The organism is Sphingomonas pokkalii (assembly GCF_003096275.1).
In the GTDB taxonomy this organism is placed as follows: Bacteria; Pseudomonadota; Alphaproteobacteria; order Sphingomonadales; family Sphingomonadaceae; genus Sphingomonas; species Sphingomonas pokkalii.
This window is the reverse complement of sequence record NZ_QENQ01000001.1, coordinates 1,856,731-2,578,839: the sequence shown is the minus strand read 5'-3', so window position 1 is coordinate 2,578,839 and position 722,109 is coordinate 1,856,731. Positions and strand designations below refer to the sequence as shown.

Annotated in this window: 703 protein-coding genes, 6 tRNA genes, 7 pseudogenes and 2 riboswitches; of the genes and pseudogenes, 392 read left to right on the top strand and 324 right to left on the bottom strand. The window is 66.4% G+C overall.

The features are described from left to right. Window positions 1-65: 65 nt before the first annotated feature. Both DD559_RS11905 and DD559_RS11900 read right to left on the bottom strand, forming a co-directional pair. Entirely contained in the window at window positions 66-497 is a 432-nt protein-coding gene (locus DD559_RS11905) for an endonuclease domain-containing protein (RefSeq protein WP_116469368.1), read from the bottom strand. 71 nt (window positions 498-568) lie between these two features. Beyond that, the gene (locus DD559_RS11900; RefSeq protein ID WP_116469367.1) at window positions 569-2,263 is read right to left on the bottom strand and encodes an acyl-CoA dehydrogenase family protein; all 1,695 of its coding nucleotides are present in this window, start codon (window positions 2,261-2,263) and stop codon (window positions 569-571) included. A gap of 48 nt (window positions 2,264-2,311) precedes the next feature. Here DD559_RS11900 and DD559_RS11895 point away from each other — a divergent pair, with 48 nt between their 5' ends. Beyond that, the gene (locus DD559_RS11895) at window positions 2,312-3,241 is read left to right on the top strand and encodes an L-threonylcarbamoyladenylate synthase (RefSeq protein WP_116469366.1); all 930 of its coding nucleotides are present in this window, start codon (window positions 2,312-2,314) and stop codon (window positions 3,239-3,241) included. Between the two features lie 460 nt (window positions 3,242-3,701). Here the strand turns inward: DD559_RS11895 and msrA are convergent, their stop codons facing one another. Then, a complete protein-coding gene (gene msrA / locus DD559_RS11890; protein ID WP_116469365.1) occupies window positions 3,702-4,247 on the bottom strand; it encodes a peptide-methionine (S)-S-oxide reductase MsrA in 546 nt (181 codons plus the stop codon). Window positions 4,248-4,315: 68 nt separating this feature from the next. Here msrA and galE point away from each other — a divergent pair, with 68 nt between their 5' ends. Next, window positions 4,316-5,314 carry a UDP-glucose 4-epimerase GalE gene (gene galE, locus DD559_RS11885; RefSeq protein WP_116469364.1) on the top strand — a complete coding sequence of 333 codons (999 nt, stop codon included), beginning with the start codon at window positions 4,316-4,318 and terminating at the stop codon, window positions 5,312-5,314. A gap of 42 nt (window positions 5,315-5,356) precedes the next feature. On the opposite strand, the gene aguB is transcribed toward galE, so the two are convergent. From aguB to rpiB, 9 genes are all read right to left on the bottom strand, one after another. Next, window positions 5,357-6,205: an N-carbamoylputrescine amidase gene (gene aguB, locus DD559_RS11880; RefSeq protein WP_116469363.1), complete on the bottom strand. Its 849-nt coding sequence runs from the start codon at window positions 6,203-6,205 to the stop codon at window positions 5,357-5,359. Between the two features lie 8 nt (window positions 6,206-6,213). Then, window positions 6,214-6,564 (bottom strand): DUF3147 family protein, encoded by a 351-nt coding sequence (locus DD559_RS11875; protein ID WP_116469362.1) that lies wholly within the window; start codon window positions 6,562-6,564, stop codon window positions 6,214-6,216. Then, the gene (locus tag DD559_RS11870) at window positions 6,561-7,538 is read right to left on the bottom strand and encodes an agmatine deiminase family protein (RefSeq protein WP_116469361.1); all 978 of its coding nucleotides are present in this window, start codon (window positions 7,536-7,538) and stop codon (window positions 6,561-6,563) included. The genes DD559_RS11875 and DD559_RS11870 overlap by 4 nt, the downstream gene beginning before the upstream one ends. Before the next feature lie 170 nt (window positions 7,539-7,708). Then, window positions 7,709-7,882 (bottom strand): hypothetical protein, encoded by a 174-nt coding sequence (locus DD559_RS19835; RefSeq protein ID WP_165830935.1) that lies wholly within the window; start codon window positions 7,880-7,882, stop codon window positions 7,709-7,711. Between the two features lie 82 nt (window positions 7,883-7,964). Beyond that, window positions 7,965-8,579: a 30S ribosomal protein S4 gene (rpsD, locus tag DD559_RS11865; RefSeq protein ID WP_116469360.1), complete on the bottom strand. Its 615-nt coding sequence runs from the start codon at window positions 8,577-8,579 to the stop codon at window positions 7,965-7,967. A 177-nt stretch (window positions 8,580-8,756) separates the two neighbouring features. Then, entirely contained in the window at window positions 8,757-9,479 is a 723-nt protein-coding gene (locus DD559_RS11860) for an RNA methyltransferase (RefSeq protein ID WP_116469359.1), read from the bottom strand. Further along, window positions 9,476-9,937: a transcriptional regulator NrdR gene (gene nrdR / locus DD559_RS11855; RefSeq protein WP_064311935.1), complete on the bottom strand. Its 462-nt coding sequence runs from the start codon at window positions 9,935-9,937 to the stop codon at window positions 9,476-9,478. Before nrdR ends, DD559_RS11860 begins: the two co-directional genes overlap by 4 nt. Further along, on the bottom strand, window positions 9,938-11,245 hold the full coding sequence (gene glyA / locus DD559_RS11850) for a serine hydroxymethyltransferase (RefSeq protein WP_116469358.1): 1,308 nt from the start codon (window positions 11,243-11,245) through the stop codon (window positions 9,938-9,940). Continuing rightward, window positions 11,242-11,694, bottom strand: a complete 453-nt coding sequence (gene rpiB, locus DD559_RS11845) for a ribose 5-phosphate isomerase B (protein WP_116469357.1) — start codon at window positions 11,692-11,694, stop codon at window positions 11,242-11,244. The genes glyA and rpiB overlap by 4 nt, the downstream gene beginning before the upstream one ends. Window positions 11,695-11,746: 52 nt before the next feature. Between rpiB and DD559_RS11840 the strand changes: the two genes are divergently transcribed. The 4 genes from DD559_RS11840 to DD559_RS11825 all read left to right on the top strand — a co-directional run bounded on the left by DD559_RS11840 (window position 11,747) and on the right by DD559_RS11825 (window position 14,654). Continuing rightward, window positions 11,747-12,010, top strand: coding sequence for a hypothetical protein (locus tag DD559_RS11840; RefSeq protein ID WP_116469356.1), 264 nt, complete (start codon window positions 11,747-11,749; stop codon window positions 12,008-12,010). Between the two features lie 134 nt (window positions 12,011-12,144). After that, window positions 12,145-13,389 (top strand): BtaA family protein, encoded by a 1,245-nt coding sequence (locus tag DD559_RS11835; RefSeq protein ID WP_116469355.1) that lies wholly within the window; start codon window positions 12,145-12,147, stop codon window positions 13,387-13,389. Continuing rightward, window positions 13,386-14,051 carry a class I SAM-dependent methyltransferase gene (locus tag DD559_RS11830; protein ID WP_116469354.1) on the top strand — a complete coding sequence of 222 codons (666 nt, stop codon included), beginning with the start codon at window positions 13,386-13,388 and terminating at the stop codon, window positions 14,049-14,051. The genes DD559_RS11835 and DD559_RS11830 overlap by 4 nt, the downstream gene beginning before the upstream one ends. Window positions 14,052-14,090: 39 nt before the next feature. After that, window positions 14,091-14,654, top strand: a complete 564-nt coding sequence (locus DD559_RS11825; protein ID WP_116469353.1) for a Uma2 family endonuclease — start codon at window positions 14,091-14,093, stop codon at window positions 14,652-14,654. Between the two features lie 6 nt (window positions 14,655-14,660). Here DD559_RS11825 and hemA read toward each other — a convergent pair whose 3' ends face one another. After that, a complete protein-coding gene (gene hemA, locus DD559_RS11820) occupies window positions 14,661-15,905 on the bottom strand; it encodes a 5-aminolevulinate synthase (RefSeq protein ID WP_116469352.1) in 1,245 nt (414 codons plus the stop codon). A 308-nt stretch (window positions 15,906-16,213) separates the two neighbouring features. On the opposite strand from hemA, the gene DD559_RS19830 reads away from it, so the two are divergent. After that, window positions 16,214-16,381, top strand: coding sequence for a hypothetical protein (locus DD559_RS19830; RefSeq protein WP_165831080.1), 168 nt, complete (start codon window positions 16,214-16,216; stop codon window positions 16,379-16,381). Between the two features lie 241 nt (window positions 16,382-16,622). On the opposite strand, the gene murI is transcribed toward DD559_RS19830, so the two are convergent. Next, window positions 16,623-17,420: a glutamate racemase gene (gene murI, locus DD559_RS11815; RefSeq protein WP_116469351.1), complete on the bottom strand. Its 798-nt coding sequence runs from the start codon at window positions 17,418-17,420 to the stop codon at window positions 16,623-16,625. A gap of 166 nt (window positions 17,421-17,586) precedes the next feature. Here murI and plsY point away from each other — a divergent pair, with 166 nt between their 5' ends. From plsY to topA, 6 genes are all read left to right on the top strand, one after another. Beyond that, complete coding sequence (gene plsY / locus DD559_RS11810) at window positions 17,587-18,192, top strand: glycerol-3-phosphate 1-O-acyltransferase PlsY (RefSeq protein ID WP_165831079.1); 606 nt, start codon at window positions 17,587-17,589, stop codon at window positions 18,190-18,192. Then, the gene (gene dprA, locus DD559_RS11805; protein ID WP_116469350.1) at window positions 18,185-19,264 is read left to right on the top strand and encodes a DNA-processing protein DprA; all 1,080 of its coding nucleotides are present in this window, start codon (window positions 18,185-18,187) and stop codon (window positions 19,262-19,264) included. The genes plsY and dprA overlap by 8 nt, the downstream gene beginning before the upstream one ends. Before the next feature lie 147 nt (window positions 19,265-19,411). Continuing rightward, window positions 19,412-20,017: an outer membrane protein gene (locus tag DD559_RS11800; RefSeq protein WP_116469349.1), complete on the top strand. Its 606-nt coding sequence runs from the start codon at window positions 19,412-19,414 to the stop codon at window positions 20,015-20,017. A 173-nt stretch (window positions 20,018-20,190) separates the two neighbouring features. Continuing rightward, on the top strand, window positions 20,191-20,829 hold the full coding sequence (locus DD559_RS11795) for a hypothetical protein (RefSeq protein ID WP_133243818.1): 639 nt from the start codon (window positions 20,191-20,193) through the stop codon (window positions 20,827-20,829). Window positions 20,830-20,841: 12 nt separating this feature from the next. Beyond that, window positions 20,842-21,741, top strand: coding sequence for a glutathione-dependent disulfide-bond oxidoreductase (gene yghU, locus DD559_RS11790; RefSeq protein WP_116469347.1), 900 nt, complete (start codon window positions 20,842-20,844; stop codon window positions 21,739-21,741). 93 nt (window positions 21,742-21,834) lie between these two features. Then, on the top strand, window positions 21,835-24,393 hold the full coding sequence (gene topA, locus DD559_RS11785) for a type I DNA topoisomerase (protein WP_116469346.1): 2,559 nt from the start codon (window positions 21,835-21,837) through the stop codon (window positions 24,391-24,393). A 9-nt stretch (window positions 24,394-24,402) separates the two neighbouring features. Here topA and DD559_RS11780 read toward each other — a convergent pair whose 3' ends face one another. Together DD559_RS11780 and panC are read right to left on the bottom strand one after the other, a co-directional pair. Further along, window positions 24,403-24,699: an SEL1-like repeat protein gene (locus DD559_RS11780; RefSeq protein WP_116469345.1), complete on the bottom strand. Its 297-nt coding sequence runs from the start codon at window positions 24,697-24,699 to the stop codon at window positions 24,403-24,405. Between the two features lie 85 nt (window positions 24,700-24,784). Then, the gene (gene panC / locus DD559_RS11775; protein ID WP_116469344.1) at window positions 24,785-25,618 is read right to left on the bottom strand and encodes a pantoate--beta-alanine ligase; all 834 of its coding nucleotides are present in this window, start codon (window positions 25,616-25,618) and stop codon (window positions 24,785-24,787) included. A gap of 71 nt (window positions 25,619-25,689) precedes the next feature. Between panC and DD559_RS11770 the strand changes: the two genes are divergently transcribed. From DD559_RS11770 to DD559_RS11710, 13 genes are all read left to right on the top strand, one after another. Next, window positions 25,690-26,493 (top strand): division plane positioning ATPase MipZ, encoded by an 804-nt coding sequence (locus tag DD559_RS11770; protein ID WP_116469343.1) that lies wholly within the window; start codon window positions 25,690-25,692, stop codon window positions 26,491-26,493. Continuing rightward, the gene (locus DD559_RS11765; RefSeq protein WP_116469342.1) at window positions 26,493-26,756 is read left to right on the top strand and encodes a J domain-containing protein; all 264 of its coding nucleotides are present in this window, start codon (window positions 26,493-26,495) and stop codon (window positions 26,754-26,756) included. Before DD559_RS11770 ends, DD559_RS11765 begins: the two co-directional genes overlap by 1 nt. Window positions 26,757-26,893: 137 nt before the next feature. Beyond that, window positions 26,894-28,282, top strand: coding sequence for a phosphoglucomutase/phosphomannomutase PgmG (pgmG, locus tag DD559_RS11760; RefSeq protein ID WP_116469341.1), 1,389 nt, complete (start codon window positions 26,894-26,896; stop codon window positions 28,280-28,282). A gap of 88 nt (window positions 28,283-28,370) precedes the next feature. After that, entirely contained in the window at window positions 28,371-29,135 is a 765-nt protein-coding gene (locus DD559_RS11755; RefSeq protein ID WP_116469340.1) for a 3'-5' exonuclease, read from the top strand. 141 nt (window positions 29,136-29,276) lie between these two features. Continuing rightward, a complete protein-coding gene (locus DD559_RS11750; protein ID WP_116469339.1) occupies window positions 29,277-29,729 on the top strand; it encodes a YbgC/FadM family acyl-CoA thioesterase in 453 nt (150 codons plus the stop codon). 6 nt (window positions 29,730-29,735) lie between these two features. Beyond that, a complete protein-coding gene (gene tolQ, locus DD559_RS11745; RefSeq protein WP_116469338.1) occupies window positions 29,736-30,422 on the top strand; it encodes a protein TolQ in 687 nt (228 codons plus the stop codon). Between the two features lie 4 nt (window positions 30,423-30,426). After that, on the top strand, window positions 30,427-30,867 hold the full coding sequence (tolR, locus tag DD559_RS11740; protein WP_116469337.1) for a protein TolR: 441 nt from the start codon (window positions 30,427-30,429) through the stop codon (window positions 30,865-30,867). A gap of 1 nt (window position 30,868) precedes the next feature. Further along, window positions 30,869-31,774, top strand: a complete 906-nt coding sequence (gene tolA, locus DD559_RS11735; RefSeq protein ID WP_240610223.1) for a cell envelope integrity protein TolA — start codon at window positions 30,869-30,871, stop codon at window positions 31,772-31,774. A 10-nt stretch (window positions 31,775-31,784) separates the two neighbouring features. Continuing rightward, a complete protein-coding gene (tolB, locus tag DD559_RS11730; RefSeq protein WP_116469336.1) occupies window positions 31,785-33,173 on the top strand; it encodes a Tol-Pal system beta propeller repeat protein TolB in 1,389 nt (462 codons plus the stop codon). A gap of 67 nt (window positions 33,174-33,240) precedes the next feature. Then, entirely contained in the window at window positions 33,241-33,753 is a 513-nt protein-coding gene (pal, locus tag DD559_RS11725; RefSeq protein ID WP_116469335.1) for a peptidoglycan-associated lipoprotein Pal, read from the top strand. A gap of 187 nt (window positions 33,754-33,940) precedes the next feature. Then, on the top strand, window positions 33,941-34,846 hold the full coding sequence (locus DD559_RS11720) for an SPFH domain-containing protein (protein WP_116469334.1): 906 nt from the start codon (window positions 33,941-33,943) through the stop codon (window positions 34,844-34,846). 9 nt (window positions 34,847-34,855) lie between these two features. Further along, window positions 34,856-35,074, top strand: a complete 219-nt coding sequence (locus DD559_RS11715; RefSeq protein ID WP_116470872.1) for a type II toxin-antitoxin system antitoxin — start codon at window positions 34,856-34,858, stop codon at window positions 35,072-35,074. Further along, the gene (locus DD559_RS11710; protein ID WP_133243817.1) at window positions 35,071-35,313 is read left to right on the top strand and encodes a hypothetical protein; all 243 of its coding nucleotides are present in this window, start codon (window positions 35,071-35,073) and stop codon (window positions 35,311-35,313) included. Before DD559_RS11715 ends, DD559_RS11710 begins: the two co-directional genes overlap by 4 nt. A gap of 7 nt (window positions 35,314-35,320) precedes the next feature. On the opposite strand, the gene DD559_RS11705 is transcribed toward DD559_RS11710, so the two are convergent. From DD559_RS11705 to DD559_RS11695, 3 genes are read right to left on the bottom strand one after another with little or no spacing between them, the layout of a single operon-like run. Continuing rightward, window positions 35,321-36,166, bottom strand: a complete 846-nt coding sequence (locus DD559_RS11705; RefSeq protein WP_116469332.1) for a S1/P1 nuclease — start codon at window positions 36,164-36,166, stop codon at window positions 35,321-35,323. A 39-nt stretch (window positions 36,167-36,205) separates the two neighbouring features. Beyond that, window positions 36,206-37,150 carry an isoaspartyl peptidase/L-asparaginase family protein gene (locus tag DD559_RS11700; RefSeq protein WP_116469331.1) on the bottom strand — a complete coding sequence of 315 codons (945 nt, stop codon included), beginning with the start codon at window positions 37,148-37,150 and terminating at the stop codon, window positions 36,206-36,208. 34 nt (window positions 37,151-37,184) lie between these two features. Then, window positions 37,185-37,532: a hypothetical protein gene (locus DD559_RS11695; RefSeq protein ID WP_116469330.1), complete on the bottom strand. Its 348-nt coding sequence runs from the start codon at window positions 37,530-37,532 to the stop codon at window positions 37,185-37,187. Between the two features lie 55 nt (window positions 37,533-37,587). Between DD559_RS11695 and ispG the strand changes: the two genes are divergently transcribed. The 7 genes from ispG to DD559_RS11660 all read left to right on the top strand — a co-directional run bounded on the left by ispG (window position 37,588) and on the right by DD559_RS11660 (window position 43,573). Continuing rightward, window positions 37,588-38,712 carry a flavodoxin-dependent (E)-4-hydroxy-3-methylbut-2-enyl-diphosphate synthase gene (gene ispG, locus DD559_RS11690; RefSeq protein WP_116469329.1) on the top strand — a complete coding sequence of 375 codons (1,125 nt, stop codon included), beginning with the start codon at window positions 37,588-37,590 and terminating at the stop codon, window positions 38,710-38,712. Beyond that, window positions 38,709-39,020, top strand: a complete 312-nt coding sequence (locus DD559_RS11685) for a hypothetical protein (RefSeq protein WP_116469328.1) — start codon at window positions 38,709-38,711, stop codon at window positions 39,018-39,020. Before ispG ends, DD559_RS11685 begins: the two co-directional genes overlap by 4 nt. A 96-nt stretch (window positions 39,021-39,116) precedes the next feature. Continuing rightward, on the top strand, window positions 39,117-40,007 hold the full coding sequence (locus tag DD559_RS11680) for a DMT family transporter (protein WP_116469327.1): 891 nt from the start codon (window positions 39,117-39,119) through the stop codon (window positions 40,005-40,007). Then, a complete protein-coding gene (locus DD559_RS11675) occupies window positions 40,004-40,483 on the top strand; it encodes a GNAT family N-acetyltransferase (RefSeq protein ID WP_116469326.1) in 480 nt (159 codons plus the stop codon). Before DD559_RS11680 ends, DD559_RS11675 begins: the two co-directional genes overlap by 4 nt. Beyond that, window positions 40,483-40,806, top strand: a complete 324-nt coding sequence (locus DD559_RS11670; protein WP_116469325.1) for a DMT family transporter — start codon at window positions 40,483-40,485, stop codon at window positions 40,804-40,806. Before DD559_RS11675 ends, DD559_RS11670 begins: the two co-directional genes overlap by 1 nt. Then, the gene (locus DD559_RS11665; protein WP_116469324.1) at window positions 40,806-41,159 is read left to right on the top strand and encodes a TfoX/Sxy family protein; all 354 of its coding nucleotides are present in this window, start codon (window positions 40,806-40,808) and stop codon (window positions 41,157-41,159) included. Before DD559_RS11670 ends, DD559_RS11665 begins: the two co-directional genes overlap by 1 nt. A 56-nt stretch (window positions 41,160-41,215) precedes the next feature. Further along, window positions 41,216-43,573 (top strand): glycoside hydrolase family 31 protein, encoded by a 2,358-nt coding sequence (locus DD559_RS11660; protein ID WP_116469323.1) that lies wholly within the window; start codon window positions 41,216-41,218, stop codon window positions 43,571-43,573. An 18-nt stretch (window positions 43,574-43,591) separates the two neighbouring features. Here DD559_RS11660 and DD559_RS11655 read toward each other — a convergent pair whose 3' ends face one another. The 6 genes from DD559_RS11655 to DD559_RS11630 form a co-directional block, all read right to left on the bottom strand. Next, complete coding sequence (locus DD559_RS11655) at window positions 43,592-44,734, bottom strand: CehA/McbA family metallohydrolase (RefSeq protein ID WP_116469322.1); 1,143 nt, start codon at window positions 44,732-44,734, stop codon at window positions 43,592-43,594. A 41-nt stretch (window positions 44,735-44,775) separates the two neighbouring features. Further along, on the bottom strand, window positions 44,776-45,300 hold the full coding sequence (locus DD559_RS11650) for a DUF1345 domain-containing protein (protein ID WP_116470871.1): 525 nt from the start codon (window positions 45,298-45,300) through the stop codon (window positions 44,776-44,778). A gap of 140 nt (window positions 45,301-45,440) precedes the next feature. Next, entirely contained in the window at window positions 45,441-45,980 is a 540-nt protein-coding gene (ppa, locus tag DD559_RS11645; protein ID WP_116469321.1) for an inorganic diphosphatase, read from the bottom strand. A gap of 37 nt (window positions 45,981-46,017) precedes the next feature. After that, window positions 46,018-47,907 carry a M61 family metallopeptidase gene (locus tag DD559_RS11640; RefSeq protein ID WP_116470870.1) on the bottom strand — a complete coding sequence of 630 codons (1,890 nt, stop codon included), beginning with the start codon at window positions 47,905-47,907 and terminating at the stop codon, window positions 46,018-46,020. A 100-nt stretch (window positions 47,908-48,007) separates the two neighbouring features. Next, on the bottom strand, window positions 48,008-48,718 hold the full coding sequence (locus tag DD559_RS11635) for a hypothetical protein (protein ID WP_116469320.1): 711 nt from the start codon (window positions 48,716-48,718) through the stop codon (window positions 48,008-48,010). Window positions 48,719-48,724: 6 nt separating this feature from the next. Beyond that, window positions 48,725-49,933 carry a toxic anion resistance protein gene (locus DD559_RS11630; protein ID WP_116469319.1) on the bottom strand — a complete coding sequence of 403 codons (1,209 nt, stop codon included), beginning with the start codon at window positions 49,931-49,933 and terminating at the stop codon, window positions 48,725-48,727. Between the two features lie 120 nt (window positions 49,934-50,053). Here DD559_RS11630 and DD559_RS11625 point away from each other — a divergent pair, with 120 nt between their 5' ends. Together DD559_RS11625 and typA are read left to right on the top strand one after the other, a co-directional pair. After that, window positions 50,054-50,617 carry a DUF3237 domain-containing protein gene (locus DD559_RS11625; RefSeq protein ID WP_116469318.1) on the top strand — a complete coding sequence of 188 codons (564 nt, stop codon included), beginning with the start codon at window positions 50,054-50,056 and terminating at the stop codon, window positions 50,615-50,617. Window positions 50,618-50,719: 102 nt separating this feature from the next. Further along, on the top strand, window positions 50,720-52,561 hold the full coding sequence (typA, locus tag DD559_RS11620; protein ID WP_116469317.1) for a translational GTPase TypA: 1,842 nt from the start codon (window positions 50,720-50,722) through the stop codon (window positions 52,559-52,561). A gap of 66 nt (window positions 52,562-52,627) precedes the next feature. Here typA and DD559_RS11615 read toward each other — a convergent pair whose 3' ends face one another. Both DD559_RS11615 and DD559_RS11610 read right to left on the bottom strand, forming a co-directional pair. Continuing rightward, window positions 52,628-53,155 carry a rhodanese-like domain-containing protein gene (locus DD559_RS11615; protein ID WP_116469316.1) on the bottom strand — a complete coding sequence of 176 codons (528 nt, stop codon included), beginning with the start codon at window positions 53,153-53,155 and terminating at the stop codon, window positions 52,628-52,630. Continuing rightward, entirely contained in the window at window positions 53,152-53,481 is a 330-nt protein-coding gene (locus DD559_RS11610) for an ArsR/SmtB family transcription factor (protein WP_240610221.1), read from the bottom strand. Before DD559_RS11610 ends, DD559_RS11615 begins: the two co-directional genes overlap by 4 nt. A 50-nt stretch (window positions 53,482-53,531) precedes the next feature. Between DD559_RS11610 and DD559_RS11605 the strand changes: the two genes are divergently transcribed. Together DD559_RS11605 and DD559_RS11600 are read left to right on the top strand one after the other, a co-directional pair. Further along, window positions 53,532-53,888, top strand: coding sequence for a carboxymuconolactone decarboxylase family protein (locus tag DD559_RS11605; protein WP_116469314.1), 357 nt, complete (start codon window positions 53,532-53,534; stop codon window positions 53,886-53,888). A 281-nt stretch (window positions 53,889-54,169) separates the two neighbouring features. Further along, entirely contained in the window at window positions 54,170-54,967 is a 798-nt protein-coding gene (locus DD559_RS11600) for a hypothetical protein (RefSeq protein ID WP_206364496.1), read from the top strand. 46 nt (window positions 54,968-55,013) lie between these two features. Here the strand turns inward: DD559_RS11600 and DD559_RS11595 are convergent, their stop codons facing one another. The 5 genes from DD559_RS11595 to DD559_RS11575 all read right to left on the bottom strand — a co-directional run bounded on the left by DD559_RS11595 (window position 55,014) and on the right by DD559_RS11575 (window position 58,861). Next, on the bottom strand, window positions 55,014-55,661 hold the full coding sequence (locus DD559_RS11595; protein WP_116469313.1) for an RES family NAD+ phosphorylase: 648 nt from the start codon (window positions 55,659-55,661) through the stop codon (window positions 55,014-55,016). Beyond that, window positions 55,658-56,551 (bottom strand): hypothetical protein, encoded by an 894-nt coding sequence (locus DD559_RS11590; protein ID WP_116469312.1) that lies wholly within the window; start codon window positions 56,549-56,551, stop codon window positions 55,658-55,660. Before DD559_RS11590 ends, DD559_RS11595 begins: the two co-directional genes overlap by 4 nt. A gap of 126 nt (window positions 56,552-56,677) precedes the next feature. Beyond that, entirely contained in the window at window positions 56,678-57,067 is a 390-nt protein-coding gene (locus DD559_RS11585) for a GNAT family N-acetyltransferase (protein WP_240610220.1), read from the bottom strand. Between the two features lie 67 nt (window positions 57,068-57,134). Further along, on the bottom strand, window positions 57,135-58,253 hold the full coding sequence (locus DD559_RS11580; RefSeq protein ID WP_116469311.1) for a M14 family metallopeptidase: 1,119 nt from the start codon (window positions 58,251-58,253) through the stop codon (window positions 57,135-57,137). Further along, window positions 58,250-58,861 carry a DUF4136 domain-containing protein gene (locus DD559_RS11575; RefSeq protein ID WP_240610219.1) on the bottom strand — a complete coding sequence of 204 codons (612 nt, stop codon included), beginning with the start codon at window positions 58,859-58,861 and terminating at the stop codon, window positions 58,250-58,252. The genes DD559_RS11580 and DD559_RS11575 overlap by 4 nt, the downstream gene beginning before the upstream one ends. 207 nt (window positions 58,862-59,068) lie before the next feature. On the opposite strand from DD559_RS11575, the gene ykgO reads away from it, so the two are divergent. From ykgO to DD559_RS11545, 6 genes are all read left to right on the top strand, one after another. Further along, complete coding sequence (ykgO, locus tag DD559_RS11570) at window positions 59,069-59,194, top strand: type B 50S ribosomal protein L36 (protein ID WP_010543750.1); 126 nt, start codon at window positions 59,069-59,071, stop codon at window positions 59,192-59,194. Window positions 59,195-59,205: 11 nt separating this feature from the next. Continuing rightward, window positions 59,206-59,826: an HAD family hydrolase gene (locus DD559_RS11565; RefSeq protein ID WP_116470868.1), complete on the top strand. Its 621-nt coding sequence runs from the start codon at window positions 59,206-59,208 to the stop codon at window positions 59,824-59,826. A 401-nt stretch (window positions 59,827-60,227) separates the two neighbouring features. Next, a complete protein-coding gene (locus DD559_RS11560; RefSeq protein ID WP_116469310.1) occupies window positions 60,228-60,500 on the top strand; it encodes a PadR family transcriptional regulator in 273 nt (90 codons plus the stop codon). After that, entirely contained in the window at window positions 60,497-61,135 is a 639-nt protein-coding gene (locus tag DD559_RS11555; protein ID WP_116469309.1) for a hypothetical protein, read from the top strand. The genes DD559_RS11560 and DD559_RS11555 overlap by 4 nt, the downstream gene beginning before the upstream one ends. Before the next feature lie 153 nt (window positions 61,136-61,288). After that, window positions 61,289-61,819 carry a hypothetical protein gene (locus DD559_RS11550; protein ID WP_240610218.1) on the top strand — a complete coding sequence of 177 codons (531 nt, stop codon included), beginning with the start codon at window positions 61,289-61,291 and terminating at the stop codon, window positions 61,817-61,819. Between the two features lie 106 nt (window positions 61,820-61,925). Then, window positions 61,926-62,270 (top strand): UrcA family protein, encoded by a 345-nt coding sequence (locus DD559_RS11545; protein ID WP_116469307.1) that lies wholly within the window; start codon window positions 61,926-61,928, stop codon window positions 62,268-62,270. Between the two features lie 34 nt (window positions 62,271-62,304). Here the strand turns inward: DD559_RS11545 and DD559_RS11540 are convergent, their stop codons facing one another. Further along, a complete protein-coding gene (locus tag DD559_RS11540) occupies window positions 62,305-63,174 on the bottom strand; it encodes a class I SAM-dependent methyltransferase (RefSeq protein ID WP_116469306.1) in 870 nt (289 codons plus the stop codon). Next, window positions 63,171-64,562: a threonine synthase gene (gene thrC, locus DD559_RS11535; protein WP_116469305.1), complete on the bottom strand. Its 1,392-nt coding sequence runs from the start codon at window positions 64,560-64,562 to the stop codon at window positions 63,171-63,173. The genes DD559_RS11540 and thrC overlap by 4 nt, the downstream gene beginning before the upstream one ends. Before the next feature lie 79 nt (window positions 64,563-64,641). Here thrC and trhO point away from each other — a divergent pair, with 79 nt between their 5' ends. After that, the gene (gene trhO / locus DD559_RS11530) at window positions 64,642-65,619 is read left to right on the top strand and encodes an oxygen-dependent tRNA uridine(34) hydroxylase TrhO (protein ID WP_116469304.1); all 978 of its coding nucleotides are present in this window, start codon (window positions 64,642-64,644) and stop codon (window positions 65,617-65,619) included. Here the strand turns inward: trhO and DD559_RS11525 are convergent. From DD559_RS11525 to DD559_RS11500, 7 genes are read right to left on the bottom strand one after another with little or no spacing between them, the layout of a single operon-like run. Beyond that, entirely contained in the window at window positions 65,592-66,233 is a 642-nt protein-coding gene (locus tag DD559_RS11525) for an SURF1 family cytochrome oxidase biogenesis protein (protein ID WP_116469303.1), read from the bottom strand. The genes trhO and DD559_RS11525 overlap by 28 nt on opposite strands. A 1-nt stretch (window position 66,234) precedes the next feature. Further along, complete coding sequence (locus DD559_RS11520) at window positions 66,235-66,633, bottom strand: DUF983 domain-containing protein (RefSeq protein WP_240610217.1); 399 nt, start codon at window positions 66,631-66,633, stop codon at window positions 66,235-66,237. A gap of 1 nt (window position 66,634) precedes the next feature. Then, window positions 66,635-67,519, bottom strand: coding sequence for a cytochrome c oxidase subunit 3 (locus DD559_RS11515; protein WP_116469301.1), 885 nt, complete (start codon window positions 67,517-67,519; stop codon window positions 66,635-66,637). 36 nt (window positions 67,520-67,555) lie between these two features. After that, a complete protein-coding gene (locus DD559_RS11510; RefSeq protein ID WP_116469300.1) occupies window positions 67,556-68,095 on the bottom strand; it encodes a cytochrome c oxidase assembly protein in 540 nt (179 codons plus the stop codon). After that, a complete protein-coding gene (locus DD559_RS19825) occupies window positions 68,092-68,262 on the bottom strand; it encodes a cytochrome c oxidase system small membrane protein (protein WP_165830934.1) in 171 nt (56 codons plus the stop codon). Before DD559_RS19825 ends, DD559_RS11510 begins: the two co-directional genes overlap by 4 nt. Beyond that, window positions 68,259-69,164: a heme o synthase gene (locus DD559_RS11505; RefSeq protein ID WP_116469299.1), complete on the bottom strand. Its 906-nt coding sequence runs from the start codon at window positions 69,162-69,164 to the stop codon at window positions 68,259-68,261. The genes DD559_RS19825 and DD559_RS11505 overlap by 4 nt, the downstream gene beginning before the upstream one ends. A gap of 42 nt (window positions 69,165-69,206) precedes the next feature. Then, a complete protein-coding gene (locus tag DD559_RS11500) occupies window positions 69,207-69,494 on the bottom strand; it encodes a hypothetical protein (protein ID WP_116469298.1) in 288 nt (95 codons plus the stop codon). A gap of 273 nt (window positions 69,495-69,767) precedes the next feature. On the opposite strand from DD559_RS11500, the gene DD559_RS11495 reads away from it, so the two are divergent. Next, on the top strand, window positions 69,768-71,864 hold the full coding sequence (locus DD559_RS11495) for a TonB-dependent siderophore receptor (RefSeq protein WP_116469297.1): 2,097 nt from the start codon (window positions 69,768-69,770) through the stop codon (window positions 71,862-71,864). 232 nt (window positions 71,865-72,096) lie between these two features. On the opposite strand, the gene ctaD is transcribed toward DD559_RS11495, so the two are convergent. Both ctaD and coxB read right to left on the bottom strand, forming a co-directional pair. After that, window positions 72,097-73,749, bottom strand: a complete 1,653-nt coding sequence (gene ctaD / locus DD559_RS11490) for a cytochrome c oxidase subunit I (protein WP_116469296.1) — start codon at window positions 73,747-73,749, stop codon at window positions 72,097-72,099. A gap of 3 nt (window positions 73,750-73,752) precedes the next feature. Continuing rightward, window positions 73,753-74,874 carry a cytochrome c oxidase subunit II gene (gene coxB / locus DD559_RS11485; protein ID WP_116469295.1) on the bottom strand — a complete coding sequence of 374 codons (1,122 nt, stop codon included), beginning with the start codon at window positions 74,872-74,874 and terminating at the stop codon, window positions 73,753-73,755. A gap of 170 nt (window positions 74,875-75,044) precedes the next feature. Between coxB and pyrE the strand changes: the two genes are divergently transcribed. From pyrE to DD559_RS11450, 7 genes are all read left to right on the top strand, one after another. Further along, complete coding sequence (gene pyrE, locus DD559_RS11480) at window positions 75,045-75,629, top strand: orotate phosphoribosyltransferase (RefSeq protein WP_116469294.1); 585 nt, start codon at window positions 75,045-75,047, stop codon at window positions 75,627-75,629. Beyond that, on the top strand, window positions 75,626-76,354 hold the full coding sequence (locus tag DD559_RS11475) for a pyridoxine 5'-phosphate synthase (RefSeq protein ID WP_116469293.1): 729 nt from the start codon (window positions 75,626-75,628) through the stop codon (window positions 76,352-76,354). Before pyrE ends, DD559_RS11475 begins: the two co-directional genes overlap by 4 nt. Window positions 76,355-76,511: 157 nt before the next feature. Then, window positions 76,512-76,925 carry a holo-ACP synthase gene (acpS, locus tag DD559_RS11470; RefSeq protein WP_116469292.1) on the top strand — a complete coding sequence of 138 codons (414 nt, stop codon included), beginning with the start codon at window positions 76,512-76,514 and terminating at the stop codon, window positions 76,923-76,925. Beyond that, complete coding sequence (gene lepB / locus DD559_RS11465; protein WP_438270405.1) at window positions 76,925-77,815, top strand: signal peptidase I; 891 nt, start codon at window positions 76,925-76,927, stop codon at window positions 77,813-77,815. Before acpS ends, lepB begins: the two co-directional genes overlap by 1 nt. Further along, the gene (locus DD559_RS11460) at window positions 77,812-78,915 is read left to right on the top strand and encodes an AI-2E family transporter (protein ID WP_116469290.1); all 1,104 of its coding nucleotides are present in this window, start codon (window positions 77,812-77,814) and stop codon (window positions 78,913-78,915) included. Before lepB ends, DD559_RS11460 begins: the two co-directional genes overlap by 4 nt. 14 nt (window positions 78,916-78,929) lie before the next feature. Next, the gene (maiA, locus tag DD559_RS11455; RefSeq protein ID WP_116469289.1) at window positions 78,930-79,571 is read left to right on the top strand and encodes a maleylacetoacetate isomerase; all 642 of its coding nucleotides are present in this window, start codon (window positions 78,930-78,932) and stop codon (window positions 79,569-79,571) included. Then, entirely contained in the window at window positions 79,564-81,621 is a 2,058-nt protein-coding gene (locus DD559_RS11450) for a TonB-dependent receptor (RefSeq protein WP_116469288.1), read from the top strand. Before maiA ends, DD559_RS11450 begins: the two co-directional genes overlap by 8 nt. Here DD559_RS11450 and DD559_RS11445 read toward each other — a convergent pair. Beyond that, window positions 81,606-82,676 carry a glycosyltransferase gene (locus DD559_RS11445; RefSeq protein WP_116469287.1) on the bottom strand — a complete coding sequence of 357 codons (1,071 nt, stop codon included), beginning with the start codon at window positions 82,674-82,676 and terminating at the stop codon, window positions 81,606-81,608. The two genes, DD559_RS11450 and DD559_RS11445, sit on opposite strands and share 16 nt — an antisense overlap. Window positions 82,677-82,889: 213 nt before the next feature. On the opposite strand from DD559_RS11445, the gene DD559_RS11440 reads away from it, so the two are divergent. From DD559_RS11440 to DD559_RS11430, 3 genes are read left to right on the top strand one after another with little or no spacing between them, the layout of a single operon-like run. Beyond that, the gene (locus tag DD559_RS11440) at window positions 82,890-83,816 is read left to right on the top strand and encodes a hypothetical protein (protein WP_116469286.1); all 927 of its coding nucleotides are present in this window, start codon (window positions 82,890-82,892) and stop codon (window positions 83,814-83,816) included. Beyond that, complete coding sequence (locus tag DD559_RS11435; RefSeq protein ID WP_116469285.1) at window positions 83,813-84,337, top strand: DUF2141 domain-containing protein; 525 nt, start codon at window positions 83,813-83,815, stop codon at window positions 84,335-84,337. Before DD559_RS11440 ends, DD559_RS11435 begins: the two co-directional genes overlap by 4 nt. A gap of 9 nt (window positions 84,338-84,346) precedes the next feature. Further along, the gene (locus DD559_RS11430) at window positions 84,347-85,546 is read left to right on the top strand and encodes a glycosyltransferase (protein WP_116469284.1); all 1,200 of its coding nucleotides are present in this window, start codon (window positions 84,347-84,349) and stop codon (window positions 85,544-85,546) included. Here the strand turns inward: DD559_RS11430 and DD559_RS11425 are convergent. After that, the gene (locus DD559_RS11425) at window positions 85,483-87,030 is read right to left on the bottom strand and encodes a glycosyltransferase family protein (RefSeq protein ID WP_116470867.1); all 1,548 of its coding nucleotides are present in this window, start codon (window positions 87,028-87,030) and stop codon (window positions 85,483-85,485) included. The two genes, DD559_RS11430 and DD559_RS11425, sit on opposite strands and share 64 nt — an antisense overlap. A gap of 269 nt (window positions 87,031-87,299) precedes the next feature. On the opposite strand from DD559_RS11425, the gene DD559_RS11420 reads away from it, so the two are divergent. Continuing rightward, entirely contained in the window at window positions 87,300-88,922 is a 1,623-nt protein-coding gene (locus DD559_RS11420) for an alkaline phosphatase D family protein (RefSeq protein ID WP_116469283.1), read from the top strand. Window positions 88,923-88,965: 43 nt separating this feature from the next. On the opposite strand, the gene pepN is transcribed toward DD559_RS11420, so the two are convergent. After that, entirely contained in the window at window positions 88,966-91,554 is a 2,589-nt protein-coding gene (gene pepN / locus DD559_RS11415) for an aminopeptidase N (RefSeq protein WP_116469282.1), read from the bottom strand. A 193-nt stretch (window positions 91,555-91,747) separates the two neighbouring features. On the opposite strand from pepN, the gene DD559_RS11410 reads away from it, so the two are divergent. The 3 genes from DD559_RS11410 to DD559_RS11400 are packed head-to-tail and all read left to right on the top strand — an operon-like array spanning window position 91,748 to window position 95,870. Then, window positions 91,748-93,397 (top strand): M28 family metallopeptidase, encoded by a 1,650-nt coding sequence (locus tag DD559_RS11410; RefSeq protein ID WP_116470866.1) that lies wholly within the window; start codon window positions 91,748-91,750, stop codon window positions 93,395-93,397. Between the two features lie 26 nt (window positions 93,398-93,423). Then, the gene (locus DD559_RS11405; protein WP_116469281.1) at window positions 93,424-95,043 is read left to right on the top strand and encodes a M28 family peptidase; all 1,620 of its coding nucleotides are present in this window, start codon (window positions 93,424-93,426) and stop codon (window positions 95,041-95,043) included. After that, window positions 95,040-95,870, top strand: a complete 831-nt coding sequence (locus DD559_RS11400; protein WP_116469280.1) for a Rossmann-fold NAD(P)-binding domain-containing protein — start codon at window positions 95,040-95,042, stop codon at window positions 95,868-95,870. Before DD559_RS11405 ends, DD559_RS11400 begins: the two co-directional genes overlap by 4 nt. Here DD559_RS11400 and DD559_RS11395 read toward each other — a convergent pair. From DD559_RS11395 to DD559_RS11370, 6 genes are all read right to left on the bottom strand, one after another. Further along, window positions 95,780-96,706, bottom strand: coding sequence for a DMT family transporter (locus DD559_RS11395; protein ID WP_116469279.1), 927 nt, complete (start codon window positions 96,704-96,706; stop codon window positions 95,780-95,782). The two genes, DD559_RS11400 and DD559_RS11395, sit on opposite strands and share 91 nt — an antisense overlap. Before the next feature lie 139 nt (window positions 96,707-96,845). Continuing rightward, the gene (locus tag DD559_RS11390; protein ID WP_116469278.1) at window positions 96,846-97,847 is read right to left on the bottom strand and encodes a threonine aldolase family protein; all 1,002 of its coding nucleotides are present in this window, start codon (window positions 97,845-97,847) and stop codon (window positions 96,846-96,848) included. 266 nt (window positions 97,848-98,113) lie between these two features. Then, entirely contained in the window at window positions 98,114-99,106 is a 993-nt protein-coding gene (egtD, locus tag DD559_RS11385; RefSeq protein ID WP_116469277.1) for an L-histidine N(alpha)-methyltransferase, read from the bottom strand. After that, window positions 99,106-100,383 carry an ergothioneine biosynthesis protein EgtB gene (egtB, locus tag DD559_RS11380; protein ID WP_276308182.1) on the bottom strand — a complete coding sequence of 426 codons (1,278 nt, stop codon included), beginning with the start codon at window positions 100,381-100,383 and terminating at the stop codon, window positions 99,106-99,108. The genes egtD and egtB overlap by 1 nt, the downstream gene beginning before the upstream one ends. A 66-nt stretch (window positions 100,384-100,449) precedes the next feature. Further along, a complete protein-coding gene (locus DD559_RS11375) occupies window positions 100,450-101,013 on the bottom strand; it encodes a cob(I)yrinic acid a,c-diamide adenosyltransferase (protein WP_116469276.1) in 564 nt (187 codons plus the stop codon). A 10-nt stretch (window positions 101,014-101,023) separates the two neighbouring features. Beyond that, window positions 101,024-101,488, bottom strand: coding sequence for a hypothetical protein (locus tag DD559_RS11370; RefSeq protein WP_133243816.1), 465 nt, complete (start codon window positions 101,486-101,488; stop codon window positions 101,024-101,026). Window positions 101,489-101,644: 156 nt separating this feature from the next. On the opposite strand from DD559_RS11370, the gene ruvA reads away from it, so the two are divergent. After that, window positions 101,645-102,241, top strand: coding sequence for a Holliday junction branch migration protein RuvA (ruvA, locus tag DD559_RS11365; RefSeq protein ID WP_116469274.1), 597 nt, complete (start codon window positions 101,645-101,647; stop codon window positions 102,239-102,241). A 43-nt stretch (window positions 102,242-102,284) separates the two neighbouring features. Here the strand turns inward: ruvA and DD559_RS11360 are convergent, their stop codons facing one another. Continuing rightward, window positions 102,285-103,175, bottom strand: coding sequence for a 2-hydroxyacid dehydrogenase (locus DD559_RS11360; RefSeq protein ID WP_116469273.1), 891 nt, complete (start codon window positions 103,173-103,175; stop codon window positions 102,285-102,287). A 74-nt stretch (window positions 103,176-103,249) separates the two neighbouring features. Here DD559_RS11360 and DD559_RS11355 point away from each other — a divergent pair, with 74 nt between their 5' ends. From DD559_RS11355 to ruvB, 3 genes are read left to right on the top strand one after another with little or no spacing between them, the layout of a single operon-like run. Continuing rightward, on the top strand, window positions 103,250-103,906 hold the full coding sequence (locus DD559_RS11355) for a hypothetical protein (protein ID WP_116469272.1): 657 nt from the start codon (window positions 103,250-103,252) through the stop codon (window positions 103,904-103,906). After that, window positions 103,903-104,157 carry a hypothetical protein gene (locus tag DD559_RS11350; protein WP_116469271.1) on the top strand — a complete coding sequence of 85 codons (255 nt, stop codon included), beginning with the start codon at window positions 103,903-103,905 and terminating at the stop codon, window positions 104,155-104,157. Before DD559_RS11355 ends, DD559_RS11350 begins: the two co-directional genes overlap by 4 nt. After that, on the top strand, window positions 104,154-105,176 hold the full coding sequence (gene ruvB, locus DD559_RS11345; RefSeq protein ID WP_116469270.1) for a Holliday junction branch migration DNA helicase RuvB: 1,023 nt from the start codon (window positions 104,154-104,156) through the stop codon (window positions 105,174-105,176). Before DD559_RS11350 ends, ruvB begins: the two co-directional genes overlap by 4 nt. A gap of 140 nt (window positions 105,177-105,316) precedes the next feature. Here ruvB and thiL read toward each other — a convergent pair whose 3' ends face one another. Genes thiL through hisG form a run of 4 tightly spaced genes read right to left on the bottom strand, consistent with a single transcriptional unit; the run spans window position 105,317 to window position 108,658 of the window. Next, a complete protein-coding gene (gene thiL / locus DD559_RS11340) occupies window positions 105,317-106,222 on the bottom strand; it encodes a thiamine-phosphate kinase (RefSeq protein ID WP_116469269.1) in 906 nt (301 codons plus the stop codon). A gap of 28 nt (window positions 106,223-106,250) precedes the next feature. Then, complete coding sequence (gene nusB / locus DD559_RS11335) at window positions 106,251-106,712, bottom strand: transcription antitermination factor NusB (RefSeq protein ID WP_116469268.1); 462 nt, start codon at window positions 106,710-106,712, stop codon at window positions 106,251-106,253. Window positions 106,713-106,724: 12 nt separating this feature from the next. After that, complete coding sequence (gene hisD, locus DD559_RS11330) at window positions 106,725-108,011, bottom strand: histidinol dehydrogenase (RefSeq protein ID WP_116469267.1); 1,287 nt, start codon at window positions 108,009-108,011, stop codon at window positions 106,725-106,727. Next, on the bottom strand, window positions 108,008-108,658 hold the full coding sequence (gene hisG, locus DD559_RS11325; protein WP_116469266.1) for an ATP phosphoribosyltransferase: 651 nt from the start codon (window positions 108,656-108,658) through the stop codon (window positions 108,008-108,010). Before hisG ends, hisD begins: the two co-directional genes overlap by 4 nt. Before the next feature lie 60 nt (window positions 108,659-108,718). Here hisG and DD559_RS11320 point away from each other — a divergent pair, with 60 nt between their 5' ends. Then, window positions 108,719-109,816: a DUF2332 domain-containing protein gene (locus DD559_RS11320; protein WP_116469265.1), complete on the top strand. Its 1,098-nt coding sequence runs from the start codon at window positions 108,719-108,721 to the stop codon at window positions 109,814-109,816. 170 nt (window positions 109,817-109,986) lie between these two features. Further along, window positions 109,987-112,803: a TonB-dependent receptor gene (locus DD559_RS11315; RefSeq protein WP_165831078.1), complete on the top strand. Its 2,817-nt coding sequence runs from the start codon at window positions 109,987-109,989 to the stop codon at window positions 112,801-112,803. 56 nt (window positions 112,804-112,859) lie between these two features. Here DD559_RS11315 and DD559_RS11310 read toward each other — a convergent pair whose 3' ends face one another. The 3 genes from DD559_RS11310 to DD559_RS11300 all read right to left on the bottom strand — a co-directional run bounded on the left by DD559_RS11310 (window position 112,860) and on the right by DD559_RS11300 (window position 115,123). After that, window positions 112,860-113,759, bottom strand: a complete 900-nt coding sequence (locus tag DD559_RS11310) for an alpha/beta fold hydrolase (RefSeq protein WP_116469263.1) — start codon at window positions 113,757-113,759, stop codon at window positions 112,860-112,862. Between the two features lie 66 nt (window positions 113,760-113,825). Then, a complete protein-coding gene (locus tag DD559_RS11305) occupies window positions 113,826-114,725 on the bottom strand; it encodes a pirin family protein (RefSeq protein WP_116469262.1) in 900 nt (299 codons plus the stop codon). A 113-nt stretch (window positions 114,726-114,838) separates the two neighbouring features. Next, window positions 114,839-115,123, bottom strand: a complete 285-nt coding sequence (locus tag DD559_RS11300) for a BolA family protein (protein ID WP_116469261.1) — start codon at window positions 115,121-115,123, stop codon at window positions 114,839-114,841. A gap of 35 nt (window positions 115,124-115,158) precedes the next feature. Here DD559_RS11300 and DD559_RS11295 point away from each other — a divergent pair, with 35 nt between their 5' ends. The 5 genes from DD559_RS11295 to DD559_RS11275 all read left to right on the top strand — a co-directional run bounded on the left by DD559_RS11295 (window position 115,159) and on the right by DD559_RS11275 (window position 119,134). Continuing rightward, window positions 115,159-115,770 (top strand): J domain-containing protein, encoded by a 612-nt coding sequence (locus DD559_RS11295; RefSeq protein WP_116469260.1) that lies wholly within the window; start codon window positions 115,159-115,161, stop codon window positions 115,768-115,770. A gap of 87 nt (window positions 115,771-115,857) precedes the next feature. Then, window positions 115,858-116,187, top strand: coding sequence for a preprotein translocase subunit YajC (gene yajC, locus DD559_RS11290; RefSeq protein WP_116469259.1), 330 nt, complete (start codon window positions 115,858-115,860; stop codon window positions 116,185-116,187). After that, a complete protein-coding gene (gene secD, locus DD559_RS11285) occupies window positions 116,187-117,773 on the top strand; it encodes a protein translocase subunit SecD (protein WP_116469258.1) in 1,587 nt (528 codons plus the stop codon). Before yajC ends, secD begins: the two co-directional genes overlap by 1 nt. A gap of 12 nt (window positions 117,774-117,785) precedes the next feature. Next, window positions 117,786-118,757, top strand: coding sequence for a protein translocase subunit SecF (gene secF / locus DD559_RS11280; protein ID WP_116469257.1), 972 nt, complete (start codon window positions 117,786-117,788; stop codon window positions 118,755-118,757). A 5-nt stretch (window positions 118,758-118,762) separates the two neighbouring features. Then, window positions 118,763-119,134, top strand: a complete 372-nt coding sequence (locus DD559_RS11275; protein WP_116469256.1) for an Mth938-like domain-containing protein — start codon at window positions 118,763-118,765, stop codon at window positions 119,132-119,134. Here the strand turns inward: DD559_RS11275 and DD559_RS11270 are convergent. The 3 genes from DD559_RS11270 to tgt form a co-directional block, all read right to left on the bottom strand. After that, window positions 119,119-120,333: a hypothetical protein gene (locus tag DD559_RS11270; protein ID WP_116469255.1), complete on the bottom strand. Its 1,215-nt coding sequence runs from the start codon at window positions 120,331-120,333 to the stop codon at window positions 119,119-119,121. The two genes, DD559_RS11275 and DD559_RS11270, sit on opposite strands and share 16 nt — an antisense overlap. Before the next feature lie 142 nt (window positions 120,334-120,475). Further along, the gene (locus DD559_RS19820; protein WP_165831077.1) at window positions 120,476-120,643 is read right to left on the bottom strand and encodes a hypothetical protein; all 168 of its coding nucleotides are present in this window, start codon (window positions 120,641-120,643) and stop codon (window positions 120,476-120,478) included. 105 nt (window positions 120,644-120,748) lie between these two features. Continuing rightward, entirely contained in the window at window positions 120,749-121,879 is a 1,131-nt protein-coding gene (gene tgt, locus DD559_RS11265; protein ID WP_116469254.1) for a tRNA guanosine(34) transglycosylase Tgt, read from the bottom strand. 50 nt (window positions 121,880-121,929) lie between these two features. Here tgt and DD559_RS11260 point away from each other — a divergent pair, with 50 nt between their 5' ends. After that, a complete protein-coding gene (locus DD559_RS11260; protein ID WP_116469253.1) occupies window positions 121,930-122,268 on the top strand; it encodes a cupin domain-containing protein in 339 nt (112 codons plus the stop codon). A gap of 37 nt (window positions 122,269-122,305) precedes the next feature. Here DD559_RS11260 and DD559_RS11255 read toward each other — a convergent pair whose 3' ends face one another. Then, window positions 122,306-123,559 (bottom strand): NupC/NupG family nucleoside CNT transporter, encoded by a 1,254-nt coding sequence (locus DD559_RS11255; RefSeq protein ID WP_116469252.1) that lies wholly within the window; start codon window positions 123,557-123,559, stop codon window positions 122,306-122,308. Between the two features lie 162 nt (window positions 123,560-123,721). Between DD559_RS11255 and DD559_RS11250 the strand changes: the two genes are divergently transcribed. From DD559_RS11250 to DD559_RS11225, 6 genes are all read left to right on the top strand, one after another. Continuing rightward, the gene (locus DD559_RS11250) at window positions 123,722-124,369 is read left to right on the top strand and encodes a queuosine precursor transporter (RefSeq protein ID WP_116469251.1); all 648 of its coding nucleotides are present in this window, start codon (window positions 123,722-123,724) and stop codon (window positions 124,367-124,369) included. A 20-nt stretch (window positions 124,370-124,389) separates the two neighbouring features. Beyond that, on the top strand, window positions 124,390-125,289 hold the full coding sequence (argB, locus tag DD559_RS11245) for an acetylglutamate kinase (RefSeq protein ID WP_116469250.1): 900 nt from the start codon (window positions 124,390-124,392) through the stop codon (window positions 125,287-125,289). Between the two features lie 75 nt (window positions 125,290-125,364). Next, window positions 125,365-125,661 carry a YggT family protein gene (locus DD559_RS11240; RefSeq protein ID WP_206364568.1) on the top strand — a complete coding sequence of 99 codons (297 nt, stop codon included), beginning with the start codon at window positions 125,365-125,367 and terminating at the stop codon, window positions 125,659-125,661. A 9-nt stretch (window positions 125,662-125,670) separates the two neighbouring features. Then, window positions 125,671-125,979, top strand: coding sequence for a DUF167 domain-containing protein (locus tag DD559_RS11235; RefSeq protein ID WP_116469249.1), 309 nt, complete (start codon window positions 125,671-125,673; stop codon window positions 125,977-125,979). Then, complete coding sequence (gene folD, locus DD559_RS11230) at window positions 125,969-126,844, top strand: bifunctional methylenetetrahydrofolate dehydrogenase/methenyltetrahydrofolate cyclohydrolase FolD (RefSeq protein WP_116469248.1); 876 nt, start codon at window positions 125,969-125,971, stop codon at window positions 126,842-126,844. The genes DD559_RS11235 and folD overlap by 11 nt, the downstream gene beginning before the upstream one ends. Continuing rightward, on the top strand, window positions 126,841-127,464 hold the full coding sequence (locus DD559_RS11225; RefSeq protein ID WP_116469247.1) for a MarC family protein: 624 nt from the start codon (window positions 126,841-126,843) through the stop codon (window positions 127,462-127,464). Before folD ends, DD559_RS11225 begins: the two co-directional genes overlap by 4 nt. A gap of 50 nt (window positions 127,465-127,514) precedes the next feature. On the opposite strand, the gene DD559_RS11220 is transcribed toward DD559_RS11225, so the two are convergent. After that, window positions 127,515-129,302 (bottom strand): AcrB/AcrD/AcrF family protein, encoded by a 1,788-nt coding sequence (locus DD559_RS11220; protein WP_116469246.1) that lies wholly within the window; start codon window positions 129,300-129,302, stop codon window positions 127,515-127,517. Between the two features lie 106 nt (window positions 129,303-129,408). On the opposite strand from DD559_RS11220, the gene DD559_RS11215 reads away from it, so the two are divergent. Both DD559_RS11215 and DD559_RS11210 read left to right on the top strand, forming a co-directional pair. Beyond that, a complete protein-coding gene (locus DD559_RS11215) occupies window positions 129,409-129,798 on the top strand; it encodes a GtrA family protein (protein WP_206364493.1) in 390 nt (129 codons plus the stop codon). A 1-nt stretch (window position 129,799) separates the two neighbouring features. Continuing rightward, on the top strand, window positions 129,800-130,531 hold the full coding sequence (locus DD559_RS11210; RefSeq protein WP_116469245.1) for a class I SAM-dependent methyltransferase: 732 nt from the start codon (window positions 129,800-129,802) through the stop codon (window positions 130,529-130,531). A 39-nt stretch (window positions 130,532-130,570) separates the two neighbouring features. Here the strand turns inward: DD559_RS11210 and DD559_RS11205 are convergent, their stop codons facing one another. Next, window positions 130,571-131,596 (bottom strand): glycosyltransferase family 2 protein, encoded by a 1,026-nt coding sequence (locus DD559_RS11205; RefSeq protein ID WP_116469244.1) that lies wholly within the window; start codon window positions 131,594-131,596, stop codon window positions 130,571-130,573. 49 nt (window positions 131,597-131,645) lie between these two features. Next, window positions 131,646-132,962, bottom strand: coding sequence for an Nramp family divalent metal transporter (locus DD559_RS11200; RefSeq protein WP_116469243.1), 1,317 nt, complete (start codon window positions 132,960-132,962; stop codon window positions 131,646-131,648). Between the two features lie 164 nt (window positions 132,963-133,126). Between DD559_RS11200 and DD559_RS11195 the strand changes: the two genes are divergently transcribed. Next, window positions 133,127-135,328, top strand: coding sequence for a TonB-dependent hemoglobin/transferrin/lactoferrin family receptor (locus DD559_RS11195; protein WP_116469242.1), 2,202 nt, complete (start codon window positions 133,127-133,129; stop codon window positions 135,326-135,328). Between the two features lie 17 nt (window positions 135,329-135,345). Further along, window positions 135,346-136,329 carry a DUF6607 family protein gene (locus DD559_RS11190; protein ID WP_116469241.1) on the top strand — a complete coding sequence of 328 codons (984 nt, stop codon included), beginning with the start codon at window positions 135,346-135,348 and terminating at the stop codon, window positions 136,327-136,329. A 256-nt stretch (window positions 136,330-136,585) separates the two neighbouring features. On the opposite strand, the gene DD559_RS11185 is transcribed toward DD559_RS11190, so the two are convergent. Together DD559_RS11185 and DD559_RS11180 are read right to left on the bottom strand one after the other, a co-directional pair. Continuing rightward, window positions 136,586-138,391 carry a DUF885 domain-containing protein gene (locus tag DD559_RS11185; RefSeq protein ID WP_116469240.1) on the bottom strand — a complete coding sequence of 602 codons (1,806 nt, stop codon included), beginning with the start codon at window positions 138,389-138,391 and terminating at the stop codon, window positions 136,586-136,588. Between the two features lie 77 nt (window positions 138,392-138,468). Beyond that, the gene (locus tag DD559_RS11180; RefSeq protein WP_116469239.1) at window positions 138,469-140,556 is read right to left on the bottom strand and encodes a RelA/SpoT family protein; all 2,088 of its coding nucleotides are present in this window, start codon (window positions 140,554-140,556) and stop codon (window positions 138,469-138,471) included. 192 nt (window positions 140,557-140,748) lie between these two features. Here DD559_RS11180 and DD559_RS11175 point away from each other — a divergent pair, with 192 nt between their 5' ends. Next, window positions 140,749-141,210, top strand: coding sequence for a winged helix-turn-helix transcriptional regulator (locus DD559_RS11175; protein WP_206364492.1), 462 nt, complete (start codon window positions 140,749-140,751; stop codon window positions 141,208-141,210). Window positions 141,211-141,228: 18 nt separating this feature from the next. Here the strand turns inward: DD559_RS11175 and DD559_RS11170 are convergent, their stop codons facing one another. Next, window positions 141,229-142,125 carry an iron-containing redox enzyme family protein gene (locus DD559_RS11170; RefSeq protein WP_116469237.1) on the bottom strand — a complete coding sequence of 299 codons (897 nt, stop codon included), beginning with the start codon at window positions 142,123-142,125 and terminating at the stop codon, window positions 141,229-141,231. Between the two features lie 214 nt (window positions 142,126-142,339). On the opposite strand from DD559_RS11170, the gene scpC reads away from it, so the two are divergent. After that, entirely contained in the window at window positions 142,340-143,848 is a 1,509-nt protein-coding gene (gene scpC / locus DD559_RS11165; protein WP_116469236.1) for a succinyl-CoA:acetate CoA-transferase ScpC, read from the top strand. A gap of 95 nt (window positions 143,849-143,943) precedes the next feature. Here the strand turns inward: scpC and DD559_RS11160 are convergent, their stop codons facing one another. The 9 genes from DD559_RS11160 to DD559_RS11120 form a co-directional block, all read right to left on the bottom strand. After that, window positions 143,944-144,609 (bottom strand): HAD hydrolase-like protein, encoded by a 666-nt coding sequence (locus DD559_RS11160; protein ID WP_240610216.1) that lies wholly within the window; start codon window positions 144,607-144,609, stop codon window positions 143,944-143,946. Then, on the bottom strand, window positions 144,602-145,579 hold the full coding sequence (locus tag DD559_RS11155; protein ID WP_116469234.1) for a cation diffusion facilitator family transporter: 978 nt from the start codon (window positions 145,577-145,579) through the stop codon (window positions 144,602-144,604). The genes DD559_RS11160 and DD559_RS11155 overlap by 8 nt, the downstream gene beginning before the upstream one ends. A gap of 64 nt (window positions 145,580-145,643) precedes the next feature. Further along, complete coding sequence (locus tag DD559_RS11150; RefSeq protein ID WP_116469233.1) at window positions 145,644-146,132, bottom strand: EF-hand domain-containing protein; 489 nt, start codon at window positions 146,130-146,132, stop codon at window positions 145,644-145,646. A 10-nt stretch (window positions 146,133-146,142) separates the two neighbouring features. Then, a complete protein-coding gene (gene queA, locus DD559_RS11145) occupies window positions 146,143-147,174 on the bottom strand; it encodes a tRNA preQ1(34) S-adenosylmethionine ribosyltransferase-isomerase QueA (RefSeq protein WP_116469232.1) in 1,032 nt (343 codons plus the stop codon). Between the two features lie 14 nt (window positions 147,175-147,188). Next, the gene (locus tag DD559_RS11140) at window positions 147,189-147,980 is read right to left on the bottom strand and encodes a peptidylprolyl isomerase (protein ID WP_240610215.1); all 792 of its coding nucleotides are present in this window, start codon (window positions 147,978-147,980) and stop codon (window positions 147,189-147,191) included. Between the two features lie 82 nt (window positions 147,981-148,062). Continuing rightward, on the bottom strand, window positions 148,063-148,572 hold the full coding sequence (gene coaD / locus DD559_RS11135) for a pantetheine-phosphate adenylyltransferase (protein WP_116469230.1): 510 nt from the start codon (window positions 148,570-148,572) through the stop codon (window positions 148,063-148,065). Window positions 148,573-148,591: 19 nt separating this feature from the next. Continuing rightward, window positions 148,592-149,500: a polyprenyl synthetase family protein gene (locus DD559_RS11130; protein ID WP_116469229.1), complete on the bottom strand. Its 909-nt coding sequence runs from the start codon at window positions 149,498-149,500 to the stop codon at window positions 148,592-148,594. 3 nt (window positions 149,501-149,503) lie between these two features. Beyond that, window positions 149,504-149,749, bottom strand: a complete 246-nt coding sequence (locus DD559_RS11125) for an exodeoxyribonuclease VII small subunit (protein WP_116469228.1) — start codon at window positions 149,747-149,749, stop codon at window positions 149,504-149,506. A gap of 205 nt (window positions 149,750-149,954) precedes the next feature. Continuing rightward, window positions 149,955-151,997 carry a S9 family peptidase gene (locus DD559_RS11120; RefSeq protein WP_116470862.1) on the bottom strand — a complete coding sequence of 681 codons (2,043 nt, stop codon included), beginning with the start codon at window positions 151,995-151,997 and terminating at the stop codon, window positions 149,955-149,957. A 147-nt stretch (window positions 151,998-152,144) separates the two neighbouring features. Here DD559_RS11120 and DD559_RS11115 point away from each other — a divergent pair, with 147 nt between their 5' ends. Then, window positions 152,145-153,509 (top strand): NAD-dependent succinate-semialdehyde dehydrogenase, encoded by a 1,365-nt coding sequence (locus DD559_RS11115; protein WP_116469227.1) that lies wholly within the window; start codon window positions 152,145-152,147, stop codon window positions 153,507-153,509. Window positions 153,510-153,558: 49 nt separating this feature from the next. On the opposite strand, the gene DD559_RS11110 is transcribed toward DD559_RS11115, so the two are convergent. Both DD559_RS11110 and DD559_RS11105 read right to left on the bottom strand, forming a co-directional pair. Further along, complete coding sequence (locus DD559_RS11110) at window positions 153,559-155,280, bottom strand: DEAD/DEAH box helicase (RefSeq protein WP_116469226.1); 1,722 nt, start codon at window positions 155,278-155,280, stop codon at window positions 153,559-153,561. A 66-nt stretch (window positions 155,281-155,346) separates the two neighbouring features. Next, window positions 155,347-155,595, bottom strand: a complete 249-nt coding sequence (locus DD559_RS11105; RefSeq protein ID WP_116469225.1) for a hypothetical protein — start codon at window positions 155,593-155,595, stop codon at window positions 155,347-155,349. A 76-nt stretch (window positions 155,596-155,671) separates the two neighbouring features. Here DD559_RS11105 and DD559_RS11100 point away from each other — a divergent pair, with 76 nt between their 5' ends. The 3 genes and pseudogenes from DD559_RS11100 to DD559_RS11090 all read left to right on the top strand — a co-directional run bounded on the left by DD559_RS11100 (window position 155,672) and on the right by DD559_RS11090 (window position 158,353). Then, complete coding sequence (locus tag DD559_RS11100) at window positions 155,672-155,884, top strand: hypothetical protein (RefSeq protein WP_116469224.1); 213 nt, start codon at window positions 155,672-155,674, stop codon at window positions 155,882-155,884. 87 nt (window positions 155,885-155,971) lie between these two features. Further along, window positions 155,972-157,240: a calcium-binding protein gene (locus DD559_RS11095; RefSeq protein ID WP_133243814.1), complete on the top strand. Its 1,269-nt coding sequence runs from the start codon at window positions 155,972-155,974 to the stop codon at window positions 157,238-157,240. Window positions 157,241-157,378: 138 nt separating this feature from the next. Continuing rightward, window positions 157,379-158,353, top strand: a pseudogene (locus DD559_RS11090) (quinone oxidoreductase family protein). 51 nt (window positions 158,354-158,404) lie between these two features. Here the strand turns inward: DD559_RS11090 and DD559_RS11085 are convergent. Further along, window positions 158,405-158,788 (bottom strand): hypothetical protein, encoded by a 384-nt coding sequence (locus tag DD559_RS11085; protein ID WP_240610389.1) that lies wholly within the window; start codon window positions 158,786-158,788, stop codon window positions 158,405-158,407. Between the two features lie 82 nt (window positions 158,789-158,870). On the opposite strand from DD559_RS11085, the gene DD559_RS11080 reads away from it, so the two are divergent. Continuing rightward, on the top strand, window positions 158,871-159,869 hold the full coding sequence (locus DD559_RS11080) for an adenosine kinase (RefSeq protein WP_116469221.1): 999 nt from the start codon (window positions 158,871-158,873) through the stop codon (window positions 159,867-159,869). 79 nt (window positions 159,870-159,948) lie between these two features. Here the strand turns inward: DD559_RS11080 and DD559_RS11075 are convergent, their stop codons facing one another. From DD559_RS11075 to DD559_RS11065, 3 genes are all read right to left on the bottom strand, one after another. Next, the gene (locus DD559_RS11075; RefSeq protein WP_116469220.1) at window positions 159,949-161,517 is read right to left on the bottom strand and encodes an amino acid permease; all 1,569 of its coding nucleotides are present in this window, start codon (window positions 161,515-161,517) and stop codon (window positions 159,949-159,951) included. A gap of 129 nt (window positions 161,518-161,646) precedes the next feature. Continuing rightward, a complete protein-coding gene (locus tag DD559_RS11070; RefSeq protein WP_116470861.1) occupies window positions 161,647-162,024 on the bottom strand; it encodes a histidine triad nucleotide-binding protein in 378 nt (125 codons plus the stop codon). 184 nt (window positions 162,025-162,208) lie between these two features. Beyond that, on the bottom strand, window positions 162,209-162,526 hold the full coding sequence (locus DD559_RS11065) for a phosphoribosyl-ATP diphosphatase (protein ID WP_116469219.1): 318 nt from the start codon (window positions 162,524-162,526) through the stop codon (window positions 162,209-162,211). Between the two features lie 108 nt (window positions 162,527-162,634). On the opposite strand from DD559_RS11065, the gene DD559_RS11060 reads away from it, so the two are divergent. Continuing rightward, window positions 162,635-163,036, top strand: coding sequence for a YbaN family protein (locus DD559_RS11060; protein WP_116470860.1), 402 nt, complete (start codon window positions 162,635-162,637; stop codon window positions 163,034-163,036). A 403-nt stretch (window positions 163,037-163,439) separates the two neighbouring features. Here the strand turns inward: DD559_RS11060 and hisF are convergent, their stop codons facing one another. From hisF to hisB, 5 genes are all read right to left on the bottom strand, one after another. Continuing rightward, the gene (gene hisF / locus DD559_RS11055; RefSeq protein ID WP_116469218.1) at window positions 163,440-164,201 is read right to left on the bottom strand and encodes an imidazole glycerol phosphate synthase subunit HisF; all 762 of its coding nucleotides are present in this window, start codon (window positions 164,199-164,201) and stop codon (window positions 163,440-163,442) included. Between the two features lie 259 nt (window positions 164,202-164,460). After that, the gene (gene hisA, locus DD559_RS11050; RefSeq protein WP_116469217.1) at window positions 164,461-165,198 is read right to left on the bottom strand and encodes a 1-(5-phosphoribosyl)-5-[(5-phosphoribosylamino)methylideneamino]imidazole-4-carboxamide isomerase; all 738 of its coding nucleotides are present in this window, start codon (window positions 165,196-165,198) and stop codon (window positions 164,461-164,463) included. 205 nt (window positions 165,199-165,403) lie between these two features. Further along, window positions 165,404-166,006: an imidazole glycerol phosphate synthase subunit HisH gene (hisH, locus tag DD559_RS11045; RefSeq protein WP_116469216.1), complete on the bottom strand. Its 603-nt coding sequence runs from the start codon at window positions 166,004-166,006 to the stop codon at window positions 165,404-165,406. Continuing rightward, the gene (locus tag DD559_RS11040) at window positions 166,003-166,287 is read right to left on the bottom strand and encodes a YciI family protein (RefSeq protein ID WP_116469215.1); all 285 of its coding nucleotides are present in this window, start codon (window positions 166,285-166,287) and stop codon (window positions 166,003-166,005) included. Before DD559_RS11040 ends, hisH begins: the two co-directional genes overlap by 4 nt. Then, window positions 166,287-166,874, bottom strand: a complete 588-nt coding sequence (hisB, locus tag DD559_RS11035; RefSeq protein ID WP_116470859.1) for an imidazoleglycerol-phosphate dehydratase HisB — start codon at window positions 166,872-166,874, stop codon at window positions 166,287-166,289. The genes DD559_RS11040 and hisB overlap by 1 nt, the downstream gene beginning before the upstream one ends. Before the next feature lie 72 nt (window positions 166,875-166,946). Between hisB and DD559_RS11030 the strand changes: the two genes are divergently transcribed. Beyond that, entirely contained in the window at window positions 166,947-167,438 is a 492-nt protein-coding gene (locus tag DD559_RS11030; RefSeq protein WP_116469214.1) for an SspB family protein, read from the top strand. A gap of 47 nt (window positions 167,439-167,485) precedes the next feature. On the opposite strand, the gene DD559_RS11025 is transcribed toward DD559_RS11030, so the two are convergent. After that, on the bottom strand, window positions 167,486-168,241 hold the full coding sequence (locus DD559_RS11025; RefSeq protein ID WP_116469213.1) for a TorF family putative porin: 756 nt from the start codon (window positions 168,239-168,241) through the stop codon (window positions 167,486-167,488). Next, entirely contained in the window at window positions 168,238-168,687 is a 450-nt protein-coding gene (locus DD559_RS11020) for a hypothetical protein (RefSeq protein WP_165831076.1), read from the bottom strand. Before DD559_RS11020 ends, DD559_RS11025 begins: the two co-directional genes overlap by 4 nt. Before the next feature lie 164 nt (window positions 168,688-168,851). Between DD559_RS11020 and fumC the strand changes: the two genes are divergently transcribed. Genes fumC through gmk form a run of 3 tightly spaced genes read left to right on the top strand, consistent with a single transcriptional unit; the run spans window position 168,852 to window position 171,259 of the window. Continuing rightward, complete coding sequence (fumC, locus tag DD559_RS11015) at window positions 168,852-170,243, top strand: class II fumarate hydratase (RefSeq protein ID WP_116469211.1); 1,392 nt, start codon at window positions 168,852-168,854, stop codon at window positions 170,241-170,243. Window positions 170,244-170,297: 54 nt separating this feature from the next. Next, window positions 170,298-170,516, top strand: a complete 219-nt coding sequence (locus DD559_RS11010; RefSeq protein ID WP_116469210.1) for a hypothetical protein — start codon at window positions 170,298-170,300, stop codon at window positions 170,514-170,516. Between the two features lie 56 nt (window positions 170,517-170,572). Continuing rightward, window positions 170,573-171,259: a guanylate kinase gene (gene gmk, locus DD559_RS11005; protein WP_116469209.1), complete on the top strand. Its 687-nt coding sequence runs from the start codon at window positions 170,573-170,575 to the stop codon at window positions 171,257-171,259. A gap of 6 nt (window positions 171,260-171,265) precedes the next feature. Here the strand turns inward: gmk and DD559_RS11000 are convergent, their stop codons facing one another. The 6 genes from DD559_RS11000 to DD559_RS10975 form a co-directional block, all read right to left on the bottom strand. Then, a complete protein-coding gene (locus DD559_RS11000) occupies window positions 171,266-171,943 on the bottom strand; it encodes an ATP12 family chaperone protein (protein ID WP_116469208.1) in 678 nt (225 codons plus the stop codon). Beyond that, a complete protein-coding gene (locus DD559_RS10995; protein ID WP_116469207.1) occupies window positions 171,940-172,161 on the bottom strand; it encodes a hypothetical protein in 222 nt (73 codons plus the stop codon). The genes DD559_RS11000 and DD559_RS10995 overlap by 4 nt, the downstream gene beginning before the upstream one ends. Then, window positions 172,158-172,817 (bottom strand): HAD-IA family hydrolase, encoded by a 660-nt coding sequence (locus DD559_RS10990; protein WP_116469206.1) that lies wholly within the window; start codon window positions 172,815-172,817, stop codon window positions 172,158-172,160. Before DD559_RS10990 ends, DD559_RS10995 begins: the two co-directional genes overlap by 4 nt. A gap of 162 nt (window positions 172,818-172,979) precedes the next feature. Continuing rightward, window positions 172,980-174,086, bottom strand: a complete 1,107-nt coding sequence (locus DD559_RS10985; protein ID WP_116469205.1) for an RluA family pseudouridine synthase — start codon at window positions 174,084-174,086, stop codon at window positions 172,980-172,982. Continuing rightward, complete coding sequence (crcB, locus tag DD559_RS10980) at window positions 174,083-174,463, bottom strand: fluoride efflux transporter CrcB (RefSeq protein ID WP_116469204.1); 381 nt, start codon at window positions 174,461-174,463, stop codon at window positions 174,083-174,085. Before crcB ends, DD559_RS10985 begins: the two co-directional genes overlap by 4 nt. Before the next feature lie 51 nt (window positions 174,464-174,514). Beyond that, window positions 174,515-175,090 carry a hypothetical protein gene (locus DD559_RS10975; protein WP_133243813.1) on the bottom strand — a complete coding sequence of 192 codons (576 nt, stop codon included), beginning with the start codon at window positions 175,088-175,090 and terminating at the stop codon, window positions 174,515-174,517. A 145-nt stretch (window positions 175,091-175,235) separates the two neighbouring features. On the opposite strand from DD559_RS10975, the gene DD559_RS10970 reads away from it, so the two are divergent. Next, window positions 175,236-175,463, top strand: a complete 228-nt coding sequence (locus DD559_RS10970) for a hypothetical protein (protein WP_116469202.1) — start codon at window positions 175,236-175,238, stop codon at window positions 175,461-175,463. Window positions 175,464-175,606: 143 nt separating this feature from the next. On the opposite strand, the gene DD559_RS10965 is transcribed toward DD559_RS10970, so the two are convergent. Both DD559_RS10965 and DD559_RS10960 read right to left on the bottom strand, forming a co-directional pair. Beyond that, the gene (locus DD559_RS10965; RefSeq protein ID WP_116469201.1) at window positions 175,607-176,143 is read right to left on the bottom strand and encodes a glycine zipper 2TM domain-containing protein; all 537 of its coding nucleotides are present in this window, start codon (window positions 176,141-176,143) and stop codon (window positions 175,607-175,609) included. A gap of 83 nt (window positions 176,144-176,226) precedes the next feature. Beyond that, the gene (locus DD559_RS10960; RefSeq protein WP_116469200.1) at window positions 176,227-177,069 is read right to left on the bottom strand and encodes a class I mannose-6-phosphate isomerase; all 843 of its coding nucleotides are present in this window, start codon (window positions 177,067-177,069) and stop codon (window positions 176,227-176,229) included. 125 nt (window positions 177,070-177,194) lie between these two features. Between DD559_RS10960 and DD559_RS10955 the strand changes: the two genes are divergently transcribed. The 3 genes from DD559_RS10955 to DD559_RS10945 all read left to right on the top strand — a co-directional run bounded on the left by DD559_RS10955 (window position 177,195) and on the right by DD559_RS10945 (window position 180,195). Further along, window positions 177,195-178,019 (top strand): outer membrane protein assembly factor BamD, encoded by an 825-nt coding sequence (locus DD559_RS10955; RefSeq protein ID WP_116469199.1) that lies wholly within the window; start codon window positions 177,195-177,197, stop codon window positions 178,017-178,019. Window positions 178,020-178,062: 43 nt separating this feature from the next. Further along, the gene (recN, locus tag DD559_RS10950; RefSeq protein WP_116469198.1) at window positions 178,063-179,724 is read left to right on the top strand and encodes a DNA repair protein RecN; all 1,662 of its coding nucleotides are present in this window, start codon (window positions 178,063-178,065) and stop codon (window positions 179,722-179,724) included. A gap of 129 nt (window positions 179,725-179,853) precedes the next feature. Then, window positions 179,854-180,195, top strand: a complete 342-nt coding sequence (locus tag DD559_RS10945) for a hypothetical protein (protein ID WP_116469197.1) — start codon at window positions 179,854-179,856, stop codon at window positions 180,193-180,195. 73 nt (window positions 180,196-180,268) lie between these two features. On the opposite strand, the gene DD559_RS10940 is transcribed toward DD559_RS10945, so the two are convergent. The 3 genes from DD559_RS10940 to DD559_RS10935 form a co-directional block, all read right to left on the bottom strand. Further along, window positions 180,269-180,766 carry a hypothetical protein gene (locus DD559_RS10940; protein WP_116469196.1) on the bottom strand — a complete coding sequence of 166 codons (498 nt, stop codon included), beginning with the start codon at window positions 180,764-180,766 and terminating at the stop codon, window positions 180,269-180,271. Between the two features lie 54 nt (window positions 180,767-180,820). Next, window positions 180,821-180,973, bottom strand: a complete 153-nt coding sequence (locus DD559_RS19815) for a hypothetical protein (protein WP_165831075.1) — start codon at window positions 180,971-180,973, stop codon at window positions 180,821-180,823. 127 nt (window positions 180,974-181,100) lie between these two features. Further along, window positions 181,101-181,463 (bottom strand): glycine zipper 2TM domain-containing protein, encoded by a 363-nt coding sequence (locus tag DD559_RS10935; protein ID WP_116469195.1) that lies wholly within the window; start codon window positions 181,461-181,463, stop codon window positions 181,101-181,103. A gap of 101 nt (window positions 181,464-181,564) precedes the next feature. On the opposite strand from DD559_RS10935, the gene DD559_RS10930 reads away from it, so the two are divergent. The 3 genes from DD559_RS10930 to DD559_RS10920 all read left to right on the top strand — a co-directional run bounded on the left by DD559_RS10930 (window position 181,565) and on the right by DD559_RS10920 (window position 183,358). After that, entirely contained in the window at window positions 181,565-181,996 is a 432-nt protein-coding gene (locus DD559_RS10930) for a cupin domain-containing protein (RefSeq protein WP_240610214.1), read from the top strand. 441 nt (window positions 181,997-182,437) lie between these two features. Further along, window positions 182,438-182,833 carry a low affinity iron permease family protein gene (locus DD559_RS10925; RefSeq protein ID WP_116469193.1) on the top strand — a complete coding sequence of 132 codons (396 nt, stop codon included), beginning with the start codon at window positions 182,438-182,440 and terminating at the stop codon, window positions 182,831-182,833. A gap of 39 nt (window positions 182,834-182,872) precedes the next feature. Then, a complete protein-coding gene (locus DD559_RS10920; protein ID WP_116469192.1) occupies window positions 182,873-183,358 on the top strand; it encodes a hypothetical protein in 486 nt (161 codons plus the stop codon). A 120-nt stretch (window positions 183,359-183,478) separates the two neighbouring features. Here DD559_RS10920 and DD559_RS10915 read toward each other — a convergent pair whose 3' ends face one another. The 3 genes from DD559_RS10915 to DD559_RS10905 form a co-directional block, all read right to left on the bottom strand. Then, window positions 183,479-183,904: an OsmC family protein gene (locus tag DD559_RS10915; protein ID WP_116469191.1), complete on the bottom strand. Its 426-nt coding sequence runs from the start codon at window positions 183,902-183,904 to the stop codon at window positions 183,479-183,481. 52 nt (window positions 183,905-183,956) lie between these two features. Beyond that, window positions 183,957-184,367 (bottom strand): glycine zipper 2TM domain-containing protein, encoded by a 411-nt coding sequence (locus DD559_RS10910; RefSeq protein ID WP_116469190.1) that lies wholly within the window; start codon window positions 184,365-184,367, stop codon window positions 183,957-183,959. An 85-nt stretch (window positions 184,368-184,452) separates the two neighbouring features. Next, window positions 184,453-184,953 (bottom strand): hypothetical protein, encoded by a 501-nt coding sequence (locus DD559_RS10905; RefSeq protein WP_116469189.1) that lies wholly within the window; start codon window positions 184,951-184,953, stop codon window positions 184,453-184,455. 255 nt (window positions 184,954-185,208) lie between these two features. Between DD559_RS10905 and DD559_RS10900 the strand changes: the two genes are divergently transcribed. Continuing rightward, window positions 185,209-187,956 carry a [protein-PII] uridylyltransferase gene (locus tag DD559_RS10900; RefSeq protein WP_116469188.1) on the top strand — a complete coding sequence of 916 codons (2,748 nt, stop codon included), beginning with the start codon at window positions 185,209-185,211 and terminating at the stop codon, window positions 187,954-187,956. Between the two features lie 15 nt (window positions 187,957-187,971). Continuing rightward, a complete protein-coding gene (locus DD559_RS10895; RefSeq protein ID WP_116469187.1) occupies window positions 187,972-188,355 on the top strand; it encodes a VOC family protein in 384 nt (127 codons plus the stop codon). A 6-nt stretch (window positions 188,356-188,361) separates the two neighbouring features. Here the strand turns inward: DD559_RS10895 and DD559_RS10890 are convergent, their stop codons facing one another. After that, a complete protein-coding gene (locus DD559_RS10890) occupies window positions 188,362-188,739 on the bottom strand; it encodes a PRC-barrel domain-containing protein (RefSeq protein WP_116469186.1) in 378 nt (125 codons plus the stop codon). Window positions 188,740-188,864: 125 nt separating this feature from the next. Here DD559_RS10890 and recO point away from each other — a divergent pair, with 125 nt between their 5' ends. From recO to DD559_RS10875, 3 genes are all read left to right on the top strand, one after another. After that, window positions 188,865-189,596 (top strand): DNA repair protein RecO, encoded by a 732-nt coding sequence (gene recO / locus DD559_RS10885; protein WP_116469185.1) that lies wholly within the window; start codon window positions 188,865-188,867, stop codon window positions 189,594-189,596. A gap of 75 nt (window positions 189,597-189,671) precedes the next feature. Beyond that, window positions 189,672-190,724: a 3-isopropylmalate dehydrogenase gene (gene leuB, locus DD559_RS10880; RefSeq protein WP_116469184.1), complete on the top strand. Its 1,053-nt coding sequence runs from the start codon at window positions 189,672-189,674 to the stop codon at window positions 190,722-190,724. After that, a complete protein-coding gene (locus tag DD559_RS10875; protein WP_116469183.1) occupies window positions 190,721-191,824 on the top strand; it encodes a glycosyltransferase in 1,104 nt (367 codons plus the stop codon). The genes leuB and DD559_RS10875 overlap by 4 nt, the downstream gene beginning before the upstream one ends. Before the next feature lie 128 nt (window positions 191,825-191,952). Here the strand turns inward: DD559_RS10875 and DD559_RS10870 are convergent, their stop codons facing one another. Together DD559_RS10870 and DD559_RS10865 are read right to left on the bottom strand one after the other, a co-directional pair. Next, window positions 191,953-193,071, bottom strand: coding sequence for an NADH:flavin oxidoreductase (locus DD559_RS10870; RefSeq protein WP_116469182.1), 1,119 nt, complete (start codon window positions 193,069-193,071; stop codon window positions 191,953-191,955). An 84-nt stretch (window positions 193,072-193,155) separates the two neighbouring features. Then, on the bottom strand, window positions 193,156-194,460 hold the full coding sequence (locus DD559_RS10865) for a phospholipid carrier-dependent glycosyltransferase (RefSeq protein WP_116469181.1): 1,305 nt from the start codon (window positions 194,458-194,460) through the stop codon (window positions 193,156-193,158). 100 nt (window positions 194,461-194,560) lie between these two features. Between DD559_RS10865 and DD559_RS10860 the strand changes: the two genes are divergently transcribed. Genes DD559_RS10860 through DD559_RS10850 form a run of 3 tightly spaced genes read left to right on the top strand, consistent with a single transcriptional unit; the run spans window position 194,561 to window position 197,008 of the window. After that, window positions 194,561-195,769, top strand: a complete 1,209-nt coding sequence (locus tag DD559_RS10860) for a trans-sulfuration enzyme family protein (protein WP_116469180.1) — start codon at window positions 194,561-194,563, stop codon at window positions 195,767-195,769. Continuing rightward, a complete protein-coding gene (gene apaG, locus DD559_RS10855) occupies window positions 195,766-196,170 on the top strand; it encodes a Co2+/Mg2+ efflux facilitator ApaG/CorD (RefSeq protein WP_116469179.1) in 405 nt (134 codons plus the stop codon). Before DD559_RS10860 ends, apaG begins: the two co-directional genes overlap by 4 nt. Window positions 196,171-196,213: 43 nt before the next feature. Further along, window positions 196,214-197,008 carry a LysR family transcriptional regulator gene (locus DD559_RS10850; RefSeq protein WP_116469178.1) on the top strand — a complete coding sequence of 265 codons (795 nt, stop codon included), beginning with the start codon at window positions 196,214-196,216 and terminating at the stop codon, window positions 197,006-197,008. A 12-nt stretch (window positions 197,009-197,020) separates the two neighbouring features. On the opposite strand, the gene DD559_RS10845 is transcribed toward DD559_RS10850, so the two are convergent. The 5 genes from DD559_RS10845 to DD559_RS10825 all read right to left on the bottom strand — a co-directional run bounded on the left by DD559_RS10845 (window position 197,021) and on the right by DD559_RS10825 (window position 202,552). Next, window positions 197,021-198,076: a hypothetical protein gene (locus DD559_RS10845; protein WP_116469177.1), complete on the bottom strand. Its 1,056-nt coding sequence runs from the start codon at window positions 198,074-198,076 to the stop codon at window positions 197,021-197,023. 63 nt (window positions 198,077-198,139) lie between these two features. After that, complete coding sequence (locus DD559_RS10840) at window positions 198,140-198,919, bottom strand: ABC transporter ATP-binding protein (protein WP_116469176.1); 780 nt, start codon at window positions 198,917-198,919, stop codon at window positions 198,140-198,142. Beyond that, window positions 198,910-199,881: a FecCD family ABC transporter permease gene (locus DD559_RS10835; RefSeq protein ID WP_116469175.1), complete on the bottom strand. Its 972-nt coding sequence runs from the start codon at window positions 199,879-199,881 to the stop codon at window positions 198,910-198,912. Before DD559_RS10835 ends, DD559_RS10840 begins: the two co-directional genes overlap by 10 nt. Next, complete coding sequence (locus tag DD559_RS10830) at window positions 199,878-200,705, bottom strand: ABC transporter substrate-binding protein (RefSeq protein WP_116469174.1); 828 nt, start codon at window positions 200,703-200,705, stop codon at window positions 199,878-199,880. Before DD559_RS10830 ends, DD559_RS10835 begins: the two co-directional genes overlap by 4 nt. Then, window positions 200,702-202,552 carry a TonB-dependent receptor plug domain-containing protein gene (locus DD559_RS10825; RefSeq protein WP_116469173.1) on the bottom strand — a complete coding sequence of 617 codons (1,851 nt, stop codon included), beginning with the start codon at window positions 202,550-202,552 and terminating at the stop codon, window positions 200,702-200,704. The genes DD559_RS10830 and DD559_RS10825 overlap by 4 nt, the downstream gene beginning before the upstream one ends. 102 nt (window positions 202,553-202,654) lie before the next feature. Then, window positions 202,655-202,848, bottom strand: a riboswitch (cobalamin riboswitch). A 150-nt stretch (window positions 202,849-202,998) separates the two neighbouring features. On the opposite strand from DD559_RS10825, the gene DD559_RS10820 reads away from it, so the two are divergent. Beyond that, the gene (locus DD559_RS10820) at window positions 202,999-203,604 is read left to right on the top strand and encodes a DUF4142 domain-containing protein (protein WP_116469172.1); all 606 of its coding nucleotides are present in this window, start codon (window positions 202,999-203,001) and stop codon (window positions 203,602-203,604) included. Window positions 203,605-203,624: 20 nt separating this feature from the next. Here the strand turns inward: DD559_RS10820 and DD559_RS10815 are convergent, their stop codons facing one another. Beyond that, on the bottom strand, window positions 203,625-204,083 hold the full coding sequence (locus DD559_RS10815) for a bactofilin family protein (protein ID WP_368389685.1): 459 nt from the start codon (window positions 204,081-204,083) through the stop codon (window positions 203,625-203,627). Between the two features lie 267 nt (window positions 204,084-204,350). Here DD559_RS10815 and rpsL point away from each other — a divergent pair, with 267 nt between their 5' ends. The 26 genes from rpsL to DD559_RS10685 all read left to right on the top strand — a co-directional run bounded on the left by rpsL (window position 204,351) and on the right by DD559_RS10685 (window position 219,215). Beyond that, window positions 204,351-204,722: a 30S ribosomal protein S12 gene (rpsL, locus tag DD559_RS10810; protein ID WP_010545715.1), complete on the top strand. Its 372-nt coding sequence runs from the start codon at window positions 204,351-204,353 to the stop codon at window positions 204,720-204,722. Between the two features lie 62 nt (window positions 204,723-204,784). Continuing rightward, window positions 204,785-205,255 carry a 30S ribosomal protein S7 gene (gene rpsG, locus DD559_RS10805; RefSeq protein ID WP_019369670.1) on the top strand — a complete coding sequence of 157 codons (471 nt, stop codon included), beginning with the start codon at window positions 204,785-204,787 and terminating at the stop codon, window positions 205,253-205,255. Between the two features lie 66 nt (window positions 205,256-205,321). Continuing rightward, complete coding sequence (fusA, locus tag DD559_RS10800) at window positions 205,322-207,418, top strand: elongation factor G (RefSeq protein ID WP_116469171.1); 2,097 nt, start codon at window positions 205,322-205,324, stop codon at window positions 207,416-207,418. Between the two features lie 80 nt (window positions 207,419-207,498). Beyond that, complete coding sequence (gene tuf, locus DD559_RS10795) at window positions 207,499-208,692, top strand: elongation factor Tu (protein WP_116469170.1); 1,194 nt, start codon at window positions 207,499-207,501, stop codon at window positions 208,690-208,692. Between the two features lie 266 nt (window positions 208,693-208,958). After that, complete coding sequence (rpsJ, locus tag DD559_RS10790; RefSeq protein WP_010545719.1) at window positions 208,959-209,270, top strand: 30S ribosomal protein S10; 312 nt, start codon at window positions 208,959-208,961, stop codon at window positions 209,268-209,270. A gap of 365 nt (window positions 209,271-209,635) precedes the next feature. Further along, complete coding sequence (gene rplC / locus DD559_RS10785) at window positions 209,636-210,385, top strand: 50S ribosomal protein L3 (protein WP_116469169.1); 750 nt, start codon at window positions 209,636-209,638, stop codon at window positions 210,383-210,385. Then, window positions 210,386-211,012: a 50S ribosomal protein L4 gene (gene rplD, locus DD559_RS10780; RefSeq protein ID WP_116469168.1), complete on the top strand. Its 627-nt coding sequence runs from the start codon at window positions 210,386-210,388 to the stop codon at window positions 211,010-211,012. Further along, complete coding sequence (locus DD559_RS10775) at window positions 211,005-211,319, top strand: 50S ribosomal protein L23 (RefSeq protein ID WP_019369675.1); 315 nt, start codon at window positions 211,005-211,007, stop codon at window positions 211,317-211,319. Before rplD ends, DD559_RS10775 begins: the two co-directional genes overlap by 8 nt. Window positions 211,320-211,321: 2 nt before the next feature. Next, window positions 211,322-212,173: a 50S ribosomal protein L2 gene (gene rplB, locus DD559_RS10770; RefSeq protein WP_116469167.1), complete on the top strand. Its 852-nt coding sequence runs from the start codon at window positions 211,322-211,324 to the stop codon at window positions 212,171-212,173. Between the two features lie 3 nt (window positions 212,174-212,176). Next, complete coding sequence (gene rpsS, locus DD559_RS10765) at window positions 212,177-212,455, top strand: 30S ribosomal protein S19 (RefSeq protein ID WP_010545724.1); 279 nt, start codon at window positions 212,177-212,179, stop codon at window positions 212,453-212,455. After that, complete coding sequence (gene rplV, locus DD559_RS10760; protein ID WP_116469166.1) at window positions 212,455-212,832, top strand: 50S ribosomal protein L22; 378 nt, start codon at window positions 212,455-212,457, stop codon at window positions 212,830-212,832. Before rpsS ends, rplV begins: the two co-directional genes overlap by 1 nt. Beyond that, complete coding sequence (gene rpsC, locus DD559_RS10755; protein WP_116469165.1) at window positions 212,832-213,539, top strand: 30S ribosomal protein S3; 708 nt, start codon at window positions 212,832-212,834, stop codon at window positions 213,537-213,539. The genes rplV and rpsC overlap by 1 nt, the downstream gene beginning before the upstream one ends. Window positions 213,540-213,555: 16 nt before the next feature. Further along, entirely contained in the window at window positions 213,556-213,987 is a 432-nt protein-coding gene (rplP, locus tag DD559_RS10750; protein WP_064313338.1) for a 50S ribosomal protein L16, read from the top strand. 5 nt (window positions 213,988-213,992) lie between these two features. Continuing rightward, on the top strand, window positions 213,993-214,196 hold the full coding sequence (rpmC, locus tag DD559_RS10745; RefSeq protein WP_010545728.1) for a 50S ribosomal protein L29: 204 nt from the start codon (window positions 213,993-213,995) through the stop codon (window positions 214,194-214,196). 13 nt (window positions 214,197-214,209) lie between these two features. After that, a complete protein-coding gene (gene rpsQ / locus DD559_RS10740; RefSeq protein WP_010545729.1) occupies window positions 214,210-214,476 on the top strand; it encodes a 30S ribosomal protein S17 in 267 nt (88 codons plus the stop codon). Between the two features lie 143 nt (window positions 214,477-214,619). Beyond that, window positions 214,620-214,988 (top strand): 50S ribosomal protein L14, encoded by a 369-nt coding sequence (gene rplN / locus DD559_RS10735; RefSeq protein WP_019369682.1) that lies wholly within the window; start codon window positions 214,620-214,622, stop codon window positions 214,986-214,988. Beyond that, window positions 214,988-215,305 carry a 50S ribosomal protein L24 gene (gene rplX / locus DD559_RS10730; protein ID WP_116469164.1) on the top strand — a complete coding sequence of 106 codons (318 nt, stop codon included), beginning with the start codon at window positions 214,988-214,990 and terminating at the stop codon, window positions 215,303-215,305. The genes rplN and rplX overlap by 1 nt, the downstream gene beginning before the upstream one ends. Next, window positions 215,298-215,879 carry a 50S ribosomal protein L5 gene (rplE, locus tag DD559_RS10725; protein WP_116469163.1) on the top strand — a complete coding sequence of 194 codons (582 nt, stop codon included), beginning with the start codon at window positions 215,298-215,300 and terminating at the stop codon, window positions 215,877-215,879. The genes rplX and rplE overlap by 8 nt, the downstream gene beginning before the upstream one ends. Window positions 215,880-215,898: 19 nt before the next feature. Then, window positions 215,899-216,204, top strand: coding sequence for a 30S ribosomal protein S14 (gene rpsN, locus DD559_RS10720; RefSeq protein ID WP_116469162.1), 306 nt, complete (start codon window positions 215,899-215,901; stop codon window positions 216,202-216,204). Between the two features lie 12 nt (window positions 216,205-216,216). Further along, window positions 216,217-216,612, top strand: coding sequence for a 30S ribosomal protein S8 (rpsH, locus tag DD559_RS10715; RefSeq protein ID WP_019369685.1), 396 nt, complete (start codon window positions 216,217-216,219; stop codon window positions 216,610-216,612). Then, window positions 216,612-217,145 (top strand): 50S ribosomal protein L6, encoded by a 534-nt coding sequence (rplF, locus tag DD559_RS10710; protein ID WP_116469161.1) that lies wholly within the window; start codon window positions 216,612-216,614, stop codon window positions 217,143-217,145. The genes rpsH and rplF overlap by 1 nt, the downstream gene beginning before the upstream one ends. Next, window positions 217,145-217,504 carry a 50S ribosomal protein L18 gene (gene rplR, locus DD559_RS10705; protein ID WP_026009165.1) on the top strand — a complete coding sequence of 120 codons (360 nt, stop codon included), beginning with the start codon at window positions 217,145-217,147 and terminating at the stop codon, window positions 217,502-217,504. Before rplF ends, rplR begins: the two co-directional genes overlap by 1 nt. A gap of 1 nt (window position 217,505) precedes the next feature. After that, complete coding sequence (gene rpsE, locus DD559_RS10700; protein WP_116469160.1) at window positions 217,506-218,234, top strand: 30S ribosomal protein S5; 729 nt, start codon at window positions 217,506-217,508, stop codon at window positions 218,232-218,234. 6 nt (window positions 218,235-218,240) lie between these two features. Continuing rightward, window positions 218,241-218,420, top strand: a complete 180-nt coding sequence (gene rpmD / locus DD559_RS10695) for a 50S ribosomal protein L30 (RefSeq protein ID WP_010545738.1) — start codon at window positions 218,241-218,243, stop codon at window positions 218,418-218,420. Between the two features lie 205 nt (window positions 218,421-218,625). Further along, complete coding sequence (locus DD559_RS10690) at window positions 218,626-218,832, top strand: type II toxin-antitoxin system VapB family antitoxin (protein ID WP_240610213.1); 207 nt, start codon at window positions 218,626-218,628, stop codon at window positions 218,830-218,832. After that, entirely contained in the window at window positions 218,829-219,215 is a 387-nt protein-coding gene (locus DD559_RS10685) for a type II toxin-antitoxin system VapC family toxin (RefSeq protein WP_116469159.1), read from the top strand. The genes DD559_RS10690 and DD559_RS10685 overlap by 4 nt, the downstream gene beginning before the upstream one ends. Before the next feature lie 32 nt (window positions 219,216-219,247). On the opposite strand, the gene DD559_RS10680 is transcribed toward DD559_RS10685, so the two are convergent. After that, the gene (locus DD559_RS10680) at window positions 219,248-219,649 is read right to left on the bottom strand and encodes a hypothetical protein (RefSeq protein WP_116469158.1); all 402 of its coding nucleotides are present in this window, start codon (window positions 219,647-219,649) and stop codon (window positions 219,248-219,250) included. 278 nt (window positions 219,650-219,927) lie between these two features. Here DD559_RS10680 and rplO point away from each other — a divergent pair, with 278 nt between their 5' ends. The 20 genes from rplO (at window position 219,928) to der (ending at window position 238,567) form a co-directional block, all read left to right on the top strand. After that, on the top strand, window positions 219,928-220,458 hold the full coding sequence (gene rplO / locus DD559_RS10675) for a 50S ribosomal protein L15 (RefSeq protein ID WP_116469157.1): 531 nt from the start codon (window positions 219,928-219,930) through the stop codon (window positions 220,456-220,458). A 218-nt stretch (window positions 220,459-220,676) separates the two neighbouring features. Beyond that, window positions 220,677-222,041 carry a preprotein translocase subunit SecY gene (gene secY, locus DD559_RS10670; RefSeq protein WP_116469156.1) on the top strand — a complete coding sequence of 455 codons (1,365 nt, stop codon included), beginning with the start codon at window positions 220,677-220,679 and terminating at the stop codon, window positions 222,039-222,041. 122 nt (window positions 222,042-222,163) lie between these two features. Continuing rightward, window positions 222,164-222,817, top strand: a complete 654-nt coding sequence (locus tag DD559_RS10665) for an adenylate kinase (protein ID WP_116469155.1) — start codon at window positions 222,164-222,166, stop codon at window positions 222,815-222,817. Window positions 222,818-222,939: 122 nt separating this feature from the next. Further along, complete coding sequence (locus DD559_RS10660) at window positions 222,940-223,176, top strand: hypothetical protein (RefSeq protein WP_116469154.1); 237 nt, start codon at window positions 222,940-222,942, stop codon at window positions 223,174-223,176. A 529-nt stretch (window positions 223,177-223,705) separates the two neighbouring features. Next, window positions 223,706-224,074, top strand: coding sequence for a 30S ribosomal protein S13 (gene rpsM, locus DD559_RS10655; protein ID WP_116469153.1), 369 nt, complete (start codon window positions 223,706-223,708; stop codon window positions 224,072-224,074). A 76-nt stretch (window positions 224,075-224,150) separates the two neighbouring features. Continuing rightward, entirely contained in the window at window positions 224,151-224,540 is a 390-nt protein-coding gene (rpsK, locus tag DD559_RS10650) for a 30S ribosomal protein S11 (protein ID WP_019368402.1), read from the top strand. Window positions 224,541-224,640: 100 nt separating this feature from the next. Then, a complete protein-coding gene (locus tag DD559_RS10645; protein ID WP_116469152.1) occupies window positions 224,641-225,708 on the top strand; it encodes a DNA-directed RNA polymerase subunit alpha in 1,068 nt (355 codons plus the stop codon). 141 nt (window positions 225,709-225,849) lie between these two features. Continuing rightward, on the top strand, window positions 225,850-226,272 hold the full coding sequence (gene rplQ / locus DD559_RS10640; RefSeq protein WP_115377296.1) for a 50S ribosomal protein L17: 423 nt from the start codon (window positions 225,850-225,852) through the stop codon (window positions 226,270-226,272). Window positions 226,273-226,416: 144 nt separating this feature from the next. After that, window positions 226,417-227,868, top strand: coding sequence for an aldehyde dehydrogenase (locus DD559_RS10635; RefSeq protein ID WP_116469151.1), 1,452 nt, complete (start codon window positions 226,417-226,419; stop codon window positions 227,866-227,868). A gap of 10 nt (window positions 227,869-227,878) precedes the next feature. Next, the gene (locus tag DD559_RS10630; protein ID WP_116469150.1) at window positions 227,879-228,385 is read left to right on the top strand and encodes a DUF3237 domain-containing protein; all 507 of its coding nucleotides are present in this window, start codon (window positions 227,879-227,881) and stop codon (window positions 228,383-228,385) included. A gap of 29 nt (window positions 228,386-228,414) precedes the next feature. Then, window positions 228,415-229,251 (top strand): p-hydroxycinnamoyl CoA hydratase/lyase, encoded by an 837-nt coding sequence (locus DD559_RS10625; RefSeq protein ID WP_116469149.1) that lies wholly within the window; start codon window positions 228,415-228,417, stop codon window positions 229,249-229,251. 17 nt (window positions 229,252-229,268) lie between these two features. Then, complete coding sequence (locus tag DD559_RS10620; protein WP_116469148.1) at window positions 229,269-231,401, top strand: acetate--CoA ligase family protein; 2,133 nt, start codon at window positions 229,269-229,271, stop codon at window positions 231,399-231,401. A gap of 43 nt (window positions 231,402-231,444) precedes the next feature. Beyond that, a complete protein-coding gene (locus DD559_RS10615; protein ID WP_116469147.1) occupies window positions 231,445-232,743 on the top strand; it encodes an MFS transporter in 1,299 nt (432 codons plus the stop codon). 32 nt (window positions 232,744-232,775) lie between these two features. Beyond that, window positions 232,776-233,186, top strand: coding sequence for a GNAT family acetyltransferase (locus DD559_RS10610; protein WP_116469146.1), 411 nt, complete (start codon window positions 232,776-232,778; stop codon window positions 233,184-233,186). A 7-nt stretch (window positions 233,187-233,193) separates the two neighbouring features. Further along, window positions 233,194-233,541 (top strand): ArsC family reductase, encoded by a 348-nt coding sequence (locus DD559_RS10605; RefSeq protein WP_116469145.1) that lies wholly within the window; start codon window positions 233,194-233,196, stop codon window positions 233,539-233,541. A gap of 138 nt (window positions 233,542-233,679) precedes the next feature. Further along, window positions 233,680-234,063 carry a hypothetical protein gene (locus DD559_RS10600; protein ID WP_116469144.1) on the top strand — a complete coding sequence of 128 codons (384 nt, stop codon included), beginning with the start codon at window positions 233,680-233,682 and terminating at the stop codon, window positions 234,061-234,063. Between the two features lie 41 nt (window positions 234,064-234,104). Continuing rightward, the gene (gene panB / locus DD559_RS10595) at window positions 234,105-234,965 is read left to right on the top strand and encodes a 3-methyl-2-oxobutanoate hydroxymethyltransferase (protein ID WP_116469143.1); all 861 of its coding nucleotides are present in this window, start codon (window positions 234,105-234,107) and stop codon (window positions 234,963-234,965) included. A gap of 73 nt (window positions 234,966-235,038) precedes the next feature. Beyond that, window positions 235,039-235,749, top strand: coding sequence for a tetratricopeptide repeat protein (locus tag DD559_RS10590; protein WP_116469142.1), 711 nt, complete (start codon window positions 235,039-235,041; stop codon window positions 235,747-235,749). Continuing rightward, on the top strand, window positions 235,746-237,071 hold the full coding sequence (locus DD559_RS10585) for a PQQ-like beta-propeller repeat protein (protein WP_116469141.1): 1,326 nt from the start codon (window positions 235,746-235,748) through the stop codon (window positions 237,069-237,071). Before DD559_RS10590 ends, DD559_RS10585 begins: the two co-directional genes overlap by 4 nt. Before the next feature lie 125 nt (window positions 237,072-237,196). Next, entirely contained in the window at window positions 237,197-238,567 is a 1,371-nt protein-coding gene (der, locus tag DD559_RS10580) for a ribosome biogenesis GTPase Der (RefSeq protein ID WP_116469140.1), read from the top strand. A 52-nt stretch (window positions 238,568-238,619) separates the two neighbouring features. Here der and bfr read toward each other — a convergent pair whose 3' ends face one another. The 8 genes from bfr to DD559_RS10540 all read right to left on the bottom strand — a co-directional run bounded on the left by bfr (window position 238,620) and on the right by DD559_RS10540 (window position 245,797). Beyond that, window positions 238,620-239,102: a bacterioferritin gene (bfr, locus tag DD559_RS10575; protein ID WP_116469139.1), complete on the bottom strand. Its 483-nt coding sequence runs from the start codon at window positions 239,100-239,102 to the stop codon at window positions 238,620-238,622. Window positions 239,103-239,188: 86 nt separating this feature from the next. Next, on the bottom strand, window positions 239,189-239,359 hold the full coding sequence (locus DD559_RS10570) for a (2Fe-2S)-binding protein (protein WP_116469138.1): 171 nt from the start codon (window positions 239,357-239,359) through the stop codon (window positions 239,189-239,191). 37 nt (window positions 239,360-239,396) lie between these two features. Continuing rightward, complete coding sequence (locus DD559_RS10565) at window positions 239,397-240,638, bottom strand: DUF418 domain-containing protein (RefSeq protein WP_240610212.1); 1,242 nt, start codon at window positions 240,636-240,638, stop codon at window positions 239,397-239,399. Between the two features lie 9 nt (window positions 240,639-240,647). Then, a complete protein-coding gene (locus DD559_RS10560) occupies window positions 240,648-241,271 on the bottom strand; it encodes a nitroreductase family protein (protein WP_116469137.1) in 624 nt (207 codons plus the stop codon). Window positions 241,272-241,393: 122 nt separating this feature from the next. Continuing rightward, window positions 241,394-241,798 (bottom strand): DUF3052 family protein, encoded by a 405-nt coding sequence (locus DD559_RS10555; protein WP_240610211.1) that lies wholly within the window; start codon window positions 241,796-241,798, stop codon window positions 241,394-241,396. A 64-nt stretch (window positions 241,799-241,862) separates the two neighbouring features. Next, window positions 241,863-242,882 carry a sensor histidine kinase gene (locus DD559_RS10550; RefSeq protein ID WP_116469136.1) on the bottom strand — a complete coding sequence of 340 codons (1,020 nt, stop codon included), beginning with the start codon at window positions 242,880-242,882 and terminating at the stop codon, window positions 241,863-241,865. Between the two features lie 141 nt (window positions 242,883-243,023). After that, the gene (gene purL, locus DD559_RS10545; protein ID WP_116469135.1) at window positions 243,024-245,240 is read right to left on the bottom strand and encodes a phosphoribosylformylglycinamidine synthase subunit PurL; all 2,217 of its coding nucleotides are present in this window, start codon (window positions 245,238-245,240) and stop codon (window positions 243,024-243,026) included. A gap of 104 nt (window positions 245,241-245,344) precedes the next feature. Continuing rightward, window positions 245,345-245,797, bottom strand: a complete 453-nt coding sequence (locus DD559_RS10540; protein ID WP_116469134.1) for a PH domain-containing protein — start codon at window positions 245,795-245,797, stop codon at window positions 245,345-245,347. 140 nt (window positions 245,798-245,937) lie between these two features. Here DD559_RS10540 and purB point away from each other — a divergent pair, with 140 nt between their 5' ends. The 3 genes from purB (at window position 245,938) to DD559_RS10525 (ending at window position 250,471) form a co-directional block, all read left to right on the top strand. Then, a complete protein-coding gene (purB, locus tag DD559_RS10535; RefSeq protein ID WP_116469133.1) occupies window positions 245,938-247,254 on the top strand; it encodes an adenylosuccinate lyase in 1,317 nt (438 codons plus the stop codon). An 88-nt stretch (window positions 247,255-247,342) separates the two neighbouring features. Then, window positions 247,343-247,888 carry a biliverdin-producing heme oxygenase gene (locus DD559_RS10530; protein WP_240610210.1) on the top strand — a complete coding sequence of 182 codons (546 nt, stop codon included), beginning with the start codon at window positions 247,343-247,345 and terminating at the stop codon, window positions 247,886-247,888. A 6-nt stretch (window positions 247,889-247,894) separates the two neighbouring features. Next, complete coding sequence (locus tag DD559_RS10525) at window positions 247,895-250,471, top strand: HWE histidine kinase domain-containing protein (protein ID WP_116470853.1); 2,577 nt, start codon at window positions 247,895-247,897, stop codon at window positions 250,469-250,471. Window positions 250,472-250,494: 23 nt separating this feature from the next. Here DD559_RS10525 and DD559_RS10520 read toward each other — a convergent pair whose 3' ends face one another. The 4 genes from DD559_RS10520 to dnaK form a co-directional block, all read right to left on the bottom strand. Then, the gene (locus DD559_RS10520) at window positions 250,495-250,980 is read right to left on the bottom strand and encodes a cupin domain-containing protein (RefSeq protein ID WP_206364490.1); all 486 of its coding nucleotides are present in this window, start codon (window positions 250,978-250,980) and stop codon (window positions 250,495-250,497) included. 73 nt (window positions 250,981-251,053) lie between these two features. Continuing rightward, a complete protein-coding gene (locus DD559_RS10515) occupies window positions 251,054-251,722 on the bottom strand; it encodes a spermidine synthase (RefSeq protein WP_116469131.1) in 669 nt (222 codons plus the stop codon). 142 nt (window positions 251,723-251,864) lie between these two features. Then, window positions 251,865-252,983 (bottom strand): molecular chaperone DnaJ, encoded by a 1,119-nt coding sequence (dnaJ, locus tag DD559_RS10510; RefSeq protein WP_116469130.1) that lies wholly within the window; start codon window positions 252,981-252,983, stop codon window positions 251,865-251,867. 126 nt (window positions 252,984-253,109) lie between these two features. Then, window positions 253,110-255,020: a molecular chaperone DnaK gene (gene dnaK / locus DD559_RS10505; protein WP_116469129.1), complete on the bottom strand. Its 1,911-nt coding sequence runs from the start codon at window positions 255,018-255,020 to the stop codon at window positions 253,110-253,112. A gap of 178 nt (window positions 255,021-255,198) precedes the next feature. Between dnaK and DD559_RS10500 the strand changes: the two genes are divergently transcribed. Further along, complete coding sequence (locus DD559_RS10500) at window positions 255,199-255,633, top strand: copper chaperone PCu(A)C (protein WP_116469128.1); 435 nt, start codon at window positions 255,199-255,201, stop codon at window positions 255,631-255,633. A gap of 8 nt (window positions 255,634-255,641) precedes the next feature. On the opposite strand, the gene radC is transcribed toward DD559_RS10500, so the two are convergent. Continuing rightward, on the bottom strand, window positions 255,642-256,325 hold the full coding sequence (radC, locus tag DD559_RS10495) for a RadC family protein (protein WP_116469127.1): 684 nt from the start codon (window positions 256,323-256,325) through the stop codon (window positions 255,642-255,644). A 289-nt stretch (window positions 256,326-256,614) separates the two neighbouring features. On the opposite strand from radC, the gene DD559_RS10490 reads away from it, so the two are divergent. The 10 genes from DD559_RS10490 (at window position 256,615) to DD559_RS10445 (ending at window position 262,618) form a co-directional block, all read left to right on the top strand. Next, window positions 256,615-256,899 carry an AtpZ/AtpI family protein gene (locus tag DD559_RS10490; protein ID WP_116469126.1) on the top strand — a complete coding sequence of 95 codons (285 nt, stop codon included), beginning with the start codon at window positions 256,615-256,617 and terminating at the stop codon, window positions 256,897-256,899. Between the two features lie 20 nt (window positions 256,900-256,919). Continuing rightward, on the top strand, window positions 256,920-257,678 hold the full coding sequence (locus DD559_RS10485; protein ID WP_497006773.1) for a F0F1 ATP synthase subunit A: 759 nt from the start codon (window positions 256,920-256,922) through the stop codon (window positions 257,676-257,678). Between the two features lie 66 nt (window positions 257,679-257,744). After that, the gene (locus tag DD559_RS10480) at window positions 257,745-257,957 is read left to right on the top strand and encodes a F0F1 ATP synthase subunit C (RefSeq protein WP_116469124.1); all 213 of its coding nucleotides are present in this window, start codon (window positions 257,745-257,747) and stop codon (window positions 257,955-257,957) included. A gap of 22 nt (window positions 257,958-257,979) precedes the next feature. After that, a complete protein-coding gene (locus DD559_RS10475) occupies window positions 257,980-258,474 on the top strand; it encodes a F0F1 ATP synthase subunit B family protein (protein ID WP_116469123.1) in 495 nt (164 codons plus the stop codon). Continuing rightward, window positions 258,467-259,018 carry a F0F1 ATP synthase subunit B family protein gene (locus DD559_RS10470; protein ID WP_116469122.1) on the top strand — a complete coding sequence of 184 codons (552 nt, stop codon included), beginning with the start codon at window positions 258,467-258,469 and terminating at the stop codon, window positions 259,016-259,018. Before DD559_RS10475 ends, DD559_RS10470 begins: the two co-directional genes overlap by 8 nt. A gap of 41 nt (window positions 259,019-259,059) precedes the next feature. Then, window positions 259,060-259,269, top strand: a complete 210-nt coding sequence (locus tag DD559_RS10465; protein ID WP_116469121.1) for a hypothetical protein — start codon at window positions 259,060-259,062, stop codon at window positions 259,267-259,269. Window positions 259,270-259,373: 104 nt separating this feature from the next. Further along, a complete protein-coding gene (locus DD559_RS10460; protein WP_116469120.1) occupies window positions 259,374-260,015 on the top strand; it encodes a PepSY-associated TM helix domain-containing protein in 642 nt (213 codons plus the stop codon). 198 nt (window positions 260,016-260,213) lie between these two features. Continuing rightward, the gene (locus DD559_RS10455) at window positions 260,214-260,738 is read left to right on the top strand and encodes a DUF2271 domain-containing protein (RefSeq protein ID WP_116469119.1); all 525 of its coding nucleotides are present in this window, start codon (window positions 260,214-260,216) and stop codon (window positions 260,736-260,738) included. A gap of 12 nt (window positions 260,739-260,750) precedes the next feature. After that, window positions 260,751-261,620, top strand: a complete 870-nt coding sequence (locus DD559_RS10450) for a DUF4198 domain-containing protein (RefSeq protein WP_116469118.1) — start codon at window positions 260,751-260,753, stop codon at window positions 261,618-261,620. Between the two features lie 98 nt (window positions 261,621-261,718). Beyond that, window positions 261,719-262,618 (top strand): FAD:protein FMN transferase, encoded by a 900-nt coding sequence (locus DD559_RS10445; RefSeq protein ID WP_116469117.1) that lies wholly within the window; start codon window positions 261,719-261,721, stop codon window positions 262,616-262,618. A gap of 18 nt (window positions 262,619-262,636) precedes the next feature. Here DD559_RS10445 and DD559_RS10440 read toward each other — a convergent pair whose 3' ends face one another. Next, on the bottom strand, window positions 262,637-263,320 hold the full coding sequence (locus tag DD559_RS10440; protein WP_116469116.1) for a Fe2+-dependent dioxygenase: 684 nt from the start codon (window positions 263,318-263,320) through the stop codon (window positions 262,637-262,639). Window positions 263,321-263,473: 153 nt separating this feature from the next. Further along, window positions 263,474-265,882 (bottom strand): TonB-dependent receptor, encoded by a 2,409-nt coding sequence (locus DD559_RS10435; RefSeq protein WP_116469115.1) that lies wholly within the window; start codon window positions 265,880-265,882, stop codon window positions 263,474-263,476. 214 nt (window positions 265,883-266,096) lie between these two features. Between DD559_RS10435 and DD559_RS10430 the strand changes: the two genes are divergently transcribed. Continuing rightward, window positions 266,097-266,846: an SIMPL domain-containing protein gene (locus DD559_RS10430; protein ID WP_165831074.1), complete on the top strand. Its 750-nt coding sequence runs from the start codon at window positions 266,097-266,099 to the stop codon at window positions 266,844-266,846. 19 nt (window positions 266,847-266,865) lie between these two features. Here the strand turns inward: DD559_RS10430 and DD559_RS10425 are convergent, their stop codons facing one another. After that, window positions 266,866-267,117 (bottom strand): ribbon-helix-helix domain-containing protein, encoded by a 252-nt coding sequence (locus tag DD559_RS10425; protein ID WP_240610209.1) that lies wholly within the window; start codon window positions 267,115-267,117, stop codon window positions 266,866-266,868. 7 nt (window positions 267,118-267,124) lie between these two features. After that, window positions 267,125-268,954, bottom strand: a complete 1,830-nt coding sequence (cobT, locus tag DD559_RS10420) for a cobaltochelatase subunit CobT (protein ID WP_116470851.1) — start codon at window positions 268,952-268,954, stop codon at window positions 267,125-267,127. An 89-nt stretch (window positions 268,955-269,043) separates the two neighbouring features. Here cobT and DD559_RS10415 point away from each other — a divergent pair, with 89 nt between their 5' ends. The 19 genes from DD559_RS10415 (at window position 269,044) to DD559_RS10335 (ending at window position 288,271) form a co-directional block, all read left to right on the top strand. Beyond that, on the top strand, window positions 269,044-269,721 hold the full coding sequence (locus DD559_RS10415; protein WP_116469113.1) for a ferritin-like domain-containing protein: 678 nt from the start codon (window positions 269,044-269,046) through the stop codon (window positions 269,719-269,721). Between the two features lie 64 nt (window positions 269,722-269,785). Further along, window positions 269,786-270,748, top strand: a complete 963-nt coding sequence (locus DD559_RS10410; RefSeq protein ID WP_116469112.1) for a bile acid:sodium symporter family protein — start codon at window positions 269,786-269,788, stop codon at window positions 270,746-270,748. Next, window positions 270,748-271,722, top strand: a complete 975-nt coding sequence (locus DD559_RS10405) for an NAD-dependent epimerase/dehydratase family protein (protein ID WP_116469111.1) — start codon at window positions 270,748-270,750, stop codon at window positions 271,720-271,722. Before DD559_RS10410 ends, DD559_RS10405 begins: the two co-directional genes overlap by 1 nt. Window positions 271,723-271,751: 29 nt before the next feature. After that, window positions 271,752-272,576, top strand: a complete 825-nt coding sequence (locus DD559_RS10400) for a c-type cytochrome (RefSeq protein ID WP_116470850.1) — start codon at window positions 271,752-271,754, stop codon at window positions 272,574-272,576. A 48-nt stretch (window positions 272,577-272,624) separates the two neighbouring features. After that, on the top strand, window positions 272,625-273,041 hold the full coding sequence (locus tag DD559_RS10395) for a DUF4279 domain-containing protein (RefSeq protein ID WP_116469110.1): 417 nt from the start codon (window positions 272,625-272,627) through the stop codon (window positions 273,039-273,041). A 289-nt stretch (window positions 273,042-273,330) separates the two neighbouring features. Further along, entirely contained in the window at window positions 273,331-274,773 is a 1,443-nt protein-coding gene (gene leuC, locus DD559_RS10390) for a 3-isopropylmalate dehydratase large subunit (protein ID WP_116469109.1), read from the top strand. A gap of 20 nt (window positions 274,774-274,793) precedes the next feature. Further along, entirely contained in the window at window positions 274,794-274,934 is a 141-nt protein-coding gene (locus tag DD559_RS19810) for a hypothetical protein (RefSeq protein WP_165831073.1), read from the top strand. Window positions 274,935-275,032: 98 nt separating this feature from the next. After that, window positions 275,033-275,662 (top strand): 3-isopropylmalate dehydratase small subunit, encoded by a 630-nt coding sequence (gene leuD / locus DD559_RS10385; RefSeq protein ID WP_116469108.1) that lies wholly within the window; start codon window positions 275,033-275,035, stop codon window positions 275,660-275,662. Next, the gene (locus DD559_RS10380; RefSeq protein WP_206364489.1) at window positions 275,625-276,626 is read left to right on the top strand and encodes an NADPH:quinone oxidoreductase family protein; all 1,002 of its coding nucleotides are present in this window, start codon (window positions 275,625-275,627) and stop codon (window positions 276,624-276,626) included. Before leuD ends, DD559_RS10380 begins: the two co-directional genes overlap by 38 nt. Before the next feature lie 326 nt (window positions 276,627-276,952). Beyond that, entirely contained in the window at window positions 276,953-277,105 is a 153-nt protein-coding gene (locus DD559_RS19805; RefSeq protein ID WP_165831072.1) for a hypothetical protein, read from the top strand. A gap of 330 nt (window positions 277,106-277,435) precedes the next feature. Next, window positions 277,436-277,759 carry a DUF1476 domain-containing protein gene (locus DD559_RS10375; RefSeq protein ID WP_116470848.1) on the top strand — a complete coding sequence of 108 codons (324 nt, stop codon included), beginning with the start codon at window positions 277,436-277,438 and terminating at the stop codon, window positions 277,757-277,759. Between the two features lies 1 nt (window position 277,760). After that, window positions 277,761-278,000 carry a BolA family protein gene (locus DD559_RS10370; protein ID WP_084582176.1) on the top strand — a complete coding sequence of 80 codons (240 nt, stop codon included), beginning with the start codon at window positions 277,761-277,763 and terminating at the stop codon, window positions 277,998-278,000. A gap of 3 nt (window positions 278,001-278,003) precedes the next feature. Further along, window positions 278,004-278,336, top strand: a complete 333-nt coding sequence (grxD, locus tag DD559_RS10365; protein WP_116469107.1) for a Grx4 family monothiol glutaredoxin — start codon at window positions 278,004-278,006, stop codon at window positions 278,334-278,336. A gap of 343 nt (window positions 278,337-278,679) precedes the next feature. Beyond that, window positions 278,680-279,048 carry a BlaI/MecI/CopY family transcriptional regulator gene (locus DD559_RS10360; RefSeq protein ID WP_010542593.1) on the top strand — a complete coding sequence of 123 codons (369 nt, stop codon included), beginning with the start codon at window positions 278,680-278,682 and terminating at the stop codon, window positions 279,046-279,048. Further along, on the top strand, window positions 279,045-280,694 hold the full coding sequence (locus DD559_RS10355; protein ID WP_116469106.1) for a M56 family metallopeptidase: 1,650 nt from the start codon (window positions 279,045-279,047) through the stop codon (window positions 280,692-280,694). The genes DD559_RS10360 and DD559_RS10355 overlap by 4 nt, the downstream gene beginning before the upstream one ends. 123 nt (window positions 280,695-280,817) lie before the next feature. After that, window positions 280,818-281,690, top strand: a complete 873-nt coding sequence (locus DD559_RS10350) for an MBL fold metallo-hydrolase (protein WP_116469105.1) — start codon at window positions 280,818-280,820, stop codon at window positions 281,688-281,690. Between the two features lie 43 nt (window positions 281,691-281,733). Continuing rightward, window positions 281,734-283,656, top strand: coding sequence for an excinuclease ABC subunit UvrC (gene uvrC / locus DD559_RS10345; protein ID WP_116469104.1), 1,923 nt, complete (start codon window positions 281,734-281,736; stop codon window positions 283,654-283,656). A 78-nt stretch (window positions 283,657-283,734) separates the two neighbouring features. Then, a complete protein-coding gene (locus DD559_RS10340; RefSeq protein ID WP_116469103.1) occupies window positions 283,735-286,554 on the top strand; it encodes a DUF3857 domain-containing protein in 2,820 nt (939 codons plus the stop codon). A gap of 334 nt (window positions 286,555-286,888) precedes the next feature. Continuing rightward, window positions 286,889-288,271: a helix-turn-helix domain-containing protein gene (locus DD559_RS10335; protein ID WP_116469102.1), complete on the top strand. Its 1,383-nt coding sequence runs from the start codon at window positions 286,889-286,891 to the stop codon at window positions 288,269-288,271. Window positions 288,272-288,342: 71 nt separating this feature from the next. Here the strand turns inward: DD559_RS10335 and DD559_RS10330 are convergent, their stop codons facing one another. From DD559_RS10330 to DD559_RS10305, 6 genes are all read right to left on the bottom strand, one after another. Further along, on the bottom strand, window positions 288,343-289,401 hold the full coding sequence (locus DD559_RS10330) for a ParA family protein (protein WP_116469101.1): 1,059 nt from the start codon (window positions 289,399-289,401) through the stop codon (window positions 288,343-288,345). 143 nt (window positions 289,402-289,544) lie between these two features. Next, a complete protein-coding gene (locus DD559_RS10325; protein WP_116469100.1) occupies window positions 289,545-291,644 on the bottom strand; it encodes a S9 family peptidase in 2,100 nt (699 codons plus the stop codon). A gap of 31 nt (window positions 291,645-291,675) precedes the next feature. After that, window positions 291,676-291,945, bottom strand: a complete 270-nt coding sequence (locus DD559_RS10320) for a hypothetical protein (RefSeq protein WP_133243812.1) — start codon at window positions 291,943-291,945, stop codon at window positions 291,676-291,678. A gap of 61 nt (window positions 291,946-292,006) precedes the next feature. Further along, window positions 292,007-292,405: a globin domain-containing protein gene (locus tag DD559_RS10315; protein WP_116469098.1), complete on the bottom strand. Its 399-nt coding sequence runs from the start codon at window positions 292,403-292,405 to the stop codon at window positions 292,007-292,009. 89 nt (window positions 292,406-292,494) lie between these two features. After that, entirely contained in the window at window positions 292,495-293,121 is a 627-nt protein-coding gene (locus DD559_RS10310) for an opacity protein (protein WP_116469097.1), read from the bottom strand. A gap of 181 nt (window positions 293,122-293,302) precedes the next feature. Further along, entirely contained in the window at window positions 293,303-293,962 is a 660-nt protein-coding gene (locus DD559_RS10305; RefSeq protein WP_116469096.1) for a DUF4893 domain-containing protein, read from the bottom strand. A 193-nt stretch (window positions 293,963-294,155) separates the two neighbouring features. Between DD559_RS10305 and DD559_RS10300 the strand changes: the two genes are divergently transcribed. After that, window positions 294,156-294,689 (top strand): superoxide dismutase family protein, encoded by a 534-nt coding sequence (locus DD559_RS10300; protein WP_116469095.1) that lies wholly within the window; start codon window positions 294,156-294,158, stop codon window positions 294,687-294,689. 73 nt (window positions 294,690-294,762) lie between these two features. On the opposite strand, the gene DD559_RS10295 is transcribed toward DD559_RS10300, so the two are convergent. Continuing rightward, window positions 294,763-296,331, bottom strand: a complete 1,569-nt coding sequence (locus DD559_RS10295; RefSeq protein ID WP_116469094.1) for a spinster family MFS transporter — start codon at window positions 296,329-296,331, stop codon at window positions 294,763-294,765. 80 nt (window positions 296,332-296,411) lie between these two features. On the opposite strand from DD559_RS10295, the gene DD559_RS10290 reads away from it, so the two are divergent. The 3 genes from DD559_RS10290 (at window position 296,412) to DD559_RS10280 (ending at window position 299,607) form a co-directional block, all read left to right on the top strand. Then, window positions 296,412-296,885: a low molecular weight protein-tyrosine-phosphatase gene (locus tag DD559_RS10290; protein ID WP_116470847.1), complete on the top strand. Its 474-nt coding sequence runs from the start codon at window positions 296,412-296,414 to the stop codon at window positions 296,883-296,885. A 19-nt stretch (window positions 296,886-296,904) separates the two neighbouring features. Further along, window positions 296,905-298,032: a zinc-binding dehydrogenase gene (locus DD559_RS10285; protein ID WP_116469093.1), complete on the top strand. Its 1,128-nt coding sequence runs from the start codon at window positions 296,905-296,907 to the stop codon at window positions 298,030-298,032. A 177-nt stretch (window positions 298,033-298,209) separates the two neighbouring features. Next, the gene (locus DD559_RS10280) at window positions 298,210-299,607 is read left to right on the top strand and encodes a methyl-accepting chemotaxis protein (protein ID WP_116469092.1); all 1,398 of its coding nucleotides are present in this window, start codon (window positions 298,210-298,212) and stop codon (window positions 299,605-299,607) included. 14 nt (window positions 299,608-299,621) lie between these two features. Here the strand turns inward: DD559_RS10280 and DD559_RS10275 are convergent, their stop codons facing one another. Next, a complete protein-coding gene (locus tag DD559_RS10275; protein WP_116469091.1) occupies window positions 299,622-300,092 on the bottom strand; it encodes a monooxygenase family protein in 471 nt (156 codons plus the stop codon). 59 nt (window positions 300,093-300,151) lie between these two features. On the opposite strand from DD559_RS10275, the gene DD559_RS10270 reads away from it, so the two are divergent. Then, on the top strand, window positions 300,152-300,718 hold the full coding sequence (locus tag DD559_RS10270; RefSeq protein WP_116469090.1) for a TetR/AcrR family transcriptional regulator: 567 nt from the start codon (window positions 300,152-300,154) through the stop codon (window positions 300,716-300,718). Here the strand turns inward: DD559_RS10270 and thpR are convergent. After that, entirely contained in the window at window positions 300,700-301,239 is a 540-nt protein-coding gene (gene thpR / locus DD559_RS10265; RefSeq protein ID WP_438270404.1) for an RNA 2',3'-cyclic phosphodiesterase, read from the bottom strand. The two genes, DD559_RS10270 and thpR, sit on opposite strands and share 19 nt — an antisense overlap. A 159-nt stretch (window positions 301,240-301,398) precedes the next feature. Here thpR and DD559_RS10260 point away from each other — a divergent pair, with 159 nt between their 5' ends. The 3 genes from DD559_RS10260 to DD559_RS10250 all read left to right on the top strand — a co-directional run bounded on the left by DD559_RS10260 (window position 301,399) and on the right by DD559_RS10250 (window position 303,608). Beyond that, window positions 301,399-302,166, top strand: coding sequence for a Bax inhibitor-1/YccA family protein (locus DD559_RS10260; protein WP_116469089.1), 768 nt, complete (start codon window positions 301,399-301,401; stop codon window positions 302,164-302,166). Between the two features lie 134 nt (window positions 302,167-302,300). Continuing rightward, window positions 302,301-302,642 carry a hypothetical protein gene (locus tag DD559_RS10255; RefSeq protein ID WP_116469088.1) on the top strand — a complete coding sequence of 114 codons (342 nt, stop codon included), beginning with the start codon at window positions 302,301-302,303 and terminating at the stop codon, window positions 302,640-302,642. Between the two features lie 15 nt (window positions 302,643-302,657). Next, entirely contained in the window at window positions 302,658-303,608 is a 951-nt protein-coding gene (locus tag DD559_RS10250) for a cation diffusion facilitator family transporter (protein ID WP_116469087.1), read from the top strand. A gap of 6 nt (window positions 303,609-303,614) precedes the next feature. On the opposite strand, the gene DD559_RS10245 is transcribed toward DD559_RS10250, so the two are convergent. The 3 genes from DD559_RS10245 to DD559_RS10235 all read right to left on the bottom strand — a co-directional run bounded on the left by DD559_RS10245 (window position 303,615) and on the right by DD559_RS10235 (window position 306,203). Beyond that, a complete protein-coding gene (locus DD559_RS10245) occupies window positions 303,615-304,010 on the bottom strand; it encodes a response regulator (RefSeq protein ID WP_116469086.1) in 396 nt (131 codons plus the stop codon). A gap of 61 nt (window positions 304,011-304,071) precedes the next feature. After that, entirely contained in the window at window positions 304,072-304,692 is a 621-nt protein-coding gene (locus DD559_RS10240; protein WP_116469085.1) for a response regulator transcription factor, read from the bottom strand. Next, complete coding sequence (locus DD559_RS10235) at window positions 304,689-306,203, bottom strand: PAS domain-containing sensor histidine kinase (protein ID WP_116469084.1); 1,515 nt, start codon at window positions 306,201-306,203, stop codon at window positions 304,689-304,691. Before DD559_RS10235 ends, DD559_RS10240 begins: the two co-directional genes overlap by 4 nt. 336 nt (window positions 306,204-306,539) lie before the next feature. Between DD559_RS10235 and DD559_RS10230 the strand changes: the two genes are divergently transcribed. From DD559_RS10230 to DD559_RS10220, 3 genes are all read left to right on the top strand, one after another. Beyond that, the gene (locus DD559_RS10230; protein ID WP_116469083.1) at window positions 306,540-307,430 is read left to right on the top strand and encodes an ROK family protein; all 891 of its coding nucleotides are present in this window, start codon (window positions 306,540-306,542) and stop codon (window positions 307,428-307,430) included. 59 nt (window positions 307,431-307,489) lie between these two features. Beyond that, window positions 307,490-307,566, top strand: a tRNA-Pro gene (locus DD559_RS10225). Window positions 307,567-307,698: 132 nt separating this feature from the next. Beyond that, on the top strand, window positions 307,699-308,745 hold the full coding sequence (locus DD559_RS10220) for a M48 family metallopeptidase (RefSeq protein ID WP_116469082.1): 1,047 nt from the start codon (window positions 307,699-307,701) through the stop codon (window positions 308,743-308,745). A 7-nt stretch (window positions 308,746-308,752) separates the two neighbouring features. Here DD559_RS10220 and DD559_RS20290 read toward each other — a convergent pair whose 3' ends face one another. Continuing rightward, the gene (locus tag DD559_RS20290) at window positions 308,753-308,884 is read right to left on the bottom strand and encodes a hypothetical protein (protein ID WP_276308181.1); all 132 of its coding nucleotides are present in this window, start codon (window positions 308,882-308,884) and stop codon (window positions 308,753-308,755) included. A 108-nt stretch (window positions 308,885-308,992) separates the two neighbouring features. Between DD559_RS20290 and DD559_RS10210 the strand changes: the two genes are divergently transcribed. From DD559_RS10210 to DD559_RS10185, 5 genes are all read left to right on the top strand, one after another. Beyond that, window positions 308,993-309,724: an alpha/beta fold hydrolase gene (locus tag DD559_RS10210; RefSeq protein ID WP_116469080.1), complete on the top strand. Its 732-nt coding sequence runs from the start codon at window positions 308,993-308,995 to the stop codon at window positions 309,722-309,724. Beyond that, window positions 309,700-310,533 (top strand): tetratricopeptide repeat protein, encoded by an 834-nt coding sequence (locus DD559_RS10205; RefSeq protein ID WP_116469079.1) that lies wholly within the window; start codon window positions 309,700-309,702, stop codon window positions 310,531-310,533. Before DD559_RS10210 ends, DD559_RS10205 begins: the two co-directional genes overlap by 25 nt. Window positions 310,534-310,601: 68 nt before the next feature. After that, complete coding sequence (locus tag DD559_RS10200; protein WP_116469078.1) at window positions 310,602-311,036, top strand: VOC family protein; 435 nt, start codon at window positions 310,602-310,604, stop codon at window positions 311,034-311,036. 244 nt (window positions 311,037-311,280) lie between these two features. After that, window positions 311,281-312,015, top strand: coding sequence for a hydroxyacylglutathione hydrolase (gloB, locus tag DD559_RS10190; RefSeq protein WP_116469076.1), 735 nt, complete (start codon window positions 311,281-311,283; stop codon window positions 312,013-312,015). Window positions 312,016-312,075: 60 nt separating this feature from the next. Continuing rightward, on the top strand, window positions 312,076-312,480 hold the full coding sequence (locus DD559_RS10185) for a hypothetical protein (protein ID WP_206364488.1): 405 nt from the start codon (window positions 312,076-312,078) through the stop codon (window positions 312,478-312,480). A gap of 23 nt (window positions 312,481-312,503) precedes the next feature. On the opposite strand, the gene DD559_RS10180 is transcribed toward DD559_RS10185, so the two are convergent. Then, window positions 312,504-314,621 (bottom strand): S9 family peptidase, encoded by a 2,118-nt coding sequence (locus DD559_RS10180; RefSeq protein ID WP_116470844.1) that lies wholly within the window; start codon window positions 314,619-314,621, stop codon window positions 312,504-312,506. 430 nt (window positions 314,622-315,051) lie between these two features. Between DD559_RS10180 and DD559_RS10175 the strand changes: the two genes are divergently transcribed. Continuing rightward, a complete protein-coding gene (locus DD559_RS10175; RefSeq protein ID WP_240610208.1) occupies window positions 315,052-315,609 on the top strand; it encodes a class I SAM-dependent methyltransferase in 558 nt (185 codons plus the stop codon). Window positions 315,610-315,656: 47 nt separating this feature from the next. Here DD559_RS10175 and hslU read toward each other — a convergent pair whose 3' ends face one another. From hslU to ypfJ, 3 genes are all read right to left on the bottom strand, one after another. Continuing rightward, the gene (hslU, locus tag DD559_RS10170; protein WP_116469075.1) at window positions 315,657-316,949 is read right to left on the bottom strand and encodes an ATP-dependent protease ATPase subunit HslU; all 1,293 of its coding nucleotides are present in this window, start codon (window positions 316,947-316,949) and stop codon (window positions 315,657-315,659) included. A gap of 128 nt (window positions 316,950-317,077) precedes the next feature. Then, window positions 317,078-317,644 (bottom strand): ATP-dependent protease subunit HslV, encoded by a 567-nt coding sequence (gene hslV, locus DD559_RS10165; protein ID WP_116469074.1) that lies wholly within the window; start codon window positions 317,642-317,644, stop codon window positions 317,078-317,080. Window positions 317,645-317,733: 89 nt separating this feature from the next. Beyond that, the gene (gene ypfJ, locus DD559_RS10160) at window positions 317,734-318,630 is read right to left on the bottom strand and encodes a KPN_02809 family neutral zinc metallopeptidase (protein WP_116469073.1); all 897 of its coding nucleotides are present in this window, start codon (window positions 318,628-318,630) and stop codon (window positions 317,734-317,736) included. Between the two features lie 122 nt (window positions 318,631-318,752). On the opposite strand from ypfJ, the gene DD559_RS10155 reads away from it, so the two are divergent. Genes DD559_RS10155 through DD559_RS10135 form a run of 5 tightly spaced genes read left to right on the top strand, consistent with a single transcriptional unit; the run spans window position 318,753 to window position 323,899 of the window. After that, window positions 318,753-319,901: a patatin-like phospholipase family protein gene (locus tag DD559_RS10155; RefSeq protein WP_116470842.1), complete on the top strand. Its 1,149-nt coding sequence runs from the start codon at window positions 318,753-318,755 to the stop codon at window positions 319,899-319,901. 10 nt (window positions 319,902-319,911) lie between these two features. Continuing rightward, on the top strand, window positions 319,912-320,697 hold the full coding sequence (locus DD559_RS10150) for a 3-hydroxybutyrate dehydrogenase (RefSeq protein WP_116469072.1): 786 nt from the start codon (window positions 319,912-319,914) through the stop codon (window positions 320,695-320,697). After that, window positions 320,694-321,326: a DUF4893 domain-containing protein gene (locus DD559_RS10145; RefSeq protein WP_240610207.1), complete on the top strand. Its 633-nt coding sequence runs from the start codon at window positions 320,694-320,696 to the stop codon at window positions 321,324-321,326. Before DD559_RS10150 ends, DD559_RS10145 begins: the two co-directional genes overlap by 4 nt. 51 nt (window positions 321,327-321,377) lie before the next feature. Next, window positions 321,378-322,691, top strand: a complete 1,314-nt coding sequence (locus DD559_RS10140; protein WP_116469070.1) for an amidohydrolase — start codon at window positions 321,378-321,380, stop codon at window positions 322,689-322,691. 47 nt (window positions 322,692-322,738) lie between these two features. Beyond that, window positions 322,739-323,899: an acyltransferase family protein gene (locus DD559_RS10135; protein WP_116469069.1), complete on the top strand. Its 1,161-nt coding sequence runs from the start codon at window positions 322,739-322,741 to the stop codon at window positions 323,897-323,899. A 24-nt stretch (window positions 323,900-323,923) separates the two neighbouring features. On the opposite strand, the gene DD559_RS10130 is transcribed toward DD559_RS10135, so the two are convergent. The 4 genes from DD559_RS10130 to DD559_RS10115 are packed head-to-tail and all read right to left on the bottom strand — an operon-like array spanning window position 323,924 to window position 325,778. After that, window positions 323,924-324,706: a VOC family protein gene (locus tag DD559_RS10130; RefSeq protein ID WP_116469068.1), complete on the bottom strand. Its 783-nt coding sequence runs from the start codon at window positions 324,704-324,706 to the stop codon at window positions 323,924-323,926. Next, the gene (locus tag DD559_RS10125; protein WP_116469067.1) at window positions 324,703-325,080 is read right to left on the bottom strand and encodes a DUF1428 domain-containing protein; all 378 of its coding nucleotides are present in this window, start codon (window positions 325,078-325,080) and stop codon (window positions 324,703-324,705) included. The genes DD559_RS10130 and DD559_RS10125 overlap by 4 nt, the downstream gene beginning before the upstream one ends. Before the next feature lie 19 nt (window positions 325,081-325,099). Next, entirely contained in the window at window positions 325,100-325,330 is a 231-nt protein-coding gene (locus DD559_RS10120) for a DUF4287 domain-containing protein (protein ID WP_116469066.1), read from the bottom strand. A gap of 16 nt (window positions 325,331-325,346) precedes the next feature. Further along, window positions 325,347-325,778, bottom strand: coding sequence for a VOC family protein (locus DD559_RS10115; protein ID WP_116470841.1), 432 nt, complete (start codon window positions 325,776-325,778; stop codon window positions 325,347-325,349). 101 nt (window positions 325,779-325,879) lie between these two features. Between DD559_RS10115 and DD559_RS10110 the strand changes: the two genes are divergently transcribed. Next, window positions 325,880-326,542 carry a winged helix-turn-helix transcriptional regulator gene (locus DD559_RS10110; protein WP_240610206.1) on the top strand — a complete coding sequence of 221 codons (663 nt, stop codon included), beginning with the start codon at window positions 325,880-325,882 and terminating at the stop codon, window positions 326,540-326,542. An 80-nt stretch (window positions 326,543-326,622) separates the two neighbouring features. Further along, window positions 326,623-327,627 (top strand): cobaltochelatase subunit CobS, encoded by a 1,005-nt coding sequence (gene cobS / locus DD559_RS10105; protein ID WP_116469064.1) that lies wholly within the window; start codon window positions 326,623-326,625, stop codon window positions 327,625-327,627. Between the two features lie 43 nt (window positions 327,628-327,670). Here cobS and DD559_RS10100 read toward each other — a convergent pair whose 3' ends face one another. Then, on the bottom strand, window positions 327,671-328,663 hold the full coding sequence (locus tag DD559_RS10100; protein WP_133243811.1) for a hypothetical protein: 993 nt from the start codon (window positions 328,661-328,663) through the stop codon (window positions 327,671-327,673). Between the two features lie 339 nt (window positions 328,664-329,002). Here DD559_RS10100 and rpsA point away from each other — a divergent pair, with 339 nt between their 5' ends. From rpsA to DD559_RS10085, 3 genes are all read left to right on the top strand, one after another. Continuing rightward, window positions 329,003-330,715, top strand: a complete 1,713-nt coding sequence (gene rpsA / locus DD559_RS10095; RefSeq protein ID WP_116469062.1) for a 30S ribosomal protein S1 — start codon at window positions 329,003-329,005, stop codon at window positions 330,713-330,715. Window positions 330,716-330,887: 172 nt separating this feature from the next. After that, entirely contained in the window at window positions 330,888-331,166 is a 279-nt protein-coding gene (locus DD559_RS10090; RefSeq protein ID WP_116469061.1) for an integration host factor subunit beta, read from the top strand. Window positions 331,167-331,213: 47 nt separating this feature from the next. Beyond that, window positions 331,214-331,300: transfer RNA gene (locus tag DD559_RS10085), tRNA-Leu, on the top strand. Between the two features lie 14 nt (window positions 331,301-331,314). Here DD559_RS10085 and DD559_RS10080 read toward each other — a convergent pair. Next, on the bottom strand, window positions 331,315-331,818 hold the full coding sequence (locus DD559_RS10080) for an NUDIX domain-containing protein (protein ID WP_116469060.1): 504 nt from the start codon (window positions 331,816-331,818) through the stop codon (window positions 331,315-331,317). A gap of 106 nt (window positions 331,819-331,924) precedes the next feature. Here DD559_RS10080 and DD559_RS10075 point away from each other — a divergent pair, with 106 nt between their 5' ends. After that, a complete protein-coding gene (locus DD559_RS10075; RefSeq protein WP_116469059.1) occupies window positions 331,925-333,382 on the top strand; it encodes an ABC transporter substrate-binding protein in 1,458 nt (485 codons plus the stop codon). A gap of 11 nt (window positions 333,383-333,393) precedes the next feature. Beyond that, the gene (locus DD559_RS10070; RefSeq protein ID WP_116469058.1) at window positions 333,394-333,813 is read left to right on the top strand and encodes a DUF4112 domain-containing protein; all 420 of its coding nucleotides are present in this window, start codon (window positions 333,394-333,396) and stop codon (window positions 333,811-333,813) included. Between the two features lie 379 nt (window positions 333,814-334,192). Here DD559_RS10070 and DD559_RS10065 read toward each other — a convergent pair whose 3' ends face one another. The 4 genes from DD559_RS10065 to nadA form a co-directional block, all read right to left on the bottom strand. Continuing rightward, window positions 334,193-334,903: a ribonuclease T2 family protein gene (locus tag DD559_RS10065; RefSeq protein WP_116470840.1), complete on the bottom strand. Its 711-nt coding sequence runs from the start codon at window positions 334,901-334,903 to the stop codon at window positions 334,193-334,195. A gap of 14 nt (window positions 334,904-334,917) precedes the next feature. Then, entirely contained in the window at window positions 334,918-335,763 is an 846-nt protein-coding gene (gene nadC / locus DD559_RS10060; RefSeq protein ID WP_116469057.1) for a carboxylating nicotinate-nucleotide diphosphorylase, read from the bottom strand. Window positions 335,764-335,795: 32 nt separating this feature from the next. Then, window positions 335,796-336,689, bottom strand: a complete 894-nt coding sequence (locus tag DD559_RS10055; protein ID WP_116470839.1) for a winged helix-turn-helix domain-containing protein — start codon at window positions 336,687-336,689, stop codon at window positions 335,796-335,798. Window positions 336,690-336,913: 224 nt separating this feature from the next. After that, the gene (nadA, locus tag DD559_RS10050) at window positions 336,914-337,915 is read right to left on the bottom strand and encodes a quinolinate synthase NadA (RefSeq protein ID WP_116469056.1); all 1,002 of its coding nucleotides are present in this window, start codon (window positions 337,913-337,915) and stop codon (window positions 336,914-336,916) included. Between the two features lie 132 nt (window positions 337,916-338,047). On the opposite strand from nadA, the gene DD559_RS10045 reads away from it, so the two are divergent. From DD559_RS10045 to DD559_RS10035, 3 genes are read left to right on the top strand one after another with little or no spacing between them, the layout of a single operon-like run. After that, a complete protein-coding gene (locus tag DD559_RS10045; RefSeq protein ID WP_116469055.1) occupies window positions 338,048-338,881 on the top strand; it encodes a TIGR00266 family protein in 834 nt (277 codons plus the stop codon). Continuing rightward, on the top strand, window positions 338,868-339,437 hold the full coding sequence (locus tag DD559_RS10040) for a GNAT family N-acetyltransferase (protein WP_116469054.1): 570 nt from the start codon (window positions 338,868-338,870) through the stop codon (window positions 339,435-339,437). The genes DD559_RS10045 and DD559_RS10040 overlap by 14 nt, the downstream gene beginning before the upstream one ends. After that, window positions 339,416-339,676 carry a hypothetical protein gene (locus DD559_RS10035; RefSeq protein ID WP_116469053.1) on the top strand — a complete coding sequence of 87 codons (261 nt, stop codon included), beginning with the start codon at window positions 339,416-339,418 and terminating at the stop codon, window positions 339,674-339,676. Before DD559_RS10040 ends, DD559_RS10035 begins: the two co-directional genes overlap by 22 nt. On the opposite strand, the gene DD559_RS10030 is transcribed toward DD559_RS10035, so the two are convergent. From DD559_RS10030 to parE, 3 genes are all read right to left on the bottom strand, one after another. Continuing rightward, window positions 339,671-340,831, bottom strand: coding sequence for an acetyltransferase domain-containing protein (locus DD559_RS10030; protein ID WP_116469052.1), 1,161 nt, complete (start codon window positions 340,829-340,831; stop codon window positions 339,671-339,673). The genes DD559_RS10035 and DD559_RS10030 overlap by 6 nt on opposite strands. A 204-nt stretch (window positions 340,832-341,035) precedes the next feature. After that, complete coding sequence (locus DD559_RS10025) at window positions 341,036-341,917, bottom strand: class I SAM-dependent methyltransferase (RefSeq protein WP_116469051.1); 882 nt, start codon at window positions 341,915-341,917, stop codon at window positions 341,036-341,038. A 149-nt stretch (window positions 341,918-342,066) separates the two neighbouring features. Further along, window positions 342,067-344,043 (bottom strand): DNA topoisomerase IV subunit B, encoded by a 1,977-nt coding sequence (gene parE, locus DD559_RS10020; RefSeq protein ID WP_116469050.1) that lies wholly within the window; start codon window positions 344,041-344,043, stop codon window positions 342,067-342,069. 183 nt (window positions 344,044-344,226) lie between these two features. On the opposite strand from parE, the gene DD559_RS10015 reads away from it, so the two are divergent. Both DD559_RS10015 and DD559_RS10010 read left to right on the top strand, forming a co-directional pair. After that, the gene (locus DD559_RS10015) at window positions 344,227-345,870 is read left to right on the top strand and encodes a catalase (protein WP_438270403.1); all 1,644 of its coding nucleotides are present in this window, start codon (window positions 344,227-344,229) and stop codon (window positions 345,868-345,870) included. 63 nt (window positions 345,871-345,933) lie between these two features. Beyond that, a complete protein-coding gene (locus tag DD559_RS10010; protein ID WP_116469049.1) occupies window positions 345,934-346,503 on the top strand; it encodes an ankyrin repeat domain-containing protein in 570 nt (189 codons plus the stop codon). A gap of 78 nt (window positions 346,504-346,581) precedes the next feature. Here DD559_RS10010 and DD559_RS10005 read toward each other — a convergent pair whose 3' ends face one another. After that, window positions 346,582-347,298 carry a GcrA family cell cycle regulator gene (locus DD559_RS10005; protein WP_116469048.1) on the bottom strand — a complete coding sequence of 239 codons (717 nt, stop codon included), beginning with the start codon at window positions 347,296-347,298 and terminating at the stop codon, window positions 346,582-346,584. Window positions 347,299-347,350: 52 nt separating this feature from the next. On the opposite strand from DD559_RS10005, the gene DD559_RS10000 reads away from it, so the two are divergent. From DD559_RS10000 to argF, 4 genes are all read left to right on the top strand, one after another. Continuing rightward, the gene (locus DD559_RS10000; protein WP_116469047.1) at window positions 347,351-348,190 is read left to right on the top strand and encodes an ABC transporter permease; all 840 of its coding nucleotides are present in this window, start codon (window positions 347,351-347,353) and stop codon (window positions 348,188-348,190) included. Window positions 348,191-348,294: 104 nt separating this feature from the next. Then, window positions 348,295-349,698: a patatin-like phospholipase family protein gene (locus DD559_RS09995; RefSeq protein ID WP_240610205.1), complete on the top strand. Its 1,404-nt coding sequence runs from the start codon at window positions 348,295-348,297 to the stop codon at window positions 349,696-349,698. Between the two features lie 126 nt (window positions 349,699-349,824). Continuing rightward, window positions 349,825-351,015: an aspartate aminotransferase family protein gene (locus tag DD559_RS09990; RefSeq protein ID WP_116469045.1), complete on the top strand. Its 1,191-nt coding sequence runs from the start codon at window positions 349,825-349,827 to the stop codon at window positions 351,013-351,015. 160 nt (window positions 351,016-351,175) lie between these two features. Then, the gene (argF, locus tag DD559_RS09985; protein WP_116470837.1) at window positions 351,176-352,093 is read left to right on the top strand and encodes an ornithine carbamoyltransferase; all 918 of its coding nucleotides are present in this window, start codon (window positions 351,176-351,178) and stop codon (window positions 352,091-352,093) included. Between the two features lie 175 nt (window positions 352,094-352,268). Here argF and DD559_RS09980 read toward each other — a convergent pair whose 3' ends face one another. Beyond that, window positions 352,269-353,039, bottom strand: a complete 771-nt coding sequence (locus DD559_RS09980; protein WP_116469044.1) for a hypothetical protein — start codon at window positions 353,037-353,039, stop codon at window positions 352,269-352,271. Window positions 353,040-353,565: 526 nt separating this feature from the next. Here DD559_RS09980 and hslO point away from each other — a divergent pair. The 4 genes from hslO to queE all read left to right on the top strand — a co-directional run bounded on the left by hslO (window position 353,566) and on the right by queE (window position 356,465). Further along, window positions 353,566-354,489: an Hsp33 family molecular chaperone HslO gene (gene hslO, locus DD559_RS09975; protein WP_116469043.1), complete on the top strand. Its 924-nt coding sequence runs from the start codon at window positions 353,566-353,568 to the stop codon at window positions 354,487-354,489. Between the two features lie 79 nt (window positions 354,490-354,568). Beyond that, window positions 354,569-354,994 carry a hypothetical protein gene (locus tag DD559_RS09970; protein WP_240610204.1) on the top strand — a complete coding sequence of 142 codons (426 nt, stop codon included), beginning with the start codon at window positions 354,569-354,571 and terminating at the stop codon, window positions 354,992-354,994. A gap of 149 nt (window positions 354,995-355,143) precedes the next feature. Next, entirely contained in the window at window positions 355,144-355,836 is a 693-nt protein-coding gene (gene queC, locus DD559_RS09965) for a 7-cyano-7-deazaguanine synthase QueC (protein ID WP_116469041.1), read from the top strand. Beyond that, window positions 355,833-356,465, top strand: a complete 633-nt coding sequence (gene queE / locus DD559_RS09960; protein WP_116469040.1) for a 7-carboxy-7-deazaguanine synthase — start codon at window positions 355,833-355,835, stop codon at window positions 356,463-356,465. Before queC ends, queE begins: the two co-directional genes overlap by 4 nt. A 50-nt stretch (window positions 356,466-356,515) precedes the next feature. Here queE and DD559_RS09955 read toward each other — a convergent pair whose 3' ends face one another. The 3 genes from DD559_RS09955 to lipB form a co-directional block, all read right to left on the bottom strand. Beyond that, window positions 356,516-357,196: a hypothetical protein gene (locus tag DD559_RS09955; RefSeq protein WP_116469039.1), complete on the bottom strand. Its 681-nt coding sequence runs from the start codon at window positions 357,194-357,196 to the stop codon at window positions 356,516-356,518. Between the two features lie 178 nt (window positions 357,197-357,374). Continuing rightward, on the bottom strand, window positions 357,375-357,599 hold the full coding sequence (locus tag DD559_RS09950; protein ID WP_116469038.1) for a hypothetical protein: 225 nt from the start codon (window positions 357,597-357,599) through the stop codon (window positions 357,375-357,377). Window positions 357,600-357,703: 104 nt separating this feature from the next. Beyond that, complete coding sequence (lipB, locus tag DD559_RS09945; protein ID WP_116470836.1) at window positions 357,704-358,348, bottom strand: lipoyl(octanoyl) transferase LipB; 645 nt, start codon at window positions 358,346-358,348, stop codon at window positions 357,704-357,706. A gap of 87 nt (window positions 358,349-358,435) precedes the next feature. Between lipB and DD559_RS09940 the strand changes: the two genes are divergently transcribed. After that, complete coding sequence (locus tag DD559_RS09940; protein ID WP_116469037.1) at window positions 358,436-359,269, top strand: DUF7847 domain-containing protein; 834 nt, start codon at window positions 358,436-358,438, stop codon at window positions 359,267-359,269. After that, window positions 359,266-360,015: a hypothetical protein gene (locus DD559_RS09935; RefSeq protein WP_116469036.1), complete on the top strand. Its 750-nt coding sequence runs from the start codon at window positions 359,266-359,268 to the stop codon at window positions 360,013-360,015. Before DD559_RS09940 ends, DD559_RS09935 begins: the two co-directional genes overlap by 4 nt. Here the strand turns inward: DD559_RS09935 and DD559_RS09930 are convergent. From DD559_RS09930 to DD559_RS09920, 3 genes are read right to left on the bottom strand one after another with little or no spacing between them, the layout of a single operon-like run. Then, on the bottom strand, window positions 359,982-360,578 hold the full coding sequence (locus tag DD559_RS09930) for a GNAT family N-acetyltransferase (RefSeq protein ID WP_116469035.1): 597 nt from the start codon (window positions 360,576-360,578) through the stop codon (window positions 359,982-359,984). The two genes, DD559_RS09935 and DD559_RS09930, sit on opposite strands and share 34 nt — an antisense overlap. 1 nt (window position 360,579) lies before the next feature. Continuing rightward, a complete protein-coding gene (hemF, locus tag DD559_RS09925; protein ID WP_206364566.1) occupies window positions 360,580-361,413 on the bottom strand; it encodes an oxygen-dependent coproporphyrinogen oxidase in 834 nt (277 codons plus the stop codon). Between the two features lie 5 nt (window positions 361,414-361,418). Further along, window positions 361,419-361,868, bottom strand: coding sequence for a tRNA (cytidine(34)-2'-O)-methyltransferase (locus DD559_RS09920; RefSeq protein ID WP_116469033.1), 450 nt, complete (start codon window positions 361,866-361,868; stop codon window positions 361,419-361,421). 215 nt (window positions 361,869-362,083) lie between these two features. Here DD559_RS09920 and petA point away from each other — a divergent pair, with 215 nt between their 5' ends. The 4 genes from petA to DD559_RS09900 are packed head-to-tail and all read left to right on the top strand — an operon-like array spanning window position 362,084 to window position 365,363. Next, entirely contained in the window at window positions 362,084-362,668 is a 585-nt protein-coding gene (gene petA, locus DD559_RS09915) for a ubiquinol-cytochrome c reductase iron-sulfur subunit (RefSeq protein ID WP_116469032.1), read from the top strand. Between the two features lie 12 nt (window positions 362,669-362,680). Then, window positions 362,681-363,970: a cytochrome b gene (locus tag DD559_RS09910; RefSeq protein WP_116469031.1), complete on the top strand. Its 1,290-nt coding sequence runs from the start codon at window positions 362,681-362,683 to the stop codon at window positions 363,968-363,970. Between the two features lie 14 nt (window positions 363,971-363,984). Continuing rightward, on the top strand, window positions 363,985-364,821 hold the full coding sequence (locus tag DD559_RS09905) for a cytochrome c1 (RefSeq protein WP_116469030.1): 837 nt from the start codon (window positions 363,985-363,987) through the stop codon (window positions 364,819-364,821). Further along, window positions 364,821-365,363, top strand: a complete 543-nt coding sequence (locus tag DD559_RS09900) for an adenine phosphoribosyltransferase (protein WP_116470835.1) — start codon at window positions 364,821-364,823, stop codon at window positions 365,361-365,363. The genes DD559_RS09905 and DD559_RS09900 overlap by 1 nt, the downstream gene beginning before the upstream one ends. A gap of 76 nt (window positions 365,364-365,439) precedes the next feature. On the opposite strand, the gene DD559_RS09895 is transcribed toward DD559_RS09900, so the two are convergent. Beyond that, entirely contained in the window at window positions 365,440-365,961 is a 522-nt protein-coding gene (locus DD559_RS09895; RefSeq protein WP_116469029.1) for a GNAT family N-acetyltransferase, read from the bottom strand. 428 nt (window positions 365,962-366,389) lie between these two features. Between DD559_RS09895 and DD559_RS09890 the strand changes: the two genes are divergently transcribed. Beyond that, the gene (locus DD559_RS09890; protein ID WP_116469028.1) at window positions 366,390-367,709 is read left to right on the top strand and encodes a methyl-accepting chemotaxis protein; all 1,320 of its coding nucleotides are present in this window, start codon (window positions 366,390-366,392) and stop codon (window positions 367,707-367,709) included. A 12-nt stretch (window positions 367,710-367,721) separates the two neighbouring features. Here the strand turns inward: DD559_RS09890 and DD559_RS09885 are convergent, their stop codons facing one another. The 4 genes from DD559_RS09885 to ychF all read right to left on the bottom strand — a co-directional run bounded on the left by DD559_RS09885 (window position 367,722) and on the right by ychF (window position 372,580). Beyond that, the gene (locus tag DD559_RS09885) at window positions 367,722-368,174 is read right to left on the bottom strand and encodes a MaoC family dehydratase (protein ID WP_116469027.1); all 453 of its coding nucleotides are present in this window, start codon (window positions 368,172-368,174) and stop codon (window positions 367,722-367,724) included. A gap of 42 nt (window positions 368,175-368,216) precedes the next feature. Then, complete coding sequence (locus tag DD559_RS09880) at window positions 368,217-369,485, bottom strand: alkaline phosphatase family protein (RefSeq protein ID WP_116469026.1); 1,269 nt, start codon at window positions 369,483-369,485, stop codon at window positions 368,217-368,219. A 23-nt stretch (window positions 369,486-369,508) separates the two neighbouring features. Continuing rightward, on the bottom strand, window positions 369,509-371,293 hold the full coding sequence (locus DD559_RS09875; RefSeq protein ID WP_206364486.1) for a methyl-accepting chemotaxis protein: 1,785 nt from the start codon (window positions 371,291-371,293) through the stop codon (window positions 369,509-369,511). Window positions 371,294-371,482: 189 nt separating this feature from the next. Further along, window positions 371,483-372,580 (bottom strand): redox-regulated ATPase YchF, encoded by a 1,098-nt coding sequence (gene ychF, locus DD559_RS09870; protein WP_116469024.1) that lies wholly within the window; start codon window positions 372,578-372,580, stop codon window positions 371,483-371,485. Between the two features lie 190 nt (window positions 372,581-372,770). Here ychF and DD559_RS09865 point away from each other — a divergent pair, with 190 nt between their 5' ends. Continuing rightward, entirely contained in the window at window positions 372,771-373,784 is a 1,014-nt protein-coding gene (locus tag DD559_RS09865) for a transferrin-binding protein-like solute binding protein (RefSeq protein ID WP_116469023.1), read from the top strand. Between the two features lie 285 nt (window positions 373,785-374,069). Next, window positions 374,070-374,480 carry a hypothetical protein gene (locus tag DD559_RS19645; protein WP_133243810.1) on the top strand — a complete coding sequence of 137 codons (411 nt, stop codon included), beginning with the start codon at window positions 374,070-374,072 and terminating at the stop codon, window positions 374,478-374,480. A gap of 171 nt (window positions 374,481-374,651) precedes the next feature. On the opposite strand, the gene DD559_RS09860 is transcribed toward DD559_RS19645, so the two are convergent. From DD559_RS09860 to DD559_RS09845, 4 genes are all read right to left on the bottom strand, one after another. Then, window positions 374,652-375,083 carry an NIPSNAP family protein gene (locus tag DD559_RS09860; RefSeq protein ID WP_116470834.1) on the bottom strand — a complete coding sequence of 144 codons (432 nt, stop codon included), beginning with the start codon at window positions 375,081-375,083 and terminating at the stop codon, window positions 374,652-374,654. 102 nt (window positions 375,084-375,185) lie between these two features. Next, entirely contained in the window at window positions 375,186-375,755 is a 570-nt protein-coding gene (gene pth / locus DD559_RS09855) for an aminoacyl-tRNA hydrolase (RefSeq protein ID WP_116469022.1), read from the bottom strand. 82 nt (window positions 375,756-375,837) lie between these two features. After that, complete coding sequence (locus DD559_RS09850; protein ID WP_116469021.1) at window positions 375,838-376,440, bottom strand: 50S ribosomal protein L25/general stress protein Ctc; 603 nt, start codon at window positions 376,438-376,440, stop codon at window positions 375,838-375,840. 122 nt (window positions 376,441-376,562) lie between these two features. Continuing rightward, entirely contained in the window at window positions 376,563-377,426 is an 864-nt protein-coding gene (locus DD559_RS09845; RefSeq protein WP_116469020.1) for a TraB/GumN family protein, read from the bottom strand. Window positions 377,427-377,686: 260 nt separating this feature from the next. Here DD559_RS09845 and DD559_RS09840 point away from each other — a divergent pair, with 260 nt between their 5' ends. From DD559_RS09840 to DD559_RS09825, 4 genes are all read left to right on the top strand, one after another. After that, a complete protein-coding gene (locus DD559_RS09840; protein ID WP_116469019.1) occupies window positions 377,687-378,553 on the top strand; it encodes a glycine--tRNA ligase subunit alpha in 867 nt (288 codons plus the stop codon). Between the two features lie 247 nt (window positions 378,554-378,800). Then, window positions 378,801-381,236 (top strand): glycine--tRNA ligase subunit beta, encoded by a 2,436-nt coding sequence (gene glyS / locus DD559_RS09835; RefSeq protein WP_116469018.1) that lies wholly within the window; start codon window positions 378,801-378,803, stop codon window positions 381,234-381,236. 162 nt (window positions 381,237-381,398) lie between these two features. Next, entirely contained in the window at window positions 381,399-384,062 is a 2,664-nt protein-coding gene (gene ppdK, locus DD559_RS09830) for a pyruvate, phosphate dikinase (protein ID WP_116469017.1), read from the top strand. Then, window positions 384,062-384,544 (top strand): chorismate--pyruvate lyase family protein, encoded by a 483-nt coding sequence (locus tag DD559_RS09825; RefSeq protein WP_116469016.1) that lies wholly within the window; start codon window positions 384,062-384,064, stop codon window positions 384,542-384,544. Before ppdK ends, DD559_RS09825 begins: the two co-directional genes overlap by 1 nt. Before the next feature lie 119 nt (window positions 384,545-384,663). On the opposite strand, the gene DD559_RS09820 is transcribed toward DD559_RS09825, so the two are convergent. From DD559_RS09820 to DD559_RS09780, 9 genes are all read right to left on the bottom strand, one after another. Next, window positions 384,664-387,381, bottom strand: coding sequence for a TonB-dependent receptor (locus DD559_RS09820; RefSeq protein WP_116469015.1), 2,718 nt, complete (start codon window positions 387,379-387,381; stop codon window positions 384,664-384,666). 325 nt (window positions 387,382-387,706) lie between these two features. After that, window positions 387,707-388,258, bottom strand: coding sequence for a helix-hairpin-helix domain-containing protein (locus DD559_RS09815; RefSeq protein WP_116469014.1), 552 nt, complete (start codon window positions 388,256-388,258; stop codon window positions 387,707-387,709). 62 nt (window positions 388,259-388,320) lie between these two features. Further along, window positions 388,321-389,310, bottom strand: a complete 990-nt coding sequence (locus DD559_RS09810; RefSeq protein ID WP_116469013.1) for a type II secretion system F family protein — start codon at window positions 389,308-389,310, stop codon at window positions 388,321-388,323. 4 nt (window positions 389,311-389,314) lie between these two features. Beyond that, a complete protein-coding gene (locus DD559_RS09805; RefSeq protein WP_116469012.1) occupies window positions 389,315-390,295 on the bottom strand; it encodes a type II secretion system F family protein in 981 nt (326 codons plus the stop codon). A gap of 9 nt (window positions 390,296-390,304) precedes the next feature. After that, complete coding sequence (locus DD559_RS09800; protein ID WP_116469011.1) at window positions 390,305-391,582, bottom strand: CpaE/TadZ family protein; 1,278 nt, start codon at window positions 391,580-391,582, stop codon at window positions 390,305-390,307. Further along, complete coding sequence (locus tag DD559_RS09795; RefSeq protein ID WP_240610203.1) at window positions 391,579-392,217, bottom strand: CpaD family pilus assembly lipoprotein; 639 nt, start codon at window positions 392,215-392,217, stop codon at window positions 391,579-391,581. The genes DD559_RS09800 and DD559_RS09795 overlap by 4 nt, the downstream gene beginning before the upstream one ends. A gap of 24 nt (window positions 392,218-392,241) precedes the next feature. After that, a complete protein-coding gene (locus DD559_RS09790) occupies window positions 392,242-393,777 on the bottom strand; it encodes a type II and III secretion system protein family protein (RefSeq protein ID WP_116469009.1) in 1,536 nt (511 codons plus the stop codon). A 2-nt stretch (window positions 393,778-393,779) separates the two neighbouring features. Next, window positions 393,780-394,808: a Flp pilus assembly protein CpaB gene (cpaB, locus tag DD559_RS09785; RefSeq protein WP_116469008.1), complete on the bottom strand. Its 1,029-nt coding sequence runs from the start codon at window positions 394,806-394,808 to the stop codon at window positions 393,780-393,782. A 57-nt stretch (window positions 394,809-394,865) separates the two neighbouring features. Beyond that, the gene (locus tag DD559_RS09780; RefSeq protein WP_116469007.1) at window positions 394,866-395,339 is read right to left on the bottom strand and encodes an A24 family peptidase; all 474 of its coding nucleotides are present in this window, start codon (window positions 395,337-395,339) and stop codon (window positions 394,866-394,868) included. 50 nt (window positions 395,340-395,389) lie between these two features. On the opposite strand from DD559_RS09780, the gene DD559_RS09775 reads away from it, so the two are divergent. From DD559_RS09775 to DD559_RS09760, 4 genes are all read left to right on the top strand, one after another. Further along, on the top strand, window positions 395,390-396,331 hold the full coding sequence (locus DD559_RS09775) for an alpha/beta fold hydrolase (protein WP_116469006.1): 942 nt from the start codon (window positions 395,390-395,392) through the stop codon (window positions 396,329-396,331). Further along, complete coding sequence (locus DD559_RS09770) at window positions 396,328-397,419, top strand: NAD(P)/FAD-dependent oxidoreductase (RefSeq protein ID WP_116469005.1); 1,092 nt, start codon at window positions 396,328-396,330, stop codon at window positions 397,417-397,419. The genes DD559_RS09775 and DD559_RS09770 overlap by 4 nt, the downstream gene beginning before the upstream one ends. 26 nt (window positions 397,420-397,445) lie before the next feature. Continuing rightward, entirely contained in the window at window positions 397,446-398,246 is an 801-nt protein-coding gene (locus tag DD559_RS09765; RefSeq protein WP_116469004.1) for a FadR/GntR family transcriptional regulator, read from the top strand. A 105-nt stretch (window positions 398,247-398,351) separates the two neighbouring features. Beyond that, window positions 398,352-398,759 carry an acyl-CoA thioesterase gene (locus DD559_RS09760; protein WP_165831069.1) on the top strand — a complete coding sequence of 136 codons (408 nt, stop codon included), beginning with the start codon at window positions 398,352-398,354 and terminating at the stop codon, window positions 398,757-398,759. A gap of 46 nt (window positions 398,760-398,805) precedes the next feature. Here DD559_RS09760 and DD559_RS09755 read toward each other — a convergent pair whose 3' ends face one another. The 4 genes from DD559_RS09755 to ispH are packed head-to-tail and all read right to left on the bottom strand — an operon-like array spanning window position 398,806 to window position 401,524. Further along, window positions 398,806-399,165, bottom strand: coding sequence for a hypothetical protein (locus tag DD559_RS09755; protein WP_116469002.1), 360 nt, complete (start codon window positions 399,163-399,165; stop codon window positions 398,806-398,808). Between the two features lie 9 nt (window positions 399,166-399,174). Then, on the bottom strand, window positions 399,175-399,618 hold the full coding sequence (rnhA, locus tag DD559_RS09750; protein WP_116469001.1) for a ribonuclease HI: 444 nt from the start codon (window positions 399,616-399,618) through the stop codon (window positions 399,175-399,177). Next, complete coding sequence (thrB, locus tag DD559_RS09745; RefSeq protein WP_116469000.1) at window positions 399,615-400,571, bottom strand: homoserine kinase; 957 nt, start codon at window positions 400,569-400,571, stop codon at window positions 399,615-399,617. Before thrB ends, rnhA begins: the two co-directional genes overlap by 4 nt. Beyond that, window positions 400,571-401,524, bottom strand: coding sequence for a 4-hydroxy-3-methylbut-2-enyl diphosphate reductase (gene ispH, locus DD559_RS09740; protein ID WP_116468999.1), 954 nt, complete (start codon window positions 401,522-401,524; stop codon window positions 400,571-400,573). The genes thrB and ispH overlap by 1 nt, the downstream gene beginning before the upstream one ends. Window positions 401,525-401,646: 122 nt before the next feature. Between ispH and DD559_RS09735 the strand changes: the two genes are divergently transcribed. From DD559_RS09735 to DD559_RS09705, 7 genes are all read left to right on the top strand, one after another. Continuing rightward, complete coding sequence (locus tag DD559_RS09735; RefSeq protein ID WP_116468998.1) at window positions 401,647-402,285, top strand: hypothetical protein; 639 nt, start codon at window positions 401,647-401,649, stop codon at window positions 402,283-402,285. 210 nt (window positions 402,286-402,495) lie between these two features. Further along, a riboswitch (glycine riboswitch) is annotated at window positions 402,496-402,586 on the top strand. 167 nt (window positions 402,587-402,753) lie between these two features. Further along, window positions 402,754-403,917 (top strand): glycine cleavage system aminomethyltransferase GcvT, encoded by a 1,164-nt coding sequence (gene gcvT, locus DD559_RS09730; RefSeq protein ID WP_116468997.1) that lies wholly within the window; start codon window positions 402,754-402,756, stop codon window positions 403,915-403,917. Between the two features lies 1 nt (window position 403,918). Then, a complete protein-coding gene (gene gcvH / locus DD559_RS09725; RefSeq protein ID WP_116468996.1) occupies window positions 403,919-404,290 on the top strand; it encodes a glycine cleavage system protein GcvH in 372 nt (123 codons plus the stop codon). 261 nt (window positions 404,291-404,551) lie between these two features. Beyond that, the gene (gcvPA, locus tag DD559_RS09720; protein WP_116468995.1) at window positions 404,552-405,910 is read left to right on the top strand and encodes an aminomethyl-transferring glycine dehydrogenase subunit GcvPA; all 1,359 of its coding nucleotides are present in this window, start codon (window positions 404,552-404,554) and stop codon (window positions 405,908-405,910) included. Then, window positions 405,907-407,481 carry an aminomethyl-transferring glycine dehydrogenase subunit GcvPB gene (gene gcvPB, locus DD559_RS09715; RefSeq protein WP_116468994.1) on the top strand — a complete coding sequence of 525 codons (1,575 nt, stop codon included), beginning with the start codon at window positions 405,907-405,909 and terminating at the stop codon, window positions 407,479-407,481. Before gcvPA ends, gcvPB begins: the two co-directional genes overlap by 4 nt. A gap of 333 nt (window positions 407,482-407,814) precedes the next feature. After that, window positions 407,815-408,048 carry a type II toxin-antitoxin system Phd/YefM family antitoxin gene (locus DD559_RS09710; protein ID WP_116468993.1) on the top strand — a complete coding sequence of 78 codons (234 nt, stop codon included), beginning with the start codon at window positions 407,815-407,817 and terminating at the stop codon, window positions 408,046-408,048. Beyond that, window positions 408,045-408,431: a type II toxin-antitoxin system VapC family toxin gene (locus DD559_RS09705; protein ID WP_116470833.1), complete on the top strand. Its 387-nt coding sequence runs from the start codon at window positions 408,045-408,047 to the stop codon at window positions 408,429-408,431. The genes DD559_RS09710 and DD559_RS09705 overlap by 4 nt, the downstream gene beginning before the upstream one ends. Window positions 408,432-408,518: 87 nt before the next feature. Here the strand turns inward: DD559_RS09705 and DD559_RS09700 are convergent, their stop codons facing one another. After that, window positions 408,519-409,229: a toll/interleukin-1 receptor domain-containing protein gene (locus DD559_RS09700; protein ID WP_116468992.1), complete on the bottom strand. Its 711-nt coding sequence runs from the start codon at window positions 409,227-409,229 to the stop codon at window positions 408,519-408,521. Between the two features lie 204 nt (window positions 409,230-409,433). Here DD559_RS09700 and DD559_RS09695 point away from each other — a divergent pair, with 204 nt between their 5' ends. Next, window positions 409,434-409,937 carry a CcdC protein domain-containing protein gene (locus DD559_RS09695; protein ID WP_116468991.1) on the top strand — a complete coding sequence of 168 codons (504 nt, stop codon included), beginning with the start codon at window positions 409,434-409,436 and terminating at the stop codon, window positions 409,935-409,937. Next, complete coding sequence (locus DD559_RS09690; RefSeq protein WP_116468990.1) at window positions 409,934-410,563, top strand: DUF938 domain-containing protein; 630 nt, start codon at window positions 409,934-409,936, stop codon at window positions 410,561-410,563. Before DD559_RS09695 ends, DD559_RS09690 begins: the two co-directional genes overlap by 4 nt. Here DD559_RS09690 and DD559_RS09685 read toward each other — a convergent pair. After that, complete coding sequence (locus tag DD559_RS09685; RefSeq protein WP_116468989.1) at window positions 410,538-411,446, bottom strand: DMT family transporter; 909 nt, start codon at window positions 411,444-411,446, stop codon at window positions 410,538-410,540. The genes DD559_RS09690 and DD559_RS09685 overlap by 26 nt on opposite strands. Window positions 411,447-411,720: 274 nt before the next feature. On the opposite strand from DD559_RS09685, the gene DD559_RS09680 reads away from it, so the two are divergent. After that, on the top strand, window positions 411,721-412,536 hold the full coding sequence (locus DD559_RS09680; RefSeq protein ID WP_116468988.1) for a glycosyltransferase: 816 nt from the start codon (window positions 411,721-411,723) through the stop codon (window positions 412,534-412,536). Window positions 412,537-412,610: 74 nt separating this feature from the next. On the opposite strand, the gene DD559_RS09675 is transcribed toward DD559_RS09680, so the two are convergent. The 7 genes from DD559_RS09675 to DD559_RS09645 all read right to left on the bottom strand — a co-directional run bounded on the left by DD559_RS09675 (window position 412,611) and on the right by DD559_RS09645 (window position 419,709). Continuing rightward, entirely contained in the window at window positions 412,611-413,702 is a 1,092-nt protein-coding gene (locus DD559_RS09675; protein WP_116468987.1) for an acyltransferase family protein, read from the bottom strand. Between the two features lie 51 nt (window positions 413,703-413,753). Next, the gene (gene rfbD, locus DD559_RS09670) at window positions 413,754-414,620 is read right to left on the bottom strand and encodes a dTDP-4-dehydrorhamnose reductase (protein ID WP_116468986.1); all 867 of its coding nucleotides are present in this window, start codon (window positions 414,618-414,620) and stop codon (window positions 413,754-413,756) included. Then, window positions 414,620-415,681: a dTDP-glucose 4,6-dehydratase gene (gene rfbB, locus DD559_RS09665; protein ID WP_116468985.1), complete on the bottom strand. Its 1,062-nt coding sequence runs from the start codon at window positions 415,679-415,681 to the stop codon at window positions 414,620-414,622. The genes rfbD and rfbB overlap by 1 nt, the downstream gene beginning before the upstream one ends. 3 nt (window positions 415,682-415,684) lie before the next feature. Then, a complete protein-coding gene (rfbC, locus tag DD559_RS09660; RefSeq protein WP_116468984.1) occupies window positions 415,685-416,251 on the bottom strand; it encodes a dTDP-4-dehydrorhamnose 3,5-epimerase in 567 nt (188 codons plus the stop codon). Continuing rightward, complete coding sequence (gene rfbA / locus DD559_RS09655) at window positions 416,248-417,126, bottom strand: glucose-1-phosphate thymidylyltransferase RfbA (protein ID WP_116468983.1); 879 nt, start codon at window positions 417,124-417,126, stop codon at window positions 416,248-416,250. Before rfbA ends, rfbC begins: the two co-directional genes overlap by 4 nt. Window positions 417,127-417,239: 113 nt before the next feature. Beyond that, complete coding sequence (locus DD559_RS09650) at window positions 417,240-418,652, bottom strand: exopolysaccharide biosynthesis polyprenyl glycosylphosphotransferase (protein WP_240610202.1); 1,413 nt, start codon at window positions 418,650-418,652, stop codon at window positions 417,240-417,242. A 553-nt stretch (window positions 418,653-419,205) separates the two neighbouring features. After that, a complete protein-coding gene (locus DD559_RS09645) occupies window positions 419,206-419,709 on the bottom strand; it encodes an FxDxF family PEP-CTERM protein (RefSeq protein WP_116468982.1) in 504 nt (167 codons plus the stop codon). Between the two features lie 286 nt (window positions 419,710-419,995). Between DD559_RS09645 and DD559_RS09640 the strand changes: the two genes are divergently transcribed. After that, window positions 419,996-422,182 (top strand): type I secretion system permease/ATPase, encoded by a 2,187-nt coding sequence (locus DD559_RS09640; RefSeq protein ID WP_116468981.1) that lies wholly within the window; start codon window positions 419,996-419,998, stop codon window positions 422,180-422,182. Further along, complete coding sequence (locus DD559_RS09635; RefSeq protein WP_116468980.1) at window positions 422,179-423,573, top strand: HlyD family type I secretion periplasmic adaptor subunit; 1,395 nt, start codon at window positions 422,179-422,181, stop codon at window positions 423,571-423,573. Before DD559_RS09640 ends, DD559_RS09635 begins: the two co-directional genes overlap by 4 nt. A gap of 45 nt (window positions 423,574-423,618) precedes the next feature. Here the strand turns inward: DD559_RS09635 and epsI are convergent, their stop codons facing one another. From epsI to DD559_RS09605, 6 genes are read right to left on the bottom strand one after another with little or no spacing between them, the layout of a single operon-like run. Then, on the bottom strand, window positions 423,619-424,329 hold the full coding sequence (epsI, locus tag DD559_RS09630; protein WP_116468979.1) for an exosortase-associated protein EpsI, V-type: 711 nt from the start codon (window positions 424,327-424,329) through the stop codon (window positions 423,619-423,621). Then, a complete protein-coding gene (gene xrtV, locus DD559_RS09625) occupies window positions 424,313-425,194 on the bottom strand; it encodes an exosortase V (protein WP_116470831.1) in 882 nt (293 codons plus the stop codon). Before xrtV ends, epsI begins: the two co-directional genes overlap by 17 nt. Before the next feature lie 10 nt (window positions 425,195-425,204). Then, the gene (locus tag DD559_RS09620) at window positions 425,205-425,915 is read right to left on the bottom strand and encodes a CpsD/CapB family tyrosine-protein kinase (protein WP_116468978.1); all 711 of its coding nucleotides are present in this window, start codon (window positions 425,913-425,915) and stop codon (window positions 425,205-425,207) included. Further along, window positions 425,915-427,264 carry a Wzz/FepE/Etk N-terminal domain-containing protein gene (locus DD559_RS09615; protein WP_116468977.1) on the bottom strand — a complete coding sequence of 450 codons (1,350 nt, stop codon included), beginning with the start codon at window positions 427,262-427,264 and terminating at the stop codon, window positions 425,915-425,917. The genes DD559_RS09620 and DD559_RS09615 overlap by 1 nt, the downstream gene beginning before the upstream one ends. Window positions 427,265-427,298: 34 nt before the next feature. Beyond that, window positions 427,299-428,216, bottom strand: a complete 918-nt coding sequence (locus DD559_RS09610; RefSeq protein ID WP_240610201.1) for an SLBB domain-containing protein — start codon at window positions 428,214-428,216, stop codon at window positions 427,299-427,301. Beyond that, window positions 428,216-429,373 (bottom strand): porin family protein, encoded by a 1,158-nt coding sequence (locus DD559_RS09605; protein ID WP_116468975.1) that lies wholly within the window; start codon window positions 429,371-429,373, stop codon window positions 428,216-428,218. The genes DD559_RS09610 and DD559_RS09605 overlap by 1 nt, the downstream gene beginning before the upstream one ends. 394 nt (window positions 429,374-429,767) lie before the next feature. Here DD559_RS09605 and DD559_RS09600 point away from each other — a divergent pair, with 394 nt between their 5' ends. Together DD559_RS09600 and DD559_RS09595 are read left to right on the top strand one after the other, a co-directional pair. Beyond that, window positions 429,768-430,019, top strand: a complete 252-nt coding sequence (locus DD559_RS09600) for an XrtV sorting system accessory protein (protein ID WP_116468974.1) — start codon at window positions 429,768-429,770, stop codon at window positions 430,017-430,019. A gap of 262 nt (window positions 430,020-430,281) precedes the next feature. Continuing rightward, on the top strand, window positions 430,282-431,499 hold the full coding sequence (locus DD559_RS09595; RefSeq protein ID WP_240610200.1) for an ATP-binding protein: 1,218 nt from the start codon (window positions 430,282-430,284) through the stop codon (window positions 431,497-431,499). A gap of 81 nt (window positions 431,500-431,580) precedes the next feature. On the opposite strand, the gene DD559_RS09590 is transcribed toward DD559_RS09595, so the two are convergent. Together DD559_RS09590 and welK are read right to left on the bottom strand one after the other, a co-directional pair. Further along, window positions 431,581-432,447: a glycosyltransferase family 2 protein gene (locus tag DD559_RS09590; RefSeq protein ID WP_240610199.1), complete on the bottom strand. Its 867-nt coding sequence runs from the start codon at window positions 432,445-432,447 to the stop codon at window positions 431,581-431,583. After that, window positions 432,444-433,490, bottom strand: coding sequence for a beta-1,4-glucuronosyltransferase WelK (gene welK, locus DD559_RS09585; RefSeq protein WP_116468972.1), 1,047 nt, complete (start codon window positions 433,488-433,490; stop codon window positions 432,444-432,446). The genes DD559_RS09590 and welK overlap by 4 nt, the downstream gene beginning before the upstream one ends. A gap of 135 nt (window positions 433,491-433,625) precedes the next feature. On the opposite strand from welK, the gene DD559_RS09580 reads away from it, so the two are divergent. Beyond that, a complete protein-coding gene (locus DD559_RS09580; protein ID WP_116470829.1) occupies window positions 433,626-434,528 on the top strand; it encodes an EpsD family peptidyl-prolyl cis-trans isomerase in 903 nt (300 codons plus the stop codon). 39 nt (window positions 434,529-434,567) lie between these two features. On the opposite strand, the gene DD559_RS09575 is transcribed toward DD559_RS09580, so the two are convergent. Then, entirely contained in the window at window positions 434,568-435,515 is a 948-nt protein-coding gene (locus DD559_RS09575) for a glycosyltransferase family 2 protein (RefSeq protein ID WP_116470828.1), read from the bottom strand. A 245-nt stretch (window positions 435,516-435,760) separates the two neighbouring features. On the opposite strand from DD559_RS09575, the gene DD559_RS09570 reads away from it, so the two are divergent. The 11 genes from DD559_RS09570 (at window position 435,761) to DD559_RS19800 (ending at window position 451,226) form a co-directional block, all read left to right on the top strand. Next, window positions 435,761-437,746: a LamG-like jellyroll fold domain-containing protein gene (locus DD559_RS09570; RefSeq protein ID WP_240610198.1), complete on the top strand. Its 1,986-nt coding sequence runs from the start codon at window positions 435,761-435,763 to the stop codon at window positions 437,744-437,746. A gap of 86 nt (window positions 437,747-437,832) precedes the next feature. Further along, window positions 437,833-439,113, top strand: coding sequence for an oligosaccharide flippase family protein (locus DD559_RS09565; RefSeq protein WP_240610197.1), 1,281 nt, complete (start codon window positions 437,833-437,835; stop codon window positions 439,111-439,113). Window positions 439,114-439,123: 10 nt separating this feature from the next. After that, window positions 439,124-440,797, top strand: a complete 1,674-nt coding sequence (locus tag DD559_RS09560; RefSeq protein ID WP_165831067.1) for an O-antigen ligase family protein — start codon at window positions 439,124-439,126, stop codon at window positions 440,795-440,797. A gap of 96 nt (window positions 440,798-440,893) precedes the next feature. Continuing rightward, window positions 440,894-443,152 (top strand): hypothetical protein, encoded by a 2,259-nt coding sequence (locus tag DD559_RS09555; RefSeq protein WP_116468969.1) that lies wholly within the window; start codon window positions 440,894-440,896, stop codon window positions 443,150-443,152. A gap of 54 nt (window positions 443,153-443,206) precedes the next feature. After that, window positions 443,207-444,739, top strand: coding sequence for an aminoacyl--tRNA ligase-related protein (locus tag DD559_RS09550; RefSeq protein WP_116468968.1), 1,533 nt, complete (start codon window positions 443,207-443,209; stop codon window positions 444,737-444,739). A gap of 255 nt (window positions 444,740-444,994) precedes the next feature. Further along, complete coding sequence (locus DD559_RS09545; RefSeq protein WP_116468967.1) at window positions 444,995-446,269, top strand: glycosyltransferase; 1,275 nt, start codon at window positions 444,995-444,997, stop codon at window positions 446,267-446,269. A gap of 53 nt (window positions 446,270-446,322) precedes the next feature. Then, on the top strand, window positions 446,323-446,922 hold the full coding sequence (locus DD559_RS09540; RefSeq protein ID WP_116468966.1) for a TIGR02466 family protein: 600 nt from the start codon (window positions 446,323-446,325) through the stop codon (window positions 446,920-446,922). A gap of 42 nt (window positions 446,923-446,964) precedes the next feature. Continuing rightward, a complete protein-coding gene (locus DD559_RS20285) occupies window positions 446,965-447,585 on the top strand; it encodes a CatB-related O-acetyltransferase (protein WP_116468965.1) in 621 nt (206 codons plus the stop codon). 40 nt (window positions 447,586-447,625) lie between these two features. Continuing rightward, window positions 447,626-449,869: a ribonuclease R gene (gene rnr, locus DD559_RS09530; RefSeq protein WP_116468964.1), complete on the top strand. Its 2,244-nt coding sequence runs from the start codon at window positions 447,626-447,628 to the stop codon at window positions 449,867-449,869. A 105-nt stretch (window positions 449,870-449,974) separates the two neighbouring features. Then, window positions 449,975-450,985 (top strand): LacI family DNA-binding transcriptional regulator, encoded by a 1,011-nt coding sequence (locus DD559_RS09525; protein WP_116468963.1) that lies wholly within the window; start codon window positions 449,975-449,977, stop codon window positions 450,983-450,985. A gap of 76 nt (window positions 450,986-451,061) precedes the next feature. Continuing rightward, on the top strand, window positions 451,062-451,226 hold the full coding sequence (locus DD559_RS19800) for a hypothetical protein (RefSeq protein WP_165831066.1): 165 nt from the start codon (window positions 451,062-451,064) through the stop codon (window positions 451,224-451,226). Window positions 451,227-451,238: 12 nt separating this feature from the next. Here the strand turns inward: DD559_RS19800 and DD559_RS09520 are convergent, their stop codons facing one another. Next, window positions 451,239-452,534 (bottom strand): MFS transporter, encoded by a 1,296-nt coding sequence (locus DD559_RS09520; RefSeq protein ID WP_116468962.1) that lies wholly within the window; start codon window positions 452,532-452,534, stop codon window positions 451,239-451,241. 117 nt (window positions 452,535-452,651) lie between these two features. On the opposite strand from DD559_RS09520, the gene DD559_RS09515 reads away from it, so the two are divergent. From DD559_RS09515 to DD559_RS09500, 4 genes are read left to right on the top strand one after another with little or no spacing between them, the layout of a single operon-like run. Next, window positions 452,652-453,452 (top strand): APH(3') family aminoglycoside O-phosphotransferase, encoded by an 801-nt coding sequence (locus tag DD559_RS09515; RefSeq protein ID WP_116468961.1) that lies wholly within the window; start codon window positions 452,652-452,654, stop codon window positions 453,450-453,452. A gap of 55 nt (window positions 453,453-453,507) precedes the next feature. Further along, the gene (pgsA, locus tag DD559_RS09510; protein ID WP_116468960.1) at window positions 453,508-454,062 is read left to right on the top strand and encodes a CDP-diacylglycerol--glycerol-3-phosphate 3-phosphatidyltransferase; all 555 of its coding nucleotides are present in this window, start codon (window positions 453,508-453,510) and stop codon (window positions 454,060-454,062) included. After that, window positions 454,062-454,319 carry a MoaD/ThiS family protein gene (locus DD559_RS09505; RefSeq protein WP_116468959.1) on the top strand — a complete coding sequence of 86 codons (258 nt, stop codon included), beginning with the start codon at window positions 454,062-454,064 and terminating at the stop codon, window positions 454,317-454,319. The genes pgsA and DD559_RS09505 overlap by 1 nt, the downstream gene beginning before the upstream one ends. Then, the gene (locus DD559_RS09500) at window positions 454,316-454,753 is read left to right on the top strand and encodes a molybdenum cofactor biosynthesis protein MoaE (RefSeq protein WP_116468958.1); all 438 of its coding nucleotides are present in this window, start codon (window positions 454,316-454,318) and stop codon (window positions 454,751-454,753) included. The genes DD559_RS09505 and DD559_RS09500 overlap by 4 nt, the downstream gene beginning before the upstream one ends. 100 nt (window positions 454,754-454,853) lie before the next feature. Here the strand turns inward: DD559_RS09500 and DD559_RS09495 are convergent, their stop codons facing one another. The 3 genes from DD559_RS09495 to ahpC form a co-directional block, all read right to left on the bottom strand. After that, the gene (locus DD559_RS09495; protein WP_116468957.1) at window positions 454,854-455,807 is read right to left on the bottom strand and encodes a hydrogen peroxide-inducible genes activator; all 954 of its coding nucleotides are present in this window, start codon (window positions 455,805-455,807) and stop codon (window positions 454,854-454,856) included. Between the two features lie 55 nt (window positions 455,808-455,862). Beyond that, complete coding sequence (gene ahpF, locus DD559_RS09490) at window positions 455,863-457,443, bottom strand: alkyl hydroperoxide reductase subunit F (RefSeq protein WP_116468956.1); 1,581 nt, start codon at window positions 457,441-457,443, stop codon at window positions 455,863-455,865. Between the two features lie 136 nt (window positions 457,444-457,579). Further along, complete coding sequence (gene ahpC / locus DD559_RS09485) at window positions 457,580-458,143, bottom strand: alkyl hydroperoxide reductase subunit C (RefSeq protein ID WP_093298686.1); 564 nt, start codon at window positions 458,141-458,143, stop codon at window positions 457,580-457,582. Between the two features lie 153 nt (window positions 458,144-458,296). On the opposite strand from ahpC, the gene DD559_RS09480 reads away from it, so the two are divergent. Then, the gene (locus DD559_RS09480) at window positions 458,297-458,875 is read left to right on the top strand and encodes a hypothetical protein (protein WP_116468955.1); all 579 of its coding nucleotides are present in this window, start codon (window positions 458,297-458,299) and stop codon (window positions 458,873-458,875) included. 9 nt (window positions 458,876-458,884) lie between these two features. On the opposite strand, the gene DD559_RS09475 is transcribed toward DD559_RS09480, so the two are convergent. Next, window positions 458,885-459,658: a sulfite exporter TauE/SafE family protein gene (locus tag DD559_RS09475; RefSeq protein WP_116468954.1), complete on the bottom strand. Its 774-nt coding sequence runs from the start codon at window positions 459,656-459,658 to the stop codon at window positions 458,885-458,887. A 155-nt stretch (window positions 459,659-459,813) separates the two neighbouring features. On the opposite strand from DD559_RS09475, the gene epsC reads away from it, so the two are divergent. Continuing rightward, on the top strand, window positions 459,814-460,503 hold the full coding sequence (epsC, locus tag DD559_RS09470; protein ID WP_116468953.1) for a serine O-acetyltransferase EpsC: 690 nt from the start codon (window positions 459,814-459,816) through the stop codon (window positions 460,501-460,503). After that, the gene (locus DD559_RS09465; protein WP_116468952.1) at window positions 460,503-460,841 is read left to right on the top strand and encodes a DUF2794 domain-containing protein; all 339 of its coding nucleotides are present in this window, start codon (window positions 460,503-460,505) and stop codon (window positions 460,839-460,841) included. The genes epsC and DD559_RS09465 overlap by 1 nt, the downstream gene beginning before the upstream one ends. A 49-nt stretch (window positions 460,842-460,890) precedes the next feature. Here the strand turns inward: DD559_RS09465 and DD559_RS09460 are convergent, their stop codons facing one another. From DD559_RS09460 to DD559_RS09400, 13 genes are all read right to left on the bottom strand, one after another. Continuing rightward, window positions 460,891-462,003 carry a hypothetical protein gene (locus DD559_RS09460; protein ID WP_116468951.1) on the bottom strand — a complete coding sequence of 371 codons (1,113 nt, stop codon included), beginning with the start codon at window positions 462,001-462,003 and terminating at the stop codon, window positions 460,891-460,893. Window positions 462,004-462,116: 113 nt separating this feature from the next. Next, window positions 462,117-462,377 carry a hypothetical protein gene (locus DD559_RS09455; RefSeq protein ID WP_116468950.1) on the bottom strand — a complete coding sequence of 87 codons (261 nt, stop codon included), beginning with the start codon at window positions 462,375-462,377 and terminating at the stop codon, window positions 462,117-462,119. Between the two features lie 81 nt (window positions 462,378-462,458). After that, entirely contained in the window at window positions 462,459-463,151 is a 693-nt protein-coding gene (phoB, locus tag DD559_RS09450; protein WP_116468949.1) for a phosphate regulon transcriptional regulator PhoB, read from the bottom strand. Window positions 463,152-463,160: 9 nt separating this feature from the next. Then, a complete protein-coding gene (gene phoU / locus DD559_RS09445; protein WP_116468948.1) occupies window positions 463,161-463,862 on the bottom strand; it encodes a phosphate signaling complex protein PhoU in 702 nt (233 codons plus the stop codon). Further along, window positions 463,862-464,641 (bottom strand): phosphate ABC transporter ATP-binding protein PstB, encoded by a 780-nt coding sequence (pstB, locus tag DD559_RS09440; protein WP_116468947.1) that lies wholly within the window; start codon window positions 464,639-464,641, stop codon window positions 463,862-463,864. The genes phoU and pstB overlap by 1 nt, the downstream gene beginning before the upstream one ends. After that, window positions 464,641-465,945: a phosphate ABC transporter permease PstA gene (gene pstA / locus DD559_RS09435; RefSeq protein ID WP_116468946.1), complete on the bottom strand. Its 1,305-nt coding sequence runs from the start codon at window positions 465,943-465,945 to the stop codon at window positions 464,641-464,643. The genes pstB and pstA overlap by 1 nt, the downstream gene beginning before the upstream one ends. Then, complete coding sequence (pstC, locus tag DD559_RS09430) at window positions 465,938-467,314, bottom strand: phosphate ABC transporter permease subunit PstC (RefSeq protein ID WP_116468945.1); 1,377 nt, start codon at window positions 467,312-467,314, stop codon at window positions 465,938-465,940. The genes pstA and pstC overlap by 8 nt, the downstream gene beginning before the upstream one ends. A gap of 43 nt (window positions 467,315-467,357) precedes the next feature. Next, complete coding sequence (locus tag DD559_RS09425) at window positions 467,358-468,389, bottom strand: substrate-binding domain-containing protein (RefSeq protein WP_116470826.1); 1,032 nt, start codon at window positions 468,387-468,389, stop codon at window positions 467,358-467,360. An 80-nt stretch (window positions 468,390-468,469) separates the two neighbouring features. Beyond that, a complete protein-coding gene (locus DD559_RS09420; protein WP_116468944.1) occupies window positions 468,470-469,681 on the bottom strand; it encodes an ATP-binding protein in 1,212 nt (403 codons plus the stop codon). 80 nt (window positions 469,682-469,761) lie between these two features. Continuing rightward, window positions 469,762-471,765 (bottom strand): TonB-dependent receptor, encoded by a 2,004-nt coding sequence (locus DD559_RS09415; protein ID WP_116468943.1) that lies wholly within the window; start codon window positions 471,763-471,765, stop codon window positions 469,762-469,764. A 77-nt stretch (window positions 471,766-471,842) separates the two neighbouring features. After that, the gene (locus DD559_RS09410) at window positions 471,843-472,205 is read right to left on the bottom strand and encodes a hypothetical protein (protein WP_116468942.1); all 363 of its coding nucleotides are present in this window, start codon (window positions 472,203-472,205) and stop codon (window positions 471,843-471,845) included. Window positions 472,206-472,245: 40 nt separating this feature from the next. Next, the gene (locus DD559_RS09405) at window positions 472,246-473,826 is read right to left on the bottom strand and encodes an ATP-binding cassette domain-containing protein (RefSeq protein WP_116468941.1); all 1,581 of its coding nucleotides are present in this window, start codon (window positions 473,824-473,826) and stop codon (window positions 472,246-472,248) included. After that, window positions 473,823-475,538, bottom strand: coding sequence for an ABC transporter ATP-binding protein/permease (locus DD559_RS09400; RefSeq protein ID WP_116468940.1), 1,716 nt, complete (start codon window positions 475,536-475,538; stop codon window positions 473,823-473,825). Before DD559_RS09400 ends, DD559_RS09405 begins: the two co-directional genes overlap by 4 nt. A 118-nt stretch (window positions 475,539-475,656) precedes the next feature. On the opposite strand from DD559_RS09400, the gene DD559_RS09395 reads away from it, so the two are divergent. The 4 genes from DD559_RS09395 (at window position 475,657) to DD559_RS09380 (ending at window position 480,115) form a co-directional block, all read left to right on the top strand. Further along, window positions 475,657-477,246 (top strand): cytochrome ubiquinol oxidase subunit I, encoded by a 1,590-nt coding sequence (locus DD559_RS09395; RefSeq protein WP_116468939.1) that lies wholly within the window; start codon window positions 475,657-475,659, stop codon window positions 477,244-477,246. A 21-nt stretch (window positions 477,247-477,267) separates the two neighbouring features. Then, window positions 477,268-478,413, top strand: coding sequence for a cytochrome d ubiquinol oxidase subunit II (gene cydB, locus DD559_RS09390; protein ID WP_116468938.1), 1,146 nt, complete (start codon window positions 477,268-477,270; stop codon window positions 478,411-478,413). A 13-nt stretch (window positions 478,414-478,426) separates the two neighbouring features. After that, complete coding sequence (cydX, locus tag DD559_RS09385; protein ID WP_116468937.1) at window positions 478,427-478,543, top strand: cytochrome bd-I oxidase subunit CydX; 117 nt, start codon at window positions 478,427-478,429, stop codon at window positions 478,541-478,543. A 489-nt stretch (window positions 478,544-479,032) separates the two neighbouring features. Beyond that, window positions 479,033-480,115, top strand: coding sequence for a mechanosensitive ion channel family protein (locus DD559_RS09380; RefSeq protein ID WP_116468936.1), 1,083 nt, complete (start codon window positions 479,033-479,035; stop codon window positions 480,113-480,115). A gap of 114 nt (window positions 480,116-480,229) precedes the next feature. Here DD559_RS09380 and DD559_RS09375 read toward each other — a convergent pair whose 3' ends face one another. From DD559_RS09375 to DD559_RS09350, 6 genes are all read right to left on the bottom strand, one after another. Next, a complete protein-coding gene (locus DD559_RS09375; protein ID WP_116468935.1) occupies window positions 480,230-481,639 on the bottom strand; it encodes an alpha,alpha-trehalose-phosphate synthase (UDP-forming) in 1,410 nt (469 codons plus the stop codon). Beyond that, on the bottom strand, window positions 481,636-483,429 hold the full coding sequence (locus DD559_RS09370; RefSeq protein ID WP_116468934.1) for a glycoside hydrolase family 15 protein: 1,794 nt from the start codon (window positions 483,427-483,429) through the stop codon (window positions 481,636-481,638). Before DD559_RS09370 ends, DD559_RS09375 begins: the two co-directional genes overlap by 4 nt. Beyond that, complete coding sequence (gene otsB, locus DD559_RS09365; RefSeq protein ID WP_116468933.1) at window positions 483,426-484,169, bottom strand: trehalose-phosphatase; 744 nt, start codon at window positions 484,167-484,169, stop codon at window positions 483,426-483,428. The genes DD559_RS09370 and otsB overlap by 4 nt, the downstream gene beginning before the upstream one ends. A gap of 48 nt (window positions 484,170-484,217) precedes the next feature. Beyond that, on the bottom strand, window positions 484,218-485,558 hold the full coding sequence (locus tag DD559_RS09360; RefSeq protein WP_116468932.1) for a chloride channel protein: 1,341 nt from the start codon (window positions 485,556-485,558) through the stop codon (window positions 484,218-484,220). A gap of 72 nt (window positions 485,559-485,630) precedes the next feature. Continuing rightward, a complete protein-coding gene (locus DD559_RS09355; RefSeq protein ID WP_116468931.1) occupies window positions 485,631-487,427 on the bottom strand; it encodes a glycoside hydrolase family 9 protein in 1,797 nt (598 codons plus the stop codon). A 17-nt stretch (window positions 487,428-487,444) separates the two neighbouring features. Continuing rightward, entirely contained in the window at window positions 487,445-489,601 is a 2,157-nt protein-coding gene (locus tag DD559_RS09350; RefSeq protein ID WP_240610195.1) for an alpha-glucuronidase family glycosyl hydrolase, read from the bottom strand. A gap of 118 nt (window positions 489,602-489,719) precedes the next feature. Here DD559_RS09350 and DD559_RS09345 point away from each other — a divergent pair, with 118 nt between their 5' ends. Beyond that, window positions 489,720-490,874, top strand: coding sequence for an endo-1,4-beta-xylanase (locus DD559_RS09345; RefSeq protein WP_116468929.1), 1,155 nt, complete (start codon window positions 489,720-489,722; stop codon window positions 490,872-490,874). 84 nt (window positions 490,875-490,958) lie between these two features. Further along, complete coding sequence (locus tag DD559_RS09340) at window positions 490,959-491,966, top strand: P-loop nucleotide/nucleoside kinase family protein (RefSeq protein ID WP_116468928.1); 1,008 nt, start codon at window positions 490,959-490,961, stop codon at window positions 491,964-491,966. A gap of 38 nt (window positions 491,967-492,004) precedes the next feature. Here the strand turns inward: DD559_RS09340 and DD559_RS09335 are convergent, their stop codons facing one another. The 3 genes from DD559_RS09335 to hemN form a co-directional block, all read right to left on the bottom strand. Continuing rightward, entirely contained in the window at window positions 492,005-492,343 is a 339-nt protein-coding gene (locus DD559_RS09335) for a helix-turn-helix domain-containing protein (protein ID WP_240610194.1), read from the bottom strand. Window positions 492,344-492,521: 178 nt separating this feature from the next. Then, window positions 492,522-495,830 carry a trifunctional glycoside hydrolase family 18/polysaccharide deacetylase/glycosyltransferase family 2 protein gene (locus tag DD559_RS09330; protein ID WP_116468926.1) on the bottom strand — a complete coding sequence of 1,103 codons (3,309 nt, stop codon included), beginning with the start codon at window positions 495,828-495,830 and terminating at the stop codon, window positions 492,522-492,524. Between the two features lie 125 nt (window positions 495,831-495,955). Beyond that, complete coding sequence (hemN, locus tag DD559_RS09325) at window positions 495,956-497,278, bottom strand: oxygen-independent coproporphyrinogen III oxidase (RefSeq protein WP_116468925.1); 1,323 nt, start codon at window positions 497,276-497,278, stop codon at window positions 495,956-495,958. Window positions 497,279-497,370: 92 nt separating this feature from the next. Between hemN and DD559_RS09320 the strand changes: the two genes are divergently transcribed. The 5 genes from DD559_RS09320 to paoC all read left to right on the top strand — a co-directional run bounded on the left by DD559_RS09320 (window position 497,371) and on the right by paoC (window position 502,107). Beyond that, entirely contained in the window at window positions 497,371-497,625 is a 255-nt protein-coding gene (locus tag DD559_RS09320) for a hypothetical protein (RefSeq protein WP_116468924.1), read from the top strand. A gap of 129 nt (window positions 497,626-497,754) precedes the next feature. Next, window positions 497,755-498,054, top strand: coding sequence for a hypothetical protein (locus tag DD559_RS19640; protein WP_133243808.1), 300 nt, complete (start codon window positions 497,755-497,757; stop codon window positions 498,052-498,054). A 253-nt stretch (window positions 498,055-498,307) separates the two neighbouring features. Next, on the top strand, window positions 498,308-498,949 hold the full coding sequence (paoA, locus tag DD559_RS09315; protein ID WP_116468923.1) for an aldehyde dehydrogenase iron-sulfur subunit PaoA: 642 nt from the start codon (window positions 498,308-498,310) through the stop codon (window positions 498,947-498,949). Next, window positions 498,946-499,896, top strand: a complete 951-nt coding sequence (locus tag DD559_RS09310) for an FAD binding domain-containing protein (protein WP_116468922.1) — start codon at window positions 498,946-498,948, stop codon at window positions 499,894-499,896. The genes paoA and DD559_RS09310 overlap by 4 nt, the downstream gene beginning before the upstream one ends. A 3-nt stretch (window positions 499,897-499,899) precedes the next feature. After that, entirely contained in the window at window positions 499,900-502,107 is a 2,208-nt protein-coding gene (gene paoC / locus DD559_RS09305) for an aldehyde oxidoreductase molybdenum-binding subunit PaoC (protein ID WP_116468921.1), read from the top strand. 37 nt (window positions 502,108-502,144) lie between these two features. On the opposite strand, the gene DD559_RS09300 is transcribed toward paoC, so the two are convergent. Next, window positions 502,145-504,544, bottom strand: a complete 2,400-nt coding sequence (locus DD559_RS09300; protein ID WP_116468920.1) for a glycoside hydrolase family 3 N-terminal domain-containing protein — start codon at window positions 504,542-504,544, stop codon at window positions 502,145-502,147. Window positions 504,545-504,704: 160 nt separating this feature from the next. On the opposite strand from DD559_RS09300, the gene DD559_RS09295 reads away from it, so the two are divergent. From DD559_RS09295 to DD559_RS09285, 3 genes are all read left to right on the top strand, one after another. After that, on the top strand, window positions 504,705-505,751 hold the full coding sequence (locus DD559_RS09295; protein ID WP_116470825.1) for a LacI family DNA-binding transcriptional regulator: 1,047 nt from the start codon (window positions 504,705-504,707) through the stop codon (window positions 505,749-505,751). Window positions 505,752-505,866: 115 nt separating this feature from the next. Beyond that, window positions 505,867-507,276, top strand: a complete 1,410-nt coding sequence (locus tag DD559_RS09290) for a sugar porter family MFS transporter (RefSeq protein ID WP_276308194.1) — start codon at window positions 505,867-505,869, stop codon at window positions 507,274-507,276. Window positions 507,277-507,334: 58 nt separating this feature from the next. Further along, complete coding sequence (locus tag DD559_RS09285) at window positions 507,335-509,113, top strand: IlvD/Edd family dehydratase (RefSeq protein ID WP_240610386.1); 1,779 nt, start codon at window positions 507,335-507,337, stop codon at window positions 509,111-509,113. Window positions 509,114-509,168: 55 nt separating this feature from the next. On the opposite strand, the gene DD559_RS09280 is transcribed toward DD559_RS09285, so the two are convergent. The 3 genes from DD559_RS09280 to DD559_RS09275 form a co-directional block, all read right to left on the bottom strand. Further along, window positions 509,169-513,791 (bottom strand): NAD-glutamate dehydrogenase, encoded by a 4,623-nt coding sequence (locus tag DD559_RS09280; protein ID WP_116468917.1) that lies wholly within the window; start codon window positions 513,789-513,791, stop codon window positions 509,169-509,171. 90 nt (window positions 513,792-513,881) lie between these two features. Continuing rightward, a complete protein-coding gene (locus tag DD559_RS19795; protein WP_165831065.1) occupies window positions 513,882-514,040 on the bottom strand; it encodes a hypothetical protein in 159 nt (52 codons plus the stop codon). Continuing rightward, a complete protein-coding gene (locus tag DD559_RS09275; RefSeq protein WP_116468916.1) occupies window positions 514,034-514,660 on the bottom strand; it encodes a PAS domain-containing protein in 627 nt (208 codons plus the stop codon). The genes DD559_RS19795 and DD559_RS09275 overlap by 7 nt, the downstream gene beginning before the upstream one ends. 215 nt (window positions 514,661-514,875) lie before the next feature. Between DD559_RS09275 and DD559_RS09270 the strand changes: the two genes are divergently transcribed. Together DD559_RS09270 and DD559_RS09265 are read left to right on the top strand one after the other, a co-directional pair. Further along, window positions 514,876-514,951: transfer RNA gene (locus DD559_RS09270), tRNA-Thr, on the top strand. 152 nt (window positions 514,952-515,103) lie between these two features. Further along, entirely contained in the window at window positions 515,104-516,321 is a 1,218-nt protein-coding gene (locus DD559_RS09265) for a tyrosine-type recombinase/integrase (protein ID WP_116468915.1), read from the top strand. Window positions 516,322-516,653: 332 nt separating this feature from the next. Here DD559_RS09265 and DD559_RS09260 read toward each other — a convergent pair whose 3' ends face one another. The 4 genes from DD559_RS09260 to DD559_RS09245 form a co-directional block, all read right to left on the bottom strand. After that, window positions 516,654-517,460: a hypothetical protein gene (locus DD559_RS09260; protein WP_133243807.1), complete on the bottom strand. Its 807-nt coding sequence runs from the start codon at window positions 517,458-517,460 to the stop codon at window positions 516,654-516,656. Beyond that, window positions 517,457-518,782, bottom strand: a complete 1,326-nt coding sequence (locus DD559_RS09255; protein WP_116468913.1) for a hypothetical protein — start codon at window positions 518,780-518,782, stop codon at window positions 517,457-517,459. Before DD559_RS09255 ends, DD559_RS09260 begins: the two co-directional genes overlap by 4 nt. A 24-nt stretch (window positions 518,783-518,806) precedes the next feature. Beyond that, on the bottom strand, window positions 518,807-520,192 hold the full coding sequence (locus DD559_RS09250; RefSeq protein WP_116468912.1) for a type IV secretory system conjugative DNA transfer family protein: 1,386 nt from the start codon (window positions 520,190-520,192) through the stop codon (window positions 518,807-518,809). Between the two features lie 193 nt (window positions 520,193-520,385). Then, window positions 520,386-520,601 (bottom strand): helix-turn-helix transcriptional regulator, encoded by a 216-nt coding sequence (locus DD559_RS09245; RefSeq protein WP_116468752.1) that lies wholly within the window; start codon window positions 520,599-520,601, stop codon window positions 520,386-520,388. Window positions 520,602-520,912: 311 nt separating this feature from the next. Here DD559_RS09245 and DD559_RS09240 point away from each other — a divergent pair, with 311 nt between their 5' ends. Genes DD559_RS09240 through DD559_RS09230 form a run of 3 tightly spaced genes read left to right on the top strand, consistent with a single transcriptional unit; the run spans window position 520,913 to window position 521,910 of the window. Beyond that, window positions 520,913-521,125, top strand: coding sequence for a hypothetical protein (locus DD559_RS09240; protein WP_066725748.1), 213 nt, complete (start codon window positions 520,913-520,915; stop codon window positions 521,123-521,125). Window positions 521,126-521,135: 10 nt separating this feature from the next. Beyond that, window positions 521,136-521,594: a hypothetical protein gene (locus DD559_RS09235; RefSeq protein WP_116468911.1), complete on the top strand. Its 459-nt coding sequence runs from the start codon at window positions 521,136-521,138 to the stop codon at window positions 521,592-521,594. Window position 521,595: 1 nt separating this feature from the next. Continuing rightward, a complete protein-coding gene (locus tag DD559_RS09230) occupies window positions 521,596-521,910 on the top strand; it encodes a hypothetical protein (protein ID WP_116468910.1) in 315 nt (104 codons plus the stop codon). Here the strand turns inward: DD559_RS09230 and DD559_RS09225 are convergent. Further along, the gene (locus DD559_RS09225; RefSeq protein ID WP_116468909.1) at window positions 521,907-522,437 is read right to left on the bottom strand and encodes an SOS response-associated peptidase family protein; all 531 of its coding nucleotides are present in this window, start codon (window positions 522,435-522,437) and stop codon (window positions 521,907-521,909) included. The genes DD559_RS09230 and DD559_RS09225 overlap by 4 nt on opposite strands. On the opposite strand from DD559_RS09225, the gene DD559_RS20390 reads away from it, so the two are divergent. After that, the gene (locus DD559_RS20390; RefSeq protein ID WP_368389684.1) at window positions 522,325-522,690 is read left to right on the top strand and encodes a DUF3363 domain-containing protein; all 366 of its coding nucleotides are present in this window, start codon (window positions 522,325-522,327) and stop codon (window positions 522,688-522,690) included. The two genes, DD559_RS09225 and DD559_RS20390, sit on opposite strands and share 113 nt — an antisense overlap. Before the next feature lie 37 nt (window positions 522,691-522,727). Then, the gene (locus tag DD559_RS20475) at window positions 522,728-522,829 is read left to right on the top strand and encodes a hypothetical protein (protein ID WP_240610193.1); all 102 of its coding nucleotides are present in this window, start codon (window positions 522,728-522,730) and stop codon (window positions 522,827-522,829) included. Window positions 522,830-523,305: 476 nt separating this feature from the next. Here DD559_RS20475 and DD559_RS09215 read toward each other — a convergent pair whose 3' ends face one another. Continuing rightward, window positions 523,306-523,434: a hypothetical protein gene (locus DD559_RS09215; protein WP_240610384.1), complete on the bottom strand. Its 129-nt coding sequence runs from the start codon at window positions 523,432-523,434 to the stop codon at window positions 523,306-523,308. 56 nt (window positions 523,435-523,490) lie between these two features. Between DD559_RS09215 and DD559_RS09210 the strand changes: the two genes are divergently transcribed. The 5 genes from DD559_RS09210 to DD559_RS09190 all read left to right on the top strand — a co-directional run bounded on the left by DD559_RS09210 (window position 523,491) and on the right by DD559_RS09190 (window position 526,845). After that, window positions 523,491-523,664: a TrbG/VirB9 family P-type conjugative transfer protein gene (locus DD559_RS09210; protein ID WP_438270420.1), complete on the top strand. Its 174-nt coding sequence runs from the start codon at window positions 523,491-523,493 to the stop codon at window positions 523,662-523,664. Continuing rightward, window positions 523,661-524,866, top strand: coding sequence for a TraB/TrbI/VirB10 family type IV secretion system protein (locus tag DD559_RS09205; RefSeq protein WP_116468908.1), 1,206 nt, complete (start codon window positions 523,661-523,663; stop codon window positions 524,864-524,866). Before DD559_RS09210 ends, DD559_RS09205 begins: the two co-directional genes overlap by 4 nt. 9 nt (window positions 524,867-524,875) lie before the next feature. After that, window positions 524,876-525,094 carry a DUF2274 domain-containing protein gene (locus DD559_RS09200; RefSeq protein ID WP_116468907.1) on the top strand — a complete coding sequence of 73 codons (219 nt, stop codon included), beginning with the start codon at window positions 524,876-524,878 and terminating at the stop codon, window positions 525,092-525,094. 174 nt (window positions 525,095-525,268) lie between these two features. After that, the gene (locus DD559_RS09195) at window positions 525,269-525,595 is read left to right on the top strand and encodes a helix-turn-helix domain-containing protein (RefSeq protein ID WP_240610192.1); all 327 of its coding nucleotides are present in this window, start codon (window positions 525,269-525,271) and stop codon (window positions 525,593-525,595) included. A 2-nt stretch (window positions 525,596-525,597) separates the two neighbouring features. After that, window positions 525,598-526,845, top strand: coding sequence for a type II toxin-antitoxin system HipA family toxin (locus DD559_RS09190; RefSeq protein WP_240610191.1), 1,248 nt, complete (start codon window positions 525,598-525,600; stop codon window positions 526,843-526,845). Window positions 526,846-527,296: 451 nt separating this feature from the next. Here DD559_RS09190 and DD559_RS09185 read toward each other — a convergent pair whose 3' ends face one another. From DD559_RS09185 to DD559_RS09135, 11 genes are all read right to left on the bottom strand, one after another. Further along, the gene (locus DD559_RS09185) at window positions 527,297-528,529 is read right to left on the bottom strand and encodes a tyrosine-type recombinase/integrase (protein ID WP_165831064.1); all 1,233 of its coding nucleotides are present in this window, start codon (window positions 528,527-528,529) and stop codon (window positions 527,297-527,299) included. A 197-nt stretch (window positions 528,530-528,726) separates the two neighbouring features. After that, window positions 528,727-528,802, bottom strand: a tRNA-Thr gene (locus DD559_RS09180). 176 nt (window positions 528,803-528,978) lie between these two features. Further along, window positions 528,979-531,753, bottom strand: a complete 2,775-nt coding sequence (locus tag DD559_RS09175) for a TonB-dependent receptor (RefSeq protein ID WP_116468905.1) — start codon at window positions 531,751-531,753, stop codon at window positions 528,979-528,981. 27 nt (window positions 531,754-531,780) lie between these two features. After that, window positions 531,781-532,785, bottom strand: coding sequence for a glycosylasparaginase (locus DD559_RS09170; RefSeq protein ID WP_116468904.1), 1,005 nt, complete (start codon window positions 532,783-532,785; stop codon window positions 531,781-531,783). Window positions 532,786-533,036: 251 nt separating this feature from the next. Then, on the bottom strand, window positions 533,037-534,956 hold the full coding sequence (locus DD559_RS09165) for an alpha-L-fucosidase (RefSeq protein ID WP_116468903.1): 1,920 nt from the start codon (window positions 534,954-534,956) through the stop codon (window positions 533,037-533,039). Then, window positions 534,953-537,157, bottom strand: coding sequence for a beta-N-acetylhexosaminidase family protein (locus tag DD559_RS09160; protein ID WP_116468902.1), 2,205 nt, complete (start codon window positions 537,155-537,157; stop codon window positions 534,953-534,955). The genes DD559_RS09165 and DD559_RS09160 overlap by 4 nt, the downstream gene beginning before the upstream one ends. After that, complete coding sequence (locus DD559_RS09155; RefSeq protein WP_116468901.1) at window positions 537,157-539,481, bottom strand: GH92 family glycosyl hydrolase; 2,325 nt, start codon at window positions 539,479-539,481, stop codon at window positions 537,157-537,159. The genes DD559_RS09160 and DD559_RS09155 overlap by 1 nt, the downstream gene beginning before the upstream one ends. Continuing rightward, window positions 539,481-540,908 carry a glycoside hydrolase family 125 protein gene (locus DD559_RS09150; protein ID WP_116468900.1) on the bottom strand — a complete coding sequence of 476 codons (1,428 nt, stop codon included), beginning with the start codon at window positions 540,906-540,908 and terminating at the stop codon, window positions 539,481-539,483. Before DD559_RS09150 ends, DD559_RS09155 begins: the two co-directional genes overlap by 1 nt. Continuing rightward, window positions 540,905-543,466, bottom strand: coding sequence for a glycoside hydrolase family 3 C-terminal domain-containing protein (locus DD559_RS09145; RefSeq protein WP_116468899.1), 2,562 nt, complete (start codon window positions 543,464-543,466; stop codon window positions 540,905-540,907). The genes DD559_RS09150 and DD559_RS09145 overlap by 4 nt, the downstream gene beginning before the upstream one ends. After that, window positions 543,466-546,054, bottom strand: coding sequence for a beta-mannosidase (locus DD559_RS09140; protein WP_116468898.1), 2,589 nt, complete (start codon window positions 546,052-546,054; stop codon window positions 543,466-543,468). The genes DD559_RS09145 and DD559_RS09140 overlap by 1 nt, the downstream gene beginning before the upstream one ends. Continuing rightward, window positions 546,051-548,372 carry a beta-N-acetylhexosaminidase gene (locus tag DD559_RS09135; RefSeq protein WP_116468897.1) on the bottom strand — a complete coding sequence of 774 codons (2,322 nt, stop codon included), beginning with the start codon at window positions 548,370-548,372 and terminating at the stop codon, window positions 546,051-546,053. The genes DD559_RS09140 and DD559_RS09135 overlap by 4 nt, the downstream gene beginning before the upstream one ends. Before the next feature lie 253 nt (window positions 548,373-548,625). Between DD559_RS09135 and DD559_RS09130 the strand changes: the two genes are divergently transcribed. Both DD559_RS09130 and galA read left to right on the top strand, forming a co-directional pair. Continuing rightward, window positions 548,626-549,363, top strand: coding sequence for a GntR family transcriptional regulator (locus DD559_RS09130; protein WP_116468896.1), 738 nt, complete (start codon window positions 548,626-548,628; stop codon window positions 549,361-549,363). Between the two features lie 36 nt (window positions 549,364-549,399). Then, a complete protein-coding gene (gene galA / locus DD559_RS09125) occupies window positions 549,400-552,285 on the top strand; it encodes a beta-galactosidase GalA (protein ID WP_116468895.1) in 2,886 nt (961 codons plus the stop codon). Window positions 552,286-552,466: 181 nt separating this feature from the next. Here the strand turns inward: galA and DD559_RS09120 are convergent, their stop codons facing one another. The 9 genes from DD559_RS09120 to DD559_RS09080 form a co-directional block, all read right to left on the bottom strand. Next, window positions 552,467-552,832: a hypothetical protein gene (locus DD559_RS09120; RefSeq protein ID WP_116468894.1), complete on the bottom strand. Its 366-nt coding sequence runs from the start codon at window positions 552,830-552,832 to the stop codon at window positions 552,467-552,469. Between the two features lie 99 nt (window positions 552,833-552,931). Beyond that, complete coding sequence (gene nagE, locus DD559_RS09115) at window positions 552,932-554,650, bottom strand: N-acetylglucosamine-specific PTS transporter subunit IIBC (RefSeq protein ID WP_116468893.1); 1,719 nt, start codon at window positions 554,648-554,650, stop codon at window positions 552,932-552,934. Further along, on the bottom strand, window positions 554,647-557,133 hold the full coding sequence (gene ptsP / locus DD559_RS09110; RefSeq protein WP_116468892.1) for a phosphoenolpyruvate--protein phosphotransferase: 2,487 nt from the start codon (window positions 557,131-557,133) through the stop codon (window positions 554,647-554,649). The genes nagE and ptsP overlap by 4 nt, the downstream gene beginning before the upstream one ends. An 86-nt stretch (window positions 557,134-557,219) precedes the next feature. After that, a complete protein-coding gene (gene nagA / locus DD559_RS09105) occupies window positions 557,220-558,353 on the bottom strand; it encodes an N-acetylglucosamine-6-phosphate deacetylase (protein WP_116468891.1) in 1,134 nt (377 codons plus the stop codon). Beyond that, window positions 558,350-559,399 (bottom strand): SIS domain-containing protein, encoded by a 1,050-nt coding sequence (locus DD559_RS09100; protein WP_116468890.1) that lies wholly within the window; start codon window positions 559,397-559,399, stop codon window positions 558,350-558,352. The genes nagA and DD559_RS09100 overlap by 4 nt, the downstream gene beginning before the upstream one ends. A 58-nt stretch (window positions 559,400-559,457) precedes the next feature. After that, window positions 559,458-560,198: a copper homeostasis protein CutC gene (locus DD559_RS09095; RefSeq protein ID WP_116468889.1), complete on the bottom strand. Its 741-nt coding sequence runs from the start codon at window positions 560,196-560,198 to the stop codon at window positions 559,458-559,460. A 44-nt stretch (window positions 560,199-560,242) separates the two neighbouring features. Beyond that, window positions 560,243-561,157 (bottom strand): hypothetical protein, encoded by a 915-nt coding sequence (locus DD559_RS09090; protein WP_240610189.1) that lies wholly within the window; start codon window positions 561,155-561,157, stop codon window positions 560,243-560,245. Continuing rightward, complete coding sequence (locus DD559_RS09085; RefSeq protein ID WP_133243805.1) at window positions 561,100-561,447, bottom strand: hypothetical protein; 348 nt, start codon at window positions 561,445-561,447, stop codon at window positions 561,100-561,102. The genes DD559_RS09090 and DD559_RS09085 overlap by 58 nt, the downstream gene beginning before the upstream one ends. Next, on the bottom strand, window positions 561,440-562,759 hold the full coding sequence (locus DD559_RS09080; RefSeq protein ID WP_116468887.1) for a replication-associated recombination protein A: 1,320 nt from the start codon (window positions 562,757-562,759) through the stop codon (window positions 561,440-561,442). The genes DD559_RS09085 and DD559_RS09080 overlap by 8 nt, the downstream gene beginning before the upstream one ends. A 253-nt stretch (window positions 562,760-563,012) precedes the next feature. Here DD559_RS09080 and ubiM point away from each other — a divergent pair, with 253 nt between their 5' ends. The 3 genes from ubiM to DD559_RS09065 all read left to right on the top strand — a co-directional run bounded on the left by ubiM (window position 563,013) and on the right by DD559_RS09065 (window position 565,308). Continuing rightward, the gene (gene ubiM / locus DD559_RS09075; RefSeq protein ID WP_116468886.1) at window positions 563,013-564,185 is read left to right on the top strand and encodes a 5-demethoxyubiquinol-8 5-hydroxylase UbiM; all 1,173 of its coding nucleotides are present in this window, start codon (window positions 563,013-563,015) and stop codon (window positions 564,183-564,185) included. 115 nt (window positions 564,186-564,300) lie between these two features. Beyond that, a complete protein-coding gene (locus DD559_RS09070) occupies window positions 564,301-564,912 on the top strand; it encodes a PadR family transcriptional regulator (protein WP_438270402.1) in 612 nt (203 codons plus the stop codon). A 72-nt stretch (window positions 564,913-564,984) separates the two neighbouring features. Next, window positions 564,985-565,308, top strand: coding sequence for a DUF2218 domain-containing protein (locus DD559_RS09065; RefSeq protein ID WP_116468884.1), 324 nt, complete (start codon window positions 564,985-564,987; stop codon window positions 565,306-565,308). Between the two features lie 36 nt (window positions 565,309-565,344). Here the strand turns inward: DD559_RS09065 and DD559_RS09060 are convergent, their stop codons facing one another. Further along, on the bottom strand, window positions 565,345-566,505 hold the full coding sequence (locus DD559_RS09060; protein ID WP_116468883.1) for a collagen-binding domain-containing protein: 1,161 nt from the start codon (window positions 566,503-566,505) through the stop codon (window positions 565,345-565,347). A 197-nt stretch (window positions 566,506-566,702) separates the two neighbouring features. Next, window positions 566,703-567,854 (bottom strand): glycosyltransferase family 4 protein, encoded by a 1,152-nt coding sequence (locus DD559_RS09055; protein WP_116468882.1) that lies wholly within the window; start codon window positions 567,852-567,854, stop codon window positions 566,703-566,705. 178 nt (window positions 567,855-568,032) lie between these two features. On the opposite strand from DD559_RS09055, the gene radA reads away from it, so the two are divergent. From radA to DD559_RS09040, 3 genes are all read left to right on the top strand, one after another. Next, window positions 568,033-569,409: a DNA repair protein RadA gene (gene radA, locus DD559_RS09050; protein ID WP_116470821.1), complete on the top strand. Its 1,377-nt coding sequence runs from the start codon at window positions 568,033-568,035 to the stop codon at window positions 569,407-569,409. Window positions 569,410-569,649: 240 nt separating this feature from the next. Continuing rightward, on the top strand, window positions 569,650-570,297 hold the full coding sequence (locus DD559_RS09045) for a PEP-CTERM sorting domain-containing protein (RefSeq protein WP_116468881.1): 648 nt from the start codon (window positions 569,650-569,652) through the stop codon (window positions 570,295-570,297). Beyond that, entirely contained in the window at window positions 570,294-570,908 is a 615-nt protein-coding gene (locus DD559_RS09040) for a L,D-transpeptidase family protein (RefSeq protein WP_240610188.1), read from the top strand. Before DD559_RS09045 ends, DD559_RS09040 begins: the two co-directional genes overlap by 4 nt. 15 nt (window positions 570,909-570,923) lie before the next feature. Here DD559_RS09040 and DD559_RS09035 read toward each other — a convergent pair whose 3' ends face one another. Beyond that, window positions 570,924-571,604: a CAP domain-containing protein gene (locus DD559_RS09035; protein ID WP_240610187.1), complete on the bottom strand. Its 681-nt coding sequence runs from the start codon at window positions 571,602-571,604 to the stop codon at window positions 570,924-570,926. Window positions 571,605-571,799: 195 nt separating this feature from the next. On the opposite strand from DD559_RS09035, the gene DD559_RS09030 reads away from it, so the two are divergent. The 6 genes from DD559_RS09030 (at window position 571,800) to DD559_RS09005 (ending at window position 576,956) form a co-directional block, all read left to right on the top strand. Further along, window positions 571,800-573,308: a S10 family peptidase gene (locus DD559_RS09030; protein ID WP_116468879.1), complete on the top strand. Its 1,509-nt coding sequence runs from the start codon at window positions 571,800-571,802 to the stop codon at window positions 573,306-573,308. A gap of 49 nt (window positions 573,309-573,357) precedes the next feature. Next, window positions 573,358-573,933 carry a CvpA family protein gene (locus DD559_RS09025; protein WP_116468878.1) on the top strand — a complete coding sequence of 192 codons (576 nt, stop codon included), beginning with the start codon at window positions 573,358-573,360 and terminating at the stop codon, window positions 573,931-573,933. 94 nt (window positions 573,934-574,027) lie between these two features. Next, on the top strand, window positions 574,028-574,462 hold the full coding sequence (locus DD559_RS09020; RefSeq protein WP_116468877.1) for an iron-sulfur cluster assembly scaffold protein: 435 nt from the start codon (window positions 574,028-574,030) through the stop codon (window positions 574,460-574,462). Next, complete coding sequence (locus DD559_RS09015; RefSeq protein ID WP_116468876.1) at window positions 574,462-576,243, top strand: cation:proton antiporter domain-containing protein; 1,782 nt, start codon at window positions 574,462-574,464, stop codon at window positions 576,241-576,243. The genes DD559_RS09020 and DD559_RS09015 overlap by 1 nt, the downstream gene beginning before the upstream one ends. 15 nt (window positions 576,244-576,258) lie before the next feature. Further along, window positions 576,259-576,600, top strand: a complete 342-nt coding sequence (locus tag DD559_RS09010; protein ID WP_116468875.1) for a DUF423 domain-containing protein — start codon at window positions 576,259-576,261, stop codon at window positions 576,598-576,600. Continuing rightward, complete coding sequence (locus DD559_RS09005; RefSeq protein ID WP_116468874.1) at window positions 576,597-576,956, top strand: hypothetical protein; 360 nt, start codon at window positions 576,597-576,599, stop codon at window positions 576,954-576,956. The genes DD559_RS09010 and DD559_RS09005 overlap by 4 nt, the downstream gene beginning before the upstream one ends. A gap of 50 nt (window positions 576,957-577,006) precedes the next feature. Here DD559_RS09005 and DD559_RS09000 read toward each other — a convergent pair whose 3' ends face one another. Both DD559_RS09000 and DD559_RS08995 read right to left on the bottom strand, forming a co-directional pair. Continuing rightward, window positions 577,007-577,150, bottom strand: a complete 144-nt coding sequence (locus DD559_RS09000; protein WP_116468873.1) for a DUF2256 domain-containing protein — start codon at window positions 577,148-577,150, stop codon at window positions 577,007-577,009. Between the two features lie 4 nt (window positions 577,151-577,154). Continuing rightward, window positions 577,155-579,032: a M1 family metallopeptidase gene (locus tag DD559_RS08995; RefSeq protein ID WP_116468872.1), complete on the bottom strand. Its 1,878-nt coding sequence runs from the start codon at window positions 579,030-579,032 to the stop codon at window positions 577,155-577,157. 293 nt (window positions 579,033-579,325) lie between these two features. Here DD559_RS08995 and DD559_RS08990 point away from each other — a divergent pair, with 293 nt between their 5' ends. Continuing rightward, window positions 579,326-581,839: a hypothetical protein gene (locus DD559_RS08990; RefSeq protein WP_116468871.1), complete on the top strand. Its 2,514-nt coding sequence runs from the start codon at window positions 579,326-579,328 to the stop codon at window positions 581,837-581,839. Window positions 581,840-581,918: 79 nt separating this feature from the next. Here the strand turns inward: DD559_RS08990 and aroB are convergent, their stop codons facing one another. Both aroB and DD559_RS08980 read right to left on the bottom strand, forming a co-directional pair. Further along, window positions 581,919-583,016, bottom strand: coding sequence for a 3-dehydroquinate synthase (aroB, locus tag DD559_RS08985; RefSeq protein ID WP_116468870.1), 1,098 nt, complete (start codon window positions 583,014-583,016; stop codon window positions 581,919-581,921). Next, a complete protein-coding gene (locus tag DD559_RS08980) occupies window positions 583,013-583,552 on the bottom strand; it encodes a shikimate kinase (RefSeq protein ID WP_116468869.1) in 540 nt (179 codons plus the stop codon). The genes aroB and DD559_RS08980 overlap by 4 nt, the downstream gene beginning before the upstream one ends. Window positions 583,553-583,625: 73 nt before the next feature. Here DD559_RS08980 and DD559_RS19790 point away from each other — a divergent pair, with 73 nt between their 5' ends. The 4 genes from DD559_RS19790 to DD559_RS08965 are packed head-to-tail and all read left to right on the top strand — an operon-like array spanning window position 583,626 to window position 587,442. Continuing rightward, window positions 583,626-583,763, top strand: coding sequence for a hypothetical protein (locus DD559_RS19790; RefSeq protein WP_165831063.1), 138 nt, complete (start codon window positions 583,626-583,628; stop codon window positions 583,761-583,763). Then, window positions 583,744-585,567: a hypothetical protein gene (locus tag DD559_RS08975; RefSeq protein WP_240610186.1), complete on the top strand. Its 1,824-nt coding sequence runs from the start codon at window positions 583,744-583,746 to the stop codon at window positions 585,565-585,567. Before DD559_RS19790 ends, DD559_RS08975 begins: the two co-directional genes overlap by 20 nt. Then, a complete protein-coding gene (locus DD559_RS08970) occupies window positions 585,564-586,484 on the top strand; it encodes a tyrosine-type recombinase/integrase (RefSeq protein ID WP_116468868.1) in 921 nt (306 codons plus the stop codon). The genes DD559_RS08975 and DD559_RS08970 overlap by 4 nt, the downstream gene beginning before the upstream one ends. 10 nt (window positions 586,485-586,494) lie before the next feature. After that, on the top strand, window positions 586,495-587,442 hold the full coding sequence (locus DD559_RS08965) for an acetyl-CoA carboxylase carboxyltransferase subunit alpha (protein ID WP_116468867.1): 948 nt from the start codon (window positions 586,495-586,497) through the stop codon (window positions 587,440-587,442). A 71-nt stretch (window positions 587,443-587,513) separates the two neighbouring features. Here DD559_RS08965 and DD559_RS08960 read toward each other — a convergent pair whose 3' ends face one another. Together DD559_RS08960 and DD559_RS08955 are read right to left on the bottom strand one after the other, a co-directional pair. Continuing rightward, window positions 587,514-587,681 carry a Flp family type IVb pilin gene (locus tag DD559_RS08960; RefSeq protein WP_116470818.1) on the bottom strand — a complete coding sequence of 56 codons (168 nt, stop codon included), beginning with the start codon at window positions 587,679-587,681 and terminating at the stop codon, window positions 587,514-587,516. 90 nt (window positions 587,682-587,771) lie between these two features. After that, on the bottom strand, window positions 587,772-587,939 hold the full coding sequence (locus DD559_RS08955) for a Flp family type IVb pilin (protein WP_116470817.1): 168 nt from the start codon (window positions 587,937-587,939) through the stop codon (window positions 587,772-587,774). A 197-nt stretch (window positions 587,940-588,136) separates the two neighbouring features. On the opposite strand from DD559_RS08955, the gene DD559_RS08950 reads away from it, so the two are divergent. Next, a complete protein-coding gene (locus DD559_RS08950; RefSeq protein WP_276308179.1) occupies window positions 588,137-588,565 on the top strand; it encodes a (deoxy)nucleoside triphosphate pyrophosphohydrolase in 429 nt (142 codons plus the stop codon). Between the two features lie 81 nt (window positions 588,566-588,646). Here DD559_RS08950 and DD559_RS08945 read toward each other — a convergent pair whose 3' ends face one another. Further along, window positions 588,647-589,474 (bottom strand): methyltransferase domain-containing protein, encoded by an 828-nt coding sequence (locus tag DD559_RS08945; RefSeq protein WP_116468866.1) that lies wholly within the window; start codon window positions 589,472-589,474, stop codon window positions 588,647-588,649. 43 nt (window positions 589,475-589,517) lie between these two features. Here DD559_RS08945 and DD559_RS08940 point away from each other — a divergent pair, with 43 nt between their 5' ends. The 5 genes from DD559_RS08940 (at window position 589,518) to DD559_RS08920 (ending at window position 591,907) form a co-directional block, all read left to right on the top strand. After that, window positions 589,518-590,249 carry a ComF family protein gene (locus tag DD559_RS08940; RefSeq protein ID WP_206364485.1) on the top strand — a complete coding sequence of 244 codons (732 nt, stop codon included), beginning with the start codon at window positions 589,518-589,520 and terminating at the stop codon, window positions 590,247-590,249. Window positions 590,250-590,283: 34 nt separating this feature from the next. Next, complete coding sequence (grxC, locus tag DD559_RS08935) at window positions 590,284-590,541, top strand: glutaredoxin 3 (protein ID WP_116468864.1); 258 nt, start codon at window positions 590,284-590,286, stop codon at window positions 590,539-590,541. Then, window positions 590,538-591,362 (top strand): carbon-nitrogen hydrolase family protein, encoded by an 825-nt coding sequence (locus DD559_RS08930; protein ID WP_116468863.1) that lies wholly within the window; start codon window positions 590,538-590,540, stop codon window positions 591,360-591,362. The genes grxC and DD559_RS08930 overlap by 4 nt, the downstream gene beginning before the upstream one ends. Then, on the top strand, window positions 591,359-591,796 hold the full coding sequence (locus tag DD559_RS08925) for a DUF1178 family protein (RefSeq protein WP_116468862.1): 438 nt from the start codon (window positions 591,359-591,361) through the stop codon (window positions 591,794-591,796). The genes DD559_RS08930 and DD559_RS08925 overlap by 4 nt, the downstream gene beginning before the upstream one ends. Window positions 591,797-591,830: 34 nt before the next feature. Beyond that, window positions 591,831-591,907 (top strand) — tRNA-Arg (locus DD559_RS08920). A gap of 44 nt (window positions 591,908-591,951) precedes the next feature. Here the strand turns inward: DD559_RS08920 and DD559_RS08915 are convergent. Both DD559_RS08915 and DD559_RS08910 read right to left on the bottom strand, forming a co-directional pair. Continuing rightward, entirely contained in the window at window positions 591,952-593,274 is a 1,323-nt protein-coding gene (locus DD559_RS08915) for a hypothetical protein (protein ID WP_116468861.1), read from the bottom strand. A 239-nt stretch (window positions 593,275-593,513) separates the two neighbouring features. Continuing rightward, window positions 593,514-594,188, bottom strand: a complete 675-nt coding sequence (locus DD559_RS08910; protein ID WP_116468860.1) for an OmpW/AlkL family protein — start codon at window positions 594,186-594,188, stop codon at window positions 593,514-593,516. A 258-nt stretch (window positions 594,189-594,446) separates the two neighbouring features. Between DD559_RS08910 and DD559_RS08905 the strand changes: the two genes are divergently transcribed. Together DD559_RS08905 and DD559_RS08900 are read left to right on the top strand one after the other, a co-directional pair. Further along, on the top strand, window positions 594,447-595,100 hold the full coding sequence (locus DD559_RS08905; RefSeq protein WP_240610185.1) for a Crp/Fnr family transcriptional regulator: 654 nt from the start codon (window positions 594,447-594,449) through the stop codon (window positions 595,098-595,100). Between the two features lie 81 nt (window positions 595,101-595,181). Beyond that, window positions 595,182-595,982, top strand: coding sequence for a universal stress protein (locus DD559_RS08900; protein WP_165831061.1), 801 nt, complete (start codon window positions 595,182-595,184; stop codon window positions 595,980-595,982). A gap of 100 nt (window positions 595,983-596,082) precedes the next feature. Here the strand turns inward: DD559_RS08900 and DD559_RS08895 are convergent, their stop codons facing one another. After that, entirely contained in the window at window positions 596,083-596,340 is a 258-nt protein-coding gene (locus tag DD559_RS08895) for an SWIB/MDM2 domain-containing protein (protein WP_116468858.1), read from the bottom strand. Window positions 596,341-596,775: 435 nt separating this feature from the next. Here DD559_RS08895 and leuA point away from each other — a divergent pair, with 435 nt between their 5' ends. Next, window positions 596,776-598,434, top strand: a complete 1,659-nt coding sequence (gene leuA / locus DD559_RS08890) for a 2-isopropylmalate synthase (RefSeq protein ID WP_116468857.1) — start codon at window positions 596,776-596,778, stop codon at window positions 598,432-598,434. A gap of 46 nt (window positions 598,435-598,480) precedes the next feature. Here the strand turns inward: leuA and DD559_RS08885 are convergent, their stop codons facing one another. The 10 genes from DD559_RS08885 to miaA all read right to left on the bottom strand — a co-directional run bounded on the left by DD559_RS08885 (window position 598,481) and on the right by miaA (window position 608,083). Beyond that, window positions 598,481-600,211, bottom strand: coding sequence for a methyl-accepting chemotaxis protein (locus DD559_RS08885; protein ID WP_240610184.1), 1,731 nt, complete (start codon window positions 600,209-600,211; stop codon window positions 598,481-598,483). Window positions 600,212-600,359: 148 nt separating this feature from the next. Continuing rightward, on the bottom strand, window positions 600,360-600,725 hold the full coding sequence (locus DD559_RS08880) for a dihydroneopterin aldolase (protein ID WP_116468855.1): 366 nt from the start codon (window positions 600,723-600,725) through the stop codon (window positions 600,360-600,362). Continuing rightward, a complete protein-coding gene (locus tag DD559_RS08875) occupies window positions 600,718-601,491 on the bottom strand; it encodes an SDR family oxidoreductase (protein WP_116468854.1) in 774 nt (257 codons plus the stop codon). Before DD559_RS08875 ends, DD559_RS08880 begins: the two co-directional genes overlap by 8 nt. Beyond that, entirely contained in the window at window positions 601,491-602,111 is a 621-nt protein-coding gene (gene folE, locus DD559_RS08870) for a GTP cyclohydrolase I FolE (RefSeq protein WP_116468853.1), read from the bottom strand. The genes DD559_RS08875 and folE overlap by 1 nt, the downstream gene beginning before the upstream one ends. An 80-nt stretch (window positions 602,112-602,191) precedes the next feature. Beyond that, a complete protein-coding gene (locus DD559_RS08865; protein ID WP_240610183.1) occupies window positions 602,192-602,797 on the bottom strand; it encodes a TMEM175 family protein in 606 nt (201 codons plus the stop codon). 195 nt (window positions 602,798-602,992) lie between these two features. Then, entirely contained in the window at window positions 602,993-603,592 is a 600-nt protein-coding gene (locus DD559_RS08860; RefSeq protein WP_116468851.1) for a YceI family protein, read from the bottom strand. Between the two features lie 95 nt (window positions 603,593-603,687). Beyond that, window positions 603,688-604,707, bottom strand: coding sequence for a ketol-acid reductoisomerase (gene ilvC, locus DD559_RS08855; protein ID WP_116468850.1), 1,020 nt, complete (start codon window positions 604,705-604,707; stop codon window positions 603,688-603,690). A gap of 49 nt (window positions 604,708-604,756) precedes the next feature. Continuing rightward, entirely contained in the window at window positions 604,757-605,272 is a 516-nt protein-coding gene (gene ilvN, locus DD559_RS08850; RefSeq protein ID WP_116468849.1) for an acetolactate synthase small subunit, read from the bottom strand. Window positions 605,273-605,318: 46 nt separating this feature from the next. Continuing rightward, complete coding sequence (locus DD559_RS08845; RefSeq protein WP_116470814.1) at window positions 605,319-607,064, bottom strand: acetolactate synthase 3 large subunit; 1,746 nt, start codon at window positions 607,062-607,064, stop codon at window positions 605,319-605,321. Between the two features lie 92 nt (window positions 607,065-607,156). Further along, on the bottom strand, window positions 607,157-608,083 hold the full coding sequence (gene miaA / locus DD559_RS08840; RefSeq protein WP_438270419.1) for a tRNA (adenosine(37)-N6)-dimethylallyltransferase MiaA: 927 nt from the start codon (window positions 608,081-608,083) through the stop codon (window positions 607,157-607,159). On the opposite strand from miaA, the gene serB reads away from it, so the two are divergent. Both serB and DD559_RS08830 read left to right on the top strand, forming a co-directional pair. Further along, on the top strand, window positions 608,082-608,960 hold the full coding sequence (gene serB / locus DD559_RS08835; protein ID WP_116468847.1) for a phosphoserine phosphatase SerB: 879 nt from the start codon (window positions 608,082-608,084) through the stop codon (window positions 608,958-608,960). The two genes, miaA and serB, sit on opposite strands and share 2 nt — an antisense overlap. Before the next feature lie 93 nt (window positions 608,961-609,053). Beyond that, window positions 609,054-610,253 (top strand): SPOR domain-containing protein, encoded by a 1,200-nt coding sequence (locus DD559_RS08830; RefSeq protein WP_116468846.1) that lies wholly within the window; start codon window positions 609,054-609,056, stop codon window positions 610,251-610,253. A 4-nt stretch (window positions 610,254-610,257) separates the two neighbouring features. Here DD559_RS08830 and DD559_RS08825 read toward each other — a convergent pair whose 3' ends face one another. From DD559_RS08825 to DD559_RS08805, 5 genes are all read right to left on the bottom strand, one after another. Beyond that, window positions 610,258-611,478 (bottom strand): dihydroorotase, encoded by a 1,221-nt coding sequence (locus DD559_RS08825; protein ID WP_116468845.1) that lies wholly within the window; start codon window positions 611,476-611,478, stop codon window positions 610,258-610,260. After that, complete coding sequence (locus tag DD559_RS08820) at window positions 611,475-612,464, bottom strand: aspartate carbamoyltransferase catalytic subunit (RefSeq protein ID WP_116468844.1); 990 nt, start codon at window positions 612,462-612,464, stop codon at window positions 611,475-611,477. The genes DD559_RS08825 and DD559_RS08820 overlap by 4 nt, the downstream gene beginning before the upstream one ends. 62 nt (window positions 612,465-612,526) lie before the next feature. Next, on the bottom strand, window positions 612,527-613,915 hold the full coding sequence (locus DD559_RS20275; RefSeq protein WP_116468843.1) for a flagellin N-terminal helical domain-containing protein: 1,389 nt from the start codon (window positions 613,913-613,915) through the stop codon (window positions 612,527-612,529). Between the two features lie 87 nt (window positions 613,916-614,002). Beyond that, window positions 614,003-614,464, bottom strand: coding sequence for a Holliday junction resolvase RuvX (gene ruvX, locus DD559_RS08810; protein ID WP_116468842.1), 462 nt, complete (start codon window positions 614,462-614,464; stop codon window positions 614,003-614,005). A 39-nt stretch (window positions 614,465-614,503) separates the two neighbouring features. Next, complete coding sequence (locus DD559_RS08805) at window positions 614,504-614,965, bottom strand: Lrp/AsnC family transcriptional regulator (RefSeq protein ID WP_116468841.1); 462 nt, start codon at window positions 614,963-614,965, stop codon at window positions 614,504-614,506. Window positions 614,966-615,094: 129 nt separating this feature from the next. Here DD559_RS08805 and DD559_RS08800 point away from each other — a divergent pair, with 129 nt between their 5' ends. Beyond that, window positions 615,095-616,156 (top strand): Leu/Phe/Val dehydrogenase, encoded by a 1,062-nt coding sequence (locus DD559_RS08800; protein ID WP_116468840.1) that lies wholly within the window; start codon window positions 615,095-615,097, stop codon window positions 616,154-616,156. Window positions 616,157-616,162: 6 nt separating this feature from the next. On the opposite strand, the gene DD559_RS08795 is transcribed toward DD559_RS08800, so the two are convergent. Further along, the gene (locus tag DD559_RS08795; RefSeq protein ID WP_116468839.1) at window positions 616,163-617,275 is read right to left on the bottom strand and encodes a DUF3089 domain-containing protein; all 1,113 of its coding nucleotides are present in this window, start codon (window positions 617,273-617,275) and stop codon (window positions 616,163-616,165) included. Between the two features lie 146 nt (window positions 617,276-617,421). Here DD559_RS08795 and gatC point away from each other — a divergent pair, with 146 nt between their 5' ends. Next, window positions 617,422-617,709: an Asp-tRNA(Asn)/Glu-tRNA(Gln) amidotransferase subunit GatC gene (gatC, locus tag DD559_RS08790; RefSeq protein WP_116468838.1), complete on the top strand. Its 288-nt coding sequence runs from the start codon at window positions 617,422-617,424 to the stop codon at window positions 617,707-617,709. Beyond that, a complete protein-coding gene (gene gatA / locus DD559_RS08785; protein WP_116468837.1) occupies window positions 617,706-619,187 on the top strand; it encodes an Asp-tRNA(Asn)/Glu-tRNA(Gln) amidotransferase subunit GatA in 1,482 nt (493 codons plus the stop codon). The genes gatC and gatA overlap by 4 nt, the downstream gene beginning before the upstream one ends. A gap of 294 nt (window positions 619,188-619,481) precedes the next feature. Here gatA and DD559_RS08780 read toward each other — a convergent pair whose 3' ends face one another. Beyond that, complete coding sequence (locus tag DD559_RS08780) at window positions 619,482-620,441, bottom strand: glycosyltransferase family 2 protein (protein WP_116468836.1); 960 nt, start codon at window positions 620,439-620,441, stop codon at window positions 619,482-619,484. 130 nt (window positions 620,442-620,571) lie between these two features. On the opposite strand from DD559_RS08780, the gene gatB reads away from it, so the two are divergent. Then, on the top strand, window positions 620,572-622,083 hold the full coding sequence (gene gatB, locus DD559_RS08775) for an Asp-tRNA(Asn)/Glu-tRNA(Gln) amidotransferase subunit GatB (RefSeq protein ID WP_116468835.1): 1,512 nt from the start codon (window positions 620,572-620,574) through the stop codon (window positions 622,081-622,083). A 44-nt stretch (window positions 622,084-622,127) separates the two neighbouring features. On the opposite strand, the gene DD559_RS08770 is transcribed toward gatB, so the two are convergent. Both DD559_RS08770 and DD559_RS08765 read right to left on the bottom strand, forming a co-directional pair. Beyond that, window positions 622,128-622,784 (bottom strand): hypothetical protein, encoded by a 657-nt coding sequence (locus tag DD559_RS08770; RefSeq protein WP_116468834.1) that lies wholly within the window; start codon window positions 622,782-622,784, stop codon window positions 622,128-622,130. A 49-nt stretch (window positions 622,785-622,833) separates the two neighbouring features. Next, the gene (locus DD559_RS08765) at window positions 622,834-623,349 is read right to left on the bottom strand and encodes a hypothetical protein (protein WP_116468833.1); all 516 of its coding nucleotides are present in this window, start codon (window positions 623,347-623,349) and stop codon (window positions 622,834-622,836) included. Between the two features lie 289 nt (window positions 623,350-623,638). On the opposite strand from DD559_RS08765, the gene DD559_RS08760 reads away from it, so the two are divergent. Then, a complete protein-coding gene (locus DD559_RS08760; protein WP_116468832.1) occupies window positions 623,639-624,217 on the top strand; it encodes a peptidylprolyl isomerase in 579 nt (192 codons plus the stop codon). A gap of 6 nt (window positions 624,218-624,223) precedes the next feature. On the opposite strand, the gene DD559_RS08755 is transcribed toward DD559_RS08760, so the two are convergent. From DD559_RS08755 to DD559_RS08745, 3 genes are read right to left on the bottom strand one after another with little or no spacing between them, the layout of a single operon-like run. Continuing rightward, window positions 624,224-625,000, bottom strand: coding sequence for a Crp/Fnr family transcriptional regulator (locus DD559_RS08755; protein ID WP_368389683.1), 777 nt, complete (start codon window positions 624,998-625,000; stop codon window positions 624,224-624,226). 17 nt (window positions 625,001-625,017) lie between these two features. Next, entirely contained in the window at window positions 625,018-625,206 is a 189-nt protein-coding gene (locus tag DD559_RS08750) for a hypothetical protein (protein ID WP_116468831.1), read from the bottom strand. Window positions 625,207-625,222: 16 nt separating this feature from the next. Then, on the bottom strand, window positions 625,223-625,405 hold the full coding sequence (locus DD559_RS08745; protein WP_116468830.1) for a hypothetical protein: 183 nt from the start codon (window positions 625,403-625,405) through the stop codon (window positions 625,223-625,225). 111 nt (window positions 625,406-625,516) lie between these two features. Here DD559_RS08745 and DD559_RS08740 point away from each other — a divergent pair. Then, a tRNA-Leu gene (locus DD559_RS08740) sits at window positions 625,517-625,601 on the top strand. Between the two features lie 58 nt (window positions 625,602-625,659). Beyond that, window positions 625,660-627,279: a trigger factor gene (tig, locus tag DD559_RS08735; protein ID WP_116468829.1), complete on the top strand. Its 1,620-nt coding sequence runs from the start codon at window positions 625,660-625,662 to the stop codon at window positions 627,277-627,279. 87 nt (window positions 627,280-627,366) lie between these two features. Here tig and DD559_RS08730 read toward each other — a convergent pair whose 3' ends face one another. The 3 genes from DD559_RS08730 to DD559_RS08720 all read right to left on the bottom strand — a co-directional run bounded on the left by DD559_RS08730 (window position 627,367) and on the right by DD559_RS08720 (window position 630,995). Further along, window positions 627,367-628,854 (bottom strand): glycoside hydrolase, encoded by a 1,488-nt coding sequence (locus tag DD559_RS08730; RefSeq protein WP_116468828.1) that lies wholly within the window; start codon window positions 628,852-628,854, stop codon window positions 627,367-627,369. Then, window positions 628,851-630,224: a glycoside hydrolase family 27 protein gene (locus DD559_RS08725; protein ID WP_116468827.1), complete on the bottom strand. Its 1,374-nt coding sequence runs from the start codon at window positions 630,222-630,224 to the stop codon at window positions 628,851-628,853. Before DD559_RS08725 ends, DD559_RS08730 begins: the two co-directional genes overlap by 4 nt. Before the next feature lie 63 nt (window positions 630,225-630,287). Beyond that, window positions 630,288-630,995, bottom strand: coding sequence for a FadR/GntR family transcriptional regulator (locus DD559_RS08720; protein ID WP_116468826.1), 708 nt, complete (start codon window positions 630,993-630,995; stop codon window positions 630,288-630,290). A gap of 173 nt (window positions 630,996-631,168) precedes the next feature. Between DD559_RS08720 and DD559_RS08715 the strand changes: the two genes are divergently transcribed. From DD559_RS08715 to DD559_RS08640, 16 genes are all read left to right on the top strand, one after another. Further along, on the top strand, window positions 631,169-633,961 hold the full coding sequence (locus DD559_RS08715; protein ID WP_240610182.1) for a TonB-dependent receptor: 2,793 nt from the start codon (window positions 631,169-631,171) through the stop codon (window positions 633,959-633,961). A gap of 103 nt (window positions 633,962-634,064) precedes the next feature. Continuing rightward, on the top strand, window positions 634,065-635,570 hold the full coding sequence (locus DD559_RS08710) for a tryptophan halogenase family protein (protein ID WP_116468825.1): 1,506 nt from the start codon (window positions 634,065-634,067) through the stop codon (window positions 635,568-635,570). 82 nt (window positions 635,571-635,652) lie between these two features. After that, window positions 635,653-638,904 (top strand): glycoside hydrolase family 2 TIM barrel-domain containing protein, encoded by a 3,252-nt coding sequence (locus tag DD559_RS08705; RefSeq protein WP_116468824.1) that lies wholly within the window; start codon window positions 635,653-635,655, stop codon window positions 638,902-638,904. Then, on the top strand, window positions 638,904-640,442 hold the full coding sequence (locus tag DD559_RS08700) for an alpha-N-arabinofuranosidase (RefSeq protein ID WP_116468823.1): 1,539 nt from the start codon (window positions 638,904-638,906) through the stop codon (window positions 640,440-640,442). Before DD559_RS08705 ends, DD559_RS08700 begins: the two co-directional genes overlap by 1 nt. Next, entirely contained in the window at window positions 640,439-641,794 is a 1,356-nt protein-coding gene (locus DD559_RS08695; protein ID WP_240610181.1) for a family 43 glycosylhydrolase, read from the top strand. The genes DD559_RS08700 and DD559_RS08695 overlap by 4 nt, the downstream gene beginning before the upstream one ends. Window positions 641,795-641,903: 109 nt before the next feature. Continuing rightward, window positions 641,904-642,359 (top strand): response regulator, encoded by a 456-nt coding sequence (locus DD559_RS08690; protein ID WP_240610180.1) that lies wholly within the window; start codon window positions 641,904-641,906, stop codon window positions 642,357-642,359. A 94-nt stretch (window positions 642,360-642,453) separates the two neighbouring features. Then, window positions 642,454-643,323, top strand: a complete 870-nt coding sequence (locus DD559_RS08685) for an SPFH domain-containing protein (protein ID WP_116468822.1) — start codon at window positions 642,454-642,456, stop codon at window positions 643,321-643,323. A 7-nt stretch (window positions 643,324-643,330) separates the two neighbouring features. After that, complete coding sequence (locus tag DD559_RS08680; protein WP_116468821.1) at window positions 643,331-644,008, top strand: DUF4178 domain-containing protein; 678 nt, start codon at window positions 643,331-643,333, stop codon at window positions 644,006-644,008. After that, window positions 643,998-645,329 (top strand): DUF4178 domain-containing protein, encoded by a 1,332-nt coding sequence (locus DD559_RS08675; protein WP_116468820.1) that lies wholly within the window; start codon window positions 643,998-644,000, stop codon window positions 645,327-645,329. The genes DD559_RS08680 and DD559_RS08675 overlap by 11 nt, the downstream gene beginning before the upstream one ends. Further along, window positions 645,329-645,511: a hypothetical protein gene (locus tag DD559_RS08670; RefSeq protein ID WP_116468819.1), complete on the top strand. Its 183-nt coding sequence runs from the start codon at window positions 645,329-645,331 to the stop codon at window positions 645,509-645,511. Before DD559_RS08675 ends, DD559_RS08670 begins: the two co-directional genes overlap by 1 nt. Window positions 645,512-645,522: 11 nt before the next feature. After that, the gene (locus DD559_RS08665; RefSeq protein WP_010543246.1) at window positions 645,523-645,735 is read left to right on the top strand and encodes a DUF350 domain-containing protein; all 213 of its coding nucleotides are present in this window, start codon (window positions 645,523-645,525) and stop codon (window positions 645,733-645,735) included. Continuing rightward, window positions 645,728-647,275: a polyamine aminopropyltransferase gene (locus tag DD559_RS08660; RefSeq protein ID WP_116468818.1), complete on the top strand. Its 1,548-nt coding sequence runs from the start codon at window positions 645,728-645,730 to the stop codon at window positions 647,273-647,275. The genes DD559_RS08665 and DD559_RS08660 overlap by 8 nt, the downstream gene beginning before the upstream one ends. Next, window positions 647,265-648,878, top strand: coding sequence for an FAD-dependent oxidoreductase (locus DD559_RS08655; RefSeq protein ID WP_116468817.1), 1,614 nt, complete (start codon window positions 647,265-647,267; stop codon window positions 648,876-648,878). Before DD559_RS08660 ends, DD559_RS08655 begins: the two co-directional genes overlap by 11 nt. Further along, window positions 648,875-649,213 (top strand): adenosylmethionine decarboxylase, encoded by a 339-nt coding sequence (gene speD / locus DD559_RS08650; protein WP_116468816.1) that lies wholly within the window; start codon window positions 648,875-648,877, stop codon window positions 649,211-649,213. Before DD559_RS08655 ends, speD begins: the two co-directional genes overlap by 4 nt. Before the next feature lie 312 nt (window positions 649,214-649,525). Beyond that, complete coding sequence (locus tag DD559_RS08645) at window positions 649,526-653,542, top strand: Pls/PosA family non-ribosomal peptide synthetase (RefSeq protein WP_116468815.1); 4,017 nt, start codon at window positions 649,526-649,528, stop codon at window positions 653,540-653,542. Next, window positions 653,539-654,261: a 4'-phosphopantetheinyl transferase superfamily protein gene (locus DD559_RS08640; protein ID WP_116468814.1), complete on the top strand. Its 723-nt coding sequence runs from the start codon at window positions 653,539-653,541 to the stop codon at window positions 654,259-654,261. Before DD559_RS08645 ends, DD559_RS08640 begins: the two co-directional genes overlap by 4 nt. A gap of 160 nt (window positions 654,262-654,421) precedes the next feature. On the opposite strand, the gene DD559_RS08635 is transcribed toward DD559_RS08640, so the two are convergent. Continuing rightward, window positions 654,422-655,201, bottom strand: coding sequence for a class I SAM-dependent methyltransferase (locus DD559_RS08635; RefSeq protein WP_116468813.1), 780 nt, complete (start codon window positions 655,199-655,201; stop codon window positions 654,422-654,424). An 87-nt stretch (window positions 655,202-655,288) separates the two neighbouring features. Between DD559_RS08635 and DD559_RS08630 the strand changes: the two genes are divergently transcribed. Both DD559_RS08630 and DD559_RS08625 read left to right on the top strand, forming a co-directional pair. Further along, the gene (locus DD559_RS08630) at window positions 655,289-655,720 is read left to right on the top strand and encodes an Rrf2 family transcriptional regulator (protein WP_116470810.1); all 432 of its coding nucleotides are present in this window, start codon (window positions 655,289-655,291) and stop codon (window positions 655,718-655,720) included. A gap of 174 nt (window positions 655,721-655,894) precedes the next feature. Further along, window positions 655,895-657,370: an MFS transporter gene (locus tag DD559_RS08625; protein WP_240610179.1), complete on the top strand. Its 1,476-nt coding sequence runs from the start codon at window positions 655,895-655,897 to the stop codon at window positions 657,368-657,370. Window positions 657,371-658,206: 836 nt separating this feature from the next. Here DD559_RS08625 and DD559_RS08620 read toward each other — a convergent pair. Both DD559_RS08620 and DD559_RS08615 read right to left on the bottom strand, forming a co-directional pair. Then, window positions 658,207-659,364: a YdcF family protein gene (locus DD559_RS08620; RefSeq protein ID WP_116468811.1), complete on the bottom strand. Its 1,158-nt coding sequence runs from the start codon at window positions 659,362-659,364 to the stop codon at window positions 658,207-658,209. After that, the gene (locus DD559_RS08615; RefSeq protein WP_116468810.1) at window positions 659,364-661,865 is read right to left on the bottom strand and encodes a TonB-dependent receptor; all 2,502 of its coding nucleotides are present in this window, start codon (window positions 661,863-661,865) and stop codon (window positions 659,364-659,366) included. Before DD559_RS08615 ends, DD559_RS08620 begins: the two co-directional genes overlap by 1 nt. 121 nt (window positions 661,866-661,986) lie before the next feature. Between DD559_RS08615 and DD559_RS08610 the strand changes: the two genes are divergently transcribed. The 3 genes and pseudogenes from DD559_RS08610 to DD559_RS08605 all read left to right on the top strand — a co-directional run bounded on the left by DD559_RS08610 (window position 661,987) and on the right by DD559_RS08605 (window position 665,008). Then, the gene (locus DD559_RS08610) at window positions 661,987-663,120 is read left to right on the top strand and encodes an ROK family transcriptional regulator (protein WP_116468809.1); all 1,134 of its coding nucleotides are present in this window, start codon (window positions 661,987-661,989) and stop codon (window positions 663,118-663,120) included. Window positions 663,121-663,205: 85 nt separating this feature from the next. Further along, a pseudogene (locus tag DD559_RS20470) lies at window positions 663,206-663,316 on the top strand (IS5/IS1182 family transposase); the annotation flags it as partial. Window positions 663,317-663,436: 120 nt separating this feature from the next. Further along, window positions 663,437-665,008 carry a family 43 glycosylhydrolase gene (locus DD559_RS08605; RefSeq protein ID WP_116468808.1) on the top strand — a complete coding sequence of 524 codons (1,572 nt, stop codon included), beginning with the start codon at window positions 663,437-663,439 and terminating at the stop codon, window positions 665,006-665,008. 87 nt (window positions 665,009-665,095) lie between these two features. Here DD559_RS08605 and DD559_RS08600 read toward each other — a convergent pair whose 3' ends face one another. Further along, window positions 665,096-665,659: a beta-L-arabinofuranosidase domain-containing protein gene (locus tag DD559_RS08600; RefSeq protein ID WP_116468807.1), complete on the bottom strand. Its 564-nt coding sequence runs from the start codon at window positions 665,657-665,659 to the stop codon at window positions 665,096-665,098. 71 nt (window positions 665,660-665,730) lie between these two features. Between DD559_RS08600 and DD559_RS08595 the strand changes: the two genes are divergently transcribed. Both DD559_RS08595 and DD559_RS08590 read left to right on the top strand, forming a co-directional pair. After that, entirely contained in the window at window positions 665,731-668,658 is a 2,928-nt protein-coding gene (locus DD559_RS08595) for a TonB-dependent receptor domain-containing protein (protein ID WP_165831059.1), read from the top strand. Window positions 668,659-668,976: 318 nt separating this feature from the next. Beyond that, a complete protein-coding gene (locus DD559_RS08590; RefSeq protein WP_116468805.1) occupies window positions 668,977-670,704 on the top strand; it encodes a DUF6055 domain-containing protein in 1,728 nt (575 codons plus the stop codon). Here the strand turns inward: DD559_RS08590 and DD559_RS08585 are convergent. The 3 genes from DD559_RS08585 to DD559_RS08575 all read right to left on the bottom strand — a co-directional run bounded on the left by DD559_RS08585 (window position 670,619) and on the right by DD559_RS08575 (window position 678,703). Next, window positions 670,619-672,367 carry a peptide-N4-asparagine amidase gene (locus tag DD559_RS08585; RefSeq protein ID WP_240610178.1) on the bottom strand — a complete coding sequence of 583 codons (1,749 nt, stop codon included), beginning with the start codon at window positions 672,365-672,367 and terminating at the stop codon, window positions 670,619-670,621. The two genes, DD559_RS08590 and DD559_RS08585, sit on opposite strands and share 86 nt — an antisense overlap. A gap of 83 nt (window positions 672,368-672,450) precedes the next feature. Next, a complete protein-coding gene (locus tag DD559_RS08580) occupies window positions 672,451-675,312 on the bottom strand; it encodes a M16 family metallopeptidase (RefSeq protein WP_116468804.1) in 2,862 nt (953 codons plus the stop codon). Between the two features lie 208 nt (window positions 675,313-675,520). Then, window positions 675,521-678,703, bottom strand: a complete 3,183-nt coding sequence (locus DD559_RS08575; RefSeq protein WP_240610177.1) for a TonB-dependent receptor — start codon at window positions 678,701-678,703, stop codon at window positions 675,521-675,523. Between the two features lie 223 nt (window positions 678,704-678,926). Between DD559_RS08575 and DD559_RS08570 the strand changes: the two genes are divergently transcribed. From DD559_RS08570 to DD559_RS20465, 3 genes are all read left to right on the top strand, one after another. Further along, the gene (locus DD559_RS08570) at window positions 678,927-679,496 is read left to right on the top strand and encodes an RNA polymerase sigma factor (protein WP_240610176.1); all 570 of its coding nucleotides are present in this window, start codon (window positions 678,927-678,929) and stop codon (window positions 679,494-679,496) included. Continuing rightward, window positions 679,493-680,515: a FecR family protein gene (locus DD559_RS08565; protein WP_116468802.1), complete on the top strand. Its 1,023-nt coding sequence runs from the start codon at window positions 679,493-679,495 to the stop codon at window positions 680,513-680,515. The genes DD559_RS08570 and DD559_RS08565 overlap by 4 nt, the downstream gene beginning before the upstream one ends. A gap of 547 nt (window positions 680,516-681,062) precedes the next feature. Then, window positions 681,063-681,266, top strand: a complete 204-nt coding sequence (locus tag DD559_RS20465; protein WP_438270401.1) for a hypothetical protein — start codon at window positions 681,063-681,065, stop codon at window positions 681,264-681,266. Here DD559_RS20465 and DD559_RS20460 read toward each other — a convergent pair. After that, window positions 681,266-681,322: pseudogene (locus tag DD559_RS20460) on the bottom strand (hypothetical protein); the annotation flags it as partial. The gene DD559_RS20465 and the pseudogene DD559_RS20460 overlap by 1 nt on opposite strands. A gap of 506 nt (window positions 681,323-681,828) precedes the next feature. Here DD559_RS20460 and DD559_RS08555 point away from each other — a divergent pair. The 8 genes and pseudogenes from DD559_RS08555 to DD559_RS08520 all read left to right on the top strand — a co-directional run bounded on the left by DD559_RS08555 (window position 681,829) and on the right by DD559_RS08520 (window position 690,905). Next, window positions 681,829-682,047 carry a hypothetical protein gene (locus tag DD559_RS08555; RefSeq protein WP_133243804.1) on the top strand — a complete coding sequence of 73 codons (219 nt, stop codon included), beginning with the start codon at window positions 681,829-681,831 and terminating at the stop codon, window positions 682,045-682,047. A gap of 186 nt (window positions 682,048-682,233) precedes the next feature. Further along, a complete protein-coding gene (locus DD559_RS08550; protein WP_116468799.1) occupies window positions 682,234-683,262 on the top strand; it encodes a radical SAM protein in 1,029 nt (342 codons plus the stop codon). Then, on the top strand, window positions 683,252-685,150 hold the full coding sequence (locus tag DD559_RS08545; protein WP_116468798.1) for a RiPP maturation radical SAM C-methyltransferase: 1,899 nt from the start codon (window positions 683,252-683,254) through the stop codon (window positions 685,148-685,150). Before DD559_RS08550 ends, DD559_RS08545 begins: the two co-directional genes overlap by 11 nt. Beyond that, window positions 685,147-686,322 carry a radical SAM protein gene (locus tag DD559_RS08540; RefSeq protein WP_116468797.1) on the top strand — a complete coding sequence of 392 codons (1,176 nt, stop codon included), beginning with the start codon at window positions 685,147-685,149 and terminating at the stop codon, window positions 686,320-686,322. Before DD559_RS08545 ends, DD559_RS08540 begins: the two co-directional genes overlap by 4 nt. Window positions 686,323-686,471: 149 nt before the next feature. Next, a complete protein-coding gene (locus DD559_RS08535; protein WP_133243803.1) occupies window positions 686,472-687,689 on the top strand; it encodes a class I SAM-dependent methyltransferase in 1,218 nt (405 codons plus the stop codon). Continuing rightward, window positions 687,665-688,501, top strand: coding sequence for an aKG-HExxH-type peptide beta-hydroxylase (locus DD559_RS08530; protein WP_116468795.1), 837 nt, complete (start codon window positions 687,665-687,667; stop codon window positions 688,499-688,501). Before DD559_RS08535 ends, DD559_RS08530 begins: the two co-directional genes overlap by 25 nt. A 129-nt stretch (window positions 688,502-688,630) precedes the next feature. Beyond that, window positions 688,631-689,834 (top strand): annotated as a pseudogene (locus DD559_RS08525) (IS3 family transposase). Window positions 689,835-689,903: 69 nt separating this feature from the next. Then, window positions 689,904-690,905 carry a UDP-glucuronic acid decarboxylase family protein gene (locus DD559_RS08520; protein WP_116468794.1) on the top strand — a complete coding sequence of 334 codons (1,002 nt, stop codon included), beginning with the start codon at window positions 689,904-689,906 and terminating at the stop codon, window positions 690,903-690,905. 137 nt (window positions 690,906-691,042) lie between these two features. Here DD559_RS08520 and DD559_RS08515 read toward each other — a convergent pair whose 3' ends face one another. The 5 genes and pseudogenes from DD559_RS08515 to DD559_RS08495 form a co-directional block, all read right to left on the bottom strand. Further along, window positions 691,043-692,458 (bottom strand): glycosyltransferase family 2 protein, encoded by a 1,416-nt coding sequence (locus DD559_RS08515; protein WP_116468793.1) that lies wholly within the window; start codon window positions 692,456-692,458, stop codon window positions 691,043-691,045. Then, a complete protein-coding gene (locus DD559_RS08510; protein WP_116468792.1) occupies window positions 692,455-693,342 on the bottom strand; it encodes a CgeB family protein in 888 nt (295 codons plus the stop codon). The genes DD559_RS08515 and DD559_RS08510 overlap by 4 nt, the downstream gene beginning before the upstream one ends. Before the next feature lie 13 nt (window positions 693,343-693,355). Continuing rightward, window positions 693,356-694,123: a TylF/MycF/NovP-related O-methyltransferase gene (locus DD559_RS08505; RefSeq protein WP_116468791.1), complete on the bottom strand. Its 768-nt coding sequence runs from the start codon at window positions 694,121-694,123 to the stop codon at window positions 693,356-693,358. 180 nt (window positions 694,124-694,303) lie between these two features. Next, entirely contained in the window at window positions 694,304-695,449 is a 1,146-nt protein-coding gene (locus tag DD559_RS19635) for a hypothetical protein (RefSeq protein ID WP_206364482.1), read from the bottom strand. After that, window positions 695,446-695,721, bottom strand: a pseudogene (locus tag DD559_RS08495) (integrase core domain-containing protein); the annotation flags it as partial. The gene DD559_RS19635 and the pseudogene DD559_RS08495, both read right to left, overlap by 4 nt. Before the next feature lie 468 nt (window positions 695,722-696,189). On the opposite strand from DD559_RS08495, the gene DD559_RS08480 reads away from it, so the two are divergent. The 4 genes from DD559_RS08480 (at window position 696,190) to DD559_RS19630 (ending at window position 698,087) form a co-directional block, all read left to right on the top strand. Further along, a complete protein-coding gene (locus tag DD559_RS08480; RefSeq protein WP_116468788.1) occupies window positions 696,190-696,597 on the top strand; it encodes a MarR family winged helix-turn-helix transcriptional regulator in 408 nt (135 codons plus the stop codon). A 209-nt stretch (window positions 696,598-696,806) separates the two neighbouring features. Further along, window positions 696,807-697,181 carry a DUF6249 domain-containing protein gene (locus DD559_RS08475; RefSeq protein ID WP_206364481.1) on the top strand — a complete coding sequence of 125 codons (375 nt, stop codon included), beginning with the start codon at window positions 696,807-696,809 and terminating at the stop codon, window positions 697,179-697,181. Between the two features lie 38 nt (window positions 697,182-697,219). After that, on the top strand, window positions 697,220-697,756 hold the full coding sequence (locus tag DD559_RS08470) for an RNA polymerase sigma factor (RefSeq protein WP_133243801.1): 537 nt from the start codon (window positions 697,220-697,222) through the stop codon (window positions 697,754-697,756). Next, on the top strand, window positions 697,746-698,087 hold the full coding sequence (locus DD559_RS19630) for a hypothetical protein (protein ID WP_133243800.1): 342 nt from the start codon (window positions 697,746-697,748) through the stop codon (window positions 698,085-698,087). The genes DD559_RS08470 and DD559_RS19630 overlap by 11 nt, the downstream gene beginning before the upstream one ends. Window positions 698,088-698,136: 49 nt before the next feature. Here the strand turns inward: DD559_RS19630 and DD559_RS08465 are convergent. From DD559_RS08465 to DD559_RS08455, 3 genes and pseudogenes are all read right to left on the bottom strand, one after another. Beyond that, window positions 698,137-698,268: pseudogene (locus DD559_RS08465) on the bottom strand (transposase); the annotation flags it as partial. Window positions 698,269-698,510: 242 nt separating this feature from the next. Continuing rightward, a complete protein-coding gene (locus DD559_RS08460; protein WP_116468786.1) occupies window positions 698,511-699,419 on the bottom strand; it encodes an aspartyl protease family protein in 909 nt (302 codons plus the stop codon). Between the two features lie 34 nt (window positions 699,420-699,453). Beyond that, window positions 699,454-702,201, bottom strand: a complete 2,748-nt coding sequence (locus DD559_RS08455) for a M16 family metallopeptidase (protein ID WP_165831058.1) — start codon at window positions 702,199-702,201, stop codon at window positions 699,454-699,456. Window positions 702,202-702,370: 169 nt separating this feature from the next. Here DD559_RS08455 and DD559_RS08450 point away from each other — a divergent pair, with 169 nt between their 5' ends. The 9 genes from DD559_RS08450 to DD559_RS08410 all read left to right on the top strand — a co-directional run bounded on the left by DD559_RS08450 (window position 702,371) and on the right by DD559_RS08410 (window position 720,798). Next, window positions 702,371-703,810 (top strand): hypothetical protein, encoded by a 1,440-nt coding sequence (locus DD559_RS08450; RefSeq protein WP_133243799.1) that lies wholly within the window; start codon window positions 702,371-702,373, stop codon window positions 703,808-703,810. Continuing rightward, window positions 703,807-704,721 (top strand): DUF58 domain-containing protein, encoded by a 915-nt coding sequence (locus DD559_RS08445; protein WP_116468783.1) that lies wholly within the window; start codon window positions 703,807-703,809, stop codon window positions 704,719-704,721. Before DD559_RS08450 ends, DD559_RS08445 begins: the two co-directional genes overlap by 4 nt. Then, window positions 704,718-706,388 (top strand): hypothetical protein, encoded by a 1,671-nt coding sequence (locus DD559_RS08440; RefSeq protein ID WP_116468782.1) that lies wholly within the window; start codon window positions 704,718-704,720, stop codon window positions 706,386-706,388. The genes DD559_RS08445 and DD559_RS08440 overlap by 4 nt, the downstream gene beginning before the upstream one ends. After that, window positions 706,385-708,844 carry a VWA domain-containing protein gene (locus DD559_RS08435; protein ID WP_116468781.1) on the top strand — a complete coding sequence of 820 codons (2,460 nt, stop codon included), beginning with the start codon at window positions 706,385-706,387 and terminating at the stop codon, window positions 708,842-708,844. The genes DD559_RS08440 and DD559_RS08435 overlap by 4 nt, the downstream gene beginning before the upstream one ends. Beyond that, on the top strand, window positions 708,841-714,216 hold the full coding sequence (locus DD559_RS08430; RefSeq protein WP_133243798.1) for a tetratricopeptide repeat protein: 5,376 nt from the start codon (window positions 708,841-708,843) through the stop codon (window positions 714,214-714,216). The genes DD559_RS08435 and DD559_RS08430 overlap by 4 nt, the downstream gene beginning before the upstream one ends. 53 nt (window positions 714,217-714,269) lie before the next feature. After that, the gene (locus DD559_RS08425) at window positions 714,270-715,637 is read left to right on the top strand and encodes a sensor histidine kinase (RefSeq protein ID WP_165831057.1); all 1,368 of its coding nucleotides are present in this window, start codon (window positions 714,270-714,272) and stop codon (window positions 715,635-715,637) included. Between the two features lie 210 nt (window positions 715,638-715,847). Beyond that, window positions 715,848-718,952 carry a TonB-dependent receptor domain-containing protein gene (locus DD559_RS08420; protein ID WP_116468778.1) on the top strand — a complete coding sequence of 1,035 codons (3,105 nt, stop codon included), beginning with the start codon at window positions 715,848-715,850 and terminating at the stop codon, window positions 718,950-718,952. A 60-nt stretch (window positions 718,953-719,012) separates the two neighbouring features. Next, a complete protein-coding gene (locus DD559_RS08415) occupies window positions 719,013-719,687 on the top strand; it encodes a response regulator transcription factor (protein ID WP_116468777.1) in 675 nt (224 codons plus the stop codon). A gap of 94 nt (window positions 719,688-719,781) precedes the next feature. Beyond that, window positions 719,782-720,798: an AAA family ATPase gene (locus DD559_RS08410; RefSeq protein ID WP_116468776.1), complete on the top strand. Its 1,017-nt coding sequence runs from the start codon at window positions 719,782-719,784 to the stop codon at window positions 720,796-720,798. A gap of 108 nt (window positions 720,799-720,906) precedes the next feature. Here the strand turns inward: DD559_RS08410 and DD559_RS08405 are convergent. Then, a pseudogene (locus DD559_RS08405) lies at window positions 720,907-721,140 on the bottom strand (transposase); the annotation flags it as partial. Between the two features lie 26 nt (window positions 721,141-721,166). Here DD559_RS08405 and DD559_RS08400 point away from each other — a divergent pair. Beyond that, window positions 721,167-721,397, top strand: coding sequence for a hypothetical protein (locus tag DD559_RS08400; RefSeq protein WP_116468774.1), 231 nt, complete (start codon window positions 721,167-721,169; stop codon window positions 721,395-721,397). A 378-nt stretch (window positions 721,398-721,775) separates the two neighbouring features. Here the strand turns inward: DD559_RS08400 and DD559_RS20380 are convergent, their stop codons facing one another. Beyond that, a complete protein-coding gene (locus DD559_RS20380; protein ID WP_116468773.1) occupies window positions 721,776-722,021 on the bottom strand; it encodes a DUF3800 domain-containing protein in 246 nt (81 codons plus the stop codon). Window positions 722,022-722,109 lie beyond the last annotated feature (88 nt).

Genomic DNA, 722,109 nt, shown 5'->3' with positions numbered 1-722,109 from the left:
CCTCCCCCTCCGACCCGCTGCGCGGGCCACCTCCCCCTGGCGGGGGAGGATGGTTTCAGCCCCCTCTATCCTCCCCCGCCAGGGGGAGGTGGCGCCGGAGGCGACGGAGGGGGAGGTCGGCGAGCGGCCTGTAGTTTGGCCCTTCGGTCGATCGCGACCGCGAGAATCTGGCGGACGACGCCTTCGGTGTGGTTCCGTACGTCCATCGCCGTGTAGCGGAGAACGCGGACGCCTTGGGCTTTTAACCACGAATCGCGGGTGGCGTCTCGCTCCGGTCGGTCGCCACGGGCATGCGCTTCGCCATCGACTTCGATCGCGAGCGCGGCTGGGGCGCAATAAAAGTCGAGGATGTACGGGCCTGCCGGATGTTGCTTGCGGAAGCGCAGGCCGGCATCGTTCTTGCGGAGCGCCAGCCAGAGGGCGATTTCCGGCGGCGTCATTTCTTCGCGGAGGTGTTTGGCGTTCTGACGGCTGTTTTCGGAACCTTCCAGGCGCATCGTCTACCTCCCCCTCCGCCGCCTGCGGCGGCACCTCCCCCTGGCGGGGGAGGATTATTCGGCCGCCTCCCTTACGCCGCGAACGCCTCCGCCCCCACCGCATACAACGCCGCCGCCTTCGCCATCGCCGCCGCGCGCAGGCCTAGCGCTTCGGGGACGATCTGTTCGACATAGAAGCGCGCCGCGGCCTGCTTCATCTGGAGGAAGCCCGGTTCGCCGTCGCCCTGCGCCGCCAGCCGCCCGCTCTTCTCCATCAGCCAGCCGCACACCGCGACCGACAGCATCGTGAGGAACGGATAGCTCGCCGCCAGCCGATCGTCGGCGTCGGAGCCGAGCAAGTCGCGGCCGACGTCCTCACAGGCATCGATCAGCGCGCGCAGGCCCGCATCCTCGGCCTCGGCGCGCATGTCCGCCAGCAGGCCGAGCAGCGTCGCGCCATTGTCCATGCTCAGCTTGCGGCCGACCAGGTCGGCGGCCTGGATGCCGTTGGTGCCTTCGTAGATCGGGGTGATGCGCGCGTCGCGGAAATGCTGGGCGGCGCCGGTCTCCTCGATATAGCCCATGCCGCCATGGACCTGCAGGCCGAGGCTCGCGACTTCGTTGCCGAGATCGGTCGCATGCGCCTTGGCGAGCGGGGTCAGCAGTTCGACGCGCTTGTCCGCCTCCGCATCGCCGGCGCGGCCGCGATCGAGCTGGCCGAAGGCGTAATAGACCAGCGCGCGGGCCGCCTGGGTCTGCGCCTTCATCCGCAGCAGCATGCGGCGGACGTCCGGATGCTCGATGATCGCCGTCGGCGCGCCGCCGCGATAGCCCTGCACCCGCTCGCGGGCATAGGCGACCGCGCGTTGGGTGGCGCGTTCGGCGACCTGGACGCCCTGCAGGCCGACGTTCAGCCGGGCATTGTTCATCATCGTGAACATCGCGCGGATGCCGCCCAGCTCGGGGCCGATCAGCTCGCCGATGCAATCGTCGTTGTCGCCGAAGCTCAGCACGCAGGTGGGCGAGGCGTGGAGGCCCATCTTGTGCTCGATCGAGACGACCTTGATATCGTTGAAATCGCCCGGCGTACCATCCGCGTTCAGCCGATATTTCGGCACGAGGAACAGCGACAGGCCCTTGGTGCCGGCAGGAGCGCCCGGCGTGCGGGCGAGGACGAGGTGGACGATATTGTCGGCCATGTCATGGTCGCCGAACGAGATGTAGATCTTGGTGCCCTTGATCTTCCACTTGCCGTCGCCCGCCGGCTCGGCCTTGGTTTTCACTGCGCCAACATCGGATCCCGCCTGCGGCTCGGTAAGGTTCATCGTGCCGGTCCATTCGCCGGTGGCGAGCCTGGGCAGATACTGCGCCTGCTGTTCGGGCGAGCCGTGATGGTGCAGCGCTTCCACCGCGCCGACGGTCAGCACCGGGCACAGGCAGAAACCCATGTTCGCCGTGCCCAGCGTCTCGAGCACCGCCACCGACAGGCTGACCGGCAGGCCCTGGCCGCCATGCTCGGCGGGGGAGCCGATCGTGCCCCATCCGCCCTCGACATAGGCGCGGTAGGCTGCGGCGAAGCCCTCCGGCATCGTCACGCCCTGCTCGGTCCAGCGCGCGCCCTCGGTATCCCCCAATCGTTCGAGCGGCGCCCATTCGCCCGCGGCGAACTGGCCGGCGCCGTCCAGCACGGCATCGAGCAGGTCGGGCGTGGCCTCTGCGCTGATCTCGGACAGGCGGACAATATGGTCGAGCACGAAACGCTGCTCGGCGGTGGCGGGGGTGAACATCAGGCCTCTCTCTTGTGATCTTCTTTCCAGCACTATAGCGCCGTCGCCGTGACCCCAGCAAATCCGCGCATCTTACCCTACGGCGAGGCCGCCCTTGCGGAAGCGGCGGCGCTGATTCGGCGAGGCGAATGCGTCGCGGTGCCCACCGAAACCGTCTACGGCCTCGCCGCAGACGCCACCGATTCGGCCGCGGTGGCGGGGATCTATGCGGCCAAGGGGCGGCCCTCGTTCAACCCGCTGATCGTGCATGTCGCGGACATGGCAATGGCGGAGACGATCGCCCGGTTCGACGACGAGGCCCGGGCGCTGGCGGCGCGCTTCTGGCCGGGGCCGCTCACCATGGTGTTGCCGCTCGCGGAGGGTTCCCCGGTCGCCAGCCTGGTTACCGCCGGTTTGCCGACCGTGGCGCTGCGGATGCCCGATCACCGTGCGATGCAGGGGGTCATCCAGGCAAGCGGGCGGCCGCTCGCTGCGCCTTCCGCCAATGCAAGCGGCGGCATCAGCCCGACGCGGGCGGCGCACGTCGTATCCAGCCTGGGCGGGCGGGTGCCGCTGGTGATCGATGACGGCGCTACCGAAGCCGGCATCGAATCGACGATCGTCGATACGGTCCGTCGCGTGATCCTGCGGCCAGGCCCGATTCCGGCAGAAGCGCTGCCCGGCTATGGCACCGGGGCAACGCCCGGGGCAATCACGGCGCCCGGCCAGTTGGCGAGCCATTACGCGCCGTCGAAGCCGGTGCGGCTCGGTGCGACACGGCCTGTGCCAGGGGAGTGGCTGATCGGCTTTGGCGCGGTGGCGGGCGACGATACGCTTTCGGCGTCGGGCGATCTGGTCGAAGCGGCGTCCCGCCTGTTCGATGCGCTGCACCGGGCGGATGCCTCTGGCCGGACAGGCATTGCGGTGGCGCCGGTGCCGCACGTGGGACTCGGCGTGGCGATCAACGATCGCCTGGTCCGGGCCGCCCATCCGCGCTGACGATGCACTCGGCGATCGGTGCACGGCAATGGTTGACCGTCCTCGCCATCTATTGCTTCCGAGCCGGGCAATAATCGCGCGGCGCTGGAACCTAACGCGATCGCCGACCGATGCATCCGGCATATCGGGCGCTGATCCGGTGTCCGCTTTACCATAATGGGTACAAGAGAATATCTGCGCGCTTTACATGCAGGTCACGAACCATAAGGTAGCGCTCGTTCGGAAGTTCGCCAATAATAGGCGGCACGAAATCAAAGGTGGAGGAAGCGGATGGCGCTGAGCCTGAGCGCGGCGATGTAAACATCTGCCAGCGCCGGCGATTGCGATCGGAGGCTTCTTCTTCTTATGCGGAACCCGGATGTCCGCCGCTGCTGGCGCGAATGACCAGTGCGTCGGCTTCCTGCCGTGCGGCCGATTCTTTCGGCCGCACGGATGACGCCCCCCGTGGAGAGGGCGCGGCTTACGCGGCCGCGCCCTCTTTCACCTTCTCGGCGAAGCTTTTGCGCAGCTTGCGAAGCTTGGGCGGAATGACGGCGAGGCAATAGGGGTTCCGCTGGCCTTCGCCTTCCCAATATTCCTGGTGATAGTCTTCGGCGGGCCACCACGCGCCCAGCGGCTCGATCGACGTGACGATCGGCTGCGGCCAATCCGGGCGGGCGCGGTCAAGCGCCGCCAGCGCCTCGCGTTCCTGCTCCGCCGAGTGCGGAAAGATCGCAGAACGATATTGGGTGCCGATATCGTTTCCCTGGCGATTCAGCTGGGTCGGATCATGGGTAGCGAGAAAGATATCGAGGAGCTGGCCGTAGTTGATTACGTCGTTGTCGAAGCTCACGCGGATTGCCTCGGCATGGCCGGTAGTGCCGGTGCACACTTCCTTATATGTGGGATGTTCCTTGGTGCCGCCGATATAGCCGCTTTCGACTGCCTGCACACCGATCACGTCCTTGAACACTGCTTCGGTACACCAGAAACATCCCCCGGCGAGGGTGGCCGTCTCGATCGTCATTACGAGGAACTCCTTGCTTGTATCGCAAAGATAGGGTGGAGCGGAGTTGGAACAATGGGGGGTATCCGATGCGCAATGATACGGTGTTGGTGACGGGTGGTGCGGGGTATATCGGCAGCCATGCGGTGCTGGCGTTGCTCGACGCGGGATGGCGCGTGGTCGTCGTCGATAATCTCATTACCGGTTTCAATTGGGCTGTGGACTCGCGGGCGACGCTGGTGGTGGCGAATATCGACGATGCCGATGCCGTACGCGGCGCGATCCGCACGCACGGCGTAACCGCGGTGATGCATTTCGCCGGCTCCGTCGTGGTTCCGGAATCGGTGAGCGATCCGCTCAAATATTATCGCAACAATACGGCGGCCAGCCGCTCGCTGATCGAAAGCGTTGTCGCGGAAGGGGTGCGCCACTTCATCTTCTCGTCGACTGCGGCGACCTATGGCATCCCCGAGCAGGTTCCGATCCGTGAGGACAGCCCCAAGGCGCCGATCAATCCCTACGGCATGTCCAAGTTGATGACCGAGATCATGCTGAAGGACGTCGCTGCCGCGCACCCGCTGAACTATTGCGCGCTGCGCTATTTCAACGTGGCCGGTGCCGATCCGCAGGGGCGCAGCGGCCAGTCGACCGCAGGTGCCACGCATCTGATCAAGGTTGCTGTGGAAGCCGCCACCGGCAAGCGCAGCCATGTGTCGGTATTCGGCACCGATTTCGCGACGCCCGACGGCACCGGCGTGCGAGACTATATCCATGTCAGCGATCTCGCCGCAGCCCATGTCGATGCGCTCGACCTGCTGATCGCGCGGCCGGACGAGAGCCACACGTTGAACTGCGGCTATGGCCGTGGCTTCTCGGTGCTCGAAGTGCTCGATGCCGTCGACCGCGAGACCAACGTGACGATCGAGCGCAAGCTGGAAGGGCGTCGCGCCGGTGATCCCGATGCGCTGGTGGCGGACAACAGCGCAATCCTGGCGGCGCTGCCCTGGCGGCCGAAGCACGCCGATCTGAACGGCATCGTCCGCGATGCGCTCGCCTGGGAGCGCAAGCTCGCCGAAATGGGTCGATGATGCTTCGCTTCCTCCCCGGCAGCCGGGGAGGAAGCGATTGCTTCAGATATCCTGCACCAGCCGGCCATACAGTTCCGGCCGGCGATCGCGGAAGAAGCCGAAGGCGGCGCGGTGCCGCTTCACCCGCGCGATATCGAGCGTCGCGGTGATCACGCCTTCTTCCGTGCGGTCCAGTTCGGCGAGGATGTCGCCGCGCTCGTCGGTGATGAAGCTGGTGCCGTAGAAGGTCTGGCCATGCTCGGTGCCGACGCGGTTGGCGGCGATCACCGGCACGACGTTGGAGACCGCATGGCCCACCATCGCGCGGCGCCACAGCCGGGCGGTATCCAGGCTGTCGTCATGCGGCTCGCTGCCGATCGCGGTGGGGTAGAAGAGGAGTTCCGCACCCATCAGCATCATCGCGCGGGCGGTTTCCGGATACCATTGGTCCCAGCATATGCCGACACCGAGCTTGGCGCCGGGGCCGTCCCACACCTTGAAGCCGGTGTTGCCGGGGCGGAAGTAGAACTTCTCCTCATAGCCCGGGCCGTCGGGGATGTGGCTCTTGCGATAGACGCCGGAGACCTTGCCGTCGGGACCGATCATCGCGAGGCTGTTATAGTGGTGCGGCCCATCGGCTTCGAAGAAGCTGGTCGGGATGTGGATGCTCAGCTCGGCGGCGAGCGCCTGCATCGCCAGCACCGCCTTGTGCTCGGTCACCGGCTTGGCGTTGGCGAAAAGCCCCTCGTCCTCGACGCGGCAGAAATATTCGCCTTCGAACAGTTCGGGCGGCAGCACGACCTGCGCGCCGCGGCCGGCGGCCTCGCGGACCAGCTCGGTCACGCGGGCGATGTTCGCGTCGATATCGTTCGAGAAGGCGAGCTGCAGCGCGCCGACGGTGATTGCAGTCATGACGGTCCTCAGAGCGTGATGCCGAACCGGGCGAGCGCCGCGGCGGTCAGGAAATACAACAGGATCGTGAGCGCGATGCCGGCGAGCAGGGCGGGGGCGAAGCCCACCCCCGATCGCAGCAGCACGGGTACGAGCAGGAACATGGGGAGCGAGGGCAGCACATACCAGAAGGTCGCCTGGAGATGGTCCGCCACCCGCACCGGGTCCTGCGTGTCGCGCCACAGCCACAGGACCCCGAGCAGCGAGATCAGCGGCAGCGATGCGACCAGCGCGCCGAACGCGGGACTGCGCCGGGCGAGCATCGCCACGGCGGCGACGATCAGCCCGGATAGCAGCGCACGGACGGCGAAGGCAGTCACCCGATCGTCGGTATCTGCTGCGAGATGCAGTGGAAGCTGCCCCCGCCGGTGAGGATATGGTCCGCCCGCTGGCCGACGATGACGCGGCCGGGGAAGATCTCCTGCAACGTTTCGATCGCAGCCTGATCGTTCGGCTGGCCGTACAGTGGCACGACGACGGTGGCATTGCCGATGTAGAAGTTCATGTAGCTGGCCGGGATCACCTCGCCATCCTCATCCAGCACCGCGCCGGGGGAGGGCATCCGCACCAGCTCGACGCCGAATGCCTCGGCGCGGGCGACCGCATCGGCATATACGTCCGCGTTGGGATCGTCCTCGGCGGGCGTCGGGATCAGCAGCCGGTTGGGGCCGACGAAGCGGGCGAGATTGTCGACATGGCCGTCGGTATGGTCGTTGGCGAGGCCGTCGCCCAGCCACAGGACGCGGGTGTAGCCGAGGTCGCTGGCGAGCTTCGCCTCGATCGCGGCGCGGTCCAGGTCCGGGTTGCGGTTGGGGTTGAGCAGGCACTGTTCGGTGGTGACGCACAGCCCGGTGCCGTCGCCGTCGATCGCGCCACCTTCGAGCACCCAGCCATGCTTGACGGCGGCGAGACCGCGCCGCGCGGCGAGCCGGGCGCCGATGGTGTCGTCGCCTTCGAGGTCGTATTTGCCGCCCCAGCCGTTGAAGCCGAAGTCCTGCGCCACGCCGTCGCCGGTGACGATGCCGGCGGTGTCGCGCAGCCAGATGTCGCCGAACAGCTCGGTCACGACCTCGGCGGCGTCGCCCGCCATCGCCCTGGCGGCGTCGGCGGCGGCCTCATCGGCGGCGACGAGGATCACCCGCTCGCCGCGGCCTTCGGCATGGACGGCGCGGGCAAAGGCGATCACTTCCTCGCGCGCGGGCTCCAGATCTTCGAGCCAGAGATCGCCATGGCTGGGAAAGCCGATCCAGACCGCGTCGTGCGGTGCCCATTCGGGGGGAGGGGTACGAGTCATGGCGGGGGCTTTAGCCGCGTACGGTTACAGGGGAAAGGCCGGCCGTCCCCCCTAGCCGTCATCCAAGTGTAGGCGGGGATTCATTGGCCTGTGCGTTCGCAGCACGAGCCGCGCCGTCCTGGCAAATGGATTCCCGCCTTCGCGGGAATGACGGGGTAGAGAGGCGAGGGTTATTGCCCCGCCCGCGCCTTGTCGCGGACGCTGCGGAATTCGGCATTCTTGAACCAGTTGTGCCAGCTGCTGCCCTCGGCCAGTTCGCGGCCCGGGCCATCATAGATCCGCAGCAGGCAAGGGCAAGCAACGAAAAGCGCATGGCGTTCCTCCTGATGCGCCTGTTCTGGCAAGCCGGTCAGCCCTGGTTCAGCCCAATGAAAAAGGGCGGCCCCGAAGGACCGCCCCGTTTTCTCATTTCCCGAAGGAGCCGAATTAGCGCGAGTAGAACTCGACGACCAGGTTCGGTTCCATCTTCACCGGGTACGGCACTTCGTCGAGCGTCGGCACGCGGGTGAAGGTGACCTTCGACGCGCCTTCCGGCACGACGTAATCGGGGATGTCGCGCTCGGCCAGGCTCTGCGCTTCCATGACCAGCGCCATTTCCTGCGCCTTGCTGCTCAGGCTGATTTCCTGGCCCGGCTTGATGCGGCGCGAACCGATGTTGCACTTCTCGCCGTCGACGCGGACATGGCCGTGGTTGACCAGCTGGCGGGCCGCGAAGATCGTCGGCGCGAACTTGGCGCGGTAGACGATCATGTCGAGGCGCTGCTCGAGCAGGCCGATCAGGTTCTGACCGGTGTCGCCCTTCATGCGCGACGCGTCTTCGTACGAGCGCTTGAACTGCTTCTCGGTGATGTCGCCGTAATAGCCCTTGAGCTTCTGCTTGGCGCGCAGCTGGATGCCGAAGTCCGACATCTTGCCCTTGCGGCGCTGGCCGTGCTGGCCCGGGCCGTACTCACGCTTGTTCACCGGGGACTTCGGACGACCCCAGATGTTTTCGCCCATGCGGCGATCGAGCTTATGCTTGGCGCTGGAGCGCTTCGACATGTCAATTCCTTGATCAATTGCGTTGACGTTGACCCGGACGGCAAACCGCCCTGATCGCGATCCCGGTTTCGCCTGTGCTGCTCTTGTGGGAGAGCGCAGGGCCACCGCTTCACCGGGGGTGCGGGGCCAATTGCGAAGCGGCGCGCCTAGCGGGGCAGGGCGGGCGAGTCAAGCGCCTCACTCCACCCGGTGGCGCTTCCGGCCGTTGAGCGCGGACAGCACGCCGCGCAGCGTGCGCAACTCCTGACTCGACCAGCGCGGCTTGGTAAGCAGCGTCCGCAGCGTCCGCTTGGTCGAGGGCACCCGGTCCGGCGGGAAATAATAGCCGGAATCTTCCAGCATCGCATCGAGCTGGCCGATCATGCCGTCCAGCTCCTCCTGCGGGGCCGGGGGATCGAGATCAACCGCCGGTGGGCTCTCCAGTCCGACATGCTTCGACCATTCATAGGCGACCAGGATCACCGCCTGGGCGAGGTTCAGCGAGCCGAATTCCGGGTTGATCGGCACCGTGATGATCGTGCGGGCGAGCGCCACATCGTCGGTCTCCAGCCCCGAACGCTCCGGCCCGAACAGGATCGCGCTGCGGGTGGGCGCGCCGTGGATCTCGCGCGCGGCGACTTCGGGCGTCACCACCGGCTTGGTCACCCCGCGCTTGCGCACGGTGGTGGCATAGACATGGGTGCAGTCCGCCACCGCATCGGCGACGCTCTCGAATACCTGCGCCTTTTCGAGCACGATATCGGCACCACTCGCGGCGGGCCCTGCCGCGGGATTCGGCCAGCCGTCGCGGGGGCTCACCAGCCGCATCTCGGTCAGCCCGAAGTTGAGCATGGCGCGCGCGGCCTTGCCGATATTCTCGCCCAATTGCGGGCGAACGAGCACGATCACGGGGGGATTCAACTTTTGCCGACCTCGCTGACGTTACCGGCGAATTCCTCGAAATCCTTCGCCTCGCGGAAATCCTTATACACGCTGGCGAAGCGGATATAGGCCACCGAATCGAGCCCCTTGAGCGCCTCCATCACCAGCTCGCCGATGCGCTGGGAGGGGATTTCGCTCTCGCCCGTCGTTTCCAATTGCCGCTGGATGCCCGACACCAGCCGCTCGATCTGGGCGGGCTGGATCGGGCGCTTGCGGCAGGCGGTGGAGACCGAACGCATCAGCTTCTCGCGCTCGAACGGCTCGCGCCGGTCTCCGCTCTTCACGACGGTCAGGTCGCGCAGCTGGATGCGCTCGAAGGTGGTGAAGCGCGCACCGCACGCCTCGCATTGCCGGCGTCTGCGGATCGCCGCCCCGTCGTCGGTGGGGCGGCTATCCTTTACCTGGCTGGCTTCATTCGAACAGAAGGGGCAGCGCACTTAGCCGCCGTAGATCGGGAAGCGTTCGCACAGCGCGCGGACGCGGGCCTTCACATCGGCCTCGACCGCGGCGTCGCCCGCCTCGCCCTTGGTGCGCAGGCCGTCGAGCACGTCGGCGACCATGTTGCCGATCTCGCGGAACTCGGCCGGGCCGAAGCCGCGGGTGGTGCCCGCCGGCGAGCCGACGCGGATGCCGCTGGTCTTCATCGGCGGCAGCGGATCGTTGGGAATGCCGTTCTTGTTGCAGGTGATCGCCGCACGCTCCAGCGCCTCGTCGGCGTCCTTGCCGGTTACGCCCAGCGGGGTGAGGTCGACCAGCGCGAGGTGGGTGTCGGTGCCGCCCGAAACGAGGTTCGCGCCGCGCTCCTTCAGCGTCGCCGCCAGCACCTTGGCGTTCTCGACCACCGCCGCGGCATAGCTCTTGAACTCGGGACGCAGCGCCTCGCCGAACGCGACCGCCTTGGCGGCGATCACGTGCATCAGCGGGCCGCCCTGCAGACCCGGGAACACCGCCGAGTTGATCTTCTTGGCGATCGCCTCGTCATTGGTCAGGATCATGCCGCCGCGCGGACCGCGCAGCGTCTTGTGCGTGGTGGTGGTGACGACATGGGCGTGGCCGAACGGGGTCGGGTGGACGCCGCCGGCGACCAGGCCGGCGAAGTGCGCCATGTCGACCATGAACAGTGCGCCGACCTCGTCCGCGATCGCGCGGAAGCGGGCGAAATCGATGTGGCGCGGATAGGCTGAGCCGCCGGTGATGATCAGCTTGGGGCTATGTTCCTTGGCGAGGGCGAGCACCTGGTCATAGTCGATCAGGTGATCGTCGGGGCGCACGCCATACTGCACCGCGTTGAACCACTTGCCGCTCATCGCCGCGCGGGCGCCGTGAGTCAGATGACCGCCGGCATCGAGGCTGAGCCCGAGGATGGTGTCGCCCGGCTTGGTCAGGGCGAGCATCACCGCGCCGTTGGCCTGTGCGCCCGAGTGCGGCTGGACGTTGGCGAAGTCGCAGCCGAACAGCTGCTTGGCGCGATCGATCGCCAGCTGCTCCACCTCGTCGGACGGGTGGCAGCCCTGATAATAGCGCTTGCCGGGATAGCCCTCGGCGTACTTGTTGGTGAAGACCGAGCCCTGCGCCTCGAGCACCGCCTTGGAAACGATGTTCTCGGAGGCGATCAGTTCGATCTGATACTGCTCGCGGGCGAGCTCGTGCTCGACGCCGGCGAACACCGCGGGATCGACTTCGCTCAGGGTTTTGGTGAAGAAGCCATCCGGCTGAAGGCCTGCCGTAACGGGGTTGGTGCTCATGCGGGGCTCCTTTCGGGGTTGCTCAGCTTCTCCACGCGGCGAACGTGCCGATCGCCGAGGAAAGCCGTTTCGAGAAACTGGGTGATGCAGGCCTTGGCCATCTCGATGCCGACCAGTCGCGCGCCGAGCGCGATGACATTGGCGTCATTGTGCTGGCGCGCAAGGCCGGCGGAGAGCGGCTCGGAGACGAGCGCGCAGCGGGCGGCGGGGTTGCGGTTGACCGCGATCGAGATGCCGATGCCCGAGCCGCACAGCGCGACGCCGAAGGTCGCCTCGCCGGTCTCGATCGCCTTGCCCAGGCGATAGCCATAATCCGGATAATCGACGCTGTCCGGGCCGTTGGTCCCCAGATCGAGCACGTCGTGGCCGAGGCCACGCAACCAATCGGCGAGTTCTGCCTTCATGGCGAAGGCGGCGTGATCCGAGGCGAGGGCGATGCGGTGTTGCATGGCGGCCCTCTACGCGCGTGTGCGCCCGCTGGCTAGACACCCAGGAGACCATATGCCGAAGACTTTGTTCGTTCTGTTGCCTGCCCTTGCGCTCGGCCTTGCCGCCTGCTCGCCGAGCACCGAGGATCGCGTGGACAATTCGCTTGATCGCGCGGGCGATTCGCTCACCAACGCGGCAGACCGGCTGGGCGATCGGTTGGAGAACGGCATGGATCGGGCGCGCGACTCGCTCCGCCGCGATGCGGACAGAGCGGGCAACACCGTCGCCGAAGGGGCTGACGATGCCGGCCGCGCGATCGACAACACGGCGCGTTGACGCGGCGGCTTTTTGCCCGAGGATTGATTTCCTGGAGGTGCTGTCACAAGGCTGCAAAGCTTTTGTCACAGGGGAGTTTGGCCGGCGCGGCGATCCGTCCGTCGCTGGTGCTGGCCTCCGGGAGTCTTCTACGAATGTCATCAGTTGCCAAGGCGCCGAAGAACGGTGCGGTTCGGGGTGCGGTGCACCGCCACGAGCATCTTTCGAAGGAGGGCATTCTCGAACGCGCCTTCACCTTCGCGTTCCGCGGACTGGTCTATGCCCAGATCTGGGAAGACCCGGTGATCGACATGGAAGCGCTGCAGATCACGCCGGAATGCCACATCGTCACGATCGCTTCGGGCGGCTGCAACGTCTTTTCCTACCTGACGGCCAACCCCGCGAAAATCACTGCGGTGGACCTCAATCCGGCGCATATCGCGCTCAACAAGCTCAAGCAGCAGGCGGCGCTGCGGCTGCCGGACTATGAGTCCTTCCACCGCTTCTTCGGCCTGGCCAACCGGCCCGAGAATATCGATGCGTACAAGACCTGGCTGCGCCCGCATCTCGACGATAGCTCGCGCGCCTATTGGGAAGGCCGCGCGCCCAACGGCGTGCGCCGCATCAACGGCTTCAAGACCGGCTTCTACCGCCAGGGCCTGCTTGGCCGGTTGATCGGCTTCGTCCACTGGCTGGGGCATCGCTACGGCATCGATCCCAAGGAGATGCTCGCGGCGCAGTCGATCGAGGAGCAGCGCCACATCTTCGAGACGCGCTTCGCGCCGTTCTTCGACAAGAAGCTGCTGCGCTGGCTGGTCGACCAGCCCGCCGCGCTGTTCGGCTTCGGCATCCCGCCGGCGCAATATGACCTGCTCAAGGTGGACGATCAGGAAGGCATCACCGGCGCGCTGCGCAGCCGCCTGCGCAAGCTCGCCTGCGACTTCGACCTCAAGGACAATTTCTACGCCTGGCAGGCATTCGGCCGCGGCTATGGCGAGCATGAGGGCGCGCCGCTGCCGCCCTATCTCGAGCGCAAGAACTACGAGGTCGTGCGCGACCGCGCCGACCGCGTCGAGATTCGCCACACCAACTATGCCGATTATCTCGAGTCGATGCCGGCCCAGTCGCTCGATCGCTACATCCTGCTCGACGCGCAGGATTGGATGACCGACGAGCAGCTGACCCGCATCTGGACCGAGATCACCCGCACCGCCAAGCCGGGCGCGCGGGTGCTGTATCGCACCGCAGCCGTGCCGGACGTGGTGCGCGGCCACATCCCCGACGCGCTGCTGAACCAATGGCAATATGAGGATCAGGCCAAGCTCGACGACTGGACGCGGCGCGACCGGTCTTCGGTCTATGGCGCGACCCATGTCTGGACGCTGAAGCCGCACGCATGAGCGCCACGGCAGGGACAGGGGATCAGAAGGGGCTGATGGACGCGACCTACGCGCTCCATCGCCACTTCTACGATTTCACCCGCAAATTCTATCTGCTCGGCCGCGACCGGCTGATCCGCGAACTGGCGCCGCCGCCGGGCGGCACCGTGCTGGAAGTCGGCTGCGGCACCGCGCGCAACCTGATCGTTGCCGCCAAACGCTGGCCCGATGCGCGTTTCCACGGCTTCGACATCAGCGAGGCGATGCTCGACACCGCACGCAAGTCGGTGGCCAAGCACGGCCTTACCTCGAAGATAACGCTGGCGCAGGGCGATGCTGGAGCGTTCGACGTGAACGCGCTATTCGGCCTGGAACAGGTCGACCGCGTGTTCATGAGCTACACGCTGTCGATGATTCCGCCCTGGAAGGAAGCGATCGCGCTGGGTGCCAAGGCGCTGGCGCCGGGCGGCAGCCTGCACATCGTCGACTTCGGCCAGTATGAACGCCTGCCGGGCTTCGCCAAGCGCTTCCACTTCAAGTCGCTCAACGACTTCCACGTCTATCCGCGTGCCGATCTGCGTGACGTGGTGGAGCGCATTGCCGCCGAGCAGGGGCTGGCGGCATCGTTCCGCTCCTCGCTGCGCGGTTATAGCTGGAGCGCGGAGCTCAGGCGCCCGGCCTGATGCTGGTCTGCGGGGTGGTTAGATGATATCTCTTACATCATGAACCACCCCTTCCGACTGGCGGAGCTTCAGGAGCCGCGCGTTGCCTTCACGGCCGCCGATTTTGAGCGAATGCTGAAGCTGGGTGCGTTTGCGGACATGCGTGCCGAGCTGGTGGGGGGAGCGCTCGTAAAGATGATGCCGGCACTGCCAGGGCATGGCGAGCGGAACGCCACGCTTGTCTTGCGGTTGCACGCGACGATCAATGGGCAGCCGCTCGCGATCGCCACCGATCTTGCGATACGGATCGACGATCTCACGGTGCGGGCAGCCGACATTGCCATTTATCCGGACACATTGCCGCAAGACGAGGTGCCCGATGGTGCGGACATCCTGCTGGCGGTTGAGATCGCCGACACCACACTGGCCCGCGACCTGGGCGAAAAGTTCGCGGATTATGGCAGGGCCGCCGTCCCCAATTACTGGGTTGTCGACGCTGCGGCGCGGGTGGTGCATGTCATGACGTCGCCCAAGCCCGATGGCGGCTATGCTGACCGCCAGGTTGCGCGCTTTGGCGATCCCGTGCCGGTACCTTGGTCCGACGTCCCCGTTACCCTCGACTGACGGCGCTTACGCGGCCAGCCTGAGCTCCAGCCGGCCCCAGATCTCGACCAGCGCGTCCACCAGTTCGCGCATCATCGCTTCGTCATGCGCGGGGCCGGGAGTGAAGCGCAGCCGTTCGGTGCCGCGCGGCACGGTGGGGTAGTTGATCGGCTGCACGTACACGCCATATTCGGCGAGCAGCACGTCGCTGATCTTCTTGGCCTTGACCGGATCACCGACCATCAGCGGCACGATGTGCGTGGTGGAAGGGAGCACCGGCAGCCCGGCGTCGTTCATCAGCTGCTTGAGCGTCGCGGCGGCGGCCTGCTGGCCTTCGCGCTCGACGGACGAGCCCTTGAGATGCCGCACGCTCGCCAGCGCTCCGGCGACCAGCACCGGCGACAGCGAGGTGGTGAAGATGAAGCCCGGCGCATAGCTGCGGATCACGTCGATGATCACCTGGTCGGCGGCGATATAGCCGCCCATCACGCCGAACGCCTTGCCCAGCGTGCCCTCGATGATCGTCAGCCGGTGGGCCAGCCCCTCGCGGTCCGAGATGCCGCCGCCGCGCGGGCCGTACATGCCCACCGCATGGACCTCGTCGAGATAGGTCAGCGCGTTATACTTGTCGGCCAGGTCGCAGATTTCCGCGATCGGCGCGATATCGGCGTCCATCGAATAGACGCTCTCGAACGCGATCAGTTTCGGCACCGAGGGATCGTCGGCCGCCAGCAGTTCCTCGAGATGGGCGAGATCGTTATGGCGCCACACCCGCTTCTCGCAGCCCGAATTTCGGATGCCGGCGATCATCGAGGCGTGATTCAGTTCGTCCGAATAGATGATGCAGCCCGGCATCACCTTGGCGAGCGTCGACAACGTCGCTTCGTTCGAGACATAGCCCGAGGTGAAGAGCAGCGCATTTTCCTTGCCGTGGAGATCGGCCAGCTCGCGTTCGAGATCGATGTGGTAATGGGTGTTGCCGCCGATATTGCGGGTGCCGCCGGAGCCGGCGCCGACATCGTGCAGCGCCTCTTCCATCGCCGCGATCACCTTGGGGTGCTGCCCCATCGCCAGATAGTCGTTCGAGCACCACACCGTGATCGGCTTCGGCCCGTTATGCCCGGCGAAGCAGCGCGCATTGGGGAACATGCCCTTGTTGCGCAGGATGTCGATGAAGACCCGGTAGCGCCCCTCGGCATGGAGACGGTCGATGGCCTGGGTGAAGACTCGCGTATAGTCAATCGCGGGTGCGTGGGCGTCTTGGCGCTGCATGGTTCTTTCCTCTACGCCCTCTTTTCCGGCAATTCCAGCACGGGAAGCCCCGTATTGCCCGTCCTCTCCGGCAAGCGCTTGCTTGTCGCCGCGGAAGGAATGGCGCCCCTGGAATGTGCACAGGGCGCCGTGGATTTCCAGTTTTTCCGTCGACGAAAAGCTCGCTTACTCTAATCGAGTTTAAGTGCATTTGGGGCGATATGGGAAGTCAAACATGCTATGCTCCAACTTTCCCGTACTGCGGCTGGTGTGAATGGACGCCGCCGAACATTCTGCGCGGCTTGTAACCATGGACAGGGGCCCTGACGATGACGATCGACAGCGAGTATTTTTCGGCCCGCGCGCGAAAGGAACGCGAGCTTGCTGCGCGATGTGTGCAGGGACCGGCTCGTCGCGTGCATGAGGAATTGGCGGCGCGCTATACGGCGAAGGCCCGCACATCCGAACCCATGGCTGCGGGCGAACGCAGCGTCTGAGAGACCGTTTGGAAATTCGATCGGGTCGGCCTGGCGGGTCTTTTTCGCCGCCGCAGCGTCGCCAATCCTCGCCGATGCCTCCGGCATCGCCTGCGGTTGGCTTCTTGCGCGCGACAAAAAATCCCTCGCCAGCCCTCCGCCGCCGAATTCCCAAACGGTCTCTGAGCGCGCCGCGCCGGGGCATGGGATTGGATCGGCCCGCCCGCCTCTTCCTGTTCCCGTCGATTCCGCCAATCAACGCTTACAGCGTTTCGAGTCGACTCAACCCATAGGTGGCAAGCGTAGGGGCGAGCCGGCGATGCGCCGGGTCGTGGGATGTGAAGACGGCATGGCCGGGCGGGAGGTGTTCCGGCCAGGATTGGCCTTGTGTCAAATGCGCGACACGCCGGGCGATACCGGGACCGCCATCGACAAACGCAACCCCCGCGGGCGCCACGGCGCGCATCTCGGCTTCGAGCAGCGGGAAATGCGTGCAGGCGTTCACGATCACGTCGATCCGCTCGCCGCCGGGCTGATGGAACAGGCCGTCCAGTTCGTGCGAAACGGCATCCAGTGGCACGGTCTCGCCCGCAAGCTTGGCTTCGGCAAGCGCGACAAGGCGGCCCGATCCGTGCCGCAGCACCGTACAATCCTGCGCAAACCGGGCGGCGAGATCGTCGACATAGGGCTGGCGGACCGTTGCCGCCGTACCGAGTACGCCGATCGTGCGGGTGCGACTTGCCGCCGCCGCGGGTTTGATCGCGGGTACGGTGCCGACGATCGGCAGGTCCAGCGCCGCGCGCACGTGCTGGAGGGCGATGGTGGAGGCGGTGTTGCACGCGATCACGATCAGCCGGGGATCATAGCGTTCGGCCAGGCGACCGAGCAGCGCGGGCACCCGCGCTGCAATCTCGGTCTCGCTCTTGGTGCCATAGGGAAAGCCGCCCGAATCCGCGACATAGACAAGCGGCGCGCGGGGCAGCAGCGCGGTGGTGGGCGCAAGCACCGAAAGGCCGCCCACGCCGGAATCGAAAAACAGCAGGGGGCGACGATCGGACATCGCCTGCCGCCATGGCCGAGGGGCCGCCGGTCCGTCAACGGGGCTGGCGCCTTGGATCAGGCGACTCGGAGCGTGCGTTGGCGGGGGGCTTGGCTGCACGCTGATGCAGATCATTGCACCCTTGCCCCGGAAACGGCTACTCCGCCCTGGCTGAAGGGGGGAAGATTTGCCTACCGAAATTCCATGGCTGGCCCCGGTAGGGGCGCTGTTGCTGGGCTATCTGCTCGGATCGATCCCGTTCGGCGTGCTGCTGACGCGGGCGGCCGGCGCCGGCGATCTGCGTACCATCGGATCCGGCAATATCGGCGCTACCAACGTGCTGCGTACGGGCCGCAAGGGCCTGGCTGCGGCGACATTGCTGCTGGATCTGGGCAAGGGCGCGGCTGCCATATGGCTGGCAGATGCGTTGCTGCCCGGCATGACGGCGCTTGCCGCGGCTGCCGTCTTTCTCGGTCATTGTTACCCGGTGTGGTTGAAGTTCCGTGGCGGCAAGGGCGTGGCCACGCTGATGGGCGTCGTCCTGGCGCTCTATTGGCCATCCGGACTCGTTTACGCCGTGGTTTGGCTCGGGTTGCTGGCGGTGGTGCGAATCTCGTCGGTCGCGGGCATGTCCGCGGCGATTAGCGCGCCGGTAAGCGCGGCCTTTTTCGGGCGGATCGATCTGGTGCTCCTGCTCCTTGCATTGGCGCTGATCGTTCTTTGGAAGCATCGCGACAATATCGACAGGCTGCTCAGCGGAGCCGAGCCCAGGGTTGGCAGCAAGCGTGGCTGACCGGCGGGAGCCACGGCTGCGGCTGTTGCGCTCCGCCAATATCGGCCCCGTCACCTATGGGCAGCTGATCGCGCGTTTCGGAACTGCCGAAGCCGCACTGGAAGCATTGCCGATGCTGGCGGCGCGCGGTGGGGGCAGGGCGCCGGTGATCGCCGATCTCGCTGCCGTTGCGCGGGAAATCGCTGCCGTCGAGCGGCTTGGCGCCCGGTATCTGTTCCTCGATGATCCCGCCTATCCGTCGCTGCTGGCGGCGCTGGAGAGCGCGCCGCCGGCGTTGATCGTTCGCGGTGACGCCCGGTTGCTGGAACGCCCCTGCGTGGCGATGGTGGGCGCGCGCAATGCATCGGCTGCCGCCTGCCGTTTCGCCCGCCAGCTTGCGATCGGCCTTGTCGAGCGCGGTGCGACGATCGTGTCCGGGCTGGCACGCGGTATCGATACGGCGGCGCACCAGGGCGCGCTTTCGGGCGGGACGATCGGGGTGATCGCGAGCGGGATCGATATCGTCTTCCCGCCGGAGAATGCCGAGTTGCAGGCGCGCGTCGGCGAGCAGGGGTTCCTCGTGACCGAACAGCCGCCGGGCACCCAGCCGCTTGCGCGCTTCTTCCCTGCACGCAACCGCATCATCGCCGGACTGTCGCTGGGTACGGTCGTGGTCGAAGCGGCGCCGCGCTCGGGGAGCCTGATCACCGCCAGGATCGCTGCCGAGGCTGGCCGCGAGGTGATGGCGGTGCCCGGCTCACCGCTCGATCCGCGGGCGCAGGGTTGCAACCTCTTGATTCGCGAAGGCGCCACACTCGTCCAGTCGGTGGACGATATCTGGGAGGCGATCCGCCCGATCGATCCGCGTGCGGTGCGCGCGCCCGGCGCCCGCTTTGTCGGCGCTCCCCCGGAAGACGCAAGCGATGCCGATCGTGTCCGCGTGGTTGCGCTGCTGGGCCCTGTACCGGTCGCGGTCGATGAACTGATCCGTCAAGCCGGATCGTCCCCAGCGATCGTGCAGACCGTGCTGCTGGAACTGGAGCTTGCCGGGCGTCTCGATCGCCACGCGGGCGGCCGGGTTTCGCTTCGCTGACCCTTTCCCGGCGTTACGATCGGCGCAATCTGCAGGTTGTTGCAGAATTGCAACGCTGTCGGACGTTCTTTCGCAATGTGGAAACCTTTGCGGACTGGAGGGTTTGGGGGGTGACAAAGCCTTTCCAATCTCAAGGGATGTATCCGTATGCGTTCAATGTTTCTCGTCGCCGTCGCGGCAATCGGCCTTTCGGCAACCGCCGCGAATGCCCAGGACACCACCAGCAGCAACGGCACCAGCTTCCGCGGCATCCGCCTCGAAGCCAATGTCGGCGGCGACCGCTTCCAGTCGCAGGGCGTGCACAACGACAAGTTCGGCTATGGCGGCACCGTCGGCTTCGACGGCCAGATCGGCGAGCGGATCGTGATCGGTGCCGAGGGCAGCTACTGGCGCGCCAACGACTGGAACGAGAACTGCTCGGGCGTGAACGGCGGCACCGTGTGCCACAAGTCGTTCGAGGAATATGGCGCGGCGGTGCGCGCTGGCGTGCTCGCCACCCCGCAGCTGCTGATCTTCGCCAAGGGCGGCTATGTGAACAACGAGCAGCGCAAGCGGCTCGATACGCCGACCGGCGGCTATTACGACCACTTCAACACCAGCGGCTACCAGGTCGGCGGCGGCGTCGAATATTCGCTGACCGGCGAGCAGACCCGCATGCCGGTCTATGCCAATGTCCAGTATGTCTACTCGCAGTACAATGACAACACGTCGCGCCAGCGCGTGATGGCCGGCGTCGGCCTGCGCTTCAAGTAAGCGTAGCGCAGCCGATAGCAGGGCCGGGCGTGGCGAAGGCTACGCCCGGCCCTTGTCGTATCCGCGTGCTTTCCCGCGATCGGTCGTGACAGTGGCGGTTGCGATGCGTATCCCCTGGGCCGAGGGGGAGCGTGATGGACGGTGGGTATTTCTTGCGTCGAACTGCGAGGCTGGTGCGCGCATATCCATGGTCCTGCCTGGCTGCGTGGCTCACCATGGCGATTCCCTGGCTGACCATCGACGCGGGCGGCCTGGATCCGCGGCTGGATTCCGTTGCCTCGCTGGGTAGCGTTTTCGCCCAATTTCTCCTCACCAGCGCGCTGCTGCGCCGCGAAGGCATGCACCATGCCTGGGGCAAGCCCGGCCGAGTGGCGACCTATGTCGTGCAGGGAGTCGTGACAGTGCTGTGCCTGATGGCCGGTGCGCTGCTCTTGATCGTGCCGGCCATCTATCTCTACGCCCGCTGGCTGGTGGTCTTGCCGCTCGTCATCGGAGAAGGGCTGGGCGTGCGCGGCGCGCTCCGAACCAGTTGGCATCGCATGGGACCTTGGATCGGCCCCGCAATGGTTGCGGTAGCGGCAATCTTCGCGCCCGCCGCGCTGCTTTGCCTGGGCGTGCTTTCCTTTTTCGGGCTCGATGCGCCGCTCCCGCTGTGGCCGGTGCTGGCGTCCGACATCGTGATTCCGACCTGCATGGTCGGTTCCTGGGTGCTCGCCGTCGCGGCCCATCTGCTGCTCGCGCCACCGGACCCTGCGGCAGGGGCTGGCGCGGCGACGGATGCACCCTACATGCCGCCCGCAAGCCCCGCCTGAGGAGACACGAGCATGGCCGACGCCCCCGATCCCGCGAACAACCTTCCCGCCGGCTATGTGCCGCCCCAGGTGTGGGAATGGGCGCCGGGCAATGGCGGCCAGTTCGCCAACATCAACCGGCCGGTCTCGGGGGCCACGCACGAGAAGGAACTGCCGATCGGGAACCACCCGATCCAGCTCTATTCGCTCGGCACGCCCAACGGACAGAAGGTGACGATCCTGCTGGAGGAACTGCTCGCTGCCGGCCATGCGGGCGCCGAGTATGACGCCTGGCTGATCAACATCGGCCAGGGCGACCAGTTCGGTAGCGGCTTCGTCGCGATCAACCCGAATTCGAAGATTCCGGCGATGGTCGATCATTCGCTGAGCCCCGCGCTGCCGATCTTCGAAAGCGGCGCGATGATGATTCACCTTGCCGAGAAGTTCGGCACCTTTCTGCCGACCGACACTGTCAAGCGCGCGCAGACGCTCAGCTGGCTGATGTGGCAGATGGGATCGGCGCCGTTCCTGGGCGGCGGCTTCGGCCATTTCTTCACCTATGCCCCGATCAAGATCCAATATGCGATCGACCGCTATGCGATGGAGACCAAGCGCCAACTCCACGTGCTCGACACGCATCTGGAGAGCAACCGCTACCTGGTGGGCGACGACTACACCATCGCCGACATGGCGATCTTCCCCTGGTATGGCGCGGTCGCGCGCGGCGAGATCTATGCGGGGGCGGACGTGTTCCTGCGGACGGAAGAATATCCGAACCTGCTGCGCTGGGCCGCGGAGATCGCCGCGCGCGTGCCGGTACAGCGCGGCCGGCTGGTCAATCGCGGCACGGGCCCGGAGGACCAGCGGGTGCCCGAACGCCATGACGCGAAGGATATCGACATGGTGCTGGAACGGATCCGAGCTACGGCCTGACTCCGGAACGGGCGACCGCCGCATACGCTTGACGCGGTGCGGCGGGCTTCCCCATCCTCGCACGCGTACACGTAGGGATCGATCGAACACTTCATGCAGCTTGTCATCGTCGAGTCGCCGGCCAAGGCGAAAACCATCGAGAAGTATCTGGGCAAGGACTATCGGGTCCTCGCCAGCTACGGCCATGTCCGCGACCTGCCGGCGCGCGACGGGTCGGTGAACCCCGACGAATCGTTCGCGATGGAGTGGGAGACCTATGCCGACAAGTCGAAGCAGCTGAAGGCGATCGCCGACGAGGCGAAGAAGGCCGACCGACTGATCCTCGCAACCGACCCTGATCGCGAGGGCGAGGCGATCAGCTGGCACGTGCAGGAAGTGCTGCGGCTGAAGAAGGCGCTCCCCAAGGAGGTCGAGCGCGTCACCTTCAACGCGATCACCAAGCCCGCGATCCTCCACGCGATGCAGCATCCGCGCGAACTGGATACCGACCTGATCGACGCGTACCGCGCCCGCCGTGCGCTCGATTATCTCGTCGGCTTCACCCTCTCGCCGGTGCTGTGGCGCAAGCTGCCCGGCGCCAAGTCGGCGGGGCGCGTCCAGTCGGTGGCGCTGCGGCTGATCGTCGGGCGCGAGCGCGAGATCGAAAGCTTCGTCGCGCAGGAATATTGGTCGGTCATCGCCGAGATGGAATCGGACGGCACGCCGTTCCAGGCCCGCCTCGTCAAGTGGAAGGGCGAGAAGCTCGACCGCCTCTCGATCGGCGACCAGGGCAGCGCCGAGGCCGCCAAGAAGGCAGTCGAGGAAGGGCGCTTCACCGTCGTCGCGGTCGAGACCAAGCCCGCGCTGCGCAACCCGCCGCCGCCCTTCACCACCTCGACGCTGCAGCAGGAGGCGGCGCGCAAGCTCGGCTTCTCGGCCAGCCACACGATGCGGATCGCGCAGGCGCTCTACGAGGACGGCGCGATCACCTATATGCGTACCGACGGCGTCCAGATGGACCCCTCGGCGATCCAGGCGGCACGCAAGGCGGTCGCCGATCGCTATGACGGGTCGTACGTGCCGGACAAGCCGCGCCAGTACCAGACCAAGGCGAAGAACGCCCAGGAAGCGCACGAGGCGATCCGCCCGACCGATTTCAGCAAGGATCGCGCCGGATCGGGCGACCATGCCCGCCTCTACGACCTGATCTGGAAGCGCGCGCTCGCCAGCCAGATGGCCTCGGCGCGGATGGAGCGCACCACCGTCGACTTGGCGGACGGCACCGGCCAGCACGGCCTGCGCGCCACCGGCCAGGTGGTGCTGTTCCCCGGCTATCTCGCGCTCTACGAAGAGGGCAAGGACGACGAGGGGGATGAAGATTCCCGCCGCCTGCCGCGCATGTCCGAAGGTGCTTCGCCCGCCAAGAAGGCAGTCCACGCCGAGCAGCACTTCACCCAGCCGCCGCCGCGCTTCTCCGAAGCCTCGCTGGTCAAGCGGCTGGAAGAGCTGGGTATCGGCCGGCCTTCGACCTATGCCTCGATCATCCAGGTGCTCAAGGACCGCGCCTATGTGCGGGTGGAGAAGAACCGCTTCTTCGCCGAGGAAAGCGGCCGCCTGCTGACCGCGTTCCTCGAGCGCTTCTTCGAGAAGTACGTGTCGTTCGACTTCACTGCGGGCCTCGAGGAAGAGCTGGACGACGTCTCCGGCGGCCGTGCCGCGTGGCAGGCGGTGCTGGAAGCCTTTTGGCGCGACTTCAAGCCGCGCACCACCGAGGTGATGGAGCAGAAGCCCTCCGACATCACCGCGGCGCTCGACCAGTTCCTGGAGCCCTATCTGTTCCCCGCCAAGGCGGACGGCAGCGATCCGCGGCTTTGCCCGAATTGCGGGGTCGGCAAGCTGGCGCTGCGTGGCGGCCGGTTCGGCGCGTTCGTGGCCTGCTCCAACTATCCCGAGTGCAAATATACCCGTCGCTTCGGCCAGCCGGGCGGCGAGGGCGGTGAGGACACCGGCCCGGAGGTGCTGGGCCAGGACCCCGAGACGGGCCTCAATGTCGAGCGCAAGTCCGGCCGCTTCGGGCCGTACATCCAGCTGGGCGAAGGCAAGGATGCGGCGCGCGCCTCGATCCCGAAGGATATCGATCTCGATCTCGATTGGGCGCTGAAGCTGCTGAAGCTGCCGCGCACGATCGGCAACCACCCGGAGACGGGCAACCCGATCACCGCCTCGATCGGCCGCTATGGCCCCTATCTGGCGCATGACGGCAAATATGCGCGGCTCCAGTCGACCGCCGAGGTGTTCGAGACCGGCATGAACGCGGCGGTGGTCAAGCTGGCCGAAGCGGCGGCGGGCGGCGGGCGCCCGGCCCGCGGTGCGGCGCGCGAGCCGCTCAAGGTGTTCGGCAAGCATCCGCGTACCGATGCCGAGATCAAGCTGATGGAAGGCCGCTACGGCGCGTACCTCACCGACGGCGAGACCAACGCGACGCTGCCCAAGACGATCGACAAGGACGCGCTGACGCTGGAGGAAGCCGCCCAGTTGATCGACGCCAAGGCGGCGGCAGGCCCTGCCAAGGGCAAGAAGAAGGCCCCGGCGAAGAAGGCCCCGGCGAAGAAGGCAGCGGCAAAGAAACCTGCCGCCAAGAAAGCCCCGGCCAAGAAGAAGGCCGAAGGCTGACGGCGGTGATCAGGCTGCGCGGCGCTCGATGCCGCGCAGCCAGGCGCGTGCCGCCTTCTGCGCGGTGATGATCTCGCGGGCGGTCATGTCTTCCGCGATTTCGGCGCGACAGGCTTGCGCCGCCGCACTGCCGGTCATCGCCGCGATATTGAACCATTTATGCGCTTCGACCAGGTCGATGGCCACGCCCTCGGCACCGCTGGAATAGACGACCCCGAGGTCGAAACAGGCGTCCGCGCTGCCATAAGCGGCATCGCGCAATCGGCTTTCGATCAGAAAGCGTGCAGTCTTCTGGCTGTTGGCCATTTCGCTAATCCCTGTTCAACGCTTCGTTGCACAAGATTTGCGGCCGAACGGACAACAAAAGGTTAAGCGGCTTAACCGTATTAATTCATAGGACGGGGATATTATCGATCAGTCTGGTGCCGCCGATTCGGGCCGCAGCGAGCAGCCGCATCGGATTTCCTTCGATCGGCGCGCCCAGCGACTCTGCATCGGCCAGCGCGACATAGTCGAGTTCGAATCCTGCAGCGGTCAAGGTCTCCCGCGCCTGCGCCAAGGCCGACTCGCGGTCTCCCCCCTCGGTGATCACCTTGGCGGCTGCGCCGAGGGCGCGGGGCAGGGCGATGGCCCGGACGCGATCCTCCGGCATCAGATAGGCGTTGCGCGAGGAGAGGGCGAGGCCGTCATCCTCCCGCTGGGTGGGCACGCCGAGGATGTCGATGCCCATGTCCAGATCCGCCACCATCCGGCGAATCACCTGCAGTTGCTGCCAATCCTTCTCGCCGAACACCGCCACGTCCGGCCGGATCTGGTTGAACAGCTTGGACACCACGGTGGCGACGCCATCGAAATGGCCGGGCCGATGGGCCCCGTCGAGAAGTTCGCTCACACCCGACACGCGCACGCCGGTGGCAAAGCCTTCCGGGTACATTGTCTCGGCGCTGGGCATCCACAGCAGGTCGACGCCGGCATTGGCGAGCATCCGCGAATCGGCCTGCTCGCGGCGCGGATATTTGGCCAGATCCTCGTTCGGTCCGAACTGGATCGGATTGACGAAGATCGACACGATGACGCGGGTGCCCGCCCGCTTGGCAGTTTCCACCAGCGCCATGTGCCCGTCATGCAGCGCGCCCATGGTAGGCACGAAGGCCAGCCGGGCGCCTTCGCCGCGGAAGACGTCGAGCGTCTTGCGAAGATCGTCGATCTGGCGAACGGTTTGCACGCTTTGGCACTTTCGATATGGATGGGAGCGCGGCCTTCTATGGGGGGGAGGCAGTGCGATCAAGTGAAGGAATGCCTGCTTTGAATCAGCCAGCCAAACGCCTGCACGTGCTGGTATTTGCCAATGAGAAGGGCGGCACCGGCAAATCGACGACCGCCGTCCACGCGGCGATCGCCCTGGCGGCGAAGGGCGCGCGGGTGGCCTGTTTCGATCTCGATCACCGTCAGCGGACGATGGGGCGCTATCTCGACAATCGCCGCGCGACGATCCGTCGCACCGGACGCGAACTGCCCATGCCCCGTTATGAGACACATGACGGCGAGAGCATGGACTTCTTCACCGACACGCTCGACCGGCTGGGCGAGGGCGCGGATTTTCTGGTGATCGATACGCCCGGTCGTGACGACAAGTTCGCCCGCATCTCCGTCACCAACGCCGATACGCTGGTGACGCCGATGAACGACAGCTTCGTCGACTTCGATCTGATCGGCCAGGTCGATCCGGATACGTTTCGGGTCACTCGTCCCAGCTTCTATTCGGAAATGATCTGGGAATCGCGCAAGCGCCGCGCCAAGGCGGATGGCGAGACGATCGACTGGGTGGTGTTGCGCAACCGGATGCAGCATATCGAAGCGCGCAACATGCGTCGCGTGTCAGAGGCGATCGACCAGCTTTCGAAGCGGGTTGGCTTCCGGGTCATCTCCGGCCTGTCGGAGCGTGTGATCTATCGCGAGCTGTTTCCACAGGGGCTTACGATGCTCGATTCGCGCGAATTCGGCGAAATGGGGCTCAGCCATGTCGCCGCGCGGCAGGAACTGCGCGAGATGATGGCCGGGCTGGCCTTGCCCGACGTCACCGCGCCCTTGTTCGCCTGATGGCGAAGCTTCTCCTCGCGGCGCTGCTGCTCTACCTCGCGTGGCGCTGGTTGCAGCCGAAGAAGAAGGCGCCGCCGGTGCCGCCACTCCGCCTGGGGGAGGGAGAGGCACGGGCGATCCTGGGTGTCGATGCGAATGCCGGGCCGGACGAAATCCGCGCGGCCCATCGACGGCTCGTTTCGGCGGTGCATCCCGATCGTGGGGGTTCCGAGGAACTGACGCGGCGGATCAATATGGCACGCGATACGTTGCTGCACGGCTGAGGCTGGTCCTTGTACCGTAACAATTCGCCTGCAATTATGCTGCGGTGCAAAAATATTAACCTTTGGCGTTTCGGCCGGCTTGCAACTTCCTATCGAGTCGCGGATGAGACGCGCATCTTTTCTTCCCGGAGGCATGAATGACGCATCGTTTCGACCCCACGTCGCTGCGCGAATATGATATCCGCGGCATCGTCGGAAAGACGCTGGGTCCCGACGACGCCCGCGCGATCGGCCGTGGCTTCGCGACGCTGCTGCGCCGCGCCGGCGGCCGCCGGGTGGCGGTGGGCCGCGACGGCCGCATCTCCTCGCCGATGCTCGAGGAAGCGCTGATCGAGGGCCTGACCAAGTCCGGCTGCGACGTGGTGCGCACCGGCATGGGCCCCACCCCGATGCTATATTATGCCGAGGCTACGCTGGAGGTGGATGGCGGCATCCAGATTACCGGCAGCCATAATCCCGGCAACTACAATGGCTTCAAGATGGTGTTCCAGCACCGCTCGTTCTTCGGCCAGGACATCCAGACGCTGGGCAAGATGGCGGCGGAAGGCGATTGGGACGAAGGCGACGGCACCGAGACCGTCACCGACGCTGATATCGAGGACCTGTATGTCAGCCGCCTCATCGCCGGCTATGCGGGTGGTTCGTTCAAGATCGGCTGGGACGCGGGCAACGGCGCCGCCGGCCCGGTGATCGAGAAGCTCGTCAAGCTGCTGCCGGGTGAGCACCATACGCTGTTCACCGATGTGGACGGTAACTTCCCCAACCATCATCCTGATCCTACCGAGGAAAAGAACCTCGCCGATTTGAAGAAGCTCGTCGCGGAGAAGAATCTCGATTTCGGACTGGCTTTCGATGGCGACGGCGATCGCCTGGGCGCGATCGACGGCCAGGGCCGGGTGGTGTGGGGCGATCAGCTCCTTTCGATCCTCGCCGAGCCGGTGCTCCGCGTCGATCCGGGCGCCACGATCATCGCCGATGTGAAGGCCAGCCAGGCCCTGTATGACCGGATCGCGGAACTGGGCGGCAAGCCGGTGATGTGGAAGACCGGCCACAGTCTCATCAAGACCAAGATGAAGGAAACCGGTGCCCCGCTCGCAGGCGAAATGAGCGGCCATATCTTCTTCGCGCAGGATTATTACGGCTTCGACGACGCCCAGTACGCCGCGGTGCGGCTGATCCAGGCGGTGCACGTCATCGGCAAGTCGCTCACCCAGCTGAAGGATGAGATGCCGGCGATGGTCAATACGCCGGAAATGCGCTTCCAGGTGGACGAGAGCCGCAAGTTCCCGGCGGTGGAAGAGGTGCTGGCCCGGCTTGAAGCGGACGGCGCGGACGTGGATCGCACCGATGGCGCCCGCGTCAATACCGCCGACGGCTGGTGGCTGCTCCGTGCGTCCAACACGCAGGACGTGCTGGTCGCCCGCGCGGAAGCAAAGAGCCAGGAAGGGCTGGACCGGCTCGTCGCACAGATTGACGACCAGCTTGCCAAGAGCGGCATCGTCCGCGGCGAACAGGCAGCGCACTGATCGCCCGCCGGCTGCGCGCTTCTTTTCGGGAGCGGGCAGCCGGCGCTTTCGGCTGGCAATTCGTGCCGAAAGCCGCCACATCGCGGGCATGGCATCGCCACCCCCCTCGATCATTCGTGTCATTGATCTGGAAACGACCGGCGACAAGCCGCCTACCCATGCCGTGTGCGAGATCGGCTGGCAGGACGTGGCGCTTGGCCCTGATGGCCGCTGGGAATTGCAGGGCGAAGGCGGCAGCCGCCTGGTCAATCCCGGGCGCGGCATTCCGCCCCTCACGATGGCGATCCATCATATCCGCGACGAGGATGTGGCCGAAGCGCCCTATTGGCACGATGTCGCGCGCCCGATTCTCGATCCCTGGCCCCGGCGCGTGGCGCTGGCTGCGCATCGGGCGACCTTCGAGGCGCAGTTTTGCACGCCGGCGCTCACCCGCGGTGCCGACTGGATCTGCACCTATAAATGCGCGCTGCGGCTGTGGCCGGATACGCCGGGATTCTCGAACCAGTTCCTGCGCTACTGGCGCAATCCGGAGGGGCTGGAGCATGAACGGGGCCTGCCTGCGCACCGCGCCTTTCCCGACGCCTATGTAACGGCCTTCCACCTGCGCGACATGCTCAACGAAACCGCGGTCGAGCAGCTCATCGCCTGGTCGAAGGAGCCGGCGCTCGAGCCGCGGGTCCGCTACGGCCCCGATCGCGGCAAGGAGTGGAGCGAGATTTCGGAGGATTCGCTGGAAGGCTTCCTTACCGATCGCGACGAGGATGTGCGCTTTTCGGCGGAGACGGAATTTGCCCGTCGCCGTGGTGGCGCGCCGGTGGGGCGGGGGAGCTCGGCGCAAAGATCGCTGTTATGACCAGGCGCTACGCCCTCCGCTCGGCGGAGGCGGTGCCTGAGAGGAAGCGGCGCGCGACGGGGGGAGACCAACAACCCAGCTACCAAAGGTTAACCCCTTTGGGGTTCCGCTAGGGCAGCGCCTCCGCTAGGAGGCCAATCCATGACCAGCAGTGCCCAAGCCCCTGCCGGCCGCATCGACGGCCGCGAGCATCGCTTTGGGCTGCGCGTCTATTTCGAGGATACCGATCTTACCGGCGTGGTCTATCACGCCAACTATCTGCGCTTCATGGAGCGTGCCCGATCGGACATGCTGGAATGCGCAGGCATCGATCAGCGCGCGGTGTTCGAGGCAGGCGGGGGTGCCTATGCGGTTGCCGGGCTCGACATCCGCTACCACGCCCCGGCGAAACTCGGCGACGCGCTGGTGGTTATCAGCAGGCTCAAAAGATTGCGCGCCGCCGCCGTCGATATTCAGCAACGAGTCATGCGGGACGATCTTTTAGTCGCGGAAGCAACCGTGGCGGTGGCGTTCGTCGCCCCGAGCGGTCGTCCTCGGCGGCAGCCGGCCGAATGGTTGGCCGCGTTCGAACCGCTTGTGTGGAAGGAGAAGTAAGCGTCCATGCCGTCCGTCTCAACCGGTGCCGTCCTGTCGCCGATCCATCTGTTTCTCGAAGCCGACATCGTCGTGAAGCTGGTGATGGTCGGCCTGCTGCTCGCCAGCCTGTGGACCTGGGCGATCATCTTCGGCTTCGGCCTGAAGGTTGGTGGCCTGCGCAAGGAGATGCAGCGGTTCGAGACCGAGTATCGCGAGGCCGATGACTTCGATGAGTTCCACCGGCGGGCCGCCGGGCGCGACCAGCCGATCGCGCGCGTGTTCGCCGCAGGCGTCAGCGAATGGCGTCGTTCCACTGCGGGCAAGACGATCGATCGCGAAGGTACGCGCGAACGTCTCGCGACCGCGATGGGTGCGACGATCGCGACCGAGATCGACCGGCTTTCGGATCGGCTGAACTTCCTCGCCACGGTTGGTTCCGTCGCGCCGTTCGTCGGGCTGTTCGGTACCGTATGGGGCATCATGCGCGCTTTCACCGGGATCGCGGCCGCGCAGAGTTCGTCGCTCGCCGTCGTCGCCCCCGGCATCGCCGAAGCGCTGTTCGCGACGGCGATCGGCCTGTTCGCGGCGATCCCGGCGGTAATCGCGTACAATCGCTACAGCCATGTCGTGAACCGCGTCGAAGCACGGTTGAACCGGTTTGCCGACGGTTTCCACGCGACGCTCAGCCGTCGCCTGGAGATGGAGGGCTGAGCCCATGGGGATGCACCTTCCTTCCAACAAAGGCCGTGGCCGCCGAGCGCCGATGGCGGACATCAATGTGACGCCGCTGGTCGACGTGATGCTGGTGCTGCTGATCATCTTCATGGTCACCGCACCCTTGCTCACGGCCGGCGTGCAGGTGAACCTGCCCGAGAGTCGCGCCAAGGCGCTCGATCAGGAACAGAAGCCGGTCCAGATCTCGATCGACGACAAGGGCCAGGTATTCATCGACACCGATGCGGTGAGCGATGCTGAACTGCCCGCGAAGCTGGCAGCGATTGCCGCCAAGAAGGGCGCGGACGGCAAGCCGGCCGCCATCTATCTCCGCGGCGATACCGCGCTTGGCTATGGCAAGGTGATGCGGGTGATGGGCGAGCTGAACCAGGCCGGCCTCAATCGCGTGTCCTTGCTGACCGACCCGAGCGACCCGCGCTGACGTGAGCGACGCCATGGACCGTAGCGAGCGGACCGGGCTCGGCATTTCCATTGTGGCGCATGCCGCGGTGTTCGCGGCGCTGACGCTCAGCTTTCTGAAGCCGCCGCCGCAGGAACCGCCCAAGGCGATTCCGATCGAGATTTCGCTGGCCGACAAGGTCGGGCTGGAAAGCACCGCGCCGGTGGTGAGCCAGGAAGAACTGGCGGCGAAGAAGTCGCCGGTCGAAGCGCCGGTGGAGCCGGACAGCGCGCCTGCCCCGGCGCCGCAGCCGCAGCCGCTGCCCAAACCGCAGCCGGCGCCGCCCAAGCCTGCCCCGCAGCCACAGCCGCAACCGAAGCCAGCCCCGCCGCAGCCGCAGCCGAAGCCGGCGGAGAAGCCGCAGCCGCAAAAGCCGAGCAAGCCTTCCCCTGCCGCCAAGCCGCAGCCGCAAAAATCCAGCACCGCGCCCGCGCAAAGCGCGGCGACGGGCAATGCGCGCCGCCCGGTCAAGCCGACCGGCAATCTCGACGGGCTCGATTTCGGCCGGTCGAACAACAAGACCAAAAGTACCGCGACGAACAATCCTGCGAGCAAGGCTTCGGCCGAAGAGGTCGCGAGCTTTCGCGGGCTGATCGCACGACAGATCCAGCCTTGCGCAAACCGCCAGGTCACACCGGGGCCTGGCGCCGAGCGGATCCGCATCCTGGTGCGCCTGAATTTCAATCCCGATGGCTCGCTGGCGGGTAATCCGGACATTACCGGCGTGCAGGGGAACGATGCCGGCAATGGACGGTATGTGGACCGGGTGAAGGATCTTGCGGTCGCCACCTTCAAGGGCTGCACGCCGATTCGTGGGCTGCCCGCCAATCTCTATGCTGTGCCGGGTGGGTGGAAGAGCCTGGCCTTCAGCTACAAGCTGCCTGGATGAGGATGAAGCGATGAAATTCCGAACACTGGCCCTTGCGACACTGTGTCTGGCAGGCACCGCCCACGCGCAGATCACGCCGCCGCCGCCGCCGATCGCCAACAGCCCGCAGGCGGCCGCGCAGGCGCAGGCGCAGGATCAGCAGCCGGTAATCGATATCGTGGGCGGTATTTCCGCACCCATGCCGATCGCCATTCCTGCGATGCCCACCGCTGCCGTGGTCGATACCCCGGCCGGCTCGACCGACGTGTTGGGGCAGAAGCTTGCCGACGTGATCACCAACGATCTGCGCGGCTCGGGGCTGTTCACGCCGGTGCCCCCGGCGCAGCTGCGCACGGTCGCTTTCCCGGAAGTCACCGCCCCCGCCTATGATTATTGGGGCGGCACCGGCGCCCAGTCGCTGGTGCAGGGCTATGTCCGCGCCAATGCGGATGGCTCGCTCACCGTCGGCTGTTACCTCTACGACGTGCTCGCCAAGGTGGAGTTGATTCGCCAGGGCTTCGTGGTGTCGCCTGCCGATTGGCGCCGCGCCGGCCATAAATGCGCCGACGCGATCTATTCGCGCCTCACCGGCGAAGGCCCCTATTTCGATACCCAGGTCGTCTATATCGCCGAAAGCGGTCCGAAGAATCGCCGCCGCAAGCAGCTGGCGATCATGGACCAGGATGGCGCCAATCACCGCTTCCTCACCAACGGCCAGTCGATCACGCTGACGCCGCGCCTGTCGCCCAAGCTCAACGCGATCCTGTATATGAGCTTCGAGAAGGATCGGCCGTCGATCCACGTCTACGATCTCAATTCGCGTCAGGATCGTACGCTCGTCTCCAACGTCGCGCTCAATTTCGCGCCGCACTGGTCGCCCGATGCGCGCTGGGTGCTGTTCTCGATGGCGATCGGCGGCAATACCGATATCTACCGCGTACCCGCCAGCGGCGGCACGCCGGAGCGGCTGACCAATTCGCCGGGTATCGACACGGGTGGGTCCTATTCGCCCGATGGCTCGAAGATCGTGTTCGAAAGCGATCGCGGCGGCAGCCAGCAGCTCTATGTGATGAATGCGGATGGCTCCAACCAGCACCGCATCAGCTTCGGCGGCGGGCGCTATGCCGCGCCGGCCTGGAGCCCGCGCGGCGACCAGATCGCCTTCACCCGCATGGGCGGCGGCGCGTTCCGCATCGGCGTGATGAACCCCTCGGGCGGCGGCGAGCAACTGCTTACCAACAGCTGGGGCGACGAAGGGCCGAGCTGGGCGCCCAATGGCCGCGTGATTATCTTCTTCCGATCGGCCCAGGGATCGGGCCGTCCAGATCTGTGGACGGTCGATCTCACCGGCCGCGCGACACGAAAAGTGCCGACGCCGCTCGATGGTTCGGATCCAAATTGGGGCGCCGTGCGTCCCTGATACGAAGTAGAAACTTTAGCGTAACGAATGCGCTTCATGCGCGACCGCCAGTGACAAGGAGGATAACATGACCAAGCTCGTCCCCAGCCTGATGCTCGGCGTGGCGCTCGTCGCCACCGCAGCCTGCTCGAAGAAGCCGCCGAAGGAACTGCCGCCCGCGCCGACGGAAACCCCGGCGCCGGCCCAGCCCTATGGCAATGGCGAAACCACGCAGGCGACGCCGCTCTCCGAGCAGTTCCGTCGTGACGTGACCAGCGACACGATCCACTTTGCGCTGGACCAGTACGACGTTGATCAGGAATCGCGCGCGATCCTCGACAGCCAGGCGAAGTGGCTCGTGGCGCACCCGAACGTCCGCATCACCGTGGAAGGTCATTGCGACGAGCGCGGCACCCGTGAGTACAATCTGGCGCTTGGCGACCGCCGTGCCAATGCCGCGAAGAACTATCTCGCCGCGCAGGGGGTCTCCGCTGATCGCATCTCCACGATCAGCTATGGCAAGGAACGCCCGATCGCGATGGGTTCGGATGAGGCGGCTTGGGCGCAGAACCGCCGCGCGGTGACCATCGTTCTGAACTGACCGGCGGTCGTACCGACGGAATTTTGGCCGCCGGGACAATGCTCCGGCGGCCTTTTTCGTGCGCCATGATTTCGACGCGATGCGGCCGGGACACGAAAGCGCGCAGCCGCGCCTCGTATGAGTCCAGATCCGCTTGCACTCCGCCTCCGAGCGATATAAATGTGATATCACAATTCAGGAGGGAAAGATGACGGACCTACGGAGTGCGGCGCCTGCATTGCGGCACAGCAGTGAGTCCGCTGCGCAGACCGCCAGCGGCTATGGCATGTTGTTGGTCGCCGTGGCGGCGCTGGCCGCAGGCGGGCTCGCCTTTACCCAGGTCGATCGCGTGCCGGATTGGGTGTTCATTGGGTGGCTCGTGCTGGCCTCCGTCGCAATCGCGTTCGTGCTGTGCGGATTCTACCTGCTCCAGCCCAACCAGGCGGCAGCGATCCTTCTGTTCGGCGATTATCGCGGTACCGATCGTTCCTCTGGCCTGCGCTGGTCCTGGCCGTGGCTTATCAAGAAGACCATCTCCGTCCGGGCCAACAACATGATCTCGGACAAGATCAAGGTGAATGATCTGCGCGGCAACCCGATCGAGATGGCGGCGCAGGTGGTGTGGCGGGTGACCGATACGGCACAGGCGCTGTTCGATGTGGACGATTACAAGGCATTCGTGAATGTCCAGATCGAGGCGGCGGTGCGCACCATCGGCTCGCGCTATCCCTATGACGATTTCGAGCATCAGGAGATCACGCTACGTGGCAATCACGATCAGGTCGGCGGCGAACTGCGTACCGAACTGATCGCGCGGCTGGCGGTGGCGGGCATCACCGTCGACGAATGCGGCTTCACCCATCTCGCCTATGCCCAGGAAATCGCCGGTGCGATGCTGCGGCGGCAGCAGGCGCAGGCGGTGGTCGCCGCGCGCAAGGCGCTGGTCGAAGGTGCGGTGGGGATGGTTGAAATGGCGTTGGACCAGCTATCGGCCAAGAATGTCGTGGAACTGGATGACGAACGCCGCGCCGCCATGGTGTCGAACCTGATGGTCGTGTTGTGCGGCGAGCGGGATACCCAGCCGGTGGTGAATGCGGGCTCGCTCTATCAGTAAGGCAAGGTGGTGAGCGTTCCCCCCCAGAAAAAGGCGTTTCCTCTCCGCGTCGATCCCGCGTTATACGCGGCGATCGAGCGGAGTGCGGCGAGCGACCTGCGCAGCGTGAACGCGCAGGTGGAATGTCTGCTGCGCGAGGCGCTGGCCCGGCGGGGCGTGAAGCTGGCGGATCCGGTGCGGCCGAAGCGCGGGCGCCCGGCAAAGGCCGTGCAGGGAGACGAGGAATGACGCAGGATCCGCTGCGCACCCATTATTGGTTTCGGCCCAGAATGCTCGGGATCGTTTCCGCGCCGGTGACCTGGCAGGGGTGGGTGGTTGTGCTGGCCTATGGCCTGCTTGCCGGCTGGATGATCGATCGCGCCGTGCACGGCAGCGCGGCCCATGGCTGGCTGCTGCTGCCGGTCACGATTTTTGCCTGGCTGTTCTGTTTCTGGCACACCGATGGCGGGTGGCGCCGGGAGACGTGAATGCGGCTCAGCCCAGGGCTTCGTCGAGCAATCGTGCCAGGCGCAGTCCGCCGCGGACCACCTGTTGGCGCGCCACCGGCACCAGCGTTTCGATCGCCGCTTCGCTGAGCTTTCCGGGATGGGCCGGTGCGGTGCACATGGCGCTGCCAACGGCAGCCGGATAGGCGAAATCGCGCGCGACTTCCCAATTTTCCCGGCTCCATTCCTCGATGCTGCCGGCTGACAGCGATGCCCGGTCGGCGGCGCTGTATCGGCGCACCGGCGAGGGTGGGGTCGAGATCGCGCGTTCCGCCAGATAGCCGTCCCAGACCGAATGCAGGTTCAGCCTTTTGCTGGTGAAGATGCCATAGCTGGTCTTGACCTGGTTGCCGCCGAGATCGTTGTGATCGCCCGCGTGCAGCGGTTGGTGCAGATCCCCGACGAAGTGGATCAGAAAGGCCAGCGCCTGCACCCGCTCGCGCAACGGGAGCTTGCGGTCCTTCAGCAGTTTCATGTCGCGTTCGATCTGTGCGGAGACGCAGTTGCCATCGCGGCAGGGGGGATTCAGGTCGAATGGCTTGCAGATGTCGATATTCTGATAATGCCACGAATAGGCATAGCTGAATCGCGGCCCCAGCGTCTTGATGCAATCGGCCCAGACGCTCGCCTCCTCGATGGTGCGCGCCGGGCACGTTGGTGTGTCCAGGAGCGTAGCGCGTGCGAGCAGCGCGTCGATCCGGGCACGAACCTGTGGGGTCACGTTGCGATAGGCGATCGCGGCGACGGTCTGGTGGCCATATTCCCAATAGGCGGCAGCCGGGCTGGCGGTGCCGATGCCGATCAGCGCGGCGAGCAGAAGCAGAAAGCGACTCATGCGCCCGCCCTAGGCTTGCGCCACTTCCGCATCAATCGGTTAGCGATGCGCGTCCCCGAAGATGGCGACGACCCTCTCGCCGCCGGCCGAGGTCTTGCCGCGATACATGCCGGGGGTGGTGAAGTGCCAATCGAGCGCGCCATCGGGCGACGCCAGGATAACGCCACCAACGCCGCCCATCGCCTGCACATCGGCCATCACCACATCGGCGGCCTGCTTGGCGGTTTCGCCCTTGAACCGCATCCGCGCGCAGATCTCATGGGCGACCCCTTCGCGGATGAAGAACTCGCCCGATCCCGTCGCGGAAACCGCGCAGGCGCGATCATCGGCATAGGTGCCGGCACCGATCACCGGCGAATCGCCCACCCGCCCCCAGCGCTTGCCGGTGAGCCCTCCCGTCGAGGTCGCGGCGGCGACATGGCCATGGATATCCATCGCGACGGCGCCGACCGTGCCGTATTTCATGTCCACGTCAAAGCCGCCGCGTGCGGTATCGGCCTGCATCCACGCCAGCTGCTGGCGCCGCTCGGCGGTGCCGAACCAGCCATTGTCGACCTGCTCCAGCCCCTGTTCGCGTGCGAACTGATCGGCGCCCGCGCCGGCAAGGAGCACGTGCGGACTGGCCGCCAGTACCGATCGGGCAAGCGCCACCGGATGACGCGTGGTGGTGACGCCGGCGACCGCACCGGCCGCACGATCGCGGCCGTCCATGATCGCCGCATCGAGCGTGTGCGTGCCCTCCCAGGTGAACACCGATCCGCGGCCGGCATTGAAATGCGGATCATCCTCCAGCACCTGCACCGCCGCCTGCACCGCCTCGACGGCCGATCCGCCGGCGGCGAGAATGGCGGAACCCGCATCCAGGGCGGCGTGCAGACCGGCTTCGGCGCCGCTGACCTGCTCGGGGGCGAGCGTGTCGCGCACCATGCTGCCCGCGCCGCCGTGAATGGCGAGGGTCCATCGCGGCGTGGCGGCGGTCGACATGGATAGGGCTCCGGCTGGGGTTCGCGCCGCTCCCCTAGCAGATTGCCGCCGGTCTGCCAGGGGCGCGACGACCGCGCAGGCGCAGCGCAGCGCCGCCCAGGCCCATCCCCCCGATCAGCAGCAGCCACTGGCCCCGCTCCGCCGCCGAGAGCGTGGCGCTGTAACGGGCGTCGGTAAACCCGTTGCCCAGATCGATGCGGAACAAGCCCGACATTGCTTGTCCTTTGAAATCATGGACAATATCCGGATCGTTGATCGGGATGTCGAAGATTTCGGCGGTGGTTACCGTGCCACGGAACGATCGGGTATAGACCTGTGCTTGGGCAGCGGGCGTGCAGGTAAGGCACGCTGCCCGTGCGAAGCTGCGTATCCGGAACCGCATCGGCCTCGCGCGTCTGCCCTAGGCGGCGGGGGAGTCAGGGGCTATATGGCGGCCCATGTCCGTACGACCCTGGCGCGATATCGTCCGGCGGCAAAGCCGTCAGATCATGGTGGGCAACGTGCCCGTTGGCGGCGATGCGCCGGTGACGGTGCAGACCATGACCAACACCGCCACCTCCGACGTGAAGGCGACGATCGACCAGATCCGCCGCTGCGAGGAAGCCGGCGCGGACATCATCCGCGTCTCCTGCCCGGACGTGGAGAGCACTGCGGCCCTCAAGCAGATCGTCCGCGCCGCGCGCGTGCCGATCGTCGCCGACATCCATTTCCACTACAAGCGCGCGCTGGAAGCCGCCGACGCCGGCGCCGCCTGCCTGCGCATCAATCCCGGCAATATCGGCTCGGCCGATCGGGTGAACGAGGTGGTCAACGCCGCCAAGGCGAACGGCGCTGCGATCCGCATCGGCGTCAATGCCGGCAGCCTGGAGAAGGACCTGCTGGAAAAGTACGGCGAGCCCTGCCCGGAGGCGCTGGTCGAATCCGCGCTCGACCATATAAAGCTGCTGCAGGACCGCGACTTCCACGAATTCAAGGTGGCGGTGAAGGCGAGCGACGTGTTCCTCGCGGTCGCCGCCTATCAGCAGCTGGCCGACGCGGTCGATTGCCCGCTGCACCTGGGCATCACCGAAGCGGGCGGGTTCGTCGGCGGCACGGTCAAGTCGGCGATCGGCATCGGCTCGCTCTTGTGGTTCGGCATCGGCGATACGATCCGCGTCAGCCTCTCGGCCGAGCCCGAGGAGGAAGTGCGCGTCGGCTTCGAGATCCTCAAGGCGCTCGGCATCCGTAATCGCGGCGTGCGCGTCGTCTCCTGCCCCAGCTGCGCGCGGCAGGGCTTCGACGTGATCCGCACCGTGCAGGCGCTGGAAGAACGGCTCCAGCACATCCGCACGCCGCTGTCGCTCTCGGTGCTCGGCTGCGTCGTCAACGGCCCCGGCGAGGCGCGCGAGACCGATATCGGCCTCACCGGCGGCGGCAACGGCAAGCACATGGTCTATCTGTCGGGCCTGACCGACCATACGGTCGAGGATGCCGACATGCTCGATCACATCGTCAAGCTCGTCGAGGCCAAGGCCGCCGAGATCGAAGCCGCGAACGCCGCGACGCCCCAAGCGGCGGAGTGAACCCCGAACCCAATGCCGCGCTGATCGACGCGGGCGCGGTGGTGGCGGCATTGTTCCTCGCCCGTCTTGTCGCGCTTCGGCTGGGCGGCCGCCAGGGATGGACCGGGTGGATCGCGCGCTGGCTGCGGCGCGGGGTGGCGGCGGCATTGCTGGTACCGGCGTTGCGGCTTGTGGCGCTGGCGATGCAGGGGGGCGATCGCGCGCCGTTGCTCGTCGCTGCGGCCGTAGCGATTCTTGCCGCGGGCGCAATGCTGGCGCTGCTGGACGACCTGCTGGTCGGCGCGATTCGCGCCCGACATATCCGGTAAGCGCGCGGCCGGTTCTCGAGGGCGCGCGGCACGGTACCCGGCGCTAAACTTTGCGCGCCCCTCGCCAACGCTGGCCGATGCCGTTAACCGGCGGGTATGAAACGGTCGCCTGCTTTCGCCTTTGCCGTAGCCGCTATCGGCATTGCCAATTATTCGCTGATGGACGCGGTGATGAAGGGCATGTCGATCGCGCACGGCGCGTACAGCGCGGTGCTTTGGCGATCGGTTGGGGCGATCGTGCTGCTCGGCCCCATCTTTCTGATGCGGCGTACGCCATGGCCCAGCCGGCAGGCGTTGGGGCTGCATCTCGGGCGCGGCGTGCTTGCGGGCAGTTCGGTGGTGCTGTTTTTCTGGGGGTTGGTGCGGGTCACCATGGCGCAGGGCGTTGCGCTTACCTTCCTGGCCCCGCTGATCGCCCTGTTTCTGGCCGCCGCCTTTCTTGGCGAAACGATCCGCCGCGCCGCGATCGGGGGATCGATGGTCGCCAGCCTGGGGGTGCTCGCGATCGCGGCCGGACAGGCACAGGCCAACGCCTCGACCGATGTCGTGCTCGGCTCGGTCGCGGTCTTCGCCGCTTCGATCCTGTATGCCGGTAGCCTGATCATGTTGCGGCGCCAGGCCCAGATCGCCGATCCCATCGAAGTGGCGCTGTTCACCAGTATCGTGCTGACGCTGCTGCTGCTCCCGGGCGCGCCCTGGTTTTCCGCGATGCCGGACCTGGCGATCTGGCCGTGGATTCTCGGGGCGGCGCTGGTCGGATCGGTTTCTGCGGTGCTGCTCGCCTGGGCCTATGGCCTTGCCGAGGCGCAGGTGCTGGCTCCGGTGGAGTATACCGCTTTCGTTTGGGCAGCGCTGCTCGGCTATGTCGTGTTCGACGAACGGGTCTCGGCCTGGACGGTCGGCGGCGCGCTGCTCATCATCCTGGGCTGTCTGCTCGCGATCCGTGGCCGCGTGGCACCCGCTCCACAGACCGAGGCTGGAGCATGACACATATTCGTTTCGCAACGGCCGCCGATGTGCCGCAGATTATCGCCTTCGTTCGCGAACTCGCGGCCTTCGAACGGGAGCCTGACGCGGTGGTGGCGACCGAGGCAATGCTGGAAGCGGCGCTGTTCGGCCCCCGCCCCGCTGCCGAGGCGGTGATCGCCGAAGGCGCCGACGGCGCGCCGCTGGGCTTCGCGCTGTTCTTCCAGAACTTCTCCACCTGGACGGGGCTGCCGGGCATGTATCTGGAAGACCTGTACGTTACGCCGGCCGCGCGTGGGGCGGGGGTCGGCAAGGCGCTTCTGCGGCATTTGGCCGATATCGCGGTGGAACGCGGTTATGGCAGGTTCGAATGGTCGGTCCTCGATTGGAACCAGCCGGCGATCGATTTCTACCGCGCGATGGGGGCAGTCGGCATGGACGAATGGACGGTGCAGCGGGTGACCGGCGACGCACTTCGGGCGCTGGCCGGTCGCTGATGGGCTGGATCTATCTGCTGCTCGGCGGGCTGTGCGAAGTGGGCTTCACCACCTGCATGCGCTTCACCGAGGGGTTCCGCAACATTCCCTGGACGCTGGCTTTCCTCGCCTTCATCGCGGTTTCGATGGCGCTGCTCGAAATGGCCTCGCGCACGGTGCCGCTGGGGACGGCCTACGCCGTGTGGGGTGGGATCGGTGCGCTCGGCACGGTGATCGTCGGCATGCTCTGGTTCGGCGAGCCGGTGAGCGGGGTGCGTATCCTGCTGATCGTCGGCCTGGTCGGCTGCATCGCCGGGCTGCGGCTGGCAGGCGGCGGCCACTGATGGCGCTCGACACCGGGCTGGTCGAATGGGTGCGCGAGGCGCTGGCCCCGATCGGCACGGTGACGATGCGCAGGATGATGGGCGGGGCGACGCTCTATTGTGACGGCACGGTGTTCGCGATTCTCGCCTTCGACGAACTCTGGTTCAAGGCCGATGCGGAGAGCGATGCCGCCTGGGACGCCGCCGGCGCCGATCGCTTCACCTATGATGCCAAGGGCCGCACGATGGTGATGCACTATCGCCGCGCGCCCGCCGAGGCCTATGACGATGCCGATGCGCTACGTGAGTGGGCGCGGCTGGCGATAGCGGCCGGGTTGCGGGCGCCACCGCGCAAGGCGCGGAAAAAGGACTAGGCGCTCCCCATATTGTCTGACAAGAATGCAGCAAGACGGTAGCGTCAGGGGAGAGAATGTCCATGAAAGCCAAGTCGCTTCTGCTGTTTGGCGCAGCACTTACCGCGACCATTGCGCCGAGTTTTTTCGCGCAGGCCGTGCCGCTTCAGGCTGCCACCGCCGAGGGCGCGACGCTGCTCGCGCAGAACTCGACGGGGGCCACCTTCCGCACCGCGCAGGGCGTGCTGGCGCTCACCGTCTGGGGCGATCATATCCTTCGCGTCTCGATGCTGCGCGAAGGGGCAGAGCGGACGCCGGATCTCGCGCTGGTTGGCCAGCCGGCCAAGGTGGCATGGACGCTTGACCAGCAGCCGGAACGTTATCTGCTGGCCACTCCGGCGATGCGGATCAGCGTCGATCGCAAGACCGGCGCGGTGGCGCTGCTTGGCGCCGACGGGAAGCCGCTGGTCGCCGAGACCGATCTCTATCGACGGCGCCTCGGCGGTACGCCCGCCGCTGATGGTGCCGTCCAGCTCGTTTTCGCGGCTCCCGAAGGACGCGCCGTCTATGGCCTCGGCCAGCATCAGGCGGGCCTGCTCGATTATCGTGGTACGATCGTCCGGCTGCAGCAGGCGAACACCGATGTCGGCGTGCCGGTGCTGGTCTCGCCCGCCGGGTTCGGGCTGTTCTGGAACAATGCCGCGGTCACCGAGGTCGCGGTGGATACCCCGCAGGCGGGCAACCGCATCGTCTTCCGGTCGCAGGCGGGCGAGGGCGTCGACTATTTCCTGTTCGCGGGGCCGGACGTCGACCAGGTGATCGGCGCCTATCGCCAGCTCACCGGCGCTGCCTCGCTGCTGCCGCGCTGGGCCTGGGGGCTGTGGCAGTCGAAGGAACGCTATGGCTCGCAGGCCGAACTGCTCGGCGTGGCGGCCGAGTATCGCCGGCTGGGCATTCCCCTCGATGCGGTCGTGCAGGACTGGCAATATTGGCCGGCCGGCCGCTGGGGCAGCCACGAGATGGATGCAAGCCGCTTCCCGGATCCCAAGGCGATGCTCGATACGCTGCACCGGCAGAATCTGCACAGCATCGTATCGGTCTGGCCGCGATTCGATCTGGGGCTGGAGAATAGCAAGGCGCTCGATGCGATCGGCGGCCTGTACCCAAAGACCTACCCGAACGTGTACCCCGCCGGTGAAGGCCGCTGGTACGATGCCTTCTCGTCCAAGGCCCGCGCGCTGTACTGGCGGCAGATCTCCGATCGTCTGGGGAAGGCGGGATTCGACGGCTACTGGCTCGACGGAAGCGAGGCGGAACTTGGCGGCCATTGGGGCGAAATGGCCGAGGTGAATACGGCCGCGGGGCCGGGTGCGCAGCTCTTCAATGCCTATCCGCTGATGCATACCACCGCGGTGCATGACGGCATGGCAGCCGATTATGCTGGCAAGCGACCGCTGTTACTCACCCGTTCGGCCTGGGCAGGGCAGCAACGCAACGGCGCCTTCACTTGGTCGGGCGATGTGAGCGGGCGGTGGGACGTGTTCGCCAGGCAGATCCCGGCGGGCGTCAATTTCTCGATGACCGGCAATCCCTTCTGGTCGGCGGATATCGGCGGCTTCTTCGGCGGCAGCCCCAAGGATCCCGCCTATCAGGAGCTGTTCACCCGCTGGCTGCAGTTCGCCGTGTTCAACCCGATGTTCCGCATCCACGGCACCGGCGACGGCAAGGAGGTCTACAGCTTCCCCGAAAGCGTCCGCCAGCCGCTGCTCGACGCGGTGGCGCTGCGCTACCGGCTGCTACCTTTTATCTACGCGCAGAGCTGGCAAGTGGCGGCGCATGGCGCTTCGTTCCTCTATCCGGCGGGGATGGTGTTCCCGAACGACGCCAAGGCGCAGGACCTGCGCGACCAGTATCTGTTCGGCCGCAACCTGCTGGTGAGCCCGGTGATCGAGCAGGGCGCGACCGCGCGCGCGGTCTATTTGCCGGCGGGCACCGACTGGATCGATTTCTGGAGCGGTGCGCGCCATGCGGGCGGCGCGCGGATCCAGGTCGCCGCACCGATCGGGCAGATTCCGGTGCAGGTGGCGGCGGGGACGATCCTGCCGCTCGGATCGCCGGTGCACTATGCCGCCCAGTCCCCCGACCGTCCGATCGAGCTGCGCGTCTATCGCGGCGCCGATGGCCGCTTCACCCTGTATGACGATGCCGGGGATGGCCAGGGCTGGAAGCGCGGCGAGCGGGCCACGATCGACCTGGTGCTGAACGACAAGGCGGGCACGCTGACGATCGGCGCGCGCGAGGGCCGCTATCCCGGCATGGCGAAGACGCGGCGCTTCCGGGTGGTGACGGTCGCGCCGGGCGCGGGAACCGGCCTTGCCGAAGCGCCGGGCCGCGAGATCGTCTATGACGGCAGGCAGGTGGTGGTGGCGCTGTAACGGCGCCACCACGCCCCTTCAGAAATTCGGGTCGAAGTTGAAGAAGATCGGGTTGGAGATCGCGACCATCGGCCCGGCGACCTTCTGGAAATTGTCCACGCCCGGATAGGGCGTCTGCGGGCCTTCCACTTCGACCCGGTAATAGCTGCGGCCCTTGGCCTCGGGCGTGTCGGTAAAGCCCAGCGTGCCGTCCGCGCCGATGTCGAGGGTTGCGAGTTCGCCGGCGTTCTTGATGACGCGGACGCGATACGTCCCTGCCTCGCGCTTGCCCGAGAGGCGCACGGTAAAGCGCACGGGGCCGGCAGGCGCCTTGGCATTGTCACCCATCATCATGTCGGCCTTGCCGTCGCCGTTCACGTCCGCGGTCAGCTCGACGCGCGGGGCATAGGGGTTGGCGCTGATCGAGGCGCGGCCGCGGCCGATCGCGGCGATCACCGCCTCGCGGGTGCGGGCGGGCGCGAACACCCAGGTGGTCGGCGTGCCGATATTGTTGGCGGTCGCCTCCAGCGCCTGGGGCGCGGTGCTGCCCGGGACCGTGCCATGGTGCGAATCGCTGCCGCCCCGCGCGCCGATCTTTCGGCCCGAACTCAGCATGTCGTCCCACACCATCAGGTTGGTCTTGTTCGGTGCCCAGCGGACGGTGTTCCACACCTCCAGCGAATCGACCATGTCGTAGGAATAGCCGAAATGGTCCTTGTTGGTCGGGTGGTTGGCCGAAAGGTGCACGCCAAGGCCGTCCTTCACCTTCTGCACCGCCACATCGCGGGCATCGCGGATGTCGAACAGCTTCTGGTGGTCATAGGGCTTGGCCGAGAGGATCACGGCATGGCCGCGCACGGTCGTCCATTCCGCGCCGTAGAGCAGCAGCAGCTTGTCCGAATGGAATTCCGGGTCGCTCCAGGTGTGGTGCGCGGTGTCGCCGTTCACATGGTTGTCATGGTCGCTGATCAGCAGGAAGTCGAAGCCGGCACGTTCGGCATCGGCGATGATCCGCGCCTCGCTGTGGTTGGTCGAATCCTTGCTGTGCCGCGAGTGGACGTGCAGGTCGCCCTTCATCCACACGCCGTCGGTCAGGCTGGCGACGACGAACTTGTCATTGGTCTGGGCGGAGGCAGCAGGCGCAAGTAGCACGGCAAGCGCGAGGGCGGCGACACGGAACATGGATTCTCCGGCAGGCTGGGTTCGGGCGGATGCCCTGCCGCTCAACTACCGCCGAGAACGTTGATCGTGAAGGCCACCACGCCCAGGTTGAACACGAAAGCGGCCAGACAGTGCAGCGTCACCACCCGGCGCAGCTGCCGCGTCGTGATCGAGACGTCGCTGGTCTGGAAGGTCATGCCCAGGCAGAAGGCGAAATAGAGGAAGTCCCAGTAATTGGGCTCGGGCGTCTTGGGAAATTCCAGCCCGCCCTTGTCGCGGCCGCCCGGTGCTTCGCTGTAGAAGAGGTGCGCATAATGCAGCGCATAGACGGCGTTGCTGAACGTCCAGCTGAGCGCGAGCGTGCCGATGATCAGCGCGAGCTGCGCGGGCTGGGGCGCCTTGCGCGCCATCAGCTCGCTGGCGATCGCGATCAGGATGATGATGGTGACGGCGCCGGTGATGCCCAGCAGCACCAGCCGGTTCGCATCGTTGTTGCACGCCGAACGCCGCATCGCATCGGACTGGTGCTTCAGCATCGGCACGCAGAGTGCGAGGAACAGCGCTGCGCCGATATCGAAGGCGAGCATCGCGCCGGCGCGGATGCCGAGTTGCGGCACCAGGAACAGCCCTGCCGCGATCGTCGTCGCGGCGAAGGCGAGAAAGCGCGGCGGCGCGAGGACGTTGCCGACCCCTCGGGGTCGGGCCCCGCGCCGCCGCACGTTCTGGCTCAGGCGGCCTTGGCCTTCTTCGCGGCCTCGATCGCCTCGAGGACGATCTGGCGCGCTTCGGCGGCATCGCCCCAGTTGCCGATCCGCACCCACTTTTCGGACTCCAGGTCCTTATAGTGGGTGAAGAAATGCTCGATCTGCTGCAGCACGATCGAGGGAAGGTCAGAACGCTCGCCGACGTCCGAATAATAAGGGAAGGTGCTGTCGACCGGCACGCAGACCAGCTTCTCGTCGCCGCCGGCTTCGTCTTCCAGCTTCAGCACCGCGATCGGGCGCGCACGCACCACGCAGCCCGGCACGAAGGGCGAGCGGGCGATGACGAGCGCGTCGAGCGGGTCGCCGTCGGGCGACAGCGTGTGCGGTACGAAGCCATAGTTGGCCGGATAGCGCATCGGCGTGTGCAGGATGCGATCGACGAACAGCGCGCCGCTCGCCTTGTCGAACTCATACTTCACCGGCTCGCCGCCGACCGGCACTTCGATGACGACGTTCAGGTTGTTGGGGGGATCGTCCCCGACAGGAATCAGATCGATGCGCATGGTTTCCCTAGACCTATTGGTTGGCTTTCCCCCCGTCTCAGCGGGGTTGGAGCAGCTTGTCGAGGCCAGCCTCTCCTTCGACCGTCTTGACGAGGTGCGGATAGCGCAGCCCGTCATGATAGTCGATGCTAACCTCTCGGTAACGATCGTCCCGTTTCAGGGTTAACTGGACCGGTACCTTGGTGCCCTTCGCCGCCTTGATCGCCTCGACAAGCGACTCGCTCGAATAGGCGCGGCCGTTCACGGCAACGATTTCGTCGGCAATGGTGATGCCGGCCTTGAACGCCGGGCTGTCCCAGGCAACGCCCGTGATCCCGCTCTTGCCGAGCGCCAGGCCCAGGGAATAGCTGAGATCCGTGGTGCCGGATCGCGTCATCTTGTTCGGCACATCGGTGTAGACGAGCTTGTAGCCGTTCCGTTCGAAACCCTTCAGCGGCGCGCGGTCCGAAACCTCATGCAGGCGCGCGGTGAGCAGTTTGCGCCATTCATAGGGCTGGATTCCCTCCAGCGTCTTCACGACATCGTCGAACGTGAAGGTGACTTCACCGAAATCGCCGTCGCGGCCGCCGAAGAAGATGCGCGCGAAATCGTCGATCGATTTGGTGCCCTTGCTCTGTTCGCGCAGGATCGAATCGACTTCCATCCAGACCAGCAGGCCTTCGTTGTAATAATCTTCCGAACGCTGCCAGCTGGTCCATCCCTTCGGCGCCCGCGGGGTGATGATCGGATCGTTGGTCGTATCGATCAGCGGGCGCCATTGGCGACCGGCCCGGGTATCGAGCGCTGCCATGATGCCGGCATAGCCTTCCAGCGTCTCTTCCTTGGATACCAGACCCGACCGGGCCTGGAAGACATAGCCCCAGAACTGCGTCTGGCCTTCATACACCCACAACGACTGGTCGCGCATCGGCATCCGGAAATCCGGGGTCCAGAGTTCCGCGCCGCGGCGATATTTGCCGTCCCAGCTATGGGTGAATTCGTGTGGCAGCAGATTGCGTGCGCTCGCCTGCTCGGCCCATTTTGTGAAATAACCGGGCCGTACGCCGTTTTCCGAACTGCGGTGATGCTCCAGCCCGATGCCGCCCAGCTTGTCGCTGATCGACAGCAGGAAATGATAGTGATCATAATGCTGCGCGCCGAACGTCTTCACTGCCTGTTCGACCAGCCGCTTGTGCGCAGCGATCTGTTCCGGCTTGGCATCCAGTTCCTCGGCGCTGTCGGCGACGACATCCAGCGTCACCCGCTCGGTCAGCGGGAACTTGCGGTAATAGCGGCCGGCGATCACCGGCGAATCCATCAGGATCTCGTAGCTGGTTGCCGCATAGGCATAGGTGGAGCCGGTAGCCTTGGCCGGAACCGCCCCGGCGGCGCTCCATCCTTCGGGATATTTCACTGTCGCCTGGATCGGGATGCGTCGGGTGAAATACCCGGCCGGATAGAGGCTGAGCGAATTGAACTGCAGGCTCATCATCTCCGGCGTCATGACGATGCGGCCCTGGTCGCCCTCGGTCGCGGAGACGAACTGGAACTCCATGTCGATCTGCTTGGCGCCGTTCGGCACATCGATATGGAAGGCGAACATGTCCACCGCATCCCGCGTCCAGGGCAGGCGCTTGCCGCCGGCGCGGATCTGCAGTCCCGCCAGCTTCTCGATCTCGCCGCGCGGGCCGTGCTTGCCGGGCAGCCATTCGGGGAAGAGCAGGGTGACGCGACCGGACTTGGCGACCGGGATCGTCTCCCGCACCCGGAAGATGCCGCGCAGCGTGTCGGTCGCGTCGACATCGAGCTTGATCGTTCCGGGATAGGGAATGTCCCGCGCGGCTGGAATCGTTTCGACGATCGGTACCGGCTGGGGCGCCGAATTCTGCGCCAGCACAGGCGTGGTGGTGGCCAGCAAAAGGCTGGCGAACGATATGGCGCGAAACATCGGCAACGGCCCCTTTTATGTGCTTCTCACGAGCAAGAAAGCGCCCGGATCGCGTAACATTGTTGCTCGGGAATGTCCCAGGGGCAAGGGGTGAAAAGGCTCAGCCCAGTTCGTCGTCCTTGTACTTGATCTGGAGGAAATGGCCGCGCGTCGCCAGCGCATCGAGGTCGCCTTGCGCAAGCTGCGCCGTCATCTCGGCGATTTCCTCGTCGATCACCTGCAGGCCCTGCGCGAGCTGCTGATCCGGGGTAAGGCCGTTGCGGGGCACGGCACGCAGCGGCGCCGGCACGCGGCCATAGCCATTGACGAGTTCCGGCAGCTGTTCGCCGATCAGCTTGCGGACTTCGTTGGCAGCGGGCGAGCTTTCGTCCAGCCGCGCGAGTTGCGGCGCCAGCGTCTCCAGCTTCACCCCGATCGAATCGACCAGCGTGCGGGCGGGGGCGGGCAGGGCCAGCCGCTGCGTTTCCAGCCAGCGCTCGGTGGTGGCGGGCAGCGCCTTGAGCGGCACCTGCACCAACTGCTCGACGCGCGGCGCGCTGGTGACGGGCAGCGAGGCGAAGACGAACGTCGCCAGGATCAGCAGCGCCATCACCGCCAGCGCACCGAACATGCCAAGCGGCACGAACATGCCGATGACGATCGCGGCGAGGATGATCACTGCATCCGCCGCCGCGATCCGGCCGAGCCGGGCGAGGATCTCCGCCTCGCGCCGCTTGCGCGTGCGGGTGGCGAGCGCGCCTTCGGTGCGGGCGCGCGAACGCTCGATCAGTTCCTCGCCGCGGGCGAGCAGGCGGTCCACGTCACTCGGCATCGCGGCTTACATCGCCTCCAGCTTGAAGCCGTCGGCCGGGCCGCTCAGGCGGTTCTGCTCGGCGCCCTCGGCGCGGGCGATATAGCCCTTCGACTTCTCGACTTCGTTCGACAGCGTGTTGACGGTCACCTTCATGCTGTCGAGCGCCTTCAGCTTGAAGGTGTCGATCGCGTCCATCGTGTCATAGATGTTCTGGAAGGCGCGCTGCAGCGTCTCGACGGGAATCGTCGCGCTCGCCGCCTGTTCGTGGATCGCCGCGGTCTGGCTCTTGAGCAGCTGGCCGGTCGATTCGATCAGGTTGGCCGTCGTGGTGTTGAGCGCGGTGATCTGGTCGAGCACCAGCTTCTGGTTGTTGAGCGCCTGCGCGACGGTCACCGCGGTGCGCAGTGCCGAGACGGTGGTGGTCGAGGCGCGGTCGACGCCCTTGATCAGCTCGACATTGTTCTTCTTGACCAGATCGAGCGCGAGATAGCCCTGCACCGTCACCGCCATCTGGGTGAGCAGATCCTGGGTGCGCTGGCGGACATAGAAGAGCGCGGTCTCGCGGATCGCCTTGGCCTTGGCGGGATCGGTGTGATCCAGCTCGTTGGCCTTGTCCTCGAGCTTCGCGTCCATCGCCTTGGAGAGATAGATCATCTGCTCCAGGCGCCCCATCGCGTTCCACAGATTGGCGCGCTCGGTGGCGATCGCGGCATTGTCCTGCAGCAGCTCGTCCTTGCCGTTGGCCAGGCTCTTGAGCACCGCGTTGATGTGGCTCTGCGACGACTGGTACTTGCGGAAATACTGGGTGAGCCCGCCGCCGCCGCCGAAGAGCTTCGACAGGAAACCGTCCTTGCCGCCGATCAGCTTGCCGTTGCGCGAGGGATCGAGCTCCTCCACCGTCTTGCGCAGCGCCAGCAGGTCGGCGCCGACGCCGCCGTCGCTGCCCATCGCGCGGACCGGGCGATCGAGGAAGCGGTTCGACTGGCCAGCGGCGTCGCGGATTTCCTTCTGGCCCATCGCCGCGATCGCATCGACGCGCTTGCCGAACTCCGGCGAGTTCACGTCCTGCGCGATCAGATCGTCGATGAAGCCGTCGACGCGCTTGTCGAGTTCGGTCTTCTTGGTGTCTTCCACGGGCACGAGTCCGGCAGCCTTTTCCGGCGCCACAACCGGAACGGGATCGGGGGGCGTCAGCACCAGGTTCTGATCGGCCGTCGCAGTTTCCGTCGCCATCGTCACTCTCTCTCCAACTCCGTGCCGCAACCATGCAGGCGAAGCGGGCGTCCCGCAAGCGTGTCATGTAGATACCACACTGCGGGATTCAACTTGATTCCGGCGCGCTGCCTGGCGCTTATGACGGTACTTGTTATGCGGGAGAGCGATATGGGTGGGGTCGCGCGGCGCGAGCTTCTCGGCACATTGGGCGCGATCGGCCTTGCCGCCGGCGGTGCGGATCGCGCACTGGCGCAAGGCGCCGGACCCGAGCGGCTGCACAGCCTGCCGCTGGAATTCGCCTATGAAGCGATTGTAACGCTGGCGCCCGCCACTCCGGTGGGCAAGACCCCCTATGGCACGCGCAATCGCATTCCGATTACCGGTGGTACCTTCGAAGGGCCGCGGATCCGCGGTAAGGTGCTGCCCGGCGGCATGGACTGGCAACTGGAGCGGCCGGACGGCTGCCTCGACGTTTATGCCGATTATATGATGCAGGCGGAGGACGGCACGCTGATCCACGTCATCAACAAGGGGCTGATCAGTCGCGATCCGGCGCGGCCCTATCTGCGCACGATTCCCTGGTTCGAGGTGCCGGAAGGGCCGCATGGCTGGTTGAACCAATCGGTGTTCACGGGCACGATCGGCGCGCCGCCTCCCGGTTCCGGCCCGGCCGTGCGAATCACGGTCTATCGGATCGCCTAGACCGAACCGGGACATCGCTGTTGGCGGGGGGCCTTCCCGCGGCGCACAAATTCCGCTATGGGGCCGCCCGAACGCGCGCTTCCGCGCCAATCAGGAAATCGCATGAATCTCCGCAACGTCGCGATCATCGCGCACGTCGACCATGGCAAGACCACCCTCGTCGACCAGCTCTTCCGCCAGTCCGGCACCTTCCGTGACAACCAGCGCGTCGAAGAGCGTGCGATGGACTCGAACGACCTCGAAAAGGAGCGCGGGATCACGATTCTCGCCAAGCCGACCTCGGTCGACTGGTCGCCGGACGGCACGGAAGAGAACAGCATCCGCATCAACATCGTCGACACGCCCGGCCACGCCGACTTCGGCGGCGAGGTGGAGCGCATCCTGAGCATGGTCGACGGCGTGATCCTGCTGGTCGATTCGTCCGAAGGCGCGATGCCGCAGACCAAGTTCGTCACCGGCAAGGCGCTGAAGCTGGGCCTGCGTCCGATCGTGGTCGTCAACAAGATCGACCGTGCCGATTCGCGCGTGCAGGAAGTGCTCGACGAAGTGTTCGATCTCTTTGTCACGCTCGAAGCAACCGACGAACAACTCGACTTCCCGGTGCTATACGCCTCGGGCCGTAACGGCTATGCCTCGACCGATCCGGATGCGCGCGAGGGCACGCTGACCCCGCTATTCGAAAAGATCGTCGAACATGTCCCGCCGCCAAAGGTGGACCCGGACGCGGAGTTCAAGTTCCTCGTCACGCTGCTCGACCGCGACAACTTCCTCGGCCGTATCCTCACCGGCCGTGTCGAGAGCGGCACGGTGCGCCTGAACCAGCCGATCCACGCGCTCGACAATGACGGCAAGATCATCGAGACCGGTCGCGCTTCCAAGATCCTGTCGTTCCGTGGCCTGGACCGCGTGCCGGTCGACGAAGCCAAGGCGGGCGACATCATCAGCCTTGCCGGCCTCGCCGTCGCCACCGTGTCGAACACCATCGCGGATACCTCGGTCAGCGTGCCGCTGCAGGCGCAGCCGATCGATCCGCCGACGCTGTCGATGCGCTTCGCCGTCAACGACTCGCCGATGGCGGGCCGCGAAGGCACCAAGGTGACCAGCCGCATGATCCGCGACCGCCTGTTCCGCGAAGCGGAATCGAACGTCGCGATCAAGATCACCGAGAGCGAGGACAAGGACAGCTTCGAAGTCGCCGGCCGCGGCGAGCTTCAGCTTGGCGTGCTGATTGAGACGATGCGTCGCGAAGGCTTCGAGCTCGGCATCAGCCGTCCGCGCGTGCTGTTCCAGGAAGGCGAGAACGGCCGTGAAGAGCCGTACGAAACCGTCGTGATCGACGTGGACGAAGAATTCTCCGGCACGGTCGTCGACAAGATGAACCAGCGCAAGGCCGAGATGACCGACATGCGTCCGTCGGGTGGCGGCAAGACCCGCATCACCTTCTCGGCACCGTCGCGCGGCCTGATCGGCTATCACGGGGAGTTCCTGTCGGACACCCGCGGCACCGGCATCATGAACCGCCTGTTCGAGAAGTACGGGCCGTACAAGGGCAAGATCGAAGGCCGCAAGAACGGCGTGCTGATCTCCAACGGCGCCGGCGAAGCCCAAGGCTATGCGCTGGGTCCGCTCGAAGAGCGCGGCATCCTGTTCGTCGGCCATGGCGAAGCGCTGTATGAAGGCATGATCATCGGCGAGAACGCCAAGACGGAAGACCTCGAGGTCAATCCGATGAAGGCGAAGCAGTTGACCAACTTCCGCGCTTCGGGCGGCAAGGACGACGCGATCCGCCTGACTCCGCCGAAGAAGATGACGCTGGAACAGGCCATTGCGTACATCGACGACGACGAGATGGTGGAAGTGACGCCGAAGAACATCCGCCTGCGCAAGCGCTTCCTCGACCCGAACGAGCGCAAGCGCGCCAGCCGGGCGAAGTCGGCCGCCTGAGGCGCGCCGATGCGGTGCAGAAAGGCCCCCTGCCGGCAACGGCGGGGGCTTTTTCGTGGGGAGGGCTCAGGCCGCCCCCTGGTTCCAGGGCATCCGCTGCAGCAGCATCCCCAGTCCACACCAGCCGCTGAACCCGGCGAATGCGAGCATGAAACCGAAGAACCCGGCTGCGTAGAAGCCCGGCGCGAACCCCGCCAGCCCCAGCAGCGTGAAGCCCAGCACGAGCAGGCCGACGATCATCTGCACCTGGCGGAAGATCGAGACACGCGGTGCGCCCGCGCCCGCCAGCGGCAGCCCGGCTGCGGCCCAGGCCTCGATCCCGCCGGTGAGGTTGCGCACCCGATCGCCCAGCATCCCTTCTGCCAGCGCACAAGCCTGGCCGCCGCGCCCGCCCTTCTGGCATTGGAAGATCAGCAGGCGACCGGCCGGTAGAACGGCATCCGCGAGCAGCGACGGCAGCGCGCCGAGCGGCATCGATGCGGCATAGGGGATATGGCTCGCACGAAATTCGTCTGGTTCGCGCACATCGATCAGTAGTGCGTCGCCGCGGGCGAGCAGGCGGTGCGCCTCGCGGGCGTCGATGGTGGCAGTCATGCCTCTTCCTTTCCGCAGAAATGCGCGTGGAGCACCGCCATCAGGTCACGGGCGGCGGGGTGGGTGATCGAATAGAACAGCGTGCGATGCGCGCGCCGGGCGGTGACGATGCCCTCGTCTTTCAGCTTATTGAGGTGTTGCGACATCGAGGTCGGGGCGATGCCGGTTGCCGCGATCAACGCGCCGACGTTGCGTTCGCCTTCCACCAGCGCGCACAGGATCATCAGCCGGTGGGGGTTGGCCAGGCCGGAGAGCAAGGCGGCAGCGCCGGCCGCCTTGGGCGCCATCGCTTCCATCAGGGAATGCACGGGGGGACTTGCCTTCATTCCACATCTATATCAATTAATAGATATGTGAATCAATTGGGAGTTGCCCCATGGCCAAGGATTATCGCGCGCTCACCCAGGACATTTCGGCCTATTCGGCGCAGTTGCGGAAGCTGGCGCCCGAAACGATGGCGGGCTTCCACGCCATGGCGAAGGCGGCCGGTGCAGAAGGGGCCATCGACGCCAAGACCAAGGAGCTGATCGCGCTGGCGATCGGGGTCACCCAGCGCTGCGACGGTTGCATCGGCTTCCACGCCAAGGCGCTGGTGGGGATGGGCGCCAGCCGCGCGGAAGTGGCCGAGGTGATGGCGATGTGCGTCTATATGGGCGGCGGCCCGGCGCTGATGTACGCGGCCGATGCGCTGCGGGCCTATGATCAGTTCGCCGAGGGGGTGGCGGCCGCCTGATCCTCCTCTGCCGGGCAGGGCAATCGCCGTCGACAGTCGGAGGTTGTGCCCGCCCAATACTATCCCGGCCTTCCCGCGAAGGCAGGAATCCATTCGGCTTGCGTTCCGGGGAAAGAACCGCGGCATCGGCGCCAATGGATCCCCGCCTACGCGGAAGGACGGGGTTTGTGCGATCGCCCTGTTCCGCTGTCGTAGTGAACAAATAGAGAACAAAATCCTTTCCTACAGCCTCCAAAATCGGTACAGGCTTGCCGGTTGGCCAATTTGGGGGAGCAGGGGTGATGCAGAATCGGGTTCCCGTAGCGCGTGAGGCGCGCGATTTGCCGGCGTTCGAGCCGGTGCCGCGCAAGACGAACCGCCATGACGGCTGGACGCCCGAGCGGCAAAAGGCATTCATCGAAGCGCTGGCCGATACCGGATCGGTGCGGCGGGCCGCGAATATGGTGAACATGTCGCAGGCCAACGCCTATACGCTCCGCCGGGCGGACGGCGCCGAGGACTTTCGCCGCGCCTGGGATGCCGCGCTCGATTTCGGGCTGGCCCGATTGAAGGATGAAGCGTTTACCCGCGCGATCGAAGGCGAGCTGATCCCGGTGTTCGATCGCGGCAAGCTGATGGGCTTCCGCCGCAAGCGCAACGATGCGCTGCTGATGTTCTGCCTGCGCCATTATGGCCAGGACGCGAATGGCAAGCGCACCACGATCAACTATTTCTCCGCCCGCGCGGCGGCAGGCAATGGCGATGGCGAGGCGGCCGCGGCGGCGAGCACCACGACAGTGCGCACGGTGATCACCGGCGATGGCTCCGGCGGCAGCGCCGCCCTGCGCACCGACCGCGCATCGGCGGTGCTGGAGGATTTTGCCTGCGTGACGCTGGATGCCGAGGCGCAGGCGACGATCGCCACCGCACTGGAAGCCTGCGCCGCCCGGCGTGCGGCGGCGGACGCGCAGATCGATCTCGGCGGCGAAGATGCAGCCGACGCGCTGGAGGACGATCCCGAGGCGCATTTCATCCGGGTGGGGGAGAATGCGTCGCCCTATCGCGGGGTGATCGAGTGGCCGGGGGTGGAGGAGGAGTAGGAGGCAGGAGGGCTGTGGCTGGCACCATGGTGCCAGCGCGGCGTGGTCAGCGGGCGATCAATATGCCCGAGCGGTTTGCCAGCTCCTCGACCGTGCGTAACGTTTCGGGATCACGCGTGACCCAGGTCGATTCGACAACCTCCCAATCGGCGGCTTTGATCCTGTCACCGAAGAGCATCATTGCCTTCTCAAGATCGAATTTGCGGGAAACCCAGATCATCCCGTCATGCGCGCCCGGCGATCCGTGAATCGCCGGTGACCAGGCCTGGGTAGCCGGATAGGTCGATTTCGGCGTGTCGATCAGTTGTCCCCGCTCCAGGCCCAATTTGAGCAGGTCTGCCGAGAACAGGGCTGCGAGCGAAACTTCCCGCTTCAGTTCCACGATCGAGTAGCGCAACGGCTGCAGGGCAGACCAGCGGACCGATTTGATCGGCGCGGTCGCATCGATGTCATGGAAGATGGTTTCATAGACCGCGCATTCCAGGTTCGTTGCGGCATAGGCCGTGGGGATTTTGACGCCGCCCACCTCGAAAGGCGCAAAGCGAGAATGGCCATATCCCGGGTTGAACGCACAGGGCGCAAACTGGTCGTCATGAATGCGGTGCAGCCGTGTTCCCGCCGCAAGCAAGAAGCCGCTACATTCCAGATCGGCCGGCGGGGCGGGGACTGGCCCGGTGCTTGGCCCGCCCGTCATCCAATAACCGCCTCACCTTCAAGCCGTGCGGCATCGACAATCCTGGGGTCGGCGAGCTTGTCGCATGGTGCTGCGCCGTCGAGCCAGCCATTGGTGGATACGAACCAGAAGGCGGTCTCCCATGCGGACATGCTGTCGGGCAATGCGCGCAAGATATCCGCGATGACCGCGAGCGGCCGGCCGTCCTTGAACTGGAAGGCAGGGAATCGTTCCTGGCCCAGCCAGGGGATCGAAAAGATCTTCCCTTCCGACTTCCAACGGCTGGCGGTCTGGCTGCGGTTGCGCGCCTGGCTGCCGGACTCCGCGGTTACCTCTTCGGCCGAATAGGTCATGAACTTGCCCATGAAGGCGACGCGCGCTTTGGCGTTCCGCGTGTCGATCTGCGCGCGGATGGTTGCGACCGGATCCTGCGTCTCTACCAGCGCATCGACCAGCTTTTCGATCGTCGCTTCCGAATGATGGTCGCGCGCCGATGGCAGCGCACGGTCGACGACCTCCGCAATGCGCAGGACATTGGGATCGAGCAGAACCAGTTGCCCGCCGCTTTCCGCCACCGTGCCGCGAAGCGCCTTGCGCACGGCAAGCGCAAGATCCGATGCCGAAACGTCCGGCGCCTCGATCTGCTCGGGGCTTTCCAGACTTTCGGTTTCCCCCTTTCGGACGAAGCGAAATTTCCCGCTGCCAGCACGCCCGCGCACAGATCCCGAATACGGCCTGACGCGCTTGATCTTCGTTTTCGCCTTTACCTGTACCAGCACGTCTTTGCTGATCGCGTGCTGCGTCAAGGGCGTCGCGCTTTCGGCGATGGCTGCCACAAGGTGCGACACGAGATGTGTTTCGATCTCGCTCGCATCCGGCGCGAGCGCCCTGGTCTTGGTGTCTGGAGACATCCGATCTCGTTAGCACAGAGAGATTACAGCACCTATAACGTAATTCACGCAGCTCCGGTTGCAATAACCCGGATCGCCGAATCGCGCGCGCAGGCCATTGCTGCCGGCCCCCCGCGGCGGGGGCGACTATAGCCTTCGGGTGAGGAAACGGCTGTGGGGATCGTCGTCGCGATAGTCGGCAAAGGCTGCGCACGGCGCAAACCCGTACCGTGTATAGAGCCGCAGCGCCGGTTCGAACGCCGGGGCGGTGCCGGTTTCCAGGCTCAGGCGCCGGAGGCCGCGGGTGCGGGCGGTGGTCAGGATATGGTCCAAAATCGCGGCGCCGATGCCCTTGCCGAGATGGGCGGGGGCGGTGCGCATCGATTTGAGCTCGCCATGCGCGGCGTCCAGCTGTTTGAGCGCGCCGATGCCGAGCAACGCTTCCTGGTCCCACGCGCTCCAGAAGCTGATGTCCGGCGTCTGGAGGCCGGACAGGTCGAGGAAATGGCAGCTGTCGGGGGGCGAATTGGCGAGCATCCCGCGGCGTGGAGCCGGAGCAGCTCCTGCACCTGGGGCTCGTCCAGCCCGCCCTCCCGGATGGCGATCACAGATCGTCGATCATGCTTGCCAGCGTCTCCAGACAGGCATGGGCGAGCAGCTTGCTGCGGATCGGGGACCAGCCGAATTCGGAATCGGCATTGGCGTCATGATCCTTGAACGGCATTTCCAGCGTCATCGATACCGCGCCGAACCGCTCGGCCAGCTGGTTGGTCGACATGGCCAGGTTCGCTCTGCCCGGGGGCGACTTGTCATAGCCGAGCTCGGTCTGGAAATCGGGGGTGTGCGCGGCGAGCCGCCGGCCGAATTCGTAGAATTTCTCGCCGAGTGCGTCGGTCCAGCTCGGAATGCCTTCGAATCCGGCGAGGAAATTGGCCGGGATCGCCTCGTCGCCATGGACGTCCATGGCGAAGTGCACGCCGGTTTCATCCATCGCGTTGCGCACCGCCAGCACTTCCGGGCTGCGCTCCGGCGTAGGGGTGTGCCATTCGCGGTTGAGGTTCACTCCCGCCGCATTGGTGCGCAGATGGCCGCGCAGCGAACCATCGGGGTTCATGTTCGGGACGCAGTGGAAGGTCGCCCTGGCCCGCAGATCGCGGGCGACGGCATTGTCTTCGTCGGTCAGGAACTCCAGCGCGCCCTCCATCCACCATTCGGCCATGCTCTCGCCGGGATGCTGACGGGCATAGAGCCAGACCTGCTTCGGCCCCTCGCCCAGCGTGAGGCAGTCGATCGGCTGGCCGTCGAGCGTCGTGCCGAGCTGGCGGTGCGTCACACCTTCGGCCAGCGCGATGCGGCTGACCAGATCATGGTGGCGCTCCATCGAATAGGGCGCGAAATAGGCGAACCAGGTGATCGCCATCTGGCAGGTGTGGCGGATGGTGAGGACGCCGTCTGCATAGTCGGTATCGGTCATCCGCCACGATTCGCGATCCGCCGACCAGCGCGCCTTGTAGCCCGGCCAGCCGAACGGATAGGCCGAGCCGGCGGCGTTGAGAATCCGCAGCGTCAGCGCCCTTCCTTTCGCGCCGGTGACGCGGAAGTGGAACCACTGGTAGAAGTCGGACTCGTGATCCTTCACGATCTCGAGGTCGACGGTATCGCCATCGATGGCGACGACGCGGATATTGCCGCTATCGAAGGCGGCGCTGATCTGGATGCTCATTTCACCGTAATAGTGATGCCGGACTCGCCCGGAAAGTCCTTGAACAGCGCGGCGGCGAGGCGCTGGGCGGTGGCGGCGGGCTGATTGTCCTTCACCCCCACGCCGGTGGTTTCGGCGCGGCCTTCCCAGATCACGCTTTCGCCGGCGCGGCGGCGGAGCTGCACCCAGAGCTGCGAAACCAGGATCTCATGCTGCTTGCCCTTGCCGAGCCCGAAGGAGACGCCGCCGCCCAGGCCGACACCGCCGCCGCGACCGCCGCCGAAGCTGCCGCCGCCCAGCCCGACCGAAACCGGGGGGCGATCCTGGATCACCCCGCGGGTCGACCGGGTGAACGATACCGAGGCGATATAGCCTGCCGGGCGATCGCTGGTGGCGGGCACATAGCCCAGCCGGTTCAGCTCCGCCTGCACGGCATCGGCATAGACGCGATATTCGGCGCTGACGTCCATCGCCCCGCTCATCGGCATGATGGTGACGGTTGTCCGCTCCATCGCCTGGCCGAGGTGGTAGCGGGTGACGTCGATCGGCGTCCGCCCGGTGGTGGAGGTGCATCCCGCCGCCAGCACGGGCAGGGTGGCAAGCAAGGCAAAACGCAGATACTGATTCACGAACACGCACTCCTGTTTCGCGGCCGCAACGGCTGTATCCTGCCAACCGCCATGCGGTCGAGTCGGTTCCGCCGTCTTCCCGCCGTCGAAACGCCCGAACGGCGCGATCAGACGCATTTGCGCGGCTTTGCCTTGACTTCCTGCCCCCGCGCTTATAGGCGGGCGCCTCTTTCCGGCATTCCAGATAATTTGAGAAGCGAATCGGTCATGAAGATCGTGAATTCATTGAAGTCGCTCAAGGGGCGGCACCGCGACAACCGCGTTATCCGCCGCCGTGGCCGGATCTACGTGATCAACAAGACGCAGAAGCGTTTCAAGGCACGCCAGGGCTAAGCCCTTTGCGCGTGGGGACTGTGCCGCACGCCGTTATCTTCGACGTCGGCAACGTCCTGTTCCCCTGGGAACCGCGACGGCTGTACGAGCGCCTGTTCGACACCGAGCAGGCGCTCGACGCGTTTCTGTCGCAGGTCGTCACCAAGGAATGGCATTTCCAGCATGACGCTGGCCGCCCCTTCGCCGAGACCTCGGCGGAGCTGAGCGCGCTATACCCCGAACATGCCGACAAGATCGCGCTGTGGGGGCCGCGCTTTGGCGAGCAACTGGGGCCGCCGATCCCCGGCATGGCGGCGCTGGTCGAGGAACTCGATTCGGCGGGCGTGCCGCTATACGGCATCACCAACTTCTCCGGCGAATTCTGGCGGGCCTGGATGCCGCAGGTCGACTGGCTGTTCGGCCGCTTCCAGGACATCGTCGTCTCGGGCGACGAGAAGCTGACCAAGCCCGATCCCGCCATCTATACGCTCGCGCTGGAGCGATTCGGGCTGCAGGGCCCGGACGCGGTGTTCGTCGACGATCTGCCGGTGAATGTCGAAGCGGCGCGGGCGCAGGGCATCCACGGCGTGGTGTTCACCGGCGCCGAGGCGTTCCGCGCCGAGCTGGTGCGGCTGGGCGTGCTCGCCGGCTGAGGGCTGGCGTTTTCCCTTTCCAATCGTCGAAATTGTCATCCCGGGGGAAACGGGATCCGTCCGCCATGCCGGTTCGAGTTGCAACGGCGACCGCCGCTTTTGCCGGGGATGACGGCGGGCGTCGAGGCGCACGCGCCGCACGGTTTCGACCTCGCTAAGTTGCCAAAGTTCACACCCGTGCGCGATTCGCTAAGTTCACACGCGAATGCGCACGGTGCATTCTCGTGCGCATGTTTCCAGCACGTTCAAAGAGCGATGGGCAGGTCTCCTGCCGGTAAGAACATATGGGATACGAATTGAGCTCGTTCAAGGAATGCCGCCCAGCAGACCCTCCGCTTGACTCTTAAATCTACATATGTTGTATTAGGCTCATGGTTCGGAAGCGGCAACCCTCGAAGCAGATGCGCCTTCTCCTGCAGGTCCTTGCGGAGGAACGCGATGTCTGGCGGCATGGCTATGAGCTGATGAAGGCGACCGGACTGTTGTCCGGTACCCTTTATCCGCTGCTGATGCGGATGACCGAACAGGGGCTCGTAGAGGCCGAGTGGCGCGAGCCTGCGCAGCCGGGACGGCCCGCCCGCCATGCCTACCGATTGACGGCGGCCGGCTACGCGGTGGCGCGGGAGCTTGCCGACACCATCGCCGATCGGCCGTTCAAGGGAGCACTCGCATGACCCTCTTCGTTGCTCGGGCCCTGCTGCGGCTGGCGAGAGCCTGCCTCGGTGAACGTCATGCCGATTGGGCGTCGGCCATGGAGGCGGAACTCGAGGCCGCGGCGGCGGCCGGGGAGGCGCTGCCCTTCGCGTTCGGCTGCCTTACAGCGGCGTGGCGTGCGATGTTTACAAGCGAGCAGGGGCATTTCCTCCTCACCAGCTACGCACTGGTGCTCGGCATGGTGCTGCCGATGGCAGCGCTGCAGATCGGCTGTGCGCTGTTTGGCCTGCCCTATCTCTACCCGGACCAGCACGGGCTGGCCGGCGCGCTACTGGAACGCAGCCCCAGACAGGACCTGCTGCCGAGCGTCTACCAAGCCGCGATTCCGGCACTGGCCATGCTGCAGGTGATGATCGGGCTCGGTCATCTGCGCGTAGGCTGGCTTACGCTGGAGCGCGACTGGGCCGGTGCAACGCGCTGGGGCAGCATCTGCCTTGCCGCGACCGCCACCCTGATCCTGTTCATGGCGGCGCTGTTCCTCGATGGGCGGCAGGTGGTGCTGCAAGGCGCGGTACTCGCCATCGAACTAGCCACGATCGCGGTCGTCGCGCGGTGGCATAGCCAGCTGTCAAGCGGGCTAGCGCAGGCGCGGTAAGCGCCCACGACCGCACGCACGACTTCTGTCGCTGAGACCTTTCCGGGGCGCACCGTCCCGGAAACCCAGACCGTGCGCCCGCGCGGTGCCGTGACGCGACACGTGATCGCGACAAAAACCGGGGCTGATCCCGGTACTTGAGGAGAAGAAGCCATGCGACCGTCCTTTACGCATCCCATCCTTGCCGGTGCGGCAGTGACCGTCCTCCTCGCCATGACGGCAAGTGCAGTACCTCGTCCCGACGAGCCCGTGTTTGCAGGCGCGGCAGCGGCCTCGTCGCCGTTCGTCGGGGCATGGGAGCTCGACCTCACCCGCATGCCGGAGAAGTACGGTCCGCCGCCCAAGCGGGTTCGCTTCACATTCGAGCCGGTCGGCGCGGACCAATGGCGAACGACCGTCGACATCACCGCGCCCGACGGCAGTGTCCGCCACATGGCGGTGCGCTATCGCCGCGACGGCGCCGCCGCTCCCGGCGAGGGGGACCTGTCCGAGGCGGATAGCGCCGCCTTCCGCTCGCCGGCGCCGAACGTGCTGGTGATGGGGCTGGCCAAGAAGCAGATGCTGGGCTCGGTTCGGGTCTATGTCGTCTCCGCCGATGGATGCGAGATGACCGAGTCGGCCGCTGCGGTGGATGCTAGCGGCGCGCCTTTCGTCCGCGAGTTCCACTTCAAGCGCGTGCCCTGAAATCCTGCCGGGGGTGGCGACGTGCATCGGCCGCCGCCGCTCCGCCGAGGGAGGTCCGCGCGCGTCGCGACGGCGGTATCCCGCTCTTTAAATCTGGAGAGAAACGATGAAGTTGCTGGTGCTCCCCTGCGCCGCGCTCCTGTCGGCGTGCGCCACGCCGCACGCGCGGGAAGCTACGCCGCACGCGCGGGAAGCTACGCCGCTTCGCATGGCGGTCGGCTATGGCGATCTGGCGCTTGAAACGGAGGCCGGAAGGGCTGCGCTTGCTGCTCGAGTAGCGCAAGCTGCGAGCGTCTTTTGTCGAGCCTATGATCCACTGAACCCGCAGACCAGGTTCGACGCGCACCTGGCGAGCAAACGCCATTGCCCGGGCGCCGCCGCCATTCTGCTGGCACAGCGCATGCCTGCGTCGGTGCGAAGGGCCTATCAGGCGGGCAAGCGCGCGAAGTGAAAGGGTGTGCGCGGGCCCTTGCCGGCGTCCAAGGCTAGCGCGACCACCGCGCAAAAATCGCGGTCGGCAGTTCCAGCCCGCGCGCTTCCTCGCGCACCGTCAGCTCGCCGGCCTCGACCGTGCCGCCCTTGTCCGCCATCGCCTGGCGGACCAGTTCGCCGATCGCCAGCGCCGACATGCGCACCGCGTACACGGTGAGGAACAGAAAGCGCGAGTTCTCGTCGAGCAGCTTGGCCACGTCGTCGATCAGCGACGGCAGGCCTTCCTCCAGCTTCCACACCTCGCCATTGGGCCCGCGGCCCCATTTTGGGGGATCGAGGATGATGCCGTCATAGCGCCGCCCGCGGCGCACCTCGCGCGCGGTGAATTTCATCGCGTCGTCGATCATCCAGCGGATCGGCTTGTCGGCCATGCCGGAGAGCACGGCGTTGGCCTTGCCCTCCATCACCGATTTCTTCGAGGCGTCGACATGCGTCACCTTGGCGCCCGCCGCCGCCAGCGCCAGCGAGCCGACCCCGGTATAGCCGAACAGGTTCATGCACTCCGGCGCGTCCATGCCGTCGACGCGGCCGCGCATCCACTCCCAGACCGGCGCCATGTCCGGGAAGAAGCCGAGGTGGCGGAAGGGCGTGGTCTGGGCGGTGAAGCGCACCTCGCGCCACGCCAGCGGCCAGCCTTCGCGGGGCACCGGCTTCAGATATTCCCAGCGGCCGCCGCCATCCTCGTCGGAGCCGGGGACGAATTCGGCATGGGCGTCCCAGTCGGCCGAGGCGGGCGCCCACAAGGCCTGGGGCTCGGGGCGAATGAAGCGATAGGCGCCATAGCGTTCGAGCTTGCGGCCATGGCCCGAATCGATCAGCCCATAGTCCGCCCAGGGCGCGCCGGTGAGGGTGACGAGTTTCACGGCCGGGCGTGTGCGCGCTCGGCGATGTAGCCGGTGATCGCGTCGAAGGTGGCAGGCAGCGTGTCGTACCGCTCCTGGCGTTCGAACAGGTCGCCGATGCGGCCGGGCACCTGCGGACGGACGCCGGTGGCGCGTTCGACCGCGTCGCGGAACTTGGCGGGATGCGCGGTTGCGAGCGTGACGACCGGTACGTCTGCGGCCAAGCCGGCGCGCTGGGCGGCGGCGAGGCCGATCGCGGTGTGCGGATCGATCACCTGGCCCGCCTCTGCACAGGCCCAGCGCATCGCTTCGTTCATGCCGTCGGCATCGATCGCGTCGCTGGTGAACAGCTTGGCCGCGCCTTCGCGCTGCATGTTGGTGAGCTGCATCGCGCGGGTCGATTCGAAGCCGCGCATCTGATCGGCGACGGACCCGCCGGCGAGATCGAACAGCAGGCGTTCGAAGTTCGAGCTGACCTGGATGTCCATCGACGGTGCGGCGGTGGGCGTGACGGTGCCCGCCGAATAATCGCCGGCCGACAGCGCACGGTGGAGGATGTCGTTGACGTTGGTCGCGACGACCAGCTTGGCGATGGGCAGGCCCATGCGCGCCGCGACATAGCCGGCGAAGACGTCCCCGAAATTGCCGGTGGGGACGGAGAAGGCCACGGCCCGGTCCGGTGCGCCCAAGCGGACGGCGGCGTAGAAATAATAGACCACCTGCGCCATCAGCCGGGCCCAGTTGATCGAATTGACCGCGCTCAGCTGGAAGCGGCCGGAAAAGTCCGCATCGTTGAACATCGCCTTCACCAGCGCCTGGGCATCGTCGAAGCTGCCCTCGATCGCGATGTTGTGGACGTTGGGGGCGAGCACGGTGGTCATCTGGCGGCGCTGCACGTCGGACACGCGTCCGCGCGGGTGCAGCATGAAGATGTCGACGCCGATGCGGCCGGCGACGGCATCGATCGCGGCGCTGCCGGTATCGCCCGAGGTCGCGCCGACGATCGTCAGATGCTGGTTGGTGCCGGCCAGGAACTTTTCGAACAACAGGCCGAGCAGCTGGAGCGCCACATCCTTGAAGGCGAGGGTTGGGCCGTGGAACAGTTCGAGCAGCCAGTGCTGCTGGTCGATCTGGACGAGCGGGGTCACCGCGGCATGGGCGAAGCGGCCATAGGCCTGGGTGCAGAGCTGGCGCAGCTCGTCTTCGGAGAGGTCCGGGGTGACGAAGGGCAGCATGACCCGCACCGCCGTCTCGACATAGGAGAGGCCGCGCAGGCTTGCGATGTCCGCGGCCGAGAAGCTCGGCCAGGCGGTCGGAACATAGAGGCCGCCATCGCTGGCCAGACCGGTGAGGGTGACGTCCCGAAAGCCCAGCGAAGGGGCGGCGCCGCGCGTGCTGTGATACTGCATGGCCGATCGCGTTACCCGGCAGGCGCGGGCGGGACAAGATAGCTGTGCTTGGGCGGCGAATCCCGCTAGAGGCACGGCGATGGACGATCACGCGCAGGATAGTGCCGCGCTGCCGATCTGCGTGGCGGCGCTCTACCAGTTTACCCGGTTCGACGATCCGGCGGCGTTGCAGGGGCCGCTGGCCGCCTTGTGCTGCGGGCAGGCGGTGAAGGGCACGTTGCTGCTGGCGCGCGAAGGCGTGAACGGCACGATCGCGGGCAGCGACGATGCCATCGCGGCGGTGGTGGCGCATGTGCGCGGGCTGCCGGGCTGCGCCGGGCTGGACGTGAAATATTCGCGGGCGGCCGAGCAGCCTTTCTACCGGATGAAGGTGCGGCTGAAGCGCGAGATCGTGACGATGGGCCAGCCGGATATCGATCCGCTGGCGAGCGTGGGTACCTATGTCGCGCCGGAGGACTGGAACGCGCTGATCGCCGATCCGGGCACGATCGTGATCGATACGCGCAACGACTATGAAGTGGCGGCGGGCACGTTTCGCGGCGCGATCGATCCCAAGACCAAGAGCTTCCGCGACTTCCCCGACTGGTTTCGCGCGCATCGCGCGGAACTGCTGGAGCGCGGCGAGACCCCGCCCAAGGTGGCGATGTTCTGCACCGGCGGCATACGCTGCGAGAAATCGACGGCGTTCCTGAAGTCCGAGGGCATCGAGCAGGTATTCCACCTGAAGGGCGGTATCCTCAACTATCTGGAGAAGGTGCCCGCCGAGCAAAGCCTGTGGGAGGGCGAATGCTTCGTGTTCGACCAGCGGGTGACGGTGGCGCACGGGCTGGCGCCGGGCAGCTATGGGCTGTGCCATGCCTGCCGCCGGCCGGTCAGCGCCGAGGACCGGCGCTCGCCGCGGTTCGAGGAAGGGGTGAGCTGCGCGGCGTGCTATGACGAGCGGACCGAGGAAGACCGGGCACGCTATCGCGAGCGGCAGCGGCAGGAATGCTTCGCCGCCACGCGCGGCGAGCCGCATGTCGGGAAAGTCTATCCGCCGGCCGAGGGCGAAGGCTGAGTCGCGGCGCGGGCGCGCAGGCGCAGCGCGAGGACGTAGATGATGATGGCGACGCCCGCGAACAGGAACCATTGCACCGCATAAGCGAGGTGGTTGTTCGGCACGCTCGACAGGTCGGGCGGGGCGCTCGGCTCCAGCCCCGGCGCGGCGCGATCCGAGACGAGCATCAGCGCGCGGGGGGCGGGATCGAGCATCGCGGCGATCAGCGGGCGGTGGTCCGGCAACTGGGTGATGGTGCCGCTGACCATGCCCCCGGGCCAGTGGGGCTGGAAGCCGACATTGGTGGTGACGCCCATATCCACGGCAAGCTGCGCGCCGATATGGGTGCGGCAGGTGGCGATCTGGCGCCAGCCCTTGGTGCCGCGCGTGCCGCGTCCGCCTTGCCGCGCCCAGCCGGTGACCGAAAGACAGGCGGTGCGGGCATGGCGGAAGAGCAGCGCCGGATCGCGATCGCCGCCTTCCAGCGTGATCGTCGGCTGCATCCTGTTGGCGGCATAGAGCGCCAGTGCGGCGTTCTTCTCGTGGCGGCGCTGGAGCTGCCAGACCCCCAGCGCGAGCATCGCCGCGACGGCAAGGGCGACGAGCAGGGTGGGGATCGGCGGCAGGCGGCGCATCTCAATCCTTGCGCAGGCGCCCTTCCTGCGCCTTGTTGCGATACTCCAGCGCCAGCAGCAGCCCCTTCGACACGCGCAACGCCAGCACCGTCAGCACGAGGGTGATCGGTATCCACAGCAGAATATGGACGTAGAAGGGCGGCGAGAAGGTGAATTCCACCCATAGCGCCAGGATCGTGACGAAGGCGCCGATGCCGAGGGTGAGGAACACCACCGGCCCGTCGCCGACATTGAAGGCGGAGAAATCGAGCCCGCAGGCCGGGCAGTGATCGGCGAAGGTGGCGAAGCGGCGGAACAGCGTCTTGGCGCCGCAGCGCGGGCAGCAGCCATACAGGCCGGACGCGATCGGGGGCGGCAGCGGACTGCCGCCCCCGGCGGGATCAGGGAGGGGATCGGCCACCTCAGCCGGCGTGCACCGGCGCGCCCCAACCACCCCATACATAGATGGATGCGAACAGGAACAGCCACACCACGTCGACGAAGTGCCAGTACCAGGCCGCGGCTTCGAAACCGAAATGCTGGCGTGGCGTGAAATCGCCGCGATAGGCGCGCACCAGGTTCACGATGAGGAAGATGGTGCCGACAATGACATGGAAGCCGTGAAAGCCGGTCGCCATGAAGAAGGCGCCGCCATAGCTGGAGCCATGTTCCGACGCCGCCTTGAAGGGGAAGGGGGCTTCCATATACTCATAGGCCTGCAGGCAGCTGAACAGCAGGCCGAGCACGACGGTGAGCCAGAGGCCCTTCTTCACCGTATCGTTCTCACCGACACCGATCAGGCCCCAGGCGCCCTTCAGCGCGCCGCCGCGCTCATTGTGGATCAGGCCGTGATGCGCCCAGGTGACGGTGCAGCCCGAGCAGAGCAGGATCAGCGTGTTGAGCAGCGGGAACTGCCACGCATCGAGCACTTCCATGCCCTTGGGCGGCCAGGTGCCGCCGACCGCTTCGACGGTGGAGGGGAAGAGCGAGAAATCGAACCAGGCCCAGAACCAGCCGACGAAGAACATCACTTCGGAGGCGATGAACAGGATCATGCCGTAGCGCAGGTGGAGCTGCACGATCGGCGTGTGATCGCCGGCATGGGCTTCCTGGATCACCTTGCCCCACCAGCCGAACATGGTGAGCAGCACCAGCGCGAAGCCGGTGGTGAGCACCAGCGTGCCGTTCGCCATCTTGTGCATCCACAGGACCGCGCCCGAGGCGAGAATGAGCCCGCCCAGCGAGCCCAGCAGCGGCCAGATGCTCGGCGGCAGGATATGGTACTGGTGGTTCTTTGCTCCAGCCATGGGTGTCCCCAATCCTCTCTCTAATTTGGCGCGATGCTAGCTTGGTGTCTTCGCCGAATCCACTGGATAAAATGTGTAGGACAGCGTGATTTCCTGCACGTCGCGGGCATCCGGATCGTTGAGGATCTTGGGATCGACGAAGAAGATCACCGGCATCCGCACCGTTTCGCCGGGTTGCAGTGTCTGCTGGGTGAAGCAGAAGCACTGGATCTTGGTGAAATATTTACCGACCTGGGCGGGCGTGACGTTGAACGTCGCAGTGCCGGTGATCGGCCTGGACGACTGATTGGTCGCGGTGAAGAACGCCATGTCGCGGCCGCCGATATCGATCGTATCGGCGCGGCGCTCGGGGGCGAACTTCCACGGCAGTTTGGGGCTGACATTGCTGTCGAACGCGACGGTGATCTTCTGGCCGGTGGCACCCGGCGCGCGCAGCCCGCGCTGGGTGGTGCCGTTCAGCCCGGTCGCCTCGCAGAATATCCGGTAGAGCGGCACCGCGGCGAAGCCCAGCCCGGTCATGCCGCAGACCAGCACGGCACCCATCAGGCCAACGCGCAGGTTGCGGCTGATCCTCATCCGCTATGGCCCAGCTTCATCTTCACGATCGAAATGGCGAAGACCAGGACCACGAACGCGCCGAGCAGCAGCGCCATCACCCGCGCGCGGGCGCGCTGGCGGGCGCGGATCAACTCCAGCTCCGATGCCGGCATATGAATCACATCCTCTCCGCGTGGATCGTTCATCCCACCCACCTGTCGATCACCAGCGCGCCGAATAGCACGAACAGATAGAGTATCGAAAATTTGAACAGGCGCTTTTCCGGAATCATACCGTCTTCCGGCGCGGTGCGACGGGTGGCGACCTGCACCGCCATCGCCAGGAAGATGCCGGACATCAGCGCGGCGGTGAGGCCATAGACCATGCCGGTCAGCCCCAGCGGCCAGGGCGCGGCGGCGGCGGCGATCATCGGCAGGGTATAGAGGCCGATCTGGATGCGGGTGGTGCGCTCGCCGGCGACGACCGGCAGCATCGGCACGCCGGCATTGGCGTAATCGGTCTTCACGAACAGCGCGAGCGCCCAGAAATGCGGCGGCGTCCACAGAAAGATCAGCGCGAAGAGGAGCAGCGGCAGCGTCGCCACATCGCCCGTCGCCGCCGCCCAGCCGATCAACGGCGGAAAGGCACCCGCCGCGCCGCCGATGACGATGTTCTGCGGCGTGCGACGCTTGAGCCAGATCGTATAGACGAAGACGTAGAACAGGATCGAGACGGCGAGGATCAGCGTCGCCACCCAGTTGATCGCGACATACATCAGGAACAGGCTGAACGCCGCGAGCCAAACGCCGAAATGCAGCGCCGACTGGCGCTCCATGCGGCCCGCCGGCAGCGGCCGGCCCTGGGTGCGCTTCATCTTCGCATCCAGATCGGCTTCATACCATTGGTTGAGCGCGCCGGCCGCACCGGCCCCGAGCGCGATGCACAGGATCGCGGTGAAGCCCAGCACCGGATGGATCGGCACCGGCGCCGCGAGCATGCCGCACAGGCCGGTGAACACCACCAGCGTCATCACGCGCGGCTTGGTAAGGGCGAGGAAATCGCGCCAATCGGCGGGCAAGGCGGGATTGGCGTTGGCAGCGGACATCATCCGCCCCGATATACGGCGCTGTTCAGGCGCGGGGAAGTGCCCTCAGCCCAATCGCTTGGCATTGGCGCGCACCTTGCGGCGATAATGGCGCAGCGCCTTGCTCGCCTGGGCCTGGGGCGTGCTGCCGAGCCTGCCGGTCGCGGCGGCGACCTGGAGTTCCCAGGCGGCCTGCATCTTTTCCGCCACCATCCGCTGCGCTTCGGCGGATGCCCCCGGCCCGCCGGCCGCCAGCTTCGCCATCCGCAGCCCGATTACGGTGGAGGCTTCCCAACCGAGCATCCAGCTGTCGATGCCGATTTTCATCCAGTCCGCATAAGGGGCGTTGCGCATGAGAGTCTCCTGAGGGGATGGGCAGGGGCTGAACGCGCGGCATTGCCGTGCGGCACCGGGGAAATCCGGAATTTCCCGCCTGCCGATATTCGTTACGCTTGTATCCCGCCCCGTCGCCCAGTGGAAGCGTTTGCACAACGCAAGAGTGGCTCGCTGTTAAAGCGGATCATTAGCGTACCTATTGGGGATCATTATCAATACGAATAAGCGCCGATCACACGGCGGTACTGCCTGCCGTTTCAAACCACAGAAACGAATCCGGGGCCGCGCCGCATGTCTACCACGACCACCAACTCCAAGCGCCGGGCGCTGCTGCTTGCCGCATATGGCTGCTTGGCGCCGCTGCCTGCGATGGCGCAGGAGGCCCCGGCGGGCGCGCGCGACGACATCATCGTCACCGCACGCGCGGCGAGCGCCAGCATTCTCGGCAGTGACGTCTCTCCGATGGCCTATCCGCAATCGGTTCGGGTGCTTGATCGGGACCTGCTCGATGCGGTGAACGCGACGCGGCTGGGCGATGTGTTCGATCTGGCCGGCGGCGTTGCCCGGCAGAATGATTTCGGCGGGCTGTGGGACAAGGTTTCGATTCGCGGCTTTGCCGGCGACGAGAATGCCGGCCCCGATATCCGCATCAACCGATTCAGCAGCAATTTCGGCTTCAACGCACCGATCGATACCGCGACGATCCAGCAGGTCGAGGTCCTGAAGGGCGCGACGGCGGCGCTTTCCGGGCTGGGCGAGCCGGGCGGCGCGATCAACCTCGTCACCAAGGCGCCGCTCGATCGCTTCCAGGGTTCCGCCGATCTGAGCTATGGCAGCTGGAACAGCCTGCGGGCGACGGCGGATGTGACCGGGCCGCTGGCGCAAGGGCTTTCGGCGCGGCTGATCGGCGTGGCGGAGCAGCGGGACAGCTTCCGCGAACATGTCGACGGATCGCGGCGGCTGATCGCGCCGTCGATCGCCTGGCGGCCGCTGGACGGGCTGCGGCTGCTCTACCAGGCCGAATATATGCGCAATACCAGCGTGCTCGATCGCGGCATCGTGGCGGTTGGCGGCAATGCGCGGGCGATGGACCGGCGCACCTTTCTGGGCGAACCCGGCGATGGCCATATCGTGCAGAACAGCCTGTGGCAGCAGGCGAGCCTGTTCGCCGATCTGGGCAAGGACATGCGGCTGGAACTGGGCGCGAGCCAGCGTGACGGATCGCTGCGCGGCTATGGCACCATGGTCGATTTCGGGCCGCGCGGGTTGCAGGCCGATGGCCGAACCGCCGGGCGCGATCGGCGCTATCATGATTTCGACTGGAACGACCTGTCGCTGCGCGTCGAACTGACCGCCAAGGGAACGCTGTTCGGCATGACGCACGACCTGCGCATCGGTGCGGACCGCGTGCGCCACGCCATGGACTTCGTGCTGGATCGCGCGCGGGGAACCGCCACCCGGCCGCTGCTGCCGATCGACCTGTTCGATCCCGTCTATAGCCAGGCTGCCCTGCCGGTGCCGCCGGCCTTTGCCAGCCGCTACACCCGGTTCCGGAGCGAAAGCGTCTATGCGCAGGACCTGATCGGGGCGGGGCCGTTCACCCTGCTGCTCGGCGCGCGGTGGAACAGCTTCCGCGAGACGGTGATCAACCGGCTGGCGGCGAACCGGCGCCTGGAAACCCGGGACAGGGGCGTGACGCCGCGCGTGGCGCTGACCTGGCGGGCGAGCGCGGCGCTGGCCTTTTATGCCAGCTGGGGCGAATCGCTGCGGTTGAATCCCTCCGACGGCACGACGACGTTCAACGCCGAACGCAGCCATTCGACCGAGGCGGGTGTGAAGTTCGCGCTGTTCGGCGGGCGGTTGACCGGCCAGGCGGCGCTGTTCGACATGATCAAGCGCAACGTGCTGAATCCCAACGCGATCGATCCGTTCGTAAGGACGCAGATCGGGCGGCAGCGCTCGCGCGGCGGTGAGATCGAGCTGAACTGGAAGGCGGCGGACGGGCTGCTGGTGACGGGTACCTACACCCATCTCGACGCGACGGTGCGCAACGATGCCAATGCGGCGCTGATCGGCACGCCGCTGAGCAACGTGCCGGACGATATGGGCAGCCTGTTCGTGCAGCAGACCTTGGGGCGGTTCGCGCTGGGTGGTGGCGTCAGCCATGTCGGCAAGCGTGCCGGCGATCCGTTCGGTACCGCCTATCGCCTGCCGGCCTACACGATCGCACGGGCGAATCTGAGCGTCGCGCTGAACGATCGCCTGACGCTGCGGGCGGACATCGATAATATCTTCGACACCTATTACATCGCCAGCGCCTACGCCAATGTGTGGACGATGCCGGGCGCACCGCGCAATTTCCGGGTGACGGCGTCGACGCGCTTCTGAGGCATCTGCAAGGTAGCGTGGTCCCCCTCACCCTTCCGCCGCTTTGCGGCTCCCTCCCTCTCCCACAAGGGGAGAGGGAGAAGGGGCGTCCAACTCCCTCTCCCCTTGTGGGAGAGGGAAGGGGCCCGCCGCCAAAGGCGGTGGGAAGGGTGAGGGGGAAAGTTCAGTCGCCCACGAAAAAGCGCCCCGGAAGTTTCCTTCCGGGGCGCCATCCTCTCCAACCCGTATCGACTTAGTCGATCTTGGGCAGCGTCTCGAACTGGTGGAAGGGCGGGGGGCTCGACAGGGTCCATTCGAGCGTCGTCGCGCCTTCGCCCCAGGGATTGGCTTCGGCCTTCTTGCCGGCGAGCAGCGAGTAGATCAGGTTGACGAAGAACACCGCCATGCCCGCAGCCATCACCATATAGCCGACCGTCGCCATATGGTTCCAATAGGCATATTGGTCCGTATAGTCGGGGATGCGGCGCGGCATACCCTGGAGCCCCAGGAAGTGCATCGGGAAGAACAGCAGGTTCACGCCGGCGAAGAACACCCAGAAGTGCACCTGGCCGAGGAACTCGTTGTACATCTTGCCCGTCATCTTCGGGAACCAATAGTAGAAGCCGGCGAACAGGCTGAACACCGCGCCCAGCGACAGCACATAGTGGAAGTGCGCGACGACGTAATAGGTGTCCTGCATGTAATCGTCGACGCCGCCATTGGCGAGGACGACGCCGGTCACGCCGCCGACGGTGAACATGAAGATGAAGCCGATCGCCCAGACCATCGGCGTCTTGAAGCTGATCGAGCCGCCCCACATCGTCGCGATCCAGGAGAAGATCTTCACGCCCGTCGGCACCGCGATCACCATGGTCGCGGCGGTGAAGTACATCTTCACCGCGACCGGCAGGCCGGTGGTGAACATGTGGTGCGCCCAGACGACGAAGCCGACCAGCCCGATCGCCACCATCGCATAGGCCATGCCGAGATAGCCGAACACCGGCTTGCGGCTGAACGTCGCGACGATGTGGCTGATGATGCCGAAGCCCGGCAGGATCATGATGTAGACTTCGGGGTGGCCGAAGAACCAGAACAGATGCTGGTAGAGCACCGGATCGCCGCCGTACTGCGGATCGTAGAAGGCGGTGCCGAAGTTGCGATCGGTGATCAGCATAGTGATCGCCGCGGCGAGCACCGGCAGCGCCAGCAGAAGCAGGAAGGCGGTGACCAGCACCGACCAGGCGAACAGCGGCATCTTGTGCAGCGTCATGCCCGGTGCGCGCATGTTGAAGATCGTCGTGATGAAGTTGATCGCGCCGAGGATCGATGCGGCGCCCGCGAGGTGGAGCGAGAAGATCGCGAAATCGACCGACGGCCCTGGCTCGCCATAGGTGGATAGCGGCGCATAGACCGTCCAGCCCGTGCCGGCGCCCACCCCGACGAAGGGCGAAAGCATCAGCAGCACGAAGCCGGCCACGGTGAGCCAGAACGAGATGTTGTTCATCCGCGGGAAGGCCATGTCCGGCGCGCCGATCATGATCGGCACGAACCAGTTGCCGAAACCGCCGATCATCGCCGGCATCACCATGAAGAACACCATGATCAGGCCGTGCGCGGTGATCAGCACGTTCCAGAAGTGCATCGCTTCGTCGAACGTGCCTTCGCCGTGCAGCTTGGCCACCCACCAGGGCAGATACTGGATGCCCGGCTGCATCAGTTCGGCGCGCATGATGCCCGAGATCGCGCCGCCGATGATGCCGGCGAAGATCGCGAAGATCAGGTAGAGCGTGCCGATATCCTTGTGGTTGGTCGACATGAACCAGCGGGCGAAGAAGCCCGGCTTGTGATCGGCATCGTGGTGATGCGCGTCGTGCGCGGCGGCATAGGGGAGCGCGGTATCGGTCATGGCTCAGTTGCCCGTGTTGCCGGCGCCGGCGGGGTTCGCGGTCGCAGGCGTGTTGGACGGTGCCGGGGAGGCGGTGGCGGCGACGGTGGGTGCGGCTTCGGCGGTGCCGTTGGCAGTGGCGGCGTCGGTCGCGTCGTTGCCGATCGCCGTCGTGCTCGCCGGTTCGGCCTTGGCCCCCGGCATGGTGCCGCCCTTCGCGGCGACCCATTGCGCGAACTTGGCCGGGCTCACCGCCTCGACCGCGATCGGCATGAAGGCGTGGCGCGCGCCGCAGAGTTCGGAGCATTGGCCGAAATAGACGCCTTCCTTCGGGATGATGAAGCTCGTCTCGTTCAGCCGGCCCGGAATCGCATCGAGCTTGATCCAGAAGGCGGGCACGGCCCAGCTGTGGATCACGTCGGTGGCGGTCGTAACCAGACGAATCGGCACGCCGACCGGCAGCACCACGCGCTGGTCGGTGGCGAGCAGGCGGGGGCCATCGGCATCGGTGCGATAGCGCTGGCCCTTGCCGACCTGATCGCCTTCCTTGAGCATGTTGGCCGTCAGCTGGATGCCGCCATTGTCGGGATATTCGTACGACCAGAACCACTGGTTGCCGATCGCCTTCAGCGTCACCGCATTCTTCGGCGCAGGCTTGAACTGGGCGGCGAGCAGCTTGATCGAGGGAATGGCGATCGCCACCAGGATCAGCACCGGCGCCAGCGTCCACACGATTTCGATCGCGGTATTATGGCTGGTGCGCGAGGGCGTGGGGTTCGCGGCGCGGCGATAGCGGAGGATCACCCACACCAGCAGCAGCAGCACGAAGATCGAGATGATCGTGATCAGCGGCAGCAGGATGGTGTTGTGGAACCAGTGCGCTTCCTCGCCCGTGGGCGTTACCTGCGGCTGGAGCGAAATGGCCTTGTCGACCGGCTGGCCGACACCCGGTTCGGGCCGGGTGAGCGGCACGCCCTTGGCGTCGACGGTGGGATCCGCGACCTTGGCGGCGGGCGCGGCCGGGGAAGCCGCCGGCGCAGGGGCGGCGGTTGCAACGGGTTCCGTCGCGGCGGTCTGTGCCACCGTCGGCGAAGCAAAGGCCAGCCCAGCGGCCAGCAATATCGACGTAAACGAAAGATTGCGCATCGTGTGTGGCCACCCCTCTCCAGGTACGCACAACCAGGACCTCGCACCGGCCCATGTTACGGAAGGTATAGCCCGGAAAAGCCCATTCTCAACCTTTTTCGCGCGCGGTTGCGGACGCTGCTTCCGCCACTTAAAGGATCGCGGCCATCGATTGCTTTGGAGTGCAGACATTGACCGGAGATGCCATCCTCGACGAGTTTCGCGATGCCGGGGCATTGCTGGAGGGGCATTTTATCCTGTCTTCCGGTTTGCGCTCTCCCGTATTTCTCCAGAAGATGCGGATTTTCGAGGATCCGGTGCGCACCGAGCGGGTGTGCAGCGCGCTGGGCGCGCTGATTCGCGCGACCTTTGGCCAGATCGATATTGTCGTCTCCCCGGCGATCGGCGGGATCATCCCCGGCTATGAGACGGCGCGGGCGCTGGGCTGCAAGGCGGTGTTCGTCGAGCGCGAGGACGGCGAGTTCCAGCTGCGCCGCGGCTTCGAGATTCCCGAAGGTGCTCGCGTGGTGATGGTGGAGGACATCGTCACCACGGGGCTTTCCTCGCGCGAGTGCATCGCCGCGATCCAGAAGCATCCGGGTACGCTGGTCGGCGCGGCGTGCATCGTCGATCGTTCGAACGGCAAGGCCGATGTCGGCGTGCCGCTGATTTCGCTGACCAAGCTGGACGTGCCGGCCTATCCCGCCGATCAGCTGCCGCCCGAGCTGGCGGCGATCCCGGCGACCAAGCCAGGAAGCCGGGCGATCCCGGCATGACCGGCCGGCTGCGCCTCGGGGTCAATATCGACCATGTCGCGACGGTGCGGAACGCGCGGGGCAGCGGCTACCCCGATCCCGTGCGCGCGGCGCTGCTGGCGGCCGAGGCGGGGGCGGATGGCATCACCGCCCATCTGCGCGAGGACCGGCGCCACATCACCGATGCGGACATCGCGCGGCTGGCCACCGAACTGACCGTGCCGTTGAACCTCGAAATGGCCGCGACCGAAGAGATGCTGGCGATCGCGATTCGCCATCGCCCCCATGCCGTGTGCATCGTGCCCGAGAAGCGCGAGGAGCGGACCACCGAGGGCGGGCTGGATGCGGCCGGCCTGTTCGATCTGCTGGCGCCGATGGTGGCGAAGCTGCGCGACAATGGCAGCCGCGTCTCGCTGTTCATCGAGCCGGAGGCGCGGCAGATCGATGCGGCGATCCGGCTGGGCGCGCCGGTCGTTGAGCTGCACACCGGCCGCTATGCCGAGCTGGAGGGCGAGGATATCGCGGTGGAGCTGAAGCGTCTTGCCGACGCGGCGGCGCTGGCGGCGCGCAACGGCATCGAACCCCATGCCGGCCACGGCCTGACCTTCGAGAATGTGGTACCGATCGCGGCGATCCCGCAGGTGATGGAGCTGAACATCGGCCATTTCCTGATCGGCGAGGCGATCTTCGACGGCCTTGCCCCGGTGGTGCAGCGGATGCGCAGCCTGATGGATTCGGCCCGGTGAGCTTCCTTGCCCTTCCCCCTCTCCCGCAAGCGCGAGAGGGGCGGGGAGAGGGCGAGACGCGGGCGTTGCTGGCGATCCGCCCGGGAACCGCACCCCGCCTCACCCCTCCGCTGGCGTTGGCGGCGCCCTTCCTCTTTCGCTTTCGGGAGAAGGAAATATGATCCTCGGGCTGGGATCGGACCTGTGCAATATCGAGCGGATCCAGCATTCGCTCGATCGCTTCGGCAAGCGGTTCGAGGAGCGGGCCTTTACCGATCTGGAACTGGCCAAGGCGGCAAAACGGCCGCACAATTACGCCGCCACGCTTGCCAAGCGGTTTGCGGCGAAGGAAGCATTTTCCAAGGCGGTCGGAACCGGCTTCAAGCACGGCGTGTTCCTGAAGGACATCGGCGTGGTGAATGCCCCTTCCGGTGCGCCGATCCTGGCGCTGACGGGTGGGGCGAAGGCCCGGCTTGACGCCCTGACACCGCCGGGACACGTGGCGCGCGTGCACCTGACGCTGACGGACGATCATCCCTGGGCGTTCGCGATGGTGATGATCGAAGCCATACCGGCAGAAAAGGACGCATAGTGGGGGTGGACGAGCTGGCGCTGAACAGCAAACGGATCGAGCGGCGGCGACGCGCGACGAGCCAGGGCACCGACTGGTGGTCCGAGTTCGTGGGAATCCTGTGGCTGGTGCTGGGCGTGCTCGCCTTTCACAGCCTGATCGCCAAGCCCTTCTACATCCCGTCCGAATCGATGCTGCCGACGCTGCGGGTGGGCGATCAGCTGATCGTGACCAAATATCCCTATGGCTATTCGTTCGTCACGCCGACCTTCCATTTGCTGCCGCCGATTCCGGGCCGCCTGCTCGGCGCGTTGCCGGCCCGCGGCGATATCGTGATCGTCACGCCGCCCCAGCAAAGCACCGACTATATCAAGCGGGTGATCGGCCTGCCCGGCGACACGATCGCCGTTCGGGACGGTGTCGTCTGGATCAACGGCAAGCCGGTGCCGCGCGTGGCGCTGGGCGAACGGCTGATACCGATCGACGGCAATACCCGCTGCGATCCCGATCCGGAGCGCGGCGGATCGGTCTTCTACCAGGGACGGCGCGTCACCCATGGCGGCAAGGCGTATTGCAGCCTGACTCTGTTCCGCGAGACGCTGCCCGGCGGCGCCAGCTATGATGTGGCCGATCTGGGCGATTCGCCGGGCGATCATTATGGCCCGGTGACGGTGCCCAAGGATCATGTGTTCCTGATGGGCGACAATCGCGACAACAGCGCCGACAGCCGCTTCAGCCTGGAGCAGAACGGGCTGGGCGGTCCGGTGCCGTGGGAGAATATCGGCGGCCGGGCAGAGTTCATCACCTTCTCCCGCGACGGATCGTCGACCTGGAACCCGCTGACCTGGTTCAGCGGTTTTCGCGGCGATCGGACGGGCATTTCGCTTCACCCCAGCCGCGAGGGCAAATGAGCAACGATCCCCTGGAATCGGCGCGCGTCCGCGTGGTGCAGGCGCCCGGACCCAATGAGTTTCGCGATCCCGCCATCCGCGCCGAATTCAAGAAGGCGGCGGTGTGGCTGGGCATGGCGGTGGGCATCGCCCTGATCGTGCTGCTGATCCAGCCGCTGCTGATCATCTTTGCCGGCCTCGTCTTCGCCTCCATGCTCGATGGCGGCGCGCGGCTGCTGGGCAAGGTGCTGCCGATCCCGCGGGGGCTGCGCATCGCGCTGGTGCTGCTGCTGGTCTTCGCCTTTTTCGGCCTCGTCTTCTACCGCACCGGGATGCAGATCGCCGACCAGGCGGAGCAGTTGCGCACCACGCTGGAGGCGCAGGCCAACCGCGTCGGGCGCTGGGCCTCCGATATGGGGCTGATGCCCGGCCGATCGGACATCAACGGGATGCTGCGCGAGGCGCTCGGTTCGGTCGGCAAGCTCACCAGCGCTGTCGGCACCGCGATCGGCGCGGTGACCAGCATGGTGATGATTCTGATCCTTGGCCTGTTCGTGGCGCTGGAACCGCGCATCTACGAGCGCGGGCTGCAATGGATGGTCCCGCTCGACCAGCGCCACGCCTTTGCGCAGATGCTGGGTGGCATGGCGACGACGATGCGGCGCCTGCTCGCCGGGCGCCTGCTGGGCATGTTGTTCGAAGGCGTGCTGACCTGGATCTGCCTCAGCGTTGCGGGCGTGCCGATGGCGCTGCTGCTCGGCATCATCACCGGCGTGCTGGCGTTCATTCCCAATGTCGGGGCGATCATTTCCGGCGTGCTGATGGCGGCGGTGGGCTTCAGTGCAGGCCAGGAAACCGGCATCTGGGCGATCATCATCTATTTCGCCGTGCAGAATTTCGACGGCTATGTGGTGATCCCGATGGTCGCGAAGCGCACCGTCGATCTGCCGCCGGCGCTGACGCTGTCCTCGCAGATCCTCTCGGGCACGCTGTTCGGCGTGCTCGGGCTGGCGCTGGCCGATCCGATGGTGGCGATGATCAAGGTCGCGCTGGAGAGCAACGCCCGCCTCAACGGCAAGAAGCCGAAAAGCGACGACGATTCCGACGGCGAAACGTCGTAGGGGGATTGAAGCCGATGCTGGTGCTGTACGACTATTTCCGCTCCTCGGCGGGGTATCGGGTCCGGATCGCGCTCAACCTGAAGGGCGTGGACTATGTGCGCCACGAAATCCCGCTGCTGGAGAACGCCCAGCGCAGCCCCGCGCATCTCGCCCGCAACCCGCAGGGGCTGGTGCCGGCGCTGGAGGCGGACGGCATCGTCCTCACCCAGAGCTTCGCCATTCTCGACTGGCTCGACGCCCGCCATCCCGCGCCGCGACTGATTCCCGCCGCGCCCGAGGCGCGGGCCGCGGCGCTGGCGCGGGCGATGGTGATCGGCATGGACGTGCATCCGATCAACAACCTGCGGGTGATGCGCTATCTGGAGCAGACGCTCGGTGCCGATGCCGCGGCGCGTTCGGCCTGGACCGCGCATTGGATGACCGAAGGCTTCACGGCGCTGGAGGCGATGGCGGCGGCACTGCCGCAGGACGGGCCGTTTCTGGGCGGTGCCGCGCCCGACATTTCGGATTGCTTCCTGGTGCCGCAGCTGTTCAACGCGCGCCGCTTCTCGGTGCCGCTGGACGGCTATCCGCTGCTGTTGCGGGCGGAAGCGGCGGCGCTGGCGAATCCGGCCTTTGCGGCTGCGCATCCGGATCGGGTCTCGCCGGGTGCTTGATCGGATCGGCTGCGCGCTGATTGCCCTGTGTGTCGCGAGCCCGGCGCTGGCACAGGAGAGCGAAATCATCGTCACCGGGCGTGGCCTGGAGGCGCCGCCGGGCGATGCCGCCTATGCGGTGGCGACGATCGATCGGGCGCGACTGGCCGATACCGCCAGCAACCGAATCGAGGATGTGCTCGCCGATGTCGCCGGGCTGGTGCAGTTCCGGCGGTCGACCTCCAGCTCGGCCCATCCGACCAGCCAGGGGATCACGCTGCGGGGCCTGGGCGGCAACGCCTCCAGCCGTGCGCTGTTGCTGCTGGACGGGGTGCCCCAGGCCGATCCGTTCGGCGGCTGGGTGCCGTTTCCGGCGTACCTGCCCGGCCGCCTCGCCTCGGTGCGGGTCACGCGCGGCGGCGGCAGCGGCTTTGCCGGGCCGGGAGCGTTGGCGGGCACGGTGGAGCTGGAGAGCGGCAGCCCCGCCGAGTTGGGCACGCTGAACCTCAGCGCCTTCTATGGCAGCCGCGACAGCATCGATGCGAGCGGCGTGGCGGCGCTGCCGGTGCAGGGCGGCTTCCTGACCATCGCCGGACAATATGGCCGCAGCGACGGGTTCGTGCCAATCGTGCGGCCGGGGCCGGTGGACCGCGCCGCGCCCTACGACCAGGCGAGCCTGGCGGTGCGCGGCGTGGCCGACGTCGGCCACGGCACCGAGCTGCAGGCAAACGTGTCCGGCTTCAGCGACCGGCGCGATCGCGGCACCGCTTTTACCGATGTGCGGAGCAAGGGCGCCGATGCCAGCGTGCGGCTGGTGCGGCGCGGCGACGGGCAGCGGGGCGAATGGGGCTGGTCGGTGCTCGGCTATCTCCAGGTGCGCCAGTTCGACAGCGGCTTCGCCAGCATTTCCGGTGCGCGCGACTCGGTTCTCCCGGTGGTGCAGCAGGCAGTGCCGGCGACCGGCATCGGCGGCCGGATCGAGATCGCGCCGCCGGTGGGCGGCGGCATCACGTTGCGGCTGGGGGGCGATCTGCGCCGCGTTTCGGGCGAGACGCGCGAGCTGTACAGCTTCATCGGCACCAGCCCGACGCGGCGGCGCGTGGCGGGCGGCGCCAGCCTGACGGCCGGCGGCTTCGCAAATGCCAGCTATATCCATGGCGGCTGGACGCTCGATGCCGGCGGGCGGCTGGACCATTGGACGATCGCCGACGGCAGCCTGGCCGAGCGCCCGCTGGCGAGCGGCCCGGCGATCACCGATACCCGCTACCGCGATCGCCGCGGCTGGGAGCCGACCGGGCGGCTGGGCGTGGCCTATGCGGTCGGTGCGCTGCACCTGCGCGCGGCGGGGTATCGCGGCTGGCGGCTGCCGACCCTCAACGAGCTGTACCGGCCTTTCCGCGCCGGTGCCGATGCCACCGCGGCGAACGCGGCCCTGGCACCCGAGCGGCTATGGGGCGGGGAAGTGGGGTTGGACCTTTGTCCGGCCAGTGCGCTGGTGCTGCGTGCGACCGGCTATTGGAACCGGCTGGACGGCGCCATCGCCAATGTGACGCTGGCCCGCGGCCCGGGAAATTTCCCCGGCGTCGGCTTTGTCGGCGCAGCGGGCGCCTATCGGATGCGGCAGAATCTGGACGCGGTGGAAGCCAGGGGCGTCGAGCTCGACGCACGCTGGACGCAGGGGGCGTGGCGGCTTGCCGGTTCCTGGGCCTATGCCGACAGCCGCGTGCAGGCATCGGGCGCGGCGGCACCGCTGAACGGGTTGCGCCCGGCGCAGACGCCGCGCTTCCAGGGATCGGGCACGCTCGCCTGGGCGACGGCGGCGGCGAATGCCTTGGTCACGGCGCGCTATGCCGGCGCGCGGTTCGAGGACGACCTGAACAGCGCCCGGCTCGATCCGGCATGGACGGTGGATGCGACGCTGGGCGTGGCGGTCACCCGTGCGCTCCGAGCCGAGGCGCGCGCGGAGAATCTGTTCGATGCCGAGGTGCAGGCGGCGATCAGCGGCGGCGGCGTGATCGAACGCGCCACCCCGCGGACGCTGTGGATCGGCCTGCGCTATGCGATGCGCTGACCGGCGAGCCGGCTGAACAGCGCGAGATACTCGCCGACCGGATCGCCCGGATCGGTGCGCGGCTCGGGACGTTCGCGGCCGGGGATCAGCCAGTGATCGAGCGCGGTGACCAGCGCATCGCCGTCTTCGCGCGAGACGACGGTGCCGAGGCCGGGCGCATCGATGATCTCCCGCACCGCGACGCTGGCTTCGGTCGCGACCACCGGCGTCCCCTGCGACAGCGCCTCGCGAATCACCCCCGGCACCCCTTCATAATCGGAGGTGAGCGCCGCCACGGCCGCGCCCTTCAGCGCGGGCAGCGGATCGCTGACATGCCCCGGCATGAAGACGCGGGCGGCAAGGCCGAGCTGCGCCACCTGCGCCTCCAGCGCGGCGCGCGCGGTGCCTTCGCCGAGCAGCAGCAACTGGACCGAGCGATCGGCGAGTCGCGGCAGGGCGGCGATCAGCCGGTCCCAGCGCTTTTGCGGTTCGAGGCGCCCCACGCCGACGATGTAGCGGCCGTGCGGCAGCGGCAGCGGATCGGCATCGGGAATCGGTGCGGCCGGCGGATTGGCGATCACGCTCACCCGCCGGCGCGGCATCGCCATTTCGGCGATCGCCTCGTTCGCCATGGCCGGCGTCATGGCCACGAGATGGTCGAGGAACAGCGGGTGCATCTGCAGCCACTTGCGATAGCCCCAGGCGAAGATTCGCGCCATTTCGGGACGCACCAGCGCGTTCGAAACCTTGGCGACCACCGGCGGCATCCGGCTGCCGAGCCGCAACCGGGTGATCGCCGCGATCGCGGTATAGTAGTTGCCGGGGCAGAACAGGATATCGGGATCGGCGCGGCGAATCACCCCCGCCAGCCGGATAAGGATCGGATAATGCCGGCTGCCGAGCTCGACGATGGTTACGCCGGCGGGCACTTCCGATGCGAGCGGCCCCGCGCAGTCGCCGAGGACGAGGGTGACGCGGTGCCCCCGTTCGACCCAGCCCGCGGCCATGCGGAGCAGCGCACGTTCGACGCCGCCGCCCTGCAGCGTCTCTGCGAACGAGAGGATGTGCAGGGGCATATGGGGGGGCGAGCGGTACAGCATCTACTTGCAGATTGCCTTTCTAAAGCCCAAATCGCTGCCGGAATAAACCGCAATGTGGTGACATTCGCCTGATCCCGCGCCAAGCGCCGAACCTCCGGTGAACGCCGAAACGCGGAAAGCATAGAGATTGTTTCGGTCTTGTCGGTGGCACATTTGAACGGTTTGAACAGGCAGGCCCGGGAGGCTTCGTTGAACACAAGCGTAGTCGAGGCCGCAATCCCCGGCGCACCAGATCTCGCAGGCTTGGAGCCGGTGGAGAAGATCAAGCGTCGCTGGCCGATGTGGCTGGGCGGCGCGCTGACGCTGCTGATGGTGATCGGGCTGGGCCGCGAGCTCTTCTCCGGCGGGCTCGCCGGGCTGGCGCGCGCGTTGCCGACCAACCCGCTCTTCTACCTGGTGTTCCTGCTCTATTATCTGGGCTCGCCGACCTTCGATTACATCATCTTCCGCCGGCTGTGGCGGATCCCGATCGACGGGATGATCGCGCTGCACAAGAAGCGGATCGCGAACGAGGTGCTGCTCGGCTATTCGGGCGAGGCCTATTTCTACGCCTGGGCGCGGCAGCGCACCCAGATGGTTGCGGCGCCGTTCGGCGCCGTGAAGGACGTGACGATCCTTTCCGCCATCGCCGGCAACGCGATGACGCTGGCGGTGGTGGCGATGGCGCTGCCCTTCGGCATCGATCTGCTGAAGCCGGCCGAATTCAACACGCTGATGGGTTCGATCGCGGTGATCTTCGCGATGTCGCTGCCGTTCCTGATCTTTTCCAAGCGCGTCTTCTCGCTGCCGCGGGGCCAGCTGTGGTGGGTATTCGGCATCCATTGCCTGCGCATCGTGAGCAGTTCGGTGCTGATCGCCTTTGCCTGGCACTTCGCGATGCCCCAGGTTTCGGTCGGCATCTGGCTGCTGCTGTCGGCCGGGCGGCTGCTGGCCTGGCGCCTGCCGCTGGTGCCGAACAAGGAACTGCTGTTCGCCAGCTTCGCTATCATGATCATCGGTCAGGGCGAGGCGCTGTCGGAGCTGATGGCGCTGATCGCCGGCCTGTCGCTGGTGGCGCACATCATCCTGATCCTGGGATTCGGCGTGCACGCCGTGCTGAAGAGGAAAGAAGCATGAACCGCACCGCCCTGTTCGTCGCGGCGGCGATCACCGTATCGGGCCTTTCGAGCGTCGCCCGCGCCCAGGTTCTGGGCGAGGATGCGGCCGCCTGCGCCAGTGGCCATGGCCCGGCGATCGAAGTCAATGTGATCGGCCTGAAGGATCGCAGCGGCCGGCTGAAGCTGGAGCTTTATCCGGCGACCGAGGAAGACTTTCTGAAGGACGATCACGATCTCGTGCGCGAGGGCAAGACCTTCCGCCGGATCTGGGCCAACACGCCGCCCTCCGGCGCGGTGACGATGTGCATTCGCGTGCCCGCGCCGGGCACCTATGCGGTGCTGTTCACCCATGATCGCGACGGCAAGAACAAGTTCAACTTCTGGTCCGACGGCGCCGGCTTCGTATCGAACCAGCGGCTGGGGCGCAGCCGCCCCAAATTGCGCCAGGCGACGATCAATGTTTCCGGGAACGGGATTACCCGCGTGAACATTCGTGCACAATATCTCCGCGGGCTTGGAGGATTCGGTCCGCTCGACTGAAGGAGCGGCATGCGCATCGTCGACGTCAACGAATTCTATTCGCCGACCGGCGGCGGTGTCCGCACCTATCTGGATCGCAAGATGGGCATCCTGGCCGATCTGGGCCATGAACTGATCGTCGTCGCCCCCGGCGCCGGAGACGGCGTGGAGGAGCGTCCCGGCGGCGGCGCGATCCACTGGATCAAGGCCCCGCCGTTGCTGCTCGACCGCAACTATCGCATCTTCGTGAAGGACGAGCCGGTGTGGGCGGCGCTGGATCGCCTGGCGCCCGATATCGTCGAGAACAGTTCACCCTGGCTGCCGGCCTGGACGGTGGCCCATTGGAAGGGCGATGCGCTGAAGGTGTTCTTCGCGCATGGCGATCTGGTCGGCGCGTATCCGCAGCGCTGGCTGGACAGCGTCGCTACGCCGCATCAGGTGGAACAGGCCTTCGCCTGGTATACCCGTTACATGGGCCGCTTCCTCGAACACTATGATGCGTTCGTGACGAACGGGCCGGCGCTGGCCAAGCGCTTTCGCCGGCGCGGGCTGCGCGTCGACGCGTCGGTGCCGCTGGGGATCGAGCGCGACTGGTTCTCCCCCGATCTGCGCGATGAGAAGCTGCGCGCATCGATGCTGGCCCAATTGGGGTTGCCCCCAGAGGGGCATCTGTTGCTCGGGCTGGGGCGGCACCACAAGGAAAAGCGCTGGCCGCTGGTGATCGACGCGGTGGAAGCCGCTGCCAATGATCTGCCGGTGGGGTTGATGCTGCTGGGCGACGGCCCGCAGCGCAAGCAGCTGGAGGCGCTGATTGCCGGAAGTCCGCATATCCGGATTTTCCGCCCGGTCTATGATCGGTTGCGGCTGTCGCGGATCATGGCGAGCTGCGATGCGCTGATCCATGGATCGGATGCCGAACCGTTCGGGCTGGTCGCGTGGGAAGCGCTGGCGTCCGGCTTGCCGCTGATCGGGCCGGACGAGGGCGGCTTCGCCGAGATCGCCGATCCTCTGTTCGCCGAAACCTATGCCGCGCGCGATACGCTGTCGGCTGCGGACGCGATCCGCCGCCTGTTCGGGCGGGACCAGGGGATATTGCGCCAGGCGGCGCGGGTCGCGTCGGCGCGGGTGCGCAGCGACGAGGACCACGCCGCGATGCTGATGGACTATTATGCCCGGCTGTTCGCGACGCGACGCGGTGGATCGCCGATCGCCACGCCGGGCGCCGCATAAAGGGTGATCGGGGTCTGCCCAAGCAGGTAGTGGCCGCGCACCGCATAGCCGAGGCGCTGCAGGTGGCGCATCGTGCGTTCGCGGACGGCCAGGCGCTCGCCGCGGAAGGGGGAGCGCATCACGACGATCGCAGGGCGGCGGGCGAAGATGCGGTCGACCTCGGCGAACTGATCGACCCCGATCGCGCCGTTTTCGCGTTCGCGCGACAGGTGGCTGGGGAACAGCCACGGACTTAGCGCGCACCGCCCGGTATAGCCGTAGAGCATCGAATCGCCGGAATGAACGTACAGGCAGCCCGGGCCGCGGCCGATCGCATCGGTGATCGTTTCCAGCTGCTCCCGGTTCCCCCGCTTTGCCTGGGCGGCGAGGACGAGGCCAACGCCGGCGACGAGCATCACCGCCAGCAGCAGCGGCGCGGCGATTCGCGGCGCGCGGCGATCCTGGGAGAACCAGGCGGCGCAGCACAGGCAACCCGGCAGCATCACCGGCAGCGCATAATGCGGGAACCAGGAGCCGAAGACGATCAGCCCGACCATCGCGCTCACCAGCCAACCGAAGAGCAGCATCGCGGGCGCCGCGACGGCCCGTGCGCGGGCAAGATCGCGCCAGCCGAGCCAACTGATCGCCAACAACGGCGCGAGCGGCACCATCACTTCGAAAAAGGCGCCCACCAGATCGAGTAGCGGATCGCTACGGCGATCGAGGATCGAGCCGAAATTGGCGTAGAACCATTCGTTGAAATGGCCGAGCGACGCATAGAAGGCGGCGGCGGCGAGCGTCGGCAGCGCCGCCATGCCGGCATAGGCGACGCCGCGGCGCAGGACATGGATCGCGCCTGCCCCCAGCCGGACCTCGCGGAACAGCAGCCACAGGCCCAGGAACAGCCCTTCGAACAGCACCGAATATTTGATCTGCAGGGCAAGGCCGATCAGCAGCATCGCCGCGACCGCGCGGCCGATTCGGGCACGATCCTCGCTGCGATCGTCGGGGCGGGGTAGGACCAGGGTTAGTGCAGAGGCGGTAAGAAGATTGTAAAACACCGGCGCCTGGCCGCCCTGGCCGTCGGCGACGTTGAGCATGAAGACATAGAGCAGCGCCGCCGGCAGCGCGCCGGCCCGCCAGCCCACCCGATCGGCGATCCGCCCGATCATCATCGCCGTCGCGACCACCGCCGCCAGCGCCATGACCTGATAGGCGAGGATGCCCCAGGGCGCGCCGAGGGCCGCGGCCGGGGCATAGAGCAGGAACAGGCCGATCGGCTTGCGATCCCAGATGTCGACAAAGGGCAGCGCGCCGTGCAGCATCCGCTCGGCCGTGACCCAGTAGAACTGCTCGTCGACATGCACCACGGGGTTGCCGAAGGTGACGGCGCGCACCGCGACGGCGGCAACGAGCAGGACCAGCCAGCGCGGCAACGCCGCGATCGCCGCGCCGAGACCCGAGCGCGAATCGATCAGCCCCACAGACGCGATTCGCGTGGCCATCAGCGGCCCCGCCGGGACGAAGGGCATGGTTCGGCGGCGCAGCGGCGGGTCTGCGGGCCCGGCATGTCGGGCTCGAGCATGGAAAAGGTCACGCGCGTCATCGTCTCCGTACTGTCGGCGGTGCTCCGGCCGGCAGGTTGCGTTCCCCTGTTGATACGCCCCGAATTCCGATTCGCCGGCTGGCGTAGCCCAGCTTTCGCCGCCTGTCACGAACACGAAACCAATGGGCTGCAAGCGCCATCGTACCAAAACCACGGGACGCCTGAATCATGACCCTTCGTATCGACCGTCGATCGCTGCTGCTTGCCGGAACCCTGGGGATCGGCGCGCTGGCGCTTCCGGGCGTGGCGCTGGCCCAGCTGGCCGCGCGCGGCTTCACCCATTCGGTGGCGAGCGGCGAGCCGGGGCCGGACACGATGCTGCTCTGGACGCGCTACGTTCCGGCCGATGGCGGCGCGGTGAAGCTGCGCGCCCAGATCGCCACCAGCGCCGACTTCACCCAGATCGTCGCGGAAGGCGCGCAGATCACCGGCCCGTGGCGCGACCATACCGCCAAGGTGACGGTGGCGGGCCTTTTGCCGGACACGCGCTATTTCTACCGCTTCGTAGCGCCGGACGGCAGCTTCTCGCCGGTGGGGCGCACCAAGACGCTGCCGCTGGGCGACGCCAGCCGCTTCGGCATCGCCATCTTCTCCTGCTCGAACCTGCCGTTCGGCTATTTCAACGCCTATGGCCATGCCGCGACGCGCGACGACATCGATCTGTGGATCCATCTCGGCGACTATCTCTACGAATATAAGCAGGGCGGCTATGCGCCGGCCGGCGGCGCCATCGGCGGACGACTGCCCGAGCCGGTGGGCGAGATGGTGCATCTTGCCGATTACCGGTTGCGCTATGCCAGCTACCGCGCCGACCCGGACCTGCAGGCGCTGCACGCGGCCAAGCCCATGCTGATCCAGTGGGACGACCACGAAAGCGCGAACGACAGCTGGGAAGGCGGGGCGGAGAATCACCAGCCGGACAGCGAGGGCGATTGGAGCACGCGCAAGGCCGCGGCGATGCAGGTGTTCCGCGAGTGGATGCCGGTCTCCGAAACGCCGTGGGGCAGCTATGACATCGGCACGCTGGCGACCTTCTTCCGCACCGAGAGCCGCCTGCTCGCCCGCACCCAGCAGCCGGACCTCGCGCCGCTGTTCAAGGAGGCCGATCCGGTGAAGGCGCTCACCGCTTTCCGCGACGGCGCATGGCACGACCCCGCGGCGACGATGCTCGGCAGCGAGCAGGAGGTGTGGCTGGACCATGCGATGCGCCGATCGGTGAAGGCGGGGCAGCGCTGGCAGGTGGTCGGCTTCGGCACGATCATGGGGAACACCGTGACCCCGGCCGAGGCGCTGGGCTGGCTGGCGCCCGACGCGAACCCGCGCGCCAAGGCCTATGTGCAGGCGGGCGTCACGGCGGCGAAGCTCGGCTTGCCGATGAACTTCGACAACTGGGGCGGCTATCCGGCGGCGCGGGCGCGGTTCCTGGCTTCGTCGCAGGCGATGGGCGCGAACCTGCTGGTGGTGTGCGGCGACAGCCATAACGCCTGGGCCTATGATCTGGGCCAGGACGGCAAGCCCGCCGGCGTCGAATTCGCCGGCCAGGCGGTGACCTCACCCGGCTTCGAAAGCGCGATCAAGACCGATCCGAAGATCGTCGCGGCGGCGCTGGTGAAGGCGAACCCTGAGCTGAAATGGTGCGACACCAGCCGCCGCGGCTATATGGCGCTCACCCTCACGCCCGAACAGGCGCGCAACGACTGGGTGTTCGTCGACACGGTGAAGGAGCGCAGCCTGAAGGCGAGCATCGGGCACAGCGCGACGGTGACGCGGGGAAGGAACGTGATGGCGTGAGGCAGGATCCCTCCTCCCCGGCGGGGGAGGAGGGATTGTCGGATCAGTCGAGCGACTTGGTGGCCTGCTCGAACATGTCCTTGCTCAGGCCGGGGCTGGCGACGATCCGCTCCAGCTCGCCCCGCATCAGCGCGGCGCGATCCGCATCGAAGCGCTTCCAGCGGCCTAGCGGCGGCACCAGCTTGGCGGCGGTCTGCGGATTGAGCCTGTCGAGCGCGATCAGCTGGTCCGCGACGAAGCGATAGCCGCGGCCCGAACGATCGTGGAACGCGCGCTGGTTCATGCTGAATGCGCCGATCAGCGCGCGGGCGCGGTTGGGATTGGCAAGCGTGAAGTCCGGATGCTTCGCCAGCGTCTCGACGGCGGCAAGCGTGTCGTCGCGTGAGGAGAACGCCTGGGTCTGGAACCACTTGTCCAGCACCAGCGCGTTGCCGGCATAGCGCTGGTAGAAGGCTTGAATCGCCTTTTCGCGGAGCGCGGACGTGCCGTTGACCAGCGTGGCGAGACCGCCCTGGCGATCGGTCATGTTGTCGGCCGCGTCGAACTGCGCATAGGCCAGCGCCGCCGCATCGCCCGCGCCGCTCGCCGCGATATAGCCGAGCGCCACGTTCTTCAGGCGGCGCGCGCCGTTGGCGGCCGGCGAATATTCGAAGCGATTGGCCCGTGCGCCTTCATAGGCCGCCCGCCATTCGCCCTCGAGCGCCTTGCCGAGATCAGCGCGCAGCGCTTCGCGGGCACGGTAGATCGCCTCCGGATCGACCACTGCCATCTGGTCGCCGATGAAGCTGTCCGACGGGAGCAGCACCGCCTCGGCGATGAAGGCGCGATCAAGCGACGGATCGGTCAGCGTATTGCGGACGGCATCGATCAGCGCCGCATGGTCGCCCTTGCCGCTGGTCACCGCCGCAACGAGCGTATCGAGCATCAGCTGCTGCATCGCCTCATAGCGCGCAAAGGGATCGTCATCGTGCGCCGAGAGGAAGGCGAGATCGGCGGCGCTGCGATTGGCATCGACGATCACCGGGGCGGAGAAGCCGCGGTTGATCGAGAGGACCGCGCGTTCGGGCAGGGCCTCGAAGCGCAGCTCCTGCTCGGGCTTGTCGAACAGCAGCAGCTGTTCGTCGGTCAGCGGCGTGCCGCTCTTCTCGCCGAACAGGCGGATCTTGAGCGGCAGGACCATTGGTTCCTTGACCGGCTGGCCGGGCGTGGGCGGCACGGTCTGGGCGAGCGCGAGCCGGGCGGTGGCGCCGTCCTGGACAAGGTTGGCGGAGACGCGCGGCGTGCCCGCCTGGCTGTACCAGCGGCGGAACTGGCCGAGATCGACCCCGCCGGCCTCCTCCATGCACGCCACGAAATCCTCGCAGGTGGCAGCGGTACCGTCGAACCGATCGAAATAGAGGTCGGTCGCGGCGCGGAACTTGCTCGGGCCGAGGATGGTGGCCATCATCCGGATCAGCTCGGCGCCCTTGTTGTAGATGGTCGCCGTGTAGAAGTTCGAGATCTCGATATATTCGTCCGGGCGGACCGGGTGGGCGAGCGGGCCCGCATCCTCCGGGAACTGGCTGGCGCGCAAGTTGCGCACGTCCTCGATCCGCTTGACCGCGGCGGAGCCCTGATCGGCCGAGAAGCTCTGGTCGCGGAAGACGGTGAAGCCTTCCTTCAGGCTCAGCTGGAACCAGTCGCGGCAGGTGACGCGGTTGCCCGACCAGTTGTGGAAATATTCGTGGGCGACGACGGCGGCGATCGCGTCATAGTCCCAGTCGGTGGCAGTGTCGGGATCGGCGAGGATGTAGCGGCTGTTGAAGACGTTCAGCCCCTTGTTCTCCATCGCGCCGAAGTTGAAATCGTCGACCGCGACGATGTTGAACACGTCGAGGTCGTACTCGCGGCCATAGACCTCCTCGTCCCACTTCATGCTGAGCTTCAGCGCGTGGAGGGCATGGTCGGTCTTGGGCAGATCGGGCGCGCGGACATAGATGCCCAGCTGCACCTCGCGGCCCGACATGGTCGTGAAGCTGCCGGTATTGGCGACGAGATCGCCCGCGACGAGCGCGAACAGATAGCTCGGCTTGGGGAAGGGATCGTGCCACTCCGCCCAGTGGCGGCCGCCTTCGGCATCGCCTTGCGCGATCGGATCGCCATTGGCGAGCAGCACCGGGAAGCGCGCCTTATCCGCCGTCATGCGCACCTTGTACTTCGAGAGCACGTCCGGGCGATCGGGGAAGAAGGTGATGCGGCGGAAGCCCTCGGCCTCGCACTGGGTGCAGAGCATCCCCGACGAGGCATAGAGGCCCTGGAGCTGGGTGTTGCGCTCGGGCGCGATCACCACTTCGGTTTCGATGACATGGGCATCGCCGGGGAGCGGGATCACCAGATCCTGCCCCTCGATGCGCCACCCCTGCGCATCGCCGCCGTCGGTTTTCACCGACACCGCGACCAGCCCGTCTCCGTTCAGCACCAGCGGGCGATCGTGCGTGCCGTTGCGAGTGACCTGGAGCGTGGCGCGCACCCGCGTCGCGGCAGGATCGAGATCGAAATCGAGCGCGATGTCCGGCACCAGCCAGTCGGGTTGGCGATAGTCCTCGCGGCGAATGGCCTGGGGAGCTGCGGCGGCGATACGGGCGTCACTCATACCCGCTCGATATAGGAGAAGCCGGCGCTCCCGCTACTCAAATTCTGTCGTGCTGCGCTCTCGCGCAAAAGCGGTTGCGGTGCAGCACCATGCCGCCTTCCTGCTGCTGCACCCCGCCGGGCGCGCGGGGCGATTGACGGACATCGCCGCGCTGCTAGGCTTGAAATATTGTTACGACCTTCAGGGAATTCCGATGCTTCGATCGACTGCGCCGCTTGTTCTTTTCCTGCTCGCGGCATCGCCCGCCCTCGCGCAGACCGCGGCGGAACGAAATGCGGTCATCAACGCGCCGCTGCCGCCTGAGGAAGCTGCGTTGAAGAGCCATGTGATGTTCCTTGCATCCGATGTGCTGAAGGGGCGCGATGCGGGTAGCCCGGAATTCGATATCGCCGCGCAATATGTCGCCGCCCAATTCTATGCCGCCGGGCTGAAGCCGGCGGGCGACGATGGCGGCTATCTGCAGAAGGTGCCGCTGCTCAGCTACAAGCTGGACGGCATCGGCGCGATGGCGATCCAGCGGGCCAAGGGGGCGCCGGTCGCGCTTGTCGCGGGCAAGGACTTCATCGCCTCCGCCAATCCGTCGCAGCCGGAATATAGCCTGACGGCGCCGGTGGTATTCGTCGGTTATGGCATCGTCGGGCTGGGGCGCGACGACTATAAGGGCGTCGACGTGAAGGGGAAGATCGTTGCCTATTTCGGCGGCGCCCCGTCCAACCTGCCGGGCGAGGAAGGCGCGCATTTCCAGAATCCCGCCGCCAAGGCGGAGATTGCCAGGAAGCGCGGCGCGATCGGCACGATCACGATCGAATCGCCGCTGACGGCGAAGACCCGGCCGTTTTCGACGTACGTCGCTTATTCCGGGCGCGCGCGCATCACCTGGGGCAATGCCGATGGCACCGGCCATATTCCTGCACCGGGGACGCCCAGTCTGGGGATGGTGAGCCTTGCCGGTGCGGAGAAGCTGTTCGCCGGCGCCAAGACCCCCTGGGCGACGATCGCCAAGGCCGCCGCGGTGGATGGCGCGACGTTCAAGGCGTTCCAGCTGCCGGGCACGATCACGGTTGCGGCCAAGACGGCGCTTACCAAGCTGCCGAGCTTCAACGTCGCCGGCATGATCGAGGGCAGCGATCCCAAGCTGGCCGGTGAAGTGGTGGTGCTTTCGGCGCATCTCGATCATATCGGCGTCGGATCGCCCGATGCGAAGGGCGATACCATCAACAATGGGGCACTGGACGATGCGATCGGCATCGCCTCGCTGATCGAAGAGGCCAAGCGCTTCAAGGCCGCGGCCAAGCCGCGCCGTTCGATCCTTTTCCTGGCGGTGACGGCAGAGGAGAAGGGGCTGGTCGGCTCCGACTATTTCGCCAACAATCCTACGACCAGGGGCACGATCGTTGCCGATGTGAACCTGGACATGCCGATCATCACCTATCCGTTCGAGGATATCGTGGTGTACGGTGCCAACCACTCCACGCTCGGCCCGATCGTCGAAAAGGCGGCGGCGGAGATCGGCGTGAAGATGTCTGACGATCCGCTGCCGGGCGAGAACATCTTCGTGCGCAGCGATCACTATAACTTCGTGCGCAAGGGCGTGCCTTCGGTGTTCCTGTGGCCGGGTGCCGGCGGACCGGGCCGGGCCGCGATCGATCATTTCATGAAGAACCACTATCACCAGCCTTCCGACCAGATCGACCAGCAGCCGGCGATCAACTGGCAGTCGGGCGTGCGCTTCGTCGATGTGAACTACCGCATCGCCCGGGCCATCGCCGACGGCGATCAGCGGCCGCTGTGGAACAAGGGCGACTTTTTCGGCCTTGCCTATGAGGGGCCGGGCGCGAAGTAACCGGTCGGGGAGCGACAAGGATGGGCATGTTCCGGCCGTTGGTCGCGCTGCTGCTGTTCGCTGCCGCCCCGGTGGCGACGGTGGCGCAGCCGGCGGCGCTGACGCCGGAACAGGCGGCGCTGAAGGCGCATATCCAGTTCCTCGCTGCCGATTCCCTGCGCGGGCGCGAGGCCGGCACGCGCGATTTCGACGTGGCGGCCGACTATGTCGCCGCGCGGATGCTGGCGGCGGGGCTGAAGCCCGGCGGTACCGATGGCAGCTGGTTCCAGCCGGTGACGCTTACCACCTATCGCCCGGCAGAACGCGCAACCTGGACCCTGCGCCGGCGCGGACGCGACGTGCCCTTCCTCTTCGGCAAGGATTTCGTGAACGAACCGGTGCCGTCGGCGCCCGATTTCAAGGCCGAGGGCGAGATCGTCTTCGCCGGCTATGGCATCGTCTATGCGGCCGCGGGCCGCGACGATTATGCGGGCCTGGACGTACGGGGCAAGATCGTGGCGATCCTGGCCGGCGCGCCCGCCGCCCTGCCGGCCGATGTGCGCGCGCATTTTGACGACGACGCGCAGAAGGCGCGGCTGGCCGGCGCGCGCGGCGCCAAGGCGGTGCTGGTGCTGGAGACCGCGGCGCGGCGGCGGGACTTCAGCGTCGAAAGCATCGCGCCTTATTATGCCTATCCGCGCACCGGATGGGTGGGGCCGGACGGGGCAACCGACGACCCGTCGCCCCGCGCGCCGGTGGTGGGGCAGGTGAGCCAGGCCGGCGCCGCCAAGCTGTTCGACGGCGCCGCGATGCGCTGGGCGGAGGTGCAGGCGGCCGATATGCGCGGCGACCGGATGCCGACCGGGCGGCTCGTGGGCCATCTGTCGGTTGCGAACAAGACCCGGATCGCGACGCGGGACAGCCGCAATGTGGTGGGCCTGATCGAAGGCCGCGATCCGACGCTACGCGGCCAATATGTCGCGCTGACCGCCCATCTCGACCATATCGGCATCGGCAGGGAGGTTCGGGGCGATTCGATCTACAACGGCGCGATGGACAATGCCGCGGGCGTATCGATGATCCTCGAGATCGCGCGGGCGATCCAGGAAAGCGGCAGGCGTCCCCGCCGATCGATTCTGTTCCTGGCGCTGACGGCCGAGGAAAAGGGGTTGCTCGGCTCTGCATATTTCACGCGCTATCCCACCGTGCCGAAGGGATCGATCGTCGCCGATGTGAACCTCGACATGCCGATCCTCACCTATCCGCTGGTCGACCTGGTAGTGCTCGGCGGCGAGCGTTCGAGCCTGGGCCCGGCAGTGGCGGCGGCGGCGCGTGCCGAAGGGCTGGGGGTGGTTCCCGACCCCGAGCCGGAGGAGATGTTCTTCGTGCGATCGGATCACTACAGCTTCGTCCGGGCCGGCATTCCGGCAGTTTCGATCGATACCGGGCCGGGCGGAACCGGCGCCGCCGCCGGCCGCACATTCCTCAATCGCCACTATCACCAGCCGTCCGACCAGATCGATCTGCCGTTCGACTGGAAATCGGCGGTGCGGTTCAAGCGGGTCGCGCAGGCGACGGTGCTGGCGCTGGCCGATGCGGAGGCGCGGCCGACATGGAACCGGGGCGATTTCTTCGGAACGATGTTCGGCGGGGAGGGCGGGCAATGAGCGGCGCCGTGCGCCTGCTGGTCTTCGGCCCCGGCTACAGCGCCTCGCGCCTGATGGCGGCGGTGGCCGCGCGCGGCGGCGACGTCGCGGCGGTGACGCGCGCGACCTTCGGCGATGTCGAGGGCACGCGGGCCCGGATTGCGGCGGCGACGCACATCCTGTCGAGCATCCCGCCGGGCGAGGGCGATCCGGTGCTGGCGACCTATGGCGGCGATCTGGCGAGGAGCGGGGCGTGGCTGGGCTATCTCTCCTCCACGGGCGTCTATGGCGATACCGGCGGCGGCTGGGTGGACGAAAGCGCCCCCTTGCGCGGGCGGCGGGGGCCGCGGATGGCGGCGGACCAGGACTGGGCGGCGCTGCCGCGCGCCTGTGTGATCCGGCTGCCCGGAATCTACGGGCCGGAGCGATCGGCGCTGGAGCGGATGGCGGCGGGCGCGGTGCGGGTGAAGTTTCCGGGCCAGGTGTTCAGCCGGGTGCATGTCGACGACCTGGTCGCCGGCGTGATCGCGGCGTTCGACGGCCCGACGGGCATCTACAATCTGGCCGACGATCATCCGGCGCCCCAGGCCGATGTGCTGGCCTATGCCGCCATGCTGCTGGGGACCGATCCGGGGCCGGAGCTGGCGCCCGATGCGGTGGAACTGAGTGCCGCCTCGCGCGCCTTCTATGCCGAGAACCGACGGGTGGCGAACGGCAAGGCGAAGCGGCTGCTCGGCTGGCGGCCGCAATATTCGGATTATCGGTTGGGCCTGCGTGCCCTGAGGGCCAGCACCAGCCCGGCGAGCACCAGCACGCCGCCGCCGACCGCGAGCAGCGACCAGCGATAGCCTTCGAACAGAGTCGACAGCAGCATCGCGATCACCGGGATCAGCACGCTGGTATAGGCGGCCTTGGCCGGGCCGATGGTGCGAATCAGCTGGAAATAGAGGGTGAAGGTGATCGAGGAGCCGATCACGCCCAGATAGAGGATGCCGAGCAGATAGGCGGGCCGCGCCTCGATCATCGGCGGCCCTACCGTCGCCAGCGCGAACACGGCATCGAGCCCGGCGCCGATCAGCATCGCCCAGCCGAGCGTGGTCGCCATCGGATAGGCCTTGGCGGTGCGGGTCGCCTGCATCACGTTGGCGACCGAGGCAGAGAGCACGCCTGCCAGCGCGATGCCGATGCCGAGCAGCGCCTCGTGCGGCCCGACCGGGTTGAGGCGCGCTTCATGGACGAACAGCAGCGCTACCCCGGCCATCGCCACAACCGAGCCGATCAGCAGTTGCCGGCCCATGCGCTGGCCGAGGAAGATCCGGGCGAGGAGCGCGTTCGGCACCAGCAGCAGCGCATAGACCACGGCGACGACACCCGAGGTGACGTGCGCTTCCGCGCGATAGACGAAGTTGAAGTTGAGCACGAACTGGGCGAGGCCGAGGCTTGTGGCGAAGGCGAGCCCGCGCGCATCGAGCCACAGCCGATCCTTGCGCAGGGCCGCCCAGATCAGCGTGGTCACGCCCGCCACCAGGAAGCGATAACTGACCGACCAGCTTGGCGGCACCACCGCGAGCTGATCCTTGATGACGAGCCAGGTCGAGCCCCAGATCAGCGTCACCAGCAGGAACGGGATGAGGACCGTCACCCGGGCGGAGCGGGGGGGCTGGGTGAGGCCGCTCACCACCATCCTCCCCCGCCAGGGGGAGGTGGCGCCGAAGGCGACGGAGGGGGAGGAAGCCCCACCGCCGTCGTTCTGGCATCCGCCCCCTCCGTCGCGCTGGCGCGCGACACCTGCCCCTGGCGGGGGAGGATGAAGAGGCTACCCCTCACAGCGCCGCGATCGCTTGCGCCAGCGGCCGGATCGCTTCCTCCGCCTGGTCCCAGCTGGTGACGAGGCGGATTTCGCCCTCGGCCCAGTCGTAGAAGTCGAAGCCGAGCGCGCGCAAGGCTTCGGCTTCCTGCGGGTTCGCCTTCAGGAACACTTCGTTCGCCTGCGCCGGATGTACCAACCGGTCGCCCGCCGCCTCGGCGAGCAGCCGCGCGCCGGCATTGGCGGCGCGGGCATTGGCCAGCCACACGTCGTTCTCCACCATCGCCAGCAGCTGCGCGGCGAGATAGCGCCCCTTGGAGAAGAGCAGCCCGGCGCGCTTGCGGCGGTACAGCGTCACATCGGCGAGGTCGGGCCGGAAGAAGACCAGCGCCTCGGCGCTCATGCCGCCATTCTTGACGAAGCCGAAGCTCAGCGCATCGACCCCGGCGCGCCAGGTGACGTCGCCGGGATGGCAGCCGCAATGCGCCATGGCATTGGCGAAGCGGGCGCCGTCCATGTGCAGGCCGAGCTTCCGCGCCTTTGCCAGATCGCCGATCGCCGCCACCTCGTCCGGCGTATAGGCCAGGCCATATTCGGTGGCGTTGGTGATCGAGATGGCGTGCGGCTGCACCTGATGCACATCATGGCGGATCGGATCGATCACCGCGCGGATGGCGTCGGGCGTCAGCTTGGCGCCGGGCCCGGTGGCGGCGAGCAGCTTGGCGCCATGGGTATAGAACTCCGGCGCGCCGCCTTCGTCGCAGTTGATGTGCGCGTCGCGGTGGCAGACGATGCCGCCATGCGGCGGGCAGAGCGCGGTGAGCGCGAGGCAGTTCGCGGCCGTCCCGGTGGGCACCCAGAGGGCGCGGACCTGCGTGCCGAACAGATCGGAAAAGGCGCCGTCGAGCCGCTGCGACCAGGCATCGCCGTCATAGGCGGTATCGAGCGTGTTGGCGTCGACCAGCGCCTGGAGCACGGGCGGGCAGACGGCGGCGGCATTGTCCGAAAAGAAGCGCATGGACGGGAGCCTTGCGGGTTCCTTCGGCGAGGGTCAACCGGTTGGTTCGGGGATCGTCATTTCGCGCGAAGGCGCGAAGTCGCGAAGAGAAGAAGGTTTTTTGCGCGCAGAGGCGCGGAGGACGCAGAGGGGGAATTTGTGTGGGGTGACGCCCAGCTGGCGCCAGACAATCATCCCTTGGCGCGAAGCGCCCCTCCTTTTTCTCTGCGTCCTCTGCGCCTCTGCGCGAACCAGAGCGCTTCGCGCCTTTGTGTGAAACCAGGAAACTAGGGCGCCCGGCGAAGCGGCTGGGCCTCGCAGAGGATCAGCGCGAACCAGTCCTTCTCGTCGGTCCATTGTTCGATCGGCGTCCAGCCGCCGGCGCGGAGCAGCTGGCGCGCGCCGTTGGGGCCGTATTTGTGGCTGTTCTCGGTGTGGATCGTCTCGCCCGCCCGCAGATGGAAGGGGCGGCCGGCCACGGAGAAGTCGACGTCGCGCTGGGCTTCGAGATGCATCTCGATCCGGGCATAGTCGGCGTTCCAGATCGCGCGGTGACGGAAGGCGTCCATGGGAATCGTGCCATCCAGCTCGCGGTTGATCCGTTCCAGCAGGTTGAGGTTGAACGCCGCCGTCACGCCCGACGCATCGTCATAGGCGGGGACCAGGATCTCGGGCGACTTGACCCGGTCCATCCCGATCAGCAGCCGGGCGCCTTCGCCGAGCCATTCGCGCATCGCCCGCAACAGGTCTATCGCGTGCCAGGCGTTCATGTTGCCGATCGTCGAGCCGGGAAAGAAGCCGAGCTTGGGCATCTTCGCCACCTGCTCCGGCAGCGGCACCGGGCGGAGGAAATCGGCTTCCACCGGATAGACCGGCAGGCCGGGAAAGGCCTGGGAAAGTTGGGCGGCGGAGTGGCGCAGGAATTCGCCCGAAATGTCGATCGGCACATAGGCGGCCGGCTCGATCGCGCGGAGCAGCCGCGGCGTCTTCACCGACGAGCCCGAGCCGAATTCGACGACCGCCGCATCGGGCGCGGCCAGCGCGGCGAGATCGCCGGCGATCGATTCGAGCAGCGCCGTTTCGGTGCGCGTCGGATAATATTCGGGGAGCTCGGTGATCGCCTCGAACAGTTCCGAGCCGCGGCGGTCGTAGAACCAGCGCGCGGGGATCGCGCGCGGGCTGGCGGCGAGGCCGGCCAGCACGTCGGCGCGGAAATGGGGATCGGCAAGGCTTGCCCTGTGGAAGGAGAATGGGCCGTCTTCGAGTTCCTGCTTGAGCATCAGAGGTCCTTCGCCAGACGTACGCCGGTGAACTGCCAGCGCTGGTGGGGATAGAAGAAATTGCGGTAGCTCGCCCGGACATGGCCGCGCGGGGTGGCGCAGCTGCCGCCGCGCAGCACGCACTGCCCGCTCATGAACTTGCCGTTATATTCGCCGACCGCACCCTCGACGGCACGGAAGCCGGGATAGGGGCGATAGGCGCTGCCGGTCCATTCCCAGACATCGCCGAACCAGGCCGGGCCACTTGTCGACGGGCGCGGCTCGACCGGGCCTGCGGCGTCGAGCTGGTTGCCGGAGCGTGGATCGGCGCCCGCGGCGGCGGCTTCCCATTCGAACTCGGTCGGCAATCGCGCCCCGGCCCAGCCGGCATAGGCATCGGCCTCGAAGAAGCTGACATGCGTCACCGGCGCGGCCGGATCGATCGGGCGGCGGCCGTCGAGGCCGAAGCGTGTCCAGACGCCGTCGATCTGCTGCCAGTAGAGCGGGGCGCCGATGCGGTTCGCCTGCACCCAGGCCCAGCCGTCCGATAGCCAGTGGCGCGGATCGGCATAGCCGCCATCGGCGATGAACGCCGCCCATTCGCCGTTGGTAACGGTGCGATCGGCCAGCGCGTGGGGCGTGAGCAGCGCCTGGTGGCGCGGGCCTTCGCAATCGAAGGCGAAATCCGCCGGATGTGGCGAAGGTTGCCCGGCGCTGCCGATCGTCACCATGCCGTCCGCACCCTGTATCCAGCCGATCGGGCCGGGCACCGCCACCGGCACCTTGGCAGCGGCCGGCCAGACGGCCGGCGCCAGCGGATTGACCGAGAAATGGTGGAGCATGTCGGTGAGCAGCAATTCCTGGTGCTGCTGCTCATGCTGGCAGCCGAGCGCGATCAGTGCCTGAGCTTCGGGGGAAAGGATTGGAATCGCTTCAAAAATGGCGTGGTCCACCGCCGCGCGATAGGCGTGCACCTCGTCCAGCGTCGGGCGGGAGAGCATCCCGCGGCGCGGACGGGCATGGCGCTGCCCTTCCGCTTCGTAATAGCTGTTGAACAGGAACGGCCAGCGTTCGTCGAACAGGCGATACCCGGCCACATGATCGCGCAGCACGAAGGTTTCGAAGAACCAGGTCGTATGCGCGAGATGCCATTTGGCCGGCGAGGCATCGTCCATCGACTGGATCGTCGCATCGGCATCCGAAAGCGGCGCGACCAGCGCGCTGCTGAGCGCCCGCACTGCCGCATAGCGATCGGCAAGCGCCGCGGGAGCAGCGGAGATGGCAGATTCCGTTCTCACTCTGTTCTCCTACCGCAAGCCTGCCCGCGAGGCAACCCATACGGAGGGATGAGCGTGCCCGGACGGCTATTGGTCGCGTGGCCCCCCAGGCACCCAGAGAACGTCGTCACGTCCGTTTTGGTTCATCACGCGGGCTGCGACGAACAAAAAATCCGAAAGTCTATTGAGATAGATAAGCGCGTTGGCGCTGAGCGTGCCCTGATCGTTGGCGGCGACGGCGGCGCGTTCGGCGCGGCGGGTGATCGCGCGGGCGAGGTGGATCGCGGCGGCGGCGGGGCTGCCGCCCGGCAGGACGAAGCTGTTGAGCGGCGCCAGCGATTCGTTGGCGCTATCGATCGCCGATTCGAGCCATTCGACCTGATCGGGCGTGATCCGCAGCGCGCCTTCACGGTCGCCCGGCGTGGCGAGATCGGCGCCGAGATCGAACAGATCGTTCTGGATGCGCGCCAGCACGGCATCGAGCGGATCGCCGGCGAGGTGGGTGCGCGCCACGCCGATCGCGCTGTTCGCTTCGTCGACGTCGCCGATCGCCTCCAGCCGAGCCGATGCCTTGGAGACGCGCGAGCCGTCCGCCAGGCCGGTGGTGCCGGCATCGCCGGTGCGGGTATAGATCTTGTTGAGCTTGACCATGGCCGTGTCGTTAGCCCGCGAGCGCCGGTTGTGGCCAATGGATTTTGGGGAAGGTCCATCGCCCGTCTTCCGGATCGGGCGCCCGCGGACGGGCGGGGCGGCGCATCCGGCGGGCGCGGGGGCGCGGCATCCGGGCGGCGACCCACTGGCGGAACCCGCGCAGCCGCATTGCCGATGCCAGCGTGACGGTGGCGAGTGCGGCATCGACCAGCACGCCGATGTCGAACATCGTCACCCAGCCGATCAGTTCCGGCGCCATCATCCCGACGAGAATGCCGCCTTCCTCTTCCATCAGCCAGAGGACGAAGGTTGCGAACAGCAGGAAGGAGACGATCAGAATCACATTGCCGCGCGACCAGCGCAGCCCCCAACGCGCCGGTGCCACGACCAGCACGCGGTGGAGCAGACGGCCGGTCGGCGTGTCGCCCGCGGCCAGCAGCGCGAGCCAGAGCAGCAACAACGTCGTAGCGATCATCGGGTGCCCCCTTTGTTTCGCGGCCGAATTGGGGAGCATTGCGGCGAATTGCCAGAGGGCGCGGCGATTCCCACTTTTCCGGCGGGCGTCGTTCTGCTTATGTACCGACGTGACCCAGCAGACCTCGCTTCCGATCGCCACGCCGAGGCCCCTCCGATGATCGCCCATCTGCGCGGTGCGCTGGCGGCGAGCGGCGCCGATCATGCGGTGATCGACGTGAACGGCGTCGGCTATCTGGTCGGCGCCTCGGCCAAGACGCTCGACAAACTGGGCGCGGTGGGCGAGCAGGTGACCATCCATACCGAGATGCTGGTCAGCGAGGATTCGATCCGGCTGATGGGCTTCGCCACCGCGGACGAGCGCGACTGGTTCAAGCTGCTGACCAGCGTGCAGGGCGTGGGGGCGAAGGTGGCGCTGGCGATCCTTTCGATCCTTGCCCCCGAGGAACTGCGCACCGCCGTGGCGCGCGCCGATGCGGCGACGATCGCGCGGGCGAACGGGGTGGGCCCGAAGCTCGCCCAGCGCATCGTCAACGAATTGAAGGACAAGGCCGGCGGGCTGGCGCTCGGCGGCACCGGCGCGACCGCGGCGCCCGGCGGCGGGGCCGCCGCAGATGCGGTGTCGGCGATGCTGAACCTTGGCTTCAAGCCCGCGGAAGCCAGCGCAGCGGTGCGCGTCGCGCAGGACGAGCTGGGGCCGGCGGCGACGCTGGACGCGCTGGTCCGGCTCGCGCTGCGCAAGGCCGCCAAGTGACCGGCGCGGCACGATCCTTCGCCTGGCGGGCAGCAGCCCGTCGTCAGAGCAGGGGCGTCGGCAGGGGCGCGCCGGCGAAATGGGCGTCGAGATTGGCCAGCACCAGCGCGGCCATCGCGGCGCGGGCTTCCTGGGTGGCGCTGCCCTGATGCGGGGCGAGCACCACCTGCTCCATCGCGCGCAGGGCCTGCGGCACATGGGGTTCGTCCGCGAACACATCGAGCCCGGCGCCGGCGATCGTTCCGCCGTGCAGCGCCGCGATCAGTGCCGGCTCGTCGACCAGGCTGCCCCGCGCGACATTGACCAGCACGCCTTGCGTACCCAGGCTTGCGAGCACCCGCGCATCGACGATCCCGTCGGTCGCGGCGCCGCCGGGAGCGGCGAGGATCAACACATCGCTTTCCGCAGCGAGCGCGGCGATGCCGGGCAGGTACCGCCACGGCACCGGCTTCGCGCTGCGGGCGGTGTAGAGCACTTCCCCGGCGAAGGGCGCGGCGCGCGCGGCGATGGCAGTGCCGATCCGGCCCAGCCCGAAAATGCCGATGCGACGCCCGCTGGCGCGCCGGCCGAGCGGCGCTTTCCAGCCGCCGTTGCGGGCGAGCGCATCGTTGGCGGCGATGCGGCGCTGCACCGCGAGCATCAGGCCGATGGCGAGATCTGCGACATCCTCAGTCAGCACGTCGGGCGTGGTGGTGACGCGAACGCCCCGCGCCCGCAGCGCATCGAGGTCCAGCCCGTCATAGCCAACGCCGTGGATCGCGACGATTTCCAGCGCCGGCAGCCGTTCGAGCATCGCGGCATCCAGCCGCATCTGGCCGCCGCCGACGATCGCGCGGGTGGTGGGCGGGGGATTGCCGTCATGCACGGCGAAGCGTTCGGCGAGCGCGGCGTGCAGCGTGGGCGAGACGGTGGTGGCAAGGTACAGGTCGGCCATGGCGCGATGATGCGCCGCTTGCCGCTGCTTGGCCAGTCCGCCGCGGTCAGGCGCAACCGACGAAAGGCAATGCGATGACCGCAGGCACGATCGAATTCGTTCGCCGGATGATCGAATCGATGCCGCCGGGCATGGCGGTGCCGGACCCGTTGCTTCGCTTCTTCGCCTGGCAGGAGGCGCAGGGGCTGGTGCGCGCCTTTCGATCGGGAGGCTGCTATGCCCAGATCGATACCGCCAGCGAGGCGGGGTGCATGTATGCCGCCCCGGTCGAGCCCGATTATGCGGAGGGCTGGCTGCCGACGGCGCCGCAGGCCGAGCGCGACCGGCTGGCCGCATTCTTCCGGACCGGCGGCGACGGATCCTATGCGGCATTGTGGCGCGACGATGCGGGCGCGGTGCGGATCGTGCATCTCGGTTCGGGTTCGGGATCGACGATGCTGGGCGTGCTGGTTTCCGATCCGGTCGATTTCCTGCGCCTGCTCGCGATCGGCTATGAGGAACTGTGCTGGCCGGACCAGTTCGACCGGACACCGGCGGAGATCGACGAAGAGAACGAGTATCTGGAGCGCGATCCCTGGGACCGCGCCGCCGCGATGCGCGCCTGGGTGGAGGCCGAGTTCGGCGTCGCCGTGCCGGCGCGTGCCGCCGACATGCTGGGCCGCATCGCCGATATGGGCGACCGGGACAGCGCCGATCCGTTCCTGCGCTGGGTGCGGAGCTGGGACGCGTGACGACGCCCGCGATCACCCATTTGCGCGACCTCGTCATCGACGATGCGGGGCAGGTGGAACAGGAGTACAACTATCTCGTCTATGATTTTGGCGGCGACATGATCGCCCGCGCCTATCTCGATACCTCCCACCGCGTCGCCGTGATGCGGGCCGGGCCGGTGCCGGAGGCGGTGCTTGCCTATCTCCGCGCGCGGTTCGACGTGATCGACCAACTCGGCCCCACGGGCTATCAGAGCATCTGGACCGCATGACCGAACCCGATCGCCTCCTCACCGCCGGCCGACGCACCGAAGACGTCGACGCCGCGCTGCGCCCGAAATCACTCGACGAGTTCGTCGGGCAGAAGGCGGCGCGCGAGAATCTGCGCGTGTTCATCGATGCCGCCAGGGCGCGCGGCGATGCGCTGGACCATGTGCTGTTCTTCGGGCCGCCGGGGCTTGGCAAGACCACGCTCGCCCAGATCATCGCGCGCGAGATGGGGGTGGGGTTCCGCTCCACCTCGGGCCCGGTGATCGTTAAGTCGGGCGATCTCGCTGCGTTGCTCACCAATCTCGAGGATGGCGACGTGCTGTTCATCGACGAGATCCACCGCCTCAATCCGGCGGTGGAAGAGGTGCTGTACCCGGCGATGGAAGACCGCGCGCTGGACCTGATGATCGGCGAGGGGCCGTCGGCGCGCAGCGTGCGGATCGAGCTGCCGCGCTTCACGCTGGTCGGGGCGACGACGCGGCAGGGGCTGCTGACCACGCCGCTGCGCGATCGGTTCGGCATTCCGGTGCGGCTGCAATTCTACACGGTGGACGAGCTGGAGCGGGTGGTGACCCGCGCCGCCGGGCTGCTCGGCCTCGCCATTTCCGCCGACGGTGCGCGCGAAGTGGCGCGCCGCTCGCGCGGCACCCCGCGCATTGCCGGGCGGCTGCTGCGCCGGGTGCGCGACTTCGCCAATGTGTTCGGCGAGGCGGTGGTGCACGCCAAGGTCGCCGATGCCGCGCTCAACCGGCTGGAGGTCGACGGGCTCGGGCTCGATGCGATGGACCGGCGCTATCTGATGATGATCGCCGACGTCTATCGCGGCGGTCCGGTGGGGGTGGAGACGCTCGCCGCCGGCCTCAGCGAGCCGCGCGACACGGTGGAAGAAGTGATCGAGCCCTATCTGATCCAGCTCGGCCTGATCGCGCGGACGGCGCGCGGGCGCTGTCTCAACGGGCCGGGCTGGAAGCATCTCGGCCTCAACCCGCCGGCGGGATCGCAGGAGGGGCTGTTCGATTGAGGGCGTAGCCTATCCTCCCCCGCCAGGGGGAGGTGGGCCGCGCAGCGGCTCGGAGGGGGAGGAAGCACGACGGTTCGGGAGGTTCTGGAATCCTCCCCCTCCGTCGCCTTCGGCGCCACCTCCCCCTGGCGGGGGAGGATTCAGACGGCGCCGTGCTCGAAGCCGAGGCGGCGGGGCAGGGGGAGCGGCTCGCCTGCATCGTGCAGCGTCAGGCCTTCGCCGTCGCTAAACGCGCCGACGCAGCTGGCCGCAACCGGCAGTGGCAGCCCGGCAGGTGCGGCGAAGAGCAGTTCGTAATCGTCCCCCGCGGTCGCAGCCGCGAGGCGCGCGGCGCGATCCGTGCCGCGCACCGCGTGATAGTCCGCCGACAGCGGCACGGCGGCGAGGTCGATCGTGACGGCAAGCCCGCTCGCCGCGGCCATGCGGGCGGCATCGATCAGCAGACCGTCGGACACGTCCATCATCGCATGAACGCCGGGGGCGAGCGCCTGCCCTTCGGCGAGGCGCGGCGTCGGCCGCCGGTAGCGGGCGAGCAGCGTCGCCGGTCCTTCGCCCGATTGGGCGACCGCGAGGCCGGCACCACCGTCGCCGATGGTGCCGGTAACGTAGAGCAGGTCGCCCGCCTGCGCGCCGTTACGGGCGGGCGCATGGGCGGAACGCCCGATTGCCGTCAGCGACAGCGTGCGCGGGGTGCCCGCCGGCGCCTTCACCGTATCGCCGCCGATCAGCGCGCAGGCGAACGCCCCCAGCGCTTCCTCCAGCCCCGCGAGAAACGCACCGTCCCACGCGTCGTCCCCGGCAAGCGGATAGCCGAGCAGCACCCCTTCCGGCACCGCGCCCTTGGCGGCGAGGTCGGAGAGGTTCACCGCGAGCAGCTTCCAGGCGACATCCTCCGCCGGATCGTCCGGCAGATAATGCACGCCTTCCACCAGCACGTCATGGGTGACGACGAGGTCGCCGAGCACGGCGGTATCGTCGCGCAAGTCCCGCGCGCCGGGATGGAGCGGGAGGTGGCGCAGATAGGCGAGGAACGCCGCTTCGTTCATCCCGCCCGGCACGGGGCAGGGGCGGCCATCAACCGCGCGCTTCCTTGGCGATCGCGTCGAGGATGCCGTTGACGAAGCCCTTTTCGCGGCGATCGTAGAAGGCGTCCGTCACGTCGAGATATTCGCTGATCACCGCCGCGGTCGGCACGTCCTTGCGGGCGAGCAGCTCATAGGTGCCGGCGCGCAGGATCTGGCGCATCGGCTTGTCGAGCCGTTCCAGCGTCCAGCCGGTGCTGAGCTTGCCCGAGATGATGCCATCAATCTCGTCGCGGCGCGCGTCGGTGCCGCTGACGATATCGTCAAAAAAGGCGATGTCGGCATCGGCATATTCGACGTCTTCGATGATCGCGCCGAGCCGGTGCTGGTGGAATTCATGCAGCAGCGCGGGGATCGAGGTGCCCTCCATCTCGCGCTGGTAGAGCGCCTGGACGGCGCCAAGGCGCGCGGCGGCGCGGGCCTTGGAACGGGACTTTGCTTGCGGACTGGCCATAATCTACTTCTATCACTTTAAACGGATCGCCACCGACTTTGCGTGCGCGGGCAGGCCTTCGGCTTCTGCCAGCGCCACGGCAGCGGGGCCGATCGCGGCGAGCCCGGACGGATCCAGGCTCAGGAACGAGGTGCGCTTCATGAAATCGAGCACGGAGAGGCCCGATGCGAAGCGCGCGCGCCGCCCGGTGGGCAGCACATGGTTGGGGCCGGCGACATAATCGCCAACGGCTTCCGGCGTATAGCGGCCGAGGAACACCGAACCCGCATGGCGGACCATGTCGAACAGCGGCTCGGCATCGTCGCAGGCGAGTTCGAGATGCTCGGGGGCGAGGCGATCGACCAGCGGCATCGCCGTCGGCAGGTCCGGCACGAGGATGATCGCACCATTCGCGTCCCAACTGGTGCGCGCGGTGGCACCCGTCGACAGCGTCGCGATCTGCGCATCGACTGCCGCCGCGACCTTGTCGGCGAAGGCGGCGTCGTCAGTGAACAGGATCGACTGGCTGGTGGGATCATGCTCGGCCTGGCTGAGCAGGTCGGCGGCGATCCATTCGGGATCGTTCTTGCCGTCCGCCACCACGACGATCTCGGAGGGCCCTGCCACCATGTCGATGCCGACCACGCCGTAAAGCTGGCGCTTGGCCTCTGCCACCCAGGCATTGCCGGGACCGGTGACGACGTCGACCGGGGCGATCGTGTCGGTGCCATAGGCGAGTGCTGCCACCGCCTGCGCGCCGCCGACGCGGTAGAGTTCGTCCACCCCGGCGACATGCGCGGCGGCGAGGACCAGCGGGTTCACTTCGCCATTGGGCGTCGGGGTCACCATCACCAGCCGTCGCACGCCCGCCGCCTTGGCGGGGATGGCGTTCATCAGCACCGAACTGGGATAGGCCGCGCGCCCACCGGGGACATAGACGCCCGCCGCATCGACCGGCGTCCAGCGCGCGCCGAGGCGGATGCCCTGCGCGTCGGTGTCGTCGCGATCTTCGGGGCGCTGCTTGGCATGGTAGACCGCGATCCGCTCGGCGGCGAGTTCCAGCGCGGCCCGCAGCTCGGGGGTGAGCCCCTCGTAAGCGGCGAGGCAGTCGGCGCGGTCGATCGTCCAGCCCGAGCGGTCGAGATCGTGCTTGTCGAACAGCCGGGTCAGGTCGCGCAGCGCGACATCGCCTTCGTCGCGGACGCGCTTGATGATGTGGGTGACGTTGCGCGCGACATCGTCGTCCGCTTCCCGGCGGGCGTTGACCAGCGCGGTGAAGGCTTGCGTGAAACCGGCGTCGGTGGAGTCGAGGCGGATCATGCCGCGGCCTTTCGGAAGCCATCCACCAGCGGCACGACTTCGCTGGCGCGCGTCTTGAACGCGGCGCGGTTGACGATCAGGCGGCTGGTCACCTGGGCGATGACTTCCACCTCGACAAGGCCGTTTTCCTGCAGCGTGCGGCCCGAGGAGACGAGGTCGACGATGCGCGGGGCGAGGCCCAGCACCGGCGCCAGCTCCATCGCGCCGTTGAGCTTGACGCACTCGGCCTGCACGCCGCGCGCCTCGAAATGGGCGCGGGTGATGTGCGGATATTTCGTCGCGACGCGGACATGGCTCCAGCCGCGCGGATCGTCCTGCTCGGCAAGCGCCACGGGTTCGGCGACCGAGATGCGGCAATGGCCGATGCCCAGGTCTACGGGCGCGTACAGCTCCGAATAGTCGAACTCGGCGAGCACGTCGGACCCCACGATGCCGAGATGCGCGGCGCCATGCGCGACGAAGGTCGCCACGTCGAAGGCGCGCACCCGGATCAGGTCGATCGCGGGATTGTTGGTCGCGAAACGCAGCGCGCGCGAGTTCTTATCGGAAAAGGCCGCTTCGGGCACGATGCCGACCGCCGCCAGCAAGGGCAGCGCCTCTTCGAGAATCCGGCCTTTCGGCACGGCAAGGATCAACGGCTCGGTCATGGGTGCGGGGGCTTTACTTGGGGGCGGCCATGGGCGCAACACGCGCCAAAGGGGAAGCGCATGGCGTCCGAAGCCGAGAACCGCAAGAGTTTTGCCATCCAGGCCGGCTATTGTGCCGCGATGGACGCGCCGATCACCGCGCGCATCTGTACCGCGCTGGGGCAGGGGATCACGCGGAACAGCGAGACCGGGCGACGCGTGCTCGACTGGCCGGGCGAGCCGGTGGCCGACGCGCTGGTGCTGCGGCTGGTCGGCGGCCTGCACGCGCTGCACCGGCGCGGGGTGCCCGAGCTGCGCCGCATCTTCACCGGCGAGGAGACCGATATCGGCCGGATCGGCGCGGCGCTGGACGCGGTGCTGTGCGCCTACGACCTGCCGCTGATGCCCTGGCTCTATGGCCCGCCGCAGACCAACGAGGCGGGGCGATCGGCGGGGTTGATGACCGGCCTGCTCCACCTCGCCCGACGGTTCGGGCCGCGTTTCGATCTGCTGGAGATCGGATCGAGCGGCGGGCTGAACCTCATGATCGGCCGCTATCGCTTCGATCTGGGCGGGGTGGCGCCGGGCCCGGTGGAGTCGCCGGTGACGATCCGGCCCGAATGGCGCGGACCGCCGCCGCCCGATGCCGCCGTGGAGATCGTTTCCGCCCGCGGGGTGGATATCGCGCCGCTCGACCTGACCGACCCGCGCGATGCCGCCCGTCTGGAAGCCTATTGCTGGGTGGATGCGGTGGAACGGCAGGCACGGCTGGCCGCCACGATCGCCATGCTGCAGGCCGAGCCGGTGGCACTGGAACGGGGCGACGCCGCGCACTGGCTTGAAGCGCGGCTGGCGGAGCCGCAGCCGGACGGCGTGACGCGCGTGCTGATGCATTCGGTGGTGTGGCAATATCTGCCCGAGGCGGCGCAGCGGCGCATCACGGCCGCAATGGATGCGGCGGGGGAGGCTGCAACACCGGCGCGGCCGCTCGGCTGGGTAATGATGGAGCCGAACCGCGATCTGAATCGCCACGAGGTGCGCGTGCGCGGCTGGCCGGGCGAGACTCCGATGGAGCTGGTCGCGCTGACCCATGCCCATGGCGCGTGGGTGGAGGGGCTGGCGCCGCCCTTCGCGGTGCACCCTTATGGGATGCGGCCGCATCCGACGCGTTCGGACTAGCACGCAAACGCCTTTCCCAGGTGGCTCGCGATTTTCATCTGGGCATCATTGACACGGATTTCTTTTTGTCAGACTTAACGCGACGCAGCCTGCGCATTCCGGGCTGCGTGGTGCTGCCGTGTAGATCGAGAAAGCTCGAACCCGGCAGGGGGCAAAAAGGGGAGGACAACGTGTCTCACAAACAGATTCTGTTGTTGGGCGTGGCGATGGCGACGCTGGCGAACGCATCGTCGGCATGGGCGCAATCCGCGGCAAACAGCCGCGATACCGTGCAAAATGCTGCTTCTGCGTCCGCGCAATCCGCAGCGGAGGAGGAGGAGATCCTCGTAACCGGCATCCGCGCGAGCCTTGCTTCCGCCCGTGATTTCAAGCGCAATTCGGATTCCATCCTCGATGCGATCGTCGCCGAGGATATCGGAAAGTTGCCTGACAATAATGCTTCGGAGAGCCTAGCGCGCCTGCCGGGCGTGCAGGTCGACCGCTATGCCGACGAAGCGTCGGGCATCCGCATTCGTGGCCTGCCGGACGTGGGTACCTCGTTCAACGGGCGCGAAATCTTCACCGCCGAGAACCGCACCGTGCAGGTGCATGATTTCCCCGCCGGCGCGCTGGCGGCGCTGGAAGTCTATAAGTCGGCGACTGCCGAGCTGATCGAGCCGGGCCTGGCGGGCCTGGTCAACGTTCGTTCGCGCCGCCCCTTCGATTTCAAGGGGCTGGAGATCGCGGGTACGATCCGGGCATCGTACAACGACCAGTCGAAGAAGACGAACCCCAACGGCAACCTGCTGATCAGCGATCGCTGGAACACGCCGATCGGCGAGATGGGCGCCCTTATCAACGTCGCCTATAACCGTTTCTACTACAACAATTCGATCCGCTACACGAACGGCGGCGTCGATCCCGTTGCGAACAGCAAGGCCGCGCTGCCGGCGGGCGAAGCGGCCGACTTCCGGCTGCCCTACAGCGTCGGCCTCTATTATCCGCGCGGCCTGCGCGAGCGTCCGTCGGTGAACGGCGCGTTCCAGTGGAAGCCGGCGGACAATCTGGAAATCTATGCCGACGGCCTGTGGCAGGCCTTCCGCAACCAGGGTTCGACCGAGAGCTTCGACGTCTCGTTGCTGCGCGCGGCACCCAAGAACGCCGCCGGCGTGGAGGTGCCCCCGACGCTGTCGAACATCGTCCGCGTACCGGGCCAGAACAACAAGCTGGTGAGCGTGAGCAAGACCGGTGGCTATCCGGCAGAAATGTTCCGTTCGACCAGCCGCGATTTCACCAACACCTATCAGGCAGCGGCCGGCTTCATCTGGACCACCGGCCGCGCGGTGATCTCCAGCGACTTCGCCTACACCTTCTCGGAATATGGCGCGAACGAGCGGAGCCTCGATTCGCAAACCGCTGCTGCGCCACCGGTCAATGTAATTTTCGAGAAGGACAAGTCGTCCTGGTTCGATCTCGGCAATTACGACATGACGAATCCCGCCAACTATGTTTGGCGCGGCTATTACGAGCGTGAATATTATGTGAGCGGCGCGGGCATCCAGTGGCGCGGCGACGTGGCGTTGGATACCGACATCGAATGGCTGCCGAAGATCAAGGTGGGCCTGCGCGCCACCGATCGCGATGCGAAGCGGCGCCAGGGCAGCCGCTATGCCTATACGCCCACGCTCAACATCCCGATGGGCAGCCTGCCGACCGGCAGCCTGCAGCAAGTGCAGGACGGCTTCCGCGGCGATGGCCCGCCGTTCCGCAACTGGCTGATGCCGTCCTACGACGCGATCCAGGGCAATGCCGAGGCGCTCCGCCAGCTCTCCTACGAGTCGCTGCAGAAGATCGTCGCGGCCAATCCCAACGATCAGGGCTATAAGGATGCGCTGGCGCAATATGCGACCAAGGCGATCCCGATGGACCCCTATGGCGGCTTCTATGCCAAGGAAGCGAGCTACGCCGCCTATGCGCAGGCCAAATACGCGTTCGATGTGGGTATTCCCATCGACGGCACGTTCGGCGTGCGGATCGTCAACACCGATGGCCGCTACACCGGGACGTCGCGCGTGGTGGCCACCGATGGCAAGGTTTCGGCGGTAACCGACACCAATCGCCAGAACTATGTCGACGTGTTGCCGAGCTTCGGCCTGCGGGCCAAGCTGATGCAGGGGCTGCAGGCGCGCCTGGGCTTCACCATGACGCGTACCCGGCCGAGCTATGGCCAGCTAAATCCGGCGTTCAGCATCAATCGCAACGCCGATTTCGGTTCGGGCAGCGGCAATGGTTCGCGCTATGCCTTCTTCGGTTCGGGCGGCAACCCGGACCTGAAGCCGCTGACGTCGAAGAACTACGATGCGACGATCGAATATTATTTCGGCAAGAACGGCGCCGTCAGCGGTGCGGTGTTCTATCGCGATCTGTTCGGCTTCATCAGCGACTATACGCGGGACGTGAACGACCCGACCTATGGCCTGATCCAGATCAGCCGCCCGGAGAATGCCGGTAGCGGCAAGATCAAGGGCTTCGAGGTTTCTGGCCAGACCTTCTTCGACTTCCTGCCCGGCTGGCTGAGCGGGTTCGGCGTGCAGGCGAACCTCACCTATATCGACGCCAAGAACCAGCTGCCCCGCGCGCTCGGCACGTCCCAGCCGATGGTCACACTGACCGGCCTGTCGAAATGGTCGTACAATCTCAGCGGCTTCTATGAGCGTGAGAAGGTTTCGCTGCGTCTTTCGTATAATTATCGCAGCTCTTACATCGATTTCTACAGCCGGAATTCCAGCGATGTGCAGTATACCGGCCAGACGTCGCGCCCAATATCGCGTCTCGATTTCTCCGGATCGTATACGCCGATCGAGAATATCACGCTGACGGCAGAGGTGAACAACATCCTCGCGCAGCCGTACAGCAACTACCGGTACTTCAGCGAGACCCAGTATTATCCCATCGATGTGCGGTACGAGGGCCGCTACTTCAGCGCCGGCGTGCGCTTCCGCTTCTGAACCAATCCAATCGGTTCCTTCCCCGCCTTCGCGCCCGGCTTCGGCCGGGCGTTTTTTTATGCGGGGCGGGCGGCGAGCCAGTCGAGCAGCGCTTCGGTAACGGCGTGCGGCCGTTCCCACGGCGCGAAATGGCCGGCATCGCGAATGGCGACGAAGCTGTAATCAGGGATCAGCGTTTCCAGCCCGTCGACCAGGCAGGGCAGCAGCCCGCGATCCTTCATCCCCCATATCACCAGGGTCGGCTGGGGCTGGAGCGGGAAGGGGCCGTCGATCCAGGCAGGGCGGGGCAGATCCTCGCCGATCGCGGGCACGACCATCGGCGTCGCGCGATACCAGTTGAGCATCGCGGTGAGCGCGCCCGGCTGGCTCCATTGCTCGAGATAGATCGCCTTCTCCTCCGGCGGCACGCGCACCTGGAGGTGCTCGCCGAACAGCGAGAACAGGAATTGCTCGAGCGCCGACTTGTCCGGCACGCGATCCAGATCGGTTTCGCGGAAGAAGCGGATATACTGGCTGGCCCGGCGCTGGCCGGGATCGTCGAACAGCTTGCGCTGAAACACCTGCGGATGCGGCGCGTTGATGATGACGAGCCGGGCAACCCGCTTCGGTTCCCGCAGGGCAGCCATCCAGGCGATCGCGCCGCCCCAATCATGCCCCGCCAGCGTGAAGCGATCGATCGCCAGGGCATCGGCAAGCGCGAACAGATCGGCGGCGATCTTGTCGGCCGCGTAATTCTCCACACCTTCCGGCTTGGAGGAACAGGCATAGCCGCGCTGATCCGGCGCGATGACGAAATGCTCCCGCGCGAGCGCCGGAATCTGGTGCCGCCAGGTGCGGTGCGATTCCGGGAAACCGTGCAGCAGGATGATCGGCGGATGGGCGGGATTGCCTGCAAGGGCGACGTTCAGCGTGACCCCGGTAGCCAGAGATACCATCGTCGTTCGCAGATCCGTCACGCGGCCCTCCCCTGTCCTCGGCGCCAAGGATGCGCCGGTTGCAGGCGCCGCGCAAGCTACGCAATTTCAGGGATAACTGACGGTTTTGGGCACTTCCGGAATGGGGATGAATTCCTTGTCGTCATTGGGCACTTTGGGGAAGGCCCCGGCTTTCCAGTCTTCCTTGGCCTGGTTGATGCGATCGCGGCTGGACGAGACGAAGTTCCACCACACGTGACGGGGGGTGGCGAACGCTTCCCCGCCGCAGAACATCACCCGCCCGCCGCGTTCCGAACGCAGCGTGGCGCGCACGCCGGGGCGAAGGATGTAGAGCGTCATCGGGACCAGCGGCATCCCGTCCAGGCTGGCATCCCCGGTGGCGACGTAGAGCGCGCGTTCGTCTGCCGCGGCGTCGATCGGGATGCTGGCGCCGCCCTCCAGCGCGATATCGGCATAGATGGTCTGGGCATAGGTGGTGGTCGGCGCGGCGGCGCCCCATAGCTCGCCCATGATGATGCGGGCGCGGGCGCCATGGGCTTCCACGATCGGCAGGTCGGCGGCGGCGACATGTTCGAACGCCGGGTCGCGCTCCTCATCGGCTTCAGGCAGCGCGAGCCAGGTCTGGATACCGGACAGTTCCGGCCCCTTCTCGCGTTCGGCCGAGGGCGAGCGCTCCGAATGGACGATGCCGCGGCCGGCGGTCATCAGGTTCACCGCGCCGGGTTCGATCGTCGCGAAGGTGCCGAGCGAATCGCGATGGTCGATCGCGCCGGCGAACAGATAGGTGACGGTGGCGAGGTTGATGTGCGGATGCGGGCGGACATCGATGCCGGTGCCGACATCTAGAATCGCCGGCCCCATCTGATCGAAGAAGATGAACGGCCCCACCATGGTACGCGGGCGCGAGGGCAGGGTGCGATGCACCTTGAAGCCGCCGAGATCGTGCGTGCTGGGCTCGATCGTCTGGGTTACGAGGTCGTCACGCATCGTCGCTCTCCTGTTCGGAACAGAGCGATAGCGGCTCGCGACCCGATCGCCCAGCCAAACCAGGGGATAGGATCGCGAACACAGGGTTTCCCGAACCGCGCCGTGCCGGGCGGTTACTCGCCGGGCGCGGTTGCCTTGATGGCCAACGCGTGGATGCGGGTGGCAAGCAGATCGGCCAGCGCGCGATTGACCAGGCGTTGCCGCGCGACGCGGTTGAGGCCTGCGAATTCCGGGCTTTCGATCGTTACCGTGAAGTGCGATTCCCCGGTGCCGTCATCGCCCAGATGCCCGCGATGCTGGGCGCTGTCGTTGCTGACATGCAGGTGCGACGGGGTGAGCGCGTGGCGCAGGCGATCGGCGATCAGATCGGCCAACGGGCCGGTGGCGAGGTCGGTCATCGGGCCTATATAGGCCGTTTGTTCGAGGGAGTCGCGTGGCTAGTCGTCAGCCGAAGAAGGATCGTCCGCATACCCGTTTCCATGGGCGCGTGGAGGCGGAAGGAAGATTGTGCGCAGAGCCGGGCTGCACCGCCGCCGGCGAATTCCGGGCGCCCGCGCGCGAAGGCGCAAGCAGCGGCTTCGACGGGCCGCCGCCGTTCCGCTGGCTGTGCCTGGACCATGTCCGCGCGTTCAATGCCGGCTATAATTTCTTCGCGGGGATGACGCCCGAGGAGATTCAGGAAGCCCAGCGGCCGACCGCCGGCTGGGAGCGGGCGGCGCGCCCCTTCACCGCCAATCCGGACGTGCCGCCGCGCTGGGCCGATTTCGCCGATCCGCTCGACGCCATCGGCGCGCGTTTCCGCGATCGGATGAAGGACCGGGCCGAGCGCCAGGACGGGCGACCGCTTTCGGGCAAGGATCGCGAGGCGCTGAAGGTGCTGGACCTGACGATCGACTCGGACCGGACGGCGCTGCGCAAGCGCTATTCGGAGCTGGTGCGCAAATATCACCCCGATCGCAACGGCGGCGATCGCAGCCACGAAGCGCGGTTGCGCAGCGTGATCGAGGCCTATCAGCAGCTCAAGGGGGCGCCCGCCTTCGCGTGAATAGTTGCGCCGTCCCAGCGTGCATGATAGCGCCCCCCGCTTGAATGGGGCCAATCCGCGCCCCTCCATCAGGCATTTCGGAAACCCATGTTCTCCTCTCCAGCATATGCACAGGCTACGGGCGCAGGCAGCACGGCCGCCGGGATCGTTTCGATTCTTCCGCTCGTCCTGATCTTCGTCGTCTTCTACTTCCTGATGATCCGTCCGCAGCAGAAGCGGATGAAGTCGCTGCAGGACGCGGTGAAGGCGGTGAAGAAGAATGACACGGTCATCACCGCCGGCGGCCTGATCGGCAAGGTGACCAAGGTGGACGAGACCGAAGTCGAAATCGAACTCGGCCCGAACGTGAAGGTGCGCGCGGTCAAATCCACGCTCGCCGAAGTGCGCCCGCTGGGCGCCAAGCCTGCGAACGACTGATGCTCGATTTCCCGCGCTGGAAGGTCTGGACGATCCTGATCGGGATCGCCGCCATGGTGCTGCTCGCGGTGCCGAGCCTGGTGCCGGAGAATATCCGCAACACCTGGCCGAGCTGGGTGCCCAAGCCTGCCGTCAATCTCGGCCTCGATCTGGCGGGCGGTTCGTATCTGCTGCTCGAAGCCGATACGAGCGACGTGCAGCAGACCAAGCTGGAGCAGATGCGCGAGCAGGTGCGCCTGGCGATGCGCCGCGATCCGCGCGTGGATGTGGGCGACATCTCGATCCAGGGCGGCAAGCTGAGCTTCATGGTGCGCGATCCGAGCAAGGTGGATGCCGCGCGCGAGAAGCTGCTGCCGATGACCAACGGCGTCGGCACCACCGGCCAGCGCGACTGGGACATCACCGTTCGCGACTCCAGCGTTTTCGTGCTGACGCCGACCAAGGCCGGGCTGGAGCAGCAGATCGATACCGCGATGAGCGACGCCCGCGAAGTGGTCGACAAGCGCATCAACGCGCTCGGCACCCGCGAGCCGACCGTGGTGCGCGAAGGCTCCAACCGGATCGTCGTGCAGGTGCCGGGCCTCAAGGATCCCAGCCAGCTCAAGGAACTGCTCGGCAAGACGGCCAAGCTGGAATTCAAGCTGGTCGATACCAGCGTGACGCCGCAGCAGATCGCCAGCGGCGACATCCCCGTCACCTCGCAGCTGCTGCAATATGAAAATGGCGCGCCGATCGTGGTCAATCGCACCGCGATGATCACCGGCGACATGCTGGTCGATGCCAAGCAGAGCTATGACCAGCAGGGCCGGCCCGACGTGACGTTGCAGCTCAACGGCGCCGGCGCCAAGCGCTTCGCGCGGGTGACGCAGGAAAATACCGGCAAGCCCTTCGCGATCATCGTCGACAACAAGGTGATCTCGGCACCGAACATCAACGAGCCGATCCTGGGCGGCAGCGCCTCGATCTCGGGTGGCTTCACCGTGGACAGCGCCAACCAGCTCGCCATCGCGCTGCGTTCGGGCAAGCTGCCGATCGCGCTGAAGGTGGCACAGGAATCGACGGTCAGCCCCGAGCTCGGCAACGATTCGATCCGCGCCGGCGTCACCGCCTCGATCATCGCCATCGTCGCGGTCGTGGTGTTCATGGTTCTCACCTATGGCCGCTTCGGCGTCTATGCGAACATCGCCGTCACCATCAACGTGCTGGTGATCCTGGCAGTGATGGGGCTGCTCCACGCGACGCTGACGCTGCCGGGCATCGCCGGCTTCGTCCTCACCATCGGCACCGCGGTCGACGCCAATGTGCTGATCAACGAGCGTATCCGCGAGGAGCGCCGGCGCGGCCGCAGCGTGATGCAGGCGGTGGAGCTGGGCTATAAGGAAGCCAGCCGCACCATCTTCGAAGCCAATGTCACCCATGCGATCGCCGGTCTGATCATGCTGGTGCTCGGCTCCGGCCCGATCCGCGGCTTCGCGGTGGTGCTGTTGATCGGTATCGCCAGCTCCGTCTTCACCGCCGTGGTGTTCACGCGCATGCTCGTCACGCTCTGGCTGCGCAAGAACCGCCCGAGCGAGATCCATATTTAAGGAAGCGCCGACATGCGGCTCCTCAAGATCGTTCCCGACAACACCAATATCGGCTTCGTCCGCGTCCGTGCCATCGCGTTCGCGATCACCGCGCTGCTGACGATCGCCGCGATCGGATTGGTCGCGGTACGCGGCCTGAATCTGGGCGTCGACTTTGTCGGCGGCGTCTCGATCGAGGAACAGTTCAAGACCGTCCCGCCGCTCGACGAACTGCGCGAGACGGTGAACGGGCTCGGCTATGGCGAGACGACGCTGCAGCAGATGGGCGGCAAGAACCTGGTCACCATCCGCCTGCCACCGGCACGGTCGAGCGATCCTGCCGCGACCGATGCGATGGTGGAGCGGGTGAAGAGCGCGGTCGCGGCCAAGTTCCCGGGTGCGACCTTCTCCACCTATTCCACTGTTTCCGGCAAGGTTTCGAACGAGCTGATCCGCAACGGCGTGCTCGCGGTGCTGCTGGCGATCATCGGCATCGCGATCTTCTCCTGGCTGCGCTACGAATGGCAGTTCGGCGTTTCCACCGCGGTCGCGATCATCCACGACGTGCTGATGACGCTGGGCTTCTTCGCGCTGACCCGGCTGGTGTTCGACCTGAACATCGTCGCGGCGGTGCTGACGATCATCGGCTATTCGATCAACGACAAGATGGTGATCGACGATCGCATCCGCGAGAACATGCGCAAATATCGCAAGATGGGTATGAGCGAGCTGATCGACCTGTCGGTCAACGAAACGCTGCCGCGTACCGTGATGACCTCGGTCACCATCCTGCTGGCGCTGGGCGCATTGCTGATCTGGGGTGGCCATGTGCTGCGCGGCTTCACCGCTGCGATGATGCTGGGCATCATCGTCGGCACCTACTCCTCGGTCTATGTGTCGTCGTCGTTGCTGATCACGCTGGGGCTGAAGCCGGGCGCGAAGCCTGAAAAGGCGGATTCGATCGCCAGCAACGCCGAGCGCGTAGGCCCGCGCGAAAAGCCGTGAGCGGGATGAAGATCGAGCGCCGCAGCGCCGAAGGGCCGTTGATCTCCGGCTTTTCGGGCGGCGGCTTTCGCGTCGACGAGAATGTCTATCACGGGTTGATCATCACGCCCCAGCGTGCCGATGGCTGGGCGCCGCCGCCGGTTGCCGAACTGAGCGAGGCGGACCTGGCGCCGGCCTTCGCGCTGGACCTGCAGCCCGAATTCCTGTTGCTGGGCACCGGCGCGACGCTGGTTCGGCCGCCGCTTGCCCTTGTGAAGGCGCTGGAGAAGCGCGGCATCGGCATCGAGGCGATGGACAGCCGGGCCGCGGCGCGCGCCTGGGGGGTGTTGCGGGCCGAACTGCGCTGGGTGGCGGGCGCGCTCTACCCGCTGGCCTGAGCCTCGTCGGCGAACAGCGCCGGCAGGGTTTGCGCCAGCCGCGCCAGCGCCGCATCCCAGCGATCCGGATCGAACGGCCGCGCGACATGCGCCAGCACGTCGTCGTCCCGCGCAAGCGGGTCGATGGCGTCGTTCAGCAGATACTGCGCGAACCATAGCCGGGCCTGCTCGGGATCAGGACGACGGGCGGTGCCGGCGGCGATGTCTTCAAGGAACGGCGCCATCGCCCGATAGGGCTGCAGCCAGTCGCCGGTGGCGAAGCGGGTCTCGCGCTGCATCGGGACCCCGAAAAAGGCGGCCAGGGCAAAGGTCTTCGAATCGCCGACCATCATCCCGTCGGCATGGCGCGCCATCGCGAGCGTCGCCGGCAGCATGCCGATCCGCGGCGGCAGCAGCACGACATTGTCGCACGCGCCCACCGTTTCGATCAGCGAGGCGGCATCGACATGGGCATCGTTGAGCGGGTGGTTCGACGCGACCAGCGTGAACCGGTCGCCGAGCTGCGCGGAGAGTGCGCTAACCAGCGACGAATTGGGCCGCGTGACCAGCCGGTGCATGGCGAAGAAATTGTCGTCGGTCTCGCATTCGAGCGGCAGCAGCAGCACGGGGCGATCCGCCGCAATGCCGAAGCGCGCAAACAGCGCCTCGCGCTCGCCGGGCGCAGGGGCGAGGCGCCGCTGGAGCCGTTCCCATGCCGGCGCGATCATCGCCTTGAGCCGTGCGGCCTCTGCCGCAGCCATCGGCGCGAGCAGCCCATGATCGTGCGGGCGCCCGGCGAGCTGCAGCCAGCGCGGCGGCGGCGCGAAGGGCTCGTACCGCCCCTCCATCAGCAGCCGGACGCTGCCGGGGAAGTGCTGCACCGTCGCGTGATCTGCGGTGCGGCACAGCACCACGTCCGGCGCCAAGCCGCGTACGAAGGCGATCAGGCCCTCGGCGTCCTCGGGGACGGTGCGGGTGCTGGGATGATCGGCACCGTCCATCATGTACCAGTGGACGTCCGACAGGTCCGTGCAACGGCCCAGTTCCTCTGGCCCCAGGCCGGTGCCCCGCCAGGGGACGGGGGCCAGCACGTGCACCTCATGCTGTTCGGCGACGCGGCGGATCAGCGGTTCGACGATGTGGACGAACCACCAGTTGGTGATCATCGGCAGGTAAAAGAGGACCCGCTGGCGCTGCTCGGCGTGGGGAAGGGGCGACACGGGAACTCCGTCGGCGAGAGAAGCTGTTTAGCTTATAGGCGCGGCCGGGCATTGCCGACACCCGCCCGGCAGATTCCGCCTATACGCGCACGGGGCCGGAGTTCCGCAGCTCGCAACCCGTTCGGGTAACGGGGCGATGCGGCTATTGTTTCGACGCGGCGTCTGGGGCCTGGTCGGCGGCGGCCTGCCGCCGGGCGGCCTCGGCTTTCTTCTTCTTGCCCTGATCGTAATGCCATTTGATGGCGAAGAACATGCCGGTGCCGAACACCGCTATCTTGAATGTACCCAGCAGGATCGGGACCCAGATCATCGCTATCACCTAACAGTATCGATGGGGCGTCGCCCCCCTTCCCGAGCCTGGATTGGGCGCCGGCGGGGAGGGGGGCAGCGCGTGGAACGGTGAAGTTTCGGCGCTTCAGCCCTGCTTTACCTGGTACTTCGCCCGGAAGTCATTCGCGAACGCGGTCAGCCGCTGTTCCTCGATCGCCGCGCGCAGGTCGGCCATCAGATTCTGGTAGAACCAGAGATTGTGCTCGGTCATCAGCATCGCGCCGAGGATCTCGCCGGCGCGGACGAGGTGGTGGAGATAGGCGCGGCTCCAGGTGCTGCACACCGGGCAGGAGCAGGCGGGGTCGAGCGGGCCCTGGTCCTCGGCGAACTTCGCGTTGCGGATGTTGATCGGGCCGCCGCGCGTAAACGCCTGGCCGGTGCGGCCCGAGCGGGTGGGCAGCACGCAATCGAACATGTCGATGCCGCGCTCGACCGCGCCGACAATGTCGTCCGGCTTGCCCACACCCATCAGGTAGCGCGGCTTGGTTTCGTCGAGCTGGCCGGGGGCATAGTCGAGCACGCCGAACATCGCCTCCTGGCCCTCGCCGACCGCCAGGCCGCCGACCGCATAGCCATCGAAGCCGATATCCTTCAGCGCGTCGGCGCTGGCCTTGCGCAACCCCTCGTCGAGTGCGCCCTGCTGGATGCCGAACAGTGCGGCGCGGGCGGCATGTTCCTCGCCCGAATCGAAGCCGGCGCGGCTGCGCTTCGCCCAGCGCATCGAGCGTTCCATCGCCTTGGCCTGCACCTCGCGGGTTGAGGTGGTCGGCACCAGCTCGTCGAACGCCATGACGATGTCGGACCCCAGCAGCCGCTGGATCTCCATCGAGCGTTCGGGGCTCATCATGTGGCGCGAGCCGTCGAGGTGCGAGGCGAAGGCGACGCCTTCCTCGCTGCGCTTGGTGAGTTCCGAGAGGCTCATCACCTGATAGCCGCCGGAATCGGTGAGGATCGGGCGATCCCAGCCCATGAACTTGTGCAGGCCGCCCAGCCGCGCGACCCGCTCGGCGGTGGGGCGCAGCATCAGGTGATAGGTGTTGCCGAGCAGGATGTCGGCGCCCGAGGCGCGCACGTCCTGCGGCTTCACCGCTTTCACGGTGGCGGCGGTGCCGACCGGCATGAAGGCAGGGGTGCGGATCTCGCCGCGCTGCATGGCGATGGTGCCGCGGCGCGCCTTGCCGTCGGTTGCGTGGATGGTGAACTGGAAACGGGGCATGGTGCGCTATTGGCGCGTTCCGGCGGGGAAGGAAAGGGAGAGGACCGAGGATGGCGAGCGACAGGATCGAGCCGGCCAATCTGCTGGCGGCATTGCCCGATGCGCGCAGCGGTGAAGTTTTCACCGAACTGCTGACGCGGCCCGGAGTCCGCATCGAACGCATCGTCTCGCGCGGGCAGGCGACGCCGGCGGAGAAGCCGATGGTGCAGGACTGGGCGGAATGGGTGGTGCTGCTCGAAGGCGCGGCCGGTATCCGCATCGAGGGTTCGGCGGAGATGCGGCTCGGGCCCGGCGACCATCTGCTGATCGCTGCCGGGCAGCGGCATTGGGTCACCTGGACCGCGCCCGACCGGCCGAGCGTTTGGCTGGCCGTGCATTTCGAAGGATAGGGGCGCCGCGATCGCGGCGCCGCCCAACCGGCGCGCTCTAGGGAAGCAGCAGCCCCGCCAGCGCCGCCGACATCAGGTTGGCGAGGCTGCCGGCCACCAGCGCCTTGAGGCCCAGCCGCGCGATCACCGGCCGCTGGTTCGGCGCCAGGCTGCCGGTTGCCGCCATCTGGATGGCGATCGAGCTGAAATTGGCGAAGCCGCACAGCGCGAAGGTGATGATCGCCTTGCTGCGCGGGGCCAGGTCTGCCGCCTTGCCGAGATCGATGAAGGCGACGAATTCGTTGAGCACGACCTTCGTGCCGAACAGGCCGCCCGCGGTCATCGCTTCGTGCCAGGGGATGCCGAGAAGTGCCATCACGGGGGCGAAGATCGTGCCGATGATCGACTGGAAGCTCAGCGCCGGATAGCCGAACCAGCCGCCCACCGCCGCCAGCAGGCCGTTGGCAAGCGCGACGAGCGCGACGAAGGCAAGCACCATCGCGCCGACCGCCACCGCGATCTTCACGCCGGTGGATGCCCCGGTCGCCGCCGCCATGATGATATTGGCGGCGCGTTCTTCCTGGAAATCCTCCTCGGCGACTCGGATCACCTCGTCTTCGCCGGTCAGCGGTGCATCGTCGACGACGGGTTCGTCCGGCATGATGATCTTGGCCATCATCAAGCCGCCCGGCGCCGCCATGAACGATGCGGCGAGCAGATAGGGCAGCGATGCCGGGCCGAGCAGGCTAGCATAGGCGGCGAGGATCGTGCCGGCGATGCCCGCCATGCCGACGCTCATCACCGCAAAGACCTGCGAGGGGGCAAGCCGGGCGAGATAGGGGCGGATCACCAGCGGTGCCTCGCTCTGGCCGACGAAGATGTTCGCCGCCGCGCACAGCGATTCGACCTTGCTGACGCCGGTCACCTTTTCGATCGCGCCGCCGATCCAGCGGACCACGAACTGCATGATGCCGAGATGGTAGAGGATCGATACGAGCGCCGCGAAGAACACGATGACCGGCAGCGCGGCGATCGCGAAGCTCTGGCCGCCCAGCTCGGGCCTGGCGAGATTGCCGAACAGGAAGCTGGTGCCGGCGCTGGCATATGCCAGCAGCGCGGAGACCCCGCTGGCCATCGCGTGCAGCCCGGCCTGGCCCCAGCTGGTGCGCAGGACGAGGATGGCGGTGCCGGCCTGGAGCGCAAAGGCGGCGCCCACCACGCGCAGGCGAATCGCGCGGCGGTTGCTGGAAAGCAGGAAGGCGATGCCCAAGATCGCCAGCACCCCGAAAATGCCGCTCGGGAAATGAGTCATTCTGAAGTCGTATGTCCCCACGCCAGCGGAATCCCTGCCAGCAAACCTGCCGACCATACACGCGGCGGCGCATCTTGCCAGAGGCTTGCGAATGTGGGGCGGGGGACCGCACAGGATGTGCGCCATCTTCCACCGCGCCCGCTTTGGCGCTAGCACCCGGCGATGGATACCCCCAAGCTCGCCATCCCGCGTTCGCTCTTCGTGTTCTCGATCCTGTATGGCGGCATGGTCTGCATGGCGGGCGTGCTGGGGGTGAAGCAGGTCGCGCTGGGGCCGCTGGCGGTGGAGGCGGGGATCTTCGCCTTCCTGCTGCTCGTGGTGCTGTCGAGCGCGGTCGCCGAGCTGCACGGCCAGGCGATCGCCACCGGGCTGGTGCGGCTGGGCTTCGTGCCGCTGCTGATGTCCGCCGCGCTGATCCAGCTGGTGCTGATCCTGCCGACCGATCCCGGCATGTACCCGCCCGCGATCGCCGCCTTCCCGATCGTGGTCGGGCAGGGGATGCGGATGATGCTCGCCGGCTTCATCTCCTACGGCACGTCGCAGACGCTCAACGTGTTCATCTTCAACAAGCTGCGTGGGCAGGAGGGGCCGAGCGGCCTCGTATGGTTCCGCGGCATGGTGGCCAGCGTCGTCTCGCAGATCGTCGATACCGTGCTGTTCATCAGCATCTCCTTCCTCGGCGAGCGGCCGATCCTGGAACTGATGGCCGGCCAGATGCTCACCAAGGTGGTGTTGTCGATCGTGCTCGTGCCGTTCCTGATCACCGGCGCGGTGGCACTGGGACGCGCACTCGATGGACGTAGGCGCTAACCGGCACTAAAGGGCCGCGCATGACCGACCACGCACCCCATCCGGCGCTGCTCGCCAAGGCCGAGACCCTCACCGAAGCGCTGCCCTATCTGCAGCGCTATGCCGGCGCCACCTTCGTCGTGAAATATGGCGGCCACGCCATGGGCGACCCCGAGCTGGCGCGCGACTTCGCCGAAGACGTGGTGTTACTCAAGGCGGTGGGGATCAACCCGATCGTCGTCCATGGCGGCGGCCCGCAGATCGGGCGGATGCTCAAGCGGCTGGGGGTCGAATCGACCTTCGTGGGCGGCCTGCGCGTCACCGACAAGGCGACCGCCGAGATCGCCGAAATGGTCCTGGCGGGATCGATCAACAAGGAAATCGTCGCCTGGATCACTGCGGCCGGCGGCAAGGCGGTGGGCATTTCGGGCAAGGATGCCGGGCTGGTCCGCGCCGAGAAGGTGCAGCGCACCGAGGCCGATCCCCTTCAGGGTATCGAGCGCCATGTCGATCTTGGTTTCGTCGGCGAGCCGGTGGCCGTGGACATTTCGATCCTGAAGTCGCTGGCGGCATCGGGCTTCATCCCCGTGGTCGCGCCGATCGCGCTGGGGGCGGATGGCCATACCTACAACATCAATGCCGATACCATGGCGGGCGCGATCGCCGGTGCGTGCGGCGCCAAGCGCTTCTTCCTGCTCACCGACGTGCCGGGCGTGCTGAGCAAGACCGGTGACCTGCTGACCGATCTGGACGCCGCGCGGGTCCAGGCGCTGAAGGATGACGGGACGATCTCCGGCGGGATGATCCCCAAGGTGGAAACGTGCGTGAACGCGGTCGCGGCCGGGGTCGACGCGGCGGTGATCCTCGATGGGCGCATCCCGCACGGCATGCTGCTCGAAATCTTTACCCGCCAGGGCGTAGGCACGCTCGTCCATAGCTGATTGTCCGGCGGACGATTGATCCTATATCGGTCCTGAAACGGTGCCTCGGAGAGAGAATTGACCCAGATTGGCCTGATGCTGCTGCAGATCGTGCAGGTGGTGCTGAATATCGTCTGGTGGATTATCGTGATCCAGGCGATCCTGTCGTGGCTGATCGCGTTCAACGTCATCAACACGCACAGCGATTTCGTGCGCACGGTGTGGTACGCCCTCCAGCGGATGACCGAGCCGCTCTATCGCCCGATCCGGCGCATCCTGCCCGATTTCGGCGCGCTCGATCTTTCGCCCCTGGTGGTGCTGCTGATCCTCTACATTCTCCAGACGATCGTGGTCCCGCGGATCGCGTTCATGATCGCGGGCGCCGCGCTCTGAGCCGGTACGGTGCCTGCCTGGCGGCCTAGCGCCACCGGAATCGAAATCGCCGTGCGCGTGACGCCCCGGTCGTCGCGCGACATGCTGGCGGCGGGGACGGAAGAGCATTTTGCTGCCCGTCTCGCCGCCCCGCCGGTGGAGGGCGCCGCCAATGCCGCGCTGGTGCCGCTGGTCGCCAAGACCTTCGGGGTGCCCAAGCGCGACGTGACCCTGGTCGCGGGGGAAACCTCGCGGCTCAAGCGACTTTCGATCGCCGGAGACGGTGCGGCGCTGGAACAAATCGCCCGCAGCCTCTATGGCGAGGGGCATGACGGCTGAGATCATCGACGGCAAGGCATTTGCCGCGGGCCTGCGCGCCCGCATCGCGACCCTGGTTCCTGCATTCGAAGCGGCGGCGGGGCGCGTGCCCGGCCTTGCCGTGGTGCTGGTCGGCGAAGACCCCGCCTCCGCCGTCTATGTCCGATCCAAGGGCAAGCAGACGCGCGAGGCCGGCATGGCGAGCTTCGAGCACCGCCTGCCCGCCGATACCACCCAGGCCGAGCTGCTGGCACTGGTCGATCAGCTGAATGCCGATGCGAGCGTGGACGGCATCCTAGTCCAGCTGCCGCTCCCGAAGCATATCGACGAGCAGGCGGTGCTGCTGCGCATCTCGCCGGAGAAGGACGTCGACGGCTTCCACCCGGTCAATGCCGGCCGCCTTGCCACCGGGCTGGAGGGCTTCGTGCCCTGCACCCCGCTCGGCTGCCTGATGCTGCTCCAGGACAAGCTGGGCAGCCTGTCCGGCCTCGACGCGGTGGTGATCGGGCGTTCGAACATCGTCGGCAAGCCGATGGCGGCGCTGCTCACCAAGGCGAGCGCGACGGTGACGGTGGCGCACTCGCGCACCCGCAACCTGCCGCATTATCTGAAACATGCCGATATCGTCGTCGCTGCGGTGGGCATCCCGCACTTCGTCAAGGGCGAATGGCTGAAGCCCGGCGCGACCGTGATCGACGTGGGCATCAACCGCACCGAGAACGGGCTGGTCGGCGACGTCGATTTCGAAAGCGCAGCGAGCGTGGTCGGCGCGATCACCCCGGTGCCGGGCGGTGTCGGCCCGATGACGATCGCCTGCCTGTTGCGGAACACTTTGGTCGCCGCGCACCGCAACGCCGGGGTTGCGCTCGAGGCAGACGCGATTTGATCGAGCTGTTCGTCTCGTCGCTGGTCACGTTCTTCGTCATCATCGACCCGCCTGGTTGTGCGCCGATCTTCGCGGGGCTGACGGCGGGGACCAACGCCGTGCATCGCCGCGCGATGGCAGTGCGCGCGGTGACGGTCGCCTCGATCATCCTGCTCGGCTTCGCGCTGTTCGGCGAGGCGCTGCTCCATGCACTGGGGATCAGCCTCAACGCCTTCCGCATCGCGGGCGGCATCATGCTGTTCCTGATCGCGCTGGAGATGGTGTTCGAGAAGCGCACCGAGCGCCGCGAGGACCGCGCCGAGAAGGTGAAGGCCGAGGATCCGGTCGATATCTCGATCTTCCCGATGGCGATGCCGATGATCGCCGGGCCGGGATCGATCGCCTCGGTGATGCTGCTGATGTCGCAGAGCCAGGGGATCGAGCAATCCGCGACGGTGCTGGCGGCGATGCTTGCGATCCTGCTGCTGACGCTGGTCGCGCTGCTGGCGGCCGGGCCGATCATGCGCATCGTCGGTGCCAAGATCGAAGCGGTGGTGTCGCGGCTGCTGGGCGTGCTGCTGGCGGCGCTGGCGGTGCAGTTCGTGATCGATGGTATCCGGGCCGCGTTGGCGGCCGGGTAAACCTCTATTCCCCTCCCGCAAGCGGGAGGGGGAGCGAAAGCGCGGCGCCGTTACCGGTCGTACCGGATCTTCCACAGGCGGTACGGCGATCCGTCGGCCAGCGGCACGGTCTCCAGCCAATCGGGCACCTGGCCCTTGGCGAGCTGGGCATAGAAGCCCTGGGGATTGCGTGCGCGATACACGGTCGTTTCCGACATGTTGGGGCAGATCAGCAGATAGCCGGCCCGATGCCGGGCGGCGATGGCGCGGAAGGCGGCGGCCGGGCCGGTAAAGGCGTGGTGCACGTCCAGAATCGCGGTGCCGTTGCGGTGATAGGGGCCGGCGACGGCATTGTGATGCGTAACGACGATCAGGCGCGGCCCAAGATCGACATGGGTGAAGATCGTCGCGGCAGGAATCGCGTCCAATGTCCGCAACTGCGAGGTGCGGGTGCAGGCGATATTCGCCTGGCGCACCCGGTCACTGCCCGGCCGGGCCGTGCTCTTGGCGGCCCAGGGCATCTTCGCGCCGCTGGCCCAGATGCCGACGCCGGCAAAGACGAGCAGCGCGATGCCGATGCGCAGCCAGAGCGGACCACGGCGGAGCAGCCAAGGCACCGCCAGCCAGATCATCGCGGTGATGCCCGGCAGGGCGAGCAGCTGCGCCCCCGGCGCGGCGCGCAACTGCCATAGCAGCATCGCGGCGGCGAAGGTGGTGAACAATGCGACGGCGGCCCAGCCGATCCGTCGGGGCGTGCGGCGCGCGTGCCACACCGCCAGCAGCGCGCCGATCAGCCCCAGGCTGGCGACGATGGCGATCGGGATCGCGGTTTCGCGCGGGTGGCGGTAGATCGGGCGCGCTTCGCGGACGTTCGACAGCCAGGTGGTGTACAGCTCGTCGGATACCTGTTCGGGCCGGCCGAGGCATTGCGGAAAGAAGTGGACGAATCCGGCGACGATCAGGCCGCCGGCGAGGGCGGCGAGCGCCAGCCGCAGCCAGCGCGAACCCGGATTGGCCAGGGCGAGCGCGACCAGCAGCGCGCCCGCGGCAACCAGCACGCTCAGCCATACCGGGGTTAGCGCGTCGCACCGCATCGCCTGGTTGGCATTCGATGCGAACAGCGCGAACCCGATGGCCGATCCGCCGCCCAGCGTGAGGCCATAGACTATCAGTCGGCGTCGCTCGCCCGCGTCCCATACCCAGCGCAAGCCCAGTATCGCCCCCGCCATGGCACAGAAGGGCAGCAGTTCGAGGCCGATCGACAGCGAGAAGGCGCTCGCCAGGCCGACCACGGCGCCGCCGCGCGCGCCCTTTGGATCGCACAGGCCGGCGACCGTCATCGCCAGGGCGGCGAGCTGCCAGCCATGGTGATCGATCCGCATCGGCGCGTACATCGGCAGCGTTGCGGTGCAGGTGAACAGCAGCAGCGCCAGCGCGATCGGCCAGGCGAGCGGCGAAACGAGGCGGCGCACGGTGAGCGACAGGCCCGCCATGGTAATCGACAGCGGCAGCAGCGGCGCGATGCCGCACGCCCATTTCTCCGCCGTCGCGGCGCCGAGGAACGGTTTGAGCAGGAGGATCAGCCCGGCGATCGGCAGGTCGACGATGCGGGACCAGTGGATGTCGAATCCGCCCAGCGCCGGGTCCATCCGGTACTGGCGCAGATCGTACCAGCCCTGGCCTGCGAGCAGCGCGCGTACCTGCATGAGGCGCATATTGTCGTCGGTGTCGCCCAGGGTGAGCCAATAGATGTTGCCCTGGCGCTGGACGAGAAACCAGGCGACCGTGCAGGCCCAGACCAGCAGCGTCCAGCCGAGCCAGTGGCGATCGAATTCGTCTCGAACGCGGAAACCGCGCATGGGGTGGGGCGTCAAAATCGCTTTCCTCGAATGCTGGCGCGCATTAGGGCGGGGCAGGGTCCAAGGGCAAGCGAGTGTGACGGCGGTACTTCAAAGAGTTGAGGCGTTGCGCGCCAGCGGGGTGCTGGGGCAGCTGATCCGCTTCGTGATCGTTGGCGGGCTTTCCACCGTGGTATACGCCGCCGTGTATTGGCCGCTCGCCACCTATGTTATCTGGCCGGTGCTCGCATCGGTTGCGGGTTTTCTGGTGGCCGTGGTTTTCGGCTATGTCTTTCACAGCCGCTGGAGCTTCCAGGGGCACGGCGCCGAGCAGAATGCGGCGTTGAAGTTCAAGTTTTTCGTCGTGCAGTCGGCGGGCATGGTGATGAACGCCGCTTTCACCTGGTGGCTTACCGGCCCGTTCGTGCATGGGCCGACCTGGTGGCCGCTGGTGCCGGCGGTACTGGTGACGCCCTTCGCAACTTTCGCACTCAATCGCTGGTGGGTTTTCGGCTGACATGGACCGTATCGTTTACGACCGCATGGCGGCGCATGATTCCACCCATTGGTGGTACCGCGCCCGCCGCGACATCCTGGCGGACTATCTCGCCCGCTACGGCGCGGTGCCGAAGGATGCGAAGATCCTCGAAATCGGCTGCGGCACCGGCCACAATTTGCCGATGCTCGGCGCGTTCGGCGACGTCGACGCGATCGAAATCGATCCCGCCGCACGGGAAATCGCCAGCACGCGGCTGGGCAAGCCGGTGGGTTCGTCGCCGTTGCCGGACCTGACCGGGGTGGAACCCGGCAGCTACGATCTGGTCGCGGTGCTCGACGTGGTTGAGCATATCGACGACGATGTGGCGGCGCTGCAGGCGATGGCGCGGGTGCTCAAGCCCGGCGGCAAGATCCTGATCACGGTCCCTGCGCACCAGTGGATGTGGAGCGCACACGACGTGGTGAACCACCACAAGCGCCGCTATTCGAAGCGCACGCTGCTCGCAGCGCTGGAGAAGGCGGGGCTCCGGTGGAACAAGCTGCGCTGGTTCAACTCGCTCCTGTTCCCGGTAGCGGTGGCGGCGCGCTTTGCCGGCAAGCTGATGGGCAAGGACGACAGCGACGATTCGCCGCCGCCGGCCGCACTCAACAAGGCGTTCGAGACGATCTTCGGGCTGGAGCGCCACCTGCTCGGCCGCCTGCCGATGCCGCCGGGCCTCTCGATCATCGTGCTGGCCGAGCCGAAGGGGTGAGCCTGCTTCCCCCTCCCGCAGGCGGGAGGGGAGCGCCGCTTACTCTGCCGCGTCGTTGTGGCGGGCCTGGGGCGAGACGCTGATCGCGCCCGAATCCTGGTGGCGATAGCCGAGCGAGGCATGGCCCTGCACCGGCCCGGCGACATCGGCGATCAGATACAGCGGCCGCCGTTTCGATTCGACGTAGAGCCGCCCCAGATATTCGCCGATCATCCCCAGCACGAACATCTGCACCGCGCCCAGCACCACCACGACCAGCATCGTCGAGGTCCAGCCCTGCACCGCGCGGCCGAGCAGCCAGGCGACCAGGATGTAGAGCACCAGCAGCGCCGACGCCGCCGTCAGCAGCAGGCCGACATGGCTGGCGAAGCGCAAGGGGGCGGTGGAGAAGCCGGTGATCGCGTCGAGCGCGAAGCGGATCATCTTGCCGAGCGGGTATTTGGTCTCGCCCGCATGTCGCTCGTGCCGATCGTAGACGAAGGGCACCTGGCGGAAGCCGATCCAGGCGACCATGCCGCGGATGAAGCGCGCCTGTTCGGGCAGCGACAAGAGCGCATCGAGCGCACGCCGGCTCATCAGGCGGAAATCGCCGGTGTCGAGCGGGATCGGCGTGTCGGTGATGCGATCGAGCATGCGGTAGAAGATCGCCGCGGTCGCCTTCTTGAACAGGCTCTCCCCCTCGCGCTTGCGGCGGACGGCATAGACCACGTCGGCGCCCTGCGCGGCCATCGTGGCGCGCATCTCGGTCAGCAACTCGGGTGGATCCTGCAGATCGGCGTCGATGATCAGGATCTGGTCGCCGGCACACAGGTCGAGCCCGGCGGTGAGCGCGAGCTGGTGGCCGTGGTTGCGCGACAGGTTGATCGCGACGAGATGCGGATCGGCGGCGGACAGGCGCTGCATCACCTGCCAGCTGCGGTCGCGCGAGCCATCGTTGACGAAGAGGATCTCGTACGAGTCGCCCACCGCATCGCGCGCGGCGGCGCTGACGCGGGCGTGGAGCATGTCGAGGCATGCTTCTTCGTTGTAGCAGGGGACGACGACGGAAAGCTGGGGACGTTTCATGATCGCCGGTCTGTAGCGCTGCCGGAACGGCGCGTCGAGCGGGCGCGCATCAGGCGAACAGGCTCGAAACGAGCCACAGATTGGCGCCGGTGATCGCGGCGAACAGCAGCCAGCCGATCGCTTGCAGCCATACCGGGCTGGCGAAGCGACCCATCAGCGTGCGATCGGCGGTGAGCAGCAGCAGCGGCGCCATCGCGAAGGGCAGCCCGGCGGAGAGCACCACCTGGGTCAGCACCAGCAGCTTGCCCACCGCATGGTCACCGAGCAGCAGCACGCCGGCAAGCGCGGGCACCAGCGCCAGCCCGCGGGTGATCAGTCGTCGGACCCAGCAGGGGATCTTGAGGTCCAGGAAGCCCTCCAGAATCACCTGGCCGGCGATGGTGCCGGTGAAGGTTGCGCTCTGGCCGGAGGCGAGCAGGGCGATGCCGAACACCGGCGCTGCGATCGCGGCGCCGGTGGCGGGGGTGAGCAGGCGATAGGCGTCCTCGATCTCGCGCACGCCGGTATGGCCGTTGGCGTTGAACGCGGAGGCCGCGACGATCAGGATCGCGGCGTTGACGAAGGTGGCGGCGAGCAGGGCGGCGATGATGTCGATCTGGGCATAGCGCACCGCCTCGCGCTTGGCGGGCTCGTCGGGGCCCGAGACGCGGGTCTGCACCACCGAGCTGTGCAGGTAGAGATTGTGCGGCATCACCGTCGCGCCGAGAATGCCGATCGCGAGGTAGAGCGCATGGGGGTCGGCGAGGCGGCTGGCATCCGGCACCATGCCCGCCAGCACCGCGGCCCCGTCCGGCGGCGACAGGAACAGCTGCACCACGAAACAGGCCGCCACCGTGCCGATCAGCCCGAGCATGATCGCCTCCATCTGGCGGAAGCCCTGGCCCTTGAGGCTGAGCACGATCACCACGTCGAGCGCCGTGATCAGCACGCCGATCCACAAGGGAATGCCGAGCAGCAGCTGGAAGGCGAGCGCGCTGCCCAGCACCTCGGCCACGTCGGTCGCGATGATCGCGAGTTCGGCGAACAGCCAGAGGAACTTGGCGATCCCCGGCGAATAACGGTCGCGCACCAGCCGTGCGAGGTCGCGCCCCGTCGCGATGCCCAGCCGTGCGCACAGCGATTGAAGCAGCATCGCCGCCGCGCTGGAGGCGAGGATGACGAACAACAGGCCATAGCCGTAGCGCGAGCCTGCCTCGATGTCCGTCGCCCAATTGCCCGGATCGATATAGCCGACCGACACCAGCAGGCCAGGGCCCATATAGCGTAGCAGCTTGGCGATCGGGGGCAGGTTGGCCGGCACGCTCACGGTGCCGCGCACCTCCGAGGGGCAGAACGGCGCAGTGGCGGTGCGGGGCAATCGGAACATGGGCGGCTCACGGACACGGAAGGGCAACCGCCCTTGTGGCGGCCGGTTCCGCCCGCGACAACCTATCCCTCGGCACTGGATCGTTACGGCCAGGGTTTGACAGCATCTCCTTTGCGGCTATAGCAACTGCGACTCAGTCGCAGTATCAAATAAGGGGAGATTTTGTGATCCATTCCATCGCCCGCCTTGCCCGGGCGGCGAGCCTGTTCGCGTACCTGTCTGCTGCGCCCGTCTTTGCCCAGGCGCAGCAGGACCGCGTCGCGACCGATGCCGCGGTCGTTCCCGATCCCGCCACCATCACCGTCTCGGCGACCCGCCTTGCGACCGACACGCAGAAGGTGCCTGCGACCGTCACCGTCGTCACCGACGAGAAGATGGCCGACCAGTTGGTGAACGACGTTAAGGACCTGGTGCGCTTCGAGCCGGGCGTGAGCGTGCCGCGCCAGCCCGCCCGCTTCGGTGCGGCATCGGGCACCACCGGCCGCGCGGGGAACGAAGGGTTCATCGTCCGCGGCATCGGCGGCAACCGCGTGCTGATCCAGGTGGACGGCGTGCGCGTGCCCGATGGCTTCACCTTCGGCGCGCAGAGCGTGGGGCGCGGCGACTATGTCGATCTCGGCCTGGTCAAGTCGGTCGAGATCCTGCGCGGACCCGCCTCGGCGCTGTACGGCAGCGACGGCCTGGCGGGCGCGATCAGCTTCACCACCGCCGATCCGGGCGATTTCCTGACCGGCGGCAAGGCGGTGGGCGGGCTGGTGCGCGCGGGCTACCAGTCGTCCGACCAGGAATGGAGCGAGACCGGCATCCTTGCCGGGCGCAGCGGCGATTGGTCGGCGATGGTCGCCTATACCCGCCGCGACTTCTCCGAACTGGAGAACCAGGGCAGCGTCGGCGGCAGCGGGGCGGCACGCACCAAGGCCAATCCGCAGGACGGCGATTCGAACGCGGTGCTCGGCCGGATCGTTTACGAACCCGGCACCGGCCACAAGCTGCGGCTGACCGGCGAATATCTGGACAATCATCTCGACAGCAACGTGCTGACCAGCGTCAGCGCCAGCGTCGCCGGTACGACCGCTAACGACGCGACGAAGCGCAAGCGCGCGGCGTTCGACTGGACCTGGGATGGGCAGGGCGCGATCCAGCGCACCCGGCTGAGCCTTTACTGGCAGCAGGCAAAGGACCGCCAGTTCTCCGCCGAGGACCGCGTTGTGCTTGCCGACCGCACCCGCCTGAATACCTTCGACAATCGCGTGTTCGGCGGATCGGGCGAGATCGTGTTCGGCTATCAAACCGGCGCGCTGCGCCACCGGCTGATCGTCGGCGCTGACGCCAGCCGTACCCGGCAGGAAGGTATCCGCGACGGCACCGTGCCGCCGGTGGGCGAGACCTATCCCACCCGCGCCTTCCCGATCACCGATTTCACGCTGGCCGGCCTGTTCGTCTCGGACGAGATCAGCCTCGGCCCGGTGACGCTGTTCCCGGCGCTGCGCTTCGACCATTATGCGCTCGATCCCAAGAAGGATGCGGCGCTGCCGGCGTTCAACTCGGTGAGCCAGAGCGGCTCGCGCGTCTCGCCCAAGATCGGGGCGACGGTGGCGTTGGGGAGCGGGTTGAGCCTGTTCGCCAATTATGCCCAGGGATTCAAGGCGCCCGAACCCAGCCAGGTGAACCAGTTCTTCCAGAACCTCGCCTTCGGCTACCGCTCCGAACCCAACCCCAAGCTGAAGCCCGAGACCAGCCGCAGCGTGGAAGGCGGCATCCGCTTCGGCGGCGGCGGCGTGCGCGTGCAGCTGACCGGCTTCCATGCCGATTACGACAACTTCATCTCGCAGGAAGTGGTAGGCGGCGCATTCACGCCTGCGAACCCAGCGGTCTACCAGTTCATCAATCTCGACGAGGCGCGGGTGAACGGCATCGAAGGCCGGGTGGATGCCCAGCTCGGCCGCGGCTTCAGCGCCAACCTCGCCTTCGCCTATGCCGATGGTGACGTGATCCGCAACGGCAAGAAGGCGTCGCTCTCGACGGTCGATCCGGCGAAGATCGTCGGCGGGCTCGGCTACCGCGCGCCCGACGGGGCGTTCGGGGGCCAGCTGATCGTGACGCACAGCACCCGCAAGGAAGCGAGCGCCACCACCGGCGTATGCACCGCCGCCTGCTTCCGCCCGGATGCCTTCACCATCGTCGATGCCACCGCCTTCGTGCGAGTGACGAACGGCCTCACGCTGCGCGCGGGCATCTTCAACCTGCTCGACAAGAAATATGCCTGGTGGAACGACGTGCGCGGCCTCGCCGCCAGCTCGACGATCACCGACGCCTACACTCAGCCGGGGCGAAACGGCAGCGTCTCGCTCAGCTACCGCTTCTGACCATCGGAGGGCACATCATGAAGTTTCGACACATCGGCCTGCTGGTCCTGAGCCTTGCCGCCATGGTGCCGGCGCTGCCTGCCCAGGCGGACGGCCCGGTCAAACCGCGTAGCGCCGCCGAGGAACAAGCCGCGTTCGCGGCCGACCGGCGCGACATCCTCGCCATGGCGGGCACCTTCAAGGTCCGCTTCGACATGCAGGAATCGACCGCCTGGCGCGCCGACTATACGCCGATCGACCGGTCGATCTCCGGCGGCAACGAAGTGGTGCGGGTGATCGAGGACACCGGCCGCCACATCGTCCTCCAGCATCTGCTGGTGGTGGAGCAGGGCGGCAAGACCATGGTGATCAAGCACTGGCGCCAGGACTGGGACTATGCGCCCGCCCGCGTGCTCGTCTATGCTGGCCCGAACACATGGAAATGGGAAGCGGTGCCCGAGGCGATGCGCCGGGGCCGCTGGTCGCAGACCGTGTACCAGGTCGATGACAGCCCGCGCTATGGCGGCTGGGGGCAGTGGACCACCGAGGGCGGCGTGCGGCGCTGGCGTTCCGGCTGGACCTGGCGCCCGCTCGCCCGGCGCGATGCGGTGCGCGGGCCCGTCTATGACCGCTATCTCGGCATCAATCGCCACCAGCCGACCCCGAACGGCTGGATCCACTGGCAGGACAATACCAAGATGGGCGTGATCGACGGCAGGCTGCAGCCGGTCGTCCAGGAATATGTGCTCAACAGCTATACCCGCTTCGACGGCTATGACGTGAAGGCGGCCGATGCCTATTGGGCGGCGACCAAGGGCTATTGGGCCGCGATCCGCGCGGAATGGGACCGCATCGCGCAGGCCAAGAACGGCATCCGCATCACCGAGGCGGCGCAGGCCGGCACGGTGATCGCCAGCCGGCTGCTCGAAATCGCCGACGAGGTGCAGGCTGGCAAGAGGAAGGAAGCCGACGCGATCGCGCTGGCCAAGACGCTTATGGATCAGGCGACCAGGGCCGCCTGATCCTGCGCGCGGGCCGGGGAGTTCGAAGGCCACCGGCCCGCGCGCGAACCTTGTTCCTGCGGCCCTGCAAGGGGAGGGCTATCGCGGTTGCTGCAAGGGGCCGGCGGCACCTCATTCCCGCGAAGGCGGGAATCCATTGCCCTCGGCGCTGGGGAAAGAGGCGCCAATTCAGCGCCAATGGATCCCCGCCTTCGCGGGGATGACGTGGTATTTTGTTCGATGCGATTGCCCTGCCTAACCGGGAAAAGCTCCAGCCTCACGCCATCGCCCTGGCGCGCTCCTCCACCAGCCGTTCGAACATGGTGAGCGGCATCGCGCCGAGGCGGATCACCTCGTGGAACTGCTTGAGGTCGAACTTCGGCCCCGCGATCTTCTGTGCGTTGGCGCGCGCGCGGGTCCAGGCGATGTGGCCCAGCTTGTAGCTGCACGCCTGGCCCGGCTGGGTGCAATAGCGCTCCACCTCGCGCTGCGAGCGCGCGCGCGGGAAGCCGGTGGTGGCGACCAGATAGTCGGTTGCCTTTTCGCGGCTCCATTTCTGCGTGTGGATGCCGGTATCGACGACGAGCCGGGCCGCACGGAACAGGAAGGACTGGAGATAGCCAGCGCGTTCAAGTGGCCCGTGATAGGCGCCAAGCTCATCCGCCAGCTGCTCGGCGTAGAGTGCCCAGCCCTCGGTATAGGCGCCGAAAAAGCCCATCTTTCGGATCAAGGGGCCTTCGGCTGCCTGCGCGGTGCTGATCTGCAGATGATGCCCCGGCAGCCCTTCGTGGAAGGTGAGCGCTGGCAGCGAATATTTCGGCCAGTCGGCAACGCTCTTCAGGTTGATCCAGTAGATTGCCGGGCGCGAACCATCGAGCGCCGCGCGGCTGTAATAGCCGTTCGACGCACCGTCCTGGATTTCGACGGGCACGGCGCGGATTTCGAGCGGCGCCTTGTTGGGGTTGAGGAAGGCCTTGGGCAGCAGCGCCGCGACCTCGTTCACGCCCTGATTGAGGCTGGCGAGCAGCGCTGCGCGGCCGGCCGGGGTGTCCGCATAGAGCTGATCGGGCCGGGCGTTGAGCGCTGTCAGCCGCTCGCCGACGCTGCCGCTGCCCATTCCCTGCTGGTTCAGGAGCGTATCGAGCGACGCGCTGATCTCCGCGACCTGTGCAAGGCCCATCCTGTGGACCTGATCGGGCGTGAAATCGGTGGTCGTCGCCTGGGCGAGCGCGGCGGCATAGATCTCCTGGCCGCGCGGCACGTCCCACAGGCCCGCCGATGTGCGGCCCTTGGCGTGGAGATCCCGGATCAGCGCGATCTGCCGGTCGAGCGCAGGATAGACCTTCTGCGCAACGATCGTCGCCGCGCGGCCTTCCCAGTCGCCGGGGATGCCCTTGTCGCGGGTGCGCCGAACGATCGATTCGGTGAGCGTGTTCGCGGCTGGTGCCGGCGCGCGCAGCTTGGCCATCTGCGCCAAAGTGAGTTCCAGGCAGAAGCCGGGTGCGACCAAACCGCGGCCTGCAGCTTCCTTCTGGTCGGCCGTATCCTGGTCCAGCGTGCCGGCAAAGGCATCCAGCCGATCGAGATAGGCCTCGGCATCGTCCTGGGTGACGATGGTGTGGCTGGTGTTGAGGAAATCCGGCGTCGAGAAATAGGCGCCGCCCTGTTGGAAGATCGGGAACGGCCGCCCGACCGAATCGATCTGGAAGCGATCCTGCGGCACCGTCGCGCCGCGCAGCGAATAGAGCACGACCTCGCGGTCAAGCCGAGCGCCTTCCGAAAGGCTGTCGGGCGCAAAGGCTTCGATCTTGGCGATCGCCGCCTTGGTATCGGCGAGGTTGCGGGCCTTGGCCGCGGGGCTGGTGTCGCTCAGCTTGTGTTTCAGCGCGGCGTTGGGTCCCTTGTCGAACCCGAGCGAGGTGGCGAATTCGGGGGAGCGCTGGATTCGGGCGGCGACGATCTGGTTATAGACGGCGTTGATTTCGGCATCGCGGGTGCCGGCCACCGCCGCGCGGGCGGCCGCGGGGAGCAGCGCTGCCAGGGTGGCGGCACTAGACGATCCGAGAAACTGGCGACGATCCATTTGGTGCTTCCCCCTTGTAGAATGGGGGAGCGTAAGCAGCTCTAATTGCTGGTACAAGCGGAGATGGCCGATTCGGGTCAGACCCGTTCGGCCCCGCTGACCGCATCCGCTGCCCGAAGCGCGGCCAGCAGCTTCATCAGATGGGCGGCGTTGCGCACCTCCAGATCGATCGTGTTGGTGTGGAAGGTGGTGTCGCGATTATCCAGGCGCAGGCCCAGGATGTTCGCCTTGTGCTGGCCGATCAGCGTTGCGACCGTACCCAGCGCGCCGGGTTCGTTCTTCAGCGTCACCGCGATTTCCGCCACGCCGCCATCGGCTTTGTCGCCCCAGGTGAGGTCGACCCAATCGGCCTCTTCCACATCGGCCAGGCTGGGGCAGTCGATGCGATGCACCACGATCGGCTGGTCGGGCTGCCGGACGCCGACGATGCGATCGCCCGGCACCGGCCGGCAATCCTCGGCAAAGGTGAAGGCGACGCCGGGGGTGAGACCCTTGATATCGATGGCGTGATGCTGGGGCGGCAATTCCTGGTCGTCGCCGCTGGAGGAACCGGGCATCAGCGCTTCCATCACCTGCCCATCGGTGAAGTTGCGGCGGGCGATCGCTTCCATCAGCGCGGCCTCGTCGGGCAGCTTGAGCCGTTTCAGCGCATCCCCCAGCGCGGAATCGCCGGGAGCGACCGGCAGGCGGGCAATGATATCCTCGTACAGCTTGCGGCCAAGGCGGATGGTTTCGTCGCGCTCCTTGATCCGCAGGTGGCGGCGTATCGCGGCGCGCGCCTTGCCGGTGATGGCGAAGTTCAGCCAGTTGGGCTGGGGTTCCTGCGCCTTGGAACGCAGGATCTGTACCTGATCGCCCTGCTCGATCTCCGTGCGCAGCGGCACGACCCGGCCGTTGATCTTCGCGCCTACGGACTGATCGCCGAGATCGGTGTGCACGGCATAGGCGAAATCCACCGGCGTCGCCCCCTTGGGAAGCTGGATCAGCTCGCCCTTGGGCGTGAAGGCGAAGATGCGATCCTGATACATCGCCATCCGGGTATGCTCGAGCAGCTCTTCCGGGCTTTCGGCGTGTTCCAGGATCTCGATCAGGTCGCGGATCCAGCTGACCTGGGTATCGGGCCGGACCGAGCTCTGCTTGTAGGCCCAGTGCGCCGCCAGGCCGAATTCGGCCTGGGCATGCATGTCGCGGGTGCGGATCTGGATTTCCACGCGCGTATCGGCGGCGTGGATGATGGTCGTGTGCAGCGAGCGATAGCCGTTGCGCTTCGGCGTGGAGATATAGTCCTTGAACCGGCCGGGAACCATCGGCCATCGCCGGTGGATCACGCCCAGCGCACGATAGCATTCCTCCTCGGTATCCACGATCGCGCGGAAGGCCATGATGTCGGACAGCTGCTCCAGGCTGACATGCCGTTCCGACATCTTCTTCCAGATCGAGAAGGGGTGCTTCTCGCGCCCCGAGACCTCCGCCTCGATGCCGCCGCGGGCGAGCAGCTGCCGCAGCCCGCCGGAAATGCTCTCAATGCGGTCTACGCCCTCGACGCGGAAGCTTTCCAGCCGCCTTGTGATCGATTCGAACGCCTCCGGCTCCAGTTCGCGGAAGGCGAGCGTCTGCATCTCCTTCATGAACTCGTACATGCCGATCCGCTCGGCGAGCGGGGCATAGATATCCATGGTCTCGCGGGCGATGCGGCGGCGCTTCTCCTCCTTCTTGATGAAGTGGAGCGTGCGCATGTTGTGCAGACGATCGGCCAGCTTCACCAGCAGCACGCGGATATCGTCGGACATCGCCAGCAGGAACTTGCGCAGATTCTCGGCCGCGCGTTCGCTCTCGGTCTGCGCCTCGATCTTCGAAAGCTTGGTCACGCCATCGACCATGCGGGCGACATTGGGGCCGAACAGCCGCCGGATCTCCTCCGGCGTCGCCACCGTATCCTCGATCGTATCGTGCAGGATCGCGGTGGCGATCGTTTCCGCATCGAGATGCAGGTCGGTCAGGATGCCGGCCACTTCGATCGGATGGCTGAAATAGGGGTCGCCCGAAGCCCGTTTCTGCGAGCCATGGGCGTTCACCGAGAAGACATAGGCGCGGTTGAGCAAAGCCTCATCGGCCTGAGGGTCGTAGGAGAGGACCCGATCTACAAGTTCATACTGACGCAGCACATCCCTAGATGAAGCCGGGCGTGGCCAATTTGCAACCCCGTCGCCGCGCCAAATTCAGAGCGGTGCACCAGAGTGTTGCACTTTGCCATCATCCTTGGCCCGAAAGTCACAGCAACGGGGCGTTGCCCGGTGCCGGTTTCGTTCGCGCGGATTATGCGGTAGCATGGTGCCATGGAGGATCGTGCTCATCCGATGCCCTGCAGGCCCCGGCCGACGTGCAGCCTGCCGGCAGCGTTGGAAGCGGTGGGCGAGCGGTGGTCGTTCCTGATTCTTCGCGGCGCCTTCAACGGGATCCGCCATTTCGAGGAATTCCATTCGGAGCTGGGTATCGCCCGCAATATCCTGGCCAACCGGCTGGCGCGTCTGGTCGAACACGGCATCCTGGTGCGCGAACCGTGCGACGACGATCGGCGGAAAGTGGAATATCGCCTTACCGAGAAGGGGCACGCCCTGCTGCCGACCATGGTGGCGCTGCGCCAATGGGGCGAACGCTGGGAAACCGGTGTTCCGGCGACGCCGATTCTGGTCGATGCACGCGATCGCCAGCCGATTGCGCCCGTGACGGTGCAGGCGCGGGATGGGCGGGTGCTGGGCCGCGGCGATCTGCTCTGGGCGCTGCCGGAAGATATTTCCCCAGCGCTCGCCGCCGAATAGGTTGCGGCCCGCGCTACATCAGTTCCAGAGCCGCGCCCGATACGCATCGAAACAACGCGCGCCGCAACGCAGCCGGATCAGCGCGCCTTCGGCCATGGCCGTCGCGCGGCGGGGATCTTCCGCCACCGCGGGGCGGATCGCCTCGCGGTTCCAATCCTCGCTATGCTTGATGTCCAGCACGGCATGAAGCGTGAAATAGCGCGCTTCCTTCGGGCTCAGCCCCACGCGCTTCAATCCTTCCGCCACCAGCGCCGATCGGCCGGGTGCGGTAAGCTCAATCACACCGAGCGCGCCGACCGAGTGCCAGGCGTAGCGGCGGTTGGTGGCCATCGCCGTCATCGCATTGGCCAGCGCCAGGCTTTCCCAGACGGTGTTCTCGATCACCGGCTGCACCGCCAGTGTATCCACCAGCGCATCGAGCATCGGGCCATGCATGCCCTTTTCGGTGCCATGGCCCATTTCGTCCCAGTAATTGCGCGCCAGTTCCAGCTTGGGGCGGGTCGGCAGCTTGACCTGCGTCATCGCGACCAGATCGTCGAACCCGGCCTCGCCGGCAGCTTCCTGCTCGAAAAACCATCGAAGCTGGTCCCGTTCCGCCGATTGCGCCAGCCATGGGAACAGCGGATCGCCCTGGCCCGGTCCTGTCGCCTGCAGCGCTTCGAACCATGCGATGAAGCCGTCGACATCGGTAGGGGCCGCGGCAGCTTCGGTGGCCACATCGGCGCGCAGTTCTTCGAGGAAGGCGCCTTCCAGACGGTGCATCCGCACATCGCGCTCCAGCCGCCGCTGCCAGTCGGCGGAAGGAAAGCCGGGTTCGAGCCGTTCGCGGTTCCAGTGCGCGAGGCCGCGCTGAAAGCTGTCGGTATGAAATTGCGAGCGCATAGTTGGCGCGAAATCGCGCACGACGGTTGCCATGGGGAAATTCTCCTGCCTGGCGGGCTCAACCGTTGGCGGTACGGCAGGGTTCCAATCCAACATCGTTATACATCAAAGACTTGGTGGATTTCGTCGGCCCTGGAAGTGTCGCGTGCGCAGGGTGCACCCAGGGAACCCAAGTAGGTAATTGCAACAATTGCATCCCGGTCGATAGGGCTGCATCGCCGCCTGCGTCGCACCCATAAGAGGTTCCATGTCCCGTATCGCGCACCCCGGACTTGCCGCCAATATCACCACGGCGGAGCACGCCGCTTCATTCATCGCCGATGGCATGGCGGTGGGGATGAGCGGCTTCACCGGTTCCGGCTATCCCAAGGCGGTGCCGATCGCGCTCGCCGCGCAGATCGAGGCGGAGCATGCCGCCGGCAAGCCGATGCGACTGAAGGTCTGGACCGGCGCCTCCACCGGCCCGGAACTGGATGGGGCACTCGCCCGTGTCGACGGCATCTCGGCGCGGCTGCCCTATAATTCCGATCCGATCGCCCGCGAGAAGATCAACGCCGGCGAGATGGATTATGTCGATCTCCATCTCAGCCAGGTCGCGCCGCTTGCCTGGGAAGGCTTTCTCGGCCAGCTCGACGTGGCGGTGATCGAGGTTGCCGGCGTCCGCGAGGACGGATCGCTGATCCCGTCGACCTCGGTCGGCAACAACAAGACCTGGCTCGATTGCGCCAAGCGGGTGATCCTGGAGGTCAATTCCTGGCAGAATCCGGCGCTGGAGGGGATGCACGACATCTATTACGGCACCGCGCTGCCGCCCAACCGCGTGCCGATTCCGCTCACCGCACCCGACCAGCGCATCGGACAGCCGACGCTGCGCTGCGATCCGCACAAGGTGATCGCCGTCGTCGAGACCAATGCGCCCGATCGCAACCTCCCCTTCGCGGCCCCCGATGCGAGCGCCCGCGCCATTGCCGGCCATCTGATCGAGTTTTTCCGCCACGAAGTCGGCAAGGGCCGGCTGCCACCGTCGCTGTTGCCGTTGCAATCGGGGGTAGGCAACATCGCCAATGCGGTGCTCGCCGGGCTGATGACCGCGCCGTTCGAGAACCTGACCGCCTATACCGAAGTGCTGCAGGATGGGATGCTGGACCTGCTCGCCAACGGGAAGCTGCGGATGGCAAGCTGCACCGCCTTCTCGTTGAGCCCCGTCGCTGCCGAGCGGCTGAACGCCGATCTCGATCGGTTCCGTGATCGCATCCTGTTGCGCTCGCAGGAAATCAGCAACCACCCAGAAGTGGTGCGCCGGCTCGGCTGCCTGGCAATGAACGGGATGATCGAGGCGGATATCTACGGCAACGTCAATTCCACCCACGTCATGGGTTCGCGCATCCAGAACGGGATCGGCGGATCGGGTGATTTCGCGCGTAACGCCTATATCTCGATCTTCATGTCGCCCTCGACGGCGAAGGGCGGGGCGATCTCCGCGATCGTGCCCCATGTCTCCCATGTCGATCACATCGCGCAGGACGTGCAGGTAGTGGTGACCGAGCAGGGATTGGCCGATCTGCGTGGCCTGGCACCGCGCAAGCGCGCGGAACTTGTGATCGAAAATTGCGCCCACCCCGATTTCCGCCCGATGCTGCGCGCGTATTTCGAACGGGCGCTGGCGGGCAGCTACGGCAAGCAGACGCCGATGCTGCCCGGGGAGGCCCTTGCCTGGCATCAGCGGTTCATCGAGACCGGGACAATGCGCGGCTAGTCCGGCCTCGTTCCGCGCCGGCAGTTTGCGCCAGACGGCGGTTTTACTGTGCGGGCGCGCTTTCGCCTTTTGGGGGAAGGCGAGAAGCCTGTGCTTCAGTCGCGGTGGTGGCGGACATAGGACAGAATGTCCTCCGGCGTACGGAACAGCGCATCGGGGGTCATGCCCTTCAGCAGATCCTCCGCGGCATAGCCCCACAGCACGGAGCCGGCGCGCATCCCCACTTCGCGCGCGGCATCGACATCGCGGGTCTCGTCGCCGATCGCCAGCGCGGCGTGCGGTTCGACGCCCATCTTGCGCAGCACCCGGCGGAATTTCGGCGCCTTGCCGAACAGCGAGGAGCCGCATGCATAGCAATGTATCTGCGCGGCATGGCGCGGCCCCAGAATCTTGCGGGCATTGGCTTCCGAATTGGAGGTGACCAGTGCCAGCTTCACCCCGGTTTCCGCCAGCCGTTCGAGCAGGTTCGGCGTGCCGGGGAACAGTTCGATCCGGTGGGCCTCGCGGCTCACCAGCTTGCGGACATAGCGGGCGATCCACGGCATCTTCCAGCGGGCGATGCCAAGGAACTCGATCACCTCGCGCGAGCTCTTGCGGCGGAGCAGTTCGACTTCGTGGGGGGCGATCTTGCGGAAGCGAAAGCGTTCGGCAAGATCGTTGGCAATCGAGACGAACCAGTCGCCACTATCGGAGAGGGTGCCGTCGAAATCGAAGACGACGAGGTCCAGGGGTCGGGTCGCGATGGCGCCCGTCTTAGCCATGTCCGCTACCAGTTCCATGCATCCGGCACTCCGCCCCGTTGCCTAACTCAATCTGTACTGTGCTGTGTTCGATCTGGAAATCGTGCGCGAGTACCTGTTGAAGATGAATCAGGAATGCGTCACCTGGATGACCGTCCGGCATTACCAGATGGGCGGTAAGCGCCGCCTCGGTCGTGCTCATCGGCCAGACATGGAGATCGTGGACGCGGTCGACACCGGGCTGGGCGAGCAGCGTCTGCTCCACGGCGGCCAGGTCGATGCGGTCAGGCACCGCCTGCAGCGCCATCGTCAGGGACTCGCGCAACAGGCTCCAGGTCCCGAGCAGAATGACGGCGACCACCACCAGGCTCATGACCGGATCAATCCATCCCGCCCCGGTCCACCAGATCAGCGCGCCGGCGATCACGACCGCTGCCGACACGGCGGCATCGGCGGCCATGTGCAGATAGGCGCCGCGAATGTTGATATCTTGGTCGCGCCCGCGGGCGAAGAGCAGCGCGGTGCCGAGATTGACAACGATGCCGGCGCCGGCCACCAGCATCACCGGGATCGGCGCGACGACGGGCGGATCGGTAAGGCGCTGGATCGCTTCCAGCAGGATCGCGCCGACCGCGACCAGCAGCAGCAGCGCATTGGCAAGCGCCGCCAGGATCGACGAGGCGCCCAGGCCATAGGTGAAGCGCGGGGTGGCGGGACGCTTGCCCAATTCGGCGCCGACCCATGCGATCAGCAGGCCGAGCACGTCGGAAAGATTGTGCCCGGCATCCGCCAGCAGGGCCATCGATCCGGTCCAGATGCCGGCGCCGCCTTCGATCAGCACGAAGCCGATGTTGAGCGCCATGCCGATCGCGAAGGCGCGACCGAAATCGGCCGGTGCATGGCTGTGGCCGTGATGATGGCCATGGCTGTGCCCATGCCCATGCCCGTGATCGTGGCCATGGTGGTGCGCGTGTGAGTGATTCCCGGACATGCCCGGCAATCCTAGCGGGCCTGCGGGATGTGATGCTAGCCCATTGCGCCAAATGCCCTGGCGTTCAGCGGCGGCCGCGTTTGCCCATCGGATTGAAGGCGGGCGGCCGGATCGTCACCAGTTCGCTGCGTTCGATCACGCCATCCCTGTTCTTGTCGAACCGGGCGAAGATATCGGCGAAACGATCCTGGAACTCCGCCCAACTCACCTTGTTGTCGCCGTCGCGATCGAGTTCGAACGGGCTGGGAAGCGTGTTGCGATCGCCCATCCAGCGCAGCGACCAATCCGAATAGGCGATATAGCCCAGGCTGCCGATGTGCCCGGTATCGGCGCTGTCGAAGCTGCGCTTGAGCCCTGCATCGAATTCGGCGCGGGTGACCCGCGCATCGCCATCGGCATCGAAACCGGCGATCAGCAGCGCCACCGGTTCGGCGATCACCGTCGCCTGGGGCTGCGGGGCGGGCGTGCCGGGCGCTATCTGGGGTGCCGGTGCCTGCTGCGCTGCAGCGGGGAGAGCGGCGGTGCAGGCGGCGATCAGCAGGAACAGGCGCATCGAATCCCCTTTAGCGGGCAGGCAATAACAGGCTGGAATCACCATAGCTGTAGAAGCGATAGCCGGTTTCGATGGCATGGGCATAGGCTGCCTGCATCCGATCGAGTCCCATCAACGCGGAGACCAGCATGAACAACGTCGAGCGCGGTAGATGGAAGTTGGTGACCAGCCCGTCCACGCCCTTGAAGCGATAGCCCGGCGTGATGAAGATCGCGGTGTCGCCCTCGAAGGGCTCAATCACGCGGTCCGCATTGGCCGCGCTTTCGAGCAGGCGCAGGCTGGTGGTGCCCACCGCGACGATGCGGTTGCCCGCCGCACGCACGGCGTTGAGGCGATCGGCGACCTCGGGGGTGATGCGGCCCCATTCGGCGTGCATCTTATGGTCTTCGGTGTCCTCGGCCTTGACCGGCAGAAAGGTGCCGGCGCCGACATGCAGGGTCAGCGTGGTGTGGCCGATGCCTGCAGCTTCCAGCGACGCCATCAATTCCGGCGTGAAGTGCAGCGCGGCGGTGGGTGCGGCGACGGCACCCGGCTCGGCCGCGAACATCGTCTGGTAATCCTCGGCATCGCGTTCGTCGGTCGGGCGCTTCGAGGCGATATAGGGCGGCAGCGGCATCCGGCCGCAACGCTCGAGCAGCAGTTCGACCGGCTCGTCGCCCTGGAAATCGAGCGCGAAGCTGCCATCGTCGGCGCGGTCGGAGGCGATGGCGACCGCGTTCGGACCGAAGTCGATCGCGTCACCGTCGCGCAGCCGCTTGGCGTTGCGGATGAACGCGCGCCAGCGGCGGGGGCCCTCGCGCTTGTGCAGCGTGGCGCCGATCCGTGCCTCGCCGCGCGTGCCTTCCAGCTGGGCGGGTATCACGCGGGTGTCGTTGAACACCAGGCAGTCGCCGGGGCGGAGCTGCTGTGCCAGATCGCGGATGATCGCGTCGCGCGTCTCCGCCCCGTCCAGCACCAGCAAGCGGGCGGAGTCGCGCGGCGATGCAGGGCGCAGCGCGATCCGGTCTGTCGGCAGTTCGAAATCGAAAAGGTCGACGTTCACTGGAACCTACGCGATCACTTCTTCTTCGGCGCCGGCTTCTTGGCTGCTGCCGGGGCCGGCTTTTTGACGGGCGGCTTTGCCGGGGCCTCCGGCAGCAGCATCGGCGCGGCGGTGGCAGGCACGGCCGGTGCCAGGGGCTGATAGGCGGGCGGATTGTCTGATTCGATATAGGCGTGGATGATCACGGTCGGGTTCTGCGGCGGCTCGCCGCGCTGGATCTTGTCGACCCATTCCATGCCCGAGATGACGCGCCCGAACACCGTGTAATCGTGATCGAAGGCCAGCTTCGGCTGCATCATGATGAAGAACTGGCTGTTCGCGCTGTTCTGCGCTTCGGCCTTCTGTTCGGCGGTGGCATTGTCCGGTGCGCCGCGACGGGCGGCCGAAACGGTGCCGCGCACGTGCGGCAGCGAGCTGAACTCCGCCGGCACGTTCGGCAGATCCGAATCACCGGTGCCGTCGCCCTTGGGATCGCCGCCCTGGGCGATGTTGTAGGGATCGTCGACCACGCGGTGGAAGGTAAGGCCGTCATAGAAATGACGACGCGTGAGCGTCTTGATCCGCTCGACCATCTTGGGCGCTACGTCCGGACGCAGGCGGATCAGCACGCGGCCGCCGGTCGACAGATCGAGCACCCAGGTGTTTTCGGGATCGGCCGGCACCACCACGGACGGGCGGGTGGCGGAGTCCGCATTCACGCCGCGAAACGGCTCGATCACGGGTTTCGGCTTCCCGCCACCCTGGGCCAGCGCCGGAACGGCAAACAGCGTGGCAGCCATGGCGGCCAATGTGGCTAGGAAACGCATCGAACTTCCCACTCGTTTTCTGGTGAAGGCGCGGCTCTACCCCAATCCCCGGATGCCGCAAAGCCCGGCGGGTGCAACGTCTTCAGCGGCTGCCCTTGCGCCCGATCATGTCGATCCGCGCAACGACATCCGCTTGCACCGACGGTGTGACGAAGCGATGGATCGGCCCGCCATACATCGCGATTTCCTTGACCAGCCGGCTGGCGATCGGCTGGAGCGAAACGTCCGCCATCAGGAAAACCGTTTCGATCCGGTCGTTGATCTGCTGGTTCATGCCGGCCATCTGATATTCATACTCGAAATCGGCGACGGCCCGCAGACCACGAATGATCACGCTGGCCCGTTCGCGCTCGGCAAAGTCCATCAACAGCGAATCGAAGCTGACGACGGTGATGTCGCCATCGATCTCTTCGACCTCGCGGCGCACCATCGCCATCCGTTCCTCTACCGTAAACAGCGGCGACTTGGAGAGATTGGTCGTCACTCCGATGACCAGCCGGTCGACGAGCTTCGCGCCGCGACGGATGATGTCCATATGGCCGCGCGTGATCGGATCGAACGTGCCGGGATAGACACCGATACGGGTATGCATAGAGGGGCCCTCCCCGGGCTTAACGATCGCGTTCCAACGTGAAGCGGGCAATGTCGCGCAGCAGATCCGCCTCCGCGCCGAAGGCATGGAGGTGCGCAATGGCCTGATCGACCAGCATCCGGGCCTGTTCGCGCGCGCGATCGATACCGAGCAGCGACAGGAAGGTTTCCTTGCCCGCTGCGCCGTCCTTGCCGAGCTTCTTGCCGACTACCGCCTCGTCGCCTTCGGCATCGAGAATGTCGTCGACGATCTGGAAGGCGAGACCGATGTCGCGGGCATAGCCGCGCAGGCCGGTGCGGCCTTCATGGGGCACGCGGCCGAGGATCGCGCCGCACTCCACCGCGCAACTGATCAGCGCGCCGGTCTTCAGCGCCTGGAGCCGGGTGACGGTGGCGAGATCGAAGCTGGCCTTCTCCGCTTCCAGATCCATCATCTGGCCGCCGGCCATGCCGGCAGGACCCGAGGAACGGGCGAGTTCGGAAATCAGTTCGACGCGGACGAACGGGTCCGCATGGGTCGCTTCGTGCGCGAGCAGTTCGAAGGCGAGGTCGTGCAGGCAATCCCCCGCCAGGATGGCGGTGGCCTCATCGAACGCCTTGTGCACCGTCGGCTTGCCGCGGCGCATGTCGTCATCGTCCATCGCCGGCAGATCGTCATGGATCAGCGAATAGACATGGATGCATTCGAGCGCGGTGGCGACGCGCGCAGCGCAGCTCTTGTCGACCGCGAACAGCTGGGCGGTGGCGAACACCAGCAGCGGGCGCAGCCGCTTGCCGCCGCCGATCGCGGCGTGGCGCATCGCGCGGTAGAGGTCGGCGCGGGGATCGTCCGGCACGTCGAGCAGCCGGTCGAACTGGGCGTCGATCTCGGCCGCGACCTGGCGCAGCGCCGATTCGAGCGCGAGCGAAGCATGCGTCACGCTCGCCACGCCTCAGCCGGCCGCGAAGGGGGTGGTGCCGCCGGCGCGTCCGTCGGCATCGGTGCGGATCGCCTCGATCCGGGCCTGCGCCGCGTCGAGACGGGCGGCACATTGCCGGCGCAGCTGATCGCCACGCTCGTAGAGGTCGATCGCCTCCTGCAAGGCCGCTTCCCCGCTCTCGAGCCGGCTCACGATCTTCTCCAGTTCCTTCAGCGCCTCTTCGAAGGACAGCGCCGTGATGTCTGCTTGGGTAGCCATGCGCTCGCTATGCGGCACGGCGGGGCCCGATGGCAACCGGGGCCCGTCGGGTATTTGTGCGAAGTCGAAAGGAACAGCGTGCTACTCGGTTGTCATCCCGGCGGAAGCCGGGATCCATTGGGGTCTCCGTCGCCGCTTTTGCTGCCACCGAGAGGCGTCTGGATCCCGGCTTTCGACGGGATGACGGCACGGGTAGAGCGCCGGGTCATTTATCGGCAGGCTTGGCGCCCGTGCGGTAGCGATCGAACCAGGCGAGGATCGCCGCCGCCTTCGCGGCGGACTGGCTGGGCCGGGCGGTGAAGCCGCCATGGCTGGCGCCGGGCACCTTCACCAGCGCGGTCGGCACGCCGCGAATCTGGAGGGCCGCATAATATTGCTCCGATTCGCTCACCGGCGTGCGATAGTCCTCGCTGCCCACGACGACGAGCGTCGGCGTCTTGACATTGCCGACCAGGCTCAACGGCGAGCGGCTCCAGTAGCTCATCGGATCTTCCCAGGGCTGCTTGGCGAACCAGTAGCGCGAGGTGAAGCCGGTTGCGTCCATGGTCAGCGCCTCGCTGATCCAGTTGATCACCGGCTTTTGCGTCGCCGCGCCCTTGAAGCGATCATTCTTGCCGACGATCCAGGCGGTGAGCACGCCGCCGCCCGATCCGCCGGTGACGAACAGATTGTCCGGATCGGCAACCCCCGCCGCGATCGCGGCATCCACCGCGGACATCAGGTCCCCGTAATCGTCGCCGGGATATTTCTTGTCGATCAGATCGGCGAATTCCTCGCCATAGGACGTGCTGCCGCGCGGGTTGGCGTAGAGCACCGCATAGCCGTGCGCGGCGTAGAGCTGATAGTCGGTGGAGAAGCTTGGGCCATAGGCGGTGTGCGGGCCGCCATGGATCTCCAGGATCGTCGGTACGCGGGTTCCGGGCTTCACGCCGGGCGGGGTGACCAGCCAGGCGTCGATCTTGCGGCCGTCGGGCGCGGTGACGGCGAGCGGCGTCACCGGCGCCAGTGTCTTCGCCGCCAGCAGATTGTCGTTGAGGCGAGTCAGGCGCTGGCCGTTCACATAGATGTCGGCCGGATGCAGTGCGTCGCCGCCGGTATAGGCGATGGTGCCGCTTGCGGAGACGCTGAAGTCGCCGCCGGTATAGGGCCGGTCGAGCCCGCCGCCGGTAAGGCCGGTAGCCACGGTGCTCACCTTGCCGTCGAGGCCGAGGCGGGCGACCTGCTTGCGGCCGTGATCGTCGTACGAGACGAACAGGCTGCGGCCGTCCTTGGCCCAGACGGCGCTTTCGATGCTCTTGTCCAGCGCGGCGGTGAGCGATCGGCTGCCGGTCCCGTCGCGGTTCATCACATAGAGCTGGGTGTTCTGGAAGCTGCGATGGGTGTCGTCGAAGCCGAGATAGGCGATGCGGGTTCCGTCGGGGGAGAGCACCGGCGCGGCATCGGGGCCGTAGCGCCTGGTCAGCGGGGTGAGCGTGCCGGAGGTGACGTCGACGGCGTAGATCTCGCTATCGTTGGGCTCGCGCTCCCAGTCCTTGCGGCGATTGCTGCCGAAGAAGAGCGTGCGCCCGTCGTTGGACCAGGCGAGCGGGCCGGCATCGTCGAACTTGCCGAAGGTGACCTGGCGCGGCGCGCCGCCGTCTGCGGAGACGATGAAGATATGGTCCGACCCCGGCTTCAGATAGCCGCCGCCATCGGCGCGGTAGGTGACGCGGTCGATCACCTCCAGCGGCTCGGCCCATTTGGCGCCTTCGGGCTTGGGCGGCTGGCTGCCGAGCGACATGCCCTCGCCAGGCACGGTCATCGTATAGGCGATCTGCGTGCCGTCTGGCGACCAGGTGATGCCCTGCGGGCTGTCCGGCAGACCGGTGACGCGCGCGGTGGCGCCGGTGGCGATCCAGCGGACGAACAGTTGCGGCGCGCCGCCCTCACCCGAGGAGACATAGGCAAGGCGGGTGCCGTCGGGCGACCAGCGCGGCTGGCGGTGCGAACCGGTACCGGCGACCAGTGGGGTCTGCTTGCCGGTCTTCACGTCGACCAGCCAGATCGTCGCGCGCCCGCGATCGGTCATGATGTCGGCCGACTGGCGGACATAGGCGACCTTGCTGCCGTCCGGGCTGATCTGCGGATCGCTGGCCTGCTCGAGCGAAAACAGGTCGCTGCCGGTGAACAGGCGGCTGGGCCCGTCCTGCGCAAGCGCGGCCGCGGGGATCGCGGTGCTGAGGAGGAGGGCAAGGGGGACGAGGCGCATGAAGGTCTCCGGCAGGACAGATGCGACATCGTGTTCGGGTGCCACGCGCTTGGCAAGCCGTTCCGCGCGCAATGGACGGCAGTATGATTGCCGCCCTTGGCACCCTGCGCCTAGGTCCGCGTTGGGAAGCGCGAAGGAGACTTGCGGATGTTCGAACTCATCAACCCGGCGACCGGCGAAACCGTGGATCGCATCGCGGAACTCGACGATGCCGGGATCGAGGCGGCGCTGGCGCGCGCGGCGGCCGGGTACAAGGCCTGGCGCGAAACTTCGATCGAGACCCGAACCGCGCTGTTGACCAAGATCGCCGATGCCTGGGAAGCCAACAAGCAGCACCTCGCGGAACGGGCGGTGCGCGAGATGGGCAAGACGATCACGTCGGCGATCGCGGAAGTGGAAAAGTGCATTTCCGGCTTCCGCCATTATGCCGAGCACGGCCCCGCCTATCTGGCGCCGACCATGGTGCAGACCCCGACCGGCCATGCCGTTGCGCGCTGGCTGCCGCTGGGGCCGGTGTTGGCGGTGATGCCGTGGAACTTCCCCTATTGGCAGGCGGTACGCTTCCTCGCGCCGACGATCCTCGCGGGTAATGTCGCGCTGCTCAAACATGCTTCGTCCGTGCAGGGCTGCGCGGCGGCGATGGAGGAGATGGCACGCGCGGCAGGCGCTCCCGAGGGGCTTTTCCAGAACCTCGCGATCAAATCGGACAAGGTCGACGCGATCATTGCCGACAAGCGGGTGGTGGCGGTAACGCTCACCGGCTCCGAGGGGGCGGGGGCGAAGGTCGCCGAGGCTGCCGGCCGGGCGCTGAAGAAAGTGGTGCTGGAACTGGGGGGCTCCGATCCCTTCATCGTCATGCCTTCGGCCGATCTCGACGCGGCGGTGAAGACGGCAGTTACCGCTCGCGTGCAGAATGCCGGGCAGAGCTGCATCTGTTCGAAGCGGATGATCGTCCATGCCGACGTCTACGACGCGTTCCTGGAGAAGTTCGTGGCCGGCATGGAGGCGGTGGCGATCGGCGATCCGATGGAGGAGGCGACCGTGATGGGGCCGCTTTCCAGCATGCAGCAGCGCGATACCGTGCTGGCACAGGTTGCCAAGGCACAGGCGGCGGGGGCGAAGCTGCTGACCGGCGGTACGAAGATCGAGCGAGAGGGCGCCTGGATGACGCCGGGCGTGCTGGCGGACCTCGACCCGGAGAGCGATGTCGCCAAGGAGGAGATATTCGGTCCCGTCGCGGCGGTCTACAAGGTGGCCGATATCGACGCAGCGATCGCGCTGGCCAACGACGTGCCCTACGGCCTCGGCTCGTCGGTGTGGACGCAGGACGAAGCGGAGATCGAGCGCTTCGCCCGCGACATCGAAGCCGGGATGACGGCGGTGAACACGCTGCTCGCCTCGGTACCGGCGGCACCGTTCGGCGGGATCAAGCTTTCCGGCCATGGCCGCGAACTCGGGCCCTGGGGCCTGCACGAGTTCATGAATTTGAAGGCGGTGATGTTCGCGAACTGATCGCTCGGCGAGGTGCGGGGAAGGCGCCCAGGCCTTCCCCGGCCGATCCTCAGCGGCCGCGCGGCGGGCCCTTGCGCATCGGCGGACGGCCGCTGTTGGGGCCGCCCCGCTGGGGCGGACCGCGCCGCGCCGGGCCATCGGCACGGGCCGAAGGCTGCGGCGCGTCGGTGGCGCGCTCGATGCGGATGCCGTCGTCGTCATCGCCCGCCGTGCGCGCGAACTTGTCGACGGCGGCGGCGAACTTGCCCGCCAGCTGGTTCGGAATCTGGAAGTGGGTTTCGTTCGCCGAGATCCGGATCGCACCGACTTCGTTGCGGGTGATGTGCCCGCGGCGGCAGATCAGTGGCAGCAGCCAGCGCGGATCGGCATTCTGGCGCCGGCCGATATCCATGCGGAACCACACCGTTTCGTCGAAACCGGGCCGGTGCCGCTCCTGCTGCGCGGCGCGGCGCGCCTCCGGTGTCGCTTCGATCAGTTCCTCCGGTGCAGGCAGCGCGGCGCGGTGCGCGCGGACCAGCGCGGCGGCGATTTCCGCCGGTGTCTTCACGGCGAGCAGGCGCTCGGCCAGTGCCTGGTCTTCCTCGTCGGTTTCGATCGGCTGCAGCAGCGTTTCGATCAGCCGGGCGCGATCGGCTGCGCGCACGTCGTCGGCAGTCGGGGCCTCGATCCACTCGGCGGGGATGCGCGCGCCGCGCAGCATCTGCTCCACCCGGCGGCGGCGAGGATAGGGAACGATCAGCACGGCCGTGCCCTTCTTGCCGGCGCGGCCGGTGCGGCCGGAACGGTGCTGGAGCGTTTCGGCATCGCGGGGCAGTTCGACATGGACGACGAGCGTGAGCGTCGGCAGATCGATACCGCGCGCCGCCACGTCGGTCGCCACGCACACCCGCGCGCGCTGATCGCGCAGCGCCTGGAGGGCATGGTTGCGTTCCGACTGCGAATGTTCGCCAGAGAGGGCCACGGCCGCGAAACCGCGTTCGATCAGGCTGGCGTGGAGATGGCGGACATTGTCCCGCGTCGCGCAGAACAGGATCGCGGTTTCGGCATCATGCAGGCGCAGCAGGTTGATGACGACGTGCTCGATATCGGCGGGCGCGACGGTGACGGCCTGATAGGTGATGTCGCCATGGCCGCGATCGTCGCTCTTGGTCGTGATCTGGAATGCATCGCGCTGGTAACGCTTGGCCAGCGCTACGATCGGGCGGGGCATGGTTGCCGAGAAGAGGAGGGTGCGGCGGCCTTCCGGCGTCGCATCGAGAATCGCTTCCAGTTCCTCGCGGAAGCCCATGTCCAGCATCTCGTCGGCTTCGTCGAGCACTGCGACGCGCAGCGCGGACAGGTCCAGCGCGCCGCGTTCGAGGTGATCGCGCAGGCGCCCGGGCGTGCCGACGACGATATGCGCGCCGTGATTGAGCGTGCGGCGTTCCTTCGATGCATCCATGCCGCCGACGCAGGTCGCGATGCGGGCGCCGGCGGGGGAATAGAGCCAGATCAACTCGCGGCTCACCTGCAGTGCCAGTTCCCGCGTCGGCGCGATGATCAGTGCCAGCGGGGTTGCCGGCGGCGGCAACATGTCTTCGCCGGCAAGCAGTTCCGGTGCCATGGCAAGGCCGAAGGCCACCGTCTTGCCGGAGCCCGTCTGCGCAGAGACGATCAGGTCACGACCAGCCGCCTCGTCTTCGAGGACGGCGGACTGAACGGGAGTCAGCGCGGAATAGCCACGCTGTTCGAGCGCCTCGGCAAGGCGCTGCGGAATATTGGAAATCGACATGAAAACCCTAAAAATGGGGCTGCGCGCGGCGTACCGCTAGCCCGAACAACAAGCAGGCGCGCCCCTCTATCCTCGCGCGCGATCGATCAGCCAGATGGCAATCGCGAGCGTGAGCCCGACCGCCAAACCGACCAGCAATCCCGCCGTCGCCTGACCCCGCACCGCGCCGGCGACCGCGCCGACGAGAATGCTCGTCGTCAGCAGGAAGCCGCCGGCTACCGGCGAACGCGATGGCGTTGATTGCATAGCCCCCTTTGCCACGCATTGCGCCGCGACGCCAGCCCGACGCATGGTTTCGCACGCGTTCACCAGCATCGTCCACCGAAGCGGAGGAAAATCGGCGTAGGGAACGCCAAGAGCGGGCCCGGCGGTCGTCGTGTACGGAGTTGGAATGGACGTCTATCCTTATCTCGTTCACCGCGACGAAGTGACGGATGCGGCAGACCTGATGCGGCGGTTCGGCGAAGCCGCCGGTTGCGAGGCCGCAGCCCGCGCCGAGGCGAGTCGCGACCTTGGCAATTACGTCCATTTCTGCCGCTGGCGCCAGATCGAGCGGCTGGTGATGCTGCTTTCCGTTCCCCGCGCGCTCGGCACGATTCACTGACAGGCCCAAGGCGCGCTTCTGCTGCGCTGCGTCGCGTTTCGTGCTATACGCGACCAACCGTGCTTTCGGTTGCAGGAGGGCGTGAGCTTGTTCCGTGCGCTTATGATGATCGCCGTGCTGGCCGCCTGCGGTATCGAAACAGCCCGCGCGCAGACGGTGCGGACCATTCCTTTGACCGCGTTTGTCGATTCGCTGGGGATCAACGTCCATATCAACTACAAGGACGGCGCCTATGCCGATGCCGCGCAGGTCGCCGCCGACTTGCGCTATCTGGGGCTCGTTCAGGTGCGCCAGGGGATGCCTGTAAGCTGGGGCACGGTGCGGCTAGACGATTTCGCGGTGCTGGCGCGACAGGGCACTCGCTTTGATATGATCCTGCGCTGGCAGGACATAGAAAACGGCTTCTATCGGACGTTTCTGCATGATCTGGTCAGGACCAGTCCGGGATCGCTGGAAGCAGTCGAAGGATTCAACGAGATCCAGAACTGGCCGGTTACCTATGGTGGCCAGACAGGCCCGGCGGCCGCGCACACGGCGATGCAGGCGGTCTATGCCGCGCTGCGCGCCGATCCTGTGCTGAAGAGCATTCCCGTTTACGACATGACCGGTGCACCACCCGTCGCCAGAATCGCCAGGCGTGCGGATTTCGCCAATGCGCATCCCTATCCGCATAATGGCCGCCAGCCGTGCGGCGCCATCGATCATGGATTCGAAGAGAACTATGTGCAGCCTGCGCCGGTGCCGCGCGTGATTACCGAGATCGGCAATTTCACGCTGCCGGCGGGCTGGCCCTCGAACAAGTCCTGGTGGCACGGCTACACCATGCTCGGTATCGACGAGGCGACGCAGGCAAAGAGCGTGATCGCCGCCTATTTCTGCGGCGCACGGGCCGGCGTCGCACGCACCTATGTGTATGAACTGCTCGACGAGAAGCCGGACCCCAACAATAGCAAGCCGGAGATGCGCTTCGGCGTGTTCCGCTTCGACCACAGCCCCAAACCCGCCGCCACCGCGATCCGGAACCTCGTCTTCCTCCTGAACCAGGCTAGGAACCGGGCGGGATCCGCCGCGATCTCCCGCGACCTGATCAGCGGGGCGCCAACGGTGCGCAGCCTGTTGTTGCGCAAGGCAAGCGGTGGTCTGATCCTCGCCCTTTGGAACGACGTCGATTTCTGGTCCTATGGCGGGGCGCTGAACGCAGCGCCGGTTTCGGTCACGGTGCGCTTCTCGCGGCCGCTTGCCGTCGACATTTTCGATCCGCTGGCCGGGACGGCCGCGATCGGGCACCGCAATGCTGCGCTGGCGGTGGATGTTCCGGTGCCCGATCACCCGATATTGATCGAACTCCTGCCCTGATCGGGCCCGATCGCGGGTCTGTCGATCAGTCGTCGCACCCTGATCCGAGATGCGCTTGACCAGTCGCTGCCGGTGCTGCTGGAGGGATGCGCTGATCCTGACCATTGGGCTGGTGCATTGAAGGATTCGAAAATGGCGATGGAACGGATGACCCGGTTCGAGCAGATCGGCGGACCGGAAGTGCTGCAATGGGTCGAGGTCGATCTGCCTGCGCCCGGCCCTGGCGAGGTCCGACTACGGACCGAGGCGGTGGGGCTCAACTTCATCGACGTATATCACCGCACCGGCGTCTATCCCGTGCCGTTGCCTTCGGGCATCGGCGGCGAGAGCGCCGGGTTGATCGAGGCGGTGGGCGAGGGCGTAGTCGGCTTTTCGGTCGGGGACCGAGTCGCAACCTTTGGCCCGGCGCTTGGAGCCTATGCCACCGCGCGCAACCTGAAGGCGGAGAGTCTGTTCAAACTGCCCGACGAGATCAGCAGCGAGACCGCGGCGGCGGTGCTGCTCAAGGGCTGAACGGTCGAGTTCATGGTCGAGCGCGCGGCCAAGGTGCAACCGGGGATGACCGTGCTGGTCCACAGCGCCGCCGGCGGCGTCGGGCAGATCGCGGTGGCGTGGCTCAAGGCGATCGGCGCGACGGTGATCGGTACGGTCGGCCACGCGGACAAGGTGGAGAAGGCGCGCGCGGTCGGCTGCGACCATGTGCTGCGCTCGCGCGAGGAGGATGTCGCGGCGCGGGTGAAGGAGATCACCGGCGGCGCGGGCGTGCCGGTGGTGCTCGACGGGATCGGCAGGGCGACCTGGGAGGCATCGCTGGGCGCGGCGGCGCGGCGCGGGCTGATCGTCAGCTATGGCAATGCCAGCGGATCGGTGGAGGGGGTGAAGCTCGCCGCGCTCAACCAGCATGGCTCGCTGTTCGTCACCCGGCCGAAGCTGTTCGATTATTATGCGACACCCGAGGAACGCGCGGCGGGCGCCGCGCGGCTGTTCGCGATGCTGGAAAGCGGTGCGATCCAGCCGGAGATCGGCCAGCGGTTTGCGCTGCAGGACGCGGCCGAGGCGCACCGTGCGATCGAAGGCGGGCAGACGACCGGGTCGACGATTCTGCTGCCGTAAAGAAACCGAGCCGCCGCAGCGTGCGCTCCCCTTCCGCTTGCGGGAGGGGCGTTATTTCCGCTTCCCCAGCGCCGCGACGCAGCTCGCCTGATCGAGCGGGCTGCCGTCGCGCTGCCGTGCGTCTACCCAGGTCACCGTCGCCGCACCGCTGCCGCGCTCGGGCGGATAGAGATAGGCGTCGAGCACGCAGATCGGTCCTACGAACTGCAGCTTGCGGCCCTTGCCTTCGGTCACGTCCAGCCGGGGCTGGCCGAAGCGGGCGAGCAGCTGGGTCGCGTTCAACCCGCGGATCGGCGCGAGGTTTGCCGGCTGTTCCGGCACCGGCACGCGGCCCGGCGCTGGCAGCGGAGCGGCCGGCCGCGCTGTCGGCACCGTGCCCGAGCAGGCGGCGAGCAGCAGGGCCACGAGCGGTGCGGACGGCTTGGCGATGCGCATGGCGTTCAAACGGATTTCCCTTGGTTGCACTTGTATCTGCCTCTCTCTACGGCGGCGCGCAGTATCATTGGAGCCCTGAACCTTGACCAACCCCAGCTTTGACGTGGTCGCGATCGGCAATGCCATCGTCGACATCCTCGCCCAGGCCGACGACGCCTTCATCGAATCGATCGGTGTGCCCAAGGGTTCGATGCAGCTGATGTTCTCGCCCGAAGAGGCCGATGCGCTCTACGCCAAGATGGGCCCGGGTCGCGAGATTTCGGGCGGCTCGGCGGCGAACACCGTGGCGGGCATCGCCGCACTCGGCGGCAAGGCGGCGTTCATCGGCCAGGTGGCGGACGACCAGCTCGGCACCGTGTTCGCGCACGACATCCGCGCAGCGGGCGTGCATTTCGACACCGCCGTGCGCCCCGGCCAGCCGACCACCGCGCGCTGCCTGATCTTCGTGACGCCGGACGGCCAGCGGACGATGAACACTTTCCTCGGCGCCTCGCAGTTCCTGCCGGCCGCCGCGCTCGACGAGGCGATGATCGCCAACGGCGCGATCCTCTATCTCGAGGGCTATCTGTGGGATCCGGAAGAGCCGCGCGCGGCGATGCGCAAGGCGATCGACATCGCCCGTGCCGCCGGCCGCAAGGTCGCTTTCACTTTGTCCGACGTGTTCTGCATCTCGCGCCACGGCGACGATTTCCGCAAGCTGATCGAGGACGGGCTGATCGACATCCTGTTCGCCAACGAGGCCGAGCTGCTCGCCTTGTGCGCGCATGAGGATTTCGAAGCGGCGGTGCAGCACATCCATGGCAAGGTGCCGCTACTCGTCGTCACCCGCAGCGAGAAGGGGGCGATGGCGCTCCAGGGCGACGAGCGGATCGAAGTTCCCGCCGAACCGATCAGCGCGCTGGTCGACACCACCGGCGCGGGCGACATGTTCGCCGCCGGCTTCCTGCACGGCCAGGCGCAGGGCAAGGGGCTGAAGGAATCGCTCCAGCTCGGCGCGATCTGCGCGGCGGAGATCATCCAGCATTACGGCGCGCGCGCCGAGAAGGACCTGAAGGCGCTCGCTGCCGCCAAGATCGGCTGATCAGCCAAAGCGACCCAAAGAAGAAGGGCCGGAGGATCGCTCCTCCGGCCCTTTCTTTTTGTGGACTGCGATCCGCGGATCAGGCGTCCTTGTAGCCCGGCGTATGCGCGCTGCCGATCGGCGGCACCGGCTGGGGCGGGGCGTCCGGGTCGGCTTCCGAGACATCGATGATGCCGCGGCCGACATGGCTGCGCGAGCGGCTGTAGCCGAAATAGACCAGCAGGCCGATCGCGGCCCAGATCAGAAAGAGGATGATGCTCTTATGGTCGAGGCTGATGAACAGGTAGAGGCAGCCCAGGATCGACAGCGGCGCCATCACCCACACCGCGGGGGTGCGGAAGGGCCGGTGGCGGCCCGGATCGGTGCGGCGGATCACCAGCACCGCGATCGATACCGCGGCGAAGGCGAACAGCGTGCCCGAGTTGGAGATGTTGGCCAGCTGCCCCACCGGGAAGAATGCCGCGAACAGCGCCACCGCGATGCCCGTCAGGATGGTGATGACGTGCGGCGTGTTGAACTTGGGATGGATCTTCGAGAAGGCGGCGGGGAGCAGGCCGTCGCGGCTCATCACGAAGAAGATGCGGGTCTGACCGAACATCATCATCAGGATGACCGAGGGCAATGCGAGGCCGGCGGCGAGGCCGATCAGGTTGCCGATCTGCGGCCAGCCGATTTCGCGCAGCGTGAAGGCCAGCGCTTCCTTCGAGCAGACCACGTCCTTGAAGCCCTGCGCGGCGCGCGCGGCGCATTGCGCGGTCAGCTCGGCGCTGCCCGGGTCGAGCGTCGCGCCGGTCGGGCCGACGACCGGCTGGGTGCTGAGGCCCGGCGCGCCGATCACGCCCGCAGCGACGAGGATATAGAAGATGGTGCACAGGCCGAGCGAGCCGATCAGGCCGATCGGCATGTTGCGCTGCGGGTTCTTGGTTTCCTCGGCAGCAGTCGAGACCGCGTCGAAGCCGACATAGGCGAAGAAGATCGACGCCGCCGCCATCGAGATGCCGACGAAGCCGGTGGGCGCAAAGGGCGAGAATTGCTCGCTGTTCATCACCGGGATCGCCAGGACGATGAACAGGGTGAGTGCCGCGACTTTGATCGTCACCAGGATCGCGTTGATCGTGGCGCTTTCCTTGGTGCCGATCACCAGCAGCCAGGTCACCAGGCCGGCGATCGCCATCGCCGGCAGGTTGATCAGGCCGCCGTCGAACGGCCCGAGCACCAGGCTGTTCGGTATGTCGATATGGAAGGTGTGCTCGATCAGGCCGATCACATAGCCGGACCAGCCGACGGAGACGGCCCCTGCCGCCACGGCATATTCGAGGATCAGCGCCCAGCCGACCATCCAGGCGACCAGCTCGCCCATCACGGCGTAGCTATAGGTGTACGCCGAACCCGAGACCGGCACCATCGCCGCCATCTCGGCATAGCAGAGCGCCGCGAAGGCGCAGACCAGACCGGCGATGACGAACGAGATCATCATGCCCGGCCCGGCCTTCTGCGCGGCTTCGGCGGTGAGCACGAAGATGCCGGTGCCGATCACGGCGCCGACGCCGAGCATGGTCAGCTGGAAGGCGCCCAGCGAGCGGTGGAGCGATTTCTTTTCGGCTGTGGCTAGAATGGCATCGAGAGGCTTTACGCGCCCGAATATCATTGGTTGATCCCCATATGCGGCGAGCGTAGCGCCGCCCCCAATTGGTAAAGGCGCGAGCCTAGCCCCAAACGCGGCTCGCGCAATCCCTTACCGCGTACGGATGTGAAACAATGTTGCGTGCGCACGCAATTACCGCGCGAGCATCGGCCCGAGCGGCTGCCCTGCGAAGATATGGACGTGCAGGTGCGGCACTTCCTGGCCGGCATGGACGCCGGTGTTGGCGAGCAGGCGGTAGCCGGGCTCGACGAATCTCGCCTCGCGCGCGACCTTGCCCACGGCGCGGATGAACCCGGCGATCTCGGCGTCGGACGCGCGGGCCGAGAAATCGTCCCAGCTGACATAGGCGCCCTTGGGGATCACCAGGATATGGTGCGGCGCTTGCGGCGCGATATCGTGGAAGGCGAGGGCGTGGTCGTCCTCATAGACCGTCTTCGCCGGGATCTCGCCGCGCAGGATCTTCGCGAAGATGTTCTGGTCGTCATAGGGCTTGGTCGGGTCGATCGGCATTGGTGGCTCCTTCAGCACCATCCCTTATCGCAGGGTTAGGCAGCCACCAATCCTCCCCCGTCAGGGGGAGGTGGCGCGCGACGCGCGACGGAGGGGGAGGGCAGCGATCAACTGGCGGCAGGGCGTCCTCCCCCTTCGTCAGGCTGCGCCTGCCACCTCCCCCTGACGGGGGAGGATTACGATTTCACGCCCCGCGCGCCGCTTTTTCGGCGATCCCGGACACGCCCTCGCGGCGCGCCAGCTCGGCGCGGACGTCGTCGAGGCCGAGCCCCATATCGGCGAGCAGCACGAGCAGGTGGAACAGCAGGTCCGCCGATTCCTTCACCAGCTCGTCGCGATCGTCCTGGATCGCGGCGATCACCGCTTCGGTGGCTTCCTCGCCCAGCTTCTGCGCGATCTTGGCGCGGCCGCGGGCGGTGAGCTTGGCGACATAGCTGGCGGCGGGATCGCCCGAGCGGCGGTCGCGGATCGTCTGTTCGAGCGTGTCGAGAAGGTCGGCCATGGTCTCCGGCTGCGGGAGGCGTGCGGCGCTGTCAATCCTGGGGCGCGGGATTGCGGGGCTTCCCCTATGGTGATTGCGAGCGATTCGCGGCAGCAGGGCAGGATGATGATGGTGCAGGAACGCGAATCGGGGGCAGGGCAGGGGCGGCTGTCGCGACCCTTGTGGCTGGCGCTGGGCTTCGTGTTCGTCGGCCTCGGCTTCATCGGCGCGCTGCTGCCGCTGATGCCGACGACGATCTTCCTGATCCTCGCCGCCGGCTGCTTCGCCCGCTCCTCGCCGCGGCTGGAGGCATGGCTGCTCGACCATCCGCGATTCGGGCCGACGCTGGTCGCCTGGCGCGAACAGGGCGCGATCCCGCGCAAGGGCAAGGCGATGGCCTGTGCGGGCATGGCGCTCGGCTACGGCCTTTTCGCCTGGGGCGCGCGGCCGGGGCCCTGGCTGGCGGTCGGGGTGGCGGCGGCGATGCTGGGGTGCGCGTGGTATGTGCTGAGCCGGCCGACGGCGGTGTAGAAGGAAGCATCTGTCGGCCAGACAAACGCATCCATTTCCGCACTCTCAATCTGAGGTACGATCTCGTATTCTGCTACCGGCCATGAGTGCGACACCTGAAGCACCGGTCGAGAGAAGGATGGGAATTCCGAGCATTACCAGCCCAGCAAGCCACCACTCCCAGAAACCTGGAATCGATGGCGGGTAGCTGGCGAGTTCAGCGGTGTAGATTGTTAGCGGCGCTGCGATGGCTAAGGGCCAGATTATCCACCTCAAAGGTCTGCGGCATAGCATTCCTGCCCAGAACGCTAGTACCGGCAGTAGCACGAGGCTCACTAACGTAATCATTGCCTTAGCCTAGATCTCCTGCAGCCATAGGCAATTGCCTGTCGCCCAAAACTCTAAGCGGCATAGCGGCGACTGCCTACCCCCGAACCGGTATCCCCGCCGCTGCCAGCGCGGCATGCGCCTCGGCGATGGTCGCGTGGCCGAAGTGGAAGATCGACGCCGCCAGCACCGCCGAGGCATGGCCGTCGCGGATCCCCGCCACCAGATCGTCCAGCCCGCCGACGCCGCCCGAGGCGACCACCGGCACCGTCACCTGATCGGCGATCGTGCGGATCAGGTCGAGGTCATAGCCGTCGCGGGTGCCGTCGCGGTCCATCGAGGTGACGAGCAGCTCGCCCGCGCCCAGTTCGGCGAGGCGCAGCGCGTGTTCGACCGCGTCGATGCCGGTTTCGCGGCGCCCGCCATGGGTGAACACCTCCCAGCGCCCGTCGCCGGTTCGCCGCGCGTCGACCGAGGCAACGACGCACTGGCTGCCCATGCGGTCGGCGATCTCGGCGACCACTTCCGGCCGCGACACCGCCGCGCTGTTGACCGCGACCTTGTCCGCGCCCGCCAGCAGCAGCGCGCGGGCATCCTCGACGCTGCGCACCCCGCCGCCGACGGTGAGCGGCATGAAGCACACCTCGGCGGTGCGGCGCACCACGTCGAGGATCGTGCCGCGCGCCTCGTGGCTGGCGGTGATGTCGAGGAAGCAGAGCTCGTCGGCGCCCGCCGCGTCATAGGCGCGGGCCTGTTCGACCGGATCGCCGGCGTCGCGCAGCTCGACGAAGTTGACGCCCTTGACCACGCGGCCGTTCGCCACGTCGAGGCAGGGGATGACGCGGGCGCGGACGGTCATGCGCGGGTCTCCGGGACGGGGGTCTTTTGGGTGTCACGCGAAGGCGCGAAGGCACGAAGAAGATTTGGTTCACGCGGAGGCGCGGAGACGCGGAGAGAGAAATTTGCCGCGGCAGCGGCGCTGTTCTCCAGCATCTTCAGCGCGCGGAACGGAGGCGTTTGGCGGCTGTCGCCGCTGCGGGCCGCCAACCCTCCGCGTCTCCGCGCCTCCGCGTGAACCGAGTCTCTCTTCTTCGCGCCTTCGCGCCTTCGCGTGAACCTCATGCGTCCACCCGGCCCGCTGCGATCGCCTCGGCGAGGTCGAGCCGGCCATCATAGAGCGCGCGGCCCGAGATCACGCCCTCGATGCCGTCGCTCACGTGCTGGCGCAGCGCATGGATGTCGTGGATATCGGTGACGCCGCCGCTGGCGATCACCGGGATCGACACGGCGCGGGCGAGCGCCACCGTCGCCTCGACATTGCACCCCTTGAGCAGCCCGTCGCGGCCGACATCGGTGAAGAGGAGTGCGGCGACGCCGGCATCCTCGAAGCGGCGGGCGAGATCGACCACGCTCACGTCCGACACATCGGCCCAGCCATGCGTCGCGACCATGCCGTCGCGGGCGTCCACCGCGACCACGATCTGGCCGGGATGCGCGCGGGCGGCTTCGCGGACCAGCTCGGGGTTTTCCAGTGCAGCGGTGCCGATCACGACGCGGGTCACGCCCATGTCGAGCCAGCGGCGGATCGATTCGTGGTTCCGGATGCCGCCGCCGAGCTGCACCTTGGCAGGCGTCTTCGCCAGGATGTTGGCGACCGCGAGGCCGTTGACCGATTCGCCCGCGAACGCGCCGTCGAGGTCGACGACGTGCAGCCACTCGGCGCCCGCCTCCGCAAACAGCGCGGCCTGGGCGGCGGGGTCGTCGCCGTACACGGTGGCGCGCGCCATGTCGCCTTCGGCGAGGCGAACGACCTGGCCGGCCTTGAGATCGATGGCGGGGAAGATGTGCAGGGTCATTGCTTTTTCCAAACTGCCTCCCCCCTTGCGGGGGAGGCCGCGAGACTTGGGGAGCGAAGCGAGCCTAGTCGCAGCGGGAGAGGGGGAGCGCTTGCAGGGCAAGCGCGCGCGGCTACGCCGCGCTCACCCTCTCCAACCTTCGCTAGGCGCTGACGCGCCAAGCTACGGTATCCTCCCCCGTCAAGGGGGAGGAGGGGAATGGTTCTCACGGCCTCCACGCCAGGAACCGCTCCAGCAGCGCGATGCCGTAGCGCTGGCTCTTTTCCGGGTGGAATTGCAGGCCGACGATATTGTCGCGGCCGATCGCGGCAGTCACCGGGCCGCCATGTTCGGTGGTGGCGAGCACCGCCTCGCCGTCGAAGGCGAAGCTGTGGAGGAAATAGGCCTCGCCGCGCTCGATCAGCGGGTGGTCGACGGTGGGGACCACGTCGTTCCAGCCCATGTGCGGGACGCGCACATCGGGGCCGGTGGGCAGCTGGCGGACGGTGCCGGGGATCCAGCCGAGCCCGGCATGGCTACCCAGTTCTTCCCCGGTGGTCGCGAGCAGCTGCATGCCGACGCACACGCCGAGGAACGGCACCGCGTCGCGCAGTACGCGCGTCTCCAGCGCCTCGATCATGCCGGGCAGCGCGCGCAGGCCCGAGGCACAGGCACCGAACGCACCGACGCCGGGCAGCACCACCCGGTCGGCACTGCGCACCACCGCCGGGTCCGCCGTTACCGCGATGTCGGCAGCACCCGCCGCCTTCAGCGCATTGTGCACCGAGTGGAGGTTGCCCGCGCCGTAATCGATCAGCGCGACACTCACTGGCCAAGCGCCTCCAGCCCTGGCGCGAGGATGCTCGGGGCGACTTCGACAAAGTCGTATTCGGCGGCGCCGGCGGTGGCGAACGGATCGCCCGCGGCCCAGGTCTGCACCTCTTCGAGCGTGCCGCGCGCCATGAAGAAGCCGCCGGTCACCGGCAACTTGCGGCCGGCGACCAGAAGGCGGCCATCCGCCACGCCCTGCTTGAGCCAGTCGACATGCGCGGGGCGCAGTGCGTCGATCTGGGCGATGTCCACCTTGTAGGTCAGCAGCACGAGGATCATCACAGCACTCCCTTGGTCGACGGGATGGCATCTGCTTTGCGCGGGTCGATCTCCACCGCCTCGCGCAGCGCACGGGCCAGGCCCTTGAACGCGGCTTCGGCGATATGGTGGTTGTTGCTGCCGTACAGCGTCTCGACGTGCAGCGTCAGTCCCGCGGTCTGTGCGAAGCTGTGGAACCAATGCTCGAACATCTCGGTATCCATCTCGCCGAGCTTCTTCTGCGAGAATTCGGTTTTCCACACGAGATAGGGGCGGCCGGAAATGTCGATCGCGACGCGGGTCAGCGTCTCGTCCATCGGCGAGAGCGCGTCGGCATAGCGGCGGATGCCCTTCTTGTCGCCGAGCGCCTTGGCAATGGCTTCGCCGATCGCGAGGCCGGTATCCTCCACCGTGTGGTGCTGATCGATATGCAGGTCGCCCACCGTTTTCACGTCCATGTCGATCAGCGAGTGGCGGCTGAGCTGTTCGAGCATGTGATCGAAGAATCCGATGCCCGTATGGATGGTGTAGACGCCGGTGCCGTCGAGGTTGACGGTGACGTCGATCGAGGTTTCGCTGGTCTTCCGGCGGATCGTCGCGGTGCGCATGTCGCTGCACATAACGCGGCTAGCGGTGCATGCAATCTTGACCCCATTTTTTCAGCCGCTACCCAGAGGGGCATGACAGGGAATGTACCCGATAGTTTGATTCCGTACGACGAGATCGTGCAGGAAGCCCTGCGCGCCGTTGTCGGTCGCGTGCTTGGATCGGTAGCCGAATCCGGCGGGTTGCCCGGCGCGCACCATTTCTACATCACGTTCAAGACGCAGGCGCCGGGGGTGGACATCCCCCAGCGGCTGATGGAGCGCTTTCCCGACGAGATGACGATCGTCCTGCAGCATCGCTATTGGGACCTGACCGTCGATGCGAACAAGTTCTCGGTCGGCCTCAGCTTCAATCAGGTGCCGTCGATCCTGACGATTCCGTTTTCGGCGATCACCGGGTTCCACGATCCGGCGGTCAATTTCGAACTGCGCTTCCAGGCGCAGGAAGGCCCCGAGGGCCCCGAGCCCCACGAGCATGACGATGCCGAAAATGACGGCGGGCCGATCGCCAAGCCGGCGGACGACGGGTCGAACGTCGTGTCGGTGGATTTCAAGCGAAAGAAGTAAAGCCCGGCAGGCAGACCGGCGGCGGGGCCGCCAGCCTGTTTCGGGTATCAGAACGACAGGCGGGCGCGGCCCAGCACACGATTGCCCGAATGGCGGAGATCCGCATAGGGCGAGGCAGCCGCGCGATTGGTGTCGATATCGGTGCCGATATAATCGACGCCGAGCGTGAGTGCGCCGGTGGAATGCTCCACCCCGATCCGCCAATCGGTATAGTCCCCGGCCGGTCGCAGCCGCGCCGACCGCGCATCATCGTTGCTGCCGGTAGTGCGACCGACCGAGCCGAGGACGGTGAAGGGGGTGCTGGGAATACCAACCCGGGCGCCGGCATGGAGATAGAGGTTGTCGCCGCCGATCGGCCCCTGATCGGGGGCATAGGCCGCGCCGGCGTTGAGCTGCAGCGGCCCGAACGAGAAATTCCCGTCAGCACCCAGTTCGACATAGTCCATGTTCCGCGCCGCGCCGGTGAACACATGGCCCGTGACGAAGCCGCGCAGATTGAGCGCGCCGATGCCGAAGCGACGGCCCGCCTCCAGATCGAACACGGTGTCGGCGCCGGCGTGGCGGGCCGATTCCCGCGTCATCGCCACGCGGACGGACGCATCGAAACCGAGAATGCCGACCGACGCATCCCCGGAGGCGCTGAGCTGGTTTTCGCTCCAGCTCAGGCCCCGGCGGCTTTCATCCGTGGCAAGTTCGACACCGCCCGAGACATCGGGGACCAACTGGGCATGGGCCGCGGCCGGCGCGGTGAGCAGAAAGAGCGCCGCCGTCCAACGACGGCGCGAGTGCAAAGCAAAGATCATCCGTTCCTATCGTTTCCTAATCGGTCCAGTTCCGCGCGGAGGCCATCGGCATCCTGTTGCGCGAGGGCACGGATCTCGCCCTGCACGTCCGTCGTCGCGCGCGCAACGTCGCGGGCAATGGTATCGCGATTGGCGGTGCACCAGCCGGGACGGCTGCCCGAGGCTACCGCGTCGCGGCGCAGGCTGCGCTGAAGTACGGTGCCGGCGCTGTGCCGGGCACTGCGATCCAGCAGCAGATCCGCCTGCCATCGGCAGCGAAGGGTGGAGGGGCGGCCGCCTGGACCGGCGGTGCCGACTTGATCGTGACGGACGTCGATGCGCATCCGATAATCGGCGTGCACCGGTCCGGCATCGTGATCGATACGGATGCTGTGGGCGATCTCCGACACGGTCGGGGTCGCGGTGGTGGGGGTGCCGAGCAGCATCCCCAAAATCAATGGGATCATGGCTCTTCTCCTGCGGTTGTCCCGGCTGTTTCGCCGGTGACCCGATTTCTTTGCGCGTTGGGTTGCGGGAAACGCAAGTTACCAAGTGTTTCTGGCCGGTGAGTCGGTGCTTGGGTTTGCGGCAGCGGCTGCCTACATCGCGCGCAAACAAGCGGAGAAATGCAGTGACGGCCACGCGCACCGAAACCGACTCGATTGGCGCGATCGAGGTTCCAGCCGATGCCTATTGGGGCGCGCAGACCCAGCGATCGATCCAGAACTTTCCGTTCGGGCCCGAGGAGCGGATGCCGATCGGCATCGTCCATGCCCAGGCGATCGTGAAGCAGGCGGCGGCGCGGGTGAACGTCAAGCACGGGCTCGACCCCAAGATCGCCGAGGTGATCGACCAGGTCGCGCAGGAAGTGATCGACGGCAAGCTCGACGATCAGTTCCCGCTGGTGATCTGGCAGACCGGCAGCGGCACCCAGACCAACATGAACGTCAACGAGGTGATCGCCGGCCGCGCCAACGAGATCCTCACGGGAAATCGCGGCGGCAAGAGCCCGATCCACCCCAACGACCATGTCAACATGGCGCAGTCGTCGAACGACAGCTTCCCGACCGCGCTGCACATCGCCGCGGCGCGCGCCGTGACGCTCGACCTGTTCCCGGCGCTGGAGCGGCTGCACGCGTCGCTCGATCGCAAGGCGCGCGACTGGGACCACATCGTCAAGATCGGCCGCACCCATCTGCAGGACGCGACGCCGCTGACGCTGGGCCAGGAATTCTCGGGCTATGCGGCGATGCTCGAATCGGCGCGGGCGCGGTTTCACAGTGTGCTCGAACTCGACATCTTCAAGCTGGCGCTGGGCGGGACGGCGGTGGGCACCGGGCTCAATTCACCGCCGGGCTATGCGGACGACGTGGCGGCTGAGATCGCCAGGATCACCGGCCTGCCGTTCGTCTCGGCGCCCAACAAGTTCGAGATGCTGGCGACCAAGGACCAACTGGTGAACCTCTCCGGCGCCTGCAACACGCTGGCCGTCTCGCTCACCAAAATCGCCAACGACATCCGCTTGCTCGGCTCGGGTCCGCGATCGGGGCTGGGCGAGCTGGAGCTGCCCGCGAACGAGCCGGGCAGTTCGATCATGCCGGGCAAGGTCAATCCCACGCAGAGCGAGTCGCTGACGATGGTCGCGGCGCAGGTGATCGGCAACCACACCGCCGTCACCGTGGGCGGCATGCAGGGCCATTTCGAGCTCAACGTGTTCAAGCCGCTAATCGGCGCCAACGTCCTGCGCTCGGTCACGCTGATGGCGATCGGCATGACCAACTTCGCCGAGCGCGCGGTGGACGGCGCGGTGGCGAACGAGGCGCGGATCAAGGAACTGGTCGATCGCTCGTTGATGCTGGTCACCGCGCTGGCCCCGGCGATCGGCTACGACAATGCCGCAAAAATCGCCAAGAACGCGCATGAGAAGGGACTTACGCTAAAAGAATCGGGGCTGGCACTCGGGCTGGTCGACGCGGAGACCTTCGACGCGTTCGTCCGCCCCGAGACGATGATCGGCCGTTGAAGGACTGCGGAACGGCGGGACCGAAACGCCGTTGTTGCGGCGAAGGAGAAGACGATGATCGGCAAGTTGATTGCAGGCTGGATCGGCAGCAAGATCGACCGACGCGACGGCGAAGGCGGCGCCATGGGTGCCGCGGTCGGTGTCGCGACCTGGGAAGTCGCCAAGCGCGTGGTGCCGGCGGCATTCGTGCTGGGTGCGGGCGCGGTGGGCGCCGCCTATCTCAAGCGCAAGCTGACCACCGAGCACGGTCCCGATACGGGCCTCGGCGCGTAGGGCGGCGAACGGCACTCGGGCTTGACGGCCCGGGTGCCGCTACGCCAAAGGCCCGCATGGCCCATTCGCACCAGAACGACCCGCATGGATTCCATCGCCGCGGGGTTTTGTTTGTCCTTTCCTCGCCCTCGGGCGCGGGCAAGTCGACCATCGCCCGCAAGCTGCTCGCGGCCGAACCCGATCTCGCCGTCTCCGTCTCGGTAACGACGCGGGAGCCGCGCCCCGGCGAAGTGAACGGGGTCGACTATACGTTCGTCGATGTCGAGCGGTTCCGCGAGATGGTCTCGCAGCACCATTTCATCGAATGGGCGCACGTCTTCAAGCATCGCTACGGCACCCCCAAGGGGCCGGTGGATGCGGTGCTCGCCACCGGCCGCGACATGCTGTTCGACATCGACTGGCAGGGCGCGCAGCAGCTCCACCAGACGATGGGCGGCGACGTGGTCCGCGTGTTCATCCTGCCGCCGTCGATGGCGGAGCTGCATCGCCGCCTCGAAGGCCGCCAGACCGACACGCCCGAAGTGATCGCCCACCGCATGGCCCGCGCCTCCAACGAGGTGAGCCACTGGGACGGCTATGACTATGTCCTGGTCAACGACGATGCGGACAAGTGCTTCGAGGCGGTTCACACCATCCTCAAGGCCGAGCGGCTCAAGCGCTCGCGCCAGACCGGCCTGATCGGATTCATCCGCGGCCTGATGAAGCGCGGCGATCCGACCGGGGAATCCTCGGACGTCCTTTGAGGCGCTTCAGAGCAGGCTGAGGAACCGCGCCCCCGCGTCGAAATCGGCGCGGCGGACGTCGCGGGCACGGGTGGCGAGGTCATCCTCGCCCCATTGCTCGGCCTGCCAGTCCTCGTCGAGCTGGGCGGCGCGCCACACCGTCTCGCGGTCGGCGGCGCCTTCGAGCAGCGCCAGCGCGGCAACCAGCGAGCCGCTGATCGTCACCAGCGGGCTCAGTGCCGCCAGCCGGAACGGATCGAGCGCCGCCACCACCTCCTGCAGGCGCGCGATCGTCGCGGGCGGCTGGGGGCGGTGCATGATCCCGGCGGTAGTTTCGAAATGCACGTCGTAGCGGGTACGCGCCCAGTCGAGCAGCGGGTCCCATTGCGCGGCCTGGCGCTCGACCAGCGGCTCGGGCAGCTCGGCGCGGTAGCAGAGCAGGTCGCTCTCGCCATAGCGGGCGAGGTCCGCCGCGAAGGGGGCGGGGTTCGGCGCGACCTGATCGATCACGGCGTTGGCGAGACCGGTCAGCGGCATGGCGCGCGGATCGAGTTCCTCGCCGACGCTGCGCCATTCCTCCGCTACCGCCTCGGCCAGCTGCGGCGTCGGCAGCGTCAGCGCGGCGCGGGCAGGGGTGCGGACGGCGCGGCCATCGAGTTCGATCGCGCCGTCGGCGATCGATACGGTCTTCCAGAAACGTTTCATGCTTCGGGGGGTGTCCTCCAGCGGCGGGCGAGCATCCTGGGGATTGCCGCCATGACCCAGAACGAGGCGAGCATCAGCGCGATGCCGAGCATGGTCAGCTCGGTGGTCTTGGCGCGGCCCAAGATGAGCAGCGCCAGCACGGCGCCGGCCACGCCGGCGCAGTTGGCGCCCATCATCAGGAAATAGCGGTTGCGCGCTACGCGGTCTGCCTCGTTCACAGGGCCTCCAGATGCGCCGGAATCGCCGACGCATGCTCCACGACCCGCACCGCGCCGGCCGCGTGCAGATCATGGGGGGTGTGGTAGCCCCATGCAACACCCAAGGGGTGCGCGCGGGCGGCGACGGCCATCGCCATGTCGAAGCTGGTGTCGCCGATCATCACGGTGGTCTCCGGGCTCGCGCCTGCCTCGGCGATCGCGGTTTCGATCATGGACGGGTGCGGCTTGGAGGGGTGGCGGTCGGCGGTCTGCAGCGTGACGAAGCGGTGGCGGAGCCCATGCGCCTCCAGCACGCGGATCAGGCCGCGATCGGACTTGCCGGTGGCGACGCCGAGCAGCCAGCCATTCGCGTCGAGCGTCTCGACCGCCTCGAGGATGCCGTCGTAGAGCGGCTCGTCCTCGATATGGCCGGAGGTCCGCAGCGCGAAGTAGGCGCGCTTATATTCCTCGGCGAGGTGGCGGTGGAGATCGTCCTCCGCCTCCGGCAGCAGTTGGGCGATTGCCTCGATCAGGCTCAGGCCGACGATGCGGCGGATCGCATCGCGGGCCGGGGGCTCGAGCTTCTGGCCGGCGAAGCAATGCTCCATGGCGAGGCAGATGCTCGCCTGGCTGTCGACCAGGGTACCGTCGCAATCGAACAAGGCGAGGCGGTTCATGCGACCCCGATCCTCCCCCGGAGGGGGAGGGGGACCGCCGCCGCAGGCGGTGGTGGAGGGGTGTCCCCGGTGGTGACGGAGGCGCGCGCCATCAGCGTCGACACCCCTCCGTCAGCCCTGCGGGCTGCCACCTCCCCTTGCAGGGGAGGATCTTGGGCAGCATCACTTCTTCGCCCCACGACCCCGCCGTTCGCCGCGGCGTTCCTTGCGGTAGGTCTTGGCGTGCGCCTTGGCCTTTTGCTTGAGCAGCTCCTTGCTCATCGGCGGGGGACCGTCGTCGATCTCCAGTGCATTGCCCACCGCCAGGTCGAAGCCGAGCGTGTGCATCGATTCGGCGAAGTGGTGCGGCAGCTCGGCGCGGACGTCGATCCGGCCGCCATCGGGATGGTCGATGCGGATGCGGCGGGCATGGAGGTGCATCTTGCGGCTGATGCCACCGGTGAGGAACGCCTCCTGCAGCCCGTACTTGCCGTCACCGACGATCGGGTGGCCGATTGCCGCCATGTGGACGCGCAGCTGGTGGGTGCGGCCGGTGAAGGGCTGGAGCTCCACCCAGGCGCAGCGATTGCCGGCCTGCTCGATCACCCGGTAGCGGGTGCGGGCGGGCTGGCCCTCTTCGGTGTCGACCTGCATCTTCTCGCCGCCGGTGCCCGGCTGCTTGCCGATCGGCAGCTCGATGAAGCCGTCCTCGATCTCCGGCACGCCCATCACCAGCGCCCAGTAGATCTTCCGCGCCGTGCGGCTGGAAAAGCTCTTCGAGAAGAACGCCGCCGCCCGCGCCGAACGGGCAATCAGCAGCGCGCCCGAAGTATCCTTGTCCAGTCGGTGAACCAGCTTGGGCCGGCCTTCCGCCTCGAACTGCAGCGCGTCGAGCAGGCCGTCGACATGCTCGAACGTCTTGGTGCCGCCCTGGGTCGCGAGGCCCGGCGGCTTGTTGAGCACGATCGCCGAGGCGTCGCGATGGATCACCATGGACTGCGCCAGCTCGACCTGCTCGTCGCTGAGCGGCGGACGGTTCGACTTGGGCCGCGCCGCGGCGGCGGGCTTGGCCGGCTCGGCCGGGGGGACGCGGATCGTCTGGCCCTCGGCGATGCGGTCGCCCGGCTGGGCCCGTGCACCGTCGACGCGGAGCTGGCCGGTTCGCGCCCAGCGCGAGACGAGGTTGAAGCTCACGTCGGGCAGATGCCGCTTGAACCAGCGGTCGAGCCGGATGCCGTCATCGTCCAGGCCGACGACGAACTGGCGGACGTCGTTCTCGCCGCCGCTCATGCCGTCACCGCCCGCGCAAGGATCATGCCGATGGCGACCGCGCCGATCGCGCCGACCACCGAGGCGAGGACATAGCCGAGCGCCACGCCCAGATCGCCGCGCTGGATCATCGCGAAAGTCTCCAGCGAGAAGGAGGAGAAGGTGGTGAAGCCGCCGAGCACGCCGACGCCGAGCAGCAGCCGGGCTTGTTCAGCCTGCTGGCCGAAGCGCAGGAGGCCGGCAGCCAGCGCGCCCATCAGGAAGCCGCCGATAATGTTCGCCGCCAATGTGCCCCAGGGGAAGGCAGGGCCGAGCAAGGCAACGCCTAAGCGGCCAACGCCGTAGCGGGCCGCGGAGCCGATGGCCCCGCCGAGCATCACGAGAAAAAGATTGGGCATGCTGCGCCCCTAGCGCGAATCGGGGCAAAGGGGAACCTCGGGAAGGCAGCGCTATTGCGGGGCGGATGTGGGGCTGGAAAGGCGGGCGGCAAGCGGCTGGCCCTCCACCAGTGGGGGGGATGCCTGCCAGCACGGTTTCAGGCTGTTGCTGGCAGCATGCCACCAGCGCGCATAGTCGCCCTCTTCCTGGCTTATGCTGAGCGGCGTACCGTAACCAGCTTGCCTGGTGTTGCTTCGCACCGTGACTGTGGCGGAATCGGAGACGAACATCGTTTCACCCGGCGGGAGGAAGCGCACCGGGGGCAGGTCCCATAGGGTGGTCATCGCCGTCGTCAGCGCCTTGCACCGCGCACTGTCGATCCAGTCATGCACTTGGGTGTCGGCTGCGGCGCACTTGCCGCTCGCATCCTTGGCGCCGCACCAGTTGCGATCACGCCGGATCCGCTCGGCGAGCCAGCGGGCGCTGCCCGCGCCCTGCGGCACACGCCCGATAATCACCTTCTCGTCGACGAAAACGCCGAGACCGCCGCCGACATTCGTGACCGTATATTCGGGGTTGAGCATGCGCGCGTCCTGACCGGCAGCTCCGAGCATCAGCAGCAATAGCGGACTGGACAACGGCACCATGTAAGACCTCGGCATGCAAGACCTCCGCCGCCGATAGGGCTGACCGGCGCGGACCCTATCATTCCCGATCGCAAACAGCGAGCGTGCATGTCGATTCCTAGTGTACTGCCTTGATAATACAGTTTTGCCGCCCCAAATCCCGTCCATGTTCAACGCACTCTCGCTGCTGATCGGGCTGGTGGCGCTGCCCTTTGCGCTGGTGGGGATCATCCCGTTCCCCTTCGTGCCGCTGGTCAACTGGATCGCGTTCCCGATCGCGCTTACCGGCACGGTGGTGGGAATGCTGTCGCGCGGGGCGGCGGGGCGGAACCTCAACCTGCTGATCCTGATCATCAGCGGCGCGCGGCTGATGCTGACCGGCGGGTTCATCTAATCGCTGCCCGCGTTGGGTCGATCTGCTGACCCACACACCGTCATCCCGGCGGAGGCCGGGATCCATTATCCACCCGCTCTTGCCGAGTTGGAGCGCCAAGGGGCCCGGCGAACCGGACCCCTTTTCGTGCTTGCCGTCAGGCCTCAGCGGCAGCGGACGTTGCCGCGATCGACCGAGTGACCGAGCGCGCCGCCAGCCGCTGCACCGAGGAGCGTGCCGAGCGTCGCATTCCCGCCCGAGGACAGCGCGTTGCCCAACAGGCCGCCGGCGACGCCGCCGACGATCAGGCCCGTCGTGCCGTCGTTGCGGCGGCAATAATAGCGGCCGTCATTGCCGCGATAGATGCGGTCGTTCCGGCCCAGGCGGCGCTCCTGATAATAACGGCCGTCGCGATAATAGCGGTCGGCATAATAGCGGCGCTCGCCGGCGGGCAGGCGGTTATAGTCGTAATTGCGATAGCGGCGCCAATCGCGCTGCCACTGGCGGTTATCCGCCCGCGACGCCTGACGAATGTCCTGGCGGCAATCGCGAAGCTCGCGCCGATATTCGCCGCGGCTATCCGCGTGCCGCAGATCGCGGCGGCAATCCTGGCGGGCATCGCGTTCGCGCGGGCCCTGCGCCATGGCGGGCACCGCAGTCACCGTCAGCGCCGCCGCAGCGGCAACGAACAACATGCGCATCGGAACATTTCCTTTTCGTTATCGATGCGTGTCGAACGTGCCGGAGCGGCGGCAAGTTGCGTGAACAGGAAACTACTTGCGGTTCACTGTGCGTCCATCGCCGCGACGCGGGTGTCGCCCGGGTATGCGAACAGCAGATCGCTGCCCATTTCGGCGTGCAGCTCGACATGGCCTTCGAGCGTCAGACACTCGCCCGCCTTGAAGGCCACGCCGTCGACCACGCCCTCGCCCTTGACCGGAATCAACCAGCCGGTGTTGCCTTCCGGCAGATCGAAGCGGCGGTGCCCGCCTTCCCAGCGCTCAAGCACGAATTTCGGCCCTTCAACCAGGATCGTACGGTTCGGTGCCACCGCGCCCGGCATCGGATGCGGCACGAACGGCACGGGATCGGAAACCGCGATGCCCGCATCGAGATGTAATTCGCGCGGGCGGCCGTAATCATAGAGGCGGTAGGTGGTCTCGCTATTCTGCTGCACTTCGATCAGCGTGATGCCCGCGCCGATCGCGTGGACGGTGCCCGAGGCGGAGTAGAAGAAATCGCCGGCCTTCACCGGCTTCCAGTCGAGCATGTCCTCGATCGAGCCGTCGAGCGCCCCGGCGCGCAGTTCCTCGCGGCTATAGGGCTGCTTGGTGCCGAGCGCGATCGTCGAATCGGGTTCGGCGTCGAGGATGATCCAGCATTCGTCCTTGCCGCGCGGCAGGCCGACGGCCTGGGCCTGCTCGTCGTTCGGGTGCACCTGGACCGACAGTTTCTCGCTGGTGAACAGATATTTGATGAGCAGATCCGGCGTCGAATTGCCCGGCGTCTGGAACCACACCTCGCCGACCGGTTCGCCATCGGCGGCAGGATCGGCAAAGCCCGGATAGAGGGTATGGCGGCCCCAGGGTTTTTCGACGCGGTGGGTGGCGAGAAGCGTGGCGGGCACGAGAAGATTCCCTTCGGTGAACGGTACGGAAGCGCGAGCGCATGTGGCGCGAAGCGGGTTCCGCCGCAATCCCGCCCCGAAAAGGATTGTTTGCAGCCATGGCCCCGGTCTAAGAACCCCGCCATATGCGTAGTCCTCTGCCTCGCGCGCTTGCGTTCGCGCTTCTCCCGGTGTTCGCCCTCTCCGCCGCCGGCTGTGCCAAGCGCAGCGGGGTGAAGGACCTCCCCTATGTCGCCCGCGACGTCGGCACGCTGTACAGCACCGCCAAGCAGAAGCTGGATCAGCACCAGTACAAGCTTGCCGCCGCGCTGTTCGACGAAGTCGAGCGCCAGCACCCCTATTCGGTGTGGGCGCGGCGCGCGCAGCTGATGGGCGCGTTCAGCTATTACCTGAACCGCGACTATCCCGAGGCGATCGCGTCGGCGCAGCGCTTCCTGGCGGTACACCCCGGCAACCGCGACGCGCCCTATGCCTATTACCTTGTCGGCATTTCCTATTACGAGCAGATCAGCGACGTCACCCGCGATCAGAAGATCACCCAGCAGGCGCTCGATTCGCTGGGCGAACTGATTCGCCGGTACCCCAACTCCAAATACGCGGCCGACGCCCGCCTGAAGCTGGACCTGGTGCGCGATCACCTGGCCGGCAAGGAAATGGAAGTCGGCCGTTTCTACGAAGTGCGCGGCCAATGGCTGGCGGCAGTGCTGCGCTTCCGCGCGGTGGTGGACAATTACCAGATGACCACCCATGTGCCCGAGGCGCTGATGCGCTTGACCGAGGCCTATCTGGCGCTGGGTGTGCCGGAGGAAGCCAAGAAGGCGGCAGCGGTGCTCGGTGCCAATTATCCCGGCACTGACTGGTACAAGCACGCCTATGAGTTGATGCAGGACAATCAGGACAAGGTGGCGGCGGCGGCCAAGCCGAGCCCGCCGGCGAAGCCGAAGAGCTAAAACCACTTCCGTTCTACTCCTGTTCCTGCGATAGGGGGCCCCGATGCTGACCGCGCTATCCATTCGCGACGTGGTGTTGATCGAGGCGTTGGACCTGGAGTTCGGCGAAGGGCTTGGCGTGCTGACCGGGGAAACCGGCGCGGGCAAGTCTATCCTGCTCGACGCATTGGGGCTGGCGCTGGGCGCGCGCGCCGATAGCGGGCTGGTCCGCAGCGGTGCGGGGCAGGCGGTGGTGGGGGCGAGCTTCGTGCCCCCCGCTGCCGATGGCGCGATCGCCAATCTTTTCGCGCAGAACGGCATGGAGCTGGAACCTGGCGAGCCGCTGCTGATTCGGCGGCTAGTGAAGGCCGATGGCGGCAGCCGCGCCTTCGTCAACGACCAGCCCGCTTCGGCGGGCTTCCTCCGTGAGCTGGCGCCCCACCTCGTCGAAATCCATGGCCAGCACGACGATCGCGGCCTGCTCAACCCGCGGGGGCACCGGTTGCTGCTCGACGCCTTCGGGCGCTGCGATGTGGGGCCGGTTGCGATCGCCCACCGCGCCTGGCGTGCAGCCGAGGATGCGCTGGCGGTGGCGCGCGCCGAGCAGGACAGTGCAGAGCGCGACCGTGAATGGCTGGAACATGCCGTTACCGAGCTTTCGGCGCTTGCCCCCGAGGAGGGCGAGGAGGAGCGACTCGCCGAGCGGCGCGCGACGATGCAGCGCGGCGAGAAGATCGCGACCGACCTGCAGGGCATCGCCGAGCTGCTGGAAGGATCGGATGGCGGGCTTGCCCGGCTGCGGCAGGCGGCGCGCATTCTGGAACGGGTGTCCGACGATCACGCGGCGCTGGGCGAGGCGCTGGCGGCGATCGACCGTGCGATCACCGAAGGCAGCGAGGCGCAGGCGCAGGTGGACGCCGCCGCCGAGGCGCTCGCCTTCGATCCCGCCGCGCTGGAGGCGGACGAGGCGCGACTGTTCGAATTGCGCGCCGTCGCGCGCAAGCACCGCGTGCAGCCGGACGACCTGCCGGCGCTGCTGGCGGAGCTTTCCGGTCGCCTCGATCGGGTGACCAGCGGCGGTGCGGGCATCGCCCGGCTGGAAAAGGCCGCGGCCGAAGCGCACGCGAGCTATCGCGAGGCGGCACGGACCCTTTCCGCCATGCGCACGCTGGCGGCGGCGCGGCTCGATGCGGCGGTGGCGGCGGAACTCAAGCCGCTCAAGCTGGATGCCGCCCGTTTCCGCACGGTGGTGGAGCCGCTCGACGAGAACCAGTGGAGCGCAGCCGGCATGGACCGGGTGGAGTTCGAGGTCTCGACCAATCCCGGTGCGCCGTTCGCTCCCTTGATGAAGATCGCCAGCGGCGGCGAATTGTCGCGCTTCATCCTGGCGATGAAGGTAGCGCTGGCCGAGGAAGGCGGCGCGCGCACGCTGATCTTCGACGAGATCGATCGCGGCGTCGGCGGTGCCGTGGCCGATGCGATCGGCGAGCGGCTGGCGCGACTGGCCCAGGGCTCGCAGTTGCTGGTGGTGACGCACAGCCCGCAGGTGGCGGCGCGCGGGGCGCGGCATCTGCTGATCGCCAAGCGCCATGACGGCATCGTCACCCGCACCGGCGTGACCCCGCTCACCCCCGAGCAACGCCGCGAGGAAATCGCGCGGATGCTGTCGGGGGCGGAGATAACCCCCGAAGCGCGGGCCCAGGCAGAGCGGCTGCTGGCGGCCTGAAGCTGAACAAACCTATCCGACTTGCGACAAATCGTGACGGAAAAGGCCGAGGTGCGGGACAAGCGCGCGACACTGCCGTTCCACAACGGCGCTAGACCGCAGGGGCGGTCCAGTAGAGGAGTTGTCACGATGAAGAAGTTCATGCTGCTGATCGCAGGTATTGGCGTTGCCGCTGCCGCCGTTCCCGCGTCTGCCGCGCCGACGTTCCAGGGGGGCTGGCAGAACATCAATGCCCGCCAGGACCGCATCGAACGGCGGATCAATCAGGGCATCCGCTCGGGTGCGCTCAGCCGCCGCGAGGCGACGCAGATCCGCAACGAATATCGTGGCCTGGTGCGGCTGGAGGCGCGCTATCGGGCCTCGCGTCCCGGCCTGACCCAGGGGGAGCGCCGGGACCTCGACCGCCGCTACGACATGCTGTCGGCCAAGATCCGCTTCGAGAAGCATGACGGCAATCGCCACCGCCGCTGATCGATCCGACGATGCGTAGATCCGGGCCTCGCCAGCATCTGGCGGGGCCCGTTTTCATTTGGGCAATATCGCCTCAGGCGTCAGCCTTGGGCGGTGACCGGCGCGTGCGGGGCTTGGCGGCGGCGTCGCTGGGCTTGCGGACCCGGCGCGGCGGCGCCTTTGCGGCGGCGGTGGTGGTGGAAGGGGGGGCGGGTGTCGCGACCTGCGGGCTAGCGGCTGTCACCTTGGGCTTGCGGACACGCTTGACCACGGGTTTGGCGGTTGCGGCCGGCTTGCGGACGCGCTTCACGGCGGGCCTGGCGGTTTCTACCGCTGCCGGTGCCGCTGCCACGGGTTCGGGCGTGGCGGGTGGGGGCGCCGCGGCGGGTTCGGCCTTGGCGGGTTCACCCTTGATCCGGTTGGCCAGCGCGACCAGCCCAGCGGCGATCAGATCGGCGATCACCGGGTGCTTGGCCAGCGCCGTCAACTGGCGGCGCGCTTCCTTGGGAAGCTTGATCCCATCGACGACCTTCGGAAGGATCGAGGGGCTCTTGCCGTTCTTCTCGGTCTTCTTTTCTTTCTTGCCAGCCATGGCGCGCCTCCGCTTCGGATCAAGGTGCAAGCCTCTGCCAAGCGAATCGCGCTGTCAATGCTGGGTCAACGAGGGTTCTTCCCAGTCGAAGATGATTTCCAGATCGTGATCCTCGACGCTGCCGACGCCGCGGCGGAGCCGTCGCGGCGGCAGGGCGGTCGCGCTGCGGCGACGGATCGGTGCACGATAGGGCTTGGGCTTCTGCACGGCAGGCACTCCTAATGGTCCCCACGCGATACCGAATAATGGTCCCCACGCGATACCGAACCCTGCACGTTCCTTCAGGTTCCCCCGTCGGCCCGGCAGCGGGCCGACGGAGGCATTTCGGGCCGGATCAGCGGCAGCGGCGATCGCCGTCACGTTCGATGGCGCGCCCGGCAAGCGCACCCGCCACGCCGCCGAGCACGGTGCCCATGGTGCGATCGCCATCGGTATCGATGGTGCGACCGAGCAGCGCGCCGCCGACTGCACCGACGACCAGACCGGTGGTGCCATCCGGCTTGCGGCAATAGCGCCGGCCATCGCGGCCGCGCCATTCGCGATATTCGTAGCGGCGGTGATCGTCGCGGTAGCGCTCACGATCCCGGTAATAGCGATCCTGGGCGACGGGCTTGGCTTCGGCCTGGGTGGACGGAAGCACCGTCGCGGCGGGAATGGCCAGCGCCGCAGCGCTGAGCGAAAGAAGCAGAGTACGCATATCAAACTCCCCGATGTGCGGTAGATGAAATCAACGTTTCGGGTTTACGACATGTTGCATGAACCTGAGACGACATGGTGTTCAGGCAGGAGGCAGAGACAGTGACCGAAGCGCGCGCCCTGATCGACCGGCTGGGCCTGGCGCCGCACCCCGAAGGCGGCTGGTTTCGCGAGACGTGGCGGGCAGTTGGCAAGGATGGCGGGCGATCGGCCGGGACCGCCATCTGGTTCCTGCTGGAGGCCGGCCAGCGATCGCACTGGCATCGGGTGGATGCCGACGAACTGTGGCTGTGGCACGCCGGATCGCCGCTGGAGGTGCGGATCGGTGATGCCGCCGACCGGGACGTTACCGCCCACCTGCTGGGCGGCGACGTGCTGGCGGGGCAGACTCCGCAGATCCGCGTGCCGGCGGGGCGGTGGCAGGCGACCGAGGCGCGGCAGGGCTGGGGGCTGGTGAGCTGCGTGGTGGTGCCGGGGTTCGACTTTGCCGGGTTCGAGCTGGCGCCGCCGGGCTGGTCGCCGCCGGGCGGATGAAGCGGGGTTATCCCCGTTATCCACAGTTCTAACAGCCTGGTGCGGTGGGTTTCCGCTTGGTGCGACTCGGCTTCGGTGCGACCCTTCAAGGCACAGGGAGATTGCATCGAGTGGCGGGAAACCGGCATGAAATCAATCCCTTGTTCGCCTCGGCGGCGCTGGTGCCATTCGGAAACCGCGACGTTCGAGCGAAGGAGCAGGCCAGCCTTCCCCAAGAGGTGGTGCCTGCATCCGCAGCGGTGCCACGATCCTTGCCGATCGGGGCAGCGCCTGCCGCCGGACTGAAGCGAGGCGATCTGGGGATCGCCGCTGCCGCGGGCTGGCGACACGGGGGCTGGCGGCGACGCCGGCCCCCTTTTGGTGCGGGCCGCATCCCCGCGCGGTTGGCAACCCCTATATCGCCGCGCATAGCGAATGGCAGGCAGGATCGGGAGCGCGGCAATGGGCAGGATTTTCGAACGATTCGCACAGGCGGTGGCCGGCTGGGCCGGGCGTCCGCCGGCCTTTGCCTTCGCCTTCCTGATCATCGTCGGCTGGGGCATCAGCGGGCCCTTGTTCCACTGGTCCGACACCTGGCAGTTGGTCATCAACACCGGCACGACGATCGTCACCTTCCTGATGGTGTTCCTGATCCAGAACGCGCAGAACCGGGACGCGGCGGCGCTTCAGGCCAAGCTGGACGAAGTGATCCGGGCCATCGACAACGCCCGCAACGAGTTCATCGGCATCGAGCATCTCGGCGAACGGGAATTGCTCGCCATACGGGACCGGCTGGAACACGAGTGCGCGGATACCGCGCGGCATGAAGGCATCGAAGTGCTGCTGGGGCGGCGTTGAGCCAGGCTGGCCCGACCAAAGTTCACGAAGTTCACCGTCGTGACGAGTTTCGCGGGTGCTGCCGGGCAGGCAAAGTTCACGAAGTTCACCGTCGTGACGGGTTTCGCGGGTGCTGCCGGGCAGGCAAAGTTCACAAAGTTCACCGTCGTGACGGGTTTCGCGGGTGCTGCCGGTCGGGCAAAGTTCACAAAGTTCACCGTCGTGACGGGTTTCGCGGGTGCTGCCGGGCGGGCAAAGTTCACGAAGTTCACCGTCGTGACGGATTTCGCGGGTGCTGCCGGGCGGGCAAAGTTCACGAAGTTCACAGCTGTGAAAGGTTTCGCGGTGCTGCCGGACGGCCAAAGTTCACAAAGTTCACACGATGACGCAATCGCGCGAGGTTGCGGCGCGGGCGGGGCGGGGCTGTTGCGAACGGCCGTCGTCGGGGCAGGCAAAGCGTGCGGCAGGTGCGCGACGCCGGCACCGCGGCAGACATGGAAGATCGACGCGATCAAAGAGCAGGCCCCTCATCCGGGAAGCGTATGAACATATAGGGAACAATGGGTGCCGGTTGCAAGGCTGGGCCGTCGGCCGCACCGAGGCGGCGGCGAGGTTGCCCCGGCACGCCATCGCCCCTAGGGGCGGCCGGCGAGCCGGGGTGGTGCTTCAGGCAAGCGTCCATTCCAGGCCGATCTGGGCCTTGAGCAGCTTGGAAACCGGGCAATTGGCCTCCGCGCCCTTGGCCAGCGCCTCGAACTGCTCCTCGCTGATGCCGGGGACGTCCGCGTGCAGCTTCAGGTCCGACCGGGTGATGGCGAAGCCGTCGCCATCCTGTTCGAGCTTCACCGCGGCGGTGGTTTCCAGCGTGCCTTCGCTGAACCCGGCCTGGGCCAGCGCGAAGCTGAGCGCCATGGTGAAGCAGCCGGCATGGGCGGCGGCGATCAGCTCTTCGGGATTGGTGCCCTTTTCGTCGCCGAAGCGGGTGTTGAAGCTATAGGGCGTCGCTTCCAACACACCGGAAGGGCTGCTGAGCTGGCCCTTCCCGGTCTTGCCGAAGCCGGTGTAGCGCGCGGTAGCGGTGCGGGTCGTCATGGCAGGCTCCTCGAAACGGTGGGGCCGGGGACTCGACCCCGGCCCGATCCTATCAGCGGCAGGTGACGTTATCGCGATCGATCGAACGGCCGGCCGCCGCGCCCGCCGCTGCGCCGAGCAGCGTTCCGAGCGTGCCCGATCCACCGGGTGCGATCAGGTTGCCGAGCAGGCCGCCCGCGACGCCGCCGACGATCAGGCCGGTCGTGCCGTCGTTCCGGCGGCAATAATAGCGGCCATCCTGACCGCGATAGACGCGATCGTTCCGCGACAGGCGGCGTTCGCGATAGTTGCGGCCCTCGCGATAATAGCGATCGGCGTAATAGCCGTTATAGGCGGGATCGGGCCGATCATAGTCATAGGACCGGTAGCCGCCATAGCTGGACGAACCGGGGCCGTAATTGTCGCCGACGCAGCCGGAAACCAGCGTGGCCGCAGCGACCATGCCTAAAGCGAAGATGCGCATGGGTCTCTCTCCTGTTGTATCTCGGACGTGCTGGAGCAATGCACGGCCGCCGCGATGGTTGCGCATGGGTGCGGATCCGGGTGGCTCAGGAGGGGGCCGCGTCGGCGCGGCGAAGCTCGTCGTCCTGGCCGGCGACGAGCGTCGGCGCGGAACCGCCTGCCAGCGCGGGCCGAAACGCATCGCGCTCGTTCGGCGGAACCGGGGCGGTCGGATCGGGGCGGAACGCTTCGATGGCGCGGGCGGTGCCATCGGGATGGCCGTCCCCCATCAGGTCGGTCGGAACGGTACCCGGCGTCGTCGCGGTGGCCCGACGGCTGCGCAGTATGCCGAACGCGATCGCGCCGATCGCGCCCAGACCCGTCGCTACGATCGCGGCGAGGCCGCTCTTGCCGAGCCGCGGCCGCTTCTCCACCGTGGGTGCGGGGATCGGTGCCTTGGGCGTGCGCTTTGCCCGACTTTTCGGGGCGGGCTTGGCTGCGGCGGCATCGACCTTGGCCTCCGGCGATGCAGCCTCGGCTGCCGAGGCAGCCTTTGGCGCGCGCTTGCGCGGGTTCCTGGGCTTGGACGTCTTGCTTTCGATGGCCATGACAATCTCCTGTTCGTTCGGGCCGCTCAACGGGCCGGGAGCGAAGGGTGTTCCGAACGCCGTCAAGAACCCGATGTCCGAAGGGCCGCATGATCGGGATCGCGGATATCGGCTGCCGCCCTGCCATCCGATGGCGGGGGCTGTGGCAGCCTGGCAGGCAGTCGCTGCAATAATCCGGGTTGTCCGGGCGGCAAAATCGCACGCATGCGGCCGGAATGGGTGAACTTGCCCGGAAATCCTACTATCTGACTTGCCATGCCTACCCGTTTCGCGTCCGTCCCCCATCGGCGAGCCCTGATCGACCGCCGTGCCGTTGCCGAGCAGCTTGGTGCGCTCGACGCGCGCGATCCCGCCGCGCTGCGCCAATCGGCGACGGTGGTGCTGAAGGCGGCGCTGGAGGCGGGCCGGGCGGAGATTGCGCGGCGGCTGGCCGACCATCCTTCGCGCGGGCTGGAGGCGGCGGCGGCGGGCGCGTTCCTGACCGACCAGATCCTGCGGCTGTTGTGGGACTTCACGGTGGAGCGGCTGCACCCCAACGCCAACCCCACCGCCGTCGAGCGGATGACGCTGATCGCGGTGGGCGGCTATGGCCGGGGCGAGATGGCGCCGCATTCGGATATCGACATCGGCTTCCTTACCCCCTGGAAGGTCACCGGCTGGAGCGAGCAGGTGATCGAATCGATGCTCTATTCGCTGTGGGACATGCGGCTGAAGGTGGGGCATTCCTCCCGCTCGCTCGACGAGATGGTGCGCGAGGCCAAGGCCGACGTGACGGTGTGCACCGCGCTGCTGGAGGCGCGCTATGTGTGGGGCGATACCGACCTGTATGACGAGGCCGGGCGGCGCTTCAAGGCGGAGGTGCAGGCAGACAGCGCGCGCGGCTTCATCACCGCCAAGCTGGACGAGCGCAACGCCCGGCACAAGAAGATGGGCGACAGCCGCTATGTCGTCGAGCCCAATGTGAAGGAAGGCAAGGGCGGCCTGCGCGACCTCCACACGCTGTTCTGGATCGGCAAGTTCGCCTATAACGTCCGCGAGCCGGCCGAGCTGGTGGAGGCGGGCCTGCTGACGCCGACCGAATATCGCCAGTTCCGCCGGGCCGAGAATTTCCTGTGGGCGGTGCGCTGCCAGCTGCACCTGATCACCAACCGCCCCGAGGACCGCCTTACCTTCGACGTGCAGCGCGAGATCGCCGAGCGGATGCGCTTCGCCGACCGGCCGGGCATGTCCAAGGTCGAGCGATTCATGCGCTATTACTTCCTCCAGGCGAAAGTGGTCGGCGACCTCACCGGCGTGTTCCTGGCGCATCTGGACGAAAAGTTCGCCAGCCGCGGGCGGCGCTTCGGTTTCCCGGCGCTGTGGCGCGGACGGCGCAAGCTGAAGGGGTTCGTGCTGGAGCGCGGGCGGCTGGCATTGCCCCGCGACGATTTCTTCCGCGAGGACCCGGTGCGCCTGATCGAGCTGTTCGCGCTGGCCGACCAGCATGAGCTGGAGATCCATCCGCTGGCGATGCGGGCGGCGGCGCGCGACGCCAAGCTGGTCGACGACGTCCGCACCGATCCGCGCGCCAACGCGCTGTTCCTCGATGTGCTGACCTCGCCGCGCGACCCGGAGACGGTGCTGCGCTGGATGAACGAGGCGGGGGTGTTCGGCAGGTTCGTGCCCGATTTCGGCCGCGTCGTCGCGCAGATGCAGTTCGACATGTACCACCATTACACGGTGGACGAACATTCGATCCGCGCGATCGGGCTGCTCAGCCGGATCGAGAAGGGGCAGCTGAAGGAAGACCATCCGCTGGCCACCATCCTGCTGCACCAGCTCGCCTCCCGCCGCGCGCTGTATGTCGCGGTGCTGCTGCACGATATCGCCAAGGGCCGCAGCGGCGACCATTCGATCCTGGGAGCGGAGGTTGCCGAGCGGCTGTGCCCGCGGCTGGGGCTGACGCCGGGCGAGACCGAGATGGTGGCGTGGCTGGTGCGCTGGCACCTGCTGATGTCCGCCACCGCGTTCAAGCGCGACCTGGCGGACTTCAAGACGATCCTCGACTTCACCGCGCAGGTGCAGAGCGCGGAGCGGCTGCGGATGCTGCTGGCGCTGACCGTGGTGGATATCCGCGCGGTGGGGCCGGGGGTGTGGAACGGCTGGAAGCGGCAGCTGCTCGGCAACCTCTACGAAGCGGCGGAGGAAGTGCTGCGGCTGGGCCACAAGCAGCGCGGGCGCGGCGAGCGGATCGCCGCGAAGCAGGACGATCTGGCCGCCGCGCTCGGCTGGGCGCCGGCGCGGTTCGAGGCGTTCCGGAAGCGCTTCACCGAAAGCTACTGGATCGCCGAACCGGTGGACGTGCTGGAACGCAATGCGGTGATGGTCGCCGAAGCGGGCAACGCCACGCTGCATGTCGAGGCGCAGGTCTATCCCGATCGCGGCGCCACGCTGGTGACGGTCTATGCCGCCGACCATCCGGGCCTGTTCTATCGCATCGCCGGCGCGATCCATGTCGCCGGCGGCAACATCATCGACGCGCGCATCCACACCACGCGCGACGGCATGGCGCTCGACAATTTCCTGGTGCAGGATCCGTTCGGCCAGCCCTTCGACGAAGAGGCGCGGCTCACCCGGCTGAAGACCGGCATCGCCGACGCGCTGGCGAACCGTGCGCGGCTATCCGAGCGGCTGAAGACCAAGGCGCCGGTACGGCTGCGCGCCGATGCGTTTTCGATCGAGCCCAATGTGTTCATCGACAACAAGGCGTCGAACCGCTTCACCGTCATCGAGATCAACGCGCGCGACCGGCCGGCGCTGCTCTACAGCCTGGCGCATGCGCTGTTCCAGTCGAAGGTGACGATCCATTCGGCACATGTCGCCACCTATGGCGAGCGCGCCGTCGATACCTTCTATCTTACCGACCTGATCGGGGATAAGATCGTTTCGACGTCGCGGCTCAAGACGATCGAGCGGCGGTTGCTGGAGGCCGCGGCCGGCGAGGAGATCGCGCAGGCCGCCTGATCGGGGGGACGATCGATGCCGGTGGTGGGACTGGGCGGCTATTTCTTCCGTGCGCAGGATCCGGAGGCGCTGGCGAGCTGGTATCGCGAGATGCTGGGCGTCGGCGACGGATGCGGCACCGACCCGCAGGGGCAGGCGAGCCCGTGGTTCTGGTATCCCGAGGCCGGGCCGGTGGTGTTCCAGCCCTTCGCCGCGACCACCGATTATTTCGCTGCCGACAAGCAGGCGATGCTGAACCTGCGGGTGATCGATCTCGACGGGCTGCTGGAGCAGCTGCACGCCGCCGGCGTGGCGATCGAGACGCGCGCCGAATGGGATACGCCGGAAACCGGCCGGTTCGCGCGCATCCACGATCCCGAAGGCAATCCGATCGAACTGTGGGAAGCGCCGGCCGACTGACGCCGATCAGGCTTCGGGGAAGCGATCGACCCGCGCCGCCGACAGGCCGTAATAGCCGGACAGGCGATCGGCATAGGCCTGGGTGAAGTCGGGGGGATTGCTCGCCCAGCTCGGCCCGCCTTCGAGCACCCGGCGATCGATGGTGACGATGTAGTCGTCACCGCCGGCATCATAGGCGATCAGTTCGAACGGCAGCGGGTAATAGCTTTTGCCCATGCCGAGAAAGCCGCCGAGGCTGAGCACGGCATAGAGCGTGCGGCCGCTTTCCTTCTCGACCATGAATGCCTGGACCTGGCCCAGCGAATCGCCATCGCGGCTGCGCACCTTGAGCCCTTCGACGCGGGCGGTGACGAGCAGGCTGGTGGTTTCGGTCGAGTCGGACATGGCGGACATTCCTCTGCTTGCGTGCCGCATGGAATGCGCGACGGCGCCCCTTCGTTCCGGGCGCGCGACGAACGAAAGGGCCGGCGGCATTCCCTCCCGCACCGCCAGCGCCTAGAGCAGGGGCGATGCACCTTCGCGCCGAAGCCCTGATCCTGAGCGTGCGCCCGCATGGCGAGCATGGCGCGGTGGTGCGTGCGTTCACTGCCGCGCACGGGATGCAGCCGGGCTATGTCCGCGGCGGCCGGTCGCGCGCGTTGCGGCCGGTGCTGCAACCTTCGAACCAGGTACTGGGCACGTGGCGCGCGCGCACCGAGGAGCAGCTTGCGGCGCTGACCGTCGAACTGCTCCACAGCTGCGCGCCGCTGTTCGGCGAGCCATTGCCGGCGGCGGCGCTCGCCTGGGTGACGGCGCTGACCGCGACGACCCTGCCCGAAGCATTGCCCTTTCCGCGCCTGCATGCCGCGCTGGAGGGGGTGCTGGCCGCGATCGAGGCGGCGCCGGCCGCACGCGGCTGGGCCGTCGCGCTGGTGCGGTATGAGTTGTTGCTGCTGGCGGAGCTCGGCTTCGGACTGGACCTGACGCGGTGCGCGGTGACGGACGCGACCGACGACCTGGCCTTTGTCAGCCCGAAAAGCGGAATCGCGGTGAGCCGTGCGGGCGCGGCCGGCTATGAAGCGCGGTTGCTGGCGCTGCCGCCGTTCCTGCAGACCGGCGGCGAGGCGGGCTGGGACGATATCCTGGCCGGGCTGCGGCTGACCGGCCACTTCCTTGCCCGCGATCTGCTGACCGGCAAGGGCGCGGAACCGATCGCAGCGCGGGAACGGCTGGTGGATCGATTGTTGCGGGCAGTTGCCTAAACCGCCCCGGGGCGGCTAAGCGGCGTCCCCAGTCTTTCGCCCGTCGATCCCGATGGGCGTCGTCAGGAAAATGCGATGCCGTTGATTGCTGTTCTGCCCGGTGACGGGATCGGCCCCGAAGTGACGCGCGAGGCGCGCCGGGTTCTGGAAGCGCTGGATCTGGGCCTGTCCTTCGAGGAAGCGCCGGTCGGCGGCGCAGGCTATCTCGCCTCCGGCCATCCGCTGCCCGATGCGACGCTGGCGCTGGCCAAGCGCGCCGATGCCGTGCTGTTCGGCGCGATCGGCGACCCCCGCTTCGAGAAGCTGGAGCGCCACCTGCGCCCCGAAGCCGCGCTGCTCGGCATCCGCAAGGCGCTGGGCCTGTTCGCCAATCTGCGCCCGGCGACGCTGTTCCCCGGCCTCGAAGACGCCTCGCCGCTCAAGCCCGAGGTGGTGAACGGCCTCGACATCGTCATCGTCCGCGAGCTGATCGGCGACATCTATTTCGGCGAGAAGGGCCATCGCACCACGCCCGACGGCCTGCGCCAGGGCTATGACGTGATGAGCTATGACGAGCAGGAAGTGACGCGCATCGCCCGCGTCGGCTTCGAAATGGCCAAGCGCCGCCGCAAGAAGCTGTGCTCGGTCGACAAGGCCAATGTGCTCGAGACCTCGCAGCTGTGGCGCGACGTCGTCACCGCGATGGGCGCGGAATATCCCGAGGTCGAGCTGACCCATATGTATGTCGACAATGCCGCGATGCAGCTGGTGCGCGCGCCGGCCGCGTTCGACGTGATCGTGACGGGCAACCTGTTCGGCGACATTCTCAGCGATCAGGCCAGCATGTGCGCCGGTTCGATCGGGATGCTGCCCTCCGCGTCGCTGGCCGCCTGGTCGGGCGCGAACGGCATGTACGAGCCGATCCATGGCAGCGCGCCGGACATCGCCGGGCAGGGCAAGGCCAATCCGTGCGCCGCGATCCTGTCCGCCGCGATGTTGTTGCGCCATTCGCTGGAGGACGAGGCATCGGCCCAGCGCATCGAAAAGGCGGTTGCCGCGGCGCTTGCCAAGGGCGCGCGGACGGCCGATCTCGGGGGAACCCTCTCTACTGCCGCGATGGGGGATGCGGTACTGTCGGAGCTTCAGTGAGCGAAACCCTGCTCGAACTCGCGATCGTCATCCCTACGTTCAACGAGCGCGCCAATGTTCCCCTGCTGATCGCCAAGCTGGACGCGGCCCTTGCCGGCCGCGCCTGGGAGGCGATCTTCGTCGATGACGACAGCCCCGACGGGACCGCCGATGCCGCGCGGGCGATCGCGCGCGCCGACCCGCGCGTACGCGTGATTCAGCGGATCGGGCGGCGTGGCCTGTCGTCGGCGTGCATCGAGGGGATGTGCGCCACCGCCGCGCCGTGCGTCGCGGTGATCGACGGCGATCTGCAGCATGACGAGACGCTGCTGCCGAAGATGCTCGATGCGCTGCAGGCGGATGCCGGCCTGGACGTGGTGATCGGATCGCGCTTCTGCGAAGGCGGCTGCACCGGCGAATGGGACCGCGAGCGCGTCGCCAAATCCGCCTTCGCGACCAAGCTGTCGCGCCAGGTGCTGAAGGCCGACCTGACCGACCCGATGAGCGGCTTCTTCATGATCCGCAGCGAGATCGTGCGCGGGCTGGTGCCGGTGCTTTCCGGCATCGGCTTCAAGATCCTGCTCGACATCATGACCGCCAGCCCGAAACCGCTGCGCTTCCGCGAACTGCCCTACACCTTCCGTGTTCGCATCGAAGGCGAGAGCAAGCTCGATTACGTCGTGGCGATGGAATATCTGATCGCCTTGTACGACCGGATGTTCGGCAAGGTCGTGCCGGTGCGGTTCGCGATGTTCTCGGCGATCGGCGCGGCCGGCGCGGCGGTGCATCTGGGCGTGTTGTTCGTGCTGTTCCGGCTGGTCGGGCTGCCCTTCGTGACCGGCACCATCGCCGCGACGATCGTGGCGATGACGTTCAACTTCCTGCTCAACAACGCCCTGACCTATCGCGAGCGGCGGCTGCAGGGGGCGGGGCCGATCCTGGCGGGATGGTTCAGCTTCTGCCTGGTGTGCGGCGTGGGCGCGGCGGCGAATGTCGGCCTCGCGGCGTTCCTGCACAATGTGCAGCATGGTGACTGGCGGCTTTCCGCACTGGCCGGGATCGCGGTGGCGGCGGTGTGGAATTTCGCGCTGTCGTCGCGGTTCGTGTGGGGGCGGTACTAGCCAAAACTTAGCCCCTCCCCTTCAGGGGAGGGGTTGGGGTGGGGCGGGGTCTCAGCGAGACCAACGTCTGGTCTGGAATCCCTCCACCCCAACCCCTCCTCCGAGGAGGAGGGGTTTGTTCCTAGTCGTTACACCAACTCCGCCAGCGCCGCCGGGCTGAACCCCTTCAGCGCTTCGCCTGCACCGGCCTGGACCTTGTGCACCCAGTCCGGGTTGCTGATCAGCGCGCGCCCGACCGCAATCAGGTCGAACTCGTCGCGCTCCATCCGCTCGACCAGCTTGTCGAGGTCGCTATGCTCGGACGTCTCGCCGCCGAACGCGGCGATGAACTCGCCCGACAGGCCGACCGAGCCGACGCTGATCGTCGCCGCGCCGGTGAGCTTCTTTGCCCAGCCCGCGAAGTTGAGGCCGTTCTCGCCGTCGATCTCCGGGAATTCGGGCTCCCAGAAGCGGCGCTGCGAGCAGTGCAGCACGTCCGCGCCGGCATCGACCAGCGGTTGGAGCCAGGCTGCCATCTCGTCCGGCGTGGTGGCGAGACGGGCGGTATAATCCTGCTGCTTCCACTGGCTGAGACGCAGGATGACCGGGAAATCCGGGCCGACCGCTGCGCGCACCGCCTTCACCACCTCGACAGCGAAGCGCGAGCGATCGGCGATGGTGGCGCCGCCATAGCCATCCGTGCGGGTATTGGTGCCCGCCCAGAAGAACTGGTCGATCAGATAGCCGTGCGCGCCGTGGAGCTCGACCGTGTCGAAGCCGAGGCGCTTGGAATCGGCCGCCGCCTTGGCGAAGGCGGCGATCGTCGCCTCGATGTCCTGCTCGGTCATCGCGACGCCGCGCGGCTTATCCGGCGCGAGCAGGCCCGAGGGGCTTTCCACCGGCGCATCGGGCTTCCATTCGCGGTCCGGACCGACGGTGGAGCCGGTGTGCCAGATCTGCGGCGCCATCTTGCCACCGGCGGCGTGGACCTCGTCGATCACCTGCTGCCAGCCGGCGAGCGCGGCCTCGCCGTGGAAGAACGGGATATTGGGGTGGTTGCGCGAGGCCGGACGGTCGATCACCGTGCCTTCCGACAGGATCAGGCCGACGCCGCCTTCGGCGCGGCGGCGATAATAGGCGGCGTTGGCCGCGCCGGGGATGCCGGCCGGCGCGAAGGTGCGGGTCATCGGGGCCATCACGATCCGATTGGGCAGATCGAGCGACTTGATGCGGAACGGACGGAAAAGGACGTCGGTCGACGCGGTCATGGGAGCTCCGTTGCAGTTTGAAACTGATGTCAAGCTAGGGCTTCCCGTACACCCTTCAAGATGGCTGCGCGGGCGGAACGAAATTTACCGCCAGCCGGGGAACCAGGTCCAATGCGCAAAGGCCATCGGGCCATCGAGCGGGGCGGCGGACAGGATCGGGTAGAAATAGCCGAAGCAGACCAGTGCCAGCGCGACATACCATTCTTCCCAGCCGCGGTCCCGGGTGCGATCGAAATGATCGAACGTCACCGGCAGCACCAGGCAGAGGAAGATCGCCGAGAGGTGGTAGTAATAATAGAAGCCCAGCGATTTCGGGATGATGGCATAGATGGCGACCGAAAAGGTCCAGAGCAGTGCGAGGGCGAGCGGGCGCAGCGCCCGGCCGCGGAACGACACGGCATAGGCGACGAGCACGGCGACCAGCCCGCCCCACATGATCACGGGGTTGCCGATCAGCAGCACGCCGCGCTGGGCGCCATGATCCCAGGCGTAGAAGAACCAGATCGGCCGGAGGATCAGCGGCCAGCTCCACCAGTCCGACTGGTAGTTATGATGCGGCAGCACCTGCACCTGCGCGGCGTACATCTCGCGCTGGAGGTGGAGCAGGCCGGACAGTCCGTCGGTCGCGCCGGTGAGATAGAAGAAGGTGGGGGTGAAGGTGGCGAAATAGACCGAAATGCTGATCGCACCGAGCAGCGCCAGGCCGGCGAGGCTCGGCAGGCCCGGCCAGTGCGGCTGATCGCCCGAGAGCAGGGCGGCGGCGAGCGGGCGGTGCGCCCGGCGGGCATCGCGCAGCCGGATCGCGACAAAGGCGAGGGCGACGAGCGCGATATAGGGCGCGGCGGCCCATTTCACTGCGGTCGCGAGCCCCAGCAGCGCGGCGCCGACGCACCAGCGCCAAAGCACCTGCCCGCGCGTGCCGCGCATCGCCCAGAGCAGGAACACCAGGCCCCAGAGCAGAAAGGCGCCGAGAAAGATGTCGAGCATCGCGGTGCGGGCCTGGACGAACAGGCTTTGGTTCAGCATCGCCAGTGCGGCGCCGGTGACCGCAACCCGCATCCGCCCGCGCATCAGGACCATCAGAAAGGTGAAGACGCCGAGCACCGTCGCCGTGCCGGCAAGGCTGGGCACCAGCCGCCAGCCGAACGGATTGTCGCCGAGCAGATCCATGCCCAGCGCGATCAGTTCCTTGCCGAGCAGCGGATGTTCGATGTTGCGGGGGCCGGACAGTTCGATCAGCGCCTTGGCGGCAGGCACATAATGCACCTCGTCGAACATGATCCCGCCGGGGCGATCGAGATGGAAGGCGAACAGCGCTTGCGCGGCGAGGCCGATCAGCAGGGCGACGAGCCAGGGGCGGGTGGCGAGAGCCGAAAGGCGGAGACGCATCGGGAGGGCGTAGCGGAGGTCAGGGCGGATCGGAATAGGGTGCAGGTCCGCACAAGCCAAAGGTTGACGCCGCGCCCCCAAGCGCCGCAAAGCAGCGCGCATGAAGCGTCGTACCGGACAAGACCCGAGCATCACCCGAACCTGGAAGCCCGCGACTCAGGCCGTGCGCGGCGGCACCGCGCGCTCCGAGTTCGGGGAAACCAGCGAGGCGCTGTTCCTCACCTCGGGCTATGCCTATGACTGCGCGGGCGATGCTGCCGCGCGTTTTGCCGGCGACCAGGTCGGCATGACCTATTCGCGGCTGCAGAACCCGACCGTCGAGATGCTGGAGCAGCGCATCGCCCTGCTGGAAGGCGCCGAGGCCTGCCGCACCATGGCCACCGGCATGGCGGCGATGACCGCGGCGCTGCTCTGCCAGGTGAGCCAGGGCGACCATATCGTCCAGGGCCGCGCTGCCTTCGGCTCGTGCCGCTGGCTGACCGATACGCTGCTGCCGCGCTTCGGCGTCACCACCACGACGATCGACGCGCGCGATCCGCAGCAGTTCGAGGACGCGATCCGGCCGAACACCAAGATCTTCTTCTTCGAGACCCCCGCCAACCCGACGATGGATGTGGTGGACCTGGAAGCGGTGTGCGCGATCGCCCGGAAGCATGGCATCGTGACGGTGGTCGACAATGCCTTCGCTACCCCCGCGCTGCAGCGACCGATGGAATTCGGCGCGGACGTGGTCGCCTATTCCGCCACCAAGATGATGGACGGGCAGGGCCGCGTGCTCGCCGGCGCCGTGTGCGGCAGCGAGGATTTCATCACCAACACGCTGCTGCCCTTCACCCGCAACACCGGGCCGACGCTGAGCGCGTTCAACGCCTGGGTGGTGCTGAAGGGGCTGGAGACGCTGGACCTGCGCATCCGTCGCCAGAGCGAGAATGCGCTGAAGGTCGGCAGCTTCCTCGAGAAGCGCGTGCCGCGGGTGAACTTCCCGGCGCTGCCCAGCCACCCGCAGCACAATCTGTTCATGCGCCAGATGGACGCGGCCGGGCCGATCTTCAGCTTCGAGCTGGAGGGCGGGCGCAAGCAGGCGCATGCGCTGCTCGACGGGCTGCAACTGATCGACATTTCGAACAATATCGGCGATTCGCGCTCGCTGATGACGCATCCTTCCTCCACCACCCATTCGGGCCTCGCCGAGGAAAAGCGGCTGGAGATGGGCGTGGGCGAAGGCATGATCCGCATCAATGTCGGCCTGGAAGACGCGGACGACCTGATCGCCGATCTCGACCAGGCGCTGCGGGGCGCCGGCTTGTGAAGGCGCTGTTCACCGACGAGGCGACGACGCGCGGCGTGGTCGTCCGTGTGTCGGTGACGTACCTGCCCGAACAGTCCGAGCCGCAGCGCGGGCGCTGGTTCTGGGCCTATCATATCCGGATCGAGAACGAAGGGCCGGTGGCGGTGCAACTGCTCACCCGCCACTGGATCATCACGGACGGGCGCGGCCTGCGCCACACGGTGGAGGGCGAGGGCGTGGTCGGCGAACAGCCGATGATCGTGCCGGGGGCGAGCTTCGACTATGTCTCAGGCTGCCCGCTGTCGACGCCGAACGGATCGATGCAGGGCAGCTATCACATGATTGCCGAGGACGGTTCGTCGTTCGACGTGGCGATCCCGCGATTCGCGCTGATCGCGCCGACCGTGTCGGGGGAACAGTGAGAGGCCGGGGTCTGCGCCGGGGACAGGCCGGAGAAGGATCGAGATGAAGCGGACCCATCTGCCGTTGAACGGAATGCGCGTGCTCGATGCCGCCGCCCGCCACCTCTCCTTCACCCGCGCGGCGGACGAGCTGGCGGTGACCCCGGCTGCCGTCGGCCAGCAGATCCGGGCGCTGGAGGATACGCTGGGCGTGGTGTTGTTCCGGCGCACCACCAAGGGGCTGGAGTTGACCCCCGAGGCGGAAAGCGGCCTCACCGCGCTGCGCAACGGCTTCCTCCAGTTCGAGGAAGCGGTGCGGGCGATGCAGGCGGGGCAATCCTCCAAGTCGCTGACCATCGCCGCGCCGCGCGACCTGACCGCCAAATGGCTGATGCCGCGGCTTTCCGACATCGCGCGAATCGATCCCGATCTGCGCTTCGTCCTGGTTCCCGCCGACGATGCGCTCGACTTCACCGAAGCCAATCTCGACCTGGCGATCCGCTGGGGCGAAGGGCCGGGCGAGCATGAGGGCGAGGCGCTGGAAAGCGACGGCATGATCACGATCGAGCGCCCCGGCGGCGGCACGATCGACGTGCGGATTTCCTGGCCCGGCTGCATGGCGGAGGATGCCGGATCGCTGGTGCGCGTCGCCGATGCCGGTCTTGCCATAGACGCGGCGGCGCAGGGGCTGGGCCGTGCGACCGTGCCCGAGTTGCTCGCCCGCGCCGATATCGAGGCGGGCCGGGTGGCCATGGTCGGCGAGCCCAAGGCCTCGCGACTCGGCTATTGGCTGGTCGCGCCGCTGCCGCAGTGGCGGCAGAAGAAGGTGCAGACGCTGGTCGAGGTGCTGGGCGGCTAGTTGCTGCCCCGGTTATTGCGCCTGGATGGAGATTTCGTTGCCGTCGCGCCCGGTGGAGGAAATCGGCCTGGTCTTCGTCAGCGCGTCCATCACCTTGACCGGCTCGGGAAGCCGATCGAATGCCGGAAAGACATAGGCGCGCTCGAGCGTGTTGAGCGTCACCGCATAGCCGGGCTTTTTCGCGTCGGAGAGCAGATCGGGATAGACCGAGATCGTATTACCCGCATCGGCGATGGCGATGGTGTAGGCAAAGCTGTCCGCCGGCAGCGCGCGGTACACGCCCAGTTCCGTGCTGCCTTCGCCGTCGCGGCAGAATGTGGCAGGCGCCGATTCTTCTTCCTTCTTGCCGTCTTCCGGTGGCTTGGACGCCATCATCGCCAGCGTTGCGCCGAGCAGGCCCGCTGCCATGTCCGGCTTCTTCATCTTCGCTTTCGGGTCGTAGCGTAGCGGCGTCGCGCAAGGCTGGACCGGGGCGGCTGCCGGCGCTTCCGGCACATTCGGCTTGCGGGCCGGCCAGCCCAGTTCGGCGACCACGGTCGAGAGCTTGGTGTCCAGTTCCGCAGGGGAAAGCACCGCGGAGCTGAGCCGCACCACCACCAGCCATTGCCCGAGCGGCAGCACCGCGACGCCGGTGGCGCGGAACGGCGGATGTGCCGGTTGATACACGCGGCGCAGCGCGCTGGTTGCGGTGCCGCCCGGCAGCGCGAAGCCCGATGGCGTGCCGATCGGTTCCGCGGCACCGAATGTGTCGCCCTTGAGCACCTGGGTCTCCACCCGATCGAACCAGACCGGCACGTCCATCAGCGCCGGGCGGAAGAGGAAGATGGTGGCGTGGGTGGTATTGCTGTCGCCGAACTGGAGCGAGACGTCGATTTCGCGGTCGCTGGCATCGGTGATCTCGTTGCGGGGCAAACCGGCAAGAGCCGTCGGCACGATCAGGCCGGTGGCGGCGTGCTGCCACTTCTTGTCGGCCGGAACCTCGATCTTGCGGCTTTGCTGCTGGGCCGCCGCCGGTACGCCGGTCGCCAGCAACAGGCCGATCGCAACCGCCATCGATCGAACGATCATGTGCATCCTCCCCCGTGTTGGGGCAGGATGCTAGGCGCAGCGCCGGGCGCTGGCAATTGGGCGCTATTCCTTTACCCGACCGATCGGCACCGGCAGCAACCGGCCCTGATCGTCGCCGATCACCATCACTTCCACGCCGAACGCATCGCGCAGCGGCTGGTGGGCGAGGGCGGTGGCGGCCGGACCGAAGGTGACCGTACGCCCGTCGCGGAGCAGCAGCACGTCGTCGGCCGCGCGCGCGGCCTGGACGAGATCGTGCAGCACGATCACCACGCCCATGCCGCCGGCCGCCAGCGCACGCAGGCGATCGAGCAGATCGAGCTGGTGGACCGGATCGAGGCTGGCCAGCGGCTCATCCGCCAGCAGCCATTGCGGCTGCCCGGCCAGCACCCGCGCGAGCAGCACCCGGGCGCGCTCGCCGCCGGAAAGCTGGGTAACGAGCCGATCGGCGAGAGGCCCGATCGCGGTGGCATCGATCGCGGCATCGATCGCGGCGCGATCCTCGGCCGAAAGACCGGCAAAGGGCGCGCGGTGCGGCAGCCGGCCGAGCGCGACCAGATCGGCGACGCGCAGATCCCAGTGCACCGTCGCGTCCTGCGGCAGATAGCCGATGCGGCGGGCGCGCTCGCGCGGCTCCAGCCGCGCAAGCAGCCTGCCGCCCAGCTTCACCTGGCCGGCATCGGGATCGAGCAGCCCGGCCAGTGTGCGGACCAGGGTGGACTTGCCCGAGCCGTTGGGGCCGAGGATCGCCGTGACCTTGCCGGGCCGCAGCGCCGCATCCAGCCCGTGCAGCACCCGGCGCTTGCCGAGGCTGACGGCGAGATCGGTGACGCTCAGTTCCATGTCGACCGCCGGAGTTTGAGGAGCAGCGCGAAGAAGAAGGGCGTGCCGAGCAGCGCCATCGCGATGCCGAGGCGGATCTCGCCCGCGCCGGGGGAAAGGCGCACGAGGCTGTCCGCCGCCAGTACCAGCGCCGCGCCGCCCAAGGCGCTGGGCAGCAGCAGCGCAGATGGGCGTGCGCCGGTCAGCGGGCGCAGCAGATGCGGCACGATCAGGCCGACAAAGCCGACCACCCCGCTTACCGCCACGCTGGCGCCGACCGCGAGGCCGGTGCCGAGCACGACGAGCAATTGGGTGCGCTCCAGCCGTACTCCCATCGATCGCGCGGCGGCTTCGCCCAGGGTCAGCGCATCGAGCGCACGGCCGGTGAGCAGCAGCAGCGCGCAGCCTGCCACGATGAACGGCAGCGCGAGCTGGACTTCGGCATAGCTGCGATCGGTGAGCGCGCCCATGATCCAGTCGAGAATCTCGGCGGTGGCATAGGGGTTGGGGGCGATCGAGATGAGGAAGCTGGTGAGCGCCGCGCCCAGGCTGGCGAGTACGGTGCCGGCCAGGATGAAGGCGACGGCGCTTTCCGCCCGCCAGGCGAGCCCGGCGAGCAGCAGCATCGATCCGCACGCCGCCGCCATGGCGCAGCCGAACAGCACGAGCGGCGCGGTGCTGCCGAGCAGCACGATGCTGGCAACCGCCCCCAGTGCGGCGCTGGACGAGACGCCGACCACCGCCGGATCGGCGAGCGGATTGCGCAGGAACCCCTGCAGCACGGCGCCCGAAAGCCCCAGGGCGGCGCCGATGGCGAGGCCCAGCAGTGCGCGGGGCAGGCGCAACTCGGCGATGATCCACCAGCGCGGATCCTGGCTGAACCAGGCGGCGGGGGGCACCCAGAACTTGCCGGCCATCAGCGATCCGGCGAACAGCAGGGCGACGAGCAGCGCCAGGCCGAGATTGAGGGCGAGGCGGTTCATCGAACGCTCCGGCGGAGGGCGGCGAGGCGAGTCATCGCCGCGGGAATAACCGGACCACCGCAATTGACCAGATGGCGTGGGAATTGGGCCTGCAGCACCGGCAGGCCGGTTTCGGCGATGGCGCGTTGGCGCAGGGCGGCGGCGCGCGAATCGCTGTCATGGCCGGCGCCTTCGGGCACGAGCATCACCCGCGGCGGATCGGCGATCACCTGCTCCATCGGCAGCTGGCCGGTATGGGCGAGGCCGTAATGCGCCGCCTGGTTGGCGAAGCCGGTGCGGACCATCATGTCGTCGAGCAGCGTCTGGCTGCCGTTGACGAGGTTGCCGCCGATCCAGAGCAGGGCGGAAGCCTTCGGGCCGCGCCAGCCGGTAGCGGCGATGGCGGCGTCGATCCGGGCGTTGAGGGCGGCGCCCCTGGCCGGGGCGCCGACCGCGGCGGCGAGCGCGGTCACCTGCGCCTTGCTGGCATCGATCGAGGCGGGAATGTCGAGGTAGAGCGCGTTCAGCCGGGCCCGGGCAAAGGCTTCGCGGGTGGAGGGCGGCGTGAAGCTGCTGGCGATCACCAGATCGGGCTTCATCCCGATCACTTCCTCCGCCGTGCCGCTGGTGCCGCGGAAGCGCCGGGCGACATCGAGCGGGATCGAGGTGGAATCAGGCCTTTGCGAATAATGGCTGATCGCGGCGATGCGTGCCGGCGGCACCAGCGCCAGCAGCATGGCATCGGCGCAGGGGTTCATCGACACGATACCCCCGCCGGCAGGGGGCGGCGGCGCCGCGCAGCTGGCCAGCCACAGACAGGCGAGCAGCGCGGCGCCGGCTCTCACTGGAAGCGCACCCGCACGCCGCCATAGGCAGCGCGGCCATAGGTGCCGTAGCCGGTGATCTGCTGATAGCGCACGTCGCCGATATTATCGACGCGGCCATAGACGGACAGCATTTTCGTGACCGGCATTTCCGCCCGCACGCCGGCAAGGGCATAGCCATCGATGCGGGTGGCGTTGCCGGCATCGTTGAAGCTGTCGCCCACCATCGTCACCGTGCCGCCGAGCGACAGGCCGAAGGGGAAGCGATAGTCGGCCGAGACGCTGGCGGTATCGCGCGGGCGGCGGGGCAGATCCTTGCCGATGCTGCCGGCGGTGCGGTTCTCGGCGGTGACATGGGTGACGTTGCCCCGCACCGTGAATGCCGCGACCGGCCGGAGCACGGCTTCGAGCTCGATGCCTTCCGCGCGCGTCTTGTTGAGGTTGAAATAGCTCGACGTGGCGAAGTTGAAATCGATCTGGTTGTCGGCATCGCGGTGGAACCAGGTGGCGCCCAGCGCGACCTTGCCGCCCGCCAGCGACTGGCGCACGCCGGCTTCGTAGCTCCTGGCGGTTTCCGGCTGGAGGTCCTGGAACCCATAGGCGCTGTAGAGCTGGTAGAGCGTCGGCGCCTTGAAGCCTTCGCCATAGCTGGCGTGAAGCAGCGTATCGGCGGTGGCGCGCACCGCGAGATCGGCGTTCCAGGTCCAGTGATTGCCGAAGCGGCTGTGATCGTCGTTGCGGACGCCGGCCGTTACCGTCACCGGCGCGATCGGCGTGACGATCGCCTGGCCATAGACGCTGGTGATCCCAGCCGAATAGCGGCCGGTGCTGCCAAAGCCTTCGTCATAGCGGATGCGGCTTTGCTCATGCTCCGCGCCGAACACGATGCGGAGCGGATCGGCCAGCATGGCATCGCCCTGATAGAGGTAGCGCTCGGCGCGGCCGCGATAGCGATAGGCGATACTGTCGTCGCCAGTATAGCCGTCGCGATCGATGTCGGAGAGGGTGAAGCCGATCCGGTTGCGCAGCCGGCCGCCGAACGCTTCGTGGCGCAGGCCGGCATAGCCATATAGTTCCTGCGTCTTGGCATATTCGCGGGTATCGCCGAAGGTGAAGGCGGGCGGGGCATAGCCGTCCAGATCGACCTTGCCGTCGGCATAATAGCCGCGCAGATCGAGCGCGAGGCCTTCGGCCAGCGTCACCTGGACATTGCCGGTGGCGCCGAACTGGCGATAGCCGTCCGCTTCGGTGCCGTCGGCGGCGGCGGAGATGCCGTCCGTGGTGAGGTAGCCCGCGGTGAGCCCGGCGGTGATCCGGTCATTGCCGCCGGCGATCGCCGCATTGCCGTTGAAGGTGCCGAACGAGCCGCCCTCCGCATTGGCGCGGAGGTAGAGGCCCTGCGCCCCTTGCAGGGTGGTGACGTTGACGACGCCGCCGATCGCCTGGCTGCCCCAGATCACCGAATTGGGGCCGCGCAGCACTTCGACGCGCTCGATCGATCCCGCGAGCAGGCTGGCGAAGTTGAAGGCGCCGCCGGTGGAGGAGGGGTCGCTCACGCGGATGCCGTCGATCAGCACCAGCGTCTGATCGCTCTGCGCGCCGCGGATGCTGAGCGCGGTGGCGGTGCCGAGCCCGCCGTTGCGGGCGACGGTGACGCCCGGCGTGGTCGCCAGCAGATCGGAGAGCGCGACCGTTTGGCGCTGCTCGATCTCGGCGCGGTCGATCACCGTCACCGAGCGGCCGACTTCGTCCGCCGGCTGGGCGACGCCGCTGGCGACGACGATGATCTTCGCGTCATCGGGCTCGGCATGGGCGGCGATCGGTGCGAACGCCGTGGCGGCGGCAAGGGAAAATGGCAAGAAACGCATCTGGTATAGACACCCGAGGATGGGGACCGGCGGCCCCGCATGGTTTGGTGTCGCTCGCACGGGGGTTTCAGCCCCGATCACCCGGTGCACCCCGCCCGCGTGAAGGAATCGACGGTACCGGGCAGGTCTCCTGGCTTCCGGGTCCATGCTGGCGCGCCGCCTTCCCGAAGCTGGAAGCCCCAGTGGCAGAAAGGCGCGCCGACTCGCCGGTTACAGTTGCGGGGGCAGCCTCGGACTTGGCACCGAGTTCCCTTTTCATCCTCCGTCGGGAGGACACCCGTTACGCCGGCCGCCTTAGCGGCAAGCCGGCCCCATCGACAAGCCCCGGCGCGGCACTGCCCCTAACCTTTGATAGTTTGTTATTTAAAATCAATTAGATAATCGCGTTCTTCCGGAACGTGCCCGAGCAAGGTGCGTTGCTTCGTGCCAGGAATGAGGAGGTTTCGATGACGAACAAGCAACTGCTGATCCTGGGGATTGCACCGCTACTGGCGCTGGGCGCCTGTGGTGGCAACACCGACAGCCCCGGCGTGGACAACGGCATGGAGACGTCCATGTCCACCGGCAACGCCATGGCGGACGATAGGGCGATGATGAACGATGGCGCGGGCAACGCGATGGCCGCTGCGGCGATGACGGGCCAGGACTTCGCCGACACCGTCGCCGCCAGCGATGCCTATGAGATCGCCGCGGGCAAGCTGGCGCAAGCCAAGGCGACCAGCGCAGGGCTGAAGGCGTTCGGCGCGGAAATGGTGGCGGCGCACACCCAATCCACCGACAAGCTGAAGGCTGCCGCCGGCAAGGCAAGCCCGGCGATCACGCCGGCGCCGGCGCTGACGGCGGAGCAACAGGCCCATCTACAGGCGTTGCAGGCCGCGACCGGCACCGCGTTCGACACCGAATACAAGGCGCAGCAGGTGGCCGCACATGCCCAGGCGCTTGCCGCCGTGCGAGGCTATGCCGCGCGGGGCGACGTGGAGTCGCTTCGTGCTTTCGCCCGCGAGGCCGAGGGCATGATCGCCAAACATGATGACGCGATCCGCGGCATGTAGATCGCGCCCGGGTGCGGCCGTCAGGCTGTCTCCCCGCCGACCGCCTGGAGCAGCGGGGGCGGGGCGGCGGCGGCCGCCGCGGCGATCGTGTCTTCCCGGTGCTTGAGGCGTCCGTCGATATGACCGCCCTGTTCGACGGTGAGCGTTTCATATTCGACGTCGCCGGTGATCCGGGCGGTGCGCTCGATGATCAGCCGGCGGACATGGACGGCACCTTCGACCAACCCCGCCAGCCGTGCATCCTCGGCTTCGACTCGCCCGAAAATCTGGCTTTCCGCGCCCTGCACCAGGCTGCCGCAGCGTACATCGCCTTCCACCCGCCCATCGATGTGCAGATCGGCGGTGGCGGTGATGTCACCGGTGACGACGATATCCGCGCCCAGCACCGAGAATTGACCACGCCGGGCATTGGTCTGCGCCGTGCCCGGTGCCGTACGTTCTTCGCGATTGCGGTTGCCGTTGAACATGATGGTCCCCATTTCGGTGATTGCCGAATCCCACTGCCGGTGGCTAGCACAGCCGGGCGGCGCGGTGCCACCGCGCGCGCCGCCCGGCTGTGCGGTTGACCGCGAGGGCGCGCATCGATATAGGCCGCCCGGTTCCGCGTGGGGCGATTCCCCTTGCGGCGCAAAGAGCTGAACGTTGCTGGAGACGCAATCGCCCGGGGGGCTGAGGCCGCCGGGGCCTTTTCGTATTCTGTCCAACAGGGCTCCAGCAAAGTAACCATCTGAAAGGTGAAGGGCTTCATGCCGACGATTAACCAGCTGGTCCGCAAGGGCCGCGAACCGCAGAAGGCCAAGAGCAAGGTCCCTGCGATGGAACAGAACCCGCAGAAGCGCGGCGTTTGCACCCGCGTGTACACGACGACCCCGAAGAAGCCGAACTCGGCGCTTCGCAAGGTGGCCAAGGTCCGTCTGACCAACAGCCGCGAAGTCATCAGCTACATCCCGGGCGAAGGCCACAACCTGCAGGAGCACTCGGTGGTGCTCATCCGCGGCGGCCGTGTGCGCGATCTTCCCGGCGTCCGCTACCACGTCCTTCGCGGCGTGCTGGATACGCAGGGCGTCAAGGATCGTAAGCAGAGCCGTTCGAAGTACGGCGCGAAGCGTCCGAAGTAATCAGGCCATAGTAAGCCCCGAACAGGTTTCGGATCGGCTGAAGATCATAAGGAAAAGTTGAGATGGCACGTCGTCGTCGTCCCGAGAAGCGGGAAATCCTGCCCGACCCGAAGTTCGGGGATGTGGTTCTTTCGAAGTTCATGAATTCGGTGATGCTGGACGGCAAGAAGTCCGTCGCCGAAGCGATCGTGTACGGTGCGCTTGAAACCGTTGAGACCCGCGCCAAGCGCGAGCCGCTCGGCGTGTTCCATGACGCGCTGAACAACATCAAGCCCGGCATCGAGGTCCGCAGCCGCCGCGTCGGCGGTGCGACCTACCAGGTCCCCGTCGAAGTGCGCCCGGAGCGCGCCCAGGCGCTGGCGATCCGCTGGCTGATCGCCTCGGCCCGCAACCGCAGCGAGCACACCATGGCCGCCCGTCTTTCGGGTGAGCTGATGGATGCGGCGAACAACCGCGGCAACGCGGTGAAGAAGCGCGAAGACACGCACCGCATGGCGGAAGCGAACCGCGCCTTCAGCCACTACCGCTGGTAACTTTCTTACCTACATATTGGGGAGCCGGACGGTCCGGCTCCCCAAATTTTCAAGGAAACCACGATCATGGCCCGCAGCCATCCGCTCGAGCGTTACCGCAACATCGGCATCATGGCCCATATCGACGCCGGTAAGACGACCACGACCGAGCGCATCCTTTATTACACCGGCAAGTCCTACAAGATCGGCGAAGTGCACGAAGGCACCGCGACGATGGACTGGATGGAACAGGAGCAGGAGCGCGGGATCACGATCACGTCTGCTGCTACCACGTGCTTCTGGCGCGCTGCCGACGGCAAGGGCGAAGAGCACCGCATCAACATCATCGACACCCCCGGCCACGTCGACTTCACCATCGAAGTCGAGCGTTCGCTGCGCGTGCTCGACGGTGCGGTTGCGTGCTTCGACGGCGTTGCCGGCGTTGAGCCGCAGTCGGAAACCGTGTGGCGCCAGGCCGACAAGTACGGCGTGCCGCGGATGTGCTTCATCAACAAGCTCGACCGCACCGGCGCCGATTTCTATTTCTGCGTGAACTCGATCATCGACCGCCTCGGCGCGCGTCCGGCGGTGCTGTATCTCCCGATCGGCATCGAGGGCGGCTTCAAGGGCCTCGTCGACCTGGTCGAGAACCGCGCGATCATCTGGCTCGAAGAGAGCCTGGGCGCGAAGTTCGAATATCAGGAAATCCCGGCCGATCTGGCCGAGAAGGCCGCGAAGTATCGCAGCGACCTGATCGAGATGGCGGTCGAGCTCGACGACACGCTGATGGAAGCCTATCTCGAAGGCAACGAGCCGAGCGTCGCCGACCTCAAGCGTCTGATCCGCAAGGGCACGCTCGAGATGGCGTTCGTGCCGGTGATCTGCGGCTCGGCGTTCAAGAACAAGGGCGTGCAGCCCCTGCTCGACGCCGTGATCGACTATCTGCCGAGCCCGCTCGACGTTCCGGCGATCAAGGGCGTGAAGCTCGACGGCGAGACGCCGGACGAGCGTCCGTCCTCGGACACCGAGCCGTTCGCGGCGCTGGCGTTCAAGATCATGAACGACCCGTTCGTCGGCACCCTGACCTTCGCGCGCATCTATTCGGGCAAGCTCGAAGCGGCCACCACCGTGATGAACTCGGTGAAGGACAAGAAGGAAAAGGTCGGCCGCATGCTGCTGATGCATGCGAACAGCCGTGAGGACATCCAGGAAGCCTATGCGGGCGACATCGTCGCGCTCGCCGGCCTCAAGGATACCACCACCGGTGACACGCTCTGCGCGCAGAACGCTCCGATCATCCTCGAGCGGATGGAATTCCCCGAGCCCGTGATCGAGCTGTCGGTGGAGCCGAAGACCAAGGCGGACCAGGAAAAGATGGGCGTCGCGCTCAATCGTCTTGCCCGCGAGGACCCCTCGTTCCGCGTCTCGTCCGACTCGGAGAGCGGCCAGACCATCATCAAGGGCATGGGCGAGCTCCATCTCGAGATCCTGGTCGACCGCATGAAGCGCGAGTTCAAGGTCGAGGCGAATGTCGGCGCGCCGCAGGTGGCGTATCGCGAATATCTCGCGAAGCCGGTCGACATCGACTACACGCACAAGAAGCAGTCGGGCGGCACCGGCCAGTTCGGTCGCGTCAAGGTCAAGCTGACGCCGGGCGAGCGTGGTTCGGGCATCGTCTTCAAGGACGAGATCAAGGGCGGTAACATTCCGAAGGAATATATCCCCGCGATCGAAAAGGGCTTCCGCGAGACGGCCGCTACGGGCTCGCTGGTCGGCTTCCCGATCATCGACTTCGAAGTGCTGCTGTATGACGGTGCGTACCACGACGTCGACTCGTCGGCGCTGGCCTTCGAAATCACCGCCCGTGCAGCGATGCGCGAAGCGGCCCAGAAGTCCGGCATCAAGCTGCTCGAGCCGATCATGAAGGTCGAAGTCGTCACCCCGGAAGACTATCTGGGCGACGTCATCGGCGACATGAACAGCCGTCGTGGCCAGATCCAGGGCACGGACACCCGCGGTAACGCGCAGGCCGTCACTGCCATGGTGCCGCTGGCGAACATGTTCGGCTATGTGAACGCGCTCCGCTCGTTCACCCAGGGCCGTGCGCAGTACACGATGCAGTTCTCGCACTACGATGAAGTGCCCGCCAACGTCGCCGACGAAGTGAAGGCAAAGCTGGCGTAATCGGAAAACAGCCGCTATGGGGCCGCGTTCTCGCGAGTCCCCTGGCGGCACGGGAAATTGAATCAGAAGGTAGGAAGACAATGGCGAAGGCAAAGTTCGATCGGAGCAAACCGCACCTCAACATCGGCACCATCGGTCACGTCGACCATGGCAAGACGTCGCTGACGGCTGCGATCACGAAGATCCTCGCGGAGAACGTTGCGGGCAACGCTGCGGTCGATTTCGCGAACATCGACAAGGCGCCGGAAGAGCGCGAGCGCGGCATCACCATCTCGACCGCGCACGTCGAGTATGAGACCAACACCCGTCACTATGCGCACGTCGACTGCCCGGGTCACGCCGACTATGTGAAGAACATGATCACCGGCGCGGCGCAGATGGACGGCGCGATCCTGGTGGTGGCAGCGACCGACGGTCCGATGCCGCAGACCAAGGAGCACATCCTGCTCGCCCGTCAGGTCGGCGTGCCGACCATGGTGGTGTTCCTCAACAAGTGCGACCTGGTCGACGACGAGGAAATCCTCGAGTTGGTCGAAATGGAAATCCGCGAAGAGCTCTCCAAGCGTGAGTTCGACGGCGACAACATTCCGATCATCCGTGGTTCGGCGACCGCCGCTCTGAACGGTACCGACGACAAGCTCGGCAAGGACGCCATCCTGGCGCTCATGGCCGCTTGCGACGAGTCGATCCCCGAGCCGGATCGTCCCCTCGACAAGCCGTTCATGATGCCGATCGAAGACGTGTTCTCGATCTCGGGCCGCGGCACCGTGGTGACCGGCCGTGTCGAAACCGGCATCATCAAGGTTGGTGAAGAAGTCGAGATCGTCGGCATCCACGACACCCGCAAGACCGTCGTGACCGGCGTCGAAATGTTCCGCAAGCTGCTCGACCAGGGCCAGGCCGGTGACAACGTCGGTGCGCTGCTGCGCGGCGTCGCGCGTGACGAGGTGGAGCGTGGTCAGGTTCTGGCGAAGCCGGGCACGATCAAGCCGCACACCGAGTTCAAGTCGGAAGTGTACGTCCTGTCGAAGGACGAGGGTGGCCGTCACACGCCGTTCTTCGCGAACTATCGTCCGCAGTTCTACTTCCGTACCACGGACGTGACCGGCACCGTCGAGCTGCCCGAGGGCACCGAAATGGTGATGCCGGGCGACAACATCTCACTGGGCGTCAAGCTCATCGCGCCGATCGCCATGGACGTCGGCCAGCGCTTCACGATCCGCGAAGGCGGTCGTACCGTCGGCGCCGGCGTGGTCGCGTCGATCGACAAGTAAGCATCGCGCCGGCCTCGGCCGGCAGGTGATGAAAAAAGGTTCCGCCCGGCACTCGAAAAGAGTGTCGGGCGGTTGCCTTTTTATGGAAGGGCCGTTAAAGGCGCGCCCTTCGGTTTTAGAGTTCAACAGCAAGAGGCGGCCATCCAGCCGCCGTTCCGGACCAACCGGCGCCTCCCGAATCGCTGATCCAGCGGCAGGGCAGGAGGCCGGGGCTTCGCCGGAGTGGCATTGGGTGCGTTGCCCCGCTCTTTCGCATCGGTAGGACCATGGAAACGCAGAATATCCGCATTCGCCTCAAGGCGTTCGATCACCGCGTGCTCGATCAGGCTGCCGGCGACATTGCCGACACGGCCCGCCGCACCGGCGCCCTTATCCGTGGCCCCATCCCGCTCCCGACTCATATCGACAAGTTCACGGTCAACCGTGGCCCGCACATCGATAAGAAGTCGCGCGAGCAGTTCGAGACCCGCACCTACAAGCGCATGCTCGACATCGTTCAGCCGACCCCGCAGACCGTGGACGCGCTGATGAAGCTCGACCTGGCCGCCGGCGTCGACGTCGAGATCAAGCTGGCCTGAGCCGGCTTTCAGCCCCCGCGCTTCGCGGGGGCTTTTGGCGTTCACCCTTTATACGGTGGACAGGGAAGCGAAGCTGACGTAAAGGCCGCGCTTCCACGAGATTCGCGACTCCCTGCATGGAGTCGCCATCCTCCTCGACCGGATCGTTCCCCGATCCAACGCAAGGAGTGGTGAGCCGGAACCGGCTCGCAGCGACAAGGGATACCGCCGGCGGCTTTCGAGTGGCCGGGCCTGCGTCCCCCGTCTCTTCCACCGCGAGGTGGAGGTTCAGCCCGGACGGGGGCTTCGCAGTAAAACATTCAGGGTTGAACACGCACCCGCGGGAATGGTCCCGGGGGTGCCTCTGTAATAGGAGCAACAGGCCGATGCGCACTGGCGTTATCGCGAAGAAGATGGGGATGACCCGCCTGTTCCAGGACGACGGCCGGCACGTGCCGGTGACCGTTCTGGCACTGGAAGGCGTCCAGGTGGTGGCACAGCGCACCACCGAAAAGGATGGCTATGTCGCCGTTCAGGTCGGCGCCGGCACGGCGAAGGCCAAGAACGTCGCCAAGCCGCAGCGCGGCCACTTCGGCAAGGCCGAAGTCGAGCCGAAGGCGATCCTCTGCGAATTCCGCGTCGAGGAAGATGGTCTGCTGGACGTGGGCGCCGAGATTTCGGCCGACCATTTCGTCGCAGGCCAGCTGGTCGACGTGTCGGGCCGTACCCAGGGTAAGGGTTTCGCCGGCGCCATGAAGCGTTGGGGCTTCGGCGGTCTGCGCGCCACCCACGGCGTTTCCGTCTCGCACCGTTCGCACGGTTCGACCGGTAACCGCCAGGATCCGGGTCGCGTCTTCAAGAACAAGAAGATGGCCGGCCACATGGGCGACCGCAATCGCACCCAGCAGAATCTGGAAGTGGTCGGCACCGACGCCGAGCGCGGCCTGATCTTCGTCAAGGGTTCGGTTCCGGGCTCGAAGGGTGGCTGGCTGATCGTGAAGGACGCCGTCAAGGTCGCCCGTCACGCCGAAGCGCCGTACCCCGCCGGTCTGAAGGCCGTCGCGAACAGCAACGAGGCTCCCGCCGCAGCGCCCGAAGCGGCCGCTCCGGAAGCCACCGAAGGCCAGGAGGGCTAAGTGAAGGTCAAGGTTCAAACCCTCGACGCCGCCGAGAAGGGCGATATCGAGCTCAACGACGAGATCTTCGGTCTCGATCCGCGCGCCGACATCCTGCACCGCGTCGTCACCTGGCAGCTCGAGAAGCGCCGCGGCACTGCCCGCGGCACCCGTGAGCGTGCGGACGTTGCGCGTTCGGGCAAGAAGTGGGGTCGCCAGAAGGGCGGCGGCACGGCGCGTCACGGCGATCGCCGCGCCCCGGTGTTCATCGGCGGTGGTAAGGCGCACGGCGCTCGTGTTCGCGACTTCAATCCGTCGCTGAACAAGAAGATCCGCGCGCTGGGCCTGAAGATGGCGCTGTCGAGCCACGCCAAGGCGGGTTCGCTGATCGTCATGGACAGCCTCGTCGTCGAGAACGGCAAGACCAAGGTGCTCGCGGGCAACCTGGAAAAGCTGGGCTTCGGCAAGAAGGCGCTGGTGATCGACGGTGACACCGTCGAGACGACGTTCGCGCTGGCCGCAGGCAACCTGCACCAGGTGGACGTGCTGCCGGCGATCGGTGCCAACGTCTATGACATCCTGAAGAGCGACACGCTGGTCCTGACCCGCGCTGCCGTCGAGAAGCTGGAGGCGCGCTTCAATGGCTAAGCAGTCCAAGCCGGTCGACAACCGTCACTATGACGTGATCGTCGCACCGCACATCACCGAGAAGTCGACGCTCGTCTCCGAGGCGAACGCCGTGGTCTTCAAGGTCGCCAGCGACGCGACCAAGCCGGAGATCAAGGCCGCTGTCGAGGCAATCTGGAACGTGAAGGTCACGGGCGTGAACACGCTGGTCCAGAAGGGCAAGACGAAGAAGTGGAAGGGTGCGCCCTACCGCCGCTCCGACATGAAGAAGGCGATCGTCACCCTCGCTGAAGGTGAGCAGATCGACGTGACGCAGGGGGTCAACTGACCATGGCGCTCAAGAATTACAATCCGACGTCGCCTGGCGTCCGCGGCCTGATCCTGATCGACCGCTCGCAGCTGTTCAAGGGACGCCCCGTCAAGGCGCTGACCGAGGGCAAGACCAAGACCGGCGGCCGTAACAACAAGGGCCATGTCACCTCGCGTGGCATCGGCGGTGGTCACAAGCAGCGCTATCGCATCGTCGATTTCAAGCGTCGCCTGTGGGACGTCGAAGGCACTGTCGAGCGGATCGAGTATGACCCGAACCGCACCGCCTTCATCGCGCTGATCAACTATGGCGCCGGCGAAGACGGCAAGGATCGTCTGGCCTACATCATCGCCCCGCAGCGTCTCGCTGTCGGCGACAAGGTGATCGCGGGCAAGAAGACCGACGTGAAGCCGGGCAACGCCATGGAGCTGGGCCAGATGCCGGTCGGCACCATCGTCCACAATGTGGAGATGAAGCCGGGCAAGGGCGGTCAGATCGCCCGATCGGCCGGTGCGTACGTCCAGGTCGTCGGTCGTGACCGCGGCATGGTGATCGTGCGTCTGGGCTCGGGTGAGCAGCGCTACATCCACGCCGCCTGCATGGCGACGGTGGGCGCGGTGTCGAACCCCGACAACCAGAACCAGAACTTCGGCAAGGCCGGTCGTAGCCGCTGGCAGGGTGCGCGTCCGCTCACCCGCGGTGTCGCGAAGAACCCGGTCGACCACCCGCACGGCGGTGGTGAAGGCCGTACCTCGGGCGGCCGTCACCCGGTTACCCCGTGGGGCAAGCCGACCAAGGGTGCGCGCACCCGCCACAACAAGGCGACGGACAAGATGATCATCCGTTCGCGTCACGCGAAGAAGAAGGGCTGATAGATGGCTCGCTCCGTATGGAAGGGTCCGTTCGTGGACCTGCACCTTCTCAAGAAGGCAGAAGCCGCCCAGGATCAGGGCACGCGCGCTGGTCCGATCAAGACCTGGTCGCGTCGCTCGACGATCCTCCCGCAGTTCGTTGGTCTGACGTTCAACGTCTACAACGGCCGCAAGTTCGTCCCCGTCTCGGTCAACGAGGAAATGGTCGGCATGAAGCTCGGCGAGTTCGCGCCGACCCGCTTCTTCCCCGGCCACGCCGCCGACAAGAAGGGTAAGCGCTAATGAGCAAGCAGGCAGCCCCCCGTAAGGTCGGCGAGAAGGAAGCTCTCGCCGTCGCCACGCAGATCCGTGGTTCGGCGCAGAAGCTGAACCTGGTTGCCGGTCTGATCCGCGGTCGTTCGGCGGCCGAGGCGATGAACATCCTCGCTTTCTCGAAGAAGGCGATGGCGGTCGACGCCCGCAAGGTGCTGGCTTCGGCCATCGCCAATGCCGAGAACAACCATAACCTCGACGTCGACGCGCTCGTCGTCGCCGAGGCCTCGGTCGGCAAGTCGATCACGATGAAGCGCTTCGCGACGCGCGGCCGTGGCAAGTCCACCCGCATCCTGAAGCCGTTCAGCCGTCTGCGCATCGTCGTGCGCGAGCAGGAAGAAGCATAATGGGTCAGAAGAGCAATCCCATCGGTCTGCGCCTGCAGATCAACCGCACCTGGGACAGCCGCTGGTTCGCGGAAGGCCATGACTATGGCCGTCTGCTGCTGGAGGACCTCAAGATCCGCAAGTTCATCCTCAAGACGCTGCCGCAGGCCGCGATCTCGAAGGTGGTCATCGAGCGTCCGGCCAAGCTGTGCCGCATCTCGATCTTCGCGGCACGCCCCGGCGTGATCATCGGCAAGAAGGGCGCGGACATCGAGAAGCTGCGCAAGACGCTCGGCGCGATGACTTCGTCCGACGTCTCGCTCAACATCGTCGAGATCCGCAAGCCGGAAGTCGATGCGAAGCTCGTCGCGCAGGGCGTGGCGGACCAGCTGGAGCGCCGTATCGCGTTCCGTCGTGCGATGAAGCGCGCGGTGCAGTCGGCGCTCCGTCTCGGCGCCGAGGGCATTCGTATCACCTGCGCCGGCCGTCTGGGCGGCGCGGAGATCGCCCGCACCGAATGGTACCGTGAGGGCCGCGTTCCGCTGCACACGCTGCGCGCGAACGTCGACTATGCCGAGGCCGAAGCCCACACCGCCTATGGCGTGTGCGGCGTGAAGGTCTGGATCTTCAAGGGCGAAATCCTGGGCCACGATCCGATGGCGCAGGACCGGCTGAACCTCGAGGCGCAGACCTCGGGCGTGCGCCCGGCGCGCGACGATCGCCGCTAAGGACTAGGACAGAACAATGCTGCAACCGAAGCGCACCAAGTTCCGTAAGGCCTTCAAGGGCCGCATCCATGGCGACGCCAAGGGTGGTACGGCGCTCAACTTCGGCTCCTATGGCCTGAAGGCGATGGAGCCCGAGCGGATCACCGCGCGCCAGATCGAGGCGGCTCGCCGCGCGATCACGCGTCACATCAAGCGTCAGGGTCGTCTCTGGATCCGCATCTTCCCGGACGTTCCCGTTTCGTCGAAGCCTGCCGAAGTCCGCATGGGCTCGGGTAAGGGTTCGCCGGAATTCTGGGTCGCCCGCGTCAAGCCCGGCCGCATCCTGTTCGAGCTGGACGGCGTTCCCGGCCCGCTCGCGGCGGAAGCGTTCGAGCGCGCGGCGATGAAGCTGCCGATCAAGACCAAGGTCGTCGCGCGCCTCGGCGACACGACGCACCTGGAGGGCTGAGAGAAATGACCAAGGCAACCGATTTTCGGGCCAACACCGACGACCAGCTCGCCGAGCAGCTGGGCAACCTGAAGCGCGAGCAGTTCAACCTGCGCTTCCAGGCTGCCACCAGCCAGCTCGAGAAGCCGACCCGCGTGCGGGAAGTGCGTCGCGACATCGCCCGTATCAAGACGCTGCAGAACGAGCGCTCGCGCTCGACTGCCAAGTAAGAGGACCGAGACCATGCCGAAGCGCGTGCTGACCGGGAACATCGTCTCGGACAAGGGCGACAAGACCGTGGTGGTTCTCGTGGAGCGTAAGGTGAAGCACCCGCTCTACGGGAAGATCATCCGCCGCTCGAAGAAGTACCACGCCCATGACGAGGCGAATGAGTACAAGGCCGGCGAGACCGTGCGCATCGAAGAGACTGCGCCGATCTCCAAGCTGAAGACCTGGAAGGTGATCGGGCGGGTTGATACCCACGCGACGCCGAACACGGTCGACGCATAATCGTCATCTCCGCTCTTGCGGAGAACTCGAGTTGCGGTCATAGGCCGCCGCTTTGGTGCCCCGGCCGCTAAGGCCGGGGTGACGCATTAGAAACGGAACCACCGGGCTCGTCCCGGCAGGCCAAACGAGAAGGAACCGGATCAATGATCCAGATGCAGTCCAATCTCGACGTCGCAGACAACAGCGGCGCGAAGCGGGTGCAGTGCATCAAGGTGCTGGGCGGGTCGAAGCGTCGCTTCGCCGGCGTGGGCGACGTGATCGTCGTCAGCATCAAGGAAGCCGCCCCGCGCGGCAAGGTGAAGAAGGGCGACGTGCACCGTGCGGTGATCGTCCGTACGGCGAAGGACATCCGTCGCGCCGACGGTTCGGTGATCCGTTTCGACGGCAACGCCGCTGTGCTGGTCAACAAGAACGAGGAGCCGATCGGCACCCGTATCTTTGGCCCGGTGGTCCGCGAGCTCCGCTCGAAGGGCTTCATGAAGATCATTTCGCTCGCCCCCGAGGTGCTGTGATGGCTGCTGCCAAGATCAAGAAGGGCGACAAGGTCGTTGTCCTGTCCGGCAAGGACAAGGGCAAGACCGGTGAAGTCGTCAAGTCGCTGCCGAAGGACGACAAGGTCGTCGTTTCCGGCGTGAACATCGCCGTTCGCCATAAGAAGCCGACCCAGGGCGATCCCCAGGGTGGCCTGGTGCGCGCCGAAGCGCCGCTGCATGTCTCGAAGGTTGCGCATGTGACCGCCGACGGCAAGGCGACCCGCGTCCGCTTCGAAACCCGCGACGGCAAGAAGGTTCGCGTCGCCGTCAAGACCGGGGAGGTCATCAATGGCTGATTCCTACACGCCGCGGATGCGGAAGCTGTATGACGAGACCATCGTCAAGGCGATGACCGAGAAGTTCGGCTACAAGAACGTCATGGAAATTCCGCGCATCGAGAAGATCGTGCTGAACATGGGCGTTGGCGAAGCCACCCAGGACAAGAAGAAGGTCGAGCAGGCCGCTTCTGAAATGGAACTGATCGCCGGCCAGAAGCCCGTCGTGACCAAGGCGAAGAAGTCGATCGCGCAGTTCAAGCTGCGTGAAGGCATGCCGATCGGCTGCAAGGTTACCCTGCGCCGCGAACGCATGTACGAGTTCCTCGACCGTTTCATCACGATCGCGCTTCCCCGCGTCCGCGACTTCCGTGGCCTCAACCCGAAGTCGTTCGACGGCCGTGGCAACTATGCCTGCGGCATCAAGGAACAGCTCGTGTTCCCCGAGATCAACTATGACCGCATCGACAAGGTGCGCGGCATGGACGTGATTGTTACCACCACTGCCAAGACGGATGACGAGGCTCGCGAGCTTCTCCGTCTTTTCGGTTTCCCGTTCCCGCAAGTGGACGGCGAAGCGAAGCAGGCGGCGTAAGGAAGGAAGAACTTAAGTCATGGCGAAACTGAGTTCGATCAACAAGAACGAGCGTCGCAAGCAGCTGGTGAAGAAGTATGCCGGCAAGTATGCGAAGCTGAAGGCGATTGCGAACGACGACAGCCTGGATGAGACCGAGCGTCTCATCGCACGGCTCAAGATGGCCGAGATCCCCCGCAACGGGAACCCGACCCGCATTCGCAACCGGTGTGAGCTGACGGGTCGTCCCCGCGCTTATTACCGCAAGTTCCGTCTCGCACGTGTCATGCTGCGCGATCTGGCCAACAAGGGCCTGATCCCGGGTGTCACGAAGTCGAGCTGGTAAAGGACACGCAAGATGGCAGTGACCGATCCCCTGGGTGATATGCTCACCCGCATCCGCAACGGCCAGCGTGCGCGCAAGGACAGCGTCCTCACGCCCGCGTCGAAGCTGCGTGCCCGCGTCCTCGACGTGCTTCAGCGCGAGGGCTATATCCGTGGTTACAGCGAAGAGCAGATGGGCCCCGCGGCCGGCATCCGCATCGAGCTGAAGTATTTCGAGGGCCAGCCGGCGATCAAGCACGTCGCGCGCATCTCGAAGCCCGGCCGCCGCATCTATTCGGGCGCGCAGGAACTTCCGCGCATCCGCAATGGCCTCGGCATCACGATCGTCTCGACGCCTCGCGGTGTTCTGTCCGACGCGGAAGCGCGCGAACAGAATGTCGGCGGCGAAGTGCTGGCGGAGGTGTTCTGATGAGCCGCATCGGTAAGAAGCCGGTTCCCGTCCCCGCGGGCGTGACCGCGAACATCGACGGCGGGCAGATCTCGGTAAAGGGTCCCAAGGGCACCCTTTCCATGCCGCTCGCGGACGACATCAAGTATGAGCTCACCGACGGCGGCATTTCGGTGCAGCCGGCCAACGAGACCAAGCGCGCCCGTGCCTTCTGGGGCATGCAGCGTACCCTGGTGCAGAACCTCGTCACCGGCGTGACCACCGGCTTCACCAAGAAGCTGCTGATCACCGGCGTGGGCTACCGCGCTGCCTCGCAGGGCAAGGTCCTGAAGCTGCAGCTCGGCTATTCGCACGACGTCAACTTCGACATCCCCGAGGGGATCGAGATCAAGACGCCGGATCAGACCACGGTCGAGATCTCGGGCATCGACAAGCAGAAGGTCGGCCAGGTGGCCGCGGAAATCCGCCGTTGGCGCAAGCCGGAGCCCTATAAGGGCAAGGGCATCAAGTACGATGGCGAATTCATCTTCCGCAAGGAAGGGAAGAAGAAGTGATCAGCACCAAGGGTCTTTCGCTTTTCGAAAAGCGTCGTCGCCGCAACCGTACCGCGCTGCGTGCGCGGGCCGGTGGCCGTCCTCGTCTGTCGATCCATCGCTCGGGCAAGCACATCTATGCCCAGGTGATCGACGATACCCAGGGTCGCACCGTCGCCTCGGCCTCCACGCTCGAGAAGGACGTGCGTGGCCAGACCGGCGCCACGATCGCCGCGGCGCAGGAAGTGGGCAAGCGCGTTGCCGAAGCAGCCAAGGCTGCCGGCATCACCCAGGTCGTCTTCGACCGCGGTGGCTTCCTCTACCATGGTCGCGTCAAGGCGCTGGCAGATGCCGCGCGTGAGAGCGGATTGGAGTTCTAAGATGGCCGATGAAATCAACACGACCGAAGCACCGGTCGAGGCGCAGGACGCCGGCCAGGCGGCCCCCGAGCAGCAGGGCCGTGGCCCGCGCGGCGGCCGTGGCCGTGGCGGCCCCGGCGGCGGTGACAACCGCGGCCGCGGCGGCCGGGACGGCAACCGTGGTCGTCGCGACGATCGCCGCGGCAGCCAGGAAGATGGCGGCGAGGAGCTGATCGAAAAGCTCGTCCACATCAACCGCGTCTCGAAGACGGTGAAGGGCGGCAAGCGCTTCGGCTTCGCAGCACTGGTCGTCGTCGGCGACGGCAAGGGCCGTGTCGGCTTCGGCCATGGCAAGGCGCGCGAAGTGCCGGAAGCCATCTCGAAGGCGACCGCTTCGGCCAAGAAGGCGATGGTTCGCGTTCCGCTGAAGGAAGGCCGCACGCTGCACCACGACGGCAACGGCCATTTCGGCGCAGGCCGCGTGACCGTCCGTTCGGCACCGCAGGGTACCGGCATCATCGCCGGCGGCCCGATGCGCGCGATCTTCGAATCGCTGGGCGTGGCCGATGTGGTGACCAAGTCGGTCGGCACGTCCAACCCGTACAACATGATCCGCGCCACGTTCGAGGCCCTGGGTGAGCAGACTTCGCCGAAGTCGGTCGCGCAGCGCCGTGGCAAGAAGATCGCCGATCTGCTCGGCCGCGGTGGTTCGCAGACCGCCGAGGCGGACGCTGCGGCCGTTACGGAGTAAACGATCATGGCGAAGATCAAGATCAAGCAGATCGGCTCGCCGATCCGCCGCACCAAGGATCAGCGCGCGACGCTGATCGGCCTTGGCCTCAACAAGATGCACAAGGTTTCGGAGCTCGAGGATACCCCCGAGGTCCGCGGCATGATCCGCAAGCTGCCGCACATGGTCGAGGTGATCGAGGGCTGAGCCTTCGGTCTGCCGAACCAGGCGACAACACGAAGAGGGCGGTGGGCAACCACCGCCCTTTTTCGTTTGTCCTTGAATTTGCTTGGCTGAACGTTCGAAGTCAGTGGGGCGGGGGCGTGCCTCGGACGTCACCTGCGACCTTCGCCCGCACCGGCATTGGGTGCCGGGTCAATCGATGCTAGGAGGATAGCATTGATGGAGCATCATGATGCGCACGACCCTTGCCCTTGATGACGAACTTGTCGCCAAAGCCCAGGCCTTTACCGGCCTGCGGGAGAAGTCGGCGCTGGTTCGGGAGGCGCTCACCGCCTTGATCGAGCGCGAAAGTGCCCGTCGGCTCGCGCGGCTGGGCGGCAGCGAACCGGACGCCATGCTTCCCCCGCGTCGCCGTTCGGACGCGGGCGACGCTTGATCCTCGTCGATAGCTCGGTCTGGATCGATCATCTCCGCAGCCGAGACGCTGCGCTGGCGGAACTGCTCCTCCGAGGACAAGTGCTCGCGCATCCTTTCGTGATCGGGGAACTGGCGCTGGGCAGCCTCCGCCAGCGGGAGGAAATCATCGGCGCGCTGTTGGATTTGCCCAAGGCGATCGTCGCCGAGGACGCCGAGGTGCTGGCGCTCATCGCCCGAGAAACGCTGTACGGGCGGGGTATCGGCTATATTGATGCGCACCTGCTCGCGTCGGTGCGGCTGACACCCGATGCCTTGCTGTGGTCGCGCGATCGACGACTGCATGACGCGGCGGGCCGCCTCGGGATCGCGTTATCTTCGGGTTCCGGTCGGTCGCCCAGTTAGCTTGCTTACACGGCGAGTGATCGGGGGCCTTCCTATAGCGGGGCGGCGGCCTGCTGAATCGCGATGGGCTCAAGGTCGGTAGCTCGATCGAGGCAAACGGGTTTGCCATTCGAGCGACACTTGTTCGAAATCTTTCCGGTGAGAATCGCATAATGGCCTGCAGTGAGCCGGGCCCGTAAGTCGAAGAACGCCCATGGTGGCCCTTCACCAATTGCGAGCGACGGATGCAACGGCATCCTGATGCCTGATACGTCATCAGCTCCGGCGTCTAGCGCGACGCGCATGGCTTTCATCGAACGGCCGATTTGGTCCGCTTCCGCTTTGTTTCGGTATAAGCCGCACGACATCGGCTCGCACTCGGGGAGGTATCCGAACACGCGTACCGTCTGCCCATTCAGCGCGTCGATATTTGCAACGACCGTGTCGATCGTCATTGTCTTCGTCGGCGTTTGCGTTCCGCACGCCGTGGTGGCGAGGACGACGGGCAGAAGAAGCCATGTTCGGCACTCAGAAGGTATTCTCATCGTCGTCCAAGATCCTTCAACTACCCGCCGGCAACGTCCCGCTAGCGGGGGTAATGCAACTCCGCATGCTGGTGTTCGCCCGCCCGATGCGCCCTCCCCCAAACAAGAGTCGACATTCCCCCCGCTCGCCGCTATGAGCCCGCGCTTCCCATCAACGCGCGACAAAAGCGAAAGCGAGTGCACACATCATGAAGCTGAACGAACTCAACGACAACCAGGGCGCCCGTCATCGCCGCATGCGCATCGGCCGTGGTATCGGTTCGGGCAAGGGCAAGACCGGCGGCCGCGGCGTCAAGGGTCAGAAGAGCCGCGAAGGCGTCTCGATCAAGGGCTTCGAGGGCGGTCAGATGCCGCTCCACATGCGTCTGCCGAAGCGTGGCTTCAACAACATCTTCGCCAAGGACTATGCCGAGGTGAACCTGGGCGAGATCCAGAAGGCTGTCGATTCGGGCAAGCTGACCGGCACCGACATCGATCACGCCGCGCTGAAGGCCGCTGGCCTGGCCCGTGGCGGCAAGGACGGCGTCCGTCTGCTCGGCAAGGGTTCGCTCACCGCGAAGCTGAACTTCACCGTCGCCGGCGTCTCCGCCGGTGCGCGTGCGGCCGTCGAGAAGGCGGGTGGCACCGTCACCGTGCCGGAAATCGTGCCGGCCGCCGACAAGCACAAGGCGAAGCACCGCACGGCCCAGGCCGCTGCCAAGGCCGCCAAGCAGGGCTGACGAAATGCGAAGGCGGGGCTCCCAAGGCTCCGCCTTCCTTCGTGCTGGGCTTGCCCAAAGGCCGTTCTTTCTTCCTCGTCCACAGAAAAACGGCCCTTCGACAAGCTCAGGGCGATCGGGATTCGCGCGACAGGGCTTAGACAAGCCGCGCGCAGGCCCTATATGCATCCCCGCAGGGCGGGGGAGCGCCCGTCACTTATCCGGGACGAAGATACGAAATGGCATCCGCAGCCGACCAGCTGGCCTCCAGCATCAATCTGGCGAAGTTCAGCAAGGCCACCGACCTCAAGAAGCGCCTGTGGTTCACCCTCGGTGCGCTGATCGTCTTCCGCATGCTGAGCTATGTGCCGCTGCCGGGCATCGACCCGACGGCGCTCGGCCTGCTCGCGCAGCAGACCCAGGGCGGCGTGCTCGATTTCTTCAACAACTTCACCGGCGGCGCACTCTCGCGCATGTCGATCGTGGCGATGGGCGTGATGCCCTATATCACCGCGTCGATCGTGGTGCAGCTCGCCTCCTCGCTGTCGCCGCAGCTCGCCGCGATCAAGAAGGAAGGCGAAAGCGGCCGCAAGCGGCTGAACCAGTATACGCGTTACGGCACGGTGCTTCTGACCGCGGTGCAGGGCTATTTCCTGGTGCAGGGCCTGCAGGCCGCCGGTGCCGCCAAGGGGCTGAGCCCGGTGGTGGAGCCGGGCCTCGCCTTCACGATGACCGCCGTCGTCAGCCTGATCGGCGGCACGATGTTCCTGATGTGGATCGGTGAGCAGATCACCAGCCGCGGCATCGGCAACGGCATCTCGCTGATCATCATGGCCGGCATCGTCGCCCGCCTGCCGGTCACGCTGGTCCAGCTGTTCGAAAGCGGCCGTTCGGGCTCGATCGATCCGCTGCGCCTGATCTTCGTGATCGTCTGCGTTGCGGCGCTGGTGCTGTTCATCTGCTTCATGGAGCGCGCCCAGCGCCGCATCCTGATCCAGTATCCGAAGCGCCAGACGGCGCGCGGGGTGCAGGCCGAGCGCAGCCACCTGCCGCTGAAGCTGAACACCGCCGGCGTGATCCCGCCGATCTTCGCCTCGTCGCTGTTGCTGCTGCCGCTGACGATCACCCAGTTCGCCGGCCAGGCGACGACGGGCGAGAGCTGGTGGGGCGATCTGATCGCGAACCTGAATATCTGGCTCCGCCACGGTTCGCCGATCTACATGTCGCTCTATGCCGCCGGCATCATCTTCTTCTCGTTCTTCTACACCGCGGTTGTCTTCAACCCGGAAGAGACGGCGGACAATCTGAAGCGCTATGGCGGCTTCGTGCCGGGCATTCGCCCCGGCAAGAACACCGAACTCTATTTCGATTATGTGCTGACCCGCATCACCGTGATCGGCGCAGGCTATCTGACGATCATCTGCCTGTTGCCGGAATGGGCGTTCTCCGCGATGAGCATCCCGTTCCTGATGGGCGGCACTAGCCTTCTCATCGTTGTCAACGTAACCATGGACACGGTGACGCAGATCCAGTCGCACCTGCTGGCCCACCAGTATGGCGACCTGATCAAGAAGGCGAAGCTCAAGGGCGGCCGCGCGCGCTGATCGGCGCGGCGGCACAAGAGCGTTTTCACCTTGGGCGAAGACGCTCTAGTTCTTGATTGCCGCATTTTCCGAGTCGTTGACCGTAAACGGTCAACTTGAAAATGCTCTAGGGGAGGTACCTGTTGAATATCATCCTGTTGGGTCCGCCGGGGGCCGGTAAGGGCACCCAGGCGAAGCGGCTCGAAACCGAGCGCGGCATGGTGCAGCTGTCCACGGGCGACATGCTGCGCGCCGCGGTGAAGGCGGGGACGCCGACGGGCCTGAAGGCCAAGGCAGTGATGGAGGCGGGCCAGCTCGTCTCCGACGCGATCGTCTCCGGCATCATCGGCGAGCGGCTCGACATGGCGGACACCGAGACGGGCGCGATCTTCGACGGCTATCCGCGCACCTATGCGCAGGCCGAATCGCTCGATGCGCTGCTCTCCGAGCGCGGCCGCAAGCTCGATTATGTGATCGAGCTGCTGGTCAACGAAGAGGCGCTGGTCGACCGCGTCGAGGGCCGCTTCACCTGCGCCAAGTGCGGTGAGGGCTATCACGACAAGTACAAGCTGCCCAAGGTGGACGGCGTGTGCGACGTGTGCGGCGCGACCGAGTTCAAGCGCCGCCCCGACGACAATGCCGAGACGGTGCGCACCCGCATGGCCGAATATCGCGCCAAGACCGCGCCGATCCTGCCCTTCTACGAGGCGAAGGGGCTGGTCCGGCGAGTCGACGGCATGGCCGATATCGACGAAGTGACTCGGCAGATCGCCGCGGTGCTCGACGGGCAGGGATAACGGGAAGGGCGGGGGAAACCCCGCCCTTTTTGATTCGGGGTGGTCGCTATGTCGGCTCCCGCTCCACTTGCGTACATTCGGCATGCGTGTTTCATGCGTCGGCAAGCGTACGGAGCGATGGCATGCGTTGGGATCAGCTTTTCGCCATCCTGTTCATGGCGGGCGTGATTGTCGGCATTTGGCAAGTAAATCGGCACTACGCGCGGAGTGGGGTGATCTTCGGATTCCCATTCAGTATCCGCCGCGACCGCACCCCCCGACTGTTCCGAGCGGGGATGATCCTGAGCTGGCTTTCGTTCGGCCTTATGGTCGCGTTCGCGTTATTTCTGTCGTTAGTGATCGGCCGCTCTTGGTTCTAAAGCGGCACGCTTCAGCGTAAGCTTTCCATCACAAACGGCCGTCATCTCCGCGAAGGCGGGGATCCATTGGCGCTGGCGTCTCGGTTCTTTCCCCCAGCGCACAGGCGAATGGATTCCCGCCTTCGCGGGAATGACGGTAGAGGGCGAGGGGTGGCAGGAGCGCGTGTGTGGGTTGCGGGTGGCGGCGGTCATGAAAGAACCTCCACGTCGCACGCTCCCCTAACCCCTCCCGCAGGCGGGAGGGGGATTTGGCCGCGTCCCCCTATCCGAAACGGGACGCGCTTCGCCGCCGCACCGCTCGCCGCGCTTGGCCTGCCGGGAACCTTGCTATATAAGGAGGGTTCAGCATTTTCCGGCTCCGTGGCGCTTGACAGCTCGCCTGCGGCCCCGTATCTCGCCCAACTTCCGGAACAGTAGCTTACGGCGGCGCTCCATCGCGTGCGTCGTGCCGCTGCATTTCGGAAGGCAACGCTACGAGATGGGGTGCCGCTGCCATGCAGTGCCCTGTGGAGCTGGGAGAATATAGTTCATGGCACGTATTGCGGGTGTTAACATCCCGACCAACAAGCGCGTCGTCATCGCGCTGCAGTATATCCACGGCATTGGCCCGACCAAGGCCAAGGAACTGACCGAAAAGCTGAACATCGCGCCGGAACGCCGCGTGCAGGACCTGAGCGATCAGGAAGTGCTGCAGATCCGCGAAGCGATCGACGCCGGCTACACGGTGGAAGGTGATCTCCGTCGCCAGGTGGCGATGAACATCAAGCGCCTGATGGACCTGGCCTGCTATCGCGGCCTGCGTCACCGCAAGGGCCTGCCGGTTCGTGGCCAGCGCACGCACACCAATGCGCGCACCCGCAAGGGCAAGGCCAAGCCGATCGCCGGCAAGAAGAAGTAAGGCGCAAACGCGCGACTTTCTTCGTCCCGAGGCATCGCGCCTCCAGGCACCAAGCTTCTAGGTCAGGAACTTCCAAATGGCACGTGAACCGCAGCGCATTCGCCGTCGCGAGCGCAAGAACATCACCGCCGGCGTCGCGCATGTGAACGCCAGCTTCAACAACACCATGATCACCATCACCGACGCGCAGGGCAATGCGATCAGCTGGTCCTCGGCCGGCATGATGGGCTTCAAGGGCTCGCGCAAGTCGACCCCGTATGCCGCGCAGGTCGCCGCCGAAGACGCCGGCCGCAAGGCCGCCGAGCACGGAGTCCGCACCCTCGAGGTCGAAGTGAAGGGTCCGGGTTCGGGCCGCGAGTCGGCGCTTCGTGCGCTGCAGGCGGTCGGCTTCCAGATCACCTCGATCCGGGACGTCACGGCGATCCCGCACAACGGCGTGCGTCCCTCGAAGCGTCGTCGCGTCTGATACGTCCTGCTTGCGCCGCGGGCCCTGAGGCGGGTCTCGCGGTCTTGCAGTAGTTACCTGGCGGGGAATGCCTCTTCCCCGCCCAACATGAGGAAAGCCCGTGTCGGTCAACGCTAAGAACTGGCAGGAACTCAAGAAGCCCAACGGCCTCGAGAAGAAGCCCGGTGGCGATCCCAAGCGGAAGTCGACGTTCGTCGCCGAGCCGCTGGAGCGGGGCTTCGGCCTCACCCTCGGCAACGCGCTGCGCCGCGTGCTGCTGTCGTCGCTGCAGGGGGCGGCGGTTACCTCGATCAAGATCGAGAATGTGCTGCACGAATTCTCGTCGCTCGCCGGTGTGCGCGAGGACGTGACCGACATCGTCCTCAACGTCAAGCAGATCGCGCTCAAGATGCAGGGCGAAGGCCCGAAGCGTCTCCAGCTGTCGGCCACCGGCCCGGCGGAAGTGAAGGCGGGCGATATCGCGGTTTCGGGCGACATCGAAGTGATGAACCCCGAGCTGGTGATCTGCCACCTCGACGACGGCGCGACGCTGAACATGGAACTGACCGCGGACGTGGGTAAGGGCTATGTGCCTGCCACCGCGAACCGCCCGGCCGATGCGCCGATCGGCCTGATCCCGGTCGATGCGCTGTTCAGCCCGGTCCGCCAGGTTTCGTACAAGGTCGAGAACACCCGCGTCGGCCAGGAGCTCGACTACGACAAGCTGACGCTGACCGTCGAGACCGACGGCACGGTGACTCCGGACGATGCGCTGGCCTATGCTGCGCGTATTCTCCAGGACCAGCTGGCGCTGTTCGTCCACTTCGACGATTCGTCGGTCACCCGTGCGGCTCCGGTCGGCATGGTGCCGGCAGCGGCGCCGGCGGAAGGTGGCGCAGGCGATGCCGCGCAGATCAACCGCTACCTGCTCAAGAAGGTCGACGAGCTCGAACTGTCGGTCCGCTCGGCCAACTGCCTCAAGAACGACAACATCATCTATATCGGCGATCTGGTCCAGAAGACCGAAGCCGAGATGCTGCGCACGCCGAACTTCGGCCGCAAGTCGCTCAACGAGATCAAGGAAGTCCTCTCCAGCATGGGCCTGCGCCTGGGCATGGAAATCCCGGGCTGGCCGCCCGAGAATATCGAGGAAATGGCCAAGAAGCTCGAACAGGAGATCATGGGCTGAGCCCATGTTCCGTCGGAGGAAGCGTCAGGACTGCCCTGACCTTCCTCGGCTTTTTTTGAGGGTTTTGGGCGGTGGCCCGTTCTTGCACCGCCTGGTCTGGGGTTCCGTCGAACGGCCCCTTAACGAACGAAGGAAGATATCATGCGCCATCGCGTAGGCGGTCGTAAGCTGCAGCGTACCTCGGCTCACCGTATTGCCCTGTTCCGCAACATGAGCGCAGCGCTCATCAAGCACGAGCAGATCACCACCACCGTCGCCAAGGCGAAGGAACTGCGCCCGTACGTCGAGAAGCTGATCACCCTCGCCAAGAAGGGTGGCCTGTCCAACCGCCGTCTGGCCCATGCCCGCCTGCTCGACGATGCGCAGCTGGTGAAGCTGTTCGACGTGCTGGCAGCGCGCTACGCCGATCGCAACGGCGGCTACACCCGCATCATCAAGGCCGGCATCCGCGCGTCGGACGCCTCGCCGATGGCGATCATCGAGTTCGTCGATCGCGACGTTTCCGCCAAGGGCCAGGATTCGGGCCCGGTGGTCAGCGACGAGGATTTCGACGAAGCCGCCTGATCGGCGTTCGTCGGAGAATCGACACGGAAGGCGGTCGCGCAAGCGGCCGCCTTTTTCGTTGGTGGTCCCCGCGCAATTCTCCTCTTGCCGTCTGCTTCATAAACGTTATGATCCATAACAATAATGAAGAGGACGGAGAGGTTGATGTCCGCTACCGAAGTCACCTTGTTGGTCGGCGGTGCCGCGCGCGCCGCTGCGCGCCAGTTCGAGCGCCGTAATCCGGTTACCGGCGATGTCGCCACCCGCGCCGCGGCGGCGACGCCCGAGGACGCGCTGGCCGCCGTTGCGGCGGCGCAGGCTGCCTTTCCGACATGGGCCGCGCAGGGGCCGAATGCCCGCCGGGCGCTGCTCACCAAGGCGGCCGCCGCGATGGAGGCCCGCGCCGACGCGTTCGTCGATGCCATGATGGCGGAGATCGGCGCGACCGAGGGCTGGGCCCGATTCAACCTGATGCTCGCCGCCTCGATGATCCGCGAGGCCGCCGGGCTCACCACCCAGATCAGCGGCGAAGTGATCCCCAGCGACAAGCCGGGCTGCATCGCCATGGCAGTGCGCGAGCCGGCGGGCGTTGTGCTGTCGATGGCGCCCTGGAACGCGCCGATCATCCTGGCGACCCGCGCGATCGCGGTGCCGCTCGCCTGCGGCAATACCGTCGTGCTGAAGGCGAGCGAGCAATGCCCCCGCACCCATGCGCTGATCGTCGAGGCCTTTATCGAGGCCGGCTTCGGCGATGGCATCGTCAACCTTGTCACCAACGCGCCGGAGGATGCCGGCGAGGTGGTCGGTGCGATGATCGATGCGCCGGCGGTGCGGCGGGTGAACTTCACCGGTTCCACCGGCGTCGGGCGGATCATCGCGGTGCGGTGCGCGCAGAATTTGAAGCCGGTGGTGCTCGAACTGGGCGGCAAGGCACCGCTGATCGTGCTCGACGATGCCGATCTGGACGAAGCGGTAAAGGCCGCCGCGTTCGGCGCGTTCATGAACCAGGGCCAGATCTGCATGTCGACCGAGCGGATCATCGTCGTCGATGCAGTCGCCGATGCGTTCGTCGAGAAGTTCCGCGCCAAGGTGGCGACCATGGCGGTGGGCGATCCGCGCGAGGGCAAGACGCCGCTCGGCGCGGTGGTCGATACCAAGACGGTGGCGCATGTGCAGGGGCTGATCGAGGATGCCGTGGCGCAGGGCGCGGTGCTGGTGAACGGCGGCGCCGCGAACGGCGTGCTGATGCCCGCCCATGTCGTCGACAAGGTGACGCCGGCGATGAAGCTGTTCCGCGACGAGAGCTTCGGCCCGGTGGTGGGCGTGATCCGCGCCCGCGACGAGGCGCACGCGATCGAACTCGCCAACGATACTGAGTATGGCCTGTCTGCCTCGGTCTTCACGCGAGACGCAGCGCGCGGGCTGCGGGTGGCGCGGCAGATCCAGTCGGGCATCTGCCACGTCAACGGCCCGACCGTGCACGACGAGGCGCAGATGCCGTTCGGCGGCGTCAAGGCGTCTGGCTATGGCAAGTTCGGCGGCAAGGCGGGGATCGAGAGCTTCACCGAACTGCGCTGGATCACGCTCGAGACCCAGCCCGGCCATTTCCCGATCTGAGGGCCGAGCGATGCGCCCGCTCTCCGGCCCCCAGCAGGGCGTTGCGGTACTGCCGTCGGCACCGCCGCCCGGCCTTGCCTTCGCCTTTTCGGCCCGGGTCCAGATCGCGCCCCCCGTCGAGCGCGGACAGGTGGATGGCGGCCGCGCCCGTTTCATCGCGATCACCGGCGGCCGCATCGTCGGGCCGCGTCTGAACGGTATCGTCCTCCCCGGCGGTGGCGACTGGCAGACGATCCTGCCGGGCGGCGTTACCCGCGTGCTCGCCCGCTATTTCCTGCGGGCCGAGGACGGCACGGTGATCGCGATCGAAAACCCTGGCGTACGGGTGGCCAGCGAAGCCGTTACCGCCCGGCTGGCGCAGGACGAGCCCATCGAGCCCGACGCCTATTATTTCCGCACCACGCCGCGCTTCGAGGTGGCCGAGGGGCCGCACGCCTGGCTGGCGCGCACCGTGTTCGTCGCGCGCGGCATCCGCCGCCCCGACCATGTGATCATCGATTTCTACAGCGTCGAATGACGCGCGATTTTTCAGAAAGGCAAAGCAGCATGACCGATCCGATCCAAGCCGCCACCGTCGCCTATGACGTGATAGACGGCATCGCCTGGGTACGTTTCAACCGGCCCGACAAGCGCAACTGCATGTCGCCCCGGCTCAACCGCCGGATGATGGAAGTGCTCGACGAACTCGAATATCGCGACGATGTCGGTGTGCTCGTGCTGAGCGGCGAAGGCACTGCCTGGTCCGCCGGCATGGACCTGAAGGAATATTTCCGCGAGAATGAGGCCAAGGGCCTGGGCGCCACCCGCGGCGCGCAGCGCGAGGCCTATGGCTGGTGGCGGCGCCTGCGCTGGTATCACAAGCCGACCATCGCGATGGTGAACGGCTGGTGCTTCGGCGGCGGTTATGGCCCGCTGTTCGGCTGCGACCTCGCCTTCGCGGCGGAAGAGGCGCAGTTCGGCCTTTCCGAGATCAACTGGGGGATCCTGCCGGGCGGCGGCGCCTCGAAGGTGATCGCCGAGCTGACCGGCTTCCGCAACGCGATGTACCACGCGATGATGGGCGAGAATATCAGCGGCAAGAAGGCGGCCGAATGGGGCCTGGTGAACGAAGCGGTGCCGCTGGACGGGCTGAAGGCACGCGTCGAGGAAGTGGCGAAGGTGCTGCTCGCCAAGAACCCGGTGGCGCTGAAGGCAACCAAGGACGCCATCCGCCGCGTGCGCGAGATGACCTATGACAATGCCGAGGATTATCTGATCCGCGCGCAGGAAGCGGCCAACAGCTACGATAACGAAGGCCGCAAGGAAGGCATCAAGCAGTTCATCGACGACAAGACGTACAAGCCGGGCCTCGGCGCGTACGACAAGTCCAAGCAGAACGCCTGAGCCAGGGGAGGGCACCGATGACCGTCGATACGCTCGCCCCGACCCAGGCCGCCAGCGGCCTTGCGCTCGACCGGCTGTTGCGGCCGAGATCGGTCGTGATCGTTGGCGCTTCGGACAAGCCGGGTGCGCTCGGCGCCTCGGTGCTCGCCAATCTGGAGCGCAACGGTTTTGCCGGCGACATCCACCTGATCAACCCGAAGCGCGAGACGATCGGCGGGCGGCCCTGCCTGCCCTCGGTCGAGGAGCTGCCGGAGGGCGTGGACGCGGCGGTGCTCGCCATTCCGCGCGCCGGGGTGGTGGAGACGATCCGGTCGCTCGCCGCCCGCAAGGTGGGGGCGGCGATCGTCTTCTCGGCGGGCTTCGCCGAGGGCGGCGAGCAGGGGCTTGCCGACCAGCGCGAGATCGCCCGCATCGCCGCCGAGGCGGGGATGGTGATCGAAGGGCCGAACTGCCTGGGCCTCGTCAACTATGTCGAGCGGGTGCCGCTGACGTTCGTCGAGACGATCGTGCCGGAGCGCGGCCCCGGCAAGGGCGTGGGCATCGTTTCGCAGAGCGGGGCGATGGCGGCGGTGTTGGCGACGATGCTGCTCAGCCGCGACCTGCCGGTCACGCTTTCGGTGTCGACCGGCAACGAGGCGGCGAGCGGCGTCGAGGATTATGTCGACTATTGCGTCGATGATCCGAACACGCAGGTGATCGCGATGATCGTCGAGCAGTTCCGCAAGCCCCAGCGCTTTTTGGAGGCGGCACGCAAGGCACGGGCGGCGGGCAAGCTCGTCGTGCTGCTGCATCCTGGCAAGAGCAGCGCCGCGCGCGAATCGGCGGCGACGCATACCGGCGCGATGGCCGGCGACTATCAGCTGATGCGGGTGATGGTGGAGCGCGCGGGCGTGGTGTTCGCCGAGACGCTGGAGGAACTGGGCGACATCACCGAGATCGCCGCGCGCTGCCCGGCGCTGCCCGGCGGCGGCGCCGCCGTGCTGGGCGAATCGGGGGCGTTCAAGGCACTGACGCTGGATTTGTGCGAGGAACTGGGCGTCACGCTGCCGGCGCTCGACGATGCCAATGCGCCGGCGCTGCGCGCCGCGATGCCGGACTTCGTTGGAGTCAGCAACCCGCTCGACATCACTGCGCAGGGGCTGGTCGAGCCCGACATGTATTATCGCCTGCTCCGGGCGTTGGGGGCGGACGATCGCTTCGGGGCGATCGTCGCGGGCATCATCCTTACCGATGCGGCGACGGTGGGCATCAAGCTGCCGCCGATCCTGCGCGCGGTGGAGGAAGCATCGCTGACCACCCCGCTGATCTTCGCCGGGCTCGACGAAGGCGCGCCGCTGGGGGCGGAGAATATCGCGCGGCTGCGCGCGGCGGGGGTGCCGTGCTTCGGTTCGACCGAGCGGGTGTTCCGCGCGATCGCGCGGTTGTCGCGCCAGGCCGCGCGCGACTTTAGCACGAGCGATGCCGTGCCGCTGTCGTGCGAAGGCCTGCCGCTGGGCGGGGTGGTGCCGGAATATCGCGCCAAGGCGGTGCTGGCACCGCTGGGCCTGCCCTTTCCCAAGGGCGGCTTTGCGCGCACCGCGGACGAGGCGGTGCAGATCGCCGGGGAGATCGGCTATCCGGTCGTGCTCAAGGCGCAATCGGCCGAGCTCAGCCACAAGAGCGATGCCGGCGGCGTGGTGCTGAACCTGGCCGACGAGGGCGCGCTGCGCGCCGGCTGGCGCAAGATGCACGGTGACGTCGCGCGGCACCGGCCGGACCTGACGCTCGACGGCGTGCTGGTCGAGGGCATGGGCAAGCGCGGCGTGGAGCTGATCGTTGGTGCCAAGCGCGATCCCGAATGGGGGCCGGTGATCCTGGCCGGTTTCGGCGGGGTGACGGCGGAGATCCTGCAGGACGTGCGGCTGCTGCCGTGCGACCTTACCCAGGAGGCAATCGAACGCGAACTGCACCAGCTGAAGAGCGCGGCGATCCTGCGCGGCTGGCGCGGCGCCCCGGCGCTGGACGTGCCCGCCGTGGCGGCGCTGATCGCACGGCTGGCGCAGGTGCTGATCGCCGAGCCCTCGATCCGTGAAGTGGACCTGAACCCGGTGGTGGTGCACCCTGTGGGTGAAGGGGTGGTGGCGCTCGATGCGCTGATGCTTACCGCCTGACGAACGACAACAGGGGCGAAAACGCCCGAAGGAGAGGTTGAACATGGCGGAGTCGTCGGAAATTCTGCGGCGGCTCGACGAAGCGCCGCTGAGCCGCACACAGGTTTCGGGTATCCTGCTCTGCCTGCTGCTCAACGCGCTCGACGGGTTTGACGTGCTGGCGATCAGCTTCGCCTCACCGGGCATCGCTGCCGAATGGGGCATCGATCGCGCGGCGCTGGGGCTGGTGCTGTCGATGGAACTGATCGGCATGGCCCTGGGCTCGGTTGTGCTCGGGGCCTATGCCGATCGCGTCGGGCGGCGACCTGCCATCCTGCTGTGCCTGGGCATCATGGCCACGGGGATGCTGGCGGCGACGTTCGCGCAGAATGTGCAGATGCTGTCCGTCTTCCGCCTGTTCACCGGCCTCGGCATCGGCGGGATGCTCGCCTGCACCAATGCGATGGCGGCGGAACTCGGCAACGCCCGCACCCGCAGCCTGGCGGTGGGGCTGATGGCATCCGGCTATCCGGTCGGCGCGATCGTCGGCGGATCGATCGCGGCGAAATTGCTGGTCGGCGGCGATTGGCGCCATGTGTTCCTGTTCGGTGCGGGCGCGACGGCACTGTGCCTGCCGCTGGTGTGGTGGCTGATGCCCGAATCGGTCCGCTATCTGTTCCAGCGCCAGCCCGCCAATGCCCTGGCGCGCGCCAACCGGCTGCTGGCACGGATGGGGCAGGGGGCAATCGAGGCGCTGCCGCCGCGCCGTGCGGCGGGCGCGAAGCTGCCGCTCGCCCAGCTGTTTTCGGAGCCGCTGGCGCGCACGACGATCCTGCTGACGATCGCCTATTTCTGCCACATCATGACCTTCTACTTCATCATCAAATGGGTGCCGAAGATCGTCGTCGACATGGGCTATCCGGCCTCGCAGGCGGCCGGCGTGCTGGTGTGGGCCAATGTCGGCGGGCTCGCGGGCGCGGTGCTGCTGAGCATGCTCAGCTGGCGGTTGCCGCTGCGCGCCCTGCTGGTCGCGGCGCTGGTGGCGGCGACGGCGATGGTCGCGCTGTTCGGGCAGGGGCAGCGCGATCTTGCCGGGCTTGCGCTGATCGCCGGGATCGCCGGTTTCTTCACCAATGCCGGGGTAGTGGGCATGTATGCGCTGATCGCGCAGAGCTTCCCCACCGAGGCACGCGGAACCGGCACCGGTTTCGTGATCGGCGTGGGCCGCGGCGGCGCGGCGCTGGGCCCGATCGTCGCCGGGCTGCTGTTCGCGATGAATCTGGGGCTGCCCGTCGTCGCGCTGGGGATGGCGGGCGGTTCGCTGGTCGCGGCCCTGGCCTTGCTCGCGCTCAAGCGGGGATAGGCGCAGCGCGCGTGCGGGTATAGGCTGCCGCGATGCATATCGAAGAAGCAGGTGCGGCCGATCGTGAGGCCGTGGTTACGCTATGGCAGGCCGCGGAACTGACGCGGCCGTGGAACGATCCCCGGGCCGATTTCGATCGGGCGGTGGCTGGTGCAACCTCTGCCGTGCTCGTGCTGCGCGACGGCAGCACGCTGCTGGGCACGGCCATGGTGGGGGAAGACGGGCATCGCGGCTGGGTCTATTATCTCGCCGTCGCCGAAGCGGCGCGGGGACAGGGGCATGGCCGCGCCCTGATCGCGGCGGCCGAATCCTGGCTGCGCGCGCGCGGCTGCCCCAAGCTGCAACTGATGGTGCGCGAGGGCAACGATGCGGCGATCGGTTTCTATCGCGCGCTGGGACTGGAGCTCCAGCCGGTTGTGACGCTCGGCCGTTTCCTCCACTAGGGGCGACATGACGATCGCACTCTACGGAATCAAGAATTGCGACACGATGAAGAAGGCGCGAGCCTGGCTCGACGCCAACGCCGTCGCCCATGTCTTCCACGATTATAAGATCGAAGGCGTCGATCCCGCGCGGCTCGATCGCTGGATCGCGCTGGAAGGGTGGGAGGTGTTGCTCAATCGCGCCGGTACCACGTTCCGGAAACTGCCCGACGCCGACAAGACCGATCTGGATGCCGCCAAGGCGCGTGCGCTGATGATCGCCCAACCTTCGATGATCAAGCGACCGGTGCTGGAATATCCGGGCGGATTGCTCGTCGGTTTCGCGGTGGAACGCTATGCACGTGCGTTGCTCTGAGGCATGAGGGCGGCAAGGAATATGGAAGAACCTCTGGATTTACCCTAGGTTAACTATAATCCGCCACTCATATATTGGGGTCGCATGGCGTCTTATATTCGACAACGGCCTGCCTATTGGTTTCAGGTTGCCGCAACCATGTTGTTCCTGTGGGGCGTGGTTGGATGTGTGGCCTTCTATTTTCACGTCACGTTCGATCCTGCGCAGTCTTCCACCGCTACCGCCTGGGACCGCGCCTATCATCGCGCGCTGCCGGGGTGGTTCATCTATGACTATGCCGTCGCCGTGGCGGCTGCGCTGCTGGGTTCGATGGCGATGCTGCGGCGATCGCGATGGGCGAACATCCTGTACATCGTCTCGCTGGCGGCGGTGATCGTCCAGTTCGGCTATGTCTTCGCCTTCACCCCGTTGGTTGCCGCGAAGGGCATAGGTGCGGCAGCCTTTCCGCTGTTCATCGCCGGCGTCGGTGTGTTCCAGATATGGCTGGCGGGGCTGGCGACCCGCCGCGGCTGGATCCTGTAGCGGCCATTGCCGTTCGCCTGCGGCGGTCCTAGACCGCGTGCATGTCGCACCAGCTCACCCTCGATACTGCCACCAGCCGCGCCAACCCCACGCCTGCGCCGATGAAGCGCGTGACCGTGCCGGCGATCCGCAAGCGCAAGGGGGGCGAACCGCTGGTGATGCTCACCGCCTATACCGTCCGCATGGCGCAGCTGATGGACGCCGCGTGCGACATGCTGCTGGTCGGCGACAGCCTGGGCCAGGTGATCTATGGCCTGCCTTCCACGGTTCCGGTCACGCTGGAGATGATGGCGCTGCACGGCGCGGCAGTGGTGCGCGGCAGCTACCATGCGCTGGTGGTGATCGACATGCCGTTCGGCAGCTATGAGGCCTCCCCGCAGCAGGCGTTCGAAAGCGCTGCGCGGCTGCTCAAGGAAAGCGGCGCGGCCGCGGTCAAGCTGGAAGGCGGCGCGGCAATGGCGCCGACGGTCAAGTTCCTGGGCGAGCGCGGCATTCCGGTGATTGGCCATATCGGCCTGACGCCCCAGGCGATCAACGTGCTCGGCGGGTACGGCGCGCGCGGCCGCAGCGAGGCCGAGCGCGCCAAGCTGGTCGGAGACGCGGTGGCGATGGACGAGGCGGGCGCCTTCGCGATCGTCGTCGAAGGCGTGGTCGAGCCGATCGCGGTCGAGATCACCCAGGCCGTCAAATGCCCGACCATCGGCATCGGCGCTTCGGCACAGTGCGACGGCCAGGTATTGGTCGCGGAAGACATGCTCGGCCTGTTCGAACGCACCCCGCGGTTCGTGAAGCGCTATGACGACCTGGCCGGCCGCATTTCCGCCGCGGTTGAAACCTATGCCGATGAGGTACGGTCGCGGGCCTTTCCGGGACCGGATCAGGTCTATGCGCCGAAGGACTGACGGAGTAGGGCGGTTTGCGTTCACGGCACGCGGCGCTAAGGTCCGCGGCCGCATCAGACCTATGGAGTAGATTTTGGCGCTTCCTCCTTCCGGTACCACCGACGAGGCCTTTCTTCGCGAAGTCGACGAGGAATATCGCCGCGACCAGCTGATGCGGGTCGGGCGGCGCTATGGCCTGTTGATCGTGGGCGCCGTGGTGCTGTTCCTGGTCGCCGTCGCGGGATGGCTCTATTACGATCACAGCCGCCGCACGGCCGCCGAGGCGCGGGGCGAGGCCTATGACGCCGCCCTGCAGCTCGTGGTCGAGAATCAGCAGGCGCAGGCCGCCCCCGCGCTCGACAAGATCGCGCAAGGGGAAGACGGCTATGCGGCGATGGCGCGCTTCACCCAGGGCAATATGCTGTTCGCGCAAGGCAACAGGGCGGCTGCCGCGGCGAAATTCGCCAGCGTGGTCAACGATGCCAAGCTGGACAAGCCGTTTCGCGATCTCGCGCTGGTGCGCCAGACTCAGGCCGAGTTCGACACGCTGCAGCCCCAGGCGGTGATCCAGCGGCTGGGCACCTTCGCCAACCCCGATTCGCCCTGGTTCGGGACGGCGGGCGAAATGGTCGCCGCGGCCTATTTGAAATCGGGCAAGCGGGCCGAGGCCGCGAAGCTCTATCGCCAGATCAGCGAGGCGGGGGAGCGCGTGCCGGCATCGGTTCGCGAGCGCACCGCCGAAGTCGCCAAGACGCTTTCGGTCGCCCCGGCGGCCAGCCAGACGCAGGAAAAGCAAGCTAAATGAAGACCAAGGTTCGCGTAGTTGCGGCGGTTGCGGCGCTCGCGCTGGTAAGTGGTTGCGGCGTGTTCAAGGGCAGCGGCGCGCGCAAGACGCCGGTGCTGGGTGAGCGCGTGCCGATCCTCGTCACCGAAAACGACATCAGCGCCGACAAGACCCTCGCCGGTATCGACGTGCAGCTGCCGGAAGCGGCGGTGAACGAGAATTGGAGCCAGCCCGGCGGCAATGCCGCGAAGTCGATGGGGCATCTCGCGCTGGGCGAGACGCTGTCGCGCGTCTGGTCCGAACAGGTTGCCAAGCCTTCGAAGAAGGAGCGCATGGCCGCCGCGCCGGTGATCGAAGGCAATATGCTGTTCGTGATCGACACGCACGGCGATGTGCACGCGCTTGCCGCCGATACCGGTGCGCAGCGATGGACGGCGCCGACCGGCAAGGGCAAGGGCAATCGCAGCGCGCTGTTCGGCGGCGGCGTGAGCGTGGAGGGCGATCGCGTGTTCGCCGCCAATGGCCTTGGCGATGTGGTTGCGCTGAGCGCGGCCGATGGCAAGGAAATCTGGCGCAGCCGCCCCGGCGGTCCGCTGCGCGGCGCGCCGACACTGGCCAACGGCAATGTCTATGTGGTGACGCAGGACAACCAGCTGTTCGCGCTCAGCCAGGAGAAGGGCGAACTTTCGTGGAGCGCCACCGCCAGCCTGGAATCGCAGGGTGTGTTCGGCGTCGCCGCGCCGGCATCCGCGCAGGGCACGGTGATCGCCGGCTTCTCCTCGGGCGAACTCAACGCCTATCGCTATGAGAACGGCCTTTCGCTGTGGGGCGACGTGCTGACCCGCAACACGATGACGACGTCGGTCTCCTCGCTGGCCGATATCGATGCCGAGCCGGTGATCGACCAGGGCCGCGTCTATGCGCTTGGCGAGGGGGGCCGCATGGTCGCCGTCGACATCACCAGCGGTTCGACCTTGTGGGAACAGAGCATCGGCGGCCTTTCCTCGCCCTGGGCGGCGGGCGAATGGCTGTTCGTCGTTACCGATGACGGCCGCCTGCTGTGCCTGTCGCGCAGCAGCGGCAAGCCGCGCTGGATCGTCCAGATGCCGCGCTACAAGAACATGAAGAAGTCCAAGAACCCGATCAGCTGGAAGGGGCCGCTGGCTGCCGGTGGCCGTCTGCTGCTCGTCAACAGTCTGGGCGAGGTGGTGTCCGTATCGCCAAAGGATGGCAGCACGCTGTCGAAGATGGCGACCAAGGCGCCGCTCACACTGCCGCCGGTGATCGCCAACAACACGCTGTATCTGCTCGACGACAAGGGCCGCCTGAGCGCCTATCGTTGAGCCGGCACCCCGGCGTCGTGCCGGGGGCGTAGAACCCAAGCGGGGGCCGGGGCTTCATGCTCCGGCCCCCGTCGTATTCGGCGCCGGGCTTTTCGCCGCGGCCTCGCATGAGTAAGAGATTCGTTATGCCATTGCCGACCGTCGCCATCATCGGACGCCCCAATGTGGGCAAGTCCACCCTGTTCAACCGACTGGTCGGCAAGCGTCTCGCGCTGGTGGATGACCAGCCGGGTGTGACGCGCGACCGCCGTGAAGGCGATGCTTCGCTGCTCGGCCTGGAGTTCCGGGTGATCGACACCGCGGGATATGAGGACGAGGATGCCGCCACGCTACCCGGCCGGATGCGCGCACAGACCGAGGCGGCGGTGCGCGAGGCCGACGTCTCGCTGTTCCTGATCGATGCCCGCGCGGGCGTGACCCCGCTGGACGCGGAAATCGCCCGCTGGCTGCGCTCGACCGATCGGCCGGTGGTGCTGATGGCCAACAAGGCCGAAGGGCGCGCGGGCGAATCGGGCATATTGGAAGCGATGGCGCTGGGCCTGGGCGATCCCATCCCGTTTTCGGCCGAGCATGGCGAAGGGGTCGTCGACCTGTTCGAAGCGCTGTTGCCGCATGTCGAACGCGACGAGGAGGAGGCGCCCGAGGAAGATCCCGAGAGCCCCGATGCCCCGCTGAAGCTGGCGATCGTGGGCCGCCCGAATGCGGGCAAGTCGACGCTGGTGAACCGGCTGATCGGCGAGGATCGGATGATCACCGGGCCGGAAGCGGGCATCACCCGCGATTCGATTTCGATCGATTGGGAATGGATCGATTTCGAGGACAAACCCCGCAAGGTGCGGCTGGTCGACACCGCCGGGCTGCGCAAGAAGGCGCGGGTCGAGGAGAAGCTGGAGAAGCTTTCGGTCGCCGATACGCTGCGTTCGATCGACTTTGCCGAAGTGGTGGTGCTGCTGCTCGATGCGACGCGCGGGCTGGAGGTGCAGGACCTCAAGATCGCCGATCGCGTGCTGCAGGAGGGCCGCGCGCTGATCATCGCGCTGAACAAGTGGGATGTGGCGGAGAACGCCTCCAGTCTGTTCAACGGCGTGAAGGGGGCGCTGGACGAGGGGCTGGCGCAGGTGAAAGGCGTGCCGCTGCTCACCGTCTCGGCGGTGACCGGCAAGGGGCTGGACGTGTTGATGCGCGTAGCGTTCGAGACGCGCGACGCCTGGTCGCGCCGTGTTCCGACGGGTCAGCTCAACCGCTGGTTCGAGCGGGCGATCGAAGCCAATCCGCCACCCGCGCCGGGCGGCAAGCGGATCAAGCCGCGCTACGTCACCCAGAACAAGAGCCGGCCACCCAGCTTCGTGCTGTTCGGCACGCGGGTCGATCTGCTGCCGGTCAGCTACCAGCGCTATCTGATCAACGAGTTGCGGCGGGAGTTCGATTTCGGCGCGGTGCCGGTGCGCCTCACCCTCAGGGCGCCGAAGAATCCGTTCGACCGCGACAAGATCTGAGCGCGGCAGGTGCGATGCCCGGCGCAGACTTCTGCACCGGGCGTGGCGACGTTCAATCGGCCTCGGCGGCCTTGCTGTTGAGCTGGATATAATTTTCCAGGCCCATGCGGGCGATCATGTCGAACTGGCGCTCCAGCGTGTCGACATGTTCTTCCTCGCTCTCGAGGATGCTGGCGAAGAGATCGCGGCTCACAAAGTCGCGCACCGATTCGCAATGCTGGATGGCATCGCGCAGCACGGCGATCGCTTCCATCTCCAGGGCGAGATCGCCACGAAGGATCTCTTCGACATTCTCGCCGATCCGCAGCCGGCCGAGCAGCTGGAAATTGGGCAGGCCGTTCAGGAACAGGATGCGCTCCGCCAACTTGTCGGCGTGCTTCATCTCATCGATCGATTCGTGGCGTTCAAATTCCGCCAGCTTGTGAATGCCCCAATTGTCGAGGACGCGGTAATGCAACCAATATTGGTTGATCGCCGTCAATTCATTCTTGAGAACTTCGTTTAGATACTCGATTACTTTTGCATCGCCCTTCATCGCGAGAAACTCCTTTCAAGGGTCTCTCTAGCGCGAATGGAGATAGAAAAAAACCGCAGAAATCAGCGAGTTTTTACTTGCGACTGTCACGCAGCCGCACGTTCCTCGGCGATAATGGCTCGCGCGAACGGCACGCATTGGCCGCATTTCGCCTGGCACCCCAGGGCACGATAGGCCTGGCAGGCGCTTTGGGCGCCGTTGCGGGCAACTTCCCGCACATCCCGTTCACGAAGGGCATTGCACACGCAAACAACCATCGGAAAATCCCCGAATCTCTCGCCTGCCCTTTTAGGGCTATTGCGAGCGACTTGCAAGGCTATTGCGAATGGGTTGCAGGGTTCCGCGCGCCAGGCTGCGCCACAGCCACTCCATCGGGCCATAGCGGTGATGCCGAAGCCATAGCGGCGACCACAGCAGCAGCAGCGTCCAGACGCCGAGTACGACCGGATAGAGCTGCCACCGGCTGAGATGCCCGTATGCGCCAAGCCCATAACCGTAGAAGAACAATGTGCAGAGGATGCTTGTGGCAAGATAGTTGGTGAAGGCCATGCGCCCCACCGCCGCAAAACGCCGCCCCATCCTGCCTTCGGGGTGCAGCACCAGCAGGATAAGGCAGATCCAGCCGACGATCATCAGCGGCCGAATCAGTCCCGGCAGCGTGACGGCGCCCAGCATCGTCGCGAACAGCGTGAACCGCTCCAGGATCACGAACGCAGCAAGCGCGGCATAGCAGGGGACGGCGATCGCCCAGCAGCGCACGAGCCAGTATCGATAGCGCGCCCGCGACCAGGCGCCAGAAAGCAGCCCGCTGCGCAGCGCCGCCATGCCGAACAGCATATAGCCGAGCGTCTCCCAGCCATAGAGCATCAGCATCGTCAGCGGGCTGGTGCCATATTCGATCATGCGCTGACCGACGATTTCGGGATAGGTGCCGCGATGCACTGCCACTTCGGCGGCGATGCGCTCGGCCGACGGCGTTCCGAAGGCCTCCACCAGAGATTTGAGTGCGGCCAGATTGTCGGGGGTCGGGTGGCGGGTGAGATACCAGGCCGAGGCGGTCAGATCGCCGAACAGGCTGACGCTGATCAGCACCAGCACCGCGCCCAGCCCCACCAGCTTCGGCACCGAAAGGCGCCGCAACGGATAGGCGATCATCCCAATCAGTGCATAGTGCGCAAGGATGTCGCCGTGCCAGACCAGCCAGAGATGGGCGAGGCCGAAGACCAGCAGCCAGCCCATGCGCGTATAATGGGTGCGGGCCGGATCGCGGCCGGTGGCCTGCGCCGCATCGGTTACGATCAGCAGCGACGCGCCGAACAGAAAGGAAAAGAGCCCGCGCATCCTGCCGTCAAAGAACAGGAAGTTGACCATCCAGGCGCCAAGATCGGCGCCATGCCAGCCGCCATAGGCGCGCGGATTGAAATAGGCCGCTTCGGGCATCGCGAAGCTGACGATGTTCAGCAGCAGGATGCCGAGCAGGGCGACCCCGCGGACCATATCGAGCGCGGGCAGGCGTTGGGACGTATCGTGTTGCACGCGAATGGGTTACAACCAGCTGCTGATCTGATCGAGCGGTTTGCGCAGGGCCGCGGCTTCCGGAATCGTGGCGTCTTCAGCGGCATGGCCGACGACGATTATCGCGATGGGGCGCTCGTTTCCAGGCCGTCGGCACAGCCGGTTGAGGAAGCGTGCGGGCGTCGGCGAATGGACCAGGGTCGCCAAGCCCGCTTCGTGCAGCGCGGTGAGCAACAGCCCGCAGGCGATCCCGACGCTTTCAGTGACATAGGGATTGGGAACGCTGTCATCCACGCCGCGGGTGATGCCGAAGGCGATGATCACCCAGGGGGCCAATTCCAGATAGGGCTTGTGCGCCGTCGTGCCGAGGCCGCGCAGCAGGCCCTGCCATTCGCTGCCGCCCATGCCGCCATAGAAATTGCGCTCTTCTTCTTCCACCGCCACGCGCAGGGCCGTTTTTGCGCCGGGTGTCGATAGCACGGCGAAATGCCAGGGTTGGCGATTGGCACCGCTCGGCGCCGATCCCGCCGCGCGGATCGCCGCTTCGATCGTGGCGGAGGCCACCGGCTCGCTGGAGAAGCTTCGGCAGCTGTGGCGCGAAGCGATCTGTTCGAGAAAGGCTGTTGCGCGCGACGTGCGCTCGTCTTCCGTCATTGCGGGTTGTTTCGGCCACGGCGGCATGATGGTAGAATATCCAAATAGAAGACAAATAGTTTGCTTATCTGATGCCGCTTGTCGATCCGGTTCTTGTGCGTAGGTAAAATGGGCTTTCGCGCTCAGGCGGAGCCAGCGTCCCCATCGACGACGAGTTTGACGCCGGTCCAGTCGCTGCCGATCGCGCAGCGATCCCGTTCGACCATGCCGTGCGTCGCCGCCGCAGAGGCGACATCCTCGGCGCGCAAGGCGCTTCCCGCGTCGCTGGGATGCGAAACCCAGATGAACCCGTTGGAGGCGATCAGCGGGCGCAGCGCCTGCAGTTCGCGATCGAGATGGCTGCGCGCGGTGGCGAACAGATAGGCCGCCTGCAGCCCGTCGCTCGCACAGCAAAGCTCTTCGACGGCGCTGCGATCGGGTTCGATCGCGGCGCGAACCGAAACCGGCATGTCGTGGAACCACACGCGCATTCCCGGCTTCAGGCCGAGGCGGGCGGCGAGGGGGCTTCCCGGGTAGCGTTCGGACATGGCGGCGCTCCTTGCGGCAAGCCTACGCTATCTGCTCCCTGGGTGCCAGGGGCGTTGACGAGGATCAAGAATCGCTGCCCGTCGGAATATGCTCCAGGCGCAGGATAGTGCCGGGGCGGGCCGGCCGGATGGAGAGCGTTGCGCCGATTCCCTGGGCCAGGCTGCGCGCGATTCGCAGGCCCAGGCTGTCCTGGCGGGCGATGTCGAAATCGTCCGGCACGCCGCGCCCGTCATCGGCTACTGTCAGCGACAGCATCGCTCCGTCCGAGGCGATGGATATCTTGATCGTCCCCCGATCGCGATCGGCAAAGCCGTGTTCGATGGCATTGGCCACCGCTTCCGCGACGATCAGCGCGATCGGAATGGCGCGCTCGGGCGCCAGCATCAGCGGGGTGCTCGAGTCCATGATATGGCGGACACCTGGCTTGCCGCTGCTTTCGGCCAGGTCTTCGACCAGCCGGGTGATGAAGGTGCCGATCGCCAGCGGCTCCCCCCGCGAACCGTAGAGGCCGCGCTGAATCCGGCCGATCAACTGCAGCTTGCTGGCGGCATCGCCGATGGCGCGGCGGGCTTCCTCGTCCTGGGTGCTGCGTTGCTGCAAGCTCAGCATCGCGCCCACCATCTGGAGATTGTTGGAAACCCGATGCTGCAGCTCCTCGAACAGGATTTCGGTGCGTGCGGCGAGCTGGGCGGTGCGTTCGCGTTCGCGGGAAAGATGGCGGTTCGCCACCTGCATCCAATGGACGAGCAGGATATCGACCGTCACCACCCCGACATAGAAGAGCAGCGCCAGCGGGGTGCCGCGCTGCAGGCCGAAGCTTTGCAATGGAGGGATGAAGAAATACCAGGCGAGCAATCCGCACAGCACCGCCGCAACGATTCCCGGCCCTCTTCCGAACAGGAACGAGGAGAGGATCACCGCCGGGAAAAAGGTGAGGTAGGGAAAGCCGGGCGGGAACAGCGGATCGAGGATCAGCCGTAGCCACCAGGCGGCGGCGCACAGTGCGATGGTGATGCCATAGGCCAGACGCCGCTGATCGACCAGCAACGGCAGTCGTTCCAGCGTCCGGCCAAATGACGGCATCCCTAGCGCATCTCCTGTCTGCGGCGTGCGACGGCGGGTGGCTTTCCCCCGGATCGGACCGGCCGCACAGACGCTCCTTCCGCCAGAAACAATTCAGACGCAAGTCGCTCGTCGGCGGCAATGGCTGGGCACGGTGCTGGATCAGGCGGCGTCGGCGGTGCCCATCAGCGCCGGGAAGAAGCCCTCATGCGCCGTGCGCAGGTCCGCCAGGCTCACGCAGAAATCGCCTTCCTCCATCTCGAAGATGATGCGGTTGGCGATGGTGCGGCCGATCGGATCGGCGGCGAGGCCGGCCTTGTCGGCGGCGACCAGGAAGTCGGCCAGCGCCTCGTCCTTGACCGTCACGACGTACAGGCCCTGGTCCTCGCCGAACCAGCTGCCCGCCACGCCAAAGGGCTGGGGCTGATCGAGGATCGCGCCGATGTTCGACGCCAGCGCCATCTCGGCGATCGCCACCGCCAGGCCGCCGTCCGACACGTCATGGCAGGCGGTGACCGCGCCGCCGCAGATCGCCGAGCGGATGAAGGCGCCGGTGCGGCGCTCCATCATCAGGTCGACGGGCGGGGGCGGGCCTTCCTCGCGGCCGCAGATCTCGCGCAGCCAGATCGACTGGCCGAGATGGCCGCCGCGCTCGCCGACCGCGATGATCACGTCGCCGGTGCCCTTGAACGCAATGGTGCAGTTCTTCTGCCAGTCCTTGAGCAGGCCGATCGCGCCGATCGCCGGCGTCGGCAGGATCGCCGAGCCGCCGCCGGTGGCCTTGCTCTCGTTGTAGAGGCTGACATTGCCCGAGACGATCGGGAAGTCGAGCGCGCGGCAGGCCTCGCTCATGCCTTCCAGCGCGCCGACGATCTGGCCCATGATCTCCGGGCGCTGCGGGTTGGCGAAGTTGAGGCAGTTGGTCACCGCCAGCGGGGTCGCGCCCACCGCGGAGAGGTTGCGCCATGCCTCGGCAATCGCCTGCTTGCCGCCCTCTACGGGATCCGCGAAGCAATAGCGCGGGGTGCAGTCGGTGGTGATCGCCAGACCCTTGTCGGTGCCGTGGACACGCACGACCGCGGCGTCGCCGCCCGGGCGCTGCACGGTGTCGCCGCCGACCATGTGGTCATATTGTTCCCAGATCCAGCGGCGGCTGGCGATGTCCGGCGAGCCCATCAGCTTGACGAGATCGGCGGCGGGATCGGTGCATTCGGGCACGTTCTGCAGCTCGGGCTGCTTGGGCGTGGGGACGTGCGGGCGATCGTAGAGCGGCGCCTCGTCCGCCAGCGGGGCGAGCGGGATGTCGCACACCACATCGCCCTTCCACTTGAGCACCATGCGGCCGGTGTCGGTGACATGGCCGATGACGGCGAAATCGAGCTCCCACTTGCGGAAGATCGCCTCGGCAAAGGCTTCGCGGCCCGGCTTGAGCACCATCAGCATGCGCTCCTGCGATTCGGAGAGCATCATCTCGTACGGCGTCATGCCGGTTTCGCGCTGGGGCACGTCGTCCATGATCAGCTCGATGCCGACGCCGCCCTTCGACGCCATCTCGACGCTCGAGGAGGTGAGGCCGGCGGCGCCCATGTCCTGGATCGCGACGATCGCGTCCGAGGCCATCAGCTCGAGGCAGGCCTCGATCAGCAGCTTCTCGGTGAACGGATCGCCGACCTGGACGGTGGGGCGCTTCTCTTCCGAATCCTCGCCGAAATCGGCCGAGGCCATGGTGGCGCCGTGGATGCCGTCGCGGCCGGTCTTGGAGCCGACATAGACGATCGGATTGCCGACGCCCGAGGCCGCCGAATAGAAGATCTTGGTCGTTTCGGCGATGCCGACGGTCATCGCGTTGACCAGGATGTTGCCGTCATAGGCGGGGTGGAAGTTCACCTCGCCGCCCACCGTCGGCACGCCGACGCAATTGCCATAGCCGCCGATGCCATGGACGACGCCGGCGATCAGGTGCTTCATCTTGGGATGATCGGGCCGGCCGAAGCGCAGCGCGTTCATGTTGGCGATCGGGCGCGCGCCCATGGTGAACACGTCGCGCAGGATGCCGCCCACGCCGGTCGCCGCACCCTGATAGGGTTCGATGTATGACGGGTGGTTGTGGCTCTCCATCTTGAAGATCGCCGCCTGGCCGTCGCCGATGTCGACGACGCCGGCATTCTCGCCGGGGCCGCAGATGACCTGCGGACCGGTGGTGGGCAGCTTCTTCAGGTGGATGCGGCTGGACTTGTAGCTGCAATGCTCGGACCACATCACCGAGAAGATGCCGAGCTCGGTCAGGTTGGGCTCGCGACCGAGCGCCTTGAGGACGCGGTCATATTCTTCGGGCGACAGGCCGTGCTCGGCCACGATCTCGGGCGTGATCTGGGTCATGGGCGGACCCCTTAGCGGGGTGCGGGGCGCGCGTCACCCCGGCAGTTGCGAGTCGGATCGGGAAGCTGGGGATTAGGTGGCGCCTGATCCGGGATCGGAGCGGTTCAGCCGTCGTGCAGGTCTTCGCGTACCATGTCGAATTCGCGCACGCCGCGCACCCGCCGGGCATTGCTGACCAGTTCGCGCAGCTTTTCGCGGCGCTCACGGGCATATTCGACGTCGCGGATCACCAGCGGGCCGCCGCGGGTGGTTTCGTCCGATGTGGTGATGGTGAGCGTGCCGATGCCGGAGATCTGGTTGACGATCGAATAATCGAGCCGCACGTCCTTCACCCGATAGAGTTCGACCTCGTCGATCGATTTGCGGACGATCCCGCGATAGAGAATCAGGCGATCTTCCGTCACTTCGTACAGCGTCGAGCGATTGCCGATCCAGCGCACCGCGATGATGATCAGCCCGACGCCGATCAGACAGAGTAGCAGCGTGCCCCAGCCCGCGAACGAGCCCTTCAGCCAGCCCCGCGTCGAACCGCGGAATCGATCGATCAATTGCGCCATGCCCTCATCATAGCCCGGCCGGGCGGGGCCGCAAGGCGCGCCGCGGCGCTTGGTTGCCGGTGCGGCGATGCCTTGCTAGGGGCGACGCGTCGTTTCCGCCCGGACGTGCCGGGCGCCACCCTCCCGTACGAAGGAACGCCATGGTCCCCCGTTATGCCCGCGCCGCGATGACCGATATCTGGTCGCCGGAGACGCGCTTCGCCATCTGGTTCGAGATCGAGGCGCACGCCACGCAGGCACTCGCCGATCTGGGCGTGGTGCCGCAGAGCGCCGCCAAGGCGCTGTGGGACTGGTGGGCGACCAAGCCGGCGATCGACGTCGCCGCGATCGATGCGATCGAGGCGGTGACCAAGCATGACGTGATCGCCTTCCTCACCTGGGTGGCCGAGCAGGTGGGCGAGGAAGCCCGCTTCATGCACCAGGGCATGACCAGCTCCGACGTGCTCGACACCTGCCTCGCGGTGCAGCTCGCCCGCGCCAGCGACCTGCTGCTGGCCGATATCGATGCGCTGCTCGAGGTGCTGGAGCGCCGCGCCCGCGAGCACAAGATGACGCCGACGATCGGCCGCAGCCACGGCATCCATGCCGAGCCGGTCACCTTCGGCCTCAAGCTGGCCGAGGCGCATGCCGAGTTCCAGCGCAACAAGGCGCGCCTGCTCGCCGCCCGCGCCGACATCGCCACCTGCGCGATCTCTGGCGCGGTGGGCACTTTCGCCAATATCGATCCGCGCGTCGAGGAGCACGTGGCCGAGAAGCTGGGCCTGTCGGTCGAGCCGGTCTCGACCCAGGTGATCCCGCGCGACCGCCACGCGATGTTCTTCGCCACGCTGGGCGTGATCGCCTCGTCGATCGAGCGGCTCGCGGTGGAAATCCGCCACCTGCAGCGCACCGAGGTGCTGGAGGCGGAGGAGTATTTCTCGCCGGGCCAGAAGGGCTCGTCGGCGATGCCGCACAAGCGCAACCCGGTACTTACCGAGAACCTGACCGGCCTCGCCCGCATGGTGCGCGGCTATGTCACCCCGGCGCTGGAGAATGTGGCGCTGTGGCACGAGCGCGACATCAGCCACTCCTCGGTCGAGCGCTATATCGGCCCGGACGCGACGATCACGCTCGACTTCGCACTGGCCCGCCTGACCGGCGTGGTCGACAAGCTGCTCGTCTATCCGGTGCGGATGCAGAAGAATCTCGATCGCATGGGCGGCCTCGTACATTCGCAGCGCGTGCTGCTGGCGCTGACCCAGGCCGGGGTCAGCCGCGAGGATGCCTATCGCCTCGTCCAGCGCAACGCGATGAAGGTGTGGGAGTCCGACGGCGAGCTGTCGCTGATGGAACTGCTCAAGGCCGATCCCGAAGTCACCGCGGCGCTCAGCCCGGAGGTGATCGAGGAGAAGTTCGACCTCGGCTATCACTATCGCCATGTCGACACGATCTTCGCGCGGGTATTTGGCGCCGCCTGACTAAGGCCGGTTCGGCCATAATGGAACGGATACACGGCGGACGATTTTTCTCCGCCGTGTATCGCAACTTCCTGATCGACCTAGCCGCGTGAGCCCGACGCATCGACGCCTGCGCGAAGCGACAGGGAACGCCCATACCCGGGTCGATTCGCTGTTCGGCCGTTTCGACCTGACACGGCGCGACGACTATGCCGCATTGCTCGCCGCCCACGCCGAGGCGGTGTTGCCGGTCGAGGCGCTGCTCGACCGCGGGGGGGCCGAGCGCCTGACGGCGGACTGGCCGCAGCGGCGACGCGGTCCGTCTATCCGGGCCGATCTCGCCGCGCTGGGCGCGCCCGTTTCGGTCCCCGAAACCGCCGGCGCCGTAGCGGAAATCGCCGCGATGGCGGGGATGCTCTATGTGCTGGAAGGCTCGCGCCTGGGCGCGCGCTTCCTGGCGCGCGGGGTGCCGGATCATTGGCCACGCGCCTATCTCTCCAGCCACCAACCGTCGCATATGTGGCCGGAATTGCTGGCGAAAATCGATTCACTACTCTACGAGCCGCAGCTTGTGGACGTCGCCGTCATCGCCGCCAACCAGACCTTCGGGCGGTTCGAGGCCGCCGGGGCGCGGTGGTTGGACAAGGTGAGTTGAGTGGTGCTGGCGGTGGACGATGGCGGATTTCAGGTCGACCTGAGCAATTGTGATCGCGAACCGATCCATCAGCTCGGCGCGATCCAGCCCTTCGGCTTCCTGATCGCATTTTCGAGCGACTGGATGATCCGGCGCGCATCGGCGAATGTCGCGCGCCATTTCGATCTTGCCGCGGACGAGATGCTGGGCACCCATGCCAGCAGCTATTTCCACGACGAGGCGATCCATGCGCTGCGCAATCGGCTGACGCTGTTGCGTGGCGACGATGCGCTGGAGCGACTGTTCGGGGTGCACGCGCTGCGTGGGCGGGACGGCGCCTATGATCTGGCGCTGCATGTGAGCGGCGATACCATCATCGTCGAGGGCGAACCCTGCACCGCCGATACGGCGGGCGATACCGCCAGCACGCTGCGCGCGATGATGGGCCGGCTGGACGAGAAGGACGCGCTCGCCGATTTCTTCCACGAAGGCGCGCGGCAGGTGCGGGCGCTGACCGGGTTCGATCGGGTGATGGTCTATCGATTCGAACGCGACGGATCGGGCGTGGTGGTGGCGGAAGCGGCGCGCAGCGGCATCGGCAGCTTCCTTGACCTGCGCTACCCGGCGAGCGACATCCCAACCCAGGCGAGGCGCCTGTATCTCCGCACGCCGTTCCGCATTATCGCGGATGTCGACGGAAAGCCGGTGCCCATCGTGCCCCCGCGGGACGAATTCGGCGCGCCGCTCGACCTGTCGCTTTCCGTGCTGCGCTCGGTGTCGCCGATCCATATCGAATATTTGAAGAACATGGGGGTTCGCGCCTCCCTGTCCATTTCGATCATCGTCGAGGGCAAGCTCTGGGGTCTGTTCGCGTGCCATCATTATGGTGGTCCGCGCTGTCCGGGATTCGAGCGGCGATCGATGGCCGAACTGTTCGGCCAGATGTTCGCGCTGAAGCTGGAGAGCCGCGAGCGCAAGGCGCTTTCCATCTATGAGGCGGCGGCGCGGGCGACGAGTGACCGGCTGCTGGCCGCGGTGGCGAGCGATGGCGGACTGCTCGACGAGCCCGAATGGCTGGGCAGCCGGTTGCGCGAGGTGGTGCCGTGCGACGGCATCGCGATCTGGATCGGCGGCAAGGTCGCCTATAGCGGCGCCACACCACCGCCCGCCGCCTTTGCCACGATCGTGCGGCGGCTGAACGCCATGGCATCGGGCAGGGTATTCGCGACCGATCATCTGGCGGACGTGTTGCCGCAGGCCGCGGACTATGCCGATGTCGGCGCCGGTCTGCTGGCGATTCCGATCAGCCGCTCTCCGCGCGACTATGTGCTGCTGTTCCGTCAGGAACTGGTGCGTACGGTCACCTGGGGCGGCGATCCGCACAAGCCTGCCGAGCTGGGCCCGCATGGCGCGCGGTTGACGCCGCGCCAGAGCTTCGAAGCCTGGAGCCAGGAAGTGCGCGGCCGATCGCTGCCGTTCACCGATCCCGAATTGCGCATCGCCGAAGTGCTGCGCGCCTCGCTGATCGAAGTGGTGTTACGCCTTTCCGACGATGCGCAGGAGGAGCGGCAGCGCGCCTCCGAACGCCAGGAACTGCTGATTGCCGAGCTGAATCACCGGGTGCGCAACATCTTGGGCCTGATTCGCGGCCTGGTGCGCCAGTCGCGTGCACCGGGGATCGATGCAGGTGCTTATATCCGGCTGCTGGAAGGACGGATCGAAGCGCTGGCACGCGCGCATGATCAGATTACCGAAGACAATTGGGCGCCGGCGCCGCTGGGACGGCTGCTGCGCACCGAGGCGGCGGCCTATCTCGGCGAACGATCGGGTCGTCTGGAGCAGGATGGCCCGATGGTGCTGCTGCGCCCTGCCGCCTTTTCGACGCTGGCGCTGGTTTTTCACGAGCTGATGACCAATTCCGCCAAATATGGCGCGCTTTCGGATAGCGGCACGGTTTCGGTGCGCTGGTGGCTCGATACCGAAGGTGATTGCCGGATCGAGTGGCGGGAACGCGGCGGGCCGGCGGTGCAGCCGCCGACGCGGCAGGGATTCGGGACGACGATCATCCAGCGCTCCGTGCCCTACGACCTGGGCGGCAAGGCGACCGTGCGCTACCCTCTGACCGGGCTGGAAGCGGAGTTCTGCATCCCCGCGCGGCACGTGGTGCTCGACGGGGAATCGGCGTCGCGGCAGGGCAAGGCACCCGAGGAGGTCGTGCCGGTGCCGACCGAGGGCGGGCTCCGCCCGGTACTGAAGGGTCAGGTGCTGCTGGTGGAAGACAGCCTGATCATCGCCATGGACGCGGAGGATATCCTGGTGCGGCTAGGCGCCGACCGGGTGGTGACCGTCGCCTCGATCGCGCCGGCAATGGAAGAGATTGACAGGGGCCGGTTCGATGTGGCGATCCTCGATGTCAATCTGGGTGCAGAGACCAGCCTGACGATTGCCGATCGGCTGCGGGCCGACGGTGTGCCCTATGCCTTCGCCACCGGTTATGGCGAGCAGTTGCAACTGGATGCGGAGCACCGGGGCGTGCCGGTGCTGCAGAAGCCATATACCGCGGTGAATATGGCCCGAATGCTGGAAGGGCTGCTCGGGCGATAGGGCGGGGCGGCCGAGCTGCCGGATTATTGGGCGCGGGGCAGCTTGATGCCCAGCAGGACCAGCCGATCGCCAGTGATCCCGAACCAGTGCGGCACGCCGGCCGGCACCAGGATGACATCGCCGGGAGCAAGCGAACGGGTGGTGCCGCCCACGATGCGGACGCCTTCCACCAGATCGGCGCGGCGCGTCTGCGGTTCGGCGAGCGTGCCCCCGGAGACCAGCGTGCCGGCACCTTCCAGCACGATGGCATATTCGGCGTCGGCGGGGTGGACGGCAGGGCGACCGGGCTTCTTCCAGACCTCGATCGCAGCAATCTGCGCGCCGTCTCGGACCAGCGGGCGCCACATAAAGCCCTGATCGGGCTTCATTTCGGCCAGCATCGCGCGGATCTGGGCCTTGACGTCGTTGTTGCCGGCAAAGGCAGTCAGGTCGGTCGCGGCCTGCGCGTTGGCAGGGGCGGGAAGCAGGGGCGCCGTGGCAAGAGCGCAGGCGCAGGCAAGGATCTTCACGGCATCTCTCCTGGATTCCCGATTCAGGCAGCCTGCCATAGCCGGGACGATCGCGATAGCGCCGTGATCGCCGCTAGCGGCGCTTGCCGAACCAGAGGATGTGGCGTGGCCCCTTGCCGTTCGAACGAGCACGGACCGCCACTTCCTCGACGACAAAGCCCGAATCGCGCATCCGGCGGGCAAAGGCTGGGTCGGGTGCTGCCGACCAGACGGCGAGAATGCCGCCCGGACGTAGTGCCTGCCGTGCCGAATCGAGGCCCCGCATCGAATAGAGCCCGTCATTGCCGACACGGGTGAGACCGTCCGGGCCGTTATCCACGTCGAGCAATATCGCGTCATACGCACCGTGCCCGCCGGCAATCACCCGGCCGACATCGTCGAAAACCACCTGAACGCGCGGGTCGTCGAGACACCCATTGGTCAGCGCTGCCATCGGCCCGCGTGCCCAGTCGACGATCTTCGGAACCAGCTCGGCGACGGTGACCTTGGCGTTGTTTCCCAGTACCGCCAGCGCGGCGCGGAGCGTGAAGCCCATGCCATAGCCGCCGATCAGTACCCGTGCCTCGCGCTTTCCGAGCCGTTCGAGCGTCATCACCGCCAGCGCTTCTTCCGAACCGCTCATCCGGCTGTTCATCAGCTCGTTGCGTTCGAGCACGATCATATGATCCTCGCCCCGGCGGAACAGCCGCAGCGGTTCGCCGCCGGGGACGTCGGCGGTGTCGAGCAATTCGCGGGGGGTCATGCGATGCCCCGCAAATTGTCATGCCGGCGGAAGCCGGGATCCATTCGCCACTCGGTCATGGCAAAAGCCGGTACGGCGACCCCAATGGATCCCGGCTTTCGCCGGGATGACGACTGGTAGGGCAGACCTAGTACATGCAAGCTCAACCCAGGGCAGCCTTCAGCTTGGCGAAGAACCCGCTCGACTGCGGGCATTCCTCGCCCGTCTCGGTCTTGCGGAACTCTTCCAACAGCTCGCGCTGCTTCGCCGTCAGCTTGGTCGGCGTCTCCACCTCCAGCCGCACGACCAGATCGCCGCGGCCGCGGCCCTGGAGCACCGGCATGCCGGCGCCGCGATGGCGCATCTCGCGGCCGGACTGGGTGCCGGGGTGAATCTTGATCACATGCTCCTCGCCGTCGAGGCCCGGAATGCGGATCTCGCCGCCCAGCGCCGCCGTGGTGAAGCTGATCGGCGCGTTGGCGTAGAGCGTCGTGCCCTGCCGCTCGTAGAGCGAATGGCGCGTCACGTGGAGGAAGATGTAGAGATCGCCCGCAGGGGCCCCGCGCGCGCCGGCCTCGCCCTCGCCGCTAAGGCGGATGCGGGTGCCTTCGTCGACGCCGGGCGGAATCTCGATCTTGAGCGTCTTGGTCTTGTCGGTCCGGCCCTCGCCGCGGCAGCTGCGGCAGGGCTCGGCGATCACCTCGCCGGCGCCATGGCAGGTGGGGCAGGTACGCTCGACCATGAAGAAGCCCTGCTGGGCACGGACCTTGCCGTGGCCGCCGCAGGTGGTGCAGGTCTTGGCCTTGGTGCCCGGGGTCGCGCCCGAGCCGTGACAGGTTTCGCAGGGCCCGGAGACGTCGATGGTGATCTCGGTCGAATGGCCGTGGAACGCCTGTTCGAGCGAGATTTCCATGTCGTAGCGCAGATCGGCGCCGCGCCGCTGCTGACGGCCGCCGCCGCGCCCGCCGCCCATGAATTCGCCGAACACGCTTTCGAAGATATCGCTGAACGCGCCGAAATCGCCCTGGCCGCCATGATGGCCGCCGCCGCCGTTCTGGAAGGCGGCATGGCCGAAGCGGTCATAGGCCGCGCGCTTCTGAGGATCCTTCAGGCAGTCATAGGCTTCGCTGATCGCCTTGAACTTGGCCTCGGATTCCTTGCACCCGGCATTCTTGTCCGGGTGATATTTCATCGCGAGCTTGCGGTAGGACGATTTGATCGTCGCATCGTCCGCGGTGCGCTCGACCTGGAGCAGTTCGTAATAATCGACTTCGGTGGTCATCAAGAAAGCCCTCTCCCCATCAAGGGAGAAGGACGGGAGCGGGGCCGGTTCGATGGTGATTGCATCGACCCGCCCCACTCCCCCTCTCCCCGGCCCTCTCCCCGGTGAGGAGAGGGAGGGGGGTTGTTACGCCTTGTTGTCGTCCACTTCCGAGAACTCGGCGTCGACCACTTCCTCGGCCCCGGCGTCGCCGCCGGCCGCGGCGCCCGCGTTCGGCGAGGCGTTTTCGGCAGCCGTCTTCTCGTAGATCGCCTGGCCGAGCTTCATCGCCACCTGGGCGAGGTTCTGGGCCTTGGCGGTCATCGCATCGGCATCGCCGCTCTCGATCGCCGACTTGGTCTCGGCGATCGCCGCCTCGATCTCGCCCTTCAGCGCCGCGTCGACCTTGTCGCCATTCTCGGCGAGCTGACGCTCGGTGGTGTGGACGAGGCTCTCGGCGTTGTTCTTGGCTTCGGCCGCGGCACGACGCTTCTTGTCCTCTTCGGCGAACTTCTCGGCATCGCGCACCATCTGCTCGATGTCGGCGTCGTTCAGGCCGCCCGAGGCCTGGATGCGGATCTGCTGCTCCTTGCCGGTGCCCTTGTCCTTGGCGGACACGTTGACGATGCCGTTCGCGTCGATGTCGAAGGTGACTTCGATCTGCGGCACGCCGCGCGGCGCCGGCGGGATGCCGACCAGGTCGAACTGGCCGAGCAGCTTGTTGTCCGCCGCCATCTCGCGCTCGCCCTGGAAGACGCGGATCGTCACCGCCTGCTGATTGTCGTCAGCGGTGGAGTAGACCTGCGACTTCTTGGTCGGGATCGTGGTGTTGCGGTCGATCATGCGGGTGAACACGCCGCCCAGCGTCTCGATGCCGAGGCTGAGCGGGGTAACGTCGAGCAGCAGCACGTCCTTGACGTCGCCCTGGAGCACGCCGGCCTGGATCGCCGCGCCGATGGCGACGACTTCGTCCGGGTTCACGCCGGTGTGCGGCTCCTTGCCGAAGAAGTCCTTCACGACCTGGCGGACCTTGGGCATGCGGGTCATGCCGCCGACGAGCACGACCTCGTCGATCGCATCGGCCTTCACCCCCGCATCGGCCAGCGCCTTGCGGCACGGCTCGAGGGTGCGCTTGATCAGGTCATCGACCAGACGCTCGAGATCGGCGCGGGTGATGTTCTTCACCAGGTGCTTCGGGCCGTTCTGGTCGGCGGTGATGAAGGGCAGGTTGACCTCGGTGGTCTGCGCCGAGCTCAGCTCGATCTTCGCCTTCTCGGCCGCTTCCTTCAGACGCTGCAGCGCCAGCTTGTCCTTGGTGAGGTCGATACCCTCCGCCTTCTTGAACTCGTCCGCCAGATACTGGACGACGGTCGAGTCGAAGTCCTCGCCGCCGAGGAAGGTGTCGCCGTTGGTCGCCTTCACTTCGAACACGCCGTCGCCGATTTCGAGGACGGAGATGTCGAAGGTGCCGCCGCCAAGGTCATAGACCGCGATGGTCTTGTTGTTGTCCTTGTCGAGACCATAGGCCAGCGCCGCCGCCGTCGGCTCGTTGATGATGCGCAGCACTTCCAGGCCCGCGATCTTGCCGGCGTCCTTGGTCGCCTGGCGCTGGGCGTCGTTGAAATAGGCCGGCACGGTGATGACGGCCTGCGTGACGCTCTCGCCGAGATAGGATTCGGCGGTTTCCTTCATCTTCTGCAGGATAAAGGCCGAGATTTGCGACGGGCTGTATTCCTCGCCGCCGGCCTTGACCCAGGCGTCGCCATTCGGACCGCGTGCGATCGTGTAGGGCACCAGCTCGGTGTCCTTCTTGGTCACGGGGTCGTCGAAGCGGCGGCCGATCAGGCGCTTCACCGCGAAGATGGTGCTGTCCGGGTTGGTCACCGCCTGGCGCTTGGCCGGCTGGCCGATCAGGCGCTCGCCATCCTTGGCGAACGCGACGATCGACGGCGTGGTACGCGCGCCTTCCACATTCTCGATGACCTTGGGCTTGCCGCCTTCCATCACGGCGACGCAGCTGTTGGTCGTGCCCAGGTCGATACCGATAACTTTAGCCATGGTCCTCGTTGGCCCCCACAATCGAAACAAAAGGGTTCATAAGCGTTATCTGGATGCCGGCCCCAGAAGAGGCGGCCGCCGTCCAGATGTCCGAGGGGGGATATAGGTGCGTCGTGCCTTGCCGCAAGACGGCTGGGTTTCTACAAGATTTCCCAAATCACATAAGGGAGGATGCCGAATGCGGACTCTGGCGGGGCTTGCTGCGGTAACGATCCTGGCGGCCTGTTCGCCCCAGGCGGACGGCGTGAAGGTGGACGGCGCTTGGATTCGCCTGCCCGCCGTGGCCGGCCAGCCCGGCTCGGCCTATTTCACGCTGCGGGGCGGACGGGAGGCGGAAACGCTGATTTCGGTATCCACCCGTGCGGCGGATCGGGCGGAGATTCACGAAAGTGTGAAGGATGCAGGCGGCATGGCGCAAATGGTCTCGCTGCAGACCGTGGACGTCCCGGTGGGCGGCGCGATACGGTTCGCGCCGGGCGGCAAGCACGTAATGCTCTTCGGGGTGGTGCCGAATGTACACCCCGGCGAGAAGGTGCCGCTGACCTTGCGCTTCGCCAGCGGGCGTACGGTGACGGCGGAGGCCGATCTGACGGCGGCCGCAACCGTTCGCTGAAAGCCTTTCTAGATCAGTCCTTTGGCGCGGAGGCTGGTGTGGCCTTCGGTGCCGATGATAACATGATCGTGAACAAGGATGCCAAGCGGTTTCCCGGCTTCGACGATCCTGCGCGTAATCTCGATATCGGCGCGACTGGGGCTGGGGTCGCCCGAGGGGTGGTTGTGCACCAGGATCAGGGCCGCCGAGCCCAGGTGCAGCGCCCGCCGTATCACTTCGCGGACATAGACCGGCGCCTCGTCGATCGAGCCTTCGTTCATCAGCTCGTCCCGCACCAGCATGTTGCGGGTGTTGAGGTGCAGCACGCGGACCCGCTCGATCGGGTGGGATGCCATCTCCGCGCGGAGATAGTCGAGCAGCGCCTGCCAGTTCGCCAGCACCGGCTTTTCGCGCACCCGTGCCTGCAGGAGGCGGAGGGCTGCGGCGTGCACCGCCTTCAGCGCCGCGACGTTGGTTTCCCTCATCCCCTTCACACGGGCGATCGCTTCGGCATCGGCGGTGAGCAGACCGGCGATGCCGCCGAATTCGGCGAGGAGGGTCTTCGCCAAGGGCTTCGTGTCGACGCGGGGAATGGTGAGCGCGAGCAGATATTCGATCAGCTCGTGATCGAGCAGCGCATCGGGGCCGCCTTCGAACAGGCGCTGGCGCAGGCGGGCACGATGACCGCTATTTTCTGGCGCTTCCTCGGACATCGGCGCGACTATGCAGGCGCCGGGCGGAGGCCGCAATCGCCCGGTTTCCAAGAAGTCGCCGCGCCGCGCAGGGCCTTGGCTCCCAAGCGCGGCCGATACGGCGCGCGATGTTCAGGCGAAGGCCACGGAGAGGCCAAGAATCGGTTGGGGCAGGCCATGCCGTACAACGGTTGACTCGGTCGATTGGTCTTCCTAAAGCGCCCCTACATCGCAGCTTCCGGCTGTTGATGCTGTATGTCGCCCGCCCGATGCGCGGCGGCTTTTTCATATCTGGATCGCCGTGCTCGCTTTGTCTGACGACCCTGCCCGTACTGACCTCGACCGTCGCATCGCCGATGCGAAGGCGGCGGCGCGTGGCGAGGTTGTGCGCGCCCCGAAGCCCCAAAAGGGCTATAAGCAGGGCTCGCGCGTGCTGGCCGAACTGATCGGCGCGCCGCTCGGTGGGTTCGTGATCGGATATGCGCTCGATCGCTGGCTGGGAACGAGCCCCTGGGGGTTGCTGATCCTGCTGGCGCTGAGCGTGTTCGTGGCGTTTCGCAACATCTACAAGATTTCGAAGGAGCGCGCGGAGTGAGCGCCGGCAAAATCGATCCGATGGAGCAGTTTCAGGTCGAACCACTGTTCGGCCGTCATATCGAACTGTTCGGCTATGACATCTCCTTCACCAACTCGGCGCTGTTCATGTTCGTGGTGGCAGCGTTGCTGTTCCTGTTCATGGTCGGCGGCATGCAGCGCAAGCTGATCCCCGGCAAATGGCAGCTGATGGCGGAAGGCGCGGTGGGTTTCATCGATTCGATGGTGACCGCGAACATCGGCAAGGGCGGCAAGAAGTTCGCGCCGTACATTTTCTCGCTGTTCTTCTTCATCCTCTTCGCGAACCTGATCGGCGTGCTGCCGCTGGCGATCCTGCCCGGCCTGCACACCTTCGCCGTCACCAGCCACATCACCGTCACGGCGGTGCTCGCCTTCTTCTCGTTCGGCATCGTGCTCGCGGTCGGCCTGATCAAGCATGGCTTCAAGTTCTTCTCGCTGTTCGTGCCGCATGGTGCGCCGGCCTGGCTGATGCCGGTGATCATTCCCGTCGAGCTGGTCTCGTTCCTGGTGCGCCCCTTCTCGCTGGGCCTGCGACTGTTCGTCGCGATGACCGCGGGGCACATCCTGCTCGAGGTGTTCGGCAGCTTCGTGGTGCAGGGCTTTGGCAGCGGCACGGCGCTGGGCGGCGTGGTCGGCGTGCTGAGCTTCGCCATGATCGTGGGCGTGAGCGCGCTGGAACTGCTGGTCTGCGCCATCCAGGCCTATGTGTTCGCGCTGCTGACCTCGCTGTATCTCCACGACGCGGTGCACCTGCACTAAGTCGCCAAGTTTCGTTTTGGTTTTATCGAATTTTCTAGGGAGCTAGACATGACTGATCTGGGTGCAATGTACATCGGTGCCGGCCTCGCGGCGATCGGTATCGGCCTGGCCGCGCTGGGCGTGGGCAACGTGTTCGGTTCGTTCCTCGAAGGCGCGCTGCGCAATCCGGGTGCTGCAGACAGCCAGCAGGGCCGTCTGTTCATCGGCTTCGCCGCATCGGAACTGCTGGGCCTGATCGCGTTCGTCGTCGCGATCCTGATCCTGTTCGTCGTCAAGTAAGTAAGAACGGAGGCCTCGGCCCATGCCGCAGCTATCCCAGATCGGTGAGATCTACGCCTCGCAGCTTTTCTGGCTCGCGATCGTATTTGCCCTGATCTATTTCGGGATCGGCAAGGCGATGGTCCCGAAGATCGAGCGGACGATGGAAGATCGCTCCGCCCGCATCGCCGGGGACATCGCCGCGGCCGAAACCGCGCGCGACGCCGCGCGCGCCTCGGACGAGGCCTATCAGGCGGGGCTGGAAGCCGCCCGCGCCGAGGCGCTGCGGGTGACCGCGAGCGCCAAGGCGCAGGCTTCCGCCGCTTCCGAAGCGGCGGCGAAGGCCGCCGCTGCCGCCGATGAAGCGCGCATCGCCACCGCCATGCAGGCGATCGATGCGCGTACCGGCGAGGCGATGGCGGAAATCGAAACCGCCGTGGTCGATTCCGTCGAAGCGATCGTGACGCGTCTTTCCGGCGTGCAGGTCGACCGCGCTACCATCGAACGCAATGTGAAGGCTGCGCTGACCCATGGCTGAGGCAACCCATACCCTGAGCGCCGAAGTGGGCACCGCGGAGCTGCACCACGAACCGGCCGTGTTCGGCATCAATGCGGCGGGCTTCGTTGCATTGTCGATGCTGGTCGTGGTGGGGATCATCCTGCTGGCACGCGTGCCGGCCCTGGTATCCAAGGCCCTCGACAAGCAGATCAACGGTATTCGCCAGCAGCTCGACGAGGCCGCCAAGTTGCGCGCCGAAGCCGAGGCGCTGCTGGCCGACGCCAAGGCGCGCACCGCTTCGAGCGAAACGGATGCCCGCCAGATCGTCGCAAACGCCGAGGCCGAGGCCGCCGCTTTGAAGGCCAAGGCCGAGGCCGATGCGGCTGAACTGACCGCGCGTCGGGCGCGCATGGCCGAAGACAAGATCGGTGCTGCGGAGCGTGCGGCGATCCAGGCGATCCGCGCCAAGGCGGCAGACGCAGCTGCACGTGCGGCTGGCGCGATCATCGCGGAGAACCACGGCGCAGCGGCGGACAAGCCGATCGTCGATCGGGCGATCGCCGGGCTGGGCCGCCTGAACTGAAGCCGGTGGCGCCGTCGCGCATATCCTGCCAAGGATAGTCGATGGGCGGTGCCGATCCCAAATCCTATCGCTGGCTGAGCGTCGGTGCCCTGGTGGCGCTGGCGCTCGCTGCGTTGATAGGGGCAGTGGCGGTGCGCCAGGCTGCCAAGGAGCATCGGGACGCCAGCGATGTGAAAGTGCGGGCCGAGCGGACGATGCAACGGATCGAGGAACGCCTGCGCGCCTTGGAGAATGAATCCGCGACCGAGTGACCGGTACGCGCGATCGCCGGCCTTCGCGCTGTTTCTCCATTGCACTTGCGAATCGTTCGCGTTATTCGGCGATACCGAACCCAAGTCGAGATCGCCCCTTTTCGATGCATGCCCAGTCACCGCCGCTTGCACGCAAGCGCAGCCGCAAGAGCTTCTGGCTCAAGCAACTCCATACCTGGCACTGGATGAGTTCGGCGATCAGCCTGATCGGGCTGCTGCTCTTTGCGATCACCGGTTTCACCTTGAACCATGCGGCCGATATCGAAGCCGCGCCGTCCACCGCGGAGCGCGCGGTGCAACTGCCTGCGGCGCTGGCCCGCAGCGTCCGCCCCGATGACCAGCCCGACGCGAAGAAGCCGCTGCCCGCGCCGATTGCGGCGTGGATCGCCCGCGAACTGCACCTGCCTGCCACCGGCACCGCCGAATGGTCTGCCGACGAAATCTATCTCGCGCAACCGCGACCCGGGGGCGATGCATGGGTGGCCATCGCGCGGGATAGCGGCAGGGTGACCAGCGAGGTCACGACGCGCGGCTGGATCGCCTATCTCAACGACCTGCACAAAGGCCGCAACGCCGGCACGGCGTGGAAATGGTTCATCGACGTCTTCGCCGCTGCCTGTCTGGTGTTCACGCTCACCGGCTTGGTGCTGCTGTGGATGCACAGCAAACATCGTCGCAGCACCTGGCCACTGGTGGCCGCGGGCCTGGCCATTCCTGCGCTGATTGCGCTGTTCCTGATCCACTAGCGCGAGATGACGTGATGTTGACTCACCGTGGCGTCGCCGATGTTGGCCCTTGGCCAGGAGCAAGGAGGGAGCGGGGCGTTGCCCCCGTGCCGACGCGGGAGGACGCCACGGGCCAATATCGGCCCGCCGCCTCGCGGTTGCCCGGCAATCATGGGGGCAACATCCCGTCATCTCGCTTTACGCTTTAAGGGGGTATCCATGCAATTTCGTCTGACCGGTTGGACCACCGCCGCGATCGGCGCCGGAGCATTGCTGCCCGGCACTGCCGGTGCGCAGACCATCGACCTTTCGATCGAACTGCCGCGGATGACCGTGGCCGAATATCACCGGCCATATGTTGCGGCGTGGCTGGAGAAGGAAGGGGCGGCACCCCAGACGCTTTCCGTCTGGTACGATGTCGACAAGCGGGGTGGCGAGGGCACCAAGTGGCTGCGCGACGTGCGGCAATGGTGGCGCGCCGCCGGTCGATCGATGCGCTTCCCGGCGGACGGAATCAGCGGCGCAACGCGCGCGCCCGGCGTGCACAAGCTGCGCCTGGTGGCGGGCAGGGGCGCGATCGCGGCGATCACGCCCGGCAGCTATGTGCTGGTTGTGGAAGCCGCGCGCGAGGTTGGCGGGCGGGAGCTGGTGCGGTTGCCGTTCCGCTGGACCGGCACCAGTGCCACCGCCGTCGGCAAGGGCAGTGCCGAACTCGGCACCGTCTCCGTATCGATCAAGCGCTGAGAGGGCATCCACATGAAACTTCGAACACCGATCCTGGCCATGGCCGCTGTCGTTGCCCTCGCTGCTCCGGCGGCCTGGGCGCACCGCATGTGGCTGCTTCCTTCCTCCACGGTGATTTCGGGTAGCGACAATTGGGTGACCGTGGACGCCGCGGTTTCGAACGACCTGTTCTTCTTCGACCATCGGCCGATGGCTGCGATCCCGACCGTCACCCAGCCCGATGGCAGCGAGGGCAAGGTGGAGCATCATGCGGTGGGCCAGTTCCGCGCCACCTTCGACGTGCATCTGACGCAGCAGGGCACCTATCGCATCGCCGTGGTGAACGAGGGCGTGTTCGGCCGCTATGTGCTGAACGGCGAGACCAAGATGATCCCGCGCGGCACCACCAAGGCGCAACTGGCGACGGTGATCCCCGCGGGCGCCACCGATGTGCAGACCAGCGAGGCGCTGACCCGCAACGAGATTTTCGTGACGCAGGGGGCACCGACGACCACCGTGTTCACGCCGGCCGGGCGTGGAATCGAACTGGTGCCCGTCACCCACCCCAATGATCTGGTGGCGGGCGAGGCCGCGACCTTCCAGTTCCTGCTGGACGGCAAGCCTGCGGCGGGCCTCTACGTCACCGCGATTCCCGGCGGCATCCGTTATCGGGACAAGCTGAAGCAGATGGACCTGCGTACCGATGCGCAGGGCAAGGTGAAGATCACCTGGCCGGAGCCCGGCATGTACTGGCTGAACGTGACGCCGAACGCCCCGCAGGAGGGGCGCCCGGCGCCCGGCGCGGCCGCGGCTGCGCCGCAGGGGCAGGCGCCGGCGATGGGAGGCGTTCCGTCCGGCCGCCGGGTGAGTTACACGACGACGTTGGAGGTACTGGCACCCTGACCGTCGAACCCCGCATCGCACTGCCTGCCACGCTGTCCCCCGCCGCATTTCAGCGGCGCCGCTCCCACGCAGCAGTTGCGACCCTGGGTGGGCCGACCATGGGAACGGACTGGCGGCTGATCGTCGTCGATCCGCCGGAGGATATCCGCGAGATCGTCCAGGCCGTGCTGGCGCGCATGATCGCGGAGTTCAGCCATTATGAGCCGGGCTCGCGGATCGGCCGGTTCAATCGCCTCCCGTTGGGGCGGTGGCATCCCTTGGCGCCGGAGACGATCCGCGTGCTCGACGCGGCTTTTGCCGTGTGGGAGCGGAGCGGCGGTGCGTTCGATCCGGCGGCCGGGCTGCTTGTCGATCTTTGGGGATTCGGGCCGGCCGGTCCGCGCGCGAATCTGCCGAGCGCCGGCGCGGTGGCGGAGGCGCGGGGCATGTCGGGCGCGGCGTATCTGGAATATGACCGGGGAGCGTGCCGCATGCGCCGCCGCGAGGCCGTGCGGATCGACCTTTCCGGTATCGCCAAGGGCTATGCCGTCGATGCCGTGGCGGAGCGGCTGGTGTCGCTGGGCATCGAGGATTTCCTCATCGAGATCGGCGGCGAGCTGCGCGGCGAAGGCATCAAGCCCGACGGCCAGCCCTGGTGGGTGGCGCTGGAGCCGGTGCCGGGGGCGAGACTGGCCCCCGTGCGCATCGCGCTGCACGGGCTTTCCGTCGCCACGTCCGGCGATTACCGCCGATTCTTCGATTTCGGCGGCCGGCGCTATGCCCACAGCATCGATCCGCGCACCGGCTGGCCGGTGGCGAACAACGTCGTCTCGGTATCGGTGATCCACCGCGAGGCGATGCTCGCCGATGCCTGGGCGACGGCACTGACCGTGCTGGGCCCGGAAGGCCGCGCGCTCGCCGAGCAGGAGGGGCTGGCGGTGCATATGGTGACGCGAGCGGCGGCGGGGGACGGTTTTGCCGAGTATCTGTCTCCCGCATTGTCGGCGATGCTGGCGTAAGAGCGAGCGCCGCAGACCCTATGCGTCGGCCCAGCGGCGCAGCAGGTTGTGATACACCCCGGTCAGCGCGACGATCTGGGCATGGCCCTGACCCAGCTCGACGGTGAGCCCCTGGATCGCCCGATCGAGATCGAACAGCGTGCGGCGCGCGGCATCGTCGCGGACCATCGACTGGAGCCAGAAGAAGCTCGCCACCCGCGTGCCCCGCGTCACCGGCGTCACCCGGTGGAGGCTGGAAGAAGGGTAGAGGATCGCGTGGCCCGCCGGCAGCTTCACCGATTGCGCGCCGAACAACCCTTCGATCAGCAACTCGCCGCCCGCATAGGCATCGGGCGCCTCCAGAAACACCGTCATCGACAGGTCGGAGCGGACGCGAAACTCGCTGCCGCGCTGGATGCGGATGGCGTTATCGACATGGGTGCCGAAATTCTGGCCGCCGGCATAGCGGTTGAACAGCGGCGGAAAGACCTTCAGCGGCAGCGCGGCGGCGACGAACAGCGGCGATCGGCCCAGCGCATCGAGGATCATCCGCCCCGCCTCGCGCGCGGCCGGGCTTTCTTCGGGAAGCTGTTCGTTGCGCTTGGCCAGTGCCGCCTGCGGGCCCGAGGTGATGTTGCCATCCACCCAGTCTGCGGCGTCCACCAGCGTGCGGATGCGGGCAACCTCTGCCGACGAGAGCAGGTCGGGGATCGGGATCAACATGCGCGGGCCTCCTGCGCGGGGTAAAGTCGGCTTCTGACGGCCGCGCGGTCCGCCGAACATGCGCCAGATCAACGGCGCGGCGCAATCGCCGGAACGAAGCGGCCCCTCCCGGCGGAGATGCCGGAAGGGGCCGCACGCAAACCGCCCGTGCAATCAGAAGCGGTAGTTGAGCGTAAGCAGCGCCGAGCGGCCGTCACCCGGCGTGGCCCAGCCATTGTTGCGGATGCGAGTGTAGTAGAGCGAGTCCGCGACGTTCTTCACGTTCACCTGCGCCGAGAGGTTGCGGGTGACTTCGTAGGAGAGGAATGCGTTGTGCACCCAGAAATCGGGGCTGTAGATGACCTGGGGCGCTGCGACCGTCGGCAGGTTGAACGCCGCCTTGCCCTGATAGGTCACGCCATAGCCGAGCGTCAGCCCGAACGACAGGCGATAGGTGGTGAACAGGCTGCCGGAATGGTTCGGGGTGTTCTGCAGGGCGGCATTGCGCGCCGGATCGACCGTGCCGGCCGGGCTGTTCCTAGCGATGCTGCGGAGCACCGTGCCATCGAGATAGGTGTAGTTGGCCGTGATCGACCAAGCCTTGGTGATCTGGCCGACCGCGCCCAGCGCGATACCGTCCACCCGCGACTTGCCGTCGAGCTGCTGCTCCGGCACCAGCGGATCGCCGGTCGCCACCCGGAAGTTGGTACGTTCGTTGCGGAACAGCGCGGCGGTGAGCAGCAGCCGGCCGCCGACCAGTTCGGCCTTGCCGCCGATTTCATAGTTGCGCGCCGTTTCCGGATCGACGTTGCAGGTTTCGACCAGGCAGGAGCCGTTCACCGACGTCTTGGACGGCGTTTTGGCGTTGCCATAGGCGACATACAGGCTGATCGCCGTGATCGGCTTGTACACCAGGCCGGCGCGATACGAGAACAGCTTGTTTCTGTTGAAGAGCGTCTGGCCGGTCGCCACTTGCCCGAGCGTCGCGGTGGCGGTGGAAACGGTGTCGGCGCGGTAGCTGCCGTCGTTCGATTCCCAGCGCAGGCCGCCGTTGATCTCGACATGATCGCCGAGCTTCATCGTATCGAACAGATAGACCGCATAGTTGGTGAGCTCGCCGGTCTGCCGGGCGCTTTCGATGAAGTTGATCGGACCGCTATAGACGTTGCTGCCATAGACGCGTGCGAGGCCGCTGGTCGCCGCCGGGCCAGCCACTACCGCATTGGGATTGGCCATGTTCATCAGCGGGAGGTAGCTGAAGGGGTTGGTGCCGTTGGCATTGCGCAGCACATTGCCGGTGGAGAGGCTGAACTTCTCCCAGGTTGCCGCTGCGCCGAGCGTGAGCGAGTGTTCGATGAAGCCGGTGTTGAACCGGGCCATCAGGTCGACCTGATCATAGGCGAGCTGGTTGCGGGTATCCCGCGTGTTCCCGCGCGGGCCGGAGGGCAGATAAAAGCCCGTGGGGACCGTCAGCGTCGCGCCGTTGATCGTCGTCGTGCACGCCGTGCCGAGCGGCGTCCGCCCCGAGGCGAGGCACCAGGTGCCCTGGGGCGGATCGACGATGGCGTGCTGAGTCACATCCTGCCAGCGGGTGATGTTGCGCAGCGTCACCCGATCGTTGAAATGATGTTCGAACGTGGCGGTCGCCTGATCGACGTTGCTCTTCTGCGTATCGAGGTTGCGGAAACCGAAATAGCTGGACCGGCTGACACCCGGCAGCGCGCCGCCGACGACCTGATAATAGGGCACGCCATATTGCGGCGTGTTGTCGTCTTCCTGATGGACATATTGCAGCGTCAGGCGGGTCGGGCTGTCGATCCCGATCGTCACCGACGGCGCGACGCCCCAGCGCTTCATCCGTTCGACGTCGCGGGCCGGGACGTCATTTTCATGCTTCATCGCGTTGAGGCGGAAGGCGATCAGATCGTTGACACGGACATTCGCATCGACGGTCCCGCGATAGTAATTGTCGGTGCCGATGCCGGCCGATGCCTGGAACCGGGTGTTGGCCTGCGGCTTCTTGGTGACCATGTTGATCGAGCCGCCGACCGAGCCCGCGCCGTTCTGCACCGAATTGGGGCCGTTGACGACTTCCAACTGCTCGAGGTTGAACGGATCGGTACGGGTATATTGGGCGCTGTCGCGGATACCATCGATCGTGATGTCGGTATTGGCGGAGTAGCCACGCAGATTGATCGAATCGCCATAGCCGCCGCCGCCTTCGCCTGCGCCGAAGGTGATGCCCGGCACCGTCGACAGCATATCGCGCAGGGTGAGGAGATTCTGCTGCTCGATCACCTCGTTGGTGAGGATGGTGATCGTCTGCGGGGTATCGCGCACCGGGCGGGTAGCCTTGGGCGATTCCTGATGCGGGGAATAGGGCTGGCCCTTGACGATGATCGTATCGCGATCCTGCGCGTCGCCATCCTTGCCATCGCGATCGGCGCTGACGGTCGCGCCATTATCGGTGCGATCGGCAAGCGCACGTTCCTCGGCATGGCTTGGCGCCGAGACGATGAAGCCGACACAGGCAAGCGCCGCAAAGGTGGAAACGCGCGAAAGCGGCGCGGTACGATCGGTCACTCAACAATCCCCTTTGAACTCGATTTCGTTTCGCTCGCGACTATTGCGAACCGCTCGCGGAGTCAATGCTAATGCAAGCCCGTCGCAATAGCATTTCCGAATGGTGACGCTTCCTCTGCGCAGTGTGACCATGGGTTGGTGGCGACGGCGCGGAAGCTGCGTTTACCGCGATCGAGAGAGGGCATATGCTGCGGCCATAAAAGGGAGAGAATCGATGCGTTTGCTCGTGGCTTTCGGTATGTCCTGCCTTGCCATTCCCGCCCACGCCCAGCAGCCGCCCACATTGCCGCCGTCGATCCAGGTCGTCGGCGTGGGCACCGTATCGACCAAGCCGGACCAGGCGATCCTCGTCTATTGGGTGGCGGGCGAGGGCAAGACCGCCGATGCCGCAAGCGCCGATCTTGCCGCCAAGCAAAAGGCGATCACCGCCGGACTGGCCGGCCTGCTGGGCGCCGACCTGCAACTCACTTCCGGGGAAGTGAGCGTGATGGAGACGCGCTCGCCGAAATGCGATGGCCCGGGCAATTACAACAATCGGCCGCGCCTGAGCGACGGCGACTGCGCCTTGACCGGTTTCATCGCGACCTTGCAGGGCACCGCGCGGACCCGCGTCGTGGAGAAGGCAGGCACCGCCGCCGGACTGGCGGCGCGGCTGGGTGCGCGCGATGCGCGGATCAGCGGCTTCCAGCTTAGCGATCCCGCAGCGGCGCAACGCCGGGCAACCGCTGCGGCGATCGCCAATGCCCGCAGCCAGGCCGAAGCGATGGCGGCGGGCGCCGGGGTGCGGCTGGGCGAACTGCTGTCGCTGAGCGACCAAAGCGGCCGCAACGAGGTGATCGTCACCGGTGCGGCGAGCCGGATGGTGGCCCCGCCGCCACCGCCCGCGCCGGTGGAGATTGCGATCACGCCGCGCCCGCTGGAGACGCAGGCCCGCGTCTATGCCCAGTTCGCGATCGGGCGCTGACCGTAGCGGCCCCGATCGTTCAGGCGCGCTGTGCCATCAGCCAGGTGCGGATCGCGCTCGCCAGATTGGGCGGATCCTCTGCGCTGATCCGAGCATGGTCGATCGCGGCAACCAGCGCGCTCAGCGGCAGCCCCGCCGCCGCTGCCGCGGCCTCCAGCGCCGCCCAGAAGATCGGCTCGAGGCTGATCGATGTCGGGTGCCCGGCGATGGTGATCGAACGCTTCACCGGCCCGTGAAAGCCGCCCGGCGGGGGCACGATCTCCAGCGCCACCGCGGCCTCACTCGGTATCGAACAGGGCGGCCAGCTGCTCGACCATCGTGCCCGCGAGCTGTTCGGCATCCATGATCGTCACCGCGCGGCTATAATAGCGCGTGACGTCATGCCCGATGCCGATCGCCGCCAGCTCGACCGGCGAGCGCGCTTCGATCCAGCTGATCACCTGGCGCAGATGGCGTTCCAGGTACGAGCCCGAATTTACTGACAGCGTCGAGTCGTCCACCGGCGCGCCGTCCGAGATCACCATCAGGATCTTGCGGTCCTCGGGCCGGGCGATCAGCCGACTGTGCGCCCAGAGCAGCGCCTCGCCGTCGATATTCTCCTTCAGCAGCCCTTCGCGCATCATCAGCCCGAGGGACTTCTTGGCGCGCCGCCACGGCTCGTCGGCCTGCTTGTAGATGATGTGGCGCAGATCGTTGAGCCGGCCCGGCTGCGCGATCCGTCCCTCGCCCAGCCACTTCTCGCGCGCCTGACCGCCCTTCCAGGCGCGGGTGGTGAAGCCGAGGATTTCCGTCTTCACGCCGACGCGCTCCAGCGTGCGGGCGAGAATGTCCGCGCTGATCGCCGCGATCGAGATCGGCCGGCCGCGCATCGAACCGCTATTGTCGATCAGCAGGGTAACGACCGTGTCCTTGAACTCGGTGTCACGCTCGACCTTGTAGCTGAGCGACTGCATCGGATTGACGACGACGCGGGCCAGCCGGGCGGCATCGAGCAGCCCTTCGTCCTGATCGAAATCCCAGCTGCGGCTTTGCTGCGCCATCAGCCGGCGCTGGAGCCGGTTGGCAAGCTTCGTCACCGCTCCCTGCAGGTGGATCAGCTGCTGATCGAGATAGGAGCGCAGGCGATCCAGCTCGTCCGTGTCGCACAGGTCGGTGGCGGCCACCACTTCGTCGAACTGGGTGGTGAAGGCGCGATATTCGAAGCTGGGCGGCAGATCGCTCCACGGGCGATTGGGGCGGACGGGCATCATGCCTTCGTCGCCATCGTCGCCGGGTTCGCCGTCGCCGTCGTCCATGCCCTCGGACTGCTGGTCCTGTTCGCCGTCCTCGCCCTGTTCGGATTCGCGCTGCTCGCCGCGGGCTTCGCTCTGGCCTTCGCCCTGCTGCTGCTGGGCTTCGCTGTCGTCGTCGCCCTGTTCTTGCTGCTCTTCCTGGCCCTCGTCCTCGCCGCCGCCTTCATCGGCCTCGTCGGGCACCATCTCGCCTTCGGTCAGCTCCAGATCCTGCAGCAGCTTGGCGGCGAGATCGGCAAAGGCACGTTGATCGTCGATCGCCAGCGACAGGGCGTCGAGGTCGGCGCCGGCGCGATCCTCGATCCAGTCGCGCACCAGCGCCAGGCCCAGCGCAGCGCTCGACGGCGACTCGCGGCCGGTGAGCCGTTCGCGGACCATCAGCCCGAGCGCGGTGGACAGCGGCACTTCGTCGCGGGTGCGGGCGCGGCCGATCGGATCGGAGCGCAGCCGCATCGCCAGCGCCTGTTCGAGATTGTCGGCAATGCCGGCATAGCCGCGCGATCCCAGCGCCTCCACCCGCGCGGTTTCGATCGCGTCATAGACGGCGCGGGCGATGGGTTCGCGGGGTGCGTTGCGGGCGTGCAGCGTGCCGTCGTGCAGGCGCATCCGCAGCGCGAAGCCATCGGCAAAGCCGCGCGCTTCCGCCACCTGTTCCGGCGGCAGCGTGCGCGAGGGCATCGGCACCTTCACCGTCTTGCCGCTCTGGAAGGGAGCATCGGCGGTGAAGCCGAACTCGAGTTCGGCCGTGCCGGAGAGCGCACGCGCGGTTCCCGCGAGCACGTCCCGAAAGCGATCGAGGGGAGAATCCTGCGCCATGGTTTCCACATGCGCCCGGCCCGCGCAAAGTCAAGAAAGGCCGGGGGATCATGTTGACCGCGTAATGGCCCAGGTCTAGGCCGAACGCCATGTTTGCGTGGTTCCGCCGCCGCTATCTCGACCTGCTGGGGTCGATCTACATCTACAACGAGTATCGCGGCTATACGAGCATCGATCGGGTGCTGCAGGCGGTGCGGGTGCGGGCGCCGGACGACCATGCGCTGATCGCCGCGATCGAACAGCATCGCGCCGACGAGCGCAAACATTACCAGATGTTCCAGCGCTGGTTCCAGTTGCAGGGGCGGATGCCGCTGGCGGTGGACCGGACCTGCGGCCATATCGATCGCTTCGTCGAGATCATGTTCGGCCGCACCATCGATGCGCTGGATACCCAGGCGGTGATCGACGACGATGCCCAGTTCGAGAAACTGTGCCGGGTGATCTCGCTGACCGAGCAGCGCGGCTACAAACAGGTGCACATCCTGCTGCTTCATCCGGCGGTGCTGCGCGACAAGGTGCTGACCCGCATCTTCCGCATCATCGAGAAGGACGAGCCGAGCCATTGGGCACCCTATGACGGCTGGCTGCGCGCGCATGGCAAGCGCGAACCCCGCTGGTGGGAGCGGGCGATCGACACGTTCATCCATTCCGAGCTGCTGTTCCTGAAGCTGCCGGTGCTGTTCCTGAATCCCTTCGTCCGGCGGCGGACCGACTGGGCGGATGCGGGCGAGGCATTGCCCGATGTGCAGGCGCCCGCCGTCGCCTGAACACTTGCAAGGCGGTGCGGACGGGATCATGGGCACCCCCGGTTTCCCCTGTCGCGAGTACTCCATGGCTGCCCTTCGCCGCTGGATCGATCCCTATCTGCTGATGCTGCTCGGCACCGTCGGGCTGGCGGCGCTGTTTCCGGCGCGGGGGATGTGGGCGAGCATCGCGGACGAGGCGGTGACGATCGCCGTCGCGCTGCTGTTCTTCCTGTATGGCGCGCGGCTGGCGCCGTCCGCGATCTGGGCGGGACTGACCAACTGGCGGTTGCAGCTGACCGTATTCCTCAGCACCTTCCTGTTCTTTCCGCTGATCGGGCTGGGCGCCTATGCGATTGCCGGCCATGTGCTGCCGGGCGGGATCGCGCTCGGCATCCTGTTCCTGTGCCTGCTGCCCTCCACGGTGCAGTCGTCGATCGCCTTTACGTCGATCGCGCGCGGCAACGTGCCGGCGGCCCTGTGCAGCGCTTCGCTCTCCAATTTGATCGGGGTGATCATCACCCCGCTGCTGGCGGCGCTGCTGCTGCCGCATGGCAGCGGGGCGGGCTTCTCGCTGGGGCAACTCGAATCGATCGCGATGCAGATCCTGCTGCCGTTCGCGGCCGGGCAGGCGGCGCGGCCGCTGATCGGCGGCTTCATCCTGAAGCACCGGGTGCTGACCATGGTGGTCGACCGCGGATCGATCCTGCTCGTCGTCTATGCGGCCTTCAGCGAAGGCATGGTGGCCGGCGTGTGGACGCAGGTATCGCTGGCCGATCTCGCGCTGGTGCTGGCGTTCAATGCGGTGCTGCTCGGCGTGGTGATCGCCGTGACGATGGTCGGCAGCCGCAGGCTGGGCTTTTCGACCGAGGATGAGATCGCGATCGTCTTCTGCGGTTCCAAGAAGAGCATGGCGAGCGGGATCCCGATGGCGACGATTCTGTTCCCCGGCGGGGCGGTGAGCCTGATCGTGCTGCCGCTGATGATCTTCCACCAGCTCCAACTGTTCGTCTGCGCGGTGCTGGCGCGGCGATATGGGGTGCGGCCCTGATGCGGGTGCTGCTCACCGGATCGTCGGGCTGGCTGGGGCGGTTCCTGGCGCCGATGCTGCGGGGGGCGGGGCACCACGTCACCGGGCTCGACGTGGCGCCGGGCACGGACACGCAGGTGCTGGGCTCGGTCGCCGATCGCGCGCTGGTGGAACGCGTGTTCGCCGATCATGGCATCGAGGCCGTGATCCACGCCGGCGGCCTGCACAAGCCGGACATCGTCCGCTATCCGGCGCAGACCTTCGTGGACGTGAACGTTGCCGGCACGCTCAACCTGCTCGAATGCGCCAAGGCGGCGGGGCATGACCGGTTCGTCTTCACCTCTACCACCTCGCTGATGATCAGCCAGGCGATCCGCGACGAGGCGAGCGACGCGGCGGTGTGGCTCGACGAGACCAGCGGCCCGATCGAACCACGCAACATCTACGGCGTCACCAAGCTCGCCGCCGAGGGCCTGTGCCGGATCGCGGCGCTGGAACACGGCCTGGCGACCATCGTGCTGCGCACCAGCCGCTTCTTCCCCGAGGACGACGATACCCACGCCGTGCCCTCGGGCGAGAACCTCAAGGCCAACGAACTGCTCCACCGCCGGTTGACGGTGGAGGATGCGGCGCGCGCGCATCTGGCGGCGCTGGAGCGGGCGCCGGCGGTGGGCCACAGCGTGTTCGTGATTTCCGCGCCGACCCCGTTCGGGCGCGAGGATTGCGCCGAACTGAAGCGCGATGCGGCGGCGGTGATCGCTCGCAGCTTTCCCGAGGCGGCATCGCTCTATGCGGCGCGGGGCTGGACGCTGCCGGCAAGCATCGGCCGGGTCTATGACGCGGGGCTGGCCGAGCGCGTGCTGGGGTTCCGCTGCGCAACCGACTTCGCGGCCGTGCTGGCGGCGCTCCGCGACGGCGGCCCGCTGCCCTTCGCGCACGACCCGGCCTATGTTTCGCCCAAGGAGCGTGGCGGAGACGGCCCGGTTCTGGCATAGCGCGGCGCATCCTTCCGGGGGGAATGGCGATGCGGATCTGGGCGCGACTGGGGCTGGGCGTGGCGGCGCTTGTCGCGGCGGGTGTGGGCGGCGTGTATGGCGCCTCCGAGTGGGTGCTCCGCCGCAGCCATGCCGTGCCGCTTGGGCCCATCGCGGTGCCGCACGACGCCGCCTCGTTGGCGGAAGGATCGCGGCTGGCGACGCTCACCGGCTGCAAGAGCTGCCATGGCGACGGCAAGGGCGCGGTGTGGACCCCGGTCGACTGGCGCGAGGGGCAGGTCGCCCCGCCGCCGATCGCCCGCAGCGCCGCGCGCTATACCGATGCCGAACTCGCCCGGCTGATCCGCCAGGGGGTGACCAAGGAGGGGCGGACGCTGTTCGTCATGCCCGCCTGGTCGATGACCTATCTCGCCGATGACGATGTCGGCCGGATCATCGGCTGGGTCCGCAGCCTCAAGCCCGCGCCCGACGACGTGCAGGCGACCACCTGGTTCGGCCCCGTCGGCCGCTGGAAGATCCTGACCGGCGAGACCCGGCCGAGCGTGGTGGCGGAGCTGCACGGGGTGGCAAAACGGCCCGCCGATCCGGGGCGGTACCTGACGCAGGTACTCTGCTCCGAATGCCACGCGCTTACCGAGCCGCGTGCCCATGACGGCAAGCCCGTGCCGCCGCTGGCGCCGATGGCTGCCAGCTACGCGCCGTCGGATTTCCAGCGGCTGCTGCACGAGGGCGTAGGGGCAGGGGCGCGCAATGTCGGCTTCATGGGCACGATCGTGAAGGAAAACCTCCACGCGCTGCGGCCCGACGAGGTGGACGCGGTGCAGCGCTATTTGCGGGGGGCGCTGCCGGAGTGATGAGCGTCGGGAGTAGTGTCTGTTGGCTTTCGATGGCATCATTAGATCATGGGAACATTGCACCAATCAGCGGCCTCTATCGGTTTCTACGGCGACGACCTGAATCCTGAAGAGCTGACCGAAGCATTCGCAATTGAACCAAGCGTCGGCGTGCGCGCGGGTGAGCCGTGGCGGACGGCGAAGGGCGCGGAAAAGATCGCTCGGCGTGGCTCTTGGCGTATCCGAGCCGAGCGCCGCGAGCCTGGCGACTTGGACACGCAAATCAACGAGCTGCTAGACAGAATGTCTAATGACTTCCAAGCGTGGCGCCAATTCTCTGAGCGCTATCGCGGCAGGATATTCTGCGGCTTGTTCATGGCCAGTGGCAATGAGGGGGTAACGCTTAGGTCCAAAACGTTGGGGCGACTGGCGGAGCGGGGGCTGCTCATCGATTTCGATATCTACGCGCCCGATGGGGAGGAATAGCTGCGCTCTGATCCAAAGTGCGATCTTCCTATCCCCCAAGTCAGGGCAATTGCATATGCTGCATATGCGTTTCTTTCCCTCTCCCCGCCGGGGAGAGGGAGGGGGAGGGGCAATGCGAGGCGCTGCCTCGCGCGGTTGCTTGCGCAACCGCTCACCCTCTCCAAGCTGCGCTAGGCGCTGAAGCGCCAAGCTCCGCTATCCTCTCCCTCGAGGGAGAGGATTACGAAGAGGTGCGGCAGAAAATGTCCCCGAACCTTGCATCCGCGCACGATTCGATTAAAGCGCGCGCATGTCGCGTGAACCCCGCACCCTGTATGAGAAGATCTGGGCCGACCATGTCGTCGAGCGCCGGGACGATGGCACCTGCCTGATCTATATCGATCGGCACCTCGTCCACGAAGTCACCAGCCCGCAGGCCTTTGCCGGCCTTCGCGCGGCCGATCGCAAGGTGCGCCGCCCCGACCTTACCCTTGCGGTGCCCGATCACAACCTGCCGACCACCCCGCGCGTCGACGCCGCGGGCAATGCGCTGCCGATCGCCGATCCGGCCAGCGCCGGCCAGCTCTCCGCGCTGCGGGCCAATGTCGCCGAGTTCGGCGTGCCCTATATCGATGCGCTCGATGCGCGGCAGGGGATCGTCCATGTCGTCGGGCCCGAACAGGGCTTCACCCTGCCCGGCACGACGCTGGTGTGCGGCGACAGCCATACCTCGGCGCATGGCGCGCTGGGGGCGCTCGCCTTCGGCATCGGCACCAGCGAGGTCGAGCATGTGCTCGCCACCCAGACGCTGCTGCTCAAGCAGTCGAAGACGATGGAAGTCCGCGTCGACGGCACGCTCGGCCACGGCGTCAGCGCCAAGGACGTGGTGCTGGCGATCATCGGCAAGATCGGCGCGGCCGGGGGCACCGGCTATGTCATCGAATTCACCGGCGAGGTGATCCGCAACCTCTCGATCGAGGGGCGGCTCACCATCTCCAACATGTCGATCGAAGGGGGCGCGCGTTCCGGCCTGATCGCGCCGGACGAGAAGACCTTCGCCTATCTCAAGGGCCGCCCGCTCGCCCCCACCGGCGAGGCGTGGGACCGCGCCGTCGCCTATTGGAAGACGCTGCCGACCGACAAGGGCGCGGTGTACGACAAGGTGGTGACGCTGGACGCGGCGGACATCGCGCCGTCGCTCACCTGGGGCACCAGCCCCGAGGACGTGGTGCCGATCACCGGCGTCGTGCCCGATCCGGAGAGTTTCGCCGATCCCTCGAAGCGCGCCGCGGCGCAGCGCTCGCTCGACTATATGGGGCTCACGCCCGGCACCGCGATGCAGGACATTGCGGTGGAGCACATCTTCATCGGATCGTGCACCAACAGCCGGATCGAGGATCTGCGTGCCGCTGCCGCGGTGGTGCAGGGCCGCAAGGTCGCCGATCGCATCCGCCAGGCACTGATCGTGCCGGGCTCGGGGCTGGTGAAGCGTCAGGCCGAGGAAGAGGGGTTGGACCGCATCTTCCTGGAAGCCGGCTTCCAGTGGCGCGAGCCGGGCTGCTCGATGTGCCTGGCGATGAACCCGGACAAGGTGCCCGCCGGCGAACGTTGCGCTTCCACTTCCAACCGCAATTTCGTAGGGCGGCAGGGGCCCGGTGCCCGCACGCACCTCGTCTCGCCCGCGATGGCGGCGGCGGCGGCGGTGACCGGGCACCTGACGGACGTTCGCGCGTTGATGGCGAACCAGGCGTAACGGATAAGGGGAGAGACGCCATGCAAAAGGCGCTCGTCGCATTGATTGCCGGAACCATTTTGAGCGGTGTCGCTGCTGCCTATGCGGGTGCCTATCCGCGGCCGGAGACGCCGATCAAGACCATCCCGGCGCTCGAGCGGGTGGTGGTAGCCCCCCGCTGAGCGGGCGGCCGATTGCCGGAAATTCGGGATGGCCGCCGGCCATTCGTTAGGAAAGCTGTGTCCATGCATCTGAACACCGTATCGGCGGAGCGCCGCTGATGGAGCCGATCCAGCAGGTTTCGGGCCGCGCCTATCCCTGGGGCGCCAAGAACATCGATACGGATATCATCATCCCCGCGCACTGGCTGAAGACCACGACGCGCGAGGGGCTGGGCAAGGGCGCGTTCGAGAGCGTGCGCGCGGAGCCGGGCAATCTGTTCGACGATCCGCGCTATGCGGGCGCGCCGATCCTGGTGGCGGGCGAGAATTTCGGCTGCGGCTCCAGCCGCGAACATGCCGCCTGGGCGCTGGCCGATCTGGGCATCAAGGCGGTGATCGCGCCGAGCTTCTCGGACATCTTCTCTGGCAACGCCTTCAAGAACGGCATCGTCACCGTGGTGCTGCCGCAGGAAGCGATCGACCGGCTGGTGCAGGTGGCGACCGCCAATGAGATCACCGTCGACCTGGAGACGATGACCGTCACGACGGAGTTCCAGGACCGCTTCGCCTTCGAGCTCGACCCGTTCCGCCGCGACTGCCTGATGCAGGGGCTGGACGAGATCGGCATGACGCTGGCACAAGATACCGCGATTTCGAAATTCGAATCCGCGGCTGCGCACGAACGCCCGTGGATTGCTGTAGGAGGCGGGCATGAAGGCGTTGCTGTCGAAGGCGTCGGGCGGACCTGATACTCTAAGCCTGGAAGAATTGCCCGATCCGGTTCCGGGCAAGGGCCAGGTGCTGGTCGGCGTGCGCGCCTGCGCGATCAACTATCCCGACGTGCTGATCATCGAGGATCGCTACCAGTTCAAGCCGCCCCGGCCCTTCGCGCCGGGCGGCGAGATCGCCGGCGTGGTCGAAGCCGTCGGCGAGGGCGTCACCGACTGGGCGCCGGGCGACCGGGTGATCGCGGTGCCCGGCCATGGCGGGCTGGTCGAGAAGCTGGTGCTGAGCCCGGCGCAGCTCTACCGGCTGCCCGAGGGTCGCAGCTTCGAGGACGGCGCGGCGCTGCTGCTCACCTATGCGACGACGATCCATGCGCTGCTCGACCGTGGCAAGTTGAGCGCCGGCCAGACGCTGCTGGTGCTGGGTGCGGCGGGCGGCGTCGGGCTCGCGGCAATCGAGCTGGGCAAGGCATACGGCGCGACGGTGGTGGCGGCGGTCTCCTCCGAGGAGAAGGCCGAGGCCGCGCGCGCGGCGGGTGCGGATGCGACGCTCGTCTATCCGCGCGGGCCGCTCGACAAGGAAGCCTCGAAGGCGCTGGCCGAGGCGTTCAAGGCGGCGGTTGGCCCCAAGGGGGCAGACGTGATCTACGATCCGGTAGGCGGCGACTATGCCGAGCCGGCGCTGCGCGCGATCGGCTGGGAGGGGCGCTATCTGGTGGTGGGCTTCCCGGCGGGCATCCCGAAGCTGCCGCTCAACCTCACATTGCTCAAGAGCTGCGACGTGTGCGGCGTGTTCTGGGGCGCCTTCGCCGCGCGCGACCCCCAGGCCAACCGCGCGCATGTCGACACGCTGTTCCGGCTGTGGAGCGACGGCAAGATCGCGCCGCGGGTGACGGAGGTGTTCCCCTTCGCCGAGGGCGGGGCGGCGATTGCCAAAATGGCGGCGCGGGCGGTGATCGGGAAGGTGGTGGTGCGGGTGGCTGGGTAGGGGCGAACCAGCGCCCGATTTTCAGTCGCCAGCTTGCCTTCATAGCTTTGGCGCGCGATGATCTGGCATGTCCATGTCCGCCATCGCTGGTGCCGCAATTCTCCTTCTCTCTGTGATGGTCTTGGGAGCGGGATTCGCGTCTGGTAACATGTATCTCAGCAATGGAGCAGGGCCGGCGATTGATACCGGGAGGCGATCGGCTCCAATTGCCTTCTGGGCTGCTGCCGTATTCTGGAGCGGCCTTGCACTGATTGGTGTCGTCTTGATTGTAATCGGTTGAACTAGTTGGAGCGGGGTTCCGCTCATTCCCGCGCGGGGGCGTGGGCATGGCGGAGATCGTTGGAGCTGTTTTCGAATTCTGTTGGGAGTTCGGGATCGAGCGGGCTTACCGAAGGTGGGGCTGGTTCGGCGGTGTTGCGGTGTTCATGGCGCCATTTTTGATCGTCGGTGCTATCATCGCTGTGGCGCTAAACGTCTGATCTTCGCTTTTTTGCCGGCCCCTCCCCTCACGCAGCGTCCTGATTGCATTTCAACCGCGGTCCCCCTCACCCTTCCGCGCCTTCGGCGCTCCCTCCCTCTCCCACAGGGGGAGAGGGAGAAGTGGCACCTGACTCCCTCTCCCCTTGTGGGAGAGGGAAGGGGCCCGCCGCCGAAGGCGGTGGGAAGGGTGAGGGGGATACGGGTTCAAAGGCGATGGCCCTCAACGACACCAGAAGATGGATGGTAGAGCTGCCATCCGGAACCTCCCCCCGTTGCCAGCGCGGCCCGGCCCTCCTATCTCGGTCCCGAGTTTAGCTAAGGGGCATATGATGACCGCATTCGACGATCGCGAACGGGCGTTCGAGGCGAAGTTCGCGCGCGACGAGGATATGGCGTTCCGCATCACCGCGCGTCGCAATAAGCTGCTCGGCCAGTGGGCCGCCGCCAAGATGGGCCTCACGCCCGAAGAGACCGACGCCTATGCCAAGGCGGTCGTCCAGGCCGATTTCGAGGAAGCCGGCGACGAGGACGTGATCCGCAAGCTGCTCGGCGACATGCTCGCGGCCAATGTCGAGATCGACGACGCCACCGTGCGCCGCGCGATCGAGGAGCAGACCGTCGAGGCGCGCCGCCAGCTGATGGAATCCAAGTAACATGCCGATGGCCGCTGCCGAGATCGAGGCGCTGATCCGCGCCGGCATCCCCGACGCCCAGATCGAGATCACCGATCTGGCCGGCGACGGGGACCACTATGCAGCGCGGGTTGTCGCCCCCATGTTCCGGGGCATGCCGCGCGTGCGGCAGCATCAGGCCGTCTATGCGGCGCTGGGTGGACGGATGGGCGGCGTGCTCCACGCGCTCCAGCTGACCACCGAAGCGACGCCCGAGGAGTAAGCAATGACCGACGATACCCAGGCCCGCATCCAGCAGCTGGTCGACGGCAGCGACGTGCTGCTGTTCATGAAGGGCAGCCCCCTGTTCCCCCAGTGCGGCTTTTCCAGCCGCGCCGTGGCGATCCTCAACCATCTCGGCGTCGAGTTCGACAGCGTCGACGTGCTGCAGGACCAGGCCGTCCGCCAGGGCATCAAGGCCTTTTCCGACTGGCCGACCATCCCCCAGCTCTATGTGAAGGGCGAGTTCGTCGGCGGTTCGGACATCATGATGGAAATGTACGAAAGCGGCGAGCTGACCCAGCTGATGGCCGACAAGGGCGTCGCGGCTTCGGCCTGAGACGCGGCGTTCGTACGGGTAGACGGGAAGGGCTCTCGCCGATGGCGGGGGCCCTTTTCATTGGTCGGCGGGTAATCGCCTCCCACAACCGTCCCGTCATTCCCGCGAAGGCGGGAATCCATTTGCCAGGACGTCGTCACAAGAACCGACACGGTTCCATCAATGGATCCCCGCCTGCGCGGGGATGACGGCGGGGGCGGTGAGGGGCTGGGGAGACCCCGGTGCGGGCGGATCGATGGCCATGCCGGTGCACCATCGACCCGCCCGGGCCCGTTCACCCGGCATTCAGCCGCTTGACTACAGACGTAATCGAAGCGATTACAAGCGTAGTCAGTGAGGGTGTATGACCGAGCGAATCAGCGAAGCCGAACATGCGGTGATGGAGGTTCTGTGGGAGGAATCGCCGCTCACCGCGCAGGAAGTGACCGAGCGGGTGCCCGCCGATCGCGGCTGGAGCGCCAACACGGTCAAGACGCTGCTCGGGCGGCTGCTCGCCAAGAATGTGATCGCGCATGAGGAAGAGGGGCGGCGCTATCGCTATCGCCCGCTCGTCGCGCGGGGCGATTATGTGGTAGGAGAGTCGCGGAAATTGATCGACCGGCTGTTCGGCGGCCGGCTGACCCCGCTGGTGGCGCATCTGGCGGAACGCGACGCCATCACCGACCAGGACATCGCCGAAATCGAAGCGCTCCTGAAGGAGCTGAAGCAATGATCGGCTGGTGGATCGAAACCCTGCTCGCGAGCACGCTGCTGATGCTGCTGGCGCTTGCGCTCCGTGGACCCGTGCGCCGTGCCTTCGGGCCGCAGCTCGCCTATGCGCTGTGGGTGCTGCCCGCCGCGCGGATGCTGCTGCCGCCGCTGCCGGGGCAGTGGCAGCTGAGCCAGTGGCTCGCGCCGCTCACCCGCAAGGCGGAAGCCGCGCCGGCGGTGGCGATGGGGGTGCTCAACCCCGACAAGCTCCCCGCGACCATCGACCAGGGCGCGGTGATCACCATCGACCTGAGCGCCGGTGGCCATCACCTGCCCGCCGCGCTGGTCGCGCCGACGCCGGTGGCCGCGGGGCTGAACGTCACGCTGCTGCTGCTTGCGCTATGGGCTGCGGGCGCGCTGATCTTTCTCGGCTATCATTTGATCGCGCATCGCCGCTTCTGCCGGCATCTGCTCTCGCGGGCGCGGGTGGATCGCACGGTCGCCGAGGGCCGGGTGCGGGTGATCGAGACCGATGCCGCGCACGGGCCGCTCGCGTTCGGCATCTTCCGCAAATATGTCGCCTTTCCGCGCGACTTTTCCGAGCGCTACGACGAGGTCGAACGCGATCTCGCGCTCGCCCATGAACTCGGCCACCATCTGCGCGGCGACCTGATCGCCAACTGGGCCGCGCTGATCGTGCTGGCCGCCCATTGGTTCAATCCGGTCGCATGGCGGGCGTTCCGCGCCTTCCGTGCCGACCAGGAAATGGCCTGCGACGCCCTGGTGCTCGCCGGCCGCGCCCAGGCACTGCGCCATGCCTATGGCCGTGCGATCGTCAAGTCCGCGCATGGGGGCGCGGTCTCGGCGGCCTGTCACCTCCACACCATAAACGACGTCAAAGGGAGATTACGCATGCTCTCGATCCACCGGAAGCTATCCCCCGCCCGCATCGCTGCGGGGCTGGCCGGTATCACCACCGTTTCGCTGACCGCGCTGGCGCTGACCGCTTCGGGCAGCGCGGCTGCCGAGCGGCTGCGCGACCGCGTCGACGCCGCGATGCAGATGCAGGATGTGCCGGCGGCGCCGGTCGCCCCGGCTGCGCCGGCGGCGGCAGCGGCACCGCTTGCGCCGCGCGCTCCGGCTGCGCCGATGGCGGCATCCGCACCCGTCGTGCCGCCGGCACCGGCAGTACCGGCCGCGCCCGAAGGCCCCGCCCGCGAGCGCCACGTCATTCGTGTCGATCGTACCGCCAGCGACGGCAAGGCGATCAGCAAGATGGTGATCGTCCGTCGCGACGGCACCCGGCAGGAGATCGCCATGCCGGATATGGCGGCGATCCAGGCGAGCATCCCCGAGATCCGCAACGGCAATTGCGGTAAGGGTGATGGACCCACCGTCGAGCATCGCACCGAAGGCAAGAAGCGGATCACGATCGTCTGCAGCGATCGCATCGCGGCCATGAGCAGCCAGGCGGCAGACAGCCAGCACGCGGCGCAGATGGCGATGCACAGCAAGGCCATGGCGATGAACAGCGCAGTGATGAGCCTGCAATATGCCCGACGCACGATCGAGGCGCAGCCGAGCCTCAGCGCCGCGCAACGCGCCGAAGCGCTGGCCGGCATCGATCAGGCGCTGGCCGAACTGCGCGAAGAGGCCAAGGACGAATAAGGGTAGCGCGCTGCCGCACCTTGCCCCGCGGTGGTGTGTTCGGTGGGGTCGGTCGCGCGTTCGCGGCCGGCCTCGCTTCCGCTGTTGCTTGCCTCACGGCGCGGAATGCCCACATGCTGCGGCATGACCGAAGACGCCCCAACCGGCCTCGCGATTGCGCTCGAACCGCTGGTGACGCGGGTGCTGGCCGGCAATCCATCGCCCTATACCTATACCGGCACCCAGACCTATCTGGTCGGTACCACGGACCTGGCGGTGATCGATCCGGGCCCCGATGAGCCCGACCATCTCGCGGCCTTGCTGGCGGCGATCGATGGGCGGCCGGTGCGGGCGATCCTGTGTACCCATACCCATCGCGATCATAGCCCGGCGGCCCCGGCGTTGAAGGCCGCGACGGGCGCGCCCATCATCGGCTGCGCGCCGCTGGTGCTGGACGATGCCGGGCCCCGTGCCGATGCCTCGTTCGATGCGAGCTACGCGCCCGATCGCGTGCTTGCCGATGGCCAGCAGGTGGCGGGGGAGGGATGGACGCTGACCGCAGTGGCGACGCCGGGGCACACTTCCAACCATCTCTGCTTCGCACTGGAGGAAAGCGGCGCCCTGTTCACCGGCGACCATGTGATGGGGTGGTCCACGACCGTGGTGGCTCCGCCGGACGGCAATATGGCGGCGTACATGGCCAGCCTGGACAAGTTGATGCAGCGCGAGCGGGACCGCGTCTATTATCCCGCTCATGGCGCGCCGATCGAACGGCCTCAGCGCTTCGTGCGCGGTCTGGCCGGGCACCGCAAGCAGCGCGAGGGGCAGATCCTGCGGTTGCTGGGGGAAGGCATCGGCGCGGTGCCGGCGATGGTGGAGCGGATGTATGTCGGACTCGATCCGCGACTGCACGGCGCGGCCAGCCGATCGGTGCTGGCGCATCTGGAGGATCTGCAAACGCGTGGCCGGGTGGCGGCGGACGGCGAGGCCTGGCGGTTGATCGGCGTGGAGGCCTAGCGCCGGTTGGCAAGCCGGGGGAGCTGCGCCTACATCGGCGGCGATGAACGACCCCCAGTCCCCCGAACGGTTCAACGAGGAAAAGGCCGCCTTTGCGGTGCGCGGGGCAGAGGCACCCGATATCGAGGCCGGCGTGGCCGCGATCCGCAACGTGCTGAACACGCTGCCCATCCGACCCGGTGTGTACCGGATGCAGGATGCCCGCGGCGACGTGCTGTATGTCGGCAAGGCGCGGGCGCTGAAGAACCGGGTGACCAACTATACCCAGGTCAATCGCCTCTCGAAGCGGTTGCAGCGCATGGTGGCGCAGACGCGATCGATGACGATCGTCACGACCAACAACGAGGCGGAGGCGCTGCTGCTCGAGGCGCAGCTGATCAAACGCTACCGGCCGCCGTACAATGTGCTGCTGCGCGACGACAAGTCGTTTCCGTTCATCCTGTTGCGGCAGGATCATGACTTCGCGCGCGTTCAGCTTCATCGTGGCGCGCGGCGCTTCAAGGGCGATTATTTCGGCCCGTTCGCGGGGGCTGGGCAGGTGCGCAAGACGCTGAATGCGTTGCAGAAGCTGTTCCTGCTCCGCAGCTGCACCGACAGTTTCTTCGCAACGCGCGACCGGCCGTGCCTGCTGTATCAGATCCGCCGCTGTTCGGCGCCGTGCGTCGGCCGGATCGACGCGGCCGGCTATGCCGAGCTGGTGGGGGATGCGCGCGACTTCCTGCAAGGCAAGTCGACCAAGGTACAGGCCAAGCTGGGCGAGCAGATGCAGGCGGCGGCCGAGGCGCTCGATTTCGAGCTGGCCGCGATCCTGCGCGACCGGTTGAAGGCGCTGACCTTCATCCAGGGCAGCCAGGCGATCAACGCGGACGGGGTGGGCGATGCCGACATTTTCGCGCTCGCTGCCAAGTCCGGCGTGATCGGCATCGAGGCCTTCTTCATCCGCGGCGGCCAGAATTGGGGGCATCGCAGCTTCTTCCCGAGCCATACCCAGGACGTGCCCGAGGACGACGTGCTCGCGGCGTTCCTGATGCAGTTCTATGAGGAGGTGCCACCCGCGAAGAACGTGTTCGTCGATCGCGAGCTGCCCGAGGCGGCGCTGCTCGCCGAGGCGATGGGCGAGCGCGCCGGCCACAAGGTCGCGCTGTCGGTACCCCAGCGCGGCACGCGCCGACGGCTGCTCGATCAGGCCAAGCGCAACGCGGAGGAGGCGCTGGACCGCCGCCTTGCCGAAAGCACGACGCAGGCGAAGCTGCTGCGCGAGATGGCCGACCTGTTCGACCTGGCCGAGCCGCCCAACCGCATCGAGGTGTACGACAACAGCCATATCCAGGGCACCAATGCGGTGGGCGCCATGATCGTCGCGGGGCCCGAGGGCTTCCGCAAGAGCCAGTATCGCAAGTTCAACATCAAGCGCGCCGAGACGATTGCCGGCGACGATTACGGAATGATGCGCGAGGTGCTCAGCCGTCGCTTCGCCCGCGCGCAGGACGAGGATCCCGATCGCAGCCAGGGCGACTGGCCCGATCTGGTGCTGCTCGACGGCGGCAAGGGGCAGCTCAATGCCGCCAGGGCGGTGCTGGAGGAACTGGGGATCGAGGATGTCTGCATGGTCGGCGTCGCCAAGGGTCCGCACCATGGCCGGGATGGCCGGGAAGTCTTCCACCTGATGGACGGCAGCGAGCGGATGCTGCCGGTGAACGCGCCCCTGCTCTTCTACCTCCAGCGGCTGCGCGACGAGGTCCACCGCTTCGTCATCGGCGCGCATCGCGACAAGCGCGCCAAGGCGATCGGCGCCAGCCCGCTCGACGAAGTGCCCGGCATCGGCCCGGCGCGGAAGAAGGCGCTGCTGATGCACTTCGGCACCGCGCGGGCGGTGCGGAACGCGAGCCTGGAGGATCTGCGCAAGGCGCCCGGCGTCTCTGCGGCGGTGGCGCAGCAGGTGTATGATTTCTATCATTCGCGGTGATCGCGAAACGCCGTGCCGATTTCGATTGAGCGTACGTAACGACCCGCTAGTCTTGCCGGACAATTTAGGGGGATCTGGATGTCGCGGCGTAGTGCGTTGGTGGTGGTCGGCTTGTCGATGGCCGGCGTGGCCCATGCGGGGGACAAGGTACAGTATCAGGCGGCGCCGGCTTGGGTCGCGTCAGCGCCGGGGATCGATGTCACCCAGCTGAATGACAGCGCACCGGTGATGCAGATCTTCGATCAGCAGCACCGGCTGGAGGCGGGCCAGGTCTGGAGCTATGTCGAAACCGGGATGCGGATGGTTTCGCCGCAGATGCTGACCCAGGCGGGCACGCTGCCGCTGCAATGGGACCCCAGCAAGGGGGATCTGATCATCCACAAGCTGCAGATCCTGCGCGGGAACGAACGGATCGATCTGCTGGCGAAGGGAACCCGCTTCACCGTGCTCCAGCGCGAACAGAAGCTGGAGCAGTTCGCGCTGGATGGCACGCTGACCGCGACGGTGGCGCTGGAGGGACTGCGCGTCGGCGATGTCGTCGATGTGGCCTTCTCGATCACGCGCAAGGATCCGGCGCTGGCGGGCCAGATGGTGACCATCGCACAGTTGGTGCCTGCGCCCGCCAAGCTGGGTTTCGGGCGGGTGCGGCTGCTGTGGAAGGACGGTGTACCGCTGCAGTGGCGCAGCTATGCCGCCGGCACGGTGGCGCCGGCGGGTGCGCCGCAGCCGCAGCCGACGATCCTGCCCGGCGGCTATCGCGAGCTCAGCTTCCCGCTGCCTTCGCCCAAGCCGGCGGAAATGCCGGACGATGCGCCGCCGCGGTTCAAGCCGTTGCCGTTGCTGGAAGCGAGCACCTATGCCGATTGGGCGGCGGTGTCGAAGGGCATGGCGCCCTATTATGCAACGGCGGGCGCGATCGCACCGGGGAGCCCGCTGGCAGGCGAGGTCGCCCGGATCGTGGCGGCGAGCAAGGACCCGCGGGTGCGGGCCGCGATGGCCTTGCAGCTGGTGCAGGACCAGGTCCGCTACCTGTTCCGCGGCATGGATACCGGCAACTATGTGCCGCAAAAGCCGGCCGAGACCTGGTCGCTGCGCTATGGCGACTGCAAGGCCAAGACGCTGCTGCTGCTCGCCCTGCTGCACGAAATGGGCATCGCGGCCGAGCCGGCGGTGGTGAGCGTGCAGATGAGCGACCTGGTGCAGGCGCGCCTGCCCTCGCCGGCGGCGTTCGACCATGTCATCGTCCGCGCCACCATCGACGGCAAGACGCTGTGGCTCGACGGCACCCAGGGCGGCAGCCGGCTGGCCGATCTGGATGACGTGCCGCCCTTCGTCACCGCGCTGCCGCTGCGGCCGGAGGGGGCGACGCTGGAGCCGTTGCCGCTCCAACCGCCCGGCCGCCCGGCACAGGATATCGCGGTGACCCTCGATTCCACGCCCGGCATCGACTTTCCCGCCCGCTTCACCTTCCGCGCCACCTATACCGGCGGCATGGCCGAAGGGCTGCGGGGGTTGCGGGCGCAGATCGACGACGAGAAGCTGAAGCAACTGATCGGCCCGCAGATCAACGGCGTGCTCGGCGCCAACAGCAGCTTCGACCGCAAGCTGGAAGACGACCCCAAGGCGGGGACGGTGACGCTGAGCGCCAGCGGCATCGCCTATCCCGACTGGGGCCTCGACCGCGGCCGCCAGCGCCTGCCGCTCGACTGGACCAGCAACAATCTCGACTTCTCCCCCAACCGTGCCCGCCCGGCGTGGAAGGCGATCCCCGTCACCCGCGGCGGCTTTGCCGACATGCGGGTGGTGAAGCGCATCCGCCTGCCCGACGGCGGCAAGGGCTATACGCTGGAGGGCCAGCAGACGCTGCCCGCCACGCTCGCCAATCTCCGCGTCGCCCGCAGCGTGGCGCTGGCCGAGGGCGTGCTGACCCTGGACGACCGCCGCACCGCCGGGGTGGACGAAGTTCCCGCCGATCGCATCGCCGCCGTCCGCGCCGAGGTGGCACGGGTGAAGGCCAACCCGCTCAAGGCCGTCGCCCCGGCCAACCAGCCGCCGCGCTGGCAGACGGTGCAGGCCGCCCGCGCCGACAACCGGCTGGCGCCGATCCTGGAGGGCTATGCCAAGGCGATCGCCGCCGACCCCGACGATGCCGATTCCTACACCAACCGCGCCTGGTTCCTGGAGCGGATCTACGACCATGCCGGTGCGCTCGCCGATCTGAGCAAGGCCATCGAACTGGCGCCGTCCGCCGAACTGCTCGCCCGCCGCGCCGGCGCCTTCGACCGGCTCGGCCAGGAGGACAAGGCGATCGCCGACCTCGACGCGGCCCTGGCGCTGGACCAGAACAGCGACGACGCGATCGGCCTGCTCGCCACCATCAAGGCCCGGCGCGGCGCGCTGGACGAGGCGCGGGCGCTGCTCGACGAGCGGATCGCCCTGGGCGGCGACGAGAAGCTCGGCTGGCAGATCACGCTGGCCAACCTGCTGGGCGACTATGGCAAGCCCGACGACGCCCTGGCCGTGCTGGAAGAGGCGATCGCCGCCGCCCCCGGCAACGCCACGCTGCTCAACCAGCGCTGCTGGGTGCGCGGCACCCATAATCTCGCGCTGGAGGCGGCGCTGAAGGACTGCACCAAGGGAATCGAGCTCACCCAGGACAATGCGGCGATCCTGGACAGCCGGGCCATGGTGTATTTCCGCATGAACCGCCTTCCCGACGCGCTGACCGATCTGGACGCGGCACTGCTCGCCAGCCCGGACCAGGCCTCCAGCCTGTACCTGCGCGGGGTGATCGCCAAGCGGAGCAAGGCGCCCGACGCCGACCGCTATCTGGCCGCCGCGAAGATGATCGATCCGCTGATCGCCGACCGCTTCACGCGCTACGGCATCAAGCCCTAACCACCGCCGCCGCAATCGCTGCCGCCGCCGGCCGTCCGATCCGCCCTTTCCGCACACCGGGAGGGGCGGGGAAGGGGCGGGCGGGCGCCGCTGACGTGTTGTAAAGATCGAAACCGTTTCGGCGGATTTGTGCAGTTAACTTCACGAACTTCGTGGCTGTGACGTGTTTTTGAAGAAAGTTTCGGCCGATATTGCGCCTCCTTGGGGTTGGCATGTAAATCTATTTACAAATCGTGGCGGAACCATCAGGATGAGAACATAGCAAGAACTCATCCTGTAGGAAAGGGGCTGCCCGGTGCCCGCGCCGGGCGGATCGTGGACGGGAGACGCGACGATGGCCGAACGCAAACTCTTCGCCGGGCACGCCATCCGGCGGCTGCGCTTCCAGCTCGGCGTCACCCAGGCGGCGATGGCGGAGGCGCTGGAGATTTCGCCCAGCTATCTCAACCTGGTCGAGCGCAACCAGCGGCCGATCTCCGCCGCGCTGATGCTCAAGCTGGCCGAGACCTATGACTTCGATCCCCGCCGCCTCGCCGCGGCCGAGCCCGGCGGCGGGGCCGAGGCGCTGCGGCGGCGGCTGGCGGACCCGCTGTTCGCCGATCTCGCCATCGATCGCCACCAGCTCGAGGAATGGCTGGCCGGCGCGCCCGACGGCGCCGAGGCCTTTGCCCGCGCCTATGACCGGATGGGTGGCGGCGGCCCCATGCCCGCGCCGGGCGCTGCGCAGGATCCCGGCCCGCAGGTCCGCCGCGCGATCGAGCGCTGGCGCAACCATTTCGCCGATCTCGACGCCGCCGGCGAGGCGCTGGCCGACGAGCTGCGCATGGCCGGCGAGCCGTACGGCGCGATGGCCGAGCGGCTGCGGGTGAAACACCAGCTTGCGGTGCGCATCCTGCCCGCCGAGGTGATGGTCGATACGCTCAAGCGGCTCGACCTCCATGCGCGGCAGCTGCAGCTCTCCGAGGCGCTCGATCCCAGCGCGCGCGCCTTTGCGTTGGCCGAGCAGCTGGCGGTGGAGGCGCGCGACGAGATCGAGGCGCTGGTCCGCGGCGCCGGGCTGGACCGCGCCGCCGAACGCCCGTTCCGTCGCCATCTGACCGCCTATTTCGCCGCCGCGGTGACGATGCCCTATGCCCGCTTCCTGCGCGCGTGCGAGGCAAGCGGCTATGACCTGGAGCTGCTCCAACGGCGCTTCGGCGCGAGCGCGGCGCAGGTGGCGCACCGGCTGACGACGCTGCAGCGGGTGGGTGCGCGGGGGCTGAGCTTCTTCCTGATGCGGTTCGATCGCGCGGGGCAGGTCTCGAAACGCTATGCCGGCGCCAGCGGATCGGCGCTGGTCGAGGCGGCGGTGCCGTGCCCCTTGTGGAACGCCTATGACGCCTTTGCGCGGACCGACGAGACGGCGGTGCAGCTGGTCGAGCTGGAGGATGGCGCACGCGCCTTCACCATCGCGCGCTGCGTGCATCCGCATGGGGGTGCGCCGGGCGGCGTGCGCCCTCGCTTCGTGATCGCGCTGGGCCTGCCGGCGGCGGAGGCGGGGACGCTGGCGGCGGCGCGCGGGGTGGACCTGGCCGGCCGCGCCGCGCCGATCGGGCTGGGGTGCCGGGCGTGTACGCGCGTCGCCTGCCCGCAGCGCTCGGCGGCGCCTGCGGGGCGGGCGGCGGCGGGGAGCGAGCGGGAGCGCGGGGTTACGGCGTTTGGGTTTGCGGGGGATTGAGGTCTCGTAAAGTATAGAGCCTCAATTAACTCCCCCGCAAACCAAAGAGTGCTGAGTCGATGTGAGCGACCTTATTCGATCTTAGCTACAAAATTCTGAATATTCGGTTGCTGCCTATCTAGCTGAGACTGGTTCACACGGGAGCTTCGGCCGGCGAAGGTTTTTACCCCCGCAGTAAGCCGGCAAATAGGAATCCCAAGAGCTCCCGAAACCACGGATGCAGTATTGGCGTCGTTCACTTGTTCCTCGAACATTATTCGGAAGGTTGTTCGATTAATAGGTGCCGGGGCGCCATTCGGATGTATAGCGAATAGTCCAGGATTTGCCTGGTATACGCGGAATACCTCATTGAAAATTTCTAGAACGACATTTTTGAATGCGCTCGCTGAACTATTATTCATCTGAGTCAGGCGATTGCCTACATATGAGTATATTTGAGGCAATGCCATCCGGAACTGTTGAGTGTTACGAAAGAACTGGGACTGCGGCTGTCCTGGCCGACGTTGAATGCCATACACAAGTGAAAGGAGCGACTTCACAGCCCGCTTTGAGGATCCATCTGCGGAGAATGGAATTATAAGTCGATCTGCAGCCGAAATAGCCAGCTCAGTATAAACCGTGAAGCTCGGATTGCAGTCAATGAATACCGTTATATTCTGCTGGTTCCACGAGGCTCTCACATCGTCAATTAGATTCCTAATCCACGTGTGCACGATCTGCCAAGCGTTGTTAGGACCGGCGGAGCAGGCAAGCTGAATTCTTGATGCTTGCATTTCCAGTTCTTCATCTCCGCAAACGAGATAAAGATTGTCAGGTACCATATTGTTAAGCGGGTGGGCGTGCGTAACGAAGTTCGCGCCGGAGTGAGTGTCGACGTACGGACTCACAATTCGGTCGTTCACGTACCCCGAGATCGTCTTCGGCGGATTTTGGCTGGAGAGCTCCTCAATGCGATTTTCCCCTTCGACGATACCCCCGAGGATCATGCTCGAGGAGTTCGCTTGGGGGCACAGGTCGATGACTAGAACGCGCTGGTCCCGATGTGTGCGGGCATATTCGGAAGCAATCTGGAACGTGAGGTAACTTTTACCGACGCCCCCCTTGTTGTTCCAAATTGCATATACCGCCATCGTCGTTCTCCGTCCTCGTTTGCCCCCCGTTGCCAGAAAACCTCGTGCTACGGGTAGTATTTTTGTGGAGCCGCAACGATGCCGCTCCATGGTGGGCCGCCAGTTTGCGTGTGAGGCTGGCGGCCAGTTTCCCCGGGGGGCTCCTACCCCTCCACCCCCAACTGCCAAAGCACGAACGCCATCTCGTCGGCATATTCCCGCAAGCTCTCCCACCGCCCGGACTTACCGCCATGGCCGGCGCCCATATTGGTTTTGAGCAGCAGGATGTTGTCGTCGGTCTTGGTCGCGCGCAGGCGGGCGGCCCATTTGGCGGGCTCCCAATAGGTCACGCGCGGGTCGTTGAGGCCGCCCGAGATCAGCATCGGCGGATAGGCTTGTGCCCGCACATTGTCGTACGGGCTGTAGCTGCGGATCAGCTCGAACGCCGCCTTGTCCTCGATCGGGTTGCCCCATTCGGGCCACTCGCCGGGGGTGAGCGGCAGGCTCTCGTCGAGCATCGTGTTGAGCACGTCGACGAACGGCACGTCGGCGATCACCGCGCCCCACAGCTCGGGATCGGAATTGACCACCGCGCCCATCAGCTCGCCGCCCGCCGACCGGCCGGCGATGGCGATCCGGCCCGGCGCGGTATAGCCGAGCGCGATCAGCCCCTTCGCCACGTCGACGAAATCGTGGAACGTGTTGGTGCGCTTCTCCAGCTTGCCCGCGTGATACCAGTGCTGGCCGAGATCGTCGCCGCCGCGGATATGGGCGATGGCGAAGGCCATGCCGCGATCGAGGAACGACATGCGGCTGGTCGAGAAGCCCGGCGGGATGGCGTGGCCATAGGCGCCATAGGCATAGAGATAGAGCTTGCCGGTGCCGTCGCGCGGGAAGTCCTTCGGGTAGACGATCGAGACGGGGACGGCGGTGCCGTCGCGCGCGGTGATGGTCAGGCGCTCGGTGCGGTACTTGGCTTTGTCATAGCCGCTGGGGATTTCCTGGACCTTGAGCGTCTCCAGCGTGCCGGTGGCGATGTCGTAATCCTGGACGGTGCCGGGGGTGACCATCGATTCATAGCCGAGCCGCAGCTTGTTGACGGCATATTCGGGGTTGTCGCCCAGGCCCGCGACATAGCTCGCCTCGGGGAAGCTGAGGCGCGTCGGGGGGACATTCGCGTCGTAGCGGTGCAGCTCGATCTGATCGAGCCCGTCCTCGCGGCCCTCGACCACGAAGAAATCGGCGAAGCAGGCGACCCCGGTCATGTAGAAATGGCGCGAGGGGGCGATGCGTTCGGTCCATTCGCCGGGCGCCGTGATCGGGGCGGTGACGAGGCGCCAGTTGGTGTCCACGTCGTTGGTGTGGATGAACAGCGTGTCGCCGTGCGTGTCGACATCATATTCGCGGCCGGTCTTGCGCGGGGCGACGAGGATCGCCTCGGCCAGCGGATCGTGCGCGGGGAGGAGGCGGATCTCGCTGGTTTCATGGTCGCTGGTGGTGAGCAGGATCCACTTGCGGTCGCTGCTCGTCTCGACGCCGACCGAGAAGCCGAGCTCCTCCTCGTGATAGACCACCACGTCCTCCGCCGGATCGGTGCCGAGGCGGTGGAGCTTGATCGTGCGGGTGCGCCAATGCTCGTCGGTGAGGCCGTAGAGCAGCGCGTCGCCGCCGGACGTGAAGACGAGATTGCCGATCGAGCCTTCGATCGCGACATTGCCCCAGCAGCCGGCCGCGCCGGGGATGGGCTCGTCCTTGGCGGTGCCGGTGCGCAGGTCCTTGAAGCGGATGGTGTAGCGTTCGGAGCCGTTGTCGTCGGTCGAATAGGCCATCAGCGTGCCGTCCTCGCTGATGCTGACCGCGCCGACGCGGAAATATTCCTTGCCCGCGGCGAGCGCGGGTTCGTCGAGGATCAGCTCGTCGGGGCCGCCGGCGACCGGCTTGCGCCACCAGCGCGGATATTCGCCGCCGGTTTCGTAATCGGTCCAGTAGAGCCAGTCGCCGTCCTTCTGGGGGACGGTGGATTCGTCTTCCTTGATGCGGCCGCGCATCTCCTGGAACAGCGTTTCGGCGAGCGGCTTGTGGGGCGCCATCACCGCGTCGAAATAGGCGTTCTCCTGCTCCAGATAGGCGAGCACGTCCTTGTCCTGCACGTCGGGATAGCCGGGGTCGCGCAGCCAGGCCCAGGGATCTTCGATGGTGATGCCGTGATGGGTGATGCTGTGCGGCCGGGTGGCGGCGACGGGGGGCTTGGGAAATTCGCTCATCGCGCCGTTGTAGGAAGCCGCGGGCGTTTCGTCATCCCTTGCGCAGCGGATGCACGACCAGCCGGGTGGGGCGGTGGCACATGTGGCAGAAGGCGAAATCGAACAACGTCGTCAGCTGCCAGCGCTGTTCGGTGGTGCTCCATTCGGCCCAGGCGTCGCGCGTCATCCCCGGCGCGCCGCAATGTTCGCAGACATAGTCGATAGGCGGCGTCGCATCGGCCGCCGCCCCGAGCGGGGCGGTGCGTGGGGAGGACAGGGCGACCTGCGAGGCGCCGGCGGGCGGGGCGGGTTTGCGTGGCACAGCGCGCGGCATAGCCGATTCCCACTCCGTTCCGGCGCGAGATTGCTCCAGATTGGATGTATCAGGCGGCGCGGGCCTGCGCGGCCATGGCGCGGCACATGCGATCGAGCGCATCGGCGACCAGCCGCGCGGTCTCCGGCTCCAGGCCCGGATCGGCGGCGATCGCGCGATCCATGGCGTGCGCCCATTGCGCCGCGGTTTCGGACGTGACCGGCAGGGCACGATGGAACGACATGATGCACGCGCCGGGCCGCCGGGTAAACCAGTCGCGCGGGCCGCCGCTCCAGGCGATCAGGAACTGCGCGAGCGCGTGGCGGACGGGGCCGAAATCTTCGCCATGCATCGCCTTCAGCGCGGCATAGGCGGGATCGGATTCGACCAGATCGTAGAAGCGATCGACGATCGCGCGCACCGCTTCGGCACCGCCGAGGCGATCATAGGGGGTGGAAGAAAGCACCATGCCGCCCCTGCTAGCGGCAGCGGCGGCATGGCACGTTGATCCAGGTCAACCGGGGCGGGGGGCGCTGCCGCCCGCCCCGGCGCAGGGCATCAGAAGTGGGCGATCACACCCGCCATCGGGCGGAAGCTCTTCGCGTCGTTGAACGTGTTCATCTCCAGGCGGAGGCGGACGCCGCTGTTGCCGGTGATGCCGCCCAGGCCGATATCCTTGGGGCCGACTTCGACGCCGAGGCCATAGGTCATCGCGTGGTAATCGCGCGTGGCGTTCGGCACCTTATCGAAATTGACCCACTGATAGCCGACCTTGCCGTAGATCAGGCCGCTTTCGCCCGCACGGACGCCGAAGCGGCCGGCCGCGCCATATTCCCAATCGATGTCGCCGCTGACTCCCTTGGCGACATTGCCCTCGGCGCCGACGAACACGGGCCCCAGCGGCACGTTCACGCCCGCCACCGCCTGCACCAGCGCGCCATCGAGGCGATAGCCGTTGGGCTGGACCGGAATGCCGGCATTTTCCTGGCGATCGAAGCGTTCCCAGCCGCCGAGCACACCAACATAGGGTTCGATGCCGAACGCGCGGGTACCGTCCGGTGCCGTGGGCGTGCCGCTATCGGTCTGGGCAGCGGCGGTGGCGGCGGTGCCGCTGTCCTGCGCGAAGGCGGGGACGGCAAAGGGCAGCGCGGCGCTGAGCGCCGCGACGGCGATGATGTTACGCATTGGGATGAACCTCGTACGCTATTAAACCGAACATCCTCTCGCCTGGCCGAGCGTCGGCGGCGGGCGGGGATGCTGGGTCTAATGCCGGGGCGGCGGCGAAGGTTGCGTCGCGGCAAACCTTTTCACGGCACCTGTTGCACCGCGGCAACGGTTCCTGTCGCTGCCATGAACGGGCGGGCGATCAGCCCTTGGGCTGTCCCTCGGCGGGGACGGGGGTGAGTTCGTACAGGTCGATCGTGCCGGGGCGCTCGCCCGGAACCGCGAGCCGCCAGCGGAACGGACCGAAGCGTTCGACCAGCCCGACCACGTCGCGCGGGCCGGCGCCGCCATAGCCGATGTCGTTGGCCCCCGCCTTGCGCTGGCGCGCGCCGAGGAACACCGCGCGCTTGCCATCGGGGAAGACATAGCCGGCGACGATGTCCGTCCCCGTCTGCTTGGCGAGGCCGAGCGGCGCGTCTTCGTCGGCCGCGTCGGCGGCGGAGATGAAGCAGAAGCCGTTGGGGGTCGGCTGGACCTGCGCGCCGCCCCTGGGCGCCGGACGGAGCCGCAGCGTGCGGCAGCGATAGGAGCCGGGCGGCAGTGCCGGGTGCGGCTGCCCCGCTGCCGGATCGAGCACCGCACCGGTCTTCACCCGGATCGGCGCGCGCAGCCCGGTATACAGCCGCTGCCATTCGCCCGGCAGCGCTTCGAGGCGCGGGAGATCGGCCTCGGCGATACGGGTGCGCCAAAGCGGCGGCGGCGGCGCCGGCTCCACTGCCGCGATCGCATGGACCGCGGTTGTGCCCGGCTGACATGCGGCGAGCGCAGGCAAGGCAAGCAGCGTACTGGCAAGCCGGTACATGATTGATTTCCCCTGATGAAGTCGCCGCGTCCGTTCGACGCTCTACGGGTTTCGACGGTCGCCCAAGACTATTAACGAAAAGTAAATGCTGCGGCAAACCGAAACCAGGCCACGGCAAACGCGCCGCGCCCCCTTGGAACGCAGCGACGAAGCGCCCATTACGGGAACCATGGCACAGGCGGGAGTAGTTCGCATGAAGGGACGGGTTCTGGTCGTGGGGGGGCTGGTGGCGATGGCGTTATCCGGTTGCGTGACCAAGGCGCAGAATGCGCGCTACATGGCGGGCCATTATCGCGCCCAGGCCGAGCTGCACGATGCGGCGGGCAAGACCATCGGCACGGCGGTTGCCGAGGAAATCGACGGATCGATTCGCGTGCTGGTGGATGTTCGCGGCCTGACGCCGGGATCGCATGGCGTGCATGTCCACACCATCGGCAAATGCACGGCGCCCGACTTCGCCAGCGCGGGCGGGCATTGGAACCCCACCGGGAAGCAACACGGCAAGGACAATCCGATGGGGCCGCATGGCGGCGACCTGCCGAACCTGAAGGTCGACGAGAAGGGCGACGGCCATGGCCGCTTCATGCTGGAAGGCGGCAGCTTCGCCGCGCTGATGGATGCGGACGGCGCCGCGCTGGTCGTCCATGCGGGCGAGGACGACTATAAGACCGATCCTGCCGGCAACAGCGGCGGTCGGATCGCCTGCGGCGTGTTCCAGACCGTCTGACGCCGGCGGAAGCCGATCGGATCGGCCCGTTCTTGAGCCTTCGGGCGGGGAGGGGCGATTCCCATTTCTGCGGCTATAGCGCCTCGCCGGCGGCGCGGGCGCGGCGCAGCTTCGACGATTCCGCCGCCGGCAGCAGCCGATAGGCCGCGACGATCGCGCCGAGCGCAAGGGGCACGCTGGCGAACAACGACAGCACGCCGGTGCCGAGATCGCCGGTAAGCGTGGAGATACGGCCGGCGAGATACGGCCCGAGCGCCAGCCCGATCAGCGTGGTGCCGATGAAGAAGGCGGCGGTGGCGGTGCCGCGCATCCGCGGCAGCACCAGATCCTGCGTCGTCGCGGCGGCGGCGCCCAGCGCGCCGCAGATCAGGAACTGCGCGATCGGCAGCATCGTATAGGCCATGGCCGGCGTGCGCGCGGTGAAGGCGAGCGCCATCGGCAGCAGCGGCGCGAGGCAGCCGAACAAGATGACATGGAGCCGCCCCACCGGACTATGCGCGCGCAGATGATCGGCGACGCGCCCGGCGAGCGTGACGCCGAGAAAGCCGGCCAACGCCGCCGGCGCACCGATCCAGAAGCCGACTTCGCCCAATTGTTCGGGCGGGATGGCGAAGCTGCGCCGGACGAAACTGGGGGCGAAGGCCGCCATCGCATATGCGAGGAAGGTGTTGAGGCCATAGGCCAGCACCACGCACAGAAAGGCCGGCGTGCCGAGGATCAGGGCATAGGTGGGCGGATCGCGCCGCTTGAGCGCCACCGCCCAGCTATAGACCGCATAGACGCCGATGCCGATCGCGATCCATTGCGCCGGCGGCTCGCCCAGGGCGACCAGCAGCGCCACCATGCCGGCGACCAGCGCGAGCACCGCCAGGTTGCGGGCGAGCACGCCGAAGCCCAGCCGCGCCGCGCCGATCAGCGTGAAGGGCGGGACGATGGTGACCAGTTCTTCGAAGAACGCGCGGAACGGCGCCGGATGGGCGGGCGTCTCGATCCCTTCGGAAAGGCCGCGGGGCGGCTCGCGCAGCGTGAACGTCCAGGCGGCGACGAGCAGACCGGGCAGGCCCACCGCGAGAAACGCCGCCTGCCACCCGACCAGGCCGAGCGGTCCGCCGGCAGGATAGGCCAGGTTCCAGCGCTGGACGATCGTGGCGCCGATCAGCAGCGAACAGCCGCCGCCCAGATAGATGCCCGACGAATAGAGCACGAGCGCGGTGGCGCGCAGCCGGCGGGGAAACCAATCGGAGATGAGCGAATAGGCGGCAGGGCCGGCGCTGGCTTCGCCCACGCCCACGCCGATCCGCGCCAGCGCCAGCGCCGTCCCGTTGCGGGCGAAGCCGGACAGTGCCGTCATGCTCGACCACAGCGCCAGCCCTGCCGTCATCAGGCGTACCCGGTGCCAATTGTCTGCCAGCCGGCCGAGCGGAATGCCGAACAGCGCATAGAAGACGCCGAAGGCGGTGCCATAGAGAAAGCCGATATCCTGATCGTTCAGCTTCAGGTCGCGCTTGATGTCGTCCGCCAGGATCGCGACGATCTGGCGATCGACGAAATTGAGAATATAGACGAGCAGCAGCAGCGACAGCACGTACCAGGCATAGGGGCGCGCACTGCCCGAATCGGGTGCGGGGGAATTGCTCGCCATATCCTCTCCTCCGGCGCGTTCGCGCCATTGCCCGGAACGCTAGCAGAGCGTACCCATTTTACGAAAGGATGATTTTCCCGATGCACAAACCGGCATTCCTGTTCGTCTGTCTGGGCAATATCTGTCGCTCGCCGCTGGCCGAGGCGGCGTTCCGGGCAGCCGCCGAGGCGGCGGGCGTGGACGCGATCGCCGATTCCGCCGGCACCGGCGACTGGCATGTCGGCAGCCGGCCGGACCGGCGATCGATCGCGGTGGCGGCGAAGCACGGCATCGATATCGCCGGCCAGCGCGCGCGGCAGGTGGCGCGCGCCGATTTCGAGCGGTTCGACCATATCCTCGCACTCGATCCGCAGAATCTGGCCGATCTGCGCCGGATCGCGCCGGCCGGTGGCGGCCGCGCGCGGCTGCGGCTGTTGCTGGACGTGGTGCCCGGCTGGGAGGGGCAGGGCGTGGACGATCCCTATTATGGCGGCCCCGACGGATTCGATCGCACCTGGGACGAAGTGCGCACCGCGGCGGACATGCTGGTACGCGCGCTCGTTGAACATTGCTGAAGCTTGAAGGAGAGATGGAATGGCATTCACCGGACGCGAACTACGCTCGACCCTGAACGAAGACGGCACACTGCGCCTGTCGCTGGAGCAGGTGACGCATGGCGATCCTGCCCCGGACGCCGTGGTGGTGCAGGTGGAGGCGGCGCCGATCAATCCGAGCGACCTGGGGCTGTTGCTGGGGCCGGCGCAGATCGACACGCTGCGCGAGGAAGGCACCGCGGACGCCCCGGTGCTGGTGTTCGACGTGCCGCAGGGCCGGCTGGCGAGCATGAAGGCGCGGCTGGGCCAGTCGCTGCCGGTGGGCAATGAAGGCGCCGGCACGGTGGTCGCCGCCGGATCGGAGGCGCAGGGGCTGCTCGGCAAGCGCGTCGGCATGGCGGGAGGGGCGATGTTCGCCGATTATCGCACGCTGAAGGCGCGCGAGGTGGTGCCGCTGCCCGAAGGCGCGAGCGCGGCGGACGGTGCGGCGCTGTTCGTCAATCCGATGACCGCGCTGGGCTTTGTCGAGACGGCGCGGCGTGAGGGGCACAAGGCGATCGTGCACACCGCCGCCGCCTCCAATCTGGGGCAGATGTTGCAGAAGCTCTGCCGGGCGGACGGCATCCCCTTGGTGAACATCGTGCGATCCGAGGAACAGGCCGCGATCCTGCGCGGCATCGGCGCGACGCATGTGCTCAACAGCAAGGACGAGGACTTCCGCGCCAGGCTGGTCGATGCGGTGGCGGAGACCGGGGCGACCATCGCCTTCGACGCGATCGGTGGGGGCGCGCTGGGCAGCGATATCCTGCAGGCGATGGAAGCCGCCGCGGTGCGGGCGATGACGGACTATAGCCGCTATGGCTCCGACCAGTTCAAGCAGCTTTATATCTATGGCGCGCTGGATCTGGCGCCGACCACGCTGAACCGGCTGGCCTTCGGCTTCCAGTGGAGCGTTTCGGGCTGGCTATTGATGCCGTTCCTGCAACGCGCCGGCGGCGAAGTGGTGGGCGCGATGCGCCGCCGCGTGCTGGGCGAACTGACCACCACCTTCGCCAGCCGCTACACGCGCGCGATCGGTCTGGCGGAGGCGCTGAACCCCGAGGTGCTGCGCGCCTATGAGCGCAAGGCGACCGGCGAGAAGTTCCTGATCGAACCCGGCAAAGGATGATCGGGTTACGGGAAAATACGTAAGACCTTATGATCGAAAAGACATATTGTTTCCGGTTGATGGCAATTTGGACCTTTCAAGTCGAAACACGCCTACAATGCGGTTCAGAGGCGCACGCTCGCAGGGCTTCTCTGCGAGCGCAGCGCGCCCACCGGTCCGCAGATCAAGGAAGCGCAAATGTTGCATTGGTTCGAAGTGAAAGCACCCATTCGGGAGAAGTTGAAGTTTTCCTTCAACGCAATGCTCGGTGTGATGCTGCTTCTGACGGTGATGAACGCGCTTTTGCCCACCTATGTCGGGCTTGGGCTCAGCCTGGGGGTGATCGGCGGCGCCTTCGCCGTCACCCGCAGGTTCAGCCGGGCGATTGCCGATCCCTATGTCGCCACCGTTCTTCGGATGGAAGGGCTTGCCGCCGGCGATCTGACCTCGCCGATCGCGCATACCGATTATGAGGATTGCGTGGGCCGCATCTCGCGCGGGATGCTGATCTTCCGCGACGCCGCCGTGGCGCAGAAGGAAGCCGCGGAGCAGCAGGCCGACGTGGTGCGGGTGCTGGGTGCGTCGCTCCAGCGGCTGGCCGCGGGCGACCTGACCGCCGATGTGACCGTCGACTTCCCCGGCGCCAACGCGCAGCTCAAGACCAATTTCAACGAAGCGCTGGCCTCGCTGCGCGATCTGGTCCGTTCCGTGCGGATCTCGGCCGAGACGATCAGCAACGGTGCGTCGGAAATCGCCAGCGCCTCCGAAGACCTGTCGCGCCGGACCGAAGGCGCCGCTGCCAGCCTGGAAGAGACGGTCGCCTCGATCAGCGAGATGGATCAGCGGCTGCGCGGCACGGCAACCGCTTCCACCCAGACGGTGGCGCGGGCTGACGGCGCGATCGGATCGGTCGAAGCCGGCCGCAGCGTGGCGGATCAGGCGGTTTCGGCGATGAGCCGCGTTTCGGAAAGCGCCAAGGGCATCGACGACGTGATCGAGGGCCTCGACAAGATCGCCTTCCAGACGCGGGTGCTCGCGATGAACGCCGCGGTCGAGGCCGGCCGTGCCGGCGAAGCGGGCCGCGGCTTCGCGGTGGTCGCCGATCTCGTCTCGGCGCTCGCGATGCGTGCCGAGGAGGAAGCCGGCCGCGCCCGCGAGCAGCTGACCGCCACCCAGACCGACGTGACCGCCGCGGTGGGCATGGTGCAGCGCGTCGACGACGCCTTTGCGGCGATCGCCAACGACGTCCGCGAGGTGCACGATCTGCTCGGCAGCATGGCGACCGCGAACCAGGCCCAGGCCTCTTCGATCGGCGAGATCACCACGGCGATGAACGTGATGGACCAGGCGACGCAGCAGAATGCCGCGATGGTGGAGGAAACTTCGGCCGCCGCGCGCAACCTGAGCGGCGAGGTCGAGGCGCTGAAGGTGCAGGCCATGGCCTTCACCGTCGATGGCGGCGATGGCAATGCACGGATGAACCTGCCGCTCAAGCGCCCGGCGATCGCGCGCACCACCGTGGCGCCGAAGGCGCGCGCCGCCGCTGCCGCCGCCCCGGCAATGGCCGGCGGAGAGGGCGACTGGGCGTCGTTCTGACGGCGCCCAGGGCCTTACCCTTCTACCCCGGCATGGGCCTGCATCCGCTGCCGCGACGATAACAAGGTGCCCACCGGCCGCGCCCGCGGCGCGAACATGCCGAGGCCCAGGCGCTGGCCGGGCAGATTGACATACACCGCCTCGATCCCCCGTGCGCCATAGGCTTCGTGCCAGAAGCCGGCGCCGTGGGGATCCTTGAGGAAATCCTGCCACCAGACGCTGTGCGGTGCGCTGCGCGTGAACGCCTCCAGGCTGGGCAGATCGCGCCAATATTGGCGGAAGCCGACATGGTTCCACCCGAACAGCATCCCGTCTTCGGCCAGCAATCCCTCGGGCGGGTTCTTGCGGATCGCGGCAAGGCCGCGGCCGATCCGCAGCATCGCGGGAAGCGCGCGCAGGCGGCGCAGCTTGAACCCGAGGATGACGACGATCAGATCGGGATAGGCGGCGAGATCGACCGTCTCGCGGAGCGCGGTGGCTTGCATGGCAGGCTTCCTTGTTTACAACGTACACCATCGATAGCGAAGTTTACGGTGTAAACAAGATGGAAAATGGTGCCGCCGAGGGCGGATTGCGCCAGCGCCTGGTGGCGGCGGCGATCGCGCTGCTCGACCAGGGCGGCGGCGACGGGGTGACCTTGCGGGCGCTGGCCAAGGCGACCGGCGTTTCCGCCATGGCGCCCTATCGCCATTTCGCGGACAAGGCGGCGCTGCTCGGCGCGGTCGCGGAAGCCGGTTTTGCGATGCTGGCCGAGGCGCTGGCCCGGGCGGATGCGGCCGACAGCCCCCGCGCCGCACTGGTGGCGCAGGGCGTCGCCTATTTCCATTTCGCCCAGGCGCGGCCGGCGCTGTTCCGCCTGATGTTCCGGGGCGAGCCGGGGTGCGAGATGCCGCCGGGGCGTTATGGCGAGGCGTTCGAGATCCTTTCCCGGCGCGTCGCATCGCTGGCGTGCCGCGATCCCGCAACCGCGACGATGGCCGCCTGGGGCACGGTGCACGGGCTGGCGACGCTGGCGCTGGACGGCAAGCTGCCCGCCGCCGATGCGCCGATCGCGGCGGCGCTGGCGCTGCTGGCGGATGGAATCGCCGGCGATCAGGGGCGGAGCGGGTAGCGCTCGATCGCTGCGTAGCGCGCGCCCTCCCGGCCGAGATGGCTTTCGAACAGCAGAAAGGCATCGACGCGGAAGGGCGGGCTGGTCAGCCCGGCATGGTCCTGCAGGAAGCGGGCATTGGTGCCGGCCGGCACATTCATCCGGGCGAGGGTGATGTGCGGGCGATAGGCGCGCCGTTCGGGTTCGAGGCCGAGGCGGACCAGTGCCTGATCGATCTTCTGGTGGAGCTGCGTGACCTGATCCTGCGGGCGAAGACCCGCCCAGAGCGCATTGGGGCGGCCGCGCGAATCGAATTCGCCGACCCCGTCGACCGCCAGCTCGAACGGGGCGAAGCGCAGCGATCCGAGCGCGACCGCAATGTCTTCGGCGCGGGGGCGTTCCACCTCGCCGATATAGCGCAAGGTGCAGTGCAGCTGCTCGTCATCCTGCCAGCGCGCGCTCGCGACGCCCCCGGCCAGCGCCTGCAATTGCGCGCGAATCGCTGGGGGAGGACGGAAGCCGACGAACAGGCGATGCATCATTCTGGTCCTGAAAGCGCGGATATTGGGTGCAACGCGGGCCGCGCGTCGAGTCGGCTGCGTGTTTCGAAACATTGCTATGCCCGGTTTCGCTTGAAAAGGGCGCAGGGCGGGCCGATATTCGCGCTATCCGGCAACGCGCCGGGCAAAGGAGTTTTTCGAATGGCTAACTGGTCTGATCCCCGCACGAGCGAGTCGCCCTTCGCGACCGCAAGTGCACGCGCCGCGGCGCATGACGCGGGGCTCCGGTCGTACATGCTGTCGGTCTACAACTACATGCTCTCGGGCGTGCTGCTGACCGGTATCGTCGCGCTGGCGTTCGGCAAGGTCGGTGCGCTGCAGGCGATGCTGTTCCAGGTGGTGGAAACCGCCCGTGGCCTGTCGCTGCAGCCGACGCTGCTCGGCTGGGTGGTGATGATCTCGCCGCTGGCGATCGTGTTCGCGATGAGCTTCGGCCAGAACCGCATGTCCGAAGGCACGCTGAAGGCGCTGTTCTTCGCCTATGCCGGCCTGCTGGGTGCGTCGATCTCGACGATCTTCGTCTCCTACACCGACATGTCGATCGCGCAGGTGTTCTTCGGCACCGCCGCCGGCTTCGCCGCGCTGAGCGTCTATGGCTATACGACCAAGAAGGATCTGTCGGGCTTCGGCACCTTCCTGATCATCGGCCTGGTCGGCCTGATCGTGGCGTCGATCGTCAACATCTTCCTGCAGTCGGGCACGATGAGCCTGGTGATCAGTGCGATCGGCGTGCTGATCTTCGCCGGCCTGACCGCCTATGACACGCAGAAGATCAAGAGCATCTACACCTATGTCGCGGGTACCCGCGAAGAGGGCAAGGTCGCGATCATGGGGGCGCTGAACCTCTATCTCGACTTCATCAACATGTTCCTCTTCCTGCTGCGTCTGTTCGGCAGTTCGCGCGACTGATCCTCGCGTCAGGGAAATGCAGAAAGGCCCGGTGGAGCGATCCACCGGGCCTTTTCTTTTCAACTGCTTGGCGCCCGCGGGAACGCGGGCACTGCACTGTCCGTTGGAAGGCGAGAAGCCCAGGAGAGTGCACGATGACCACCAACCCGCTCGACCCGGCGATGGACCGGATGTCGGTCGCCCCCGATCCCAAGGCGGAGGACAACGCCAGGGGCGCCTCCCATTCCTCCGATGCCGGCACGGATGTTTCGATCGAGGAGCGGCTGGCCCGCGATCCGCAGAGCCGCGACGCCCGACTGGACCGGGCCCTGGACGAATCGATGGATGCGTCCGATCCGCCGGCATCGACCCAGCCGATCCACAACAACCAGCCACCGGAAAGCTCGGGCTATGATGCCGATGCGGAAGCACGGCGGAAGGACGCAAAGGCGCCGGGGCTGATCGGCAAGGCGCTGTCGAAACTCGGCCTCGACTGACACCACGCTGCAGGGATGGCGCCCCATGCCCCCGCGTCCGGCTGGCGCACGAACCTTGTCCTGTACGCGGCATTGGCCGCCAATCTCGGAATCGCCGTCGCGAAGTTCATCGCGGCGGCGATCACCGCGTCTTCCTCGATGCTCACCGAAGGCGTGCACAGCCTGGTCGACAGCTTCAACCAGATCCTGCTGCTGTACGGCCAGCACCGGGCGCGGCGCCCGGCGGATGCCGAGCATCCCTTCGGCTATGGCCGCGAACTCTATTTCTGGGCGTTCGTCGTCGCGATCCTGATCTTCGGGCTGGGGGCGGGCGTATCGGTATATGAAGGCTGGCGACACATGGTGGCGCCGGAGCCGCTCCGCGATCCGCTGGTCAATTATGTGGTGCTGGCCGTTGCTGCCGCCATGGAGGGCACGAGCTGGGCCATTGCGGTGCGTGCATTCGCCCGCAGCAAGGGCGAATGCGGCTGGTGGCAGGCAGTGCATGATTCCAAGGACCCTGCCGGTTTCATCGTGCTGTTCGAGGATTCGGCGGCGCTGGCCGGGCTGATCGTCGCCGCGATCGGCATCTGGGCGAGCCATGCCTGGGGCGATTCCCGGATCGACGGAGCCGCCTCGATCGTGATCGGCCTGATTCTGGCGGCGGTGGCCGTGCTCCTGGCGCGCGAGGCGAAAGGGTTGCTGATCGGCGAGCGGGCCGATCCCGCGCTGATCCGGCAGGTGCGCGCGATGATGGAAGCCGAACCGCGCATCACCTTCGTCAACCATGTCCGCACGATCCACACCGCGCCCGATCGCGTATTCGTGGCGATCAGCGCGGACTTCGACGACACGCTGGCGATGGGCGATGCCGAAACGCTGATCGAGCAACTGGAAGCGCGGCTGAAGGCGGCCCTGCCGCAGCTGAGCTCGATCTATATCCGACCGGAGAAGCGCGAGGATGCCGAAGCGACCTTGCCGGCCTGACCGGGTTCAGGCTGCCGGCATGTTCGGCTGCTGCCGGGACAGCGCCGCCAGCAGATCGTGCGTCCGCAACGGCTTTTCGAGGAATGCGGCATAGCCGCTCTGCCGCGCCGCCTCTGCCAGCCCGGCATGGGGGTAGCCGGTCATCAGCACGGCATGGCCCGACCATCCGGTGGCGCGCATCGCCTGCAGCAGATCGATGCCGTCGCCATCGGGCAGGCGATAATCGGCGAGCAGATAGGCCGCCTCCGGCGCCGCGGGATCGGCCAGCGCAGACGCTGCCGCACGGTGCGAACGGACGCGATAGCCATGGCCATGGAGCAGCAGCTGGGTGGCCCGGCGCACGCCATCATCGTCTTCGACGAGCAATACGCTGGGGCGTTCGGAAGGCGCGATGGCAGACATGGGCTAAGATGCGGCGCTGCCATTGCGCGGCGATCCTGTCGCTACGGAATATCCCTAGGTATCAGATGGACTGATCCAACTTCGCGGCGAAGGCCAGCCGCAGCGCTTCCGAAAGGCTGCGCGCGCCGAGCTTGCTCATCGCATTGGCGCGGTGCACCTCCACCGTGCGGGGCGAGATGCCGAGATCATAGGCGATCGTCTTGTTCGGATGGCCGCGCACCAGCCCGCGCAGCACATCCTGCTCGCGGGGCGAAAGCTGCGCGATCCGGCGTTCCGCATCCTGCTGCGAGGCCACCGCCTCATCGCTGCGGCCGAGCCGTTCGAAACCGCGATCGAGCGCGTCCATCAGCGCCGCGCTGTCGAACGGCTTTTCGAGGAAATCGATCGCGCCGCCCTTCATCGCCGCCACTGCCGTGCCGACATCGCCGTGCCCGGTGAGCACGATCACCGGCAGCGTCACGCCGCGGCTGACCAGCTGGGCCTGCACTTCGATCCCGTCCATTTCGGGCATCCGCACGTCGAGCAGGATGCAGCCGGGCCGGGCATCCGCCACCTGTTCCAGAAAGGCCACGCCCGAAGGATAGGTATCGACCGCATAGCCCGCCGTGCGCAGCATGAAGCTGGTCGAGCGGCGGACCGATTCCTCGTCGTCGACCAGATGGATATGCCTCTGTTCCGTCATGCCTGTTCCTCGTTCGCCGACAGCAGCGTGAAGTTGAAGATGGTGCCGCCCTCCGGCCGGGGCTCTGCCCAGATCCGGCCGCCATGGGCTTCCACGATCGTGCGGCAGATCGACAGGCCCAGGCCCATGCCCTGTTCCTTGGTGCTGCTGAACGCCTGGAACAGCCGGGGCGCCAGTTCGGGCGCGATGCCGGGGCCGGTATCCGCCACCCAGACGCGGACCAGGTTGCGCGGCGCGGCTTCGGAGCCGATCGTCACCTCGCGCACCGGGCTGGCGGCCATCGCCTCGATCGCGTTGCGGATCAGGTTGACCAGCACCTGCTGGATCTGCACCCGATCGCACAGCACGGCGGTGGCGTGGGGATCGAGCGCGTAGAAGGCCCGCACCCCCAGCTCGCGCGATCCGCTGAGCGCCAGGCGGCTTGCCTCGTCGATCAGCCGCGGAAGATCGGCCAGGCCCATGTCCGCCTCGCCGCGCGAGACGAAGGCGCGCAGGCGGCGGACGATGTCGCCGGCGCGCAGCGCTTCCTTCACCGATTCTTCCATCGCCTCGCGGATCATCGCCTGATCCTCGGGATCGCCGCTGTCCTGCTGCATCAGGTTGCTGCCCGCCTGCAGATAATTGGCGATGGCGGTGAGCGGCTGGTTGAGTTCATGCGCCAGCGTGGAGGCCATGGTGCCCATCGCCGACAGGCGCGAGACGTGAATCAGTTCCGACTGCAATTCCTTCAGCCGCAGTTCGGCGCGCTGCTCGTCGGTAAGGTCGCGGATGAAGCCGGTGAAGATGCGATTGCCCTCGCTGCTCGCCTCGCCGACCTGCAGCTCCATCGGGAAATCGGTGCCGTCGCGGCGCTGGCCGACGACGATGCGGCCGATGCCGATCACCCGCCGCTCTCCCGTCGTCATGTAGCGGGCGAGATAGCGGTCGTGCAGCTGCGCGTCGGGGGCGGGCATCAGCATCCGCACGTTGCGGCCGATCACTTCCGCCTCGCGCCAGCCGAACAGCCGCTCCGCCGCCGCACTGAACGACAGGATCAGGCCGTGATCGTCGATCACCACCATCGCCGAGGGCACGGTAGCGAGGATCGAGCGCAGGTGCAGCGCACTGCCCGCCAGCGCGGTTTCCGATGCCTTGCTGTCGGTGATGTCGCGGAACACCTCGGCATAGCCGCGCAGCGTGCCATCGGGATCGACCAGCGCAGTGAGCTCCACTTCGGCGAGATATTCGCTGCCGTCGCGCCGCAGCCGCCAGCCTTCCTCGACCAGCCGGCCGGCGGCGCGGGCGCGGGCGAGATCGCGCGCCGGGCGGCCGGCGGCGACATCGGCGGCGGGATAGTGGAGGCCAAGGCCGGCGCCGTGCAGTTCGGCGGGCGTCCACCCGTCCTGCAGCTCGGCACCGCGGCTCCAGCTCGCGATCCGGCCGTCGGGATCGAGCAGGAACACGCCGCGATCGCTGGCCGCCTCGAACAACAGCGCCATCGCCGTGGGATCATGGCTGGGGCGTTGCGTCATAAACTCCGACGTTTGGCAAAGGGTTGCAGGCATGATGCGCGCTGGCCCGCGATGCCGCAAGCCACGGTTTGACGAAGATCAACGCAATCCTCCGGGGATCGCGCCACGATTCGCGCCTTGCAGATGGAGGCGGATATGCTCGACGTCATCGGTAGCAACTATCTTTACATGGTGTTGGCAGCGATGGGGGTTTTCACCGCCGCGCTCGCCTTTGTGAGCCTGAGCGATTACGTGCATCGCGCGGATCGATAAAGCCGCAAACCAGATGTGGAAACCTTTGCGTCGGCGTGCATCGAGGGGCTTCCCGAAGGCGGCGGAGCGCGCTAGCGCGGCGGCATGACTTCGAACCCGTCGATCGCCGGCCTGGAACTGGGCGGCACCAAGTGCGTCGCCACCCTGGGCAGTGGGCCCCAGGATGTGCGCGAGCGCCACGTGATACCCACCACCGATCCGGTGACAACGCTGGCCGGACTGGAAAAGGTGCTCGATGGCTGGGCCTTTGATGCGATCGGCATCGCCAGCTTCGGGCCGATCGAACTGAACCCGGCGCGGCCCGATTTCGGCGCGATCGTCGCCACCACCAAGCCGGGCTGGAGCGGGACGGACCTGACCAAGCGCCTGGCCGCGCGCTATGCCAAGCCGCTGGCGATCCAGACCGACGTGAACGGCGCGGCGCTGGCGGAGGCGCGCTGGGGCGCCGCGGCGGGGCTTTCGACGCACGCCTATATCACCATCGGCACCGGTGTGGGCGTGGGGCTCGTCGCCAATGGCCGTCCGATCATGGGCTATGCCCATGGCGAGGCGGGGCATATGCGATCGGCCCGTGCGCCGGGCGACAGCTTCGCCGGCTGGTGCCCCTTCCATGGCGACTGCGCCGAGGGCCTGCTTTCCGGCCCGGCGCTGGCGGCGCGATTCGGCCGGCCGGGGCAGGACGTTTCCGACGACGCACCCGAATGGGACTATTTCGCGCATGACCTGGCGGCGCTGCTCCACAATCTGGTGGTGAGCCTGGCGCCCGAGCGGATCGCGATCGGCGGCGGCGTGATGACGCAGCGGCCGGCGCTGTTCCCGCGCGTGCGCGAGAAGCTGGCCGCGATGATCAACGGCTATGGCGCGCTGGCCGGCTATTGCGCCGAGCTGGAGACGCGGGTCGGGCCGCCGGGGCTGGGCGACATGGCCGGGCCGCTGGGCGCGATCGCGATGGGGCTGGAAGCGATCGATCGCTGAAAAGCCGCGCATGGGGGTTGCATCCGGCCCCCAAGCGGCATAGAGGGCGCACCCTCGGTCGGGGCGTAGCGCAGCCTGGTAGCGCATCACACTGGGGGTGTGGGGGTCGCAGGTTCGAATCCTGTCGCCCCGACCAGCCACACCCAAATTCCTCATCGCTTCGTTGGATATGATCGGACGCTCGCTGCCCTGGGGGCGCGGCTTTCGGGCTTTGCGCGGTGCCATGGCGCCAGTCCCTGCTATAAGAGCGGCATGGGGGGACCGACCGGTGGATGTTGAAGTCTGGCATTATGATGGCCGGGGCGGGCAGGGCCGCAGCCCGCGGATGGTGCTCACCGCGGAGGCGGGCGGCTTCGTGCTCGACGGCGACGGCGCCGATCCCGGCCCGTATGTCTTTGCCGATCTGGTGCCGAGGGGGCATGGCCCCCATGATCGCACCTATGGCCTGAAGGGCCGGCCGGGCTGGCGGATCAGCTTCCAGGAATTCCCGCCCTCCGAAATCGCGCTGCAGCTGCCGAAGCCGCCGCGCTACGCCGGCTGGGTCGCCCGCTTCGGGCGCCGGCGGGTGGCGGCCGTGTTCGCGGTGATCGGGGTGCTTTTCGTCGGCCTCACGCTGAAGCTGCCGCCGCTGATCGCGCGGCTGATGCCGCAAGCGATCGAGCAGCGGATGGGCCGGATGATGGTCGACACGCTCGACGACTATACCTGTTCGTCTCCCGCGGGGGACGCGGCGCTACGGGTGCTGGGCGATCGGCTGGGGCAGCAGGGCAAGGTGACGATCCGCATCGTCCGCGCGCCGATGATCAACGCCGCCGCCTTTCCCGGCGGCCAGGTGGTGCTGTTCGACGGCCTGATCCAGAACGCCGAATCACCCGACGAAGTGGCGGGGGTGCTGAGCCACGAACTGGGCCATGTCGCCCATCGCGACGGGATGCAGTGGCTGTTCCGGCAGTTCGGGTTGCGCCTGCTGTTCGGCGGTTTCGATCACAATGTCGCGACCTATACCCATGCCGTGCTCAACGCCCGCTATGCGAACAAGGCGGAGCGGGGTGCCGATGCCTATGCGGTCGGCCATCTCCAGGCGGCGCATATTTCCCCGCGCCCGACCGCGGCGCTGTTCGCAAGGCTGGCCGAGCGCGAACGGCAACCGGGGGCGACGGCGCTGCTGTTCGATTATCTCGGATCGCACCCGATCTCGCCGGCGCGCGAACAATATTTCGCCGATGGCGTTCGGCCGGGTGCGACCTATACGCCCGCGCTCACCCCCGCCCAATGGCAGGCGCTGCGGACCATGTGCGAGGCGGCGGCCCGCTGAGGCCCTGTCAGGCCAGTGCGAGCAGCTTGCCGGCGAGGACCGAAAGGCCGGACACGGCGATCGCCGCGCCAAATGCGAGCTGGCTGCTGGGGACGAACCGGCGGACGGGGAGGGCGATGGCTTTTTCTACCTGTTTCATGCCGTGCAAGATGGGCGTTCCGATCGCGTCTGTCTCGCGGGAAATCTGGATGGCTGTAATCGCCTGCATCGCTGGAACCCGGCGCGTCGAGCGGCTACACCGCGCGACATGACCGCGCCCGCCCTTGCCTATCGCCACAGCCCCGGCACCGCGCCGACGATCGTCTTTCTGCCGGGCTATCGTTCCGACATGCAGGGATCGAAGGTGCTGGCGCTCGAAGCCTGGGCGCAGGCGCGCGGCCAGGCATTTCTGCGGTTCGATTATGCCGGGTGCGGCGAAAGCCCCGGTGCGTTCGAGGACCAGACGCTGGCCAGCTGGCGCGACGATGCGCTGGCGATGATCGATTCGGTGGCCGAAGGGCCGGTGGTGCTGGTGGGATCGTCGATGGGCGGCTGGATCATGTTGCTCGCAGCGCTGGCGCGGCCGGAACGGGTGATCGGCATGGTCGGCATCGCCGCCGCGCCCGACTTCACCGACTGGGGCTTCACCGATGCGGAGAAGCGGCACATGCAGGCGGAAGGCCGGCTGGAACAGCCGAGCGACTATTCGGACGCGCCGATGGTTACCACCCATGCCTTCTGGCGTTCGGGCGAGGCCAACCGGGTGCTGGACGCGCCGATCGCGTTCGACGGCCCGGTGCGGTTGCTCCATGGCCAGCGTGACGCCGAGGTGCCGTGGAACCTGGCCCTGCGCATCGCCGAGACGATCCGTTCAGACAAGGTGCAGGCCTGGATCGTCAAGGACGGCGATCACCGCCTGTCGCGCGATGCCGATATCCGCCTGCTGCTCCGCGCCACCGAGGAAGTTCTGATCGAATGCTGCTCCCCCTCCTCCTGCTGATCGCCCAGGACCGCACCGCCGTCGCGCCCAAGGCAGGCCCGGTGCTGCGCGACGCCGAGCGCGCCCGCGCCGCGGCCGCCAAGGCCGCCGCGGCGGCAGCACCGCCCCCCGGCGAGCCGCCGCGCTTCACCAAATGCATGGATCTCGCCACCGGCGACCCCGCCGCGGCGATCGACGAGGCGGTGAAATGGGGCACCGACAAGGGCGGCATGTTCGCCCGCCAGTGCCTCGCCGTCGCCTATACCAACCAGGGCCGCTGGGACTCCGCCGCGGCCGCGTTCGAGGAAGCGGCGGGCGAGGCGGAGACGGCAAAGGACGGTCCCCGCGCCGCCACCTACTGGACCCAGGCGGGCAATGCCTGGCTCGCCGCCAAGAAGCCGCCCAAGGCGCGCGCCGCGATCAACGCCGCGCTGGCGAGCGGACAGCTGAAGGGACTGGCGCTGGGCGAGGCCTATCTCGATCGCGCCCGCGCCGCCGTCGCTTCGGGCGAAAATGCCGGTGCGCGTGCCGATATCGATGTCGCGCTCGCCAAGGCCGGCGACGATCCGCTCGCCTGGCTGCTTTCCGCCACGCTCGCCCGGCGGATGCACGATCTGCCCCGCGCGCAGAAGGACATTGCGGAGGCGGTGCAGCGCGCCGGCGACGATGTTTCGGTACAGCTGGAGGCCGGCAACATCGCGGCGGCGGCGGGCGACGAAGCCGCGGCACGGGCGGCCTGGACCAAGGTCGTCACCGCCGCGCCGGGCAGCCCGCAGGCCGCCGCCGCCCGCGCCGCGCTGGCGCAGTTCGATCCGGCGCCTGCCCAATAGCCGGGGCTGGCGGCCGCCGGGGGCGCTCCCTATCTGGCTGGAACGGCCAAATCGAGGGAGCCCCCAGCGTGAAGTTTCTGCATACGATGATCCGCGTGACCGATCCCGATGCGTCGATCGCCTTTTTCGAACTGCTCGGGCTGAAGGAAACGCATCGCATCACCAGCGAGAAGGGCCGTTTCACGCTGATCTACCTGGCGAGCGAGGCCGATATCGATCCGGCCACCGGCCGCGGCCGTGCCGAGGTCGAACTTACCCATAACTGGGACCCCGAAACCTATGGCGGCGGCCGCAATTTCGGGCATCTGGCGTTCCAGGTGGAGAATATCTACGAGACCTGCCAGCGGCTGATGGATGCCGGCGTGACGATCAACCGCCCGCCGCGTGACGGCCATATGGCGTTCGTCCGCACCCCCGACGCGATCTCGATCGAACTGCTCCAGGACGGCCATCTGCCGCCGCAGGAGCCCTGGGCATCGATGCCGAACACCGGCGAATGGTGATGTCGGCGCCCCGGTTCTTCGCCGAACGCGGGGCGACCGCACCGATCGTTGTGCCCCGGCGCGTCACCCCGGCGAAAGCCGGGGCCCATGGGGCCCGCGGTTGGCGCCTGCTGAGACCGCGCGGCGAATGCATCCCGGCTTTGGTGGGGATGGCGGCGGCGAGGCAGGATCAGGCTATATCAACGCAACTTGGCATTATCCGCCGCCTGTCCGCCGAAACCGCCGCGCTGCTCCAGGAACCGTCATGACCGACCTCATCATTCTTCGCATTCCCGCGCTCAGCGACAATTATATCTGGCTGGTCCATGATCCCGCCTCGGCGGAAACGATCGTGATCGATCCGGCGCAGGCCGATCCGGTGCTGGCGGCGCTGGCCGAGCGGGGCTGGGCGCTGACCGCGATCTGGAACACGCATTGGCATCCCGATCACACCGGCGGCAATGCGGGCCTCAAGGCGGCGACCGGCTGCACCGTGATCGCGCCTGCCGCCGAAGCCGCGAAGATCCCTACCGCCGATCGGCTGGTCGGCGAGGGGGACCAGGTTGCGCTGGGTGCGCACCGCGCGGTGGTGCTGGAAGTGCCTGCGCATACCGCCGGCCATATCGCCTATCATCTTGCCGAGGACGCGGTGGTGTTCGTCGGCGATACGCTGTTCGCGATGGGGTGCGGGCGGCTGTTCGAAGGCACGGCCGAGCAGATGTTCGCCAATATGCAGCGCCTCGCCGCGTTGCCGGGCGAGACCCGGGTCTATTGCGCGCACGAATATACGCTGTCGAACGGCCGCTATGCGCTGGTCGCGGAGCCGGACAATGCCGCGATCGCCACCCGCATGGTGGAAGTGGCGCGGCTGCGTGCGGAGGGCGAGGCGACGCTGCCGACCACCATTGCGGCCGAACGTGCAACCAACCCCTTTCTCCGCGCGCCGAACGCGCGCATCCTTGCCGAACGCCGGACGGCCAAGGACAGTTTTGCCGGCTGAGTCGGCGCAGGGCAATCACGGCGGGTCAACATCCTGTTATCTCGCTCCAGGAGAGGTACGATGCGTTTCGCGATCATGATCGGGGCCGCCGCGTTGGCCGGCTGTGCGCAGAATGCCGACTATCAGGCGCAGCGTGATGCGCAGGCCCGGCGCGAGCTGGCCAGCGCGCTGGGCGACCGGGTGGCAGGCAAGCCGCAGGACTGCATCTCGCCGGGGATGACCGACGGCCCGCAGATCATCGACACCCGCACGCTGGTCTATCGCCAGGGCGGACGGCTGTATCGCAACGATCTGGTCGCGGAATGCCCGTCGCTGGCGCCGCTGACCACGGTGATCGTGGAAATGCGCGGCAACCAGCTGTGCCGCAACGATCAGTTCCGGGTGCTGACGCCCGGCAACAGCATTCCCAGCCAGTTCTGCCGGCTCGGCAAGTTCATCCCCTATACGCGGTCGACAGGCGGCTGACGCAGCCGCCCGTCGATCCGGCCTCACTGCACCTTCAGCTGGTCCAGTGCGAAGGCCATCCATTCGGCATTCTGGTGATAGCGCTCGAAGCGGCCGGACTTGCCGCCATGGCCTGCTTCCATGTTGACGCGGAAGACCAGCGGATTCTGGTCGGTCTTGGTCGCGCGCAGCTTGGCCACCCATTTGGTCGGCTCGTAATATTGCACCTGGCTGTCCCATAGCCCGGTGCCGACATAGAGCGCGGGATAGGCCTGCGCCGCCACATTGTCGTAGGGCGAATAGCTCAGCATATAGTCGTAATAGCGCTTCTCGGCCGGGTTGCCCCATTCGTCGAACTCGCCGGTTGTCAGCGGGATCGAGGTGTCGAGCATCGTCGTCACCACGTCGACGAACGGCACCTGGGCGATGATCACGCGATAGTCCTGCGGTGCCATGTTGGCGACCGCGCCCATCAGCAGGCCGCCCGCGCTGCCGCCCATCGCTGCCACCCGGCCCTTGGCGGCATAGCCCTGGTCGACCAGGAAGCGCGTCACATCGATGAAATCGGTGAAGCTGTTCTTTTTGTGGAAGATCTTGCCATCGTCATACCAATGGCGGCCCATTTCCTGGCCGCCGCGGATATGCGCGATGGCATAGACCATGCCGCGATCGAGCAGGCTGGGCAGTATCGGATTGAAGCTGGGGTCGGTGGAATTGCCGTAGCTGCCATAGGCATATTGGAACAGCGCGGCGGTGCCGTCCTTCCTGAAGCCCTTGGCGTAGACCAAGCTCACCGGCACCTTGGTGCCGTCGCGCGCGGTCGCCCAGACGCGCTCGGTGACGTACTTGTTGGGGTCATAGCCCGGCACCGGCTGCACCTTCAGCACGGTGCGCTTGCCGGTGGCGGCATCGACCTCATAGGTGGTGGTCGGCGTGACCAGCGAGCCATAGGTGTAGCGCAGCACCGGGCTGGCGGGATCCTCGTTGGTGCCGAGGTCCATCACATAGGCCGGCTCGTCCGCGCTGACGAAGCTGCTCTTGCCGGCAGGCGTCAGCATCCGCAGCCGCTTGTTGCCGCCCGAGCGCTCCTCGATGGCGAGGAAGCGATCGAAGGGCTGGAAATTCTCGATGAACACCGTGTCGCTGGTCGGCACCAGATCGCGCCAGGCCGCGCGCCCCGCCGCGGCCTTGGCGTCCGGCACCACCATGATCCGATAGTTCGGCGCCTGGTAGTTGGTGCGGACGATCCAGCGCCCGCCGAGGTGATCGGCGTTGTAGAGGAAGTCCCGTTCGCGCGGCGCGACGGGTGTGAACTTCACCGGGTTGGCGGCGGGGGCGCAGCGCTGCTCGTCGCTCACCGTCGAATGGAGGTTGATGCAGATATAGCGCTCGTCGGTGGTCGCGCCGATGCCCATGTAGAAGGTGTCGTCCTTCTCGGTATAGACCAGCCGGTCGGCCGAGGCCGGGGTGCCCAGCACATGCGCCTTCACGCGGTTGCCGAGCAGCGTCACCGGATCCTTCTCGACATAGAAGATCGTCTTGCCGTCGGCGGACCAGACGAGGTCGGGCTCGATATTGGGCACCGTGTCGGCGAGCAGCGTGCCGGTCGCGATGTCCTTCACCTTCAGCACATATTGGCGGCGGCCGACCGTGTCTTCGGCCCAGGCGACGCGGCTATTGTCCGGGCTTACCCGCCAGTGGCCGATCTGGAAGAAGCTCTTGCCCTTGGCCATGGCGGGCTGATCGAACAGCACCTGCTCGGGCGCCGTCATGCTGCCCTTGCGGCGCGCGACCACGGCATAGTCGGCGCCGGTATCGAAGCGGGTGTAATAGACATAGCCGTGCTTGGCGTAGGGGACGCTCGCGTCGTCCTGTTTGATATGGCCGATGATCTCGCGGTACAGCGTGTCCGCCATCGGCTTTTCGCCCGCCAGCACCGCATCGGCATAGGCGTTCTCGGCGGCGAGATAGGCGAGCATTTCCGGGTTCTTCCGCGTATCGTCGCGCAGCCAGTAATAGGGATCCTCGCGGGTGGCGCCGAAGGGGGCCTTCACGGTGTAGGGCTTCTTCGCGGCGACGGGCGGCACGGGCGCGGCGGTCTGGGCGAGCAGCGGCGCGGCGGCGGCACCGGCCAGCAGCGCGGCGATGGCGAGTTTGTTCATGGGGTCCCCCGGGATCGAGTCGATCGCGGGAACCTGCCAGATCAAAGGCAAGGTTGCGAGAGTGCGCCGGTTCCAAAAGTGCACCCTCGGGGGGAGGGGGCGGGGGTAGCCATTCGAGACCAGATGCTGCCTGGGGGGAGACGCCGGCCGACCCGGTATCAGGTGGGCGCCGCCGCCGATCGTCGCTTGTTTTAGCGGTGACGCAACGATAGGCCCCGGGGCGAGATAATAGTGGGGAACCTGCGTGTTGAACTGGATAGCTTCATTTCGACCTCGGGGAGGACTGTATTACGATTCTGCCAAGGCATATGGGAAAGCCCTGCAAAATCGACTGCGGGAGCATCCGCACAACAGGCCGCTTGCATTCGCCCAGGCCATCGGTGCCGAAACGATTGAACTGTTCGCCGAGCAGGGCGATGGCCATGTCGCCGTGCTTCGCCACCACGGGCTCGTCGACGCGATGGCAATCTATGATCTCGGCTGCGGAAGTGGGCGCACCGCGCAGGCCCTGCAACGCGCCGGCTGGCAAGGCAGCTATGTCGGCGCGGACATTGTGCCGGGCCTCGTCCAGGAAATGCGCCGCTCCTGCCCCGGCTATGTCGGCAAGGTGCATCTCGATCCCTCGATCGACGCCGCCGACGCTTCGCTCGATATGGTCTTCCACTGGTCTGTGTTCACCCATATCTCGGTCGAGGAATGCTTCCTCTACATGCAGGACACGTTCCGCGCGCTGAAGCCGGGCGGCAAGCTGATCTTCTCGTTCCTCGAAATCGGCCATGTGCCCCATGAGCAGGTGTTCGACAGCCGCGTCGCGCGGCGGGCCCGGGGCAAGCAGCTCGCGCTGCTCGATACCTTCCTCCACCCCGACTGGATCCGGCATTGGGCCGCGCGCATCGGCTTTGAGCCGCCGGCATTCACCAGCGGCAACGACGGTACGCACCATCCGCCCTTCTGGCAGAGCCTCGTCGCGATGCGGAAGCCGCTCTGACGCATGGACCGGGATGCGCCGCAGGGCGCGTCCCGGTCCGTTGGCATCTACAGCACGTAGCGGCTCAGATCGGTGTTCCGCGCCACGCTGGCCAGTTGCTTGTCGACATAGGCCGCGTCGATCACCACCGCGCTCCCCGAGCGGTCCTCGGCCTCGAAGCTGACTTCCTCCAGCAGCTTCTCCATCACCGTCTGCAGGCGGCGGGCACCGATATTCTCCACCTCGGCATTCACCTCGGCGGCAATCTTCGCCACTGCGCGGATGCCGTCCTCGGTGAAGTCGATCGAGACGCCCTCGGTGCCGAGCAAAGCGGCATATTGCCGCACCAGGCTCGCCTTGGTGTCCGAAAGGATCGCGACGAAATCCTCTTCGGTCAGCGCCTTCAGCTCCACCCGGATCGGCAGGCGGCCCTGCAGCTCGGGCAGCAGGTCGCTGGGCTTGGCGACATGGAAGGCGCCGCTCGCGATGAACAGGATGTGGTCCGTCTTCATCGGGCCGTATTTGGTGGCGACGGTGGTGCCCTCGATCAGCGGCAGCAGGTCGCGCTGGACGCCCTCGCGGCTCACCGATCCGCCGCGCACGTCGGAGACCGCGATCTTGTCGATCTCGTCGAGGAAGACGATCCCGTTCGCTTCCGCATCGGCAAGGGCCACCCGGCTCACCTCGTCCTGGTCCAGCCGCTTGTCGGCCTCTTCCTCGACCAGCTTTTCCCAGGCGGAGCGGACGTTGAGCTTGCGGCGCTTGAGCGGCGTGCCGGTCAGGCCCTTCATCATTTCCGACAGGTTGATCATCTGCGGCGCACCGCCGGGGATGTCGAACGGCATCTGCGGCGCCTGCTCGACCTCGATCTCGATTTCGGTGTTGTCGAGCAGGCCTTCGTTGAAGCGCTGCTTGAACGCCTCGCGCGTCGCGGTGCTGGCATCCTTGCCGGTCAGCGCGTCGAGCAGGCGGCCCATCGCGGCCTCTTCGGCCTTGTCCTTCACCGCCGAGCGGCGGCGCTCCTTCTCGAGCCGGATCGCTTCCTCGACCAGGTCGCGGGCGATCTGCTCGACGTCGCGGCCGACATAGCCGACCTCGGTGAACTTGGTCGCTTCCACCTTCACGAAGGGCGCGTCGGCCAGCTTGGCGAGACGGCGGCTGATCTCGGTCTTGCCGCAGCCGGTGGGCCCGATCATCAGGATGTTCTTCGGCGTCACCTCGTCGCGCAGGTCGGCGGCGAGTTGCTGCCGGCGCCAGCGGTTGCGCAGCGCGACGGCGACCGCCTTCTTGGCGTCCTTCTGGCCAATGATGTGCGCGTCCAGCGCGGCAACTATCGTCTTGGGGGTGAGGTTCTGGTTCATGTTCTACTCGTTCCCCTCCCGCTTGCGGGAGGGGCTAGGGGTGGGCGCCCGCCATCCGCGAGCGATGTCTTTGGAGGCGAGCGAGCGCCCACCCCCGCCCCCTCCCGCGCGCGGGAGGGGAGAAGAAGTCAGCCTGCGCTTTCCAGCGTCTCCACGGTCAGCCGGTCGTTGGTGTAGACGCACAGCTCGCCGGCGATCGCCATCGCCTTGCGCGCGACCACTTCGGCATCCGGCTCGTACTCGATCAGCGCGCGCGCTGCGGACAGCGCGAAATTGCCGCCAGAGCCGATCGCCGCGACGGTGCCGTGTTCATGCGCCTCGGGCTCGAGCACGTCGCCATTGCCGGTGATCACCAGCGTCACGTCCTTGTCGGCGACGAGCAGCATCGCTTCCAGGTTGCGGAGATATTTGTCGGTCCGCCAGTCCTTGGCGAGTTCCACCGCCGCGCGCAGCAGCTGGCCGTGGTGGCGCTCCAGCTTGGCTTCCAGCCGCTCGAACAGGGTGAAGGCGTCCGCCGTGGCGCCGGCGAAGCCCGCGATCACCTTGCCATCGCCGAGCGGGCGGACCTTGCGGGCGTTGGGCTTCATCACGGTGTTGCCGGCCGAAACCTGGCCGTCGCCCGCAATCACCACCTTGCCGGATTTGCGCACGGAGAGGATCGTCGTGCCGTGCCACGCAGCGTTCTTGTCGTTCATGGACCCGCATATGGGTGGCCTGCGCGAACGTGCAAAGGGGGCATTCCCCTAAGGCCGGGCGCGCCGGCCGGAACCGGCGCGCGTGCGGTTCATATCCCCGCGCTGAACGTGTCGCACTGGCGGGGATCGCCGGTTTCCAGCCCGCGCTTCAGCCACGCCATGCGCTGCGCCGAGGTGCCATGGGTGAAGCTGTCCGGCACCACGCTCCCCTGGGCTTCTTTCTGGAGCGTATCGTCGCCGATCGCGTTGGCGGCGGTCATGCCTTCCTCGATGTCGCCGGGTTCCAGCCGGTCGCGGTTGCGCGCGGCCCAGACGCCGGCATAGCAATCGGCCTGCAGTTCCAGCCTGACCGACAGGCGGTTTCCCTCGGTCCTGGAGCTTTGCGCCTGTGCCTGCGACACTTCGCGCGAGGTGCCGAGCAGATCCTGGATGTGGTGGCCCATTTCATGGGCGATCACATAATCGCGGGCGAAGTCGCCCTTCGCGCCGAAGCGGTTCTGCAACTCGTCGAAGAAGCTGGTGTCGATATACACGCCGTTGTCGCTGGGGCAGTAAAAGGGGCCGACGGCCGAACTCGCCGCGCCGCAGCCGGTACGCGTACCGCCCGAGAAGAAGTTGATGGTGGCCGGTTTATAGTCGCTCCGGCCCATTTCCTGGAAGATCTTCGCCCAGGTCAGGTCGGTGCTGCGCATCACTCGGCACGCCTCCAGCCGGCGTTCGTTGACGCGGCAGACCTGCTGGCCGGACTGGCCTGCCGTCGGCGATTGGCCGGCGGTGCCGCCGCCGCCGCTCTTCCCCAGCATCCCGCCGCCGCCGCCCAGGCCGAACATCACCAGCGCGATGATGCCGATCAGGACGATGCCGCCACAGCCCATGCCGCGCCCGAGGAACAGCGGCAGCAGACCCAGGAGCGGAAAGCCGCCCCCGCCGCCGCCCGAACCGAGATCGCGGGCATTGTCGGTAGGATCGAGATCGTCGAGCCGCATGGGGCCTCCCCTTTGTTCGTTCGGCGTTACAATGCGCCAATCCGGCGTGCGTTGCACCGTCTGCACGCGCGGCATTCAAGGTTCGTATTGCCCTGCAGCAACAGATGGCCCACATCGCGCGCATGGCCGATGCCGAGTCCCGCCCGCACCGCCGCCGCCATGCCGCACCCGGTATGCCGCTGCCCGACACCGTGGCGCTGGTGCTGCAGGGCGGCGGCGCGCTCGGCAGTTTCCAGGCGGGGGTGATCGAGGAGCTTGCGGTCGCCAATATCGAGGTCGACTGGGTCGCCGGCATCTCGATCGGCGCGGTCAACGCGGCGCTGTTCGCCGGCAATCCGCCCGGAAAGCGGCTGGAAGCGATCCGCGCCTTCTGGGAGCAGGCGACATCGGCGCTGCCGGATTTTTCCCTGCCGATGAACGATCGCTTGCGCGAGATCAGCCACGAATGGGCCGCCGGCGCGGTGATGCTGGCAGGCGTGCCGGGCTTTTTCCGGCCCCGCCCGATCCCGCCCGCCTTTGCCCTGCCGGGCACGCCGGGTGCGCTGAGCTTTTATGATACCAGCCCCCTGCGCGAGACGCTGGACCGGCTGATCGACTGGGACCTGCTGAACGACGGGCCGGTGCGGCTTTCGGTGGGGGCGGTGAACTTGCACAGCGGCAATTTCCGCTATTTCGACACGCGCGACGAACGCATCGACGCACGGCACATCATGGCCTCTGGTGCGTTGCCGCCTGGGTTGCCGCCGGTCGAGATCGACGGCTGCTGGTATTGGGACGGGGGACTCGTCTCGAATACGCCGCTCACCCATGTCCTCGATCGGCAGGAGGCCGAGATGCTCGTCTTCCAGGTCGACCTTTTCCCCGCCGAGAACGCATTGCCGCGCACGATCATGGACGTGATGGCGCGCGAGAAGGAAATCCGCTTCTCCAGCCGCACGCGCGCCATCTCCGACGAACGGCTGCGGCTGCGCACCGCGCGCGAGACGGTGCGGCGACTGCTGGAAAAGCTGCCCGATCATCTGGCCGACGATCCGCAGGTGAAGGCGGTGCGCGACCTGGTCACCGAGCACCCGGTCAACGTCGTCCAGCTGATCTACCGCGCCAACGCCTGGGAGGGCGGATCGCGCGACTTCGAATTCTCCGCGCGGACGATGCACGAGCATTGGGAGGCCGGCCGCGCCGCAGTGGCCGAAACCATGGCCAATTCGCGCCTCGTTGCGCAGAACATTCTCGACGGCAAGACCGCCGCCTTCGACCTCACCAAGCGTTAGGAGTCCGCCAATGTTCCTCAAGGGCAAGTCCGCGATCATCACCGGGTCCACCTCGGGCATCGGCCTGACCTATGCCAAGGCGCTGGCCGCCGAGGGCGCGAACGTGATGATCAACGGCTTCGGCGATGCCGCGGCGATCGAGAAGGAGCGCGCGGCGCTTGCGGAGACCAGCGGCGGCAAGGCGCTCTACGATGCCGCCGACATGACCAAGCCCGAGGCGATCGCGGCGATGGTGGCGCGCGCCGAGGCCGAATTCGGCGCGGTCGATATCGCGATTTCGAACGCCGGCATCCAATATGTCGCGCCGATCGACCAGTTCCCGATCGAGAAATGGGATGCGATCCTGGCGATCAACCTCAGTTCCACCTTCCACCTGATGCGCGCGGCGATTCCGGGGATGAAGGCGCGGAAATGGGGCCGCATCATTTCCACCGCCAGCGCGCACAGCCTGGTGGCGAGCCCGAACAAGGCCGCCTATGTCGCCGCCAAGCACGGGCTGGCGGGGCTTACCAAGACCGCGGCGCTGGAAGTCGCCACGCACGGCATCACGGTCAACTGCATCTCGCCCGGCTATGTCTGGACGCCGCTCGTCGAGAACCAGATCCCCGATACGATGAAGGCGCGGGGCCTGACCCGCGACCAGGTGATCAACGACGTGCTGCTCGATGCGCAGCCGACCAAGCAGTTCGTGCTGCCGGAGCAGGTGGCGGCGATGGCGTTGTTCCTGTGCCGCGACGAGGCGGCGCAGATCACCGGCGCCAATTATTCGATCGACGGCGGATGGACCGCGGAATGATCCTGCGCACGCTGGTCGCCATGGCCGGGCTGGCCGGGATGCTGGGCGGTTGCGGCGTCTATCGCGAGGCGACGACGCCGCGGATCGACACCAGCGTCGGCTGGCGGCCGATCGCCACCGATGCCGATCGCGAGCGGCTGCGCAAATGGCGCGACGCCTGGGAAGAGGCGCTGCCGCTGGCCAAGGCCGCCAACCCCGCCGTGATCGCCGGGGACCCGACGCTGTTCGATCCCGATCGCGCGCTGGGCGATGCGATGCCGCCGGCGGGCAGCTACCGGTGCCGCACCTACAAGCTGGGCGGCGCCGGTACGGCGGTGTCGCCGCTGACCATCGGTGATTGGCAACCCTGCACGCTTACCCAGGTGGGGGAGGTCCTCCATTTCCGCGTGAGCGGCGGGGTGCAGCGTGCGGAAGGGAATATCTTTCCCGAAACCAGGGCCCGGGTGATCTTCATCGGCACGCTCGAGATCGGCGACGAAAGCGCGCCGCTGCGCTACGGCATCGACAATGCGCGCGATCTGCTCGGCTATGGTGAGCAGATCGAGGCGCGGCGCTGGCGGTTCGTGATGCCGTATCCCCGCTTCGAATCGAAGCTGGACGTGGTGGAGATGGTGCCCACCGGGATTTGACAGCGGGCCGGTGGCGCGAGACACTCGCGCCATGCTGGAACAGGGGGCTGGATGTTTGGACCTTTTCTGCTCGCGGGGGCGATGAGCCTGGCCGCGCCCGGTGCCGCGACCGCCGATCCGGTGCGCGATGCGACCGCCAAGGCGATGCCGGCGCTGATGACGCTCTATCGCGATCTCCACGCCAACCCCGAACTGAGCCTGCACGAGGAGAAGACTGCGGCCAAGCTGGCGGCGGCGGCGCGCGCGGCGGGATATGACGTTACCGAAAAGGTCGGCGGCACCGGCGTGGTCGCGGTGCTGCGCAACGGCGCCGGCCCGGTGCTGCTGATCCGGGCCGATATGGACGGGCTGCCGGTGATCGAGGATACCGGGCTGCCCTTCGCCTCGAAGGTGCGGGCGGTGACCGACGAGGGGATCGAGAGCGGCGTGATGCACGCCTGCGGCCACGACACGCATATGGCGACCTGGGTGGGCACGCTGCGCAACCTGGCGGCGATGAAGGACAAATGGCACGGCACCGTGGTGATGATCGCGCAGCCGGCCGAGGAGCGCGGGCGCGGCGCCAAGGACATGCTGGACGACGGCCTGTTCACGCGCTTCCCCAAGCCCGATTATGCCATCGCCTTTCACGACAGCGCCGGCCAGCCTGCCGGGCAGATCGGCCTGACGCCCGGCTATGCGCTGGCCAATGTCGATTCGGTGGACGTGGTGGTGAAGGGTGTGGGCGGGCACGGTGCCTATCCGCACACCACCAAGGATCCGATCGTTCTCGCCGCGCGCATCGTCACCACGCTGCAAACGCTGGTGGCCCGCGAGATGGACCCGCAGCAGCCGGCGGTGGTGACGGTGGGCGCGATCCATGGCGGATCGAAGCACAACATCATCGGCAACGACGTGACGATGCTGCTCACCGTCCGCAGCTTCACGCCCGAGGCGCGCAAGCAATTGCTCGACGGCATCGCCCGGATCGCGCGGGGCGAGGCGATCGCCGCCGGTGTGCCGGAAGACCGGATGCCGGTGGTGACGGTGAAGGACGAATATACGCCCGCCACCTTCAACACCCAGCCGTTGGTCGGGCGGCTGCAGGCGCTGTTCGCCGCCCGCTTCGGCCAGGACCGGGTGGTGGAGACCAAGGCGGTGATGGGCGGCGAGGATTTCAGCCGCTACTGGCTGGCCGATCAGCGCATCCAGAGCACGATTTTCTGGGTGGGCGGCGTGCCCAAGGCGAAATGGGAGGCGGCGCAGGCCGGCAAGGGCACGCTCCCCTCGCTCCACAGCGCGCAATGGGCTCCCGATGCCGAGGCGGTGATCGGCACCGCCACCGAAGCGATGACCGCCGCGGCGCTGGATATCCTCAAGCGCTAGCGTTAAATTCTATCTAATGATATCCCCCCGCCACCGCAGGGGGAATCATGACGACCGCCGTGAATGATCGTATCGACGCGTTCGAACTGCCCGCCGTCGATTCCACGCCGGCGACGCATTTCATCACCGACAAAGACCTCCAGAAATCGTCGAACAACCTCAATGCGGTGCGGTTGATTCTGGCGACGGCGGTGATCTACTCGCATTCCTATTACCCCTTGCACGACACCGATGCGCTGAAGCCGTTGCTCGGCTGGCCGATCTCGTGGTTCGCGGTGGACGGATTCTTCGTTCTTTCCGGCTTCCTCGTCTATCGCAGCCTGGAACGGCGCGATTCCATCCTCGATTATGCGGCATCGCGGGTTTCCCGGATCTGGCCGGGCCTGATGGTGATGGCGATCGTGGTGGGGCTGATGGGGATGTTCTTCTCCCGGCTTTCCACCACCGCCTATATGGCCGATCCCAAGTTCCTGGAGTTCGTGCTCGGTGCCGCCACGCTGCGTCCCCATTACGAATTGCCCGGCGTGCAGTGTGGGACGGCGCTGTGCAACGTGAACGGATCGCTGTGGACCATCCCTTGGGAATGCTATTGCTATTGCATTCTCGGCATCCTGTTCACGGCGGCCAAATATCTCGGCGGGCGAAGGGCGGTCGTCGCAGCGTTGGTGGCGAGCTTCGCCTTGGCGCTGCTCACCGATATCCCCGCCGTCCATGGCGCGCTGGCCGCCAAGATCGGCAGCAAGATCTATTTCGTCGATCAGTTCTCGCGGCTGTGGGCCGCCTTCGCGCTGGGCATCGCGCTCTATATCTTCCGTTCGCGCGTCCCGCTGAACTGGATCGCGGCGATCGGCGTGCTGATCGCCGCGTGCCTGCTGCAGAATACCGGCTTCGCTGGCCACGCCCGTACCATCGCGGCGGCCTATTTCGTGTTGTGCGCGGGCTTTCGCAGCGGCAATTTTTCGGCGAACTGGGGCGATTACTCGTTCGGCATGTACATCTATGCCATGCCGGTGCTGGCGATGTTCATCACTCTGGGCGTGCACCTGCCCCCGATCATGCTCACGCTGGCCGTCGCCGCCGTCACCGCGCCACTGGCGTTCGCGTCGTGGCACCTGGTCGAGAAGCCCGCGCTGGATATGAAAAGCCAGTTGCAGCGCTGGCACAAGGCACGCGCGGCCAGGCAGGAAGTCGACGGCATTCCCGCCTGACCGCGGTCCGGGTGCGCGCCGCCGTCAGCCGCTTTCCTGTCCGCTTACCAGCCCGAACAGCGCGCCATCCGGATCCGCCGCCTGCAGCACGCGCTCTCCGCCCGGCACGTCCATCGGCTCCATGACGATGGTGCCGCCGCCAGCCGTGACGCGATCCTTGGCGGCATCGACATCGTCGACCCGGAAATAGAAGCTCCAGCCGGGCGCGGCGCCGGGCGGGGATCGCATGATCGCGCCCACCGGCGCATCGGCTTCCCGGCCGATGAAGCTGTATTCGCCCATCTCGCCCATCGGCATCCCGCCCAGCCGGGTCAGCCCGAACTGGCGGTGGTAGAAGCCAAGCGCGGCTTCGGCATCGGGCGTGAGCAGTTCGTTCCAGCCGACATGGCCCAGGCCGTTGCGCTGAAAGACCGTGCTGGTCGCGTCCTCGGTCGCGCCGCGCATCACATAGAAGGGAATGCCTTGCGGATCGGTGACCATCGCGATCCGGCCGACGCCGGCCGCATCCCAGGCCGGCACCAGCACCGTGCCGCCCGCCGCCGTGATCGCGGCCACGCTGGCATCGACGTCGTCCGCCGCGAAATAGACGAGCCATGTCGGCTTCGCTCCCGCCGCCAGCATCGCATTGTCGAGCTGCAGCATCCCGCCGGCATTGCCATCGGGGGCCGCGATCATGCGGTACTCCGGCCCGCCGGGCGGCGCGTCCGCCACCTGCCAGCCGACCACCGAACCGTAAAAGGCCGATGCCCTGGCAGCATCGCGCGTCATCAGTTCATACCACAGGAAATCGCCGTGCCGGTTCGTCATGCTGTGCCTCCCTGGATTTCATTCCGGCCCATTTCGACGATCGGTTCGAAGCCGCCCCAGAACATCCGCTTGCCGTCGAACGGCATCGTCCGGCCCTGCATCTCGGGCGCTTCCATCAGCTTGCCCCAGCCGGCGTCGCGCGTCGGCTTGTCCGGCCACAGCACCCAGGCGAACACCACCGCCTCGCCTTGCTCGGCCAGCGTCGCGCGGTAGAAATCGGTGGCGGTGCCGTGCGGCACGTCCTCGCCCCAACCCTCCAGCACCCGCGTCGCGCCGAACTTCAGGAACAGTTCGGCCGTCTCCGCCGCCAGCGCGCGATACGCTTCCTTCTTCGCCTCCGGCACCGGGATCACATATCCGTCGAGATAGCTCATCGCGCGTCTCCCCTTTGAATCAGGCATCGCCCTCGCGCTTGGCACCCTTGAGCAACGCGACGATCGCCATCGCATGGCCGTGCCCCAGCCCGAACTGCGCCTTGAGATCGTCGACGATCACGCCGGCCTTCACGCCGGGGCGCAGGCCCGACGGATCCGCCCAGCCCTTCTCGGCGGCATAACGGCGGAAATCGTCGGGGCTGCGGCCGGTCTTGGCCTCGATATTGTCGAGATAGGCTTGGAACGACATCGGCGCGCTCCCAGGCTCAGGCCGGCTGGGCGGCGGCCATGGCAGCCTCCGCCGCGGCCTGGTCCATATGGAACGGCTCGAAGATATGGCCGTCGGGATCGGTGAAACTGCGGCCGTACATGAAGCCCATGTCCTGCACCGGCCGGATATCGCCGCTGCCGCCAGCATCGACCGCCTTTGCGACCAACGTATCGACCGCCGCGCGATCGTCGAGCGGCAGGGCGATCAGCACCTCCGTCACCGCCGTCGCATCGGCGATCGCGCGCGGGGTGAAGGTTTGAAAGAAATCGCGGTGGAGCAGCATGAAGGTCAGCGATTCCGAAAACACCATCGCGCTGGCGGTGGGCCCGCTGAACCGCCGATCCATCGTGCATCCGATCGCTTCGTAAAAGGCAGTCGCGCGCGCCACATCGGCGACGGGCAGGTTCACGAACACGGGGTTCGGCATGGCCTTCTCTCCTGCTTTGCCGCGTTTCGAGTCGCGGCCTGCTTGATTCGTGCCTCCGTCGATCCTAAAAAACAACGGTGAAGTTAGAAAAAGTAACTAACATGGATAAGAAGCGCCGCTACGACGACGCCTGCGGCACCGCGCTGGCGCTGGAGTTCGTCGGCGAGCGCTGGGCGCTGCTCATCATCCGCGAGCTGCTGCTGGGGCCGCGCCGCTTCGGAGAAATTCGTGCCGGCCTGCCGGGGCTCAGCGCCAATGTCCTTAGCCAGCGGCTGGCCGGGCTGGAGGCGGACGGCATCGTCGTCCGCGAAAAGCTGCCGCCGCCGGCCAGCGTGCAGGTTTATGCGCTTACCCCCTGGGGCTATGAGGCGGAGCCGGTGGTGATGGCGATGGGGCGCTGGGCGCTGCGCTCCCCCCAGCACGATCCGAGCCTGCCCTTTTCGCGCGTGTCGCTGCTGCTGGCGCTGCGGATGCTGCTGCTGCCGGACAAGGCGGCGGGATGGGCCGGGCGGATCGGCTTCCGGCTGGGGGAGGAGGCCTATCTCGCGATCATCGCCGACGGCGCGCTGGCGGTCGAGCGGGGTACGTTGGCCGGGGCGGAGGCGGTGTTCATCGGCGAACCCAATGATTTTCTGCCGGTGCTGTTCGGATCGATGCCGCTGGCCTTCGCGTTGGGGGAGGGGAGGTTTGTGGTGGAGGGCGATACCGGCCGCGCCGCCGCCTTCGCCGATCTGTTCCTGCTGCCGCCGAAGATCGCCGCCTGATCCTGCCCCAAGGGGACATGCGGTTGCAGTGCGGCAAACAAGCCTCTAGTCCCCGAACGGACTCAAGGATTTTAAGACCCATGGCCGACATCCCCAACACCCAGCCCGACAGCCGGGAAACCACGATCCTCGCCGCGCCCGACAAGATGGTGAAGGTGCGCGACCTGTTCGGGATCGACATCGACATGGAAGTCCCCGCGTTCAGCGAGGCGGACGAGCGGGTGCCCGATCTGGACCCCGCCTATGTGTTCGATCCGGACACCACCCTCGCGGTGCTGGCCGGCTTTGCGCACAATCGCCGCGTGATGATCCAAGGCTATCACGGCACCGGCAAGTCGAGCCACATCGAGCAGGTGGCCGCGCGGCTCAACTGGCCGTGCATCCGCATCAACCTGGACGCGCATATCAGCCGCATCGACCTGATCGGCCGCGACGCGATCGTGCTGAAGGACGGCCAGCAGATCACCGAATTCCGCGAAGGCCTGCTGCCCTGGGCGTTGCAGACGCCGACGGCTTTGGTGTTCGACGAATATGATGCGGGCCGCCCGGACGTGATGTTCGTGATCCAGCGCGTGCTGGAGACCGAGGGCAAGCTGACCCTGCTCGACCAGAACCGGGTGATCCGCCCCAGCCCGTGGTTCCGCCTGTTCGCCACCGCCAACACGGTGGGCCTGGGCGACACCAGCGGCCTGTACCATGGCACCCAGCAGATCAACCAGGGCCAGATGGACCGCTGGAACATCGTGGTCACGCTCAACTATCTGCCCGCCGCCACCGAGGCGCGGATCGTGCTCGCCAAGTCCGGCGAATATGACAAGCCGGGCGGCAAGGAGACGGTGGAGAACATGGTCCGCGTGGCGGAACTCACCCGCCGCGGCTTCATCAACGGCGATATCTCCACCGTGATGAGCCCGCGTACCGTGATCACCTGGGCGCAGAATGCGCTGATCTTCGGCGATGTCGGCTTCGCCTTCCGCCTGTCGTTCCTCAACAAGTGCGACGATGCCGAGCGGGCGCAGGTGGCGGAATATTATCAGCGCGTGTTCGGCAAGGATCTGCCGGAAAGCGTGGTCGGGCGGGCGTAAGCAGGCCGATCCTCCCCCGCCAGGGGGAGGACTCGGCGCGCCGCTATGACGGTCTGCTCTCGAGCCGCCAGCGCAGCGCGCGCACGAACGGCTCGGGATCGTCGAGGCGAAAGGCGATCGCCGTGCGGCGACGCCGCCCTGGCAGCGGATCGTGCAGCAGCAGCACCAGATTCGGCCAGGCGAGCAGCCCGGCGTTCAGCGTCCCCCTGTCCTTCACCAGCGTTGAATCGAACGCCGCCTCCACTGCGGCGATATCGGCATAGGGAACGAACCGGTCGATCGCGATGCCGGTGCGGATGCGCACGCCCTCCGGCGTCAGCAGCACCGGGCGCAGGCGAAAGGACTTGATCAGCCCGATCAGATAGACCAGCCCGATATCGCTCAGCACGAACAGGATATAGGCGGCGAAGGCGCTCCAATGCGCGAGCAGCAGATGGTGTACCGCGACTTCGATCGTCTGCAGCGCCAGCAGCGTGACGGCCATCGGCGTCAGATGCCGGTGATAGGCGAAGCCCTGGCACCCTGGCGGCACGTCGGGCGGTGCGCCCCAGCGGAACAAGGCGAGATGGAGCAGGCGCAGCTCGGCGGCGGCGAGGCGGACCAGCGCGGGCGGCAGCAGTTCCGACGCGGCGGCGATCCATCGCGCCTGCGATGCCGCGCGCCATTGCCGGAAGGCGGCGGCAAGGGCCCAGCTAAGATGGACCAGCATCAGCACCGCGATGGCTGCAGCGAGACCGGGTAGCGAAAGCAGTGCCGCGCGCACCGGCGGCGGCGGCACCAGCAGGGCGGCGAGGGCGGCTATCGCAAGCGTGGCAACCAGCTTGCGCACCGGCGGCCGCAGCCGCTCCGCGCGCGCGATCACGGCGAGCAGGCTGGTGTCGCTGGTGACCCAAAGGAATAGCAGCCCCGCCGCCAGCGGATGCGCGACCGCGATCGGCGTGCGCACCGCCATCGCCGCCGCCAGGGTGAGCAGAATCGGCGCGGCGGCCAGCAATGGCCCGGATAGCGCGATCTGGTGACGCGGTGCGACGGTCATGCGGCCCCCCTGTCCAGTTGCGAAAACCCTAACAGAAGCAAGGCGGAAGGGCCATCGCCGCGCCGCGCAGGAAACGATACCGGAAACGCGCTCCGCCTTGCGAAATCGCCGCGATCCGGGTACAGGGCGCGCGTCCCGCGGGCGGATGCCCCCGGAGGTTGGCGATGGAAGCGTGCTTCCATGCGCCCTTTTCGCGTTCATGGCGCGGCCTGTTCCTCCGTGGTCCTTCGTGCGCAGGATGCCGCGACCGGCATTCGGCCGCCGCGGCATTTCTGGCCCTCAAGACCGCCGGATCCAACCGGTTGGCCGGAAAAAACGAACGTTAGGAACCACTTTTCTATGGCCACTACGGCAAATCCCTCCCGCGACGATTTCGCGGCACTGCTCGACGAAACCTTCGGTCAGGCGGACGGCTTTGAAGGCCGCGTCGTGATCGGCACCGTCACCGGCATCGAAAACGATCTGGCCGTCATCGACGTTGGTCTCAAGTCCGAAGGCCGCGTGCCGCTGCGCGAATTCGCAGCGCCGGGTCAGAAGGCGGACCTCAAGGTGGGCGACGAAGTCGAAGTTTATGTCGATCGCGTCGAGAACGCGAACGGCGAAGCGATGCTCAGCCGCGACCGCGCCCGCCGCGAAGCCGCCTGGGACAAGCTGGAAGGCGAATTCGCCCAGAACAGCCGCGTCGAAGGCGTGATCTTCGGCCGCGTCAAGGGTGGCTTCACCGTCGACCTCAACGGCGCCGTGGCCTTCCTGCCGGGCAGCCAGGTCGATATCCGTCCGGTGCGCGACGTCGCGCCGCTGATGGACATCCCGCAGCCCTTCCAGATCCTCAAGATGGACCGCAAGCGCGGCAACATCGTCGTGTCGCGTCGCGCGGTGCTCGAGGAAACCCGCGCCGAGCAGCGTTCGGGCCTGATCCAGAGCCTCGCCGAGGGCCAGGTGATCGACGGCGTCGTCAAGAACATCACCGATTATGGTGCGTTCGTCGACCTGGGCGGCATCGACGGCCTGCTGCACGTCACCGACCTGAGCTACAAGCGCGTCAACCACCCGTCGGAAGTGCTGAACATCGGCGACACCGTCCGCGTTCAGATCATCCGCATCAACCGCGACACGCAGCGCATCTCGCTGGGCATGAAGCAGCTTGAGAGCGATCCGTGGGATGGCGCGAGCGTGAAGTACCCGGTCGGCGCCAAGCTGTCGGGCCGTGTCACGAACATCACCGAATATGGTGCGTTCGTCGAGCTGGAAGCCGGCATCGAGGGCCTGGTCCACGTCTCGGAAATGAGCTGGACCAAGAAGAACGTCCATCCGGGCAAGATCGTCTCGACCTCGCAGGAAGTCGAAGTCGTCGTGCTCGAGGTCGATCAGGAAAAGCGCCGCATCTCGCTGGGCCTCAAGCAGGCGCAGCAGAATCCGTGGGAGCGTTTCGCGGAAGAGCATCCTGTTGGCTCGACCGTCGAGGGCGAAGTCAAGAACGCCACCGAGTTCGGCCTGTTCATCGGCCTGGACAACGACGTCGACGGCATGGTCCACATGTCCGACATCGCCTGGGGCATTTCGGGCGAAGACGCGCTGGCGCTGCACCGCAAGGGCGAAACCGTCACCGCGATCGTTCTCGCCGTGGAGCCGGACAAGGAGCGCATCTCGCTCGGCATGAAGCAGCTTGAGCGTGGTGGCGTCGCCGCTGCCGGCTCGACCGGTGGTGCCGATCGTCTGGGCAAGAACCAGGTCGTCACGGTCACCGTCCTCGAAGTCCGCGACGCGGGCCTCGAAGTGCAGGTGGGCGACGACGGCGCGACCGGCTTCATCAAGCGCACCGATCTCGGCCGCGACCGCGACGAGCAGCGTCCGGAGCGTTTCCAGGTCGGCCAGAAGTTCGACGCGATGGTCACCGGTTTCGACCGTTCCAAGAAGCCGACCTTCTCGGTCAAGGCGATGCAGATTGCCGAAGAGAAGCAGGCGGTTGCGCAGTATGGCTCGTCCGACTCGGGCGCCTCGCTGGGCGACATTCTGGGCGAAGCGCTCAAGGCGCGCGGCCAGAACAACTGATCGAATGGGATGGGGGCGGCCTGGCTGCCCCCATTTCCCCTTCTTTTCTGAATTAAAATCGAAAATTGGTGAATCTTCGGGTTGATGAAGATTGGCCAACAGCGCTAGGGTTTCCTTGGGGATAGCCGTGCGCAGCCATTGGTTGGTTGTGTGCGCCAAGGGAGGGGAGCGGATGATCCGTTCTGAGTTGGTGCAGTTGCTGGTGGACGAAAATCCGGGCCTTTCGGTTCGGGAAGTCGAAAAGATCGTCTCGGTCTTCTTCGACGATATCGTCGGCCGGCTGAGCGAAGATGGCCGCGTTGAGCTCCGCGGTTTCGGTGCGTTTTCCACACGTGCGCGCGATGCGCGGGTGGGGCGCAATCCGCGGACCGGCGAGGCCGTGGAGGTGGACGCCAAGCGCGTTCCCTATTTCAAGCCAGGCAAGGAAATGCGGGCGCGCCTGAACGTGTGATGCGTGCTTGACATGCGACGTGCGGCAGCGTCTTGGCTGCCGTCCGCGCGGACGTGGCGGAACCGGTAGACGCCGGAGACTTAAAATCTTCTGCCCTTCGGGGCGTGCGGGTTCGAGTCCCGCCGTCCGCACCACCGCGTCGAGGCAGCTACCAGTTCGGTGCCGGCGGCCTTGCCGCGCGCCATTCGGCGATGCGTCGTCGCGTCGCCGACGTGGTGCCTGCGGGAAGGTCGTCGGGATCGAACGCCACGGCATCGGTGATTTCCAGCGAGGGCTGAAAGGCGAAGTCTATCGCCTCCACCACCGCCAGCGTAACCGTGTCGCGCCGATAGTTGGGGCGATGGGCGAGTTCGCCGAGCAGGCGCACCGGGCCATGGGTTACCATGCCGATTTCCTCCCGCAGTTCGCGCAGCAGCGCGGCTTCGGCCGTTTCGCTGCGTGCCTGGCCGCCGCCCGGCAGGTGCCAGCCGGGCAGATAGCTGTGCCGGACGAGAATCACCGCGCCCGTTGCCGTCAGCGCGATCGCGCGGACGCCGCGGGTCTGGGGCCGGGTGACGAACCAGCCGACCGTGCGGATCGCCAGATAGCCGCGCAACGCGCCTGCGATCGCGGCGGCGACGACGGGCGAGCTTCGGAACCGGGAAAACACCATCACGCCATCGTACAGGCCGGCGCCGTGCCGTGAAAGCCATAGCGGGGGTTGGCAGTGCAGGCGCGCTACCATAGAGGTTGGCGGGTCCGTTGCTTCGGAAGTGCCGATGGTCCGCCCGCTCTTTCCCCTGATCGCGATCGCTCTGGCCGGCACCGCCTGCGCGCCCGAAGGCCGGCGGAAGGACGATACGCCGGTGGTCGTAAGCGCGATCGGCAGCGCGGACCTGCTGGTCGATCCTGCATCGAAGGGGATCGACGGGGCCCAGGCCGTGGCACTCGCGGCGACGGCGCAGGGGCTGGTCCGCTATGATGCGAACGGCCAGATCGAGCCGGCGCTGGCGGCGCGCTGGAACGTGTTCGACGATGCCCGCAGCTATATCTTTCGGCTGGGCGAGGCGCGCTGGGCCAATGGCCAGCCGGTAACGGCGGAGGAAATCGTTCGTGCGCTGCGGCGGGCGGTCGCGGCGCATGGCAGCGGCCGGCTGGGCCCGCATTTGGCAGTGATCGACGAGATCGTCGAGATGACGCCGCAGGTGATCGAAGTGCGGCTGAAGCATCCGCGCCCGGATCTGCTCAACCTGTTCGCCCAGCCCGAACTGTCGGTGGCCCGCGGCCGTGCCATCGGTGGCGCCGGGCCGTTTCGAATCATGCCCGGCCAGCGCGACGGCCTGCTGCTCCGCCCGATGGAGGAGCCGGGCGACGATCCCGCCGCCAAGCCCGCGCCCGAACAGCATGTGCGGCTGCGCGGGGAATGGGCTGCCGCGGCCATTGCGCGCTTCCGCGCGGGGGCATCGGATCTGGTGCTGGGCGGCAGCGTGCTCGACTGGCCGATCGTCGAACAGGCGGGGATCGCGCCTGAGAATATCCGTTTCGATCCCGCCATGGGCCTGTTCGGGCTCGCGGTGCTGCGCCGCGACGGCTTTCTTTCCACGCCCCAGAATCGTGCCGCCGTCGCGATGGCGATCAATCGGGCGGACCTGACCAGCGCGATCGCCCCGAATTGGACGACGGCCGAGACGATCCTGCCGGCACAGCTCGATTCCGCCGCCCCGCCTGCGCCGGCCGCCTGGGCGACAGTGCCCCCCGATGCGCGCCAGGCGCTGGCGGCACAGCGCGTGCGCGAATGGCAGGCGGTGCATCGCGGGCCGGTGGAGATCGCGCTCGCGCTGCCCGCAGGGCCGGGGGCGACGTTGGTCTGGGGGCATCTTGCGGCCTCGCTGATCGCGGTGGGAATCACCCCGCGTCGCGTCGGACTCGGCGACCCGCAGGCCGATTTGGAACTGATCGACGCCGTCGCTCCCTACGACAGCGGCCGATGGTATCTCGCCACTGCCTGCCGCGCCTGTTCGGAGGATGCCGCGACGCTGATCGCGGCGGCACGCGATGCCCCGGATCTCTACAACCGCACCCATCGCATCGCAGAGGCCGATGCGATGCTGGCGAGCGATGTATCCTTCCTGCCGATCGCGCAGCCGCTGCGCTATTCGATCGTTGCGCTGCGGCTGAGCGCCTGGCGGGGGAACGCGCGCGCCTGGCACCCGTTGAACCACCTCCGCAAGGAGTGAGGGAACGGGCCATGGTGCGCGCAAAGCGGTTGGAAGCAGGCTTTGTCGGTCGCGTGCCGATGGGCAGGGACGCGGCGGCAGTGCGCCAGCGCATCGAGGCGATGGAATATCTGCTCGAGCGCAGCCTGACGATTCCCGGCCTGCGCCGGAAAATAGGGCTGGACGTGCTGCTGGATTTCGTACCCGGTGTCGGCCCCAGCGTGGCCGCGGCGATGGGCGCCTATCTCGCCTGGGAGGCGCGCAACCTGGGCATGCCCAAACGCACCATCGCGCGCATGGCCGGCAATATCGGGGTCGACTGGGCGCTGGGGATGATCCCGTTCGTGGGCGCGATTCCCGATTATTTCTTCCGGTCGAACACCCGAAACGTGCGGCTGATCAAGCGCTATCTCGACAAGCACCACCCGGCGAGCCAGGTGATCGATCTGTGAGATAGGATCGGCGATGTAGCGGCCCATCACAAACGCAACGTCGCTTGGGCGCTGGCGGCCAGTATGCGCGATGATCTCGCGAAGCACCTGGCCCATTCCCTCGGCATCCTTGGACGATGCGGCGCGCGTCTCCATTACCGTTCCCTCCGGGTACGTCCAACATGCCGCGCCCATCCCCGGACGGCAACCTGGCCCGTCACGATCCCGAAGGGGAATGCGGGGTGAAGAATTTGCCCCACCGCTTAGGCTGGCAGCCGCTGGCGGGTTTCGCCGTACCAGAATCGGTTCCCGGCGGATTCTCCGGAATTTCTGCTCGGAGAGGAAAACCGGGAATGGCCGTGCTGACCGAAGGACCGTTTTCGGAAGCGTATCGCTGCCCTTACCGCCCCCGCCAGATCTTCAGCGCCGCATCGTCCGGCGCGCCGCCGGTGCCGGCTTCGCAGCGGCGGTAGCGGAAGCGGGTGTCGAGGCAGAGCCACAGTTCGTCCAGCCAGCCGTCGCGCGTCGTCGTCACCCGGATGGCGCTGGCCGGGATTGCCCGGTTCTTCGCGGCGAACGCCTGTTTGAACGCGCCCACCGTCAGATCGCCGCGCGACAGCGCGTCCATGTCCGGGTAGCGTATCGCTGCGTACAGGGTCGTGGAGCGCTGGAAATAGGCCTGCGGCGTCGTCTTCATGCAGGTGCCGTGCTTGGCCCATTCATGCTGGATCAACTGTGCCGAGGGGGTGGCGCACATCGTCTTGGCGATCAGCGCGGGCGGCAGGATGTCGGTGCGCTGGCAATATTGCGGCCACAGCTTGCCGCGTCCGTCCGGCCACAGCCCGTGCAGGGTGAAGCCGAAGCGATTGTCGCCGCCGCATTGGAAGGCGCGGCCGGGTTCGTCGCCATGCGCGCGGCAATAGCCGGGGCTCCAGGTGAGCGCGAGCGTGTAGCTTCCGATCGGCAGGATCCGCTGCGGCTCCTTGGCGCTCGGCAGGTCCGGCCGGGGCCGTTCGACCTTGCCCGGCACCACGCACATCTGCGCCTGCGCCCATGCGGCGCCCGGCAACAGTGCCGCAACCATGGCCAAGCCCGCCACAAGCGTCTTCATGCCCATTCCTTCCTTCACAGCGCCGCGAAATCGAGGCCGATATCGGCCGCCGGTGCCGATTGGGTCAGCCGGCCGACACTGATATAGGTGACGCCGGTTTCGGCGATCGCGCGGATCGTGTCGAGGTTCACGCCCCCGGATGCCTCGGTCGGCACGCGCCCGGCGACCAGCGTCACCGCGTCGCGCAGGACGGGCGGGGGCATGTTGTCGAGCAGCAGGTGTGTCGCCCCGGCACGAAGGGCGGGTGCGATCTGGTCGATACGGTCGACCTCGACGATGATCCGCGCGATTCCGGCGGCAACGGCGCGGGCGACGGCGGTTTCCACCGATCCCGCGACCGCGACATGGTTGTCCTTGATCATCGCCGCATCCCACAGGCCCATGCGGTGATTGGTCGCGCCGCCCATGCGCGTGGCATATTTCTCGAGCACGCGCAGCCCGGGCAGCGTCTTGCGGGTATCGAGCAGCGTCGCCCCGGTGCCGGCGATGGCGTCGACATAGCGGCGTGTCAGCGTGGCGATGCCGCTGAGGTGCTGCACGGTGTTCAGCGCCGAGCGTTCGGCGGTGAGCATCGCGCGCGCCAGGCCCTGCAGGCGGAGCAGTTCGGTACCCGGCGCCACCTGGTCCCCGTCCGCCGCCAGCCGTTCGATTCGTACGGCAGGGTCCAGTGCGCGGAAGAACGCCTCGGCGATCGGCAGACCCGCGACGGTGATGGGATCGCGGCTGTCCATCGCGCCGGCGAAGCGCGCGTCGGGCGGAATCACCGCGGCGCAGGTGACGTCGCCGCCATCGCCCAGATCCTCGGCAAGGGTGGCGCGGACGAAGGCGTCGCAATCGAAATGGGGAAGCGCGAAGGACATGGCTGCGCTGTAAAAGCCGATGCGGTTCGCGTCTATGCGAATGGCACCAGTTCCGGCCGCCCGTCGAGATAGCAGGCGGCAGGATCGGTGAAGCGGAATCCGGCGGCGGCCAGCCGGATCAGAATCTGGCGGGTATGGAGCAGGGCGGTGCGGGTCTCCGCGATCCGATCGGGATCGCTCAGCACCGAATCGGCCAGCATCACGCCGCGGCGGCGCCGGACGAGGAATCCCGAATCGACCATTACGGCAACACGGCGATGTGCGGTCGAAACCGGCACACCCAGCGTGCGCGCAATCGCGCCGGTCGATACCGGCTGGCGCAGCGTATCGGGCGGCAGATTGCTGGATTCGGCATACGCCTGAGATACTGCGCGATCATAGGTGAAGGGCCTGGAATTGGCGCACATGATCGCGTGCGCCATCACCATGTCCGTCCAGCTTTGGAAGCGATGGGCATGGAATTCGATGCCGGTCAGCAGGATATCATGCGCCGCCGTGAGCCCGGCCTGCCAGCTATAGCGGCGATGCGCCCGTGTTTCCGGCAGCGGGAAGTTGAATTCGGCAAGGTCTTCGGCCAGCCGCACCAGCGCATCGTGGCAGGTGCGGAACAGTGCCGCGATTTCCGGCCGCGTCTGCACCCGTTCGGGCACGGTGACCCCGCCGGGGCCGCGTGCGCAAAGACCCATGTCGCACAGCGCGTGAATATGCCGCCGCATCGTTTCGAACGGCCGGTTGAGCGACGTGGCCAGCGCATTGATGCTGATCGCGTGGGCGGCCTGCCGATCGTCGGTCGACTGATCGCCCGCCGACATGTCGCTGATCCTCGCCACCACCATGAACACGATCGCGCGATCGAGATCGCCGTGCAGGGCTCGGGCACCCGCGGCGATCATCGTCATCTGCATCTCGGTGATCAGCCGCGCCATCATTCGCGCCCGCGGAAGCGGCGAAGCTTCGCGACTGCTGGCGATGGCGGCTGGCGATGTATCCTGCATCGACGATCATGGCCCAGAACGAGTCGGCGCGACGGCAGCACCACCTCTTCCGGGTAGTTGTGCCAAGGTTTGCACCTCGTTTCTACTGCCCATCCGGTCGCGCGTCGACGCCCTCCCGGCCGTACCGGGTGCCAGTTGTATCAGCCTTGAACGGATCAGCCTTGGCGCGGGCCCAGGTCGCCCTTGCCGACGGTGCCGCCGGCCATGTCGAGCATCCGGTCCAGGCTCTGCTTGGCGCGCAGGCGCAGCCCTTCCTCGATCTCAACCCGCGGGGTCAGATCGCGCAGCGCCAGATACAGTTTCTCCATCGTGTTGAGCGCCATGTACGGGCAGATGTTGCAATTGCAGTTGCCGTCGGCGCCGGGGGCTCCGATGAACTGCTTCTCCGGCATCGCCTTCTGCATCTGGTGGATGATGTGCGGCTCGGTCGCGACGATCAGCGTGTCGCCGGGGATCGTCTTGGAGAAATCCAATATACCCTTGGTCGATCCGACATAGTCGGCATGGTCCAGGATGAAGGGCGGGCATTCCGGATGCGCGGCGATCGGCGCGCCGGGATGTTCGGCCTTCAGTTTCAGCAGTTCGGTTTCGCTGAATGCTTCGTGGACGATGCACACGCCCGGCCACAGCAGCATCTCGCGCCCGCTCTTGCGCTGGAGGTAGCCGCCCAGGTTGCGATCGGGGCCGAAGATGATCTTCTGGTCGGCCGGGATCTGCGCCAGGATCTTTTCGGCCGAAGAGCTGGTGACGATGATGTCGCTGAGCGCCTTCACCTCGGTCGAGCAATTGATATAGGTCAGCGCGATGTGATCGGGGTGCTGCGCGCGGAAGGCGGCGAACTGGTCTGGCGGGCAGCTGTCTTCCAGGCTGCATCCGGCATCCATGTCCGGCAGCACCACGATCTTGTCGGGGGAGAGGATCTTGGCGGTTTCCGCCATGAAGCGCACGCCGCAGAACGCGATCACGTCCGCATCCGTCTCCGCCGCCTTGCGGCTCAGATCCAGGCTGTCACCGACGAAGTCGGCCAGATCCTGCAGCTCCGGCTTCTGATAATAATGGGCGAGGATCACGGCATTGCGCTCCTTGCGCAGCCGATCGATTTCGGCGCGCAGGTCCAGGCCCGTCAGGCTGCCGCCAATGCCGTTACGCGCGTCCATGCATCCAAACTCCCATTGCGTCGTCGGGCACATGGCCCGGCTAGCCCGCGCGATCAAGGGCGATGGCGGGGGCTCGCCTCTCGCGGCCATTGGTGTAGTAATCGGCAGCAACGAGAGGATGGAGAGTTTCCTATGCCGCCCGCAAGCCCCTGGACGCATCACCGTCGTGATGGCAGCGCCGACGATATCGATTTCGAGATCAAGGGGCAGGAGCTCCAGTTCGTCGAGATCGAACTCGATCCCGGCGAAAGCGCCGTCGCGGAAGCGGGCGCGATGGTGTGGAAGGATGCCGCGATCGGCATGACGACGGTATTCGGGGACGGCAGCGGCGGGCAAGGCGGCGGCTTCATGGACAAGCTGCTCGGCGCCGGCAAAAGGCTGGTGACGGGCGAAAGCCTGTTCACCACCGTGTTCACCCATAATGGCCATGGCAAGGCGCGCGTCGCCTTCGCCTCGCCTACGCCCGGCGCGATCCTGCCGCTGCGACTGTCCGATTATGGCGGTACGCTGATCTGCCAGAAGGATGCCTTCCTCGCCGCGGCCAAGGGCGTTTCGATCGGCATCGCCTTTCAGCGCCGGGTGATGACCGGCCTGTTCGGCGGCGAAGGCTTCATCATGCAGCGGCTGGACGGCGATGGCTGGGTGTTCGTCCAGATGGGCGGCACCGTGGTCGAGCGCGAATTGGCGCCCGGCGAGGAACTGCACGTCGATACCGGTTGCGTCGCTGCGCTGACGTCCTCGATCGATTTCGATCTCGTCTCGGTGGGCGGCGTGCGCAGCATGTTCTTCGGCGGCGAAGGCGTGTTTTTCGCCCGCCTGCGGGGGCCGGGCAAGGTGTGGATCCAGTCGCTGCCCTTCGCGCGGCTCGCCGGGCGGATGGCGGCGGCGGCCATGGGCGGCGGGCAAAGCCGCGGCGAAGGCTCGGTGCTGGGCGGCCTTGGCGACCTGATCGGTGGCAATCGCTGAGCCTGAGGGCGAGGCGCCCGACACGCCGATCCTGGGCAGCGCGCGGCTGCGGTTGCGCCCGCTCGTTGCCGGGGATGCCGACGCTCTTCACCCGGCCTATGCCGATGCGGAACTGATGCGCTGGTGGAACCACGCCCCCCATGCCGACCTGGCCGAGACCCGCGCCTGGTTCGCCGAGGAGGACGAGGAAGGCTGGCGCCACTGGGCAATCACGCTGACGGGCGACGACAGCGCGATCGGCTTCGTCGCGGTCAACGAGAAGCGCCGGCATGTCAGCGAGATCGGCTATCTGCTCGCCCGGCCGCATTGGGGGCGGGGGATCGCCGAGGAGGCGCTGACCTGCGTCCTCGACCAGCTCTTCCTCGCCGAGAACTATCGACGGGTTTTTGCGGACACGGACCCGGACAATGTGTATTCGCGCCGGCTGCTCGAGCGGCTGGGCTTCCGGCTGGAAGGGGTGCTGCGCGCCGAATGGGAAACCCATATCGGCGTCCGCGACACCACGCTCTACGGGCTGTTGAAGGAAGACTGGACATGCCGACCCCGCCGCGCCTGAACGACCCCGCCGAACGCGCCGCCTACCAGGCTGAACTGCGCGCCGTGGCCCGGCCGCTACGGATGGGCGCGGTATGGCTGGCGGTGCTCGGCGCGCTGCTCGCGGCGCTCAGGGCCAAGGTGCTGCCGATGCCGGTTGCGGTGCCGGCGGCGGTGCTGGCGCTGGCCTTCTTCCTCATGGTCCTCGGCATCACCGTCCGGGTGAAATACCATCAACGCCGGATGCGCGGGGACTTATAGGTAGCGCAGCCACCACGCGTCGCTGCCGCGCTTCAGGCGGCCGAAGGCGCGGGTGGCGAACCAGCACGGCACCGCCACCACGGCCGCAAGCAGCCACAGCGTTGCGACATTGGGCACGCTCACCGGCCCGTCGACGCCCAGCGCGTCGGCCGCAACCAGGTTCAGTGCGCGCAGCAGATAGAGGTGGAACAGGTAGAAGAACAGCGGCGCTCCGCCCAGCACCGCGAGCAGCCGGGTCGCCCGCTCGGGCAGGTGTTCGAACGCGGCCAGCACGATCAGCCCCACACCCAGCGTCGCCAGCAGGAAATCGGCCGAGGGCGGATATTTGGTGAGGTTGACGAACTGGAGCGCGGTGCCGAGCGCGTCCTTGCCCGCCTGCCAGCGGTGGAGATCGCCATAGATGTTGGTGGCCCGCAGCAGCACGAACAGCGCCAGCGCGGCAAGGCCGAGTCGGGTCAGCGCGCGCCGGCGGGCCGTCCCGTTCGCCTCGGCGGCGAACCATGGCCCTAGCGCATAGCCCAGCGCGATCACGCCGATCCATGGCAGCAGCGGATAGCTGATTCGCAGCCGCCAGCCCCAGGGCAGGTCGAAGATGGTGCGCTCGTGCAGCACCGCCCAGATCGCATGGCCGGGCTCGCCCGCGACATGCACGCCGTCGAGCAGATTATGCCCCAGCACGATCGCCAGCGCCAGCGCGATCAGCACCGGGCGGGGCAGGTGGACGAGCACGGCCAGCGCCAGCATCGACAGCCCGATCACCCAGATCACCTGGAGGTACAGCATCGCCGGCGTGAGATCGAAGCTCCAGGCGAAATTGATGACGGACAGTTCCAGCGCGATCAGGAACAGCCCGCGCTTCCACAGAAAGTCCGAGGCCGCCGCAGCGCCGCCTCGCGATTGCGCATAGAGCCACGCTGCAAGTCCGGTTAGAAACACGAACACCGGGGCACAGAAATGGGCGGTCAGCCGGGTGAGGAACAGCGCCCTGGGCGTGTCCGGCCCGAGCGGATCGGCGACCGACACCGTCGAATAGAACGCCTCGCGCGTGTGATCGACCAGCATCAGCAGCATCACCAGCCCGCGCAGTGCGTCGATCGCGCGGATGCGGGGGCGGGCGGAACCATTTGGAGCGATGGTGGGCAGGGGCTGCAACATGCCGTGGTGGCATGATACAATGTGACACCCTGGACAACCTTTTTCGCGCGGCCAGAGCCACGGCGCTGCCTTGCTTCGGCTGGTTGCGATTCTGCCCGGCGCTTTGGGGATGGGCGAAACCGAGCTTGCTCCGGCCGGTCCGGTGCGGCCGGAGGGTTCGATGCTATTGGAGGGGCGGGGGGCACATGCCGCCCCGCCCATGCATCAGGCAGCTTCGTACTCGCGCTGCCTGGTCTCCGCCCGCGCGGGTGGCAGAAAATCGTCCATACGAAGCGCCGGGTGCGGATAGACGAAGCGGTTGGCTGCCATCGGCAACACAAATCCTTCCGCAGCGCCCGGGACGAAATAATTGCCCTGATAGATATTGGGGCGGCTCATTTCGGTGTCCGCGGCATAGGATTCACCAATCGGCGCATATTTCAGATCGGTGCCGAATACGGCGTACAACGCCATATCGACGAAGTTCATTTTCTCGATCGTGCCGCGCAGATGGGTGTCCTGCGCAATGATCGCGTAAATGCGGTCCCGAGCGTAATAGAGCGCGGCCATATCTTTCACCACCTGGTTGAATTTATGCGCGCCGTCATGGTGCAGGATGTGGCGGACGCCCTGCGTTTCCAGCATGACATGTCGGACATAGGACGCGATGTCGCCATGGAACAGTCGCACGCGCCCGGTCGCTTCCGGGAAGGTCCGGCGAATCCGTTCATAGGCGAATTGCAGATATTTCGGGTTGATATCGACCATGTCGAGGTCGAAGTCGAACTTTTCGATGCAGCCGGCGAAAATAGACGATGATCCGCCCATGAAAACGCCTACTTCGACCAGCCGATCGAAATGTCCGTTAAAATCACGCAGCACGCGGACTAGATCATAATAATATCTAGCGGAGCACTGATCTTCATATCGCAAGTCGGCAGACAGAATGCGTTGAGCAATATTGTCAAAAATACTATTCTCACGGAGGAAGTGGTCATATGCTCCGCGGGCCTGATATCCGGAATAAACCTGGATATCGAGCTGGGCGGCCGGATCCTCGCTATCCCGCAGCGAAAGGTCGGGCTCGATAAATGTTCCAAAGGTCATGGTTGCGCGTATCCCCTTCATTGTATCGCCGTAGCGATGCAGGGCATTATAGACGCTTCGATAACCATGTGGGGCGCTGGCCTGGCATAATAGTGCAACGCGTTGCTCGGCTTCTTTGAGAAGTCGCCTCGTCCCGTGCCTCGCGCGTCTCAGGCGTCGATCACCTCATCATCGAGCCGTGCCGCGTTCTCCTGGATGAACGCGAAGCGATGGGCCGGATTATTCCCCATCAGTCGGTCGACCAGGTCCTTCACCCCGGCACGCTCCTCATATTCCTGCGGCAGCGTCACGCGCAGCAGGCTGCGGGTGGCGGGGTCCATGGTGGTTTCCTTGAGCTGGTTCGGGTTCATCTCGCCGAGACCCTTGAACCGGCTGACCTCGACCTTCTTGCCCTTGAACTCCTTGGATTCGATCTGGATGCGGTGCGCGTCGTCGCGGGCGTAGAGGCTCTTGGAGCCCACGGTCAGCCGGTAGAGCGGCGGCTGGGCAAGGTAGAGATGCCCCTTGCGCACCAGGTCCGGCATCTCCTGGAAGAAGAAGGTCATCAGCAGCGTCGCGATGTGCGCACCGTCGACATCGGCGTCGGTCATGATGATGATGCGTTCGTAGCGCAGCTGGGTCGCGTCGCAGTCCTTGCGGGTGCCGCAGCCCAGCGCCTGGATCAGGTCGGCGATTTCCTGGTTGGCGAGGATCTTGGCCGAGGTCGCGCTGGCGACGTTGAGGATCTTGCCGCGGATCGGCAGGATCGCCTGGGTCTTGCGGTCGCGCGCCTGCTTGGCCGAGCCGCCGGCCGAATCGCCCTCGACGATGAACAGCTCGGTGCCCTCGGGGCTGTCGGCCGAACAGTCGGTCAGCTTGCCCGGCAGGCGCAGCTTGCGCCCCGTCGTGGCCGACTTGCGCTTGACCTCACGCTCCTGCTTGCGGCGCAGGCGATCGTCCATTCGCTCGAGCACATAGCCGAGCAGCGCCTTGCCGCGCTCCATATTGTCGGTGAGGAAATGGTCGAAATGGTCGCGCACCGCCTTTTCGACGAGCGCGGTCGCCTCGGGGCTGGTGAGGCGGTCCTTGGTCTGGCTCTGGAACTGCGGCTCGCGGATGAACACCGACAGCATCACCTCGGAGCCGGTGACGACGTCGTCCGGATTGAGGTCCTTGGCCTTCTTGTTGCCGACCAGATCGGCGAAGCTGCGGAGGCTTCGCACCAGCGCCTGGCGGAGGCCCTGTTCGTGCGTGCCGCCATCGGGTGTCGGGATGGTGTTGCAATACCAGCTATAGCTGCCGTCGCTCCACAGCGGCCAGGCGACCGCCCATTCGACGCGGCCCTGCGAATCCGGGAATTCCTGGGTGCCCGCGAAGAAATCGGCGGTGGCGCATTCGCGCGTGCCGACCTGCTCCTTCAGGTGATCGGCAAGGCCGCCGGGGAACTGGAACACGGCTTCGGCGGGCGTATCGTCGGTGATCAGCGACGGATCGCACTTCCAGCGGATCTCGACGCCCGCGAACAGATAGGCCTTGGAGCGGGCGAGCTTGTACAGCCGCGCGGGCTTGAACAGCATCTCGCCGAAAATCTCGGGGTCGGGGGTGAAGGCGACGCTGGTGCCGCGCCGGTTGGGCGTGCCGCCGAGCTTCTCGAGCGGCCCCAGCGTCTGCCCCTGGCTGAAGCGCTGGCGGTACAGCTGCTTGTCGCGCGCCACCTCGACCACCGTGTCCACCGACAGCGCGTTGACCACCGAAATGCCGACGCCGTGCAGACCGCCCGAGGTGGCATAGGCCTTGCCCGAGAACTTGCCGCCCGAGTGGAGCATCGAGAGAATCACCTCGAGCGCCGACTTGTCCGGGAAGCGCGGATGCGGATCGACCGGCATGCCGCGGCCATTGTCGACGATGGTGATGCGGTTGGGCGCGGAAAGCGTCACCTCGATGCGGTTGGCATGGCCGGCGACCGCTTCGTCCATTGCATTGTCGAGGATTTCGGCGGCGAGATGGTGGAGCGCGCGCTCGTCGGTGCCGCCGATATACATGCCCGGCCGGCGCCGTACCGGCTCGAGCCCCTCGAGAACCTCGATCGACGAGGCGTCATAGGTGCCGGCGGGGACGGAGGGCGCAGCGAAGAGGTCTTCGGACATGCGGAACGTATAGGGGGTGCGAGGGCACCCGCGCAAGGCGGGGACGTGGGGCTGAGTGGCCCAATCGATTTCTGTGAGCGCGTCTTTGCGTTTCACCTTCATATCATCGCAGCTTCATAGTGCGGCCACGGCGCTGCGGCGCGGAAGTCTGCTGCCGCCGCCGTCCAAAGAGGGAGTTTCCACATGCTTCGTTCCACCCGGAGCGGCGCGGCGATGGCCGCGTTGCTCGGCGGCGCCCTGCTGCCCGCCGCCGCGCTCGCCCAGACCGAAACCCAGGCCGCCGCCCGCATCACCACCGCCCCGCCCGCGCCGGCCCGGCCCGATACGCCGCTGCCCGCGCAGACCGGCGCCGCACCGGTGCTGACCCGCGACAATGGCGCGCCGATCGGCGACAACCGCAACTCCAAGGCGGCGGGCGATCTGGGGCCGGTGCTGCTCGAGGATTCGCATCTGATCGAAAAGCTCGCCCGCTTCGATCGGGAGCGCGTGCCGGAGCGTGTCGTCCATGCCCGCGGCGCCGGCGCACATGGCGTGTTCCGCGCGACCGCCGACATTGCCGATCTCACCAAGGCGTCGCTGTTCCAGCCGGGCAAGGAAACCCCGGTGTTCGTCCGCTTCTCCAGCGTCGTCCATGGCAAGGACAGCCCGGAATGGCTGCGCGATCCGCGCGGCTTCGCCACCAAATTCTACACCGATCAGGGCAATTGGGATCTGGTGGGCAACAACCTGCCGATCTTCTTCATCCGCGATGCGATGCAGTTCCCGGACATGGTCCATTCGTTGAAGCCCGATCCCGTCACCAACCGCCAGGATCCGAATCGCTTCTTCGATTTCTTCTCGGCCACGCCCGAATCGACCAACATGCTGACCCAGCTCTATTCGAACCTGGGCACGCCGGCATCGTACCGGACGATGGACGGCAACGGCGTCCATGCGTTCAAGCTCGTCAATGCCAAGGGCGAGACGGTGTTCGCCAAGTTCCGCTGGATCAGCCGGCAGGGCATTCGCACGCTCACCGCGGCGCAGGCCGGCGCCCAGGCGTTCGATTACCAGACGCACGATCTCTATACCGAGATCGCCCAGGGCAATTACCCGAGCTGGGACCTGATGGTGCAGGTGATGCGGCCTGAGGACTTCGCCAAGCTTGACTACAACCCGTTCGACGACACCAAGGAATGGCTGGGCGTGCCGTTTCGCAAGATCGGCGAGATGACGCTGAACAAGGTGCCGGACAATTTCTTCGAATGGACCGAACAGTCCGCCTTCGCGCCGTCGAACATGGTGCCGGGGATCGAAGCGTCGCCGGATCGCATGCTGCAGGGCCGGCTGTTCAGCTATGCCGATACCCAGCGCTACCGCATCGGCGCCAACGCGCTGGCGCTGCCGGTGAACAAGCCGCGCGTCACGGTGGTCAACAACAGCCAGGACGGCCAGCTCAACGCCTCTGGCCGGGCCTCGCGCGTGAACTATTTCCCCGCCGCGCTGGCCCCGAAGACTACCCCGGCCGAGGCGGGCGCCGCCCCCTATGCGGTGGATGCGACGGTCGCCGCCAAGCCGATCGCGCAGACCAACAACTTCGCCCAGGCGGGCATTTTCTACCGCGCGCTGCCGGCGGCGGAGAAGGCGGACCTGATCAAGAACCTGTCGGGCGATCTGGGCAAGGTCGTGTCGCCGCGCACGCGGACGATCATGGTCAGCTATTTCTACCAGGCCGACAAGGACTATGGCACCCGGCTCGCCAAGGCGGTGAACGTGCCGCTGGCCGAGGTGGAGAGGGCGGTCGCCGAATATCGCGCGGCACACGCCGAGCAGCTGGCCGCCAACTGAGGCCTTCCCGGATATCCGGGAGGGCACCTGCCGGCCCGGATATTCGCGCTATCGGAGCATGTGATGCGTTCCTTGTTGTTTCTGCTGGCCGGGGCCGTGCTGGCCCCGGTGCCGATGGCGGCCGCCCAGACGGCGGCAGCCGACCTGCCGTCGCCCGAGCGTCGCCAGGCACTGCTGTTCGAAGCCGCGCGCGCCGGCCGGGCCGATCTGGTGCCTGGGCTGGTGCGGCTGGGGGCAGACCCCAATGCCCGCGACGCCCGCGGTTTCACGCCCGCCATCCTCGCCGCCTATAACGGCCAGGCGACGGCGCTGGAGGCGTTGATCGCGGCCGGCGCCGATCCCTGCCTGGCCGATAGCGCGCAGGGCAACACCGCGCAGATGGGCGTGGCCTTCAAGGGCGATGACGCGATCGCCGCGCGGCTGCTCAAGGCCGGCTGCGACGTCAACGTCCGCAACAAGGCCGGGCAGACCGCGCTGATGATGGCGGCGCTGTTCGGTCGAGCGTCCCAGGTCGATCTGTTGCTGGCGGCGGGAGCCGATCCGGCACTTGCGGACGCGAGCGGGCGCACCGCGGCCAGCGTGGCCGCCGCGCAGGGCAATGCAGTGCTGGCGGCCCGGCTCGAGAAGCGCTGAGTCCAGCGATTGCACGATGGAAAAAGGGCCCGTTCCGGTGGGAACGGGCCCTTTTGCTTGGGCGTCGGCAGGCGCGGTTCAGCGCGGTCGCGGCGTACCGCCAAAGGGCATGGCCGCGGGCGTGCGACGGTCGCGGCGCGGCAACTGTGCCTGATAGGCATGGCCGCAATGCTCGACACAATAGGGGAAGCCCGGGTTCACCTTCTCGCCGCAGAAGTGGAAGTCCGGCTCTCCGGGGTGGCCGAGCGGCCATTTGCAGATCTTGTCGTTCAGATCGAGCAATGTCGCCTTGCCGGCGATGGCGTCGCTCGGCTTGGCGGGCACCAGCCGACGCGGCGGTGCCGGCGTGCTCGGCGGCGCCTGTTCACCGGGATTCTGGCGGATGAAACCACCGGGGCCGACCGAGCGGAGCACCGGCTGCGGCGTCCGCGGGGCCTCGAAATCTGCAGCGGGGGCGGCTGCCGCGGGGGCGGGCGGCGCGGCGGGTGCCGGTGCCGCCGGGCGCGGTGCAGGGGCGGGTGCTTCGGCCTGGACGCGCGGCGCTGCCGGTGCAGGGGCGGGTTTGGGCGCGGGCGTCGGCTTTGGCTCGGCGGCGGGTGCCGGGGCGGCGGCTGCGGCGGCCTTGGCTTCGTTCGACTTTACCGGCGAGGGACGCGAGGGCAGGCCCAGGCGGTGCGCCTTGCCGATCACCGCATTGCGCGAAACGCCACCCAGTTCCTCGGCGATCTGGGTTGCGGTCAGGCCGCTGTCCCACATCTTCTTCAGCGTTTCGATACGCTCGTCGGTCCAGCTCACTTCGGTTCCTTCGTCTTGCGGGCGGCGGCGTCAGCGGGTACGCGATCGAGCCATGAGCAGCCACCCCGAAATCGGTTCACAGCTTCCCGAGCCGGGCGTTCCGGTGATTCGCAACGTCAACTGGGGAGGCTTGCGCACCCTCTATATCAAGGAGGTGCGCCGTTTCTTCAAGGTGCAGCTCCAGACGGTGTGGGCCCCGGCCGTCACCACCCTCCTCTATCTGGTGATCTTCACGGTCGCGCTGGGTGGAGACGGGCGCATGGTGGTGCTCGACGGTGTCTCGATTCATTACGCCGATTTCATCGCGCCCGGCCTGATCGTGATGGGGATGCTGCAGAACGCCTTCGCCAACGCCAGCTTCTCGCTGCTCGTCGGCAAGATCCAGGGCACGATCGTCGACTATCTGATGCCGCCGCTTTCCACCGGGGAGATGCTGGCGGCGCTGGCCGGCGGATCGGTCACGCGGGCCTTCTGCGTCGGCGGTACGGTGTGGCTGGCGATGGCGCTTTGGGGCGTGCATGTGTTCCCGGCACATCTCTGGGCGGTGCTTTGGTTCGGCTTCCTCGGTTCGCTGTTCCTGTCGCTGATGGGGGTACTGACCTCGATCTGGGCGGAAAAGTTCGATCATGCGGCGGCGATCACCAACTTCGTCGTGGCGCCGCTGTCGCTGCTTTCGGGCACTTTCTATTCGGTCGAGAATCTGTCGCCGCTGTTCCGCGCGATCAGCCATGCCAACCCGTTCTTCTACATCATCTCGGGCTTCCGCTACGGCTTCCTGGGCGTCGCCGATTCGCCGGTCCTGCTCGGCACCGGCGTGATCCTGGGGCTGAACGTGGTGCTGGGGCTGGCTTGCTACACCCTGTTGCGGCGCGGATGGAAGATAAAGAGCTGAGCGCGCGCAAGAGAAGCATCGTTACGAATTTCAAACGAACTGCTATGTAAGACCGTGACGAAAGGGTTCCGCGGGGACGGAGCCGCAACGTCATGGGGGAAGTCATGCCATTTCTGCGTTCGTTGGTGCTGCTTGCAGCGGCGGGACTTTCCGTCGCCGGCTGTAGCCAGCCTCGGCCCAAGCCGATTCTGGGCTGCAACTATCAGGTCCTGCCGCTTACCGTTGGCCCGCGCTGGCACCAGGCGCCGAATCGCCTGGACGCGGTTGCGCGTGCCGCTTCGGCGCAGGACGCCGTCAGCCAGCGGCTGGGTGCGCTGCTGCGTGAGCGCCGCGCCCGCCGCGCGCCGCTGTTGGGCGCGCAGGGAGAGAAGGGCGCCGTGCCCTCCGATCAGTTCCTCGCACTGAGCGGCGGCGGCCAGCACGGTTCGTTCGGGGCGGGCTTCTTCTACGGCATGGGCACGCTGCCGACCTGGGATATCGTCACCGGCGTCAGCACGGGGTCGTTGCAGAGCACCCTCTTGTTTCTTGCCAACCAGCCGGTGCCGGCGGACCGTACCGATTACAGCTGGGTCGATGGCCCGCTGGCCAGCCAGGCGGAAGGCACGGGGATGGTGGTGAAACCCGGCACGTCCAATGTCGGCGATCTCGTCCTTGCCTATTCGATCGACAAGGAAGCCGATCTGATGCGCGTCCGCGCGGGCGGTGCCGTGAGCGGCGTGCTGCGCAAGGGGTCCACTGCCAGTTTCGGGCCGCTTCGTGCGCGGTTGTTGAAGATCATGACGCCCGGCACGCTGCGCGCGGTCGGCCGCGAATGGCGCGATCAGAAGCGCCAGCTGTTCGTCGGTGTGAGCAATCTCGACGATGGCGAGGGCTATGGCATCGACATGACCGAGCTCGCCGCCCGCGCGCTCGATACCGATTCGCCGACGGAACTCGCCCGCCTCCAGGGCTGCTATGTCGATGCGATGCTCGCCTCCTCCTCCGTCCCGCCCGGCGTGCCGCCGGTGACGCTGCAGACGGCCAATGCCACCGAAATGTACATGGATGGCGGTGCCCGCTTCGGCATGTTCCTTGAACCGGTGTTGGCCGCGCTCCGTGGCGCTGGGGACGAAGACCGCAGCCGCACGATGCTGATGGTCAACACGACGATGGAGGTCGGCCGCTGGAGCGCCAGCGGCCAGCCGATGCAGCGCTGGTCGGCGGTGGGCGCAGCGCTGCGCGCCGTCGATTTGATGGAAACGCAGGTCTATCGCTTTTCTGCCGCCAGCGTAGCGCGGGTGGGCATCGCCAAAGGCGAGCTCGATATGGCCTATCTCAGCAACGCAGGCATCCCCGGTGGCGAGCAGCCCAACGACCATGTCTTCAACGGGAAGACCTGTTCGGCATGGCAGGCGATCGACGCCAAGGCGAAGCCGCTGCAATTCTATCCGTGGTACATGGCCTGTACCGTCGATTACGGCCGCTCGCGCGGTGCCATCCAGCAATGGAATCACAGCACCAGCCACTAGTCCCAAAGGGCGGTTGACCTGTGGCCCCTAGCGGCCCTAGGAACACAATTGGGCGGCCCGGATAGGTCGCCCTTTTGCGTTTCTGGAGTTTTCCCAACCCTTTTTTCGTCAAGGAGTATCGTTCCCATGACCATCACCCCGCTCATGCCCGTCTACCCGCGGTGCGGTGTGCGGCCGGTGCGAGGCGAGGGCTGCTACCTGATCGGGGAACGCGGGGAACGCTATCTCGATTTCGCCGCCGGTATCGCCGTCAACGCGCTCGGCCATGGCCATCCGCATCTGGTGAAGGCGATCGCCGACCAGGCGGCCACGCTGATGCACGTCTCGAACCTCTACGGCTCGCCCCAGGGCGAGGCGCTGGCCGAGCGCCTGCTGAAGCACAGCTTCGCGGACACGGTGTTCTTCACCAATTCGGGCGTCGAGGCGATCGAGTGCGCGATCAAGACCGCGCGCCGCTACCACTATGCGAACGGCAATCCGCAGCGGCACAAGCTGATCACCTTCAAGAACGCCTTCCACGGCCGTTCGCTCGGCGCGATCTCGGCGACCGACCAGGGCAAGATGCGCGACGGGTTCGAGCCGCTGCTGCCGGGCTTCGACTATGTGCCGTTCAACGATCTGGAGGGCGCACTCGCCAAGATCGACGGCGAGACTGCCGGCTTCCTGGTCGAGACGATCCAGGGCGAGGGCGGCATGACCGCAGGCTCGGTCGAATTCATCCAGGGGCTGCGCAAGGCGGCGGACGAGCACGGCCTGCTGCTGATCCTCGACGAGATCCAGTGCGGCTATGGCCGGACCGGCAAGATGTGGGCCTATGAGCATTACGGCATCACGCCCGACATCATGACTTCGGCCAAGGGCATCGGCGCGGGCTTCCCGCTCGGCGCCTGCCTCGCCACCGAGGAAGCGGCCAAGGGCATGGTCGCCGGCACCCATGGCTCCACCTATGGCGGCAACCCGCTGGCGATGGCGGCGGGCATGGCGGTGCTCGACGTGATGGAGGAGCCCGGCTTCCTCGAACATGTCACCCGCATGGGCGAGCGGCTGCGCCAGGCGTTCGAGCAGCTGATCCCCAACCATGATCACCTGTTCGAGGAGATCCGCGGCAAGGGCCTGATGCTCGGCATCAAGATGAAGGACTCGGTGGTGAGCCGCGACTTCGTCGCCCATCTGCGCGATCATCACGGGCTGCTGACCGTGGCGGCGGGCGAGAATGTGTTCCGCGTGCTGCCGCCGCTGGTGATCGACGAGAGCCATATCGCCGAGGCGATCGACAAGCTGAGCGCTGGCGCGCGCAGCTTCGCCCCGGCCAACTAAAGCGTTTCCTCCCCCGCGCAAGCGGGGGAGGGGGACCATGCGCAGCATGGTGGAGGGGGGGGGCTTCCCCCGCGCGAGGCGTTGGTGGCCCGGGGCATTCCCCCTCCACCACCGGCTTCGCCGGCGGTCCCCCTCCCCAATGCACGCGAGGGAGGAAAGCATGACCCGCCACTTTATCGATCTTACCGATGCCGGCCCGGATGCCATTGCGGCGATGCTGAACGACGCGATGGCCCGCAAGGCCGCCCGCGCGGGCTGGCCCAAGGGCAAGCCGGATGCCGACGCCCCGCTCGCCGGCCATGTGCTGGCGATGATCTTCGAGAAGAACAGCACCCGCACCCGCGTCTCGTTCGACATGGCGATCCGCCAGCTCGGCGGCACCAGCATCGTGATGGACGCAGGGTCGATGCAGCTCGGCCGCGGCGAGAGCATTGCGGACACCGCGCGCGTGCTCTCGGGCTATGTCGACGCGATCATGATCCGCACCGACGATCACCAGAAGGTGCTCGACATGGCCGCGCACGCCACCGTGCCGGTGATCAACGGCCTCACCGACGCCTCGCACCCCTGCCAGATCATGGCCGATCTGCTGACCATCCTGGAGAGCGGCAAGGCGCTGCCGGGCCTCAAGGTGGCGTGGCTGGGCGACGGCAACAATGTGCTCGCCTCGATCATGGAGGCCGCCGGGCTGATGCACTTCGACGTCGTCGCCGCCTGCCCGCAAGGCTATCAGCCGAGCGAGGCGGACGTGACGAAGGGCAAGGGCCGCGCCCGCATCGTCGGCACCGCGCGCGAAGCGGCGGAAGGCGCCGACATCATCGTCACCGATACCTGGATTTCGATGGGCCAGGCCCATGCCGAGACCAAGCTCAAGGCGATGATGCCGTTCCAGGTCGACGAGGCGCTGATGGCCGCCGCCAAGCCCGACGCCAGGTTCCTCCACTGCCTGCCTGCGCACCGCGGCGAGGAAGTGACCGACGCGGTGATCGACGGGCCCCAGTCGCTGATCTGGCCCGAGGCGGAAAACCGGCTGCACGCGCAGAAGTCTGTCCTGCGCTGGTGTTTCGGGCAGCTTTGACGATCTCCCTGATCCTCCCCCGCCAGGGGGAGGTGGCGGGCGCAGCCTGACGGGGGAGGAAGCCGGCCGCTATTAGGTCGCCTACCTCCCCCTCCGACGCCTTCGGCGCCACCACCCCCTGGCGGGGGAGGATTGCGAGAGGTTCGAACCCGTCAAAGCGCCGCAATCGCGCCCCTCAAATCCCCATCACCGCCGCCACACCGATATCGGCAATCGGCAGCGCCCCCAGCGCCTTATCGACCGACGCCAGCGCTTCTTCCCCCGAGCGCCGGTCTTCCTCGTCCGGCCCCTTCGCATGGCTACGGCGGAGGGCGGCCTTGAGTTCGCGGGCGAGCGCACGCGCCTCGCGGGCGAAGTCGGCATCGGCCTTTTCGCGGGCGCTGTCTGCGGCGCTCTTGCCATCGTCGGGCTTGCCCAGGCCGGGGGCGCTCTTGTCGTCCGCCTTGTCGCCTTCCGCCGCGTCGGTTGCGGGCGCCGCCGCATTCTCCGCCGAGGCTGCGCCGGCTTCGCTGCCCTCGGCCCCGCCTTCGTCGGCGGCGCCCGCGGTTTCGGCAGGCGCAGCGCCGGCCTCGACGCCGCCCAGCTCGCCCGCGCCGCCCCCGGCATCGACATAGCTTTTCACCGCCGCACCCAGTTCGCGGGCGATCTGTGCGGCGGCCCGGGCGAGCTTCTTGGGATCGCCGGCATAGATCATCTTCAGCGACTGCAGCCGCGCCTTGAGCTGCTTCACCTTCTCGGCTGCGCGCGCCTTTTGATCGTCGCTGCCCTTGCTCTTCACCCCCGCCAGCGTCGCTACCGCATTCTTCGCTTCCTGCAGCTTGCGCGCGGCCATCTCGTCCTTCTTGGAGAGCGGCGCCGCGAGTGCGCCGTCGGTCTTTTCGGATGCCTGCCCGCGCGGACTCGCGGCGGAGGCAAGCGCGGCGAGCGAGAAGGGTGCGATCTTCATATCTATATCTATAGAAGCAGATAGCCGACGCTGTTCGCATTCCAGCGACAAGATGTTGCGAAAGTGAAATTGTTTCCTATATGTTCTTATGTGCTTGTGCTCTATGCTCTTTGTCATGGTTGCGTGGAGCCCTTTCCACCGCGCTGGATGGCGCGCAAGCGGGATGTCGGTTCGCGTCCCAATAGAGAACTCTGGAAGCTGTGCTCGTCCCTCCCCCGGAGGGGAGGGTCAAAGAAGGCATCATCCGCACACGCACGCAATGCCCGCTCCCCGTGCCTTCGCATCGTCACCGGGCTGCGCCGGATCGCGCGAGACCGTGAACTTCCTAAACTTTACCCCCGGCAAAAACCGCTGCGACTGTGAACTTCGTGAACTTAACCCCCGCCGCGCAGTCCCACTGCGCCACATTGTTTCCCGCCGCGAAACCCCTATCTACGCCATCGAACCCAGAAAATGCGTTCGTCGGAGCGCGCGGAGTCACCCTCGACTTCTCGCGGCCGCACACGAATGCCGGAGACGACCAGTGATGAACCCCGTTCCCGCCGCCGATCTCGATCGCGTGACCGGCTTTGCCATTCCCGACCGCCATGTCCGCGGCCGCGTCGCGCGGCTGGGGCCGGTGCTGAACGAGATCCTGTCGGCCCATGCCTATCCGGCGCCGATCGAGAAGCTGCTGGCGGAGGCACTGACCCTCACTGCGCTGCTCGGCAGCACGCTCAAGGATGCCGAGGGGCAGATGACGCTGCAGGCGCAGACCCAGCGCGGTATCGTCAGCCTGATGGTGTGCGACTACAAGAATGGCGAATTGCGCGGCTATGTGCAGTTCGATGCGGTGCGCCTCAGCCAACTCGGCAAGAACCCGTCGCTCAAGTCGCTGTTCAACGGCGGCTATCTGGCGGTGACGTTCGATCAGGCGCTCACCAAGGAACGCTATCAGGGGATCGTGCCGCTGGAAGGCGCCTCGATCTCCGAGGCGGCGCAGAACTATTTCTTCCAGTCGGAACAGATCCCCACGCTGGTGCGGCTCGGTATGCGCCGCAGCAAGGAAGACGGCAAGATCGTCGCCGGCGGCTTGTTCCTGCAGCATCTCCCCGAGGGCGAGGTGGGCCGCGAACGCCTGCACGTCCGGCTCGATCATCCGGAATGGCAGCATGTCGAGGCGCTGGGCGGCACGATGGGCGCCGACGAACTGGCCGATCCGGCGATCGCGCTGGAAGGACTGGTGTGGCGGCTGTTCAACGAGGAGAGCGAGGTGCGGATGCTCGCCGGCAGCGATCTGTCGCGCGGGTGCCGCTGCGGGGCGGACTATATCCAGCAGGTGCTCGCCAAATTCCCGGAGGAGGAGCGTGCGGCCATGGCGGACGAGGGCGGGGTGATCAAGGTCGATTGTGCCTTCTGCTCGAAGCAGTTCCCGGTGGCGCTCGCCGATTTCGTTCCGCCGGCGTTGTAATGCCGAATTTCGCCTATGATATATCGGGCGGAAAAGGTGCCGTGGGAGCGGCACCTTCTCCGACATGGAGTTTGAACGGGTGAGCAAACGAATTGGGTGGGTGCCGTTGGCAATGGTTGCCGGGCTGGCGATGGCTGCAGCCGGCGCGTCGGCTCGGCAGCAGGCGGGCGGCGGTGTGCGGACGTTGGATGTCCCCGCGATCAACATGATCCAGAAGGGCAAATGGACCGCGCGCGACAGCGAGGACAAGGAGCGCACCATGTGCGTCCGCGATCCGTATCAGGTGCTTCGCCCCGCCAATGTCAACACGCCGTGCCAGCATGTGGTGCTGGAAAGCACTGCCAGCCGCGCGACCGTTCGCAGCAGCTGTGCAGGGCACGGGACCATGCTTACCCGCATCACCGTCGATACGCCGCGCCAGGTGACGGTGGACACGCAAGGGGTGATCGATGGCCAGCCATTTTCGGAGATCTACGACGCGAAGCGCGTCGGCGATTGTTCCTGAAAGGCTTTGGTTACCATTTGTTAAGCATTCTGCGGCTACAAAGGGGCGTCCCGGAAAGAGCTTCTTTCCGGTGTTGGTTTTCCCATTTCTATCCTTTCCGGGCCGTCCCTTCGGGGGCGGCCATTTTTTTTCGTGGCGGAAAGGACTAGATGGCGCCGATGACTCAAAGCATCGCCATCGCCCTGGTTTCGGGCGGACTCGATTCGATGGTATCCGCCGCGCGTGCTCGCGAGGACGGCCACCGTCTGCTCGCCCTTTCGATCGATTATAACCAGCGCCACAAGATCGAGCTCGCCGCCGCCGCGAAGATCGCCGCCACGCTCGGCGCCGAGCGCCACATCGTCCTGCCGCTGGATCTGCGCGCCTTTGGCGGCTCGGCGCTTACCGCCGATATCGATGTGCCGAAGACCGGCGTCGGCAGCGACATTCCGGTCACCTATGTACCGGCGCGCAACACCATCTTCCTCAGCCTGGCGCTCGGCTGGGCCGAGGCGGCGGGTGCGCGCGACCTGTATATCGGCGTCAACGCGCTCGATTATTCGGGCTATCCCGATTGTCGTCCGGAATTCATCGCCGGTTTCGAGAAACTGGCAGAGCTGGCGACCAAGGCGGGGGTAGAGGGCCATCCCTTCCGCATCCAGGCGCCGCTCCAGAACATGACCAAGGCCGACATCGTGCGCGAAGCGGCGCGGCTGGGGCTAGACGCCGGGCTCAGCTGGTCCTGCTATGATCCGACGCCGGAGGGGTTGCATTGCGGGCTGTGCGACAGCTGCCGGCTGCGGTCGCGCGGGTTCGAAGAGGCCGGGCTGCCCGATCCGACCCGCTACGCTGTCCACCCATGAGCTACGCCGTCAAGGAAATGTTCCTCACCCTGCAGGGGGAGGGCGTGAATGCCGGTGCGCGGGCGGTATTCGTGCGGTTCGCCGGGTGCAATCTCTGGTCGGGCCGGGAGGTCGACCGGGCTGCGGCGGTGTGCCGCTTCTGTGATACCGATTTCGTCGGCGTCGATGGTGCGGGCGGTGGGCGGTTCGCCGATGCCACGGCGCTGGCCGATGCGGCCGCGGCGCATTGGGGGCCGGACGGCACCGCGCGCTTCGTGGTGCTGACCGGCGGCGAGCCGATGCTGCAGGTCGATGATTCGCTGGTCGAGGCGCTGCACGCGCGGGGATTTCGAATCGCAATCGAAACGAATGGTACGTTGCCGGTGCACCCGGGGATCGATTGGGTCTGCGTCAGCCCCAAGGCGGGCAGCGTGGTGGTGCAGCAGCGCGGCAACGAGTTGAAGCTGGTCTGGCCGCAGCCCGGCACCGATCTGGAGGCGATCGAAGGCTGGGACTTCGGCCATTTCCTGGTGCAGCCGATGGACGATGCCGATGCCGCGGCCAACCGCGATGCGGCGATCGCGCTGGCCATGGCGCGGCCGCGATGGCGGCTGAGCCTGCAGACGCATAAGCTGCTCGGCCTGCGCTGAGCATGGTGGCGGGGATGGGGTGGCGCGGGCTACCCCATCCGCTATTTCACTCAGCGGGTGAGGGGGCCGCACTTGCGCGGATAATATTCCCCCTTGCGCCAGCACTTGTCGTCGCCAAAAGGCGGCAGAGGCCGTTGCGCCGGCAGGCTGATCGCGACGCGCCGGCTGCGGAAATATTGTTCGCCCCAGGCCGCCAGGCTCGAGCGGAGCTCGCGCATCCGGGCGATCGCCACGTCTCCCAGCTTGCCGCGCGGCGCGAACACCGCATCCCGGCCGATTGCGGCAGCCGTCTGGCAGAAAGATAGCTGGCCAGAGACGGTGGAGAAGCTTGAATAGATCCGCGTCCCGAACCGGTCCAGCTCGGTCTGTCCGGCCTTGGTGTTCTTCGCGGCTTTAATAAAATATTTCTCAAGCGTTCCGTATGATTGTCGAAGCTCGACTTCATGGTCGTCCAGAAGCGCATTGTAGTTCTCGAGCGTAAGCAATGTCGGCTCGAACTGACATTGCAGTGCCGCAACATTGAGTGCGGCACGCAGGCTCCAAACCAGCGCGGCGCGCAATTCGGCCGGGGTTGCCCCCGGCAGTCCGGGGCCGATCATGCCGGGCTCCGTGCCGGTAACCGGCGCGCCCGACAAATCTGCCGGTTTCAGGAAAAACTGGGCCGAGGCTGGTGCTGCAAGGCAGAATCCCGCCAGGGCCATGATGCTGAAACTGATACGACGAACGAGCATCCCGCCCTCATGCTTATGCTAAACCATGCTCGTTAGGGCGTTTCGATTCGTCGCCCAAGCCCCTTTTTTCGGATCGGCGCATTATGCGACGGATGGTTGGCGTTGCTGCATCGACACGTAAAAAGGGCCGCCCGGTTTCCCGGACGGCCCTTTTAATCAACACGCCAAAGCGCGATGATTACATCGCGTTGGTGGTGTTCTCAGCGGCAACGCCGTTGTCGGCAACACCGTTGTCAGCAACGCCGGCGTCAACGTTGGTCACCATCGCATCGGTGGTGTTCTCGGCAACGACGTCGGTGGTGTTGGTGACGTTGGTGCTCTCGTTGTTGGTGCACGCCGAGGCCAGGAGGGCCGCACCGGCGATCATCGAACCAGCAACGATCTTCGAAAGGACTGCACGCATGTAAATAGCTCCCTAGATAGTGGATTTGGACGACGGTTTACGCCGCTAATACCCAAACCGTGATGGACATTAGACGGTTCGAGGGACACCCTCAAGTCTCGAATTTATCCCGCGCCAGCCAGAGCCGCTAAAAACGGCGAAAATGTGGCGCGGAGTGCGGCATCGAAACGGTCCGTCGCAATCGGTTTGCCGAGCGCGGCGGCGCTGGTCACGGGGAATTCCGCGATTCCGCACGGTACGATACCGGTGAAATGGTTCAGATCGGGATCTAGATTGATGGCGAAACCGTGCAGTGTCACCCACTGCCGAATCCGCACGCCGATCGCACCGATCTTGGCTTCGGTTCCCCGATCGAGCGTCCAGATGCCGATCCGGCCCGGCGCGCGGAACGCTTCGATTCCGCATTCGCCTAGTGCTGCGATCACCCAGCCTTCGATGGCATGGACGTAATTGCGCACGTCGCGTTTGCGCGCGCGCAGGTCCAACACGACATAGCTGATCCGCTGGCCCGGGCCGTGATAGGTATAGCGGCCGCCGCGTCCGGTGCGGTGGACCGGGAAGCGCTGATCTAGCATCTCGGCGGGATCGGCGCTGGTGCCGGCGGTGTAGACGGGGGGATGTTCGAGCAGCCAGACCAGCTCGCGCCCCTCGCCACGGGTGACGGCGGCTGCGCGTGCCTCCATGCTGGCCAGAGCTTCGGCATAGTCGACGGGCCGCGGTTCCACCCGCCATTCGATCGTCTCGTCCATGGTTGCGCGATTGCGCCGATCCGCAGCCATTGGCAAGGCACCAGAGGACGGGGTAGAGACAGAGCCCGAATACAAGGATTTGGCCATATGGCGAAGATGGGGGCTGTCTGGGATCGGACGGCGGAGTTTCTGGGCGAACGGGCCGGGTTGCTGGTGCCGCTGGCGCTGGTGACGCTCGTCGCGCCCGCGGCGATCAGCGCGAACCTTTCGGCTGCGGCAGGACAGACGGGCATTGTCTATAGTGCGGCACTGGTCCTGCAATTGCTGCTCTGGCTGGTATCGCTCTGGGGTACACTGGTGGTGACGGGGCTCGCGGTCGGCGCGCCTGGTATCCGTGCGGCTGGCGTGGTGGCGCGGAATCGGTTGGTGGCGTCGCTGATCGTGACGCTTACGCTCAGCATCCTCGGCGGCGTGCTGATGATCCCGATCTTCCTTCTGCTGCTGTTCGCCGGCTATGATCTGACCGTGCTTGCCCGCATGAACGGGCCGGCGCCGATCGATCCGGCGACGGGGATGCGCATTGCAGCTTATATGATCCTGTTGGGCGCGGTGCTGATTGTGCTGTTCGTGCGCATGATCGTCGTGAATGCCGTGTTGCTGCGTGAAGGCGGGCTGTTCGGTTCGATTCGTCGTTCGTGGCAACTCACCCGTCGCCACACCTTCCGCATCCTCGGCGTGTTGATTCTATTCGTTGTCGTGACGGGGGTGTGCCAGCTCGCGGCGCAATCGGTGTTCGGCAGCGTGTTCGCCCTGTTGCTCGGCGGTGCCCGCACCGGCATGTCGCCGGCGCTGGTGCTCACCACCATCGTGACGGCGATCGTGCAGGCGGGGTTCATGGTGGTTTTCGCCGCCTTTCAGGGCACGCTCTATGTTGCACTGACGGGAGAGACGGGGCAGCCCGACCTGCACGCCGCCGCATGACCCCTCGTTTCGATGCCATCTTCGCCGATGCCGGCGCGCTGTGGCGCGCCGAGCGTTCCCTGTTGCTCCCGCTCGCGGGCATGTTCTTCCTGCTGCCGATGCTGGGGATCATCCTGCTGATCGCGGCCAGCGCGCCGCCGCTGGACCTGCCTGCGGACCAGGCCGCCGCAGCGCTCAGCGCCTTCTATCAGCGCTTCGGCCAGACCCACATCGTGCCGCTGGCATTGGCCAATGCGGCGATCGATTACGGCATCTTCATCATGCTCAACCTCTATCTGCAAGGTACCGGGCAGACGCTGGGCCGGGTGATGGTGCATGCCTTGCGCGCGCTGTTTCCGTTCCTCGTGCTGGAACTGCTCGTCGGGCTCGGCCTTTCGATCGGCGTCTCGTTGTTCGTGGTGCCCGGCCTGTTCGTGTTCGCGCGCACCTGGCTGGCGGCGCCGGCGCTGGCGGCGAATCCGCAGGCAGGGCTGATCGGCGCCCTTCGCCAGGGCTGGACGGGCAGCCGGGGCCTTGTCGGCTTTCTCCTGCTCGCGGTGACCGCCATCGTGTTCGTCGTGGGGATCGGCGCGATGGTGATCGGTAGCGTGATCGTCGGCTTGGTCGGGGGGCTGTTCGGCGGCGGCCTCGTCGCAGAGACGCTGAGTTTCCTGCTGATCGCAACGATCGGCGCAGGCATCTGGACGGCGCTGACGCTGCTGCGGCTTGCCGCCTACCGCGCCGTGCTTGCCAGACAGGGGATGTGAGGCGCCGCTTCCGGCGGCAGGATTCCGGCAAGGCGGGGATCGGCGAAGGTCTCGATCGTTCGTTGATAGGGCACGAAACCATGCCGGCGATAGAATTCCAGTGCCGCGGGGTGATCGAGCGTGCAGGTATGCACCCAGACACGCGTCACTTCTCTTCGCCACGCCAGCGCCAGGGCTTGGGCCATCAGCCAGCCGCCATGGCCTTGGCCGGTGAGTTCCGGCACCATCCCGACAAAGGATAGCTCGCAGGTTGCGGCGGTGCGATAGTCGAGTTCCAGCATCCCGACCTCCACGCCCGCGCGATCGACCACGGCATGGACGACGACCTGCGGATCATCGAGGATCGCCCGCAACCGCGCTTCTTCCATCACCAGCCGCGAGAACCACAGCCAGGGGGCGCCGATCCGTCGGAACAGCGTGCGATACTTCTCGCTCTCCGGCGCCGGCCAGTGAATCAGCCGGAACGGGGAGGGCGGGATCGGCCGGGGCCGAGGCCGCACCCGCATCTCCAGCGCGGTGACGATGGTGGCGATCTGATCGTTGGCAACCGGCAGCAGGCCCATCTCAGCTCCAGGCGGTCAGCGGCGGAAGGCTCATCAGGATCGCATCGACATTGCCGCCGGTCTTCAGCCCGAACAGCGTGCCGCGATCGTAGATCAGGTTGAATTCCGCATAGCGCCCGCGCCATTCGAGCTGCTGCTGGCGATCGGCATCGTCGAACGGCATGTGCATCCGGCGGCGGACAAGGCGCGGAAACACGTCGAGAAAGGCCCGGCCGACATCCTTGGTGAAAGCGAAATCCGCTTCCCAGTCGCTTTCGAGGTGATCGTAGAAGATGCCGCCGACGCCGCGATGCACCTTGCGATGGGGAATGTAGAAATAGTCGTCGGCCCATGCCTTGAAGCGCGGATAATGGGCCGGATCATGGGCATCGCACGCCGCCTGCAACCGCGCGTGGAAATCGGCGATATCCTCGGCATAGGGCAGCGGCGGATTGAGGTCCGCCCCGCCGCCGAACCAGCGCTTGGTGGTGGTGAGGAAGCGAGTGTTCATATGCACGGCGGGGACGTGCGGATTGGCCATGTGCGCGACCAGGCTGATGCCGGTGGCGAAGAAGCTGGGATCCTCGCCCGCGCCGTGGATGGTCTTGGCGAAATCACCCTCGAACGCGCCGCCGACGGTGGAGACGTTGACGCCCACCTTCTCGAAGACGTGACCCTTCATCACCCCGCGCACGCCGCCGCCGCCAGGCGCGCCGCTCGCATCGACGCGATCCCAGGGGAGATAGGTGAAGCTGGCATCCGATCCCGCCTCGCGCTCGATCGCTTCGAACTCGGCGCAGATCGAATCGCGCAGGCCCTCGAACCAGGTGCGCGCGCGCTGTTGCTGCTCGTCCATTGCGATCACTGCGGGAAACCCTCCGTCTGGCGTAATGCCTCGGCCAGACCGATGCCCGTTGCGACGGCGAGGTTCAAGGAGCGCAGCTCGGCGCGCATGGGGATACGCACCGCCAGATCCGCCCGGGCGTGAACAAAATCGGGTGCGCCGCTGCCTTCGGAGCCGAACAGCAGGGTATCGCCCGGTTCGAACCGCGCTTCCGGCAGGCGCACTCCGCCGCGCGTGGTGAACAGCACCAGCCGGCGAGGAACCCGCGCCTCGAAAGCCTTCCAATCGGCATGGCGAACCACCTCGGAGGCGGCATCATAGTCCATCGCCGCGCGTTTGCGGGCGCGATCGCTCCAGGGAAAACCCATAGGTTCGATCAGATCCACCGCCGCGCCCATACAGGCGGCGAGGCGCAATATCGTGCCGACATTTCCGGCGATTTCAGGTTGAAACAAGGCGATACGCATCGTGGCAACTCAAGTCGTTTTGCAGTGCAACATTACGGCGACGCCGATCCCGGATCGAACAGGAAATGAAAATCCCTGTTGGCAAACGCGCGTCGTGCCGTCTATCAAATCATCGATAGCCACCGGAATCCCGGCCGGCACTCGGCTTCGTTTCGTCCGCGTTCCTCTCTCCGCGGTTCTTTCGCGGAAGTGTTTCGAAGTGCAAGGGCTAGAGCATGGCAACGTTTGAAGAAGGCGTTTCTCCAGAACAGACCGTAGGCCCTGGTGGCGAAATTCTAGATAATCCGCGCCGTCGCGATTACCTGACCTATGCTGCCGCATCGGTGGCGGCGGTCGGCGCGGGGGTGGTGGTCCTGCCATTGGTGAATTCGATGAACCCGTCGGCCGATGTGCTGGCGCTCTCGACCACCGAGGTCAATCTGGCGGCGATCGAACCAGGCCAGGCGATCAAGGCAAGTTTCCGCAAACAGCCGCTGTTCGTGCGCAATCTCACGCCGAAGGAAATGGCGGAGGCCGATGCCGTGCCCGTTTCCAGCCTGCGCGATCCGCAGACGCTGGAGCAGCGTACTGCCGAAGGCCACAAGAACTGGCTGATCACGCTGGGCGTGTGCACCCATCTTGGCTGCGTCCCGCTGGGGGCGGGCGAAGGTGAGAATCGCGGGCCGTTCGGCGGCTATTTCTGCCCGTGTCACGGATCGGCCTATGATACCGCGGGCCGCATCCGGCAGGGGCCGGCACCGAAAAACCTCGAAGTACCAAAATATAATTTCACGTCCGACACCGTCGTCGTTGTTGGGTGAGGAGAGACCTGGATGAGCTTTCCCTGGGCGCGCCATTACGAGCCGAAAAACCCGGTGATGAAATGGGTGGACGAACGGCTGCCGCTGCCGCGGTTCGTCTATAACGCGATCGGCGCCGGCTATCCGGTACCGCGCAACCTCAACTATTTCTGGAACTTCGGCATCCTTGCCGGGCTGTCGCTGGTCATCCAGATTGTCACCGGCATCGTGTTGGCGATGCACTTTCACAGCTCGGCCGCCGGCGCGTTCGATTCGGTGAACGGCACGATCATGCGCGACGTGAACGCGGGCTGGTTCCTGCGCTTCGCCCACGCCAACGGCGCCAGCATGTTCTTCGTGGTGGTGTACATCCACATCTTCCGCGGCCTGCACTACGGATCGTACAAGGCACCGCGCGAAATGGTGTGGCTGCTCGGCGTGGTCATCTTCTTGCTGATGATGGCCACCGCCTTCATGGGCTATGTGCTCCCCTGGGGGCAGATGAGCTTCTGGGGGGCGCAGGTGATCACTGGCTTCTTCTCGGCGATCCCTGTGGTGGGCGACTGGATCCGCATCTGGCTGCTCGGCGGCTATGCGCCGGACGATGCGACGCTCAACCGCTTCTTCTCGCTCCACTATCTGCTGCCCTTCGTGATCGCGGGCGTGATCATCCTGCACATCTGGGCACTGCACATCCCGGGGTCGAACAACCCGACCGGCGTGGAGGTGAAGGGCGAGCAGGATACGGTGCCGTTCCACCCCTATTACACCGCCAAGGATGGCTTCGGGGTCGGCATCTTCCTGATCCTGTTCTCGACACTGATCTTCTTCTATCCGGACTATCTGGGCCACCCGGACAACTACATCCCGGCCAACCCGCTCTCGACGCCCGCGCATATCGTGCCCGAATGGTATTTCTGGCCCTTCTACGCGATCCTGCGCGCCTTCACCGCGGACTTCATCCTGCCGGCGAAGCTGTGGGGCGTGCTGGCGATGTTCGGCTCGATCCTGCTGCTGTTCTTCCTGCCCTGGCTCGATCGCTCGCCGGTGCGCTCGGCCAATTACCGGCCGATGTACCGCGTTGCCTTCTGGGTGCTGGTCGCCGACGTGCTGATCCTCGGCTGGTGCGGCGGGTCGCCGGCCGAGCCGCTGTACGTGATCATCAGCCAGATCGCGGCGGCATACTATTTCGCGCACTTCCTGATCATCGTGCCGATCATCTCGCGGATCGAGACGCCGCGCCCGCTGCCCAACTCCATCACCGAGGCGGTGCTGGGCGATGAAGGCGGATCGCGCATCACCGCCACCGCGGCGACGGCATAAGGGGGCCGGGAACCATGACGTCGATCTTCTTTCGCTCGATCAAGTTCCTGATCGGTGCCGGCTTCGTGTTCGTGCTGCTGCTGGCATTGCTCGGCAGCATCACCGGCCTGATCAACGAACCCCCAAAGCAGACTGCCGAACAGGCGCTGCACAAGCATCCCAAGGAACTCGAACTCGCGTCGAACGGGCCGCTCGGCAAGTTCGATACCGGCCAGCTCCAGCGCGGCTTCAAGGTCTACAAGGAGGTCTGCGCGACCTGCCACTCGCTGCACATGATTTCCTTCCGCAACCTCAAGGACCTGGGCTATAGCGATGCGCAGGTGAAGAAGATCGCCAAGGAATGGGCGATCAAGCAGCCCGTGTTCGACGAGAAGGCTGGCACCTGGGGCGAGCGCGACAATCTTCCTTCGGACCGCTTCCCCAAGGTCTATTATGCCGGCACCGGCAACCCGCCGGACCTCAGCCTGATCACCAAGGCGCGGCATGACGGGGCTGCCTATGTCCATTCGCTGCTGACCGGTTATGGCGAGAAGCCCGATCCGGCGGTGGCCGCCAAGTTCCCGGAGGCGATGAAGACGCCCGAGGGCATGCACTTCAACCCCTATTTCGCCAATCTCAACATCGCGATGCCGCCGCCGCTGGTGAGCGACGATCAGGTGAAATATGACGACGGCACCCGCGCTACCATCGATCAGATGGCGAAGGACGTCAGCGCCTTCCTGGTCTGGACCGCCGAACCGACGCTGCAGAAGCGGCACCAGGCAGGCCTTGCCGTCGTGATCTTCTTGCTGTTTGCCACGGGGCTCGCCTATGGCGCGTACCTCACTGTGTGGCGCGGCATGAAGCACTGATGGACCTGGACCAGAATAACGACATTCGCAGTCGCATCCGAACGATCCCCGACTTCCCGAAGCCGGGGATTCAGTTTCGTGACATCACTACGCTGTTGCTCGATGCGGAAGGCCTGAAGCTGACCATCGACCGGATGGCGGCGCAGGTTCAGGGACCGGTGGATCTGGTGGCCGGCATCGAGGCGCGCGGTTTCCTGTTCGCGTCCGCCCTTGCGATGCGGCTGGAAACCGGTGTTCTGCTCGTCCGAAAGGACGGCAAACTGCCCGGCGCGACGATTGCCGAGGATTATGCCCTGGAATATGGCACCGATCGGATCGCCATCCACGCGGATGCCTGTGCGCCGGGCGCCCGCGTGCTGCTGGTGGACGACCTGATTGCGACGGGCGGCACGGCGCGGGCTGCGGTGCGGTTGCTGCACAAGGCAGGTGCCGTGGTGGTCCAGGCTGCGTTCGTGGTTGACCTTCCGGAACTGGGCGGTGCCGCTGCGTTGCGCGACGATGGCGTCGCAGTATCGGCACTGGTCGTTTTCGAGGGGCATTGAGGGGCGCGATGACGCCGACGGCCCTTGCGTCGCCGTCACATGCTGCGTCCAGCGTGCGGTGTCGAGCGGGCGTCGATTACAGCGTCCTGATGTCGCGCCGCATCCAGCGGGCGCGAGGGCCATAGCCGGCCACTTTGGTGGCGAGCGTCGAGGTTACTATCGGCTCCGTAAATCCAAGCCGCTGCCAATAGGCGGCGGCGCCTTCCACCGCGATCAACTCGGCCTCCGCAATGCCGTCCCGTGCGGCCTGGCGAAGCGCGCGCTCGACGAGATGCGCGCCGATCCCCGATCCGCGCCCGAGCGCTGATACTGCCAGATCATGCAGAAACAGTACGTCGCGCGGCGCCGCAGGCGGCAGGATCGTGCCGACGGACGGCGGGGCTTCCCGCGCCCAGCCATGCGCGAGCAGATAGGCGATCAATGCATCGCCCTTGAACGCTGCGAGGCAATAGGTGGCGGCGATCTGCAACCTGCTGGCGAACGCCGCTTCGTCTTCGCGCAGGAACGCGGGATAACATTCCGCCTGAATTCGGAGCGCGGCCGGCAGATCCATTGGCGCGAGGGGGCGAACGATCAGCTTGTGCAGGCGCTCATACATGGTCCGGCGGTACCCAAGCGCGGCAGTTTCTGCCAGTCCGGCGTTCCGAGAGCATTTTCAAGTTGACCGTTTACGGTCAACGGCTCGGAAAATGCGGCAATCAACAACGTAGAGCGTCTTTGCCCAGGGGGAAAACGCTCAAGTCGGGCGAGGATTTGCTGCGATGCCGCGGAAGAGCGCGGCCACATGCTGTAAAATTCGCCGGGCCTTGGAAGCGCAATTGGTTAAAATGTGCACAAAGAATGTTTTCCGAGATTGCCGTCGATCCCCGAACGAAGATTGCCTCTATTTTGGTGCTGATTTTTTATCAATATAATAATTGGCTTGGAATTGATATCTAAGTGAAAATTCCTAAAGGTACGGTGTGTAACATTATGTTTCGTGTCCTCCTATGATGGATTGATAAGTATCAAATACAGGAGGCGTGGGTGCATTGGTTCAAGGCGAACGCACCGATCCGGCTGAAGCTGCTCATTGCCTTTGGTCTCTTCATCGGCCTTTTGACTGCGGCAATGCTCGCGAATGTGCTCTTGCCACCGCGGGTGTCGATGGAACTGGATGTCGGGCTGGTGCTTTTGGGCGTAGTGTGTGCATGGTGGCTGCGCGAGGCAATCGCGGTTCCCTATGTTACCACGGTTCTTCGCATGGAGGCACTGGCGGACGGCGACCTAGAGAGCCCGATCGCCTATACCGACTTTACCGATTGCGTCGGCCGTCTCACCCGCGCGATGGCCGCGTTCAAGGGCGCCGCGGAAAAGCAGATCGCGTTGAACACACTGGCCCAGGAACATGCGGCGGTAGTGCGCGGTATGAGCGCCTATTTCCAGCGACTGGCCGATGGTGATCTGCGCGCCAAGATCGTCGAGCACTATCCCGCCGAGTTCAGCGATCTGAAGGAGGGGTATAACAGCGCCATCGATCGTCTTCGGGACTTGATCCACGCGCTGACCGAAAGCACGAAATCGATCGAGGCCGGCAGCCGCGAAATCACCGAGGCATCGAGCGCGCTCGCCCGGCGCACCGAACAGGCTGCGGGCGAGCTGAGCAGCACGGCGGCAGCGGTGAAGCAGATCACTGGCGGCGTCCGCGAGACGGCGTCGGCTGCGGACCAGTCGCGCGCGGCCAGCGAAGCCGCCCGCAGTGCCGTTATTGAAGGCCGCAACCGCACCACCGCCGCGACCGTAGCGATGGATGCGGTCACCGAAAGTTCCCGTGCTATCGACGGGGTGATCGAGGGCCTCGAGAAGATCGCGTTCCAGACGCGCGTGCTCGCCATGAACGCCGCGGTGGAGGCCGGCCGCGCCGGTGAGGCCGGCCGCGGCTTTGCGGTCGTCGCCGATCTGGTGAGCTCGCTCGCGCTACGGGCGGAGGCGGAATCGGCGAGCGCCAAGGAGCAGCTGACCCGCGCGCGCGATGAGATCGACACGGCGGTAGCCGCGGTGGGCCTGATCGACGAGGCGTTTCAGGTGATCGAGGCGTCCACGGAGGATACTGCGCATCGTGCCGAGCAGATAGCCAGCGCCAGCCGCGAACAGGCGGAGGCCACCAACGCTGTTTCCGGCGCACTCAGTTCGATCGAGAACGGCATTCAGCAGAATGCGGCGATGGTGGAAGAGACCTCGGCCGCGACCACCAACCTGTTGCGGGAAGTGGAAGTGCTGAGCGGCCAGACGGATGCGTTCCGGCTCGAGCCGCAGGGTGGTAGGCGCCGCTCCAATCATGCGGTCCGCGTGTTGCAGGCGGCCTGAACCGGCGGCGGCTCAGTCCCGCACCGGTCTCCGCCCGATCAACGCGTTAGCGATAAAGGTCAGGACCGGTTCGTCCTGCTGGTTGAATGTCGTCATGCGGCTGCGGACGATGCCCATTTCCGGCCGGCTTTGCGATGCGCGCGCTTCCAGTACTTCCGTTTCGCAGCGGAGCGTATCGCCCGGAAATACCGGCTTCAGCCAGCGCAGTTCGTCGATGCCGGCCGCGCCTAGGCTCGCGACCGGCGCATCGGCATGATGCGCGACGAGCATGGCCATCGTCATCGCATTGGTGTGCCAGCCGCTGGCGGCCAGCCGCCCAAAATGCGTTGCCGCGGCTGCCTCGTCGGAAAGGTGGAAGGGCTGCGGATCATATTTGCGGGCGAAATCGAGCACTTCTTCCCGTGTTACGGGATAGCGACCGAAGCTTGCCCGATCGCCCACCTGGATATCGTCGAAATAGCGCATGGCAGCGAGTTTCAATCGAAAACCTGTCGCTAGCAAGCGGATTCAGCGGTGTTCCAGCCAGGGCCGGAATGGGGCGTCGCTACCGTCCATGCCTGGCCGAGGCGGCAGGCCGAGCAGATCGCGGAGCAATGGATAGATATCGACATTGTCGAACACGGGCACGCTGCCATGGCGGAAGGCGGGGCCGGCCGCGATGAACAGCGCAAGCATCTCGGGGGACTGGTTGTCATAGCCATGCGCGCCGCCGGCGAACGGCTTTTCCGGTGCCTTTTCCTGGATCAGCCATCCCATATCGGCCAGGCACAGGATCGGCGCGACGCGCGGGTTGCTGCCATAGCGGAAGCGGGCCGGGATATCTCTCTTGCGCCAGCATTGCATATGGGGATGCGGCACCAGCAACTGCCGTTCGACGAGCGCTTCCTTGCCCGGCGTCGGTACGATGGTGGCATAGGGGCCGGTTTCCAGCGCATGGTAGCTGTCCGCCGGCAGGCCGAGCGTCACCACCCGATCGCTGCTGGTTGCCCCCATGCCGTGATCGGCAACGATGATGAAATTGGCGGGCTGCCGCAGCGCCGCCAGCCCGTCGACCAGCGCGCCGATCTGGCTGTCGATGATCCCGGTTGCCTGCTGCACCTCCGCGCTGTCCGGCCCGTTTTCGTGCCCGACCACATCGACGCGATCGAAATAGAGCGTCAGCAGCCGCGGGCGGGTCGCCGCCGGGCGCCGCAGCCAATCGAGCACCGTGGCCACGCGCTGGGTTTCGGTGATCGCGTCGTTGAAGGCGAGCCAGTCCTGCGGACGCTCGCCGCCTTCCACCCTGGCATGGCCGCCTTTGACCAAGCGGCCGCCGAACGCAACTTCCGATCCCGGCCAGAACAAGGTCGCGGTGCGGATGCCGGCGCGTTCGGCATCGACCCAGATCGGCGGGGTTGCATTCCACCAGAAGGGATCGGTGTTCGCCATCGTGAAGATTTCGCCGGGGCGGGCAGCGTCCTCCATCCGGTTGCCGACCAGCCCGGTGTGATCGGGCACCATGCCCGTCACGATCGTCCAGTGGTTGGGGAATGTCTTGGTCGGAAAGCTCGGCCGCATCGGCCCGCTTATCCCGGCGGTCGCCAGCCGGGCGAGGTTGGGGGTAACGCCGCGGTGCAGATAATCGGCGCGGAACCCGTCGATCGAAATCAATATCGTCACCGGCGCGCGCGTCTCGGCTACTGCCGCGGGGGGCGTAGGGGCGATCGCGGGCGGGGTGGCACAGGCCTGGAGCAGCGCGACGAGTGCCGCGGCGACGACTCGGGAGGTCCAACGCATCACGGGCTGATGCCGCGAAATGGTTACGCTGAAAAGGCGGCAGCCATGGGGGACGCCCAGGCCGATCGCCCGGAACGGCTGATCGTGGCGGGGGTGTCCGCTTCGACGCGGAACGCCTCCGCGCCGCGCAACAGGGTTTCCGCCTCGCGATGGAGCGAGCGGGCCGCCGCCGATGCCTGTTCCACCATCGCCGCATTCTGCTGGGTTGCGGTTTCCATCGCCACCACCGATTGGGTGATTTCCGTGATCGCCGTTGCCTGCGACCGATTGTCTTCGCGCATGGCTTCGAGCAGGGCATGGACGCCGTCGAAATCCTCGACGAGCCCGGCAAGCGCTTCGTCAACGCGGCTGACTTCGCTGGCGGCGAGCGCGACTTCCACCTGGGTCTCGTTGATCAGCGACCGGCCGCGCTTGGCCTCTTCCTCAGCGCGCAGGGCCAGGGCCGAGACGAGATCGGCGACGACGGCAAAGCCCCGTCCCGTTTCCCCGGCGCGCCCGGCCTCCACCGCGGCGTTCATCGCGAGCACCCGCGTCTGGAAGGCGATCTTGTCCAACCCTTCGACCACGGTGTCGATGTCGTTCGCGCGCTGCGAGACATGCCGCATCGCCGCTGCCGCGGATTCCGCCGTGTTCCGTCCGGCGCGCACCGCGCTGGCGGCGGTATCGGCGCGCGTCATCGTTGCTTCTGCCGAATGCATGGTAGCTTTCAGGCGGTTCTCGATCAGCTGAATGGCGCCGCTGGTTTCCTGCAGGGCATGGGCGGTGCTTTCGGTGCGGCGGGCCAGGTCTTCGGAAGCGGTGGCGATCTCGCCCGATCCGGTGCCGACGTTGCGGGCGCTGCCGTTGACGGTGCGTAGCATGTCGCACAGCCGGGTGGCTGCGCGGTTGAAGCTGTCGCGCACCGGCTCCTGCGCGGCGGGGAAGGGCGTGGTCAACCGGTGGCGCATGTCGCCCTGTTCCAGCGCCGCCAACCCGTCGGCCAGCATTGTGCGGACCGAAGACTGTTCGGCCATGCGATCGGCGTCCTGTTGGGCACGGGTTGCCGCCGCGTCGTGGAAGCATTGCAGGGCGTGTGCGATTTCTCCCAGCTCGTCTTGCCGGTCGAGATAGGGAATTGGCGCATCGCGGCCGCGCGAAAGCGCGGTGGTGACCTGCGCGACATGCGACAGGGGGCGCACGACCCGGCCGATCAGCCACCAGGCGAAACCGGCGATCGTGCCGAGCAGCACCAGGCCAAGTCCTGCCAGCAGCAGCAGCGAGCGGCCCAGCGACTGGGCGGAGCTTTGCGCCAGATTGGCCTGTTCGGCAGCGGTTGCCTCGACCAGCGCATCGATGGCGTGGCGGTGCACCTCATACTCCCTGGTGAGCAAGGCGTAGCTTCGTTGCGCTGCCGATGCATCGCGCGCTTCCATGGCCGCGAGGAACGGGCCTTGCAGTTCTTGCCAGAATCGCTGGGCCGGCGCGTGCGCATCGACCAGGATTCGCCGTTTGAGCGCTTCGGGCAGAGCCGAGGTTGCCCATACGGCATGTCGATCGTCATATTGCCGGCGCAACGTGGCGAGCCGTGCGCGGGCAAGCGCCAGCCGGGCAGGATCGTGCAGCAGCAGCGTCGCTTGCAGATAGGGTTCGATCACATATTCGGGCGGGGGCAGGATATCGGCGTTCAGATCGGCCACCTGCATCGAGGCGAGGTGCATCGGCCCGCCCATGCGGATGGCATCGATCCGCCAAGCGGCGAGCGCGCATATCCCCAGCAGGAGAATCATCAGCGCCAGAGCGCCTGTCCGCACGCGTGCCGTTATCATCATTTGCGAAATCCCTACGCCGCCACATCGGCTGAAACGTTTGGGAAAAATTATAGAAGGGAGGGGGTTGCCCGGAGTGGAAACCTTTGCATCTTTTGGGGCTAATTGCGGCGAACCGAGTTCGGGCGGGCGATTTCCGCCGGGGGCGTCGATGCGCCCCCTCCCTACGCGACAGGGAGGGGCGCGCATCGATCAGCTATGCAGAAAGTGCATCACATCGCCGTCGTGGACGATATAGGCCTTGCCTTCGGCGCGAAGCTTGCCGGCTTCGCGCGCCTTGGCTTCGCCGCCGAGCGTGACGAAATCGTCATAGGCGATCGTTTCGGCGCGGATGAACCCCTTCTCGAAATCGCTGTGGATCTCGCCGGCGGCGTTGGGCGCGGTGGCGCCGCGATGGACGGTCCAGGCGCGCGCTTCCTTGGGGCCGACAGTGAAGAAGGTCAGGAGGTCGAGCAGCTTGTAGCCGGCGCGGATCACGCGGGCGAGGCCGGTTTCCTCCAGCCCCAGTTCGGACAGGAACTCGCCGCGCTCCTCCAGCGGCATGGTTGCGATCTCGGCCTCGATCGCCGCGGAGACGACTACTGCCTGGGCGCCTTCGGCTGTGGCCTTTGCGAACACCTTGGCGGAAAGGTCGTTGCCGTTCGCCGCGTCTTCCTCGTTGACGTTGCAGACATAGAGCACCGGCTTGGCGGTGAGTAGTTGGGCGAGTCGGAGGTGGCGGGCCTCATCCTCGTCCTTGGGAACGGTGAGACGCGCAGGCTTGCCGTCGCGCAGCAGCTCCAGCGCCTGGCCGAGCACACTGGCCGCGGCCTTGGCTTCCTTGTCCCCCTGCGCCGCTTTTTTGGCGAGGTTGGGCACGCGCTTTTCCAGGCTTTCGAGGTCGGAGAGCATCAGCTCGGTTTCGACCGTTTCGGCGTCGGCGATCGGATCGACGCGGTTGTCGACATGCTGGATGTCGTCATTCTCGAAGCAGCGCAGGACGTGGACGACCGCGTCCACTTCGCGGATGTTGCCGAGGAACTGGTTGCCCAGGCCTTCGCCCTTGCTGGCGCCGCGCACCAGTCCGGCGATGTCGACGAAGCCGAGCTGCGTCTCGATGATCTTCTGAGAGCCGGCGATCTCCGCCAGCTTGTTCAGGCGCGGATCCGGCACGGCGACGTTGCCGACGTTCGGCTCGATCGTGCAGAACGGATAATTGGCTGCCTGCGCCGCGGCCGTTTCGGTCAGCGCATTGAAAAGCGTGGACTTGCCGACATTGGGCAGGCCGACGATGCCGCAACGGAAACCCATTGGTAGTGTGATCCTGTCGTGATGGGCCGGCCATGCCGGCGATGATGGTGCGCTCGATAGGCCTATGGCGCGGCTTTTTCCAGTGCGGTGCAACCATCCACGCGTCTAGCCTTGACGCATCCCTGTTCACCTGGGGTACAGGGGCGACAAGTCTTTTCCTGTCCTGCGCAGGTTCTCGAGGAGTTTTCGTATGATTCGCCGTTATGTGATTGTGGGCGCCGCCGCGACTGCGGCCGTGCTGTCGAGCTGCAGCGGTGGCGGAAACTCCTCGCCCACGCCGACGCCGACCCCGACTTCTTCGGGCACCCCGACACCGACGCCGACCCCGACGGCGAGCTACACGGCCTTTCCGCTGGCCTCGGCAGCCGAGTTCAACACGCTCAACGCCACCACCAGCTACACCGGCGATCCGGCAACCGGCGCGGTGACGCTGGGCGTCACCTCGACGGAGACCTTGACCAACCGCGTCAAGCTGGCCGCGACGACGGACCTGACCAACGGTACCTTCGTGATGGACGAGGCTGCCGAGGAATCCCGCTTCACCGGCACCAATGTCACCACCACCGCGGCGCCGACCGTCACCGAATTCGTCTATCGCAGCGTGAGCACCGCAACCGCCGCGCAGGCCGGCAATTTCAGCCAGCTCGAAGTGCTCAACAATATCGGCGCAGCGACCGTCGAAACCAGCGACAGCCTGCTCAAATCGTTGAGCGTGCTGAGCTACGCCAACTGGTGGCGTGGCGATTCGACCGCCGGCCAGAAGCGCCTGACCTATTCGATCTGGGGCTATACGACGCTCGGCTTCGACATGCCGACAACCGGTACCGCCAGCTACACCACCCGGATCGTCGGCCGTGCGGTGAGCGTTGCCAACAGCGCGACCACGCTGAACCGGCTGGGCGGCACCGCGACGGTGACGGTCAACTTCGCCACCGGCCTGGTTTCGACCACCCTTAACCTGACGACGGTGCCGACGAGCGGTGCCGAGACCGCCTATGTGACGCTGAACGCGCAGGGCGCCATTCCGATCGGCCAGAACCAGTTCAGCGGCAGCTTCGCCAGCGGCGCGCCGGTAACCGGCACGATCGCCGGGGCCTTCTATGGCGCGAAGGGCGTGAACATGGGCATCGTGTTCGGTGCCTCCGGTACGATCAACGGTGCCGATACGCGGATCGTCGGCGAAGTGGTCGGCGTGAAGCAGTAAGCGCCTGCACCAGGATGGACGCAAGGGGCTCGGGAAACCGGGCCCCTTTTTCGTTGCAGCGGTAGGAGGGACGATAGCCTGTGGGTAGCGTTCCGGAGCGCGCGACGGCGCATGTCGCAGCAACCCGCACGCTAGGGCGGTTCTGCCGCGGGTGCATCCGCGACCACCGTAATGATTCCCCTTGCCGTGCATAGTTGCGGATCAGAATAGATAAGGTGTATAATTGTTGCAGGGATGTGTGAGCGTTGCGTGTTGTAGAATGACATTTCAGCATGGAGGCTTCCCATGTCATCCGATTGTGCACTTGCGAAATCAAACCCCTTCGAAATATATCAGGGGGAGTCGGCTGTTGCCGATATCGAAGCGCTCGGGCTTTCCGCATATTATTCCGCAGTTTCCATCGTTGTCGAAAAAGGAAGTGTATTTAACACCTTATCCTTAACATTCGGCAAGGGTGGAAGCTTTACCGGGAAAATCATTCCGCCAAATCTCGCAGCGGGGACCTATAAGGGCACTGCGGTTTTCTCAGCGAGCCCTTCGTCTTATGTCGGGCAGCAGATCATTGCCCTGGCGACGCAGGTCAAGGGTGTGAATACCATCAACTTCGCGACACCGAATGCCGTTATCGGGACGGTCATCAGCGCTGCGCTGGAAGTAGACTGTTGCGGAGGGCTTTTCTCGGCGTCGGCGTCCTAGGAGATTTATGGACTCGATCCGTAAAGTCGCTTGATAGGGGAAGGGGTCAGCGAGCCTGGCCTCTTTCTCCGCGTTCAGGGCGGTGTCCGGCAGATGCGCGGCATGTTGTCGGTGCGGCTGGAGACGGTCTGTCGGAAGGGTGGGTGGAACTCCTCGTGCCCTCGAAGTGCCTTATTGCTTGCCCGCGAGCGCAGGCGAATAATCCGCCATCGTCATGAAAATGCTCTCGACCTTGGTGACGATCTTGCCGTTCGCCTCGGATTCGGCGACCACCTTCTGCCATTCGGGATCGGCGCCGAACGCCTTCCAGTCCGCCTCGCGCGCTTCGCGGCTGGGATAGGCGAGGATGTAGACCACGCGGCCCTCGGGCGCATCCGGCCGGGGCAGTTCGTTCCAATAGGCGACGTTGCGCATGCCGTGCTTCGCGAACAGATTGAGCGTGTGGTTGCGGAAGCGGGCGTTGAGCGCCTCCGCCTTGCCCGGCGCCGGATAGTAGATGCGCAGCTCATAGACCGGCTGTGGCGCCGAGGCGGGTGCGGTCTGGGCCGCGGCGGGCACGGCGAGGGGAAGGAGGGCGAGCAGGGCAGGCAGGATCAGGCGCATCGGGCATCCCTTCATCGGCGGTTGCCGCAGGATGGCACGGGCGGTGCCGCCGTTCCATCGCAACCTCTTTGATTCAAGGTAAGAACCCGGAGCGCCCGGTGCTCAGTCCTGCATCCGCCGCGCGACTTCGTTCATGAACCGCACGTCGTCCCCCGCGGCCAGCCAGGAGGCCTCGGCGGCGATCGCGCCGAGCATGTCGGACAAAGGCTCGATCTCCGCCTTGGCATAGTTGCCGAGGACATAGCCGGTCACCCGGTCCTTGTGCCCGGGATGGCCGATGCCAAGGCGCACCCGGCGGAACTCGGGCCCGAGATGCGCGTCGGTCGAGCGGAGGCCGTTATGCCCCGCGGTGCCGCCGCCGCGCTTCACCTTCACCTTCATCGGCAGCAGGTCGAGCTCGTCGTGGAAGACGGTCACGTCCTCGGGGCTGAGCTTGTAGAAATCCATCGCGGCGCGCACCGCGCGGCCGCTTTCGTTCATGAAGGTGCCCGGCTTGAGCAGCACGATCTTGTCGGTGCCGATCCGGCCTTCCTGGGTCCAGCCCTGGAACTGCTTCTTCGGCGCGGAGAAGCCATGCACTTCGGCCAGCGCGTCGAGCGCCATGAAGCCGACATTGTGGCGGTGCATCGCATATTGCGGCCCCGGATTGCCGAGACCCACCCATAGCTGCATCACCCACACTCCCCGAAAAAGAAAATCGCCCCCGCACCTAGGGTGCGGAGGCGATCTTTTGAACCCGTGAAGGGAAGGCCGATCAGCCCTCGGCCGACTCGGCTTCCGCTTCGCCGTCTGCCGACTTCAGCGCCGACGGCGCGACGACGGTGGCGATGGTGAAGTCGCGATCGGTGATCGCCGGGGTCGCGCCCTTGGGCAGGGTCACGGCCGAGATGTGCAGCGAATCGCCGACTTCGAGGCCCTTGACCGAGATCTCGACCTGGTCGGGGATCTCTGCCGCGTCGACCACCAGCTCCAGCTCGTGGCGGACGATGTTGAGCACGCCGCCGCGCTTCAGGCCGGGGGCCAGCTCTTCGTCGACGAACACGATCGGCACTTCGACGGTGACGGTCGCGTGCTCGGAGATGCGCAGGAAGTCGACATGGAGCGGGCGGTCGGTCACGACGTCGAAGGCGACGTCCTTGGCCAGCGTGCGCTCGCCGTTGACCATGATCACCGAGTTGAAGAAGTGGCCGGTGTTCAGCAGCTTCTGCAGTTCACGCTCGTTGACGTGAATGCTCTTCGGATCCTGCTTGTTGCCATAGATCACGGCGGGGACGCGGCCTTCACGACGCAGCGCCCGGGAGGCTCCCTTGCCAGCCCGGTCGCGCGTTTCGGCCGACAGCGTAAGCGTGTCGCTCATGTGTCGATTTCCAATGCGCTAAATGTTTCAACGTGCATGCCGATACAGGCCTCCAGGGATGACCCTGTGCCGGCAAGCGCGCGCCTATAGTCGAGACGGCGGCGAATCGCAAGGCAGGGGACTCATTGCAACCGCTCGACCTTCAGGCCGGCCTGGCCAAGCATCGCCAGCACGCTGTCGCCGCCGGCCAGGTGCCCCGCGCCCACGGCAACGAAGACGGTGCCGGGCGTGTGCATCCGCGCGGCGATCCAGTCCGCCCAGTTGCGGTTGCGCTGGACGAGCAGGGTGGCGCGCAGCTCCGGGTTCTTGGCGAGATCGGCGTTGAGCAGCTGGGCCAGGGCATCGGCATCGCCCTTGCTCCAGGCGGTGATCATCGCATCGATCTGCGTGCCGCTGCGGGGCAGGCCGTTCAGCGTCTCGGTGAGCAGACGCGTCTGGGCGGGGGCGGAGAGATGGTCGAAATAGCCGAACTGCTGCGCGGCGGTCTCCAGCCCCTTTACCTGCTTGCCGGCTTTGGTCGCGGCGGCTTGCAGCACCGTTTCGGCGCCGTTCGCATCGTCATAGCCGAGCTTCTGGAGCGGCAGCAGCGAAAGTGTGAGCGCGGCCAGCCAGGGTTCGTCGCGGTCGAGCGCCTGCGGGGGCAGGCCGGCCTGGCGCAGCGTATCCGTCAGCCGGGCATGTTCCGGCGCGGGGAGGGTGGCGACCGTCGGGTCGCCTGGGGTCCTGCCGAGCGTGTCGAGCAGCGCCTGCGTTTCCGCCTGGGGCGGCATCACCAGTTCGAGCACCAGCGTGTCGCTGGCGTCGAAGGCGGTGCGGACCGGTCCTTCAAACCAGCGCAACCCGGCGGGCAGCAGATGCACCGTGCCGAACAGATAGACGGTCGTATCGCCGTCACGCACCGCCCACAGCGCGGGCTTGGCCTCGCGTGGGGCGGTGCCGCAGCTGCCGAGGAGGAACAGGGCGGCGAGGAGGAGGGCGCGGAACATGGCGGCCTTGTGACTGCTCCCACGGCCAAGTTCAACAATCGTCCCCCTGGCGGGGGAGGTGGGCCGCGCGAGCGGGCCGGAGGGGGAGGATGCCAGAACCACGGCCGTCGTGCTTCCTCCCCCTCCTTCAGGCTGCGCCTGACACCTCCCCCTGGCGGGGGAGGATGGGGGAGCGGTTGACCCCCTCGGCGCCCTGCGCCAAAGCGCTCCCCAAACCTTACAGGGTGACCAACTTGTCCGAACCTCTCAGCTTCCAGCGCATGATCCTGACGCTCCATGATTATTGGAGCACGCGCGGCTGCCTGATCCTCCAGCCCTATGACATGCGCATGGGTGCCGGCACCTTCCACCCCGCCACGACGCTGCGCGCGCTGGGGCCGGAGCCGTGGAACGCCGCCTTCGTCCAGCCCTGCCGCCGCCCGACCGACGGCCGCTATGGCGAGAACCCCAACCGGCTCCAGCATTACTACCAGTATCAGGTGATCCTGAAGCCGAGCCCGCCCGACCTGCAGGAGCTGTACCTGGGCTCGCTCGCCGCGATCGGCATCGACTTCACCCGCCATGACATCCGCTTCGTCGAGGACGATTGGGAATCGCCGACCCTCGGCGCCTGGGGCCTGGGCTGGGAAGTGTGGTGCGACGGGATGGAAGTCACCCAGTTCACCTATTTCCAGCAGATGGGCGGGTTCGACTGCAAGCCGGTGGCGGGCGAGTTGACCTACGGGCTCGAACGGCTCGCCATGTACATCCAGAACAAGGACAGCGTGTACGATCTCGCCTTCAACGACGCCGGCGTGACGTACGGCGACGTGTTCCTGGAGAATGAGCGCGAGATGTCGACGTGGAACTTCGAGATCGCCGATACCGACGCGCTGTTCGACCTGTTCCGCAAGGCCGCGGCCGAGTGCGAGCGCTCGCTGGAGGCCAGGCTGCCGATCCCGGCCTATGAGCAGGCGATCGAGGCGAGCCACATCTTCAACCTGCTGAACGCGCGCGGCGTGATTTCGGTGGCGGAGCGCCAGGCCTATATCGGCCGGGTGCGCGATCTGGCGAAGGGCGCGTGCACGGCGTGGATCGAGAAGAAGAGCCCCGAGTGGGAAGCCGCGTACCCTGGGTGGGCGGCGTGATGCGCCTTTCGTTCACGCGAAGGCGCGAAGGCGCGAAGAAGTTTTGGGTTCACGCGGAGGCGCGGAGACGCGGAGTCAGTACCCGCCGCGCGAGCGGCCCTCTGTCGGTCGCGGCCGCCACGTCTCGCTCGATGATTTGGGCGGCTGACGCCGCCGCGCGGACTGCACCCTCCGCGTCTCCGCGCCTCCGCGTGAACCAATCTTCTTCCTTCCTTTGCGCCTTCGCGCCTTTGCGTGAAAAGAAATCATGACCGACTTCCTCCTCGAGCTCCGCTCCGAAGAAATCCCCGCCCGCATGCAGGAAAAGGCGCGGGAGGATCTCGCGCGCCTGTTCGCCGCCGAGCTGGACAAGGCCGGCCTCAAGGCCGCCGAGGTCGTGTCCTACGCCACGCCGCGCCGGCTGGCGCTGATCCTCAAGGGCCTGCCCGAGCAGACCGCCGCCGTTTCCGAGGAGACCAAGGGCCCGCGCGTCGGCGCGCCGCCCCAGGCGCTCGAAGGCTTCCTCCGCAAGACCGGCCTCACCGCCGACCAGCTGGTCGAGCGCGACGGCGTGCTGTTCGCGATCGTCGACAAGCCCGGCCGGGCGACCGCCGAGGTGCTGGCCGCTGCGATCCCCGCGGTGATCCGCGCCTTCCCCTGGCCCAAGTCGATGCGCTGGGGGGCGGATTCGCTTTCCACCGAAAGCCTGCGCTGGGTGCGCCCGCTCCAGGGCATCGTCGCGCTGTTCGGCAGCGAGGTGGTGCCGTGCGAGATCGCCGGCGTTGCCAGCGGTGCGGCGACGGTGGGGCATCGCTTCCACCATCCGGGTGCGATCACGATCGGTTCGGCCGACGACTATGTCGAGAAGCTGCGCGCCTGCCATGTGATCGTCGACGGCGCCGAGCGGCGCAACATCATCGCGCTGGGCGCCAAGATGGCGGCGCAGAAGGCCGGGCTCAGCCTGATCGAGGACGAGGGCCTGCTCTATGAGAATGCCGGGCTGACCGAATGGCCGATGCCGCTGCTCGGCCGCTTCGACGAGGCCTTCCTGGCCGTGCCGCCCGAGGTGATCCAGCTCACCGCGCGGGTGAACCAAAAGTATTTCGTGTGCCGCGATTCTGCCGGCAAGCTGGCCAACGCGTTCGTCTGCGTGGCGAATATCGACGCGGCCGATGGCGGCGAGAAGATCGTCGCGGGCAACCAGAAGGTGCTGGCGGCGCGGCTGAGCGACGCGCGCTTCTTCTACGAAACGGATCTGAAGGTGAAGCTGGCCGATCAGGCGGTGAAGCTGGAGAAGATCGTCTTCCACGAAAAGCTGGGCACGGTGGCCGACAAGGTCGAGCGTGTCGCCAAGCTCGCGCGCTGGCTGGTGGAGAGTGGGGTCGTCATTTCTCCCTCTCCCCTTGTGGGAGAGGGAAGGGGCCCATCGCGCAGCGATGGGAAGGGTGAGGGGGACTTGGATGCCGCATCCCCCACTCCCCCTCACCCTTCCGCGCCTTCGGCGCTCCCTCCCTCTCCCACAAGGGGAGAGGGAGAATTGGCCACCCTCGCCGAACGCGCCGCGCGGCTCGCCAAGGCGGACCTCGTCACCGGCATGGTCGGCGAGTTCCCCGAGCTGCAGGGCCTGATGGGCGGCTATTACGCCGCCGCGCAAGGACAAGAGCCGGCGGTCGCCGCGGCGATCCGCGACCACTACAAGCCGGTCGGGCAGGGCGACGACGTCCCCACCGATCCGGTGACGGTGGCGGTGGCGTTGGCGGACAAGCTGGATACGTTGGCTCGCTTCTTCTTGGTCGAAGAAAAGCCGACTGGTTCGCGGGATCCCTACGCGCTGCGCCGGGCTGCCCTTGGTGTTGTTTCGACGGTCACGCAAAACTCGATACGTCTCCCGCTGCGTAGCGCTATTACTGAGGCGGTGGTTTCTCTTCTTCCCTCGGAGGAGGCTGCAACGCTTGCTCCATTGGTGCGGGATTTTGAGACAATCGAGAGAATGGCTGGGCGTGGAGGGCTTAGCGATTCTGGTGAGACGAATATGGTCGAGCGCTGGGATGAGAACGCTGCGGAAATCACCCGCAAGGGGCGAATGGCTCGCGAGAAGGCGACTGCCGACCTCCTCGACTTCTTCGCCGATCGCCTCAAGGTTCAGCAGCGCGAGGCCGGTGTCCGCCACGACCTGATCGACGCGGTGTTCGCGCTCGGTGGCGAGGACGATCTCGTCCGGCTGCTCGAGCGGGTGAAGGCGCTGCAGGCGTTCGTCGGTACCGAGGACGGCGCCAACCTGCTCGCCGGCTACAAGCGCGCGGCGAACATCCTCAAGAAGGAAGGCGTCGCCACTGCCAGTGCTCCTGCGAAAGCAGGAGCCCAGGGTAGCGAAGGGCAGGGCAACCCTGGGCCCCTGCTTTCGCAGGGGCACGAAGTCGCGCAGCACGCGTCCGGATTCGCCTATGATCCCGAACCCGCCGAGGCCGCGCTTGCCGCCGCGCTCGACGCGGCCGAGCCCAAGGCGACTGCCGCGATCGAAGCAGAGGACTTCGAAGGCGCGATGGCCGCGCTCGCGATCCTGCGCGCGCCGATCGATGCGTTCTTCGATTCCGTGACCGTCAACGACGCCGATCCGGTGAAACGCGCCGCGCGTCTGAGCCTGCTGGCGCGGATGCGTGATGCAGTGCACAAGGTGGCGGACTTCGCAAAAATCGAAGGTTGAGCGCTTAATTGTACGATTAATCATCGGTTAAATTGGCCAGAAACTGCCATTGTCCTGAAATAAACCGGCACCGACAACGCAATCAGCGGTTCCTGAGTCTTCGCAGCTGCGGTAGCGGCCCCTTGTCTTCAAAGGGGCGCTTTCGATCGGAAGGGGATCAGAATGACGCAATATGTGTACCGCTTCGGCGGTGGTGTTTCGGACGGTGGTGCGGGGGACAAGAATCTGCTCGGCGGCAAGGGTGCGAACCTTGCCGAAATGGCCTCGATCGGGCTGCCGGTGCCGCCGGGCTTCACCATCTCCACGGCGATGTGCACGCGTTATTATGAGGAAGGCGAGACCTTCCCGGAGAGCGTGAAGGCCGAGGTCGCGGGCGGCATCGCGCATATCGCCGCGATCACCGGCAAGCAGTTCGGCGATGCGGGCGATCCGCTGCTCGTCTCGGTCCGCTCGGGCGCGCGGGTGTCGATGCCCGGGATGATGGATACCGTCCTCAATCTCGGCCTCAACGACCAGACCGTGCAGGGCCTGGCCGCGACCAGCGGCGACGATCGCTTCGCCTGGGACAGCTATCGCCGCTTCATCCAGATGTATGCCGATGTGGTGCTGGGCCTCGACCATGGCCGGTTCGAGGAAGCGCTGGAGATCGCCAAGGAAGATCGCGGCTTCACCCTCGATACCGAGCTGTCGGCCACCGATCTCCAGGCGCTGGTCGCCGAATATAAGCGCATCGTCGAGGAGCTGTGGAACAAGCCGTTCCCGCAGGACGTCCACGACCAGCTCTGGGGTGCGATCGGGGCGGTGTTCGGCTCGTGGCAGTCCGAGCGCGCCAAGGTCTATCGCCGGTTGAACGACATTCCGGCCGATTGGGGCACGGCGGTGAACGTGCAGGCGATGGTGTTCGGCAATATGGGCGACACCTCGGCGACGGGGGTGGCCTTCACCCGCGATCCCTCGACCGGCGAGCGCGCTTATTATGGCGAGTTCCTGATCAACGCGCAGGGCGAGGACGTCGTCGCCGGCATCCGCACCCCGCAATATCTGACCAAGACCGCCCGCGAGGCCGCAGGCGCCAAGCCCGCCTCGATGGAAGAGGCGATGCCCGAGGTCTATGGCGAGCTGGCGGCGGTGTTCGACCGGCTCGAAACCCATTACCGCGACATGCAGGACATCGAGTTCACCGTCGAGCGCGCCAAGCTGTGGATGCTGCAGACCCGCAGCGGCAAGCGCACCGCCAAGGCGGCGCTCAAGATCGCGGTCGACATGGCCAATGAGGGGCTGATCACCCGCGAGGAAGCGATCCTGCGCGTCGACCCCGCCGCGCTCGACCAGCTGCTCCACCCGACGCTCGATCCCAAGGCGCCGCGCGACGTGCTGACCAAGGGGCTGCCCGCCAGCCCGGGCGCGGCCTCGGGCTATGCGGTGTTCGACAGCGACACCGCGGAGAAGCGCGCCAATGCCGGCGATGCGGTGATCCTGATCCGCGTCGAGACCAGCCCCGAGGACATTCACGGCATGCACGCGGCGCGCGGCATCCTGACCGCGCGCGGCGGCATGACCAGCCATGCGGCGGTCGTCGCGCGCGGCATGGGCCGCCCGTGCGTCTCCGGCGCGGGAAGCCTGTCGATCAACGCGCGCGACAAGGTGATGCGCGTCGGCGGCCGTGAGGTCCGCGAGGGCGACATGGTGACGATCGACGGCGCCACCGGCGAGGTGATGGCCGGTCAGGTGCCGACCGTGCAGCCCGAGCTCTCGGGCGATTTCGGCACGCTGATGGCTTGGGCCGACCAGGTCCGCCGCCTCAAGGTCCGCACCAATGCCGAGACGCCGCTGGACTGCCGCACCGCGCGCGAGTTCGGCGCCGAGGGCATCGGGCTGTGCCGTACCGAGCACATGTTCTTCGAGCAGAGCCGCATCACCGCGGTGCGCCAGATGATCCTCGCCGAGGACGAGGCCGGCCGTCGCGCCGCGCTGGAGAAGCTGCTGCCCGAACAGCGCAGCGACTTCCTCGAAATCTTCGAGGTGATGGCGGGCCTGCCGGTGACGATCCGCCTGCTCGATCCGCCGCTCCACGAATTCCTGCCGCACGAAGAGGCGGAATTCGCCGAGGTCGCGACCGCGGCCGGGGTGGATGTCGACACGCTCAAGCGTCGCGCGGGCGAGCTGCACGAATTCAACCCGATGCTCGGCCATCGCGGCTGTCGTCTGGGTGTGACCTATCCCGAAATCTACGAGATCCAGGCGCGCGCGATCTTCGAGGCGGCGATCGCGGTGGCGGAGAAGTCCGGTGCCGCCCCGGTGCCCGAAGTGATGATCCCGCTGGTCGGCACCAAGCGCGAGCTGGAGCTGATGAAGACGGTGGTCGACAAGGCCGCGCAGGCGGTGTTCGCCGAGAAGGGCCGCACGCTCGACTATCTGGTCGGCACGATGATCGAACTGCCGCGCGCAGCCCTCATGGCGGGCGAGATCGCCGAGGTGGGCGCCTTCTTCTCGTTCGGCACCAACGACCTCACCCAGACCACGCTGGGCGTGAGCCGCGACGACGCCTCGCGCTTCCTGACGACCTATGTCGAGAAGGGCATCTACGCCAAGGATCCGTTCGTCAGCCTCGACGTCGAGGGCGTCGGCCAGTTGATCGCCCTCGCCGCCGAGCGTGGGCGCAAGACCCGGCCCGACATCAAGCTCGGCATCTGCGGCGAGCATGGCGGCGATCCGGCCTCGATCGCGTTCTGCGAGAAGACGGGGCTCGATTATGTCTCGGCTTCGCCCTATCGGGTGCCGATCGCGCGGCTGGCGGCAGCGCAGGCGGCAATTCGAGGGAAGTGATGCTGACAGTGGCGGTAGCGGTAGCGACGGACGATGCAGCGGCCCTCAGCCGCGACCTTCTCGCCAGCCCTACCGCCACCGCCGTGCTGGAACGCCGCTGCGGCGGCCCGATCCGGGCGCACGTGGACCGCGCGGCCCACAAGGACCTGACGCCGGAGCAGCGGACCCGGCTGGGCGTGGGGCCCGACGAGCGGGTATTATATCGCAGCGTCGTGCTCCGCTGCGCGGGCGTGGCCTTCTCGGTTGCCGAGAACTGGTACGTGCCCGCGCGCCTTACCCCGGAAATGAACGCCGCGCTGGAGCAGGGCGATACCCCGTTCGGCGCGGTGATCCGGCCGCTCAAGCCCCATCGCAAGCCGCTGGAGCAGGTGCTGGCGGGCGTCGCGCCGTACGTGCTCCGTCACCGCGCGCTGGTGCTGGACGGCGAGGGCCGGGCGCTGGCGGAAGTGGTGGAGAATTACACGCCGGCCGTGCTGCGCTGATCCGTCTCAAGCCCCTCCCCTGAAGGGGAGGGGCTTGAGATTCATCGCCCCCTAAAACGAGAAACGCCCCCCTTCCTTGCGGAAGAGGGGCGCTTCCGGGGATAGCCCGGGTCGGTCGATCAGAACTTCGCCGTTGCCGACAGGTAGAAGGTGCGACCGGTGCGGCTGGCCATCTGGAAGGTGTCCGCGGTGGTCTGATAGGCGTCTTCGTGGGTGTTGTTCAGGTTGATCACGCCACCCGTGAAGCCCAGCCACTGGTTGGGCGTGAAGCCCAGCGCGAGGTCCATCTGGGTGCGGGCGCGCACCACATGGGTCTCGCCGCCGTTCACGAAGAAGCTGCTCGCCGCATCCTGCTTGTACGAGCTGCGATGGTTGACCGAGAAGCGCACGCTGAACATCTCGTTTTCCCAATAGGGCGTGATGTTGGCGGTGAACTTCGACAGGTCGCGCAGGTTGAAGCCGGTGCCCAGCGCGCTCGCATTGGTATCGACCAGGGTGATGTTGCCGGTGGCGCCGAAGCCCTTGACCGGCAGGATCGCGTCGAAATTCTCCGAAGCGGCGAACTCGACACCCTTGATGTGGATGGTGCGGTTGTCGTTCAGCACGCGGCTGAAGCTATAGTCGCTCTTCAGATCCGCCGACTGGCAGTCCGTCACCACGCCGTTCAGCGCCACGCCGTTATACGAGCTCGGGCAGTAGAACTGGGTGAAGGTGCCGTTCTTCACCGCCTTGTAGAAGCCGGCGATGCTCACCGAATTGCCGCGGCCATGGTAGAATTCCAGGCTGAGGTCGAGCTGGTTGGCGGTCAGCGGCTTGAGGCGCGATTCACCCGCCGAGACGCTGGTAAAGGGACGCTTCTGCTGCGAGACGCCGGTGCTGATGGTATCCGCCATCTGCGTCTGGCTGTTGAGCAGCGGGCGCACCAGCACCTTGGCGGCGGCGAAGCGGGCGACCAGCTTCGGCGTCAGGTCGAGCGCGAAGCTCGCGCTCGGCAGGACGTTGCCGTAATCCTGGACGATATGCTGCAGACCGAGCAGCGCGGCCTCGCTGCCGGTGCCGTCGGTCAGGCTGGCGGTGACGTTCTGGTGGGTATGCTCGTAGCGCACGCCCAGATTGCCGCGCAGTGCCATGCCGCCGACATTGGTGTCGACATTGGCCATCGCATAGACGGACGGCACATAGCGATCGACGCGGTAGGTGCTGGGCCAGTCCGGCACGTCCGGCACGGTGATGCCCTTCGACGCCAGCACGCGCTGCCATTCGGCGGCGTTGGTCGACAGGAACGAATGCGGGATCGACATCGCACCGTCGAGGAAGTTGCTGACCAACTGGCCGGTGGTGCCGAGATCCGGGATGAAGTTGAACTCGGGGAACTTCGCCGGGTCGCTCACGTCGCCGTCACGATCGTGGCGGAAGGCGCGGGTCGAGAAGCTCTCATGATGGTACTTGGCGCCCACCACGACCGACTGGATGCCGTTCCAGCCAAGCTCCTTGGTCACGTCGACCTGTGCGGCCTTGTCCTTGGCGGTCTGGATGTGCGTCGCACCGTCGACGAACGCGAACCAGGTGCGGTTGGCGTTGTTCCACACCGAACCGTCGGTCAGGCTCTGGGTGGTCCACTTGATGTTCTGCGGGTTCGAGATGTCGAGCGTGCCGCCCTGCGCGAACTTCACTTCGTCGATCGAGGCCCACTCGTACAGCGCTGCATTGCCCTTGGTGTAGTGGGCGACCGCGTGGACCTTCCAGCTATCGCCCGGCTGCCAGTTGATGGTGCCGGTATAGGCCTGCGTCTTCAGGTTGCGCAGTTCGGGCTGGGTGTTGTTGTCGACGTTGAAGTTGCTGATGGTGATGTTGTTGGCGATGCCGTTGGCCTTGCCGTTCACCTTGACCGCGCTCGACGCCCAGCGGCCGAAGACGAACTGGCGCGTGGTGTAGCGGGTGTGGTCGCGCGAATATTCGCCCTGGAGCAGCGCTTCGAAATTGTCGCTCGGCTTCCACTGGATCGCGCCGCTGGCCATCAGCTGCTCGGTATCGCGATCGATGCGGCGATAGCGCAGGTTACCCGGCACGCGCACCTCGGGATCGATCACCCCGGCATTGTACCAGTTCTTGATGAAGACATAGTCGCCGCGATCCTTCAGCTTCTGGTAGCTGACATTCGCCATCACGCCCAGCGTGCCGCCGGCGAAGCTGTCGATATAGGCGCCGCTGACCTTGGGCGTCCATTCCTTGCCGCGATAGTCGGAGTTGTAGCCCTTCACCCCGACGATGAAGCGCGGGCCCTTATAGGCGAGCGGCTTTACCGTATCGATGTTGACGGTGCCCGACAGGCCGCCGGTATCCATGTCCGCCGTCGGCGACTTCACCACCTGGATCGCGCTGGCGAGATCGGTCTGGATGATGTCGTAGCGGAAGCCGTCCTTGAAGTCGGCGCTGGCGAAGGTCTGGCCGTTGATCGTGGTGCGGGCATATTGCGCGCCGAGGCCACGGATGCTGATCGTCGAGCCGCGGCCGTTGATGTTCGACATCTGCACGCCGGCGATGCGCTGAATCGCTTCGGTAATATTCTGCGCCGGGAACTTGCCGATATCCTCGGCCGAAATCCCGTCGGTGATGCGGATATCCTTGCGCTTCGCGTCGAGCGCGGAAGCAAGGCTGGAGCGGAAGCCGGTGACGACGATCTCGCCGTCCGCGGCTTGGGCCTGGGGTTCTGCGGGGACAGCGCTGTCCTGCGCATGGGCGGAAGCGCCCAGCGCAATCGCGACAATGCAGCCGGCAGAGAGGAGAACCAATTTCGTACCAGCGCGCGCAGTGCGCGGACTATCGTGCTTCAGCATATACCACCCCTTATGACGACAACGGCCCTGCGGCGGGTCCGATCAACCGGGTCTTTCGCCCGGATGGGAGTGATTTGTCTTATCGGCCTGACCAATTGTCAAGCCACTGTAGGACAAGGGCATGACCTATATGAGACAATCGGATGAAGCCAGGCCATACCTCTGCAGCGAGGTGGATGCCTAAAATAGGAGGATATCAACGGTTTGCGGAAGGTGTGCAAGCATCGCACCCGCGTCGTTGACGACACAGGTGCGAGTTGAATTTTACATGTAAAATTACGAGTCGACACTCCGAGGATGAAGCGAAGATGTCGTCGATGCGTTGTCAGGCCACCCGGCCGAAGCGCCGCTCATGCTCTTCGGCACGCCCGCTGCGCAGCAGCGCGGCCTGTTCGCGCCACTGTTCGTCGACGATGGTGCCCCGCGGCACGCCGAGTCGTTCCTCCAGCGGCAGCTCATCTTCGGGTGGGAGATTCTCGATATCGCGAAACAGCTGGATGCCGAGCTGGTTGAGCTGGCGCTCGCGATGCTCATCGATGCCGCGGATCCTGCAGAGCAGGTCGGTGCCGCCATAGAACCAGCTGCGCATCGCCGTTTCCCGCCGCGAGGGCGTGGGATCGGCCACCGGATGTTCGGCAATGCTGCGATCGGCGATGCTGCGCTCCAGCCGCATATGGGCGGCTTCGAGCTCCCGGATGCGGGCATTGGCGGCGTCCAGCTCGTTTTGCGTGGCCTGGTGGCGATCCTGCTCCTGCGCATATTGCTCGCGCCAGCGGCGGCCGGTCGCGCTGGTCGCCATTCCGAGCAGCCAGCCCGCGAGCAGGGCGAGCGCAAGCGCGATGAACTGGATCGGCGTCGTAAAAGGCAGCTCGTTCATGGTTCTGGCTCCGGCAACCCGGCGAGAACCGGCGAGCTTGGGCGGGGTTCCCGCAGCCCGCCTCAGCGCAGCAGCGTATCGTGGATCGAGCAGGCGGCGGGCCCCAGAATCACGATGAACAGTACCGGCAGGATGAACAGGATCAACGGCACCGTCATGATGGCGGGCAGGCGCGCGGCCTTTTCCTCCGCCCGCATCATCCGTTCGTGGCGGAACTCCGCGGCCAGCACGCGCAGCGACGAGGCGAGGGGGGTGCCGTACTTCTCCGTCTGGATCATGGTCGTCGCCACGCCGCGGATCGATTCGAGGCCGATGCGGTTAGCCAGATTCTCGAAGGCCTGGCGGCGATCGGCAAGGAAGCCGAGTTCGATCGCCGTGAGCGAGAATTCCTCGCCCAACTCGCCATAGGCGCGTCCGAGCTCCTTGGCGACGCGGGCAAAGGCGGCGTCCACGGTGAGGCCGGCTTCGGCGCAGATCACCAGCAGGTCGAGCGCATCGGGAAGCGCCTGGCGGATCGCATGGCTGCGCGTGCGGATACGGCTGTCGAGATAGAGATCGGCGGCCTTGTAGCTGAGGATCAGCGTGCCGGCGGCGAGCATATAGGCTTTCACGGGCGACCAATGCGCCAGCGCTTCGGTGCCATAGACCAGATAGAGGATCGGGCCGCCGATCAGGATCGGCAGCGCGAGCCGCGCGAAAATGACGATCACGGCGACTTCGCGGCGGCGGATTCCGGCGCGCAACAGCTTCAGCCGCACTTGTTCGAGTTGCTCTTCCTGCAGCACGCGTGCCCAGGACAGCAGCGCGCGGATGCGATCGGTCATGTCGCTGCGCCGGACGAGGCTGGCACGCCGTTTCGACGCGGGGACGACGATCCCCGCTTTCAGCTCTTCGCGCCGCTGGTTGAGAAGGCGTATGCGCCGCGCCATCGGATCCGGGGCGAGAAAGGCGGCATGCAGCGCGACCAGCAGCGCGGCGACGGCGATGAAGGTCAGGATCGCGGCAGCCCAGCCGGGATCGATGCCGAGTTTCAAGAGGATGGCTGCGTCCATCGACTCAGATCTCGAACCGGACCATATGAGCCATGATCAGCGCGCCGATCGCCATCCATACCAGCGCGCAGATGCCCGCCAGCATCAGCCGGGAATCGGTGAAGAACTGTACCATATAGCCATTGTTGATCGACCATATCAGCGCGAAGACGATGAACGGCAGCGCGCCGACGATCATCGCCGAGGCCCTGCCTTCCGACGACATCGCCTTGATCTTCAGCCGCATCTGCGCCCGCTTGCGCAGCACATCGGCCAGGTTCGACAGCGTTTCGGCCAGGTTGCCGCCGGTTTCGCGCTGGATGGCGATGGTGATGGTGAAGAAGCGGAATTCCGGCGTGTCGAGCCGGTCCGCGCTGTCTTGCAACGCGGCATCGAGGGTGCGGCCGATCTTGATCTTGTCGCCGATCGCACGGAATTCTTCACCCACCGGGCCGTCGATTTCCTGGCCGACCACGGCCATGGTTTCGGCCACGGGGAGGCCCGAACGGAGCCCGCGCACCAGCAGATCGATGGCGTCGGGGAAGCGTGCGGTGAAGCGGGCGCTGCGCCGGGTAATGTAGATGCCCACCACCGCGCGCGGCACCGTCAGCCCAGCCAGAACCGCAAGCGCCAGTGCCGTCACCCATTCGGCGCCCGCGAACGCCAGCAGCAGCGCCACGACCAGCACCACGATCAGCGTTGCCCCACCATATTGGCCGATCGTCCAGCCCTTTCCGGTTCGGTCCAGGCGCTTGTTCAATTGGCTGCGGTTGGGCAGCATCGTTCCGGCCAGGCGATCCCAGCCTGTGGCGCGCGCGGTGGAAATGCCGCGGAGCTGCCGTTCCTCGCCTTCCGGCGCGTCCGCGCCGATAAGGTGCCGATCGCGCAGCGACGATAACCGGCGGGCGCTCGCGCGCCCTGCCGAGGGGCCGGAGAAGGCCAGCAGCATCAGCACCAGCGCGGTCGAGGCGCCGACGACGACGAGGAATGCGGGCAGGAGCACCATCCGCTTCCGTCAACTCCGGCGCTGGCCGAGCAGTGCCTTCAGCCCGGCGAGCCTGCCGAGCAGCGACGTACCCGCCACGGGTTTTGGCGCCGCCGGCTCCACCACCGCCGCATCGCCGATTGCGACGATCCGTTTCGCCAGATCGGTCAGCGCCGCCATGCTGCGATGGCCCTTGGCCATTTCCGCGATCGGTTTTCCAAGCTTGGCCGCCTGCGCGGCGATCCGCGGTTCGAAGGGCAGCACCAGGTCGAGCGCCTGTTCGATCGATCCTTCGAAATCCTTGCGGCTGATCTCGAGCGCGGCCGCAGACGGCACCTTGTTGGCGATGACGAGTACCTGCGTCTCCGGTGCGTTGGTCTTCAACCAGCTCAGGATCCGGATCGCATCGCGCGCGGACGCTAGGGTCAGCTCGGTCACCAGCACGGCGACCTGGACGTCGGCGATCAGGTGCGGGTGCTGGACCAGCATCTGGCGCGGCAGATCGACGACGGTGCAGTCGAACGCGCTCCGCATCTCCTCCTGCAACTGGTAGAAGACGGCGCCGTCGCCCATCATCGGCGCGTCGATCGGCGCTTCGGCGGAGAGGACCGCCAGTCGTTCCGAGGCGCGCACCATCGCGCGTTCGATGAACAGTCCGTCGATGCGGCTGGGATTTTCGATCGCATCGGTAAGCCCGCGTCCGGGTTCCAGATCGAGCGCGAGCGCGCCGGTGCCGAAATGAACGTCCAGATCGAGCAGCGCCGTGGTGCGGCTCTGGCGTTCGCTGATCAGCCAGGCAAGCGAGGTGGCGGTGCTGGTCGCGCCCACGCCGCCGCGCGCGCCGATCACCGCGACGGCACAATGTGGCCGGCCGTCCTGCGCTTCCCGAACATCCGGGCCGTAGAGGCTGGCCTGTGCGTTCAGAAAGGCATCGCGCAGCATCTCCGGGTGGATTGGCTTCAGCAGATAATCCTGGATGCTGCTGGCAAGCAGTGCGCGATAGAGGCGGACATCGTTCACCTGGCCAGCGGTGATCACCACCGTGCCGGGTTCGCAGACTTCGGCCAGCGCGTGGATGTCGGCCAGGGCATCGCTCGATTCCGAAAGGTCGACGAACAGGATGTTCGGGCTGGCGGAGACGGCAAGGGTCTGCACCGCATCGCGTAGGCTGCCGCGCACCACTTTTTCGGGCGACCAGCCAAGCTCTATTGCGATCGGCCGCATCAGATCCGCGGTCGCCTCGTCGCAGACGAACGCTGCAAAGGGCTCGCGGGTGCCGGTCCGGCCAGGGTTGAACGGCAGGTTCACCGTGGCGTCGCCCCTGCCGGTTCGGCCTTTACGGCGGTCCCGCCGGCGCCGGTGGGGGCTGCGGCCCGATAGGCGCCGATCGCCTTGGCGGCGGTGGCGGGATCGGCGATGGGGGCAGCGGGGGAGCCGCGCACCAGGTCCGCCGGATCGGCGACCATCGCCGCCAGGTTGCTGTTGGTGGCGCAGCCGAAGTTCGAGCTGGTGCTGGCGTCCGCCGTCACCATCGAGGGATGCGAATAATCCGGGCAGCCGGGAACGCTGGCGCTCGACCGCGAGACGACGACACGCAGGCGGCCGGGGACGAGTGCACCTTCCGTAGCCGGAGCGCGATCGGCGAGCATCAGGCCGTAGCGGCTCGCCAGCGCCGCCACGTCGCCGCGCGCGATATTGCCTTGCGCGCCATCGTCGATGGCGATGCGATCGCCGTACCGGAGGTCCAGCGCCGCCATCCAGTCCGCCAGCCGCTGCGCTTCGCCGGCGGCGAGGGCGCCCGATTCCACTCGCAGATCGATGGCGAGGGTCTGTCGGGTAACGATCGGCTGATGCACCGATTCGAGCCCGCCATTATAGCCGCTGCACCCTGCGAGCAGGAGCGCGGGAGCGGCGAAGAGCGAGCGGGGGATGCGCGGGAACAAGCGGAGACTCCTCATGCGCGGCGATCAGAAGCTGAAACCGGGCGTCGGTGGGGCGCCCTTCGGTTTTCGGGAGGGCGCCGGTGGCGGCGAGGCGGCGGGGGCCATCTGCGGTCTGGGCGCAGCGTCGCGGTTCGCGCCGGCGAGCTTGCCCAGGAACAGCCGGTCGAAATCGTTCGGCGCGCGATAGCCATCGGTGGGCAGCACGATCTGGTTCGCGTTGACCGGGCGGACCAGATAGGGGGTGATCACGATCACCAGCTCGGTTTCGTTGCGCTGAAACCCGTTCGACCGGAACAGGGCACCCAGGATCGGCACGTCGCCCAGGCCCGGAGTCTTGGTAATCGAATTGTTGTGGCTGTTCTGCAGCAGGCCGCCGATCACCATGCTTTCGCCGGACCCCAGCTCCACGGTGGTTTCGCTGCGACGGGTGGTCAGCGCCGGGATGGTGGTGTTGTTCACCGTCACCGCGCCGGACGACGAGAGCTGTGATACCTCCGGCCGCACATGCAGCGCGATGCGGCCATCGGAGAGCACCGTCGGGGTGAAGGCGAGGCTGACGCCATATTGCTTGTATTCCACCGTCGTGGTGCCCAGCGCCTGCGCGATCGGGATCGGGATTTCGCCGCCGGCGAGGAAATTGGCGGTCTCCCCCGACAAGGCGGTGAGGCTTGGCGAGGCCAGCGTGGAGACCTGGCCGATGGTTTCGCCGAAATCGAGGCTGGCGAGCAGATCGGTGCCGAGCATCCGACCGGCCGCGCCGATTATGCTGTTACCGGTGCCGGGGCTGGGGAGCTTATAGATCGTGCCGCCGGGCCCGACGCCGCTCGTGGGATCGACGACCGTGCCGTTGTTGGTGGTGATCGATCCCTGCTTGCCCTGCTGAAAGCCGAACAGGAAGCTGCCATGATCGCGATTGGTGAAGTTGACGTTCAGGTTCTTGACGAAGCTGCGGCTGACTTCGGCGAAACGCACCTGCAACTGCACCTGCAGCGGGGTGGCGGTGCGCAGCCGGTTGACCACGCCGATCTTCAGCGCGGCATTGGGATCGGGATTGAGCAGGCTGGTGACGAGCTGCTGCGCCTGTTCGCTATCCTGTGGCGAGCGGACAGTGCCGTTCAACACGGCGATGCGTCCGACGGTGGTGACGGTGACATCGGCATCGGGCATCGCCGCCTTCATCATCCGATCGATCGATCCGAGATTCTGGCTGACGCGAACGGTGGCCGAATAGACAATTCCGCCGCCAGCGCTGGTGGCGAACACGGTCGCTTCGCCGGCCGTCTTGCCGAACAGGTGGATCTGCCGCGTGCTGGCGACATAGACATCGGCGACGCCGGGGTTCGAGGTCCAGACATTGGCCGCAGCGGCCGGCAGCGTGACGAGTTGGCCCTCGCCGGTCGACAGCGCGACATCGTGTTGCGGACGCTGGCTGCCCGCCGGCAGCGGCGCGGTGCGGACGACCGGGCGGGCCGGTGCGCGCTGCTGGGCGAGTACCGGCCCGGCCGCGAGCGCGACGAGCGCCGCCGCCAGCGTGCCGCGGACGAGAGCCTGCGTACCCATGATCAGTTCTTTCCTCCCACGGGTACCAGGCTGGCATCGTTGCCGCGCACCACACGGACGATGGCACCCATCGGCGCCGCTCGCGGCATCGGCGCGGAGACGGCGGGCGCGGACATCGTCGCGGCGCCGGCGTCGCCCCGGCCGGGGACGGTACTGCGCTGGAACCGCGATACGTCTGCGCCGGTGACGAAGGTTTCGCCGCCTTCCTGCGGCCCTCCGGCGCGGTGGGCGAGCATCGCCTTTTCCTGGCGGGGATCGTCGGACACGTCGATGGCGCCGCTGGCGATCGCTTCTTCCAGGCCGTCCGCCGCATCGGCGATCGAGCGCAGCGACAGCGATAGGGCGCCCACCGTCTGCGCCACCGCGATCTTTTCGGCGATGCGCGGCGTCGCTTCCAGCGTCACGGTCGAATAGCCGTTGACGATCGTATTGCCGCGGCCATCGGTCTGTTTGTCGGTCCGCTGATCGGTGGCGAGGACGCGCAGATTGCGCAGCACGGTTTCCGATGCGCGCAGCGGTGGGCCGTCGCCGCCACCTGCGACTGTCTGGGTCAGGATCAGGTCGACGCGGTCGCCGGGGAACACGAATCCCGCCACGGCACTTTGCGCCGATACCGGCACCGTCACGGCGCGCATTCCCGGGCCGAGCGCGGCGGCGAGGAAACCCCGGTCGCCCGGCTTGACCAGCGCCCCCTGGGGTACCGGCTGGCCGGCGGGAATGGCGAAGCGGACGACCGTCCCCTGCAGACGGGCGAGATCGCTCTGGCCGCGCAGCAGATAGGCGCCTGCAACCAGTTCCTTCGGCCACGGGCGGAACTCGACCGTGCTGGAATCGAGGATCGTTCCGATGGGTAGCGCACGGCGGGCGACCAGCACGTCTATGGTGTTGGCGGGCGCCGCGGGCGGCGCCACCGCAGGAACAGCAACCGCAATGGGCGCGGCCGTGCCGAGGACAAGGCTGCGCGCCAGCAGCGCCGTGACCGCTGCGACGATCAGCGCGCCGGCGATCAGCAATAGCCTCCGTGGATCCATGGTGACATCACGCCTTTTCGTGTCGTTGGCCGCGCCCGGTTTCGGCAGCGTTAAGCATCATCCAAAGCGGTTAAGAATCGGTTCGCGCAGCGCAATCAGCGTCGCTACGACGATCGCCACGCCATAGGGCACCTCGATCGATCGGGGTGGGCGCCGCCGCAGCCGGGCATGAATAAGCATTGCCACCGTCAGCACGCCACCGAGCAGCGCCATCCACACCAGCATCCGCGCCATCGCCAGCAGCGGCAGCCACAATGCCACGGCACCGATCAGCTTCACGTCGCCGCCGCCCATCTGGCCCAGCGCGAAGGCACCGGCGAACAGCGCGAAAGCGCCTGCGGCACATCCGATCTGGATGCCGATATCGGGCCAGAGCGGCAGTCCCTGTGCCCACCACCAGGCGGGGGCAAGCAGGGCGATGGCTGCATTCCGGCCATTGCCGATCTCGCGCGTCGTCACGTCCTGCACCCCCGCGGCGAGCAGGAGGAGCACCAGCGTGCCGAGCAGAACTGCGGAGAAGATCGCCCCCATAGCCCGCAAGTGGCTAGACGGACGGGCTTACGAAACCGTAACCACCCGCCATGGCAGTTTTACCGAACCTGCGCCGGGCGATCCCAGCGGACGCATTGGTCGATACCTGGGATGCCCGCGATGGCTGGGCACTGCGGCGTTTCCGCTGGCCCGCCGATGGGGCCACGTCGCGCGGCAGCATCCTGTTCCAGACCGGGCGAGGCGACATCTTCGAGAAGTATCTGGAGACGTTCGGCCATTGGCAGGGCCAAGGATGGAATGTCGCCGCGTTCGATTGGCGGGGGCAGGGGGGATCGGGCCGGCTGACGCCGAAGGCCAATTGCGGGCATATCGACGATTTCGCAACTTATGTCGCCGACGTGCAGGCCTTCTATCGCGAATGGGCGGCCTCCACCCCCGGCCCGCATGTGGTGATGGGCCATTCGATGGGGGGGCATCTGATGCTTCGGGCGCTGGTGGAGCGGGCGATCGATCCCGATGCCGCGGTGCTGATTGCGCCGATGCTGGGGGTGCGCAGCCTGTTCGGGCGATTCGCCGCCCCGGCGGCGCGGTTGCTCGCTCGGCTGGGCGATCCCCGCCGCCCGGCGTGGAAGGGCAACGAGAAGCCCTACACGACCGAAACCCGCGCACGCCTGCTGACCCACGATCTGGAACGCTATGCCGATGAAATCTGGTGGCAGACGGAAGCGCCCGCGCTGCTGACCGGTGCGCCGAGCTGGCAATGGCTGCTCGAAGCATTCCGGTCGATGGCCGCGCTCGAGGCGAGTCCGATCGAGCAGTTGCGCGTCCCGTTGCTGGTGCTGGTCGCCGAAGCGGATCGTCTGGTGGACGCGCGCGCGGCCTTGCGGATTGCGCCGCGCCTGCCGGACGCGCGGGTGGAGCGCTTCGGTGCGGAGAGCGCACACGAGATTCTGCGCGAGGCCGATCCGGTCCGGAACCGTGCGCTTGCTGCGATCGACGATTTCCTGGCCGCGCGGGCCCCGCGCCGGTGAGCCGTTTTGACATCGCCGTGATCGGTGCGGGGATCGCCGGTGCGAGCCTGGCTGCCGCACTGGCGCCGCGGATGCGGGTGCTGATCCTCGAAGCGGAGGAGCGGCCGGGCTATCATGCCACCGGCAGGTCGGCGGCGTTCTGGTCCGAAACCTATGGCGGCCCGGATGTGCAGCCGCTCACCACCGCCTCCGGCCCGATGTTGCGCGCGGGCGGGTTCCTCGATCCGCTGGGCGAGGTGCATATCGCACGCACGGGGAGCGAGGCCGCGGTGGAGTCGTTCCTGGCAACCTTCGCCGGCAGCGGCGTGGCGCTGGCGCGCATCGATCCCCGCGTGATGGTGCCCGGCCTGCGCGAGGACTGGGCGCTGGGCGTGCACGAGCCCGGCTGCGCCTATATCGACGTGGCGGCGCTGCATCAGCATTTCCTGGGCGAGGCACGGCGGGCGGGGGCGGTGCTGCATCTCTCCGCGGGCGTGACGGGCCTGGCGCGGGCGGCGGGCGGTGGCTGGTCGATCGAGACCGCCGCCGGGCGGTTCGCCGCCGATCTGCTGGCCAACGCCGCCGGCGCCTGGGCGGACGGCGTGGCGGCACTGGCTGGCGCGGCACCGATCGGTATCCGCGCCTATCGCCGCACCATGGTGCAGTTGCGTACCGATCCCGCGCCGCCGGCTGGCTGCCCGCTGGTGAGCGATCTGGGCGGCAGCTTCTACTTCAAGCCGGAAGCCGGGGGGCGGCTGTGGCTGACCCCGCATGACGAGATCGACAGCCCGCCCTGCGACGCCGCGCCCGAGGAGATCGATGTGGCCATCGCGATCGATCGCCTCGAGCAGGCGGTGGATTGGCGGGTGTCGGCGCTGGAGCATCGCTGGGCCGGCCTGCGCAGCTTCGCGCCGGATCGCCGCCCGGTCTATGGCGCGGACCCGGCCGTGCCGGGCTTCTTCTGGTGCGCGGGGCAGGGTGGCTTCGGCATCCAGACGGCGCCCGCCGCGGCCCGGCTAGCCGCTGCGATGATCCTCGGGGAAGCGTCGGACATCGGCGTCGACCCCGCACGCTATCATCCTGCCCGATTCCTGGACGGAGCGGGTTGATTGGTCTGGCCAAACTGCCTTGCGAAATGGCCGCTCTTGCCTATGAATGCTGGACGATGAAGCTCAACCGCAGCAAACTTTACCAGCGCGTCGCCGCGTCCATTGCCGACGGAATCGAATCCGGCCGTTGGGCGACCGGCACGCGTTTGCCCGGCGAACGGGACCTTGCCGAGGAGTATAAGGTCAGTCGTCCCACCATCCGCGAAGCGATGATCGCCCTGGAAATGAAGGGGTGGATCGAAGCGCGGCACGGTTCCGGCCTGTACGTCACCCATCGCGACAGCCAGGGCGGCCTTCGCGAGGATGCGCTGAACCTGGATATCGGCGCGTTCGACCTCACCGAGGCGCGGATCCTGTTCGAAGGCGAGGCGGCGGCGCTGGCGGCAGTGTCGATCACGGCCGAGCAACTGGCCGAACTGGACGGCATCGCGCAGGAAATGTCCGATCCGGCGGTGGCCAATGCGGCGCTGTTCGATGCCGATCACCGCTTTCACATCGCCATCGCCAATGCCACCGGCAATGCTGCTATCCGCAGCGTCGTCGAGTATCTGTGGGACCTGCGCACCCGCTCGCCGCTGTGCGCGAACATGTTCGATCGGGCGCGCCGCAACGGCGTGAACCCGCGTTTCGACGAGCATCGCCCGATCCTCGATGCGCTGCACGCCCGCGATCCGCACGGCGCACGATCGGCGATGCGTCGCCACCTGCGCGGCGTGGTGGACGACCTGCTGGAGGCGACCGAGCTGGAACTGCTTGAACGTGCCCGCCACGAACTGGATGCGCGGCGCGATACGCTGGCGCGCCGTCTGGAAATCGGCCCGGACTGACCCTTTCCGCTACGGCAAGCGTGACTTGACGGCGGACAAGGATTTATCCGGCGATTCAACCCGCCAAGGGGTGCGCCGCCTGCCGTTTTGCCCTATGATGCGAGGGTGACCAGCTCCGCCATCCCCTTCGAATTCCGCGTCGACGTTGCGCAGGACGACATCGATTTCATGGGGCATGTCAACAATGCCTCCTATCTCAAATGGGTGCAGGACGCGGTGGTGAGCCACTGGCAGGCGCTGGCCCCGGTCGAGGCCGTGGCCGAGCATCTGTGGGTCGCGCTGAAGCACGAGATCACCTATCGCCGCCCTGCCTTCCTCGACGATGACGTGGTGGCGACCGTACTGCTCGAAAAGGTCCAGGGTGCGCGGGCGTTCTACGAAACGGTGATCCGGCGCGGCACGGAAGTGTTAGCCGAAGTGAAGTCGAGTTGGTGCTGCCTGGACGCCGAGACTCGTCGTCCGGCACGCCTGGCCAAGGACGTGATCGACCGGTTCTTCGTGAAGGGCGAGTAAGCGGGCCTCTCCACCCAGGGCGAGGCCGTACTGGTGAGAATCGAAGCTATGCCCTTCGCCAGATCGGAAAGAACGCATTTTCCGCCGATCCCATCGCTTGGGCCATCTGTGCGAAATCAATGCCGGGCAGGTTGCTGAGGTAGTCGAGCGCCGCGTCCTCGCCTGTCGCTCCTTGCGGATAGACGCAGGCGACGCGATCGTCCGGCCCGAACAGCAGCCACCAAAGGTCGGTGCCCCAGGGGCCGGATTCATTGGTTTCGATGGCGACGCCGCGCAGGTCGCTCTTCGCCAGCCGTTTCATCGTACCGGCATCGTCGGTGATCTGGATATAGTCGGTATCGACCTCGACGATCCAGCGCGCTTCCGGTTGAAGACGGGCCGTTCGTTTCCGGAGCCACCCGAACATCCGAGGCCCCTACCGCGCCGCCACCGCTGCATCGCTCGCCAGCTTGTCGGCGCGCTCGTTGTCGGGGTGGCCGGCATGGCCCTTCACCCATTTCCACTCGACCCGGTGCGGCTTCGCGGCGGCCAGCAGTTCCTGCCAGAGATCGGCATTCTTGACCGGCTTCTTGTCCGCCGTGCGCCAGCCATTCTTCATCCAGCCATGGATCCACTTGGTCAGGCCGTCCATCACATAGCGGCTGTCGGTGGAGAGCGTCACCCGGCACGGGCGCTTGAGCGCCTTCAGTCCCTCGATCGCGGCCATCAGCTCCATGCGGTTGTTGGTGGTGTGCGCCTCGCCGCCGGACAGTTCCTTCTCGACCTCGCCCATTCGGAGCAGCGCGCCCCAGCCGCCCGGGCCGGGGTTGCCCTTGCACGCGCCGTCGGTCGCGATCTCGACATGCTGGAGTTCGGTCATGCGAGCGCCGCCAGGGCAGACTCATAAGCCCGCGCGCGGCGCCAGAAGGCCATCGGGTCCTTGCGCGTCACCAGCGCGTCGGCCGGCGTGTTGAGCCAGTCCCAGGCGCGCGACAGGGTGAAGCGGATGCAGGCGCCGGTCGCCAGCAGCGGAAGGATCGCGCGCTCCTGCTCGGTCAGCGTGTAGCTGGTCTCATAGCCATGGAGCAGCGCCTCGGAGACATAGGGATCGAACTTCGTGCCCGTCGCATCGAACGCCCAGGCGGTGTGCATCACCGCGAGGTCGTACAGCCGCAGATCGGTGGAGGCGAAGTAGAAGTCGATCAGCCCGGTGACGCGGTTGCCGAGCATCAGCACATTGTCCGGGAACAGGTCGGCATGAATCGCACAGCTGTCGAAGCCCTCGCGTGGCCAGGCCTTGGTCACCCGGTCCAGCGCCTGGCCGAGTTCGTCGTACAGCCCCGGCGCGATGTCGTTGAGGCTGGTGCCGCAGCGCTCGAACAGCGGGCGCCAGGTGTCGACGCCCATCGAGTTGGGGCGGTTCAGCGGGAAGTCGGCGACGGCCTTGTGCATCTTGCCCATCGCTTCCGCCGCCGCGCGTGCTTGCGCCGGGGTGGGGTGCGAGACCGAGACGCCCGACAGGAACTGGATCAGGCAGGCCGGGCGGCCCTCCAGCGTGTGGATCAGCGTGCCGTCGCGATCGGGCACCGCCGGGGGCACCGGCAGGCCGCGATCGGCGCAGTGATCGAGCAGCGCCATGAAATAGGGCAGGTCGCCCTGATCGACGCGCTTTTCGTAGAGGGTGAGGATGAAGCGGCTCTTCGTCGTGTCGACGAGGTAGTTGCTGTTCTCCACCCCTTCGGCGATGCCCTTGGCGGAAACCAACTCGCCGACATCGAAGCGCTCGAGAAACGCCGACAGCGCCTCGGCCGAAACCTGCGTGTAGACAGCCATTACGCGGCCTCGAGCCCGCGGGGCAGCTTGAAAACGACGTTCTCCTCGACCGTCTCGACCTCGCGTTCGGTGATCGAGAACTGGGTACCAAGCCGCTCGACCACTTCGCGCACCAGCACTTCGGGGGCCGAGGCGCCGGCGCTGATGCCGACATGGGTGACGCCGTCGAACCACGCGAAGTCGATCTCGGCGGCGCGCTGGATCAGCACTGCGCGGGCGCCGCCGCGCTTGGCGACCTCGACCAGTCGCAGCGAGTTCGACGAATTGGGCGCGCCGATCACCAGCACCAGCTCCGCCTGCTCAGCGATCGCCTTCACCGCGCCCTGGCGGTTCGAGGTGGCGTAGCAGATGTCGTCCGCGCCCGGCGCCAGCATCGTCGGGAAGCGGCGCTTGAGGATGCCGAGCACGGCGGCGGTGTCGTCCACCGACAGTGTCGTCTGGGTGAGGAAGGCGAGGTTCTCGGGGTCCGGCACGACGACGGATTCGGCATCCGCCTCGGTTTCGACCAGCGTCATCGCGCCTTCGGGCACCTGGCCGAAGGTCCCGATCACCTCGGGGTGGCCGGCATGGCCGACGAACAGAATGTGCCGCCCGGCGGCAACGTGGCGCTCGGCCTGGCGATGGACCTTCGAGACCAGCGGGCAGGTGGCGTCCAGGTACGAGAGCCCGCGCTGCTCGGCCTTGTGCGGTACCGCCTTGGGGACGCCGTGGGCGGAGAAGACCACCGGCACGCCGTCCGGCACATGGTCCAGCGTCTCGACGAACACGGCCCCCTTGGCGCGCAGATTCTCGACGACGAACTTGTTGTGGACGATCTCGTGCCGGACATAGACCGGCGCGCCGTATTTCTCGATCGCGAGTTCGACGATTCGGATCGCGCGGTCGACGCCGGCGCAGAAGCCGCGGGGCGCTGCGATCAGCAGCTCCAGGGGACGCTTTTCGGTGTTTGCCATCGGGTGGAGCCTCTACGCGATTGCTTGCGCGGGCGGAAGGCGGTTCCTATGGTGCGCGCCGTTCCGGTCCCTGTCTCGTGCGAGATGGGGGGCGGCTGTTCGGTTCGAAAGGTTGCCCTCCCTTGTCTGTGCCTAAGTTCACCGTTCCCGCCCTGATCCTGCTTGCCGCTGGCGGCTGTGCCCGCACCGGCGAAATCACCGAAGGCGGTATCAGCGCGGTGCGCACCGCCTGCCCGACGGTGGCGATTCCGGCCGGCCTCGGCGACGTGACGCTGTTCGATCCGGCGACCAGCCGCGAAGCGGAAGCGATCGACGTGGTGGCGACGATCACCAACGTGCAGCCGACCTGCAACGACGCCGGCGCCCAGGTGGTGACCAACATCAAGTTCGACGTGCTGGCGCGCCGCCGCGATGCCGGCCCGGCCCGCGACGTGGTGCTGCCCTATTTCCTTACGGTCGTTCGTGGCGGCACCAAGGTGGAGGCGAAGCGGGTGAGCAACATCACGCTGCACTTCGAGGCGGGCCAGATTCGCGCCAGTGCCGTCGGCAGCGCAACCAGCAGCGTCTCGCACGCGGCAGCGACGCTGCCCGACGACGTCCGCCGCCGCCTGACGGAAAAGCGCAAGGCGGGTGAGCAATCGGCTGCGACGGATCCGCTGTCCGATCCCACGGTGCGCAGCGCGGTGCTTTCCGCGACGTTCGAGGCGCTGATCGGCTTCCAGCTGACCGAGGACCAGCTGAAGTACAACGCGACGCGGTGATCCTTGGAACCCCCTCCCGCTTGCGGGAGGGGGCAGGGGGTGGGCCCGCGCTCTCCTCCTGGCGATGTGCTCTTGGATGGCGGGGGCCCACCCCCAGACCCTCCCGCAAGCGGGAGGGGAGCGCGCTCTTACCAGATTTACCCTCAATCCCCGATTGACTCCGACAAGCCGTCCCGCCAAGGCGGGCGCGTCGATGCCGGGCAACCGGCATGGGCATGCGCGGGAGAGAATCCGGTTCGCCGGATCGCCGAAGGAGCAACCGCCCCGGAATCTCTCAGGCACCGAGGACCGCGCAGGCCACGACACTCTGGAAAGCGAGCCGGCTTGCAGCCGGGCTCCACCGAAGGGGTAAGCCGGGCCCAAACCCGCGCGAAAGCTCTCAGGTTCCGTGACAGAGGGGGCGATGGTGCTGCGGGGAGCGGTCTGCTCCATGCGCGTCATTGAAACCCTTGATGCCCGGAGTGCCCCATGAGCGAGACCCTCGACGCCACCGCCGAAACCGAAACGCCGATCGAGACGCTGCCGCTCGACGCCTGGCACCGCGCGCGCGGCGGCCGGATGGTGCCGTTCGCGGGCTATGCGATGCCGGTCCAGTATGAAGGCATCATGGCCGAGCATCTGTGGACGCGCGAGCATGCCGGGCTGTTCGACGTCAGCCATATGGGCCAGCTGCTCTTCTCGGGCGTCGAGTTCGATGCGGGGCTCGAAAAGCTGCTGCCGGGCGACGTGAAGGGCCTGGGCGAGGGCCGGATGCGCTATTCGCTGCTGCTCAGCGAAGAGGGCGGCATCCATGACGACCTGATGATGACCCGCCTGCCCGCCGACAACGCCTTCGAGATCGACGGCGGCACGATCTACATGGTCGTCAACGGCGCGACCAAGTGGGACGATCTCGGCGTGTTCCGCGAATTCCTGCCCGACGAAGTGACGATCAACCATCTGGAAGACCAGGCGCTGCTGGCGCTGCAGGGGCCGGAAGCGGTCACCGCGCTCGCCCGCGTGCTGCCGGGCGTCGAGAAGCTGGTGTTCATGACCGCCGCCGCCTTTGAGTGGAACGGCAACCCGCTTTGGGTCAGCCGCTCGGGCTATACCGGCGAGGACGGCTACGAGATCTCGCTGCCGGGCGAGGCGGCCGAAGCGTTCGCCGACGCGCTCACCGCGCAGCCCGAAGTGAAACCGATCGGCCTGGGCGCGCGCGATTCGCTGCGCCTGGAGGCCGGCCTGCCGCTCTATGGCCACGACCTCGATCTCGAGACCACGCCGGTCGCCGCTGATCTTGGCTTCGCGCTGTCCAAGCGCCGCCGCGAGGAAGGTGGCTTCGCCGGTGCCGAGCGCATTCTCGCCGAGCGCGAGCAGGGAAGTGCCATGAAGCGCGTCGGGCTGATCGTCGAGGGCCGCCAACCGGTGCGCGAGGGCGCGGCGGTGGTCGACGCCTCGGGCGCGGAAGTCGGCAAGGTCACTTCGGGCGGGTTCGCGCCCTCGGTGCAGAAGCCGATCGCGATGGCGTACGTACCTGCCGCACTTGCAGCGGCCGGCACCAAGATTACGCTTGTCCAGCGGGGCAAGCAGCACTCCGCGGAAGTTGTGGCAATGCCCTTCGTCCCCCACCGCTATGTCCGAAAGGGAGCGTGACATGAGCCGTTATTTTACCGAAGACCATGAGTGGATCGAAGTCGACGGCGACGTCGCGACGGTCGGCATCACCGAATATGCCCAGAGCCAGCTCGGCGACATCGTGTTCGTCGAGGTGCCCGATGAGGGCAAGGAACTGAGCAAGGGCGACGATGCCGCCGTCGTCGAGAGCGTGAAGGCGGCGTCGGACGTCTATGCGCCGGTGTCGGGCACCGTTGTCGAGGGCAATGAAGACCTCGCCGACAACCCTGCGCTGGTGAACGAGGATCCGGAAGGCGAAGGCTGGTTCTTCAAGATGACGCTGAGCGACGAGAGCGAGCTGGAAGGCCTGATGAACGAGGCGAAGTACCAGGCGTTCGTGAGCAAGCTGTGATCTGACCTTTCCCCCTCCCGCGTGCGGGAGGGGGCAGGGGGTGGGCCCACGCTCTCCTCCTGAGGGGCCGCCCGAGGATAGCGGGCGCCCACCCCCGGCCCCTCCCGCACGCGGGAGGGGAGAAGCAGGGGGGATCGAATTTCTCCTCCGCAAGGGAGGAACGCTGGGGCGGGCCAGAACCCTCCCCAAACCAAAAGGCCCGCGGATGGCGGGCGCCCACCCCCAACCCCTCCCGCACGCGGGAGGGGAGTAGGACAGTCGATGCGCTACCTGCCCCTTACCCCGGCCGACCGTCAGGCGATGCTTGGCACGATCGGCGCCCAGTCGATCGACGATCTGTTCGTCGACGTGCCCGAAAGCGCCCGCCTGAGCGGGCCGATCGCCGGCCTGCCGATGCATGCGTCGGAACTCGCGGTCGAACGCCACATGACCGCGCTCGCGCGCAAGAACATCGCCGCCGGTGAGGCGCCGTTCTTCCTGGGGGCAGGGGCCTATCGCCACCATGTGCCGGCCTCGGTCGACCACCTCATCCAGCGCGGCGAGTTCCTCACCGCCTACACGCCCTACCAGCCGGAAATCGCGCAGGGCACGCTGCAGATGATGTTCGAGTTCCAGAGCCAGATCGCCCGGCTGCTGGGCTGCGACGTCGCCAACGCCTCGATGTACGACGGCTCGACCGCGTGCTGGGAGGCAATCTCGATGGCGCGGCGCGTCACCAAGCGCGGCAAGGCGATCCTCTCGGGCGGCCTGCACCCGCATTATGTCTCGGTCGCCAAGACGATGGCGCGCTTCACCGGCGACCAGCTGGTCACTGGCGTGCCGACCTTCAGCCCCGAGCCCGACACGCTCGACCTGATCAACGCGATCGACGCCGACACCTCGTGCGTCGTCGTCCAGTATCCCGACATTCTCGGCCGCATCGAGGACATGTCGGCGCTGGCCGACGCCTGCCACGCCAAGAAGGCGCTGCTGATCGCCGTCGTCACCGAGCCGGTGGCGCTGGGCGCGATTCGGGCGCCGGGCGAGATGGGCGCGGACATCGTCGTCGGCGAGGGCCAGTCGCTCGGCGTCGGCCTGCAGTTCGGCGGGCCCTATGTCGGCCTGTTCGCCTGCTCGGAAAAGCTGGTCCGCCAGATGCCGGGCCGCCTCTGCGGCGAGACGGTGGACGCCAGCGGCAAGCGCGGCTTCGTGCTGACGCTCTCCACCCGCGAGCAGCATATCCGTCGCGAAAAGGCGACGTCGAACATCTGCACCAGCTCGGTGCTGTGCGCGCTCGCCATGTCGGTGCACATGACGCTACTGGGCGAGAAGGGCCTGCGCCAGCTTGCCGAGCTCAACCATGTCGGCGCGAGCGCCGCCGCCGATCGCCTGGCCGAAGTGGATGGGGTGGAGCTGGTCACCGACCGGTTCTTCAACGAATTCACCCTGAAGCTGTCGAAGGAAGCGCGCCCGGTCGTCCGCCAGCTGGCCGACAAGGGCATCCTGGCCGGCGTGTCGCTCGGCCGCCTGTACCCCGGCGTCGAGGAATTGCAGAACGGCCTCGTCGTCGCGGTCACCGAAACCACCACGGAGGAGGACGTCGAGACGCTTGCCTCCGCACTCGAGGAGGTGCTGGCATGAGCACGATCAATCCGTCGGGCTGGCGCCCCACCACGCCGTCGCAGGGCGGCGAGAGCGCCGAGGGCACCTTCACCGGCAACCGCGCGCTGATGCTGGAAGAGGCGCTGATCTTCGAGATCGGTTCGGCCGACACCACCGGCGTCGATTTCGGCGAGGCCCCCGCGGGCAAGTCGCGCCTGGCCGGCATGGAGCGCTCGAAGGCCATCGGCCTGCCGGGCCTGTCCGAGCCGGAGACGGTCCGCCACTATACCCGCCTCAGCCGCCAGAACTACGCCATCGACCTCGGCCTGTTCCCGCTGGGCAGCTGCACGATGAAGCACAATCCGCGCCTCAACGAGCGGATGGCGCGCCTGCCGGGCTTCGCCGACATCCACCCGCTCCAGCCGGTCGATACCGTGCAGGGCGCGCTGGAGGCGATCGACCAGCTCGCGCACTGGCTGATCACGCTGACCGGGATGCAGGCGGTGGCGATGAGCCCCAAGGCCGGCGCCCACGGCGAACTCTGCGGCGTGCTGGCGATCCGCGCCGCGCTCGACGCCAAGGGCGAGACCGCGCGCCGGATCATGCTGGTGCCGGAGAGCGCGCACGGCACCAACCCGGCGACGGCGGCGTTCGCCGGCTTCGCGGTGGAGGACATCCCCGCAACGCCGGAGGGCCGGGTCGACGTGGCGGCGCTCAAGGCGCGGCTGGGACCGGACATCGCCGGCGTGATGATCACCAACCCGAACACCTGCGGGCTGTTCGAGCCGGACCTCAAGGACATTTCCGACGCGGTCCATGCCGCCGGCGGCTATGTCTATTGCGACGGCGCCAACTTCAACGCGATCGTCGGCCGGGTGCGCCCGGGCGACCTCGGCGTCGATGCGATGCACATCAACCTGCACAAGACCTTCTCCACCCCGCATGGCGGCGGCGGCCCGGGTTCGGGCCCCGTCGTGCTGTCGGCTGCGCTGGCGCCCTATGCGCCGCTGCCGTTCGTCGAGAAGACGGCGGACGGTTATCGCCTCGTCGAGGAGGAGAATGCCGAGGAGCATCATGCCGGCACCTTCGGCCGCATGACCGCCTTCCACGGCCAGATGGGCATGTTCACCCGCGCGCTGACCTATATCCTCAGCCACGGTGCCGACGGCCTGCGCCAGGTCGCCGAGGATTCGGTGCTCAACGCCAACTATGTGCTGCGTTCGATGGAGGACGTGCTCGACGCGCCCTTCGCCAAGTCCGGCCCGTGCATGCATGAGGCGATCTTCAGCGACAAGGGCCTGGCAGAGGGCTTCTCGACGCTCGACATCGCCAAGGGGCTGATCGACGAGAGCTATCACCCGATGACGGTGTACTTCCCGCTGGTCGTCCATGGCGCGATGCTGGTCGAGCCGACCGAGACCGAGAGCAAGGCGGCGCTGGACCAGTTCATCGGCGCGTTCCGCTCGGTTGCCGCGCGTGCCCGCAACGGCGAGCCGGCGCTGAAGAGCGCCCCCCACTTCGCCCCCCGCCGCCGCCTCGACGAGACGCTCGCCGCGCGCAAGCCGGTGCTGGCCTACAAGGACGCGGCACCGGCCGAAGCGGCCGAGTAAGCCCCGACCCATTACCCCCCAAGAGGGTCGCACACGCCGACTGGAAGCCCTTCGCTTCCAGTCGGCGTTTTGCGTCTTGGGGGCGTGCGGCCCTAGCCACCCTCACCCTTCCCACCGCCTTCGGCGGCGGGCCCCTTCCCTCTCCCAAGGGGAGAGGGAGGAGGGACGCCACGCTCTCTCTCCCCTTGGGAGAGGGAGGGAGCCGCGAAGCGGCGGAAGGGTGAGGGTGACCAAGGATGTAGATACGGCGCCCAGGATATGGGGCGACGCGAACAGCCGCAACCTTGCCTTAGCTAAGCAGGTTAGCTACCTTCCCTCCGAAGGAGACGCCGCATGGCGCAGTTCACCGTCCACGATGCCAAGACCAACCTCTCCCGCCTGATCGCCGAGGCACTGGCGGGCTGCGAGGTCGTGATCGCGCGCGGCAACGTGCCGGTCGTGCGGCTCGTGCCCGTGCACCCCCAGGGATGGCGCGAATTCGGCGCCCTGCGCGGGAAGATCACGATCGACGCGCGTTTCGACGATCCGCTGCCGGACGAGGAACTGGGCGGGTGGAACCTCGGGTGAGGTTCCTGCTCGATACGCATGCGCTGATCTGGTGGCTGGCCGGCGACGCGGCGCTGGGCCCGAATGCCCGCGAAGCGATCGCCGATCGTGCGAATGCCATCTTCGTCAGCGCGGCCTCTGCCATGGAGGTGGCAACGAAGTTCCGCATCGGCAAGCTCGCGGGCGCTGCGCTGCTGGCGCAGGACTTCGAGGCAATCGTCGCCGGGCAGGGCTTCGCGGAATTGCCGATCAGCCTCCAGCACGCGCGGCGGGCGGGGGAAATGCACATCGCCCACAAGGACCCGTTCGATCGCCTGCTGATCGCGCAGGCACAGGTCGAAGATATGGTGCTGATTTCCAAGGAGGCGCTGTTTGATGGGTTTGCTGTGAAGCGCCTTTGGTAGTTGCTGGCGGTGAGAGAGGTGGCGAATGGGTGTGATTTGCGGCTGCCGGCGGGCTTGAGGCCTGTGCCAGTCCGTCTAACTTACTGACTAAGCAGCGACCAATTCAGCGATCTTCGTCGCGACCGCCGCCATAGACTCTTCGGAGGTGCTTAGCCCAGCCCGAGACGCGAGCAGGATGCTGACCTTTTCAAGCTCTTCGTAAGTCGTCCCGTGCACGACCGGGACCAGGCGCTCCCTCCGTAGCAGAGCCGAAAGCTCCTTGTCAGCGACCCCCTCAGCCGGAAGCCGCCGCAGCATTGCGGGCGTCACCAGCACAATACCAACTCGGGAGTTGATCAGTCCCTTGTCGATTGCACGCATCATCGGCACGCCAAGGCCAAGGTCTTTTTCGCTAAACCACACCCGAACGCCTCGCGCTTCAAGTAGGTCATGAAGGTCTTTAGCTGCCCCCTGTCGATCGTCCCACGCGTGGCACAGGAAAACATCTCGCAGGTCAGGCTGAGAAACGGCGAGGCTCTCGACCTCGTCTCGAACTGGCGTCAGCGCCCGTACCTCTTCTGGCGTATACCACGCGCCGGAACCTGAGGGGGACCAGCGAGGTTTTGAGCTACGCCGCCCGCTTCCACCTGACGAAGATGAATATGAAGACGGTGACGGGGGCGGACTGTAGCTCCCGTAGCTGCTGTAACCGCCGTATCCACCGTAGCTATAGCCTCTTGAACGACCAGCGCAGGCAGGGCAATTCGCAGCCGCCGCTGCTGATCGATGTCCTCTGGACGGCGCAGTACATCTAGCCATGTTTGCACAATCTCCGAGCCTTTGTCGGAACCTATCGCGCGGTAAGTTATCCTTTCAAGTGATATTTGCCTGTGGGTCGCTACGGTAAATATCGCGAAAAAGATTAGGTCCTCGGATCATGAGTTTTCCGCATCAGCACCACAGCATTTTGACCCCGCGGCACTTCGTCCTATGCTGCACTGCATCGATTCTGGGGACTCCGCCATGCAGTTCGATACGCCGCACCTGATCCGCTACGGCATCACCGCCCTGGTGATCGGCCTCATCCTCGCGCTCCGCATCCGCCGCATGTCGAAGGCAAGGCCGCTTACCCTGGAGCGGCTATGGATCATCCCCACCCTGTACGCACTGCTTGTCGCCAGTCTGTTCGTCCAGGCGCAGCCGAGCCTTGGCGGCTGGGCGCTGTGCGCCGTTGCGCTAGCGGTGGGCGCGGGGCTGGGGTGGCAGCGGGGCAAGCTGATGCAGCTGTCGGTCGATCCCGTCACGCACCAGCTCAATCAGAAGGCGTCGATCGGCGGGCTGCTGTTCATCGTCGCGCTGATCGCGATCAAGTTCATCGGTCAGGCCGAGGGTTCGGCGCTGCACCTCGACGTGATGCTGTTGACCCAGGCCTTCGGCGCGATGGCGCTGGGGCTGTTCAGCGCGATGCGGGTGGAGATGTACCTGCGGGGCAAGCGGCTGCTCGCCCGGGCGCGCGCCGCCCTATGAACGACCGCGAGCGTAGCTGGCTGGCCCCGCCCGAAGGTGTGCGGCGCCACGCCCCCGCGACGCTGCGCAACCGCGCGGCGATCGCGACGATGCTCGGGGAGTTGCTCCCCGCCGCCGGCCGGGTGCTCGAAGTGGCGAGCGGCAGCGGCGAGCATTGCGCCTATTTCGCCGAGCATTTCCCGCGCCTCGAATGGCAGCCGAGCGATCCGGACCCCGATGCGCTCGCCTCGATCGCCTCCTGGTGCGAGGGGCTGGCCAATGTCCGTCCGCCGGTCGCGCTCGATGCTGCAGCGGCCAAGTGGCCGGTCGCGCACGCGGACGCGATCCTCTGCATCAACATGGTCCATATCAGTCCATGGGACGCGACGCTGGGGCTGATGGTGGGGGCGGCGCGGCTGCTGCCGCCAGGTGGTCCGCTGATCCTCTACGGCCCCTATCGCGAGGCAGATGTGCCCACGGCGCCCTCGAACGAGGCGTTCGACCAGTCGCTGCGCGCGCGCAACCCGGAATGGGGATTGCGCACGCTGGAGGCGGTGGTCGAGGTCGCGGCGGCGCAGGGGCTGGTGTTCGAGCGACGGGTGGCGATGCCCGCCAACAACCTCATAGTGGCGTTTCGGCGTAGCTAGCCTGGCCGCGCGCCAGCTTCTGTTCGCGATAGACGATGTACAGGCCGCTGGCGATGATCACCGGCGCGCCCAGCCAGGTCGAAAAGGTGGGGAACATGTCGAACAGCAGCCAGCCATACAGCGTCGCCCAGATCAGCCCCGAATAGTCCATCGGCACCACCGCCGAGACCGGGGCGAAGCGCATCGCGCCGGTGAGCGCGAGCTGGCCGACACCGCCCACCAGCCCCGTGGCGATCAGGATCGCCCAGGTGACCGGATCGTGGTGCTGGAAGTTGAAGATATAGACCACGCCCAGCACCGGCACCGATAGCAGGGAGAACCAGAAGACGGTGGTGCCTGCGCTCTCCGTCTTCCCGATCTGGCGTAGCGTGATCGCCACCAGCGCAACGAACAGCGCCGCGAGCAGGCCGACGATCGCGCTGAAAACCGGGATCGCCTGGTGCCCCGGCTGCACGACGATCAGCACGCCGAGGAAGCCGACGATCACGGCGCTCCAGCGATGCCAGCCCGTCGGCTCGCGGAGCAGCAATGCGCCGAGCAGCGTCGCGAAGATCGGAACCGTGAACTGGAAGGTCTGCGCTTCCGCCAGCGGCAGCAGCACCACCGCGCCGAAGGTGAAGATCATGCCGGTAAGGCCCACGGCCGTGCGCCACACATGCGCCCCGAACCGCTGCGTCTTCAGCGATTTCAGCCCTGGCCCCGCGGCCACCCAGAGGGTTACCAGCGGCACCGCCCATAGCTGGCGATGGAACATCGTCTCCGCCAGATTGGCGCCGCGGATTTCGGACAGTTTGATCAGGGCCGACATGGTCGCCAGGCAGGCGATCGCGAACAGGCGCAGGGCAAGGCCGGTGGCGACGCGATCGGTGCGGGCATTGGACACGGGGGCTGGTTACGGCGGAGGCGCTTGAGCGGCAAGTCGTTTTGTTCTTTTGTCCTGTATTGGTTTCGCGGTGCAGCAATCCGCTGTTGCCCGGCTGGGGATAATTTCCTAACCGGTTAACCGGGCGCAACCATCGGGGGGTTGGCAGCCGTGCACTGCGCGACGTCGATCGCCCGATCCACCTTGTGCCATTGGCTTTACGGGGGCGTTCCGCGGGCGCGAGCCTGCCTGAACTCCTTTCACGTCTTTTTCGCTGACAAGGGCTGACGAACCGATGCTTCACGTTATCCTGACGCGCTTCAACATCGCCAGCCCCGGCCGCGAGGTCGCGATCCGCAACTCGCCGGGCTGGCTCGATCGGCGCTTCGGTCTTTTCGAGCAGTTCTGCCTGCCCAGCATCGCCGGGCAGACCGAGCGCAACTTCCACTGGCTGATCTATTTCGACAAGGATACGCCCGCCGAGTTCAAGGAACGGATCGAGCGCGATCGCCAGATCTTCAACTTCACGCCGCTATATGTCGCCATGTTCGACAAGGCGCGCATCGCCGAGGATGTGCGCGCGCTGGCTGCTCCCGGCGAGACGCTGATCGTCACCACCCGCCTCGACAATGACGATGCGCTTTCGGCGGATTTCGTGGCGCGCGTACAGGCGGCAGCGCCGGGCGCGACGGCGCAGACCGTGTTGAACTTCACCCACGGCATCGCGATGCGCAAGGGGCGGCTCTACACCGCGAGCGACCACAGCAATCCCTTCACCTCGCTGGTCGAACGCGATCTGGCGAAGGTCGAGACCATCTGGGCGAAATCGCATCACGAACTCGGCGACAAGTGGAAGATCGTTCAGGTACCGAGCCCGCCCTTGTGGCTGCAGGTCGTGCATGGCGAGAACGTCACCAACCGTATCAAGGGCAAGCTGGTGGCGGATACGGACGTGATCGATTCCTTCAAGATCCGCAGCGACGTGGCCGCCGAACGGGTCGGCGCCGCGGGCGTATTCTGGGATCATGGCGTGGTTTCGCCGTTGCGCGTGCTGCGCGAACTGGGGATCAAGATCATCAAGCCGATCGTGGTGCGCATCCGCGATCGGTGAATAATAGGATGGCTGATGCCTGCGCCGCGTACGGTGCGGGCGCAGTTGCCGGCACGGGCGTGCGCTAGGCGGGTTCAGGCGGCTGTCTTTTGCTTGCCGCTGCGAAAGACCTTGCTCGTGAAGTGGTGCATCGGGATTTCGAACCATCGCGCGGTCAGAATGCCCACGAGCATCACTGCGGCTAGCGTCATGACGAAGAACAGCCATACGGGGCATCCCGGCAGCATTTTCGCGGTGACGATGCTGGCGGCCCGCGCGACGAACAGATGCGTCAGGTAGATGCTGTAGGAGCTGTCACCGAGCATCATTGCGAAGGGCCAGTGGATGCCCTTGCCTTGTGCATCGGCAACTACCGCGGCGAAAACGAGCAACGTCGCCGGGACGCCGTAGAAGAAGACGCGCTGGTCCATATGTTCGAAGCCGCCGAGGTGCAGGGCGATGATCCAAGCAATGGCGATCGCCGCAGCGGGCAGGGCGAGGCGCCCCAGCCGGTTGAGCGCGCCCCGCACATAGGCATAGCCAAGCAGCGCGCCAAAGGCGAATTCCAGCAGGATCGCATTGGTGTAATAGGCGATCAGATCGTTGCCGGCGGGCGCCAGCGCGCCGAGCGCGACGATGCCGCCCAGTGCCACTACCAGCGCGGCGATGCCGCTGCGCCAGGGCAGGACGAATGTCACCGCGAAGATCAGATAGAAGAACATCTCATAATTGAGGGTCCAGCCCGGTCCCACGATCGGGAAAAAATCGCCGCTGGCATTTCGATGGGGAAGGTAGAACAGCGATGTCAGGATGCGTTCTGCGCTCATGCCTTCGTGGTTGAGGGCCGAAGGCAGGGCAAGCGCGATGGCGATTGTCAGCAGGGTGGCCGCCCAGTATAGCGGCGAGATCCGCAGAAAACGGGCAATGAGGAACTGCCCGCCGGCAGCGGCGGTTCGCGGCTTTCCGCGTGTCGTATAGACCATGATGAAGCCGCTGATGACGAAGAACAGGTCCACGCCGAAGCGAAACTGGACGATGTTCTCGTCATAGCCGCCGGAAAAGGCAGGCAGGCGCGAGAATTCCGCGATGACATGGCCGATGGCGACGAACAGCGCCGCGATGCCGCGGAGCACCTGAATGCTTGTCAGGGTTGGGCGCGCCTTGTCGACCAAAGCCAATATCTCCATCAGGTCGGTGCGGCGGGTCTTTCGCCAGTGAATCTACGAATTGCCGCAGCGTCAGCCCAGCAGTCGTCCGATGACGATCGCGAGCGAATCCTGCCATGCCGGTGCGCGATAGCCGAAAGTCTCGGCGAAGCGGGTGCAATCGAGGCGGGAGTTCGCCGGCCGCTTGGCGGGGGTGGGATAGCCCGAGCTGGGGATGCCGGCCACGTCCGCCGTCGGCCCGCCATGACGCGCGCTTTCGGCGAAGATCGCACGGGCGAAATCGGCCCAGTTGGTCTCGCCCGTTCCTGCGAAGTGATAGACGCCCTTCGACGCGCCATCGCGCTGCCAATGGTCTATCACTGCCAGGACTGCGGTGGCGATATCCAGTGCGGAACTGGGGCAGCCCTGCTGATCTTCCACAACGTTCAGCGCGTCGCGCGTCTCGGCGAGGCGCAGCATCGTCTTCACGAAGTTGTTCCCGAACGGGCTATAAACCCAGGCCAGCCGCACCACGGCATGGTCGGCCCCGGAGGCCTGTACCGCCTGTTCGCCGGCCAGCTTGGTGGCGCCATAGACGCCGAGCGGGCCGGTGGGATCCTCCTCACGCCAGGGGCGATCGAGGTTGCCATCGAACACATAGTCGGTGGAGAGGTGGATGATCGGCGCGCCGATCTTCGCCCCCGCGCGCGCCAGCGCGCCCGCACCGTCGCCGTTGATCGCCATGGCGATCTCGGGCTCGCTCTCGGCCTTGTCCACCGCGGTATAGGCGGCAGCCGAAACGATCAGATCGGGGTGCACCCGCGCCACCGTCGCTTCGATCGTCGCCGGCTGGGCGAGGTCGAACGCGGGCCGCGCCGCGAAGACGAGCTCATGCCCTTTCGCCTGCTCGGCCAGCGCCTGGGCGACCTGCCCGTCCTTGCCGGTGACGAGGATGCGCATCAGGCGGTCTGGCCCAGTCGCTCGCCGGCATATTTGCCGGAGCGGATCGGCTCCCACCACCACGCATTGTCGAGATACCAGTCGATCGTGCGGGCAATGCCGGTGTCGAAATTCTCCTCGGCCTTCCAGCCCAGTTCGGTCTCGAGCTTGGTCGCGTCGATCGCATAGCGGCGGTCATGGCCCGGGCGATCGGTGACGAAGGTGATCAGCTCGCGGCGCTTGCGGCCGTCCTTCAGCGGGATGCGCTGGTCGAGCAGGTCGCAGATCGTCTCGACCACCTGGAGGTTGGTCCGTTCGTTGCGGCCGCCGACATTGTAGCTCTGGCCAACCTTGCCGGTGGTGGCGATGGTCGCCAGCGCCTTGGCGTGGTCGTCCACGTACAGCCAGTCGCGGATGTTCTCGCCCTTGCCGTAGACGGGCAGGGGCTTGCCCTCCAGCGCGTTGAGGATCGTAAGCGGGATCAGCTTTTCCGGGAAGTGGAACGGCCCGTAATTGTTCGAGCAGTTCGACAGCACCACCGGCAGGCCATAGGTGTGGCCCCAGGCGCGGACCAGATGGTCGCTCGCCGCCTTCGACGCCGAATAGGGCGAGGAGGGGTCATAGGGCGTCTCTTCGGTGAAGATGCCGCTGTCGAACGGCAGGTCGCCGAACACTTCGTCGGTGGAGATATGGTGGAAGCGGAAGACGTCGCGCTTCTCGCCTTCCAGCTCGCGCCAATATTGCAGCGCCGCCTGGAGCAGCTTGAAGGTGCCGACGACATTGGTCTCGATGAACTCGCCCGGGCCGTCGATCGAGCGATCGACATGGCTCTCGGCGGCGAGGTGCATCACCACATCGACCTGCTCCTCGCGCAGCAGCGGCAGGATCGTCGCGGTGTCGGCGATGTCGGCATGGACGAAGCGGTAGTTGGGCGCGTTCTCGATCGCGGTCAGCGAGGCCGGGTTGCCGGCATAGGTGAGCTTGTCGAGATTGATGACGCGCGCGCCCTGGCGGACGAGGTGGCGGACCACCGCCGAGCCGATGAAGCCGGCGCCGCCGGTGACGAGGAAGGTCTGCTGCATGGATCAGCCCTGATAGAAGAAGGGGGTGTTGAACTCGGCGAAGGGCGTGGCGACCGCGTCCTTGCCCGACAATATGGGCTCGACGCCGATCTCCGGCCAGGTGATGCCCAGGTCCGGGTCGTTCCAGCGGATCGCCATTTCGTGGTCGGGCGCGTATTTGGCGCTGACCTTGTAGAGGATCTCGCAATCCGGGACGAGCGTCATGAAACCATGCGCATAGCCAGCGGGGACCAGCAGCTGGTTCCACTTTTCCGCCGAAAGCTCGACGCCGATCCACTGGCCATAAGTGGGCGAGCCGCGGCGGATATCGACCGCGACGTCGTAAATGGCACCGCGCAGCACGCGGATCAGCTTCGCCTGGGCGAAGGGCGGCGCCTGGAGGTGCAACCCGCGCACCGTGCCCGGCTGCGCCGAGAAGCTCTGATTGTCCTGTACCCAGCGCGTCTCCACGCCTTCGGCATCGAGCACCGACTGCTTGAATACCTCGGAGAAGAAGCCGCGGTGATCGCCGGATTTGGGCGGCGTGAATTCGATCACGCCGGACAGCGCATGATGATGAACCTGCGTCATGCGGCGGCCACCAGCTTGCGGAGATACGAAGCATAGCCCGTCTTGCCGAGCCCGGCCGCACGCTGGAGCAGATCTTCCGCGCCCAGCCAGCCGCTCTCAAACGCGATTTCTTCCGGGCAGGCGATTTTCACGCCGGTGCGGTGCTCGAGTGTGCGCACGAACGAGCCGGCGTCGTGCAGGCTGTCATGGGTGCCGGTATCGAGCCAGGCATAGCCGCGGCCAAGCCGGGTGATGTGCAGGTCACCGCGTTCCAGATAGGTGCGGTTGACGTCGGTGATCTCGAGTTCGCCGCGCGCCGAAGGCTGGATCGACTTGGCGATTTCCACGACATCCTTGTCGTAGAAATACAGGCCGGTGATCGCCCAGTTCGACTTCGGGTTGGCCGGCTTTTCCTCGACGCTGGTGGCAACGCCGGTCTCTGGGTCGAACGCGACCACGCCGTAGCGCTCGGGATCGTCGACATGATAGGCGAACACGTTCGCGCCGCCCTGCGCTGCCTGCGCGGACGCAGCCTGGCAGCGCTCGCCCATCTTCTCGCCGTGATAGATATTGTCGCCAAGGATCAGCGCGCTGGGATTGTTGCCGACGAAGTCGGCGCCGATGATGAAGGCTTCGGCCAGGCCGTTGGGCGCGGGCTGTTCGGCATAACTGAGGTTGATCCCGAAGGCGGAACCGTCGCCCAGCAGCGCCTGGAACATCGGCAGGTCGCGCGGGGTCGAGATGATCAGGATGTCGCGGATCCCCGTCAGCATCAGCACCGACAGCGGATAGAAGATCATCGGCTTGTCATAGACCGGGAGCAGCTGCTTCGAAATCGAAAGCGTTGCGGGATACAGGCGGGTGCCGCTTCCCCCCGCAAGAATGATACCCTTCATTCAATAATCCCCCATGGTGCGGGCGGTGCCCGGCACCGACGTTAAACTTCAAAAACCGAAGCAGGCGCGCTGTCAATCCGCCGTCGCTTTCGGGCGCGCGGAGGCGACGGCGATCAGAAGGCGTTGGAGTGGACGATCACCCGCAGTGTCTTGAACAGGATGGTCACGTCGCGCCAGATGTCCCAGCCGTCGATATACTCCATATCCGCCTGGAGGCGGTTGGTGAGGTCGACGCGGCGATCGGTCGCGCCGCGGAAGCCGCGCACCTGCGCCAGCCCGGTCATGCCCGGCTTCAGCGTGTGGCGGTGCCAGTAGCGCTCGTCGATTTCCCAGAAATAATGGTTCGCTGCGCGCGAACCCAGGGCGTGCGGCCGCGGGCCGACCACGCTCATGTCGCCGCGCAGTACGTTCAGCAACTGGGGCAATTCGTCGATGCTGGTCTTGCGAATGAAGCGGCCGACCCGCGTGATACGGTCGTCGTCGCGGCTCGCGGAAACATTGCCGTTCGCATCGCACAGCGTTTGCCGCATCGAGCGGAACTTCAGTATCTTGAACAGCCGGTTGCCGCGGCCGACGCGATCCTGCGCGAACAGCACCGGGCCCGGGCTCTCCAGCTTGATCGCGATCGCGACCATGATCATCAGCGGCGCAAGCGCGATCAGCACGGGCAGAGTGATCGCCAGATCGAGCGCCCGCTTCTTGGCGCGATTCGGCATGCTCAGCGGCCCTTGCGACACGATCAGCGTGTCCTGCCCGTCATATGCATCGACGCCGATCGCCCCGAGCGCGTTGAACTGCGGCACGAGAATCTCGCCCTTCACGTTCATGCCCTTGAGGAGCAACGCCCAGACGGCGCGCTGTTCGGGGGCGCACGCAACGACGACCCGATCGAACCCGGCGACCATCGATCCCAGCCGATGGAGCATCTGCGGATTATGCGGATCGGGCGTCAGGTTCAGGATGCGCGCATCGAGCGATACCGCACCATTCGTCACGTCCATCGGCACGCCGTCGACGATTACCAGTTCGTCCAGCAGCTTGCCGCCGGTCAGGCGGCGGACATGGCCGCGGAATCCCAGGCGTCCCGCCATGATCAGCATGAGCGCGAGAATGACGCCGACACCCAGCTGAAGACGCGAAAGCGGTAGCTCGGCCGTCAGCACGAAGCTGCCGAGCAGCACGATGAAGACTGAAAAGAAGAAGGCGGAGAAGATGTTCTTCACGCCGCTGACCGGATGCCGCAGCGCGGGAAGCGAATAGGTGCCGCTGGCGATGGCCGTGCCGAGCGTGATCGGCAGCAGAAACACGCCGACATTCACGCCCGCCAGCGACAGCCAGTTGCTGTCGCGCATACAGGCGGCAAGATAGAAGCCAAAAAGAATGGCAATGCTGTCCAGCAGCAAAAGCTCGGTATAGAGCAGCAGTCGAACGGCAGACCTGCGCAGCATCGGCGCAGGGCGCTGTTCGGCGCGGGCGTGTGCCCGCAGCTGTTCCTCAAAAGCTCGCTGCGCTTCGAAAGCGTTCATTGCCTCGCCGGGCTCCCTCACGGTTTAGCACGCTGACAGCGGGCGATTCGGCCTGCTGCACTGCACTATAACGAGACATAATTCGGGGCGGAAGCACCTCGTTCGCCGAGCGGGTCCATTTATGAGACGAGAAGGGTTCAAGCATTCGCCCCAATTGGTTGTTGCCGCAGACTGGCCGGCAAGCCAACGCGCCGGACACGCAATACCCCTAACCCATAGAAGGATTTCGGAGGCAGCGGCCGCCAATGGACGCTGTCCATCGCCAAGACTTAGCGCAAACGACGGCGCACGATCAACTCCGCCTCGTTGATGCAACGCCTTTGCCCTTCGTGCGAAACGGCCCGCCAAGCGCGATCCTCTCTTCGTTCCATCCCATTATGCTGCAATGCAGCAATTCCGCCTCGGGTCCATCTTGCTCGGGATCGTGCCGGCGGTTCTGTATGATCTTAAAGGGTTAAGTCCAGTCTAACGCTCTGAAGGGGTGTCCTCACAAGAAGAGGCGCCCCGTCAGGAGCGCCTCTCTGTAAAGCCATAAGCCGGGATCGCGCTGCGATCAGGCGATGGCCAGCGTCGTTGCGCGACGGCGACGCAGCGCGATGCCGCCCATCGCGAAGCCGCCGATCAGCATGCCCCAGGCAGCCGGTTCCGGAACGGCGGCCAGATCGATCGTGCCGCTGTAGGACGAAACGACCGAACCGCTGTTGGTGAGGTTGGTCACCAGGTCGTAGCTGCCCGCGGTGGCGATGTTGAAGAAATACTTGTTGCCGCTCACCGGCGTGAAGTTGGTGCCGGCGAAGGAGAAGCTGCCGAACGTCAGGTTCGCCGACGTGAAGGTCAGGATAAGCTGGCCGGGCGTCGTCACCGCGATCTTGAACAGGTCGCTCTTGGCGCTGTTCGCGGCAACCTTGACGTTCGAGAAGCCGCCGGTGCCCTGGTCGAACGAGCAGGGGCTCGAAACCGCGTCGCAGACATAGGTGGTGGCGCTTGCCGAACCAGCGAAACCAAGGGTCGCGCCCGCAAGGGCGGCAGCGGCGATTGCCCGCTTGAAGTTGACCATGAAAGCCTCCCGAAAAGTAGATAAAGTGCAGGCCGCTTGCATAGCCTGCGCTGCGCTGCACTACGTTAACAGCGTATAAACTTCAACCGAGTTCCCCCGCGACGCCAAGTAAAACCACAGCCAACAAAGGTTAGACGAGGCAATGGCGCGCCCGGCCGAAACCGGCCGATTTGTTACGGCCGCGTCACCGCACGTAACGAAGAAAAAACAATGGATTAAACGAGTGTTTACCATTTGCGTTCAGTATCGGCCGCGTCATCCAGGCCAGTAGAGGCGGTGTCCCAGAATGAAACGCGAGGAGATGCAGGCACGCCTGCAAAGTGCGTTCGCCGCCCATGCCGCGGCGGATCGCGAGGTCGAACGTCGTGAATCGGGGCTGCGGGCGCTCTCGCTATTGCTCGCGGCACATGATGTAGCGGTAACTTCTGAGCAACTGCGGCATATGCTTGGCCACCCGGACGCGCCCACCGCGGACGACCTGATCCTGCTCGCGAAGCGGCAGCGTGGCGTGCGCGCGAAGCTGGTCGACGTGCCTCGCGGCGGGCTGGCACGGCATCCGCTGCCGGCGGCCGCCTGCGGCCCGGAAGGCTGGTTCGTCATCTGCGGGCTCACCGAGCATGGCGTGATCGTGCAGCGCCCCGGCCAGGCCGCCGAGCAGCTGGATCGCCAGGGCCTCGATGCCATCTGGTCCGGCACGTTGCTGCTGCTCACCACGCGTGCGGTCGCGCCGCAGCCGCTGCGATTCGGGTTCGGCTGGTTCACGCGGCAGATCCATCGCTATCGCGCGCTGTTCCTGGAGGTGCTGGCGATCACGCTGGCGTTGAACCTGCTGGGGCTGGCGGCGCCGTTGTTGTTTCAGGGCGTGATCGACAAGGTGCTGATCCATAACAGCATGAGCACGCTCAGCGTGCTGGCCTTCGCCTTCCTCGCGGTTTCGATCTGGGAGGTTGCGCTGGGCTGGATCCGCACGCGCCTGTTCACCGAAACCGCGCAGAAGATCGATGTCGAACTCGGTGCGCGCCTGTTCCACCATCTGCTCGCGCTGCCGCTCGGCTATTTCGAGCGGCGTCGCGTCGGCGACACCGTCACGCGGGTACGGCAGTTGGAGACGATTCGCGAATTCCTCACCAACGCTTCGCTGACGGTGATGATCGACCCGCTGTTTACGATCGTCTTCCTGGCGGCGATGCTGTTCTATTCGCCGATGCTGTTCGGCATCGTGCTGGTGTCGCTGGTCGCCTATGCGGCGGTTTCCTTCGTCGTGGCCGGCCCCTTGCGGGCGCGTGTGAACGACAAGTTCGAAAAGAGCTCCGCCAGCAATGCGCTGCTGGTGGAGAGCGTATCCGGCATCCACACGATCAAGGCAACGGCAGTGGAGCCGCACTGGCAGAACCAGTGGGAGCGCCAGCTCGCTTCCTATACCGCCGCGTCGCAGCGGCTGGTCAATACCGCCAATAGCGGCAGCCAGGCGATCGAATTGATTTCGAAGCTTAGCTTCGCCGCGATCCTGTTCTTCGGCGCCAAGGCGGTGATTGCCGGTTCGATGACGGTGGGCGCGCTGGTCGCCTTCAACATGTTCGCCCAGCGCGTCGCCACGCCGGTGGTCCGCATGGCCCAGCTGTGGCAGGATTTCCAACAGGTGCGGATCGCGATCGAGCGGTTGGGCGACGTGCTCAACCATCCGGTGGAACCACGCCCCGAATCGGCCGCCACGCTGCCCATGCTGCGCGGCGCGATCCGGTTCGAGAACGTCACCTTCGGCTATGGCGAGGGGCAGCCGCCGGTGGTGCGCGACATCACGCTGGAGATTCCGGCCGGAAGCTCGCTCGGCATCGTCGGATCGTCCGGATCGGGCAAGTCGACGCTGGCCAAGCTGCTGCAACGGCTGAACATGCCCGATCAGGGGCGCGTACTGGTGGACGAGGTGGATGTAGCGCAACTCGATCCTGCCTGGCTGCGCCGCCAGATCGGCGTCGTGCTGCAGGAGAACCTGCTGTTCAGCCGTACGATCCGCGAGAATATCGCACTGTCCAATCCCGCGATGCCGTTCGAACAGGTGGTTGCGGCCGCCACGCTAGCCGGCGCGCATGATTTCATCCTTCGCCAGCCGCGCGGCTACGATACGGAAATCGTCGAACGCGGCGCCAACCTGTCGGGCGGCCAGCGCCAGCGCATCGCCATCGCCCGCGCGCTGATCGGCAATCCGCGTATCCTGGTGTTCGACGAAGCGACCTCGGCGCTCGATGCGGAAAGCGAGGAACTGATCCAGAACAATCTGCGGGCGATTTCGGCGGGGCGTACGCTGGTCATCATCGCCCATCGCCTGTCGGCGGTACGCGCCTGCGATCGCATCATCACGCTGGAACAGGGGCGGATCGTCGAAAGCGGCCGGCATGAAGAATTGCTGCGCCAGGGCGGGCGCTATGCCGATCTGTATCGCCGCCAGAGCGGCCTTGGGGAGCTTGCCGCATGAACGCGTTGGTACCCATGCGCCGGGGTGGCGCGCTGGCGCGGATGAAGGGGGCGATCGTCCCCGCCCGCACGTCCGACTATGATACGGCGTTTCTCCCTGCTGCACTGGAGATCATCGAACGGCCGGTATCGCCCACGGCGCGGATCACGGCGCGGGTGATGCTGGCGGGGTTGATCGTCACCGGCGCCTGGCTCGCCTTTGGGCGTGTCGATGTGGTTGCGCCGGCCGAGGGGCGGATCGCGCCGACCGGCGAGACGAAGATCATCCAGTCGCCCGAAAGCGGGATCGTCCGCCGGATCCTGGTGGGCGAGGGGCAGAAGGTGCGCAAGGGCCAGGTGCTGGTGACGCTGGACCCGACGATTTCGGGCGCGGAAGCGGCGCAGGCGCGGGTGGGGCTGGTCAGCGCCCAGCTGGATGTCGCGCGCAACCAGGCGATCGTCGATGCGCTGGACGGCAAGGGATTCCGCTTCGTCGCGCCGGCGGCGGCGGGGGCGGCCGAGGCGGAGACGCATCGCGCCCTGGCGCGCGCGCGGCTTGGCCAGATCGAAGCGATGCTCGCCGCGGGACGATCGGATAGCGGTGCCGCCGCCTCCGCCTCGGCCGAGGCGCAGGCGCAGGTGCGCAAGCTGGAACAGTCGCTGCCGCTGCTCGAACAACAGGTTGCCGCCAATGAGGCGATGGCTGCCAAGGGCTATGTCTCGCGGCTACGGGTCGTGGAGATGCGGCGTCAGCTGATCGCGGAGCGTCAGGATCTGCTCGCGGCGCGGGCGACCGTCGCGCGGTATGGCCAGCAGTCGCGCAGTGCCGTCAGCGGGTCGGTCAGGACGCGCGAGGAGGCGCGGGCGCAGGTCCTGCAGGATCTGGTGAAGGCGCAGGAAGAAGCGCGCGCCAGGGGCGAGGAAGTGGCGAAGGCGACGCTGCGCAGTTCGTTCCGCGAATTGCGCGCGCCGGTCAGCGGCACCGTGTCGCAACTGCAGCTGCATACCGAAGGCGGCGTGGTGGAAGGTGCCAAGCCGCTGCTGACGCTGGTGCCGGACAATGCCCGGCTGGAGGCGGAGATGATGATCGGCAACGGCGATATCGGATTCGTCCGCACCGGGATGCCGGTGAAGGTCAAGCTTCAGGCGTTTCCCTATTCTCGGTACGGCACGATTGCCGGCACCGTCGTCAGCATCAGCCCGGAGGCGGTGGCGGTGAAGGACGGGCAGCCGCCGGTGTACAAGGCAAGGGTCGCACTCGATCGTGGCTACATCGTCGCGAATGGTGCGCAGGTGCCGTTGCGCCCCGGCATGATCGCCTCTGCCGATATCGTCACCGGCACGCGGACGCTGCTCAGCTATATCGTCGGGCCGGTGCTCGAAACCGGCGGCGACGCGTTGCACGAACGCTGAGACCGGGGCCGGGGAGCAGGCTGCGCTCCCCGGCCACCCGCGCGTTCAGCTGCGCGGCGGATGCTGCGCTTCGAATGCCTTGGCGAAGCTGGTCCCGAGCAGGGACGGCAGCGCCGCGTCGGGCAGCGTGGCGATCAGCTGGCGGGCGAAATCCAGGTTGATGGCAAGGCCTTCCGCCGGATTGTCGGTCACGCTCGAGATGCGCACCAGCACGCCGTCGACGATCCACCCTGCGATCTGGCTTTTCAGGCGCGCGAACAGCTGCTGGTTGCCGTCCTGCGGCAGATAGTCGCCGACGCGGGTCCAGTAGAGGATCTGTTCGGTCCGGTTGAAGCTCGATGCGGTGAGTGCCCGGCCCGGCACGGCGACGCCCGGCGCCACCGGGATCGTCTGCGGTGCGCTGCGTTCGACGGTGAAGCCGAAGAAGGGATAGCAGACTTCGGGACGGTGCAACTGGAGAAGATCGGTCTGGGCGTTGCCATAGGCGATCAGCATCATCACCACCGCACCGTCCTGCCGCGAGAAGACGCGGCTGACGGTCTGGTTGTAGAGCTTGTCTTCCAGGCTGCCTTCGCGCGGGGGCGCGATCAGGGCGCCGGTATCCTCGGCGCGCCACGGCCCGAAGGCGTGCGGCAGCAGCGCGTCGAGCTTGGCATTGCCGAGCAGGTCCATCCGCTTGTGCGGTTTGAGGCCCAGCGAAGCGCCGGCCGCCGCGAAGCAGCCCGCGCCGATCAGTAGGTCACGCCGGTTGAACATGCCGCCTCCGGGCGAAAAGGAGGATGCGTTCGACGGCCCAGTCGATCGCGAAGATGGAGAGCAGTGCCACCACGAACATCACCATGCCGGTGGTAACGTGCAGGAAGCTCTGCGCGGCCGCGTCGCCAAGATGATAGGTGATCAGCACCAGCATCACGATGCGCAGGATGTTGGTTGCCACCGCCACCGGGATCACCAGCATCGCGATGAACAGCGCATAGCCCCAGGACGGCTTGTTCTTGATGTAGATGTACAGAAGCGTGACCACCACGAGGCTGGAAAGCGAACGGAGCCCCGAACAGGCATCTTCCACCAGCAGCTGGTACGGGCCGATGAACAGCGTCACCCCCTGGCGCAGGATCGGATAATCGAGCCAGGAGAGGAAACCGGTCGACGCATAGGAAACGAATTCCTTGAGCGGCGCGGTGACGCGATCCACCACCCAGCCCGGCGGCGGGATCAGGAACGCCAGCCACAGCACGGGGAACCAGGCGGCCCGCAGCACGGCACCGCCGAAATAGAGATAGCCCGTCGTGATCACGGTCGCGACCAGGCCGGCGGTCTCGATGCTGACGAAATCGAAGACGCGCCCGGCGACATAGACTGCCAGCGACAGGAGCAGCAGCAGCGTGCCCAGCAGCAGATTGCCGGGCCGGCGCAGCCGTTCGATCGTCTCGCGCTGGCGGGCCAGCATCCAGACGCCGGTCGCCAGAACGATCGGGCCGTGCACTCCGCCATCCGCGCTCCACACTTGGCGGCCGAGCGTGATGAAGGTGGGGATGGCCAGGGCCAGCAGGCCGGCCACGGCCAACCAGAAGCCGTGGCCGCGCTTGGCGTGCTCCCGCTCCAGCGCGGACGCGGTCATGCTGTCCAAATCAATATCCGTTCAGAACGCAGCCGACGACGTTGGTGCGATCCGAACGCAGCGTGCGCGTGAGCGTCGTCACGTCCCGCATATAGCTTGCGTCCCTGCGCGCGACGATCAGGGCATAGCCCGCAACGTTGGCAACGCGCTGGCCGTCCGCACAGCTGTTCGATGCGGTGGTGTCGAAGATCGTGATGTCGAACTCGCGTAGCAACTGCGTCGCCAGTTCGCGGAACTGTTCGGAAGACAGCAGCTCCTGCGGGCTGTGTTCGACATGCCCCGCGGGGACGACCGACAGGTTCTCCATGCCGGTGCGATGCAGGATCGCGTCGAGCGAAACCTCACCCGAGATCAGGTAATCGGCCAGGCCCGGCTTGTCGGCGGTCAGGCCGAAGGCTTCGCCGATCGCGGGTTCGCGCAGATTGGCATCGACCAGCGCGGTCCTGATGCCGATCTGCGCCAGCGCCGTGGCAAGGTTCACCGCGACGAAGCTGCAACCGGTGCCCGCAGAGGCGGCGCAGATCGCGAGCGCGCGGCGGCCCTCGCGCAGATGCTGGCTGACGATGCGGGTACGCAATGCGCGAATCGCTTCGGCTTCGATGCCGGTCGGGTCGGAGAGGACCAGCTGATATTCAGGGATGCCCGACGTGTCCGGCGTAACCAGGGCGCCGCTCGGGCGATCGCCTTCCGGCTGCGGCTGGGGCGTAGTGATCGCGTCCATTACTCTACTGCAGCTCCCTGAAACTCGTGGGATTGGCCGGTTGTTTGCTGGCTACGGCGCAGGCGGCTGGCGAGGTTGGTGCGGCTCTGCACCACGCCGAACACCGGCGCTTCGACGGCAACTTCCAGATCGTCCGCGCTGCGGACGCGGCGGCCCAGAAGCTCGACCAGCAACGCGATCAGCACGCCCAGCCCCAGCCCGAAGCCGGCGGCACCGCCGATGATCAGCGGTACCTTCGGATAATAGGGAAATTCGGGTGCCGAAGCTTCGCTGAGCGTCGTCATGCCGGTTTCGTTGCTGCTGGCCTCCAGGCGAAGATCGGCAACGCGCTGTGCCGCCTTCATATACTGGTCCTGCTTCAGCGTCACGTCGCGCTGCAGCTCCATCAGCCGGTCGACGTCCTGCCGGTTGCCCAGCACGCGCGCACGCTGCGCATTGGCCGCGCTTTCGGCGGCGCCGCGATTGCTGGTGTTGGCGGCGCTTGCCTGCGCCCGCTCCTGCGCGGCGGCACGGGCATAGACCTCGCGCTGGCGCTGAAGGGCCTGGAAGGTCGGGTGGTTCGGCCCCAGGCTGGTCGCCGCCTGCTGGATCTGCTGATCGATCTGGGCAAGCTGCATCTGTGCCGGGCCGATGCCGGCGGCCGCCACCGGGGCGGCTGCCGTGCTGGCGGCGGCGCTCTGCCCCTGCAGCTGTTCCAGCTTCTGGGTGTCGAGATCGCTGCCGGTTTCGGTCAGGACGATGCCGGCCTTCTTCGCGAAGGCGGTGCGGGCATCCGCGGCGGCGATCAGCGCGTTGCGCGCTGCCTGGGCCTGCTGCGTATACCATTCCGCCGACTTGGCGGCGGCCTGGCGCTTGGCGGCCAGCGCCTGGGTCAGGAACGCCTGGCGGATCATGTTGGCGATCTGTTCGGCACGTTCCGGCGAGCTATCCGAATAGGAAATCTCGAGGATGTTGCTGCCTTCGATCACGTTGGCGTTGGTATTGGAGACGATCTGCTTGGCCAGCCAGCGACGGATGTCGCCGGTTGCCGCCGACGAGGAATCGTTGAACGCGGCGATATTGGCGGGATCGCTTGCCCAGCCGAGCTCGTCGACCACGCGACCCGCGGTCGCATAGTCCTCGATCAGCTCCACCTGCGTCTGCACATAGGCGCGCATGAACTGCGAGCTCATCACCTGGCCCGTCACCGGATCGGGCTTGAAGGTGTCGAGCACGATCCGGGTCGTCGCGCGGTAGCGCGACGGCAGGAACTGGACGACCAGCGTCGCCGTGACCACGCAGATGAGGAACGCCGGCAGGATAATCCAACGTCGCGCCCAAAGGATTCGAAAGAATTGGACTATGTTCACCGATTTTCCTCGTAAGCTGGAAGCTGTGCCAAGATCAGAACAGTCGTTCGCCAACGACGACGACATCACCCGGCTTGATCGGATCGTCCATCTTCAACTTGATCTCCTGGCCGTTGCGGCTGATCTTCACGCGCTTGCTGGAACCCGACGGCGTCAGCCCGCCTCCCTGCGCGAGCGCGCGCCGCAACGTCATTTCCGAACGAATCGCATATACGCCCGGTGCATTGACCTGGCCATAAATGTAGAATTTTTCGGCTTCCGGCACGAACACCTTGTCGCCTGCCTTGACCTCCGGATCCTGATCCGGGCCGCCCTGTGCCAATTTGGTGTAATCCAGCTTGACGCTGGTGCCGTCCGCACGCGTGAGGACGACGGTTTCCGCACCGGTCGCCCGCAGGCCGCCCGCGCGGGCGATGATCTCCGACACGCGATAGGCGCGGTCGATCGGTTGCAGTCCCGCCGAATTCACTTCGCCCAGCACCGTCACATAGTTGCTGACGAAGGTTACGATTTCGACATTGACGATCGGCTTTGCATAATAGCCGCCGGCGCGGAGCCGCGCCGCCAGCTTGTCGGCAAGCGACACGGCGGTTTCACCCTGCACCGGAACGGCACCCAGATAGGGCAGGGTGATGGTGCCGTCGGCGCGGACACGCGCGCGCGTCTTGAAGTCGGCCTGGCCCAGCACGTCGGCTTCGATCACATCGTCAACGCCGATGCGATAGCCGGCCGGAGCGCCGACGCCCGCGGGTGCGGCCGGTGCGGTTTCGGTCGCCTGACCGATCGGCATGGTCGGTGCCGCCGGCGCTGCGACCGGCGGACGCGCCGCGGCCGGCGCCGGCAGCGTGCGGTTGGGGATCTGCGCAGTCGCATGGCTCGAAAGCCCGGCCACCGCAGCCATGGCGGTTGCGATCAGGAAACGGCGTGGGTCGTGCATGAGAAATGCCCTCATCAAAGCGATAGGGAAGTGGTCAGGCTGATACGCTTCGCATCGAACCCGAACAGCTGAATATTCGACGTGCGCTTCATATAAGTGCCATCGAGCGAAAAGCGCAGTCGGCGGCTCGCTTCGTAGCGGAGGCCGGCGTTGAAGGTCAGATTTTCGTCCTTGCCGCTCGGCGGCGCGTCCGGGAACAGCGGGGAGGAGGCGAACTCGCGGCGCAGAAAGCTTGCGCCGAACTGTACCTGCGTCCGTTCCGACAGGCGGCGCGTCACCGTGGCGCGCGCGGTCGTCTCCAGATTATAGCTGACGAAAAGAAGCTGCGATGGCACGGCGCTGCGGCTCGCCCCGATGACGATGTTGAACAGATCGCCCCTGTAGGTCGTCGCGAGATCGAAGCCTATGCCGGAAAAGCCCGGCGTGCCGGCAAGTTTCGGATCCACCTTGGTGTAGTTGACCGATCCGCGGAAATCGAGCCGGGTCCCCACCGTGCGTTCCAGCTGAACGCCGGCCGCATAGGATTTCAGGCCGTCCTGCCCCACGCCGTTGGGCGTCGCGCGGTTGATATAGCTGCTGTCCGAATAGCGGCCGAAGATCGAAACGGTGCCGATCGCCGGCGAGGCCAGCCCCAGCTGCCCGGTAACGCTGTTGGTGTTGGAATCGGCGAACTTGCGCAGCGTAGTGCTGTTGCGCACTTCGCTCCGGCTGACGCCGATCGAAGGGCGCAGGCCGATCTGTCCGCCGCAGCCGATATCGGCCGTGTAGTTGCGGCGCTCTTCGGTGTTGTTCACACTCGCCGCAACATCCTGTGCGAGCAGGTTGCCGAGATCGCTGAGGCGGCGGCTATAGCCGATTTCGGCATGGCCGATGCAGGAGGCGAGCCGCTGGTCGCCGCCGCCGGTGAGGTCGATCGACTCCCGGTTCAGCCGGGTATAGCGGCGATAGAAATTGTAGCCGACATTTCCGCGCAGATAGAAATCGCCGGTGGCGCGCGGAAGAAAGACGTTGACGTCCAGCGAGGGAGCCGTGCTCACGTCGCCCTTGGGCTGCCCGGCCGCCAGGCTGGGATTGTTAAGGACGACATTGTCGTCATATTGCACGCGCGCCATGGCCATCACTCGAATCTGGCGGCCCTGGCCGGCCGCCGCGCCGCCCGCCGTTTGGGCCATTGCCGGCACCGCGCATGTCGCAGACGCGAGAAGAACCGCCACCGCGCCAAATCCGTTCAGAGAGCCGCCGACCGGGGCAGCCCTGAAATTCTGGTGTTTACTTACAGGCACGCATGTTCCCCCAGGGTGGTTAGCTCATTATCAACCGTCCTTCGCACACGCAACCGAAAGGCCGGGCGGCTTTGGCCGAATTTCACTGAATCTGTGTCGTCCCGGGGCATTCAAGAGCGAGAAAATAGGCCGGGTGCGTAATGAATGCATGGCGGTAAAGCGCGTTCTTAACCGTACTTTATCGCTCTGACAGGTATCTAGCGAGAAGCACAACCCGCTGCTAGTGCAGCCACAGCGGCGCCGTGATCCAGGACGGAGTCTATGCAGCACGGAAAGGATATCCATGCAGACGCCCTATGATTGGGTGACCATCGCGATTTTTGCCGGCCTGATCGTCATTTTTCTGCAACGGTCGCAGGCGGATTCAACGGTTCGGGATTCGATGATCAGTTATCTGCCGCCGGCCGTGGGTTGTGCGGTTGCGAACTATCTCGGCAATGAGGAGTATCATGTCTTCGCGATCCTCACCATTGCGCTGATTTTCGCCTATGTTGCGTTGGTGATTAAGCCGTATGAGTTTTTCAAGCGGCGCTGATCGCGGTGGAAGCCGGAGGGGGGACGGGACGCGCCTGCCGGCGTATCCAATCGTCCGCCTTGCGGATGGCTTCAGGTTTCGAAGGGGTTGTTGAGTGGCTGTAGGTTCCGCACTGAGATTTCTGTGGCCGTTCTCCCGCCGGGAGAACCAGGACGAGGATGGGCAGTTTCCGGCATCCGGCTATGTTGCGAGCCGTGAGACCCGGGGCCCGCGGGCACGGGCCGATTTCCCGAATTTTCGTGCCTCCGCCCTGGATCGTCCGTTGGACGGCGCCGGCAGCGAGCGGCGCGAGATCAGCCGGGCACGCTTCGCGCTCGCAAGCTATTTCACGCCGACCCAGCCGGTAACCGATCGCTCGAGTTTCGCGGGGCGCCTGGGGGTGCTCAGCCGCCTCATTTCGGCGATCGAGGGCCAGCGCAGCCATGTGGTGCTCTATGGCGAGCGGGGTATCGGCAAGACGTCGCTGCTGCACGTGCTCGCGGACGTCGCCCGAGATTCGAGCTATATCGTCAGCTATACGACGTGTGGCGCGAACGCCGATTTTTCCGAGCTGTTCCGCAGCGCGCTCGCGGACGTGCCGTTGCTGTTCCATCGCGGCGTGGCACCGAATGCCGACGAAGCCGAACGTGGCAGTAAGTTGGCCGATCGGCTGCCGGCGGGGGCCTTTGGGGCGAGCGAACTGGCCGCGCTCTGTTCGGAAATCGTCGGTACGCGCGTGCTGATCGTTCTCGACGAATATGATCGGGTGACGAGCCAGGAATTTCGTCAGCAGGTCGCCGAACTCATCAAGAACCTGTCCGATCGTGCGGCCCGCGTGCATCTCGTGATCGCCGGCGTCGCTTCGAACCTGCAGGAACTGATCGGCTATGTGCCTTCGATCCGGCGCAATGTGATCGGCCTGCCGATGCCGCGGCTGGAGGAATCGGAAATCCAGGAGATGGTCGCGCTCGGGGAAGGCGCGTCGGGCGTCCGGTTCGATCCGAATCTGACGCGCGTGCTGCACCTGTTGTCGCTCGGCTCGCCCTATCTGGCGCGCCTGCTGTGCCATCATGCCGCGCAGGAGGCGCTGGATCACGGCCGCCTCACGGTGGACATGGGGCATCTGCGCAGCGCAGTAGACCTCGCCATCGCCGAGGTGGAGGGGCGGATGGCGCCCCGGACCGTGGCCGAGCTGCGCAAGCTGGTGGACGGCCGCTACGATCCGCTGGTTGCCGCGCTTGCCGAAGCCTCGCGCTCCACCGACGGCTGGTTCGGTGGACGCAGCGTCGTCGAATTGCTGCCGGATTCGACGATCACCGCGCAGCAGATCGAGCGCGAACTCGCCGAGCTGGGCGGGAAGCTGCAACTCGAAACCGAAGTGGTGGAAGACGAGCGTCGCTTCCGCTTCACCGACGATAACCTGCCGGTCTATCTGTGGCTGATGCTCGGCCGCGTCAGGCTCGACAGCCCCACGCTGGAAGCCGATCTCGCCGCACGCTGATCGCGCATACTGCCAGGGATGCGCGGTCCCGCGCGTCCCTGGCCGGGACTGCTGGAGCGAGGTGGCATACCGTCTCTCGCTCTAGATGCGGAACCCCAGCGATTGCAGTACGCCCGCGCCGCCGCGCCAGAAGCGGAGCCGGGCCAGCGTGGCGATCGCGCGCAGCCGGGCGCCTTCCAGGCCGGGCGTGCGCAGGATCTTGGCCGCGTCGCCCGGAATCAGCGCCGGCTGAAGCACCGATCGGGCGATCCATCGGGCGCGGCCGTGGCGCCGTTCGATATTGAACAGGAACAGTTCGCGCTGGATGCGGCGCGTTTTCACGAGCAGTGCGGCCCAGTCGGGGCGCGGCGGGTGGCCGACGGCAGCGTCGGCGGCATAATCGATCGTCAGGCCCGTCGCCAGCGCGCGGTGGCACCATTCCACGTCTTCCGAAACCCCGACGCGGAAGCCGCCGACCCGCTCGAAATCCGCGCGCATCACGAACAGGTTGGCGGTGACGGTGAAGCGGGATTTGCGAACATAGGCCTCGTTGTTGAAGGCCAGCGCCAGTTCGAGGGCTGCGCTGCCGGTAAGCGGGCCTTCCGGGCGCAGTACGAACATCCGCCCGCCCAGGAAGCGGCCGGGTGCGACCTGCTCCGCCCCGGCCGCGAGCCAGCCCGGCTCGGCGACGCAATCGCTGTCGATGAAGGCGAGGATCTCGCCCGTGGCGTGCTTCGCTGCGCCGTTTCGGGCGGGGCCGGCGCCTTTCTCCTCCACCGTCACAATCTTCGCCCGGCCTGCCACGGCGGCCTCGACGGCCGCCAGGCCGCAGGGCGAATTATTGTCCCCGACGATGATCTCGAAGGTATCGCGCGCGATCGTCTGCCGATCGATCGAATCGAGACAGGCCTTGAGCCCCGCTGGATCGTTGTAATGCGGAATGACGACCGAGATGCGTGGTGCGCTCATCGTTTCGCTCCCCATTGGGCAAGCAGTTCGCGCAGCCGGGCGGCGAGCGCGGTGTGGTCGGTGGTGGCCATGCGCGGCTCCTGCGCCTTGGCGGCGTCGACGGCGGCGCCGAGTTGCCGCTCGTCGCGCACCACCTGCAGCAAGCCGCGATCGGCGAAGGTCTGCGAGATTTCTTCCTGGTGATCGTCGTAATGTTCGGACAGGTCGTGCCGCCGCGGGAAGGCGACGACGCGGCACCCCGCGCGCAGCGCCGTGATCAGCGAGCCGGTGCCGCCATGGCAGATCACCACATCGGCGTCGCGCAGCAGCAGCTGGAGATCGTCGAAGGGAATGGTCGGGCGGATTTCGACATCGGGCAGGCCGGGGTCGGCGAGCGCCTGGTCGCCATATTGCAGGATCAGCCGCCCCGGCAGTCCGCCCGCGCGCTTCAGGTCGAGCACCGCCTGAACCAGCCGCGGGAAGGGCAGCGTCGCGCCGACGGTGGCGAAGGTCAGCGGCTGTTTCGGCGGACGGGGGGCGTCGATCATCCGGAAGGGATCGAACAGCTCGGCATCCGGCCAGTGCTGCTTCAATGCCGGCGACTGCACGATCGTAACCGTGGCGAAGCGCTTCACCATCTTTCCGAAGGCGGAAGGATGGTCGAACCGGGCAAAGCTTTCGATATGGACGAACTTCGCGCCGTGCAGCTTGGCCAGCAGCGAGGTGAAGAACACGGCCCCGGCGCCGGTGGAAATCACCACATCGGGCTTGTGCCGGCGGATGATCGCCAGGCTTTGCCGCAGGTTGTGCCAGGCGCCGCGCAGCATGTGCAGCGGATGGCCGAGCTTGGCCTGGCCCAGCGCATAATGTTCGACCAGCTCGACGGGGTGCTTCTCCGCCAGGCTGCGGCCCAGGGCGGTGTCCTCGGTCACGAAGAAATAGTCATGCTCCTTCCAAACCGATTCGAGGTCGAGAATCTGCCGCAGATGGCCGCCGCCGGAGGCCGCCAGGCACATTTTCAGCCGTGTGCCGCCGTCGCGTTCTGCGCCACTCACTTCCGCCATGCTGTCCCCCGTGTCGCGCGTCTCCCGGTGGGAAACATTCGTCTAACCAACGCTATTGCGGATGCCCGGCCGCCCGAATAGGTTCAAGTAGAAGTTTGTGCCGTGCGCAATTCCGTGCGCGGCCGGGAGGTTTTCATGAAGAAATTGTTCCTGGTGACGGCGGCGGCTGCGGCTGCGCTCGCGGTTTCAGGCTGTGGCCAGAAAGGCGGCGATCAGCTTGATAAGGGCCAGGTTGTTGCCACCGTCGACGGCGAGGAGGTGACGGTTTTCGAACTGAATGCCGAACTTCAGTCCGCCCCCGCACCCGCCGGCGCCGATCGCAAGGTGCTGGAGCAGCTCGCGTTGCAGCGCGTCATCGAACGCAAGATTCTCGCAAAGATCGCGCGCGACGAGAAGTTGGACAAGACTCCCGCCTACCTCATCCAGCAGCGCCGCGCGAACGAACTGATCCTGGCGACGATGCTGCGCGACAAGATCGCAAGCGGCGTGACCCAGCCCACCGATGCGGATATCGCCCAGTATCAGGCGGCGCACCCCGATCGATTCGCGCAGCGCAAGGTCTATGCCGTCGAACAGATCCTGTTCGCCCCGCCCTCCTCGAACGAGAAGCTGCGCGAATTCGCCCCGCTGAAGACGCTGGATCAGCTGGCTGCCAAGCTGGGCGCCGATGCGATTCAGTTCCGCCGGACGAATACCCAGATCGATTCGGCCGAACTTCCCCCGGAGATCGCGGCGAAGATCGCCGGGTTGCCGGCCGCGGAGATGTTCATTCTGCCGACGCAGCAGGGGCTGACCGCGAACGTCATCACCAGCACCACCGTGCAGCCGCTGACCGGGCCGCAGGCGCGCGAAGCGGCGGTGAACGCCTTGCGGGCGGACCGCTTCTCCAAGGCCGCGGATGCGCAGCTGAACGATCGTATCAAGAAAGCGCGCGAGACCGTGAAATATCAGCCCGGGTACAGCGCACCCGCACAAGCCAGCGCGCCGGCTGCCGCACCGGCCGAAAGGGCGGCGCCCGCCGGCAATTCCTCGCAGTAAGGCAATGGCAGGGGCGCGGGCCGGCGTGGCGCGCGTCCCTCAGCCGCGGGGACGATCCAGATAGCCGCGCCACCAGCGCGCGCGTTCCCGGAACACCGGGCCCCAGCCGCCGATCAGGGCGCGGTAATGCGCCGCCCGGCCAGGGCGCAGCCGGGCAAGAAGCCCGCCGATCACGACATATTTGGCGGCGGTCAGCCATAGTGACCAGCCGGTGATCAGCGCGCCGACCGCGCTGAAATGCTTGCGTGCATAGTGCATCCGCCCGGTGATCAGATACATCAGGCGGGTCGGTGACAGCGACTGGCCGCCGCCGGTATCGTGGACCACGGATACGGCGGGATCCACCAGCACCGGATAGCCGCGGGCATGGAGGCGCTGAAACAGGTCGATCTCCTCCGAATAGAGGAAGAACCCTTCGTCGAAGCCGCCGAGTTCCTGCCAGGCATCGGCGCGGACCATCATGAAGCCGCCATTCAGCACTTCCACCGGTCCCGGCTCGGTCGCCTCTGCCGGCAGGCCGCCCCGCCGCATCGGGCTGGTATCGACGATCGACACGACGAAGTCGCGGACCGTGGGAAGCGCCAGGAAGTTGGCGTGATCCAGCGTCCCGTCGGGGGAATAGGAACGGCCGCCCCAGGCGCCGGCCTGGGGATGGGCTTTTGAGAAGGCGACCAGCTTGTCGATCGCGCCGGGCTGCGGAATCGCATCGGGATTGACCAGCAGCAGGCGCGGCGCCCGGGCATGGGCCGCCAGGCGGTTGTTGCCCGCTCCGAAACCGATATTTCCTTCGCTCGGCACGATGCGCACCTCGGGGAAATCGGTCGCGACCAGCGCTTCCGTGTCGCCGCCGCCATTGTCGATGAGCAGCACCTCATACGGGGTTTCGCGAGCGCCTTCGGCGATGCCGCGGATGCACTGGGCGATGAACGGTGCGGAGTGGTAGGCCACTACCAGCACGCTGACCTCGGGCGACGAAGGCGGTTTCATGGCCCTGCTCATAGCTTTGCCGCACTGCGGCGTCGAGCCTGCGATGCCACCTCTATCCCGGCTAGGGACATATGCGGATGTGGTGATCCCCAACGGCTTGTAAAACAGGAGCTTAACCCTGTTCCTTTAAAGCCGTTTCACGGGCCCGGCGCTAGAGTTGGCTACGACGGGGTCATGCGTCGACAGGGGTCGACCAGTAAAGGGTGCTTACCATGCCGGACATCATCGTAAAGAACCAGAGCGAATTGGACGCGGCGCTGAAGGCGGCGAGGGGCGGGGAAACGATCAAGCTGGCCGCCGGTGCCTACACGTCAATCACCGTCAACCTGAAGTCCTTTACCTCGGCGGTTACGATCCAGTCGCTCGATATTGGCAACAAGGCGGTGGTGCAATCGCTGCTGATCGCAAGCAGCAGCAACGTCGTCGTCAAGAACCTGGATGTCCGGCAGGATTTCAAGCCCGAGCAGGATTGGATGATCGCCAACCGCATCGTCAATACGAAGAACGTCACGCTGGACAACGTCGTGCTCAGCGGCGGGACCGGCGACGTGACGAAGTCGATGGGCTTTGGTCTGAACGTTCGGGATAGCAGCAACTTTACGATCAAGAATTCCTCGATCGACCATTATTCCGTTGGCCTGTCCGGCAATAACGTCGATGGCATGGTGATCAAGGATAACAATTTCCACGATAATCGGCGGGATCACACCAATTTCGCCTCGATGAACAATCTCGTGATCGACAGCAACATCTTCACCGATCTCTATCCCGTCGGCAGCGAGCACCCGGATTCGATCCAGTTTCTGACCAATGGCCAGCCCAAGGGCAATTCCAACATCACGATCTCGAACAATCTCATCATGCAGGGGAAGGGCGGTGCCAGCCAGGGCATCTTCATGAATGATGAGAACGGAAACCTTCCCTACACGAACGTCAACATCAAGAATAACCTTGTCTATGTGAATGGATTTTTTCACGGCATCAATGTCGTGAACGGTCGTAATGTGAACATCGATTCCAACACGATCATCTCGAAGATGGATGCGACGCCGCTTTGGATCCGTCTCGACAAGACCGATGGCGCCGTCGTGTCGAACAACGTTGCGGATTCGATCGTCATCGATGCGACGTCGAAGAATATCACGCAGGTCAACAATGCCGTACTTGCCAATGATTCCGTAACCTTGCGGAAGCTGTACGACATCAATGCGGTGTCGAACGCCGCTTTGGCCAATCTGCTCGTCGCCGGCGTCGGCTATCAACCGCCCGCGGGCAGCGTTGCTGCATCGCTAGTGGCGAAGGAACTGCTGACCCTGCAGAAGCCTTCGAACACCAATCTGCTTCTCAACATGAACTTCAACGCGAACGGCATGGTCGATCAGTCGCGGTGGAGCTCGGATGAAACGAAATCGCCGGTCAGTGGGGCGTCGGTCAGCGATGGCTTCTTCAAGGTGAAGACGGGCAGCAGCTTCGAGCTGCTCCGCGATTATTCGAGGCAGTTGTACAATCTCCCGGCCTTCACGGTGAATTTCGATCTCAAGCGCGATTCGGTGACTGCGCCGGTTGGCCAGGTCATGGGCATCCATCAGAGCTGGGCAATCGCGCTTCGCGCCAATGGCGAACTCGCCTTCACCATGACCAATGCCGCCGGCCAGAACTTCTCGCTCGTCACCAGCGGCGCCAATCTGCTCGACACTGCCACCCACAAGGTCGCGCTGACCTATGACAGCATGAAGGGCACTGCCGTCATGTATGTGGATGGCGTGGCGCGGGGCAGCATTGCCGTTTCGGGAAGCACGCGCGGATCCGAATTTTGGGGACTCACCATCGGGAATGTCTTCGGTGCTGCCTTCAGCGGCGGCATCGGCGGCATTCAGGTTCGCGAGGGCGCGTTGAGCGCATCGGAGATTTTGACGCTTGGTGGTGGCGCCAACGCGACCGTGCCGCCGGCGGACGCGGTCAAATACTCGTTGACCAAGGGGGCTGCATCCAGCGCGGCGGCGCTGCTCACGTCTGGCGGGACCAATGCGGCCAAGAGCGTTACCGCGATGGGGACGGCAACGCTCGCGTCCACGCTCGCCAGCGGAGCGACCGCGGCGAGCGCGCTCGGTTCCAAGGTGGCGGTTGCCACGAATATCAGCGTCGCCGGCAATATGGATGCGATCGGGCTGTCGCAGCGCAGCATGGTAATGGGTAGCAACGCACACCGTCTTGAAATGTATCACGCCTGACCGAAACGAGGCATTTGCACAGGCTTGCCCCTGGGGATTGGCTGCCATAAGGCACCGGCAGTTCTCCTTGGGGGCAAGCATCCATCGTGAAGACTAGCAAGTTGCACCTGCGCGGACTGCGGGGCCAGATGGTTGTCGGCTTCGGGGTCAAGGGCTTCGGCGCGGTGACCAGCTTTCTGTTCACCTGGCTGGTAGCGCGCTCCTTCGGTCCCGTCGGTGTGGGGGCGTTCGGAACGGCGCTGACGTCGGCGCAGATGGCGACCATCATCGCGCTGATCGGCCTTGATACCATTCTTGTCCGCACCGTCGCGGTATCGATCGCGCAGGATCGTACCGGCGTTGCCCGTGCTGCAATGCACCACGCGATTCGGATCGCGCTGGGCATGGGTGTGGCGATCATGCTGGGGGTCCTGCTTTTCCATCACCAGATCGCGATCGGCATTTTCAGCAGTGCCACCTTGGGCCCCGATCTGATGTTGATGGCGGTCCTGGTGCCGGTAAGTGCCTATTGCCGTCTCGCGTCGACCACGCTGCGCGGGGTGGGCCGGATCGGCGAATCGCAGATGGTCGATGGTCCGTTGGGGACGCTGATCGGCGCGGTGATGCTGGGCGGCGCCATCCTGCTGGGCATGACCAGGAATCCGCTGCTCCCCTCGATCCTGTACTTGACCGGCTGGGTCGTCACGATGCTCGTCGCCAGCCTGTTGCTGCGACGCGCGATCCGCGGTTGGAAGGCGTCGGAGCCGCTCGATCGGCCCATGGTGCGGCCTGGCCTGATGATCCTTTTCTCCAACGCGAACAACTTCTTCATCGATTGGTTCGCGACCGTGGTGCTCGCGGCGACCCATGGTCCTGCGGAGGCAGGCCTGTTTCGTGTCGGCTATCAGATCGCATCGTCGCTCAAGCTCTTATCGAGCACGTCGGAAACGATTTTGCAGCCGGTTTTCGCGGCCAGCTATCAGCAGGGGGACGTTAAGCGTATCGCGCGCATCCTGCGGCTGACCCTGCTTGCGCTACTGCTTGCCTCGTCGCCTATCGTGGCAGCGGTGCTGATCGCGCCGCACTGGATCATGAACCTGTTCGGCAAGCAATTCGCCGCGGGGGCGATCGCGATGCAGGTGATGGTGCTCGGCCAGGTGCTCAGCCTGATTTGCGCGTCGAGCGGCGGCGTGCTGCTGATGGCCAATCGCGAACGGCTCGTGGCGGTGCTGAGCGTGATCACCGTCGCGCTTGCGGCGGCGCTCGCGCTGCTGCTCATTCCCCCCTATGGTGCGCTGGGGGCGGCGATCGCGAGCGTCGTGCCCTTCATCTTCCTGCGTTTTGCCTCGATGGCCGCGGTGCGGCTTATCGGGATACCGATCATCTGAGGGACTGGCTATGGCGGTGACGGCAAAGGCAAGGGGTCGGGGCGGCGCTGGCGGCATCGCCGGTGCGTTGCGGCGGTTGCGCGGCTATGTGCTTCGTCCCGCGCGGCCGGTGCTTCCACTTTATGTCCCGGAACGATCCGGGCTGGCGATGATCGGCCGCCGCGGCGGCTTGCTGCTCGGCGTGATGTTCCTCGCGATGGTCTATGGCCTGCTGGTTGCCATCCTGCCCGCGCAGTTGCTGATACCGGCTGCGGCGCCGCTGGCGGTGCTGGCGCTGTTGGTGATCTGGGCGCTTCCGGAAGCGAAGCGCGTGCCGACGGACCTTCTGATCCGCAGCTACCTGCTGTTCATGATCCTGGACATCCTGTGGCCGAACTATCTGTCGGTGGCGGTGGGTGGGTTGCCCTGGATCTCGTTCCGGCGCCTGTTCGGCGTGACGACGTCGCTGCTTCTGCTGATCTGCTATTCGATGTCCCGCGATTTCCGCAAGGACATCTCGGACATTTTCCGGGCGTCGCCGCTGCTGGCCCGCTTCATGCTGGCGTTCCTGGCGATCCAGGCGATTGCGTCGATCGCGTCGACGTCTCCGGCGTCGACCATCGGGCGGTTCATCAATATCAGCATCACCATCACACCTTTCTTCTTCGCGACGCTGTGGATTCTCGGGAAGGAACAGCGCCCGCTGGTCTGGTGGCTGCGCACCTTCATGCTATGCGCGTTTGTGCTGCTTACGATCGGCGTTTTCGAGTTCCGCGCCGAACATATCCTGTGGGCGGATCACATCCCGAGCTTCCTCAAGGTCAATGACGACCGCATCGCCAAGGTCTTCATTCCGCAATATCGCGACCATTACCGCGTGGTGACGGTGTTTTCGACGCCGCTTTCCTGGGGGGAGTTCATTGCGCTGGCGGCGCCGTTCGCCCTGCATTTCCTCGCCAATGCCCGATCGCTCAAGGCGATCCTGCTGTGCCTGGCGCTCGACGTGCTGTTCATGGTTTCCGGATATTTCAGCGGCGCGCGGCTCAGCATCGTCGGGATCATCGTGGCGCATGCGGCCTATCTGCTGCTCTGGGCCTTGCGTCGCTGGCGTACCGAGCGCGGCGGGCTGGTGGGGGTCGCGACGACGATGCTCTATCCTGCCCTGGCCGTCGTTCTCGCCCTCATGATCATGTTCGTGCCGGCGGTCCATAATCGCGTCCTGGGCGGCGGTAGCGCCCAGATGAGCAACGACGGCAGAACCGAGCAGCTGAAGCTTGGCATCCCCGCGATCGCGAAGCGCCCGTTGTTCGGCTACGGCCCGGGCGAGGGTGCGGGTGCGGTCGGCTGGCGGTCGGCGGACGGTTTCCTTTCGATCGACAGCGGCTTCCTGTCCACCGCAGCCGACTATGGCGTATTGGGCTTCATCGCCTATTTCGGCGCGATCCTGCTGATGGCCTATCAACTGGCAATGGTGGGCCTGCGGGCGGCGGTCCCGCGGTATCCGATCCATCTGGCCCTTGCGGTGAGCTTCGTGGTGCTGCTGTCGACCAAGTCGGTCTTGTCGCAGATCGATAACGAGCAGGTCGTCTACATGCTGCTGGGGCTGGGATTTGCGCTGTTGTACCGGTCGAAGATCGAGACGAGCGTGCCGTCGCAATCTCGCGGCGCCGCCCAGGGCATGGTATCGGCTGGCGCGTACAATTAGGGTTCGCACGAGATGACAGACGGCACGCGCAGATCTTTCCTCGGCGGTGCCCTGGCATTGTCGACGGCTCCGCTGGCCTGTTCTGCGCCGAGCAGCATGGCAACCGATCACGGGCGTAAAGCGGCCCCTGGCGTACTCCAGCCCGGGCCGCGCTGGACGGGCGTCGCCGGCAGCGGCGGCGCGCCTGCGGCCCAGAGCGATCAGCCGCTTGGCACGCTGGTGCCGGACGAACGGTTTACCGGCGGGTTTTCGGCGGTGCCGGGCCAGTGGATCCACGGCGAGGGCATTCGCATCACCGCCCTCGGCCTGCCGCCCCAGCCAGCCGCCGGCGATGCCATCAACTATTTCAAGGAAGCGGTTTTCTACCTGGAAGGGAACAGCGTCACCGTCACCGAATGGAGCGTGAACCCCACGCCCGTCCGGCTGTATGACGGTACGATGGTGCCCCAGGGGTCGATCGGCTTCTCCGTCGAAATCGGCGCCGGCGAAGGCGCGGTGACGGCGGGCGACGCCATCCTCTATTGCTTCCTGCGCGGCGAGCACGGCCTGGAACGACGCATCGACATTCCGCTGGTGATCAACGTCGATCGCAAGCTGGATGCGCAGCGGCGGGTTTGTTACGTCGATCCCGACGGCAGCGACGATGCCGATGGCAGCCGCACCGCGCCGTGGCGGACCCTGCATCATGCGTTGGGCGGCAAGGGCGTCGGTGACGGCGGCAAGCTGATCCTGCAAAAGGCCGGGCGCTATGTCGAGGATGTGAACGTTTCGCGCACGCCGACGATGAACAATCGCCGGGCGATCGAGGTGGTGGCTGCCGAAGGATTGCGGGCGGATCAGGTGATCATCACCCGCACGGCGCGGCGGCTTCCCGAGCCGCGATGGGTGATCCAGGCACGGGTCGTGCATTTCATCGGGATCACGGTCGATCTGGGCAAGATCATGCTGTTGTGGGGCCCCGCCGATCGGGCGATCGGCTTTCTGGGCTGCCGCCTGGTCGATCCGCGCGGACCCGAAGGGGATCGCGACGAAAACGGCATCGCCATGGGCTACAACCTGGCAAAGGGCACGCCCGCCCAGCAGGATACCCTGGCGACCGGCCTGCCGTACAATTTTGGTGGATTCTACCTCGCCGAGTGCCTGTTCGTGAATTTCACCACGGAGGGCGCGCGTCTCTATCGAAACGTCGCCGCCTATCAGGCGACGGATTCCTTTGCCGGCGGGCCCGGCTATGACGACGTCGTGGTCGACGGCTATCATGTCACGATGCCCAAGCAGGGCGTCACGCGCTTGCACCTTCGGCCGTTTCTCGAAGTCGCGTCGGCGGCGCGTGGGCCGAATGGCACCACCGTGCTGACCCTGGCCGATGCTGCGGACCTATCCGAACAACGGCGAGGGGGCGATCTGCGAATCCGCTTCCTGTCCGGCGCGCTGGCGGCGGAGGAGGAAATGCAGGTCCTCTCCGTCGAGCCTGCCGAGCGCCGAATCGTCGTGGGCGGTGACATCGTCCGGCGGGTCGCCGCCGGGGATCGCGTGCGCGGCTATGCGGTCTGGCACGCCGATTTCTGCCAGCAACAGGGCGTGCAGCGCCCCGATCAGCGCGGCCTGCGGAACATCACGATCTTCCGCTACCGGGCGAGCTCGCCGACGTCGCAGCTGTTCCTGACGCAGGCGCCGGTGAAGCTGGAGCCGGGGAGCCGGATCAGCACCAATGGCACGCGCTTCCAGATCCTCAGCGGCAGCGGCAAGCCGAACTTGCTTCTCGACGATGATATGCTGCGCCTGCAGGCGGGGCCCCAATCCGGCGAATATCGCGTCGTCAAATCGTTCGATCGGGCTACGGGGACGGGGCTATTGCTCGATGCCTTCAGCGCCGATCAACACGACGTGGCGGTGGAGCGATCGAAGTCGATCGTCGGCTTCGTGATGGCGCTGTCGGTTCTGCGCAAGACCGGCAGCGGTTGGGAAATGGGGCAGTTCCAGGATGGTCATCGCAACTTCCTGCTGACCCAGAACACCTTTATCGGCCAGCCCAACTGCCTGACCTTCCGTAACAAATTTCCCGGACATGGCCATCGCAACCATGTTCAGCTGTTCAACCTGATAAGCAAGATGGATGCCGACACGCCGCAGATTCCCGATTGGGGCCTGCGCGTGCAGCGCAATCATTTCCTGCGCGGTGTGCCCCGCGGGCGGGATGCGCGGGTGATGGACGGTCGCCCCGGCTTCGACGCGAATGAACGCTATCAGCCGTTTCGCGGGCAGTTGCGGATCGGCCGCAAGCCGCTGATCCCGTTCGACAGCTTCGGCAACCCGGTGGACGAGAACGCCCCGGTCGGCGCAGTCGCTGCCTGAACCCAGACGCGCCGGCCCTTGCGTCGGCGCGCCCAGGCGTTAAGCGCTGGCATCATGATCAAGCACGCCCTTTCCGTCACGCGCGACGGCGATTTCGCGCAATGGTACCAGACCGTCATCAGCGAAGCCGATATGGCCGAGGATTCGGGCGTACGCGGCTGCATGGTCATCCGGCCATGGGGCTATGGCATCTGGGAGCGGATCCAGCGCCTGCTCGACGATCGCATCAAGGCGACGGGGCACGAGAACTGCTATTTCCCGCTGTTCATCCCGCTTTCCTATTTCGAGAAGGAAGCCGAGCATGTCGACGGCTTCGCCAAGGAAATGGCGGTCGTCACCCATCACCGCCTCGTCCAGAAGGACGGCCGGCTGGTGCCCGATCCCGAGGCCAAGCTGGAAGAGCCTTTGGTTGTCCGTCCCACCTCGGAGACGGTGATCGGCGCGGCGATGTCGCGCTGGGTGCAGAGCTGGCGTGACCTGCCGGTGCTGATCAACCAATGGGCGAACGTCGTCCGCTGGGAAATGCGCACCCGCATGTTCCTGCGCACCGCCGAATTCCTGTGGCAGGAAGGGCATACCGCCCACGCCACGGTGGAAGAGGCGCAGGAAGAGACGCTCAAGATGCTCGAAGTCTATCGCAGCTTCGCCGAGGATTGCCTGGCGATGCCGGTGGTCGCAGGCGAGAAGCCGGAGAATGAGCGCTTCCCCGGCGCGGTCTCGACCTTCTCGATCGAGGCGATGATGCAGGACGGCAAGGCGCTGCAGGCCGGCACCTCGCACTTCCTCGGCACCACCTTCTCCTCGGCGCAGGACATCAAGTTCCAGAACAGCGAAGGCCAGTTCGAGCTGGCGCAGACGACCAGCTGGGGCGTCTCCACCCGCATGATCGGCGGGCTGATCATGGTCCACGGCGACGACGACGGCCTGCGCGTGCCGCCGATGGTGGCGCCGTGGCAGATCGTGATCGTGCCGATGCTGCGCGACCAGCCCGAGGACGCGGCGACGGTCGACTATTGCAAGTCGCTCCAGGCCGAGCTCGCCAAGCTGACCGCGCTGGGCGAACCGGTGCGTGCGCTGCTCGACTTGAAGGCGGTCAAGGCGCAGACCAAGCGCTGGGGCTGGGTGAAGAAGGGCGCGCCGATCGTGATCGAGGTCGGCGGGCGCGACGTCGCCGGCGGCAACGTCTCGGTGATCCAGCGCGACAAGCTCTACCGCGAGGACGGCAAGCTCAATGCGCAAATCCTGCCGCGCGGCGATTTCGTGGCGGAAGCCGCTGCGATCCTGGAGAGTATCCAGCAGGGCCTGTATCTCGACGCGCGCGAGCGGCTGGACAGCAATATCCGTCGCGACGTGACCGACTTCGATGCGCTGGCGGCGATGTTCGCGGATTCGGTCAAATTCCCCGGCTGGGCCGAGGTCAGCTGGGCCAAGCCGACGGGCGCCGAACTGGACGCGGTGGTCGAGCGGCTCAAGGCGCTCAAGCTCACCTTCCGCAACGTGCCGGGCAGCGCGGCGCCGGCCGAAGGCATCTGCCTGTTCACCGGCAAGCCGGCGGTGGAACGCATCCTGGTCGCGCGGGCGTATTGAGTTGAACATCCTCCCCGTGCCGGGGAGGCCCATTGCATATAACCAGGATACATCGTCATCCCCGCGAAGGCGGGGATCCATTGGCGTTGATGCTGCGGTTCTTTCTCACCGCGCCCAAGGCAGTGGATTCCCGCCTTCGCGGAAATGACGATGGTCCTTTCATGCCGGCGGCCCTGGGCTTTCTATGCGGTCCCGGATCTTCGTTGACCTACGCTCCGTTCCCTGCAACCACCCTGCTTCCGAGGGGGGGGCCTGATGCGGGTGGTGCTGGCGACGATCGGTTCTCTCGGCGATCTACATCCGTTCATCGCCATCGGCCGCGTCCTGCGGGCTGCGGGGCAAGCGGTCGTGCTGGCGGTGCCGGAGGACCATGTGACCAAGGTTCGCGCCGCCGGGCTTGAGGCCGCGGCGATCCTGCCGAGCTATGCCGCGATTTGCGAGCGGCTGGGGATGCGCGAGGAGGAGGTCGCCGCACGGGTTCTCGCCGATAGCGGCTTCGTGCTGGACGAAATCCTGCTGCCGTCGCTCCCGGCAAGCACGGCTGCGCTGGACGCGGTTGCCGATGGGGCGGACGTGCTGGTTGGGTCTATCTTCGCGCTGGCGGCGGAGATTGTCGCGGAAAAGCGCGGTTTGCCGCTGGCAACGATCGTGCTTCAGCCGATGACGCTGTTTTCCGCCTGGCAACCGCCGGCCGCCCCGCGGTTCGAGGCGATGCGACACAGTCCGCGCACGATGCTGGGACGAAGCTGGAACCGCGCTCTATATGCGGTGGTGCGCACGATCCTGCGCCGGCGCCACGCGCGGCACATCGATGCGGTGCGGGCGCAGCACCGCTTGGCACCCAGGCGCGGTGCGCCGTTGCTCGACCATGGCTGTGCCACCCGTGCCGTGTTGTGCTGCTGGTCGTCGGCGCTGGGCGGGTTGCCGCCCGATGCGCCGCAGGATGCGAGGCTGGTGGGCTTTCCGTTCTTCGACAGCGAGAGCGGGGCCGATGCGCCGCTGGCGCCGGAACTCGACGCCTTTCTGCGCGCAGGGCCGCCGCCCCTGGTGTTCACGCTGGGCTCTTTTGCCGTCGCATCTGCGGGGCACTTCTATGACGAGGCGGCGGCTGCGGCACGACGGCTGGGGATGCGCGCGGTGCTGCTGACCGGCCGGCCGGGGCCGCCAAAGGCGGAGGGGGACTGTCTGTACCTCCATTATGCTCCACATTCGGCGGTGTTTCCTCGGGCCGCCGCCGTCATTCATCACGGTGGCGTCGGCACGACGGGCCAGGCGCTGCGGGCGGGACGGCCGCAGATCGTGGTGCCGCATTTCGGCGATCAGTTCGACAATGCAGTGCGGCTGGAACGGGCCGGTATCGGCCAGACGATCCGGCGAGAGCGGTTTGAATCCAGGGTCGTTGCGGAGGCCATTGCGCGGCTGTTGTCGAAGCAGGCGGTGCGTGCTGCGGCCTCGCGCGCAGCCGCGCACATCGCGGCGGAAGACGGCGCCGTCGCCGCGGCCGGGCATATCCAGGCACTTTGCGCATAGCGGGATGCCAGCGCCTTCTTGCCCCACCAGCCGAATCCCGCGATAGCGCGCGCGTGCGCACCTTGTTCTCTACTCTGCTCTATCAGCAGCCGCTGGGCGATGATGCCCTGATCGCCGACCTCGAAGCCTCGTGCCTGCAACTCGCCGAGGATGACGGCGCCGGCCGGCGCTGGTGCCGCGAGAATCACTATCGCGGCTATACCAGCTATGCTTCGCTCGACGATCTGCCGATCCGCGATCCGGCCTTTGCCGATCTGAAGCGGCTGCTCGATCGTCACGTGGCGAAGTTCGTCGAGTCGTGCGCGTTCGATCTCGCCGGGCGCAAGCTCAAGCTCGACAGCCTGTGGGTGAACGTGCTCGACGGCAAGGGCGGCCATAGCGCCCATATCCATCCGCACAGCGTCGTCTCCGGCACCGTCTATGTGGCGCTTCCGGCGGGATCGCGCGGGCTGAAGCTGGAGGATCCGCGCCTCGCCATGATGATGGCGGCTCCCACCCGCCGCCCGGATGCGCCGGAGATGCTCCAGCCCTTCGTCGAAGTGGTGCCGGAAGTGGGCACCGTCTTGCTGTGGGAAAGCTGGCTTCGCCATGAAGTGCCACCGGGATCGGGCAAGGAGAAGCGGATCAGCGTCAGTTTCAACTATCGCTGGTGATCGGATGCGGCCTTCGGGCCAGGGGAGGCTTGGGAGTACGCGATGGGAATACAGAGCACGATCGACCGGCTATTGGTGAAGCTGGTACGCAACCATGAGGAAAGCGAACTGCTCCGCCGCCGCTTCCGCAGGCTCTATCGGATCGAGATCGGCGATTACAGCTATGGCGCGTTCGACCGCTGGCGCATTCCGCCGGGGACGCGGATCGGGCGCTATTGCTCGTTCGCGGGATCGGCGCTGATCATTTCCGCCAACCATCCGATGCAGGCATTGTCGACCCATCCGATCTTCTATCTGAAGGCACGGGGGGTGATCGACCATGATCGCGTGGTGGCGCAGCCGACGATCGTCGAGGATGATGTGTGGATCGGCCATCAGGCGATCATCACCCCTGGCTGCAAGCGGATCGGGCGCGGCGCGGTGATCGGAGCCGGTGCCGTGGTGACGCGCGACGTTGCTCCCTATGCGATCGTTGCGGGCAATCCGGCGAAGCTGATCCGCTATCGCTTCGCGCCGGACGTGATCGAGGCGCTGGAGCGGACCCGCTGGTGGGAACTCGATCGAGCGGCGCTGGCGCGGATCTGCGCGCACGTGCCGGACTTCGCCTTGGAGCCGACGGTGGAGAATGCGGCGGCCTTCGAGCGCGCGGCGGCGGCCGGATAGCGATTGGTTTGTCTGGCCCGAGGCTCTATGCTGGGGGTCAATGGCCAAGAACAGAACAAAAGCAGGGCTGCCGACGCGGCAGCAGATTCTCGATTTCATCGCATCGTCCGACACGCCCGCCGGCAAGCGCGAGATCGCGCGGGCGTTCGGGCTGAGCGCGCAGGACAAGATCCTGCTCAAGGCGCTGCTCAAGGACATGACCGATGAGGGGCTGATCGACATCGCCCCGGGGCGGGCCTTCCACAAGATGGGCGGGCTGCCCAAGGTGACCGTGCTGCGCGTCACCGATGCCGATGGCGATACCGTGTGGGCGGTGCCGGAGCGCTGGGAGGCGGAACATGTGCCGGCGCCGCGGCTGCGCGTGCGCGAGGCCCGCGGCAAGCGTTCGGCGCTGGGGGTCGGGGATCGCATCCTCGCCCGCACCGAAGAGGCCGGCAACGGCTGGATCGCGCATCCGATGAAGAAGCTCGCGCGCGGCGAGGAACTGATGCTCGGCGTACTCCACGAAGAGGGCGGCCGGATGTGGCTGCAGGGCGTGGAGAAGAAGGAACGGCGCGACTGGCCGGTTTCGGACGCCGCGGGTGCCGAAGCGGGCGATCTGGTGCTGGCGGAGAAGACCGGCCGGCCGCCGAGGATCACGGCCAAGGTTGTCGAGCGCCTGGGCGATCCGTTCGCGCCGCGCAGCTTCTCGCTGATCGCGATCCATCGCCACGGCATTCCCAATATGTTCTCGGAGGAACTGCTGGAAGAAGCCGAACGCGTCGCCGGGCAGCCGCTGGGCGAGGGGCGCGAGGATCTGCGCCACCTGCCGATCGTTGCGATCGACCCCGCCGATGCGCGCGACCATGACGATGCCGTCTGGGCGACGCCGGACGACGATCCCACGAACGAAGGCGGGTGGAAGGCGATCGTGGCGATCGCCGACGTCTCCTTCTATGTCCGGCCCGGTTCGGAGCTGGACCGCGAGGCGCGCAAGCGGGGCAATTCGGTGTACTTCCCCGATCGCGTCGTGCCGATGCTGCCCGAGGTGCTGTCTGCGGACGTGTGCTCGCTGAAGGAAGGCGTGGATCGCGCGGCACTGGCCTGTCACCTGCAGGTGACGAAGGGCGGCGCGCTGAAGAGTTGGCGGTTCACGCGGGCCGTGGTGCGGCTGGTTGCGAACATCGCCTATGAGGATGCGCAGGCGGCGATCGACGGCACGCTGGAGAATGCACTCACCGAAACCGCCCTGCGTCCGCTCTGGGCGTGCTGGGCGGCACTGGCGGCCGCGCGGGAGAAGCGCGAGCCGCTCGACCTCGACTTGCCCGAGCGGCGGATCGTGCTCGACGAGAAGGGGCGTATCCTGTCCGTCGCGCCGCGCGAGCGGCTCGATGCGCACAAGCTGATCGAAGAATATATGATCGCCGCCAATGTCGCCGCCGCCAAGGCGCTGGAGGCGAAGAAGATGCCGGTGATGTACCGCATCCACGAGCCGCCGGCGCGCGAGAAGCTGGTAGCGCTGAAGGAATATCTGAAGACCTTCGGCATGGAATTCGCGCTGGGCCAGGTGATCCGTCCGGCGACGTTCAACCGCATCCTCGATCAGGTGGGCGAAGAGGATTTCCGCCCCCAGGTGATGGAGCAGGTGCTGCGTACCCAGACCCAGGCCTATTACGGCCCGGAGAATGTCGGCCATTTCGGGCTGGCGCTGGGTTCCTATGCGCATTTCACATCCCCCATCCGTCGCTATTCGGATCTGGTGGTGCACCGCGCGCTGGTCGAGGCCTATCGGCTCGGGCCGGGCGGGCTGACGCCGGAGGAATCCGGATCGATGGACCGGATCGGCGAGGCGATCAGCAAGCTCGAGCGCCGCGCCATGGAGGCGGAGCGGGAGACGATCGACCGCTATGTCGCGGCCTATCTCGCCACCCATGTCGGCGAAGTGCTGGAAGCGCGGATCACGGGAGTGCAGAATTTCGGCTTCTTCGCCACCGTGGAGGGCGTTGGGGGCGATGGGCTGGTTTCCGTGCGCGACCTGGGCAGCGAGTATTTCCACTATGATGAAGCCGGCAAGCGGCTGGTAGGCGAGCATAGCGGCGACGAATTCGCGCTCGGCCAGCGGCTGGAACTGCGGCTGGTGGAGGCCAACCCGGTTTCCGGTGCGCTGCGGTTCGAACTGCCGGAGGGGAAGGGGGCCGGCGGCGGCCCTCCGCGCACCGGAAGGCCGGGGAAGGGCGCGCCCAAGCGCGTGTTGCACCGCCGTGGCCGCCCGGCCAATATCCGCCATCAAGGGCGTAAACGCTGAGAATTCGCTTTCACCAAAGTCAGTGCATTGCGGAAGCGTGCGCGCTACAAGCCGGTTAACGCGCATGTTTTCATGCCGGAACGATGATGTGCAGTGGGGAGCCCGATGACGACACGCCCGACGATCAAGGAAGTCTCGAAGATCGCCGGCGTTTCGTTCAAGACGGTTTCCCGCGTGCTGAACAACGAAAAGCATGTCAGCGAAGAAACCAGGCGGCGGGTGGAAGAGGTCGTTGCCCAGCTCAACTTCCGGCCAAGCCATGCCGCACGGATCCTTGCCGGACGGCGCTCGTTCCAGGTGGCGCTGCTCTACGACAATCCCAGCCCCTATTATGTCTTCCACATCCAGGCGGGGGCGATGGAGCGTTGCGGCGAGCTGGGCTATCGCCTGTTGATGCAGCCGGTCGATACGACCGCGCGGCATCTTGTGCAGGACGTGCTGGCGCTGGTGGACGAAGCCCATCTGGATGGCTTGATCCTGTCTCCGCCGCTCACCGAGATGCCCGAACTGATCGATGCCCTGGACAAGCGCAAGCTGCCCTATGTTCGCATCGCGCCGGGCTTGCGCAAGAATCACGGGCTGGCCACCGCGATGGACGACGTCGCCGCCGCGCGGGAGATCACGCGACATCTGATCGATCTGGGACACCGGGCGATCGCCTTCGTTTCGGGGCCGGAAAGCCATGTGTCGTCGAAGGATCGCATGGCGGGCTATCGGCAGGAGCTGGAGGCGCACGGCATCGCCTTCGATCCGTCACTGGTCATCGCCGGGGACTATAGCTTTGCCTCGGGCGGCGCCGCAGCCAAGGCGCTGTTTGTCCGCACGCCGCGGCCGACCGCGATCTTCGCCGGCAATGACGATATGGCGGCCGGCGCGCTTGCCGCTGCGCATGAAGCCGATATCGCGGTGCCCGAAGCGCTTTCGATCGCCGGCTTCGATGACAGCGATCTTGCCCGCGCGGTTTGGCCGCCGCTCACGACGATTCGCCAGCCGGTACGACAGCTGGCCTATGCCGCAGCCGATCTGATGCTTTCGGGCAAGGCGGTGGTGCAGCAACTGACGCTGGAGCACGAACTGAAGGTGCGGGCGACGACGGGGCCGGCACCCACGCCATAAGGCCCGTCCCGCCAGGGGACGGTGTTAACCTTAGTTGCTGCGGGCGAAATCCTAAACGGCGGGTTAACCTTGCCGGATGCAGCATATCCGCACCGTCCGCGAAGCTTCGCCCCATGCGTTCCGTCGGCAGATGCGGGCGACCATCGCCCGCCGGCGCAAGGCCGAGGATGATGGCGACGTGCGGCTCTTCCTGCTTAGCTTCGCGGCATTCTTTGTCTGTTTCTACAGCTTCCTGCTGTAGTCCCCGCGCGGATCACGCGTCCGGGCGATCGCCCCGGCGCGGCACATCACCTTCCTTATGGAGCCTCCGGGCGCAGGCGGCGGAGGCCAGTGCGAGTGCTACGACTACCCACAGCGCGTCTTCAACCCGCACGCCGGGAATCCGGGTGAAGCCGAAAATGCCGACCGAGCCGAGCACCATCGCACCCGAATTGACCACATTGTTGGCAGCAACGGTGCGTGCGGTCTGCGACTTCTCGACGGTGGTGGTGAGGAAGGCATAGAGCGGCACCACGAACATGCCGCCGGTGATCGCGATCATCGCCAGATCGCCGAGCGCGTGCCACGCGGCGGGCATGCGTACGAAATCGAGGGTCTTGAGCAACGGGCCTTCATGGACCGGCCAATATTTGGCGGCGAAGTGGAAATCGACGACGAAGACCGCCATCGCGAGTACCGACGGCACGCAATAACGCGCCGAAACATTGCCCTTCAGCAGCTTGTTGATGATCACGGAGCCAAGCGCGATGCCGATCGAGAAGATGCCGAGGAATACGCTCGCCACGTCCTTCTGGGCATGGAACACGTTCTTGACCAGCGGCGGGAACAATACGCCCAGCACCGCGGCGATCGACCAGAACACGCTGATCGAGATGATCGCCAGGAACAGCCGGCGAATGTGCATGGTCACCGAAATCAATCGTGCCGAGGCACGGAAGATGTTGAAATCGATCTCCAGGTGCGTGAGCGGCGGCGCAGGCGGGATCTGGAGCGAGGCCACCCAGCCGACGATGGCGATGGCGACGACCGCGAAGGCTGCGGCATGGGCGCTGAGCAGGCCGCCGGCGATCGTGCCGAACAGGATCGCGATATAGGTGCCCGCTTCGATCATGCCGGTGCCGCCCAGCACGTCGTCTTCGGCGAGGTGCTGGGGCAGAATGGCGTATTTGATCGGGCCGAAGAAGGTGGAGTGCACCCCCATTCCCACCAGCGCGACGAGCATCAGCGGCAGGCTCTTCAGAAAGATGCCGGTGGCGCCGACCAGCATGATCGCCACTTCGGCTGCCTTGATGATCCGCATGATCCGCGCTTTGTCATGTGTATCGGCCAACTGGCCGCCCAGCGCGGAAAACAGGAAGAAGGGCAGGATGAAGATGCCCGTGGCGATCGCGCTGAACTGGGTTTCCTGCTCCACCGAATTGAAAATCTGGTAGGTCGCAAAAAAGATCATCGCGTTCTTGAAGAGGTTGTCGTTGAACGCTCCCAGGAACTGCGTGATGAAAAGGGGCAGGAACCGGCGCTCCTTCATGAGCCCGAGCGCACCGATCATTCGATATAAGCTCCCTCGCTGCGGTATGCCGCACGGTGAAGGGGGGGGCATACCGGCGGGCGGGCGTGGCTTCAATCGATTAATCCGGCCATCATCGAACCTGCACGGGAGGGCAACATGATTCGCGAAGCGGCCGTACAGGCGATTCAGGTACCGGGCAGCCTGGCGGTGGGCGGACGGCGCTGGTTCCGGGACCGGGTGGGGGAATCCGGCTGTGCCGTTTATCGTCTGGCTGCTGCCGGCCGCCCGGATGACGACCTGTACCTGAAGATGGGCCGTGGATCGTGCATCGGCGATCTGGTCGACGAGATGACCCGGCTGCGCTGGCTGGCCCCCTTTCTGCCGGTGCCGCCGCTGCACGGCTTCGTGCTGGAAGCGGAGGCGGCCTGGTTGCTCACCGGGCGCCAGCCGGGGCAGACCGCCTGTCAGTTGCTCGAAGCCGATCCGGGCGCGGCGCCCGCACTGGCGGGGGCGCTCGCGCGGTTTCTGCGGCGGCTGCACGCGGTGCCGGTCGAGCGCTGTCCGTTCAACGCCGATCATCGCCTGCGGATGGCTGCGGCGCGGGACCGGATCGACGCGGGACTGGTGGACGAGACGGATTTCGACGAGGCGCGTCTGGGCATGTCGGCCGAACAGGTCTGGGCCGAACTCTTGGCGGCGATGCCGGCCTCGTTCGATCGAGTGGTGACGCATGGCGACTTCTCGCTCGACAATCTGTTTGTGGTCGACGGGGAGGTGGTCGGCTGTATCGATCTGGGGCGGGTGGGGATCGCCGATCGCTGGCAGGACCTGGCGATTTTGTGGAACAGCCTGAAGGAATTCGGCGAAGACGCGGCCCAGGCTATGCTGGACGCCTATGGCATCGCGCTCGACCCCGCCAGGCGCGATTTCCATCTGCGTCTCGACGAATTGTTCTGATGCGGGGAGCTTTAACGTTCCCCCGCGCGGTTCGGCAGTGCTAAGGGCTGATGCGATGTTGACGTTGCCGAATATCCTCACGCTTTCGCGGATTTTCGCCGTGCCGTTGCTGGTAGGGTTCCTGTGGTGGCCGCATTGGGCGCCCGGATACGCGATCGCCTTCGCGCTCTATTGCCTCATGGGCATCACCGATTATTTCGACGGCTATCTCGCCCGCGCGCAGGGGACCGTCTCGAAGCTCGGCATCTTCCTTGATCCGATCGCCGACAAGATCATGGTCGCGGCGGTGATCCTGATCCTGGTGGGCAAGGGGGTGATCGCCGATTGGCATGTGATCGCCGCGCTGGTGATCCTGCTGCGTGAGATCGCGGTATCGGGCCTGCGCGAGTTCCTGGGGGGGCTGCAGGTCTCCGTGCCGGTGTCGCGGCTGGCCAAGTGGAAGACGGCGCTGCAACTGGGGTCGCTGGGCGCGCTGATCCTGTCCGGCGCGGTCCCTGAATGGCCCTGGGTGCTGGGCGTGGGCTTGGTCGCGCTGTGGAGTGCGGCGGTGCTGACCGCGATCACCGGCTGGGACTATCTGCGTGTCGGCCTCAGCCATATGGACAGCTGATGGCGATCACGATGCTCTATTTCGCCTGGGTGCGCGAGCGGGTGGGCATCGGCGAGGAGGTGATCGATCCGCCCGAGGTCGTGCGCAACGTCGCGGACCTGATCGACTGGCTGTCCCGGCGCAGCGATGGCCATGCAGCCGCACTATCCGAACCGGCGAAGTTGCGGGCGGCGATCGACCAGCGCTTTGTGGGCCTTGATGCGGAACTGGGCAATGCGCGCGAAGTGGCGTTGTTTCCGCCGGTGACGGGCGGATGATTCGCGTTTCGGTCGATCCCGCGCCGATCGAACTGGGCGTGGAAGTCGCCGCGCTGGAGGCGCGCGGGGCAGGCGGCATCGCGACCTTCACCGGTGTGGTGCGCACCGATGACGGCGTCGAGGCGCTGGAACTCGAGCATTATCCCGGCATGACCGAGGCGGCGCTGTGCGCCCTGGCCGAGGCGGCGATGGATCGCTGGAACCTGCTGGGCGCAACGATCGTCCACCGCGTCGGGCGGATGACGGCCGGCGAGCGCATCGTGTTCGTCGGCACCGCCGCCGCGCATCGGCGCGAGGCGCTGGAGGCGTGTACCTATCTGATCGACCGGTTGAAGACCGATGCGCCCTTCTGGAAGCGCGAATGGCTCGCCGGGGGCGCCCGCTGGGTAGAACCCCGTGCCACGGATGCGCAGGCCGCGGCACACTGGTTATAGCCTGGACACCGCAGACTCGGTGATCGAACGCAACCGCGCGAGGCACGCCGCGCGATGAGCGCACGCACCAACCCGAGCAAGCCCCTGCCGCGTGGCAGCCCTAACTCCGCGCCGCGCTCAGCACGTCCGCCAGCAGCCTGAAGTCGCGTTCGCGGGGGCTGGCCTTGCGCCATACCAGCGCGATGTGGCGGGAGGCGTTGGCGGCATCGAGCGGGCGGGCCGTGACCGAGGTATGCTCCAGGATGCCTGCATCCACTGCCATTTCCGGCAGCATCGTCACCCCCAGCCCGTTATCGACCATCTGCACCATGGTGTGCAGCGAGGTGCCGAGCATCGTCGCCTCGGCGCGCAGTTCGGGGCGGTTGCAGGCGGCCAGCGCATGGTCCTTCAAGCAATGTCCGTCCTCGAGCATCAGCAGCCGGGTCTCGTCGATCGCATCGGGATGGATCGATGCCGTGGGGTCCATCTCGCCGTTGCGGAAGGCGACGAACAGCCGGTCGTCGAACAACTGCGCGCTTTCCACATCTCCGCAGGAGAAAGGGAGGGCGAGCAGCACGCAATCGGTGCGGCCATGGTTCAGCGCCTCGCAGGCCTGGCCGCTGGTCTCCTCGCGCAGATAGAGCTTCAGGTCGGGATATTGCTCGCGCAGGCGGGGGAGGATGCGCGGCAGCAGGAACGGCGCGATGGTGGGGATGACGCTCATCCGCATCTCGCCCGAGAGGGGGCGGCCGGCGGCGCGGGCGAGGTCGCCCAGCTCGTCCGCCTCGCGCAGCACCCGACGCGCCTTTTCCACGATCCGCTCGCCCAGCGGCGTGAAGCGGACGACCCGGCGGGTCCGCTCGACCAGCACGACGCCGATCAGCGTCTCCAGCTCCCGGATGCCGGCGGAGAGGGTCGACTGGGTAACGAAACACGCCTCCGCCGCGCGGCCGAAATGGCCCGCATCGTTCAGCGCCACCAGATATTGGAGTTGCTTGAGGGTAGGGAGGTAGGTTTGCGCCACTGATCGCCTCTCTCGATTGTCGATCGCGTATATAGTGACGTTCTCGAACATGGGAAGCCAATAGCGGAAAGTGCTCCCCCTCCCGCGAGCGGGAGGGGGAGAGGGCTCAGGCGGCAACAGCCTGACGTTCTTCTTCCGGCAGCCGGATCATGTAATCGAAGGCCGAGAGCGCCGCGGTCGAGCCCGCGCCCATCGCGATCACGATCTGCTTGTACGGCACGGTGGTGCAGTCGCCCGCCGCGAAGATGCCGGGCTGGCTGGTCTCGCCGCGCGCGTCGATCTCGATCTCGCCGCGCTGGGTGAGCGCCACCGCGTCCTTCAGCCACTCGGTATTCGGCACCAGGCCGATCTGGACGAAGATGCCTTCCAGCGCGATGTCGTGCTCGGCGCCGCTGTTGCGGTCCTTGTAGCTGAGGCCCGACACCTTCTCGCCGTCGCCATTGACCTTGGTGGTCATCGCCGAGGTGAGGATCTTCACGTTGGGCAGACTGGCAAGCTTGCGCTGCAGCACCGCATCGGCACGCAGCTGGCTGTCGAATTCGATCAGCGTGACGTGCGCGACGATACCGGCCAGGTCGATCGCCGCCTCGACGCCCGAGTTGCCGCCGCCGATCACCGCGACGCGCTTGCCCTTGAACAGCGGGCCGTCGCAGTGCGGGCAATAGGCCACGCCCTTGTTGCGATATTCGTCCTCGCCCGGCACGTTCATCTGCCGCCAGCGCGCGCCGGTGGAGAGGATGACCGCCTTGGCCTTCAGGCTCGCACCATTGGCCAGCACCACCTCGTGCAGGCCGCCCTCGCGCTTCGCCGGGATCAGCTTCTCGGCACGCTGCAGGTTCATGACGTCGACGTCATAGTCCTTCACATGCTGTTCGAGCTGCGCGACCAGCTTCGGCCCTTCGGTGTGCGAGACCGAGATGAAATTCTCGATGCCCATGGTGTCGAGCACCTGGCCGCCGAACCGCTCGGCCGCGACACCGACGCGGATGCCCTTGCGCGCGGTGTAGATCGCCGCCGCCGCGCCCGCCGGGCCGCCGCCGATGATCAGCACCTCGAACGGATCCTTGTTCTTGATCTTCTCGGCCGCGCGGGCTTCGGCGCCGGTGTCGATCTTGGCGACGATCTGCTCCAGGTCCATCCGGCCCGAGGCGAAGGGCTCGCCGTTCAGGTACACGGTCGGCACGGCCATGACCTTGCGGCCCTCGACCTCGTCCTTGAACAGCGCGCCGTCGATCGCGACGTGGCGGATATTGGGGTTGAGCACCGCCATCAGGTTCAGCGCCTGCACCACGTCCGGGCAGTTCTGGCACGACAGCGAGAAATAGGTCTCGAAGCTGAAATCGCCCTCGATATTGCGGACCTGCTCGATCAGCTCCTGCGCCGCCTTGCTGGGGTGGCCGCCGACCTGGAGCAGCGCGAGCACCAGCGAGGTGAACTCATGCCCCATCGGGATGCCGGCGAAGCGCACGCCGAGTTCGGTGCCCTTGCGGCGGATCAGGAAGCTGGGCTTGCGTGCGTCCTCGGCATGGACAAGGTCGATCTTGTCCGAGAGGGTGGCGATCTGGGCCAGCAGGTCACCCAGCTCGCCCGACTTGGCATCGTCGCCAAGGCTGGCGACGAGCTCGATCGGCTCGCGGATGTTCACCAGATAGCCCTTGAGCTGCTGCGTCAGAGTGGCGTCGAGCATGGGATACTCCTGTTTGTCTCACTAAAACGGCCCGAAGCGGAGGGGGGAATCCGCTCCGGGCCGCGATCGGCGCCCGCATTGGGGGGGCGGGGGCGGGCGCCGTAGTCCTCAATCCTCCCGCAAAGGAGGATCGTTCTTAGATCTTGCCGACCAGGTCGAGCGAGGGCGCGAGCGTCTCGGCGCCTTCTTCCCACTTGGCGGGGCAGACTTCGCCCGGATGCGCGGCGACATACTGCGCCGCCTTGATCTTGCGGAGCAGTTCCTGGGCGTTACGGCCAACGCCTTCCGAAGTGATCTCCATGATCTGGATCACGCCGTCCGGGTCGACCACGAAGGTGCCGCGGTCCGCCAGGCCCTGGCCCGCACGCAGCACGTCGAAGTTGTTCGAGATGGTGTGGTTCTGGTCGCCCAGCATGTAGTAGTTGATCTTGCCGATCGCGGGCGATGTGTCGTGCCATGCCTTGTGGCTGAAGTGGGTGTCGGTCGAGACCGAGTAGACTTCAACGCCCATGCCCTGCAGGGTCGGGTAGATATCGGCCAGGTCTTCCAGCTCGGTCGGGCACACGAAGGTGAAGTCCGCCGGGTAGAAGAAGAAGACCGCCCACTTGCCCTTCACGTCGGCGTCGGTGACTTCGACGAACTTGCCTTCCTTATAGGCCTGTGCGGTGAACGGCTTGATGGTGCTGCCGATAAGAGCCATGATTTTTGTTCCTCCAGAACGGGGGTTGCTGTTGCAGAACGGCATATAGGCGGCGCAGCCGAGGCTGTGAAATTGGAAGACCTGCTCGAGGTGATCGAGTTTATCAATCACTGATCGAAAATTGATCGAGGTTGACGCTTGACGGAGGGCGATATGGGGCGCGAAGCGATCGCTTATGTGGAAGTCGGCGGCGAGGCGGGCGAGGTGAAGGTGCTGCTGGAGGCATCCGATCTGATCCTGCGCGGTGCGATCCGGCGCCGCTACGCCAAGACCGATATCCACGATCTGCGGGTCGTGGACGGCGTGCTGCGGTTCGATAGCGGCGCGGAGGCGGTGGCGCTCCATCTGGGCAGCGCTTCCGCGGCGGTGCGCTGGGCCGAAGCGATACGCAAGCCGCTGCCGACCTTGCGGGAAAAGCTGGATCTCAAGGGGAATGCCCTGGTTCTGGGCGCTTGCGACGATCCGGCGCTCGTTTCGGCGCTGGCCGATGCTCGTACCGATCGTTCGGATGCGGCCAGCGTGATCGTCGTGCAGGTCGCAGGCCCCGGCGATCTCGAGGCGGCACTTGCAGTGCCCGGCACGCTGCCGATCTGGGCGGTCTATCCCAAGGGAACATCGGCGTTCGGGGATGCAGCGATACGTACGCGGCTACGCGCAGCCGGGTATCGCGACACCAAATCCTGTGCCGTCTCCAAAAACCTCACCGCGACGCGCTATCATCCGCCGCGATGAGCATGTCAGTCAGATCAGCGCACGGTAGAGGCTGAATGCGCTGGTCGCGGTCAGCACCACGCCGACCAGGCTCAGCAGCAGCCTGGTCGGCACGTGCTTGGCGACCATCGCCCCGAACGGTGCCGCGATCACGCCGCCGATAAGCAGGCCGAGCACCGGATGCCAGAAATCTGGCGTGAATCCCTGCGCGCCGATATGGAACAGGAAGGTAGCCGAGATCGTCAGCGTCAGGAAGAATTCGGTCGTATTGACCGTGCCGATCGTGGTGCGGGGCTGCGCGCCCTGGGCGAGCAGGTTGCTCGTCACTACGGGTCCCCAGCCGCCGCCGCCCGCCGCATCGAGGAAGCCGCCAGCCAAGCCCAGCGGTTCCACGATCTTTGGCTCGCGATGATGGGGGGTGAACCGAATCGCGCGGAACAGCAGATAAAGCCCGATCGCTGACAGATAGGCCATCACGAAAGGCCGTGTAACGCTGGCATCCAGCGCGGTCAGCACATAAGCCCCCAGAACGCCGCCAATCACGCCTGGAATCAGCAGGCGCGCAAACAGACGCCAGTTGACGTTGCGGTGCAGGACGTGGCTGAGGCCCGATACGCCCGTCGTCATCGTCTCCACCAGATGCACGCCGGCAGAGGCAGTGGCGGGCGCGATGCCCAGCACGCTTACCAGCAAGGTGCTCGAAATGACCCCGAAGGCCATGCCGAGCGCGCCGTCCACAAGCTGCGCGGCAAAGCCGACGGCGACATAAGGTAACATTTCGGCCAGCGTTATTCCTGCGAACATCCATGCCCCTGTAGCGATTGGCCGGCCGCACGAAATGGCGGCTTCCGCGAAATCCTACAACCCCGATAGTGTATGCCCGGGTTCCGCAAACGGAGGGCCATGCTGGAAATTTCGGGGCGGCTCCCCTATTTTCGCTGCTGCAAAGGGGCCCGGCCATGTTTCAGCGTCTGAAGCGCTATCTCGATTCGATCCGCGCGCGCGATCCGGCGCCACGGAGCCGATTGGAGATTCTGCTGTACCCTGGTGTTTGGGCGCTCGGCTATCACCGGCTCGCCCATGCGCTGTTCCGGCGGCGCTTCTTCTTCCTCGCCCGGCTGGTCAATCACTGGTCGCGCTGGATGACCGGGATCGATATCCACCCCGGTGCCACGATCGGGCGCAATTTCTTCATCGATCACGGGTTCGTGGTGATCGGCGAGACGGCCACGATCGGGGACAATGTCACCATCTATCAATGCGTCACTCTCGGCGGCACCAGCCCGGACAATGGCGTGGGCGGCAAGCGCCACCCGACGCTGTCGGATGGGGTGATCATCGGATCCGGTGCGCAGGTGCTGGGGCCGATCACGATAGGCGAGCGGGCGCGCATCGGCGCGAACGCGGTCGTCACCAAGGATGTTTCGCCGGGAGCCGTCATGGTCGGCATCCCCGCCAAGCCGACGCTGGTCGAAGCGGCAACCTGGCAGAAGGATTTCGTGCCGTACGGCACGCCCTGCAGCGAGTTGTTCGATCCCGCCAGCCAGAAGCTCGAATTGATGCGTTGCGAGATCGAGACACTGCGCAAGCGATTGGATGCGATGATCGCCGAGCGAGACGCTGAGGCCGAGCGGCGCGACCGCGCCTGATGGGAACGGTTACGCCACTTCCGATCGGCCGTCCCGGACAAGTTGGTTTCGATCGTATCGAACTCACCCGCATCCTGGATCTTTATGGGCGGATGGTCGCGGCCGGGCACTGGCGCGACTATGCCATGCAGTTCGACAAGGACTTTGCGGTGTTCGCAGCCTTTCGCCGTGCTGCGGAGCGGCCCGAATATCGCATCGAGAAGCGGCCTTCGCTGCGCAACCGTCAGGGCATGTGGGCGCTCGTCAACGAAAGCGGCGCGGTGCTCAAGCGCGGGCAGGAATTGGGGCCAGTACTGGCGCCGGTCGAGCGCCGGCTGATGAAGCTGGTGGAAGGATAAGGTGGCAGATGCGTATCCTGGCGTGACGGGCCAGGATACGCGTCGCCGGTTATGCCATGGCGCCTTGCTGGGTTGGCGGAAGCCGCCGGGCGAAATCGCCGAGCAGGCTCACGGCCGTGCGCCGCATCGGGTGCCAGAAGGCGGAAAGCGAAAGCAGCGCCGATCCGATCACCAGTCCGGTCAGCGCTGCGCTCAGCTCGACCGCGCCGCTCTGTTGGAACAGCGAATACATCGCCCAGAGGACATAGGCGAGGCTGGAGACGAGTAGCGCGCGGCGGTCCACGGCCAGCGCCACATAGGCGAAGAACAGGTAGAGCGCGAAGACCAGTGCCGCCATCGGCGCGCCGATCTCGCCCTCGAATACGCCGAGCATATGGAACACGGGATGCGCGATCAGCGGCGCTGCGGCGAGGTGAAGCCAGAAAGCGACGTCCGAACGGCGGGTACGGCGTTCCAGGTCGGTCATGTCCCAGCGCATCGCGGCAATGAAGGTGCCTATGCCGCCGACCAGCAGGATCGCATTCACCCATTCTTTGGCGGCGGGAATCAGGGAAGTGATGAGCCCCACCGACACCCCGACCACGGCCAGTGCGCCAGCGGCGACGGTGATCGGTACCATGAATCGGCGCCAGTGCACCCACGCAGCAACTGCCGTGAGGCTGCCCGCAACGGCGGCGATCGCACCGGCCAGCCGTTCCTGCTGAACCTGGGTGGTAAGGTGCAGCGCATCGGTCAACCATGGTGCGTTGATGACGAACAGGCCGGCAATGGTCGCGCCCGCACCGCCAACAAAGCCGAGCAGCAGCAGGATCGAGGGAAGCGCCAGTCGACGGCGCGCCGTGAAATATTCGGCGAGCATCCAGCTGGTAGCCGCCACCGCGGCGCCGCCGCCGATCAGGTTTGCACCGATCACTTTCGGTTCGGGCCCGGCGCCGGCGAGCATTTCGACGAGGCTGCCCCCCAGTTTGCCGATCGCCAGCAGAATCAGCGCTGCGGCGATGGTCACGAAGATGTCGTTGAAGCCGCTCAGCAGGCGGAAATGTTCTTCGTCCACTGCGGGTGTCGCCCGGCTTGCCGCAACATAGTCGCGGAACGCCGCCACGGCCTCGGGGGTAAGGGCGCCGGCCTCGACCGCACCTGCCAGTTCGCTTTCGCTATACATCGGCAAATCCTCCTTCGAACATGGAGGATGGCATAGGTGTGTTGCTTAAGCAATACGGTGTGCGATGCTCCGGCACCGCACCGCGCTTGGGGGCGGTGCCGGATGTCGCTGCCTCAATGGCCTGCGCGCTGGATGCATTCGTCGGTCTGGCCACGCGTGCACGCCGGATAGTGGTTGCGCGGGGCCGGTGCCGGGAAGGCTTCCGCCGGGGTAAGCTTGCTCGGTTCGAACACGACCTTGTCCCCCGGCTGGGGGGTGCCGTTCACCCACATGCTCTGGGCGGGGGCATAGCCGCCGGGTTCGGCCGGGGTGCTGGCTTGGGCAAAGGCGGGGCTGGTCAACAGCAGCGCGGCGGCAAGTGCAAACGCCTTCATAGCGGTACTCCTGCAAATCTACACGGGTGTGCAGCTGCACACCCGAATGTGTAAACGCGCTGCCCGCAGAAAGTTTCCTGCTCAGTTGCCGGCGTCGAGCGAATATCCGGCAGACCGCACCGTGCGGATGATATCCTGACGGTTGCCGCGGTTGATCGCCTTGCGGAGACGGCGGATATGGACGTCGACGGTGCGCGACTCGATGTCGCTGTCGTGCCCCCACACCGCATCGAGCAGCCGCTCGCGCGAGAAGACCCAGCCCGGATGCTCAAGGAAATGCTTGAGCAGGCGGAATTCCGTCGGCCCCAGCGCGATCACTTCGCCGCCGCGGCGCACCTTGTGGCCCACCGTATCCATTTCGATGTCGGCATAGGTGAGCGCCTCGCCTGCCAGCGCCGGTCGCACGCGGCGCAGCACCGCGCCGACCCGTGCGACCAGCTCGCGCGGGGAGAAGGGCTTCGTCACATAATCGTCCGCCCCGGTTTCCAGGCCGCGCACGCGATCTTCCTCTTCGCCGCGCGCGGTGAGCATGATGATCGGCACGTTCGCCGTTTCCGGCATCCGCCGCAGCCGCCGGCAAACCTCGATGCCCGACAGCCCTTCGACCATCCAGTCGAGCAGCACGATATCGGGCGTCGCTTCCTTGGCGAGCAGCAGCGCTTCCTCGCCGTCGGGCGTGTGCTTCACCTCATAATCTTCGCGCTTGAAATGCCAGGTGACGAGTTCGGCAATCGCCGCATCGTCTTCCACCAGCAGCATCTTGACCCGTGCCATAATCTTTCCTCAGCTCCCGCTGCTATCGCCGTTCTCGCGATCGGCGAGATATTGCCCGGTCGCAGCAAAATAGACCATCTCGGCGACGTTGGTGGCGTGGTCGCCGATCCTCTCCAGATTTTTCGCCACGAACAGCAGATGCGCCACCTGGCTGATCGTGCGCGGGTTTTCGACCATGAAGGTCACCAGCGTACGGAAGATCGAATCGTAGAAATCATCGAGCGCATTGTCGCGGGCGCAAACCTCCGCGGCGTTCCGCGCGTCGCGCGCCGAAAAGGCATCGAGCGCATCATGCACCATATCCGCCGCGAGCTGGCCCATCGCCGGCAGGATCGACACCGCCTCGATCCGATCCTCGCCCTCGCTATGGATCATTGGCACGCGCTTGGCGATGTTCTTCGCGTAATCACCAATCCGCTCAACCACCGCCGCGATCTTCAGCGCGGCGATCACTTCGCGCAGATCGTCGGCCATCGGCGCGCGGAGTGCGATCACGCGCACGACCAGCTTTTCGATCTCCGCTTCCAGCGCGTCGATCTGCGCATCCTTGCGGCGCACTTCGCGTGCCAGCACGAGATCGCCGCGCTGCAGCGCCTTTAGCGCGTCGTGGATCGCCTGTTCGGCAAGCCCGCCCATCTGTGAAATGAGCGCGCGCAGCTGACCGATATCTTGGTCGAACGCCTTGACCGTGTGTTCGGAGCCCGTCGCCATCAACCGTACCTTCCGGTGATATAGTCCTTCGTACGCTCCTGGCGCGGCGCGGTGAAGATGTTGTCGGTTTCGCCATATTCGACCAGCTGGCCGAGATGGAAGAAGGCGGTGCGCTGCGATACGCGTGCGGCCTGCTGCATGTTGTGCGTGACGATCACGATCGCGTAGCGGCCGCGCAGTTCGTGGATCAGCTCCTCGATCTTCGCCGTGGCGATGGGATCGAGCGCGCTCGCGGGTTCGTCCATCAGGATGACTTCTGGATCCACTGCGATCGCGCGGGCGATGCACAGCCGCTGCTGCTGGCCGCCGGAAAGCGCGGTGCCGCTGTCGGACAGGCGGTCCTTCACTTCTTCCCATAGGCCGGCGCGCTTCAGCGAGCGTTCGACGATCGCCTCCAGATCCGCGCGCGAGGTCGCCAGCCCGTGAATGCGGGGACCATAAGCGACGTTCTCGAAGATCGACTTGGGGAAGGGGTTCGGCTTCTGGAATACCATGCCGACGCGGGCGCGCAGCTGCACCACGTCCATGTCCGCCGAATAGATATTCTCGCCGTCGAGCAGGATCTCGCCTGTCACCCGTGCGCTAGGGATGGTGTCATTCATTCGGTTAAGCGTGCGCAGGAAGGTGGACTTGCCGCAGCCGGACGGACCGATGAACGCCGTCACCTTGTCCATGTCGATATCGATCGAGACGTTCTTCACGGCCTGATTGTCGCCATACGCGACGCTGACGTCGCGCGCCGACATCTTGTGAGAGACGGGGGTGAAAGCGGTGGACATTACCAGCGGGTCTCGAACTTGTTGCGGAGATAGATGGCGAGCCCGTTCATCGCGAGCAGCACCGCGAGCAGCACCAGGATCGCCGCGCTCGTCTTTTCGACGAAGCCGCGGCTGACTTCGTCGGACCACAGGAAAATCTGCACCGGCAGCACCGTCGCCGGATCGGTGACGCCGTCCGGCGGCGTGACGATGAAGGCGCGCATCCCGATCAGCAGCAGCGGCGCGGTTTCGCCCAGCGCGCGGGCCATGCCGATGATCGTGCCGGTGAGGATGCCAGGCATCGCCAGCGGCAGGACGTGGTGGAACACCACCTGGATCGGGCTGGCGCCGATGCCGAGGGCGGCGTCGCGGATCGACGGGGGCACGCCCTTGATCGCGTTGCGGCTGGCGATGACGATGACGGGCATGATCATCAGCGCCAGCGTGACGCCGCCGACCAGCGGGGCCGAACGCGGCAGCATCGGCCCGAACACGCGCCCGCCGATTTCCCAGGTGCCCAGGAACACCGCCAGGCCAAGCAGGCCGAAGATGATGGAGGGAACGGCGGCGAGGTTGTTGATCGAAACCTCGATCAGGTCGGTCCAGCGGTTCTTTGGCGCATATTCCTCCAGGTAGATGGCGGAGAGCACGCCGACCGGAAAGGCGATCAGGAAGGTGATCGCCATGGTGAGCAGCGATCCCTTCAGTGCACCCCAGATGCCGACCGCCACCGGATCTGTGGAATCGGATTCGCTGAGGAACGTCCAGTTGAAGCCGCGCACGACCATACCCGCCCGTTGCAGGCGCGCGACCGTGGCCTTCATGGCGGGGGTGCCTTCGCCAGCCAGTGCCCGATCGAAGGCAGTGGATGCGGGCACGCGCACCACCGTGCGCCGTTCGAGGATCGCGGGATCGCGCTTCACGGCGGCGCGTAACACCGTCCACGCACTGGGCGCGATCAGCGTGGCGCCATCGGGGCCGAAGGCGCTGGTTGCGGCATTCTCCACCGCGTCTTCGAGGCCGGCGCTTGCCAGCGCGAGGTCTGCCGCCGGGGTATTCAGGCGAGCGCGCTCGACGTGGAAGCCGGCGGCGTGAAGATCGATCGGCAGCGCCAGTTCGGTGGTGGTGAAGCCGCGCCAGCCTTGCGCGACCATGGTGAACAGCAGGAATCCCAGAAAGGCCGCAGACAGGATCACGGCGCCGGCACCGAGCACGCGGAAGCGCCGCTCGGCCGCGTAGCGGCGGCGAATGCGCCGCTGCATCGCCGGGCTGTTCCAATCGGTCGGCTGCCGTTCGGCTGCAGCAGGGGCGACAGGCTTATTCATAGGCTTCGCGATACTTCTTCACGACGCGGAGCGCGACGATATTGAGCAGCAGCGTTATGACGAACAGGGTGAGGCCAAGCGCGAAGGCGGCGAGCGTCTTCGGGCTGTCGAACTCCGCCTCGCCGGTCAGCAGGTCGACGATCTGCTTGGTGACGGTGGTGGCGCTTTCGAGCGGGTTGAGCGTGATCGTCGCCGCGCCGGACGCGGCCATGACGACGATCATCGTCTCGCCGATCGCACGGCTGACGGCAAGCAGCACGCCCGCCACCACACCGGGCAGCGCGGCGGGGACCAGCACCTTCGAGATCGTCTCGCTGGTGGTGGCGCCCATCGCCAGGCTGCCGTCGCGCATCGCGGTGGGCACCGCGGCCAGCGAATCGTCGGCCATCGAGGAGACGAACGGGATGATCATCACCCCCATGACCAGCCCGGCCGCCAGCGCGCTTTCCGACGAGGCATAGGGATCGCCGAGCAGCACCGCGAACTGCCGCATCGCGGGCGCCACGGTAAGCGCGGCGAAATAGCCATAGACGACGGTGGGCACGCCGGCGAGCATCTCCAGCGTCGGCTTCATCCAGCGGCGCGTGGTCGGGCTGGCATATTGGGTTAGGTACACCGCGCTCATCAGTCCGAAGGGGATCGCGACTAGCATCGCGATCACCGCGCCGATGAAGAAGGTGCCCCAGAACAGCGGAACCGCGCCCAGCGACGCGCCGGGATCCTTGGCATCGATCACCTGCGGGCTCCAATGCGTGCCGAACAGGAAATCGGTGATCGGCACGTGCCCGAAAAAGCGCAGCGATTCCCAGAACAGCGACACGAAGATGCCCAGCGTGGTGAGGATCGCGATCAGCGATGCCACCAGCAACGTCATCATCAGCGTGCGTTCCACCTGCGAGCGCGCGCGGAAATCGGGACGTATGCGGGTGATGGCATAGGCACCCGCGGCAAAGGCTAGCAGCGCTGCTACCAAGGTGCCGATCCAAGCATAGCGGCTACGCGTCGCGCCGACGAGCGGCGCAAGCCGGCGGGCGAGCGGATCGACATCGCCGGCATAGGGGTTTTCGGCGACCGCGCGCGCCTGCGCCAGCACCGAATCCCGTTCGAACGCGAAATCGGAAAGCTGTGCGGCGGCGGGGTTGCGCAGGATCGTCTGTCGCACCATCCCCGGGCTGATCGCGGACCAGACCGCGAGAAACAGCAGCGGCGGCAGCACCGTCCAAGCGGCCGCGTACCAGCCATGCTGGGCGGGCAGCGAGTGCAGCCGCTTGCGGCCGCCGCGATCGAAGCGCAGCGCCCGTGCCCGCGCGGTGAGCCAGCCGATCAGGCCGAGACCGAGGATGACAAAGCAAAGCGCGAAGCCGTTCACCGCGCAGCCATCCCGAGGTGCGAATACAAGACGAACCGGCGCATCATTTCAGGTCCGCGGGATCGAGCGGAATCTGGCGGTGAATGCGATCGGTCATCGTCGCCCGCATCGTTTCCGGGGCAGCGATCAGCCCGCGCTTGACCAGCGGCCCGGTGGGGCCCCACAGATTGGCGTAGAGCAGCAGAAAATCCTTCAGGCCCGGCACCGCCTTCAGGTGGCGCGTTTTGACGTACAGATAGAGCGGGCGGGCGCCGGGATAGCGGCCATCGGCGATCGTACCATAGCTGGGGGCGACGCCTCCGATCGGCACGCCGTGCAGCCGGCTCTGGTTTTCCTCAAGATAGGAATAGCCGAAGATGCCGAGTGCATTCGGATTCTGCGCCAGGCCCTGCACGATCAGATTGTCGTTCTCGCCCTTATCGACATAGGGGCCGTCGTCGCGGATGCGGTGGCAGCGGGCGTCGAACTGCGCGGGATCGGCGGAGGCTCTAAGCGCCTCGGCCTCCGGGTCTGCCTCCAGGCAGCCGGGGGCCAGCATAAGCTCCACAAAAGCGTCGCGCGTGCCGCTGGTAGAGGGCGGGCCCATCACCAGGATCGGGATCGCCGGCAGCGCCGGGTTCACGTCGCGCCAGGTGCGGGCCTGGTTCGGGCGGCCGCCGGGATTGGCGGCGAGCGCGCGATAGATGTCGCGCTTGCTGAGCTGGAGCTTCGGGCCCTGATTTGATTCGGCAAGCGCGACGCCGTCCAGCCCGATCACGATCTCTTCGATCGGCCCGACCTTATTCGCCTGGCAGCGATCATATTCGTTGCGCGTCATCCGCCGCGAGGCGTTGGCGATATCGGGGAACTGGGCGCCGACGCCTTCGCAGAAGCGGCGCAGGCCGGCGCCGCTGCCGATCGATTCGATCACCGGTGCCGTGCGGCCACTGCGCGCGTTGACGAACGCTTCGGCGACGGCCGTGGTGAAAGGATAGACGGTGGACGAGCCGACGACGCGGATCTCACGCGTCGCGTTGCCGTCGCACGCGCAAAGCGCGAGCGTGGCGGATGCGATCAGCGCTAGACGACCCAGCATCGTCACTTCATGCTCCCCGGGGGTTCGGCGTTAGGTGCGGGCATGGCCTTGCCCCGCATCGTGCCCATCCGGCAATCGCGTTACGACTTTATGACAGCTGGCTCGATCGGCAGCCGCACCGTGACGGTGGTGCCGACGCCGACGGCGCTGGCGATATCGAGCCGGCCGCGGTGGCGCTCGACCACATGCTTGACGATGGCGAGGCCGAGGCCGGTGCCGCCGAGCGAACGGCTGCGTCCCGAATCGACGCGGTAGAAGCGTTCGGTGAGGCGTGGAATATGTTCCGGCGGAATGCCTTCGCCCTGATCGGTGACGGCCAGCCGGACCATGGCTTCGCCCTCGCTGCGCAGCGAGACGGTGACCGCGGTGCCGTGGCGGCCATATTTCATGGCGTTGCCGATCACGTTGTGGAGCAGCTGGCTCAGTTGGGTGCGATCACCGCGCACGGGGTGCACGGCCTCGATCTCGGTCACCAGATCGGCGGCGCGGGGGCTGCCGGACAGTTCCTGGCAAACCTGGTCGATCAACTCGTCGAGTTGCACCGATTCCGCGGGCGCGCGATATTTGTCCGCCTCTATTCGGCTCAGCGAGATCAGGTCGCTGATCAGCCGGTCCATGCGACGGGCTTCGTCATGCATGATCTTCAGGAAGCGCGCACGGATTTCCGGCTCCTCGCCGGCGCCGTCGGCCAGCGTCTCGACATAGCCGAGCAGCGAGGCGAGGGGGGTGCGCAGCTCATGGCTGGCATTGGCGACGAAATCGACGCGCATCCGATCCGCAGTGTAGCTGCCGGTGCGATCGACGAGATGGACCACGCGCTCGCCGCTGGCGAGGGTATGGACACGCATTTCCCAGCGCTGCTCGCGGGTGCCGAGGCCGACGAGGTGGATCGGGGCGTTGGACAGTTGTTCGGCGGGATCGAGCAGGCGCTCGGCAGCGGCGGGGTGACGGATCGCCAGCCGGACGTCCTCGCCGAGGATGTGGGCGCCCAGCAACGCGCGCGAGGCTGCGTTGGCGGCGACGACGCGGGTGGCATCGACGACCAGCACCGGTTCGGCGATCGCCTCGATCACGTCGCCGGTCGCGGTGCCCTGCGTGCCGGGGAGGAGATCGTCGCGCGGCGCTGTGACGGGCGGATCGCCGCCGAGTACCACGATCAGGATCGCGGCGAGCGCGCCAACGAACAGCACGAGCGCCGCCTGCGCGTCGCCGTTGAGGAAGAACCCCAGCAGCGCGGCAAGCGCCGCGACGCCGATCGCGAGAATCGTCCGGGTGGCGGGCGAGGAAAGCATATCCGCCTTCTAGCGTTCCGCCGCGCCAAGACGAGCCTCTATTTCGGCGGGGGCCCCATAGCGGCGCCCCCGCCCAACGCTCAGAAGGTCGCGACCTTCACCACGAAGCGGACGTTGCGGCCGGGCAGCACCACCTGGTCGCGGTTCAGCGCGGCGGCATTGCGCTGCACCTCGTCCGTCAGGTTCTGGCCGACGACCGCGAACTCGATGCCCGGATAGGCCTTGAACGGGCGCCAGGCGATGTTCGCGCCCAGCGTGTTGTAGCCCGGCGTCGCGGTGTCGAACGCGCCGAACTTATCCTGGCGGCCGGCATGGGTGAATTGCACCGCAGCGTCGAATACCCTGCTCGTCCAGTTCACGCCGCCGCCCAGGCGATAGGGCGGGATGCGCGGCACGTTGCCGCCATTGTCCAGCGTCGCGCGGGTATAGTCTGCCAGCGCGGTAAGTTGCAGTGCGCTATCGTGGCCGCGGAGCAGATCATAGCTCGCCTTGCCTTCGGCCCCGCGGAAATGCGCGCCCTGCTGGCGATAGTTGAGCTCGCTCAGATCGCCGCTGCCGCCCACGGCGCAGGTGCCGTCGTCCGAGCAGGTGCGGCCGGTGAGATCGCCATAGATGTAGTTGTTGAACCAGGTGGAGTAGAGGCTGCCGTCGAAGTGGAAGCGATCCATGTCGTAGCGCAGCGTCGCTTCGATCGAATTGGCGCGTTCGATCTTGAGCGTCGGATCGCCCGTCTCGAAGGTGTTCGGGCCGTCATGCCCGCCGCGGGCGAACAATTCGGTGATCGCCGGCGCGCGGCCGGTGCTGGAGCCGGTGAGGCCGAGCTTCACATGGCTGCCGACATCCAGCAGCGCCCCGAACGCGCCGCTGACCGGCGTATACTCACGGCTGGTGAAGACGTTCGAGGCCGGCGTGCCGTCCACGCGGACATGCTCGATCCGCCCGCTGGCTTGAACGTGCAGGATGTCCGTCAGCGGCACTTCGGTGAACAGATAGGCGGCTTCGCTCTGCGTCGTCGTGGGGAACAGATAGCTGCTGTCCTGCCCGATCGCCGAGAATTTGCGATTCTGCACCTCGAAGCCCAGCGCCGAGTTGCGCACCGGCCCGAGCGGGTTGAACAGGAATTCCAGGTGGCCGTCGAATTCCTTGTTGCGGAACGTGGTGTCGATCGTGCCGTCCGGTTCCTTCTCGTCATGCGTGTAATCGGCATAGCTGGCATCGAGATTGACCGACTTGAGAGGCCCGGCGTTCACCGCGAACACGTCGCGCGTCATCACCTTGGTCTGGCGCATGTCGATATAGGTGGTGTCGCTGGGGATGCCGTACTTCGAATTATACTGGCTGACCGAGACGCCGATATGGCTCGCATCGTCGCCGCCGAAGAAATAGGACGTGCCGATCGAGGCGCCATGGCCGCGGAAGAAGCTGTTTTGCTGGGTGCCCAGCGGCGTGTCGTAATTGCCGGCATCGCGATAGAAGCCGTCCGCGTGCAGCGCGACCTGGCCCAGCTTGGCATCGACCAGTGCACCGCCTTCACCGACGTTTGAAACGGTGCCGAAGCTGCCGACCGCTTCGCCCGACAGCGCTTCCTTCGGCAGCGCCATCGGTACGCGATTGTTGAGCACGTTCACCACGCCACCGATCGCCTGGCTGCCGTAGCGCAGCGTGCCGGCACCGCGCACCACTTCGATGCTCTGTGCCGAGAAGGGATCGACCGGGATGCCGTGATCGGGGCCGATATCGGAAACATCGGCGCTGCTCGATCCATTCTCCAGAATACGGACGCGCGTGGCATCCATGCCGCGGATGATGGGGCGGCTGGCACCGCTGGCGAAGGTGGTGCCGGAAATTCCCGGTTCTTGCGCCAGCGCATCGGTGATGCTCGAGCCGCCGGCCTTCAGGATCTGTTCGCGATCGACATGGGTGACGATCGTCGGCACCTCATCGCTCTGCACCGCATAGGGGGCGGCGGTGACGATGATCGTGTTCTTGTCGTTCGCTTGAGGATCGGGCGCATTGGCGGCGAAGGCAGCGGCGGCAGGCAGCAGCGCGACGAGCGCGGCGCCGGCGAGAAGGGCAGTACGCATGAATATTACTCCGTGAACCTGGGGAGCGGCCGCAAATCGGGCAGCGGCAGCAGTTCCGGCCTTCGGCCGGGTTGGTATCAGGTGGTCCGGAGGATGGGTGGTGCGCGACTGCGCCAGTCATGCGAGCGCAGCAGCCGGGGGGCTGGGTCGGCGACGATCGCCGCCCGCCAGATCGGCGCTTCGATCGGTGCCGCCAGAACCGGGGGGGCGGCGGCGAGGTAGACGCCGGCCGCGGCTTCTTCGGCACAGACGGGGCAATCCTGCCCCTCGTCCCCCGAGCGGGAGGGATGGTTGGCGCGGTGTACCGCAGACGCTGCTGCGAAGCCCGGCACCTCGTGTATATGCGCGCGGACGATGCCCGCCTGCCAGCACAGCGCGAACACCAGGAACAGTGCTGCGACAAGCCGGGAAACAGGATCGATCACGCGAAACAGGCGCATCCGAGGCGACCTAGATCAGTGCCTCACATGTTGCAACATATCATTGTATCGAAAGATCGCGGATCTCGATCTGCTGCGACGCGAGGGCCAGCGGCGCGCGCCGGTGCGAGACGAGCAGGAGTCCGGTGCTGGCGCGGGCCAGCCAGGCATCGATCCGGGCGACCAATTCGCTTTCGGTGGCGGAATCGAGGCCTTCGCTCGGCTCGTCGAGTAGCAGCCAAGGACGTTCCGCGAGCAATGCGCGGGCCAGCGCCAACCGCTTGCGTTCGCCGCCGGAAAGCGTGCCACCGGATTCGGCAATCTGGGTAGCGAGGCCCGCCGGCATCGCGGCGATAGTGGTTTCCAGGCAGGCGGCGTACAGCGCGGCGTGCATCGCCGCTTCGGTGACGCCGGGGCGGGCTACGCGCAGATTGTCCGCAACCGAACCTGCGATCAGCACCGCATCCTGCGGCGCCAGCGCAAACTGGCTGCGTAGCGCATGGGCACTGCATTGCTCGATCGGGATGCCGTCCAGCGCCAACATATGCACCGGCGCGCGAAGCCCGGCCAGGGCTTCGATCAGGCGCGTTTTGCCGCTGCCCGAGATGCCGGTGATCGCAACGCGGGTGCCAGGGGCAAGCTGGTGGCTGCCCAGCGCGATCGGCCGGGCGACAGCGTCGGATGGCGCCGGCGGAGCAAGATCCTCCGGTAGGTCGGCGAGGGTGGCGAGGCGGGCGAGGCCCTGTGCGACGCTTGCCTGGCGCAGCGCGGTGCGGGCGAAGGCCGCCATCGCTTCCACCGCGGCGGCGGCGGCGAGCAGTGCCAGCGCGCGGATCGGGGCGCTGGCGTCGGAAACCGCGAAGATGACCGCCGCGGTGACCGCGCCATAGCCGGCGAGCAGCCCCGCCACCGCGCCGTCGCCGCGTGCCAGCGCCGCGCGGGCGCGATCGAGCGGGCGGCTGAGCTCCGCGATCGTATCCGCCACTCGCGGGGCGAGACCATAGGCGATGATCTCGGGCCGGGCAGCGGCATAGTCGACGAACGCGGTGCGCAGCGCGCCCAGTGCCTCGGCGGCTTCGGCGGCGGGGCCGGTGGTGAGGCGGCGGGCGGCGAGGGTGAGTAGCGGCGGCAATGCCGCCAGCAGCAGCGCCAGCGCCAGCGCCGCCTTCCAGCCGGCGAGCGCGACCAGCGCGACCGCGAAGATTGCGGCGACGAGGCTGGCCGGGCGGCCAGGGCGGCGGACGATCAGATCTTCCAGCGCCTCGATGTCGCCGATCAGCCGGGCGCTGGCGTCGCCGCCGGCAAGATCCGGCGCGGTGCGGCTATCCTGCGCCGCCAGCTTGCCGAACAGCCGTCCCCGCAGATCGGCCATGGCGGTGAGCGCGGCCTGATGCGACAGCAGCCGCTCGCCGTAGCGGCCGGCGGTGCGCAGTATGGCCAGGCCGCGGATCGCAGCGCTGGGAATGAGATAGTTGAACACGGCGATGGCGCCGGCGCCGGCCGCTCCGGCAATGGCGGCGCCGGTGAGGAACCAGCCGGAGAGCGCCAGCAGCAGGATCGCGGCGAGGCCGGCAATCGCCGCGCAGGCGAGCGCCTGGCGGAGTGTGCGGCGCTCGGGGGCTGCAAGGGGGAAGGGGTTCACAGCGTCACCTCGGCATCGGCCGCGGCAATCAGGCGCGGATCATGGGTGGCGACGATCACCGCGCGCTCGGCGGCGATCGTGCGGAGCAGCGCGGTGATCGCAGCCGCGCTCGCATCGTCGAGATCGGCGGTGGGTTCGTCGGCGAGCAGCAGCGGGCGATCGGCGAGCAACGCACGGGCGAGGCCAAGGCGGCGGCGCTCTCCGCCGGACAGGCCGGAGCCGCGATGATCGAGTGGCAGGCCGAGGGTTGCGCCGCGCCGGGCGAGCATGGGGCCGAGGCCGACCCGTTCGATCGCTGCGAGTAGGGTTGCGTCGGTCGCGTGCGGCGCTGCCAGCGCGAGGTTGTCGCGCAGCGTCCCAGGCAGGATCAGCGGGTGTTGGGCAGCCCAGGCGATGGGGCTGGTTACGGATGCTCCCGCTTCTCCTCTTCGTGCAGGGAAGGGGATCATGGGGGGAGTCTGGTCTCGCTCGGGGTTCAATGCCTCGGCCGTGGCCTTATGCTGGGAGGAGGGTGGCTCGGTCTGCGCCCTCGTATCCACCCCCGGCCCATTCCGTGCAGAGAGGGGGACGGGGGCGGCCATTTCCTCGCCGGCCAGCAAGTGCAGGCTTCCGCCGCTCGGCGCGATCTGCCCGGCGATCGCGGCGAGTAGGCTGGTCTTGCCGCTGCCGGTGGGGCCGGTCAGCGCCACCAGCCCTCTGGTGCCGATCGACAGGCTGACCGGACCGATGGTGCGGCCTGGCCAGCCGATCACCAGATCCTTCGCTTCCACTCCGGCGAACATGGCCGGCGCCGCGATCGGTGTCGGCAGGGCCGGCACCGCCGCGATCGCCTCGCGCGCGGCTTCGCCGAGCTGTTTGTCATGATAGGCCGCTGCCAGCCGGCGCATCGGCAGATAGAATTCCGGCGCCATCGCCAGCGCGAAAAAGGCTTCGCGCAGCGTGAGCGTCTCGGGATCGGGGAACGGGAGCAGGCCCAGCAGGCTGAATCCGCAATAGACCGCCACCAATGCTACCGCGAGCGCCGAGAAGAATTCGAGCACCGCGCTCGACAGGAAAGCGACGCGCAGCACAGCGATGGTGCGGTTCGCAACTTCAAGAGTGGCGGCGCTTACCTGCCGCGCGATCCGCGCCTCGGCGGCGAAGTGGCGGAGGATCGGTAGCGTGCGAAGGCGATCGACAAATAGGTCGGACAGTTCGCCCAGGGCCTCCAGTTGGCGTTCGGAGGCGCGCCGGGCCGCCGTGCCCGCCAGAATCATGCCGAAGACGAAGGGAAGCAGCGTGCCGAGCAGAATGCCCGCCGCGACCAGGCTTGCGCAGGCGATGATGCCGATCGCCACCAGCGGCGCCGCCGCCGCTGCCATCCGGGCGGGGACGAAGCGCGTCTCATAGCCCTCGATCGTTGCGACATGGTCGATGGCCAGTACCGCCGATTGCCCGCTGGACGGCGCGGCGCCGCTGCCGAGCAGCCGTTCGACCAGGCTGCGGCGGAGCGGCGTGGTCGTGGCCTGCGCGCCGCGCACCGCCAGCACCGGTACGCCCCAGGCGGTGGCAGCACGCGCCAGCCCGCCGCCCAGCATCGCCGCGAACGCCGTCGCCGGCACCGGCTGCCCGGCAGCCGCTGCGGCAACGCCATCGGCGATGCCCCAGGCGAACAGCGCCGCGCCGCCCAAATCGATGATCCAGGCGAGCCCGGCCTGCTTCTGAAGGGTCATATGAGACAATTTGTACAATCGATCGGAGGGTGCGGAGGAAATAGGGGATAATCCGCATAGGCGGTTCGCGCCCCAAAGCCTAGGCCGCGATCACCGGCTTTTGCTGAGGACACAACCTATGGATATGGCAGTAGTTGAGCTGTCGCGCCTGCAATTCGCGCTGACGGCCATGTACCACTTCCTGTTCGTGCCGCTGACGCTGGGCCTTTCCTTCATCCTCGTGATTACGGAAAGCGTCTATGTCGTCACCGATCGCCCGATCTGGAGGGACATCACCCGTTTCTGGGCAAAATTATTTGGTATCAACTTCGTACTCGGTGTCGCCACCGGGTTGACGATGGAATTCGAGTTCGGGACAAACTGGTCCTATTATTCGCATTATGTGGGCGATATTTTTGGTGCGCCCCTGGCGATCGAAGGCTTGATGGCCTTCTTCCTGGAAGCGACTTTCGTTGGACTGATGTTCTTCGGATGGGATAGGCTGTCGAAGCGTCAGCACCTGATGGTGACGTTCCTGACGGCACTCGGCACCAATCTTTCGGCGCTGTGGATCCTCGTTGCCAATGGCTGGATGCAGCACCCCGCCGGTGCGGTGTTCAATGCCGATACGATGCGCATGGAAGTCGTCGACTTCATGGCGGTGATCTTCAATCCCGTCGCCCAGGCGAAGTTCGTCCACACGGTGAGCGCCGGCTATGTCTGCGCAAGCGTGTTCGTGCTCGGCGTCTCCGCTTATTACCTGCTCCGCGGGCGGCACATGGAGCTTGCCAAGCGCAGCTTCGCGGTGGCGGCGGCGTTCGGGCTGGCGGCATCGCTGTCGGTCGTCGTGCTCGGCGACGAGAGCGGCTATGCGCTGACCGACAACCAGAAGATGAAGCTCGCCGCGATCGAAGCGGAATGGCACACCGAAGCGGCGCCCGCGGGCATCACCGTGATCGGCTTCCCGTCCAATGCAGGCCGCGAGACGCTGTTCCAGGTGAAGGTGCCCTATGTGCTCGGCCTGATCGGCACGCGCAGCCTGACGGGCCAGGTGGAAGGCATCTATCCGCTGGTCGCCAAGGCCAGGCTGCGGATCGAGAACGGGCTGACCGCCTATGATGCGCTGCAGGTGCTGAAGACCGACCGGACCAATGTCGCCGCGCGCGCCAAGTTCGAAACGGCGAAGAATGATCTGGGCTATGCCCTGTTGCTGAAGCGCTGGGTCGCGGATCCGCGCCAGGCGACGCCGGCGCAGATCGATCGGGCCGCCTGGTCGACGGTTCCGAACGTGCCGGCGGTATTCTGGCTGTTCCGTGGGATGGCTGGGCTGGGCTTCTTCTTCATCGCCTTCTTCGCGGCGGCGCTCTACTACGCCAACACCCGCCGGTTCCACCGCAAGTGGTTCCTGCGCACGGCGATGTGGATCATCCCGCTGCCATGGCTCGCGATCGAGTTCGGCTGGATCGTCGCCGAAGTGGGACGCCAGCCCTGGGCGGTGGACGGCGTGCTGCCCACCTTCCTCGCCACCTCCAGCCTCACCGTGCCCGCATTGTGGACCACGATCATCGGCTTCACCGCGATCTACGGCCTGATGGCGGTGATCGAGCTCCGGCTGATGCTGGCGGCGATCAAGCACGGGCCCGAGACCTACGAGCCCTGGCAACCCCGCCACGACTCGGTGCCGACCGCACCTGAGCCGCGGCCGCTCCACGCCGTCCCCGCGGAATGAGCGCGAGCAAGGAGAAAGAACATGTCCATCCCGCTCGATTATGAGATCCTGCGCCTCATCTGGTGGGCGCTGCTGGGAGTGCTGCTGATCGGTTTCGCGCTGACCGACGGCTTCGATCTGGGAACGGCGGCGCTGCTGCCGTTCGTAGGCCGCACCGATGAAGAGCGCCGCATGGTGATCAACACCGTCGGCCCGACCTGGGAAGGCAACCAGGTTTGGTTCATCCTGGGAGGCGGCGCCATCTTCGCCGCCTGGCCGTTCGTCTATGCGGTCAGCTTCTCGGGTTTCTACCTCGCGATGTTCCTGGTGCTGGCGGCGCTGATCCTGCGACCCGTCGGCTTCAAATACCGGTCCAAGCGTCCCGACGCCGGTTGGCGTTCGCGCTGGGACTGGGCGCTGTTCGTCGGCGGGTTCGTGCCGGCGCTGGTGTTCGGCGTCGCGGTGGGCAACGTGCTGCTCGGCGCGCCCTTCCGCCTCGATAGCGACTTGCGGTCCTTCTATGACGGCACGCTGCTGGGCCTGTTCACGCCGTTCAGCCTGGTGGCCGGGTTGCTCTCGGTCGCGATGCTGGTGCTGCACGGCGCCGGCTGGCTGAGCCTCAAGGCCGAAGGCGTGGTGGTGGAGCGTGCACAGCGTTTCGGCACCGTGGCGGCGATCCTCGCGGTCGTCCTCTTCGCGGTGGGTGGCGCGTTCGTCGCCTATGGCGACATGGGCTATCGCCTGGCCGGCATCGCCGATGCCAATGGCCCGTCCAACCCGCACCTGCTCGGCGCGGTGAAGGCGCCGGGCGCGTGGCTGGCCAACTACGCGGCGCATCCCTGGATGCTGCTCGCTCCGGCGCTCGGTTTCGTTGGGCCGGTGCTGGCGCTGATCGGCCTTCGTGCCCGCAATGGCACATTGGTGTTCGCCGGTTCGTCGCTTGCGAACGTCGGCATCATCGCCACCGTCGGCCTGTCGATGTTCCCGTTCATCCTGCCGAGCTCGATCGATCCCGCCTCCAGCCTGACCGTCTGGAACGCATCCTCGAGCCACCTCACCCTGTTCATCATGCTGGTCTGCACGCTGATCTTCCTGCCGATCGTGCTGGCCTACACCGCCTGGGTGTACAAGGTGATGTTCGGCCGCGTCACCGGGGAAGAGCTGCGGCTCAACCCGGACCTCTACTGAGGAGTAAGTCCCAATGTGGTATTTCGCCTGGATCCTGGGAACCTGCCTGGCCGTCGCGGTCGCCGTGCTGAACGGTATCTGGCACGAATTCCATTCCGATCCCACAACGGACCTGACGGTTCTCGATTGAAGAAAGCGAAGGGGGACAGCGGGGCCCGCCGTACCCCCCTTCCTGCGAATCGAAAGGGCGGGCGATCCCATGTCGGATCGCTCGCCCTTTCCTTTTTTACGCCGATTTCGATCGAATCGCGCTGTCTTGGCGCGTTACATGGGATCGCCGGCAGCCCTTCGCTCGAAGATGGCGGCAAGTTCGAGATGCAGTCGTTTGTGGCGTTCGTTCGGCGCCCGACTCGCACGATCGCGCTCCTGTTCCGCGCGTTCACGGAAATGGCTGGAAAGAGGCGCCTTTTGTCGCGTGGTCATCGACCATTCCCGTTTGGATTGCGATTGGTTCGCAGCCAATTTGTAGTGGATTGGTCCTCGGTGCCATTCCGTAGAAATCAGGGTATGGATCGATACGGGGGCCCCCAAGCCACCCGGCCGGCGAGCTCCGGCGAGACGGAACCCACGCTGCCATGCTCCCGTTGGAAGGCTTTCATCCTAGTGAGAGGAGAACGTCTTGGAGCGGTTGACCGCCGATCTTCCCGGCTGGGTGACGAGCACCGCGTTGATCGCCGTCGCCATCACCATCGCCCTGCTGGTCCACCGGTTTGCGTTCGCCATCGGCCGGCGCGCCGCAGCCCATAGCAAGGGGCAGTTGGACGACATCGTCATCCGGCGGCTGCATCGTCCGGCGCGGTGGTTGCTGCTGGCGATCGCGCTTTCGTTCGTGCAGCCCGGCCTCGACCTTGGTGCAAGCGGCACCAAGGCCTGGACGCAGGCGGCGGGCCTGCTGGTGCCGGGTTTGATCGGCTGGATGCTGGTGGCGCTGCTGGGCGTGTTGTTCGATTGGGTGCTGCTGCGCGCGGATGTGAGCGTGGCCGATAATCTGCGTGCCCGTCGCCGGCGGACGCGCGCTTCGATCCTCCATCGCATCATCGTGTTCGTGGTGTTGGCGATTACCTTCTGCCTGATGCTGATGAGCATCCCCAGCGTGCGCAGCATCGGTGTGACGCTGATCGCTTCGGCCGGCCTTGCCGCGCTGGCGGTGGGTGCCGCCGCCCAGCCGGCGCTCAAGAACCTGATCGCCGGCGTGCAGATGGCGTTTTCCGAGCCGATCCGGCTGGACGACGTGGTGATCGTGGAAGGCGAGTGGGGGCGGATCGAGGATATCCGCCTGACCTATGTCGTGGTGCGCATCTGGGACGATCGCCGGCTGGTGGTGCCGGTGTCGCAGTTCCTCGAGAAGAGCTTCCAGAACTGGACGCGGGAGACCAGCCAGTTGCTCGGCAGCGTGTTCTGGTATCTCGATCCCGCCGCCGACATCCCCCGGCTGCGCGCCAAGCTGGAGGAACTGGTCAAGGCCAATCCGCGCTGGGACGGCCGCTTCTGCAACCTGCAGGTGACCGACACCAAGCCCGAGGCGATCGAAGTGCGCGGGCTGATGACCGCCAAGGACGCCTCCACCGCCTTCGACCTGCGCTGCGACATTCGCGAGGGGCTGCTCGCCTATATCCGCGAAGAGATGCCCGAGGCGCTGGTCCGTACCCGCGGGCTGCTGGAGTTTACGCCGCCGCGTGTGGAGAGCGACCCCTTATCCTAGGGCCGTCATCCCGGCGGAAGCCGCGATCAGTCGCCGCTCGGCCGCAGCAAGCGCCTTGACGGGAGCCCCCAATGGATCCCGGCTTTCGCCGGGATGACGGGATGAGGCTTAGGACTACGCCTCGACCGGAAGGCGGGTCTCCGTCTCCATCGGCACGTTCCTGAGCTCGTCGGTGAACTTCTTGAGCCACCACATCACGTCCTGCTCGTCGACGCCCGCCTTCAGCGCCTGCCAGCGCGCGATCCGCTCCCCCAGCGGCATATTGAGCGCCTGGCAGATCGCGTCGGAGACTTCCTCTGCGCTATAGGGGTTCACCAGCAGCGCCTGCTCCATCTGTGCGGCCGCGCCGGCGAATTTGGAGAGGATCAGTACGCCCGGATCCTTGGGATCCTGCGCGGCGATATATTCCTTCGCGACGAGGTTCATGCCGTCGCGCAAGGGGGTGACGAGGCCGATCCTGGCGGCGCGGTACACGCCCGCCAGCACGTCGCGAGGATAGCCCTGGTTGACGTAGCGCAGCGGCACCCAATCGAGATCGGCATGGGCGCCGTTGATCTTGCCCGACAGCCCTTCCAGCGTGTTGCGGATGCGCTGGTAGGTTTCCACGCTCGCGCGGGAGGGCGGCGCGATCTGGAGCAGGAACACTTCCTTGCGCTGCTCGGGGTAGGTGGTGAGGAAGCGTTCATAGCCTAGGAATCGCTCTTCCAGCCCTTTCGAATAATCGAGCCGGTCGACGCCGACGATCAGCGAACGGCCGACCGCGCTGGTGCGCATCTGCTGATAGGTTTCGCGCGCGGCGTCGCTTTCGGCCAGCGCCGCGAATTCCTTGGCGTCGATCCCGATCGGGCAGGCGACCAGCTTCACGCTCTTCAGGCCGATGCGCAGCACGCCGTCGGGCTGGACCACCGCTTCCATCTCGGCGCGGGCGAAGTCGATGAAGCTCTCCATCCATTCCTGGGTGTGGAAGCCGATCACGTCATAGGCGAACAGCGTCTCGATCAGCTCGTGCGCCTTGGGCAGGCTGGAGAGCAGGCGGCGTGGCGGCCAGGGGATGTGGAGGAAGAAGCCGATGCGGTTGCGGCAACCCCGGCGGCGCAGCTCCTGGCCGAGCGGGAACATGTGATAGTCCTGCACCCAGATCACGTCGTCCGGTTCGATCAGCGGGCGTACGGTCTCCGCAAAGCGTTCGTTGACGCGCTGATAGCCGCCGGCAAAGCCGCGCTCATATTCGGCGAGGTCGATCCGGTAATGGAACAGCGGCCACAGCGTGCGGTTCGCATAGCCGTTATAATATTCGTCGATATCCTGCTCTTCCAGGTCGACGGTGGCGGTGGTGACGCCCTCGCTGCGCTGCATGCTGATCTGGCCGGTGAACTGGTCGGTCTGTTCGCCCGACCAGCCGAACCAGATGCCGCCATTTTCGCGAAGCGCCGCCGCGAGCGCGACGGCGAGGCCGCCCTGCGCGCCCGAATTGGAGCCATTGGGTGCGGTGACGCGGTTCGAGATGACAATGAGGCGGCTCAACGGATCGAACTCCAGGGCTTGCTCAACAGGACGGCACAGTTGATCATGCCGACCAGCGAGTAGGTCTGGGGATAATTGCCCCACAATTCCCCGGTGACGGGGTCGATATCCTCGGAAAGCAGGCCGGCGGCGGTGCGCCGGGTGAGCATCTCCTCGAACAAGGCGCGCGCTTCCTCGGTACGGCCGGTGATGTGCAGCGCTTCGATCAGCCAGAACGTGCAGAAGTTGAACGCGGTTTCAGGCAGACCGAAATCATCTTCGGTATCGTAGCGCAGCATCGTCGATCCGCGCCGCAGCCCGGCTTCCACCGCCGCCAGCGTGTCGGTGAAGCGGGGATCGTCCGGCGCCAGGAAGCGCATCTCCAGCAGCTGGAGCAGGCTGGCGTCGAGATCGTCGCCCGAGAAGGTGGCGGAGAAGCGATTGGTCTCCTCGCGCCAGGCCTTGTCGAAGACCGTCGCGCGGATCGTGTCGGCGCGGTGCTGCCAGAAGGCGCGGCGCTCCTCGAGGCCCAGCACATGCGCGGCATTGGCGAGCCGGTCGCACGCCGCCCAGCACATCGCCACCGAATAGGTATGGACGCTCTGGCGGGTGCGCAGCTCCCAAAGCCCGGCATCGGGGGAGTCGTGATATTGCCAGGCGCGTTCGCCGACGCGCTCCAGCGCCTCGAAATCCTCGATGCCCGCGATGCGGTACAGCCGCTGGTCGAAGAACGCCTGGACGTTGGAAAGGACGATCTGGCCATAGGCGTCGTGCTGGACCTGCTCATAGGCCTGGTTGCCGACGCGGACCGGCCCCATGCCGCGATAGCCGGCAAGGTCGGGCGCTTCGCGCTCCTCCAGCGTCGCTTCGCCGAGCACGCCGTAGAGCGGCTGGATATGCCCGCCGCGCGGCTCGGCACGGGCATCGTCGACGATGTTGCGCAAGTATCCGAGATAGGTCTCCAGCACGTCGAGTGCGCCCAGCCGGTTCAGCGCCTGCACCGTGTAATAGGCGTCGCGGATCCAGCAGTAGCGATAGTCCCAGTTGCGCTGCGAGCCGGCATGTTCCGGGATCGAGGTGGTGAGCGCCGCCACGATCGCGCCGGTTTCCTCGTGCTGGCAGAGCTTGAGGGTGATGGCGGAGCGGATCACCACTTCCTGCCATTCGAGCGGGATGGCGAGGCCGCGGACCCAGTGCTGCCATTCGGCGAGGCTGTTGAGCAGCATGTCGTCGACCGTCTCGGCGACGTCGCCGCTGAAGCTCTCGTCGGGGCCGAGGAAGAAATGCAGCGGCTTCTCGACGCGGAACACGCGCTCCTCCTCCACCATGCCGACCGGGGCGGTGGTGGTGAGGCGCAGCGTCATCGGCTCGACGAGATAGCGCAGGTGGTTGGAGCCGCCGATGCGGGTCTTGCAGCCCTTGCCCCAGCCGCAGGTGGGGCGCAGCTTCACCCGGATGCGCGGGCTGCCCGCCACGGGCTTTACGATGCGCGCAAAGGCGACCGGGCGATAGACGCGGCCGAGCCGCTGGAAGCGGGGGCAGAAATCGGTGACTTCGATCGCGTTGCCCGCCGCGTCGGTATGGCGGCTGACCAGGATCGGCGCGTTGCGCAGATAGCGCTGCTCGACCGAGACGACACCTTCGAGGGCGATCTCCCAATAGCCAGCCTCGGGCTCGTCGCCGCCGACCAGCGCCGAGAAGAGCGGATCGCCGTCGACGCGGGGCACGCAGCCCCAGACAAAGCGGCCGGTGCGGTCGATCAGCGCGCTGACCTGGCAATTGCCGATCGGCCAGAGATCGAGATTGGTCATGCATCTACTCCGGCGGCGGCGGCGAGCCAGGCGAGGACGGTTGCCACGTCGTCGATCCGGTAGCGGGCATCGGTGGGGCGGGGGGCGCCGACCAGCACCCCCGCGCCGCCCAGCGCCGCGACCGCCGAGAAGCCGGGCTCGTCGGTGACGTCGTCGCCCAGGAACACCGGGCGGCCGGCGGCGAAGCGAGAGTCGGCCATCAGCGTGCGGATCGCGCTGCCCTTGTCGCCCCCCGGGCTGCGCACCTCGACCATCATCTTGCCGTGCTGGAGATACAGGCCGTAGCGGCTAGCCAGCTGCTCGCCGAGGGTGATCGCATCGGCTTCGTGTTCGGGGTTTTGCCGGTAGTGCACAGCGGCGCCGAGCGGCTTGTCTTCCAGCACCACGCCCGGGCGTTCGGCGGCGAAGGCCTGCATTGCGGCGAGTGCTTCCACCAGTCCTTCTGGGCGCTCGACGCCTTCGCGACGGGCTGCGGACCAGCGAAACTCCATGCCGTGGCTGCCGACCACGGCGGGCGGCGAATCGCCGAACTTCGCGGCGAGATCCTCGGCCGGCCGGCCGCTGACCAGCGCGAGCCGGCCGTCGAGCTTCGCCTCCAGCGCGCGGATCAGGCGGATCAACGCCGTGTCGACGACGACGCCGTCGGGGGTTTCGGCCAGTTCGACCAGCGTGCCGTCGAAATCGAGGAACAGACTGGCGGAATCGAGCAAGTCCGCGGGCGGCGGCATCAGAACAGGCATGCAACTCCTCATCGGGGCGCGGGGAAACGGGCGCCTTCCATGGGATCGTTACGCGCGCGGGACCGATCCGTTCCCCCTTTCATCGGATTCATGCTGCACCTGCGTTGTGCCGAAGCGCAGCGACAGGCCGTGATACAGCCGTTCCTTGCAGATCAGCTGTGCGGTGAAGTCGGCGATCAGCGCGGCGGCGAGCAGCGGCAGCATCAGGCCGCGGCTGGCGGTCGTCTCGGCGATGATGATCACCGCGGTCAGCGGTGCGCGGACCACGCCCGTGAAATAGGCGACCATGCCCAGCAGCACGATCGTCCCGCCGGGGGCAGTGGGGAACATCGGGCGCACGAGGTCGCCGACACCTGCGCCGACCGACAAAGACGGCGCGAAGATGCCGCCGGGAATGCCGGCCACGGCGGTGGCGAGCGTCGAGGCGAACTTGGCAGGCGCGTACCACCAGGGAATGGCGCCGTTGGTGATCGCGCTGCGCGCCGCGTCATAGCCGGTGCCCCAGGTCAGCCCGGTCGTCACGCCCAGCACGGCCACCACCAGCCCGCAGGCCGCGGCAAAGGCGAGCTTGTGGCGGCGGACGGCGACGAGCGGCGGCCAGTTCGACCCGCCGGTCGCCAGCATCAGCCGGGAGAACAGCCCCCCGGCAAGGCCGCCGACCACCCCCGCGATCGGCGCGGCCAGGATCGCCTGGCGCAGCGGCAGCGTATCGCGCATCGCGCCGAAATAGACATAGTCGCCGGCAATGCCGAGGCTGGTCATGCCGGCGATCAGCACTGCGGCCATTACCAATACGGCCATGCGCTGCTCATAGGCGGCGGCGAGTTCCTCGATCGCGAAGGCAACGCCTGCGAGCGGGGTGTTGAACGCGGCAGCCACGCCCGCTGCGCCGCCCGCGATGAACACCGAGGCGCGGATCGGCACGCGGGCGAGCCGGTGGGCATAGCCCATGATCGAGGCGGCGACCTGCACGGTCGGCCCCTCGCGGCCGGTGGAGGCGCCGGCCAGCACCGCGCCGATGGTGAGGATGAGCTTCAGCACCACGGTCTTCGCGGAGGTGAGGCTGGTCATCGCAGCATCCGGATCGCGGGTTGCCGCCATCACCTGCGGGATGCCCGAGCCGACGGCATCGGGGGCGAAGCGGCGGGTCGCCCAGGCGAACAGTGCGAAGCCGGCAGGGGTGAGGAGGAGGGGGAGCCACCACCAGGCCCGCTCCAGCATCGAAAAGCGGCGCGCGGCCCAGTCTGCAGCCTCGGCAAAGGCGAAGGCGACGAGGCCGATGACGATCGCACCGCCCAGGAAGGCGACCCGACGGCGCCAGAGCGGCGCGGTCGGCCCGTGCCGGCGCACGATCGCGCGCACGCGGCGCGCATTGCGGTGATGGTCCATTGTCTTCCTCGGCCGCGCCCCCGCCGCCCTCCTTACCGTTCCGCGCGTAAATGTCAGGACGGTAATTGCGCGTCAGTCGTCCAGCCAGGCGGCGACCCAGAAGAGCGGGGCGTTCCAATTGATCGCGACTTCGTTGAGCGCATAGGCGTGGATATCGTCCGCCCAACAGGCTTGCGGTGCGCAGCGGCCCTTCAGCTTCGCCGCCACCGGATCGACCATCGCGGTATCGTTCGGTCCGCCGGAAAGTACGCCGGGTGGCGGGCCGGGCAGCTTCGGATCGAGCGCGTGCGCCCAGAAGCGGTGATGCGGGTTGCGCAGCGGCCGCGCGCCATAGCCGCTGACATAGGATTGGCCGAGCGGATTGCGGCCGAGCACATAATCGATCGCGGAAACCACGCCTGCCCGATATTTCGCGTCCCCGGTCAGGTCGTGCGCCACGCCGAGCAGCATCGCCTGGTTGAGCAGATCGCCGTTGGATCCCCAGGGATAGCCACTCGCCCGATAAGGAATGGCATAGCCGTTTTCGCGCCGCTCGGCGAGGATGCGGTCCGCCCCGGCGATCAGTGCGGCGCGCAGACGCTGGACCTCGGGCGCGGGCAGGGCGTTCTTCACCGTCGCCAACGTGATCGTGCCGAGCGGGGCGGTGAAGCTCCAGCCCGGTGCCCGCACCGCCGCCTCGAAATGGGGAGAGGCCGTCACTGCGGTACGGAAGGCTTCCTCGCCAGTCGTGGCGTAGAGTTCGGCGGCCGCCCAATAGACTTCGTCGCTCAGGCTCCCATCGCCATAGCCGCCGCTGCCGGTGAAGCTGTTCGTCGCATACACCTGCGGGTTGCGCTGCGCTGCGGACCAGGCGCGCCGCGCGGCGGACAGGCAGCGGGCCGCAAAGGCATCGTCGATCCCGCGCCATAGCCGGGCGCACTGCGCCGCAGTCGCGGCCAGATTCAGCGTCGCCCCGGTGGTCGGGGGATAGAGCAGCCGTTCCTCGCGATCCTGTTGCGGCGGTGTCGGCAGCGTCGTCCAGTTGCGGTCCGCCACCTTCTGGTGCGCCATCCCGCTGGCATCGATTTCCGTTACGGGCGGAAGCTGCCTGCCGGCGAGCGGCCCGACCGGTAGCCGCGTCCGTACGCCATCGGGGATCTGCATCCGCAGCAGGAATTCCATCTCCCACCGCGCTTCGTCGAGCAGGTCGCTCACGCCATTGCCGGATTCCGGAATGCGCAGCGAACCGTCCGGGAAGGCGGACGGCCGTCGTTCATAGGCGTTGAGCAGCGTCCAAAGGGCGATTCCGCCGTTGACGACATATTTGCCGTGATCGCCGGCATCATACCAGCCGCCGGTCACATCCAGGCGATAGCCGCACCCCGGCCATGCCGTGCCGCGTTCGTCCTTGCCGGCGAAACAGGGGGCGACTTCCGATGGATGGCCTGCCGGGCGCGCCCAGGCTGCCCCCGCATTGCGCGCGTCGATCGGAACGCCGGCGCGTTGCTGGTAGAAGAAGTTGGCGGCATCGCGTGCCAGCGGCCGATACAGGCCCGCGGCGATCGCGAAGGGATCGCTCGTCACCCCGGCAACCGACAGGCGATAGCCGCGACCGGCGCGACGGAAGCCGGAGAAATCGATCCGCTGCACGACCACGCCCGAACTGGCATCCGGTCCATAGACGAAGGTCTCGCCGCGTCCGACAGCGTTGCCATCCGCATCCAGCAGGAGCCAGGGGAGAGCCGTCGTGCCCCCGCTGCGGAGAATCGCCAGCTTCACGTCCCCCGGTTCGAAGCCGACCTGGTTGAGGTCGATGGTCGGCTGTTGTTGCGCGGTCGCCGGGCTTGCCGCGAGCAGCGCGGCGAACAGCCATCCTGTCTTCCTTGGCATCGTCCTTCCCCTTTTCCCTATTTTCCGTTGCCCGGTGCGTGTGGCGTACGGATGGCCTGATAATAGCCCAGCGGGTGCGGGGGGGGCAGATGGCCGGCGGGCAGCGGCCGATGCGAAACAGATTGCCAATAGGCGATCGAGGCATCGCGCCACCACTGCGCTTCCTGGCGTTGGATGGCGAGGAAGTCGCGCACCTCTGCCCAGCGCCGCGCATCGATCTTGCCGTCCAGCGTGGACCAGCGGCGTTGCATATCCTCGACGGTGGTGATGCCGGCATCATATTGGGCTACCAGCCTGTCCCAAAGCGTTCCGCCCGAGCGCATCCGATAGTCCCAGGGGACGTGGTGGAACCATAGCAGCAGCCGATCCGGCACTGTCTTCAGGTCGCCCCAGCGTTTCGCCACTTCCGGCGCATATTGGCCGAGCGCATTGGTGCCGGTGGGCGTGCGATCGAAGCCGATCCCGTTTGCATCGGCGCGGTGATAATAGGCCGGGTTCCATTCGGGCCGGGCGAGGTCAGATACCCAAGGGGCGGGGCCATAATGGTGCCCGGTCGCCATCAGATGGCCGAGCCCCAGCGGCGTCATGTAATTCACCACCGCCTCGCGCGATTCCATCATCATCGCCACGATCGGATCGGCGATGGCGGAATCGGCGCTCCAGGTGAGCCGCGCCCAGTCGCGCGCGATGTCCACGGCGCGGGCGTCCGGATCCCAGGCGAGCCGGCCATAGGCATACCAGTTCGCCTGATCGAACTGCGATCCGCTCCAGTTGATGTCGGTGCCGATATTGGCGACGCCCGCCATGCCGGTGAGCGCCCTGGGTGCCACCGGCGTTTCCAGCACCTTGGCGACGGTGCTGCCCGCGCGCGGGCGGAAGGTGTCGCTTTCCAGCACCTCCTCCCACATCGTCCCCAGATAAGCGAGGTGCGTGGCGAAGCCGAGATACTCCTTGGTGATCTGCACCTCCAGCATCAGCGGCGTCTTCGGCATCGCACCGAACAGCGGGTGGAAGGGCTCGCGCGGCTGGAAGTCGATTGCGCCGTTCTTCACCTGGAGCAGGACGTTGTCGCGGAACTTGCCGTCGAGCGGTACGAATTCCTCGCTCGCCTGTTTGTGGCGATCGGCATCGTTATGCTCGGAATAGACAAAGGCCCGCCACATCACCACGCCGCCATGGGGGGCGAGGGCATCGGCCAGCATGTTGGCGCCGTCCGCGTGGCTGCGCTTGTAGTCGGACGGGCCGGGCTGGCCTTCCGAATTGGCCTTGACCAAGAAGCCGCCGAAATCGGGGATCACGGCATAGATTTCGTCCGCCTTGGCCTTCCACCAGGCGCGGACCGCCGGATCGAGCGGATCGGCCGTCTTCAGCCCGCCGATCTCGATCGGCGCGGAGAAGCGGGCGGTGAGATAGACGCGGATGCCATAGGGGCGAAATACCCCCGCCAGCGCCTTCACCTTCTGGAGATAGGGTGCCGTCAGGATATCGGCGTTGGCGTTGACGTTGTTGAGCACCGTCGCGTTGATGCCGATCGAGGCATTGGCGCGGGCGTAATCGGTATAGCGAGGATCCGTGTAGCCGGGCAGCTTCTGCCAGTCCCATAGCGACTGGCCCGCATAGCCGCGCTCGACATAGCGATCGAGATTGTCCCAATGATCCAGCACCCGCAGCTGCAATTTGGGCGCATCGGCAACGGCCAGCGCGTCGATCGGCTGCTGGAGTTGAAGCAGGCGGAGCAGGCGGAACGTGCCGTAGAGCACGCCGGCATCGCTGTTGCCCGCAACCAGAATCACCCGCCCGCCCGGCATTGCGACCGAGCGGATCAGAAAGCCTTCCCGGCCGAGCGGTGCGAGCGGCAGATCCAGCCCGCTCAATAGCGGCGAATCGGCGGTGGCCAATACGATGCCGCCATTTCCCTGCACGGCGCCGGCATGGGCAGGCGGCGATCCGAGCATCCTGCCCAGGCCGCGATCGAGTTCCTGCACGGCGGCGGCAAGGGTGGGGCGCGTGGTATCGGCGACGAGATAGCGGAAATGGGGGGCATAACGCTGCGCCTGGCTCGGCGCGAGCGGCGCATAGCGCAGCCAGAGGTCATAGCCGGTTTCGGCATGGCCTGGCGCCGCAAAGATCAGGGCAAGCAGGACTGCGATAATCGATCGTATAGAACGCCACACGGCTTCACTCTCCTGACGCGCGATTCTTTGCCGCCGTTGAGAAGGCTGTAGCAGTCTCCACGTGGTACCGCTACCAAGGAGGCGGTGCAGAACCATGCACGCGGTACAGGAGAGGGTGATGATCGCGAATCGGGCGACGCGGCGAGGGATTCTGGGGGGCGCCATGGCGGTTGCGGCGGCGATGCCGATCAGCGCCCGGGCGAGCAGTGCAATTCCCGGCCTGAACACGATCGCGGGTCGGCGGGGAATGCGCTTCGGATCGGCCTTTGCATGGAGCCCGCCGGATGCCGATGCCGGCAGCTTCGCCAATCCGGCCTATGCCGCTCTGCTCCAGCGCGATTGCGGGATCCTGGTGGCGGAGAATCAGATGAAGTGGCAGGCGCTGCGCCCCAGCGCCGATCGCTTCGACTTCGCCCAGTTCGATGCGATGCTCGATTGGGCGGAGGCGCACCACATGGCGATGCGCGGCCATACCCTGTTGTGGCACAAGACGCAGTACTTCCCGCGCTGGCTGAACGGATATGATTTCGGTGCGACGCCGCGGCGGGAAGCGGAGCGCGTGCTGGATACGCATATCCGCACGGTCTGCGGCCGGTATGGCACCCGTATCGGTAGCTATGACGTGGTGAACGAAACGGTGGACGAGAAGACCGGGGCGCTCCGCGATACCAGCCTGTCCCGCGCCTTTGGCGGCACCGAACCGATGCTGGATCGGGCGTTTCAGACCGCACGTGCCGCCGCGCCGCACGCGCAGCTGGTATATAACGACTATATGAGCTGGGAGCCCGGCAACGAGGCGCACCGCGCGGGCGTGCTCCGACTGCTCGAAGGGTTTCGCAAGCGCGGCGTGCCGGTGGACGCGCTGGGCGTGCAATCGCATATCGAGCCGCTGGGCGAGGGGACGCCGGGGCAAATGGCGGCGCGACAGGAAAAGCCGTGGCGCGCGTTTCTCGATTCGGTGACCGCGATGGGCTATGATCTGCTGATCACCGAGTTCGATGTTGCCGATCAGCAACTACCGACGGACTTTGCTACGCGCGACCGGATCGTTGCAGAATATGCCGGTATTTATCTGGACATCTTGCTTGGCTATCCGCAACTACGCGATGTGCTCGCCTGGGGCATGTGTGACAAGTATAGCTGGCTGAACGGCTTCAAGCCGCGCCGCGATGGGACGGGAACACGGGTGACGCCGTACGACACCCGGTTTCGCCCCAAGCCGCTGCGCGACATGATTGCCAGGAAGCTGATGAAGGCGGCGGCGCGGGCCTGATTTCCGGCACGCTCCCGTTCATATTCGGCGTCTATAGATGGGAGTGGCGACGGCCCGCGGGCCAGCACTCCAGGGAGCAGGTCCATGGCCGCAGCGGCCCCAACCAGGGAAGGATCGAGCGGCGGCGAATATCCGTCGATCAGCCTCGACATGGCTGCGCTGTTCGCACATGCGGAAGCGCTGGCGCGCGATCATGCGCAGGCGCCGGTAGCCGCCGCAGGTGCGGCCTTCCGGCAGCACCTGCTGGAACTGGCGCGCACCTCCGCCCAGCGCAGCGCGATCGCCCTTCAGGGCGCCGATCTGGAGCGCCGCGCGCGGGCCGGGCGGATTCGTACCTTCGCCGATGGGCGCCCGGCGGACATCCTGTTCGATCTGGCGCGGCCGCTTGCGGCCTGGATCGGCGGCGGCAGGCATATCGAGGCCAATATCGTCGCCAACCGCTATCTGGATATCTCGCCGCAGGGTGCGTCCGGCTGGGCGCTGTTGCCGTTGATGCTCGCGCTGCAGGCGGAGGACCCGCAAGCGGCGGACCGGATGCTGGCGTATGATATGCCGCAACTGATCGTCATCGGCGGCCTTTCCGGCACCGGCAAGTCTAGCCTGGCGCGGCTGCTGGGCGGGCATGTCGGCAGGCGCCCCGGTGCGCGGGTGCTGCGATCCGACGTGTTCCGCAAGCGGATCGCCGGTCTTCCTCCGGAGACGCGCCTGCCGATCCGGCATTATACCGCCCGCAAGAACGCCGACACCTATGAGGCGATGTTCGAATCCGCCGACGATCACCTGGCGTGCGGCACGACCGTGATTCTGGACGCCGTGTTCCTCAATCGCAGCGAGCGCGAAGTGGCAGAGGCCTTGGCGCAGCAGGCACGCGTGCCCTTCACCGGCATCTGGCTGGAAGCACCGGAGGGCGATCGGCTGGCCCGGATCGCGGCGCGGACCAGCGATGCCTCCGATGCCACCGTCGCCGTGGTGCGCGAACAATCCCGCAGTTCGGTCGGCGATCTGTTCGGTTGGCATCGGATGCGCGCGAATCGGCCGATGGAACTGATCCTGCCCGCGGTCCGCGCGATCGTCGAACGCGGCCGGAAATAGGGGGCGGCGCGCCATCGCAGCGCGCCGCTATCGGCGGATCAGACCTTCTCTGCCGAGCGCGCGATGAACGGGGCCTCCGCCCGCGCGGATGGCGCGGCTTCGGTGCAGAACAGGCCGTACAGCGCGTCCAGCATCTGCCTGGCTTCCGGGCTGGCCAGCGAATAGAAGATCATCTGGCCGGCCCGCCGGGCCGATACCATGCCTTCCCGGCGGAGCAGCGCCAGTTGCTGGGAGACAGCGGTGTCGCGGGCGCCGGTCAGCCGGGCGAGTTCGCCGACCGACTTCTCGCCATCGAGCAGATGGCATAGCAGAAGCAGGCGGCTGCGGCCGGACAGCGCTTTCAAAAATTGCGACGCGCGGTCGATGACGTCGATCATTTCGTCTTTCACGGCGACCATGGCTATGCGTGTCCGCTCGGGTACGCAAGCTGTCATAGTGCGGAAAGACAAGGATTTTTCCTAAACCTGCATCAAGTCGACATTGCAAACCTTTGCACGGTGCCGATCACCCCCACCCCGCGCCTGGACCATACCAGCGCTTCGGAGCGGAGGGAGGTCACGCGGCTGCGCCCGACGAACCAACGCGGCCGCTGCGTTCGAGCTTGCCCCAGCCGACCCACCATCCGCCGACAGCGGAGCCGATCGCGCGCAGCACCACCCAGTACATCAGCTGGCGATAGACGAAGCGTTGCGCCACGAGCAGCAGCGCCGGATAGCGGATGCGCCGGCTGTTCAGGCGATAGGCGACCCAGCCGCAGCCGATGTCGATCGCGGTGAAGGCGATCCAGTAAACCGCCATGGTGAATACATCGGTGCTGGTCTGCTGCCAGCCATGCTGGGCAATGCGCAGCGCCGTGGCGAAGATCGCGGCGACCAGCGCGATATCGATCAGTGGCGAGATCGCGGCGAAGATGATCTGGAACACCCATGCCTGGGGCAAGCCGACCCAGGCCAGGCCGCGGGCGGTGCCGTCCCGATACAGGCCGCGATGCTTCCACAGGCATTGCAGCGTGCCGAATGCCCAGCGATAGCGTTGCTTGGCGAGTGCGCGGAAGCTTTCCGGCGCTTCCGTCCAGGCAACCGCATCGGGGTCATAGGTGACGCGCCAGCCGGCGCGCTGGATCGCGATGGTGAGGTCCTGGTCCTCCGCCAGCGTGTCTTCGGGGTAGCCGCCCACCGCATCGAGCGCGGCCCGGCGCCAAGCGCCGACCGCACCCGGCACCACCGTGATCGCGTTGAAGCCGGCCAAGGCGCGCCGTTCCAGGTTCTGCGCGGTGATATATTCCACCGCCTGCCACCGCGTGACCAGGTTGATGCGATTACCCACCTGCGCACTGCCGGCGACGGCGCCCAGTTTCGGATCGGCGAACCAGCGCGCCAGCCGCCCGATCGTCTCCGGTTCGAACTGGGTATCGGCATCAAGGGCGATGATCACTTCGCCCTTGGCTTCCTGCAGCGCGCGGTTGAGCGCCGCGGCCTTGCCGCCATTTTGGAGCGTGAGCAGGGTGACGCGCGGATCGTCGCCGAACGCCGCTGCGACGATCTCGCTGGTGCGGTCCTTGGACCCGTCGTCGGCGACGATCAGCTCGATCGCGGGATAGTCGCTGGCCAGCACGCGCCGCACCGATTCCTCGATCACGCGTTCCTCGTTATAGGCCGGGATGATCACCGATACGCTGGGGACATAGACCGGCGGAGCGCCGCGTTCGCGGCGGCGCTGCCGCAGCGCCAGGCCGGCCAGGATCAGCGCGCGGGTGATGCCCAGCGTGATCGCGATGAAGAACATCCACCGCAGCGCCGAGGCGATCGCAGCAAGGACGACGAAGATCGCGACGTCCGCCCGCACCGCCAGCAGATCGCTCCCACGGATCGGCGGCATCACCGCGTCGTAGGAAAGCCCGGCCAGCTTCGAAACCGGTACGAAGCTGTATCCCCGCGCGCGCAGCTCGGCGATGATACGGGGTAGCGCCTCCACCGTCTGCTCGCGATTGCCACCGCCGTCGTGCAGCAGGATGATGTTGGCGGAGTAGGAAGGCGTCGCCGATTCGACCGCGTTCACCGCACCGTTGACGATCGCGTCGACGCCCGGCCGCTTCCAGTCGTCCGGATCGGCGTGGAGGCCGACGACGGTATAGCCCTGCTTCTGGGCGACCAGAGCAGGATCGAGTTCGTCCGCGGTCGTCGGCTCGGCGTCGCCGAAATAGGGCGCGCGGAACAGCCGCATCCCCCGGCCGGTATAGGCCTGCACCAGCCGCTGGGTGGCGTTGAGTTCCAGCGCGGTGCTGGCGGCCGAGGTGGTAGCGAGATTCGGATGGGTGTAGGTGTGGTTGCCCAGTTCATGCCCTTCCGCCACCAGACGACGCAGCAGCAACGGGTGTTGCAGCGCGTTTTCGCCGACGATGAAGAAGGCCGCGGGTATCTGTGCGGCTTTCAGGATGTCGAGGATCCGCGGCGTGTAGGTGGGATCGGGGCCGTCATCGAAGGTGAGCGCCACCTGTTTGCTCTGGGCGCCGGTGCGGACCACGACATACGGGGTGGGCAGCACGGGATAGGTGACGTCGCGGATCATGTTCGCGGCATCGAAACGGATGACGCGCTGCCCCACCGTCGGCGTGGCGGTGATCCGAAGAATCTCGCCCGAGCCTTCGACATCGACTTCGGTGGCCGGCACGATCCGGCTGAGATCGGGCAAGCCGCCATGGCGATAGGCGAGAAGTGCCGTCCAGATCCCTGCGTCCTCGGTGCCGAGCCGCCACAGTGCCACGCTGCCGACGCCGGCGGCACGGACCGCCTGAAGCTGGTTCCAGCTCGCCGCGGCATCGACCATCCAGATTTCGTGATGCTCGCCATTTTCGGTGTAGGCGAAGGCGCTGTTGCCGCTGCCCTTGTCGAAGGTGACGCTCGCATCGCTGTCGTGCGCCGCCGACCAGGCTTCTTCGATGCTGAGCGCATCCACCGTCGAGCCGTGCCAGTCATAGGCATAGCTGGCGAGCGCGACGATCAGCTTCTCGGTGCCGACCTGCGCCACGGCATTGCGCAGCTGATCGACGAACCAGGGCTGGGGCGCGATCGGCCCGGCCGTGCCGCCTTGCCAGTGCTCGTCATAGTCCATCAGGATCACACGATCGGCGACGGCGGCGAAGCGCTTGAGCTTCCAGCTCGCGTCGCCCGCCGGCACCGTAACCGCGAGGAGCTTGTCCTTCGGCATCGCCGCGTTGATTTCGGTGAGCAGCTGAAGATAGCCCGGCAGCGCATTGGCGGGCAGGCTTTCGAAGTCCAGCACCAGGCCGGCCTGATGCCGCGCCTGGACCTGTGCCGCCAGATCGCGGGCGAGCTTGGCACGGGCGGCCGGGCTCGCCATCAGCCGTGCGGCGCCGGCGCTGTCCCAGCCGTCATCGGAAACGTTCTGCACCATCGGCAGCACGCGGGTTGGCCTGCGCGCACCGGCAAGGATGGTGGCGAGGCGGGGATCCTCGGTGATCTGCATTTTGTGATCGTTGCCGGTGACCGAGATCAGGGCAGGGACCACCCAGTCGAGATCGCCGATGTTGCGGCGGAGCGAGTCGGCGCTCGCCTGGTCCCAGGGAACGTAGAAGCCTATGGTGAGCGGCGCGCCTGGACGCTTGGTGGTGCCGCCGGGAAGCCAGCGGTGCCGCCGGGGATCGCCGCGGGCGCTCATCGATCGCAGTGCGGCCGGCTTTGCATTTTCCCACCGCACCGGCAGATCATGTGCCGGCGGAACATTGACGATGGTCGCCGCGAAGATGACCGCGGTCAGCAAAACGCCGACGACGATCAAAATCACCGTGCGGATTGCCCAGCGCTTGCGGATGCCGGTGGGATCGAAAAAGACAGGAGGCGACATCGGGGGCAATCTTTCGCGGGCGCAAAAATCCCGGCACGCAGCCGGGGACCCCCATCTTATAGAAGCTGCGATGAACTGAAGCTATACGGTGGACTAACTGTATTGATCGCGGCGGCGGCGCGCTTTCACACGGCGCTGCTGAACCGCGCTGCCGCCTGGCCGCGATAGACGTCGAGCGCGCTGGCGATCACCCGTGCATAGGGCAATGCGTCCGGCGCGAGGATCAATATGCTGCCTTCCCAGCGCACCAGCTTCAGTGCGGCGAAACGCGCCAGACGCAGCGCGATATCGGCGCGATTGCCGATGGCCGCCAGATCTGCGCGGCCCTGGCACAACAGCTCCTCGATCGCGGCGGCCCGCCATTGATCGTCGATCGATCGGTGGCACCCTCGCGCTGCTGCGAATCGGCCCGCTGCGATTGCCATGTGCCAGCGGCCTGCATTTTTCTCGTTCTGGAGCAGCCGGTCCGGGAACTGGCTGATCGCGCTGGCGCCCAGACCGATCAGGATGTCCGATTCGTCTTCGGTGAAGCCCTGGAAATTGCGACGGAGCCGCCCGTCGCGTGCGGCATGGGCCAGCGCGTCACCGGGCAGAGCGAAATGATCGAACCCCACCGCGTCATAGCCTGCCGCCCGCAACCGGGCATGGGCCCGTGCCGCCTGTTCGAACCGCCGTTCGGCGGCGGGCAGCGCCGCCGCATCGATGCGGCGCTGGCGCGGGATCAGATGCGGGACATGGGCATAGCCGAACACGGCCAGCCGATCGGCGGCCAGTGCCACGCTTTCGTCCAGCGAGGCTTCCAGAGCGGCGGCCGATTGGCCGGGTAAGCCGTACATCAGGTCGAAGTTGATCGATTCCACGCCGGCGGCGCGGAGCAGGCTGACGGTTGCGGCGATGTCCTCGCGCGGCTGGACGCGGCCGATCGCCGCCTGGATCGCGGGATCGAAGGTCTGCACCCCCAGGCTGACCCGCGATACACCGGCCGCGCCGATCGCATCCGCCCAATCGGCATCGAAGCCGCGCGGATCGATCTCGATCGACAGCACCGGGGCGGTGGCGCCGAATGCCGCCCGAGACTGCGATACCAACTGCGTGAAGGCCTCTGGCGCGATCGCATTGGGGCTGCCGCCGCCAAAGGCGATCCGCCCCACCTTGCCGCGACCATCGAGACGGCGTGCGATCATTTCGATTTCGTCGGAAAGTCGCGCGAGATAGGCGTCGAGCCGGGCGGTGCGATTGGCCGCGCCGGTGTTGCAGCCGCAATACCAGCAGATTTCGCGGCAGAATGGGATGTGGAGATACAGCGACAGCTCCGCTTCAGGCGCCACGCGATCGAGCGCGGTGGCCATGTCGGTCGGCGTAACGGCGTCGCCGAACTCGGCCGCGGTGGGATAGCTGGTGTAGCGCGGCGCCGGCGTGGCGAGCAGATCGGGATGATAGGTCCACATGCGCTGATCGCATGGCGGGCGTGGGCAGGGTTGTCGCTTGGGAATGTTCCGTAGCCTTGCCGCCCGAGGCGGCGGGGGATAGGCATCGCCCGATGCAACTGGATGATCAGCTACTTCGCTATTTCGGCACCCGCGAGCTGGGCGCCATCACCCCGCCGGCGCTTGCCGCGGGCATCGAACATATGAAGGTGGATCTGGGTCTGGAAACCGATCGCGGGCGCCGCTTTGCGCTCTGGGCGTTGCTGTTCATGTTCGGCAGCGCCCCCGATCTGGATGCGACGTTCGAAGACGAAGCGGATCGAGAAGCGGCCCGAAATTTCATGGATCTTTCCGACGCACAGGATTGATCGGCCGGAATTGCCTCGAAACGGCGTAATTTTTCAAATGGGTAACAATTTGTTTCCCGAGAATAACCTCGGTTGACTGTCCTTCCTTTCAATGGAGATTTCGAACTCCCTTCATGGAGGAGGTTGGTCATGCGACGCATTGGCGCGTTCACGGGTACGGTTGCAGCAATAGGATGGTTGTTTTCGGCAACCCCGGCAGCGGCATTCGATGTCGACTGGGAAGGCTACATGAACTGCGTGTTGAGTTGTTACGATGGCTTTCCCGGTCGGGAGCGGGATTGCGATCTATCCTGTCAAAAAGCCTTTGGACTGGATACCGGGGAAGGCCCGGTCGGTGATGGTCGGGGTTCGGATATCGATGTGCCGCCGGGCGTGCCGATCGTGAAATGTTCGGAATCCATTCTGCTGGGGCTTTGCGGCCAGCTCTGATCCCCGAGTTGCAGCCGCCCCGACCCCCGTCGGGGCGGCCGTTCTGCCCATGGGCCGTTTGCCCCATTCCCGGCGGATAGCAAGAGCGCCATCGTGCGGGCTGCACGCTCTGTACCTGATCCTTGGATCGCTTTCTTTTCCACAAGCGTTTGCATAGGATCGTGTACTCAAAACAAGATGGGGCGTTGCGGATGCAACATGCGGATCCGGGACCGCCACGGTTCTTCATGATTGACGGGAAAAGGGGATGCCAATGGACAGGACAGCCGAATTCGGCATGTCGCGGAGAGGGGTGTTGATCACCAGCGCGGCCTGTGCCGCCGCCGGTGCGATTCCCGCAGGGGCGAACGCGAAGGAACCCGCATTCGCCGATGCGCCCACCATGCTTCCCGTGCAGTTCAAGGTGAACGGCAAGGCCGTCGATCTCACCGTCGATACGCGCACCACCCTGCTCGATGCGCTGCGGGAGCATCTGCACCTCACCGGCACCAAGAAGGGCTGTGACCATGGCCAGTGCGGTGCCTGTACGGTGATCGTGAACGGCCGTCGCATCAACAGTTGCCTCAGCCTCGCGGTAATGCACGCTGGCGACAGCGTCACTACCATCGAGGGGCTGGGTTCGCCCGAAGACCTGCACCCGATGCAGGCTGCCTTTGTGAAGCATGACGGCTATCAGTGCGGCTATTGCACACCGGGGCAGATATGTTCGGCCATTGCGGTGCTGGAGGAGATCAAGGCGGGCGTGCCCAGCCATGTGAGCGACGATGTCGCCGCCTTGCCCGCACTTACCGAGACGGAGATCCGCGAGCGGATGAGCGGCAACATCTGCCGCTGCGGCGCCTATTCCAACATCGTCGAGGCGATCCGCGAGGCCGCGGGGCGGAGGCAGGCATGAAGGCGTTTACCTATAGCCGCGCGAGCAGCCCGGCCGATGCGGCAGCGCTGGCGGCCAAGACGCCGGGTGCGAGGTTTCTTGCCGGCGGCACCAACCTGCTCGACCTGATGAAGCTGGAGATCGAGACGCCGGCGCATCTGATCGACGTCAACACGCTCGCGCTCGACAAGATCGAGGATACGGCAGAGGGCGGCCTGCGCATCGGTGCGCTGGTGCGCAATACCGACCTCGCCGCCGACAAGCGCGTACGCCGCGACTATGCGGTGCTGACCCGCGCGATCGTCGCGGGCGCCTCGGGCCAGTTGCGCAACAAGGCGACCACTGCCGGCAACCTGCTCCAGCGTACCCGCTGCCCCTATTTCTACGATACCAATCAGGCGTGCAACAAGCGCAAGCCGGGCAGCGGCTGCGCGGCGATCGGCGGGTTCAGCCGCCAGCTGGCGGTGATCGGCACGAGCAAGGACTGCATCGCTACCTATCCCGGCGATATGGCGATCGCGATGCGGCTGCTGGATGCAACCGTCGAGACGGTGAAGCCGGACGGCAGCACCCGGAAGATCGCCATCGCTGATTTCCACCGGCTGCCGGGCGACACGCCGCATATCGACAACAGTCTGCAAGCCGGGGAGTTGATCACTGCGGTGACGCTGCCCAGGCCGTTGGGCGGCAAGCATTTCTACCACAAGGTGCGCGACCGCGCCTCCTATGCCTTCGCGCTCGTTTCGGTGGCGGCGGTTGTGCAGAAGGACGGCACCGGCCGCGTCGCCTTTGGCGGCATGGCGCATAAACCATGGCGGGTCGAAGCCGCCGAGGCCGCGCTCCCCAAGGGGGCCGCCGCGACTGCCAAGATCGCTTTCGCCGGCGCGACGCCGACACACGACAACGCCTTCAAGCTGCCATTGGCCGAGCGCACGCTCGCCGCGGTGCTGAGCGAAGCAAGGGGCTGAGCCATGAAGTTCGATACCCCCGCCACGACCAATCCGATCGATCGCCTGAAGGTGGTCGGCAAGGCCACCGATCGGATCGATGGCCCGCTCAAGACCACCGGCCGTGCGCCCTATGCCTATGAACGGCACGATGCGGTGCAGAACCCGGCTTATGGCTATGTGCTGGGATCAGGCATCGCCAAGGGCCGGATCATCGGCATGGACCTGGAGGAGGCAGAGGCCGCGCCCGGCGTGCTCGCGATCGTGACTGCCGAGAATGCCGGCAAGCTGACCAAGGGTAATTTCAATACCGCCAAGCTGCTGGGTGGTCCCGCCATCGAGCATTATCATCAGGCGATCGCGCTGGTGGTGGCGGAAACGTTCGAGCAGGCGCGCGCCGCGGCCTCGCTGATCCGCGTCCGCTATGCTCGCGAGGACGGACGCTTTGATCTTGCGGAGCAGCTCAAGACGGCACCGATCTCCAGCGATGGCGACGGTACCCCCAAGCCCGATCGCACCGGCGATTTTGACGGTGCCTTCGCGGCGGCCGCGGTGCAGTTGGACGCTACCTACACCACTCCGGATCACAGCCACGCGATGATGGAGCCACATGCTTCGACGGCGGCATGGGACGGCGATGCGCTGACGCTGTGGACGTCGAACCAGATGATCAACTGGGGCAAGGGCGATGTCGCCCGCACGCTGGGCATTCCGAAAGAAAAGGTGCGGCTGATCTCGCCTTTCATTGGCGGTGGCTTTGGCGGGAAGTTGTTCGTGCGGTCCGATGCGCTGCTTGCGGCGCTGGGCGCGCGGGCGGCGAAGCGGCCCGTGAAGGTGGCGCTGCAGCGTCCGCTGATCGCGAACAACACTACCCATCGCCCAGCCACCATACAGCGGATCCGCATCGGTGCCGACAGGAACGGACGCATTCGTGCAATCGCCCATGAAAGCGGCTCGGGCGATCTGCCCGGCGGTGGCCCCGAAACCGCCGTGGCGCAGACTCGCCTGCTCTATGCAGGCGAGAACCGGCTTACGGCGATGCGGCTGGCCGTGCTCGATCTGCCGGAGGGCAATGCGATGCGTGCGCCGGGCGAGGCGCCCGGCATGATGGCACTGGAAATCGCGATGGACGAAATGGCGGAAAAGCTGGGGATAGACCCCATCGCCTTTCGCGCGGCGAATGATACCCAGGTCGATCCGGAGAAACCCGAACGCCCCTTTTCGCAGCGTAAGCTGGTGGAATGTATGCAGATCGGCGCCGACAGGTTCGGCTGGGCCCGCCGGAATGCGACCCCGGGAAAGCGGCGTGACGGGCGCTGGATAATCGGCATGGGCATGGCGGCGGCGTTCCGCAACAATCTCAACATGCGCTCCGCCGCCCGCGTACGGCTTGACGGCAATGGTCGGGTGACGGTCGAAACCGACATGACGGACATCGGCACCGGCACCTATACCATCATCGCGCAGACCGCCGCGGAGATGATGGGCGTGCCACTGGAAGCGGTGGCCGTACGACTGGGCGATTCGAGCTTTCCGGTCTCGGCCGGGTCCGGCGGGCAATGGGGCGCGAACAGCGCCACGGCGGGCGTCTATGCTGCCTGTGCGGCGCTGCGCGACAAGGTGGCGGCGGCACTGGGATTCAATGCGACCGATGCGGTGTTCGAAGACGGCAAGGTCCGCGCCGGCAATCGCAGCGCGGCGCTCGCCGATGCCGCCAAGGGCGGCGAGATCGTCGCCGAGGACGTCATGGAATATGGCGATCTCGCCAAGAAGCAGCAGCAATCCACCTTTGGCGCGCATTTCGTTGAAGTCGGGGTCGACGCGGCGACCGCAGAGGTGCGCATCCGCCGGATGTTGGCGGTATGCGCCGCCGGCCGCATCCTGAACCCCAAATCGGCCCGCAGCCAGGTGATCGGGGCGATGACGATGGGGGCAGGGGCGGCGCTGATGGAGGAACTCGCGGTCGACAAGCGTTTCGGTTTCTTCGTCAACCATGATCTCGCCGGCTATGAAGTGCCGGTCCATGCCGATATCCCGCACCAGGAGGTGATCTTCCTCGACGAAACCGATCCGACCAGTTCGCCGATGAAAGCAAAGGGCGTGGGCGAACTAGGGATCTGCGGGGTCGGCGCGGCGGTAGCGAATGCCATCTACAACGCGTGCGGCGTGCGAGTGCGCGACTATCCGATCACGCTCGACAAATTGCTGCCGGGGATGCCCGCCTTCGTTTGAGACAGGGGCGGGGGCGGCGCGTACCGCCCCCGCTGTCTTACTTCACGGTCAGCGTTGTGCTCTTCAGCGTCGCCGAGTCCGGGCCGGCGGAGATGGTGAAGGTACCGGGTTCCACCACATGGCGCATCTGGCTGTTCCACAGCGCCAGATCGTCCGGCGTCAGCTCGAAGCGGACCGTTTTCTTCTCGCCCGGCTTCAGCGTCACGCGCTCGAACCGCTTGAGCTCGATCACCGGCCGCGTCACCGAAGCCTCGTCGTCATGGACGTAGAGCTGGACCACCTCGTCGCCGGCGACCTTGCCGGTGTTGGTCACCTCCACCTCGACGCTCGCCTTGTCGGCGATGCCGATCGTCGGCGTGCCCAGGCGCGGGGCGGCGATGTCGAAGCTCGTGTAGCTCAGGCCATAGCCGAACGGGTAGAGCGGACTGGTGTCGCCGAACAGATAGCCACGGCGCGCGCTCGGCTTCTTGTTATAGTAGATCGGCAGCTGGCCGACGTTCCGCGCGATCGACACGGGCAGCTTGCCGCCCGGATTGTAGCGGCCGAACACCACGTCGGCGATCGCGTTGCCGGTCTGCTCGCCCAGATACCAGCCCTCGATCAGCGCCGGGGCCTTTTCCGCAAGATAGTTCACCGCATAGGGGCGGCCGTTGAGCAGGATCACGACCACCGGCTTGCCCAGCGCGATAAGCTCCTTCGTCAGCTGGTCCTGCGGCCCCGGCAGGTCGAGCGTCTCGCTGTCGCCGAGATGGTTGTCGGCCCAGGCCTCGCGGCTCACCGCCTCGTTGCCGCCGAGAACCAGCACAACCACGTCGGCGTTCTTCGCGGTCTCCAGTGCCTGGGCGCGGAGCTGGTCGTTCACCGAATCCGGCACTAGTTGCACGGCATCCTTCGACCATTCACGATGATCGGTGATGCGGATGCCCTCGGCATAGTCGACCGCGAACTTGCCCTTGCCTTCGGCCTGCATGCCTTCGAGCACGCTGACGACATGGTTGGGCAGGTCCGAATAGCCGCCGATCGGCGTGTCCTTGGCGTGGGTACCGATCACCGCCATGCGCTTGATGCCCTTGGCGTCGAGCGGGAGGAGACCCTGGGCATTCTTGAGCAGCACGATCGATTCGCGCGCCGCCTGGCGGGAAAGCGCGATCGCCTCGGGTGTGTTGGTGCGCGCGGCGGCCAGCTTCACCTCGGGATAGGGATTCTCGAACAGCCCGCCCTCGAACTTCATCCGCAGCACGCGGCGCACGGCATTGTCGATCTCGCCCTGGCTGACCCGGCCTTCCTTCACCAGCTGGACGAGATGGGTATAGGCCTCGCCGTCCGGGGTCTCGACGTCGACACCCGCGTCGAGCGCGCGCTGCGCCGCGTCCTTGGGGTCCTTGAACATGTGGTGGCGGGTGATCAGCTCGCGGATCGCGAAATAGTCGCTGACCACGGCGCCCTGGAACCCCCATTCGCCGCGCAACACGTCGGTGAGCAGCCACTTGTTGGCGTGGCTGGGGATGCCGTCGATCTCGTTATAGCTGGCCATCACCGACATCACGGGGAGCGTCTTCACCGCCGCCTCGAAGGGCGGGAAGAAATCTTCGCGCAGCGTCCGCTCGCCGAGCGAGGCGGGGCCGACATTGGTGCCGTTCTCCGGCTGGCCATGGCCGGTCATGTGCTTGAGGGTGATGAACACCTTGTCGGATGCCAGCGGCAGGGTACTGCCCTGGAAACCGCGGATCGCGGCGAGGCCCATCTGGGTGACGAGGTACGGATCCTCGCCATAGGTTTCCTCGATGCGACCCCAACGCGGATCGCGGGCGACGTCGACAACGGGGGCGAGGACGAGGTTGGCGCCGCGGGCGCGGGCCTCCTTGGCGGCCATCGAGAAGATCTGTTCGACCAGCCTGGGGTTGAAGCTGCTGGCCAGGCCGATCGATTGCGGGAAGCTGGTGGCCCCCGGCGCGACCAGGCCGTGCAGCGCTTCCTCATGCATCAGCATCGGGATGCCGAGCCGCGTCTTCTCCATCGCCCATTTCTGGGCAGCATAGACGTAGCGGGCCGTTTCCTCCGGGCTGCGGTTGACGTCGCCTGCGTTGGCACCTGCGGCAGCGGATGCGCCGGCAGCAACGCCGCGTCGGTCATAGGGTCGGGAGATCATGCCAAGCCCGTTGGGGAAATTCTTGCTCGCCGTCGCGGGATCGAATGCGCCCTTGCTGTCCTGAACCAGGCCCTTGTTGAGCCAGAGCGCCTGAAGCTGCTGGACCTTTTCCTCCAGCGTCATGCGCGCGAGCAGATCGTTGACCCGCGCCTCGACGGGCTGGCTGGCGTCCTTGTAGAGCGGCTTTTCGGCGCGGGTGGTCTGCGCTTGAACCGGCTGTGACCCGACGAGGGGCGTCAAGGCGCTCGCGGCGATGGCAAGCGCGGCGACGCGGCGAAAGTGGCGCATGTTCCTCTCCCTGAAGGCTGGCGACGATCTTGATGTCGCCTGTTGCCATGATGGTAGCGCTATCAGCTATAAGGGGGCGTGCCGATGCCGGTCAACCGCGCGCGCTCGAACGATTGCAATCATGGTAGCGCGAACCTATGCGTTCGTGCAGGGAGGGGGGATGAGCAAACCTAGCCGGCGCAGCCGGGGCAGCATCACCGTACAGGACGTGGCACGCGAAGCGGGCGTTTCCGCGATGACGGTTTCGCGCGTTGTCAATGGCGGCACGAATGTCCGCGAAGCGACCCGGGAAGCCGTGCTCGCTGCGATCGCCAAGCTCAACTACTCGCCGAACAGCGCAGCCCGCAGCCTGGCTGCAGGGGAAGCCACGCAGATCGGCTTGCTCTATTCGAACCCCTCCGCCGCCTATCTTTCGCAGTTTCTGATCGGCGCGCTTGCCGCCGCCCGGCGTGCCGGTTGCCATCTCGTGCTGGAAGCGTGCGAAGGCGAACGTCCGGAGGAGCAGGCCGAGGCGACCCGCGGCTTCGTGCAGACGCATGTGCAAGGGGTGATCCTGCCGCCGCCGCTTTCCGAAGCGGGGGCGGTGCGTGCGGAGCTGGAAGCTGCCGGCATCCCCTGGGTATCCGTCGCCATGGGCCTGCCGCCTGAGGGCAGCCTGAATGTCCGCATCGATGATTTCGCGGCTGCGTCCGCGATGACGAAGCATCTGATCGATCTGGGGCATCGCCGGATCGGCTTCATCCGCGGCAACCCGAACCAGACATCGAGCGCCGAGCGCTATCGCGGGTTCTGTGCGGCGATTGCAGCGGCGGGGATGGACCTTGCAGCGATGCCGGTCGAGCAGGGCTATTTCACCTTCCGGTCTGGTATCGTCGCCAGCGAGGCGCTGCTCGATTTGCCCGAGCCGCCGACGGCGATCTTCGCAAGCAATGACGATATGGCCGCCGCGACCGTGGGCGTGGCGCATCGCCGCGGCCTGCATGTGCCGCAGGATCTGAGCGTCGTCGGATTCGACGATACCGCGCTTGCTACCACCATGTGGCCGGAACTGACCACCGTTCGCCAGCCGATCGCCGCGATGGCCGAGGCGGCGCTGACCATGCTGCTCGAAGCGCTTCGCCCCGGCGTACAAAGCGAGGCCGCCGAACAAGTGCTTGCACATCAGTTGATCGTGCGCGAATCCTGCGCGCCGCCACCCCGGCGATAGGACAACGCTGGCAGAAAGTTGCGTGCAGCGATGTGCGGGCTTGCTTTTCCTGGTTGCACGGGCCAGCGTTACCGCTAACAAATCGCGCCACATCCGGGGTGTTGAGGAGAGGGACCTGATGAACCAGACGGCGGAGCGGGCCAATATCGGCCTGATCAGCGCCATCGTGGCGGTGGCCACGATCGGCGGATTGCTTTTCGGATATGACAGTGGTGCCGTGAACGGTACCCAGCCTGGCCTGCAGGCCGCATTCCAACTGGATGAAGCCGGGCTTGGCTTCACCGTCGGCTCGCTGCTGATCGGCTGTTTCATCGGTGCGTTCTTCGCCGGCACGCTGGCCGATGCGATCGGCCGCCGCAACGTGATGCGGCTCGCCGCCTTCATCTTCCTCGTCGGCGCGCTGGCGCAGGGCTTTGCGCACCTGCACGGCGTGTTCGTCGTCGCCCGGATCGCCGGCGGCATCGCGGTGGGTGCGGCTTCGGTGCTGTCGCCCGCCTATATCTCCGAAGTCGCCCCCGCGAACATTCGCGGCCGGATGACGACGGTGCAGCAGATCATGATCATCTCCGGCCTCACCGCCGCGTTCGTGGTCAACTATTACCTTGCCGCTGCCGCAGGCGCCTCGACCAACGCCTTCTGGGCAGGCCTCGAAGCCTGGCGCTGGATGTACCTGATGCAGGCGATCCCCGCCGCGGTGTTCCTGGTCGCGCTGTTCTTCATTCCGGAGAGCCCGCGCTACCTGGTCGCCAAGGGGCGCATCGAGGAAGCCACCAAGGTGCTGACCGACCTGTTCGGCCCGCAGACCGCGCGCACCAAGCTGGAGGAAATCCGCGCCAGCTTCACCACCGACCATCGCCCGAGCTTCCGCGACCTGATCGACCCGCGCACCGGCGGCATCCGCCCGATCCTGTGGGCCGGCCTGGTGATCGCGGTGTTCCAGCAGCTCGTCGGCATCAACGTGATCTTCTATTACGGCTCGACGCTGTGGCAGCTGGCCGGCTTCACCGAAGCCGACTCGCTGCTGATCAACATCGTCTCGGGCGCGGTCTCGATCGCGGCCTGTTTCGTGACGATCGGTCTGGTCGACCGGATCGGCCGCAAGCCGCTGTTGCTGATTGGCTCGGCGGGCATGGCGGTGACGCTGTTCGTGCTCGTCTATGCCTTCGGCCATGGCTCGCTCGATGCCTCGGGCAAGCTGGTCCTCTCGCCCGAGCTCGGCAAGATCGCCGTGGTCGCCGCCAATCTCTACGTGATCTTCTTCAACATCAGCTGGGGCCCGGTGATGTGGGTGATGCTCGGCGAGATGTTCCCGAACCAGATCCGCGGCTCGGCGCTGGCGGTGTGCGGCTTCGCCCAGTGGTTCGCCAACTATCTGATTGCGCAGAGCTTCCCGGTTATGGCGTCCAAGCTCGGCCTTGCTGCCAGCTACACCTTCTACGCCGTCTGCGCGGCGGTCAGCTTCTTCCTCGTCCTGAAGTTCATCAAGGAAACCAAGGGCAAGGAACTCGAGGCGATGGAGGGCTGAGGCCTTCTGCCGGCCCCTCCCTCCCAGGGGAGGGGCTTTTTGTTTTTTGGGAGTTTGAATCGTGACCCGCACGCCTGCCCGTCCGTTCCGATCGCGCGAATGGTTCGCCGCCCCCGGCCGCGCCGACATGGCCGCGCTCTATCTCGAGCGCTTCATGAACTACGGCATCACGCCGGCGGAGCTGACGTCGGGCAAGCCGATCATCGGCATCGCCCAGTCGGGCAGCGACATTGCGCCGTGCAACCGCATCCATCTGGAGACGGTGAAGCGCGCGCGAGAAGGCATCCTGGCGGCGGGCGGCATCCCGATGGAATTCCCGCTCCACCCGATCTTCGAGAATTGCCGGCGCCCGACCGCGGCGCTCGACCGCAACCTTGCCTATCTCGGCCTGGTCGAGATCCTCAACGGCTATCCGATCGATGCGGTGATCCTGACCACCGGCTGCGACAAGACCACGCCGTCTTCGCTGATGGCTGCCTCCACCGTCGACATCCCGGCGATCGTCCTCTCCGGTGGCCCGATGCTCGACGGCTGGCACGAGGGCGAACTGGTCGGCTCGGGCACGGTGATCTGGCGCTCGCGCCGCAAGATGGCGGCGGGCGAGATCGACGAGGCCGAGTTCCTCCGCCGCGCGATGGAAAGCGCGCCCTCCTCGGGCCATTGCAACACCATGGGCACCGCCTCGACGATGAACAGCCTCGCCGAGGGTCTGGGCATGTCGCTCCCCGGCTGCGCGATGATCCCGGCGCCGTACCGCGAGCGCGGGCAGATCGCGTACGAAACCGGCAAGCGCATCGTCGACATGGCCTATGAGGATCTGCGTCCGTCGAAGATCCTGTCGAAGCAGAGCTTCCTCAACGCGATCAAGCTGCTGACCGCGATCGGCGGCTCGACCAACGCCCAGCCGCACCTCAACGCGATGGCCGCCCATGCCGGCATCACCATCACGCCCGAGGACTGGCAGACCGGCTATGACCTGCCGCTGATCGTCAACATGCAGCCGGCGGGCCAGTATCTGTCCGAGCGCTTCCACCGCGCCGGCGGCATCCCCGCGGTGCTCAAGCTGCTCGTGGACGCGGGCATTCTCGACGGCAGCGTCGCGACCTGCACCGGCCGCACGATGGCGGAGAATGTGGCGGACGCGCGCGTGCTCGACGCCGACGTGATCTTCCCGATCGACAAGCCGTTGATGGAGAAGGCCGGGTTCCTGGTGCTCACCGGCAACCTGTTCGACATGGCGATCATGAAGACCAGCGTGATCTCGGATGCCTTCCGCGCACGCTATCTCTCCAAGCCGGGGCAGGAGGGCGTGTTCGAGGTCCGCGCGGTGGTGTTCGACGGGTCGGACGACTATCACCACCGGATCAACGATCCGGCGCTCGCCATCGACGACAATTGCATCCTGGTGATCCGCGGCGCGGGCGTGCTGGGCTGGCCGGGCTCGGCCGAGGTGGTCAACATGCAGCCGCCCGATGCGCTGCTCCAGAAGGGCATCCAGAGCCTGCCGACGCTGGGCGACGGCCGCCAGTCGGGCACGTCGGACAGCCCCTCGATCCTCAACGCCTCGCCGGAGAGCGCGGCGGGCGGGGGGCTTTCCTGGCTGCGCACCGGCGACATGATCCGCATCGACCTCAACCAGGGCCGCGTGGACGCGCTGGTCGAGGCCGACGAGATCGCCCGTCGCAAGGGCGAGCCCGCCCCACCGATCCCGCCGAGCAACACGCCCTGGGAAGAGCTGTACCGCGAGAAGTCGGGCCAGCTCCACGAAGGCGGCGTGCTGGAATTCGCGACCAAGTACCGCGGCACCGGATTGAAGGTGCCCCGGCACAACCACTGAATCGGTAGGATGAGAAGCCGCGGCGCCGGGCAACCGGCGCCGCTTCTGGTTTCGCCTATTCGCGGCCGAGCAGCACGCGGGCCTGGCCGGCGATCTGCGCCAGCATCGCCGCATTGGGTGCGGCCGATTGCCGGGCGCGGCGCACGACCGCCACGAACTGATCGACCCGGGCCTGATGGTCGGTGCGCCAAGCCTCCACCGCAGCCTGTGGATCGGCACCTTCGATGCGCCCCAGAAACTCGAGACGCAACTGCTGGAAATCGCGCGCCAGGCTGGCGATCAGCAGCCGCTCCCACACATCGCCGGTCGTGATCCGCGCGGCCGCACCCTGGGCCCAATCCAGCCCCAGCGTCTGGCCAAGCGCGGTGAAGGCACGCGCCAACACCTCTTCGTCGATTTCCAGCCGTTGGCCGAGATCGGCGAGGCCAACGGCGCCGTCCATCTCAACGATGCGGACGACTTTGTCGGTCAGCTCGGCCGGCGCGCCCGCGGCTTCCAGTCTTGCCGAGATGCGGTCGGAATGGGCGCGGGCTTCGTCCAGCAGCAGCGATCGCGCCTTGTCACCCAGTACAACGATGCCGGGGCGCAGCCGATCGATTACTTCGGCGGCGCTTGCACCGGGGCGGGTGACGCGGAGCAGATCGGCGATCTGGCCGCGTACCGCGAGTGCGAGCTGGTCGAGCAGCGCGATGCGGGCGCCTTCGCCGATGGTGGCGCTTTCGATTTCCGCCCATAGCGTCGGCAGGTCGAACAGGCGTTCTGCGGCGACGAACATGGCCGCGATGTCGCGCATCGCTGCGCCTTCCTCTTCCGCCAGTTCGAAGGGGTGCAGTACACCCAGCCGGTTGACCACGCGGTTCGCCAGCTTCGTCGCCACGATTTCGTTCCGCAGCCGATGTTCATCGATCGCGTTGCCGAAGCGCTCCTGCATCGCGCGCGGGAAGGCTGCGTGGAGATCGCCCACCAGCGCCGGATCATGGCCGAGATCGCCCTGTTCGATCGCGTCCTGCAACGCCAGCTTGGCCGACGCGAGCAGCACTGCCAGCTCCGGCCGGGTCAGGCCGCGCCCGTCCTGGGCTCGGCGCAGCAGGTCTTCGTTCGAACCAAGGCCTTCGACGAACCGGTCGAGCCGGCCACTGGCTTCCAGGATTTCGATCACCCGCACATAGCTGGGCAGATCGAGCGCGCCGTCATTCTCCATGAACGACAGCGCCAGTGTCTGGAGGCGGTTGTCCTCCAGCACCAGATGCGCGACGTCGTCGGTCATCGAGGCAAGCAGCGTGTTGCGATCCTCGAAGGCCAGGCGGCCCTCGATCATCTCGCGGTTGAGCGCGATCTTGATGTTGACCTCGTTATCCGAGCAGTCGACGCCTGCCGAATTATCGATGAAGTCGGTATTGATCCGGCCGCCATTGCGGGCGAACGCGATGCGGGCCGCCTGCGTGACGCCCAGATTGGCGCCTTCGCCGACCACCTGCGCGCGCACCTGCTCGGCATTGATGCGGATCCGGTCGTTGGCGGGATCGCCCACCTCGCCGTTGCTCTCGCTCGCCGCCTTCAGATAGGTGCCGATGCCGCCGAACCACAGCAGCCCGACGCGTGCCTTGAGGATCGCGATCATCAGTCCGTTGGGATCGATGCTGTCGACATCGAGGTCGAGCAGCGCCTTGATCTGCGGGCTGAGCGGGATCGACTTTTCGGTGCGCGGGAACACGCCGCCGCCTTCGGAGATGAGCGCGGGGTTATAGTCCGCCCAGCTCGAACGCGGCAGCGCGAACATGCGGGCGCGTTCTTCCCAGCTCTTCGCCGCATCCGGGTTCGGATCCAGGAAGATGTGGCGATGGTCGAACGCTGCGACCAGCTTGATCGTCTTGGACAGCAGCATGCCGTTGCCGAACACGTCGCCCGACATGTCGCCGACGCCGGCCACGGTCACCGGCTCCGACTGGATGTCCGTCCCCATTTCGAGGAAGTGGCGGCGCACCGAGACCCAGGCGCCCTTGGCGGTGATGCCCATCGCCTTGTGGTCGTAACCGACGCTGCCGCCCGACGCGAATGCGTCGCCCAGCCAGAAATTGCGTTCGGTGGCGATCTTGTTGGCGACGTCGGAGAAGGTGGCCGTGCCCTTGTCCGCGGCGACGACGAAATAGGGGTCTTCGCCGTCCAGGACCGTTACGCTTTCGGGGTGCACCACCGCGCCGGCCACGATATTGTCGGTGATCGAAAGCAGCGCACGGATGAAGATGCGGTAGCTCTCGGTGCCTTCGGCCAGCCAGGCATCGCGATCGACGGCCGGGTTGGGCAGTTGCTTGGGATAAAAGCCGCCCTTGGCGCCAGTCGGCACGATCACGGCGTTCTTCACGCGCTGTGCCTTCATCAGGCCCAGAATTTCGGTGCGGAAGTCGTCGCGTCGATCGGACCAGCGCAGGCCGCCGCGGGCAACCGGGCCGGCGCGCAGATGGATGCCCTCGATGCGGGGGCTGTACACCCAGATCTCGCGCCAGGGCAGCGGCGCCGGCAGGCCCGGTACCTTGGCGGAATCAAGCTTGAACGCCAGTGCCTCTTCGCCGGCGGGCGCATAAGCGTTGGTGCGCAATGTGGCCAGGACGACGCCCTTGAACAGGCGCAGGATGCGATCGTCGTCGATCGCCGAGACCTGGGCCAGGCCAGCGTTGATCGCCTTTTCGGCGTCGTCGATCGCTTCGGCATCGCCGCCGCGCGCGGGATCGTGTGCGGCTTCGAACCGTTCGACCAGCGCCGTCGCAACCAGCGGCGCACGGCGCAGCGCATCGACGACGGTACCGAGGCCATAGAGCATGCCTGCCTGACGCAGATAGCGGAACCAGGCACGAAGCAGCACCACTGCAGACGGGGCAAGGCCTGCTTCGACGATCAGGCGGTTGAACAGATCATTTTCAGCCCGGCCTTCCAGAACCGCTGCGATCGCGGCTTCCACCACCGCCGGATTCCGATCCAGCATGTCGCTGGGGCTTGCCGGCTCCACCTTGAAATCGTGGATGAAGGCGCCGTTGGTCAATTCGGTCGGCACTTCCTCCAGGACGCGGAAGCCGAAATTCTCGAAGGCGGGAACGGCATCCGAAAGTGCCAGTGCGCCTCCCAGTCGGTACAGCTTGATCCGATAGGCGCCGGCTTCATCCGCCACCGGGAAGATGCGGACCGATCGGCCATGTTCGTCTTCCAACCCGCCGATCCGCACCATATCCTGCGCGGCTTCCTCGGGGGTGTGGGTGAGGCGATAGACGTCGGGAAACGCGTTGGCGAGCCGGAGCGACAGGCGGGCGGCGCCGCTGCCCGCAATCTCGTTCAGGCACGCATCCACGGCCGGCGCCCAGCCACGCACGATCCGGGCGATGCGCGCATCGAGTTCGCCTTCGTCCGGCATCACCGTGTCGCCGCGCAGATCGAGCGTGTAGCGCAACTGGGCCAGCACGCCGTCTTCCAGCGCGATCGACCAGTTGATCATCTTCGCATGGGCGGCATCCACCAGCATGTTGCCGATCGTTTCGCGGTGCCCTGCGGCAACCTGTTCGCGCGGTAGCCAAACGAATGCAAACAGGTGCCGGCCGAGCGGGCTGCGTACCAGCACCAGCTTCGAGCGGGGACGATCGGATACCGACATCGCCGTGAGCACTAGGCTTTCCAGCGCTTCCAGATCGAATGCTGTCGTCAGGTCGTGCGGCAGGCCGGTCAACGCATGGGTCATCGCCTTGCCGGTATGGCCCGATGGATCGAAGCCGAACTTCGATTCGAGCATCTCCAGCCGGCTGCGCAGCATCGGCACCATCGCCGGCGGGGTGTTAAGCGCCTGGCTGGTCCATAGCCCGTAATGAATCGACAGGCCGGTTACGTCCTGGCCGGTCATCAGCGGCGTTACGACGATATCCAGCGGCACGCGGCGATGGACGGTGGAAATTGCGTTGGACTTCAGCAGCAGCGGAATTTCGCCGCCCATCTGAAAATAATCGACCGCCAGGTTGCGCGAGGCATCGGCAAGCAGGGGTACATCATGGGTGTAGCGCGCCAGGCCGATCTCGTCCGAGGATTCGCCGCCTGCCGTCCATTTCTCATGGCCCAGCAACGTCATGGCGTCGTCGGCGAACCAGCGCAGCAGCGCTTCGCCCTCGCGGGAGGGCACACGGGCGGCATCCAGGCCCATCGCCTGTTGTAGCGGGCGCCAATCCGAAACCACGTCGCGGACATGTTCCAGAACCCGCTCGATCTCGCTGGTCAGGGCACGGCGGGTGCGCGCATCGGCGCGCTCGATCTCGATGTAGATCATCGATTCGGGCTGTGCGTCGGCGGCCTTTTCGCCCACCGCGGTGATCGCACCCTTCGCATCGCGCTCGATCGGCAGAATGGGATGGATGATGCGGAACGTGCCCAGATCGAAGGCGGCGATCGCCCCGGCGATCGAGTCGACCAGAAAGGGCATGTCGTCGTTGATCACGGCGAGCCGCATTCGGCGGCTGTTGTCGTCGTGATAGGTTTCCAGGTTCAGCCGGACGGTCTGGGGAGGCCTTTCTGCTGCCGTCTCCGCGACGAAGCGCGCGATGTCGGCGCGTTCGCTCTCGTCCAGTCCTTCCAGCTCTCCGGGCAGGGCGCCTTCGAAGATCCGCTCCTCGAACGCCTGCATGATCTCTTTGGTCATGTTCTTCATATAGGCGGCTATGCGCCTGGCAGGTTGCCACCTCAAGTCTGGAAAAGCCGCTAGGATGGGCGCATAAGCGCTGTTCGTCGCGGGCTGGACTCAGGCAGCCGCGCGGCGCACGGCGCGATCGGTACGCGCCGCATCGCCTTCGGATTTTGTCACGACATCGACCCCTTGTGCGCCGGCGCGTGCAAGCAGCAACAGCCCGTCGACCGCCGGTGCCGGGGGAGTTGTCGTCTTGGTGGAAGGACTCAGCATGGCGGCCCGCGCCGTGCCGTTTCGGGCGGCGGGCTGGAGGCGGGGCGGCAGGACGCGTCGATTTCCGCGACGAGCAGTGCCTGCGTCTCTATGTCGACGGCTTCCTTCCAGTTGATGACGCCGTGGATGCAGCAGATCCTGCCCTGCGCGTCGGCGAAGGGCATCAGCAGGCCACGGTACAACATCTGGCTGCCGCGCGGGCCGGCAAACTCGGCTTCGAAGCCGATCGGCGCGCGATTGGCGATGATCTGCGCATAGGGCTCGGCCAGTCGTGACAGCAGCGAGGATTCGGGCGCATCGCGCAGGTGGCGGACGATGCCGGTCAGCCCGCATTGCGCGGCGAGTGCGGCTCCCAGGAATCGGATGGCGGGGTTGTCGCTCTCGGTGCTGAAATCGAGTAGCACGCTGTTGGGCGCGAAATCGGCGAGGCCGCCGGCGTCGAGATCTGCCAAGGCGGGGCAGGGGCGGCCCCGGAGCAGCGACATCCAGTGATTATAGGCGCGCACCTGCATCCGGCGATCCTGGGTGCCGATGGCGATCGGGCGCTCGTCGATCATCCCCTCGCGTGCAGCCTTGCGCGAGCCCGCGGCAGGCGGATTGATGCGGCGCGCCATGTTCATTGCCAAGCTCCATTGCGGGCGATGCCCGAAACCCTGATCGACCGCTTCTGCCCGCTCCATGGTAAAGCGCTGGTAAAGGCCGCCTGTCGCCGGCCCCGGGAGTTTCCCGGAGGATGCAAAAACGACATCGCCTTGCAACGCGGTGCTTGCCATGCGTATCGTCCGCTGGTAAGCGCGCCCTCCTCCGGGCAAGCCAGCGCCTGGACGCACGATGTGCCGCTTTAGCTCAGCTGGTAGAGCATCGCATTCGTAATGCGGGGGTCACAGGTTCGAGTCCTGTAAGCGGCACCAGTACATATTGAGAACATTGTAGAAAACCGCGGAAAACTGCGGTAAAATGTCTCCTGCGGGTCCCGTGGTTTCCCATTTTGTTCCACCGTGGCCCACCCAAAGTGGGCCACGAATCGGTGGGCCACGGAGATCGCAGGAAGGCGTGGCCCACCATGCTTACGAACGTCGAGATTCGCGCGCTGAAGCCGGCGGCACGTCCGTTCAAGGTTCCGGACGGCGATGGCTTGTATCTTCTCGTCCAGCCCTCTGGCGCGCTGCTGTGGCGGTTTCGCTACAAGGTGTTCGGTGTTGAGCGGAAGCTGTCGCTTGGCAGTTTCCCCGAGGTTACCCTCCAGCAGGCGCGCCACAAACGAGACGAGGCGCGCGCGGAGCTCACCGACGGCTTCGATCCGGTCGAGCAGAAGCGACAGAAGCAGCTTGAGGCGGAACTGGCAGCGAAGACCACCTTCGAGCTCGTTGCCAATGAATATATTGAAAAGATGGAGCGCGAAGGAAAATCGGCGGCGACCCTCAAGAAGGCGCGCTGGTTTCTCGAACTGCTGAGTGGGATCGCCCGCCGGCCCATCGCGGCCATTACGCCACACGAGTTGCTAGATGTCCTGAAGCGCGTTGAACGTCGCGGGCATCATGAAACGGCGGTGCGACTACGCTCCTTCGCAGGCCGCGTGTTCCGCTATGGCTTCGCAACGCTACGCACCGAAAAGAACCCGGCGGACATTCTCCGGGGCGCGCTCACCGTTCCCCGTGTGAAGCACCACGCCGCGATCGTTCAGCCGAAGAAGGTCGGGGAACTGCTTCGCGCCATCGAGGACTATAAAGGCCGCCCCGAAACGCTCTACGCGCTGCGGATCGCGCCGCATGTGTTCCTGCGGCCGGGCGAGCTCCGGCAGGCGAAATGGAGCGAGATCGACTTCGCCGAGAAGGTCTGGCGCGTGCCTGCGGAGCGCATGAAGATGAAGCAGGCGCACGCTGTGCCACTTTCCCGGCAGGTGCTGTATCTGCTCCAGGATCTGCGCTCGCTTGCGCGATCCAGCGAGTTCCTTTTCCCCGCGCTGCATACGACGTTGCGTCCGATCTCCGACAACACGCTGAATGTCGCACTTCGTCGCCTGGGCTTCGAGCATGACGAAATGACCAGCCACGGCTTCCGCGCCATGGCGAGCACGCTGCTTAATGAATCTGGCCTCTGGCATCCTGATGCCATTGAACGTGCATTGGCGCACGGCGAAAGGGATCGCGTCCGGGCCGCGTACCACCGGGGCGCACACTGGGATGAGCGGGTCCGCATGGCGCAGTGGTGGTCTGACTACCTTGACCAGCTTCGCGTTGGCGGTGCGGTGATCAAGGCGAAATTCCGAAAGCGCGGGTAGAGTTGGCCGAATTGCGGTGAAGGGAAACCAACCGATCGAAATACGCTCGTCAAAATATGCACTTACCGCACTGCAGCAAAAATGGAGCCCCAGGGGTCAGGCCCCACTCCCCTTTTCGTAAATCGGGTTCGAAGCACAAACGCGATCGGGTTGGGCAACTACGAACGCCGGAGATGTCCCACGATTGTTCGGCAGCTGGCGACCAGCTTACGCCGCTCCGATGCGTCTAAAAGAATGTCGGTTCACGTCGGAACCGGTCATTCGAAATTTCCATAGCACCCAGGCAACGACGCGCCCCATATGCCTCGTTTGGGCGGCCAAAACGTTGGCAACTATAGTAGAAGATGCTCGCACGGTTTCGTGTTAGGTTCTAGGAAGCCAAACAGCCTTTGGCTTTGTAAATCAATATGCCGATCGTTTTCCCACCCCGCCAGCATCGATGCCAGAGTACTGGATAGGCAGATCGCGAGATCGGCACTTGAGCAAGGCACGCGGTTCTCTATCCGGGTTTGAGCAGGCGCAGTGCGGTCATAGCAAACACGATAAGCGGCTGCACGGTTGTTCACACTCCAAACATTGTAGCGCGGCACGAACAACAGGTCTTCATTCGACAACGAATGGCGCCGAACGCAGTTCTCACCCGAGGGGCAATAGGCTGCCCGGTACACGGGATATGACGTAAGCAGTCCAATGAGTGAGCGGGAAAGCGGTGAGCCGACGGCGAGATTCAATGACCAATCGCTATCGCAAAAGACGTTGCTATCATCCTCCCATAGCGAGACATTCACTTGCATTGAGCTCGTCGGTGTCATGACGCAGCTATCGTCCAGCCGAAGCCCGAACTTGCCCGCGGCGACACGCATCGCGGAAACCGTTTCGTCGTGCTCGGCAATCAGCGAAGTCACGTCGCGGTGGAGCGAACTCCTATACTCGACCTGCAGGGGATGTCGCTCTTCTACGACCCGGTCAACAAAACCGCCAAGCGCGGCCAGAAATGCCTCGCGCCAAGCGATCGGGTTTAGTCCGATAGGCCGCAGCGCGTATTCGTGCTCGACACCCAGCACGACCTGGCAACCGCTGGCGCATTCCAAAGCATCGAACACATCTGCAAGCGATTGGCGAGTTCCCGTTGGTGTCAACGCCCACGGTCTCCATCATCCGGGCCTCGCGCTTCGCGTTCCGCCCGCTCGGCCATGGCTCTCACCCACATCGGCGATCTCGATGGAGCACGGGCGCGTTCATTTTCCGCGGCGTGATCTCGAGCATCCTCGGGATCGCTTTCATCCGCCTCTTCGATAGGCTCGTCATCGCCGAAGACCCGGTCGCGCAGTTCAGTCATGCGTTCCCTGAACCAGAGCGCCGAGCGCATTTCCCCGAGCTGCGCTGCGAGATATGCGGCCTCTCGCAGGTGATGGATAGATACCAACTGCTCCTCGATCGAAACTAGCAGGTCCCGGGCCTCCAGCCATTGCCCGGACGCGAGCAGGAATTCGGCTTCACGCAAAGCTTGCTCAACCGGGAACAAGTTAGCGAGCTCGCTAGATGCTACTTTTTGACGTAACCGCTTCGCCTTCACGACATCGCCCGATGACGCTTCGAAAAGCGACAGCACTTCAAGCGCTTCCCACATAGTACGTTCGGGAAGCGGCCGGGGCCATCCGAGATAGACTGCCGCACGTAGCCAAGGTGTCTCGCCGTAGAGCCGCTGATCGATGAGCTTTCGGACGCGCTCCGCGCCAGCAAAGTCGCCAAGCCGGATCAAGCGCCGGAGATAACTTGGGATCAGGACGGCGGCCTGCGATCCACCATTCTCGGAGAACCGGGCGAGAAACTGCGAGCCTAGATAGTAGTCCTCGAGCCAAGTCTCGCAGAATTCTGCTAGTTCGAGAAAATCGTCGGGTGTGCCACGAAGCTTCGACCGCTTCGATGCTTCGCGCGGATCGTTGGCCGTGCCCTTCTTGGAATGATATTCGAGGTACTCGCAGAGGTGTCCGTATTTCTCTTCTTTCAGCAGGCTGTAAGAGCTCCTAATGATGGCGCGTACGCTGTCAGTCTCGACGAATATGTCTCGGTCGGTGATGACTTCTAGCCAAGGGTGTAGCTCAAGTATCTCGGAGATTTTGGCGCTCAGCGTCTCCGCTTTCCCGACGCTCTGACTCAGCCGTCGCTTGAAATCTGCTTCGACCGACTTTTCGAGACGGTCCAGACTTTCCCGCTGTCCGGTCGACAGAAGATCAACCTTAGACTCCAAAGATCGCCATCGCTCTACAAATAAGACGCTGATCAGAAGGCCGATGGCAATGCTGATGACCTGTGGATCGCGCAGGATCGTTCCGCCGGGCGCGCCCTTTCCGGTCGCCACTTCATATAACGACAATATCAACAGCACGATGATAAGGATGATTACGATCGACAGTGCGACTGCCACGATGCCCCGGCGCCATCGCGCATCTTGCTCCATATGCCCCCCCTCTGCCAACCTGGCTTAGAATTTGGATGCCGCGCCGGTCCTGATTACATTTGGCGCAAAGCCAATGATTTTATGTGTTTCGTCTGAATCGCCGCGCAACGGATTGACGTCCCAACGTCCTGCGAATGCACGATCTTCATAATAGAAGCAGGATCTCAGGAGTTCAGGCGCCTTGCGCGACAATGAAACAACTTGCTGCTTTTGTGAAAGTTGGACGAGCTGCTCGACAGAGAAGCGCCCGATCATTTCCGATATCGGTTTGGCGGCGAGATTTCGGCCCATGCCAAAACACTGGACGACGCCGCAATTGTTGATCATGCCATCGGCATCTTCTTCGTAGATCATCTGGATCTGCGTGAGGTCCTGGAAGAACATCCAGACCTGCAAGCCATAGCCCCGCAGTAGCGTGATCGCCTTCTTCAGCCCTTCGAGATGGCCGAGTTGGGCGCATTCATCGAGCAGGAAGAGCGTGCGTTGTTTAGGATGAGACTTGCGCTCCATGATGAGCGTGAGCGTACTTGCGATCCAGATACGCAGGAGGACCGAATGCGACACCAGCTTGGAAGGTGGAATGACAATGTAAACCGTATAGTTTTCCTCTCCTAGAATATCCTTCACGCCGAAGGTCGAATCCTTCATGTATTTGTTGAGGGAATCCGATAAGAGTGGATTGAGATAGCTCTGAGCTGTGGAAATGACCCCCGAACGTTCTTTATCAGCTTTTTGAAGAAAGGCGGCAATGCACTTGTAGGAAAACGATCCTATCTGATTGCCCTGGTTATCAAGCAAAACTGCCAACTCGTAGACGACATCGTCTCGATAGAGCCAATTCAGGAACTCTGCGAATCCCGGAACGCGCCCCTCAATTTCCCCGCTAGCTACAGTTGCACCTAACACGCCGGCCAGTAGCTTCAGTGCTTCATTGTCCCAGAAATCGTGCTGTGAGCTTATCTGGCGATCGGTTCGTTTGCCTGAGAATACAGCGGCCAGCATTGTTGCCTGAATGTCCTGCTTCGAATCAGCGGCGACCAAATCGAGCGGATTGAAGCGCGCGCGCGTGACTTCCAGCTTCTTCAGGAGTTCGTCCGGCACATGCTCGAACGGATCGAGCAGGATGATCTTCTGACCCAACACTTCCTTGCGATAGCGGGCCGTAACCGCAAAATTCTCGCCCTTTGGGTCAATAGTAATGACCGGACCATCATAGTGAAGAAGGTTCGGAATTATTACACTGACGCCCTTACCTGCGCCAGTGGGTGCGAATGTGACGAGGTGCCCGTCCTGATCATATCGTTCTACACGAGATATGTCGGTGTATTTGCTCGCAGTTCGGCCACCAAACTGCCGGCGGATATTGTTTTTTTCGCCAATTAGCGGCCATCCGAGCAGCAAATCCGTCATGATTAGAATAGAGGCACGGTTAATTTGATTCGTCAAGAAGAAGAGAAATCGCGAAGATTAACATACCGGCGCAAGCTCTGTTGCTCTACGATGCCGTTCGGAAAAATGCCTAATGTCTGCTGCTGGCCAGAGCGGCCGCTCGACAGGTCGCGAGGGAACGGCAGGAATGTCCCACACCCGGTCAATCGTTGCCTCATCGCTCCGGGGTGGGAGCAGCCTCATATGTCATCGGATCATCAAGCCAGCAGGTAACAGCAGACTCGCGCCAGCCGATACAGCGGGTGCTGATCTGCGTGCTAGCGGGGAAGGTGCCTGCTTCCATCTTCCGGTAAAGGGTGGAACGCGTGAGGCCTGTTAGAGCGAGGACGGCCTTGAGCCGGAGGATGCGGTCCGTTGCGTTGGAGTGCATTGCTATCACCTTGCATCGTTCGGGGGTTGATGGAGGGTTTCGACGCAAGATGGACCCGAACGGCTTGCCGGCAGAAGGGTTCGTCTGGGGCTGAAATGGCCCTGTTCGGTGCAGGCTGGCATGTACATCGACTGGGATCGACGGTTGTGCGAGCGGTCCGTCTGCCCGAGGGTGTCGCCGACGAGGTTGCAGCGCACCTGAGCTTGCATGGCACAAGTCAGAGACTTTGCGTTCTTGCTCTTCGTTCCCATTTTGTTCTAGCTGGCCGTCCGCTGTCGAGGCAGCGATTCGACATCATTGGGAGCTTCGGCATGGAGCACGACCTCCAGTTGCGCGCTGCTGCGCGTGCGATCTACGACGCCTGCTATCCCAGCGAGGAGTGGGCGCCGTTCGGCTTCGACGAGGCGGAGCGGTTCAGGACCATCCACTATCGCCAAGCCGTCGGCGCGGCGCTGCAGGCGCGTCGGGCGCTGCACGATCGCGCGGTGCAACCGAGCCTGTTCGCCGAGCAGGTGCACGCCTGACGCCCGCGCGATGGATGCGATCGAACGGACCAACTGGCTGGCGCACCGCTGGCCGATCGAACTCGAAACCTTCTCCTATGGCGGGTGGCTGATCCATGTGGGCAGGGTCGAGGGGCATCGCCTGGGGCAAGTCAACTCCGCTGCGGAGTTCGAGACCTGGAAGGCAGCGCAGCGACCGCTGTGCTTGGCGCGCTTCATTGCGGGGAGGCGCGAGCTTCATCCGCCGGCCGTGCTGGTGGTGGCCGGCAAGTACCGCCTGGGCCGTATCCCGCCGGAGCTGTGGTGCGGCTATGACGCGACGCTGCTGATGGATGCACCGGCGGCAACGCTGCTTTCCGCCAAGGTGCGGGCGATGTTCCCGGCCTGGCCGGATGCCCTCATCCGGGTGGTGCCGCAGGACCAGGTGCCGGCGCTTGGCCTGCACCCTGCGCCTGCCGCGGCAGGTCCGCGCCTGCGCTTGGTGGGCTGACATGGCACGCTACGACGCAGATGGCGGGCAGGTGCCCCGGACGCTGTTCGAGGCTGCGGCGTTCCACCGTTCGGTCCAGGCAGCCTGTGCGGGGTGCGGGCACATCGGCGTCTTTCATGCGGCGGCGCTCTGGCGGCTGTTCGAGCGCAGGCAATGGCCGGGGCGGCTCGCCGAAGTTGGTGCCCGCCTCCGATGTTCGCGATGTGGGCGGCGTGGCACGGCGATCAGCCTGACCCGCGATCCGCCGACGATCACCAGCCTGCCGCTCCCGAGCGATGTCGAGTGGCGGCGGGCGGTCAGCCGGTTCCGCGCCTAGAACAGGGCCGCCTGTTCGACAGCGCCCTTGCGCTTCACCCAGGGCTCGTCGGTACGCTCCATGACGATCAGGTCGTCGGGGAAGCAGCGGGCCTGGAAACCTAGAATGTCGTCGAAGCTGCCGTGCAGCCAGCGATCATGGTCATCGCGGTGGAGCAGCACCGGCATGCGGTCATGCACCGGACGGATCGCCTCGTTGCAGTCGGTCATCACGCCGGAATAGACCGGCCCCCATTCGGCGCTGTCCCGCCACAGTCCCGCCCAGGCGAAGATCGGCGCGTCCTTGACGCTGAACCAAGTCCGCGTTTTCGATCCCTTGGCCCCCTCCGCTTCGGCGAAACCGGTCAGCGGAATGAGGCAGCGCCACTCTGGCTTGCGCGCGAGGCCGACCCACATGGGCTTGGTGAGATCCGCGATGTTGTTGACCGGCTTCGGCTTGGCGGTCGGGCTCATCCCCTTGAGCCGGAGCGGGAATCCCCAGACCATCGACTGCAGGATGCGCGCGCCCGCTTCCTCGCGCACCACCATGCCGGGATATTCAACAGCGCATGTTCGGCGCCTGGAAGCGATGCGGCGGGCGGGTGCCGGGCCGGAAAGGCAAGCCGACGGCAGTTGGACCATTCCGGAGGACCATCTGGATCGCGCCGAAGCATTTGCGCGACGGCAGCAGGGGGAGCGACCGCTTGCGTTGACGATACTGTCGTCTCGGGCTGTCAGCGAACTGGTCGACATAGAGGCACCGACTTGGCTTGATCGCGAGCGGGAGCTTCGCGATCGTTGAACGGTCGCGGGATTTTACACTTGTACCGTGGCGGGATGTGCTGGAGCGTAACCTGGGCAAACCAGCCTCGGGTATCATGCGGGCGGAAGGGATCGATTGGCAATTCGGGAGGAGTCGGTCGGGACCAGTAATATCTTGAGTAGCTCATCAGCGAGCGGGCTTCTAGCGCGTCGGGGCTGGTTACGATCGAGAGCCTGCGCGCAGAATGCGCTTACACGCTTGCCCGCTCTCACGGCATCATGGTTGGTCCGATCGTGGGACAAAGTCGACGTTGGAGAAGGCGCTGGGAAACGACGGGTGTTGGGGAATGCCGTCGTTGACTGCTCGCAAAGACGTCGTCGGCCCAGCGCCAAAGCCAGCCATCCAATGAGACTTTGCGTATGATCAAAAGCAGACGCCTAACCTTTCAGGGAAGACCGACTTCCTGCAGCCGATCCGCGCAAAGCACCGTGTCGGTAGCGCGTCCGACCGATTGCATCGAGATGCGCGAATACGCCAGTGTTGATGCTACAATCAACGTCGAGGAACGCAGGAGCAGGGTAGCCAACGCGATAGGTCACTCGGAACTGCGCGTTCCATAGCCGCAGACGTAGATCCTACGTCTCAAAAGGCACGTCAACTGTTTGCCATTGATATTACGGCATCGAGCAGGATCTTTATAGCCGCGACGGCTGGGCCTTCGACCAACATCCCGCACTCCAGGTTCGTCGACTTCGATCGCCTCAACAGGTTCGCCGAGCCCACATAGGCGGCGACGCCGTCCGCCAAGACGATCTTCGCGTGAGGCGCCGCCGCTGTTGGTGATCGGGGCGGCGGGGGACGCCGAGCTGGTCAACTACCGGATGCGCGGGCGCTTCTATGTCGTCGACCGGATCTTCGACCGCGCCGAGTTGCGGCTCGGCACCGGCAAGCAGCAGGTCGTCCGCATCGATCGGGTCACCGAGGTTCCAGCGCCGAAAGGCAAGCGGTCATGAGCGACGATGCTGTCTCGCCAACCCCGAAGCTCGACCCGGAGTCGCTGGCCATCCGGGTCAAGCCGCCGCGCGCCATCCGGTTCCGGCGCGGCGTGATCATCGCTATCGCGGCACTGGGGTCGGTCGCCCTTGTCGCCGTGGCATGGAGTGCCTTGGGATCGCGCCTGCGGCAGGCGGCAGCCGAGCGGAAGGAGCTATCGGAACCGAGCAGACAGCCGCCGCCCGATACCTTGAACAGGCTCCCCGCAAGCTATGGCGAGGTTCCAAAGCTCGGCCCGCCGCTGCCGGGCGACCTGGGGCGGCCCATCCTCGAGCGCCAGCGCCGCATGGCGGCCGAGGTGGAGGCGAATGACCCGGACGGGCCGGGGAGGGCGGGGGCGCAGGCCGCGACGCAGGAGCGCGATCGGGAGCTTGCCGAGCTGAAGGCCGCGCGAGCATCGGGCCTGCTTGTGCAGAACCAGAGCGGGCCATCGGCGCCGGTGTCAGTGGAGGTCACTGCTCCGCCGGCACCCGTGACCGGGGAAGCAACGCTGGCAATCGACCCGGAGCGCGATCCCAACGCCCAGAGCCGCAAGGCTCAGTTCCTCGCCACGCGCGATACATCGGCTGACACCAATCCGCACAGGCTGGAAGCCGCGCCGTCTCCCTATCTCCTGTCGGCCGGCAGTGTGATTCCGGCGAGCCTGATGTCCGGTCTGCGGTCCGATCTGCCTGGCCTGGTGACGGCGCAAGTGACCGCGAACGTGTTCGACAGTCCCACCGGGCGCATCCTGCTCATCCCACAGGGCGCGCGGCTCGTCGGAAGCTACGACTCGGTGGTCGCGTTCGGGCAGAAGCGCGCACTCGTCATTTGGCAGCGCATCCTGCTGCCGGACGGAAGCTCGCTCCGGATCGACAACGTGCCGGCGACCGATGCCTCGGGATATGCCGGCCTGCAGGACAAGGTCGACTTCCACAACTGGACGCTGCTCAAGGGGATCGCGCTTTCGACCCTGCTCGGCGTGGGCTCGGAGCTGACGGTTTCCGGTGACAGCGATCTGGTCCGAGCGATCCGGCAGTCGATGCAGCAGAATGTCGCGCGTGCGGGCGACCAGCTCACTTCGCGTAATCTGAACATCCAGCCGACGCTCACAATTCGCCCCGGCACGAATGTGCTGCTCGTGGTCCACAAGGACCTGATCCTCGCGCCCTGGCGCGGATAGGAGGCCGACATGCCCGACCTGAAACTCGCCAAGCTACCGGATCGAAAGCCCGTCAAGCTGGCCATCCTCATCACGCCCGACCTGCACCAGCGGCTGCAGGACTATGCTGCGCTATATGCCGAAACTTATGGGCAGAAGGAGGCGGTGACCGATTTGATCCCGGCCATGCTCGCGTCCTTCCTCGATAGCGACCGTAGTTTTGCAAGGGTGCGGGGAGCAGGCCGATGACACGCGCGACGGGCTGGAGTGCTTCCTTTACAGCACCTTCTATGTCTTCGCGCGGGCCAGCGCAGAGTCTTTCGACGCGGTGATATGTTTCCATATCTTTTGACGAATTTTTGGTACCTAAACGGACCAAACTCCGTTGACGCGAAGGATCAATTATGATCTCTATACATATCATTGAGCGCAATTATGATATGTTTTAGGATCATTGTGGAAGCGTCTTCAACATTCCTGCAGGAAATGGGGCAGCGATTGCGTGAAGTCAGGCGGACTGCCGGACTGACGCAGGAACAGGTCGCCGATTTGGCTGGCATCTCGCGGCCTCGCTACCGGGATATCGAAACTGGGGTTGCCGCTGCCCGAGCTACGACGCTGATGAATGTTGCGCGTGCTCTTGGGCTTGAGGTGATGCTGGTGCCACAGGCGATGGTCCCCGCTGTCCGCGCATTGCTGCAGCCTCAGCACGACGACGACCTGCCTGCTTTCGTTCCCCAGGAGGATTGAAGGTGACGCAGGTTCCGCAGACCACCCAGTCGCTGGACGTCTTTCTGAACGCGATGAAGGTTGGTGTAATCGTCCGGACGCCGGGCGACTTTAACGCGTTTAGTTTTGATCCCGCCTATCGGGCTATCGGCGGATTCCCGGTCCTCAGCCTGTCTTTCCGGGCGGCGGCAGGGGGGCTGCGGAAGGATCCGAAGCCCTTGGCCGGTGCGCTGCCTGCCTTCTTCGCGAATCTGCTTCCCGAGGACAAACTGCGGGATGCGATGGAAAGGCATCATACCGGGGTTGTCCGCCCGGGCAATGATTTCGACCTTCTGGCGGCCCTCGGCACCGACCTCCCGGGCGCGGTTCGGGTAATCCCCAGCGAAGGCTCCAACGACGCACGTCCGGAGGCCGTAGAGAACGAGCCCAAGGCGCGCTTTTCGCTTGCCGGCGTGCAGATGAAGCTGTCGGTGATGAAGAACACCGGCAAGGGAGGCGGCCTGACCATCCCGCTCGAAGATGGGCAGGGCCAGTATATTGCCAAGTTCCCGTCGACCGCATTTCCGGGCGTCTCCGAAAACGAGTTCGCCAACCTGGCGTTGGCGGCAGCCATCGGCATGGACGTGCCAGCGCGCGAACTGGTCGACAAATCGGATTTCGACGGGATCCCGGAAGACTTCGATACCATGGCCGAGGGCAAGGTCCTGCTGATCCGGCGCTTCGACCGTGCGCCATCGGGCGAAAGGATCCACATCGAGGATTTCGCCCAGGTGTTCGGTGCCTATCCGTCGCGGAAATACGATGCCGCGGCCTATCACGATATCGCCGCGGCCTTAGGTGTAGCGATCTCTCCGCCGGCCGCGCTCGAATTCGTCCGCCGGCTGGTCCTGGCCGTGATCACCGGCAATGGCGATATGCATCTTAAGAACTGGTCGCTCATCTATCCCGGAGACGGCAACCTTCCCGCGCTGGCGCCAATCTACGACGTGCTGTCGACCGTCCCTTATATTCCAGCGGACACTCTGGCGCTGTCGCTCGGTGGCGAACGTTCGTTCAAGGCGTTGACGGCAGATCGCTGGAAGGTCTTCGCAAATCGCGCGCGCCTCCCCGAACCGGCGGTTCTCGAAGCCGTGGTGGAGACGGTGGCTCGCGTCCATGCGCACTGGTGGAAGTTGCCGGAGCGTGAGGTTGTTCCGTTGACCGTCCTTGAGCGCATCGATGCGCATGTCAGGGCGATGACCCCGATCCTCGAGGGATACGGCAAGCGCTGATCCACTTCGCCCGGCATGCGATGCGATCAGGCGACCGGCGCCGCTTAGAAATCGCTATGCCGGAACATGTATGACCGGCGCTGAATAATTGACCCTGATCGCCCGAAAAGCGTGCCGCGAATCACGTCCAAAAAGTACCAAAAGGGTTCAAGGGGCGAGGGTTCGTGTCCGGGTTTCGGACCGAAATTGTTGGTGGGCCACCAGTGGGCCACGGCATTTTGAGGGCGCAAAAAATGGCCGTTTTCTGAGGTTTTTGGAGGTCAGATGTGACTCCGGCCAGGGCACCAGTACATATTGAGAACATTGTGGAAATCTGCGGAAAGCTGCGATAAAATCGCGGTTGACAGTCCCGTGTTTTCTCATTTTGGGGCCACGGATCTCAGGCCCTGGAAGAACTGACGATTTTCTGCGGGTTTCAGCGTTAGATATGAGTCCTGTAAGCCCAAAGCATCTAACAAGCCATCGCCTCAGGAAAAGGCAGGATAGTCGCCCCGTTGCGCAGGCTATCCAGCAGGTCCGACCACCACTGTGCCATGGCCACGCGTTCCTTCCAGTGTCTGCCGCGATGGTAAGCCGCGCGGACCCTGTCGCTGTCGCCGTGCGCCAACGCGCGTTCGATGGCGTCGTAGGACCATTTGCCGGATTCGTTCAGCAAGGTGCTCGCCATCGCCCGGAAGCCGTGTGCCGTCATCTCGTCGCTGGAGTATCCGAGACGGCGAAGTGCAGCGTTGAGGGTGTTGTCCGACATCGGTCGCGTGCGAGATCGCATCGATGGGAAGACATAGCCATTGGACCCGGTGATCGAGCGGATCTCAAGCAGGATGGCGATCGACTGAGTCGAGAGTGGGACATGATGTGGCTTGCGCATCTTCATCTTCTCGGCCGGGATGGTCCACACGGCGGCGTCCAAGTCGATCTCCTCCCACCGGGCATGGCGCAATTCCCCAGGGCGGACGAACACATGGGGCGCTAGCTGCAGTGCCCATTTGGTCATTCCTTGGCCTTCGTAGCTGTCAATGGCGCGCAGCAGTTTGCCGACATCCTTCGCTTCGGTAACTGCGCCATAATGTGTGACGGTCGGCGTCAACAGCGCGCCACGCAGGTCCCGTGTCGGATCGGACTTCAATCGGGCAGTGGCGATCGCGTAGCGAAACACGGCGCTCGCCAACTGGAGGGTGCGCCGTGCGGTCTCCAGCTTGCCGCGCTTCTCGATCTTCCGGATCGCGGCGAGCGCATCGATTGGCTCGATCTCGTGAATCGGCATCTTGCCGATTGAGTTGTCGAGCAGGCTGAGGAGATATTCGCTGCGTGACGCGGTTGCAGGAGCCCATGCCCGGTCACCGTCCCGCCGCCTCTTTGAGCAGTATTCATTGGCGACTCGGGTGAAGGTAATATCCGCAAGCGCTTCCCTCCGGAGTTTCTCGCGATGGCGCTCCAGAGCGGGGTCTTTCCCTTCTGCCAGAAGTTCGCGGGCGTCGTCGCGCAGATTGCGCGCGTCGCGCAGGCCAACCTCGGGGTAGGAGCCGAGACTGAGCTTTTTTTCGACGCCGTGACGCTTGTACTTCATGCGCCAAAGACGGGAGCCGGACGGCGACACGAGCAGAAACAGGCCTAGCTCGTCGTACAGCTTGTAGGCCTTGTCGCGAGTCTTGGCCTTCCGAATTGCGATGTCGCTCAGAGCCATGGTTGGGGCCTTTCGTAGCGAGGGCCCGAACGGGTGGGGCCTCATGCCAAATTTGAGGCCCGTAAACCTGCAAAAAAGGCCCCACTTGGCATTGCGCTTTGATGGAACCAGACGAGCGATCACGAACCGGACGACCAAAAAATACCGCAGATTTCTGCGGCTTACAAAGCCGTATGGGATTTCCTGAGATCGAAAAATGGTGCCGGTTGCAGGAATCGAACCCGCGACCTTCGGTTTACAAAACCGCTGCTCTACCAGCTGAGCTAAACCGGCGATGGCCTGTTCCGCGATGCGGAGCAGGATGCGCATCTGAGCGGTTTGGGGCGGCGGGTCAAGCGGGAACGGTACAGTGCAGCCTTTGAAGAAAAGCGGTCCGCCAGCACAGGCTGACGGACCGCTTTGGAGGCATCATCCCCCTTCCCCGGCATGGCCGGGAAGGGGGATGATGCTTACATGCGGAAGCTTACGCTCGCTGCAAAGATACGGCCGTTCTTGTAGAAGGCCGTAGGCGCACGACGGTCCCCGCTGTACTGGTAGTAGGTCTCGTCGAGCAGGTTCTGCGCGTTTACGCTGACCGACACCTGCGGCGTCAGCTGATAGCTCGCCGAGAAGTCGAGCTGGCTGTACGGCGCTACCATGTCGATCGAGTTCAGGCGGCCGATCGTCCGGAAGTAGGACGAACGATAGTTGTAGCTCAGGCGCGCCTGGATCGGACCCTTTTCGAAGTACGGGATCACGTTGACGGTGTGGCGCGACAGGTACGGCATATTCAGCCCGTTGTCGGTCGACGCATCGGCATAGCTATAGTTCGCCTGCAGACCGAACCCGCCCCAGATTTCGGCCTGGCCAGCGACGAGAACGCCGTTGACCTTGGCATTGCCGCCATTGATCGGACGCGACACGCCGTAGGACGCGAAGCGCTGCGTAAGGCTGTTGAACAGCTGTACGCCTTCCTGGCGGGTGTTGATGATGTACGAGCCAATCTCACGTCGGAAGAGTTCGAGTGAGAGAACGGCGCCCGGACGCGGATAATATTCGGCCGAGATTTCGTAGTTGGTCGACTCGTAGGGCTTCAGGTCCGGGTTACCGCCGCCCGCATCAAGCGTGACGTCGTTCTGGCTGAACGAGCCGGCTAGATCGCTGAATCGCGGACGTGCGATGACCTTGGCGACGGCCCCGCGCACCAACACGTCCGGCCGCACCGAATAGGCGATGTTGAACGACGGTAGGAACTTCACATAGTCGTGCGCGACCGAGCTGGGTACGAAGATCGGATTGCCGCCCTGGTTAACCTGGCTCGTCGACTTGGAAATCTGCTGCGTATAGACTAGGCGTCCGCCGATATTGCCGCGGAAGCCACCCTGTTCGAAATCGAGCTGGACATAGCCGGCCGCAGTGCTCTCCGAGACGTAATAGGTCGAGGTCGGCTTGGCGACGGGGATCGTGATCGAATTGTTGAGGATGTCGATCACCGACTGGCGCGGAATATTCAAGAACACGTTGCCGCTGCCGGTCGAGTTGAGACCGTTGAAGACATTATCCGGCGTCACCGAGGTGGGCACTCCGAGATCAGCGATCGTGTAGGGGCTGGCGCGATACGTATTGCTGCCGCCCGCGTCCTGGCGATTGATGTGATGGACGTACTTCAGGCCACCGCGCAACTTGCTAAAGAAGGCGATATCGACAGGGAATTCCATGTCGAGGTTGCCGTACATATCTTCGTCGGTCGTCTTACTGATGTCGACGCCGCCGCTGCGTGCTGCCACCAGTTGCTTGCCGTTGACCATGATCGGCACGCCGTCGATCGTCTGGGGCTCGACGTTGTTGCTGTTGAAGTAATTTGCCGGGTTCTTCAGGTCGCCGGTGAAGTCGACCTTGGCGCTGTTGCCCGTGAAGGCATAGCTGTAGGGCAGGCCGACCTGGGTATCGAAGAGATATTCCGGCGTCTTGCCGCCGGTCGCCTTGCTCCAGCCGCCGCCGACGGTGATCTTGCCGCCATCGGGAGCGGTCCATTCGAACACGCCGTTATAGTTGTCGGTCTTCAGCTTGGTGCTGCGGACCAGCGTGTCGAGCTGGGCATTCTGGGTGACGTTGCGGTCGGCGGCGCCGAACGATCCGGCGGTAACGAGGCCGCGATCGATCGTGAGCGACTGGACCAGCGCACCCGACCATGCACCGGGTATCACGTACAGCGACTGGCTGTAGTTGTTGTAGTTGCCGTCGATGCGCAGGCCATTGATGCTGATGCGCGTGCTGGGCGTCGGCTTGTACTCCACCGCGCCGAACAGGCTGGTGCGCTCACGCTCCTGTTGGAAGAAGGCGTGGTTAATACCGAAGGGATAACGTGCAGCGAGCAAATCCTGGCGAGTGCCGCCGTTGATCGTCGCGTTCGGGTTCTTGAGCAGCGGCTGGCCGCTCGTATCATTCAGGACGTTGCCGTTGGAGTCGGTCTGGAAGAAGTCCTTGCCGGACGAATAGCCGAAGAATTCCACGCCGCCGCGGACAAGGTTTTGCTTGTCGTACGTGCCAGCAACGAGGATGCCGAATGTCTCGGAATCATTCTTCCAGCTGTAAAGACCCGAACCGCGGACATTGCCCTTCTCGGCGCGATCATTGTACGAATAGCCGACCGAGCCGAACAGCGTGTTGGGCTTCAGGTCGAGCGGGCGGCGGGTACGGACGATGACGCTGCCGCCGATGCTGCCGTCTTCCAGACGCGCTTCAGGTGACTTGTACACTTCGAGGCGCTCAACCAGTTCGGGCGCGAGCAGCGAATAGTTGAAGGTGCGGCTGCTGGGATCGTTGTCGTTGCCGCCCCAATCGGCTGAGGCGACGCCGTGGCCATCGAGCAGCATGCGGTTGAGTGCCGGATCGGTACCGTGGATCGCGACCTTTTCGCCTTCACCAAAGCGACGATCGATGCTGACGCCCGGGATGTGCGAAAGCGATTCCGCGACATTGCGGTCCGGGAACTTGCCGATGTCTTCGGAAGAAATGACGTCGACAACCGCATTGGCGTTACGCTTCACTTCGATCGCACGACGAAGGCTGCCGCGGATGCCGGTGACGACGATCTCGTCGCCGCTGGTCGCGGCCGGCGCGTCATTCTGTGCTGCTGCGGTGGACGCTTCCTGGGCGAACGCCGGAGTTGAAGCTGCAAAAGCAGCGACGAGCAGGGCTGCGACGCAGGAGGACCCCTTCAAGTTGACTAGTTTCGTATGCATGTCTTTTACGATTCCCTTTTTTCTAGATTATCTCGCGCTGGCGGTTGCCTGCCCCAGGCTTTGCGCAGCGTGAACTGTTGTTTGTCCCCCAAGATCGGTAACCGCATAGGTAAAGCCAGGCTGGAGCGAATAGGCGCCCACGCGGCCGTTACGGTCGATGGCAAGGAAGCCGACTTGGGCGTCCTTCACGGCATCCCCGCGCAATTTCGCGATATGGAGAACGGCTTCGCGGCAGGCTGCCATCGGCGACATGCCGGCGCGCATCGAGGATACGACGCGTGCCGATCCCGCAATGCGCGTCACCTCTTCGCCCACGCCGGTCGCCGTCGCGGCGCCCACCCCGGGCTCGACCATCAGCCCGCTGCCGGCCTGTGGTGAATCGCCCAGCCGGCCGCGCAGCTTGAAGGCCATGCCCGATGTCGTACAGGCTCCCGCCAGCCGGCCGCTTGCGTCGCACGCGACGATGCCGATCGTGTCATGATCGAGGGCCGAGCCGCGTTGGTTCTCGATATTGGCGATAGGCGTATATTTCGCCGTCTTTAGCCATTCGCGCCACGCCGCTTCCGCCTCCGGGGTGAGCAGGCGGGTCGTCGGGAATCCTTGCGCGATCGCAAACTGGCGAGCGCCTTCGCCGACCAGGAACGTGTGCGGCGTTTTTTCCATTACTCGCCGCGCGACCGAGATGGGGTGGAGGATATCTTCCAGCGCCCCGACGGCACCGACATTGCCGCGATCGTCCATGATGATCGCATCGAGCGTGACATGCCCCTCGCGATCGGGATAGCCGCCCAGGCCGACCGAATGGTTCGACGCATCCGCCTCCGGTACCCATGCACCGGCTTCGACCGCATCGAGTAGCGATCCGCTCTTTTTCCAGGCGGAGTAGGCTGCGGCATTCGCCGCAGCGCCAAAGTCCCATGTTGAAACAATCAATGCGCGAGGCGCCTCAGTGCCTGCGAAGGAAGTGCCCGCTGGAATCGCCGCCGCACCTGCCAAGCCTAATTTCAATGCTTTGCGCCTGTCTAGGCCCATCGATGCATCCCCGCGCGGCGCCGCTGCGCCGCTCTCCTTGGTTGAGGCGGTCCGTCATATGTCTGTCACCGCATGGAAGGGATGCTGTCATAGGTCCTATCCGGATACAATACCAAATAAAGAAATTGGTTTTATATATGGCAGTGTACCGTCAAACCTCGGGACGTTTTCCGAACGGTTGTTGCCGAAACGCAACGCGCCGGCGCCACGGGGTGGCGCCGGCGCGTCGGCGGTTGGTGTCGAACCGGCGCTCAGCGAGGCGCGGTGAAGCCACCGATCTCCGCAATGGCGAGCCTGGGTTCGGGAAGGGCCGGTTCGGCGAACCGAAGGCGCAGATAGCGGGCTGGACGCGGCTGCGCGAACGCGATGCGCTGCGTCGAAAGCGCGTAGGCGATGTTGCCGAACTCGCCGCTGGCGGCGGGCTGCCAGGAACTGCCGTCCATGCTGGTTTCTGCTTCATAGCCTTTGGGCGGGGCGGCATTGGTCATCACATGGCGCGACGGGGTGAGGCTGAAACCTGCCAGCGCGGTATCCTTGCCCAAATCGATGGTCACCTCCACCGGCGCGCCGGCTGTCGGTGCCGGAACCGTCCAGATTGTGCCCGGATCGCGGTCGAGCAGCTTTTCTGCGCCCGGCGCAGCTGCCCCAGCGATCTTCCATTCGCGCGTATCGATCACCGTCGGGTCGGAAGAGACGATCGGGGCGACCGAGACCGGCGCAACGGAGCGGAACAGCGAGAACTCACTGATCGCCGGGCAGGCCGGCGCGTCCAGGATGCGCAGGCGCACGCGGCGGGGCGCGATCGGATGTGCAAGTCGGATCACCCGCTGGGCGGAGATGCACTGCTTTTCCGCCAACTGCTGCCAGGCGCCGTCGATCTCCGCATCCACCGCGAAGCGGGTGACCCGCACGCCGAGAGGCAGATATTCGCGCAGCCGGATCACGTCGAAGCGGGTGCCGGGCTTGAGATCGAGCGTGAGGATCGGCGTGGTCGTACCGTCCGGCGTCGACCAATAGGTTTCGCGATCACCATCGAGCACGCGGGCCGCCTCGAAGCCGGGTCCGCGCACGGCACTGGCATGCGCGACTGCGCCCTTGGCGAGATCCCGTGCGAAGGTTGCGCGAATCGCGTCGCCATAGCTTTTGAGTATCTTCACATCCTGATCGGCGATGCGGCCGCGGCGATCGGGTGGGAGGTTCAGATTGAGATTGGTGCCGCGGCCGACGGATTCGTCATATAGCTGGATCAGCCGCTCCGGGCTCTTCACCCGTGAATCCTCGTCGGCGTGATAGAACCAGCCCGGCCGTATCGAGACGTCTGTCTCCGCCGGCCACCAAAGCGCGCCGCCGCGCACGCCTGAATTGCCTTCGCTCTGGACATAGGGGTGGTTAGGCATGGTCGGCCAGCAGGGATCGCCCGCCACGCCGTCCTCATTGCCAACCCAGCGGATATCTGCACCGAGCGGATCGAAGGTGCAGGCTTCGGGCTGGAGCTTGTGGACCAGCGCCACGATCGACGGCCAGTTGTAATAGGCCGGGGCATCGATTTTCCGGGTTTCGCGCGCGCCGCCATAATAGCCGTCGCCGCCATTGGCGCCGTCGAACCACACTTCGAACAGCTTGCCGTAGCGTGTGCACAGTTCGGTCAGCTGCGCGCGGTAATAGGGGATGTAGCCCGGACGGCCATATTCCGGGTGGTTGCGATCCCAGGGCGAAAGATAGACGCCGAAGGGCAGGCCGGCGCGGGCGCAGGCATCGGACATCTCGCGGACGATGTCGCCCTGGCCGTTCTTGTAGGGGCTGTTGCGGATGCAATGTTCGGTCAGCGTCGTCGGCCAGAGGCAGAAGCCGTCATGGTGTTTGCAGACCATAATAAGACCTTTCAAGCCGCCAGCCTTGGCTGCAGCAACGATCTGGTCGGCGTTGAAATCGCTGGGATTGAAGGTCTTGGGATCTTCATCGCCATAGCCCCATTCCTTGTCGGTGAAGGTGTTCATCGAGAAATGGATGAAGGCATATTGCTCGCGCTGGTGCCATTTCCACTGGCGGGCGGAGGGGGTGGCGCCAAACGGCTTGGGCGCCGTGGCCTTGGTGGCGTCGGTCGCCGCATGGGCAAGCGCCGGCGTGGCGAGGCCGGCAGCGACGAGCGCGCGGCGGGAGAGGTTGGTCATTTGCGTCTTTCTCCGGAAAGGGGTTCGGGGATGAGCCAGGTCTCGGCGACCTGATGGCCACGGCCGCTGCCGCCCATGCCGGCGGGCCGCGTCCAGGCGAGATCGAGGGTGCCGCGGCGGGTCGCCGCCTGCGGGATTTCGAGCTCCACGGTCATCGGGTTGCTCGATCGATTCAGGGGCGGATGCAGTTCGATGCGCCCATTGGCGACGAGGCGCATCGGTAGCCAATAGTCCTCGCCGGCATAGGTGGCGATCAGGCGATAGCGGCGTCGGGGATCGAGGCCTGTATAATGGAGCCGCAGCGGGGCATCGTAGAGACTCTCGGCATAGCTGATCCACGCCATCCGCCAGCCATCCTCCGGCGTGCGATCGGCGATGCCTTCCACCGCGCCATGGAAACGCAGCGGATCGGCGCCCACGCGGCTGCCACGCACGAGGTGCGGCGCGTTCCAGGGATCGCCCAGATCGTCATAGAGCGCGCCTTCCCGGATGCGGGCGTGGTCCGCGAGTTGGGCCGGCGCGCGGGTAGCGAGCTGACGTTCGATCCAGACGCGGTCGTTGAGATCGACATCGACCCGATCAAGATTCGCACCGCGTTCGACATTGGCGGCGCCGTAGCGCTTCACGCTAAGCTGCAGCCGCGCGCCCTGCCACAGCCGCTCGGCGAGCGCGAACAGCCGGGTGCGGAGCGCCGGTACCGGTGCGGGATCGGGTTCGGCAAGCTGTACGCGCGCCGCGGCGGCATCGGGGACGGCGAGGGCGGCGGCTTCGCGAGCGCGGGCCGCGATCAGGCGATGGCGGACGATGGCGTCATAGACGGCGCGGTAGCGGAGAGCGTCGATGCGCCAATCGGTCCATGGGGCAGGCGTGAGGCCATCGATCATCGCCAGCGTCGCGTCGATGCCGGTATTGGTGGCGGGATCACCGCTCCAATTGCCTTCCAATGCGAACAAGGCGTTGGCCGCGCCCGCATCGCCGATGAAGCTGTCAGCATATTCGCGCGCGAAGGCCTCGGGGGTTACCCGCGGGTCCCAGCCCATACGGAACCAGAGGAACTGGTTCACATCGTCGTTGACGCCTTCCGAATAGGTGACGAAGCCGCTGCTGCCGGGATCGAGATGCCGGAAGAGCACCGCCATCGCCCGTGGACGCGGATTGATCGGCTCACGCCCCTCGGTGAGGGCAAAAGCCGGGCTCCAGCGATCGACCGGCACCTGCGCGTGCATGGTATGGGCGATATCCGGGTAAAGCAGCAGCCGGTATCCGGCGGGCAGATGCCGCCGCTGTACGGCCACCGGATCGCGGGTTTGCGGTCCGGCGAAGATGCCGCTCAGCCAGCGCGGTCGGCGGGCGAGCTGGGCATAGAAGGCATCGAGCCCCGCGGCGTCGAAGCCCTGGGTCGAGATCCAAACGGTAGCCGCCGGATTGGAGGTGCGCAGAGCGGCCGCTTCCTCCGCAACGAGGGGGAAAAGGTTGGCGGGGGCGGCATGGCCGGGGTCGCCGCCCGGCACGTATAGGGCATCGACCTTTGGCAACTGGCCTAGCAGTGTGCGGAAGCGCTCGACTTCCTGGTCTCGCTCGGTTTGTGTCGCATAGTCGTGGAGGTTCGGGTAATAGAGCGCGAAGTCCAGTCCCAGCCGGTGCGTAATTTCACCGATGCCGCGCAGCGTTTCTAGCGGCGGGGCGGGAAAGAGCGGGCTGGTGGCATCGTCGTCCGAAACCGGCGCGATTACCTGTACGCCGCTGGCGCCCCAAAGCGCGAAATCCTCGATCCGGCGGCGGAACATCGCCAGCGTCCAGGCATCGTAACTGTTATTCTTGGCGCGATAGCCGATCTGGGTGAGCCGCATCTGCCGCGCTGGTGCGCTGTCATAGCGCAGCGGCCGTTTACCGGTGCGCAGATACCAGCCGGCGCCATAGACCAGCCCACGCGTGCCTTGCGCGGTGATCACCAGCGTGTCGCCGATCCGGCGGATGGCGAAACCTTCCGCGGGCAGCGTGCGCGGCGCCACCTTCCGCCAGGCGATGCGCTGCGGGGCAGGCAGCGCGGCTTCGACTGCGGCAAGCGGTGCGAGGAGCACCGGCGCGCAGGGCGCCCGCCGCGCTTCCAACCGTGTGCGCAGCAGTTCCGCGGCGACGTCGCCGCCGGCGCCGGCGGCGACGCAGGGCGCCGTCGTCAGAAGCGCGGCGGCGAGCAGCATCAGCCGGGCGTGCGGCCGTTGGACGGCGGCCGATCGGCGAGCGCGCGACCGAAGGCGGGGTTCGGCTTACTCGACATGGTGAAGCGCAGCGTGCCGCCCTTCACGAGATCGGCATGAGCAATCCAGCTCTTGCGCCAAGGCTTGCCGTTCCAGGTGACGGCCGCGACATAGGGAGTGTCGGCGCGGTTGCCCGGTGCTTCCACGACCAGCCGCTTGCCGTTGCCGACCGTCACTTCGGCCCGCTCGAACAGCGGCGAGCCGAACACATAGACGGCTTCCACCGGATCCACCGGATAGAAGCCGAGCGCCGAGAACACGAACCAGGCGCTCATCTGGCCGCAATCGTCGTTGCCGATGATTCCGTCCGGATCGTTCTTGTACATTTCCGTGCACAGTCGGCGGACCATCGCCTGGGTCTTCCACGGCGCGCCAACATAGGCGTAGAGATAGGGAGCGTGCTGATCGGGCTCGTTGCCGTGCGCGTACTGGCCCACCAATCCGGAAATGTCCGGCGGCGCATTGGCGGGCAGGGTGGAGGGGGCGTTGAACAAGGCGTCGAGCTTCGCCTCGAATTTCGCATCTCCACCCATATGCTGGATAAGCCCGTAAACATCGTGCTGGTTGAGGAAGGTCGCCTGCCAGCCATTGGCTTCGGTATAATCGCGCCACCAAGGCTTGGGCATGTGGCCCAGTTGGATGGGATCATAGGGGGTCCACCAGCTCCCGTCGCTGAAGCGCGGGCGGGCGAAACCGATGCTGCCATCGATCACGTTGCGCCAGTTGGCCGAGCGCTTGCGTAGCCGCGCCGCGTCACTCTTCTCGCCGATGGCGGTCGCGATGTGGGAGGATGCCCAATCGTCATACGCATATTCCTGGGTGCGGCTGACGCTTTCGAACCACTTGTCCGCAGGCACATAGCCCATGCGATCATAAAGATCGCGGCCCTTGCTGTTATCGAGATCCTTGGCGGTGAAATCGAAGCTGCGGCGGCGGATCGCCGGCCATGCGGCGGCGTAATCGGCCTGTATGCCCTTGGCTTGCGCCTCGGCGAGCGGGACGACGCCGTGCCAGCCGATCATTGTGCCGGTTTCCTTGCCCTGGAGCGGCCAGACGAGCGGGCCGAAGGGGGATTGCGCGGTCTGGCGGATCAGATCGTCGACCAGGGACTTGGTGCGATCCGGTGCGATCAGGGTGAGCAGCGGATGCAGCGCGCGATAGGTGTCCCACAACGAATAGGTGCTGTAGGCCGCACCGCCCTTGGGCACCGTATGGACCTGCCCGTCCATGCCGAGATAGCGGCCGTCCACGTCCGAGAAGAGCGTCGGTGCCAAATGGGCATGGTAGAGTGACGTGGCGAGGATCGTGCGCTGATCTTCGGTGCCGCCCGTGACGCGGACGGAATCAAGCACCGCGTGCCAACGGGCGCCAGCATCGCGGCGGGTGGCATCAAAATCCCAGTGTTTCGCTTCGGCACCGAGATTGGCGCGGGCGCCGCCTATATCGACACCCGAGATACCGCAACGGAGCAGGATCGGCGCCTTTCCGGCATCCGCATAGTGGAGCACGGCCTTTAGTCTCCGACCGGTGACTTTCTGGCTGCCGGCAGGCTGCTCGGCATCATCATCGGCGTAGAAGGTGATGCGGTTGGGGTGGGGGGAGAGCTGGAGCGCGAAGAAGATTGTGCGCCCCTTTGCCCAGCGGAAGACTTGTCTCCGGCCGGTGATCGTGCCGTCCGGTTCCACTTCGATCACCGCGTCGCCGATCAGCGGGGGATTGTCCGAACTGTCGAGGATCAGGTGGGACAGATCGAGCAACAAATGACCTTCCCCGGCGGGGAAGGTGTATCGATGCCAGCCGGTGCGTTCGGTGACGGTGAGTTCCGCCGTGACGCCGTTGTCCAGCGCGACATGATAATAGCCCGGCTCGGCACGCTCGTCACTATACCGTTGGCGATAGCCGGTTTCCGGCTTTTCGCGGGTGCCAGGTTGCAGCACCACCGGGCCGCGGGCGGGCACCACCAGCAGATCGAGCATGTCGCCAATGCCGGTGCCGGAAAGATGGGTGTGCGAGAAGCCGAGGATCGATCCGTCGCTATGATAATAGCCCGAACAGGTTTCCCAGCGCTCGACCCCCGTATCGGGGCTGAGCTGGACCATGCCGAACGGTAAGCTCGCGCCTGGATAGGTGTGGCCGGTGCCGGCGGTGCCGATGAACAGGTTCGGCGCCGTGCGGCGTGGGGCTTGTGCGAAGGCCAGACGGGGCGCTGCGGCAGTAGCGGCTATGCCGATGGCGCTGGTGGCGAGAAGGCGGCGACGAGAGAGCATCACAGGGTTTCCTGAAGGAGCTTGGGCTGGACGGCGGCGAGGTGGACAAGCAGTTCGCCGAACAGACCGTTGGCCCACGCGAACCAGTCACGGGTGAATTTGGAAGGGTCATCCTGATCCACAGCCTCGTGGATGAAGCCGGTGCCAGCATCACTACTGCTAAGCATTCGCATGATTGTGCGAAGCGTTGGGAGATCGCCGTCATAGGAGAAGCCGCGCATGATCAACGACATCGGCCAGACATGGCCAAGGCCGACATGGGGTCCGCCAATGCCTTCCACGACCTTACCGCGTGACCAGTAGGGATTTGCCTCGCTCCATGCCGCGGCTGCCGTGCGCTGCCACAGCGCATCGTTTCGATCGAAACAACGCAGATAGGCGAGGCTGGACAGCGAGGGGACGTTGGCGTCGTCCATGAACAAGGTGTTGCCAAAGCCATCGGCCTCGTAGGCGATTACTTCGCGTCCATCGCGAAGGCGCATCGTGCCATAGCTGCGCAGCGCCGCAGCGACTTCGTCGGCCAGCGCGGTGGCGTCATTCGCCAGCGCCGCGTCCTGCCGTACCGTGATTGCCAATACTGCCAGTTCGCGGAGCGTGGTGACGGCGAAGTAATTGGCCGGGATCAGAAACGGATAGACGCAGGCATCGTCGGAGGGGCGGAAGCCGGAGTGGATCAGCCCTACCGGCCGGGTCGGCGCACCATAGCCGTCGAGCATCAGCGTTTCGGTCGGCCGCTCGCTGCCGCGCTGGAAGCGATAGGGGCCAGGGCCGGTCTTGCGCTGCTGCTCGCGGAAGGTGCGGACGATCGCGCGGGCCGATTCGGCCCAGGTCGCGTCGAACGGTGCCGTGTCCCCCGTGGCCTTCCAATAATCATGGGCGAGGCGGATGGGATAGCAGAGGCTGTCGATCTCCCATTTCCGCTCGGCGACGCCAGGTTTCATCTCGGTCCTGTCGTGCAGCGCCCAGCCCAGCTGGGTGCGGGCGTTCGGGTCCTCCAGAAAGGCGTTGGCATAGGGATCGAGCAGGATGCAGCGGGCCTGACGAGCGATCAGACCGTGATAGAGGCGGCGGAGATCGGCATCGTCCTTCGCCAGATGCAGATACGGCCGCACCTGCGCCGAGCTGTCGCGCAGCCAAAGCGCATCGATGTCGCCGGTGATGACAAAGGCATCGGGCTTGCCATCGACCGTGCTCATTTTCACCGTGGTGTCGAGCGTGTTCGGATAGCAGTTGGCGAACATCCAGCGCAGCTTCGGATCGGCGATCTGCTTGGAAACCCGTAGGATTTCACGCTCGACTGCCTTGCTGACGAAGCGGCGGTCGGCGGGGGCGGGGCGCTTGCTGACGAAGGCGGGGGCGGGGCGCGCGAATGCAGGGGTTGTCGCGAGCGCGAGGCCGGAGCCGATCAGGGTACGGCGGTCGATCATTTCGGGAGTTCCTGTGCGTCGCCTGTCAGGGTGAAATCGGCCCATTGGCCGGGGCCGTCGCCAGGCTGGCCACCGCCGATCCAGACACGATAGCGACCCGGCAGCACGCGGCGGGTACCGTCGCGCGCCACGCTGCTGATGCTGCGCGGATCAAGGGTGAAGGACAGGCTGGTGGATTTGCCGGGCGCGAGGGACGTCCTCTGGAAGCCGGCGAGTTGGCGTTGCAGGACGGGGGTGGTGAAGCCGCCCGGTTTGCCGGCGTCCGGCGTCACGACATAGACCTGCGCGACTTCCTCACCCGCGCGATTGCCCGCATTGGTGAGCTTGGCAGCGACTTGTACCGGCTGGCCAATGCCCGCGGCTTTCACGGTCACGTCGCCATAGGCGAATTTGGTGTAGCTGAGGCCATGGCCGAAGCCCCAGAGCGGCTTGCCGGTGAAGAAGCGATAGGTGCGCTCCTTCATGCCGTAATCGACGAACGCCGGCAGGTCGTCGACCGAGGCGTAGAAGGTCAGCGGCAGGCGACCGGAGGGGTTGTTCTTGCCCGCCAGCGTCTCGGCGATCGCGGTGCCGCCTTCCTCGCCGGGATACCAGGCTTCGAGGATCGCGTCGGCGAGGCTGGGGTCCACCGCCACCGCACTGCCGCTGGTGAGGACGAGGACGAGCGGCTTGCCGGTCTTGCGCAGCGCCTTGAGCAGGTCGAGCTGCGGACGGGGCAGGGCGATGTCGGTCCGGTCGCCGCCGACGAAGCCGGGGATCGAGACGCTGAGCGCCTCGCCCTCGAGATCGGGCGAGAGGCCGAGCACGGCGACGATCGTGTCGGCGTTCTTGGCGGCTTCGAGCGCCTGGGCGAGCATCGGCTCGGCCGGGGGCTGCCACATCAGGCGGACGCCGAAATCCTCGCTGCGATGGTCGATCTCCATGCGGAAGGGCACCGGGCGGCCGTCGCTGGCGACCTTCACCGCGACGCGCGCCTTGCCGAGCGGGCCGTCGTGGAGGAGCTTGCCGTCCACCCATAGCCGCACCGCGTCGTGCGTGGTGCAATCCTTCCAGCAGGCGGGGATGTCGATCGCCAGCTCATACTCGCCCGCGCCCGGGGCGACGAACTCGCCGCTCCAGCGGACTGCGAAGCCGGAGGGATTCAGCCCCGGCAGCGGCGCGGCGCGGGTATAGTTGAAGTCGATGCGGCGGTCCTGCCGGGTGGCGACCGGCGTGCCGGTTACCGTCGGGCTGGCGAAATACTCGGCCTTGAGGCCCGGTTTGCCGTCCGCGCGGAACGCGGTTTCGGGCATGATCACCGCAGCCGCCTCAGCCAGCTGCGAGCCTTGCGCGTACACGACGCGATCGGCACCGAACTGTCGCCGGATGCCGTCGAGCGGGGTTACCGGATCCTTGGCGGTGCCGTGGTAATTGCCCTCCAGCACACCCAGATCATCGGCATTGGCGCCGATCACCGCGATGCGGCCGCCGGGGGTGAGGGGCAGTCGGTCGCCGTCATTCTTGAGCAGCACGATGGCCTTGCGCGCGGCCTCCAGCGCCAGCGCACGCTGGGCCGGGGTGCCGCGCTCGCTGGGCTTGATCCGGCTCCACGGATTGGCGCCGCCGAATGCGATGCCGAGCGCGCGGCGGGCCTCCAGCGCGCGCTTGAGCGCCACGTCGACTTCCGCCTCGCTGACCAGCCCGCGCTTCACCGCCTCGGGCAGCGCGGCATAGGTGGTGCCGCAGTTGAGATCCATGCCCGCTTTGATCGCGGCGGCCGAGGCTTCGGCGGCGTCGAGGCGGTAATGATGGAACAGATGGATGTTCGCCACCGCGTCGCAGTCCGAGACGGTGAGGCCGGTAAAGCCCCAGTCCTTGCGCAGCCGATCGTTGAGCAGCCCGCCCGAGGCACAGGCCGGCGTGCCGTGGATCGAATTATATGCGCACATCACCGACTGCGCCTTGCCCTCGGTCAGCGCGAGGCGGAAGGCGGGTGTATAGGTGGACTCCAGATCCTGCGGGCTGGGATCGACGTCGAAGCCGTCACGGCCGGCCTCGGGGCCGCTGTGCACCGCCAGATGCTTGGGCGTGGCGAGCACCTTGGGGTGCGCGGGGTCCGGGCCCTGCAGCCCCTGGATGAAGCCGATCGCGAGATGGCCGGTGAGGAACGGATCCTCGCCATAGGTTTCCTGGCCGCGGCCCCAGCGGGGATCGCGGAAGATGTTGATGTTGGGCGACCAGATCGTCAGCCCCTCATAGATCTTGCGATCGGCGGTCACCGGCCTCGCATTGAACTTGGCGCGCGCCTCGGTGGCGACGGTATCGCCCACCTTGTGAAGCAGGTCCACATCCCAGGTCGCGGCAAGGCCGATCGCCTGTGGGAACACCGTCGCATAGCCGTCGCGGGCGAGGCCGTGCAGCCCCTCGTTCCACCAGTCATAGGCGGGCAGGCCGATCACCGGATCGGCGGGCGCGGTGCTCTGGAGCTGCGCGGCCTTCTGCTCGATCGTCATCTTGGCAATGGCGTCGGCGACCGGATCGGGATCGCCGGCGAGCAGGAGCAGGGGGAGGAAGGGCATCAGCGGGGTCCCAGCGTACGAAGGGTGAGGGCGCGGGCGAGCGCGGCAGCATTCGCCTCGGAGGTGACGGTGAGGGTGCGGCTCTCGCCGGGCAGCAGATCGAAGCCATTGTCGCTCGGCTGCGCGACGGTGGTGCCGAAATCGAGCATCACCGCGCGGGCGAGCGCGCCGGCGGTGACGGTCACCTGCTTGCCCTGCCAGCGGGCCGACAGGCGCGGGGCGGGATAGGCCATGTCCTTGGGCAGGGACCGTTCGAGGATTGCGCGCGAGACCGGCTTGCCGTCGATCCACAGCTCGGCGACGGCATAGCTGTCGGCGGGTGCGGCGGTACCGAACAGATCGGCATCGGCGATCGTGGCGAGTTCGAGCGCGCCAGGCGACAGGTCGAATGTCGATGCCTTGGTGCCCAGCGGCTTGCCGTCCATGGTGTAGCCCTGCACGCGCCATTCGGCGGCGATCAACTGCGTCGCGTCCGACACGGCGGCGAGGCGGGTCGCGCCGTCCTTGTGCTCGGCGACGATCGCCTGGGGCGCAAACATCCGGCGCGCTTCATACTGGAGCAGCTTCCACTGGCCGTCATAGTCGATGCTCGCCCAGCTGATCGCCGGCCAGGCATCGTTGAGCTGCCAGAACAGCGAGCCCATGGTGATCGGCGCGCAGGCGCGGTGGTGGCGCGCGGCCATGCCGATCGCCTGCATCTGGTTCACCTGGGTGAGGTAGACGAGATCGGCGAAGTCGGTGGGCTTGCGCAGCCGCTGGTCGAGATAGAGCTGGAGGCGGCTATTGCCTTCGCCGGCCAGGAACTTCTGGTGCGCCTTGAGCACCGGGCTGTCGATCGCCAGCGGGCCGGTGCCCGCGAAACCGCGGATGGTGGACAGGTTCGGCATCGCCTGGAAGCCATATTCGGACATGAACCGCGCGCAGCCGTTCAGATAATTCTCGACCGGCTTGGAGCCGGACCAGACGTCCCAGAAATGGCGATCGCCGGTCGCGTCGGTATCGACCGGGCCGGTATAGTCGTTGGAGGGCGAGCCGGGCCAATAGGTGGTGCCGGGTGCTTCCTTCAGCACCGCGTCGCGCAGCGTGCGATCGAACAGCACGGCCATGCCCGCGCCGATCCGCTCCTGCGCGTCGGCGCCTACCGCCTTCTTGAAGGCCTTGCGATCGGACCAGTTTTCCCAGCCGGACAGAATCTCGTTGCCGCCGTTCCAGCCGATAATCGACGGATGCGGCTGGAGCCGGGCGACCTGCTCCTCGGCCTCGACGCGCACATTCTCGCGGAAGGCGGCGTCGGGCGGGGTGATCGAGCCGCCGAACATGAAGTCCTGCCACACCATCAGGCCGAGCTCGTCGGCGGCGGCGTAGAAGGCGTCGTCGAGATAATAGCCGCCGCCCCAGACGCGGATCATGTTCATGTTGGCGTCGCGCGCGTCGGCGACCATGCGGCGCATCCGGGCTTCGGACACGGCGTTGGGGAACATGTCGAACGGGATCAGGTTCGCGCCCTTGGCGAAGATCGGCAGCCCGTTGACGCGGAAACCGAAGCCGCCGCCCTGGGTGATCAGCTCGACCGTGCGCAGGCCGATGCGCTGCGCAACGCGGTCGCTGACGGCGCCGTCTTCCTCCAGCACCGCCTCGACCTTGTAGAGCGGCTGCGCGCCGTACCCGGCCGGCCACCAGAGCTGGGGCTTGGCCAGGGTGAGCGGCAGGCTGACGACGTTCTCGCCTGCGCCGAGAGTGAGTGTGCGCGCCGCCTCGACGGTCTGGCCGTCGGGGCCGGTGATGCGGGTGCGGACGGTGACCGCACGCGCGCGGTCGCCGAGCAGCTTCCAGCGCGCGACCAGCCGCGCCTCGGCGGGGTTGAGCGCTTCCTGGTCGACGCGGAAGCCGTCGATGCGGGCATCGTCCCAGGCTTCCAGCCGCACCGGCCGCCACAGGCCGATCTTGACCAGGCGCGGCGCCCAGTCCCAGCTGTAATCGTACTTGGGCTTGCGGATATAGGGCGAGGTCTGCTTGCCCTTGGGCTCGTCGCCGAAGGCGGAATCATATTCGCCGGGGAGCGGGAATTGCTCCGCCAGCACCATCGGCTGGAGCGTCCTGATCGGCGAGGCGATGGTGACGACGAGTTCGTTGGCGCCGGCCTTCAGCGCCTGCTTGGCGTCCACCCGCCAGCGGCGATGGGCGTTGTCGGTATCGAGCAGCTTCTGGCCGTTGAGCGTCACCGTGGCGAAGGTGTCGAGGCCGTCGAACACCAGGTCGAGATGGTCGCGCGCCAGCATCGCCGGGGTGATGGTGAGCGTGCGGCGGAACTGCCAGCGGGTAAGGCCCGCCCATTGGATCGGCGCTTCGTTGATGCCCTTATAGGGATCGGGCACGCGCTTCGCCGCGATCAAATCCTGCTGGACGCTGCCGGGCACCTTGGCGGGGAACCAGGCGGCTTCCTTCGGATGCGCCTTGGCCGCCTCGGCGTCGCTGGGGTCGATGCGCACTTCCCAGGTGCCGTCGAGCGAGACCGACTGGCGCGGATCGGCCCAGGCGGGGGTGGCGAGGGCGAGCAGGGGAAGCAGGGCGAGCGAACGCGCCTTCACTTGCCGGCCTCCGTCAGCACCACCTTCGCGACCGTGTAGAACGGGTCACTGAGCGGGGACGTGAACTGGAAGCACAGATCCTCGTCGCCCGCCAGCTTGGGCAGGCTGCCGGTGAAGCGGAACTGCTGCGGCGCCTGTGCCGGATCGGGCAGGGGGAAGGTGGCGACGACGATCGGCTGGATCGACGGATCCTTGGCGGCGGCGATGCAGCGCGCCCGGACGATCAGCTCGCCGTAGGTGCTGACATTGTAGTGCGCGCGCACCTTGTTGAAGTCGTGCGCGAGGCCGTAGTTGCGCGGCGTGCGGGCGACGTCGACGGTGAAGCCGGTCGCGATGTCGAGCGGCGCGGCCGGATACGCGGTGCAGGTGTCGAACAGGTTGACGTTGAACACCGGCGCATTCTCCTGCGCTTCGGAAGTGAGCGGCACGCGCAGGCCCAGCGCGCCCTTGGGGCAGGCCACCATGTCCGAACTGGTGCGGGTGAGCAGCGCGGTGCGGCTGGTGTCGAAGGCGCGCGGGGTCGCAGTGGCCACGCCTGCGGCGTCGAAGGCGGCGGCGGTGATCGTCGTGCCCGGCTTCAGCGTCAGCGGCGCCTTGTAGACCGGCGACTTGGCGGTCGGCTGCTTGCCGTCGAGCGTGTAGCGGATCGTGCCGAAGCCGGTCTGGGTGGCGAGCGCCACCTTGGCCTGGTTCGCCCGCAGCGCCTCGCCGCGGGTGCCCTGCAGCTTGTAGTCGACCGCAAAAGCGCTGTCGGCGACTTCCATGCCCGATCGGCGCCAGCGCGCGATCTGCGGCTGGACGCGGGTGACGAAGCTGGAAAAGTCGCGCTTGTCCTTGGCGGACCAGGTGATTTCCGCCACCGCGGCCGCGCGCGGGAACAGCATGTGCTGCACCTGGTAGGGCGTGATCAGATACTCGCTCCACGCATTGGCCTGCGCGCCGAGGACGTGGCTGGCCTTGGCGGCATCGATGCCCGCTGGCATCGGCTCATATTTGTACACGTCAGCGAGCGTCTGGATCGACAGGCGGCCCGGCGGTTCGTCGCGGCGATCGCTCTGCAGGCTGTCGAGATAGAGGGTAGGCGCGGGCGACAGGACCACGTCATGGCCCTGGTTCGCGGCTTCTACTGCGCCCTTCTCGCCGCGCCACGACATCACCGAGGCCGAAGGCGGCAGCCCGCCTTCGAGGATCTCGTCCCACCCGATCAGACGGCGGCCATGCTGTTCCAGATAGGCGCCGAACTGGTCGATCATCCAGCTCTGCAACCCGTTCTCGGTCTTGATCCCCAGCGCCTGCATCTGGGCCTGGACCTCCGGCGAGCGCTCCCACTGGTCCTTTACCGCCTCGTCACCGCCGAGATGGATATAGGTGCCCGGGAACACCGCCATCAGCTCGTCGAGCACTTGCCTAACGAAGGCGATGCCCTTGGGGCCGGGATTGAACAGGTACGGGTTCACGCCCCAGTCGTGCGAGACTTCCGGCCGATCGCCGAAGATGCCGAGCTCGGGATAGGCGGCGACCAGCGCCTGGGCATGGCCGGGCAGATCGATCTCCGGCACGATCGTCACGCCGCGCTCGGCGGCATAGGCGACCAGGGCCTTCAGCTGCTCCTGCGTGTAGAAGCCGCCGACCTTGGGGGCGGGCGCGCCGCCCGTGCTCGGCGGGGTGCGCCAGCCGCCGATCTCGGTCAGCTTCGGATAGCGCTTCACCTCGAAGCGCCAACCCTGGTCGTCGGTGAGGTGGAGGTGGAGCGTGTTGAGCTTCACCGAGGCCATCTGGTCGACCACGCCGTAGACGAACTCGATCGGCTGGAAATGGCGGGCAACGTCGAGCATCAGCCCGCGCCAGCCGAAGCGCGGCGCATCCTCGACGTTCAGCGCCGGCAGCTTCACCGCCTTGCCGAAGCCGTGGTCTGGGCTGAGCAGCTGGGCAAGCGTCATCGCACCATACAGGAGCCCATGATCGCCCGAGGCCGCGATGCGGACGCCCTTTGCGTCGACGGTCATACGATAGGCCTCGGCGCCCTGGACGCTCGCATCGCGCTCGAACCGGATCGCGCCGCTGGTGCCGGTCGCGCCCAGCGTCAGGCCGCGCTCCACCTTCACATGCGCGGCGAGCAGCTTCGCGGCATTGGCGGCGGCGGTATCACCGGCGGGCACGGCGATGCCGGTGCCGTTCGCCACGGTGAAGCTGCCCTTGCCCAGCTTCACGCTGGCGGGAAGCGGGGTGAGCGGCGGCACGGTCTGGGCGAAAGCGGTCGAGGACAGCAGCAGTGCCGCCCAGCCGGAATGCCTTGCCGTTTTCAGGATCGCGCGCATCGGAAACTCCCCTCTCTGCGGGCCGCCGAACGGGGCCCGGGCAAGGGTGTAACCAATTTAGATCCTATCGGACAATAGCCCAGCGCCGCCGGACATAGTTCCTTGCAATTAAACCTCTTGACCTAATCGCTTGAGGCTGATGGTATGGTCATACCAATTTAGATCCCGGGGATAACGTTTGCGCATCGCTGGGAGCCTGCTGGTAGCACCGCTGTTCCGGTTGGGTGCTGGTTTCAGGCAAGGGGGAGGGCGAATGACGTTTTCCGATCAGATCGGCCGGTTTCGTGAAGGAAATCCGTCGCCGCTCTATCTGCAACTGCAGCAGCTGATCCGTGACGCGATCAGCGGCAAGATATTGAGTCAGGGCGACGCGATTCCGCCGGAGCGCGATCTTGCCGTGGAATATGACGTTTCGCGCATCACCGTGCGCAAGGCCATCGGGGGCCTGGTCGAGGAAGGCCTGCTCACCCGCCGACGCGGTGCCGGCACCTTCGTCGCCGAGCGCGTCGAGAAGAGCTTCTCCAAGCTGTCGTCGTTCACCGAGGACATGGCCGCGCGCGGCCGCGCCGCCAGCAGCAGCTGGATCGCGCGCTCGGCAGGGCAGGTAACGCCCGAGGAAGCGATGGCGCTGGGCCTTTCGCCGGGTGCGGGCGTGCTCCGCTTCTCGCGCATTCGCTTCGCCGACGGCGAGCCGATGGCGCTCGAATTCTCTACGATCGCCGGCTACTGCCTCGCTTCGGTCGATGCGGTGGGGGATTCGCTCTATACCGCCCTGGAAGCTGCCGGAAACCGGCCGGTGCGCGCGCTCCAGCGACTACGCGCGGTGCCGTTCCTGGGCGAGCACGCCAAGATGCTCGGCGTCGACCCCGGCCATGCCGGCCTGCTGATCGAGCGCCGAGCCTTTCTGCGCGACGGCCGCCCGGCCGAAGTGACCCGCTCCTATTATCGGGGCGATGCCTATGATTTCGTGGCGGAACTCAGCGACGTCTGAGCCGCCCCTGCCTGCCTGATTTTTGGAGATTGCTGCATGGATCGTCGCCAGTTGCTGCTCGGCAGCGCGGGGTTGGGGGTGCTCGCTACGCTTGGGATGCCGGAGGCCGAGGCGGCCGTGCGGAGCATTGAGGGCGATGGCTTCCCGATGCCCCAGCCCAAGACGGCGCTGCCGCCTCGGCTGTTGGACGGCGATCCCACGCGTATCCGCATCGAGCGCGGCTGGCGCTTCCATGAAGGCGATGTGCTCCCGGCGCCGCTCAAGGACCATGACGATACCTATGGCAGCGTGAAGGCGGGCAATGCGCGCGGTGCCGCCGCCCGCGATTTCGACGACAGCGAATGGGCCGAAGTGCGTCTGCCGCACGACTGGGCCTCGTTCCAGCCCTTCGAGCAGACCGCCAACGTCTCGCAAGGCTATCGCAAACGCGGCATCGGCTGGTACCGCCGCCGCCTGACGCTGGATCCCGCCGATCACGGCAAGACGATCGAGCTGCACCTCGACGGCGTCGCCACCAATGCCACGGTGTGGGTGAACGGCAGCGTCGTTGCACATAGCTGGTCGGGCTATGCCAGCATCCTTGTGGACATGACGCCGTTCGCGCGCTTCGGCGACGAGGACAATGTCATCGCCATCCGCGTCGATGCCGAAGCGATGGAGGGCTGGTGGTACGAAGGCGCGGGCCTCTACAGGCATGCCTGGCTCGTGCGCCGTGCTCCGGTGTCGATCGTTACCGACGGCGTGCATTGCGATCCGCGCAAGACCGAGGCAGGCTGGCAGGTGCCGGTGACCGTTACGGTCGGCAATATCGAACGCGCTCCGGTGGACGTGGTGATCGAGGCTGATCTACTCGATTCCGACGGCAAGCGCGTGGCGACCGGTACCGCCGCTGCAACGGCGCTGGTACTGGATCAGGTCGAGGCTTCGCTGACGTTGACCGCAGGCGACCCGAAGCTGTGGTCGGTCGAGAACCCGACGCTCTACACCGTCCACACCCGGCTGCTGCGTGACGGCAAGCTGGTGGATGAGCGTCGCACCGCGATCGGCTTCCGCACGATCCGCTTCGATGCGGACAAGGGGCTGTTCGTCAACGACAAGCCGGTCAAGCTCAAGGGGGTGTGCATCCACCAGGACCATGCCGGTGTCGGTGTGGCGCAGTATGACGCGCTTCTCGGGTGGCGGCTGGAGCGGCTGAAGGCGATGGGCTGCAACGCGATCCGCATGTCGCACAATGCGCCGACCGCCGAGCTGCTCGACTGGTGCGACCGGATGGGCTTCCTCGTCATGGACGAGAACCGCCACTTCAACCCGGCGCCCGATTATCTCGCCCAGCTCAGCTGGATGGTGCGGCGTGACCGCAACCATCCGAGCGTGATCCTCTGGTCGGTGTTCAACGAGGAGCCGATGCAGGGCACCGAAGCGGGCGTGGAGATGGTCCGCCGCATGGAAGCCGCGGTGCGCAAGCTCGATGACAGCCGCCCGGTGACCTCGGCGATGAACGGATCCTTCTACAATCCGTCGAACGTGTCGTCGGTCGTCGATGTGATGGGGTTCAACTATTATCAGGGCGAGTATGACAAGTGGCACGCGCTGAACCCGACGCGGCCCAGCACCAGCTCCGAGGATACCAGCGCGTTCGAGACGCGCGGCGCCTTCGCCAGCGATCCGGCCAAGCACGTCATCACCTCGTACGACGAGGAGCCCGCGCCCTGGGGCAACACGCACCGCAAGGCATGGCAGCTGATCGCCGCGCGCGAATTCATCGCCGGCGGGTTCGTCTGGACCGGCTTCGACTATCATGGCGAGCCGACGCCCTATGAATGGCCGACCATCGCCAGCTTCTTCGGCATCATGGACCTGTGCGGCTTCCCCAAGACTGCGTTCGGGATCCACAGCGCCGCGTGGATCGACGACGCGCCCGTCGTTTGGCTGGCGCCGCATTGGACCTGGCCGGGCAAGGAGGGGCAAAACATCAAGGTGTTCGTGGCGTCGAACGCCGAGAGCGTGACGCTGCTGCTCAACGGCAAGGTCGTGGGCACGCAGAAGGTCGATCGGCTGCAGGGCAATGAATGGCAGGTGCCCTATGCGCCGGGCCGGCTGGAGGCGCAGGCGATGCGCGGCGGCAAGGTCGTCGCGCGGATGGTGCACGAAACCGCCGGTCCGCCGGTGGCGCTGCGGTTGACCCCGGCGCGCACGGTGATGGCGGGCGACGACGAGGACGTGCAGCCGATCACCATCGATGCGGTCGACGCCAAGGGCCGGCATGTGCCGACCGCCAATCTGATGACCAACTTCACCGTCGACGGCGCGGCGATCATCGGCGTCGGCAATGGCGATCCGAACTGCCATGAACCGGAAAAGGGTAATAGCCGCTCGCTGTTCAATGGCCTTGCCCAGATCCTGGTGCAGGCGGGCACCGGTCGCGGCAAGATCACCGTGCGGGCAACCGCCGAAGGGCTGAAGCCCGCGCTGCTGACCATCGATCGCGCCGACATCGCGCCGCGTGCGCAGATGGGCGTGACCCCGCCGCTGATGGTGCTCGGCGACTGGCGCCGCTCGGGGCCGGTGGCCGAGAAGCCCAAGGCAGGGATGGTGCCGGACAATAACAGCTGGGCCTTCCTGCGCAGCGCCATGCCGACGCCGGCCGAGCCGCAGCCGGGCTGGCGGGTGTACAACAACAGGTTCACCCCTTGGAAGCGCATCGCGGCCGAGGGCGGCACGTTGCGCTTTGCCAGCGTCGGCGGGCGCGCGGAATTGTGGGTGGACGGCAAGAAGCTCGCCGAGAAGGCCGATGCTGCGCCGGGGGCGTTGGAGGCGGTGCTGCCGGCGGCCAAGGGTGAGCGGACGGTGGAACTGATCGTCGAGGCGCCGGCGGGGCAGGTGAGCGGGTTGCTGGGGAAGGTGACGCTGACGCCGCGGTAAGCGGAGAACCTATCCTCCCCCGCCAGGGGGAGGTGGGCCGCGCAGCGGCTCGGAGGGGGAGGATAGCCGAACGCGGGCGGCGCAGTTCCTCCCTTTCGCCGCCTTCTCTACGAGCGTGGGAGACGGCGCGCGCGTGCAGAGACTTGCGCGTTGCCGATGACCTATCTTGCCCTAGCTACGATCAGCAGGGCCCGTGCCAGTACATGTCTTGCCCCAGCGATGACCAGCAGGCGGGTAGCATCCCAAGATCCCGCTTATCCGGTGCGAAGCCATACCCCCAGCCGCCGTCGAAATATCGCTTGGTGGTGATCTCAACCGCTCCTTCCCGCACAATGACATTGGCGGGGTGCAGCGCTGCGATCTCGTGCGGCCATTGGCTTTTCGGGACGGCTCCCGGACGGTCTTTGTAGCGTGCCAGAAGATGTCGGGATTGCGCAGCGAGGGCCCGCAGTTCCGCTTGATCATGGGTCGGGTGCGGAAAGGCTGCGTATATCGCGATGGCAGCAAGAAGCGTGACCACCACAACGGCGCCCACCCATTTACGCATCCGGCTTCTCCAGAAACTGGTTGTGAAGAAGCGTAGCAGCGTGGGCGGACGCAGCAAGGTCCGCGCTCCGCCTCGTCGGTAGTGGCGCGGACCGGCCGATTACCCCCGCAGCGCCGCCAGCGCCGCCTCGTCGCCCAGCAGGTGCAGTACCTTCGCCGTGGGGCGGGCAACCCCGCGCAGGCCCAGTGCCAGCAGTGTGTCGCCGTCCACCTTGGCCGGATCGTTCAGTTCCACCCGCAGGCGCTGGTCATGGGCGCTGACCGATACGATGTTCGCGGCGCCGCCCAGCGCCGCGAGCGCGGCTGGTTGGAGCGCTACCGGAAGTTCGGGTGTAGGAGTTGCGGCCGGCGCGGCCGGTGCCGCGACGCCACCGCGTGCGGTCGCGTCGCGGATCTCCACCGCCACCACATCGGCGATCGGGCCGAGCACCACCTGCAGCGCGCGATCCGAGGGGCGCAGGATGCCGTGGGCGCCGAGTGCCTTGAGCGCGGCATCGTCGACCACGCTCTGATCGGCGACGATCAGGCGCAGGCGCGTCGTGCAGGCGCCGACTTCGATCAGGTTGGCCGCGCCGCCCAGCGCACGGGCGAAGGCTTCGCCGCGGCTTGCGGGGGCGGTACCGGGTGTTGCTTCCGCAACCGTGGGCGCCTCGGCCTCGCGGCCCGGCGTCTTCAGGTCGAAGCGGCGGATCGCCCAGCTGAAAATGCCGTAGTAGAGCGCGAAATAGACCAGCCCGACGGGAATCAGCAGCAGCGGCTTGGTCGCCTTGCCGAAGTTGAGCACATAGTCGAACAGGCCGGCCGAGAAGCCGAAGCCGAGCTTCACGCCAGCCAAGTCCATCACCACCATCGCCGCGCCGGTGAGTACCGCATGGACGACGTACAGGGCCGGCGCCAGGAACATGAAGCTGTATTCGATCGGCTCGGTCACGCCGGTGAGCAGCGAGGTGAGCGCGAGGCTGAACAACAGGCCGCCCACCGCCTTGCGGCGCTCGGGCAGGGCGGCGCGGTACATGGCAAGGCAGGCGGCGGGCAGGCCGAACATCATCACCGGGAAGAAGCCGGCCATGAACGCGCCGGCATTCGGATCGCCCGCGAAGAAGCGGCGCAGGTCGCCGGTCGCGCCGTTATAGTCGCCCTGCACGAACCAGAACACATTGTTTAGGATGTGGTGGAGGCCGGTGACCAGCAGCACGCGGTTGAGCACCCCGAACGCGAACAGGCCGAAGCTGCCGGCGCCCGCGATCCCGTGGCTCAGCCCGTCGACGCCCGCGCTGATGTGCGGAAAGCCGACCCCGACGATCACCGCGAAAACCAGGCCCGCAAGGCCGGAGGCGATCGGCACGAAGCGACGCCCGCCGAAAAAGGCGAGGTAGGCGGGCAGCTTTATGGCGGAGAAGCGGTTGTAGAAGCTGCCGCCGATCAGGCCGGAAGCGATGCCGATCGGCACGTCCAGCCGGGCGACCGCCTTGGCCTTCCACGCGGCGACGGCAAGCGCCGCCTGATCCTTGGCGAGGTCGGCGCCTATATCGGCTGGCACTGCGAGCAGGCTCTTGCCCGCTTCGGTGGTGACGAGGAAGCAGACGATGCCGGCAAGCGCTGCGGCGCCATTGCCGTCCTTGGCATAGCCGGTGGCCACGCCGATCGCGAACAGCAGGCCGAGATGCGCGAACAGCGCGTCGCCGGCGGCGCTGACAAAGGCGATGTCGAGCAGATCGGGCTGGCCCAGGCGCAGCAACAGGCCCGCCACCGGCAGCACCGCGATCGGCAGCATCAGCGCGCGACCGAGCGGCTGGAGCATTTCGAGGATCGACTTCATGCTTGGAATTCCCGGGCTAGGCGGCGGACTTCGGCGGCGGTGGCGCAGGCGAGGGCCGCGGTGGCATGGGCACGCGCGGCGTCGAGCGTGAGGCCGGAGAGCAGCGCCTTTACCTCAGGCACGATCGCCACGGTGGCGGAAAGCTCGGTCACGCCCAGGCCGATCAGGATCGGTACCGCCAGCGGATCGGAGGCAAGCCCGCCGCACACGCCCACCCAGCGCTGCTGGCTGGCGGCGCCGCGGCAGGTATCGGCGATCAGGCGCAGCACGGCGGGGTGCAGGCCATCGATGCCGCTGGCGACTGCCGGATTGCCGCGATCCATTGCCAGGGCATATTGCGTCAGATCGTTCGTGCCGATCGACAGGAAATCGGCTTCCGCGGCCAGCAGGTCCGCAGTCGCAGCGGCGGCGGGCGTTTCTACCATGATTCCGAGTTCGATCTTCTCGCCGATTCCCAGTTCGGCGCAGAGACGATCAAGCACCGCGCGCACCGCGCGCAGTTCGCCGATGCTGGCGATCATCGGTACCATGATCTTGGCCTGGCCGATCGGCCGAACGCCCAGAATGGCGCGCAACTGATCTTCGAGCACCTGCGGATGGGCCAGCCCGACACGGATGCCGCGAAGACCCAGCGCCGGGTTCTCTTCCGCTGCAATCGGCAGATACGGCGCGGGCTTGTCGCCGCCGATATCGAGCAGGCGGGTGATCAGCGGACGTCCCTGCAGCGCATCGGCGATCGCCTGATATTCGGCGGTCTGCTCCGCCACACTGGGCGCCGTATCGCGATCGAGGAACAGGAATTCGGTGCGCAATAGGCCGCATCCCTCGGCGCCGGTTGCAATGGCCCGTTCGGCATCGGTGCGGTTGGCCAGATTGGCAAAGACTTCGATCCGGGTACCATCGGCTAGATGGCAAGCCGCGCCCGCCGCCGATCGGGCGGCGGCGAGCGCGGCGGCGCGGGCATCGACACGCGCCTGGGCTTCTGCCCGCTGCGTATCGCTGGGCGCGACCCGAAGGGTGCCCGCGCCAGAATCGAGGATCAGGGTCTCGCCTTCGGCAACACTCCGCAGCGCCGGCCCCATCGCGACCAACGCGGGAATGCCCATACTCGCGGCCAGAATCGCAACGTGCGAGGTCGGTCCTCCGCGCACAGTGCAGAACCCGCACACTTGTGCCGGATCGATCGCGGAGACCTGCGAAGGCAGCAGATCGTCGGCCAGCAAGATGGTGTTTGCGGGGAAGGTCAAGGGTGCATCTTGCACGCCCTCGATCGTCGCTACGACGCGACGTTCGAGATCGACCATGTCATCGGCGCGCTCGGCGAGGTGGGCGTCGCCGCTGTTACGCAGCAGATCCGCTTGCGGACGCACCGCCATCTGCCACGCGTGGGCGGCGCTGCTGCCATTGCGAATGGCTTCCTGTGCTGACGCATCAAGTTCGGGATCTTCGAGCATCGCCCGATGCGCGCTCAGGATCGTACGCATGGGGCCACTCGCATGGGCGAGGTCGGCATCGATCGCGCTGGCAACCGCGGCGATGGCGCTTGCCAGCCGGGCTCGCTCCAAGGCCTCGCCTTCGCCGCGCGGATCGATCTTGATTTCCGGCAGGCGGAAGAAGCGCGCGGTGCCGATCGCCAGCCCCGGCGCGGCAGAAACACCTGCGATCACCCCCGGATCGCCTGACGGGACCACCATCGGCGCGACGCGCGCGGGGGACGGTGCCGCAGGGCGGATAGCGGTAGGATCGGCCTTTTCGCCCATGCCGCTTTCGATCATTGCCGCCAGCGTCTCGACCGCCTTGGCGCCGATCGGCCCATGGGATTCGATTCGAATGGTGTCGCCCAGCTTGATCGCCAGCGTCATCAGGCCGACCGGGCTACGCGCATCGGCGCTGCGTTCGCCCTTCGCGATCGTGACCTTGGCGTCGAAAGGAACCAGCGCCTCCCGGAGCTTCGCGGCAGGGCGCGCATGGATGCCATGCGACAGCGGGACGACCACATCGCGGCTGAACACCGGTCCGGCTTCATCTGCGATCGTTTCGACATGAACGCCGGCACGGGTTACGGAGAATAGGTGGTCGCCCGGCGCGACCATGCCGCCGGCGTGCACCCCGGAAAGCGTGATCCCGTCCTGCCGGATCAACAATACCGGCGTGACAACGGCGGGTGCGCCACATACCACCGCGTCCAGATCGAAGCGGATCAGCACATCGCCCTTGCGAACACGGTCGCCAACTTGCACTTGCGGCTCGAAGCCCGCGCCCCCCAGCTGGACCGTGTCGATGCCGATATGCATCAGCAACTCGATGCCGTCGCCGGCACGCATCGTGATCGCATGGCCGGTCGGCTGCAACACCGATATTTCGCCGTCGCACGGGGCGTAGAGACACCCTTCGATCGGATCGATCGCCACGCCGTCGCCCAACATGTGCTGCGCGAAGACGGGATCGGGAACTTCCTCGAGAGGCATCAGCCAGCCGGCCATCGGCGCACCGATGGCAAGGGCCCGGGCCGTGGCGTCGTCGTGGGGAGCGGGCGGCGCGATCGTGCTCAGGGCGGGTCTCCGTGGGCTCAGGGGAAGCGGGTTGCGCCGATCCAGCAACCGGCAGGCTGGAAGTCGCGGGTCAACTGCACCCAATCGGCGCGGAGGCCGGGTGCGAGGGTGCCGCGTTCATGCGACAGGCCAAGGAACGCGGCGGGGCTGGCAGCAGCCATCATCGCGGCGTCCTCCGGTGTAATGCCGACGCGCGTAACCATGTGTCGGAACGCGCCGGTCATGTCGAGCGCCGAGCCGGCCAGCGTGTCGTCGACGCCGAGCAGGCGGCCGCCTTCGACGCGGATATGCTGGCCGTGCAGATCGAACGAGGTCATATCCGATCCGACATTCGGCATCGCATCCGTCACCAGCAGGAAGCGATCGCGCGGGCGGGCGTTGAGCGCGATGCGCAGCGCCGCATCATGGACGTGGAAGCCGTCCGGGATGATGCCGCAATAGGCGGTCTGGTTCTCCAGCGACGCACCAACGACGCCGGGCGCGCGGTGCAGCAGGGGCGACATGGCGTTGTACAGGTGCGTCACGCCGGTCATGCCGGCCTCGAACGCCGCCACCGCGGTTTCATAGGTCGCATCGCTATGCCCGATGGCGAGGAGCACGCCTGCCTCGGAAAGGCGACGCACATTGTCCAGATCGACCATTTCCGGCGCGAGGGTGACGAGCACCTTGCCCCGGCGCGGGCGGCTGAGCAGGGCCACCATCGCTTCGTCCAGGCCGCGGAACTTGTCGGCATCATGGATGCCCTTGCGCGCCTTGTTGAGGATCGGGCCTTCGATATGCACCCCAAGGCATCCCGGCACCCCGGCCTCGATGGCGGCATCGGCGGCGTCCAACGCCTTGCCGATCACTTCGGGGATGTCGCTGATGAGCGTCGGCAGGAAGCCGGTGGTGCCGAACCGGGCATGGGCAGCGCCGATCGCCGCGATGCCTTCGATGCTGGTGGCATCGTTGAACAACACACCGCCGCCACCGTTTACCTGCACGTCGATGAAGCCGGGCACGATCCAGCCGCCGTCGAGATCGATGGTTTCGGTGCCGACGCCTTCGATCGAAAGCCCGGTAATGCGGCCCTGATCCACCGCGATCACTGCTTCCGGCAGCGTCCCGGCAGCGGTAACGATGTGGCCGTTGACGAAACGGAAGCTGCTCATCGCGTTTCGGTCACCTTGCGAAGATACAGCGGGGCATCGGGGTTGTTGCCGCGCGCCAGCGAAAGCGCGTTGACCATCGGGTAGAAGCTCTGGACCATCAGGATCGGCTCGATTGCCGGGTGGCCGGCCAGCACCGGCAGCGGCGAGGCGTCTGCCGCCTCCGCATCCGCCAGGCACACGCGCGCGCCGCGATCGGCGAATTCGGCCGACGCTTCACGCACGCTGTTGCCGGCCGCGTCCGACGTGGCGAAGGCAAGCACGGGGAAGCCTTCGCCGACGATCGCCATCGGACCGTGGCGGACTTCCGCGGCGCTGAACGCTTCGGCGTGCAGGCCGCAGGTTTCCTTGAACTTGAGCGCGGCTTCCTGCGCGACGGCGAAGCTGTAGCCACGGCCGATCACGAACAGGTTGGTGGCATCGCGCAGCGTTTCGACCACGGCGCCCCAATCGAAGTCGCGAGCCTGCTCCAGCTGTTCGGGCAGTGCCGTGAGCGCGGTGGCCAGTGCCTCGTCCTGCGCCCATTCGGCGACCAGTGCGGCAAAGGCCGCCAGCGCGGTGATGTAGGATTTGGTGGCGGCAACCGAGCGCTCGGGGCCCGCCTTCAGGCCGATCGTCGTATCGGCCATCGCGGCGAGCGGCGATTCCTCGTCGTTGACGAAGGCGACGACGCGGGCGCCGGCTTCCTGATAGGCCTTCACCGTGGCGAGAAGGTCCGGGCTGCGGCCGCTCTGCGATACGGCGATGCAGAGCGCACGGGTGGTGGAGACGGAGGCTGCGAACACCGATGCGACCGACGGCGCCGCCGAAGCGACCGGCACGCCGATCATCGTTTCGATCAGATATTTGCCATAAGTGGCGGAATGATCGGAGGACCCGCGGGCGCAGGTGACAACGAGCGCCGGCGGGGCGGCACGCAACTCGCGCGCCAGGGCGGCAAGCGCCGGGCCGTTGGCATCGAGCAGGCGGCGAACCGCGGCGCCGGCTTCGGCAGCTTCGGACGCCATCAGCGTGGCGCCACTCACGGGCTTTTGGATTTCGGCGATCATGTCCCATTGCCTCCACTGGCTATGATGGACGTAGCGATAAGTTACATATTGGTATTGTTCAAGCGCTAGCTTGCACATTCAGTAATTCTCGTAACGCGGCGACTTTGGCCGCATCGGTGGCCAAGCGGGCGCCGGCCTGAAAGCCGAAGGCGATTTCTTGCCGATCGGGGGCGCCCTGCGGGCTTCGGCACGAGGCATGGACCTCGCGCACGCCGGTCGCGAGAATCGCGGGAAGGGTATCGGCATCGATGCCGCTGCCCGCAAGGATGGTGATCCGCGCGCCCGCCGCGGCGACGAGCGCCGCCAGCGTCGCGCGACCGTCTATCGCCTTCGGGGTGCAGCCCGAGGTCAGAATGCGATCGAACCCGAGCGCGATCGCCGTTTCCAGCGCGGCCAGCGGATCGGGGCAAAGATCGAAGGCCCGGTGGAGGGTTAGCGATAAGGGGCGCGCAACGCTGCGGGCGACGGCTACCCAATCGGCGAGCATATCCGCATCGAGCCGATGATCGGCGCAGCTGGCACCGATCACGACGCCAGCCAGCCCAGCCTCACCGGCGGCCCGAATGTCCGCCGCCACCAGCGCGGCCTCGGCATCGGTATAGCGAAAATTGCCATCGCGCGGCCGGGCGAGCAGGTGGACGGGCACCGGTGCGGCGGCCGCTGCGGCGATCAGCGAAGCGGGCGGGGTGAGGCCTCCCACCGCGAGCGCGGCGCACAGTTCGATCCTGTCGGCGCCGCCTGCGATAGCGGCATCGATACCCGCGATGTCTTCCACACAGACTTCCAGTACGCGGCGCATGGGCATTCGATCCATTATGGTAGGTTCTAGAAAAGTCCTATTCCTCAGGGTACGCCGAACGTCCAGCCTTCGGTTCGGGCAAGTGCTGCCGTGAGGCCCGCCGGTCGCCATAGTGCCGGTTGCGAGACGGTCGTGCGCAGCCATGCCGCGCTGAGGATCGCATCGGTGGCGTGGTCGTCATAGCGGGCCAAGGGCGTGTGGGGCGCCGATCCGAACGCTGCGAGCAACGTATCCAGGGTTTCGCCGTCGCGGATCTTGGAAATTCCCTTGCGCATTCCCGCCAGCCGCGCGGCGAGGGCCGTGTAGATCTCCACCAGTACCGGCCCGGTTTCCGGCAACGGATCGAACGGCCAGATGCCGATGCGCCCGCGGAGGCGATGCAGCACGCGCATCCCGGTCAGGCTCGATTTCCCGACCTGGCTCGCGCCGACCAGATTGAAGCAGCTATAGGGCGAGAGCGCCATCGCCGCCTGGCCATGCTCGCACACCCGGAACCGGCCGCGACCGCCGGGAAACCGATCGCCGCAATCGCCCATCTGGCGGAAGTGCCGCCGCGCTTCGACATGCTGCACGAAGCTGGTCGCGGCGAAATGCGGATCGGCTTCGGACAGACGTTCGACCAACGCCCAGAGTGCCGGGCCGTCGGCAGGGCTCGCATCCCAGCCGGGGAAATAGGCGCCCGCATCGGCAAAGGGAAAGGCGGGGGAGAGATCGAGGCCGATCAGCGCCCGCGTGCGGCGCTCCGCGAGTTCGCCGAGAAAGCCGAGGATATCGGCGCGGGACCAGGGGCGATCGATCAGCACCGGCGCGGCATCCCCCGCGCGGGCATGGGCGACCGCCAGCCCCTTGGGGCGCTCGACAGCCTGACCGGACCAGTCGATCGCGATGAAATCGGTGAAGGTCAGGGGCGTGTTTCCATGCCGGCGGCGCGGCGTTGGGCCTTCCTGGCGCGATCCCACCAGGCGCGCTGGATGTAGAGCTCGATCCGCTCGCGGGCCGGCGTGCCGTAGCGAACGAGCAGCATCGGATAGTTGCGATAATGGTCGGTCTGCCAGAAGGTCTCCGGATCGGTCTCCAGCAGCAGCGGCTTTTCGTCCTGCGCCACCATCAGGCCAAAGCTGCCGGGGTGCTTGGCGTGCGACATCAGGCCCTTGCCGTTGAGCTTCGGGCAGGGGGTGCCCCACCAGGACTCCATTGTCACGTCCGGCAACGAGAGTGCAAAGGCGCAGGCGTCCGCCCAATCATCCATCGCGTTTTCGCTCCCGCATCGCCGCCCACCAGGCGAGCCGTTCGGACACGCGCTTCTCGTGCCCGCGATCGGTGGGGGTGTAGAAGGTCTGCGGCTCCATTTCCGCCGGCCAGTAATTGTCGCCCGAGAAGCCGCCCTCGGCATCGTGATCATAGGTATAGCCGGTGCCATAGCCGATCTGCTTCATCAGCTTGGTCGGCGCGTTGAGGATGTTCTGCGGCGGCATCAGCGAGCCGGTTTCCTTCGCCACCTTCCACGCCGCCTTCTGCGCCTTGTAGGCGGCGTTCGACTTGGGCGCCGTCGCCACATAGAGACATGCCTGGACGATCGCCAGTTCGCCCTCGGGCGAGCCGAGAAAGTCATAGGTGTCCTTGGCGGCCATGCACTGCACCAGCGCGTTCGGATCGGCCATGCCGATATCCTCCACCGCCATGCGGACGAGGCGACGGAGCACGTAGAGCGGCTCCTCGCCGGCGGTGAGCATCCGCGCCAGATAATAGAGCGCCGCCTGCGGATCGGAGCCGCGCACGGCTTTGTGCAGCGCGGAGATCAGGTTGTAATGCCCTTCGCGATCCTTGTCGTACACCGCCACGCGGCGTTGGAGGAAGGCGGAGAGGCCCGCCGGATCGAGCGGTTCCTCGAACTGCACGGAAAAGAGCGTCTCGGCCTGGTTGAGCAGGAAGCGGCCGTCGCCATCCGCGCTTGCCACCAGTGCGTCGCGCGCCTCGGGCGTGAGGGGAAGGGGGCGTTCCTCCAGCGCCTCGGCGCGGTCGAGCAGCTGGGTGAGCGGCTCATGCCCCAGGCGATGCAGGATCAGCACTTGCGCGCGGCTGAGCAATGCGGCGTTGAGTTCGAAGGACGGGTTTTCGGTGGTGGCCCCCACCAGCGTGACGGTGCCGTCTTCCACATAGGGCAGGAAACCATCCTGCTGGGCGCGGTTGAAGCGGTGGATCTCGTCCACGAACAGCAAGGTGCGCTGGCCGATGCGGGCGTGGTCGCGCGCCTCGGCGAACACCTTCTTGAGGTCGGCGACGCCGGAGAATACCGCCGAGATCGCGACGAAGCGCAGCCCCACCGCATCGGCGAGCAGGCGCGAAATCGTGGTCTTGCCGGTGCCGGGCGGGCCCCAGAAGATGATCGAACTGAGCTTGCCCGCCGCGACCATGCGCCCGATCGCGCCGTGCGGACCGGTGAGATGTTCCTGGCCGACGACCTCGTCGAGCTGCTGCGGACGCAGGCGATCGGCCAGCGGGCCGCCGGCCGGGGGGGAACCGGGCGCGGGTGGTGCATGGGTGGCAAAAAGGTCGGCCATTGGCGGCAAGATAGGCGGGTGCGACGCGATTTGCATCCCGTTGGTTGATCGGGCGCAAGGCTTGGCGGCGCCTGGCCAGCCAAACCCTTCGTCATCCCGGCGAAAGCCGGGATCCCTTCGCCGATCCGGTGCAGCAGGAGCCGACGCGCTATAGCGTCTGGATCCCGGCTTTCGCCGGGATGACGGCGGGGGGTGGGGAAGCGGCCTCCAATCGCCACAGGGCGCGATGGGGGACAGGTGAGGAGGATCGGGCATGGACTGCGACGTCGTCATCGTCGGGGGAGGGCCGGCGGGCCTCGCCTTCGCACGTTCGCTGGAAGACAGCGGGCTGCGCATCGTGCTGCTCGAACGGGCGCCGCTGGCAGCGCTTGCGACGCCCCGCTTCGACGGGCGCGAGATCGCGCTGACGCACGGATCGAAGCGCATTCTCGAACAGCTCGGCGCCTGGGCACGGATTCCCGCCGAGGAGATCGCGCCGATGCGCGCTGCCAAGGTAGTGAACGGCGATTCCCCCTTCTCGCTGAACTTCACCGCGGGCGAGGGCGAAGCGGACCGGCTCGGCTGGCTCGTGCCGAACCATCGCATCCGCGCCGCGCTCTACGAAGCGGTGAAGGATCAGCCGGGGCTTTGCCTGGTGCCCGGCGCGGAGGTGGTCCATGCCCGTTCCGGCGCCACCGGCGCGCGTGCGGAGGTGTTGCTTTCTTCGGGCGAGGTGGTGCGGGCCAAGCTGCTCGTCGTCGCGGATTCGCGCCTGTCGAAGACGCGCGAGGCGTTGGGCATCGATGCCGATGTCAATCCGCTCGGCCGCTCGATGATGGTGGTGCGGGTGCGCCACGAGCTGCCCCATGGCGCGACCGCGCTCGAATGGTTCGACCATCGCCAGACGCTGGCGCTGCTGCCGCTCAACGGGAATATGGCCGGCGCCGTGTTGACGCTGCCGGAGGAAGCGGCGCGGCGGGTGGCGGCCTTTGACGATGCCAGCCTCGGCCGCGACCTTACCCGCCGCTTCCGCCAGCGGCTGGGGCGCATGGAGGTGGTGAGCGACCGTAACGTCTATCCGCTGGTCACCACCTGGGCGCACCAGTTCGTGAGCGGGCGCGCGGCGCTGATCGGCGATGCCGCGGTGGGGATGCACCCGGTGACCGCACATGGCTTCAACCTGGGACTGGGCGGCCAGGCGCTGCTCGCCGCCGAGGTGCTGGAGGCGGTGCGGCGGGGGATGGACCCTGCGCTGCCGGCGGTGTTGCGCCGCTTCGAGAGCGGTCACCGGGCGGCGTGCAAGCCGCTCTACACGGGCACCAACCTGCTGGTGCGGCTGTTCACCGACGAGCGGCTGCCCGCGCGGGCGATGCGCCACGCGGTGCTGCGGCTGGGGGCCGGGCTGCCGTTCGTGCGGCCGACGGTGCGGGCGATGCTGACGCATTGAACCCCCTTCCTCCCCTGCGCCAGCAGGGGAGGATTTCGCATGAACCTCCCTCTTGCATAATCTCTTTCAAGATATATCTTGTGCGCATCAAGACTCGAACGAGAAAGAGATCATCATGTTTTTCCATTTTGGACATCACGGCCATGGCCGTCATCAGGATCGCCATTGCGGGCGCGGCCCACGGGGGCGCGGCGGCTGGGGCGGGGGCTTTCCCGGCGGCTTCGAAATGGCCTTTGCCATGGGCGAGCGCGGTCAGGGCGGGCGTGGGCGGCGCATGTTCGGCGGAGACGAGCTCCGCTTGATCCTGCTCAAGCTGATCGAGGAGGCGCCGCGCCATGGCTATGACCTGATCCGCGAGATCGAGGCGCGTTCCAACGGCGCCTATGCGCCGAGCCCTGGCGTGGTCTATCCGACGCTGACCATGCTCGACGACATGGACCTGATCGCCGAGCACAAGAGCGACGGCGCCAAGAAGCAGTTCGCGATCACCGAGGCGGGCACTGCACATCTGGCGGAGAATGCGGACGAAGTCGCGGCGCTGTTCCAGCGGCTGGCGGAACTGGGTGAACGCCATGCCCGCACCAGCGGCGGGCCGGTGCGCCGGGCGATGCACAATCTGAAGACCGTGCTCGCCGCCAGCGTGTTCGACGAGGAGGTCGATCCGGAGCGACTGCACGCGATCGCCGAGATTCTCGACGAAGCCGCCCGCAAGATCGAGCGGCTATAGGCAACGATGCCCCGGATCGAGATTTTACGTCGTCGTCTGGGGTTCGCCCCCGGTGCGGCCAAGGAGACCAGAATGACGATTGCGCCTTTCACTGCCCATGCGCTGGTGCCGACCGACCATGCCAGCCGCTACCTCCAGCAGCTGTGCAAGCATTGGCAGCATAATCTGCAGGTGGAATTCACCGCCGAGAACGGGACGGTGGTCTTCCCGAAAGATGCGCGCGGCGCCAACCATCCCGGCGACGCGGTGGTGGCGTTCAACGTAGCCGAGACGGGGCTCGAGGTGCGGATCGACGCCACTTCGGCCGAGCAGTTGGAGGGGTTGCAGGGCGCGGTTGCCCGGCACCTCGATCGTTTCGCCTTCCGCGAAGGCGAATTGCAGTTCGACTGGCAGTAGCAAAAAGGGCGCCGTCTTCGCGGCGTCCTTTTCGGCTCACGCGGTCGCGAGCGCCCGGCGCTTGCGAAGCGCCGCACCCAGGGCGCCGAAGCCGACCAGCAGCATCGCCCAGCTTGCGGGCTCGGGCACCGCGTTGGTCGGCACGAAATTGCCGTTGCCGTTATAGGTGCCGAGATGGACTTCGCCGTTCAGCTTCATGTTGAGCGCGACGATGCTGCCTTCGATGGCGCTGCTGTTCGTCAGCGTCGCCTTCGGGGCCAGGATGCTGCCGTGGAAGCCCTTCACCGTCAGGTCCGTCGCCTGGGCGAAGTTCCAGATGACGCTTTGATTCAGTGCCTTGCTGTTGATGTTGCCGCCCTGGACGAGATTGGTTCCCAGCACGTTGATGATCGTGGTGGTGCCGTTCGGCGCGCGCGCGAAAAGATTGTCGAAATTGGCGTTCTGGTTGGTGAATGCCGCCTCCGTCATCGTGAACACGGCATAGCCGTTGCTGGCCCGCGAATAATCGAGCGCGCCGTTGGTCGAGGTGATCGTGCTGAGCGAGGGCAGCTTGGCAAGGTTGGTCGACAGCGCGTTGAGGTTGCCGCTCAGTTCGTTCATGCGCAGGACCAGGCCCGCTGCGACGTCGTTGGCGCCGCCCGCCGCCAGGCTGGCATCCTTGCGGGCACCGTTGATGCCCGATGCCGCCTTGCCGCCATAGGTGACGCTGTGGTTGTTGACGTTCATCGAGCCGGTGAGGTTGCCGCCGACCACCAGCGCGCCGACCGAGCCGCGCGCGTCGTTGAAATCGAAGCTGCCGACATTGCCGCCGATGCGGGCAGTGTTGCCCAGCGTACCGTTCTGGCCGTTGGCATAGCCTGCCTTGAGCCGGATGGAGCCGGTGGCGTTGCCCACCACGCTCAACACGTCGAAGGTCGACGATGCGGAACCCTGGCTCTGCGAACCGATGCCGAAATTGGTGAAGTTCTGGGCGACCAGGTTCTTCACGAACGTACGGCCTTCGACTTCCTGGCCATTGGTGGTGAGCGTATCGAGCACGACCAGGTTGAGTTCGCGCATCGCCTGCAGACCGGCGGCGGCGCTGGGCCGCGCGGTAGCCTTCGCAGTCGGCGCGGGGCTCGGCTTCGCGCCGGTCTTCGCGAGGGCCGCGGGGGTGAGCAGCAGCGCTGCGATGGCCGACATGGTCAGGAGACGCATACGATTTCCTTCAAACGGTACGATCGATCGGCAGCCTGAACCGGAACCGGTGCGCGCTGATCCTTGCTGGATGGGGGGGTAATCCTTTGTTACCCCATGATGCGCAAGCCGGCACTTTGGTTAAGGGAACGCTGGAGTCTCAATTCGATACGGCGCAGGGCGCCACCGATCCGCCGTCAGGCGGGTCCGGCGCGCGATCAGCCGCGGCGGGCGGCCAGGATGTCGAAATAGCTGTCCAGCACGGCGCGGTTCACCTTGTCCCACACCAGCGCCTTCGCTTTTTCATGGCCGGCGGCACCCTGCGCGGCGGCGAGCGCGGGATCGGCGATCAGCCGCGCGATCGCAGCGGCATAGGCTCGCACGTCGCGCGGCGGCACGAGGAAGCCGTTGACGCCATCTTCCACCAGATCGATCGCCCCGGTGGCGCGGGCCGCGACCACCGGCACCCCACAGGCCATCGCCTCCGAGGTGACGTTGCCGAACGTTTCCGTGACCGAGGGATTGAACAGCACGTCCATTGAGGCGACCGCGCGGGCGAGATCGTCGCCGCGCTGGAACCCGGTGAAGATCGCACCCGGCACGCGATCGGCAAAGGCCTGCCGCGCCGGCCCTTCGCCGATCACCAGCACGCGGTGCGCGATGCCGCGGGCAGTGAGTTCGTTGCAGACCTCGCCGAAGATATCCAGGCCCTTTTCCAGGACAAGCCGACCGAGAAAGCCGACCGCGAACGCGTCGTCCGCCAGCCCCAGTGCGCGCCGCCATTCCAGGCTGCGCCGCTGCGGGTGGAAGCGCGCATGATCGACCCCGCGCGACCAGATGCCGATCGGGGTCTTCACGCCCCAGCCGCGGATCAGCTCGGCGGTGGAATCGCCCGGCGTCACCACCTTGTCGACGCGATTGTAGAAGCGCGTCAGCAGCTTGATGATCACCGGCGCAACGAAGCCGAGGTGATAATAGGCCGGATAGGTCTCGAACCGGGTGTGCAGCGAGGCGAGGGTGCCGATGCCGCGTTCGCGCGCCCAGGTGACGGCGCCGTGGCAGAGGAATTCGGGCGCCGACACATGGACGAGATTGGGAGCAAAGGCTTCAAGATCGGCGCGGATGCTTTTCGGCAGGCCGGTGGCGAACTTGTACTCGGCCCGGCCGCCCGGCACCGGCCAGGCGGGCACGCTCACCAGATCGCCGGTCGGCGGAAAGGCGGGGGTGTCGGTGGTCGGCGAATAGACGCGAACGGAGACCCCTTGATCCAGCAGATAGCCGACCAGCTTGTTCAATGCCTGGTTCGCGCCATCGCGAACATAGTTGTAATTGCCGCTGAAGAGCGCGACACGAAGATCGGAGGGCTGCATTTGGCGGCGGCATAGTCCGGCGCGCAGGAGCGGGCAAGCGGACGGGTTGTCCCAAGTCGAGGAAGGGCCCGCGGAGCTTCGCTGCCGGGAGCGTGGATTCGCCGCGGCGGCTGCGGCGGACTGCGGCGGGGCAGGGATTGCCGTTCCCTTTTCGTTTCCGTTGGGCTACAGCGCGCGGATGGCGAAACCCCAGAAACGCTATGTCTGCCAGGCTTGCGGCTCCGTGACCTCGAAATGGGCGGGCCAATGCGCCGATTGCGGCGAGTGGAACACGCTGGTGGAGGAAGTGGCCGCCGCCGCCACACCCTTCCAGGCCAAGCATAATCTGCAATCCGGCGGGCGGGCGATCCAGCTTTCCGGCCTCAATACCGATGTCGCCCTGCCGGAGCGGATGGCGAGCGGGATCGCCGAGCTCGATCGCGCGCTCGGCGGCGGCTTCGTCGAGGGATCGGCAACGCTGATCGGCGGCGACCCTGGCATCGGCAAATCCACGCTGCTGCTGCAAGCGGCGGCCCGGATTGCGGAGCGCGGGCTGGCAGTGGCCTATGTTTCGGGTGAGGAGGCAGCGGATCAGGTGCGGTTGCGCGCGCGCCGGCTGGGGCTGGGGCATGCGCCGGTGCAACTCGCGGCGGCCACGTCCGTGCGCGACATTCTGACGACGGTGGGCGCGGGCACGCCGCCGGACCTGCTGATCATCGATTCGATCCAGACGATGCATTCGGACCTGATCGAGGGGGCACCGGGCACGGTGAGCCAGGTGCGGGCGAGTGCGCAGGAACTGATCCGCTTCGCCAAGGAACGCGGCACTGCGCTGGTGCTGGTGGGGCATGTTACCAAGGACGGCGCGATCGCCGGTCCACGCGTGCTGGAGCATATGGTGGATACGGTGCTGGCGTTCGAAGGCGAGCGCAGCCACCTGTATCGCATCCTGCGGGCGGTGAAGAACCGTTTCGGTGGCACCGACGAGATCGGGGTGTTCGCGATGCAGGCGGAGGGACTGACGGAGGTGGGCAACCCATCCTCGCTCTTCCTGACGCAGCGGGACGAAAATGTGACCGGCACGGTGGTGTTTCCCGCGCTGGAGGGAACGCGGCCGGTGCTGGTGGAGGTGCAGGCGCTGACGGTGCGGCTCGCTTCCGGGGCGACGCCGCGGCGTGCGGTGGTCGGCTGGGATTCGGCGCGGCTTTCGATGGTGCTGGCGGTGCTGGAGGCGCGCTGCGGGCTGAGCTTCTCCGCGTGCGAGGTCTATCTGAACATCGCGGGCGGCTATCGCGTGCAGGATCCGGCGGCCGATCTGGCGGTGGCAGCGGCGCTGGTTTCGGCGCTGTCCGAGCGTCCGATGCCGGCGGATGCGGTGGCATTCGGAGAGATTGCACTATCGGGGGAGATCCGCCCGGTCGCGCACGCGCCGCTGCGGATGCGCGAGGCGGGCAAGCTGGGTTTCGCCAGCGCCCTGGCACCCGCCGCGCACGCCGGTGAAAGCGGACCGCTGACGCTGCGGGGTTTTCGCAATTTGGGTAGCTTTGTCGGCCACCTTCTGGGCAAATCGGACTAGCGTCGGCTGCCTGTGGTGGAAGATCCGTTTTGACACAGGTTAGAGACAGAATCCCCGAGGCTATGGCGAATAACGGACTGGCTTCGCCCCTGGGCAGGAACTATTTGGGCTGTGCGTAGTTTTCTGCTTCTGATAACATAAGCTTAATCTATTTAGTTAACAGGCTGGCTTGCGCAAGTGAGCGCATTTGGGGGCATGCGGTAGTTGCGTAAATCGGCAACATTGGCAGGTCGGAAGGGTTTGCGGGCGCGCAAACGTCGGCTGCTGCTGACCGTTGCGATTATCGCGCCGCTGTTCATCACTACCTCCGCCGGTATCGCCGTTGCGCCCGTTTCCGCGGCCGTCGATGCGCTCTCCGTGCTGGCGGCGCGATCGCCGGGCGTGCGCGCAGAAGGCGCGTTCAGCACCAAGAGGTTGCGATTGTTGCCGCTTGCCGATGCCGATGCGCTTAGCGGCAGCGAGGTTCTTGCCAATCTTCCTCCGGCGATCGGAACGCCGTTGGCTCCGTTGCCGGCGGCGGTGCCGCTTCCCGCCGACACGATGCCCGCCGGTGAGGCAATGATGCCGCCGCCGGCGTTCGCGCAGATACCCTATGTCGCGCTGGCCGATGGCCCGCCGGGCGGCGCGGGGCCGAGCGGTTCGAACGGTGGAGGGCAGGGCCTGGCGCCGTCGCCGGTGTTCCCGGGCGGCGGAGGAAGCGGCGGTGGCGGTGGCGGTGGCGGCATCATCGTCGCGCCGACGCCGACACCGACCCCACCAACCCCGCCGCCGCCAATCCCTCCGATCTCGGCGGTGCCGGAGCCGGCGAGTTGGGTGCTGATGCTCGTCGCCTTTCCGATGATCGGGGCGATGGTTCGTCGCCGGAACCGGAGGCTGGCCGCCGCTTGAAGACCGCGCGCCCGATCGGTCTGTGGATTTCGCTGGCGGCGATCGCCGTTGCCGTCGCCGTGTCGGCTGGAATGGCGTTGTTTCGCCAAAAACCCGCCGTGGCGGTTGCTACGCTGCCGCTACCGCCCAAGACTGCGCGCATCCGCCTTATCGGCCAAGAAGATGTCTTCTCCCGCGCCGATGGTACCGCGCAGCCGGTGAAAAGCCTGCTCCGGCTCGAGGCGCCGATGCGGTATGGCAGCTTCGTCTGGAACGAACGGGGTGTCCCGGCGGGCGAGACATGGTTGCGCATCGACCTGTCGAAGCAGATCCTGTCCGTCTTCCGTGGTGGCGAAGAGATCGGCACCAGCGTGATCCTGTACGGCCAGGACGACAAGCCGACACCGACCGGCGACTTCCCGGTGCTTTGGATGGGCAAGAACCATCGTTCCAGCCTGTATGATGCCGAAATGCCGTACACGCTGCGGCTGACGCGCGACGGCGTGGCGATCCATGGCAGCGATGTTCGCGAAGGGTTGGCGACGCATGGCTGCATCGGCGTGCCGATGGGCTTCGCGGCGCATCTTTTCGACGTGGTGAAGCCCGGCACGATCGTGACGGTGCTGCGCTGAACGCCGGCGGGGCGCTCAGGGCGCCTTGTCGCCGCGCGGCATATCGTTCTGCGCCAGCGTCGCATAGACCGAGCGGCCGTTGCGCGTACGGCTGACATCGATCACGCACATATGGCCATAGCGGCGATGGGCGCCGCAGCCGATGCCAGCGTAGCGAAGTTCCTGGTTGAACAACAGCAGACGGTGGCTGCGATCGGGTACGCCATCGTCCACCACCAACTGGCGCACCACGGCCTCGGCGTCGGCATAGCCATAGGAGATGCTTTCGCCGACCAGGGTGCCGCCGCCGCGCCGGCGGACGCGATCTGCCGGCGTGGCGCCATCGGGGGAGACATGGCCGCGCGCGCCAAGTGGCCCCTGATCGGCGACATGGTCCTGCGCGGCGAGATCGAGCAACGTACCGCGATCGAGCGGCGGCAGCGGCCGCTGCCGTTCGAGAAAGGCGATCGCGTCATCGATTGCGCGCAGCCCTTCGCGAGTCATGACGCCGCTCGGCTGCTCGGGGGCGTACAGGGCGTTGCCGACGAAATGCCGGCGCAATCCGCGCAGCCGATCGGCATAGCCTGCCGGATCCTGCCGGACCTGGTTGATCCGTTCGAGAACCTGATCCTCCAGCGGGGCAACGTTCCCGGCCGCCGTGAGCATCAAGGCGCCACCCGCGAGGGCGATACGGAAAAGGCTAGGGATGCCGGCCACGCCATACTCCACCGAGTTCCGGCGGCTACGGGCCGGATCTGCTGGAATCCGGTGTGATCGAAATTAGCGAAAATCCTCTCGATATAGATGGTTACTTGATAGGGTTAATTCAGAATGCAGGCTTGTGCGGGGGCGCTTGATGATTTCGCCGCGCAAGCTAGGCTGACCGCCACATCCCGGAATCTGGAGAAGACCTTGCGCCGTTCCCCCTTGCTCGCCGCCTCTCTTGCCGCGCTCCTCCTCACGCCGCAGGCGCCGGCGCAGGACAAGGGCGGCGATGCCGCCGCTGCCGACAAGTCCGACGCCAAGGACGCGAAGAGCGAGCTGCCGCCGCTGCCGGAGGACAAGACGATCACGCAGAGCGCGGTGATCGGCGGCAAGGCGATCCGCTATCAGGCGACGGTAGGCAAGCTGCCGGTCTATGACGGCAAGGGCAAGAAGATCGGCGAGGTCGTCTATACCGCCTATGTGGTGCCGGGCGGCGATGCCCGCCGGCCGGTGACCTTTGCCTTCAACGGCGGGCCGGGCGCGTCCTCGGTCTATCTGAACCTGGGCGCGGTGGGGCCGAAGCGGGTCCAGTTCGGCGACAAGGGCGATGCCCCCTCCGATGCGCCGCTGCTGGTCGACAATCCGGCGAGCTGGCTTGACATGACCGACCTGGTCTTCATCGATCCGATCGGCACCGGCTTCAGCCGCAGCCTGGTGGACGAGGAGGCGACCAAGAAGGCGTTCTACGCCACCGAACCGGACATCAAATATCTTTCGCGCATCGTCTATGACTGGCTGGTCAAGAACGAGCGGCTGCGCGCGCCGAAATTCGTGATGGGCGAAAGCTATGGCGGCTATCGCGCGCCGCGCATCGCCTATGAGCTGCAGACCCAGCTCGGCGTGGGCGTGAACGGCATCGTGATGGTTTCGCCCTATCTGGACCCTGCGGCGACGTCAGGGTCGGACGCGCTGTCGCCGTTGCCATGGATGATCAACCTGCCGTCGATGGCGGCCGGGCATCTGGAGCGCCAGGGCAGGCTGACTCCGCAGGCAATGGCGGCGGTGGAAGCCTATACCCGCGGCGCCTTCGCCACCGATCTTCTGGCCGGCCGTTCGGACCCGCAGGCGACGGCGCGGCTGGGGCAGAAGGTGGCGGAACTTACCGGGCTCGATCCGAAGCTGGTGGCGCGGCTCGACGGGCGGGTGGACGAGGGCACCTATCTGCGCGAGGTGCACCGCGAGGACCAGAAGGTGGGCAGCGTCTATGACTCCAACGTCGACGCCTATGATCCTTTCCCGAATGCCGCCGAGCGCAAGTCGGGCGACCCGATCCTCGAGGGGATCATTGCCCCGACGACGAGCGCGATGGTGGATTTCATCACCCGCGAACTGGGCTGGAAGACGAACGCGCGGTACAACGCGCTGTCGTACACGGTGAACCAGGCATGGGACCGCGGCACCCCCGACGACGCGCCGGTGAGCGACCTGCGCAAGGCCGTGGCCAACGATCCGAAGATGGGGGTGCTGATCGTCCATGGCTATAACGACCTGTCCTGCCCCTATTTCGGATCGCGGCTGATCATCGACCAGATGCCGCGCTTCGGCGTGGACCAGCGGGTGAGGCTGGGCGTCTATCCGGGTGGGCACATGTTCTATTCGCGCGGTGCGAGTGCGGAAGCGTTCAAGGCGGATGCGCGAACGCTGTACGTGCGGTGACCTGCCAAGGCCCTCTTCACCTCCACGGCTATCCTGCTAAGGGGCGGCCATGACCGGGCTCGACATCGTCACCTTGCTGATCATCGCCGGCGCGGCGGTGCTGGGATTCCTGCGAGGCTTCACCACCGAGGTGCTGGCGTTCCTCGCCTGGATCCTGGTGGTGGTGGCGGTGAAGTTCTTTCATGCCGGTCTTTCCGCGCTGCTCGCGCCGCTGATCGGGACGGAAGGGGGTGCCGCGGTGCTCGCCTTCGCGCTGCTGGCGGGTTCCAGCTATTTCGGCGGGCGGCTGATCGCCAACACGCTGGGCGGGCAGATGCGCAATTCGATGCTCGGCCCGATCGATCGCGCGCTCGGCGTCGGTTTCGGCGTGGCCAAGGGGCTGATCCTGGTGAGCATGGGGTTCCTGGTGCTGATGCTGGTGCTCGACACGTTCGAGGGCGGGCGGACGCACCGGCCGAAATGGATCACCAAATCGGTGACCTATCCGCTGCTCGACACCACCAGCGCGGCGATCGGCGATTTCGTCGACCGCCGACGCAAGGGCGAACCGGTGTTCGGCGGGGACAATGCCAGCACCGCGCGCGAAGACGAAGCGGTTCCGCCTCGGCGCAAGGCGGCGGACTGATCCCTTCCGCGCCGGGGGGCGGGCGCGCACAACCCATATGAAAGACGGGCATTTCGCACTCGCAACTGCGGCGTCGCTACCCTAGATCGGGGGCATGAACGCGCCGCTCTACAATCTCGAAATCCTGCGCCTGGCCGCGGCCATCCCCTATCACGAAAGGCTGGAGCGCCCCGGCGGCACGTCCGAGAAACGCTCGCCGGTCTGCGGCAGCCGCGTGACCGTCGATATCGCGGTGGACGATAGCGGTCGCGTTGCCGAGCTGGGGATGCTGGTGCGGGCCTGCGCCCTGGGCCAGGCTTCGGCCGCGCTGCTTGGCGAAGCGGTGATCGGCCGCACCCCCGCCGAGATCGCGACGGCGCGCGACGACCTTGCCGCCTGGCTTGCGGGGGAGCGGGAGGCTGCACCCGATTGGCCCGGCATGGCGCTGTTCACGCCCGCGCTGCCGCATCGCGGACGCCATGCATCGATCCGGCTGGCGTTCGAAGCCGCAGCCGACGCAGCTGCGCAGGCAGCGGAGGCTCGGGTCTGATGGCACATGCGACGGACGGTTCGATCCTCGCCGATGCGGTGCCGATGCTGGGCTTCCCGCTTGCCTTTGTGCTGTTGTTCCGGCGGCTCGGCCTGGGTGCGACCCTGGGCTTTCTGGTCGCCGGTGCGTTGGTCGGCCCGCATGTGTTGGGGCTGGTCGGCGATGCCGAGGGGAAGATGGGCATCGCCGAGCTCGGCATCGCGCTGCTGCTGTTCCTGGTCGGGCTGGAGCTGAGCCCGACGCGCCTGTGGCGGATGCGCCGCGATATTTTCGGCCTCGGCCTGTTGCAGGTCGCGCTATGCGGCGTGGCCATTGCCGGCGTCGTCTGGGCGGTGACCGGATCGACCCTTGCCGCCGCACTGGCGCTGGGCCTGCCCATGGGGCTCTCCTCCACCGCGCAGGTGCTGCCGCTGCTGCAATCGGCCGGCCGCCTGCGGACGCCCTTTGGCGAGCGCGCTTTCGCGATCCTGCTGTTCCAGGACCTGTCGATCGTGCCGCTGATCACCATCGTGGCGGCGTTGTCGCGCAACCCGGCCGATCAGGGCGGCCCGCCGGGATGGCTGCTCGGCCTCTATACGGTCGCCGCGATCGTCGGACTCGTCCTCGCCGGGCGGTTCCTGTTGCGACCGCTGTTCCGGCTGATCGGCAATCTCGACGAGCGCGAGATGTTCGTCTTTGCCGGGTTGCTGACGGTGATCGCCAGCGCCGCGGTGATGGAAGCGCTGGGCCTTTCCGCCGCGCTGGGCGCGTTCATCGCCGGCGTGATGCTGGCCGATTCACCGTTCCGGCACGAGCTGGAAGCGGATGTGGAGCCGTTTCGCGCGATCCTGCTCGGGCTGTTCTTCGTCGCGGTGGGCATGACGCTGGACCTGCATGCCATCGCCGAGCGGCCGTTCTTCGTCGCCGGCATGGCGCTGGCGCTGATCGCGACCAAGGCGGCGCTGATCATGGGGCTGGGCCTGTTGTTCGGGATGAAGACGCGCGGCGCCTTCGCGCTGGGCGTGTTGCTGAGCCAGGGCGGCGAGTTCGGCTTCGTGCTGTTCGCGCAGGCGCAGAAGGCGCTGCTGATCGAACCGCAGGCGGCGAGCGTGTTCAGCGCGATCGTTACCGTCTCGATGGCAACCACGCCGTTCCTGATGATGGCGACCCGACGGTTGCGCACCGAGCCGCCCAAGGCCGGCGCGGTGCCCGACGGGCCGCAGCAGGAAGGCGCGAATGCCGTGGTGGTGGGGTATGGGCGATTCGGCCAGACCGTTGCGCAGATGCTGATCGCACAGGGGATTCCGGTGACGATCATCGACCGGGATGTGGAGATGATCGAAACCGCCGGGAGCTTCGGCATGAAGGTCTATTATGGCGACGGCACCCGTACCGATCTGCTCCGCCAGGCTGGGGCAGGCGACGCCGAACTGCTCCTGTTCTGCCAGGACGGCGACGTGATGGACACGGCGGCGGTGGAGGGGATCCACGCCGCGTTCCCGCACGCCAGCATCTTGGTGCGCGCCTATGACCGGCGCAGCGTGATGAAGCTGAAGGGCGCGCCGCTGACGGGCGTGGTGCGGGAAGTGATGGAAAGCGCGATCGTGATGGCGCGTCGGGCGATGGACGCGGTGGGCGTCGACGGTGCGGAGATCGACAAGACCGAAGCCGAATATCGCCGGCGCGACATTGCGCGGCTCAAGGAGCAGAAGGAAACCGGCGATCTCTATGCCGGGCGAGACGGCATGTTCAGCCAGGCCGCGGCGGCTGCGGCGGCGGTGCAGGATCGGGGCGATGGCTGAGGGTGGGAAGGGCGCATGAACTGGATTGCGGTGTTGGCGGCGCTCTCGGGCGCGATGGCGGTGGCGGCCGGCGCGTTCGGCGCGCATGGCGCGCACGGGCAGGCCGTCGAGTGGCTGAAGACGGGCGGACAGTATCAGCTGATCCACGCGGTGGCCGCGCTGGTGGCGTTGCAGTTTGCGGCGAGGGGACCGGCGGCGCTGTTCGTCGGCGGCGGATTCGTGTTTGCCGGCACGCTGTATTTGATGGCGCTGGGGCTGCCGCGCTGGCTCGGCGCGATAACGCCGATCGGCGGCACGGCGATGATCCTCGGCTGGCTGTGGCTCGCCTGGCTGCTGGCCTCGAAGGGGGCGAAGTGAGCGCGCCGCAGACCTTGTGGGACCCGGCGCAGGTCCGCCTCTGGCTCGAACGGCGGGTCAAGGCCGCCCGCGCCGACCAGGACGTCGCCGATCGCTATGGCCGCGACCGCGAGGACGACTATGACAAGGCCGCGGCCGAGGAATGGGTGTGCGAGCAGTTCCGGCACAGCGACGCCGTCGAGGATCAGGCGCGGCTCGGCGAGGCACTCAAGGCGCTGCTGGCGAAGGGCGACTTCTACCGCGCGGGCGTGCGCAACGAACAGCGCTTCGAACGCGAGGTGAAGGCCTATCTGCGCAAGCTCGCCAAAATGGCGAAGACCAACACGGGGTTCGGCAAGACGCTGCGGTATCAGTGACGCGACTTATTCAAGCCCCTCCCCTTCAGGGGAAGGGCTTTAAAGTGCGATCATTTCCCCGCCCGCCGGCAACGATCCGAGCAGTAGATCACCTTCTCCCAGTTCCGTTCCCACCTCTTCCGCCAGGCGAAGGGGCGCTGGCAGACCGGGCAGGTCTTGGTCGGCAGGTCCCGCTTGGCGACGCCGCGCGGCATGGCGTCACTCCGCGCCGACGATCTTGGCGACGCCGGCCGCGACCGTCGGGTGGTAGCTCGCCTTCGACGCTGCGTAGAAGCGCCGCGCGATCGGCTTACCCCAGTCACCCTGCGCCATCAGGTCCCGGTAGATCGGGTAGATCAAGAGGCCGCGGCCGACGCTGCCGACCAGCTTCTCGATCGACGGGATCGCCGGATCGTAGCGGTTGGCGATTGCCAACTCGCCCCAGGCGGAGCGCACATAGGCGTTGTTCGACGCCGAAAGTCCCAGCGTTTCGTCCAGCTCCTTCAACCGTACCGCCGTCTGCTTGCGGTCGAGGCCGTTCAGGAAGCGCAACCATTGCTGGGTCGCCCAGCCCTTGGGGTTGACCGCCGAAACCGGCCCGCCCGCATTCACCGCCGCCAGCTGCGCGTCGACCGCCTTCAGCGTGGCAGATTCGACATGCACCGCATTGTTCGGGAGCCCGGCGGCATAGGCCCATTTGTCGAGCTGGAGATTGGCTTCCAGCCCGGCATCGCCCTTGATGAGATTGGCACGCAGGTCCGCCAGGAAGCCGGCAGTGGTCTGCGGCTGGAAGGCGTGGCGATCGAAATAGCCGCGCAGATAGACGTCCCAGCGGGCGCGACCGACGATCCGCTCGATCGTCCGCAGGAAGGTCGACCCCTTGAAGTAATCGAGCTGACCGAACGTCGCGCCGGGCTCGCCATGCAGCCGCGTGGTCGGCGCCTCCATGCCGCCGGCATCGGCGATGTCGCGCTGCAGGCCGTCCCATTCGAGATCGGCATCGGTGGCGGCCCGTTCCTTGCCGTACACCGATTCCATGATCCGGTTCTCGAAATAGGTGGTGAAGCCTTCGTTCAGCCAGCTGTCCGACCAAGTGGCGTTGGTGACGAGGTTGCCCGACCAGCTGTGCGCCAGCTCGTGCGCGACCACGTCGACGTTCGACTTGTCGCCGGTGATGATCGTGGGCGTCAGGAAGGTGAGGGTGGGATTCTCCATGCCGCCATAGGGGAAGCTCGGCGGCAGGACGAGCATGTCGTAGCGGCCCCAGCGATAGGGGCCGTAGAGCGCCTGCGCCGCATCGATCATCGTCTCGACATCGGCGACTTCCTTGGCGGCGGCGGCGAGCATGCTCGGCTCGGTCCACACGCCGGCGCGCGGGCCGACGGGCTGGAAGGCGAGATCACCCACCGCGAACGCGATCAGATAGGGCGGCACCGGCTTGTCCATCCGGAAGCGGAAACGGTGCCAGCCCTTGCCGGCAGGAATGCCCTTGGCGCCATCCAGCCGCTCGCCGCTTGCAACGGCGACGAGATCGGCGGGGACGGTGAGCGTGGCGGCCCAGGTCTGGCGGATGCCGGGGCTGTCCTGGGTGGGGATCCAACTGCGGTTGTTGATCGGCTGGCCCTGGCTGAACAGATAGGGCTTCTTCTTGCCGGCGGTGAGTGTGGGGGCAAGCCACTGCAGCGCCGAAGCGCCGGGCGCGGTCGCATACTGAATGACGATCTTGCGCGCGCCGTTCAACTGCACGGTCAGCGGCGCGCCGAGATCGGGTTTGGCCGCGCCGACCGTGAAGGGGAGCATCTTGCCGGCGGCGTCGGTAACCTTGGCGATCACCAGTCCATCGTCGTCGAGCACGATCTCCTTGGCACCAGGCGCAGTGAGGATGTCGAGCGTGGCGGTGCCGCGGAGCGTCTTGCTTGCGAAGTCGGCGCGCAGATCGAGCGTGACATGGGTGACGCGCGCCACCTCCGGGCGGGCATGGGTCCACGCGTCCTTCGCTTCGGGCGTGGTGAGGATCGGCGCGGGGGCGGCCTGCTGGGCGAGGGCGGGGGAGACGAGCATGGTCGAAGCGGCGAGTGCCAGGGCAAGGATGCGCATGGCGCTTGGGTAAGCCGAAGCGTGCGCGCGGGCAACCGGCGATGCACGCTGTACCCACGCCATCCAGGCTTTGGCGGGGCGAAACTATATTTTCTAGTATATCGTTGTTAATAGTTGAATGTGAAATTCATCTATCGTACGTTTTCATTATAAACTCCACGTCATTGAATAAACTCTGCGATTATTCCCCTTTTATGGGGGATATATTGTCGCGAGCGACGGGTCGTGCCGTGATGATGGGCGTGCTCCGCACAGGGTCGCAAGATTTTATTCCTGTGTTTTAGGAGTTTGCGATGAACTTTAGCTATGCCGACCTGGAAATGGACGCGGATGCCGCCGTGCCCTTCGCCGCCCAAACGCTGTTCGCAGACGCGATGGACGAGGCGGACATCCCCTTGCTGACGCCCGGACAGGATTGGCTTGTCGTCAATGGCCAGGGCGTGGCCGGGCCTACACCGGTGCGCTCGGATATGGTGTACGACGCCGCAATCTATCCGGTGCCCGCCTGTCGCCGTACCCGCGGCTATTGGCTGAACGTCTATCCGGGTTCGACGATCGGCCAGGTCACGGTGCTGACGATCCAGGCGCTGGGCGCGACCGAGACGATCCCGGTCTCGTGCGAGGGTGCCGTGGTGCAGGCGCCGTTCGGTCGCAATCCGATCGATGGCAGCTACGGGCACCTGGTTCGCGTCGCGGCGCGGGCTGGGCAGAATGGCTGGGCCACCGTGTCCGCGGTGCTCACCCCCGCTTATGGCGGCATGGCCGAAACGGTATCGATCGTGTTGCACCTCAACACCGAAGCGACGGGTGCGGGCTATGTGCCGACGACCATCCGGTATGTCCGGGTCGGCGGCAGCGACGCCAATGACGGCCTGACGCCGGCCACCGCCAAACGCACGCTGAAGGGCGCGGTCGATGGCGCCCCCTTGAGCGGTGCGACCTCGTCCAAGAACGCGATCTGGGTATTCGATATCGGCCCGGGCGCCCGCGACGATCACCCCTGGGCGCGGGTGGACGGCAAGGACGTCGGCCAAGCCATGCCGGGGGTGGGCCGGGCGTTCGCCTATCAATGGGTGGTGCGGGGACAGGGGCGCGATTCGACGGTGCTGACGGTCGATCCGGTTTCGTACAATTACGACTGGACGATCACCGGCGGGACTGGCCGGCCGCCCAAGATCCAGGGGCTTACCCTCGACCTGAAGGAAGTGCTGCAGAAGCGCGGCGGTGCGTGGTTCGACGATTGCGCTCTGACCGACGATTGGGGAAAGAACCGCCCGCGCGTGTTCGGCTATCCGAAGGGGGATGACGTGCTGACCGGCCGCTTCCCCAGCGGCTTTTCGCCCGGTGCCTGTCTGCGTTTCCGGGACTCTCCGACCGCACCGGATGTGCATCCGCGCTGGATGATGTCCAACTGCGATGTGGTGATGGGCGAATGCGGCACGATCCAGCAGCGGCTGAACTGTCGGCTGACGATTTCCTATGACGTCGTGGCCGTGGCGGATTCGGGCAATTGGGCGCACCAGGGCGATCGGGCGCGGCAGTTCGGCAATCTGGACCAGGCGCTGCATTCGGGCGACTATCTGGTCGTTGCCAGCGTGCTGCAGGACGACGCCTATGGTGGCTACACCGAACTGACCTTCGACAATGGGCCGATCTGGGCGACGGCGACCGCCTATACGGTGGAGGGCGGCAACACCTTCCTTCGTGTGCTGGACGCCGCCGACGCCGCGGCCACGACCACGCAGCTTGGCTTTCCGATCAACTGCGACGGCACCCGCGACTTTCCGTATCTGGGCCATCGGATACGCCCGAACGACCTGACCGCCTTTCCCCCGGGCTGGGGATGGGATTCGGTGCAAAAGAAGGTCCGCATCTTCGGCAAGATCGCGTTGTCGCCGGGCGACAAGGTGCAGGCGTACACCGTCTCGCACGGCGATGCCGGGCAATTCATGCAGAATTACCGGCCCACCGCCAGAACGCGCGAGAACTACACCTTTGTCGACTGCCTATACGAAGGGCATACGTGGCAACCGATATTGCCGCAGGGCGGTACGATCGCCGCGAACGGCGCCACCGGCAATGGCACGCTGGTCGACATCACCGGGGTCAGCTTCACCGCGGCGGCCGGTTCCACCACCGTGCAGTTCGACGGCGGCACCATCCCGCCATGGCTCCAGCTGTACGACTGGATCGGTTACAACCCCACCGGCGCCCCGAAAAGCGCCGTCCTGCGCTGCGTGACCGCGATCCAGCCGGGAACCGGTGAGGTTACGATCCATGCACCTTTTCCAACCGTACGGGTGAACTCACCGGTGCAGTGCCTGAAGGCGATCGTCGGCGTCTATGTCGTCAACAGTATCTACAACAAGTCGGGCGATTCCTACATCGTCGGGCAATTGACACCTTGCCTGGTCGATACCGCGATGATCTGCACCACCTTCGCCGGCCGATCGACGAACGATCAGACGCTCTGGATCCGGACGAGCGCGACGGACGGCTCCGGCTTCTGGGATCTTCGGCTGATCGATTCGCTGTTCTTTTCGGTAACCCAGATCGACCCTTGGCCCGACCCCAGCGGGTTCCTGCTCGACAATTGCTGGACCGAGGTTGCGAACAACAGCCTGATCCCGATGCCGGCGGCGAATATCCTGAACGGGCGCGGCACGGGATTAGTGATGGGATATCCGGATCGAACGGCCCCCTATCAGATGGAGTATGTACCCAGCGCGACGATGACCAAGACGCTGCCCAGCCGAATCTATTGGCGACGTCGCTCGACCGGCGAGCGCATCGGCGCGATATTATGATGCTGCGTCGTTGCTGATGCCGTGCAGATCGATGCTTCCAATGCGGCATCGATCTGCGCGACGGTGCGGCAGGGTAGTTTCAGCGTTGCGTATCCAGGAACGCCGCCACCTTTTCCAGGTCGACCGTCTTGTCGAGATATGTCTGCCCGATGCCCTTCGCGAGCAGGAAGGGCAGGGTGCCGCCCTCCATCTTCTTGTCGTGCAGCATGTGGCCGACCAGCGTCTGCCCGTCCGCGGTCACCCCCGCGGCTGCCAGCCCGTCGGGCAGACCCACGGCGCGGAGATGGGCGGCGACGCGGCGGGCATCCCCGGCCGGGCAGAGCCCCTGTTCCGCGGAGAAGGCGAAGGCGAGCGCCATGCCGGCGGCAACGGCCTCGCCATGGAGCAATCGATCCGAAAAGCCCGTCTCCGCTTCCAGCGCGTGGCCGAAGGTGTGGCCCAGGTTGAGCAGCGCGCGGGTGCCGGTGGTCTCACGCTCGTCGGCAGCGACGATGCGCGCCTTGGCACCAACCGAATGGCCGATGGCGTGCGCGCGTGCGGCAGGATCGCCGGCGAACAGCGCCGCGGCGTTTTCCTCGCACCAGGCGAAGAACCCGGCATCGTCGATCAACCCGTATTTGGCGACCTCCGCATAGCCTGCGCGCAGGTCGCGCTGGGGCAGCGTATCCAGTACCTGCGGATCGATCAGGACGATCGAGGGCTGATGGAAGGCGCCGATCAGGTTCTTGCCGGCTTTCGAGTTGATCGCGGTCTTGCCGCCCACCGAGCTGTCGACCTGCGCCAGAAGCGTGGTGGGGATCTGGACGAAATGGCAGCCGCGCTTGAGGATGCTGGTGGCGAAGCCGACGAGATCGCCGATGACGCCGCCGCCCAGCGCGATCACATGATCGCTGCGGACCACGCCCTGCTCAAGCAGCCAGTCGGTGAGCGATTCCAGTTGTGCCCAGCTCTTCGTGCTCTCCCCCGCGGGAAGCGTGTGGACCGGCGCGACTATTCCCGCCGCGGCCAGGCTGGCGACGAGCGTTTCGCAATGGGCCGACAGGTTGGCATCGGTGATGATCGGTATCGGGCGGCCTCGCGAGGAAGGCGCCAGAATCTCGCCGGCGCGCGCCAGCAAGCCGGGTTCGATGCGCACGTCATAGCTGCGTGCGCCCAGGGCGACGGGGATGGTGGTCACTTGGGCAGGGCCTTCAGGATCGCTTCGACGGTGGTTTCGTGCGGTGCGGCTACGCTGGGCACGCGGATCTGCGCAAGCGCGTAATAGGGATTGCGCACGCGGGCGAGTTCGGTGAGCGTTGCCAGCGGATCCTTGCCGCGCAGCAGCGGCCGGGTATCCCGGCGGCGGACGCGATCGGCAAGGATCGCGGGTTCGGCATCGAGCCAGATGGAAATCGCGTTCGCGAGGATCAGTGCGCGTGTCTCATCATTGATGAAGGCGCCGCCGCCGGTGGCGATCACTTTCGGCGTGCCATCCACCAGCCGGCCGATCACGCGCCGTTCGCCGTCGCGGAAATGCGGTTCGCCGAATCGATCGAAAATGTCCGACACGCTCATTCCCGCCGCCGATTCGATTTCGGCATCGGCATCGACGAACGGTAGCCGCAGCCGCTGGGCAAGGCGGCGCCCTACCGTGGTTTTGCCGGCACCCATCAGCCCCACCAGTACGATTGGCTTGCCGATCCACCCCTGAAGTTGCGCGTGTGTTTGTAACATCGTGCGAAGGGCTATACAGCGTGCCCCCGTGTCGGGCAAAAGTCGCCCTGACCAGAGGAACGGACTTTTTTTGATGCCGCGTTTGCTTGTCGTGTTGCTTGTCGTACTGGCGCTGCTGGTTGCGGCGATGTTTGCCTTGGCCGGGCGGAACACCGTGAAGGAGCCGGTGCGCATGGAAAAGGCCGTCGCGCTTGAAAACCTGGCCAACTAGGGTCTCGCGGCTGGCGCTGGGGGCGCTGGTGCTGGCAGGGGTCGCCGTTCCGGCGCTGAGCCAGCAGAAGCAGCAGAACGCCCCCGAATCGCTGCTGCCGCCTGGTTTCGACCAGCCTGCGTCTGCGCGGCCGCAGCCACCGGCGCCGCGCCCTGCGCCGTCTCCGGCCCCTTCGGCTGCGCCGTCGCTGGCGATGCCCGATTCGGCGGTGCCGGCCAGCGCCGACGGCGAGAAGGATGCGTTCGACCTTGGCGAAACCAATGCAGTAGCCGCTGCCGAGTTATCGGCGATCGATCTATCCCAATATGATCTGCCCAAGGCGGCGCGCCACGGGCTGAACCGTGTCGGCACCTTTGCCTGGGGCAACGCGCCATTCCCGACGAATGCGTTCGGTGACGTGCCGGGGCGGCAGCTGGTGACGCTGATGCACCGGCTCGACGCGCCGGTCGCGTCGCGCTGGGTTTCCATCGCGCTGCGCCGCGCGCTGATGTCGCCGATCACCACCCCCTATGGCGTGAACGGTGCGGACTTCGCGGCCGAGCGCGCCTGGCTGCTGCTGCGCATGGGCGAATCGGTCGCAGCGCGCGCGGTGGTCAGCTTCGTCGATGCGGACGACTATACCAACGCGCTGGACCAGGCGACGATGCAGATCGCGCTGGCGTCGAGCGATCCCGCGGCAGTGTGCCCGATCGTCGACCGCGCGGCGGCTCGTCTGCAGGACCGCGGTTGGGCGCTCGCACAGGCAATCTGCGCGGCCCTGGGCGGAAAGCCGAGCGAGGCCGAGCAGCGGCTGGAAGCGGCGCGGCGCAACACGCTGCAGAACAATATCGACAATCTGCTGGCTGCGAAGCTGGTGGGCATGGGCGCCGATTCGCGCCGGGCGGTGACGATCGACTGGATCGGTGTGGCGAAGCTGACGCCCTGGCGGTTCGGCCTGGCGACCGCTGCCGGTGTCGACGTGCCCGACAATCTGTTTGCGACCGTGGGGCCGGAGGTCCGCTATTGGCAGGCATTGTCGCCGGCGGTCGCGCCCGCGGTCCGCGTGCCTGCCGCCGAACTGGCGGCAGCGGCTGGCGTATTTTCCAACGCCGGGCTGGTCGACCTCTATTCGGAGATCGACCAGAGCAGCGACGTGCCCGATGCGCTGCAGGCGACGGCGCGCGACCTGCGCACCGCCTATACCGGCGCATCGCCTGCCGAGCGCGTGCAGGCGATGCGCAAATTGTGGGATGCCGCGGAAACACCGCGGACCCGCTATGCCCGGCTGGTGCTGACCGCCAAGGCCGCAGCCTGGGTGCCGGCGAGCAAGGATATGGCGGATGCGGATCGGCTGATCGCATCGATGCTTTCGGCGGGATATGATGCGGCGGCGCTGCAATGGCGCGCGGTGGTGGCGCCGGGAAGCGAGGGCTGGGCGCTGCTTTCGCTGGCAGGCGGAGCGGGGCCGATCGGCTATGGCGATTTCGAGCGCTATGTCGGCGCGGCCAGCCCGCGCAAGGCGGCGATGCTGATGGCAGGGCTTGCCGGGCTGGGACGGTTGGCCCCGGCCGATGCGCGCCGTGCTGCCGAGGCGACGCAGGTGCGGATCGGTGGCGTCAACCGCTGGACCGAGGCGATCGACCGCGCGGGGTTCCGCAACCAGCCCGGCATGGTCGCGCTGCTTGCGGCGACCGGGATGCAATCCCCGCGCTGGGACCAGGTGACGCCCGAGGCGCTGTTCCACATCGTGTCGGCAATGCGCGCGGCGGGGATGACCAATTATGCGCGCCTTATCGCCGTGGAGGCGGTGACGCGGGCGGCGTGAGCGATTCCGGCGGCGACCGCGCGCTGATCGAGCGCTTCCTCGAGATGCTCCGCGCCGAATCGGGAGCGGCGGCGAATACCATTGCAGCCTATGGCACCGATCTGCGGCTGGCCTCCAAAGCGCTGGAGGGGCGTTTGTGCGATGCCGGGCGGCCGGAGATCGAGCGCCTGGCCGGCGGCTGGCACGAACTGGCGCGGGCGACGGTGGCCCGCAAATCTGCGGCGCTGCGCCGGTTCTTCGCCTTCTTGGTCGACGAGGGGCACCGCGCTGACGATCCCGGCGCCGCGCTGCCGCGGCCGGGCACCGCGCGCCGGCTGCCCAAGATCCTGAGCACCGGCGACGTCGACGCGATGTTCGCCGCCATCGCCGAGCGCCAGGCGCGGGTACCGCCCGATCCGCTGGACCTGCGGCTCGCCGCGTTGATCGAGCTGCTCTACGGCTCGGGCCTGCGCGCGACCGAACTGGTGTCGCTGCCGCGCAACGCGATCCATCCCGATCGCCCCTTTCTGATCCTGAAGGGCAAGGGCGGGCGCGAGCGGCTGGTGCCGATCTCCGATCGCGCGCGTGCGGCCGTCGCGCTCTGGCGGCGCGAGGTACCGCCGGACAATATGTGGCTGTTCCCTTCGGGCAAGAAGCACCTGACTCGGGTGCGGCTCTACCAGATCGTCCGGGCGCTGGCGGCGGTTGCGGGCATACCGCCCGAACGGGTGAGCCCCCACGTCCTGCGCCACGCTTTCGCGACGCACCTGCTGGAGGGCGGGGCGGACCTGCGTGCGCTGCAGGCGATGCTGGGCCATGCCGATATCGCCACAACCGAAATCTACACCCATGTCGACAGCCGCCGGCTGGTCGAACTCGTCAACGAGAGACATCCGCTGGGGCAGGCCCTCGTTGACGCGAAGCGCGGCTCCGCGTAGCGCCACGCGCATGACGACATTCCTCGACTTCGAGAAGCCGATTGCCGAGCTCCAGGGCAAGATCGACGAGCTGCGCAGCGCTGCCCAGGGCGGCGACGTGGACATCGCCGCCGAGATCGCCCCGCTCCAGGCCAAGTCGGACAAGCTGCTGCTCGACACCTATGCCAAGCTGACGCCGTGGCAGAAGACGCAGGTCGCCCGCCATCCCGAGCGGCCGCACTTCAAGCACTATGTCGCCGGGTTGATCGAAGACTTCATGCCGCTGGGCGGCGATCGCGCCTTTGCCGATGACAATGCGATCATCGGCGGCCTCGGCCGCTTCCGCGGGCGCCGCGTGATGGTGATCGGCCATGAAAAGGGCGACGATACCGCCAGCCGGCTGAAGCACAATTTCGGCATGGGCAAGCCGGAGGGCTATCGCAAGGCGATCCGCCTGATGAAGCTGGCCGACCGGTTCGGCATCCCAGTGGTCACGCTGGTCGACACCTCCGGCGCCTTTCCCGGCGTGCAGGCCGAGGAGCGCGGCCAGGCCGAAGCGATCGCGCGTTCGACCGAGGCATGCCTCGCGCTCGGCGTGCCGCTGGTCGCATCGATCCTTGGCGAAGGCGGTTCGGGCGGCGCGGTGGCGCTGGCTGCGGGCAACCAGGTGCTGATGATGGAGCATGCGGTCTATTCGGTAATCTCGCCGGAGGGCTGCGCCTCGATCCTGTGGCGCACCGCCGACAAGGCTGCCGACGCAGCGGAGGCGATGAAGGTGACCGCGCAGCACCTGAAGGAGCTAGGCGTGATCGACCGGATCGTGGCCGAGCCGCTGGGCGGCGCGCACCGCGCGCCGGGCCAGGCGGTGCAGGCGCTGGGCGATGCGATCGAAAAGGCGCTGTCCGCGATGGACGGGATGTCACCCGAAGCGTTGCGCCAGTCGCGGCGCGCCAAGTTCCTCGCGATGGGCCGGGTATAAGATCGGGTAGGGGCGGGCGGAAACGACGTGCCGCCCCGCACGGTTCGGGACGTGCCGGAGAACCTAGGCGGTCAGGATGCCTGCATCTTGGTGCTGGCAGTGCTGAAGGTGCTGCTCAGCTGATTGCCGAGGGTTCCCATGGCAGTTACCGCCGCAACTGCGATCAGCGCCGCGACCAGGGCGTATTCGATTGCGGTGGCGCCTTTGCAATGGACTGCGAGGGCCCGAAGAATCTTCATCATCATGCGTTCCCTTCTTTAAGCGTGTCGATGGGGAGCAGGTACCGGCCTGCCGGGGCCGCGTGCAGGCCGGCCCATGGCAGTGCCGGGTTACGATGCCTTCATGTTCGAGGTGACCGTGCTGAAGGTGGACTTGAGCTGGTTGCCCAGGCTGCCCATCGCCGTCACCGCCGCGACGGCGATCAGAGCCGCGATCAGGCCATATTCGATCGCCGTCGCGCCCTTGGCGTTCTTGAGAAAGTTGCGAAACCTCTGCATACCCGACTCCATCATCGCGGAAACGTTCATTATCTCGAAGCAGCCCGTGGCTCGGGTGCGCTTTCGGAATCGTAAGAAGGATGCGTTAAGAAGGGGCTAACTGGTCCCCTGTGGGGGATACGGTGGCAGGCTCGAACGCGCCCGCAAACTCGGCCATGGGTGCCGACAGATCCCTGGCAATCGAACCGGAAACGACAATGGAACCAGTCCAGCCGAAGTCCAACATGCTCCTGGTCGTCGCCGCTGCGATGGTACGGGGCGATCAGGTGCTCGTACAGCAGCGGCCGGAGGGCACGCAGATGGCAGGCCTGTGGGAGTTTCCCGGCGGCAAGATCGAGCCTGGCGAGAGCCCGGAGTCGGCGCTGGCGCGCGAGCTTCGCGAGGAACTGGGCATCGAAGTGAATCCGGCGGCACCGGTGCCGCTGACCTTCGCCAGCGCGCCATTGGGCGGACGGCACCTGCTGTTGCTGCTGTACCGGCTGGACAGCTGGCAGGGTACGCCCGAGCCGCACCATGCCAATGCCCTGCGCTGGGCCGATATGGCGACGTTGCGAACCCTGCCGATGCCACCTGCCGACCTGCCGTTTCTGGGCGTGCTCGACGCGCTGCTCGGGCGCCAGGCGTAGCGTTACGGCAGTTTCGCGGTGATCGCCGCCCGGCCTGGGAAGGCCTGCTCGTTCGCTCGATCCGAGCCGGCGCCCGTGCCGCTACGCCTTCGGCTTCAGGGCCGCCGCAAGCGACGCAGTGGCGCTGCCGCGACGTGCCGGCTGGGGCTGCGAGGCATCGGGCGCCCAGCCGGTGAGATAGAGGATCTCGAACCGTTCCGGCGTCCGCCCGTCCGGATCGGCACGCTCGACAAAGGCGGCGGCCGTTCCGAGCAGTGTCTCGCGGCGGAGCGGCGGGGTGCCCGGCAACAGGTTGGTCGCCGCCATGCCGCGAAGATCGCGGATCAGCCCAGCCAGGCCGGTATAGCGGACGGTGAGCGTCTCCACATCCGCGACGGGCAGGCTGAAGCCGGCGCGCGTCAACAGGTCGCCGGCCGAACGGACATCGATCTGCGGATGAAAGCGCGCGACAGGGCGATCCGCTTCGGCGGCGATCAGGCAGCCCCGTAGCGTGGCAAGTGTTCCCGCGCCGAGAAAAGCGCCGAGGAACAGACCGTCTGGCTTCAGCGCGCGGCGGGCGAGGGCGAGGGCGCCGGGCACGTCGTTCACCGTATCCAGCACGCCGGCGGACACTATCAGATCGAAGCTCCCCTCCGGAAAGGGATGCATATCCTCGTCTGCATGGATCGCGCCGCTGGCGGCGGCGAAGGCAGCGCCGGCTTCGAGCCGCGTGATCTCCGCACCGGGCCAGGTGAAGCTGCCGTCACAACTGCCGAGATCGAGGATGTGGCGGAATTCCCGCTTCACGCCCTCCAGCCGTTCGTACAGCCCTTCGAGCATGTGATCGCGCAGGAAGCTCTCATAGCCGCGGGCGGCGCGGTCGCGGCGTTTCCGGCGCAGGGCGCGGTCGAAGATCTCGGAGTCGGACACGGCCGCGCTTGTGCAGCGGGACGCGGGCGGCGACAAGAGCGGCGTGGACCCGCGGACGCCCTTCACCTGGCTGATCGATCTGGCGCTGCCGCCGCGCTGCCCGGGCTGCGGCGCGCTGGTGGAGGCGGATCATCGCTTTTGCGCCGGCTGCTGGGATGGGATGCGCTTTCTGGGGCCGCCCTGGTGTGCCGCCTGCCACACGCCGTTCGCGTTCGATCGCGGCGAGGGCGCCTGTTGCGCCGATTGCCTGGCGAACCCGCCGCCGCATGACGGGGTTCGGGCGGCGGTGGCCTATGGCGATGTTGCGCGAAAGGTGGCGCTCAAGCTGAAATATGGCGGCAGGCTCGCCGCCGCCGAAACCATGGCGCGCGCGATGCTGCGCCTGATGCCCGAGGGCGCGGACCTGCTGGTGCCGGTGCCGCTGCATCGCTGGCGGCTATGGTCGCGCGGTTTCAACCAGGCGGTGCTGGTGGCGCGCGGCCTTTCCCGAAAGAGCGGCGTCGCGTTCGATAGCGGTGTGCTGCGCCGGGTAAAGGCCACGCCGATTTTGCGCGGGCTCGGCGCGCGGGCGCGGGCAAAGGCGGTTGCCGGAGCGTTCGCGCTGGCGCCGGGGGCAGGCGCCGTGCTGAAGGGAAAGACCGTCGTGCTGATCGACGATGTCCACACCAGCGGTGCCACGGGTGATGCCTGTGCCCGGCTGTTGAAGCGGGGCGGGGCGGCGCGCGTCATCCTGCTCTGCTGGGCGCGTGTGCTGCCAGGTGAGGCACCGGATTGACAAGCCGGGGCAGCGCGCACACCTCTGGGAGATCATGGCTAAAGTCGAAATCTATACCAAGGCGTTCTGCCCCTATTGCACGCGCGCCAAGCAGCTTCTGGAAAGCAAGGGCGCGGCGTTCGAGGAATATGACATCACCATGGGTGGGCCGAAGCGCGCCGAGATGCTGGAGCGCGCACCCGGCCGGACCACGGTGCCGCAGATCTTCATCGATGGGCGGCATATCGGCGGATCGGACGATCTTGCCGCGCTGGATCGCAAGGGCGGATTGGACCCGCTGTTGGGCGCATGACCCGCGCCGCGCTGCTCCAGATGACGAGCGGGATCGATCCCGCCGGCAATGCCGCGACGCTGGTGGCGGGCGTGGCGCAGGCCAAGGCCGGCGGTGCCGCGATGCTGTTCACCCCGGAAATGTCGGGCCTGCTCGACAGCAATCGTGAGCGGGCGGCCCCCCATTATGCGCGCGAAGGCGAGGATCCGGTACTGGCCGCGGTGCGCGATGCGGCGGCGAAGCACGGAATCTGGGTGCATCTGGGCAGTCTTGCGGTGCTGCGCGAGGACGGCAAGCTCGCCAATCGCGGCTTCGTGATCGACGATCGCGGCGGCATCCGCGCCCGCTACGACAAGATGCACCTGTTCGACGTCGATTTGCCCACCGGGGAAAGCTGGCGCGAATCGAACAGCTATACGGCCGGGGCCGGGCCGGTGGTGGTCGATACGCCACTGGGCGCGCTGGGCCTTGCCATCTGCTATGATCTGCGCTTCCCCGAGTTGTTCCGCACGATGAGTGATGCTGGCGCGACGATCCTGGCGGTGCCGGCCGCGTTCACCCGGCCGACCGGCGCGGCGCACTGGCACATTCTGCTGCGCGCCCGCGCGATCGAGGCCGCCGCGTTCGTGATCGCCGCTGCGCAGACCGGCTTGCACGCCGATGGCCGCGCCACCTATGGTCATAGCCTGGCGATCGGGCCCTGGGGCGAGGTGCTGCTCGATATGGGCGAGCCTGCCGGGCTGGGCTTTGCCGAGATCGATCGCGCCCGGATCGACGATGTTCGGGCGCGGGTGCCGGTGCTGCGCCATCGCCGCGCCATTCCACCGGTGGTGGCAGGATGATCGTCTTCGACCTGAAGTGCGGCGGCGGGCACGTGTTCGAAGCGTGGTTCAAGTCGAGCGCCGCCTATGAGGAGCAGCGCGATGGCGGGCTGATCGCGTGCCCGTTGTGCGGCGACAGCGCGATCGGCAAGGCGGTGATGGCGCCGGCAGTTGCCGCCAAGGGCAATCAGGTTGCCGAACGGCCGCATATCGAGGCGGACGCGGTGAAGGCCGCGCTCGCCGCCGTTGCCGCGATGCAGGCGAAGCAGCTCGAAACGTCGCAATGGGTGGGCGCCGCCTTCGCCGCCAAGGCGCGCGCGATGCATGTGGGGGACGAACCCGAAGCGCCGATCCACGGCAAGGCGACCATCGAGGAAGCCAAGGCACTGCTGGACGAGGGCGTGCCCGTGGCGCCGCTGCTGGTTCCGGTGGTTCCGCCTGAGGCTTGCAATTGATTTGCTCGCACGACGCCGGTACCAGCGGCTGCGTGGCCCGGTAGCTCAGCAGGATAGAGCAAGCGATTCCTAATCGAGAGGTCGGAGGTTCGAATCCTCTCCGGGTCACCATTTGCCGAGATGACGCAGGATGCTACCGTCGCGTGCTGTGCGCGCTATTTTTTCTGCGGGGGCGACGCGGCTACCATCGAGCCGTGCGGCGATGGCATCAGCGGCACGGGGGACCGCGCGAAATCATTGTCCTTCAAGGTGACGTGCAGCACTCGATCGGAGAATTCGACATAGCCGAAACGCTGGGTGCCGGCGCCGTCGTCCCACGCCTTGTTTCCGGTCAGCGTCACATCCTGACTGCTATAGGCGGGGGATTCGGTGAAGTTATCCTCCAGCGCGAAGCCGCCCTGGTTCAAGTGGCTATTGGCGCCGACGGGGCCCTGCTTGCCGTTGTTCCATGCCAGATTGTCGATATAGCTTGTCCCTGCAGCGAAGTTGAAGAAACCGGCGCCGCCCAGATTATAGGCGCGGTTGTTCTTCACCACGGATTGATAGCAGCTGTTCTCGAGCCCGCCCGCGGCAACGTTGTTCACGTCGAGGCCGGCAGGGCTGTCGTGCATCACATTGCCCTCGATCCGGCAGAAGCGATTGGTCGCGGTTTCGCCAGTGATCCCCTTGCCGGAGCGGAATGCGGCAAAGATCGCCGTACCGAAGCGGAACTTCGAAATATCGTTCCCCACCACCTGCGTGTAATCGCCATCGACCTGGATGCCGGTGTTGATGCAGATATTGTAGCTCACCACCGCATGCGGGATCTTGCCCGCACCGTTCACGGTGGTCAGCGCGATGCACTGGTTCTGGGTCGGCGCGGCTTCGGCAAGCGTGACATAATTATGGGTGATGGCGATATTGGTGTAGCGATGGCCACCGGCGGCTGCCGCTGCGATGACGAGCACCGGCGAGGTGGCGTTGATCGCGCGCATATTGCGGATGGTCAGGCCATCGGTGTCGCCGGAATAGGCGTGGAAGGCGAGGCCGTTGATCCGCTTGTTCGGGGTGGCGGGCGTGTTGAAATCGATGGTGAGATCAGTCACCGCCACGTCGGATTTGCTGTTCCACAGGAAAATGTCGCCGTTGAACTGGCACCCTTTTTCGAACTGGAGGGTCGTGGCGGTTTTGCCCGCACCGATCAACGATATCGCCGAGGCGGCGCGGAAGGCGCCGCAGGCCAGGCGATAGACGCCAGGCGCAAAGCGGATCTTGGGGCTGTCCGCCGCGGCGAACGCCTTGGTCATCGCCGTCAGGTTCTGCGCCGGCGTGTTGGCAGGGGAAAGGCCGAAGCGGGCGGCCGGAACGCCGTCGGCCGCGCTGGCTGCGGGGGAGGATCCTTCTATCGGCGTACCGCCGCCCGCAGGCGGCTGGCGGGGCTTGTCGTGCGCGACGGTGGAGGAGAGCAGTGCCATCAGGCATAGGACGCGCGCGGCCATGGTAGATCCCGTCCAGAAGGGCGCCGCGCCGAAGTGCGCGGGAAGCCGCCTGCGCGCATATCGCGCTCTCGCCGACGGGGAAAGGGGCGTTGCAATGGGCACCGAGGGCGGGCGGGCGGTACGCAGCTGGCGGCTGCGCGCGCGGTCGATACAATAAGGGGAGCAGCGCGCCCTAGCACGCTGCTCCCCAAGGGTATCTTCCTGCCGCGGGAGAGGGTGGCGGCGGAAGCAAGCTTTCGTCAGAAGCGGGTGCCGATGCCGAAGCCGAAGACCAGCGGATTGATGTCCACCTTGGTCTGGTTGATCGTCCCGTTGGTATCGAGACGCGCCGTGGTGCGCATGTCGATATATTTGACGTCGAGGTTCAGGAAGAACTTCTTGTTCAGATCGATGTCGATGCCGGCCTGCAGCGCATAGCCGACGCTGTCCTTCAGCGAGAGGCTGGTCTTGCCGAGCGCTTTATTCAGCGAATCGCTGGTCTTGGCCGAATAGAAGGTGGTGTAGTTGATACCCGCGCCGATATAGGGGCGCACGGCCGTCTTCGGCATGAAGTGATATTGCAGCGTCAGCGTCGGCGGCAGCACCCAGGTGTGGCCGACCTTCCCCAGGCCGGAGATCGCTTCGCGGCCCTGAATGTCGTGCCGCGTGCTCGAAACGATCAGCTCGGCGCCGATATTGTCGGTGGCCATATAGGTGAAATCGACTTCGGGCATCACCGCGTCGCCGACGCCGACCTTCCCGGTCGGGATCGCGGGCAGGATGCCGCCCGACGATTCGTTCGGCGCGACGACGATGCCGCGCAGGCGAACCAGCCAGTCGCCGGCGGCGATGCCGGTGGCGTCCTGCGCCTGGGCGCCTGCCGTCGAGGCCAGGAAGCCGGCAGCAGCCAGGCCGACAAAAAGCGAAGTACGCATCGTTCAAATCTCCTCGTGTTCGACGAGGGACCGGGTACGCCCGGCGGACCGTGGCGGGTTTGATCCGGCGCAATGTTCCGGGTAGGTAATGTTCCCAAGGGAATAGCTCCGTTCGCTTCGGACCAATACGTAACGACAGCTTCCCGCGCGCGCGTCATGCAGCGCGAGGAGGCGGATATGTACATGGAACGGAACCAGCCGGACTTTGGCGCAGCGGAATGGAGCTTGCCGACGCGATGCGCTGCTTGTGGCGTACGCATGGCATCGCTGTGCGGGGGAATCTCCGCCGCGGCGCTCGATGCCCTGAACCGGATCGGCCGCAAACGGGTGCTGCGCCGAGGCGAGGCGCTGATATGGCAAGGGGATGTGGCCGATCAGGTCGGCATCCTGCACCATGGGCTCGTCAAGCTTTCCGCCTCGCTCGAGGATGGCCGCGAGCAGATGCTGGGACTCGCATTCCCCGCGGATTTTGTCGGCGCGATCGCCGATCGGCCATCCAGCCATTGCGTCACGGCGCTCACGGACACGGAACTCTGCGTCTTTCCGCGCAGCGCCTTGCCGGGGATCGTCGAAGCGCATCCCGACATCGGCCAGGCGCTGCTCAGCCGGGCCTATGACGAACTCGATCACATGCGCCGCTGGATGCTGCTGCTCGGCCGAAAATCGGCAGAGGAGCGCGTCGCCAGCCTGTTGTTGCAGTTCGCCGCACGGGGCGGCTGCATGGCTGGTGCGGCGGTGCCCTTGCCGCTGACCCGGCAGCAGATGGCCGAACTGCTGGGGCTGACCATCGAAACGGTCAGCCGCAAGCTGACGGCGATGAAGCGCGACGGGGTGATCGCACTGCCCGACCTGCGCAGCTTCGTGATCCAGGATCGTGCCGCGCTTTCGACGATTGCGGCGGAGTATCCGTAACTAACCGCATGTTGCACGCTGATGGTTAAGAATAACCTTCCGAATATCCGAAAGTAAAAATCGGAATATATGGAGGCGACCATGAAGAATGTTCTCGTTCTGATGCATGATGACGCCGGTCAGGAAGCGCGGTTCCAGGCTGCCGTAGACCTTACCCGCGGGCTGGACGGGCATTTACGTTGCATCGATGTGGCGATGGTGCCTGCCTATATGGGCGATTATGCCGATTTCGGCGTATCGGCGACGCTGCTGGCGGACGAGCAGACCCGCGAAACGGCGAACCGCGCGCGCATGGAAGCGCGGTTGAAGGTGGAAGACCTGCCATATGAATGGATCGACCAGACCGGATCGCCGCACGAATGCGTGCGGGATGCCAGCGCGCTGGCGGATCTTGTGGTGCTGAACCGCGAACTGGATAGCAGCGCCTATCCCGATATGCGCGAACTGGTGGGCGATGCCGTCATCAAGACCGGCAAGCCGATCGTTGCCGTGCCGCAATCGGCAAAGGGGTTCGACCTGTATGGCCACGCCGTCGTCGCATGGGATGGCTCGCGCGTGGCCGAAGCGGCGCTGCAGGCGGCGATCCCGCTCGTCAAGCACGCCGGTACCGTGACCGTTCTGGTGGTGGACGAAGGCGCGCTGCGCGTGCCCGCCTCGGCGGCGGCCGAATATCTATCCCGGCACGGAATGCGGCCGGAGGTTCGAATCGTGCCGATGGGCCGGAATGTCGGCGATACGATCCTGGAAGTGCTGGCCGCGCTGAAGGCCTCGTATCTGGTGATGGGCGGCTTTGGCCATAGCCGCTTTCTGGAAGCGGCGTTTGGCGGCGTCACGCGGCGGATGCTCGCGCACTGCCCGGTGCCGCTGGTGCTAGCGCATTGACGGCAATCTGCACCTGATACCCAAAACAAATGGGGCGGGCATCACCGGATGCCCGCCCCATTTTTTCAGTATTGCATCGGTCGCTGTGGCGACGAAGGCCTTACTTGACGTGCTTGGCGAGGTGCTTGTTCATTTCGAACATGGTCGCCTTGTCGCCACCGAAGATCGGCTTCAGCGTGTCGTCTGCCAGGATCTCGCGCTTGTTGGCCGGATTCTGCAGGTTGTGCTTCTTGATATATTCCCAAACCTTGCTGACGATCTCGCTGCGCGGCAGATCGGCAGTACCGACGATCTTCGCCAGTTCGGGCGAAGGGGTAACCGGCTTGGCAATGCCACCGCGTGCTTTGGTCTCGGCCATGATGTCTTACTCCTGTTCGTGCCCCTTTTCGGGGCTATTGCTTCGTCAGCGCCTCGGGATCGATGAGGCATCCTCCCCTGGTCGCGCGCAACGATGTACTGCGGTTCGTGCGGTTATGCACGTCCCTCCACCCCCTTTGATCGCGGGAAGGGCATTCTGTCCAGCCGGGACATGACAGGAAGGCGATGAGTTGCGTTTTTGTGGCGGTGCGGTGGTGCATCGAAGCAACACTCATGCGGCCGACCGTCTGGACAAATGGCGTAAATTGCGGCACGAAGCGCACCATGAAGATGCTGGCGCCCATCGATCTGCGACTTATCCGCCCTTAGGGGCCGATCTCGCACCTGCGCGTCTCCCCTAAGGGCAAACCGGACTTCCCGAACGCATCTCGGCTGCGCTAGGCGCGGCCTGACCTTATTGAGAGAGACACGCCCCATGTTGCGCGACCCGAGCGTAAAATATCGTCCCTTCCCGCAGGTGGACCTGCCCGACCGGCAATGGCCCAGCCGGACGATCACCAAGGCACCGCGCTGGCTTTCCACCGATATGCGCGACGGCAACCAGGCGCTGATCGATCCGATGGACGGCGAGAAGAAGACCCGCTTCTTCGAATTGCTGCTCAAGGTTGGCGTGAAGGAGATCGAGGTTGGTTTCCCCAGCGCCGGCGCCACCGAGTTCGACTTCATCTCCGGCCTGGTGCGCGAGGACAAGGTGCCGGATGACGTGATCATCCAGGTGCTCACCCAGTCGCGCCGCGACCTGATCGAGACCAGCTTCCAGTCGCTGAAAGGCGCCAAGCAGGCGATCGTCCATCTCTACAATGCGGTATCGCCCGCTTGGCGCCGCATCGTGTTCAACATGAGCCGCGACGAAGTGCGCCAGATCGCCATCGAGGGCGCCAAGGTGCTGCGTGACGAGGCCGCCAAGCAGCCCGATACCGACTGGCATTTCGAATATAGCCCGGAGACCTTCTCCACCGCCGAACTCGATTTCTCGGTCGAGGTCTGCGAGGCGGTGATGGACATCCTGCGCCCGACGCCGGAGCGCCCACTGATCCTCAACCTGCCGGCAACGGTGGAGGCGGCGACGCCCAACGTCTATGCCGACCAGATCGAATGGTTCTGCCGCAACATCCGTAACCGCGACAGCGTCGTCATCAGCCTGCATACGCATAACGACCGCGGCACCGGCGTCGCAGCGTCCGAACTCGGCCTGCTGGCGGGTGCCGATCGCGTCGAAGGCTGCCTGTTCGGCAATGGCGAGCGCACCGGCAATGTCGATCTCGTGACGCTGGCGCTCAACATGTACACGCAAGGGCTGAACCCCGGCCTCGATTTCTCGAACATCGACGAGGTGATCCAGACGGTGGAGTATTGCAACCAGCTCCCCGTCCATCCGCGGCATCCCTATGCCGGCGACCTGGTGTTCACCGCCTTTTCGGGCAGCCACCAGGATGCGATCAAGAAGGGCTTCGCTTCGCAGGCGGCGCGCAACGATCAGCTGTGGGACGTGCCCTATCTGCCGATCGACCCCAAGGATCTCGGCCGCGATTACGAAGCGGTGATCCGCGTCAACTCGCAATCGGGCAAGGGCGGTGTCGCCTGGGTGCTCGAGCAGGACAAGGGCCTCAAGCTGCCCAAGCGGATGCAGGCCGAGTTCTCCAAGCACGTCCAGGGGCTCGCCGACGAAACCAGCCGCGAACTCAACGCTGCCGATATCTGGGCGCTGTTCGAACGCGTCTATCTGCCGGGCGAGAAGGATCGGATCGCGCTGGTCGATTATGAGGAAAGCGGGAGCGCGGGCAGCCGCGTCTTTGTCGGCCGTATTTCCATCGATGGCGACAGCCGCTCGATTTCGGGGCGCGGCAACGGGCTGATTTCGGGGGTTGTCGATGCGCTGGCGGGCTCGACCGGGCCGCGGCTCGACGTGGTCGATTATAGCGAACACGCCATCGGCGGCGGCGCGGACGCCCAGGCGGCAGCCTATGTCGAATGCCGGACCGAGGATGGGCGTACCGTTTTCGGCGTCGGCATCGATGCCGATATCGCCACCGCCTCGGTGCGCGCGGTGCTGAGCGCCGCCAACCGGGCCTGAACCCGACGCGGCCCCTGCCATTTCCCGGCAGGGGCCGCGCACTGCCTTAGTGAACGGTAGAAAGTTCGCGTTCGGCGGTCGCGGCGGCGGCGGCGCGGGCGCTGGCAGCACGATCGAAGCGGAAGGCCGCGGCGCGCTGGGCGAGCGCGCTGACTTCGCCGGAGAGGTTGCGGATCGCCGCCGAGGTTTCCTCGACCATCGCCGCATTCTGCTGCGTCACCAGATCCATCGCCTTCATCGCCGTCGCGACCTGCGTCACCGCGGCCGACTGGGCGTGATTGTCGTGATCGATCGCGGCGATCAGATCGTGCACCGCTTCCACATCGCCCGAAATCGTATCTAGCGCGGTATCGGTATCGTGTACCGCGTCGGCGGCCTGGATGATGTCTGCCTGGGTTTCGCTCAGCATGTCGCGGGCCTGCTTGGCCTGATCCTCGGCACGCAGCGCGAGTGCGGCGACGAGATCGGCAACGACCATGAAGCCGCGGCCCGCTTCGCCGGCGCGGCCGGCCTCGACCGCGGCATTCATCGCGAGCACGCGAGTCTGGAAGGCGATCTTGTCCAGCCCTTCGATCACGCCATCGATGTTCCGGGCGCTGCCGCTGGCGCGGTCCATCGCCTGCACCGCGCGGGCGGTGGTGCCGCGGCCATCACGAAGGGCCGTGGTGGCCTCGCCGGCACGCTTCACCGTATTGTCTGCGGCGATCATCGTGGCGCGCAGGCGCTCTTCGATCTTCTCGAGCGCCTGGGTCGCCTGGGCGAGGTTGGCTGCGCTCTTTTCGGTGCGGTGCGCCAGGTCTTCGGAGCCATGGGCAATTTCGCTGGACGACGTGCGGATGTTCTCCGCGCTTTCGCTGACCAGCTGCACACGCGCGCGCAGCGATGCGATGGCTTCGTTGATGTTCTGCCGCAGCACTTCATATTCGGCCGGGAAGCAGCGATCGATGGTGCGGCTCAGATCGCCCTCGCGCAGCGCCAGCAGGCCGTTGCCGAGCACTTCGGTAACGTCGCGCTGTTCGGCGAGCTTGCGGGCATCGGCGTCGCTCTGCGCGGCGGCAGCGGCGCGATAATGCTCCAGGCCGCAGGCGATGCGGCCCATTTCGTCGACACGGTCCTGATAGGGGATCGTCGCCACTTCGCCCCGCGCCAGCCGATCGGTGAGCGCGGACAGGGTGCCGACGGGTTCGAGCACGCGGCGATACATGGTGATGTAGAAATGCGCCGCCTGTCCGGCCACGATCAGCCCGAGCACCACGACGATCCCGATCGCGAGATAGAATTCGGAAGTGCCGCTGGATTCGATCGTTGCCTGCTCGGCGCGGGTCATCGCTACCAGCTTGTCGATGGCGGCGCGATGGTCGGCATAGCGCTGGGCCAGCTTCGCATAGCTCGCATCGATCGCGGCGCGATCGCCCTTGCGCACGGCGGGCAGGAAGTCCTGATCTAGCTCCTGCCAGAATGCCTGTGCGGCGGGGTGTGCCTGCCGCAGCAGCTGGGCGCGAAGCGCGTCGTTGATCGGCGCGGTCTGCCAATATCGATTGCGTTCGTTGTAGAGCTTCTCGAGCGCCTTCAGCTGTTCCTCACGCGTGCCCAGGGTCTCCGGGTTGCGGGCGATCAGCGTCGCTTCCAGAAAGGGCTCGATGATATATTCGGGCGGCGGAAGGATGTCGGCGATCAGGTCCGCATTGACCTGCTGGTGCAACTGCACCTCGCCGCCCATGCGGATACGATCCAGCCGCCAGGCGGCGAGCATTCCCCCCGCGAGCAGGATGGCCATCATAGCCAGCGCGCTATTTCGAACGAAACTTGCAATCGACATCCACGATCCTCTGGTGGCAGGCGCACGGCTCCCCTCGCCGGTCGTTTGATACAGGCCTTGCTAGATTATAGCGGGGCTGGCCGTACCGTGGCGGTACGAATCGCGATTATTGCAGTCTAGTCGTACGATTACGGATAATTTCGCAGCCGACACGAGCGTCGGGGTAGACATCCTGCTTGGCGGAGCGGACGCGCACTTCCACGACGCGGGGGTCGCGGAGCGCCAGCGCGGCCACCTGTTCGCACAACACTTCCTGCAACTCGAAATGGCGGGAGCGAGCGAGGGTGTGGATGCCCTCGCGAAGGAAGTCGTAATCGACCACTGCGTCGATCCGGTCTTCGGGCGCGGCGGGATAGCGGCAGGTCATCGCCACGTCGATCCGCACCCGTTGCGGCGCGGCGCGTTCGTGCGGGTGGATACCGAGCCCCATGGTGACTTCGAGCGCTTCGAGATGGATCACATAGTCAGGCATCGGGGCGGTGCTCGCGTCCTTCGAACATCACATCGCTGTCGCGCGTGACGAAATGCTGTCCACAATCGACATAGATGTTCTGCCCGGTGATGCTGCGCCCTTCGAGCAGATGCACGATCGTGGTGGCGATGTCGCCGGGATCGACGGCACGGCGCAGCAGGTTCTGTGTGCCGGTGCGGGCGAATTCCTCTTCGGTCTGGTCGAGGCTGGGGAGGGTGAGTCCGGGCGACACCGCGTTGACCCGTACCCGTGGCGCCAGCTTCTGGGCGAGCATATGTGTCGCGCCCTGCAGCGCCAGTTTCGAGCAGGTGTAGCTGAAGAAATCGGGGTTCAGATTGCCGACCTTCTGATCGAGCAGGTTCACCACGGCCCCCTCCGCAAGATCCGCTTGGCCGGCGAGGGCCATGGCGAGTCCCACGGGCGCGGCGAGGTTCACATGCATGTGGCGGTCGAGCAGCGCGTAATCGGTGATCGGGGCCTGATCATAGGCGAACAGCGACGCGTTGTTGACCACCGCGTCGAGCGGGCCGCCGAAGGCGCTGCGGCAGGCATCGACCAGCGCGGCAGGGACGGCGGGATCGGCAAGCTCGCCGGAGACGACCGCGATCGTCGCGCCGGTTCCGCGGAGATCAGCGGCGAACCTTTCTGCTTCGTCGGGCGAGTGATGGTGATGGATCGCCACCGACCAGCCGCGTGCGGCCAGGACCCGGCTGATTGCCGCGCCGATCCGCCGCGCGCCACCGGTGACCAGCACTCGCCCCGGCATCAATAACCCATCAGCTTGAGCACTTCGGCCCGGCTGCGTTCGTCGTCGCGGAACACGCCCATCATCCGGCTGGTGACCATGCCGACCCCGGGGGTGCGCACGCCGCGCGCGGTCATGCAGCCATGCTGGGCCTCGATCACCACGGCGACCCCTTGCGGGTGGAGATTGTTCCAGATGCAGTCGGCCACTTCCGCCGTGAGCCGTTCCTGCACCTGCAGGCGTCGGGCGAAGGCATGGAGGACGCGGGCGAGTTTCGAAATGCCGACAACATGATTCCTGGGCAGATAGGCGATCGATGCCTTGCCGGTAATCGGTGCCATGTGGTGCTCGCAATGTGACTGGAAGGGAATGTCCTTCAAGAGCACGATCTCGTCATAGCCGCCGACTTCCTCGAACACGCGCGACAGATGGTGCGACGGATCCTCGCCATAGCCGGCGCAATATTCCTTCCAGGCGCGGGCGACGCGCTGCGGCGTATCCAGCAGCCCTTCGCGATCGGGATCGTCGCCGGTCCAGCGGATCAGCGTGCGGATCGCTTCCGCAACGTGCTCGGGCACGGGAATCTTCGGCGCGGGGGCGACGATGTCACCGTCTTCAGGGCCATCGTGATGATCGTGCATGGTCGGTCTGTCCTTTCGCCGCCCGGTGGCGGATCGGACTGCAGAAACAGCAAAGTGGCGAGCGGCGCAAGCCGCAGGGATCAGCGTTCGAACAGGCGATCGAGCGGGCCGTCGGCGAGGCACCAGAGCAAGGCGACCAGGGCGGCGCAGCCCAGGCCCGCCGCCGGGGAGACGATCGCGACCGCGAGGCCACCGAGGTAGAGCAGGCAGGCGACGGTCCCCTTGCGCAGCGTGCGACGATGATAGGCCTGCGCGGTGGCCCCTTGCGCGCCGGTGCGACGGATCACGCGTTGCAGCCAGTTATAGGCGAAGCTGGGGAGCAACATCACCAGCATGTAGAGCAGGGTGGCTTCGCGGCTGAAATGCTGTTCGCCGAGCGTGGCGGTGGCGAAGGGCACCAGCGAGAGCGCGAACAGCAGCACGATGTTCGACCAGAGCAGCGCGTTGCCGGCGCGGGTGGCGAACTGGAACAGCCGGTGGTGGTTCACCCAGTAGATCGCGACATAGGCATAGCTGAGGGCATAGGCGAGGAAGGTCGGCCACTGCGCCGCCAGCGCGCCGAGGCCCGCTGCCTCCGGTGCGTGCAGTTCCAGCACCATGATGGTGACGATGATGGCGATCACGCCATCCGAAAATGCCTCGACTCGCTTTGCGCCGTCACGGCCTTCCTGATCCAGCATGTCCATCCTCCCGCCTGCGTCCGTGCTGGCGCAGGCAGGAGGCGGAGACAACTAGACCAAGGGTTTAGTTGGTAGAGATGGGCTGCTCCCAGACGCGTCACCCCGGCGAAAGCCGGGGTCCATTGGCCTGCCGTGTCCGGATCGAGCCGCGGCCGCGTGGCGAATGGGTCCCGGCTTCCGCCGGGATGACGGGCGTGCGGATTACTTCGCCGAGAAGGCGGCGTTGATGTGCAGCTTCACTTCGTCCGAGACGAAGGGCACATATTTGTCCATGCCGAAGTCGCTGCGCTTGATCGTGCTGGTCGCCTCGAAGCCGAAGTTCAGCTTCTTCATCATCGGGTTGGTGCCGGCGCCGACCAGCGTGGTGTCGAGCGTGACCGGCTTGGTGACCCCGTGGAGGGTCAGGTCGCCGGTGACCTGCGCCTTGGTGCCGCTGACGACGACCTTGGTCGAGACGAAGCGGATCGTCGGATACTTGGCGGAATCGAAGAAGTCCGGCGAGGCGAGGTGCTTGTCGAGCGCCGCGACGGTGGTGACGATGCCGCTGGTCGGGATGGTGATGTCCAGCTTGGCGTCGTTCGGGTTGGCCGGGTCGATCGTCAGCGAGCCGGTGGTGCCGCCCACCTGGCCGGTGAACTGGCTGAAGCCGAAGTGATTGACGGTGAAGTCGACCTGGGTGTGGCCGGTATCGACGACATAGGTACCGGCGGGAACGCGCGACGCGTCGGCCTGGCCGGGCAGTTCCTGGGCGAAAGCGACCGGAGCGGTCGCGAAAAGAGCGAGAGCGATAAGAGCGCGCATGACAAATCCCCTTGGGTGGTTGCGTCATGCCCGTATGCGGCCGCCGGCCGCGCAAAGCTAGTGCGCAGCCGGCAACCGAGTGTTTCCGCTTGTGATCAGTTCTTCGATTGATCGACCAGCTTGTTCGCGCCGATCCACGGCATCATCGCGCGCAGCTCGCTGCCGACCTGCTCGATCTGGTGGCGCTTGGCGGCGATGCGGCTGGCCTTCAGCTCGGGCTGGCCGGCGCGGTTGTCGAGCACGAAGTCCTTGACGAAGCGGCCCGACTGGATGTCCGCCAGCACGCGCTTCATTTCCTTCTTGGTCTCTTCGGTGATGATGCGCGGGCCGGTCTTGATGTCGCCATATTCGGCGGTGTTCGAGATCGAGTAGCGCATGTTGGCGATGCCGCCTTCATACATCAGGTCGACGATCAGCTTGAGTTCGTGCAGGCACTCGAAATAGGCCATTTCGGGGGCATAGCCCGCCTCGACCAGCGTCTCGAAGCCGGCCTGGACCAGCGCGGTCGCGCCGCCGCACAGCACGGCCTGCTCGCCGAACAGATCGGTCTCGCACTCTTCGCGGAAGTTGGTCTCGATGATGCCCGAGCGGCCGCCGCCGACGCCCGACGCATAGGCCAGCGCCACGTCATGCGCGTTGCCCGACGCGTCCTGGTGGATCGCGATCAGGCAGGGGACGCCGCCGCCGCGGACATATTCGCTGCGCACGGTGTGGCCCGGGCCCTTGGGCGCGATCATGATCACGTCGATGTCCGCCGGCGGCTCGATCAGGCCGAAATGCACGTTGAGGCCGTGCGCGAAGGCGAGCGCCGAACCCGGCTTCATGTTACCCTTGAGATCGGCCTCCCAGATCGCGGCCTGGTGCTCGTCGGGCGCGAGGATCATCAGGATGTCGGCCCAGGCGGCCGCTTCCTTGTTCGGCAGCACCTTGAAGCCCGCCGCTTCCGCCTTGGCGGCCGAAGCGGAACCCGGGCGCAGCGCGATCGCGACGTCCTTCACGCCCGAATCGCGCAGGTTCTGCGCGTGCGCATGGCCCTGGCTGCCATAGCCGAGGATGGCGATCTTCTTGTCGGTGATCAGGTTCAGATCGGCGTCGCGATCGTAATAGACACGCATGGTGGTATTCTTCCCTTTCAAATAGCGGTGCGCGGATGCGCGGTAAAATTCAGGCTGCTTCGCGACCGCGCGAGATCGCGACGATGCCGGTGCGGGCGACTTCGACCAGCCCCACTTCGCGCATCAGCTCGACGAACTTGTCGATCTTGTCGATCGTGCCGGTCACCTCGAACACGAAGCTGGAGATGGTGGCATCGACCACCCGCGCGCGATAGACTTCGGCGAGGCGCAGTGCCTCGATCCGATGATCGCCGGTGCCGGCGACCTTCACCAGCGCCAGCTCGCGCTCGACATGCTCGCCCTTGGTGGTGAGATCGACCACCTTGTGGACCGGCACCAGCCGCTCGAGCTGGGCGATGATCTGTTCCATCACCGCTGCCGAGGCGAAGGTGACGATGGTGATCCGGCTGATCAGATCGTCGTCGCTGATCTCCGACACGGTGAGCGACGAGATATTGTAGCCGCGCGCGGTGAACAGGCCCGCGATCCGCGCGAGGATGCCGGGCTCGTTATCGACGATGACCGCCAGCGTGTGGCGCTCGATGGCTTCTTCCTTGATGTGCATTTCTACCCCTTCGATCCTGCCCGCACGGGGAGGATCCAAAATCCGGTCAAACCAGCGCCTTGGCCTCGTCGTCCATCTCGCCGGAGACTTCGCTCGCCTGGAGCAGCATCTCGGTATGCGCCGCGCCGCTCGGGATCATCGGGAAGCAATTGGCCAGCTTCGCGACGCGGCAATCGACCAGCACCGGGCCGTCATGGTCCAGCATCGCCTGGATGCCGTCCTCCAGCTGCCCGCGATTCTCGATGCGGATGCCCTTCCAGCCATAGGCCTCGGCCAGCTTCACGAAGTCGGGCAGTGCATCCGAATAGCTTTCCGAGTAGCGCGACTGGTAAGTCAGCTCCTGCCACTGCCGGACCATGCCCATATATTCGTTGTTGAGGATGAAGATCTTCACCGGCAGCCGATATTGCGTAGCGGTCGCAAGTTCCTGGATGTTCATCTGGATCGAAGCTTCGCCGGCGATATCAATGACAAGCGCGTCGGGATTGCCCAGCTGCGCGCCGATCGCCGCCGGCAGGCCATAGCCCATCGTGCCCAGGCCGCCGCTGGTCAGCCACTTGTTCGGCGCTTCGAAGCCGAAATGCTGGGCTGCCCACATCTGGTGCTGGCCCACTTCGGTGGTGATGATCGGGGCGCGATGCTTGGTCGCCTGATAGAGCGCACGGATCGCCCGCTGCGGCATGATCGTCTCGCCGCCTTCCGGGAAGTCCAGGCAGCGGCGGGCGCGCCAGCCCTGGATGCGGCTCCACCATTCGGCGAGATCGGGCTTGGGATGGCCGCGCGACTTCCAGCTCTCGACCATCGCGTCGAGCGCGCGGGCGCAATCGGCGATGATCGGCAGGTCGACGCGGACATTCTTGTTAACGCTCGAACGGTCGATATCGATGTGCACCTTGCGGCTGTTCGGCGCGAAGGCATCCAGCCGGCCGGTGACGCGATCGTCGAAGCGCGCGCCGACCGCGATGATCAGGTCCGCCTGGTTCATCGCCAGATTGGCTTCATAGGTGCCGTGCATGCCCAGCATGCCAAGCCACTGCTCCGACGAGGCGGGCAGGGCGCCCAGGCCCATCAGCGTAGAGGTGACCGGCGCGCCGGTGAGCGCCGCCAATTCGCGCAGCAGCCGCGTGGCTTCCGGCCCCGAATTGATGACGCCGCCGCCGGTATAGAAGACGGGACGTTCCGCCGCCGCGAGCATGTCGACCGCTTCCTGGATCTTCGCCGCGTCGGGCTCGACCTGCGGGCGATAGGTCTTGTGCTGGATCGGACCCGGCGTTTCGTACCGCGCGGTGGCGACCTGCACGTCCTTGGGAATGTCGATCACGACAGGGCCCGGACGGCCCGAGGTGGCGATGTGGAACGCCTCATGGACCGTCGCGCCGAGCAGTTCCGGCCGCTTCACCAGGTAATTATGCTTGGTGCAGTGGCGGGTGATGCCGACCGTGTCCGCCTCCTGGAACGCATCGGTGCCGATCAGCGTCGTCGGCACCTGCCCGGTGATGACGACCATCGGGATCGAATCGAGCAGCGCATCGGTGATGCCGGTGATCGCGTTGGTCGCGCCCGGACCCGAGGTGACCAGGACGACGCCCGGCTTGCCGGTCGAGCGGGCATAGCCTTCGGCGGCGTGCGTCGCAGCCTGTTCGTGGCGAACCAGGATGTGCTTGATCCGGTCCTGCTTGAACAGGGCGTCGTAGATCGGGAGCACGGCACCGCCGGGATAGCCGAACACGACTTCCACCCCGAGGTCGGTCAAAGCCTCGATCAGGATGTCTGCGCCGCTCTTCTCGGTCACCTTTGCCTCCACGCGTTCGAAAAATGGGGTACAGTGCGGGAGCAACCCGCCGGAGATGCGCTGCTAGCTGCACGAATATGATAGGTCAACCCCTAAAGAAATAACTTCCTTTCAATTTGTGATAGATTGACGCACATATCTGTCTCTGTTGCTGTCTCCCATCCCGCGGGGGGCTGGCGGCGGAACCAGGTATATTGCCGCTTGGCATATTGCCGCGTCGCCAGGGCGCCGGCCGCGACCGCCGTTTCTTCGCTCCATTGGCTGGCAAGAACCTTGCCGATCTCTTCGACTCCGATCGCACGCAGGACGGGGGCGTCCGCCGGTACGTCCGTGCGGGCGCGCAGTGTCCGCACCTCCTCACGGCCCGTGGCGACCATGAAGGCAAAGCGCCGATCGATCCGCGCGTTCAGCCAGTCGCGGTCTGGCAGCAGGATCAACGCCGCAAGGTGGATGCTTTCGCCGATGCCGCCTTCGCGGCGATCCTGCCACGCGGCGAGCGTGCGCCCGGTGGCGCGGACGACTTCCAGCGCGCGGGCGATGCGCGTGGTATCGCCCGCGTTCAGCCGAGCCGCGGCGGCGGGATCGGCGAGGGCGAGCGCCGCATGGGCTTCGGCGACAGGCAGGGCGCGAACCTCGGCGCGGATCGCCGGATCGATCTCCGGCACCGGCGCGATGCCGTCAATCAGGGTACGCAGATAGAGGCCGGTGCCACCGACCAGGATCGGAAGGCGATCCGCGGCATGGGCCTCGGCAATCGCCGCGCGCGCTTCGGCAGCCCAGCGTGCGGCCGAACAGGCCTCGGCCCCGTCGATATGGCCGAACAGGCGGTGGGGTGCGCGGGCTTGCTCCTCGAGCGAGGGGCGTGCGGTAAGGATGCGGAGATCGGCATAGACCTGCATCGAATCCGCGTTGATCACGGTGCCGCGATGCTTTTCGGCCAGCGCCAGCGCCAGCGCGGACTTGCCGCTGGCCGTCGGCCCTGCAATGAGCGCCACGCGCGGTAGCCCAGGGGAAATCATGTTCATTGCGACGCTGATAGCAGAAGGTCTTTCGTCAGGGCAGCTGGACGCGGCGGCCGATCGCCTCGCGGCGGCTGGATGCGAACCCGGCGCCTGGCGCTGGCTGGATGAAGGCGTCGCGGCGGACCTGCCCTTTGGGGCGAAGCCCGATGCGGCGCGCGCGGTGCTGGAAGGCGCGTTCGCCGGCGCCGATGTGATCGTGCAGGTGGAGGCGAACCGGGAGAAGAAGCTGCTCGTCGCCGACATGGATTCGACGATGATCACGGTCGAGTGCATCGACGAACTGGCCGACTATGCCGGCATCAAGCCGCAGATCGCCGAAGTGACCGAGCGGGCGATGCGCGGCGAGCTGGACTTCGCCGAGGCGCTGGATGCCCGCGTGGCGCTGCTCAAGGGTCTGTCCGAGACCGCGATCGACCAGTGTCTCGAAGAGCGCGTGCGGCTGATGCCCGGTGCCGAGGTGCTGGTGAAGACGATGCGCGCGCGCGGCGCCCATACCATCCTCGTCTCGGGCGGCTTCACCCGCTTCGCCGAGCCGGTCGGTACCCAAATCGGCTTCGACCGCCGTATCGCCAACGTGCTGGAGATTGAGGACGGGGTGCTCACCGGTGCCGTGGCCAGGCCGATCGTCGACAGCGGGACCAAGGAAGCGACGCTGCTCGGCGCGACGGCGGAGCTTGGCCTCGCCCCCGAACAGACCATGGCGGTGGGCGACGGCGCCAACGACCTGGCGATGATCCGCAAGGCCGGCCTTGGCGTTGCCTATCATGCCAAACCGATCGTCGCGGCCGCTGCCGGCGCCCGGATCGACCATGGCGACCTGAAGGCGCTGCTCTATGCTCAGGGTATCGCACGCGCTGCGTGGGTGCTGCGCTGAGGCAGCGTTAACCGGTTCTTATCTGCGATCGTGCGATACCGGGAAGATGCTGCCGTTTGGGCTGCCATGCGCCGAGGACGGACGGGGACCGGAATGAAACCACGCAGGATGCTGACGATCGGCTTCGCGATCGTGACGGCGCTTGGGGGTACCGCGTCCGCGATGGGTGCGGCGTCGGGCGATGCCGACAACGGCCGCGCGGCGGCCGCGGACGCCCAGTCCGCCCGCGAAGCGTTGCAGGCGCGCAAGACCGATGCGGCGATTCGCGATGCCGAAGCCGCTGTCGCGAAGGATCCGCAGAATGCCGGCCATCGTGCCTTGCTCGGCCAGGCCTATCTGCTGGCGGGGCGCTTTACCGCTGCGGCGCAGGCGCTCGATGATTCGCTGGCACTCGATCCGCAGCAGAACGGGCGCACGGTGCTGAACCTCGCATTGGCGCGCATCGCGACGGGCGAGATCGGGAGCGCCCGCGCGCTGCTGACCGACCATGCCGGCAAGATCGGGCCGAGCGACCTGGGATTGGCACTTGCGCTGGCAGGCGATCCGGCAGCGGCGGTCGATGTTCTGGCGCCCGCCGCGCGGGAGGCTGGTGCGACGGCAAAGCTTCGGCAGAATCTCGCGCTGGCGCTCGCGCTGGCGGGCCGATGGGGCGACGCGAAGGCCGTCGCGGCGATGGATATCGCACCCGATCAACTGAACGAACGCCTTACCGAATGGGCCAGCTTCGCGCGGCCGGCCCACGCCCATGATCAGGTTGCCGCGCTGCTCGGTACCCAAGCCGTGCAGGATGCCGGCCTGCCGGCGGGATTGGCGCTGGCCCGCACGCCGGAGGTGACGCTGGCAGAGACGGCGCCGGCTGCGGCGCCCGCGCCCGTTTCCCTGCCGGAGACGGCCGTTGCCGCTCCGTTGCCGCTTCGGCCTGCTCCGGTGCAGCCACAGCTCCTTGGCAGAAAGCCGCGAATGCCAGCCCCCAAGGCGGTGGCGGCGCCTATGGTTGCCGGGCCGTATGTCGTGCAGCTTGGCGCATTCGACACTGCAGCGGTTGCCCGGGATGCGTGGCAGCGGCTGCGTGCCCGGGTTTCCGCGCTGGCGCAGCAGGTGCCGCACAGCGCTGTGTTCGCCAATGGCGGGGCGCGTCTGTACCGGCTTTCGGTCGGTGGCTTTGCGCGGGGTGATGCGGATGCGCTGTGCCGCGCGGTGAAGGCCGGCGGCACCACCTGTTTCGTGCGCATGGCGGCGGGCGACACGGTTGCCGACTGGTATAAGCCAGCTACCCGCGTCGCCGCGCGCTGACCGCTCAGACCAGCGCGCCGCCCTTATAGAGCCGCAGCACCCGGCCTTGCGTCGGCAGGCGATCGAATGGGGTATTGCCGGCGCGCGCGTTCATCTTGCGCGCATCGATCACCCAGGGCGTCTCCGGATCGAGCACGATCAGGTCAGCGGGCAGGCCGGGTGCGAGCGCGCCGCTTTCCAGCCCGAGGATCTTCGCCGGGTTGGCGGCGAGCAGTGCGAACAGCTTGTCGAGGCCGATCTTGCCGTCGCGCACCAGCGTCAGCGACAGGGCGAGCAGCGTCTCGGCCCCCGCCATGCCGGGTTCGGCATCGGCGAAGGGCAGGCGCTTGGCCTCGGGCCCGCGGGGATCGTGGCCCGAGGCGATCACGTCGACCGTGCCGTCCGCCACCGCGGCCAGCGCCGCCTGGCGATCGCTTTCGTCGCGGAGGGGCGGGGAGAGGCGAGCGAAGGTACGGAAGTCGCTGATCGCAATGTCCGACAGCAGCAGATGCGCCGGCGTGATGCCGCAGGTGACGTGGACGCCGCGGCGCTTGGCGGCGCGGATCAGGTCGAAGCCCGCCGCCGTGGTCACCTGGCGGAAGTGGAGCTTGGCGCCGGTTTCCTCGGCCAGCATCAGGTCGCGGGCGATGGCGAGGGCTTCGGCGATCGCCGGTGCGCTGGGCAGGCCGAGTCGCGCGGCGGTCTCTCCGGCCGTCGCGACCGTGCCGTCGGCCAGCCCGCCATCCTCGGCATGGGCGACGACGGTGAGGTTCAGGTCGCGCGCATAGAGCAGCGCCTTGCGCATCGTGCCGGCATTGGCGATCCAGCGCCGCCCGGTGGCGATGGCGCGGGCGCCGGCCGAGGCGTTGATCGCGATCTCGGCGAGGTCCGTCCCCGCCAGCCCGCGCGTCGCGGCGGCGAGGGGGTGGACCCAGAGCTCGGGCTTGCCCGATACCGCGGCGCGGCGGACGATGCCGGGATCGTCGAGCACCGGCGACTGGTCCGGCATCAGCCCGACGCGCGCGATCCCACCGAAGCGACAGGCGCCCTTGTCGACCGCGAACACGCCGAGGTCGATCAGCGCGGGGGCAAGCACCTTGCCGGCGACATCGACGATCTCGGCATCGGCGGGCGCATCGACCTGGCCGACCGCGGCGATGCTGTCGCCCTGGACGAGCAGGTCGCCCTGCTCGACGCCGCCCTTGGGGCAGACCAGTTGCGCGTTGCGGAAGAGGATGCTGCTCATGCCCAGCCCTCCACGCCGCGCGATCGCCTTGTGAGGACGTCGAGGCAGGCCATGCGGACCGCCACGCCCATTTCCACCTGTTCGGTGATCGCGCTGCGCTCCGGATGATCGGCGACGATCGAGTCGATCTCGACCCCGCGGTTCATCGGGCCGGGATGCATCACCAGCGCATCGGGCTTGGCCCGGGCGAGGCGTTCGGGAGTGAGGCCGTAGCGCATGTGGAACTCGCGAGTGGAAGGAATATAGCCGCCGTCCATCCGCTCGTTCTGGACGCGGAGCATCATCACCACGTCGGCGCCTTCCAGCGCGGCGTCGAAATCGGTGAAGGGGGTGACGAACATCCGGTCCATCGCTGGCGGCATCAGCGTCGAAGGGGCGACCACGCGCACCTCCGCAGCGAGCGCGGTGAGGGCGAGGATGTTCGATCGGGCGACGCGGCTGTGGAGGATGTCGCCGCAGATCACCACCCGTTGACCTGCCACCTGGCCGCGGCGGCGGCGGATGGTGAGGGCGTCGAGCAGCGCCTGGGTGGGGTGCTCGTGCCAGCCGTCGCCGGCGTTGAGCACCGGGCAATCGACCTTGTCGGCGATCAGCCGCACCGCGCCCGAGCTGGCGTGGCGGATTACGATCACGTCGGCGCGCATCGCGTTGAGCGTCACCGCGGTATCGATCAGCGTCTCGCCCTTCTTCACGCTGCTCTGCGCCGCGTGCATGTTGACGACGTCGGCGCCCAGCCGCTTGCCCGCGATCTCGAACGACAAGAGCGTGCGCGTCGAGTTTTCGAAAAAGGCGTTGATCTGGGTGAGGCCCTCCAGCCGCTTGTCGCTCTTGGCGCGGCTGCGATTGGCGTCGACCCATTGTTCCGCTTCGTCGAGCAGGAACATGATCTCATGGGGCTGGAGTCCCGAAATGCCGGTGAGGTGCCGGTGCGGGAAAACGGCGCTGCCCTGTATCTGGGCACCGGGGCGATGATCGGACGTGTGCATTAAAGCCGCCGCCTAGAGCGGGGGCGGGCCGGGCGCAAGGCCGCGACTCCGCCGCCCGTGCTTCAAGCCGCCTTCTTGTCGAACAGCGAGAGCAGGATCTTCGGCTGGTTGTTGGCGATCGAAAGCGCCGTGGCGGCGAGTTGCTGCTTTATCTGTGCCGATTGGAGCTTGGCCGATTCCATCCCGAGATCGGCATCGACGATATTGCCGACGGCGGCATCGAGCACATCGCCGAGCTTGGTGTTGAACAGGCCGGCAATGTCGAAGGATCGCGCCTTGCTGCCGAAATGGCTGAGCGCTTCGCTCACGCGGCCCTTTGCGCCATCGACCGCGCCCAGCGCCCCGGTGAGCGCGCCGAGCCAGTCGAGCGCGTTCAGCCCCAGGCCGGTGCTCGACAGGTCGCGCGAGCCGATGCTGATCTTCTCGCCATTCACGCCGGTCATCACGTCATAGTTGAACGGCACGGCGCCCTGTGCCTGCGTGCTGCTCGAACTTGTCGAGACGCTGGCGATGGGCGCGCCGGGATCGTTGAGTGCCACGCCGGTTACCGCCCATGCGCTGCCCGCATCGGCGCCGTCGGGGTTGAAGCGGAAGAGCAGGTCGCCCTTGGCGGGATCATACTCGAAGCTGACGATGCTCTGGCCGCTCACCGCTTTGCCGGCCGACACCGCACCGCCGCCCGCGGCATAGCCTTGCCCGGTCGCGGCGATCCGCGCACCGTTCTGCCAGACCTCCATCACGTCGCCGGTGCCGAAGGCCTGGAATGCAATGTCCATGCGGCCGGCCTGGCCGCCGCCCGACACGGCGTAGCTGATGCTGCCATTTTCCGGTAGCGCACCGAGCGCCTTGGCTGCCATTTCGGGATCGGCTGCGCCGGGTGTTGGATCGTCGCTGGTAAGGGTCTGCAGCGTGCTGCCGCTGCCGTTGGCGGTAAGCGTCGAACCCGGGGGCAGCGCCGCCATCATCGGCAGCGGAGGCGGCGCAGAGGTGGAGGGCGACATCGTCGTGGCGGTGGTGGTCGTCGTTACCGTCGCCGGGCGGCCGGTGAGGAGATTGACGCCGTTGAAACTGGCGCTCTTCGCGATCGTATCGATCTGATCGACGAGTGCCTTCAGATCGCCCGATAGCGCCTTTTGGGAGCCGGCGTCACTACCGCTCAGGTTCAGGGCCTTTTCGCGGATGCTGTTCAGGATCGTGCTGATCTGCTCGGCGCCGGCATTGGCGATGTCGAGCGCGGAACCGGCGCGCGCCATGCTGGCGCCGATCGCACGGCGCACATCGGCATCGCTGCGCAATTGCTGGGCGCTGACATAGTCGGCGCTGTCGTCCTTGGTGCTGTTGATGCGCTTGCCGGTCGCTATCCGCTGCTGGTGGGCCTGCACCTCTGCCGAGGCGGCATTGAGCGCGCGTACCGCGTCAGCCGCCCCCGTGTTCGTCAGAATCGACAGCATCTTCCGAATTCCCCACCTGATTGCGGGCAATCTAGCTCGATCAGGGTAAACCGATCGTGTCCGCCGGCAGGGTTATGAAAGAAAAACTCAGGCGTTTACCAAGCCATCAATGGCACCTTGAAGAATGTAGGCGGCGGCCATCTTGTCGATCAGTTCTGCCCGTTTGGCACGGCTGGCATCCTGTTCGATCAGCGTCCGCTCCACCGCCACGGTGGACCAACGCTCGTCCCACATCAGGATCGGCAGGCCCATGTCCTCGCAGTTGCGCGCAAAAGCGCGGGTCGATTGGGTGCGGGGGCTGTCCGTGCCGTCGAGGTTGAGCGGAAGCCCGATCACCATGCCGCACACCTGCTGGGCGGCGATCAGCTCGGCCAGGGCAGCCTTGTCCTTGGTGAATTTCGCGCGGCGGATCAGCAGCGCCGGGCTCGCGAAGCTCCAACCCGCATCGCACAGCGCGGTGCCGATCGTCTTGGTGCCGACGTCGAGGCCGATCAGGCGGCCGCCTTGCGGAAGCGCGGCGCGGAAGTCGCTGGGGGTCGTGGTAATCACGCCTGCGGCTATACGTCGGTCTGTGGCGGGGGGCGAGAGTCAGATCGGCAATTCGGTCGTCGATTTGATCTCGGACAGGGCCACCGTCGAGTTGATTTCCTGCACGCCGGGTAATTTGCTCAGCTTCTCGAAGAAGAAGCGCTCATAGGCGTCGATGTCCTGCGCCACGATCCGCAGCATGAAATCCATGGTGCCCATCAGCACATAGGCATCCAGCACCTCCGGGAACCCGCGGATCGCGGCGCTGAACTCGTCGAGATTGGCGCGGCCATGGGCGTTCAGTTTCACCTGGGCGAAGACCTGTGCGTTGAGCCCGACCTGTCGCCGATCGATCAGCGCCACCCGCTTGCGGATCACGCCTTCGCGTTCCAGCCGGTCGACCCGGCGCCAGCAAGGCGATGGCGACAGACCGATCCGATCCGCCAGCTCGGCGGTGGTGAGGCTGGCGTCGCCCTGCAATTCCCGGAGAATCTTTCGTTCATATGCGTCAAGCTCGGTCATATCATCCCGGTATGGTATAAAAATCGAATAATATCACCCGAAATTGATCGCGCCGGCCCCGATTGGGGCAAGCATCTCCCGCCCGTGCCTGCCAGATTGTCCGCATCGAAAAAAAACGGAGCGTTCAAGATGGTGTTGCAGGTGCAAGACGATAGCCTGGTCGACGAAGTCGTGGTGCTGAAGGATGCGGGGGCGGGCCTGGACGGCGTGATCGCGATCCATTCGACGGTGCTCGGGCCGGGCGCGGGGGGCTGCCGGCTGTGGCACTATGCCGATGGCGACGCCGCCTTTGCCGATGCCGCCCGGCTGGCCGAAGGCATGAGCTACAAGAACGCGATGGCCGGCCTGCCGCTTGGCGGCGCGAAGGCGGTGCTCCGCCGGCCGCAGGGCGATTTCGATCGCGTTGCGCTGTTCCGCGCGTTTGGCCGTGCGGTCGCCCGGCTGAACGGACGCTATGTCACCGCCGAGGATGTGGGGACGAGTGTCGCCGACATGGAAGTGGTGGCGGGCGAGACGCGCCACGTCGCTGGGCTGCCGCAGCTGGCGGGCCGTCCCGGTGGCGATCCGTCGCCGCACACCGCGCTCGGGGTGTTCGTGTCGATGGCGCACGCGGCGCGGCGTGGGCTGGGGCGCGAACTCAGCGAATGCACGGTCGCGATTCAGGGCGTCGGCCATGTCGGCGAGGCACTGGCGCATCTGCTGCATGGCTCGGGGGCGCGGTTGATCGTCGCCGATATCGACTCTGATCGGGCGGCGTGCGTTGCGGCGGCGACCGGCGCGGAGGTTGCCTCGACCAGCCAGGTGCTGGCGGCACAGGCGGATATTTTCGCGCCGTGCGCGCTCGGTGCCGTTCTGCACGCCGAATCGATCGAGGCACTGCGGGCGCGCGTGGTTTGCGGCGCCGCGAACAACCAGCTGGCGACTCCGGCGGACGGTGCGCGGCTAGCCCAGCGCGGTATTCTCTATGCGCCGGATTATGTCGTGAACGCGGGCGGAATCATCAACGTCGCCGGAGAATATCTCGGCTGGGCGCCCGAGGAGGTGACGATGCGTGTCGAAGCCACGGGTGCCAGGCTGGCCGCGGTGCTCGACTATGCCGAGGCGGAGGATGTGCCGCCGCATGTCGCCGCCGACACGCTCGCCCGTGCCGCGATCGCCGCAGGCCGGGTTCGTACGCCCGTCCTCGCCTGATCGCGGTCAGCCGGCGCGCTTCTGGAAGGCGGCGAGCCGGCGCGCCGCGTCCGCGCGGACATTGGCCCAGAACAGGCTGTAGTCGAACACGTGATAGTTGTTCCCCGGCAGCACATATTGGCCGAAGTCCGACGGGGCGGCGCCGATCGTCAGGATGCCGCGCCCGTCGCACCGCGCCGGTACACGCCCCGGTTCCAGATGTGCCGATTGCAGGTTCAGGTCCGGGATCAGCGTGCCGAGATTGGCGCTGGCAGGGGCCGAGTCGTTCGGCTTGCCCGTGATCGGGTTGGTGCAGAGCATCCTCGTGCCGGCGCGCGGCGCGCCGGTGAAGCCGGCGGTTGCATCGAAGGTGTCGACGATCAGCGCCGGATCGGCCGGCTCGGCGAAGCTCTGCCAGGAAAGGATGCAGCCAGCCTGATCCGGCCCGGCGCAGGCGGGCAGGCCCATCCTGGGCAGGTCTGCGGTAAGCGAGACCGGCCAGCCGACGACATAGGCCGCGACGATCCGCCTCTCGACGGCTGTGCCCGCGATTCGCTCCGCCAGCAGGCGGGAAAGGTGCAACGCCCCCTGGCTGTGTCCGGCGAGGAGGATCGGTCGGTCGCCGGCTTCGTGCAGGAACTCGTCAAAGGCTGCTGCCACGTCACGATAGGCGAGATCGAGCGCCTTCTGCGCCTGCGCCTTGTTCGTCAGGAACGCGCCGAAGGTCGCCTGCCGGTAGCGCGGCGCCCAGATCGCGGCGCTGGCGTTGAACGCGCTCGCCTGCCCGCGCAGGAACAGCTCGGCGCGCGCATTGGCATCCGGATTGTCGAGCGGGGCGTTCCACTGCTTGGTATCGAGGAACGAGGTGGGGTGGATGAAGAACAGCGCGGCGCGCGGGTTGGCGCCCGGCGCCTGCCCCGATGGCGCCCACAGGGCGGGATTGCCCGGCTTGTCCGGCCGTGCGATCCACATTTCGGCGCGGCCATAATCGCGCGGCGAGACCGGTGGCAGGTCCGCCGCGTCGCCGCCAGGCACCAGGAACTGGCGCATCAGCTGGATGCCGTAGAGCCGATAGGCGAACATGGAAGCAACGCCGAGCATGATCAGGATCGCAACCGCATAAAGAAACTTTCGGGCCAATCGGCCTCTCCATTGTGCAATGCAGCATAAACGGACGGCGACGCAATCGCGTTCCTGTCAGTGTCGCGTGCGAAGGATGCAACCGCAAGTGCCGATGCATGATGCGGGTGCTTGAAGGGGCGGGGCTCGGCTGTTAGGCGCAGATCATGTCCGTAGACACCGCAACCGTGAAGAAAGTGGCGAATCTGGCGCGTATCGCGATCAGTGACGCCGACGCCGAGCGCCTGGCGCCCGAACTCAACAACATCCTGGGCTGGATCGAGCAGCTCGGCGAAGTCGACACGAAGGATGTCGCGCCGATGACTGCCGTGATGCCCAACACGCTGCGCCTGCGCGCCGACGTGATCACGGATGGCAACCAGCGCGACGCAGTGCTGGCGAACGCGCCCCAGGGTGAACATGGTTTCTTCACGGTTCCGAAGGTGGTGGAATGAGCGCGCTGACCGATCTGGGCGTCGCCGCCATCCGCAACGGCGTGCGCGACGGCGACTTCTCCGCGCGCGAAGTGGCTGAGGCGTTCAACACCGCCGTGGCCGGTGCCGACGCGCTCAACGCGTTCATCGTCAAGACCCCGGAGCACGCGCTCGCCGCCGCCGACGCGGCTGACAAGGCGCGCGCCGCGGGCGAGACGCTCAAGCCGCTGGCCGGCGTGCCGATCGGCATGAAGGACCTGTTCGCCACCAAGGGCGTGCAGACCACCGCCGCCAGCCACATCCTCGAAGGCTTCAAGCCGGAATATGAGTCGACCGTCTCGCACAAGCTGTGGGGCGCTGGCGCCGGCATGCTCGGCAAGCTCAACCTCGACCAGTTCGCGATGGGCTCGTCGAACGAGACCAGCTATTTCGGCAATGTCATCTCGCCGTGGCGGCGGGGCGAAGGCGACACCACGCCGCTCGCGCCCGGCGGTTCCTCCGGCGGCAGCTCGGCGGCGATTGCCGCGCGGCTCTGCCCGGCGGCGACCGGCACGGACACCGGCGGCTCGATCCGCCAGCCCGCCGCGTTCACCGGTATTTCGGGCATCAAGCCGACCTATGGCCGCTGCTCGCGCTGGGGCGTGGTGGCGTTCGCCTCCTCGCTCGACCAGCCGGGCCCGATGGCGCACGACGTGCGCGACTGTGCGATTATGCTCGAGGCGATGGCTGGGTTCGATCCCAGGGATTCGACCTCGCTCGACATGGCCGTGCCGAAGTGGGAGGCGGGTCTCTCCGCCGATCTGCGCGGCAAGCGCGTCGGCATCCCGGCCGAGTACCGGATGGACGGCACCCCGGCCGAGATCGAGGCGCTGTGGCAGCAGGGCATCGCCTGGCTGAAGGATGCGGGCGCCGAGATCGTCGAGGTCAGCCTGCCGCACACCAAGTACGCGCTGCCGGCCTATTACATCATCGCCCCGGCCGAGGCTTCCTCGAACCTCGCCCGCTATGACGGTGTGCGCTACGGCCTGCGCGAGCTGGCCGAGGGCCAGAACCTGCAGGAAATGTACGCTGCCACCCGCGCCGCCGGCTTCGGGGACGAGGTCAAGCGCCGCATCCTGATCGGCACCTATGTGCTTTCGGCAGGCTTCTACGACGCCTATTACACCCAGGCGCAGAAGGTCCGCACGCTGATCGCGCGCGACTTCGACAATGCCTGGAGCCAGTGCGACCTGCTGCTCACCCCGACCGCGCCGAGCGCGGCATTCGGGCTGGGCGAGAAGGTCGACCCGCTGGCGATGTACCTCAACGACGTATTCACCGTGCCGGCGAGCCTCGCCGGCGTGCCCGCGATGAGCGTGCCGGGTGGTCTGGATTCCGCGGGTCTGCCGCTCGGCCTGCAGATCATCGGCAAGCCGTTCGACGAACAGGGCGTGCTCAACGCCGGCCTCGCGCTCGAGCAGCGCGCGGACTTCACGGCGCGTCCGAAGGTTTGGTGGTAAGAGACTGAGAATCCTCCCCTTGCTGATGGAGTGGTAGGCCGAAGGCCTGACGGAGGGGTGTCCCCGCTGATAAGGCGGGGCGCCCCTTCGCCGTTTTCACCCCTCCGTCGCTTCGAAGCGAGGGGATGATCGTACCTCAAAACCGTCGTCATTCCCGCGAAGGCGGGAATCCATTGTCCTCAGCGCTGGGGGAGAGAACCGCGAATTCAGCGCCAATGGATCCCCGCCTTCGCGGGGATGACGAGATACTTTTGTCGGATGCGAGGGCTCTGCCCCTACATAGGAGGATTGGGTTCAGCCCTGCACGATCGGCACAGCGAGATACGCCAGCCGCCGCACTTCGCGCCGGCCGCGCACCACCGTGTCGAGGATCAGCCCAGTGAAGAAGCTCAGCGTCGCGACGATCGACAGACCGGTGACCAGCACCGCCGTGGGCAGGCGTGGCACCTGGCCGGTATGCCAATAGGTGACGCCCAGGGGAATCGCCAGCAGCACCGCCAGCAGGGCCAGCACGCCCGCGATGCTGCCGAAGAACAGGATCGGCCGCTCGATGCGGAACAGCGTCACGATGGTGCGCAGGATCCGCCAGCCGTCGCGATAGGTGGAAAGCTTCGAGGTCGAACCCTCGGGCCGCGCCGCATAGGCGGTGACGATCTCTGCCACCGGCATACGCAACTCCAGCGCGTGGATGCTGATCTCGGTTTCGATCTCGAACCCGGCGGAGAGCACCGGAAAGCTCTTCACGAAACGCCGCGAAAAGACGCGGTAGCCCGACAGGATGTCGCTGAAGCTGCGGCCGAACAGCCGCGCCAGCATGCCCGTCAGCATCCGGTTGCCGAGGCGGTGGCCGCGGCGATAGGCCAGCTCCACCTCGGACTTGCGCGCGCCGACCACCATGTCGAGCTGTTCGTCGAGCAGCCGCTCGATCAATGCCGGTGCCGCATCGGCATCATAGGTGAGGTCGCCGTCGGAAAGGACGTACACGTCCGCCTCGATATCGGCGAACATGCGGCGGACGACATTGCCCTTGCCCTGCATCCGCTCGCTGCGCACGACCGCGCCCGCAGCCTTGGCGACCTCCATCGTCCGGTCCCGACTGTTATTGTCGTACACATAGACCGTGGCGCCGGGCAGGCTGGTGCGGAACGCCTCGACGGTGCGGGCGATGGCCACCTCTTCGTTGTAGCAGGGCAGCAGCACCGCCACCCGCAAACCCGCGACCCGATCCTGAAACTGCGACGCCACCGAGGCCATGCCTGCCAAACTCCTTGATGCGGCGGCGCCTAGTCGAGTCGATGCGCGGGCGCAATTGGGCGCTGGACCTGAAGGCGGCGACGCGCGATAGGCAGAGCCACGCATATTCCCATTACCTTGTGAAGAGCACATGGCGACCAAGACTGCATTGAGCTACCGAATCCAGGGCGACACCGGCGAATGGGAGGTCGTGATCGGCCTTGAAGTCCATGCGCAGATCACGTCGCAGGCCAAGCTGTTCTCCGGCGCGGCGACCGCATTCGGGGCCGAGCCGAACAGCCAGGTGAGCCTGGTCGATGCGGCGATGCCCGGCATGCTGCCGGTGCTCAACGGCGAGTGCATCCGCCAGGCGGTGCGTACCGGCATGGCGATCGGCGCGGTGATCAACAAATGGTCGCGCTTCGACCGCAAGAATTATTTCTACGCCGATCTGCCGCAGGGCTATCAGATCAGCCAGCTCTACCACCCGCTGGTGGGCGAGGGGACGATCACGATCAGCCTGGACGAGAAGGATCCCAACGCCGAAGTGAAGGCGATCGGCGTCGAGCGCATCCATGTCGAGCAGGATGCCGGCAAGCTGATGCACGATCAGCATCCGACGCGCTCCTATGTCGATCTCAACCGTTCCGGCGTGGCGCTGATGGAGATCGTGTCGAAGCCTGACATGCGCTCGCCGGCCGAAGCGGGGGCGTATCTCTCGAAGCTGCGCTCGATCCTGCGCTATGTTGGTTCGTGCGATGGCAACATGGACCAGGGCTCGATGCGTGCCGACGTCAACGTCTCGGTTCGTAAGCCGGGCGAGCCGTTCGGCACGCGCACCGAGACCAAGAATGTCAACTCGGTACGCTTCGTGATGCAGGCGATCGAATATGAGGCGCGTCGCCAGATCGAGGTGCTGGAGAGCGGCGGTCGCATCGTCCAGGAGACCCGCCTGTTCGATCCGGACAAGGGCGAGACGCGCTCGATGCGCTCGAAGGAAGACGCGCAGGACTATCGCTACTTCCCTGATCCCGACCTGCTGCCGCTCGAACTGGACGACAGCTTCCTCGAGGACTGCCGCGCCAGCCTGCCCGAGCTGCCGGACGCCAAGCGCCGCCGCTACGAGGAGTCGCTGGGGCTCACCGCCTATAACGCCGCGGTGCTGACCGCCGAGGCGGAGACGGCGCGCTGGTTCGAGGCACTGCTCGCCGAGAGCGCGCGAATCCAGAAGAAGGGCGAGCAGGAAGTGGCGCGTGCCGCCGCCAACTGGCTGCTCTCGGATCTGTACGGCGCGCTCAACCGCCTGGGCAAGGGCATCGACGAGAGCCCGGTCAGCCCCGAACAGGGTGCCGAACTGCTCGCGCTGATCGCCGACGGGACGATCTCCAACACGCTGGGCAAGCAGGTGTTCGAGATCATGCTCGAAACCGGCGACGCGCCCGGCGAGATCGTCGAAGAGCGCGGCATGAAGCAGACCAGCGACACCGGCGCGATCGAGGCGGTGATCGCCGAGATCCTGGCCAAGAATCCGAACCAGCTGGAGCAGTATCGCGGCGGCAAGGAGGCGCTGTTCGGCTTCTTCGTCGGCCAGACGATGAAGGCGATGGCGGGCAAGGCCAACCCGGCGATGGTCAACGAGCTGCTGAAGAAGGCGCTGAGCTGAGGGGAGGAGCTCCCGGCGGCACCTGGCCGCCGGGGCTCTGTCGATCACTTCGCGGCGACTTTGGGGCGTGCGGCGACGGCCGTGCGCTCGTTTTTCGCAAACTCCTCGAAATTCTTTTTGAACACCGTGCCCAGTTCGTCGAGCGCGGCGACCGTGTCTTCGCCTTCCTTCGGCGGGAAAAGCTTGAGGCCGTTGCCACCCCACGCCTTGTATTCGAAATCGATCTTGTCGTCGCTGCCGAAGTCGCGGACCATGAACAGCGTCTTGAGCGAGCGACCGTAGATGGCAGCCTTTTGGTAGAACACGTCGGCGACGATCAGTTCCGAATAGCACGCGGCCTTCGAATCGGAGCGGCGCGTCTTGACCTTGTTCATGCTGTGGCGCTCCAGCGGCTGTTCGTGCCGGACGACCTGGATGTCCGCGGGCAGCGACAGCAGCGTCTTGAGGTCAAGCGACTGCAGCAGATCGAGCTGGGTCGGGCTGTCGAGGGCGCTGGCCATCTGCGCCTTGTTGCGGGCATCCTTCTTGCCGTGGAGCGCCGAATCGAGCAGGCCGCCGCCCAGCAGTCCCGTTGTCATCGAGTTCATGCGTTCCGCAGGCCAGATGTGCAACTCGCACGGGGCCGTTTGCGCGGCAGCATGGCTCACGCCCATCCCCAGGCCGACCGCAACGATGGCAGTCAGCATCTTCTTCTTCGACATGCTTGTTTTCCCCTGTTGACGAACATTGCAATGAAATGGCCGCGGGTCCTCAGTGCTTGGTGCGCGGCGGCTTGTTCACGGTATCGGCGAACTGCACCAGACTGGTGCGGAACGCCTGCACGATTTCTTCCATCGCGCGATCCGGCGCTTCCCCCGGCTTGGGCGGGAAGGCCGTCAGCTTGACCAGCGTCCAGGAGCCGAACGTGCGAATAGCCTGGGCATCGAGGCCGAACGTACGAAACCGGAACGAACCGCGCAGCCCGCTGCCGCCGATCACGTTCTGGTTCAAAATCACGTCGTCGACGATCATTTCGGCGTAGCAGGGTGCGGTGCTTGCTGCGATGCGCCCCGGCGTGGTGCGGATCGTGCGGCTGTCGAGCGGCTCCGGATGGACGATGACGCGATAGCCGGGCAGCTTGAGCAGGTCCGGCAAACCGGCTTCCTGGAGCAACTGGACCTGACGATCTGCGGACAGGGGATTTTCGGGCGGTTTGGGATAGCCGTCGCGCCCCTTGGCGCTCCCGTCGACGATACCTCCGTGCCACAACCCCATGAACATGTTCATCGGCGCGGATGCAGGCCAAGCGTGCAACTCGCAGCTGCCGTCACCTAGCGCACGGGCGGGCGAAGAAAACATAAGCGTCCCGGCGGCAGCCAGGCGCATGAAATGCAGTCCAATCAAGACATCCCCCCGTTTCGTCGTGTTCACCGACACGAGCGAGCTATAGATTCGTTATCTTTCCGAAACAACGGTCCGCATCTGGTCAGGATGCAGCTTGCCAAGCGCGATACCGCTTCGCATGGTGGGACAAAGGCGGAGTCTGATGATGACCAGATTGTTGGCGTGGATTTGGATGATTCTTCTGGCATCGCCCGTAGCGGCGCAGACCCCTTCGCCGCCCACCAATCCCACGGTCGTGATCGAGACCAGCGCGGGGCGAATGGTGGTCGAGGTGTATCTCGACAAGGCGCCGGTCTCCGCGCGCAACTTCCTGCGCTATGTCGATGCAAAGCGGCTTGACGGTGTGGTATTCTACCGCACCGTCAAACCGGCGGAGAAGTTCGGCTTTGTCCAGTTTGGCATCCAGAATGCCCCGGCAAAGATGTTCCCGCCGATCAAGCACGAGCCGACGACCGAGACCGGCATCCAGCATCTCGACGGCACGCTCTCGCTGCCACGGCTGGCACCGGGAACGGCGCGCGGCGAGTTCACCATCATGGTCGGCGACCAGCCCTCGTTCGATGCCGACCCGAGCAAGCCCGGCGACAATCTCGGCTATGCGGCATTCGGGCGGGTGATCGAGGGCAAGGACGTGCTGCTCAAGATCTTCGACGCGCCGACGTCGCCGACCAAGACGCTGGGCGGCAGCTTCAAGGGCGAAGTGCCCGAGGTGCCGGTGAAGATCGTCTCGGCGCGCCGCGTCTCCGGCTGAGCCGTCTCAGAGCGGGTGAGGGTCCAGGTAAAGATAGCCCGGATCGAACTCGGCGAGTCGCTTCAGGCCGGGCAGGTCCTGGAACGCCACCAGGCCGTTGCGGAACTCCACCAGCCCGCGTTCGCGCAGCTCGCGCAGCACGCGGTTCACATGGACGGGGGTGAGGCCCAGGCATTCGGCAAGTTCGGCCTGGCTGATCGGGAAGCGGTAGCGCTCGGCCTCGGCATGGCCGACCACGCCGAGCCGGACGTGCAACTCGCAGAACAGGTGCGCGGCGCGCTGGATCGCCGAGCGACGGCCCAGCGAGACTTCCCACTCGCGGTGGATCGCCGCGTCGACATTGGTCGAGAACCACATAACGCGCGTGAGGTGCGCTTGTGTCTCGGTGATCTCGTGCAGCCGCGTGTGGGAGGCGCGGGCGATCGTGCAGGGCGTGAGCGCGAGCAGCGCATGGTCGAGCCGCTTGAGGGTGAAGCCGTGGAGATCCGCGAAGTCGCCCGGGACGTGAACATGGGTGATCTGCCGCTGGCCGTTCTTCAGATCCTTATAGCGGCCGACGAACCCGTCCAGCACCAGTGTAGAATAGTTCAGCGCCTCGCCGAAGTGTACGATGGTGCGGCCGGCCGGATGCGTGACCGTGTCGACGATCGTGCCGCGCAGCGCCGCTTCTTCCGCAGCGCTGATCTCGTCGCGTAGCCGAAGTTTTCGCAGGTGGCATTCGATCATCTTGGGGGCTTCTCCAGCATGGAACAGCGGCACGGCCTCGGGCTGCGCCGCTGTCATGGCAGAATTGAAAGACGTTAGTCCTGGCCAAACTCTTGGTTCTTCACGATCCCGTCGGCGCCGTTTTCGCCGCCGGCACCCAGCGGTACGGCCTTGGGGCGCGGCGCGCCTTCCTTGGCCGCGGTATCGGCGGTATCGGAGCGGGTTTCCACCGCCTGCTGAATGTCGGAGCGGGGATCGTCGCGATCATTGGTGATGTTCGGCATGGAAGATTCTCCTGGTTCAGGCGACCGGCTGGCCGGGGGTGATACCGGGATCGATGCTCGGCGTGGTCTCCGGCGCCGGCTCATCGATATCGGGGCCCGGCGGCGCGATCTCGGGCGGCGGACCGCCGGGCTGGCCGGGATCGGGGTCAGGGGCCTCGGCAGGCGGCGTGGTAGGCTGTACGGGGGGCTCGACCGGCATGGAAATCTCCTGTTCGCTGCAGTTCCAACGCCTCGCGACAGCCAATCGTTGCTTCGTACTTGCCCCGAACCCCATGACTGCTATAGAGCCCGCCGACCGGCGGTGTCCCCTGCGGGCGTGGCGGAACTGGTAGACGCGCTGGATTTAGGTTCCAGTATCGAAAGATGTGGGGGTTCGACTCCCTTCGCCCGCACCAGTCCTTCGCGGCTGATGTGTGGTACACCGCAATTCCGATTCTTTTAGAAGGCGTGAGAATGCAGACTGTCGAGACGTTGAACGAGGGCCTGAAGCGCGCCTTCACGCTGAAGATCACCGCCCAGGACATCGATTCGAAGGTCGATGCCGAGGTCAAGCGGGTCGCGCCGCAGATTCGTATGCCCGGCTTCCGCCCTGGCAAGGTTCCGATCAATCTCGTCCGCAAGATGCACGGTGAGGCGCTGGCGCAGGACGCGCTGAACAGCTCGATCCAGGAAGGCATCCAGAAGCTGATCGCCGACCACAAGCTGCGTCCCGCGATGCAGCCCTCGGTCAGCCTCGAAGGCGATTATGCCCCCGGCGGCGACGCGGAAGTGAAGGTTGAGCTGGAAGTGCTCCCTGAGGTTCCGACTCCGTCGATCGAGGGCCTGAAGCTCGAGCGTTTGACCGTGCCGGTCAAGGACGAGGAAGTGCAGGAGCAGCTGAAGCAGCTCGCTGACCAGCAGAAGCGCTGGGACGACGCAGCCGAGGGCCATGCGGCGACCAAGGGTGACCAGGTCGTGATGGACTTCGTCGGCAAGGTCGAGGGCGTCGCCTTCGAAGGCGGCACCGGCGAGGGCATGGCCGTCGAGCTCGGCTCGGGCCGCCTGATTCCGGGCTTCGAGGAGCAGCTCGAGGGCGTGAAGGTCGGTGACGAGAAGCAGCTCAACGTCACTTTCCCGGAAGACTATGGCGCCAAGGATCTGGCCGGCAAGGCCGCGACCTTCGACGTCAAGGTTACCGCGGTGCAGACCGCCGGCGAGACCGTGATCGACGACGCCATGGCGAAGGCGTTCGGTCTTCAGGATCTGGAGCAGCTGACTGGCCTGCTGAAGGGCCAGATCGAGCAGCAGCTCAACGGCCTCACGCGCACCCACATGAAGCGCAAGCTGCTCGACCAGCTCGCCGCCGGCCACGACTTCCCGGTCCCGCCGTCGATGGTGGAAGCCGAGTTCGACCAGATCTGGCACCAGCTCGTCCACGAGACCGAGCATGAGGAAGATCCGGCTGCGGCACTCGCGGAGCTCGAGAACGAGCGCGACGAGTATCGTGCGATCGCCGAGCGCCGCGTGCGCCTGGGCCTGCTGCTCAGCGAGATCGGCACCGCCAACGGCGTCGAAGTCACCGCGCAGGAAATGAACCGCCTGATCGCGCAGGCCGCGCAGCAATATGGCCCGCAGGATCGCCAGCGCTTCATCCAGTATGTCCAGCAGGAGCCGATGGCGGCTGCCCAGCTGCGCGCGCCGCTGTTCGAGGACAAGGTCGTCGACTTCCTGTTCGACAAGGCCGAGATCACCGACCGCGAAGTGACCAAGGAAGAGCTGGAAGCCGCGATCGAGAGCGAAGACGGCTTCTCGTCGGGCACGCACGTCCATGATCACGACAACCACAAGCCGAAGAAGAAGGCTGCCAAGAAGGCCGAAGCTTCGGACGAGGCCGGCGAAGACGCCAAGCCCGCCAAGAAGCCGGCTGCCAAGAAGACGAAGGCAGAAGACGCCGCTCCGGCCGCCGAGGGCGATGCCGAGCCGGTGAAGAAGGCTCCGGCCAAGAAGGCTGCCAAGGCGGCCGAAGGCGAGGGCGAGGAAGCCGCGCCGAAGCCGAAGAAGGCAGCGGCCAAGAAAAAGGCCGACGCCGAGTGATCTGAAGGGGCCGGAACGAAAGTTCCGGCCCTTTTGCTATCTGTTTCCTTCCTGTAATCGGGAAGGGTAGGCGGAAATCTCTCGGGATCAGCGCAGCGCCACGATCAGGGTGGTGATCGCCTGTGGCTCTGCCAGGGCTTGCGCCGAAACGTCCGCCGCATCGCGCGTCGCATCGGTGACGATCCGCGCCACCACCTTCGCCGCCGGAACGCCGATGGTCAGGCGTCGGGGCACCACCCCGCCATTGACGTGGACCAGCACCAGCCTCTGGCCGTCCGGCGACACCGCGCCGACCGTGTCTTCATCGTCCACCGGGACCAGCCGATAGCCCGGCCGGATGTAGCGGCTGAACTGCGCCATCGCCCAATATTTGCGCGTGACGTGGATCGGATGCTCGGGGGCGCTCGCCGGCGTGTACGCCATCTTGACGATGCCCCAGTTGCTGCCGCCCGCGGTGCCGTCGCCCTTGTCGCTGCTCTGCCGCTCCACCGCCTGCCAGAACACCCAGGCGACGGGTTCCAGCCGCTTGAGATCGTGGACGACATGCTCGGCAAAGGCGAGTGGGCTCGCCATGCCGTCGAAGCTTTCCGGATCCTTGTCGAGCGGGGTGTCGTTCTCGCTCATCCACAGCCGGATGCCGTGCGTCCGGGCGATGTCGCGCACCGCGGTCTGATGGACCGTGCCGTAGCTATGGACGTTGAGCTGGCCGATCCGAGCGCGCGTCGCCGCGGGATAGCCCTGCCAGTCGCGCACGAAGAGGTGCGAATTGGTCTCATCTGGCGCGGCGATCACCGTCTTCAGGCCGTGGGCCTTGAGTGCGCGGTCGGCTGCATCGATCATCATCGCCTGGCGGGCGGGGCTCCAATGCGCGCCTTCCTGGGTATTGGCGGCAAACCAGTAATCGGTGTTGGGCTCATTGACCGGTGAGAGCGTGCGGAAGGTGATGCCGTGCGCCTTCTGCAGCCTGTCCACCACGATCGCGAGATATTCGGCGAAGCGCGCTTCCTGGCCGGGAAGGAGATTGTCCTCTGTGCCCTTCTCGGCGCCCGAGACGCGGCCGCTGACCGTCATGAACCAGGGCGGCGAATTGGAGAAGGCTTCGAAGATCGGCGTCTTCACCCGTTTGCGGATCGCGTCGAGCCACCAGCGCTGGTTGGCGTCGGCCGACCAGTCCCACATCGCCGGATCGGCCGGGTTCCACCAGTCGGTGCCGGTGGCGCCTGCTGGGCGGCGCCAGAATCCCGGCACATCGGCGCCAGGGCGCAGATAGGGTTTGGTCTCGGGCGCGTCGCCGCCGCCGATATTGTAGCGCGCGATCGTCCAGCCGAGCCCCTGCGGCCCGTAGAACAGGTCGGCGAGCTTCTCGCGCACCGGATCGGGATAGCCGCCAGTGACGTGGGCGAACCAGGCGAGCGCGGTGCCCCAGCCCTCGAAGGGCTGTCCGGGGCGCTGCAGATCGGGGCGCAGCGTCAGCGACACGGCCGGCTCGGCGACGGGTGACGGCGGCGCGCTGGTCTGGGCGAGTGCGGCGGGGGAGGCTGTCAGCAGCAGCGAGAGCGCCAGCGCGCGGATCATGCCGCCGTCACCCGGTAGAGGCCGGCGCCGTGCGGCGGCAGCGTACGGGCGAGCCGGATCGGGCTTACGCCCTCGTCCTTGCCCGCCCACAGGTCGCGCACCTGTACCTTGCCGGACAAGCCCAGCAGCCGCAGGTCGAACGCGGCCTCGCCCGGTTTGTCGCCGGTGTTGAACAGCGCGACATAATGGCCGCCCTTGGCCGCGCGTGCCGTCCAGACGCGGCGATCATCGGCGACGAACCACGGCCGGTTCTCGCTGCTCGCCTGGTTGACGGCAAGGACTTCGCGGTTGGTGAGCAGGGCGCGGGTTGGGGCATCGAGGTGGCGAAGGTCGCCGCCCATGATCAGCGGCGAGCGGGCGATCGACCAGAGCGTCATCAGCGTACGCTGCTCGTCCGGCGTGAACTTGGTGTCGCGCTGGCCGAGCGCGAGGCGGCCGAGCGGGAGCATGTCGGCATCGGGCCAGGCGCCGGGACGGGCGTATGGGCTCCAGTTCTCCAGCCGGGTGAACTGGGCCTCCAGCATCTTCCAGTCGTCCCAGAAATCGTCCGAGATGCGCCACATCTGGGCGTGCTGCGCGACATGGGCGGCGCGCGGCACCGGCGTCTCGCCGGGGGAGAGGCTGAGCAGGATCGGCCGGCCGGTCGCGCGAATCGCCTTGGCCGCCGCCTCGATCTCCGGCGCGTGCGCGTCATAGGGGCGGCTCATGTCGTCCATCTTGACGAAGTCGACGCCCCAGGAGGCGAGCAGCGCGAAGACGCTGTCATAATAGGCCTGCGCGCCGGGCTTGCGCATGTCGACGCCGTACATGTCCGGGTTCCACGGGCAGGTGCTTGTGGTGTCGGCGATGTCGGCGGCGCGAATGCCGTTGGCGCCCAGGATGGGGAGGTTTCGCTCGACGGCCAGCCGGGGAATGCCCCGCATCAGGTGGACGCCGAAGCGCATCCCGAGTGCATGGACCTTCGCCGCGATCGGGCCGAAGCCCTTGCCGTTCGTCGCCGAAGGGAAGCGGTTGGGTGCGGGGAGCAGCCGCCCATGCCCGTCCATCGTGGGAACGGGCTTGGCGTTATAGGTGTAGCTGTTCGCTTCCGGCTCGTACCATTGGATGTCGATCGTGAAGATGTCGTAGCCGAATGGCAGCAGTTCGCGCGCCTGGATCGCGGCGGTCTCCAGTGCCTGCGGTTCGGTGATGGTGGTGGCGAAGCTGTTCCAGCTGTTCCAGCCCATCGGCGGCGTGGGTGCAAGCATGGCGGGTCTGGTCGCCGCTGTCGCCCCCGTCGGCCCTGCGGCGGCGAGGCCGCCGAGCACGGCTGCGCCCTGCAATAGCCCGCGTCGATCGATCCCGCGTCCGGGTGGGTTTGCGCCTGGCATCTGCTTCCTCCTGTTGTTTTTGTCTGACTATAAGCCGGGAAGAATGGCGTCAACGGCGGGCGATCAGGCCAGGAGGGACGATTCCGTGTCCTCCTGGGCCTGTAGAATCAGCGTGATCGTGGCGGCGCGCGCGGCGGCCGGATCGCCATCGGTGATCGCCGCGAACAAGTCCCGATGCAGCGGAATCGAATCGCGCAGTTGCTTGGCCTTGCGATGCTTGAACAAGGTGGTGGAGCGTACGGCCGCGCCAATGCTCCCGGAAAGGCTGATCAGCAGATCGTTGCCGGTCGCCTCCAGGATCAGGTTGTGGAATTGTTGATCCGCCGCCTGCCCCTCGGGACTGGACAGGCCCTTTTCCTCCATCACCTCCAATGCATGTCCCAGCCGCGCGATATGGCGAGTGGTGCGCGAACGGGCGGCCAGTTCCGCTGCCGCCGGCTCGACGATGATACGCAGCTGAAACAGGCTGTCGACGAATCCCAGCGGAGGCTCGCCCTCGAACATCCAGGCCAGCAGATCGGGATCGAGCATGTTCCAATCGGCGCGCGCACGCACACGGGTGCCCGTTTTCGGACGGCTATCGATCAGCCCTTTTGCCGCCAGCATCCGCAGCGCCTCCCGCACCACGCTGCGTGAGACGTTGCGCGATTCGGCGAGGTCGAGCTCGCCCGGAAGGATGGCGCCTGGTGGATATCGGCCCGATACGATCGCCACGCCCAGTTCGCGCGCGATCGATCGGTGTGCGGGATTGCGCTTTTGCTGTTCGACCAATGTCTTGCCCCTGTGCTCCGGGCGATCTTGAGGCGAGTTGGGTTGTTGCGCCACCCGAAATCGAACGATGCGATTTCACTTGTCTTACAAATATGACGAGATATGTTGTCGGACAACTGGCTGCCACCGCACGCAGATGCGGCATTTCGGGCCAGGGGAAAGGGGAGGTTTGCATGCGGGTGAATCATCGTGTTTCGTTGCTTGGAGTTTCGGCGCTCGCCCTTGCCGTGGTGGGCGCGTTGCCCGCGGCTGCCCAACAGGGAGGCAATCAGGCGCAAGATAATGGGCCGGACGAGATCATCGTCACCGGCGTGCGCGAAAGCCTTCGCTCCGCCCAGGCGCTGAAGCGCAACGCGGACCAGATCGTCGATTCGGTGCAGGCACAGGATATCGGCAAGCTGCCGGACGCGAACACCACCGAGGCGCTGCAGCGCATTACCGGCGTGCAGATCCAGCGCCGCTACGGCGAAGGCGCCACCGATTTCGACCACCGCACCCAGCCGGCGATCACCGTGCGCGGCCTGACCCAGGTCCAGAATTTCCTCGATGGCCGCGCGGTCTATTCCGCCTCGGGCGGGCGCGCGTTCGACCTTGAAGGCGTGCCGCCGGAACTGCTGTCGGGCATCGACGTGTACAAGAACGCGCCCGCCAACATCATCGAAGGCGGCGTGGGCGGCGCGGTGAACCTGCGCACCCGCAAGCCGTTCGATTCCGCCGGCCAGGTGATCAGCGCCACGGTCCGCGGCAATTACTACGACCGCGTCGACAAGCCGGGCTATGCGGTGTCGGGCCTGTACAGCAATCGCTTTCAGGCGGGCGAGGGCGAGATCGGCGTGCTGATCAACGCGGTCTATTCCAAGAGCCAGTATCGCCAGGACGGCCTGCTGATCGGGCCGTTCGACACGGTCGCGCCGGGCTCGATCGCGGGCGCGCCGGCGAACGCCCAGATCCCCTACGGCCCCGAAATCTACGACGATAGCGGCGATCGCAAGCGCCTGGGCGTGGCCGGCGCCATCCAGTGGAAGCCGAGCGATGCGCTGCTCATCACGGCGCAGGGGCAGATGACCAAATACTGGTTCAACCGGACCGGCGCCTATTATTACGATTACAGCAACCGTTCGAACGTCCGGAACGCCGCCGGCGTCGTGACCAGCTACGGTACCGCGCCGGCGCCGGGCGCGACCTTCACCTTCAACAAGGAGGGGTATGCGACCAGCGGCACCCTGGCGCCGATCGCATTCGAGACCGGCCGCTATGACCAGCAGCTGTGGAGCGCGAGCAAGAACTTCACGCTGAATGCAGCCTGGAAGCCGACCGACCGGCTCAAGGCGAACTTCGACGCGCAGTATCTTCATTCCTATTACAATGCGGACCGCAACGGCCATGTGCTGTCGTTGTACAGCGAGTCCGGCCAGACCTCGCTGACCACGCCGCACCCGCTCAGCGTCGACTTCGACCTGCGCGGCAAATATCCGCGCTGGGACGTGAAGCAGCAGGGCGTACTCAACAATCCGGCGAACTACACTACCCCCTATGTCGCGGATTCGCTGCAGCGGAACGACGCGGACACCTTCGCGCTCGCGTCCGACATCGAATATGACGTCGAGGGCGGATTCCTGAAGAAGCTGCGCGCGGGCGTCCGCTATGCCGACAACAGCATCGACCTGCGGGGCACCTGGCACAGTGTGTGCGTCACCTCGCTCGGCGCGGATCCCAATTGCGGTGCGCCGTCGGGTACCCCGCTGGTCCCGCTGACCAAGAATCCGCAGCTTGCGATGCCGGGCCCGTCGAAGAACTGGTTCGACGGCAACACCGTGAAGGGCGGGCTGCTCTACCCGGCGTTCCCGGGCGGTGACGGCGTATGGGCGCAGACCAAGGCCCTGTATGCGCTGCTCGGCGCGACGACGCAGGACAGTTTCAAGCCCGGCGACCTCAATCGCCAGACCGAGAAGACCTATACAGGCTGGGCGATCGCCGACTATGGCTTCGATGTGGGCGGGGTAAGCTTTGACGGCGGCATCGGCGTGCGCGTGGTGAAGACCAAGACGACTTCGGTGGGCACCCAGTTCAACAATGACGGCACCTCCGCGCCGATCAGTGTGGGCAAGGAATATACCAAGGCGCTGCCGAGCTTTAACCTTCGGGCGAAGCTGACCGACACGTTCCAGATGCGCTTCGCCTATTCGAAGGGCCTGGCGCGGCCGAATTTCGACCAGCTCTCCACCAATCTGACGCTGAACAATCCGAACCAGATCAACCCGGTCACCGGCCATCCGAGCGCCGGCTCGGGCAACCCGCGGCTCAACCCGATCCGTTCGGACAATTTCGACGTGACCGCCGAATGGTACTTCGCCCCCAGCGGATCGCTGACCGGCGGCCTGTTCTACAAGAAGGTCAACGGCTTCCTGGCCGGCGGCATCGTCACCGGCGTGTTCAACGGCGTCACCTACGACATCAGCACGCAGGTGAACTCGGGCAACGGCACGGTGAAGGGCGCGGAGATCGGCTACAACCAGTTCTTCGATTTCCTGCCCGGGCCGCTCAGCGGGCTCGGCCTCCAGGCCAACTATACCTATGTCGATTCGAGCGTGAGCAATCCGTTCGCCGTGGCGGGTACGAACACGCCGCAGCAGCTGCCGCTCGAGAAGTTGTCGAAGCACAGCTACAACCTTGTCGGCCTCTACGAGAAGGGCCCGGTCACCGCGCGCGTGGCGTGGAGCTGGCGGTCCAGCTATCTCGACCAGACCCAGGGAAGCGGCGCCAATGGCATCCCGCAATATGCCAAGCCCTATGCCTCGCTCGACGCTTCGATCAGCGTGAACCTGACCAAGCAGATCGCGGTCTCGGCGGATGTGGTGAACCTCAACAACCGGCTGAACATGATCTACATCGGTACGCCGGCCGCACCGTTGCGGTACGAACTCAACGACCGGCGCTTCGGCCTGTCGCTGCGAGCGACCTATTGACCATGATGGCCGGGGCGGGTGACTGCCCTGGCCGCCTTTTCCCGGAGGGAAGGCGCAAGGTGACGGCGTTCCACATCGACATCGTTCCCAAACGGCGCGCGGCATGAGCGCGCCGCTTTCGCATATCGCCATCATCGGCGGTGGCACGGCGGGGTGGATGGCGGCTGCGGCATTGGCCCGCGTGCTGGATACCAAGGCCATCGCCATCACGTTGGTGGAATCGGAGGCGATCGGTACCGTCGGCGTCGGGGAGGCGACGATCCCGCCGATCCAGGCGTTCAATGCGCTGCTCGGCATCGACGAGGCCGAGTTTCTCCGCGCGACCAAGGGCACCTACAAGCTCGGCATCGAGTTCGTCGATTGGCGGGCGCACGGTACGCGCTACTTCCACCCCTTCGGCACGCACGGCGTCGATTTCGGTGCAATCCCCTTCGAGGCGCTGTGGCAGCGTGCCCGCATGGCGGGCGCAGCAGCGCCGCTGGAAGCCTATTCGATCTGTGCCGAAGCGGCCCGGCTCGGGCGCTTCCAGCGTCCTGCCACTACCGGCAACAACCCGCTCGCGCATATCGGCTATGCCTATCATTTCGATGCGGCGCTCTATGCCGGATTCCTGCGCGCGCGGGCGGAGCAATGGGGCGTGCGTCGGCAGGAAGGACGCGTCACTTCCGTCGAGCGGGCGTCGGACGGGGCGATCGCCGGCGTCGTGCTGGAAGACGGTGCGCGGATCGCCGCCGATTTCTATATCGACTGTTCCGGTTTCCGCGCGCTTCTCCTCGGCGAAGCGCTGGGCATTCCGTTCGAGGATTGGGGGCGGTGGCTCCCCAACGACCGTGCCGTCGCGGTGCCCTGCGCGCTCGGTCTGGAGGGGCGTACGCCGTTCACGCGTTCCACCGCGCGCGGAGCGGGGTGGCAGTGGCGCATTCCGCTACAGCACCGTGTCGGCAACGGCCTTGTCTATGCCAGCGCTCAGTGCTCGGACGAGGATGCGCAGGCGCTCTTGCTGAGCACCCTTGAGGGCGAGCCGCTTGCAGAACCGCGCGTGCTGCGATTCCGCGCCGGTCGCCGGGCGCGCTTCTGGGAGCGTAACTGCGTTGCACTCGGGCTTTCCAGCGGCTTTCTCGAACCGCTGGAGTCGACCAGTATCCATCTCGTCCAGGCTGGCATCGCGCGGCTGCTGGAGATGCTGCCGGTAGGGGGTGGCACACCGGCGGATATCCGCCGCTACAACCGGTTGATGGCGACCGAGTTCGAGACGATCCGCGATTTCCTGATCCTCCATTTCCACGCCACGGCACGCGACGACACCGACTATTGGCGCCAGCTGCGCACCATGGAATTGCCGGATACGTTGGCGGATCGCCTGGCCATCTATCGTGCCAGCGGCCGGCTCTACCGCGAGGCGGACGAGCTCTTCTCCAAGACCAGCTGGCTGGCGGTGCTGCATGGCCAGGGCGTGGATCCGATCGGCTATGATCCGATCGCCGATGGAATGGCGCGCGACGAAGCCCGCACGCGATTGGCGCGGATTGCCGAGGTCACGGCGCTGGCGGCGTCGCGCATCCCTGCCCATGATGCGTTCCTGCGGGAAAGTGGGGCGATGGTGGAATAAAATTACACCAAAATTACTCCGAGAAATTTGACCGAAACAATCAGCCTTTGCAGTATGCCCTCATGGGGCGGGAGGAATCAGCGTGAACAAGTACGGGTTGCTGGCGGCGGTGGGCAGTGTTGCGCTCGCCTCCGGCATGGGGATGGCGCAGGATGGGCCGAAGATCGGCGACGCGCCGCAGGTCCAGCCGGTGCAGGTCGATCCGCGCCGCCCCGACTGGGAGAACCCGGCGGTGTTCGCGCGCGGCAAGATGCCGGCCAGCGCCACGCACTTCCCGTACGAGAGCCGCGCCGCCGCACTGGCGGGCGATCCCGCCAAGTCGGGCCGCTATCTGTTGCTGGACGGCCAATGGTCGTTCCACTTCTCGCCCTCGTCGGACGCGGTGCCGAACGGCTTCGAGAAGCCCGACTATGACGTCGCCAAGTGGAAGCGCATCAAAGTGCCCGCCGACTGGCAGACCGAGGGCTATGACCAGGCGCGCTACAACAACATCACCTATCCGTTCCCGGCCAACCGCCCGCTTATCCCCCATGCGACCAACCCGGTCGGCTCCTATCGCCGCGACGTGCAGCTGCCGGCGACCTGGTCCGGGCAGGACGTGATCCTGCACATCGGCGCGGCGGGTTCGGCCTATCGCGTATGGGTCAATGGCGTTGAGGCAGGCTATTCGGAGGATTCGAAGCTCCCGTCCGAGTTCGACGTGACCAAGCTGGTCCATGCGGGCCGCAACACCATCGCGATCCAGATCCATCGCTGGTCGGATGGCAGCTATCTGGAGGACCAGGACTTCTGGCGCGTCTCCGGCATCGAGCGCTCGGTCTATCTGGCGGCTACGCCCAAGGCACGCGTTGCGGACCTGTTCGTCCATGCCGGGCTCGATGCCGCGTACAAGGACGGCAAGCTCTCGACCGAACTGACGCTCACCGATCGCAGCGCGCCGCTGACCGCGCGGATGACGCTGCTCAATGGCGACACGCAGGTGCTGGTGCGGGAGACGCAGCTTCCCGCCGGCGCGGCGCAGAAGGTGACGCTTGCCGCCGACGTGCCGGGCGTGCGCCCCTGGACCGCCGAAACGCCCAATCTCTACACCTTGCTCGTCGAGCTGGTCGATGCCGAGGGCAAGGTGGTGCAGGCGACGCCGCAGCGGATCGGTTTCCGCACGGTGGAGATCAAGAACGGCCTGGTCAGCGTCAACGGCAAGCCGATCACGATCCGCGGCGTCAACCGCCACGAGCATGATCCGGAGACGTTCCACGTCGTCAGCCGCGCGTCGATGGAACACGACATCCAGCTGATGAAGCGGGCGAACATCAACGCGATCCGCACCTCGCACTATCCGAACGATCCCTATCTCTACGAACTGGCGGATCGCTATGGCCTCTACGTGATGGACGAAGCGAATATCGAGAGCCACGCGTATATGGATTACGCCAACCGGCATGGCGAGCTGCGGTCGCAGTTCCAGGTCGGCTTCGATCCGGCGTGGAAGGACGCCCATGTGTCCCGCGTCGTCAACATGGTCCAGCGTGACAAGAATCACCCCTCGGTGATCTTCTGGTCGCTGGGGAACGAGGCAGGCATCGGCCCGAACTTCGAGGCCGCGGCCGCGGCGGCCAAGGCGGTCGATCCGGGCCGGCTGGTCTCCTATCTCGGCTGGGGGACCTGGGACGGGATCCAGGACCACCGCCCGAATTACTACGCCGATATCTATGCGCCGATGTACGATCCGGCGGTGAAGCTCGAGGATTACGCCACCAACTGGAACTTCAAGCAGCCGGTGATTCAGTGCGAATATGCCCATATGATGGGCAATTCAGGCGGCAATCTGAAGGAATATTGGGACACGATCTACGCCCACCCGAACAAGCTGCAGGGCGGCTTTGCCTGGGACTGGGTCGACCAGTCGATGTATCGCTATGCCAAGGATGGCCGTCGCTACTGGGGCGATGGGGGCGAATACGGCCCGAACCCGGGTGGTGACATCGAGTTCGGCGACGGGCTGCTGCAGTCCGATCGCACGCCGAACCCGCAATTGTATGAATTGCGCAAGGTGTATGCGCCGATCCAGTTTGACGGCTTCGACGCGGCCAGCGGCCGGGTGACGGTACGTAACCGCCACGATTTCCGTGACCTGTCCGGCTTCACCTTCGAATGGGAAGTGCAGGAAAACGGCGTTGCGGTGGCCAATGGCGCACTGGCAACCCCGGACGTGGCGGCGCATGGCGCGGGCACGATGACGCTGCCGCTGGCGGGGCTCGTCCGCAAGCCGGGTGCCGAGTATTTCGTCACCATCCGCGCGCGGGCCAAGGCGGATGCGGTGCCGTTGGTGCCGGCCGGTGCGGTCACCGGTTGGGAGCAGTTCGCGCTCGATCCCGCCTATCGCACGGCAGAAGCACAGGCGCCCAAGGGCCGCGTGACGACGCAGGACGGGCAGGGGGCGATCACCCTCTCCGCCGGCGGCGCGACGCTGGTCGTGAACCGCGCAACCGGCCTGGTCGATCGCTACGCCGCCAAGGGCAAGACGCTGCTCAGCGGCGGCGCCCCGCATTTCTGGCGCGCGGTGACCGATAACGACATCGGCATCGGCACCGACAAGCAGCTCGCCGCCTGGAAGGGGATGAGCGAAACCCGCACCGTCTCCGCGGTGCAGGTGCAGGATCTGGGCGATGCGGGCGCGGAGGTGCGGGTCGCCTATACGATGGGCGGCGGGGCGGTGCGCTTCACCAGCGTCTATCGCATGGCCGCCGATGGTTCGCTGGCGGTCGATGGCCGGTTCGAGCCCGTGTCGGGCCAGCTGCCGCCGCCGTTCCGCATCGGCATGGCCTTCACCACGCCGGGCAGCCTCAAGACGGTCGAATGGTATGGTCGGGGCCCGCACGAAAGCTATGTCGATCGCAAGACCTCGGCACCGATCGGGTTGTGGCGCGGGGCGATCGCCGAGCAGAACCATGATTACATCCGTCCGCAGGAGACCGGCAACAAGGTCGATGTCCGCTGGATGGAGCTGATCGGCGGCGGCGCGGGCCTGCGGGTGCAGAGCGACTCCCCGTTGATGATGAACGCGCTCGCCTTCCCCTATGCCGATCTCGACCGGCACGAACCCGGCACCTGGAAGAGCACCGATGTGGTGCCCAAGGCCCAGGGCACATTGCTGATCGATGCCGCGCAATGGGGCGTCGGCGGCGACACCCAGTGGAGCGAATTCGGTAAGCCGCTCACCAAATATCGAACCCAATTGGTGCCCACCAGCATCCGTTTCCGCCTCACTCCCTTCCAGGGCGAAGGCACCACCCCAGCCAAGGCGCGCCCGGCGCGCGCGACGGAGAAAGAATGATGCGAACCTGGATCAGTGCGATTGCGCTCCTTGCGGCGATGCCCGCCATGGCACAGACCGGCGGCGACGCCGTGACGGTGCACGGCGACAAGCCCGGCGCGAAATATGACCGCCGCCTGTTCGGCCAGTTCGCCGAACATCTCGGCACCGGCATCTATGGCGGCCTTTATGTCGGCACCGACAGCAAGATCCCGAACATAAAGGGCTTTCGCCGCGACGTGATCGATGCGCTGAAGGCGATCAAGGTGCCCGTGATCCGCTGGCCTGGTGGTTGCTTTGCCGATGAATATCATTGGCGGGAAGGCATCGGACCCAAGGCGAAGCGCCCGGTCAAGGTCAACACCAACTGGGGTGGCGTGACCGAGGACAATGCCGTCGGCACCAACGAATTCATGGACTTCACCGAAGTGGTCGGTGCCGAGCCCTATGTCTCGGGCAATGTCGGCACGGCCGCGCCGAGCGAGATGGCCGAGTGGATCGAATATATGACCTCGCCGACCAAATCGACGATCGCCAACCAGCGCCGCGCCAACGGCCGCGACAAGCCGTGGAACCTGCCGATGTTCGGCATCGGCAACGAGCTGTGGGGCTGCGGCGGCGACATGCTGCCGGAATATGCCGCCGACGTGACGCGCCGCTATGCCACCTTCCTGAAGGTGCCGGCCGGCCAGAAGCTGATGAAGATCGCCAGCGGCGCGAACTCGGCCGATTATAATTGGACCGACGTGATGATGCGCAAGGCCGGCGACAAGATCGACGGCATCGGCGTGCATTATTACACCGTGCCCGGGCCGTGGGAAAAGAAGGGCGCCGCCACCGGCTTTGACGAGGAAAGCTGGGCGCGCACGCTCTCCAAGACGCTGAAGATGGAAGAGCTGCTCACCGAGCATGGCAAGATCATGGACAAATATGATCCGGCCAAGCGCGTCTCGCTGCTCGTCGACGAATGGGGCACCTGGTATGATGTCGAGCCGGGCACCAATCCGGGCTTCCTCTACCAGCAGAACAGCCTGCGCGACGCGATGGTCGCGGCGCTGAACTTCAACATCTTCGCGCGCCATGCCGATCGCGTGCGCGGCGCCAACATCGCGCAGATGGTCAACGTGCTACAGGCGATGCTGCTGACCGACGGCGCCAAGATGGTGAAGACGCCGACCTATTGGGCGTTCGACCTGTACAAGGACTATCAGGACGCCACCGTCCTGCCGGTCGACGTGCAGTCGCGCTGGTACAACAAGGACCAGTGGACGATGCGCGCGGTGAGCGCCAGCGCGGTGCGGGGCACCGACGGTGTCGTGCATGTCGGCCTCGTCAATGTCGATCCGAATCAAGCGGCGAGCGTGACGGTGAAGCTGGACGGCGTCAGCGGGACCCAGGTGACCGGCAAGCTCCTTACCGGCGACAAGATGGACGCGCATAACGACTTCGCCGCGCCCGATGCGATCAAGCCGGTGGCGTTTACCGGTGCGACGCTGGCGGCAGGTACCTTGACGGTGCAGGTGCCCGCCAAAGCGATCGTGATGCTCGACATCAAGTGAGCAAGGCGGTTCTTCTGATGGCGGCGGCGGGCTTGCTCGCCGCCGCCGACGCGCCCGCGCCCCGCTGGGATACCCCGGGGGACAGCAATCCGCTGCTCCCCGGCTATTTCGCCGATCCGTCGATCGTCCATGACGGCGGCAAATGGTATATCTACGCCACGATCGACCCCTGGGGCGACGATCGGCTGGGCATGTGGACCTCTACCAACGGCCGCGACTGGACCTTCTCTACCCCGGCCTGGCCGACCAAGGCCGCGGCGACCAGCCCGACCTCCGGGGACTCGAAGGTTTGGGCCCCCTCGGTGGTGAAGGCCAAGAACGGACGCTGGTACATGTATGTCTCGGTGGGCTCCGAGGTGTGGGTGGGCAGCGCGCCGTCGCCGGCCGGGCCCTGGGCCGATGCGAACGGCGGCAAGCCGCTGATCGCCAAGAATTTCGCGCCTGCCTATCACATGATCGATGCCGAAGCGTTCATCGACGACGACGGTACCGCCTATCTCTATTGGGGGTCGGGGCTCAACTGGGTCAACGGCCATTGCTTCGTCGTAAAGCTCAAGCCCGACATGGTCACCTTCGACGGCGAGCCGAAGGATGTGACACCGGCCAATTACTTCGAAGGCCCGTTCCTGGTGAAGGCAGGCAAGCACTATGTGCTGACCTACAGCGACGGCAAGACGACCGAGGACACCTATAAGGTCCGCTACGCCATCGGCGACACGCCGTTCGGCCCGTTCCGCGAAGGGCCGGACAGCCCGATCCTGTCGACCGACAAGAACAGGGACGTGATCAGCCCCGGCCACCATGCGATCTTCCGGGCGGGTGGCCAGCCCTATATCCTCTATCACCGCCAGTCGCTGCCCTGGCCGCGGCCGGGTGACGATGCCACGTTGCGCCAGGTCGCGGTCGATCCGCTGACGATCCGCACCGATGGCAGCATCGCGCGCGTTACGCCCAGCCATGGCAGCGCCGTTGCCGGCTTCGCGCCGCGCCGAACCCGCGGGATGACACTTCGGCTGCGTGGGGCGGCCGCCGGCCCGGCCTATGCCGCCGAACGTGCCGCCGACGATAATTATGCGACGCAGTGGCGGCCGGCTCCCGGCGCGCTGCCGCTGCTCACCGCCGATCTTGGTCGCGTGCGCGCCGTGCGCGAAAGCCGGCTGCGGATGGAATATGCGCAGCGCCTGTATGACGTCGCGATCGAAGGCTCCACGGACGGCCGCACCTGGCGGCGGCTGGCGAGTCGGGCGGCTGTAAAGGGATCGCCGATCATCCTCTTCCATTCCGCCCAGGTGCGGTTCCTGCGGCTCCGGGTGCCCCAGGGCGCGGGGCTGTGGGAGTGGGACGTCTTCTGATCGAAAGGGCTGCAGGGAGGGCTCCGGCCGTTTCTGCGGCGCTTCGGTATCTGCGGGATACCATGGGAATGCTGGCGTCATCGAATCGGAGGAAGGCCGCGGCACGATCGTGCGCCTCTATCTTGCCCGCAAGCTGCAGGACGTTCCGCTCGAGATAGAAGAGCGGCGCCCCTCCGCCCGGATGGGCAGCGCCGACGAAACCATCCTGGTGGTCGAGGATGACGAGGATGTGCGCGCCTATACGGTCGGCATCCTGCGCGAGCTGGGCTATCGCGTGGTCGAGGCGCAGGATGGCGACGGCGCCCTGCGGTTGCTCGGCGGGCCTGACATCCGCGCGACGTTGCTGCTGACCGACGTGGTGATGCCGCGCATGTCCGGTCCCGAACGGGCGGCCCGCGCGCAGGCGTTGCACCCGGAGCCGCGGGTGCTCTTCACCTCGGGGTACACGCGCGATGCGATCATGCGCGACGACCGGCTGGACCCGAATGTCGATCTCCTCTCGAAGCCCTTCACCTATGCCACGCTGGCAGCGAAAGTACGCGAATTGCTTGACCGCGCGGCCTGAGGTTGTTTCGCCGCCGGTTCGCTCTTCCTGCCAGCCCCTTTCTTGTTTCGCGCCGCGCGCTTGGCGTATAGCGTTGGTAGTTGGGGGGCAGGTGATGGGCTTATTCGGGTTTCTGTCGAAGCAGTTCGTCGACGTGATCGATTGGGTCGACGAGCCCGGCACGCTTGCGGTGCGGCACCCGATGCAGGGTCGCGCTATCCAGAGTGGCGCGCAGTTGACGGTGCGCGATGGCCAGGTCGTGCTGTTCCATCGCGAAGGTCAGCTCGCCGATGCCTTTCATCCGGGACTTCATACGCTGGAAACCGGCAATCTGCCGCTTCTCACGGCGCTGCTCAACTGGGACAAGGGCTTCGCATCGCCATTCACGGCGGATGTCACCTTCTTCAGCCAGAAGGAACAGACGGGCAGGAAGTGGGGGACGACGCAGCCGATCACGGTGCGCGATCCCGAATTCGGCGCGCTGCGGGTGCGCGCCTTTGGTAGCTACAGCTTCCGCATCGAACAGGTAGCCGCCTTCGCGGTGAAGCTGATGGGGTCGCTCGAGCGCGTAACGGTGGCGGACATCGAGCCGCAGCTGCGTGCTGCGATCGCCGCTGCGCTCGCATCGGCATTGGGGACCGGCGAGATCGCGTTCATCGATCTCGCCGCCAACCAGACGGCGCTGTCGGAACGGCTCAAGGCCGCTGTCGATCCGGCTTTCGCGCAATGGGGGCTGGCCTGTACCAGCTTCTATATCGAGAGCCTGTCGCTGCCCGAAGAAGTGCAGGCCATGCTCGACAAGGCCAGCGCGATGCGGGTGGCGGGCGATGTCGACACCTTTGCGCGCTTCCAGGCGGCTGCCGCGCCCTCCGGGGAGGACGCCACCGTGCAGATCGAGAAGCTGCATCGTTTGGTGACGATCGGCGCGATCACCCAGCAGGAATTCGACGCCAAGAAGTCCGAGCTACTCGGCCGTATCCGCTGATCCCGCGATGAGCCTGCATCTTCCCTGTCCCCATTGCGGCGCCGATGTCGTCTTCCGCTCGCCGGCGCTGCCCAGCCGCGTGTGCGACAGCTGCCGCAGCATGCTGGTGCGCAGCGATGAAGGGATCGCCCAGTTCGGCATCGCGGCCGTGCTGCCGTTCGACGTCAGCCCGGTGCAGATCGGCATGCGCGGCATCGCCGACGGCGCGTCGTTCGAAGTGATCGGTCGTGTGCGCTGGAGCTGGACCGATGGCGCCTGGAACGAATGGCTGCTGCTGTTCGACGACGACGGCAGCACCGCCTGGCTGGGCGAGGCAATGGGCCAGTTCATGCTGCTGCGCGAGCGCCCGTTCCGTGAGGTCCGTTCGAAGACACTGACGGAGATGGCAAAGGGAGGTACCGCGAAGATCGGGCAGAAGGTGGAACTGCTCGGCCGCAAGCTTGTGATCGCCGATGCCCGCCAGGCGCTTTGTGTCACTGCCGAGGGAGAACTGCCTTTCACCGCCACCAGCGGTTGGCAGGTCTATAATGTCGATCTGCGCGGGCGCGAGGGCGAATGCGTCAGCCTTCAGCGTGATGGTAAGGATGTGAGCTTCTATCAGGGGCGGTACGTCACGCTCGCCGAATTGGCGCCGCGTGGCCTGCGCGCCATCGAAGGATGGGCGTTGCCCGATTATGCAGCCTGAGGCCTCGCTTTCTCCACCGCCCGCACCGGCGGTGCGCGCGCTTTCCTGCCCGAACTGCGGCGGCACGGTGGAACTGCGCGCAGCGGGCTATACCGTCCATGTCGGCTGCCAATATTGCGGCTCGATCCTCGATGCCACCGACGGGCTGGCGAAGCTGGTCATCAAGGCGCAGACGGCGCTTGCTTATCCGGAAATCCCGCTCGGCACGCGGGGCACGCTGTTCGACGTCGAATGGGAGGCGATCGGTTATCTCCAGCGCTCGCAGAACGGCGCGTATCGCTGGGACGAGTATCTCCTGTTCAATCCCTATCACGGCTATCGCTGGCTGGTGAACGCGCGGGGCGGCTGGAGCTTCGGCACGATGCTGACGCGCGTGCCGACAATGCAGACCTTCAGCACCTATGCACTCGAGGGAACGAGCTACACGCGCTTCTTCCGTGGGGATGCCCAGGTCGACAGGGTCGTCGGCGAATTCTACTGGCGCGTCGCGGTGGGCGAGACGGTGAAGACGGGCGACTGGGTACGCCCCGGCTTCATGCTGTCGCGCGAGGCCAATGATCGCGAGATCAGCTGGACGATCAACCAGTGGCTGCCCGAACGCGACGTGGTCGCCGCATTCGGCGTCACCCCTGCGGCCAAGGTCTGGCCGCCCCTGCCGCACCAGCCCTCCCCCTGGGGCGCATGGCTCGGCAAGGGCGCGAGGATCGGCGGCATCGCGCTTGCCTTCCTGCTGCTCGTCTCGCTCCTGCTGAGCGGCACGCGCTGGCTTGCCTCCGAGGCCCTGCCGGTTGCGGTCGACGGCCGCGAGCAAAGCGCCACGATCGGTCCCGTGCACCTGGTTAGCCGCTGGCAGCGGGTGCGCGTGCGCACCACCGTCCCGCGGCTGGAAAATGGCTGGGTCGATCTCGACTACAGCCTGATCGATCGCCGCAACCAGCAGGTCTATGCCGCGTCGGGCGCCGCCGAGCGCTACGAGGGCGTGGATTCGGACGGTCCCTGGACCGAGGGTTCGCGCGATTCCGACGTCTCGATCGCAGGCGTGCCGGCCGGCGACTATGATCTGATCGTCGAGTACAAGGGCAACCGCTGGAGCCAGAACGACACAGCCTATCCCGACGGCGGCTGGATGGAGCCGACCAATGCGCCGCAGATCGTGGTCGAACTGGGCACGGGCACGCTGTACGCCGGCAACTTCCTGCTCGCGCTGCTCCTGATCGCGTTTCCCTGGTTCGTCGGGCTGATGCTTCACCTCCGGTTCGAGAAGGCGCGCAAGGAGCAGAGCGATTTCGCACCGGCAGCGTCCGGGGACGGAGACGATTGATGGACACCCGCAGCTTTCTCTACGCGCTCTGGTCGATCGTCGTGCTGGGGCTGTTCCTGCTCGCGGCGGTCTATGGCTGGTCGCCCTTTGCCGAGGGGGGCCGCAGCCGCACCAGCTATGCTTATGGCGGCAGCGGCGGTCATGGCGGGCATGGCGGCTTTTACGGCCCGAACCACAAATAGGAGGACGCTTCATGGTCACTACCCTTCCAGCGCTGCTCGCGACGCTGCTCTATGCCGTGGTCGGCATCCTCGTCTTCGTGATCGGCTTCGTCGTGCTCGACCTGCTGACCCCGGGGAAGCTGTGGGAAGAGATCCGCGACAAGCAGAATGTCGCCGTCGCCATCTTCTCCGGCGCGGTCGCGATCGGGCTCGCGATCATCGTCGCCGCCGCCATCCATGGCTGAAGGCGACGCCGCCGGCCCCAAGACCCGCGCGTCGGCACCCGCTGCCGCGCTGCTTGCCTCTGCCTTCGTCGTTTCCACCTGCGGGCTGATCTACGAACTGCTCGCCAGCACGCTGGCCAGCTATCTGCTCGGCGACAGCGTCACCCAATTCTCGACCGTGATCGGCACCTATCTGTTCGCGATGGGGCTGGGCAGCTGGTGCTCGCGCTATGTAACCCGCGACGAACTGCGGCTGTTCATTCGCGTCGAGCTGCTGATCGCGGTGCTGGGCGGTGCCTCGGCGGCGGCGCTGTTCGTGCTGTTCCCACTGGTCGAGCATTTCCGGGTGGCGCTGTACGGGCTGGTGCTCGGCATCGGCTTCCTCGTCGGGCTCGAGATCCCGCTGCTGATCCGCATCCTGCGCGGCTTCGATTTCCGCGAGACGGTGTCGAACGTGCTGACCTTCGACTATGTCGGCGCGCTGGTCGCCAGCCTGTTGTTCCCGCTGCTGCTGATGCCGCACCTCGGCATGATCCGCACCGGCTTCCTGTTCGGCATCCTCAACGCCGGCGTCGCGCTCGCGGTGCTGCTGGCGCTGCCGCGGGCGAGCCGGTACCGCAGCGAGACCGTCTCCGCCGTGCTCGTGCTGCTGGCGCTCGCCGCCGGCTTTGTCGCCTCGGACCGGTTGCAGCGCTGGGCCGAAGTGGGCAGTTATGGCGAACCGGTGATCTATGCGGTCAGCACCAAATATCAGCGCATCGTGCTCACCCGCCGCGAGGACGATCTGCGCCTGTATCTGAACGGCAATCTGCAATTTTCGTCACGCGACGAATATCGCTACCACGAGGCGCTGGTGCAGCCGGTGCTGGGGCGGGTGCAAAACCCGCGCAACGTGCTGATCTTCGGCGGTGGCGACGGGCTCGCCGCACGTGAGGTCTTGCGGCATCCGGAAGTACGGCACTTGACCCTGGTCGATCTCGACGATGAGATGACTGCGCTGTTCTCCAAGACGGCGATGCTCACGGCGCTCAACAAGGGCGCGCTGACCGATCCCCGCATCACTGTGATCAATGCCGATGGCTTTCGCTGGGCGCGCGAAGCCGCCGCGACGCGCGCCGGATCGTTCGACGCGATCATCGTCGATTTCCCCGATCCGGTCGATTACTCGGTGGGCAAGCTCTACACCGAGACCTTCTACCGCGCCGCGCGACGGCTGATGGCGCCCGCTGGCGCGATGGTGGTGCAGAGCACCTCTCCGCTGGTCGCCCCGATGGCGTATTGGACGGTCGCGACGACGCTGGAGGCGGCCGGGCTCCAGACGCGCGGCTATCACGTCTATGTGCCGAGCTTTGGCGAATGGGGCTTCGTGCTCGCGGCGGCGCAGGCGATCCCGGATCGCGCGCGCATTCTGCCGGGCGGCCGCTTCCTGACGCCGGCGGGAGATGGCCAGCTGTTCGATTTCCCCCCCGACATGGCACGTCGCCCGACACCGGTGAATCGGCTCGACAACCAGGTACTGGTCCGCGAATTCGCGAATGCCTGGAGCCGCTATGAAGGCTGATCGGCGGACGCTTCTGGGCCTGGGGGCTGGCGCCGTCGCAATCGGCGGGGGCGGGTTCGCCGCCACGCTGGGAGGCACGGAAGCGCTGCCGCCGGGCGGCTTGGGCGGCACCGATCTGGCGCGCGGACACCGGCTGCGCGACGGCGGCTTTCCCGCGCCGAGCCGCTTCGAGGATGTCGATGTGGTGATCGCCGGCGGCGGCATCGCCGGCCTTTCTGCTGGCTGGCGTCTGCAGGACGCAGGCTTCACGCGGTTTCGCGTCCTGGAGCTGGAGGACGAAGCGGGCGGCAATGCCCGTGGTGGCCGCAATCCGGTCTCCGCCTATCCGCTCGGCGCGCATTATCTGCCGGTCCCGAACCGGGAGGCGAAGGCCGTGCGGCACCTGCTCCGGCAGCTCGGGGTGATCACCGGCGATCGCGACGGCGTGCCGGTCTATGATCCGGAGCAGCTTTGTGCCGATCTGCAGGAGCGGCTGTTCTGGCAGGGACGATGGCAGGAAGGCCTGGTGCCGCGTACCGGCCTCAGTGCGCAGGACCGCGCCGATCTAGCCGCCTTTGAGCAGACGATGTCCGCCTATTCCCGGCGGACCGGCAGCGACGGGAAGCCCGCCTTCGCCGTTCCCAGGGCCTATAGCTCGCAGGATGCCGATCTGCTGGCGCTGGACCGGCTCGATTTCGTCGCCTGGCTCGATCGGCAGGGCTGGCGATCGCCCGTCTTGCGAGCGCATGTCCGCTATGCGATGCGCGACGATTACGGCACCGAACCGCAGCATGTGTCGGCCTGGGCGGGTGTGCATTATTTCGCCGGTCGGCGCGGTTGGACCGTCGATGGTGCAGGCGACAACGAATTGACCTGGCCCGAAGGCAATGCCCGGCTCGTACGCGGCCTTGCCGGCTTTTGTCGGGATCGAATCGCAACCGGCCATATCGTCCATGCGGTGCGCCGCGACGGGGAGGGCGTGCAGATCGACAGCTTCGACGTCGCCGCAAACGCCACCACCCGTATCCGCGCGCGGGCAGCGATCCTGGCCATGCCGCATTTCGTGGCGGCGCGCATCTGCCCGGCCGCCGTCGGCGGGGCAGGGGCGTTCAGCTACGCGCCGTGGCTGGTCGCCAACGTCACGGTCGATCGGTTGCCGGGTGGGCGCGGCGTGCCGCTCGCGTGGGATAATGTGTCGAGCACCAGCGACTCGCTGGGCTATGTCGTCGCCACCCACCAGACGCCGGACGCGTTTCCGATGGCGACCGTGCTCACCTGGTATCTGCCGCTATCGGATATGCCTCCGTCGGCTGCGCGGCGGTTGCTCCTGCAGCGGACGGCGGACACGTGGAAGCAAATCGTGCGCGACGATCTTCTCGCCATGAATCCGGATCTGGAAGGCGCGATCCGCAGCATCGAGCTGTGGCGCTGGGGCCATGCGATGATCCGGCCGACGCCGGGCTTTCTCGATCGCGGCGAGGCGGTCCGCCCAGCGCCGCCGCTGTTTCTCGCCCATTCCGATCTGAGCGGCCTGTCGCTGTTCGAGGAGGCGCAGTATCAGGGGGTCCGCGCCGCCGAGGGGGCGATGGCATTTCTCCATCATCCGCATGAAAGCCTGTTGTGATCGGCCACCACCTCATCGCCGATCTCCGTGATGCGCAACGGCTGGCCGATGCGGCGCACATCGAAGCGTGCCTGATCGCTGCCGCCGCGGCGGCCGGGGCGACCCTGCTGGAGGTGCGACTGCACAGTTTCGGCGTGGGCCAGGGCGTGACCGGCGTTGCGCTGCTGGCGGAATCGCACATCTCGATCCACACTTGGCCCGAATATGGAACGGCCTGTATCGATATTTTCCTGTGTGCGAAGACGCATGATCTGCAGGCTGGTCTCGACACGATCCTTGCATGGCTGGACGCGAGGATCGCGCGAAGCACCGTGGTGGAGCGGACCTTTGGCTGAAGGCAGACACAAGGGGGGCGCGATGGGGGAGCGACGGCTTCATGGCAGGCCTCTTCGCGCGGGGAGAAGGGAGTGGGGGCGCGTGCGGCGAGTACGCGGCCGCCGGCCTTACGCCGCAATCTGTGTCGAATGTTCGCGTAGTGGCACGGTTATGGGGAGCCATCCCGTGTCGGTTGGGGTGCAGTCGCACGATATGAGGTGTAGGTTGAACGTTGTGAATCGGGGCTGTCTCCGCGAGCGGGGGATCGAAGGCGATCCCTTGGCCCGACGGACGGGCGCAGAAGGCGGGCGCGACTTGGGCGAGGGCCTGTGATGGAACAAGCCGTTCCCGGGACGCACGACGCGCCAACGGTCTTCTCGCCCATCACGCCGTCGCCCGCGTTGCGGGAAGACGAGCCGTACAGCCGGGACGAACTGCTCCACGAGATCTTCGACCTCACCTGCCGCGAGCATGGCTGGCGCTGCGGGGTTCGCTTGCTCGGCGACGACCCGGAACACAGCCGGCGCACGGCGCTCAGCTATGTCGAACTGCGCGACCGGGCCCTGCGCTTCGCTCACCAGCTGCGCGAGATGGGTGTACGGCGCGGCGACCGCGTCGTCCTCTGCCTGCCGCGCGGGCTGGATCAATATATGGCGATCCTGGGCGTGCTCTGGGCGGGAGCCTGCTACGTGCCGGTCGACTGGACGTACCCGCAGGATCGTATCGACTTCATCGTCGAGGATAGCGGCGCCGTGCTTGTCGTCACCGAAAGCACGCGCGCGGCCGAGATGGCGGTGCGGGTGCTCGCCGTCGATACCGCGCTGGGCGATCTCGCTGCACGCGAGGCGTTGCCGCTTGGTCGCGCCGAGACCGGCGGCACGCCCGACGACCTCGCCTATATCATCTACACTTCGGGCACGACCGGTCGCCCCAAAGGGGTGATGATCACCCATCGCAATGCCTGCCATCTGATCCGCTCCGAATGCGCGATCCTGGCACTCGATCCGCAGGACAAGGTGTTCGGCGGCTTCAGCCTGGCGTTCGACATGTCGGTGGAGACGATGTGGAGCGCCTTCTTCGTCGGCGCCGAACTGTTGGTCGCCAACGAAGCGCTGGCCAAGGCTGGGCCGGACATGGCCGAGGTGCTCGCCGCCGAGCAGGTGACGATCTGGCACGTCGTGCCGTCGCTGCTGACGCTGGTGGAGACCGAGATGCCGGCGCTGCGGCTGCTCAACCTCGGCGGCGAAGCCTGTCCGCCGGATCTGGTGGATCGATGGGCGCGGCCAGGCCTGCGCATCCTGAACACCTATGGCCCGACCGAGACGACGGTCACCGCGACATGGACCGAGGTCCAGCCGGGCCGCCGCGTCACCATCGGTCGGCCGCTTCCCGGCTATACGGCCTGGATCGTCGACGAGAAGTTGTGGCCGGTGCCGGCAGGCGCCGAGGGCGAGCTGGTGATCGGTGGCCCGGGCGTCGGCGGCGGCTACGTCAATCGTCCCGACCTTACGGCGGAAAAGTTCGTCCAGACCCCGTTCCGGGGCCCGGACGGGCAGACTGCGAAAATCTATCGCTCAGGCGATCTTGTCCGGCTCGACGCGGTTGGCGACATCGAATTCATCGGCCGGATCGATACGCAGGTGAAAATTCGCGGCTTCCGCGTCGAGCTTGGGGAGATCGAGGCGGTGATCGCCGACGATCCCGCCATTGCCCAGGCCGTGGTACACCTGTTTCGTGACGATGACGGTGCCGAGTTCCTCGCGGGATTTCTCGTTGCGCGAAGCGGTGCCGCGGTCGATTTGGAAGCGGTGCGCGCCCGCGTCCGCGAGCGACTGCCCAATTATATGCGGCCCGCCGGCTATCAGCTGCTCGATGCGCTTCCCACCTTGCCGGCCTCGGGAAAGGTCGACCGCAAGGCGCTGCTCCGTCCAGTGCTCGCCCCCATTAGCGAACGCGAGACCGTTCCGCCCGCCACGCCGCTGGAAGCGCAGCTCCACGCCGTCTGGGCAGAAGCGTTCGCGCCGCAGAAGGTGTCGGTGCTCGACGATCTGTTTGAGGAGCTGGGCGGCCATTCGCTCAAGGCCGCGCGGCTCGTCTCGGCGATCCGCAAGACGCCAGGCCTCGCCGGCATCTCGATCCAGGATCTCTACGCCGCCTCCAATATCCGTGCGCTGGCCGAACGGCTGAAGGACAAGGTGGCGGGCGACATCGGCGCAGATCAACCCTTCCACCACACGCCGGCCGTGACCCGCTGGCTTTGCTGGATCGCCCAGACGATCGCGCTGGTGCCGATCTATGCGATCGCCGGGCTGCAATGGTTCTTCCCCTATGTCGCCTATGTCCATCTGTCGGGGGACCTTGACCGGGTGCCCGCGCTTCTGGTCAGCGGTCTCAGCTTCCTCGCCATTCCGCCATTGGCGATGGTCGCTTCGATCGTCGTCAAATGGCTGGTGATCGGCCGCTTCCGCGCGGGCGATTATCCGCTTTGGGGCAGCTATTATTTCCGCTGGTGGTTCGTCCGCCGGTTCTCGGAGGTGATCGCAACGCCCTATCTGGCGGGCACGCCGATGATCCGCGCCTATTACCGCCTGTTGGGGGCGAAGGTGGGCAAGCGCGCCTTTATCGGCCGCGGCAATATCGATGCGGCGGACCTCGTCTCGATCGGGGAAGACGCGGTGGTCAGCGATTATGCGATGCTCGCCACCACCTCGGTCGAGCGCGGGCTGCTGCGGATCGGCTCGGCGACGATCGGCGCCGGCGCGTTCCTCGGCTCGATGGCGGTGGTCGGGCGCAACTGCGCGCTCGGCGAGGGCGCCGCGCTGGAGGATCTGTCGGCGCTGCCGGTGGGTACCGCCATCCCCGCCGGCGAGCGCTGGAGCGGATCGCCGGCCCGCTCAATCGCGACCAACATTCCGCGCCAGAAGGATGACAAGGCCGGCCCGGTCCGTCGGCTGCTCACCGGCATCGCATTGACCCTCGGCGCGCTGATCCTGCCGATCATCGCGATCCTGCCGATTGCGCCGGGGCTCATATGGATGATCGAGATCGATTGGAATACCGAGAGTTACAGCTACCTGCTGATCTCGCCGCTGCTCGCCGTCACCTATGTGCTGCTGATGTGCGTGCTGACCGTCGCGGCCAAACGGCTGATCCTCGGTCGGGTGGGACCGGGACGATATTCGATCCACAGCTGGTTCTATGTCCGCTTCTGGTTCGTCCAGCAGGTGAACGATCTGGCGCTGCGACTGCTGCACCCGATCTACGCGACGCTGTACGTGGTTCCCTGGTATCGCGCGCTCGGCGTGAAGGTGGGGCGGCGCGCGGAGATATCGACCGCGGCGGCGATCGTGCCCGATCTCGTGGATGTGGGGCCGGAAAGCTTTATCGCCGATGCGGTGCTGTTCGGTGCCGCCCGGGTGGAGCCCGGTGCGATCCAGCTGGCGCATACGAAGATCGGTCGCCGCTCGTTCATCGGTAATTCCGCGCTGCTGCCGGCGGGCGCCACGATCGGTGACGGCGTCCTGATCGGTGTGCTATCGAAGCCGCCCGAGGATGGTCGCGCAGCCGATCCCGACGGCACCTGGTTCGGCTCGCCGCCGATCTCGCTGCCGGTTCGACAGACGGTGGGTCTGTTCGACGAAGGCGCGCGGTTCAATCCCAGCAAACGGCTGATCGCCACCCGGCTGTCGATCGAAGCGATCCGCGTGACGCTGTCGCTCACGCTGTTCGTTGCCTTCTTCAGCCTGTTGCTCTCGATCGTCAGCGAGCTCGACGACCTGCGGGGCGGCGGGCACTGGATCATCGTCACCTTCCCGTTCCTCTATGTCGGCTTCGCCCTGGCCTGCGGCTTTTCGGTCGTGCTGCTGAAATGGCTGGTGATGGGGCGCTACAAGCCGACCACCCAGCCGCTGTGGAGTACCTTTGTCTGGCGGACAGAACTGGTGACGGCGACCTATGAGAATCTCGCCGTGCCCAATTTGCTCGAACCGCTGCGCGGCACACCCTGGCTTGCCGCCTATCTGCGCCTGCTCGGCTGCAAGATCGGCAAGCGCTGCTATATCGACACCACCGATGTGACCGAGCAGGACCTGGTGCGGATCGGCGACGATGTCGCGCTCAACGACTTTGCCGGCCTCCAGACCCATCTGTTCGAAGATCGAGTGATGAAGGTCAGCGGGGTGACCGTGGGGGATCGCGCGACAATCGGTTCCTATGCGATCGTCCTCTACGATGCCGAGATCGGCGCGGACGTGCAGCTGGGCGACCTGTCGGTGGTGATGAAGGGGGAAACCCTGCCAGCCGGCACCTCGTGGGAAGGCTCGCCTGCGCAGTTCACCGGCGGCACATGATCTCACCGGTCTGGTTGGGAGGGGCGGCGCACCTCCAGCTGTCCAACGTGGAAGGCGCTCCGGTGGCCTGGTATGGGTCACTGGAGGATCCGGCGTCCACCGATATGCTATCGCAAGCCGCGGCACGGCCAGAGGATCTGCTCGACTTCGCCAATCGCCCGGGTGCGGAGCTTCGAATCCTGCGCAGAAGGCTGACGCGCCTCTTGTTGAGCCGGCTCGCCGGGGTGCACCCTGGGGATATTCGCTTCCGCAGAACCGATTTGGGGGCGGTCGAGATTGTCGAACCGGCGGGTTGGTATGTGAGCGTAGCGGGCAGAGCGGCCCAGTTTCTGGTCGGTGCTGGGCGTGTGCCGATCGGTGTTGATCTTGAGATCCTGGTTGATGAGCCGCTGCCCTTCGATCACTTGTCGGATGCCGAAAGGAAGTACCTGGCGACGTCTTCAGATACAGAATGGACCATGTGCTGGGCGGCTAAAGAGGCGCATTGCAAACGGTTGGGTATCGCGTCGGAAGCAGATCCTGCATTGGTGACGGCACTTCCCGACAGCGGAGGTGCTTGGAAAGTACTTACAGGGTCTGTCGAGTCCCTGTGCCATTTTCACTGGATCGGCGATACTGCTTTGGCGGTCGCGCTCGAGGGGGATAATCTATCGGCGCGATCGGCAGCGCCCTTGCGAGTAGCGGAGGCCACGCGCCATGGACTGGGGGGAGGCGCATAATGCCGCCGGCACCAAGCGGCTGGAGGTCGATCCGCGATATCAGATCCTGTACGACGCAGCCCTCACCATCGCCGGCGCGGAGGATCGGACTCCTGCGCCGAGTTTCCTGAACGGCGCGATCCACGCGTCTAGATGCCGATGGCGACCGGACGGTTCGCGCTCAGCGCCTGGCGACACCGATGAGCGCGGTCGAAGGGATAGGCAGGATCGCACGGTCGCCCGCCATGTCTCGCACCTCGGCGAGGACGGCGGCTTTCTCCGCATCGGTCAGGCTGATCCACTCGGGGGACATGCCGAACAAGGTATCGGGTTCGGCCAGCGCGCCGATATCGAGCGCATAGTCATGGGTAACATGTTCGATCTGCGGATCATGGTAGCCGGCGGCGATCAGTTCGCGCGCGAAATCGCTCGGATCGCTAAGTGCTTGGACCGCATCCGGCATGGTCATGCCTCCGCGCTCGGGGAACAGCTTGCGACGAATCTGGCCGAGCAGCAGGAAAGTCGCCGCACCGCGATCTTGCCAGGTTGCGATCACGCCATGGCCGCCGGCTCGCGTCACCCTCGCCATCTCGGAAAGGCCCTTGCGCCAGTCGGGAAACATGATGACGCCAAAGATCGAGAAGACCGCATCGAAGCTGCCGTCTTCCAGGGACAAGGCCTGTCCATCCATGACGCGTGCTTCGACATTGGGCAGGTTCGCCGCCGAGATGCGTGCCACCATGCCAGGGGAAAAGTCGGTCGCGAGCACCTGCGCACCGGTGCGTGCTGCGGTCAGCGCCAGCGCGCCGGTACCGGCCGCGACGTCCAGCACGCGGCTTTCGGGCGTCAGCGCTACCCGCGTCAGCGCCATCTCGGCATATTGGACGGTAAATGGATGTGCCGTTTCTTCATAATGCTGGGCGGCTTGGTCCCAGTGGTCGGGATTCTCATACGCAGGCATATTCGACGCTCCTCGTATCACGTAACATTAAAAGTATCGTGTATGGGCGCCCTTGCCAAGCCTTATGGTTCCATGAAGGATCACGTCGTGCGTAACGATAGTCGCCTTTCGCGAATGCTCCATGTGCTGCTCCACATGGCGCGGCATGAGGGGCCGATGACCTCCGATGCGATTGCCCGCATGTTGGGCACGAACCCGGTCGTCGTCCGGCGGACGATGGCCGGCCTGCGGGACGCGGGATATGTACGCTCGGAAAAGGGCCATGGCGGCGGCTGGGTGATCGCGAAGCCCTTGGAGAAGGTGTCCTTGCTGGACGTCCATCGCGCGGTCGGCGGCCCCCGCCTGTTCGCTATCGGCCCCGAAAACCCCAAGGCCGACTGCGCGGTCGAAAGGGCGGTCAACACCGCGCTGGAGGGCGTGCTCCGCGACGCCGAGGCGTTGCTGCTAGCGCGCTTGGGGGCTGTCAGTCTTGCCGAACTGGCGCGCGATTTCGACGCATATTGCGATGCGGCCGACTAGGGCTGGCGTTTCCCGGTTCGACGTACCGGCCTTCCCGCTTGCGCGCAGGACCGGCGCGGGGGGGACGTCTGTCCACTTCCGGGTGCCAGCCGGTTCGTTAAACTGACATGATCGGCCCTTAGAGGTCGTCGCGCAACGTCGGCAGGATGCCCGCCGCCTCCTTTTGCACGAAAGATGCCACCAATCGATAACATCGCCGCAGAGAGCCGGATGCTGGCCTACGCTTCCGGCAATTTCGGCAAGGCGCTGGTGTTCAGCGGTGCCGATCTGACGATCTTGTTCCTGCTGACCGACGTTCTGGGGATAGAGGGCACCAGGGCGGCGGGGCTGATGCTGTTCGCGGTGCTCGGCGACCTGGTGTTCGACCTGCTTGCCGCCCGGCTGGTGCTGCGCTGGCGAGCGGCGGGGCGCGGTTATCGCTGGACGGTCGCTTTTGCGGCACTTCCCTGCGGTGCGGCGTTCGCGCTGATCTATGCGATGCCGGCGCTGGAGTTGCGTCGTGCCTGGATGGTGGCGGTGGCGATCCTCGTCTTTCGCGGTGCCTATGCGGTGGTCGATGTTCCGCATAACGCGCTGATGGCACAGGTCAGTCGCGACAGCCGCGCGCGCGGCCGCGTCTCGGGCTATCGGTTGCTGTTCAGTACCGCAAGCGCGCTGGCGATTGCGGGCGTGCTCACGCCGCTGATGCAGCAGGCCGGGCATGCGCGTCACTTCGGGGCGCTTGCGCTGACCGGGATCGGTGCGGGGAGCGCCTTTGCACTGACGATGCTACTCTGCGTCTGGGCGTGTGGCGGGCAACGGGCCCCCACCTCCGCGCTCCGCGGCGATCGCATCGCCGTGCCGCTCCGCGACTCGATGGTGCTGGGGATGGGGGCGCTGGCGCTGCTCACCGGCTTCGCCATGCCGTGCTTCGGTCGGATGCTGATGTATCTGGGGACCTATGTGTTCCAGCGGCCGGGCGCAGTAACCTTGCTGCTCGGGGCGATGACCGTCGGGCAATTCGGTGGCGTGCTCGCCTGGACCGCGCTGACGCACCGATTCGGCAAGAGCCAGCTGCTCGCCGCTGGACATGCGGTGAGTGCGATCGGCCTGCTGTGCTTCGCGCTCTGCACGGCGTGGCCGGCGGGGCAGATGGCGGGCGCGGTGCTGATCGGCTTCGGCTTTGCGAGCGTCTTCATGCTGCCCTGGGGCCTGCTCGCCGATGCGGTCGACGTCGTCGAGTGGCGGCATGGCCGGCGCTACGAGACGGGGCTGTTTGCCTTCTATCTTGTCCTGGTGAAAGCGAGCGGCGCGGCATCAACCGCGATGATCGGCTGGGTGCTGGGCGCGTTGGGCTACATCCCTGGCGCGGTGCAGCCGAGCGGCGTTCGGATCGGCATGCTTGGCCTTGGGCTCGGCGTGCCGCTGGCCGGCGCGCTGCTGGCGATACTGCTGCTGCGTCGCTTTACGCTCGGCCATGCAGAGCATGCGCGGCTGCTGCGCGCGTTCGCCCGGCGTCAGGCGGGCGCGGAGCCCGTTTCGGGATCGAACTTCGGATTGGAGAAGTCGAGCGGCGACGGGGCCAGCTTGGCCGGTGGCACTGCGCTTTCCGCCCAGGCGCGGCAGAGCATGTCGCGGAGCATCGCCGCACCCGCTGCAGTACGCTCATAGATCAGCGCGCGCACGTCCTTGTCGGCGGCGTTGGCGAAGCCGTCGCGCTTCTCGAGCTGGTAGACGCGTTCCAGATGGGTGCCAGACTGGTCGAGAAACCCGAGCATCGCCGTGAACATGTCGCCCTGCTGGTGCGCTGGAGCGCCGATCCGCGGCGCGATGTCCGCTGCCGTCAGCCCCATGGCATCGACGAAGCGGCTTTCGAAGCGGCCATGGATGCTGCGGTCGCGGGTATAGCCGTTCGGATTGGCGCCGAGCCAGCCATCGGAGTGGATTGAGACATGCAGCGGCTGCGCGCCGTCGCCGATATAATGGCCGAGGCGTATCGCCTGGAACGCGCAATGCTGCTCGGGCACGGCCGCATCGCCGCCGCTCGCCTGCGCCGCGCGGATCGCGCGCATGCAGACGATCAGCCGCTCATAGGCTTCCATCGCCGCATAGGGCAGCGTCCCGGTCCAGCGCACATTGGTGCGCGCGGCGGTGGCGGGATCGCTGTCCTTGATCGCCTCGTAGCGCTTGTAGAGCGCGATGACGAAGGCGTAGCGCGAGCGCGGGATCGGCTTGAGGAAGGCGAACTGCTCGCGGAACCAGCCATGGTTGGGGTCCTCCTCGATCTTCGAGAAGCCCTCGGAGTCGCCGCGCCAGCTGTCCGGCAGCGTGGCCGATGCGGCGATATAGTCGACGTAGCGACGCAGGAAGGTGGGGCCGCCTTCGGGTATTGCCTGGATCGCCGCGCGGTCGATCACCGCATGCGCCGTATGGCCCCAGGCATGGGCGACGGCGGGACACAGCAGAGCGGCGGCGGCAAGGGCGAAGCGGCGCATGGCGGTTCCTTGTCAGGGGTCGAGGGGATCGCGCGGATCGATGCGCTCCGAAGCGCGGGCGGCCACGAACACCAGTTCCGTCGGCGATATCCGGCGAACGACACGGCCAGGCTGGTAGCCGAGTTCCGCCGCGTTGCGTTCGGTGAACTTCGCGCTTTCGATATAGGCGCTCTGCATTGGGTTGCAGACGATCACCGTCTCCCGTTCCATCGGCACGCCCATCCGCGCGAGCAGCCGGCTGGCGTTGCGCAAATTGGTGGTTGTGTGGCGGGCATAGGGCTCGCTGACGATCGCGTCGGCGGGGATGCCATAGCGTTCGATCAGCGCCTTGCGCATCTCATCCGCTTCGGTGAACGGCGTCGCGCGGGGGTGCGCGCGGCCGCCGGTGACGAGGATGAATGCGATATCGCCCTGCGCAAATCGCTGCGCGGCAAGGCGAAGATGATATTTCCCGAACGGGCTGAGCGGTTCCCCCTCGATTTCCGGGCCGACGCCGGTGACGATCATCGCGCTGTAGCGATAGCGCTTCCAGTCCAGCGTTTTCGCCCGCGCCATCGCTGCGGCGTTGGCGCCGCCGCTGAGCGGCTCATGGCCGATCGCGTCGGTGCGGTCGCTCACGTCGAGCAGGGCGAGCGCATAGTCGATGCTGGGATCGAGCGGCTGGGCTGATCCGGCGCGCGGTGTGCCCGCGATCCACTCGGCGGCCTGGAGGCGCGCCTGATGGTCCCGCGGTGATATCGTGCCGGGACCGTCGATCGGGTTGCTGGGGCTCACCCCCAGCGCATAGAAGCGCAGGATCTGGTTGATGCCGGCAATCTCGCGGTCTGCCTGCGCGGCAGTGCCGTCATCGGCGGATGGCAGGCCAGGGAGCGCGGCGACTGCCCGGCGCAGCGTCTCCGCTTCGCTATCGTTCCACAACAGCGCCTGGGCGCGGCACGGCAGATCCTGTCCGCATGCGGTGCGGCGGTTGCTGCGTGCCCGCAGCACCTCCGCCATGCCGGGGGCTCGGGCGATGCGATCGAGTGCCGCCGGGTCTTGCCCGGCGGCATCGAACATCGGGAATAGCCGCGCCGACAGTGCCGTCATCACCCCGTCGTCAACCGCCCCGGACGAAGCCGGGGTGGCGAGGGCAGTCGCGGCAAGCGCGGCGGCGAAGGCGAGCGTCCGCATCACCAGCTGCGGCTGAGGATGAAGCGGAAGTTGCGGCCGAACAGCGGGCGGCCATAGATCGCTTGGCTCGTGCCCTGGCCGGCGAACTGGTCGGTACGCGTATTGCCCTCGGTCAAGCCATGCGCGTTGAAAAGATTGTCGCCGACCACCTGGAAGCGCCACCCACCCCAATCGAGCGAAGCGCCGCTGCCGATCGTCTGATAGCCCGGCATCGCGGTGCGGTTGAACAGGTCGACATAGCGCCGGCCGACCCATTCGAAGCGCCCGAAGATCGAGACCTTCTTCTCGCCCAGCTCGAAATCGAAGCTCGGCCGCAGATTGCCGAAGAACTTCGCCTCGCGGATGATCTGCTTGCCGTTCACGGCGCTGGGATCGGCCCCCGAATTGTTCTGGAGATTGGCGTATTCCGGGTTCTGCCAAGTCACCGAACCGTCGAGCGAGAACCAGCGGATCGGCACCACGCGCCCATCGACCTCGACACCCTTCACCGATGCTTCACCGATGAACGGCAGCGTTTGATCGTTGCGGCCGGTCTGCGGGTTGAACGCCGCGAACGAGGCGTTGAACGGGTTGAACTTGGTGTAGAAGCCGGTGGCATAGAGATAGTGCGGGCCGAAGCTGGCCTTGACGCCGGCTTCATACTGGCGGGCCTTGGTCTTGACGATCGTCGGGTTGATACTGCTGACCACGCCCATCTGCGGCGGCACCTCCAGGTTGGAGAGGCGGCCATAGACGCCGAAATGGCCGGTCAGGTCGTAATTGACGCCGACCGTCCAGTTGGTCGCCTTGGGCTTGAGGCGTTGGTCGAGCAATTGGCCGGTGAAGCCGCGGGTGGTGTCGTCCGCCAGCGTGGTCGCGTCGCCCAGATTTACCTGGGTCGTCGGCAGCGCATAGCCCTTGTAGCTGTAGCGCTCGGTGCGGATGCCGGCGTCGACGCGTAGGCCACGCGTGATGTCCCAGCTGTCATTGGCGTAGACCGCGATCATTTGGGCATCGGCTTTGCCCTGATTGAGCGTGGTGGTGTAGCGCAGCACGCCGTTCTGGGTGACCGAACCCAGCACCTGGCCGGTCGCCGAATAGGCGAGCAGATCCAGCGTGCGCGGCTGGCTGCGCACTTCGATCAGCATGTCCTGATAGGCCTGGAGCAGTGTGTTGCCGTAGAAGCTGCTGTACACGCCCACCCGCACATCATGGGTGCCGATGCCGGTTTCGAACTTGCGGGTTACGCTCAGGTCGCCCTGCACCGAGTAGAAATCAGATTCCGACGCGCGATACTGGCCGGACATGATCAGGCCGGATGCGGTGGACGGATCATAGGCGGTCGCCCCGTTGGTGCCCGCCAGCGCATAGCCGAGCCGGGCGACATTGGGGCCGAAGGCGGTGCGCGCGGCGTTCAGATAGCCGGCGGCGAAGGTGGTCGCGTCGGCCGGGTTGGTGGTGGAATAGAAGGCGTCGAAGCTCGCCTTGCCCTTGGTGCCGCCGATCTTGGCGGAGACCTGCCAGCCGTCAAAATTCGCCTCATACTCCGCGGCGGCGTTGAAGAAGCGCATGTGCCGGCCGTTCGAAAGGTCGCGCTGCATCCCCTGCATATTGCCGGCCCCGTCGCGATATTTGATGTTCACCGCGCGAAGCGAGGGAGAGTTCAGCGTGCCTTCGAAGAAGTCGATATAGTTGTTGAGCGATACCGCCGGATTGCGTGGATCGTTGGTCGGGATCGGCAGGTAGAAGACGTTGTGGTCGTTCACATATTCGGCCGAGACCTTGACGAAGCCGGTATCGAACACATGCTTCAGGTTGGCGCGGATCTGGCCGCCCTTGTCGCTGGGGAAGCCAGCATAGCGATAGCCGTCATGCTGGCGCAAAAAGCCGCCGATCGCGAAATAGGTGTTGTCGCTGATCGGGCCGGATTGCATCGCGTCGAGCCGGTACAGGCCGGTATCGCCCAGCGTCAGCTGTGCCTTGCCGCGTGCCTGGGGGCCGCCGGAGACGGTGATGTTGTTGGCGATCGCCGCCGCGCTGCTGGCATAGATCGGCGCCGGGCCGCCGCGCACGATCTCGACCCGCTCGGTCATCAGGTCGTAGCGGTTCATGCCTTCGCCGGAATTGAAGAAGACGCCGTCGATCTCGTGATAGAGCGGCAGGCCGTCCTGCTGGAAGATCAGATAGCCGCGATCGGTGGGAATGCCGCGCACGCGGGTTATGTTCTGCACTTCGCCGCCGGTCGCTTCGACCTGGATGCCGGGCACGGTGCCGAGCAGATCGGCGAAGCTCTTCGGCGCGATCTTCTGGACGTCGGCCTGGCTGAGCGAGTTGATCGCGTAGGAGATGTCGAAGCGGCGCTGCGCGCGCGCCGAGCCGGTGACGATGATGTCGGTGCCGGCGTCTTCGCCGGTCTGGGCTGGATCGGCGGCCGGCGTGTCGGCCGTCTGGGCGAAGGCCGGCGCGGCCGCGATGCCAAGCGCGAACAGCGCACAGCCAACGGCAAGATATTGCTTCTTCATCGAATTGCTCCCCGTGGTTCTTTGAACTCGAGGCGCCGATGCGCCGGACGAATGACATATTTATTTATTTCCTGCGAAATAAATCGCGGAACCTGTTGCGCGCTGCTATCGAATAGGCGCGATGCGATACCCACCGCTTAGGCTGCTCGACGAGGAGAAGCGCCTGTTATGGCAGCTGCGCACGCGCGGCCCGCAATCGCGTTCAGCGCTGGCGGACACGCTGCAGATCAGCAACAGTGGCATCTCCAAGCTGACAAAGGCGCTGATGGGGCAGGGGCTGATCGACGAACTCCCCGCCGAGACGCTGGCGGGGCGAGGACGGCCTAGCGTACCGCTCCGCATTTCGCCCGCCGGCGGCTATGCCGTCGGGGTGGCGATCTACGCCGGCCTGCTCGAGATCGCGCTGGTCGATTATGCCGGTGGCGTGATTTCGCTGACGTCCGAGACGATCGAGCCCGTTGATCCGCAGCGCTTTGCCCGTCATGTCGATCGCCGCATCCAGGAACTGGCGATTGAGCATCGCCTGCTGGGCAGCCGGTTCTACGGCGTCGGCTTCAGCGTGCCCGGCCCGGCGCTGTCGCGCGATGGCAATCGGTGGCACGTGGTTCGTAACCTGCCGGGGTGGAAGGACACGCCGCTGCGCGATGTTTTCGCGGACACGCTGCGGTTGCCGATCTGGATAGAGAATGACGCGACGGCGGCGGCGCTCGCCGAATATTATCTGGGTGGGTTGATCCGCCGCTGTACGACCGCGGTGGTGATCCTGCTTGGCCACGGCGTCGGGGCAGGGATCGTGCACGAAGGCCGGCTGATGCGCGGTGAATCGGGGGGCTCGGGTGAGATAGGCATGTTCTATCCGGGCAACCGGCCGCGCCCGACGACGCTGGACCTCATTGCGACATTGCAGGCGGCAGGCTGCACCGTCGAATCGCTGGCCAATTTTGCCGAGGCGATTGCGGGATACGAACCGGTGATCGAAGATTGGATGGAGCGCGCGGCTGATCAGCTATTGCAAAGCATTAACTCAGCGCTGGCGTGGTTCGATCCGGGCGCGATCCGTCTCATGAGCCCGTTGCCGGCGGCGATCATGCATGGCCTGGCCGACCGCCTCAACCGCCGAGCGATCACCTGGGGCGCCCATGTCGCGGACAGCGAGAAGGGGCGGTACGACATCGAGATATCAAAGCTGGGAGGTGCTGGCTCGGCCCTTGGTGCCGCGCTTCTGCCGATTCACGCTTCGATTGCGCGCGCGTAGCGGGAGAATGCGATCGAGAAGCACGATGTGAAGCTCCATGCGCTTGCCGATGCAATCGGCCGCCCGTTGAGCTTCTTCACGACTGCCGGCCAGGTACGACAAGCGGCGCTATCGGCGACCCAGCCGCATTGGGATCATGTTCGGCCGCCTCCCGGCCGCATTCCTCTCCGCCATCGCCCCCGCTGCCAACGTATGATGGCAATCTGTATATCATATATTGAAGTTCTAAGGACGCCCCTTACGGTGCGGCAGGGGGAAGACGGCGGGGTTTCCTCGCGCCACCAGAAAAGCGGATAGGGGGAGGAGCATCCACACAATGCCCAGATACAAACGATGCATCGCGCCGTTGGCGGTCATGCTGTCGGCGTCCACTACGGCGCTGGCACAGACGGCACCGTCGCCCCGGAGGGTGCACAGCGCCGGCAATCCCATCCTGAGCGACGGACGCACCTATTCGACCGACCCTGCACCGCTGGTCGACGGCGATACGCTGTGGATCCTGGCGGGGCGCGACGAAGCGCCGGACGGCGTCAACGACTTCATCATGCGCGAATGGCAGCTGCTGTCGACCAAGGATCCGGCAAGCGGCATTTGGCAGCATTATCCCGCCGTCGCCCGATCCGAGGCGGTGTTCGCCTGGGCGGAGCCGGGGCGGGCCTATGCGGGGCAGGTGGTGCGCGGCGTCGATGGTCGCTTCTACCTGTACGCCCCCGTGCTGGAGCGGAACAGCGATGCCAAGGACGGCTTCGCGATCGGCGTCGCCGTCGCAAATGCGCCGACCGGACCGTGGCGCGACGCGCATCCCGCCGGGCCGATCGTGTCGCAGCGCGTACCCATCGCCAACGACATCCAGAACATCGATCCCACCGTGCTGGTCGACGACGACAAGCGCGTGTTCCTCTACTGGGGCACCTTCGGCCAGATCCGCGCGATGGAGCTCGCCGCCGACATGATCACGCCCAAGAGCCCCGAGCAGCGGATCACCGGCCTCACCGGCTTCTTCGAGGCGCCGTGGCTGATGAAGCGCAAGGGCGTCTATTACCTGCTCTACGCCGCCAACAATGCCGGGCCGGACAGCGCCTGCACCCCTGCGGTCTATTATGCCTGCCAGGCCTATGCGACGGCGACCTCGCCGCTGGGCCCCTGGACCTATCGCGGCGTGCTGCTGCGACCGGTCTCGTCGACCACCTCCCATGCCGGCGCCGTGGAGTTCAAGGGCCAATGGTACCTTGCCTACCACACCGCCGACGCGGTGGGCGGCGGCCATTTCCGCCGATCGGTGGCGCTGGACCGAATGACGTGGGACGACAGCGTCTCCCCCGCCGCGATCCAGCTGGTCACGCCCACCCGCGCGCCGCGCCCGCCGGCACCGCCGACCCGCAATCGTGCGCTCGGCGCCTTCGCCACCGCCTCCAACCTGCCGCTGCCGGTGCAATATTGGATCGGCGCGCTGAACGACGGCATCGTGCGCAGCGCGCCGCTGCCGCCGGACATGTGGGGCAGTTGGACCGGCGCCAATCCGCCGCGCCCCTGGGTGGAATATCGCTGGGCAGCGCCGGTGACGCTGACCGAGAGCCGGATCCGCTTCTTCGCCGACCAGCCCGCCGGATCGGGCGAAGGCGTCGCACCACCCGCGGCCTGGCATCTCGAATATTGGAACAAGGGCTGGAAGCCCGTCGCCGGCGCCCGCGGTTATGGCACCCGCACCGACCGGTTCGAAACGGTGCGCTTCCCCGCGATCAGGACGCGCTGCCTGCGCGCGGTGTTCGACGCGTCGAGTCATGGCGGCAGCGTCGCCGGCGTCGGCGTGGAGGAATGGGAGGCGCTTGCGCCGGACGCGGCCCCGCCCATGGCAAAGCCGGATCGCGCGATCGCACCCTGCGGCTGAATACCAGGCCAGGCCGATAGCAGCGCGGGCAGCGGGTTCTCCCCGCCGCCCGCCGCCGGATGCAGGGAGCGCAGCGCTCCCCGACGCTCAGGCGATATCGGTCAGCCAGACCACCGAATCCGGTGAGGGCGCTCGCGCCGGCGCCCGCTCGACCGCCACCCCGCCGGTGCCGCTGTTGCTGGCCCCCGGCGCATATTCGCCTGCGCCTTCGCCCCGCGGGAATTCGCGAATGGGCATGCCGGTGCGCTTCGCCCGCGCAGAATCGGGGATCGCGATCATCGGCGTGCCCTCCCGCCACGACCCGCGCTGCACCGCCATCGGCAGGTCCAGCTCGATCCGGTCGCCGGGGTGCCATTCGCGGGTGAGGACCGCATAGCCCTTCTCGATGCGGACCGCGACCGGCGTGCCGTCGACGAGCAGGCGATGGACGCCGGCGACCGCCGGTTCGGCGGTGCAGAGCGCGCTGGGCGCCCGATCCGGCACGCGCACCCGCACGGTGAAATGGCGCGGATCGCGCGGGGCCTGGGATACCGGCTGGTAGCGGCAGCAGCAGTGCGTGATCCGAATATAGTATAATATATTTGCCTGAACCGAGCGGTTGCGATAGCCTTGGTTGTCACAAAAAGTCTGTTTGGGGAAACAGCATGACATATCAGTGCAAATGGGGGCTCTTCGGCGTATCGTTCATTGCCATGGCATTTTCGGCAACGGCATCGGCACAGGTGCGAACCGCCGATTTTCCGCAGGCGGAAACGACACCTGCCCAGGTACCCGAAACCGATACCGCAGCAGACACCCCGCGCGACGCCAGCGAGATCATCGTGACGGGCACCCGCATCGTCCGTCCCAACAATGTCAGCAACGCGCCGATCACCACCATCGACTCGACCTATCTGAAGGAACGTGGCCTCGCGCGGATCGAGGACGCGCTGGCGCAATTGCCGCAGGTAACCCCGATGCTGGGCCTGCAAGGGGCGAGCTGGACCTCCGGTTCCGCGCCGGTCGGCCTGCGCCGGCTGGGGGCCGGGCGTACGCTGACCCTGCTCAACGGGCAGCGCATGGACAATGACGTCAACATCGTGCCCGGCGCGCTGATCGACCGCATCGACATCCTGACCGGCGGCGCCTCGGCGGTCTATGGGTCGGACGCGATCGCGGGCGTCGTCAACTTCATCATCAAGCGCAAGTTCGACGGCATCGCCTTCGATGGCGAGGTCAGCGGATTCAATCACAACAACAACAGCAAGCTGCTTTCGGATATCGCGAAGACGGCAGGCTATCCGTCGCCCAGCGGCTATTACCTCGGCGGCGGAAACTATTTCGCCTCGCTGGCGGCCGGCAAGACGTTCCTTGGCAACCGCCTCAACATCAGCGCCTTCGCGACCTACAAGAAGGCGGACCCGATCCAGTTCCGCGATCTGGACACCACCAATTGCCCGTTGCTGATGTTCGATCCGGCCAACCGTGAGGCAGGCAACACGAAATGGTCGTGCGACGGCACCACCTACAACCCGTATAACTATTTCTACGCGAAGGGTCAGGACCTGACCAACGCCAAGGGCGGGGTGCGTGCCTTCCGACCCTATAGCACTGCCGACGAGGTGCGTATCCAGCGCGTCGATTCGATCCAGCGGCGCAGCGAGACGGTCAATGCCGGCGGCTTCATCACCGCCGATCTGCCGCTGGGTATGCGGTTCGGCGGCAGCTTCCTGTTCAGCCGCGTCACCGAGCGCGGCCGCAACTCGGTCGATGGCGGCCTGTGGACCCCCGAGGCGCCGGTCAATTGCGACAACCCGTTCCTCGGCCCGCAACAGGCCGAGGTGATCTGCGGGCCGGCAACGGGCACCACCGCGCTCAGCGATCCGATTTCGCTGTCGCTGTTCCGCCCCGGCATGTTCATGAACTTCACCAACGACACCACCGACTGGCGCGGCGCGCTGACCTTGTCGGGCAAGGTCACCGACAAGATCCGCTTCGAGCTCAGCTATCAGAAGACCCGCAATATCCAGCACGGGTTCGCCGACCATCAGTGGCGTCCCGACCAGGATCAGCGCCTGGCGCGGGGCCTGCAGGTGCGCAACGTCAACGGCATACCCACCTGCCTGTCGAAGATCGACGGCACGGACCCCAGCTGCCAGCCGATCGACGCCTTTTCGTCCAACGTGTCGATCAGCGATGCGGTCTATACCTGGCTGAGCGACACCGGCAGCCGACGCCAGCAGAATGATCTGCAGGTGCTCAACGGCGCCGTCTCGGGGACGCTGGAGGATTATGGCCTGAAGAGCCCGCTGGCCGCCAACGGGATCGGCTTCGCGGTCACCGGCGAGTATCGCAAATACCGGAACCAGTCGCAGGGCTTTGGCGCCTGGTCGAACTTCACCACCTTTGACGGGCGCACCAGCGTTCGCGAGCTGGGCGGCGAAATCGACATTCCGCTGATCGAGAACAAGCCGTTCTTCAAGGAGCTCAGCGTCAACGGCGGCTACCGCATCTCGGATTATGACGTCTATAACAGCCTGGTCCGCAGCTGGAAGGCGGAGGCGAGCTGGGCGCCGGTCGCCGACCTGCGGTTCCGCGGTAGCTACAACCGCGCGGTGCGGGTGGGCGTGCTCGAGCGGCTGGAGGGCGAGAACCGCTATCCGAACGTCGCGATGCTCGATCTGTGCGCCCCGCCGCGCGCCGCATCGGACGGCAAGGGCGCGACGCGCTACACGTTCGAACAATGCTCGATCGGCATGACGCGCGCCCAATATGATGCGTTGACCACCTATACCGGCTGCGATTCGAGAGGCTTCTGCCCAACGACGCTGATCAACGGCGGCAATCCGGACCTGCAGCCGGAACGCTCGCGCAGCATCACCGTGGGTACGGTGATCCAGCCGCGCTTCCTGCATGGCTTCACCGCCACGATCGACTGGTATGACATCATGATCCGCGGCGCGTTCGAATGGACGCGCATCGATATGGCATTCAACCAATGCTATGGTAACAAGGTCCAGTTTTTCTGTCAGTTCTACAAGCGCGACCCGCAGACCGGTGTGCTGAAGGTGGCCGATGCCCGCTATAATAATTCGGGCTATACTGCGACGCGCGGCATCGATTTTTCGACCAACTATGCGCTGGATCCCGAGCGGCTGGGCATCGCCGATCATCTCGGCACGTTCAACCTCAACTTCAACGGTACGCTGACGACCAAATATGAGCGCCAGTTCGCGCCCGGCAACACCCCATGGTCGTGCCTCGGCTATTTCGGATTCGCCTGCGGCGATCCGATGCCGCGCTGGCGCCATGTCGCGGGGCTGAACTGGCGGTTGCCGTGGATCGAGGGCGGGCTGGGCTTCACCTGGCGCTACACCGGCGCTACCCGCATCTCGAAGCTTTCGAGCAACAAGGTGCTGGCCGCCGCGCCGGGTGAGACCTATCCGCTGGCCGACCGCATTCGGCCCTTCAGCTATTTCGATTTCAACGCCAACGCCACGGTGGTGAAGGGGGTCGAGCTGCGGTTCAATGTCCAGAACCTGTTCGACAAGGATCCGCCGCTGATCGGCTTCGATACCAACTATGGTATCGGCCAGTATTTCAACACCTTCCCGGCCTATTACGCGGTACGCGGACGGACCCTCCGCGTGGGCGTTTCAGCCCGCTTCTGACGCACCGCGCTGCCCGGGATTTCGATTCCGGGCAGCGGCTGGCGGTGCATTTTCATGCGGCGTCCGCCTGCATCTTGTTGGCCGGCAACTTGCGCACCGTGACGGTCCGATCGTCAGCGCGGGCTCGGTCGCGACGTCCTGATAGGCCATCTAGCCTTGCCGCGCGCGGCGGGGCGCCATTTGGCGGGCGTTACGGCTTTTCCGTCGTGCCTTGTCCTATCGCATATCGGAAGGTCGCGCGGGGTATCGTTCGTTATGGAGCGGCGGCACGCGCGAAGGGTGTGGGGAACGATGCGCATGAGGCCGGGATTGCGATGGATGGCGCTGGTGTCGGTGCTGGTCGGTACGGCGTCGTTGCAAGCCAGTCCCGCCTTCGCCGCTGCGCCGGGCGGGTGTCGTAGCCACACGACGCTCGCGCCATGGGGGCGCTATCCGTTGCGACGCTGGACCCCGATCCGGCCTGTCCGCCAGCCCGCGACCATCGACGATGATGGCGGCAATCGCGAGGGGCTGGCGATCGGCGCGCCGTTCCGTGCCCGGCTGGTCCAGGCCTATGGCGTGGATGATGGGGACGCACGGCAAATCGTCGAGATGGTAACGGCGGCCGGTTGCTACCGCGCGTTTCGGGCGGATTCCTTTGCGGCCGCCGATCGCGCGTTCGTCAGCGCGGAACAGGCGCGGCACCCCTACGCCGCCGACCCCAATCTATATGCGACCGTGCCTGATCCTGCGCAGGTCCAGCCCGGCGACCGGGAGAGCGGCAGGATCGGCGCCTATGAGACGCAGCATTTCGTCTTCTGGTATGGCACCAATCCCCAAGGCGAGAGCTATGCGTGGGTGCGGGCGAGCGGGCAGGACTGGCCCACGTTTCTGAAGCGCGCCGGTGACTGGGCCGAATGGGTATGGCGGATGAGCCGCGCCCTGACCGGCGCACCGATGCCCTATGCCGAAAGCCCTGCGGGCGAGCGGCGGCGCATCGCCATTTACCTTTATGGTACGGGCCGCCCGCATGTCGATGGCGGTGACCTGACCGTGCATGGCGCCAATGCCTCGCCCAGCGTCTGGATCAGCGCACAGGACATGGCGTTCGGGTCAAAGACCTTCGCGCATGAATTCGGCCATGTCATCCAATTCTACTCGGGCGGCTTTCGCGGCGGCACGACCGCCGGGCCGGTCTGGGAAAGCGTCGCAAACTGGCTGGGGCATCTGCTGGTTCCGGGCAAGACGACCTGGATTTCGCATTACGGGAACCACCTGTATCTCGGTGCGGTCTGGCCGGTGGCGCGCTACGGCGCCTATCCGTTCATCGACATGCTGTTCGAGGACGCGCGGACGCGGCCGTTGGTCTGGGGGGCATGGCGCCACGATCGGCGCATGCCGACCGGCGACGGGGCAGAGGATTTCCTGCCGGCGGTCGTGCGGCTTGGGCAGGCGTCGGGTGCCTATCCCAAGGGGATGCGATCGTTCGCCGACGATATGGGCTGGTATGGCGCGCGCCTCGTGACGCTCGATTTCCTGAACCAGCGCGCCATGCTCGATGCGGCTGCGGTCATGCGGTTCCTGTTCGGCGGCACCCGCTGGGCATCGCTGCTGCCGGGGGATCGGCCCGGTCGCTACGTGCCCCAGCCCGGCCTGCTGCTGCACCAGTTCGGCAGCGACTTGATCCCGTTGACCGTGACCGGAGCGGACGGCCGTGTCTCGGTCCGGCTGACCGGCGGTACGGTTGACAAGGACGCGGCCTGGCGTTTCGCCCTTGTCGCGGTGCGGGGCGGGACGGAGCCGACCTATTCCACGCTCGGCGCGGTCGAGGGTCGAGGCAGCGCGGTTATCACCTATCGCGCGCTCCGTGATGCGCGCCTCTTTCTGGCAGTGACGGCAACGCCCGGCGTCTACGAACCCATCCCCGGCGGCGACGAGGCCAAGCCGACGGCGGGCGCGCGCTTTCCCTATGCCCTGGATATCACCGGTGCGACCCCGCGATTGAAGGGCGATGTCGACTGCGCGATGCCGCAGATGATCGTTCCGGGGCAGCCCCGCGACTGCTGACGGGTGCTTCGTTCACCGTCGGGTGGGCGGTGTCGTTATATGTCACGCTGTCATCCGTCACGACGGCTTCGACTTCGCGCCGCTGTCCCGTCGCATCTTCGACCAGTGACGTGACGCGGACATGGTTGGGCGTCTGCAAGGGCGCGGTGAACAGCGAGAAGCTGGGGGCGAAGGTCGTTAGCATCTGTGCCGTGCGGCCGTTGTCGGGGCCATCGCCGCTGATCATGCGCTCGCTGGCCTGTGCGATCTGCGTGCCGTTTTGTACCCCATAGAGCGGCGGCTGGATGCCGATGTCGATGGCCAGCGTGTCGCGTTCGGCGATGCGGCGCCGCGATGGCGTCGTGCCGCGCGTCGTGACGGTCATCGTCTGGCGCGCAACATAGCGCTTGTTCGACACGCCGGTGTCGCGGGTGTTGGTCAGCCGCTGGTCGAGGTCATAAGCCACGCGGGTGACCACGCGACCGTGCGGGGTGTCGATATAGCCCTCGACACGATCGGCGCGCGTGGCGACCGTCTGCACCGTGCCGATCGCGCCCGGCCCGCGGGGCGCGCGAAGCTGTCGCGTGACGATGCGCGCGGGGGCGAGCGTATTGGCGGTCAGCGCGCCGGTCACCACCGGACGGGTGGGATCGACTGTCCCGATCAGCGTGCCCGACACGCGGAAGAACGTGCCGGCGGTCGGCATGGCAAGCGCGATCAAATGCGGCATGCCGTCGTTGAGCAGCGCGGCGAATGGCGTGAGGTCGACCCGGGCGGGCGGCAGGTTCAGCGCGCGCAGGGCGGGCACGCGTCGCCACAGGCCGGGATTGATGCCGCCGGTGAAGACGTCGGGCTGGACCGAGCGGACGCCCGCGAGCCGTCCGTCGATCCGTACCTCCACCTCGCGATACGGTGCGTCGCAGGGCGGCGGCCCGAAGACGTTGCGCTGGGCGAGATCGCCGGGCGCGCAATCGTACCAGAATTCCTCGCGCTCCTGCCCGATGGCGAAGAGGTCGATGGCCAGTCGCGTCAGGTTGCGCGGGAAACGGATCGTGCGTGACACCAGCGGCTGTTGCGGGTCGAGCCGCGACAGCCCGGCTGTCACCGGCAGGACCACGCCGTCCGGGGCGGGCGCCTCGCCAGCATAGAAGACCAGACGGGCGCCCCAATGGACATGCGCATCATGGTCCTTGTCGAGATAGTTGACCAAGGTCGCCCGGCCGTCGCTCGGCGTGCGGAGCAGCGCGGCATAGTCGGTCACGTCGCGGGCGACATGCCAATGCGGGGCATAGGTCTCGCCGGGCTCCATCGTCGTGCCGAGGAAGAGGGTGGCACCGCCCAGCGTCAGGTCGGCGGAGCGGTCGAATTGCGTACCCGTGGTGACGTCGAAGTCCGCCTCCAGCACCACCTTGCGCCACGGGCCGGGACAGTCGGCAGGCGGGCGGTAGGCGAGTGGCAGGGGTTCGTCGCCCTGGAACTCGCGCCGGTCGAACAGGGTGACGGTGCAGGATGGGCCGGTGGGGCGGGGCAGCGGCGGGCTCAGGTCGACGACGGCGTTGCCGATCGGCCGTGGTGCGGTCTGGCCAGCGGCGGGTGTGCCGACGCTGGCCGACAGCCAGGCGGCGACCAGCGCCTGCCCCATGATGCCGCAAAGGCGGATGCGCGGCGTATGATCGATGTCCACGGCCTGTCCCATGTCAAAAGAGGAGCGCGTTGGCGCCGATGGCCGCCCGGGGCGAGGCAGGATCGGCCCCGCCCCGGTGCGCCTCAATGCTTGGCCAACACCTGGGCCGGGGTCACCACCTCGATCGGCAGGCCCAGTCCTTCCAGCTGCGGGCGGATCGTCTTGGCATCGCCGACGACGGTCCAGACCCATTTGGCAGGTTGCAGATACTGCCGCATCGCGGCGTTCGCGTCCCGCAGCGCCACCGCGCGGATGCGCGCGTCGAAGGTGCTGAAGAAATCGTCCGGCCAGCCGTTGCGCTGGAGCATGGCGGCAGCGGCCATCACTTGCCCGCCGAAACGGAACGAGGCGACATTCTTGCGCAGCGTGTTGGCGACGGCCTCGTCGAACTCCTCCTGCGTGATCGGCCGGTCGGTGACGATCGCGTTCAGCTCCTTCTGCACTTCCTTGATCGCGGGGCCGACCTTGTCCGGCTGCAGCTGCACCTCGACCTGATAGCTCGACCCCAGGTCGTCGACGTCGAAATTGCCCGACGCGCCATAGGTCCAGTGCTTGTCCTCGCGCAGGTTCATGTTGATGCGCGAGGTGAACTCGCCGCCCAGCGCGATATTGGCGAGACGCGGTGCTACGCCCTCATAGCTGCGCGGCATGTCGACCAGTTGCCCGCCCCCCAGAAACGCCTGGACCTGGCCGGGCATGTCGACCAGCACGATCTTGGGCGGTCCGGTGACGAGCGCCGGACGCGGATCGAGCGCGACCGGGGCGGGGCCGCGCCCTTGCACGCTCCAATGGCCCAGCGTGGCGTTCAGCTTTGGCAGGAGCGTCGCGAGCGGCTCGTTCGAGACGATGACCAGCTTGGCCTCTTCGGGGCGAATCCAGCGACGGAAGGCCGCCTCCAGATCGGGGCGGGTGATGGCGTCGACCTCGGCCACGCTGGGCACCTGCGATGCCTTGGCGAGCAGCGTCCCGGGCGCGAGCGCTTGGGTGAAGGCCGTGCCCAACAAAGTGCCGGGGCTGGTCGGCGCGGCCGTGACGCGCGACAATTCCTGCCGCCGATATTCCTCCAGCCGATCCTGCGGAAAGTCGGGACGGGTCAGCATCAGCATCATCGTGTCGAGCGTCGTGTCCAGGCTGGCGCTGGGCGCTGCGAACGAGACGCCGGAGTCGGTGTTCTGCGCGCTGCCGTAGATCGCCGCGCCGGTCCGTTCGCGCAGCTGCTTGAACCAATGGTCGTCATGGCCGCCCGCACCTTCGTCCAGCATCTGGAACATCGCGCGGATCGTGCCGGGCTTGCCGGCGGGATCGTCGACGCTGCCCACGTCGAACGACAGTTCGGCGGTGGTGAAGGGGACGGCCTCGTGCCGGACGTAGAGGACGGGAATGCCGTTCGCCAATGTGGCGTGCTGCACCGGCGGGAAGCGGGCGGCCTGGGGCTCGCCGACACCGGGGATGGGGCCGCGCGTGCCGCTTTGCGGGGCGACGACGGCGGTCTTGGGCGCGTCGGGCACTTCGGCCCCTGCGACGCTTTCGTCGCCCGCCGCGATCATGCGCGGTCCCGGGACGATCATGCCGCGATAGCCCGGACGGCCCAGCCACTTGCGCGCATCGGCCATCACCTTTGCCGGGGTCAGGGCGAGATACGCTATCAGGTCGTCCTTATATTTGGCGGGCGAGCCGAGCACCGAGTTGGCCTGCATCAACAGGCCGCCGCGCGCCTCGATCGTCTCGTTGTTGCGGACCGCCGGGATGATCCGCGTCGCCATGTAGCGCGCCAGCGCATCGGCGGACGGCGTGCTGTGCAGGAACTGGGCGATCGCGTCGTCCAGCGCCTTTGCCGCGGCTTTCGGATCGACACCCTGCCGGACCGAGCCATAAATGGTGAATTCACCGACGCCGCGATAGGTCGTGTTGTCGGCGCTGAGATGGTTGAACAGCTTGTCCCGGCGCACCAGCTTGTCGAACAGCGGCGCGCCGTCGATGCCGGTCATCAGGCCCGATACCGCGTCGAGCGAGAAGTTCGCCGGGTCGCGCCCGCCGGGCACGGGCCAGGTCCGTGCGATCTGTGCCGTCGAGACGGGGCCGGTGAACGACTGGTCGATCGGCGCGTTCAGGACCGGCGGCTCGGCGGCGGGCGGGGTGATCGCGCGCCCGCGCGGAATGTCGCCGAAATAGCGCATCGCCTTTTCCTTCGCGGTCGCCAGGTCGATATCACCCGCCAACAGGAGCGTGGCGTTGTTGGGGCCGTAATAGTCCTTGAACCATTGATGCACGTCGGCGAGCGACGCGGCGTTCAGATCCTTCATCGATCCGATGACGCTGTGGCCATAGGGGTGCGAGGCGGGATAGATCGCGCTGCGGCGGCTATAGCCCAGGATGCTGGCGGGATTGTTGTCGTTGTTGCGCTTTTCGTTCTGGACGACGCCGCGCTGCTCGTCGAGCACGCCTTGGGTGATCGCGCCGAGCAGATGCCCCATTCGATCGCTTTCCACGAACAGCACGCGGTCCAGGCTGCCCGTCGGCACCGCCTCGTGATAGTTGGTGAAATCATAGCCGGTGCTGCCGTTGACGCCGATCGACCCGGCGTCGCGCAGATATTTGAAATAGTCGCCCGGCGCATTCTCGCTGCCGTTGAACATCAGATGCTCGAACAGATGGGCAAAGCCGCTGCGCCCCGCAGGTTCGAAGGTGGAGCCGACGGCATAATTGATGCTGGTATAGACGATCGGCACGCTGTGATCGGTGAGGACGATGACCGTCAGGCCGTTGGGCAGCGTGAACGTCTGATAGGGAATGGTGAAGTCGCGGACCAGCTTGACGAGCTCCGCCGGGGCGGTGTCCGATCGCGATGCCGTGGTTGCCGGGCTGTTCGCAGTTGGCGTGGCCAGCGCCGGAACGGGGGCCAGGAGCAGTGCCGTACCGGCCATCAACATCATACGCAGGCTCATCGACTTATCCTTGATCGGTTGGGTAGGCACTGGTCGAACGACGGTTCGGCAATGTGACACGGGTGCGGAACCGTCGTGGAGCAGGACAATCGGGGGTGGGAAAACCGTAACGGCGAGGGCCGTGTCTGGGACCGTGTCCATCGGCACGGCCGAGGAAACTGGCGAGCCCGCCGCATCCCGTCGTTTCGAAGGGATGCGGCGGCCGGGGTCAGAACGACTTGCTGATCCCCAAATAGAAGTTGCGCAGCCGCGGATCGCCGTACGGGCTGTAATAGAGCGGGAACTGCGACACATCGAGCGGCGGCATTTTGTTGAAGATGTTGTTGATGCCGAAACGCACCGTCATCTTCTGCGGCAGGCGGTAGCTGATGTTCATATCGTGATACATCTGGCTGGCGACCTTCGCCGACCCCTGCGCCGCCACGAAGCTGCGATCCAGCGTCAGGTAATAGCCGCTGAGATACCGCGTCTGCCAGCCGAGGCTGAGCCCGTCCTTCGTCCATTGCAGCGACCCGCTGCCCCGGAAGCGCAGGGACCCGGATGCACCGGTGCCGGCCGCGAAACCGGCTGTGACGACGCCTGCGTAATTCTGCGCGGGCGTGTCGGCGAACGGCTGAATCACCAATTGATCGACATAGGTCGCACGGCCGACGGCCGACAGCTGACCGCCGAACAGGTTCGTGTCGTAGTTGAGCGTGAAGTCATAGGCCGAGGTGACCAGCGACTTCAGGTTGATCAGCGATACGTCCAGCGCGGTGATCGGCCCGACGGCAAAGCCGCCGGATGCGGGACCGCGCGTGACGCGGTCGGGATTCGATGTGATGAACTGGTTGAACTGCGTCTGCGTGCCGCCGAAGAACGTCGCAAGCAGCAGCAGCGGATCGAAATACATGTCCCGCTTGTGGATGCGCGTCCAGTCGACCGAGAAGCGCAGGCCGTCGATGAAATGCGGCTTCAGGATCACGCCGCCCGTCCACGTCTTGGACGATTCCGGCCGGACATCCGGGTTGCCGCCGGAGAAGCCCGAGACGATGCCAAGGCCGAACACCTGCATGCCGATCAGCTCGTTGCCGCGCTGCGGATCGCGCATCTGAAGGAAGATCTGCGGGCGCGGAACCTTGACCAACTGGCTGAGCTGCGGCGGCAGATAGCCGGTCGTGTACGAGCCACGCAGCGTGACGCCATCGATCGGCGACCAGAGCAGGCTGATGCTGGGATCGGTATGCGCGTTGGTGGTCGTCGACCGCGGGATGACGGTTCCCGCGGGCGGGCAGTTGCCGAAATAGTCATACTGCCCCGCCACGAGCGGCGTCATGCAGGACACCGGGTCGGACGTGTCCGTGCCGTCGCCTCTATATGATTCATGCCGTGCCGACAGGCGCAATTCCAGCATTCGGATCAGCGGCAGTTGATGCTTGTCGCCCAGGATCGGGAACACGACTTCACCATAGACCGACTTGGTCGTCTGGTGCGCGGTAGGCGTGAAGGTGGTGATCGCGCCATCATCGGTCAGTAGCGTGCGGAGCCGCGACTCCAGTTTTTGGGTGTTGATCTCGGCGTTGACGGTCAATTGCGGCTTGCCGCCCGGCAGCGAGAACGGTAGCGGCCCGGCGAGGCGCAACGAGGGCGCGACGTTGCTCGATTTGCCGTCCTGCTGGCGCTGATAATAGGGCGTCGTATTGTAGGTGAAGGGAAGCGGATAGGTCGAGGTATCGACGAGCGCGTTCAGAACCCCGGACTGGAGATCGTTGGAGGCGAAGGCGCTGATCGACGGCGGGCTGTTCGCGACCGAATAATTGGACTTGGAATAGGAGACCTCGGCGACCGCCTGCCAGTCTGCCGGCAGCCGGACGATGGCACCGCCCAGCGTACGCAGCGTCGACGAAACCTGTTTGATCGGGGCGTCATAGGCAGGATTGGCCGGAAACGCGATCGCGAGTTGCTGCGTGAACGGGTTGCCGGGGGCCGACTCGTTCAGGAAGACCGCGTTGAGCGTGTTAGAGAAGGTATTGATCGCCGAGGAATGCGACATGCCGATTTCGGCATATGCCGTCAGCCAGCTGTTGAACGTGCGCCGCACCGCGACCGAACCGCTATACTGATTCACCGGATAGAGCAGCGGCGCGCGGGCACCGGTGCCGGCGGCGGTATTCGGCTGGTCGAGATTGAAGGTGCCGAGCGACGATAGCAGCGGAGCCAGGCCGGCCTTCGCGATCCCCGCATAGCCCTTGGGAATGGTCCCCAGGCTGCTCGACAGCGTTTGGCCGCCATATTCGGGCTTCAGCTGAAGCGGCGTGCCGTCCTGCGTCTTGAAGTTGACCAGCGAACCCTGCGGCGGGTTGACGAAGCCGCCGTAGAAGGAGCCGGGGTCGTTTGCGAGGATGTCGTTCAGCCCGCGGCGGCGCAGATTGTCGCGGTCGCCGTAGCGCAGCGCCAGTTGCTTGGTCCAATTGCCGGTAAAGGTCAGCCGCGTGCGTCCCCCTTCCAGCGGCAGGCCGCCGGTGAGATCGATCGAACCGCGACCCTGTTTGAAATCGCTGGTGTTATCATAATTCGCCGACAGTTCGGCGCCCTTGAAGTCGCGGCGCAGCACGATGTTGATGACGCCGCCCGACGCGCCGCTGCCATAGATGCCAGAAGCCGACGAGGCAAGAACCTCGATCCGCTCCACCGCAGCGATCGGGATGCCGGTGATCGACGGCTGGGTGATATCGCCATTGCCCAGGTTGATGCCGGGCTGGCGCCGGCCGTCGACCAGGATCAGCGTGTCGCGCAGGCCGATGCCGCGCAGGTTGATCGCGCTGACGCCGATCGGGCGGCGGGGATTGGCTTCATTGTCGCCTGCAATCGCCTGATCCCCGACGATCGGCGAGGTGTTGACGTTCAGCTGATTGCGCAGGAACGTTTCAAGGTTGGGCGCACCGCTGCGCTCGATCTCCTTGCGGCCGAGGACGATGAACGGCTGGCTGTCGTCCTGCGTGCGTTCGATGCCGGTGTTGAGCGACCAATTGACCCTGCCCGTAACGAGGATGTCAGGCGTGGCGCTGGTGTCGACCTCGTCGCCGGCCAAAGGGCGGAGGGCAACCGCACCGTCCTCCGTCGTGACGATCTTCAGACCGGTGTCGATGAGCAGGCCCTGCAACGCCAGCAACGGGGCATAGTCGCCCTGGATGCCGTTGGTCCGCTTGCGGCCGACATCGTCCATCCGATACAGGATTTGGAGTTTGGTGACCTTGCTCCAGGCTTGCAGGGCCGCCGCCAAGCTCCCGGCCGGAATATCGAACCGCTGGGCGGCCCGCGCGCCCTGCGTGGTCTGCGCCGCGACATGGCCTGGCACAAAGGCCGTCAGCATGCTCGCCCCCAACGCGATCGCCACACCCCTTTTCTTCATCTGATGCCCCCTTGTTGCGGTCGCTCCCATCGCGCCGCTCGGCAAGATTGTCATTCGACGGCAACAAACCCGTAACATCGGATTTCAAAAAAGTTTACGATCGTGGAACTTTTTGCCAAAAGCGGTCGAAGCGGGGCGTGTCGGGTTTTTGCGTTACGGTTTTGGCGCGGTCGATTGTCATGACGGCCAAACCCCTTTGACGAAGGAGTGTCTCGGGCGGGCGATGGTAGACGACAGGCAGTTGGAGCGGTGGTTCTGCGAGGAGGTGCTTCCCCTGGAAGCGTCGCTGACCCGCTATCTGCGTCGTAACTGGCGGACGGCCGAGCAGATCATGGATATCCGGCAGGACATATACGAGGCAGCGCTGACGGGCGGGCGGCAAGAATTGCCGGCGAATACCCCAGGCTATGTCTTCACGATCGCGCGCAATATCCTGATCAACCGGGCGAAGCGCGAACGGATCGTGCAGTTCGAACATTATGCCGACATGGAAAGCGTTGACCAGGGCGTGGATCTGTCCGCAACCGACCGCCATCTCGATGCGCGCGATGCGCTGCGCCGGGCGCAGGAGGGGATCGAGCGGCTGCCTCCGCGCTGCCGCGAGGTCGTGCGCCTGCGCAAGATCGAAGGCTTGTCGACGCGCGAAGCGGCCGCGCGCATGGGCGTCGGCATCGACACGATCGAACGCCAACTGGTGCTCGGTATCCGCGCGATGGCGGATGCGATGCTGGGCGGTGCGGGCAAGATCCGTCGCGGCGGCGCCGCCAGCACCGGCAAGGCGCGCCGCCAATGAACCGCGCGACGATGATCGAAGACACCGCCGCGCGCTGGATCGTCCGCCAGGAAAGCGGCGAATGGTCCGCCGAGGACGACGCCGCGCTGACCGCGTGGCTGGACGAGCAGATGGCGCACAAGGCCGCGTTCTGGCGTCTGCGCCATGGCTGGGCGGCGGCGGATCGGGTCGGGGCGCTCGGGTTCCAGACCGCCGCGCCGCGGTCGCGCGCGCGGCGCGGCTGGCAGGCCGTGCTGCGGGCTCGCCCCCGCGCGATCGGGGCGATCGCCGCCGCGCTCGCGGTGACGGTAGGGATCGGCACGACGCTGGTGCGATCGCCGACGGGCTTTGGTCTGGGGCATATTGCGCAGGAGAAGGCCTCCCCTTCGGCGTCGGCACCGGTGCGCATACAGACGCCGGTTGGCGTTCGCCAGGCGATTGCGCTGCGCGATGGCAGCCGGGTTGAATTGAACACCGCGACCGTTGTGCGCACCGCCGCCCGCGATCAGGGGCGCGAGGTCTGGCTTGATAAGGGCGAGGCGTATTTCGACATCGTCCACCGCCCCGACGATCCCTTCGTCGTGCATGCGGGGCCGCGGACGGTGACCGTCTTGGGCACGCGCTTTACGGTTCGCCGCGACGGGGACAAAGTGACGGTGGCGGTGCTGTCGGGCCGGGTGCGGATTGAGGATGCGAGCGCCGGCACGGGCACGCGCTCCGCCGTCATCGGCCAGGGCGACATCGCCTATGCCCAATCGCACGGCACGCTGGTGGCGCTGGCGGCACCGGCGCGGGTCGAAGCGATGACCGGATGGCGCGATGGCGTGCTGGTGTTCGACAACCAGCGGCTGGGAGACGCGGTCGCGGACTTCAATCGTTACACCAACCGCCCGATCCGCATTGCCGATCCTTCCACCGCCGACATCCGGATCGGCGGGACGTTCCAGATCGATAACAGTGCGGGGTTCCTCGATCTCCTCCAATCCGCTTACGGGCTGAAGGTTCGATCGGACGCGAACGGCATCGTCGTCGAGCCCTGACTGAGAGACCGAAGGGGACAGGCGGCCACCGTCGAGCACCGCTTTGGACTCGTGAACCGCGTGGCCGGACCGATCGAGTGGCTCACCGAAAAGGAATATCCGGTTGTATCAGCGATGTCACCGGAAAGGCGGGTTTTGGGGGTAGTTGCAAAATGGTGATTGCACAACACGTCACCTAACTCGGCGATTTTTTTCATACTCGTCACCTATCCCCTGAAACCAAGGGGTTACGAGCGGCCATTTCGAGATTTTTCACGGATTGGTGCGCCGGGCCTTCCGCGCCCCGAAATCCACTCAGCCGATCAGGCTGAGGTGGCGGCTAGCATCTTCCGATCGGCAAGCGTCAAGATCGTCAACATCTCGTTGCCATGCGCTTTCATCGACCGCTCCAAGATGTTGAAGCGATTAGCATCCCGCCGATCAAACCAGAGGTTGGTGGATACGCTCTTGCGATCCTCAGCAACAATCTCGAGCGCAACGTGCGGATATCGGCCGGCAGCCGCTGCTCCTCAGCGTCGCCCTTTGCCGAATGACGCTGGGTCGAGCGGTGCTGACCCAGATCACGGCAGGTCCGCCGCTTCGATACTGGTATCGAACGACAAACCTGCTCGATCGCCTCACGGCGACGGGAGCGGGGCAAAAAGTCAGCTTCGACGCTTTCTGCAAGAACGCCTTGTCGAGCGCCAGATCTGCCACCAGCTTCTTCAGCCGACTGTTCTCCCGCTCTGGATCGTTCATCCGCAGGGACTGATCGACCTTCAGCCCGCCATATTCCTTGCGCCACCGATACGGCGGCTGCTCCGCGATACCGATCTGGCGGCAGGCCTCACCGCCTTAGAGACCGTTTGGAAATTCGATCGGGTCGGCCTGGCGGGTGTTTTTCGCCGCCGCAGCGTCGCCAATCCTCGCCGATGCTTCCGGCATCGCCTGCGGTTCGCTTCTTGCGCGCGACAAAAAATCCCTCGGCATCCCTCCGCCGCCGAATTCCCAAACGGTCTCTTAGATCCTCGACCAACCAGCACATCCACTTCGCGCGGCAGCGGCGTATGTCGTCGGAAGGCGATGATAAGCTGTCGTGCGGGCGCTGCCGTGAAGAACCCGTCTCATAGCGCGTCTTTCCATCGCGGGCCGAATAATGCACCGTCAAATGCTGGGGTTTAATATATGGTCCACTTTGATGTGAATAAATTGTCCAAACTGAACCTTGATTTCCCATAATAACAAAAACTATTGATTCGAATCGCTTTACTTTTGCATGGCTTGTTATAGCATTTGATTTGCGGCCATTTGCCGCATTCATGATGGAGAGCGTGATGAGCGTTATCGAAATCGACACGGACAAGGTTAAAGCTTCGGCGGCGAGCTTCAAAGCGAACCCGCCGGCGAAGTCTGAGGTGGCGGCTGACCCGCAAGCGTTTCTTGCGAAGTTCGGCGTGACCATTGACTCGGAGTTTAGCGAGCAGATCCGCAGCCGACTGGCGTCGGTCGAAGGCGGCGCTGCCCAGTCTGCCTCTGTCCACGTCGACTTTTAAGGCGACCTGGGCCCAGGCCCGGACTCGCCATCGACGGGGCCGGGCCAACGGCGCATGGAGCGTGCCCATAAACGCTCCAGTCCCGCATCGGGCGGCGGCCCCTATCTATGGGCCTGCTCATGTCGACCGACCGCGTGCTCATCGCGTGGCGCATGCCCGCGACGTGGCGTTTGCGAGGAGAAGGTGATGGTACAGCAGTCGCGCGCCGTGATCGCGCCACGCGAACTCGTCATCAATGTCACGCTGCGCTGTCCGCTGAAATGCGCACATTGCTGCTTTTCTTCGGATATGTTCCAGCACGGGCATCTCGCGCTTGAAGATTGTCTGCTGGCGATCCGCCAGGCGGCGAGTGTCGGCGGAATCGAGATTGTGCATTTCGTCGGGGGCGATCCCTTCCTTCACGACGACATCATGCGCGAGGCCTATGCGGTGGCTCGCGCGCTTGGCCTGCGGGGAGGGGCGACCACGAGCGCTTATTGGGGCAAGACCGCAGCCCATGCCCGCAAGGTGCTGGCACCGCTGGCCGCTGCCGGGCTCACCGAACTGACCATTTCCTATGACGATTCGCATGCCGAATTTGTCCGGGTCGACGCCATCCGCAACGCGGTCGAGGCGGCACTGGAACTTGGTTTGACCTTGCGCATCGCCGTCACCATCAGTCCCGGCGCGCGACTCACTGCCGCCGGTCTGCGGGGCATGCTCGCCCTTGGCGAGCGAGCTGACGTCAAAATTTACGAAACGCCGATCAACGCGACCGGGCGCGCGAGCGAGACAGTGTCTGCTGCGCCCGCTGTGCGCGAATTCGCTAAGGCGGATGCCGCGCACGGGCCGTGCCTTTCCGTGCTGCGCACGTTCACAGTGAACCATCAGGGCGCGATCCTGCCCTGCTGCGGCGTGCTGCCGCATTATGAGGGGCTGCGCGTCGGCACGCTGGCGGGCGGAATGGAGCAGGCGGTCGCCTCGGCTTTCGCCGATCCGCTGCTCAAGACGCTGGCGTTCGAGGGGCCGGCGGCGGTGCTCGATGATCTGGGCGAGCCCCGGGGCTGCGAAGCGGGCGTGTGTGAGGTGTGCGATCGGATCTTTCGCGATCCGGCGATCTTAGCACGCGCCCGGGAGCGCGCGCAGGAGCGGTTGCCGCGCCTCGTCGCGCTGGAAACCGCGTTCCGGGGCGCCGGCCTGTTCGCGCCGCCATTGGCCGAAGCCGATGCGCGCTGACATCGTCCTGTGCAGCGCGCCGGTCATGTCGGTGCTTCGCCCCTCGGTGGGGATCGGGGTGCTTCACGCGGCGCTGGCCGCACGTGGCCACCGTGTCGAGACGCTCCACCTCAACCTCGATTTCGCCAATCTGGTCGGGCTCGATCTCAATGAGCAACTGGCCGAGCAAACGCCGGCGCATTTGCTGATTGGCGACTGGGTGTTCGCGCGCTGCGTGGGGCGGCCCGGTCCCGCGCTGGCGGTTGCGCGGCACGAGCGTGAGATCACCGCTTTGCTCGCGCGCCGGGGGATCGGCGGCGTGCCACGGTTGCGGGAGGCGGTCGCGGCGCCCTTCGTCGCCGCCGCCGCCGAGAAGATCCTGGCGCGGCGTCCGCGGATTGTTGGCTTCGGGACGATGTTCCAGCAAACCATGGCGTCGCTCGCGATTGCCAAGGCCGTGAAGGCGGGGGATCCGTCGGTGGTCGTGGTGTTCGGTGGTGCCAATTGCCACGGACCGATGGGCAGCGCGCTGCTGCGCACCTACCGCCAAGTCGACCGTGTGTTCACCGGCGAGGCCGATACCGCCTTCCCAGACCTTGCCGATGCCCTGCTGCGCGGGATTGGCGACGCCGATGCGATTGCCGGGCAACTGTACCGCGACGGCGGCGTGCCCGACGATCCGCCGCTGCGGAAGCTCGATCAAGTGCCGATTCCCGATTATGCGGACTATTTCACGCAATTGGCGATGCTTGACGAGGCAGACCGTGTCGCGCCGTCGCTACCGTTCGAATCCTCGCGGGGTTGCTGGTGGGGGCAGAAGCATCATTGTACCTTTTGCGGTCTCAATGCCGAGGGCATCGTCTTTCGCGCCAAATCGTCGCGGCGGGTGCTGGAGGAACTGTCCGAACTGACGGTCCGTCACGGCATCGATCGTTTTTCAGCCACCGACAACATCCTCGCGCCCGCGCATATTGACGGGGTCATGCGGCCGCTCGCTGCGGCGCCGGCAGTCGCCCGCAGCCTGTTTTACGAGATAAAGGCCAATCTCAACGAGGCGCAGACGGCCTTGTTGGCCGATGCCGGGGTGACCCAGGTTCAGCCGGGGATCGAAAGCCTGTCGGACGATATCCTGGCGATCATGCGCAAGGGCGTCGACACGCTGCTCAACCTGCGGTTGATGCGGAACTGTCGCGAGTTCGGCCTGGGGGTGATCTGGTCGATCTTGCACGGTTTCCCGGGCGAACCGGCGCACGCCTATGACGCGATGGCGGCGCTGGTCCCGCTGATCGAGCATTTGCCGCCGCCGACGGGCCTTTCGCCGCTGCGGCTCGATCGTTTCAGCCCCAATTTCGAGGATGCGGAACGGCTCGGCTTTGTCGAAGTGCGGCCGGTGGTTGCGTATAGTGCGTTGCACGATGCCCCGGCCGCGGTGATCGCCGATCTCGCGTATTTTTTCGAAGGCCGCGCTAAGGGGGCCGCAGGCGAGGGCGACCTGTTGCGTTTGCGCGGTGCAGTCGCGACGTGGAAGGCTCGCTGGGAAGAGGAGGCCCCACCGGCGCTGGTGTTCGCGCGGGTCGAGCGCGGGATGCTCGTCAAGGACGAGCGCACGGTCGCCGCGAGCGAATTGCAATATTTGGGGCCGGCTTCGGCGGCGCTGGCCGACCGGCTGCGCAACCCCGGCCATCTGGGCGGGGCGGTCGAGGCGGTCGCGAAGGAGCATGGTGCCGCGGCCGCGGATGGCGCGATGCGAGAGCTGCTCGACCGCCATTTCATCGTCGTACGGGGCGACACGGCGCTGTCGCTGCTGGTCGAGGGCGGCCGACGGCGCGTGCGCGCCGGAAGCGGGAATCCGTTTGGGGGCCTTGCGCCCCGCGCCGCGCCGTCCGCTCTTGCGGGAGTGGCGTCATGAGCGTCGAGGTTCGGCCGATCGGCGAGAAGTGCAACATCAAGTGCGTCTATTGCTATCAGGAGGGCATACGCGCCGCCGGCAATGTCGAATCGCGCTACAGCGTCGACGCGATGATCGATCGGCTGGAGCGGATTGGCGAGCCTTTCGTCCTGTTCGGCGGCGAGATCATGATGGTGCCCGACCGTGATCTCGAGCGGCTGTTCGCTTATGGGTTCGCGACGCATGGCGGGTGCGGGCTGCAGACCAACGGAACGCTGGTGGCACCCCACCATCTCGACCTGTTCGATCGCTACCGGGTGCGCGTGGGAGTCTCGATCGACGGGCCCGGTGCGCTCAACGCCGCACGCTGGGCGGGGAGCGATGCGGTGACGCGCCAAGGCACCGCCCATACCGAGGGATTGATCGAAACGCTGACGCGGCGGGGGACTCCGCCATCGGTGATCGTGACCTTGCATCAGGCCAATGCCAGCGCGGCGCGGCTGCCGCTATTGTGTGATTGGCTGCGGTTTCTGGATGGCATCGGGGTCCGGCGTGTGCGGCTTCATGTGCTGGAGGTCGATTCGGCCGATGTCGGCGCAGGGCTGATGCTCGATCCGGCAGAGGCGCTGGGCGTGATGCGGACGTTGCGCACGCTCGAGGGCGAGCTGGCCGGATTGCGGTTCGACGTCTTTGGAGAGGTAGCGGCGATGTTGCGCGCCGACGACGCCGACGCTTCCTGCGTTTTTCAGCTCTGCGATCCCTATGCGACGCGGGCGGTGACAGGCGTGGAGGGGGACGGCCGCCTGACCAATTGCGGCCGCACCAACAAGGACGGTGTCGGATACCTCAAGGCGGCGCGGCCGGCCTATTCCCGCCAACTCTCGCTCTATGCCACGCCGCAAGCCGAGGGCGGGTGCCAGGGTTGCCGCTTTTTCCTGATGTGCAAAGGCAATTGCCCCGGCATGGCGCAAGGGGGCGATTGGCGCCGACGCACTGCCGATTGCCCTTTGTGGTTCGGCCTGTTCGAAGATGCCGAGGCGATGCTTCTGGAGGAGGGTGTGGTCCCGCTCAGTCTCGCCGACGAGCGTGCTACGATGGAACGTCTGGCGATCGAGGCGTGGAGCGCGGGCCTCAACCCGACGCTGGCGACGCTACGCACAATCGCGACTATGGCGGTCGAAGACCCCGCATGATGATCACGCTCTCTTGGCCCCGATTGCCCGGCGATCCTGTGGAATCGGGTGTGATCGACCCGGATCGGATCGGTTGGGCGGGGCCCAAAGAGCAGTCGCTCCAGGCGCCGCGGCTGGAACGGCTACGCGGGCTGGCGCTCTCGGCGGAAATGGCGCTGGTCGCTGCGGGCGCTATCGACGCCACCACTGTGAATGTGGCGCTGGACCATCTCGCCGACGCGGTGGCTTTGGTTGCGGCGGCGGGGCTAGAGGCGGTGCCGCTGTCCGCGCGGCGCTTGGGGCAGGGGGAGGATGCGCGCTGCACGGTGTTGATCACCACCTCTCGAGCCCGCAGCTTTGTCTCCGCCGTGCTTGCCGGGAGCGATGTGGAGGCGATTTCCCGGTGTTTCGGCTTTCCGGTCTGCTGTGCGCGGGCGTTCGCCGCGCGCCGCGCCGCCGGCGCGGATCCCATGCTGGCGATGCTGACGAACGCTCATGGCCAGGTGCCCGACGCGCATTTGCTGCTCTCCGCTTTGGGCCTCGGTGCGCTCCGGCATGTGCCCTGCGCAGCGGATTGCGCGCCGACACGCGAGGCGATCGATCGCTTCATCGATACTGCCCTTTCCATCGATCGGGAAGCTGGGGACTGGCTCGATCGGCTTGGCGCATGGCCGGTCACCTGGTCGTCCACGGGCGGCATTGCCGAGATCAGCACGCCGTATTTTCGCTATCATCACTTCGTGGGCGCGGGGACTTGCGAGGTGGTCGCCAACCCGCGTGCGAGCCGCCCCGTCGTCCCGCGCGATCCGCGTTACGCCGAGGTCATCCAACGACTGCTGCCGTCGCGCTCGGCCGAGCCGCTGAAAGCGCTCGGGCTGTCCCAGGAATGGGAGCGGGCGGGTTTCGACAGTCCCTATGCCCATCGCGCGCGGTACGCGGGCTTGCTCTGGCAATGGTCCGCCGCGCTTCGCGGCGGGGCTGGCGATGTGCTGCATTATCCGTGCGGCGACGGTCTACTCGGGGAGATGGTGGCCGAGATCAACCCGCGCCTGCGCTTTCTGGGGGTGGATGATGCTCCTGCTGCCATCACCCTAGCCCGCGCGCGCTTGCCCGGCCCGCAGCATAGGTTCGTGATCGACCCGCGTGATCTGCCGGACGGCGAAACCGAGGGGCGCCTCGCCTTTGTCGATCCCGAGCCGCTCGTGTCGCGTGCCGACCAGGGGGGCGCTACCCTTCGCGCCGCCCTGGCGCGCCATAGGCTGGTCGCACTCTATGCCAGCGATCGCGCGCTGCGGCGCTTCGGCAGTCTGGCAGCGCTGGCGCAGGCTGCCGGACTGCAGATCGAGGCGACCGATGCGACAACATGCAGCGCCCGGGTGACGGCATGATTGATTGGGGACGTGTGGCAAAGCCACAGGAGGATGGTTCCGACACCGCGGCGATTGAATGGCTGATCGAGGCCAGTCCGCCGCCATGGCATCCCGTCGACCCACCGCCCGCTGCCCCCGCAGAGGCAGCGCGCGTCGAAGGCACGGTTAGCGTCGGACCACATGGCGGACCGGTCCTGCCCGGGCCGCGCTTCGTACCGCTTGATGATGTTCCGGCCACGGTGACAGAGGCGGTCGCGCTGGTCCGGCACTGGCCTGCAATGGCGCGGCAATGGCCGCGCATCGTCCATCAGATTCAGCCCTTCGCGGATTCAGAGGCGTCCCACAGATCTCGCCTGGGCTCGTGCAGCCACAATGTCCGTGACCGGTTCGGTGTAATCGCCATGACCACCGAATGCCCGCTCGGCACCGCCCAAGCGATTGTGCATGAGACCGCGCATCACAAATTGCGTGCAATGGGCGTGGACAATGAGGCCGCCATCCGGATCATCCGCAACCCGCCCGACCAAGTTTTCCACAGCCCTGTCGTCGGGCGCCCGCGCCCAATGACCGCGCTGCTGCACGCGCATTATTCGTTCGTCCACGTGATCGAACTCGATCTCGCCATGCTGCGAGCAGATAGCGATCCTGCCCGGCGCGCAGACATCCTAACGCTGCTGGGCCGCAATGTTCCGCGCGTTGCCGAAAGCGGCGAGAGCATCGAACGCCATGCGATGCTGGATGAACCTGGTGAGCGTTTCATCGCTGCGTTGCTCGACTGGACTGCGGCAGCGCTGGCGGAAGGCGAAAAGGCGCTGCGAAACCCGCGCTGATCGCGGACTGAACCGCGCCGAATTCGCCGAGGGTCCACCTCCCGAGCGTGGGGTTGTGTGAGCGAGATGACTGTAGCGAGACTCAAGGTTCTGATCAGCCCCTAGATTTCGGGACGCCTTGGATCCTAAATTTGGGGACAGGAGGCGAGGAAGGGGAAGCCCAATTTCGGCGATGCATTCAAGCGTGACGGGGTGGCCCAGATCACCGAGCGCGGCTATCCCGTAGCGGAGGTGTCGCAGCGTCTGGGCGTCAGCCAGCACTCGCTGTATTCGTGGAAGCGGCAGCTGGCGAAGGTGGGGGCAGGCGATGCCGGCAAGGACGCGGAGATCCGCCAGCTGAAGCGCGAGCTGGCCCGGGTGACCGAGGAGCGCGACATCCTAAAAAAAGCCACCGCGTATTTCGCTCGGGATGCAAAGTGAGATACGCGTTCATTGCCGAGCATCGCAATCGTTTTGGCGTGCGGGCGATGTGCCGGTGCCTTGCCGTGCAGCCAAGTGGCTTTTATGCTTGGCAAAAGAGCCCACTGAGCCAGCGGGTCGGCAGACGGAGCTGCTCCGGCGGGCGTGGAACGACAGCGGCAGGGTCTATGGCTACCGCAAGCTGCACGACGACCTGTTGGATCACGGCGAGACCTGCTGCCCCAACCGAGTTGCCAGGCTGACCCGGCTGGCGGGCATCAAGGCGCAGATCGGCTACAAGCGCAGGCCCGGCAGCCATGGCGGCAAGCCGTCCCTGGCGGTCGACAACACGCTGGATCGACAGTTCGACGTGGCTGCGCCCGACCAGGCCTGGGTAACAGACATCACCTACATTCGAACCCTGGAAGGCTTCGCCTATCTGGCGGTCGTGATCGACCTGTATTCCCGCCGCGTGGTGGGCGGAGCAGCCAAAGGTTCCGGCGATGCGGAGCATCGTTGGAAAGGCTGCGGAGGGTGGTCGATGCAGCGCCGGCAGACCACCGATGTGGTGCTGCAGCCGCTGCACATGGCGGTATCTCGACGCAAGCCGAGGCACCGGGTGTTGATCCACTCGGACCAGGGCGCGCAGTTCACCAGCACGGACTGGGCAGCCTTCCTACGCGCGCGCAATCTTGAGCACTTGATGCGCCGCCGCGGCAACGGCCATGATAACGCCGTCGCCGAGAGTTTCTTCTCCTCGCTCAAGCGGGAGCGCATCCGGCGCAGGAGTTACAAAAACCGGGAGGAAGCCCGGCAGGACGTGTTCGATTACATCGAGATGTTCTACAACCCGATGCGCAAGCAGGTCAGGAACGAGATGCTGTCGCCCGTCCGGTTCGAACGGCAGCAGGTTCTGAACGCGGAAGGCGTCTAGAAAGCTAGGGGCTACTCACCGGGTGCTGCAGCGGTTGTTGGGCACGGCCTAATGTCGAGGGGGAAAACTATGGTCCACGTCATTCCGAACGGCTCGCTGCCGAAGCGCATCGCTGTAACCGGCGGGGCCGGGTTTGTGGGCTCGCACCTGTGTGAGGCCCTGCTGGCGCGTGGACACGAAGTGCTATGCATCGACAATTTCTCGACGGGCGCTCGCAACAATCTACAATCTATGCTCGATCAGTCACGGTTCGAGATACAGCAGCACGACATCACCCATCCGCTGCACGTCGATGTGGACGAGATTTACAATCTCGCCTGTCCTGCCTCGCCAGTGCACTATCAGTTGGATCCGGTGCAAACGTTGAAGACTAGCGTTCTCGGCGTCATCAATATGCTGGGTCTGGCCAAGCGGCTGGGGGCCCCGATCCTCCAGGCCTCAACCTCCGAAGTCTATGGCGATCCCGTGGCACACCCTCAGACCGAGGACTATTGGGGCAATGTCAATCCCATCGGGCCGCGTTCCTGCTACGATGAAGGCAAACGCTGCGCGGAGACGCTGTTTTTCGATTATCGCCGCCAGCACAACCTCGCCATCAAGGTGGTGCGCATCTTCAACACCTATGGCCCGCGCATGCACCCGGACGACGGGCGCGTGGTTTCCAATTTCATCGTGCAGGCCCTGCGCGGCGAAGACATTACCCTTTTCGGCGATGGCTCGCAGACACGGTCCTTCTGTTATGTGGACGATCTGGTACGCGGGCTGGTGGCGATGATGGAGAGCCATGGCGATGTGGTGGGGCCCATGAATTTGGGTAATCCGGTGGAATGCACCATCCGCCAACTGGCGGAACTGGTGATCGACCTGGTGGGCGCGCGCTCCGTCATCGTGGAGCGGCCCTTGCCGCAGGATGATCCCAAGCAACGCCAGCCGGACATACGCCTCGCGGAGGCGCAACTAGCGTGGGTGCCGGTCGTGTCGCTGCGCGACGGCTTGGTCCGGACCATCGCCTATTTTGATGCCCTGTTGTCCGCCAAGGGGGCGGATGCGCGCGCGTTCAAGGCCGCGTGATACACCGCTGGTGGAGGTCGGTCGGGCGTCATTCGGCTTGGTCAGGGATATCTTTGTGAAGCGAGGCCGGGACGCTATCGCTTCCCCGCAGTATCCGCCTGTCTCCGACATCTTCGATGTACGCTCCAGGGTGCGCCCTAGTGCCGCCGCATCCATGCCGGCAATCGCGACACCCATGGCCGGGCGCGCTGGCTGCGGATCTGGTTGAGTTCTTCGGACAAGACGGCGCAATGGGCGACAAGACCGCCATGTGCGCCGCTGACGTTGGCCAGCTCGGTCGCCAGGCGATCTGTTTCCGCGGCGAGAAAGTCACGTTCCTCCGAGAGGCGGGCAAGTTCCTCTGTCAGGCGTCGCTGCTGGGCGACTGCGGCATCGCGCCCGCTGGCGACCTGCGCGATCTCCGCGCCGAGCTGGCTTTTTTCGGCGACGGCCAGATCGCGTTCTTGCGCTGCCAGATCCAGGGCGCCCACCAGTCCGTTCCGCTCTGCCGTCCAGCTGGCCCGCTCGTCGAGCGCATGGTTTCGCTCGGCGGTTATCCCGGCTGCTGCCGCCCGTTGTTCGACGGACAGATCCTCGATGAGATCCATAATCACGCGGTCAGCCGTTATCGCAAGGTGGTCAAGCTCGGCATCCAATGTGCCTGGGCCATCCGTGAGATCGCGGGCCATTCGGGTATCGCGGACCAGGACGCCCGTGTCGATCCAGTGGCGCAGTTCCGCCTCATCCGGGAAGCAGCGAAGAAACGCGCGTTCCAGTGCGCCGGGTTCGTCGAGTTCCCAGAGATAGCGCGTTTGCCAAGAAATTCCGCGATCGAGATGGGGATGCTTTTCAAAAACCGTACCGAAGGCAGCAACTTTTTTGGCAAACTGCTCGAAGCTGCGTAATGGATAATGGAAGATCACCGCCGATCCATCCGGCTTCGGCTGCAGCATTTCCCCAGCGTGCGAAATGATCCCGTGCCCCGCCATCATGATCTCTCCCATCTCCTCGAGAAGGAAGACGACCTTGGGCTCTATTCGGACCATATGGATTGGATAGTCGAACGCGATATCGCGGTCGCCGCGGGTCACCCGGCTGCGATAGTCTTCGGGGTGAAAGGGGCGCCGGTTGCGATAGATATGGGTCATTGGCGCGCCGTCGGGTGAGCCGACCGCCGCGCGCGGCGCGAACATGTTGAAGCGCGGGGCGGTGATGACTGGCGCACTCCAGTCGAGCTTGGCGAAGCTGCCAGTCGTGAGATGCCAGAACTCGTCGCCGTCGATCTGGACGACGATTTCGGCGCCCAGTTCGCGCACCCGCGCAAACAGGGCCGCATACCATTGCGACAACTCGATTTCGGCGTCGCGGGCATAGGTGAGAACCGTGAGTGGCAATCCTTCGGTAGTCAGGGCGCGCAGGATGTCCGCCGTCCCATCGGCCGAACCGTGATCCAAAATCACGAAATGATCGACGCCGAGGCGCGCATGATGCCTGATATTCGCCTCGATGATATCGCATTCGTCGCGGATCATCATGATTGCCGCGACCCGCCGCGGTTCGCTTTCGGTCGTCATGGTCGCGGCTCCAAAGCCTCTGAAAGGGGGGTCAGGGGATCGAACGCCTTGATCCGTTCGAACGCAGCCTCGGCGCGCGCGCGGCGGCGCTCGGGATCGAAAAGCCAGGCCCGGGCCACCTCGCCCGGATCTTCCGCCGCCGACCAATAACCGCACAGCCCGTCCAGATCCGGTTGGGCAACCGCCGGCGCTTCAGACAGGACGAACGTGCGCAGATGCGCCATTTCCACCAGCCGCATCGGGCCGATATGAGTAAAAGGCAGCGCCCGCCCGAGGCTCAGGACGATTTTCGACCGCGCGGCACGGGCATTGCGCAGAAATAGCGGTGTGGCCTGTGAGGGCGTTTGCACCAGCACCGGCACCGTCTTCTCGATCCGCTCCAGAACGGCGGCGCGATGCGCATCGACATTGCCGAAGAAATAGAGGTCGATGGTCCTGTCGTGTTCGGCAATCACGCTCTCCGGTTCGAAGGTCTTTACGTAACCGGGCATGATCTGCCGGGAAAAAACCCCCAGGCGCGCCATTTCGCGGACGCTTTCCTCAAAATAGGATAAAAAGAACCGGCATCGGTCGCGAAACTTTCGGGACCGTTCGGCGAAAAGCCACGATGTCTCCGGCTTGAAATTCACCATGCCGGCGGCGATGTATTCAACGTCGAAGACCCCAAATTCATAGGGGGAGGCTGCAATATCGTCTATTTCCTGTGGGGTGAGATATTGAAGACCGATGATTATGTTGAGCGCGTTCGGCTCGAATGAACGCGTCTCGATTGTCACCACATGCCCGATCTGCGTCAACCAATGAAGAAGGCTGGTATAGATATCCTCCTTCATGATGGTCCATTGGGGTGTGCGGTCGAAAACGACGATATGAACGCGCGACATTCGTTGGTTTTCGTTATTCGACGACGAAATAGCCGGGGCCGTTCAAAAACGGCACCCGCCGCAGCGCCAGGCCGTTCAGCCCGAAAACCTCGCGCAGGGCCGTGGTCTCACCGGGGAAGCCGGCATCGTTGATCTCGTCCAGGACAACCACGCTGCCCCGGGCGAGACGAGGCTTGAGTGCCAGCAAGGCGTCCCGCGTAGGGCTGAACAGATCCATGTCCAGATAGGCCAGGGCCACGATCGTTTCCGGATGGGCAGCAAGATATTGCGGGAGGGTTTCCCGCACATCGCCGGTCACGATTTCAAACTTCCGCTTGTGTGACAGTGGCGCCATGCTCTCGCGTGCCGCGAGCACGCGTTCGAGATAGGCATCATAGCCCGCAGTGGTCCGTACGTTGCCAGGGCGGGCATAGATGCTGTCACCATCCTCGACTGCCACGTCGACAAAGCCGGTAAAGGTATCGAAGCCAATAATCCGACGGGAATAATGTGTCGGCTCATAAAGCGTCCGCAGATTCAGAAAGAATGAGAGATTCTGACCCCAGCGGCAACCGAACTCCATCACCACACCCGGCATGCCAAGAATCTGCCGATAGAGGTGGTCCATGAACAATGCGCGGCCCAACGCCAAATGGTCCATGTGGATGCCAAGGTTATCCAGTCGCTCACCCTTTGGGATGGGCGTTGTCTCAAACAAGTGTAGTAATTCGGATCGGGCGGCCTGCTCGCTGACGCTCAAAGCACGGGTAAATCCTAGCAGGTTATCTTCGCTGCGATCCATTGGTGACTGTCTCCCGAGGGGTAAATACTGCAAGGCGCACGTATGTGGAGCGCCAAGTCCGCTAGACAATCTGGCTGCCGGTGCCAAGCGAATAATCGGGTGGATTGACGCTGCTCGCGGGATCGCCGTCATTGTTCGGTCAGCCGCGCATGATATCGCGATGTTAGGGCGATAATCCCGCTATGTATCGAAACTGCCGGCTACGATTGGGGCATCGTAGTTTTGTGGCACGAAATCCAATACGTGGCATGCCCACCAGCGTTGCGGCGCTTGGGAAATCCGCCAGCGGATCAGCTGCAAATCGGGCATCGGCTCGTCTGGCCATCCGGGCGATCGCTCATGATCGATGTGAAAACGGCCCTGTCGGTATTCGCAGACCGTTACCGTCCAGTGGGCACCGGTGGCGCGCAGTGCTGCCCACGCCCCTCGCGCCAGCGGCACGCGGCATGGACCTGGAAGGTCGATCATTATTGCGGGGCCGGTGGGCATGGTGCGATCGACAACCATAACAATATCTTCTCCGGCGAGTAGTTTTTTGTATACTTCGCGAACGTTCTTATTGCTAAAAATTACGCTCCCACCATTATTGCAAAATTTCAAGTTATCATTTATTTTATTATGAACTCTTGCTATCCACGGAGAGAGTCCCGGCATCCTGTTGTATACGTCGGATGTCATCCAGTTGAGCTTGATTCCGTTCTTCGAGAGCCAGGCCACGCCTGGATAGAGCGAGCCGTAATGAAACATGAAGTGCACCGTCCCGCGACGAGCGCCGCCGGAATGGTTCGCAACTTCGCCCGGTGCGGAAGAGGGCGGCAGGCTGTCGACGAGGCGCGGCAAGGCCAGCCCCTCCCATTCTGCACGCGAAAACTGGACATATCGCTCGAAGAGCCAGAGCAACCGTTGCCATGTGGGTTGCTCTGGCGCGAGACGGCGCAGCGCCCGCCAGGCCATGGGGCGAACCGGATAGCGGCCCGTTCCGATCGAAAGCCAGTCATAGCCCAGCGCGGCATGAATTATGCCCCGCACTGTCGCCCAGCCGCGACCAAAGCCAAGGGGAAGACGATGCGCCACCCACATCAGCACCGCGGCATCCACGGCGATTAACTTTCCCTGAGCCCAGGCGCGCATCCAGACCATCTTCCTATATTGTCTCAAGAACACCGCGAAGTGGTGGCGGTGTCTGGCATTATCATCAAGGACGCAAGTCGCTCCCCTGTGGCGCCCAGCAGCGCGATCGTGCTGACAGGAGAGGTGGTCCTGAGGTGGTCCCGCCTTCTTGGACAGTTTGGCGGCTGAGCTAAGCTGATCCGGGTTGTCGTTCATGCCGCCATTTTGTTGATCAGATCATGGGGGGCATGCCCCCCATGATCTGAAGCGCCGATCCACCCATAGGTTTCAGCCGGGGTTCGCTCGGCCAGGGCCGAGTGCGGTCGCTGTTGATTGTAATAGGTGATCCACCGGCCGAGGCCAGCGCGCAACGCCGAGCCGGTCTCGAAGGCATGCAGTTACACGCACTCGTATTTGAGGGAGCGCCACAGGCGCTCGATGAAGACATTGTCCATCCAGCGTCCTCGACCGTCCATGCTGATCCGCACCTCGGCGTTCCATATCAGCGAAGAACGCAGCGAGCGTGTGCGCCGAACAGCAGATCTTCTCGGCAATGGAAACCAATGCTGCCCAGCGAGACGGATGCTCGCCCTCGTGATCCTGCACCATCCGAACCGCGCGGGCGCATACCTCCGGTGCAAATTTGTTCGTCGTCTTGCTCGTCATAGACCCTTCCTCTCGGGAGTTGGGGCCTCCGACAAGCCCGTCGCGGTTCAGGCGGCCGCGCGGAGCCGTGGCAAAGCTGCATCCAAAGCGCGCTTTCACCGCATCCAAGAGACCGCGTGGGCAGAATGCCCGGTCGGTATGCGAGCGGGCCCCCTGCGTGTGCGATCTCATATTGCCGCTGTCGGGGGGGCACTTGAGCCGGAATGGCTCGCGTCGAAGGCTGCGAAAGCAGTAGGAATCCGTCGAGAGGGTGGCGTGTGTTCGTTCTGAGAAAATCGACAACTTCGCAAATGCTGGAACTGTACAGCGCGCGATACACCGACATGGATGTCGAGGCTGTTGATGAGGCGTATCGAATGCTTCGTCAATGTAGTCACCTTGGACGCGCGTTGAAGAGGTTCTTCGATTTCCACGGCACGACGTCAACGCGGTTCATGGCGATGATCGTGATCGATCTCGCTGCCGAGCAAGGCGGTGTTCTTCCGGGCGACGTTGCCGGTCAGCTGGACGTGTCACAAAGCGTGGCAACGGAAGCAATCAACGCGCTTGTGCGGCGCGGATTGCTTGCCACTGTGTCCCTGGACAACACGCGTTCAAGGAAGGTGGCGCTGACAACGTCTGGGCAAAAGATGCTTGCCGAACAGTTGGTCGAGTATTTCTCGTTGATGGCGAATTTTATGCACCGGAATTCCGATTGATTTCGCGAAAGGAGCCATGGCTTCGGGAGTAAAGGAAAATGGCACCGCGCCTGCATCCAATGGGGGCTTTCCTTGCATCCAAGTGGGTGAAGTATCGAGGCGTTACAGGGGCGAACCGCTCGATTGCGTTTCCTCGATCTTCGCGCCGACGCTGGCGCTGCGCCCATGTCGGGTAGCGGCCAAGCCACAACGATCTTGGGCAAGGGATGATGACGATGAATGAGCAGACACTTTCCTTCACGGCGATGATGCTCGCCCCGGTGCTGATCGCCCTTATCTTCTTCCGCTACCGCCGACTGCAGGTAGAGGCGCGCTACCGGGCATTGGTGCAGATCGCAGACAAGGGCTTGGAGCTTCCTGCTTTGCTGCTTAGCGATCCGCAGGCGAACTTCTCGGAGCGACGCCGCGGGCTGGTGCTGATCGCTGCCGGACTGGGCATCATGGCGATGGTCGCGACCCTGCCGTTTCAACTCGATGGCGGGCGAAGCCTCGCGTCGCTGTGGGGGATCGGACTCTTGCCGCTTATGACGGGGCTTGGCTATCTCGCCAGTTGGTGGCTCAGCCGCAGTGACGCGCGCCGCTGATCGTGCGGGACGCGGGACACCTTGATCAGGCGCTGGTCGTGCGCGCGCAGACGGGAAACGACCGGCGCGCGTTCGAGGAACTGGTGCGCCGGCATCAAGGCATGATCCGAGCACAGCTTCGCCGTCTGATGCATGGCGATGAAGCGGCTGCGGACGACTTGGCACAGGAAACGTTCGTACTGGCGTGGCGCAAGCTGGACCAGTTCCGGGGCGATGCGCGCTTCTCTACCTGGCTATATCGGATCGGCTATTCGTGCTTTCTCCAGTCGCGGCGAAAGCGAGTCGATGGCGTCGGCACCCACGGGGACGCGGTGGCGGAGTTCGAGCCCGCCCCTTCGCATGCGATCGATCTGCGGATCGACATCGAAAGCGCGATGCAGCGGCTGCCGATCGCCGAACAAGCGGTTCTGTTGCACTGCGTGCAATTGGGGCTCAGTCACGAGGAAGCGGCCTATGTGCTGACCATGCCGCTCGGGACTGTGAAGTCGCATGCCGCGCGGGGCAAGGCGCGATTGCGCGCGTTGTTGGCTGACTGGCAACCAACGGTGAAGGAGGAAAAACCGAATGTCGGCTGAAGCGGACGATGCCATCGATACCCTGCTGCGGCTGAGCTTCGACGGGTCGGTCGAAGACGGAGGCTTCACCGATCATGTCATGCGAACCTTGCCGCGCCGCCGCCCTCAGGGCGCGTGGTTCTCGTTTGCCGGCATGATCGCGGGAGCGGTATCCTGCTGGCTGGCGATGAGATCGTCGCCGATCGTGTTGGCAGGCTGGAAAAACTGGGTCGGGGGGGACTCGTCAGTTCCGCTAACACCCCTGCTAATTGTTGTACTGGGGTTGTCCGTGCTTGGATTGATTTGGGCAATTTCAGAATCTATGGGCGATGATCGAGAAATGCTAACGTAATCGCTGCAGCAATACGCGATGAGATAGTGACATTCACAAATATCCATAGATGATAGGATTTTTGCTTGCCAAACTGATCTGGATCGTCTTCCGGCCCCAGCCGGCAGAACCAGCGATAGGCCAGGTTCAGATGCACCTGGTCGCACAGCCGGCGCTCGGAACGGATCCCCATGCAGTAGCCGAACCTGCCGGTCGATCCGTGTTTGCCGGGTCCCGCCTGCGACCGAGCAGCCAGCCGCAACCGTAGCGTCCTAAACGGTGCCTTCTGCTCAACGGTGCCTTCTGATGGCCTGCGGCCAGGCCGCCCCCCAACCCGGCGAGCCGCCCGTCAGAAATATTTCAACCGCAATCCCGAGGAGAAGAAATCGGTAGGCAATGCACTGCGTTCCGACCTGACACCGCTCTACCAAGAGCTGGCGCCGCTCACGGCTTCGCAATTGGTGTTCGCGGGAGCTGGATGCGAAGCTCGGCGCGGGGGAAGTCGACCGCGTAGCCGGGGAAAAGGTTCAATATGTCGCTGCCCAGGATCATGGATGGCGTGCGCTGCCCGTCGTCCGCGATCACGAGCGGCACGTTCGACAGGCCAATCCGCCCGACCGAGAGCTTGCCGATCCGCGCGCTCCGCGCCTTTTGCGAAGTCGCCGCAGCGCCGCGTATCTCGCCGCCGTCGCCGATCCGGGGATCGCCCTCCGGCCAGCCGAGCAGGCGGAACGCGGCATCGTTGAGAATCGAGACCGCCGCGCCGCTATCGACCAGCGCCCATACCTGAACCCCGTCCACCGTGAGCGGCACTTCGACGAAGCCTTCCGCCGTTCTCCGCCCGCTGACCGGCGCGAAACCCGCGCCCGCAGCGCCCGAGGGCATTGCCCGGACCATGCCTGCCAGCCGATCGAACCAGAGCTGGCGTTCGGCAAAACGCTCCATGCCGATGATGCCGCGCGCTTCGGTCACGCCGCTGTTGGCCAGTTCGACCAGCGCGACGTGGCGCGCGTCGATCAGCGGGTTGCGCATGCGATCGACCGGGTAGAGGCGGCTGCGCGCCGCGCCGGTTGCGCCCGCCACGGTGAGGCCGCCGGGCAGCGGCTGGAGCATCAGCTCGCCGGCAAGGCCGGGCGCCATCAGGCTGGTCTGTGCAGCGGTGTCGACCACCATGGGGAAGGGGCCCCTGCCGTTGATCTCTACGGGCATGACCGGGCGGCCCCGGCTGTCATGCGTCAATGGCGCCTCGCCCGTCTCCGCTGCGACGGTTTCGCCCACGGGCGCCTGTTGTGCCGGGGGCGCAAGGGGTGTGGGGGCGGCCTGGAGCAGGGCAAGGGCGATCAGCGAAGGCATGGCGGTTTATCCTGAGGATTGCGGGCGTGCGCGTTCAGGGGCGCTTGCGGCCAAGTGCGTCCCACATTTCGATCGGCGCGATGCCGAGTGCGCGCACTTGCGGTTCGATCGTCTTGAGGTCGCCGATCACGATCCATGTCTGCCCATCAGGGCGGAACAACGCGCGCGAGGCGGCTTGGACCTGGGGCAGGGTGACTGCTGCCAGCCGGTGATTGGTGGTCGCCGCGCGATCCCAGGGCAGGCCATAGCTGTCCGCCGTGGTCAGCGCGCCGAGGAACGCTTCGTTGCGGACGAAGGACTGGGCCGTGCTGCGGATCATCGCGTCGCGATGCGCGTCGAGTTCGCCTTGCGTGATCGGTCGCGTCGTCGCGATTGCGTTCAGCTCGCGGCGCAGCTCGGCAAGACTGGCGCCGGTCCGGTCGGCCTGCACCGATCCGCTGGCGAGGAACAGGCGTGGCCCGGCAGGACTGTCGTCGATGCCGCCGCCAAAGCCATAGCTCCATCCCTTGTCCTGCCGCAGGTTGAGGTTGAGTCGGCCCGAGCTGATGTCGGCCAACGTCGCGGTGGCGAGTGCCTCGACTGCCGACTGGTCGCGGTCGAACGGCGCAATCGGCGCGCCGACGGTGATGCTGGTCTGTGGCGCGCCCGGCGCATCGACCAGGATCAGGCGCGGTGCCGCCGGAACGCGGGCCTCTGCGGGCGATGCGGACGCCGGGGCGGGGCCCGTGGCACGCCAGCCCGCAAAGCCATGTTCGGCCATGGCGCGCGCGCGCTCGAGCGTGATATCGCCGACGATAAAGAGTGTGGCGCGATTGGGAACGAGGTGCGTGCCGTGATAGTCCAGCAGCATCTCGCGGGTGATCGCGACGCCTTCCTGCGACGGCGCTGCGGCGGCGCGTCCGTCCGGATCGCCCCAGATCGCCCGCCGCAGCAATGCCGGGCCGGCACCGCTCGGGTTGCGCGCAGCGGCTTCGGAGCCGCCCCGGGCGGCGGCATTCGCTTCTGCCACGGCGACTGCGGGATAGGGCGGCGGCTTGCGCAGCAGGTCCCCGACCAGATCGAGCGACTCTTCCGCGACCACGTTTGCCGCGCCCCAGCGGATCGCACTGCGCCCGTCGTCGCTGTCGGCGCTCAGCGAGGTCCCGATCGCGGCGAGGCTGCGGCTGACCGGCGCGCCCGATCGCGACGGCGTGCCGGAGGCGAGCAGCGCCAGCGCGCGCGATCCGGTGCCGCGCGGATAGCCGGGCGCCATCGGGTCACTCGCAAATTGCAGGCTGAAATCGACCATGCCGACACCGGGGCGCCGCGCGACGACAAGCTTCAGGCCGTTGGGCAGCGTCTGTTCGCTGATCGCGGGAAACACGATGGTGGATTTGAACGGACCCGGTTCCGGCATGCGCGAGCGATCGACGTCCGGCACAGCCTGCGGCGTCGCGGGCGTGGGAAGCGTCAGCAGCTCGTAATAGGGGAGATCGAGCCATTTGGCGCCGATCGCGCGGACTTGCTCGGGCGTCGCGGCCTTGATCCATTCGCGCTGGCGCAGGAAATAGGCGGGGTCCGCATGCGATACTTCGCCATCGCCCAGCATGTTGCCGATGGCGGCAGGGTTTTCGAGCATACGCAGGACCGCCGTATCCGTCGCCGCGATGATGGTGGCGAGCCGCTCCGCCGCAGGCCCGTGCGTGCGATAGTCGGCGAGCGCGGCGTCCAGTGCCTGGCCTGCTGCCTCCGGGGAGACGCCGGGGCGCAGGTCTAGCGACACTTGCAGCACGCTGCCCAGTTCGCCCTCGTTCAGCGTGGCGGAGACGCCGGTTGCCACCTTGCCATCGGTGACCAGCGCCCGCACGAGCGGGGATTCCATCGACCCCGCCATGGCGCGGGCGGCGAGGAGCAGGAGCGTGCGCTCGCGCAGGTCGCCATTCGGGATCGACCAGTTGCGGGAGAGGTGCATGGTGGGGAAAGCGCCATAGAGCCGGTCGCGGCGAGTCTCGGTGAGCGGAGGCGCCCATTGGACGGGCCGGCTGATCGGCGATCCGGTGCGGATTCCGCCGAAATAGCGTGTCACCTTTTCGCGTGCGGTGTCGGCGTCGATGTCGCCCGACAGCACCAGCACGGCATTGCCCGCGCCATAATGGCTCGCGAACCACGATTTCACATCGTCGAGCGACGCCGCCTCGATGTCGGCAGTCGATCCGATGGTGGGGTGGGCATAGGGGTGATCGGCGGGGTAGAAGGCGCTCAGGAAATGGCGCCACGCCGCCTCTTCGGGACGCAATTCGCCCTGGCGCTTTTCGTTCAGCACGATGCTGCGCTGTTCGTCCAGCGCCGCCTGGGTGATGCCGCCGTCGAGATAGCCCATGCGATCGGATTCGAGCCACAACGCCGCGTCGAGCGCGTTGGTCGGGACGGTTTCATAATAGGCGGTGTGATCGGTCCGGGTGACGCCGTTCATCCCGATGGCGCCGATGGCCCTGAACGCCGCCCCCAGCTCCTGTTTGCGGTGCGCCGTCCCCTGGAACATCAGATGCTCGAACAGATGGGCGAAGCCCGTCTTGCCCGCCGGCTCGTCACGCGAGCCCGTGCGATACCAGAGCCCGACAAAGACCGACGGGCTCGTCCGATCGGTGTGCACGATCGTGGTCAGGCCGTTGGGCAGGGTGAAGCGCGCATAGGGGCGCTGCGGCTGGGCCTGGTGCGTGGATTCCACCGGCGGGGCCTTGGTCTGTGCGGAGGCGGGCGGCACGACGAGGACCGCCGCCGTCAGTGCCAGGATCGATTTCATCGCGCGGGTTCCATCGCTGCAAATACGGGCTTGAGGAACCATGACTTGCTTGCAGCAACCTTGCAGAGTTGGAGCGCCACAGGCGCATGTGTCGGCAAGGTTGGTGCAAGCCAGCGCGCATAGCGTTTTGGGGACAGGCCCGGGCGCAGCGCCGTGGGCGGGGATGCGGATGCACTATCGGTCGGACGAGGCGCTCAATGAGCGGCTCGAAATGTTGGAGGGTCGGGGACGCCGCGCGCTGACTGCGGCGGGCCGGGCCGACGCACGCGCGCGTGCGCTGGCCGTCGCCGGCATGGTGTCGATCGCTCCGCCCCTGGCCTGCCTGGTCGCGGCGCTGATGCGGCCCATCGGCATCGTGCTGCCGATCACGGTGTCGGTGGCGCTGCCGGCTACAGTATTCGGACTGGTCTATGCCATGGGCGTGTCGCGCCTGCGCGTCGCGCGCGGGGCTGCGCTGTCGCTGATCGATCGCGAACTGGCGCTCAAGGATCGTACCCAGATCGTGGCGGAGTTCCTCGCCGGCGCGGCGCGCGACGGCTTTCGCGAAGCGGCGCTGCAGGAAGCGCAGCCCCGGCTGGACCGCGCGGCGACGGCACCGATGGCGGCGCTGGGCGCTGGCGAGACTGCCTCCCGGCGGTGGTGGGTGCTGCCGGGAGGCGCGCTGATCGTGCTGCTGATCGCGCTGGCGATCGACCATGGCTGCGCCGTGCGGCGGGGCGAGGATGCAAATCCGCTGCGGCAAGTGGCGCGGGAGCTGGGGCTGCGTCCTGGGGCGAACGGCACTGCGGAGTCATCCGAGGCGGCTGCCGCACGCGCGGAGCGTGCCGCTGCCCGGGTGGCGGGTGCCAGCGGCGGGGCCTCGGCAAGCGGCAGTGATTTGGCATCGCGCGGAACGGGGGTGCTCGCGCGGGGTGCAGCAGGCGATGCCGTCGGTGGTGCGGACCGGCGTGCGTCCGGCGAGCGGTCTGCCGGCAGCCCGTCGGGCGCGGCGTCGGCGCCGGGGGAGTCGCGCGATCTGGGGGGAGCCAGCACGTCGCCTCCGGCGCCGGCATCGCGGCAGGAAGGCAGCGATGCCGCGCGGCGCGGCGCGGCAGAGGCGCCCGAGGCACACGGCCAGGCGGCGGCAGCGATCGAGACCCAGGCAAAGCCGGCAGCCGGCGCGCGCGCGGGCCGGAATGCCCCCAGCCCGATGGCAAGCGCCGCGCCGCCGCGCGCCTCCAACGGCAATGACGGCCAACAGGGCTCGGGCCAGCGCAATCGCTCGCAGCGGCAGCAATCGGGCGGCTCCGGCGGGCAGGGCAGCAACCGCAACGGCCAGCAAGGCTCCAATCGCGGCAACGGCCAGGAAGGCCTGAAGCGCGCGCGCGGCTCGTCGTCGCTGATGCTTGCCGTGCCGATGGAGGACCGTGTCGTCGGGACCGTCAATGTCGGGCGCGTGAGCAGCACCACGCGCAACGCGCCGCCGCATGCGATGCCCGCCGGAACCGTCGCGGCGCAGGCGCGCGGCGCCGGCACTGCGCAGGCGGGCCGTGTGCTCCACCGGCCGCGAACGGCGGAGGAGCAGCGCCTGCTCGAACGCTATTTCCGTCGCGAGGGGGTCGGGCAATGACCGACGTCGCATCCGCCCGGTTCGAGGCGCTGTTCGATCCCGCCTTCCTCGCGCGGGTCAATGCGATGACGCTCCGCATCGCCGCCGCGCAAAAGGGCGGGCGGCTCGCCGAGCAGCGCACGACGGCGCGGGGACAGGGTTCCGACTTCGCCGATTTCAAACCCTATGTCGCCGGCGACGATTTGCGCGCAATCGACTGGAACATCTATCGCCGCCTGGGCAAGACCTTCGTCCGCGTGTTCGAGGAGCGACAGGACCTGCCGGTCTATCTGATGCTCGACGCTTCGCGCAGCATGTTTGCCGAAGCCGCACCGCGCATCGATCCGGCGATGCGGACCGCGCTGGCGCTGGCGGCGACGGTGGCGCGGCAGCATGACGCACTGTCGCTGTTGTCGTTTGGCGACGATCTGGCGACTCGCCTGCGCAATATGTCGGGCAAGGGCGCGATCGTGCAGGTGGCGCGCGCGTTGTCGGAACAGGCGCCGGCGGGCGGCACGGCGCTGGCGGCGGCGCTCACGCATCTGGCCGCGATGCGGCTGCGGCGCGGGCTGGTGGTGATCGTCTCCGATTTCTTCGACGATGACGGGCTGGAGGGTGTCCTTCAGGCGCTGGGCCGGCTGCCGCACCGGCTGCTGCTCGTCCAGATGACTCGCGCGAGCGACGCGGACCCGACGCTGCTGCACGATCTGTACGGCGATGTTTCGATCGAGGACGGCGAGCGCGAAGCGGGGCTGTCGGTGACGATCACCGACGAACTGATTGCGCGGTATCGCGCGGCATATCGCGGCTTTACCGATGCGCTGGACGGGTTCGTGCAGCAGCGCGGCGCCACGCTGATCCGCGTCGATGCCGACCGCGACGTGATTGACCAGCTGAGCCCGGTTCTGGCGAACGGGAGTATCGTGCTGTGAGCTTCGCTACCTTTGGCCTTGCGGGCACGATCGCCGGTGCACTGGCGCTGGTCGCGTTGCTCTATCTGCTCCAGCGGCTGCGCGCGCGGCGGCGCGTCGTGCATTTGCCGGCGGCGGCGCTGTGGGCGCAGGCGATGCGGGAGGCGCCAGCGCGGGCGCTTGGAGGCCGGTTCCGCCACTGGCTGGCATTTGCGCTGATCGTCGCGATTGCGCTGGCGCTGTGGCTGGCGGCGGCGCATCCGCAGGCGGCGCCCGCCGAAACCGGCGCGAGCCGCCGCTTCTATCTCGACAATTCCGCGTTGCTGGCCCCCGCCGGCGAACTCGCCCGCGCCAAGCGCGCGCTGCTCGCCGATGTCCGCGCTACGCCTGCGCAGCGCCGCGCGGTATTCCTCGGCGACGCGGCGGGCACGCGCCTTTTGGCCCCCGGCGAAAGCGATTCGTTGCTCGCGCGGCGGCTGGACCTGGTGACCGCCGAGGCGCGGCCATCGGGCTTTGGCGCGTGGCTGCGCCGGACGGGCGAAAGCGGGCCCGGCGACACGATCCGCTATTATGGTGGCTGGCCGGTCCTGCGCGACGCCACGCCGGCCGCGCCCCGGGGCACGGCAGTCCAGCCCGGCTATCTCGCGCGCGCAGTGCCGGACAATCGCGGCATCGTGGCGCTGGGCGCGACTCCGGCGCGCTCGGGCATGGCGGGACGCGCCGACATCCTTGTTGCGGTCGCCGCCGCGCGGGGCGAATCCCCGTCACCCTCAGCACTGCGCTGGACGCTCGACGGCAAGCCGTTCGCGCCGACCAGCGTCGAGAATGCCGGTGGTGGCCAGTATCTGGTGCGCAATGTTGCCGCGACGGGGCAGGTGCTCCAGGTCACGCTGGCCGGCAACGACGGCTTCCCGCAGGACGACGCGGCGGCGCTGCGCCTGCCCGACCGCACGCCGCTACGCGTCGCATTGCTCGGCGGGACTCCGGACGTCGTGCGCGCCGCCATCGCGGCGGATGGCGGGCTGACCATCGTGCCGGCGGCGTCGGCGCAGGTGGCGATCGGCGATGCCGGCGCGACCGGATCGCTGGCACTGCCGGCGCTGGTGTTCACCGATCCGGCGCGGCAAGGCCGGGCATTTGCCTTTGCAGAGCCCGACAATGCCGCGAAGGGCGCGCTTGCGGACCGGCTGGACGAACTCGGCCTTGCGCAGGTCGATGCGTCCGCCATTGCCGATGCGCTGGGCAAGCCGATCGGCGTGGACATCACGCAGGGCGCGCGGCGGCGTGTGGGCGTTTGGCGCGCGTTGTTCGCGCCCGATTCGCCCTTCGCCCTCGATGCTGCCATGCCGATCTTCCTCGCACAGAGCCTGCGCTGGCTGGGCAATGCCGATGGCTGGCGCCCCTATGCCAAGGCCGGTGCGCCGATTCCCGATCAATCGCGGCTCTATGGGCTGCCCGATCGCGCCGGTGCGGACCTGCTGGGCGTCGCCACCCGGATCGACGCGGCGCCCGTGGCGCTGACCGATCGCGCGGTGACCCTGGCCGCTGCCGACACCTCCGCGCGTCCAGCCGTTGCGCCCGAGGGCGGCGCGCTTCCCGCCGACCTGCCGTTCGTGCTGCTGGTGCTCGCGGCGGGATTGCTGCTTGCCGCCGAATGGTGGCTGCTCCAGCGCGGTCTCATCGCATGACGCTGACCTTTCTCTATCCGCAGGCTGCGTGGCTGTTCGCGTTGGTGCCGCTGCTGTGGTTGCCCATGCGCCAGCGCCCACGCTGGACGCATCTGGGGCTGCGCGCCGCGATCCTTGCCGTGCTGGTCCTTGCCCTGATGCAACCCAGCCTGATCCGTGCGCATGGTCCGGGAGTGCAGGTCGTCATTCTCGATCAGCGCGAGGCGCTGGGCACGCAGGGTCAGCAGGCCGCACGGCGCGCCTTCGATCGGCTGGCGGCGACGGCGCGGGGCACGCTACGCGTGATCCAGCTGGGCGGCACGCGCGGCAGTGGCAACGGATCGCAGCCGCCGATCGTCACCGATGGCTCGCTGTCCACCGCGCTTGCCCGTGCGCTTGCCGAAATCCCGCTGGCGACGGGTGGCGCCGTGACCGTGATTAGCGGCGGGCGATCGACCGACCGGCACTGGGAAGACAGCGTCGCTGCGCTGGTCCGGCGCGGCATTCCGGTCAACAGCATCGCCGTGCCGGGCCCGGCGGCTGCGCCCTTCCTCGCCGAGGTCCATGTCGGCACTGCGCGCGTCGGCGAGACGCTGCGGATCGAGGCGCTGGTGGAGGGCGCGGACGACGCGCCGCACCGGCTGACGATCGATAGCGGCGGGCGCGAACGCGCGGTCAGCCAGCCCTTCGCTGCTGATGGCGCGGCGCGCGTGGTCCTGACCGTGCCTGCCGAACAGGCGGGGTTCCTGCCGCTGCGCGTGACGCTCGACGGCAAGAGCAGGGTCGAGACGCTGGCGGCAGTGCAGCCGGCGCTGCCGCTGCTCTATGTCGGCGCGCGGCAGACGGGCGGGGCGGCGATGCTCCAGCAGCTGCTCGGCGCGGGCTTCACCGTGACGGCGGAACGCCCGGCGGCGCTGGCCGGGCAGGTCGATCCCGCGCGCTGGCCGCTGGTCGTGCTCGACGACGTGCCTGCCGCCCAGCTTCCGATCGAGGCGCAGCGCCGGATCAACCGCGCCGTCGCGCGCGATTCCACCGGGCTGCTCGCATCGGGCGGGCTGTCGGCGTTCGGCAGCGGGGGCTATGCCGGCACGCCGCTCGGCGCGGCGCTGCCGATCACGGCGCGCCAGCAGGAAAAGCAGATCCAGCCCAGCGTCGCGCTCGCCATCGTCATCGACAGCTCCGGCTCGATGCAGGGCGAGCGGCTGGAACTCGCCAAGCAGATCGCCCGGCAGACCGTGCGCAAGCTCGCGCCGAACGACTGGATCGGCGTGGTCGAGTTCTATGGCGCGCGGCAATGGTCCGTGCCGATGCACCACGCCACCGACATTCCCGATATCGAACGGTCCATCGGCCGGATGCAGGCACAGGGCGCGAGCGTGTTGTTCCCCGCCCTGCAGGAGGCGCTGTACGGGCTCAAGGATGTCGAGGCGCGCTATCGCCACATCCTCGTCATTTCCGACGGGGGCGTTGCCGAGGACCGCTATCAGCAACTGATCCGGCACATCGCGGACAGCCGCATCAACCTTTCAACCGTCGCGGTGGGCGGGCAGATCGATGACGAAAAGAGCATGGCCGAATGGGCGCGTATCGGGCGGGGCCAGTTCTATTCGGTCCCCGACGAGTTCAGCCTGATCGAGCTGGACTTCAAGCAACCGCAGACCAAGCCCCAGCCGGCCTATCGCGCTGGCAGCTTTGCCCTGCGCGCTGCGCCTGAGGATAGGGGGTGGGGCGGAAGCCGCATTGCGGCGGCCCCGCCGCTTTCGGGCTATGTCCCGGCACAGCTCCGCCCCGAGGCACAGGCGCTGCTGCGCACCGCCGAGGGGGACCCGGTACTGAGCAGCTGGCAGGTCGGCAGCGGTCGCGTGACGGCGCTCGCCACCGAGCCGCTGGGCGGTGGAACCGCGAACTGGCGGAGCTGGCCGGGCTATGGCGGCTGGCTTGCGCGGGTGCTGGCGATGACGGCGCGGCGCGATCCCGCCTTCGACGTGACGATCGCACGCCGGTTCGATCGGCTGACGGTGGCGGTCCAGCGGCTTGGCGCCGCGTCCGCAGGGCAGGAACGCGCGCCGACGCTGACGCTGGTGGACGATTCCGGCCGCACGCTGCGCACCGTCGCACCGCTGGAGGCGCGCGCGCCCGGGCTGTTCGAGGCCGATTTCGCATGGCCGTCGGCCCAGCCGGCGCGCGTCGAAGTGCGCGATGGCGACCGGTTGGTCTATGCGGCGGACGCGGCACGTTCCGACCTGGCACCCCCCGACGCCACGCCGGCGTCGATGGTGCTGCCTATGGCGATAGTGTCGCAGCGCACCGGCGGCTGGCACCGTGAGACGCCCGATCTTGGGCCGGGTGCGCTACCGGCGCCGACCGGGCTGGCGGCCACGGACTTGTGGCCGTGGTTCGCGCTGCTTGCGCTCACTTTGTATCTGGCCGAACTCGGCTATCGGCGATGGCCTTCGCGGGGAAGGCCGAGGACATGATGACATTGATTTCGGCAAGGCCCGGCGCGTCCAGGAAATTGTTGCTCGCGCTGTCGCTGTCGACCAGCCTGGTCGCGCCGGGCGTCGCCCTCGCCCAGGCCGGCGGGGAGGGGGTTGCCGTGTCGGATGCTGCCCCGCGCGAGGCGTGGGTGCAGCGGGCCCAGCGCCAGTGGGAGGGCGGCGACCGCGACGGCGCGCTTGCCGCGATCGACGCCGGGCTCAAGACCGCACCCTCGCCCGGGGGGGAACTTGTCCGCGCCGAACTGCTCGACGCCCTGGGAGAGAGCGTTGCGGCGGAGCAGGCCTATCGTCGCGCGCGCGCCGCGATCGGCGATCCCGCGACGCAGCGCCGCATCGACATGCGGCTTGCCGTGATGGCGGCGATGCGCCGTCCGGACACGCTGGTCGCCTTTGCGGCGAGCCGGCCCTCGTCGCAAGCGCGCCCGCTGGCACAGCTGCTGGCGCTGCTGAACCGACCCCGGGCGGCGCTCGATCGCGTCGCGGCGGATACCGCCGGGGAGCTTTTCGAATGGCTGGAGCGCACCCAATGGGCGCTGGCGGCGGGCGACGGGCGCACGGCGCGCACCACTGCGCTGCGGGCTGTCGCCGCCGCGAAGGGCGCTGACGATGCGCGCTATGCGCTGGCGCTGCTGGTTGAGGCATATCGGGTGTCGGGCGACCTGCCGGGCGCGCTCGCCGTGCTGCGCTCCTTGCCGGAGAGCGAGCCCGTCCTCGCTGCACAGGTCGATGCGATGCTGGAAATCGGCCAGATCCAGCCGGCGATCGCGATCATCGAGCATGCCCAAAGCCCGGCGCTGCGCCAGCGCCTGACCGGGCTGCTCGACCTTGCGGGCGACCAGGCGGCGAGCGAAGCAGAGTTTCGCCGCATGATCGCGGCGGACCCGCACCAGGCGGACCTGTATGGCCGGCTCGCCGCGCTGTATCTGGCGCGCGGGGACGAGGCACAGGCCGTAGCGACCTATCGCGCGCTGTTCGCCGCCAATCGCGGCCGCGCCGATGTGCTGACGGCGGGCGCCCGCTCGATGATCGGCATGGGGTTGCAGAACGAAGCCGTCGCGCTGCTGAACGGCAGCGCTGGCGACCCGGCGGTCGCCACGGCGACGCACCTGTTCCTGTTTGAAGCCTATCTCGACGCCGGCGACGTCGGAAAGGCGCTGGCCGAGTTGCAACTGGTCGAACGCGGCGACGCGCGCGGGGCGCTGATCGACGATATTGCGGACGGCTATGAGCGACTCGGACGGCTCGACGCGGCGCTTGCGATCCTGCGCGGCAGCGAGGGGCGGGGCACGCCGCTCAGCTACGACCGGCGCGCGCACATCGCGCAACTGGCCGCTGCGACCGGCGACAATGCCGACGCGCTGCGGCGATGGCAGTCGCTCTGGTCCGAGACCATGCTGCCCGCACGGCGCCGCAATATCGAGCGCCAGATCGTCGCGCTGGCGCGCAAGACCGATCAGTTGGACGCACTGGTGCAGGCAAGCCGCGCCCGGCTGGACGCCGGCACTTTGCGCGCCGGCGAGATCGACCTGCTGGTCGCGCTGTATCTCGCGCAGAGCAAACCCGAATCCGCCGCCGATGTCGTCCGCCGCTTCGCCGCGCGCAGTGGCGCGAGCGAGACCGCGACGCTAAATCAACTCGCCCGGCTCTATGCGCGCATCCGCGACACGGCCAGGCTGGAGACGACGCTGCGTCGGCTGGTGGCGATCGATCCGGCCAATCGCGACGACAATGTCCGCCGCCTGATCCTGGAGCTGTTGCGCAACACGGGGGGCGCTAGCCCATCGACCGAGCGCCAGGCCGAGCTGGACGGACTGATGGCGCAGCTTTCGGAGACCGACGAGGCAGGCACGCGCGCGTTCAAGGCGGCGGTGTACACCGAAGCGGGGCTGGGCGAGCAGGCGCTCAGCGAGTTGCGCAAGGCGTTCGCCGCCGCACCGGGCGATGCCGATGCGATGCTGCGACTGGCGACCGAGCTGAAGCGCCAGCGGCGCCGGGGCGAGGCGATCGGCATCCTGCAATATGCCGCAGAATATGGCGGGACGGCAGGCCAGTTCTTCGCGGCGATCGACGGCCTGCTCGATATGATCGCCGACGCATCGGGCGACGAGCCGGGGGTGCGCGGGGTGCTGGGCTGGGCGAAGCGTCGGGTGCTGGAGCGGATCGCACTGCAGGGTGCGGATTCCCGATTGCTCGGGTTGCTTGCCGATGTCGCGGTCGCCGATGCCGACTATGACCTTCAGATGCGCGCGACCGAGGCGACGGTGCCGGGCGCGGGGGAGCAACGCGCGGCCGTGCTACGCGAGCTGGCAACGCTTGCCGGCGGGCCGACGGTGGATGGTGGCCAGACCGCGATCGGCGATCCGGGACGCAAGATCGTCTATGCGCGGCGCTTGCTGGCGCTCGGCAAATCCTTCCCGCCCGATCTCTATGCCGATCTCGCGCGCACCATGCTCAAGGAAAAGGACGAGGCCGGGGCCGAGCGCGCCTTTGCGCTGATGAGCGCGATGGGCGGGCTGGTGAATGTCGACGAGACCAAGGGTGATGCCTACGCGGCGGCGGGGCGGCCGGCACAGGCACTGACCAACTATGCCCGCGCACTGTTGCAGGACCAGTCGAATTTCGACCTGCTGGTAAAGACGTCGATCCTGCGCGAGGGCGCCGGGCAGGACGATCTGGCATGGCGCTGGTACTGGCGTGGGCTGCGCACCCTGATCGCGCGACAGCCGATGACGCCGCTGGCGGCAGGCGACGATCGCGACCTGGACGTGCGGCGTTACTATGCAACGATGGTCGAAGGCCTGTTGTTGACCTGGCCGCGCAGCAGCGCCGCAGCGGACGCGATGCTTGCCGATCTCCAGCGGCAGTTTCTGGCCGAGATGGCGCCGCTCGGCCCGGGCGCGGCGAACGTGCTTACGGACCATCCGCGCCTGGCGCTGATCGTCGATCTCGGCCATCGCATCGCCGATGCCGGCAGGGCCGGGGCTGTGCTCGCCGACTGGGACGCGATGCTCGACCGCAGCTTTGCGAAGGATGCGACCTATCGTCGGGCCGCAGGGATCCGGGCACAGCTGACCGGGCGCGGCGCGACGCCGGCGATCGGCGCGCAGGAGGGCTGGCCCATCGCCGCGCTGCGTGCACAGGCGCTTGCCATGGGCAATGACATGCTGCGCTTCGTCTCCGCACTGTCGCGAGACGATAGCAAGGAGGTCCAGGCCCTGCTCGCCACCGCGCTCGCCGAGGAGGAAGCAGCGCGGGACGAAGCTGCGCGTATGCCGAGCGGCAATTTCCGCCAGCCGATCTACATCCTGATGCTGGCCGAGGCGATGGATCGACTGTCGCCGGAGACGTTCCGCGACGCTGTGTTGGCGCCGCTGCAACGCTCGCCGGCGCGCGACGCGATCCTGTTCGATCTCTTCCGCGCCTCGTCTGCGCGATATGCGCGGCTGGAGAAAATCGCGGGCAGTCGGCTGATTGCGCCCGATCGCCTCCTTGCGCTGACGATCTCGCAGAGCAATCGCCGGCTGGGCGTCAGCCTGCGCACGTCTCGCACCGGCGGCGATGCGGGATCGGACTGGCTGGGCCAGTTTACGACCGATCAGCTGATTACGCTCTACGACGGCCTCGTAGCGCGCCTGGTGGGCGGCGAGGGCGATTCGATGATTAGCGATCTGGCGCTCGCCGACCTGTTGCGCCGACCGCTCGACGCGGGGCAGCGCGACCGCCTGGCGGCCGTGCTCGACCGTGACGTTGCCATTGTGCGCGATTCCCGAACGGGCAGCGGCGGACCGCTCGTCGTGCGGTTGCTGCAGTTCGAGGCGGCGGCGGCGAACCGGCCGCTGGTGCTGCGCGCGGCAAAGGCCGTGGCGGCGCGTTATGCGGACAGCGCCGCGCTGCCCGGCGTGCTCGAGCGGTGGTATGCGGGCGAACGGACGCAGGCCTTTCTCCAGCTTACCGCGCTGGCAGAATCGCTGTCGCAGAGCGGCTATACCAGCTCGCGTATCGATCAGGTCATTGCCAATTTCCTGCCGGATATTCGCCGGCAACAGATCGCAGCATTCCTTGCCGATCCCGGCTCCGATCCGGGCGCGGCGGCGACGGCCTATCAGCAGCTTGCGACGGACGATGCGGGGACCAGTGTCGAGCAGCGCCTCGCCATGGCACGCAAGATGGTTGGCATCGACCCCGGCAACCCGCGCTATCGCGACCAGGTGCTGGCGCTCACTGCCCAGCGATCGGATTGGCCGGCCTTTGCCGAGGCGCTGAAGGCGCGGGTGGCGGGCGAAAGCGACGACACACTCGCCACCACGATGCTGGCCCTGACCTATCGCCTGCTCGACCGGCAGCAAGACGCCGCCGATGTCGCCAAGGCCGCCGGAGTCGATCTCGACGACGTCGATCTGCTCGTCCACCTGCTCAACCGTTCGCAGGCGATGCGTGCCCGTGGCGGGGGCGGGGGGCTCGCGGGCCTGTTCACGCCGCTGTACGAGGCATATCGCGCCCATGCGCCGCACCTGCCGTCGGTAGTCGCGGTGGCGGCGCGGCAGGCGCGCGCGTCGGGGAGCGGCGGTCCCGCCGGAGACGCGGGACTTGGACCGTTGCTCCAGGCGGCGCGGGAGCCCGATGGTGGACGCGGCACCTTGCGCGCGATTTGGCGCGATTCCGCCGGGGCGAGCGAGAACGAGGCGGGACGCACGCGGCTGGGTTTTGTCTATACGCTGAACGCAGCGGTCAGGGCGGGCGAGGCCGGCGCGGCATGGATCGCGGAGCCCCGGATCAGCGCAGAGTTGCAACGCTATCCGGCGGCGATGGCCCCCGTGCAACAGGCGCGGCAGCAGATGCTGTATGCGGTCGGGGCGGAGGGCCCGGTGCGGCGAGGCGAGGGCGAGGCGGTGCTGCGCCAGTTGCTCGACGCGGCGCGCGGCGGATCTGCCGATGCGGACGACGTTCGCAGACTGATGGCGGTCGCCCTTCGGATGGACGCGGCGCTCGCGCCCGGTGACCTGGCGGTGCTCGACCAGCGCCTGCGCGACATGCCCGTGATGTCGCCGGACGGTCGCCTCGATGCCGCGCATATCTATGCCCGCAGCGGGGATTTCGCGAATGCGGCCGCGTTTCTCCAGGCGGGCCTGGTCCAGATGCTGTATCCGGCGGACATGCTCGACAGCGTGGAGGCTCTCTCCGTCGCGATGCAGCGCGCGGTCGGCATCCTCGCGCTGTGGCGGGACGATGCGGCGCGGCAGCGCGTCTATGATGCGCTCGCACGCACGCTCGAAGCGCGCAAGCGTGGGCCAAACGGCGCCGACCTGCCCGACCTGCCGAAGCTGACGGGCGGCGGGGAGCCGGAGCAATGAGAAAGGCATAAGCAAAAGCAATGTGGGCGTGGATCGGGACTTTGCGAAAGTCGATGTTCGCGCAGATGGCGGCACTTACCGCCTTGTTCCTCGGCTGGGGCCTGTATGCGTTTGTCCTGAAGCCGATATTCGACATGCCGCCGACCGCGCGGGCGCAGCGACCGCTGCAAGCGACCGAGAGCGAGTTGCGCACTGCACTGCATCAGTTCGTCGTGGCGTCCCGGACGGATGCAAAGGGAACGCCGTCGATTGCGCAAGACCCGGTTATTGCGGCGGTGCAGGCGCGAAACCCGGGCTTTCGCTATTATGTGCGCATCGACGAGCGAATTTTCGGCAATGGCGAGCCGGTGATGTTCCAGAGCCTGAAGCTCGATCGGGTGGTGCGCGCGCATCGCGAACTGACGGATGCGGGCATTTGCAGCCAGATGGAAAAGATCGTCGATGGGGCCGGTGGCGACGATTACGCCAGCTTCCACATTTGCGACCGGCTGACCTATTTCGAATATCGGAACCTGAAAAACCCGATTGAGCCGGGCAAGGTCGAACAGATCGGGATTTTCGACAAATTGCTGCGCCCGTTCAGCGGCAATTTCCTGCTGGCCGCAGGCGGGGTGTTCACAATCTTCGCGCTGATCTTCTCTGTGCACATCCTGTCCATCCGCCGGATTGCGCGGCTGGCGCGCTCCATCGATCCGCAGCGGCTCGACGCCAAGCTGCCGGAAAAGGGCGTGGCGACCGAGATCCTGCCGCTGGTCCGCGCGGTCAATCACCTGATCGGAGAAGTCGATGCGGCACAGCGGCGATCGACCTTCTTCCTGTCGGCGGCGGCGCATGAGATGCGCACCCCGCTGACGGTGCTGCGCACGCGGCTGGAGCTGATGGACGACGGCGCACAGAAGGACAAGCTGGTCGGTGACGTCCAGCGGCTGACCGCGCTGGTCAACCAACTGCTCAAGCTCATGAGCATCGGGAACCGGCGTGACGTAACCGGCTTTGCCGACCTCGTCGCCGTCGCGGGCAAGGCAATGCGCCAGCTCGCACCCGTTGCGGAGGCCGCCGGCGTGGACCTGCGCTTTGAAAGCGATGTGCCGATGCTCGAGGTCCCGGGTGAGGAAACACTGATCGGGTCCGCGATCAGCAACCTGATCGACAACGCCATATCGTTCGCGCCCGCCGGCTCGGTGGTCGAGGTGTGTGTGGATGCGACGGGCGCCGTGACGGTGCGCGACCATGGCGCCGGGCTGGGCGAGGGCGATCCCGCGCTGCTGTTCGAGCCGTTCGCGCGCCCTGCTGCGAGTCGGCGCGGATTCGGGCTGGGTCTGGCCATCGTCAGTGCAGTCGCACGGCTGCATGGCGGCAGCGCCCGGGCGGCCAACGCCCCGGGCGGCGGCGCCGAATTCATCGTAACATTTTCTTCATAAACACTTTTCTGAGGATCGGTTGGCGGATCGCGTAAAATCGTTTCAATCATTGGCCCAGCGGCTTTCTGCATGGTCCGTTATGCAAGGTTCGTGCAAGCCATCTCCGGCAAACCTCCAGACCTCTGAAGATCAGCGGAGCCACGATCAGTCGACATCAGATCGACCGGTGGCCGCAGGCGCTGACTTGACCTGGTATCGGGGGGTACGAAGATGAAGAAGTCAGTCCTGCTCGGCGCATGTTCTGCCGTCGCCTATCTGGTTCTGGCGCAGAGCGCCGCTGCGCAGCAGTCGCAAGCTGCCGCCAATCCGCAGACGCCGCCGGCAAGCGTCGACGCGGGCGCGCTTCCTTCAAACAGCGATGCAGCCGAAGAAGCGAAGGCGCGCGAGAATGCAGCCGAGGAACAGGCAGACCGGGGCGAGCAGGTCACGCTGGAAGAGGAAGACACTGCGCCCGCCAGCAAATCCGGCGTCGCCGCCGAAGGCACGATCCTGGTGACGGGAAGCCGTCTGCGCGGCGGCGACCAGACGTCGCGGCTGACAGTGATCGACGCGAAGGAAATCCGCGATCGCGGCGTCACCACGGTTGAGGAACTGATCCGCACCCTGCCGCAGAACGTCGCGACGATCGGCGCGATCACCAACAATCGCAGCAAGGGGCCGCTCACGTCCACCACGGGCAACAGCGGCAGCCGTGTCGTGTCCGATGTGGGTGCGCTGGGCGTGTCGGCGGCGAACCTGGGCGGTGTCGGCGCGGGCAACACGCTGATCCTGGTCAACGGGCGCCGCATCGCCGGCGCTGCCGGTGTCGAGCAGGGCTATGTCAACCTCAACGGCATCCCGCTGAGCGCGATCGAGCGCGTCGAGATCAGCACCGGCGGCCAGTCGGCGATCTATGGTGCCGATGCGATGGGCGGCGTCATCAACTTCATCCTCAAGAAGGATTATGTCGGCACGACGATCTCCGCGTCGCGCCGCGAGACCAGTTCAGGCGCGCGCGACACGCGGGTCAGCCTGTACACGGGCCGCGCCTGGGGCAGCGGCAATGTGGCCGCCACGGTGGAATATGGCCGCAGCGAGCCGATCGTGAATGCGAAGACCGGCTATGTGACCAATAACTATTCGTCCTATTACGGCGGCAACAGCCAGTTCGACCGGCGTTCGTTCAACTCGGGCATCCAGCCGGGCGTTGCCCTCCAGCCGGCGGTGTTCGATCCGCGCACCGGCCAGCAGATCTCGCCGCAGATCGGCCTGACCGTGCCGGCGGGCTTTACCGGCGCGCCGACTCAGGCGAACCTGATCCAGGTCTCGCCCACCAGCGCGCGCGACTATGTTCCCGAATTTGCGGGGTCGAAGACCAGCACGGTCAGCGCGACGCTCAACTTCGAGCAGAAGATCACGGACCGGCTGCGCATTTTCGCCACCGGCCTGTACACCTGGGCGCGCAATTCGCAGCCCAATGCCGCGTTCGGCGGATTTTCCGTGAGCCTGGCACCCGGCCAGTATTACAACCCGTTCCCGGCCTTCACCTTCGGCTCGTCCGCCTATGGCAGCACGGTCTATTACTATCCGGGCAGCGAGATCGCTGCAGGCGAACTGGTGCCGGGCGATGTCCGCAACACCAGCAAGAGCTGGACCGCAACCGCTGGGGTCGGGTATAATTTCGGCAGGTTCGCCGACCTGCAGATCGTCTATACCAAGTCGAAGACGTCGACCGAAGGAACGGGTACGCAGGTAAGAAGCCTGGTCAGCTATCAGAAGACGGTCACCAACGGCGTCACGACCTATCCCTGCTACAATTTCCAGCTCGCCAACAACCGCATCCCGCTAAACCGGCGCCCAGCCTTTCAGGCTGCGTTCGATGCCCAGTGCGCGGCGCTGACCAGCAAGGACCCGAACGTCGCGTTCAATCCGTGGAAGAGCAGCTCCGCCGGCGGCGGGGCGGGCATCGACACGTTCCTTTACCCTTATGTCGTCGACGATCTGGGCAGTTCGCTGGACAATGTCGAAGGGCGGCTGACCGGCACGGCGATCAAGCTCCCCGCCGGCGAGATCAGCTATGCGTTCGGCGCGGAATTTTCGCGCAGTGGGCTGAAGAACACGGTCGTCAGCAACGCTGCGGGGCCCGATCCGTCGTCCGAGCGCTACGCCTTTTTCGGCGAAGTCAATCTCCCGGTCCTGGGCAAGGAATACACCCTGCCGCTCGTCCGCCGACTGATCTTCAACATGGCGCTGCGCCGCGATGTGACGAGCAGCGTCGGCGCGATCGGCACGGTAAACCGCGTGCCCGTCGACCAGGGCGGCGAGATCATCTACGGCAAGAACAGCTTCGGGCGTACCACGCCGTCCTGGGGCGTGCTGTGGTCGCCGACCAACACGATCGACGTCCGCGCCAAGTTCACGCGCGGGTTCAAGGCGCCGCCGGCGACCCAGCTCTATTCGGTGCAGGGCACGCAGCAGACTACGACCGCCATCTCGGGCGATCCGCTGTACACCTGCACCACCGATTGCAGCCGGATCGCGAACGGAACCCGTACCTACAACGTGCCCTCCGTGATCGCGCCCAACCCCGACCTGTTGCCCGAAACGTCGCGCCAGCAGGTGTACAGCGTTTCGTGGCAGCCCACGGGATTCCTGTCCGGGCTGAGCATGGCGGTTACCTATAACCGCAACAAAATTCGCAACCAGTTCGCGTCGACGCGCGAATTGTTCTATTACCTGCCGGCGATCGAAGTGCTGAAGCTGCCGCTCTTCTACCCGCGCGATCCCGTGACCAACAAGATCACGTCGTTCAACAACACGCGCTTCAACATCGTCGGTTCGAACTATGAATCGCTGGCATATGAAGTGAGCTATCTGTTCTCGACCAGTTTCGGCACCTTTCAGCCGAAGGTGACCTATATCGACAATATCGTCGCGGAAACCATCGGCGTGACCAGCGATCAGGTGATCGATCAGCGCGGTCGCATTCTGGGCGTGGACAAGTACAAGGTGGTCGGATCGGTCCAGTGGAACCTCGATCGCGTCAGCACCAACGTCTATGTCTATCACACGCCGAGCTATCTGAACGACTACGAATCGGCCTATGCTGCGGGCGTTCAGCTCAACCCGGAATGGATCAAGCGCGTCAAGCCGCTGACCACGGTCGATCTGTCCGTGTCCTGGGCAGCGACGGACTGGTTCAACGTCCAGCTCGCGGGGCGCAACGTCCTGAAGGCGGCCGCACCGTTGGCGATCGTCGATAGGCTGCCCTACGATACGGCGCGGTACAATGTCGAAGGCCGCAGCGTGATGCTGTCCACCCGGCTGACGTTCTGAGCCCGGCGTGACCCGTCGTCATCCTCGCATCCCGGCGGCAAAGCGGCTAGACGTGCCGCGATGAGATTGCTGCTGGTCGAGGATGATGGCGACGTCGCGGAAACCCTGACCGCGTATCTGGAGCGGCAGGGATTTGTGGTCGATCGCGCCGATACGCTGGCGATGGCGCAGGACGCACTGCTCGACAATGCGTTCGATCTCGTCCTGCTCGATCGCATGTTGCCGGACGGCGACGGCGTGTCGCTGATCGGCTTTGCCGAGGCACAGCGCCGACCGCAGCGTTTCCTGCTGCTGTCGGCGCTGGCGGGGATCGACGACAAGGTCACCGGGCTTGAACTGGGTGCGCGCGATTACATCGCCAAGCCGTTCGAGCCGCGCGAGCTTGTCGCGCGCATCCGGGTCGCGCTGCGCGATCGCATCGATGCGGTGCGCGAGATCAAGCGGTTCGGCCCGATCCTGCACGATGTCGAAAGCGGCGGATTCTTCGTCAACGATGCGCCGATGTCGCTGCGCCGGTCCGAGGCGCTGGTGCTGGCGGCGCTGATGGCGCGCGAAGGCGCGATCGTCCGGCGCGAGACGCTGGAATCGCGCGTCTATGGCTATGACAAGTTCGTCAACGGCAATTCGCTGGAATCGATCATCTCGCGGCTCCGCAAGGCGCTGGCAACCAAGACCGATGCCGTGAAGGTCTCTTCGATCCGCGGCGTCGGCTACCAGCTGGTGCAATCCGATTAGTGCCGGCATTCACTTGCACGGCGGCTTTGCAAGGCTGGTGCAAGCCCGCAATGCAACCATGGATGCCATGACCCCTCATCTGAGTGCCCAACCCATGACGCTGACCCAACAGGCCGACCAGGCGCGAGAGCAGGCGGGCGATTTCCGCACGACCTATCGCCGTATCCGCGAACAGGTGGGCCGGATGATGGTGGGGCAGGACGACGTCATCGACGGCGTGCTGACCGCACTGATGGCGGGCGGGCATGTCCTGCTGGAAGGCGTGCCGGGGCTGGGCAAGACGATGCTGGTCAATTCGATCAGCCGCGCGGTCGACCTGCCCTTTTCGCGCATCCAGTTCACCCCCGACATGATGCCGGCGGACATTATCGGCACGACGATGCTGACCGAGGTCGCAGGGGGCGGGCATGAACTGACCTTCCAGCAGGGGCCGATCGTCGCCAATCTGGTGCTGGCCGACGAGATCAACCGCGCCACGCCGAAGACGCAGTCCGCGCTGCTGGAAGTGATGCAGGAGCGACAGGTGACGGTGGGTCGCCGGACGCTGAAGATGCCCGAGCCCTTCTGCGTGATGGCGACGCAGAACCCGATCGACCAGGAGGGCACCTATCCGCTGCCCGAGGCGCAGCTCGATCGCTTCCTGTTCAAGCTGCTCGTCGGCTACCCGACTGAAGCCGAATATCACGCGATCGTCGATCGCACGACCGGGGGCGGGCAGGTGACGATCGATCCCGTCAGCGACGCGGCGACGCTGTGCCGGCTTCGCGAGGTGGTCCGTCAGGTGCCGGTGCCCGAAGTGGCGAAGGGCTATGCGATCCGCCTGGTCATGGCGACCCAGCCGGGCAGCCCCTATGCCCCCGAGGCGGTCAATCATGGCGTCGCGCTGGGCGCATCGCCGCGCGGCATCCAGGGCCTGATCCTCGCCGCGAAGGTGCGGTGCCTGCTCGACGATCGCTTCGCCGTCAGCTGCGACGACATCGCATCGATCGCCCGTCCCGTGCTGCGTCACCGGATCATCGTCAACTATCAGGCGCTTGCACGCGGTGAGGGCGTGGAGCAGCTGATCGACGCGATCCTGCGCGACGTGAAGGCGCCGCACCATACGACCTGACCCAGGAGCCATGCGGGCGAGTGCGGACCTGCCATCGCGTCCGGGTCACGTCAGATTGGCGGAGCTACCTGCGCCGGATAGCTGACAAGTAATACCAAGATTCAGTGATCACGACCCGTGCGCCCATGCACGGAGTCCGAGGGACATGATGCGCGATGGCTGGTCAACGAGTCTGTTCCAGGCGTCGCAGCACTGGTCGACGATCTCGTCGTAGGAGCCGAAGACGCGGTTCGACAGCCAGTTGTCGCGCAGGAACTGCCAGACCTTCTCCTGCGGATTGAGCTCTGGGCTCTTCGATGGAATCGTGACGATCGAGATGTTGGGTGGGACGTGAAGCTTCGGCTGCGGTGCGTCTGGGGGCGTAAGACATGGCACTTGGAACCATCACCCGCCGTCTCGTTGATCTGGCTGAGGCATACGAGCGTCGCGGCGATGATGATGCATGGAACGAGCTACGAGCATTTGGGCAGGCGCTGGAAACCATCGGCGGCCCCGTGTTCGTAACCTCGATCTACGACAAGACGATTGACCGGTTCGGGTGGCGAGCCCTGCCCGGTGTGGCTGAGTGCTGGCGCGACATTGGCGGATGGCAACCCTGATGCCCCAGGGCTTTGGAAAACAATCAAAATCAATCAAACCGGTCGGGGACCAGTCAGTTCGATAAACCGCTGTGATTACAATGGGAAACGCACCTTCGCTGCGGACATTCACTAAAGTAGTGCGGGATAGCGAAAGGCGAGTGCCAAGCTCCGCTTGGGCCTAAAGTAGGCGGGAATAGGCTCCCTCGGCGAGTGGGTGCGGCATCATCCGCCTAACCCGCCGGCAGCGGATGAGGTTGAGCAAGCGTCAGAACGTTGTTGAACTTTTAAGCGTGCAGCCATATATCGCTTGTCGCCAAGTCGCTTCCCTGCTCCGAACTGTCACCGTATGGTGCGCGTTCCTGCCGATCGGTAGGATAGGACAGGGAAGCGCAACATTCACCTGAAGTCCCAAACATCGTCAATCTTTGAGCGCAACATGCCGCGCCAGCGCCCGCTGTCCTTCCGGTCATCCCGGTAGGATCGTGCGATTGCACCGACACACATATCGGCGAGCTGCACAAGTGTATCCCCCTGCGAATCTTTCATCCTGATGTCCTTAATCGAACCTGTCGGTGTGTGGCGCTTGAGGTGCGTTTGCAGGTCTCGGCGGAACGTTCGCTCCCCCGAACCGTCGATTACCACCCGCGCGTTCTGTGAGCAGCCCCCACCGGGTGGTCCGGGTTGTTAGTTAGTGCATTGTTGTCTCCGCCGCCATTGCCGGGCGTAGGTG

Coding starts and splice junctions, on each gene's coding strand:
- DD559_RS11905 (WP_116469368.1), bottom strand. CDS start 497: ATGCGCCTGGAAGGTTCCGAAAACAGCCGTCAGAACGCCAAACACCTC.
- DD559_RS11900 (WP_116469367.1), bottom strand. CDS start 2,263: ATGTTCACCCCCGCCACCGCCGAGCAGCGTTTCGTGCTCGACCATATT.
- msrA (WP_116469365.1), bottom strand. CDS start 4,247: ATGACGATCGAGACGGCCACCCTCGCCGGGGGATGTTTCTGGTGTACC.
- galE (WP_116469364.1), top strand. CDS start 4,316: ATGCGCAATGATACGGTGTTGGTGACGGGTGGTGCGGGGTATATCGGC.
- aguB (WP_116469363.1), bottom strand. CDS start 6,205: ATGACTGCAATCACCGTCGGCGCGCTGCAGCTCGCCTTCTCGAACGAT.
- DD559_RS11870 (WP_116469361.1), bottom strand. CDS start 7,538: ATGACTCGTACCCCTCCCCCCGAATGGGCACCGCACGACGCGGTCTGG.
- rpsD (WP_116469360.1), bottom strand. CDS start 8,579: ATGTCGAAGCGCTCCAGCGCCAAGCATAAGCTCGATCGCCGCATGGGC.
- glyA (WP_116469358.1), bottom strand. CDS start 11,245: ATGAGCACCAACCCCGTTACGGCAGGCCTTCAGCCGGATGGCTTCTTC.
- rpiB (WP_116469357.1), bottom strand. CDS start 11,694: ATGCAACACCGCATCGCCCTCGCCTCGGATCACGCCGCCTTCGCCATG.
- DD559_RS11840 (WP_116469356.1), top strand. CDS start 11,747: ATGCCGAAGACTTTGTTCGTTCTGTTGCCTGCCCTTGCGCTCGGCCTT.
- DD559_RS11835 (WP_116469355.1), top strand. CDS start 12,145: ATGTCATCAGTTGCCAAGGCGCCGAAGAACGGTGCGGTTCGGGGTGCG.
- DD559_RS11830 (WP_116469354.1), top strand. CDS start 13,386: ATGAGCGCCACGGCAGGGACAGGGGATCAGAAGGGGCTGATGGACGCG.
- DD559_RS11825 (WP_116469353.1), top strand. CDS start 14,091: ATGAACCACCCCTTCCGACTGGCGGAGCTTCAGGAGCCGCGCGTTGCC.
- hemA (WP_116469352.1), bottom strand. CDS start 15,905: ATGCAGCGCCAAGACGCCCACGCACCCGCGATTGACTATACGCGAGTC.
- DD559_RS19830 (WP_165831080.1), top strand. CDS start 16,214: ATGACGATCGACAGCGAGTATTTTTCGGCCCGCGCGCGAAAGGAACGC.
- murI (WP_116469351.1), bottom strand. CDS start 17,420: ATGTCCGATCGTCGCCCCCTGCTGTTTTTCGATTCCGGCGTGGGCGGC.
- DD559_RS11800 (WP_116469349.1), top strand. CDS start 19,412: ATGCGTTCAATGTTTCTCGTCGCCGTCGCGGCAATCGGCCTTTCGGCA.
- yghU (WP_116469347.1), top strand. CDS start 20,842: ATGGCCGACGCCCCCGATCCCGCGAACAACCTTCCCGCCGGCTATGTG.
- topA (WP_116469346.1), top strand. CDS start 21,835: ATGCAGCTTGTCATCGTCGAGTCGCCGGCCAAGGCGAAAACCATCGAG.
- DD559_RS11780 (WP_116469345.1), bottom strand. CDS start 24,699: ATGGCCAACAGCCAGAAGACTGCACGCTTTCTGATCGAAAGCCGATTG.
- DD559_RS11770 (WP_116469343.1), top strand. CDS start 25,690: ATGCCTGCTTTGAATCAGCCAGCCAAACGCCTGCACGTGCTGGTATTT.
- DD559_RS11765 (WP_116469342.1), top strand. CDS start 26,493: ATGGCGAAGCTTCTCCTCGCGGCGCTGCTGCTCTACCTCGCGTGGCGC.
- pgmG (WP_116469341.1), top strand. CDS start 26,894: ATGACGCATCGTTTCGACCCCACGTCGCTGCGCGAATATGATATCCGC.
- DD559_RS11755 (WP_116469340.1), top strand. CDS start 28,371: ATGGCATCGCCACCCCCCTCGATCATTCGTGTCATTGATCTGGAAACG.
- DD559_RS11750 (WP_116469339.1), top strand. CDS start 29,277: ATGACCAGCAGTGCCCAAGCCCCTGCCGGCCGCATCGACGGCCGCGAG.
- tolQ (WP_116469338.1), top strand. CDS start 29,736: ATGCCGTCCGTCTCAACCGGTGCCGTCCTGTCGCCGATCCATCTGTTT.
- tolR (WP_116469337.1), top strand. CDS start 30,427: ATGGGGATGCACCTTCCTTCCAACAAAGGCCGTGGCCGCCGAGCGCCG.
- tolB (WP_116469336.1), top strand. CDS start 31,785: ATGAAATTCCGAACACTGGCCCTTGCGACACTGTGTCTGGCAGGCACC.
- pal (WP_116469335.1), top strand. CDS start 33,241: ATGACCAAGCTCGTCCCCAGCCTGATGCTCGGCGTGGCGCTCGTCGCC.
- DD559_RS11720 (WP_116469334.1), top strand. CDS start 33,941: ATGACGGACCTACGGAGTGCGGCGCCTGCATTGCGGCACAGCAGTGAG.
- DD559_RS11710 (WP_133243817.1), top strand. CDS start 35,071: ATGACGCAGGATCCGCTGCGCACCCATTATTGGTTTCGGCCCAGAATG.
- DD559_RS11705 (WP_116469332.1), bottom strand. CDS start 36,166: ATGAGTCGCTTTCTGCTTCTGCTCGCCGCGCTGATCGGCATCGGCACC.
- DD559_RS11700 (WP_116469331.1), bottom strand. CDS start 37,150: ATGTCGACCGCCGCCACGCCGCGATGGACCCTCGCCATTCACGGCGGC.
- DD559_RS11695 (WP_116469330.1), bottom strand. CDS start 37,532: ATGCGGTTCCGGATACGCAGCTTCGCACGGGCAGCGTGCCTTACCTGC.
- ispG (WP_116469329.1), top strand. CDS start 37,588: ATGTCCGTACGACCCTGGCGCGATATCGTCCGGCGGCAAAGCCGTCAG.
- DD559_RS11680 (WP_116469327.1), top strand. CDS start 39,117: ATGAAACGGTCGCCTGCTTTCGCCTTTGCCGTAGCCGCTATCGGCATT.
- DD559_RS11675 (WP_116469326.1), top strand. CDS start 40,004: ATGACACATATTCGTTTCGCAACGGCCGCCGATGTGCCGCAGATTATC.
- DD559_RS11670 (WP_116469325.1), top strand. CDS start 40,483: ATGGGCTGGATCTATCTGCTGCTCGGCGGGCTGTGCGAAGTGGGCTTC.
- DD559_RS11665 (WP_116469324.1), top strand. CDS start 40,806: ATGGCGCTCGACACCGGGCTGGTCGAATGGGTGCGCGAGGCGCTGGCC.
- DD559_RS11660 (WP_116469323.1), top strand. CDS start 41,216: ATGTCCATGAAAGCCAAGTCGCTTCTGCTGTTTGGCGCAGCACTTACC.
- DD559_RS11655 (WP_116469322.1), bottom strand. CDS start 44,734: ATGTTCCGTGTCGCCGCCCTCGCGCTTGCCGTGCTACTTGCGCCTGCT.
- DD559_RS11650 (WP_116470871.1), bottom strand. CDS start 45,300: ATGCTCGCCTTCGATATCGGCGCAGCGCTGTTCCTCGCACTCTGCGTG.
- ppa (WP_116469321.1), bottom strand. CDS start 45,980: ATGCGCATCGATCTGATTCCTGTCGGGGACGATCCCCCCAACAACCTG.
- DD559_RS11640 (WP_116470870.1), bottom strand. CDS start 47,907: ATGTTTCGCGCCATATCGTTCGCCAGCCTTTTGCTGGCCACCACCACG.
- DD559_RS11635 (WP_116469320.1), bottom strand. CDS start 48,718: ATGCCGAGTGACGTGGACCGCCTGCTCGCCCGCGGCGAGGAACTGATC.
- DD559_RS11630 (WP_116469319.1), bottom strand. CDS start 49,933: ATGGCGACGGAAACTGCGACGGCCGATCAGAACCTGGTGCTGACGCCC.
- DD559_RS11625 (WP_116469318.1), top strand. CDS start 50,054: ATGACGGTACTTGTTATGCGGGAGAGCGATATGGGTGGGGTCGCGCGG.
- typA (WP_116469317.1), top strand. CDS start 50,720: ATGAATCTCCGCAACGTCGCGATCATCGCGCACGTCGACCATGGCAAG.
- DD559_RS11615 (WP_116469316.1), bottom strand. CDS start 53,155: ATGACTGCCACCATCGACGCCCGCGAGGCGCACCGCCTGCTCGCCCGC.
- DD559_RS11610 (WP_240610221.1), bottom strand. CDS start 53,481: ATGAAGGCAAGTCCCCCCGTGCATTCCCTGATGGAAGCGATGGCGCCC.
- DD559_RS11605 (WP_116469314.1), top strand. CDS start 53,532: ATGGCCAAGGATTATCGCGCGCTCACCCAGGACATTTCGGCCTATTCG.
- DD559_RS11600 (WP_206364496.1), top strand. CDS start 54,170: ATGCAGAATCGGGTTCCCGTAGCGCGTGAGGCGCGCGATTTGCCGGCG.
- DD559_RS11595 (WP_116469313.1), bottom strand. CDS start 55,661: ATGACGGGCGGGCCAAGCACCGGGCCAGTCCCCGCCCCGCCGGCCGAT.
- DD559_RS11590 (WP_116469312.1), bottom strand. CDS start 56,551: ATGTCTCCAGACACCAAGACCAGGGCGCTCGCGCCGGATGCGAGCGAG.
- DD559_RS11585 (WP_240610220.1), bottom strand. CDS start 57,067: ATGCTCGCCAATTCGCCCCCCGACAGCTGCCATTTCCTCGACCTGTCC.
- DD559_RS11580 (WP_116469311.1), bottom strand. CDS start 58,253: ATGAGCATCCAGATCAGCGCCGCCTTCGATAGCGGCAATATCCGCGTC.
- ykgO (WP_010543750.1), top strand. CDS start 59,069: ATGAAGATCGTGAATTCATTGAAGTCGCTCAAGGGGCGGCACCGCGAC.
- DD559_RS11560 (WP_116469310.1), top strand. CDS start 60,228: ATGCGCCTTCTCCTGCAGGTCCTTGCGGAGGAACGCGATGTCTGGCGG.
- DD559_RS11555 (WP_116469309.1), top strand. CDS start 60,497: ATGACCCTCTTCGTTGCTCGGGCCCTGCTGCGGCTGGCGAGAGCCTGC.
- DD559_RS11550 (WP_240610218.1), top strand. CDS start 61,289: ATGCGACCGTCCTTTACGCATCCCATCCTTGCCGGTGCGGCAGTGACC.
- DD559_RS11545 (WP_116469307.1), top strand. CDS start 61,926: ATGAAGTTGCTGGTGCTCCCCTGCGCCGCGCTCCTGTCGGCGTGCGCC.
- thrC (WP_116469305.1), bottom strand. CDS start 64,562: ATGCAGTATCACAGCACGCGCGGCGCCGCCCCTTCGCTGGGCTTTCGG.
- trhO (WP_116469304.1), top strand. CDS start 64,642: ATGGACGATCACGCGCAGGATAGTGCCGCGCTGCCGATCTGCGTGGCG.
- DD559_RS11525 (WP_116469303.1), bottom strand. CDS start 66,233: ATGCGCCGCCTGCCGCCGATCCCCACCCTGCTCGTCGCCCTTGCCGTC.
- DD559_RS11515 (WP_116469301.1), bottom strand. CDS start 67,519: ATGGCTGGAGCAAAGAACCACCAGTACCATATCCTGCCGCCGAGCATC.
- DD559_RS11510 (WP_116469300.1), bottom strand. CDS start 68,095: ATGAGGATCAGCCGCAACCTGCGCGTTGGCCTGATGGGTGCCGTGCTG.
- DD559_RS19825 (WP_165830934.1), bottom strand. CDS start 68,262: ATGAACGATCCACGCGGAGAGGATGTGATTCATATGCCGGCATCGGAG.
- DD559_RS11505 (WP_116469299.1), bottom strand. CDS start 69,164: ATGATGTCCGCTGCCAACGCCAATCCCGCCTTGCCCGCCGATTGGCGC.
- DD559_RS11500 (WP_116469298.1), bottom strand. CDS start 69,494: ATGCGCAACGCCCCTTATGCGGACTGGATGAAAATCGGCATCGACAGC.
- DD559_RS11495 (WP_116469297.1), top strand. CDS start 69,768: ATGTCTACCACGACCACCAACTCCAAGCGCCGGGCGCTGCTGCTTGCC.
- ctaD (WP_116469296.1), bottom strand. CDS start 73,749: ATGACCGATACCGCGCTCCCCTATGCCGCCGCGCACGACGCGCATCAC.
- coxB (WP_116469295.1), bottom strand. CDS start 74,874: ATGCGCAATCTTTCGTTTACGTCGATATTGCTGGCCGCTGGGCTGGCC.
- DD559_RS11475 (WP_116469293.1), top strand. CDS start 75,626: ATGACCGGCCGGCTGCGCCTCGGGGTCAATATCGACCATGTCGCGACG.
- acpS (WP_116469292.1), top strand. CDS start 76,512: ATGATCCTCGGGCTGGGATCGGACCTGTGCAATATCGAGCGGATCCAG.
- DD559_RS11460 (WP_116469290.1), top strand. CDS start 77,812: ATGAGCAACGATCCCCTGGAATCGGCGCGCGTCCGCGTGGTGCAGGCG.
- maiA (WP_116469289.1), top strand. CDS start 78,930: ATGCTGGTGCTGTACGACTATTTCCGCTCCTCGGCGGGGTATCGGGTC.
- DD559_RS11445 (WP_116469287.1), bottom strand. CDS start 82,676: ATGCCCCTGCACATCCTCTCGTTCGCAGAGACGCTGCAGGGCGGCGGC.
- DD559_RS11435 (WP_116469285.1), top strand. CDS start 83,813: ATGAACCGCACCGCCCTGTTCGTCGCGGCGGCGATCACCGTATCGGGC.
- DD559_RS11430 (WP_116469284.1), top strand. CDS start 84,347: ATGCGCATCGTCGACGTCAACGAATTCTATTCGCCGACCGGCGGCGGT.
- DD559_RS11425 (WP_116470867.1), bottom strand. CDS start 87,030: ATGGCCACGCGAATCGCGTCTGTGGGGCTGATCGATTCGCGCTCGGGT.
- DD559_RS11420 (WP_116469283.1), top strand. CDS start 87,300: ATGACCCTTCGTATCGACCGTCGATCGCTGCTGCTTGCCGGAACCCTG.
- pepN (WP_116469282.1), bottom strand. CDS start 91,554: ATGAGTGACGCCCGTATCGCCGCCGCAGCTCCCCAGGCCATTCGCCGC.
- DD559_RS11410 (WP_116470866.1), top strand. CDS start 91,748: ATGCTTCGATCGACTGCGCCGCTTGTTCTTTTCCTGCTCGCGGCATCG.
- DD559_RS11405 (WP_116469281.1), top strand. CDS start 93,424: ATGTTCCGGCCGTTGGTCGCGCTGCTGCTGTTCGCTGCCGCCCCGGTG.
- DD559_RS11400 (WP_116469280.1), top strand. CDS start 95,040: ATGAGCGGCGCCGTGCGCCTGCTGGTCTTCGGCCCCGGCTACAGCGCC.
- DD559_RS11395 (WP_116469279.1), bottom strand. CDS start 96,706: ATGGTGGTGAGCGGCCTCACCCAGCCCCCCCGCTCCGCCCGGGTGACG.
- DD559_RS11390 (WP_116469278.1), bottom strand. CDS start 97,847: ATGCGCTTCTTTTCGGACAATGCCGCCGCCGTCTGCCCGCCCGTGCTC.
- egtD (WP_116469277.1), bottom strand. CDS start 99,106: ATGCTCAAGCAGGAACTCGAAGACGGCCCATTCTCCTTCCACAGGGCA.
- DD559_RS11375 (WP_116469276.1), bottom strand. CDS start 101,013: ATGGTCAAGCTCAACAAGATCTATACCCGCACCGGCGATGCCGGCACC.
- DD559_RS11370 (WP_133243816.1), bottom strand. CDS start 101,488: ATGATCGCTACGACGTTGTTGCTGCTCTGGCTCGCGCTGCTGGCCGCG.
- ruvA (WP_116469274.1), top strand. CDS start 101,645: ATGATCGCCCATCTGCGCGGTGCGCTGGCGGCGAGCGGCGCCGATCAT.
- DD559_RS11360 (WP_116469273.1), bottom strand. CDS start 103,175: ATGGCCGACCTGTACCTTGCCACCACCGTCTCGCCCACGCTGCACGCC.
- DD559_RS11355 (WP_116469272.1), top strand. CDS start 103,250: ATGACCGCAGGCACGATCGAATTCGTTCGCCGGATGATCGAATCGATG.
- ruvB (WP_116469270.1), top strand. CDS start 104,154: ATGACCGAACCCGATCGCCTCCTCACCGCCGGCCGACGCACCGAAGAC.
- thiL (WP_116469269.1), bottom strand. CDS start 106,222: ATGAACGAAGCGGCGTTCCTCGCCTATCTGCGCCACCTCCCGCTCCAT.
- nusB (WP_116469268.1), bottom strand. CDS start 106,712: ATGGCCAGTCCGCAAGCAAAGTCCCGTTCCAAGGCCCGCGCCGCCGCG.
- hisD (WP_116469267.1), bottom strand. CDS start 108,011: ATGATCCGCCTCGACTCCACCGACGCCGGTTTCACGCAAGCCTTCACC.
- hisG (WP_116469266.1), bottom strand. CDS start 108,658: ATGACCGAGCCGTTGATCCTTGCCGTGCCGAAAGGCCGGATTCTCGAA.
- DD559_RS11320 (WP_116469265.1), top strand. CDS start 108,719: ATGGCGTCCGAAGCCGAGAACCGCAAGAGTTTTGCCATCCAGGCCGGC.
- DD559_RS11305 (WP_116469262.1), bottom strand. CDS start 114,725: ATGCGTGACGACCTCGTAACCCAGACGATCGAGCCCAGCACGCACGAT.
- DD559_RS11300 (WP_116469261.1), bottom strand. CDS start 115,123: ATGACCGACCTCGCCACCGGCCCGTTGGCCGATCTGATCGCCGATCGC.
- yajC (WP_116469259.1), top strand. CDS start 115,858: ATGTTCTCCTCTCCAGCATATGCACAGGCTACGGGCGCAGGCAGCACG.
- secD (WP_116469258.1), top strand. CDS start 116,187: ATGCTCGATTTCCCGCGCTGGAAGGTCTGGACGATCCTGATCGGGATC.
- secF (WP_116469257.1), top strand. CDS start 117,786: ATGCGGCTCCTCAAGATCGTTCCCGACAACACCAATATCGGCTTCGTC.
- DD559_RS11275 (WP_116469256.1), top strand. CDS start 118,763: ATGAAGATCGAGCGCCGCAGCGCCGAAGGGCCGTTGATCTCCGGCTTT.
- DD559_RS19820 (WP_165831077.1), bottom strand. CDS start 120,643: ATGATCTGGGTCCCGATCCTGCTGGGTACATTCAAGATAGCGGTGTTC.
- tgt (WP_116469254.1), bottom strand. CDS start 121,879: ATGCCCCGTTTCCAGTTCACCATCCACGCAACCGACGGCAAGGCGCGC.
- DD559_RS11260 (WP_116469253.1), top strand. CDS start 121,930: ATGGCGAGCGACAGGATCGAGCCGGCCAATCTGCTGGCGGCATTGCCC.
- DD559_RS11255 (WP_116469252.1), bottom strand. CDS start 123,559: ATGACTCATTTCCCGAGCGGCATTTTCGGGGTGCTGGCGATCTTGGGC.
- DD559_RS11250 (WP_116469251.1), top strand. CDS start 123,722: ATGGATACCCCCAAGCTCGCCATCCCGCGTTCGCTCTTCGTGTTCTCG.
- argB (WP_116469250.1), top strand. CDS start 124,390: ATGACCGACCACGCACCCCATCCGGCGCTGCTCGCCAAGGCCGAGACC.
- DD559_RS11240 (WP_206364568.1), top strand. CDS start 125,365: ATGCTGCTGCAGATCGTGCAGGTGGTGCTGAATATCGTCTGGTGGATT.
- folD (WP_116469248.1), top strand. CDS start 125,969: ATGACGGCTGAGATCATCGACGGCAAGGCATTTGCCGCGGGCCTGCGC.
- DD559_RS11220 (WP_116469246.1), bottom strand. CDS start 129,302: ATGCGCGGTTTCCGCGTTCGAGACGAATTCGATCGCCACTGGCTCGGC.
- DD559_RS11210 (WP_116469245.1), top strand. CDS start 129,800: ATGGACCGTATCGTTTACGACCGCATGGCGGCGCATGATTCCACCCAT.
- DD559_RS11205 (WP_116469244.1), bottom strand. CDS start 131,596: ATGAAACGTCCCCAGCTTTCCGTCGTCGTCCCCTGCTACAACGAAGAA.
- DD559_RS11200 (WP_116469243.1), bottom strand. CDS start 132,962: ATGTTCCGATTGCCCCGCACCGCCACTGCGCCGTTCTGCCCCTCGGAG.
- DD559_RS11190 (WP_116469241.1), top strand. CDS start 135,346: ATGAAGTTTCGACACATCGGCCTGCTGGTCCTGAGCCTTGCCGCCATG.
- DD559_RS11185 (WP_116469240.1), bottom strand. CDS start 138,391: ATGGATCGTCGCCAGTTTCTCGGATCGTCTAGTGCCGCCACCCTGGCA.
- DD559_RS11175 (WP_206364492.1), top strand. CDS start 140,749: ATGCCCTGCAGGCCCCGGCCGACGTGCAGCCTGCCGGCAGCGTTGGAA.
- DD559_RS11170 (WP_116469237.1), bottom strand. CDS start 142,125: ATGGCAACCGTCGTGCGCGATTTCGCGCCAACTATGCGCTCGCAATTT.
- scpC (WP_116469236.1), top strand. CDS start 142,340: ATGTCCCGTATCGCGCACCCCGGACTTGCCGCCAATATCACCACGGCG.
- DD559_RS11160 (WP_240610216.1), bottom strand. CDS start 144,609: ATGGCTAAGACGGGCGCCATCGCGACCCGACCCCTGGACCTCGTCGTC.
- DD559_RS11155 (WP_116469234.1), bottom strand. CDS start 145,579: ATGTCCGGGAATCACTCACACGCGCACCACCATGGCCACGATCACGGG.
- DD559_RS11150 (WP_116469233.1), bottom strand. CDS start 146,132: ATGCGCCTGTTCCTGCTGATCGCCGCCTGCACCGCCGCTCTCCCCGCT.
- DD559_RS11140 (WP_240610215.1), bottom strand. CDS start 147,980: ATGCGTTTCCTAGCCACATTGGCCGCCATGGCTGCCACGCTGTTTGCC.
- coaD (WP_116469230.1), bottom strand. CDS start 148,572: ATGCATACCCGTATCGGTGTCTATCCCGGCACGTTCGATCCGATCACG.
- DD559_RS11125 (WP_116469228.1), bottom strand. CDS start 149,749: ATGGCTACCCAAGCAGACATCACGGCGCTGTCCTTCGAAGAGGCGCTG.
- DD559_RS11120 (WP_116470862.1), bottom strand. CDS start 151,997: ATGCGCCTCGTCCCCCTTGCCCTCCTCCTCAGCACCGCGATCCCCGCG.
- DD559_RS11115 (WP_116469227.1), top strand. CDS start 152,145: ATGTTCGAACTCATCAACCCGGCGACCGGCGAAACCGTGGATCGCATC.
- DD559_RS11110 (WP_116469226.1), bottom strand. CDS start 155,280: ATGTCGATTTCCAATATTCCGCAGCGCCTTGCCGAGGCGCTCGAACAG.
- DD559_RS11105 (WP_116469225.1), bottom strand. CDS start 155,595: ATGCTGGTGAACGCGTGCGAAACCATGCGTCGGGCTGGCGTCGCGGCG.
- DD559_RS11100 (WP_116469224.1), top strand. CDS start 155,672: ATGGACGTCTATCCTTATCTCGTTCACCGCGACGAAGTGACGGATGCG.
- DD559_RS11085 (WP_240610389.1), bottom strand. CDS start 158,788: ATGCGCATCGCCAAGCCGTCCGCACCGCTCGTGGCCCTGCTGCTCGCC.
- DD559_RS11075 (WP_116469220.1), bottom strand. CDS start 161,517: ATGATATTCGGGCGCGTAAAGCCTCTCGATGCCATTCTAGCCACAGCC.
- DD559_RS11070 (WP_116470861.1), bottom strand. CDS start 162,024: ATGCCGATCGACCCGACCAAGCCCTATGACGACCAGAACATCTTCGCG.
- DD559_RS11065 (WP_116469219.1), bottom strand. CDS start 162,526: ATGGCCGACCTTCTCGACACGCTCGAACAGACGATCCGCGACCGCCGC.
- DD559_RS11060 (WP_116470860.1), top strand. CDS start 162,635: ATGGTGCAGGAACGCGAATCGGGGGCAGGGCAGGGGCGGCTGTCGCGA.
- hisF (WP_116469218.1), bottom strand. CDS start 164,201: ATGACCGTCCGCGCCCGCGTCATCCCCTGCCTCGACGTGGCGAACGGC.
- hisA (WP_116469217.1), bottom strand. CDS start 165,198: ATGACCCTGCACATCTTCCCCGCCATCGATCTCAAGGCCGGCCAGGTC.
- DD559_RS11040 (WP_116469215.1), bottom strand. CDS start 166,287: ATGATCCTCGTGCTGCTGACCTACAAGGTGGACATCGCCCAGATCGAC.
- hisB (WP_116470859.1), bottom strand. CDS start 166,874: ATGCGCACCGCGACGATCCGCCGGAAGACCAGCGAAACCTCGATCGAC.
- DD559_RS11030 (WP_116469214.1), top strand. CDS start 166,947: ATGACAGGGAATGTACCCGATAGTTTGATTCCGTACGACGAGATCGTG.
- DD559_RS11025 (WP_116469213.1), bottom strand. CDS start 168,241: ATGATCTTTGCTTTGCACTCGCGCCGTCGTTGGACGGCGGCGCTCTTT.
- DD559_RS11020 (WP_165831076.1), bottom strand. CDS start 168,687: ATGATCCCATTGATTTTGGGGATGCTGCTCGGCACCCCCACCACCGCG.
- DD559_RS11010 (WP_116469210.1), top strand. CDS start 170,298: ATGATCGGCAAGTTGATTGCAGGCTGGATCGGCAGCAAGATCGACCGA.
- gmk (WP_116469209.1), top strand. CDS start 170,573: ATGGCCCATTCGCACCAGAACGACCCGCATGGATTCCATCGCCGCGGG.
- DD559_RS11000 (WP_116469208.1), bottom strand. CDS start 171,943: ATGAAACGTTTCTGGAAGACCGTATCGATCGCCGACGGCGCGATCGAA.
- DD559_RS10990 (WP_116469206.1), bottom strand. CDS start 172,817: ATGAACCGCCTCGCCTTGTTCGATTGCGACGGTACCCTGGTCGACAGC.
- DD559_RS10985 (WP_116469205.1), bottom strand. CDS start 174,086: ATGAGCGGCGGCGAGAACGACGTCCGCCAGTTCGTCGTCGGCCTGGAC.
- crcB (WP_116469204.1), bottom strand. CDS start 174,463: ATGCCCAATCTTTTTCTCGTGATGCTCGGCGGGGCCATCGGCTCCGCG.
- DD559_RS10975 (WP_133243813.1), bottom strand. CDS start 175,090: ATGGTGCCGTTGTCCAGTCCGCTATTGCTGCTGATGCTCGGAGCTGCC.
- DD559_RS10970 (WP_116469202.1), top strand. CDS start 175,236: ATGTTCAACGCACTCTCGCTGCTGATCGGGCTGGTGGCGCTGCCCTTT.
- DD559_RS10965 (WP_116469201.1), bottom strand. CDS start 176,143: ATGCGCATGTTGTTCGTTGCCGCTGCGGCGGCGCTGACGGTGACTGCG.
- DD559_RS10955 (WP_116469199.1), top strand. CDS start 177,195: ATGCGTAGTCCTCTGCCTCGCGCGCTTGCGTTCGCGCTTCTCCCGGTG.
- recN (WP_116469198.1), top strand. CDS start 178,063: ATGCTGACCGCGCTATCCATTCGCGACGTGGTGTTGATCGAGGCGTTG.
- DD559_RS10945 (WP_116469197.1), top strand. CDS start 179,854: ATGAAGAAGTTCATGCTGCTGATCGCAGGTATTGGCGTTGCCGCTGCC.
- DD559_RS10940 (WP_116469196.1), bottom strand. CDS start 180,766: ATGGCTGGCAAGAAAGAAAAGAAGACCGAGAAGAACGGCAAGAGCCCC.
- DD559_RS10935 (WP_116469195.1), bottom strand. CDS start 181,463: ATGCGTACTCTGCTTCTTTCGCTCAGCGCTGCGGCGCTGGCCATTCCC.
- DD559_RS10925 (WP_116469193.1), top strand. CDS start 182,438: ATGGGCAGGATTTTCGAACGATTCGCACAGGCGGTGGCCGGCTGGGCC.
- DD559_RS10915 (WP_116469191.1), bottom strand. CDS start 183,904: ATGACGACCCGCACCGCTACCGCGCGCTACACCGGCTTCGGCAAGACC.
- DD559_RS10910 (WP_116469190.1), bottom strand. CDS start 184,367: ATGCGCATCTTCGCTTTAGGCATGGTCGCTGCGGCCACGCTGGTTTCC.
- DD559_RS10905 (WP_116469189.1), bottom strand. CDS start 184,953: ATGGCCATCGAAAGCAAGACGTCCAAGCCCAGGAACCCGCGCAAGCGC.
- DD559_RS10900 (WP_116469188.1), top strand. CDS start 185,209: ATGCCTACCCGTTTCGCGTCCGTCCCCCATCGGCGAGCCCTGATCGAC.
- DD559_RS10895 (WP_116469187.1), top strand. CDS start 187,972: ATGCCGGTGGTGGGACTGGGCGGCTATTTCTTCCGTGCGCAGGATCCG.
- DD559_RS10890 (WP_116469186.1), bottom strand. CDS start 188,739: ATGTCCGACTCGACCGAAACCACCAGCCTGCTCGTCACCGCCCGCGTC.
- recO (WP_116469185.1), top strand. CDS start 188,865: ATGCACCTTCGCGCCGAAGCCCTGATCCTGAGCGTGCGCCCGCATGGC.
- leuB (WP_116469184.1), top strand. CDS start 189,672: ATGCCGTTGATTGCTGTTCTGCCCGGTGACGGGATCGGCCCCGAAGTG.
- DD559_RS10870 (WP_116469182.1), bottom strand. CDS start 193,071: ATGACCGCGTCGACCGACGTCCTTTTCCGTCCGTTCCGCATCAAGTCG.
- DD559_RS10865 (WP_116469181.1), bottom strand. CDS start 194,460: ATGCGTCTCCGCCTTTCGGCTCTCGCCACCCGCCCCTGGCTCGTCGCC.
- DD559_RS10860 (WP_116469180.1), top strand. CDS start 194,561: ATGAAGCGTCGTACCGGACAAGACCCGAGCATCACCCGAACCTGGAAG.
- DD559_RS10850 (WP_116469178.1), top strand. CDS start 196,214: ATGAAGCGGACCCATCTGCCGTTGAACGGAATGCGCGTGCTCGATGCC.
- DD559_RS10845 (WP_116469177.1), bottom strand. CDS start 198,076: ATGATCGTTCGATCGATGGCGGTTGCGATCGGCCTGTTGCTGGCGACC.
- DD559_RS10840 (WP_116469176.1), bottom strand. CDS start 198,919: ATGGAACTGAGCGTCACCGATCTCGCCGTCAGCCTCGGCAAGCGCCGG.
- DD559_RS10835 (WP_116469175.1), bottom strand. CDS start 199,881: ATGAACCGCCTCGCCCTCAATCTCGGCCTGGCGCTGCTCGTCGCCCTG.
- DD559_RS10825 (WP_116469173.1), bottom strand. CDS start 202,552: ATGCGTTTCTTGCCATTTTCCCTTGCCGCCGCCACGGCGTTCGCACCG.
- DD559_RS10820 (WP_116469172.1), top strand. CDS start 202,999: ATGACGAACAAGCAACTGCTGATCCTGGGGATTGCACCGCTACTGGCG.
- DD559_RS10815 (WP_368389685.1), bottom strand. CDS start 204,083: ATGGGGACCATCATGTTCAACGGCAACCGCAATCGCGAAGAACGTACG.
- rpsL (WP_010545715.1), top strand. CDS start 204,351: ATGCCGACGATTAACCAGCTGGTCCGCAAGGGCCGCGAACCGCAGAAG.
- rpsG (WP_019369670.1), top strand. CDS start 204,785: ATGGCACGTCGTCGTCGTCCCGAGAAGCGGGAAATCCTGCCCGACCCG.
- fusA (WP_116469171.1), top strand. CDS start 205,322: ATGGCCCGCAGCCATCCGCTCGAGCGTTACCGCAACATCGGCATCATG.
- tuf (WP_116469170.1), top strand. CDS start 207,499: ATGGCGAAGGCAAAGTTCGATCGGAGCAAACCGCACCTCAACATCGGC.
- rpsJ (WP_010545719.1), top strand. CDS start 208,959: ATGGAAACGCAGAATATCCGCATTCGCCTCAAGGCGTTCGATCACCGC.
- rplC (WP_116469169.1), top strand. CDS start 209,636: ATGCGCACTGGCGTTATCGCGAAGAAGATGGGGATGACCCGCCTGTTC.
- DD559_RS10775 (WP_019369675.1), top strand. CDS start 211,005: ATGGCTAAGCAGTCCAAGCCGGTCGACAACCGTCACTATGACGTGATC.
- rplB (WP_116469167.1), top strand. CDS start 211,322: ATGGCGCTCAAGAATTACAATCCGACGTCGCCTGGCGTCCGCGGCCTG.
- rpsS (WP_010545724.1), top strand. CDS start 212,177: ATGGCTCGCTCCGTATGGAAGGGTCCGTTCGTGGACCTGCACCTTCTC.
- rplV (WP_116469166.1), top strand. CDS start 212,455: ATGAGCAAGCAGGCAGCCCCCCGTAAGGTCGGCGAGAAGGAAGCTCTC.
- rpsC (WP_116469165.1), top strand. CDS start 212,832: ATGGGTCAGAAGAGCAATCCCATCGGTCTGCGCCTGCAGATCAACCGC.
- rplP (WP_064313338.1), top strand. CDS start 213,556: ATGCTGCAACCGAAGCGCACCAAGTTCCGTAAGGCCTTCAAGGGCCGC.
- rpmC (WP_010545728.1), top strand. CDS start 213,993: ATGACCAAGGCAACCGATTTTCGGGCCAACACCGACGACCAGCTCGCC.
- rpsQ (WP_010545729.1), top strand. CDS start 214,210: ATGCCGAAGCGCGTGCTGACCGGGAACATCGTCTCGGACAAGGGCGAC.
- rplN (WP_019369682.1), top strand. CDS start 214,620: ATGATCCAGATGCAGTCCAATCTCGACGTCGCAGACAACAGCGGCGCG.
- rplX (WP_116469164.1), top strand. CDS start 214,988: ATGGCTGCTGCCAAGATCAAGAAGGGCGACAAGGTCGTTGTCCTGTCC.
- rplE (WP_116469163.1), top strand. CDS start 215,298: ATGGCTGATTCCTACACGCCGCGGATGCGGAAGCTGTATGACGAGACC.
- rpsN (WP_116469162.1), top strand. CDS start 215,899: ATGGCGAAACTGAGTTCGATCAACAAGAACGAGCGTCGCAAGCAGCTG.
- rpsH (WP_019369685.1), top strand. CDS start 216,217: ATGGCAGTGACCGATCCCCTGGGTGATATGCTCACCCGCATCCGCAAC.
- rplF (WP_116469161.1), top strand. CDS start 216,612: ATGAGCCGCATCGGTAAGAAGCCGGTTCCCGTCCCCGCGGGCGTGACC.
- rpsE (WP_116469160.1), top strand. CDS start 217,506: ATGGCCGATGAAATCAACACGACCGAAGCACCGGTCGAGGCGCAGGAC.
- rpmD (WP_010545738.1), top strand. CDS start 218,241: ATGGCGAAGATCAAGATCAAGCAGATCGGCTCGCCGATCCGCCGCACC.
- DD559_RS10690 (WP_240610213.1), top strand. CDS start 218,626: ATGATGCGCACGACCCTTGCCCTTGATGACGAACTTGTCGCCAAAGCC.
- DD559_RS10680 (WP_116469158.1), bottom strand. CDS start 219,649: ATGACGATCGACACGGTCGTTGCAAATATCGACGCGCTGAATGGGCAG.
- rplO (WP_116469157.1), top strand. CDS start 219,928: ATGAAGCTGAACGAACTCAACGACAACCAGGGCGCCCGTCATCGCCGC.
- secY (WP_116469156.1), top strand. CDS start 220,677: ATGGCATCCGCAGCCGACCAGCTGGCCTCCAGCATCAATCTGGCGAAG.
- DD559_RS10660 (WP_116469154.1), top strand. CDS start 222,940: ATGCGTTGGGATCAGCTTTTCGCCATCCTGTTCATGGCGGGCGTGATT.
- rpsM (WP_116469153.1), top strand. CDS start 223,706: ATGGCACGTATTGCGGGTGTTAACATCCCGACCAACAAGCGCGTCGTC.
- rpsK (WP_019368402.1), top strand. CDS start 224,151: ATGGCACGTGAACCGCAGCGCATTCGCCGTCGCGAGCGCAAGAACATC.
- rplQ (WP_115377296.1), top strand. CDS start 225,850: ATGCGCCATCGCGTAGGCGGTCGTAAGCTGCAGCGTACCTCGGCTCAC.
- DD559_RS10635 (WP_116469151.1), top strand. CDS start 226,417: ATGTCCGCTACCGAAGTCACCTTGTTGGTCGGCGGTGCCGCGCGCGCC.
- DD559_RS10630 (WP_116469150.1), top strand. CDS start 227,879: ATGCGCCCGCTCTCCGGCCCCCAGCAGGGCGTTGCGGTACTGCCGTCG.
- DD559_RS10625 (WP_116469149.1), top strand. CDS start 228,415: ATGACCGATCCGATCCAAGCCGCCACCGTCGCCTATGACGTGATAGAC.
- DD559_RS10620 (WP_116469148.1), top strand. CDS start 229,269: ATGACCGTCGATACGCTCGCCCCGACCCAGGCCGCCAGCGGCCTTGCG.
- DD559_RS10615 (WP_116469147.1), top strand. CDS start 231,445: ATGGCGGAGTCGTCGGAAATTCTGCGGCGGCTCGACGAAGCGCCGCTG.
- DD559_RS10610 (WP_116469146.1), top strand. CDS start 232,776: ATGCATATCGAAGAAGCAGGTGCGGCCGATCGTGAGGCCGTGGTTACG.
- DD559_RS10605 (WP_116469145.1), top strand. CDS start 233,194: ATGACGATCGCACTCTACGGAATCAAGAATTGCGACACGATGAAGAAG.
- DD559_RS10600 (WP_116469144.1), top strand. CDS start 233,680: ATGTTGTTCCTGTGGGGCGTGGTTGGATGTGTGGCCTTCTATTTTCAC.
- panB (WP_116469143.1), top strand. CDS start 234,105: ATGTCGCACCAGCTCACCCTCGATACTGCCACCAGCCGCGCCAACCCC.
- DD559_RS10585 (WP_116469141.1), top strand. CDS start 235,746: ATGAAGACCAAGGTTCGCGTAGTTGCGGCGGTTGCGGCGCTCGCGCTG.
- der (WP_116469140.1), top strand. CDS start 237,197: ATGCCATTGCCGACCGTCGCCATCATCGGACGCCCCAATGTGGGCAAG.
- bfr (WP_116469139.1), bottom strand. CDS start 239,102: ATGAAGGGCGATGCAAAAGTAATCGAGTATCTAAACGAAGTTCTCAAG.
- DD559_RS10570 (WP_116469138.1), bottom strand. CDS start 239,359: ATGGTTGTTTGCGTGTGCAATGCCCTTCGTGAACGGGATGTGCGGGAA.
- DD559_RS10560 (WP_116469137.1), bottom strand. CDS start 241,271: ATGACGGAAGACGAGCGCACGTCGCGCGCAACAGCCTTTCTCGAACAG.
- DD559_RS10555 (WP_240610211.1), bottom strand. CDS start 241,798: ATGTCCGAACGCTACCCGGGAAGCCCCCTCGCCGCCCGCCTCGGCCTG.
- DD559_RS10550 (WP_116469136.1), bottom strand. CDS start 242,882: ATGCCGTCATTTGGCCGGACGCTGGAACGACTGCCGTTGCTGGTCGAT.
- purL (WP_116469135.1), bottom strand. CDS start 245,240: ATGACCCAGATCACGCCCGAGATCGTGGCCGAGCACGGCCTGTCGCCC.
- DD559_RS10540 (WP_116469134.1), bottom strand. CDS start 245,797: ATGGCGCAATTGATCGATCGATTCCGCGGTTCGACGCGGGGCTGGCTG.
- purB (WP_116469133.1), top strand. CDS start 245,938: ATGGTCCCCCGTTATGCCCGCGCCGCGATGACCGATATCTGGTCGCCG.
- DD559_RS10515 (WP_116469131.1), bottom strand. CDS start 251,722: ATGACCCCCCGCGAATTGCTCGACACCGCCGACGTCCCCGGCGGCGAA.
- dnaJ (WP_116469130.1), bottom strand. CDS start 252,983: ATGACCACCGAAGTCGATTATTACGAACTGCTCCAGGTCGAGCGCACC.
- dnaK (WP_116469129.1), bottom strand. CDS start 255,020: ATGGCTAAAGTTATCGGTATCGACCTGGGCACGACCAACAGCTGCGTC.
- DD559_RS10500 (WP_116469128.1), top strand. CDS start 255,199: ATGCGGACTCTGGCGGGGCTTGCTGCGGTAACGATCCTGGCGGCCTGT.
- radC (WP_116469127.1), bottom strand. CDS start 256,325: ATGTCCGAGGAAGCGCCAGAAAATAGCGGTCATCGTGCCCGCCTGCGC.
- DD559_RS10485 (WP_497006773.1), top strand. CDS start 256,920: ATGGAGCAGTTTCAGGTCGAACCACTGTTCGGCCGTCATATCGAACTG.
- DD559_RS10480 (WP_116469124.1), top strand. CDS start 257,745: ATGTACATCGGTGCCGGCCTCGCGGCGATCGGTATCGGCCTGGCCGCG.
- DD559_RS10475 (WP_116469123.1), top strand. CDS start 257,980: ATGCCGCAGCTATCCCAGATCGGTGAGATCTACGCCTCGCAGCTTTTC.
- DD559_RS10470 (WP_116469122.1), top strand. CDS start 258,467: ATGGCTGAGGCAACCCATACCCTGAGCGCCGAAGTGGGCACCGCGGAG.
- DD559_RS10465 (WP_116469121.1), top strand. CDS start 259,060: ATGGGCGGTGCCGATCCCAAATCCTATCGCTGGCTGAGCGTCGGTGCC.
- DD559_RS10460 (WP_116469120.1), top strand. CDS start 259,374: ATGCATGCCCAGTCACCGCCGCTTGCACGCAAGCGCAGCCGCAAGAGC.
- DD559_RS10455 (WP_116469119.1), top strand. CDS start 260,214: ATGCAATTTCGTCTGACCGGTTGGACCACCGCCGCGATCGGCGCCGGA.
- DD559_RS10450 (WP_116469118.1), top strand. CDS start 260,751: ATGAAACTTCGAACACCGATCCTGGCCATGGCCGCTGTCGTTGCCCTC.
- DD559_RS10445 (WP_116469117.1), top strand. CDS start 261,719: ATGGGAACGGACTGGCGGCTGATCGTCGTCGATCCGCCGGAGGATATC.
- DD559_RS10440 (WP_116469116.1), bottom strand. CDS start 263,320: ATGTTGATCCCGATCCCCGACCTGCTCTCGTCGGCAGAGGTTGCCCGC.
- DD559_RS10430 (WP_165831074.1), top strand. CDS start 266,097: ATGCGTTTGCTCGTGGCTTTCGGTATGTCCTGCCTTGCCATTCCCGCC.
- cobT (WP_116470851.1), bottom strand. CDS start 268,954: ATGGCGCAGGATTCTCCCCTCGATCGCTTTCGGGACGTGCTCGCGGGA.
- DD559_RS10415 (WP_116469113.1), top strand. CDS start 269,044: ATGTTTGCGTGGTTCCGCCGCCGCTATCTCGACCTGCTGGGGTCGATC.
- DD559_RS10410 (WP_116469112.1), top strand. CDS start 269,786: ATGGCTGCCCTTCGCCGCTGGATCGATCCCTATCTGCTGATGCTGCTC.
- DD559_RS10405 (WP_116469111.1), top strand. CDS start 270,748: ATGCGGGTGCTGCTCACCGGATCGTCGGGCTGGCTGGGGCGGTTCCTG.
- DD559_RS10400 (WP_116470850.1), top strand. CDS start 271,752: ATGCGGATCTGGGCGCGACTGGGGCTGGGCGTGGCGGCGCTTGTCGCG.
- DD559_RS10395 (WP_116469110.1), top strand. CDS start 272,625: ATGGGAACATTGCACCAATCAGCGGCCTCTATCGGTTTCTACGGCGAC.
- leuC (WP_116469109.1), top strand. CDS start 273,331: ATGTCGCGTGAACCCCGCACCCTGTATGAGAAGATCTGGGCCGACCAT.
- DD559_RS19810 (WP_165831073.1), top strand. CDS start 274,794: ATGCAAAAGGCGCTCGTCGCATTGATTGCCGGAACCATTTTGAGCGGT.
- leuD (WP_116469108.1), top strand. CDS start 275,033: ATGGAGCCGATCCAGCAGGTTTCGGGCCGCGCCTATCCCTGGGGCGCC.
- DD559_RS10380 (WP_206364489.1), top strand. CDS start 275,625: ATGAAGGCGTTGCTGTCGAAGGCGTCGGGCGGACCTGATACTCTAAGC.
- DD559_RS19805 (WP_165831072.1), top strand. CDS start 276,953: ATGGCGGAGATCGTTGGAGCTGTTTTCGAATTCTGTTGGGAGTTCGGG.
- DD559_RS10375 (WP_116470848.1), top strand. CDS start 277,436: ATGACCGCATTCGACGATCGCGAACGGGCGTTCGAGGCGAAGTTCGCG.
- DD559_RS10370 (WP_084582176.1), top strand. CDS start 277,761: ATGCCGATGGCCGCTGCCGAGATCGAGGCGCTGATCCGCGCCGGCATC.
- grxD (WP_116469107.1), top strand. CDS start 278,004: ATGACCGACGATACCCAGGCCCGCATCCAGCAGCTGGTCGACGGCAGC.
- DD559_RS10360 (WP_010542593.1), top strand. CDS start 278,680: ATGACCGAGCGAATCAGCGAAGCCGAACATGCGGTGATGGAGGTTCTG.
- DD559_RS10355 (WP_116469106.1), top strand. CDS start 279,045: ATGATCGGCTGGTGGATCGAAACCCTGCTCGCGAGCACGCTGCTGATG.
- DD559_RS10350 (WP_116469105.1), top strand. CDS start 280,818: ATGACCGAAGACGCCCCAACCGGCCTCGCGATTGCGCTCGAACCGCTG.
- uvrC (WP_116469104.1), top strand. CDS start 281,734: ATGAACGACCCCCAGTCCCCCGAACGGTTCAACGAGGAAAAGGCCGCC.
- DD559_RS10340 (WP_116469103.1), top strand. CDS start 283,735: ATGTCGCGGCGTAGTGCGTTGGTGGTGGTCGGCTTGTCGATGGCCGGC.
- DD559_RS10335 (WP_116469102.1), top strand. CDS start 286,889: ATGGCCGAACGCAAACTCTTCGCCGGGCACGCCATCCGGCGGCTGCGC.
- DD559_RS10330 (WP_116469101.1), bottom strand. CDS start 289,401: ATGGCGGTATATGCAATTTGGAACAACAAGGGGGGCGTCGGTAAAAGT.
- DD559_RS10325 (WP_116469100.1), bottom strand. CDS start 291,644: ATGAGCGAATTTCCCAAGCCCCCCGTCGCCGCCACCCGGCCGCACAGC.
- DD559_RS10315 (WP_116469098.1), bottom strand. CDS start 292,405: ATGGTGCTTTCTTCCACCCCCTATGATCGCCTCGGCGGTGCCGAAGCG.
- DD559_RS10310 (WP_116469097.1), bottom strand. CDS start 293,121: ATGCGTAACATCATCGCCGTCGCGGCGCTCAGCGCCGCGCTGCCCTTT.
- DD559_RS10305 (WP_116469096.1), bottom strand. CDS start 293,962: ATGTACCGGCTTGCCAGTACGCTGCTTGCCTTGCCTGCGCTCGCCGCA.
- DD559_RS10300 (WP_116469095.1), top strand. CDS start 294,156: ATGAAGGGACGGGTTCTGGTCGTGGGGGGGCTGGTGGCGATGGCGTTA.
- DD559_RS10295 (WP_116469094.1), bottom strand. CDS start 296,331: ATGGCGAGCAATTCCCCCGCACCCGATTCGGGCAGTGCGCGCCCCTAT.
- DD559_RS10290 (WP_116470847.1), top strand. CDS start 296,412: ATGCACAAACCGGCATTCCTGTTCGTCTGTCTGGGCAATATCTGTCGC.
- DD559_RS10285 (WP_116469093.1), top strand. CDS start 296,905: ATGGCATTCACCGGACGCGAACTACGCTCGACCCTGAACGAAGACGGC.
- DD559_RS10280 (WP_116469092.1), top strand. CDS start 298,210: ATGTTGCATTGGTTCGAAGTGAAAGCACCCATTCGGGAGAAGTTGAAG.
- DD559_RS10275 (WP_116469091.1), bottom strand. CDS start 300,092: ATGCAAGCCACCGCGCTCCGCGAGACGGTCGATCTCGCCGCCTATCCC.
- DD559_RS10270 (WP_116469090.1), top strand. CDS start 300,152: ATGGAAAATGGTGCCGCCGAGGGCGGATTGCGCCAGCGCCTGGTGGCG.
- thpR (WP_438270404.1), bottom strand. CDS start 301,239: ATGATGCATCGCCTGTTCGTCGGCTTCCGTCCTCCCCCAGCGATTCGC.
- DD559_RS10260 (WP_116469089.1), top strand. CDS start 301,399: ATGGCTAACTGGTCTGATCCCCGCACGAGCGAGTCGCCCTTCGCGACC.
- DD559_RS10255 (WP_116469088.1), top strand. CDS start 302,301: ATGACCACCAACCCGCTCGACCCGGCGATGGACCGGATGTCGGTCGCC.
- DD559_RS10250 (WP_116469087.1), top strand. CDS start 302,658: ATGGCGCCCCATGCCCCCGCGTCCGGCTGGCGCACGAACCTTGTCCTG.
- DD559_RS10245 (WP_116469086.1), bottom strand. CDS start 304,010: ATGTCTGCCATCGCGCCTTCCGAACGCCCCAGCGTATTGCTCGTCGAA.
- DD559_RS10240 (WP_116469085.1), bottom strand. CDS start 304,692: ATGACGGAACAGAGGCATATCCATCTGGTCGACGACGAGGAATCGGTC.
- DD559_RS10235 (WP_116469084.1), bottom strand. CDS start 306,203: ATGACGCAACGCCCCAGCCATGATCCCACGGCGATGGCGCTGTTGTTC.
- DD559_RS10230 (WP_116469083.1), top strand. CDS start 306,540: ATGACTTCGAACCCGTCGATCGCCGGCCTGGAACTGGGCGGCACCAAG.
- DD559_RS20290 (WP_276308181.1), bottom strand. CDS start 308,884: ATGAAACAGGTAGAAAAAGCCATCGCCCTCCCCGTCCGCCGGTTCGTC.
- DD559_RS10210 (WP_116469080.1), top strand. CDS start 308,993: ATGACCGCGCCCGCCCTTGCCTATCGCCACAGCCCCGGCACCGCGCCG.
- DD559_RS10205 (WP_116469079.1), top strand. CDS start 309,700: ATGCTGCTCCCCCTCCTCCTGCTGATCGCCCAGGACCGCACCGCCGTC.
- gloB (WP_116469076.1), top strand. CDS start 311,281: ATGACCGACCTCATCATTCTTCGCATTCCCGCGCTCAGCGACAATTAT.
- DD559_RS10185 (WP_206364488.1), top strand. CDS start 312,076: ATGCGTTTCGCGATCATGATCGGGGCCGCCGCGTTGGCCGGCTGTGCG.
- DD559_RS10180 (WP_116470844.1), bottom strand. CDS start 314,621: ATGAACAAACTCGCCATCGCCGCGCTGCTGGCCGGTGCCGCCGCCGCG.
- hslU (WP_116469075.1), bottom strand. CDS start 316,949: ATGAACCAGAACCTCACCCCCAAGACGATAGTTGCCGCGCTGGACGCG.
- hslV (WP_116469074.1), bottom strand. CDS start 317,644: ATGAACGACAAGAACGCTGCGTGGCACGGCACGACGATCCTCTCCGTG.
- ypfJ (WP_116469073.1), bottom strand. CDS start 318,630: ATGCGGCTCGACGATCTCGATCCTACCGACAATGCCCGCGATCTCGGT.
- DD559_RS10155 (WP_116470842.1), top strand. CDS start 318,753: ATGGCCGATGCCGAGTCCCGCCCGCACCGCCGCCGCCATGCCGCACCC.
- DD559_RS10150 (WP_116469072.1), top strand. CDS start 319,912: ATGTTCCTCAAGGGCAAGTCCGCGATCATCACCGGGTCCACCTCGGGC.
- DD559_RS10145 (WP_240610207.1), top strand. CDS start 320,694: ATGATCCTGCGCACGCTGGTCGCCATGGCCGGGCTGGCCGGGATGCTG.
- DD559_RS10140 (WP_116469070.1), top strand. CDS start 321,378: ATGTTTGGACCTTTTCTGCTCGCGGGGGCGATGAGCCTGGCCGCGCCC.
- DD559_RS10135 (WP_116469069.1), top strand. CDS start 322,739: ATGACGACCGCCGTGAATGATCGTATCGACGCGTTCGAACTGCCCGCC.
- DD559_RS10130 (WP_116469068.1), bottom strand. CDS start 324,706: ATGACGAACCGGCACGGCGATTTCCTGTGGTATGAACTGATGACGCGC.
- DD559_RS10125 (WP_116469067.1), bottom strand. CDS start 325,080: ATGAGCTATCTCGACGGATATGTGATCCCGGTGCCGGAGGCGAAGAAG.
- DD559_RS10120 (WP_116469066.1), bottom strand. CDS start 325,330: ATGTCGTTCCAAGCCTATCTCGACAATATCGAGGCCAAGACCGGCCGC.
- DD559_RS10115 (WP_116470841.1), bottom strand. CDS start 325,778: ATGCCGAACCCCGTGTTCGTGAACCTGCCCGTCGCCGATGTGGCGCGC.
- DD559_RS10110 (WP_240610206.1), top strand. CDS start 325,880: ATGGATAAGAAGCGCCGCTACGACGACGCCTGCGGCACCGCGCTGGCG.
- cobS (WP_116469064.1), top strand. CDS start 326,623: ATGGCCGACATCCCCAACACCCAGCCCGACAGCCGGGAAACCACGATC.
- DD559_RS10100 (WP_133243811.1), bottom strand. CDS start 328,663: ATGACCGTCGCACCGCGTCACCAGATCGCGCTATCCGGGCCATTGCTG.
- rpsA (WP_116469062.1), top strand. CDS start 329,003: ATGGCCACTACGGCAAATCCCTCCCGCGACGATTTCGCGGCACTGCTC.
- DD559_RS10090 (WP_116469061.1), top strand. CDS start 330,888: ATGATCCGTTCTGAGTTGGTGCAGTTGCTGGTGGACGAAAATCCGGGC.
- DD559_RS10080 (WP_116469060.1), bottom strand. CDS start 331,818: ATGGTGTTTTCCCGGTTCCGAAGCTCGCCCGTCGTCGCCGCCGCGATC.
- DD559_RS10075 (WP_116469059.1), top strand. CDS start 331,925: ATGGTCCGCCCGCTCTTTCCCCTGATCGCGATCGCTCTGGCCGGCACC.
- DD559_RS10070 (WP_116469058.1), top strand. CDS start 333,394: ATGGTGCGCGCAAAGCGGTTGGAAGCAGGCTTTGTCGGTCGCGTGCCG.
- DD559_RS10065 (WP_116470840.1), bottom strand. CDS start 334,903: ATGAAGACGCTTGTGGCGGGCTTGGCCATGGTTGCGGCACTGTTGCCG.
- nadC (WP_116469057.1), bottom strand. CDS start 335,763: ATGTCCTTCGCGCTTCCCCATTTCGATTGCGACGCCTTCGTCCGCGCC.
- DD559_RS10055 (WP_116470839.1), bottom strand. CDS start 336,689: ATGGCGCGGCTGATCACCGAGATGCAGATGACGATGATCGCCGCGGGT.
- nadA (WP_116469056.1), bottom strand. CDS start 337,915: ATGGACGCGCGTAACGGCATTGGCGGCAGCCTGACGGGCCTGGACCTG.
- DD559_RS10045 (WP_116469055.1), top strand. CDS start 338,048: ATGCCGCCCGCAAGCCCCTGGACGCATCACCGTCGTGATGGCAGCGCC.
- DD559_RS10035 (WP_116469053.1), top strand. CDS start 339,416: ATGCCGACCCCGCCGCGCCTGAACGACCCCGCCGAACGCGCCGCCTAC.
- DD559_RS10030 (WP_116469052.1), bottom strand. CDS start 340,831: ATGTTGCAGCCCCTGCCCACCATCGCTCCAAATGGTTCCGCCCGCCCC.
- DD559_RS10025 (WP_116469051.1), bottom strand. CDS start 341,917: ATGACCTTTGGAACATTTATCGAGCCCGACCTTTCGCTGCGGGATAGC.
- parE (WP_116469050.1), bottom strand. CDS start 344,043: ATGTCCGAAGACCTCTTCGCTGCGCCCTCCGTCCCCGCCGGCACCTAT.
- DD559_RS10015 (WP_438270403.1), top strand. CDS start 344,227: ATGCTTCGTTCCACCCGGAGCGGCGCGGCGATGGCCGCGTTGCTCGGC.
- DD559_RS10010 (WP_116469049.1), top strand. CDS start 345,934: ATGCGTTCCTTGTTGTTTCTGCTGGCCGGGGCCGTGCTGGCCCCGGTG.
- DD559_RS10000 (WP_116469047.1), top strand. CDS start 347,351: ATGAGCAGCCACCCCGAAATCGGTTCACAGCTTCCCGAGCCGGGCGTT.
- DD559_RS09995 (WP_240610205.1), top strand. CDS start 348,295: ATGCCATTTCTGCGTTCGTTGGTGCTGCTTGCAGCGGCGGGACTTTCC.
- DD559_RS09990 (WP_116469045.1), top strand. CDS start 349,825: ATGACCATCACCCCGCTCATGCCCGTCTACCCGCGGTGCGGTGTGCGG.
- argF (WP_116470837.1), top strand. CDS start 351,176: ATGACCCGCCACTTTATCGATCTTACCGATGCCGGCCCGGATGCCATT.
- DD559_RS09980 (WP_116469044.1), bottom strand. CDS start 353,039: ATGAAGATCGCACCCTTCTCGCTCGCCGCGCTTGCCTCCGCCGCGAGT.
- hslO (WP_116469043.1), top strand. CDS start 353,566: ATGAACCCCGTTCCCGCCGCCGATCTCGATCGCGTGACCGGCTTTGCC.
- queC (WP_116469041.1), top strand. CDS start 355,144: ATGGCGCCGATGACTCAAAGCATCGCCATCGCCCTGGTTTCGGGCGGA.
- queE (WP_116469040.1), top strand. CDS start 355,833: ATGAGCTACGCCGTCAAGGAAATGTTCCTCACCCTGCAGGGGGAGGGC.
- DD559_RS09955 (WP_116469039.1), bottom strand. CDS start 357,196: ATGCTCGTTCGTCGTATCAGTTTCAGCATCATGGCCCTGGCGGGATTC.
- DD559_RS09950 (WP_116469038.1), bottom strand. CDS start 357,599: ATGCGTGCAGTCCTTTCGAAGATCGTTGCTGGTTCGATGATCGCCGGT.
- lipB (WP_116470836.1), bottom strand. CDS start 358,348: ATGGACGAGACGATCGAATGGCGGGTGGAACCGCGGCCCGTCGACTAT.
- DD559_RS09940 (WP_116469037.1), top strand. CDS start 358,436: ATGGCGAAGATGGGGGCTGTCTGGGATCGGACGGCGGAGTTTCTGGGC.
- DD559_RS09935 (WP_116469036.1), top strand. CDS start 359,266: ATGACCCCTCGTTTCGATGCCATCTTCGCCGATGCCGGCGCGCTGTGG.
- DD559_RS09930 (WP_116469035.1), bottom strand. CDS start 360,578: ATGGGCCTGCTGCCGGTTGCCAACGATCAGATCGCCACCATCGTCACC.
- hemF (WP_206364566.1), bottom strand. CDS start 361,413: ATGGACGAGCAGCAACAGCGCGCGCGCACCTGGTTCGAGGGCCTGCGC.
- DD559_RS09920 (WP_116469033.1), bottom strand. CDS start 361,868: ATGCGTATCGCCTTGTTTCAACCTGAAATCGCCGGAAATGTCGGCACG.
- petA (WP_116469032.1), top strand. CDS start 362,084: ATGGCAACGTTTGAAGAAGGCGTTTCTCCAGAACAGACCGTAGGCCCT.
- DD559_RS09910 (WP_116469031.1), top strand. CDS start 362,681: ATGAGCTTTCCCTGGGCGCGCCATTACGAGCCGAAAAACCCGGTGATG.
- DD559_RS09905 (WP_116469030.1), top strand. CDS start 363,985: ATGACGTCGATCTTCTTTCGCTCGATCAAGTTCCTGATCGGTGCCGGC.
- DD559_RS09900 (WP_116470835.1), top strand. CDS start 364,821: ATGGACCTGGACCAGAATAACGACATTCGCAGTCGCATCCGAACGATC.
- DD559_RS09895 (WP_116469029.1), bottom strand. CDS start 365,961: ATGTATGAGCGCCTGCACAAGCTGATCGTTCGCCCCCTCGCGCCAATG.
- DD559_RS09885 (WP_116469027.1), bottom strand. CDS start 368,174: ATGCGCTATTTCGACGATATCCAGGTGGGCGATCGGGCAAGCTTCGGT.
- DD559_RS09880 (WP_116469026.1), bottom strand. CDS start 369,485: ATGCGTTGGACCTCCCGAGTCGTCGCCGCGGCACTCGTCGCGCTGCTC.
- DD559_RS09875 (WP_206364486.1), bottom strand. CDS start 371,293: ATGATGATAACGGCACGCGTGCGGACAGGCGCTCTGGCGCTGATGATT.
- ychF (WP_116469024.1), bottom strand. CDS start 372,580: ATGGGTTTCCGTTGCGGCATCGTCGGCCTGCCCAATGTCGGCAAGTCC.
- DD559_RS09865 (WP_116469023.1), top strand. CDS start 372,771: ATGATTCGCCGTTATGTGATTGTGGGCGCCGCCGCGACTGCGGCCGTG.
- DD559_RS19645 (WP_133243810.1), top strand. CDS start 374,070: ATGTCATCCGATTGTGCACTTGCGAAATCAAACCCCTTCGAAATATAT.
- DD559_RS09860 (WP_116470834.1), bottom strand. CDS start 375,083: ATGCGCCTGATCCTGCCTGCCCTGCTCGCCCTCCTTCCCCTCGCCGTG.
- pth (WP_116469022.1), bottom strand. CDS start 375,755: ATGCAGCTATGGGTGGGTCTCGGCAATCCGGGGCCGCAATATGCGATG.
- DD559_RS09850 (WP_116469021.1), bottom strand. CDS start 376,440: ATGAGCGACACGCTTACGCTGTCGGCCGAAACGCGCGACCGGGCTGGC.
- DD559_RS09845 (WP_116469020.1), bottom strand. CDS start 377,426: ATGTTCCGCGCCCTCCTCCTCGCCGCCCTGTTCCTCCTCGGCAGCTGC.
- DD559_RS09840 (WP_116469019.1), top strand. CDS start 377,687: ATGATCCTGACGCTCCATGATTATTGGAGCACGCGCGGCTGCCTGATC.
- glyS (WP_116469018.1), top strand. CDS start 378,801: ATGACCGACTTCCTCCTCGAGCTCCGCTCCGAAGAAATCCCCGCCCGC.
- ppdK (WP_116469017.1), top strand. CDS start 381,399: ATGACGCAATATGTGTACCGCTTCGGCGGTGGTGTTTCGGACGGTGGT.
- DD559_RS09825 (WP_116469016.1), top strand. CDS start 384,062: ATGCTGACAGTGGCGGTAGCGGTAGCGACGGACGATGCAGCGGCCCTC.
- DD559_RS09820 (WP_116469015.1), bottom strand. CDS start 387,381: ATGCTGAAGCACGATAGTCCGCGCACTGCGCGCGCTGGTACGAAATTG.
- DD559_RS09815 (WP_116469014.1), bottom strand. CDS start 388,258: ATGAACGAGCTGCCTTTTACGACGCCGATCCAGTTCATCGCGCTTGCG.
- DD559_RS09810 (WP_116469013.1), bottom strand. CDS start 389,310: ATGGACGCAGCCATCCTCTTGAAACTCGGCATCGATCCCGGCTGGGCT.
- DD559_RS09805 (WP_116469012.1), bottom strand. CDS start 390,295: ATGGTGCTCCTGCCCGCATTCCTCGTCGTCGTCGGCGCCTCGACCGCG.
- DD559_RS09790 (WP_116469009.1), bottom strand. CDS start 393,777: ATGGGTACGCAGGCTCTCGTCCGCGGCACGCTGGCGGCGGCGCTCGTC.
- cpaB (WP_116469008.1), bottom strand. CDS start 394,808: ATGGATCCACGGAGGCTATTGCTGATCGCCGGCGCGCTGATCGTCGCA.
- DD559_RS09780 (WP_116469007.1), bottom strand. CDS start 395,339: ATGGGGGCGATCTTCTCCGCAGTTCTGCTCGGCACGCTGGTGCTCCTC.
- DD559_RS09775 (WP_116469006.1), top strand. CDS start 395,390: ATGGCAGTTTTACCGAACCTGCGCCGGGCGATCCCAGCGGACGCATTG.
- DD559_RS09765 (WP_116469004.1), top strand. CDS start 397,446: ATGGCCGCTCTTGCCTATGAATGCTGGACGATGAAGCTCAACCGCAGC.
- DD559_RS09755 (WP_116469002.1), bottom strand. CDS start 399,165: ATGTTCGGGTGGCTCCGGAAACGAACGGCCCGTCTTCAACCGGAAGCG.
- rnhA (WP_116469001.1), bottom strand. CDS start 399,618: ATGACCGAACTCCAGCATGTCGAGATCGCGACCGACGGCGCGTGCAAG.
- thrB (WP_116469000.1), bottom strand. CDS start 400,571: ATGGCTGTCTACACGCAGGTTTCGGCCGAGGCGCTGTCGGCGTTTCTC.
- ispH (WP_116468999.1), bottom strand. CDS start 401,524: ATGGCAAACACCGAAAAGCGTCCCCTGGAGCTGCTGATCGCAGCGCCC.
- gcvT (WP_116468997.1), top strand. CDS start 402,754: ATGAGCGAGACCCTCGACGCCACCGCCGAAACCGAAACGCCGATCGAG.
- gcvH (WP_116468996.1), top strand. CDS start 403,919: ATGAGCCGTTATTTTACCGAAGACCATGAGTGGATCGAAGTCGACGGC.
- gcvPA (WP_116468995.1), top strand. CDS start 404,552: ATGCGCTACCTGCCCCTTACCCCGGCCGACCGTCAGGCGATGCTTGGC.
- gcvPB (WP_116468994.1), top strand. CDS start 405,907: ATGAGCACGATCAATCCGTCGGGCTGGCGCCCCACCACGCCGTCGCAG.
- DD559_RS09710 (WP_116468993.1), top strand. CDS start 407,815: ATGGCGCAGTTCACCGTCCACGATGCCAAGACCAACCTCTCCCGCCTG.
- DD559_RS09700 (WP_116468992.1), bottom strand. CDS start 409,229: ATGGCTAGATGTACTGCGCCGTCCAGAGGACATCGATCAGCAGCGGCG.
- DD559_RS09695 (WP_116468991.1), top strand. CDS start 409,434: ATGCAGTTCGATACGCCGCACCTGATCCGCTACGGCATCACCGCCCTG.
- DD559_RS09690 (WP_116468990.1), top strand. CDS start 409,934: ATGAACGACCGCGAGCGTAGCTGGCTGGCCCCGCCCGAAGGTGTGCGG.
- DD559_RS09680 (WP_116468988.1), top strand. CDS start 411,721: ATGCTTCACGTTATCCTGACGCGCTTCAACATCGCCAGCCCCGGCCGC.
- DD559_RS09675 (WP_116468987.1), bottom strand. CDS start 413,702: ATGGAGATATTGGCTTTGGTCGACAAGGCGCGCCCAACCCTGACAAGC.
- rfbD (WP_116468986.1), bottom strand. CDS start 414,620: ATGCGCATCCTCGTCACCGGCAAGGACGGGCAGGTCGCCCAGGCGCTG.
- rfbB (WP_116468985.1), bottom strand. CDS start 415,681: ATGCAGCAGACCTTCCTCGTCACCGGCGGCGCCGGCTTCATCGGCTCG.
- rfbC (WP_116468984.1), bottom strand. CDS start 416,251: ATGACGCAGGTTCATCATCATGCGCTGTCCGGCGTGATCGAATTCACG.
- rfbA (WP_116468983.1), bottom strand. CDS start 417,126: ATGAAGGGTATCATTCTTGCGGGGGGAAGCGGCACCCGCCTGTATCCC.
- DD559_RS09650 (WP_240610202.1), bottom strand. CDS start 418,652: ATGAACGCTTTCGAAGCGCAGCGAGCTTTTGAGGAACAGCTGCGGGCA.
- DD559_RS09645 (WP_116468982.1), bottom strand. CDS start 419,709: ATGGTCAACTTCAAGCGGGCAATCGCCGCTGCCGCCCTTGCGGGCGCG.
- DD559_RS09640 (WP_116468981.1), top strand. CDS start 419,996: ATGAAACGCGAGGAGATGCAGGCACGCCTGCAAAGTGCGTTCGCCGCC.
- DD559_RS09635 (WP_116468980.1), top strand. CDS start 422,179: ATGAACGCGTTGGTACCCATGCGCCGGGGTGGCGCGCTGGCGCGGATG.
- epsI (WP_116468979.1), bottom strand. CDS start 424,329: ATGTTCAACCGGCGTGACCTACTGATCGGCGCGGGCTGCTTCGCGGCG.
- xrtV (WP_116470831.1), bottom strand. CDS start 425,194: ATGACCGCGTCCGCGCTGGAGCGGGAGCACGCCAAGCGCGGCCACGGC.
- DD559_RS09620 (WP_116468978.1), bottom strand. CDS start 425,915: ATGGACGCGATCACTACGCCCCAGCCGCAGCCGGAAGGCGATCGCCCG.
- DD559_RS09610 (WP_240610201.1), bottom strand. CDS start 428,216: ATGAGGGCATTTCTCATGCACGACCCACGCCGTTTCCTGATCGCAACC.
- DD559_RS09605 (WP_116468975.1), bottom strand. CDS start 429,373: ATGGCCCAAACGGCGGGCGGCGCGGCGGCCGGCCAGGGCCGCCAGATT.
- DD559_RS09600 (WP_116468974.1), top strand. CDS start 429,768: ATGCAGACGCCCTATGATTGGGTGACCATCGCGATTTTTGCCGGCCTG.
- DD559_RS09590 (WP_240610199.1), bottom strand. CDS start 432,447: ATGAGCGCACCACGCATCTCGGTCGTCATTCCGCATTACAACGATCCA.
- welK (WP_116468972.1), bottom strand. CDS start 433,490: ATGGCGGAAGTGAGTGGCGCAGAACGCGACGGCGGCACACGGCTGAAA.
- DD559_RS09580 (WP_116470829.1), top strand. CDS start 433,626: ATGAAGAAATTGTTCCTGGTGACGGCGGCGGCTGCGGCTGCGCTCGCG.
- DD559_RS09575 (WP_116470828.1), bottom strand. CDS start 435,515: ATGAAACCGCCTTCGTCGCCCGAGGTCAGCGTGCTGGTAGTGGCCTAC.
- DD559_RS09560 (WP_165831067.1), top strand. CDS start 439,124: ATGGCGGTGACGGCAAAGGCAAGGGGTCGGGGCGGCGCTGGCGGCATC.
- DD559_RS09555 (WP_116468969.1), top strand. CDS start 440,894: ATGGCAACCGATCACGGGCGTAAAGCGGCCCCTGGCGTACTCCAGCCC.
- DD559_RS09550 (WP_116468968.1), top strand. CDS start 443,207: ATGATCAAGCACGCCCTTTCCGTCACGCGCGACGGCGATTTCGCGCAA.
- DD559_RS09545 (WP_116468967.1), top strand. CDS start 444,995: ATGCGGGTGGTGCTGGCGACGATCGGTTCTCTCGGCGATCTACATCCG.
- DD559_RS20285 (WP_116468965.1), top strand. CDS start 446,965: ATGGGAATACAGAGCACGATCGACCGGCTATTGGTGAAGCTGGTACGC.
- rnr (WP_116468964.1), top strand. CDS start 447,626: ATGGCCAAGAACAGAACAAAAGCAGGGCTGCCGACGCGGCAGCAGATT.
- DD559_RS09525 (WP_116468963.1), top strand. CDS start 449,975: ATGACGACACGCCCGACGATCAAGGAAGTCTCGAAGATCGCCGGCGTT.
- DD559_RS19800 (WP_165831066.1), top strand. CDS start 451,062: ATGCAGCATATCCGCACCGTCCGCGAAGCTTCGCCCCATGCGTTCCGT.
- DD559_RS09520 (WP_116468962.1), bottom strand. CDS start 452,534: ATGATCGGTGCGCTCGGGCTCATGAAGGAGCGCCGGTTCCTGCCCCTT.
- DD559_RS09515 (WP_116468961.1), top strand. CDS start 452,652: ATGATTCGCGAAGCGGCCGTACAGGCGATTCAGGTACCGGGCAGCCTG.
- pgsA (WP_116468960.1), top strand. CDS start 453,508: ATGTTGACGTTGCCGAATATCCTCACGCTTTCGCGGATTTTCGCCGTG.
- DD559_RS09505 (WP_116468959.1), top strand. CDS start 454,062: ATGGCGATCACGATGCTCTATTTCGCCTGGGTGCGCGAGCGGGTGGGC.
- DD559_RS09500 (WP_116468958.1), top strand. CDS start 454,316: ATGATTCGCGTTTCGGTCGATCCCGCGCCGATCGAACTGGGCGTGGAA.
- DD559_RS09495 (WP_116468957.1), bottom strand. CDS start 455,807: ATGTTCGAGAACGTCACTATATACGCGATCGACAATCGAGAGAGGCGA.
- ahpF (WP_116468956.1), bottom strand. CDS start 457,443: ATGCTCGACGCCACTCTGACGCAGCAGCTCAAGGGCTATCTGGTGAAC.
- ahpC (WP_093298686.1), bottom strand. CDS start 458,143: ATGGCTCTTATCGGCAGCACCATCAAGCCGTTCACCGCACAGGCCTAT.
- DD559_RS09480 (WP_116468955.1), top strand. CDS start 458,297: ATGGGGCGCGAAGCGATCGCTTATGTGGAAGTCGGCGGCGAGGCGGGC.
- DD559_RS09475 (WP_116468954.1), bottom strand. CDS start 459,658: ATGTTCGCAGGAATAACGCTGGCCGAAATGTTACCTTATGTCGCCGTC.
- epsC (WP_116468953.1), top strand. CDS start 459,814: ATGTTTCAGCGTCTGAAGCGCTATCTCGATTCGATCCGCGCGCGCGAT.
- DD559_RS09465 (WP_116468952.1), top strand. CDS start 460,503: ATGGGAACGGTTACGCCACTTCCGATCGGCCGTCCCGGACAAGTTGGT.
- DD559_RS09460 (WP_116468951.1), bottom strand. CDS start 462,003: ATGTATAGCGAAAGCGAACTGGCAGGTGCGGTCGAGGCCGGCGCCCTT.
- DD559_RS09455 (WP_116468950.1), bottom strand. CDS start 462,377: ATGAAGGCGTTTGCACTTGCCGCCGCGCTGCTGTTGACCAGCCCCGCC.
- phoB (WP_116468949.1), bottom strand. CDS start 463,151: ATGGCACGGGTCAAGATGCTGCTGGTGGAAGACGATGCGGCGATTGCC.
- phoU (WP_116468948.1), bottom strand. CDS start 463,862: ATGGCGACGGGCTCCGAACACACGGTCAAGGCGTTCGACCAAGATATC.
- pstB (WP_116468947.1), bottom strand. CDS start 464,641: ATGTCCACCGCTTTCACCCCCGTCTCTCACAAGATGTCGGCGCGCGAC.
- pstA (WP_116468946.1), bottom strand. CDS start 465,945: ATGAATAAGCCTGTCGCCCCTGCTGCAGCCGAACGGCAGCCGACCGAT.
- DD559_RS09425 (WP_116470826.1), bottom strand. CDS start 468,389: ATGCTGGGTCGTCTAGCGCTGATCGCATCCGCCACGCTCGCGCTTTGC.
- DD559_RS09420 (WP_116468944.1), bottom strand. CDS start 469,681: ATGCTTTCCTCGCCCGCCACCCGGACGATTCTCGCGATCGGCGTCGCG.
- DD559_RS09415 (WP_116468943.1), bottom strand. CDS start 471,765: ATGCGTACTGCCCTTCTCGCCGGCGCCGCGCTCGTCGCGCTGCTGCCT.
- DD559_RS09410 (WP_116468942.1), bottom strand. CDS start 472,205: ATGCGCCTGTTTCGCGTGATCGATCCTGTTTCCCGGCTTGTCGCAGCA.
- DD559_RS09400 (WP_116468940.1), bottom strand. CDS start 475,538: ATGACCCTTCAGAAGCAGGCCGGGCTCGCCTGGATCATCGATTTGGGC.
- DD559_RS09395 (WP_116468939.1), top strand. CDS start 475,657: ATGGATATGGCAGTAGTTGAGCTGTCGCGCCTGCAATTCGCGCTGACG.
- cydB (WP_116468938.1), top strand. CDS start 477,268: ATGTCCATCCCGCTCGATTATGAGATCCTGCGCCTCATCTGGTGGGCG.
- cydX (WP_116468937.1), top strand. CDS start 478,427: ATGTGGTATTTCGCCTGGATCCTGGGAACCTGCCTGGCCGTCGCGGTC.
- DD559_RS09370 (WP_116468934.1), bottom strand. CDS start 483,429: ATGACCAATCTCGATCTCTGGCCGATCGGCAATTGCCAGGTCAGCGCG.
- otsB (WP_116468933.1), bottom strand. CDS start 484,169: ATGCCTGTTCTGATGCCGCCGCCCGCGGACTTGCTCGATTCCGCCAGT.
- DD559_RS09360 (WP_116468932.1), bottom strand. CDS start 485,558: ATGGACCATCACCGCAATGCGCGCCGCGTGCGCGCGATCGTGCGCCGG.
- DD559_RS09355 (WP_116468931.1), bottom strand. CDS start 487,427: ATGCCAAGGAAGACAGGATGGCTGTTCGCCGCGCTGCTCGCGGCAAGC.
- DD559_RS09345 (WP_116468929.1), top strand. CDS start 489,720: ATGATCGCGAATCGGGCGACGCGGCGAGGGATTCTGGGGGGCGCCATG.
- DD559_RS09340 (WP_116468928.1), top strand. CDS start 490,959: ATGGCCGCAGCGGCCCCAACCAGGGAAGGATCGAGCGGCGGCGAATAT.
- DD559_RS09335 (WP_240610194.1), bottom strand. CDS start 492,343: ATGATCGACGTCATCGACCGCGCGTCGCAATTTTTGAAAGCGCTGTCC.
- DD559_RS09330 (WP_116468926.1), bottom strand. CDS start 495,830: ATGTCGCCTCCTGTCTTTTTCGATCCCACCGGCATCCGCAAGCGCTGG.
- hemN (WP_116468925.1), bottom strand. CDS start 497,278: ATGTGGACCTATCATCCCGATCTGCTCGCCACGCCGGCGCCGCGCTAC.
- DD559_RS09320 (WP_116468924.1), top strand. CDS start 497,371: ATGCAACTGGATGATCAGCTACTTCGCTATTTCGGCACCCGCGAGCTG.
- DD559_RS19640 (WP_133243808.1), top strand. CDS start 497,755: ATGCGACGCATTGGCGCGTTCACGGGTACGGTTGCAGCAATAGGATGG.
- paoA (WP_116468923.1), top strand. CDS start 498,308: ATGGACAGGACAGCCGAATTCGGCATGTCGCGGAGAGGGGTGTTGATC.
- DD559_RS09310 (WP_116468922.1), top strand. CDS start 498,946: ATGAAGGCGTTTACCTATAGCCGCGCGAGCAGCCCGGCCGATGCGGCA.
- paoC (WP_116468921.1), top strand. CDS start 499,900: ATGAAGTTCGATACCCCCGCCACGACCAATCCGATCGATCGCCTGAAG.
- DD559_RS09300 (WP_116468920.1), bottom strand. CDS start 504,544: ATGCGCCACTTTCGCCGCGTCGCCGCGCTTGCCATCGCCGCGAGCGCC.
- DD559_RS09295 (WP_116470825.1), top strand. CDS start 504,705: ATGAGCAAACCTAGCCGGCGCAGCCGGGGCAGCATCACCGTACAGGAC.
- DD559_RS09280 (WP_116468917.1), bottom strand. CDS start 513,791: ATGAAGAACATGACCAAAGAGATCATGCAGGCGTTCGAGGAGCGGATC.
- DD559_RS19795 (WP_165831065.1), bottom strand. CDS start 514,040: ATGCTGAGTCCTTCCACCAAGACGACAACTCCCCCGGCACCGGCGGTC.
- DD559_RS09275 (WP_116468916.1), bottom strand. CDS start 514,660: ATGAACATGGCGCGCCGCATCAATCCGCCTGCCGCGGGCTCGCGCAAG.
- DD559_RS09265 (WP_116468915.1), top strand. CDS start 515,104: ATGCTTACGAACGTCGAGATTCGCGCGCTGAAGCCGGCGGCACGTCCG.
- DD559_RS09255 (WP_116468913.1), bottom strand. CDS start 518,782: ATGGAGCAAGATGCGCGATGGCGCCGGGGCATCGTGGCAGTCGCACTG.
- DD559_RS09250 (WP_116468912.1), bottom strand. CDS start 520,192: ATGACGGATTTGCTGCTCGGATGGCCGCTAATTGGCGAAAAAAACAAT.
- DD559_RS09245 (WP_116468752.1), bottom strand. CDS start 520,601: ATGCACTCCAACGCAACGGACCGCATCCTCCGGCTCAAGGCCGTCCTC.
- DD559_RS09240 (WP_066725748.1), top strand. CDS start 520,913: ATGGAGCACGACCTCCAGTTGCGCGCTGCTGCGCGTGCGATCTACGAC.
- DD559_RS09235 (WP_116468911.1), top strand. CDS start 521,136: ATGGATGCGATCGAACGGACCAACTGGCTGGCGCACCGCTGGCCGATC.
- DD559_RS09230 (WP_116468910.1), top strand. CDS start 521,596: ATGGCACGCTACGACGCAGATGGCGGGCAGGTGCCCCGGACGCTGTTC.
- DD559_RS20390 (WP_368389684.1), top strand. CDS start 522,325: ATGTTGTTGACCGGCTTCGGCTTGGCGGTCGGGCTCATCCCCTTGAGC.
- DD559_RS09225 (WP_116468909.1), bottom strand. CDS start 522,437: ATGGTGGTGCGCGAGGAAGCGGGCGCGCGCATCCTGCAGTCGATGGTC.
- DD559_RS09205 (WP_116468908.1), top strand. CDS start 523,661: ATGAGCGACGATGCTGTCTCGCCAACCCCGAAGCTCGACCCGGAGTCG.
- DD559_RS09200 (WP_116468907.1), top strand. CDS start 524,876: ATGCCCGACCTGAAACTCGCCAAGCTACCGGATCGAAAGCCCGTCAAG.
- DD559_RS09185 (WP_165831064.1), bottom strand. CDS start 528,529: ATGGCTCTGAGCGACATCGCAATTCGGAAGGCCAAGACTCGCGACAAG.
- DD559_RS09175 (WP_116468905.1), bottom strand. CDS start 531,753: ATGCATACGAAACTAGTCAACTTGAAGGGGTCCTCCTGCGTCGCAGCC.
- DD559_RS09170 (WP_116468904.1), bottom strand. CDS start 532,785: ATGGGCCTAGACAGGCGCAAAGCATTGAAATTAGGCTTGGCAGGTGCG.
- DD559_RS09165 (WP_116468903.1), bottom strand. CDS start 534,956: ATGACCAACCTCTCCCGCCGCGCGCTCGTCGCTGCCGGCCTCGCCACG.
- DD559_RS09160 (WP_116468902.1), bottom strand. CDS start 537,157: ATGCTGCTCGCCGCCGCGCTTCTGACGACGGCGCCCTGCGTCGCCGCC.
- DD559_RS09155 (WP_116468901.1), bottom strand. CDS start 539,481: ATGCTCTCTCGTCGCCGCCTTCTCGCCACCAGCGCCATCGGCATAGCC.
- DD559_RS09150 (WP_116468900.1), bottom strand. CDS start 540,908: ATGATCGACCGCCGTACCCTGATCGGCTCCGGCCTCGCGCTCGCGACA.
- DD559_RS09145 (WP_116468899.1), bottom strand. CDS start 543,466: ATGCCCTTCCTCCCCCTGCTCCTGCTCGCCGGCGATCCCGATCCGGTC.
- DD559_RS09135 (WP_116468897.1), bottom strand. CDS start 548,372: ATGCGCGCGATCCTGAAAACGGCAAGGCATTCCGGCTGGGCGGCACTG.
- DD559_RS09130 (WP_116468896.1), top strand. CDS start 548,626: ATGACGTTTTCCGATCAGATCGGCCGGTTTCGTGAAGGAAATCCGTCG.
- galA (WP_116468895.1), top strand. CDS start 549,400: ATGGATCGTCGCCAGTTGCTGCTCGGCAGCGCGGGGTTGGGGGTGCTC.
- DD559_RS09120 (WP_116468894.1), bottom strand. CDS start 552,832: ATGCGTAAATGGGTGGGCGCCGTTGTGGTGGTCACGCTTCTTGCTGCC.
- nagE (WP_116468893.1), bottom strand. CDS start 554,650: ATGAAGTCGATCCTCGAAATGCTCCAGCCGCTCGGTCGCGCGCTGATG.
- ptsP (WP_116468892.1), bottom strand. CDS start 557,133: ATGGCCGGCTGGCTGATGCCTCTCGAGGAAGTTCCCGATCCCGTCTTC.
- nagA (WP_116468891.1), bottom strand. CDS start 558,353: ATGAGCAGCTTCCGTTTCGTCAACGGCCACATCGTTACCGCTGCCGGG.
- DD559_RS09100 (WP_116468890.1), bottom strand. CDS start 559,399: ATGATCGCCGAAATCCAAAAGCCCGTGAGTGGCGCCACGCTGATGGCG.
- DD559_RS09095 (WP_116468889.1), bottom strand. CDS start 560,198: ATGCGCCGCGTACTGGAAGTCTGTGTGGAAGACATCGCGGGTATCGAT.
- DD559_RS09085 (WP_133243805.1), bottom strand. CDS start 561,447: ATGGATGATTGGGCGGACGCCTGCGCCTTTGCACTCTCGTTGCCGGAC.
- DD559_RS09080 (WP_116468887.1), bottom strand. CDS start 562,759: ATGGCCGACCTTTTTGCCACCCATGCACCACCCGCGCCCGGTTCCCCC.
- ubiM (WP_116468886.1), top strand. CDS start 563,013: ATGGACTGCGACGTCGTCATCGTCGGGGGAGGGCCGGCGGGCCTCGCC.
- DD559_RS09070 (WP_438270402.1), top strand. CDS start 564,301: ATGTTTTTCCATTTTGGACATCACGGCCATGGCCGTCATCAGGATCGC.
- DD559_RS09065 (WP_116468884.1), top strand. CDS start 564,985: ATGACGATTGCGCCTTTCACTGCCCATGCGCTGGTGCCGACCGACCAT.
- DD559_RS09060 (WP_116468883.1), bottom strand. CDS start 566,505: ATGCGTCTCCTGACCATGTCGGCCATCGCAGCGCTGCTGCTCACCCCC.
- DD559_RS09055 (WP_116468882.1), bottom strand. CDS start 567,854: ATGCAGCCCTCCGATCTTCGTGTCGCGCTCTTCAGCGGCAATTACAAC.
- radA (WP_116470821.1), top strand. CDS start 568,033: ATGGCGAAACCCCAGAAACGCTATGTCTGCCAGGCTTGCGGCTCCGTG.
- DD559_RS09025 (WP_116468878.1), top strand. CDS start 573,358: ATGACCGGGCTCGACATCGTCACCTTGCTGATCATCGCCGGCGCGGCG.
- DD559_RS09020 (WP_116468877.1), top strand. CDS start 574,028: ATGAACGCGCCGCTCTACAATCTCGAAATCCTGCGCCTGGCCGCGGCC.
- DD559_RS09015 (WP_116468876.1), top strand. CDS start 574,462: ATGGCACATGCGACGGACGGTTCGATCCTCGCCGATGCGGTGCCGATG.
- DD559_RS09010 (WP_116468875.1), top strand. CDS start 576,259: ATGAACTGGATTGCGGTGTTGGCGGCGCTCTCGGGCGCGATGGCGGTG.
- DD559_RS09000 (WP_116468873.1), bottom strand. CDS start 577,150: ATGCCGCGCGGCGTCGCCAAGCGGGACCTGCCGACCAAGACCTGCCCG.
- DD559_RS08995 (WP_116468872.1), bottom strand. CDS start 579,032: ATGCGCATCCTTGCCCTGGCACTCGCCGCTTCGACCATGCTCGTCTCC.
- DD559_RS08990 (WP_116468871.1), top strand. CDS start 579,326: ATGAACTTTAGCTATGCCGACCTGGAAATGGACGCGGATGCCGCCGTG.
- DD559_RS08980 (WP_116468869.1), bottom strand. CDS start 583,552: ATGTTACAAACACACGCGCAACTTCAGGGGTGGATCGGCAAGCCAATC.
- DD559_RS19790 (WP_165831063.1), top strand. CDS start 583,626: ATGCCGCGTTTGCTTGTCGTGTTGCTTGTCGTACTGGCGCTGCTGGTT.
- DD559_RS08965 (WP_116468867.1), top strand. CDS start 586,495: ATGACGACATTCCTCGACTTCGAGAAGCCGATTGCCGAGCTCCAGGGC.
- DD559_RS08960 (WP_116470818.1), bottom strand. CDS start 587,681: ATGAAGATTCTTCGGGCCCTCGCAGTCCATTGCAAAGGCGCCACCGCA.
- DD559_RS08955 (WP_116470817.1), bottom strand. CDS start 587,939: ATGCAGAGGTTTCGCAACTTTCTCAAGAACGCCAAGGGCGCGACGGCG.
- DD559_RS08950 (WP_276308179.1), top strand. CDS start 588,137: ATGGAACCAGTCCAGCCGAAGTCCAACATGCTCCTGGTCGTCGCCGCT.
- grxC (WP_116468864.1), top strand. CDS start 590,284: ATGGCTAAAGTCGAAATCTATACCAAGGCGTTCTGCCCCTATTGCACG.
- DD559_RS08930 (WP_116468863.1), top strand. CDS start 590,538: ATGACCCGCGCCGCGCTGCTCCAGATGACGAGCGGGATCGATCCCGCC.
- DD559_RS08925 (WP_116468862.1), top strand. CDS start 591,359: ATGATCGTCTTCGACCTGAAGTGCGGCGGCGGGCACGTGTTCGAAGCG.
- DD559_RS08915 (WP_116468861.1), bottom strand. CDS start 593,274: ATGGCCGCGCGCGTCCTATGCCTGATGGCACTGCTCTCCTCCACCGTC.
- DD559_RS08910 (WP_116468860.1), bottom strand. CDS start 594,188: ATGCGTACTTCGCTTTTTGTCGGCCTGGCTGCTGCCGGCTTCCTGGCC.
- DD559_RS08905 (WP_240610185.1), top strand. CDS start 594,447: ATGGCATCGCTGTGCGGGGGAATCTCCGCCGCGGCGCTCGATGCCCTG.
- DD559_RS08900 (WP_165831061.1), top strand. CDS start 595,182: ATGAAGAATGTTCTCGTTCTGATGCATGATGACGCCGGTCAGGAAGCG.
- DD559_RS08895 (WP_116468858.1), bottom strand. CDS start 596,340: ATGGCCGAGACCAAAGCACGCGGTGGCATTGCCAAGCCGGTTACCCCT.
- leuA (WP_116468857.1), top strand. CDS start 596,776: ATGTTGCGCGACCCGAGCGTAAAATATCGTCCCTTCCCGCAGGTGGAC.
- DD559_RS08885 (WP_240610184.1), bottom strand. CDS start 600,211: ATGGCCATCCTGCTCGCGGGGGGAATGCTCGCCGCCTGGCGGCTGGAT.
- DD559_RS08880 (WP_116468855.1), bottom strand. CDS start 600,725: ATGCCTGACTATGTGATCCATCTCGAAGCGCTCGAAGTCACCATGGGG.
- DD559_RS08875 (WP_116468854.1), bottom strand. CDS start 601,491: ATGCCGGGGCGAGTGCTGGTCACCGGTGGCGCGCGGCGGATCGGCGCG.
- folE (WP_116468853.1), bottom strand. CDS start 602,111: ATGCACGATCATCACGATGGCCCTGAAGACGGTGACATCGTCGCCCCC.
- DD559_RS08865 (WP_240610183.1), bottom strand. CDS start 602,797: ATGGACATGCTGGATCAGGAAGGCCGTGACGGCGCAAAGCGAGTCGAG.
- DD559_RS08860 (WP_116468851.1), bottom strand. CDS start 603,592: ATGCGCGCTCTTATCGCTCTCGCTCTTTTCGCGACCGCTCCGGTCGCT.
- ilvC (WP_116468850.1), bottom strand. CDS start 604,707: ATGCGTGTCTATTACGATCGCGACGCCGATCTGAACCTGATCACCGAC.
- ilvN (WP_116468849.1), bottom strand. CDS start 605,272: ATGCACATCAAGGAAGAAGCCATCGAGCGCCACACGCTGGCGGTCATC.
- serB (WP_116468847.1), top strand. CDS start 608,082: ATGTTCATTGCGACGCTGATAGCAGAAGGTCTTTCGTCAGGGCAGCTG.
- miaA (WP_438270419.1), bottom strand. CDS start 608,083: ATGATTTCCCCTGGGCTACCGCGCGTGGCGCTCATTGCAGGGCCGACG.
- DD559_RS08830 (WP_116468846.1), top strand. CDS start 609,054: ATGAAACCACGCAGGATGCTGACGATCGGCTTCGCGATCGTGACGGCG.
- DD559_RS08825 (WP_116468845.1), bottom strand. CDS start 611,478: ATGAGCAGCATCCTCTTCCGCAACGCGCAACTGGTCTGCCCCAAGGGC.
- DD559_RS08820 (WP_116468844.1), bottom strand. CDS start 612,464: ATGCACACGTCCGATCATCGCCCCGGTGCCCAGATACAGGGCAGCGCC.
- DD559_RS20275 (WP_116468843.1), bottom strand. CDS start 613,915: ATGCTGTCGATTCTGACGAACACGGGGGCGGCTGACGCGGTACGCGCG.
- DD559_RS08805 (WP_116468841.1), bottom strand. CDS start 614,965: ATGACCGAGCTTGACGCATATGAACGAAAGATTCTCCGGGAATTGCAG.
- DD559_RS08800 (WP_116468840.1), top strand. CDS start 615,095: ATGGTGTTGCAGGTGCAAGACGATAGCCTGGTCGACGAAGTCGTGGTG.
- gatC (WP_116468838.1), top strand. CDS start 617,422: ATGTCCGTAGACACCGCAACCGTGAAGAAAGTGGCGAATCTGGCGCGT.
- gatA (WP_116468837.1), top strand. CDS start 617,706: ATGAGCGCGCTGACCGATCTGGGCGTCGCCGCCATCCGCAACGGCGTG.
- DD559_RS08780 (WP_116468836.1), bottom strand. CDS start 620,441: ATGGCCTCGGTGGCGTCGCAGTTTCAGGATCGGGTCGCGGGTTTGCGG.
- gatB (WP_116468835.1), top strand. CDS start 620,572: ATGGCGACCAAGACTGCATTGAGCTACCGAATCCAGGGCGACACCGGC.
- DD559_RS08770 (WP_116468834.1), bottom strand. CDS start 622,784: ATGTCGAAGAAGAAGATGCTGACTGCCATCGTTGCGGTCGGCCTGGGG.
- DD559_RS08765 (WP_116468833.1), bottom strand. CDS start 623,349: ATGAACATGTTCATGGGGTTGTGGCACGGAGGTATCGTCGACGGGAGC.
- DD559_RS08760 (WP_116468832.1), top strand. CDS start 623,639: ATGATTCTTCTGGCATCGCCCGTAGCGGCGCAGACCCCTTCGCCGCCC.
- DD559_RS08755 (WP_368389683.1), bottom strand. CDS start 625,000: ATGACAGCGGCGCAGCCCGAGGCCGTGCCGCTGTTCCATGCTGGAGAA.
- DD559_RS08750 (WP_116468831.1), bottom strand. CDS start 625,206: ATGCCGAACATCACCAATGATCGCGACGATCCCCGCTCCGACATTCAG.
- DD559_RS08745 (WP_116468830.1), bottom strand. CDS start 625,405: ATGCCGGTCGAGCCCCCCGTACAGCCTACCACGCCGCCTGCCGAGGCC.
- tig (WP_116468829.1), top strand. CDS start 625,660: ATGCAGACTGTCGAGACGTTGAACGAGGGCCTGAAGCGCGCCTTCACG.
- DD559_RS08730 (WP_116468828.1), bottom strand. CDS start 628,854: ATGATCCGCGCGCTGGCGCTCTCGCTGCTGCTGACAGCCTCCCCCGCC.
- DD559_RS08725 (WP_116468827.1), bottom strand. CDS start 630,224: ATGCCAGGCGCAAACCCACCCGGACGCGGGATCGATCGACGCGGGCTA.
- DD559_RS08715 (WP_240610182.1), top strand. CDS start 631,169: ATGCGGGTGAATCATCGTGTTTCGTTGCTTGGAGTTTCGGCGCTCGCC.
- DD559_RS08710 (WP_116468825.1), top strand. CDS start 634,065: ATGAGCGCGCCGCTTTCGCATATCGCCATCATCGGCGGTGGCACGGCG.
- DD559_RS08700 (WP_116468823.1), top strand. CDS start 638,904: ATGCGAACCTGGATCAGTGCGATTGCGCTCCTTGCGGCGATGCCCGCC.
- DD559_RS08685 (WP_116468822.1), top strand. CDS start 642,454: ATGGGCTTATTCGGGTTTCTGTCGAAGCAGTTCGTCGACGTGATCGAT.
- DD559_RS08680 (WP_116468821.1), top strand. CDS start 643,331: ATGAGCCTGCATCTTCCCTGTCCCCATTGCGGCGCCGATGTCGTCTTC.
- DD559_RS08675 (WP_116468820.1), top strand. CDS start 643,998: ATGCAGCCTGAGGCCTCGCTTTCTCCACCGCCCGCACCGGCGGTGCGC.
- DD559_RS08670 (WP_116468819.1), top strand. CDS start 645,329: ATGGACACCCGCAGCTTTCTCTACGCGCTCTGGTCGATCGTCGTGCTG.
- DD559_RS08665 (WP_010543246.1), top strand. CDS start 645,523: ATGGTCACTACCCTTCCAGCGCTGCTCGCGACGCTGCTCTATGCCGTG.
- DD559_RS08660 (WP_116468818.1), top strand. CDS start 645,728: ATGGCTGAAGGCGACGCCGCCGGCCCCAAGACCCGCGCGTCGGCACCC.
- DD559_RS08655 (WP_116468817.1), top strand. CDS start 647,265: ATGAAGGCTGATCGGCGGACGCTTCTGGGCCTGGGGGCTGGCGCCGTC.
- DD559_RS08645 (WP_116468815.1), top strand. CDS start 649,526: ATGGAACAAGCCGTTCCCGGGACGCACGACGCGCCAACGGTCTTCTCG.
- DD559_RS08640 (WP_116468814.1), top strand. CDS start 653,539: ATGATCTCACCGGTCTGGTTGGGAGGGGCGGCGCACCTCCAGCTGTCC.
- DD559_RS08635 (WP_116468813.1), bottom strand. CDS start 655,201: ATGCCTGCGTATGAGAATCCCGACCACTGGGACCAAGCCGCCCAGCAT.
- DD559_RS08625 (WP_240610179.1), top strand. CDS start 655,895: ATGCCACCAATCGATAACATCGCCGCAGAGAGCCGGATGCTGGCCTAC.
- DD559_RS08620 (WP_116468811.1), bottom strand. CDS start 659,364: ATGCGGACGCTCGCCTTCGCCGCCGCGCTTGCCGCGACTGCCCTCGCC.
- DD559_RS08615 (WP_116468810.1), bottom strand. CDS start 661,865: ATGAAGAAGCAATATCTTGCCGTTGGCTGTGCGCTGTTCGCGCTTGGC.
- DD559_RS08610 (WP_116468809.1), top strand. CDS start 661,987: ATGCGATACCCACCGCTTAGGCTGCTCGACGAGGAGAAGCGCCTGTTA.
- DD559_RS08605 (WP_116468808.1), top strand. CDS start 663,437: ATGCCCAGATACAAACGATGCATCGCGCCGTTGGCGGTCATGCTGTCG.
- DD559_RS08600 (WP_116468807.1), bottom strand. CDS start 665,659: ATGTCATGCTGTTTCCCCAAACAGACTTTTTGTGACAACCAAGGCTAT.
- DD559_RS08590 (WP_116468805.1), top strand. CDS start 668,977: ATGGCGCTGGTGTCGGTGCTGGTCGGTACGGCGTCGTTGCAAGCCAGT.
- DD559_RS08580 (WP_116468804.1), bottom strand. CDS start 675,312: ATGAGCCTGCGTATGATGTTGATGGCCGGTACGGCACTGCTCCTGGCC.
- DD559_RS08575 (WP_240610177.1), bottom strand. CDS start 678,703: ATGAAGAAAAGGGGTGTGGCGATCGCGTTGGGGGCGAGCATGCTGACG.
- DD559_RS08570 (WP_240610176.1), top strand. CDS start 678,927: ATGGTAGACGACAGGCAGTTGGAGCGGTGGTTCTGCGAGGAGGTGCTT.
- DD559_RS08565 (WP_116468802.1), top strand. CDS start 679,493: ATGAACCGCGCGACGATGATCGAAGACACCGCCGCGCGCTGGATCGTC.
- DD559_RS08555 (WP_133243804.1), top strand. CDS start 681,829: ATGAGCGTTATCGAAATCGACACGGACAAGGTTAAAGCTTCGGCGGCG.
- DD559_RS08550 (WP_116468799.1), top strand. CDS start 682,234: ATGGTACAGCAGTCGCGCGCCGTGATCGCGCCACGCGAACTCGTCATC.
- DD559_RS08545 (WP_116468798.1), top strand. CDS start 683,252: ATGCGCGCTGACATCGTCCTGTGCAGCGCGCCGGTCATGTCGGTGCTT.
- DD559_RS08540 (WP_116468797.1), top strand. CDS start 685,147: ATGAGCGTCGAGGTTCGGCCGATCGGCGAGAAGTGCAACATCAAGTGC.
- DD559_RS08535 (WP_133243803.1), top strand. CDS start 686,472: ATGGCGCTGGTCGCTGCGGGCGCTATCGACGCCACCACTGTGAATGTG.
- DD559_RS08530 (WP_116468795.1), top strand. CDS start 687,665: ATGCAGCGCCCGGGTGACGGCATGATTGATTGGGGACGTGTGGCAAAG.
- DD559_RS08520 (WP_116468794.1), top strand. CDS start 689,904: ATGGTCCACGTCATTCCGAACGGCTCGCTGCCGAAGCGCATCGCTGTA.
- DD559_RS08515 (WP_116468793.1), bottom strand. CDS start 692,458: ATGACGACCGAAAGCGAACCGCGGCGGGTCGCGGCAATCATGATGATC.
- DD559_RS08510 (WP_116468792.1), bottom strand. CDS start 693,342: ATGTCGCGCGTTCATATCGTCGTTTTCGACCGCACACCCCAATGGACC.
- DD559_RS08505 (WP_116468791.1), bottom strand. CDS start 694,123: ATGGATCGCAGCGAAGATAACCTGCTAGGATTTACCCGTGCTTTGAGC.
- DD559_RS19635 (WP_206364482.1), bottom strand. CDS start 695,449: ATGAACGACAACCCGGATCAGCTTAGCTCAGCCGCCAAACTGTCCAAG.
- DD559_RS08480 (WP_116468788.1), top strand. CDS start 696,190: ATGCTGGAACTGTACAGCGCGCGATACACCGACATGGATGTCGAGGCT.
- DD559_RS08475 (WP_206364481.1), top strand. CDS start 696,807: ATGACGATGAATGAGCAGACACTTTCCTTCACGGCGATGATGCTCGCC.
- DD559_RS19630 (WP_133243800.1), top strand. CDS start 697,746: ATGTCGGCTGAAGCGGACGATGCCATCGATACCCTGCTGCGGCTGAGC.
- DD559_RS08460 (WP_116468786.1), bottom strand. CDS start 699,419: ATGCCTTCGCTGATCGCCCTTGCCCTGCTCCAGGCCGCCCCCACACCC.
- DD559_RS08455 (WP_165831058.1), bottom strand. CDS start 702,201: ATGAAATCGATCCTGGCACTGACGGCGGCGGTCCTCGTCGTGCCGCCC.
- DD559_RS08450 (WP_133243799.1), top strand. CDS start 702,371: ATGCACTATCGGTCGGACGAGGCGCTCAATGAGCGGCTCGAAATGTTG.
- DD559_RS08445 (WP_116468783.1), top strand. CDS start 703,807: ATGACCGACGTCGCATCCGCCCGGTTCGAGGCGCTGTTCGATCCCGCC.
- DD559_RS08435 (WP_116468781.1), top strand. CDS start 706,385: ATGACGCTGACCTTTCTCTATCCGCAGGCTGCGTGGCTGTTCGCGTTG.
- DD559_RS08430 (WP_133243798.1), top strand. CDS start 708,841: ATGATGACATTGATTTCGGCAAGGCCCGGCGCGTCCAGGAAATTGTTG.
- DD559_RS08425 (WP_165831057.1), top strand. CDS start 714,270: ATGTTCGCGCAGATGGCGGCACTTACCGCCTTGTTCCTCGGCTGGGGC.
- DD559_RS08420 (WP_116468778.1), top strand. CDS start 715,848: ATGAAGAAGTCAGTCCTGCTCGGCGCATGTTCTGCCGTCGCCTATCTG.
- DD559_RS08415 (WP_116468777.1), top strand. CDS start 719,013: ATGAGATTGCTGCTGGTCGAGGATGATGGCGACGTCGCGGAAACCCTG.
- DD559_RS08410 (WP_116468776.1), top strand. CDS start 719,782: ATGACGCTGACCCAACAGGCCGACCAGGCGCGAGAGCAGGCGGGCGAT.
- DD559_RS08400 (WP_116468774.1), top strand. CDS start 721,167: ATGGCACTTGGAACCATCACCCGCCGTCTCGTTGATCTGGCTGAGGCA.